This is a genomic window from Yersinia sp. 1652 StPb PI (assembly GCF_041538345.1).
Lineage (GTDB): Bacteria > Pseudomonadota > Gammaproteobacteria > Enterobacterales > Enterobacteriaceae > Yersinia > Yersinia enterocolitica_E.
On record NZ_JAULSM010000002.1, the window covers coordinates 634,388 to 1,403,788 of the forward strand.

Below are 769,401 nucleotides of genomic sequence, written 5' to 3' on the forward strand. Positions count from 1 at the left end.
AATATCAAATTTGACAATACCCATCACATTCAGACCAATCCAGATCACCACAATGAGTGTTTGTGCGCCAAGGAAGACTGGCGTGCCGAAAAAACGGGCAAAAGCTTCTGCTTTCTGGGCAAACCAACTGTTGCCGAAAGGGGTTGATAAGTGTTCATGAGCACGATGGTAGCGGAGATAATCGACTTTACGTGGCTGTAGTGGCGGCTGCTCAGTCACGGGTTCAGTTTTTTTCATAGGATGTTACCCCGGTAGATGAAGGATTCTGTTGAGGTCAGCTCACGACAAAATTAAATCAGGTTACTTAATGCTTCAGACTATTTAATTATAGAGTGGGGTCCGATGAGCAATGGATAATTACCCCGTCTAAAGATGTTGAGTTGATGGAATAATCACATATTCATTTTATTGTTATCGCACTATATACCAAGATAATGTTTTGCGTTTAAAGTAGCGGCGTGGCCAGATGGTGATAAACTGACCTCAATTGTGAAAAATTATATACATACGGAGTAGCGGCCCATGCCTGCCATAGCCATTAAGCGGTGGATTAAACGGATTGTACTGGTCTTGGTGGTAATGTCAGTTACCATACTGGCGATACGAATTTACGATACACAACGTGGCCCAAAGCTCGAGCTTTGGCATACGTTTGTTCCTCATGATATGCGCGCGGCTGAGATTGATAAAGCCAGTTGGGCGGATTACATCAAAGCTGAAAATAACCTTTTCGATGAAGTGCGGATTAATGTTACCGAGAAACTGGAACCAAGGAATGAAATTCCATTAAATCGTTATTACTCTGGTAGCTCGATTTACCCTCCACATTTCAAAAATGACTGGAATCGTTCATATATTCTTGAGCCAGAAGGTAAACCTAAAGGTGCGGTGGTCTTACTGCATGGTTTAACTGACACCCCTTATAGCCTGCGTCATATTGCTGAAAATTATCGTCAGCGTGGATATGTTGCCATTGGTATTCGTTTGCCCGCTCACGGAACAGTGCCTGCGGCTCTGACCGATGTTGAATGGCAGGACTGGCTGGCGGCAACGCGCTTAGCTGTTCGTGAAGCCAAAGCACTGAGTGGCCCTGATTTACCGCTACACGTGGTCGGCTTCTCCAATGGCGGCGCGTTGGCAATGAAATATACGTTGGATTCAATGGATGACCCGACACTGGCGAAACCGGTGCGGGTTATCTTGATATCCCCGATGATCGGTGTCACCAGTTTTGCGCGTTTTGCCGGTATTGCCGGTTGGCCCGCTATCTTCCCGGCCTTTGCTAAAGCAGCCTGGTTGGGGATTGTGCCGGAGTTTAATCCTTTCAAATATAACTCGTTCCCAGTGAATGCTGCCCGTCAGTCTTATTTACTGACGTCTGTGCTGCAACAGCAAATTGCGCGTGATGCCAGAAACAATAAGATGGAGGAGTTACCCCCGATTCTGACCTTCCAGTCGTTAATGGATTCAACGGTCAGTACTCGTGCGGTCGTTACTGCTCTTTATAACCACTTGCCGAAGAATGGTAGCGAAGTGGTGCTGTTCGATTTGAACCGTGCCGCCAGTTTCGGCCCGCTATTGAGAACTTCTTCTTATACTGCTCTGGCGCGTTTGTTGCCTCCACCGCCACGTAATTATAGCGTAACGGTGATTACCAACGTTTCACCGCAAAGTAATGAAACAGTGGCGCTGACTACCTTGGCGGGTGAGACTAACGAGGTTTCAGTACCTACCGGCTTGATTTACCCACCGGACATTTTCTCGTTATCCCACGTGGCATTGCCATTCCCAATGAGTGATTCGCTGTATGGCCGCTATCCAGAACCGCGTGACCAATACGGTATCAGCTTGGGGACTTTTGCCGCTCGTGGTGAGCGGGCGGTACTGGTTGTCGGGTTAGACTCCCTGATGCGTATCTCATCAAATCCATTCTATTCGTACATGTTGCAGCGGATAGATGACAAGATAGACGCACCAGCGAAATAAGATGGTGTTAAAGCCTCCGAATCGGGGGCTTTTTCATAATGAGTGCCATACTTTCAAGTCGTAGCTGTTGTTCATATTTACTGACCCAGAAAGGAAAGCAAAATGTCTATTGAAAAAGTCGTATACCGTGCCAAAGCTAAAGCCACTGGCGGGCGTGATGGTCGGGCAACATCCTCAGATGGTGTATTGGATGTGAAATTGGGCGTCCCAAAAGAGATGGGTGGGGCGGGAGGTGCTGTGACTAATCCAGAACAGCTCTTTGCTGCGGGCTATTCAGCTTGTTTCCTTGGTGCGCTGAAATTTGTGGCATCAAAAGAAAAGGTGAAAGTGCCGGATGATGCCAGCATTGAAGGTACCGTGGGCATTGGTGCCATTCCAACCGGTTTTGGTATTGAAGTGCAACTGGATATCAGCTTGCCGGGTATCGAGCGTAGCGTAGCAGAAGATTTGGTGAAAAAGGCGCATGTTGTCTGCCCATATTCCAATGCCACGCGTGGCAATATTGATGTGACATTGAATATCAAATAAGCCAATTTCTCATCTCAGCAGCCCATAAGAATTATCTTGTGGGCTATATGCTGCACCCCCGAATTTTCTGCTCTAACTTCAAATAAATAAGCCAATATATCCTCTAGAGACTATGCGCTAGTTCGTGGATTGACGAACTAAGAATTGTTAAGATAATTCTTGTAACTAAAATCAATAGCATGCTTATTGATCTCGCACTGAACCTGAGGGGGGGTTCACTGTCTGACTGATTCAAGCCGCAAATAGTGTCTCTGGAGACCTGGCGTTATATGGACAGAGTTAAATCTTTATCACAGCAAAGCATTTCTTTGTTGTTGGCTGTTTATATTGGTATTTTCCTGAATATATCTGTCTTTTATCGTCGTTTTGACTCCTTTAGCCAAGGTATCCAAGGCATAAAAGTCGTGTCTGCTATCATCGAAGTGATGGCCATTATTCTGTTTACCTTTTTTGTTATGAGGGTGATCTCCCTCGGTGGCCGGTGGTTTTATCGTGTTATTGCCACCCTGCTGGTCCTAATTTCTGTCGCTGCCAGCTATTACATGACTTTTTTCAATGTTGTCATTGGCTACGGCATCGTTATTTCGGTGCTGACCACCGATACAGATTTATCGAAAGAAGTCATCGGGTTACATTTTGTCATTTGGATGGTGCTGGTCAGCACACTACCGCTACTACTTATCTGGAAAAACACTCTGCGGCTAACCCTGCTTGAGCAATTTTTGACGCCAGGGCAGCGTATTAAGCCTGTTTTGTTGATGGCAGTTGCTGTGGCGCTGGTTTGGTTGCCGTTACGCTATCTGGATAATGTACAAGATGCTAATGAGCAGCTGAAAACGGTGGATTTACCGAGTTATGGCGGTGTGGTTGCTCACTCATATTTACCCTCTAACTGGTTGGCTGCATTGGGTTTATATGCTTATACCCAATATAACGAGCGTTATGATGCGGTAACATTGTATAACCCGACCGAACACCATACTTATATCGCGCCGGCCGGTATTGATGACACCTATGTTGTGTTTATCATTGGCGAAACAACGCGTTGGGATCATATGGGGTTGTTGGGATACCCACGTGATACCACTCCTCGCCTGAGTAAAGAGAAGAATTTAGTCGCTTTCCGTGGCACATCTTGTGATACCTCAACCAAACTTTCACTGCGCTGCATGTTTGTGCGCGAAGGCGGCACTGAGAATAATCCACAGCGCACATTGAAAGAGCAAAATGTGTTTACGGTGATGAAATCATTGGGTTTTACCTCTGAACTGTTTGCCATGCAGAGCGAAATTTGGTTCTACAACAATGCGAATACTGATAATTACTCGTTCCGTGAATTGATTGCTTCAGAGAAGCGCAACGATGATAAGCCGGTAGATGACATGCTGCTGGTTGATGAATTGAAGGAGTCTCTGGGGCGTTATCCTGTAGGCAAGCATTTGGTGGTATTGCACACCAAAGGCTCACATTACCTCTATTCCCAACGCTATCCCCGCAGTTATGCCCGCTATCAGCCTGAATGTATGGGGGTCGATGATTTTTGCAGTAAGCAGCAATTGGTGAACGCTTTTGATAACAGTGTGCTGTATACCGATTCGTTTATCGCAAATGTGATTGACCAAATGCGGGATAAAAAAGCATTAGTGTTTTATGCATCGGATCATGGTGAGTCTATTGACGAGAACTCCCACTTCCACGGAACACCACGTGAAATGGCGCCCCCGGAGCAATTCCGTGTGCCATTGATGGTTTGGGCCTCGGACAAATTCCTGGCGCAACCGGATCATCTCGCGGCTTTTGAGCAACTACAGGCTGAGCAGCGGGTGGGTAAGACCCATCGTCAGGTTGAATTGTTTGATTCTATTTTGGGTTGTTTAGGTTATACCTCGCCAGATGGTGGCATTAATGCCCAGAATAACTGGTGCCAGGCACCGGGGCGGCCTGCAAAATAAACATTTAGCACAAGTATAATCCGATATGAAATGATTTTTGATTCCAATCCCATTGTCACTTTTAGGTTACGGTATACTCCAGTTCCAATCCCTACTGGCTGGAGTCTTCCATGACTTACCGTGTTGCCTTTATTGATGATCATGACATTGTGCGCTCAGGTTTTGCCCAGCTACTTTCTCTGGAAGACGATATTCAAGTGGTGGGGGAGTTTAGTTCAGCAAAACAGGCACGCCTCGGATTACCTAGCCTACAGGCGAATATCTGTATTTGTGATATCTCGATGCCTGATGAGAGTGGTTTAGATTTACTGAAAGACCTCCCTTCAGGGATGGGGGTCATTATGCTCTCGATGCACGACAGCCCGGCGCTAGTGGAAATGGCGTTAGAGCGCGGTGCGCGGGGGTTTCTATCCAAGCGTTGTAAGCCAGAAGATCTGGTTTCGGCTGTCCGTACCGTTGGCAGTGGCGGCGTCTATCTGATGCCTGAAATCGCCCAACAATTGACTCGTATTGCTGTTGACCCCTTAACCCGACGTGAGCGGGAAGTTGCCTTGTTATTAGCGCAAGGAATGGAAGTGCGCGAGATAGCCGAGTCACTTGGCCTGTCACCGAAAACCGTGCATGTCCATCGCGCTAACTTATTTTCCAAGCTCGGTGTCAGTAATAACGTTGAGTTAGCTAAGCAGGTATTGAATCTATGATGCAGCGTTTTATTATGCTGCTGGCATTGTTATTTATTTATATCACTGCAGCTTTCTGTTTATGGTCCGTTGGCACCCAATTAGTTGATCGGCCGTTACAGGCACTACTGCTGTTCCCGTTTGGCCTGCGGATGGGCATTTTATTGCAAAGCCCACGACAATATTGGCCGGGCATTCTGTTGGGTGATGCACTGCTATGGTGGCTGCTGACCGATCAGTTTGGCTATCCTTATAGCTTGCTGTGGGCTGCGATTCCCTTACTGCTGGCGACCACGTTATTGGCGGTTATCGCTTCTCCTTGGCTGTTGCGCAATCAGAGCAGCGGCAGTGAATGGAAGTGGCCCTTGATGCAAGGTGTGGTGATTTTTGGTGCTGCATTGATACAAGCATTAGGATGGCAGATTAACAGTGGTCAGGGTGCTATGGCGCTGCTATTGGGGTTGGTGGGTGGATTTACCATCGCGCCGATTTGTCTGTTGTTGTGGCACTATCTGGCGCGTCAAATCTGGTCTCCGCTGGAACCGGGGCTGATTCATAAACCCATTAATCTACGTTTGCGCCATATCCTGTGGTATCTGCTGCTATTCGCCTTGAGCATTTGGCTACAACATCATGTCACCGAGTCAGATTTGTATTTGTTTGCACCGTTCTGTTTGGCAATCCCGATTGTATTTATGTCTTATCGCTATGGTTGGCAAGGGGCGGTGGTGGCCACATTGCTCAATGGCATGGTGTTATTGATCAATACCCCCGCAGAATTAGATTCACACCGTGATTTGTTGTTGTCGTTATTGGCGCAGAGTTTGACCGGCTTATTATTAGGCGCGGGGATCCAGCGTCAGCGCGAGTTAAATTACCAATTACAGCTACGGCTGAATGAAAATCGTGAGTTGGCTAAAGCATTGGTGGTGGCCGAAGAACATGCCCGGCGTGATGTTGCACGTGAACTGCATGATGAGGTTGGGCAGACAGTGACGGTTATCCGAACCCAAGCCAGTATTATCAAACGGTTAACTACCCAACCACAGGTATTGACCAGTGCCGAAATGGTCGAGACGCTGGCGTTGCGGGTTTACGATGGTGTCCATGATGTTTTGGCGAAACTGTGGCCTGCGGCATTGAATAATCTGCCCTTATCGGCGGCTATTGCTGCACTAATGCGTGAACTTATTCCGCAGGATCAATCAGTGACCGGCGTGCTTAACTGGCAACTCAGTGACGCTGATATAGATGAAACACTGAAAATCACCCTATACCGTATCTGTCAGGAGGGAGTAACCAATGCCTATCGCCATGGTGCTGCCAGCCGGATTGAAATTAATGCACAACAGAATGATAAACAGATAACACTGACGATTCACGACAATGGAAAAGGTGTTGATTTGGCGACATTAACCCCAGGTTATGGGCTAAGAGGTATGCAGTCACGGGTGAGTGCTTTAGGGGGGGATTTTACGCTGAGTGTCGATAACGGCACCTGTTTAAATGTGACCTTGCCCACAGTTTCTCTGTCAGCTAATGAAAACTAAGAAATATTCTCGGTTTTTGCAGGGTTTTTTCTCATTGGTTTTGTACGCACGAGGAACATGATGACTCTACTTGAAAAAATTTCTGAGGTTCACATGTGGTCTTTCCTCAAAAGCCGCGATAACGTGCCGCCCGTCACGGATCAAGCGCAAATTGATTCGTCTTATAAATATTGGCGTATTCAACTAATGTGGACGATGTATATCGGCTACGCTGCGTTCTATTTCACCCGTAAAAGCTTTAACTTCATCATGCCTGCAATGCTGAGTGATTTAGGGCTGACCATGTCGGATGTCGGGATTTTAGGCACACTCTTTTATATCACTTATGGTTGCTCTAAATTTATCTCCGGCATGATAAGTGACCGCTCAAATCCGCGCTACTTTATGGGCATTGGGTTGGTTATGACCGGGGTTATCAATATCCTGTTCGGCATGAGCTCGTCACTGCTCGTGTTTGGTTCTTTGTGGATCCTTAATGCCTTCTTCCAAGGTTGGGGTTGGCCGCCTTGCTCCAAAATCCTGACCAGTTGGTATTCGCGCTCAGAACGCGGGGGTTGGTGGGCGATGTGGAATACTTCGCATAACTTTGGTGGTGCGCTGATTCCCCTGTTGGTCGGCTTTATTTCTCTGCATTTTAGCTGGCGTTACGGCATGATTATCCCTGGTATTATCGGTGTGGTGATCGGTTTACTGATGTGTTGGCGCTTGCGTGATAAGCCGAGCACGATGGGGTTGCCGAGTGTGGGTAAGTGGCGCAATGATGCGATGGAATTGGTCCAGGAATCTGAAGGCCAGGGGCTATCAAATAAAGAGATTGTGAAGCGCTATGTATTAACCAACAAATATATCTGGTTGCTGGCGGTATCTTACGTGCTGGTTTATATCGTTCGTACTGCTATCAATGACTGGGGTAACCTTTATTTGACACAAGAGAAAGGTTATTCATTGATGACGGCCAACTCGGCGATTTCACTGTTCGAGGTGGGGGGCTTTATTGGCTCGTTGGTGGCAGGTTGGGGTTCTGATAAGTGGTTCCGTGGCAACCGTGGGCCAATGAACTTGATATTTGCTATTGGAATTTTCCTCTCGGTGGCGTCGTTGTGGATTATGCCGGGTGTCAGTTACATCTTGCAGGCGAGTTGCTTCTTTGCCATTGGCTTCTTCATTTTTGGCCCGCAGATGTTAATTGGTATGGCTGCCGCTGAATGCTCACATAAGGATGCTGCGGGAGCTGCTACCGGTTTTGTTGGGTTGTTTGCCTACTTGGGTGCGGCCTTATCTGGCTACCCCATTGCCCGCGTGATGGAGGTTTGGCACTGGAATGGTTTCTTTGTGGTTATTTCCATTGCGGCCTGTTTATCTGCATTCTTCTTGCTGCCATTCCTACGGGCGCAATCGCCAGAATTAAAGCAAGCGGAAGCCTGATTTACGTGCAAATGCGTCAGTTTTAGCCGTTGGTGATGTTTTTAACAACAGTCACTCAGCGTTTGTTAAAAAGTGATTGACGGCCAAAAATCGTAGCAGTAAGATGCGCCCCGATTCGGCGAGTAGCGCAGCTTGGTAGCGCAACTGGTTTGGGACCAGTGGGTCGGAGGTTCGAATCCTCTCTCGCCGACCAAATTTAAGAACCCTGACTTTTAAGTCAGGGTTTTTTTTGGTGTTTTTTCTGCCAAATTTGCCTATCCATCCCGCTATTTCCTTAAGCTAAATCGCCCCCACTGACATGATTTGGTCACCGATAATATCTGTTGCGCTGTCATGCACTCATAAGGGGCACCATTAGGGTGCGCTTTCGTATGAAGCCTTGCTATCTCTTGGACGGTGAGGGGGAGGGCAAGCTGACTTTGCTTTTTTAACGGCACGCAAGATGTGTGAAATTCTGGCTGGATGTGACAACGATCACGTCACTTATCGGCTGTCACGACAGCATTTCCTCCTGTTTTCTGTCGAGATTACAAAAAAAACCTACCCGATATGCATCATTTAGCAACAAAGTTTTTTCGTTTGTCACTGGATGTTGCGACTGCTTTATTCTAATTAGCCAGTCAATATCGCTGGCATATTACCGCTAGCATAATTTTTCATGCTAATAATGTTAACGAGAAGTTTTTTTTATGTTTGCATGCTGTTTCTCATTGTCTTGATAAAACCTTTCAGACCGTATTGACGTTGCCACCAACTGTTGCCAAATTGGTACCCTCAGGGGGAGTCATAGAGAGCAGTTTGGGTGATTCAATGCATTCAAAATTGCTGTCGTGATAGCTTTTATCCGACATCTCAATCCCGCATCCCTGTGGCTAATGAGCCAAAACGGTACAGTCCACGGACGAAAAAATTATAGGGTCTGGCCGTACACACAACACACATCACCATAATGGAGCACAAGCGATGACGATTTCCTTGGGAAAAACAGGGATACTGAAATTCGGTATTGGGCTGATTGCACTGACCGTGGCGGCCAGTGTACAAGCAAAAACATTAGTCTATTGTTCTGAAGGTTCACCTGAGGGTTTCAACCCGCAGCTCTTTACCTCTGGCACAACGTATGACGCCAGCTCGGTACCCATCTACAACCGTCTGGTTGAATTCAAACTCGGTACTACCGAAATTGAACCTGGTCTGGCTGAAAAGTGGGAAATTAGCCCAGATGGCAAAAGCTATACTTTCCATCTGCGTAAAGGCGTGAAGTGGCAAGATAATAAAGACTTCAAACCGACCCGTGATTTCAATGCTGACGATGTGATCTACTCTTTCATGCGTCAGAAAGATGATAAACATCCGTACCATAAAGTGTCTGGCGGCAGCTATGAATACTTCCAGGGCATGGGTATGGGTGATTTGATCACCAATGTGGTTAAAGTTGACGACAACACCGTGCGTTTTGAATTGGCGCGTCCTGAGTCGCCATTCCTTGCCGATCTGGCGATGGACTTTGCCTCTATCCTGTCTGCTGAATATGCCGACAAGATGCTGAAAGCGGGCACCCCGGAAAAAGTCGATTTGAACCCAATCGGTACCGGCCCATTCCAGTTGCAACAATACCAAAAAGACTCCCGTATCCTGTACAAAGCCTTTGAGGGTTTCTGGGGTACCAAGCCGAAAATTGATCGTTTGGTGTTCTCTATTACACCAGATGCGTCAGTCCGTTACGCTAAATTGCAGAAAAATGAATGTCAGGTTATGCCATACCCTAACCCGGCTGACATTGCTCGCATGAAAGAAGACAAAACCATCAACCTGATGGAGCAACCTGGCTTGAACGTCGGTTACCTCTCCTTCAACGTTGAGAAAAAACCATTGGATAACGTGAAGGTTCGTCAGGCGTTGACCATGGCTGTTAACAAAGAAGCGATTATTGATGCGGTTTATCAGGGTGCTGGTCAAGCAGCCAAGAACCTGATCCCACCGACTATGTGGGGCTACAACGATGACGTGAAAGATTACGCTTACGATCCGGCTAAAGCGAAAGAGCTGTTGAAAGAAGCGGGCCTACCAGATGGATTCGCTATCGATCTGTGGGCAATGCCAGTTCAGCGCCCGTACAACCCGAATGCCCGTCGTATGGCTGAAATGATCCAGTCTGACTGGGCGAAAATTGGTGTGAAAGCCAAGATAGTGACTTACGAGTGGGGCGAATACCTCAAGCGTGCTAAAGACGGCGAGCATGAAACAGTGATGATGGGTTGGACCGGGGACAATGGGGACCCAGACAACTTCTTCGCCACCCTGTTTAGCTGTGATGCGGCCAAGCAAGGTTCCAACTACTCCAAATGGTGTTATAAGCCGTTTGAAGACGTGATTCAGCCTGCTCGTGCTGAGTCTGATCATGACAAACGTGTCGCACTTTACAAACAAGCTCAGGTTGTTATGCATGATCAAGCTCCGGCGCTGATTGTTGCTCACTCAACTGTGTATGAGCCAGTGCGTAAAGAAGTGAAGGGTTATGTTGTAGATCCGTTGGGTAAACACCATTTCGAGAACGTGTCCCTGGATTAATTTTAACCTTAGATAAACCGGTGAATGTGTGGAATACGCATATTCGCCGGTTTCTTGTTGATACCCAAAATAATTCCAATTGCAGGAAGGCGGCAAGCGAATGAGTCCCGATGAGCTTACTGAAGTAAGTGATTCGGGTGACAAATCGATCGGGAACCGATTTGAACGCTGTTTGCAGCGGCCTCGCAGAGGCGAGGCCCATGGACGGGCCGAGTAACGAGTGTAGCCAACGCACATGCAGTTTGAAGTATGAAGGGTATAGGTTAAGACAGATACAGATGTGAGCCATATAACCTCTCCCAATAAGTGTTATTGTCGCAGAAATTTTGGGCATGGACAGCGCGCAAGCACCGGAGCGGACACCATGACCTTGTAAATCATGGCTACGTGACGGTGGTGAGCACTGCCCTAGGTCAAAATGGCAAGTAAAATAGCTTATTGGGGAGGTTTAATAAGCTGGGTTGCCCACGAGCAGCCCGGCATTCTACACAGAGAGTTCGGGATATGTTGCAGTTCATACTCCGACGTTTGGGGTTAGTTATCCCAACGTTTATCGGCATTACTTTGCTGACCTTTGCTTTTGTCCATATGATCCCGGGTGACCCGGTGACCATCATGGCTGGGGAACGCGGTATCTCCACCGAGCGTCATGCTCAAATCATGGCAGAAATGGGGCTAGACAAGCCTCTCTATCAACAATACTTCCATTATGTGAATGGCGTATTACATGGCGACCTCGGCATCTCGCTGAAAAGCCGTATTGCTGTCTGGGAAGAGTTCGTCCCACGCTTTAAAGCGACACTGGAACTGGGGATCTGCGCGATGCTGTTTGCTATCGCGGTGGGTATTCCGGTGGGGGTGTTGGCGGCAGTTAAACGCGGTTCAATATTCGATCACACCGCTGTTGGGATCTCCCTTACCGGCTATTCGATGCCTATCTTCTGGTGGGGCATCATGCTGATTATGTTGGTCTCGGTCCAATGGAACCTGACCCCGGTTTCCGGGCGCGTCAGTGATACGGTGTTCCTTGATGACAGCCTGCCTTTGACTGGTTTTATGCTGATTGACACCTTTGTTTGGGGTGAGCCGGGTGATTTCAAAGACGCGGTGATGCATATGATTTTGCCTGCCATCGTTTTAGGGACTATCCCTCTTGCCGTCATCGTACGTATGACGCGCTCCTCGATGCTGGAAGTCTTGGGTGAAGATTATATCCGTACTGCGCGGGCGAAAGGCCTGAGCCGGATGCGGGTGATTGTGGTCCATGCACTGCGTAATGCTTTGCTGCCGGTGGTTACCGTGATTGGCTTGCAGGTTGGTACCATGCTGGCTGGCGCTATTCTGACGGAAACCATCTTCTCCTGGCCGGGGTTAGGGCGCTGGCTGATGGATGCCTTGCAACGCCGTGATTACCCAGTGGTTCAGGGTGGTGTGTTGCTGGTCGCAATCATGATTATTTTAGTTAACTTGCTGGTAGATGTGCTCTATGGCGTAGTTAACCCGCGTATTCGTCACAAGAAATAAGGGGCGCAGAATGTCTCAACTTACTGAGTCTACAGTAAAAAGTGCGCCGAAGCCGATGACTCCATTGCAGGAGTTTTGGCACTATTTCAAGCGCAATAAAGGGGCTGTTATCGGCCTGTTCTACATTATTATTATGCTATTGATTGCCGCTGGTGCTACCTGGCTTGCCCCGCACGGGCCGGCAGAGCAATTTCGTGATGCGTTACTGAAACCGCCGGTTTGGGAAGAGGGTGGCAGTTGGAAATTCCTGCTGGGTACCGATGATGTGGGCCGTGATGTGTTATCTCGCCTGATGTACGGTGCTCGCCTCTCGCTGCTGGTGGGTTGTCTGGTGGTGGTGCTATCACTGGTGATGGGCGTGATTTTCGGTTTATTGGCCGGTTATTTTGGCGGTATCGTTGATGCCATCATCATGCGTGTTGTCGATATCATGCTGGCACTGCCAAGCCTGTTGCTGGCATTAGTGCTGGTGGCGGTATTTGGCCCCTCCATCGTTAATGCCTCGCTCGCATTGACCTTTGTTGCCTTGCCGCATTATGTCCGTTTAACCCGTGCCGCGGTGCTGGTTGAGGTGAACCGCGACTACGTAACGGCCTCAAGAGTGGCTGGGGCGGGTGCGATGCGCCAGATGTTTATCAATATCCTGCCCAACTGCCTTGCGCCGTTAATCGTGCAGGCTTCTCTCGGCTTCTCTAACGCCATTCTGGATATGGCGGCTCTCGGCTTTCTCGGCATGGGTGCGCAACCGCCAACACCGGAATGGGGCACCATGCTCTCTGACGTGTTGCAGTTCGCCCAAAGCGCCTGGTGGGTCGTGACCTTCCCCGGTGTGGCGATCCTGCTGACGGTTCTGGCGTTTAACCTGATGGGGGACGGCCTGCGTGATGCTCTCGACCCCAAACTCAAGCAGTAACAGAGGTAGAGAGAGATGGCACTTTTAAATGTAGATAAATTGTCGGTGCACTTCGGTGACGAAGGTGCGCCGTTCAAGGCCGTAGACCGTATTAGCTACAGCATTGAGCAAGGGCAGGTGGTAGGGATTGTGGGTGAATCCGGTTCCGGTAAATCGGTCAGTTCACTGGCGATTATGGGGCTGATTGATTACCCCGGCAAAGTGATGGCTGACAAGCTGGAGTTTAATGGCCGTGACCTGACCAAGATTTCCGAGAAAGAGCGGCGTCAGTTAGTGGGTTCGGAAGTGGCCATGATCTTCCAGGACCCGATGACCAGTTTGAACCCGTGCTACACCGTCGGTTTTCAGATTATGGAAGCGCTGAAGGTGCATCAGGGTGGCAACCGTAAAACCCGCCGTCAGCGGGCGGTGGATTTGCTGACGCTGGTGGGCATTCCTGATCCCGCGTCACGTCTGGATGTGTATCCGCATCAGCTTTCCGGCGGGATGAGCCAGCGCGTGATGATTGCGATGGCGATTGCTTGTCGGCCGAAATTGTTGATTGCTGATGAGCCAACGACTGCGCTGGACGTGACCATTCAGGCCCAGATTATTGAATTGCTGCTGGAGCTACAGCAGCGTGAAAATATGGCGCTGCTGTTGATAACCCATGATCTGGCACTGGTGGCTGAGGCGGCTCATCATATTATTGTGATGTATGCCGGTCAGGTAGTGGAAACCGGTAAAGCCTCGGAAATCTTCCGCGCGCCACGGCACCCGTACACTCAGGCATTGTTACGAGCCTTACCGGAGTTTGCTCAGGATAAAGCGCGTCTGGCGTCGTTACCGGGTGTGGTACCGGGTAAATATGACCGTCCTGACGGGTGCTTGCTGAACCCACGTTGCCCGTATGCCAATGATCGTTGCCGCCGTGAAGAGCCAGAACTGCTGGGGCCAGCGGGGCGTCAGGTTAAATGTCATACACCGCTCGATGATGCGGGGAGGCCGACCTTATGAGCCAACCAACTGATATGAAAAAAGAATTACAGGTATCCAAGCCGCTATTACAGGCTATCGACCTGAAAAAATACTATCCGGTCAAAAAAGGATTCTTTGCACCAGAGCGTCTGGTTAAAGCACTGGATGGGGTTTCTTTCACCTTGGAGCGCGGTAAAACATTGGCCGTGGTTGGCGAGTCCGGTTGTGGTAAATCCACACTGGGCCGCTTGCTGACTATGATAGAGATCCCAACTGGCGGTGAGCTTTACTACCAGGGTCAGGATTTGCTTAAGCCGGATGAAAGTGCGGAAAAGCTGCGGCGTCAGAAGATCCAGATTGTGTTCCAGAACCCTTATGGCTCGCTGAACCCACGTAAGAAAGTGGGGCAGATTCTGGAAGAGCCACTGCAAATCAATACTAATCTCAACAGCAAAGAGCGGCGTGAAAAAACATTGGCAATGATGGCAAAGGTCGGCCTAAAAACCGAGCATTATGACCGTTATCCCCATATGTTTTCCGGCGGTCAGCGCCAGCGTATCGCCATTGCCCGTGGGCTGATGTTGAATCCCGATGTGGTGATTGCCGATGAGCCGGTTTCTGCACTGGATGTTTCGGTGCGGGCTCAGGTATTGAACCTGATGATGGATTTGCAGCAGGAACTGGGTCTGTCGTATGTCTTTATTTCCCATGATTTATCAGTGGTTGAGCACATTGCTGATGAAGTGATGGTGATGTATCTGGGGCGCTGTGTTGAGAAAGGCAGTAAAGAAGCCATTTTTAATAACCCACGCCACCCTTATACACAGGCATTGCTCTCTGCTACCCCCCGGCTGAACCCTGATATGCGCCGTGAGCGAATTAAATTGACGGGGGAGCTACCTAGCCCCATGAGCCCGCCACCGGGGTGCGCATTTAATGCCCGTTGTCGTCGGGCGTTTGGGACTTGCACCCAGCTACAGCCGCAACTGAAGCAATATGGTGATCAAATGGTCGCCTGCTTTGCGGTTGATCAGGATGAAGCAGAAAAAGCCAGCTAACACGGGTTAAGGCCCCAGCGCTGTTGGTTGGGGTCCAATCGACGAGTGTGATATCAATTACAACAACGCCGATAATTCGGCGTTTTTTTATAACTGAAAATAGCCTTCCATTGACTATTTATAACTTCATTTTAAAAATAATTACTGTAAATGTGAACGTAATCTTGTAAATAAATAGTTACGGAACAATTTCATATTGCTGAATATGAGTTAATAACCGAGTGCTCCTGTTATTTAGGTCGAGGTTAACATTCACTTAAAATGATATAGATCACATTTTTAGTTCTATCTAGTAAATGCAGCCCCTATCGCTGTAAACATCATTCTGTTGAGATGTGAATAATAAAGGGTGCAATTAATGCACCCTTTATCAAATAGCCGAAGACAATACTATTCGGTTTTTATTGTGGGTAAGGCACCCAGTCACCGCCATTTAATCGAATATAAGGTTTTCCCTGATATTGAATCACAATGGCATTATCGTTTTCCGATATTACCGCCGTTTGCGGCAATCCTTGTGTCAGGGCCTGCCAATCGATAGTCGGCGCAGTAAATACTTTGCCATCGACCATACGTGATACTAATTCAGAAAGCGCCAGATAGCTGCTTGGCGTATTGATAATCACCGGGCTGGCGGGCTGTGGCGCTTTGATTCCCATTAACGTAATCCCAACAGGGATATGCGTGATACTTGGGCTGGGGATATCCCTCAGGCCGGACATCTGCATTTTATCGCCAACCAGCGCGGCTCCATGCTCTGGTACCACCACCACCATAACTTTGCGGCCTGATTTTTCCAACGCCGCCAAAAACGTATTCAATTGGTCAAATAGCGTTTGGGCGCGAGCGTGGTAATCAGCCGTTTTATTGGTACCAACGAAACGGTTACCATCATGTAACGGTATGATATTCATGAAGGTTGCGCTGCGGCTATCCCCCCCTTTCTGCTGCTGTTCCAGCCAGCGGTTGAGCAGTTCCAGATCATTGTAAATTGGCTCACCATCGAAGGACGCCAATTGATTACTGATGCCTTTTTGTGACATCAGCGGCGCGCGCATATTGCCGTCATCTTGAATGTTTTGCAGATAATTACCAAATACACCTGAGTGGTCCATCATCAACTGAGATGCGAAGCCAAGTTTCGCAAGATTATCAAATAGATAACACTGCTGCTCTTGTGGCAGATAGAGGTCTTTGTGCGATGACTGGCCACAACTGGCGCGCAGTAGTCGAATAGAGGCTGGGCCACTGTAGGCGGTGGCAGAGTTGAAGTTCTTGAACAGAATATCAAACTTATTCCACAGCGGGTGCTTATCCAGTTGGATAGCTTCAATGTCTGACCAAGACAGCGAGCAGATATTAATAACTAACAAATCAAAAGGTTGCGCATCTGTTGGCAGCGATGTAGGGAATGCCGTATGGCGGGTTTTCTCCTGCTCATAAAATGCATTCAGATAAGCCGTCAGATTGGCATCGGTTGGTGGGCCACTGGCCGCCACCTGATGACTATTAGGCGTTGGCGGCTCAGCCCCCAGTGTTACTGGAGATGATGCTACCGACGTTTCAGCGGCAGGTGCCAGAGAAAATGCCGGTCCGGCGATGCTGGCAACATTCAGCCAAATCATGGCTGCAACAACAAAAACCGTCACCCGAATCCACTGTGAAATAAACAGGTAGCCCACCAGGATAACAAAGGCGGTTCCTATCATGGCCCAGTTAATAAAACGGCTAATTAATTCAATTAGATAACTGAAGCTAAAGCCGGTAATCTGCGAGCCTTGGCTCAGGATACTGTTGAGCCCCGGTAGCCAGGTGTCGTGATACAGCAAACCAATACCTATTGGGATCGCAATCCAGTGACGCCAGCGGTGGACCCTATAGGCCGGGATCGGAAATAGCAGGAAAGCAATAAACACCAAGTTGGCCAACGGATGGAAGTTCAGGTAACCAAACCACAGCAAGGCAAACTTTAGCAGGAAATAGTAGTTCCATGCGCCAAGACCACGCCAATAGCGCCACGGGCTCGGTGATTCTTGCAGTTTATTCTTTGCATTCATGGTTGTTTCTTCGTCAGTGAAGAGGAGCCATTACGCAACCAAACCCCTTCTGATTTTAAATATCGCGCAGATAAGAACAGATGTTGTCTTTTCTCCCACCAGCGTGGAAACCAACGGTGTGCCACATAACCCAGAGGGAAAAAGATAACCGCAGCACACAGCAGGATTTGCCAGATATCGTTGAGATTCATTGGGTTCGCTCCTTGTTCGGTCCGACATTCAGTGCCAGAGGCACGGGGACTCGTCGGCTAACTTCGGCTTGCTCAGCTGTATCAATTTGTTGCGTATAGGATTTTTTGTCACCGGTCATTTGCCATGCATCGGGGGTATTCATCCGATGAATCTCAGCGATAATTGCCTGATCCTGATACCACACCCGTTGGTTACTGAAAATTTCAGCCACCGGCAAACGGAATATATACTTCAGAGCAGTATCTAAGTCATTGATACGGCAGGTGGAAAGGAATAATACCACATGGTTATCAGCTACCGTTACCACATCACCATAGCGGCGTAGATAGCACAGTGTTAGTGCTTGTCTGGCCTGTAACCCAGGGACTGTCCGCAGAGCAACCATGACACCTTTGCCGTTTTCTGGCAGTAGCGTGTTGTTCATCAGTTGCAAAACAGAGTGGCAGAACTCCGCGGGAGGTAAATAACCTTTAAGCTGAAGTGGGCGTAACGCCTCCAATAACGCATTGATATCTTGAGGAACATGCCGAGAGGAATGTTGGCCCTGAATACCTTCCAACATGGTAAGAAAGCGTGACAGCGGTGCGATGTGAGGCACGATCAGATTCGCGCCGCAGGCCAGCAATAAACGTTCATCGCTGTAACGCAGGCTGGCGTTCATTTCACGCACCACAATTTTGATAGCATCACCCCGTTGGCGGCGTATGTTATGGATCTGATGTGCTAAATCGTCGATTTGCTCACTTTGATTAAGAGCAAAAATCAATGTGGCGGCATGAGCACTTATTGCCCGCTGCGACAATACTGCATTATTATCAAGTAGTTGCCAGTTGGTGGAGAGTGGCGGAGCGCCTTCCAAAATAGTGCGTTCCGCCAAATACAGATGCTCATCATTACGTGAAGGCGGCAGTGCCTGTTGAACTTCATCCGCCATGCTCCAGCCTTGTTCATCTGCTTCCAATCGGACTAACTGATTGGCGGTAACCCCTTTTTCAGTGCTCCACCAAGAGGCAACATACTGGGCATTATCTTGCTGCCATTGCAGGCTAGCCAATCCTTGTAAATAACGGTGCTGGCTAACTAATTGATTCTTAATTTTATTAATACCAGAACTGTGGCAAATTACGATTAACGTACAGTTTTGCGCCTCCAGCCATTGCTGAATATGCTGTAGCCACTGCTGCATCTCTTCGCCAGTGAATGTTTGCCATAAACTGGCCGGTGCTAACAGAATGAACAGTCGCTGTTGCGGCCGTAATGAACGCATTAAATCTTGAGTTAAATGTAGTAATGCTTTTCTTTGTGCCGGTAAGGTAAAAAGTGGCAATTTATAGGGGCCATAACCCACAATGTTTGCCAGTAATTTCTCAGGTTTTAGCCCGCAACAAATCAATGCGGCTCGAGTATTTTCAGATTGGTTACGAATAAGTTGCTGACAGAATAAATTAGCATCAATTTGACGTTCAATATTGACCCAATAAAACCCAGGCGCCTGCATCACGGCTAATTCATCCCAGATTTTTCGAATACCTAATGTGAAAGATCGTGGCATAGATTCTTTATCTGCTTGGTTAAAATGCGATTGGGCCAATTACTGGATAAATTCAGTTAACAATTGTAACATTGCAATAATTATTAACCAATGTCTTTACCGTGATAATAATCTAAGACTCATCTTATTGGGAGAAAGTATACTCAAATTATTGTTATAATTACTTACCATAGCCTATTTTCTAAAGGCGGATAAATGAAAACCATAATAAATCGATTTCACGCCAAAACATCGCTCGAATCTCAGGATGATCTACTAGCATTAACTCAGGCTTTCTCATTACCAACGTTAAGTTATATCGATATCGTCCGTCAGGAACGATTAACTCAGATGATGGCTCGCTGGCCATTGTTGGCTGAACTGGCACAATCCACAGGGAGTGAATAGTTTATGCCGGTACTGGCGTTACAAGGGATAAGAGGGGGGATTGGTACCACATCGGTAACCGCCGCGCTTGCCTGGGCATTGCAACAACTGAAGGAATCAGTTCTGGTGATCGATTTTTCACCGGATAATTTACTGCGGTTGCATTTCAATATGCCGTTTGATCAACCCCGTGGTTGGGCCAAAGCTGAAATTGAGGGCCAAGGTTGGCAGCAAGGGGCGATGCGCTATACCGAAGGGTTAGATTTTCTGCCATTTGGCCAACTAACTCTCATTGAAACTGAGCAACTGAACGCGTCCTTACAACAGCACCCCGTTCAATGGCGAGAAAACCTGTCTGCGTTGCAAGCCAGCGCGCCCGATTGCTGGATTCTATTGGATATCCCTGCGGGTGATAGTATATTCACGCGCCAGATTTTAGCGCTGGCTGATCTGGTGCTGGTATTGATCCATGCCGATGCCAGTTGTCATATTCGCCTACATCAGCAAAATCTGCCTGTCGACTGCCATTTCCTGCTGAACCAATTTTCTGCCAGTAGCCATCTACAACAGGATTTACATCAGCTTTGGCTACAAAACCTGGATAACTTATTACCTACATTTATTCATCGCGATGAAGCAATGGCTGAAGCGTTGGCGGCCAAACAACCATTGGGTGAATACAGTGGGCAAAGTTTGGCTGCTGAAGAGGTCACCACACTGGCAAATTGGTGTTTGATTACTGTGGCGAACAACAGGCTATGAACTACTTGATGCGGATGTTATTTCTGACCCCGGTTTATCAGGGGATGCGCCGTCGTTATCATCTGTATATGCAGCAAGGTTGCACCGTGCTTACCGCTTTTCTGACCACGTTGGCGCTGCCGTTGTGCTGGATTTTTTTGCGTTTTGAGTCGCCCAGTTGGCAACGTGTAATACAAAACCGCACTTACTGGTTCCCACAGATTTCACCTATTCGCCCACGGCTTGGCGATGGCCTACGGTATCTCTTGCAAGGGTTGTGGCTGCTACTGACCTATCCTGAATCGCGCAATGAAAAGAGGCTCCAGCCTGCCGCAGTCGGCAAAAAGTGGGTAAAACATACAAGACAAGGCTATATCCGTTGGCTGGGGAACATGCCCGAACGTTTTGAACTCCAGCGACTGGAACAATCGCTTATCACCCGATTAACCCCGTCATCAAAGCGCACCCGCCGGGTCCTGTTTATTATTTTGGGTATTTTCACCGGCATATTAGCGCTGCTGTGTATTTCTCAGCCGTTTGGCATGATGGCGCAGTTCGTTTTTGTGCTGCTGCTTTGGGCGTTGGCGATGGTGGTGCGACGGGTGCCGGGCCGCTTACCAACCTTAATGCTTATCGTGCTGTCTTTAACCGTCTCCTGCCGCTATCTGTGGTGGCGCTATACCGAAACGCTGAACTGGGATGACCCCGTCAGTCTGGTATGCGGCTTATTGTTGCTGTTCGCTGAAACATACGCCTGGGTGGTGCTGGTGCTGGGTTACTTCCAGACCATTTGGCCGCTTAATCGCCAGCCGGTGGCAATGCCGGATGATATCAATAGTTGGCCGACCATTGATTTGATGGTGCCGACCTATAACGAAGACCTTGGCGTGGTTAAACCAACTATTTATGCCGCTCTTGGTATTGATTGGCCAAAAGACAAAATCAATATCTATATTTTGGATGATGGTAACCGACCCGCGTTTAAAGCATTCGCTGCTGAGGTCGGGGTGCACTACATTGCCCGACCCACCCACGAGCATGCTAAAGCCGGTAACATTAACCATGCATTGAAACAGGCTAACGGTGAGTTTGTCGCTATTTTTGACTGCGACCACGTGCCGACCCGTTCTTTCCTGCAACTGACGTTGGGTTGGTTCTTTAAAGATACCAAGCTGGGCATACTCCAGACGCCGCATCACTTTTTCTCTCCCGACCCCTTTGAGCGAAACCTGGGGCGTTTTCGTCAGACGCCGAATGAAGGCACACTGTTTTATGGCTTGGTGCAAGACGGTAACGATATGTGGGATGCCACCTTCTTCTGTGGCTCTTGCGCTGTGCTGCGCCGCAGTGCGTTAGATGCTATTGGCGGTATTGCGGTAGAAACAGTGACTGAAGATGCCCATACCTCGTTGCGTATGCACCGTAAAGGATACTCCTCCGCCTATATCCGCATTCCGCAGGCCGCAGGCTTGGCAACCGAGAGTTTATCGGCGCATATCGGGCAGCGTATCCGCTGGGCGCGGGGCATGGTTCAGATCTTCCGGCTGGATAATCCGCTACTGGGTAAGGGGCTGAAGTTAGTCCAGCGCTTATGTTATGCCAATGCCATGCTGCACTTTTTATCCGGTATTCCACGCTTAATCTTTCTAACCGCTCCGCTGGCTTTCTTGTTGCTGCATGCTTACATCATTTTTGCTCCGGCACTGGCGATTGCACTCTATGTGCTGCCGCATATGATCCATGCCAGTCTGACCAACTCCCGTCTGCAAGGGAAATACCGCCATTCCTTCTGGAGTGAAATCTATGAAACGGTGTTGGCATGGTATATCGCCCGTCCGACCACCATGGCACTTCTCAGCCCACACAAAGGGACGTTTAACGTGACGTCGAAAGGGGGGTTGGTTGAAGAGCAGCATGTGGATTGGGTGATCACCCGCCCGTATATCGCGCTGGTTCTTCTCAATGTTGCCGGCCTGATTGCGGGTTTGTGGCGTTTGGGTCATGGCCCGTCGAATGAAATTATGACGGTGGTTATCAGCTTGGTGTGGGTGATTTATAACATGACGATTTTAGGCGGTGCCGTCGCGGTGGCAGTTGAAGCTAAACAAGTGCGCCAGTCACACCGGGTCGAGATAGCCATGCCAGCCGCAGTAGCTCGTGCTGATGGTCACTTGTTCTCCTGTACATTGCGCGACTATTCCGATGGTGGCGTGGGGATTGAAATGCGCGAAGCCGGATTACTGCAAGAGGGTGAGGCGGTTCATTTACTGCTCAAACGTGGGGCGCAGGAGTACACCTTCCCCTGTGAGGTGACCCGTGCCTTCGGCACTAAAGCCGGGATGCGAATGCATCAACTGAGCGTGGCACAACATATTGATTTTATACAGTGTACCTTTGCCCGTGCCGATACCTGGGCGCTGTGGCAGGATGGTTTTCCTGAAGATAAGCCAATTGAAAGCCTGCGCGATGTGTTGGCGCTGGGCTTTAAAGGATATGTCCGTATGGCCAGCTATGCACCACCGGTAATGCGAAATGTATTAGTAGGATTTACTTCCCTGATTGCCTGGATAGCGTCATTTGTACCCCATGGCGTCGGTAAAAATCAGGCTCCGAGTAGCCAAGGCCAGACAGTGGCTCAACATTGATGATGGTATGGTGATGAGAAAAATAACGTGGTTTACCGCATTGGCTTTGGGATTGACGTCATTCACCCATGCTGAAACTCCAACGGTACCGTCAGCTCAATCGGCGGTCATGGCCACTGACGCGGCGCAGATACCCGCAATATCGGGTGATATACCGGTGCGCGACGTAGAATATTTGTTTGCCAAAATCGCGCCGCCGCCGGGGACCTTCTCCTTGCGTGGCACTAACCCTGAAGGCCAGCTTGAGTTCGGCGTGCGCAGTGATGAGGTGGTGACTCATGCGACCTTGAATCTTGAGTTTACGCCATCACCTTCGCTGATCCCGGTGGAGTCGCAGGTGAAAATCTTGCTGAATGATGAACTGATGGGCGTCATGGCGATCACCAAAGATCAGCTTGGTAAACCCACCCACCTTCAATTACCGATCGATCCGCGTTACATCACTGATTTCAACCGCTTGCGGTTAGTTTTTGTCGGCCATTATCAAAATATCTGTGAGAACCCAGCGAGCAATACCCTGTGGTTGGATGTCAGTAAGTCCAGCTCACTGGATTTGCGCTATCAATCGCTGCTGGTTAAAAATGATTTATCCCACTTTCCTGAGCCATTTTTTGATGCCAGAGATAATCGCCCGCTGATTCTACCCGTGATATTTGCTGCTGCACCTGATGTGTCGCAGCAGCGGGCCGCGGCTATTCTGGCCTCATGGTTTGGTGATAAGGCGCAATGGCATGGGCAGAACTTCCCGGTATTGTATAACCAACTGCCTACTCAGCATGGCGTAGTATTCGCGACTAACGCTCAACGCCCTGATTTCCTAAAAGATTACCCGCCGGTGAAAGCTCCAACGGTGGAAATCATCAGTCATCCGAATAACCCGTATGTGAAGTTATTGCTGATTCTGGGGCGCGATGATAATGACCTGATTACTGCGGCACAGGGGATCGCGCAAGGCAATATTCTGTTTCGTGGTCAGAATGTAACGGTGGATAAGGTTGAGCCATTAGCACCTCGCCTGCCTTATGATGCACCAAATTGGGTGCGTACCGACCGCCCGATGACATTTGCTGAGTTGCAGCAATATCCTGAGCAACTGCAAACATCGGGATTACTGCCGCCGCCGATTTCATTAGCGATGAATCTGCCACCGGATTTGTTCTTGACTCGCAGTGCTGGTATCGATATGCGCTTGATATATCGTTACACCTCAACACGTTTGATGGATGGTTCCCGCTTAAGTATCAGCTTGAATAATCAGTTTGTGCAGGATTACCCACTGTCACCGAATATGCCCGAAGACAGTAAGATCCTGCGTCTGCCACTGCTACAAGGCTTACAGGATGCCGCCAAAAGGCTAAGCATTCCGTCCTTGAAACTGGGCGCGACTAATCAACTACGTTTTGATTTTGATTACAGCACCTTGCTGGCAAGCGGTGCCGAGGGGCGATGTGAAACCTATTCTACCGCGCCGAATCACGCGGTAATTGACGGTAACTCTACGATTGATTTCTCCGGCTACCGTCACTTTATGGAAATGCCTGATCTGCGGGCATTTGCCAATGCTGGATTCCCCTTCAGCCGTATGGCTGATCTCTCCGAAACGCTAGTTCTGGTACCACCAAACCCGGCACCAGCACAGATAACCACCCTACTCAATGCGGTGGGAAATATCGGGGCGCAGGTGGGTTATCCCGCGGTCGGTATTAACATTACCGATGATTGGTCACAGGCGGCGAAGAAAGATGCAGATGTGTTGATTATTGGCACCATTCCGCCAGAACTGCGCAATGATCGAAAGATTAACGTGCTGGTGGAACAGACCCTGAGTTGGGTAAAAATGCCAAACCGGCAAACCGGCCTACCAACCATGATGGTACCGCAATCAGATTGGGTAGCAGACAGCCAGGCGACGATAAGCTCTGAAGGGGCGATGTCGGCGATTATCGGTCTACAGTCACCTCACTTCCCTCAGCGCAGTATTGTGGCGTTATTGGCCGACAGTTCGCGTGGTTATACCTTGCTGAACAATGCCATGCTCGATACTGGCAAACGCGAAGCGATATTTGGCTCGGTCGCGGTTATTCGCGAGTCGGGCGTCAACAGCCTGCGAGTTGGTGAGACCTATGATGTCGGTCATTTGCCGTGGTGGGAACGTATCTGGCATACCTTATTTACCCATCCGGTACTGTTGGCAGGGGTGGCCGTATTGGTCGTGGTTATGGCTGCAATGATGGTCTGGCGTGTATTACGTCTGATCAGTCGCCGCCGGTTATCACCTGATGAGCGAGATTGATGTTGAAGGTCGTGATGTTTAAGCGACAGATCTGTGCCCTGCTGCTCGTCAGTTTTGGTAGCGCAGCAACATGTGATTGGCCAGCATGGCAGCAGTTCAAACATGACTATGTCAGCGATGGCGGGCGCGTTATTGATCCCAGCAGCCCGAGGAAAGTCACCACGTCGGAAGGACAGAGTTATGGGTTGTTTTTTGCTCTGGTTGCCAATGATCGGGAAACCTTTGACCAATTATTATCCTGGACGGAAAACAACCTGGCCGCCGGGGATTTAACCGCACGTCTGCCGGTATGGCTATGGGGACAACGCAAGGATAATAATTGGGATGTTCTGGACCCCAATTCGGCCTCTGACGCGGATCTATGGATTGCATACAGCTTGCTGGAAGCGGGGCGGCTATGGGATAGCCGCCGTTACCAGACGATGGGTACTTTGTTGCTGCAACGTATCGCTCAAGAGGAAGTGGTGAATATTCCAGGCCTTGGCGAAATGCTATTGCCGGGGAAAATTGGTTTTAATGATGATGACCGTTGGCGGCTCAACCCGAGTTATCTGCCGCCACAACTGTTGGCCCGCTTTGCCTCTTTGACGGGGCCGTGGAAAGCGATGGTTAAAGTCAATCAGCGCTTATTGCTTGAAACGGCACCCTATGGTTTCTCCCCTGATTGGGTGGTTTGGCAAGAGGGCAAAGGCTGGCAACCTGATGAGACACGGCCCGATGTCGGTAGCTACGATGCGATACGCAGCTATTTGTGGGTTGGTATGTTGTCCAATAACAGCCCAGAAAAGACTATATTAATCCAGCGCTTCCAGCCGATGGCGGCGGTAACCCAACAACGTGGGGTACCACCAGAAAATACGGATACCAGTAACGGTAAAACCAGTGGTAAGGGATCGGAAGGGTTCTCGGCAGCATTACTGCCATTTTTAGCCAGTAGCCCTGAACCCTATAATCAGCAAACCTTGAGCGTGCAACAACAACGTGTGCAAGATTCGCCACCGCCCGCAGATGCCTATTACAGTGCGGTGCTGACATTGTTTGGTCAGGGATGGGCGCAGCATCGTTATAGTTTCAATCGTCAGGGTGAGCTTCAGCCCTCATGGAACAGTCAATGCGCAACATTAAAATATACTGGCTCTTAAGCTTAGCGCTGTTGTCCCAAGCCTTTACCACTCCGGCGCAGGGCGCTGAACCTATCTCACCGACCCAGTTTTTACTGGAGCAGGTACGGCTAGGAGAAGCAACCAATAGAGACGAGTTGGTTAAGCAATCACTGTATCGCTTGAATATGATGGACTCGAATAACCCGGAAGTGGTGGCGGCAGGAATGCGCCAGGCTCTGAGACAGGGTAATTTGGCTGAAGCACAAAAACAGTTGGATAAGCTGCAACAATTGGCACCCGACTCAGAGGCTTATCAGCGGGCTAAACTGCTGTTGGCGCTGACTAAGCCGGAGGTACGCCAACAATTACAACAAGCGCGTCTGTTAGCGACCGCCGGGCGGGTGACTGAGGCCAAAGTTCAATATGATCAACTGTTGCAAGGCAAACCACCAACACTGGATCTTGCTGTGGAATACTGGCGGTTGGTCGCACGTGTACCGGGGCAGGAAGCCCTCGCCACCCAGAAATTAGCCGCGCTTGACCAACAATACCCCGGTAATGTCGCGCTGCGAATGGCCTTGGCGCGCCTGTATTTCAATCAGCAAAATGCCACGCAAGGTTATGCCATATTGGAGAAAGTGGCCGCAGACCCAGTGGGAGCTTCAGATGCCGCAGACTTGTGGATGGAGACGGTCAAAACCATGACTGTCAGTCCACAAAGCGTGGCGGCGCTGACCCATTTCCTCAACATCTTCTCGTCTGGCCCTCAGGCTAATCTCGCCCGTCAAGCATTAGCCAGCCAGCAGGCCATGCTGGCTTCACCGACTTATCAAGCGCGTTTAAGTGGATTGGCAAAAGTAGACAGCGGTGGCGGGGTGGCGGCGATCCCCGCACTAAAACAGGCACTGGCTGCCGCACCTAATGACCCCGAGATCCTCGGCGCGCTGGGTCTGGCATATGCCCGTAGTGGTGACCGTGCCCAAGCTCTGCGCTTGTTTGAACTGGCGCAAAAATCAGATAAAGATGGTCTGAAAAGCGACAAGTGGATCAGCCTGATAAAAACCAATCGCTACTGGCTGCTAAATGACGAGGGGGATAAAGCGCTGAAAGCCGGTAATACCGGGGTGGCACAACAGAAATACCAGCAAGCGCGCCATATCGATGGCAGCGACAGCTATGCATTGATTGGTTTGGCTGATGTTGCCGTGGCCCGTCATGATGATAAAACGGCCGAGCAGTATTATCAGCAGGCACTCCGTCTGGACCCATCAAACGGCAGTGCGGTACGAGGGCTAACCTATATCTACCAGCGTGAATCGCCGCAAAAAGCACTGAGTTATCTGAGCAGTTTGCCACGCAGTCAACAAGCCAAAATGCGTGACACATTAGACAGCCTGCAAGTCGATATGCTGAAACAACAAGCCGAAAATCTGGCGGCGCAGCAACAATGGCATCAAGCAGCGGAAAGATATCGCCAGGCGCTGAAGATGGCCCCGGATGATGTCTGGATAACCTACCGGCTGGCACAAGCGTTAGCGCAAGAGGGGCATTTGGTGGAAGCTGACGCACAGTTCCACCAATTAGCGAGCCGTAAGCCGAAAGACCCCGAGCAGGTATATGCCTATGCGCTGTATCTCTCCAACACCGGGCGTGATAGTCAGGCATTGGTGCATTTGGCAACACTGCTAACCCTGCACTGGAACGATAATATCCGCGCTTTAGACCAGCGCTTGAAATTTGCTCAGCTACTGACATTAGCTCGCCAACTGCGGGCTAGTGGTGATGAAGTAGGGGCGATAACCCTATTACGTCAACAGCCAGCCAACACTGCCATTGACTTGACGCTTGCCGATTGGGCGTTAGAGCGTGGTGACTATCACGCGGCGCTGGTGGGGTATCAGCGAGTTCGGGCGCGCGAGCCACAAAACCCCGATGCTATTCTGGGTGAGATTGAGGCTTATATTGCTGAAGGCCGTCTCAGTGACGCTCACCAATATTTACAACATGAGCCACTTTCCGGTGACGGGGTTAGCTTAAGCGCCCAGCGGCGGATAGCCAATGCCTGGTACGGTGTGGGTGAGCCACAAAAAGCGGCAGAGATCTTCCAGCGCTTGAAACCGGCGGCAGCTAAAGGGGGACCCTCACAGGATAATGCATTGATATTCCGTGATTCAGGTCGATTAGCACAAGTGCAGGGGCAACCCGCTGCGGCACAAGATGATTTCAAACATGCCATGGTAGCCAGTGGTATCACACCGACACTGGCGACAGATAACGACAGTTATACCTTGCTGACCCGCAATCAGGCCACCGATGACTGGCTTAAGCGGGGCATTCGTTCTGATGCCGCTGACCTTTATCGCCAGCAGGATACCCGTATCACGATTGATCACGACTACCTGCGGTCAAGCGGCACGGAAGGGATTTCTGATCTCCGGGCGCACAACACCATGTTGCAGGTAGATACCTCGCTGGCTGATGGTCGGGCTTTCTTACGAACAGATACGGTGCAGATGGATGCCGGGACCTTTGACAAGAATACTCGATATAAAGCCGGTACCTGTTACCAGACAGAAAAGCCATGTCAGACTAATCTACATCAACAGGCAACGGGTACCAGTGTTGCCGTGGGCTGGCAAAATGACAGTTGGGAAACTGATCTCGGTACTACACCGATGGGTTTTGATGTCGTTGATGTGGTCGGTGGGCTGGCATACAGCAATAGTTGGAATCATATTGGCTGGACCGCCACGGCGTCACGTCGGCCAATATCCAGCTCGATGCTGGCCTTTGCCGGAGCCAAAGATCCGAATACCAATGTGACCTGGGGGGGCGTGCGTGCCAACGGTGTGAGCCTGGGAGCCAGTTATGACCGAGGTGAGGCTCACGGAGTGTGGAGCGATTTAAGTTATCATTACCTGACCGGGCAGAATGTGGCGGATAACCAGCGGCTGCGCTTTATGACGGGTTATTATTACAAGCTAATCAACGAAGATAACCGCCGTGTTACCGTCGGTTTGAACGGGATGTGGTGGCATTATCAAAAAGACCTCAGCGGTTATACGCTAGGCCAGGGCGGGTATTACAGTCCGCAAAAATATCTGTCATTGGCTATTCCGGTAAACTATCGGCAGCGGACGGCTAACTGGTCGTGGGAGTTGGGTGGGTCGGTGTCTGTTTCACATTCTGCAACCAGCTCACGGGCGCGTTATCCACTGCAAAATCTGCTCAACCACAGTATCCAGACCATTCCAGACCGGTATGAACCCGATGATGGTGATAGCAGCAATGGGGTGGGTTATACCTTGCGCGCCTTGATCGAGCGCCGGTTGAGTTCGCATTGGACATTGGGGGCTGGGGTTGATATCCAGCAGGCGAAGGACTATACCCCAAGCCATGCGCTTATCTACTTGCGTTACTCTCTGGCTGGCTGGCAAGGCTCACTGGATATGCCACCACAGCCATTGGTGCCATACGCAGATTTTAAGTAATCATTGGGTCGTGATGATTTGCACGAAAAAACAACGTTAGAGTGAGAAATAGCACTCTGACGTTGCGATCCTGATAGGAAAAGACTGAAACCCACGGTATTCTTCCCCTCCGGTTTGGTTTCACCAGATAAAATCTGAACGCGATCGAGTATCATACACCCAAAGTAACCGGCTCGCTGTGAGCGAGCCATAAGCTGATGCTGGTTAGTGCTTCGAGAGTGGAGAGCCGCTAACATCGCGGCAACTTCAAGCAAGAAGGGTATACTCAGACAGCATCGACGAGTCGCCATATCACCATGGCACCCTCTTATATTATTCAGTTGGCATTGGCGGAGAGCGAGTTTGCAGGTAAGGCGTTCATTAACGATTAAACAAATGGCGGCAGTGGCAGTTGTGGCACTGGTGACCATCTGTATTTTTATCGTCCTTCAGTTGTTCCACTTTGTGCAGCAGCGCAAAGATGACTACGCCAAGCAGTTGGAGAGCATCGCATATTCGGTTCGCCAACCGTTGTCAGAAGCCATACTAAGTGTCGATGTCCCACAAGCCAAAAAAATCCTCAATAGCTTGTTACCGATTGGTATTCTCAGCCGCGCTGAAGTGATATTACCGAATCAGATTCAGGTATTACATGCTAACTTCCCCACAGAACGGCCTGTTCCACGCTGGGCTAAGCGTATTTTTTCCCTGCCAGTACAGATAACAATACCGCTGTATGCACTGGAGCGGGTATCCGCAAATCCGCAGCCACTGGCACATTTAGTGTTGCGAGCCGATTCATTTCGTATGTATCAGTTCATTCTCAGTGCACTGTCGGCCATGCTATCGACCTATTTGTTACTGGCATTGGTACTTTCGGTCTCTATCGCCTGGTGTATTAATCGCCTGATTATTCATCCATTGCGGGCGATGGCCAAAGAGCTGGAAAAGATTGGTCAGCAAGGTGTGCTTAACCACCAACTGTCCTTACCTGCCCACCATCAGGATGATGAATTAGGCGTACTGGTACACAATTACAACCGTAACCAGCAACTATTAGCCGAAGCTTATACGGATATGACCCGTATAAATACCCGTTTCCCGGTGACTGAACTCCCCAACCGCCCGTTGTTTATGGCTCTACTTGAGCAGGAAATTGCAGCTGGTATGCATGCTGAGAAATTCCACCTGTTAGTCATTGGCATTGAAACATTGCAAGAAGTGTCCGGCGTAATGAGTGAAGAGCAGCACCGGCAGCTCTTGTTGACGATGGCACAGCAACTTGAACAATGCATTGATGAAAACAGCTTGCTGGCGCAACTGAGTAAAACTGAGTTTGCAGTACTTGCCAGAGGGATCAGCCGCCCGTTCCCGGCGATGCAGTTGGCGCGGCGGATTATGCTGCAAATTACCCAACCCTTAGTCTTTGGCAATATGCAACTGCGGCCCAGCGCCAGTATTGGGATTACTGATTACCAATACCAAGATGAAACAGCCGAGTCTCTGATGGGCAATGCCAGTACTGCGATGATGGCCGCTCACCATCAGGGGCGAAACCAGATTATCGTGTTTGAGCCGCATTTGACTGAGAAAACGCAAAAGCGACTGACTCAGGAGCATGACATTTTACAGGCAATTGAAAATCACGACTTCAGGCTGTTTTTACAACCCCAATGGAATATGCAAGATCAGCGGGTTATCGGTGCAGAAGCGTTGTTACGCTGGCCCCAACCGGATGGCAGTTATCGTTCCCCTTCAGAGTTTGTCCCCGGAGCGGAAGAGGGGGGCGTGATGATGCCACTGGGTAACTGGGTACTGGAAGAGGCATGCCGCATTCTGGCTGACTGGAAAGCACAAGGGATTACCCTATCTTTGGCAGTAAATATTTCGGGTTTGCAGGTGCAGAGTGATCAGTTTTTACCGCATCTGAAAACCATCATCGATCAGTATCAAATCGACCCGCGCCAATTATTACTGGAAATAACCGAAACTGCCCGTATTCAGAATCTGGATGAAGCTCTCGGGCTACTGCGCGAATTACAAGGGCTAGGTTTGTCGATCGCTTTGGATGATTTTGGTATGGGATATTCAAGTCTTCAATATCTCAATCACCTGAAAGGCCTACCAATCAGCATGATTAAGCTCGATAAATGCTTTGTGGAGCACCTGCCAGAAGATGATGTAATGGCGCGAATTATCGCCACTATTTCAGAAGTATTAAAGTTGCGAGTGATGGCCGAAGGTGTCGAGACCGATGAGCAACGTCAATGGTTGCTAAACCACGGTATTTACTGCGGGCAGGGTTTTTTGTTTTCAGAGCCATTACCGCGAGAGGTGTTTGAGGCGCGCTACATCCTTCGTCCTTGACGCCGCAGCGTTGTTAGCGGCACTCGTATACTCGGCCCATCCTTGGGCCTCGCCTCGTTGAGGCCGCTGCAAGCAGCGTTCAAATCTGCTCCCGGCAGATTTGTCACCCGAATCACTGACTTGAGTCAGCTCATCGGGATTCGTTTGCTGGCTGCCTGGCTGCAACGACAATGACTTTGGCTGTTCCCTTCGCCCTTGACGCCGCAGCGTTGTTAGTGGCACTCGTATACTCGGCCCATCCTTAGGCCTCGCCTCGTTGAGGCCGCTGCAAGCAGCGTTCAAATCTGCTCCCGGCAGATTTGTCACCCGAATCACTGACTTGAGTCAGCTCATCCTACGGGCTAGCATAAATGCTGTCCAAATAGATTCCCGACCAATTTGTCGTTTGCTGGCTGCCTGGCCGTTTTTCCATTTCAGGGGTATTGCGTTGAACCCAGCGGTAAGTTGCTCACTACTGGCTATGTGCAAATTACCAAAAGATGAGCCTTGTGTTTTTATAAAAAAAAGCATGATGTTACTTTGTGTTTATCGAGAATTAAGTGGGGTGAATGTAGGATAAATGCACTAACACAGGTAAATAAAAAATAAAATTCCCACACCGTCGTAGGAATTTTATTTTTTATCTGTAGGCTAAAATACGGGGTGTTTGGGATTGGTTACTCCCCTAAATGGAAATGGATTATTTTATTCTTTAAATTAAAAACATAATAAGCTACTAAAATGATCTTAATCCACATTAACGATTACTTTTTTATATGTAGACGATCTAAAAATCTTCGACAAAGGAAACATTCAGTATAATATACTGCAAATTAATATTGCTTGCAGATCATTGATCTGTGATATCTGTATTTACCAGATGAATCGATCATGTATACTTTAATCCATAGCAAGTGAGCACAGCGACAAGGATGTTTCAGGTTTCTAAGTCGCTTAATATACAGCACGGACATTGTGAATATTAGAAACCCGCTTTACTCCCGCTCTTAAAAGATATTTAAAATATCGTTTTCGCTACCAAGTATATATATTGAGCTTCGACATTTATTGGATTGTTGAAAAAACTCATTACTGGTCTTATTGCCCAGCAGCGATAAATAGATATCTAATGGATTCTTGTGGAATAACCGCCACCAAATTAACACAACAGTACTGAGTTATTTAACTCATACATCTATTATTAATTGGAAATATAAATGAAAAAGTTAGCTATTATTGCCTCAATCGTTGCTGCATTCGCGGGTGTTAACGCTGCTCAAGCCGCTTCTACCGGTACCATCACTTTTAACGGTGAACTGACAGCATCTACTTGTGACGTGTCCGTCGACGGCCAGGGTGCAGACGCAACAGTAGTACTGCCAACTGTCGGTACTAACCAGTTGACTTCTGCTAACCAGGTTGCAGGCAGCACCGGCTTTAACATGGCACTGAGCAACTGTGCTGGCACCCTGAAAACAGTTTCGGCTTTCTTTGAAGCAGGCCCAAGTGTTGATGTGGTTACCGGTCACCTGAAAAACGTAAGCGGTACTGCTGGCCAGGTTAGCCTGGAACTGCTGGACGCGTCTAACGCCATGGCACCAATTAAAGCCGGTAACAGCAGCCAGACAACCAGCACGACTTATATTGATGCTGCTACGGGTTCTGCAACACTGCCGTATGCGGTTCAATATTATGCTGATGGCGCAACCACTGCCGGTACTGTTGTCAGCAACGTGGTTTACTCTATTCAATACAAATAAGTATTAACGAGTAACACAGAAATATAAAAGGGCAGATATCTGCCCTTTTTGACGATAAGCACTAAAATTAAAGCATGCACACATTCATTAAGTGTCGAGGTTGTTATGAACAGCACTAACCGTTTTTTATTAACTGTCTTCTCAGCCTTGTTCTTGATTCTATTTGTCGGACGCTCTGTTCAGGCCAGTGTGGTTATTACCGGCACCCGGGTAATTTATCCGGAAAAACAAAAAGAAGTGACGGTAAAGGTGAATAACACCGGCACCGGCCCGGTGGTATTACAAAGCTGGATTGATAACGGGGATGTGAATGCCCGCCCGGAAACGTTAAAAGTGCCTTTTGTACTGACACCACCGATTAACCGGGTTGAGCCGAATAAAAGCCAGACACTGCGCATCAGTTATACCGGTGCGGCTTTACCAAAAGATAAAGAATCTGTTTTTTGGTTAAATGTCTTAGAGATACCGGCTAAAGCGGATGCGGGTAGCAGCCAGAACTATTTACAGATGGCCTACCGTTCCCGTATTAAATTGTTCTTCCGTCCTACCGGTTTGGTCGGTAATCCCAATGATGCCGCACAATCTTTAGTCTGGACCAAAGTCCCCGGCGGACTTAAAGCCACCAATCCGACACCGTTTCATGTTTCGTTGGTCACGGTGGGGATAACGGGCAGTAAAACAGCGCCGGTTGAAGGCCAAATGATTAGCCCTAATAATTCGCTGACCTTTTCGTTACCGGGAAATACCGCCGGCAATAACGTTGATTTTGAATTTGTTAATGATTATGGCGCACTCAATAAACTGAGCCAGCCCATTAAACCTTAATTTAATTTATATACAGCAGTCATACACAGCGTCCGCTGGTTATCTCGTGGGGGCGGAATACGTCTGTACACTACGGAATAATTGAATAATGAAACACCCTGCAATGCCTTTTTCAGCAGAACAGCCTACCCGCAATGTTGGTTTAACGCCCGTTGCGGCGGCGATTATTACCGTTTTTTTGTCACCAACTGTTTTTGCTGTTGATAGCATTGGAAAAACAGAGAGTACTGTATCACTTGAGCCTAATAAACCTCAGGCTGTGGAGTTTGACAGTATTTACTTAAATACCGAACACGGTGGTTCCGGCATTGATTTAAGCCGCTTCTCGAAAGGGGGCAGCGTGTTACCCGGCATTTACCGGGCTGACATTTATTTAAACAATACCCTGATTGGCAATGAGAATGTGGAGTTTAAGGCCCGCGACGATAAAAGTGTCCATGCCTGCTTATCCTCGTCGGTCATTGGCAGCCTTAATCTCAAACCTGACGCGCTGCCGCCTGAATCACTGGCTCCGCTGAAAAAAGACGCGGGCTGTGTTGATCTGGCGTCGCTGATCCCCGATGCCCAGGTGACTTTTGACAGCGGCGAACAACGGCTGGATATCGCTATTCCCCAGGCATTGTTACTCCGTACCGCCCGTGGCACCGTCAATCCGGCCTTGTGGGACAGCGGCGTGACGTCAGGGATGTTGGGCTATTCACTCAATGGCTACAGCTCCTCCGCCAACGGACAGACATTTAACTCGGCTTTTGCCGGGATTAACACCGGGCTAAACCTCGGCTCATGGTATTTCCGTCATAACGGCTCGTATAACTGGCAAGAAGACGGTGACAGCAAATACACCAGTATTAACAGTTATGTGCAGCGGGATGTCCCGGCTGCGCTGGGCCGGGTGTTGCTGGGGCAATCCAATACCACCGGGCAGTTATTCGATACCGTGCCTTTTACCGGGGCACAATTCAGCACCGATGACCGCATGTTGCCAGAGTCCCTGCGTGGTTATGCGCCGGAAGTGCGCGGGATTGCCCGCACCAATGCGCTGGTGACCGTGCGCCAGAGTGGTCAGGTGTTGTATGAAACCACGGTTTCGCCGGGCGAATTTATCATTGATGACCTCTATCCGACCGGCTACGGCGGCAATCTGGATGTCACGGTGCGTGAAGCCGACGGCAGCACACAGAACTTCCAGGTGCCGTTTGCGGCAGTGGCGCAATTGCTGCGCCCCGGTTCGCAGCGCTACAGCCTGACGGTGGGTAAAGTGCGCAATGATTCGCTCTCCTTTACCCCGGGTCTTTATCAGGGAACCTATCAGCGTGGTCTGAACAACAGCATTACCGGTTATACCGGGGCGCAGGCCAGTGAAGACTATTATGCCGTGCAGGTCGGGACTGCGTTCAGTACCCCGATTGGGGCGGTGGCGGTCGACGTGACCCAGGCCAATACCCGCCTGCGCAACGGCAATGAAAGTGGCCAGAGCTATCAGGTCAGTTACAGCAAGGTGATTGCTGAAACCAACAGTAACCTGAGTGTGGCGGCGCACCGCTTTTCGACTCAGGGCTATCTCGATTTCGCCACGGCGATGCAAACCCTTGATGCTGAACGTCAGGGCTATGACGCCAACAGTATCTACCGGGCAAAAAACCGCTTAACCGTGACCGCCAATCAGGGATTACCGGACGGCTGGGGCCAGATGTATATCAGTGGTTCTTTGCAGGATTACTGGAATAAAGGTGGCAGTGACCAGCAGTATCAGGTGGGTTACAGCAACAACTATAAAAGCATGACCTACGGTGTCAGCGTGAACCGCAGCCGCTCCGGGTTTGGCGAGATGCAAAATACTTATCTGGTCAGTATGAGTTTCCCATTAGGGCGTAATGACCAGCAGAACGTGCCGCAAATGCGACTGGAAATGAACCGCAATGGTCAGGGCAACTGGGGCGAACAGGCATCGGTTTCAGGCAGTGCCGGCGAGCAAAGCCAGTTCAGTTATGGGGCGACCGCCATGAACAGCAACGGCGGGTCGGGGGCCAGTGGCAGTGTCAATGGTCAGTACCGCGGTTCTAAAGCCACCAGTATGGCGTCTTACGGTGGCGGTCGCGACTATCAGAGTGGCTCGGTCGGCATTTCAGGCAGCATGATTGCCCACCCCGGCGGCGTGACATTAACGCCGTACAGCAGTGAGACCTTTGCGGTGGTGGAAGCGAAGGGCGCTGAAGGGGCCGAAGTGTCCGGTTACTCCGGCGTGAAAATTGACTCGCGGGGTTATGCCGTGGTGCCGTACCTGAGTGCCTATCAGATGAATGAGATAACCATCGATCCGAAGGGGACCTCTTATGACGTGGAGCTGGAATCCACCAGTCAGAAAGTGGCGCCGAATGCCGGAGCGGTGGTGATGGTGAAATATAAAAGTACCAAGGGCTATCCGATATTGGTCAATGCCACCCAGTCAGATGGCGAGCCGGTGCCGTTTGGGTCGCAAGTATTAGACACCAAAGGTCAGGTAGTGGGTTCTGTCGGTCAGGGTGGTCAGATTTATGCGCGGGTGAGCGAGGAGCGTGGCCGTTTGCAAGTCAGTTGGGGTGAAGGTACCGGCCAGCAATGTTACCTGAACTATATTCTGCCGCCGCAATTAGCCAACGGTAAAGCCAGCGCGATGATGCGGTTTACCTCGACCTGTGTGCCTCAGGAGCAATCGCTTCGTGAGTAAAGGCTTCGATATGACGTATTTTTTCAGCGGAAAAGACGATAACGCTGCAGGAAGGCGCTAACCCAATGCTATTTACTGCCAGAAAAAGAGGCAATGATGTATGAAACTATCTATGAATAAAGTGGGTGTGCTATTTGGCGGCCTCTTGTTAAGTGTTATCAGCACCAGTAGCTGGGCCGTGGCGAATTGTTCGTTTGATGCTGGCGCCACTCAAACGGAAACCGTGCCGTTGACTCCGCCGGTGATTTCGGCGGGGGTCGATATTCCCGTAGGGACGGTGCTGTATCAAGGCAGCTGGTTGATGAGAAACACTAAGATGGGATGCCAGTGGGCACAGGCTGACGTAGGTAAATCATTTTGGTTCAGCAGTTCAACGTTGATTAGCCATGCCCCACTCCCTCTGAGCGGCTTGATGACCGGTCCGTTTGCGGGTGCCGTTTATCAGACCAATATTCCGGGGATTGGTGTGGCCATTTCACGAAGCCCAGATGGCAATCCGATAATAGTTAACCGGCCTGCGGTGACGACGGATACAGAGAACCCTATAAGGCAGGTAGGCAATGAATTAGGCGGCGCCTTGGATTTTGGCGGTTCAACACGTTATGTCTCGCTCATTAAAACGGGGGCTATTACCCCCGGTAGCTTTACGATTAGCGGTGCAAATTTCCCGAGTATCACGACTACGCTTGAGCCCGCGGTGAATACTCATGCGGGTTCTGTTCCCGTCACCGGGTTGCCGTTTACTTTTTACAATATCAATTTTCAGGGAACCCTGACGGTGTCTACGCAAACCTGCACCACACCAGATGTCACGGTTGCATTGGGACGTTATGACAAAAATGAAATTTTTAGGGGGATAAACTCAACAACACCTTGGATTGATGCGTCAATTAACCTCATAAATTGCCCTAGATTCTACGGTTTTTATAACAGTACCAATACGACGATATTGATGAATTACAATACCGGAATGGGGAGTACATCCAACTCGCTCAATAACGGTATTGGCGTGCGCCTGACACCTGCTACCAATGTAATTGATGCCGCCAATGGGATTATGGCTATCGACTCGACGGTATCCGGTGCAGCATCGGGCGTAGGTATCCAGATTGGTTGGGGAAGTAGTAGCCAAACCCCAACGCTGTTTAACTTTGCGGCAGAACAAACAGTGACGCTGCCAAAAGACGGCAGTTCTACAATCCGTGTTCCGCTGTCTGCCCGCTATATTCAAACAGAAGCGAACGTCACACCGGGTAAAGCGAATGGTAAAGCCGTGTTCTTGATCAATTATTATTAATTAAATTAATAACATGGCCTTTATGGGAGGCAGCAGTGCCGCTGAAGATAAAGTGGCACTGTTGCAACGTTTGTTTTGGGACTTGCTGCAAAAAAATGGCTGTACGATGAAACTTCATGATTTTTCATCAGTTTTCGTGAGCCAATATGATGTATAACACATTTAAGTGGAAACATTTTTCGCCCGAGATCATCCTTTGGTGCTTACCAAAAAACGGATTGAGGTAACCGGTGGTATTGGTCATTCGCTGGTTGCCCCTTTTGGTCTACAGATTATTCTGGCGTAATCACTGCAATATGGCTAAATATCAGAATTTTCATCTATGCAGGTAATATCAAGATATTATCCTTTCTTATATTAATTAACCTTAATTTTTAATAATAAATATCCGTCATGCCTTGGTTTGGCATGTATATCGGTCATCCTTTTCCTACAAGCAAATAGCAAAGATCATTTGTAGTGTAAAAGTGATTAAAACTATCAATAATACCCATATGAAAATATTTGGCTGAGATATATTTTCCTTATATTCGCTTGTGCCTACAATATTATTACCTACCACGTCAAGACTATTTATTCCTCACATTATCCTCTTTAAAATAGCGACAATCCCTTGTTACATCTGGGATCTAACAGAATTCTTACAGAGACGCGATAGTAGTTAAAACTATTTACTTTGAACCATGTCACATAAATGGATATTGGTTTTATTAATTTCAAACTATTGGTCATGGATCTCGGAACTTAATATCAAAATAAATAGAATAACGTTCCATAAGTTTCTTTTGTATTTATCATAATAATACTTATCTTTATTAAAATAAGGGAAATTGGAATGAAATTTAAATTACTATCTCTGGCAATGGCATCACTTATCAGCACTAGCGCAATGGCGGTAACTATTGACTATCGTCATGAAATGCAAGATCAAAGTGGTAACACCCACAAAGATCGTTTATTAATGTCACATCGCTTTGCAAATGGCTTCGGTTTGTCACTGGAAGGCAAGTGGAAAGGGGCTCAGGACAAAGATAAAGCATTTAATGAAACAGTCAGCAATGGTACTGAAGTCGTTGCCAGCTATGTATACAAAATTGATAATACATTTTCTATTGAACCAGGTTTCTCATTAGATTCAAGCTCCACAGCCAATAGTTATCGTCCTTACCTGCGTGGTAAGGCTAATATCGTTGACGATCTCTCTGTTTCCTTCCGTTATCGTCCTTATTACAAACGCACCAGCGCCAATATTAATACGCCAAAAGATACATCTGAAAATGGCTATAATCTGACGAGCGTGGTTAGCTATAAATTCTTTAAAGATTACCAATTAGACTATGAGCTGGACTACAAACAAGCCAATAAAGCTGGGGTTATACTGGCAAATAACGAGAACTACGATTGGAGCCACGATTTTAAATTGACTTACAAGTGGGATAAAAACTGGTCTCCTTATATGGCAGTTGGTAACGTTGCTGGCAGCAAAAATACCAACGAACGTCAAACCCGTTATCGCGTTGGGGTGAAATACAGCTTCTGATCCATTATTGAAATAATCAGATTCTGACCTCAGGGGGTCACACCTCACATAACGATTTTTGACAGGTAGCAAGTAATGAAAAAAAGAGCGTTATTCTTGAGTATGGCAGCGCTGGCAACGCTGTATATACCCGCCGGACAGGCAGCGGATACCGATCGTCTCACTGTCGTGAAACAGTATGTCGATAACGTGTTAAGCAAAGCTTCAGATACTTACCACGGTGATAAGCCCAGCCCGTTATTGGCGGATGGTGTTGACCCCCGTACTGGCCAACAAATGGAATGGATATTCCCCGATGGCCGTCGGGCTGTGTTATCAAACTTCTCCGCACAACAAAATCTGATGCGTGTCATGAGCGGCCTGAGCCAGCTTACCCAGGACGCCCGTTACCAAAAACGCGCTGAAGATATCGTTCGTTATCATTTCCAAAATTATCAGGACCCGAGCGGCTTACTCTATTGGGGCGGCCATCGCTTTGTCGATTTGAAAACGCTGCAACCAGAAGGGCCGAGTGAAAAAGAGATGGTGCATGAACTGAAAAATGCCTATCCCTACTATGACCTGATGTTCAGTGTTGATAGTGATGCCACTGCCCGGTTCATTCGTGGTTTCTGGAACGCCCATGTTTATGACTGGCGTATTCTCGAAACCAGCCGCCACGGCGAATATGGCAAACCAATGGGGAAATTGTGGGAAAGTAAATTCGAGCAACAGCCCCCCTTCTTTGCAACCAAAGGGCTTAGCTTCCTCAATGCAGGTAATGATCTGATTTATTCCGCTTCTCTGCTTTATAAACATCAGCAGGAGCCAGAGGCATTAGTGTGGGCTAAGCGTTTGGCCTCGCAGTATGTATTGCCACGTGATGCGAAAACCGGTCTTGGTGTTTATCAGTTTACCCAAGCTCTTAAACGGGAAGAGCCAACAGATGACGCAGATACCCACTCCAAGTTCGGTGACCGCGCCCAGCGTCAGTTTGGTCCAGAGTTTGGCCCGGCAGCATTGGAAGGCAACATGATGCTCAAAGGGCGCACCAGCACGCTTTATTCTGAAAATGCGCTGATGCAACTGCAACTGGGTAAAGATCTGGGCAATCAAGGGCCGGATTTATTGAAATGGACCGTGGATGGCCTAAAAGCATTCGCGCAATATGCTTATAACGATAAGGACAACACCTTCCGCCCAATGATTGCTGATGGGCAGGACTTATCCAATTATACACTGCCGCGTGATGGCTATTACGGCAAAAAAGGCACCGTACTCAAGCCGTACAAAGCGGGCAACGAATTCCTGATTTCATATGCCCGTGCTTATGCCATTGATAATGATCCACTGTTGTGGAAAGTGGCTCGCGGTATTGCAAACGATCAGGGGCTGGGTGATCTCGGTACCGCACCGGGTAAAGAGGTGAAGATCAAGTTGGATACTACCAACAGCGATCCTTACGCATTGTTTGCTTTGTTGGATCTCTACCATGCCAGTCAGGTGGCGGAGTATCGTTTATTAGCAGAGAAAATCGGCGATAACATCGTTAAAACCCGCTATATCGATGGTTTCTTTATGGCTTCACCGGATCGTCAATATGCTGATATAGATGCCATTGAGCCTTACGCTTTATTGGCGCTAGAGGCTTCACTACGCAATAAACCACAGGCAGTAGCCCCTTTCCTGAATGGTGCTGGTTTTACTGAAGGTGCTTACCGAATGGACGACGGTTCAGCCCGGATCTCAACCCGTGATAATGAACTGTTCTTGCTCAATGTGGGTGAGAAGCTGCAACCGAACGGCCGTAAATAGTCCCGACAGCGGCCCGTGCTGGGGCCGCTGTTGGTAAAGTGCCGGGCAGTGGCTTCCCAGGGTTGCTTGTCCCGGCGCTTTCCTCTCGGGTTCCTGTGTCGTGATAAAAAGGATAGGTTGATGAAAAAACAGGTTTTAGCCACTCTGGTGTTAGGTTCGTTGTTCTGCGCATCGGGTTATGCCGCGCAGATTGTTGCTGTCACTGCATCGGGTTATGACAGTGAGAAAGGCCATGTTCCGGCGAATATTGCCGACGGCGATGTAAAAACGCGATGGGCAGCATCAGGAGATAGCTGGATTCAACTGGAATTGGATAAAGCGCAATCCATTGAAAATATTCTCGTGGTTCCATTTAAACCCACCGAACGCAAACTGAAGTTCTCCATCGCCTATTCCAGTGATGGGAAGAGTTGGCAGCCGCTTGCGCAAGGGCTGGAAACCTCTACGGCGGACAAAAACGGTGAGAAGCTGACTTTTGCACCGGTGACAGCCAAATATATCAAGCTGGACACTTTTGGCACAGATATCAATAAGTGGAGTGCCATTAACGAAGTCGCCATTAACAGTGCTGCCACCGTGCCCACCCGGGCAATTAAATAAGCTTACTGGAAATGGCTAACTCGCCCCCTTGACTAATCATCCTTAAAGGGGGCTATTGCTGCAATATATCGGCTGTTCACGTCGTTCAAAAACCTTCTTTTCCCCGACACACCATCCCGATTATTTATCTCATTTCTACCCCTTCTGCGGACTAATCATTTTGGTTAATTGTCTGGTTGATCTGTCTGTTTTTCCGTTGTTGCTCCCGCTTGAAGCGTTTCAGTTCTTAATTTCGTGTTAAGGGTGCAATCCAGTGCAACTAATAATTTCCATATTGTTATGAGGGTGTTATTTTCCGCGCAAGCACGGATAAAAAAGAAGTGTCACTCAATCATCACAAAGAGTTAAGCGACAGGCTGCCGTGTATTTACCCAAAAGGACATAGTCATGAAAGTTTCAATATTTAAAAGTCTTTATTTTCAGGTGTTAACGGCGATTACCTTGGGCGTATTGTTAGGGCACTTTTACCCTGACCTTGGCGCTCAGATGAAACCTCTGGGTGATGGATTTGTTAAACTAATTAAAATGATTATCGCACCCGTGATTTTCTGTACCGTGGTTACCGGTATCGCGGGCATGGAAAGTATGAAGGCCGTTGGCCGTACCGGTGCGATTGCACTGCTCTATTTTGAGATTGTCAGCACCATTGCGCTATTGATTGGGCTGGTGATTGTGAACGTGGTGCAACCCGGTGCCGGTATGAATATCGACCCGGCAACTTTGGATGCCAAAGCAGTTGCACTTTATGCCGAACAAGCCTCGCAACAAGGGATTGTGCCATTCTTGCTGGATATCATCCCAGGCAGTGTGGTGGGCGCGTTTGCCAGCGGTAATATTCTGCAAGTATTGATGTTTGCTGTTCTGTTCGGTTTTGCCCTGCACCGTTTGGGTGAAAAAGGTCAGCTCATCTTTAATGTTATCGAGAGTTTCTCCCGCGTTATCTTCGGTATCATCAATATGATTATGCGCCTGGCGCCGATTGGTGCTTTCGGTGCGATGGCCTTTACTATTGGTAAGTATGGTGTCGGCAGCTTGGTGCAACTGGGGCAGTTGATTATTTGCTTCTACGCGACCTGTATTCTGTTTGTGGTGGTGGTGCTGGGGTCGATTGCGAGATTCAATGGCTTTAACATCTTCAAATTTATCCGCTATATAAGAGAAGAACTGCTGATCGTATTGGGGACGTCATCTTCTGAGTCCGTGCTCCCGCGCATGCTCGATAAGATGGAGAAAGCAGGGTGTAAGAAATCGGTGGTGGGGTTGGTTATCCCGACCGGTTACTCCTTTAATCTGGACGGCACCTCTATCTACCTGACCATGGCGGCAGTGTTTATTGCGCAGGCGACCAACACCCATATGGATGTTATTCATCAGGTCACATTACTGGTAGTACTGCTGCTCTCCTCAAAAGGTGCGGCCGGTGTGACAGGCAGTGGCTTTATTGTGTTGGCGGCGACCATCTCTGCGGTTGGGCATTTACCACTGGCCGGGTTGGCGCTGATTCTGGGTATCGATCGCTTTATGTCCGAAGCTCGCGCCCTGACTAACCTGATAGGTAACGGTGTGGCAACTATTGTGGTTGCCAAATGGTGTAAACAACTGGATAACGACCAGTTGCAGGCGGTGTTATCAAACAAAACACCACCTAACAGTGAGATAAAAAACGGTCTTTCTTCTTCGTAGCATCAAGTGCGAATTCGTAGCACCAAGTGCGCAAGATATAACCAAAATTCCGTCGATGAGTACGACCAAATCACTACCGGTGGCTTGCTGTCACCGGTAGCACCTCTGCACTATAATCGCGAAAATAATGCCCCGCGATCCATTTTCTGGTGTTAAATACCCTTTAGCTACTATTTTTTACTCTGTTGAGTGACATCGGCAAAAGCATGCGGTCTAACAGAATGGTACACTGCCACCTCCGGTTTTCACGGTGGCGTTGACCGTTGATTTTTCGCCTAATAATGACGGCAGAGCGATCAGTTTGTGATGGCTGGACTGGGGTTATTAAAGCTGGATTGGTTTATGCATGTCTTTATGGCTGCCATATCGATGGCGCTGACAAGTTAAACATGGGCTGTTCGGGTGAAAACACGACTGGCTGGTGTAAATTTGTATCGTTTTAAAATTGGATAGTTTATTAAGTAGGGGTTCACATGCAGGGCACCAGAATTCGTCTCATAGTTGGTGGATTATTGTTGGCTGCCGCCAGCAGTAATGTGCAGGCTGAAGCACTACAACCCGATCCTGCCTGGCAGCAGGGGAAGTTAGAAAACGGGTTCTCATGGCAGTTGCTGGCTACGCCTCAACGCCCAAGCGATCGGATCGAGTTACGTCTGGTTGTTAATACTGGCTCATTATCTGAAAGCGCACAGCAAGTTGGCTTTGCCCATCTGCTACCACGCCTGGCATTAATGAGTAGCGCGAGTTTTACTCCCGCCCAACTTCAGTCGCTGTGGCAACAAGGGGTCGATAACGAGCGCCCGTTGCCACCGGCCATTACATCTTATGATTTCACGTTATACAGCTTAAGTTTGCCCAATAACCGCCCCGACCTGATGAAGGAAGCGCTGGCCTGGTTATCTGATACCAGTGGCAAGCTGGCTGTAAATGAACAAACCGTTAATGCAGCACTGAATGGTGCCACCGATCCTATTGCCACTTTCCCGCAAAATATTCAGGAACCTTGGTGGCGTTATCGGCTTAAAGGTTCTTCTTTGATTGGGCATGATCCGGGCCAACCTGTGGCGAAGCCGGTCGATGTCGAAAAGCTAAAACAGTTTTATGAACAGTGGTACACCCCGGATGCGATGACGTTGTACGTGGTCGGAAACGTGGATAGCCGCAGCATTGCCGCCCAAATTGGCAAAACGTTCTCTGAGCTGAAAGGGAAACGCGCGACACCTGCACCGATTGCGATGTTAGCGCCATTGCCGCCAGAGCCGGTAAGCCTTATTAATGAACAAGCGGCACAAGATACGCTATCGCTGATGTGGGATACCCCATGGCATCCTATTCAGGATTCCATCGCATTGAGCCGCTACTGGCGCAGTGATTTGGCGCGCGAGGCGCTGTTCTGGCATATCCAGCAAGTGTTGGATAAAAGTGATCAGAAGAACCTGAAACTGGGCTTTGATTGCCGGGTGCAATATCAGCGTGCGCAATGTGCTATCCACTTGAATACGCCGGCTGAAAACCTGACGCCAGGGATGAGTTTTGTCGCCCGTGAACTGGCTAGCTTGCGCGCTAATGGCCTGAGTCAGGCTGAGTTTGATGCGTTGATGGTGCAGAAAAATGATCAGCTAAGTAAGTTGTTTGCAACCTATGCCCGCACTGATACCGACATTTTGATGAGCCAACGTTTGCGCTCACAGCAAAGTGGCGTAGTTGATATCGCCCCGGAACAGTACCAGAAGTTGCGCCAGGCATTCTTGTCGGGTTTGACGCTGGCTGAGCTTAATCAGGAATTGAAACAGCAGTTATCGCAAGATACTACGTTGATTCTGACGCAACCGAAAGGCGAGCCAGAAGTGAATGTGAAGGCATTACAGGCGGCGTACAACGCAATTATGACACCCCATACGGTGGTGCCAGAGGATGCCACGCCAACAGTAGCGGCAGCGGAAGCAGCACCACCAACACCGACCACTGCGCAGTAATCAAAAAAGCCCGGGCGGTATGTGCCGGGCTTGTCGTTAATGAAATGAATTCATGACGATATGAAGCAGCAGAGGCGGACCGTAGCGACGTCAGTCACCGGCCGCCAGAACCTGTTGGCGAGTATCAAACTGCTGGCATTGCCGCCAGTGGAATGATAGCACCACGATATTGAATCACCGTGCTGGCTGTTAAATGGCCACGTACTGCTGCGTCGTGGGCGCTACCGCCCGTTAAGCGAACCGCCAGATAGCCCGCACTGAAGGAATCCCCCGCAGCGGTGGTATCCACCACTTTCTCTTTCGGCAGTTTGACCGCGGGAACATCATATTGATGGGCTTCAAAACCGTCTTTTACCCAGACGATACACGAGTCCGCACCACGCTTGATGATAATCTCGCTCACGCCCAAAGCCTGAGTGCTTGCAATCACCTGTTCCAGTGGCTTCTCGCCCCACAGCATATCTTCATCATCCAGTGTCAGGAACGCGATATCCGTACAGGCTAACATGTCACGGTAGGCTTCCTGAGTCTCTTGCTTGCTCTGCCACAGGCGTGGGCGGTAGTTGTTATCAAAGATAACTTTGCCGCCGTTGGCACGACAGGCGCGCAGCAATTGCAGCAGACGCTGGCGCGATGCGTTGTCCAGAATGGCTAAACTGATCCCACTGAGGTACAGATAATCAAATTTTTCCAGCCGCTGGCAGATTTCATCGGCTGCCGGACTGGTCAACCAGAAACGGGCTGCGGCATCATTGCGCCAGTAATAGAAGGTTCGCTCACCGGTGTTGTCGGTTTCGATGAAGTACAGACCCGGCAACTTATTATCCATACGCTGAATAAGATCAGTGTGGATTTGTTCTTGCTGCCAGGCAGCCAGCATCTCTTCACTGAAGTTATCAGTCCCCAATGCGGTCACGTAATGTACATTCAAAGCCTGCTTTGATACCTGACGGGCAACATACACCGCTGTGTTCAGCGTATCACCGCCAAAACCCCGGCTAAGATCGGTACCTTTTTGTGACAGTTCAATCATGCATTCGCCGATAACGGCAATATTTTTGCTGGTCATGGAAAGCGGCCTATTTCTGAATGATGAGTCAGTGATGGGAATGATATTGGGTTATCCCCGGCTAACTTGACGTTGTAGCGTTGTTTGCAGCCGTGCTACAACGCCAATGACTTTGACTATAGTCTCACTGCTGGCTTAGTCGGAGTCAATAGTATTAAAACGACGTTTTAAATTTTTTATGATGTAGGTCGGGAAACTGACAAGTTTCCCGCCACTCAGAACAGAATTATGGTGATTTCCGCAGTTTGGTGACGCTTTGACCACCAATACCCCAGTTATCAGTGTCCACTTCATCAATCACGACGACCGTAGTCGCGGGGTTTTTACCTAAGGTATCGACTAATAGTTGGGTGACTCCGGCGATTAGCTGTTTTTTCTGCTCCACCGTCGCTCCTTCGCGAGTAATTTTAATATTTACATAAGGCATACAGACCTCCATTAACATTAATGGCATTATTGAGTTAACTACTGTAGATGGCTTTAATGTACCGTGCCAGCCTGCTTGGGAGCGATAATCTGTCATGCCGCTATATAAAGTTCTGGTCGTTCGAGTCGATAACATCTCCAGAAAGAAAACCGTTTACCACAAGATGCAATCAGGCTGGCCGCGATATACGCTGCCATTACTGTACGGTGTCTTGCAACATGGCGACTAAACTGATGATGACCAATAAAGTATCAGGTTTACTTGCGCCATCCTTTGCCGCTATTGATCGAAATAAAGGACAGAGCTTCTGGCGGCAATGTCAGCGTCGGTACACTTTTCAACCTATCTATCGCACATCTGGTGCGTTGCTGGCGATTGAACTGCTCACGGCTGTTTTTCATCCTTCATCCCCGGATACACGTTTAAATCCAGAGGATTACTTCAGTGCTATTAGTATCCGCGCTCGTTTGGATGTGGTACTGGAGCAGTTGAATATGATTAAGCAGTGGCACGCCATATTTGTTCATCACTCGGTACTGGTTTCGATCAACATTGATGGACAGGCATTGATGGCGATGCAAGATGATCTGCAAGCCAAATTGCTGATCGATGCTATGCCCTATATTCGCTTTGAATTACTCGAGCACGTTGATACCTCCCTTGATACTCCTTTTGCGCGTATTGCTGAAGCTGACCGACTCTGGTTGGATGATTTTGGCAGCGGGCTGGCCAATTTCACTTCATTTATCAGTTGGCGCTATGAGTACATCAAAGTCGCCAGAGATTTATTTATTGTGTTGCAAGAAAGTGAGGTTGGAAACCAACTGTTCTTCACCTTGGTCACCTTAATGGGGCGCTACTGCAAAGGGGTTATAGTTGAAGGGGTTGAGACCTCGCAGGAGTGGGCCATGGTGCAACGCTCTGATGCCGCTGCCGCACAGGGTTATTATCTGTCCCGGCCAACTTCATTTGATAGATTACAGACGCTGCCTATGTTGTTTTGTGGCTAACCTTCTCTGAGAAAAAGCACTTCCCTGCCGTGTTGCCTCTGCGCATCACCGGATTCAACTGCCCAAATAATGGATTCTAAACCATCATCGACTATGGTTAGTGTAGTCTTCTGAATCCGCACTATTAATCAGTTAACTATTTTTATGGCTGATTTTTCGATTAAATTACCGCGAACTGACGTCCATTAAATACGCGCCTGGTGTCGGATTTAGCTTTATCTATTATGAGTACGGGCATGGAGCTGTTATGACAAAAACCGGAAAAGTGCTGACAGGTGTTGGTGGGCTTATCGTGCTGCTACTGGCGGCGACGGTGATTTTCGTGATGACCTTTGACTGGAACCGTTTGAAGCCAACCATCAATGAAAAAGTCTCTGCTGAGTTGCAGCGGCCGTTTGCTATCCGTGGCAACTTGGGGGTGGATTGGTCACGTAAAGGGGATGAGCCGGGTTGGCGCGGTTGGGTACCATGGCCACATATCCATGCTGAAGATTTGGTGTTGGGCAACCCATCAGATTTAGTCAGTGATAAAACAGATAATAAAACTAACACGCTAGCCACAGATTTTCCGGCTGGGGAAATGGTCACGTTAAAACGGGTTGATGCCAGTATTGCGCCGTTGGCTTTATTGGCACAGAAAGTGTGGATCCCTCGTATCTGGCTAACACAACCGAATGCCAAGCTGCTTCGTCTGGCTAACGGTAAGAATAACTGGACCTTCAATCTGGCCAATAGCCCTACGCAGGGTGAGGCACCTTCTTCATCTTGGTCAGTGAATATTAACGATATTGTGTTTGATCGCGGTGAAATAACCCTCAGTGATGCCATTCTGAAAGCTGAGTTGCACGCCGTGATCGACCCACTGGGTAAGCCATTGCCGTTTGCTGAGGTGACCGGTACTCGTAATGAGACAAAGGATAAACAGGTCACGGATAAGGCGCAGAGCCATACGCCAGATTATGTTTTCGGCTGGAAAATTGACGGCAAGTATCAGAGCCAGCCACTCACCGGCAGCGGAAAAATAGGCGGCATGCTGTCGATGAGTGATGCGAGCGTACCATTCCCGTTGCAGGCTGATGTGCGTTCTGGCTCTACCCGTGTGGTGGTAGCCGGTACCTTAACCGACCCTGGCAATCTGGCGGGATTAGATCTGCAATTGAAATTTTCCGGTGCCAGTCTGGACAACCTCTATCCCCTTATCGGTGTATTGCTGCCCGCGACCCCGCCTTACAATACCGATGGCCGCTTAATTGCCAGCCTAAAGCAAACTGGTGGCGCAGTTTATCGCTATGAAAACTTTAACGGTAAAATTGGTGACAGTGATATTCACGGCAGCCTGACCTATACCGCCAGCCAGCCACGGCCGAAATTAACGGGCAAAATGTCATCAGAAAAATTACGTTTTACTGATTTAGCCCCCTTGATTGGTGCTGACTCCAATCAGGAAAAGGCCAATCGTGGTGAGCGAAACCGGCAGCCTGCAAATAAGGTATTGCCAACAGATAAGTTTGATACCAAAAGTTGGGGAGTGATGGATGCAGATGTCACGTATGCGGCTAAGCGTATCGAACGGGATAAATCATTACCTTTGAATAATCTGTCTACCCACGTGGTACTAAATGACGGTGAGTTACGACTCGATCCACTGCGTTTTGGCATGGCGGGCGGTAACCTTAATGCCACTTTGCGGCTGAATGGCAACAAAGATCCGATGACCGGCAAGGTTGATTTGCATGCCCGCCGCCTGCAATTGAAAGAGCTATTGCCACAGGTACAGGCGATGCGCAACAGTTTGGGGCAGTTGAATGGCGATGCATCATTTACCGCTACCGGTAACTCAGTGGCTGCGTTGCTGGCAACCAGTAATGGTAACCTGCGCTTGCTACTGAATCAGGGGCTAATCAGCCGTAGCCTGATGGAGTTGTTGGGGCTGAATGTGGGTAACTATCTGGTGGCGAAGCTGTTTGGTGATGATGAAGTGAAAATTAACTGCGCAGTGGCCGATGTGCAGTTGCGCAATGGATTGGCAACACCGCGCCTGTTTGTTATTGATACCGAGAATGCCATTATCAACATTACCGGTAATATCAACTTTGCTACTGAGCGGTTGGACTTATCGATCAATCCAGAAAGCAAAGGGCTGCGTATTCTGACCCTACGCTCTCCGCTGTATGTGAAAGGAACATTTAAACAGCCTGATGCTGGAGTGAAAGCGGGGCCGTTGATCGCCCGTGGCGCCATTGCTGCTGTATTGGGTGTCGCACTCACACCTGCTGCGGCCTTACTGGCACTGATTTCGCCCAGTGAGGCTGATGAAAACCAGTGCACCCCTTTCCTGCAAAAAATGAAGCAAAAGAAATAGAGCAATAAAAGATCTATCGCCAGGCTAATGGGAGCCGGTAAATCAATCAATTTGAACAGGGTAGCGGCTGGGCGGTGAGAGCGAGTAGCTAACTGCCCAGCCGTTTTAACTCTACGGAGAGACCAGCGGCGGTGGTGATAGCAAATTACAAGCGTGATCTTGCAATTCTTCCACTGATGCGCGGTGCAGTTTCGTCAGACTCGCCTGACTTGCCAGTAGTAAAAATTCCCCATCAGGCAATGCGGTCATGGCTAAACCATAGCGGCCCATACTATCTTTCGCCCCAGCCACCTCATCAGCTAACAGGCGGAATGCACCTGATTGCTGCAATTCAGCAGCCGTTGTGCGCCGTACCAGATAGTCATGACCTAACAGACCACCTGGCAGGGGCTGCCACTGCTGATGGAAGTTTGCCTCTTGCGCTGCCAGCGCCGCTTTTACCTGTGGTTTCAGGCAAGAAATATGGATATGTAAATGGTCCTGACTACGCCCGTATCTTGAATTAATGGTTAGCGAGATATCAGCATCATTAATTGGTGCGCCATATTTATCGGCCATAAAGTGACGGGCTTGCCAGGCATCAAAGAAGTAGTTTGGGCTGCTGCTGGTTAACAACTGTGGGCTTTCCATGCCGCTGATTTTGGCAGTCGGCATCAGTAAATACTGCAATGATCCAATGTTCGCTTTATATACCACAAAACCCGCCGGTATATCAGCCGCGACACAAGGTTGTGGGTTATGTTCTGCGACCATATGGGGAACACATTGCTGGTTGACGATTTTCCACAGTGCATCCGCATTACTAAAACGCAATTTATACACCGCGGCCAGCAGCACAACTGCCAGTAGTATCAGTAAAAACCACGGTTTTTTTATATAACGCGACACGGATTGCCCTCTGTTTTTGATAACGGCGGCCAGTGTAGTGATAAGTCAGCGAGGTGAGCAAACCCCATAATGCTTATTTATCATTAATGGGGTATTGACCCTATCTGGTTGGGCTTATTGGGTGGCCTTGTTTCCCCCGCCTTGCGGTAAGGTTTCATCCTCAGCGTAGTGGGCTGTGGCTATCCAGGCGGCACAAAATAACGTTAGCCGGGCAAAAAAGTAGAAAAACGCCATTAAACCAATAACGGAGCCAAAAGCCGCCCCGGACGGCGAACTGGCAAGGCGTGGTAGCATCATCGTCATGACAAACTTAATTATCTCAAAGCCGATAGCGGCAATCAGGGTACCGCGCAGTAACGCTTTTTTCTTAGGTTTATGGCGCGGCAGAATCCAGAATATCCATAAAAATAACAAATAGTTAGCCGAAATAGAGATCGACAGCGCAATCAGCGTCATAACGGGCCGTAACCAATCAATCCCCCCCAATCCTAATGCATCAACAATGGCAGATTGTGCAGCACCGGCAATTGACGTCAGTGACAGGGTGATAATCAGTGCGATAACCAACCCAGTCAGCGAGATAAAATCGCGGGCATAACGGTAGTAGAACTTTTCCTGATCCTGTGGATTACGCTCCCACACATCTCGTGATTGAGCACGAATCGCCTCGCGTAAGTTCCCCATCCAACTGATACCGGAATACAGCGCAATCGCTAAGCCAGTCAAGCCGACGGTGGTGCGCTGCTGGATTGCGGTATTTACCGTGTTTTTAAGTGTAGCGGCCAGTGTTGGATCACTGATGGTATTGACAATTTTATTAATTAATTCAGCTAATAAGTCAGGATTAGACGCCAGGACAAAACCGACTGCGGCGAAAGAAACCATCAAAATAGGGATCAGTGACAAAAAAGAAAAATACGTAATAGCTGCACCAAACTGGCTGCCCATCCGGTCATTAAAGCGATCGGTGGCACGGATAATATGGGCAACCACTGGGTAAGCTTTGATGTGGTTACTCAGCCGGGTCATATAGGAAATGGCTTTTTTGCCGGTTTCAATCCCCGCCGCCAGTGGGGCTGAGTTGTCTTTCGGTGCGTTCGGCATAATTCTCCTCAGTGGCCTTAATCCATGCCTTATGCAGATGATTATTCTACAAAATATGATACAAAATGGCAGCAGCCTGTTGATAATAGCAGAGTCGACGTCTATCACAACCTAACCAACAGTTATGCTGGGGTGTCGGTCGGAATTCTGTATGGCCACGGATATCTCGATAGCTTATGTGTGCTCAATCATCATCACCGCAGTGGTATCCACGGCCAGTGCTTCAAAAATATGTTCCACATCAGCAGAATAGCTAATGTAGTCTCCTGCGTTTAACTCAATCGCTTGGTCAACTGGGCCGATTCTGGCTTTTCCTGAACTGATAATCACATGTTCAATGGTACCGGGCATATGTGCTCGGGAGCGCCTGAGTTCACCGGGTTGAACATTAATCCGATAGATATCCCGCTGTACCCCTGTGGGGCAGGCAGCCAGCAACGTCGCGGTGTAGTTCGCCTGTTCAGAAACTGCGGCAATCCCTTCATTGGCCCTGATCACCTGAACATGCAAGCGCGGCTGGGCGATAAGCCGACTGACCGGGACATCCAGTGCCATGGCTAACGACCACAGTGTTTCCAAACTGGGATTACCCGCTCCGCCTTCCAATTGCGATAACGTCGATTTCGCGATACCTGCACGCTTTGCTAATTCCGTTACCGTCAGTCCTAACTTCTCACGTTCCCGGCGAATAGAGGCAGAAAGCAAGCCAATCGGGGTTGCTGCATGGTCTGAGTTATCGGGCATAAAGTGAGTCATTGTTCACCATATCATTCATTTGTTCATCTTGACGAACGGTTGATTGTCGTTCACCATAATAGTCACTTGTTCATTTTAATGTATTGTCTGTTGAGTGCCAAGCACTCAAATACAAAAGCATCCTGGCAGCGATTACGGAGAGAGAATGATAAAAATGAAAGCTCGCGGGGCAATGGAAATGGTCGCAGCTATGCTTATTTCCGGTACTGTGGGCTGGCCGGTTATCGCATCAGGGCAACCTGCGGTAACAGTTGTGTTCTGGCGTTGTGTATTTGGTGCATTCGCCATGTTTATCGCTTGTGCCATGCTGGGTTTACTCAAACGCGGTGTGCTCACGCGACAGCATATCGTGATTGCAGTTATCGGTGGTATTACGCTGGTATTGAACTGGGTTCTACTGTTTGGCGCTTACTCTTATGCCTCCATTTCGGTGGCAACCGTTACCTACCATACTCAACCCTTTATGCTGGTTGGGCTGGGGGTGCTGTTTTTTGGTGAGAAATTAACAGTAAATGCGCTCTGTTGGTTGCTGGTCGCTTTTGGCGGGATGCTGTTTATCATTATCGGGCAACCGGGGGCCATCACCTCCGGTTCTGACTACCTCTTCGGCATCATTATGGCGCTGGGGGCGGCATTTATGTATGCGGTAACGGCCGCGATTATCAAGCGGCTAAAAGGCTTGCCACCACATCTGATTGTACTGATTCAGTTGTTGGTCGGCGCTATTTTGCTGGCACCCTTTGTGTGTTGGTCTGATTTACCGCTATCAGGCAGCACATGGGGATTACTGTTCATTATCGGCGTGGTTCACACTGGGCTAATGTCCGCACTGTTGTACGGCGCGATTCAGAAAATCCCGACCAGTTTGGTTGGTACGTTATCTTTTATTTATCCGGTTGTGGCGATTATTGTCGACTGGTTGGTATTCGATCACCGCTTGAGTATCGTGCAAATAGCTGGAGCAACCGCCATCCTATTGGCTGCTGCGGGCATGAATTTTGGCTGGAAACTACTAAGGGATCACCCGGGAGAAAGTAAGAAATATTCGTGAGGATAGAATTTAAAACAATAAAAAAGGCTATCAACCCTGCGGTCCATAGCCTTTCTGGTCTTTTACCAAACCTTAACGCATGGTTACAAACTCTTCTGCGGCGGTCGGGTGGATAGCGACGGTGTTGTCGAAATCTTTCTTGGTCGCGCCCATTTTCACGGCGACAGCAAACCCTTGCAAGATTTCATCCATACCGAAACCGATACCATGGATACCAACAATCTTCTCTTCCACCCCTACGCAGACTAATTTCATCCGGCATGGCTGGCGGTGCTGAGTCACTGCGCTGTACATTGCAGTGAATGAAGATTTGTATACTTTCACCTGATCGTCGCCAAACTTCTCGCGTGCTTGCGGCTCAGTCAGGCCAATAGTGCCGATTGGCGGATGGCTGAATACCACGGTTGGGATATTACTGTAATCCAGATGCTCATCCGGCTTGTTATTGAACAAGCGTTCAGACAAACGGCGACCCGCAGCCACGGCGACAGGGGTCAGTTCAACCGCACCAGTGTTGTCCCCGACGGCGTAGATACCTTTGACGTTAGTGTTTTGGAACTTATCAACTTCGATATAGCCTTTGTCATTGGTTTTGACACCGCTGGCAGACAGATTGAGGTTGTCAGTTGACGGTTCACGGCCAATGGCCCAAATCAGGTGGTCAACGGTGACTTCAGTGCCATTTTCCAGTTGCAGCGTTAGGCTACCATCGGCGTTTTTAATCACCGCTTTTGGTACCGCGTCGGTATGCAGTGTTGGCCCTTCGGTGTTCATCACTTCAAGCAGAGTTTCAACAATCAGCGGATCAAAAGTACGCAATGGTGCATGTTTGCGCACAAACAGATGGGTTTCTGTGCCTAACCCATTGAGCACCCCGGCGATTTCTACCGCGATATAACCTGCACCTACTACGGCAACTCGCTTTGGCATCTCGTCTAATTCGAAGAAGCCATCGGAGTTAATCCCGTATTCTGCGCCAGGGATATTCGGGTGACTTGGGCGGCCACCGGTGGCGATCAGGATGTGATCAGCAGTGATTTTTTCACCGTTCACTTCCACAGTATGCGCATCAACAAAACGCGCGAAACCATGAATAACATCTACTTTGTTATTGCCTAAACCACGCTCATAAGACTGATGGATACGATCGATGTAAGCAGTACGGTTAGCGATCAGCTTTTTCCAATCGAAATGGTTCACCGTGGTATCGAAACCGTAATCTGGGCCATACAAATGAATCGCTTCTGCAATTTGCGCGGCATGCCACATTACTTTTTTCGGCACACAACCAACGTTGACGCAGGTGCCACCAAGTTGTTTAGCTTCGATCAGCGCACACTTTTTGCCGTACATGGCTGCCCGGTTGATCGACGCGATCCCACCACTGCCACCGCCAATTGCCAGATAGTCGTAATGTTTGGTCATCAGAATCGTTCCCACGTTGTTTAAAATTTGCCTAACAGTTTAACGCTTACCCGAGTTTTGTCGCAAAGGTTGCGTCAATGGCTCTGATTCGCGTGACCAATTGATTTAGGCTGTGTTTATTCTGGCACTACCCACTTCACCAGGGTATGACCATGACCCGATGGCACCAGCACGTTGTGCAGCCACGGCAACAAGGTATTCATCTGTTGTTCTAGCTTCCACGGCGGGTTAATCACAATCATGCCAGATGCGGTCATACCATGTTGGTCACTGTCCGGGCGCACTGCCAGCTCAATTTGCAAGATACGGCGGATGCCGGTGGCTTCCAGATCCCGTAACATACGTTTGATTTGCTGACGTAAAACCACTGGATACCATAATGCATAGGTACCCGTTGCAAAGCGTTTATAGCCTTCCTGAATACCTTTCACCACATCCTGATAATCCGTTTTCATTTCATACGGCGGATCAATCAGAACAAAACCCCGGCGTGATGATGGGGGCAATTGTGATTTAAGTTGTTGATAACCATCGGCACGTTGAACTTTAGCTCGCTCATCTTTAGCAAACTCATTGCGCAGCAACGGGTAGTCGCTTGGGTGCAGTTCAGTCAGATGAATTTTGTCATCTTCACGCAATAAATGGCGGGCGATTAATGGTGAACCGGGGTAGTAACGCAGTTTTTCACTACGGTTAAAGTAATTGATAGCACTCATATATGGCGCTAAATCAGCAGGTAAATCATCTCGTTGCCACAGTAGGCCGATACCATCAAGGTATTCACCCGTGCGCTCGGCATGCTCACCGCTTAACTGGTAGCGACCGGCACCGGCGTGGGTATCCAAATAAAGGAACGGTTTTTCTTTTTCCTTCAAAGACTCAATAATCAGACTTTGAACGGTATGTTTAAGAACGTCGGCATGGTTGCCGGCGTGAAAACTATGGCGATAACTTAACATTTTATTTTAACCAATTGATATTCTAATTTAAATCAAGGATTTAGCGAGAATATATGCTGTAGATTGTGGCAGTGCTTTTTATCTGTGGATGCGACAAACACCCGGGTGAGAAACCGCAGCCAGCACATTATGGCAACTAGTATAAACTGTCTGGTGGATAAAAACTGAATTGCATTAATCTGTGATGAATACCTGATCTGACCTCAATGGATATAATAATGACTAACAAGATAATTGCTGAGCACTACCCAGACGCTTTGCTCTGGTCCTTTGGCGACAGTTCTGAGATGGCAGATGAATTGGCGCAATTGGTCATCAACGGCGCTAAAACAGCGACTTGTTGCTCCTATCGTGCTTATAAATCAGAAGCTTCGCCCAGTGTTGGTGATTACAATGTCATTCTCGATGGCCGAGGCACACCGGTTTGCGTCATTAGAACCATGAGCTTAACGCTGGTCCGCTATTGTGATGTCACCGCAGAAATGGCGGCCAAAGAGGGGGAGGGAGATAAAAGCTTGGCTTATTGGCAGACCGGGCATCGGGCCTTCTTTGAACGGGAGGGTGATTTCTCCCCTGAGATGCTATTGGTCTTTGAGCAATTTAAGCTGGTTGAGGTTTTTGCTACACCCGCAGTGCGAGCTTGATTGCCAAAATCGGTGGGTAATCAATAGTCGTCAGGCCGCCAGCCATTGATTTTCATGTTGATAGACCTCATGTTAATCATACATAGATAATTTATAAGTCGTCGTTGTATTCACCATCGCGGCGGTATTGAAAACGATCATTGATATTCAAAAGAATCATTGATATCCAAAACTATAATCAGGACTGCCCTATGACAAATCCGCTGTTGACCCCGTTCTCCCTGCCGCCATTTTCTGCGATTCGCCCCGAAGATATCGTGCCTGCGGTGAAATCCGCACTGGATGAATGTCGTCAAGCGGTGGAGCGGGTAGTTGCCCAGCCAGGACCTTTCACCTGGGATAACCTGTGTCAGCCATTGGCTGAGTCTGACGATCGCTTATCGCGTATCTGGTCGCCGGTCGGGCATTTAAATTCGGTCAAAAATAGCCCGGAACTGCGCACTGCATATGAACAAAGCCTGCCATTGCTGTCGGAATACGGTACTTGGGTGGGTCAACATAAAGGTTTGTATCAGGCCTATGTCAGTCTGAAAGAAGGCCCGGGGTTTGATGCATTGACAGCCCCACAGCGCAAAGCAGTAGAGAATGCGCTGCGCGATTTCCAGTTATCCGGTATCGGTTTGCAACCCGATCAGCAGAAACGTTATGGCGAAATTGTCGCCCGCTTGTCTGAGCTAGGCTCCACTTACAGCAATAACGTGCTTGATGCCACCATGGGCTGGAGCAAGTTAATTACTGATGTTAACCAATTGCAAGGCTTGCCAGAAAGTGCCCTGGCTGCGGCTAAAGCTATGGCTGAAGCCAAAGAGCAGGATGGTTGGTTGCTGACACTGGATATGCCAAGTTATCTGCCGGTTCTGACCTATGCTGATAACGCTAAATTGCGCGAAGAGATGTATCGCGCCTTTGCTACCCGTGCCTCTGATCAGGGGCCAAATGCCGGTAAGTGGGATAACAGTGAAATCATGGCGGAAATTCTGACATTGCGCCATGAATTGGCACAACTGTTAGGTTTTGGCAGCTATGCCGATAAATCGCTGGCGACCAAAATGGCAGAAAGCCCGCAACAGGTGCTTGGTTTCCTGAACGATTTGGCGAAACGCGCCCGTCCGCAGGCTGAAGAAGAGCTGGCACAATTACGTGCTTTTGCTGAAAAACACTACGGCGTCAATGAGTTGGCTGCCTGGGATATCACCTATTATTCAGAGAAGCAGAAGCAGCATCTGTTCTCCATCAGTGACGAGCAATTGCGACCTTACTTCCCGGAACAGCGGGTGGTGGAAGGGTTATTCGAAGTCGTTAAACGTATTTACGGTATTAGCGCCAAAGAGCGCCGAGATGTGGATACCTGGCATCCAGATGTGCGTTTCTTCGAACTCTTTGATGCCAGCGGTGAACTGCGCGGCAGCTTCTATCTTGACTTGTATGCCCGTGAGCACAAACGTGGCGGTGCCTGGATGGATGATTGTGTCGGTAGCCTGCGTCTGGCGAACGGTCAATTACAAAAACCGGTGGCTTATCTGACCTGTAACTTTAACGGGCCAGTCGGCGGTAAACCGGCGCTGTTCACCCATAACGAAGTCACCACCTTGTTCCATGAGTTCGGCCATGGCCTGCATCACATGCTGACCAAAATTGATACTGCCGGCGTCTCGGGCATCAATGGTGTCCCTTGGGATGCGGTCGAATTGCCGAGCCAGTTTATGGAAAACTGGTGCTGGGAGCCACAGGCGCTAGCGTTTATTTCCGGCCATTATCAGACGCACGAGCCATTACCGCAAGAGATGCTGGATAAACTGCTGGCGGCCAAAAACTATCAGGCGGCGCTATTTATTCTGCGTCAATTAGAGTTCGGCCTGTTCGATTTCCGCATGCATTATGAGTTCGATCCACTGACCGGTGCACAGATCCTGCCGATCCTGTATGAAGTGAAAAAGCAGGTGGCAGTGGTACCGTCACCGACATGGGGCCGCTTCCCACATGCTTTTAGCCATATCTTTGCCGGTGGCTATGCCGCGGGTTACTACAGCTATTTGTGGGCAGAAGTGCTCTCGGCAGATGCATTCTCGCGTTTCGAAGAAGAGGGGATTTTCAATGCTGCCACCGGGCAGTCCTTCCTCGATAATATTCTGTCCCGCGGTGGCTCTGAAGAGCCGATGACGCTGTTCAAGCGCTTCCGTGGCCGTGAACCGCAGTTGGATGCTATGCTGCGCCATTACGGTATTAAGGGCTAGAACGTGTCACAAGTCAGTATCTGTTTATTGTCTGAAGCAGGCGCCGCCCCCGGCGCCTTGTCTATTTTGGCTGAGCGTTGGGGTTTGGTGTCTGACGAGCAGGCCATTATGGCGCTGGTGTTGACACCTGAGCGCCTTGAATTGCGCAAGAGGGATGAGCCGAAGCTCGGTGGCATTTATGTCGATTTTGTCTCCGGTACGTTGGCGCACCGCCGCAAGTTCGGTGGTGGGCGAGGGGAGGCGGTAGCTAAAGCCGTCGGTGTCAAAAAGGGTTATCTTCCCCGCGTGGTCGATGCTACCGCAGGCTTAGGGCGGGATGCGTTTGTTTTGGCGGCGCTGGGTTGCCAGGTGCAAATGCTGGAGCGCAATCCAGTGGTGGCAGCATTGCTTGATGATGGTTTGTGTCGCGGTTATCAGGATGCTGAGATTGGTCCGTGGCTGCGCGAACGGTTGACGCTGTTGCACGCCTCCAGCCTGATAGCACTGGCAGATATTGAACCCCGGCCAGAAGTGGTTTATCTCGATCCGATGTACCCGCACCGGCAGAAAAGTGCGCTGGTTAAAAAGGAGATGCGGGTGTTCCAATCGCTGGTGGGTGCGGATGAAGATGCCGATGGTTTATTGGCACCGGCCCGCGCGTTAGCTACCAAACGGGTGGTGGTGAAGCGGCCAGATTATGCCGAACCGTTGGCAGGAATAGCTGCGTCAGCGGCTGTAACCACTAAAAGTCATCGTTTTGACCTCTATATGCCACTTCCTTGATGCTATTACAGTGTCAGTTGGCCCTGTGGCGGTAACGCCAATGACTTTGGGTATATTGCTTGGGGATTATGAGCCTCTAATGAGGCTCACCCGACGGGCCAGCGCAAGCGCTGTTCAACATGGTTTACAACCAAGTTGTCACTCAATTGCCGCCTTCCTGCAACTCGAATTATTTAGGGTATAAAGCGTTATGAAATAAGCGGTGGGCTGACAATAAAATCATTGTGAGTGAATTGATGTTTGCCGATAAATCTTATCATCATATCGACTTTGCTTATTTTTGGATCGAAATCAATCATCAGATAGGTAATATTAGCGACATCATCATATTTCTGCATTAATTCTGTTTGACCATTCGCGCTGAATTGATTGACCATAACAATATTATTATTGCCAGCCATAATGAATGATAAATCAATTTTATCTTCACCAGATGTAAAGTCGATGATGGTATCGGTATATTTCTTGGTGGAATCTCTGCTATTACGGTATTGGAAAATATCACACCCCTCTCCCCCTTTCATCCGGTCAGCGCCGCGCCCGCCGAATAGCCGGTCATTGCCATTGCCACCGCTGAGCCGGTCATTACCTGCGCCGCCGGATAAGAAGTCATCACCCTTACCACCGGATAACCGGTCATTGCCACGGCCCCCGAATAGCCTATCATTTCCCACCCGGCCCCTTAATTTGTCATCACCACCCCCTCCTTTCAGGGTGTTATTTGATCGGTTACCGTTGATTTCATCATCACCGCTACCGCCGATGGCATTTTCAATCACGACTTTATCTGCAATTGAGACATTGCCTCTCAAGCCGCCAATATCAGAGAAACCACGCTTAGTCAGCGTGATTCTTTGGTCTTGATGATAACCTGAGAAATCAAACGTATCGGTACCACCGGCATCCCACACGCAGAATATCAACTTGTCGCTAGCGTGGGTTGCAGTAAAGTAATCCCTATTACTATTGGAATTGAAACCATAAGTCGTATCACCGGTTCGGGTACGGCTATTGGCACCGTAAAGGTATTGAAGTGCTAAAATATCATAGAGTTGCGGTGTTGATGCAAAGTTACCCCCGTAGATTGCTCCTGAGTTGAACTCAGATAAATAGCTCATTACGCTGGTTTGTTGTGTTAAGCCTACGGTGTCATGAGTATGCTCCAAGCCGAGTGCATGGCCGAGTTCATGCATAAACACCCGACCACCATAGTTTGATGGTGTGGGGGCTAGATTCTCGTCTATCTTCGCATTAATAAATATTGGACTGAGGCCACTAGAATTTGGGGAATAGGCATAACCGCCAATTGCCCCCTCAAGTGACACATTGGTAATGGGGATGTTAGCTATAACATCATCTTTAGCCTCACTAAATTTAATATTCGCCACATCAGCAATGGCGAGCATAGCCGTTCTTACCTGGTGAATTTGGGCTTCATTAAAGGGATCGGCCGGAGCACCCTCAACTGATTTATAATAATGGTAACCTATTGGTATTTGTTGGCTAAATGAATAAGTGATAATACTTACTCCATTCTTATCTTTATTTTGCCATTTGTTTCTGCTGGTTATCGCTAATAGATTAATCGCCTTTGATTTATTAATATCAATACTATTATTAATATCTACAGCTCTGACGTTATTTTTAGTCTGTTCCCTGAGCATTATTATTCCTCATAATTTAAATGATTTACTTTGCTATCGACTCATGCACCGGAAGCATGTTACTGACATCGATAATATTTAAAATAAGCACGTTCTTAAAAAGAACTAAGGATTTTATATATTACTCTGCGGGATATATGATTTTTAAATCTATGAGGATAAAGTTCCCATATTCTTCGGGTATTATTACCTCAAAGAATATGGGAATAGCGTCTTACTTACAACACACCTTGGGCCAGCATTGCGTCTGCCACTTTAACAAAGGCCGCAATATTCGCGCCGTGTACATAGTGGGTTTGCTTGCCTTCGCCACCGTATTCAACACAAGATTGATGAATATCGAGCATGATGTGATGCAAACGGACATCAACTTTCTCTGCCTTCCAGCTCAGGCGGGCCGCGTTCTGCGCCATTTCCAGACCTGATGTGGCAACACCACCGGCATTGGCGGCTTTACCCGGTGCAAACAGCACCCCTGCATCAAGGAAAGCATCAGTTGCCTGAATAGTCGTAGGCATATTAGCGCCTTCGGCAACGGCTTTAACCCCGTTGGCAATCAGTTGACGTGCCGCTGGCAGGTCCAGTTCGTTCTGCGTCGCACATGGCAGCGCGATATCAACCGGTACACTCCATGGCTGCTGATCGGCTAAATAGACCAGATTACGTTCACGGGCATAATCTTCAATACGACCATAACGATTGTTCTTAATCTCAGCCAGATGAGCCAGTTTTTCTGGGGTAAAGCCTGTTTCATCAACCACCGTACCACCTGAGTCAGAAGCGGTAATCACTTTGGCACCCAGCGCCATGGCTTTTTCAATAGTGTATTGTGCGACGTTTCCGGCACCGGAAACCGAGACTTTTCGACCTTCAAAACCTAAGCCGTGACGTTTTAACATGGCGTCGGTGAAATAGACCAAGCCATAACCGGTGGCTTCCGGGCGAATCAGACTACCGCCGAAGGAGAGACCTTTGCCGGTGAAGACACAAGCGGTGTTATTCGACAGTTTTTTCATCATGCCAGACATAAACGCCACTTCACGGCCACCAACACCAATATCACCCGCCGGAACATCGGTATCCGGGCCGAGATGACGATACAGTTCCATCATCAGTGCCTGGCAAAAACGCATCACTTCAGCCTGACTTTTTCCTTTAGGATTAAAATCAGAACCGCCTTTGCCGCCCCCCATAGGCAGGGTTGTCAGGGCATTTTTAAAGGTCTGTTCAAAACCAAGGAACTTCAGAATCGATAAGTTTACTGATGGGTGGAAACGCATCCCGCCCTTATAAGGACCAATCGCCGAGTTAAACTGAACACGCCAGGCGCGGTTAACCTGAACTTTACCTTGGTCATCAGTCCAGGCAACGCGGAATTGAATAACACGTTCTGGCTCGACTAAGCGCTCCAGTAGGCTTTGTTCACGGTAATGTGGGTTTTGCTCCAGAAAGGGCCAAAGTGACGTGAAGACTTCACGTACTGCTTGGAGATATTCTGGTTGGTTGGCATCACGTTGTTGTAAAGATTCTAAAAACGACTCCAGAGAGGTTAAACCATTCATCACTAATAATTCCTTGTACCAATTAAGACTCTCCCTACACCTTTTTGCGAACTATTATTATTATCCAAATAGTGAGGAGACGATGTTGTGCATCTTCGACTATATCACTGGTTTATATTCATACAGCAAGGGATTTTGACAAAAACTTAGCAGGGTTATCAATGAGTGGCTATCGGGGCTTGGCGGGGGTTGTTGATTAAAAACGCCCGCAAAAGGCGGGCGTTAAAGCTAAACAGGATGACTCTCGCGAAACTTATTCGTCTTCGGCGTCGTCATCGCGCAGTGGCACGATAAGCATATCGACATGTACGGTATTGATCAGTTGGCGTGCTGAAGACATCAATTTGCTCCAGAAATCCTGATGATGGCCGCATAATACCAAGTCCATATCATATTTCTTAATGGCATCAACCAGTACCTGGCCCAAATCGCCGCTACCGCTGAGGGTTTGCTCAATTGGGTAGCCCGCATTTTGCGAAAGCTCAGTTAATGCATTATGGGTTTCTTCAGAGATACGTTTTTGCATATCGCCAAGATTAACGTCGATCAGACCGGTATAGAGGTCTGAGTAGTTAACATCAACATGGATCAGGGAAACTTTGGCATTGTACGGTCTGGCCATGGAGACCGCCTTTTCCACCAATACCTTACTTTCTGGAGATAGGTCAACCGCAATCAGAATGTGTTTGTAAGCCATAAGTAAACTCCTTCCATAATGTTAATTAATGGGTAAGCAAACATTCAACCTGTTGAACGGGTGCTAACACGGTATCTGCATACTATCATTATGACCCCTAACTGAAGTGTTTCACGGATCACAACGCACTGTTTTGATGATGATCACTAAAGCATTCGTATGTCATTTTGCACCAAATTGCACCAATAAGTGATGAGATTCGCCGGTTAATTGCCTTGGCGCACGGTGAGAATACTTGAATTTAAAGCAGATCATTATCTTAAGTATAGCGCTGATAAATCATCATGATTAACGGAATTTCATATTTGTGATGCAAATATAATTTACAAAAAACAGCGGCCAAATTTATCTAATTCAGTTAAGAAAGATTAATATTTAAGCTGAATTTGTATGGATTCTGAGCATTTATCAGTGACAGATATTCGATATAAGTTAATGCTAATCGATACTTAACAAATGCCTAAATAGGCTTAATTTAGAGATTATCAGGCTATTTTCCATTTCATTTCCTACACTGATAAAGGGAGTCCTACACGTTCGGATACTGTGTCGAACGAACAACGTATCGAGCATAGTCAGAAAGCGGACGATAGGGGGTGTTTTTTGAGGCCCTGGGGGTGTTTGTATCGGCTAGAGTGAGCGATGGCACAGAGGTTCAGGTGATTGACCCAATGTGTGAGATATCGCTGGGAGGATAATTATGATCAGTACCGTCGCGCTTTTTTGGGCTTTATGTGTGGTATGTGTGATTAATATGGCACGTTATTATTCATCTCTGCGTGCTTTGTTAGTGGTATTACGTGGCTGCGACCCGTTGCTGTATCAATATGTTGATGGTGGTGGCTTTTTTACCTCCCACGGTCAGCCGAGCAAACAAATTAGATTAGTGGGTTACATCTTCGCCCAACGTTATCTTGATCACCACGATCCTGAGTTTATTCGCCGCTGTGAGAGGCTACGTGGGCAATTTATACTGACCAGTGCATTATGTGGATTGGTAGTGGTCAGTCTGGTGGGTTTAATGTTGTGGTATTAGTATGAATTATTGGCAGAGAAGCATTTAAAAAGGCGACCTGATAAGGCCGCCTTTTTTATTTACCATAACCGTTCAATATGCTTACTGCCCGGTCTTATCACCGTGCCAGGTTGAGGCGCACTATGATAGTAATACGTTTCGCTGGGTTTAAATGAATCTTAGAGCCACCCAGTACAACCCACCGGAAAGAAGGATAGATATTGGTAAGGTTAATACCCACGCCAACATAATGTTCTTCACCGTTTTACTCTGAACACCACCGCCATCAACCAACATGGTCCCGGCAACTGCTGAAGAGAGTACTTGCGTTGTCGATACTGGCATACCGGTATAACTCGCAATACCGATGGAAACCGCCGCAGTCATCTGGGCAGAAACCCCTTGCGCGTAAGTCATGCCTTTCTTACCAATTTTCTCACCGATGGTGACTGCCACACGTTTCCAGCCAATCATGGTACCCAAAGAGAGGGCCAGAGCGACGGCAACGATGATCCAGGTCGGTGCATATTCCACAGTTTCCAACAAATCTGTACGCAGATTATTGAGGAAACGGCGGTCTTCAGCACTGGTTTCAGGCAGCTTGGCAACAGTCCCTGCGGTTTCGGCAACACACATCAGCAAGCGACGCATATGGCTGCGTTGATCAACCGTCAGGTCGTCATAGCTTTGCAGATTAGCCAGCAACGTTTGAGCATGATCAATGGCAATCATGGCGCGTGAGCTATCACAATGGAACTGTGCCGGTGTATTCGGCAATGTTTCTGGTGCAGGAACCAGCGGTTTCAGCGCGACAGCATGAGGTAACACCTCAACATGTTGCTGATAATATTGTTGCAGATGGGTCACTGCATCGCGGGTGCGGGCAATATCATAACCGGTTGCATTCATATTCACGACGAACCCAGCCGGAGCCACGCCGATTAATACCAGCATGATCAAGCCAATCCCTTTCTGACCATCGTTAGCGCCATGAGAGAAACTCACACCGATAGCCGATAGAATCAGCGCAGTACGGGTCCAGAAGGGCGGTTTACGTTTACCGTCTTTCTTTTCACGTTCAGCAGGTGTCAGGTGAATACGTTGCTGTTTCTTGGACCCGTTCCAGTAACGACGTAGCAGGAACACCATCAAACCGGCAATAACCAGACCCACAATCGGGGATAAGATTAATGACAGGAAGATTTGAATCATCTTAGGAACGTTCAGTGCATCTACAACAGATGTACTGGTCATTAATGCATTGGTTAAACCAATACCGATGATTGCACCAATTAGCGTATGAGAGCTGGAAGCCGGGATACCGAAATACCAAGTGCCCAAATTCCAGATAATCGCCGCCAGTAGCATAGAGAAGACCATAGCCAACCCATGCGCCGAACTGACGTTTAACAGCAGATCAGTAGGCAATAAGTGAACGATAGCATAAGCCACGCTCAAACCGCCCAGCATCACGCCGAGGAAGTTAAACACCCCTGCCATCACAACAGCAACCTGTGAACGCATGGCACGGGTATAGATTACGGTCGCGACCGCATTGGCTGTATCATGAAAACCATTGATGGCTTCGTAAAACAGCACGAACAACAAAGCAAGAACTAACATTAGGCCGGTATGGAAATCCAGGCCAGCGAAAAGATGTAGCATAAGCGTTACGCCAGTTTGTGGACATGAACGCGGCGCATTATCAGTGACAATGGGGGGTGGGGAAAAGGAAAATATGACCTTTTTTTGACATGACCGCAGACGAATTCGTCTTATTGAACAACATATGCATGTTATATCAGCAAGTTACTTAGTTTTACCGTATGAGATATTTTCTTACTATGGCGATATTCCTGCGAGCGACTTACAATCTCCCGCCGCCAATTTGTCGGTTGAATGCGCTAAATAATATAATAATCAGCCAAAAGCGGGCAATTTTGCAGCGATGATGATTTTACTCAGTGAGGCCCAGTGTGGAACAGTTTGATGTGGTAGTGATAGGTGCAGGTGCTGCGGGGCTATTTTGTGCCGCTCAGGCCGGACAAGCCGGATGTCGGGTGTTGTTGGTCGATAACGGCAAAAAGGCTGGGCGCAAGATACTGATGTCTGGTGGTGGCCGCTGTAATTTTACCAATCTCTTTGCAGAGCCTGCCGCGTATCTGTCACAGAATCCTCACTTCTGTAAATCTGCCTTGGCACGTTATACCCAATGGGATTTCATCGATCTGATGAATCGCTATGGCATTGCCTGGCATGAGAAAGCGCTAGGGCAGTTGTTCTGCGATGACTCTGCCCAGCAGGTGGTTGAACTATTACTGAAAGAGTGTGAGCTGGGGCAAGTCACGATTCGGTTGCGTAGCGATGTTTTGTCGATTGAAAAAAGCGACACCGGGTTCGTATTACAAATTAATGATTTGGAAGTGAGCACTAACTCACTTGTCGTCGCCTCTGGCGGACTCTCTATGCCCGGACTTGGTGCTTCACCGTTCGGCTATAAGCTGGCAGAACAGTTTGGCTTGAAAGTCCTCCCTACCCGTGCGGCGTTAGTCCCGTTCACCTTGCACAAACCGCTGCTGGAGCACCTGCAAACATTATCTGGGGTTTCCGTGCCTGCGGTGGTCACCGCCGAAAATGGCGTTAGCTTCCGTGAGAGTATTTTGTTTACTCACCGTGGGCTTTCTGGTCCAGCAATTTTACAACTTTCAAGTTATTGGCAGGCTGGTGAGTATGTGAGCATTAACTTACTTCCTGATACTGATTTAGACGATTTTCTAAACAGTGAGCGAAAAAACCACCCTAATCAGACACTAAAAAATACTCTGGCTCAACGGTTACCTAAGCGGCTGGTGGAGTGCCTTCAGACCTTGGAGCAACTGCCAGACGTTACCCTGAAGCAATTAAACGCGCCGCAGCAGGCCGCGTTAGTCGCCAATCTTCAACAATGGCGAGTGCAGCCTAATGGCACCGAAGGTTACCGTACTGCTGAGGTCACTCTTGGTGGTGTTGACACCCAAGAGCTCTCCTCTAAGACAATGGAGGCCCATAAAGTGCCTGGAATGTACTTTATTGGCGAGGTTGTTGATGTCACTGGCTGGTTGGGTGGCTATAACTTCCAATGGGCCTGGAGCTCTGCCTGGGCCTGTGCGCAGGCATTGGCGGTTATGCGGAAACAATAAAGTCTGTTCAGTGACGCTAAAATTCGAATAGACTCGCTTTTAATGACATTAAAATTTGTTTCTTAGCTTTATATCAATAAGTTGGATTTATTTTCCACCATGCTAATTTGACGTGGCTAGAACGCTGATTGCAGTATTAAAGACAATATTAATTGTTTGTAGTTAGGGTTTATGGTTAGGAAGTTGGTGTAATAAGGATCACTTCAAGTGATCCTTAACTGATTGGCATTACGCCCAATGGGGGTGTTTTTTATTGTTTCCCCCCTATATTCCCGAACAAAACTCGGAAAGGTCTACCCCGGCACAGATTAACGCCTAAATCCTCCCTCGGCCGAATCTTTTAAAAGACAATAAAACATTTAGAAAGTACCTTGATTAAGGTACTCATTATTCTGCGTTATCTATCATGAGTATCATTAATAACATCATGATAAGAATCGTTATTCACTTCTGGAGAGATTTATGAAGGCGCTTTTACTGAAACAGTTACCACGGTGTAAAGCATTACTGGCTCTGATGGTTGTTGGAGCCTGCGCTCTGCCTCTTGGCTTCCCGACGATCAGTATGGCTGCCGCACCCACGCAGCAACAGACGCAGGTTCCCGGCTACTATCGTATGGCATTAGGTGATTTTGAAGTCACAGCCATCTATGACGGTTATGTAAAGCTGGGTACCAATCTGCTGAAGGATATCAATGAGAAAGATATTCAGACGCTGCTGTCCAGCATGTTTCTTGATAGCACCAACGGGGTACAGACTGCGGTAAATGCCTTCTTGATCAATACCGGTACCAACCTAGTCTTAGTTGATGCCGGCACCGCACAATGTTTCGGGCCGACACTGGGTGCTGTGGTCGATAATATTCGTGCTGCGGGTTATCAGCCTGAGCAAATTGATACTGTATTGCTGACCCATCTACATCCCGATCATGCCTGTGGTATTAACAATCAGGGTAAAGCCGCATTCCCTAATGCTACGGTGTATGTGTCAAAAGGGGATGCCGATTTCTGGCTGAATAAAGACGTCGCCAGTAAAGCTACGCCAGAACTGCGCCCAATGTTTGAAAAATCAATGGAATCGGTTGCCCCTTATGCGGCAAACAATAAATTAAAAATTTACACTGCTGGTGACACCTTATTACCAGGCGTCAAAGTGGTGCCAACGCCGGGCCATACCCCGGGGCACACTTCATATCTTTTCACCTCAAAAGGCGACAACTTGCTGGTGTGGGGCGATATTGTACACAGTCATTCCATCCAATTTGCGCGCCCGAATGTCTCTTTAGAATTTGATACGGATAGCAAACAGGCTGTGGCCACGCGCAAAGCTATCTTTGCCACCGCCGCTAAAGACAAGCTGTGGGTGGCGGGCGCTCATCTTCCGTTCCCTGGTTTGGGCCATGTCCGGGCAAATAAAGTTGGCTACACTTGGGTGCCGATAGAATACAGCCCGATGATTGAGAAGAAATAAGGTAATAACACTAAACTGACCATAGTGAAAGCTATGGTCAGTCCTATTTTATCCGATCTATCATTGAGTTAGCGCGGTATGACTATCAACGCAATGCCTGAAGAATATTATAGGCAGCTTGCACACGAACAGGATTAGGGTAATTCTTGTTAGCTAACATCACTATGCCAATATTTTCCTCTGGGATGAAGACAATATAGGCTCCAAAGCCATTGGTAGCACCGGTCTTATGCACCCAGGATGCCCGTGTTGCTGGGTGTGCTGGCAGCAATTCCTCAACTTTACGCGGTTTCAACGCGATATCATTGCCACTGTCGGCGATGACCTCCTGTGGGTTGATAGGCCAGTTATACATTTCCCATCCCAACCCCTGGAACATCTCCCCCGCCTGGAAATAGCGAGACTGAGCCGCGATGATGGCTTTCTTTAACTTATCGTTTTCGGCAGGTAGGCTGTCTGGGTCCATATTGGCCTGCATATATCTCACCATATCTTTCGTGGTGGTTTTCACCCCATAAGCTTCCTCACCCAGCATGCCCAATGTAACGCGTACTGGCTGACCATCCTTATATCCCCATGCATAGCTTGACTGCATCGATTCAGGGACGGTGATAAAAGTATGTGTCAGTTTTAAGGGCTGGAATACATACTTTTTCATGTAGTTTTCGAAGGTTAATTGGCTTTTTTTCACCGCCAACGCCCCGAATAAACCAATACTGGCATTGGAGTAATTGCGCATCACTCCAGGTGCCCATTGTGGCTGCCATTGCTGATAATATTGCCATAATGATTTTTGGTCTGTAACCGAATCGGGCAGTTGAAGAGGTAGCCCCCCCGCAGTGTAGGTTGCCAGATGCAGCATTTTCACATCTTGCCACTGACTACCCGTTAGTTCAGGAGCGTATTCCGTCACTGGATCATTAAGGTTCATAATGCCGGTTTGCATGGCATATTCCCCGGCTATTCCGGTAAAGGTCTTACTTACTGAACCGAGTTCAAACAGCGTATTCTCAGTGACTGGGATATCTGCTTTTATATCCGCTACGCCATAGTTAAAAAACTGTGGCTTTCCGTCATAAAATACAGCGACGGCCATGCCGGGAATATTCTGTTGTTCGATCAACGGCTTAAGGGTGTTATTGACGATAGTCGCAACCTGTTGCTCCGTAAGTATGGTTTGTGCTGAGGTATAAAATGGCGAAGTTGCGATAGCGGTAAAGACCAAGGTATTGATTACAGACTTTTTCAACATTAGAAAATCTTCCTTAGATTGATAAACAACAAGCAGTGTGTCTCCTTCTGCGTCGCTGATTTTGCGATGATTGACTATGGATAACAATCGATTATATTTAGTGTTTGATAATAGAAAATCTAACAGATAATCCTATGGTACGCAGTTATATTCCCCTAAATTCACTTCGCGCCTTCGAAGCCGCAGCCAGACAGTTAAGTTTTACTAAGGCTGCTATCGAATTAAACGTTACCCATGCAGCAATAAGCCAGCAGGTCAAAGCGCTGGAACAACGCCTCAATTGCCGTCTGTTTATTCGTATTTCACGCGGATTAGTGTTAACAACCGAAGGTGAGAATCTCCTACCGATCCTTAATGATTCCTTTGATCGTATCGCTGACACGCTAGACCGTTTTTCCGCTGGGGTAATGCGTGAGAAAGTCAGAGTAGGTGTGGTTGGGACCTTTGCAACCGGCTATCTCCTGCCGCGCCTGAGGGATTTTCAACAACGTTATCCACATGTGGATGTTTCACTTTCAACGCATAACAACCGTGTTGATGTGGTGGCTGAAGGGCTGGATTATGCTATTCGCTATGGCAATGGTGCCTGGCATGATACTGAGTCGCAATTTTTATGCGATGCGCCACTTGCTCCTCTGTGTGCTCCCTCGTTAGCGGGATGTTTACACCATCCTGATGACCTGCAAAAATTTACGCTGCTTCGTTCCTATCGTCGCGATGAGTGGTCGGCATGGTTTAGTGCGGCTGGAGGATGTGTCCCTTCACCTTCGCAGCAAATAATAGTGTTCGATTCGTCGGTGAGCATGCTGGAAGCGGCGCAGGCAGAGATAGGCATTGCGCTGGCTCCACCGTCCATGTTTACGCATCTGTTACTCAGAGAACGCATTATCCAGCCCTTTAGCACCACGATTAGCCTGGGCGGGTACTGGTTAACCCGGCTACAATCGCGCACAGAAACTGCCGCGATGCGGGATTTTTCTCTGTGGTTATTATCTGAGATGAAATCTGAGTGAGTGGAATACTAAATTTGCTGATGCCATCGATTATATCGATAGGAGCAATGTGTTGGAGAAGGATCTCTTTTTATATTCTCTTATGCCAATTGTCATGGAATAAGTTAGATCCTGTCGGGTTGGTACAATCTTGTGCCCTGACCAGGAATTAAAATACCGTTTTCAACAACAAAAACGGGAAATGATCCAATGTCTGATATTTTTAAAGCGGCCTTTATTTTTGTCGCCCCCGATGCTGCGTCTGACATACATAATAGCTGGGTAAAAACACCTCAAGTTCAGGTTAAGATAATTGCTGTAAGTAATTATCAGCAGGCGGGGGATTTACTTAACGTGCTGTATGATGAAGGTATTAGAGCCGTCGAGTTATGTGCTGGATTCGGTCATCAAGGTGTGGCGCATATGGTCGCAATGGCAAAAGGACGAATGGAAGTCGGCGTGGTTCGCTTTGATACCCATCCCGGTTTGGGGAATGTGAGTGGTGATAGCCTGTTTATGTAAAACGTTATCTGTATGAGGCCATTGATTTAAATGCAAAAACGTAGCTATCCCAGTTTGGTACTTACTCATTGGGTCGCCCACTACTGGTGCTGGAAAATATCATTCGATAAGGTATACCCAGAGGGTGTATCTGCCAGTCGTATATTACCTGATTTGTTTCCGGGAACAGGAAGCGAACTTCTGTTCAATCTGGGTGAACCGCTGAATTTCTCAACTATCCCTCTGGCGACTGAACGGGCTGGCAATCAACTTACGGTACCTAAAGGGGGCGCTGTATTACTGCGCCCGCGCAAAGCACGACTAAGAATTATCGCGACAGGGGCGGTCGATGTAGTATCAATACGACTTCGCTCTGCGGCAAGCTTCCCTCTGCTCCGTGTTCCATTGGATGAGTTAGATGATGTACCGATATTTTTAACCGATCTTGGACTGACATTTCCTATATCGGCATTAGTGGATATTCTCTACGAGGCCCGTATTGAATTGGTTGAACGGTGGCTCACGACATTGCTCAATCAACGTGTTATTACCGACCCAGCAATCGTATGGGCTGTTGACAGACTATATTATGGCGAGGAACTTTTGGATGTACGCCGGCAGTTAGAGCTAAGTGAGCGTACACTACAAAGGCGATTTCGCCAGTTTACCGGGGTTGATGCGCGCTATTTTTGCCGTACAGCAAAGTTCCAGCGAACATTACGTCAACTCCTCACGACTGGGAATGGATTAAATAACGTCTTGTCGCACGATTATTTTGACCAATCCCATTTTATTAAGACCTGTCGATTATTCACAGGATCTACGCCAACTGCGTTATTGACGCCGCAATACCGGCAGTTAAACCACTATATTTCCCCAGAATTGGGTCAATAATAAGAAATTGTGCTTCACAATAGTGAGAGTGATAAACCGACATTACTTGGTGGTACTTTTGCGTTGCTGCGCTGGGGGTTGCGTGCCAGCCAGACTCGGCATGGCGTGGCGCATAATATCTAAAAATGCCCGTAATCTTGCTGGGTAAAAACTGGCATGGGGATAAACCAGATAGATGGGCAAAGGTAATCCGTGCCAATTGGGAGTTAGATGTACTAACCGCCCTTGTGCAAGATCTTCGCTTACCACCCACGTTGAGGCGATTCCTACCCCGACCCCCGCGAGTGCGGCATTACGTAAGGCATACAGACTGTCGGTACTCAATTGTGGCTGGATAGAAAAACGATGTATGTCACCACTCGTCTGATGATTTAGGACGACTTCATTACGGTAAAATGAGCTTAACGCCAGCCAGCGTAAATCCTGCAATTGGTCAGGATGTAGCGGTAGCGGCTTATCATTGAGCAATTCAGGCGCGGCGACGACAATACGCGGCACCTCGGCCAGCAGAATCGCAATCACCGAAGGATCGGTGACGGCTCCAACTTGAATGGCGCAATCAATACCTTCCACGATGAAATCCGGGCGGCGATCATTTAGTATCCATTCCACGGACATTTTCGGATAACGGCCTAAATAGTCTTTAAGCGGTTTGATTAATTGATCTTGCCCGAACGCGTGCGGCACTAAAACTCGCAGTACTCCTCTGGGCTCGTCCGTGGCCCCGCGCAGGTCATCCTCCATCCTATGCCAGTTTTCAACCAGTGCTTTAGCATGGGAATAGCAGCGTTCGCCATCGTCGGTGAGCTTCATAACATGCGTAGTGCGCTGCAATAATTTCAGGCCAAGCAGGCGTTCCAGTGTCTGTAACCGCCGGCTAATCGTCGGCTGGCTTGTACCCAGACGTACTGCTGCTGCCGATAAACTACCAGCCTCAACGATGCGGATAAATGTCTGCATTAACTCTATACGATCAATGCTAGTCAAACCGGGTTCTATCATACGTTAAGCGTATAACAGTTTTACTCTTAAGGCGACTACCAACACATGTCTACTCAGGCAAAAATACTGACTCAATATCATTATAGGTAGCCGCCATGTCAGCCATTCAAACCATACCAAGTACTTTAGATAGTCCTGAGAAAACCCTTTCCGGCCGGACAGTTCTTATGTTGGCAACCGGCGCTGGGCTTAGCGTTGCCTCAATTTATTATAGTCAGCCATTATTGGGTGTTATGGGTACCGACCTGCATGCCAGTGTAGGTACGGTTGGTATGGTGCCGACACTGACACAGATTGGTTATGCTTTAGGTATCTTGTTGCTCGCCCCGCTAGGTGATCGCCACGATCGTCGGATTGTTATTTTATTGAAAGGTCTTTTGCTTACCGCAGCGTTGCTGTGCAGTGGTTTTATCTCTGGTATCAATGGGTTGTTAGTCACCAGCTTGGTGGTCGGGATTGCCGCAACCATGGCGCAGGACATTGTTCCTGCATCAGCGACATTGGCTTCAGCAGCACAACGGGGTAAGACCGTCGGAACTGTAATGACGGGCTTATTGCTAGGGATTCTATTGTCGCGGGTGCTGAGTGGTTTTGTCGCCGAATATTTTAGTTGGCGGGTGCTGTATATCGGTGCGGCGCTGTCAGTTATTTTTATAACGCTGGTGATATGGCGCGGTTTACCTCGGGTTCCCGCAGCTTCAACACTGAGTTATCCAGCACTACTTAGGTCGATGATTCACTTGTGGCTTCAGTTTAAAACCTTGCGCCGTGCGGCGCTATCACAAGGGTTGTTATCGGTCGGATTCAGTGCTTTTTGGTCAACACTAGCAGTGATGTTACAAGATACTTATCATCTTGGTAGTGCTGTTGCCGGTGCGTTTGGCCTTGCCGGTGCCGCAGGTGCTTTGGCGGCTCCTCTGGCTGGAGCATTGGCGGATCGCCGTGGGCCACATAGGGTTACTTTGATTGGTGCAAGTGTGGCAACCCTCTCATTTGCAGCGTTATTTCTTCTGCCGCTATTGCCACTTCAATACCAGATTGGGCTTATGGTCATCAGCGCGATTGGTTTTGATTTCGGCGTTCAGGCGACACTGATAGCACACCAAACCATTATTTACAGCCTGGAACCTGCAGCTCGCAGCCGGCTCAATGCCTTGTTATTTACCGGTGTGTTTGTTGGGATGGCGGTTGGTTCAGCTTTAGGCAGCCTGATGTTGGAAAAAATGGGATGGACTGCTGTAGTTAGTCTGATTACCCTCGCGGGTGCAGCTAGCCTGGTCGTACGCTGGAGCAATCATAGCGCCAGATAGCCGTGATTCTGCTCATAATGAGCAGAGAAGATAGTGATTTTGCCAATATAGTTAGCATGTCGGGATGTCTAAGAAAACAGGCACCCCGAGCCGATATCTTGAGTTCCGTTTTAAAATGTTAAGCCCAATAGTCAGTTATCAGCCCCAGTATCAGTAGGGCTGATTAGCTTTGTAAATAAGCCATGCTCTGGCGAATTTCTCTTTCTATATCAGCTTCAGACCAAATATTTAGTTGTGACGAAAACGGTTCAAAAGCATAGATTCCCTGGTAACCCAGACGTTCAAGATTTGCGACTTGTTGCTTACTGTTCAACTTATCTTGCTTGCTGAGCATAATGCGGTCTTCATCAGTCAGTGTGGATTTCAACCTGTTCTCTTCGACGCCGGAAAGGTGTACTAAGCCAATTATATTAACGTCAATATGTGCATCAAACTCGGCCTGAGCGATATCACTCAGATAGTAATGGAAAGTATCCAACACCATTTGGTAGGGGGCGGCCGATGTGCGGATCAGTGATTGTGTTACCAGATGAGAACGCAATGAACTGATTCCAAAGCCTAAAGGCTCAACTAATCCAGTGACTTGATATTTCTTAAACAGGGGGGCAAGTAGCCGCAGTGCATCCAGGGTGTCATGCTCTTTTTGCTCGGCTGAACGTCTGTCACTGGCACTACAGTTCGGGCACAGAATGACTCCGTGACAGTTGATATCCCGTGCCAATTTGAGCATGTTTTCCGCTTCTTGTAGTAGCTCGCCTCGCTGCTCTGGCAGATTAAAATATTGCAATGCATTGATAGTAACAATCTCAATTTGATGTTCATCAGCCAGTGCATTGAGTTGGGCCGTACTTAGCTCGTCAGTCACTTTTCCACCGGGCATATCATTGCGTAGCTCAACCTTATTTAAGCCACATTTCTTAACCAGACGGAAAAAATTCTCAATACTGAGATTCGGGGCGATTTTGCGATTAATACAGAAACGATCTTGCGCGATGGACATGGTGCTCTGCTCCTGCTGTGGTAAATGCCATACATAGCTCAGAATAAGAACATTTATTTCATTTAAATTAAATAACGAAACATTAATTTTTAGATGTGGTTCAAAAATTAAGCTAAAAAAGCGATTCAGCTTGCATTAACAACCAATGAAATCGAGTTATTGCCGTTGTTTTTTTAACCTTAACAATTTGTTTATCGCAAAAGAACGAGATTTTTTAGCCTTTTTGGCGCGTTGCGTGGGCTATCTGGCTTTTTTGATGGCGGTGTTAAAGCCTTACAGGAACTTGCGATACATCGCACAAAACAAAATTTCTAAAAGAAGTTATTTGAAACTTTTTTTTCAATGGAATAGAGTCTGCATGTCGGCTGGTTTTTCGCCTATCGGGTGGCTGGTCGCCTTGCTGGCTATTTTGGTCCCACCACAAGATAGCCTTTACTGATTGAGCGTATGGTCCGTTAGGAATGGGTGTCAGGTTAAAGCCACTTTGAGCGAACCTTGCGGTAGCAGCTATTGAGAAGAGGGTTAGACATGAAAATCGTGAGTAACTTTATTGGCGGGAAGAATTCCCTGAGTTCCAGCAATCAGACTGCCGAGATTCATAATCCAGCCACCGGTAAAGTCGAAAGCCAGGTTACGCAAAGTACTGCCGAGGAAGTTAATCAGGCTATCGGCGTGGCCCATCAAGCATTTGCCGATTGGTCACGGACTACCCCACTGCGTCGCGCCCGTATTATGTTCAACTTTAAAGCGCTGATTGAGCAACATCGTGATGAGCTGGCTGAGTTGATTGTCCGTGAGCACGGCAAGGTTTATTCCGATGCGTTGGGTGAGATCACCCGTGGGCTGGAAGTCGTCGAGTTTGCCTGTGGCATTCCACATCTCTTGAAAGGTGAATATTCCGCAGATGTTGGTACGGGGGTGGATTGTTTTTCCATGATGCAACCGTTAGGTGTGGTCGCAGGTATAACACCGTTTAACTTCCCAGCAATGGTCCCGATGTGGATGTTCCCCGTCGCCTTAACTTGCGGCAATACCTTTATCCTGAAGCCACCGGCATTAGACCCGTCAGCCTCTGTTCGTCTGGCGGAATTGTTGACTGAAGCTGGGTTACCGGATGGTGTATTCAATGTTATTCACTGTTCAAATGAGAGTGCAGCCCAACTCTGCACTGACCCACGAATTCAGGCCGTAAGTTTTGTTGGATCTTCTACCGTAGCTGAACATATTTATACTACTGCCAGTGCGCACGGTAAGCGCGTACAAGCATTTGGTGCTGCTAAAAATCAGGCAATTATCATGCCTGACGCTGATTTGGATGCCACAGTAAATGCATTGATGGGTGGTGCATTTGGCTCGGCGGGTGAACGTTGTATGGCTTTGCCGATTGCGGTTGTCGTGGGTGATGACACTGCGGACAAATTAATTGAGAAGTTAAAACCACTCATCACTCACTTGCGAGTCGGCCCAGGCTTGCAGCAAGGTGGCGAAGAAAATGAGATGGGGCCGCTAATCTCAGCCACCCATCAGAAAAAAGTGCTCGGTTATATCGATCAAGGTGTGAAAGAGGGCGCAACGTTAGTCACCGATGGCCGCAATTATAAAGTTGCAGGTTATGAGCAGGGATATTATGTAGGCGGCACTCTGTTTGACCATGTCACGCCAGAGATGAAAATCTATCGGGAAGAGATTTTTGGGCCGGTACTGGGTATTGTCAGAGTCCCTGATTACCAAACAGCCATTGATACAGTTAATAGCCATGAGTTTGGCAACGGCAGCGCTATTTTTACCAGTAGCGGCCACTATGCGCGGCTATTTGTGCATGAAGTTCAGGCCGGAATGGTTGGCGTCAATGTTCCAGTACCTGTCCCAATGGCATTCCATAGCTTTGGTGGCTGGAAGCGCTCGGTATTCGGTGCGTTAAATGTTCACGGTACCGATGGCGTGCGTTTTTATACCCGGATGAAAACAACCACTGCCCGTTGGCCTACCGGCCAGCAAACGGTTTCAGAGTACAGTATGCCAACACTTGGCTAATGCTATCAGTGGGTGTGCCTTGGGTTAATTTCAAGTGTTAACAGGAGAGTTATTATGTCTTCACTGCTTGCCAAATGTCAGTTACCGGATGCGGATGGACGTATTCAACACATTTCACCGCAAAATGCGGGTTGGCGTTTTGTTGGATTTGATGTCTATCGTCTTACTGCGGGTAAAGCATTAGTTCTGGACAGTGGTGACAATGAACTCTGTCTGGTATTGGTTGCTGGTGTTGCTTCAGTTTCAACTCTGCACGCTGAATACCCACATATTGGTAAACGTATGAGTCCGTTCGAACGAACACCGCCTTATTCTGTTTATGTTCCACATCATGATCATGTGAAAGTGGTGGCAGAAACTGACTTGGAATTGGCGGTATGCCGTGCCCCTGCACAGGGACATTTGCCTTCCCGCCTGATTACGCCGGCTGATGTCGGGGTCGAACGGCGCGGTAAGGGGCGCAACCAGCGGTTAGTGCATAATATTCTGCCTGACAGTGAGCCTGCGGACAGTTTGCTGGTGGTCGAGGTCTACACAGACGAAGGGAACACCAGCTCATATCCAAGTCATAAACACGATCAGGAAAATTCTACCGACGAAACTTATCTTGAAGAAACCTATTATCACCGGTTGAACCCTGAACAGGGCTTCTGTATGCAGCGTGTTTATACTGACGACCGTTCATTGGATGAGTGTATGCCTGTTTATAACCGTGATGTGGTGAAAGTCCCCAAAGGTTATCACCCGGTGGCAACGTTAGCAGGCTACGACAACTATTATTTGAATGTGATGGCAGGGCCGGTACGGTTATGGAAATTTACCTGGGAGAAAGACCACGCATGGATCAACAGCGATAACTATCCGGTTAATAACAGCTAACTTACTCTGGCTAAAGCATATAATAATGGGGTAGGAGGAACCCTACCCATTCTAGGTGTGAGCAGAAATGACGAAAAACGAACAGAGCCTCCTATTGGAGTGTTTACTCTTTCGCGTTATTCAGTGCCAGTGAAACTGCCAATGTTTGTGCCAGACACATAGAGGCTACTTGCGAACGGAAACCGTCAACTTGAGCTTCTCGCACGACAAAACACACATCGCTAAAAGCCGCTAATGGGCTGACCTGGCTATCTGTAATCGCAATCTGTTGTGCACCACTCTTCGCCCCTAATTCCACCAGTTCTAACGCCTCTTGCGCATAAGGTGAATAACTAATAGCGATCACTACGTCTTTGGGTTTCACCATGCTCAGTTGTTCAGCGAACATTCCCCCTAACCCATCGATCAGAAAAGCACGACGTTCCAGATGGCGTAACGCATAGGTGAGATAAGAAGCAACACTAAAAGAGCGACGTAGACCAATCACATAGATATTTTCAGCATTTTTCAACAATTCAACTGCTCTCTCCAACTGTTCTGCGCTGGTTTGTACGGCCAGTTGTTGCAGCGCTTGTGCATTTACCATGGTAAATACATTCAGTATTTCTGCCGGACTTTCTGGTGCCGTGCTGCCATCTGTCGATGTTTGGCGGAATAACCGTGCTCGCTCGGTATAGTTAACGGTTTCTTCCATCAAATGCTGGCGGAATACCTGTTTCATTTCGTTGAAGCCACTGAAATTAAAGGCATTAGCAAATCGGATCAATGTTGAAGGTGGTACGTCGGCTTGAGCCGCAATAGAAGCAACCGTATCAAATGCAATGCTATTACTGTTATCCAATATATAACGGGCAACTTGTTTTAAGCGCTTGCTTAACGTCTCATAGCGATGACGAATTTGGTCTTGTAACAATGAAAGTTGAGTAGGGTTATTCATCCATTCGGCCCACGGCAGAGGAAATTTCAGGGGTTATTCCCTTCGTACTTAAAGCTGCAAGGTTGTTAGCTAAGGTTATTCACCCGAATGACTTACATGTGTCAGCTCGTTGAGATGTGTTCGCTTTGGCTGGCTGCAACCCCAAGTTCTTTGAGTCTATCTGACAGTATTCTAACAGGTGGTTGGAAAATTTCATTTATTGATGTCAGTATTTGCTTTTATTTCATCGCAACTTAAATAAATTCACCAAACTATATTAATAGAAATGAATGAAATCTAAAGATATTCCTTTATTAACTTTGATAGAAATCAGGATTTTTTTGGCTTTATGGGGAATAAACAGCGTAGATAGCGGCATAATAGTGGCGCTGAGGCAGTATCACTTCAGCGCCGATAGAGCAGTTTTTAATTCAAATAGTAGGACGATAGTCACGCCAATAACCGATCAGGGTTTGGTAATTTTGTTTCACTTGTGTCATTAACTCGGCATCATTCAATTCACCTTGTAACCAGTGGCGCGATGCCTGGCCAAAAATGGTCCGGCCGACAGCAAAACCTTTAACCCACGGGGCGTGTGCAGCAGCGGCAAACCCTGCTTTTAATACGGCCTCTGTCGAGTCTAGCCCAAGAATTAATACACCTCGGCAATAGGGATCTTGAGTTTCAATCAGTTTGCCAACCAGTTGCCAGTTTTCTGCCGTTAGCGGCGGCAGCTTCCACCAATCTGGCTGAATGCCTAGCTGATAGAAATGAGCCATAGTTTCAATATAATAGCGCTCATCCTTATCCTTATTATCTTCAGGTAAAATCACTTCCAGTAGCAATTCATGTCCTGATTTACAGCATCCACGATATACATCCACAATCAGCTCATCCTGCTGTTGGCGCAGTTCTGCACGGTCTTGGGGATGATAAAAAACCAGACACTTAACCACATGTTCCAGTGGCCAATCTATTAGCTGGGAACCAATATTACCGTGTTCAAGCCGTAATGGTCTGGAACTGGGTAATTCTATGGGGCGGCCTATCCACCATCCCTGGCCGGTAATGATATTGAGCGCCTCCTGACCATATGTCGTATCAGCCAGAATGCCACTTTTATGCTCCAATCCAGACTCCAAAGCGGCTTGTTGCGCTGCTTGTAGCAACAATGTCTTAAGTTTTGGGATGCGCTCTTCACCAACACCGGCTTCACGGGCCATATCAGCCAATTGTTTGCGGTGGTCAAAGGCAAAAACACAAAGTTCAGGCCACTGTTGCTTACGGGTAGTCACCCGATGTAAATGATTAAGGCGGCTATCCTTGTCAGGGCGTGGCACGGAATATTCGCGGCTAAGATAATCATCCAGTTCAATTTTTGTCGGCATCGCTGGAGCACAACCATGACGTGAAACAACTAGCGCCCCACAGGCATTGGCGTAGCGGCAGGCTTGCTCCCAGCCTTCATCATTCAGATAACCGCGCAGCAGGCCAGACATGAAGGCATCGCCAGCCCCTAATACGTTGAGAACCTCGACGCGCACACCAGAATGCAGTTTGATTGACTCCCAACGGGTGGGAATATCCCCTTCAAAAACAGAGCAACCTTGTGCTCCGCGCTTGCAAACCAGTGTCGCTGGCGTAGTTTTACGCACATTTTGCAGGGCTGTCAGCGTATCTGTGCTCCCCCCCGCAATGTGAAATTCTTCTTCTGTACCAACGATTAAATTGAAATGATGCAGTACTTCCTGCAATTCCTGCGTTACTTTTTGCGACTCTATGAAACGCGTTTCACCGTCTCCAAGTGAGGTCAGGCCCCATAATACCGGGCGATAATCAATATCGAGCGCTGTGCGCAACCCATACTTATGGGCATATTCCAATGCTTTTAGCACTGCTGCTCGGGTATTCGGATGCGAAAGATGTGTACCCGTGATTGCCAGCGCGCGTGATGAAGCAATATATGTCTCGTCAATATCATCTGGTGTCAGGGCCATATCAGCGCAGTTTTCACGGTAAAAGATCAGTGGAAAAGTCTCTTGATCTTTAATACCCAGAATAACCAAACCTGTCAGCCGCTGTTTATCAGTAATAAGAAAACGGGTATCAGACCCAACACGCTGTAATTCCTCGCGTAGGAAACGGCCCATATGTTCATCGCCAACACGTGCCAGCATGCCTGACTTCAAGCCCTGAATTGCGGTGCCATAAGCAACATTACCTGATGACCCGCCTAAATATTTGGCAAATGTACTGGTATCTTCCAGCCGGGCACCAATCTGCTGCCCATAAAAATCGACGGCAATACGGCCGATACATATGACATCCAGTACTTTGTGTTGTGTACCCATCCCCATTTCCTTCTGTATTAAACCAAGCCCCGACAGTGACCGATGAAATAAACCTGTAATGACATTTCTAAAACCAGTATGAGGAATAAAAATTTCAAGTTCAAGGTTAAATGAAATTTATTCCCCGGTTGTGTGACGAAGATAAAAGCCTCATATCAGGTCTGAAAATGGGACTTACACCAAAAGCTTAGACCGGTTATTGGCAGTGTTTCCGAGGTGTAGCAAAGAAGAATTAAAATCAAAATAGTATACTAATATCAATTAGTTATGCGATTTTATTGACGATTGAAAATGAACGGTCAATCGCATGGTAAGCCGGGGACGCGTTATTTCAGTGTTTCTGAGAATATTTGATCTTCATCGCAGAATGAAATGTTTCTTCTGTAATTTGATTTTATGAAAAAAATATTTGTTTATAATCCCTGCTATGTTTCTCCTTACTGTCGTCAGCCAGGCGAAAGCTAACAAGTCTGCTGCTTCTCTCCGGCATATGTATCTTCAGGGGCTGAACGTCACTTGGTCACCATGATGTAGCGCAACAGAGCAAAGGATGGGTAAATGAATAAGATTCGGCTAACCACTGCACAGGCATTAGTCCGGTTTTTGGACAACCAATACCTGCAAGTTGATGGTCAGGAAATCAAATTTATCAAAGGGATTTTTGCTATTTTTGGCCACGGTAATGTGCTGGGAATGGGGCAGGCGTTGGAACAAAACTGTGGCGATTTAGTGGTTCATCAGGGGCGGAATGAGCAAGGGATGGCCCATGCCGCTACCGGTTTTGCCAAACAAAAACTGCGCCAGCAAATTTATGCCTGCACCTCATCCGTCGGGCCGGGCAGCGCTAATATGATTACCGCCGCTGCAACGGCAACGGCCAATCGTATTCCCCTACTATTGCTCCCAGGCGACGTATTTGCATCCCGCCAACCGGACCCGGTGTTACAACAAATAGAACAATCTCATGACCTTAGCATCAGCACTAATGATGCATTCAAACCGGTTAGTAAATACTGGGATCGCATTACGCGGCCAGAGCAACTGATGATCGCCTGTATTAATGCGATGCGGGTTCTGACTGATCCGGCAGAAACGGGGGCTGTGACACTGAGCTTGCCACAAGATGTGCAGGCTGAAGCCTATGACTATCCTGACTATTTCTTCCACAAGCGAGTTCATCGCCTTGACAGACGCCCTGCCAGTGCCGCCATGCTGGCTGATGCCATTGCGTTACTGACTGCCAAACGCAAGCCCATTCTGGTGTGTGGGGGAGGGGTGAAATACTCGCAAGCCGGCCAGGCATTGCAACGATTTGCTGAATGTTTTGGTTTGCCGTGGGTAGAAACGCAAGCCGGTAAAGGCACTATCAGCTCAGAACATGAATTAAATCTTGGTGGTATTGGTGAAACCGGTTGCCTGGCTGCTAACACATTAGCAAAACAGGCGGATCTGGTGATCGGCGTTGGCACTCGCTATAGCGATTTCACCACGTCTTCTAAATGGTTATTCCAGAATCCAGACGTTTCATTCCTGAATATTAATGTCAGTGCCTTTGATGCCGGTAAATTGGATGGTTTGCAATTGTTGGCTGATGCGCGTGAGGCATTATCAGCATTGCATCAACAGCTTGGCACTACCGGTTATCAAGCCGGATGGGGGGGGGAAATTGCTCGCATGCGCGCGGAACAATTAGCTGAAACGCAGCGGGTTTATCAGGTGCAATACCGTGCCGACGATTTCGTTCCTGAAATTAATGACCATTTGGACCGTGAACAGGTTTTTGCTGAATTTATCAATAAAACCGGCTCTTTCTTGACGCAAAGCCAAGTGCTGGGAGTACTGAATAACACATTACCTCCTGATGCCATCATTGTTGCGGCTGCGGGTAGTTTGCCCGGCGATTTACAGCGGGTGTGGCGTACCAAAGGGAGTAACGACTATCACGTCGAATACGGTTATTCGTGCATGGGTTATGAGGTGGGTGCCGCACTGGGTGTGAAGCTAGCTGAACCAGACAGGGAGGTCTACTCATTGGTTGGGGACGGCGCATTTATGATGCTGCATTCCGAACTGGTTACCTCTATTCAAGAGCGTAAAAAAATTAACGTTGTGCTGTTCGATAACATGACGAATGGCTGCATCAATAACCTGCAAATGGAACATGGCATGGACAGCTATGCCACAGAATTCCGCTTTCGTAATGAGGACACAGGCCAATTAGATGGCAGTCTTGTTCCGGTTGATTTTGCCATGCTGGCTGCCGCCTATGGCTGTAAAACATATCGTGTTTCTACCGAGCAACAACTGATCGATGCATTAACCGATGCCCATTCGCAGGCAATTTCTACCTTGATTGACATAAAAGTGCTGCCAAAGACCATGGTACATAAATACCTGAGTTGGTGGCGAGTAGGGGTTGCTCAAGTTTCTGAAAGTGAACGAACCGATGCAGTCGTTCGTGAACTGGAAAAAAATATCGCCAAAGCCCGTGATTACTAAGGCTAATTAAGCAAGCAATCAATGCGTTATACCCAATAGCTTTCAACACACAAAATGGCGGTACAGGGATGTGCCGAGTCATGAGGGCTGCCAACGCACCTGCAACTTGAGCTGGATGTGAAGTCGTAAAACGAGCAGGTATCACCTGCAAACCGAAACTTCATGAGGAAAATAATATGTCGTTAAATATTGGTGTCATCGGAACAGGTGCTATCGGCCAGGATCATATTCGTCGTTGCAGTAAAGTTTTACAGGGCGCTCGTGTGGTTGCTGTAACGGATATCAATCAGCAGCATGCCACTAAAGTTATTCGTGATCTGGGTATTGAGGCGAATATCTATGCCGATGGGCATGAAGTGATTAATGCAAAAGAGGTGGATGCGGTATTAGTCACATCTTGGGGGCCGAGCCACGAAGAGTTTGTTCTGGCAGCCATTGCTGCGGGTAAATATGTATTTTGTGAAAAGCCGTTGGCGGTGACAGCTGAAGGGTGTAAGCGAATTGTAGACGCTGAAGCCGCCAAGGGTAAGCGCTTGGTTCAGGTTGGGTTTATGCGCCCTTATGATCAGGGTTATCGCGCACTGAAAGATGTGATTACTCGTGGGGAAATCGGTGAACCTTTGATGCTGCATTGTGCTCACCGTAACCCGAGAGTCGGCGAAAATTACACCACCAATATGGCTATTACTGACACATTGATCCATGAGATTGATGTACTGCGCTGGCTGCTGGATGATGATTATGTCTCCGTTCAGGTTGTTTTCCCACGTAAAGCCAAACACGCTAAAGCGCATCTGAAAGACCCGCAGGTGGTGTTATTTGAAACGGCGAAAGGAACGCGTATTGATGTTGAAATCTTTGTGAATTGCCAATATGGCTATGATATTCAATGTGAAGTGGTAGGTGATACCGGTATTGCAAAATTACCAGAACCCTCATCCGTGCTGATGCGCAGCCAGGCACGGCTATCGCATGAAATACTGACCGATTGGAAAGACCGCTTTATTGATGCTTATGATGTTGAGTTACAAGCATTTATCAATGACGTTTTAGCTGAAAAACTCACCGGTCCTTCTGCCTGGGATGGTTTTGCTGCCGCCGTTACTGCGGATGCCTGTATTGCGGCACAGAACAGCGGTGAAATTGTTCCTGTGAGTTTGCCGCCACGACCTGATTTTTATAATAAATAACATCAAACTCTGCTGCCTGTGCGCTAGCTAGCCTGCTGCCGCATAGTCAGGTTTTTTGTTGCAAATGGAGTTTATCTCAAGCTTGCATGTATCTTGCGTGAAACGGGGGAGCGATGAAGATTGCATTTGATGTTGATGTCATTAAAGACCTTGGTATCAGCAATATGGTTCGTCAAGTGGCAGAATGGGGATATGACTATATTGAACAATCACCGCATCCGCAGTTAAACCCATTTTATAAACACCCAAAAGCGGGCCGCGAAGTTGTTGCTGAATATAAGAAAGTACTAAAAGAAACCGGGGTGCAAATATCTTCCTTTATTGTGGTTTATCGTTGGGCTGGGCCACTCGAGGCAAGGCGGCAGGCTGCGGTGACCAACTGGAAGAGAATGATTGAAATTGCAGTTGAAATGGGTGTCTCTGTGATTAATACCGAACTTTCTGGCGATCCAAATGAGCCAGAAGTTTGCGAAGAGATGTGGTATCGCTCAATGGAAGAGTTATTGCCGATTATTGAACGGGAAGGGATTCGGGTAGAGATTCAATCTCATCCGTGGGATTTTTGTGAAGAAAATAATGAAACCGCAGATTTAGTGAAATCACTCCGCAGCGATAATGTGAAGTATCTGTATAGCGTGCCCCATACCTTTTTCTACGATAAAGGCAAAGGGGACGTTGCCAGCATGCTGAAATATGCGGGTGTTGACCTTTCTCATGTATTGATTGCCGACACCATGAATCACACCAAGCATTGCCGTTATATTGTGAATCCACCGGGTGTTGATGCGGTTATTCATCAACATGTTGGTATTGGTGAAGGGGAAGTCGATTTCTCTGCCTTATTTCAAACTCTGCGCGATATGGATTTCGCTAATCGCACCTTTAAAGTCGGTGGTGAGTCAATTATTGCGACTTCTCTTTTTGGTTATCCAGAAAAAATGGTGCATCAGGCGGTGGCTACTCGCGAACGTATTGAGCGCGAATTGTTGGGGAAATAAAGTCGCCCGGCGGCCTCAGTTGCAAGTTCTCTTTAAGATTTTAAATAAAAACGTATCCCAACGTTATTGACGTTGCAGTGAACAACGCCGCAGCTTCAAGCACCAAAGGTATATTTTCCTGCATTAAAGACGGGCAATTAATCACATTTTAATTGTATTCATCTCTATAAATTGGATGTATCGCAGAGGTTTATTATGAATAAAGAACGTGTGAAGTTAGCAATCGCGCCAATTGGCTGGACCAATGATGATATGCCTGACTTAGGCAAAGAAAATACCTTCCAACAATGTATCAGTGAAATGGCTCTTGCAGGATTTACTGGTTGCGAAGTTGGTAGTAAATACCCGCGAGATCCTAACGTACTTAAACCTATGCTTGAGCTGCGCGGTATGCAGATTTGTAATGCATGGTTTAGCACTTTCTTTGCCGATGACCAGCGGGCCAAGACCATTGATGAATTTATTAATCATATGAATTTCCTCCATATAATGGGGGCAAAAGTGATTGGTTGCTCAGAACAAAGTAAGAGCATTCAAGGGACGACGAAGGCAGTATTTGAAGAAAAACCACACTTCACCGATGTGCAATGGCAGCGAGTTGCTGATGGTTATAACGAATTAGCCAAGATTGCGGCAACCAAAGGTATGCAAGTCTGTTTGCACCACCATATGGGGACGGGGATCCAAACTACCGAAGAAATAGATCGTTATATGAGTATGGTTAACGACGATGTATATCTGCTCTTTGATACAGGTCATGCCTATGTTTCTGAGGGGAGCCAGGCGGCGATGCTGGCTATTTTGGAGAAATACCTGCCGCGTATTAATCATGTTCATTTAAAAGATGTGCGGGATGAAATAGTGGCTGATGTGAAAGTGAATAAACTCAGTTTCCTCGATGGGGTGAAAAAAGGCATGTTCACTGTACCGGGCGATGGGGTAATTGATTTCCGTCCGGTATTTAAATTGCTGGATGAAAAAGGTTATCAGGGCTGGATGGTAGTAGAGGCAGAGCAGGATCCGGCTATCGCTAATCCATTTGAGTATGCAGTGAAAGCCCGCCACTATATTAAAGAAACCGCGAGCATTTAGTCATATTCAGTTATGGCAGGGGATAGGTTGGTACACTATCCCCTGAGGATTAGGCGGATATCTTGATTCGCCCCATATGATACGCATCGATATATTGGCCCTCGCGAAAAGCAAAGCGTGGGCTGGTACCTTCAATTTCAAAGCCAAACTTGCGGTAAAGCGCGATAGCCGCCAGGTTATCGACAAACACTGTTAGCTCAATACGTTGTATATTCAACCAGTTATCACATAATTCAATCATAGCAGTCATTAATGCACTGCCGATGCCTTGTCCACAGTAATTTGCATCAACAGCAATACCAAAAGTGGCGACATGCTTACGCCGTGCCCGTTGGTTGGCTTCGACAGTCAGTTGCCCAACGATCTCCTCGTCAATACATGCCACCAGGCTATGCATCCCGGCGGGAAAATCTTTAATTCTTTTGGCCCACATCTCTTCAGAAGGTAGGGGAAGCTGTAACGTGTCGCGATAAACCTGTGGATGAGAAAATAACCGCCGCAAAGCGGGATAGTCGGTGAACTCCACATGGCGTATCTGCACATTTTCCATAAACATACCCTTACTCTTACTGTTTGAATTACCTAATAAAATAGCGTTTTATTTACCTGAGTCAATAATATTGCAAGTGGTTAGAAAAAACACTTTACAAGTGAGAGTGATAATGATTATCATTGTCGTGCTTTCAGATGAGGCCATCAGCGTTTAGGTGTTCACATTACGAAGGCACGACATTGCTCACATTGCTTCCAGTGTTTACTTAGCCAGCCGGGTGCTGGCTTTTTTTTGCCTATTTCGCACTGTTTGTTCGCTGCATCATTGGTTCGTAGGCAGTCATATCTCAAGTTCTCTCAACGTTTTCTTTCGCTAATTACTTCAAATTCAAATCATTTGTCTTTCAACTTATTAATCAGTCGAATTTTTTGAACAGAGGAGTGAGTTTTTTACGCTTTCATATTCTCCCGCGACATCTAGACTAAAGAAAACGTTGAGGAGAACTGAACATGATCTATTTACGCAAAGCAGAAGAACGGGGCCATGCTAATCACGGTTGGTTGGACAGTTGGCATACCTTCTCATTCGCTGATTATTACGATCCAGAATTTATGGGGTTTTCAGCACTGCGAGTGATTAACGAAGATGTGATCGATGCAGGTCAGGGGTTTGGTACCCATCCGCATAAAGATATGGAAATCCTGACTTATGTGCTGTCTGGTACTGTAGAGCACAAAGACAGTATGGGTAATAAAGAGCAGATCCATGCCGGTGAATTCCAGATTATGAGCGCAGGTACCGGTATCCGCCATTCAGAATATAATGGCCGTGACGACCAACCGCTGCATTTGTACCAGATTTGGATTATCCCCAATAAGACAGGTTTGGAGCCGCGTTATGAACAGCAGATGTTTGATATCCCGCAAGGGCGGCAGTTGGTGTTATCACCGGATGCCCGCGATGGCTCGCTGAAAGTATTCCAGGACATGACACTCTGGCGTTGGGCACTGAAACGTGAGGAGCAGTCCATTTATCAGATTCAAGCAGAGCGCCGCATCTGGATACAGGTAGTCCGTGGTAAGGTCTCTATCAATGGGCATCATGCCGCGACCAGCGATGCATTCGCTATCTGGGATGAAGCTGCACTTTCTATTCATGCTGACGAAGACAGTGAAATTTTGTTGTTTGATTTACCGCCAGTTTAAGTTTGACCATCCCATACCCTAATAATTCGAGTTGCAGGCAGGCGGCAATTGAGTGACAAATTGGTTGCAAACCATTTTGAACGGCGCTTGCGCTGGCCCGCAGGGTGAGCCTCTGATGAGGCTCATAATCCCGATGAGCTTACTCAGGTAAGTGATTCGGGTGAAAGAAAGCAGCCAATGCATATGCAGCTTGAAGTATGACGGGTATATGTAAAAAAGGGTATGTGCATCGCGCCATACCCTTTTCTTTGCTAGAATAGTATCCCATTTACCCAGCCTCAGTTCATTGATAATGAAGAAAAAAAGGCCAGTGCTCCAAGACGTCGCCGATATGGTTGGGGTGACCAAAATGACCGTCAGCCGGTATTTGCGTAATCCAGAACAAGTTTCCGCGCTTTTGCAGAAAAAAATCGCGCTGGCGTTAGACGAACTGGGCTATATCCCCAACCGCGCCCCCGATATCCTGTCCAACGCGACCAGTCATGCCATCGGCGTATTGTTGCCGTCATTGACCAACCAGGTTTTTGCCGAGGTTTTGCGCGGCATTGAGAGTGTGACGGATGCGCATGGCTATCAGACTATGCTAGCGCACTATGGCTATCAGAAAGAGCGTGAGGAGCAGCGGTTAACCTCGTTACTCTCTTATAATATCGACGGCCTAATCCTCTCCGAACGTCACCATACCGCCCGTACATTGAAAATGATTGAGGTCGCGGGGATTCCAGTCATTGAGCTGATGGATTGTATTTCGCCGTGTATTGATTTGGCAGTGGGCTTTAATAACTTTGAAGCGGCAAGGCAGATGACGCAGCAAGTTATCGCCAAAGGCCATCGCCATGTTGTCTATTTTGGCGCACGTCAGGATGAGCGTACCGTCATTAAGCAGCAAGGTTATGAGCAGGCGATGCGTGAATCCGGTTTGGTGCCGATGAGCGTGATGACCAGCCGTTCATCATCATATTCGGCAGGTGCTGAGTTGTTGCGTGAAGCGCAAGCCAGTTATCCACTGATTGACAGTATTTTTTGTACCAATGATGACCTGGCAATTGGTGCCGTATTTGAGTGTCAGCGTCAGGGGTTATCTATCCCTTATGATATGGCAATAGCGGGTTTCCATGGTCACGATATTGGCCAGTCGATGGTACCCAAGCTGGCCAGTGTGCTAACCCCGCGTGAAAGAATGGGGCAAATTGGTGCCGAGCGTTTGCTGGCAAAACTGCGCGGAGAGGCGGTAGCGCCGAGGATGGTTGATGTTGGTTTCACCATCCTCCCCGGCGGCAGTATTTAAATCACAATGGTTTAGCTAAATAACTATTGCTGCCAGATGCTATATCACCATGGCTAATAACAGGCAACCGACCAGGCCGCAGACCGAAATAATGGTTTCCAGCACTGACCATGACTTAAAGGTTTCCACAATGGTCAGGTTGAAGTACTCCTTGAACAACCAAAAGCCCGGGTCGTTGACGTGAGAGAAAATCACGCTACCGGAGCCGACGGCAATAACCATTAATTCAGGGCTGGCACCGGTGGTGGCAATGAGTGGTGCTACGATACCGCCAGCCGTAATCGCCGCCACTGTCGCAGAACCTAGCGCAATACGCAGTACGGCTGCGATTGACCATGCCATTAGAATTGGTGATAAACCGCTGCTATTCATCATGTTGGCAATATAATGATCGACGCCACTGTCGACTAAAACCTGTTTGAAAGCACCACCGCCGCCGATCACCAATAGCATCATTGCAATGATTTTGATGGAGTCGGTCACGGTATCCATCACTGATTCCATTGACCGGCCACGGTTTAAGCCAAAGGTGAAAATCGCTATCAATACAGCGATTAAGGTGGCGATCACCGGGTCACCGAAGAACTCCGCATAAGAGAGCACTGGGTGGCCTTTTGGCAAAATCATCTCTGCCACTGCCCGCAATGCCATCAAAATCACCGGAACCAGCGCTGTACAGACACTGACGCCAAAGCTTGGCATCTCTTCATCGGTGAAGGTTTTCGGGTTATACAATCCTTCTGGTACCGGTTTATCAATTCCTTTTAGGAAGCGCGCAAACACCGGGCCGGCCAGAATAACGGTCGGAATTGCCAGTAAAGTCCCGTACAGCAGCGTTTTACCCATATCCGCATGGAAAATGGTCGCAATAGCTGTTGGGCCGGGGTGAGGTGGTAGGAAACCGTGGGTTACCGACAAGGCTGCAGCCATCGGCACACCGACATACAGCAGTGGGATTCGGGCGGATGCGGCGATACTGAATACCAGTGGCAGCAACAGTACAAAGCCCACTTCATAAAACAGCGCAAAACCGACAGTAAAACCGGTCAGCACGACCGCCCACTGAATGTGTTTTTTGCCAAATTTATCAATCAGTGTGGTCGCAATTCGTTGAGCGCCGCCACAATCAGCCAGTAATTTACCGAGCATGGCACCAAAGCCCATAATCAGCGCCAGACTGCCTAACGTTCCGCCAACCCCAGCTTTGATTGAGCCGACGACTTTATCGACTGGCATCCCTTGCATGATACCTACCGCCAGCGCGACCAGTATCAGCGAGATAAATCCGTTCAGTTTGAAACGGATCATCAGTAACAGCAGCATGGCAACGCCAACCGCGACAATGACTAATGGCATAGTATTTCTCCAATAACTTTGGGTATTTCGTTTTTTGTTATGATTTGCGGTCAGCTTCTTTTTATCGTCAGTAGGGTCGGAAGATGGCCTTTGTGATAAAAATCACATCTTCATTTGTTACCGGTATCATGATACCGGTAACATGGTAAAATACGGAACCATAGAGAGCAGTAAAATTCCCATTCTGAGATAGAGATCAACATTATGGCAGGACATAGCATTATCGTGATGGGTGTATCGGGTAGCGGCAAAACCACGGTAGGAGAGGCTGTAGCCCGCCAAATCCATGCCAAATTTATTGATGGTGACGATCTACACCCTCGCGCCAATATTCAGAAGATGGGCAGCGGGCATCCACTGAATGATGAAGATCGTATGCCGTGGCTGGAGCGTTTGAGTGATGCTGCCTACAGCCTGAATCATAAAAATGAAACCGGTATTATTGTCTGCTCAGCGCTGAAGCGCCGTTATCGTGATCGTCTGCGGGAAGGTAATCCGGGGATGGTATTTATATATCTAAAAGGCAGTTTCGACGTCATCATGGAGCGATTAAAAGCTCGCTCTGGCCATTTTATGCCAACTGATCTGCTGAAAAGCCAGTTTGACGCGTTGGAAGAGCCGGGTTCAGATGAGCCAGATGTTCTCTGCGTCGATATTGATGCGGATATTGATAACGTGGTGCAGCGTTGTGTATTAGCACTGAAAAGTCGTAACTAAAGTGAGTTTATACCCAAGAGGGCGCGCCCCTCTTGGATTGCGCAACTGAGGCCAACCCTATTTGGTCAAATATGCCCGCACACCATCTAAAAACATCTGCGTAGATAGCATCACCAAAATTAACCCCATCAGCCGTTCCAGCGCACTGACACCTTTATTACCCAGCAGGCGCAGGAACAGATTCGACATCAGCAAAATCGCCGCAGACAACCCCCACGCAATCATCAACGCCAACACTAAATGGCTAATTTGATTAGGATATTGATGCGACAGTAGCATCAGCGTTGCCAGAATCGATGGGCCTGCCACTAAGGGAATAGCCAGTGGTACTAAGAATGGCTCTTCCCCAGCCGATAACCCGGTAACGTTACTTTCTGGGGTGGGGAAAATCATCTTAATTGCGATTAAAAACAGAATAATACCGCCAGATATTGACACCGTTTCAGTTCGCAGATTTAGGAACGCCAGAATCTTCTCGCCAGCGAACAGGAAAATCAGCATTAATATCAGCGCAATGAGCAATTCGCGAATCAATACGACTCGCCGCCGCTTAGGTTCCAGATGCTTGAGTACCGACATAAAAATCGGCAGATTTCCCAGTGGGTCCATAATCAAAAACAGCAGCACTGTTGCCGCAATCATCTCAGTCATTATTACCTCTAGGGGACTGGCGTTTCCCGCCAATCAAAGCCACATATTAGGAAGATTGCTTTGAATCATTCTGGTATCGAATAAATTCACTTGCCACTTTGTCCATATTTTGTAAGGTGGTATCAGGTCTATCTTAGTCAGTCTGCCGTACCCTTACAGCGCGCAGTTATACAAGACAGGCATCCATTAATCGGTGTCACCTTCCAAGGCAGGACAGTAAACATGAAAAATGTTGGTTTTATCGGCTGGCGCGGTATGGTCGGCTCAGTGCTCATGCAACGCATGATTGAAGAACGCGACTTTGACGGTATTCGCCCGGTCTTTTTCTCCACCTCGCAACATGGCCAGGCCGCGCCGACATTTACCGGCCAGCAAGGTACGTTGCAAGATGCTTATGATATTGATGCGCTGAGTGCATTGGATATTATCATCACCTGCCAAGGGGGAGATTATACCAACGAAGTTTATCCAAAGCTGCGAGAAATCGGCTGGAAAGGCTATTGGATCGACGCCGCTTCTTCTCTTCGTATGCAAGATGACGCAATTATTATTCTGGATCCGGTCAACCATAGTGTCATTCAACAGGGTTTAGATAAAGGTATCAAGACCTTTGCGGGGGGTAACTGTACGGTTAGCCTGATGCTGATGTCTTTGGGTGGTTTGTTTGCTAATAATTTGGTTGAGTGGGCATCAGTTGCCACTTATCAGGCAGCATCCGGTGGTGGCGCGCGCCATATGCGTGAGTTGCTGACTCAGATGGGTATGCTACATGCTGGCGTGGCTAAAGAGTTGCAAGACCCGGCCTCTGCCATTTTGGATATTGAACGTAAGGTCACTGCTGCAACCCGTAGTGGTACCTTGCCAACTGATAACTTTGGCGTACCGCTGGCAGGTAGCCTGATCCCGTGGATCGACAAACAACTGGATAATGGTCAGAGCCGCGAAGAGTGGAAAGGCCAGGCTGAAACTAACAAAATTCTGAACACCAGCAGCGTCATTCCAGTAGATGGTCTGTGCGTGCGCATTGGTGCGCTGCGTTGCCATAGCCAAGCTTTTACGCTGAAACTGAAAAAAGACGTGCCATTGCCAGAAATTGAGCAAATGTTGGCAACGCACAATGACTGGGTTCGTGTTATCCCGAATGACCGCGAGTTGAGCATGCGTGAACTGACTCCGGCTGCGGTAACCGGTACATTGAATACCCCGGTTGGCCGCCTGCGTAAATTGAATATGGGGCCGGAGTATCTCTCCGCCTTTACTGTAGGTGACCAGTTGCTATGGGGCGCGGCAGAGCCATTGCGCCGTATGCTGCGCATCTTGATGTGATTGGTTATTAAGAGTAATAACGATAAAGCCCTGATCTTATGGTCAGGGTTTTTTTATATGATTAACACGGCTTTTTTGTATCCCTCGATGTGTCAGCAACTACGTTGCACGTCACCCGGTACGGGCTTCGCACTACAGCAATTGGCTGATATTCAGCTCTTCCATTAAACGATAGTTATCTGAATAATCCACTGGGATGGCAATGACTGCCGGGCCTAATACATCCATAGCTTGATGCAATTTATGGGATAATTCGTCAGCAGATTCTACGGCAAAACCTTTCGCCCCAAAGGATTCGGCGTACATTTTGAAATCAATCGGGCCAAAGCTAACTCCCGATGGCCGATGGTATTTTTTCTGCTGCTGTATTCCCACCATGTTGTAACCGTTATCGACCCAAATAATATGCAGTAAATTGCTTTTCAGGCGCACCGCGGTTTCCAGCTCCATACTTGATTGCATGAAACCGCCGTCACCCGATACGGATACGACCTTTTGATGTGGGTTCACCAGTGCGGCGGCAATGGCCCATGGCAGTGCAACGCCCATAGTCTGTTGACCGTTTGACATCAAAATTTGGCGGGTGCGGAAGCTGTAAAGATAGCGGGCAATCCAGATGTGAAAGCTCCCCATATCGACACATAGGGTCACGTCACTATTAACAATATCCTGCATTGCCCGGACCAAACGCAGCGGATGAATAGCGAAACCACTCATATGGTCAGCCCGGCTGGCCAAGTCTCGTCGTTGGCGGCAGCGCTCTGTCAATACCGCCTGTGTTGCCAATGTTAACATTAACGGGCCATGTATCCGTGGGGCTAATGCATCCACTGTAGTGGCAATATCGCCCAATAACTCTTTTTCTGGTTGATAGGCTGCGTCTATTTCGGCGGGTAAAATATCCAGATGTATCAGTGTCGCCTGGCCACTGTTCCACAGTGCTGGGTCATATTCCACTGGGCTATAACCGATGGTGATAATCACATCGGCTTGTTGTAGTAACTTGTCGCCAGCCTGATTATTAAATAAGCCCACCCGCCCGGCAAAATGATCAAAGTGTGCCTGATCAACCACCCCTGCGGCTTGATAGGTGCTGGTGACCGGTATTTTGCTATGGTGAAGTAAACGCCGTATGGCTCGAGCGTTTGCCGGCTGGCTGGCCATCAATCCGAGGAGCAAAATGGGATTTTTAGCGTTGTTAATCAACTTAGCCACGGCAGTAATCTCATCCAAGGGGGCACCGCCACTGTGTGGGCATGGTTGATGAATCAACGCCTGACTGGTCACGGGGTTGTTGAGGATATCTTGCGGCAGGCTAACAAAGGCCGCGCCCGGCCGACCAAATTCAGCGGTTCTAAAGGCATTACCCAGGACTTCTGACAGCGCCGCAGAGGCAGTTACCTCCGCACTAAACTTAGTTATCGGGCGAAAAATACTCACAGTATCCATACTCTGGTGAGTTATTTTCAGGCTATCGGCCCGCTTTACCGCGCCGCCTAGCGCCACCACCGGATCCCCTTCAGAGGTCGCTGTTGCCAGCCCGGTAACTAAGTTGGCGCAACCCGGCCCTGAGGTGACTAATGCAACGCCTGCTTTACCGGTTAACCGGCCGATGGCCGCAGCCATGAAAGCCGCATTCGCTTCGTGGCGCACCACAATCGTTTGAATGCTGGAATCTTCCAGTGAATTAAATACTCGATCAATTTTAGCGCCGGGAATACCGAACACCTGTTTTACACCTTGCTGCTCTAAATGATTAACCACCAGATCAGCCCCGCACTGCCAAGCCTGAGTATGCGTTTCATTGGTCATGATGTGTTGTCCTCTATGGTTGATTTAGCCGCTATTAATTGATGTTTTACCGCCGGTTAACTTTCTACCGCGCGGATGGCGTTATTGAGATTTTGCGGGGAGAGATTGGCCTGGAGAAAATCAGCTTCCTGCGGCAGATCGATTACCAGTTTGGCCACGGTGCCGAAGGTCAGAACACCCTTTTCCAATTGGTAGTCGAGCACATGGCCACCGCCATTGCGGGTGTCAGTAATAAAATGCTCGTGGTAGCCAGCAACATTTATTCCTTGGGTATAGTCCGGGCTGCGAAAACCGATGATCACGCCATTTTGCTGGGTGAAATCAAACGTCGGTTGCTCGGAGATGGCTTCAAGCATGGGTTTATAGGGGCGCTGTTGGCAGGGAACGGTGCGGGTTTCAACGTGGCTGAAGGTGCCATCAATACGCAGAGCACAAAACAGATTATCTGTTTTGGTAAGGTCATCAATCAGGTTATGGAGCTGCTTTCTGCTTATTTTATGTTCGAAACTGCGTTTTTCGGTCGGCTGAAAAAAAGTCATTACTGCGAAAGGTGTCTTCTGTTCTGGTTGTGCTGAACGGGCGCTGCCATCGGATCGTAATTGATAAATTTTACTGTTTAGTGCGACTAATTCACCATCAAGATTGTTAAATGTTCCTAATCCAAAATCACCGTGTTTCAGTAGTTCTGCCATGGTGATTTGGCCTTCATAAACCCCACTAATTAGCGCGCTCATTAGTGATGTTTGATAAATAATGCACTCAGAATGCTTTTCTCTATAGGCAATAAAGCTTTTTACAATCTCTTGAGTACATGAACAATGCGATGTTATTGATTTAGTCATCTCTCTCTCCGTCTTACCTGTAACATAAATTATATTTATATTTACGTATAAGGTTGACGCTGAAAGAACATAAGTACCAATATAGGAATCCCACTTTTTTGATATCAATAATATATGGAACTACGTTATCTACGATATTTTGCTGCGGTTGCTTCAGCCCGCCATTTCACCCGGGCGGCTGAAAAGCTGGGTATCTCTCAGCCACCACTAAGTCAGCAAATTCAAAAGCTAGAGCGGGAGATCGGGACACCACTGCTACGTCGGCTCACGCGCGGTGTTGAACTGACTGATGCAGGGAAAGCGTTCTATGTGGATGCCTGTCATATATTGACGCTTACGGATGAAGCGATAGAGCGAGCTAAAAGTATCGCGCGCGGGGAGACGGGTAAGTTGCGGGTAGGTTTTGCCAGCTCGACAGCCTTCCAGCCCTTGGTATTGCGCCTACTCCACGCCTATCGGGATAAATATCCTGAGGTGATATTGTCACCCAGTGAAAAGACCATGCCGGTGTTAATGAATGATTTGCATAACGAACGCATTGATGTGGCTTTTATCCGTCAGCCATGTGATGCCAGCAATGAATTCACCTGTAAGGTGCTGGTGGAGGAAGATATGTTGCTGGTACTGCCCCATAACCATCAGTTGCATCGCTGCCCACAAATCAATCTGCAAGCGATACAGCATGAAAAGCTGATTACTTTCCCTCGCGAAGTGGCTCCAGGATTGTTTGATACCATTATCAGCGCTTGCTACCGTGCCGGGTTTAAGCCGGAGCTGGGGCAACAATCCCCCCAGTTGGTGTCTGCCATAGGGATGGTGTCGGCAGGCTTTGGTTTTACTATCGTGCCTCGCTCGCTGACAACTATTCAGGCGAATAATGTTACTTATCATGAGATTGACGATAGCTTGCTAAAAACCAAGATTACACTGGCATGGCGGCGGCATGAGCGCTCTGCTGCGGTACTTAATATGGTGAGTATCATTGCTCGCACGGGTAAGTAATTAACCGCTGTTAACCCTCACTCGCGGTGATAAAGGGCAACTTAAGTGTAATGCGCGTGAATTTATCTGCCTCGCTTAGGACGGTGACACCATATTCGTTGCCATAGCGGACTTTAATTCGCCGATCTACCAGATTCATCCCCAGCCCATCGCCGTTTGGTTGCGGTTGATACAAACCAGCATTGTCTTCCACTTCCAGTATCAACGTATTGCCCTCGAGCTTACCGTGCAAGGTGATGCGCCCGTGATTGAACATCTGCGCTATGCCGTGTTTGATGGCATTTTCGACCACGGGTTGCAGGGAAAAAGCCGGTAAACGCGCTTCCATCAACTCATCAGGTAATGAGATCTCAACGGAGAGGCGGTCGGCAAAACGTGCCTTTTCTATTTCCAGATAAGCATTCACATGTTCAATTTCATCGCTCAGCGTGACCACATCATGGCTGCGCTTGAGGTTCTTACGGAAAAATGTCGACAAAGAAAGCACCAGCTTGCGGGCATGGTCTGGATTACGGCGGATTACTACTGACAGGGTATTCAGTGCGTTAAAGAGGAAGTGAGGATTTACTTGCGCGTGCAGTAGCTTGATTTCTGATTGTGCCAATAGCTGTTTCTGTTGTTCAAATTCACCCGCCAGAATCTGGGCGGACAGCAGGTGAGCAATACCTTCACCCAATGTGCGGTTGATACTGGAGAACAATTTACTTTTTGGTTCATACAGCTTGATGCTGCCAATCACCCGATGCTCTTCACCGCGTAGTGGGATAACTAACGTGGAACCCAGTTTGCAGTTGGGTGAAATAGAGCAGGTATAAGGGACGGCATTGCCATCGGCATAAACCACCTGATTCAACTCAATCGCCCGGTGGGTATGGTCTGAGGTGATAGCACTCCCCACAAGGTGATGGTCGGCGCCGGTGCCGATAAATGCCAGTAATTTCTCGCGGTCGGTAATTGCCACCGCGCCAACGCCCAGCTCCTCATACAAAATACGTGCCACCCGCATACTGTTTTGTTGGTCAAAACCATGGCGTAGTTGCCCCTCCGCCCGTGCGGCAATTTGTAATGCTTTGGCTGAGAAGGCGGTGGTATATTTTTCGAAAATAGCCCGCCGGTCCAATAAGATACGCATAAACATGGCAGCACCAATGGTATTGGTGATCATCATCGGCAGGGCAATGTTTCCGACCAACTCGACAGCTTCATGGAATGGGCGGGCAACGGCCAAAATAATTAACATTTGCAGGACTTCAGCGACCAGCGTAATGCCTGCAACCACCAGCGGTTGGAAGAGCAAGTCAAGGCGGTTTTTACGTATCAGATAGCTGTGGAGGAAGCCACCCAATAGCCCTTCAGCGACGGTAGACAACATACAGGCGGTGGCGGTCATCCCACCCATGGAGTAGCGGTGCAACCCACCCGTCAGCCCCACCAGGAAACCGACCGATGGCCCCCCCAGAACACCGCCCAACACGGCACCGATAGCACGGGTATTGGCGATGGAGTCCTCAATATGCAGACCAAAATAGGTGCCCATGATGCAAAACATGGAAAACGTGAGATAGCACACCAGTTTGTGGGGCAGCCGAATGGTAACCTGCATTAACGGAATAAACAGCGGTGTTTTACTTAACAGATAGGCGATCACCAGATACACACACATCTGTTGTAGCAGGGAGAAAATCAGTTCGGCTTGGCTTACGCCCATATTGATAACCACAAATGCTAATTCTTGCCGCTATTGTAACCACATTTAGCCGCAGAAAGTTTTAACCGTTACCCCTTTTAAGCAAAAAGGGCCTTATATGGGCAAACGTCAGCTCAGTTCCCTGTTTTGGGCATTTCTACTGGCCGATGTTATCCGCACTGTTTTTACGTCTTAACTTAGGGTTTTACGTCATTCACGCACGCCTTACGCCGTTTACACACTGTTTTTTTTGCTAATTCATATGAGAAAAAATTTCATTAATAGTAAGCCGATTTTTTTGGCGGCCTTTGACTATGCTTATAGTTTGGGTAAGAAAAGTTAACTGACGAGCTTTTACTGTCAGAAAATGAGTATTAGGGCATTAAATCAACTAATTGGTTAATCATTGACCTTAGTCACTCTTTAAACGCTAAATGGATTGCATGATGAAAAGGTCGGTTCTGCTGTCAGTGTTCAGAATTTGGCTCAAAATCATGCCGTTAATCATAGGAAGAAATCATGCCAGTACTTCCCGATCGTCAGGTGATTAATCAGATTATTTCCGGCCATTATGCCGATCCCTTTTCCATTTTGGGTATGCACCAAACTGCGCAAGGGTTACAGATATGCGCTTTGCTGCCAGATGCAAAAGAAGTCTGGCTGGTCGAAACGGAAAGTGGGCGCAACATTGCTCAGTTGACCAGTGAAGACCCGCGCGGTTTTTTCATTGCGAAGCTTCCTCGTCGTAAAAGCCCGTTTCGTTATCAATTAGCGGTTACCTGGCAAGACAGTCCCCAAATCATCGAAGATCCTTATCGATTCGGGACGTTATTGCAGGATATTGACAGTTGGTTATTGGCCGAAGGCACCCATCTACGCCCTTATGAACGGCTGGGTGGGCATTTAATGAGCCTTGATGGGGTCGCGGGGGTCAGTTTTGCCGTTTGGGCACCTAATGCCAAACGGGTGTCTGTGGTGGGGGAGTTTAACTTTTGGGATGGTCGCCGCCACCCGATGCGGTTACGGCGCGAAAATGGTATTTGGGAGCTATTCCTGCCTGGCGTACAAGCCGGCCAGTTGTACAAATTTGAGATAATAGACAGTAATGATCAGGTGCGCTTAAAAGCGGACCCTTATGCATTTGAAGCTCAGATGCGGCCAGAAACTGCCTCGTTGGTCAGCCCGTTACCTGAAGTGGTGCCAAATACGCCAGCAAGACAGAAAGCCAATGATTTGCGCTCACCGGTTTCTATCTATGAAGTCCATCTCGGTTCATGGCGCCGCCATACCGATAATAACTATTGGCTCAGTTATGGCGAGTTGGCGGAGCAACTGGTTGAATACGTTAAATACATGGGGTTTACCCATGTCGAGCTGCTGCCGATTAACGAACATCCATTCGATGGCAGCTGGGGTTATCAGCCGCTCGGGTTATATGCACCGACCCGCCGCTTTGGTACTCCGCAGGATTTCAAAGATTTTGTTGCCGCATTCCATACCGCGGGGATTAACGTCATCCTTGATTGGGTTCCCGGTCACTTCCCGAGTGATGAACACGGGCTCATGCAGTTTGATGGCACCTCGTTGTATGAATATGCCGATCCGCGCGAAGGCTATCATCAGGATTGGAATACCCTGATTTATAACTATGGCCGTAATGAGGTCCGTAATTATTTGGCTGGCAATGCGTTTTACTGGATGGAACGTTTTGGTATCGATGCATTGCGTATCGATGCCGTGGCTTCGATGATTTATCGCGATTATAGCCGTGCTGAAGGGCAGTGGGTGCCTAACTATTATGGCGGGCGTGAAAATCTGGAAGCGATTGCTTTCCTGCGTTACACCAATCACACCATCGGCGTTGAGCGCCCAGGCGGTGTGACGATGGCGGAAGAATCGACCGATTTTCCTGGCGTGACATTACCGCCCGATGCCGGCGGATTAGGGTTTAACTATAAATGGAATATGGGTTGGATGCATGACACGCTCAATTACATGCAGTGTGATCCGATTCATCGCAAGTACCACCATAATCTGATGACTTTCGGGATGTTGTACGCCTATACCGAGAATTTTATCTTGCCTATCTCCCACGATGAAGTGGTGCACGGTAAGCGCTCGGTGCTCGATCGTATGCCGGGGGATGCCTGGCAGAAATTCGCCAACCTGCGTGCCTATTACGCGTTTATGTGGGCGCATCCCGGTAAAAAACTGCTGTTTATGGGCTGCGAGTTTGCACAGGGGCGCGAGTGGAATTTCGATACCAGCCTGGACTGGCATTTACTGGATGATGAAAATGGCTGGCACCGTGGCGTGCAGCGTTTTGTTCGTGACCTGAACCACTGCTATCAACAACATGCGCCACTCTATGAATTAGATTACCAGCCCGATGGCTTTGAATGGCTGGTGGTAGATGACCACGAAAACTCAGTGTTTGCTTTCTTGCGCCGTGATGCGAATGGTGGCGAACTGATTGCCATCAGTAATTTCACACCGGTGCCGCGTTATGACTACCGTGTGGGCATTCCGCAGGCAGGGCATTATCGGGAAGTACTTAATTCTGACTCTGAGTTTTACCGTGGCAGCAATCTGGGTAATCAGGGGGGGATCCATAGCCAGCATGTCGGTAGCCATAACCACGTGCACTCATTGTTGTTAACACTACCGCCACTGTCGACTATTTACCTGTTACGGGAGGGGTAGGATGACTGGCCTTACCCGCGGTTCCCCGACACCGATTGGTGCCCATTTTGATGGGGCTGGGATAAATTTCACGCTGTTTTCAGCTCATGCTGAACAGGTCGAACTGTGTCTGTTTGATGACAATAACCAAGAATTGAGGATTGCCTTGCCCGCCCGCAGTGGTGATATCTGGCATGGCTATCTGCCTGGAGGTAAACCGGGGCAGCGCTATGGTTATCGGGTCAGCGGGCCATTTGACCCACAACAAGGGCATCGTTTTAACCCACATAAATTATTGATAGACCCCGGTGCCCATGCATTAGATCGCAAAGTGGCGGATGATCCAAGCTTGGAGGGGGGGGTTAATCAGCCCGATGAGCGCGACAGTGCTGCCGCCTTACCTAAGTGCATTGTGGTACATGAAGAATATGACTGGCAGGAGGATAAGTCACCGGCTATTCCTTGGGGCAATACCGTGATTTATGAAGCCCATGTGCGCGGCTTAACCAAACTGCACCCTGATATTCCGGCTGATCTGCGTGGTAGCTATGCGGCGTTAGCTCATCCCGTCATGATTACCTATTTGCAAGACATGGGCATTACCACACTGGAGTTGTTACCGGTGCAATTCCACGTCGATGAACCTCGTTTACAGAAGATGGGGCTGGGTAATTATTGGGGCTATAACGTGCTGGCGCCTTATGCCGTTGATCCTGATTATGCCTCGGGCCGTGACGGTATATCTCCGCTGCGAGAGCTGCGAGATGCGGTCAAAGCGTTACATAAAGCGGGTATCGAAGTGATTCTCGATGTGGTGTTCAATCACAGCGCCGAATTGGATATTTTTGGCCCAACCCTGAGCCAGCGCGGTATCGACAATGCTAGCTATTACTGGCTCACTCCTGACGGTGAATACGACAACATGACTGGCTGCGGCAATACGCTGCGGCTTAATCATCCTAATGTCATGCAGTGGGTTATCGACTGCCTGCATCATTGGCTCGATAGCTGCCATGTTGACGGCTTCCGCTTTGATCTGGGTACCGTTCTGGGCCGCACGCCGGCTTTTGACCAACATGCCCCTTTATTCGCCGCGCTGGCTGCCGATGAGCGGCTGCGTGCCTGCAAAATGATTGCCGAGCCTTGGGATATTGGTCTGGGAGGCTATCAACTGGGTAACTTCCCTACCGGTTTTAGTGAATGGAATGACCAGTATCGTGATGCGATGCGCCGTTTCTGGTTACGGGATGACTTACCGCTGGGGCTGTTTGCGCAGCACTTTGCCGCTTCAAGCAATCTTTTCCAACAGCGGGGGCGTTTGCCTTCCGCCAGTATCAATCAAATTACCGCCCATGATGGTTTTACTTTGCAGGATTTGCTGTGTTTTAACCAAAAGCACAATCAAATCAATGGAGAGGAAAACCGTGATGGCAGTGATAACAATCTTAGTAATAATTTTGGTAGCGAAGGGTTGGTGGCTGACGAGGCTATCTGGCAACGGCGTAAGTCTTGTCAGCGGGCATTGTTGGCCAGCTTATTACTCTCGCAGGGAACGCCAATGTTACTGGCCGGTGACGAGCATGGTCACAGCCAGCAAGGTAATAACAATGCATATTGTCAGAACAACATCCTCACCTGGCTCGACTGGGGCAGTGCGGATCGTTCATTAATGACATTTACCGCCGATCTTATCCGGTTACGCCAGCAAATTCCGGCCCTGATTAAGGACGCATGGTGGCAGGAGGGGGATGGCAATGTGCAATGGCTGGATAGTCAGGGGCAAGTGCTGAGTGATGCGGCTTGGGAACATGGCTGCCAGAAACAGCTGCAAATTCTGTTGTCTCAGCGCTGGCTGGTGGTGATTAACGCCACTGGTCAAGAATGTGAAATACAGTTACCTGCGGGGGAATGGGAGGTTATCCCTCCTTTTGGGCCGTCAGAGCAGATGGAATCATTCACCGTATGGAACGGAGCCGCGCATGACATTTGCGTGCTCGTACTGAAATCTTAAGGAGTCAGCCATGGTTAAATTCGAAAATAAAGACCCATTGATGTTAGCCAGACAATTACCGAATAAATCTGTAGCGCTGATTCTGGCCGGAGGTCGTGGTTCTCGCCTGAAAGATTTGACCGCCACCCGTGCCAAACCGGCGGTACATTTTGGCGGCAAGTTCCGTATCATCGATTTTGCGCTATCTAACTGCTTGAATTCAGGTATCCGCCGTATCGGTGTCATCACCCAGTACCAGTCTCATACTCTGGTGCAGCATATTCAACGTGGCTGGTCATTCCTCAACGAGGAGATGAACGAGTTTGTTGATTTATTGCCTGCCCAACAACGTTTGAGCACCGAGCATTGGTACAAAGGTACTGCGGACGCCGTTTATCAAAACCTGGATATTATCCGCCGCTATGAGGCGGAATATGTGGTCATTCTGGCCGGTGACCACATCTACAAGATGGATTACTCGCGCATGCTCATCGACCACGTAGAGAAAGGCGCTGAGTGCACCGTTGCTTGTATCCCGGTACCCATTAACGAAGCCAATGAATTTGGGGTAATGGAGGTGGACGAGGATTACCAGATAACGGCTTTCTTTGAAAAACCTGCGAACCCGCCTTCAATGCCTGGACGGCCTGATATGGCGTTAGCCAGTATGGGGATCTATATTTTTAATGCCAATTATCTGTTCAAGTTATTAGAAGAAGATATGAATACCCCTGGCTCTACCCATGATTTTGGTAAAGATTTGATTCCCAAACTTACCGAACAGAAGGCGGCTTGGGCACATCCGTTTGATCTCTCCTGCGTGACCTCCAATGCCGAATTGCCACCTTATTGGCGTGATGTTGGGACATTGGATGCCTACTGGCGGGCCAACCTGGATTTGGCATCGGTCACACCAGAGCTGGATATGTATGACCGTGCCTGGCCAATCCGTACCCATATGGAGCCGTTGCCGCCGGCTAAGTTTGTTCAGGATCGCTCCGGTAGCCATGGCATGACCATGAACTCGCTGGTCTCCGGTGGCTGTATCGTTTCTGGCTCGGTAGTGGTGCATTCGGTGTTGTTCCCTCGGGTTCGGGTGAACTCGTTCTGTACCATTGATTCCACGGTATTGCTGCCTGATGTCAATGTTGGTCGCTCGTGCCGTTTACGCCGCTGCATTATTGATCGCGCCTGTCACATACCTGAAGGGATGGTTATCGGGGAAAACGCCGATGAAGATAGCGCCCGTTTTTATCGTTCGGAGGGCGGGGTGGTGCTAGTGACCCGTGCGATGCTGGCGAAATTAGCCGTCAACGTCAAATAGGGCTATTTTATTTATCCGATAGGTGTCAGGAGTCACGATGCGGGTCTTACACGTATGTTCTGAGCTATTTCCTTTGTTGAAAACAGGGGGATTGGCTGATGTTGTCGGCGCTTTACCTGCCGCACAAATTGCTGAAGGGGCCGATGTTCGGATCATGCTACCGGGCTTCCCTGATTTGCGTCGTGGAATACCAGACACCGTGCTGGTTAGGGAGATAGACACCTTTGCCGGACGGGTTTCTCTGCGCTACGGCCATTATCAGGGCATTGGTATCTATCTTATTGATGCTCCGGGGTTATATGACCGCGCTGGCAGCCCTTATCACGACCAGTCGTTGCATGCTTACGCCGATAACTATCGCCGCTTTGCCTTGCTGGGATGGATGGCGTGTGAGCTGGCCTGCGGGCTGGATGGCTTCTGGCGTCCCGATGTGGTGCATGCCCATGATTGGCACGCTGGGCTGGCCTGTGCTTATCTGGCGGCACGTGGTAGACCGGCACGATCAGTATTTACCGTCCATAATTTGGCCTATCAGGGGCTATTTGCCGGGTACCATTTGGCTGAGTTACAACTCCCTGCCGCATTTTTCCAAATGTACGGGCTGGAGTTCTACGGTCAAATTTCCTATCTGAAAGCTGGGCTGTTCTTTGCTGATCATGTCACTACTGTCAGCCCGACCTATGCCAAAGAAATTACCCAACCTGCTTTTGGTTACGGCATGGAAGGGCTGCTGCAAGAGCGAGCCAGTCAGGGGCGTTTGACCGGCATCCTCAATGGGGTGGATAGCGCCATTTGGGATCCACAGAGCGATACCTTGCTGCATGCCTGCTATGACATAGAGAACCTGCAGCAGAAAGCGGTGAACAAAGTGCATCTGCAAACCACGATGGGGTTGGAGGTGACGGATAAGAAACCTATTTTTGCCGTGGTCAGTAGATTGACCGAGCAAAAAGGGTTGGATTTGGTGCTGGAAGCTTTGCCTGAATTACTGAAACTAGGTGGGCAACTGGCGGTTTTGGGGGCGGGGGATGCCATTCTACAAGAGGAGTTTTTGGCGGCAGCGGCAGACTATTCCGGCCAGGTTGGGGTACAAATTGGTTATCACGAGGCATTTTCTCACCGAATTATTGCCGGTGCGGATGTGATTCTGGTGCCTAGCCGTTTTGAACCTTGTGGGTTAACGCAGTTGTATGGTTTGAAATATGGCACTTTGCCACTGGTCCGGCATACGGGCGGGTTGGCAGATACCGTGGTGGATTGCGCGCTGGAAAATCTGGCGGATGGCAGCGCCTCGGGGTTTGTGTTTGATGAATGCGATGCGCAGGCATTGGTGCGGGCAATTCGCCGTGCTTTTGTTCTGTGGAGCCGGCCAAAACATTGGCGTCATGTTCAGCGTCATGCAATGGGGTTGGACTTTGGTTGGCAAGTAGCTGCTGGTCAATATCTGTCACTTTATCGGCGTCTCTAGTTGTCGATTTGTTGTAACCACGAATTGGGAAAACCGCTATGACATCACCGTTCAGTTATACCTCACCCGTTGTCAGTGTGGATGCGCTGAAACACTCGATTGCCTACAAATTGATGTTTATTGTCGGCAAAGATCCCTCGATTGCGACTCAGCACGATTGGCTGAATGCGACATTATTTGCGGTACGGGATCGGATGGTAGAACGCTGGCTACGTTCTAACCGCGCACAATTATCACAAGACGTTCGTCAGGTTTACTATCTGTCGATGGAATTTTTATTGGGGCGAACCCTCTCTAATGCACTGTTATCGATGGGTATTTATGAAGATATCGAACAGGCGCTGGATGAGATGGGCCTCAATCTGTCAGAGCTGTTGCAAGAAGAAAACGACCCTGGGCTTGGCAATGGTGGCTTAGGCCGTCTGGCGGCGTGTTTTCTGGACTCACTGGCAACACTGGCACTACCGGGCCGTGGCTACGGTATCCGCTACGAATATGGCATGTTCAGCCAGAAAATAGTGGATGGCCAACAGATGGAGTCGCCAGATAACTGGCTGGAATACGGTAATGCCTGGGAATTCCCACGCCATAATACCCGCTATAAAGTGCGCTTCGGTGGCCGAATTCAGCAGGAAGGCAGCAAAACTCGCTGGCTGGAAACCGAAGAAATCCTCGCCTGTGCTTATGATCAAATCATCCCAGGCTTTGATACGGATGCAACTAATACACTGCGCTTATGGTCTGCGCAGGCCAGTAATGAAATCAATCTGGGCAAATTCAATCAGGGTGATTACTTTGCTGCGGTTGAAGATAAAAACCATTCAGAAAACGTATCACGAGTGTTATATCCCGATGATTCTACCTATTCCGGCCGTGAATTACGTTTGCGACAAGAGTACTTTTTAGTGTCGGCGACGGTACAGGATATCCTCAGCCGCCACTGGACCATGCATCAGACGTTCGATAATCTGGCAGATAAGATTGCTATTCATCTCAATGATACTCACCCGGTCCTTTCCATTCCTGAAATGATGCGTCTGTTGATCGATGAACATAAGTTTAATTGGATGGATGCGTGGGACGTGGTGCAGCAGGTGTTCTCATACACCAATCACACGTTGATGACCGAAGCGCTGGAAACCTGGCCAATTGACATGATTGGCAAAATCTTACCGCGCCATCTGCAAATCATTTTTGATATCAATGATCACTTCCTCAAACTGGTACAGGAACAATATCCGTCTGAACCAGAACTGTTGCCACGAGTCTCTATTATTGATGAAACCCATGGGCGGAAGGTCCGTATGGCATGGCTTGCGGTGATCGCCAGCCATAAAGTTAACGGTGTGTCTGCTTTGCACTCTGAACTCATGGTGCAGTCACTGTTTGCCGATTTCGCTCACATTTTCCCTAATCGCTTCTGCAATAAAACCAATGGGGTGACGCCACGGCGCTGGCTGGGGTTGGCTAACCGACCACTGGCTACGGTATTGGATGACAGTATTGGTCACAATTGGCGAACTGATCTGAGCCAACTCAGTGAGCTGGAAAAAAACCTCGATTACCCAAGCTTCTTGCAGGCATTGCAAAAGGCCAAGTTGGAGAACAAAAAACGGCTGGCGGCTTATATTGCTGAAAAATTGAATATTGTGGTCAATCCGGGCGCGTTGTTTGATGTGCAAATCAAACGTATTCATGAGTACAAACGACAATTGCTGAATGTGTTGCATGTTATCACCCGCTATAACCGTATTCTCGAAGCACCGGATGAGAAGTGGGTGCCGCGCGTGGTGATTTTTGCCGGTAAAGCGGCATCAGCTTATTACAATGCTAAGCAAATAATTCGATTGATCAACGACGTGGCGAAGGTAATCAACAATGACCCTCGGATTAATAACCTGCTGAAAGTAGTATTTATTCCGAACTATAGCGTGAGTCTGGCGCAGTTGATCATTCCGGCGGCTGACCTATCGGAACAGATTTCGCTGGCGGGAACCGAGGCTTCGGGTACCAGTAATATGAAGTTTGCCCTCAACGGGGCGCTGACCATTGGCACACTGGATGGGGCTAACGTCGAGATCCGCGAACATGTGGGTGAGGAGAATATCTTTATCTTCGGCAATACCACCGAACAGGTCGAGGTGCTGCGTAACAATGGTTATAACCCACGGAAATATTACGATGAAGATCCTGAATTGCATCTGGCATTGACGCAAATGGCGACGGGCACCTTTAGCCCCGAAGACCCTAAGCGTTATACCAGCCTGTTCGATTCACTGGTCAATTTTGGTGATCACTACCAGCTATTGGCTGATTATCGCAGCTATGTGGATACTCAGGAGCAGGTTGATACGCTATATCGCCATTCGGACGAATGGACGCGCAAGACGTTACTCAATATTGCTAATATGGGTTACTTCTCTTCAGATCGTACCATTGAAGAATATGCCGATGAGATTTGGCATATTAAGCCTATCCGGCTGTAGTTATATCCACTGAGCTAATAATAAAAACCCTCTTCAACAGTCAACTGTGAAGAGGGTTTTTTTAAGCAGATCGACGAACTGGATTGGCTATCAGGAAACCAGCGATAATGTCTGTTGTTTCCCGGCCTGCACCTGTGCCAACCATTCGGCAACGCGCTGTTTCTGCGCATCGTCCAGAGCCATACCTAACTTGGTACGACGCCAAATCGCATCATCTAGTTCTACAACCCATTCTTTTTCAACCAGATAGCGTAATTCTGCTTCGTACAAACCATGGCCGAAATGTTCACCCAAGCTTTCGATACTGGTAGCTTCTGCCAAAATTAGCTCGCTATGGCTACCATAAGTACGGGTATAGCGGCGGGCCAGCCCTTCAGGTAACCAGTTATAGCGATGGCGCAACTGAACAGTATAGTTGTCACGGCTGCCGCCAATATCACCACCCGGCAATGCGCCAGTCTTGGTCCATGCTGGGCCGACATTCGGATAGTAGCCAGACAGTTTTTCCAACGCGTGTTCTGCCAGTTTGCGATAGGTGGTCAGTTTGCCGCCAAATACAGAAAGCAGTGGTGCTTTACCCCCTTCATCGGCCACATCCAGCGTGTAGTCGCGGGTGACAGCTTGCGGTGAATCTGATTCGTCGTCACATAGCGGACGTACACCAGAGTAGGTCCACACGATATCGTCGCGACCCAACTGTTTTTTAAAGTGATCGTTATACACTTTCAGCAGGTAATCGATCTCTTGTGAGTCGATCTTCACCTCTTTCGGATCGCCGTGGTACTCCACGTCAGTGGTGCCGATGATGGAATATTCATCCAACCACGGAATGACGAAAACAATACGATGGTCTTCGTTTTGCAGAATATAGGCTTGTGGCTGATTATGAACCCGTGGCACGACGATATGGCTGCCTTTAATCAAGCGGATGCCATAAGGCGATTTCAGCTTCAGGCCGTCGTCGAAGAATTGCTTAACCCATGGTCCGGTCGCATTTACCAAGCCTTTGGCACGCCAGGTAAAGGTTTTGCCGGTATTCACATCAATGGCTTCAACCATCCATAGACCTTGTTCACGCCAGGCACGGGTCACTTTGGTACGGGTGCGGACTTCACCACCGCGCTCGACCACTTCTTGTGCATTCAGCACCACCAGACGAGCATCATCGACCCAGCAGTCAGAATATTCGAAACCGCGCACCAATTCTGGTTTCAATACCGACTCTGGCCCAAAACGCAACCCTTTACTGGCAGGCAGACTGGTACGTTTGCCCAAGTGATCGTACAGGAACAAACCAGTGCGGATCATCCAGGCTGGGCGCAGGTGGGGTTGATGCGGCAGACGAAAACGCATTGGGAATGCGATATGCGGTGCCAGTTTCAATAATACTTCACGTTCGGCCAGTGCTTCACTTACCAGACGGAATTCATAGTGTTCCAGATAGCGCAGGCCACCGTGGATAAGTTTGGAGCTGGCGGAAGACGTAGCACAGGCCAAGTCTTGCGCTTCCAGCAGCAGAACGGACAGGCCACGCCCTGTCGCATCCGCAGCGATACCGGCACCATTAATGCCGCCACCGATCACGATCAAGTCTTTGGTTTCCATGCTTCCTCTCTCCAGATGTTCGAAACAGCTCTTTAATGTTCGTTTTCGCTCATGATTGTAATCAAAAACCAACAAACAAGCCAAGAGTTAACCAAAAAAAAACATTTCCCCGTGATGGAGGTAACATTTTTGTTATCAAAATGTGGGAGGAAGGACTGGATTTGGACTTAGTGGATAGTTGATCTGGTTCGGTTGTTCGGTTGTTCGGTGTTCGGTGTTCGGTGATCCGATTCGGTTGTTAGAGCACTTGAGTTGCTTTAACAACCGCACCGGATCACCAAAACCAAAACTAAAATTTAACGACTAACACAACTCCAATTGAACCTGATGCTGCTCAATAATCTTCATCACACTGGGAGGAGGCATCTGATCGGTAAACAGATAATCAATCAAATTCATATTCCCCAAATTCACCATTGCGTTACGACCAAACTTTGAGTGGTCGGTTACCAGCATCACACAACGGGAGTTCTCGATAATTGCTCGCTTGGTGCGCACTTCATGGTAATCAAACTCTAATAGTGAGCCGTCCATATCAATACCACTGATACCAAGGATGCCGTAATCAAGACGGAACTGAGAAATGAAATCCAGTGTAGCCTCACCAATAATCCCACCATCGCGGGTGCGAACTTCACCACCAGCCAGAATCAGCCGGAAATCCTCTTTAGCCGTCAGCAAGGTAGCAACGTTAAGATTATTGGTCACCACCCGCAGCCCCTTATGGTTCATCAGCGCGTGGGCGACAGCTTCTGGCGTGGTACCTATATCGATAAACAGTGTTGCACCATCGGGGATCTGGCTGGCAACACGCTGTGCAATACGGGCCTTTTCTTCCGACCACATCACTTTACGATCGTTATAGGCGGCGTTAACTGAGCTGGAAGGGAGTGCTGCACCACCATGATGACGATGAATTTTGTTTTGGTCAGCCAAATCATTCAAATCACGCCGGATGGTTTGCGGGCTAACGGCAAAATGTTCTACTAACTCTTCAGTGCTGACGTAGCCTTGTTGGCGTACCAATTCAATAATCGCATCATGCCGCTGCGTTTGCTTCACTATAATCCCCTAATGCGCCTGGTTGCTCAGGCAGTTATTGTGTGGTTCTTACGCTGCTGCGCGTATCCCAAAATGCCATTAATAACCCAATAATCAAACCTGAAACGTGAGCCGCATTGGCAATCGACAAACCTAAAACATCGAAATAACCGGCAATCAGCCAGAGGACAGAAAAAGCCATTAAACCTCGGGGCAACGAGATACCGCGCTCGGGTGCGCGTTCGCCGGTCAGCCAGACATAACCCATTAAGGCATACACCACACCAGACAGACCACCAAAATTCACACCGCTAAATAGCGATTGCCCCCAGCCACTGAACAGGGCAGATACCACAGTTAATACCAGCAATTTACCGGTGCCAAGCCGTTTTTCCATTTGTCCTGCCAGATACCACCACCACATCAGGTTAAATAAGATATGCAGTAGCGAAAAGTGTAAAAAGCCATGGCTGACCCAGCGCCAGAGTTGTAGATATTGGCTCTCGTCACGGGGCCAGGCAAGCCATGACATAACGGCCGCATCGCCGACAATTTGCATCAGAATATAGATGGCGATGCACAGCACCATGACACTCAATGTCAGTGGGCCGGCCTGACTGCGCAGCGTCTGCAGGTAGGAAAAGCGCTGATAGGATAAATTTGAGTGTAAATTACCCGATTGCCAGCTTGCGGCCTGATAGCGTGGATTGAGGGGATCGAGCAAAAACTGTTCCAGCTCCTGCTGCACCAAGGGCAATTGCTCATCATCGGCAAGCCAGATCTCTGCACCCTGAGTATCAGGCCGAACTTCCAGTACCACATTGCGAGTGGCCATATAATCCACAAAGGCCTGCGCCAGACGCGGATTAGAGATTGCTATTACACGAATCATATTTATACCCTTCATCTTTCAAGTTGCAGCTGTGTTGGCTGCTCTCGCTTACCCGAATCACTGACTTGAGTCAGCTCATCGGGATTCTCTCCCTTGCCGCCTTCCTGCCTCTTGAAATCTATTGGGTATCACGAGATGTTAATCAAAGTGTTTAAAAATATCACAATTGGGTGAGCATTAGCTAACTGGTCTGTACCACGTCTTGTGGATAGCTTTTGGCCCATGCCTCAAAACCACCATCAATGCTGTAAACCGCCTCAAAGCCCTGCTGGAGCAAATACTGCGCCGCCCCTTTGCTGCTATTGCCGTGGTAGCACATCACCATGACGGGCTGTTCAAAATCTGTTTGCTGCATAAAGGTATGCAGGCTGCTGTTGGTCAAATGGAACGCGATGGGTGCATGGCCCGCTTCATAACTCTGTGGATCGCGGATATCGACCAATACGGCGGTATTCTCTTTCAGGCGGCTATGAGCCTGCTCAACACTGATTGTTTCAAACTGTTCCATCTTGCTCTACCTTACAAAAATGCATTTAGAGAGAAAATGCCAAAACACGATTATAATCATTTTTTAGCTGATAAATACCAGACTAACTGTAATGTTATTTTTGTCTCTGACTCCAATTTAATATGTTGTTTTTTATAGAATTAATAAATTAAATCTATTGTTATTAATATAGGGCACAGGGTTGGTTTAAAATAAAGGCATTATCTATGCTTAACCGCTTATCAAGTGCACAATCTCAATCTCAGGCTACTGTTTATAGTGATAATATTAAGGCGGAGAAAAGGAATGCCAGTTTGAATGCTAATCAGAGATTAAAGTCATTGCGGGAATTCATTAAATATTTCAATGAAGTGGGGAGTTTGCAGTAAAAACGAAATGAAACAATTATATAGGCTATATAGTTGTACTTAACTTGTCTTTTCAATCAGTAGGATGTTGCTCAATCCCCCCAAAGATATTAAAGAGCTAACAGTTATAGCCGATAATATTATTAATATAAAAATATTATCGCCAAAGACCACTGACTGCAATAACATTGGTTTAATGTAAATTGCAGTACAGTGGTAACTTATTGCCATAACAATAAAAATAATCAAACATAACCCATCATCTGTAATAAACGCTGTGCCTGTTGTACGGCTTCCTGGCGGTGAGCAACCCCCAGTTTTTGATATAAATTACGGATATGGGTTTTAATCGTAGTGGCCGCCACTTCCAGCTCACCGGCGATCTGTTCATTACTGTAGCCGGAGTAAATCAGCCCCAATACCTGCCATTCGCGCTGGGTTAGCGGGCTGGTACGGATCAGTTCTGGTACTTGCGGGTGAGTTAGCAGTTTATCGACAAATATCTCATCAAAATGGGCGAATTTATGCCGATGGTGCTGGTTAATATCCTTCAGTATTCGCTGAGCACGATGCTGTTCCAATTCCGGTAACGCGTTAAGTTGAATCAGTTGGCGCAACTGTTGTGCCATAGCTTCACCTTCAATCACGAAATGGCTGATAAAACCGGTGCGGTTAGCCAATGACAGTGATTCAATCAGCGCTTTCTGGGCCTCACTTTTACGTTCGGTTTGCCAGTAAAGGATATTACTTAACAACAGATTACGGTTAAGGTCACTGGTTAAACGAAGGCGGCGGGCATTTTCGTTCAATTCGTCCAATACTACTTCGGCTTCATTAAAGCGCCCTAGCATGATCTGTATCCGCGCGATATTACGCCACTGCCCCTGTAAAAAGTGATTATCCGCCATCCCCGGTTTTTCTGCCTGGCGCAGCCAACTTGCGGCGGCGACTTTATCCCCGGTCATCTGCCAGTGAATAACCCGTGGCTTATCGGCATTGGTTATCCAGTCGAGATGATATTGGCTGCCGTGTTGCAGGGCCTCACAACGCTGAATATACATATTGGCGTTATCCAGGTCGCCACGCGCCAGTGAGCATTTTGCCAGCATCGCCAAACACTGCAATTGCTGTTGGGGTTGGTAATTGACCAGAATCTCAATACCTTTGCGTGCCGCTTCTTCCGCTTCATCCAACCGTGACCACGACCATAAAATTTGGGAGCGAATACGCAGCAGGAATTCATGCAACGGCAACTGCTCAAGATGTTGTTCATGAATTAAATCAAAGGCTTTATCTTGCGTTTCATAAGCGGCTTGCAAGAAACCTTGTGCAATCAGGATTTCACTCTGTTGTAGCAATGCCCATAAGGCATAGTGATAGGCTTCGTGGCGACGTGCCATTTGCTCGGTTTGCTGCATCATGGGCAGCGCACGGCTTAGCTCCCCTTTACAATGATGAACCTCACCAGTTACGGAGGTTGCCACAATACGGCTATAAAAGTTCGCCATCGGCAGATATTTCAGCGCATCAGTTGCCAGTTTTTCGGCTTCATCTGGCTTACCGTCATTGATAGCTACCTGAGCACGCAGGGCATCAAATTCAGCGCGTAAAATCTCATCAACAGGGATTTTGCGCTCTTGCATTGCCGATTCAGCGCGCTCGAGCAAGGTATTCACCTCACCATAACGGTGTTGGCTTTGCGCCAGCCAGGCTTGTAGCAGTGCCAGTTCTGGATTCTGCACCAATAAAGAGTAAGGCAGGGCGACCAGACATTGTTCCAGCAGCGCCAACTCACTGTGGTTAAACAGCGTCCAGGCATGTTGCAGCAAGATATCACGTAACATGCCAACATCACCTGCGGCCAATGCATGGTGGATTGCTTCAGCCGGGTAGCCCAGCGCCATCCAGCCTTCAGCGGCTGCGTGATGCAATTCCGGTAACTCCAACGCCAATTCCCACTGGCAGCGCTGGCGCAAGAAGGTGGCAAATAGCGGGTGGAAGCAGAACCATTCACCACTGTCATCCATACGATGAATAAATAACCCCTGGCGCTCCAACTCTTCCAGCCGTTGCTGACCGTTATCTTCCCCAGTCAGGCGCACAATCAGGGCATCATTCATGGAACGTAATACTGAGCAACGCAGCAGAAAAACGCGGGAATTGCTATCCACCTGATCTAATACTTCATCCACCAGATAGTCTGATAAATGGCTGGCATTTAACCCTGCCAGGCGTTTTGCCGATTTTTGCGCGGATGAGTTTGGCTGACGCGATGACAGTGCTATCAGTTGCAGCGCGGTGGCCCAGCCTTCAACTTCATCACACAAGCGGCTGCTATCACCTTGTTCCAGTGGCACTGACAGGCGGCAATCAAAAAATTGCTGTGCTTCCTGATGATTAAATGCCAGTTGCTGCATGCCTAATTCCAGCAACTGATCGCGCACCCGCAGGTTAGCAATTCCCAGCGGTGGCAAGGTGCGGGATAGCAGGATCAGCGTCATATTTTCCGGCTGGTGACGCAGAAAGAAGCGCACCGCTTCATGAACAGCGTCATTGGTAATCAGATGATAGTCATCGATGACCAGATAAAGCGGGCCATCCCAATCGGACAACTCGATAAATAATTGAGCAAACAGCGCTGAAAGGCTGGCGTATTGATGCTTTTGGCTGAGAGCTTCACTTTTACTGCAATGGCCGCCAGTCGCCAACTGTACCGCAGCAATCAGATAAGAGGCGAAACGCTCTGGTTGATTGTCACTTTCATCCAGTGAATACCACCCGAGATTGGATTGGTCGGCAGCCCATTGGGCGATCAACGTGGTCTTACCATAACCGGCTGGGCAATTGATCAAAGTCAGGCGATAGTTTGCTACACCTGATAACTTAACCAATAGACGGTCGCGTATCACGGTATTTTGCAGCCGTACCGGGCGGCTCAGTTTTGAGGGGATCAGCATGCTGTGTCCGGTTTAACCAATATCCGGTGAGAAGACGTCCTGGCGAGTGATATGTCCATTTGTAATGAAATGTTACAGGCATTCATAAGAGTAATTATTTTTAGCCTCGTAATTAATCAGCACTGCTAAGGTCTGATAACGGCCATGTTATTGCAATAGAGTTAATGTTTCATATGGCTGTAAGTTGCACCGGATCACAATTTTAGCTACGCCCTGCGACTCATCCCCAGCTAATCCCCCGGCAGGATGATGCCCTTGTCAGTTCTCATTGGCAGGATAAGGGTAAAATTACCCCACTCACAGGATAGAGACTCCCTATGTCACAGCCTACGCTTAAAAAGGACGATTTCCTGGCCGCACTGACCCGCCAGTGGCAGCGCTTTGGCCTAACCTCCGCTCAGCAAATGACTCAACACCAATGGTGGGAAGCTGTCAGCGCGGCGTTAGCCGAACAATTGGCGGCTCAGCCTGCACCAGGTAAAACCCAAAAAGTCCAACGGCATGTTAACTACATTTCAATGGAGTTTTTGATTGGTCGTTTAACGGCAAACAACCTGATTAATCTGGGTTGGTATGACCAAGTGGAGGCATTGCTGGCCGAGCAGCAAATTAACCTGTGTGATTTGCTGGAGCAGGAGACTGACCCTGCATTGGGTAATGGCGGTCTTGGGCGTTTGGCGGCCTGTTTCCTTGATTCGATGGCAACCGTTGAGCAACCCGCCACCGGTTATGGTCTGAATTATCAATACGGTCTGTTCCGTCAATCTTTCAGTGAATGTAAACAACAGGAAGCCCCGGACAACTGGCAGCGCGAGAGTTATCCGTGGTTTCGCCATAATGCGGCGTTGGCGGTTGATGTCGGCTTTGCTGGCAAGTTAGAAAAACTCGCTGATGGCCGCCAGGTGTGGCGTCCGGCCTTCACCTTACGCGGTGAAGCTTGGGATTTACCGGTGCTGGGTTTTCGCAATGGTGTAACACAGCCGTTGCGCCTGTGGCAGGCGACTCATCAACATCCATTTGATTTAACTAATTTTAATGATGGGAAGTTCCTGCTGGCAGAACAAAATGGCGTTGAAGCAGAAAAACTGACCAAAGTATTGTATCCAAACGATAACCATCTGGCCGGCAAACGTCTGCGCCTGATGCAGCAATACTTCCAATGCGCCTGCTCGGTGGCGGATATTTTACGTAAGCATCATCTGGCTGGTCGTAAACTGGCTGAATTGCCTGACTATGAAGTTATTCAACTGAATGATACCCACCCGACTATCGCTATTCCTGAAATGCTGCGAGTACTGCTGGATGAGCATCAGCTAAGCTGGGATGCGGCGTGGGCGATCACCAGCAAAACCTTCGCTTATACCAACCACACGTTGATGCCTGAAGCACTTGAATGTTGGGATGAAAAATTAGTGCGTAGTTTGTTGCCACGCCATTTTGTCATCATCAAGCAGATCAATGCGCAGTTTAAAAAGGTGGTGGATAAGCAATGGCCTGGGGATGAAGCGGTGTGGGCCAAGCTGGCGGTTCATCATAATAAGCAGGTGAGAATGGCTAATCTGTGTGTGGTCAGCGGCTTTGCCGTCAACGGCGTAGCGCAACTGCATTCTGATCTGGTTATCAAAGACTTATTCCCTGAATACTATCAATTATGGCCAAATAAATTCCATAATGTTACTAATGGTATTACGCCGCGCCGTTGGTTGAAGCAATGTAATCCGGCATTATCTGGCCTGATTGATGACACGCTGAAAGTGGAATGGGCGAATAATCTGGATGCATTAGCCGGGCTTGAGTCTTATGCCGAAGATAAGGCTTTTAGGGGCCGTTATCAGCAGATCAAATATGACAACAAAGTTAAGTTAGCTGAATACGTTAAGCGAACTATGGGGTTGGTGATTAATCCAGACGCCATCTTCGATGTGCAGATTAAGCGGTTGCATGAATATAAGCGTCAGCATTTGAATCTGTTACATATTCTGTCGCTCTACCGCCAGATCCGTGACAACCCGAATCTGGATATTGCGCCGCGTGTGTTCTTGTTTGGTGCCAAAGCTGCACCTGGTTATTATTTAGCTAAGAATATTATTTATGCGATCAATCAGGCCGCCGATAAGATCAACAATGATCCGATCGTCAAAGATCGCCTAAAAGTGGTCTTTATCCCCGATTATCGGGTTTCAGTCGCGGAATTGATGATTCCTGCGGCGGATGTATCGGAGCAGATTTCAACCGCCGGTAAAGAAGCCTCTGGCACTGGCAACATGAAACTGGCACTGAATGGTGCATTGACGGTGGGTACCCTTGATGGGGCTAACGTTGAAATTGCCGAGCAGGTGGGTGACGAGAATATCTTTATTTTCGGTAACACCGTGGAGCAGGTAAAAGCCATTTTGGCGAAAGGTTATAAGCCACAGAAGTATCTTAAAGCTGACGCGCACCTGAAAAGCATTCTGGATGAGCTGGCCAGTGGTGCGTTCAGCCAAGGTGATAAGCACGCATTTGACATGATGTTGCATAGCCTGTTGGAAGGGGGTGACCCTTATCTGGTATTGGCTGATTTTGCCTCATACTGTCAGGCACAGAAGCAAATTGATGCCCTGTACCGCGATAAGGATGAATGGACCCGCCGTACCATTCTTAACACTGCCCGGGTAGGGATGTTCAGTTCTGACCGTTCAATTCGTGATTACCAATCACGGATTTGGCAAGCCAAACGTTAAGGAGAAGACTGCATGGATCGTAAATCGCTCGATCAAGCAGCGACACTGGCAGGGATAGCCGCCAGCTACATTAATGCTCATGGTAAGCCGCAGGCTATTTTGCCGGAAACCAAGCAGCAGTTGTTGGCGGCCATGGGGCGCACCCAGGTGCCTCAGGACACCTCGACAGAAAATACACCACTACCGGTGGTGAAAGTATTTACTTTTGGTAGCCCAATGCAGTTACCAATGGCGGGTTCAGGCGATTATCACTGGCAATTGCAGACAGAAAAAGGTGAGTTGCACCAGGGGCGCATCAGTGCAAAAAAGACGCTGACATTGCCATCTTCTCTGCCGCAGGGTTATCACCGTTTGATTCTCGAACAAGGGTTACAGCAGTGGCAGTGTTCAATTATTGTGGCACCGAAACGTTGTTATGAGCCAGATGCGTTGCTGGCAGGGAAAAAGTTGTGGGGCGCTTGTGTACAGCTCTATACCCTGCGTTCCGAACGTAACTGGGGGATTGGTGATTTTGGTGATCTCAGCCAGATGTTGGAACAGGTGGGCGAGCGTGGTGGTGCCTTTATCGGTTTGAATCCGATTCATGCGCTGTATCCGGCTAATCCACAGAGTGCTAGCCCCTATAGCCCCTCTTCAAGACGCTGGCTGAATGTGGTTTATATCGACGTGAACCGCGTGGATGAGTTTCAGCACAGTGAAGCGGCGCAGCTCTGGTGGCATCAACCAGCAACACAACAGACGCTGGCTGAAATTCGGGCTAATGAGTGGGTTGATTATCCGCAGGTTATGCAACTGAAATTGATGGCGCTGCGTTTGGCCTTCCCGCTGTTTACTGCTCGTAAAGCAAAAGATGCGCGGATGCAGGCATTCCACCAGTTTGTGGAACAAGGCGGTCGTAGTCTGCATCAACAAGCAGCTTTTGATGCGCTACATGCTCATTTAAGTGCGCAAGACCCAATGATGTGGGGCTGGCCGGTGTGGCCAGCAAAATATCGTGATGGGCACAGCAGTGCTGTAGCTGATTTTTGCCGCGAATACGCGAGTGATGTGACCTTCTATCTATGGTTACAGTGGTTGGCCGCCACTCAGTTTGATAACTGTTTTCGCAACAGCCAGACACGAAAAATGCCGATTGGCTTGTACCGTGATTTAGCTGTTGGTGTGGCTGAAGGTGGCGCTGAAACCTGGTGTGACCGCGAGTTATATTGTCTGAAAGCCTCGGTAGGGGCTCCGCCTGATATTTTAGGGCCGCTGGGCCAGAACTGGGGGTTGCCACCAATGGACCCGCACGTCATGGTTGCGCGTGCCTACCAGCCTTTTATCGATTTGCTGCGCGCTAATATGACCAGTTGTGGCGCTCTGCGTATTGATCATGTGATGGCCTTATTGCGTCTGTGGTGGATTCCTTACGGGCAGACTGCCGCCCAGGGAGCTTATGTTAAATATCCGGTCGATGATCTATTGGCGATATTGGCGCTGGAAAGTCAGCGTCATCACTGCATGGTGATTGGCGAGGATTTAGGCACGGTACCGGTAGAAATTGTGGCTAAGCTGCGTGACAGCGGGGTGTATTCCTACAAGGTGCTCTATTTTGAGCATGACAGTGAGAATACCTTCCGTGCGCCACAATCTTATCCGGCACAGGCGATGGCTACCATTACGACCCATGACTTGCCGACCTTACGGGGCTATTGGCAAAGTGACGATCTGACGTTGGGGAATAAGCTGGGGTTATATCCAGACCAACAGATATTGAAGCAGCTTTATCTTGATCGGGAACGGGCCAAGCAAGGATTATTGGAAGGGTTACATCACTATGACTGTGTGCCAAAGAAGGTAGGCCATAAAGCGTCACTCCTCTCGATGAGTCCGGTCCTTAACCGAGGATTACAGCGTTATGTTGCCGACAGCGCCAGCGCATTACTGGGTTTGCAACCGGAAGATTGGTTGGATATGGCGACACCGGTAAATATTCCCGGAACCAGTGAGGAATATCCGAACTGGCGGCGTAAATTGACCTCGAGCTTGGAAGAGATGTTTGCTGACAGCCAGGTTAATCGTTTATTGAAGGATTTGGATAAGCGGCGCAAGAATGTGTCGGCGGGATGATAAGGGGAGGGAATCTCTCAGTAGGCTGCCAATAAAGTGCTCGTGGCGCAGAGAACAGGCAGATCGTAAAGACGCCGTCAATACGTCGATGTAGGCTCATGCCGCGCCATCCCTGGCGCGGACGCTTTACTCTTCTGCCTATCCTCACCGCTCCAGATTGAGTCATCTGGTTTTGTCAGCATTAAGAACAATATTATTCATTGGTGTTACAGCAAGGCAGCAAGCTAACACCGCTGTAGCACCAAGGGCGCAGGACAATGAGTAATAGCAATGCTCAATTATTAGCTAAAGTTATTAGCCAAAGTCATTGGTGTTACAGCAAGGCAACAAGCTAACACCGCTGTAGCACCAAGGGCGCAGGACAATGAGTAATAGCAATGCTCAATTATTAGCCAAAGTTATTAGCCAAAGTCATTGGTGTTACAGCAAGGCAGCAAGCGAACAAGTCCCGATGAGCTGACATCAGTCAGTGATTCGGGCGAGAGAGCGAAGCTAACACCGCTGTAGCACCAAGGGCGCAGGATAATTAGTAATAGGAATGCTCGCCGCGCTGATGCTCGGTCAAATCCCTCACGCCTTTCAATTCTGGGAATTTCTGCAACAGCTCTTTTTCGATGCCTTCTTTCAGTGTGACATCAACCATAGAACACCCGTTACAGCCACCGCCGAATTGCAGGATAGCCAATGCATCTGGTGTGATTTCCATCAATGTTACACGGCCACCATGCCCGGCCAGTTGCGGGTTAATCTGCGATTGCAGAACATATTCAACCCGCTCCATCAATGGTGCAGTATCATCAACTTTACGCATTTTGGCATTAGGCGCTTTCAGGGTAAGTTGAGAGCCTAGTTGGTCAGTGACGAAGTCGATTTCAGCGTCGTCCAAATAAGGCTTACTCATTTCATCAACATAGGCAGATAACTGCTCAAATTTCAGTACAGTATCTGTTGCTTCGACCGCATCCGGTGGGCAGTAAGACACGCCGCATTCAGCGGTGGGTGTTCCGGGGTTGATAACAAATACCCGGATTTGGGTGCCTTCTTCTTGATTTGCCAACAGTTTGGCAAAATGAGATTGTGCTGCGTCTGTTATTGTGATCATGGCATCTGCTCAATAGTTGACTATTCTTGTCGGTTATAATACGCCCATTGCTGGGGTGACTACAAGGTTCGGCAGATACACCACACCTGTAATGAGGCAATCCCCTCGGACCAGAGTAGATCGGCAATCTCATTCAGTGTACTGCCCGTTGTTACGACATCATCCAGCAGAGCAATATGTTGGCCGCGAAGAGACTGTGTACAACGAAATATCCCCCGCATATTTTTACGTCGCGCGGTAGCGTTCAATCGCTGCTGCGGTGGTGTAGCCCGTACTCGCTGTAACGTCATATGACTGTAGTGGCAGCCAAGCCAGTGTGCCAATGGCCGTGCTAACAGGTCTGTTTGGTTATAGCCGCGCCGCCAACAGCGCCTGCGGTGTAAAGGCACACTAATGATTCTTTCTGGCCTGATAACCTTACCCTGACGGTAGGCATCAAGCCAGCGTAACAATAATAAACGGGCCAGTACCGGAGCCAACTGTGTGACGCCGTTAAATTTGAACTTTTTTATCAGCCCGTTCAAGGGCGGAATATAATCACTGACAAAGGTCATACTCGCCCAGCGGGGTGGTGCGTTAAGGCAGCGGCCACAAGGTAACGCCGGGTTAGTGCAGGGCAAGCCGCAGCGAGGGCAACAGGGCGGTAATTTAGGTAAATGCTGGTTGCAATAACAACAAATGCCATGCCTGGGATGATATAACCGCTGCCGGCATAGCCAACACTGGCTGACGATTGTTAGCATGTTTATCTTCCTTGATAAGTGATGTATGACGCGGCTAAGGCAACAGGATATTAACGTATGAAACAACTGTATTGGAACACCTGCGGTGAAGGTGATTGCGATCTTGTGCTGCTGCACGGATGGGGGCTGAACGCCGAAGTCTGGCATTGCATAATTGATAGACTCGCGCCGCATTTTCGTCTGCATTTGGTGGACCTCCCCGGTTATGGGCGCAGCAAAGATTTTGGTGCGATGCCACTGTCTGATATGGCGGCAATTGTCTTACAACAAGCACCACCGCGCGCCTTGTGGCTCGGTTGGTCGATGGGCGGGCTGGTGGCCAGTCAGATAGCCTTGACTCAGCCAGAGCGCGTGCGTGGGCTAATAACTGTCTCCTCCTCGCCATGTTTTACTGCGCATGATGAATGGCCGGGGATTCGGCCGGAAGTCTTGGCCGGTTTCCAGCAACAGTTAAGTGAGGATTTTCAGCGTACCGTTGAGCGTTTTCTGGCATTGCAAACTTTGGGGACGGAAAGTGCACGACAGGATGCCCGTTTATTGAAAGCGGTGGTGCTACAACACCAGATGCCAGAAGTGGAGGTGTTAATCGGCGGGCTAGACATTCTGCGTACTGCCGATTTACGACCCACACTGGCCAAATGCACTCTACCTTTGTTGCGCATTTATGGTTATCTGGATGGGCTGGTGCCGCGCAAAGTGGCTTCGTTATTAGATAGTGCCTGGCCGCAGAGTCAATCGGTGGTGATGAAGGGAGCAGCTCATGCCCCTTTTGTTTCTCATCCTGATGATTTTTCAAAATTACTTATCGATTTTTCAGCACATGTTGACGCTAAAATCACACTGGAATAGCTAACTGCCACAGATTTAAGGCCTTAGCACATAGAGATGAATGGAATTTAATGTGTAATTTAATGGCTAAATATTAAATCTGCTTAATAATTAAGAAGGTTCAAATTGGCGCATCCCCGCGCACTGGCATGGGGAGAGCCTTTTCTTTAGAGGTGTGGGCGGCCACTGCGCGTGGCGTCACATCAGCCAACTGTCTTTAATTAAATCAATTCATCTCTGTTTTTCTTACTGTTTTTATACGCATTAATCCTTCATTTGCGAGGTATTCGGTATGAATTTATTGAAAAATCTGGCTGTAGCTCTGGTCGTTACGGGGGTTTCTTTTGGCGCGATGGCGGCGAAAGAAATTACTAAAGAAGAAGCGAAGAATTACGAGAAGATTGGCACCATTACCACGTCGGGTCAGGCAACATCGCCGATGGATGTGAAAGAAGAGCTGTCGAAAATGGCGGATGAGAAAGGCGGTAAGTATTATGTGATCATCGCCGAGCGTGAAAAGAAGAAATTTGACGCTGATGCCGATGTTTATAAGTAATAAAAAGGCAGAGATGCCCATCGGGCATCTCTTTTTGTGACTTAATGATGATTTTTTATTTTATAAATCAAAGTGTTACATTTATTTTTCCCTTCAGGGCAGCTCTTGCAACTGCCCGTCAGGCACCCACTATTATCTTGCTCAATGCGCTCAACCTTGCCCATTGCCGTCAGTCTTTCCAGCATGGCCTCAACCAGGGGTAAAGGTGTTGCCAATTGCTGGCTTAGCTGACTCGCTGCCACACTACCACTGAGTGCGATAGCATCGCGTAATTGGAGTAGGCTCGCCATCATGCCTCCTGTTGTAACAAAAGCGGTTTGTTAATGACAATCATTGCTTGCACTCTGACAACAGCTCGCAGGTTTACTGTTTTGCAATCTGACAGTTACCCGGCTCCGCGCGCGGCGCAATCCAAACAAGATCAACGCATTAATCACCATAACCACCGCAATAATCATTAGGCTTTGTTGCGGGTGCTGGTGAAACGTGGCGGCTTGGTAGAACAGGGTTGCCAGTGAGTAGGCCACATTTAACCCCCACAGTATTGAGAAGGTCATCCAGCCGCGGCTGGTTTCCCGAGCGATAGCCCCCATGACTGAGACGCAGGGCACATAGAGCAACACAAATATCAGGTAGCTATAGGCAGCAATACTGGAACCGAATTTACTGCTCATCATGCCCATTGAACCGGCCGCCATTTCACCATCACCTTTGCTGGCTTCAATGGGATTGGATAACATGCTAAGGCTAAAAGTATCTTTTAAGCCCTGCCAGGTGGTTTTAACCGCCCCGACCAATTCGCCCGGTAAGTTGAAGCTCTCGGCATCAAAGGGTTCATTCTTAATCTGCTCTGCGGTATAGAGGGTATTAAGTGTCCCTACCACCACTTCTTTTGCCATGGCGCCGGTCACTAACCCCACGGTGGCCTGCCAGTTATCGCCATGAACACCCATGGGTGCCAGCAGTGGCGTCAGCACTTTACTGACTGAGGCCAGCGCTGAGTCATTGATGCTATCTACCGGTTTGCCACTGAAAGAGAAGCTGTTCAGGCCGCCGATGAAGATACTGGCAATGACAATCACTTTCCCGGCGCGCAGGACAAAACCTTTTAACCGTTGCCAAGTTTGCAATAACAAACTCTTTAGATGGGGCACATGATAAACCGGCAGTTCCATCACAAAGGGTGAGGCTTCGCCACGCATAATGGTGTATTTCAGCACCAGCCCAGTGAGGATGGCGACCGCGATACCCAATAGATAAAGAGAGAAAACGATACTGGCCCCGTCCTGACCGAAGAATGCCGCCGCGAAGACGGCAAAAATCGCCAGCCGTGCGCCACAGGACATAAAGGGTGCCATCATGATGGTTATCAGGCGTTCGCGTTGCGCATCCAGTGTTCGTGCACCCATGATCGAGGGCACATTACAGCCGAAACCGACAATCAGCGGTACGAAGGATTTACCCGGTAACCCCAGCGCCTGCATCAGCCGGTCCATAACAAATGCGGCTCGGGCCATATAACCGGAGTCTTCCAAAAAGGAGAGAAACAGGTACATCATGCCAATTTGTGGCACCAACGGCAGCACGGTATTAATCCCGCCCCCCACGCCTTGAGCGAGGAAGATGGTCAACCACTGTGGGAAATGCAGCGTATAACCCACCCATTGCAACCCCTGAATAAAGATAGCCGCAGAGCCGATATCAAATATGGGCTGCAACGCCCCACCGATATTGATGGCTAAGACAAACATTAAATACATGACAAACAGAAAGATCGGGACACCTAACCAGCGATTAAGGATCACTTTATCAAGCGCTTGTGTCAGGCGGTTCGGTTCCGCTTGTTGCGAGTTACCGACTACATCACAGATGCGGGCAATACTTTGATAGCGGGCATCGGCTATCACCAGCTCGGGATCTTCGTGTTGGCTTGCTCGCAGATTTTCACGCGCTAGCGCCACGATTGAGGGCGCTATGCCTGCACGTGCCAGACTATAGATATCACCTTCCAATATTTGCAGTGCCAGCCAACGGCGCTGCTGTACCGGCCAGGACTCAGGCATGGCCTCTACCAACTTATCTACTTCACTGAGTAGCACTGGTGGGTAGTTAACCAAAGCCTTAAAGGGAATCGGCTGAAGTTCATCAATACTGCTTTTTAATTCATTGATACCCTGCCCGCGAGTGGAAACCAGCGGAATAACCGGGCAACCTAACTGCTGAGATAATGCCTTGATATCAATATCGATATGTTGGCTTTTGGCAATATCCAACATATTGAGCGCCACAATACAGGGAATACCCAATTCAACCAGTTGCAGTGTCAGGTAGAGATTGCGCTCCAGATTCACCGCATCAATGACATTAATCAGCAGGTCAGCTTCACCACTTAGAATGTAGTGACAAGCAATTTGCTCATCCAGCGAGGTTTGCTCAGAAATGGTGGTCAGGGAGTAGGTTCCCGGCAGGTCAACCAATGTCACTTGATGTTGCGCGGTAGTGAAATGGCCTTCTTTGCGCTCCACCGTAACCCCGGCCCAGTTCCCCACCCGTTGGCGGGCACCGGTTAACTGATTAAAAAGGGTGGTTTTACCTGCATTGGGATTGCCGATCAGGCCGATTGTGAGTGCTTTCATGATCCAACGTGATATTAGTAAATTAAAATCAGACTACGCAGGGGGGCTTTGACACGCAGCCCGGCAGCCAAAATAGGATGTTGACCCGCAATATTAGGGTTGCAAGTCCAGCGTTAGCAGGTCTAAGTCTTTTTTCCGTAGCACCAGACTGACGCGACGGGTCTCTATCTGAATGGGGTCACCTAATGGCGCGAGGCGGACAACATTAAACGAAGAGCCGGGCAGCATACCCAGTGACAATAATTTCTGCCGGTAAGCCGGGCTGATTTCAGGCGAGAAACCAACAATTTTATAGGAACGCTGCGGGATAAGGTGCATAGGTGCCTCTTGTTATTACGTTATTGGCATACCAAAATTCAGAGTGATACGACTCTAAAAGGTAACAGATAAAATAATAATAGTAAGAATCGTTTTCATATTCAACTAAGGCGAAATACTCAAAAGTAAGTATTCGTTACTATTTCATTTTTATATACCCGTCATACTTCAAGCTGCCTGTGTGTTGGCTACGCTCACTAACCCGAATCACTTACTCATGTAAGCTCATCGGGATTATCTCGCTTGCCGCCTTCCTGCAACTCGAATTATTTAGGGTATAATTAATGAGTCTGATTTTTATTTATGCTTGTTCTACCATCAAATTAACATGATCGCAAATGAAAATAATGAGTTAAATCAGTTAACTGAATGTTTCTATTATGTCCTGTTAGGGCAGTAAAATACCGATTGTTAACATAATCAATTCACTCACATTTTAATAAAATAACATTCGGATTTTAATTAACTCGCAGAATGTCTTCATAATTATTTATAAATTAGAGTGAATAATTGACGAAATTAACCCTCATGTTAAATAGATTGTTAAATTAACGCCGATTTAATCATGATGTAAACGTCATTTCGCAGCAGAAAAGAATCGCGTGCTAATTAATTTAAAAGATAAACCTTCAGCTTTATAGAAGAAAAGGATATGAGAGGAAATATTAAAGATGTCGCGATAATTTGAAACAAAAACGTAAATGAAAAAAGGGCCACCAACGTGGCCCTAAGTAGAGATATCAGCGTTTTTTAAATGCCGCCGCCAGTGCATCACTCATGGCACTGTTGCTACCAGAATTACTGTCTGCCCGGCCCTTGGCTGCTGGGCGACTGTTCGAATCATTGCTGTTACGAGGCTGGCTGGCACCACGATTGTCATTACGACCATTGGCGCTGCTATTCGCACTATTAGCGCCATTGTTACCACGACGCGAGCCGCCTTCACCAGGCTGTTCATCAAGGCGCATGGTCAGGGCAATGCGCTTGCGTTGCAAATCCACTTCCATGACTTTCACTTTGACGATATCCCCGGCTTTCACCACCTTATGTGGGTCATCGACAAACTTATCTGCCAGTGATGAAATATGTACCAAACCATCCTGATGAACACCAATATCAACAAAGGCACCAAAGTTGGTCACGTTAGTGACCGAGCCTTCGAGGATCATGCCTGGAGTCAGGTCATTGAGTGTCTCTACACCTTCAGCGAAGGTTGCGGTTTTGAACTCAGGGCGTGGGTCACGGCCTGGCTTTTCTAACTCGCGTAGGATATCGGTGACCGTCGGGACACCAAATTGCTCGGTGGTGAAATCACGCGCATTAAGATTACGCAGCGCGGTAGCATTACCCATTAGGTCCTGCAAGGCCTGTTCAGTTGCAGCCAAAATGCGCTCAACAATCGGGTAGGCTTCTGGATGCACGGTTGATGCGTCCAGCGGGTTATTGCCATGATTGATACGCAGGAAGCCGGCACACTGCTCGAAGGCTTTCGGCCCGAGGCGGCTGACTTTGAGCAATTGCTCACGGTTATGGAAGCGGCCATTCTCATCACGCCAGCTAACAATGTTTTGCGCCATCATGCGGGTTAAACCCGCAACCCGGGTCAGTAACGGCACTGACGCGGTGTTTAAATCCACACCCACGGCGTTTACGCAGTCTTCCACTACCGCATCCAGCTTTTTCGCCAGTTGGCTTTGGCTAACATCATGTTGATACTGGCCGACCCCGATAGATTTTGGGTCAATTTTTACCAGTTCAGCCAGTGGGTCTTGTAACCGCCGGGCAATAGACACTGCACCACGGATGGAGACATCCAGATCTGGGAACTCCAGCGCCGCCAACTCAGAGGCGGAGTAAACCGAGGCCCCTGCTTCGCTGACAATCACTTTTTGCGCGGTGACCGCCGGATACTGTTGCTGTAGCTCGACAAAGAAACGCTCGGTTTCCCGCGATGCGGTACCATTCCCGATAGCCACCAGTTCAACCTGATGCTTGATGCACAGGGCGGCCACCACGGCGGCGGCTTTAGCAGCCTGCCCGGTATGAGGATAGATGGTATCAAAGGCAACCAGCTTGCCGGTAGCGTCCACTATCGCCACTTTCACCCCAGTCCGCAGGCCCGGATCAAGGCCCATGGTGGCGCGCATGCCGGCAGGGGCTGCCATCAACAGATCTTGCATGTTACGGGCGAATACGTTGATTGCTTCATCTTCGGCTCGTTCGCGCAGGGTGCTCATCAGCTCGGTTTCCAGATGCATCAGCACTTTGATACGCCAGGTCCAGTTGACCACCGCTTTGCGCCAACCGTCTGCTGGCGCATTATTCAGCCGCAGGTCGAGATGGTTAATAATTATCTGCTCGCCCTGACTTTCGCGCGGCGGTTCGTCAAACTGCGGATCAGGATTCAGTGCCAGTTGTAACACGCCTTCGTTGCGGCCACGGAACATAGCCAGTGCGCGATGAGAAGGGACATGGGCGATAGGTTCGTGGCTGCCAAAGTAATCGCGGAATTTAGCCCCTTCCAGCTCCTTACCTTCCACCACTTTTGACACTAAATGGGCATTTTTCCACAAGTACTGGCGCACTTTCGCCAGTAGGGTTGCATCTTCTGCAAAGCGCTCCATCAGGATATAGCGTGCACCATCCAGTGCCGCTTTCGTATCTGCAACACCTTTATCGGCATCAACATAAGCGAGAGCAACCTGTTCTGGCTCTTGCTGTGGGTCATGCCATAAACTGTCCGCCAATGGCTCCAGACCGGCTTCAATCGCAATCTGACCACGGGTGCGGCGCTTCGGTTTATAAGGGAGATATAAATCTTCAAGCTCAGTTTTACTCATGGTGCCATTGATGGCACCGGCCAACTGCTCAGTGAGCTTGCCCTGATCTTCAATTGATTTAAGAATGGTTTGGCGGCGCTCTTCGAGTTCACGCAGATAGCCCAAACGACTTTCCAACTGGCGCAACTGGGTATCATCCAACCCGCCGGTAACTTCCTTACGATACCGCGAAATAAACGGCACGGTATTACCTTCATCAAGCAGGCGGATAGCAGAGATAACTTGCTCCGGCCGCGCCTGTAGTTCGCTTGCAATAATGCTGCTCAGTTGTTCATTCATAAGTCTGATGTCAAGTCTGATAGTGAGTAGGAAAAATGGCAGAAGATAGTTATACGGATTGCCCGGATAAATTGCCAGTAGAGCGGCAGCAGAGCTTGAGGTAACGTGGACTTATCGGTAAAAAGTTAGGGTATAGTAGAAGCATCAATGCCAAAGGGATAATTATATGGCGAAAAGTAATTACATTACCCGCGAAGGCTGGCAGGCGCTGGATCGTGAATTGCATTATCTGTGGCGGGAAGAGCGCCCGGTGGTAACACAGGCGGTGTCTGAAGCCGCAGCAATGGGTGACCGTTCGGAAAATGCTGAATATATCTATGGTAAGAAGCGGCTACGAGAGATTGATCGCCGGGTACGCTTTCTGACCAAACGCCTTGAGGTGCTGAAAGTTGTCGACCCTGACCCGCGTCAGGAAGGAAAAGTCTTTTTTGGTGCCTGGGTGCGGGTAGAAAATGAATTAGAAGAGCAGCGCATCTTTCGCCTGGTTGGGCCGGATGAGTTTGATCCGGCAAAAAAATGGATTTCTATCGATTCACCGGTTGCCCGTGCCTTAATTGGCAAGCAGGTGGAGGATGAGGTGACGGTTCAGACACCAAATGGTGAAGCAACCTACTGGATATTAGAGATCCGCTACCGCCCATTTGACGAAAGTGTTGATAATTAGGCACAACAATAAGCTTTGTAACAATTTCGACTAGAATGTATACCATAAAAAGCTGTCTGTTATACACGTCATACTTCAAGCTGCATGTGTGTTGGCTTCCTTCGTTCACCCTCCGTCACTGACTCATGTAAGTGACCGGGGGCTCGCTCAGTTGCCGCCTTCCTGCGACTCGAATTATTTAGGGTATAAAGTAAGTTTTTTTAACAATGTACAGGTTCGAGCAATACGGCCTTTGGGAGTAATAAAATGCAAGAGAATCACAAGATTCTGGTCGTTGATGACGATATGCGCCTGCGCGCGCTGTTGGAACGTTACCTAACAGAGCAAGGTTTCCAGGTGCGCAGCGTTGCCAATGCTGAACAGATGGATCGCTTGCTGACCCGTGAGTCTTTCCACCTGATGGTGCTTGATCTGATGTTACCGGGTGAAGATGGCCTATCTATCTGCCGCCGTCTGCGTAGCCAAAGTAACCCGATGCCGATCATTATGGTGACGGCGAAGGGTGAGGAAGTTGACCGTATCGTCGGATTGGAAATTGGTGCTGACGATTATATTCCTAAGCCATTCAACCCCCGAGAATTACTGGCCCGTATTCGTGCGGTGTTACGCCGTCAGGCTAACGAGCTACCGGGTGCACCTTCACAGGAAGAAGCAGTGATTGCATTTGGTAAGTTCAAACTCAATTTAGGCACGCGCGAGATGTTCCGTGAAGATGAGCCTATGCCACTGACTAGCGGTGAGTTTGCAGTGCTGAAAGCCTTGGTGAGTCATCCACGTGAGCCGTTGTCACGCGATAAGCTGATGAATCTGGCCCGAGGTCGCGAATACAGTGCGATGGAGCGTTCCATCGACGTACAGATTTCACGTCTGCGCCGTATGGTCGAGGAAGATCCGGCGCATCCGCGCTATATCCAAACTGTATGGGGCTTGGGCTACGTATTTGTACCGGACGGCAGTAAAGCATGAGGCGATGGCGCTTTTCTCCACGTAGCTCATTTGCCCGAACCTTATTACTGATTGTGACCTTGCTGTTCGTCAGTCTGGTCACCACGTATTTGGTGGTGCTGAATTTCGCCATCTTGCCCAGTTTGCAGCAGTTTAACAAAGTGTTGGCGTATGAAGTTCGTATGCTGATGACTGACCGGCTGCAATTGGAAGATGGCACGCTACTTGAAGTCCCGCCGGCGTTTCGGCGTGAGATTTACCGTGAATTGGGGATTTCGCTTTATACCAATGCTGCGGCGGAGGAAAGTGGCCTGCGTTGGGCACAGCATTACAAATTTCTCAGTGATCAAATGGCCCAACAATTGGGTGGGCCAACCGATGTTCGGGTCGAAGTTAATAAAAACTCCCCTGTTGTCTGGCTAAAGACGTGGCTATCGCCGGATATTTGGGTACGAGTGCCATTAACTGAGATCCATCAGGGCGATTTCTCGCCACTGTTCCGTTATACCCTGGCAATTATGTTATTGGCTGTAGGGGGAGCCTGGCTGTTTATCCGTATTCAGAATCGGCCATTGGTTGAGCTGGAACATGCTGCTTTGCAGGTGGGGAAAGGGATTATTCCGCCGCCGTTACGAGAGTATGGTGCGTCAGAGGTGCGTTCGGTTACCCGGGCATTTAACCAAATGGCCGCCGGCGTGAAGTTGTTGGCGGATGACCGGACCTTGCTGATGGCTGGGGTTAGCCATGATTTACGCACGCCGTTGACCCGTATTCGTTTGGCGACTGAAATGATGAGTGAAGCCGATGGATACCTTTCTGAGTCAATCAATAAAGATATCGAAGAGTGCAACGCCATTATTGAGCAATTTATCGATTATCTACGCACCGGGCAGGAGATGCCGACAGAGTCGAGTGATTTGAATGCCGTACTCGGTGAAGTGATCGCGGCTGAAAGTGGTTATGAGCGGGTAATCGAGACTGATTTGTGTGCAGGTGAAGTGCTGGTAGATATCCATCCGTTATCGATTAAGCGTGCGTTGGCCAATATGGTGGTGAATGCGGCGCGTTACGGTAATGGCTGGATAAAAGTCAGTAGTGGCACTGAGCTACAGCGTGCGTGGTTCCAGGTTGAGGATGACGGCCCTGGTATCAAGCCTGAAGATTTGAAGCATCTGTTCCAGCCTTTTGTGCGTGGCGATAGCGCGCGGAGTACCAGTGGTACTGGGCTGGGCTTGGCGATTGTGCAGCGGATTATTGATGCCCACGCCGGTTCGTTGGATATCGGTACCAGTGAGCGGGGCGGTTTACGGATCCGGGCGTATATTCCGTTGCCGTTAGATATGAAGGCGAAGCCACCTGCGGTAGTGTGAGTTTTATTTTGGTTATTTAGTATGGTGATCAGGTTCGGTTGTTAAAGCAATGGAGTTTACTTAACCTCCGTAGCCTCAACCGCCAAAGGGTGCGGGCGCGCACCCTTGTGGAATCCCGCGCTTCGCACGTATCGCCTGCCCACTGCGTGGGTTCCCTCACTCATCATTTCGCTGGCGGGACGGCTTTATTCGCATCCCTGCTCATGACGCCTAAATCCGCCGTCCATGGCGGATTTCCCTTGCTCCATTCTTCACTCGGCTGCTCAAATGTGCTTTTAAACTTCAGAATCTAAAACCATGATTTTGATTTTCTCTTTTGATGTTAAGCGCAATCAGGAATATTACCGACCAAGACGGTGGCCCGAGTGAGTCGCCATGGACAAATCAGCCGGGAGCAGATTTGAACGCTGCTAGCAGCGGCCCCGAAGGGGTGAGTCCCAAGGTTCCAAGGGAGTCACGCGCTTGTGACCCCTTTGGCGGTTGAGGCTACGGAGATAAGTTAATCACTGAACTCATGTCAACCGAACCGGATAACTGAACAATTAATAATGAGCACTCGACTCCGATCACTCATCCACCAAACCTGATCTAATCCATTTTTGATTTGCGAAAAACAAAAGGGACACAAATGTGTCCCTTCCATAATCATTACAAAATCAACGCTAACTTAGAGCTTTGGCCCTGCACTAACCAATGCAGCACCTGCTGGGGTATCAGTATACTTATCAAAGTTAGTGGTAAAACGCTTCGCCAGATCTTCGGCTTTCTCTTGCCACTGCGCCACATCAGCGTAAGTGTCACGAGGATCGAGGATCTCTGGGTTCACGCCCGGTAATGCTGTTGGCACCGCCAGATCAAAGATTGGCAGAGTGAAGGTTTCTGCTTTATCAATCTCACCATTCAGAATGGCGTCAATGATGCCACGGGTATCCTTGATGGAAATACGTTTGCCAGTACCATTCCAGCCAGTATTGACCAGATAGGCTTGTGCGCCCACCGCTTGCATACGTTTAACCAGCACTTCTGCATATTGTGTTGGATGCAGCGACAAGAAAGCTGCACCAAAACAGGCTGAGAAGGTCGGTGTTGGCTCAGTTACACCGCGCTCAGTACCAGCCAGTTTAGCGGTGAAGCCAGACAGGAAGTGATATTGGGTTTGATTTGCTGTCAGGCGTGATACTGGTGGCAATACACCAAAGGCATCAGCAGTCAGGAAGATAACCTTAGTGGCATGACCCGCTTTAGAAACCGGTTTAACGATATTTTCAATATGATAGATCGGGTAAGAAACACGGGTGTTTTCCGTTTTGGAACCATCATTGAAATCAACGGTACCGTCGGCCAGTACTACCACGTTCTCCAGCAAGGCATCACGCTTAATTGCATGATAAATATCCGGTTCTGCCTCTTCAGATAACTTGATGGTTTTGGCGTAGCAGCCACCTTCAAAGTTAAATACGCCGTCATCATCCCAACCGTGTTCGTCATCACCAATCAACTTACGTTTCGGATCAGTCGACAGCGTGGTTTTACCGGTACCAGACAGGCCGAAGAAGATAGCCACATCGCCTTTCTCGCCGACGTTGGCCGAGCAGTGCATGGAAGCAATGCCTTTCAGTGGCAGCAGGTAGTTCATCATCGAGAACATACCTTTCTTCATTTCGCCGCCATACCATGTGCCGCCAATGAGCTGCATACGTTCTGTCAGGTTAAAGGCAACAAAGTTCTCGGAATTCAGACCTTGCTCTTTCCAGTCCGGGTTGGTGCATTTAGCGCCATTCATGACGATAAAATCAGGCTCGAAATGGGCCAGTTCTTCGTCTGATGGGCGGATAAACATGTTTTTGACAAAATGAGCCTGCCACGCGACTTCAGTGACAAAGCGAACTTGCAGGCGAGTATCGGCGTTAGCACCGCAGAAGGTATCAACAACAAACAGACGTTTACCGGACAGTTGCTCGGTTACCAACCCTTTCAAGTGGCTCCAGGTTTCCTGACTCAGTGGCTTGTTATCATTTTTGCCTTTGCCCTGATCGGCCCACCACACGGTATCTCGAGTGATGGCATCGCGGACAATATATTTATCTTTTGGCGAGCGGCCGGTAAAAATCCCGGTATCTACCGCTATTGCTCCTGTGGTGGTGAGGATTCCGCGCTCGTATCCTTCAAGCGTGGGTTTGGTCTCTTCCTGGAACAGTAAATCATAGCTTGGGTTGTAAACAATCTCGCTGACGTTATGGATGCCATAGGCGGCGAGCTCCTGCGGGGTAATTCCTTTAACACTCATGTCATAACTCCTGGATCGTCAATTTTCTACCAGCGATTGTAAATCCTCATCTCTGATTAACAGCGATAGCTATCAAATATTTCAACATATGACCTATTTTTCGCTAGGTTATGAGAGATAGGACACGGATTGTCGCAAGTATGAAACGCCAGAAGAAATAGCTGGGCACGAGTCAGCACCCAACCAATCATTATGCTTATTAATGAATTTGTTCTGAGGAAGTGCTGTTACCACTCTTTAATGAGGCGATATCAACGGCATCAAACAGGTAGTGATTGCCGCAATACTCACAATGCATATCAATATTGCCATCTTGTTCCAGCATTTCGGTGATGTCATCTTCCGACAGTGTGACTAATGCATCAGCACAACGCTCGCGGGAACAGGTGCAGCAGAAACTGACGTTTTGCGGCTCATATAACGTTACTTCTTCCTGATGATATAAACGATACAGCACTTCATTCGCTGGCAGCGTAAATAGCTCCTCAGCTTTGATGGTAGTGGTAAGCTGTGCCAGGTGATCAAACTCATCTTCATTGCGCTCTTCGGCTGGCAACACTTGCAGCAGCATCCCGCCCGCAGCGGCTTTACCTTCCACACTGCCGGTACGAATAAACAGGCGTGTTGGTAATTGTTCAGACTGCATAAAGTAATTTTCCAGACAGGCGGCGATAGTCTCCCCTTCCAGTGCTACCACACCCTGATAGCGCTCGCCTTTTGCCGGGGTGATAGTGATAACCAGATAGCCGTTGCCGACCATCTCTTTCAGCGTGCTTTCATCGCTGATTTCACCTTTAAAGCGGGCGACACCCCGCATCTGCTGTTGGTTATTACCGTTAATCACTGCCAGTGACAATGGGCCATCCCCTCCTTGTAACTGCACGGTAATATCACCATCAAACTTGAGCGTGGCGGTCAGTAAACTGGTTGCGACTAACATCTCACCCAACAGTTTTTGTACCGCTGGTGGGTAATCATGATTGGCTAATACTTGCTGGTAGGTTTCATTGACTGAAACCAGCTCACCGCGCACAGCATGGTTAGCAAACAGGTAGCGGTGTAATTGGTCGTGATTAGACATAGTTTTCTCTCTTTCTGGCTGCAAGCAAAGCCGTCATCTTTCAAGTTGCAGGTGTGTGGGCTGCCGTCCTGCATGTTGAAATCTATAGGGTTTACTCAGACTCGCCTTGTTTAAATTTAATCAGGTTGCGACGCTCTTTTTTATCCGGCCGTCGGTCAGGATGTGGCATGGTCAGGGCATTCAGTTTACGCGCCTGTGCCACCTTATCGCGATTGGCAATACTGGCTTCAGTCTCTTCATACAATGCCTGTGCTTCGCTTGCACCACGGCGTTGACCGTGTAATGCCAATACCCGCACCGTGCGTTCATCATTGCCCTGACGCAGGCGGATTTCAGCATTGAGTTCAACCAACTTGCTCGGTTTACCGCGCTGGCCGTTGTAGTGGACTTTACCGCCATCCACCATTTCCCGGGCGATTGCTCTGGTTTTATAAAACCGGGCTGCCCAAAGCCATTTATCCAGCCGAACCGATTCGTCAGAAACTGCTTTATCCTTCATGAATACTCCTGCCTGTTATCTCCGTCATATTTCACGTCGCATGCGTGTTGGTCGCCTTGTTGCAACGCGAATTATTTAGGCTATAGGGCTAAACATCTTTTTAGTCACCACGTAACTGTAGCGCGGGTAATAGCTTACGGTAATCATTGATTGCAGGGTGGCTGTGAAATGCTTTGTCAGCACAACTGGAATCCGGGTTTTCTATACCCAGACAGTAGCGGATACCGAATGTGCGCGCGGCATCCAGAATCGTTTCACTGTCATCGACGAATAAGGTTCTGGCCGGATTCAGCCCGGTATGCTGCGCGACAGCTTGCCACAGTCGTTGATCTTCCTTCGGATAACCAAATGTATGGGTGGAAAGTAATAAATCAAGGTGCTGGTCCAGTGCAGTATGCTCAATTTTGACTGCCAGACTGTGTGGATGGGCGTTGGTGAGCAAAATGGTTTGTAACCCTTGCTGGCGTAAACTGGACAAAAACGGCTCAGTATCCTGGCGCAGACGAACCCGGTTGCCAGCGGCTGTGGTCATGGCGTAAATATCCAAATCCAGTCGCTCACTCCAATAATCGAAGCAATACCAATTTAAGGTATGTTGCACTGCCAAGTATTCATCATGAATAATTTTGTGGGCCTGCTCCAGCGGGATCCCTCGGTGTTGGCTAAGGGTTTCCGGCACCTGCTTTAGCCAGAAATGGCTATCGAACTCCAAATCCAACAGGGTGCCATCCATGTCCAACAGCACGGTATCAATCTCTTGCCAATTAAATTCTGGGGGCATAGCGACTCCACAATCACATTATTTTTATGCAAACAAATAATACGGGTTACAACGAATACCAGCGCCATCAGGGTGATGTCCCGATAACAGCCACAGATAAAGTTAGCCTAGCATATCAAAGTTACAGAGCCTGCCAGAGATGAATGATATGGCCTGAAAGAAAGCTAACGCAGGAAAGGCGCGGGAGTGAGGGTTTGGTTAAAACAATTATCATAATAGCGTTGAATATTATCCATCCGGTTACGGTTTCGTAGTATCCGTTGAATTAATAAAGTGATATTCACGGCCAGACAGGCAATCAGTATTAGCAGCAATAGGCTGGTACCCAGATAGCGGCCGAGTGTGACGATATCCGGCTCACTGTGTAGCGCGATATGCCGTGTGCCATTGGCATCAATGGTGATATTGGTAATGATGCCTTCGGCCTTAAATGGAGTATTAAGTAGCAGCCCGGAGAGCCGTTGTAATTCCCGCCACTGCTCCAGTGCGCTGTAATCAAACAGGGGGACGGCAGGGGCAGGGTGATTAACTAACTGCTTACCTTCATCACTGGTTAGCAAGAAGCCACCCGGCGGCGGGCTATTTAATGCTTCAGTTGCCAAATGCGTTTCACGATAAACAAACGATGAGGTAGCAGTTTTAACCAGACTTTCCAGGGTATCGGCACTGACTGGGCGCAACAGCACATTCATCCCTTTCAATGTGCCAGATTGTGCTCGTTTAACCAGCCCCGGCCAATTCTTGGCATTACCTAAGTTAACCAAGGCATTTTTCAGGCGGACACAGTCGCTATCTCCACCGCATAATGCCTGTGTTTTTAAAACGATATCTGCAAAATCATTCAGTAAAATCATGCCAGATTTTTCAATGGCGGTTGCCAACTGTGGGTTGACGTTGGCATCAGTACCTTGCGGATGCAACTGCTGATTGACTGTTGCCACCAGTGCGGCGGCTTTTTCAATGGTGTCAGATTCAGGTTGTGGCAGTGGTGCTGCGTTATTCCAATAGATCCCAGAACAATCAAACGGCGTAAAAACAAAACTATGCGGATTTTGAGTATTCGGCGGGACATAACACATACCGGTACCCTGAGCTTTCAGCATATCGCCGATGCGCAGAGGCATTTTATCCAGAGCTTCAACACTAGTAACTTGCTGGCTTTGTGCGCCTTGCAACCAGGCAATACTCAATTTCAATGGCAAGCTGAGCGGCACATAGATTAGCAATAACACCATTATTAACAGTGAACCGGCGATAAGCGTCAGGTTTTTCCCCCAGCGCTGTAACGGGAAATGTTTCATTTCGTCATGCAGGGATAAAAAAGGCCCCTGACGCACGACCTGACGGTTGAGATAGATATCAATGTTGGTTTTCTTGCCCAGGTCATGAGCAAAATAGGGCCCCCAATGGGCCGGATAAATCAGGTCGACAATCCCGAGCGAGATGTTATTCATCTGCCCTTGGTTCGATTCACCAAACAGCCCCCAGCGCTTTGGCGTACCGCTCAAGCAATGGACTTCACGCAAATCTTTTTCAGATAACGGGCGGAACATATTCCAGCATGCCCAACCGGTTAACGTTATCGCCACAATAATCAGCCAGGGCAGTGTAACCACCGGACCGGTGAGTGCGAAAAACAGTAATAACAATGCCAGACAGATCGCAGCGGCTTCTTTTAAGCCATTAGCACCATGTAAGGCATATTCTTCGGGGGTTTCCTTGCGGATATTCAACAGCTCTATATGTTCGCTGTCCGCTTTGCGGATTGAGGCATTTTGCGCTGGAGAAGGCAAAATAGGCTGGTAGCTATTCTCAGCCTGGTGATTTTTAAGCGTATGCCCATTAAGGGAGATCACCAAAGGAATCGTCTGCGTTTGGATAAGTTCTACGTCATTATCCTGAGCGATATATTGCTCCCACGAAGCCGGTAGGTGAACTTCAATCGAATCAAGGTAATAACGCCATTTATTGGGTTCGTCACTCGCCACGCCGTAGCGGGTGATGGCGCGGGTAACCGAATAAACATTTTCGCTTTGTGGCGTCAGAGTCAGCTTTGCTGGCGCAAGATTGGTGTTCGTCAGTGTGCGGGTGTCAAAAGTTGACTGAGATTTGAATCCGAGCTTCTCTTGCTGACCGAGCAGATAATTCTCAATATTAACCCGTTCCTCCGCGGTGAGTTTACGGTGCATGGGTTTAGCGAACGGCAGTATTGCAGTTACGGGGGCGGGGTGGCGGAATCGGAACCACCATAACAAACCTACCGCGATCAGACTGGTCAACAGTAAGGCCAATATTAAGACTATTGTGCTCATCCCATCCCCATCCGAGCGCCTCTGACTTACGTCAACTCTATGAAAGAATGCATATTATGCGTAAAAACAGTACCAAGGCATATAACAGAGTCATTCAGTGAACTAGCATTTTGCACGCTATTATTCATCAAAAAACCTAATGCAAGTGCTCTTAAACTGCCCGTAGATTGATAAGGATAGCAAGGCTAAAACAGCGGTAATATCAGCATAATCCTATTTTCAAACACATTTTTTAACGTGTGTTGAGTGGGGGTAGGATGAAATTTAACCGGTTGAATCTTGACTAAACTCGACGTCATGTTAAAAACAGGTAAATTATATCTAACTGAGATTGCGATAAAGGTTCTCACTAACGCACAATGTGATCAAGTTCTAATAAATTCCAGTATAAAGTGTTGGGTTAATCGTTATCGGCAAAAAGTGGCTTACTAAGTAACCATAAAATAGCTCTGGTTATCCTGATGCAAGTCCGATAGGCGGTGAGTATTTAAATTGGGGCTATCATGAAACACCTGCAAAAACCTAAAATTCTTAAAATAGAAACGGTTGCCCACTCCCGCTTGTTTACTGTTGAAGCGGTGGATCTGGAGTTCAGTAATGGCGTGCAACGCGTTTATGAACGAATGCGGCCATCAAACCGTGAAGCGGTGATGATAGTGCCGATTATTGGCGATGATCTCCTGCTGATTCGTGAATATGCCGTGGGTATTGAAGAGTATGAGCTTGGCTTCCCCAAAGGGTTGATTGATCCGGGCGAAGGTGTGCTGGAGGCGGCGAATCGTGAACTGATGGAAGAGGTTGGCTTTGGTGCTAAAAGCTTTGATTATCTCAGTAAGCTGACGATGGCTCCGTCCTATTTCTCTAGCAAAATGAATATTGTTATTGCCCATAACCTCTATCCACAAAGTCTGGAGGGTGACGAGCCGGAACCCTTGCCACAAGTCCGCTGGCCGATCGCCAATATGATGGCACTGCTGGATGAGCCTGATTTTCGCGAGGCCCGTAATGTTAGTGCCCTTTTTCTGGCTCAGGCATTTCTTAATAAGTAATGGTCAGAGATAAAAAAACCGGGACTCTGTTACGAGCTCCCGGCTTTTATATTGGCGCTGCTCCGTCTTGATACTCAGGCAATCAGCGTTTACAGAACAACTCCATCAGAACAGCTCGTGAGTCTGCCCGTTATCCATTAGAGTCGTCCCTGCTTCATGTACTGAATACTCGGTGGGTTGTGTCCCCTCGATAAAGTACTCTGAACGACTGCCTGGCCCGCCACTGGATAACTTACCCGTCTGCTTATCAATCACTACGCTGACAATACCCGGCGGTGGAGAAACCGGTTTTTCTGGCAAACCTTCAAGAGCCGCTTTCATAAAGTCATCCCATGCAGGTTGCGCACTCTTCGCCCCACCTTCAGCACCAGAGATCTGATCTGATATGGCCCCTGATGCAGAGCTGCGGCCTAAGTCGCGGCGATGGTCATCGAAGCCAATCCAGACGGAGGTCACGGTATCCGGGCCGTAGCCAGAGAACCAGGCATCTTTTGAGTTGTTAGTGGTACCGGTTTTACCGCCAATATCCTTGCGTTTCAGGTCACGCCCGGCACGCCAGCCGGTACCCATCCAACCCGGTTCCCCGAAGATATTTGAGTTCAACGCATCACGAATCAAAAAGGCCAACGGCGTGCTTATCACATGGGGGGCGTATTGCTGGTCACCGTTGAGCTTGGCCTGTTCAGGCGTCACTTTTTCTAACTCAGGCATTGGCACATTACTGGCGTTATTGTTCTGCGAGGTGGCGACGTTTTCGATGTTATCATCAGACAGAACAACTGAGCGCTGAGTGTCACCGTAAATAACCGGTAAGTTACACTCTTCACAGACAATCTTCGGTTTCTCTTCGAACAGCACATTGCCCACATCATCAGTTATCTTGGTGATGAAATAGGGATCGACCAGATAGCCGCCGTTTGCCAACACGGCGTAACCACGGACTAACTGCAATGGTGTAAAGGAGGCGGAACCTAATGCCAGGGATTCTGAGTGCACAATATTTTGTGCCGGGAAACCAAAGCGTTGCAGGTATTCAGCCGCATAATCCACACCCATGGCACGCATTGCCCGCACCATCACCACGTTCTTCGACTGACCTAAACCTTGGCGTAAACGAATTGGGCCGTCGTAAGTCGGTGGTGAGTTTTTTGGCCGCCAATCGGTACCTGCACCTGCATCCCAGCGCGTAATTGGCAGGTCATTGAGGATGGTTGCCAGCGTCAGACCTTTGTCCATTGCCGCGGTATACAGGAAGGGTTTGATATTCGAACCGACCTGGCGTAGTGCCTGTGTCGCACGGTTAAACTTACTTTGGTTAAAGTCAAAACCGCCGACCAGCGCTTTAACCGCACCATTGTTTGGATCGATAGAAACTAAGGCTGAGTTGACGTCCGGCACCTGTGCCAGCCACCAATTATCTTCTACTTTTCTTACCCAAATCTGCTGGCCAGGCTGCACCACATCGGTCACTTGTTTTGGTGTTGGCCCTTGGGCGTTATCCGATTTAAACGGACGAGCCCAACGCATGCCGGACATTGGTAAGGTCACGTTGCTGCCATCTGCCAACAGTGCCGTTGCTTGCGTTGTATTAGCTTCGGTCACCACCGCAGGCAGCAGTGGGCCATAGACCGGCAAGGTTTTCAGTGAATCGATAATCTGCTCGCGGCCCCATGCGCTTTCGCCCACTTTCCACAACACATTGGACGGGCCTCGATAACCATGGCGCATATCATAAGCCAGCACATTGGCACGCAATGAGTCGACTGCCGCCAATTGGAGCTTTCTGGTTATGGTGGTATAGACCTGATAGCCGTCGGTATAGGCATTCTCACCGTAACGCTTAATCATCTCCTGCCGCACCATTTCTGACAGATAAGGTGCTGAGAAGGCGATTTGCGGAGCATGGTAGTTGGCAACCAGCTCTTCACTGCGCGCCTGATCGTACTGCGCCTGGGTGATGTACTTTTCATCCAGCATACGCGAGAGCACTACGTTACGGCGTGCCACTGCTCTGTCATGTGAATAGAGCGGGTTGAAGGTGGATGGCGCTTTTGGCAAACCGGCGATCATCGCCATCTGGCTGAGGGTCAACTCATTGACTTCTTTGCCGAAATAGACCTGAGCTGCCGCACCGACACCATAGGCACGGTAGCCGAGATAAATCTTGTTCAGGTACAGCTCAAGGATTTCATCTTTGGTCAGTAACTGTTCGATACGAATGGCCAGAAAGGCTTCCTTGATTTTACGTATCAAAGTCCGTTCCGGGCTTAAGAAGAAGTTGCGAGCCAATTGCTGGGTAATGGTACTTGCCCCTTGTGAGGCACGCCCAGAAACCATAGCAATTGAGGCAGCACGTAGGATCCCAACCGGGTCCACACCGTGATGCTCATAGAATCGGCTATCTTCCGTAGCAATAAATGCATGCACCATTTCTGGTGGAATTTGTTTTAATGTCAACGGGATACGGCGTTTTTCACCGTATTGAGCGATCAATTCGCCTTCAGCGCTATACACCAACATCGGTGTTTGCAGCCGGACATCTTTCAGCGTGGCAACATCGGGTAGCTGTGGCTCAATATATTTGTACAGGCCAAATATCGAGGCTGCTCCCAGTAAAATGCAACACACTGTAAGGATCAAAAAATACTTTACGAACTTCACCTGAGATTTCCCATTCAATGTCAATTGGGCAGTTTATAAACAACCGCGCCGTAGTATAAAGGCAAGCCCGTAACATGGATACGTTCTTTTATTGTCTCTCGACATGGAGGTCGACAAAGATGTACTCACAATATTGGCAGGTTGGGCTAGATATTCAAATAGATGCTATACGCGCTTTGGCTGTTGTCAGACGCCGCTATGGCTGGCAACTGCGCTACTGGTGGCATCAAACCTTACCTTCTGGCGTTTTGCGGGAGGGTATTTTACAACAGCCAGATATGGTTAGCGACAAACTCAAATTATTGCGCAAACAATTACCAAAACATATTTCATTACGTATCGCATTGCCCGCACAGCGCATATTGCAACACACTATTGCGACACCGGACCGGCGTTTACGCGAACCGCAGCGTGATGGTTTTATCAAAGCCGCAGCAAGTAAGGTCTTTCCGCTCGGCAGTCAGGCTTTAGCCCTCGATTATCGTAGTGAAACCACAGCCAGTAGTGAGTTAATCATCACCGCCGCCCGTCAGTCAGAAGTTCAGCAATGGCAGGCGTGCTTGCATCAAGCGGGTTTACCCTCCGATATGATTGATATTACCCCCTGCGCTCTTCGTTATATGGCGGTGGCGGCAGGATTATCGGGACCATATTGGTTGGTTCATCGTTTGGAGAGTGAGTGGTTGTGGGTGTCATCGGCTGACATGCCGTTTGACTTTGGTGTGGTAGCCGCCGACTCAGAGGATGTAGCACCAGGCCTGCCGCCTACTACATTCAATCCATTACCGACGTTGCTGAGACAACTTCAGGCGCGTTATCCCGAGCAGAGTGGAATACCGATAACGGTGTATTACAGTAATGTGGCGGATGATGCCCCGGTTGAAAATACCACCGGCTGGTCACCCTTTACGGCTTTTGCCCAGTATCAACCGCCACTGCCACCATCCCCCGCTGCATTTATTCTGGCCGGAGGGCTGGCATTACGCCCGGCAGACGACTGATGTATCAAGTTAATTTTTCGTTATGGCGTGCAGAACGTCAATCATCCCGTTACCGTTTTTGGCGCAATCTAGGTTTATGCCAATGCCTGTTTTTAGCCATCCTACTGGTTGTAATACAACTGCAATCACGGGTAGTAAATTCCAGCCAACAAATCCGTCTGGCAGCGCTATCCCAGCAGCAAATAGCCTTAGGCCAGCACCATCAAGAGGTGCAACAGGCAATGGCACAACTACGGCATCGGGAACAGCGCGCTCAGATTTATCGTCAGGCCCACCAACTTGCCCAGCGATATTCAATATTATTGCAGCAGCTATCGCAGCAAATTCCAGATAGCTGCTGGTTGGTCAGCCTGATACCACAAGGCGATAAGGTGGTTTTTGAGGTAATTAGCCAGAGTTATGCCGCAATTAATCTCTTTTTAGTGCGTTTAGGCCGCTCGCCTCTCTTCACAACAGTGCATTTACAAAAAATTGCTCAGCAGGATGACGGTAATTTTCGCTTTGCGGTTTGGGCCGACTGGCAGGACAGAGATAGTGATGAAAGAGGTAGTGATGAATAAGCGGCTGCAACATTGGATGGATAGGCCGGGTTGGCAAATCTTGATAGGGCAGTGGGTTTTTGTTGGGCTTTTAAGTGTAATGGCTTATGGCATGTTATTACGCCCTGCATGGCAACAGCAGAAGCTCACCGCAGATAAGATTATTCAACATCAGCAACAGGTTGATCATCATCAGGCGGCTTTGGCACCGTTACCCTCACTTTCTCTGGTTCGTCAGCAAATGATGGTATTGAAAGAAAAGGAGGCATCGTGGTTGTCACTTGATAGTTCAATGGCCCATCTGACCGGTGAATTGATTGCCCCGTTTGGTGGGCAAGTCATTCGCTGGCAGCGGCAATCCGGGCCAGTTGGCGAGGCCGCAGTGGATTCCATAAGGCACCAACAGTGGCACGCTACTCTGCGGGTCAATTTCTATGGATTGCTCCATTTATTTCGTCAACTAGCCGAAATCCCCACCCCTGTTCAGACCCAGCTAGTTGAGATTAATAGTGATAATTCCGTACTGTCGGTGAAATTAAGCCTGAAAGAGTATCTCGCAGGTGGCGTCAATGAGTAGCGGCAAAGGGAGCACGGTATGGGGCCTCTAAAGATAGTCTCTCTGATAATCGTATCACTGGCACCTGTGGCTTATGCCGACCCCTTATTGACCGCCACAGGGCGTAATCCTTTTCAGGACCTATCAGCACAGCCATGTGATGGTGAGCGGGAGAAACTCACTCATTGGCGTTTACAAGGGGTTGTCAGGGGAGGAGATTACTCTTCTGGTTGGATACTGCGGCCAGAGGGCCGCTGGCAGAAGCTGGTGGTCGGCTCACGGTTGTTGTCAAATTGGCAAGTTACCCATATTGGCTCACGGCAGGTGAGCCTGCAGAATACTGGCTTAGTTGGCTTTTGCTCTGGGTTATCGGAGCCAGTGGTGCTGCTGATGCGCTAACTAACGGGTTGTTTTAGATAATGATTATCATCACTAAAGAGCTTGGACGGGCAGCATAAGCACTCTTACCGTTTCAAATATACAGGACATAAAAGGAATTAGTCTGATGAATGTTTCTACTACGAAAACCCGGAGTGGGCTTACCCTAACACTCAGTGCTGGGGTGATGCTGCTGCTGGTATTACTCACAAGTCGTGCCTTTAGCGCAAAAAGTGGGCCGCCGGTAACCGTGGAGTTTCAAGATGCGCCGATAGCGGTAGTGTTGCAGGCACTGGCGGATTATCAGCAACTGAATTTAGTCATTGCCGCTGGGGTTGAAGGTAATCTCAGCCTGAGATTGGCGGATGTTCCGTGGGAGCAGGCTTTGGCAATTATTTTGCGTATGGGCCGTCTAAAAGTAGAGCGCGAAGGGTCGGTAATGATGGTTTTCACCGAACAGGAGATACAGGAAAGGCAGCAACGGGCGGAACAGAAAGATGCATCTGAGTCCCTAAATAATTTCTCCCTGGCCTTGCAGTATGCTGATGCTGAACAAGTTGCCGACAGTTTGACTCTTCCTGAAGGTGGGTTGCTATCGCCACTGGGTAGTGTAGTGGTAGATAAACGTACTAATACATTATTAATTCGCGATACTCCCGCCTCTTTAGCACTATTGAAAAGTTGGCTGGCAGAGATGGATTTGCCTTTACAGCAAGTGCAGTTAGCGGCACACATCGTAACTATGAGTCGGGAAAATTTGCATGAACTTGGTGTGCGTTGGGGTATGGATGAAGCAACGCAGCCCCGTGCGCTGAGAGTGAATAATTTTAATGTGAATTTGCCACTCCCCAATAGCGCCCTCAGCGCTGGATTCAATGTTGCCCGTATCGGTGGGCGTCTGCTGGAACTGGAATTGAGCGCGCTGGAGCAAGAAAATCAGGTTGATATTATTGCCAGCCCTCGGCTGGTGACATCCCATCAGCAAACTGCCAGTATCAAGCAAGGTTCTGATATTCCTTATACGGTCTCGCGGGGTAAAAAAGGGGTGCCTACTATTGAGTTTAAAGAGGCAGTATTAGGGATGGAAGTGACACCGAAAATACTGCGTAATGGCAAGATTACTCTAAACTTGAAAATCAGCCAAAATATGCCCGGAATGGCAATTAAACGCGGAGATAGTGAAGCTTTATTAATAGATAAGCAGGAAATAAAAACCCAAATAACCGTAAACGATGGGGAAACTATTGTGCTTGGGGGGATTTTCCAGCAAAAAAATAGTCAGGGAGTTAATAAAGTGCCCATACTGGCCGATATCCCTTGGCTGGGCGCGCTGTTCAAACAAGACACCCAACAACAAAGTCGGCGGGAGTTAGTGATTTTCATCACGCCAAGGCTAATCAGTGCTTGAGCCTTATGGGGGGGTGTTTTATGAAAACAGACCAATCTTGGTGACTTTCTGCAACTTTTTGTGTGATAGGAGGCTTCTAAATTTGACGCTGCCTCCGATTTAGCTTACAAGGGTTACCGAATTGAGCTCCGAGGTTTTAATAACGTTGATACGCCGATAAAAACGTATGGTTTCCCTCCCACGACGTGTACAACGATTTATTCGGTTGCCAAACTACCAGAAGTGCTGAGATAATTTTCCGTCTGATCTCGCACTATCGCTCATGAGGTTTCAGTTTAGGTCCCGCCGCTGATTTGATTGGCGGGGCGGGTTATCATTAACGAATAGTCTTAGTAATACCAAAAACATGGCAGAGAAACGCAATATCTTTCTGGTTGGGCCTATGGGTGCCGGCAAAAGCACTATTGGTCGTCAGTTAGCTCAGCAACTCAATATGGAGTTTTTCGACTCTGATCAAGAAATTGAGCGACGTACCGGAGCTGACGTGGGCTGGGTATTCGACGTGGAAGGCGAAGAAGGTTTCCGCGATCGTGAAGAAAAAGTTATTAATGAACTGACGGAAAAACAAGGCATTGTTCTGGCAACCGGTGGTGGCTCTGTTAAATCCAGAGAAACCCGTAACCGTTTGTCAGCCCGTGGCGTTGTGGTTTATTTAGAAACTACAATCGAGAAGCAGTTGGCCCGTACACAGCGCGACAAAAAACGTCCGTTGTTGCAGGTTGATGCGCCTCCACGTGAAGTGTTAGAAGCACTGGCAAAAGAACGTAATCCGTTGTACGAAGAAATTGCAGATGTCACCATCCGCACTGACGATCAAAGCGCGAAAGTTGTTGCTAACCAGATTATCAACATGCTGGAAAGTAACTGATTTTAGCATTTTACTAATGCCTCCGGGCGTAAGTTAAGAAGGTTACTGAGCGCGACATGGAGAAGATTACTGTCACGTTAGGGGAACGTAGTTACCCCATTACGATTGCTGCCGGATTGTTCAATGATTCGGCCTCTTTTGCGCCACTAAAGGCGGGTGACCAGGTAATGCTGGTAACTAACCAAACGCTGGCTCCACTCTATCTGGATTCGCTCCGGGCAGTGTTGGAACAAAGTGGCATTAAAGTTGATCAGGTGATTTTACCTGACGGTGAGCAGTACAAATCTCTGAGTGTTCTGGAGCAGGTATTTTCTGCCCTTCTGGAAAAACCGCATGGTCGTGATACTACACTTGTTGCCTTAGGTGGCGGTGTAGTAGGCGACCTGACCGGTTTTGCTGCGGCTTGCTATCAGCGCGGCGTTCGCTTTATTCAAGTTCCTACTACCTTACTGTCTCAGGTGGATTCCTCTGTTGGTGGCAAAACCGCAGTAAATCATCCACTGGGTAAGAACATGATTGGTGCGTTCTATCAACCAGCATCGGTAGTGGTTGACCTTAATTGCCTTAACACTCTCCCTTCGCGTGAGCTTGCCTCCGGGCTGGCTGAAGTTATCAAATATGGCATCATTCTTGATGCGGCTTTCTTTGATTGGTTAGAAGATAATATCGATGCATTACTCGCACTGGATATGTCAGCGTTAGCTTACTGCATCCGCCGTTGCTGCGAATTAAAAGCCGATGTTGTTGCTGCCGATGAACGTGAAGAGAGCGGTATGCGCGCATTACTCAATTTGGGCCATACTTATGGTCATGCTATTGAGGCTGAAATGGGCTATGGCGTCTGGTTACACGGCGAAGCCGTTGCCGCGGGTATGATGATGGCAGCACACACCTCCCGTCGATTGGGTCAGTTCTCAGCTAGTGATGTTGGGCGTATCAAACAACTACTGTTACGAGCCGGTCTGCCGGTCTGCGGGCCGCAGGAAATGACACCAGAGTCTTATCTGCCGCATATGATGCGGGATAAAAAAGTGCTGGCAGGCGAGCTTCGTCTGGTACTGCCAACGGCTATCGGTAAGTCAGAAATCCGTAGCGGTATTGCACATGACACGGTGTTGGCATCGATAGCTGATTGCCAGTTATAAAAATGGCATAAGTCCGATATTTATATGTTCGATACCCAAAGTTATTGGAGTAGCTTGTAGGCAACAAGGGAAAGGCAAATTGGTTGTAAACCATTTTGAACAACACTTGTGCTGGCCCGCAGGGTAATCCCTGATGAGGCTCATAATTCTGCTGAGCTGACGCAAGTTAGCGATTTGGAAGAGAGGGTGGCTAGCACCTTTGCGGCTTCAAGTACGAAGGGTATGCGCATAAGTTCTAAGATGTTGTACTATAAGAACATCATATTCCTTTGCTGCGGGCTGTTTATACCCTAAATAATTCGAGTTGCAGGAAGGTGGCAAGCGAGAGAGTCCCTATGAGCTTACATAAGTAAGTGATTCGGGTGATTGAGCGTAGCCAACGCACATGCAGCTTGAAGTATGACGGGTATAGCCTGTTTGCAGTCAGTAAAATCAATCAGCCAGATCGCAGCTATCAATGCGGTGGGCTTTTGCCTCTAGTTGGAGGGTTTAGATGGATGATTTAAAGCCGGAAGACGATCTGAAACCAGATAGCAGTGACCGTCGTCCTACACGTGCCCGTAAGTCCTCGGCCGGACCTAAGCTTGCTGTTTCACGCCAACACATCATGATTGGTATCGGCATTTTAGTGCTTTTGTTGATCATTATCGCCATCGGTTCAGCCCTGAAAGCCCCGACTGAGCATGAAGCATCCCAGCAAAACCCGAATGTTGATGCGGCGAGAAATATTAATCTGTCTGATTCATCTTCACTCACTAGCGGCAATAACACTCAGCCCGGTGTGACAAACAATGCCAGCGACGGTCATGATGCCAATGGCGTGAAGAACTCGGCTCAGCCACAGGATATTAGTGCTCCGCCAATTTCGCCAACGCCAACTGAGGCTTCAGTGCCGCCTGCGGCGAATAGCCCGACTCAGCGTGTTGAATTGCCAGGCAATATGTCTGATGCACTTTCTCAAACTCAGGGGCAGGTTGATACCTTGTCTCAGAATATGAACGACGGTCAGACATCGACCTTGCCGACGGCACCTGCAACGGTTTCTGGTTCAAAAGGGGCTAAAGTACCGGCACCGGTTACGGGTGAAACCATTACCCACCCGTCGCAGAAGCAAGCTACGACAGCAGCTAAGCTGCCAACCAGCAACCATAAAAAACCGACCACCGTGGTTTCTCCAGCGGCATCTGCGGTGACCAAATCAGGTTCCGTTGGCAGCAGTAGCACCTTAAAGAATGCACCAGGTAACCATTTCACGTTACAACTGAGCAGCGCATCACGCTCAGACACATTGAATGCCTATGCTAAACAGCAAAAATTAACTGACTATCATGTCTATGAAACTAAACGTGATGGTAAACCTTGGTATATTTTAGTAAGTGGTAACTACCCCTCTTCTGCTGATGCAAAAAGGGCCATCACGACGCTACCAGCCGATGTTCAGGCGAAAAAACCGTGGGTTAAACCTGTACAACAAGTGCAGCAAGACCTTAAAAAATAAATCATTCTTATTTGTGCGCTGATGTGCTGTTTGAAACAGAGTACAATCTGCGGCTCTGAATTATTAAGTAGCTAACTGACGGCATGAAGAAAAACCGCGCTTTTTTAAAATGGGCTGGTGGGAAATATCCGCTGGTTGATGACATACGACGCCATCTTCCAGCGGGAGACTGCTTGATAGAGCCATTCGTCGGTGCGGGTTCGGTGTTTCTTAACACTGAGTATGAGTCTTACATACTGGCCGATATCAACAGCGATCTTATCAACCTCTACAATATCGTGAAGGAACGCACTGATGATTTTGTGCGTGACGCCCGTGTTCTGTTTACCGGCGACTTCAATAAATCCGAGCAGTTTTACTTACTGCGTCAAGAGTTTAACGCCAGTACTGATGCTTATCGCCGCGCATTATTATTTCTCTATCTGAATCGCCATTGTTATAACGGCCTGTGTCGTTATAATTTGAGCGGTGAATTCAATGTGCCTTTTGGTCGTTATAAAAAACCTTATTTCCCTGAGGTAGAGCTGTATTGGTTTGCTGAAAAATCGCAAAATGCGGTATTCGTTTGTGAGCATTATCAGGAAACTCTCTTAAAAGCAGTGCATGGGGCGGTAGTTTATTGCGATCCTCCGTATGCGCCATTGTCAGCGACGGCGAATTTTACGGCATATCACACCAATAACTTTGGCATTGTGGATCAACAGAATCTGGCTCGTCTGGCTTATCAACTTTCGGCCGAAAACAAGATTCCAGTTCTGATTTCTAACCACGACACAGAACTGACGCGCAATTGGTATCATCAGGCGTCACTGCATGTGGTGAAAGCGCGCCGTACTATCAGCCGTAATATTCTTGGTCGTAGTAAAGTGAACGAGCTTTTGGCGCTGTATAGCTGAGCGGAAATGGCGCTCGGTAAAGATTCAAACCCAATGGTTTATGAAATAGAACCCCTGACGTAGATGCGCCATCTGTCAGGAAGATGTTTTATAGAACAAAGAGATACGTTTGGAGACGCGGATGAAAAAGTTTTTAATTGCCCCATCTATTCTGTCAGCCGATTTTGCCCGTTTGGGTGAAGATACCGCCAAGGTGCTCGCGGCCGGGGCTGATGTTGTGCATTTTGATGTGATGGACAATCATTACGTTCCTAATCTGACCATCGGGCCGATGGTGTGTCAGGCACTGCGTGACTATGGTATTACCGCGCCGATTGATGTGCATCTGATGGTAAAACCGGTTGACCGTATCGTCCCGGATTTTGCCAAAGCGGGTGCCACGTATATTTCATTCCATCCCGAAGCCTCTGAACACGTCGACCGCACCTTACAACTGATCAAAGAGAATGGCTGCAAGGCGGGCTTGGTGTTTAACCCTGCTACGCCGCTGAGTTACCTTGATTATGTAATGGATAAGCTGGATGTCATCTTGTTGATGTCAGTTAACCCCGGTTTCGGCGGGCAGTCATTTATTCCTGAAACACTGAATAAGTTACGTCAGGTACGTAAATTGATTGATGCCAGTGGCTATGACATTCGCCTGGAAGTGGATGGCGGGGTGAAAGTCGACAATATTCGCCAGATTGCGGCGGCTGGTGCTGATATGTTTGTAGCGGGTTCAGCTATTTTCAGCCAACCGGATTATGCTGCGGTGATTGATGCTATGCGCAGTGAGCTGGCGATGTCTGCTCATGACTAAATTCGATGCTATCCGTGGTGTGGCGTTCGATCTGGACGGTACATTGGTTGATAGTGCGCCGGGTCTTGCCAGTGCCATTGATATGGCGTTACAGCATCAGGGTTTACCGGTTGCCGGTAATGCATTGGTGTCCACCTGGATTGGCAATGGCGCTGATATTTTGGTTGAGCGGGCGCTACGCTGGGCAGGTCATGAGCCGGATGCTCAGTCAGTGGCACATACCCGTGAGCTGTTTGATCACTATTATGCCAAAACGGTTGAACAGGGGAGCCAGCTATTCCCGCAAGTGAAAGCTACGCTGGCTCAACTGGCAGCCGATGGTTTGCCGATGGGGCTGATTACCAATAAGCCGACGCCGTTTGTTGCTCCTTTGCTGGCATCACTGGGTATCGCAGATTATTTCTCAGTAATTATTGGTGGCGACGATGTGGTAGTGAAAAAACCGCATCCGGCCCCGCTCTATTTACTGTTAGCTAAACTTGGCCTTCGCGCCAGCGAAATGCTGTTTGTCGGCGATTCGCGTAATGACATTATGGCTGCGCAGGCCGCGGGTTGCCCTTGTATTGGGCTGACCTATGGATATAACTACGGCGAAGCTATTGCCACCAGTCACCCCGATTGCGTGCTGGAGCATTTTGCCGATCTGTTGCCCGCCATCGGGCTGTCGTCTTTAAAAGATCAGGAAGTATAAAATGAGTAAACCCACTGAATTAACCACTGTATCCAGTAACCCAATCAAGCCTATCGTATTTAGCGGTGCGCAACCGTCCGGCGAATTGACCATTGGCAATTACATGGGTGCGCTGCGTCAGTGGGTACAGATGCAGGATGATTATGAGTGCATTTATTGCATCGTTGACCTGCATGCCATTACTGCCCGTCAAGATCCGGCGCAGTTACGCAAAAGAACCTTAGATACGTTGGCGCTGTATCTGGCTTGCGGTATCGATCCGAAAAAGAGTACGATTTTCGTTCAGTCCCATGTGCCTGAGCACTCTCAGCTAAGCTGGGCGTTGAACTGCTATACCTATTTTGGTGAGCTGAGTCGTATGACCCAGTTCAAAGATAAGTCAGCCCGTTATGCTGAAAACATTAATGCCGGTTTGTTTGATTATCCTGTATTGATGGCGGCGGATATTTTGCTCTATCAAACTAATCAGGTGCCGGTCGGTGAAGACCAGAAGCAACATCTGGAGCTGAGCCGCGATATCGCTGGTCGATTCAATGCGTTGTACGGTGATATTTTCAAAATTCCTGAACCGTTTATTCCGAAAGCCGGAGCGCGGGTAATGTCTTTGCTAGACCCGACCAAAAAGATGTCCAAATCTGATGACAACCGCAATAACGTCATTGAACTGCTGGAAGATCCGAAATCGGTGGTTAAAAAGATTAAGCGCGCGGTGACGGACTCTGACGAGCCAGCAGTTATCCGTTATGACGTAGAAAAGAAAGCCGGTGTTTCTAACTTGCTGGATATCTTGTCAGGTGTGACCGGTCAGTCAGTTCCTGAGCTGGAAGCACAGTTTGAAGGCCAGATGTATGGTCATTTGAAAGGTGCCGTGGCGGATGCCGTCTCTGGCATGCTGACAGAGCTACAGGCGCGTTATCACACTTATCGTGAAGACGAGGCTTTCTTGCAGGAAGTGATGCGTGAAGGGGCTGCCAAGGCGCGTGCTCGCGCGCAACAGACATTAGCTAAAGTGTACGACGCTATCGGTTTTGTCGCCCATCCGTAAGTGAGCCGAGTCAACAATAAGAGAAGGCGTTCCCTTCTCTTATTGGCGGGTTATTTGTCCACCAAACCCTTAAGGTGGGAGCTGAGAAATAAGTCAGCAACGCTATAATATGCAATACGCTGTTTTAGTTGTATCTATGTGTGTTTTTGTGAGTGTCGCCCTGTGGCATTGACGACACTCATAAATGCTTTGATTCCAGGGTCAACGTCTGGTGACAACATTCTCATAATTGATTTGGAATTACGGCCTACATCTTCGGAGATTGCCGGATAACCACACGTCGCCTTAATCAGCGTTCTTAGCATTCCTTTGGCGACTTCTATTTCGCCCTCAAGAATACGCTGGCGAACTTCCGCTAAAATATCCTGACTTGCTGCTGGGTCATCATGGAGCAAATCAGCCCACATTTTATTACTGTCTGTTGCTGGCATAATTAAACCCTTCTTTTTAAATAATCAGCACGGTAACGTTGCGCCTTTTCTAAGTCACTGTTTTGCATATCTTTGAAACCGGCGCACAATAAGATGATGATCTCGTCGCCTTCTTTCATTAAATAGATTCGTAAACCTGCTCCCCAATTAATCCGATATTCCCCGATACCAGGTCGACCAGATAACCATTTTACTGAGGATAAATTATCGAGCTTTAAACGTTCTTCTACAGCTAACACTTTACTGATTGCCGAACGGTTTTTAGATAACCATTTTTGCAGTGGTATCACGCCGTCTGATGTAGTGTAGTATTTTATCTGCATGACTTCACGGTAACTAATTCGTTACCATGTGTCAATCTCTCCGGTGGGCAGTAAAAGTCCGCTATCCCTCCTTTCTAACCCACCTTTTCTACCTGTTCCGCTGTTTTGCTGTGATCAGTACTGGAGAACCAATTTAGTTTTTCACGTAAACGGACCACGCTACCGACGATGATCAGGCTAGGGCTGTTGACCTGCTGGGACAGTAATCCCAATTGGCTCAGTTCGCCGCTGACTACACGTTGATGCCGCGAGGTGCCATTTTCCACCAATGCCACAGACGTGGTAGCCGGCATCCCATGTTGAATCAGTTGCTGCTGAATTTCTCCCGCCTGGGATAACCCCATATAGAACACCAGTGTTTGTTTCTCTGCCGCCAGATTGGCCCAATCTAATTGAGCGTCTTTTTTGGCATGACCGGTAATCAAACGCACACTTTGTGCATGGTCACGGTGAGTCAGGGGTATCCCGCTATAGGCGGAGCAGCCGGAAGCTGCGGTAATTCCCGGCACTACCGAGAACGGAATCCCCGCTTCTGCCAGTGTTTCCAACTCTTCGCCGCCACGGCCAAAAATAAACGGGTCACCGCCTTTCAAGCGTACCACTCGTTTACCCTGCTGTGCCTGTTGCAATAGGAGCTGATTGATACTTTCTTGCGGAACACAATGGTAGCCGGACTCTTTTCCGACAAAAATCCGCTCGGCATCGCGCCGTACCAGATTCATCACCTCATCAGACACCAGCCGGTCATACACCACCACGTCTGCTTGTTGGATCTGCTGTAACCCTTTTAACGTCAGCAAACCGGCATCTCCCGGCCCGGCACCCACCAGAACCACCTCACCGCAATCACTCAACGGCGCATTGAACAGATGCTCAATATGTTGTTCGATTTGTCGCTGATCGTCGTTAGCCAATGATTGCGCCAGGCGGTCGTGAGTAAGCAGTTTTTCCCAAAAGCGGCGGCGATCGGCCATCGCGGTAAAATGTTGCTTCACCCGCTGGCGTAAATTGCCCGCCAATTGTGCCAGTTGCCCCAAATGTTGTGGCAACATTGCCTCGAGTTTTTCGCGCAGCAAGCGCGCCAATACAGGGGCTTTACCGCCGGAAGATATCGCTATCATAATCGGCGAGCGGTCAATGATGGACGGCATGATAAAGCTGGTGCGTTTCGGGTCATCCACCACATTACAGAACACCCGCTGTAGGTTGGCACTCTGATAGACCAAGGCATTGACTGCCACCTGATCAGTTGCTGCAATCACCAGCCATTTCTCTGCCAACAAATCCGGTACAAATTCGCCGCAGACTAATGTGAGCAGCCCCTGTTCCGCCCAGTAGTGAAACTGTGGCGTAAATTCACAGGCATTGACGGTAATTACTGCACCCGCATCCAGCAGCAAGCGAGCCTTGCGTTCGGCAACTTCACCACCGCCGACCAACAGGCAGGCTTTATGTTGCAGTTGGCAGAAAATCGGGAAGTAGTCCATCGGCAATCCTTCATTCTAGGGGCGGAAGTGGCTATTGATAAGTTCAGTGATTGAAGGGGCGACCATACCTTGTGGCGCTTCGATGGTTTACACCGAATGGTTCCAACGGTACGTTTCCCCTTAATCAATATTCTCAGTAGGTTACTGTTTCACAGCTTGCGGCGTGTTAATTGCCGCAGGTTGCGGGCGATTTTCCCGTGGTGTGGCATACCAGTAGCCAAGGCCCATAAAGACTGCGCCTGACAAGGTATTACCCAGGGTTACCCACAACAGGTTGTGACCGATGCCACTTAAGGTGTAGGCCTCGCTATGATTGCCAAACCAAGATAGGGCAAACAGTGTCATGTTGGCGACAGAGTGCTCATAGCCTGAGGCAATAAAGGCCAGTAAACACCACCAGATAGCGATAAATTTGGCGGCACCCTCCACACGGATTGCCATCCAGATCGCCAGACAAACCAGCCAGTTACATAATACACCTTTGAAGAATAAGGTCATAGCTGGCGCAGAGGTTTTTGCTAATGCAGCAGTGTGTACCAGGCTGGTATCTACCGACAGCAGGTTACCGCCACCGTAGTAATAGAGCAGAGCCACAAAAACGGAACCCAGTAGATTTCCCAGCCAGGTTTGTGGCAATACTGCCCACATCTGGCTGGATTTGATGGTGCCGGCCTTCACACCGAAAGTCAGGAACATGGTGTGTCCGGTGAACAACTCGGAACCCGCAATAATGACCAAAGTCAGTGCCAGGCCGAAGGTGGCTCCCATTACCAGTGGGCGGTAAGCAGGATCGATCAGGTTACCCAGTGTGAAAATCAGAATAATGCCAAGGCCGACGTAGGCACCAGCCATTGCTGAGCCAATCCAGAAACCCAGCGGACTTTCTTTTGATAACTTGACGATGCGCGCCGCGTTGGCGGCGCATTTGTTGATCGTATCTGTATACATACTCATACCTGTGATCAAGAGTTATTTTATGGTTATCTGGCACTGACCGGATAACTGTTATTTATCACGCTTTGACTTGCACCATGCCGTCGCGAACTCGCACGTCATAATGGGCAACTGAGCGACTTTCATCTTCCAGACAGAAACCATCATGCAGGCGGAAGTGTTGCTTTTTCAGCGGACTGGCCACCCATAGATCACCTTGATGTTCAGCAATCAACCCGCGCGACAGCACACTGGCTTGGGCGAAGGGATCGATATTGCTAATGGCAAAGAGTTGTTCGTCAGCGTAAGGGCGGAAAACCGCGACATGCTGCTCACCGATCAGGCCGCATACGCCGCTACCGGGTAAAATATCGGTTAATGGACAAAGTGGAATCCACTGGCTCATACGTTATCCTCCAATTCCAACACCCGGACTGGGATACGCTCATCTGGGCGCGCTGGGCGATGTTGTTCACGTTCAGGTACCACTTGTACATTCGGGTCGCGTAGCGGGCTGTTAATGAAGTGGGCAAAACGAACCTGTGCCGCAGGGTTCTCAACCGTCACTTTCCATTCACAGGTCACTTTGTCGCGTAGGCGGGCAATATCGGCTTCCAACTGGTCGTTAATAGCTAACTTATCGTCGAGGATCACGGCACGCAGATAATTAATGCCGCCTTCCAGACTTTCCAGCCAGACGGAGGTGCGTTGCAGCTTATCGGCGGTGCGGATGTAAAACATCATGAAACGGTCGAGGTAGCGCATCAGGGTTTCTTCATCCAGATCCGCTGCCAGCAGGTCAGCATGACGTGGCTTCATACCGCCGTTACCACAGACATACAGGTTCCAACCATTTTCGGTGGCGATAATTCCGACATCTTTACCCTGAGCTTCCGAACATTCACGGGTACAGCCGGAGACCCCAAACTTCATTTTATGCGGTGTGCGAATGCCTTTGTAACGATGCTCCAGCGCCACACCAAAGCCGACGCTGTCGCCGACACCAAAGCGGCACCAGGTACTGCCAACGCAGGTTTTTGCCATACGTAGGGCTTTGGCATAGGCGTGTCCGGTTTCAAAACCGGCTTCAATGAGTTGCGCCCAGATAGCGGGCAGGTCATCTTTTTGCGCGCCAAACATCCCCACCCGCTGAGAGCCGGTCAGTTTGGTATACAAATTATAGTGTTTGGCGATACGGCCAATGGCTAACAGGCCATCCGGTGTGATTTCCCCGCCCGGTGAGCGAGGGATAACCGAATAGGTACCATCTTTCTGAATATTGCCGAGGAAGTTGTCATTGGTATCCTGCAACGGCGTGTGTTGCGGCTCTAAGATATACTCATTCCAGCACGATGCCAGCAGTGACCCTACGGTTGGCTTACATACTTCACAACCGTAACCTTTACCGTATTTCTCCAGCAAGGCATCGAAGGACTTAATCCCTTCAACCCGAATCAGGTGATATAACTCTTGGCGCGAATAGGCAAAGTGTTCACACAAATGATGGTTAACCTCAATGCCTTGCTTACTCAGTTCGGCATTCAACACCTGGGTGACCAGCGGAATGCAACCGCCACAACCGGTACCGGCTTTAGTGGCAGATTTCAGTGCGGCAACGGTGTGGCAACCCTGGCCGATAGCCTGAATTATGTCGCCTTTAGTCACATCAAAACAGGAACAGATTTGCGCGCTGTCCGGTAGCGAGTCCACGCCCATTGCCGGTTTGCTGCCCGCATGGGCTGGTAGGATCAGACTGTCCGGGTTTTCTGGTAATTCGATGTTGTTCAGTGCCAGTTGCAGCAAGTTGCCATAATCGGTGGTATCACCCACCAGCACCGCCCCTAACAGGGTTTTGTTATCTGCGCTAACCACCAGACGTTTATAAATTTCTTTATTTTCATCCAGATAAACGTAGCTACGAGCACCCTCAGTGCGGCCATGAGCATCACCAATCCCACCGACATCCACGCCCAGTAGTTTCAGTTTGGCGCTCATGTCAGCACCGTGGAAGGCGTTTTCGCGGCCAAGTAGATGGTCTGCGGTGACCTGCGCCATTTTATAGCCCGGCGCGACCAATCCAAAGGTGCGCTCTTGCCATGAGGCACATTCGCCAATGGCGTACACATCAGGGTCGGAGGTTTGGCAATAATCATTGATAGCAATACCGCCACGGCGCGCGGTGGCTAAACCGCATTGGTGTGCCAGTTTGTCTTGTGGGCGGATACCGGTGGAGAAGACGATAAAATCTACTTCTAACTGGCTACCATCGGCAAACAGCATGGTTTTGCGGCTGTTTTGGCCTGAATGAATAATTTCTTGGGTATTTTTACCTGTATGGACTCTGACCCCCATACGCTCAATCTTCTGGCGCAACTGGTCGCCACCCATAGGATCAAGCTGTTCGGCCATTAATACCGGTGCAAACTCAATGACATGGGTTTCAACGCCAAGGCTTTTTAGGGCACCAGCGGCTTCCAACCCTAACAGCCCACCGCCGATAACCGCACCTCGTTTGCTACGGCGAGTACAAGACTCAATCGCATTCAGATCTTCAATGGTGCGATAGACAAAGCAATCTTGCCCTTCACTGCCTTTAATCGGCGGGATCCACGGGTAAGAACCGGTCGCCATAATCAGCTTGTCGTAATACAGCGTACGGCCACTGTTGGAATGGATCACTTTCTCGGTGCGATTAATAGTGATGGCACGTTCGCCAACCAGCACTTTTACACCGTGCTTTTCATAAAAGCCTTCACGAACCAGTGATAACTCTTCCGCAGTGTGGTGGGAGAAGTAAGAAGAAAGATGTACCCGGTCATAAGCGATGCGCGGTTCTTCGCAAAATACGGTTATCTCAAATTGGTCTTTATCTGCTTTATCTAATAAGTCTTCGATAAAGCGGTGGCCGACCATACCGTTGCCGATGATGGCAAGTTTGACTTTGCTCATTTTTGCCTCAATTTTTAATTTTCTACGCTTACAGTAATCCTCCCCACACCGCACTTCTTGATGTAAATCAATTTGCTTTCCATATACCTCTAAGGTGGTAGATGAATGATTTTTAACGATTTTTGATAAGTTGCGGATTTCATTCATCTTTAGCTGAAAGGTTTCAGTTTTAGATTTTAAATGACTGAAAAGAAAATCGGGCAGCATACTGTTGGTCGGGTAAGCTAAAGCAAATAGCTTTTAGTTATGACCAGAATATAAAAGGGATCATGGAGGCATCGATGACAACGCAATCCTTACCAAATCACTTACTCACCACTATCAATAATGTGCGGCTTGCCGGGCAAGCGGGCTTTTGGCAGATAACTATCGCGGAGGGCAAAATCAGTGCTATTAGCCCGCAGCCGGAACAGCAGACGGTTGGCGCCGGGGTGCTGGATGCGCAAGGTGGGTTGGCATTGCCGCCTTTTATTGAGCCACATATCCATCTGGATACCACCCAAACGGCCGGGCAACCGAGCTGGAATCAGTCAGGTACTCTGTTTGAGGGGATTGAGCGCTGGGCAGAGCGCAAAGCCTTGCTCACGCGCGAGGATGTTAAACAGCGGGCATGGCAGACGTTGAAGTGGCAAATCGCCAATGGTATTCAGCATGTCCGTACCCATGTGGATGTTTCCGATCCTAGTCTGACGGCACTCAGTGCGATGTTAGAGGTAAAAGAAGAAGTCAGCCCATGGGTGGATATGCAGATTGTCGCTTTCCCACAAGAAGGGATTCTCTCTTATCCCGACGGTGCCGCGCTGTTAGAAGAGGCGCTGCGACTGGGAGCTGATGTAGTTGGGGCCATCCCACATTTTGAATTCACTCGCGAATATGGCGTTGAATCTCTGCATATCGCCTTCGCCTTGGCACAGAAATATCAGCGGCTGGTAGATGTGCATTGTGATGAAATTGATGATGAGCAGTCACGTTTTGTTGAAACAGTGGCGGCCTTGGCGCACCGGGAAAATATGGGGGCGCGCGTTACCGCCAGCCACACCACAGCAATGCACTCCTATAATGGGGCTTATGCTTCCCGGCTATTTCGTCTGTTGAAAATGTCCGGTATCAACTTTGTCGCCAATCCATTAGTGAATATTCATTTGCAAGGGCGTTTTGATACTTATCCGAAACGGCGTGGTATTACGCGGGTTAAAGAGATGCTGGCGGCAGAAATTAATGTCTGCTTCGGCCATGACGATGTATTCGACCCGTGGTACCCGCTAGGCACTGCCAATATGCTGCAAGTCCTGCATATGGGGCTACATATTTGTCAGTTGATGGGGTATAGCCAAATTAACGATGGGTTGAATCTGATAACCACCCACAGCGCCAGAACAATGCATTTATCTGATTATGGCTTGCAGCCAGGTAATAGCGCTAACCTGATTATTCTGCCCGCAGAAAATGGGTTCGATGCCGTGCGGCGACAGGTGCCAGTGCACTATTCCATTCGTCATGGGATGGTGATTGCCAAGACCCAGCCAGCCGAAAGCCGCATATATCTGGGGCAGGAAGAGGTAGTGAATTTTAAATAGGCGCTGCCCTGCAACCGTGATGGCGGCAGGGCAGTAAAACCGATAAATCAGTCAGTCACATGGCCGTGGCTGCGGTGTTTGGTGAAGAAGCCCAGAATCAGACACATCACAAACACTGCCAGGTACAGGACGTTTGCTGTTGCCAGCGCGGCATGAACACCACTGTTGGCGACAATCGGGCCAGTCACCACGAAGGTCAGCATGGTACCGACAGTACCGCAGGTCAGGATGAAGTTAACCAGTTTTGGCGAAGAGACTTTGGTTTGCAATGAACCCAGAGTAATCAGTGTGGTGTAAATTGCACTGGAAACAAAACCCAACGCCAGAATGTAGTAGCTCAGGTATTGTGGGTTATCGGTGCTGACAAACAGATACATCGCCAGTGTTGCCAGTGCCGCCAGTACAGTTACGATGCGTTGTAGGTCAAAGAAGCGCAGGATAAAGCTGAACACCCACATCCCAATCATATAAGAGATCCAGAAGTTACTGACCAGTTGGCCAGCCTGACTGATATCCATATTGAAAGTTTTGGTGGCGTATTCCGGTACCCACTGGATAAAACCAAGTTGGCCAAGGATATAGCACAATGCGGCAATCGACAGGAACAGCACGCCAACTCCCCATTTCTCTTTCGCAACCGGTTTGCTTTGATCAGCGGCTTTGTGGCCCAGAACTGGGAAATCAGAGCACAGTGTTAGCACAAAAATACCGACATACAGCAGGCCGATACAAGCGTACACCCAGTACCATTCGATATGGCGTGCCAGCAGCATTGCGGCGGCGACAGGGAAAATCATCCCCGCCATACTGAAGAACGAATCGGTAAACAGCAGGCGTGAACCGCGCTGACGCCCCTCGTACATATGGGTTATCAGGAAAGTACCAATCGACATGGTTATCCCGCTGACCACCCCGAGGATGAACATGCTGATTGAGAAGACCATTAGATTATGGCCAACCATCAATCCGGCGATAGCAATCAACATCAGAATAAAGCCAAACACCAACTGGCGTTTTAATGGAATGATTTCCATTAACCAGGCATTGAGGAAGATGGAGATTAAAATACCCGCGTTAAGGAAAGTAAATGTGTTACTCATACTGGCAATAGGCAGATTGAAATACTCTGCGATATTCCCCATCACCATCCCGGTGACAATAACTAACGCACCAGTAAGGGCGTAAGAGAAGTAACTGATCCAAGTGAGCCGAATGCGATTGCTGTTATTCATAAATAGGCCTGTGCGTCAGTATCAAATAAATAAAGAGTTAAAGACAGATAATGGCTAAAAACGGACATAGGGCTAAAAGGAGGTCAAACCGGTTTTCAGCACTAAGGCGGCGGATCCTAGCACAGGCATAGTGAGTTTTTGTGATTTACATTCAACTTTTAATGTAATGACTGAAAAGCAATTGCGAATAATAGTGAGCCGTCACAGATTACGCTGCGGCCTCAAATGATAAAGATTCTTAATTCTATTAAAGTGTGGGTCGTGTTAAGGTTGCTTCAGGTATGATTTGCCCCGCTTGTAGATCAGTAAAAACTCATATACCGGTCGCCCTTCAAGATACAGGGGTGTTGGCAGCCCTTGTTCACCCCAGTCACTTAGTTATCTAAGCTCCAGGGGATCTGCTCGGTTGCCGTCTACCTGCATCTCAAAGTAACTTGGGTATAAAACTATTAATAAAACAGATAATTAATCCGCCTTACTTTCTTTTTTTCATCGATATAAAGGAATTTATCGTGATAAGAAGCGTGAATACCGATGTAACACCAACGGCGATAGGCTGCCGTTGAGCCAAATTCTTTATCAAAGAAGGCGCTTTTCTGCCTGGTTGGGGATAGCGGCGATCCTGATGCTATTTATCGCTCCGGTGGTTTCAGTCTCACTGGCGCTTTCGTATGAGCAAAAAACCATCTCAACGATGAGTGTGAGTGCTGCTAAGGCCAATTGTGCTATGGATATGGCGCATCACACTGACCCTCAACAGAGCCAGACAACGGCCCAACATAGCAATACCGCGCAGGCCGGAGGCGGTCATGATGGCATGATGATGGATCATGCAGCTTGTGGCTATTGCGTATTACTGACTCATTTGCCCCTACTGAATACAGCTTTCAAAGCGGATATTCGCTCTGCACTACTGTTAGCCGAGATCCCTGCGCCGTCATTTATCTATTGGTTAATTATTCAAGATACCTATTCAGAGAGCCAACCACGCGCACCACCTGCCTTTTATTCCTGATAATCCGATAAAAAATAAAAACCATTTTTCTGGTGTGGATAAATACTCACCGGAGTGATTTGTATTGCCCAAGGAATAATTATGTCTGGCAAGAGTAAAACCTATAAAAAAACATTATTAGCATGCGCAGTAACCGCTGCTTTTTCGGTATTTGCCTTAAATACCGTTGCCGCTACGCATGATCATCTGATGACTCATGATCCGGTGGCGAATAACACCATCAACGATAGCAGTGAGAAAAAACTCAATGATGCTGATGTCATAACTGTTAGCGCGCCTCTTCATTCGCCGCTGGTTATCGTGACCTCGCCTAAAGCGCCGCGCCAACCTGTTCCCGCCAGTGATGGAGCGGACTATCTGAAAACTATCCCCGGTTTCTCGCAAATCCGTAATGGGGGTACCAATGGGGATGTGGTGTTCCGTGGCATGTTTGGTTCACGGATAAAAATTCTGACAGATGGTGGGGAAACACTGGGGGCCTGCCCATCAAGGATGGACGCGCCCACATCCTATATTTCACCAGAGAGTTTTGACCTGCTGACCGTCGTGAAGGGGCCACAATCAGTGTTGTGGGGAGCTGGTGCTTCCGCCGGTACTATTTTGTTTGAGCGGCAACCCCCTCACTTTGACCAGGCGGGCATCAAAGGGAATGCCAGTCTATTGGTGGGCTCTAATGGTCGCTGGGATAAAAATCTCGATACCAGTTTAGGTAACGAGCAAGGCTATTTGCGCATGATGGGCAATCAGTCTCAGGCTGGTGATTACAAAGATGGCAATGGTACGCGGGTGCCCTCGAAATGGGATAAATGGAATGCCGATATTGCCTTGGGCTGGACACCAGACAGCGATACGTTGCTCGAGCTAACGGCGGGTAAAGGTGACGGTGAAGCAAGGTATGCCGGGCGCGGTATGGACGGTTCCCAGTTCTTGCGCGAGAGTCTGGGCGCACGCTTTGAAAAAACAAATATCGGTGAAGTGTTGGACAAAATTGAAGCCAAAGTCTACTACAATTATGCCAATCACATTATGGATAACAATACCTTACGCACACCACCGATGATGGCGATGTCCAGTAATGTAGACCGGCGCACGATGGGGGGCCGGGTCATGGGCACTTGGTTGTGGCGGGATCTGAAATTGGAGGCGGGTACTGATTTGCAAACCAATACGCACCGTAAAAATAAACAAGGCCATTGGGATAAAGATGCTCGCTTTACCAGCAACGGCTTGTTTAGCGAACTGACCTGGAGTGCCAGCGATCAGGATAAACTGATTACCGGTGCCCGCATTGACCATCATGAAGTCACCAATTATGCCCGTGCTTTTCAACCGACACGCTCTGCAACGCTCCCCGCTGGTTTCATGCGTTTTGAGCATAATCTGGCTGACTTACCCGTGATGTGGTACGCCGGTTTGGGCCATACGCAGCGTTTTCCTGATTATTGGGAGCTATTTTCGCCGACGTTCGGGCCTGTTGGCTCCAGCAGTGCTTTTGAGGGGGTGAAGAGTGAAAAGACCACTCAACTTGATATTGGCGCGCAATACAATGGTAAGCAGCTCAACAGTTGGGTCTCTGCTTATCTTGGGCGGGTCAATGATTTCATTTTGTTCAAGTATGACCCGAACAATCTGCGCATCAGTCAGGCAGATAATATCAACGCAACTATTATGGGCGGTGAGATGGGGGCCGGCTATGCCTTTAACGACAATTGGAAAGCTGACGCCAGCCTGGCTTATGCCTGGGGGGAAAATACCAGTAATCATCGTCCGTTGCCGCAAATCCCTCCCCTTGAAGCACGGTTAGGATTGACGTTTGAAGCAGGGGATTGGAGCAGCACGGCATTATGGCGGTTAGTCAGCAGCCAGCACCGGGTCGCGATTAACGAAGGGAATGTGGTAGGTAAAGACTTTGCTGATAGTGCGGGCTTCGGTGTGCTGTCTGCCAATGTGGCTTACAAGGTTACAAAACAAGTCAAAGTCAGCACTGGTATCGATAATCTACTGAATAAAGCGTACAGCGAGCACCTCAATCTGGCCGGTAATAGTGGATTTGGGTACTCGGCCAATACGTCGTTGAATGAGCCGGGTCGAACTCTTTGGGCAAAGTTGAATGTGACGTTTTAATAGAGCGGCCCTTGGTACTTGAAGCAATAGGGGTGTTAGGCACGCAGTCGCATCACTTACTCATGTGAGTGATGCGGGTGATGAGCCACTGATAAGGTTTATTCTGTGCCAGCAATGCCAATAACATTCGCTATCTTCATGAACGAAAAGAGAGATAAGCAGGAAAGAGCGATAACTTGCCACCGGGGCTGACTAGCGGAGTTGTTTCGGTGGCATAACAGAATCGCGCATAATAATTGTTGGCGGGAAACTGGCACTGGGGAGCTGCGGATTAATCAACAACTGGGTGGCGAATTGCGCCATTCCAACAATCGGGAAATGCAGGCTGGTTAATGCCGGGCTAACAAAAGGAGCGCGTTCGCCACTGTCATAGCAAATCAATGAAATGTCCTGTGGCACCTGCAAATGGTGTTTATTAATAGCCAACAGCGCGCCGATTGCCATTTCTTCGTTACAGCAATAGATAGCGGTTGGTAGGCGAGGCCGCTTTAAGATCTCGTCCGCGCGTTGATAGCCACTTTCCAGATCGTAAACGCCTTCCACACAGGCGGTAGGTTCTAAACCTGCGAGTTGCATGGCATCCAAAAAACCCTGACGGCGTAACACACTGGAATAGCGCTGAGAAGAGCCACTGATACAGGCAATATGACGGTGGCCTGCATCGATAAGTACCTGAGTCGCCATCTGACTCGCACGCCGGTGATCAAAGGTCACACAGCGGGGTTCAAGACCGGGAACCATCCTGTCTAATAACACAAATGACCGGCCTGCCGCTGCAAGTTGTTGCAGTTTCTCGTCACTGAGAAAACGTACATGGAGGATTAAACCGTCGCAGCGTAAGTTATACAGGCGCTGAATTGCTTGCCACTCTTTATCAGCATTATCCCGCCCTTGGGTGACCAATAACTGCTTACCCTGTGATTCTGTTTCGGTTTGTACGAAATCCATCAACGCGCCAAAAAAGCCACCGCGATATGAGGTTGTCACCAACCCCAAGGTATTACTTTGGCTGGAAGCCAGTGCACGTGCGGCAGGGTTTGGGGTGTAACCCAATACCGCGACCGCTTGTTCAACCTTTTCGCGGGTCAGGGTTTTGACATTGGTATCACCGTTGACCACGCGGGAAACCGTAGCGCGGGAAACCCCGGCTAATACCGCGACGTCTTCCAGTGTAACCATTTCATGCTCCTGTTTAGGCTAAAAGTAGCCCTTGGCTATTGAGGCCGCAGGGGGTTAGCGGCGTTCGTGACTCACTCCAGACTGCAGCAATCAGCATTCAAATCTGCCGATTGGTCACCCGAATCGCTTGATTGCACAAGTTCATCGGGGTTTATGCGGGTTATCTGGCTATAACGCCTATAGCGTTGGGTATAAAGTCAGAACCCGCAACAATAGTTAATTTACCATCACAGTTCTGTGAACTGAGGCAAGTAAGGTTTATTTACCTGTAGAACTTCTTCCAATAGTGGCTGAGCAATGCTGGCGTTAGCAATCAGTGGGTTAGTCACTAACGCCAACAAGGCACTACGACGGTCACCATGAACCGCAGCTTCAATGGTCAGGCGCTCGTAGGCCTTTACTTGCTGGGTCAACCCATGCATAGCAACAGGTAATGGGCCGAAGGTGAGTGGGTGTGCACCTTGTGCATCAACAATACAGTTAGTTTCTACTACTGAGCCGTCAGATAAACCGCGAATTGCACCTCGGTTTGTTGTATTGACAACAAGTTGCGTACCTAAATTATTATGAATGGCACGAATAAGTTCCAGTGCAACTTCAGAATAAAATGATCCGCCACGGAAGCTGAGTTGCTCTGGTTTACTGTCCAGATGCGGATCAGCGTACAGCTCGAACAGCTCTTTTTCTACCTGCATAACTTGTTCCGCACGGGTGCCACGCTCGGCTGCTGCGGCCATCTCTTCTGCCAACATATCCTGAGTCTGATAGAAATAGCGATGATACGGACAAGGAATCGCCCCCATTGCCCGCAGGAACTCTGGCGGCCATGGTGCTTCCTTAATGTTGTTCATGGTTAGTGAGGCCCCGTCACACAACATGTCCAGTACCTCGGCGGTAACATCTTTGCCACGTTGTAACACCTCATGCACCCACACCATATGATTTAGCCCGGCAAAGCGCAGTTGGATATCTTCATAAGGTGCGTGGAGCAAGTTGGCAATCATATGGTGCATGCTGATTGGGACATTACACAAGCCGATGATTTTCGCTTTGCTATAACGTGTCACTGCTTCAGTAACGATACCGGCTGGATTGGTGAAGTTAATGATCCAGGCATCCGGTGCTAATCGCTCAACTCTGGCGGCAATATCAAGCATCACCGGAATGGTACGCAGAGCTTTGGCGAACCCACCAACCCCGGTAGTTTCCTGCCCAAGCAGGTTATATTTCAGCCCTAAACGTTCATCCGCGGCGCGTGCCGGGAGTTGGCCGACACGGAACTGTGTCAGGACAAAACTGGCTCCGGCAATCGCATCATCCAGTGAGAAGTGAATGCTGACTTTTACATGCTCTAGCCCATGCCGATCCAGCATTCTTCGGGTTAATGCAGCAATGATTTCCACTTTTTGACGGCCCAATTCGACATCAGCCAGTGCCAGTTCAGTGACCGGTAACTGGTCAATACGCTGAATCAGCCCATCAACCAACTCCGGGGTATAGCTACTACCGCCACCGATAATGGCAATTTTAAAGGTTTTCATCATTTGGCTTCCATATAGATTAATTAGAAATGAGAGCGCTCTCATTTGGAAGCAGACTAGCGATTAACCAAAAACAAAATGAGATGTTTCTCTCAAAAATGGCAGATAAGATAAAGGAAAATAAACAAGACGTGATCCCTATAGCAGAATTCCACTGTTGCCTGGGAGTGCGGGAATGGTTTAATTTGGCTAATTAATCATCATGGTGCGGTTTAACTGCTGAAGAGGCAGCTTTTCAGCCTAAATGCGCATTCTGTTACGTAAAATTCCGTAAATGGGTGGCATTGCGCGGGTCAGCTCTCTAGAATCAAAGCGCTTTTCCGTTGTTCGCATCCTACAGAAAGGAACCGTTAATGTTTAAACGTACTTTAGTGACCTTCATTGCACTTTGTTCCCTTAGCGCCGTGGCCCCCGCAGCTTTTGCTGCCGGTGAGCCTCATGTGTTGTTAACGACGTCAGTGGGGAATATTGAGTTGGAACTCAATAGCCAGAAGGCCCCGGTTTCAACACAAAACTTCGTTGATTATGTTAACAACGGCTACTACAACAACACTATTTTTCACCGTGTTATCCCTGGTTTTATGGTTCAAGGTGGTGGTTTTACTGCTGACTTCAAACAGAAAACTGCTAAAACACCAATCAAGAATGAAGCGGATAACGGCCTGCGCAACCTGCGTGGCACCATCTCTATGGCCCGTACTGCTGATAAAGACAGTGCTACCAGCCAGTTTTTCCTGAATGTGGCAGATAATGCCTTCCTTGACCACGGCCAACGTGACTTCGGTTATGCGGTGTTCGGTAAAGTGGTTAAAGGGATGGATGTGGTAGAGAAGATCTCCCAGGTTCAGACCGAAAATGTCGGCCCGTATCAGAATGTGCCGGTCAAACCTATCACTATCCTGTCAGCGAAAGTTTTACCTTAATCGCTGGTTACCAGCCTTCACGCTAAACCTCGAAGGCTGGTTTACAACCAATCTGTCTTTTGCTTGCTGCCCACCTGCAACGCCACGTTCTTTGGGTAACAGTCGCATTGCTGTCATAAATTAATCCGTTTGCCCGAATCGGGTGCTTATAATCAATTATCTGTCTCTAACGTAAACGTGATGGGGTGAAGGTTTATGAGTGAAACATTGCTTATCGCGAAGGTGCCGCCGGCACAGGATTTAGTGATTTTATCGGCTCTGGCTAACCGTCATGGCTTGATTACTGGCGCGACCGGCACTGGTAAAACAGTCACCCTGCAAAAAATGGCTGAGCAATTTTCCCGTATTGGTGTGCCGGTATTTCTCGCCGATGTGAAAGGGGATTTATCTGGCATTGGGGCGGAAGGGGTTGATTCGGAAAAACTTCAAACCCGACTGGCAGCGATAGGTGTTACGGATTGGCAGCCACAAGCTTGCCCGATTGTGCCGTGGGATATCTTCGCTGAAAAGGGTCATCCGATCCGTGCCACTATTTCCGATCTTGGCCCGCTGCTGCTAGGGCGTCTGCTTGATCTGAATGACGTGCAAAGTGGTGTGTTGCAACTGGTATTCAAAATTGCCGATGACAACAACCTGCTGCTGCTTGATATGAAAGACTTGCGGGCTATCGTGCAATATGTTGGTGACAACGCGAAACAGTTCCGTACGCAATACGGCAACATCACGCCGGCCTCAATTGGTGCTATCCAGCGTGGTTTACTGGCTTTGGAAGAGCAAGGTGCCAATCAATTCTTTGGCGAGCCGATGCTGGATATTCACGATTTAATGCAAATCGACAGCCATGGGCAGGGAGTTATCAATCTGTTAGCGGCTGATCGGTTAATTAATCAGCCCAAACTGTATGCGATTTTTCTGTTGTGGTTGCTGGCAGAACTTTTCGAGCAACTTCCTGAAGTGGGTGATGTTGATAAACCTAAGCTGGTGTTTTTCTTTGATGAAGCCCATCTGTTGTTCAGTGATGCGCCAACGGCGCTGGTGGATAAAGTTGAACAGGTGGTCCGGCTGATTCGCTCGAAAGGGGTCGGCATCTATTTTGTGACGCAAAATCCATTAGATATTCCCGATAAAATCCTCGGCCAATTGGGCAACCGGGTACAGCATGCCCTGCGTGCCTTTACCCCAAGGGATCAAAAAGCAGTTAAAGCCGCAGCTCAGACTATGCGCGCGAATCCGGCATTCAGTGCCGAACAGGTGATTACCGAATTGGGGGTTGGCGAGGCACTCATCTCTTTCCTTGATGAGAAAGGGCGGCCTAATGTGGTCGAGCGGGGTATGGTTATCGCGCCACAATCAAAAATGGGCGCATTGGATGCGGCAGCACGTAATCACGCTATCAATCATTCCCCACTGTATGGCCGTTATGAGGAGGGGGTGGATCGCGAGTCTGCTTATGAGAAATTATCTGCGGGTGGATTCTCTACCATGGGGGATGCAGCGGCCGTAGGGGGGGCGGCTTCTCAGCCGTCAACCGATCAGCAGGGTAGCGCGGGCGGTGGTTTGATGGATGGGCTGAATGATCTACTGTTTGGCTCTACCGGCCCGCGCGGTGGCAAACGTGATGGTATCGTCCAGACGGCAGCCAAGAGCATGGCGCGGGACTTGGGACGACAAATTTTGCGTGGTGTCCTGGGGTCAATTACCGGTGGGCGTAAGCGTTAACCTGATTTTTTGGATATGAAATGCTGCTATTGATCGATAATTACGATTCGTTTACTTACAACCTCTACCAGTATTTTTGTGAATTGGGGGCTGAGGTGGTGGTTAAACGTAATGATGAGGTACAACTCGCTGATATTGAAAAGTTATCACCCTCACATTTGGTGATTTCGCCAGGTCCTTGCACGCCCAATGAGGCCGGAATTTCTTTAGCTGCCATCAGCCATTTTGCCGGAAAATTACCGATACTGGGTGTTTGCCTGGGGCATCAGGCACTAGGGCAGGCTTTTGGCGCACGCGTAATGCGAGCGCGGCAAGTGATGCACGGTAAAACCACGGCTATTTGCCATAATGGTCAGGGGGTTTTTCGGGGGCTTAACCAACCGCTGACCGTGACCCGTTATCACTCTTTGGTGATTGCGACCGACTCATTGCCAGACTGTTTTGAACTGACCGCCTGGACCGAACATGAGGGAGTGATGGATGAGATTATGGGTATCCGTCATCGCACCTTGCCATTGGAGGGAGTGCAGTTCCATCCTGAGAGTATCCTCAGCGAGCAAGGTCATCAATTATTAGATAATTTCCTTAAAAATTAGCTGGTTGAGTTGTATTTATTATTTAATTGTTTTTTTTGTTTGCCTGATTGTGATTTTTTATGCATATTTTGTGATTATATTTTCACATACCAATAATTGGTAACTCAATGGATTATACCCAAAGTAATTGGAGTTGCAGGTAGGCAGCCCGCAAACGAATCCCGATGAGCTTACACAGTCAAGTGATTCGGGTGACAAATCTGTCGGGAACAGATTTGAACGCTGCGTGCAGCTAACAACCCTGTAGCTTCAAGTGCGAAGGGGATATCAGGGTGGACAGTATAATGGCGGATAAGTTAGCAGTAACTCGCAGTACATTCGATCAGGTTATTTTGCCTGTTTATGCACCAGCACAGTTCATTCCGGTAAAAGGGAAGGGCAGCCGAGTGTGGGATCAACAAGGCAAGGAATATATTGATTTTGCTGGTGGGATCGCGGTTACTGCTCTGGGGCATTGCCACCCGGCGCTGGTAGCGGCATTGCATCAGCAAGGTGAGACGTTATGGCATACCAGTAACGTTTTCACTAATGAGCCTGCGCTGCGTTTGGCGCAAAAACTGATTGATGCCACCTTTGCGGATCGCGTGTTTTTTGCCAACTCGGGTGGCGAGGCAAATGAAGCGGCCTTTAAGCTGGCCCGTCATTATGCCATTGAGCGTCATAGCCCCTATAAGACTAAAATCATTGCTTTCCATAATGCTTTCCATGGCCGCACCTTGTTTACTGTATCGGTGGGGGGGCAGCCCAAGTATTCCGATGGTTTTGGCCCGAAACCTGCCGATATCATCCATGTGCCGTTTAATGATCTGGCTGCGGTGAAAGCCGTTATGGATGATCATACTTGTGCGGTGGTGCTCGAACCCATTCAGGGAGAAGGGGGGTTAACCTCTGCGACGCCTGAATTTCTACAAGGGGTGCGGGCTTTATGTGATCAGCATGATGCGCTGCTGGTATTTGACGAAGTACAAAGCGGTATGGGGCGTAGCGGCAAGCTGTTTACCTATATGCATTATGGTGTGACGCCAGATATTCTGACCACGGCGAAAGCCTTAGGTGGTGGTTTCCCTATCAGTGCGATGCTAACCACGGAAGAAATTGCGTCGGTAATGGCGGTGGGAACTCACGGCACCACCTATGGGGGCAATCCTCTGGCCTGTGCCGTCGCTGAGGCTGCTCTAGATGTGATTAATACCCCTGAGGTACTTAATGGTATTGAACAGCGCCACAGCCTGTTTGTGCAGGCTCTGCAAGAGATCAATAACAAGTATCACCTGTTTGACGATATCCGTGGCATGGGGTTATTGATTGGTGCCGAGTTAACGCCGCAATACCATGGCCGTGCGCGCGAGTTGCTGATGGCTGCGGCGGCTAATGGCTTGATGGTCCTCAATGCCGGGCCAAATGTGTTGCGGTTAGCCCCTTCATTAGTGGTGGAGCTGGATGATATCAAACAAGGAATGGCGCGGTTAGAGCAAGCCATCGCCAGTCTGGTCCAGGGTTAACTCAATTATGGAGAGGTATTTTGCCTCTCCATTGCTATACATGCTCCCGCAATCTCCGACTGCGCCAAATACCGTGATGGGGTTGTTGTTGCCAAGCCATGGCAGACACCGTATGCATCACGCTTAAGTGTGACAAAACCCGGCGTAAATTACGTTCCAGTTCAGAAATTTGTGTATCCGGTGTGACATCCGGCATCTGCACGAAATCGTTATTCCCCTCGCTGTTGTCTGACTCCAGCCGTTGCTGGCATTGCTGAATGGCTATCTCACAGAGTTGTAAATAATCCGCCGCCAGTTCGACGCTGAGCTGAATGTGATGTTTACCTGGTACTGAACTCCCCAAGGGATAAGCCCGCGTCAGGATAGTCATCTCATTGATATGCCCAACAATCAACTCACTGTGAGTGGCCCATAATCGCATATCTGCCAAATATTTTGAGTTGAACCCCGGCTCTTGCATCGCCTGATTTAAGGAACTTAACACGGTGTTACTGGCCTTATTTACTGCAATGCGTTCATAGGCCAGTTGGTTGATATCAGGCTCAGGCGTCAGCAGCAAGCGCAAAATCTTCTGATACGCCTCTAGCGCCTGATGGGCATTCTTACGCAGTAAACCGCTCTGCCACTGAGGCCACAGCCATAAGGCGCTGGCAAAGGCCAATGCGCAGCCAATTAAGGTATCCAGCAATCGCGGAACCAAGAAGTCAGCGCCTTCTCCGGTCAATAATTGCAAGATATAGACTGCGGTTATGGTTCTGCCAACAACAGATAGCCCGTAGTTTTTACGTTGAACCAGATAAGCGGCAAGGGTAATGAGCAGCATAATGCCAAGGGTGGCACCCTCTGGCATTGGCAGATGCAATAGGCCAGCGGCCAATATCAGCCCTATCAAGGTGCCGAGTGCACGGTGATGGATTCGTACCTTGGTGGCGTTATAACCGTTCTGCGTTACCAGCATCACAGTAAGCAAAATCCAATAAGGTTTGGGTAGATGAATTAAGTTACCGATATAGCTACCTGCTGCCAGTGTTACGCCCAGACGAGCCGCTTCCCGCAGTGCACCTGATTTGAACGACAGATAGCTGATCAACGCCGGCCAGAAAGGTTGTGGTTGTTGGCTGGACATCAGGTCACGGTCATACAGTGGTCGCCGGTCACTCAATAGCTGGGTCACGTGGCTGATATGGTAGTAGTAGAATTGTGCGACCGGGTTGTCTGGGTGTGCCTGTGCGATGCTTGCCAGTTCTGTCAGACCATCATCGGCAGTGAAATGCTCATCAGCATGGTGGTGATAGAGAATGTCGTTGGCGATGCTGCGCATTTGAGCTGAGATTTTCTGGCAATTACGGCGCATCACGCTCTCAATCTGTGTCTGCTCCATTAACTCTTGTGCTTTTTCCGGCTGAATCAAGGCTGCAGTAATATGCTCTTGCAAATCGAGAGCCATTTGGAACAATCCCAACAACCGTTTCTGCTCTTTCTTCGTGGTGTTATGAATCAGATTAAATTGCTGATAAAGCTGATTAATCTTGTCCATAATCGCCTGTTGTCTGTCCAGCAGCGGCGGTATCGATTTTTCCGGCTCAAGGTGCTGAGCAAACAGGCTGTATTTGGTGTCACAATAATCGGCTAGTAAGCGATAAAGCTGACTCAAAGGTTCGCGAATCGGTTGATCCTTGCAGAGTCGGAACCATAACCCGTTAAACACCCCATACCACAGTGTCCCTACGGCACACAGCAACGGGGCTTGCCAGATCGGCGCGCGGCCCACCATGCTGAGGCTGAAAATAGCAGCAATCAGTGCCGCGGGTAACAAATGGCCATTCAACTGGCTAATCGCCCCACTCACCCCCAGAACTAATGCCAGGCTGAGCATGACGGCAGGCAACGGAATATCCCATAGCAGCAGTTGCTGGGTTAGGAAGCTACTCACAGTAAACAGCGCGCCGCCGACCAGCAGACGCCGGAAAAAATGTTGGTGTGGTGTATCCAGTGAGGCAATGTTGCAACAGGCGGGTATCAGAGAAAACATCAAGCCCAGCCGAAGTTCGCCGAGAGCGAACCCTAATGCTGCGGGCAGACAGAGAACCAATGTTTGGCGTAGTGCGTAATTAACTTCAGGATGATAAATAAGCCGTTGCCATTTCATAAAGGCCCCAGAAATTTATAGATCACAAAAGATTAAAAAACTGATGCCGACAGTATCGGCACCAGTTTAGGGGGAATTAACGGGTGCCGTAGACGACAATCGTTTTACCGTGTGCGGAGATCAGGTTTTGATCTTCCAGCATTTTTAGTATCCGCCCCACGGTTTCGCGGGAGCAGCCAACTATCTGACCAATTTCCTGGCGGGTAATTTTAATCTGCATCCCATCTGGGTGGGTCATGGCATCAGGTTGTTTTGCCAGATTAAGCAGCGTTTGTGCAATACGCCCAGTCACATCAAGGAAAGCAAGGTTGCCCACTTTCTCAGATGTAATCTGTAAGCGACTCGCCATCTGTGAAGATAGGCGCATTAAAATATCTGGATTGACCTGAATCAGCTGACGGAATTTTTTGTAAGAAATTTCAGCCACTTCACAGGCGGTTTTTGCTCTAACCCAGGCGCTACGTTCTTGGCCTTCTTCAAATAATCCAAGTTCGCCGATGAAATCTCCCTGATTTAGATAGGAGAGAATCATCTCTTTACCTTCCTCATCTTTAATAAGCACCGCAACGGAGCCTTTCACGATGTAGTAAAGTGTTTCGGCCTTTTCACCTTGGTGAATCAGCGTACTCTTCGATGGATATTTGTGGATATGGCAATGAGACAGGAACCATTCGAGAGTCGGGTCTGTTTGTGGCTTGCCGAGAACCATTCGCTGTTATCCTCTGTTGTTATCGCTGCCTAACATAACAGGGCTCAGAGTTCCCTGTACGGCGTGCTTATAAAATACACTTTCTCGTAGCATATTAATTTGCTCAACTGCCGAAAGGTATAGCCAAGATACGTACCGGGTAGAAACCCTCCACTGAGTATTGAGAAGCTACCCTATTTAATTCTAGAAACAACACTTTCGGTTCTGTTTGTAGCACAGGATGAAGCCAGTGTCTTGTGTTGTATCGCTTCAGCATGATGAACATCGGGTTACATTGCCAGTTTGTAAATGAAAGGGTAGTCTGGATCAGAAAATTTAACCGGGAGCAAGAGTTATGCAGGCACGTGTAAAGTGGGTTGAGGGGCTGACATTTTTGGGTGAATCGGCATCAGGTCATCAGGTGTTGATGGACGGTAATGCTGGAGACAAAGCACCGAGTCCGATGGAAATGTTGTTAATGTCAGCAGGCGGCTGTAGCGCGATTGATGTGGTCTCTATTTTACAAAAAGGCCGCAATGATGTGCGTGATTGCGAAGTGACATTAACCTCGCAGCGTCGCGAAGAGGCACCGCGTCTGTTTACGCAAATCAACCTGCATTTTATTGTCAGCGGCAAAGGTCTGACCGACAAAATTGTGGAACGAGCCGTTGAGTTGTCAGCAGAAAAATATTGCTCCGTCTCACTGATGTTGGGTAAAGCGGCGACTATTACCCACAGTTTTGAGATCCGTGACATCGCCTAAGCAAACCCTTCGTACTTGAAGCTGCAGGGCTGTTAGCTGCGTTCGTTTGCCGCCTACCTGCAGCTCCAATTACTTTGGGTTGGGATTGAGCCAAATTATTTTTCTCTCTCCAGCAATTGCTATACTGCAACGCCAAGAACGAAGGCGATTAACTGATTTTCTTCCCTTCCAACAACTGCTGCACTAGCGGCGCCATAATCAGCTCCATTGCCAGCCCCATTTTTCCGCCGGGTACCACCAATGTATTGATATTCGAGATAAATGATCCTTGCAACATCGCCAGTAAGTAAGGGAAATCAATTTGATCCAAACCCCGGAAATGAATAACCACAAAGCTTTCATCCAGTGACGGAATCGCTTTGGCAGCAAACGGATTTGATGTGTCAACGGTTGGAACGCGCTGGAAGTTGATATGAGTGCGTGAGAACTGCGGCGTAATGTAGTTGATATAATCATCCATGGAGCGCACTACGGAATCCATCACCGCTTCACGCGAATGGCCGCGTTCGCCGGTATCGCGTACTAATTTCTGAATCCACTCCAGATTGACGATAGGTACCACGCCCACCAACAGATCGACGTGTTTCGCCACATCATGATGTTCAGTCACCACGCCGCCATGCAGCCCTTCATAAAACAGCACGTCGGTGGGTTGTGGCAATGCTTCCCACGGGGTAAACGTGCCGGGAATTTGGTTGTATGGCACCGCTTCATCATAGGTATGTAAATACTTACGTGAACGGCCAGTGCCGTGTTCACCGTATTCCGACACACTTTGCTCCAACTGGCCAAAGTCATTGGCTTCGGGGCCAAAATAGCTGATATGTCGGCCTTGATCTCGTGCTTTACGGATGGCTGCATCCATCTCAGGGCGGGTATAGCGATGGAAACTGTCACCTTCAATTTGCGCTGCGCGAATATTCAATTGCTGAAAGATCTTACGGAATGCCAGGCTGGTGGTGGTTGTCCCTGCGCCACTTGAGCCGGTAACGGCTATAACCGGATGTTTAGTCGACATATTAGCTGTAACTCCATGGGGGTTAGATCTTCAGTGACCGGGCTGCAATCGCCTGTTTTTTATCGTTGATGATTATTTTTAGGGCAAAGTGGCGGGCTTGTCACCCTGTTTCAGTCAATGTCTTCGTAACAGCGGAAGGACTATTGCTGCTCTTCTGCTCCGGCGCGAAATGCGCTGCGCGGCATAATATTGATGGTTTCATGTAATTCGGACCACACCAATATGGCTTCACCGCTGATCAACTGGCGGCGTACATCCTCGACTTTTTGCGCTAATGAGCGCTCATGCTCGCCGTAATCGGTACCTTCACGTAACACAAAGGCTTCAAGTAAGTTATCCAGTGTTTCACCGTCAACTTGCTGCCAGGGAACTATCATTGCTGTTGCTCCAGATAAGGGGAAAGCCAGGCCGGAATACGTTGTTCCAGCCACATTTGTGGGTGTTTCAATGAGCCACCGACAAAACCAACGTGACCGCCATGTTCGGTTAACTGATAGTCAATATTGGCCGGTAACTCGCTGAGATCCGGGATAACTTCAGCCGTCATAAACGGATCATCTTTGGCATGAATGATCAGCAGCGGAGTCGTAATCTGCGGCAATAGCGGCAGGGCGCTGCAACGGCGATAATAATCAACTGCATCATTAAAACCATGAATTTTAGCAGTAATGACATCATCAAAATCTCTGATTCGCCGCAACCCTTTCAATTGAGCCAGATCCAAAGGCAGACTTCCGGGGTAATGCAAAAGCTTACGCGTGGCATTTAACTTTAGTTGGCCCAGTAAATAATGCTGATAGACCCGGGAGAAACCTTGCTCCATACGATTAGCACAGGGTTCAAGCATCAGTGGTGCTGACACCACCACTGCGGCCTGCAACAGGCTATCTTGGCCTTGCTCTGCCAAATACATCGCCAGCATATTGCCACCCAAAGAGACCCCGACGGCGGCGGTTGGCACCTGGCCATAGCGCTCTCGCAGCCAGCGGAGAAAGAAGCGAGCATCTTCTGTTTCACCGGAGTGATAAATGCGTGACTTACGATTTGGCTCTCCACTGCATCCACGAAAATGCATCACCACACCGAGCCAGCCTTTGGCTTGCCATGCACTTAATAACCCATGGGCATAAGGGCTGTAAAAATTACCTTCCAAACCGTGGAAGAGTACGACTCTGGGTTTATCTCTTGCCAGCTCGGGATTTTCACTCCAGGCCAGATCGACAAAATCGCCATCAGGCAGTTCCAGCCGTTGCCAGAACGGTTGCAATTGCACATGCCGTCTGACCAGTCGTGGCAACAGTGTTTGTAGATGTGGATTACTGGCTCCGGCCAGTGGGCGAAATAATTCATGCATATAGTGAATGGAAATCATGTTGTTGCTCTTGTGTGATCAATAACACACTGTTAGCTTCATGGGTATATCGCGCATCATTTTGGGTGAGAGGCACCCGTCTCATGGAACTGAGTTTATTTCTTTCAATGGTAGGCTTTCTTTGGGTTGCAGCTATTACCCCCGGTCCAAACAATATGTTGTTAACCTCTGCGGGGGCTAACTTCGGCTTTATGCGTTCTATCTGGCTGATGTTAGGTATTATGTTAGGCATGCAGAGCATGTTGCTGTTGGTGGCTTTTGGTGTCGGCGGCCTGATTCTTATCTACCCCTCCCTCCATCTGGTTCTGAAAATTTTGGGTAGCCTATATCTGCTATGGCTGGCATGGAAAATTGCCACTTCTGCCTATGAGAAATTGGAAACCAATGTCGCACCGCCAAAACCGTTGCGCTTGTATCAGGGCTGGTTATTGCAGTTCCTTAATCCCAAAGCCTGGTTGATGGGACTCGGGTCAGTCGCCAGCTTCAGTATGACCGGAGCCGCCTATAATCATTCTATCGTAATGATAAGCCTTGGTATGTTTATGGTGAACCTGGTGGCAGGTATCATTTGGCTGGGTTTTGGTACTTTGATTGGGCGCTTGTTACGCAGCCGCCGCGCCTGGTTTAGCTTTAATATCTCGATGGGCTTGCTGACGGCAGCCTGTGTGTTATTGATTTGGCATTAATCAGTGGAGCTAATTGATGGCCTATAACTATTTTCATGTTGATGCATTTGTTGGCGCAGGGTTATCCGGCAACCCGGCAGGGGTGTATCTGCTGAAGAAACCGTTGTCGGCCGCAGAGATGCAAAGTATCGCGGCCGAGATTAATTTACCGGAAACCAGTTTTGTCTGGGATGAAGGGGATAAATCGGCGATCCGCTGGTTTACCCCGGAACGTGAAGTCGACTTATGTGGACACGGCACATTGGCGGCGGCGCATGTGATGTTCAGCATCGTTAATCCTGGCTTGCATGATATCTGTTTTCGCAGTGCCAGCGGTGACTTGTACGTCAAGCGCGATGGCGATAACTTCGGCCGACTGTCGCTGGATTTCCCTTCATTACCGCCCGACCAAATCGCTATCGCGGCAGAGTTGAGTGCATTGCTTGGCAGCAACATTCAGCAGGTATGGCAGGCAAAATCTCTGTTGGTGGTGCTGGAAAACGAGCAGCAGGTACGGCAGTTACAACCCGATATTGTTGCGCTGATTGCCTATACCGGTTGTGGGGTGATTGTGACCGCGCCGGGTGATGAAGTGGATTTTGTTTCGCGTTACTTTACCCTTGGCTGCAATGAAGATCCGGTTACCGGCTCAGCCCATTGTACCTTAATGCCCTATTGGGTCGCGCGACTGGGAAGGTCATCACTGCACGCCCGGCAGATATCAGCACGCGGTGGCGAATTATTCTGCACCTTAGCCGATGATCGTACTTTAATTGCCGGTGATGCTCGCATTTTTATGAAAGGCCAAATAGATCTTTAAGTTAACTGCATAGACAATTCCTTCAGATTTTTTTTATTACCAAAAGGAATAAAGAATATTCTTTTATTCCTTTTGTCGTATTACTCCTTCGGGTAACACTGTCATCTCAGAGCGCCCGGTGCGCTCAGGGTCGCAGCAATAGCGAATGACACAGTTAACCCAGCGGAGTGAACCATGGCGATAACCTTATCTTCTGCAAGTCTTACCGCCGCAATACGCGGCTTTTTACGGCCAGGTGGTGCACTGTTAGCTCTGTCGCTGGTTGCTGCCAGTGCACATGCTGTCGATGTGACGGTGGCTTATCAAACGTCCGCAGAACCGGCAAAAGTCGCGCAAGCGGATAACAGCTTTGCCAAGTTGTCCGGTGCCAATGTGGATTGGCGCAAGTTTGACAGCGGCTCTAGCGTTGTGCGGGCATTGGCCTCGGGTGATGTGCAAATTGGTAATATCGGCTCCAGCCCATTAGCCGTTGCTGCCAGCCAGAAGGTGCCAATTGAGGTCTTCCTACTGGCGTCACAACTGGGGAGTTCAGAGGCGCTGGTGGTGAAGAAAGACATTAAAACCCCACAAGATTTAATTGGTAAACGTATTGCCGTGCCGTTTATCTCCACGACACATTACAGTCTGCTGGCAGCCCTGAAACATTGGGGAATCAAGCCGGATCAGGTCACTATCCTCAACTTGCAGCCACCTGCTATCGCCGCCGCTTGGCAGCGGGGTGACATTGATGGCGCTTATGTTTGGGCTCCTGCCGTTAACGAATTAGCCAAAACCGGCACCGTCCTGACTGATTCTGCCCAAGTAGGTCAATGGGGCGCGCCAACCCTGGATGTCTGGGTGGTGCGCAAAGATTTCGCCAAAGCCCATCCTGAGGTGGTCACCGCCTTTGCCCGCAGTGCATTGGCCGCCCAAGGTGCTTATCTGGCCCAACCAGAACAATGGCTGAAAAATCAGCAGTATCTGGGGCAGCTTTCGCGCTTAAGTGGTGTCCCTACCGATCAAGTGCCGGAGCTGGTGAAGGGCAATACTTATTTGCCTGTCGCTGAGCAGATAACGCAACTGGGTCAACCAGTGGATCAGGCCATCCGCGATACTGCTGCGTTCCTGAAAGAGCAAGGCAAAATCCCGCAAATTGCCAGTGATTATAGTGATTTCGTCACTGACCGCTTTGTGAAAGCAGTGCAGGCCACACCGCAGTCCTAGGAGCCATCATGCTAAACGTGCGCGGCCTGTGGGCCGAATATCAGGGCAAACCTGCCTTACAGGATGTGTCACTGCAAATCGCATCTGGAGAGTTGGTCGTGGTATTGGGGCCATCAGGTTGCGGTAAAACCACGTTATTGAATCTAATTGCCGGATTTATGGAGCCTTCAGCTGGCAGCATCACTCTGGATGATATACCGGTTCACGGCCCGAGTGCCGAACGGGGAGTGGTGTTCCAGCATGAGGGCTTACTGCCGTGGCGGGATGTGGTCAGCAATGTGGAGTTTGGCCTGCAACTGGCAGGATTAAGCAAACAACAGCGGCGCGAAACTGCCCTGAAAATGCTTCATCGGGTAGGGTTAGCTGGTTTTGAACATCACCTTATCTGGCAACTCTCTGGTGGGATGCGCCAACGGGTAGGGATTGCTCGTGCACTGGCGGTTGACCCGCGCTTGTTGCTGTTGGATGAGCCGTTTGGCGCGCTGGATGCTTTTACCCGCGAGCAGATGCAAGAGCTGTTGCTGACTATTTGGCGTGATACCGGCAAACAAATTTTGCTGATCACCCACGATATCGAAGAGGCGGTGTTTCTGGCCAGCGAGCTGCTATTGCTGTCTCCAGGGCCGGGGCAGGTGGTCGAACGACTGTCGCTGAATTTTGGTCAGCGTTATGCCGCTGGTGAGCCATGCCGATCCATTAAGTCTGATCCTGAATTTATCGCCCGCCGCGAATATGTGTTGGGTAAAGTCTTCCAGCAACGGGAGGTATTGATATGAGCCTGCACAGCACGTTACGTAATCAAGCCGTCACGCTGCCGCTTCACCGCCTACCGGCTAACGATGAACCCCCGTTGATTGCCAAGAAGGCGGCTCGCCGTTTACCTGCGGGTAATGGCTTGTGGCTTAGCATCACTACTCTGATTGTGGTGGTCGCGTTGTGGTGGGCGGTGACGGCGTTACAGCTTATCAGCCCACTCTTTTTACCCGCGCCGCAGCAGGTATTACATCAGTTATTGGTGATTGCCAGCCCGCAGGGGTTTATGGATGCCACGCTATGGCAACATCTGGCCGCCAGTTTGGGGCGAATTCTTATCGCATTACTCGCTGCGGTCGCACTTGGTGTTCCAACGGGCATTGCGATGGGGCTAAGCAGCACCGTACGTGGTGTGTTGGACCCACTGATTGAGATTTATCGCCCCGTTCCCCCCTTAGCCTATTTGCCCCTTATGGTTATCTGGTTCGGCATTGGTGAAACCTCAAAGATCCTGCTGATTTATCTGGCGATATTTGCGCCGGTGACGTTAGCCGCTGTGGCTGGCGTGCGTAGCGTGGCACAGGTGCGGGTTAGAGCTGCTCGTGCATTGGGGGCCAGTCGCTGGCAGGTTTTATGGTTTGTGGTGCTCCCCAGCGCCTTGCCAGAAATCTTAACCGGTATCCGCATTGGGTTGGGTGTGGGGTGGTCAACGTTGGTGGCTGCTGAGCTTATTGCCGCTACGCGCGGATTAGGGTTTATGGTGCAATCAGCCGGTGAGTTTCTCGCAACCGATGTCGTCATCGCCGGCATCAGTGTGATTGCTATTATCGCTTTTGGTATGGAGCTAAGTTTGCGGGCGATCCAACGCCGGCTAACACCTTGGTATGGAGCACAGCAATGAATGAACGCTTGGTAGTCACGCCGTTAGGGCCGCATATTGGTGCTTTGGTTGAGAATATTAATATTGCCCGCCCGTTGGGTGATAGTCAGTTTGAACAGCTTTATCATGCGTTACTCAAGCATCAGGTACTGTTTTTCCGCAATCAACCCATCACGCCATTACAGCAACGTGAACTGGCCGGGCGTTTTGGTGATTTACATATTCATCCGGTTTATCCGCACACCAAAGAGTGTGAGGAGATTATCGTGCTGGATACCCATGATAATAATCCGCCGGACAACGATAACTGGCACACCGACGTGACGTTTATCGCCAATCCGCCATTAGGTGCGATTCTGGCGGCAAAGCAGCTACCGCCAACCGGTGGTGATACCTTATGGAGCAGTGGGATTGCGGCTTATGAAGCGCTTTCTGCTCCGTTTAAACAGCTTTTGGCCGGTTTACAGGCCGAGCATGACTTTGCGCACTCCTTCCCCGAGCACAAACATCGTGCGACCCCGGAAGAGCATCAACGATGGCTACTGGCTAAAGAGAATAATCCGCCGATATTGCATCCGGTGGTACGTACCCATCCGGTGAGTGGGCGTCAGGCATTGTTCGTCAATGAAGGATTCACCACCCGAATCGTTGAATTGAGTGATAAAGAGAGCGATGCTTTACTGCGTTTCCTGTTTGCACACACCACCAAACCCGAGTTTCAAGTACGCTGGCGCTGGCAGCAGGATGATGTGGCGATGTGGGATAACCGTGTCACCCAGCACTATGCCAATGCCGATTATCTGCCACAACGGCGGGTGATGCATCGGGCGACTATTCTGGGGGATAGGCCGGTGTACCGGCCTGGTTAACGGGCGATTTGATTTAGTCTGTGATTAACAACGAGCGGGCCGCTGCGTCAACTGCATCAACGGTGATGTCATCAACCTGTGGCCCGGCATGTAACAACACATGGCGGGTTAACGGGTACCAGCGCCGGTATTTTTCTGGCCGCGACTCAAACAGTGCGACGACCGGGATCTGTAATGCTGAACTGATATGGACCGGTGCGCTATCAGCCGAAATAACCACATCCAATTGACTGGCTGCGGCCACGAACTCATCAACTGACGGTGTAAATAGACTTCGGCCGTGGATGCTCGCCAGTTGCTGTTCACTTGGCGGTGCGATGGGATCATACAAAATCACTATCTCGGCCTGATCACTGAGCTTCAGTGCCAACTGTTGCCACTTCTCCCACGACCAGCGCCGTTGCGGTGATTTATTCGAGACAAACAGCCCGATACGTGGCCGATTGCGTTCACCTAATTCTGCCTGCCATTTTGCCTGCAATTGTGGGTCAGGATAGAGATGTAATTTGAGCGTATCGATGTCGACCCGCCCCAGTTCGGGTAGCAGTGCAAAACCAGACAGCGCCTCATGGCGTATTGGCCGATTGGTCACATGGTCAGGATTGCGGTCATCAAATTCACTGCCCGGGTTATGCCAACGGCTATCGACCACATTAAGTTGTTTAGCGAACTGGATACTGTTTTTGTTCATGCCACCGTTAGGGATAACCAGTAAATCAAAACGTAAACATCGCAGTCGCCAAATCAGGGCCAGACGATTAAACAGCGCCTTGATCCTGCCCGGTTGTTGGTTTCTTTCACATTGCTTACTGTAAACGTAGGTGTGAACGGTACTGATATCGGGGTTACGTGCCAGTGCATCTCGATTGTATTTATTGGCCAGCACATGAATTTCGGCTGCTGGCCAGCGCTGCTTTAATGCATGTAATAAAGCAGTGGTACAAACCAGATCGCCAAGGAAATCAATTCGGATAACCAAAATGCGCTGCATCAATACATATTCCCAGAAGTAATTTTATGCCTTATTAAACATGAAAATTTCCTGAGTAATAACAAAAATAAACGTAAATTTGAGATCTATTTTGATAATGAATGCTTCTGCTGCGCATAACGCCATAGAGTGACTGATAAACGTACCGCTCGCCAGAACTCACTGATATTCCCCGCGCCCTGAAACAGCGCTTTGGGTAAGCCTAATGCCCTAAACTCAGCCGCGAGTGCCGAACGTTCTGGTGACGGGGATAATTTCTTACGCATCAACCCGAAAAAATGGCCGCTCTCCTGATTAGCGTGACGTAACAGCGCACGGCTTAACGGCGGTTGTTGCGTGGCAGAAAGGTTAATTAGCGCGTTAATAATTCTAAGATAGCTATTGGCGCGAGCCACCAAGGCTTGGGGTAACGGAGAGTGGGTGATGGAGAGTGGGTTGGTGCGATAACCATAAAATGGCGTATCACAGAAACCGACACGTTGTACGGCGAGTGCCAGATGGGTGGTCCACAGAATATCTTCATGTAGCATTCCAGGGATGAATGCGAGTTGATGGGTCGCGATCAATTCGCGCCGAATCAATTGTAGCCATACATAATGTGGCCACTCATTATGTTCAATACTGCGAATAACCCATTGCTGGCCGCTAAGTATCTCGCTCCACGGCTGTTTATGTAACAAGGGGCTGCTGGGCGCCAGGTGGGGATCAGTGGTAAAGGTAAAACCATTACCTATCAGTAAATCTAATTGCTGCCGATTGGCCTGTTGCAACCAGGTTGATAAAGCATCAGAGGCCAGCCAGTCATCGCCATCAACAAAAGCAATCCAGGGGGCGGTTGCCCGAGCGATTCCAGCATTACGGGCCGCAGAAAGCCCCTGATTGGCCTGATTAACAATGACCAGCCGCGAATCATGGCGCGCGGCGGCTACTAATATCGTCAGGCTGTCATCGGTCGAACCATCATTGACGGCAATGATTTCCAATGACACACCCGACTGCTGGTACAATGAATCCAGTAGTTGTGTGAGGTAAGCGGCGCAATTAAATACCGGTACCACCACACTAATATCCTTATTAGCCATGACCTTATTATCCTTAATACTGGCGTTTTCTGAAAAGCGGTTATCCCGCTTCAAATATCTTAGTGAGGTTCTCCAACTGCTCCTGAGCATCTAGCCAGTGCATTTCAGTCTCTTCAAGTTTGGTTTTCACTTGCGTCTGCTGCTGTAAACATTGGGTCAAATCAGCCTTACGTGCAATATCGTATAAGGCAGAATCAGCCAATCGCTCTTCGATGACTGCCAGCTCGGTACTGAGCTTATCCATCTGTTTTTCCAGCGTCATAATCTGCTTACGCAATGGCTGAGTCTGGGTTCGGAACTCTGCCTCACGGCGTTTTTGATCTTTACGCTGTTGGGCACTATTACCGGACAACTCTTTTGTCGGATTATCCTGCTGGCTTTGCTGGCGCTGCACATCGACCAAAAATTGCTGGTAATCTTCTAAATCGCCGTCGAATTGCTCTACTTTGCCATCATGCACCAGATAGAGGTCATCGGTGGTGGAACGCAGTAAATGGCGGTCATGGGAAACCACCACCAATGCGCCTTCAAAATCAATCAAGGCTTCGGTTAGCGCCTGACGCATATCAAGATCAAGGTGGTTGGTTGGCTCATCGAGTAGCAATAGGTTAGGGCGCTGCCAGATAATCAGTGCCAGTACCAAACGCGCTTTTTCACCGCCGGAGAAGCGGGCTGTTGGGTCCGTAACCTGATCGCCCTGAAAACCGTAGCCACCTAAATAGTCGCGCAGTTGTTGTTCCGACTCTTTGGGTGCCAGGCGGCTCATATGCTGTAGCGGTGATTCATCCGCACGCAAAAACTCCAACTGATGCTGGGCGAAGTAACCCAGTTTAATCCCTTTGGATAAACCAATCTCACCGCTTTGTGGCTCTAATGTGCCGGCTAGCAACTTAATTAGCGTAGATTTACCCGCACCATTGCGCCCCAACAGACCGATGCGGGAGCCGGGGACCAGATTGAGCTTAATGGACTGCAAAATCGTACGATCACCATAGCCGGCGCTCACTTTCTCCATGCGGAGTAGGGGGTCAGGCAAACTTTCCGGTGTACGGAAGCTGAAGTGGAATGGATTATCCACATGGGCAGGTGCAATCAGTTCCATCCGCTCAAGCATCTTGATGCGGCTCTGAGCTTGTTTGGCTTTAGTCGCCTGTGCGCGGAAGCGGTCGATATAGCTTTGTAAATGCGCCACTTTTTCTTGCTGATGCTGATACATCGACTGCTGCTGCGAGAGCTTGGTCGCTCGCTGGCGTTCGAAAGATGAATAGTTACCGGTATATTCATTCAGCGTCTGCTGTTCAATATGCAGAATCTTATCAATAATAGGATCAAGGAAATCGCGGTCATGAGAAATTAATACCAGCGTGCCAGAATAGCTTTTCAGCCATTTTTCCAGCCAGATAACTGCATCCAAATCCAAGTGGTTGGTCGGTTCATCCAGCAGCAGTAAATCAGAGCGGCAAACCAGCGCTTGGGCCAGGTTAAGGCGCATGCGCCAGCCGCCAGAAAATGAACGTACCGGTTGCTGTAATTGCTCTTGAGAAAACCCCAGCCCGTGTAGCAAACTGGCGGCACGGGATTGAATTGTCCAGGCATGGATGGCATCAAGTTTGCCGTGCACGGTGGCGATGGCATGACCATCATTTTTTTCGTTAGCGGCCTGAAGTTCGGCCTCCAATTGGCGATATTCGCGGTCCCCGTCGATAACATACTCTATCGCCGGAATATCCAGGGCCGGGGTCTCTTGATTAACCCAAGCCAGTGCCCAGTTGCTGGGGAAAGTGGCATTGCCCCCATCGGCGCTCAGTTCGCCTTTGAGCAACGCCAGCAGGGTGGATTTACCACAACCGTTTTTGCCGACCAGCCCGACCTTTTGGCCAGGATTAATCGTTGCTGTAGCGTTGTCCAGCAAGACGCGGGTACCACGTCGTATTTGAAGCGAAGAAAAAACAATCATAGAGTGCCGTATGTTTAGAGTATGTTAAATTATCATTGTATTTTTGACGTTACAGGGGGCTAGTTGCGCGCATTCACCCGAATCACATATTTGTAGTTGGCCTTATTTGCATAGGCTTATCGGATTTTGCTCGCTTGCGGCTGACCTGCAACCCCAATTACTTTGGGTATAAATCTTAGTCTTTTTTGGTCTTTGCGGAGCATGGTAACGGAAAAACCGGACCCTGACGACGCTTTGGAGGGGAATGATGTCGCAGCCACCGAAGGTTTTGCTGCTGTATGCCCATCCGGAATCACAAGACTCGGTGGCAAACCGGGTTTTACTGCAACCGGTGCAGCAGTTAGAACATGTTACTGTGCACGATCTTTATGCACATTATCCTGATTTCTTTATTGATATTCACCATGAGCAGCAATTGCTACGTGAGCATCAAGTTATTGTATTTCAACATCCTCTCTATACCTACAGTTGCCCGGCGTTGCTGAAGGAGTGGCTGGACCGGGTATTAGCTCGTGGTTTTGCCAATGGTGTGGGTGGTCATGCTCTGACGGGTAAGTATTGGCGCTCGGTAATTACCACCGGCGAACCGGAAGGGGCCTATCGGGTAGGGGGCTATAACCGCTATCCGATGGAAGATATTCTGCGCCCTTTCGAATTGACAGCGGCTATGTGCCATATGCATTGGATGAACCCGATGATTATATACTGGGCGCGACGTCAGAAACCGGAAGTCTTAGCCAGCCATGCGCAAGCTTATACGCAGTGGTTGCAGTCGCCGCTGCCTGCGGGAGGGCACTGATATATGGAAGGCTCAGCGCTACTTACTGCCATTTTATTATTTTTATTTGCCGCTGTGGTTGCGGTCCCTATTGCTCAACGCCTGGGTATTGGTGCGGTGTTGGGTTATCTGATAGCCGGTATTGCTATTGGTCCATGGGGGTTAGGTTTTATACGTGATGTTGACGAAATACTGCACTTCTCCGAGCTTGGTGTGGTGTTTCTGATGTTTATCATTGGGTTGGAGTTGAATCCAGCCAAGCTATGGCAGTTGCGGCGCTCTATTTTTGGTGTCGGTGCGGGTCAGGTCGTTATTACAGCAGCAGTATTGGGGGCATTACTCTATTTCACCCAATTCGCCTGGCAGGCGGCGGTTATCGGTGGCATTGGTTTAGCAATGTCCTCGACCGCGATGGCATTGCAGCTAATGCGGGAAAAAGGCATGAACCGCAACGAAGGCGGGCAGCTCGGATTCTCGGTGTTACTGTTCCAGGATATGGCGGTTATACCTGCTTTGGCGTTGATCCCTATTCTGGCGGGGGGCGGTGGTGCTGCCAATGATTGGGTCAAAATTGGTATTAAAGTTGCGGCGTTTGCGGGCATGTTGATTGGTGGGCGCTATCTGCTGCGCCCCTTGTTTCGCTATATTGTCGCCTCTGGTGTGCGGGAGGTTTTTACTGCCGCCGCATTACTGGTGGTATTAGGTTCTGCACTGTTTATGGATGCATTGGGCCTATCGATGGCGTTAGGGACATTTATCGCCGGGATATTACTGGCCGAAAGTGAATTTCAGCACGAACTGGAAATTGCCATCGAACCTTTTAAAGGGTTATTGCTCGGGTTGTTCTTTATTTCGGTTGGGATGGCGCTGAATCTTGGTGTGCTATTCACTCACCTGCTGGATGTGTTGTTAGGTGTGCTGGCGCTGGTATTTATCAAAGGCACCGTATTGTATGGTTTGGCACGTACATTTGGCTTGCGCCGTTCGGTGCGCTTGCAATTTGCCGGAGTGCTCAGTCAGGGCGGTGAATTTGCTTTCGTCTTGTTCTCCGCTGCATTCTCTCAACATGTTCTAAATGCTGAACAACTGGCATTGCTGCTGGTGGTGGTTACGTTGTCGATGATGACGACACCATTATTGATGCAGGCTATCGATCGCATTCTGATCCGCCGTTATAACGCGCAGGAAGAGAGCGATGAGAAGCCGTTCGTGGAAGATAATGATCCGCAGGTGATTATTGTTGGTTTTGGGCGATTTGGTCAGGTGATTGGCCGCCTACTGATGGCGAACAAAATGCGTATTACCGTGTTAGAACGTGATGTCAGTGCGGTGAGTGTGATGCGCAAATACGGTTACAAAGTCTATTACGGCGATGCCACCGAATTGGAACTGTTGCGGGCCGCCGGCGCGGAAAAAGCTAAAGCTATTGTTATCACCTGTAATGAGCCGGAAGATACCATGACATTGGTGCATCTGTGCCAGCAACATTTCCCTGACTTGCACATTCTGGCGCGTGCCAGAGGGCGTGTTGAAGCACATGAACTGTTGCAAAATGGCGTCAAAGACTTCACCCGTGAAACCTTTTCCAGTGCGCTGGAGTTGGGGCGTAAAACGCTATTGGGATTGGGAATGCATCCACATCAAGCTTATCGGGCGCAACAACATTTCCGCCGTCTTGATATGCGGATGCTGCGTGAATTGGTGCCGCAGCATCATGGTGATGTGGCGCAAATCTCCAGAGTTAAAGAGGCCCGCCGTGAACTGGAAGATATTTTCCAGCGAGAAATGCTACACGAAAGTCGGCAGTTAGATGGGTGGGATGAATACGAATAATGTCGGAGAAAACGATGACAAGTGCTCTTAATAAGACAAAAACGCGCAAAAGATTTATCGCTGGAGCGGTTTGTCCAAAATGTAAGGCATTGGATACATTGGCTTTATGGCGTGAAGATCAGGTAGAGGTGGTCGAGTGTGTCAAGTGTGGTCACCATCAACGCCAGACGGATGAACAGGTCAATCAACACGTCCGCCCGCATGAACAAGTGATCGGTATTTTCCATCCCGAGTAGCGTTATCCTTCGCGATTTTTTATGCTGGTGGGTACAGCGGTGCAGATTTCAGCTACAATCTGTGCCAATTTTTGTTCCAAGGGTAGGAGATATCATGAAAGTAGCAAAAGACTTGGTGGTCAGCCTGGCTTACCAGGTACGTACAGAAGACGGTGTTTTAGTTGATGAGTCTCCGGTGAGTGCGCCGTTGGACTACTTGCATGGACACGGTTCCCTGATCGCTGGTTTGGAAAAAGCGCTCGAAGGTCATGAAGCTGGCGACAGCTTTGATGTGCGCGTGAATGCAGACGAAGGCTACGGCAGCTATGATGAAAATCTGGTGCAGCGCGTACCGAAAGACGTCTTTATGGGCGTTGACGAGCTGGAAGTTGGCATGCGTTTCCTGGCTGATACCGATCAAGGTCCAGTACCGGTAGAGATCACTGCTGTTGAAGATGAGCACGTGGTGGTTGATGGTAACCACATGCTGGCGGGTCAGGATCTGAACTTCCACGTTGAAGTGGTTGCTATCCGTGAAGCAACAGAAGAAGAGCTGCAACATGGCCACGTACATGGCGAGCATGATCATCATCATGAACACGGTGATGGTTGCTGCGGCGGTCATGGCCATGATGAGGGTGACCACGATCATGAACATGGTAAAGGTGGTTGTGGTAAGGGCGGCTGTGGCTGTCACTAAGATCTGACCTGTTACTAAAATTTGACATGGTCAGTCAAAAGCCAGCCTTGCGGCTGGCTTTTTGCTATCCGCATTAATAATGCGGAGGCGGTGTCTCTTCTGCTGGCGAGGCCATCATGGAAGACTGAGATTCGCGCAGTTTATCGGTCAACAAACGCAGATGCTCCCGCAATTTGGTCATTTCCATTTGGTGCTCCGTCACGATCAAATTGAGTTCCTCAATCGTCACTTCCTGAAATGCCAGACGGCTTTCCAGCATTTCCAGCCGTTGTTCAAACAGGGATTGTTCCATATTAATTTCCTCTCATGACTGCAAACCATACCCTCTTATTACTTCCTATTTGATACTCATAGAGAAAAAACAGGGGAGGGGCGATTCTACCTGTAAAACGCCGTGATTGCCTTGCGAGGGTCAAGATATCGATAAAACGAAACTTCTTGTAGTAAAAAAAGTCTTAATATCACTTAATAGCATCAGCATAGAGATTGTTTTGTGTTCGCACAGACAGTTATAGTACAAGTTACACTTATAATCGTTGCTTGGGGTAAGTGTCCTTAAGCCAATGGAGAAATGGATGAAATCACTGTTTAAAGTAACGCTACTGGCTACCACCATGGCGCTGACCCTGAATACCTCTGCTACTTTCGCTGCTGAAGCAGCTAAAACCGCAGCCGCGCCAGCAACGACCAATAGCGCATTTAAAAATGATGACCAGCAATCTGCTTATGCATTAGGCGCATCATTAGGGCGTTACATGGATAATTCCCTAAAAGAACAAGAAAAGCTGGGTATTAAACTGGATAAAGACCAGTTGATCGCCGGTGTTCAGGACGCGTTTGCTAACAAAAGCAAACTGACTGATGCAGAAATTGAAAGCACTCTGCAAAGTTTTGAAGCTCGCGTAAAAGCTTCTGCTCAGGCAAAAATGGAGCAGGACGCTAAAGAAAATGCCGATAAGGGCGCTAAGTATCGCGATACTTTCGCTAAAGAAAAAGATGTGAAGAAAACCGAATCTGGCCTGCTGTACAAAGTAGAGAAAGCCGGTACTGGTGAAGCACCAAAAGACAGTGATACCGTGGTTGTTAATTACAAAGGGACACTGACTGATGGCACTGAGTTTGATAACTCCTACAAGCGTGGTGAGCCATTATCCTTCCGCTTGGACGGTGTTATCCCAGGTTGGACTGAAGGCCTGAAGCAAATCAAAAAAGGTGGCAAGATCACCCTGGTTATCCCACCAGAACTGGCTTACGGCAAAACTGGCGTCCCAGGTATCCCAGCTAACTCTACTCTGGTATTCGATGTAGAACTGTTAGATGTGAAAGCGGCGCCAAAAGCTGATGCTCCAGAAGAGCAACCAGCAGCAGCTGCAGGCGAAAAAGCGAAGAAGTAATTCAGCTTAGTTCACCGATTCTGCTTATAACCGCTGCGATAATTGTCGTGGCGGTTTTTTTTGCGGCACATCTATCAATTTTCACTTCTGTTCGTTGATAACTTGACGGTTTATGGCTTGTGGGCTTAACGTCAATATCACGCGCAAACGCAAGGATTTTATCTCAGCATATTTGCTAGACTTAAAATCTAAGATATTGAGTTATGAGTCTGCCAACGATATTGAGACAGGCTTTACCTAGAGGATGGTGTCTTCGATGTCTAATTCGCTTCTCAGTAGCGAAACCAGTGAACTGGATTTACTGGATGAACGTCCGTTCAGTCAGACGGACCATGAAATACTAAAATCATACGAAGCTGTCGTTGATGGCTTAGCTATGCTTATTGGCGGCCACTGTGAAATTGTTCTGCACTCACTGGAAGATCTGAAAAGCTCTGCGGTAAGAATTGCGAATGGAGAACACACTGGAAGGCAAATTGGTTCACCGATAACCGACTTGGCTCTACGGATGTTGCACGATATGGCCGGTGCTGACAGCAGTGTTTCAAGAGCTTATTTCACCCGAGCCAAAAGTGGTGTACTGATGAAATCAGTCACTATCGCTATCCGTAACCGTGACCAGCGTGTTATTGGCTTGCTGTGCATCAACATGAATCTGGATGTGCCTTTCTCACAAATCATCCAAACGTTTATGCCGCCGGAAACGCAGGAAGTTGCTTCCTCGGTCAACTTTGCCTCATCTGTTGATGATTTGGTGGCGCAAACACTTGAATTTACCATCGAAGAAGTCAATGCGGACCGTAATGTTTCTAACAATGCGAAGAACCGCCAAGTGGTACTTAATCTTTATGAAAAGGGTATTTTTGATATCAAAGATGCCATCAATCAGGTTGCAGAACGGCTTAATATCTCTAAACACACCGTCTATCTTTACATTCGCCAATTCAAAAGTGGCGACCTTGTAGGGCACGACCGTTAATGTCTGGCGTGAAAAGATATTGTCTTATGGTCACAGGGCCTGCTTATGGTACGCAGCAGGCCAGTAGTGCTTATCAATTCGCACAAGCGCTGATAAATTCAGGTCACAGTTTGGTGAGCGTTTTCTTCTATCGCGAAGGCGTTTTGAACGCTAACCAATTAACTGCCCCTGCCAGTGATGAATTTGACTTGGTAAGGGCGTGGCAACAATTGGCGGCTGAACATGCTGTTATGTTGCATGTGTGTGTGGCGGCGGCATTACGCCGTGGTGTAACCGACCAACAGGAAGCCGAACAACTCAATCTTGCGGCAGCGAATCTGCAACCGGGTTTTACCTTAACCGGACTGGGTGCGTTAGCCGAAGCTGCATTGACCTGTGATCGCATGGTGCAATTTTAATGGCAATGAAACGTGTCGCTTTTGTTTTCACCCAAGGTCCGCATGGCAATTCGGCAGGGCGGGAAGGGTTGGATGCCTTACTGGCTACATCGGCATTAAGCGAAGATTTAGGTGTATTCTTTCTGTCAGATGGTGTTTTGCAGCTATTACCTCAGCAACAACCGGAAATAATTCTCGCCAGAAACTATATTGCCACTTTTGGTGTCTTACCCCTGTACGATGTTGAGAATTGTTATATCTGCGAAGCCTCATTAGAGCAACGCGGGTTGAGTGGTGTGACGAACTGGATCCTTGCTGTCGAGGTATTATCTCCGGTAAATTTACGTCGCCAATTGGCAACTTATGATGTTGTGCTGACTTTTTAATGGGATTTGGGTCGCTATAATGCTGTATACCGTCAGTCATTCTCCTTATCGTTGCGATTTATCTGCTTTGCTGAGATTAGTCACATCCGAAGATGAGATTCTCTTTCTACAAGATGGCGTTATGACTGTTTTGAAAAACAGTGAAAGTCTTAAGCTATTGTTAAATAACCCCGCTTCTCTATTTGTGTTAGAAGATGACGTTATTGCACGTGGTTTGTCTGGTCAAATTTCAGACAGCGCTACGCTAATCGGCTATACTCACTTCGTGGATTTGACCCTAAAACATCAGCAACAACTGGCATGGTAATGCAGTCAATGCTGTATATTTCTTGACACCTTAGATAGTCAGCCATAAAATTCTGCGTCCTCGTTCTCTGCCAGTCGTGCAAACGAGGGGGATTTATCACGTGTTTACGAAGCAAAAAACCAGGAGCTTTTTTAATAATGGCAACGATTAACCAGCTGGTTCGCAAGCCACGCAGCATGAAGGTTGCTAAAAGCAACGTTCCTGCGCTGGAAGCATGCCCGCAGAAACGTGGTGTATGTACCCGCGTATATACCACCACCCCGAAAAAACCTAACTCCGCACTGCGTAAAGTTTGCCGTGTGCGTTTAACTAACGGTTTTGAAGTCACCTCCTACATCGGCGGTGAAGGTCATAACCTACAGGAACACTCCGTGATCCTGATCCGTGGCGGTCGTGTAAAAGACTTGCCAGGTGTGCGTTACCACACCGTCCGCGGCGCGCTTGACTGCTCAGGTGTTAAAGACCGTAAGCAATCACGTTCTAAGTACGGCGTGAAGAAGCCAAAGGCTTAATGGTTCTCCGTTAAGTAAGGCCAAACATTTTCACATTAATGTCAAAATAAACTCTTAGAGTTTTGGACAACCCTGAATTAACAACGGAGTATTTCCATGCCACGTCGTCGTGTAATTGGTCAGCGTAAAATTTTGCCAGATCCTAAGTTCGGATCTGAATTGCTGGCTAAATTTGTAAATATCCTGATGGTAGATGGTAAAAAATCTACTGCAGAAGCAATCGTCTATACCGCGCTGGAAACCCTGGCTCAGCGTTCTGGTAAAGATTTTCTGGAAGCTTTCGAAGTAGCTCTGGATAACGTGCGCCCGACTGTCGAAGTTAAGTCTCGCCGCGTTGGTGGTTCTACTTATCAGGTACCAGTTGAAGTTCGTCCGGTTCGTCGTAATGCCTTGGCAATGCGTTGGATCGTTGATGCTGCTCGTAAACGCGGTGATAAATCCATGGCTTTGCGCTTGGCGAATGAACTGTCTGACGCAGCAGAGAACAAAGGTTCTGCTGTTAAGAAACGTGAAGACGTTCACCGTATGGCCGAAGCTAACAAGGCGTTCGCGCACTACCGCTGGTAATTACCACGCAGTAGCTATGCTAACCATGCGGGCGCTTTAATAGTTAACCCGCATGGTTAATCGAATGAACGCCTAAGGCAATAGAGGAATCAAATGGCTCGTAAAACACCCATTGAGCGCTATCGTAATATCGGTATCAGCGCTCACATCGACGCCGGTAAGACAACCACTACCGAACGTATCCTGTTTTACACCGGTGTAAACCATAAGATCGGTGAAGTTCATAACGGCGCAGCCACTATGGACTGGATGGAACAAGAGCAGGAACGTGGTATTACCATTACTTCTGCGGCTACTACCTGCTTCTGGTCTGGTATGGCTAAACAGTATGAACCACATCACATCAATATCATTGACACCCCAGGGCACGTTGACTTCACCATTGAAGTTGAACGTTCTATGCGTGTTCTTGACGGTGCGGTAATGGTTTACTGTGCAGTTGGTGGTGTTCAGCCACAGTCTGAGACCGTATGGCGTCAGGCGAACAAATATAAAGTCCCACGCATTGCGTTCGTTAACAAAATGGACCGCATGGGTGCTAACTTCCTGAAAGTTGTTGGCCAGCTTAAAGCTCGTCTGGGCGCGAATCCAGTTCCATTGCAACTGGCAATCGGCGCGGAAGAGAAATTCACTGGTGTTATCGATCTAGTGAAAATGAAAGCGATCAACTGGAATGAAGCCGATCTGGGTGTGACCTTCGAATACGAAGAGATCCCTGCTGATATGGCTGAGCTGGCTGCTGAATGGCACCAGAATCTGGTTGAATCGGCTGCAGAAGCGTCTGAAGAGCTGATGGACAAGTATTTGGGCGGCGAAGAGCTGACCGAAGAAGAAATCAAGAAAGCTCTGCGTCAACGTGTTCTGCGCAACGAAATTATCTTGGTTACCTGTGGCTCTGCGTTTAAAAACAAAGGCGTACAGGCAATGCTGGATGCAGTTATCGATTATCTGCCAGCGCCAACTGACGTTGAAGCAATCAACGGTATTTTGGACGATGGTAAAGATACTCCGGCTGTTCGTCATTCAGACGACAAAGAGCCGTTCTCTGCATTGGCATTCAAAATTGCTACCGACCCGTTTGTGGGTAACCTGACATTCTTCCGTGTGTACTCTGGCATTGTTAACTCCGGTGACACTGTGCTGAACTCAGTACGTTCGCGTGAAGAGCGTTTGGGTCGTATCGTACAGATGCATGCCAACAAACGTGAAGAGATCAAAGAAGTTCGCGCAGGCGACATCGCAGCAGCGATCGGCCTGAAAGACGTGACGACGGGTGACACCTTATGTGATCCAAAGCATGTGATCATTCTGGAACGTATGGAGTTCCCTGAGCCGGTTATCTCTGTTGCCGTTGAACCAAAAACCAAAGCCGACCAGGAAAAAATGGGTATGGCTCTGGGGCGTCTGGCAAAAGAAGATCCATCATTCCGTGTGTGGACTGACGAAGAATCAGGTCAGACTATCATCGCTGGTATGGGTGAGCTGCACTTGGATATCCTGGTTGACCGTATGCGCCGCGAATTTAGCGTGGAAGCAAACATCGGTAAACCTCAGGTTGCTTACCGTGAAACTATCCGCGATACCGTCAAGGACGTGGAAGGTAAGCACGCTAAGCAGTCAGGCGGTCGTGGTCAGTACGGTCATGTTGTTATCGATATGTCTCCGTTACCACCGGGTGGTGCTGGGTATGAATTCGTCAACGAAATCGTTGGTGGTTCTATTCCTAAAGAGTTCATCCCTGCTGTTGATAAAGGTATCCAGGAACAACTGAAATCCGGTCCTCTGGCTGGTTATCCGGTTGTGGACGTTAAAGTGCGTCTGCACTACGGTTCTTACCATGATGTTGACTCCTCAGAATTGGCGTTTAAATTAGCCGGTTCTATCGCCTTTAAAGAAGGTTTCAAACGAGCTAAACCAGTTCTGCTTGAGCCAATAATGAAGGTTGAAATCGAAACCCCTGAAGATTATGCGGGTGACGTAATGGGTGACCTGAGTCGTCGTCGTGGCATGATCGAAGGTATGGAAGATACGTTAACTGGTAAGACTATTCGTGCCCAGGTTCCGTTGTCTGAAATGTTCGGTTATGCTACTGACCTGCGCTCTCAGACCCAGGGCCGTGCTTCATACTCTATGGAGTTCCTGAAGTATGCTGAAGCGCCGAGTAACGTCGCTCAAGCCGTTATCGAAGCCCGTGGCAAATAAGCTTTCGGGTTTAAAACAATGATCCAGTGCTCTCTCATAAGTGGTAGAGCACCAGAGTAAGGAATATAGTCGTGTCTAAAGAAAAATTTGAACGTAACAAACCCCATGTAAACGTCGGTACTATCGGCCACGTTGACCATGGTAAAACTACCCTGACTGCAGCAATCACTACCGTACTGGCTAAAACCTACGGCGGGAGCGCTCGTGCTTTCGATCAGATCGATAACGCACCAGAAGAAAAAGCTCGTGGTATCACCATCAACACTTCTCACGTTGAATATGACACCCCGACTCGTCACTATGCGCACGTTGACTGCCCAGGACACGCCGACTACGTTAAAAACATGATCACCGGTGCTGCTCAGATGGACGGCGCGATCTTGGTTGTTGCTGCAACTGACGGTCCTATGCCACAGACTCGTGAACACATCCTGTTGGGCCGCCAGGTTGGCGTTCCATACATGATCGTATTCATGAACAAATGTGACATGGTTGACGACGAAGAGCTGCTGGAATTGGTAGAAATGGAAGTTCGTGAACTTCTTTCTGCTTACGATTTCCCAGGCGACGACATTCCAGTAATCAAGGGCTCAGCTCTGAAAGCACTGGAAGGCGTTCCTGAGTGGGAAGCAAAAATTATCGAACTGGCTGAAGCATTGGATACTTATATTCCACTGCCAGAACGTGCTATCGATAAGCCATTCTTGCTGCCAATCGAAGACGTATTCTCTATCTCAGGCCGTGGTACTGTTGTAACTGGTCGTGTAGAGCGCGGTATCGTTAAAGTTGGTGAAGAAGTAGAGATCGTTGGTATCAAAGATACTGTTAAATCTACTTGTACTGGCGTTGAAATGTTCCGCAAACTGCTGGACGAAGGCCGTGCTGGTGAGAACGTTGGTGTTCTTCTGCGTGGTATCAAACGTGAAGATATCGAACGTGGTCAGGTTCTGGCTAAACCAGGTTCTATCAAACCACACACTACCTTTGATTCAGAAGTTTATATTCTGAGCAAAGACGAAGGCGGCCGTCATACTCCGTTCTTCAAAGGCTACCGTCCTCAGTTCTACTTCCGTACAACTGACGTAACCGGTACCATCGAACTGCCAGAAGGCGTTGAAATGGTAATGCCTGGTGATAACGTGAACATGGTTGTTACCTTGATTCACCCAATTGCAATGGACGACGGTCTGCGTTTCGCAATCCGTGAAGGCGGCCGTACTGTAGGCGCTGGTGTTGTTGCTAAAGTTATCGCTTAATTGCTTTACTGATTAATTATTTTATTGATCAAGTAACCAAGGGTGCTTCGGCACCCTTTTTTATTGATAAAGTGAATAATCTTAATTGAAATAACACGCATTCTTATTTACACTTGAGAGATTGGTTAAGAAGTGAGTCTCTCTATGTATGTTTGTCTGTGTAATGCGGTATCTGACAAAGTTATCCGTAAAGCTGTACGTCAGCACCATCCACATACCATTAAACAACTGCGTCAATTGGTACCCATTGGTACAGACTGCGGTAAGTGCATCCGACAGGCCAGAGAGATACTGATCGAGGAACGCGCGAATATTCCAGAAATGAATGATGTTGCCTAATAGTTAGTAGGGAGAAGTATTCCCCACACTTTGCCATCTGGTACTACACTTTGTGTACTGGAAGCGGAGGGTATACTTATGAAAGGCGATAAAAAGATAATTGCACATCTCAATACACTACTCGGCAACGAGCTAGTTGCCATCAATCAATATTTTCTCCATGCCCGAATGTTTAAAAACTGGGGGCTGATGCGCCTTAATGATAAGGAGTATCACGAATCCATAGACGAAATGAAGCATGCCGATAAATACATCGAACGTATTTTATTCCTCGAAGGTATTCCTAACTTACAGGACTTGGGTAAGCTGAATATTGGCGAGGATGTTGAGGAAATACTGAAATCAGATTTAGCTCTCGAGCTCGCCGGGGCGAAGGATCTGCGTGAAGGTATTGCTTATGCTGATTCTATCCATGACTATGTTAGTCGCGATTTATTGAAAGAAATTCTTGCTGATGAAGAGGGCCATATTGACTGGCTCGAAACAGAACTGAGTCTGATTGAGCGTTTAGGTATACAAAACTACTCTCAGGCACAGTTGGCGAAAGACTAAATACTTGCAAGATAGCTTGTTTATTAACCATAAGATTACGCAGTCAAAAAGAGTGAGAATCCTTCTTGGACTCACTCTTTTTTTCATTCCTACCGCACAAATTAACCTTATATCCCCTTAATTAAATTATCTGGCAAGTTTTTGCATAGATTTCCAACACTGGCTTGCTTCCTGCTGGTATTTACGTATAATGCGCGGGCCTACCTAATCTTGGTAGGCCAGATTGAAACTAATCTGTCAGTCATAGCCTAGTGCTGTTACTGAACAATACTCCCGATATGGGGGTTATATGTTGAACGATTACACTCCCCCATCAATCGAAATGGGTGCGAGGAGTAATCATTTACGTTTATAAATAATTGGAGCTCTGGTCTCATGCAGAACCAAAGAATCCGTATCCGCCTGAAAGCGTTTGATCATCGTTTGATCGATCAATCAACTGCGGAAATCGTCGAGACTGCCAAGCGCACTGGTGCGCAGGTTCGCGGTCCGATCCCGCTGCCAACTCGCAAAGAGCGCTTTACCGTTCTGATCTCTCCGCACGTCAATAAAGATGCGCGCGATCAGTACGAGATTCGCACTCACAAGCGTCTGGTTGACATCGTTGAGCCAACCGAGAAAACCGTTGATGCTCTGATGCGTCTGGATCTGGCTGCTGGTGTAGACGTGCAGATCAGCCTGGGTTAATCAGGTCATTGAGCGATTGAGAGGTTGAAACAATGATTGGTTTAGTCGGTAAGAAAGTGGGTATGACGCGTATCTTCACTGAAGATGGCGTTTCAATCCCAGTAACTGTTATCGAAATTGAAGCGAACCGCGTAACTCAGGTCAAAAGCCTGGAGAACGACGGATACCGTGCTGTGCAAGTAACTACCGGTGCTAAAAAAGCTAACCGCGTTACTAAACCAGAAGCGGGTCATTTCGCTAAAGCTGGCGTAGAAGCTGGCCGTGGTCTGTGGGAATTCCGCCTTCCAGAAGGTCAAGAATTCACTGCTGGCCAAGAAATTAGCGTCGAAATCTTTGCAGACGTTAAGAAAGTCGACGTTACAGGTACGTCTAAAGGTAAAGGTTTTGCCGGTACTGTTAAGCGCTGGAACTTCCGTACCCAAGATGCTACCCATGGTAACTCCTTGTCTCACCGCGTTCCGGGTTCTATCGGTCAGAACCAGACTCCGGGCAAAGTGTTTAAAGGCAAGAAAATGGCAGGCCATATGGGTGATGAACGTGTAACTGTTCAAAGCCTGGATGTAGTACGTGTTGACGCTGAGCGCAACCTACTGCTGGTCAAGGGCGCTGTACCGGGAGCAACCGGTGGCAACCTGATCGTAAAACCGGCTGTCAAGGCGTAACGTCGAGGAGATAGGAATGGAATTGGTAATGAAAGACGCGCAAGGCGCGCTGACTGTTTCCGAAACTACCTTCGGGCGTGATTTCAATGAAGCGCTTGTACATCAGGTTGTTGTTGCTTACGCAGCAGGTGCCCGTCAAGGTACTCGTGCTCAGAAGACCCGTGCTGAAGTAACAGGTTCCGGTAAGAAACCGTGGCGCCAGAAAGGCACCGGCCGTGCGCGTGCAGGTTCTGTAAAGAGCCCAATCTGGCGTTCAGGTGGTGTGACCTTTGCTGCGAAGCCTCAGGATCACAGTCAGAAAGTAAATAAAAAGATGTACCGCGGCGCGCTGAAAAGCATTCTGTCCGAATTGGTACGTCAAGATCGTCTGATCATTGTCGAAAAGTTCTCTGTTGAAGCACCTAAAACTAAGTTGCTGGCGCAGAAACTGAAAGATATGGCTCTGGAAGATGTGCTGATCGTAACGGGTGAACTGGACGAGAACTTGTTCTTGGCAGCTCGCAACCTGTACAAGGTTGACGTTCGCGATGTAGCCGGTATCGACCCAGTTAGCCTGATCGCCTTCGATAAAGTGGTTATGACTGCTGATGCTGTGAAGCAAGTTGAGGAGATGCTGGCATGATTCGTGAAGAACGTCTGCTGAAAGTACTGCGCGCGCCGCATGTATCTGAAAAAGCGTCCGCTGCGATGGAAAAGAATAACACCATCGTTCTCAAAGTTGCCAAAGACGCGACCAAAGCAGAAATTAAAGCTGCAGTGCAGAAACTGTTTGAAGTCGAAGTCGAAGACGTTAACACCTTGCTGGTTAAAGGCAAGAGTAAGCGTCACGGTCAGCGTGTTGGTCGTCGTAGCGACTGGAAAAAAGCTTACGTCACCCTGAAAGAAGGCCAGAATCTGGACTTCATCGGCGGCGCAGAGTAAGTCGGAGGAGTAAAACAATGGCAATTGTTAAATGTAAACCTACATCTCCGGGTCGTCGCCACGTTGTTAAGGTGGTTAACCAGGAGTTGCATAAGGGTAAGCCTTATGCCCCGTTGCTTGAGAAATTAAGCAAAAGCGGTGGCCGTAACAACAATGGCCGTATCACTACCCGTCATATCGGTGGTGGCCACAAGCAACATTATCGTCTGGTTGACTTCAAACGCAACAAAGATGGTATCCCTGCAGTGGTTGAGCGTCTGGAGTACGATCCGAACCGTTCCGCGAATATCGCGCTGGTTCTGTACAAAGACGGCGAACGCCGTTATATCCTGGCGCCAAAAGGCCTGAAAGCTGGTGACCAGATTCAATCTGGCGTTGATGCGGCAATTAAAGCAGGTAACACCCTGCCTATGCGTAACATCCCAGTTGGTTCAACGGTTCATAACGTAGAAATGAAACCAGGTAAAGGCGGCCAATTGGCTCGTTCTGCTGGTGCATACGTTCAGATCGTTGCTCGTGACGGTTCCTACGTTACTCTGCGTCTGCGCTCCGGCGAAATGCGCAAGGTTCAAGCTGATTGCCGCGCCACCTTAGGTGAAGTCGGTAACGCTGAACACATGCTGCGTGTGCTGGGTAAAGCAGGTGCTAGTCGTTGGCGTGGTATTCGTCCTACCGTTCGCGGTACGGCGATGAACCCGGTAGATCACCCACACGGTGGTGGTGAAGGTCGTAACTTTGGTAAGCACCCGGTAACTCCGTGGGGCGTTCAAACCAAAGGTAAGAAGACCCGTAGCAACAAGCGTACTGATAAGTTCATCGTACGTCGCCGTAGTAAAAAATAATTAGAGGATAAGCCATGCCACGTTCTCTCAAGAAAGGTCCCTTCATTGACCTGCACTTGCTGAAGAAGGTAGAGAAAGCGGTGGAAAGCGGAGACAAGAAGCCAATTCGGACTTGGTCCCGTCGTTCAACGGTCTTTCCAAATATGATCGGTTTGACCATCGCTGTCCATAATGGTCGTCAGCACGTTCCCGTTTTTGTAGCCGATGAAATGGTCGGTCACAAACTGGGTGAATTCGCGCCGACCCGTACTTATCGCGGCCATGCGGCCGATAAAAAGGCTAAAAAGCGCTAAGGTAGGAGGAAGAGATGGAAACTATCGCTAAACATCGCCACGCTCGTTCTTCTGCTCAGAAGGTTCGCTTGGTAGCGGACCTGATTCGCGGTAAGAAAGTGTCGCAAGCTCTGGAAACTCTGGCCTATACCAACAAGAAAGCTGCTGGTTTGGTTAAGAAGGTACTAGAGTCTGCCATTGCTAACGCAGAACACAACGATGGCGCTGACATCGATGATCTGAAAGTCACGAAGATCTTCGTAGACGAAGGCCCTAGCATGAAGCGCATTATGCCGCGTGCAAAAGGTCGTGCAGATCGCATCCTGAAGCGCACCAGCCACATTACTGTGGTTGTGTCCGATCGCTGAGACTCTGGAGACTAGCAATGGGTCAGAAAGTACATCCTAATGGTATTCGACTAGGTATTGTCAAAGCTTGGAACTCTACCTGGTACGCAAATACCAAAGAATTCGCTGACAACCTGGACAGCGACTTTAAAGTTCGCCAATTCCTGACTAAGGAATTAGCGAAAGCTTCCGTTTCTCGCATCGTTATCGAGCGTCCAGCGAAGAGCATCCGTGTGACTATTCACACCGCTCGTCCTGGCATCGTTATCGGCAAGAAAGGTGAAGATGTCGAAAAACTGCGTAAGGTCGTAGCGGATATCGCTGGCGTTCCTGCACAGATTAACATCGCCGAAGTCCGTAAACCGGAACTGGACGCAAAATTGGTTGCTGACAGCATCACTTCACAGCTGGAACGTCGCGTTATGTTCCGTCGTGCTATGAAGCGTGCTGTACAGAACGCAATGCGTCTTGGCGCTAAAGGTATCAAAGTTGAAGTAAGCGGCCGCCTTGGCGGTGCTGAAATCGCGCGTACCGAATGGTACCGTGAAGGTCGTGTTCCGTTGCATACACTGCGTGCGGATATCGATTACAACACATCTGAAGCGCACACCACTTATGGTGTAATCGGCGTTAAGGTATGGATCTTCAAAGGTGAGATCTTGGGTGGTATGGCTGCTGTTGAACAACCGGAACCGGCTGCTCAACCTAAAAAGCAGCAGCGTAAAGGCCGCAAGTAAGGAGAATCGCTGATGTTACAACCAAAGCGTACAAAATTCCGTAAGATGCACAAAGGCCGTAACCGTGGCCTTGCGCAAGGTACGGATGTTAGCTTCGGTGAGTTCGGCCTGAAAGCTTGTGGCCGTTGCCGCCTGACGGCTCGTCAAATCGAAGCAGCCCGTCGTGCGATGACACGTGCAATTAAGCGTCAAGGTAAGGTCTGGATCCGTGTATTCCCGGACAAGCCGATCACCGAGAAGCCGCTCGAAGTGCGTATGGGTAAAGGTAAGGGTAACGTAGAGTATTGGGTTGCCCTGATCCAGCCAGGAAAAATGTTGTTTGAAATGGCTGGTGTACCGGAAGAAACTGCTCGCGAAGCATTTAAGCTCGCAGCAGCGAAACTGCCTGTAGGAACCACCTTTGTAACTAAGACGGTGATGTGATGAAAGCACAAGAGCTGCGTGAAAAAAGCGTTGAAGAGCTGAACACTGAGCTGCTCAACCTGCTGCGTGAGCAATTCAATTTGCGCATGCAGGCGGCTAGTGGCCAGCTGCAACAAACTCACCTGTCGAAACAAGTGCGCCGTAATATCGCACGTGTTAAGACTTTACTGACTGAGAAGGCGGGTGCGTAATGACTGAGCAAATCCGTACTCTGCAAGGTCGCGTAGTTAGTGACAAAATGGAGAAATCCATGGTTGTTGCTATCGAACGTGTGGTGAAACACCCTATTTACGGGAAATTCATCCGTCGTACGACGAAATTGCATGTACATGACGAGAACAATGAATGTGGAATCGGTGACGTGGTAGAAATCCGCGAATGCCGTCCACTGTCAAAGACTAAGTCTTGGACGCTTGTTCGCGTTGTAGAGAAAGCGATTCTGTAATAGAGTAGCCAACTCGAACATAATAAACGGCTCAGAAAGTGGGCCGTTTATTTTTTCTACCCATAATTTGGAAGCGGTGTTATAATGCTGCGCCCTCATTAATGGGGCTTTTAAACGACCTATTCTGGGTCCTAAAGTAGTAGTTGACATTAGCGGAGCACTAACATGATCCAAGAACAGACTATGCTGAACGTGGCCGACAACTCCGGTGCACGTCGCGTAATGTGTATCAAGGTTCTAGGTGGCTCGCACCGTCGCTACGCAGGCATCGGCGACATCATCAAGATCACCATCAAGGAAGCTATTCCTCGTGGCAAGGTGAAGAAAGGCGATGTTCTGAAGGCGGTAGTGGTGCGCACCAAGAAGGGTGTACGTCGCCCGGACGGTTCTGTCATTCGCTTCGATGGTAACGCTTGTGTTATTTTAAATAATAACAGCGAGCAGCCAATCGGCACGCGTATTTTTGGGCCGGTAACTCGTGAACTGCGTAATGAGAAGTTCATGAAAATTATCTCTCTGGCACCAGAAGTACTCTAAGGAGCGAACCATGGCAGCGAAAATCCGTCGTGATGACGAAGTTATCGTGCTAACCGGGAAAGACAAAGGTAAGCGCGGTAAAGTAAAGAATGTCCTGTCTGCTGGTAAGGTCATTGTTGAAGGTATCAACCTGGTTAAAAAACATCAGAAGCCGGTTCCGGCCCTGAACCAACCAGGTGGCATTGTTGAAAAAGAAGCTGCAATTCAAGTTTCCAACCTTGCGCTGTTCAACACGACAACCGGTAAGGCTGACCGTGTAGGCTTTAGATTCGAAGACGGCAAAAAAGTCCGTTTCTTTAAATCTAATAGCGAAACTATCAAGTAATTTGGAGTAATACGATGGCGAAACTGCATGATTACTACAAAGACGAGGTGGTCAAACAACTGATGTCTCAGTTTGGCTACAACTCTGTCATGCAAGTCCCTCGGGTCGAGAAGATCACCCTGAACATGGGTGTTGGTGAAGCGATCGCTGACAAGAAACTGCTGGACAATGCAGCAGCTGACTTGGCAGCAATCTCCGGTCAAAAGCCGTTTATCACCAAAGCACGCAAATCTGTTGCAGGCTTCAAAATCCGTCAGGGCTATCCGATCGGCTGTAAAGTAACCCTGCGTGGCGAACGCATGTGGGAATTCTTTGAGCGTCTGATTACCATTGCTGTACCTCGTATCCGTGACTTCCGTGGCTTGTCCGCTAAGTCATTCGATGGTCGTGGTAACTACAGCATGGGTGTGCGCGAGCAGATCATCTTCCCGGAAATCGACTACGATAAAGTCGATCGTGTACGTGGTTTGGATATTACCATTACCACTACTGCGAAATCCGATGATGAAGGCCGTGCATTGTTGGCTGCTTTTAAATTCCCATTCCGCAAGTAAGGTAGGGTTACTGATGGCTAAGCAATCAATGAAAGCACGCGAAGTTGTTCGCGTGAAACTAGCTAACAAATACCGCGCTCAACGCGAGGAATTAAAAGCTATTATCTCTGGTGTGAACTCATCCGACGAAGACCGTTGGAATGCTGTTCTGAAGCTGCAGTCTCTGCCGCGTGATTCCAGCCCGTCCCGTCAGCGTAACCGCTGCAACCAAACTGGTCGTCCGCATGGTTTCCTGCGGAAGTTCGGGTTGAGCCGTATTAAAGTCCGTGAAACCGCAATGCGCGGTGAAATCCCGGGCCTTAAGAAGGCTAGCTGGTAATTGTCACCAATTGAATCACGGGAGTAAAGACAGATGAGCATGCAAGATCCGATCGCGGATATGCTGACCCGTATCCGTAACGGTCAATCCGCAAACAAAGTCGCGGTCACCATGCCTTCCTCCAAGCTGAAAGTGGCAATTGCCAACGTTCTGAAGGAAGAAGGTTTTATTGAAGATTTTAAAATCGAAGGCGACACCAAGCCTGTTCTGGAATTAGCTCTTAAGTATTTCCAGGGTAAGGCAGTGGTAGAAAGCATTCAACGTATCAGCCGTCCAGGTCTGCGCATCTATAAGAAAAAAGATGAGCTGCCAAAAGTTATGGCCGGTTTGGGTATCGCTGTTATTTCTACCTCTAAAGGTGTTATGACCGATCGTGCAGCTCGCCAAGCTGGTCTTGGTGGCGAGATTATCTGCTACGTAGCTTAATTCGGGAGGAAAGAATGTCTCGTGTTGCAAAAGCACCCGTCGTCATTCCTGCCGGCGTAGAGGTAAAACTCAACGGTCAGGTTATTTCGATAAAGGGTAAGAACGGCGAGCTGACTCGTACCGTCCATAGCGCTGTTGAAGTTAAGCAAGAAGAAAATACACTGACTTTCGCTCCACGCGAAGGCGCTGTAGACGGTTGGGCCCAAGCGGGTACCACTCGTGCACTGCTTAACGCAATGGTCGTTGGTGTTACCGAAGGCTTCACTAAGAAGCTTCAATTGGTAGGTGTAGGTTACCGTGCCGCAGTTAAAGGCAACGTGGTGAATTTAGCTTTAGGCTTCTCTCACCCAGTTGACCATGAATTGCCGGCTGGCATCACTGCAGAATGCCCGACCCAAACTGAAATCGTGCTGAAAGGCGCTGATAAGCAGGTGATTGGTCAGGTTGCAGCAGATTTACGTGCCTACCGTCGTCCTGAGCCTTATAAAGGCAAGGGTGTCCGTTACGCCGACGAAGTCGTGCGTACCAAAGAGGCTAAGAAGAAGTAAGGTAACACTATGGATAAGAAAGCAGCTCGTATCCGTCGTGCGACCCGCGCACGCCGCAAGCTCAAAGAACTGGGTGCGACTCGCCTGGTGGTACATCGTACCCCACGCCATATTTACGCGCAGGTTATTGCACCAAACGGTTCAGAAATTTTGGTAGCAGCTTCTACTGTAGAAAAAGCTATCAATGAGCAATTGAAGTACGCCGGCAACAAAGATGCCGCCGCAGCTGTAGGTAAAGCTGTTGCAGAGCGCGCATTGGAAAAAGGGATCACGAAAGTATCCTTTGACCGTTCCGGTTTCCAATATCATGGTCGAGTCCAGGCACTGGCAGATGCTGCCCGTGAAGCTGGCCTTCAGTTCTAAGGTAGAGGTGTAAGATGTCACACATCGAAAAACAAGCTGGCGAACTGCAGGAAAAGCTGATCGCGGTAAACCGCGTATCTAAAACCGTAAAAGGTGGCCGTATTTTCAGCTTTACCGCACTGACAGTAGTTGGTGATGGTAACGGTCGCGTTGGTTTTGGCTACGGCAAAGCACGCGAAGTTCCGGCAGCGATCCAGAAAGCGATGGAAAAAGCCCGTCGCGCTATGATTAATGTTGCTTTGGATAACGGTACTCTGCAGCACCCAGTTAAAGGTGCTCACACAGGTTCTCGTGTATTCATGCAACCAGCTTCTGAAGGTACCGGTATCATCGCCGGTGGTGCAATGCGCGCCGTCTTGGAAGTTGCAGGGGTTCATAACGTATTGGCCAAGGCCTATGGTTCTACTAACCCGATCAACGTGGTTCGTGCAACTATTGCAGCTCTGGAAGATATGAAATCCCCAGAAATGGTCGCTGCCAAGCGTGGTAAGTCCGTCGAAGAAATTCTAGGGAAATAACCATGGCAAAGACTATTAAAGTAACTCAAACAAAAAGCAGTATCGGTCGTTTGCCGAAACATAAGGCAACTCTGATCGGTTTAGGTCTGCGTCGTATTGGTCATACTGTAGAGCGTGAGGATACTCCCGCTGTGCGTGGTATGGTCAACTTGGTTTCCTACATGGTTAAAGTTGAGGAGTAACAGATGCGTTTAAATACTCTGTCTCCGGCTGAAGGTGCCAAGCATGCGCCGAAGCGTGTAGGTCGTGGTATCGGTTCTGGCCTGGGTAAAACTGCTGGTCGTGGTCACAAAGGTCAGAACTCACGTTCTGGTGGTGGCGTACGTCGTGGTTTTGAAGGTGGTCAGATGCCTTTATATCGTCGTTTGCCGAAATTCGGCTTCACCTCTCGCAAAGCTATGATCACGGCAGAAGTTCGTCTGTCTGAACTGGCTTTAGTGGAAGGCGACGTAATCGACCTGAACACGTTGAAAGCCGCTAACGTTGTTGGTACCCAGATTGAGTTCGCGAAAGTTATGCTTTCAGGCGAAATCACTCGTGCGGTAACTCTTCGTGGTCTGCGTGTCACCAAAGGCGCTCGTGCTGCTATCGAAGCTGCTGGCGGTAAAATTGAGGAATAAGTAGCAGATGGCTAAGCAACCAGGATTAGATTTTCAAAGTGCTAAAGGCGGATTAGGCGAACTGAAGCGCAGACTTTTGTTTGTTATCGGTGCGCTTATTGTTTTCCGTATCGGCTCTTTTATTCCGATTCCTGGTATCGATGCCACTGTGCTTGCTAAATTGCTCGAGCAGCAGAGAGGGACCATCATTGAAATGTTTAACATGTTCTCTGGTGGTGCTCTCAGTCGTGCTTCTATCTTTGCCTTGGGTATCATGCCGTATATTTCGGCATCGATTATTATCCAACTGTTAACGGTGGTTCATCCAGCGTTAGCAGAGATAAAGAAAGAAGGGGAGGCTGGCCGTCGTAAGATTAGCCAGTACACCCGTTATGGCACGTTGGTATTGGCTATATTCCAATCGATCGGTATTGCTACCGGTCTGCCGAATATGCCTGGGATGCAAGGTCTGGTAATCAATCCAGGCTTTGCTTTCTACTTTACCGCTGTTGTTAGCTTGGTCACCGGGACTATGTTCCTGATGTGGCTGGGCGAACAGATTACTGAGCGTGGTATCGGTAACGGTATTTCAATCATAATCTTTGCTGGTATTGTTGCTGGTCTTCCACCTGCAATAGCCCATACCATCGAGCAAGCTCGGCAAGGCGACCTGCACTTCCTCCTGTTGCTGTTGGTTGCAGTATTAGTGTTTGCAGTAACCTTCTTCGTTGTTTTCATTGAACGTGGTCAGCGTCGTATCGTCGTTAACTATGCTAAACGTCAACAAGGTCGTCGTGTTTATGCAGCACAGAGCACACACTTACCGTTGAAAGTGAATATGGCCGGGGTTATCCCAGCAATCTTCGCTTCCAGCATAATTCTGTTCCCTGCCACGATTGCATCATGGTTTGGGGGTGGGACAGGTTGGAACTGGCTGACGACTATTTCGATGTATTTGCAGCCGGGACAGCCGCTTTATGTGTTACTCTATGCGTCTGCAATCATCTTCTTCTGTTTCTTCTACACGGCGTTAGTGTTTAACCCGCGTGAAACAGCAGATAACCTGAAGAAGTCCGGTGCATTCGTGCCAGGAATTCGTCCGGGAGAGCAAACGGCGAAGTACATCGATAAAGTAATGACGCGTCTAACCTTAATTGGTGCGATGTATATTACTTTCATCTGCCTGATCCCGGAGTTCATGCGTGACGCGATGAAAGTACCATTTTACTTTGGTGGTACCTCCCTACTTATCGTAGTGGTGGTCATCATGGACTTTATGGCTCAAGTGCAAACTCTGATGATGTCTAGTCAATACGAGTCTGCATTGAAGAAAGCAAACCTGAAAGGCTATAACCGCTAATTCAGGGATGTTTGAGAAGTTACGGAGAGTAAAAATGAAAGTTCGTGCTTCCGTCAAGAAATTATGTCGTAACTGCAAAATTGTTAAGCGTAACGGTGTCGTTCGCGTAATCTGCAGTGCCGAACCAAAGCATAAACAGCGTCAAGGCTGATTTATCTTGCATATTTTTCTTGCAAAGTTGGGTTGAGCTGGCTAGATTAGCCAGCCAATCTTTTGTATGTGACTGCAATACTATTTGAGTATCCTGAAAACGGGCTTTTCAGAATGGTATTGCTGTATAAAATAGTAGGAGTGCATAGTGGCCCGTATAGCAGGCATTAACATTCCTGATCAGAAACATACCGTAATCGCGTTAACTGCGATCTACGGCATCGGTAAAACCCGTTCACAGGCTATCTGTGTTGCTGCGGGTATTGCTGAAAATGTTAAGATCAGTGAGCTGTCTGAAGAGCAAATCGAGAAGCTGCGTGACGAAGTTGCCAAGTACGTTGTAGAAGGTGATCTGCGTCGTGAGGTGACCCTGAGCATCAAGCGTCTGATGGACCTTGGGACTTATCGTGGTTTGCGTCATCGTCGTGGTCTACCAGTTCGCGGTCAGCGTACTAAGACCAACGCACGTACCCGTAAGGGTCCGCGTAAACCGATCAAGAAATAATCGGGGTGATTGAATAATGGCAAAGGCACCTATTCGTGCACGCAAGCGTGTAAGAAAGACAGTCTCTGACGGTGTGGCTCATATCCATGCTTCTTTCAACAACACCATCGTTACTATTACAGATCGTCAAGGTAACGCATTGGGTTGGGCAACAGCAGGTGGTTCCGGTTTCCGTGGATCTCGTAAGTCTACTCCGTTTGCAGCGCAAGTTGCAGCAGAGCGCTGCGCTGACGCAGTGAAAGAATACGGTATCAAGAATCTGGAAGTTATGGTTAAAGGACCTGGTCCGGGCCGTGAGTCTACTATCCGTGCGTTAAACGCGGCTGGTTTCCGCATCACTAATATTACTGATGTGACTCCGATCCCTCATAACGGTTGTCGTCCGCCGAAAAAGCGCCGCGTATAACGCTGCTTTTAGGTTTGTTGGAGAGAGAAAATGGCAAGATATTTGGGTCCTAAGCTCAAGCTGAGCCGTCGTGAGGGCACAGACCTGTTCCTTAAGTCTGGCGTTCGCGCGATTGACACCAAGTGTAAGATTGAACAACCACCTGGCCAGCACGGTGCGCGTAAACCGCGTCTGTCTGACTACGGTGTGCAGTTACGTGAGAAACAAAAAGTTCGCCGTATCTATGGTGTTCTAGAACGTCAATTCCGTAACTACTATAAAGAAGCAGCACGTCTGAAAGGCAACACAGGTGCAAACCTGTTGCAACTGCTGGAAGGTCGTCTGGATAACGTAGTTTACCGTATGGGCTTTGGCGCAACTCGTGCTGAATCACGTCAGCTGGTTAGTCATAAAGCTATCATGGTAAATGGTCGCGTTGTTAACATCGCTTCTTATCAGGTATCTCCGAATGACGTAGTCAGCATCCGTGAGAAAGCTAAAAAGCAGTCTCGTGTTAAGGCAGCTTTGGAGCTGGCTGAGCAGCGTGAAAAGCCGACTTGGCTGGAAGTTGATGCTGTCAAGATGGAAGGTGTGTTCAAACGTATTCCTGAACGTACTGATCTGTCTGCGGACATTAACGAACACCTGATCGTCGAGCTTTACTCCAAGTAAAGCTTAGTACCAAAGAGAGGACACAATGCAGGGTTCTGTGACAGAGTTTCTAAAACCGCGCCTGGTAGATATCGAGCAAGTCAGTTCGACGCACGCCAAGGTGACCCTTGAGCCGTTAGAGCGTGGCTTTGGCCATACTCTCGGCAACGCACTGCGCCGTATTCTGCTTTCATCTATGCCGGGTTGCGCGGTGACCGAGGTTGAGATTGATGGTGTACTGCATGAGTACAGCACCAAAGAAGGCGTACAGGAAGATATCCTGGAGATCCTGCTCAACCTGAAAGGGCTGGCGGTGAGAGTTCAGGGTAAAGATGAAGTTATTCTTACCCTGAATAAGTCTGGCATTGGCCCTGTGACTGCAGCCGATATCACCCATGACGGGGATGTCGAAATCGTCAAGCCGCAGCACGTTATCTGCCACCTGACCGATGAGAACGCATCTATTAGTATGCGTATCAAAGTTCAACGTGGTCGTGGTTATGTGCCGGCTTCTGCCCGAATTCATTCGGAAGAAGATGAGCGCCCGATTGGTCGTCTGTTAGTAGACGCATGCTATAGCCCTGTAGAGCGTATTGCCTACAATGTTGAAGCAGCGCGTGTAGAACAGCGTACCGACCTGGACAAGTTGGTTATCGAGATGGAAACCAATGGTACGATCGATCCTGAAGAGGCGATCCGCCGTGCGGCAACTATCTTGGCTGAACAGCTTGAAGCTTTCGTTGATTTACGAGATGTACGTCAGCCGGAAGTTAAAGAAGAGAAGCCAGAGTTCGATCCGATCCTGCTGCGCCCTGTTGACGATCTGGAATTGACTGTCCGCTCTGCTAACTGCCTCAAGGCAGAAGCTATCCACTACATCGGTGATCTGGTACAGCGTACCGAGGTTGAGTTGCTGAAAACGCCGAACCTGGGTAAAAAATCTCTTACTGAGATTAAAGACGTGCTTGCTTCACGTGGTCTTTCTTTAGGCATGCGCCTAGAAAATTGGCCGCCAGCTAGCATTGCTGACGAGTAACCGGATCACAGGTTAAGGTTTTACTGAGAAGGATAAGGTCATGCGCCATCGTAAGAGTGGTCGTCAACTGAACCGTAACAGCAGCCATCGCCAGGCTATGTTCCGTAACATGGCCGGCTCTTTGGTTCGTCATGAGATAATCAAGACGACCCTGCCGAAAGCGAAAGAGCTGCGTCGCGTTGTTGAGCCGCTGATTACTCTTGCCAAGACCGACAGCGTAGCTAATCGTCGTCTGGCATTCGCCCGTACTCGTGATAACGAGATCGTGGCAAAACTGTTTAACGAGCTAGGCCCGCGTTTCGCGAGCCGCGCCGGTGGTTACACTCGCATTCTGAAGTGTGGCTTCCGTGCAGGCGACAACGCACCGATGGCTTACATCGAGTTAGTTGATCGTGCTGCATCGCAAGCAGAAGTAGTTGCTGCAGAGTAATCTGTAAACGCGTAAAAAAACCGGGCTTGCCCGGTTTTTTTACGTCTACAATTCAGTGATATGCGTTTATCCTTCCCATATATTGTCAATCCTCTCTTATTATTTTGCTACCGATCCTTTAACCTTAACTATTCTTCGATTTTATAAAGTCTGATCTCCTGGTCGTGATATGGAATTAATTGATGAATGGGCGGAACGACGCATTATTGATGCTCAGCAAAAGGGCGAACTCGATAATCTGTCAGGCAGCGGTAAACCACTACAGCTAGATGATGACTCCCTAGTTCCTCTTGATTTGAGAGCAGGTTACAGATTACTGAGAAATGCAGGGTACCTCCCCGTTGAATTGCAGGATCGTCAAGAAGCACTTACTGTCGCCGAATTGTTGTCACAGATAGATAAGCAGCACGATAACTACCAGAATTTACATAAGCGCTTGGCATTATTAGAACTGAGATTGAGACAAGCAGGGTTTAGCACTGACTTTCTCCATCAGGAGTACCAACATAAAATGGTCGATAAACTGTCAAAAGAGGAGTAACTAAATGTTAAAAATTGGGCAACTCGCTAAACTGGCAGATGTTACACCAGATACTATTCGCTACTATGAGAAACAAGGAATGATGGATCATGGCAAACGGACAGAAGGCGGTTACCGACTGTATAGTGAACAAGATTTACAGCGTTTACGTTTTATCCGCTATGCGAAGCAGCTCGGGTTTACATTAGAAACTATCGCCGAATTACTGTCGATTCGTGTCGATCCTGAACATCATACCTGTCAGGAATCAAAAGCAATTGTGGATTCTCGATTACATGATGTGGAAAGTAAGATAACTGAGTTTAAAAGAATGCGTGAATCACTAAAACGCCTTAGTAATGCCTGCTGCGGAAGTACTCATGCAACGACTTATTGTTCTATTCTGGAAGCACTGGAACAAGGGGCGACTGAAGAATCAGCTAAAGACTAAATTTTAGGTGGGTAGTTTAAATCAGCTTACATTAGCAGTATTATGCGTAGGATTTTTAATCAATAAATTTATCAGTGAGGTTTTATTATGGCGGTATATCGACATACCAAGGGGAAAATTAAAGATAATGCGCTAGAGGCATTACTCCATGACCCACTTTTCAGGCAACGTATCGAGCAGAATAGTAAAGGAAAAGGAAGTTATCGGCGTAAAGAAAAATACGCAAAAGGTAGTAACTGGGAGGCCAGTGGTAAGCAATCAATAGATTCATTACCACTGGTCTTCTGATTTGAAAGCAGTAAGAAGCCATCATATGATGGCTTTTACGTTTATCAAAACTGAACTTACTTTGATTGCTGCGCTTTCAGTAAATCACGAATCTCGGCTAACAGCTTTTCTTCTGTTGTTGGTGCTGGCGGTGCTGCAGGCTCTTCCGCTTTTTCACGGCGCATTTTATTCATTAGCTTCACGGCGGAAAATATAGCGAGCGCCACAATAACAAAATCGAAAATGCTCTGAATGAATGTACCGTAGTTCATTACTACAGCAGGTATAGTCCCTTCAGCAGCACGTAATATGAAATGGAATTGCTTGAAATCGACCCCCCCAAGCAATAAGCCAAGTGGCGGCATGATGATGTCGGCGACAAGTGAAGAAACAATTCTGCCAAATGCGGCACCAATAATTACCCCGACTGCCAAATCGACCACATTGCCACGCATGGCAAATTCACGAAATTCCTTCATAAAACTCATAAATGACACCCCCTTTAAAAATGAATGACTTAATCTTAGCTAAATAAAACTCGATAGAACCATAATTATAGAAAATTTTCCCACTATCTACGGAAATAGTTTTAATTTATAAATGGGTTCGAACTAGTTAATTATTAATAATTACAGGAAGAATGGGCTTGGTTGGAACAACCGCTCCACATCGGGCACGAATTTTTTGTGAGTAATAAACATCACTACGTGGTCACCCTGTTTAATTATGGAGTTGCTGTTGGCAATGATAACCTCATCCCCACGTACAATTGCCCCAATGGTAGTACCTGGTGGTAACTTTATATCCTCAACCATTCGGCCAACAACTTTTGATGTGGTTTCATCACCGTGGGCAATTGCTTCGATTGCCTCAGCCACACCCCGCCTTAATGAAGAAACACTGACAATATCCGCTTTACGGACATGACCTAAAAGGGCTGAAATAGTGGCCTGCTGCGGTGAGATGACAATATCAATAACGCTTCCTTGAACCAGATCGACATAGGCGCTACGTTGGATTAATACCATTGCCTTTTTTGCGCCCATCCGTTTTGCCAGCATCGCGGACATAATATTGGCTTCATCGTCATTGGTAATGGCAATAAAGACATCGACCTGTTCAATATGCTCTTCTGCCAGCAGTTCCTGGTCTGACGCATCGCCATAAAATACAATAGTATCGTGTAACATCTCGGCTAATTCGGCGGCTCGCTGCGGGTTACGCTCAATTAATTTTACACTGTAATCTTTTTCTAATCGTAGGGCTAAACCGGCTCCGACATTACCACCGCCAACAATCATAATGCGCTTATAGGGTTTTTCAAGACGTTGTAACTCACTCATTACAGCGCGGATATGCTGTGAGGCAGCAACAAAGAAGACTTCATCACCTGCTTCAATGATAGTGGAGCCCTGTGGACGAATTGGTCGATCTTGACGAAAGATTGCTGCCACTCTGGTATCAATATGAGGCATGTGTTCACGCAGAGAGGATAATGCATTCCCCACCAATGGGCCGCCATAATAGGCTTTTACCGCCGCAATACTGACTTTACCTTCAGCAAAATTAACTACCTGTAATGCACCAGGATATTCGATAAGTTTATAGATATTATCGATAACTAGCTGTTCCGGTGATATCAAATGGTCAATGGGTACCGCTTCTGGCAGAAAAAGCTTATCAGCTTCACGAATATATTCAGCCGAACGGATACGTGCGATGCGATTTGGTGTATTAAATAGTGAATACGCAATTTGGCAGGCAACCATATTGGTTTCATCAGAATTGGTCACTGCAACCAACATATCGGCATCTTCAGCCCCCGCTTCCCGCAAGACTCTCGGATGCGATCCATGCCCTTGTACCACACGCAGATCAAATTTATCTTGCAACTGGCGTAGGCGGCCAGAGTCAATATCCACAACGGTGATATCGTTGTTCTCGCCTACCAGATTTTCTGCCAGGGTTCCGCCAACTTGCCCCGCCCCAAGAATAATTATTTTCATAGCGTTCTCTGTTCCACACTGAAATTAGGTTTTGAGGCATAGCCAAAGCCACGATTATCTTTTGATTAACTTCGCATAAAAGAAACCATCGCCATCCTCAGGGTGTGGCAAGTTTTGTTTACCGGGAGTCACGTTAGTACCAGTTTCAACCAATTCTGCTGCACAATGCCGTTGCAGGAAAGCGGCTATCTGTTGCTGATTCTCTTGCGGTAATATCGAACAAGTAGCATAAACCATTACGCCACCTTTCTTCAGTCTAGGCCAGATAGCTTCAATGATCTCAGATTGTAATTCTGCCAGGTCGGCAATATCACTGTCTCGGCGCAACCATTTGATATCAGGGTGGCGACGAATCACACCGGTGGCAGAGCAAGGTGCATCTAGCAGAATACGATCAAATTGCTGATCGTCACACCATGCATCCGGGGTTCGACCATCGCCGACTCGCACCACAGCATGTAATTTCAGACGTTGTAAATTTTCCTTAACCCGGCTGAGCCGTTGTTCATCAATATCCACAGCTAATACATGTGCTTTTGGCGCAGCTTCGAGGATGTGTGTTGTTTTACCGCCCGGAGCGGCACATAAATCAAGGATCTGTTCACCATTTTGCGGATCAAGCAGATCAACACAACCTTGGGCTGAAGCATCTTGCACTGTTACCCAGCCTTGTTCGAAACCAGGCAGATCATTGACGGCGCACGGGGCAATAAGCCGTACTGCATCGGGATAAAAGGCATGAGGTTCTGCATCTATCTCCGCTTGCTTTAACAGCTCGAGATATTCACCGCGGGTATGATGGAGACGATTTACCCGCAGCCACATTGGTGGCTTTTGGTTATTCGCGTCCACAATCTGCTGCCATTGTTCTGGATAGGCTTGCTTAATACGCGCTAATAACCAGCTAGGATGCAGGTAACGGCTATCACTATTTGCAGCGCGCTCCAGTAATTCCACTTGCTGACGTTGGAATTGACGTAGTACACCGTTGATCAACCCTTTTAGTTGCGGACGTTTCAGCGCAGTGGCACCTTCAACCGTTTCGGCTAAAGCAGCATGTGGCGGAATCCGGGTATAAACCAACTGGTATAGCCCGATCATAATCAGGTAGTGAAAAACACGCTGTTTACCGGTCATTGGGCGCGCCATCAACTGCTGGATACACCACTCTAGCTGTGGTAGAACACGCAAAGTGCCAAAACACAACTCCTGTAGCAATGCGCGATCTTTATCTGAAATATTTTTCTGTAGCCCAGGCAAAACGGTACTGAGCGATTGCCCCTGATCCAATACCTGGCTAATTGCTTTAGCAGCGATGCTGCGGAGATTATATGTGTTTTTCATAACCAAAAAAGCCGACAAACGTCAGCAAATAAAGGGAAAGTGGCCCGATGATGAAGTATCGGGCGATGAAACCTACATCCGTCATCTTTCAAGTTGCAGGGGTGTTGGCTGCTCTCGCTACTTGGCCATCTCTGGACCGGCCTTCCTGCATCTTGACATCTATTAGGTATATAGCTGTAGCTGCTGAGTTATTATGCTAGTTGACTACCAGGCGCAAACCATTCGCGACGTGAATTTAATAAGTCAGCTGCGGACATGGCTTTCTTGCCGGCTGGTTGCAGTTGCGTAATATTTAAAACGCCATCTGCGGTAGCCACTTGGATCCCATGTTTATCTGCATGAATGATGGTTCCGGGCTTGGTATTATCTACTTTAGGAAGTACCTGTGCCTGCCAGACCTTGATGAGCTGTTCATCAACGACAAAATAGCTAACTGGCCAAGGATTAAAAGCACGAATACAGCGTTCTAACTGAGCCGCAGAAAGTGACCAATCTAATTTGGCCTCCTCTTTACTTAGCTTTTCTGCATAAGTGGCTTGTGCCTCATTTTGTACTTCCGGCTGTGCACTGCCTTGCGCTAATTGCTGCAATGTTATCAATAAGCCCTGAGGCCCTAATTGCGCCAGCTTATCGTACATTGTCGCACTGGTATCATCCGGCTGAATATCACATTCAATTTTATGCAGCATATCCCCGGTGTCTAGTCCAACATCCATTTGCATGATTGTTACCCCAGTTTTTGCATCACCGGCCCATACTGAACGTTGGATAGGCGCAGCACCACGCCAGCGTGGTAATAGGGAACCATGGACGTTAATACAGCCTAATCGCGGCATTGCCAAGACAGATGCAGGCAAAATCAGACCATAGGCAACCACGACCATAATATCAGCATTCAGATCAGCCACGAGATGTTGGTTCTCCTCGGGCCGTAGCGATTTCGGCTGAAAAATGGGAATACTTTGTTGTTCTGCCAATACCTTCACTGGGCTCGGGGTCAGTTTATTACCTCGGCCAGCGGGGCGGTCCGGTTGAGTGAAAACACCAACAATCTGATGTTGGGAAGACAACAACGCGCCAAGATGGCGCGCTGCAAAATCAGGCGTTCCTGCAAAAATAATCCGCAAAGAGTCAGACACGTTGGTTTCCTGCATTAGATGGGGTTAGTCGGCTCGGGCATTTAACTTGGCCATTTTCTCCAACTTTTGGCGGATACGCTGACGTTTCAGCGGCGATAAATAGTCCACAAACAGTTTGCCAACCAAATGGTCCATTTCGTGCTGAATACAGATTGCTAATAAATCATCCGCTTCCAGTTCGAACGGTTTACCATCACGGTCCAGCGCTCTGATTTTTACTTTTTCAGCGCGAGGGACTAATGCCCGTTGCTCAGGAATTGATAAGCAACCTTCTTCAATGCCGGTTTCACCGCTTTTCTCCAACAGCTCTGGGTTAATCAACACCAGGCGTTGGTCACGATTTTCCGAAACATCAATCACGATAATTTGTTTATGAACATCCACTTGGGTTGCGGCAAGGCCAATGCCTTCCTCTGCGTACATGGTCTCGAACATGTCGTCCACAATACGCTGGATTTCACCATTGACTTCTTTTACCGGCGCAGCAATTTTGCGCAGCCGCTCATCTGGGTAATGTAATACTTGTAATACTGACATAAATATCTAGATCTGCGTCCGAGTAGTGAATGATATTCAATCTCTATTCTAGACATTTCCGGCTCTGATTGACAGCATCGTCTACCAATTGAACAAATCGGTGTCAGCATAGAAAGCAAGCCAGGGAGGCAATATGTTAGCGGCTGAATTATGGCTCAGGATGAGCAAGGTTAAGGGATTTGGGGTAGCGAAAAGCAGTGCATTGGTCAGACGGTTACTTGCCCGTGGTGATGTCCACCCCGGCAGATTGGCTGCTTACGGATTGGATGCTCAGCAATGCCAGCAGTTTTATCAAGTAGATCCCCGCTATATTGAGGCCAGTTTAACTTGGCTGAGTCAGCCTTCTCACCACTTAGTAGCCTACGGTGAGCCAAGCTATCCACCCCGTTTGGCTCATATCTCTGCCGCTCCTCTGGTGCTGTTTGTTTCTGGCGAGCTGGATGTGTTGTATCGCTCTCAGATTGCCATGGTGGGTAGCCGTCATTTCAGCCACTATGGTGAGCAGTGGGGCTGTTACTTTGCTTCAGAACTGGCTCGAACGGGGTTGGTTATCACCAGTGGTCTGGCAATTGGGATTGATGGGATTTGTCATCAAGCGGCTTTGAATGCTAAAGGAAAGACCATCGCGGTATTAGGTAGTGGGTTGGAGAACATATATCCACGTCGACATCGTCATCTGGCCAAAGACATTGAGTGCCAAGGCGGGGCTCTGGTCTCAGAGTTTTTGACAACAGCATTGCCGGTCGCTGCCCATTTCCCCAGAAGGAATCGTATTATCAGTGGGCTAAGTTCTGCTGTATTAGTGGTTGAAGCTACGCTGAAAAGTGGCTCTTTGATTACTGCCCGCTATGCTATAGAGCAAGGGAGAGATGTTTTTGCTTTACCGGGGCCATTAGGGAGTGCAACCAGCGAAGGTGTGCACTGGCTGATTCAACAAGGCGCATATCTGGCGAGGTCAGCACAAGAGATAGCTACACAAGTGGGCGGTTCACTTCAATGGGTATCATTGCCCGAGAAAGTAACTATTTCTGCATCAGAGGAGCAAGTTGAATTGCCATTTGCTGATGTGTTGGCTAACGTAGGAGATGAGGTGACACCCGTTGATGTCGTCGCCGAACGTGCCGGCCAACCTGTGCCAGATATCGTCAGCAAATTGCTTGAGCTGGAGTTAGCAGGGTGGATCGCAGCTGTACCCGGCGGCTATGTCCGATTAAGGAGGGCAGGCCATGTTCGACGTTTTAATTTACTTATTTGAAACTTATATGCATAACGAGTCGGAAATGCTTGTTGATCAAGACAAGATTACTGACGATCTTGCTGACGCAGGTTTCTATCGTGAGGATATCAACAACGCCCTGAACTGGTTAGAGGCTCTCGCAGACCTACAAGAAGGGCAGAAAGCACCTTATCTTTATGCTGCTGATCCGCAAGCATTGCGGATTTATACGGCGGAAGAAGCCCAACGTCTGGATACCACTTGTCGCGGCTTCATCCTATTTCTTGAGCAAATTCAGGTGTTACATCTTGATACCCGTGAGATGGTCATCGACCGTATTATGGCATTGGACTCTAATGAGATTGACTTGGAGGATCTCAAATGGGTTGTGCTGATGGTGCTGTTTAACATACCGGGTTATGAAAGTGCCTATCAGCAGATGGAAGAGCTACTTTTTGAAGTCAATGAAGGTTATTTGCACTAAGTGGTAGTATCGCTGGCTAATAACCTTATATAGAAGGCGTTATGACGAAAACAGTTATTGCCAAGGATAATGGGTCGTGTCCTGAATGCGGATCGGCTTTAGTCATTCGTAGTGGGGGTCATGGCCCATTCCTTGGTTGTTCACATTATCCCGGCTGCCAGTACATGCGCCCGTTGAAAGCGCAATCTGATGGGCATATCGTGAAAGTTCTTGAAGGACAATATTGCCCTGAATGCGGTTCAGAAATGGTGTTACGGCAAGGGCGTTTTGGTATGTTTATTGGTTGTAGCCAATATCCACAATGTGATCATACTGAAGTTATTGATAAGCCTGATGAAACATCGATTGATTGCCCACAATGTGGCCAAGGCAAGTTACTACAGCGCAAGTCCCGGTTTGGAAAGATCTTCCACGCCTGCAATCGCTATCCCGATTGCCAGTTTACAATTAATCAGCAACCCATTGCCGGAGAGTGTGCGTATTGCCACTATTCATTGTTAATGGAAAAGAGAACCGCGCAAGGTGTAAAACGTTTTTGCGCTAGCAAGTTATGTGGGAAGGCAGTGGTAAGTGAGTAATAACAGCGTGAATAAACAAGAAAATAGTGGTGCTTTGTCAGATGTATTGCGGGCTTTGCAACAAGAAGAGGTCATCGCTTATCCAACAGAAGCCGTTTTTGGTTTAGGTTGTGACCCTGATAGTGAAAAAGCAGTAAATGCTTTATTAGCTTTAAAACAGCGGCCATGGCAAAAAGGTTTGATCTTAATCGCCGCTAACTATGAGCAGTTGAAGCCATATATTGATGACTCAATGCTGAATACAGCGCAACAGGAAATGCTCTTCTCCTGTTGGCCTGGACCCGTAACATGGGTTATTCCAGCGCGAGCTAAGACACCGCGTTGGTTAACGGGCAGTTTTGGCTCATTGGCTGTAAGGGTGAGTGACCACCCACTGGTACAGCAGCTTTGCTCGCAATATGGCAAGCCACTGGTTTCAACCAGTGCCAACTTAAGCGGTCGCGAGCCATGCCGTACAGAAGCTGAAGTGAGAATGCAATTTGGCCCTTTTCTCCCTGTGCTCTCTGGCGAGGTGGGTGGTCGTTTGAATCCGTCTGAAATAAGAGATGCGTTAACCGGTAAGCAATTTCGCCAAGGATAGAAAGTAGCATGGATCAGAATTTCGCAGTGTTTGGTAACCCCATTGGGCACAGTAAGTCGCCAAGGATTCATGCGCTTTTTGCCGAGCAGACAGGTATAGAGCATCAATACGGTATGGTATTAGCCGCTCATGGCGCTTTTGAGGAAACGTTAACGTCGTTTTTTGCAGATGGTGCATTAGGCGCGAACATTACCACGCCGTTTAAAGAGCGCGCTTATGCCAAATGTGATGAACTAACCGATCGTGCGTCACTGGCAGGTGCTGTCAATACTATCAAGCAACTAGAAGACGGGCGCTTGTTAGGTGATAATACGGACGGTATTGGTTTGCTCAGTGATCTTGAGCGCCAGGGTTTGATCCGAGTCTCTGATCGGATCTTATTGGTGGGCGCGGGGGGGGCTGCTCGTGGTGTGATCTTGCCGTTACTCTCTTATGGATGCACTGTGGTCATCACTAACCGGACTTATAGCCGCGCACAGCAGCTTGCCGAAGTCTTTCATCATTTGGGTGATATCGAGGCTGCCGAAATGCAGGCGCTGAGCGGGCAGCAGTTTGACTTAATCATAAATGCTACCGCTGCTGGAATTCATGGCGAAGTACCAAACTTATCTAAAGATATTATGAGTCCTGCAACACGTTGCTATGACATGTTTTATCAAGTGGGGGATACACCATTTTTAGCTTGGGCTAAGCAGTTGGGTGTGGCGAGTTACGCTGATGGCTTAGGGATGCTGGTGGGGCAGGCAGCCCATGCTTTCAAACTTTGGCATGGCGTGATGCCACAGATAACACCGGTGCTAAATAAGTTGCGTGATGAACTGAGTCGATAGAAAGATATTCAATAATGCAGGGAAGATGATGACTTACTCCCTGCATCTTATGTTACTGCTTATTTAGTTTCTGCCAGATAGTCATCTTTCCAGCGTACGTAGTTGCTTGCAGAATAAAGTAGGCCTTCTAATTCTGCCGGCGTTAAAGGGCGAACTTGTCTGGCTGGGCTCCCCATATAGAGGTAACCACTGACTAATCGTTTACCTGGGGAAACCAGACTCCCCGCGCCAATCATCACATCATCTTCGATAACTGCACCATCTAACAAAATAGACCCCATCCCCACCAGTACCCGATTGCCAATAGTACAACCGTGGAGCATCGCTTTATGGCCAACAGTAACGTCTTCACCAATAACCAAGGGGTTCCCTTCAGGATTATGCTCTGAATGATGGGTTACGTGTAACACACTACCATCTTGAATATTTGAACGAGCGCCAATGACGACCTGATTAACATCACCACGAATAGCAACCAACGGCCAGACACTGACATCATCACCCAAAATAACATTACCAATGATCACGCTCGATCCATCGATCATCACGCGTTTACCAAGAGTAGGTGAATAATGAAGATAAGGGCGGATAGGGTCGGACATAGCAATAGCCTCTCAATAAGATCACACTTTACCGGCAATACTAGCCTTTGCTGATGGAATTACAACCAATCGACCGCAGGGATCATAGGGAAAATGCAGCGGATCGACCAAGATCTGCACGTAAGGAGTGAAAAGTATTCAAACAGTAGAAAAAGGCGAAAAAAGAGTTGTGCAAAAAATTCGACTCCCTATAATGCGCATCCATCGAGACGGCACACAACGAATCAAGTAGTTAAGTGACCGGCAAAGAGAACAGAGAAATTCAACGAAATTAGTAGTTGACTCTGAATGAGGAAAGCGTAATATGCGCACCTCGCGTTACCAACCACCGGTTGCTAACGCACTGCTCTTTAACAATTTATCAGACAATCTGTGTGGGCACTCGCAAGACGATATCGAAGCCTGTTTCGACAGGCAGAAGCAATATCAAAGTCTTGAAGAGTGACCAAAGCAGTACACATTTGAACTTCGGTTCGAATGCTTATTTGCAGAAAGTAATCTTTGAGCATCGCTGCTTTTATTAGTAGCAAATCAAACAAATCTTAAATTGAAGAGTTTGATCATGGCTCAGATTGAACGCTGGCGGCAGGCCTAACACATGCAAGTCGAGCGGCAGCGGGAAGTAGTTTACTACTTTGCCGGCGAGCGGCGGACGGGTGAGTAATGTCTGGGAAACTGCCTGATGGAGGGGGATAACTACTGGAAACGGTAGCTAATACCGCATGACCTCGCAAGAGCAAAGTGGGGGACCTTCGGGCCTCACGCCATCGGATGTGCCCAGATGGGATTAGCTAGTAGGTGGGGTAATGGCTCACCTAGGCGACGATCCCTAGCTGGTCTGAGAGGATGACCAGCCACACTGGAACTGAGACACGGTCCAGACTCCTACGGGAGGCAGCAGTGGGGAATATTGCACAATGGGCGCAAGCCTGATGCAGCCATGCCGCGTGTGTGAAGAAGGCCTTCGGGTTGTAAAGCACTTTCAGCGAGGAGGAAGGCAATCGTGTTAATAGCACGGTTGATTGACGTTACTCGCAGAAGAAGCACCGGCTAACTCCGTGCCAGCAGCCGCGGTAATACGGAGGGTGCAAGCGTTAATCGGAATTACTGGGCGTAAAGCGCACGCAGGCGGTTTGTTAAGTCAGATGTGAAATCCCCGCGCTTAACGTGGGAACTGCATTTGAAACTGGCAAGCTAGAGTCTTGTAGAGGGGGGTAGAATTCCAGGTGTAGCGGTGAAATGCGTAGAGATCTGGAGGAATACCGGTGGCGAAGGCGGCCCCCTGGACAAAGACTGACGCTCAGGTGCGAAAGCGTGGGGAGCAAACAGGATTAGATACCCTGGTAGTCCACGCTGTAAACGATGTCGACTTGGAGGTTGTGCCCTTGAGGCGTGGCTTCCGGAGCTAACGCGTTAAGTCGACCGCCTGGGGAGTACGGCCGCAAGGTTAAAACTCAAATGAATTGACGGGGGCCCGCACAAGCGGTGGAGCATGTGGTTTAATTCGATGCAACGCGAAGAACCTTACCTACTCTTGACATCCACAGAACTTAGCAGAGATGCTTCGGTGCCTTCGGGAACTGTGAGACAGGTGCTGCATGGCTGTCGTCAGCTCGTGTTGTGAAATGTTGGGTTAAGTCCCGCAACGAGCGCAACCCTTATCCTTTGTTGCCAGCACGTAATGGTGGGAACTCAAGGGAGACTGCCGGTGATAAACCGGAGGAAGGTGGGGATGACGTCAAGTCATCATGGCCCTTACGAGTAGGGCTACACACGTGCTACAATGGCAGATACAAAGTGAAGCGAACTCGCGAGAGCAAGCGGACCACATAAAGTCTGTCGTAGTCCGGATTGGAGTCTGCAACTCGACTCCATGAAGTCGGAATCGCTAGTAATCGTAGATCAGAATGCTACGGTGAATACGTTCCCGGGCCTTGTACACACCGCCCGTCACACCATGGGAGTGGGTTGCAAAAGAAGTAGGTAGCTTAACCTTCGGGAGGGCGCTTACCACTTTGTGATTCATGACTGGGGTGAAGTCGTAACAAGGTAACCGTAGGGGAACCTGCGGTTGGATCACCTCCTTACCTAAACGATACGCATTGCGTAGTGTCCACACAGATTGTCTGATAGAAAGTAACGAGCAAATAAGGCCGGACTGAGAGATTAGTCGGGCTTTAGTACCTTGTTGGGTCTGTAGCTCAGGTGGTTAGAGCGCACCCCTGATAAGGGTGAGGTCGGTGGTTCAAGTCCACTCAGACCCACCAACTCATCCTCATAGTGCGTTACAGACACACTCGTTTATACCCATAAACGTTGCGTGACTGCGTCTTGTCTGAGAATGAGTTATGCCGATAAGGTATTTTGCTTTTTATATGGGGCTATAGCTCAGCTGGGAGAGCGCCTGCCTTGCACGCAGGAGGTCAGCGGTTCGATCCCGCTTAGCTCCACCATATAAAAAAACTATTTCAAAACGTACTGCGGTCGTAAGGCACAGTGTGTTGTGAAATATTGCTCTTTAACAATCTGGAACAAGCTGAAAATTGAAACATTACAGCTGAAATTTATCTCTCCGTAGATGTACTGAGATAAAGAGTAACCTGTAATAGAGTCTCTCAAATAATCGCAATGCCAATGTGTATTCTGATGAAGAGAGTCGCGTGAGCTAAGTGAAGGCAAGGCGTACGGCACGGAGGAAGCGGAGTGAACTTAACGTTCATGAGCATTCCGAGTACCGCACAACGCTGTATTCACGACGCGCAACCGACTTGAACATAAGAAACACCTTTGGGTTGTGAGGTTAAGCGACTAAGCGTACACGGTGGATGCCTAGGCAGTCAGAGGCGATGAAGGGCGTGCTAATCTGCGAAAAGCGTCGGTAAGCTGATATGAAGCGTTACAACCGACGATACCCGAATGGGGAAACCCAGTGCAATTCGTTGCACTATTGCATGGTGAATACATAGCCATGCAAGGCGAACCGGGGGAACTGAAACATCTAAGTACCCCGAGGAAAAGAAATCAACCGAGATTCCCCCAGTAGCGGCGAGCGAACGGGGAAGAGCCCAGAGTCTGAATCAGTTTGTGTGTTAGTGGAAGCGTCTGGAAAGTCGCACGGTACAGGGTGATAGTCCCGTACACCAAAACACACTTGCTGTGAACTCGATGAGTAGGGCGGGACACGTGACATCCTGTCTGAATATGGGGGGACCATCCTCCAAGGCTAAATACTCCTGACTGACCGATAGTGAACCAGTACCGTGAGGGAAAGGCGAAAAGAACCCCGGCGAGGGGAGTGAAATAGAACCTGAAACCGTGTACGTACAAGCAGTGGGAGCACCTTCGTGGTGTGACTGCGTACCTTTTGTATAATGGGTCAGCGACTTATATTTTGTAGCAAGGTTAACCGAATAGGGGAGCCGTAGGGAAACCGAGTCTTAACTGGGCGTCTAGTTGCAAGGTATAGACCCGAAACCCGGTGATCTAGCCATGGGCAGGTTGAAGGTTGGGTAACACTAACTGGAGGACCGAACCGACTAATGTTGAAAAATTAGCGGATGACTTGTGGCTGGGGGTGAAAGGCCAATCAAACCGGGAGATAGCTGGTTCTCCCCGAAAGCTATTTAGGTAGCGCCTCGTGAACTCATCTTCGGGGGTAGAGCACTGTTTCGGCTAGGGGGTCATCCCGACTTACCAAACCGATGCAAACTCCGAATACCGAAGAATGTTATCACGGGAGACACACGGCGGGTGCTAACGTCCGTCGTGAAGAGGGAAACAACCCAGACCGCCAGCTAAGGTCCCAAAGTCATGGTTAAGTGGGAAACGATGTGGGAAGGCACAGACAGCCAGGATGTTGGCTTAGAAGCAGCCATCATTTAAAGAAAGCGTAATAGCTCACTGGTCGAGTCGGCCTGCGCGGAAGATGTAACGGGGCTAAACCATGCACCGAAGCTGCGGCAGCGACACTTAGGTGTTGTTGGGTAGGGGAGCGTTCTGTAAGCCGTTGAAGGTGACCTGTGAGGGTTGCTGGAGGTATCAGAAGTGCGAATGCTGACATAAGTAACGATAATGCGGGTGAAAAACCCGCACGCCGGAAGACCAAGGGTTCCTGTCCAACGTTAATCGGGGCAGGGTGAGTCGACCCCTAAGGCGAGGCTGAAAAGCGTAGTCGATGGGAAACAGGTTAATATTCCTGTACTTGGTGTTACTGCGAAGGGGGGACGGAGAAGGCTAGGCTAGCCGGGCGACGGTTGTCCCGGTTTAAGCATGTAGGCGGAGCGACTTGGTAAATCCGGTTGCTTATCAACGCTGAGGTGTGATGACGAGCCACTACGGTGGTGAAGTAGTTGATGCCAAGCTTCCAGGAAAAGCCTCTAAGCATCAGGTAACATTAAATCGTACCCCAAACCGACACAGGTGGTCAGGTAGAGAATACTCAGGCGCTTGAGAGAACTCGGGTGAAGGAACTAGGCAAAATGGTGCCGTAACTTCGGGAGAAGGCACGCTGGCATTAGGTAATGGGACTTGCTCCCGGCGCCGAAGCCAGTCGCAGATACCAGCTGGCTGCAACTGTTTAATAAAAACACAGCACTGTGCAAACACGAAAGTGGACGTATACGGTGTGACGCCTGCCCGGTGCTGGAAGGTTAATTGATGGGGTCAGCCGCAAGGCGAAGCTCTTGATCGAAGCCCCAGTAAACGGCGGCCGTAACTATAACGGTCCTAAGGTAGCGAAATTCCTTGTCGGGTAAGTTCCGACCTGCACGAATGGCGTAATGATGGCCAGGCTGTCTCCACCCGAGACTCAGTGAAATTGAACTCGCTGTGAAGATGCAGTGTACCCGCGGCAAGACGGAAAGACCCCGTGAACCTTTACTATAGCTTGACACTGAACATTGAGCCTTGATGTGTAGGATAGGTGGGAGGCATCGAAGTGTGGACGCCAGTCTGCATGGAGCCAACCTTGAAATACCACCCTTTAATGTTTGATGTTCTAACTCGGCCCCATAATCTGGGGTGAGGACAGTGTCTGGTGGGTAGTTTGACTGGGGCGGTCTCCTCCCAAAGAGTAACGGAGGAGCACGAAGGTTAGCTAATCACGGTCGGACATCGTGAGGTTAGTGCAAAGGCATAAGCTAGCTTGACTGCGAGAGTGACGGCTCGAGCAGGTACGAAAGTAGGTCTTAGTGATCCGGTGGTTCTGAATGGAAGGGCCATCGCTCAACGGATAAAAGGTACTCCGGGGATAACAGGCTGATACCGCCCAAGAGTTCATATCGACGGCGGTGTTTGGCACCTCGATGTCGGCTCATCACATCCTGGGGCTGAAGTAGGTCCCAAGGGTATGGCTGTTCGCCATTTAAAGTGGTACGCGAGCTGGGTTTAGAACGTCGTGAGACAGTTCGGTCCCTATCTGCCGTGGGCGTTGGAAGATTGAGAGGGGCTGCTCCTAGTACGAGAGGACCGGAGTGGACGAATCACTGGTGTTCGGGTTGTCATGCCAATGGCATTGCCCGGTAGCTAAATTCGGAAGAGATAACCGCTGAAAGCATCTAAGCGGGAAACTTGCCTCGAGATGAGTCTTCCCTGGGGCTTTAAGCCCCCTGAAGGAACGTTAAAGACTATGACGTTGATAGGCTGGGTGTGTAAGTGCAGCGATGCATTGAGCTAACCAGTACTAATGATCCGTGAGGCTTAACCTTACAACACCAAAGGTGTTTTGATTAAGAGATTGATATTTTCAGCGAAGTTCCGAGATTGGGCTGGCTGGCTGTGTGTAGTATTGCATAGCGGGTTTAGTTTAGACAGAATTTGCCTGGCGGCCTTAGCGCGGTGGTCCCACCTGATCCCATGCCGAACTCAGAAGTGAAACGCCGTAGCGCCGATGGTAGTGTGGGGTCTCCCCATGCGAGAGTAGGACACTGCCAGGCATCAAATTTAGTTGTGCTGATATGGCTCAGTTGGTAGAGCGCACCCTTGGTAAGGGTGAGGTCCCCAGTTCGACTCTGGGTATCAGCACCAGTTACATGGGTTAAAGTTCGGTAGTAGTAGAAAAGAATTTACCTGGCGGCAATAGCGCGGTGGTCCCACCTGACCCCATGCCGAACTCAGAAGTGAAACGCCGTAGCGCCGATGGTAGTGTGGGGTCTCCCCATGCGAGAGTAGGACACTGCCAGGTATCAAATAAGCAAAAAAGGCTACCCTAACGGGTGGCCTTTTTTGCTTATGGGTTCAGACAGAATACAACCCGAGCATGACATGCGACAAACTGCGAATGCAGTTTGAACAGCGCTTGCGCTGGCCCCGGAGGGGTGAGACTCATCTTCAAGATGAGACGAATACTACTGCGAATGCAGTTTGAACAGCGCTTGCGCTGGCCCCGGAGGGGTGAGACTCATCCTCAAGATGAGACGAATATTGTAGGAAAAAATCGTCGGGAACGATTTTTAACGTTGCTTGCAACGGCCCGAAGGGCGAATGGCAGGAAAGCCATTCGTACACTGCCAGGTATCAAATCAAGTAAAGACCCCATGCCAAAAGCGTGGGGTTTTTGCTTTTGTGCTATCCAAAAATAAATGTTAGTGACGAGTTTGTTGTATGCTGAAAATGTAGCTAAATCACATATAGCCCTCAAAAATAAAGTCATAGAAAATGATAACCCTCTGCATTTGTAGAGGGTTTTTGCATTTTGGCAGTATCGAAAATATATGCCGACTGTTCACTGCACTAAGTACTATTGAGATGGTGGTAATGAAACATTTTCAGGTTGTGGCAGATCACTCGACTTTTTACTGAAAACCCGCTATCTTCAGGCATCTAGAAGTCTAAACGTATAAACGGATATATTGAGGATATAGGCATGCCAATTAGGGTTCCTGATGAATTACCCGCAGTGAGTTTCTTACGCAATGAGAATGTCTTTGTGATGACCTCATCGCGTGCGAAAACCCAGGAAATTCGTCCCCTGAAGGTGTTGGTTCTGAATCTAATGCCTAAAAAAATTGAGACGGAGAATCAATTCCTACGTTTACTCTCTAACTCACCCTTACAGATTGATATCCAATTACTGCGGATTGATAGCCGTGAGTCAAAAAATACGCCAGCAGAGCATCTGAATAACTTCTACTGTGACTTTGAAGATATTCAAGATCAGAATTTTGATGGGTTGATCGTGACTGGCGCACCTCTCGGTTTAGTTGATTTTTGTGACGTCGCATACTGGCCACAGATCGAGCGTATTATTGCTTGGGCAAAGGACCACGTGACCTCAACCTTGTTCGTATGCTGGGCGGTACAGGCGGCATTAAATATCCTGTATGGCATTCCTAAGATGACTCGCGAGGTCAAACTCTCTGGTATTTACCAGCACCAAACTCGAGAGCCACTGGCACTGCTCACCCGAGGGTTTGATGAAACATTCCTGGCACCTCATTCTCGCTATGCCGATTTCCCACTTGAGGTGCTTAAGCAATATACAGATTTGGATATCCTGGTCTCATCAGAAGAGGCTGGAGCTTATTTGTTTGCCAGTAAAGATAAGCGAGTGGCTTTTGTTACCGGTCATCCTGAATACGACGTCGACACGCTAGCAGGTGAATATCAGCGTGATGTGGCCGCCGGTCTTAACCCACAAGTTCCACTCAATTACTTTCCTGATGACGATGCTTCTTTACCACCAAAAGCATCGTGGCGTAGCCACGGTCATCTGCTGTTTGCGAACTGGCTGAACTACTACGTGTACCAAATCACCCCATTTGATTTGCGCCATATGAATCCTACGCTCGACTGACTTTTTATCACCTCAAATGTTAATAAAGGCGGCTGAATCGATGCCGCCTGTCTATTATTCCCCAGTAAAAAAGCTTATTCCCCCTCGATAAACTGGTCTGATCTCTTTGTTAAACAATGAGTTATCTTCGAAAAACGCCAGTAATGGAAGTCTATTCCTATCTGTCTATAACACATACCTATGTTAACAATATGATAAATAAAGATTAAAAAATTATTTTAAATAAAAATGGAAATCGTTTTTGATTTTAATGATTAATTGATTATTCTTAGTCCTGTCGGGGTGAAAAATAACCATGAAATCCAGCCTTAAATTTCCAGCCGGAAGGCATTACCCGATAAGAATCCAAGAGTGACGCTACGTTAGCGTTGATGTGAACGAAGTGAGATTGGTAAGGGGAAGGGTAATGACACAACAGTTAGTTGGCACGGAGTTAGTTTTTACGCAGCATTTTAATGCTGCTGAGCGGCAAGTTTTGCCAGATGAGGCCATTGAATTTTTGACCGAATTAGTGGTGAAATTCGCTGAGCCGAGGAACAAACTCCTTGCTGCACGGGCATCGTGGCAACAGACCATTGATCAGGGCGCTTTACCTGATTTTATTTCGGAAACTAATTCCATTCGTGATGGTAACTGGAAGATTCAAGGTATTCCTACAGACTTACGTGACCGCAGAGTGGAAATCACCGGGCCGGTTGAGCGCAAGATGGTGATTAATGCCCTCAATGCTAATGTGAAAGTCTTTATGGCCGATTTTGAAGATTCATTAGCACCGAGCTGGGATAAGGTTATCGAGGGTCAAATTAATCTGCACGATGCGGTAAAAGGCACAATTTCTTATGCAAATGAATCTGGCAAAATTTATCAGTTAAAACCTAATCCTGCGGTATTGATTGCTCGGGTTCGTGGCCTGCACTTGCCAGAGAAGCATGTTAAATGGCAAGAGGAAGCTATCCCCGGAGGCTTATTCGATTTCGCGTTGTATTTCTACCATAACTATAAGCAATTACTGGCCAACGGTAGCGGCCCTTATTTCTATTTACCAAAAATGCAATCCTATCAGGAAGCTGCCTGGTGGAGTGATGTTTTCAGCTTTACTGAGCAACGTTTCGATTTGCCACAAGGCACCATCAAAGCCACGGTGTTAATTGAAACATTACCCGCTGTATTCCAGATGGACGAGATCCTCTACCACCTGCGCCATCATATTGTTGCTCTCAATTGTGGCCGTTGGGACTATATCTTTAGTTATATCAAAACGCTGAAGAATCACAGTGATCGTGTATTACCGGATCGTCAGTCAGTGACGATGACGAAACCTTTCCTCAGTGCCTACTCTCGCCTGCTGATCAAGACATGTCATAAGCGTGGTGCGTTGGCGATGGGCGGCATGGCGGCCTTTATCCCGAATAAAGATGCAGAAAAGAATGCTCTGGTACTGGATAAAGTTCGTGCTGACAAAGAGTTGGAAGCCAGCAATGGCCATGACGGTACTTGGGTTGCGCATCCTGGGTTGGCAGATACCGTGATGGAGGTCTTCAACCGCGTATTAGGTTCACGGCCAAATCAGTTAGAGATCACGCGTGAGCAGGATAAGCCAATTACGGCTGCTGAGTTATTGGAGCCTTGCACTGGCGATCGTACTGAAGAAGGGATGCGAGCCAATATTCGGGTGGCAGTGCAATATATTGAGGCATGGATCTCTGGCAATGGGTGCGTACCAATTTATGGCCTGATGGAAGATGCCGCAACAGCAGAGATTTCGCGTACTTCTATTTGGCAATGGATCCATCACCAGAAAAGCTTGAGTAATGGCCAGACGGTGACCAAAGAGCTGTTCCGCAGCATGTTGAGTGAAGAAATGCAGGTAGTGAAGCTTGAGCTTGGCGCAGAGCGCTTTGATGGCGGGCGGTTTGAAGAAGCCGCGCGTCTGATGGAGCGAATTACAACACAAGATGAGCTTATCGACTTCCTGACGCTACCAGGCTATGCATTACTAGCCTAAAACACCCTTCGTACTGGAAGTTGCAGCGGTGTTAGCTACGTTCGCTCACCCGAATCACTTACTTGTGTAAGCTCATCGGGATTCGTTCGCTTGCTGCCTAGCTGCAACTCCAATTACTTTGGATATGACACTCTATTAACCCTACAAGATTGAATAATAAGGAATATCACCATGACTACCTCTCGTACTCAACAAATTCAGCAGTTGGAACAGGAATGGACATCGCCGCGCTGGAAAGGTATCACCCGACCATATAGCGCAGAAGAGGTGATTAAACTGCGCGGTTCAGTGAATCCTGAATGTACGCTGGCGCAGCACGGAGCACACAAACTGTGGGAATTACTGCATGGTGGCGCGCGCAAAGGGTATATCAACTGTCTCGGCGCGTTAACCGGTGGTCAGGCTCTGCAACAAGCGAAAGCCGGTGTTGAGGCAATTTATCTGTCGGGCTGGCAGGTTGCCGCTGATGCGAATACCGCCTCTAGCATGTATCCCGATCAGTCGTTATATCCAGTCGACTCCGTCCCTGCGGTGGTTAAAAGAATTAATAATAGCTTCCGCCGCGCGGATCAGATTCAGTGGTCGAATAATATTGAACCGGGTAGCAAAGGGTATACCGACTATTTCCTGCCGATTGTGGCTGATGCTGAAGCCGGTTTTGGTGGTGTGCTGAATGCTTTTGAATTGATGAAAGCCATGATTGAAGCTGGCGCGGCGGGGGTGCATTTTGAAGACCAACTGGCTGCGGTGAAGAAATGTGGTCATATGGGCGGTAAGGTGTTGGTGCCGACTCAAGAAGCGATTCAAAAATTGGTTGCTGCCCGTTTAGCCGCCGATGTTCTGGGTGTGCCAACCTTGTTAATTGCCCGTACTGATGCTGATGCGGCTGATTTACTGACTTCTGATTGCGATCCATATGACAGTGAATTCGTGACCGGCGAGCGCACAGCCGAAGGCTTCTTCCGCACACATGCCGGTATTGAGCAAGCGATCAGCCGTGGTCTGGCCTATGCCCCTTATGCTGATTTGGTCTGGTGTGAAACCTCTACACCGGACCTGGAACTGGCTAAACGCTTCGCGCAGGCGATTCATGCGAAATTCCCTGGTAAATTATTGGCTTATAACTGCTCGCCATCATTTAACTGGAAAAAGAATCTGACCGACCAGCAGATTGCCAGCTTCCAGGATGATCTGTCGGCGATGGGTTACAAATACCAGTTTATTACCCTGGCAGGCATCCACAGCATGTGGTTCAACATGTTTGATTTAGCCCATGCTTATGCGCAGGGCGAGGGTATGAAGCACTATGTTGAGAAAGTGCAGCAGCCAGAATTTGCATCAGTTGAGCGCGGTTATACCTTTGCATCCCATCAGCAAGAAGTGGGTACGGGCTACTTCGATAAAGTCACCAATATCATTCAGGGTGGCGAATCATCGGTGACGGCATTGACTGGCTCGACGGAAGAACAGCAATTCTAAATGCGGTTTGATTGAACGCGTGTCTTTCAGGAGCCTGCATATGCAGGCTCTGTTCCGTATGGCGGGGGTGAGTATGGCGGTAAAACTGGAACGATTAATCGCTCAGACAATCTTGCAGGGCTTCGATGCACAATATGGTCGCTTTCTAGAGGTCACTGCCAGCGCTCAGCACCGTTTTGAGCAGGCGGACTGGCATGCCGTTCAGCAGGCGATGAAGAAGCGTATTCACCTCTATGACCACCATGTCGGTCTGGTGGTTGAGCAACTAAAGCACATCACCGATCAGCGCTGTTTTGATGCAGAATTTCTGGCACGGGTAAAAGAGATCTACACCGAGTTGTTGCCGGATTACCCGCGTTTTGAAATTGCGGAGAGTTTTTTTAATTCTGTTTACTGCCGGTTGTTTAAGCACCGTGATTTAACGCCGGATAAGCTGTTTGTTTTCAGCTCGCAACCGGAGCGGCGCTTTCGTGAGATCCCACGCCCGTTAGCGCGCGATTTTTCCCCAAAAGGGGATCTGAGTGGCATGTTGCAGATGGTTCTTAGTGATTTGCCGCTGCGTTTGCCGTGGGAAGATCTGCCGCGTGATATCGGCTATATCACAGAGGCTCTTCGGCAAGCATTCCCTGATGAGCAACTGATAGGCGCACGTTTTCAAATCGCTAATGAACTGTTTTATCGCAATAAAGCGGCTTGGTTAGTCGGTAAATTGCGGTTGGCTGAGGGGGTTTATCCCTTCCTGCTCCCCATCCATCACAATGAATCTGGCGCCCTATTTATTGATACTTGCCTCACCGGTAAAGCGGAGGCCAGCATTGTGTTCGGTTTTGCTCGCTCTTACTTTATGGTCTATGCCCCGCTGCCAGCGGCAATGGTGGAATGGCTACGGGAAATATTACCGGGTAAATCGACAGCTGAGCTGTATATGGCAATTGGATGCCAGAAACACGGCAAAACTGAAAGTTATCGTGAATACCTCACCTTTGTTCATCAATCCAGTGAACAGTTTATTATCGCCCCAGGGGTTAAAGGCATGGTGATGCTGGTGTTTACCCTACCGTCATTTGATCGGGTATTTAAGGTAATTAAGGATCAGTTTGCGCCGCAAAAAGAGGTCAGCCAGGCACGAGTTTTAGAGTGCTATCAACTGGTTAAAGAGCATGACCGCGTCGGGCGCATGGCGGATACTCAAGAGTATGAGAATTTTGTTATTGATAAGCAGCGGATAAGCCCAGAGTTACTGGCCGAACTACAACGGGAAGTGCCGGAAAAGTTAGAAGATTTAGGCGACCAAATCATTATTAAGCATCTCTATATGGAACGGCGGATGACGCCATTGAACCTTTATATGGAGCAGGCCAATGATCAGCAACTAAAGGATGTTATCGAGGAGTATGGTAATGCCATTAAGCAGTTGGCTGCGGCAAATATCTTCCCCGGTGATATGTTATTTAAGAACTTTGGTGTGACCCGCCATGGTCGCGTGGTGTTCTACGATTACGATGAAATTTGCTATATGACAGAGGTTAATTTCCGCGATATTCCGCCAGCGCGCTACCCGGAAGATGAGATGGCCAGCGAGCCGTGGTATAGCGTATCGCCCAATGATGTATTCCCTGAAGAGTTTCGTCATTTCTTATGCACTGATCTGAAAATACGGCATTTTTTTGAGGAGATGCACAGCGACCTGTTTCACGCCAGCTATTGGCGTGGGTTGCAGCAGCGTATTAAGGACGGGCATGTGGAGGATGTTTTTGCCTATCGCCGGAAGCAGCGTTTCTCCCAGCGGGCTTTAAATTAGCGGCTACTGCGCGTTGTCATTTTAGGATTGGGCAGTGCTCAAAATCCTCACGTACTTCGTGTACGCTCCGGTTTTTCCGCGCTGGCCGCACCTAAACTGGCTTAGCTCGCTACGCCTTGATTGGGAATGTAAAGAAACACTGTTGTGAGTAATTAGTTCTCGATTCAGAGAGGTGAGGGCAGGCAGAAGAGTAAAGCGTCCGCGCCAGGACGGCGCGGCTCGAGCCTACAGGGAAGTATTTACGGCGTCTTTACGAACTGCTTGTTCTCACCGAACGACAAAGTTTTAACTAATTAACTCCGATTCCCGCCGCCGTATGATTGAGTTATTTCTTTCGCAGCATGAATAACCAGTGCGCCAAGTTCGGTGACGCGGTCGTCGGTAATGCGTGATACCGGGCCGGAGATAGAGATTGCGGCAAAGGCTTCATGGTGTTCATCGAACAGACAGGCGGCGATACAACGCAAGCCGAGGGCATGTTCTTCATCATCAAATGAATAACCTTGCTTGCGAGTCAGTGCCAGATTCTCTTTCAGGCTGGCTGGATTGGTACGGGTATGTTGGGTATATGCGTGCAGCCCTTTCTTATGTAACAACTGCACTAATTGATCATCTGTCAGAGTAGAGAGAAAGGCTTTACCCGCACCGGAAGCATGCATCGGCAGTTTGCCACCAATGGGGGCTGACATGCGCATTAGCGCAGTACATTGTACTTGATCGATAATAATGGCCTGGTAGTCGCTATGGTCGAGCACCGCCAGGTTGACGGTTTCGCCTGATTCATCCATCAAACGGCGTAGCATCGGATGCACCATGGCCAGCAAATTGCGGCTTTGCAGGAAGCTACTGCCAACAATAAAGGCGTGAGCCCCCATGGTCCAAAGCCCTAAATCCCCCACCTGACGGACAAAACCTTGCTGTTGCATGGTTGTCAGCAGGCGATGAGTGGTAGAATTCGGCAATCCCGCCTGTTGTGCTAAATCCGTCAGGGCGACACTGCCTTGTGATTCGGAAATATATTCCAGTAATTTAAGCCCGCGCGTTAATGACTGAACCTGACCGGTTGCAGCAGGGGTGGTTTGTGCAGCTGCCTTGGGTTTTTTCCCCCGTTTAATCGCAATCGGTAACGCCATAAATCCACCTCTCATCTATTTTTATGGAATTCATTTTCGTTTTTCAATTATGCATGCAAACGATAGAAAACGCTCATCCGATGAGTCGGTTTCTCTACCTGAAAAAGTCTCAACTGCTAGCGGACTCATTACATTGATAACTTGTGCTAGGATGACAGATGAATTTTTCAGCATATCTGATACAAATAAACAACCAAGATACGTCAGATAATGGCAAGGCAACAGGGTAAAGAGGCGACAGACAGTGGTGGACACAGTATTAAACAATAAGGTTAAGCAATTGCATCGGCAACTGGCACAACGGATCTTGGTGCTGGACGGTGGTATGGGCACGATGATCCAGAGCTATCGGCTGGAAGAGGCTGATTATCGTGGAGCGCGCTTTGCTGATTGGCCAAGTGATCTGAAAGGTAACAACGACTTATTGGTGCTATCTAAACCGGAAGTCATTATCGCCATTCACAATGCCTACCTTGAAGCGGGCGCTGATATTCTCGAAACCAATACATTTAACTCCACCACCATTGCGATGGCGGATTATCAGATGGAGTCGCTGTCAGCCGAAATTAACTATGAAGCTGCTCGGTTGGCTCGGATTTGCGCTGATGAATGGACCGCCCGTACCCCAGAGAAGCCGCGCTATGTTGCCGGGGTTCTTGGCCCGACCAACCGTACCGCGTCTATCTCGCCTAAAGTTAATGATCCGGCGTTCCGTAATGTCAGTTTTGATCAGTTGGTTGAGGCTTATCGGGAATCTACCCGTGCCTTGATTGAAGGTGGTGTTGATCTGATTATGATCGAGACGGTCTTCGATACCCTTAATGCGAAAGCGGCTACCTTTGCTGTTGAGTCTGAATTTGAAGCCATGGGTGTGCTGTTGCCGGTGATGATTTCCGGCACCATTACTGATGCCTCGGGCCGGACATTATCAGGCCAAACCACGGAAGCTTTTTATAACTCGCTGCGCCACGTTAAACCGCTCTCTTTTGGCCTGAACTGCGCGTTGGGACCGGATGAATTACGTCAATATGTGGCGGAGTTATCCCGTATCTCTGAATATTATGTCAGTGCACACCCGAATGCCGGTTTGCCTAATGCTTTTGGTGAATACGATTTGGAAGCCAAAGAGATGGCCGAGCAGATTGGTGAGTGGGCGCGGGCTGGATTTTTGAATATTGTCGGTGGTTGTTGTGGTACCACACCACGGCATATTGCGGCGATGGTTAAAGCCGTCGCTGGCGTCCCTCCGCGCCCGTTGCCGGATATTGCAGTGGCTTGCCGTCTGGCTGGTCTGGAACCGCTGACTATCGATGCCAACTCGCTATTTGTTAACGTCGGCGAGCGCACCAACGTCACTGGTTCGGCTCGTTTTAAGCGGCTGATAAAAGAAGATAAATATGATGAAGCGCTGGATGTAGCCCGCCAACAGGTTGAAAGCGGCGCGCAGATCATCGATATCAATATGGATGAGGGTATGTTGGACGCAGAAGCCGCGATGGTGCGCTTCCTCAATCTGATTGCCGGTGAGCCAGATATCGCCCGGGTGCCAATCATGATCGACTCCTCTAAGTGGGATGTGATCGAAAAAGGCCTGAAATGTATTCAAGGCAAAGGAATTGTTAACTCTATTTCGATGAAAGAGGGCGAAGCTGCCTTTATCCATCACGCTAAGCTGGTGCGCCGTTATGGTGCGGCCATGGTGGTGATGGCATTTGATGAAACCGGGCAGGCGGATACCCGTGCGCGTAAAATCGAAATCTGCCGCCGCGCTTATAAGATATTGACCGAAACTGTCGGCTTCCCGCCGGAAGACATCATCTTCGATCCCAATATTTTCGCCGTCGCCACCGGGATTGAAGAGCATAACAACTATGCGGTCGACTTTATTGAGGCATGCGCCGATATCAAAGCCGAACTCCCTCATGCCATGATTTCAGGTGGTGTCTCCAACGTCTCCTTCTCATTCCGCGGTAATGATCCGGTGCGTGAGGCGATCCATGCTGTTTTCCTCTATTACGCTATCCGTAATGGCATGGATATGGGGATCGTCAATGCTGGCCAACTGGCTATCTATGATGATCTGTCGGATGAGCTACGTGATGCGGTGGAAGATGTGATCCTTAATCGCCGTAGCGACAGCACTGAGCGGTTGTTGGATCTGGCCGAAAAATATCGCAGCAGCAAAAGTGGTGAAGTGGCGATTCAACAAGCGGAGTGGCGTGGCTGGGATGTAAAAAAACGGCTGGAATATTCACTGGTTAAAGGCATCACTGAGTTCATCGAGCTGGATACCGAAGAAGCCCGTCAGCAGGCTGAGCGGCCAATCGAGGTTATCGAAGGGCCATTGATGGCCGGGATGAATGTGGTTGGTGACCTGTTCGGTGAAGGGAAAATGTTCCTGCCACAAGTGGTAAAATCTGCCCGAGTGATGAAACAGGCAGTAGCCTATCTCGAACCTTATATTGAAGCCAGTAAGCAGAAAGGCACTACCGCGGGCAAAATCCTGCTGGCAACGGTTAAAGGTGATGTGCACGATATCGGCAAAAACATTGTGGGTGTGGTTTTACAGTGTAATAACTATGAGATTATCGATCTGGGTGTGATGGTGCCGACCGAAAAAATCCTGCGCACGGCGCGGGAGGAAAAGGTCGATATTATCGGCTTGTCCGGCCTGATAACCCCGTCGCTGGATGAAATGGTTAACGTTGCCAAAGAGATGGAGCGACAGGGTTTCACCTTGCCGTTATTGATTGGCGGCGCGACCACCTCGAAAGCCCATACCGCGGTTAAAATCGAACAGAACTACAGTGGTTCCACCACTTACGTCTCCAATGCCTCACGCAGCGTTGGCGTGGTCTCAGCGTTGTTATCTGACACGCAGCGTGATGATTTCGTAGCAAAAACGCGCAAAGAATATGAAACCGTCCGTATTCAGCATGCACGTAAAAAACCGCGAACTCCGCCGGTCAGTTTACAGGTCGCGCGGGATAACCAAACCGTAATCGATTGGGAAAATTATACGCCGCCAGTCGCCCATAAATTAGGTGTGCAGCCTGTCGAGGCCAGTATCGAAACTCTGCGCAATTACATCGACTGGACGCCATTCTTTATGACCTGGTCGCTGGCGGGTAAATACCCACGTATTTTGGAAGATGAAGTGGTCGGCGAAGAGGCCAAACGCCTATTTGCCGATGCCAATGAACTGCTGGATAAATTGTCGGCAGAAAACTTACTGCATCCGAAAGGCGTGGTGGGGATATTCCCGGCTAACAGCGTCGGCGATGATATTGAAATTTATCGCGATGAGCGGCGTGAGGATGTGCTGGTGGTCAGTCATCATCTGCGCCAACAAACCGAGAAGACCGACTTCCCGAACTATTGCCTGGCTGATTATGTCGCACCTAAATCTAGTGGTAAAACTGATTACTACGGAGCATTTGCTGTCACCGGTGGCTTGGAAGAAGATGCCTTGGCCGAGGCTTATGATGCTCAGCATGATGATTACAATAAAATCATGATTAAGGCCTTGTCAGACCGTCTGGCAGAAGCTTTTGCAGAATATCTGCATGAGCGGGTACGTAAGGTGTATTGGGGCTTTGCACCGAATGAAAACCTGAGCAACGAAGAATTGGTGCGCGAGAACTATCAAGGGATTCGCCCGGCACCGGGCTATCCGGCTTGCCCTGAACATACTGAAAAAGGCCAAATCTGGCAGCTGCTGGATGTAGAAACTCACACTGGCATGAAGTTGACCGAATCCTACGCCATGTGGCCGGGTGCCTCGGTATCAGGCTGGTATTTCAGCCATCCAGACAGCAAATACTTTGCGGTGGCACAGATTCAGCGTGATCAGGTGGAAGATTACGCTGCTCGTAAGGGGATGCCGATAGCGGAGGTCGAGCGCTGGTTAGCCCCGAACTTGGGTTATGATGCGGACTGATATTTAAGTCAGTTGTTCAGTAAAATGAAAGGAGATAGCCGCGATGACTATCTCCTTTTTTAATGCCCTTTAACCCAGTGGTTTGCGTGCTTTAGCCTCGCGTCACACCTGCTACGGCATTTTTCTGTTCGGAGCCACCATGAGCGCCGAGTAGCGGTGTTTTGCCTTCCATCATCTCACCAATGCCACCACCAATTATCTCGGTAACTTTAGACGATGCATTTACTCTCGCCCCGCCCTGGGTGTGTTTACCGTTGATATCCTGTAATTCCAGACCATTGGTTTGTAAGTTTACATCACTGTCTCTATTGGAAATTTTGCCACCAATAAGTTCAGTTTTACCGGCTACGTTCAAATTAACTGACTGTGTGCCGCTAAGGGCTGACTGTTCTTCAACCGCTTTATTTTCAACGACTTCCACTTCAACTTTAGCTTTGCCGCTGCCACCTTTGACTTGTTCATCCTGAACATTACTTTTGATTTTTTTGCCTGCTGCTTTGGCACCTTTCTGCCACCATTTATCTTCGGTTTCTGCTTCTTCCTTAGATTCGGTTAGCGTTTCATTGCTCCCCTTTTTGGTATAGCTGAGGGGTTGTACGTTATCTTCTTCTTTAGAACCAAAGTAGCTTGAAACTTGGTCATATTGCTTTTTGACTTTATCGAATAACTTATTGGATTTAGTGGTCAGGGTTTTTTTCACTTTATCCGAGCCGATTGGCGTCGCATCGGCTACCTGATTAATCATGCTGTCTTGTTTCTCGTTACTGTGATTGAAACTCAAGCCGGTGTTGACGTTGACCTCCTGTCGGACATCTTCACGGCTTTGCACTTTCAAGTTACCGCCAATAGTGCCAGTAATATCATTAGCTTTGAGCATAGCACCCGCCAGAGCAGTGTCTTTGGCGCTATTTAGGGCGATATTGTTGCTATTGATATGGGTGTTTTGTTGCATTACAGCATTCAGCTTCTCAACCCCTACATCAAGTTGAGCGCTGATATCATGGATTTTCTCATTGCTCTGTTTATCGACCATCCCTTTGTCGTCTTTCTTGAAAGAGCTATTTTGGTTGCCATTGGCACCGGCAGTAAAGTTCCAGTTGTTTTTGTGTTCCTGGTCTTGCGCTGACTCCAGCATGATGCCGCCATTATCGGCTGTCAGTGTGGTTTGCTGGCTGGTGATATTGGCATTTTGCATATGGATGGCTTGGTTATCATTACCGCCCGCTTTAACCGTTACTGCGCCGCTACTATTGATAATGCTGCCTTGATGCTTGAGTGCTGATTCATCTATATGAGCGACTTTAACTTCCGCGCCTGCTTTCATCCCTTTGCTGCCTTTATCTTTTCCGCTGCTTTGACTGAGACCCGCGTTAGCGTTGGCAGACCAGGTCATATCCTGTTTGGAGCCTTGTGATTGTGCAGCCAGCACATCGACTTTGCCGCCAGCGGCCAGCAGAATATCGCCGGTTGCTTTATCTTTACTGCCGAACGAGGTGCCTGTTAGTGTCAGATCTTTCCCTGCATTCAGTTCAACACCTTGCTGACCCTGTAGATTACTGACTTGGGCAACAGAGGTGCTGCTTTGTCCTTTACTGTTACCGCCGCCTAAACCTGCGCCAAAGTCCTTGCTGTTAGCGTTAGTGCCAAGATTCATTTTGGCCTCGGCTTCCACGTTATTATGGCTTTCGCTAGTATGGTTGGTGACCTGATCAAAACGAATATCTCCGCCCGCATTAACTGCGATTTTGCCATCCCCTGCATTCATATTGGTGCCTTGATAGGTCGCATCTTGTTTCACGTTGATATTGATGCCACCGGCTGCGTTCATGCTGCCAACCTGCGCGATTTCACCTTTGACATGCTGATCTTTCGAGCCGCCTTTACCTTTGCCATCCACGGTAATGTCTTTGCCTGTGGTGGTGTAAATTCGGATGTCTGCGCCACCCTGAGTCTCAGTAATATGTTGGTCAACTCGGTTAGCTGCTGCTTCAAAGGTATGGCGTGATGCATCCAGCGTAATGGCGCCTTTATCCGCCTGATACTTGGTGCCTTGATCTTTGACTTCGCCGTTGGCATTGAGCGCGATGTTACCGCCTTTAATTGATGTCACCACCGATTGGCTACTATTGAGGTTGGTTTCTTTAGTTCCGCCTTTAGCATAGAGGTCTAACCCGGCATTGGGACCACCCACTTCGCCGACTGACTCAATCATGCCGCCCAAATCAAGCTCTTGTGCTTTATTGACTACCCCTTCAAGTGGGCGGGTGATTTCGCCATAAGCAATATTGGCCTCATAACCGACATCAACCTTGGTGGTTTTGGTGTGCGTTTTTTCACTATTTTCGGCGGCCAGATTGTGGATATTATTGCCCTGAGCCTGATAAGCCCCACCGACGTTATGGTCCGTTCCCTGATTGGTCACATCTTGTGTTGCGGTGATATTCAGATTACCCGCCACCTGTGAACTCGAGACCACGGAGGTTGATCTGTCAGTGCTGGTTTGGGTATCTTCGTAGCCTACGTTTACACCACTGCCGGCTTTATCCATGCCGCCGGTGTAGTGGAAATCAACTCCAACACTTTCTTTGGTTTTGTTGCTGGAGAGGCTGTCTTGTGCAGCAACAAACGAGACGTTTTCGCCTTTAATTTCTGCATCACCAGTGGTGGCAGTGATTTTTGAACCAGTGAAAGTGACGTCTTTTTGGGCATCCAGTTTGACGCTGCTACCTTCAAGTGCTGCGCCGTGGTTCTTGATACTGTCAGTTTTTTCGCTCTCACTGGTGTGGTTCAGTTTTAAACCAGCCTGATACTGGTTGTTACCGTCATCGTTGGTAAAACCAGAAATAGTCAGCTTGCTTTTCTGCTCATCTATTTTCTGTTGTTCTTGAGCGGCCTTAATATTGACCTCACCCAAGGTTTCAATACCCAGTTCACCGGCACTTTTTACCAGGCTGCCAATAACATCAACATTATCTTTACTGATTATCTTAAGATTGGCATCTGACGCTAATTCACTGCCGATAACTTTTTCATCGCTATTATTGGCTTTATGGGAGCTGCCGGTAATATTAAAGATTACCCCGGTGCGCTCATCAATTTTTGTCGTCGTCGTACTGATAGCATTGTCAATCTTGATACCCCCTTGATTGGCCTGAACATAACCATCTTTGGCGCCTTTGACTTGGCTGCCGGTAATGGAAACGCCTTTATTGCCACTCACAAGGATTTTCCCTTCAGCCGTTATTTCTGAACGATGGCTAGTTTCGGCTTTCTTATTGTTATTACTATGGTCAATCCCCCCTAAGCCGAGGTTTTGCTCATTTTTACCGTTTTTAATTTCTTGGTCCAGGGTCTTCTGTACATTAATATTGACTTCACTTGCATTAATCAATAAATCATTCCCCGCCGATGCTTTGACCCCACTGGTGGAAATTTCCCCCTCAGCCGTTAGCCCTAAATTATCGCCTGCTTCTAATGTGGTTTTATTCAGACTTTGCTTTTTAGTTTCATCATTATGGCTTTTATCTTCTTGCATATGCACATAGTTATGGCCTTTATCTCGGGAGTAGTCTTCATCTATTACACCCTCGATTTTTAAATCTTTTTTAGCTTTGATCGAAAGATTATTGCCTGCTTTGATAGAAGACCCGGAAAGTTTAATATCACCTTCAGTTGATTGAAGAGAAATGTTATTTTCTCCTTTTATCGTCGTCCCGATATTTTTTTGTTGTTCTTCTTTATTATCTTTGGATTTGCTCCACGCACCTAACCCCCAAAGCCCTTCATCACCTTCTGAATAACTCTCTGTTTGGGTATTGGTTACTTTTTGCGTATCCAGCTTAATATCCCCACCCTGGATAACAATATTTTTACCCTTGATTTCAGCCGCTGTGAGGTTATTTTTCTTCTTGGCGATAATGGAAATATTCTTGCCACTAATTTTGGTGCGTTTTAATTTTTGCTCAGTTGAGTCTTTAGTTTTTGTTTCAATAATATCACCAGAAGCGAAAATATCATTAGCATCTAATGTAATATCTGAGCCAGTTAAAATAGCCGGTGCTGGGTTATAATCAAGGCCAGGCGCCGCATTGACATTAAGATTAAGCTTTCCTGGGGTGGAGATAATTAATTCTTTCTTGGCTGCGTGCGAGCCTGAGATATTTACACCATTTCCTTCTGCGGTGTTAATAATTCTAATTCGGTCTGCTATCATGCTGCCGAATATTTTACTGTCGTATGCCGTTCCTACGTATTTTTGTGATTCCAGTATTTCCCCATTCGTGCTGACTTTATTTTGACCCAGTATAATATTAATGTTTTCTCTTGAGTCAATAGTTCCTTGCATATTGATGCGGGGTGCAATCAAATCCAGCGTTCCATGCATACCGCTATAACCGTCGCCTATCTCTAATAGATTGGTATTATTTCGAGTATCAAATCCTTGCAGATTCCCTTGATCCACTAATGGATTACCGACCACCAATGAGTTGCGATTGGTATTAATAAAACCACAACCTGTACAGGTAATACCATTTGGGTTGGCCAGAATATAGTCTGCCGTCATGCCAAATACTTCCTGCTTCCCCAATAATAATGAAGGGTTACGGCTGATAACCTCATTCAAAATAATACTGGCAGCTTGACCGTTTAAGTTCTGGTTGGCCGCTAATTGCCCGGCAAGTTGTGATTGACCCGCAGACAGGGAGTTATTGAGTACCGCGCCGGCATTACCAACATTAAATTCATTATATTGGTTATGTGATAACCCCGATGCTGAGGGTTTTACGATATCAATTACTGGGACGCCATTTACCGCGTTAATTCCTGGGTTGTGGGCAGGATCACCGGCGCCAACAATACCGGCGGCATAGCAGGTGGCCACTGATACTGAAATAATAGCGACGGCTGCCGCCAGCTTTCCTGCCGGGGAGAGCTTGAACTTATTTTGTTTCATTGTTACTTCTCCATTTTTGTCATCTAGTTTGGTGTTGATAAAAATTGGCTTTTACTGGCGGCGGTTAATTAAAAGGAATAAGAGAAGCGCGCCAGAATCTGAGTAGGGTCTTTATTCTCTGTTTTACTGGACAATAAGTGTCCACGGCTGGCTTCAATATCCAGTTTGATATCGCGATAGCTGACGTTGATGCCGGCACTTAAACCCATAGCACTGCTCCAGCCCTGAGGGTTTTGCTGAATACGGCCTACATCTGCTCCTAGCCGCGGGGTTAGGGTGGTATTGCCGAGGGTAAAGTTGCGCGATAAGGTGTTCTGGAGATACCAACCTCTATCCGCCGATAAGGTATTGCGACTAAAGCCGCGAACAGCATTGCTGTCGGTGACGCTCAACCATTCAACGCCTGGCAGACGGTCACGGGTGTATTGGCCATAGAACTGATTGCTAAACAGATAGAAATCATCAAACAGTTTGAAATATTGATTGGAAGTCACAGCGGCTTTAGCTTTGGTGAATTGGCTGTCCTGATAATTGGCGGTCAAATTCTGATCAGCACCTAACCACGATAACCCCTGCTCGAGGCTGACATTCACATTGAATATGCCAGTGGGCATAATGTGCAGATGATTAATACCTAATTCTAATACTGTCAGTGTTGGGCTGCTGACGGCGATTTTCTGTTCGTTAAAGTAGTTTTCGGCCTGTTTATAGGTTAGTTGTGCACTTAAGCCATTAATTTGGTCTTGGTCGCGATAGAAAACATAATCGGTACGCAAACCATGCTGCTGGGTTTTACCCTGTAGCTCGATGGTATTAAATTGTAATTGCACCGGATAAAGGTATTCGGAATAACTGCCAAAGCCACTGAAGGTTAATGCACCATAAGGCACGGAATAAAACAGTGAATAGGCGCGGCTATGGTTTTTCTGTGGGTTATCGGTGGTACTGCTGATATTTAAACTGAGAGAATCTGATAACCCTAGGGGGTTATCGAAAGAAAATGCATTACGACTTAACCATTTACCGGTGCTTTTGTTGCCATAATTATCGAGTGATGTTGTCAGATGCCAGGGTTTTGACCGGATATTACTCAACCTGAGAATTGAACCGCCTGGCTCTGTTCCCGGTAAAATATCGACGGTTATTTTATTGGAGGGTAAACGGTTAGCTTGATCGAGTCCTTGGTCAAGTTGTTTAATATTTAATGGTTCCCCGACCATATTGGGGAAAACAGTTTCGCCGTTTAATTCTGGGTCAACACTTTCAATGCGCTCAATAAAACCTTCGGTTACATCGAAACCCAATTCGCCCTCTTCATCGGCAGGAATAAACTGGACGCGGGCGGTAATATAACCTTTGTTAAGATAAAGCTGAGTGAGTTCACGAGCCAACAGATTGACATTTTCGCTACCAATACATTGTTCCGGCATGGGGCTTAAGGTCTCTAAATCCGCTTCAGTCAATAAGGTAATACCCTGGATATAGACGCCGCTAATGGGGAGGCATTGCGCACTATCATCTAATTCAGGTGCACTATTTTCGGGCGTTTCTATCTCTGCCTCAGGCTGTTTAGCATGAGGCTGACGACGCTCTTCTATTAAGTGATTAATTTCAGTACTGCTGTTCTGTAGGTTCTGGCGTGATTCATTGATCGGGGAGGGAATATCTATCCCCGGTGTCATGTTTGCGTGAGCGCCCGTGCTCAATAAAAAACATAATGCGGTACGTTTTTTTATCATGATATTTGTGGGGGAATTTTCTGGGTATAACGCGATGAGTGGACCCAGTCCTTTCCGTCCTTGAGTCAAATTTACGGGCAGCACTATTACCGTCCCTAAAGAGTAGAGACGGCGGGCTGAAGACAATAATTAAGGAATATTCAGGGAGAAGGGAAAGATAATAAATTTTTAATATTAAGCGGTTATTGAGTGACTGTTTTCAGATTTATTTTAAATATTATCAGGGTAATGCTGGGTGTTATTGATGTTGTTTTTCTGTCTAAAGCGAGGAATAAAAAGAAACAGAAAAATTGAAAATGCCCGAGTGGTTCGGGCATTTATACTCTTTGGTATTACTTTTTATCTTTCTCTACTGGTTTACCTGACCAGTAGCCCGCCAGTAGTGAACCGGAGAGGTTATGCCAGACCGAGAACAATGCGCCGGGTAGGGCAGCCAGTGGTGAGAAGTAAATTTTACCCAACGTAGCTGCTAGTCCTGAGTTTTGCATACCGACTTCAATGGCCAGTGTGCGGCAGGTGGATTCATCAAAGCCGAACAGTTTCCCGCCCCAGTAACCACTTAACAGGCCAATACCGTTATGCAGGATAACCGCAATAATCACCACGAAACCCACTGAAGCGATATGACTCTGGCTACCGGCGACCACGCCACTAATGATAGCGACAATACAGACCATCGACATCGCCGGTAGATAAGGCTCAATGCGTTTCACCGTTTTAGTAAAGGTGTGATGGATAATCAGCCCTGCGCTAATAGGGATGACCACGATTTGCAGAATACTTTTCAGCATTCCTATTACGTCAACACTGATGGTGGCGTCGACATATAAACGGGTCAGTAATGGCGTGGCAAAAACCCCCACCAGGGTAGAAACCGCCGAGATAGTCACTGATAACGCGACATCTCCTTTGGCCAGATAAATCATCACATTAGATGCTGTCCCACTGGCAACGCTGCCTACCAGCACCATACCGGCAGACAAGTCCGGTGGCATACGGAATAGTATCGCCAGAATCCAGGCAGTGAGCGGCATAATCAGATAATGCAGGAAAGTTGCCGCGGCTACCGGTGCCGGGCGCGATAGTACACGTTTGAAATCATCCAGCCGTAGAGTGACCCCCATAGCAAACATGATCAACATGAGTAGCGGGGCGACATAAGGCCCGATACCGATAAAGGTGGTCGGGCGGAAATAGGCCGCGACTGACAGCAGCAGCGCCCACAGCGGGAACAGCCGGGTGATTTTTACTAACATGAAGCGAAAGTCCTTAGTCGTCAGTGTCAGATATAAGAAAACCGGACGAAATCGCCCGGTCGGTGTTATCAGCTTGTTGTTAGCAGTGTATAGTTAGTTTTTACTCTGACTCAAGCCGTGTTATTCAAACAGCGTATTATTCAAATAAATTGTTACTCAAACAGATTGTGATGCAGGGTTTGCACCACTTTCTCAGCATCATTCCCTGGCACCAAGAAGCACAGGTTATGGCTGCTGGCGCCATAGCAAATCATGCGGATATTGAATGGGTCAAGGACACCGAATACTTCCTTACCGACGCCACAAGCTTGCGACAGGTTATTGCCGATAATTGCCACCAACGCCAGATTCTCTTCCACTTCAACCCGACATAGCGAGGAGAGTTCAGTCAGCAGTGAGGTGGTCAACAGACTGCCCGCCGTTGATGTCGAACCTGTCGTATCAAGAGTCAGCGCGACACTCACCTCAGAGGTGGTTATCAAATCAACTGAAATATTGTGGCGCGCCAGAATATTAAACACTTCCGCCAGAAAACCACGTGCATGCAACATATTCAGGCTATGTAAGGTCAGCAGCGTCTGTTTGCGGCGCAATGCCAAGGCACGGAACAGTGGTGGACTCTCGGTCTCATTACAGACTAAGGTGCCGCCAGCCGCTGGGTCTTTGCTTGAGCCGACAAACACGGGAATATCACTGCGCACGGCTGGCAACAAGGTGGCAGGATGCAAGACTTTGGCACCAAATGTCGCCATTTCAGCCGCTTCTTCGAAAGCAATTTTATCGATGCGTTTTGCTGCCGGAACCACCCGTGGATCGGTGGTATAAATCCCAGGGACGTCTGTCCAAATATCAATGCGGCCAACATTCAGTGCTTCACCCAGTAACGCGGCGGTGTAATCGCTACCGCCACGGCCAAGGGTAGTGGTGCGCCCTTTGCTTTCACTGCCGATAAAACCTTGTGTGACAACAATGGCCTGCGCGATACGCGGGGCCAATTGCGTTTGGGCTAATTCAGACAGCGCATGGGTATCCGGTTCAGCACGACCAAAACGGTCATTGGTTCGCATGATTTTACGTACATCAAACCATTCCACTGCCACCTGACGCTGGCGGATTAGCTCGACAAACAGCAGTGTAGACATCAATTCGCCGTGACTCACCAGTTCATCGGTTAACGCCGCAGACGTTGCCAGACTGGCTGCTTCAGACAGCATGGCGATGTTTTCTAGCATGCGTTCAATTTCATCGCGGATAACCACCGGATTGCCGAGTTTGGCTAGAATATCGGATTGAATTCGACTAATTTCTGCTAAATGAAGTTCACGCTTTTCAGGCTCACAGCCATCGGCAAGGGCGACCAACAGATTGGTAATGCCAGCCGAAGCTGACAAGATAACCAAACGAACGTCCGGGTTCGATAAAACCACATCGGCGCTGCGACTCATGGCATCAAAGTCTGCCACGCTGGTGCCACCAAATTTGGCAACCACGGTCGCAGAAGGGGCGCTGCGGCTCTGCTGGGGTGCTGCTTGAATCATCTAAAAAAACCTCGTATCAGGGATGCCATCTTGGGGGTCATCAGTATTTATCTCTGTACAAGGAAATAACGGGTTATCGACTTTCTGTCAATGAAATGGCTATGAGGTATTTTCATCTTTAATAATATGCGCTGTGATATCACTAAATTGACTATTCCCTTCGTACTTGAAGCTGCTGGAGTGTTAGTTACGTTCACTTACCCGAGTAAGCTCATTGGGATGAATGAGCCTCATCCTTGAGGCTCACCCTGCGGGCTAGCATAACTGCGGTTCAAATCGGTTCCCGACCGATTTGTCGTTCGCTTGCTGCCACTACCATTACTTTGGCAATAGATACTGTTAGACAATGACACACTGCGAAAACAGGGATGAGATCAAGTGTTGTTTCGAGAGATAACACCTATCGCAAGAAAAGAGATCTCAATCACACCCGAACAGGATACAATTAACCCATTCGTTTCATTATCCTTAAGCCTAGAAGAGCGCCGCTATGAAAAATATTAATCCTAGTCAAACCGCTGCCTGGAAAGCGTTACAGCAACACTTTGAGCAGATGAAAGATGTCACCATCAGCAGTCTGTTTGCCAAGGACGACCAGCGTTTTAACAAGTTTTCAGCCACGTTTAATGATCAAATGCTGGTGGATTTCTCCAAAAACCGCATTACCAGCGAAACCATGGAAAAGCTGCAAGCTCTGGCGAAGGAAACTGATCTGGCCGGTGCAATTAAATCCATGTTTTCCGGTGAAAAAATCAACCGCACTGAAGACCGCGCGGTACTGCATATTGCTTTGCGTAACCGCAGTAACACCCCGATTGTGGTGGATGGCAAGGATGTGATGCCAGAAGTGAATGCAGTGCTGGCTAAAATGAAACAGTTCTGTGACCGCGTGATTGGCGGTGACTGGAAAGGTTATACCGGCAAGGCGATTACTGATGTGGTGAACATCGGTATCGGCGGTTCAGATCTCGGCCCTTACATGGTGACTGAAGCACTGCGCCCGTACAAAAATCATCTGAATATGCATTTCGTTTCAAACGTTGACGGCACCCATATTGCTGAAACGTTGAAACCGTTGAACCCAGAAACCACGCTGTTCCTGGTGGCATCAAAAACCTTCACCACCCAAGAAACCATGACAAACGCCCACAGTGCGCGTGACTGGTTCCTGTCTACTGCGGTTTCTGTGGAACATGTCGCCAAACACTTTGCTGCATTGTCGACCAATGCCAAAGCTGTGGGTGAGTTTGGTATTGATACCAACAATATGTTTGAATTCTGGGATTGGGTTGGTGGCCGTTACTCTCTGTGGTCCGCCATTGGTTTATCTATCGCGCTGTCGGTTGGTTTCGAACACTTCGAACAACTGCTGAGTGGTGCGCATGCCATGGATAAACACTTCGCCGAAACGTCTGCGGAGCACAACCTACCAATCCTGCTGGCATTGATCGGCATCTGGTATAACAATTTCTTCGGCGCAGAAACCGAAGCTATCCTGCCTTACGATCAGTACATGCACCGTTTCCCGGCTTACTTCCAGCAGGGCAATATGGAGTCTAATGGCAAGTATGTGGATCGTAACGGTAATCCGGTTGATTACCAGACCGGCCCTATTATCTGGGGTGAACCAGGTACTAACGGCCAACATGCGTTCTATCAGTTGATCCATCAGGGCACCAAATTGGTTCCTTGTGACTTTATTGCACCGGCTATCAGCCATAACCCACTGAGTGATCATCACGCCAAGCTGCTGTCGAACTTCTTTGCCCAAACCGAAGCACTGGCATTTGGCAAATCACTGGCAGAAGTTGAAGCTGAATTTGCTGCGGCAGGCAAAACCCCTGAGCAAGTGGCTCATGTCGCGCCATTTAAAGTGTTTGAAGGCAACCGCCCAACCAACTCCATCCTGCTGCGTGAAATTACACCGTTCAGCCTGGGTGCATTGATTGCGCTGTATGAACACAAGATCTTCACCCAAGGGATTATCCTGAATATCTATACCTTCGACCAATGGGGTGTAGAGCTGGGTAAACAACTGGCTAACCGTATCTTGCCAGAACTGGCAGATGATAAAAACGTAACCAGTCATGACAGTTCTACCAATGCGTTGATTAACCGTTTCAAGAACTGGCGTTAAGCTTGCGGGCTTAAGCTCTTTGATCCGTGCTTATTAGCCCCTTACCCAGTAAGGGGCTTTTTTTCGGCCCGGATTATTTCACCTACTTTCAATGGGAGTATTTATGGCCAAAAATTCGCGTTCTCAATGGATAGCCAAAAATCTACAGCGTTTACTGAATGTGGGGTTGATTGCATTGGCCGCTATTTTGGTGGTCTTTTTGATAAAAGAAACCTTCCATCTTGGTAAGGTCTTATTCGTCAATAATCAGGATGCATCTTCTTACATGCTGATTGAAGGGATTGTAATTTATTTCCTGTACTTTGAGTTTATTGCGTTGATTGTTAAGTATTTTGAGTCGGGTTATCACTTCCCGTTGCGCTATTTTATCTATATCGGGATCACCGCGATTATCCGCCTGATCATCGTTGATCATGAAAACCCGATCGATACGTTAATTTATTCCGGTTCGATATTGTTGCTGGTGGTGACCTTGTATTTGGCCAATACCGAAAGATTAAAAAGAGAATAAAAATGGCGGCCATTACGGCCGCCCTAAAGACACAGTACCAGAGGGAAAAAATACCCTTCTTACTTGAAATTGTAGCTTTGTTTACTGCACTCTCTCACTCGAATCACTGACCTAAGTCAGCTCATCGGGATTAATGAGCCTCAAAGAGGCTCACCCTGCGGGCTAGCATAAATGCTGTTCAAATCGGTTTTCAACCGATTAGTCACTCGTTTGTTGCCTTGCTACAATTCCAATTACTTTGGGTATTGGGTGATGAAATTTTGAATGATGATATCGTTAACCCTTCACCCCACCTGCCGTTAAGCCACCTACCAGCCAGCGTTGTGCCAGCAGGAAGACTGCGGTGATGGGAATGGCAGACAGCACCGCAGCAGCGGCGAAATCGCCCCACAGATAGTTTTGCGGATTCAGATATTGCTGCATACCCACTGCCAGCGTGTAGCTGTTCACATCACGCAATAGCAGCGATGCCACTGGGACTTCGGTGATAGCGGCGATAAACGACAGAATAAACACCACGGCTAAAATCGGCACCGACAGGGGTAACAGCACCAGTCGGAAAGCTTGCCATGGGGTCGCGCCATCCAGTGCTGCGGCTTCTTCCAGCGAGTTATCAATGGTTTCGAAATAGCCTTTGATGGTCCAGACGTGCAGGGCAATACCGCCCATATAAGCAAAAATGACCCCGCCGTGGGTATTCAGCCCGATAAATGGCAGATACTGCCCGATACGGTCGAATAATGCATATAACGCCACCAGCGACAGCACTGCTGGGAACATCTGGAAGATCAACATGCCTTTCAGCAGGGTGCTTTTACCGCGAAAACGCATGCGAGCAAAGGCGTAAGCGCAGGTAGTGGAGAGCGTGACAATCCCAATGGCGGTAATGACCGCAATCTTGATGGAGTTCCATAACCACAACATCACCGGGAATGGTGGTGGGGTTACGCTGCCATCAGCATGAGTCACACTCATACCCAGTGCCAGTTTCCAGTGTTCCCATGAAATTTGATCCGGGATCAAGCTACCGGTCGCAAAGTTACCAGGCCGCAGCGAGATGGTAATCACCATCAGCAACGGGAACATAATCAGCGCGATAAAGCACAACATCAGAAAATGAGTGCCCCATAGACGCAAACGCTGGGATTTAGGTTGAACCATTGCCATTTGCATCTCCTCCTTAGTCAAAGTTCATTTTGCTGGCTTTCAGATTCAGTATCGCGAGCGCGCCGACCAGAATGAAAATCAGGGTGGCAATCGCTGCCGCCAAGCCAAAGTCCTGGCCGCCGCCCCCTTCAAAGGCAATGCGGTAGGTGTAGCTGACCAGCAAGTCGGTATAGCCTGCTGGCGTGGTGGTGCCAATCATATCCGGGCCGCCATTGGTCAATAACTGAATCAACACAAAGTTGTTAAAGTTAAAGGCGAAGCTGGCAATCATCAGCGGCGTCAGCGGCTTAATCAGCAGTGGCAACGTGATGCGGAAGAAGTTCTGGAACGGGCCTGCGCCATCCATTGCCGAGGCTTCATATAAGTCCTCGGGAATCGCTTTGAGTAGCCCCATGCACAGAATCATCATGTAGGGATAGCCGAGCCAGGTGTTGACGATCAAAATCATGCTTTTCGCGGTAATGGGGTCACTGAACCAGGCGGGCTTGATGCCAAACAGGCTACTTAGCATCAGGTTGATTTCACCAAAGCTTTGGTTAAATAACCCTTTGAAAATCAAGATTGAAATAAACGATGGTACCGCATAGGGCAGTATTAACAGCACGCGATAAACCGCTTTACCTTTCAACGAGTCCCATTGCACCACACAAGCTAAAACCATACCGACGGCAACGGTCAGTACCACGGTCAGTAGCGAGAAAATAATGGTCCAGATAAAGATGGAGATAAAAGGCTTCTGTATCCCTTCATCATGCAGCACCCGCAGGAAGTTTTTCCAGCCGATAGTGACGGTAAAGCCAGGACTGAGTTTTTCGTTTTGCCACTGGCCGTCGGCGTTAATGGCTTGGTAAAAACCGACATCAGGGTTTGGCCGATAGATAACCCCGGTTTGCTGATTGAGCAGTTCTTTACCGTCAGCGCCCAGTTTATAGAGCGGGCTGGTCGCTGAAAACTGGCGCAGTGAACTCATGCGCAGTTCGCCACCACTGGGCAGCAGTGCCACCAACTCAGCGAGTGCCTGGCGATTCTGAGTAATGATACGCAGTGACGCGCGTTCGCCAGTCTGTTCAGTGCTGGTGGGGGCAACTGTGACTTTTTTCTCACCCGTCGTATCAAGGCTGAAAGGCGCGGAAATCAGAACAGAGCTGTCATCAGGGTTGGTAAGCTGCAAACGCCATTGGTTATCACCGGGATAAAGGCCAAAGGTAAAGGTTTTACCGGTCTGAAACTGCCGATCCATTAATACTGATTGGGCACGCTCAAAGGTTAATTGGTTGGTACTGCTGTAGTTGGTAAAAGCGATGGCGATAGTGCAAATCAGTGGGAACAGCACAAACAGCCCCATACCTGCCACGCCGGGATAAACATAGCGCCAGGCATAGGCGCGACGATTGGCAAAGACATACAGCCCCAGACTCACCAAAATTAGCGTCACGATGGCAAAAAGATATTCACCCTGAGCATACATCAACACAATCAAATAGCAGGTAAATAGGCTTAATGTGCCGATAATCAGCCATTTAAGCACATCACTTTGCCACCAGGCGGTTTTCTTTTTATGACTTTCGAACTCGGTGTGGGATAACTGCATAAAACTCCCTTCATACTCTTCGTACTTGAAGTCGCAGCGGTGTTAGCTGCTCTCGCTCACCCGAATTACTTACTTGTGTAAGCTTATCGGGATTAATAAGCCTCTTTGAGGCTCACCCTACGGGCCAGCATAAAATGCTGTTCAAATTAGTTTCAGCTAACTTGTCGTTCATTGGCTGCCTTGCTGCAACGTCAATTACTTTGAGTATGGTTATCGTGTTGCAGCAAGTGGTGTTGGGCACGACGAATCGTGCCCTTTTGCAGGTGAAACTGTTATTTGGTAATACGCGTTGCTGCGTCGTTCAATGCCGCTTCAACTGTCTGACGCCCGCTGATGGCGTTCAGTACCGCACTGCGGGTGGCATACCAGAAAGCCGCCATTTGTGGAATATTTGGCATGATTTCACCCTTGGTGGCGTTATCCATGGTGGCAGCAATGCGTGGATCTTTTGCCAGTTGTTCCTGGAATGATTTCAGTGCTACTGCGCCCAGAGGTTTGTCTTTATTCACTTCAGCCAGACCCTGATCAGTTAACAGGTAGTTCTCCAGGAATTCAGTTGCCAGTTCTTTATTCGGGCTGGCGGCGTTAATACCGGCAGTCAACACGCCGACGAACGGTTTGGATGGCTGGCCGTGGAAGGTTGGCAGCAAGGTCACACCGTAATTGATTTTGCTCTTATCAATGTTGGACCATGCCCATGGGCCATTGATGGTCATTGCTGTTTCGCCTTTGTTGAAGGCCGCTTCTGCAATGGAGTAATCTGTATCGGCATTGATGTGCTTGTTCTTCACCAAATCGACAATAAATTGTAGACCCGCTTTCGCGCCAGCATTGTTCACGCCAACGTTTTTCACATCATATACACCGTTTTCGAGTTTGAAGGCATAGCCACCGTCAGCGGCGATAACCGGCCAGGTGAAGTAGGGTTCTTGCAGGTTCCACATGATGGCGCTCTTGCCATTGGCACGCAGGGTTTTATCCAGCGCTGGGATTTCTTCCCACGTTTTTGGTGCTTCTTTCACTAAGTCTTTATTGTAAATCAGCGACAGTGCTTCAACCGCGACCGGGTAACCAATCAGTTTGCCATTAAAGCGAACGGCGTCCCAAGTGAACGGGAACAGTTTGTCTTGGAAGGCTTTAGAAGGGTGCAATTCAGCCAGTAAACCGGATTGTGCGTAACCGCCAAAACGGTCATGAGCCCAGAAGATAATATCCGGGCCATCGCCAGTGGCAGCCACTTGCGGGTATTTTTCTTCCAATTTATCTGGATGCTCGATAGTGACTTTGATGCCGGTATCTTTCTCGAACTTCTTACCGACTTCCGCCAACCCGTTATAACCTTTATCGCCATTGATCCAGATAACCAGTTTACCTTCTTCAATCTTGGCAAAAGCAGAGGAAGAGAGCACCAGCGTGGCTAATGCTGAAAGAGCCAAAACACGTGCGGTCTTACCAATGCCGGATTTTGTGAAGCTGCGAGTCATAATCCAATCCTTTTATCCAATTTTGTGGGTATCGACTTTCTTGTGAATCATTAGCTGCGAATTCTGTAGCCCATTTTCAGGCTGGTGTAGCCGTGAATCACTAAGTGAGGAGGGTGTGGCAGCGCTGCAAAAATGTTGGGCTGCAAATTATTTATTACACTGACCAAAACACTACGCCGACATATTGAGTCACAACCGGATACACCATCATCCTCCCCCCCTCTACGCCCCCCAGCAGGTTATTGTGACCCAGTTAACACTGCTGCCTATTCTGTGGTGTCAGACACAATAATGCAGGTCGAAATTTGCAAGCCAGATCACGTATTTGTCTTTCCAGTGGAACTTCTGCCCACGCGGGTCGTTCCCTCATCCTCCCATCTCCTCCCCCATGAAAAACTTTGTTACGGATGATTACCAAATAGTGCCACTCGCGCACTATCGGCAGCATTGAAACACCGTCGCCAACAAAATGTGGTTGTTCGGTTAATTATCACCCAGACAGATCAGCACCTTGAAGCGTTAAGCAATGTGCAGCCCTATACTCAGGCCGCGACGTCGTCCGAGGCAACCTGCTCTAAGCATGGCGGTACGACGCGCAGTGCGAGAGTCATCAGGGGCTGGGAGTAATCGATGGTTTATGCCGGGGTTTGCTTCCGCCATTTTTCTTCATTCAGGTTCATATGAAAAGTTGTTTGCGTAAGCAAAGGAGTAACAGATGGCTAATGTAACGCTGAGCGGCGTTTATAAGGCCTTTGGTGAGGCGGTGATCTCCAGAGATATCAATCTGGAAATCGATGACGGTGAGTTTGTGGTGTTTGTTGGCCCATCAGGGTGTGGAAAGTCAACGCTGCTGCGGATGATTGCCGGTCTTGAGGACATAACCTCGGGTGAGTTGCTGATTGGTGGCAAGCGGATGAACGAAGTGCCGCCGTCTGAACGCGGTATTGGCATGGTGTTTCAGTCATATGCACTTTATCCCCATCTGTCTGTAGCAGAGAACATGTCGTTCGGCCTGAAATTGGCGGGTGCGAAGAAAGCCGAAATTAACCAACGGGTGAATCAGGTAGCCGAAGTGCTGCAACTGGCTCACCTGCTGGACCGGCGGCCAAAAGCGCTATCCGGTGGTCAACGCCAGCGTGTGGCAATTGGCCGGACACTGGTCGCTGAGCCGGATGTATTCCTGCTCGATGAACCCCTGTCCAACCTGGATGCGGCACTGCGGGTGCAGATGCGCATTGAGATCTCGCGCCTCCACAAGCGCCTGCAACGCACCATGATTTACGTCACCCATGACCAAGTGGAAGCGATGACGCTGGCAGACAAGATTGTGGTGCTGGATGCCGGCAATGTTGCGCAGGTCGGCAAGCCGCTGGAGCTGTATCACTACCCAGCTAATCGCTTTGTTGCGGGCTTTATCGGCTCGCCAAAAATGAATTTTTTACCGGTTAAAGTGACCGCCGTTGAACCTCGTCAGGTACAGATTGAACTGCCAAATCCAAATGGCCAGTTAGTGTGGCTGCCGGTGGAAGGTACTCAGGTTCAGGTCGGTGCAAATATGTCTTTGGGTATTCGCCCGGAACATCTGCTGCCAAGCAGTGCCTCTGAAGTCACGCTGGAAGGTGAGATTCAGGTGGTAGAGCAACTGGGTAATGAAACTCAAATTCACATCCAAATCCCGGCAATACGTCAGAACCTGGTCTACCGCCAGAACGACGTGGTGCTGGTAGAAGAAGGTGCAACATTCGCTATTGGCCTGCCGCCGCAACGCTGTCATCTGTTCCGTGAGGACGGCACTGCGTGTAAGCGGTTGTACCAGGAACTGGGCGTCTAGCCACAGCAGAATGTAAAGCACGCATGCCGACAGGCAAATATAACAGGAGATTACTGATGACTACTCTGCGCAAGTTACCGATAGCACTGGCTGTTGCCGCTGGTGTTCTTTCTACTCAAGCTATGGCCGTTGATTTCCACGGGTATGCACGTTCCGGTATCGGTTGGACAGGAAGCGGTGGCGAACAGCAATGTTTCAAAGCCACTGGCGCCCAAAGTAAATACCGTCTGGGTAACGAGTGTGAAACGTATGCGGAAATTAAATTAGGCCAGGAATTGTGGAAAGAAGGCGACAAGAGCTTCTACTTCGATACCAACGTGGCGTATTCCGTTTCACAACAGAATGACTGGGAGTCAACATCTCCTGCATTCCGTGAGGCTAACGTGCAGGGTAAAAACCTGATCGAATGGTTACCGGGTTCCACCATGTGGGCCGGTAAACGCTTCTATCAACGTCATGACGTCCATATGATTGACTTCTACTACTGGGATATTTCAGGTCCAGGTGCAGGTGTAGAAGCTATTGATCTGGGCTTCGGTAAGTTATCTCTGGCAGCAACCCGTAACTCAGAAGCGGGTGGTTCAAGTGCCTGGATCGATAATGCCCGTAAAGATGCTGACCACACTGCTAATGATGTGTTCGATGTGCGTTTAGCCGGTTTAGAAACTAACCCAGGCGGCACCTTGGAGTTTGGTGTGGATTATGGCCGCGCCAATACTCAGGACGACTACGCGTTAGCTCCTGATGCCTCTAAAGATGGTGTCATGCTGACGGTTGAACATACCCAAAGCATGATGGGTGGTTTTAACAAGTTCGTGGTGCAATACGCAACAGATTCAATGACATCATCACAATCAGGTCACTCTGAAGGTGCAAACGTTAATAACAACGGTAACAGATTACGTGTTATCGACCACGGTGCCATCAACCTGGCTGAGAAGTGGGACATGATGTACGTCGCGTTGTATCAGGACACTGACTGGGACAACCAAAACGGCACCACGTGGTACAGCGTGGGGGTGCGTCCGATGTACAAATGGACCCCAATCATGAGTACCTTGCTGGAAGCAGGCTACGACAATGTTAAGTCACAACGTACCGGTGACCGTAACGGCCAGTACAAACTGACCCTGGCACAACAGTGGCAGGCAGGCGATAGCATCTGGTCACGCCCGGCAATTCGTGTCTTCGCAACTTATGCCAACTGGGATGAGAAGTGGGGCTATAACGATGTCAGCGGTAGCGCGGACAACGGTCTGGCACAAAACGGGACTATCGGTACTGATAGCCGCGGTAAGAGCAACGAAGTCACCTTTGGTGCGCAATTCGAAGCTTGGTGGTAACAGCATGATGCAGCCGCCCTTTGGGGCGGCTGTTTGATTGTTTAAACAAGAAAAGTGAGATGCCCTAAATAATTCGAGTTGCAGCCAACGCCCATGCAGCTTGAAGTATGACGGGGATTTGGTTAACTCTGCCGACCTTGCCTGTGCACAGTTAGCGCTGACGCTCAATGTATGAGGGTAATAACAATGAAAAAGAATCTACTGTCACTTTGTCTGGCATTGGCTTTAGGGGTTACAGCACCTCTGGCGGTGCAAGCAGAGTCAACTATTTCTCCGGCGAATGTTTCTATCGCGCCGACGATCAGTACCGCCACCTTACAGCAGTTACCATGGCAGCCATTAGTGCCACCGACTACGCAGGACATCAAACTGACTGCGGCGAGTCCACAAATCTCTCAAGGGAATGTTGAAGGGGCTGTTGCCGCTTTTGCTTTACCCGCCGATCGTGGATCGATGGAGATTACACTTAGCAGTTTAGTGACTGATAATCAGCTTTTTTCCCCTAGCGTTTTAGTGCTGGACGAGCAAATGCGCCCAGCGGCTTACTATCCGTCCAGCTATTTCACTTATGAAAAAGCGGGCATTATGACCAGTGATCGTCTGCAAGGGGTGATGAAACTGACCCCGGCACTGGGCCAGAAACAAATTTATTTGCTGGTTTACACCACCCGTGACGATTTGGCAAAAACCACCAAGCTGCTGGACCCAGCCAAAGCTTATGCCATGGGTGTCGGTAATGCGGTACCGGATATTCCAGATCCAATCGCTAAACACACCCCGACAGGCAACCTGAAAATCAAGGCCACTGCTGAGCAGGGGATGGGCAACGTTATGATTGGCTTAATACAGTCAGCACCGGCTTCGGCTCCAGTCGTGGTAGGCAGCGCGGTTCAACCTACGCCAGCCGCAGTACCCGCACCGATAAAATCTGCGGAGCCAATGCTGAGTGAGACTGAAAACTACTTCAACCAGGCGATTAAAGATGCGGTGAAAGCCGGTGATGTCGATAAGGCGCTGAAATTGTTGAACGAAGCGGAACATTTGGGCTCAACTTCAGCCCGAAAAACCTTTATTGGTAGTGTAAAAGGCAAGGGTTAAATCCCGGCACTGCCGAATATGGCTAGATGGTTGGTGCGCTTTGGCGCACCTTTTTTCGTTGGGTCTTATGTACAGCTACTGCCGCTCGCAACGCCTCGTTTTGCTATTGGTTATCTTCGCGACACCCTGTTGTGGTTAATTCTGCTTTAAATCTCAAACTCACTTATTTAGTTTTTTGCCAGAAAGAAAAAGATTAAGTGAGAATGTAAAAGACATGCGATTGAGCTTGCGCCGATATCATCAATTGAATGATTGTCTATCCCTTCGATTTGCAGACGATAAAAGCGGAAATTAGCAGTTTAAAACCCGGTGAAAGCATTTTATTTTTTCCTGAGAGGGGGCATGTTATTACCATCGTGCAAACTGCCAACAAAGAAGGATTATACGTTTTTGATACAAATTTAATAAATGTAGAACAGCTTAATTCAATGGTGCCGAAGATAAGACAATTATATGAAAATTTGACTCCTGAGCTGATCACCCAGGGAGACAATACCTACCTTTCTGGACAAGAGGCGGCAGATTTACTTGAGATGTACTTCAGGCCGCCCAGTCGGCATGATAACTCTGGTGCGGCAATTATCCGTTATAAGGGATGGGTTCCCCTAACTCATCAATAATAGAAAACAATTCGATAAAATTACGTCCTTTGTTGGTCATAATAAAAAGTAACCTGATGTCGCGGGATCCTCAATCTGCGCTACAATGTCCCCTTCTTTACGAATTAGCGGGGAGAGTCTTTTCTCCCCGGCAGGGAGCAAGCTAGATGTCTACCGGCGATGCATCAATTATAAAACCTATCCAATGGTGTGCCATTGACCAGCCCAATTTTCCTGCTGATATCGCTGATTGGTTGATGGAATTGGGGTCGATGACCCGGCGTTTTGAGCAATATTGCCAACGAGTCCATGTCGAACCCCAGCGAGAATGCTTTATTACGCGTAATGAGTTAGGGGAAGATGCAGAACACTTACCTGTAAGCGAACGCTATTGGCTACGGGAAATCATTTTGTGTGGTGATAATGAACCCTGGCTGCTTGGTCGCACGGTTATCCCCGAGCAGACACTGTCTGGCCCAGATAGGGCGCTGGTGGATTTGGGCACCCTCCCACTCGGGCGCTATTTATTTGGTGGGGACAATTTAAGCCGTGATTATATTCAAGTGGGGCGGCAGAATGAACTTTGGGCGCGCCGCTCATTGCTGCGTCTGTCAGGCAAACCCCTGTTACTGACGGAAGTTTTTTTACCGGCCTCGCCACTGTATGCGGTTTAAGCCGTAGTAAGATTTTGGAGATGGATAAATTGAAGGGAAGTACTGTTCAGACCAAATGGCAGGCTTATTGCCGTTTAATGCGGATTGATAAGCCTATTGGCTCGTTATTGCTATTGTGGCCGACGCTGTGGGCATTATGGCTGGCGGGACAGGGTATCCCAGAAACCAAAATACTGATTGTGTTTGTGTTGGGTGTATTTTTTATGCGTGCGGCTGGTTGTGTCGTCAATGATTATGCTGACCGAAATATTGATGGCTTTGTAAAACGCACGGCATCCCGCCCGTTACCCAGTGGTATTATCAGTGAACGAGAGAGCAAAATCCTGTTTGTGGTATTGGTACTGCTCTCGTTTGGTCTGGTGTTAACCCTTAATAGCATGACCATTTGGTTATCATTGGCAGCATTGGCGTTAGCCTGGATTTATCCGTTTATGAAGCGGGTCACTCATCTACCCCAAGTGGTATTAGGCGCAGCTTTTGGTTGGTCAATTCCGATGGGATTCGCTGCGGTGAGTGAGAGCTTACCCTTGGTTTGTTGGCTGTTATTGCTGGCGAACATCTGCTGGACCGTCGCTTATGACACGCAATACGCAATGGTTGATCGCGACGATGACCTGAAAATTGGGGTTAAGTCCACGGCGATTTTATTTGGTCAACATGACAAGCTGATTATAGGTTTGCTGCAACTGGCTACACTGGTGTTGATGGTTGCTATCGGCTGGCTGATGGGGTTGGGCGGCGCATTCTATTGGTCAATCCTGCTGGCGGGTGCCTTGTTTATCCACCAACAAAAGATGATTGTGCAGCGTGACCGCGACGCCTGCTTCCGTGCGTTTTTGAATAATAATTACGTAGGGCTGGTGTTGTTTTTAGGGATTCTGATTAGTTATTGGCAGTAAATACGTTTCTGGAAAACAGTCAAAAAAATGGCCAGATGATGAATCCGGCCATTTTTGTTTAGCGTCTTGAGGAATCAATCTTCCGATTTATCCTCTGCCTCGGATTCTGGCCGTTGATTGCTGGTTTCGGCTGGCATACTGACACTCTCGATAGTCAGTTTCACTTCCGGCGTCATCAACGCACTCAGCATATTGTAAACTTCCAACGTATGTTCCTGAACCGCGTCACCACTGTCACTGATATAACCCTCTTCGCGCAAGGTACCGACCAGTGTTGAAAATACCGCTTTATCGAAGAATTCTGGTGCGTTAATCCCGTGCAGAACAGACAATCGCTGCGCCATGATACGGCTCTCTTTCTCCAGCGCCCCACGGTTAATGCTCGGATTGGCACTGAGCAGCGACAGGGTAATCGCGTATCGTTGCAGGGTTTCCCGCACACCGGCGGCCAGTAATTGCAGTGGGCGAATTCGGGCCGGATTCAGCACTAGTTCGGTCCCTTTGTCACAAATCAACTGCTGGCGGGCCAGTTCATCTATCAGCGTGTCCAGCGTCTGTGGTAACTGCTCTTTGCTGTAATGCAGGAACAGTTCAGCTTTCAACATCGGATAAATCATACTGATTTGGCGCAACAATTCGTCACGGGTAATGCGGCGGTGGTACATCACCATGCTGGCTATCAGTGACGGTAGCATCAGTAAGTGCTGGATATTATTGCGATAATAGGTCATCAGCACGGCTTGTTCCCGTGGCAGGATGATAATGTCACCAATGTTGTCTTTCTCCACCTCAAACTTATTCATATTCAAGGCGTGATTAAGTAACTCTTCCGGTGTTTTATCCGGCACAGTGACATCTTTCGCATACGGCACATTACGCATCAGTTGCAGATAGCAATCAAGTTGCTCAAGCAACTGCTCACGGGTGAGTGAACGCTGGCGTGAGGCTAACAATGCGGTAGAACACAAGTTCATGGCATTCGCTGCTGCCGCATTATTTATTCTCACCATGATTTTACCGGCCAAATCATTTACCGCCGGTGTTAGCCAGCTTGGGCGCTGAGCTTCAATCGGATCAATGGCATCACGCCATTGCGGTACATTGGTGTTCAGATAGGTGGTCAACGGGATCGGTTCACCAAAGTTGACATAGCCCTGACCGAGGTTACGCAACTTGCGCAAGCCCCGCAGCATCTGCAACAGGTTCTCTTTCTCTTTGGTCGCACCACGCAGCTCTTTGGCATAGGTACCCACTTCCATCACATGTTCGTAACCGATATAAATCGGCACCAAAGTGATTGGACGTGAGCCACCACGCAACATCGCCTGAATGGTCATCGACAGTGTGCCGGTTTTTGGCTCCAGCAGGCGGCCGGTACGTGAGCGCCCTCCTTCAACAAAGTATTCAACTGAATAACCACGGGTGAACAGTTCACCTAAATACTCGCGGAAAACCGTTGAATAGAGTTTGTTGCCTTTAAAGGTGCGACGAATAAAGAACGCGCCCAAACGGCGGAAGATAGGCCCGGCAGGCCAGAAGTTAAGGTTAATCCCGGCGGCAATATGCGGCGGCACCAGCCCTTGATGATAAAGCACGTAGGAGAGCAGCAGATAATCCATATGGCTGCGATGACAAGGCACATAGACGATTTCATGGCCATCTTGCGCCAACTGCCGCACCCGTTCTGCATTATGGACGTTAATACCTTGATACAAACGGTTCCACGTCCAGCTCAATACTCTGTCAGAGAGACGCACGGCTTCATATGAGAAGTCGGCTGCGATCTCTTCCATCAGCGTAATGGCATTTTGCTGTGCTTTCTCATGGGAGATTTTCTTGGTCCGCGCTTCATCGGCGACGGCCTTTTCAATCGCCTTTGAGGTCAGCAACTTTTTGAACAGATCCTGCCGGGCAGGCAGACTAGGGCCAACCGCTGCCAGGCGTTGACGGGAGAAGTGCATCCGCGCTACGCGAGCCAGTTTGTGGGCGATAGTTTTATCGGTACCGTGCTCGCTGGCCATCCTGCGCAGTGAAACTGTGGTAGAGAAACGCACAAAACTATCGCGACCCAGCCACAATACCGCGAAGAATTTTTGCACTCCGTTAAGCACGCGCAGATGGGGTGTTCCGTGGCCTTCACGCCCCGGCGAACGACCAAACATCACGGAAACCGGTAACATCTGGATATCTAACTCGGGATTATTGCGGTGCAAATCCAGATAGTCGTGGAACAGCTTTACCGATTCCTGTTTAGGCGCGTAGTAGCGAAAGACCCGCGGGCCATTATCGATAAACACATGGCTGGGCAGTTGCACGCCATCGATTTCCAATGGAATCAATGGGTCGGGCAGGTCTTGTGCTTGACACTGCGCTCGCAAAGTCAGCAAATCAGCCTTAGAATTGTAAGGCAAAACGTACAGAATAGGACGAGAGGGGTCTAGCCCTAACTCAGTCACAGGGTCTGCCGGAATAACCTTGCTTTTTACCAACATTTTAAGTGGTAAATTCAATAACTTATAATATATTTTACGCCAACCTGACATAACTACATGAAGCCTCTTGTTAGCAATTCGTCGCAAGGATACCAGAAACTGGTTTTGAGATCTGTGGTGATAAGACAACAGAAAGCGGCAAAAATCATCATTAACTTAAGATAAAGGCAATAAAACATGGCGAATCAATCAACAGGGCTGGCCCGAGTCTATAAAGCGGCCGGTTATTCTGTGAAAGGCTTAACGGCTGCCTGGAAAAACGAAGCGGCATTTCGTCAGGAAGCTGTTGCTGCCATAATCGCTATCATACTGGCCTTCTGGCTGGATGTAGATGCTATCGCACGCCTTTTATTAATTGGTAGCGTGGTTTTAGTGATCATTATCGAAGTCATTAACAGTGCGATTGAGGCGGTAGTGGACAGGATTGGCAGTGAGTTCCATGAGCTATCGGGCCGCGCCAAAGATATGGGGTCCGCGGCAGTATTCCTCGCTATCTTGTTAGCGTTATTTGTTTGGATAACCGTACTTTGGCAGCATGCTGGTTAACGTTATGCCGAACAATGCCGCAGAAATAAGCTGTGATTAATCCCTGTTTTTATTCACTCTTTGGTTCCCAACACCCGCATACCTGTATATACTCACAGCAAGACTGTATAAACAAACAGGGGGCGGAATGAAAGCACTTACTACCAGACAGCAAGAGGTTTATGACCTGGTTCGCGATCACCTAGCGCAAACCGGCATGCCACCGACCCGTGCCGAAATTGCGCAGCGTCTGGGGTTTCGCTCTCCTAACGCCGCTGAAGAGCATTTAAAAGCACTGGCCCGTAAAGGCGTCATTGAGATTGTTTCTGGCGCTTCCCGTGGCATTCGTTTGCTGATGGAAGAAGAAGACGGCCTGCCACTGATTGGTCGGGTTGCCGCAGGTGAACCTTTGCTGGCACAGCAGCATATCGAAGGGCACTACAAAGTAGACCCATCAATGTTTAAACCGAGTGCAGATTTTCTGTTGCGGGTTAATGGGATGTCGATGAGAGATATCGGTATTCTGGATGGCGACCTATTAGCGGTGCATAAAACGCAAGATGTGCGTAACGGGCAAGTGGTCGTGGCACGAATTGATGATGAAGTGACGGTAAAACGCTTGAAAAAACAAGGTAATATCGTACAGCTTCTGCCAGAAAATAGTGAGTTCCAACCGATTATTGTCGATCTGCGCGAACAAAGCTTTACCATTGAAGGATTGGCCGTCGGTGTTATCCGTAATGGCGACTGGATCTAACATTAGCGTTTTATATTGAACTGATAAGCCGTTCCTGCTCAGGAGCGGCTTTTTATTATTAATGACCCCATTAAACGATTCAGATACCCAAAATAATTGACGTTGCAGGTAGGCAGCCGCAAAGAAGCTCGCTAATTCTGATCAATGCTAACGACAACTCGATGATTCGGATGACAAATCTGCGGGGAGAAAATTTGAATGCTGCTTGCAGCAGCCTCTCAGAGGTGATGTCTGGGAAGGAGCCAAGTAACAAGTACAGCTAGCCTGCTACAGCTCCAAGTATGGAAAAGTTATTTAGATTGAGACGATTCCGACAATAAGTTATTACCTACTGTTTTAACTGAATAATATCAGCGCTTATTTTTACTTTATAGCTATAATCTCAGTGATTAATATTATCCTGGCTTTAATTGCTAGTATCCTCTGCTATAGTTATTCGTACGGTAAGCGAAACAACGAAGTTTAATTTTAAATTATGACTGTGAGTGACTAATTTAAATGTGGTTGTTTTTCTCAATAGAGAATGTTTATCGTATTGAATTAAATAAACTGACTAATCCCAAGGTAACGGAGATATTATGAATAAAGATCAAGCCGACGGTAACTGGAAGCAGTTTAAAGGTAAAGTGAAAGAAAAATGGGGCAAGCTGACTGACGATGACTTAACGGTAATCGAAGGTAAGCGTGACCAGCTAGTGGGTAAAATCCAGGAGAAATACGGCTATCAGAAAGAGCAAGCCGAGAAAGAAGTCAAAGCCTGGGAAGACCACAGCAAATATCGCTGGTAACAGCATTAAATGGAATTAAATTGATATTGATATAAATTAATCGGGTTTCTCGTTTCATAGAATATGTATTGTTAATCAACCCCGTCTTGTTATTGGTGTATCAACTCCAATTATACTGAAGCGGTGAGGTTATTTTAATAAAAGCTATTCTAGCTAATCTGTATTTATATCTACGTCTGCACACGGATGTGCCTTATTATTAATTATTACCCTGTCGCATTGCTCGCGGCAGCCTGCTTTTTATTAACCGATATATACCCACCAGGGATTTATATCTAAAGTAATTGTAGAGCAGCTAACATTGCAGCAACTTCAATTAGGTACGCAGCTATTTCTTTTTAGTGACAATAGAGTGGTCATGGTCACAATGCTCATGGCTTTCGCATGCTTCAACTTCCCCGCATTCAGCACATAAACCGTGCGCTTCAACCACACTGTGACGCAGTACAAAACCTGATTGTTTTGCTAACTGTGCCAATGCCTCTTCAATGCCCACTGTGGTGCGTTCAGTGACTATTTTGCACCGATCACAGATAAATAGCGCTGAAGTATGGGTTGGCTCTTCAAAATGATGACATAACACATAACTATTAGCCGACTCGACGCGGTGAATAAACCCTTGCTCCAGCAAAAAATCCAATGCGCGATAAACAGTTGGAGGCTTGGCTTGTGGCTCAGACACACGCAACAAATCCAACAGGTCATAGGCACTGATTGCGCCAGGTTGTTGTGCCATTAAGCGTAGTACTTCAAGACGCTGCGGTGTCAGCCGGACGTTACGTTGTTGACACAGACTTTCAGCCTGAGCCAGCAGCTTTTCCTCATCGATAGGTTTCATTATATCCATCCCGCAGCATTTGAATTGAATTGATTTTACCATATTTAGCGTTAATCGCCGAGAGGTGAAAAAACGAGGGGAAGGTGGGTATCACACTTTTGTTAATTCACAGGATTCGATGACAGAACGATCAGTCGTAGAGTTCAATTATCACACAGGCAGCTATGGTCAGCTTCTATGGTATAATTAGTCATTCCATCCCTTTGTAGGGTTCGCTCGGCGGGCAACTTCAAAGGGTATTTGATGAAATAATAACCGATGAAATCACCGTAAATGCACGCAGCCCAGACTTTTTCCAGCACCCCGGCCAATAAGCCACACTACCCTCTACAACGTTTCTCCGTCGCGCCGATGCTCGATTGGACCGATCGTCATTGCCGTTATTTTCATCGTTTGTTAACCAAGCAGACCTTGTTATATACCGAAATGGTCACCACCGGTGCCATTATTCATGGTAAAGCTGACTATCTGGCTTATAGCGAACAGGATCATCCGGTGGCACTGCAACTTGGAGGCAGTGACCCGCAGGCGCTGGCCCATTGTGCCAAATTGGCTGAACAACGCGGCTACAATGAAATAAACCTAAATGTGGGTTGCCCGTCTGATCGGGTACAAAATGGTCGTTTTGGCGCTTGCCTGATGGGTGAGGCTGAACTGGTCGCTGACTGCATTAAAGCTATGCGCGATGTGGTTTCTATTCCTGTCACCGTTAAAACTCGTATCGGCATTGACCAACTGGATAGCTATGAGTTCTTGTGCGAGTTTGTGCAAACGGTGGCGGACCGTGGCGAATGCGATATCTTTACCATTCATGCTCGCAAAGCCTGGCTCTCAGGGCTTAGCCCGAAAGAGAACCGTGAAGTGCCACCGCTGGATTATGAGCGGGTTTATCAGCTCAAGCGTGATTTCCCAACACTGACTATTGCCATTAATGGTGGTGTGAAAACGCTGGCTGAAGCCAAAGAGCATCTTAAACATCTTGATGGGGTAATGATGGGCCGTGAAGCCTACCAAAATCCAAGCATTTTGACCCAAGTGGATCGCGAACTATTTGATGTGAATGCCCCAGTGGTCGATAGCATTAAGGCGATTGAAGCGCTTTATCCTTATATCGAACAGGAGTTGTCTCGCGGCGCTTATTTGGGCCACATCACCCGGCATATTCTTGGGATTTTTCAGGGAATTCCTGGTGCGCGCCAATGGCGTCGTCATCTAAGCGAAAATGCCCATAAGCCTGGTGCTGGCGTTGCTGTAGTAGAGCAAGCCTTAGCGCTGGTCACTCGGCCTTATACCCTTCGTCCTTGAAGTCGCAGGGTTGTTAGCTACGCTAGTTACTCGGCCCATCCGGTGGGCCTCGCATCGCGAGGCCGCTGCAAGCAGCGTTCAAATCTGCTCCCGGCAGATTTGTCACCCAAATCACTTGACTGTGTAAGCTCATCGGGATGCGTTCACTTGCTGCCTACCTGCGACGCCAATTACTTTGGGTATAATAGAATAGTAAATTAGCTATAAGTTAGTCAAATTGACCATGCCTATCCATTTTTCTGGTAAGCATTAATATTACTTAATCAGTAAATTCAATGAATTAGCCGATATGTTAAAGTTGGCATGCTTCTTGTAATACTTCTTATAAAATCCCCGATTTGTTCGTTATATTTAATGATGTGGTTGTGGGACATACACCCTTATTAAGGAGCCAGCCATGTTTGAAATTCTCTTTGTTATCGGCTTTTTTATCATGCTGATGGTAACCGGTATTTCCCTGTTAGGGATCTTCGCTGCATTGCTGGTGGCTGCTGCTTTTATGATGGTGGGTGGCTTATTCGTCATGATGATTAAGCTGCTACCTTGGTTGATTCTGGCGGTTGTGGCGGTCTGGATATGGCGTTCGATGCAGAAACCGATAGTCCGGCGTTACTAAAATTTCCCTTTCTTGCGGTAGCGATCACAGCCTGAAAGATTAGTGGGGCGAATCAGAGGGAAAACGTATTTTTTCTCGGGCGTGCTTGCTAGGATGCTAACCGATACGATTTGGTATCGCATTTTCATCCCTGCCAGAGGTAAAAATAGCCGTATAAACGGCAGTTAGCTCTGACAGAATACGCTGCTGTACCCCTACATGTGCATCAAAGAAAGCGTTGTAAAGAAGGGCTCCCTAATCGGAGCCCTTTGTTTTTTCAACAATATTACCTTAGGAATGGCCAAATAACTCAGGGTATCAGCAAGCTGGATCCTGTGGTCTGGCGGCTTTCTAGGATTTGATGGGCACGGTGAGCATCACGCAACGGGAATTGCTGTGCTTTTGCCACATCGACATTAATGGCTCCGCCAGCAATCAGTGAAAACAGTTCGTGGCTGGCACTTGCTAACTCTTGCCGATTGGTGACATAAGTGTTGAGGGAGGGGCGAGTAACATATAGCCCGCCTTTTTGGTTCAGGATGGCAAGATCTACTCCTGTCACTGGGCCGGAGGCATTACCGAAACTCACCATCAAGCCTCTGCGCTTAAGGCTATTAAGCGAATCCAGCCAGGTACTTTTCCCAACCGAGTCATACACCACACCCACTTTCTCGCCATTCGTCAGCTCTGCCACCCGTTCGGCGATATTTTCTGTACGATAGTTAATCGTGGCCCAGGCGCCAGCGGCTTTTGCCAATTCGGCCTTTTCATCAGAGCCAACACTGCCGATAAGCTTAGCACCAAGCGCTTTCGCCCACTGGCAAGCAATTAGCCCGACACCACCCGCCGCCGCATGGAATAGGAATACCTCCCCCGGTTTTATCTCGTGGGTTTGGCGCAACAGATAGTGGACGGTCAGCCCTTTGAGGAATGATGCTGCGGCCTGCTCGAAAGAGATGTTGTCAGGAAGTATGGCAATCTTCTCTGCCGCAACATTATGCACTTCGCTGTAAGCCCCGAGAGCTGATTGGGCATATACCACCCGGTCACCGACGTTGATTGTGTTAACCGACGAACCAACTTTGGTGACAATTCCCGCCGCCTCTGTTCCCAACCCACTAGGAAACTGTGATGGTGAATAAAGCCCACTGCGAACATAAGTATCGATATAGTTAATACCGATCGCTTTGTTTTCTACCTGAACTTCATGTGCTGCAGGGTCAGAAGGGGTGAAGTCAAGGTATTGCAACACTTCCGGCCCGCCAGTGGTACTGAATTGGATATGCTTTGCCATGGTAGCTCCTATAGATAGGTGTATTTTCACCCTACAGGGTTCTGCACGGAGTGCCAAGATCTGGCTAATACCGATATGTAATAGGGAATATTATTACCTCTGCGAATAAGACGGTGCTGCAATGTGAGCGGCATTTTTTTCCTCATCACCGAACTTTCTGAACTCATCAGCTCCATTCATTTGCGGTCTACCTGCAACTCCAATTACTTTGTGTATATACTAGGCCGTTATATTTTCTATTCGATATTTTCCTATCGCAACAAAGGTAAAGAACACTCTTCATGGCCGCAAAAAAACCAACCAACAATATGACAGAGCCACGAGACCGCCAGATGGAAGGGCTGAAACTCCCGCCTCATTCGCTGGAGGCAGAGCAGTCCGTGTTGGGCGGTTTGATGCTGGATAATGAACGCTGGGATAATGTGTCAGAACGCGTTGCCAGCAATGACTTCTTCAGCCGCCCGCATCGCCGAATCTTTACTGAAATGCAGCGTTTGCTGGAAAACAGCAAACCGATCGATTTGATCACCTTGTCTGAGTCGCTAGAGCAAAAAGGCGATCTGGATTCGGTGGGGGGATTTGCCTATCTGGCAGAGTTATCGAAAAATACCCCAAGTGCGGCGAATATTGGTGCCTATGCTGATATCGTGCGCGAACGTGCGGTAGTTCGTGAAATGATCTCGGTCGCCAATGAGATAGCTGACGCCGGTTATGATCCCCAAGGGCGTAGCAGTGAAGATCTGCTGGATTTGGCTGAATCCAAAGTGTTTCAGATAGCTGAAAGCCGCGCCAGTAAAGATGAAGGGCCGAAAAGTGTCGATCAAATCCTCGAAGCCACGGTCGCGCGAATTGAGCAACTTTATCAGCGGCCCCATGATGGGGTGACCGGTGTTTCAACCGGCTTTACCGACCTTGATAAAAAAACCGCCGGATTACAGAAATCAGATTTGATCATTGTCGCCGCACGTCCATCAATGGGTAAAACCACGTTTGCGATGAACTTGTGTGAAAACGCCGCGATGATGCAGGAAAAACCGGTATTGATCTTTAGTTTGGAGATGCCCGGCGATCAGATCATGATGCGTATGCTGGCGTCGCTGTCACATGTTGACCAGACCCGTATCCGAACCGGCCAACTCGATGATGAGGATTGGGCGCGTATTTCCAGCACCATGGGTATATTGATGGAAAAACGCAATATGTACATCGATGACTCATCCGGTCTGACACCGACAGAAGTGCGCTCCCGCGCGCGGCGTATTTTCCGCGAACATGGTGGTTTGAGTCTGATTATGATCGACTACCTGCAATTGATGCGGGTACCGTCTCTTTCAGATAACCGAACGTTGGAAATCGCCGAGATTTCGCGCTCACTCAAAGCACTGGCGAAAGAGTTGCAAGTCCCGGTAGTGGCGTTATCACAGCTTAACCGTAGTTTGGAGCAACGTGCTGATAAACGGCCAGTTAACTCCGACTTACGTGAATCCGGCTCTATCGAACAAGATGCGGACTTAATCATGTTTATCTATCGTGACGAGGTGTATCACGAGAACAGTGATGAGAAAGGGATCGCGCAGATTATTTTGGGTAAACAGCGTAACGGTCCGATCGGATCTGTCCGGCTGAAATTTAACGGTCAATGGTCGCGCTTTGATAACTATGCCGGTCCACAGTACGACGACGAATAGTTTCCCCTTAGTCCTTGACGCTGCAGGGTTGTTAGCGGCGATGACTCACGCGGAACCCTCGCTGGCAGGCGACCTGCAACATCAGGTTCTTTGGGTATAACATCAATTATTAAGGATAAGAAATGAAAGCGGCAACAGCAGTAATCGACCGCCGCGCTCTGCGACATAACTTGCATCAGGTACGGCGCATGGCGCCACAAAGCCGCCTGATTGCTGTTGTGAAAGCAAACGCTTATGGCCACGGGTTATTAGAAACAGCACATACTTTGCAGGATGCCGATTGCTATGGCGTCGCGCGCATCGGCGAAGCTCTGATGCTACGTTCTGGCGGAATTGTAAAACCTATTCTACTGCTGGAAGGGTTTTTTACCGCAGAGGACTTGCCTATTCTGGTGGCTAACCGGATTGAAACCGCAGTACACAGTATTGAACAATTAGAAGCGCTGGAAGCGGCCAATCTCCCTGCTCCGATCAATGTCTGGATGAAGCTCGATACCGGTATGCATCGTTTAGGCGTCCGTCCTGAGCAGGCCGAAGCCTTCTACCAGCGGCTATGTGCTTGCGGCAACGTTAGTCAGCCAGTTAATATTATGAGCCACTTCAGTCGTGCCGACGAACCTGAAGTGGATACTACCCGCCAGCAACTGGCGTGTTTTGACGCCTTTGCTATTGGCAAACCGGGTAAACAGTCTATTGCTGCATCTGGCGGTATTTTGCTATGGCCGCAAGCGCATCGTGATTGGGTTCGTCCCGGTATCATACTGTATGGCGTCTCGCCGCTGGATGAACCTTATGCCAGCCATTTTGGTCTACTGCCAGCGATGGCATTAAAATCCAGCCTGATTGCTGTACGTGAACATAAAGCCGGTGAGCCAGTGGGCTATGGCGGTACTTGGGTCAGTGAACGTGATACACGCCTGGGTGTGGTGGCGATTGGTTACGGTGATGGTTATCCGCGCAGCGCACCATCGGGTACGCCGATGTGGGTCAATGGCCGCGAAGTGCACATTGTGGGGCGGGTATCGATGGACATGATTTCAGTTGATCTTGGGCCAGATAGCAGCGACAAAGTCGGTGATGAAGTGCTGTTGTGGGGCGCGGATTTACCGGTTGAGAAGATCGCCGCTTACACCGGTATCAGTGCCTATGAATTGATCACCAAGCTGACCTCCCGAGTAGCGATGGAATATTTAGGGGAATAAGGTAAGCTGACTAATCAAGGTATAGACAATTATTATCAATCCAGGAGAGCAGCGCCGTGTTCCAAAATGTTGATGCCTATGCAGGTGACCCGATCCTGTCATTGATGGAGAGTTTTAAAGCCGATAGCCGGGCACATAAAGTGAATCTGAGTATCGGGCTTTATTACAATGAGCAGGGTGAGATCCCGCAAATGCAGGCAGTGGATACCGCTGAAACCCAATTGAATGCTCAGCCACATGGGACACCGGTTTACTTGCCGATGGAAGGTCTGCAATCTTATCGTACTGCTATTTTGCAGCTACTATTTGGCAGCGATCACCCTATGCTGGCTCAGCAACGAGTAGCGACTATCCAAACTGTCGGTGGCTCCGGTGCATTGAAAGTGGGTGCTGATTTCCTTCATTCCTATTTCCCAGATTCTCAGGTGTGGGTCAGTGACCCTACGTGGGAAAATCATGTCGCTATTTTCAGTGGCGCAGGGTTTAAGGTGAATACCTACCCGTACTTTGATAATGACAAGCTGGGCGTAAAATTCGATCAAATGCTGGCAACGTTGCAGCAGTTACCGGCCAGAAGCATTGTTTTGCTCCATCCTTGCTGCCATAACCCAACCGGATCTGATCTGACGAATGCACAGTGGGATCAGGTTATTGGCGTGGCTAAAGACCGGGATCTGATCCCGTTCCTGGATATTGCCTATCAGGGTTTTGGTGCTGGGTTGAATGAAGATGCTTATGCGATTCGAGCCATGGCGGCAGCGGAGTTACCCTGTCTGGTCAGTAACTCCTTCTCTAAAATCTTCTCTCTGTATAACGAACGGGTCGGTGGCCTTTCCGTGGTATGTGAAAGTGAAGAAGCTGCTGGTCGGGTATTGGGGCAACTGAAAGCCACGGTGCGGCGTAACTATTCCAGCCCGCCAAACTTTGGTGCACAGGTTGTTTCAAAAGTACTGCATGACAGCGAGTTACGGGCGCAATGGCAGGCTGAAGTGGAGCAGATGCGTCGGCGTATTATTGAAATGCGCGGCACGTTGGTGGAAGCCTTGAAGGCAGCACTACCCAATCGCAATTTTGATTACTTACTGCAACAGCGTGGCATGTTCAGCTATACCGGTTTTAGTGCCGCTCAAGTGGACCGTCTGCGTGACGAGTTTGGCGTGTATCTGATTGCCAGCGGCAGGATGTGTATGGCAGGCGTCAACCACAGCAATGTTCAGCGGGTAGCAGCTGCGTTTGCGGCAGTACAGTAATTAGAGATCCGCGTTATCTGAGACGACGAACTGTTTAAGGCGATAGAAATATCGCCTTTTTGTTTTATTTTTTCCACCATCTTTCCGTCACTTATCCACATAACCTGTCTGGTTAGCCCTCCGCCAATGGCTGTAAATCGATTAAAGAATATACTAAATAAGGTGGCAGACCCATGCCCAATGATCATTCATCGCTCACAGTAAATCTTCTGTTATAAGTGCAAGCTAATACTTCAGCATGTTGCTGTATCCGATGGAATGAATACGCTATGAGGCCCTTTCGCTAGACGGCACTGGCCCATTACAGGAGATAACCCAATGAATAATTCAGCATTATTGGAATACTGCATGTCTAAACCGGGGGCAGAGCAGAGTGATCATGAGGAATGGCAGACCAATCAGATTAAAGTAGCCGATGTGATGTTTGCGATGGTGGGTGAAATTGGTGGGCGGCCCTCTATTTCGGTAAAAACCAGCCCTGAGTTGGCGGAGAGTTTGCGAGAGCAACATCCGGAGATCGTGCCGAGTGAACACTTGAATAAAGCGCACTGGAACACGGTGTTTCTGGATGGACAATTACCGAACTCACAATTTTACTCGTTAATTGACCGCTCTTATCAATTGGTATTGCAGGGGTTACCGGAACATAGGCGACAGGAGCTGGCTGTTTGATACCCCCTTGGTACTTGGAGTTGCAGGGTTGTTAGCCAGGTTCATTATTTGGCCCATCCTTGGGCCTGGCTGATTTGTTATTCACGGGTTGCCAACCTGCAGCTCCAATGATTTTGGATGCTGATAGATTATTTGATGCTCTACTTACGTTGCAGCATTGGCTTGAGGAAGCGTGCGGTATGTGACGCGGCGCATTCTGCAACAGTCTCTGGTGTACCGGCGACCAGAATCTCGCCACCGCCACTACCGCCTTCTGGCCCCAGATCGACAATCCAATCAGCAGTCTTAATCACATCCAGATTGTGCTCAATGACCACAATGGTATTGCCCTGATCGCGCAGCTGATGCAACACCGCCAGCAGTTGCTGAATATCAGCAAAATGCAGACCGGTAGTCGGCTCGTCCAGAATATAGAGCGTCTGACCGGTGCCGCGTTTTGATAGTTCACGCGACAGTTTCACCCGTTGCGCTTCACCACCCGACAGCGTAGTCGCAGATTGCCCCAGACAGATATAGGACAGGCCCACATCCATCAGTGTTTGTAGCTTACGCGCCAGTGCCGGAACCGCATCAAAGAACTCGCGAGCCTCTTCGATAGTCATCGCCAGCACTTCGTGGATACTTTTACCTTTGTATTTTACTTCCAGCGTTTCACGGTTATAACGCTTACCTTTACACTGGTCGCATGGCACATAGATATCGGGCAGGAAATGCATTTCGACTTTAATCACCCCGTCGCCCTGGCAGGCCTCGCAACGACCCCCTTTGACGTTAAAGCTGAAGCGGCCTGGCGTATAACCACGGGTACGTGATTCAGGAACACCGGCAAACAGCTCACGAATGGGGGTAAAGATACCGGTATAGGTCGCCGGGTTAGAGCGTGGCGTCCGGCCAATCGGGCTTTGGTCAATATCGATGACTTTATCGAAATGCTCCAAGCCTTGAATTTCACGGAATGGCGCCGGTTCGTTGCTGGTCGCGCCGTTCAACTGGCGCTGGGCGATACAATATAAGGTGTCGTTGATAAGCGTTGACTTACCTGAGCCAGAAACCCCGGTAATACAGCTAAACAGCCCGACCGGCAGTGTCAGCGTGACATCTTTCAGGTTATTGCCGCTGGCACCAATCAGTTTTAACACTTTGGTTGGGTCCCCCGGCACGCGTTGCGCAGGTATGGCGATTTCTCGTTTGCCGCTAAGGAACTGACCGGTCAGTGACTTAGGCTCAGCCATGATGTCCTCAACGGTCCCTTCGGCCACCACCTCACCACCATGCACACCCGCACCCGGGCCAATATCAATCACATGGTCGGCTGCGCGGATAGCGTCTTCATCATGTTCCACTACAATCACGGTGTTACCCAGATTGCGCAGATGAATCAACGTTTCCAGCAACCGTTCATTATCACGTTGGTGCAAGCCGATGGACGGTTCATCCAGTACATACATGACACCCACCAAGCCGGCGCCAATTTGACTGGCCAAACGGATACGTTGCGCTTCACCACCAGACAGTGTTTCCGCCGAACGGGACAACGACAGATAATTCAGCCCGACGTTAACCAGGAACTTCAGCCGATCGCCAATCTCTTTCAGTACTTTCTCAGCAATTTGCGCCCGCTGACCACTTAGTTTCATGTTTTGGAAGAAGGTCAGTGCGTGGCCGATGCTCAGTTCAGAAATCTCGGGCAAAGTGGTGTTTTCGACAAACACATAACGCGCTTCGCGGCGCAAGCGAGTACCGTGGCATGAAGCACAGGAGCGATTGCTAATATATTTGGCCAGTTCCTCACGTACTGCACTGGATTCCGTCTCTTTATAGCGACGTTCCATATTGTGCAACACCCCTTCAAATGGGTGGCGGCGAACGGTGGTATCACCCCGATCGTTAATGTATTTGAATTCAATGGTATCTTTGCCAGAACCGTATAAAACGGCGTGCTGTATCGCGCTATCGAGCGAGTTAAATGGCGTTTCGATATCAAACTTATAATGATCTGCCAGTGAACGCAGCATCTGGAAGTAATAGAAGTTGCGGCGATCCCAACCACGGATGGCACCACCCGCCAGCGACAGCTCTGGATTCTGTAATACACGGTCTGGATCAAAGAACTGCTGTACCCCTAAGCCGTCACAAGTTGGGCAGGCGCCCGCCGGGTTGTTAAAGGAGAACAGGCGTGGTTCCAACTCACTCATACTGTAGCCGCAAATCGGGCAGGCAAAGTTGGCGGAGAACAGCAACTCTTCGGCGTGAGGGTCGTCCATATCGGCAACGACGGCAGTACCACCAGAAAGCTCCAGTGCCGTTTCAAATGATTCAGCCAGACGCTGAGCCAGATCTTCACGCACTTTGAAGCGATCGACCACCACTTCAATGGTATGTTTTTTTTGCAGTTCTAATTTCGGTGGATCAGACAGATCACACACCTCGCCATCGATCCGCGCCCGGATATAGCCCTGCATAGCCAGACCTTCCAGCGTTTTGGTATGTTCGCCTTTGCGATCTTTTACCACCGGAGCCAGTAACATCAAGCGGCGGCCTTCCGGCTGACTGATGACGTTATCCACCATCTGACTGACGGTTTGCGCGGCTAGCGTAACATCGTGATCTGGGCAGCGTGGTTCACCGACACGGGCGAACAGCAAACGCAGATAATCATGGATTTCAGTGATGGTACCCACAGTCGAACGTGGGTTATGCGAAGTTGATTTTTGCTCAATAGAGATTGCCGGTGACAGACCTTCAATATGGTCGACATCCGGTTTTTCCATCAGCGATAGAAATTGGCGCGCATAGGCGGAAAGAGACTCAACATAACGGCGTTGCCCCTCGGCATACAAGGTATCAAAAGCCAGTGAGGATTTGCCTGAACCCGATAGACCGGTGACCACGATCAGTTTGTCGCGCGGGATAATCAGGTTGATATTCTTAAGATTATGGGTGCGAGCGCCCCGAACTTCTATATTATCCATTCAAACACTTCCCGGATGTAAACTGAGCCTCTCCCGTGCCCTTTTTTACTCTTCGTACTTGAAGCCGCAGGGTTGTTGGCTGCGTTCACTCACCTAATCACTTACTGGCTGTAAGCTCATAGGGACTCGCTCGCCGCCTACCTGCAACTCCAATTACTTTGAGTAATGTATAGACGCATTTTGCAACGTCAAAAAAGGACACAGCCAGTACGAAACGGATAATTATGACACAAAAAAACCTGAATGGATATCCAGTATTCGAGTGCAATTAAGGCAGATGTCATGATAAAACTGCAACACATTTCGCAGTTATGATCTACTGTGCCGTTTACCTGCTAGCGTGTTAAACTTACTCGCTTATACTCGTCATACTTCAAGTTGCATGTGCGTTAGCTACACTTAATAACCCGAATCACTTACGACAGTAAGCTCATCGGGATTATCTCGTTTGCCGCCTTCCTGCAACTCGAATTATTTAGAGCATGTACTGTACAAAATTTACTTCATCAGGAGAGTTCACATGGCCAGCAGAGGCGTAAACAAAGTGATTTTGGTCGGGAATTTGGGCCAAGACCCGGAAGTCCGCTACATGCCAAACGGCGGAGCTGTTGCCAATATCACCCTGGCCACTTCCGAAAGCTGGCGTGATAAAGCCACCGGCGAGCAGAAAGAAAAAACTGAATGGCACCGTGTGGTGTTGTTCGGCAAACTGGCAGAAGTGGCGGGTGAATATCTGCGTAAAGGCTCTCAGGTTTATATTGAAGGCGCACTGCAAACCCGTAAATGGACAGATCAGGCTGGTGTTGAGAAATACACCACAGAAGTTGTGGTTAATGTGGGCGGCACCATGCAAATGCTGGGTGGCCGTCAGGGCGGCGGTGCTCCGGCAGGTGGTGGTGCACCACAAGACGGCGGGGCGCAAGGCGGTTGGGGTCAACCTCAGCAGCCACAAGGTGGTAACCAGTTCAGCGGCGGTCAGACTTCACGTCCGGCCCAGTCTGCACCAGCAGCACAACCACAAGGCGGCAATGAGCCACCAATGGATTTCGATGATGATATCCCGTTCTGATGGCGCTGTTTTTTAAGCACAACAGTGCTGATTAGGAAAATAAAGCCCTGTCTCGACAGGGCTTTTTGTTGGTGTTAAGCCGCGCCTGAGGGATGAGATTTTTATACCTCGATATCTCTGTTTTTGCTTTCTTAAAATCGGTGTTGGCAGCTTTGCAAACCAAAAAATGATTTTATCACTATAATCAATACTCTGATGTTCATCATATGGAGCTTGGTCATGGTCACGGTTCACCATCTGAATAATTCACGTTCACAACGTATCTTGTGGATGCTGGAGGAACTGCAAGTTCCTTATGAGTTGAAGCGCTATCAGCGCGACCCCGGCAGCTTACTGGCACCACCAGAATTGAAAAAAATCCATCCATTGGGGAAATCACCGGTGATTACTGATGGTGATCTCACCTTGGCGGAGTCTGGTGCCATTATTGAGTATTTACAGGAAACCTATGATGCACAGGGGCTATTTAAGCCCACCGGTCACTATGATCGTCAACAGTTCCGTTACTGGATGCACTATGCCGAAGGCTCATTGATGCCCTTGCTGGTGATGAAACTTATCTTTAGCCGATTGGGTGGGCCGCCAGTGCCGTGGATTATTCGCCCGGTTGCCAAGGCTCTGGGTGATGGCGTACAGAAAAGTTATCTGAATAAGCAAATTGCTACTCACCGCGATTATCTGGAACAGCATTTGACGAATAACCAGTGGTTTGCTGGCAGTGATTTCAGCGCGGCGGATATTCAGATGAGTTTTCCTATCGAGGCAATCAACACCCGTGGTGGTCTTGAGGGGTTCCCGAAACTGCAAGATTTCTTAGTGCGTATTCATCAGCGCCCAGCCTACCAACAGGCGATTGAGAAGGGCGGAGCTTACAAACTGGAAGGCTGATAACCGATGATTCGGCATCATTGCCACGCAAAGTAAATGAGTGTGAGGCTACTCACACTTTTGTTTCCCGTCAAATTAATGCTCCCCGACAAATTAATGTAAAAAAATGCAATAAATGTCGCTATCTGGTGTTGATTAGTCGCTGCCAATAGCTAGATAATCGTTTGCCTTCCAATACGCTTATTGCGGGGGGATTCTTTCCTTCGATTTTTTTTCAGTCATGCGTGCTTCCAGCTAATCGTTTGCTATTTTCTCCACCATGAAGATGTTGGAGGCGTTGTCGAGTTAATCGGCAAAAACGGAAACGATTACGTAGGGAAGGGCGCCTGACTTGCTGACTACTTTAAAATGACACACAGGGGACATAACCATGTCTAGCACCAACCCTCAAGTGAACCGGGCAGTAACGCCAAAAGGTTCGCTTGATGCATTTTTCAAGCTTAGTGAACGCGGCAGTAATGTACGCCAGGAAGTGCTGGCTGGCCTGACAACCTTTCTCGCCATGGTCTACTCGGTCATTGTTGTACCAAGTATGCTTGGCAAAGCGGGTTTCCCACCAACAGCGGTGTTTGTGGCAACCTGTCTGGTTGCCGGTCTTGGTTCTTTGTTGATGGGGTTGTGGGCCAACTTGCCGATGGCGATTGGTTGCGCCATATCACTGACAGCGTTTACGGCATTCAGCTTGGTGCTGGGGCAACACATCAGTATTCCTGTGGCATTGGGGGCAGTATTCCTGATGGGGGTGCTGTTCACTATTATCTCTGTGACCGGTATCCGTTCATGGATATTGCGTAATTTGCCGATGGGCGTGGCACATGGTACCGGTATCGGTATCGGCTTGTTCCTGTTGCTGATTGCAGCAAACGGTGTCGGCCTGGTTATCAAAAACCCGATTGAAGGTTTACCGGTTGCACTGGGTGCATTTACCTCTTTCCCGGTCATGATGACTTTGCTGGGGCTGGCGGTGATTTTCGGTCTGGAAAAACTGCGAGTGCCGGGTGGCATTCTGCTGGTGATCATCGCCATCTCGGTTATCGGCCTGATTTTTGATCCGAGTGTGACCTATCAAGGGCTGTTTGCGATGCCAAGCCTGGCGGATGCTAACGGCAATTCATTGATTTTCAGCCTTGATATCATGGGTGCATTGAAACCTGTGGTGCTGCCAAGTGTATTGGCATTAGTGATGACTGCCGTATTTGATGCCACCGGGACTATCCGCGCGGTAGCGGGTCAGGCTAATTTGTTGGATAAAGACGGCCAGATCATCAGCGGCGGTAAAGCTCTGACATCTGACTCCGTCAGCAGCATTTTTGCTGGTTTGGTGGGCGCTGCGCCTGCGGCGGTTTATATCGAATCTGCCGCCGGTACTGCCGCTGGTGGTAAAACCGGTTTGACCGCCACCGTGGTAGGTATTTTGTTCCTGCTGATGCTGTTCCTGTCGCCACTATCCTATTTGGTTCCGGCTTATGCGACGGCACCGGCTCTGATGTATGTAGGGTTGCTGATGTTGAGCAACGTATCCAAACTGGATTTCGAAGACTTTGTTGATGCGATGTCTGGCCTGCTCTGTGCCGTGTTTATCGTGCTGACTTGTAATATCGTCACCGGTATTATGTTGGGCTTCAGCTCGCTGGTTATTGGCCGTATCTGTTCCGGTGAATGGCGTAAACTGAATGTCGGTACTGTGATTATCGCTATCGCGTTAGTGGCATTCTATGCGGGTGGCTGGGCAATCTAAGCGATGAGTTTTTGCTGGCATCGGGGTGACGCTGTCCCCGATGCCACAGCGGTTTTTAATAACCCTATTTTCTTTGTTTTTTCCTGCCATCAGTTACAGGTTTTTTCCCCGTTTAACAAAAAAGTGATCTACTATCAAAAGCTAAACTCCGGCCCTGTCTACGGGCGGGTGAGGTTAAATCTTATATTGAGTTGTGTTGAGTTGAGTCTAAGGAAAGCATGGAAATCTTTTTTACAATCCTCATCCTGATTCTGGTGGTGTCGCTTTCCGGCGTTGTCACTCGGATGTTGCCGTTTCAAATCCCCCTTCCTCTGATGCAGATTGTCTGTGGTGCCTTGTTGGCCTTTCCCCACTTTGGTTTGCATGTCGATTTTGACCCGGAATTATTCCTGGTACTGTTTATTCCACCGCTGCTCTTTGCCGACGGCTGGAAAACACCGACACGAGAGTTTATTCACCATGGGCGGGAGATATTTGGTCTGGCGCTGGCATTGGTGCTGGTCACCGTGGTGGGTATCGGCTATCTGATTTACTGGATGGTGCCGGGTATTCCGCTGGTAGCCGCGTTTGCACTGGCGGCGGTATTGTCGCCAACCGATGCTGTGGCATTATCCGGCATTGTGGGGAAAGGGCGCATACCTAAATCGATTATGGGCGTATTAGAAGGGGAGGCGTTGATGAATGATGCCTCTGGTCTGGTTGCGCTAAAGTTTGCCATTGCGGTTGCAATGGGGACGATGGTCTTTACCGTGTCTGGTGCCACACTTGAGTTCCTAAAAGTGGCGATTGGTGGCCTGCTGGCTGGTGTGGCGGTAACCTGGCTATACAGTAAGTCACTGCGCCTGATGAGCCGCTGGAGTGGTGATGATCCGGCAACACAAATTGTCTTACTGCTGCTGTTGCCGTTCGCTTCTTATCTGATTGCTGAGCATATTGGCGTCTCCGGCATTCTGGCCGCAGTGGCGGCAGGGATGACCATCAGTCAGTCCGGGGTTATCCGTAATGCGCCATTGACGATGCGGTTACGTGCTGACAGCGTGTGGTCGATGCTGGAGTTTGTGTTTAACGGCATGGTGTTCATCCTGTTGGGGCTGCAATTACCGGGGATTTTGGAAACATCAATCATACAGGCTGAACTGGACCCAACCATTCAAACCTGGAACCTCTTCGCGGATGTTGCCATTATTTATGGTGCGTTATTGGTACTGCGCTTTAGCTGGCTATGGTCGATGAAGAAAATCAGTAAACGCATCCTGACCAAACGGCCACTGGAGTTTGGCAATTACACCACACGTGAACTGTGGGTGGCGTCATTCGCAGGGGTACGGGGAGCGATTACTCTTGCCGGTGTCCTCTCTATTCCGTTATTCCTCAGCGATGGTTCAGCCTTCCCATCCCGTTACCAGTTGGTATTTATCGCCACCGGTGTGATTCTGCTGTCGGTTATTATCGGGGTGATTGCTTTGCCGCCATTGCTGCGTGGTGTGGTGGTAGCAGATAAAAGTGCCAGCCGTGAAGAAGTGCGTTTCGCCCGGGCGGCGACTGCCGAGGTGGCAATTGTTAGCCTGAATAAAATGGAAGAGCGGCTGGCAGCCAGCAGCGAGGAGAATATTGACCCAGAGTTGCTAAAAGAGATCAGTTCACGAGTTATCGGGACATTGCGACGGCGTACCGGCAGTAAGGATGAAATTGAGAACACCTTGCTGGTTGAGAATCTGGAGCGGCGTTTTCGTTTAACCGCATTACGAGCCGAGCGTGGGGAACTGTATCACCTGCGTGCGACGCAGAAAATCAGCAATGAAACGCTGCAAAAACTGCTGCATGATTTGGATTTGCTGGAAGCGCTGCTGATCGAAAAAGAGGGTTAATGCTTCTTAAATCCGGCTGCCGTTCGGTGGCCGGTTTATCTAACGTAATCAACTTGGTGGCCCACACTAATCAATAAAATATAATAGCAACGCCCAAGGGGGAGCCACCCGATATTGGTTTTATGTTTATATTGATGGAAATGAACCTGTGTATTCAAAGAAGCTTTGGGGAATATAATTATTGATATTTTTCTCATGGCAGTACTCTATGATTTGCCGTTTGCTGGAAACCCCCGTTTTCCTATAGAGACTTTGGATAATATTACTGATGGTTCTGGGGGATAGATGAATTTTTCTGGCAATATCTTTATGGGAAAATGAATGTAGAAGATAAAATAACACTTCCCACTCTCTTTTGGAAAATAAGTCAGATGGTGGTGTGAACACAAGGGATATTGGTGTTTTTATTTTATTTAAATGAGTTAGTATCATATTATCTACCGCTCGACCATGAAAAATAGTTCCTACGGATACGCCATTTTCATCAATTAATGGATATTTATCAAAAAACCAAGGTTGAAAATAGGGGTGCCCCTCAAATGCATGTATTTCAACTGACGTTATACGATCTTGCAATAACTCTACCTTACGGTCATGTTGTTGAAATTCATTTTGAAACTCCGATGTTGATGCCGGGAGCTCGCCATCGAGTCGTCCTTCTACGTTGAATTTATCCGGTAAGGATAATAATTCATGGTATTTTTTATTTGCATAAATAAATATTGAATTATTATCTTTCACTCCCCAAGGCTCTGAACTCTGTGCCCAAAAGCGAATTAAAACGTTAAGTGATTCTGATAAATTAGTTTTCATTGTTTCACCATTTAATTAATTTACTATTTAATAATTGGACGTGTGTCATTATTGCTGGGGGTTGTTAAATTATTAAATAATGATTATCCTTTACCGTCTAGTTTATTATTTACTCTATTTTCCACAAGGAAGTGTTACATGATAAATATATCCTGTTTTAATTATGATAATGCTATAGAAGATCCAGTCGTTGGGATCTCAATTGCAGAAATGTTTAAGAAAGAAGGTTTGCAGGCTTATGGAACTCGCGTTGAGCAAGGCAAGCGTGTGAGTTGCCACAGTCATGCCCAAGATGAGGAGTGGTATATTATTCTCTCGGGTGAGGGTGCTATCTGGACTGCAGATGTCATTGATGGAGAATTAAAAAATAAGCGTGCAGATGTTTTTGCTAAAGGTTCTGTATTTTGCATCTACCCTAATACCGCGCATCAACTGGCAGCGAAAACAGATGTCGAGTTCATATTCTTGTGTCCGCAATCGCATATCATTCGTGACCGAATCCTGTTTGACGATATTGTGGCAGAGTAAGGCAAAAAAGGGTGAGGACACCCTCACCCGCAAGTACGCAATGGAAAACCCAAAGTAATGAATCAGTTAATGAATAACCTGCGCCAGAAACGCCTGGGTGCGCTCTGATTTCGGGTTAGAAAAGAATTCGGCGGGTGGTGCTTGTTCCACTATCTCCCCACGGTCCATAAAAATAACCCGATCGGCAACGGTACGGGCAAAACCCATCTCGTGGGTTACACACAACATGGTCATGCCTTCATTTGCCAGACTGATCATGGTATCCAGCACTTCTTTCACCATCTCAGGGTCCAGCGCCGAGGTTGGTTCATCAAATAGCATGATTTTGGGTTTCATACACAGCGAACGGGCGATTGCCACCCGCTGCTGCTGGCCACCGGAAAGTTGGCCGGGGAACTTATGGGCGTGCTCTGCAATCCGCACTCGTTCTAAATAATGCATTGCCAATTCGTCGGCCTCTTTCTTTGGCATCTTACGTACCCAGCTTGGCGCCAGCGTGCAGTTTTGCATCACCGTTAAGTGCGGGAACAGATTGAAGTGTTGGAACACCATGCCGACCTCGGTACGTACCCGTTCAATATTGCGCAGGTCATCGTTAAGTTCGATGCCATCCACCATGATTTTCCCCTGCTGATGCTCTTCCAGATGGTTGATGCAGCGGATAGTGGTAGATTTACCTGAGCCAGAAGGACCGCAAAGTACGATGCGTTCGCCAGGGCGCACATGTAAATTGATATCTTTCAATACGTGGAACTGCCCGTACCACTTATTGACGTTTTCCAGCGTAATCATCATTTTATCACCTGGAGTTGGCTGATTGTCGCTCATGTTATGCCTCAATGTGCGGAACGTCCGGTGTGAAAGCGCTTTTCCAGATGCTGGCTGTAGCGCGACATGCTGAAACAGAAAATCCAATAGACAGCGGCGGCAAAGACATAGCCTTCGGTCGACATCCCCAACCAGGCAGGGTCGACGGTGGCTTGTTGCACGCTGCTGAACAAATCAAACAGACCAATGATGATAACCAGACTGGTATCTTTAAACAGGGCGATAATGGTGTTTACCAACCCGGGGATCACCATCTTCAAGGCTTGTGGCAAAATAACCAGCCCTTGAGTTTTCCAATAGCCCAGCCCCAGTGACTCGGCGGCTTCGGTCTGTCCTCTGGGCAAGGCCTGTAACCCGCCGCGCACCACTTCTGCCACATAGGCCGATTGGAACAATACCACCCCGACCAAGGCACGGATCAGTTTGTCGATGCTGGTGCCTTCGGTCATAAACAGTGGCAACATCACCGAGGACATAAACAGCACGGTGATTAGCGGCACCCCGCGCCAGAACTCGATAAATACCACTGACAGAATACGCACCACTGGCATACTCGAACGGCGGGCCAAGGCCAATAAAATCCCCAGCGGTAGCGCACCGGCAATACCTACTGCGGCAATGATCAGCGTCAGTGTCAGGCCGCCCCACTGGCGGGTCTCAACCCGGGTTAACCCGAGGAAACCGCCATATAACATCAACCACACCAGCAGTGGGTACGCCACCATCCACACCGCCAAATAGCGGCCTCGATGTGGCATAGCGCGCCAGAACAATGGAATGAGCGTCAGCAATCCGATGAGCAAGGTGGTGTTGATGCGCCAGCGCTGCTCAATGGGATAAAGGCCATACATAAATTGGCCAAAGCGCGCATGAATAAACACCCAGCAGGCACCCTCACGGGTACAATCAGTGCGCGATGTACCTAGCCAGTTGGCGTTAAAAATAGTCCAATTCAGTAATGGCGGGATCAATTGCCACATCAGCCACAGGCACAGCAGCGTCAGCAGACTATTAGTCCAACTGGAAAACAAATTCTTTCTTGCCCAAAACACCATCCGGCTTAACGGGTTGCCCGGCCGTACTGTGCTGGGTGGTTCACGGGTTAGTGTCATCGTCATTCGCTTCCCTTAGCGCTCTACCAGCGCGATCCGCCGGTTGTAGAGATTCATTAAAAATGAAATGGATAGGCTGATAACCAAATAGACTGACATGGTAATGGCGATGGTTTCTATCGCCTGACCAGTCTGGTTCAGCACTGTGCCGGCAAACAACGACACCATATCTGGATAGCCGATAGCGGCTGCCAGTGAGGAGTTTTTGACGATGTTCAGGTATTGACTGGTGAGTGGTGGAATGATGACCCGTAACGCCTGTGGCAGAATAACCTGACGCAAGGTGACGGTGTTGGGCAGCGCCAGTGAACGGGCTGCTTCATGCTGACCATAGGGCACGGACTGAATGCCTGAACGAATCACCTCAGCAATAAAGGTCGAGGTATAAACCGACAGTGCCAAGGTCAAGGCCGCCAATTCAGGGATAAGAACCAGGCCACCTTTAAAGTTAAAGCCGCGTAACTGCGGTAGATCCCAATGCAGTGCCGAGCCATACAGAAAATGGGCCGCTGCTGGTAGAGCCATCAACAGTAGTAAGGCCATCGGCCAGGTGCGGTGAAACTGACCGGTATGTAACTGACGGAAATGGTTATAGCGATACAGCGCCACGGTGATAACAACGGCCAGCAGCACAGCGAGTATGGCGGGTATAAAACCGGCAGCAAACTCCGGTGATGGCAGATACAAGCCACGGTTGCTGAGAAAAGCCACACCGAAGGCATCCAGACTCTGTCGTGGCCCCGGTAGATTGCGTAATACCGCGAAATACCAGAAGAAGATTTGCAGCAAGGGCGGGATATTACGGAATGTCTCGATATAGATAGTGGACAGTTTGCGTAACAGCCAGTTATCAGATAAACGCGCCAGCCCAAGGAAGAACCCGAGGATCGACGCAAAGAAAATACATAATACTGATACCAGCAAGGTATTGAATAACCCGACCAAAAACACCCGGCCGTAGGTATCACCTTGCTCATAATCGATAAGATGCTGAACAATACCAAAACCGGCGCTGTTATTCAGGAAAGCAAAGCCGGAGGTGATGCCCCGGGTCGACAGGTTGGTAATGGTGTTATGGAAAAGATACGCACCGCATCCGATCAGTATCAATAGCGCGATAATTTGATACAACCAGGCGCGTACCGCTGGATTGGTCAGCGAAAAGGCACCTTTGACGGTTGGGCGTTGTGACATAGTGTGGGCCTCGGTCTGGATAATACATCCGGCAGGACGGGCCTGCCGGAGAGGTAATCAGTAATCAGCGAACCGGAGGCGCGTACTGGAGACCGCCATTGTTCCACAGCGCATTCTGGCCGCGTTTTATTTTCAGCTCACTGCCCAAACCGACGTTACGGTCGAAGCTTTCGCCGTAGTTACCCACTTGTTTCACGATTTTAACCACCCAATCGTTAGGCACTTTCAGATCTTTACCATAGTTGCCTTCCTGACCTAACAGATGGGCCATATCCGGTGTGGTTGGTTTTGCTGCCAGTGCTTCGACGTTTTTCGACGTCACACCCATCTCTTCAGCATTTAACATGGCAAACAGTGTCCAGCGCACGATGGCGAACCAGTCCTCATCACCCCGGCGCACAACCGGTCCCAGTGGTTCTTTAGAGATAACTTCCGGTAATACGATAAATTCGTCTGGTTTACCTAATTTGATACGCAGTGCGTACAGTTGTGATTGGTCAGAGGCCAATGTGTCACAGCGCCCGGAATCCAATGCCTTGGCACTTTCGTCAGAACGGTCGAAGGTAACTGGAGTGTATTGCATTTTATTGGCTTTAAAGTAATCAGCGACGTTCAACTCAGTATCTGTACCGGCCTGAATACACACCGTCGCCCCGTCCAGCTCTTTGGCGCTTTTCAGCCCCGCTTTATTGTGGGTCAGGAAGCCGATACCGTCGTAATAGTTCACTCCGGTAAATAACATCCCCATGCCAGCATCACGGGATGAAGTCCAGGTGGTGTTACGTGACAAAATATCAACTTCACCCGATTGCAGGGCGGTAAAACGCTCTTTTGCGGTAAGCGGGGTGTATTTTACTTTTTCTGCATCACCAAAAATGGCAGCAGCTACGCCACGGCAGACATCGACATCCAGACCAGAGAACTTGCCGCTGGCATCTGCATAGGAGAAACCGGGCAACCCATCACTGATACCACATTGTACAAAACCTTTTTTCTTCACCGCATCCAAAGTAGTGCCCGCGTGGGCCTGACCCGCTAATGCCACTAATGAGGCGGCGGCAACCAGTGTTGAAATCATTATTTTCTTCATGAAAGCGTCCTGTGAGGCAAAGTCGAGCCTATTTTAATTTTGTAGCGCACCAGTGATGCACCGTCGCTGTCTGTTGGCGTGTAGCCAGTTTGGTATTAGCAAATGGGATGCCAGAGTTGCATTTCATTGATGATATGAGTAATTACTTAGCGTTAACTCTTTGTAGGTAATTTCTGACCGGGTAGGATGCACTTAAATGGCGCATTTAACGGCGGATTGATACTTTTTAGTGCAGAAAATTCTTATATACAGCGATGAACGAGAGATAAGAGTAATTGAACCAGACTGAGGTATACATTTCGTCAATGTAATAACATAAAAAGCGGCATAGACAGGTGAAATTCGGATTTTTTAAATCTCTGATCCGTTATCTAATCCTCTTGGGAGTGTTTTAACGTAAACACATTAGAGAGAAGGATAGGGATTATGCCTCGTTATTTAACCGCCCTGATGTGCGGGCTGCCATTGCTGTTTACCGCCAGTTGTCTGGCACAGGTGAATGTTGAAACTGCAAAATGCAGTGATACCGATTTTACTCAGGTTCTGTCTTGTTACAGAGAAAAGCTGGCCGCAGAACCCCTTATCTATAACTTGCTCAGTCAGGAAAACCTGCCGGGGTTGGAGTGGCGCCGTTACCAACTGACCTCGCAGAATTGGTCGCCGGAGAGCTTAGTCTCCCCTGCTGCATGGCAGCATGAAGTGGAGATCTTTATTCCCGAAAATAGCACGTCCACCAAGGCGCTGGTGGTCATCAATAATGGTACCAACTATGGTACTGAAACCATTCCTCCCTCCGGTCCTGGCGATTTTGCTATCGAGACCTTGCAAAATATTGCCCGCTCAACTGACACGGTGGTGATTGCCATTAGCACCATTCCCAATCAGTACCTTGAATATCAACAAGATGGGAATCCGCGTAAGGAAGATTATAGTGTTGCGCGTAGTTGGACTTTATTTATAGATGCCCCAGAAGCCCGTTCAATATTACCGCTACATGTCCCGATGGTGGCGGCGATTTCTCAGGCGATGACCATGGCACAGCAAGCCTTACCGGAAAAAGCCTTAGACAGTTTTATTGTCACCGGTTTATCCAAGCGTGGCTGGACCAGTTGGCTGACGGCAATTGCGGATTCACGTGTGGAGGCTATTGTGCCTTTTGTGATTGATCTGCTGGATACCCGCGCCGCATTGGAACATATGTATCAATCTTATGGTGGCAACTGGCCTATAGCCTTCACCCCCTACTATCAGGAAGAGATTGATAAGAAACTGAGTACCCCCGGCTTTGCCAAACTGATGCAGATTATGGATCCCCTACAGTACCTGACGAGTGAGTATCAACCCCGGCTCAGTATTGCGAAATACATTATTAATGCCAGTGGTGATGATTTCTACGTGCCTGATAATACGGATTTTTATTATGACAAATTACCCGGTGATAAAACGTTGCGGGTTGTACCTAACTCCAGTCACTCTGGTATTAAAGCATTTAGCGAACAGTCGTTGATCACCTTTGTTAACCGTTTACGGCAAGCCACACCGATGCCGCAGTTGAATACCACTCTGGCAATGAAAGATAAGGTGCAAACCGTCACGGTTAGTCTGTCAGAGACGCCAGAAAAGGTGCTGTTATGGACCGCAGCTAACCCCGATGCTCGCGATTTCCGCTATGCGTGCGATATAAGATATAGCGCATTTCCGTTGGCCGTGGCCCCGGGTAATACCCTTGAAGTTGCACTTAGCACGCCAGCTACCGGTTGGCAGGCGACCTTTATCGAGGCCACATTCAGTGATGGCTTCGTGGCAACCACGCCAGTTTATGTCTCGCCGCAGGAGAGTTATCCCACTACAGCCCCCCCTACCGGTGGGCCTGCATGCAAAACGTTGCCGGGGCGTGCGCTTATCACACCAGACGATGCGATAGATGATCCCGATGAAGCTGAAGCGCAGTTATAGCTTCGCGATATTGAGTGGATGTTAGCTAATAAAAAACCCGACATAGGCCGGGTTTTTATGACAGATCTTGTTGATGCTTAATACAGCGATGGTGCACCGGCTGGGCGGGTTTTAAAGCGGCGGTGTAGCCACAGATATTGCTCAGGTGCGCGCATGATCTCTTTTTCGATAACTTTGTTCATATAGCTGGCGGCCGCTATCTCATCATCAAGCGGATAGTCTTCTAATGCCGGCTGGATCAGCAAGTCATAGCCGCTACCATCTGTTTTACGCAGTAAAACCAATGGCAACAGTGCCGGTTTGGCTAGCCGGGCCAACATAAAAGTGCCACTGGTGGTCGCGGCCTGATTGACGGCGAACAGTGGTGCAAACACACTGCCACGTGGGCCGTAATCCTGATCCGGTGCAAACCACACAGCTTCACCTTTTTTCAATGCCTGCACCATGCCACGAAGATCTTTACGGTCCAGCATGGCCTTATTCGAGCGCATACGGCCCCAGGTCTGCACCAATTCCATCACTTTATTGTTATGCGGGCGATACATCGCCATCATTGGCTGGCATTGCCCCATTACGCGGCCGCCAAGTTCCAGCGACATAAAATGGACGCCAATCACCAGTACGCCGCGCTGTCCTTGCTGCGCTTTTTTCAGGTTATCCAGACCCGTCACGGTAAACCAGCGCTTAATGCGCGCATCGGGCCAAAACCAGGCCATGCCGGTTTCCAGCAACCCCATGCCTAAGGATTCAAAATTACCGACGATAGTCCGTTCAAGAGTCTGCTTATCCATATCAGGGAAACAAAGCTCCAGATTGCGCCGGGCGATAGATACCCGCCGTTTCAGGAAGCGCATTGAGGTACGCCCCAACCAAATTCCTAACTTGTTTAACAGCGGGTAGGGGAGTTGGACTAACAGAAATAATACCCCCAGGCCAAACCAGGTCAGCCAGTAGCGCGGGTGGAGCAGTGAGATATGGAATTTCTGCGGCTTTATCATATGAACTCTATCGTTATGCGTTAAGTGCGGGTTTGTAACGCATATGGATGTAACTCGATAGCGATACATTTCTTCAGACACCGGTGGTCAACTATTGTTTTGGTGAATACGACAATTGACATAATTTTTACATTAAAAGCGGGGTCGCGTAGGGGATGGTCATGAAGGCAGGCTATCTATAAGCGATGGGGGCTTTCAGAGGATTATACCATATTCGCGATAAATGAAAGAAAAAGATCAACGCCAGATGTGCTGGCGGAATTATCGCGATATAAACTGCGTTACTGTTCGGCATATCGCAGAAAATGGTGCCTTAGAATCGAGGAGAAATAAGCCAACTGGCTGGAAAATGGGAGACTCATCTCAATTTCGATTAATTATTGTTACCGTTGTTCTATTTTGGGGTTATTGACGTGCCACAGAGGGAGTTGTAAATTCAATTTGTGTTTTTAATGTTATTAATTTGATGTTTATTTGTATTTATTACCTTTGTATTTGATCACATTTATTCTTTCTTATATTTAATTAACCAATTATTAACATAATAAATCATTAAATTTTACCTTTTTGGGCTTTCATCACAATTCACTCTGACTCGTCGCGCAGCCTATTGTGTTCCTTTGTTAATCTCATGTGTGTGAAAAGCAGTCACATGAAAATAAAACAGTCACGGTGTCACACTACGGGCTTCTCACCTCGCAACCAACCCGTTATCTGAAAGAAAACAAGAAGGTATTGCTATGAAACTTAATCTCGCATTACTGAATGCATGTGTCGTTTCCGCATGCATGCTGTTCACTACGCAAACGATGGCAGAGAAAAAATATGAAATTGCTGTTGTCGCGAAAGTTACCGGTATTCCTTGGTTTACCCGTATGGAAGTTGGCGTAAATGAAGCAGCAAAAAAACTGGATGTTAATGCTTATCAGGTTGGGCCTGCCACGCCAGACCCGGCGCAACAAGTTAAAGTCATTGAAGACCTTATTGCCAAAAATGTAGATGCCATCATTGTGGTGCCGAACGATGCCAAAGTGCTGGAACCAGTACTGAAAAAAGCGCAAGAGAAAGGCATTGTGGTGTTAACTCACGAATCTCCTGATCAACGTATCGGGCAGTGGGATGTTGAGACCATCGATAGTGAAAAATATGCTCAGGCCAACATGGACGAACTGGCGAAAGCCATGGGGGGCAAAGGGGGTTATGCGATTTATGTGGGTTCCCTGACTGTGCCATTGCATAACGCTTGGGCGGATTATGCTATCAAATACCAGAAAGAAAAATACCCCGATATGTTCGAAGTTACTCCACGCCTGCCAGTGGCTGAGAACATTGATAAGTCTTACTCCACCACTCTGGATCTGATGAAAACCTATCCGAAAATGAAAGGGATCATTGGTTTTGGTTCACTGGGGCCAATCGGTGCCGGTCAAGCAGTGGCTAAGAAACGCGCGAAAGATCAAATCGCAGTAGTGGGTATCGCCATGCCAGCACAGGCAGCGCCATATCTGATGCGTGGTGATATCAAAAAAGCCCTGTTGTGGGATCCAAAAGACGCCGGTTTTGCTGTGGTGCAGATTGCAGATCAATTACTGAAAGGCCAAAAAATCACGCCAGACTTGACCATCGAAGGCTTGGGTAAAGCCGATGTGGATAGCGAGAAAGGAGTGATCCGTTTCAACAAGATCCTTGAAGTCACTAAAGATAATGCGAAAACATTAGGTTTCTGATTTTCAGACGCCACACCAGGGAATTACCGGCTAACGAGCCGTGCTTGGCAGTAAATCAGGCAGCGGGAGAGTATCCCCGCAGCCCTCACCATCATCACCGAATTGCTGTAAAAATAGCGCCATGTTTATGGCGTTAGGGAAGGTATTGTCATGACTCAGGCCAACGCATTTATCACTCTTGAAAATATCAGTAAGCGATTCCCCGGCGTGCTGGCGCTGGATCAGGTGAATCTCACACTGAATAAAGGAGAAGTGCACTGTCTGGCAGGCCAGAACGGCTGCGGCAAGAGCACCATTATCAAAGTGATTTCAGGAGTTTATCAGCCAGAGAAAGGCGCAAGTATCCTGATAGACGGCAAGCTGTTCCATCAGTTTACGCCGCAACTCTCATTCTTCTATGGCGTGCAGGTGATATATCAAGACTTGTCGCTATTTCCTAATCTCACCGTTTCGGAAAATATTGCCGTCCACCGTTATCTGCCAGGTGGTGATTTTTGGGTGAAGCGCAAAAGTATGCGTGAGCGTGCGTTAGCCGCCATGCAGCGAGTGGGTGTCACCCTTGATCCCGATAAAAAAGTTGAACAACTCTCTATTGCTGACCGCCAGTTAGTGGCGATTTGCCGCGCTATCGCTGCCGATGCCCGCTTGGTGATTATGGATGAACCTACTGCCTCGCTAACCAGTCAGGAAGTGAAAGGCTTGCTGGATGTGGTACGTGATCTCAAATCACAAGGTATCTGCGTGGTGTTTGTTAGCCACCGGCTGGATGAAGTGATGGAAGTGGCCGACAGAATCAGTGTCATGCGCGATGGCCAACTCATTGGTACCTGGCCGGCCAGCGAACTGGACAGCCATGAGCTGGCGTTCCTAATGACCGGCCAGCGCTTTACCTACAGCCAGTTGCCGCCACTGGCGGCCGGAGCCACGCCGTTGCTGGAAATCAAAAAACTGAGTCGTGGCGAGCAGTTTCGTAACATCGATTTGACCCTACATCAGGGCGAAATAGTGTCGATCACCGGTTTACTGGGGGCGGGGCGTACTGAGCTGTGTCTGAGCCTGTTTGGCATGACCCAACCCGATAGTGGCGAGGTGTGGGTAGCCGGTGAACAAGTGCATTTCCGTAATAACCGTGATGCGATCCGCCACGGGATCGGTTATGTCTCTGAAGATCGCCTGACACAGGGATTGATCATGGAGCAATCGATCTATGACAACACCATCGTGTCCGTTTTTGACAAATTACATACCCGCAGTGGATTGTTGGATCATGCCAAAGCCGCAGCGCTGGTGAAAAAACTGGTGCAAGATCTGAACATCAAAGTGTCCGATACCGCCCTACCGGTCAAGACGTTATCGGGTGGTAATGCACAGCGCATCGCTATTGCTAAATGGGTAGCGACGCAACCGCGTATTTTGATCCTCGATTCTCCGACCGTCGGCGTGGATATCGCCAACAAAGAAGGGATTTACCATATTGCCAAAGCTTTGGCAGAGCAGGGGATGGCGGTATTGATGATTTGTGACGAGATCCCGGAGGCTTACTACAACAGTCACCGGATATTAGTGATGCGCAAAGGTGAACTGGTGGCCGAGTTTTACCCGCATCAGTGCACCGAACAACAGGTAGCCGAGGTGGTCAATGGATAAGCTAAAACTGCGGCAACTGACGGGGCGACATGAGTTTTATCTTGGGCTATTGGTATTACTGTTAGTCATCGGACTGAGTGTAAAAAGCCCGGAGTTCCTGACCTTAGGGAATCTGACCGATGTCGCCACCAGTTATGCCATTTTGGGTATTCTGGCCTGTGGCCTGTTTGTGGTGCTGATTGCCGGTGGTATTGATATCTCCTTCCCGGCGGTAACGGCCATTGCGCAATATGTCATGGCGTCGTGGGTGATTACCCATGGCGGCAGCTTCGCGCTAGCGTTTGTTCTGGCCATGTCAGTTGGTTTAGTGCTGGGGCTGATCAATGGGTTGCTGGTGTATTGGTTGAAAGTCCCAGCGATAATTATCACCATTGCCACACTGAATCTGTTCTATGGCCTGCTGGTTTATTTCACCAACGGTACCTGGTTGTACGGCTTCCCTGACTGGTTTATGACCGGGATTAACTGGTTCTCGTTTACCGGCAGTGACGGCTATGACTATGGCTTGACACTACCGCTGTTCTGCCTGGCGGCGACCATCATTTTCACCGGTGTATTGATGAACTACACCCGCCTTGGGCGGCAGATCTTTGCCATGGGCAGCAATAAAGATGCGGCTTCCCGTCTGGGCATTAATATTCTGCGTTTGCATCTCTACGTCTATGGCTACATGGGCATGCTGGCGGGGGTGGCGGCGGTGGTACAGGCGCAGATTTCCCAGTCAGTGGCACCGAACTCATTGATGGGGTTTGAGCTGACCGTGCTGGCCGCCGTGGTCTTGGGCGGCACCAGTATGACGGGGGGCCGTGGATCCCTCAGTGGCACCGTGCTCGGCGTGATGTTGCTGGCATTTTTGCAAAACGGCCTGACGCTGCTGAGCGTCTCCTCTTACTGGCATACGGTTTTCAGCGGCGCAATCATTTTGGTGAGTATCAGTACCACCGCATGGAATGAAAAACGCAAATTGCTGAGGGAGCACTGATATGACCTGGCTAAACCGAATTATTCCTGATGACCGCATTATCCGCCTGCAATTATTGATTCTGGTGGCAGTGATGTTGGCCTTCTCATTGACCTTGGGACAACGCTTCTTCAGCTTGGGTAACTTCCAGTCTATTTCCTCGCAGTTGCCGATTTTAGGCATGCTGGCGTTGGGGATGGGGCTGACCATGCTGACCGGCGGTATTAACTTATCCATTATTGCCGGAGCGAACGCTTGCTCATTAGTCATGGCTGCCATCATTGTCAGCCACCCTGATCAGCCGCTGTTTCTGCTACTGGCATTAGTTGCTGGCTTGCTGGTGGCGGTGGTGATTGGTGCGTTGAATGGCTTACTGATTTCAGTGGTCGGGGTGTCGCCAATTCTGGCGACGTTGGGCACCATGACATTGATTACCGGCCTGAATATTTTATTGTCCAACGGTGACGTGATCTCTGATTTCCCACCGGTGATTCAATACATTGGCAGTGGTGATATCGCCGGTATTCCGGTCGCGATGATCTTGTTCTTGCTGGTCTCCGCTGGGTTGTGGGTACTTTTGGAACACACGGCCTTGGGGCGCAGCATCTATCTGGTCGGCTCTAATGAGCAGGCCAGCCGTTTTAGTGGCGTGAATACCCATCGGGTACAGGTCGCGGTCTATATCCTGTCAGCCATATTAGGATGGGGGGCGGCTATCCTGATGATGGCGAAATTTAACTCGGCCAAAGCCGGTTACGGCGAATCCTATCTATTAGTCACCATTCTGGCATCGGTATTGGGTGGTATTAACCCGGATGGCGGCTTTGGTCGCATCATCGGCTTGATCCTGGCGCTGGTGGTACTGCAACTATTGGAAAGTGGCCTGAATTTGCTGGGGGTGAGTAGCTACCTGACCATGGCGTTATGGGGTGGGGTGCTGATCCTCTTTATCGCATTACAGAATCGTAAGGCTTAAGAATTGAGGGATACAACAATGGCAAGTTACTTTATCGGCGTAGATGTAGGGACCGGCAGCGCAAGGGCCGGAGTATTCGATTTGCAGGGCCGCATGGTCGGGCAGGCCAGCCGTGAAATTACCATGTTTAAGCCCAAGGCGGATTTTGTTGAGCAGTCTTCCGATAATATCTGGCAGGCGGTGTGTAATGCGGTACGAGATGCGGTGAATCAGGCTGATATCAACCCGATCCAAGTGAAAGGGCTGGGGTTCGATGCCACCTGTTCGCTGGTGGTGCTGGATAAAGAAGGCAACCCGTTGACCGTTAGCCCGTCGGGGCGCAGCGAACAGAATGTAATTGTCTGGATGGATCATCGTGCCATTACCCAGGCAGAAAGAATTAATGCCACCAAACACCCGGTATTGGAGTTTGTTGGCGGCGTGATTTCACCTGAAATGCAAACCCCAAAACTGCTGTGGTTGAAACAGCATATGCCAACCACGTGGAGTAATGTCGGTCATCTGTTTGATTTACCGGATTTTCTCACCTGGCGGGCGACCAAAGATGAAACTCGCTCGCTCTGTTCCACGGTATGTAAATGGACCTATCTGGGCCATGAGGATCGCTGGGACCCGTCCTATTTCAAATTGGTCGGGCTGGCTGATTTGCTGGACAACAATGCGGCGAAAATCGGCGCTAGCGTTAAACCAATGGGCGAGCCGTTGGGTCGTGGGCTCAGCCAACGCGCGGCATCAGAAATGGGGTTGATCCCTGGCACTGCGGTCAGTGTCTCTATTATTGATGCCCATGCTGGTACCATTGGCATCCTCGGTGCCAGTGGTGTGACTGGCGAAAATGCCAATTTTGATCGGCGCATTGCGCTGATTGGTGGCACCTCAACGGCACATATGGCGATGTCCCGTTCCGCGCATTTTATTGGCGGCATCTGGGGACCCTATTATTCGGCTATTTTACCGGAGTACTGGCTAAATGAGGGCGGGCAGTCGGCGACGGGAGCATTAATTGACCATATTATTCAAACACATCCGTGTTACCCACAGCTGTTGGCACAGGCCAAAAGCAAAGGTGAGACTATTTACGAGGCGCTAAATCATATTCTGCGCCAGCTTGCCGGTGAACCGGAGAATATCGCCTTCCTCACCAAAGATATTCACATTTTGCCGTACTTCCACGGTAACCGTTCACCGCGCGCGAATCCGAATCTGACGGGCATTATTACTGGTTTGAAACTGTCTACCACCTTTGAAGATATGGCGTTGCGCTATTTGGCAACCATTCAGGCGCTGGCGCTGGGAACACGGCATATCATCGAAACCATGAATAAGAACGGCTATTGCATTGACACTATGATGGCCAGTGGCGGCGGGACTAAAAACCCGATCTTTGTACAAGAACACGCTAATGCGACGGGTTGCGCCATGTTACTGCCGGAAGAGAGTGAAGCCATGTTGCTCGGCAGTGCCATGATGGGCACGGTCGCAGCAGGTGTGTTTGAGTCGCTGCCGGAGGCGATGGCTGCCATGAGCCGCATTGGTAAAACGGTCACACCGCAAACTAACAAAATCAAAGCCTATTACGACCGCAAATACCGCGTGTTCCACCAGATGTATCACGACCATATGCGCTATCAGGAACTGATGCAGGAGGAAGGATGAGCCAGAGTGATGAATGGCAGATAGCCAGTGACGCATGGATGACTTATAGCCGCGAGTTGGCGGCGTTAAAGGATAATGTCGATCCGCAAGTGTGGTTGCAGGTGCTGGAGATGTTGGCTGGGTGCCGTGGCAAAATCGCGGTAACTGGGGTGGGCACATCAGGTATTGCCGCACGAAAGGTTGCTCATATGCTGGCTTGCGTAGAGCAACCGGCGATTTACCTGAATGCTACGGATGCTGCGCACGGCGATTTGGGTTTCCTCGGGTCACAGGACATCATCATTTTGATCTCTCGTGGTGGGAATTCCGATGAGCTGACCCGGTTGCTGCCAACGCTGCAACGCAAGCAAGTGCAGATTATCAGTGTAACGGAAAACGAGCAGTCGGCTATCGCGCAGGTATCTGCCTTGGTGCTGAAAACGCATGTGAAGCAAGAGATAGACCCGCTGAATATGTTAGCAACCACATCTATTGTTCTGGTATTAGCCCTGTTTGATGCTATCTGCGCCTGCCTGATGGCACGCAGAGGTTTTACCAAACAGGCCCTACTGGCGGTGCACCCTGGCGGAGATGTGGGTATCGAATTACGTAAACAGCAGTAATTAACCGATAAAAAACACCGTACCAGTGTCATCACGCGGTGTTTTTTATTCTTAATATTTCAATGTATTACCAGAAACCCAGCACTTTCCACCAGGCGCTACCGATAATCAGCCAGATAGGGATAACCACCAGACTTATCAGGAAACCAATCTTCCACCAGGTCGCCAGTGGGATAAAGTTACAACCAAACAGGATAGGGGCCGGGCCGCCAGAGTAGTGGGTAGTTGCCATATACAGGTTACTGAACATACCGAATACCAATACTGTCAGCATTGGCGGAGCACCTGCTGCAATAGCAATGGAGACAAAAATGGCATACATGGCACTGATATGGGCGATGGCGCTGGCCATCATATAGTGGCTGTAATAGTACGCCAGCAGCAGGATTCCCATCATTGGCACCCAGTTCATCCCCTGCACTGAACCGGCAATTGATGAGCCAAACCAGGTAATAAAGCCCAGCTTATTCAGTTGGCTGGCGAGAGTTAGCAGTACCGCAAACCAAATCACCGTATGCCAGGCTTCTTTCTCGGCAATCACATCATCCCAGGTCAGTGCGCCACTCAGTAATAGAATTGCCAGTCCAATAAAGGCGGTCATGGTGGCATCAATATTCAGTGCTGCGCCACATACCCACAGCGTCACCAGCCCGACGAAAACAGATAATACAATCCATTCGTTGCGGCTCATTGGCCCCATTTCTTTCAATTTCACCATTGCCAGGGCGCGCATTTCCGGGGTTTTCTTTATTTCTGGCGGATAGAAGCGATACAGCAACAACGGGATTACTGCCAAAGAGATTAAACCAGGGACGATGGCGGCCAATGCCCAACTGGTCCAGGTAATGGTAATCCCCATTTCACCGGCCAGTTTGCCAATCATTGGGTTACCGGCCATTGAGGTCAGGAACATCGCACAGGTAATGGCATTACACTGGAAGATACATTGCACCAGAAATGCCCCGATTTTGCGCTCGGTACCGCGTTCTGGTGTCGATTCATAGGCTTCAGAAATTGAGCGGAACAGCGGCGTAATGATGCCACCACATCGGGCGGAGGTAGACGGCATCGCCGGTGCGAATAGCAAATCGGTTAGAACCAAACCATAAGCCAGACCTAGCGAGCTGTGGCCCAACTTACTGATAAACAGATAACCGACCCGGCGGCCAAAACCTGTTTTAATAAAACCGCGTGAGATAAAGAAGGCGCAAGCTATCATCCAGATTGTCGGGTCAGCAAAACCAGCTAACACTTCTTTGATGCTCAACAAACCTGTAGCCGCGACAACTGTCAGGCTGAATATCGCCATTGCTCCTAACGGATATGGCGACAGGATCAGGCCGATAACCGTTGCTGCAAAAACCGCCATCAGGTGCCAGGCGCGCGGATCAACCGATTCCGGGACTGGGCTAAACCAGATACCTATCCCAATAAATAGGATAAGTAACATCCTTCCTATACGTGTTTTGAATATCGACATGATTATTTACCCTGATGCTATTTTATGTGCAGTGTTAATCATCGCCAGTGAAAAAGCGGTAATAATGAGATGATTAAGGCGATGGTTATATGAAATAACTGTATATATCCGTCATACTTCAAACTGCATGTGCGTTGGCTGCCATCATTAATCCAAATCATTGAATTATTTAGAGTATAGACAAAATAACGTAGTCATTTTGATCAAAGTCATTCTTATATTGTTCGGGATGAGGATGCATAGCGGGAGATATATATTATTCTGGCGCGAACAATTCAGAAGAAATTTATCGGTTACTCTACTTTATTAATTATCCTACGCGGGATTTTATCTGTTAAAACAACGTAATTTTGCATTAATAGACGAGAGGGTAAAGCCAGGGGCAGCCTGAGTAGAGGAAAGTTGGACAGATTAAATCTATTGGTAAAGATTAATGTATAAACGTTGCTTATTGGATTTATTACTTTTTGCCTACTGGCAATTGAATATTATTCTGAGTGTAGCCCTATTTTTGGCAACAAAAAAACCCGCACCAAGGCGGGTTCTTTTTATTCAGAATAACGTAACGGCTCAGAGCTATCACCTTCATCTATCGTACGTTATTCCAATAGTTTTGGTATCTATTATTGGCTGTTACAGCGCAATAACATTTGCCGCTGCTGGGCCTTTAGCGCCGTTCTCAATAGAGAACTCAACTTTTTGACCTTCATCTAAGGTTTTAAAATCATTACTCTGGATGGCAGAGAAGTGAACGAACACATCTTTGCTACCGTCAGCAGGAGAGATAAAACCAAAACCTTTATCAGCGTTAAACCATTTTACTAAACCAGTCATTTTATTAGACATAGAGATACTTCCTTCAATTATTTTTGATTGCCGCCATAGGCGAACGGATAGGCTTGGGTACAACTTATGGGGCACTTAGAAGGAATTTCGCGAAGAAGAGGTATCTGTCTGATAACGCTAATACGGAGAACTGCTTTACTAAAACTGCTTGCATAAATGTTACTGTCAACCGGGTACTGCTTATTACTTTATTTGGAGAGCGGGTTACACTGCTCGGGTCTGGCCGTCATCGCTATCGGCAACCTGCTCCCCTAATCACGCTGTATTACAGAGCGACTACGTTTACCGCTGATGGGCCTTTAGCGCCGTTCTCAATAGAGAACTCAACTTTTTGACCTTCATCTAACGTTTTGAAATCATTGCTCTGGATGGCAGAGAAGTGTACGAATACATCTTTGCTACCATCAGCAGGAGTGATGAAACCAAAACCTTTACCAGCGTCAAACCATTTTACTAAACCAGTCATTTTATTAGACATAGGGATACTTCCTTCAATTATTTTTTGCCACAATAGTGCGGCGAACGTGGTCTGTTTTTCAGCGGATTACTTATTTGGGCACTTAGGAGGAGACTCACGGAGAAGGGATATCTATGGATAACGCTTGAACTGAGGACTGCTTTACTAAAACTGCTTTCATAAGGTCTGTGTTCCAAACCGATGAGGCTATTTAACCACAACACATTCCTCGTGGCAACACAATATTTGACTATCATAATCAGTATCAATAGTTTTTTCATCTGGGAGGGGGCGAGAGGTAATGCCTTTTGTGTTACTAAACAGCCTATTACATCGATAAAAATTGTTGCTAAATTGTGGGGTATTTTTTGTGTTAATGCGCTAATAGCCGGAGGGGGATCCCCCCGGCTGATTAATTTAGCGAGGAGAAACTGTTACTGTGCCGCTACGATCACTGGCAATCATGACGCGTTGACCCGCACTGAAACGCGTTGGCCCTTGTGCCTGTACGACGACGATACTGCTGCCATCATCCCGGCGAATTTCCAGTTGTACACCTTCACTACGGTTCATGGCGCTTTGCACGCCTTGACCTGCCATACCACCGGCTACCGCACCACCTGCCGTTGCCAGGCTATTACCACGGCCACCACCTATAGTGTTACCCAAGAAGCCCCCGACTACAGCACCGCCAATGGCACCGGCCACATTATTTTCACTGCCGCCCTGAATGGTGACTGGCCGTGCAGAGATAACGGTGCCGTAGGTTACGGTCTGTACTTGTCGTGCCTGAGAGGCGGTGAAAGTATCACCAGACGCAGTTCTGTTGTTGGCACATCCACTTAATACTGTCGCTGTAAGTGCTACGGCAATGACCAGCTTATTCATAATCAAACCCCTATTATCGGTACAAATCAGACTTCGTCAGCAATACCCTTCCTACTTGACGTTGCAGCAGTGTTAGCTGTTTTCACTCTGAACCTTGATAAGCTCAACGAGATGCGCTTGTTACCTCACTGTAACGGCAATTACTTTGAGTATAGATAATTGTTAACAATGACTATAGCGTGAGAACTCTTAATCTGAGGAGATAAATATGATAGCAGTGTACATATAGGCGGATTCTCGCCTTATTTTCATGTTACCGTCATGCTAAACATAGTCATTTATCGACTCAGGAAGGCTGTCTTGCTACGCTCTATTCTTGCTGCCAAAATTTTCCGCCTCGACTTAGGTCGACTAATCCTTATTCTAGCTGTAATGAGCGCTTTTGTGACGCTTGCGAACAGTTTCTATGCCAGTTATCGGGTACAGCGGCAGCTACTGATTGATAACACACTCGAAGCCAACCGTGTTTATGCGACTAAACTGGCATCCAGTACGGATATTTTCCTGAGAAGCGCGCAAAAGCAACTGCATTACAGCAGTATGATTGTCGCCAAGAATTTTGATGATCATGAGGTGCTGCAAGCGGAAACCGCACGGCTAAAATACCAAACCGATAGTTTTAACTCGGTGGTAATAACGGATGCACATGGTGTTATCCGCGCAACATCCCCGGACAATTTCCAGTTATTAGGTCACGTATTGACATCACCAGGGTCAGTGGAGGCGTTAAAACTACGTCGCCCGGTAATTAGTAAGCCTTATGTATCGGCAGCAAATAATCTGGTTATCAATATCTCGACCCCCATCTTTACGCCGGATGGACGTTATCGCGGTTATATCGGCGGTACTATTTACCTGCGCAAGCAAAGTATTTTAAATGAGCTATTGGGTGAGCATTATTATCGTGATGGCTCCTATATCGTGGTGCTCGACAGCGATCGGCGCATCCTTTATCACCAAGATACCAGCCGTATCGGGGAAATACTTGAACCTAAGCCCATCACGGAAGCGATAAAAACCTCCACTAACGGCAGCTTGATGGTTACCAGTACTAGCGGCGAATCGATGCTGGCGGGCTATGCCATTGTCGAACCCTCCGGTTGGGAAATCATTACCTTACGGCCCGAAGCGTCAACGTTGAAGCCACTGGAAGGTTTAATGCTAAAAGGGCTTGGTCATATCACGCCATTGGCGCTACTCACTTTGCTGGGTGTTTGGCTGTTATCCCGGTTAATTGCCCGCCCGCTGTGGTTGCTCGCCGGCAGTGCCAACCATATGGATAAGCCCGATATTGCCAGCAGCATCAAGGAAATTCCTTCCTGGTATTTCGAATCGACCCAACTCAAACGGGCGCTATTGATTGGCATCAGTTTGTTGCAAAAGAAAATCGGTAAATTGAAGTTTGAGGCACAAACTGATCCCATGACTGGCCTGTTTAACCGGCGTGGATTGGCCATCACCCTCGAGCCTATCTCACAACTTGGGCAGCATTTTTCGGTTATTGCACTGGATATTGACCACTTTAAGTCGATTAATGACGCTTACGGCCACGACGTTGGTGATGAGGTTATTAAGCAATTGGCAGTCCAAATCCGCGATAGCTCCCGTGACACGGATATCTTGTGTCGTAGCGGAGGGGAGGAGTTCCTGATGTTGCTACCGGGTACTACGTTGGATGTGGCCACACAGGTCGCCAACCGGCTGCGTCAAAATGTAGAAAAGATGGTGATATCGGACATTCGTCCCATTACGATTTCGCTAGGCGTGGCGTACTGGAATGGCGAGGGTGTGCTGGAAGATTCGCTCAAACTGGCAGATGAAGCCCTATATCGAGCGAAACAGCAAGGGCGCAATCGGGTAGAGATTGCGTAATAAAAAAGGCGCGCTCCGTGTGGAGTACGCCTTTTTAAACAACAACTTAACTGACTAGTATCAGTTCATGCCGTATTTTTTCAATTTCTTACGTAGCGTGCCACGGTTGATGCCCATCATCAGGGCAGCGCGGGTTTGGTTGCCACGGGTGTATTGCATCACCATGTCCAACAATGGCTGTTCAACTTCAGCCAGTACCAACTCATACAGGTCACTCACATCCTGACCATTCAGTTGAGCAAAATAGTTCTTCAGTGCTTGTTTAACCGAGTCACGCAAAGGCTTTTGAGTCACCTGATCTTGTGAATTTACGGTTGCAACGGTCAGTACGTCAGAATTTACGCGTTGTTCGAACATAGTTCTGTCAGCTCTTTTTTCTGTTTACGCAAGATTTTCGAAATATGCCTCCAACGCCTCCAGCTGTTCGCTGGCATCCTCAATGGCGTTGAATGTGCGCCGAAACTGGTCGTTAGGGGCGTGCTCCTGGAGATACCAAGAGACGTGCTTACGTGCAATACGAAATCCCTTGCCTGGACCATAAAAGTCGTGCAATTCCCGTATATGCCCGTTTAACAAGCGCTGCACTTCGCCAAGTGGCATCGGTGGCAGCAGCTCCCCAGTGTCCAGATAATGCTGGATTTCCCGGAAGATCCAAGGTCTTCCCTGAGCGGCACGTCCTATCATCAGAGCATCAGCCCCAGTGTAGTCGAGCACCGCTCTGGCTTTATGCGGGTCAGTGATGTCGCCATTCGCGATAACGGGAATGGAAACAATCTGCTTAACTGCCCGAATGCTGTCGTATTCCGCCTCACCATTAAACAGGCAAGAACGGGTTCGGCCATGAATCGTCAGGGCTTGTATACCACAATTTTCGGCCAGTTGGGCAATTTCTATACAATTACGGTGTTCGGTCGACCAACCCGTCCTGATCTTCAGCGTTACTGGCGCATCTACCGCATTAACCACTGCGGAGAGGATTTGTTTAACCAAATCAGGATGTTGCAATAATGCAGAACCTGCCAGCTTGCGATTCACTTTCTTGGCCGGACATCCCATATTGATATCGATGATTTGTGCACCATTAGCCACATTGATTCTGGCTGCTGCTGCCATCTCATCCGGGTCGTTACCGGCAATTTGCACGGTACGAATCCCAGGCTCATCGCTATGAACCATACGCAAACGCGACTTATCCGTCCGCCAGACCTCGGGATTCGAGGAGAGCATTTCAGATACCGTCATCCCAGCCCCCATGCCATGACATAGCGCTCTGAAGGGGCGGTCTGTTATACCAGCCATCGGGGCGGCAATCAGGCAATTTGTAAGCTGGAAGTGTCCAATACGCATAGACAAAGAATGACCACACTGTGTCCGTAAGGGCGCGTATATTACGCATTTTTGCGCCCAGATGAAAGGCCAAACTTTGACCAATTGATGAAAAAAGAGCGATAAAATACCCGCCAAGCTGTGCTAATTAATTATTTATCCATATATAACATAGCGTTAACTAAAATTGATTAATTTGTGCGCTTCAGAATTTTCTCCTAAACATCACAATTATCGACTAGTTATGCTACATCTGCCTGGTCGAAAGTGCTGATTTATTCATCAAATCAATGATAAAGCACAGATGGAAATGAGTCAGACCTCCCATTTTGATTAAAAAGAGAGTGTGGTCGATTGCCAGAAATGCTAACTCAGCAAGGGATGTGATGGCCCCCTGCTAAGGTTTAACCGCCCTGGCAGGGGCGTCGGTTTTTGCGCGTTTACCGCTTGATACCGGTAATACGGCACCACTCTTCTTTCTCTGCCACTGGATCGAGGGTGAACTTATCCTCGTAAGCCTGTGCGACGCCCTCCGCCTGGGTCGCCAGTACCCCGGACAGACCCAAATGACCGCCGGTTACCGGTAGTACACTAATCAGTGGCGCCAGTTCGCGCAAGGGACCTGCCAGAATATTGGCGACCACCACATCAGCAGATAAGTCTGCTGGCTGGTCTTTGGCGAGATACAGCTCCAGACGCTCTGAAACGCCGTTACGCTGTGCGTTATCACGACTGGCTTGAATGGCCTGCGGATCGATGTCGATGCCAATAGCGCGCGTTGCACCGAGTTTTAGCGCTGCAATTGCCAGGATGCCAGAGCCACAACCGAAGTCGATAACAGTTTTACCGTCCAGGCTGAGGCCATCGAGCCATTGCAGACACAATGCGGTGGTTGGATGGGTACCGGTACCAAATGCCAAACCAGGGTCCAGCATCACGTTGACCGCGGTTGGGTCCGGCACATCACGCCAGCTCGGGCAGATCCACAGGCGCTCACCGAAACGCATCGGATGGAAATTATCCATCCATTCACGTTCCCAATCCTTATCTTCCAACTGCTCAATCTTATGGATAAAGCCTTTACCGAGTTGCGGGTTGTATTCCAGCATGGCGATCACTGCGGCCATCTCCGTTTCAGCATCATACAGGCCAATCACATCAGTATCGCCCCACAGTCGAGTTTCGCCTGGTAGCGGCTCAAACACCGGATTATCGTGGGTATCCTGAAACGTAACTGACACCGCGCCACTTTCAATCAATGCGTCCCCAAGGGATTCGGCCTGATTGCCGGTGGTGTTTAATTTTAGTTGAATCCAAGGCATAACTTTTCTCTCAAAAGCTCAATCCCCTTCATCTTTCAAGTCGCAGGGGGTTGGCTGTGCTCACGCCACCCGAATCACTTGACTGTGTAAGCTCATCGGGATGCCCTCGCTTGCCGCCTTCCTGCATCTTGAAATCTATTGGGTATATAATTGAGCTGATATAAATTAATCGTTTCTAATCAGCGCTAACTACCACGGGCTGTCGCGCTCTAGCCCTGTCGCCAAACTGATTACCGATATAAAACGCCAGCAGATTAAGCACCAGCGACGGCACTATCGGGTGTAGGCCAGCTATCTTAATATTGAAACTGGCCAATACCGTATAGCATACCGCACCGACAATCATAGAGCTAAGGGCTCCGTGAGCATTGGCGCGCTCCCAGTACAGCCCCAGCACCAATGGCCAGAGGAATACCGCTTCCAGACCACCAAAGGCCAACAGATTCAGCCAGATAATCATTTCCGGCGGCCGCCAGGCAGCAAGTAACAGTAACAGCCCCAGAATAAGCGTCGATAAGCTGGAAATACGCGCCAACTTGCGTTCATTCTTCAACTCTTCCGGCCACAGATTGAGATATAAATCTTTCACGATGGTTGCAGAAGATTGCAGCAACTGGGCATTGATGGTCGACATAATCGCCGCCATGGGTGCCGCCAGAAAGATCCCGGCAGCAAAGGGCGGTAACACGGTGATCATCAGTGTCGGGATCACCTGATCGGGGATCTTCAGGTCCGGCAGGATAGCCCGGCCCAATGCGCCAGCCAAATGCATGCCGAACATCAGGATGGCGACCACAATGGTGCCGATGATAATGCCACGATGTACCGCTTTGCTATCACGATACGAAATACAGCGCACGGCAGTATGTGGCAGGCCAATCACGCCAAAGCACACCAGGATCCAGAACGAGGCCATAAACGGCAAATCAAGGATCTTGTCACCACCTTGCGGTGAAACTAGCGCTGGATCAATATGTTGTAGTGTATCGACGGCTTTATGCAGCCCGCCTGCGGCATGGATCACTGCAACCAATAGCAAAATAGTGCCGATCAACATCACCAGCCCTTGCAAGGCATCGTTCAATACACTGGCGCGGAAACCACCAAAAGAGGTATATAACGCGATACTGATACCAAATATTAATAAGCCGGTATCGTAAGGAATGCCTGCCGCAGTTTCCAGCAAACGTGCACCACCAATAAATTGCACGGTCATGGCACCGACAAACGCCACCAACAAACTGATACTGGCCAGCCACACCAGCAATCGGCTCTGATAGCGGGCATACAGCATATCGTTGAGGGTTACAGCGTTATAGCGGCGCGCCAGAATGGCAAACTTCTTGCCCAGAACACCCAGCGACAGCCAGACCGCAGGTAACTGGATCATCGCTAATAACACCCAGCCAAGGCCATACTTATAGGCAGCACCCGGCCCGCCAATAAATGAACTGGCACTGATATAAGTGGCGGTCAGGGTCATTGCCAGTACGAATCCTCCCATCGAGCGATTGCCGATAAAGTATTCGTTTAGAAAACTTCCGGTTTTTTGGCGGGTATAGGCATAAATTGATAAGCCAAATACCATTGCCAGATAGCCCACTAATGGCAGGACAACATCAGTTTGCATTCTCATCCTCCAACGGAATATCGCGGAAGACGAAACGCACCATCAGAGCGCACAACACAATAAACACCAGTGGCAGTGCAATACAGGCGGCTTCAAACCAAACTGGCAAGCCACTCATACCAGGGATATTACCGGGCAAATACGCAGTCAATATCCAGCCCGCCAAATAAGCCAATGTTAAACCAAAGGCCCAGCGCGCTTCTTTGTGGGCTTGTATAAATCTTGTTTCCATAGTTCTCCCCATACCCTTTGTACTTGGCGCTACAGCGTTGTTAGCCGCTCTCACCCACCCGAATCACTGACGTGAGTCAGCTCATCGGGATGTGTTCGTTTGCTGCCTGGCTGTCACACCAATTACTGTGGGTAATAATACCTTCGTACTTGGCGCTACAGCGTTGTTAGCCGCTCTCACCCATCCGAATTAACTTATCGGATTTCATTAGATTGCCGCTTGACTACAACACCAATAACTTCAGATAGATAAGTCGAAATAAAGTCTCAAAAGAAAAAAGACCGGTGATTAACCGGCCTTGATATAAAAGACTAACAGCATGAAAGGCGAAATATCAGGTTTCTTGTAACCCGAGTTTCTTCTCCAGATAGTGGATATTGGTGCCACCGTGCTGGAAGTTTTCGTCGTTCATGATGCGCAGCTGTAACTCAACGTTAGTTTTGATACCGTCGATAATGAGTTCTGCCAGCGCATTTTTCATACGAGCAATCGCCACGTCACGGTTTTCACCGTAAGTGATCAGCTTGCCGATCATGGAGTCATAATATGGTGGCACAGTATAACCGGCGTAAATATGAGACTCCCAACGCACACCAAAACCGCCCGGCGCATGGAAACGGGTAATTTTACCCGGACTTGGCAGGAAGGTATTCGGGTCTTCGGCGTTGATACGGCATTCCACGGCGTGGCCGTGTACCTTCACTTCATCTTGTTTGATGGAGAGAGGTTGGCCCGCAGCGATACGCAGTTGTTCTTTGATCAAATCGACACCGGTGATCATTTCGGTAACCGGATGTTCAACCTGAATACGGGTGTTCATTTCAATGAAATAGAACTCGCCGTTTTCATACAGGAACTCGAAAGTCCCCGCACCACGATAGCCGATCTCTACACAGGCTTTCGCGCAGCGCTCACCGATATAACGGCGCAATTCGCTGGTGATGCCCGGTGCTGGTGCCTCTTCAACCACTTTCTGGTGGCGGCGCTGCATAGAACAGTCACGCTCAGCCAGATAGATAGCATTACCCTGACCGTCAGCCAAAATCTGAACTTCGATATGGCGTGGGTTCTCAAGGTATTTTTCCATATAAACCATGTCGTTATTGAAAGCCGCTTTGGCTTCCGCACGGGTCATGTTGATGGACTGCTCGAGATCTTTATCATGACGAACCACACGCATGCCACGACCACCACCACCACCTGATGCCTTGATAATGACCGGGTAACCGATACGTTTGGCAAAGGCTTTATTCTTGGTAGTGTCGTCAGTCAATGGGCCGTCAGAGCCAGGTACGCAAGGTACACCAGCTTTCTTCATCGCGCTTATTGCTGAAACTTTATCACCCATCAGGCGAATAGTTTCGGCACGTGGGCCGATAAAGATGAAACCTGAACGTTCTACCTGTTCGGCAAAATCAGCATTTTCAGACAGGAAACCATAGCCGGGGTGAATAGCCACCGCGCCGGTGATCTCAGCCGCAGAAATGATTGCCGGGATGTTCAGATAGCTTTTAACAGAAGGTGCGGGACCAATACAAACAGTCTCGTCAGCCAATAACACATGTTTAAGATCACGATCCGCAGTAGAGTGAACTGCCACAGTTTTGATCCCCAGCTCTTTACAAGCTCGCAGGATACGCAGCGCAATCTCACCACGGTTAGCGATTACGATTTTATCAAGCATGGAACGCCTCGTTACTCGATGACGACAAGAGGCTCGTCGAATTCAACCGGCTGACCGTTTTCAACCAGAATGGCTTTTACAGTACCGGATTTATCTGCTTCGATTTGGTTCATCATTTTCATCGCTTCAACGATGCAAAGAGTGTCACCAGCAGAAACTTTCTGACCTACTTCAATGAAGGCTTTAGCATCCGGGCTCGGGGTGCGGTAGAAGGTACCGACCATTGGGGAGCGCACGATATGGCCACTGATTGCTGCTGGTGCAGCCGCTTCAGCAGGTGCTGGTGCAACGGCGGCAGCCAGTGCGGGCTGTTGCTGTGGTGCAGCAAAAGCATATGGCTGTTGCATCATTGGGTAGTTTGGTGCGGCGGGAGCACGACTGATACGTACTGACTCTTCGCCTTCTGAGATTTCCAGCTCTGAAATGCCGGACTCTTCAACCAGTTCGATCAGTTTCTTAATCTTACGAATATCCATGAGTGTGATTCCGTACTCTTTGTGTGTTGCATTAGTTGGATTTTGACAAGCGATTTACCGCTGCCTGTAAAGCAAAGTTGTAGCCATCTGCGCCAAGTCCACAGATTACGCCAACTGCAATATCAGAGAGATATGAATGATGACGGAAAGGCTCCCGGGCATGCACGTTAGATAAATGGATCTCGATAAACGGGATCTGTACACCTAACAATGCATCACGCAGTGCCACGCTGGTATGCGTAAACGCTGCTGGGTTGATCAGGATAAAATCGGTATTACCCCGTGCCTGATGAATTCTATCGATCAGCGCGTGTTCTGCATTTGACTGCAAATGAGACAACGCCACATCCAATCCCTGGGCTTGAGCCTCTAACTGACTGACAATCTCAGCCAATGTAGTGTAACCGTACTTTTCCGGTTCACGCGTTCCAAGCAGATTCAGGTTAGGGCCATTCAGAAGCAAAATGTGCAACTTATCCGACATTGTGCTGGTATCTCCGGCAATTAGTCCATCATCGTAAAAAATAACCTGATGTCACCGATTTGTCACCTTTTTACGACGAATTTGACACTGCGATCGGCACTAAGGTCGGGCATTATAATGATATCGTAGCAATTAGCAGCTAAATACTGGTCTTATCAGCGAAGATATTCAATAGAAAAGAGTGCGAACTGTGCGTTCAGCATTATTTATGACGGGGAGAATCATGATAAGTTCCGGCCACTAACGGCACCATTGCCGAAATTTTTTATAGCGTAGTGCCAGCAATATAACCGCCGCCACGGCGTAGATAATCGGCAGTGGCGAAAGCGTTTTCACCGACCAAAGATAATGAATTGGCGCAAGGATGGCGACAACATACACCAAATTATGCAGTTTTTGCCAGTTGGGTCCCATTTTCCGTTGCGCCCATAAGGTGGAGGTGGCGGCCAGTGATAGTAACAATAACCAACTGATAATTCCCAATGTCAGATAGGGGCGGGTGACCAGCTCGCGCCCCAGCAGGCCAATATTACTCAGCCCCAGTTCCAGCAAGGAGTAGCTGACTAAATGCAGGGTTCCCCAGGCAAAACACCATAAGCCTAATAACCGGCGGCAGCGGATCAACAGGGGCTGTTTACCATAACGCGCCAGCGGCGTGACCACTAAAGTGGCTAGCAATAGTTTCAGTGTCATGCGGCCGGTAAAATGCTGAATATCTTTGGCGGGGTCGGCACTGAGCCAACCCTGATTAACCGATAAAATAAGCCACAGCAAAGGCAGCGCTGCTGCCAGCCAGATAGCCACTTTTAACCCTTTAATCTGCCGTAGACTCAGGCGCATCAGAAATTCTCCCGCAGATCCAAGCCACGGTAGAGGGATGCAACTTGGTCCGCATAACCGTTGAACAGCAGAGTAGGTTGGCGCTGCACATCAAGGATACCGCCGGCGCCGATAAAGCGCTCAGTAGCTTGCGACCAACGCGGATGATCGACATGGGGATTCACATTGGCATAAAAACCATATTCGTTAGGCGCACTGAGGTTCCAAGTGGTGGGCGGCTGATCATGGGTCAGGCGAATATGAACGATAGATTTTATCCCTTTAAAACCATATTTCCACGGTGTGATAAGCCGCAGCGGGGCACCATTTTGCGGTGGCAGGGCTTTGCCATACACCCCCAGAGTCATAAAGGCGAGTGGATGCATAGCTTCATCCAGTCGTAAGCCTTCGACATACGGATATTTTAGCCCGCCACCAATAAAACGGTCTTCCTGTCCCGGCATCTGATCCGGTGCATACAGCGTTTGAAATGCGACATAGCGGGCATTACTGGTCGGTTCAACCAGCTTGAGCAGTTTCCCTAACTCAAAACCAATCCACGGCACCACCATGGACCAGGCTTCGACGCAGCGCATACGATAAATGCGTTCTTCCAGCGGGAAGCGTTTTATCAGGTCATCGATATCCAGTGTCATTGGTTTAGCCACATCACCGTCGATACGTATCTGCCAACCCTCAGTTTTTAGCGTGCCAGCATTGGCGGCAGGATCAGCTTTATCCAGACCAAATTCGTAGAAGTTATTGTAACCAGTCACTTTCTCTTCCGGTGTCATCGCCAGATCCGGGTGGTACACCGTTGATTTGGTAAACTCCAGTGGCTTACCTGAGGGCGCTTTAGGGCGATCATTGCCTTTAAACCATGCTAACAAGTCGGCCTGTGCCGCGGTGGGCAAGGCCAGTGACGCCGCCGTGATCCCCAACGCCTGCAACACCTTGCGGCGCTGATAGAAAATACTTTCTGGCGTGATGTCAGCTTCGGTCAGCTTGCGTGGTTTGGTACTGCTACCACGAAGACTATTTTTTGAATGAGAGAAAAAGTTGTGCATAGACCTACTCCATTGGGCAGGGGAGTCATACTGACCGTTATGGTATTAATCATGGCGGCTTATGGACACAAGTGCGAGGCTGCTGGGAAAAATATGAAATTTCTGAGAGCGGAGTGATAGGGCCGGGTGATAACAATATCCACCCGGTGACTTTTGCAAAATCAATAATTAGCGAACTTTAACCAACGTCCGGCCAGTAACTTCATTCGCCAGCAGGCGTGCGGCGATAGTTGGAGCATCTGCTAGTGTGATTGATTGTGATGCCTGCTGATAGAAGCTGTCAGGTAAGATTTTCAGCAGCCGCTGCCAGGCTTGCTGGCGGCGCGGTTGAGGTGTCATCACCGAATCCACGCCCTGCAAGCGCACGTTGCGCAGAATAAATGGCATCACGGTGGTGGGCAGAGTATAGCCACCCGCCAAGCCACAGGCGGCAACGGTGCTGTTGTAATTCATCTGTGCCAGCACTTTGGCCAGCAATTTGTCACCGACAGTATCGATTGCACCAGCCCACAACTGTTTTTCCAGTGGGCGCGACGCTTCAAGATAATCATTGCGAGAGAGCACCCGATGCGCCCCGAGACTTTTCAAATAGTCACTGTTGCTGTCACGACCTGAGATCGCCGCAATCTGGTAACCGAGCGCCGACAGTAAGGCAATTGCGGTGCTACCTACGCCACCACTGGCACCGGTGACCACCACTTCGCCGCTTTCAGGGGTGACACCGCCGTCTTCCAAAGCCATGACGCACAACATGGCAGTGAACCCTGCGGTACCGATAATCATGGCTTTTCGGGGTTCCAATCCTTCAGGCATGGGGACCAGCCAGTCGCCATTAACACGCGCTTGCTCGGCTAAACCGCCCCAATGATTTTCGCCCACCCCCCAGCCGGTCAGTAACACTGACTGACCGATATGAAAACGTGGGTCTTCACTGCTGTGAACCGTGCCAGCAAAATCAATGCCCGGAACCATAGGGAATTCGCGGATAATCTTCCCTTTACCGGTGATGGCTAGCGCGTCTTTATAATTCAGGCTGGACCAATTGACATCAACCGTGACATTACCGGCTGGCAATTGCGAGGGCGATATTTCACGCACTTCGGCGACAGTACGGCCTTCAATTTGCTCAAGTACAAGTGCTCGCATGTATCACTCTCCCGATATATTTTTCTGCAACGCCAATAACGTTGGGTATAAATAGTGTGGATAATTCAAAAAAGGGATGGGTTAAGAGTGAGCTAATATAGCGGTAACAGCAACCTTCGAGCCTGATCAAGAACAAAAATCAATTCATTGATTTTTATCATGGCTATCCTTTGAAGAGGGACTAATCGAACATCAGGGAAAGGGGCGAAAATATTGTGTTATTGTCGCATTATGAAGTAAAAAGTCAGTTTTATAGCCTATTTTTGTCATATAGTGTGCTCCTCAAGGGAAATGAGGGCTTTTCTTCACTTAATTGCGCTTCGCAAGGCTAAGGGATGCGATTTACAACCAAACTTTCTGCGTTTATGACGCTACTGGTCGTCTCGGCTATGTGCTTAGTGCTACTGGGTAGCACGGTAAGTTTCTTCTATTTGTGCCAGAAAAAAATGGAGCATCGTCTTCAAAGTATCGTGACAGCTTATGATCAGTCGCTTCTGCTGCAACCGGCGGATAAAGCGCGAGAGTGGCTGCCTATTATGATGCGAACAGTTGGTGTGGTGGAGCTCAGCATTCAGGATCAAGCCAACACGCTATATCATCTCAAGCTCCCTGCAATTTATACACCCTGGAATAGCGAAAGTAGGCACCGCAACCTGGTGGTACCGATGCTGCATCAACCCGGGGCTTCGATGCATTTCACCTATATTGACCCTTTGAGCAGCTACGCCCGCTCTCTTTACGCTGCGGCTATTTTATCGCTGGTGGTTGTGGTGATTGCCATGATGCTACTGCTAAGTTTTCGCTGGTTGCGTGATCAGACCGCAGGCCAGGAAAAACTGGAGCGCCGAGCGAGGCGTATTCTTAACGGCGAACGTGAATATGCTATCAGTAGCGACGGACATGAATGGCCGCCTTGCGCCAGTCGTGCCATTGATCGGCTATTGGCCGAATTGATAGAGGTGAGGGAGGAGCGTAACCGTGTTGATACACTGATTCGCGCTTTTGCCGCCCGAGATGCCAAAACCGGTCTCAGTAATCGCCAGTTTTTTGATAATCAACTGACTACCCAATTGGAGGAAGAGGGCGCCCATGGGGTAGTAATAATGGTGCAGTTGCCTGATTTTGATAGTTTAAATGATACGGATGACCATCAGCAGGTACAAGAACTGATGCATTCGTTGATTAACCTGCTTTCTTCTTTTGTTGCTCGTCATCCCTCTGCACTATTAGCGCGTTACCATCAGAGTGATATCGCGATTTTGCTGCCCCATAAGACGCTGAAAGATGCCGATGTTATGGCTGCCCAATTGGTTCATGCGGTCGGGGCGTTACCTGAACCCCATGTTATTGACCGCGAATCATTGCTGCATATGGGGATTGTGGCGTATCGCAGTGGTGAGTCCGTTGAACAGATTATGGATAATGCTGGACAAGCGACTAAAAATGCGGCGATGTATGGGGGGAATGGCTGGTATGTATTCGATACTCAAGTGTCAGAAAAAGGGCGTGGTAGTGTCAAATGGCGCACTTTGCTGGAGCAGACGCTGGCTAACGGCGGGCCAAGGCTTTATCAGAAGCCGGTGATTACTGTTGACGGTAAAATTCATCACCGTGAAATAATCAGCCGTATATATGATGGTGAGCAAGAGTTGTTGGCTGCTGAATTTACACCATTAGTGCAGTTGCTCGGTCTGGCTGAGCGTTATGACCGTCAAAAAATTGATCGGATAATTCCGTTATTAGCTTTATGGCCGGACGAAACTCTGGCATTTTCTATCTGCGTTGATTCATTATTGCAGCGTTCTTTCCAGCGTTGGCTGCGTGATACGCTCTTACAGTGCAGAACGTCTGATAGAAAGCGCATTATCTTTGAACTTGCAGAGGCAGATGTGTGTCAACATATCGACCAAATCCGTCCGATGATGCGTTTATTGCTCGGCGTGGGCTGCAAGGTGATGGTGTCGCAGGCCGGATTAACGGTTGTTAGCACCTCTTACATCAAATCACTGCGGGTTGAAATGATTAAACTTCATCCTGGGTTAGTAAGAAGCATTAATTTACGTTATGAAAATCAGTTGTTTGTGGAAAGTCTGACCGGTGCCAGTGCAGGGACGAATACAAAAGTTTTTGCCGCAGGAGTGCTTACCCGTGAAGAATGGCAAACGCTGAAGGATAAGGGGATTTATGGTGGACAGGGCAATTTTTTTGCTCCGCCAACACTTTTAAACCCCGGAAAGAAAAAATATTCGTATTAGGAGTATGTTTAGCCTGATCGTTGAGCAAAAATTAACGTAGAATGTGCCAGTCATTTCCGTAAATCGTTGGTGGGCGCTTACTTCCGACGAGAATCAGGTTAAATGTTAGATTTTATGTGCTGTGTTACGCCGGTCGTTACGCAGAATCTGTGTTGTGCCGAGGGTTTATTCAACCTTTTCAAGCGACATGGGTTCGTGATGGGACGAGATGTCAACAACGCAGCTACTTTTTCACCGAATCAGGACGTTTTTGCGCCTTGTCGCTGCTTCGTGTGGTTGGTAAAGTAGGCGGATTTTATTTTCCGCCCCCAGCTTGCAGGATTATCCTTTCGTTATGTTTAAGAAATTTCGTGGCATGTTTTCCAACGACTTGTCCATCGACTTGGGTACCGCCAATACCCTTATTTATGTTAAAGGACAAGGCATTGTACTGAATGAACCTTCAGTGGTTGCTATTCGCCAGGATCGTGCCGGTTCACCGAAGAGCGTTGCGGCTGTGGGCCATGATGCCAAACAGATGCTTGGGCGCACCCCCGGCAATATCGCAGCTATTCGCCCAATGAAAGACGGCGTTATTGCCGATTTCTTTGTTACCGAGAAAATGCTGCAACACTTTATCAAGCAGGTTCACAGCAACAGCTTTATGCGCCCAAGTCCGCGTGTATTGGTGTGCGTACCGGTCGGGGCTACTCAGGTTGAGCGCCGTGCGATCCGTGAATCCGCTCAGGGCGCTGGCGCTCGTGAAGTGTTTTTGATTGAAGAGCCTATGGCTGCGGCCATTGGTGCCGGGCTGCCGGTTTCTGAAGCAACCGGTTCGATGGTTGTGGATATTGGTGGCGGTACCACAGAAGTGGCCGTTATCTCTCTGAACGGCGTAGTTTACTCTTCTTCTGTCCGTATCGGTGGCGACCGCTTTGATGAAGCGATCATTAATTATGTGCGCCGTAACTACGGTTCATTGATTGGTGAAGCGACTGCCGAACGTATCAAGCACAGCATCGGTTCTGCTTATCCGGGTGATGAAGTTCTGGAAATTGAAGTGCGCGGTCGTAACCTTGCTGAAGGTGTACCTCGTGGCTTTACACTGAACTCCAATGAGATCCTTGAAGCGCTGCAAGAGCCGCTGACGGGTATCGTTAGCGCGGTAATGGTTGCGCTGGAACAGTGCCCGCCAGAATTGGCCTCTGACATCTCTGAACGCGGTATGGTGCTGACCGGTGGTGGCGCATTGCTGCGTAACCTGGACCGCCTGCTGATGGAAGAGACCGGTATTCCGGTAGTGGTGGCAGAAGATCCATTGACCTGCGTCGCTCGCGGCGGTGGCAAAGCGTTGGAAATGATCGACATGCATGGCGGCGATTTGTTCAGCGAAGAATAATAGTCAGCCAAAAAGGAGGAGAACTAGATCAGATGAATCGATATCCAGCTTACTCAACGTAAGAAGGATAAGTTCGTCCGATTTAGCGCCTCCTTTTGTCGTCGAGGAATACGCATAATTTATGAAGCCGATTTTTAGCCGGGGTCCATCCCTGCAACTGCGACTGTTCTTTGCCGTTCTTGCAGCCATTGTTTTGGTTATCGCTGATAGCCGATTGGGCACGTTTGTCAAAATACGTACCTATATGGACACTGCCGTTAGCCCTTTCTATTTTCTGGCCAATGGGCCACGCAAAGTTCTCGACAACGTTTCTGAAACTCTGGCTACCCGTGAACAGCTAGAGTTGGAAAACCGTGCGTTACGCCAAGAGTTGTTGCTTAAAAATACTGACCTTCAGTTGCTCGGGCAATTTAAGCAGGAAAATAACCGCTTACGTGAATTGCTGGGTTCTCCTTTGCGTCAGGATGAACAAAAAATGGTCACGCAGGTGATGTCCAGCGGGACAGATCCTTACAGTGATCAGGTGGTTATCGATAAAGGTTCTAACAACGGGGTATACGAAGGCCAGCCGGTTATTAGTGACCGGGGTGTGGTCGGCCAGGTTGTCGCGGTGAGTAAACTAACCAGCCGCGTATTATTAATTTGTGATGCCTCCCATGCGCTACCTATTCAGGTGCTGCGCAATGATATTCGTGTGATTGCCGCAGGGAGTGGCTGTACCGATGATTTATTACTAGAGCATTTACCCAGCAATACAGATATTCGCGTGGGTGATGTATTAGTGACATCCGGGTTAGGTGGACGTTTCCCTGAAGGTTATCCGGTCGCGGTGGTCTCTTCTGTCAAAGTTGATAATCAGCGGGCTTATACCGTGATTCAGGCTCGACCAACCGCTGATTTACAGCGCCTACGCTACTTGTTGTTATTGTGGGGGGCCGACCGTAATGGCGAGATGCCATTGCCGCCAAATGAAGTTCGCCGCGTAGCCAATGAACGACTGGCTCCGATGATGTCACAAGTGCTGCCTGCCGCAGATGCTATGGGGCCACCGGCACCATCGGCCGCTACAACCGCCACACCAACAGCAGTGACTGCACCGGGAGTATCGCCATGAACCGTTACAGCAGCAATGGCCGTTGGGTTATCTGGTTATCCTTCCTGATTGCCATGGTGCTGCAAATTATGCCGTGGCCGGAACAAATTTATATGTTCCGACCGTCATGGCTGGCATTGGTATTAATTTATTGGGTGATGGCATTACCCCACCGTGTGAATGTTGGCACTGGCTTTGTTCTCGGGCTGATTATGGATCTTATTTTGGGTTCAACACTTGGGGTCCGGGCGCTGGCACTCAGTATTATTGCTTATCTGGTCGCTTTTAAGTTTCAACTATTCCGCAATATGGCACTGTGGCAGCAGGCACTCATCGTGATGCTGCTTTCGCTCACCATGGATGTCGTGGTGTTCTGGTCTGAGTTTTTAGTGATTAATGTTTCATTCCGCCCAGAAGTATTCTGGAGTAGTGTAGTTAACGGTATTTTGTGGCCTTGGCTATTTTTGTTAATGCGTAAAATTCGCCGCCAATTTGCGGTGCAATAAGGACTTAAGACCCATGACTGCCCTGTATCTTGCCTCTGGCTCTCCGCGTCGCCGTGAATTACTGGCCCTGCTTGATGTCCCTTTTGAGGTATTGAAAACCGAGGTCGAAGAGCAACGCCATCCAGATGAAAGTGCGCAAGAGTATGTCCGGCGCTTAGCGTTGGAGAAAGCTCAGGCTGGGGTGAAGGTCGCACCACAGGATCTGCCGGTATTAGGGGCCGATACCATCGTGGTGTTAAATGGGCAAGTTTTAGAAAAACCACGGGATAAAGCCGATGCGCAGCGAATATTGAATGCGCTGTCCGGTCAGCAACATCAGGTGATTACTGCGGTGTCTCTGGCTGATCGGCAAGATGTGTTATCTGCCATGGTGGTGACAGATGTGACATTTCGTGTGTTATCCCAGTTGGAAATCAGTGACTATATTGCTACCGGTGAACCCATGGACAAAGCGGGCGCTTACGGTATTCAGGGGAAAGGTGGTTGTTTCGTCAGAACTATTACCGGCAGTTACCATGCCGTAGTGGGGCTGCCGTTGGTAGAAACCCATGAATTACTAAGTAATTTCATTGCGCTACGTAATGTGAGAGGAATACATGACAGCTGAATTACTGGTCAATATCACACCGTCTGAAACGCGAGTTGCCTACATTGATGGTGGCATCTTGCAAGAAATACACATTGAGCGAGAAGCGAAAAGAGGGATCGTCGGTAATATCTACAAAGGTCGTGTCAGCCGGGTTTTACCGGGTATGCAAGCGGCGTTTGTCGATATTGGTCTGGATAAGGCCGCCTTCCTCCATGCCTCCGATATCATGCCCCACACCGAATGCGTGGCCGGGGATGAACAGAAAAATTTCAATGTGCGCGATATCGCTGAACTGGTGCGCCAGGGGCAGGATTTAATGGTGCAGGTGGTGAAAGACCCCCTCGGCACTAAAGGCGCACGTTTGACCACGGATATCACTCTACCCTCTCGCTATCTGGTACTCATGCCAGGAGCGGCCCATGTTGGGGTGTCGCAGCGAATTGAAAGTGAAGTCGAGCGCGAACGCCTGAAAAAAACCGTGGCGGCTTACTGCGATGAACAGGGCGGTTTTATTATCCGTACTGCCGCTGAAGGAATTGGCGAAGAAGAGCTATCAGCCGATGCTGCCTTCCTCAAACGCCTGTGGACTAAAGTCCAGGAGAGGAAGAAACGCAATATCACCAAATATAAGTTGTATGGCGAGATGGCACTGGCGCAACGCGTACTGCGTGATTTTGCCGGTGCGGCACTGGATAAAATCCGAATCGACTCCAAGCTGACTTATGACCTGCTGGTGGAATTTACCAGCGAATACATTCCTGAAATGACCGCAAAGCTGGATTTGTACTCGGGCAAACAGCCGATTTTCGATCTTTACGATGTCGAAAATGAAATCCAGCGCTCATTGGAACGTAAAGTTGAGCTAAAATCAGGTGGTTACCTGATTATTGATCAAACTGAAGCCATGACCACCGTGGATATCAACACCGGTGCTTTTGTGGGGCATCGTAATCTCGACGAGACTATTTTCAATACCAATATTGAAGCCACTCAGGCCATTGCCCGCCAGCTACGCATGCGTAATTTGGGGGGGATTATCATTATTGATTTCATTGATATGAGTAATGAAGAGCATCGTCGTCGTGTATTGCATTCATTAGAACAGGCATTAAGTAAAGATCGGGTAAAAACCAGTATTAATGGTTTCTCTCAGCTAGGCTTAGTCGAAATGACCCGCAAACGCACGCGGGAGAGCATTGAGCATGTTTTATGCAACGAATGTCCAACCTGCCGTGGTCGTGGCACCGTTAAATCGGTAGAAACCGTGTGCTATGAGATATTGCGTGAAATTGTCCGAGTTCACCACGCTTACGATTCTGATCGCTTCCTGGTCTATGCGTCTCCAGCGGTAGGAGAAGCACTGAAAGGTGAGGAGTCACATGCTCTGGCTGAAGTGGAGATCTTCGTCGGCAAGCAGGTCAAAGTGCAGATTGAACCACTGTATAACCAAGAACAGTTTGATGTGGTGATGATGTAAGATTTCCCGCTGCCACACTTGCAGCGGATAGCAAGGAGAGATGTGTGAGGCGACTGCCCAGGATAATATTTGCGACAGGCGCCACAATGATTGTTGTGGTGGCACTGTTGGTCAGTGGGCTACGCATGATGCTGCCTCTCATCAACGACTATCGTCTGCAAATCGTGGCCAAGGTTCAGTCCATCAGCGGTATTCCACTGGAAGTGGGGTTCATGCAGGGATCGTGGGAACCGTTCGGCCCAACGTTGGAATTGCGCGATATTCGCGCTAAATTGCCGAAAGCCGATTGGCAGGTGCAGCGGGTGACCCTTGCGCTTGATGTGTGGCAGTCACTGTTGCACTGGCGCTGGCAGTTCCGCGATATGACCTTCTATCAGTTACAGCTAGATTTGAACACCACACTGGATATGCAGCAAAACAGCAGCCGCAATCTTGAAGCGAGTAATCTGACTGATATCTTCTTGCGCCAATTAGATCACTTTGATCTGCGTAACAGCCGTGTCTCATTCCTCACTCCATCTGGCCCGCGCGCTGAATTAGAGATCCCACAGCTCACCTGGCTTAACTCCCGGAACCGGCATCGCGCCGAGGGGCAGATTAGCCTGTCGACCATTAATGGTCAGCACGGTGTGGTGCAGGTGCGGATGGATCTACACGATAATCAGGGCATCCTCAATAATGGCATGGTCTATATGCAGGCCGACAAGATCGACCTGAAACCGTGGATCAGCCGCTGGCTGCACACCAATACCGGGCTGGATAATGCGGAATTTAGCCTGGCGGCCTGGCTGAGTATCAAGAGTGGCACTATTTACAGTGGCAATGTGTTACTCAGTGAGGGGCAGGCCAATTGGACTGTCGCGGGCAAATCACATCAGTTGGCGGTAGATAATTTTGTGTTGGAAGGCCGCCGCCAGGGTAATGGCTGGCAGGTTGATGCGCCGGAGCTAAGACTGAAAACCGATGGTCAGGCATGGCCTAAAGGGCATTTATCTGCCCTGTGGTTACCGGAAAACACGCAGTTTATTGGCCCAGACCAATCCCAGGAGTTACGCATTCGCGCCGCCAATATTCAGTTGGAGCGGGTGGGGCCACTGTTACCGACCTTGTCACTTTTTACCCCTGAGCTGATGAATCGTTGGGCGGATTTGCGGCCACAAGGGAATATCGATGCACTGGCATTGGACATTCCTATCAGCCAACCAGAAAAAACCCGTTTTCAGGCCAAATGGCACAATATCAGTTGGCAACAATGGGATTTGTTGCCGGGGGTTAATAATTTTGCCGGTGCGCTGAGCGGTTCCGCAGCGCGTGGGCGGTTGGATATCAATCTCAAAGACAGCCTATTACCCTATGGTGATATGTTCCGCGCGCCGCTGGAAGTCAGTCAGGCCAGTGGCGCAGTCAACTGGCAGATTGATGATAAAGGCTGGGAACTGTGGAGTGACCAGCTCGATGTCCGAGCTAAATCGCTGTGGGGCAACGGCAGCTTCCACTATCAGCAACCTGCTATTGGGCAGCCATGGCTGAAAATCCTGACCGGCATCCGCTTGTATGATGCGGCCGATGCATGGCGCTATTTCCCTGAACCGCTGATGGGTAAGAAGTTGGCAGATTATCTGACCGAGGCGTTACAGGGTGGGCAGGTAGACAACGCAACACTTATCTATAACGGCAATCCTCATGATTTCCCTTATAAACATAAAGAAGGCCAGTTCCAGGTTTATGTGCCACTGCGTAACGCCACCTTCCAATTCCAACCAGATTGGCCTGCGTTAGAGAATTTGGCTATCGACCTCAATTTCCTCAACGAAGGTTTGTGGATGGATGCCCCTCACGCGATGTTGGGTAAGGTCACTGGCAGTAATATCAGCGCGATTATCCCTGACTATCTGAAAGAAAAGCTGTATGTCGACGCCGAAGTGGTTGGCGAAGGGCGTGATATTCATGACTACTTTACGGCTACACCACTGCATGATTCTGTGGCGGAAACACTGGAAGAGCTGCAAGTCGGCGGTAAAGTTAGTGGGCGCTTACATCTGGATATTCCGTTGGAAGAAGACCGTATTACCCACGCCAGCGGCGAAGTGACGCTCAATAACAACAGCTTGTTGGTGAAGCCATTGCAAAGCCAACTGGAAAACATCAGTGGCAAGTTCCGCTTCAACGATGGCAATCTTGCTAGCGATACCTTATCTGCTAACTGGTTTGGGCAGCCATTGGCGGTTGATTTCACTACGCAAGAGCAGCCAAAAAACTTTTTGGTGAATGTTGGGTTGCGTGGTGACTGGTTACCGGCCAAGTTGCCCGGTGTTCCCGCTGATGTTACGAAATTGCTCAGTGGTAGCGCCAATTGGCAAGGCAAAGTCGCCGTACAATTACCGAAAAATGGCAAGCCAGACTATAAAATTGATCTGACGGCTGACCTGAAGAAAGTAAGCAGTCACTTACCTGCTCCACTAGATAAAACAAGTGGTCAGGCATTACCCATGCATGTACAGGTGGTGGGGGGGCTGGAGGCGTTTACCCTCTCCGGCAGTGCTGGCAGCAACAATACATTCAACAGCCAATGGTTGTTGCAAAAAGAACAAGTAGAGCTGGCGCGGGCTATCTGGCAATCCGACAGCAAAAAAGTTCCGCCACTGCCGGAGGATAAAGGTTTGGTCCTTAAACTACCGGCACTGGATGGTGAGAGTTGGTTGGCGTTGCTGGCACCGGAGTTTACCAGTGTCAGCGCACCTTTTAGCGCATCAGTACCACCAAAAATAAAAGGCAATAAATCCAATGTCATCCTTCCTACCCGGCTGACTTTACAGACACCACAGCTTTTGGTCGGTGGGCAGGCTTGGCACCAACTGACACTGCTGGTTGAGCCATTATTAACCGGTACTCACGTCACGGCAAAAGGTCAGGAAGTGGATGGTAGCCTGCTGATGGCCGAACATGGGCCATGGCATGCTGATATCGATTATCTTTATTACAACCCGCAATGGACCACGCACGAAGCACAAGATCCTCTGGCGCAAGCTGCGTTGCAGGAGCCACAAACTGCCAGTAAAATTTCGTTCCGTGATTGGCCTGCGCTGCAATTACGCTGCAAATCTTGTTGGATTCTGGGGCAAAATGTCGGGCGTATTAACGCAGATCTGACGCCGAAAGGCTCGGTGCTGGCGTTAACTAACGGCTTGATTGAGGCTGGCAATGGGCGGGCTAAAGTTTCCGGCCAATGGCAGCAAGACAGCAGTGGTGATAAAACCGCGCTTAATATCGCGCTGAGCGGGCCAAAAATCGATGAAACCATTTCGTTCTTCGGTCTGACAACCCCGATAAAAAATGCCTCTTTTGATATCAATGCCGATGTTAACTGGCGTGGAGTCCCGTGGCAGCCACAGATTAATACCCTGAATGGGACATTAAAGAGTAGATTGGGCAGAGGCCAACTGAGCGATCTCGGTGGTGGGCGCGCCGGTCAGCTACTGCGTTTGGTCAGCTTTGACGCACTATTACGTAAGCTCCAGCTTGATTTTAGTGATACGTTTAGTCGTGACTTTGCGTTTGATTCTATTCGTGGCACGGCCAACATTAAAAATGGTGTAATGCACACCAATGATTTAGTGGTGGATGGATTGGCGGCCGATATTGCCATGAGTGGTAATGTGGACTTGGTTAAACGCCAGATAGCCATGGAAGCGGTTATTACACCAGAGATTTCTGCCACTGTCGGCGTCGCAACAGCCTTTGCGATCAACCCAGTGGTTGGGGCTGCGGTATTTGCGGCCTCGAAGATATTAGGGCCATTATGGAGCAAGGTTTCGCTGATTCGTTACCAGATTACCGGTAGCTTGGATCAACCAACCATCCATGAAGTATTACGCCAGCTAAAGGAGAGTAAGGCGCCATGAAAAATGCCAATGTTGCATTATTGCAGTTATGCAGCGGTGAAAATACCCGTGACAATCTGGCTCAAATTGAGCAGCAGATCAAACAGTTAAACTCTGGTATTAAACTGGTTATGACGCCGGAAAATGCCCTGTTATTTGCCAATGCTGCCTCTTATCGGCACCATGCCGAGCAACATAATGACGGGCCGCTGCAACAGCAAATTCGCGAGATGGCACGCCATTACGGTGTGTGGATTCAAGTTGGCTCCATGCCGATGATAAGCCGCGAGTCACCGGAGCTTATCACTACCAGTAGCTTGCTGTTTGATGACCAGGGCGAACTTAAAGCTCGTTACGACAAAATTCACATGTTTGACGTGGATATTAACGATATTCATGGCCGCTATCGTGAATCTGATACTTATCAGCCGGGTGAACAACTGACGGTGGTTGATACACCGGTAGGCCGCTTGGGCATGACGGTTTGTTATGATTTACGTTTCCCAGGCTTATTCCAGGCTTTGCGGGCGCAGGGGGCTGAGATTATTTCAGTGCCGGCGGCCTTTACCAAAATGACCGGTGAAGCTCACTGGGAGATTTTATTGCGCGCACGGGCGATTGAAAACCAGTGCGTGATACTGGCCGCAGCACAGGTAGGGCGTCATGGGGCCACCCGCCGCACCTGGGGCCACACTATGGCGGTTGATGCCTGGGGTAAAATATTAGGGCAGAACCCAGATGCGGTTGCTGCCTTAAAAGTAAAAATTGAAACCACAGGTTTGAATACTATCCGTAATCAGATGCCAGTGTTGCAGCACAATCGCTTCCTGCCATCTCCGTTGCCGTCATCGCATAAACCATCATCTAATTAAAGAGTGAAAACTATGAGCCTCTCGTTTGTCAGTGAGCAGTTACTCGCTGCTAACAAGCTGAACCATCAGGACTTGTTCTCAGTGTTGGGGCAATTGTCTGAACGCCGCCTCGATTATGCTGACCTATATTTCCAGTCCAGCTACCACGAGGCCTGGGTGTTGGAAGACAGCATCATCAAAGATGGCTCGTACAATATTGATCAGGGTGTGGGTGTGCGCGCGGTCAGTGGTGAAAAGACCGGTTTTGCTTATGCCGACCAAATCACCCTGAATGCTTTACAGCAAAGTGCTCATGCCGCACGCAGTATTGTGCGTGATAACGGTAACGGTAAAGTGCATACCTTGGGCGAGATTCACTATCAGGCGCTCTATCCGCTGCTCGATCCACTACAAAGTTTGTCACGCGAAGATAAAATTGCGCTGCTCCATCGGGTCGATAAAGTGGCCCGTGCTGCTGATAAGCGGGTGCAGGAAGTCAGTGCCAGTTTGACCGGCGTCTATGAGCAAATCCTGGTCGCGGCCACCGACGGCACGCTGGCGGCAGATGTGCGCCCATTGGTGCGGCTGTCGGTCAGCGTATTGGTGGAAGACAACGGCAAACGCGAACGCGGTGCCAGTGGTGGTGGTGGTCGTTTTGGTTATGACTACTTCCTCGAAACGGTGGACGGTGAAGTGCGTGCCGATAACTTTGCCAATGAAGCGGTCAGAATGGCACTGGTAAATCTGTCGGCTGTTGCCGCCCCTGCCGGTGCTATGCCAGTCGTCTTAGGCGCAGGTTGGCCGGGGGTGCTGCTGCACGAAGCGGTAGGTCACGGGTTGGAAGGTGATTTTAACCGTCGTGGCAGCTCAGTCTTCAGCGGCCAAATGGGTAAATTGGTGGCGTCAGAACTGTGTACCGTGGTGGACGATGGCACCATGCAAGGCCGCCGTGGCTCGCTGGCTATCGACGATGAAGGGGTGCCGGGCCAATACAACGTGCTGATTGAGAACGGTATTTTGAAAGGTTACATGCAGGATAAGTTGAACGCGCGCCTGATGGGTGTTGCACCGACCGGTAATGGCCGCCGTGAATCCTACGCGCACTTGCCAATGCCACGGATGACCAATACCTATATGCTGGCCGGTAAATCGACACCGGAAGAGATTATCGCCAGTGTGGAATATGGCCTGTACGCACCTAACTTTGGCGGCGGTCAGGTGGATATTACTTCCGGCAAGTTTGTGTTCTCAACCTCCGAAGCGTACTTAATCGAAAAAGGTAAAATCACCCGTGCGGTGAAAGGGGCCACTTTGATTGGTTCGGGTATTGAAGCCATGCAGCAGATTTCGATGGTTGGCAACGATCTGGCGCTGGATAAAGGTGTCGGCGTTTGCGGCAAAGAGGGCCAAAGCCTGCCGGTTGGCGTCGGCCAACCTACTTTGAAACTGGATAATCTGACGGTGGGGGGCACGGCGTAGGGTTTAGATTGAGCCAATAAGATGCTTTTAATGGCTCTTTTAAACGTGTCTTTGGTGGGCTATTATGATGTTATATAACCAAAGGAGATATTTATGGCTTTTCAAATTCTGACAACGACTGCCGCGAGCATTACCGATTTAAAACGTAATCCAATGGGCACAGTTAATGAGGGTGAAGGTTCTTCCGTGGTAATTCTTAACCGCAATGAACCCGCGTTTTATTGTGTGCCGCCAGCGGTATATGAATATTTGATAGAACTGGCTGAAGAGAGTGCGTTGAACCAAATAGCAGATTCACGTCAAGGTGAGGAGCGCATAATGGTGAGTTTGGATGACTTATAAGCTCGGTTTTTTCAAATCAGCCTTAAAAGAGTGGAGAAAACTGGCTCCACCCATTCGTGAACAATTTAAAAAGAAGCTGATTAAACGCTTAGAGCATCCACATGTTCCTACCGCTCGGTTATCGGGAGCCAATGCGAATCGATACAAAATTAAGTTACGTAATTTGGGTTACAGGCTGGTTTACCAGATTGAAGAGGATGAAGTCATCATTCTGGTCGTCGCGGTGGGTAAACGTGAAAATGATGCAGTTTACCAAGCGGCTGAAAAACGGTGATGAGCGAGACCCTGTAAATAAGAGAGTGTTCAGAATTCTGAATACTCTCGTCATCACTTGAGAATCTTAATCCTTATTTAAAGATGATTAACTATGCAGCCTGCCGGCTACTCGGTAATCCAATATTCTGGCATGAGCAGGGGTGGCAACATTACCATTTCCTCTGTCCTCGAATTCATGAGCCCAATGCTCTGGCAGCGGAGTATTGGTGTCTTTATAGAAGCCGAACAGTTCCTCAGTATTATCGAATATGCTCCAATGCCCTTGATGAACCATCGCTACCGGGAAAGGGCCAGGGCGTGCGACGATACCCAAATAGCCATTGTCCTTAACAACTTTATCTTTCTCATGCTCCCACATATAAGGAACAAAGCTCACCTGTGGCCCATGACGGACAACATTCATCGAGGTGTTATCCGCAGGCCGCTTAATATCTACCTTAGCAACCCCATGATTGATTAAGTCTTTGACTCCGATTTCCTCTGCACTTTCTGCCTTTGGAATAGTACCTTGATGAGCATTGAATCGAATAATTTCATGCATATCATAATCACCGGTATAGGGCGTAATAAGCCCATCTTTAATCAATTTTTTGAAATCAGTATTGTTTTGTGAGTTTTGCAAATCAATCGGGGCGATTTGGTCTACGTTACAAAGATTGTTGTGGATATGAATACCGTAGATGCCATCGCTATTCCACGCACCCACCATGCCGACAACTCCCGCATTTTGGGCCTGTTTCATAACACTAGCAGCCTGAGCACCATAGACACTTTTCAATGAGCTCGGTTTTATGGTTTTTTCCAGAATATTGTGTCCTTTGGCTGCTGCACTTACTCCCAAAGCCTTTATGGTATAAATTCCAGCTTCTCGCACACTCATTGCAATGTTATGTTCTCTTGATATTTGCTCAAACACTGGCATATGCGAAGAATGGACGAAGGCTTTGGCGACCTGTTTACGGGCAGCTCGACCTGTCTTGCGCAAACCGTCACTGTCGTGGAACCTGATGGGGTTATTACCTACCATACAAAACAAATTCAACCCATCAATGGTCCCTGCTGGGTCAGCATTGAGCCATCTTCCCAGCCACGGCAGATAATAGCGGAAGCCATAATAATATAGGCCGGTGGCATCGCGCTCTTTACCGGAATAACGCACGGTTTTATATTTCGCTTCCAGCGTATTACGCGAGGCAAATACTGCGGTGCCACCAAATGGGTAATACTCTTCCTGGCTGATAATATCGCCGTTGTTATCTAACTCTAATAAACTGGAGCCAATTTGGTTATCAAAGCTGTAGCGCAATTGATTATTAGCAATATCATCCGGTTTACCGTGTTGCCACAGTAATACCCGCACCTGGGCGCGACCCGCGGCACCGACGGTTACCACCTGAAAATCTTCCGTCAGCTTATCGTTATTATGCTGAGTGCGCAGTTCCAGCCCCGGCAAATACACTACTTTGCTGGTTTGGCGTTGCTGAATACTTTGCTTAACGATGCGCATGCCATCACCGCCGTACAGGTAGCTTTCGTAGTCACTGTCGGCGCTATCACGCTTAACGGTAATCACCTGTTGCAACTGATTGCGGGCGTCCCATTGCAGCGGCTGGCCGGGTTGTAATTGCTGCTGGTTATCGGCGGCATCAAACTGACTGCGGATATCAGCGGCAGTTAACCCATCCTGCTGTTGAATTCCGTGGTTGCTGGTATCGGATACCGTGATATTTGTGGTGTAGCTGCTGGCGCCGGTATGCTGGATTTTCAGCAGGTTACCGGCGCGGTCATAGCTGTAACGGCGGGTGTAATTGACATATTGGTTGCCGTCAGTCAGTGAGACTAAGTCGGGCAGGTTGGCACTTTGCGCGCTGTTTTTATCGGATTCACGGCCGGTGGCCTCAATCAACTGATACAAGGTGTCATAGCGGTAAGTGGTTTCCGGCACGATTTTTTGATTGCGGTAGAAGCGGGTGGCTTCGGCATCATTATGGATAGCCAGAATATTGCCAACCGGGTCATAGTCGTAGCGCAGGTCTTGCAGCAGGGTTGACCGGTCTTTCAGGGCCGGACGGGTGGTTTTAATACCGATAAGCCGTTGAGTTTGTGCTTCATAGCGATATTCGGTGACTACGCCATTGCCGCTCTCTTCGCGCAGTTTTTGCCCGGCAGCGGAGTAGGTGAGGGATGCTACAATCACCTGTTTAGCTCCGCCATTCAGTGTCAGCCAACTGCCACTGAGCTGACCGGCGCGGTTATAAGCCATCTGCTGGGTATGGCCTTTGGCATCAGTCTGGGTCAATGGCTGGCCGAGGGCATCGGTGGTGCCGCGAGTGATAAACTGTTCATCGCTAAGGCGGGAGGCCCAGCTTTGTTCTTCATCAAACCAGTCCACCGGCCCGAGGGTGTCGGTGAGCAACTGGCGCTGTTGTTGCAGTGGCGCAGCGGTGATAGACAGGCTGACCACTTTCTGTAATCCGGCGGTATCATAATGGCGGATGCACTGGCCGTTGAGGTTGGCGGCTTTATGCTGTTGGCTGTTGTCAGCGTAGAAGAAGCGGTCGGTAATGGTTTTCTGCCCCGCTTCAATGTGCTGATGATGCTCCAGCGGGCGGCCCAGTGTTGGCTCATAGGTAACCCAACTGCGGGTGCCTTTGACATCCAAACTCATCACTGGCCGGCCTTCAATATCAGCCAGTTGCAGCAAGGTGCCATTATCGACACCCTCGGTGCGCAGCGCGGTTCCGGCAAGGTTATACTGATAGCGGAAGTTATCGATTTCAAGCCGGGCATCACGGCTGGCAATCAGTTGCCCCAGTGGATTATAACGGTTGCAAGTGATCAGCTCATCGGCTGCCTGACTGGCATCACTGCGGTTATAGGCCAGTGCACGAATACCCAGCCCGCGGTTATCGCTGATGGCGATGGTGGGGGTTGGTGCGCTCATCGAGACATTTTTAGACATAAATTTATTCCTTGCGTTGTTGTAAGAAAAATAGCGCTGACTCACGGTTAGTATTGCAACGGGTCAGTACCAGACGGGTTTGTTCGACATACTGCGGGTAGTCACCCCAGGTTTTCACATTAAACTCCGGCATTTGGCACGGTGGTAATAAAGCCGTAGGGAAAGGCAAACACTCATTTATGGTTACCGATGGCTTGCTGCTGCATGCGGATAACATCATCAGGCACAGGCTCATCAGCACATTTGTTACCTTTTTGTGCCGCACGTAAGCGTTTTTGTAGTTCACCGCTTTTTTCTCCCTCAATGCGTTCTTGTTCCTGAACTTTTTGCAGGTAGCTGGTAGTGAGTAAAATTTGCTCATTAAGTCTTTGATTAATCTCGCCAAAACGAACTAGTTGGGTATTGAGCGCGACATTCTCCATATTCAGTCGTTCCAGGGTTCGGCCGGTTTGTACCAACCACATCACGATAGCCACCACCACCAGTGATAGGGCGACTTTGGCCAGTCCGGGGAGTATGCGTAAACCAATCATGGGTAGACCTCTCTGGGTAGTTCAAAATGTGGGCCATCTTTAAAGGTTTTCCAGTCACCACCCCATTGCAGCGGTAGTTCCATCTCTTGGGCGGCTTGCTTCATGGCTTTTGCCACCTGATGAAAAGTGCTCCAGTCTTCCCATGGGATCTGATTGTTAACCATCGGGGCCAAATCGACGGCATGACCGGTCAGATGGCGACTATTAAGGGTTTTGCTGCTGCCGTTACGCACCAATTGGCGCTGGCGCTCAGGGGTTCGAATCCCTTCGATAACACGAAAATCGATAGTGCTAAGGGTTAATGCACGGCGCACAATTAATACCAGGTCGGGATGAATGCCGCGTAGGTTATGTTCGCTAATCTGACCAAAGCGAAACTGTGGTTTATCCTGTTGCATAGTGACCTCTGTTATTTAGGAGGGTTATGGTGACCAAAAAAACGGTTCCAGATATATTGCAGGGCAGTGCTGCCCATGGCGCCAAACAGGCCGGCAATGGCAAAAGCCATATAGGGACTTCCGCCACCTTCGAAGGAGAACAGGCCACCAAGCAAGCCGGTAAAACTGGAAACAATGACCTGACTTATTACGGCGGCCCAACTCCATTCGCTCTCTTGGGTATCCTTATTCAAAATGTAGCGAACCAAACCTCCCCAGGCAGAAAGAACGCCGATAATGACCCAGGTCAGAACAAAGTTATCGCCGGGGGCCAGTAAGTGCATTTGGGTTACCTTTGGTTGTTAGCCATCAGTGGCCCTGACCGCCAATGTATGCCGATCAGGGTTAATGGCTGATAGTGTTAGTTTTTAGCTGCGCTGACTTCTGCTGCGGTATCGTTTTCATCCTCACTGATCACAAACCACGGGAAGTATTGCGCCCGGCGCAGATAACCTTTGGCGGTAATTACCTTGATTTCACGCCCCAGTGGGTCGTAAACATGGGTATCGGCATAGGTATCTTTGCGGGCGCTGTCATCACTGATGTAACGCCAGTTATCAAGGAAGTAAGGTTGATAGGCACGGATGGCCAGCCCTTTATTGTCATACTCGACCCGGCCAGAAACCGCCCAACGCGAGGTTGTATTACTGACAGTTATCCCGTTGTTGTCGGTTTGCAGCCGGCCATCTGTATCGCGGATATAAGCTTCGCCAGACTCAACACGTTGTGCCGATTGCAGCACACGACCAAAACCATCACTGCACACAATCACTTGCTGGTGCTGTTGTTTTATCGCCTCGCGATCGTAGCTGTCGGTGGCTACGGTTATGGCATGAGGCGGGTGGCGTTCTTGGCTATCGTGAATTTCCATACTCATATATTCATCTAATGGATACTTACCTTGTCGCAGCCAACGGCGTGAACCCAGAGCGCAGAGATAACCGTCTTCCGTGAGGAATTGGTTTTGGATTAAGGTGTTAAAATCCAGTGAAGAATTGTTGAGCCATCCATCAACAAACTCATTGTCCGGTTTTATCATCCAGCTAAATGGCTGATAAAAAGAGAATTGAGCCACAGGGACTATCTCATTCTCTTTGGCAATCGCCTCTTCGATGCTATTTGGTGCAGTAAAGGGTGCCTCAGTGAATCCGCTGTCAACCACGCGGCCCTGATGTAATTCCGTACCCCAAAAGCGTGAGGAAGTGACCCGGCCAAAGGCATCCAATGCCACCTGATGCAGGTTATCGTTGATATCAGTCAACTGGTACGGGGTGATAAAGCGATAGTCATATTCGGCTGTAGTGGTACTGCCATCAGCCAGCGTGATGGCGGTAACAGCACAATTGTGTCGATCCCAATGTAGATGAGTTTTACCCACTAATTGAGAGCTCTGCTGTGACCATGGATGATAGAAGTTGCTGGCACCGGCATACTCAGTGAAGCCACGGCGGGCCACCCACACAGGGATCTCTTCATTATGATTAAACAAACGTGGGGCAAGGGTGTAACCTGCGGCTCGCAGTTGCTGACTCTGTTCTCTATAGGTCGGTAGCATCTTATTTAGCGCAGTGAGTGAACTGTCATCAAACTCAGCGGTTTCGCTATAAATAACCAGCCCTTGCAGCGGGTATTTTTGGTGATAAAACACTTCATTTTGGCCAGCAAAAACCTGTTCAAGTGGTGTGCCAAGTCTGTTTTCTTTATCTAACACAACTTCATAATTCAGGCCATTAGCCGGGACTGCATCAGCAGCATAAGTCAGTGCATCGCCGCGTTGCTGCCACGGCAGGCCGAGCAGTAATCCGTTGTCCTCAATCACATGCCGGTAGGATTGCTGGCTTTCGCTGATGCGCAACAGCCGTTGTTGTTCGTCATAACTGCTGGCCCAGTGCTGGTCTGCCAACCAGGAGTAAGGCGTCACTTTGTCCTGAGGGCGGCGCGGATAATTGATAGCAGCCGAGTGCAGCGGATGACCATATTCATCACAACGCAGCACAATTTGCTGGCTGCATTGTGGGTCTTGCGCAATGCGCTCATAGTGGTAACTGAGTTGCTCCAGTGACATTGGCATTACGATGGGTGAGACCGCGCGGCTATCCGCCGTCCGTACCTGCCGCACCTGATAGCGGGCGCTACTGGTGGTGTAGGGCACGTCGTTCAGGCCAATATCGTCCAGGCCATAGAGTTCGCTGTGCAACAGATTGCCTTTCAACGCCCGATACAGCCAATAGCCCTGTTCTGGTGTGATGTCTGCCAGTAAATCATCAGTTTCAGATTGACGATTGAATTCAGTGAGGCGGGTCGTGGCTGGCCGATATGCCTGGTCATCTCCCTGCCAATATTCTGCTTGATAGCGGGTTTCATCATCAGCACGGCCGGTATGGAACCAACTGCGAGTGAGCGACGGTGGCGTGCGTTCCTGAGCGGAACCCTGGGCATCAACATGGGTATCCAGCGTATCCACCCGGCCAAAACCACGGAACTCGCGCTCGGCACCATCATAAAAGCCGTGGTAGTAATAAGCTTGCTGGCTCAGGCTATTTTGCGTGATTTCATCAAATTGCGAGGTGCGCGCCAACAAATGCATCGGGAAAGGTAGGCCACAGGCAATTTTCTGTTTTTTACTGGCCGCCGCCGCTTTTTCATCCAGCCAGAACTGCGCTGAACTGCGGTAGGACAAGCGGCTCTCAGCCCCCATATTGTTATTGACGGTGGATAACAGATAAGGCTTGCGGGTCGTGAAGTCGTAGCGCCAATGGCGGTTTACCATATGTGGCACACTCAGCAGCAGGCTGGTGACCCCCAGAGCTTGTACATCGGCTAATGTCAGTTGGCAGGTGTTATCGTAACGAACACCGTGCGGCAAGGGCAGTTTCAGTGGGGCGGCAAAATTATTCCCGCTCTGATTGCGGTAAATCAGCAGGTGATCGCTGTTGGCATAGATCAAATCAACGCTGCCAGAGCCGTCGATATCTGCCAGCCAGATATGTTGCGGGTTGAAACTGTCCACCGGCTGATTAAAACCGCTCAATGTGACCGGTTTGCCAAAGGTGCCATGACCTAAGTTCGGCCAACAGGTGACGTTATTGTGGCGCACCCGCATCAGGTGTTGCTGCCCGCTCCCCAGTGGATCACTGAAAGCCACTAACTCAGCATTACTGGCACCGGGGATCGGCAGAACGATGGCGGGGTCTTGATAGACTTGCCGCGCGGCAGCAAAACCATCGCGCTGATTAGCATACAGGCGCACACTGTTCGGCCCGATCAACGCCAGATCAGATAAGCCATTGCCAATCAAATCCGCTAATTGGGCTTGTGGGTGGAAATACTCGGTGGGCAATGCAGACAGCGGGGTGAACTGGGTCCAGCTTTGATCAGGGTTACGGCTGTAATAACCCGCCAGTCCCGGTTGGCTGATAACCCAGTCCAGACGGCCATCACCATTGATATCCATCAGGCTGGCACTATCACGCAAGGTAGGGATAGTGGGCAAAATTTGTGCCGCGCCGAAGCTGACGCCATCTTCACTATCCGCGGTGCGCACTGGCGGGTGATAGCGCCAACTGCCACTGTCTTGATACAACATGCCCGGCAACCCTTCACCGTTCAGGTCAACTAACTGATAATAGGGGCTAAATTTGTCCCATTCAGGCATCGCCTGCCAGTGGTTCTCTGCGCCAGTTTGCAGCTCCTGATAATCAAATTCCAGTGGCGGTAAGGTCAGAGTGGTGCCGTCTGTTTCATGTGCCACTTGCTGGCAACTGATGAGCTGGCTGGCATATGGACTGGCCAGATAGTTCAGGCGCAGGCGAGCCACCAGTGCCGCATCGCTTTGGTTTTCATCGCCAGACAACAGTTGTAGGTTATGGTACATAAATACCTGTTGGCACAGGCGGCGAGTGCGGACTTCAAAACCGTATTCGTAACGCGAGAAGGGATCCTGCCGCTCTGACCAGGCAGCATCTGAATCACGTGGTGGAACCTCAGATAAGGTATTTGGGCGTTCGCCATAATCAAATACCAACGTAAATAGCCACTTGTCGTCTTGGGGGCGCGTTTTTTGGCCGCTAAATAGCGTCTCGCTTGACGTCAGATTGCCGTAGCGTACTTGCTGCAAATAACGCTGAGCGCTGGCTTGTGGATGAGCAGCACTTTCTGCTGCATCAACGTGGGCGTCATCTTCACCTTGATAGTCATAGCAAATATGCTCGCCGGTGGCGGAGATAGACTCTTCCAATAACCATTCTGCGATATGTGCTGGATGCTCAGCAGCGGCAATATGTGCCTGTGGGGTTATACCCAGATAATGCTGCTGGCCATCAGTGCTGTAAACCCGCCAGAAAGCGGTTTGGTTGGATGTGGTGTCTTTAGGCTGCCAGAATTCGATACGAGCAAAACCGCCCTCTACGCGCGGCTGATATTGGGTAACGCTAAAGTTATTTGATGCACTATCTTGATATTTAAATTCGCTGTCTGATTTAGAAACGGCAATCAGGACTTCACCATTGGGACCAATAAACTCATCACGACTATCATAGTGAGGGACGCCACGCTCGGTGCGACGGCGAATCGCCATTATTCCCACATTCCAGCCGAGGCCGAACGGGCCATTACCGCTGCCACTGCTGTAACTTAATGCCAGTGCCGGTGCATAGCCACGGCCAGCAGAAATAGGCAAAGGCACGGTTAAGCTGGCTAATCCACTTGAGCCGATAGCACCCAGTGATTCCCCCATTCCTGTCATAGCACCGCCCCCTTTAGGGAGCGATAATGGCGCTACACCAATCTGTTGTTTGTTGTTTTCCATAATGGACTCCTGTCAGGCCTCCTGACGAAGGCCTGTTGGGTTAAGTAAGTAACTGCGGTTTTAGGAACGGATGGTGTAGCGAATGTGCAAAATGATATCGCTCAGGCGTTGTAACAGCTCCTGTTGCGTTCCGTTCACATTCGCATTAGGGAAGCGCAGCTCGAAACTGCCATTATCGGTAATATCAATCCCTTCAAAGGGCAGGTACTTACCATCGTTGAAGTCCAGTTGGAACTGGCCACTGTCATTCATGCCGCGCGAAATGGCGATAGCCTCACAGCCTTTGGCGCAGGTTGTCTTATCCCCGGTGTAGCTCAGAACGGCTTGTACATCCTGATATGGCCCTAACACCGCAGGCAGTGTCACGCTAACCTGTTTGATACGACGTTTTTTGCCCAGTTTCATGGTTGCCGGGTAGTCTTGCTCCAATGCCAGATCACGGATGTTGATTTTGGCGCTTAAGATGCCCTCTATGATGCTAATAGGATCACCACTGGTACCCTCTTTGCCTTTGATAGCATCAGAAATTGCGCTGGATAAATCAAAGTTATTGGTGGTAGAGCGATGATAAACTTGCGCCAGCGAAATGGTACGATCCACTTCTAATGCGCGTTCATCTTCCATCAGCCAGATATTTTCCAGTTTTTGCAGATTCAGCATCAGATCTTCACCGGCCAGCAGCCCTTGATATAGATCATTCCAACCTGAGCGCGCGAACAGATGCTGTGTTTTGCTGGTGTCGATATCACGTTCCAGTGCACTTTTTGCCATCAGGCACAGTGGCTGCGCGGCATCGAACAGTTGGTAATACAGACCAGACAGGCGGCCAACCATCCAGTTGTACAGCTCTTTACCGCTAAAGCGGGTGCTCTGCATTTGGTAAACGGCCTGCGCGTGGGATTGCTCCATTTCAGCCAGATTGCTCTGTTTCTGCGCCATTGAGATCTGAAGATCCAGCCCGACGAGCTGCTCTTGCAACTGCTCAACATCTTTCTCGGCCAGGGTTTGCTGTAACTGCCACTCTTGCGCACGGCGCGCATGGTTGGCCCTGATATCGCTGATGTTTGCCCCCTGTTCGATGCCATTAGAGGTGATCTGCATAGATTGACCTGTGGCGTTTGCAACCGCTCCCCAATGAGATCCCCCGTCAGCGAGCCCGAAGATATTAGGTGCCAGATCGAGTGCTGCTCCGACACTGATTGGTACTATCGAGCTCATATTCAGAACATATGCAGCAGTACGGGCTGTTAAAACGTTCTGCTCATCGCTGGAAATACCCTCTTTAAATAATTTCTTATAGTAATCCCGGCGTTCTTCGGCGCTGCTTTTCATCACTCGGGTGGCTTTACGGCTACTTTGCATAAGTTCGATATTGGCATTTTGAATATCGCGGGTTTGCTGCAATACCCGTTGCTGTTGTTGTTGTAACAGTAGCGTCAAGGCTTCGTTATCTTGTTTCTCTAACGCATTTTGTAATGAGTTACCAAACTGCATCACTGAGTTGACGGCACCTTTGGCTCGTTCCAACAGCAGAGGGAAACGATACAGGCTGGTGGCAACAGCAGTTGGGGTCAGAGATGTACTGATCCCGTCACCGGCAGCGTGCTGGCGTTGTAACTCTTTTGGATCAATCGGGGTTGCAAACAGCGGCAGATACAGCGGTTGCCCTTCCAGGCTAAGATTATGGCGCAGGTTATACAGCAGAATGTCGAGCCTATCCCAATAGGAAAGCAGCACTTCGTTGTACGGTGGCAGGAAGTTGCCGTCTGATGTGTTGCCGGAGATGGACTTCGCGTTATCTTTTAAACTCAGATCGTTCCAGTCATGTGCGACAGTAATTTCAGGGCGTGGCCCTAATAATTGGCTGGCCTGCACGTAATACATCTTGGCATCAACCAGAGTGTCGCGCTCCAACTGACGATAGGACTGATTACCACGGGCAATTAATACATCCAGTGTGCGCATAAAGACCGCTAACTTATATTGCATCGGATCTTTCATGGCAATAACGTCAGGGTCGGTTGTTGCCAGTGTGGTATTGCTGTCCCAGTCAGTATCTTTTTGCAGTGGCAATATATTCCAATAGCGGGGTTTATCGCCATCCGTTTGTAAAACACCTTTTTCATTGCGATAGCCGGCACTATTAAACAGGAATTTTAACCAGCGTTCGGCTTCATCAAAGCGTTGTTCGGTAAGGAAACGGGCAGATGCTAATAATGGAATATGGAAGAACAGTTCCCACAGATAAATGCCATAAGACTGGTAAAAGGCTTTCAGAGTAACGGACTCATCTTGTAGGTTGTAATCAAAAAACTTGTCGATGCTGACTTGTAAGTTACTGATTAAATCCAGAGGATCGCTTACCCCCAATTTCGTTGGTTGGTCAGTAATAATAATATTTGAGCCATCAGAGTTATTTTCCCTCTCAGGTATTTTCCAACTGAAGGAAATATGTGTAGGTTTTTCTTTTCCATTCAGTGTAGTCCCCTCTATTATTTTATTTTCAATTCTTTCTACTGAACCATCTTTAAAATGAATGTTTATATGGGTGATGGTGACATGTTCAGCACTTATTGATGTTGCTTTAAACGCTATCAGTTGACTCACTTGTGTATTGATTTCATTATAAACTAATGTCAACGCCCCTTCTGCGGTTAATCCTGTTGGGTTCTCTATTGTTTTTACTTTATAATGATGACCAGTCCCATCAGCATATCCACCATCTATTTTATTTAATTGATTAATATTAAACTTGGTAATTTCATTTTCTACTTCATATTTACCATTATTTACCCAATTGTCATCATCATTTTTATAACAAGAGTTAATATAATTGATGGTTATTTCTTTGTTATCTGCTGATTTTCTAACCTCACTCGATGCCCATGAGAGATGCAATCTATTTCTTTGCCAAAAAACGGTAATATGATCTTTCTGTGAACCATCGATATTACTATTAACTGCCTTCCATTCTGACCAAATGAATTGATTTTTATTTACAGTGCTATCTTCTGCACAACTGCGCCAAAAATACTGATAGGGTTTTTCTTTAGTGCGTCCAATAAAGAAGTGGGTATCTTTTTTAGGTGTGACCAGGTGGCTGATGGTATCCAATCGTGCTAGTTTTTCATAGCTAATCAGATATTTTTGCATCGCTTTCGTCACTGAATTCTCAGTCAATTTAGCCTGGTTAATACTTTGTTCGAACTCGGTAAACAGTTCTGTTTTATTATAACGTAAGGTCGGATCAATATAATCGGCAGCATAGTATTTCAGCTTTTCTTTACCCGCCCAACGAGAGTAACGTTTATTATAAACACTCCAGTTATGCAGGAAGTTATCCGTGCTGAAATGCCTGGCAACTTTATCGGCGGCAGCGTCAGGTTCGGCCCCGTCAATACAGCGTTCAATATAGAGTTGCAGGCTGCTGATAGCTTCGGCAACTTTTGAGGTTTTTACCTCGCTGCCAATTTTGGTATCCAGCAGCAGGTGTTGATACAATTCGTCAGCAGTTTTAATTTCTTTGCCAAATGTTTTTTTGGCCAGGGCATAGTTCACCAATGCGTCACGGCGTGATTCACTGATTTTTTTCAATACGATAGCATTAGACATAATGTTATATCCTATAAGTTTTTAGATTTAAATTAGGTATTACAGGCTGGGAAGAAAGCTTTCAGCCATTATTTCAATCACTGATTTGTCATCATTAGTACCTAATGCTAAAGATTTTAAATTCAGTACATCTTTGTCGGTGATTTTTAGTTGGTCGATCATGTTCATGTGTTTACAGAGTTGGTTTACAGCCATAAAATTTACTGGATATTGTTCAGGGAAGATACTGGCAATCATTTCGTTAGCTTGTTGCTTATCCCAGCCATGAATTTTGACTAGCATCCTTTCTTCTGAAGTGTTAATTTCAGTAATTATTTTATTGTTGTTTTTTATTTTTTCTCTAAGTGATTCTATCTTTTTATCTTCCTGGGTTTTATCAGAATTAATTAAATGCAAGGAGTCATTTAATAGTTGTATTCTTAAGATTTTACTCTGTTTCTCCTTGTTTTTAACTTCCATTTCTGATGTTAGTGTATTACACTCTTCTAGATATTTTTCTTTTTTTCTCTTGTTCACTTCATTATCACCAAAAATACCGGTGCCGAAGAGATCATTAGCTTCTTGACTACTTAAGATGGTTATTTTTTTAATTAAATCTTTTTTTTCAGCGATGGATAATGCTATTTTTTTTATTTCTACATTCAAGTTATGTAATAGTTCATTTGATAATTCAAGCTCTCCTGATATTTTTTTCCGTTGATCATCGATAGGTTTTAGTTTGCTATTTTCTTCTGCTAATTGCTTTTCTAATCCCTTTTGTTCTATCTGTAACTGATCCATATCAGTGTGAGAACTGAATAATGAGAAATAACGCAATGCCTCAGAGACTGGCACTGTTACCTGCTGTTGCCAGGCTTTAAATTCAGCCAGTAAACGCAATGATGATAGGCTAATGCGTAATGGTTGTTCACCGCCATTGAACAATTTTGGTTGCAACAGTAATGCAAGATCTTGTTGAGTCAATCCAGCCCATTGAGCGATCAGCACGTACTGGCTCAGTTTTTGGCATTGAGTCACCAACAGTGGATGATGTTCCAGTTTTTCCACTGTTGGGCGGTTGCTAAAGATCTCAATAACAGCCTGATTGAATTTTGGTCAGTAAATTCACTATCATTGCTTTCCAGCCAACTGACTAAACCGGCGACCACTTCTGTTTTCAAATGGAAACCGGCAGCCAGACTGCGATACAGATTCTGTTTTAATAAGGTAGCATCAGCTGATTCATCGACCGAATGGTAGATATTGGAGAGGAAATTAAACAGCTCCGGTGTGGCGGTTTTGCTGTATTGGGTGGTTAACATGGCGTTGAGTGCGGCAAGATCCAGTTTTTGCTCACTCATCCATTGCACAATATTTTCCAGTAGATTGACGGTAACCAGAACCTGAGATGCATTCTTTTCAGCCATGTTCTGGCATGCTTCAGGTTTTCCGCATAAGGTGAGCAACATTTCCGCTGGTGCGGCGCTCAGGCCAAACAGAGATGCGATAGTCGCCATGCGAGGCTCTTTCTGATCATCATCAGTCACCTCTTGTTTGCCAACCATCATGGTAAACTTATCAGCCGACAGACCATATTGGCGATTAAGCCGCAGATACTCAGATAGTACTGGCAGAATCTGTTCTTCGTTTACACCGCCATCTTGAATACTGGATACTAACGTATTGAGCTGATCGACACTGAGTTTAGTCGCATGGGCCAAACGTTGACGGTTGGCCTCTTGTGTCCGCTTGGTTTTAAGCAACTCATAACTGACTGGATTTAGCCCTAATTGTTCCTGTACCAACGCTGGGGTCAGTTCTAATGCTTGTATATCAGCATTGTCTGCCAACAGAGCTGCAATATTGCGCAAGTTGGTTGATTGACTCTCCAGTACCGCATTGATGATAGTGAGATTATCATCATAAGGCAGGGTGAATGAATCATCGGCAGAGTTAATTGTCGGAACCGACAAGTCTGATAAAGTGATCTGTTCCCGCAATGTTTCCAGCAAAATATCCAGTGTGGAAACTTCTTGCTGCATCATGGTTTCACTCAATACCAGACGATTCAGATCCGGGCGACGTTGATCAATATGCAGTGAGTTCTCTTCGCTGTGTAGCTCTTGCGCAACGTTGTATAGCTCACACAAATAGCGGGCTGGGGAGAATATGGATTGAATCGATGCCGGATCGACATATTTATCTGTTCTTTCTGGAATAGCATTGTCGGCCAGTGCTGTACCTGAGTTCCGCCGAGGGGCTGCCTCTTCGAAGATATGCATTTTTTTGATTCCATTTAGCACAGGATCACTACGTAATTGCTGTGCGCGTTGCTCCGCGTGATTTTTATTCACTTTAATTGACGTGGTATTATTTGTTTTATCTTGCATAACCTACCTCTATCTCTTTAGGGGATGAGAGAGCTCAACATAGCGATAGACTGAGCTCTCTATGGGAACAGTAATTTTTATTAATTTCTAACTTTCACCTCTCGCCATGATAACGATGAGTTTGCTCGCACATACTTGATAAAAGACTCTTTACAGATAGCTCTACTTTTAAAAAAAATATAATAGTCAATGTTGAAATTTATATTTTTATCGCAGCTTATATTGGAAGCACGATAGTTCACTTGTTTTGTATTAAATCCTTCTACTGTCAGTGATATACCTGCCCCTTTTTTGATTAAATTATGTCGAGTTCTGGGGTCATCAACGTTTAATACATTTCCTCTGAAACCTTGTTTTTTCATATGGTTTAAAAAATTCTTAAAACAGCATGAAGAGGAAAAAACAGTGCTTTGTAGTAATGTAAGCTGTTTTAAATGCGCTGATTTATTCGGTAATCCGTTTATATGTGATCCGTATAGCAAAATTGCTTTACAATTGGTGGCTAATCCCACATCAAAACCACAGTCTTTTATTTCTTTGGTGCTTAATATTATATCTAGCTGATTTACGTCTGGAGTGTTCTCCTTTAACGTAATGTTACAGTTGCCGGAATCTAAGAAGTAGTCACACAGAAAACCTGCATGTTCTGATTTAAGTTGATGCGTACCAATATTGATCGCGCCACTTTTGTTTTTTTTGCAGGCCGTGCTAAGTTCAGTTAAACAGATGTACGCAGGGTAAATGTCATTATAAAGTGCTTCTCCCATATCCGTTAGTTTTAGCCCAGTGGTTGTACGCGTGAATAGTTTAAAACCAAGTTCATCCTCGAGTATTTTTATACTCCTGCTCATTGGCGGCGGTGTGGAAAATAATTTAATGGCCGCGTTGGTCAGCGAGCCTTCCTGAACCGTAGTAATAAATACCAGCAAATTTTTTGAGAGAAACATATGCACCACTTTGTTGTAGTTAAATGCGCCATATGTAGACTGCAATATATATTGATATATAATTGTTAGTCTATTTCACATATTGGAAAGGTAGTGGTGATTTTTGTCAACTTGTAGGAATAACATGCATTTACAATCCAATAATAGGTCGGATTATTATCAATGGGATATTTCTCAATCAGATGAGATTAATTCTTATATTGCTATAGAGCATTATATCGCTAATACCTCTAAAGAGGTATTAGCGATATCCCTGATATACCTCAGCCACTCGTTTAAAGTACTCGGTCAAATAGTCGATACAGACCTGAACTTTAAGTGGCATTTTATCTTTCTCGGTATAGAGTGCATATACTGGGCGCGGATCTGAATGGTATTTTTTAAACAGTATTTCCACCTCGCCGCGTTTAATTTCCTCTATTACCCACATTAACGGTGCGTAAGCGATACCGGCACCCGCTTTAAGCCAACAGATCATGGTTTGTGAGTCATTGGTGACAAAGCGGCCCTGGGGCGATATTTGCGTGGTAATACCTTCTGGTGCGATTAGCTCAAAGTTACTGTCTGGTCGCACGCTATATTCCAGCCAGGAGAAATTGGTCATATCACTGGGTTTTTCTGGTGTGCCATGTTGTGCTAAATAACTTTTGGCGGCGCAGACCACCATCGGCATGGAACCAAGGCGGCGTGAAAATAGCCCCGAATCCTGTAATGCACCAACGCGGACCACCACATCTAAACCATCGGCAATTAAATCCGGTGCCGGAATGCCGGTAACCAGATTAACGGATAGGCCGGGATACTCTTTCAACATCTCTGCTGTCATCGTTGCCAGTACATTTTGTGCCATCGTTGATGAGCAGCCGATGCGTAAGGTTCCGGTTGGGGTGTTGTTAAAGGCATAGAGTTGTTCATGGACTTCCTGTACTTCCTGCAACATGCGCCGACAACCCTGATAGTAAATTCGGCCTGCCTCAGTTAAACCAATGCGGCGAGTACTGCGGTTAAGCAGCTTAACATTCAGCTCGGTTTCCAGTTTTGACACTGTTTGGCTAATCGACGACACGCTCATTTCTAACTGCCGTGCGGCGCCAGTAAAAGACCCACATTCAACCACCTTGGCAAATACTGACATCCGTTTTAGTCTTTCCATGGTCCACCCTGAGTTGATTGCTAACGCTTGATTGTTAACTGTAGCTTAAAAGTGATTTAGATCACACATCGTAGATAAGGTGATAATAAGCAGGCTAATATACTGCTGTCGGGAGAATCGTTTTAGGTTTGCAAGCCACGCTGTCGAAGTGTTATCTCGCCTCGCTAAGGTTACAGTCATGTTGCTTAGTTAAGTTTAACCTACAAGTTAGTCTTATGGCTGGTTCACCGGCACCCTATAATAGAAAGGATCTACAGAATGACGTTGCTTCCGGTGATGGTGATATTTGGCCTCTCTTTTCCGCCAATATTTTTTGAGTTGCTCCTTTCGCTGGCGCTGTTCTTTATTTTGCGCCGTGTGCTACAACCTACTGGTATTTATGAGTTTGTCTGGCATCCGGCACTCTTTAATACCGCGCTGTATTGTTGTCTTTTCTATTTAATATCCCGTCTTTTTTCCTGAGGTCGCCGTGAGTACTTTTTCATTAAAAATAATCCGTATCGGCATCACCTTATTGGTGGTTTTACTGGCGGTTATCGCTATTTTCAACGTTTGGGCTTTTTATACCGAATCACCCTGGACCCGTGATGCCAAATTCACTGCCGATGTGGTGGCTATCGCACCGGATGTCAGTGGCTTGATCACCGATGTGCCGGTAAAAGACAATCAACTGGTGCAGAAAGGGCAGATTTTGTTTGTTATTGACCAACCGCGCTACCAGCAGGCGTTGGCTGAAGCCGAGGCCGATGTGGCCTATTACCAAACACTGGCGGCGGAGAAACAGCGTGAGTCCGGTCGGCGGCAACGTTTAGGGATTCAGGCGATGTCACAAGAAGAAATTGACCAGTCCAACAACGGATTACAAACCGTCAGGCATCAGTTGGCAAAAGCTATCGCAGTACGGGATTTAGCCAAACTTGATCTGGAACGCACCACCGTGCGTGCGCCCGCACAAGGTTGGGTGACTAATCTGAATGTTCATGCCGGGGAGTTTATTAACCGTGGCGCCACCGCCGTTGCACTGGTGAAAAAAGATACTTTCTATATTTTGGCCTATTTGGAAGAGACCAAGCTGGAAGGGGTTAAAGCCGGGTATCGGGCGGAAATCACCCCACTGGGCAGCAACCGTATTTTGCACGGTACTGTCGACAGTGTCTCCGCCGGTGTCACCAACAGCAGTAGCAGTGTCGATAGCAAAGGGTTGGCGACGATTGACAATAATCTGGAATGGGTGCGGTTGGCGCAACGAGTACCGGTGAAGATCCGTTTGGACAGTGAAGATCAACAGCATCCCTATCCCGCAGGGACGACGGCTACCGTGGTGATAACCGGGGCGACTGATCGCAATCCTAATCAGGCTTCGCCGATTGTTAAGTTGATGCATCGCCTGCGTGAGTTCGGCTAAGATGAACAGCCCGACCTTTATTCGCCTGCGCTTTGCGTTCAAACTCAGTTTTGCCATTGTGGCCGCGCTGTTTCTGGGCTTTCATCTGCAATTGGAAACACCACGCTGGTCGGTGCTGACGGCGGCCATTGTTGCTGCTGGCCCGGCATTTGCTGCGGGCGGTGAGCCATTCTCTGGTGCGATTCGTCACCGAGGCTGGTTACGTATTATCGGGACATTCATCGGCTGTATCGGTGGTTTGGTTATCATCGTTCTGACTATCAGAGCACCAGTATTAACCCTGATGCTTTGCTGTTTGTGGGCTGGCGTTTGTACTTGGATCTCCTCACTGGTTCGGGTTGAGAACTCTTACGCATTCGGGCTGGCGGGTTACACCGCGCTGATTATCATTGTCACCACCGGTGAAACGCCATTACTGACACCGCAGTTTGCAGTCGAGCGCTGTAGCGAGATTGTGCTGGGGATCGTCTGCGCGGTGATGGCGGATCTGCTGTTTTCACCACGATCGATCAAGCAGGATATTGATCGTCTGGTCGATAAGGTGTTGGTAGATCAATATAAATTATTGCAGTTATGTATTCGTCCGGCAGAAAAAAACGATATCGATCGCGCCTGGAATGATCTGGTTAAAAATACCACGGCACTGAATGGGATGCGTAGTTATCTGATGATGGAATCTTCCCGCTGGCAGCGCTGTAACCGCCGCTTACGGGTATTGCACACGGCGTCATTAGCCCTGATCACTCAAGCCTGCGAGACCTATCTGGTATTGATCAATCATCCTGACTTACTCAGTGCCGAGCTGAAAGCGATGCTGAGTGAACCGGCAGAGACGCCGGCTGAAATTCATCAGCAGATGAAGAAATTGCGTCAATATATTGGCGGTAGTCACAGTGCGGCGATCCCTGCGACCATCAGCAGTTGGGTGGGGGCGGCGACACGCTATTTATTGCTATCAAAAGGGATTCATACCAACAGCAGTATCAGCCGGGTGGAAGAGGGTATTCTGGACGGCGATGAGCCAATCAAACATGTTTCAGCCGAAGGTCATCATGCGATGATCAATGGCTTGCGTACCGGTATTGCTACGGCGATCGGCGGCCTATTCTGGCTGTGGACTGGCTGGACATCCGGGGCGGGCTGTATGGTCATGATTGCGGTGGTGACCTCACTGGCAATGCGCACCCCCAATCCACGGATGGTGGCGATCGACTTCCTGCTAGGGGTGATTATGGCGCTACCTATTGGGGCGCTCTATTTCATGTTTATTATCCCTGCGACCCAGCAAAGTATGCTGTTGCTGTGTATCAGTCTGGGATTACTGGCATTTATTATTGGTATCGAAGTGCAAAAGCGCCGTCTTGGCTCGCTGGGAACATTGGCCAGTACCATCAATATTATGGTGTTGAGCAACCCGATGGAGTTTAATGTCAGTATGTTCCTCGACAGTGCGCTGGGGCAGATTGTCGGCTGTTTCGTTTCTCTGATTGTGCTGTTGTTGATCCGCGATAATGCCAAGGACCGAACCGGCAGAACCTTGCTAAACCGCTTTGTTTACAGCGCTGTATCGGCATTGACCACCAATAAAGCCCGCCGCAGCGAAAATCATCTACCGGCGTTGTATCAACAACTGAATCAATTATTGATGATGTTCCCCAGTGATATTGATAAGTATCGACTGGCATTAACGCTGATCATCGCCCATCAGCGGCTCAATAACACCGAGATCCCAGTTAATGCTGAATTGAGTGCTTTTCACAAACAGATCCGCTATACCGCCGATCGGGTTATCAATGCCAAAAATGACCAGAAGCGGCGCTATTACTTTGCTCGCTTACTACAAGAGTTGGATCAATATCAGCAGAAATTAGTCGATTATCAATCGCCTGATTCTGTTATCCGCCCGGTAAAGCGGTTGGCGGATATGTTGCATCGTTATCAGAGTGCGCTTATCTAGCGATACTCTTCGTCCTTGAAACCACAGGGTTGTTAGCGGCGCTCACTTACCCGAATCACTGACCTGAGTCAGCTCATCGGGATGCGCTCACTGGCTGCCTACCTGCGATTCCAATGACTTTGAGTATCTCCTTTGGAGTGAAATCACAGGGTTGTTAGCGGCGCTTACTTACCCGAATCACTGACCTGAGTCAGCTCATCGGGATGCGCTCACTGGCTGCCTACCTGTGATTCCAATGACTTTGAGTATCTCCTTTGGAGTGAAACCACAGAGTTGTTAGCGGCGCTCATTTACCCGAATCACTGACCTGAGTCAGCTCATCGGGATGCGTTCACTGGCTGCCTACCTGCAACTCCAAGTTCTTTGGGTATATACTTCATAGTGAAGCAACCTTCCTCGCCCTCCATTAATGGGGGCATCCTTTCCCTCAGGAGGTCGACAAGATGTCAGCACAAAATCTATTACGCGATCCATTGCAAAATCCATTACAAAACCAACGACACAGCGACGGTGTGTACCATATCGGCTATTTTGTTGGTGGTAAATGGCATCAGGCGCAGGACACTTTCGACGTACATAACCCTGCTACCGGCCAGTTGGTGGCGAAAGTGGCTAAATCGGGTACCCAAGAAACTGAAGCCGCGATTAAGGCCGCCAGTGCGGCTTTCCCCGCCTGGCGAAAAACACCCGCCAAGCAGCGAGCGGAAATTCTTCAGCGTTGGTATTTGTTGATTATGGAACATCAGCAATCATTGGCTGAGATAATGGTTTCTGAGCAAGGTAAACCATTGAAAGAAGCCTTAGGCGAGGTCGCCTATGCCGCCAGCTTTATTCAATGGTTTAGTGAGCAGGCCAAACGTGCCAATGGTGAGATTATTCCGCCAGCCAAAGAGGGGGCACGCATTCTGGCTACTCGCGAACCGGTTGGTGTGGTGGCGGCCATCACGCCGTGGAATTTCCCGCTGGCAATGTTAACCCGCAAACTGGGGCCAGCATTGGCTGCCGGTTGTACCGGATTGATTAAACCGGCCAATAACACGCCGTTATCCGCGTTTGCTTTGCTGGCATTGGCAGAGCAAGCCGGTGTGCCTGCTGGCGTACTCAATGGTGTTGCGGGCGATACGCATGCCATCAGTGATGCCATCATGGCCAGCCCGGAAGTGCGTAAAATCTCCTTTACCGGCTCAACCGAAGTTGGCAAAACCTTAATGCGTAATGCCGCAGCCACCATGAAGAAAATTTCCATGGAACTGGGCGGTAACGCGCCATATATCGTGTTTGATGATGCTGATTTGGATGCCGCAGTTGCTGGTGCGATGGCATGTAAATTCCGCAATGCCGGGCAGGTGTGCGTGTGCGTCAATCGCTTCTATATTCAGGATGGCGTGTATGACGAGTTTGTCAGCCGTTTAGCCACTGAGGTTAAAAAACTTAATGTTGGTAATGGTATGGATAAAGACGTCAATATGGGGCCATTGATTAATATCGCCGGGCTGGAGAAAGTCGAGGATCACGTCAAAGATGCGCTTGAGAAGGGCGGTCGCCTGCTGGTGGGGGGCAGTCGTCATCAACTGGGGGGGAATTTCTTCCAGCCTACAGTTATTGCCGATGCTAATGAGCAGATGAAAGTCGCCTCTGAAGAGACATTTGGCCCACTGGCTGCCTGCTTCCGCTTCAAAACCGAAGAGGAAGTTATCAAACGGGCTAATGACACGCCGTTCGGGCTGGCAGCTTACTTCTATACTCAGAATCTGCAACGTGTATTCCGGGTTTCAGATGCGTTGGAAAGCGGTATGATTGGTGTCAATGAAAGTTCAGTTTCTACTGAGCTGGCACCTTTCGGTGGTGTTAAAGAGTCTGGCCTTGGCCGTGAAGGGTCAGTGCTGGGGTTAGATGAGTTTATGGAAGTCAAAACCTTGCATTTGGGTAATTTATAAATTGGATTGGTGAATAAAACGTGGGCATGGGTTATCGCAATGAGCAGCACAACAGTTATTGGCAGCCTGAGGGTTAAGGAGAACCATGAATAAACGACTTATGGCCATTCTGGGCGCGATACTGTTGCTGGCAGTGGCGGCATTGCAGGGGATTGGCGGTGTCACGGCGCGTGATATCGGCCAATCGGCGGATCTGGAACGCCCACCTTTATCGGCACCTGCATCGATTGAACAATTGACCCAGCACCAGCAGGTGGCTAAATACCTACAAGTGCATCATCGCCTGCCGGATTTTTATCTTACCAAGCAGCAGGCGCGTGCGCAGGGCTGGGATCCCAAAGACGGCAATCTGTGTAAAGTATTGCCAGGCAGAGCGATTGGCGGCGATCGTTTTTCTAACCGTGAACGCCAACTGCCTGAGGCGAAAGGCCGTAACTGGCGTGAAGCCGATGTTAATTATCGTTGTGGGCATCGCGGTAGCGATCGTTTGCTGTACTCCAATGATGGCCTGATTTATCTAACTCAGGATCACTACAAGCGTTTCATTCGGATGGAGTGAGAAGATGGTAAAAGTGGTATTTGATTTTGACCATATATCCGATCTTCCTGCATTTTACCGCGCATTTTGCCAAAAATTTGCGCTGAGCGAAGATTTTGGCGCCAATCTGGATGCTCTGTGGGATGTGGTCACCGGTGAGATAGCCTTACCGGTAGAGATTGAATTTATTCATTTCAATCACCGCCACAAACGCCGCTTTGGTGCGATTGTGCTGCTGCTTGAGGAAGCGGAAGAGGAGTTAGCAGGCAGCCTGCGTTTCAATATAGTGTGAATTAGCCTTCTTGAGTCGGGAGCCGAGTCAGACCCGGCCCCGCCCGATTATTGCTGCTTTTCAGACAGTTCACGCAGATATTGGAAGATCTGACGGAATGATTTCGGCGGCTTGTTAGTGGCTTTCTCTTTCTGGGCATTACGTATCAGGCTACGCAGTTGTTGGCGATCCGCATCTGGATATAGATCCAACACCGTAGGGATCGCGACATCACCTTCTTCAACCAAACGGTCACGCAGCATTTCCAGCTTGTGGAACAGCGAGATTTGTTGGTTATGGCGATTTTTCAGCTTATCCAATGCGGTTTGGATAGGTTCTACATCACGGGCACGTAGCATTTTACCAATTAACTGGATCTGGCGGCGGCGGCCTTCTTTCTTGATTTTCTGTGCCAGTTCAACGGCTGCCAGCAGATCTTCATCCAGTTGGATTTTCTCCAGCGCATTTTTACCCAGCTCAACCAGCTCGGTGCCGAGTTCTTTCAGTGCTTCGGCATCACGTTTAATTTCACTTTTACTGACCCAGATAATTTCATCGTCATCTTCGTCTTTATCTTCTGGGACTTCATCTAGCCAATCTTCGGGCTGTTTGTTCATGGTCAAATTCCTTAAAAAGAGGCTAATCGTAGCAGGTTGTTGGCTTTCTGCGAAATAGTACAAAGATCTCTGATAGACTCAGAACCATGGCGTTCTATATTGTATCCGTGTAAGTCGTCGTGTTACGACTCTTTCCTGAACGATTATCTCATTAATTATGGCAGACTGATGAAAGTAGTCACTCAAGTTGCAGAACAGCGTAAAACGCTGGAACAAGCGGTTGCACAGGCTTTGGAATTGGCCCGTGCGGGTTCTGATGCGGCCGAAGTCGCTGTAAGTAAAACCACCGGAATTAGTGTCAGCACTCGCTTTGGTGAAGTGGAAAATGTGGAGTTCAACAGCGATGGTGCGCTGGGAATTACTGTTTATCACCAGCAGCGTAAAGGTAGCGCGTCTACCACCGATTTAAATCCAGATGCAGTCGCCCGCACGGTGCAGGCTGCGCTGGATATTGCTCGTTACACTTCACCTGATCCTTACGCTGGCGCGGCAGATAAATCGCTGCTGGCTTTTGAGGCGCCTGATTTGGATCTGTTCCATCCGAGCGATTTGGATGCAGAACAAGGTATCTTGCTGGCCGCCCGGGCGGAGCAGGCTGCATTGCAGGCCGATAAGCGGATTACCAATACCGAAGGTGGCAGTTTTAACAGCCATTATGGCATCAAGGTGTTTGGTAACAGCCACGGCATGTTACAGAGCTATTGCTCAAGTCGCCATTCGCTTTCCAGCAGCGTTATCGCTGAACATAATGGTGATATGGAGCGAGATTACGCTTATACCATTGGCCGGCGGATGGAAGATTTAGCCAGCCCGGAATGGGTTGGTGAGGAGTGCGCTCGTCGTACTTTATCCCGCTTATCGCCACGTAAACTGCCGACCATGCAATCACCGGTGCTGTTTGCCGCTGAAGTGGCGACCGGTTTGTTTGGTCACTTGGTTTCGGCGATCAGCGGCGGCAATATCTACCGTAAATCGACCTTCTTGCTCGATCATTTGGGTAAACAGATTTTACCTGAGTGGTTAACTATTGAAGAGCACCCACATTTACTGCGTGGTCTGGCTTCGACCCCGTTCGATAGTGAAGGTGTGCGTACTTTACAACGGGAAATCGTTAAAGATGGGATACTGCAAACCTATCTGTTGACCAGCTATTCAGCCCGTAAACTGGGGCTGCAAAGTACCGGTCATGCTGGTGGCATCCATAACTGGCGCATTGCCGGTCAGGGGCAGGATTTCGCCGGAATGCTGAAGCAATTGGACAAAGGTTTGGTGGTAACTGAACTGATGGGCCAGGGTGTCAGTACCGTAACCGGTGACTATTCCCGCGGCGCGGCAGGTTTTTGGGTTGAAAACGGTGAGATTCAGTATCCAGTCAGTGAGATAACGATTGCCGGTAATCTGAAAGATATGCTGCGTAATATCGTCAGCGTAGGCAGTGATATCGAAACCCGCAGTAACATTCAGTGTGGCTCTGTTTTATTACCTGCGATGAAGATTGCGGGCGAATAACATCGTGTAGCTTCACATCTAAAGCTGGCATTGGTTGCTGGCTTTTTTTTTGATTTTTATTCAGCCCTCATCTCATTTATTAATTGATTACAAGAAATCATTGTCAGTTTCAGTGTCTATTGCCTATGTTAAGTGTGAGCAATGTACTAATGATCAGTATTTCAATAACAATAATCCCATCCCCAATTTGGTCTTGCTGCGAAACCCTGCTGCAACGCCACGTTAGAAGGGTATAGAAGGAATGTGAGCATGGGTAAGAAAATGATGGCGTTAATGGCGGCGGTGTTACTCAGCGCCAGCACTTTAGCGATGGCTGCCAGCGTGGCTGATAACATGGAAACCATTGCTGATAATTACGGCAAAGTGTTGAAGGCTGACTCTACTGATGTGATGAAGCAAGGCTTGCAGGCGATGCGTGCAGCGGCGCAGGATGCACAAAAGGGCATACCTACCAAGTTGAAGAGTAAAGGCGAGGGTAGCGCGGAGGTGAAGGATTTCCGTCATGGTTTGGACTTATTTATCGGGCAGATTGATGGTGCGCTGGCATTAGCGAATCAAGGCAAGCTCGATGAAGCTAAAAAAGCAGCGCAAGACTTTAAACCGACCCGCGATACCTACCATAAAAAGTATCGTTAATAATCCCTTTCACCCGAATCACTAACTTGAGTCAGTGATTCGGGGCTTGTCCATTTGCCGCCTGGCGGTAACGCCAATGGCTTTGGTCATAGTGTTAGCGGTGATATTCACCGGCTGCTTCTGGCTGGTACAGCAGTTCTAACACAGTAATGCGGGCTTCATCCCCACCTGGTAGCTTCCAACTAATTTCATCATTGACGTGCAGCCCCAGCAATGCCGCGCCCAGCGGAGCCATCACTGAAAGTTGTTCGTTACTGTCTTTTAGCGATGCCGGATACACCAGCGTGCGGATATGCTCTTCCTGGTTATTCAGATCGCGAAAACGCACACGGCTATTCATGGTCACCACATCTGCCGGAATGGCGTTTGGTGGCAGAATTTCTGCACGATCCAGTTCTTCATTGAGCGCTTGAGCGACCACTGTACCGGCAAAAGCCGGTTGCGCCAGTAACGCATCCAAACGTTCAGCATCCAGCTCGTTAATCGTGATGGTTGGCTTGGTCATACTACTCTCCAATTCAATTTCAACAAAACATATACCCGTCATACTTCAAGCTGCATGTGTGTTAGCTGCGCTCAATAACCCGAATCACTTACAACACAGTAAGCTCATCAGGATTATCTCCCTTGCCGCCTTCATGCAACTCGAATTATTTAGGGTATAAAAACAACACCCCCGCGCCATAGGAGAGGGGGTGTTAGAAAATAGCTAAATATTTATCTGATATTAGGCGCTTCTGACTAGAAAAGAAAGAGATCAGGATCACGAACTTTTTTCCACTACAAACCGCACTGACGTATTTATATAAAAGTTATTTTGTTGTTAATGATTAAGTTAACTATCTAACAGGCGTTTTTTGCGAAAGTGATCCCACCGGTACATTACATTTCCACTTTGAACTGGAAAAAAAGCCGCTACACAGCTATTCCGCTTGCAGGTAGGGTGATGTTACAGCGCAGAGAGAAGATAACTGAACTTATCTTTATCGTCAGAAAGTTGTTACAGACCTTAAATAATTCGAGTTGTGGGTAGGCGGCAAAGGAGTGAGTCCCTGAAGTAAGTCACTAGGGCGAGAAAACGCAGCCAACGGCCCTACAACCTGAAGTATGACGGATATAGCAAAAATAGGGGATTGCCAGCGTGAATGATGTAGCCGCATTAAATGCCGCCGAGGAACCTGGAAAAGAAGAGGTAATGATTATTACTGAGCGGGTATTAGCTGAAATTACCGCGATGTTAAATAGTGAAAATATTTTTACCAATAAAGTTCAGCAACAAATGTTGACATCACATATTCGTGCCATGGTATTGCGTTCCATAACTGGTGAGCCATTACCTGAAGTGGATAAATCATTATTTGATGAGATTTCAGCACATTCGATGCAAATGGCCCAGCAAGTGGTCGATAAATTTGCCAATTTGCCCATTGAAGAAGCCTATTTGTTGTCGGTGCATTTTGAAGTAGCGAAAGACAATAACCCATAAAACAGTGATCTGGAGAAGTGACTATGAGTCAAATTACCGTTGTGATTGGCGACCGTTTAGGTAAAGGCCAAAAAGTGGGCCAGGGTGTTGAATTGGCTGGTGGCCGCGTAGTGGTTATTCCCGGTGTTGCCGCAGACATGAAATTGGGTGATGTGATGAACAGTGAAAAAGCTGACTTTGGCATTTCATTCTGCGGCAGTGGCGGTGCGGGTGCTATTACGGCGCAAAATAAATATGGTTACAAAGCAAAATACGGCATGCGTTCTGTGGAAGAAGGCGTGACGGCAATAAATGAAGGCTGCAAAGTGCTGGGCTTCGGATTTATGGATAAAGAAGAATTAGGCCAGAGATTAGTCGAAGCTTATATCAAGAAATACGGTCAACCGTAATGAAAGAGCAATATACCACTCAGGTGCAAGTGAAAGGTAAAGGCGATACTAAGGAAAAAGCTTTCGCTAACGCACTCGGTAATGTCCAGAGTACGGTGTTGAAATCGACACAAAATATTCTGTTACGGATTGAGCCACAAGACGTAAAAGTATTAAACGCAGAATTATCAGTTAAAAATGAGAAGTTTTTATTCTTTTTCCTGCCGCGTGAAAGAAAGACATATAGCGTTGAATTAGATATTACCGTGAACGTGATAATTATTAATACGGATAAGGTCGTCTTCATATCTAAATGAAAAGGATATACTGATGTTTCTAATCATTCTTTTTAAGTCGATTATTATCGGCGGACTGGTCGGTGTGGGGGTAGGTGTTGGGGCTGCCCGTATGTTTCATGCACCGACAATACAGGGGATGGGGGCATTTCGTACCTTGGGCGAACTGAACTCATGCGAGGGAGATCCGGCGTCGCACTTCTCCTTTGGATTAGGCTTCTTCTTCAACGCCTGGGCCTCTTCGGTGGCAGCAGGTGCCTTTACTCAGGATGTCGACCACCGCATCATTCCTAACTGGGGTGCCGCCGCATTGATGATTAAAAATCGTAATGTAGCGGAAACCATGCATAACCCGAAAAAGATGGCAATTGCCTGCGGGATTATCGGGGTTATTGTTGTCAGTTTCCTAAACACCACTGCTTCTGCGGTACCAGCAGCATTACAGGTTACGGCCATTAAAGTATTGGTACCAGCAGCAAATATTCTGGTTAACACTGTGATGCCGGTTATTTTCTGGCTGGCGGCTATTGATGCCGGGCGTCGCTCTGGTTTCTGGGCCACTATTTTTGGCGGGTTGGCTCAGCTAATTATGGGTAACGCCGTACCTGGTCTGGTGTTGGGTATTTTAATTGGTAAAGGTGTTGAGGAAAGCGGCTGGAATAAAGTGACTAAGATCATGATGACAGTGATTGTTCTGTTATTTGTGCTCAGTGGTTTCTTCCGCGGATTCGATCTGAAATTCCTGGAGTCATTTAGCCTGAGCGCGCCGGTTTGGCTCGATACCATTCATAACGCATTGAGCGGAAAATAATACAACGAGAGGAGCTTGATGATGGATGAACAAACCAAGAATAACTTCTGGTATGCCGACTGGTCATTTCCGATCTTTGTAGGATTATTATCCTCCGGCGTATTTGCAGGTACTCATATGTATTATTTATATGGTATCGGTGCATTTAACGAAGTGGCATTTGTTTCAATGCTACGTGCTGGTATGGATACCGGTGTTTATGGTGCGGTGGCTGCATTTGGTGCCAGCTTCTTATTCGCCCGTATTATTGAAGGTTCGCTTGTCGGTATTTTGGATATTGGTGGCGCGATTCAAACCGGTGTCGGTCTGGGTGTGCCAGCATTATTACTGGGTGCCGGATTTGTCTTCCCGGTGGCTAATTTTGCCGCCTCACTGGTAACCGGCCTGATTATTGGTTTAGCTATCGGCTATCTGATTATTTTGGCGCGTAAATTTACGATTAACCAAAGTAATTCTACTTATGGTGCCGACGTTATGATGGGGGCCGGTAACTCCTCTGGCCGTTTCCTCGGGCCATTGATTATCCTGTCAGCCATAACAGCATCAATTCCAATTGGGATTGGTTCTTTAGGTGGCGCTTTACTGTTTTATCTGTGGAATAAACCAATTACCGGCGGCGCGATTTTGGGTGCCATGATTTTAGGGTCTATTTTCCCAGTCGCTATTTCATGATGTCAGGGGTAAATATTCAAATTACCGGATATTTACCCTGCTAACACTGCTGCAACGTCAAGTAAGAAGGACATAATGGAGAATAAAGATAATGTATGACTTTATTATCACACGCGCACTATTAGTTGACGGCCGTCAGGTTAATATCGTAATTAATGATGGGAAAATTGTGGCCGTCGATGCGGCTATTGCCACTGAAGATAATAATCAAGCCGAGCCTTCAGTTTCTTGCGCTAAAAAAGTGTTGGATTTGGCCGGGAAATATTACATCAGTGCTGGCTGGATTGATTCCCATGTGCATTGTTACCCCGCATCTCCTATTTATCATGACGAAGCTGATTTGGTCGGAGTCGCCAGTGGCGTGACGACGGTGGTGGATGCCGGCAGCACCGGTGCCAATGATGTGGATGATTTTTACCGCCTAACCCGTGCCGCCAAAACCCATGTTTATGCTTTTCTGAATATTGCGAAAACCGGCATCGTGACGCAAAACGAATTAGCGGATATGGCGCAGATTGATAAGCAAAGTGTCAGTCAGGCTATTGGCCGTAATCCTGGTTTTATTATCGGTATTAAAGCCCGCATGAGCAGCAGCGTGGTCGGTAAAAACGGCATTAAACCGTTGGTGCGAGCCAAAGAGATTCAACAAGAAAATAATCAGCTACCCTTGATGGTACATATTGGCAATAACCCGCCGGACTTGGATGAGATTGCCGACTTGTTAACGCAAGGCGATATTATTACTCACTGCTATAACGGTAAACCCAATCGTATTCTGACCCCTGCCGGGACCTTGCGTGATTCTATCCAACGCGCATTGAAACGCGGTGTATTACTGGATGTTGGGCATGGCAGTGCCAGTTTCAGCTTTGATGTTGCCGAACTGGCCATCAAGCAAGGTATTTACCCGCACACCATCAGCTCCGACATCTATTGTCGCAACCGTATTAATGGGCCAGTGCACAGCCTGGCGACGGTGATGTCCAAATTTTTCACCCTCGGTTTGAGCCTTAAACAGGTTATTGCTTGTGTGACAGAAAATGCCGCGCAAGCCCTGCATTTGACTCACAAAGGGATGCTGGCAACGGGCTATGACGCTGACCTGACGATTTTTGAGCTGAAACAGCAACTTCAGCTATTCAGTGATTCAGAAGGTAAATCGGTTACCGGTGAGACATATCTGGTGCCACTGGCGGCGGTCGTTGCTGGTGACGTAGTATTAACTGACGAAGGGAAGTCAAAAGATGTCTTCAGTATATGAAAAATACCAGTTAAAACATGTAATTAATGCTTCTGGTCGCATGACGATGTTGGGCGTTTCAACGCCACGGCAGGATGTGGTTGAGGCGGTAGATTTGGGCCTAAACCATTACTTCGAAATGAAAGATTTGGTCAATAAGACTGGTGCTTACATTGCTGATTTGCTGAATGTTGAGAGCGCGGTGGTTGTCTCCTGTGCTTCTGCCGGTATTGCTCAGTCGGTTGCTGCGGTGATCGTGAAAGATGATGCCAATTTGCTGGTTAATCTGCATGCTGCCCCGCGCGCAGTGCCGCATGAAATTGTTCTACCGAAGGGCCATAACGTTAACTTCGGTGCGCCGGTCGATACCATGGTGACGCTGGGGGGAGGCAAAGTGGTGGAAGCCGGTTATGCCAACGAATGTTTACCGGAACAGTTGGAAGCGGCGATCACGCCAAATACTGCGGCGATCTTGTATATAAAATCCCACCATTGTGTACAAAAAAGCATTTTATCTGTTGAGCAAGCGGTAGTGATTGCGCGCAAGCATCAATTGCCATTAATTGTTGATGCGGCTGCAGAAGAAGACTTGCAATGTTATTACCAGATGGGTGCAGATTTGGTGATTTACAGTGGTGCCAAAGCTATTGAAGGGCCAACCAGCGGGCTGGTGTTAGGCAAGAAGACCTATATTGATTGGGTGAAGTTGCAATCAAGTGGTATTGGCCGGGCGATGAAAGTGGGTAAAGAGGGTATTCTCGGCCTGACCCATGCTATTGAAAGCTATATGACGCTGGAAAAAGAGACCGGCCAGCAAATGATAGAAAAAATGACACCATTTATCAGTCAGTTAAATACCATTGACGGTGTGTCTGCGAAAGTAGTTTGGGATGCTGCCGGGCGTGATATTGCCCGTACTGAAATCAGTTTTGATGAAGCTAAAATGGGGCGCTCGACACCGGATCTGGTGGATGCGCTGAAAAATGGCGATATTGCTATCTACTTCCGCGCTTATAAAGCTAATGAAGGCAAAATTGAAGTGGATGTGCGCAGTGTCACGCCATTGCAACTCGAGATTATTTATACCTGCATTAACCGCCTGGCTAAGGGAGCCTGACTGATGAAATTGACCCCGAATTATTACCGTGACCGGGTGTGCCTGAATGTGCTGGCCGGTTCAAAAGAGAATGCACGCGAGATTTATCAAGCCGCTGAAGGCCATGTTCTGGTGGGAGTGTTATCGAAGAACTATTCGGATGTCGATAGCGCAGTCAAAGATATGCGCGAATACGCGGCTGTTATCGATAATGCCCTGTCGGTAGGGTTGGGCGCGGGGGACCCGAAGCAATCAACAATGGTCAGCCAGATTGCGCAGCAGGTTCAACCGCAACATGTGAATCAAGTGTTCACCGGTGTTGGCACAAGTCGTGCTTTATTGGGGCAGCATGATACGGTGGTTAACGGCCTGATTTCGCCGACCGGCAAAGTGGGTTACGTAAATATCTCCACCGGGCCACTCAGTTCACAGCAAAAGGAAGCGATTGTTCCAGTGACCACCGCCATTGCTATGTTGAAAGATATGGGCGGCAGTTCGCTAAAGTTTTTCCCAATGAACGGGCTGGACGCTATCGATGAGTACCGTTTTGTGGCTGAGGCTTGTGCTGCTACCGGCTTCTGGTTGGAACCCACCGGCGGCATCAGTCTGGATAATTTTGAACAAATCGTACAAATCGCACTGGATGCCGGGGTAACGAAAATTATCCCGCATATCTACAGTTCGATAATCGACAGCAAAACGGGCAATACTCGCCCAGAAGATGTGCGAGCCTTATTAGCTATCGTGAAAAAAATAGTACCGTAATTATTTGATTTACCTGATATAAACTCACTGGCGGTGAAGGCCTGTGTTGCCGTGTGAGATAACGCTCCCCCTCTGGCCATGGTGGCGGGGGGGATGCCCATACACCCTGAATAACGGAGTGGAGCAGTGAGATTTCCCTATCAACGTCTGGCCTACATGTTCGATGCATTGCAATCGGAAACGCTGCCTCAGGATGAGCTGGCGAAACGTTTTGCGGTTTCGACACGTACCGTGCGGGCAGATATTACGGCGTTGAATGAGATCCTTGAACATTATGGTGCGCACTTTATCCATAACCGTGGCTTTGGCTACCGATTGATGATCGATGATGCTGAACGCTTTCGTGCTCTACAGCAGCAAAACCGCAAAACGCACCTAACCCCGCGAACTGCCAATGAGCGAGTGCATTACCTGTTAATCCGTTTTCTGACCTCTGCTTTTTCATTGAAGCTGGAAGATTTAGCTGATGAATGGTTCGTTAGCCGTGGCACATTGCAAAATGATATGGCTGAGGTGAGAGAAAGGCTAAACCGATACCATCTGACGATTGAAACCAAGCCACGCTACGGCATGAAATTGTTTGGTGCCGAGTTGGCTATCCGCACGTGTTTGACCGACCTTTTGTTTCAGCTACATCTGCAAGATGCTGATAACCCATTATTAAAAAATGAGTTTCTTAACATTCAGACTATCCCCGAATTAACGGGATTGCTGCATGAGCTATTGGCGCAATATGCGGTACGGTTAACTGATGAGGGCGAGCACTACCTGATTTTCTACTGTGCTGTGGCGATCAAACGCATCGCTGACGGTTATCCGTTATCAGACTTTGATGCCGAAGATGTGGATGAGGCGGTCAAACTCGCCTCCGGCCGTTTGGCAAATGAGTTGAAACTATTATCGGGCAAAGACATTTCGGCAGCAGAAGAAGCGTATTTGCGGGTTAATATTGCCGCCCGCCGGGTGCAAGTCAGCCAGCCTGGTACCAGTCGCCCCAGTGAAATCAACGCCGATGATGAAGAGACATTGGTGGATTACATCCTCTCTTATATCAACGCCCACTATAACTACAATTTGCAGGGCGATAAGCAGTTACGAATTGATTTACTCACCCATATCAAGACCATGATTACGCGGGTGAAGTATCAGATAACTATCCCTAATCCATTGTTATCCAATATTAAACAGCACTATCCGATGGCTTATGACGTAACACTGGCGGCGGTATCCAGTTGGGGCAAATATACGCCTTATAGCTTGAGTGAGAATGAGATAGGCTATCTGGTACTGCACATCGGTGTTGGGTTGGAACGCCATTACAATATTGGTTATCAACGTCATCCACAGGTGATGTTGGTGTGTGATACCGGTAACTCCACTACCCGAATGATTCAGGCGCAGATTGCTCGTAAGTATCCGCAGATCGTGATGACACAGACCATTTCCCTGCGTGATTACGAAAATCTCGACCATATCGACGAAGATTTTATTATTTCTAACTCACGTCTGGCGGAAAAGAATAAGCCGGTGGTAGTAATGTCACCGTTTCCGACTGAATATCAGTTAGAACAACTGGGTAAGTTGGTGCTAGTGGATCGCACTCGCCCTTATATGTTGGAAAAGTTTTTCGACCGTAATCATTTTATGATTATCGACCAGCCGATGACACAAGAGCAGTTATTTAAAACAGTGTGCAGTCAGTTGGAAGAGGAAGGGTTCGTTGATGCGGACTTTTACCCATCGGTGGTGGAGCGTGAGGCGATTGTCTCCACCATGCTGGGGGAGGGGATTGCACTGCCACACTCACTCGGTCTGTTAGCCAAAAAGACCGTGGTGGTTACCCTGCTAGCCCCCAATGGCATTGCCTGGGGTGATGGTGAGGTAGCCCATGTCATTTTCCTGTTAGCTATCAGTAAAACTGATTATGAAGAAGCGATGGCGATTTACGACTTGTTCGTTACTTTTGTGCGAGAGCGTTCAATGAGCCGTTTATTGAGCAGTCAGCATTTTGATAGCTTCAAGGCGATAGCGATTGATTGTTTGAGTCGAATTTAATTTTTTGTTATTGATTTAGTGGATTGATTCGGTTGATATGAGATTGGTTCTCAATTCCCCTCCGATGCCTCAACCGCCAAAGGGGTTACAAGCGCGTAACCCCCTTGGAACCCCTGCGCTTACGCACGTATCGCTTGTCCACTTCGTGGATACCCTCTTTCATCGTTTCGGTTGACAGACCGCCGTGATTCGCTCCTGCTCAAGCACGTCTCGCTCGGCTTCCCTGCCTCGCGTCCTACCTACTCTCCTCATTCGGCAGCTCAAATGTGCTTTTAACATCACAACCTAAAAACAGGGTTTTGAATTAGCTTTTGATGTTGAGCGCAATCAGGAATATTGCCGACAAGGAGGGAGGGTAGAGTGAGCCGCCATGGACGGCGGCGAAAAGCGCGCTTGAGCATGGATGCGAATCGCGCTGGCTCGTCAGCCTGAAAGATGCAGGCGGTTTACCCGCAGGGCAATATTTCGCGCAAGCCGCAGGTGAAGGAGGGCCGGCTTGCCCTCCTTCTCGGTTGAGGCGATAGAGATCAGATGAGCACTAAACGAATATCAACCGAAGCCTGATCCGATCAACCGAACCGATAACCAAATTAAAGATATCACTGCCAGCCATATCTCCTCACAAACCACCCTTTCACTAACTGCGTTGTCACCATATAGCCGGTTAAGATCACCATCAGCCACGGGAAGTAAGAGAGTGGCAGCGCTTGCAATTGCAGGAATCCAGCCAGTGGAGAGAAGGTTAGCCCGATACCAATGGCCACCACCGCCAGTGTCATTAGACATAGCGGCCAAGAGGCGCGGCTCTGGATGAAGGGAATTTTACGGGTACGGATCATATGCACAATTAAGGTCTGGGACAGCAGTCCTTCAACAAACCAACCGGATTGGAACAACGTCTGCATTTCTGGCGTATTGGCTTTAAATACCCACCACATCAGGCAAAAAGTCAGTACGTCAAAAATAGAACTTATCGGACCAAAGAACACCATAAATCGCCCCAAATCGCCGGCGTTCCAGCGTTGTGGCTTTGCCAGTTGCTCTTCATCAACGTTATCGAATGGAATAGCAATCTGCGAAATATCGTACATCAGATTCTGGATTAACAGATGGAGTGGCAGCATGGGTAGGAAGGGCAAAAATGCGCTAGCAATCAGGACGCTGAAGACGTTACCAAAGTTAGAACTGGCGGTCATCTTGATGTATTTCAGCATGTTGGCAAATGTGCGGCGGCCTTCAATGACCCCTTGCTCCAGCACCATCAGGCTCTTTTCCAACAAGATGATATCGGCGGCTTCTTTAGCAATATCTACTGCTGAATCCACCGAGATCCCAATATCAGCAGCACGCAGTGCCGGTGCATCATTGATGCCATCCCCCATAAAACCGACCACATGACCGGCATTACGCAGGTTCTGTACGATGCGTTCTTTGTGCATTGGTGTCAGCTTGGCGAACACCGTGGTGGTGCGGGTGGCCTGCGTCAGTTGTGTCTCCGTCATCTGCTCGATATCACTGCCACGCAAGACATGCTCGACAGATAATCCAACATCTTTACATACTTTACGCGCAACTAACTCGTTGTCACCGGTAAGAATTTTAACGTTAACGCCATTGCGTTTTAGTGCCAGCAGCGCCGGCGCTGTGCTCTCTTTCGGCGGATCGAGAAAGGCGATATACCCTTCCAAGATCAGGTCATATTCATCAATAACAGCATAATCCCGCTGATAAGCTGGCATGATACGGGTGGCAACCGCCACCACTCGCAGTCCTTGCTGGTTCTGTTCATCGGTAATGCGGCGGATGCGTGCCAACAGCGCGTCGGTCAATGGGATAATTTCACTCCCTTGGCGCACATGACGGCAAATGGACAACATCTCTTCCAGCGCGCCTTTGCAGATAAGTTCGTGATAATCCGCTTTATCGCTGACCACCACTGACATGCGACGGCGTTCAAAATCGAATGGGATCTCATCGATTTTGCGGTAACCCGCCAGCGTATCGGCCGCCCGAGATTCTGCATCTTTTGACTCAGCCATGGAAGATAACACCGCGACATCCAGCAGATTTTTCAATCCCGTTTGGTAATAACTGTTGAGCCAGGCGTAGTGCAGCACCCGCTCACAATTGGCCCCAAATACATCGGTGTGGCTTTCCAACACAATTTTATCTTGCGTCAGGGTGCCGGTCTTATCGGTACACAGAATATCCATCGCGCCAAAGTTCTGAATAGCATCTAAGCGCTTGACGATCACTTTCTGCCTGGACAGTTTCACCGCCCCTTTTGCCAACGTCGACGTGACGATCATCGGCAGCATTTCCGGGGTTAAACCCACAGCAACAGAGAGCGCGAACAGCGCGGCTTCCCACCAGTCACCTTTGGTAAAACCGTTTATCAACAACACGATAGGTGTCATGACTAACATAAAGCGAATCAGCAACCAACTGACTTTACTGATGCCACTCTGGAAGGCATTAGGTTGCTCATCCTGATGCGTCACACGCTCTGCCAGCAGACCGAAATAGGTTTGGTTACCGGTGCCCACCACGATAGCCAGTGCCGAACCGCTAACCACATTGGTGCCCATAAAGCACAGCGTGTCTCGTTCGAGTGGATTTTGTTCCTCACACTCACGGCATTGCGCCACTTTCTCAACCGGCAGTGACTCACCGGTTAAGGCGGCCTGACTGATAAACAGATCTTTGGCCACCAGAATACGTAAATCCGCCGGGATCATATCGCCCGCAGATAGTTTGATGATATCGCCGGGCACTAACTGAGAGATCGGTAGCTCGCGATGCTCGCTCTTGCCCGTATGGGCATCACTGCGCACCACGGTTGCGGTATTGCTGACCATGGCTTTTAAAGCATCCGCAGCGCGGTTAGAACGTGCTTCCTGAATAAAATGCATCAGGGTGGAAATTAACACCATAGCACCAATCACCAATGCGGCGGTGAGGTCTTCGGTGGCGTAGGAAATCAGAGCCAGAATGGTGAGCAGCAAGTTAAACGGGTTGCGATAGCAGTGCCATAAGTGGACCCACCAACGGGTAGCTTGCTGATTTTCAATGAGATTACTGCCATTTTGCAGACGAATGGCTGCGGCTTCTTGTTCCGTTAACCCTTCGGGGTGGCTCTGAAAACGCCGATAAAGTTGTGGTGGCGTTTCATTCGCGCACTGCAAACGTTGCTGAGTCAGCGCTGCGGGCAAATCTTTTGTCGCACTTCCCTGCGGCAAGCCATCTAACATGGTTTCCCGGCGAATTAGGCGGCGAGGCAGGTTACGGCTCAACACATTGAGCAACTGCCGGGTGAAATTTTTAACTTGCATGGTTTGAGCCTTACTGTCATGTCACAAAGCCGTTTGTCGGACGGTCTTTATGTTGCGCCCACGGCAAATCTGCCGTAGAGAGGGCAAAAACATCATCAGCAGAAACTAACGCAAGGACGTGCGTAGTGACCGCTTATCAGATTGTTATCCGATAAAGCAGCCACCCTGAATGGGGAATTACCTTACCGGACACACCAAAAGGTGTAGGTCGAGGGAACAGGGTCCACTGGGTAATTAACCTCCGGTTTTATTTAAAGATTGTTAGCGGCTGTCTAACAGCTAAACAGACATTAAACCGCATCACTGTTCTCGCCACGCCAAAAACCACCCCGACGGTAAGATATGCCGTTAGGGCAGTAATATGCTGCGAGTCATTGGGATATCATGCGCTGAGTCTGATTCTGCGCATGCTAGACTTCCCACAACTTCGATAATATAAATAATCAGTTTATTATATGTTTCCAAACCTAAACATTAGGTAAACCATGCAAAACCGTTTGACCATAAAGGACATTGCCCGCATGAGTGGAGTTGGAAAATCCACGGTTTCACGGGTATTGAATAACGAAGGGAGCGTCAGTCCACAAACTCGTGAACGAGTGGAAGCTGTCATCCGTCAGCAGGGATTTACCCCGTCAAAATCAGCCCGGGCCATGCGGGGGCAGAGTGATAAAGTTGTGGGTATTATTGTCTCGCGTCTGGATTCGCCATCTGAAAATCAGGCGGTGCGCACGATGCTGCCACTGTTCTATCAGCAAGGTTATGATCCTATCCTGATGGAGAGCCAGTTTGATCCTGAATTGGTCAGTGAACATTTACATGTGCTGCAACAGCGCCATGTGGATGGCGTCATTTTGTTTGGTTTCACTGGGTTAACCACAGAAATGCTCTCGCCATGGCAGGAACGAATGGTGGTGCTGGCGCGCGAGTATGCGGGCTTTTCTTCCGTGTGCTACGACGACGACGGGGCAGTGCGCCTGTTAATGGATAAATTACGCCACGCTGGGCATCGGCATATTAGTTATATTGGCGTGCAGCCGTCGGATGCCACTACCGGCATGCGTCGTCATCAATCTTATCTTGATTACAGCCAACAACATGGCCTGCTACCGACGGTTGCACTGGGTGAACTGAGTTATCAAAGTGGTTTCCAGCTCGCACCTCAGGTGATAAAACCCGATACCTCGGCGCTGGTGTGTGCCTCTGACACTATCGCTATGGGGGTGAGTAAGTATTTACAACAGCAGAGCCTGCAACACATTCAGGTCTGCGGCATTGGTAATACACCGCTGTTGCACTTTTTGTTCCCAAATACCCTGTCAGTCGAGCTGGGTTATGGCACCGCTGGAGTGAAAGCCGCCCAACAATTACTTGACCAACTTAATCATAGTCAATCAATTCAACAAATTATCATTCCTGGTCAACTGGCCTGATTCTTCTTTTCTCGACGTGATGCTATCTGAAATCCCACCCTGTGTGGTGGGAGTGCGTGATGGGCGAACCCATGGTTTACGGCCAAGAACATCATAAAAAGTTGTCAAATTGTGATCTCTAACGCAAGTTGGGAACGTTCCCATTTCATAAAAATCAATACATAGCTAATCTTTAATAAGCTGTATATTTAACAGGCTATCGATGTATTTTTTCTTTAAGACTGACCCTACTGCTTTTATTAAGAAAAACGAATAAGTCGCACGTTATCTCACCTTTACGAAAGGTACGTTGAAATGAGCAAAGTAAAACAACAAGATATCGATCAATTGATCGTACTGGTGGGAGGCAGAGATAATATTGCCACCGTCAGCCACTGCATTACCCGGCTACGCTTTGTGTTGAATGACCCCTCTAAAGCTTCACCTAAAGAAATTGAAAATCTGTCGATGGTTAAAGGCTGCTTTACTAATGCCGGGCAATTTCAAGTGGTTATCGGGCCTGAAGTTGACGATTACTATCAAGCGCTGATTGCTAAAATTGGCCTGAATGAAGTGGATAAAGAGCAGACCAAACTGGCTGCACGGCAGAACATGACTTGGTTTGAACGTGGTATTTCTCACTTTGCCGAGATTTTCTTCCCGTTGCTGCCAGCGCTGATCAGCGGAGGCTTGATTCTTGGCTTCCGTAATGTGATTGGCGATATTCCGATGTCTGATGGCAAAACGCTGGCACAGATGTATCCGGCATGGAAAACCATTTACGACTTTCTCTGGTTGCTGGGCGAAGCCATCTTCTTCTACCTACCGGTGGCCATCTGCTGGTCGACAGTGAAGAAGATGGGGGGCACCCCGGTATTGGGGATTGTGTTGGGTATCACCTTGGTATCACCACAACTGATGAATTCCTACCTGCTGGGACAACAGATCCCCGAAGTTTGGAACTTTGGCTGGTTTACCATTGAAAAAGTAGGTTATCAGGCACAGGTCATTCCATCGATTTTGGCAGGTTTGGCGCTGGGTTGGATTGAAACTAATCTGAAGAAAATCATTCCAGCCTATCTTTATCTGGTGGTGGTGCCGGTAGTTTCCCTGTTGCTGGCGGTATTCCTCGCCCATACGCTTATCGGGCCATTTGGCCGCATGATTGGTGATGGTGTGGCCTGGGGAGTGAAAGCTGTCATGACAGGCAGCTTCGCGCCGATTGGTGCCGCACTGTTTGGCTTCTTGTATGCGCCGCTAGTCATTACCGGCGTGCATCAGACCACGTTAGCCATTGATATGCAGATGATTCAGAGCATGGGCGGTACACCGGTATGGCCGCTGATTGCGCTGTCTAACATTGCACAGGCATCTGCGGTATTGGGCATTATTATCATTAGCCGCAAGATCAATGAGCGCGAAATATCAGTACCTGCGGCAATTTCAGCCTATCTGGGTGTTACTGAACCGGCAATGTACGGTATCAACCTCAAATATCGCTTCCCGATGTTGTGCGCCATGATTGGTTCTGCGTTGGCGGGCCTCATTTGTGGTCTGACTGGGGTGATGGCGAACGGTATTGGTGTCGGTGGCCTGCCGGGTATTTTATCCATCAAACCACAGTTCTGGGCGATTTATGCTGTGGCAATGTTAGTGGCGATCGTGGTGCCATTGGTGCTGACTATACTGGTTTACAAACGTAAAGAGAGTCGTGGCGAATTACCGGTCTAAATCGTATTCCTCCGCCAAAGGTTATCCTGTGGCGGAGCTGTTTCTTTAATTTTCTCTGTTTTTACTACGAATAAGAGCCTGCTATGAATAATCCTATCCCTTGGTGGCAAAACGGCGTCATTTATCAGATTTACCCGAAGAGTTTTCAGGATAGCACCGGTAATGGCTATGGTGACCTGGCTGGCGTGACGCAACGGTTGGATTATCTGCACAAACTCGGCGTTGATGCCCTCTGGTTGACACCGGTTTATGTCTCGCCACAAGTGGATAACGGCTATGACGTTGCCGACTACTGCGCCATTGACCCTGCTTACGGCAGCTTAGATGATTTCAAAACGTTGGTTGCGGCTGCTCATCAGCGGGGTATTCGTATCGTAATGGATATGGTGTTCAATCATACCTCGACTGAACATGCCTGGTTTAAAGCATCAGCAGAGCGCAACAGCCCGTACCGTCAGTTCTATATTTGGCGTGATGGTGAGGGTGATAATTTACCGAATAACTGGCGCTCGAAATTTGGTGGTAATGCCTGGCAATGGCATGCTGAAAGCGGCCAATATTATCTGCACCTGTTCGCTACCGAGCAGGCAGATCTTAATTGGGAGCACCAGCCGGTACGTGATGAACTGAAGAAAGTGTGCGAGTTTTGGGCTGATATTGGTGTGGATGGTTTGCGCCTGGATGTAATTAATCTGGTATCCAAACAGCAAGACTTCCCGGATGATTTTACGGGTGATGGCCGCCGTTTCTATACCGATGGCCCCCGTATCCACGAATTTTTACAAGAAATGAGCCGTGATGTGTTTCAGCCGCGCGGCCTGATGACGGTTGGCGAGATGTCGTCCACCCGCCTTGAGCATTGCCAGCGTTATGCCGCATTGGGCGGGGATGAGCTGTCGATGACCTTTAATTTCCATCATCTAAAAGTGGATTATCTTAATGGGGCAAAATGGTCGCTAATGCCGCCGGATCGGGTGGAACTCAAACAGATATTTAACCAGTGGCAGCAGGGGATGCATAACCGTGCGTGGAACGCGTTGTTCTGGTGTAATCACGACCAGCCGCGCATTGTATCGCGCTTTGGTGACGAAGGTGCACTGCGCGTGCCTGCGGCCAAGATGCTGGCAATGGTACTGCACGGTATGCAAGGTACGCCATATATCTACCAAGGCGAAGAGATTGGCATGACCAATCCTAATTTTACCTTGATTAATCAATACCGTGATGTCGAAAGTCTGAATATGTTTGCTGAGCTAACTGCACAAGGTCGCGATCCTGACGAGTTATTAGCGATTCTGGCAGCCAAATCCCGTGATAATAGTCGTACCCCGATGCAATGGGATCGCAGCCGTAATGCCGGTTTCAGTCAGGGAACTCCATGGATCGAACCCTGCAGTAACTATGCTGAAATTAATGTTGATAGCGCGCTGGCTGATGCTGACTCGGTGTTTTATGCCTATCAATATCTGATAGCCCTGCGTAAACAACATGATGTGTTCACTTTTGGTGACTATCGTGATCTCTGCCCGCAACATCCAGAGTTGTGGTGCTACTTGCGCCACTGGCAGGGTAAGCAGTTGTTGGTGGTGGCTAACCTGAGCGGTGAACCGCAACAATGGCAGCCAGAGGAGATTGCGCTGGACGGTAACTGGCAATTGTTGATGAGCAGCTACGGCGAAAGTGCATTCCAGCCGCAGGAGATGGTATTGCGGGCATATGAGGGGATTTATTGGGTGAGAGATTGATTTAGTTCAGATCAGTGGCTTCTCTCCTTGCTCGGCAGCCCAAATGTGCTTTTAACTTCAAAGGCCAATTCAAAACAAAAGGCTATGGTTTTGATTCTGACTCTCTTTTGACGTTGAGCGCAATCAGGAATATTGCCGACGAGGATGGAGGCCGCAATGGTTAGGTGAACACTGAACGCATATCAACCGAAACCAGAACCTATCCATCACCAAAATTAAATCACTTCCCCAACTTCAGCGCTGGTAGCTGAGAGAAAATACTCACCAGCCCCTCGCCCCAGCCCTTACGGATCATCATAAAATAGGGATGATCTTCGGTGATGCGATATTGCTGTTCGGTACTGAAACTATCGAGTGGATAGATCATCACATCTAGCGGTAAGCCGACGGATAAATTACTGCGCAAAGTTGAGTCCATAGAGATCAACGCGCACTGCATGGCCTGATCCAACGTGGTGTGGTAATTCAACACCCGATCAATAATCGGCTTGCCATACTTACTTTCGCCAATTTGAAAGTAGGGGGTGTCCTGCGTGGCTTCAATAAAGTTCCCCTGCGGATAAATATGAAACAGCCGCAGTCCTTCACCTTTAATTTGCCCGCCTAACAATAGGTTACAGTTAAAATCGGTTCCGCCGCTGTTTTGCTGCGCACCGCTGTCTCGGTTAATCACCTCGCGTACCGTCTCCCCCAGAAGTGTTGCGGCCTCATACATCGAGCGCACATTCAGCAGGTTAGTTTGTTCCGGGTCCAGACAGCGGCGTTGCAGCAAACTGACAATACTCTGTGTGGTTGCCAGATTCCCCGCACTTTGCACCACCAGCGTTCGTTCACCCTCTTGCTGAAACAGGTGTAATTTGCGAAAAGTGGAAATATGATCCACCCCGGCATTGGTACGGGAGTCAGAGGCAAAGACTAACCCGGATGACAGCCGCATGGCCACACAGTAGGTCATAACACAGTATCCTTAGAGCCTATCTCACTAGGGCTATTTTATTTGCCAGCAACGCGCTTTATTGCGACATATCGCGTCGCGGGTTAGATAACATATGCACGGCTGCGATGGTCTGCATATCTTCAAAGCCACCACCACGGCGAATACCTCGCACCGGGCAGGCATCCAGATAATCAATGCCCACCGCCAGTTTTAAATGCTGGTTCGGTTGACAGGTATTATTGGTGACATCAAAGCTCTGCCAGTGTCCATTCAGCCACACTTCTGCCCATGCGTGGGTCGCGACATGACTGGAGGATTCTGTATAAAGATAGCCGCTCACATAGCGTGCCGGAATATTTAAACTTCGGCAACAGGCAAGAAAGACGTGGGTGTGATCCTGACACACCCCTTGTTCGGCGGCAAAAGCTTGTGCCGCACTGTCCTGTACCGTGGTGGTGCCGGGGCTATAGGGCATTTTTGCCAGCAATTCACCCATCATTTGCGTCAGGCAGTCTAATTGCGCATCGGCGTGGGTAGCACCCTGACAATAACCTGAAGCAAACTGGCGAATGGCGGCATCTGGCTGAGTCAATGGGCTGTGGCGAAGAAAGACCAGTGGAGAGAGGTGGTCGCCGCTGTCATCTTCTACATTGTCTGCAATCTCTACCACGCCCTGAGCTTGAATGGTGATAGCTTGATGAGGCTTATCCAGAGTGAGTACATGTAGCACATTACCAAAGGCATCCGTGGTACAAATGGCCTCTTCCGGTAAGGTCAGTTGCCAGGATAAAATGCGCTGGTGGGCTGAATCCTGTGGGGTCAGGCGCAGATACTGAGTGCTGTGTTGCACCTGTTGTGCATAGGTGTAATGGGTGCTGTGATCGACATTCAGTCTCATTGGACCTCCAGATAGGTTTGGCGGATGCTGTCAGCGATAGCGTTGATCTTGCCTAAAAAATCCATCAGATAGCTGTGTAATCCGTCGGCCATCACATCCGTAATGCTGCTAAATCGCAGCTCAGCAAGCAAGATATTGACCAGCCGCCGAGGTTGGTTGCTACGATTGCCACCAATCAACGCCAACTGCTGTTCCATATCGTTAATGCAAGCCAGCAGCGAACGCGGGATCTCATTGCGTAAAATCAGTAACTCAGCAATCGCCTCCCGACTCAGTTGCTGCTTATATAAACTGTGGTATGCCTCCCGAGCACTGACGGCGCGTAATAAAGTATCCATCCGGTAGTATTCGCGTACCGGGTCATCGTCGCTATCCAGTAATTGGTTTTTCACATCCAACAAGCGCGCGGTGCTGTCAGCCCGTTCAATCAAGGTACCCAGTCGAATAAAATAGAGTGCATCACTGCGCAGCAAGGTGCCATATACCGCACCGCGAAATAGATGTGAGCGCTCCTTAACCCAATCAAAAAAGGCATCAATTCCGGCAGCGCTGATACCTTGGCGGCGTAGCTGTTTCATCTCAATCCAGGTGGCATTGATACTTTCCCAAACCTCGGACGATAAGCTGCCGCGTACTGCATGGGCATTGTTCCACGCCATCTGCAAACAACTAAAAATACTGCTGGGGTTGTTGCTGTCGAGCACGAAGAAATTCAGCAGATGGGTCATCGAGACCTGCGGATAGTGCTCGGTAAACAGTGTCTGGGTGTTGCTCAGGCTGAGTGGCACCAGTAGATCAAAATTCACCCGATTGCTGGTTGGCATCATCGATAACCGGTTGGTGACATCCAGCACCCTGGTGATGTTTTCTGCCCGCTCCAGATAGCGGGCCATCCAATAAAGCTCACTGGCTGTTCGGCTTAGCATGCATCGTCCTCCAATACCCAGGTATCCTTGGTTCCGCCACCTTGCGAAGAGTTAACGACCAACGACCCTTCTGCCAGTGCGACTCGGGTTAAGCCCCCAGGCACTAAACGAATTTCTGCACCACACAGGGCAAAAGGACGTAAATCAATATGGCGCGGTGCAAGTCCGCTATTCACAAAGGTCGGGCAGGTAGAAAGGGCGAGGGTTTCTTGTGCGATGTAATTTTGTGGTCGCGCCAAGAGTAACTGGCGGAATTGGGCTATTTCAGCTTGTGTCGCCGCAGGTCCAATCAACATGCCATATCCCCCGGCTCCATGAACTTCTTTCACTACCATCTGATCCAGATTAGCTAATACATATGAAAGATCAGTGGGTTGGCGGCATTGCCAGGTGGGAACATTCGCCAGAATCGGTTCTTCGGAAAGATAAAAACGAATCATTTCAGGGACATAAGGATAGATGGATTTATCATCGGCGACGCCAGTACCAATCGCATTAGCCAATACCACACCACCTGCGCGATATACCGACAGTAGTCCGGGGACACCGAGCATGGAGTCAGGGCGGAAAGCCAGCGGATCGAGGAAGGCATCATCCACCCGCCGGTAGACAACATCGACTTTGCAGGGGCCTGCGGTAGTTCGCATAAATACTGCCCCTTCTTTGACAAATAAGTCAGCACTTTCAACCAGTTCAACCCCCATCTGTTGAGCCAAAAAACTGTGTTCAAAATAGGCACTGTTAAAACGCCCCGGGGTTAGCACTACTACGGTAGGGTCGTTGACCGGTGTGCTTTCGCGCAGCGTTTGTAACAGGTGAGAAGGGTAGCGCTCAACAGGTGCAATGCGTTGTTGTGCAAACAACTCCGGGTAGAGCCGCATCATCATTTTACGGTTTTCCAGCATATACGAGACGCCGGACGGGGTACGCAGGTTATCTTCCAGCACGTAATAGAGACCATCGCTGTTGCGGACCATATCCACACCGATGATATGTGCATAAGTATCACGGTGCAGGTTCACCCCTTGCATACAGGGCTGATATTGGTCATTCGCCAGCACTTGTTCGGCCGGAATAATGCCCGCTTTCAGGATATGTTGTTCATGGTAAATATCATGTAAGAACGCATTCAACGCTTGTACGCGCTGGCGAATGCCGCGATCCAGCATTTGCCATTCGCTGGCGGGAATAATGCGTGGCACGCTATCGAACGGTATTAATCGCTCTGCGCCATCATCGTCACCATACACATTAAAGGTAATGCCTACCCGGTGAAATAGCAGTGCAGCTTCTTCACGCTTACGCGCAATGGTTAGCTGATCGGCCTGTTGTAACCATTGCCAATAGGCATCGTAATGGCCTCGGTGTTGCCCCTCAGCCAGTAACATTTCATCGAAAAATCGTGATACGGAAAGGTCGATGTTCAGCATTATCACCTCGCTAACAGAACAGGCTGTATTGGTGATCACGCATAAACTGTGCCAGCTCGTAAAACAGGCAAAATAAAGGGGATTAGAGCGATTTCAGCCCTATTAAGGTGCAATTAGTGAGTGTAGTGCATTATTACTGAGCAGAAAGTTGCCACATCATGATCATGATGATCTGCAATAGCGCATTGTGAAAGGCAGAGAGAAAATATTAGCAGGATAGCAATAAAAAACGGCTGGTAATCACCAGCCGTAGACGCAATGACATCAGAATTAACGACGTACCGCGATAGCTTCGATTTCGATCTTCACATCTTTTGGCAGACGCGCAACTTCAACACATGAACGTGCAGGGAATGGCGCATTGTGTTCAGTAAAGAAAGCTTCGTAAGTGGCATTAACTGTGGTGAAGTCATTCAGATCTTTCACAAATACAGTGGTTTTCACGATATCGGCAACTTTCAAACCCGCGGCTTCAACGATAGCTTTTACATTCTCCAGTGACTGACGCGTCTGTGCTGATACATCATCGGCGACCAAACCTGTTTTTGGATCAACAGGGATCTGGCCTGACGTGAGGATCATACTACCCAGATCGACACCTTGAACATAAGGGCCGATGGCGGCAGGGGCGAGCTCAGTGCTGATATTGCGTGACATGTTGACTCCTGGTTACGTAATGCGGAAGGAACCCGTCATCTTTCATGTTGCTGGTATATTGGCTGCGCTCAATTACCCGAATCACTTAGCGTGATGCGCTCATCGGGACTATAAGCCTCATCCTGCGGGCCAGCGTTTACCGCTTTCCTGCACCATGAAATCTATTGGGTTTAATTATTTCTATATTATAAAGATGGGGTAGATTACGGCAACCCACGTGAATCAAATTTGCGATGTCGCATTACTGCGAATATTGCCACTATTGTAAATATTAACGGGCAGCAATATTCGCTTAAGCCGAGCATTAATCCGCTTGCAGCACTTAATCCGCTTGCAGCACTACCTGGTGAGCAAACTCTTTCTCGCAATATTTACATTTAAGGTGGATTTCACCTTGTTGTGCTTTTACTTTAAAGCTGGAGTCGACTGGTTCATTGTGGCTGATGCAGTTACTGTTTGGGCAAGTGAGGACGCCATCGATCTGCTCTGGCAGGCTTAGGGTCAGTTTCTTCACCACTTCGTAGTTATCGATGCGGTTAACGGTAGCATCTGGTGCATACATCGCCAGTTGGTTGGCCTGTTGCTCTGTCAGGAAGGTATTTTCTATTTTAATCAAATCCTTACGTCCTGACCGTTTAGACGGTAGATTCAATCCAATAGTAATACGTTGATCAGTGGCGGTCAGTTTGAACAGCGACAACAATTTAAAGCCGATTTGTGCCGGAATATGGTCAATCACAGTGCCACATTTAATCGCTTCAACCTGTAGTTTGTAATCCTGAGTCATGTTCAATCCCCCTTAAAGAGCCAATTCTGCGTTTAAAACCAGTGCCAGCAGTGCCTGACGTGCGAAAATCCCGTTACCTGCCTGTTGGAAATAGTAGGCATAAGGGGTCTTATCGACATCGGTGGTTATTTCATCAATTCTTGGCAGCGGGTGTAGCACTTTGAGATTCTCTTTCGCGCCATTCAAATCAGCCGCTCGCAAGATAAACTGCGCTTTGACATTGGCATACTCTGACGGGTCAAGGCGCTCTTTTTGCACCCGGGTCATGTAGAGAATATCCAGTTCTGGCACCACTTCTTCAATGCTTTCGTGCAGGCTGTATTCGATACCTTTTTCTGCCAGCATTTGCAGGATATAAGCAGGCATTGCCAGAGCATCCGGGGCGATAAAGAAGAAGCGGTTGCCGGTGAATTTGGCTAGCGCCTGCGTGAGTGAGTGCACGGTACGGCCATATTTCAGGTCGCCGACCATGGCGATATTGATGTTATCCAGCCGGCCTTGGGTTTCCTGAATGGTGAACAGATCGAGCAGTGTTTGCGTCGGGTGCTGGTTTGCACCGTCACCGGCATTAACTACCGGTACATTCCCCGAGAACTGAGCGGCCAGACGGGCCGCCCCTTCTTGTGGGTGACGCATGACAATGGCATCCACATAGGTACTGATGACTGACATAGTATCTGCCAGCGTCTCGCCTTTTTTGCCAAGGGAGGTATTACTGCTATCAGAAAAACCGACCACTGAGGCACCTAAACGGTGTATGGAGGTTTCAAATGACAAACGAGTGCGGGTCGAGGCTTCGAAAAAGCAACTGGCGATCACTTTGTGTTTTAGCAACTCAGGTTGCGGACTACTTTTCAGGCTGGCGGCGGTACGCAGCACCAACTCCAGTTCGTCGCGACATAAATCGTTAATTGAGATGATATGTTTGTGATACAACGTGTTGGCCATTTTTCGCTCTCCTCTATGACCCGTTATACTTCCAGCTGCATGTGTGTTGGCTGCTTTTGCTCATCCCGGTGACTTACTTGTCGTTGACCTTAAAATAAGTAAGCTCCTGGGGATTTACTCAATTGCCGCCTTCCTGCAACTCGAATTATTTAGGGTATATATTTTAATTGGTGATAATGCTTAATTCGGCACCGATCAGCAGACAAAAAAAAGCCCCTCAACGAGGGGCCTTATGGGATCGGTTTAGCAACGGGAGAAAGAACGGCAGTTGGCTGCCTGTTGGCAGGCAATTTTGTCGACCATCGAGAGGGTCATTTTCAACAAAACGCACTTGGCTTTCCATCATATCTCCCGGCAAATTGTGGCGAATTATACTCGCGTGTGGTTTCTCTGCAAGGGGTAAAAGCCGCATTTTTGCGATTAGCAAACGATTACTCATCAGGATTGGTTTCAATTATCTGATGAGTAATGCCAATGGCCGCCCTCTGGATGGCATTATCACCAGAGGGAATACAACCTGATTTTGTCGCCCGCTATTCAAGTGATTTGACTAGCTTGCCAGGTAAATTACCGAGGATAAAATCATTGATGATACTGTCAAAATCCTTATCGCTCTTAAAGCCTAATGCTTTGGCATAATGCGCTGCGAAATCCCCAGGCCAAGAGCTTACGATCTTCTCAATTAATGGATCTTGCTGAATCTTAATGTGATCAGCGACAGCGTCACCCGCAATACGCCGCAATGCATCAATCATTTGCTGTACGGTAATAGATAGCCCAGGCAAATTAATCACCCGCCCACCCTTAAGTTGACTGGCATCCAATTGGTGACCATGGATAAGATTATTAATTGCCATCTTCGGCGATAGCAGCCATAACGGTGTTTGCAGGCTAACAGGGCAAACCACGTCAATACCTTGCAACGGCTCACGGATAATGCCGCTGGCAAAACTGGAGGCCGCGCGGTTTGGTTTTCCTGGGCGTACCACAATGGTTGGCATACGCAGGCTACGACCATCAACAAATCCCCGGCGGCTATAGTCTGCTAACAATAAATCGTTTAATGCTTTTTGCGTACCATAGGAACTCTGAGGCGACCATACCTGTTCATCCGGCACGACAGCCGGTAACTCACCGCCAAATACCGCCACTGAACTGGTGATAATCACTTTAGGGCAGTGTCCAAGCTGACGAGCGCGCTCGAGTAAACTGCGGGTAGCATCAAAATTGATCCGCATACCCAAATCAAAATCTTCTTCTGCCTGACTGGAGACAATCGCTGCCAGGTGGAAAACGGTGTCAACGTGTTGATTAAAAACGCTGGCAAGCCAGTGCGGATCAGCGATATCACCGCAAAAAACCTGTACCCGTTCATCTGTAATCGCCTCCAGAGGCACCACATCACAGGCTATAATCTTACTGATCAGGCGCTGCTGACCTTGCTGGTCGGTCAGATAATCCTGTGTCAGTAAATGTTCAATCAATCGACGACCAAGAAAGCCCGCCGCTCCTGTTACCATTATGTTCATCGTCTTATCCTTTATCTGCATTGTTAGCGGTTTACTGTCTTGGCCGGGACTAAAAATACGAGCGCCGCACCAATAAATAGCATGGTGGAAATAATCAGCATTCCGGTAGTGGTGCTTTGGGTCAGGTCTTTCAGGTAGCCCATCATATAAGGTGCGACAAAGCCTGCCAGGTTGCCCCAGGAGTTAATCAGAGCGATGCCGGCTGCGGCTGCGGTTCCACCGAGGAACGCAGTTGGCAGGCTCCAAAATAGTGGCAAGGTACTCAATGCCCCCATGGCACCCAGAGTTAAGCCCATCATGGCAATAACGATGTTGTCACTGAAACTGGCGGAAATAATCATCCCGATCCCGCCCAATGTCGCGGTTAAAGCCAGATGCCAGCGCCGTTCGCGCAAACGGTCAGCACTACGTGATACTACGATCATGGTCAGGGCGGCGGCACCGTAAGGAATGGCACTTAACAAACCAATGCTCAGTACGTCTTTTACCCCACTCTCTTTGATCAGTGTTGGTAACCAGAAGCCGATAGTGTAGAAACCTGCAATCAGGCAGAAATAGATAAGCGTGAGCAACCAGACTCGGGGTTGCAGGAAAATCTCTTTCAGGCTGCTGTGGACATGATGTTGTGTGTCGTTATCAATGTTGGTTTGTAAGATCTTTTTCTCTTCGTCGGTTAGCCATTTGGCATGACTGATACGGTCAGTCAGTTTAAAAATCACCAAAATACCGATTAAAACGGATGGGATACCTTCCAGGATAAACATCCATTGCCAACCCGCAAAGCCATGGAATCCATTAAATGCGCCCATGATCCAACCCGATAACGGTGCGCCTATCACGCCGGATAATGGAACGGCGGTGGCGAATAAGGCGTACATGCGGCCACGGCGGTTAGTTGGGAACCAATAAGAAAGATAAAGAATGACGCCGGGATAGAATCCAGCCTCTGCAATTCCCAGCAAGCAACGCATTACGTAAAATGACATCGGTGTGGTGACAAAAGCCATCCCTGCCGAGATGATGCCCCAGGTGATCATAATGCGCGCAATCCACAACCGTGCCCCTACGCGGTGCAGCATCAGGTTACTGGGGATTTCCAGAAAGAAGTAGGCAATAAAAAAGATACCGGCGCCGAATCCATACACCGCCTCTGAAAATTGTAAGTCATCCGCCATCTGCAATTTGGCGAAGCCAACGTTAACCCGATCTAAATAAGCGACGACATAGCACAGCATCAGTAAGGGTAAAATATGCCACGCAGCCTTGCGATAGGCATGGTTCTCCGCAGGGACCGCGTTAGGTATCACTAATTGTTCAGTGGGTGATTCAGACATGATGGAGCCTCTTATTTTAGTTATTTGCAGGGGAACAAGGTTCAGCGAAAATCCGTTTGGTTATCGCGCTGGCGTTGTACAGAAATAGAGGATGTTAATTTTAGTTATTTAATGTTTAATAAAGTTAAAAATAAGGGTTTTTTCAGCAAGTAAATGCGATTAAACTCACAATTGTTAACAATAGGTAACGGAGGTAATGTAATGCTTTGATTTAAATTGGATTTAAAATTCAAATTTTCACAAAAATAAACATCAATCCAGCTATAGCGAGCTATAAATGGAGGAACAATCGGGAATAGAGGGCAACAGGTGTGGCCGGCACTGATATAACAGGAAACTCCGTTGTATCGGCCAACAGACAAGAACATCACGATTTATCGATGCCGCTGAAAGGGAGGAGTATCGGTGCTGGGATGGGAGTCATGCTGTTGGTGGTGACCATCAGTTAGCATCATGGGTTTTCTGGCAGTGAAAAGGGGGGGGCGCTGTAGTTAATTGAAAGGACCGGGATAGCACCAAAAGGCGATAATCACGCGGATCGGTCAACGTGGACGACGGTTAAGGGGGATAGGTGTGAAAATGTTGAATTGCAAAGGTGGTGTGCTTCACCCATTAGTGATTGTTTGGGCACCGCTCACCTGAGCGGTGAAAATCAATCTTCATCAAAGCCGGAATTAAATAACTCAATCACTGCCGCCAGCGCCTGAATTTCATCAGGGCCGGTCGCTTCAACCTCAATCTGACGGCCCTTGGCTGAATCCAGCATCAGCAGTGCAATAACACTGCTGGCCTCAGCTTCGGTACCGCTGTCGTTGCGTAACATTACTTCAGCATCAAAACTCTGAACCAGCTCGAACAATTTCATTGCGGGTCTGGCGTGCATCCCCAACTTGTTTTTGATCTCAACGGTCTGCTTGATTGTCATTATTTACGCTTTTCCAGAGTACGATGGCGTGATTGGACATTTTTGCCGCGAGCGCGGAAATAATCGGCCAACTGTTCAGCGACATAAACCGAGCGGTGTTTACCACCAGTACAACCAATGGCAACCGTCAAATAACTGCGGTTATTGGTTTCCAGCATCGGCAGCCACTGTTCCAGATAGCTGCGGGTCTGATACACAAAGTTATGTACTTCGGTATGGCGATCCAGGAAAGAGATTACTGGCTTATCCAAACCTGTCATTGGGCGTAATTTAGGGTCCCAGTGCGGGTTTGGCAAGAAACGCACATCGAAAACATAATCGGCATCGATGGGGATACCGTGTTTAAAGCCAAAGGACTCAAACACCATCGTCAATTCGCGTTCACGTTTACCCAACAGGCGGGTACGCAGCATCTCAGCCAATTCATGCACTGACATTTCAGAGGTATCAATGATCAGATCAGCCCGTGAGCGCAGAGGCTCCAACAGGTCACTTTCTTCATCAATAGCACTTTCTAATGACAGGTTTTTGGTCGATAACGGATGCAAGCGACGGGTATCGCTATAGCGACGAATCAAAGTATTGCGATCGGCATCCAAAAACAGCAACTGTGGTGAAAAGCTGTCCGGCAGTTGAGTCATGGCATGTTCAAATACCTCAGGTGATTCAGGCATATTACGTACGTCTATGCTCACTGCGGCAGAGATATTCCTATCGGCAAGTGTACTCGCCAATTGCGGCAGCAGAACCACAGGCAAGTTATCGACACAATAAAAGCCCATATCTTCCAATGCGCGCAAAGCAACAGACTTCCCTGAACCGGAACGGCCGCTGACAATCATCAGCACCATGTGAGTAACTCCCCTTGGTATTTATCCCCGTTATCTTTCAAGTTGTAGGCGTGTTGAGTGCTTGCCCACATCTTGAAATTTATTGGGTATACATTAGAACCCTATATTCCGGCTACAAGATCCGGGCATAACGGATAAAATAGTTTCCACTTTCCCAATTACGCCGTTTCCGGTGGTAATTCAGTAATGATTTGATAAAGCTCATCATCACTTTGTGCTGCACGCAGACGCCGACACACTGTTTTATCAGCTAATCGCTTGGCCACTAAAGACAAAGTGTGTAAGTGAGTTTTACATTGATCTGCCGGAACCAACAAGGCAAATAACAGATCAACCGGTTGGTTATCAATAGCATCGAAGGCAATAGGTTGTTCCAGACGGATAAATACACCCACTGCACGCAGTGTGTCTTCTTCCAACTTGCCATGAGGTATCGCGATACCACTACCAATACCGGTGCTGCCCATACGTTCGCGGGTTAAGACAGCATCGAAAACTACCTGTGAAGGTAGGTTAAGTTGCTTGGCAGCCAACTCGCTGATAATTTCCAAAGCCCGTTTTTTACTTGAGCAATGTACGGAGCTTTTGGTGCACTCGATATTTAATACCGAGCTTAATTGCAATGCTGGATCGTTGATCATCTCATCTTTCACTTAAGCGCTGTTTTAAACCGTTTCCAGCGGGGATTCACTCCCGACGCGGGAAACGGTTATGTAGCGAGTGTAGAACCTTTATGGGTGAATATACCCTTTGTACTTGAAACTACAGGGTTGTTCGCTACGTTGACTTACCCGAATCACTGACTTTAGTCAGCTCATCGAGATCAATAAGCCTGCTTGCAGAAATACGATTAAAATCGGCTTCTGGCCGATTTGTCATTCGTTTGCTGCCTACCTGCAACGCCATGTTCTTTGGGTATAACAGTCGCAAGGATTCTTAGTGTTGTTTCAATTTGTCTTTATGTTTGTTCAACTGGCGGGCCAGTTTATCAACCAAAATATCAATTGCGGCGTACATATCCTCCTGCTCTGAGCTTGCGTGCAACTCGCCTCCATTCACATGTACCGTTGCTTCTGCAATTTGTTTTACTTTCTCAACACTTAAAACCACATATACTTGGTTAATGCGATCAAAATATTGCTCAAGTTTGGCAAATTTAGTGGTAACAAACTCGCGTAATGCTTCGGTTATTTCGACATGATGTCCGGTAATATTGAGCTGCATAGTGTCTTCCTTCTCAGTTCAGGTCAAACCAACTGTTTACGCTGATTTGACGGCGGGATGGATAACGACTCTCGGTACTTCGCGACGGTACGCCGTGCCACCATGATGCCTTGTTCACATAATAATGTGGTCAGCTTACTGTCACTAAGAGGTTTAGCAGGATTTTCTGCTGCAACCAATTTTTTCACCAGTGCACGGATTGCAGTGGAAGAAGCTTCACCTCCGCTATCGGTATTGACGTGGCTGGAGAAGAAATATTTTAGCTCGAAAATACCCCGTGGACTGTGCAGGAACTTCTGCGTGGTCACGCGAGAGATTGTCGACTCATGCATATCCACAGCCTGGGCGATATCGGCCAGTACCATGGGTTTCATAAATTCAGGCCCATTCTCAAAAAACGCTACTTGCTGCTCTACAATACAACGCGCCACCTTCAGCAGTGTTTCATTGCGGCTTTCAAGGCTTTTTATCAACCATTTTGCTTCTTGCAAATTGCTACGGATAAACTGCCCGTCACTGTCATTGCGGGTACTGCTACCCATCGCCGCATACTGCTGGTTGATTTTTAGGCGTGGAATGCTATCGGCATTCAGCTCGACCGTCCATTGATCTTTGTCTTTACGCACCAAAACATCGGGAATGACGTACTCGGACTCCCCGGTATTAATGGATTGACCCGGACGCGGATCCAGAGACTGAATCAGGCCGATCGCTTCTTTAAGTGTATCTTCTTTTAGCCGACTCAAGCGGATCATCGTACGGAAATCATGGTTACCCAGCAAATCCAGATAATCGCTAACCACCAGACGTGCTTCGGCAAGATAGGGGGTATCTTTGTCATATTGTGACAACTGTACCAACAGACATTCACGCAGGTTACGTGCCGCGACACCAATAGGATCAAAGTGTTGTATCCGCTTAAGCACCGCTTCTACTTCATCCAGTGCGACGTTCTCGTCCCCCATGCTTTCCAGAATATCTTCCAGTGGCACCGTAAGGTAACCGGTTTCATCGACCGCATCCACGATAGAGGTCGCAATGGCAACATCAGTATCAGAGAATGGGGTTAAATCCACTTGCCACATCAGGTAGTCTTGCAGCGTTTGGGTCGTTTCCCCTTGATAAACCGGCAACTCATCATCGCTATAATCATTGCCCATTCCTGATGGCGTGCCTGCGGTGTAGATCTCATCCCAGGTGGCATCAAGTGGCAACTCTTCAGGCATATCTTTTTGTTCCAGCGCCTCGCGGGTATCAAGCGATTCACTGTCTACGGTCTCTTTTGCATCTATCTCTTCATGAAGATCAGTTTGCTCAAGCAGGGGGTTACTCTCCAGCGCTAACTGAATCTCCTGCTGGAGTTCAAGTGTAGAAAGCTGCAACAAGCGAATAGCCTGTTGAAGCTGCGGAGTCATAGCCAGTTGTTGGCTGAACTTGAGTTGCAAACCTTGCTTCATAATGCGGTATCAATTTTCCTTTATGGATGACGGAATATCCGTCATCTTTCAAATTGCAGGGGTATTGGCTGCCGGTTACTTGGCCGCACCTGCGGGCTAGCATAAATGCTGTTTAAATCGATTTATGACCGATTTTATTGTTTGCCGCCTTCCTACACCTTGAAATCTATTGGGTATGGGAAAAAGGTCAGAGACGGAATTCTTCACCGAGGTAAACACGCTTAACTTGTTCGTCAGCCAGGATTTCCTGTGGCGTACCGTGAGCGATTAAATGACCCTGGCTTACGATATAAGCCCGCTCACAGACGTCTAACGTTTCACGCACGTTATGGTCGGTAATAAGAACGCCAAGACCACTGTCGCGTAGATGTTCAATAATTTTTTTAATATCGATAACGGAAATCGGATCAACCCCGGCAAAAGGCTCATCCAGCAGAATAAACTTAGGATTTGCCGCCAGTGCACGGGCTATTTCAACACGGCGGCGTTCACCACCGGAAAGCGATTGCCCCAAGTTGTCACGTAAATGAGTGATATGGAACTCTTCCATTAATTCATCAGCCCGTTCCTCACGCTGCTCAGCCGAGAGGTCTTTACGGATCTCCAGCACCGCCATTAAGTTGTTAAATACACTCAGGCGGCGGAAAATAGAGGCTTCTTGCGGTAAATAACCAATACCGCGACGGGCGCGTTCATGGAGAGGCAAGAGGCTGATATCTTCGTCATCAATCACAATACGCCCGGCGTCACGCTGGACAATGCCGACGACCATATAAAAAGTGGTGGTTTTCCCTGCGCCGTTCGGCCCAAGCAGGCCCACTATCTCACCGGATTTCACATTGAGGCTTACGTCTTCGACCACTTTACGGCCTTTGTACGCCTTAGCCAGCTTTTCTGCGATTAATGTTGCCATAAATGATTACTTACTCTTCTTTTGGCCTGAAGCTGCTGGCCCTTTGTCTTGTAATTGGGACGGTAATAACACGGTGGTGACGCGGTTGCCTTTATCACTGAAGGCTTCCATCTGCTGTTTTTTCACCAGATAAGTGATGCGATCACCTTTGATATTACTATCAAGTTGCTCCAGATAAGCATTGCCAGTCAACACCACAAAATCATTTGCGACTTCATAACGCAGTTTCTGCCCATGGCCTTTTACGGGTTTGCCACTGTCTTGCATCTGGTAGAAAGTTACTGGATTACCATAACCTTCAATGACCATTTTGCTTTGATCTCCGCCTGGGCGCGTAACCACGACTTTATCAGCTTTAATCTCAATGGTACCTTGCTTGATAACCACATTGTCGGTAAATGTGACAGTATTGGCCTCCATATCTAACGCTTGTTTAACGGAGTCAACCGTGACGGGCTGATCAGTATCACCCGTTAACGCCAGAGCGGGCAGGCTTGCGGCCAAAAGTGAACTGGCAAGCAAAAAATGACGAAGTTTATTTTTGGATTTCATAAGAGGTTTTAACCTTTTCAATCAGCTCAGCGGTTTTGTCCCGCAAGTTCCCACGCATTTTCATGCCGTTAGATGTGAATCCAACACCAAAGAGGGTAACTTCATCGTCTGAGGATACATCCTGAGTGATCAAATTAACCTGGGCGTTATCGGTTTTAATTTTTTGTAACTGTGCGTCTGGTGTCAGGCTATCAACTTCAACATGACCATACAAATACAGCATCTTATCATTGGTCAGTTTGGCGCGGTCGGCGCGCACTGTCCAAGTGGCGACTGCATTCTCCGCAAACAGAGTCATGACCGGCTTGGTAAACCAGGTTAACTCTTGAGTGCTGAAGTTTTGTACGTCTTCCGCCACCAATTTATAATTCAATTGCCCGACCGGATTGAATACCACGGTCACAGTATGCTGGCTCTGCGAAGAGGGCTCATTATCAGTGGCCACGGTTTGCGTGTCCTGCTGATTAAAGCCGGATATATTCCAGCCAATCAATGCCAAAGCAATCAGTGCCAAGGATAATGTTATCCATAGTCTTGTTTTACTCATATCGACAATCCTTTGGCACCTTCAAGTTTATCTTGAGCTAATAATATCAAATCACATATCTCGCGTACTGCACCGCGCCCGCCATGGATTCGCGTCACATAATGTGCCTTGGGAAGAAGTAACGGATGGGCATCCGCGACTGCAACAGATAACCCAACTTGTGCCATGACCGGCCAATCAATCAGGTCATCCCCAATATAAGCAACCTGCTCAGGCTGGCATGCTAATGCTACCAACAATTCGTTATAGGCCACCAGCTTATCAGATTGCCCTTGATAAAGGTGGGTAATGCCTAAGGTGTTGGCGCGGTCTTCCAGTAATTTTGCGCGACGGCCAGTAATAATGGCCACTTCAATACCTGAGGTTATCAGGCAGCGGATACCATAGCCATCACGCACGTTGAAAGCTTTCAGCTCTTCGCCCTGATTACCCATATAAATCAGGCCGTCGGACATCACACCATCGACATCACAAATCAGTAGGCGAATTTTCGCCGCACGTGACATCACAGTGTCGGCTACTGGTCCATAGCATGTGTCCTGATATACGGTGTCGCTCATTTTACCCTTCTTACTTGACGTTGCGGCGTTGTTAGCTGTTTTATTCACCAGACAGTCCACGGTTAGACCACGCCGGCTCTCAGCATGTCATGCATATGCACCACACCTAGCAACTGATCGCCATCTGCGACCAGTACGGCGGTAATATGGCGCAACTCCATCAGGTTGAGTGCATCCACAGCCAACATGGTTGGAGGGACTCGAATACCGCCACTGGTCATCACATCCGCAATTTTCGCGTTATTCAGATCGACACCCAAATCAAATATCCGGCGCAAGTCACCGTCGGTAAAGATACCTTTAATCATCATCAAATCGTCACAGATGACAGTTAAACCCAGATTCTTCCGAGTAATCTCCAGTAACGCATCGCGTAATGACGCATCGGGACTGATGTGCGGGAGCTCTGCACCAGTGTGCATGATATCGCTGATTCGCAACAGTAACTTGCGCCCCAGTGCTCCGCCTGGATGGGAGAGAGCAAAATCTTCTGGCGTGAAGCCTCGAGCCTGTAACAATGCAACTGCAAGCGCGTCCCCCATCACCAAGGTGGCCGTGGTACTGGTGGTCGGCGCCAACCCTAATGGGCAGGCCTCTTGTGGGACCTTGATGCACAAATGAATATCGGCCGCTTTACCCATGCTACTTTCAGGATTATTGCTCATGCAGATTAGCGGAATTTTTTGGCGCTTTAGAACCGGGATGAGAGCGAGGATCTCGTTGGATTCCCCTGAATTAGAGATGGCGAGCACAATATCTTGTGGCGTGACCATGCCGAGATCGCCATGACTGGCTTCACCGGGGTGGACGAAAAAGGCAGGTGTTCCCGTGCTGGCGAAGGTGGCGGCAATTTTGCAACCAATATGGCCAGATTTGCCCATCCCCATAACCACAACTTTGCCATGACAGTTAAATATTGCATCGCAGGCTTTGGCAAAATCGTCATTAATATATTGATCGAGTTGTGCCAGTCCTTCGCGCTCAATCTGTAGCACCTGTTTACCCGCCTGTTGAAAATCCACTCTAGGCAATGAGTTAATACCCGACGGTGAATCAGTTGCTGGCTGTAAATCATAAGAAGACATACTTGGTTCCCATTGAATGAACATGGTTATGCCACATTAAAGGGTGCAAAAAACAGCACCGCTAGATAAGCGATAAACCCACATAATAACAGAGCACCTGCCATATGACTGATGCGATGTTTACGCCCCAAGCAAAGAAGGGTAAATATCACACTGACACCGAGCATCACCCAATAGTCGCGCTGGAAAGCTTCTGGATTAATGTCGCCAGGGGAGAGCAGAGCAGGTACACCTAACACAATCACAATATTAAAAATGTTCGAACCAATGATATTGCCGACCGCCATATCATCTTCCCCTTTCAACGCGCCAGCGATAAAAGTAGCCAGTTCAGGTAAACTGGTGCCGATGGCAATAACAGTCAGCCCTATAACCAGTTCACTGACACCTGCGACCCGGGCAATGACCGTGGCATTATCGATAATCATTTTGGCCGAGAGCGGCAAGATAATGAAAGCTAACACTAACCACAAAAGAGCGACGGTATTGCTACTGTCTTGAGGCAATTCAGCCAACTGTTCGCGAGTCAGGATGTCATTGCCTTCCGCATGGGCCAGACGGGCAATTTTCAGCATCAGAATAATAAACGCCGCCGCTGCTACCAGCAAAATAATACCATCTCCACGGCTGAGATGGTTATCAGCCAGCAGGAAACCACATAGCACCGTCACTACCAGCATCAACGGTAATTCACGGCGTAAAATCTCTGATCGTACTGTTAATGGGCGTATAAGGGCGGCACCACCGACAATCAGCAGTAAATTGGTAATATTAGAGCCAAGCACATTCCCAACCGCCATATCGGTCTGATTATTCAGTGCTGCAGTCACCGAAACCATCAACTCAGGTAGCGATGTGCCGATACCGACGATGGTCATCCCAATAATAAGGGGGGGGATGCCGAAAGAACGGGATAACACAGCGGCGCCATAAACTAATCGATCAGCGCCATACACTAATAAGACCAAGCCGATGATTAATAGTGTTATCGCAAGAAACATGCAAAGTCCTTTATTAGGTATACCCGGCGTCCTTGAAGTTACAGGAGTGTTAGCTACGTTCTTTACTCGGCCCATCCATGGGCCTCACCTCGTTGAGGCCGCTGCAAGCAGCGTTCAAATCAGCTCCCGGCAGATTTGTCACCCGAATTACTTACTTAATGTAAGCTCATCGGGCTTCGCTCGCTTGCTGCCTACCTGCAACTCCAATTACTTTGGGTATATAATCCCGATCCGTTGGTAGAAGCTGACTGTTGGTAACCCATTTTCGGTTGAAAACAGCTAGCCCATGGGTAAAAACAACTAACAGCGTTTTACGCTCTTTTTTGAGTTAACCCTAATTTTGACTGTGAGTGCCAGAAAAGTAAAACTTATGGCAACTTTGGCTACGAAAAAGTGACAATAAGTTGCCAAAATACTTCCCATTGTGCTCGTTGCCGCCATTTGATGTAGCATTGGCGCTCGGATGAGTAATTAAAGGCCTAAAGGGACGAATGATAATGAAGCAATTGTCGTCGAATTTGATAGAGATCCGCGGGATGAGTTTTACCCGTGGTGAGCGTCCGATATTCGCCGATATCAACATGACGGTCCCCCGCGGCAAAGTGACTGCGATTATGGGGCCATCAGGAATTGGTAAAACCACATTGTTGCGCCTGATCGGTGGGCAACTTGTACCGGATGCAGGTGAAATCTGGTTTGATGGTGATAATATTCCGGCGCTTTCACGTCAGCGTTTGTATGATGTGCGTAAGAAAATGAGCATGCTGTTTCAATCTGGTGCGTTATTCACTGATTTGACCGTGTTTGAGAATGTGGCTTTCCCATTACGCGAACATAGCCGTTTGCCGGAGGAATTGCTGCACAGTACGGTGATGATGAAGTTGGAAGCCGTGGGGCTGCGTGGGGCGGCTAATCTGATGCCTGCCGAACTATCCGGCGGTATGGCGCGGCGTGCTGCACTGGCAAGGGCCATTGCCCTTGATCCTGAATTAATTATGTTTGATGAGCCATTTGTGGGTCAGGACCCTATAACTATGGGGGTGCTGGTAAAACTGATTGATGAGCTGAATCATGCATTAGGCGTGACTTGCGTGGTGGTCTCCCACGATGTGCCTGAAGTCCTTAGTATTGCTGATTATGCCTATATTGTTGCCGGAAGGCATGTTATTGCCGAAGGAACACCGGAACAGTTGCAAGCCAATAGCGATATGCAGGTGCGCCAGTTCCTTGATGGTATTGCCGACGGGCCGGTGCCTTTCCGTTTCCCGGCCGGTGATTATAAAACTGAGCTGTTATACCCAAAGTAATTGGATTTGCAGGTAGGCAGTAAGCGAGCGAAGCCCGATGAACTTACTCGGTTAAGTGGTTCGGGAGTTATCGTAGCTAACCCCCTGTAGCTTCAAATACGAAGGAGATAGGCTGATGGAGTATTCATGTTAGTACAGGCGTTAGCGTCTTTAGGGCGCCGGGGCATTAATGTCAGCGCATCCTTTGGTCGCGCGGGTTTAATGTTATTCAATGCCCTTGTCGGGCGGCCTGAACCGCGAAAACAATGGCCATTATTGGTTAAACAGCTCTATAGCGTCGGTGTGCAATCGCTACTGATTATCGTGGTTTCCGGTCTGTTTATCGGCATGGTTCTGGGGTTACAGGGCTTTTTGATCCTCACCACATACAGTGCTGAAGCCAGTCTTGGGATGATGGTGTCTTTATCACTGCTACGTGAGTTGGGGCCGGTGGTAACCGCACTGTTGTTCGCCGGTCGCGCTGGTTCTGCTCTAACCGCGGAGATTGGCTTGATGAAAGCCACTGAACAGATTTCCAGTTTGGAAATGATGGCAATCGACCCGCTGCGCCGAGTGGTGGCTCCCCGGTTCTGGGCAGGTCTTATCAGTATGCCATTATTAACCGCTATTTTTGTTGCCGTCGGTATCTGGGGTGGCTCTGTGGTGGGGGTTGACTGGAAAGGGATCGATGGCGGTTTCTTCTGGTCGGCGATGCAAAATGCTGTGGAGTGGCGTACCGATTTACTGAATTGCCTAATTAAGAGTCTGGTATTTGCTATTACTGTGACCTGGATTGCGCTGTTCAATGGTTATGATGCGATCCCAACATCTGAAGGGATTAGCCGGGCAACGACCCGTACCGTAGTGCATTCATCGCTGGCGGTATTGGGATTGGATTTTGTGCTGACAGCACTGATGTTTGGGAATTGAGTCGATGCAAACGAAGAAAAGTGAAGTCTGGGTAGGTTTGTTTATACTGATTGCTATTCTGGCGGTCGTATTTCTCTGCCTGAAGGTTGCGGATATCAAATCAGTAGGCAACCAGCCGACTTATCGAATTTATGCAACGTTTGACAATGTGGGTGGCCTGAAAACCAATTCGCCGGTCAAAATTGGCGGTGTTGTGGTGGGGCGGGTGGCTGACATCACGCTGGATACCAAAAACTACAGCCCACGTGTGGCGATAGATATTCAGCAACGTTATAACCATATCCCGGATACCAGCTCTTTGGCGGTACGCACTTCTGGCTTATTGGGTGAACAGTTCCTGGCACTAAATGTCGGTTTTGAAGACCCGGATATGGGCACCACTATTTTGAAAGATGGCGGTATAATTCAAGACACCAAATCTGCACTGGTGTTGGAAGATCTTATCGGCCAGTTCTTGTACAAGAGTGGCGGGGATGGTAATTCTGATGCGCCAGCAAGTGAGCCAGCAGCCCCAACGGCAGCGGCGCCCACACCGACAGATAACGGCAGCTTACCTGCAACTCAACATCCTTAAGAGGGTCTCTGAATGTTTAAACGTTTACTTATGGTTGCGTTGCTGGTGGTAGCACCACTGGCGAATGCTGTCGATCAAACTAATCCATACCGAATGATGGATGAAGCCGCGCAAAGAACATTCACGCGCTTAAAAACCGAACAACCTAAGATCAAACAGAACCCAGACTATTTGCGCACTATCGTACGTGAAGAACTGTTGCCATTTGTCCAGATCAAATACGCCGGTGCGTTAGTCCTGGGTAGCTATTATAAAGCGGCGACCCCTGCGCAACGCGAAGCGTACTTCAATGCGTTCAGTCAATATCTGGAACAGGCTTACGGTCAGGCATTGGCGCTGTACCACGGCCAAACTTACGATGTTGCACCAGACCAACCACTGGGTGATGCCAATATTGTTGCTATTCGCGTGACTATTCTTGACCCAAATGGCCGACCACCTGTGCGTTTAGATTTTCAATGGCGTAAAAATAGCCAAACCGGTAACTGGCAGGCGTATGACATGATAGCCGAAGGGGTTAGCATGATTAGCACTAAGCAAAATGAGTGGGCTTCTATCCTGCGTCAGCAAGGGGTTGATGGCCTGACTAAGCAGTTGTTGATCGCCGCGAAACAGCCAATTACGTTAGATAAGCAATAATTATGGTAGATAAATTGAGCTGGCAGTCACAGCAAGAAACGCTGGTGCTGCGAGGTGAATTAGATCGTGAAACACTGCTACCACTTTGGCAGCAGCGTGAGGCGTTATTGGCGGGTAAGACTCATATTGATGTCAGCCAATTACAGCGTGTCGACTCATCCGGTCTGGCATTGCTGGTGCACTTTCGCGAACTGCATTCTCTTCATGAACCGGCAGGCAAACAAAGTGTCTCATTAACGATTACTGGTGTCAGTGATCGGTTGTCTACTCTGATTGAGCTGTACAACCTCCAGCACATCATTCCGGTAGAAATGGCTCGTTAGTTAAGTTCGCGGCTTTCTGTGTCGTCTATACCAAAAGCTATACCCAGGTAAGAAGGGTATAAAAGCCAAAGATATTCAAAGGCCCCTGTGCGTAACAACGAAACAGGGGCTTTTCTTTAGTTTCGGAGCTCGCCGTATTCCACTAATATGTTTGGCTGGCTATGCTTCACTTAAAAATAACGATCCTCTTAAAATAGAATGAATCTTATGGATACTAACGAAATTAAAGACGTGCTGATGCAAGCATTAGCATTACAAGAAGCGCATGTTACCGGTGATGGCAGCCACTTTCAGGTGATTGCTGTCGGTGAGTTATTTGCCGATATGAGCCGGGTGAAAAAACAGCAGGCTGTGTATGCGCCTTTGATGGAATATATCGCTGATAACCGTATTCATGCCTTATCAATTAAGGCCTATACGCCGCAAGAGTGGCAACGGGATCGCAAACTAAACGGCTTTTAATGCTGTTGGCCCGAGAGCTGTTTAACGAAGCGTCGACAGTTCTAAGGCGGGCAGTAAATTCGAATTGACAACAGAGAGTGGTCACAATGGATAAATTTCGTGTGCAGGGGCGGACTCGCCTAAGCGGTGAAGTCACTATTTCAGGAGCGAAAAACGCCGCATTGCCAATAATGTTTGCTGCGTTGCTGGCTGAAGAACCAGTAGAGTTGCAAAATGTCCCAAAGCTAAAAGACATTGATACCACCATTAAGCTGCTCAGCCAATTAGGCACAAAAATTGAGCGTAATGACTCTGGTTCAGTTTTTGTTGATGCCAGCGGCGTGGATGAGTTTTGCGCTCCTTATGATTTAGTCAAAACCATGCGTGCCTCTATTTGGGCATTGGGGCCACTGGTTGCCCGTTTTGGCAAAGGCCAGGTCTCTTTACCCGGCGGCTGCGCTATCGGTGCGCGTCCGGTTGATTTGCATATTTCCGGTTTGGAACAACTGGGTGCTGAAATCAAGCTGGAAGAGGGCTATGTTAAAGCATCCGTCGATGGCCGCCTGAAAGGCGCGCATATCGTCATGGATAAAGTCAGCGTTGGCGCGACTGTTACCATTATGAGTGCTGCCACATTAGCTGAAGGCACCACTGTGATTGAGAATGCGGCCCGTGAGCCGGAAATTGTCGATACGGCTAATTTCCTCAATACGCTGGGTGCGAAAATCAGTGGTGCAGGTACTGACAGAATTACCATCGAGGGCGTTGCTCGCTTGGGGGGTGGTGTTTATCGTGTGCTGCCTGATCGCATTGAAACCGGTACTTTCCTGGTTGCAGCGGCCATCTCTGGTGGTAAGGTTGTGTGCCGTCAAACTCGGCCTGATACGCTGGATGCGGTATTGGCTAAACTGCGTGAAGCGGGTGCTGATATTGAGATTGGCGACGACTGGATAAGCCTTGATATGCATGGGCAGCGTCCGAAAGCGGTTACGCTACGCACTGCGCCGCACCCTGGTTTCCCAACTGATATGCAAGCTCAATTCAGCTTATTGAATTTGGTGGCGGAAGGAACCGGTGTTATCACTGAGACCATTTTTGAGAACCGCTTCATGCATGTGCCTGAGCTTATTCGGATGGGCGCACATGCAGAAATCGAGAGCAATACCGTGATTTGTTATGGTGTTGAGCAACTATCAGGTGCCCAGGTGATGGCCACTGATTTGCGTGCTTCAGCCAGTTTGGTATTAGCGGGCTGTATTGCTGACGGGGTAACTATCGTTGATCGTATTTATCATATCGACCGTGGCTACGAGCGTATCGAAGATAAATTGCGTGCCTTGGGTGCCAAGATTGAGCGTATAAAAGGCGAATAAACCCGCTAAAACGCAAGAAAAACAGATGCCAGCCGATGATATCGCGCTGGCATTTTTTATGGCTAAACTCTTCGTCCATCACGATATAAGTGCAGTTGGCCGCTTTTTTACCCGAATTTCAAGATGACTATTACGGTTGTGGTGTTGTCTGATGACCTAGCACGGCATTTTGATCTAACTCGCTGATAGTGATTTGTGCCGTCATCTGTTGGCCGTTACGTAACAATAAGATAGGGATGGTGGTACCGGGGCGGATTTCTGCTACCTGATCCATCGTTTCGATAACGGATGTCGCAGGTTTATTATTAACACTAAGGATGATATCGCCAATTTGCAGACCTGCATCTACTGCGGGGCCATGAGCTGATATGTCATTGACCTTAATCCCATGCACCCGATCCGTACTATTGCCGCTGGCATTGAAGGGCGGATATTCCTCGCCGGTAACTCCGATATAGCCACGTATCACTCGACCGTCACGGATAAGCTTCTCCATCACTTTGGTCGCAAGTGCTGTTGGAATCGCAAAACCAATCCCTTCCGGTGTTTCGCCGTTACTGCTCTTATCAAAGGACAGAGTGTTAATTCCCATCAGTTCGCCCAAGGTATTCACCAGCGCCCCGCCAGAATTCCCCTGATTGATTGAAGCATCGGTCTGAAGGAAGTTTTGTCGCCCGGAATCACTTAAACCAATACGTCCAGTGGCGCTGATAATCCCTTGGGTGACGGTTTGGCCAAGGTTATAAGGGTTGCCAATTGCCAGCACGACATCACCGATATGGGGGGCACGATTAATATTGATTGGAATTACTGGTAGGTTCACCGCATCAATTTTTAGTACCGCTAAATCAGTTAAGCCATCGGAACCCACGAGTAATGCCTCGGATACTCGGCCATTTTGTAGTGCCACAATTATCTGTTCAGCATTATTGATAACGTGCTTGTTGGTAAGGATATATCCCTTATCACTCATGATTACGCCAGAACCCAATGTACGAATAGCCAGTCCATCTTGTGTCGAGCTTAGGCTACGGTTATAGACATTAACCACCGCAGGGGCAGCTCTGCGTACCGCCTGGTTATAACTGGCTGGAACCTCTTCATCTATGCTATTGCTCTTGCCGGAAAAGATATGACCCGGACTACGGAGCATAGGTATTGCGACCAGCAAGACACCGGCAATAATTAGCCCCAAAATAATAGAACGCAATAGCTTAAGAAACATGAGGTTTAAGGCGTAAATGGATGGATGACAGGAGGATAGCATGAGTTTGGCGGACACAGCATTGTGCTGTGTCCGATTTTTCTGCAAATTAGCGTATTAACAGGTAAATATTCTCTTCACCGCGCACAATATTCAGTGCAATTACCGCCGGTTTCGCATCAAGGGCTTTGCGCAACTGAGTAATATCCTGAACCCGGACACGGTTTACAGCAATAATCACATCATCTTTCTGCAAACCAGATTGCGCTGCAGGTGAGCCTTTGGTCACGCTCTCAACTTTGATGCCCTTACTGCCCCCTTTTATTTCCCCATTGCTCAGGGATGCACCCTGCAATGATGGCGATAAGGTTTCTGCGCTAGTTGACGTTGGGCTGCTGTTTTCCAGGGTTACGGTGACTTCAAGCGGTTTCCCATCGCGCAGCATGCCAACTTTAATGGCTTTACCTGGCCCGGTGGTGCCCACTTTGGCCCGCAACTCAGCAAAGCTACTGATGGGTTTCCCATCAACAGAAACCAACACATCACCGGCTTTGATGCCTGCTTTAGATGCGGCTGATTTTGGTAGCACTTCACTGACAAAAGCGCCACGCTGAGCATCAATATTAAAGGCTTTGGCCATGTCAGCGGTCATTTCGCTGCCACGAATGCCCAACAACCCGCGCTTCACTTCGCCAAACTCAATCAATTGTTGGCTGAGGTTTTGCGCCATGTTACTTGGAATAGCAAAGCCGATACCGATGTTGCCGCCACCTGGGGCCAGAATTGCGGTGTTAATCCCAATCAATTCACCATTGAGGTTAACTAGCGCGCCGCCAGAGTTACCACGGTTGATGGAGGCGTCGGTCTGGATAAAGTTTTCCAACCCTTCCAAATTCAAGCCACTACGACCCAAGGCGGAAATAATCCCCGATGTTGCTGTTTGCCCCAGACCAAATGGATTACCGACAGCAACGGCAAAATCACCCACTCGCAGGTTATCGGAATCGGCCATTTTAATCGCGGTCAGATTTTTGGCATCGGTTAACTGCAATAACGCGATATCGGTTTGTTCATCACGTCCTAGCAGCTTCGCATCATATTCACGACCATCATTGAGCTGAACGCGAATTTTATCCGCATTATTGATAACGTGGTTGTTTGTCAGCACATAGCCTTTTTCGGCATTAATGATAACACCCGACCCTAACCCCTCGAATGGACGGCTGCTTTCTTTACCGGCGGGTGCATTCGGGCCAAAGAAGAATTTGAATTCTTCCGGCAAACGTTGCTGTTGTGCCTGTGTTCCTGACACATGAACACTGACTACCGCGGGCAAAACTTTTTCCAACATCGGTGCCAGACTAGGAACTGCCTGCCCGGCCACGGCTGCCGGCAGTGCTGCTGCGTTCACCATTGGAACAGACGCGAGACCCAGGGCGACACTCATTGCCAGCGCACTAAGAAATAATGACTTTTTCTTCATTGAATTAAACTCTCTCAATACCTAACGGTGAATGAATAGGATGAATGGCTGTTACAGGCCCGTTGTAAATTAAGACTCTGGATTAGCTAAAAAATTCACTTATTTCAAAAGGCTACTGCTGTCCTAAATATAAGCATCCTAAGATATGGCTTGATATAAGGCTCGCTATGAAGCAATTCAAGGAGAGGTAAGTATAGAAGTGTAAATGTACTGACCACGGTAATGTGAGATGCACCCCACCGTAGTCAGTATGATAGCTAAACGCGTGCTTAATCGCGGGTCTGATGCTCCGGGCGTAATAACCCCGATGCGCCTTCAGAGTAATCCCGAGGTGGCATTTTTACCGGTGCCTGATCATTATCTGCTTCAGATTCAGTCAGACGATAGCGGAACGGGTTATCTTGCAGTGGCAAGTCCGGTAATAAGTTATTGGAGCTTTTCGCCATATGTTGGTAGAGCTGGCGATAGTCGCGAGCCATATTATCCAACAACTCAGCACTGCGGGCAAAATGCCCAACCAGTTCCTGACGGTACTCTTCCAAATCAGTTTTGCTTTTCTCCAGCTCATTTTGCAGCACTTGCTGCTGACGCAATTTGCGGTTGCCAAAGCGCATAGCCACCGCGCCAATCACGATACCAACAACCAACCCAATAAGCGCATACTCCCAGGTCATGATGACTCCTTTTTTGACTTCATTGTTCAGCAGGACTTTTTCACTTAATAATACCCACTATAACCGTTAACCTTGTCGGAGTGGAATCCTGATGCAACTTTGCTTATGGTTATCAGGCTTTCTTCGCAGTGGCAGTGTCGGTAAATGCGGCGATTGCCCGATAAATCAGCAACAAAGTCGCGCAAAAAGTAGATAACTATTTTATCAGGGATTGTTGATAAACATGCAACCAAGTACACCTACAGCACTTTACCAGCAGGCACTTGATGCCGGCGACTACCAACCTGATGAGGTACAACGGCGTGCTGTAGCACGGCTGGATAGGCTTTATCAGGAACTAAATCAACGCCAGAGTATAGCGCCGACCCGCGCGAGTCTGCGCGGGCGGCTGAACCGTTTGATTGGGCGAGCAGTACCCCGGACCCCCATACGACCCGCCCAGGGGCTGTATATGTGGGGCGGTGTTGGGCGGGGTAAAACCTGGCTGATGGATCTGTTTTTCCACAGCTTGCCGGGTGAGCGCAAGCTGCGACTGCATTTCCACCGTTTTATGCTACGGGTACATCAAGAACTGACTGAGCTGCAAGGTCATGAAAATCCGCTGGAGATTATTGCCGACGGTTTCAAAGCACAGACTGATGTGCTGTGCTTTGATGAGTTTTTTGTCTCGGATATTACTGATGCCATGTTACTGGCGACATTGCTGGAGGCACTCTTTGCCAGAGGTATCACGTTGGTTACCACCTCCAATATTCCACCGGATAATTTGTATCATAATGGTTTACAGCGTGCCCGCTTCTTGCCAGCCATTGAATTGATTAAACAGTATTGTGATGTGATGAATGTCGATGCGGGGATTGATTACCGCCTGCGGACCCTGACTCAGGCAAATCTTTATCTGACGCCCTTGAATCCACAAACTGAACAAGCGATGGACGATATTTTTGTCAAACTGGCCGGTAAAGAGGGGGACCAAGCGCCGATACTGGAAGTTAACCATCGGCCATTGCCTGCTATTTGCTCAGCACAGGGTGTTCTGGCGGTAGATTTCCATACACTGTGTGAAGAAGCCCGCAGCCAGTTGGATTACATTGCACTGTCCAAGCTCTATCACACGGTATTACTGCACAACGTCCACCGCATGGAGACGCGAGATGAGAATACGGCCAGGCGTTTTCTGGCACTCGTGGATGAGTTTTATGAACGGCGGGTAAAATTGATTATTGCGGCAGAAGTATCAATGTTCGATATTTATTGCGGTGAGCGCCTTAAATTCGAATATCAACGCTGTTTATCGCGGTTACAAGAGATGCAAAGTGAAGAGTATCTCTCTTTACCGCATCTGCCATAGGGATAATCTGCACGACCGTTATTCACTTTTGACCAGCTAAAATGCTATTCTGTGGTGGGCGATTTTCCTTCGCCCTAACTTAACATGTTTAATTTATACCTTTCTCGTCAAAAACAGTTCGATCTTTAACGTCGACTTCTCTATAATCTTGCGACCCCACGTTACAACAAAGTTTTTTTCCCAAAAACTTTGATAGTGCCGGCATTGGCTATTCGAAGGGGTAGGTTTGCTGGACTGATGGTCGTGTGAGCCTCAACTGTTTTTGAACGTTTGGGTGTTCACCAACGTGTAACTTATTAATTGGGTAAGCTTTTATAATGAAAACTTTCACAGCTAAACCAGAAACTGTAAAACGCGACTGGTATGTTGTTGACGCGAGCGGTAAGACCTTAGGTCGCCTCGCTACTGAACTGGCTAGTCGCTTACGCGGCAAGCACAAAGCGGAATACACCCCGCACGTTGATACTGGTGATTACATCATCGTTCTGAACGCAGAAAAAGTTGCCGTAACTGGTAACAAGCGTACAGACAAGATTTATTACCGTCACACCGGTCATATCGGTGGTATCAAACAAGCGACCTTTGAAGAGATGATTGCCCGCAGTCCTGAGCGTGTGATTGAAATCGCGGTTAAAGGCATGCTGCCGAAGGGTCCGCTGGGTCGTGCAATGTATCGTAAACTGAAAGTTTACGCGGGTACTGAGCACAATCATGCGGCGCAGCAACCGCAAGTTCTGGACATTTAATCGGGATTATGGCAATGGCTGAAAATCAATACTACGGCACTGGTCGCCGCAAAAGTTCTGCTGCACGCGTTTTTCTTAAGCCGGGTAGCGGTAATATCGTTATTAACCAACGTAGCATCGAAGAGTACTTCGGTCGTGAAACTGGCCGTATGGTTGTTATGCAACCGCTCGTACTGCTAGATATGGTTAGCAAGTTTGACATGTACATCACTGTTAAAGGTGGTGGTATTTCTGGTCAAGCTGGTGCTATCCGTCACGGTATTACCCGTGCACTGATGGAATATGACGAGTCTCTTCGTGGTGAACTGCGTAAAGCTGGCTTCGTAACGCGTGATGCGCGTGAAGTTGAGCGTAAGAAAGTGGGTCTGCGTAAAGCACGTCGTCGTCCACAGTTCTCCAAACGTTAATTTTTTGCCTCTACGGCATCAGATTAATGGTAAAAACCCGGTGTCTCACCGGGTTTTTTTATGCCTGAAAAACCACTTTCCATAGCATCACATATTATATTTTCGTTGCTAAACCGTTGTCTGATAAACAATTAATCACGAAATCGCAGCACCATCCCCACAAAACATGCAAAATCTGGTAAACTATCACCCACTTTTGTGCCTGTTCGGCGAACTGTTGGCGTCCGTGTATCTCCCTGGCTGAATAACTATCTCGACCAAGGCTTATTTACGGCAACAGCTGTCGAGATGACGAACCGGCGGTAAAACGACTCAGGATAGCAACCTAACCGTGGGCTATTCGCACTGTTTTCTAGATAATCTTGGAGGTTTTCATGGCTGTCGCTGCCAACAAACGTTCGGTAATGACGCTGTTTTCCGGCCCGACCGACATTTTTAGCCATCAAGTACGTATCGTACTGGCGGAGAAAGGTGTCAGTGTTGAGATTGAGCAGGTTGAAGCTGGTAATCTGCCGCAGGACCTGATTGACCTCAATCCCTACCAGACCGTTCCTACTTTGGTTGATCGCGAGTTAACATTGTATGAATCCCGCATCATCATGGAGTATTTGGATGAGCGTTTCCCTCATCCTCCATTGATGCCGGTATACCCTGTTGCACGTGGTAGCAGTCGTTTGATGATGAATCGCATCGAGAAAGACTGGTATTCCCTGATGCATAAGATCGAACAAGGTAATGCTCAGGAAGCTGAAGCAGCCCGCAAGCAGCTACGTGAAGCTCTGTTGTCTATCGCGCCGGTATTTAATGAAATGCCTTTCTTTATGAGCGAAGAATTCAGCCTGGTTGATTGCTATCTGGCTCCGCTGCTGTGGCGTTTACCTGTATTAGGTATCGAGTTAACCGGTGCTGGCTCTAAAGAGTTGAAGGGTTATATGACACGTGTGTTTGAGCGTGATGCGTTCCTGGCTTCCCTGACTGAAGCTGAACGTGAAATGCACCTGAAAACCCGAGGTTAATTGTTATGGAGATGTCGGATATGTCTCCGCGCCGTCCCTATCTGTTGCGCGCATTTTACGAGTGGTTGATTGATAATCAACTGACTCCGCATCTGGTTGTGGATGTCACCCGGCCGGGTGTTTCGGTGCCGATGGAATTTGCCCGCGATGGGCAGATTGTATTGAATGTAGCACCGCGTGCCGTGGGTAATTTGGAGCTGGGTAACGAGGGTGTAAGTTTCAATGCCCGTTTCGGTGGCGTTCCTCGTCAAGTTACCGTGCCGATGGCTGCGGTAATGGCTATCTATGCGCGTGAAAACGGCTCTGGCACTATGTTTGAGCCTGAAGAAGCTTACGATTCTGATGCTGATGGCAATTTTGAGGCTTTCACAGAGGAAGGTAGCGAGACGGCACCGGCTGAGAACCTGACATTAGTCACTGGTGATACTCAGGTATCACAGGACGATAGTCATTCACCGGATGATGAGCCACCAAAACCGCCACGTAGCGGTGGTCGCCCAGCATTACGGGTTGTTAAGTAACGAACAACACTGTTCTCTTGCACCAAGCGTTACCATACCCAATAAGGGCGGCATTAGCCGCCCTTATTATTTCTGCCAAATAACCAATAATTAAGACAGCTTTTTCAACTCAGCCAGACAGCTATCACGTTGACTCATCATATCGCTATTTCTGATAGTCGATAAGGTGTGAGATGCGCGCTGTTGGAAGCTGGCTTTGGCGGCACTGTCTTTGACATCTGCCGGTGCGATACAAATATCTGATACCGTTAGTGTTTTACTGTCGCTCACCGCTTTTAGTACTGCGGCCGGGTTATAAATCAGTGCAGAAGAGAGTGCCGATTTCACCCCAGCAGTGAAATTCGCATTACCGGCATCGGCCAGTTTAGGGGCCATGGCAATCCAGTTGTCATCACCTAGCTTAATATTATTTTCTACCGCAGGCAGTTGCCCCGCTTTTGCCAGCTCGGCTACCACAGCGCGCGCGCCACGCGCCTCAATATTATAACCAACTTCTTGATAATTCAAAGACATAGCCAATGCGCTGCTGCTGATCGCCAGCAAGCCGCCAGCAATAAAAAGTAAGTGAGATTTCATAACAGATAATCCTTTATTTAAAACAAGGCGTAATAATAAGGCTGGCCATGGGGTCAGGCCAAAAAGCATAGATACAGAAAGTATAAGTACGGAAAGCATAAACCTATCGGAGCTCGGCCTTTACTATAGCGCTTCAGCTATAAATTGCTGCAAATAAGGTAGTTGAGATTGTTACAAAATCTTGAGTTGAAGTGGATGTGCGTGGAAAAAAGCAGTAAAAAGGGCTGGATAACCAGCCCTCTAATGTTAAGTCTATGGCAGGATACTTTTACTGTCAGACTTCCAGATAATTCATGATGCCATCTGCGGCTTTGCGGCCTTCGGCGATGGCTGTCACCACCAGATCAGAGCCACGGACGATATCGCCACCGGCAAAGATTTTCGGGTTACTGGTCTGAAACGCATTATCAGTGCTCTCAGGGGCCACTACGCGGCCCTGCTTATCCAATGCCACGTCATGCGCCGCCAACCACTCCATGCTGTGTGGACGGAAGCCAAATGCCATTATCACTGCATCTGCTGGTAGCACATGTTCAGACCCTGGGATCTGCTCAGCCACGCTGCGGCCTTGTGCATCAGGTGCGCCCAGTTGGGTACGAACCATCTTCACACCACAGACGTTGCCGTTGCTGTTAACTTCGATGCTTAATGGTTGCAAGTTGAATTTAAACTCAACTCCTTCCTCACGGGCGTTTTTCACTTCCCGCTTGGAACCTGGCATGTTGACCTCATCACGACGATAGGCGCACACCACATCTGTTGCCCCTTGGCGAATCGATGAACGCACACAGTCCATTGCGGTATCACCGCCGCCCAGCACTACGACACGCTTACCTTCCATATTGATATATGGCTCGTGGACGGTCGCATCAAAGCCCATCAACTGCTTGGTATTGGCAATCAGGTATGGCAGCGCATCATAGACACCCGAGGCATCTTCATTTGCCAGACCACCGCGCATCGATTGGTATGTCCCGACACCGAGGAACACCGCGTCATACTCCTTCAGCAGCGCACCCATGGTGATATCTTTACCGATTTCAGTATTGAGTTGGAATTCGATACCCATCTCGGAGAAGATTTTACGGCGCTTAATCATCACTTCTTTTTCCAGCTTAAAGGCTGGAATACCGAAGGTCAGCAAGCCGCCAATCTCTGGATGGCGGTCAAATACCACGGCTTGTACGCCGTTGCGTGCTAATACGTCGGCACAGGCCAGCCCGGCAGGGCCAGCACCGATCACCGCGACACGTTTACCGGTCGGGTGAACATGCGACATATCAGGCTTCCAGCCCATCTCAATGGCTTTATCGCTGATGTAGCGCTCGATGTTGCCGATAGTCACCGCACCGAATTCGTCGTTCAGGGTACAAGACCCTTCGCACAGACGGTCCTGTGGGCATACTCGGCCACACACTTCCGGTAAGCTGTTGGTCTGGTGGGCCAGATCCGCCGCTTCCATGATGCGCCCTTCGTTGGCCAGTTTCAGCCAATTAGGAATGTAGTTATGAACCGGGCACTTCCATTCGCAATAAGGGTTACCACAAGACAGGCAGCGGTCTGCCTGAGCTTTGGCCTGGGTTTCCGAAAACGGCTCGTAAATCTCAACAAATTCAATTTTACGGATCTTCAGCGGCTTTTTCGGCGGATCTACGCGCTGTAGGTCGATAAACTGATAAACATTCTGACTCATTTCAACCCCTTACTGCGCTTGAACCCGCAGCTCGGCTGCGGAACGGCTACGGTGGCCCAACAGTGCTTTCACGTCGCTGGATTTCGGTTTAACCAAAGCAAATTTGGTCACCCACTCTGGCCAGTTAGCCAGAATTTCTTCGCCACGGCTGGAACCGGTCAACTGAACATGCTCAGTGATCAGCCCACGCAGATGCTCTTCATGGATTGCCAATTGATCGACATCCAGGACTTCCACCAGCTCAGGGTTAACACGTTTACGGAATTCACCATCTTCATCAAGAACATAAGCAAAACCGCCGGTCATACCAGCACCGAAGTTAATCCCAGTGCGACCCAGTACACAGACAATACCACCAGTCATGTATTCACAACCGTTATCACCGATACCTTCAACAACGGTAATAGCCCCAGAGTTACGCACGGCGAAACGCTCACCTGCACGGCCTGCGGCGAATAACTTGCCGCCAGTCGCGCCATACAGACAGGTGTTGCCGACAATGCTGGCCTCATGGCTGCGGAAGTTGGAGCCGACAGGAGGGCGCACTGCAATACGGCCACCGGCCATCCCTTTACCGACATAGTCGTTGGCATCACCGGTCAGGGTTAACTCAACGCCACCGGCATTCCAGACACCAAAGCTTTGACCGGCAGTACCGGAGAAATAAGCTTTGATTGGGTCGGTTGCCAGACCTTGATCACCATGTTTAGTGGCAATCGCGCCCGACAGTGCGGCACCTACGGAACGGTCAGTATTACGGATATCGAAGTAGAACGTCTTGCTGTGTTTCGCTTCAATGTGCGGTTCAGCTTGCGACAGTAACTCTTTGTTCAGTATGCCTTTATCGAACGGAGGGTTACTTTCGGTACAATACAGCGCCTTACCCGGATGTGGCGTAGCGGTTTTCAGCATCGGCGACAGATCCAGTTTATTCTGTTTGGCTGAGATGCCATCCAGTTCCAGCAGCATGTCAGTACGACCAATTAAATCAACCAGTTGGCTTACACCCAACTCAGCCATGATTTCACGGGTTTCCCGTGCGATAAACTGGAAGTAATTAACCACCCGTTCAGGCAAGCCGTGATAATGGTCACGACGCAGTTTTTCATCCTGAGTTGCTACACCGGTGGCGCAGTTATTCAGGTGGCAAATACGTAAGTATTTACAACCGAGTGCCACCATAGGCCCGGTACCGAAGCCGAAGCTTTCTGCACCCAGAATCGCGGCTTTAACAATATCGACGCCGGTTTTCAAACCACCATCCACTTGTAGACGGATTTTATGGCGCAGGCCGTTAGCAACCAGCGCTTGTTGCGTTTCAACTAATCCTAGCTCCCACGGGCAACCGGCATATTTCACTGAAGAGAGCGGGCTGGCACCGGTACCACCGTCGTACCCAGCAATGGTAATCAGGTCGGCATAAGCTTTCGCTACGCCGGTAGCAATGGTACCCACGCCCGGCTCAGATACCAGTTTCACCGAAATCAACGCTTTCGGATTGACCTGTTTCAAGTCGAAAATAAGCTGTGCCAGGTCTTCGATTGAGTAAATATCATGGTGCGGTGGTGGGGAGATCAATGTCACTCCCGGTACGGAATAGCGCAGTTTGGCGATATAAGGTGTGACTTTATCACCGGGTAACTGGCCGCCTTCACCTGGTTTTGCACCTTGTGCTACTTTGATCTGGATAACATCGGCGTTTACCAGATACGCCGGTGTCACACCGAAACGACCAGAGGCCACCTGCTTGATACGAGAAACTTTATTCGTACCGTAACGGGCCGGATCTTCGCCACCTTCACCGGAGTTAGAGAAGCCACCCAGACTGTTCATGGCGATAGCCAATGATTCATGGGCCTCCGGGCTAAGTGCGCCGATAGACATTGCCGCCGTATCAAAGCGAGTAAACAGTGATTCAGCCGGTTCCACTTGATCCACCGGGATCGGGGTGCCTTGCGGTTTAATGGCTAACAGATCACGCAGTGTGGCAATCGGGCGCTCATTAACCAGCTTGGCATAAACCTGATAATCGCTGTATTCACCACTGTGAACCGCTTTTTGTAAGGTGCTGACCACATCCGGGTTATACGCATGGTATTCGCCGTTGTGAACAAACTTCAATAAACCGCCCTGATCCAACGGCTTGCGTTTCAGCCAGGCACGTTTAGACAGATTTTGCAGATCTTGTTGGAAATCACTGAAGCTGGCTCCACCGATACGACTGACCACGCCCTGGAAACAGAGATTAGACAAATCACGATGCAGGCCAACCGCTTCAAACAGCTTGGCACAGCGGTAAGAGGCCACAGTTGAAATGCCCATTTTGGACATGATTTTGTATAGGCCCTTGTTGATCCCATTACGATAGTTAAGCATCACATCGCGATACTTCTTATCAATCGCTTGGCTATCAACCAATTTAGCCAATGATTCATAAGCTAAATAAGGGTAAATCGCAGTCGCACCAAAGCCGAGCAGCACGGCGAAGTGATGCGGGTCGCGGGCACTGGCAGTTTCAACAATAATGTTGGCGTCGCAGCGTAGATTTTTCTCAACCAGGCGGGTCTGGATAGCGCCGACAGCAATTGGTGCGGGTACCGGCAGGCGGTTAGGGGCGATGGCACGATCAGACAGTACCAGCATTACGGCACCGTCACGGACTTTGCGCTCCGCTTCTTCACATAATCTCAGAACCGCTTGTTCCAGGTCAGTTTCGGCAGGATCAAAGGTCAAATCCACACGATCAGCACGATAATGCTCCCCTTCCAACGTGGTTAACTGTTGGAAATCAGAGAACAACAGGATCGGCGATTTAAAGCTCAGTCGGTGCGCCTGACCTTCTGCTTCGCAGAACACGTTCATTTCACGACCGATACTGGTCGCCAGTGACATAACGTGTGCTTCACGCAGCGGATCGATGGGCGGGTTGGTGACCTGCGCAAATTGCTGGCGGAAGTAATCGTAAATAATACGTGGGCCGCTGGATAGCACCGCAAATGGGGTGTCATCACCCATTGAGCCGGTGGCTTCCTGACCAATTTCACCCAGCACACGGATGACTTGGTCCAGCTCTTCACTGCTGTAACCAAATTGCTTCTGGTAGGTTTCCAGTGTCGAATCATCTAACTGACGGCTGCCCACCTGATCTTCTGGCAGATCTTCGAACGGCACCAGACGCTTAACGTTCTTCTCCATCCACTCTTTATACGGGTGGCGGCTTTTCAGATCGTTATCCGTTTCGGCTGAATGGAGGATCTTACCGCTGCGGGTATCGATCACCATCAGTTCACCAGGGCCGACGCGACCTTTTTCAATCACTTCATCGGGCTGATAATCCCAGATGCCCACTTCAGAAGCACAGGTGATCAGCTTATCTTTGGTGATAACGTAGCGCGCAGGGCGCAAGCCATTACGGTCAAGGTTACAAGCGGCATAACGGCCATCTGACATCACAATCCCGGCCGGGCCATCCCACGGCTCCATATGCATGGAGTTGAAGTCAAAGAAGGCGCGCAGGTCGGTATCCATATCTGGGTTGTTCTGCCAGGCCGGTGGCACTAGCAGACGCATGGCACGAATCAAGTCCATACCGCCACTGAGGAACAGTTCCAACATGTTATCCAGTGAACTGGAGTCAGAGCCGGTCTCATTGACGAAAGGAGCCGCATCCTGCAAATCCGGGATTAATGGCGTTTTGAATTTATAAGCACGTGCGCGCGCCCATTGGCGGTTACCGGCGATGGTATTGATTTCGCCGTTGTGGGCCAGATAACGGAACGGCTGAGCCAGTGGCCAGCGTGGCACGGTATTGGTTGAGAAGCGCTGGTGGAACAGGCAGATTGCCGACTCCATGCGCAAATCAGCCAAATCAAGATAGAAGCGCGGCAGATCCGCAGGCATACATAAGCCTTTATAGATCGTCACCAGATTAGAGAAACTACATACGTAGAAATCTTTATCTTCTGAAATACGCTTTTCGATACGGCGACGCGCCACAAACAGGCGGCGTTCCATATCACGTGGACGCCAGCCAGCAGGGGCGTTCACAAAAATTTGTTCAATCCGAGGCAGGGAGGAGAGGGCAATTTCACCGAGAACATCCGGGTTGGTCGGCACTTCACGCCAGCCGATAATCGACAGCGTTTCGTTTTGCAATTCTTCTTCTACAATGCGGCGGCTTGCCTTGGCGAGTTCTTCGTCCTGACTGAGAAACATCATGCCTACGGCATAGTTTTTGGCCAAACGCCATCCGCGTTCTTCAGCGACCATCCGGAAAAAACGATCCGGTTTTTGTAACAACAAGCCACAACCGTCGCCGGTCTTGCCATCAGCAAGTATCGCGCCACGGTGTTGCATGCGGGCCAGTGCGTGTATAGCGGTACGCACTACCTTATGGCTAGGTTCGCCTTCTATGTGGGCGATTAGGCCGAAACCACAGTTGTCCCTCTCAAGGGATTTATCGTACAACATATCAGTGAACCTCCCCAGGCTCTGCGAGACTCTCACAAACCGACTCCAGAAGGACATGGTTACATCAGGCGGGGTGGGCTGAGAGCCGCGTATTTCGCGACAAATCTGCTTTTCCGCCCTCCGCCAATGGCCTCTTGTGACGGTTCTCACAAGTGGTATAAGACTTGTTTTAAGAGGGAGTCTTAAATTACTGCATAATTATGACTAGACGTTTGCCCGTCTAGAAAGCTTCCAGCGGACCTCCAACTTAGCGAGAAAGAATACTCAGGTCAAATATAGGCTTAAGATATATCTTTAAGGTAATAAATGGGGTTATCACAATGAAAAATATATATTTATTGGTACTTTTAACCCATCTTATACTCAATAAGATAGGCGTGAAATTGTGAGCTGTCTCACTATAGTGCAATCGACAAATCTCTGCACCATGCTAGTGCCAGCGGGGATGTCAGAATTAAATTCTGCAATTTAAATATTTATTGGTTTATAAAACTATTTTTCACTGAATTGTAATAGAAGCGCTAACAGGTTGGTGGAAATAAGAAAATTTAATCATTGGTCAAGTGATTTTATTTGCATTTATAATGAATGGTTATGCGAGGTTGCACCCAAGGGCGTGGGAGTTGATCTCTGTCATCGCGAATTGCATCGCTAGCGGGTAGCCTTAAGCTCTTTTTTGACAGGCAGTGCCAAGATTATGCAGTTGCAGAAATTAGTCAATATGTTTGGTGCGGATTTACAGCGCCGTTACGGTGAAAAAGTGCATAAACTCACGCTGCACGGCGGGTTTAGCTGTCCTAATCGTGATGGAACACTCGGTCGAGGGGGCTGTACCTTTTGTCAGGTGGCTTCATTTGCCGATGAGAACATGCAGCAACAGAGTATTGCGCAGCAGCTAGCGGCGCAGGCAAAAAAAACTAATCGGGCAAAACGTTACCTGGCTTACTTTCAGGCCTATACCAGTACTTATGCAGAGGTTAATGCTTTAGCTGTGATGTATGAACAGGCTTTAGCCGAAGCTGACATTGTCGGTTTGTGTGTGGGAACCCGGCCCGATTGTGTGCCGGATGCGGTATTGGATTTATTGAGTGGTTATCACCAGCAAGGTTATGAAGTCTGGCTTGAGTTGGGGCTACAGACCGCTAATGATAAAACGCTCAAACGTATTAACCGTGGGCATGATTTCGCCTGTTATCAGCAAACAGCCCGCCGCGCCCGTGCCCGTGGGCTGAAAGTATGCTGTCATTTGATTGTCGGCTTACCCGGCGAAGATAAGCCACAGAATATGGCAACGCTAGAACAAGTGGTGGCAACCGGTGTTGATGGGTTAAAACTGCATCCACTCCATATCGTGGAAGGTAGCACGATGGGAAAAGCATGGCGGGCAGGGCGGTTGGCGGAACTGGCGTTGGAACAATATGTTGTGACTGCGGGTGAAATGATCCGCCATACTCCAGTGCAGATTGTCTATCATCGGATCTCTGCCAGTGCGCGCAGACCCACGTTGTTGGCCCCGTTGTGGTGCGAGAATCGCTGGACCGGTATGAATGAGCTGAATAATTATATGCTGGCCCATGGCGGGCAGGCCTCTGCTTTATGACCGGCTACTGCGCGTCGCCATACTGAGATTGTGCAGTGCTCACAAAATGCAGGTATTTTGAACGCCCTTTAGGGCGGCCCGCAGGGGAGCGTAGCGAATAAAATCCTCACGTGCTGCGTGTACGCTCCGGTTTTTCCGCGCTGTACGCACTCAGTCTGGCTTAGCTCGCTACGCCGTAAGTTTTGACCCCCACCTTATTTTGGCTATGCCTACCGTTTATTGGCAGATAATCGGCTTATTTCCCTATCTCTCACCGTGATTTGCAATCTTTTCCACACTTCTAAGCAAGCCATCTTATCTCTTGGCGGTTTTACGGTATGATTTATACCCTTCGTCCTTGAAGCTACAGAGTTGTTAGCTGCGCTCGCTTACCCGAATCACTTACTTGAGTAAGCTCATCGGGATTCGCTTGTTGGCTGTCCACCTGCAACTCCAATGACTTTGGGTATAGATTCCGAGGCATATTCAGAAACACTGACAGGGGTTGCTATGAAGCAAATCAGGGTATTAGCCCAGTACTACGTTGATTTAATGGTTAAGTTAGGACTGGTTCGCTTCTCACTGCTACTGGCCTCTGTGTTGGTGTTACTGGCCATGGTGGTGCAGATGGCGGTGACGTTGGTGCTGAGTGGCTCTGTTGAAACCCTCGATCTGGTACGTTCCATTTTCTTTGGTTTGTTGATTACGCCTTGGGCAGTCTATTTCTTGTCGGTAGTGGTTGAGCAATTGGAAGAGTCGCGCCAGCGCTTGTCGCGTCTGGTTGAAAAGCTTGAAGTGATGCGTTATCGCGATTTAGAGCTGAATAAACAACTGACCGAAAATATTGCTCAACTCAATCAGGAAATTGTTGAGCGTGAAAAAGCGGAAAAAGCGCACCTACAAGTGGTTGATAAACTAAAAGAAGAGATGGGGCACCGTGAGCAGGCGCAGGTTGAGTTGGGGCAGCAGTCAGCGCTATTGCGATCCTTTTTGGATGCGTCGCCAGATCTGGTTTATTACCGCAATGAAGATAATGAGTTCTCTGGCTGCAACCGGGCGATGGAGCTGTTGACGGGCAAGAGTGAGAAACAGCTGGTTGGGCTGACGCCCAAAGATGTCTATGCGCCGGATATCGCCGAAAAAGTGATGGAAACCGACGAGAAAGTCTTCCGCCATAACGTCTCTCTTACCTATGAGCAGTGGCTGGTTTATCCCGATGGCCGCAAAGCCTGCTTTGAACTGCGTAAAGTGCCATTTTATGATCGTGTGGGTAAACGGCACGGATTGATGGGGTTTGGGCGCGATATAACCGAGCGTAAGCGCTATCAGGATGCGCTGGAGAACGCCAGTAGGGATAAGACTACCTTCATCTCAACAATCAGCCACGAGCTGCGTACGCCGCTTAATGGCATTGTTGGCCTAAGCCGCATCCTGCTTGATACCGAATTAGACAGCGAACAGCTAAAGTATCTGAAAACCATTCATGTCAGTGCTATCACTCTTGGGAATATCTTCAACGATATTATTGAGATGGATAAATTGGAAAGGCGTAAAGTCCAGCTTGATAATCAGCCAATTGATTTTACAGGTTTTATGGCAGATCTTGAGAACCTTTCGGGCCTGTTGGTTCAGCCAAAAGGGCTGAAGTTCATTATGGATCCGCAATTGCCGCTGCCGGAGAAAGTGATTACCGATGGCACCCGCTTGCGCCAGATTCTGTGGAACTTAATCGGCAATGCCGTGAAATTTACTCAGCAAGGTAAAATTGTGGTGCGGGTACGGCGTGAGGGGAGTGACCGTTTGATCTTTGAAGTGGAAGATTCAGGTATGGGCATCCCCGAAGATGAACAGGATAAGATTTTCGCCATGTATTATCAGGTGAAAGATCGCAATGGTGGCCGCCCGGCAACCGGTACTGGCATTGGTCTGGCGGTATCTAAACGCTTGGCACAAAGCATGGGGGGCGATATTACGGTGAAAAGCACCCAAGGGGCCGGTTCATGCTTTACCTTGACCATTAAAGCACCTGCGGTGCAGCAAGCCGCGAGTGTGCCATCAGGCGATGACATACCTCTGCCTGCGTTGCATGTATTGCTGGTGGAAGATATCGAGCTGAACGTCATTGTCGCGCGCTCGGTATTGGAGAAATTAGGCAATAGCGTTGAGGTGGCAATGAATGGCCATGATGCACTGGCGATGTTTAAACCTGATGATTTTGATTTAGTGCTGTTGGATATCCAGTTGCCGGATATGAGCGGGTTGGACATTGCGCGCCAAATTCGGGCGGAATATGGGGCAGAGTCATTACCGCCACTGGTGGCATTGACCGCCAACGTACTTAAAGACAAAAAAGAGTATTTAGATGCTGGGATGGATGACGTGCTGAGCAAGCCGTTGTCAGTTCCGGCGCTCACGGCGATGATTAAGCAATTTTGGGATCATAAGCCCTCAACCTCGGCGAAAAAACAGGAACATAAAGTGATGCAAACCCATGAATCGTTACTTGATACTGCAATGCTGGAGCAATACATCGATTTGGTTGGCCCACAATTGATTCACCAAAGCCTGGAAATGTTTGAACAGATGATGCCCAGCTATTTGTCGGTGTTGGACTCAAACATGACGGCACGGGACCAAAAGGGCATTACCGAAGAGGCGCATAAGATTAAAGGCGCTGCCGGTTCTGTCGGTTTGCGTCATATCCAGCAGCTTGCACAGCAGATCCAAACCCCGACACTGCCAGCATGGTGGGATAACGTGCAAGATTGGGTCGATGAATTAAAATTAGAATGGCGCAATGATGTGCAGGTGTTACGTGAGTGGGTGGCGGTTGCTGAAAAAAAATAACCCCGACCGAGGCCGGGGTGCGCCAACACCAGGGAAATCGTCAACCTGCGATACTCGTCATACTTCAAGTTACATGTGCGTTGGCTGATTTCATTCACCCCAGTCACTTACTTATGTAAGCCGCTGGGGATTCGCTCAGTTACCGCCTGCCAGTAATTCGAAATACTTAGGGTATATTATTTCGATTTCGAGTGGATTCGCAGGTTGTAAGGATTCTTCCATACATCATACAAGCAACAACATAGCAAATGTAAGCGCTCTTGTTACAAGATTCATTAAAATTTGTGATAGAGATTCGTCTTTGTCACTAGAACGGGTTAAGCGATTGACAGAGTAAGAAAAGGAGAGGTGTGATGAAAACGGTCGGTGTAGTGCTTAGTGGATGTGGGGTATTTGACGGTGCTGAGATACATGAGTCTGTCTTAACAATCCTGGCATTAGATCGTGCAGGCGCAAGTGTTTTGTTCTTCGCCCCCGATAAACCACAACTGCATGTTATTAATCATGTTACCGGCGAAGAAATGGTCGAGAAACGGAATGTGTTAGTGGAGTCGGCGCGCATTACTCGCGGCCAGATTAAGCCTCTTTCTTTAGCCAATTCAGAGCAATTGGATGCCCTGATTGTGCCTGGTGGTTTTGGTGCCGCAAAGAACCTCTGCGATTTTGCAACTCAAGGTTCTGAATGTGTTATTGACTCCGATTTATATAAACTTATTCAATCAATGCATAAGTCAGGTAAACCAATTGGTTTTATGTGTATTGCGCCAGTGATGTTGCCCAAACTATTGGGTAAACCGATCCGTCTGACAATTGGTAACGATCCCGATACTATTGATGCAATTGAAGTTATGGGTGGAGAGCATGTTATTTGCCCTGCCGATGACGTGGTGGTCGATGCTGAGAATAAAGTGGTCACCACACCTGCCTATATGTTGGCAGCATCAATTTCTGAAGCGGCTAAAGGGATTGATAAGTTGGTAACTAAGGTGCTGGATTTAACCGAATGACGTTAGCCAGACGCAGATTAAACCAGCTATGGTATTGGGGAAAACGGGGCGTGATCGGCATCGTCACACTGTGGTTGGCGGGCATTTTGATTTTTGCTTTTTTGCCGGTCCCTTTTTCCATGGTGATGATCGAAAGGCAACTGGGCGCCTGGTTGACCGGTGATTTTTCCTATGTAGCGCACTCTGACTGGGTGCCGATGGATGAAATTTCGCCTTACATGGCGCTAGCAGTGATGGCGGCTGAGGATCAAAAATTCCCCGAGCATTGGGGATTTGATGTGGGTGCTATCGAATCGGCACTCTCCCATAATCAGCGCAATCAAAATCGTATCCGAGGTGCGTCGACTTTGTCACAGCAAACAGCGAAAAATCTGTTTCTTTGGGACGGGCGTAGCTGGGTGCGAAAAGGGTTGGAAGTGGGATTGACCGCCGGTATCGAGCTGATATGGACCAAGCGCCGTATTCTGACGGTGTATCTCAATATTGCCGAGTTTGGTGAGGGCATTTTTGGTGTGGAAGCCGCTGCACGCCATTTCTTTAATAAACCCGCCAGTAAATTGAGTGCTTCAGAAGCCGCCCTGCTGGCAGCGGTCCTGCCTAATCCGCTGCGTTTTAAGGTTAATGCGCCATCAGGTTATGTTATTTCTCGCCAGCAGTGGATTTTACGCCAGATGCGGCAGTTGGGTGGGAAGGAATTTTTGCAGGAAAATTCCCTATAATAGCCTTCGTCCTTGAAGCCGCAGGGGTGTTAGCTGTGCTCACTAACCCGAATCACTTGACTGCGTAAGCTCATCGGGATTAATGAGCCTCATCCTTGAGGCTCACCCTACGGGCTAGCATAAATGCTGTTCAAATTGGTTCCCGACCAATTTGTCATTTGCTGGCTGCCTACTTGCAACTCCAATGACTTTGGCTATCGGTACTGCAATTACAGTAAAGACAACGGGCTTAGATTGCGCTAAGCCCGTAGATATTTGATTATATGCAAATAAATCGAGTTATTTCACGATGGTAAACGCAGTGGTGACGTGCTTAACGCCACTAACCTGGCTGGCAATCTGTGCCGCTGATTGCCCTTCCTGCTGAGTCACCAGACCCAACAAGAACACTTCGCCGTTCTCGGTGGTGACTTTCACATTTGAAGATTTAACTGAATCTGCGGTCAGTAACTGTGAACGAACTTTGGTGGTGATCCAGGTATCCATTGAGGCGGTAGTCAGATCAACCGGCTTGCCTAAGCGCATCTCGTTATACACTTCCGTTGCGCCATCGACACCTGCGGCAATTTGTTTGGCGCGGTTAGACAGCTCTGCGGTTGGCGACTGCCCGGTCAGCAAAACTTTCCCTTGATAAGCGGTCACCACAAAGCGTGTTTGGCTTTTTATCTGCTGATCTTTGCTCAGCGCATTGACGACTCTGGCCTCAAGTGTGCCATCGTCTACCTGAGTGCCGACAGAGCGTGGGTCTGTGGCAGATTTAGTCGCAACGGCTGCGCTGCCGACAACCACGGCACCGACACAGCCTTGCAATAGCAGGGCGCTGAATAGCATGGCAAAAATATAACCAACCTTCATTCGTGCTCCTTTAATCGTCCTGATGAGGAAATAGAGTGTTATCAATTAAGTCACACAAGCAATTCACTGTGAGCATGTGTAATTCTTGAACGCGTGCACTGCGGTGCGAAGGTATACGGATTTCAACATCCTGCTGACCCAACAGGCCAGCCAGCTCACCGCCATCGTAACCGGTAAGGGCAACGATGGTCATATCACGGGTTACAGCTGCTTCGACCGCTTTCACAATATCACGGCTATTGCCACGAGTGGAAATAGCGAGCAAAACATCACCAGCATGGCCGAGTGCTCGTACCTGCTTGGCATAGACCTCATCATGTAAACGGTCGTTGGCAATAGCGGTCAGAACAACATTATCAGCATTTAACGCAATTGCAGGCAGACTTGGTCGTTCTGTTTCAAAACGGTTTATCATGCTGGCGGCAAAGTGCTGCGCGTTAGCCGCAGAAGTCCCATTGCCGCAGCAGAGAATTTTATTGCCGTTGAGCAGTGACTGAACCAACGTCATTGCTGCACGGGATATGGCATCAGGCAAAGCCTCAGCCGCGGCAATCTGGGTTTGAATACTTTCTGTAAAGCAGCCTTTGATTCTATCCAGCACGTTGATTTAATCCACTCAGTAAAATTAATATGCCCTTGGTACTTGAAGCCGCAGGGGTGTTGGCTACGTTCGTTACTCGACTCAGCCAGTGGGGCAGTGCAAGTGCCGTTAAAAATGGTTTACAACCAATTTGTCATTTTCTTGCCGGCAACCAGCAACTCCAACGTCTTAGGGCATAGCCCGGTAGTAAACCGGAAAAATTGTTAATCCGTATTGAAAGCGTTAGGCAACCACTCTACTTGGCTACCCGTGATGGCAAAAACATCAAAACGGCACGATGTTGTGGCAAAACTGGCACCTCGCTGTGCCAGCCAAATGGTGGCAGCCCGGAGTAACCGCTGTTGTTTGCTGTGAGTGACGCTGGCAGCAGCGCCACCAAATAGGGCATTACGCCTAAAGCGAACCTCAACAAACACCCAGGTTTCCCCGTCGCGCATAATAAGGTCAATCTCACCACATTGGTAGGTGACATTAGCCGCCTGAAAAATTAAACCAACCCGCTCCAGATAGCTGCGGGCCTGATTTTCGTAATGGGTACCAGTGTTCCGTTGGCTCATATTCCCTTCGTCCTTGAAGTTGCAGGGGTGTTAGCTACATTCGTTACTTGGCCCGTCCATGGGCCTCGCCTCTGCGAGGCCGCTGCAAGCAGCGTTCAAATCTGTTTCAGACAGATTTGTCACCCGAATCACTTTACGCCGCCGGTACTACCATGCCTTGACGGTATTGCAGCCAAGGTAATTTACGGGTGATAACACAATCGGCTGATGCTGTTAAATCACCGGTTGTACCGCTGACCTGGAAACCAGGAATTTGGCGCATTTGCGCAAAATGATTCGATAATGTCCACGCATCGATCCCCATGGCGTACAGACGCACCAGCGAATAGTCGTTGGCATATTTAGCCGACGCCTGCTGCATTAGTGCTGGATTAGCGCCGGCCATCAATGGAATATCACTAAACTGAATACCTTCCATCTCCAAACGGTAATCCGGGCCAGCACCTGCCTGATAGCTACGTGAACTGGCAAACAGCGCCGGTTTGCTACGTGAGCTGGTGGCCATATCAATCATCGGTTTAATCAGTGTCAGTTCAGCCGGAGTCGCAATGATATAAACTGCATCAATGTTACCACCAGCGGAGGTGGAAACTACGGGCGCATCTACTGGTGGGGCCGGGATAGTCAGGCCTGCAATGGTGACAGAGGCCGGTGCCGCAGCAGGCGTGCCTGAAACGGCAACTGGCTGGCCAGTTAGCCGGATACCCGCACCACTGTTGATAGCTTGTTTCAGTTCAGCAGTTGAACCGAAGTTTTGCTGCAATACTGTTTGACCGCCCTGTTTTTGCCACTCTTCAGCGAAGGCTTTGGCGATGCGATCACCAAAGGCACCGCGCGGGGTTAGCAACAATGGCATTCTCTTTTCCTGCCCCCATAAATGATGCGCGGCATCGCGAGCTTCATCTTCTGGCGATAAGGCGAAGTAACAGATGTTGGGACTGTTAGTACTGGCTTCCGGCTGATTTAACGCCAAGATATTCAATGTACTTGTTGTGGCCTTCAGTTGTTCAACTTCAGGTTTAAGCAGTGGGCCGACAACCAAAGTCGCGCCATCCTGCTGGGCCTGAGCCAGTAATGCCGCAATAGGCTGCGTTGTTGTGTCGTAGACCTTTACTTGTGCATTGTTGGCAGCAACAGGAGCAGCTACCGGTGCCGGTGTGGTAATCGGTGCTACTTCAGTAGGTGTTGCAGCGGCGGTATCGGTTGGCGTGGTTGCTGCTGTATCGGGTGTCGCAGCAGCAGGCGCGGCTACCGGTAACCCATTTTGAGCGGCAGTGAAACCTTGCTGGATAGCATCGGCAAATACCTGTGCCGGGCCACTGAGTGGCAGCAACAGTGCAATTTTCGCCGTTGAGGCCTGGCTGAAGTTACTGATCTGCGTTAATCCCGTTGGCAGGGTTTTCGCTGCCGGGTTTTGAGGATAACGGTTCTGCCAGTCTTTAATAGCGGCTTTCAGTAGCTCGGGATCTTGTTTGTTATCCTGATACACACGCAGTAAATCCAGCCAACCTTGCAGCACGTTTTCATCTGCATTAATCACAATATTGTTCAATTCTTGTGGTGTCAGTTGTGCCAGCGATTGCCAGGTGCCATCAATATTATCCTGATGGGCTTTATCTTTCAGTAAGGGTTCCTGAGCGATAAACGCACGAATCAGTGGCAGAGTGGCTTTACCTTGATTGGCGGCAATTTGCGCCTGATAGAAACGAACTTGCTGGTTAGCTGAGAGTTGGGTCGCATCCAACTTACCAAGAATATCAGCAGCAGCAGGGTTATTTTTCTGCGCAATCAGCAGTTCTGCGGTCAGTAATTGCTGTTCCTGACGTTGCGTATCGCTCAGATTAGCCGGTAGCGTACCGAGCTGTTCTGCCGCCGGAGGGATTTTCCCTTCACGTAACAGGGCACGAATGGCGAGTAATTGCCAGTCAGCCTTGTTATCATCACCACTCTGTTGCAACTGTCGCAGATAATAATCAGAGTTCGCGCTTGCTTCGTCCTGTATATTTGCGGGTGGCGGCGTCTGTGGCGCTCTGCCTGAACAGGCTGCCAGAATCAGTGCGGCCAGAACTACAGGGACCAGCCCTGCTTTGGAACGAACGAATGTTGAGGAAAGCATACTGTATCCAGTGATGTTTTTTTCAAGATGCTCAATATTAAATCGGTAATTCGGATGAAACAATGAATCAACACGATCGAGCAGTGATTTCTGCATCTACGCTTTATGTGGTACCCACCCCAATTGGTAATTTAGGGGATATTACCCACCGGGCGTTAGAGGTACTGAAAGGCGTTGATTTGATTGCGGCAGAAGATACACGCCATACAGGGTTGTTATTACAGCATTTTGCGATCAACGCCCGCCTGTTTGCACTTCATGACCATAACGAACAACAAAAAGCCGATCATTTGCTAGCGAAACTGCAAGCAGGCCAGAGTATTGCACTGGTTTCAGATGCAGGTACGCCACTTATCAACGATCCGGGCTACCACTTAGTGCGCCGTTGTCGTGAAGCGGGCATCAGGGTGGTGCCACTCCCGGGCGCTTGTGCGGCGATTACAGCACTTTCTGCCGCCGGTATTGCCTCGGATCGTTTTTGCTACGAAGGCTTCCTGCCTGCGAAAACCAAAGGACGTAAGGATACTCTGCAAGCGCTGATTGAGGAACCTCGAACACTGATCTTCTACGAATCAACGCATCGCTTGTTGGAAAGTTTACAGGACATGGTAACCGTACTTGGCCCACAACGCTATGTGGTACTCGCCAGAGAATTAACCAAAACTTGGGAGTCTATCCACGGCGCACCGGTTGGCGAGTTGTTGGCTTGGGTTCAGGAAGATGAAAACCGCCGCAAAGGCGAAATGGTCTTGATTGTCGAAGGACATAAAGTACAAGCTGATGATGCTTTACCGGCCGTTGCATTACGTACTCTGGCATTATTGCAAAAAGAGTTGCCGCTGAAAAAAGCCGCAGCGTTGGCGGCAGAGATTCATGGCGTGAAAAAGAATGCGCTCTATAAGTACGCACTTGAGCTGCAAGATAGTGCTCAAGAGCAAGCGGAAGATGACATTCAACAGTAATGTGATTATAATCCGCCGCGGAGTTGACCAGACAGTCGCCGCTTCGCTGCCGTCCCTTTCGGGGGAGACAGGTGAAGGGGAGGAAAGTCCGGGCTCCATAGGGCAGGGTGCCAGGTAACGCCTGGGAGGCGCAAGCCTACGACAAGTGCAACAGAGAGCAAACCGCCGATGGCCCGCGTAAGTGGGATCAGGTAAGGGTGAAAGGGTGCGGTAAGAGCGCACCGCACGGCTGGCAACAGTTCGTGGCAGGGTAAACTCCACCCGGAGCAAGGCCAAATAGGGGTTCACATGGTACGGCCCGTACTGAACCCGGGTAGGCTGCTTGAGCCAGTGAGCGATTGCTGGCCTAGAGGAATGACTGTCCACGACAGAACCCGGCTTACCGGTCAACTCCACTCATTCCATAAGACCCCGCTTCGGCGGGGTTTTTGTTTGGTCTTAACGTTGATAGCGTAAGGCATCCACGAACAACGAAAATGCGGTGGTATGCTGCCTGCAGCTCGGATAGTAGAGGTAATAACCGGGGAAAGGCTCACACCACTCTTTCAGCACCCTGATTAGATTGCCACTGGTAATTTCAACTTTTACCGCATCTTCTGGTACGAATGCCAGACCAAAACCCATGGCGGCGGCATCAATGCGTTGTCGCAAACTGTTAAAGGTCAGTTGCCCATCAACACGAACTCTTAATTCATGCCCCTCTTTTTCGAATTCCCACGCATAAAGGCCACCCATTGTCGGCAGGCGCATATTGATGCAACGATGATTTTGCAGATCTGCCGGAGTGGTGGGGATGCCATATTTAGCCAAATATGAAGGTGAGCCAACGACAGCCATACTCATATCCGGCCCAATCCGTACCGCAATCATATCTTTTGCTACCTGTTCTCCAAGGCGGATGCCGGCATCAAATCGTCCACTGACAATGTCGGTTAAGGTGTTATCGACCGTGATTTCCACATTAATGTCCGGGTAATCGGCGAGAAATGATTTCAATACCGGCCAGAGAGTCGAGTCCACGGCGTGTTCGCCAGCAGTGACACGAATATTCCCCGCAGGCCGCTCGCGCATTTCGCTTAAGGCATCCAGTTCACTCTCAATTTCTGCAAAACGTGGTCCCAGACTGTTTGCCAGTCTTTCGCCCGCTTCCGTCGGGGCAACGCTGCGGGTGGTGCGGGTCAATAAGCGAAGCTCAAGTCGTTCTTCCAACCCACGAATGGAATGACTTAAGGCCGATTGTGAAACCCCCAGTTTTGCCGCCGCTTTGGTGAAGCTTCGCTCCCTGGCAACCATAAGAAAGGAAATTAAATCGTTAAAATTCTCTTTTAACATCAGTCTCTATACCTGTTTAGCTGCCTGTGTGTTCCAGTATAGTTAAATTTATGAGTTAAATTCATATACCCATGCACATTTATCCCTCTAATCCTCTGCTCGGACATTTGCTACCTTTTTTGCTACCGACATTCATTTAATGAATGCCTCGTAATGACAAATAAATTACAGGTAGGAGTAAAAGAAATGCAAAAGCGCACATTGGGTCGCAGTAATCTCGACGTGTCCGCCATGGGCTTAGGCTGTATGGGGATGAGTTTCAGTTATGGTCCGGCTGCCGATAAACAGGAGATGATCTCTTTGTTGCACAAAGCGGTGGACCTTGGCGTGACATTCTTCGATACCGCAGAGGTCTATGGGCCTTACACCAATGAAGCATTATTGGGTGAGGCGCTGGCACCTCTGCGCGATAAAGTGGTGATTGCGACCAAATTTGGTTTTCAGGCTGATCCGAACGGCGGGCCAAAATGGATCGGTTTAAACAGTCGACCAGAGCATATTAAAAAAGTGGCGGAAGCCTCACTCAAACGGCTGAAAACGGATGTTATTGACCTGTTTTATCAACATCGCGTCGATCCCAATGTACCCATTGAAGATGTGGCCGGTGCAGTACAGGATTTAATCAAAGAGGGTAAAGTAAAACACTTTGGTTTATCTGAAGCTGGGGCGGCGACCATTCGCCGAGCTCACGCTGTTCAGCCGGTAACCGCCCTGCAAAGTGAATACTCAATATGGTGGCGTAAGCCGGAGCAAGAAATCATACCAACGCTGGAAGAACTTGGCATTGGTTTGGTGCCTTATAGTCCACTGGGTAAAGGTTATCTGACGGGTAACATGAATCAATCAACCCAGTTTGCCAGTGATGATTTTCGTAGCACGTTACCACGATTTACTCCCGAAGCCTTGGCCGCTAATCAGGCGTTAATCACCTTGATTCAGCAGGTCGCTGACCAAAAGGGTAGCTCGCCCGCGCAAATCGCTCTTGCCTGGTTGCTGGCGCAGAAACCCTGGATTGTACCGATCCCCGGTACGCGCAGACTGAATCGGTTAGAAGAGAATATTGGTGCGGTGAATGTAGAGTTGACCACTGCTGATCTGCAACAGATTAATAACGCGGCTGCACAAGTAACGATAATGGGTGATCGCTACCCCGAAACATTGGAGAAGCTTACTGGATTGTAATTTGTTCGCTTAATATCAGAGCAGAAATAGAGGCGGGATTGCTACTTTACAGGCCTATACTCTCTAGGTAGCAATTTCCTTGAAACCAACTTTTTCTGTATTCAAACTGTTTACTCTCGACGTTCTTTACGGTTTATCTAGCTTCAAATCACAGTGTTTATGATACCGGAGATACATCATGACGATAAAAGTTCTCGGTTATGCAGCCAAATCCGCACAAGTTCCCCTTGCCCCACTCGAGTTTACCCGTCGCGATCCGCGTCCTGATGATGTGGTGATGGATGTGCTCTATTGCGGTGTCTGTCACTCAGACCTGCATCAGGCGCGTAACGACTGGGGGTTCAGCAGCTATCCGCTGGTACCCGGGCATGAAGTGGTGGGGCAAGTCACCGCCGTGGGTAACAGTGTCACGAAATTCAAGGTGGGTGATTTTGCCGGAATTGGCTGCATGGTGGACTCCTGCCGAGTGTGCCAACCCTGTCAACAGGGCCTGGAGCAGTATTGTGCAGAGGGCAATGTGCAAACTTACAATGGTGTTGATCGCCACGACCATACACCAACCTATGGTGGCTACTCACAATCCATTGTAGCTTCTGAAGATTTTGTGCTGAAAATGCCTGCTGGTTTGGATTTGCAAGCTGCCGCGCCACTACTGTGCGCCGGTATTACCACCTGGTCGCCGCTGCGCCATTGGAAAGTGGGTAAAGGCAGTAAAGTCGCGGTAGTTGGCTTGGGTGGCTTGGGTCATATGGCATTAAAGCTGGCGAATGCATTAGGGGCTGAAGTGACGCTCTTTACCCGTTCACCGAGTAAAGAGGCTGATGCTCGTCGTTTAGGTGCACATCATATTGTGTTATCCACCGATGATGCACAAATGGACGCGACCAAAGGGCAATTCGATCTGATTATTGATACCGTGCCTTATGTCCATGATATCAACCCGTACATGCCGACACTGAATGTGGATGGCACCCTGGTATTTGTTGGTTTTCTTGGTGATCTTAGCCCAATGATAAACACCATGCCATTGATTCTGGCACGGCGTTCGGTGGCCGGTTCATGTATTGGCGGCATTGCTGAAACACAGGAAATGCTCGATTTCTGTGCTGAACACGGCATTGCTTCAGATATAGAGATGATCAAGATTCAGGATATCAACGACGCCTATGAGCGGATGCTGAAAAGCGATGTGAAATACCGTTTCGTGATCGATATGGCGTCGTTAAAACCGTAATTATACTGGGAGTCACGCGGGGGGAACCTCGCATTTTTCCCATTAAATTTTAGCTGGCGTGCTCGTCCATATTCACGCAGGCAAATCGATGAGCAGGGCACGCAGCGGCGTTTCAGCTTTAATCACCAGATGCCGTTCTTCTTGTACAAAAGCACCATCACCGCAGGTCAGGCGCTGAGTTTCACTGGCTTGCGGCCCATCCACCGTTACTGTTCCGTGAATGGATTGCAGATAAGCCCTGGGGCCGTGTAGGTCAATGGTGTACTGTTCGCCCGCGGCTAAATCCAGATGATGAATCCATACTTGCTGACGCAGTTTCAGGCTGCCCTGCTCACCGTCAGGAGACGCTAGTAGCCTTAGTGGCTGCGTGCATAATGACAGGTGCTGGGCGGGATTGCTTTCCTGCTCAGGGCAGGCATTGAGCCATAACTGAATGCGAGTTAATGGCTTATCAGTACTCAAATTATGCTCGCTATAGCTGACACCTGATTGAGCAGAAAAGAGCAACACATCGCCAGTTTTACCGCGCACATAGTTACCCAGACTATTTCGATACTCAGCCTCACCTTGTAAAATCAGGTTTAAAATATCAACCTGCGGATAAGTTCGTGGTTGAAATGAGGATCCCGGTGCTAACACTTCCTGATTCAAAACGCGCAGTGAGGCATAGCCCAATAGCTTCGGGTCAAAATAGTGGCCGAATGAGAAAGTATAACGGGCTTGGAGCCAACCATAGTCAGCTTGCCCGCACTGTTTTGCTGTTCTGCATGTGATCATGACAATGATTGCCCTATCCTGATATTAATTGATAAAGAGATGGTAAGCGTCTGGACGACGGATTGTTAGCCAGTTAATCTGGTCGCTATATTCAAATTTCCTGATTGAGAAAATGATGGCCAAAGATCGGGCGCTAACGTTAGAAGCATTGAGAGTAATGGATGCTATTGACCGCCGTGGTAGTTTTGCCGCGGCGGCTGATGAATTGGGGCGGGTACCTTCTGCGCTGAGCTATACCATGCAGAAACTTGAAGATGAGCTTGATGTGGTGTTGTTCGACCGCTCCGGGCATCGCACCAAATTTACCAATGTTGGGCGGATGCTACTGGATCGCGGGCGGGTGTTACTGGAGGCCGCAGACAAACTGACCACCGATGCTGAGGCATTGGCGCGCGGCTGGGAAACACATATCACGATTGTCAGTGAGGCATTGTCTCCGGCATGGAAACTGTTCCCGTTGATCGACAAACTGGCGCTCAAAGCTAATACTCAGGTCTCCATTTTTACCGAAGTATTGGCCGGGGCATGGGAACGGTTGGAGCAAGGGCGGGCTGATATCGTCATTGCGCCCGATATGCATTTCCGTGCATCTTCAGAGATTAACAGCCGTAAACTGTACAAAGTGACTAGTGTCTATGTTGCCAGCCCAGACCACCCCATTCATTTGGAACCAGAGCCTCTGTCAGAACTGACCCGAGTGAAATACCGTGGTGTCGCCGTCGCGGATACCGCTCGTGAGCGGCCAGTTATCACGGTGCAATTGCTGGATAAACAGCAACGTTTGACGGTCAGCACTATCGAAGATAAGCGGCGGGCATTATTAGCCGGTTTGGGTGTGGCGACCATGCCTTATGAAATGGTAGAAAAAGACATTGAAGCGGGCCGTTTACGGGTCGTCGGGCCAGAGTTCAGCCGTGAGGCCGATATTATTATGGCATGGCGGCGTGACAGCATGGGGGAAGCTAAGTCGTGGTTCCTGCGAGAAATCCCTAGATTGTTCGCTAATAAGTAAACGGCTACTGCGCGTTAATCTGTTAATAAAGTGAAACGTGTATCTCGTCCATGTGGCTCCAGCAGGTCTTGCTGTGGGCCGATGGAGATAATCCCGTAAGGGTTTATAGTGCCGTGGCTGCGATAGTAGTGATTGCGGATATGGGCAAAATCTACTGTTTCAGCGACGCCTTGAATTTGATAAATATCGCGTAAAAAGCCATATAAGCTGAGATAATCGCTGATACGGCGCTTATCACATTTGAAATGAGTGACATATACCGGATCAAAACGCACCAATGTGGTCCATAAACGCAAATCCGCTTCCGTCAGTTGGCCGCCAGTCAGATATCGCTGTTTCGCCAGAATCTGTTCCAGCTTGGCCAATGCATCAAATAAGGTATTAACTGCCTCGTCATAGGCTTCCTGTGTAGTGGCGAATCCCGCCTTATACACCCCATTATTGACCTGATCGTAAACCCACCCGTTAATATCATCAATATTACTGCGTAACGCTGTAGGGTAATAATCCCCCGCTTTAGCGCCGACTCCATCAAAAGCAGTATTGAACATACGAATGATATCGGCAGATTCATTGCTAACGACGGTCTGTTGCTGCTTATCCCATAACACCGGAACGGTCACCCGCCCGCTATAATTTGCATCGGCGCGCAGATAAAGCTGATAGAGATAGTCAAGATGATAGAGTTCGTCGCCGGTGGCGGCAGGAAAATCATTAGCGAAGGTCCAGCCATTCTCCAGCATCAGTGGATGTACCACAGAAACTGAAATCAGTGACTCTAAGCCTTTCAATGTGCGCATGAGTAAAGTGCGGTGTGCCCATGGGCAGGCAAGAGAAACATACAGATGGTAACGGTGTGCTTCGGCTTTAAAGCCAGCTTTACCTTGTGGGCCAGCTTGCCCGTCAGCAGTCACCCAATTGCGGAACTGTGAGGTACTGCGTTTGAAATGACCACCGGTAGATTTTGTGTCGTACCAGATGTCTTTCCACATGCCGTCTACGAGCTGTCCCATCCAATCCCCCCGCGTTCTTGAAATTGTAGCGTTGTTAGCTGCTCTTATTCATCCGAATCACTTACTTGAGTAAGTTCATCGGGATTAATGAGCCTCATCCTTGAGGCTCACCCTACGGGCTAGCATAAATGCTGTTCAAATTGGTTCCCAATTTGTCATTCGCTTGCAGCCAGGCTGCAACTCCAATTACTTTGGGGATTGCATTTTATAGTATAGCCTTACCACTTCTTACCCAGCAGACGGTCAATACTGAAACCACCCGGGCCGGCAACCGCCAACACAATGAAACCGCCAGCGATGGTTAGGTTTTTCATGAACATCAACTGGTTAACGCCTTCCGCAAAGTTAGTGTGGAAGATAAGTGCCGTCAGAATAGTGAAACCCGCAGTGAACAGTGCAGTGGTACGGGTCAGGAAACCAAACAGAATTGCCAGACCGCCACCAAATTCCAACAAAATGGTCAATGGCAGGAAGAAGCCTGGGACACCCATCGCTTGCATATATTGTTGTGTGCCAGCATAGGCATCACCCATTTTGCCGTAACCGGCTACAATAAACAGAATCGGCATCAGAATGCGTGCTACCAACAGGCCAGTATCTTGTAATTTGTTCATCGACGACTTCTCCAAAAAGTTGTTCTATTAATGCCTGGCATCTGCGGGCGTTAATGGTTAATCAAAGGTGCTTGTGTGTGGTCGCTTGCCGGTGTTATCCCGCAAACTCCCTGAGTTGATGAGAGAATGTTAGTTGAGAAGTAGAGAAGTTGTTAGCAAGTAAAACTGTCTGTTTTTATCAAAAAAACTGAAGTGTAAGCAGATTAAAGCCGAAAAACGGTCTGTTTAGGCATAAGAAAGGGGGAAGGGCTGTCAGTAGCCCGCATGAGATATCGATATGCCACCAAGTGAAGTAACGGCAGGTTAACGTAAGAGAAAAGTGTTACGAAACAATCGGATGGTTCCCCATAACCCAACCGCTCGACGCGACCAGCGGATAAATTTACTCGGGTGGCGGATACCGTATAGCGCGACCAGACTGGAGCCAATCATCAAATATTTTCGCATACCGACGATTTGTGCCCAACCGCGATCATAAGGTGCAGTGACCTCAAGCCAATGTGCGGCGCTGTTGGCGAGATCCAGACGTTGTTGCTGGATCTCATGTAACAATGCGGCCTTTTCCTGTGCTAATTTACGGCGGCTCAACGCTCTTTCTCCAATAACTCGCGATCCGTTTCCAGTTGCTTACGGGTAGAACCCAGCAGTGTGGAGCGGCGCGCCTTGGTGAGAGTCCAGATAATACCGATTATCGCTAGTGCTAATAGCACGGCAGTGGTAGTGCCAAGCGCCATTAAACGATAGGCAGGATCAATACCCCATATGACTAATACCAGCAGACTCATCAACCCGAAAGCGGTAAACAGCAAGGTAATCCCTGCCATCATCAGCAACTGAACCAGTGTTGCTTTTTCCTCTTCCAGCTCAATAGCAGCCAGCCGTACACGGGTTTCAACCATGCCTACCACAATGGTGGCGATACGATGAACAGTATCGAGGACCCCTTTACCGGGGCCCTGAGTGTGAGGAAGCTCAGCCATAATCAGCGGCGAGACAACAGAACGCCTAACACCACGCCGACAGCAGCACCGATGCCTACGCCAGTCCAAGGATTGTCGTGAACATAGGTATCTGCTTTATCAGCAATTTCTTTAGTTTGGGCTGCGATTTTATCGCCGGTTTCGCTCAGACGCTCGCGAGTATCTTTCAACGCGTTTTCCGCTTTGGCTCGCAGCTTTTCTAACTCAGCTTTCGGCTTATCGGTCGAAGTTTGCAGCACTTCTTCCAAAGTATCTGCCAGTGACTTAAGTTCAGCGCGTAAATGTTCAGAGGTTTTATCTTGTGACATGTAATAGCTCCTTAACATAACTGAGGTGAATACATAACGTAGCGAATATTTTACAAGGTTAAAAGGTTAATAATCTTAAATAACCCTGATGAGTCGCCATTCTCGTATTTAAAACCGGAGTTGCTACTTTTGTGCCTGAGCTTGCTTTAACTCAGCTTGTGCTTCCACTAACTTCTTCTGCTGCTTGGTAATTTTGCTAGCATCACCTTTTTGCTGAGCCTCTTTTAACTCTTGCTGACGCTCAGTGACTTTGTGCTGCTTTTGTCTGATTTTTTGTTGTCGTTCGGCCTTTAGGCTCTCCGCCGTGCAATTGCTCTTTACTTCTTTTAAGGCTGTTTCCAGACCAGCAGCGCGGCGGGTATTGCCATGTTGTTTGGCATAATCTATCTGTTGTTGGATTTCTTTGGCTTTTATATCGCATTCATTGTCTACCGCTGCCTGAGCAACATTACAAAACACGACAATGGGTAAAACCAACAGGAGAGAGTGACGTAACAACATAGTATTGCTTCCTTTTACAGCAAGAGTCAGGGACGAAACAGGTTGCCGTGAATGTCTAAGCATAGCGCTGAATTATGTGATACCCAAGTTTACCACGGGATTTTTTATAGATTAATCATATATCAGCGGAATAAATGGACGAAAAACAAGAGATGACTACGGGGATTTCGTTCCCCGCAGCAATAATTATCCCACTTTCTGTGGGGTATTTCTGAATGCAGGCAACAGACGCTGACGTTTCTTGGACTCGCTCGAGACAATCACATAACCACTCGGCAAGATATCCTGTAAAACGGCAATGGCTTCTTTCTGCTGTTCTGGGGATTCCAGGCTCACCACCAGGCTATCATCCTCTGGAGTGATGCTTTTTATCCGAATCCCACGTTGATCGAGATGTTGATACAGATAAAACCCATCAGGCAAGGACAACCCCTGTTGGTTAGGTCGAATTTTCAACGCACTTTCTGTGCGCAAAATGATCGGCGTAAACAACAGGGCTGCCAGCAACAACGCTGTAACTGGCAGGATAAGATAGTGCCAGACCGGGCGGCCGAAACGGCCCCTGAGGTTGATCACTCTGGCTTACCTTTATTATTGTCATTGCTATCTGCAACTGGCGGCGTATTTTTTTTGCGCCAAAGCACATATAAAGAACCAAACAAGCCAATCACCAATAGTGCCAGTGGCAATAACATCAGGACGAACATCACTTCGTCTTCATATTTTAGGAATACGGGGGTTTTACCAAAGGCAAAGCCCATGGTTGTCAGGATCAATACCCACAGGAAACCGCTCATCCAGTTGAAGAACTGAAAACGGGCGTTGTTCAGGCCTGAAAGCCCGGCAATAGTTGGCAACAAGGTACGCACAAATGCCAAGAAACGGCCTACCAGTAGGGCTGATAAACCATGGCGATGGAACAAATTATGGGCGCGCTGGTGGTAATGAGCGGGTAGATGAGACAACCAACCCTGTACTACTTTCGTATTCCCCAGCCATCGACCCTGAATATAACTGACCCAGCATCCAAGGCTGGCGGCAGTAGTCAATACCACGAGGGTCACAGGGAAACTCATTGCACCTTTTGCAATCAGTACACCAACCAGAATCAGCAGACTATCGCCCGGTAAAAAGGCTGCTGGCAGCAAGCCATTCTCCAGGAAAAGTATGACAAACAGCAGGATATAAATGGCCCATACCAGAGACGGGTTCGCGAGTGTCTCATAGTCTTGTGCCCATAGAGCATGTAAGAGTTCTTTAATGATATCCATCTGGTATTCCTAAAACGTCATTGTTGTATACCCTTCTTACCTGACGTTGCAGCGGCGCTTTCTTACCCGAATCACTGAGATGCTAATCAATGGACGGGATTCGTTCGTTTTGCCTGACTGCAATACCAATTACTTTGGGTATATTCGTTAGTTTATAAACACGACTCGCAAAAATAGCGGATGGCTTTTCGTGTTTAAGCGATGGTTTTGATAAATGTGTTAAAAACAAACCAATTCGCTGATATCAATAGATAAATATACTTCTCGCTGTCACTGCCTGGACAGCTACGACAACTGAGCATCATGGTGGTAGGTAAGCATCCCGCTATATTGAATATTACTCTCTTTCCAGCCACCCACACGATTTTGCTGTGTCGATACATGGAACATCCAATTGGAGTAGTTAAGCAGTGGCAGTGATTGCCTCGGCTGTTTGTATATTTCATCCGCCCGACTGCTGCGAGACATCGGCAGATATGCCCCAGACCATGAATTATTGGCCAACGACGGATTGGCTGAGCCAGTAAACTTGGTGGCGCCCAGCCGATTCTTGATGGCCGTTTTTTTGACCGGCAAACCCATCAGACGCAATTGGGAGGAGATGACCTTATTTTGCAAGTGCAGGTAAGGTGAAAATGCACTTACAGATGATGGCGTGTCGCTAACATCGTGGCGGTCATGATAAACAGAACTCAGCGCTGAGAGCGCCATGCCGGATGGGGTAGAATGAGTGGGCGATAGCAGGTTGCCGGAGACCGAACCGGCCCAGCCAGACACTGCAATAAATAGAGCAAACAACCAGCGCATGTATTTGCGTTTCGCTCCCAAAGCACCCAAGTAAAAAAGTGCTGCCACTTTAGCAAAATAGCGGGATATGAAACAGGGAAATATAGAGACCTACTGGGTGTTTATTAAGCAATGGTTTAAAAATAGGCTTGATACTGACGTTTGTTGACAGAAGTCGACATTTACTGACTACAAAGCAGCATAATCAGACCGGGAAGAGAAAGAATAGAATCAGTTTCTCTTCCCATGGCCTGCAACAATCCGGGCAAGGGTCAGCTTTTACTATTCGCGACCATATTGTTATTCATCATCAGATTATCGAGATGAACAACGGGGTTTTCTGTGAATAAATAACGATCCACATTAAATTCAAAATCATCGGTAGTAGCACGAAACAGCATCTGCTTGGTATTTTCCAGATGTTGCCACATAGCAAGTTTACTGGCGTAAGGATCTTTACGCATCAGTGCCTCAAGGATCCTGTCGTGATCTTCGCACCAGCTCTCGATCGATTTATCATCGATATGCTCATGCAATTTGATCCAGTAAGGGTTATGTACCCGCTGGCTCCACATTTTTTCGACAATCGTTGCCATGGCGGTATTTTGGGTGGCCAGAGCAACCTGCACGTGGAATTTCAGATCCCATTGTGAATCACGGAAGCGGTCTTCCTGGCGCGCATGCTTTTGGATCTCGATTAATTGCACGATATCTTGCCGCGTAACCTGAGTGGCGGCAAATTCAGCAATATTACTTTCGATCAACTGGCGGGCCTGTAATAGCTCAAAGGGGCCTGCGGTGGCGAATTCAATGCTGTGGTTGGGCATCACGAGGTGCTTTTGCTGATTCGACATCACGTGGATGCCGGAGCCTTTACGCACTTCGACGTAACCCTCTACTTCCAGCATGATAATCGCTTCACGGACCACGGTGCGGCTGACATTCATCTCTTCTGAAATGTAGCGTTCTGCCGGCAATTTATCCCCCACCGGATAAACACCCGCTTCGATGCGCTGCTTTAACTCTGCGGCTAACTGCTGGTACAACCGTCTGGTTTCTGTGAATTCCATGATTAAGGCTCTTGGGATCAATTGAGGCAGCAAATTTTGCGGCTCATTTTGTCTGGAAGGCATGATATCCCGAAGGAGATACAATTGGACTTGTTATACCACTTATCCCTATTGGGTTCTAGTCATTGCTATCACAGTTGTGATGGAAAATACGCCCTAAACCCAGGGCAAAGAAGAAGTAAAAAGCCCGGTAAATGATTACCGGGCTGGAGTCGAACCAATGGCTCAATAATGACTAGTCAGATTAGTTCTGTCCGGCAGGTGCCTGTTGTATCGGATCGATTGCAGGTTCAACCGCCGGGCGGTTTTGCAGTACCGTCCAGATAACCACTACTGCTAACACATCAAATACCGCCAGTGCAGCAAACAGAGGGCTGAAGCCCATGGTGTCTGCCAACGCACCCACCACCAGAGCGAACATGGTACTGGCAGTCCAGGCCGCCATACCGGTTAACCCGTTGGCTGTGGCCACTTCGTTACGACCAAATACGTCGGAAGATAGCGTAATCAGTGCGCCGGACAGGGATTGGTGAGCAAAGCCCCCAACACACAGCAGTGCGATAGCGGCATAAGGGCTAGTGAACAGGCCGATAGTCCCCGGTGCAATCATTAACAGGCCACCCATTGTTACCACCAACTTACGGGAAACAATCAGGTTAACTTTGAAGTGTTTCTGGAACAACGGCGGCAGGTAGCCACCCAAAATACAGCCCAGGTCGGCAAACAGCATTGGCATCCAGGCGAACATGGCGATTTCTTTCAGGTTAAAGCCATAGGCTTTAAACATGAATAGCGGGATCCAAGCGTTAAATGTCCCCCAGGCTGGTTCTGCCAAGAAACGCGGGATCGCAATGCCCCAGAACTGACGGTTACGGATAATCTGCAATGCAGACATCTTTTTAGCGTTAGCAGTGGAGTGCTGTGCTTCCTGACCACTGAGGATGTATTCACGTTCTTCATCAGTCAGTTTTTTCTGGTCTTTCGGGTGTTTGTAGAGGATTAGCCAGGCAATAGCCCAAATCAGACTGAGCACACCGGTGATGATAAATGCCATCTGCCAACTGTGCATCACGATAGCCCACACCACTAGTGGTGGTGCAATCATGCCGCCGATAGAGGAACCGACGTTAAAATAACCTACAGCAATGGAGCGTTCTTTTGCCGGGAACCATTCGCTACTGGCCTTCAGGCCAGCTGGGATCATAGCAGCCTCTGCCATACCTACCGCACCACGAGCGATAGCTAAACCGCCCCAACTGCTGGCCAACGCGGTACTCATACAGAAGATGGCCCACATAATGGCAAACATGGCATAGCCCACTTTGGTGCCCATCACATCCAGAACATAACCGGCTACCGGTTGCATCAGGGTGTAAGCAGCAGAATAAGCGGCAATGATGTAAGAGTATTGCTGTGTCGTGATATGTAACTGCTCTTGCAACGTCGGTGCGGCAACCGCAATAGCATTACGTGTTAAGTAACCCAATATGGTGCCGACGGTGACCAAAGCGATCATGTACCAGCGTAAGCCTTTAATTTTACGCATCATTTATAACTTTCTCCCAGTCTAAGATTACTGCTATGAAGCGCGACCTGTAGCGGCGTTTCATGGCGCAATTTGGTCCAACCTACATCGCTGTGCATGTGGTGGTACCCGACCCTGCTTAATTGACGTTACAGCGGTGTTAGCTGCTCTCATTCCCCCGCATCACTGACTGGAATCAGTTTTGCCGGATTCACTCGTTTGCCGCCGACTTGTAACACCAATTACGTTGGGTCATACCTTCTTATTGGCGTTGAGGCTACGTGCTGTCACGAGCTTCAACTGCTTTGGGTATCCCTTCCTATTGAGAGCAACTGTGCTGTAGCTGCTCTCATTCTTGCTTGTGTCTTCCCGCTTGGGTCAAATCAGCGCATTTGATAGAGCAATGCGGATGAGATGACTGAGGGCGACGCAACAATAACTTGTCATACAGATTTAAAAGTTGAGTGATATCACAAAAACCACTTTTCAATTAGGGAATAATAGAACCCGACAGACTTAGTGCCGCAAGGGGCTAAATAGATTATAAATGTTGAGTATTTGTTCTTTTTGTTAGGTTTTTGCGATCTCTATCGATAAAAAAATGCTGGACGATAGATGAAATTGGTGTGATAACTTCGCGATAACAGAGAGCAGTGCTCTAAGATGTACTCAAGTGAGGAACCTAATATGTCGCAGTTTTTGACCGAAGACTTTTTGCTGGACACCGAATTCGCCCGTCGTCTGTATCATGACTACGCAAAAGATCAGCCGATCTTTGATTATCATTGCCATTTACCCCCTGAACAGATCGCAGAAAACTACCGCTTTAAGAATCTGTATGACATCTGGTTGAAAGGTGACCACTATAAATGGCGTGCTATGCGGACAAATGGTGTAGCAGAACGTTTGTGTACCGGCGATGCCAGTGATCGTGAGAAGTTCGAAGCTTGGGCTGCAACGGTTCCGCATACTATTGGTAACCCACTGTATCACTGGACTCATCTTGAATTGCGCCGTCCATTTGGTATTACAGGTAAGTTATTATCTCCTGCAACGTCAGAAGAGATCTGGCAACGCGGTAATGAATTACTGGCTCAGGACAGTTTCTCTGCGCGCGGCATTATGCAGCAGATGAATGTAAAAATGGTCGGTACCACTGATGACCCGATTGATGACCTGCGCCACCATAAAGCTATTGCTGCTGATGGCAGTTTCAACATCAAAGTGTTGCCAAGCTGGCGTCCAGATAAAGCCTTCAACATTGAAGCCGCTGGTTTTAACGACTACATGCAGCGCTTGGAAGCTGCCGCTGATACCTCTATCAGCCGCTTTGCCGATCTGTGCACGGCACTGAACAAACGGATGGACCACTTTGCCGCGCACGGCTGTAAAGTATCGGATCATGCCTTGGACGTCGTGGTCTACGGTGAAGCAGATGAAGCCACGTTGGATGCGATTCTGGCGCGCCGTCTGGCCGGTAATCAGCCCACTACTGAAGAGATCGCCCAGTTTAAAACCGCAGTGTTGCTATTCCTGTCTGGCGAATATCACCGCCGTGAATGGGTGCAGCAGTACCACATCGGCGCTCTGCGTAACAATAACAGCCGCATGTTTAACCTGGTGGGGCCGGATATCGGTTTTGACTCCATCAATGACCAACCACTGGCGCAGCCACTGTCCCGTCTGTTGGATGCTCAGGGCCTGCGTAATGCATTACCAAAAACCATCCTTTACTGCCTGAACCCACGTGATAACGAAGTTATCGGCACGATGGTTGGCAACTTCCAGGGCGAAGGTGCTGCCGGGAAAATGCAGTTCGGTTCCGGCTGGTGGTTTAACGACCAGAAAGATGGCATGCAACGCCAAATGACCCAACTGGCACAACTTGGTTTGCTAAGCCGCTTCGTTGGCATGCTGACGGATAGCCGCAGCTTCTTGTCTTATACGCGCCATGAATACTTCCGTCGCATCCTGTGCCAGATGATTGGCCGTTGGGTGGAAGATGGCGAAGCTCCGGCAGATATTGAACTGCTGGGTTCAATGGTGAAAAACATCTGTTTCGATAACGCGAAGCAATATTTTGCCATCGAGCTGTAATCGCTTTGAATAACAAATAACAGGGCCGGTTAGCGGCTCTGTATAACTCTAACTCATTATTTATTTAACGCCCGGCTGCACTGCGGTAAAGACCTTCTCTACAAAGAAAGGATTGCCTGCAAAGCACGGACTGTCAGTAATGCCGGTCCATGGCTGTATGCGTTATGAGGTGAACCCTGATGCAAACTCTAAACCGTCGTGACTTTCCCGGCCGTAGCCACCCTGACAAGATTATTCAATTTGGCGAAGGTAACTTCCTGCGTGCTTTTGTTGACTGGCAGATTGATTTACTCAATGAACACACCGATCTGAATGCCGGGATCGTGGTGATCCGCCCGATCGATACTGATTTTCCACCGTCACTCAGTACTCAGGATGGTCTGTACACTGCGGTGATCCGTGGTTTGAATGAGCAGGGCGAAGCGGTGCGTGAATCCCGCCTGATCCGCTCGGTTAACCGTGAGATCAATATTTACCGTCAGTTCGATGAATATTTGGCGCTGGCCCGCGATGCCAATATCCGCTTTATGTTCTCAAATACCACCGAAGCGGGTATTGCCTGGAATGAAGCCGACCAATTCAGTGACGCACCACCAAGCTCTTTCCCGGCTAAATTGACCCGTTTACTGTTTGAACGTTTCGAGCATTTTGCCGGTGCCGCAGATAAAGGTTGGGTGTTACTGCCTTGTGAACTGATTGATTACAATGGTGAAGCACTGCGCGAACTGGTGTTGCGTTATGCCAGTCACTGGCAGTTACCTGCCGCTTTCACCCAGTGGTTAACTGAAAACAATACTTTTTGTTCAACGCTGGTTGACCGCATCGTTACAGGCTATCCGCGTGATGAAGTGGCTGCCTTACAGACCGAACTGGGTTATCAGGACAGCTTCCTGGATACCGCAGAATACTTCTATCTGTTTGTTATTCAAGGGCCAAAAGAACTGGCTCAGGAACTGCGCCTCGACCAGCTTGAGCTGAACGTGCGTATCGTTGATGACATCAAACCCTATAAAGAACGCAAAGTTGCCATTCTGAACGGCGCACACACCGCGCTGGTACCCGTGGCATACCTCTCTGGGCTGGACACCGTCGGCCAGACGATGGATGACGCACAAATCAGCAGCTTTGTAGAGAAAACCATTACCGAAGAGATTGTACCGGTATTGGATTTACCAGAAGACGAATTATTGTCGTTCTCGCAAGCGGTATTAAGCCGGTTCCGCAATCCGTTCATTCAGCATCAGCTGCTGTCTATCGCCTTGAATGGTATGACTAAATTCCGTACGCGTATTTTGCCACAGTTGCTAACCTACCAGCAGCAGCAAGGCAAGTTACCACCGCGTCTGACCTTTGCTCTGGCAGCCCTTATCGCCTTTTACCGTGGTGAGCGTGAGGGGCAAACTTACCCGTTGCAGGATGATGCTCACTGGTTGGAACGCTATTCAACCTTGTGGAGTGGTGTAAAACACAGTGATATCACTCTGGCTGAGTTAGTTAACAGCGTACTGTCTGATGCGACCCATTGGGGGCAGGATTTGACCGCCGTTCCACAACTGGCCAACCAGGTGACAGAGCAACTGCAAACAATCATTGATCGTGGCATGAGAGCTGCGGTAGCGGCCTATAGCTAAAGGTTTAACTATGCAAAGTATTATAAAAATTCACCCGCTGGATAATGTTGCTGTCGCACTGCAAGACCTGGCCGCAGATGAAGTCATTGAAACCGGTGAGCTCAGCGTTAAGCTGGCTCAGCCGGTGGCCCGTGGCCATAAGTTTGCTTTAACAGCGATCGAACCGGGTCAGATGATCGTTAAGTATGGTTTGCCGATTGGCCATGCATTAATTCTCATCCAACCGGGCGAACATATTCATTCGCAAAATGCCAAGACTAACCTCAGTGATCTGGATGAGTATCAATATCAGCCGGAATTCAGTGACCTGCCACCACAAATGGCGGATCGTGAGGTGCAAATCTACCGTCGTGCTAACGGTAATGTGGGGATTCGCAACGAATTGTGGATAGTGCCGACTGTTGGTTGCGTGAATGGCATCGCCCGCCAAATCCAGCAGCGTTTCCTGAAAGAGACTCAGGATGCAGAAGGTATTGATGGTGTTTATCTGTTCAGCCACCCATTCGGTTGTTCACAACTGGGTCAGGATCATGAAAATACCCGTACCATGCTGCAAAACATGGTACGTCACCCTAACGCGGGTGCGGTGCTGGTGATTGGCCTGGGTTGTGAAAACAATCAGGTAGATGTTTTCCAAACTACGCTGGGCAAGGTTGATGAAGATCGCGTGCACTTTATGGTCTGCCAACAGCAGGATGATGAAGTTGAAGCTGGTTTAGAGCATTTACATGCGCTCTATCAGGTGATGCGTAATGACCAACGGGTGCCGGGCAAACTGAGTGAACTGAAATTTGGTCTGGAATGTGGCGGCTCTGATGGTTTGTCCGGTATTACGGCTAACCCTCTGCTAGGGCGCTTCTCTGACTATGTCATTGCGAATGGCGGAACCTCTGTACTGACCGAAGTACCGGAGATGTTCGGTGCGGAACGTATTCTGATGAGCCGTTGCCGCGATGAAGCAACTTTTGAAAAGACGGTCAGTATGGTCAATGATTTCAAACAGTACTTTATCGCTCACAACCAACCGATTTATGAAAACCCATCACCGGGTAATAAAGCGGGCGGTATCACCACATTGGAAGAGAAATCCCTTGGTTGCACCCAGAAAGCGGGTCAGAGCAAAGTGGTCGATGTACTGAAATATGGCGAGCGCTTGCAACGTCCTGGCTTGAACCTGCTCAGCGCACCGGGTAATGATGCGGTGGCGACCAGTGCGTTGGCGGGTGCTGGCTGCCATATGGTGCTGTTCAGTACCGGTCGTGGCACACCTTACGGTGGTTTTGTACCGACGGTGAAACTGGCAACCAACAGTGAATTGGCAGCGAAAAAGCCACATTGGATTGATTTTGATGCTGGTAAGTTGATTCACGGCACCTCAATGGACACCTTGTTGACTGAATTTGTCGAGTTGATTGTCGACATTGCCAATGGTAAACCGGCGCGCAATGAAGTGAATGATTTCCGCGAACTGGCGATCTTTAAAAGTGGTGTAACCTTGTAAATAGTATGTCTTTCGAATAATATGAAACGGTGTTTTATTTTTTATAAATAAGCTCCGATACCCAAAGTAATTGGAGTTACAGGTAGGCCGCCCGCGAATAAACCCCGATGAGCTTACTCAGGTAAGTGATTCGGGTGACAAATCTGCTGAGTAAAGGGCAGCTAACAATCCTGTGGCTTCAAGCACGAAGGGGGTTCATTATTAACAGTCAGACTCAGTGCGGGTAACTGCACTTCAGGACTCCCCACCATGACCTTCTATTGGTTTGCTCAATCCATTGGTGTACTGGCATTTTTTGTCGGTATCACCATGTTTTTCAACCGTGATGAGCGGCGTTTCAAACTTCAACTTTCCGCATACAGTGCCATTATTGGTTGCCACTTCTTCCTGATGGGAGCCAGTGCTGCCGGCAGTAGTGCCATGCTTAACGCATTACGTAATCTGGTAGCCGCTAAAACGCGCAGTAATATTGCGATGATGGTTTTTATCATCCTGACGCTGACTTTTGGTATTTGGCGTATGCAACATGCGGTGGAAATATTGCCCATTTTTGGCACGGTAATCAGCACTTGGGCACTGTTTCGCACCCATGGGCTGACCACCCGTTGTGTGATGTGGGTCTCCACCGTCTGCTGGGTTATCCATAACGTATGGTTGGGTTCTATTGGTGGCTCATTAATTGAAGGCAGTTTCTTACTGCTAAACGGTTTTAATATTATCCGTTTCCGCCGCCTGCAACTTAAAGGAATAGACCCTTTCCGGGTTGAGAAGAAAGCGGTAAAAGAAGACGCCGCTCAATAAAACTGGGGGCTGTAATCGCCCCCACGGGTTATGACACTATCCTGATTCAGATGCTTTTACGGTTCGCCAGTGGATCTGGATTAGCCAGTCTGGCATCGTCTGCCTGGCAGGCCGCGGCAGTGAACAGCACATCGGTGGAGGAGTTCAGGGCGGTTTCGGCTGAATCCTGTAACACACCGATAATGAAACCAACCGCGACCACTTGCATTGCTATCTCATTCGGAATGCCAAACATGCTGCAAGCCAATGGGATCAGCAACAGTGAGCCACCGGCAACCCCGGATGCGCCACAGGCACAAATTGCCGCCACCACACTCAACAGCAGGGCAGTGGGCAAATCAACCGGAATACCCAGCGTATGTACCGCCGCCAGTGTCAGCACGGTGATAGTAATTGCCGCGCCGGCCATGTTAATGGTGGCACCCAATGGAATGGAGACTGAGTAAGTGTCTTCATTCAGGTTCATCTTCTTACACATTTCCATATTTACTGGAATGTTAGCCGCTGAACTGCGGGTAAAGAAGGCGGTTACACCACTTTCACGCAAGCAGGCAAAGACCAGTGGATATGGGTTACGGCGAATTTTCCAATACACAATCAGTGGGTTTATTACTAATGCCACCAGTAACATACAGCCAATTAATACGATGAGTAGCTGTGCGTAACCCAGTAACACGCCAAAACCCGTTTCTGCCATGGTGGAGGCAACCAAGCCAAAAATACCCAGCGGCGCAAAACGGATAACCACTCGTACCACTTTGGTCACAGCATCAGACATATCATTAATTAAGGCTTTAGTGGTATCCGCAGCATGACGCAAGGCAATACCCAAGCCCACGGCCCAGGCCAGAATGCCGATATAGTTGGCATTGAGCAGCGCATGAATCGGGTTAGCAATTATGCTGCTCAGCAAGCCTTTCAGTACTTCGACAATCCCACCGGGAGGGGTGATTTCAGCAGTATTGGTCGCCAGAATCAGGGTGGATGGGAACATAAAGCTAACCACCACAGCAATCAATGCGGCTGAAAAGGTACCCAATAGATACAAAAACAGAATAGGGCGGATACTGGTTTTTTGCCCCTGTTTATGGTTGGCAATGGAGGCCATGACCAGCATCAAAACCAATATCGGTGCAACAGCTTTCAATGCGCCAACGAATAATGTACCGAGCAGACCAACGGCTGTAGCGGCAGGGGTAGAGACCACGGCCAAAATGATACCCGCCACTAAACCGACCAATATCTGTTTAACTAAACTGCCACGGGCGATAAACCCGATAAATCCAGATGGTGTCTTTTCCATAGTTTCCAGTGATGCCTCTTCCCAAGTTAAACTTGTCTTATTTTTTTACCCATTTAGCACTCAAACCGGAACGGGGCTGAGCACTTATGTTCACACCTGTAACTTAATATTATTTGTAACTGGGTGTGTTTGCTTTGACAGTATAAGGGAATCTATTGGCGAGGAAAAAGACAATCAGCAAAATCCAATACGGATCAATATTGCATAACATTTTGTTTACATTTATGTGATCGTAATAACATTTGGTGAGTGGCGAAATATACGGGATAAATGCGGGGTTATTACTCCCCCGCATAATAGATTGTAGCGTCAGGCAGCTTACTTGTGGAGGGTTTTATCTGCTGCTAAACGGCGGTCTGCGCGATGATTTACCCAGACATTAATTAACAATGTCAGTGCCAGAATACCGGCTACCACACCTAATGAAATGCCAATAGGGATATGGAACAGGTCAATAATCATCATTTTGATACCGATAAACACCAGAATGACGGATAAACCATACTTCAACATTGAGAAGCGTTCGGCCACATTTGCGAGTAAGAAATACATGGCACGCAGACCTAAAATAGCGAACAGGTTAGAGGTCAACACAATAAAGGGATCGGTGGTCACCGCGAAGATAGCTGGGATGCTGTCAACGGCAAAAATCACATCACTTAGCTCAACCAGAATTAATACCAGCACCAGTGGCGTTGCATAGAGCAGGCCATTTTTACGCACAGTGAAGCGGTCGCCATGTAACTCATCCGTCATGCGTAAGTGATTACGAATCCAGCGAACCAGTGGTTTCTCACCGATGGGAGTATCGTCTTCTTTTGCCAATGCCATTTTGATACCGGTAAACAGCAGGAAGGCACCAAACAGATACAGGATCCAACTGAATTGCGACACCAGCCAACTGCCGGCGAAGATCATAATAGTACGCAGTACAATCGCACCCAGCACACCGTAAATCAGTACCCGGCGCTGCAAATTGGCAGGAACAGCAAAATAGCTAAACAGCATTAACCAAACGAAGACGTTATCTACGGCGAGTGCTTTCTCGATCAAATAGCCGGTCAGGAAGGCAAGTGCTTGCTTGTCGGCGATATCACGCCCCACTGTTTCGGCCAGATACCACCAAAAACCAGCATTAAACAGTAAAGACAAACTAATCCACACCAGCGACCAGCAGGCAGCCTGACGCAGTGTCATGGTTTGCGCGCCACGACGCCCCTGTAGGAGTAAATCGATGGCAAGCATAATCGTCACGATAACAGCAAAACCACCCCACAATAAGGGAGTACCCACGGTATTCATCATTCATAAACCTCTTAAAAACAAAAACGGCCAACGTCGGAAGACGCTAGCCGCTATGTCTGAGCTGCAAGCAAACCTCGCCTTCCGGCAAGGTCTCACTTACAACACCGATAATGTAACAACACCCATAGGTGCTAGTACATAATGAGGTTGCCCGGTAACCGGGTGCTTTCGCACCGTAATGACGGCTGACCGGCAATGAAGTTACTCCCCTTTGCCGCGCAAAAATAATGGAAAACGGGCTGCTGGTCAATCATTGAAAGTAAATTAACTTACAGCCGGTGGTTGGGTATCTGCTGGGAAAATAACCCCAGTCTGGCGGCGAATATCTGTTTGAATACGCGAGGTGAGCAACGACAACTGCAAACCAGCGTGTTCCACCTGTGCATTTTCCACCAAATTGGCAAAAACCTCAGCTTCATACAGCATAGTATTAATATGCTGTGGCAGCGTCAGATCCACCGAATGGCCCCCTCTTGGGGTAAAGGCGATAGACAGACATTCAGAGATACTTTCAATAATCAGCGAACCATCCTCCCCCTGAATTTCACTGGGGATATCCGATTGGCTGACTTTTGAATGGATGAGAACCACATCAAAATCGCCATAATTCATACAGACGGTGCCGTGGGCATCGACCCCACTGGGGAGCAAACTGGCGCTGGCCAGTACTGACTTCGGCTCGCCCCATAATGCCAGTGCGCTAGCCAAACAGTAGTAACCAATATCCATGATCGAGCCATTAGAAAAGGCTGGGTTAAAGGTGTTGGGATTTTCGCCGTTCAGATAGCGCTGGTAACGTGATGAATATTGGCAGAAGTTAATGGTGACTTTACGTAATTTTCCCACCTTGGGCAGTGCCTGCTTTAACTGAATAAAGTTAGGCAGATAGGCAGTTTTAAAAGCTTCAAATAGCACGACCTGATGTTCGCGGGCACAGGCAACCAGCGCTTCGACTTCAGCCAGATTTGATGCCAGCGATTTCTCGCAAATAACGTGTTTTTTATGGCTGAGGAACAATCTTGCCTGGGGATAATGTAGGGAGTTCGGGCTGGCAATATACACCGCATCAATCTGGTCACTCGTCGCCAAGGCTTCCAGATTATCAAAGCAGTCAGTAACGTTGTAATCATCGCCAAACTCTTGGGCCTGTTCCAGCTTACGGGAGTAAACGGCAACCAGTTTCATCTTGCCACTTTCGTGGGCGGCATCAACAAAGCGTGCGGTGATCCAATTAGTGCCAATAACAGCGAAGCGAATCATAGTGAACTCCGTTACTACAGAAGAAAAACACGTTGAACCGCCAGATGGTTACACCCACAGGGGATTTTCTTGGCGAATTCCCTTCGTACTTGACGTTACAGGGGGCGCTATGTTCACTTGCTTGCCGCCTGTCTGCCCCTTGAAATCTATTCGGTATGGCTTTGTAAATCAAATACTAATAAATCGCACCAAACAGATCCAAATGAGTCAGATAGAGGCGAGTGTCAAACTCTAACTGATGATATTGCGGCTCCATATGGCAGCACAAACTATAGAATGCTTTGTTGTGATCTTTCTCTTTCAAATGCGCCAATTCATGAACCACTATCATTTTTAGGAAGGCTTCTGGCGCGTTTTTAAACACAGTGGCGACCCGAATCTCTGCTTTTGCTTTTAATTTGCCACCTTGCACCCTGGAAATTGCGGTATGCAGGCCGAGAGCATGCTTCATCACCTGAATTTTACTGTCGTAGGCCACTTTACTTAACGGCTGAGCGTTGCGTAGATACTGGTTTTTTAAATCAACCGTGTATTGATACAACATCTTATCCGTATTGTAATCATGGGATTGTGGATAGCGCTGACGTAATACATTCCCCAGACGCTGTTCGGTGATGAGTTGGCGTACCTGAGACTGTAAGTTTTCGGGATAACCTTGCAGATAAGTTAGTTCCTGCATATGTATTTGCTCTGGCTAAGTTAGTCAATCAATTGATAGCGGATATGGGCCGATAATAACGTTTTCCCATCGTTTAGACAAAATCCTATTGTGCAGTTGGGCCAAATCTAATGACTTAAATAAAAAGTACCAATACCAGCATCACGTTACACTTTGCTGGTACTGGTTTTTAGTTAAGAAATTAGTATCTAACTAATTTAAAATTGGTAATTGATACCCAAAGTCGCTTGGGTATCTGAGTAATTGTGCTTACCTAACTGCTGACCAAGATGGCTCCATAGCTTAAGGTTGTTATTGAACTTGCCCTCAACACCTAGTTTCAACTCAGCAATGTTGTTCATTCCTTGCGGTGTAATATGGGCATCATCCAGTAATAGCCCTTTATTCCCGTTGCTATTTATCCAATTAGCTTCAATGAACGGGTTGATTTTTAAGGTGTTAGTAGTAGATAAAGTATCAGCGCCAAATTCTAGTGTTGTAAGTAATCCTAATTTGGTCGTAACCGTATTGTTCTCTTCCATCTTTATCTGTGGCCCGGTGAGTTCTTTATGTTGCAGCCCACTGCTACGTTGCCACAATACTTTCGCCTTCGGTTGTACAAATAACTTAGCCTTCTCTTTTTCGATCAATTGAATTTTGTAACCTGTTTCTAACGCTGTGGTGAATATATAAGACTTATAATTCGCACCGGTGACGACTTCTGGTGCCTTAACCTGATTATTAAACATTCCGTATTGCGCAAGTAAGCCAATATAAGGCCCAAGCTGACTGATGTTGTCGGCATTCCAGACGCTATATAACCCTAAGTTATAGCCAACTACAGACCCATTAGCTTGATGCTGAGATGTGGCGGAATTGCTACGACTGCTGGCTTTACCGATACCGGCAGTTATTCCCAGAATTCCTAGATCATGTTCACCGCTGCTCCATTGGCTTATTTTGCCCCCTAACTGAGTTGAATAGCGGGTGCCTTTGGTGTGGAGTTGGTCCTGACCGGAGCTAAAACGGGTTATCGCCCCATTGGTGTTTAACCACATGCCGGTAACTTTTTGCTCGCCCGTCATTGGGTCAGTGTAGGGAGTTTCTCCTTGGCGATGCTGTAGGTCGTCAGTAATAAACATCTGTTGTGCGGCCATTTGGTTGGCAAGATAGCTACCGGCTTGCGGGTTATGGCTAATGATAGGGGGTGATTTGAGAATTGGTTCAGGTACCGGTAGCCTTTTGGGTTTTGGGGCGGGTGGTGTTGCTTTTTTAGGCTTGGTTGTTATCGTTGTTGCTGCCGGTTGGATGTTACCAGGCGGCGTAGATTTAGTTGTCTCAGCTATGTTGTCTTTTTTTGCTGGAGTAGCAGAAACGTCAGGAGTTTCAGAATCTTTAAACGTTTCTGCCGGCAACGTATCATTATTGCCAATATGATCTTTCACCTTGCTTTGCTGGTGTTCCTGGTGCGCTACCAACTGCCTATCCCTTGGGTGATGCTGCTGCTCTTCCTCTGGTAGTTGCTGGTACTCCTGTAATTGCAGTTGTAGGTACTCCAGCGGGTACCTATTCTGCAACTGTTTCTCCAACTGGTTGAATTGCGACTGCAGACGCTCACTGTCATCCTCCAACCTCTTTAGCTCTGAGTCGGGCGAATTGAGCTTCAGCGCGATGCGCCTATCCATCTGCTGATCCATCGGCAGATGGCTAATTCGTATACGCTGCTCTTCTTGCTTCATATGCTGTGCCAACTTTTGCTGGCCAACTTCTTCCATGTTTTGTGCCAAATACTTAAGGTTTTGGAACATATTCTGCAACTGAGCAGAGTTGGTGTTTATGTTATGTTCAGCCCCTTGCTGTATAGAATGTTTTCTTCTATCGTCATCTGCCCAAGCGGCAGTGCCACTCAATGCCAACAACAGAGCACTGATAGCTTTGGCACAGTTGGATACGCGATATGATTCGTGCTGTGATGATAGGTGGGGCGTAATAGTTAGCTGCGTACTATTATTATGATCCAGATTAATAAAATTTGATGAAGACATTATTGGTTTACCTTCCTGGTAATTGATATTCAAGCCCTGTTATTACGGATGGTATGATTTCCATTCATAAAATTATTTTTGATGTGAAAATATAGGCTTAGGCGCTATAACCCTTTAAAATAAAACTAATAAAATTTAAATTCTTAAATAATAAATAATTTCTTATTTAATTACCTCGATGAATACGTGATAATAAAATGCTAATTAAATCTGTGGCTTTATAGGGGCGCTGGTATTTTATGTTGAGTGAAGAGGAATTGAGTACATTGGTAATGACTTAACATGAAAATAATATTTAATAAGGGTTTTGACGCGGTGGGAGCGGTGTTTCATTACGCTATCTTAAGCCGTTCGTTATGCTGATGTCTCTGTTATACCCTAGGGGATTTTCTGGCTTTGCTAGCCTTAGTCTCGATAAAACGTCATTTAAGCAAAAAAACATTTTACTGATCGCCCGTTTTAGGGGATAAACAGCCCAAATTTATTATTCAGGAGCGGTGATGAGCCAACTCTTACTGGGAACGCAAAGCCTTGAGCTTGAGCGTTTTCCACCACAAGAAAATTCCAATACCCTACAGGCGTGGGAAGCAGCAGATGAATATCTGCTACAAAACATTGACTTAAGCCAAATTGATGGCCGCCCGGTGCTGGTATTTAATGATCAGTTTGGAACGCTGGCCTGTGCTTTACATGCTTATCGTCCATTCAGTGTCAGTGACTCTTATATGAGCCAGTTGGCGACGACGCATAACGTGCAGTTAAATCAGTTAGATGAAAATGCCGTTACCCTATTAAGCAGTATTGATGCGTTACCTGCTGCTCCTAAGCTGGTGGTGATTAAGATCCCTAAAGCTTTGGCGCTGTTGGAGCAGCAATTACGCGCATTGCGCCTGGTCGTAGCCCCAGATACGGTGATTATTGCCGGGGCGAAATCCCGCGATGTGCATAATTCAACTTTGCAATTGTTCGAAAAAATTCTTGGTCCGACCAAAACCACACTGGCGTGGAAGAAATCCCGCCTGATTCACTGCGAAGTGGCAGATATGCCACTGGCAGATGCGCCGGAAACTACCGATTGGCCGCTGGCGAATACCGAATATGTCATCCATAACCATGCTAACGTTTTCTCTCGCAATAATTTGGATATCGGCGCGCGCTTCTTTATGGAGATTCTGCCGTATGATGTGGCGGGCAAAATCGCGGATCTGGGTTGTGGTAATGGTGTCGTCGGTTTAATTGCATTGGAACAAAATCCATTGGCAGAAATGCTGTTTGTCGATGAGTCCTATATGGCCGTTGCATCCAGTGAGCTGAATATCACCTATAACCGCCCACAAGACTTACCACGCTGTGAATTCATGGTAAGCCATGGTTTGGCCGGTGTTGAGCGTGAGAGCCTGCAACTGGTGCTATGTAACCCTCCGTTCCACCAACAGCATGCGGTCAGTGACCATGTGGCCTGGCAGATGTTCTGTGATGCTAAACGTTGTCTGAAGGTGGGGGGGGAACTGATGATTGTGGGTAATCGCCATCTGGACTATTTCCACAAACTTAAACGTTTGTTCGGTAACTGCGAAACATTGGATTCAAACCAGAAATTTATGGTGCTGAAAGCAGTGAAAACGGCATCATCCCGTTCCGAGGGGGGTGGTAGCGGTAGTCTTGATATGTCGTATAGCGATTTCTAAATACCCTTCGTACTTGAAGCCGCAGGGGTGTTAGCAATGTTCACTCACCCGAATCACTTACTTATGTAAGCTCATCGGGATTTGTTCACTTGCTGCCTACCTGCGACTCCAATTACTTTGGGGATTCCCTGCTTGAAGCCGCAGGGGTGTTAGCTATGTTCACTCACCCGAATCACTTACTTATGTAAGCTCATCGGGATTAATGAGCCTCATCCTTGAGGCTCACCCTGCGGGCTAGCATAACTGCTGTTCAAATCGGTTCCCGACCAATTTGTTGTTCACTTGCTGCCTACCTGCGACTCCAATTACTTTGGGTATTCCCTGCTTGAAGCCGCAGGGGGGCATGCCACCCCCTGTTTTGCTTATTATTGCTTATATAGCCAGCGCCAGACGCGTCCCTTGATCAATTGCCCGGCGTGCATCCAGCTCAGCGGCGATATCCGCGCCACCAATCAAATGCACGGTTTTCCCCATATCCAGTAAGGGTTGATGTAATTCCCTACGCGGTTCCTGGCCCGCACAGATAATGATGGTATCGACGGGTAAACAGCTCGCCTGTTCTGCACGGGTGATATGCAAACCTTCATCATCAATGCTGTCGTAACTCACACTGTTAAGCATTTTCACCCCACGCATCGCCAGACTGGTACGGTGGATCCAACCGGTGGTTTTACCCAAGCCTTCACCCACTTTACTGGTTTTCCGTTGTAACAAGAAAATCTGCCTTGGTGACGGATGCACTTTGGCCCCCGCCGGGGATAATCCGCCACGATATGCCAAATGTTGATCGATGCCCCATTCACGACTGAATGCAGCGCTGTCCAGACTGCTGGAATCACCGGATTGGCTGAGGTATTCGGCGGTATCAAAACCAATTCCCCCCGCACCAATAATGGCCACGCGCTCACCGACCGGTTTTTTATCGCGCAATACATCCAGATAAGTAAGGACTTTCGGATGCTCAATCCCCTTGATAGCTGGCAGGCGTGGCTGGATACCACAGGCGAGGATAATTTCATCAAAATCAGCCAACTGCTGTGGCTGTACCGAGGTATTTAGCTGCTGAATAACACCATGGAGCACCAACTGACGGCGGAAATAGCGCAGCGTTTCATAAAATTCTTCCTTACCTGGGATCTGCTTGGCAATGTTGAATTGGCCACCGATATCTGTTGCCGCATCAAATAGCGTCACTTGATGACCACGACTGGCGGCGGTAACGGCGAAAGCCAGCCCGGCCGGCCCGGAACCGACGACGGCTAAGCGTTTTGGTGTTTCTGTGGGGAGTATGGGCATTTCGCTTTCACGGCACGCGCGAGGGTTGACTAAGCATGAAGTGAGTTTGCCTTCGAAAATCTGGTCCAGACAGGCCTGATTGCAGCCGATACAGGTGTTAATTTCGTCGGCCCGATGTTGTGCTGCTTTTTGGACAAACGCCGCATCAGCGAGGAACGGGCGCGCCATTGACACCATATCCGCGCAACCATCAACCAGTACCTGCTCAGCAACCGCAGGGTCATTAATGCGGTTAGTGGTGATCAGCGGAATAGCCACCGCCCCCATCAATTTGCGCGTCACCCAACTGAATCCGGCCCGTGGCACCATGGTAGCGATAGTGGGAATACGTGCTTCATGCCAACCAATGCCAGTATTAATCAGGGTGGCACCGGCCTGTTCAACCGCCTGCGCCAATTGTTCAATCTCTTGCCAACTGGAACCTTCTTCCACCAGGTCAAGCATCGAAAGGCGGTAAATCAGTATAAAATCAGTTCCAGTCGCCTCACGGACTGCCCGCACAATTTCTACGGCAAAGCGCATTCTGCGGCTAAAGTCCCCGCCCCAGTCATCATCGCGCTGATTAGTTCTGGCGGCGAGGAACTGGTTAATCAAATAGCCCTCAGATCCCATCACCTCGACACCATCGTAACCCGCTTGTTTGGCAAGCTGTGCACAGTTGGCAAAGTCGGCAATAGTTTGCCGTACTTCATCACTACTCAATGCCTGTGGGGTATAGGGGTTAATCGGCGCTTGCAATGCGGAGGGAGCCACGGGGTGTTTCTGATAGCTGTAACGGCCGGCATGTAGGATTTGCAGCGCGATCTTACCGCCCGCCTGATGTACTGCATCCGTCACGATTTGATGATGGGGGACTTGCGCCGCATCATTTAATACTGAGGCCCCCTGATACACCACGCCTTGCTTATTGGGAGCGATACCCCCGGTGACAATCAGGGCGACACCACCGGCGGCCCGTTCAGCATAGAATGCGGCCAAACGTTGAGGTCCATCGGGTAATTCCTCTAGCCCGGTATGCATCGAACCCATTAATACGCGATTTTTCAGGGTAGTAAAGCCAAGATCAAGGGGCGCGAGCAGGTGAGGGTAAGCTAACATTGCAGTCTCCATCGGGTGCACTCTGGCTATATTGCAGCAACGTAAAGCTGCGCAATATCACCAAACCGTTATTGTTATGTCTCTGCCGCTCTGGCCGAATGCAGCAAGTGGTCGGATGAGATTTTTTATTCAAATTTAGACGGTGCTGTGCAACTTGGGAAATCGCAGTGTGCTGATTGTGATAGCCGTCATGAATATGACATCAGGGAAGGGGCAGTAACATGAAGTATTAAACGAAGGAATTATACCTATAAAGTATATTCCCTTCGTTTCTCGCGATGGCTATTTATAACTCGGCTATTAATCAGCCACCAAAGACCCGCAAGCGGTGACCATCAGGATCTAAAGCCACAAAGGTATAGCCGAAATCCATCTGTAATGGTTGTTGCAAAATAGGTAAGCCGCGCTGTTGCCAGTCATTATATAACGATTGCACCTCAGCTTTATCGGCCAGAGCAAAAGCCACTTCACCACCGCCACCCGTGGCTGTCGCCGCCGGTTCAACCGTATGTTTTGACCATAAGCCCAGCATCACCCCTGAATCCAGTGCAAACATGGCAAAGGTTGGGTGAAGTTCTACCGGTGCCTTTGCCAGCAAGTCACCATAAAACGTAGCGCTGGTGGCCGGGCTATCAACATAAAGAATAATGAAATTCGGATCTGCCATGGTTTTCCCCTTATCCCTTTGGTACTTGAAATTGTAGCGCTCAAGTTGGTGCTCGACCGTCTACCTGAAATTCCAAATACTTTAGGTATCTAATCAAATGGATAGTTTTTTTGTTAACCGAATGTCGCTTAACTGGGTTCTATCCTAGCGGGGCATACTGACAGTTTCTGTCAGTAGTGATTATTGATTTGTAGCGACAATAAAAAACTACGGTTTTGGTGGTGTCGACAGCAGCGACTGATCATCGATGCCTTCCGCTTCCCGCCACTGTTTTAGCAATAGCTGTCGGCGCTGAGGATAGCGTTGATCCGTAAGAGAAATTGCGCTTATTCGATCCGCGCGAAAGTTACGGATGGTTTGGCGCAGTTCACACCAGGCAACCACCACGCGCACCTGTTCAAAAAAACCGATAGCAAAAGGCCAGATGCGGCGACATGAGTTAGCCCCTTTCAGGTCTTGATAGGTAATATCCACTTTGCGCTCGGCACGGATTGCGCGGCGCAAGACCGGTAGCGCCAGTTCACAGTCAGGCATATGGCCGACAGGGCCGATGAGCAGTGTCGAGGCATCTAATTCGTCACGTAAATCTGCAGGTAAAACCGCCGCGATTTTCGCCAAAGCATTACGGGCAGCGGTACTCAGATGGGCATCTCCACGATGGCTGACCCAGCGTGATCCTAATACCAGCGCTTCTATCTCTTCTTCGGAGAACATCAAGGGCGGCAGCATAAAACCCGGGCGCAGCACATAGCCCAGACCGGGTTCGCCTGCAATATCAGCGCCTTGCTGTTGTAGGGTGGCAATATCGCGATAAAGTGTTCGCACACTGATAGCCAGTTCCTCCGCCAGCGCAGCCCCTGTTACGGGATAGCGATGGCGGCGTAGCACTTGAATCAGGTCAAGCAGACGCTGGCTGCGGGACATAATAGCTCTCGTCGGAGTATAAAAGCTGACTATAGCACCTTCAGTCAGGCCATTTTACTGGGTGGCAGCAAAACTAGGGAGCCATTGAGAATTTCCTCTGTAGCAAGCCGATAAGCCGCCTACCGTAGAGACCGATAATCAGCCCCCATACCACTGCACCACACAATACCAATATCAGGCCAGTAGGCGTGACAGAACCATCACTGATGAAAATAATACTGATTAGCCCTAAGAGCGCGATGCCAATCCCGATACATTGATATCTTGAGAGCTTTTCGCGCAACAGCAACGCGCCAAGGATCATGGTGAAGAACGCGCCGAATTGCAGCACTAACGAAGCGATTCCTGCTGAGACACCTGCTTTAATACCCAGATTGACGATACCCCATAAGCTGATACCAAACAGTGGGCCGTAACCTATTATGTATCGCCATGAAGTGTCAGGTTTTTTGATAAAAGGACTGCGGGCAGGGTGCAGAGCGTAAAGCGTAAAGCGAATCCCGGCTAAAATAAGCGGGTCTGCGGCAATCAGGCCAAGTTTTATTACCGAAAAATTAGCCCCCCAAATTGCGGTAATGCATAGAGCAATTAAAAAATCAGTTAGTTTCACGCAGCCTACCTAGGGTGAGTGAATTAATCGGTTATTGTTATTTCACAGTGGCAGTTCACAAACTGAGTAGTGATAGTCAGTAGCGAACATGAGAATATTTCCAGGACAGCGGTATCGCAATTCAGGATACCGCTGCGAATAATGTGTTATTAATTCTGTTTATATAAACCAGCGACCATAAAGCAGCTAAATGAACTAAATAGCATCTCAATCCCGACCAGAGTCGTAACCATGGTGATCGACATCAGTGGGCCAGCACTCACCAATAGATAGGTAATAATCAGATCCAAGACGCCGAGCAAGATTTGTAGCCATGCCCCCGGCATTCCCCATGTTCTAACACCGGTTATCAACCGCATCACCCCACCAAAGGCAAACAGCACCGCCAGCACCACAGCCAGACTTATCATCCCTATTGCTGGATTGGTAATAAATACATAACCCATCACAATATATGCGATGCCGAGTAAAATACCGGTCACCATTGGCCAAAGATTATGGGAACGGTTGGTTACCATACCCACGATCATTGCAATCCCACTGAGTAGCAGTAGGACACCAATAATTTTGCTGAGAACAACGCTGGAGGCCAGTGGGTTAATAAGGCAAAAGATCCCGCCCAGTAATAGCAAGATTGCGATGACCCGCATGATAATCCGTTGTTTTTTTAAGGTACTTTCATCAAGGCTCATAAGGTATTTCCGATCTATATTCAGCATGACGATGACTCCTGTATAGTCTGAACTAGGTTATCGATAACTATCATGAGTATAGGTCGAACAATAGATGTATAAATAAAATTAATGATATTCAACTAATTATACTGTGGAATATTTCCTGTACGCCAGATGTGCAAATAGCATTGCAGTGGCACTTATCATCCCCCCAAGAATACAAACACCTGACCATCCCGCATTCGCATATACGATCGTTGCACTGATAGCTCCGATGGCGCTACCGATGGAATAGAACAACATATAGCCAGCAACCAGGCGGCTTTGGGCATCAGGGTGTAGCGCCAATATGATGGTCTGATTAGTTACATGCACCGTCTGAACGGCAAAATCTAATATCACGACACCGATAACCAGCCACCAGACCGATCGCCGACGGACTAACGTTAACATCCGTTGCCATCGTATCGAGTAGGGGCTGAGCAAAATAGACATTGGCGACCGCCATGGCGGATACCATCGCCAAGAGTGGCACCACTATTGATGTGAGGTGTGGTGCCAGAGCAGTTTGTGGTAATCGCCGAGTGCGACTCTTTGCTGATTCTTTTCTGATGGACATAAAAATACCTGATACCTTTCTGGTTTTTATTTGAAACCACGTAATTGATTTTTAACCAATGTGGTTTTAATATGCAACCAGCTTATCCAGCAAATGATCGGAGTAAAAGAATGACTAAAACGAGTGAAGGCCAGATAGGGGCAGAAGAATGCCCGGTTGCCAGAACGCTCGAGGTCTTGGGGGATCGCTGGTCACTCATGATAATTCGTGATGCTTTTGATGGGATCAGCCGTTTTGGCGAATTTCGGAATAACCTTGGCTTGGCGAAAAATATCTTGGCGGGTCGCCTGCGTGAGTTGGTTGAACACGGCATTCTGATGATAGTCCCGGCCTCTGATGGCAGTGCTTACCATGAATATGTGTTGACGGATAAAGGCCGCCAATTATTCCCTATTGTGGTCAGCCTACGCCAATGGGGCGAAGATCACTTGTTTGCTGTTGGCGAAAAGCACTCTATTTTAGTTGATAATCAGAGTGGGCATCCGATCAGTAAGCTGACAGTATCTTCACAGCAAGGTAAGGTATTAGATGCCAGCGAATGCCATCGGGAAAAAGTGATTAAGCGGTAAGGAAGGTATCTGCGGCGGGAAATAAAATCTCAATGGATATTAATGACAGGATATGCAAAATGGATTCTCGGATACTGGAAATACTGCAATACACATTGAAACCGGGTAGTGGTGTGGAATTCCACCGAATTATGCAAGAGATCAGCATTCCCTTGCACGCCAGGGAGGGGATGGACGTCGTCGCTTATGGTCAATCGCTGCACGACCCAGACGCTTATTACCTGATGCGTGCCTTTGACAGTCAAGAGGCATTAGTGAATGCTGAGGCACGTTTTTACAGCAGTGACGGCTGGCTTGCTGGCCCGCGGGTGGCAATTGTTGAACGTATTGAAAATAGTCTCAAATCCGTAATATCGATGCCAACTGCCGCCATTGATGCTTTAAGAACCTAATCGGTCAATTCTTAGCATCCTTATACTGAATACGTTATCAACTGATAACGTATTTAATCGCCTCTGGGATTTATTATTGCTCTGCCTGATAAGTGTCGCGTAAGAAAAGGGTTAGCACATCTTTTGGCGGTGTCACCTCACATTCAGACAGCAGCCACCCCACAGCGCCTCGGTGATAAGCACCATGATGCTCAACATGGGAAAACATCTCTTTTCTACTCATTGCCCCTTTTCCCCCATCGACAAATTTGAAGTTAATTATTTCATCCAATTGTTGTTCAACCAGAGAGTGAAGGTACTCGAGATAGCGATTATCACTGATAGCAAAGGCGTCATTCAGCACCTCTAGAGGCGGTGTTTCAACCGTATTCAGCGCAGTATAACGGTGGGGAACTCCCTGAATATTGGCGATAAATATTTGATCAACCACATAAATATGATTCATCAGGCGAATCATAAGATGACGTTTATCTTTATAAGCCGCGGTATCAACATTGGCGATAGCGGAGAGGATCTCTTTATCAGCCCAGGCCTTGTATTGAAAAAGCATATCAAAGTGAGTAAGCACAGACATTTTCAGATCTCAGCGGAGAGTTAGATGGCTATTTTATAGTACGAGAATTATTGTAGGTCGTTAAGTAGCGTTGAATTTTAGCCGACTAAAACATTTCATCAACGAATGGACTGTCTATTGAATATTCGGCAAGCAAATAGCAATGACCTATATATCTTGAGATAATTAGGCAAAGCGAGAGGCTTGGGGGATGAGTAAATTGTTATAACCTGAATCGATGACGTTATCGCCATCTCAAGGTGCTTTCCTATTCTTCTACTAGAATATCCAGCCAATCCGTATTGAACAATTTTCGTTCAAATTGGCTAACCACTGAGACAGATAAAATCAGATAAAGTGTAATTGTATCCGTGAGACTCCATTCAACAGTCTCTATTCAAGATTGTGCAGTTATGGCTTCATTGAGTTGAGCAAATATAGCGCAGCGTCACTTTTGCGACACAGGTTACCAGATACAAAAAAGCCAACTCGAAAGTTGGCTTAATGTGCTGATTTAACAGCTAAAATTTGGTGGCCCCTACTGGACTTGAACCAGTGACCAAGCGATTATGAGTCGCGTGCTCTAACCAACTGAGCTAAGGGGCCAGACTTGGGCGCTGATTATACGGTAGTTTTTATCCTGCGGTCTAGAGCTGATAAATCATATGGCTGTTTTATGCACAAAATTAAGGTTTTTTACGCACATAGCAGGTAATTACGTGCGGATGCAGGCTTGAGAATCGGTGGTTTGGGGCCAAAAAGAAAAACCCCGGCACGCCGGGGTTTTTTGTGTGTTTGCTGCTGTCGCTAACGATTAATCGTCCAGGAAGCTGCGCAACACTTCAGAGCGGCTTGGATGACGCAATTTACGCAATGCCTTGGCTTCAATCTGACGAATACGTTCACGGGTTACGTCGAACTGTTTGCCCACTTCTTCCAGGGTGTGGTCAGTGTTCATATCGATACCGAAACGCATACGCAGAACTTTCGCTTCACGAGCGGTCAGGCCAGCTAACACATCGTGGGTGGCAGAGCGCAGGCTCTCTGATGTTGCAGAGTCCAGCGGCAGTTCCAGAGTGGTATCTTCAATGAAATCGCCCAGATGTGAATCTTCATCATCACCGATCGGGGTTTCCATTGAGATTGGCTCTTTGGCAATCTTCAGCACTTTACGGATCTTGTCTTCCGGCATCAGCATGCGTTCAGCCAGTTCTTCCGGTGTTGGCTCACGGCCCATCTCTTGCAGCATCTGGCGTGAGATACGGTTGAGTTTGTTAATGGTCTCAATCATATGTACCGGGATACGGATGGTACGCGCCTGATCCGCGATAGAGCGGGTAATGGCCTGACGAATCCACCACGTGGCGTAAGTTGAGAACTTATAACCACGGCGGTATTCGAACTTATCTACTGCTTTCATCAGACCGATATTGCCTTCCTGAATCAAATCAAGGAATTGCAGACCACGGTTGGTGTATTTTTTCGCAATAGAGATAACCAAACGCAGGTTAGCCTCAACCATTTCTTTCTTGGCACGACGTGCTTTCGCTTCACCGATAGACATACGGCGGTTGATGTCTTTCACTTGCTCAATTGTCAGACCGGTTTCTTCTTCGATCTGGCGCAGTTTCTGCAAGCTACGTTGAACATCGTCCGAGACATCTTTCAGTTTTTCAGACCAGGGTTTACCCATCGCAATTGCTGCGGCAAACCAGGTATCACTGGTTTCATTGCTGGCAAACAGAGTAACGAAGTTTTTCTTCGGCATTTTGCACTGCTCAACACACAGTTTCATGATGATACGTTCTTGAGTACGAACGCGATCCATCATGGTACGCATGTTGTTGACCAGATAGTCGAACTGCTTCGGTACCAGGCGGAACTGCTTGAATACATCAGACAACTTCAGAATTTCAGCAGCAGCATTGGCGTGGCTACGACCATTTTTCTTGATTTCCATGCGTGCGTTTTCATACTGCTCACGCAAATCGCTGAATTTCTGGCGTGCCAGCTCTGGATCGATGCTGTTGTCGTCTTCTTCTTCGTCTTCGTCTTCATCTTCGTCGTCGTCATCATCCATTTCTGCGGTGGATAATTCAGAACCAACGTGAGTCGCCGTCGGCGCAATATCTTCTTCGGCGTTTGGATCAACAAAGCCGGTGATCAGGTCAGATAAACGGGCTTCACCCGCTTCAACGCGATCATATTGTTCCAACAGATAAGTAATCGCTTCAGGGTATTCAGCAACTGAACACTGAACCTGATTGATACCGTCTTCAATACGTTTGGCGATATCAATCTCACCTTCACGTGTCAACAGCTCAACGGTACCCATTTCGCGCATGTACATACGCACCGGGTCAGTAGTACGCCCGATTTCGGATTCAACACTGGATAATACCTGTGCAGCAGCTTCAGCCGCGTCATCGTCGGTATCAGTGGTGTTCTCGGCCAGCATCAAATCATCGGCATCAGGAGCTTCTTCCAGCACCTGTATGCCCATGTCATTAATCATCTGGATGATGTCTTCGATCTGATCGGAATCGACGATATCTTCCGGCAGATGGTCATTGACCTCAGCATAGGTCAGATAGCCTTGCTCCTTACCACGGGTGACAAGTAGCTTCAGCTGTGACTGCGGGTTTTGCTCCATAAGACGGTATCCACACTTCAGAGTATTTGGGTTGGTGTCGGTCGGCGAAACCGCCAACAATAGCATTTGGGGCCTTTTTTTGTCGCCGCTGCCCGCTATGGCGGCATATTGTGGGGAGTCGCCCCCACATTTATCGGCAATTAAGCCGTTGGGTGTTTCATTTTTTTCTGGCTAATGCCAGATTCAAAGACCAAAGCTCTTTACGTTCTTCGGCGTTTAATCCATGTGTCCGGTCACGCGCTATCAGGGTTTCCTGACGTTGCTCCAAGATGGAGTCATACAGGCTCGTTAGCGTGTCGACAAAAGTCGGTTCGACCATGTCCTCAACAATCATGTGGTTCCATGTTGCGAGAGTTTCAAGCTGTTGGCTGAATTTATTATCCCGATACAGTTCCAATAACTGCCCGGTTGTCAGCCCTGGCTGAGCCAGACAAGTCTCAACCAACTCAATAAATAACGGTAAACCGGCTAACTTGGCTTGCTCGACGCCCTGTAGTGAGGGAATAAGTGTAGCTAGTTGTGGGTTTTGTACCAGTAGCCCTATAAGTATACGCATGGTTGTGCGTTTTAGCTGGGGCGGTTGGTAGGTATTCGTGTTTTCAGCCTGTTTTGGCATCAGCTTATCGAGCTGGCTATCATCGAGCAGGCCCAACTTATTACCGAGCTGCTGGCGCAGATAAAGACGTAATGTCTCACCGGGTACCTGACTGATTAAAGGTAGTGCCAGAGTGCTTAACTTGGCGCGCCCGTCGGGGCTGCTCAAATCCACCTGTGGCATCAACGTTTCAAACAAAAAGGTTGAGAGTGGCTGTGCCCCTTCCATCCGCTGTTCAAATGCGTCTTTCCCTTCTTTACGTACCAGAGTGTCTGGGTCTTCGCCATCGGGCAAAAACATAAAGCGTAGCTGACGGCCATCATTTAGATAGGGCAGCGCCGTTTCTAATGCTCGCCATGCCGCATTTCTGCCCGCCCGATCACCGTCGTAACAACAAATTACGTTATCGGTGGCACGGAATAATAATTGAATATGCTCCGCAGTGGTCGCGGTCCCCAGCGAGGCAACGGCATAGTCAATACCAAATTGCGCGAGTGCTACCACATCCATATAACCTTCCACCACGAGTAAACGCGTTGGATTGGGATGATTCACTTGCGCTTCATACAAGCCGTAAAGCTGGCGGCCCTTATGAAAAATTTCTGTTTCTGGGGAGTTTAGATACTTTGGCACTCCATCACCCAGAATTCGCCCGCCAAAAGCGATAACCCGCCCACGTTTATCGCGGATAGGGAACATGACGCGCTCACGAAAACGATCGTAAGTCCGTCCTGTATCATTAGTCACCAGCATTCCGGCATCGTTCAGCGCAGTACGGCTCTCACCATCACGGCCAAAACGTTTTAAGGCATTGTCCCAACCTGGGGGGGCAAAACCAATAGCAAAATGTTGGATGATTTCTTCACTCAAACCGCGATGCTTAAGATATTCGCGTGCCTGATTGGCATTCGAGCCTTTGAGTGACTGTTGATAGAATCCGCTAAGGCTTTCCATCAGTTGATAGAGACTTTGTCGTTGATGACGTTCGATCTGGGTGGTGCCGGTTCCTGCCTCGTAAGGCACTTCCAGCCCATGCATGGTGGCTAATTCCTCAATACTTTCGACAAATTCGAGTCTGTCGTAATTCATCAGGAAATCAACAGCGTTACCATGTGCGCCACAGCCGAAACAGTGATAAAACTGTTTTTCGCCGTTAACAGTGAATGAGGGTGTTTTCTCATGATGGAACGGACAGCACGCATGGTAATTTTTGCCTTGCTTCTTCAGCTTTACCCGTGCGTCGATAAGATCAACGATGTCGGTGCGCGCTAGCAAGTCATTGATAAATACGCGTGGAATTCGTCCAGCCATAAGCCCCTATTCGGTCAGTCCATAAACGAGAACAAGCCGCGCATTCCTTTCGGAAAGCACGGCCTTCGTATGCAACTACTCGATCTGCGCGTTCTTAGAACATAAAAAACTACGCGGTGGGGTTACCCCCGAAGAATTAATACAGACGAGTGCGGCGTGCGTTTTCGCGAGCCAATTTCTTCGCGTGACGTTTTACAGCAGAAGCTTTAGCGCGTTTACGTTCGGTAGTCGGCTTTTCATAGAACTCACGACGACGAACTTCAGCTAAAACACCCGCTTTTTCACAAGAGCGTTTGAAACGACGAAGAGCTACGTCGAATGGCTCGTTTTCACGTACTTTAATTACCGGCATGTGCCTCTCACCTCAATAGAAATCGGTTTGCTGCTGGCCAATCGCCAGCCTTCTCAAAATGGTGCGGAATTTTACTTCAATGGATGCTGCTTTGTAAAGCACCACAGCAAATTGAAACAGGCACGCCCCTGTGATGTCGCCCTCGTTCTTTACAAGAAAGTTGGTGCCGAGAGTGCGACGGCCGCTGATTATATACTAAACAAGGCTGTTGATCGAATTAATCAACACTCTTTTCAAATATGACCACTATCAACAACATTTAGGTGCTCAAAGCGTGAAAATGCCGTCTTTACCGTCAGAGATCATGACTGGCGGCGCTGTTATGCTAAACTATCGGCCGCACGTGAATGATGGGAAATGTAATGCGAGTTTTGGGTATAGAAACGTCCTGCGATGAAACCGGTATTGCAGTGTATGACGATGAAGCCGGTCTGTTAGCTAACCAACTGTACAGTCAGGTTAAATTGCATGCTGATTATGGCGGTGTAGTGCCTGAGCTGGCTTCCCGTGATCATGTGCGCAAGACTGTGCCGCTGATTCAGGCAGCATTGAAAGAAGCCAATCTGAGCGCTAAAGACATCGATGGTGTGGCGTATACCGCAGGCCCAGGTTTGGTTGGCGCATTGCTGGTCGGGGCGACAGTCGGCCGCGCATTGGCATTTGCGTGGGGGGTTCCGGCGGTGCCGGTCCACCATATGGAAGGCCACCTACTGGCACCGATGTTGGAAGAGAACGCACCAGAGTTCCCGTTTGTCGCTCTGCTGGTCTCTGGCGGTCACACTCAGTTAATTAGCGTGACCGGTATTGGTGAGTATCTGCTATTAGGGGAATCTGTCGATGATGCGGCAGGTGAAGCCTTTGATAAAACTGCAAAATTATTAGGCCTGGACTATCCTGGGGGGCCGATGCTGTCGCGTATGGCACAACAGGGTACGGCGGGGCGTTTTACTTTCCCGCGGCCAATGACCGATCGCCCTGGACTGGATTTCAGTTTTTCTGGTTTGAAAACGTTCGCTGCAAATACTATCCGTGCTAACGGTACCGATGATCAAACCCGTGCTGATATTGCCCGTGCATTTGAAGATGCAGTGGTCGATACGCTGGCGATTAAATCCAAACGAGCGCTGGATAAGACCGGCTTCAAACGTTTGGTCATTGCTGGTGGTGTCAGTGCAAACCGCACTTTACGTTCAAAGCTGGCGGAGATGATGCAAAAACGGGGCGGTGAAGTATTCTATGCTCGGCCAGAGTTTTGTACCGATAATGGCGCGATGATCGCCTATGCTGGGTTGATCAGGCTGAAAAGTGGTGTGAGCAGTGAGTTGAGTGTTTCGGTTAGGCCGCGCTGGCCGTTAGCCGAGTTGCCGAAAGTCTGAGCGGGGCTGTGGCGGTGTTGCCGCGTCATCTCGTGATGCTCACATACTGATGTATGCTCCGCTCTCTCAATTCCTTGCGCCTTGCCTCGCTCCCGCTCAGCCATTCTAAGATTGGTGCCGAAAGTCTGAGCGGGGCTGCGGCGGTGTTGCCGCAGTCATTCAAAATGCTCATGGACGAGAGTCCACGCCGTTTTTGCATTCCTTTGCGCTTTGCCTGGCTCCCGTTCAGTCATTCTTGTTTTGAGGAGAATCAATCTTCTTTCTCTTCCAACTCTGCGGCTTCTTCGGCCGGGGTTTTCTGCTTTTTCTTTCTGAGTTTATCCCAGATTTTACTTTCTTTGCCGCGCCATAAACGTTGAATGTTATCGTGGTGGCGCATCAAAATCAGGCAAGAGAGCATGGCGACCGGGAAGGTGAATTGCGGTTTAAACCACCAGACGTAGAAGGGCGCAATTAGCGCACTGATAATTGCGCCTAAAGATGAATACCCACTCAATAACACCGTCAACAACCAAGTACCGGTCATCAGACCGGTTAGATCCCAGCCGATAGGGGCGATGGCGCCAAAAGCAGTAGCAACGCCCTTGCCACCTTTAAAATGGAAAAAGACCGGATAGATGTGACCAAGACAAGCAGCGATAGCGGTCAAGCCAAGATACAGCGGGGAAACGTGCAGCAGGTAAGCAATCCAAACGGGTAACATGCCTTTCAGCACATCGAAAATCAGCACTGTTGCTGCGGCTGCTCGGCCACCGATGCGCAGCACGTTGGTTGCACCGGGATTACCGGAGCCATGTTCACGCGGATCTGGCAGCTTAGCAACCCGACACACCAGGATTGCACTGGAAATAGAGCCACACAAATACGCGAAGATAATCATGCCAAGCGCGATAGCACTCATAACACCGCCCTGTTGAATAATGATCGTTTTAATCGCAACATCAGTGGATAATACGCATATTCGGCTGGAAGTGGTATCCGGCAGGCGCAAAAACAGAGAATGACGTGATGGACATCGTATTTATTGAAGAACTGAGTGTCATAACCACCATTGGTGTTTATGACTGGGAGCAGACCATCCAGCAGAAGCTGGTGTTCGATATCGAAATGGGTTGGGATAATCGTAAAGCTGCTGCCAGTGATGATGTGAATGATTGCTTGAGCTATGCAGATATCAGTGATGCGGTGATACAACACGTAGAGTCACAGCGTTTTGCCTTGGTTGAGCGGGTGGCAGAAGAGATAGCCGAGCTGCTATTAGTCCGTTTCCAATCACCGTGGGTGCGGATTAAAGTCAGTAAACCAGGGGCGGTGGCACAAGCCCGTAATGTCGGTGTGCTCATTGAACGTGGTCAACGACCTAACTGATTTTTGCTCTGCCACGACATAAAAATGCAACCCTATATTGATAATGTGGTTTGAATTATTGATTAACGTGATATTTTTACCGACTGAAATTGAACGGCATTATTTTGCACATTGCCGTTTTTTTGTGGATTTCTATATCCTAAATAATTCAAGTTGCGGGAAGGCGGCAACTGACCGAATCCCCAGGAGCTTACAGAAGTAAGTGACTGGGGTGAACGAGGGCAGCCAACGCACATGCAACTTGAAGTATGACGGGTATATTACATGGCATTGGGTATCGTAGATGACGGATATGTATTCGCTGTTTGTGGCTGTTGTTTTAGGTGTGGTAGAGGGATTGACTGAGTTTTTACCCGTGTCATCCACTGGGCATATGATTATCGTCGGTGAGCTATTGGGCTTTACCGGCGACAAGGCAAAAACCTTTGAAGTTATCATTCAGTTAGGGTCGATTCTGGCGGTTGTCGTGGTGTTCTGGCGGCGGTTATTTGGCCTGATTGGTATCCATTTCGGCGCGGTACCTCATGAGGGGAAAACCAGCGGTCACCTGACATTGGGCCATATTTTACTGGCAATGATCCCCGCCGTGGTGCTGGGGTTGGTATTCCATGACCTCATCAAATCGCTGTTTGATCCGAGAAATGTCATGTATGCCTTGGTGGCGGGTGGGGTGCTTTTGCTAGTCGCAGAATGGTTCAAACCTAAAAATCCTAAATCTGTTGGTTTGGATGATATTACTTACCGTCAGGCTTTCGCGATTGGCTGCTTCCAGTGTCTGGCGTTGTGGCCGGGGTTCTCCCGTTCTGGTGCCACCATTTCCGGCGGTATGTTGGTCGGTGTTAACCGTTATGCCGCGTCTGAGTTCTCCTTCATTCTGGCAGTACCGATGATGATCGGGGCCAGTGGACTGGATCTTTATAAGAGCCTGCACTTCCTGACGCTGGGTGATTTACCGATGTTTGCCGTCGGATTTATCACGGCATTTATCGTGGCTCTGATTGCTATCAAAACCTTCCTTTCACTGATTAAACGTATCTCTTTTGTACCTTTCGCCATCTATCGCTTTGTTGTCGCGGCAGCGGTGTACTGGGTCTTTATGTAATATACCCGTTATACTTCAAGCTGCACGTGCGTTGGCTACGTTCAATCACCCGAATCACTTACTGATGTAAGCTCATCGGGTTCTTTCGCTTGCCGCCTTGCTGCAACTCGAATTATTTAGGGTATAAAAAATGCATCAGATACAATAAAACACCTTGATTAATCAGGGTGTTTTATCTTTAGATAAAATGGATTTATTCTTAAATTACTTCTTGAGCCTGTTTCCATTCGGCTAATGCTTGTTGGCGGCGACGTTTAAGTTCGTCGCGAATGGCTAATCCTTGTAACCCGCTGGCGACTACTTCCTGCACTGATACGCCGCTGGCAATATGGAATGCGGCGCGCAAATAATCGCCCTGCGGATAAGGATTTTCTTCAAATCCGGTACGACCTCGGGCATCAGCCTCACTGGTGATAATCATTTGCTCAAGACGTTCTGGTTTGCGCCACACATCAATGGCATCAAACAGTTTGAGTAGAGTTTCGGGGCGAAGCTTATTCACTGTATGGATAAGGTCATGGTATTCCGCCACCAGTTTCGCCAAGTCACGTATCGGATTAGGTACCCGTAAGCGCTGACATAACTGCTCAACCAATTTAACCCCAGCCGGGCCGTGGCCGTGATGGTGTGGCCAGAATTCTTTTGGTGTCAGACCTTTACCCAAATCATGGCAGAGAGCGGCAAAGCGGACATCAACCTCAGGGCTAAGTTGAGCCGCAATGGCTAATGTCATCAGCGTATGGATACCGGTATCAATTTCTGGATGCCACTTTTCGGGAGCCGGTACGCCAAATAAACGTTCAATTTCTGGAAAGAGCACCGCCAGCGCACCGCAATCACGTAACACTTGAAAATAGATCTGCGGGCTTTGTGTTTTCAGCGCTTTCTCGGTCTCTTTCCATACTCGCTCTGGCGTCAGAGCCGATAGCTCGCCACTTTGTGCCATTGCTGCCATCAATGATTGAGTCTCAGCGGCGACGCTAAAACCTAAATGGGCAAAACGGGCAGCGAAACGGGCAACCCGCAGCACACGTAGTGGATCTTCGCCAAAGGCGTCGGAGACATGACGCAGTACTCTGTTTTCTAAATCTTGTTGGCCGTGGTAGGGGTCAATCAATTCCCCCTCGGCGCTACGGGCAATGGCATTGATGGTCAAATCGCGACGCAACAAATCCTCTTCCAGCGTGACATCTGGCGCGGCATAGCAGGTAAAACCGGTGTAACCTGCGCCGGATTTACGCTCGGTACGAGCTAGTGCGTATTCTTCATGGCTGACAGGGTGCAGAAACACGGGGAAGTCTTTACCAACCTGCTGATAGCCCTGTGTGAGTAACTGTTCCGGGGTGGACCCCACCACGACCCAATCCTGTTCGGTGACCGGCAGATTTAATAAGCTGTCGCGTACCGCGCCGCCGACCAGATAGATTTTCATATAAATCCTTCGTTCTTGATGTTGCAGCGTTATTAGCTGCTCACTTGAATCACACTTTACCGCCTGGCGACAAAGGCTTGTTTCAGTATAGTTGGGGATGAGAATAGATTAAACAAGCAGGCCACCCTGGCGGGCAGCCGAACGCGTCGATTTTACAGTCTTATTAAACGGCTATCAGTTCATCCAGCGATTGTTCTTTTTACGGCTTGGGATCAGATGTGGCAGTACCAGACCAAGGAGCAGGCCGATACCGGCAACACCGCCGCCGTACATAAACCATTGCAGGATAATGGTACGCTGTTTGTCATCTAATTGCAGATTCACAGCGCTGACTTTCTTCTGAGCAACCACTAACTGATTCTTTAGTGACTCGTTTTCTTTTTGCAGCTCGGAAATCACGCTGTCGCTGGCCGCGACTTTCTGTTGCATTTCAGCAGTGCGCTGATTCCAGCTATTATCAATATTAGCCAGCTTATCTGTCAGGGTTTTGACTTGTTGTTCAAGGTCCGGTACCCGAATACGCAGACTTGGCGTTTCACTCAATTGATTCAGCGCGATCCAGGTGGTTTTCCCTTTACTGTCGCGGATTTGACCGTAATTTGTGCTGTCATCAACACTTATCAGGGCGACTTCATCTCCGCCTTTTAACGTGCCAACAATACGGTATTGGTTACCGGGACCGCTATGAACGTAGGTATCCAGCTCATCAGAGATGTAGCGTTTTTCTTCAGCGTGCGCGCCCCAGGAGATACTGAGACTTAGCATCGCGAGGCAAATTAGGCGTATTTTCAGCATTAGAGAGTCATTTATGAGTGAATTTATGGAACGATAGTAGTGTGTTCAGTTTGCCGACGCAACGCATAAACCGGAATGAGAACTATCTTACTCTCATAGCCAGCGCGGCTTTAGCCACTTTGTTGTTCATTTTAACCACACTGAAAATTTGTCTTATGAAGCCTTATGGCAGACCTGTTAAAATAGAGGCTGACTCGGGGTAGCCACGCGGTTTTTTTGTGTAAAATAGCGAAGTCTGTGTAAAACAGGCAAACCGCCGCGAAAGAGGCATAATGCCCGTAAACTCGCAACATACCGGTGTGAATGAAATTATGACCGTTGAAATAGAATTAAAATTTATTGCTACTCCTGCGGCCATTGCCGCTTTGCCCGAGCGGCTTACATCCTGGCAAAGCCAGCATTCTGCGCCGCAGACGCTGACCAATATCTATTTTGAAACTGCCGATAAGCGGCTGCGCCAACATGATATTGGCTTACGTATCCGTGGTTATGATGGCCGTTACGAAATGACGGTTAAGACCGGCGGTAAAGTGGTCGGTGGTTTACATCAACGCCCTGAATACAATGTTGATATTGATAGTGACCAATTGGATTTGGCGCGTTTCCCTGCCGATATCTGGCCGAACGGTTGGGTGATTGAGACATTACAAGCAGAACTGCAGCCGCTATTCCGTACGGATTTTACTCGAGAGAAGTGGGTGATTACTTACGGCGAAAGCGAGATAGAGCTTGCTGTTGATCAAGGCACTATCAGTGCAGGTGAGCTGTCGGAACCCTTGCACGAAATTGAGCTGGAACTGAAAAAAGGCAATCAGGCAGATTTGCTGGCATTGGCCGCAGAACTGGCACAAATTGGCGGTTTACGACAGGGCAATCTGAGTAAAGCAGCCCGTGGCTATCATTTAGCACAAGGCAATCCTCCTCGTGAATTGCGCCCGTTACTGGTGTTGCAGCCAGCGGCCAAATCCACCGTTGAGCAAGGTATGGTCGCAGGGCTGGAGATGGCCCTGGACCATTGGCAATACCATGAAGAGCTGTGGTTACGTGGTGAGCCGGCCGCTAAAGCTATGATCATTGAAGCATTGGCAATGGTGCGTCAGTCATTAGCTATTTTTGGTGGTTTGGTCCCGCGCAAAGCCAGTACTGAATTGCGTGCCGGGCTGCTGGCGCTTGAACCGCAGTTAGAACCGAAGAATGTCGATGCTGAGCAGCTTTGCTATAGCACTGATTACCTAAAATGTAAGTTAGCGCTCACATCTTGGTTGGTTACCTCTGGCTGGCGGCCATTTATGGATGCCAAAGCACAGACCAAGTTTGAAGGGTCATTTAAACGCTTCTGCGACATCATGTTGAGCCGCAGCGCTGCTGATCTGAAAGACGCTTTTGGCCAGCATCTGGATGACGATGGTTATTTGGCGCAACTCCCTCGCTTGAACCGGCAGATCATGTCTTTCCAATTGCTCTCAGGCTTCTATCCGCAGAGTGAATGGTTGCCGTATATCGATGGCTGGTTTGGTTTACAGCAGGAGATTATGCACCGTCAGGGTCACTGGCGTGATACCGCCCGTAAGGAAGCGCTAGCGCAGGCAGCCTTTTGGTTGAACGGTGCTGCTAGTTAATAGATAGCAGCTTGAGGAATGCTTTATGTTGCCACTCTCTTCGGAATTACAGATTCAGGCGCAGAATATACGACAGCGCTTTTATGAGTTACCGGCTCCGCCAGATTTACACGAGGAAGATATCCCTGTGCTGGCGTTGAGTGATTTTGTCAGTGATATGTTACTGATTCACCCTGAGTGGCTGGAGGAGTTGCATCAGCAACCCCCGCAACCGCAGGAGTGGCAATTTTATCCACAATGGTTAAATCTGGCGTTGGCCGAGGTACATGACGAAGCGGCATTATTAGCCGCATTGCGGCTGTTTCGCCGCCGGATGATGGTGCGCATCGCCTGGTCACAAACACGGCAAACCAGTGTGACTACTGAGACCTTACAACAACTGAGCGGGTTGGCTGAAAGCCTGATTTTGGCGGCGCGCGATTGGCTGTATCAGGCTTGTTGCCGTGAGTTCGGTACCCCCTCTAATGCCGAGGGGGTACCGCAGCCGCTGCTGATTTTGGGCATGGGCAAGTTAGGCGGCGGTGAACTGAATTTCTCCTCTGATATCGATCTGATTTTTGCCTACCCAGAAAACGGCCAGACCCAGGGTGGGCGACGGCAGTTGGATAATGCCCAGTTCTTTACCCGCTTGGGGCAACGGCTGATTAAAGCGTTGGATCAGCAAACCATTGATGGTTTTGTCTATCGGGTGGATATGCGTCTACGCCCGTTTGGTGACAGTGGCCCGCTGGTACTGAGTTTTGCCGCGCTGGAGGATTATTACCAAGAGCAAGGGCGCGACTGGGAACGCTATGCGATGGTTAAGGCACGTCTGATGGGCGGGGCTGAAGACCACTACAGTAAAGAGCTGCGCCAGATGCTGCGGCCCTTCGTCTTCCGACGCTATATCGATTTCAGCGTGATTCAATCGTTACGTAACATGAAAGGGATGATTGCCCGTGAGGTCCGGCGGCGTGGTCTGAAAGATAATATTAAGCTGGGGGCCGGCGGTATTCGTGAAATCGAATTTATCACGCAGGTATTTCAGCTTATTCGTGGCGGCCGTGAACCGCGCCTGCAAGAGCGGGCTTTACTGCCGACGTTGCAGGCAGTCGCCGAGCTGGGTTTATTGCCGCCACAACAAGTGAACGACCTCAGCAGCAGTTATCTGTTTTTGCGCCGTTTGGAAAATCTGCTGCAAGCTATTGCTGATGAGCAAACCCAAACGTTACCCGGTGATGCACTGAATCAGGCCCGATTGGCTTGGGGCATGGGGTATACCGACTGGATGGAAATGAGTGCTGCACTGGAACAGCATATGCAGGCGGTACGGTTGGTATTTGACGACCTGATTGGCGATGATACTCCCGATATCGGTGAAGATCCTCGTCATGGTTTGTATAAAAGCTTATGGCAGGATGTGCTGGAAGAGAGTGATTTAGCCCCTTTGACGCCACATTTAGACCAACCAGCCCGCCGGCAGTTGTTGACGACGATAAATGATTTCCGCCATGACGTTGATAAACGCACCATTGGCCCTCGGGGCCGTGAGGTGCTGGATCAACTGATGCCGCGCTTGTTCTCCGAGGTTTGCTCGCGCCCGGACGCCAATGTCGCCCTCAGCCGCTTGATTCAGTTGCTGCTCAGTATCCTTACCCGCACCACTTACCTCGAATTACTGGTGGAATACCATGCGGCACTAAAACATGTTATTCGCCTGTGTTCTGCCTCGCCGATGGTGGCCAGTCAATTGGCCCGCTACCCGCTGTTATTGGATGAGTTGCTTGATCCGCAATCGTTCTATCAACCATTGGAACCCGGTGCTTATCGCGATGAATTGCGCCAATACTTATTGCGGGTGCCGGAGGATGACGAAGAGCAGCAACTCGAGGCGTTGCGTCAATTTAAGCAAGCCCAGCAATTGCGTATTGCTGCTGGTGATATCACCGAGGCACTGCCGGTAATGAAAGTGAGCGATCACTTAACTTATCTGGCAGAGGCCATGATTGATGCGGTTATTCAGCAAGCCTGGGGGCAGATGGTGGCTCGCTATGGCCAGCCGAGCCATCTACAGCAGCGAGAAGGCCGTGGTTTCGCCGTGATTGGTTATGGCAAGTTGGGGGGCTGGGAGCTAGGTTACAGCTCAGATTTGGATCTGGTGTTCTTGCTCGATTGCCCGCTGGATGTGATGACTGATGGCGAGCGTAGCATCGACGGCCGTCAGTTCTACCTGCGTTTGGCTCAGCGGGTGATGCATTTGTTCAGCACCCGCACCTCGTCAGGCATTTTATATGAAGTGGATGCTCGTCTGCGGCCATCAGGTGAGGCGGGCATGCTGGTCAGCACCGTTGAAGCTTTCGCCGATTACCAACAGCATGAGGCTTGGACTTGGGAGCATCAGGCACTGGTGCGCGCCCGCATCGTTTATGGTGATCCTCAATTGCATCAACAGTTTGATACCATCCGCCAGCAAATTCTGTGCCGCCACCGAGAAGACCCACAATTGCAGCAGGAAGTGCGCGAAATGCGAGAGAAAATGCGCAACCATCTGGGCAGCAAACAGCGTGGTATCTTTGATATTAAGGCTGATGAGGGGGGGATTACCGATATTGAGTTTATCGCGCAATATCTGGTGTTGCGCTATGCGGCCAGCGAGCCACGGTTGACCCGTTGGTCAGATAATGTGCGCATTTTTGAGTTGATGGCTAATTACGACATCATGGCACCGCAAGAGGCAGCGGCCCTGACCCGTGCTTATGTCACCATGCGTGATGAGATTCATCACCTGGCATTGCAGGAGCTATCCAGTAAGGTTTCTGCTGACAGTTTTATCACCGAAAGAGAGCAAGTTGCTGCCAGTTGGCGAAAATGGCTGGTGACGTCAGATATTGTTGCCAGCGAATAAGATAAAGTGCCAGCAGTGCCCGTTATGACTGGGTACGTCGGTTATTCATAGTATGCAAGGTGTCTGTGATATTATCCGGCACCACATATATTCGTCATACTTCAAGCTGCATGTGTGTTGGTCGCGCTCGTTACTCGGCCCGTCCATGGGCCTCGCCTCTGCGAGGCCGTTGCAAGCAACGTTCAAATCGGTTCCTGACCGATTTGTCACCCGAATCATTGACTAGCGTCAACTCATCGGGATTATGAGCCTCATGAGAGGCTCACCCTGCGGGCCAGCGCAAGCGCCGTTCAAAATGGTTTGCAACCAATTTGTCACTCGCTTGCCGCCTTCCTGCAACTCGAATTATTTAGAGTATAACAAACACAAAATTGGAGCGAAGAGATGTGTGTTTTCGGGGTTAATAACAGCTCACTTTGGGGGGCTAACGTATGAAAGTCACGCTGCCTGATTTTCGCCGCGCTGGTGTATTAGTCGTTGGTGATGTCATGTTAGACCGCTATTGGTATGGGCCAACCAGCCGGATCTCACCAGAAGCACCGGTGCCAGTTGTCAAAGTTGATACCATCGAAGAGCGCCCTGGTGGTGCTGCAAACGTGGCGATGAACATCGCATCCCTTGGCGCTATCTCTCGTTTAGTTGGGTTGACCGGCATCGATGATGCTGCGCGGGCGCTGACCAGCAAGCTGAATGAAGTACAGGTGCGCTGTGATTTTGTTTCGGTGCCGACCCACCCAACAATTACCAAATTGCGGGTGCTTTCTCGTAATCAGCAGTTGATCCGCCTGGATTTTGAAGAGGGTTTTGACGGGGTTGATCCGCAGCCAATCTTTGATCGTATCCAGCAGGCGCTGCCACAGATTGGCGCATTGGTGCTATCCGATTATGCCAAAGGTGCATTGAACAGTGTGCAGCCGATGATCCAACTGGCACGCAATGCGAAAGTTCCGGTACTTATCGATCCTAAAGGCAGCGATTTTGAGCGTTATCGCGGCGCAACACTGTTAACCCCTAACTTATCCGAATTTGAAGCCGTCGTTGGTCACTGTAAAAATGAAGAAGAGCTGGTCAGCCGTGGCATGAAGCTGGTGGCTGACTTTGAGCTTTCAGCTTTGCTGGTGACCCGTTCCGAACAGGGAATGACACTGCTACAACCGGGGAAACCACCATTACATCTACCCACTCAGGCGCAGGAAGTGTTCGATGTGACCGGTGCTGGTGATACGGTGATTGGGGTGTTGGCTGCGGCACTGGCTGCGGGTAATACGCTGGAAGAGTCCTGCTTCCTGGCTAATGCTGCCGCCGGTGTCGTGGTTGGTAAGTTGGGCACCTCAACGGTTTCACCGATTGAGCTGGAAAATGCCATCCGTGGTCGTGCGGAAACCGGTTTTGGGGTGATGGATGAGCAACAACTGAAAAAAGCGGTGGCGCAGGCCCGTCAGCGTGGTGAAAAAGTGGTCATGACCAATGGTATTTTCGATATTCTCCATGCGGGTCATGTCTCTTATTTGGCTAACGCCCGTAAGCTAGGTGACCGCCTGATCGTGGCAGTTAACAGCGATGCCTCGACCAAACGCTTGAAAGGCGAAAAACGGCCAGTTAATCCACTTGATCAGCGCATGATTGTATTAGGTGCACTGGAAGCTGTGGATTGGGTGGTGCCGTTTGAGGAAGATACGCCGCAGCGCTTAATTGCCGATATTTTGCCGGATTTGCTGGTAAAAGGTGGTGATTATAAGCCGGATGAGATAGCGGGCAGTGCCGAGGTTTGGGCTGCTGGCGGTGAGGTTAAAGTACTGAATTTTGAAGATGGAGTTTCCACCACCAATATTATTCAGTCAATCAAGAATGGCCGAGGCTAGTAGGTGAATGGACTAAAACAGGAGTTGAGTCTGGCACAGGGAGTCGGGTTGCTGTCGACCTCACTGCTGGGAACGGGCGTTTTTGCGGTTCCAGCACTGGCGGCGATGCTGGCCGGAGACGACAGTCTATGGGCCTGGCCGGTATTGATTATACTGGTTTTCCCGATTGCTATCGCGTTTGCTGCGCTAGGCCGCCATTTCCCTAGTGCCGCAGGGGCGGCCCACTTTGTGACAATGGCCTTTGGCCCGAAGTTGGGGAATGTCACTGGTTGGCTATTTTTGTCTGTTATTCCGGTAGGTTTACCCGCCGCCTTGCAAATAGCTGCCGGTTTCTGGCAGGCGACATTTGGCTGGAGTGATACTGGGTTGCTGATGGTGCAACTGGTCACTTTGCTGGTTATTTGGCTGCTGGGCACACGTAGCGCGGGCTCCAGCGCTAATGTACAGACATTGATAGCATTACTGGTCATTGCGCTGGTGGTGGCTATTTGGTGGCAGGGGGCGATTCAACCATCACAGATACCCTGGCCAGAGCTACAAGATATTTCCCCTCCGAATATGTTCAGCGCGTTGGCCGTAATGTTCTGGTGTTTTGTCGGATTAGAAGCCTTTGCACATTTGGCAACAGAATTCCGCCATCCTGAACGTGATTTTCCACGCGCACTAATCGTTGGCTTACTCGTCGCAGGTGCCGTGTATTGGGGTTGTACCGTGGCGGTGTTGCATTTCCATGCCTATGGCGAACAACAAGCGGCTGCGGCGTCGTTGCCGGGCATTGTGGTGCAACTTTTTGGTCAGCATGCACTGTGGATAGCGTGCATTATTGGCTATCTGGCCTGTTTTGCCAGCGTCAATATTTATACCCAGAGTTTTGCCCGCATGGTGTGGTCACAGGCTCAGGTTCGGCCTGAAAGCAAACTTGCGCAGCTTTCTGCCGGGCAAACGCCAGTTAATGCACTTACTGCCGTGGTGGGGAGTTGCCTGGTATTTGCGTTACTTATTTATTGGCTATCGCTGCCACTGGACCTACTGATTGTGTATGCCAATGGCATTTTTGTGCTGATTTACTTGCTCTGTATGCTGGCGGGGATTCGCCTATTGAGCGGGCGTTCGCGGGTGATGTCGGTGATTGGCAGTATTCTGTGTTGTGTATTGCTGGTGATGATAGGTTGGAAAAGCTTATACGCTTTACTGATGTTTTTCCTCTTGTGGGTGCTGCTTTCCAGAATGCGACCAGCGGCGATATCCTCGTAAACTCAGGGCGCGATATCGAACTGCGCCCTGATTATCACTACTGACATGCGACCAAGCGTTACTCGCCGGTTTTGTCATCACCGCTGTTATCATCAATAACGGCTGGGACGTTGTTGAATTTGGCTTCCAGCTCTGTCACGCGTTGTTCCAGTAACGCCAGTTTTTCTCTGGTGCGTAGCAACACTTGAGTTTGTACATCGAACTCTTCACGATTAACCAAATCCAGTCGTGTTAATTGCGATTGCAGCACCAGACGAATTTTCTTTTCGACGTCTTCCCCGAATTCGCGAATTCCTTTCGGCATAGACTCATGCACCTGGCGGGCGATTTGTTCAATTTTTTTCGGGTCAATCATGATATTTCCCTAATGAGATGTGGATTACTGCTTATTAGTGTAATGCCTCACGTTGATTGTATAAACCTCCAAACATCTACATTTTGGTAATTGCCCAGACGAATCAATAGCGCTATAGTCATAGGGCTTATTCTCAGGGCGGGGTGCAAGTCCCCACCGGCGGTAAATTGTGGTGCGGCATATCTGTGTCGTGGTGCAAAAGCCCGCGAGCGCTCACGTTGTTTCTCTTGTTAAAGAGGGCAAGGTAGAGGTCAGCAGACCCGGTGTGATTCCGGGGCCGACGGTTATAGTCCGGATGGGAGAGAGTAACGGTATCTGCCGGGCTTATAGCTCGCTTGCGTTATTTCGGCTATTTCTATTTATATATGAAGCAATGTTATATATGAAAGAGTGGCCTTTTACTCCTCAAGACCGCCCTGATTCTGGTAATCCATAATTTTAATGAGGTTTCTTACCATGAATCAGACCCTTCTATCAGATTTTGGCACGCCTGTTGAGCGTGTAGAACGTGCTGTCGACGCGCTGCGTAATGGCCGTGGCGTTATGGTGTTAGACGACGAAAGTCGAGAAAACGAAGGTGATATCGTCTTTGCAGCTGAAGCAATGACTGTTGAACAAATGGCACTGACCATCCGCCACGGTAGTGGCATTGTGTGTCTGTGTATCACTGACGAGCGCCGCCAGCAACTTGATTTACCGATGATGGTGACCAATAATTCCAGCCAGTTCCAGACGGCATTTACCGTGACAATTGAAGCGGCTAAAGGTGTTACGACCGGCGTTTCTGCGGCTGACCGTTTGACGACTATTCGTGCGGCCATTGCTGACAACGCTAAACCTGCTGATCTTAACCGCCCGGGCCATGTATTCCCGCTGCGTGGTCAGGTAGGCGGTGTATTATCGCGTCGTGGTCATACCGAAGCCTCTATCGATTTGGCAACACTGGCGGGCTACAAGCCAGCAGGTGTGTTGTGTGAACTGACTAATGACGATGGCAGTATGGCCCATGCGCCAGAGGTTATTGAGTTCGCTAAATTGCATGATATGCCGGTAGTGACAATTGATGACCTGGCTGATTACCTCCAGTCTCAGGCAAGAAAAGCCAGCTAATAGAGTGGCGATATCAATGGATATTGCCTGCTGATCGTGTTGGTTTAAACACCGGGTTGCCTCTATTTTCCTGAATAGAGTGCGGCCCGGTTATTTCCTATAATGTCTTGACCCCTAAGTTAACCCTTCTCTGACTTTCCCCATTCAATTTTATTGAATATCTTCATCACTGTTATCTGGCTGTGTAATGAAAAAAAAGCGCGTAATGTATTTCTTATGATTTCAAGCGCCATTTTTTCTCTTAACAGTAAGGATTTCTTATGAACAGCTCTCGTATGCCTGCACTGTTTCTCGGCCACGGTAGCCCGATGAACGTGCTGGAAGAAAACAGTCACACTCAGGCATGGCGTACGTTGGGTGAGACCTTACCGCGTCCTAAGGCGATTCTGGCCGTCTCCGCCCACTGGTATACCCGTGGTACCGCAGTGACGGCAATGGAGCAACCTCGGACTATCCATGATTTTGGTGGATTCCCTCAGGCGTTATTTGATACCGAATATCCAGCGCCGGGGTCACCGGAACTGGCAGCACAAGTTCAGCAATTATTGGCACCTATCGCTGTGCGAGCTGATACCAGTGAATGGGGATTGGACCATGGTAGCTGGGGGGTATTGATTAAAATGTACCCTGAGGCTGATATTCCGGTGGTGCAATTGAGCATTGATGGTACGCAACCGGTGGCTTATCACTATGAGTTAGGTCGCAAGCTGGCAGTGCTGCGGGAGCAGGGCGTGATGATTGTCGCCAGCGGAAACGTCGTGCATAACTTGCGTATGGTTAGATGGCAGGGTGATAGCAGTCCGTATCCTTGGGCTGAATCTTTCAATCAATTTGTGCGAGATAACCTTAACTATCAAGGTGATAACCATCCTTTAGTAAACTTTATGCAACATGAAGGGGCTGCGCTATCTAATCCGTCACCAGAGCATTATCTGCCACTTTTGTATGTGTTGGGGAGCTGGGACGGCGTCGAGCCGATTTCGATTCCCACTGATGGGATTGAGATGGGATCGCTCAGTATGTTGTCGGTAAGAATTGGATAGTTCGACGTTATAAAAAGAAAGGTTTGAACTGATAAAGTCAGCGAGCCAAGGGTTGACCACTCCTACGGTTTACGCACTTGTATTTGAAACTAAAAGTGGCGCCAACGGAGTGTTTCCCCTTCATTTGACCTTGTCAGCAGTCTGAGGGAAAGCGAGTGCTTTCCCTTAAGTTATGCGCAGCCTTAGCCCAAAATAATATGCGGGTAAAAACGCGACAGATCTTGGGTAATCAGTTCTCTGTCTTCACGCAAACCAATGCCACAGGGTTGATCATTCACCAGCCAGCTACCTATCAGGGTATAGCTGTCGCCGAACTTAGGCAGCGGATGAAATTGCTGCACAATCATGCCTTCTTCACCATATGGCCCATCAACTCGGGCAACTTCTTTGCCGTTTTCCACAATCTGGATATTGGCACCTTCCCGTGAGAACAGCGGCTTGGTGACATAATGATCCATCTTTGGATGGTCATCTTCGGCGAAATAAGCAGGCAACAGATTAGGGTGATTTGGGAACATCTCCCACAGCAACGGCAGCAAGGCTTTATTAGAGATAATGCTTTTCCAGGCTGGTTCCAGCCAGCGTACACCAGCATCTTCCAACTTGGTTGAAAACATTTCGCGGAACATAAACTCCCACGGATAGAGTTTGAACAAATTACTGATAACCTGATTATCCAGGTCAGTAAATTGGCCTTTCTCTCCTAAGCCGATCTCTTCCATAAACATGAATTCAGTTGGCAGACCTGCTTCCAGCGCGCAATCTTGCAAATATTGCACCGTACCACGATCTTCTTCACTGTCCTGACAACAGGCCAGATGCAGTAAGCTAAAACCATGGTTATCACGCAGGTCGACAAAGCGCTCAATCAACTTCTCTTGCATGCTGTTGTATTGATCAGAATCCTGACTCAAATTGCCTGCGTTGATTTGATCTTCCAACCATAACCATTGGAAAAAGGCGGCTTCATACAATGACGTTGGGGTGTCCGCATTGTTTTCCAGCAGTTTTGCTGGATTTATGCCGTCATAGGCCAGATCAAGGCGAGAATAGAGCGATGGCTGATGAGTTTTCCATGAGCTACGAACAAAATCCCAACAGTGTTTTGGAATGCGGAATTTTGCCATCAGTTGATCGCTATTCACCACTTTCTCAACCACTTGCAGACACATCTGATGCAATTCTGCGGTAGTTTCTTCCAGCTCTTCAATCTGTGCCAGTGTGAATTCGTAATACGCATCCTCACACCAGTACGGCTCGCCATACATGGTGTGGAAACGGAAACCGAATTCAGTGGCTTTCTCGCGCCAGTCTGGGCGTTCGCTAATCGCTAAACGTTTCATTAATCAGACCTTAACCACCCATGCTGCGTGTGCTGGTTTTAGATGATGTCGCGGCACTACGTTGCATAGAAGACTGCTTAGCTACGGACTCACCAAAGCCACCACGAGTGATAGTGTTGGTTACCGCAGGTTTGGGTGCCATAGCGGTTCTTGGCACGTTCATGGTGCGGCCAGTGGTGGCTGAACCAAAGTTTTTGCCTGTCGCATCAACAAACTTGCCATTCGCTGGGCTATTTGGCGCTTTCGACGTGAATAGTGGCTGGCTTGCACCACCGCCCATCATCCGGCCCATCATATAACCGGCCATTAATGGCATCCACATACTGCCACTTTGTTGTGGTGCGGCCGCCGTGGTTTCGCCAGAAGATGATGAAGATGTTGGTACCATGCCAGCTTGAGCAGGAGCCTGAGTACACTGAGATTCACCAAACTCTGCCACACAGTCTTCACGGGTCGCATATTTTGGTGCAGTTTTAGCCGCTTCTTGTAATGCCGTGTTGTAAGCGGTGGTACATTCCGCGCTCTTGGACGGATTCGCCTGAGAGCAATCATCAGCATTTTGATACAAAGAGACGGTCTCATCGGTTTTTTCACAGCCAGCCAGCATAAATACAGCACTGACAGCTAAAGCTACGGGCGCAAGACGGTAATTGCGCCAGGATTTACGGAAAGTCTCTTGATTGATGTTTTGAGTCCGTTTCATCATTATTTGTCTCATTTCAGGGCTTTTGTGCCCTTTCCCAGTAAGTACGCTCTAGAATAGGGGAAAGATGTACGAAATTAAAGCGTAGGGGCTTGCCAGCGGCAGACTTTACAAAGCTATACGAAATGCTGCGAGTAGCTTCGCTTTTTTCATTGGCAAAAAGTGCTTGGCAGCGAAGACGTAGGGCATAGAAACCGGGCACAGCCTGATGCTGCACCCAGAGAGTCCGAGTCCGTAAAAATCAGTTACGGAATGGATTGCCACTACGCGCCGCTGTTGGTGCTGCGGTAGCTGGTTGGCTTACAGAAGTAGCACGCGGTGCTGATTGAGCACTTTCGCCATCAGCATAAGCATTCTGGTTGGCATTGTCCGGTGCGAGGCTGGTGGCTGAAGTTGGCACTGGCTTGTCCAATACGCCATTCAGTTGCATCAGATCGTCCATATTCAATGTCCCCAACGCGGATTGGATGTTTAACTGATTAATCAGATAGTTATAACGCGCGTCAGCTAATTGCTGTTTGGATTGATACAAGTTAGTCGTTGCAGTCAATACATCCAGAATAGTACGGGTACCCACCTGGTATCCGGCTTCCATGGCATCTAATGAACTTTGGTTGGAAATGACCACCTGCTCATAAGCCTTGATACTACTGATGGAGGCTGAAATATTATTGAATGAGGAGCGTACAGTTTGCACCACACTACGGTGCGCACTTTCTAGCTGTTCACTGGCACCGACGAAATTGTACTGTGCTTGTTTCACCGCAGAATTGGTGGCCCCGCCGCTATACAGTGGCAAACTCAGTTGCACACCAATTTGGTTTTGCCCAGCATCATTATTTACTTGCTGGCTGGTTGGTGACCCCCCACTGTAACGCGTATTGGTTACAGAAGATGAGGCGGTCAAATCGACCGTCGGCATATAACCGGTTTCTGCTGACTTAATTTGCTCACGAGCCAAATCTTGGCTCAAACGGGCAGAAAGCAAAGCAAGGTTACGTTTTTCAGCTTCTTTCAATAAGTTAGTAACTGCTTGTGGGCGCTCAGTCTTCAAGCGACTCACATTCAGTGATGCCAATTCAGGATAATAAACACCGGTGATCTGGCGCAGGTTTTCCAACGCATTATCCAAATTGTTACGGGCAGTCACTTCTGCTGCTAACACGGTATCGTAGCTGGCACGGGCGTTTTGCACATCGGTAATTGCGACTAAACCTACATTAAACCGCTGGGTCGTTTGGTCCAACTGGCGATAGACCGATTGCTTCTGTGCTTCGGTGTAAGACAGGCTATCAATCGCTCTGAGTACGTTGAAATAGGCTGTTGCCGTGTTCAGGATCAGTGCCTGTTCGTCGGTCTGGAATGTGACATCCTGAATACCCGCCGCCTTTTCCTGTAAGGTCAGGGCGCGCCATTTAGACATATCAAAAATAGTTTGAGTCAGTTGCAGGGAGCCTGATGTCGCGTTGCTATCCGGGCTATCGGATGCATCACGGAAACCATTAGTATGGCTGTAACCTGCACCCAAACCGAGCTGTGGTAACAGCGGGCTGCGCGCTTGATTAATTTTTTCATATGCAGCATCGCGGTCAGCAGCCGATTTGCGTAAATCCGGGTTACTATCCCTGGCTTGCTTATAAACTTGCAGCAAGTTCTCTGCCTGGCTCATGGTACTGAAACCAGCCAGACTCAGCCCGATAAGAAGGGGGAGCAGTTTCTTCATTTGCAGTCCTTGTTGTGCAGCATTTGTGCGGCAATTTTACTATGGTAGCTGTCGATAGACGATATTGTTGCCGATTCTATCAGAGTCTGCCAATGGGATAAGGTGGCTGATTGTGCCATCTCGCCTTAATTTACTTAAATCTATCACAAAGCTAAATGAGTATTCAGACAACTCATCTGTATCGAGCTATCTTGGTCAAATAATCTTTATCAAAATCATTTCTATCAGCTAACTCTATGCCTGCTATTTTAAAATCCTGTATACCCGTCATACTGCAAGCTGCATGTGCGTTAGCTGCTTTCGTTAACCCCAGTCACTTACTTATGTAAGCTCATGGGGGATTATGAGCCTCACCCTACGGGCCACGCAGGCGCTGTGCAAAATGGTTTACAACCAATTTGTCGCTCAATTGCCGCCTTCCTGCAACTCTAATTATTTAGGGTATAGCCTGTGTAGTTTGGCTGTCATCAAAAATCACAATTAAGCTTGGATACTTAAGTAAGGAGAACAGTTAATGACGTCAGTACAATCCTCACCGGTGACCTTTGACAAGAATGATGTGGAAATTATTGCACGTGAAACACTTTACAGTGGTTTTTTTTCACTGAATTTATACCGATTCCGCCACCGCCTGTTTAACGGTGAAATGAGTGGTGAAGTTAAGCGTGAAATTTTCGAGCGTGGCCATGCTGCGGTGTTGTTACCCTATGATCCGGTGCGTGATGAAGTGGTATTGGTTGAGCAATTACGGATTGCCGCCATTGACAGTAGCCCGTCACCTTGGTTATTAGAAATGGTAGCCGGAATGATTGAAGAGGGCGAAACCGTTGAAGCGGTCGCCCGTCGCGAGGCGCAGGAGGAAGCCGGAATTGATATTGGCCGCTGTAAGCCGGTGCTCAGCTATTTAGCCAGCCCCGGGGGCACCAGCGAACGTTTGTCTATTATGGTGGGCGAAGTTGATGCGACAACGGCGAAGGGTATTCATGGCTTGGCTGACGAAAATGAAGATATTCGAGTGCATGTTGTTAGTCGTGAACAAGCTTGTCGTTGGGTTGAAGAAGGTGCTATTGATAACGCAGCCTCGATCATTGCATTACAATGGTTGGCGTTGCACCATCAATCGCTGAGAGCAGAATGGCAGTCATAAAGATACTCGTCATACTTCAAGCTGCTGGTGCGTTGGCTACACTCAATAACCCGAATCATTGACTGGCGTCAACTCATCGGGATTATATCGCTTGCCGCCTTCCTGCAACTCGAATTATTTAGAGTATAGATAAAGAGAAAAAATAATGAGTAAGCGCTATACACCTGATTTCCCTGAGATGATGCGGATATGTGAAACTAACTTCGCACAATTGCGTCGTTTGATACCTCGCGTCGATGAAGTGGGCGAAAACGTGGCTTATCAGGTTAATGGCGGCAGTTATAGGCTGACAATTATTGAGTCAACCCGCTACACTTCGGTAGTAGAGATTGTGCAAACCGAGCCTGCGGTGAGTCACTGGAGCCTGCCATCGATGGTGGTGCGGCTTTATCATGATGCACAGGTCGCGGAAGTGTGTGCCAGTCAGCAGATCTACCGCTTCAAAGCAAGTTATGATTATCCGAATAAAAAGTTGCATCAGCGGGACGAAAAGCATCAAATTAACCAGTTTCTTGCTGACTGGTTGCGCTATTGTTTGGCGCATGGAGCGGTGGCAGTTCCGGTTTGTTAGACAGACTTATAACCTTGCCTACAGAGAGTGAAGAATCGTGATAATTCTGGTTGGGAAGGGTGCAAAAACAAGGACACCATTTGGAAAGCCTGTTTAAACTGCCTATGGCGAGTGGGGCCAAAGTCAGAATTTTACAAATAACAGATACCCACCTCTTCGCAGGTGAACATGAGACCTTGCTGGGTGTGAATACGTCCCACAGTTATCGCGCTGTGTTGGATGCGATTATTGCTGAGCAACATCCGTTCGATCTGATTGTTGCAACCGGTGATTTGGCACAGGACCATTCTGTTGCTGCCTATCAGAATTTTGCCAAGGGTATTTCCCGTTTGCCAGCGCCTTGCGTCTGGCTACCCGGTAATCACGATTTTCAACCGGCGATGGTAGATGCCCTGGCGGATTCAGGCATTGCGCCTTCGAAGCAGGTTCTGGTTGGTGATAACTGGCAAATTCTGTTATTGGACAGTCAGGTATTCGGCGTTCCTTATGGTGAACTGAGCGATTATCAGTTGGAGTGGATGGAGCGTTGTCTGGTGGCTTACCCAGAACGCTATACGCTGATTTTATTGCATCATCACCCAATGCCATCCGGCTGCACTTGGCTTGACCAACACAGTCTGCGTAATGCGCATATGTTGGCGGCAGTGCTGGTTCGTTATCCGCGTGTTACCACCTTATTGTGTGGCCATATCCATCAAGATTTGGATCTCGATTGGTATGGTAAACGGCTGCTGGCCAGCCCTTCTACTTGTGTGCAATTCAAACCGCACTGTACTAATTTTACGCTTGATACTGTGGCCCCGGGATGGCGCTACCTCGACTTACTGCCTGATGGAATACTTGAAACTGAGGTTCGTCGGTTAGCCAGTGATGAGTTCTGCCCGGACATGGACTCGGATGGTTATTGATGAGTACGCTTCTTTATATTCACGGCTTTAATAGCTCCCCCAGTTCGCTCAAAGCAACCACCTTTAAAAGTTGGTTGCAGCAGCACCATCCTCATATTGAGATGCTGACACCGCAATTACCGCCGTATCCGGCACAAGCAGCAGAAATGTTGGAAAACATTGTGATGGATAAAGCTGGGCAATCTATTGGTATTGTTGGTTCTTCCTTGGGCGGCTATTTTGCTACCTGGCTTTCCCAGCGTTTCAGCATACCTGCGGTGGTTGTTAACCCGGCAGTGCGGCCTTTTGAGCTGCTCAGTGATTATCTGGGCGAGAATGAGAACCCCTACACAGGTCAACAATATGTGTTAGAGTCTCGACATATTTACGACCTGAAGGTCATGCAAATTGAAAAGTTGGAATCCCCAGATTTACTCTGGTTATTGCAACAAACCGGGGATGAGATCCTCGATTACCGTCAAGCGGTTGCTTATTACACCCCTTGCCGGCAAACAGTAGAATCAGGTGGAAATCATGCCTTTGTTGGCTTTGATCACTATTTCTCCCCGATTGTAACTTTTTTAGGGCTAGCGACTGCCTGATAACAGGCCGTATATGTGCCACCGATACAGTAGGTTTGGTATTACTACAATGTTGGTATTACTACCGTTGGGTATCGTTACTACAGTGGGTATTGCACTGGGGCCGAGATGGCCCACCGGGCATGTCACCGCCAGCCTTCCAACCATTAGCCGAATATTAATCAACCATGACTGAATCCAGCTATAACGCTGATGCCATTGAAGTACTCAGCGGTTTAGAACCAGTGCGTCGTCGTCCGGGCATGTATACGGATACCACGCGGCCAAACCACCTTGGTCAAGAGGTGATTGATAACAGCGTCGATGAGGCGCTGGCGGGCCACGCCCGGCGTATTGACGTTATTCTGCACGCCGATCAATCGCTGGAAGTGACTGATGATGGCCGTGGTATGCCTGTTGATATCCATCCAGAAGAAGGTGTTCCCGCCGTTGAACTGATTATGTGTCGGTTACACGCAGGCGGCAAATTCTCGAATAAAAACTATCAGTTCTCTGGTGGTTTGCACGGTGTAGGCATTTCAGTTGTGAATGCTTTATCCAAGCGGGTAGAGGTCACGGTGCGCCGTGATAGCCAAATCTACAGTATTGCCTTTGAAAATGGCGATAAAGTGCAGGAACTACAAGTTATCGGGACATGCGGTAAGCGCAATACCGGTACCAGCGTGCATTTCTGGCCGGATGTCTCATTCTTCGATAGCCCACGTTTCTCGGTTTCGCGTTTATCCCATTTGCTGAAAGCGAAAGCCGTGTTGTGCCCCGGCGTAGAAATCGTCTTTAAAGATCTGGTGAATAATACCGAGCAGCGTTGGTGCTATGCCGATGGCCTGACCGATTATCTGATGGAAGCTGTTGATGGCTTGATTACCCTGCCAGAAGCACCGTTTGTCGGCTCTTTTGCCGGTGATACTGAAGCGATTGATTGGGCGCTGTTGTGGTTGCCAGAAGGCGGTGAACTGTTGACAGAAAGCTACGTCAACCTGATCCCCACCATGCAGGGCGGAACTCACGTCAACGGTTTGCGTCAGGGTTTGCTGGATGCCATGCGCGATTTCTGCGAATACCGCAATATTTTGCCCCGTGGCGTCAAACTTTCGGCCGATGATATCTGGGAACGCTGTGCTTATGTGTTGTCAGTAAAAATGCAGGACCCACAATTTGCCGGCCAAACGAAAGAGCGGCTCTCCTCACGTCAGTGCGCTGCTTTTGTGTCCGGTGTGGTAAAAGATGCCTTCAGCCTATGGTTGAATCAGAATATACAAGCGGCAGAACAACTGGCTGAATTGGCCATTTCCAGTGCTCAGCGCCGTATGCGTGCGGCGAAAAAAGTGGTGCGTAAGAAGCTGACCAGCGGTCCGGCATTGCCCGGTAAACTGGCGGATTGTACTTCGCAGGATCTGAGCATGACCGAATTGTTCTTGGTGGAGGGGGATTCCGCAGGCGGTTCGGCCAAACAAGCACGTGATCGTGAATATCAGGCAATCATGCCGCTGAAAGGCAAGATCCTGAATACCTGGGAAGTTTCGTCAGATGAAGTGCTGGCCTCGCAGGAAGTACACGACATCTCGGTAGCTATTGGTATTGATCCAGATAGTGAAGATTTGAGCCAACTTCGTTATGGCAAAATTTGTATCCTGGCGGATGCGGACTCCGATGGTCTACATATTGCCACTCTGCTGTGCGCACTGTTTGTGCGCCACTTCCGGGCGTTGGTGCGCAACGGTCACGTTTATGTGGCGATGCCACCACTGTATCGCATCGATTTAGGCAAAGAAGTGTTTTATGCCTTGGATGAAGAAGAGAAAGCGGGTGTTCTGGAACAACTGAAACGCAAACGCGGGAAACCCAACGTTCAGCGGTTTAAAGGGTTGGGTGAAATGAACCCGCTGCAGTTACGTGAAACGACTCTCGATCCGAATACCCGTCGTCTGGTGCAATTGACCATTGGTGATGATGATATTGATAAAACGTTAGCAATGATGGACATGTTGTTAGCGAAAAAGCGTTCCGAAGATCGGCGCAATTGGCTGCAAGAGAAAGGGGATACCGCTGAAATCGAGGTTTGATCGATGAAAGTGACGTTAGAAGAGTTGCAGGCATTTACCTCGGTAGTTGACTGCGGCTCGATTACCGCGGCGGCAGAGCAACGTAGCCAGACCACATCGGGTATCAGCCGTGCATTGAGCCGATTGGAGCAAAAGCTGGCGACCACTTTGCTACGCCGCACCACCCGTCGGTTGGAATTGACCGAAGAGGGCGAGCTGTTTCTCAGCCATGCACGCCAGATTCTTGGCGCGGTAGATGATGCTGAGGAACAGATTGCTCTGCGGCGGTTGAAGCCTGCTGGTCGGTTGCGAGTGAATGCAGCAGCCCCCTTTATGCAGCACGTTATCGTGCCGATGATCAGCGGCTTTCGCGCCTTATATCCGCAAATCATTCTTGAACTGAATACCGACGATCTTAATATCGATCTGTTGGAGCAACGTACTGATATCGCGATCCGCATTGGTGCTTTGCGCGACTCCACTATTCATGCACGTTTGCTGGGTGCCAGCCGGGTGCGTATTCTTGCCAGTCCCGACTATCTGCAATGTCACGGTACCCCGCACACTATTGATGAACTGGCTGATCACAGCCTGTTGGGTTTTACACAGCCGGAATTCCTTAATCAGTGGTCGCTACCTCATTTGCCAGGCGGGCGTTCGTCGATTATCCCGAATTTAGCGGCTTCCAGCGGCGAAACGCTGCGTTTATTGGCTTTACAGGGTGAAGGGATCGTCGAACTCTCTGATTTTATGACGCGTGAAGATCAACTGGCGGGGCGTTTGGTTGAAGTCATGGCGGATCAAACTCTGGAAACCTGGCAACCGATCAATGCAGTGTATTATCGCAATACACAACTTGCTGCGCGGATTACCTGTTTTCTCGATTATGTGAGTGAGCAGATTCGGTTGCAGGGGAGTCATTGGCTCAGATATCCCCTTCGTACTTGAAGCTGCAGGGGTGTTAGCTGCGCTAGTTACTCGGCCCATCCGTGGGCCTCGCCTCTGCGAGGCCGCTGCAAACAGCGTTCAAATCTGTTCCCGACAGATTTGTTCCCCGAATCACTTACTTGAGTAAGCTCATCGGGATGCGTTTGCTTGCTGCCTACCTGCAACTCCAATTACTTTGGGGATAGGCTGATTAGGCGTTATTTAAAATGTGAATGTTCACATCCAACACATCATCCTTAATCACTTCACGGTGTTGATGCATATGTTCCATCTGCAAATGTAACTCCAGATGATGCACACTTTGCCACTTCTCCAGCATGAAAATAGAGTCCGGCGAGTTCTTTTGCCAGTCAAGCTGGGTGGGAACGTCAACCATCGGCACATAACCGCCACAACCTTCCTCGGCCAGTACCGCCGGAATAAGCTTCTCAATTGCCTGCAATACCGCCTGACGGCGCCCTGGTTTGACTTTGATTTCTGCAAAAACGGTAATCATTACTGCCTCTATTTATCTCTGATAGGAAATCAAACGGCCTGATAGTTAAAGTTTTCGGCTAAATGCTGACGGTAACGGCTGATGTCACCTTCAATGTCTGGTTGTTTAATCACATCATTACACATAAATGTTGGCAGAGGTTCCATACCAAGGAATTGGTTCGCTTTATGGAAATGCAGATACACACCGTCAACGCCCACCCCATGGAAGAACTGTTTCGGGTCATTGAACGCTGCAAGTGGTGCGTTCCAGGTGACTGACAGCATGTAGGTTTTACCCTGAATCAAACCGCCAGAACCATAGCCTTTAGTGGCATCAGAACGGGTACGGCCATCACTGGCATACAGTTTGCCGTGACCTGCGGTAAAGACGTCATCAATATATTTTTTCAGGATCCACGGTTCACCCATCCACCAACCGGGCATTTGATAAATAACGGTATCGGCCCACAGATATTTTTCAATTTCACTTTCAATATCATAGCCTTCATCAACCGTGGTGATTTTCACCTGATGACCATTTTCACGTAGGAAGTCGGCAGCGACATTCGTGAGCGTGAGATTAAGCGCCCCTTTGGAGTGCGCAAACTCTTTCATGGCGTTAATAATTAATGCGTTACTCATTGATATAATCCTTGTGAAGCGGGGGCTAATAACACAAAACAGCGGCCTACCCGGAATGCTGAGTATGCTAATGGTTTTTACGCGAGAGAAAAATGGACAATAATGCATAACACTCTTGCTAAATAAGCAATAAAGCCCCTGCATTTAAACCTTTTGAACTGTAAATATGCGAAGCTCCCCGCATTGGATTTCATATGGCAGAAACAGCAGAATAACAGTTTTGAGGCAGCTCTCAGAACGAAGTTAATACCTGGTAGCATATAGCTGCGTACCGAGTTATAGCGGTACACTGCTTGTCTTTTAGCGACACTCGTTTACTCAGGTCAGCGCCATTATGTCCCCTCATACTTTGCTCGTGATTGATGATGATGAAGAGATCCGCAGCTTACTGACGGAATACTTCACTAAAGCGAATTTTCGTGTGCTTTCGCTGCCTGATGGTGAACATTTGCTGGCAACATTGAAGCAAGAGTCTGTGGATTTAGTCATTTTGGATGTCATGTTGCCTGGTGATGACGGCTTCACCCTCTGCCGTAAAGCACGGCAAGTATCGGCAGTGCCGATCATCATGCTGACGGCGGCATCTGATGAAAGTGACAAAGTGATTGGGTTAGAGCTAGGTGCAGATGATTATCTGGCTAAACCGTTCAGTGCCCGCGAGTTGCTGGCGCGAGTTAAGGCGTTATTACGTCGCAATCAAATTGTGCAAAGCCCTGGCATTGAGGCACGATTTTTGTGTTTTAACGGCTGGAAACTGGATTTAGTCCGGCGGGAGCTTATTGATCCGCAAAAGCAGAGTGAGCCGTTGTCGGGGATTGAATTTACGTTGCTCTCGTTATTTTTACGTCATCCCAATCAGATCCTCGACCGAGATCAAATATCTGAGATAACCCGCCGACGGGAAAATAACCCTTTGGAGCGAGGGATTGATGTGCAAATCAGCCGCTTACGTCAGCGTCTACAAGATAGCCAGCGCTTACTACTGCGTACCCTGCGTAATCAGGGTTACATGCTATGTTGTGATGTTACCCGTGAATATTGATTCGGGCCGTTATGTCCGTTGGCTACAGGATATGTTCCGGCCACTCTGGCCGCGTTCACTTCTGAGCCGCATGCTGTGCATGCTGGTGATTGCCCTGCTGCTGGCAGAAAGTATCTCTGGTTCAATTTGGTATCGTCAGTTTAGTCTGCGCAATCAGGCCAGTCTGGAAAGTACTATCAAAGGGCTGGTGCAAGGGATGCTGACTAGCTACAACTTTATGTCATCTCTGCCGTATAACTACCGCCATTTAGTGTTGCAACAACAATTGGCGTTAGGTGGCTCGCAGTTTTTTATTTCGATCAATAACCATGTATTGGATGAAGTGCAATTGCTGAACAGTCAGGCCGCCAGAACCGTGGTCTCGCAGGCAAAACAAGAACTGCGAACACAATTAGGGGAACGGCAGGCGGCGATTATCTCCCTGACACCCGCAGATCAACTGAAAGTTTTTAACGCCGGAGTTCTGGTTGATAATCTCCCCCCTGCCTGGGTACGTTTTGGTATCACTACATCCCATAAAGATGCGCCAGTATTAGTCATTCAGTTACAACTGAATTCCAATGAATGGCTGTTTCTGGCAGCACCACTGCCACCGCCTTATGATCAGTTAGAAAGCCCGCTGTTTAGCTTGCGTCAGGTCGGCTTTACCCTGTGTAGCTTGCTTCTGGTTTTACTTTTTACCTGGTGGCTGATTCGGCGTGAGCTGAAACCATTAGCACGGCTAGCCCATGGCGCACTTGAACTCAACAGTTCACTGGACAGCGAACCATTGCCAGAGGAAGGCAGTGCAGAATTGGTTACCGCGACCCGTTCTTTCAATCAAATGCAAAGCCGTCTGCGCGCTTACCTGCATAATCGTGAGATGCTATTTACCGCTATCAGTCATGACTTGAAAACCCCGCTAACCCGCCTACGGTTGCGGGTAGAAATGCTAGAAGATGAGACTTTGGGGAAAAAATTTGAACGGGATGTCGCTGACCTGGAAATGATGGTCAAAGGCGCACTGCAAAGTATGAAGGATACTGATTTACATGAAAATATGGAGTCCATAGATATCATGAATTTGCTAAGGCAAACGATGGACGCCTATCTCAATGTTACTGTTTCCGGTAAAGCCAGCCCGATCTTTGGCCGCCCTCTGGCGATTAAGCGCCTACTTAATAACATCGTGGAGAATGGGCTGAACTATGGGCAGCGAGTAGAAATAATTCTGTCAGATCACCGAGATTACATCATGCTGTTTATCCGTGATTTTGGCCCCGGAATTCTCGAGGAGCAGTGGGAGAAAGTATTTAAGCCTTACTATCGTTTGCAACAGGATAACCGTGGCAGTGGGTTGGGGCTTGCTATCTCACGTAGCATTGCCAGAGCACATGGTGGTGAAGTGACATTACGTAATCATCCCGCCAGTGGGCTGATAGTTGAAGTCCGTTTACAACGTTATAACTGAGTCTAATACGCATGTTAAAGACACTATCTCTTATTTTTCTGCTGTTGGTCGCGACCAATGCCACTGCCGTTAACGTTGAAGTCCTGCATTATTGGACTTCATCCAGTGAGCAGGCGGCACTATTATCGGTAAAACAGGCGCTGGCCGAAAAAGGGGATAACTGGCAAGATTTTGCCGTTGCTGGTGGTGCAGGAGAGAGTGCATACAGTGTATTGCAAACGCGTGCTATTGCCGGTAACCCGCCTGGGGCGGCGTTACTCGAAGGTAAGGCCATTGAGGAGTGGGCCAGACTGGGCTTTCTCTCCAGCCCTTATACGCCGGAGCAAACCGTTGAGTGGGATCAGGCTTTGCCTCTCGCCATCAAAGCCAATATTAAATATCGTGGTGAGTATGTTGCCGTACCGGTAAACATACATCGTATCAATTGGATGTGGATTAACCCGAAACCTTTCGCCAAATTGAAATTAGCCGTACCTACCACATGGGATGAGTTTTTTGCCGCGGCCGATAAGTTACAAGCTGCCGGGTACATTCCATTGGCACATGGCGGGCAGGCATGGCAGGACGCCACGGTGTTTGAGAATCTGCTGTTAGGCATGGAAGGCGGGGAATTCTACCGCCAGGTGTTTATGGAACAGCGCAGTAGTGCCATCACCAGTGAGAAGATGGTGCGAGTGCTGGAAAAGTTTCGCAAGCTTAAAGGTTATATCGACCCCGATGCCGCCAATCGTCCGTGGCATGAGTCGGTAGAAATGCTGCGCAGTGGTAAAGCTGCCATGATGATTATGGGCGACTGGGCCAAAGGCGAGATGATGCAGGATGGTGATATTCCCGGCCAAGCGTTTTTGTGTGCGCTGGCTCCCGGTACTCAGGGCTATTTTATTTATAACACGGACAGCTTTGCTATTTTGCAGCAAAACGGTAATCCAGTCGTGGTATCGGGCCAACGCCATTTGGCTGATGTACTGATGGATAAGCAGTTTCAGGTTACGTTTAATAAACTAAAAGGCTCGATCCCCGCCCGAATGGATGTTTCTTTGCAGGATTTTGACTCCTGCGCGCAGCAGTCAGGCAAGGCGTTCCGTCAGGCGGAGGCCTCGGGTAAATTGCTGCCGAGTATGGCGCATTCGATGGCGACAGATGCACAAACCAAAGAGATCTTCTTCCACGTACTGAACTCCTTTTTTATCCATCCAGAGCAGACTCCACAGCAGGCTGTGCAGCAGCTCAATACTGCCTTAATCGCGGTGAAATCTTAAGTTCAAGGTGTCAAAGCAGTACGCGCAAAAATTAGAGAATGCGAGAATAATCAGAGAGTCAGCAATGTTAGCCAATGCTATTTAGCTTTTCCACCACCTTAGCTGAGAGTATCAATTCAGCACTGGCCAGGTTCTCCTGTAAATGTTGCGGTGATGACGTGCCAGGGATGAGCATGATATTTGGAGAGCGTTGCAGCAGCCAGGCAAGCGCAACCTGCATTGGCGTGGCCCCCAGTGACTGTGCGACTTCGCTAAGTTGTGTCGACTGCAATGGTGTGAAGCCACCGAGCGGGAAAAAAGGAACCCAGGCGATATTCTGTGCAGCAAGCTCGTCGACAAGTGCGTCGTCATCGCGATTTGCCAGATTATACAAGTTCTGTACGCAGACGATGGGGGTGATTTTTTGGGCATCGGCGACCTGTTTTGCTGTCACGTTACTCAATCCAATATGGCGAATCAGCCCTCGCGCTTGCAGTTTGACCAGTGTCTCAAGGGGGGCGGCCAAGGAACCTTCTGCCGGTTGGTGGACAGCAAACATGCTACGCAAATTCACGACTTCCAACACATCAAGCCCAAGGTGACGCAGATTATCTTCGACCGCGCGGGTGAGTTCATCGGCGCTGAATGCCGGTAGCCAGTTCCCCGTCTTATCGCGTAGTGCGCCCACCTTGGTAACAATACACAGATCATTAGGATAAGGATGGAGGGCTCGTTTAATTAATTGGTTAGTAATATGTGGCCCATAAAAATCACTGGTATCAATATGTTGGACCCCTGATTCGATGGCGTCGCGCAACACCTGAATCGCCTGAGATTCATTCGCGGGTGGGCCAAATACGCCTGGGCCAGCCAGTTGCATCGCGCCATAGCCGAGGCGATTAATCTGCCGATCGCCAAGTCGATAAGTAAGAGTACGTTGTGACATGGGATATCTCCTGAGTAAGTAACGCAATGATTGTAGCTGGCTTATAGCTGTGCAACTATCTGGCTAAATGAAGACAAGTTGTACGGAGTGGCGGACAATGCAAATTGATATTGCACTGCTTCATGCGGTGGTCGCGGTGGCAAAAGCGGGCGGATTTCGTGAGGCTGCGCGCATGATAGGCAGTAATCCTTCGTATCTCAGCGATGCGGTGCGGCGGGTGGAACAGCAACTGGGTGTCCGGTTATTTCATCGAACCACTCGAACGGTGGCATTGACTGAGGTAGGTAGAGCACTGATGGAGCGGTTAATGCCTGCGATGAGCGAAGTTGATGCTGCACTGGATATTGTTAATCGCTTTCGTGATACCCCGTCGGGCACATTACGTCTAAATGTCCCTGTTAGTGCTGCGCGGCTGGTGTTGCCTGCCATTGTTCCTGCTTTTTTGAAACGTTATCCAGACATTCAGTTAGAGGTGGTGGCCGAAAGCAATGTGCAGGACGTATTCCGTGATGGCTGTGATGCGGGTATCCGCTATGATGAATGTCTCGAACAGGATGTCATTGCGCTTCCGATAGGAAAACGTCAGCAGCGCTTTGCTGTTGCCGCAGCTCCTGAGTATCTCGACCTGCATGGCCGGCCGGAACATCCGAGCGAACTCCTTAACCACCTCTGTATTCGTGGCCGTTATGCCAGCGGCATAGTGCCTGAATGGGAGTTTGAGCGAGACGGCGAGGTGGTGCGAGTGAAGCCAAATGGCCCGCTAATGGTTAGCATTGGTGCTGCCGTTGACCTTGCGGTGGCAACGGCGATTGCTGGCGGTGGGATAATCTATCTATTTGAAGAGTGGCTGCGACCCGCGATTGAACGTGGCGAACTTGAAGCAATTCTAACACCCTGGTGGCAGCAGTTTTCAGGCCCATATCTGTACTATCCCGACCGTCGTCTTATCCCTTCACCACTCAAAGCGTTTATTGATTTTATCCGCGAACTAAATGGTTAACCATTTAGCTCCGCCATTATCTGGCGTCTGAAGCCAACCGGGCGATTATGCGGGGCTTAATATAATCCCTCGCTTGAGTTTCAGCCCCCCTGATCTATTTTGAATTATGGGATTATTAAATTCCCTCCTGCTCGTCATTTTCCTCATTATTGGGTGTTTCACTGTCAACGACAAAATGAACGATTCCCCGTTTTCCCGCCGCCAGTGACTGTTGAACCAATGCGCGGGCTGTAGGGATTTCATCTCGGTCTAGCACTGTTTCCGCCAGCATCTGCATATTGGTACCGGTAATCACTTCAAATTGGGGTTGATGCACACTCAATTGGACTGCACTGCGAAATGGGGAGCCCCCGAGCAAGTCGGTGAAGAACACCACACCGTGCTCAACAGGTAATGTATCCAGTGCCTGTTGTAACGCATGGTCTAGCTGTTGAGTACTCATACCGACCGGAAAGTCGACCGCAATGATTTGCGGTTGTGAGCCAATGACTTGTTCCACTGCGTTATACAATCCACTGGCAAAACGCCCATGGCCGGTGATGATAATGCTTACCATAAAAGGTCCTTGGGCGCTGGCCGTTAGCCAGCGCATTAAAGATTGAGACTGATTGAGGTGCTACAACACACCGAGCCATGACAGTGCGATAGACAATACAAAAGTCACCAGAATGAGCGTAACCGGGCTGACTTTCTTGGCGCGCAACAGGTAATACATCAGCAAGGTGTAGACCATGGGCAGCAGATTTGGGAAGACTTTGTCAAAGAAGGCTTCCTGAATAGAGACCTCGTGGCCCGCGGTCACCGCGACTTTTGCCGCCACGGTAATATGGACATACGAAGCAATCAGCCCACCAACGACTGTCACACCAAGGATGGTCGCTGCTCTGGAAATAGCCCCCGAACTGGCACGCAGTTTATCGATGGCTCTTACCCCCAAGGTGTAGCCCAGATGGGTCCATACCACGCGCAGTAAAAATAGCGCCAGATAAACCACGAAGAAGATGATTGGCCCCAAAATACTGCCCTGACTGGCAAAAGAGGCACAAACCCCCGCGACAATCGGCAATAAAGTGAACCAGAAAATAGCATCACCAATCCCCGCCAGTGGCCCGAACAACGCCACTTTCAACCCTTTGATCAGGTCTCGACTTTCGTGGCGTTCCTCCAGAGAAATCAGTAATCCCATCAGGAAACCAACCGCATTAGTGTTGGTATTAATAAACTCCAGATTATCTTTCATGGCGGCAGACAGCGCGGCTTTGTCATTACCATAAATCTTCTTCAGCAACGGGGCTTGTGCACTGGCAAAACCAGTCGCCTGCATACGTTCGTAATTAAAACCGGACTGTAACAGTGCTGACCGAAAACCCAACTTGGTGATATCCCGGCGCGTCAACTTGGTGGTTGGCTCAGTGCTGGCATCTGTCGTTGTTGGCAAGGTATTAGATTCCATCATTCATCTCCTCAGGAGCGACAGCAGCATGGGCGGCTTTTTTCTGTTGGTTGTAATATTCGTAGATAGCGAAAGCCGTCCCCAGTAGCGCAACAGGCAACAGATTCTGTACCGGTATAAAGGTGACAAACAGGAAACCAATAATAAAGAAAGGGGTGAACGGGGTTTTCATCATAACTTTCAACAGTAAGCCGAAACCAACCGCAGGCAAGATACCCCCGGCAACCTCAAAGCCATGAGTCAACCAGGCTGGCATTGATCGCACCAGGCTTTGCATCGCGCCCTGTGAAACGTAAGCGCACAAGAACGTCACGGCGGCATAAGTCACAGCAACAATGGCGGTTAACAACAAGTTCAGCCGCCCGAGAGCTGCGCCATCAGCTTCTTCTGCGTAACGGTCAGCCTTCTGCATAAAGAAGGAAAATGCTGAGTAATAGAACAAAATGATGTATTGCATTAAGAAGCTAAAGGGCAGGCCCAGTCCGATGGCCGTTTTCGCATCGACACCGGTGCTGTGGGCAATCACGGTCGTCATAATACCTGCCAGCACTGGGTTTGGTGGTTGGGTACCGCCAATCGGGGTCAGGCCAGTAAAGGCCAGTTCGGTCAATGCACCGGTAATCAAACCCGTTTGGATATCACCGAGAATGGCACCCGTTAAGGTACAAACGATTAGCGGGCGGAAGATATACAACGCTTCCAACCAAAAATCGATCCCGACAATCAGTGCCATGATTGCCAGCCCAATACCTTGCATCATTGTTATTTCATGCATAAATAATTCCGTCACCAAAGGCGTTGTAGGGCAGGGTATTATCGGATGAAGTCCGAAACTCTCAGATTGCTATACCCTGATGCGGCGGCTATTTACTGGATTTTATCTTTGCCGTCACTCGGTGTGTCCTGAATAAAGACATTTACGTTATGCTGTTGAATTGCGTGCAGGTTGGCCAGATCGTTATCATCGACATACACTTTTTTGGTTAGCGGACGTTTGCCTTCCGAAAAATGCATATTCCCGACGTTCACATCGCGGATAGGTACCCCGCCCTCAACCAAACGGCGAGCTTCATCCGGTGTGCGACAGACGATAAAAATTTTCTGTTCAGCAGAGGCTTTGCCAATAACATCAATGGTTTTCTGAATGGAGAAGAAACGGATCCCTAACCCCATAGACTCGGCGGTCATCGACATAATTTGCTGTTGGAGTTTGTCCTGCGCGACACCGTCGTCGGCAACTAATAACAGGTTTGCCCCAAGAGATGAGGACCACGCCACGCCGACCTGACCGTGAACCAACCGGTTATCGATGCGTAACAGCAGAATGTTGGGTGATGCCATGGGTATTCTCCTACTTCTATTGCAAGCGAAACGACATTGACTGCAAGCAAAAACGACATTGTCGCTGTGTGTTGATTTGCACGCCGTCATCCCGACCACTGTTATCGGGGGAGCAAATAAAAGTGCAGGGAAGTCCAGCGCATAGCCAGTATATGAAGGGAAGAGAAGCGGTAGGCTACATGATGATATCGTTTTGTTACCCCGTTGATAGAAAGGGCGGCAGATGTTGCAAGCTTGAAAGATAATGCTGTAAAGCTGAAAGATTGAGTTTATCTGTGGGTTGTGACAGTAACCCCGCAGATGAGGTACTATCGCGGGCAGAAATCGACAATGAACTTGCGGTGCCGATCCGCTGAAGCCAGTGATCGCCATCCCAGAGTCTGAGGATAATTGAGTAATGAGTGATTTGACTCATGACGGTGCAGAACGCTTACCACTGCACACCTTTACTGAAAACGCCTATCTGAACTATTCCATGTACGTCATCATGGATCGGGCGTTGCCGTTTATCGGCGATGGTTTGAAACCGGTACAACGGCGTATTGTCTATGCGATGTCCGAACTGGGGCTAAACAATAGCGCCAAATTCAAGAAATCAGCTCGTACCGTGGGTGATGTGCTGGGTAAATACCATCCACATGGTGACAGTGCTTGCTATGAAGCGATGGTATTGATGGCGCAGCCTTTCTCCTATCGCTATCCGCTGGTGGATGGGCAAGGGAACTGGGGGGCACCGGATGACCCTAAATCCTTTGCCGCCATGCGTTATACCGAATCTCGTTTATCCAAATACGCTGAAGTTTTACTGGGCGAATTGGGGCAGGGGACGGTTGACTGGGTGCCAAACTTCGACGGCACCATGCAGGAGCCGAAAATGCTACCTGCGCGCCTGCCTAATATTCTGCTAAATGGTACTACGGGCATCGCCGTCGGTATGGCAACCGATATTCCGCCACATAACGTGCGTGAGATTGCACAGGCGGTGCTGGCACTGATTGATAAACCCACTGCTTCACTGGAAGAGTTGCTGGAATTTGTACAAGGGCCGGATTTCCCAACAGAAGCCGAAATTATCACGCCGCGTGATGAAATTCGTAAAATTTACCAGAATGGCCGTGGCTCAGTCCGTATGCGGGCGTTGTGGAAGAAAGAAGACGGCAGTGCGGTAATTACAGCGTTACCGCATCAGGTTTCTGGTGCCAAAGTGCTGGAACAGATCGCCAGCCAGATGCGTGCCAAGAAATTGCCAATGGTTGAGGATTTACGCGATGAATCTGACCATGAAAACCCTACTCGTCTGGTAATAGTTCCACGTACCAACCGGGTCGATCTGGATCAAGTGATGAACCACCTGTTCGCCACGACTGATCTGGAAAGAAGTTATCGTATCAATATGAATATGATCGGTCTGGATCATCGCCCATCAGTGAAAGGGTTATTAGAGATCCTAACTGAGTGGCTGGTATTCCGCCGCCAAACGGTACGTAACCGTCTGAATTACCGCTTGGAAAAGGTACTGAAACGGCTGCATATTTTAGAAGGTTTATTGATTGCCTTCCTTAATATTGATGAAGTTATTCATATCATCCGCACCGAAGATGAGCCAAAGCCACTGCTGATGCAGCATTTTGCCATTTCGGAAACGCAGGCTGAAGCTATCCTCGAATTGAAACTTCGCCATTTAGCCAAATTGGAAGAGGTGAAGATTCGTGGCGAGCAAGATGAATTAGCCAAAGAGCGTGATCAACTACAGGCATTATTGGCATCAGAACGTAAACTCAACACGCTGATTAAGAAAGAGATTCAAGCTGATGCGGCCGCTTACGGTGATGATCGCCGTTCACCATTGACCGAACGTGGTGAAGCCAAAGCGATGAGCGAACATGACATTGTCCCTTCAGAGCCGGTTACCATTGTACTGTCTGAAATGGGTTGGGTGCGCAGTGCCAAAGGCCATGATATTGATCCGAGTGGATTGAGTTATAAAGCGGGTGATAGTTTCCGTGCTGCGGCTCGCGGTATGAGTAACCAACCGGTGGTGTTTATTGATTCAACGGGCCGTAGTTATGCATTGGATCCGCTGACCTTGCCTTCTGCGCGTGGGCAAGGGGAGCCACTGACCGGTAAGCTGACTCCGCCGCCGGGAGCAACCATTGAACAGGTATTGATGGCACCGGATGACCAGAAATTATTGATGGCATCGGATGCCGGTTATGGCTTCGTCTGTACCTTTAATGATTTGGTTGCTAAAAACCGTGCAGGTAAGACCATGATAACCTTGCCGGAAAATGCCAAAGCGTTGACGCCGTTAGAAATTCATGGGCCGGATGACATGTTGTTATCTATTACTGCCGCCGGTCGTATGTTGATGTTCCCGGTCGCGGATCTGCCTGAGTTATCAAAAGGTAAGGGTAATAAGATAGTCTCCATCCCATCGGCACAAGCGGCTGCGGGTGAAGATCGTCTGGCATGGTTGTTTGTCCTGCCACCTCAGACCTCCATCACTCTTCATTTTGGTAAACGTAAGCTCACCTTGCGCCCAGAAGACTTACAGAAATTCCGGGCAGAGCGGGGTCGGAAAGGTTCGCCGTTACCACGTGGCTTGCAGCGTATTGATCGGGTTGATGTTGATGCGCCGCCAGTACCAACCAATACCGAAGAGTAATCGTCGCTAGAAATGAATGACCACCCGGCTTGAGTTGCCGTGGTGGTCATTATTATATTGTTAGTCAGGCATCACCCAGTGAATGTAACCGATGGCAGGCGCAATTTGCGTGCGTTGTCGCGTTACATAATTATGGCGATGAATCTGCGCGGTATTTTGTGGGTAAGCCGTTATACTAGCGTCGATCGCATGTCTAAGAGTGAGTGTTTAAGAGGTTGTTATGCTATTAATTTTGCGCACGGTGCTGGCAGTTTTATATTGTATTCTGGTGTGTGTGTTTGGTTCGATTTATTGCCTGTTTAGGCCACGAAACCCACGTAATCTTGCGACGTTCGCGCATCTGTTCGGTCGGATGTCGGTATTATTCGGGATTACAGTTGAACAACGTATCCCCAAGGAAGCGGCGGACTACGGTACCTGTATTTATATCGCCAACCATCAGAATAATTACGATATGGTCACCATGTCGAATGTGGTTCAGTCCGGTACGGTTACGGTGGGTAAAAAGAGCCTGCTGTGGGTGCCTCTGTTTGGTCCGCTATATTGGCTGACCGGTAACCTGCTCATTGATCGTGATAACCGCGCCAAGGCGCATGGCACTATTGCTCAGGTGGTTGAGCAGGTCAAAAAAAGAAATGTTTCTATCTGGATGTTCCCGGAAGGTACACGTAGCCGTGGCCGTGGGTTATTGCCATTTAAGACCGGTGCTTTCCATGCCGCTATAGCTGCTGGTGTGCCTATTGTGCCTATTTGCGTGTCCAGCACCAATAATATCAATTTAAACCGCTGGTCAAATGGCAAAGTCATTGTAGAGATAATGCCGCCCGTTGATACCAGTGGTTATGGCAAAGAGCGCGTGCGTGAATTATCGGAACATTGCCGTAACCTGATGCTGGCTAAAATTGAGCAGCTCGATGCCGAAATTGCCCAACAGGCAGAGCAGCAAGCGGCGGGAAAATAATACTATTGGCTTTTATTGATAGGTTATTGCGTGGCTTGTTTTGATTAAAGTAAATTTTGGCTTTCCATTTAAACGACTCTGGTCGTGAGCGTTTTGCCGTCCTTCAGCGTTATTCGCAGTCAGGCAAAATTTTGCAGTAGGTTTGATTGTGGTTTTCACGGAGAAGATATGTCACTCAGTCGTCGCCAGTTCATTCAGGCTACGAGCTTAGCGCTAGGCGCAGGTTCGCTGCCATTGAGGGCACAGGCTAATAGTACCCAGCAACCCCCGTTACCGGTTCCACCCTTATTGGAGTCTCGTCGTGGGCAACCGCTGTTTTTGACGCTACAGCGTGCACATTGGGCATTCAGCGGCGGTCAGAAAGCCGCAGTCTGGGGGATTAACGGCATGTATCTGGGGCCGACTGTCAGGGTTTTCAGCGGCGATGATGTGAAGCTGATTTATAGCAACCGTCTGGCTGAACCGGTATCCATGACAATCAGTGGGTTGCAGGTTCCTGGTACCCTAATGGGTGGCGCGGCACGTATGATCTCCCCTGGTGTTGACTGGTCGCCGGTATTGCCGGTACGGCAAGCGGCCGCAACCTGTTGGTACCACGCCAATACCCCTAACCGTATGGCACCTCATGTGTATAACGGACTGGCAGGGATGTGGCTGGTGGAAGATGAAATTAGTAAAGCGATGCCATTGCCGAGTCATTATGGTGTCGATGATTTCCCGATTATTATTCAGGACAAGCGGCTTGATAATTTTGGCGTGCCAGAATATGACCCGCCAGCCAAAGGTGGCTTTGTTGGCGATACATTGCTGGTCAATGGGGTGCAAAGCCCGTTTGTCGAAGTCTCCCGTGGTTGGGTTCGATTACGTCTATTAAATGCCTCTAACGCTCGTCGCTACATCTTGCAACTCAGTGATGGCCGCCCTTTGCATGTTGTTGCCAGTGATCAGGGCTTCTTGCCTGCGCCCGTGGCCGTACAGCAGCTTTCGCTGGCTCCCGGTGAGCGGCGCGAAGTGGTGATTGATATGTCACAAGGCAATGAAGTCTCTATCACGGCGGGTGAATCTGCCGGTATCATGGATAGGCTCCGTGGGCTGTTCGAACCCTCAAGTATTTTGATTTCTACGCTAGTGCTAACATTAAAACCAACCGGTTTATTGCCGCTGGTGACCGATAATCTGCCGATGCGTTTATTAGCCGACCAGATTCTGGATGGCAACGTGATTCGTTCCCGTGAGTTCCGTTTGGGTGATGATTTACCGGGCATTAACGGCGCTATTTGGGATATGAGCCGTGTGGATGCTCAGGCCCAGCAAGGGACTTGGGAGCGCTGGACTCTGCATGCCGATATGCCACAGGCATTCCATATTCAAGGGGTCTCCTTCCTGGTGAAGAATGTCAACGGCGCGCCGGCGATGGCCGAGGATCGCGGCTGGAAGGATACTGTTTGGGTTGATGGTGATGTAGAGCTACTGGTGTATTTCAATCAGGTTTCCTCTGAGCACTTCCCGTTCTTGTACTACAGCCAGACACTTGAGATGGCGGATCGTGGTTCTGCGGGGCAGTTAGTGACACAGGCTGCACCAACACTTGGCTAAGGCGTTAGGTTAAGGGTTACCGGGTTCGGTTGATATAAGATTAGTGCTTACTTGGCCTCAGATGAGCAAAGAGCGAATATCAACCGCAACCTAATCCACTCTACATTCACTCACTTGATGGTGTGAGCTTGGTAATCAAAAGATATATCCTTCCTCTTTACGTGGAGAAATGCGTATAATCGCCGCCCGGTGATGATTTCTTAACCCGAACCACCTCAACTTTCCCCAATTCAAAGAGTGTTGCCATGAGTACCAGCTTGATCCAACCAGAACGTGACCTGTTTTCCTATCAGCCTTATTGGGCTGAATGTTATGGCACCGCGCCATTCTTACCCATGTCACGGGAGGAAATGGATATATTGGGCTGGGACAGTTGCGACATTATTGTTGTCACCGGCGATGCCTATGTGGATCACCCCAGCTTTGGCATGGCGATCATTGGTCGTATGCTGGAGGCGCAAGGCTTCCGGGTTGGAATTATTGCTCAGCCGGACTGGACCAATAAAAACGATTTCATGCGGTTGGGTGAACCCAATCTGTTCTTCGGCGTTACGGCTGGCAACATGGACTCGATGATCAACCGTTATACAGCCGATCGTAAGTTGCGCCACGATGATGCCTATACGCCGGATAATCAAAGCGGTAAGCGACCTGATCGGGCCACTTTAGTCTATAGCCAGCGCTGTAAAGAAGCGTATAGCCATGTGCCGGTATTGCTCGGCGGTATTGAGGCCAGCTTGCGCCGCATTGCTCATTATGACTATTGGTCTGATACTGTGCGCCGTTCGGTTATCGTGGATGCCAAAGCAGACATGTTGGTCTACGGCAATGGCGAACGGCCTTTGGTTGAAGTGGCCCATCGCCTGGCGGCGGGTGAGAAAATTGCCGATATTCAGGATGTTCGCAACACGGTTGTGATGCGCAAAACTGCATTACCGGGCTGGAGTGGGGTTGATTCTACTCGCCTGGACAAACCAGGGCGTATTGAAGCCATTCCCAATCCGTACGGTGAAGATCTGCCGTGCGCCACTGATAGCATTCCTGAATCTGAAGCTAAACCGGTTACTGTTCGTGCCGCCAAACCCAAACCATGGGAAAAGACCTACGTCTTGCTGCCTTCTTATGAAAAAGTGAAAGCAGACAAAGTGTTATATGCCCACACCTCGCGGATTTTGCATCATGAAACCAACCCCGGTTGTGCACGGGCCTTGATGCAAAAACATGGTGATCGCTATATTTGGATTAACCCACCGGCTATTCCACTGAGTACGGAAGAGATGGACAGCGTGTTTGCGCTACCCTACCAGCGTGTGCCGCACCCAGCCTATGGCAAATCGCCGATCCCCGCCTATGACATGATTCGCTTCTCGATCAACATTATGCGTGGTTGCTATGGCGGCTGTTCATTCTGCTCTATCACTGAGCATGAAGGGCGTATTATTCAAAGCCGCTCTGAAGATTCTATTATTCGTGAAATCGAAGAGATTCGCGACAAAGTCCCTGGTTTTACCGGTATTATCTCTGATCTTGGTGGCCCAACGGCTAACATGTATATGCTGCGCTGCCAGTCGCCAAGGGCAGAACAGACCTGTCGCCGTGCATCCTGTGTTTATCCTGAGATTTGCCCACATATGGATACTAACCATCAGCCGACTATCTCTTTGTACCGCCGGGCACGTGATCTTAAAGGGATTAAAAAGATCCTGATCGCCTCGGGGGTCCGCTATGACTTGGCAGTAGAAGATCCGCGCTATATCAAAGAATTAGCCAGCCATCATGTGGGTGGATATTTGAAAATTGCACCGGAACACACCGAGGAAGGGCCACTTTCCAAAATGATGAAACCGGGAATGGGCAGCTATCAGCGCTTTAAAGAGTTGTTTGATACCTATTCCAAGCAGGCAGGTAAAGAGCAGTATTTGATCCCTTATTTCATCTCTGCCCATCCGGGCACTGAGGATAAAGATATGGTCAATTTGGCGCTATGGCTGAAGAAAAACCGTTTCCGTCTGGATCAGGTACAGAACTTCTACCCGTCGCCACTGGCTAACTCTACGACCATGTATTACACCGGTAAGAACCCGCTGGCGAAAGTGGATTATAAAAGTGAAGACGTCGTTGTACCGAAAGGGGATCGCCAGCGGCGGTTACATAAGGCCTTGCTGCGTTATCATGATCCGGCTAACTGGCCAATGATCCGTACTGCATTAGAGGAGATGGGGTTGCAACATTTGATTGGCAGCCGCCGGGAATGCCTGGTTCCGGCAGCGACAATCGAGGAGCAACGTGAAGCTCGTCGGGCGCTGCGCCACCATACTCCGGCCCTGACGAAGCACACTGCTATCACCCGCCAGCGTCAACCAGGTAGCCGAAGCACAACGTCTGCTATCAGCAAAAAACCGCAGGTTGCCAGTAGTACGCCAGTGGCAAAACCGTCAGTAAGCAAAACCGGGGCGAGAAAATCCCCGGTAAATCAGACGGCTACTGGCGCAAAGGGCAAAGCTAAGCATCATTAAACTGAATACATCGCCTTGAACTCAGTTGTCAGACCCGAAAACATCCGGGTCTGGCCCGAGGCGTTTATTGCTGTCTAACTTCGAAATTGCCGTCAGTTCATCTTTATGCAATTTAAAATCAAACACTTCAAAGTTTTCCTTGATACGCGCCGGTGTTACCGATTTCGGGATAACGATCAACCCACAATCGAGATGCCAGCGGATCACCACCTGTGCAGGTGTTTTATTGTATTTTTGCGCTAACTGGCGAATAACGGTTTGATCGAAAACGCCCTCACCACCTTGGGCCAGCGGGCTCCAGGATTCGGTTGCAATATGATGGGTGGCATTCCACGAATGGAGCTGGCGCTGCTGTAGCAGTGGATGTAGCTCAATCTGATTGACGGTTGGCGCCACACCCGTTTCATCAATCAGCCGTTGCAGATGAGGAATCTGGAAGTTACAGACACCAATGCTGCGAATTAAACCTTGTTCTTTCAATGTGATCAGTTCACGCCAGGCACTAACGTAGTGATCCTGTGTTGGGTTGGGCCAATGGATCAGATAGAGATCGACATAATCGAGCTGAAGTTTGCTCAGGCTCTCTTCCAGTGCTTTTTTCGGATCCTGCTGACTGTCATTCCACAGTTTAGTGGTAATAAATAGCTCATCACGAGCCACACCCGCCGCCTTCAGTGCCGAGCCGACACCCTGTTCATTTTTATAAATCGCCGCAGTATCGACAGAGCGATAGCCCACCTCGAGTGCTTTGCTGACAGCAAGCTGTGTTTCTTCAATCGTTGCTTGCCAAACGCCAAGGCCAAGTTGTGGCATCAGGTTGCCATCGTGCAATTTGATAATGGGTTGTGTTGCCATGTCTATCTCCTTCGCTGACTGATTGGGCTGTGTTTGCCCTGTTTACCCGTAATGTAAGTTTAGTCGTGATCATTCTATTTATGATCTTGCTAGCGATTAATCATGTGTGAGAAGTATCAAAATGTGCACAGATCTATCGGCGATCTGCCACTGAGAGATGAACAGCAAAATGCGTGGTAATAAGCTAAAGCCTAGCAGTTAATAACGATAGCACCCTTTTAACGGTAAGTGAAAAGAGTAAGTAGATGTTGAACAGAAGGCATCCTGTTCAACGATGCCTTCTGTGTTGAAAACTGTAAACCGGGCTGATGCTATTATTAGACCGCAGCTTCGTAGATACGTTTACTATCAGCTAAAGTGATATCACTGTGTTCGCCAAGCTGAGTCATACCGTGCTCTTCCAGTTTTTTAATCAAATCAGGAATAGAACTGCCATCCAGTTTGTAGGCCGACAGACGAGTAGCAACGCCCATGCTTTCAAAGAAATGACGGGTAGCTTCAATTGCGGCATCGATGCGGTGCTCTTCGCTACCGTCACGCAGGCCCCAGACACGCTCCGCGTATTGCAGCAGTTTGGCGCGCTTTTGTTGCTTCTTCGCCACTAACAGAGCGGGCAGTACTACCGCCAGCGTCTGAGCATGGTCCAGACCATGGCGGGCGGTCAGTTCGTGGCCTAACATGTGTGTCGCCCAGTCTTGTGGCACACCGGCCCCAATCAGGCCGTTTAATGCCATAGTGGCACTCCACATAATATTGGCGCGCACATTGTAGTTTTCTGGCTCCGCCAATGCTTTCGGACCTTCCTCAATCAGGGTTAACAACAGCCCTTCAGCAAAGCGATCCTGCACTTTTGCATCAACCGGGTAAGTCAGATATTGCTCAATGGTATGTACAAAAGCATCGACAACACCGTTCGCGACTTGGCGCGGTGGCAAAGTATAAGTGACAACCGGGTCCAGCACGGCAAACAGTGGCTGGACAAAGGGTGAGAAGAAGTGCTGCTTATCACCGGTTTCACGGCGGCTGATAACTGCGCCATTGTTAGCTTCAGAACCGGTAGCAGGCAGGGTCAGCACTGAACCCATTGGCAGTGCTTCTTTAATATCGCTGCCAGTGGTTTGCAGAATATGCCATGGTTCTTGTGGGTAATTGACGCCAGCGGCGATGAATTTGGTGCCATCTAATACTGATCCCCCTCCCACCGCTAGCAGGAAGTCGATTTTCTCTGCCCGGCAAAGCGCAACAGCTTTCATCAGGGTTTCATAGGTTGGATTCGGCTCAATACCGCCAAACTCCAGGAAATCAAAGCCTTTCAGTGCCTGATGGACTTGATCCAGCACACCATTTTGTTTGATGCTGCCGCCGCCATAGGTAATCAAGATGCGGGCATCAGCAGGAATTTCTTTACTCAATTGTGCTATCTGGCCAGTACCGAACAGCACTTTAGTGGGGGTATGGAGGGTAAAGTTTTGCATTATTTGTCTTCCAGCTTATGGGTGATGAACAATTATGGTAATCAAAACGCGACGTATTAGCCGGTGATGCAATGATTGTTTATTGCCGTACCATTGGCAGCCATTGTCGGCAACTTGGCGCGATACCTCAATGCACATTTCTGCCTTGCTCTTGCCTATTTCTCCAAAGCACTGTAGAAAATACGGTAAATATTGCACAATTTATATCTGATCGTTTTAGTTGCTAGATTGTCTCAGATAACGCCAGTAAGTGAGAGTATATGGTTGAGGTTAATGATATTCAGGCACAGATGGCCGAAAAAATTACGCGTTTGGCGAAGGGGAATGGCTTAACGCCCTCTGCTGTGCCACGGGTGAAAATTTTGTACTCCACAGTGCACCAGCCACGCACTCCGGTAATGTACACCCCCAGTGTAGTCATCATATTCCAGGGGCACAAAGTGGGTTATCTGGGCAGTAAAGTGTTTCAGTATGATCCGAAAAATTACCTTATTCTGACGGTTCCACTGCCGTTTGAATGTGAAACTTTTGCCAGCCCTGAAATACCTCTGGCCGGAATATCGATTCATATAGACAGCCAGATGCTACAGGATTTGCTGATAGATATCGGTGATGATGAGCTGGATAAACCGTTCGGTAATACCTCTGGCGTCAATTCATCGGCGCTGACCGAAGAGATGCTGTGTGCCACCGAGCGCTTATTGGATGTGATGTCCAATCCCCGTGATGCCAGAGTGCTCGGCCCACAAATTGTGCGGGAAATTCTCTACTATGTGCTGTGTGGTCAGTGCGGAGGAGCCTTGCAGGCGCTGGTTAACCGCCATGGGCACTTTAATCAAATTACCAAAACCTTGCGGCGTATTGAAAATCAATTTGCAGATAATCTTAATGTTGAGCAATTAGCGGCAGATGTGAACATGAGTGTTTCGGCGTTTCATCATAACTTCAAAGCCGTCACTAACACCTCGCCACTGCAATATCTCAAATCTTACCGGTTGCATCGCGCACGAATGATGATGTTGCACGATGGGCTAAAAGCCAGTACCGCAGCCAACAAAGTAGGGTATGAGAGTGCTTCACAGTTCAGTCGTGAGTTTAAACGCTATTTTGGTCTCACACCCAGTGAAGAGGTCGCTAAACTGCGGACTAACTGATTTTACGGCCCAGCGAATAATGGCAATAAAAAACGGCGCGGTGAGCGCCGTTTAACTGCTTAAGTCACGAGGCAAACACAGGGTTACTCAGTGACACTTTTACGTTTACACCACACCAACACCAGGGTGCCGACCAAACCAATCAGCAACAACACTATTGGTAAAATCATCAGTGCTGTCATTACCTGGTTTTCATAGTGCTTAACGAATGGGATATGACTTAGCGCGAAACCTAACCCAACGACACTCCCCACCCATAGCAGCCCGCTTAACCAATTAAAGAACTGAAAACGTGCACTGTTCAGGCCAGAAATACCCGCCAGCGTTGGCAGTAAAGTCCGTACAAAAGCGAGAAAACGGCCAATTATCAGGGCCGCCAAACCATGGCGTACAAACAGAGTATGGGCGCGTTGCCGATAATGAACCGGTAGCTGTAACAGCCACCTTTTAACTATTTTAGTATCGCCTAACCACAGCCCTTGCAGGTAACTGAGCCAACAACCCAAACTGGCCGCAGTGGTTAAAATTATCATGGTCGGTAAGAACCCCATGACTCCCTTGGCAATTAATGCACCCGCCAATAGCAACAAACTATCACCGGGGAGGAAAGAAGCCGGTAGCAAACCGTTTTCTAAAAATAGGGTGGTAAAGAGAATGCCGTAAATGACCCAAATCACATTCGGATCGGCAAGTTTACTAAAATCCTGCTGCCATAAGGCATGAAGGATTTCGCGTAATACATCCATTTCTGTTCCTGTTTGCCTAGCGTGTGAGGATATTGTTGTAAGGACTGGTCTAGTGTATCCGTAATGGCGCGGATCCACATTGATCTTATCCTCAATAATCGAATTTTTGAGGGATATATACGTGTCGTTGAGACTATTTGTGTAAGAGAGGATTAATGCGCGGATATTGTTACCGCGCATTAACAAATCAATCGTTCAGAAACCCTTACTGCACTGTTTTGATGCGCTCAAATCCTGCGGCCAAATCGTCCTGCAAATCTTGCACATTCTCCAGACCAATATGTAGACGGAACAGTGTGCCTTTTATCCCGTCCCCTTCATACTGACGAATGGCACGGATATTCTCCGGTTGATAACCCAGAATCAAGGATTCAAAACCGCCCCATGAAAAGGCCATACTGAAGTGGGTGAAATGGTCGAGATAAGCCTCTAACTGTTGCTGACTTAACTCTTCTTTTAATTCAAAAGAGAACAAGCCATTACAGCCATTGAAGTCTCGTTTATAGAATTCATGGCCTTTGCAGCTTGGCAGGGCAGGGTGATAGACAGTGGCAACTTCCGGGCGCTGAGCCAGCCAGTTAGCAATTTCAATACTGCTTTTCTCGTGCTGTTTTAAACGCACACCCAGTGTGCGCAATCCACGGCTAGCAAGATAAGCTGTGTCAGCATCAACCATTTGCCCCATCAGATAAGAGTCTTCACGCAGTTGCTCCCAACAACGCGCGTTGGCAACGGCAATCCCCAGCATCGCATCAGAATGACCAATGATGTATTTAGTTCCTGATTGGATAGAGATATCAATACCAAAATCCAGTGCTTTAAACAGCACACCCGCAGCCCAGGTGTTGTCCATCATAATAATGATGTCTGGTGCAACGGCCCGGATAGCTTGCACCATTGCCGGAATATCTTGTACTTCCATGGTGATGGAACCGGGTGACTCAAGGAATACCACTTTGGTTTTTGGGGTAATTAATGAGTCGATCCCAGCACCTATCATCGGATCAAAATAGGTCGTGGTGATATTCATGCGTGATAAAATTTTATCGCAAAAACTTTGGGCCGGCTCATAAGCAGAACCGGTCATTAGCACATGGTCACCCGTTGCGACAAATGACAAAATTGCGTTGCTGATAGCCGCGGCACCGCAAGGATAAAGGACGCAACCTGCGCCACCTTCCAGCTCTGTCATCGCCTCTTGCAGCGAGAAGTGAGTCAGGGTGCCTCGGCGGCCATAGAATAATTCGCCTTTTCCCCGATTGATAGTGGCATGCTTCTTCGCTTTTACCGAGTCGAAAACCAGCGATGAAGCCCGCTGGATCACCGTATTCACTGAGCCTTGAGTAAATCGTTTACTTCTGCCCGCACTGACTAAGGCTGTTTCCAGTTTTTCTGTCGTTTCTTTGTTTGCAGACATGATCGTGTCGTCACCTTTACATAGGATATGCTGTAGTTCCAGAGCCAGCATTCATTTTAGAGATATATTCCTTACGTTAGCATGATGATTGTTATGTGGGGGCAGCTTTCACCATGAAAAAAACTAAAGAGAGCGACGCGCTGTTTTCTGACAGTTTGTAATGGAGAAATTCTGTGTAAGTGGCAAAACAAGGGATTTATTAAGGAGTCTTGGTGAGAGTTCTTTAGTTCAATCAATTACTTCTTATCTTTATATCTAATGTTATCGGCATGGAATAATTAAGGTCGCTATCATTTCTATTAATTTACATAATTGTTTCAATCAGAATAATTCTCTTTCATTCTTAAAAAATCGTCTCAAATACTAATGATAATTACTATCAATCCCCGATTTGTTTGATATGATCGGCACCTGATTTCGTCCTTAAATTGATCTGCATATTGGGTGGAGGCACAGCGTGAAAATAGCTGGCAAAGAGATTAAAGATAAATCATTCGTGCAAGGCCGGATGATAGCAGGCGTAATGGCATTATTGCTGGTGGCCGGTTTGGCAGGCCATGTACAGGCCGCGCCAGGCAACAGCAGTGCAGTCGCTGCATCTGTTGCCACACCAACGGCAACATCAACACCGTTACCTGCGCCGGAAATCACCCCAGTCGCGGCAACTCCTGCTAATGCAGACGATGTTGCCCCTGCCACATCAGCGGTTCAGCCACTAACAGCTCCAGCACCACAAGGGTTGGCAATGGACTTATCTGTTTGGGGCATGTATCAACATGCCGACGTGGTGGTTAAAGGGGTGATGATTGGTCTGGTGTTAGCCTCAATCGTAACCTGGACTATTTTGTTCTCCAAAGGTACCGAGTTATTCCGTGCTCGCCGCCGTTTGCAGCAAGAACATGAAGTTATCGGGGCTGTGACTGATATGGATACCGCGTCTGAGCGGGCGGAGGCTTTTAGCACCGATAGCATTAGTGCCTTACTGCTACGAGAAGCGCAAAACGAGCGCCTATTGTCGACAGAATCCAATGATAACAATGGCATTAAAGAGCGTACGGCTTTCCGGTTGGAACGCCGTGTAGCAGCCATTGGTCGCCAAATGGGTAAAGGCAATGGGTTCCTGGCTACTATCGGTGCAATCTCACCGTTTGTCGGGTTGTTTGGCACCGTATGGGGCATTATGAACAGCTTTATTGGTATTGCTCATTCGCAAACCACCAATCTGGCTGTTGTTGCACCGGGTATCGCCGAAGCCTTGCTGGCAACGGCGTTAGGTCTGGTCGCAGCAATCCCTGCGGTAGTTATCTACAATATATTTGCTCGCTTAATTGGTAGTTACCGTGCACAGGTGGGTGACGTTGCCGCCCAAGTATTGCTGCTATTAAGCCGCGACCTTGATCTGGCGAGCAGCGCTGAGGCAAAGTCATCTAAGCATCCTCACCAATTGCGTGCGGGGTGATTTATGGCTATGCGCATGAATGACAATCTTGATGAAAGCGGTGAATTACACGAAATCAACGTGACACCCTTTATCGATGTAATGTTGGTACTGCTGATAATCTTTATGGTGGCAGCACCATTGGCAACAGTCGATATTAAAGTGGATTTACCGGCGTCTTCAGCGGTACCACAGCCACGGCCGGAAAAACCGGTATTCCTGACAGTTAAAGCCGATAATCAGCTTTATGTCGGTGACCAGCAGGTTGACCGCGATACCCTGGCGGCAGCGTTGGATAAAATGACGCAATCTAATAAAGAAACCACCATTTTCTTCCAGGCGGATAAAGTGGTGGATTATGAAACCCTGATGAGCGTGATGGATGCGCTACGCAAATCAGGTTATCTCAAGGTTGGCTTAGTCGGTATGGAAGCGGGCGGCGCGAAATAATCAAAACAGGTGCGGTGAATGTCACCGCACCTGATCATCAGTTTTTAGGTATATTACTGCCAACTTCAGGCGTTTTTGTTGAGCTCAATGCCTGACGGAGGCTGGCTTCTAACTCATGAGCATTGTATGCCTCATAATAATTGCCTTCACCGACACACTTGTTCCAATCAATGTTATATGACTTATTTGTTGTTTTATGTTCTTCTGAGTATCCAATAGCAATAAATGCCATTCTGATATTATTTTCTTTTATTTTATCGCACATTTCTTTTTCCATAAGCGTTGATGTAATTGTAATGCCATTACCACTGTCACTGCCGTCAGACAGAATGATCATTAACTTGTTACTATTTGTAGAATTCGATTCTTTCAGTAATTTATTTCCAGCTAATATCCCAGAGCTTACTAATGTATCGCCCGCAACTTCTTGCTCTATATTTCTCTGAATATTATCATTGGTTAGATCATCAGAACTTAAAGTATAAGCATTTGATGTTTTTAGACAATAGGAATTGAATATAACATCATCTATAGGTATGTTAATAAAATCATGAGGGGCGGTGGTATTAGTAATAGAGTTAATGGTCTTATCGTAGTCAATATTATTTTCTATAGTACACATGGTCTGATCTTCTATGTCTTTGTCACAGACTTTAACATTTTTAAGATAATCACCCAATGGCATATACGTTTTAGGGACGAAAGGGAAGTGGCAATATATTCTTTTCTGAACGGCATGATCTTCGATAGTTTTAGTTCCCCATGTAAATGGAACAAATCCAATAGTCTTAACACTGTCATTTCTCAATATGGTGTCATTTAAACTTTTAAATATTCTTCTTAATGTATCTATTTTTTTAGTTGATTCTCCATTATTAAATGACTCATCCATTGAAGTGGAATAATCTACAACAAAAACCACATCTATTTTCTCTATCGGCGCACTGATTATGTTTTTTCGTGCCGTTCCCCTATCTGTTGCACTTATCATTGCACCTAAATTGGTTAACGAATTGTTAGATAAAAATTGGGCGGAGTAGCTCATATTGATCTCAGCCGCATATTCAATCCTGTCATTATTATTGATTATATCGATAGTGGGTACTGAAAATATTTCTGCTGGCAGGTAAGCATGAGCATAAGAACTCACTACGGCTTCATTCTGCGCTATTTGAGTTACACTCGGAATGCTATTATTATTTTCTACGGTCAGTGCTAATGTTGCTTGCTCCATTGCATCTGAGAGTTTAGCTTTTTTTTGTAAAAAATGAGTTAGCTCAAAAGAAAAAAATATTAGCCCAACAATCAGAGGTGAAAATATAATAAATGGCAATAAGATAGCCCCTTGCTCATTTTTTATCAATGACACCAATAGTCGTACTTTAACGTGAGTAAATTTATTTTTTATCATAAATAACCTTTGTTTTATAAATAAGTTCATCCTCGCCAGGATTAACGCTCGATAGTTATCGCTGATGACCTTAATATAGGGGTGGGTTCTATCTGACTAAACAACGCTTGATACCCTGTGGGGGCAGGCACGCATAAGGTCACCTGGTACAGTGGCACCCATCGGCCGCGATTACTGTAAGGTGATAAATCGGCCATTTCACGCAATGACCTAATGGGGTGACAAGTACCGATGCTAAACTCTTCACTCTTAGTATCATTAATAATCTTATTACCAGGTGCTGCTGATTCCGCGGGATTAAAATGTAATGTTTCAACTGTTATCGCGAAATCATCACTGGATATACCCGAGGTTAATAGCATATTTCTCGCCAGAGTTGTTAAATCATTAATATTATTTTGAGTTAGTATTTCATCATCAGAATATAATCTGTTCCTTTCCCGAATTATTCCGGCAAGCGAATATGATATTCGATCCAGTTTACCTAAGGCTGATTGATATTCAGTCACTGAAATCAATAGTTTTATTAATAGCATTATTATGAAAATGACAAATGAAAACTCAATAATAGCTGAGCCATTGTTGTTTTTAATAAAGTCTATATTATTGATTTTCTTGTACAAAAATCACCTCGCGTGATAACTGGATATTAGCCCAGTGTGAGGAAATAGGGAAAAAAAGAGGGTGATAGATATAAGTTACTGTGTATTTGGCCAGTGGCGACGTTTCGGAGCCTGAGTATATCTGATTAATGAGATCAGATATATTATTGCTAAATTCTACAGTAGTATTAATCGCATTATTATTTGTTATGAAAGCACCTAAAATACCATTCTGAGCATTTAAACTTTGCCTCAATATGGCACTATTACTGTCCTCTCTATTCTTAGTCGATTTTACTGCTTCTGAAACCGCCAGATCTAAACTGGCAGAGATATAGAGCAAACGGCTTATCTCTGCACAGGAGAGTAACGTCAATAAAAATAGAACAAAGACTACCGTAAACTCAATAGTAACCGACCCCTCATTTGAACAGGAGAATTGCTCTCTCATCTTACTCATTTACGCACCTTTATCACTTAATCTCTCTTGCTGAAGGCTCTGAACTTGACTTAGGGCGAGTATTAACTCATCCGGGTCTTTAGCCATTTTTTCAGCAATAATGATTTTTTTTGCATAGGTTGTATCACCGAGTTGAATCAGTGAAAAGACCAGGTTATGTAACCTTAAAGAGCTTTTTTTACCCGCCAAATAATCAGGTAATAATATTCTCACTGCATCGCTATAACGGTTATCAAGCATTGCTACTACAGCAAGATTATTCATTGCCGTCTCATCAGGAATAAATAAGGCCCGCGATTTTTCAATAGCCACTTCTGCTTTACGCACTTTACCACTATTAGCCAATACAATGCCGTGTAAGTTGTGAGCTTCTGCATTATTAGGAGAAATAGTTAATAATTTATTTATAACTGTTATGGCATTTGTCGAATCATTATTATTAATCAGGTTTTTGGCTTGCAAAATATATATAGACTCACTCGGCTTGTTAATCATCGGTTGTAAATAATATAAAGATGACTTGGTGTCGCCGGTAAGATAGTAGGCGTTAGCCAGTTTTAGCCTTATCGTATCATCTTCTTTTTGTTTTAATTTTGTTCGGTATAAAGTGATCAATCCGGCATGATTATTTGCTTTTAGCAAGATACTCTCACGATATAGAAACTCTTTATTACTTATACCACTATTCAAGGAGCAACCACTTATCATAAAAATTAAAAGTGAAGTGGTAATGGTTTTTTTACATTGTTTGTACATATTTGAGTAACTCCAAAACGCTAGGTGCTATAACTAACACAACAAAAGGAATAAGAATAAAAAGAAACATAGGGAAAGTCAGTTTTGTTGATAGCTTACTGTTTTTCTCTTCTGTAACTAACAATTGCATTTCTCTCATGTCTTGGGAGAGTTTTATTAGTTGTTCATAAACGGTTGAGCCGAAACTGATGCTGTACTGTAGTGCACTGCAAAACATTTTTATTTCTATTTCAGTTGAAAGTTGTTGAAATTCTTTAATCGCACTCTCTAGCCCATTAATTTCTGCGCGCTTAGTTATTTTTTCTACAATCAAACTTAAATCAATATTGATTAATTTGAATCTTTTAGCCGTATAGCTTAGTGCGCTATCTATAGTCATTCCTGATTGGACACAGGCAGCAGTAATATCGATAAAAAAGGGTAGTGAATTTAACATATTTTTTATTTTTTTATTCACAATATTTCTGATAATAACTTTTGGTAGATATATAGTTGCTATCAGCATAAGTAAACAAATCATAATGAAACTCATGCTACTCGTCGCGATGAAGCTAGTTTTCACTAATATAGTTATCACTATCAGAAATAGCGAAATAATCAATATCTTTAAATAAGTCACCTTTTGAAGTATATAAGGTAATTTTATAAAAGAAGATAGATCAATTTCTTTTTTGTTTTCTGACTTTTTTATTTCACGTTTAGAGGATAAAACATGGTCATTGTTAATTTTATTATATACTTCTTTCTTATTGTATTTTTTCTTGCTAATGAGTAATGAGATAAAACCAAATAGTACCATGGCAATAAAAATTATATTCATAGTGCTTTCCTAAGCATTGACCTTATCAGTGCTATCCCAATTATCTCGCTGGAGATAATATAATAAAAAATAATCCTACCAGTAGGATGGTTCCACATTGACTCAATAGTCGTTGGATCCATAAAGTAAAGAAAAAGAGAGAATACAAAAGGTATGATAGAGAGAATATTTACTGACATCCGTGTTTGTGCCGTCATAACGGCTTTCTTCTGTTCGGATGTTTTGCTTTTTGTTATCACTTGGGACAATCGACTGGTAAGTTCTCTTAATTGCCCACCTTGTTGCAAGTTAAGTAAAATGATGGTGATAAGAAAGTAAAATTCGGGGTAGCGAAAGCGTTGATAGGCATCATAAAAAACAATTTCAGGAGACTCTCCCACATTCAATCGGCGGCAAATAAGGCTTAATTCATTCCCTAATGGCCCACCGACCTCTTTCCCACAACGTTCTAATACCTGGTTAATGCTGGCACCGCTACTGGCCGCCATATTAATCATCAACAAGACCTCTGGGAAATCTCTTTTAAATAGCTTGTGATTATTTTTACGCGAAAAGCGTATTTGAAAAAATATGATACTGAACAAAATAAATGTCAATACCACCAGAGTATTTATCCCAAACCATGTTTTATTTATAATGTAAATGCATATTGCATAACCGATAGGCATGGTTATATGCATTTTATTTTTGTTTTTATTAATGCTTAATAAATACTTAATCCATTCATTGACTATCTTTTTTAGTAATGACGTAAGGAAAAAATCATTGATAGTGGTTTTTTTGGGGTTTTTACTTATGGTCTTCTTTATTTTTATCCATTTTAAGTTAATGAGTAAAAGTAATAGAATCCCAGATAAAAGTATTATATTGTAAATCATTATTTCACCGTGGAAAAAATACTACTTAGTTCATTTGATAAGCTGTATATATCAGCATTCACCCTCACAGCGGATCGGCTGAATAAACCATGATTAATAAATTCGCCTTGGATTTTTCCCTGTTCGTCACGCTCTTTGGACGGTTCAAATGAGAATATATTTTGTAATACGACATTGTCCCCTTCCATTCCCATAATTTCACTTATATGGCGTACTTTTCGTGAACCATCATTCATGCGTGAAACTTGCACAATGAGATTGATGGCGGAAGCAATATTTCGGCGAATAGTAAATATGGGCATATTAACTGGCCCCATCATGATCATGCTTTCGAGTCGGGCAATAGCATCGCGGGGAGAATTAGCATGTAAGGTGGACATAGAGCCATTATGGCCGGTATTCATAGCCTGAAGCATTTCAAATGTTTCCTCGCCACGGCACTCCCCGATAATGATCCTGTCGGGGCGCATTCGTAGTGAGTTTATCACTAAGTCTCGCATCGTGATTTGCCCAGTATTCTCTAGCCCGGCGAGTCGTGTCTCCATTCGAACTACATGGGGTTGTTCAAGATTTAACTCGGCGGCATCTTCTAAGGTGATAACTCTTTCGTTTTCAGAAATATATTTTGATAATGCGTTGAGCAGTGTTGTTTTTCCTGAGCCTGTGCCACCAGAGATAATAATATTGACCCGGCAACTGGCAGCAATGATCAAAAAATTAGCCATATCACTGCTCATGGCACCCATATTAACCAGATCTTCTAGTTTTCGTTTGTTGGTACTGAATTTTCGAATCGAAAGTGCCGTGCCATCCAATGTGATTGGGCCGATTGCCACATTGATTCGGCTACCATCAATTAGGCGTGCATCCGCTAACGGTCTACCTTCATCAATACGGCGATTGACTCTTTGCATCAGGCGTTTGGCAATATCAGTCAGTTGATTGTTATTAATAAAACGGCGGTTGGTTAAGGTTAGCAACCCATAACGTTCAACAAATATCTTTTCAGGGCCATTGACCATAATATCGCTAATAGACTCATCTTCCATCAGTTCTCTTAACGGGCCAAAACCGGTAATCTCATCGGCTATCGTTGCAATAATATCTTTTTGTTGCTGAGTGTTTAATCTATATTCATTGTCATTAAATAAATCATCGTATGTTTGTGAAAGTAAATCAAAAAGTTTGTCATAATCATCAACCAGATGTTCTACTTTATCGATATCAATGTTAGCCAGCATTTTTTCTCGTATTTTTTCTTGGATGATTAATGATATTTTCATTTTTAACTTTTACCTTTTAGAAGCTTTCTTAACCATGATTTTCTTTTGTTTGATAAATCAATGGTTATGCCTAATGTGTATTTTGCCAATTCGGTTATTATGGTTTTCTTTCGGCCAAAGTAATTTTTATCACTTAATGATTCCGTTGTTTTATGTATGAAAGGGATTCGTATATCTATCTTACGCCCAAGTAATGACGGGATGTCGGAAGTATCCAGCATATCTCTTGTTATTGGTCTGCTTGCATTTAAACAGACTAATAGTCGGGTTGCTTGCCTGTTGTCTCGTTTAAATTTTTCATAAATATCAATAAACGTTTTAGCGACACGGACTGACATCATACTATTATCGAGCAATACGATAATGCAATTAGCGTGTTCTATATAATCAGTGAGTTTTTCTTTCGGTACGTTATGAATCGGTTGATCAAATACAATAAAATTGTGTTTTATATCTCTGTGTCCATCAATTTCAGCTATATCTTTCCCTTTACCGAACATAAGAGATAAATTATTTTGATATTCGGTTATTTCTGTAACCATCTTTTTTTCTGTAACAAGATCAAGATCCTGAGATCCATTATTGCCCTGTAATAATAGAGTTGGTGATTGCTTTATCTGTGTGATAGCGGTTGCTAAGTGATAACTGAGTAGGGTGGTCCCGATGCCTCCCTTACAGCCCAATATACTGATAAAAAAGGCTTTTCTTTCAGACTCTATCGGGATGCCTTTGAGTAAATGTTGTGTCAACTCAGACAACTGTGACTTTATATTTAAGTATAGTATTCCACGTTGAATGAATTGTTGAGCGATACCAATTGAATCAATATCGCCAACTAAAACACACCAACAGTCACGCGGGATAATAATTTTTATTAAATCTAATGTTTTTTCAATATTATCATTACTCCCGATATCAATAATAGCACCAATAGTTTTATCGGATAAATTTATTTTTGGTACGAGAAAAATATTCTCATCAAATGATTTAATATCATTAATATCGGCAAGCCTGACTTTCTCCGCGGTTTCTTCGCGCAGCCATTCTCTGCTGGAAATAATAGCAATGGTGTTTTTTATCTTATTATTTTTTTTGTTTATTGCATCTTTGTTAAGAATTAATTGCATATGTCACCATTAAAGGCAATTACTTTGATTGCGTGATTTTGAAAGAATTCTATTTTTATTTACTGCGCATCCTACTTCGCTATCCCGGGACATCCGATAATCATTACGTTGATATTTGCATCGTCGCTCGTTATCTTTTTGCAAAACAGGTGTAGATAATGACTGATTTTTATCTGTTGCTAACAAGTCTCTTTTAGCTAATGAACAGGCCTGGTCATTCTCATTTGGCTCGATAATAAATGAGGCATGCGCAACGCTGGAGAGAAAAATAACACTGCCAACTATCCATAGTTTCATTTTATAAAACCGCCTTTTCGTAGGAATTCCTTAGCCACTTTTTTCCTTTTTATTTCTATTATATGAGTGAAATTAAATAAGCGTTCCAGTGTTGATGTGTGCATAAAATCAGGTAATTCCACGTCTTTTCCGGCAACCGGCTTCACCAGGCTGACGGTGGCGACGACCACCAGTTCAGTTTGATTTTTTTGCGTTTGTGCATTGCGAAAGAATGCCCCTAAAATAGGAATATCACCAATGAAGGGGATCTTTTTAAGGGATTCCCGCTCTGATTTACTGATCAAACCACCTAGAATAAAGCTTTCGCCATCACCAAGTTCTAATGTGGTCGCTGCTTTACGTGTGCGTAATGAAGGGTAAGCATTACCCCCTTCGACGCTAAAGACTTTATCTACACTACTGACTTCTTCTTCCATGCTAATGCGGATACGATTTTTTTCATTTACCTTGGCCGCAATGTTTAGCTTGATACCATAAGTTTTGTATTTAATGGCGGTACTGTTCTGGGTAGAACTAAACAGCGGTATTTCGCCACCGACTAGAAATGAGGCACTTTCACCGGACAGTACCGATAGATTAGGTTCGGCCAGAACACGAGCAATAGAATCATCATTAATGGCATGAACTAATGTGCTAATTCCTGTGGCATTGAATTTTAAAAACTGAAAGGAGCCAACAGATGCTTCGTTGATGCTGCTCCAATCAACCCCTATATTCTCACTAAAGTCTTTAGTTACTTCAGCAATGGTTAATTTCACATTTACCTGGTTAGATTCAGGGAGTTTAATTTTATTAATTACCCCTAAGTAGTCAGGGTTATTAAACAGTTGGTCTTTACGGCTCTTCTCTCTTTTCTTATTTATTGCTTCGCCGACAATAGCAGCAATAGTATCTTTCGCCTCTTCTGAATCCGCTTTGCCGGTCAGCAGATAGCCATTACCTATTTTATTGATTTCTACGTTGCTATCAGGATATTCAATTTTTATTCTTTGATATGCGGAGGTAATAATGTCATTTACCATGACGGCAGTTTTTATCATTGGATGATTATCTTTATTAAATAAGATAAACTCTGCTATTCCTTCTTTTTTCGCATAAACAATAATGCTATTTTTACCAACCAGTTCATAATCAGCAATCGCAGCGGCGGAGACAAAAACAGTATCAATCTCCTCCTCTGTCTTTATGATATATGATTCGCCTGACGATAAGTAAACAGGCTTGGCATGTGCCTGATTGACAACTATTTGGCAGATTGCAATGGCGAAGAGTAAAAACAGTTTATTCCAACTGATATATTCTGGCCTGGGTGTTCTCATCCTCTTAGCTCTCTTGTTATGCGTAGTTTAGGTATGATGTCATATATATTTGTTGATTGATTATTGCCAGTGACGATACTCGGTGCCAGAACGATATCTCCCGACTTTTCTGCGATATGAATGATGTCAAGTTCCTCCCTTTTAATTATGACAGATATATAACCAGTTACGACTTCTCCAGTCTTTTGATTTTTGTTATTTTTTTCTGGTAATTCGTCTGTCGAATACTTTTTTATTCTTATTACTCTCATTGCGGGAATGATTTCATTCAACGAAAAGGTTTGACTTTTTTTATCGCTCAACTCTTTCGTGTTAATCACTGTGCCACTATTCATACCTTTGTTTTTGTCTGTCTCAAGCACTCTTAATTGAAATGAGAGGGAATCACCTACCTGCAATGTGTCCAACAAATACCCATTATTCTGATTAATATTGAATTTATAAATGACTTCCCCTTTTTTTAAGTTAAGGTAATTGAATTCATTACTATCGGGTGAAGCCAGAACTGCTGTTGTAATATAAGAACCCGCTGCAAGGTTTACTTTCAGTAAATGACTGTTGATGCCTGTTTTTCCTGACATGTTGCTTTTTATTAATTCACTTGATTCAGGTACCATGATGGCTTTTAGTGCATAATCGTTTTGAGTCAGTAGGGTACCTGAAGAGAGATCATGTGTTGACTGTGCCAGTACAATCTCAACTTCTTTTTCTTTATTCGAATCGACGAAATTATAGGGTGTATGTTCATCATTCTTGGTATTGATCATGATGCCGGCAGCCCCGATGGCGACAATCAGGATTGAAAATAATAAAAGAAACTTACGATTCATTAAAATAACCTTGTATTATTACTTAATTGACGGGTCTTTATTTTTTAGGTGAATAGCGATAATAAAAATCCCGAGGTAATCGCAACCGCATAGGGGACTCCTCGCTGTTGAATATCGTGTTTGTTAATCAACATACCTATTATCATTACCACTCCGCCCATAATGGCGGTATAGATAATGAAATCTAGTGATTGTTCTGCGGTGAGCGCCAACAGCAGGGCAGTAATGAGTTTTACATCGCCACCACCGATAATTTTAAAATGAAATATTATATAACCCATTAGTAATGAAAAAAGTGGAATGGTGATGTTAACCGTGCTGTTTGTTGTATACCCCAATGCTATGGAACTGAATATTATAGAAATAATAAATTTATTACTGATAATTCGGTTGCATATATCGCTATAACAAACGAGCAGTAGCTGTAATGCTAGCAGTATTATTAAGGATAATTTTATTATATCCATCATTTTTCCTAAAACAAAAACATGGCAACGATAAGTTGCCATGTGAAAATCCTGATAAATATTAATATTACGCGGCGATACTGCGGAGCTACTTCGGCGCTACTGCTGCTTTGGCAGTATCAACGGCCCCTTGTACTAAGTCGACTAGGGTTGGCCTTGCTAACGTAATAAATACGCCTGCCAATGCAATCACCATAACGTACTCAATAATAGAACCACGATTGTCTTTCAAAAACTCTTGAGTTTTAAGTTGAGTAACAACGTAACCTTTAGTGATTAAATCCATCATGTTAGTTTTCCTTTATAAATGATAAGGGAGTATTCCCTATTTTTAAGTTTTAGATGTAAAGAGTGACTGCTCTTTATTTAGCTACTATCCGATCCGACTCGATATAATCTCCGACTCGATATAATCAGTCTTGCTGGTAGTGACAACTATTTAACGATTTTTTTCGCTTGCTGGCCTTTTTATTACCATCATTTAATCTTTTTAAATTACCCTCATCTTATTATCGCTATCAGAAGTGCGGCTTATCCCCATTAAATAAGATGATAATAATTAACGTTGAGAGAAATGAGAGCCAGCAGAAAGAGAAAAAGGCCAGCAAGGAAATAAGTTTCTTCCAACGGTAACTGTGTAAAAAACTTTGTGGTGTCGCGACAGGTGATATTACGCTAGCCCCTGGTTTGAATGGTTGAGTTACTGGTGCAAGCTGCTCCCTATTAGATGCAGCAGTGATAAGGGGGTCTGCGTGCATTTGTTGTTCAGCTTCATCATTGATGATAATCTGACTAACAGAACCGGTATAGCGGACACCTTTACGTGGGATGGTATGAATAAGTGATTCTTTCAGCCCGACCTGAAGAAATGCTTTTCGCAACATATAGAGCTGCCCATAGTAGCTACTTTCACTTACAGCTCCGCGCTGTTCTTTCCATACCTGATTAATAATCTGCTCTTTTTCTGTTACACCACTAAGTAGCAGTTGTAAAAACCTAAGATTATTTTCAGTTAATATTACCACCGAGCCGTCAGGACCATTTAAGCAACGTAGCGTAGGGGAAAATAGCACCGTTCCTTCTAATTTAAACATAATCTCATTTGTCTCCATACTGATGGTTACCTATCCTATATAAGACGTTATGTGTTCTTTCAGTAATTTAAAATTATTAAGAGTGCCATGCTTTGTCTCTATTCTAATTCTCAATCTTCTTTAAAGACTATTTGTGTGTATTTTTGCATTTGATAATTATTCTTAACAAGCAGTTAATTAATTTTGTTGTGGTGTTGTTTATTATGTTTCATTACATATTCTTACCTGAGTTTCTCTTTTTCTTTTATTTAAAGGGTTAAATAAATTTAGTTTCCTAGTATTCTTCTGTTTTTGCTTTTAGTCTTTCATTTTTATAATTTTACTCTATTAAATATAATATTTGTTTTTATTGGTGGCGAAAGTTAATAGACGATAATTTAACAGGATAAATTTCTCTGGCAGAGCGATAACAACTGGGCTAACCGATATGAATTGATCGCAAGTGATAGTGTGTGGGGTGAAGAGTAAACTGTTAAAGTCTTAATCACTAAACAGTGATAACTACAGTAGGTGCCTTTATGACCATGGATTTATTTGATCAGTTGCCTCATGATCCCTGGATTGAAACGTTAGCGCCCGGTGCGGTTGTTTTACATCATTATGCACGGCAGCAGGCCGCATTATTATTTGCTGATGTTATTGCTATCACCACTGCCGCGCCTTTTCGCCATCTCATCACCCCCGGCGGTTACCGGATGTCGGTTGCCATGAGTAATTGTGGTCAGGTTGGTTGGGTGAGTGATATGCAAGGTTATCGCTATAGCCCGGTTGATCCTTTGACTGAGAAAAACTGGCCTGCCATTCCGGCAAGTTTTATGACATTAGCAGTCGATGCCGCGCAACAAGCGGGTTTCTCTCAATTTGAGCCAGATGCCTGCCTGATAAATCGCTACGAGGCAGGGGCTAAATTATCATTACATCAGGATAAAGATGAGCTGGATCTGCGTCAGCCAATAGTCTCGGTATCGCTGGGGCTAGCTGCGGTATTTCAATTTGGTGGGCTGACGCGTGAGGCTAAATGCCAGAGAGTCTTATTAACGCAAGGGGATGTTGTGGTCTGGGGTGGGCCTTCCCGTTTGAACTACCACGGTGTACTGCCATTGAAAGCCGGTTTTTCCGCTACGACCGGCGCTTATCGCATTAACTTAACCTTCCGTCGCACCCGCTGATTTGAGAGGTTATAAGAAAGTGTGAGAATGCCCTCAATCTTATCTGGCAAGAGTGAGGGCGATGAGAGTTTTATTGCTGTTGACTCTCTTTTTTATGCAGCAACATATAAACCGCAGGAATAACCAGCATCGAAAGCAGTGGTGCACTCACCATCCCGCCAATCATCGGTGCGGCAATACGTTGCATGACCTCTGACCCAGTCCCGCCGCCCCACATAATGGGAAGCAAGCCGGCCATAATAGTGGCGACAGTCATGGCTTTTGGTCGCACCCGCAGCACCGCGCCTTCATGAATAGCTGCACTCATCTGGCTGGCCGTCATAGCAATGCCGGGTTGCTGATGTTTTTTCACCGCCTGATTGAGATACAGCACCATTATTACGCCAAATTCAGCGGCCACACCGGCCAGGGCGATAAAGCCCACCGCGGCGGCAACGGAAAAGTTATATCCCAAGCCATACAGCAGCCACACCCCGCCAATCAGTGCGAAGGGAAGCGTCGCCATGATTAATGCAGCATCGCGGACACTGCTGAACGTGACATACAACAAGACAAAAATGATCATCAGGGTAACCGGTAACACAATTTTCAGTTTTGCCGTTGCCCGTTCCAGGTATTCAAACTGCCCAGACCAGCTAAGGGAGACACCTTCCGGCAGTTTCACTTGTTGTGCCACCGCTTGCTGCATTTCAGTAACGGCTGATTTCAAATCTCGCCCGCGCAGATCAACATAGACCCAGTCAGATAAGCGCGCATTTTCACTTTTCAGCATCGGTGGGCCTTCTGTCACCTTGATATCGGCCAGTTCCGCCAGTGCGACTTGCCCGCCACCGGCAGTCACTACCGGTAAATCACGCAATTTTTGCAGTGAATCACGTATTTCCCGTGGGTAGCGCAGGTTGATTGGATAACGTTCACGCCCTTCAATGGTTTCACCGATGTTTTGCCCGCCAATCACGGTCGCCACCAGTGATTGCAGTTCTTTTACTGAAACCCCATAGCGAGCGGCCCGTTGACGGTCAATGTTGATATCCACATAGCGGCCACCTGCCAGTCGTTCCGAGAGGGCCGAGGTCACACCTGGCACGTTGCGCACCACTTGTTCGATTTGCTGTGCCACCTGCTCAATTTGGTGCACATTTTTGCCATTCACTTTGATCCCAACCGGGCTTTTGATGCCGGTAGAGAGCATATCCAGCCGATTGCGGATCGGTGGCACCCAGAGATTGGCGATACCGGGCACCTTGACGGTGGCGTCCAGTTCTTCGATCAATTTGTCCATGGTCATGCCCGGCCGCCATTGATCCTTGGGTTTAAAACGAATGGTGGTTTCGATCATGGTCAGAGGGGCTGGATCTGTTGCCGTCTCTGCTCTCCCGGCTTTACCAAATACTGTCGCCACTTCCGGTATGGTTTTTATCAAACGATCGGTTTGTTGCAGTAAATGGCTGGCTTCGCGTACCGAAATCCCCGGCAGTGTAGAAGGCATATACAGTAAATCACCTTCATCCAACGCGGGCATAAACTCACTCCCCAGACGGCTTAATGGATACAGGGTTGCCAGCAGTAATATACCCGCGATAGCTAATGTGGTTTTTGGTCGCGCCAGTACGGCGGTTAACACCGGATGATAAAGGGCGATTAGCCCACGGTTAATGGGGTTGGCATTTTCATCAGGGATTTTGCCGCGAATAAAATAGCCCATTAATACCGGTACTAACGTAATGGCTAACCCCGCCGAAACGGCCATGGCATAGGTTTTGGTAAAAGCCAGCGGAGAGAACATCCGCCCCTCTTGCGCCTGTAATGTAAATACCGGAATAAACGATAATGTGATGATCAGTAAACTGCAAAACAGCGCCGGACCGACTTCAATGGCCGCCTGCTCTGAAATGCGCCAGTAATCCTGACTGACCGGTGTTTTCCCCGGGTTATCTCGCCGCCATTGCTCCAACACTTTGTGCATATTTTCGATCATCACGATCGCGGCATCCACCATAGCCCCGATGGCGATGGCTATCCCGCCCAGCGACATAATATTGGCATTGACCCCCTGATAGTGCATGACGATAAACGCCCCGAGAATCCCCAGGGGCAGAGTGATGATAGCCACCAATGCTGAGCGGAAGTGGAACAAAAACAGTGAGCAGATCACCGCCACCACTAAAAACTCTTCCAGCAATTTGAATGATAAGCTGTCGATGGCCTGAGTAATCAGGTGTGAACGATCATATACCGGTACGATTTCCACCCCAGCTGGTAAGCTGCGCTGAATCTGTTGCAGCTTCTCCTTCACGCCGTTAATGGTTTCCAGTGCATTTTTGCCATAGCGCATCACAATGATGCCACCGGCAACTTCCCCTTCACCATTAAGCTCGGCCACGCCACGGCGCATTTCTGGCCCCATCCGCACGGTAGCGACATCGGACAGTAAAATGGGAATACCTGCACGAGCAGTGATCACGATATTCCTGAAGTCATCCAGCGTTTTCAGGTAACCGCTAGCGCGCACCATATATTCTGCTGCCCCCATTTCCAGCACCGAACCACCGCCTTCCTGATTACTATCAGTAATGGCGCTGGCAATTTGTTGATGGGATAGATTTAGCGCCCGCATCTGTTCCGGGTCGAGAACGACTTGATATTGGCGCACCATGCCCCCGACACTGGCCACTTCAGAGACATTGGGTACTGTTTTCAACTCAAATTTTAGTGTCCAATCCTGCAAGGCACGCAGATCGGCCAGACTGTGTTTGCCGGTTCTGTCGATTAAGGCATATTCATAGATCCAACCCACCCCCGTGGCATCCGGTCCCAACGAGGCTTTGGCTTCAGCCGGCAAGGTAGCCTGCACCTGACTGAGATACTCCAGCACCCGTGAACGTGCCCAATAAGGATCAGTGCCATCATCAAACAGCACATAGACATAGGCGTCGCCGAACATCGAGAAACCGCGTACGGTTTTGGCACCAGGGACTGACAACATGGTGGTCGTCAGTGGGTAAGTCACCTGATCCTCGACCACTTGTGGTGCTTTACCGGGATAACTGACACGGATGATCACTTGCGTGTCTGACAAGTCTGGCAGCGCATCCAGCGGGGTTTGTTGCAGTGACCAAATTCCCCACGCGGCCATCATCACCGCGCCAAGCAGTACCAACAGCCGATTGCGCAGTGACCAGCGGATAATGGCGGCAATCATAGGTGGCTCCTGTGGGTATCGGTACTGCTATTGCTTGTTGCCGGCTGGATTTGGCGGATCTGTGCCCCTTGTTCATTGAGAGTGAAAGTGAAATTAACCTGACTACCAGCGACGATTTCCGGTGATAACGACTCTGCCGGTAGCTGGAAGTCCATCGTCATCGCTCCCCATTTCAAGGCCGCGATCGGGCCATGGGATAAGGTGATTGTTGAACCATTGATAGCGATGACTTTCCCTTGCACCGAGTAGATATCAATAGCTGCTGCGGCAGTGTTATTCGCTGTTGGCGTGGTATTCTCAGTTAAGGTGGGGGTATCCTCCATTTGTGGCAGAGCGCTTTGCAGACTGGCTTCTGAATCAATCAGGAATTGGCCCGAGGTCACCACCAACTGACCGGCGTTAAGCCCGGATTTTATCTCTGTCCAGCCGTCCTGAGTTTGCCCGGTACTGACATCCACTGGCTTAAAGTAGCCATTACCTTCAGCCAGCAGCACCCGGTTACTATTGCCTGACATCAGCAAGGCTTCTTGTGGAATAGCCAAGACCGGTTTTAGATTATCTGCTGGCGCGGATTGTACATTCAGGTACATGCCCGGTTTCAGCTTTTGTTGTGGGTTTTCCAGGACGATGCGCGCTTTTAAGGTGCGGGTAGCGAGATCCATATTAGGCAATAGCTCGCTGACGGTGCCGTGGAAGGTTTCACCCGGCCAACTGGCGGTCGTGGCGGCAATCGTACTGCCGATAGTGACTAAACTGGCTTGTGATTGCGGATAGTCCACCACTATCCATACCGGATCAAGGCTGGCTAATTCAAACAGTGATTGTGTCGCAGTCACTTGTGAACCGGCCCGAATATCCAACTTACTCACATAACCCTCAGACGGAGATCGTAAGGTGATCCGCGTTTGCGGCTGGCCGCTTTTTTCGACACTGCGAATCACCTCTTCTGGCATAAATTGCAGTTGTAGCCGTTGGCGAGCGGCGGCCGTTAATTGGCTATCACCCAAGGTACGGATTGCCAGATACTCTTGTTGCGCGGCACTCCAATCGGGAACCCATAATTGCGCCAATGGCTGATTTTTACTGACCGGTTGTTGATTGGCGCGTACATACAATTGTTCAATAATGCCGTTAGCCCGCGCCGCGATAACCTGCACGCTGCGCTCATCGGTTGCCACTGTGCCGTAACCGGCAAGACGATAGTTGAGTGATCGCATTTCCGCCGCGGCAGTGCGCACGCCTAAATTCTGCTGTTGGCGGGGGCTGATGCTAACGCCGCCCTGTGCTACGGCTTCATCGGCATAGCGCGGCACCAACTCCATATCCATAAACGGCGATTTGCCAGGTTGGTCGAAACGCTGGCCGGGGGACATAGGATCATACCAATACAGCACCTTCCGGCTATTTTCTGCCGGTGTTTTTTCAACCACCGTGGCTGCCGTGGTGGAGTGCTCTGAGGCGGGTTTAGCCAACAGATAACCGGCAACGCCACTGATCACGGCGACGGCCACCAGTGTCAAACTAGATAGCTTTTTCATCGCATGCTCTCCTGCGGGGTCAGATAACGGATGGCAGCCCAGGTACGGGCTAACTCTCTGGCGGCATTACTGGTATTGAGCTGGCTATCGAGCAGGGCACGCCGTGCTTCCAGCACACTGCTTAAATCGCTTTTATTGGCCTGATACTGCGCCATAACCAATTTAACCCGCTGTTTTTGCAGTGGTATAACCTCATCAGTCTGACGCTGCCATAATTGCTGTGTGGCCTGATATTGCGCCAGCAGAGTATCGAGTTGCGCCCGGTGGTCGCGGGTGAGTAACGTAAGCTGGTCGTTGGCTTCCATTGAACGCGATACATCGGCGGCATAGTCTTTGTCCTGACGTTGTGAGCGGAATAGTGGCAAATCAACGGTGATCATAACGCCCGCCATATCGTCATACTCGTCAGCTCGTTTAGCGTAATAGACCTCGATCCCAACGTCCGGTGTGGCGGCAATGGCCGATTGTGCGGAGCGGGCTTTGGCAACGTCAGCTTCACGGCTGGCAAGCAACACTTCAGGGTGCTGTTGGATGGCATCACGTAACACGGTGATATCTGCCGGTAGGCGGGCGAATGGTGGTAACGGGCCGCTGATATGCTTGACCTCAATACCGGTCAACTGCGTCAACTGGGTTTGTGCTAAGGCAACGTCACGTTGTGCGGTGGTCAATCTATCCTGCATGGCAGATAGCGTCAGGCGCGCATCCAATACACTGCTGGGTAATGCGCCACCACTGGCAACCCCGGCCCGTTGCAATGCGACCTGTTTTTCGCTTTCTTTTACCAGCACTTGCGCCGCGCCCACCGCCTGTTCGGTCAGGGCGAGATCAAGCCACGCCTGCGCCGTCTCTTTTTGCAGCCGGGTGCGGATAGTTTCACTGCCTGCTGCCGTTTTGCGCGCTTCAGCACTCAGGGTATCAGCCTTTCTTTGTCGCTTATCACTACTGATATAGTCCTGCATGATACCGACCCGCTGCATGGTCATGCCCTCGCGGGTGAAGCGGCGGGCATTACTGCCGCCGACCGGGAGGTTTTCAATACCAAACTTCAATTTTGGATCAGGCAGTTGGGTGGCTGAACTGGCCATATTTTCCAGCGCATTGACCTGATGCTGATTGGCTGACAGCTCGGCCGAGTAGCGTTCAGCATAGACCAGCGCCTGTTCCAGTGTGATATCTGCCGCGTAGCTCACCGCTGGCAGAGTGAAAAGTGCCGCCATTAGCAGTGCGGTAAATCCGAATGGCAGCGCAGCCGTGGGGCGCACCTGCTGTGGGTGATTCAGTAAAGGGGTCATCATTATCCCGTCTTATGGCTGCTGTGCTGAAATGGCAGTTAGCTGATAGCCTTGTTCGGTCTGGCGGAAACTGAAGGTCACGGATGTACCTGCGGGTAATGGCTGTGCGGCCAGGCTCTCCGGTAGGTCAAATGTCATGGTCATCGGTGGCCAGTTCAATGCCGGAATGGCGCTATGAGCGATAGATACGCGGGTGGCATGCCAGGTTTTTATCTGGCCCTGGGAGTGATAGCTCTCTGCTGGCGCAGAATCCGCCATTATTGTATGACTATCATGAGACATCGGGCTACTTTCACTCATGGCCGGGCTGGCGGCGAACAGCGGAGAAGAGAACAGTAATACAGCAGATACAGCGCTAAATAAGATACGCATAGCAATAACTCCAAAACATAGAATAAGCACAACACACCACGATTAAGTGGCCTGAAGAAAACGGTTATTTATGTCTGGATCTATTCTCTAAAGCGGCAGAAAGCGATTTCAGTGGGGGGGCCGACAATGGGGGGGGTATGCCAGTCAACGCGCTGGACGCGTGGTGTTTGTTGCCTATCAGCCAATACTAACTCCGTATTGGTGGGTAAGGCTGCCAGCACCAACATGCCGCTGTCAGACTGGATAGAGTCAGGGATGCAGTGTTTTTCACATAAGGAGTTTTGCCCCTGACCATGAGACATATCCATCATTGATGGCATGTCGTGCATTTGGTTTTCTGTTGCTAAAGGGTCAGGCTGTATATGCCCTTGATGCTGGGTAAATACCGGCGAGGCAGAAGGGGCAATATCACACTGATGGCCGGCGATGGCCAACTGCGCGTTGAGAATTAGCCAGCAGGCAACCAGCAGCATACCGCACATGCGCATTTTACTGGCGCGCATCCGGTGCATAAGCTGTGGTACTCCCCTAAATGCTGGCATGTTTAACCTGAATGTGTGGTGATATTAAATAATGCTGCCAGCGAGTATAGGATCATCTCCCTGTTTTTAGAATGGTTTTATCGGGTTGCACTGAGTGAAATAAAAGGTTGCCAAAACGTTAGTATGCTGAATTTATTCTATTTATTTCGATATCTGAAGCCACAATGGGGTTGATTAGAAGAAATATTTACTTTTCTTTAAGTTATTAGCCCACACCGCTATGCATCAATCGGCGTGGGCTGAATAAACCTAAGCCTTACCAGGCATAACTGACAGTTGCGGTGGCAACACGGCCACTGCCATAGAAGCAAGCTGCCATCTGTGCACAACTGGCAACATATTCTTTGTTGAACACATTGTTGACGTTAACCTGCAAACTGGTGCCTTTCATCGCTGGCAGAGCTTGTCCCAGTTCATAACGCATCATCCAGTCATACAATGTCACCGCCGGGACTTTAAAGCTGTTCTTGGCATCACCCCAACTGGTGCCGATATAGCGGACACCAACACCAGTGGATAAGCCATCGACTACTCCTTTATCAAAGGTATACATTCCCCACAGTGAGGCGGAATGGCTTGGTGTGCGGGCTGGCATTTTGCCTAATTCAGCCAGTGTTTTGGTTTCACGCACTTTCCCTTTGGTGTAGGTATAGGCAGCAATCAGGTTGATATTGTCGTTAATCTCACTGTTTAACTGCGTTTCGATCCCCTGAGATTGCACTTCACCAATTGGGACGTTGTAGGCCAGCGCCTGGTCGTATTGGCTGATATTTTTCTGGCGTAAATCGTACAATGCAGTCGTCAACAAGGTGCTGCTGCCCGGTATCTGGTATTTGAGGCCAAGCTCAACTTGACGCGCGGTAACCGGGTCCAATGCCCCAGTTCCCGGCGCGCCTTTGGCGGTGCTAGGTTCAAATGAAGTACTGTAACTGATATACGGCGAGATACCGGAATCAAAGGCATACAACACACCAGCACGGCCGGTAAAGGCATGGTCGTCTTGTTGATCCTGAGTAGCGGTTTTGCGGCTTAGCGTTTTTAACTGTGACCAGTCATAGCGCCCGGATAAGAGGAAATTCCACTTATCCAGTTCAATTTGATCTTGTAAATAGACCCCCACCTGATCGAGTTTGGTCAGATCACTGCTATTGAGTGACAAGTCACTCTCTTTAATATTCAGACCATAGACAGGTGATACCCAATCCAGATTGTATTTTGTCTGCACGGTGCCCATAAAGAACTGACTATCAATACGGCTACGTTTGTAATCCAGCCCAGTCAGCACCGTATGGTTTAACTGCCCGGTCCAGAAATCAGCTTGCAGTTGGTTATCAACGGCAAACTCAGCCATGGTCTGGCGCTCGATTTGCGGGCGACGAGTCATGGTGCGGTTATCTGGCAGCAAATTCATAAAGACCAGATACTTGTAGTCTTGCTTGTTATAGCTGTAGCGCAGGTTCTGGCGGAATTTAAAGGTGTCATTGATATAATGTTCAAGAGCATAGCCGACAGAGGTCTGCTCGCGTTCAGACTGATCAAATGACGGATCGCTAACGTTAAAATCGTAAGGTATATGGCCGTATGCAGTACCAAACACGGTTCCAGTGGCTGGCAAGAAGTTACGTGAACCGGCTTTGGGTTCTTTCTGATAACTGGTCAGTAAGGTAAAGGTGGTGTCTTCGTTCGGGATAAAGGTTAGTGCCGGGGCGAGAGCAAAACGCTCCTGTTTAAAGCTATTTACGGCATCATCTTGTGTTCTGCCAAGCCCGTTCAAACGATAGAGTAGTTTACCTTCATCATCCAACACGCCACCGAAGTCGAATGCTGCTTCAGCCAGGCTATTATTGCCTGCACCCACCTGCACTTTATGAATACTTTCCGCTGTTGGGCGTTTACTGACCATATTGATCAGGCCGCCGGGGTTCACCTGGCCGTAAAGCACTGATGCTGGGCCGCGGATGACTTCAATTCGTTCCAGCAACCAGGGGTCTATCTGGCCTCCACGGCGTGCACCACCTAATGAGTTGTAGCTTAAGCCATCGAGAAAACGCGGGGCATAGCCAAAACCACGAATGATCACTTCGTCATTCATATTCGAGCCGCCACGGTATTCCGGCACGACACCGGCGGTATAGCGCAGGGCCTGTGCCACAGAAGCCGCCCCTTGATCTTGCATTTGCTGGCGGGTAATAACTGAAACTGATTGTGGGGTGCGGATCAGTGGTGTGTCAGTTTTAGTCGCGGTGGCGCTGTTTTTAGCGACGAAACCATCATCTTGTTGGCCGCTGCCCGGTTTGGCGACAACCACTAATTTATCTTCTTTAGCCGCAGTGGCCGCTAATGCGTTGAGTGACGGTATCAGTATCAAGGTGGTGGTGAATAATAAGGTCTTTGCTGTGCAGCCTGCGCGAAATGGCAATGTTGTTGGTATCTTCTTGCCAGAAATATCAAACATGATTTATCCCTACCTGGAAGTACAATAATGGAAAGTATTTAAACCTCATACGTCAGGTTCTTGATGCCAACCGGGCTTTATTTGCCTCTATTTAGCTTGGTTGTTACAAAAAAACGTTATATTCCAATCCAATAACCGTCGCATAGCACATCGCCCATATCTAAATTACGATGATAGGCTGGCACACTGGAGAGAATGCTTACTATGTTATTGCAAATAATAATACTTCTCAATATTATTTGTGTTTAGGTAATAACCTTATATATATTAAGTCTTATATCCATTTGTGATGGCGCACAGTCGCCGCGCTATCAATGAATAAAGACTTAATCATAAATAGACCGTGACCGGTGTGATGACATAAAGAGGGCAGCGTGTGAGAGTGGCGAGCGAATATCCAGAGAGTCAGCAGTTATTACAGGATCCTTCGGCGGGCAGTGAATCATGGTGGCAGCGCATCGCACAGTGGGGAACGCCCCTGACTGAACCGGCAGCGGCTGGCAAAGTAAAGCTGACTTTCCTGTGGCGCGACCGACAAGGAAAGGCGCGTGATTCGGTATATAGCTGCGTGTATATCGATGTTAACGGCGTGACAGATCACCACAGTGTTAATCCTGAATCGCTCACTCGGCTGGGCCAGACGGATGTTTGGTATTGGCAGGCAGAGGTGGAGTCTGATTTTCGTGGCAGTTACAGCTTTATTCCCGTCTCAGCAGAGAAATGTTTGAATTTGCCGGCCGGTAATCCGCAAGAACAGCGTCAGGCACAGCGCGATTGGTGGATCTCATTGATGGATCTCGCTGAGAACGATCCGTTAAACCCGATCGCCGCGCATTGCAGTTATCGCGGAATGCCACTTTCTGCGGTTCATTTAGCCGATGCTTTGCCGCAAACGGCCTGGCAGCCAATTGATGCGGGTAAAATTCTGCCCGCCGACCCGCAACGTCTGCAACTGATTAGTTGGCACAGTCAGTTATTGGGCAATAGTCGCAATGTGTGGATTTACTCAACGACAACCGGTGCTGAAGATAAAGCCGATCGCCCATTGGCTATCTTGCTGGATGGCCAATATTGGGCACTCAGGCAGCCGGTGTTTGGCATTTTGGATAGTGAAACCGCCGCAGGGCGTTTACCTGCTGGCGTCTATGTGTTGATCGACATCATTGACCAGACTCATCGTTCGCAAGAGCTGCCTTGTAATCAGGATTTCTGGCAGGCATTGCAAACGGAATTACTCCCGCAGATTGCATTGCAACAGGCTTTTACGGAACAAGCGTCTCGTACTGTGGTGGCCGGGCAGAGTTTTGGTGGGTTGGCATCGTTGTACGCTGGATTACATTGGCCACAGCGTTTTGGTTGTGTGTTGAGTCAGTCCGGTTCGTTCTGGTGGCCTGATGTTGATAATTTCAAGGCACTGACGGCGGGGACTGCTGAACGTCAGGGCTGGCTGACCGAGCAGGTGTATCAGGGATTGGGGGCGAGTCAGCCATTGAATATCTTTATGGAAGCAGGTCGCCGTGAAGATGTGATTTATCAGGTCAATCAAGCCATGAGTGCAGCGCTTCGTCAGGCAGGGCATCGGTTGCAGTATCGGGTCTATGCGGGTGGGCATGATGCTCTATGCTGGCGGGGGGGCTTGATTGATGGATTGCGCTGTCTGTTAACCTGATCGACTGAGTCTTAACCGCCTTCGGCGAGCAGAGGGCAGACTCGCTCTCTGCTCGCTGGCGGATTAAATTTTAAATCGCCCCTTCGGTATCACCAATGGTGTATGTGAAACCGGATCATCAATGATCAAACACGGCATACCAAATACCTGCTCGACCAAATCTGCCGTGATCACCTCGCGCGGGTGACCTTGTGTAACTACCTGCCCGTCGCGCATGGCGATAATATGGGTAGCGTAACGACAGGCATGATTAAGATCATGCAGAACAGCAACCAAGGTATGGTTATGTTGCTGATTAAGGTTACTGAATAACTCCAATAAATCAATCTGATGGGCGATATCTAAATAGGTGGTGGGTTCATCCAGCAGCAACAGCGGCGTCTGCTGTGCCAATACCATAGCTATCCATACTCGCTGGCGTTGCCCGCCGGATAATGCGTCCACTGATCTGTCAGCCAGTTCACTGACACCGGTGGCTTGCATGGCATTATTGACCGCCAGTTTATCGGCCTGTGTCCATTGCTGTAATAACTTCTGATGGGGATAACGGCCACGCGCCACCAAATCTAACACGCTGATACCGTCGGGTACTTGCGAACTTTGTGGCAACAAACCCAAATGACGAGCCACCTGCCGGGTATCAATGCTGGCGATATTCTTGCCGTCTAAAATTACCTGACCTGCTTGCGGTTTCAGCAAACGGCTCAGTGCGCGTAGCAGCGTTGATTTACCACAGGCATTGGGGCCGACAATCACCGTAAATTCACCATCAGGAATGGAGATGCTCAGGTTCTGGCTGATTATCTTACCGTCGTAGCCCAGTGTTAGGGCGTCGGCTTGTAAGCGGGAGGAAAAATCGCTGTGATGTAGGGTGGTTGCAGGGGTAACAATACTCATGATCGCCCGGACTCCCGGATTAAAAGCCAAATAAGATACAGGCCGCCGATGCTGGTGGTAACCACGCCGACCGGCAATTGATTAGGTGGAAATAGGTGTTGGGCGCAGAGATCGGCGGCAACCAGTAATAAGGCGCCCATCAGTGCCGACGTGGTTAACGTCACTGAAGATGTGCCCGCCAGACGCCGTGCTATTTGTGGGGCGGCTAATGCAATAAAGGAGATAGGCCCGGCGGCGGCGGTGACGGCGGCCATTAGAATGACGCCAATCGCCATCAGGCTCAGGCGAGTTTTCTCAACGGGAACCCCTAATGCACCAGCGGCATCATCGCCCATTTCCAGCAGTGGCATGCGGCGGCTAAGCAGCATTGCAGCTATCGTCGCGGCAAAGATAAACATCAGTGATGGCAGGCCCTTAGCCCAGCTCAGACCATTCAATGACCCCGCCCCCCAGGCCGCGGCAGTCATCGCCGATTCCAGTGATGCCGTGATTGTCAGCCAGGTATTGAATGCAGTGAGCATCGCGCCAATGGCAATGCCGACAATAATTAGCCGAAAACCTTGAATCCCTTGTCGATATGCCAGCAGATACACCGCAATAGCTGCCAGTAAGCCGCCAACCAAGGCGCTGCTGGCAATCTCGAAATAGTTGCCATTAAACAGAGTAATCGCGACTAGCGCGCCGGTATAGGCACCCATATTAAAGCCGATGATGTCAGGGCTGCCGAGTGGGTTACGTACTAATGACTGAAATATTGCGCCACTGATACCCAGTGCGGCACCAAAAATCAGCGCCATCACTGCGCGGGGTAAGCGCCACTGATTGACGATAATATCCACTGCACCACGGGTTTGCCCGAACAAGGCATTAAGTACCTGTTGAGGCGACAACGCCAGAGTCCCCGCCATTAATGCCAGCAGTGCGCCCAACAAACAGGCCAGCAGCAGCAGGCTGCAAACAACTAAACTGCGTGGTCGGATGCGTAAATTTATCGCGCCATCGGGGCGACCAAATAGCCACGGCGAGGTGACAGACTTCATAGCGTGGTCATCCTTTTGTTACGTCGAACGAGCCAGATTAGCAAAGGCGCGCCAATAAATGCCGTTACGACGGAAACCCGTAACTCGCCCGGCACCAAGAAGCGGCCAATAATGTCAGATACCAGCAACAGGATAGGTGTCATCACTAATGTGAATGGGAGAATCCAACATTGATTCGGCCCAACAATCCAACGGGCGATATGGGGGACCATCAGGCCAACAAAGGCGATAGGGCCAACGGCTGCGGTAGCGGCACCGCACAACAAGGTGACGGCGATGACTGCCCAAAATTGGGTTTGGACAATACGGGCCCCAATCGCGGCCGCCAGATCCTCTCCCATATGCATGGCATTGAGTGGCCGAGCCAGCAGCAGGGAGATTACACCGCCGAGCAGGATTGCCGGAGTGACGGCCAATACCACCGACATACTGCGGATATCCAATGAACCTGCCTGCCAGAAGCGCACCCGATCAAAAACCAGTGGATGTGTCAGTGCTATGCCAGAGGAAATCCCCATTAACACAGCGCCAATCGCGACACCGGAAAGTGTCAGGCGCAGGGGATTAACGCGCCCGCCGCCCTGAGCACCGACCCAATACACCACCAGGGTGGTTAACATCGCACCGATAAAAGCGGAAATAATATAGCCCTGAATGGCATTAACGCCGAAAAAAATGATCCCGACGGCGACGGCAAAACTGGCTCCGGCATTGACGCCAAGAATACCGGGGTCAGCCAGTGGGTTACGGGTTAGGGCTTGCATGACTGCACCCGATAGCCCCAGCGCTGCACCGGCGAGTACACCAATCAGGGTTCGCGGCAGACGTGATTCAACGATCAAAATGCTATCGGCGCTGTGCTCTGTACCGAGCAAACTCTGCCAGACCACAGAGAAAGGGATAGCTTTGGCACCGAGCATCAGGCTGGCAGCCATGACCAATAGCAACACAACAATGCTGAACAGCAGCAGCAGCCCGCGTCGGCGCGTTGTTGGTACCCCTGACGTCGACACCGGTGTCAGCGGTTTTATTGAATATTGATCTGGAGAATAATCAGCAGGCATTGTAACTCTTCTTTAACAAATGATTATTGTTATCGATTTGATTATCATTATTATTTGGGTGAGATATGTTAGCACGCATTATTGTTAGAATGCATCGCTGTGGTAGCGCAGGGGGAAATTTAGCCTGCTCGGTCACATTCCTGAATGCGCTCAACGTCAGAACCGGGACTTACCCAATCAATGAGCAGGTTTAAACATCCCTTCAATTCGGGCTAACAGATTACTCGCACTGTAATAATCCAAGCGGAAAGTGTCATAACCCACGGCATAAACACGGTTGTGCTCAATCGCTGGAATATGAGCTAAAAATTTATTACTTTTCAATGCATCAACTGACGGTTGATCACCGGAGAAGAGTAAAATAGTCTCACCGTTCAGACCTTCAGCCAGCTTCTCGCCACCTAACTGAATAATATCCTTACGATGTCCCATACTGGTGTTGCCTTTCACGGCTTCAGGTATTTCAGCGAGCCTAAAGCCCAGCGCCTGCAACAACTTGCCCTGTGCCGAGTCTTCAGTCCACAAGTTCGCGGTGCTACCGGCGGCTTGATAGACAAAAGCCGACGTTGGCTGCGGTGGTAAGGTAATACTCTGTTTCACCTCATTGAGCCGGTTGGCAAATTTATCAATCACATCTTTCGCATCGGTTTCATGGCCAGTTGCCTGCCCCAATATCATTGCTAACTCTTGCCAGCTTTTATCATCGTAATTAATCACTAAGGTTGGCGCGATAGCGGATAACTGCTCATACAATTTCACCGCGGAATCCCCCCCGGTGGCAGAAATAATAATTAAGTCAGGGTTCATGCCGGCAACAGCTTCGGCGTTTGGCTCAGTCTGATATATCGGCACCAGTTTTTTTGCCTGTGCGACAGCCGACCATTGAGTAAAGAACCCTTGATTATCTGCGACAGTGGAGCTGGGCGCGGTCGCTCCACTGGCAATCACCGGCGCATTGATCGCCAATAAGGTGCCAGTGATGGTGATGCTGGTGGAGACAATCCGTGTAGGTTGCTGCGTTAATGTGACCGGGCCTTTAGCCGTTTCCACCGTCCGGGACCATGCTGGTGAGTTGTCGTCTGCCGCTGATGCGTTGTTCTCCTCCGCGGGTTTGCAGCCGGATAACCAAAATATCAGACACAGCAAGCCCAGTAGGGCAGGCAGAGAACGGGATGTTTTACAGGCAGACATATAGTGGGACATAACGGCGTTTTCTCTTTCTATTTAACGGTGCCAGGTCGTAATTTATCACGCTATAAAATGAATGGTAGTAATTATTATTCCTATTACTATTTACAATGTGGTGAGTGAAAGGGAAGATTGGCGTGCTCATCTTCAAGACAGGAAACCTGGCGAAATATCGCACCAGTCAAACCATTTAGAAGACGATCAGTCGCGTGCTGGCCAGACTCATTAGCATGATTTAAGCCAATTCAGCCGGCCTTTGGGGGCTGCGGCTAGCGCGAATTAAGGTGTAATACCGGCCAGCGATCGTTGGCCGCTCTTCTGTTAGTATCACCGCCGCCGTGCTAAGCACATGCCTATATTGCAATGAATAAAATTGTTATTTCCCCAGCCTGGTTTCCTTGCTAAAAAAATACGGAATCAACCATAGTAAATAAATAGTTAAATTTTGCTGTATCGCGTGCCTGATGGTTTGATATGGATTTTTGTTATTATTTTATTTATCTCGCCCAATCGCATTTAATAAGATATTTAATTCTGCAATTGCAAAAACAGGTAATTCTCTATCTGTAAGTAAATTAATTGATTGGCTAACTATTCTAAGAGTTAATAGGCAATGGGGCGCTGTATTTATATTCAGAATAAATACATATAATGTGGAAACTACTGAGCGTTGTTAATCAGTTTTCGATCAAGATTATCGAACGTTATTTACATTTTAATAGGTGAAATCAATCAGTTGTTTAATATTGATCGGTTATCTTGATCTTTTGTGTTGGTTTCATGCTATTTTGGTGATGAGTCCTGATAATTAACCTTTTTCCCTGCGGGGATTATCAGCGATAAACACCTTGAAATCTCAAGGAAATAAACTAAAAAAATAAGACACAGGGGTATTCCCGTGAATTTTCTAAAACATATCACCATCAGGATGGCGTTATTATCTATTCTTGTTATATTTTTGTTGCTTTGGGGAGGTGTCTCGACCTTTACATTATTTTCACTTAACCAATTGACGCATTCATTACATCTGAGTTCTAACCAACAAAAAAACATTAATATTATTAATCGGGGTAATGACCAATATTTTCGTGTGGTTACTCGTTTAAGTCGTGCCGCGGCATATCGTCAAAGCGGGGCAACTGCCGATGCTGATCGTGAATTGGCTTCAGCAGGTGTAGCACTAAAAAATACCCAAGAGAGTTTGGCGAAATTTAAACTGCAATCTCATGAGTCGATGGATCCATTACTGACAGATAAAACTATTCAAAGCTGGTCAACATTATTGAGTAATGGAATTGAACCGATGGCTAAAGCGGTGGCAGAGAATCGCTTCGAAGATTATAACAATTTGTTTAACAAAGATTATCCGCCATTAAGCCGAGAGTTTGGCGCTACCGTCGAGAAGTACAATTCTGCGGTTGATGCCGCAACAGAGGCTGCCAGTTTGCGGGTGGAGACATTAGTCGACTGGTGTCAACGGGCGCTTTTTGCTGCATTAATTGCCGGTGTTATCATTCTGTTCTTAACCGATCGCTATATCGTCAGTTATTTGGTGCGTCCGCTGGAGTCGATCAAGGTGCACTTTAAACGCTTAGCTGAAGGGCAGTTAGGCCGGGCAATGCCTGAGTTTGGCCGTAACTGCGTCGGGCAACTGATCCCTTACTTACGTGAAATGCAAAATAGTTTGGTGAATACGGTATCAACTATTCGCAACAGTACCGATGCGATTTATACCGGAGCCGGTGAAATTGCAGCAGGAAATGCGGATCTCTCTTCCCGTACCGAGCAACAAGCGGCGGCACTGGAAGAAACCGCGGCCAGTATGGAACAACTGAATGCAACGGTGAAACAGAACGCCGAAAACGCGCATCAAGCCAGTAAGTTGGCTGAGAATGCCTCTGCAACAGCGAAAAATGGCGGGCGGATTGTCAACGATGTCGTTGCCACTATGAGCAGTATTACGCAAAGCTCACGTCGTATTGCGGATATTATCGGTGTGATAAACAGTATCGCCTTCCAAACCAATATTCTGGCACTGAACGCAGCGGTTGAAGCGGCCCGAGCCGGTGAGCAGGGGCGCGGTTTTGCGGTAGTAGCGAGTGAAGTTCGTAATTTGGCCCAACGTAGTGCACAAGCGGCGAAAGAAATCGAAGGGTTGATCAGTGAATCGGTATCCCGAGTGAATATTGGCTCACAGCAAGTATCTGAAGCAGGGGAGACGATGAATAGCATCGTGCAGGCGGTGACCAATGTAACCGACATTATGGGCGAGATTGCCTCTGCTTCTGATGAGCAAAGCCGCGGCATTGGTCAAATTGGGCAAGCTGTCGCCGAGATGGACGGCGTCACACAACAAAATGCCTCCCTGGTACAAGAGTCTGCCGCTGCGGCTGCCTCGTTAGAAGAACAGGCACGGCAACTGACAGAAGCGGTCTCTGTTTTTAATTTATCAGATAATATGCAAGCCACTCATTCTTAGTTAAACTTTGATTCAATTTAAGAAATAACACTTATTGTCGTAATAAATAGTAGAGAACAGCCACCGGATTGCGCTAAGAGTCAGCGCCGTCTGGTGGTTTTCTATTACCAGTTTTAGGCATTTAGTCACAAAAACGCTATAGTGAGCTAGGTTGTTATTAGCTTTCAATAATAAAAAAATTCATGTTTTTATCGGGTTAAACAATGAGAATTGCTCACTTTCGCAGCATTTTATTTTTACTGGCGATGGGTATCTCATCGCCATCTTTTGCCATTAACTGCCAGCGTGCAGCGACGCCGGTTGAATATACTGTATGTGGTAATGAGGATTTACACTGGCTGGATCAGACATTTAGCGATATCTATCAGTCCATGTTGGTCAAATATGATACAGAAACAGTGTATCAGCAACGACAAATATGGGAAAAATCCCTTAACAGTTGTACCAGTGATAGCTGTATTCAGCGTGCCTATTTTCAGGGCATTGTCTCCATGTCTGATATTGACAAAAATTTTGATTGGAGCGGGCAGTGGTGGAATGTTACCAAAGGGAATGACCGGGGTGGCGTTATCAAAATAACCCGGGTTGCTGAGTGGGGATTTAGTATTGATAGCCGCGCCTGGTCCGGTGAAAATACCGGTAATTTTAGAGCTGAAGCACGTAAAGTTGAAGGGTTAGCGGTTGTTGATCTTATTGAAAATACAGCAAACTGCCGGTTATTACTGATCCCGATAAAAGATGGTTCAATTCAGGTGCACAGCAATGGCAGTTGGGGTTGTCGAATTTCGATGCCTAAAGATGTCTTTATTGACGGGCAGTATGTTCGGGCTGAAAAAGATCCACGTGAGACTCCCAGCTTACTTTCGGTCGGTATTTTTACTGATACCAACAACGATAAACTTTTCCGTGAGTTAGTCGGCGACCATTACGCCCAGTTTGTCGCCTCAGCCAACGTCTATATCTATAGCCATGACCGGGATAACCGGGGGGCAAAAGTATTATCCACCTGGGTGCGAGGTGCCGCTAATAAACGTGCATCAATAATTATGTATAACCGTGCCGGTTTGATTTGGGCCGCGTATGTTGCGCCTGAAAAAAATGGCACGCTGCGGGTTCACTATTTTACTAATGTGCCTGAAGATAAAGATAAAAGGCCCAAAACTATTGTTGAATGGCAGCAAACCTTTATGGATAACTAATTATCCCCTTTTTCTTTGAAGTTGTAGGGATTAATGAGCCTCATCCCTGAGGCTCAGCTACTTTTACTCTAAGGTACCAATCACATTCAGCGCCATATCATCAGGCACTTCGTTATAAGACAACACATTCAACCCATGGCAGAATAATCGTGCATAGCGTGCTATTAATGGCCGCAATTGTGGAGTTACCAATAAAATAGGTTGGTGATTTTCTGCTTTCATCTGCTCTTTAATGATCGGCATATTCTGCTGCAACTGGGTCAGGATATTTGGGTCGACTGGGAAGTTATCCAATACCACTTTCCCCGCTTGCTGCGCCTGATTCAACGAGCCAAGCAACATATTTTCTAATTCGTTATTAATGGTATAAACCGCCAGGTTTTTGTCATCGCCATTGATACCATTGACGATACCGGTACGTAATGCGTAACGCACATCAGAGGTGAGGAGCAGTGAATCTTTGGTGATAGTGGCACTTTCTACTAAGGTGGTGGCGATGGTGACAATATCTTTCAGCGACACATTTTCGGTTAATAGTTGACGATACACCTTCAGCAATTGGCTAAAATTCAATCCGGCAGCCAAATCTTCAGCCAAACGTGGCGACAGCGACTCAAGCCGTTGGTGTAATTGGGTTATATCATCATAATTAAACAGTTCAGATAAATGGTCACGTACCACTTTATTCACATGGGTCGCGACCACACTGGCACAATCCACCACCTGATAACCGAAGTTTAGTGCCGTGGGTTTATCTTCCGGCGCTACCCATACCACGGCCAGGCCGTAAGTTGGATCGATTGCCAGTACACCATCAACCTCGCCGTATTGTTCCGCTGTTGGAATCGCCATCAGTCTATCAATATAAACATCGCCACCGGCGACTTTGACACCATTAATATTGATGGTGTATTGGGACGGTTTTAAGCGAAAGTTTTCCCGTACTTTGACTTCCGGTAATAGAATTCCGCAGGTTTCGGAGATAATTTGCCGCACCCCTCGCAGCCGCTGAATCAGCGGTCGGCCTTTTGATTCATCGACCAGTGTGACCAGCTTATAGCCCAAATTCAGGCCGATAGGTTCAACTATCGGAATATTTTCCCAGTTGAGGTTCAGGGCATTATCTTCAGAAATGGCTTGGTCGAGGATTGTAAGATCGGGCTCAGCATCCGCTTGCTGAATTTTTTTACTTTGCTGCCAAGCGGCGAACAGGAGTAATCCGGTGAAGCTGAGAAAGGCAAGATGGGGCATCCCCGGCACAATGGCGAGTATGAACATCACGAATGCCGCAGCATACAAGATGGTCGGTTTTGCCAACAACTGATCTTTAATTTCATCAGTCATGTCACCGCCATCACTCACCCGAGTGACAATAATTGCCGCCGCGGTTGCTAATAACAGGGACGGAATTTGTGCCACCAGACCGTCACCAATAGTCAACAATACATATTGTTGAAACGACTGGCTGGCGCTGAGATCGTATTTAAAGATACCGATACAGATACCGCCGATCACGTTGATCACCAGAATCATAATACCGGCGATGGCGTCACCGCGAACAAACTTGGATGCTCCATCCATCGCACCGTAGAAGTCAGCTTCGCTGGCCACTTCTTTACGGCGCAAGCGCGCTTGCTCCTGATTGATTAACCCGGCATTAAGGTCGGCATCAATCGCCATCTGTTTACCCGGCAGTGCGTCCAAGGTAAAGCGGGCCGACACTTCAGAAATTCGCTCAGCACCCTTGGTTACCACCACAAAGTTGATTGTCGGGGTGGTATCAGAAGAGGAGCGGCAAGAGATTGTGGCGCAACTGAATGGGCAAACCATCTTTTCGCAGCAATCCTTTATTTCAATTCCCTCTAACAGCAAAAGTGGCGGCGGCAAGTTCTCTGACAGCATTGATGGTAAGGAGCAAGCGAAAGAGACCAAAAGTAATCTGGCAGTTGAGGTGCCGGAACCGGAGCAATCTCTGGAAGAGGTGGTGGATAAATCACGTAAAGAAATGGAAGAGTTATCACGCATCATTATGCAAATTACTTCTGCCTACGATGCGCAATCCAACCTGCAAATGGAAGTGGTGCCACAAGGGCTACGTATTTTGATTCAGGATGATAAGCAGCGCGATATGTTCCAGCGCAGTAGCGCGGTACTGACGCCGTTCTTCAGCCGTCTATTGGCTGAGTTGGCTCCGGCATTTAATGAGATGGACAATAAAATCATTATTACCGGCCATACCGATGCTTCCCGCTACCGTGATCAGGTGTTGTACAACAACTGGAATCTGTCGGGTGAGCGGGCGTTGATGGCCCATAAAGCGTTGGTAAAAGGTGGGTTAAGTGAGGCGCGAGTACTGCAAATCAATGCGATGGCAGACCAGATGTTACTGGACCCTGCTGAACCTCTTGCGGCGAAGAACCGCCGTATTGAAATTATGGTCTTAACCAAAACGGCTTCAGACACCTTATATCAGTTCTTTGGCAACCACGGAGAGAATGTAGTGAAACCGGCAGCGAAAAAAGCCGGATAGTTATGTTCATCTTTTCACCGCCCAGTCTACCCTCGAACCTTCAGGACTGGGCGGTGCTTTTTAATACAATGACTTAACTTAAGTGGCCATATCTGCACGCTGAGTTCGGGCGGCAAACCTAACGTGGTGTGATAGTGACGGTATTTCCATGGGTAGCAATGGTGACACGTTGCCCCGGTTGGAATTGGGTAACGCCCTGAGCTTGAACCACCAGGAAGGTGGTGCCGTTATCGCGGCGCACTTCCAGTTCAACACCACTACTGCGATTCATCATACTCTGGACTTGTTGGCCTACTACGCCACCGGCAACGGCACCTGCTGCGGTTCCGAGACGGCGACCAGTACCGCCGCCAATGGTGTTACCCAGAAAACCACCCACCACAGCCCCACCTACCGCACCCGCAACATTATTCCCATCTCCGCCCTGAATAGTGACCGGACGGACAGAAACCAAGGTTCCGTAAGTCACAGCTTGGGCCTGGCCGGCCTGAGAACTGCTAAAAGTATCGCCCGAAAGGGTATTATTATTGGCGCAACCACTGAGAGTGGCGATGGCGAGGGTTACAACAATGAATGGTTTTATCATAAAGACCCTTCCTACTTGAAGTTGCTAACTTATAACCGATTGAATATTGACCGGTAAAATAATCATAGCACGACTTATTTGCTTATTAATTGATAGATAGATAAAAAGTAGAGTTAACTCAAATTTTATAGGACGATTAGCCCCAATCAGAGGGCATGTTATCGTCTCTCTGGCCGACAATTTACCGGCGAAAGTAAAATCACGGCAGCGGAAGCACATTTAACTCTGCGTAAAGTGCAATTTATAACCTAATGCACCGATAACAGATTATCCCTCTGGCAAGTATTCGCTATCACTGTCATCGCTATGATCCATTTTGTAACATTAAGATTTATCATTAAAAATGACAAAACAGGCTGTTAGAGTTCTCAAACTGAATGAAATTGATAAGAATCCGATTTTCTGGCTGATGTAACAATTCGCACTAGGAATAATGGTTAAATTAATAACTAATCACCTTGTATGATTTATATCCGCAGGTCTGGTTGGTTTCATTTTTTATAAAATGTTCAGGGAAGGGCTAATGGTTAACACTTTTTAGGTAGAATAATGACCTAATGAAATGTTAAAAAAATCAGTTTTAGTTAATAATTGATAGCAACATGGCGACCTAAAGATTGTTTTTCGTACAGATTTTTACCGCTGGTGGTGAGTATCGACAAGCGTTAGGCCCCGCAAGGGTTTGTCGCATTTTGACCGTATTTCAAAGTGTGTTAATTCAACGTTTTCAATGGCAAATTACATTATGATGATCAATTAAATTCACTTAAAAAAGGGAAATGATACATTTCATCTTTAAGTTGGATGGAATTTTCATTTCCAGTTAAATAACTAAAGTAAGTAATATATAATTAAAGTCATTGCATTAATTTACTATTTTGGGTTAATGATATTGAATTCCATCTGCATCCTCCGCATTCCCTCCTGACAGATTTTTTATTTTCTGGCAAATGAAATGTTTTGCTGAAACGGTTTTAGTTCACAGATATTTACCCCTTTCAGACTCAATCAATTATCCATTGATAAAGATCAACTTAATTATATTTGCAGAGTTACAAACTATTAACAGAATATCCTTCATCTTTTTTCAAAGTGCAGGTGTGTTGGCTGCTCTCACTTACTCTAATCACTTACTTATGTAAGTTCAGCGGGGTTCTTTCGTTTGCGGCCGTCCTGCATTTCGAAATCTATTGGATATAAGACCATGCTTTTTATAGGGATATACCCATCATTAGTATCGGGTATGTGAACAATATAATAATAATGACAGGGGAAAAAACATGCTTTCCCAGCATGGCGTTAACCGTCGTGATTTTATGAAGCTTTGTGCAGCGCTGGCTGCCACCATGGGTCTCAGCAGTAAGGCTGCCGCAGAAATTGCCAATATGGTCGGTTCACCACAACGGCCACCGGTCATCTGGATTGGTGCTCAGGAGTGCACCGGCTGTACCGAATCACTATTGCGCTCAACGCATCCCACCCTTGAGAATTTACTGCTCAGTGTTATCTCAATGGAGTATCACGAAGTGCTGTCAGCAGCATTTGGTGAGCAGGCGGAAGAGAATAAGCACCGCGCTATTGAACAGTATAAAGGGAAGTACATACTGGTGGTGGATGGTTCTATCCCACTGAAAGATGGTGGGATTTACTGCATGGTGGCGGGCAAACCTATTGTCGAGCATATTCGCGAAGCGGCGGAACATGCGGCAGCTATTATTGCCATCGGCTCCTGTTCTGCCTGGGGGGGCGTGCCAGCCACTGGTGGCAACCCGACCGGCGCGGTCAGCTTGCAGGATGCACTGCCGGGTAAAACCGTGATTAATATTCCCGGTTGCCCACCCAACCCCCATAACTTCCTGGCAACCGTTGCTCATATTATCACTTTCCAGCGCCCCCCTGCGTTGGATACCAAGAACCGTCCTACCTTTGCCTATGGCCGTCTGATCCATGAAAACTGCGAGCGTCGCCCGCACTTTGATGCCGGTCGTTTTGCCCGTCAGTTTGGTGATGAAGGGCATCGTCAGGGCTGGTGCCTCTATCACCTTGGTTGCAAGGGGCCGGAGACCTACGGTAACTGTCCAACCCTGGAGTTCTGCGATGTTGGTGGTGGCATCTGGCCGGTCGGCATCGGCCATCCGTGTTACGGCTGTAACGAAGAGGGGATTGGTTTTACCAAAAGCATTGCTCAATTAGCCAATGTCGAAAACCCAACACCACGCGCTGAAAAACCACAGATCCATAATGCGGAAGGTGGCAAGGTTTCTACTACCGCCACCGCGTTGCTGGGTGGGGTGGTGGGATTGGTTGCCGGTGTCAGCCTGATGACGGTGCGTGAGCTGGGGCGGCAACAGAAGCAGCGCCGTAAAGATGACGATCACTCATCGCGGGAGGAATAGCCGTGAACCGACGTCACTTTTTCAAATTAGCCTCGGGCGGTGTCTTGCTGGCGGGACTTTCCCCCAGCAGTAAAGCTGAGGTCCAAAACCGACCACCGATCCCCGGTGCGCTTGGCATGTTGTATGACTCGACGTTATGCGTCGGTTGTCAGGCGTGTGTCAGTAAATGCCAACAGATTAATCACAGCGAGTTTGCCGCGCACGGTGAAACCTACGCCGGTGGTGATGCTATCTGGTCAAACAACGACAAACTTAGCCCCTATACCAACAACATTATTCAGGTGTGGACCAGTGGTGCAGGTATCCATAAAGATCAGTTGGAAGATGGTTACGCCTATATCAAAAAGCAGTGTATGCACTGCGTTGATCCCAACTGTGTTTCCGTCTGCCCGGTCAGCGCACTGCGCAAAGATGCCAAAACCGGCATCGTTCACTATGACCCGGATATCTGTACCGGCTGTCGCTACTGCATGGTTGGCTGCCCGTTCAATGTGCCGAAATACGATTACGATAATCCCTTTGGCAAGATCCATAAATGTGAGTTGTGTAATCAGAAAGGGGTGGAGCGGCTCGACAAAGGCGGCTTGCCTGGTTGTGTTGAGGTGTGTCCGACCGGGGCGGTGATATTTGGTACCCGTGAAGCGTTGCTGTCAGAAGCCAAACGGCGGCTGACGTTAACACCGGGTGAGAACTATCGCTTCCCGCGTCAAACACTCAGTGCCAACGACACCTACGAGCATCCGGTTGCCCATTATGATCCGCACGTATACGGCGAAAAAGAGGGCGGTGGTACGCAGGTGTTGGTACTGGCGGGTATTTCGACTGAGAAACTTGATTTGCCACCGTTGGCAGAACTGGCAACCGGTGCGCGTTCGGAGCATGTTCAGCACACCCTGTACAAAGGCATGATCCTGCCGCTGGCGGTACTGGCCGGTGTGACGGCGCTGGTGCATCGCAATACCCGCGATGAGCGCAAAGACAGTGATGCCGACACGCACGATAAAAAGGACGGTCCAGATGACGATGCATAAATCCAGTCCACTGGGTGGGCGGCTGGTCAGTTGGCCGGTGATGCTGCTAGCGCCTTTTGTGGTGTTATGCGCGCTGCTGATAGTTAAACGTTTGGTGCTCGGGCTGGGTTCAGTCAGTGATTTGAACGGCGGCTTCCCATGGGGGATCTGGATCGCTTTCGACTTATTGGTGGGAACCGGTCTGGCCTGTGGCGGCTGGGCGTTGGCCTGGGCGGTTTATGTCTTTAACCGGGGCGAATATCACCCGCTGGTGCGCCCGGCGCTGTTAGCCAGTTTATTTGGTTATGCGCTGGGGGGATTGTCGATCACCATTGATGTTGGCCGCTATTGGAACCTGCCTTACTTCTTTATCCCCGGTTACTTTAACGTCAATTCGGTATTATTCGAAACCGCCGTCTGTATGACCATTTATATCGGTGTAATGGCGCTGGAGTTTGCCCCCGCACTGTTTGAACGCCTCGGTTGGAAGGTTTCGCTCAAGCGGCTGAACAAAGTGATGTTTTTCGTCATTGCACTGGGTGCGCTGCTGCCGACTATGCATCAGTCCTCAATGGGTTCATTGATGATTGCCGCAGGTGCGAAGATTCATCCGCTGTGGCAAAGCTATGAAATGTTACCGCTATTTTCATTGCTCACCGCCGCCATTCTGGGCTTCTCTATTGTCATCTTTGAAGGCTCTTTGGTGCAGGCCGGACTGCGTGGGCGAGGTGCCAATGAAGCACCGCTGTTTACCCGGCTGACCACCATTATCGACCTATTCCTGCTGCTATTTGTCTTGCTGCGCTTGGGTGAAGTGGTAGTGCGGCACAAAATAGATTATCTGCTGCATTTCGACCGCTACGCTATCGCCTTTTGGGCTGAAATCGTACTGATGACTTTGCCGCTCATCATCTTCCGTATCCGGCGGGCCAGAGAAGACAGCCGCTTACTGTTTATTGGTGCGCTGTGCATGATTGCGGGCGCGGCGCTATGGCGGCTCAACTACTCGCTACTGGCCTTTAACCCCGGCGGTGGCTACAACTACTTCCCAACCACCAGTGAAATCCTGATCTCAATTGGCTTCGTCGCCATTGAGGTCTGCGCCTACATTTTATTGATTCGGCTATTGCCGGTGCTGCCTGCTCACGGGCAATTACATAAGAATAATCAGACAGAGGTAAAGCATGAGCCAACGCATCACCATTGATCCCGTCACCCGCATTGAGGGACACCTGCGGATCGACTGCGAAATTGAGGACGGCAAGGTCATTAAAGCCTGGTCCTCCGGCACCATGTGGCGTGGCATGGAAGAGATTTTGCAAGGCAATGATCCCCGCGATGCCTGGATGATTGTGCAGCGTATTTGCGGCGTATGCACCACCATCCATGCCATCGCCTCGGTGCGCGCCGTGGAAAATGCGCTGGGGATGGAAGTCCCGGTCAATGCGCAACATATCCGCAATTTGATTCTGGCCGCGCACAGCATCCATGACCATATCGTGCACTTCTACCAACTGTCGGCACTGGATTGGGTAGATGTCACCTCAGCGCTGCAAGCCTCGCCACAGAAGGCAGCCGCCATGTTAAGTGGCTTATCGAGCTGGCCACTGAACAGCGCGGAAGAGTTCAGCCGTGTACAACAGAAAATCAAAGACCTGGTGGCCAGTGGGCAGTTAGGCATTTTTGCCAACGGCTACTGGGGCCATCCGGCAATGGCGTTGCCACCAGAAGTGAACCTGATTGCGGTCGCTCACTATTTGCAAGCACTGGAGTGCCAGCGCGATGCCAACCGCATTGTGGCGGTATTGGGGGGCAAAACACCGCACATTCAGAATCTGGCTGTGGGGGGCGTTGCCAATCCAATCAATCTGGATATGCCAAGTGTGCTTAATCTGGAACGCTTGATGTTGGTGAAATCCTTCATCGACCGACTGGGCAGTTTTATCGAGCAAGTTTATAAGGTGGATACGGCGGTGATCGCCGCCCACTATCCAGGTTGGCTCAATCTGGGTAAAGGGGCGGATTACTATCTCAGCGTGCCGGAGCTACCGACCGATCGCAAAGGGGAGACTTTCCTGCTGCCGGGCGGCTATCTGGATAAGGGTACCTTCCGGCCGATTGCCAACCATAACGATCCTTATCTGATCAAAGGGATTGCCGAGAGCGGCAAACATGCCTGGTATCAGGATGACGAGCCGCTGGCACCGTGGGAGGGCAAAACCAACCCGAACTACACCGGCTGGCAGGAAGAGGGCAAATACTCGTGGGTAAAAGCGCCAACTTTCTACGGCAAAACGGTAGAAGTTGGGCCGCTGGCATGGTTGATGTGCGGTCTGGCGGCAGATCACGCACCGACCAAACAGCATTTCAGCGATATTGGCGCGGCCTATCAAAAATTAAGCGGGCAGGCTATCACTCAAGATCAACTGCCATCGACGCTGGGCCGCATCATTGGCCGCGCAGTGCATTGTTGTGTGCTGCATGAAACGCTGGCTCAGCAATGGACGGCGCTGGTGACCAATATCGGTACCGGCGATGTCGAAACCTTTATCAAACCGAATATTCCGTTAACCGGCGAAATTCGCGGTGTTGGCTTTGAAGAAGCGCCACGCGGCATGTTGTCGCACTGGGTGGTCATCAAAGACGGCAAAATCGCCAACTATCAGGCAGTGGTGCCCTCCACCTGGAACGCCGGCCCGCGTAACTACAATGACGAACCCGGGCCATACGAACAAGCGCTGGTGGGTACACCGGTTGCTGATCCGGCCAAACCGCTCGAAGTGGTGCGGACCATTCACTCATTCGACCCGTGTATGTCTTGTGCCGTACATATTGTTGATACAACGGGCAACGAAGTGACCAAAGTCAAGGTGCTGTGATGGGGATTTTGGTATTAGGTATAGGTAACTTATTACTCAGCGATGAAGCGGTGGGGGTACGTCTGGTTGAAGCATTGGAACAACGCTTTGAGATACCCCCAGGTGTTGAGGTGTTGGACGGCGGTACCGCCGGTTTAGAACTGATGGAAGCGATGGCAAACCGCGAACATTTGATTGTTGCTGATGCGGTATTCACCGGCCAGCCTCCGGGCAGTGTCGCGGTGCTGCATGATAAAGAGATACCGGCTATGTTCAGCCGCAAAGTCTCGCCCCATCAGTTAGGATTATGCGATGTGCTGATGGCACTGCAACTGACCGGTGAATCCCCGTGCCAACTGACATTGGTGGGCGTGGTGCCAGAATCTCTGGCGCCAGGAATTGGCCTGACACCGACGGTGATACAGGCGATGGAACCCGCGCTGGAACAGATTCTGGTCGCATTGCGCTTAAGCGGAATTACGCTCAACGCACGGGAGCAAAACCATGTCTGACTGCTTCGACGACACTGGCATTATCGGGCTGACGCAAAACCCGGCTCCTTTACTGGAGCAGGTTTTCAGCCAGATTGCCGCAGATGAGATGCGCGGCTTGCCATTCTACCGTGACCACATACCGCTACGCGCCTGTGGCTTTCAGTTATTTGAGCAGCAATGGGTGGGAGCGTTATTGACCCCGTGGATGCTGAGTTTAGTGGTATTACCGGGGCCACAGCAAAGCTGGCCGCGCCGGGTGGTGGGTGAGCGCTTGATGCTGGCACTGCCATGCGGCACCATCAGTTTTACGCTCGGCGAAATAGCCGGTTGCGGCCAGTACCTGAGCCGCTCGCTGATGTCGCCATTGGACACTACGCTGCAAGCGGAACAGGCGCTGCTACTGGCAGAACAGAGCGCTCGCATGGTGCTTTCACTGCCCATTAGTAATGCTGATGCACCGGCTAATCCACGGCGGCGGGCGTTGTTTAGTCAAATGACGAATCAGCATGCATGAAATCAGTTTATGCCTCAGTACGCTGGAGCTGATTGAAACACAGGCCAGGCTTAACGGGGCCAAACGAATAACGGCGGTATGGCTGGAGATTGGTGCGCTCTCTTGTATTGAGGAGAGCGCATTGCGTTTTAGTTTTGACGCGGCCAGCCGTGAGACATTGGCAGCTAATTGCCAATTGCATATCAATTATTTACCCGCACAAGCCTGGTGTTGGGAGTGTAGCGCCAGTGTTCAGATTGAACGGCACGATGCCGGGTGCCCGCATTGTGGCAGCCATGCTCTGCAAGTGGAGAGTGGTGACAGTTTGCAGGTAAAACAGATAGAAGTGGAATAATCCTGAAGGAGTGAATTCCTATGTGCACGACTTGTGGTTGCGCCAGCGGCGAAACAAAGATCGAAGGCGACGACAGTCACCATCATGACCACGACCATCATGATCATCATCATGGCCACCATCATCACGATGACCACCACCATGATGATCACCATCATGACCACCCCAACGATGCCCAACCGCAAAAGACTCAGCATAAACATAAATATGTTGCCAAAGGCACGCAGCCGGTCATTGTCCATCATCACTATTATTACCATCAGGGCGATGTTCATCATCACTACCACGGTAAAACGCCTGAACCGGTAGCGATACCGGAACCAGCTCAGCCGGAAGCTGGACCCTTTGCGCCACAAGTGCATGCCGATCAACAAGGGCTACATTACGGACAGGGCGAGGCTGGCAGCCACGCACCGGGCATGGGCCAGCGCCGTTTGCTGCAAATCGAGCAAGACGTGCTGAGCAAAAATAACCAGTTAGCTCACCATAATCGTGAGCATTTTGTCGAACAACATATTCTGGCGCTGAATTTGGTTTCCAGCCCCGGCTCTGGCAAAACCACGCTACTGACCTCGACCTTGCAACTGCTGGCCGGGCAAGTGCCTTGCGCGGTAATTGAAGGTGATCAGCAAACCACCCATGATGCTGAACGTATTCGCGCCACTGGTGTGCCAGCGATTCAGGTCAATACCGGTAAAGGCTGCCATCTGGATGCGCAGATGGTGCACGATGCGGCACACCGTTTAGCACTGGCTGATGATAGCCTGCTGTTTATTGAAAATGTCGGCAATTTGGTGTGTCCGGCCAGCTTTGATCTGGGCGAACGCCATAAAGTGGCAGTATTGTCAGTTACTGAAGGCGAAGATAAGCCGCTGAAATACCCCCATATGTTTGCAGCTTCAACCCTGATGATTATCAATAAAATCGATCTGCTGCCCTATCTGGATTTTGATATTGAACAGTGCATTGCCTATGCCCGTCAGGTGAATCCTGATATTCAGGTGATTGCGCTGTCTGCCAGTAGCGGAGAGGGGATGGATTTGTGGCTGGAATGGCTGGAGACACAGCGATGTGCATAGGCGTTCCCGGCAAAATTGTGGCGGTGGGTGAAGACATTCACCAACTGGCATGGGTGGAAGTGAGCGGAGTGAAGCGTGAAATCAATATCGCACTGGTATGCGACGATACCCCAGCGGCATTGCTAGGTCAGTGGGTGTTGGTGCATGTTGGGTTTGCCATGAGCCTGCTTGACGAAGAAGAGGCGCAACAGACACTGGCCGCGCTGGAACATATGCAGGCAGTTGGGCTGGATTGGGATGCCAGCGCTGCAAGCGAGGCACGTGATGCGTTACGTTGATGAGTTTCGTGATCCCGCATTAGTGAGCGCATTATTGCAACGGATCGAACAGTTATTGCCGCAGATCGCGGATCAACAGCGCTTGCCACTGCAAATTATGGAAGTCTGCGGTGGGCACACTCATGCGATCTTCAAATTCGGCCTTGATCAACTGCTGCCTGATGGGTTGGAGTTTGTCCATGGACCGGGCTGCCCGGTGTGTGTGTTGCCGATGGGCCGCATTGATAGCTGTTTGGAAATTGCCGCGCATCCTGAGGTGATTTTTTGCACTTACGGTGATGCGATGCGTGTGCCAGGGCGCAATGGTTCGATGCTGGATGCCAAACGGCGCGGCGCGGATATTCGCGTGGTCTATTCGCCGTTGGATGCACTGACGCTGGCACAGCATAATCCTGATCGCCAAGTGGTGTTTTTTGGCCTCGGTTTTGAAACCACCATGCCTGCCAGTGCCTTAACCCTGCAACAAGCCAAACGGCTCGGGTTGAGCAATTTCACTGTGTTCTGCCAGCACATCACCATCATTCCTACCCTACGTAGCTTGCTGCAACAACCGGATGTGCGTATCGACGCTTTTCTGGCTCCCGGTCATGTCAGTATGGTGATTGGCACCACGCCATATGGCTTTATTTGCGACCAATTCCACAAGCCATTGGTGGTTACCGGTTTTGAGCCGCTGGATATCTTGCAGGGGCTGGTAATGCTGCTTGAACAGATGGTCAGCGGGCGTTGTGTGGTAGAGAACCAGTATCGGCGTATCGTGCCGGACAGTGGCAACTTACTGGCACAACAGGCACTGACAGAGGTTTTTGTTGCTAAAGCCAGCAGCGAATGGCGTGGTTTGGGGGAAATAGCGGATTCCGGCGTACAACTCAGCCCTGACTATACTGAATTTGATGCCGAATTACGTTTCAAACCGCAACAGCAGCGGGTGGCAGACTCTCCACGATCTCGCTGTGGTGATGTGCTGACTGGGCGTTGCAAGCCTGATCAATGCCCACTGTTCGGCGGTGAGTGTACGCCAGACAATGCTTTTGGCGCGCTGATGGTGTCATCCGAAGGGGCCTGCGCCGCTTATTATCAGTATCGATAACCCTTGGTATTTGAAGCTGCTGGGGGGGAGCTGCGTTCGCTTACAGCGCCTACCTGCAACTCCAATAACTTTGGGTTATTAATAAGGTCACAACTAAATGAATAAGAAAGAGATTACTCTGGCCCACGGCAGCGGTGGCCGGGCAATGCAGAGCTTGATCGAATCACTGTTTCTGGCGGAGTTTTCCAATCCGGCGCTGAATGAACGGGAAGATCAGGCGCGTATCGCGCTGACGAATCTAACCGTACAGGGCGATCGGCTGGCGGTATCTACCGACAGCTATGTCATTGATCCGATCTTTTTCCCCGGCGGCGATATCGGCAAGTTGGCCGTGTGCGGCACAGCAAATGATGTGGCGGTCAGTGGCGCAACACCACGCTATCTCTCCTGCGGTTTTATTCTGGAAGAAGGTTTGCCGATGGACGTTCTCACGCGCATTGTGCAATCAATGGCGGCTACTGCGCGGCAGGCAGGGATTCAGATAGTTACAGGTGATACCAAAGTCGTGCAGCGCGGCGCGGCAGATAAGATCTTTATCAATACCACCGGCATAGGAGTGATCCCCGCAGATATCCATTGGGGGACCGCGATGATCCGTGCTGGTGATCGGATCGTTGTCAGTGGCACTTTAGGTGATCATGGCGCGACCATTCTGAACCTGCGTGAAGGGCTGGGGCTGGAAGCAGAGCTGGTGAGCGATTGTGCGCTATTGGCGCCGTTGATAGCTCCGCTGCGAGCTATTGCCGGGGTGCGAGCGTTACGTGATGCTACCCGTGGCGGCGTGACGGCGATCCTACATGAATTTGCGGCCGCCAGCGGTTGCGGCATGGAGATCAACGAGTCAGATCTCCCCCTGAAACCGGCGGTGCGGGGTATTTGCGAATTGCTGGGGCTGGATGCACTCAACTTTGCCAACGAAGGTAAGCTGGTGCTGGTGGTGTCACCAGAGGCACAAGAATCGGTATTAACAGCGCTCCATAACCATCCACTCGGCCAGGATGCCGCCGTTATCGGGCAGGTGACTGAGAATAAACAAGTGCGCTTATGCGGTGCGTATGGTGTTTCGCGTAGACTGGATTTGCCTCTGGACGAGCCATTGCCCCGTATTTGCTGATCCCATTCGTCCTTGAAGCCGCAGGGGTGTTAGCTGCGTTCGCTCACCCGAATCACTGACTGATGTCAGCTCATAGGGATTTGCTTACTTGCTGCCTACCTGCAACTCCAATGACTTTTGGGAGTCTATTCGTCCTAGAAGCCGCAGGGGTGTTAGCTGCGTTCGCTCACCCGAATCACTGACTGATGTCAGCTCATCGGGATTTGCTTACTTGCTGCCTACCTGCAACTCCAATGACTTTTGGGAGTCTATTCGTCCTAGAAGCCGCAGGGGGGTTAGCTGCGTTCGTTCACCCGAATCACTGACTGATGTCAGCTCATCGGGATTTTCTTACTTGCTGCCTACCTGCAATTCCAATGACTTTTGGGAGCCCATTCGCACTTGAAGTGACAGGCGATTAACTAGTTGATAAGTGGGGAAATGTGCCGAATGGGTCGTAACGGCGTGAGCCGTCGAAGCGCCCATCGGTGCAGTCGCCCCGCAATCTCCGAGCTATAAAACAGGTTGCTGGCAGCCTTGTGAAGGAGTTTTAGTGGATAAAAATGGTCTCTGTCTGCGGGTAAAAGGTAAGGTGCAAGGCGTGGGTTTCCGCCCTTATATCTGGCAACTTGCCCACCGCTTTGCGCTAAGGGGCGATGTCAGTAACGACAGTGCGGGCGTGACGATTCACCTGTGGCAATCACCGGCGCTGGCGGATTTCTTACAGGCACTGCCGCGACATTGCCCGCCATTGGCACAAATTGATAGTGTCACCACCTCGCCCTACCATTGGGCGCAGCCACCGCTGGATTTTGTGATTCATCACAGCGGTGCCGGGCAGATGGATACGCAAATTGTACCGGATGCTGCAACCTGCGACGCCTGTTTGGCTGAAATGAACCATCCTGCCAATCGTCGCTACCGCTACCCGTTTATCAACTGCACCCATTGTGGCCCACGTTTTACTATTATCCACCGCATGCCCTATGACCGGCCTTATACCGCCATGCGCGAATTCCCGCTATGTGCTGCCTGTCAGGCAGAATATGACCATCCGGCCGATCGCCGTTTTCACGCCCAACCCAATGCCTGTGCCGATTGTGGCCCGCAATTGTGGCTAACGGGGCGAGAGGGACAGCCGATTGCGCACAACTTCGCGGCGCTAGAGCAAGCCGCAGCCGCCCTGTTGGCAGGAGATATTGTTGCCGTCAAAGGGCTGGGAGGATTCCATCTGGCGGTAGATGCCACCAATGCTGCTGCGGTGGCCCGTTTACGGCAGCGCAAGCAGCGACCTTCCAAGCCGCTGGCGGTGATGTTACCGCACGCCGACTGGTTATCACGCTGCGTGCAAAGTAACGATAGCGCCGCGTTATTACGCGTGTTACGTAGCCCTGCGGCTCCGATTGTGTTGGTTTCGTCGCGGGCTGATAGCCCGCTGTGTACGGCGCTGGCACCGGGCTTACCTGAAATTGGCGTGATGCTACCCGCCAATCCGTTACAACATTTGCTGCTGCAACAGGTCGGACGGCCTCTGGTGATGACCTCCGGTAATGGTCGTGGTAAACCCCCGGCATTGAGTAATGAGCAGGCGCTTAGTGCTCTGAGAGATATTGCTGACCACTGGTTATTGCACGATAGGAAAATTGTGCAGCGGGCCGATGACTCATTAGTGCGACTCACCGGCAGCAGTGCTGAAATGCTACGCCGAGCCAGAGGGTATGTGCCAGATGCTTTCGAGTTACCTCCGGGATTTAGCCAGCAGCCAGCAGTTCTGGCGCTGGGTGCGGATATGAAAAACACGTTTTGCCTGTTGCGTGATGGTAATGCAGTGTTGAGTCAACATCTGGGGGATCTGGAAGACCGCGATATCGCACAGCAACAGCAGCAGTTAGTGGCGCTGTTTTGCGATATTTACCATTTCACACCACAGGTGATAGCGGTGGATGCTCACCCCGGATACGTCAGCCACCAATTAGGGAAAACCCTGGCAGCACAATGGGATATCCCTTGTGTCGACATACTACATCATCATGCCCATCTGGTGGCTTGTCTGGCAGAGCATGGCTGGCCTCGCGAGGGTGGGGCGGTGATCGGTGTGGCACTGGATGGGCTGGGTTATGGCGCTGATGGTCAATTATGGGGTGGTGAATGCCTACGAGTAGATTATACGAGCTGTGAATACATTGGTGGCTTGCCCGCGGTGGCACTACCCGGTGGCGATCTGGCCTCGCGTCAACCGTGGCGCAACCTGCTGGCCCAGTTACAGCGCTATGTCCCCAATTGGCAACATTTGCCTGAGAGTGCGGCGATTCCTCAGCCGGAGGGTAGGGTATTGGCGCGGGCGATTGAGCGGGGGATTAATGCGCCGTTGGCCTCTTCAACTGGGCGCTTATTTGATGCAGTAGCGGCTGCGCTCAATCTTGCGCCGCTATCGATAAGTTGGGAGGGCGAAGCCGCCTGCCAGTTGGAAGCACTGGCGCGACAAAGTGCGGTTTCAGTGCCGCCAGTGACGATGCCGCTGTGCGATAACCAACTGGACTTAGCCACTTTCTGGCAGCAATGGTTGGCTTATGATGCCACTCCGGCTGAGCGGGCCTATGCGTTCCATTTTGCTCTGGCCCAAGGATTTGCTACTTTGGCGCGGCAGGCGGCCCAGTATTATCGTATTGATACTATTGCCTTTTCAGGTGGGGTGCTACATAACCGGTTACTGCGTGAGTTACTTAGCGCACAACTGCATGATTTCCAACTGTTGCTGCCCCAGCGCCTGCCTGCCGGTGATGGCGGGCTGGCTCTAGGGCAAGCACTGATTGCCGCTGCACGCAGCACTGGGTAGGGCCGACAACATACCACCAATGTGGAGTGAAGATTCCGGTTACTTGTGTTATTGCTGTTCAACGTCACGTAGCATCCTGTATACCCAGTAAACATACGTCTTAGAATAAGTAGAGGGTGAGTGACGCAGGACAAGTGCTTGATATTTGGCATTCAACACACCATGATTTGCGTAGCACGGTATGGGCTGACTTAATTGATGAAAAGGGGAGCACTGTGGCAGGTTACCAACCGCCTTATAGCATAACACCCAACATACTAAATCAGGTTGTTGAGGTCGGGGAACTATTGGGCCGTTGGGCTACGCAGGCTGAGCAATCTTCCACTTTGTTACGTAAAGAAAATCGTATTCGTACTATACAGGCATCGTTGGCAATCGAGCATAACAGTCTGACGACGGGACAAGTTACTGCGATCATGGAAGGTAAGCGGGTACTCGCACCGGCGAAAGATATCCAGGAAGTGCGCAACGCTATACTTGCCTATGAAAAGCTTCCCCACTGGCAAAGTCATCAACTTGATGATTTGTTAGCTGCACATCGTTTTTTAATGATGGGTTTAGTTGATACACCTGGGCTGCTACGCCACGGTAATGTGGGCGTTTATCGAGAGAAACAGCTTATTCATATGCCCCCCCCAGCCAATCAGTTACCGCGTTTAGTCGGTGATTTACTTAAATGGTTGCAGCACGCTGACATTCATCCACTGATTGCCAGTTCTATCTTCCACTACGAATTTGAATTTATCCACCCGTTTGCTGATGGTAATGGGCGTATGGGGCGCTTATGGCAAACGCTTATCCTCAGTGAATGGCGTTCAGAATTGGCATGGTTGCCGGTAGAAACTTTAATTCATAATCAGCAACAGGAATATTATCGGATATTGGGTAAGTGCGATCGGGCCAGCGACTGCACATTATTTATCGAGTTTATGTTGGAAAAACTGATTGGTGCATTAGCAGAAGGCATTGGTATGCAGAAAATAGATTCTTCCATGATGTCGGTAGAAATGTCGGTAGAAATGTCGGTAGAAAATTCACTTTCTCTTACGGTGACGGCTGAGCGGATCTTAGCAACCATCACTGCAAGTCCAACCATCACTATTGTCCAACTGGCAAGTGAACTCAGTGTAAGTAATCGGACGATTGAACGTAATATCAAGATATTACAGGAGAAAGGCCGCCTGGTAAGAGTCGGTGCTACAAAAAGCGGGTATTGGCAGGTGACTTGATGGCATTGATATTTTTTACGGTAGCCTTATCCACAAGCTTTAGCTCAGATCGCGCCAGAGTAAGGTCTATATGCATCTCCAGATGTAACGATAATTTGCTAAGGTGGGGGAATTATAAATACCATGCACACTGATACGCCTATTACACCCGCTCTATTTCCTGATGCACTGGCGGCGGCCTGCTTGTTGCAATTCCAAGCGACACCGCCATTAGTCCATTGCCTGACTAATGAGGTAGTACAGTCCTTCACTGCCAATGTGTTACTGGCATTAGGGGCTTTTCCTGCCATGGTGGTTGAAGCTGAAGAGGCCGCACAATTTAGTACAATGGCGAACAGTTTACTTATCAATATCGGCACGTTACACCGTGCTCAGGCCGAATCCATGCTGGCGGCAATCCAGGCGGCAAATCAATCCTCCACCCCTTGGGTGCTGGACCCCGTTGCGGTCGGCGGGCTTGTTTATCGTACTAATTTTGCCCATCAATTATTAGCGCTAAAACCTGCGGCGATACGGGGTAACGCCTCGGAAATCATGGCATTAAGCGGTATGGCGACCATGGGGCGTGGGGTGGATAGTGTCGATTCTTCGGTGAGTGCACTGCCTGCTGCTCGCCAATTGGCACTACAGGTGCAGACTGTGGTTGCGGTTACCGGTGAGGTGGATTATATCACCGACGGCCTGCGTGATTTTGCCGTGACTGGTGGCGATAAACTGATGACTCGGGTAGTGGGGACGGGGTGCGCACTTTCTGCCGTGGTAGCGGCATTTTGCGCACAGGAAGGTGACCGTTTACATCATGTGGCAACGGCTTGCCGGGTGATGTCACAAGTCGGCGGGCAGGTATCTCAGCAGGTGGCAGGCCCTGGTAGCTTTATTCCAGCTTTTCTGGATGGCCTTTATCAACTGAAAATAAGCGATCTGGTTTAGCCTCTCCCCGGCTAATCTCTTAAAAATAGCGTTACCGCTCAGCCCTATCGCCTTGAGCGTCAGCGGCTGAACGGCCCTCAGTCATAATGTGTATTACGGATAAGAACTGATAAATCATCCAGTTTCATTGGCTTACCCAAGAAATAACCCTGAACTTCATCACACATCAGAGTCTGTAACTGCCCGAGCTGTTCGGCGGTTTCTACCCCTTCGGCGGTCACCGTCATGGACAGTGCATGGCCGAGGTTAATGATCCCTTCGACAATTGATTGGCCTTCATGTGACTCGGCCAGTTCATCGGTAAAGCTCTTATCAATTTTCAATCCATCGAACGGGAAGCGGCGCAGATAATTCAGTGAGGAATATCCAGTACCAAAGTCATCCATCGATAAGCGCACACCCAGGGTTTTCAATGCTGTCATGGTTTTAAAGGCACCATCGGCATCTTCAATCATTATCCGCTCGGTGATTTCCAGCTCCAATCGATGGCTAGGTAGCCCGGTGAGCAGCAGGACTTGGCGCACTCGTTCTATCAGGCGCTGGTTCCTGAATTCAACCGCAGAAATATTAACGGAAACAATCAGTGACGAGGGCCATGTCGATGCATCCTGACATGCCTGTAGCATGGTCCAGTCGCTAATTGAGGTGATAAGCCCCGTCTCTTCGGCCAGCGCAATAAATTGATCCGGCATCAGCAGCCCCAAAATTGGGTGGTTCCAGCGCACCAAGGCTTCAGCACCCGTCAGCTGTGTTCCCTCAATACGGTAGCGTGGCTGGTAATAAAGGTTAAATTCGTTGTGCTTAACGGCCTGACGTAAAAAACGCTCTAGCTCACTGCGTTGCATCAGGCGTTCATTCATTTCACTGGAGTAGAAGCTCCAACGGTTACGGCCACTGTTTTTAGCTTCATACATGGCAATATCTGCAAATCGTAATAGCTCTTCTGCTTGCATTGAGTCTTGAGGTGCCAGTGCAATACCAATGCTGGCCCCGATATAAATATCCTGATCATTTATCACGTAAGGACTTTCGATTCGGGTGATAACGCGCGCACAAAGCTGTTCAATTTCTTTGCGTGACGCAAGACCTGTGATAATTAGAACGAATTCATCTCCCCCCTGACGCGCGACTAAATCTTGATCACGCAAACAACTTCTTAGGCGTTCAGATACCTGATGCAGTACCAGATCACCGGTAACATGGCCAAAAGTGTCGTTAACAGGTTTAAATTTATCCAAGTCAACATTGAGGATCACCAGCGGGTGGGGGGCCGCAGCTAAATGGCGTAACTTATTTTCCAGGAATTCTTTCATTCGCAGACGGTTGGGTAAACCGGTCAATGCATCATGTAGAGATAGGTGTTGAATCCGTTCCTGTGCTTCTATTTCACGGGTGATATCCGATGCGGTGCCACGGAACCCAATGGTTTCGTTGTTTTGGATGATAGGTTTGGCATAGATACGGCAAATGCGTTTATCGCCCTTGGCGGAGAAATAAGTGCATTGCAACTCATTGCGAGATTCCGTCAGATGGGTGTGCTGTAACCAAGAGCGCAGCGGGATAATGTCACAATTTAACAGTGAATCAAGATTACGCCCCAGCCAGTACTCCACACTTAATCCGGTAATGGTCAAAAACCGTTGCGACAGGTAGGTGATGCGTAAATCGGCATCGGTTTCCCATAACCAGTCGGTAGCAGCTTCGGCGACATGACGAAAGCGTTCTTCGCTGGCGATTAAAGCAGATTTGTTTTCATCCGCTACCCGTGCTTCTGACATCGCCCGCCGCAGAACTAACCAGCCGGTCAGCCCAAGAATCAACGCAACCAGCATCAGTAGTGGGAGTAATATGTTGAGCAGTTGCGCGCCGGGCATATCCTGATTCCAATGCAGCGTCAATGCGCTGTTATCACTGGCAGATAATAGAACTGACGGGCTGGATGCCGCGTCTTTTTCATCCTCAGGGGTACGCAGTTGATGAATACCATAATCTTCGCCCAAGGTATTTAGCTCGGGCTGTGTCAGTAAATCGATAAACACCAGAACAGAGGGTGCTCCAGCCACTGTTTTAACGCGTGGATCACTACCAGTGGTTAAGGCCGCAGCCGCAACAATGGCCGGTTGCCCAGCCACGTCGATGGTTTCAGTTGCAATATATTGTTTGTCTGCCCGCGCTCGGGCGGCGTCAATCAACGGGGTCATATCTTTGTTGAGCCAATCGGGCAGGCTAATATTTTTCAGTTGCCCATTGATGACCGAATAACGGGTTTTTCCTGGCCCATCAACGACAAACACTCCCTCATAATTAAAGTCGCTATACAGTGACGGCCCCAGATTTTGGCTGACAAAAGCCCAGTCAGGATCGACTTTTACATGCAAATGTTCATAAGCATCACCCCAGAAAGCATTGTCTTTTATTCGGGTTTTTATTGAGTCTTGCCGCATTTTCCAGGCTTTTTCTACCAGAAAACGGCTTTGAGATGTCGCTTGTTCATTTAATTGCGAGGCGATATAGATAATGCCTACCGCTGCAATAATGATGGTTGCCCCAACCAGCAAGGCCATGGCCTGTAAAGTTTGTTTTGCAAAGAAAACATTATCTCCTTTTGCCCGTGATGGTGATTCTGGCTGGCTGGAGTCCGTCATAGTGAGTTCCCTTGGCACTTACAAAATTTAGGCTGATCCTCAATAGGATAAAACATCCATTTAATCAGCAGGAAGTGAAGACTCAGAAGAAATATAAACTAACATGAATATAATCTTAGTCTCTTATCATTATAGGTGTAATACGTTACCTTCTCTTTGGCCCGCAAAAGGTTGCGCGCCCGTTATGAAATTATCACTTTTTGCCGAGAGTAAGGAATGACCATGGTTACACTGAATTTGGTTTGGTCCACGCTAATCAATTACGTGCCACGAATCCTACGGACTCGGCTGAATTTGCTCTTGCTGTTGAGTCTTGTGACACATCAGGTTTTTGCAGCAGCACCGCTGCCTGCGGTGACTGTTTCGGTCGTAACCTCAATCACACCAGATACTGCGTTACAGTATTTGGGGCGCGTGGAGGCGATTCAGGCGGTGGATGTGACGACCCGCACCGAAGGGTTTATTGCTGCGCGGTTGTTTACTGAAGGGCAGATGGTCAAGCAGGGCTCTCTATTGTATGAAATTGATCCCGCGTTGCATCAGGCCGCAGTAACGCAGGCCCAGGCGCAGTTAGACAGTGCGACTGCCAGTGCTAATCATGCTCAGGTGAACCTCACCCGCTTACAGCGTTTGGGAAGTAATCGCTCGGTCAGCCAGGCGGAAGTTGACGAAGCACAAGCGCAGCGCGATATTAGCCGCGCGGCGGTAGCTCAGGCGCAGGCGAACCTGCAAATCCAGCAATTACAGCTCAGTTTTACCCGTATTTACGCGCCGATAACCGGTCAGATTGGTCACAGCCGTTTTAATGTCGGTAGCCTAATTAATCCCGCCAGCGGCACGTTGGTCAATATTGTCCAACTTGATCCGATTCGGGTAGCTATTGCAGTGAATGAACGAGATTACATTACAGCAACCTATCAGTTGTCGGTTGCAGGTCCCTCTGCTGACAGCAGCACATTGCCGTTTGGCAACTTTACTCCCCGTATTCAACTGGCGAATGGTAAGCAGTACCCGGAACGCGGCGTTTTTGAGTCCGTTGATAATCAAATTGATAAACAGACCGGTACCGTTACCCTGCGTACCCGTTTTGCCAATCCACGGCATTTATTACTGCCCGGTGGGGTGGTGAATGTGTCGCTGGCAGCAGAAATGGCAAAACCGGTTACTGTCATACCGATTGCCGCATTGCAGCAGAATAAGCAGGGACACTTTGTTTTGGTGGTGAACGATAAAGATCAGGTCGATGTGCGGCAAGTGACGTTGGGTGAGCAGTTTGAACAACAATATGAAGTGACTGACGGGCTGAAAGTGGGCGAGCGAGTGATTGTGGCAGGGCTACAACATGTCCGGCCAGGGATGACGGTTAGCGCCAGCGTTGCTACACCACTGACAGTAAATTAAGGGGAAGGCCAGATGCTGCATTTCTTTATCCGTCGGCCCAAGTTTGCCATTGTTATTGCACTGGTGATAACCATTGTTGGCTGGGTGTCGTTGTATGTGATTCCGGTGGAACAATATCCTGATATTACGCCACCGGTGGTTTCCGTGAGTGCCGTCTACCCCGGAGCCAGTGCCCGCGATGTTGCACAAGCCGTGGCCTCACCACTGGAAGCGCAGGTCAACGGTGTCAGCAATATGCTGTATATGGAATCGACCAGTGCTAATAACGGCAGTTATCAGTTAAGTATTACCTTTGCCAGTGGTACCGACCCCGATATGGCGGCGGTTGAGGTGCAAAACCGCATTTCTCAGGTGAGTGCTCAGTTGCCGGCGGAGGTGAATGAAAACGGTATTTCCGTGCGCAAACGGGCCTCTAACTTGTTGCTGGGAGTCAGTGTTTTTTCACCGAAACAAACCCATGATGCGCTGTTTGTCAGCAATTACACCAGTATTCAGTTGCGTGATGCCATTGCGCGTATCAATGGTGTCGGCGATGTACAGGTATTTGGCGCGCGTGATTACAGCATGCGGGTTTGGCTCAATCCGCAACGGATGGAATCACTGAATGTCAGCGTGCAGGATATTGTCGCAGCATTACAACAGCAAAACGTACAGGCGGCTGCCGGGCAGATTGGCTCATCACCGTCGGTGCCCGGTCAACAGCAAACCCTGACCATCAGTGGACAAGGGCGGCTAACGGACCCACAACAGTTTGCTAATGTGATTATTCGTAGCAATCCTCAGGGCGGCATGATTCGGTTAGGTGATGTTGCTCGCGTGGCACTGGGGGCGCAGAACTATCAGGTCAGTGCGGCGCAAAACCAGACTGAATCGGCATTTTTAGTGGTTTATCCGGTGCCGGGTGCCAACGCGTTAAATGTGGCTAATGGGGTGCGGGATGAAATGGCCCGGCTATCAGCCTCTTTCCCGCCAGACCTGACGTATGAAATCAATTACGACTCCACCCTGCCGGTTACCGCAACATTGCATGAAATCGCAGTGTCACTGACGTTAACCTTAATTGTGGTATTGGCGGTGGTGTATCTGTTTTTGCAAAGTATGCGGGCGACTTTTATCGTCGCGCTTACCATTCCGGTCTCCCTGCTCGGCACCTTCGCTGTACTGTATATCTTTGGTTATTCGGCCAATACCCTGAGCCTGTTTGCCATTATTCTGGCGCTAACCATTGTGGTGGATGACGCTATTGTGGTGGTGGAAAACGTCGAGCGCTTATTAGCGAATGACCCTGATCTGTCACCGGCGCAAGCAACCAGACAGGCGATGACTCAAATTGCCGGGCCGATTATCGCAACCACCCTGGTACTGATGGCGGTATTCGTGCCGATTGCCATTTTGCCAGGGATTATCGGTGAGCTATACCGGCAGTTTGCGGTAACACTGTCGGCGGCGGTGATTTTATCCAGTATCAATGCATTAACCTTAAGTCCGGCGCTGTGTGCGGTATTGCTGAAACGGCGCACATTGGCAGATACCGGTCTGTTCGGCGGTATTAATCGTGGGCTTGATCGCGCCCGCGACGGTTACGTTTCATTGACCGGCCGTATCAGTAGCCGCGCGGTATTCAGTATCGTCGCGCTACTGCTGGTGGGGCTGGCAACCTGGTGGGGTTACACGCGGTTACCCACCTCGTTTCTGCCGGAGGAAGATCAGGGATACTTCTTTGTCAGTTTACAACTACCAGATGGGGCTTCGCTTAATCGGACTCAGACGGTGATGGACCAGATGTATCAAGTGGTTACTGATAATGATGCTGTCGAGGATGTGATAAAAATCACCGGCTTCAGTTTGCTTAGCGGCAACAACTCGCCCAATGCCGGGTTTGCCATTGTGATGCTCAAACCTTGGGGGCAACGGCCTCATATTGATCGCGTGCTGGCCAGTATTCAGGCCAATTTGGCCGCTATCCCTTCGGCGATGATCATGGCAGTAAACCCACCGGCTATTGCCGGGTTGGGCAGTGCTTCTGGATTTGATTTACGTATTCAGGCGTTGTTAGGCCAGTCACCGCAAGAGTTGGCGCAGGTGAGTCAGGGAATTATTTTTGCCGCTAATCAGGACCCGAAACTCAGCCGGGTATTTACCACCTTCAGCGCCTCGGTGCCTGAAACTAATCTGAGTATCGATCGTGACCGCGCCGCGCTGTTACAGGTACCGGTCAGCCGAATCTTCCAAACCTTGCAAACGTCACTTGGGGGGATGAATGCGGGGGATTTTACCCTGAATAACCGTATGTTCCGGGTGCAATTACAAAATGATATGGATTTCCGCCAGCGCACCGCGCAGATAAATAGTCTGAATGTGCGCAGTGACAATGGTGCATTGGTCAGTCTGGCCAATCTGGTGACATTAACCCCCTCAGTGGGTGCGCCCTTTATCAGTAATTTCAACCAGTTCCCTTCGGTAGCCATCAGCGGTTCTGCGGCTGATGGTGCCAGCTCTGGTCAGGCAATAACGGCGATGGAGTCGTTATTGGCACAGAATTTACCGTCAGGTTACAGCTATAGCTGGAGCGGAATGTCGTGGCAGGAGCAGCAAACCGGCGGGCAAGTGGTGTTTATCTATCTTGCTGCATTGGTCTTTGCCTATCTGTTTTTAGTCGCCCAATATGAGAGTTGGAGTATTCCGCTGGTAGTTATCCTCTCGGTGGTGTTTGCCGTAGGCGGGGCGGTAGCAGGGCTGGCGGCAATGGGTTTTGCCAACGATGTGTACGCGCAAATCGGCTTAGTGTTGCTGATAGGGCTGGCGGCTAAGAATGCGATTTTGATCGTCGAATTTTCTAAAGCCCGCAGAGAAGAGGGCGCGAGTATCCGTGATGCGGCACAGGAAGGTGCTAAGCAGCGTTTTCGTGCGGTTATGATGACTGCTATTTCGTTTATCCTCGGGGTGATGCCACTGGTTTTTGCCAGTGGAGCCGGGGCGATGAGCCGTCAAATTATCGGTATCACCGTGTTTGGTGGCATGTTGATGGCCACTGCGGTGGGGATACTGTTTATTCCCGCACTGTATCTGCATATTCAGCGGCTGCGAGAATGGGTGAAAACCCGCAAAGAGGATTCTGGCAGCGACCCGCAACCTTGAGCCGATGTGTAAAAGTGAAAACCCGCCGCTGGCGGGTTTTTTCTTATTGTGGATCAGGCTTTGTGGTAACTCATATCGCTATCCATCACTAAATGACAGTCAGCGGGCTGGCTGAACTGCAATACCTTGAACACATTAGGGCCGTCAGTGGCGAGGTAAAAATCCTCGGCCTGCTGTGGCGATAAACCGCCACGGATCTTGCGCTCAATCAGGCGATCCCGCAGTAATTCTGGGGCGGCATTAATATAAATAGTGTAATCAGCCAGTGCTTTCAACTGCTGCCAACCGGGTTGTTGCAGTAATAACCAATTGCCCTCCAGCACGATAATCGGTGCGTCGACAATAATGGCATCTTCAACCGGGTCATGTAACCGGCGGTCATAGGCAGGCCAGGTCGCGCCAGGTTGCTGCAAGCGGTGGATTGCCTGACGCAGCTTAGGCAAATCAAAGGTTTCTGGTGCTCCCTTTTTACTGCGTAACTGGTGGGCATCAAGGTAGTGATTGTAGTGGTGAAAGCCGTCCATAGGCAGACATTGTACCGGTGTTAGAGTGGTATCCCGTTGGGAAAGCCATTGCCAAAATGTGGCGAGGGTGGATTTACCGGTACCGGGTGGCGCGCATAAAAAAACCACCATGCGGCGCTGAAGTTGCTGTTGTTGCTGAGACAGTGAGGCTAATAGTGGCAGATGCAGATGAGTAATATCGCGGTCGGGAAAATGCGCGCTGTTCTGTAGCCCATTAATGTTAAGTTCCACTCTCATAAGTCAGTTCCTGTAATAATGACGTCACTGCCAACGTCAGCCCGGTTTTCACCATATTCCCGTAGCGGGTCTGATTAAAAATGGTGAAGTCAGAAAACTTCATCTTTTCAATCATTTGAAATAAGGTTTTATTCTGGGTCACGGCATTGAGATTACCCATAAATTCATAAACGATATCGTCATGAAACTCAGTAATATCTCCGGTTTCCTGCAAATGCTCACTGAGCTGAGAAAATAACAAAATATCGGCATAAACCGCTTTTGTTATTTGCCCCAACGCATAAATTAAGCGCAAAGAAACATCCAGACTGTCCAGTGGGCCTGACTTGGCTAATAAAGGCTTGACGGCGTATTCCTGAATATCTTCATCATTATTGATAAATAAATAGGGCAGAAGGCTTTTAATACCCTGAAATAAGATCTCATTGGCATTCAGCAGAAAATCATTGAGATTTTCAGGGCTGGCGAGCCTTTCGAGTACGTCATCTTCAGTTAATGCAGTCATCCTACCCTTAACACCATTATCGATAGTGGAGGGAGTTGATGATATTACAGGTGTTATCCAGCCCGTTAATCAAAAGTGTTTGGGTTTGAAGTTGGCCCCCATTTTTTTCCTTAATACCGGTGACGATATCACCCTGAGTGATGCCGGTTGCGGAAAAAATAATCTGCCCGGAGCGCACCAATTCGCTCAGAGAATAGACCTGATTAAGGTTAACCCCCATTTGCTGGCAGCGTTGGTGCTCCGTGAGGGCAATATCCCGATTGGTCACGCTTTCCCCTTTGGCCTGACAAAAGTCGATCAATTCAGCTTGCATATCGCCGCCCAAAGCACGAATGGCACAGGCCGAGATAACGCCTTCAGGTGCGCCGCCGATGCAATACATCACATCGGCCTGCCCGTTGGATAAGCAGGTCATCAGGCTGGCGGCCACATCGCCGTCCGCAATAGCATAAACTTTAACACCGAGTGCATTGGCCTGTTCGATAGCCTGCTGATGGCGCGGTTTGTCGAGGGTAATCATGCGTAACGTATTTAAAGGTTTGTTTAACTTAGCCGCCACACAGCGCAGGTTTTCTGTCAGTGAACGGCGCAAGTCAATGGAACCTTTGGCTTGTGCACCTACCACTAATTTTCGCATATACATATCAGGCGCATGTAACAACATTCCTCGTGGGGCAAAAGCAATCACAGCCAGCGCATTGGCTTGCCCCATCGCGACCATGCGGGTACCTTCAATAGGATCAACAGCAATATCAACAGGTGGCCCACCGGCACCGAGTTGTTCGCCAATATACAGCATCGGCGCATGGTCAATTTCGCCTTCTCCGATAACAATGCTTCCTTGCATCGTCATCTGATTTAAGGCCTCGCGCATGGCGCTGACGGCAACGCCATCAATAAGGTTTTTGTTACCGCAGCCGAGCAGTGGCCAGGCCGCCATTGCTGCTTGTTCGGTGGTGCGGAAAATATCATATGCCAGTGTTTTCACTCTCGACTCCGATATCCACGTTAAAGTGCGCTAACAGATAGTGTTCTGCTTTTTCATTCCAGACCCCATGAGTTTCGGCGACCAGTTCGGCTAATTGCGCAAATAATGGATCCGTTTTACCCCGTTCGGCAAAATCGTCAATGGCGGTGAGGGGCATGGTAATGCCGTTATAAATCAGTTTCTTGCCACCCGGTATATGGGGGAGGTTGAGCACCGTTTCAGGTACAGCATCCAGACCGCCAATATGAGTAATCATAAAAGAGGGTTGTATGCGTCGCTGGGCAGAAAGCGTAAGTGCCTCTTCCATGTCACCGGTAGAGCCACCAGAAGTACCGACAATATGCGTACTGGAGTAGTGGACGTGATAGAAGTTAAACGGCACTTTAAAGTGCTTATCTGTCGGGCCGGCAAAGAAGTTCAGGCAACCATCTTCTGCCAGCAAATCATCACCCAATTCAATGACTGCTGGCACAGCTGCGTAGACAAATACATCATCAAAACCCTGATCCCCCGTGAGTTGACGTAATGTATCGATGGGGTTATCCAGCTTGCTGCTGTTGATGTAAATCAGTTCGATACCTTGATCTGCTGCCTGTTTTCTTGGTAGTAGTTGCTCAGCACGAGCCAGACGGACTTCATCTATATCTACCACCACCACGCGGGCCGGTTTGATATCACCGTTGATGGCATAATCGATAGCCCCCATTCCCATTGGCCCGGCACAAGCCAATAGGGCCAGATTACCGCCGGGCTTAATGCCCATGCGGTGTTCATAAACATATTGCGTGGTGTGATAACTGGCGTGATAGGCTCCAATAATGCAACACATCGGTTCAGCCAGCGATGCGGCGGCAAAATAGCTGCCGTGATAAGGCAGTACACAGCCGAGATCAATAGCCAGCTTGGGAATAATCATATAGGTGGCGTTACCGCCAAAATATTCGTAGCTGTAACCTGCTGAATAGCCACTGGGTAGCCCCATCGCAGGTTGCAACACAAAACGTTCACCAGCACGATAGCGGGTGGCTAAATTCTTACCGACTTCAACAATGACCCCCGCACATTCATGGCCAGTAATGGCAGGGTGTTGCGCCACATCGTCCGGTACTCGTTTGTGCTCACTACCCAGCAAAGCCGCTTTGTAAGTCGACAGGCAGACGCTGTCGGAAATGACGCTAACCAGTAATTCGTCATCGCTGATCGGGGGTAATTCAAACTCACGTAGGCGGACATCTTGCTTACCGTATATTGCAGCCACTTTCGTTTTCATACTGATTCCTTTGGCTTATCACTTGTAGTCAATTGCTCGAATAAAATATCCAGAGCCTGGTCGCCAAGATAATTTTTAATTAGAATCAATGGCTTGTCCGTCACTCCCTGTGCTCTGCCTTCAAGGCTGGCGTGGGTAACAATGATGTCAGCATCGGTTGGAATGTTTTCGATGGCGTAATGTTTTACCGCAATCGGGTAACCGGCTTTCTCCAGTTTTTTTCTAAACGTGGTTGCTCCCATGGCGCTGGACCCCATCCCGGCATCGCAGACAAAGGCTATCAACCGTACCGGATGATCATTGTTGAGGTGATTGGCCAATATGCCCTCGGCTTTTAGATTCTTCATGGCGGTTTGCGACTCTTCAAAGCTCTCTTCGCTGGTGGCTTTGTCCATTTTCAAGATGATGGAACCCACCAGGAACGAAACCGCAGTACCGGTAAAGACACCCGCACAGGTAGCCAGGAAACCACCGCGAGGGGTTAATGCCAGATACGCGAAGATAGAACCAGGACTCGGACCTGCAACCAGGCCAGCACCTAATAATTCAAAGACGTATATGCCACTCATGGCACCGGCAATCATGGCAATGATCATCAGTGGTTTCATAAGAACATAAGGGAAATACAGCTCGTGGATACCGCCGAGGAAATGAATAATCATTGCGCCGGGTGCTGACTTCTTACTCATACCTTTGCCAAATAGTGAGAAAGCCAGCAGAATACCTAACCCTGGCCCTGGATTTGAGGCGACCATAAAGTAAATTGATTTACCGTGGATAGCAGTTTCCTGCATTCCCAGTGGGTAATAGATACCCTGGTCGATGGCATTATTCAGGAACAGCACTTTGGCAGGCTCATTGATCACCGCCAGTAGGGGTAAGAAGCCAGTAGACACCAGTGCTTCGATGCCTTGTTTGACCAGATTATTCGCCTCCATCACCGCCGGGCCGATCACTTCATAGGCCAGCAGGCAGAGCAACATGCCGCTGATACCGAGGGAGAAATTATTAATTACCATCTCGAAACCGGCTGGAATGTGTTTCTCCAATCGCTTATCGATATGTTTAATTAAATAACCCCCCAGTGGCCCCATCACCATCGCGCCAATAAACATCGGAATATCAGCACCAACAATAACCCCCATAGTGCCAATACCGCCCATCACGGCCCCGCGTTTACCCCCAATCAAATGCCCACCGGTAGAACCAATCATTAACGGTAGCAGGTAGGTAATCATCGGGCCGACCAACTTGCCAAAGTGTTCGTTCGGCGTCCATCCGGTCGGGATAAATAATGCAGTGATAAACCCCCAGGCAATAAAAGCCCCAATATTAGGTATTACCATTGCTGTTAGAAAACCGCCAAAGGATTGTACTTTGGCGCGTATTGATTTATTAGCCATATTAATTCCTTGTTATTGTATTATCGGAATAGGTTAATAACGCTTAAGGATATCTTTTATATTTTCGGTGTTGGCTGCATTCAGTAATGATGTAATAGATTCATCGTCACAGAACATTTCACTTAATGCCTGAATAGCATAAATATGGGAGTCAGCATCTTTTGCTGCGAGGCCTATCAGTAATTTTACCGGTTCACTGTCAGCGTCGAAAATCACGCCTTTACGCAGCAATGTCAGGCTGAGTGCGGTGTGGTTCACGCCATTTTCAGGGCGGGCATGCGGCATGGCTATTTCTGGTGCCAAAATATAATAAGGCCCTATCTCACGGGTGGCATCTTTGATCGCCTGACTATATTCAGGTTTAACCGCATGATTATCGATTAGGCTTGCCATTGATAAATCAATAGCGTGTTCCCAATGTTCGGCGGAAGGATATATCGCAATACTATTTTCAGGAAAGAAATCGATAAGCGCCTGCATAGGGAGTCCTTATATTATTATTTTATCTTGGCGACCCATTAATTCATTCTCGTGGGCATTAACTGAAATTGAGCTTATTCTTGACGACGCGCTTAATCAAACCGATGAAAAAATGTGATCTGTGATACTAATGAAATGCAAACACTGAAAAACAGTAACTGTGATCACAATTATTTTATGTAAATTAGCACTTCTATAAAAATGCAATAGCCTAAATTTGCAGTTAGTCACAAATATTTAATTTTAATAAATTATTGATTTTGTGATTTACGTCTTGTTTATGGCATTGCGGAATGCATTATTTCTGAAAATTAAAGTGAGTGCTGTACTCCCAGCAGCAAAACGATGCTTTTTTTGACTGGATGAGGCGTACCTTCCTCGCGGTGCTGCATCTTCGTGCATTTGCCTCTAAAAAGTGCGGGAAAAGCGCACATACAGTGCTATCTCCCGTTACATCTCCTTTTCCCATTACTCAAAGTGCGGGTATTTCCGTTGTTCAGCGGTTATCTATCATTTGGTACAAACATTGCTTTAGCCATAGACCGCACTATTACCATTAAATTTCTTTGATAGGGATAAGGTATGTCACAGGCGAAACAAGCACCGGAATTAAAACGTACATTGGGCAGTTTTCAATTATGGGGTATTGCCGTCGGGTTGGTGATTTCCGGCGAGTATTTTGGTTGGAGCTACGGATGGGCGCAAGCGGGAACGTTAGGGTTCCTGTTTACCGCTCTGGGTGTGGCCGCGATGTACACGGCATTTATTTTTAGTTTTACCGAATTAACCACCGCTATTCCTCATGCCGGAGGGCCGTTTGCTTACGCTCACCGCGCTTTTGGCCCAACGGGTGGCTTTATTGCTGGTCTTGCGACGTTGATTGAGTTTGTATTTGCTCCTCCCGCCATTGCCATGGCAATTGGTGCCTATATTAATGTTCAATTCCCAGCAATTGACCCAAAGTGGGTGGCGGTTGGGGCCTATCTGATATTTATGTCATTGAATATTCTGGGTGTCAGTATTGCTGCAACCTTTGAACTGTTGGTGACGATATTGGCTATTTTTGAGTTGCTGGTATTTATGGGCGTGGTCGCACCAGGCTTTGAAATCAGTAACTTTGTCAGAGGCGGTTGGGCTGGCGCGGATACATTCAGTATCGGGTCATTATCGGGGATTTTTGCCGCTATTCCCTTTGCTATTTGGTTCTTTTTGGCGATTGAAGGGGCTTCGATGGCCGCAGAGGAAGCAAAAGAGCCACAACGTACCATTCCGCGCGCCTTTATTGGCGGTATTTTGACCTTAGTGGTGCTGGCATTAGGTGTGATGGTATTTGCCGGTGGGGTGGGCGACTGGACTAAGCTATCTAATATCAACGACCCACTGCCACAAGCAATGAAAATTATCGTTGGCAGCGACAGCGGTTGGTTACACATGCTGGTATGGCTTGGGCTATTTGGTCTGATAGCCTCATTCCATGGCATCATTATGGGTTATTCCCGCCAGATTTTTGCTTTGGCCCGCGCCGGTTATTTACCTAAGCCGCTGGCCAAAGTAAACCGCCGTTTCCGTACCCCACACCTGGCTATTTTGGCCGGTGGTGTTGTCGGGATTGGTGCTATTTTTTCTGACTCGTTGATTATTATTGGCGGCATGCCACTGACGGCAAATATTGTCACTATGTCGGTGTTTGGTGCCATCGTGATGTATATCATCTCAATGTTGTCATTATTCAAACTGCGACAAACAGAGCCACGCCTGACTCGCCCATTCTCCGCGCCGTTCTATCCCTTTGCGCCAGCATTGGCGTTAGTTTTGGCGGTTGTCTGTCTGATTGCGATGATCTATTACAACCCGCTGCTGGCTCTGATATTCGCTGGAATGATGTTGGTCGGTTATATTTATTTTCGTCTTACCCACCGTTCACGCGCTACTGCCGCATTTGATCCACAGCTCAGTGCTGCCGAGTGATCCATTCTTGCTATTAATGTCATCATTGTTCAGGCTGTTTATGCAGCCTGTGCAACTAAGGGACGCAGTATGTACCAGACAATACTGAGCCATCGTAGTTACCACTTTGGCGATTTACGTGATTTGATGGCTAAAGCTTCACCGGCACGTTCGGGCGATTATCTGGCGGGCGTTGCGGCAGAAAGTGCTGAAGAACGCATGGCTGCCCGTATGACGCTGGCAGATCTGCCGCTAAAAACGTTTTTACAGCAAATGCTGATTCCTTATGAGCAGGATGAAGTCACACGGCTGATTATTGATAGCCACGACCCGCAGGCTTTTGCGCCAATAGCGCATCTGACCGTCGGCGATTTTCGTGACTGGTTACTCAGCGAGCAGGCCGACAGTGTGGTGTTAGCGCAAGTCAGTGCTGGTATCACCCCAGAAATGGCCGCCGCGGTAAGTAAAATAATGCGTAATCAGGATTTGATTCTGGTGGCGAAAAAATGCCGTGTTATTACCCGATTCCGTAACACTATTGGCCTTGCCGGCCACTTAAGTGTGCGGCTACAGCCCAATCACCCCACGGACAGTTTGCCGGGTATCGCCGCCAGCATGCTTGACGGCCTGCTGTATGGCAGCGGTGATGCTGTGATTGGCATCAATCCCGCCAGTGACAGCTTGCCATTGTTAGAAAAACTTAATTATATGCTGGATGACGTGATAAGCCGCTTTGAGATCCCCACTCAATCCTGCGTATTAACGCATGTTACTAACACGATTAAGTTGATTGAACGCGGAGCACCGGTTGATTTAGTGTTCCAGTCTATCGCAGGCAGTGAAGCTGCCAATGCCGGTTTTGGCATCAACCTGGCCTTGTTGGAAGAAGCACACTGTGCGGCATTGAGCCTCAAGCGAGGCACTGTCGGTGACAATGTGATGTATTTTGAAACTGGGCAGGGCAGTTGTCTCTCCGGTAATGCCCATTTCGGGGTTGATCAACAAACCTGTGAAGCGCGCGCTTATGCGATTGCTCGTCGCTTCTCACCGTTACTGACTAATACTGTCGTCGGGTTTATCGGGCCAGAATATCTTTATGATGGTAAGCAGATTATCCGTGCCGGTTTGGAAGACCATTTCTGTGGCAAGTTACTGGGTGTCCCACTCGGTTGTGATGTCTGCTATACCAACCATGCTGAGGCGGATCAGGATGATATGGATACCTTGCTGACCTTACTGGGGACCGCTGGACTGACCTTTATGATGGGGGTGCCGGGAGCTGATGACATCATGCTTAATTATCAAAGTACGTCGTTTCATGATGCGTTGTATATCCGGCAATTGCTCGGTCTGAAACATGCACCAGAGTTTGGTCTGTGGCTAGAGAAAATGAATATTATGGATGCTCAGGGGCGCTTGCGTGATACCGCGGCCAATCATCCGTTATTAGCACAGTTGCCACCTATGGGGGCATTCTGATGAGCGGAAATGAGATAATAAATGGGGTGTTACATCGCAATTCGTGGGCGGCTTTGCGTCAGTTTACGGCGGCGCGCATTGCTCTTGGCCGTACAGGAGCAAGCTTGCCGACTGAAGAGCTGTTGAAATTTGGTTTGGCACATGCACAGGCACGTGATGCTGTGCATCAGCCGTTTATCAGTGAAGATCTTGCTAATCAACTGGCAGATTCAGGATTACGGACACTTACCGTCAACAGTGCTGCGCCAGATCGTGCAACTTATCTGCGCCGCCCGGATCTTGGCCGAAAGCTATCGTCGCAAAGCCGTGAACAGTTGTGTGCATGGCCTGATAAGCAAGCCGACATCTTGTTGGTCATTGGTGACGGTCTGTCATCAAAAGCGGTACATCGGCAGGCAATCCCTTTGGTGATGGCCTTACGACCTTATTTGCAAACGCTCGGCTTATCACTGGCCCCGATAGTGTTGGCTCATCAATCACGGGTAGCATTAGGGGATGATGCAGGGGAGTGTTTACAAGCCAAAGCGGTTGTCATGTTGATTGGTGAAAGGCCGGGGCTTTCTTCCCCGGATAGTTTGGGGGTTTATATGACTTGGGGGCCGAACACGCGGCGGTTGGAGTCCGAGCGCAATTGTATTTCTAATATCCGGCCAGAGGGGTTGGATTATCCTCAGGCGGCTTTTAAGTTAGCCTGGTTGTTGGAGCAATCTTTCCAACGGCATTTATCGGGGGTGCAGCTTAAGGATGAAAGCGATAACCCGGCATTGTACGGGCAGGTAAGGCCAATTTACCCATTGACAACATAAGCAGTATATCTGGCTGGATATTTACGACATAATGGCGGAAATGGCTATTTTATGTGCCTTTAATCCGCCATCTAACATGCATTTTGGATAATGTTAAGTTATTCTATCTAAATGTTGCAGGCCGCTCTATCCTACACATCGCCTCGCTTTACAACTATTCTTATAAATATCTCACTAAATTTGAATTTTTTAACAGGTATTACTCCGCGTCATCATTTTCATGCTTTATGCAGTGGAGCTATTGGGAACATAAGGAAGAAACAATGGGACTACGAAGAAAGAGTGTTAAACCGATGCAACTCAATGATATTACAATCATTGATGATGCAAAACTGAAGAAGGCAATCACCGCAGCGGCGTTGGGCAACGCCATGGAGTGGTTCGATTTCGGGGTGTATGGTTTTGTCGCTTTTGCACTTGGCCAGGTATTTTTCCCCGGCGCTGATCCCGGTATTCAGATGATTGCTGCACTGGCGACTTTTTCCGTTCCTTTCTTGGTTCGGCCCCTTGGTGGCTTATTCTTTGGTGCGTTAGGTGATAAATATGGGCGGCAAAAAGTCCTGTCTGTCACCATCATTATTATGTCGGTCAGCACCTTCTGTATTGGTCTGATTCCCTCTTATGCCTCGATAGGTATTTGGGCACCGATATTATTGTTATTGGCAAAACTGGCACAGGGTTTTTCGGTTGGTGGCGAATATACCGGAGCCGCTATTTTTGTGGCTGAATATTCACCCGATAGAAAACGTGGTTTTCTTGGTAGTTGGTTGGATTTTGGTTCCATTGCAGGTTTCGTATTAGGCGCTGGAGTCGTTCTGCTCATTTCGAGCATTGTGGGTGAAGCCAGTTTCCTTGAGTGGGGGTGGCGTATTCCGTTTTTCGTTGCTGCGCCATTAGGATTAATCGGTATCTATTTGCGTCATGCACTTGAAGAGACACCGACCTTTCAACAGCACGTCGATAAAATTGATAATGATTCACGCCACAATATTGCCGAGCCACCTAAGGTTTCTTTCCGTGAGATCTTAACCAAACAATGGAAGAGCCTGATTATCTGTGTCGGGATGGTTATTGCCACCAACGTCACCTATTACATGCTACTGACCTACATGCCAAGCTACCTATCCCATAGTCTGCATTATTCTGAAGATCATGGTGTATTGATTATCATTGCAATCATGCTGGGTATGTTATTCGTCCAGCCTGTGATGGGATTAATGAGCGATAAATTTGGCCGTAGACCTTTTGTTATTTGTGGCAGTATTGGGCTGTTTATTCTCGCTATTCCCAGCTTTATTTTGATTAATAGCGGCATTATCGGTTTGATATTTTGTGGTTTGTTGATCCTGGCTATTTTGCTTAACTGTTTTACGGGGGTGATGGCCTCAATATTACCCGCAATGTTCCCAACCCATATCCGCTACAGCGCATTAGCTATCGCGTTTAATGTGTCGGTGTTGGTTGCAGGGCTGACACCAACGGCCGCAGCGTGGTTGGTTGAAACAACGCAAAATCTGTTTATGCCCGCTTATTACTTAATGGTGGTGGCGGTTATTGGTTTGGTTACTGGAGTATTTATGAAAGAGACTGCCAATATGCCACTGAAAGGGGCGACGCCAGCCGCGTCTGATCGGGCGGAGGCCAGAGAGATATTGCAGGAACACCATGATCATATCGAACACAATATTGACGATATTGATCAAGAAATAGCCGAACTTGAGAAAAAGAGAAAGAATCTGATCGCACAACATCCTGATATTAATTAATCAGTTTTGAGGGGTACGTCAGAGTGTTAATTTGATTTATATCAATAAAATTCATTTCTATACAATGGTTTACCTTTCTATTCAAATCTGTCTTTGACCCTCCCCCAAGGGGAGGGTTTAGATTATCAGTCATTATTCCAACTTATCTAGAACATTTCCTCTTACTGGAAGGATACCATGACAGTGAAAAAGACATTTGCAACAACAGCTCGACTGGCTATTGTTGCTTTAGCTGCGGTCACTTTTAGCCATTTCGCCGCGGCGACGACACAAACGGAATTTTTGGCTCAACATGGCTTAGCGGGAAAAACCACTGAGCAAATGATTGAGACCATCGATCAATCCAAACAAGAACGCCCTTTGGCATATTCAGCTTCGGTAACGAGTGCTGAACTCACCTTATCCGATGAACAACAGCGGTATTCTTTCCCCTTGGGTGATAAGTTCTATCTCTCATTTGCCCCCTATGTAAACCAAACTCACCCATGCTTCAATCACAGTTTGTCTGGCTGTCGTGGTGAATTGGCGAATAGCGCATTTGATGTGAAAATTACCGATAAAGCTGGGAAAGTTATCCTGCAAGATACACTGACCAGCTATCAGAATGGTTTTATTGGTGTGTGGTTGCCACGCAATACTGAGGGGACTATCGAAGTGAGTTATCAAGGTCTCAAAGCTGTATCACCTTTTGCGACCCAAGCTGAAAGCCAAACCTGCATGACAACATTGCAACTAAAAAAATAAACGACTTAACGGCAAATTTTAACAATCGACAGAATAATAATAACCAGCTTAGCGGCTGGTTTTTTATTTCCTCGTGGCTGGAATAATAGATATTTTTCTTGCCACTCGCGAGTATTTTTTAAATTATTAAATCCTGTTTATACTCCTTATGGCGAGGGATAATACCTAGCGTAAGTGATATTAAGTTTACGTTATGCTAAACGAAATGGCCAAGAGAAATATAATTATTTATAAATTATTATTTTTACGATATAGTTCGCTCCTTTATGGTGAAAATACGTAAAATTAAAGGAAACCTATCCGCACGCGTTATAACTTTCCTTTTTCTGTTTACTTGGCTACCTGCCTTCTATAGCCGAGTTCATTAAGTGTAGAAGATTATATTATGTTCCAATTGATGCAGAGTGTTTTGACAAGTTCCTTTAATGCGGTCTGTATTATCTATCTTTGCATATCATTACCTTATCTTTATATTATTACCAGAAAAAAACCTAATCAGTTACATTATAAAATTCTAATGGGCGTGATTGCCGGTTTTACTGCAACCTATCTTGCTGATTTTCATAACCAAACCAGTACGACACTTTATGGATTAATTATTAGTCCTATTGTTCTGACAGCATTAATTTTTGGCCCAATCCCCTTATTGATAAGCTATGCTATCCATACAGTATTCGTATTTGGATTGTCGCCATTTTATGATATTTTCATTATGTCTTTCATGTTTTTATCTATAGCGCTAAAAATTTGGGATAATAAAAGATATTCTACTTTTTTCCTTTCGGTTTTCATTCCACAATGTATAAATATTGCTTTGAATTTTGAACGGCTAATCTCTTTAGGATACCTTCCCCGTTCAATATTTAAATCCGCGATGAGCATTATTTTACTCTCGATACTCTATTTTATTTTTAGCCGCTTTCAAAAAACGTTTAGTAAATTCTCTATTTTGCAATTCCAATCCTCGACGGATCAACTGACTAAATTACCTAATAGATTCAGTATTAATCACCATTTGGATAATTTTAGAGAAACGCATAAGGACTGCTTTATTGCTTTGATTGATATAGATTTTTTTAAAAGGGTTAATGATAATCATGGACATTCTGCCGGTGATAAAATTTTATATGATATCGCCCAGGAACTAACGTCAGTGATTAGAGGAAATGATTTTCTGGCGCGGTATGGCGGTGAAGAATTTTTGCTGTTAATACATACCGCAGATAACAGAATTGCCAGTGAGATCTTGGTGCGGATAACTACACATATCCGCGATACGCTGTTTATTACACCGGACAACCACTCTCTCAACATTACGATATCTATCGGTGCCGCTTTATATGTTAAAGACACCTCATTTGATGATGCGATTAAGTCAGCCGACAAAGCGCTCTACCGAGCGAAGAATGGTGGTCGAGATCAAGTTGTTTTTCATTAGGTTTTGTATGATTAGGCCATTGTGTAAGTCAGGATCTTTAACTTAGCATAGGCTTTTCCCCTAAGGCCTTTGTAGCTTAACAGCGGGTCCACATACATTGTAGAGGTTGGCGGTGACCAGAGAACATGTTGTTATTGTCATTGATATGCAAAATGGGGTTTTTGCTAATCCACGTTTTGATCGTGAAGGTCGCGTCGTTCGTATTAATCAGTTGATCGACCATGCTGACCAAGTCATTTTCATACAGCATGCAGAAGATGAAATGACACAAGGGAGTGAATTGTGGCAACTGCTACCGGAATTACATTACCCGCAGAATGCTATTTCTGTTACCAAAACAGCGTGTGATTCGTTTTATCTTACCTCGCTCGACACTATTATTGCCCAGCTAGGGGCTACTCATCTGACTATTTGTGGTTGTGCCACGGATTACTGTGTTGATACCACCATCAAAATTGCCGCCAGTAAAGGGTATGCTCTGACCATCGCTTCTGATGCCCATACTACTGCGGACCGGAAATATGTCACGGCTCAGCAGCTTATCGCGCAACATAATGAGGTTTGGTCTGAGCTGTCCATTCCGGGGAACCGTATCACAGTAAAAACGACGCAGCAGATCCTCGCTGACTGGCTGGATTAAATTCAGTCGTTATAAGCCATCCGCGGTACATATCATCAGGTATGTGCCGTTTTTTATGGTTAAAGCTGTACTGAAAAATATCAATGACAGTGGTGGCTGTAGTTGATTCTTTTGGTTTTATATTTTGAATTTATTTTGTTGGCAGCTTATTAAGCTGAGTTGTCTGTATTGTACGATGCTAAATTAATATCATTATCTAAATTATGATATTTAATATTGCATTAAATTAAATGTGTAATGAAATTAAATTGACGATTTAAGATTTTTGTTATAAAAAATTGAATATAAAAATATTATATTATTCATTAAGTTAGTTTGGTCTCTTGGTTTTGTATTGACAGGGTTTATCAGTTTTTCACCCCGTTAGATATTGGCTTTGTTTTCTCCCACACCCCGCAATCACTCTCTCGCGACAGGAAGTCTCGTGTATTTCTTGTCCGTTTTGGCCTCGGCCGCTTTACAGGGAAAGGACAGGATATGTCAGCTATAGAACCGCAGGAAAACCGGCAGACCGGAATACTGAATACCATCGAGCGTATCGGTAATGCGATGCCAGATATCACTATGTTATTTATTTATGCATTGGGTGTGTGCTGGGCGCTCTCCTTTGCATTGTCATTTATCAATTTCGACTATTACCACCCTCTGACGGGTGATCAGATTAAAGTGACTAATATGTTGGCACCCGTTGAGTTGGTGACCTTTATTACCACTATGGTCAAAAATTTTATCAACTTCCCACCACTGGCTATCACTATTGTGGCAACGTTAGGGATCGGGATTGCTGAGGGCAGTGGCTTTATTCAGGTGATGCTGAAAAAGATGCTTAACGTTACGCCACAACGAATTTTGACACCCGCAGTAATATTTATCGGGGTGGTGAGTCACGTCGCATCTGACTCGGCGTATGTTATTTTGATGCCGGTGTCTGCCATGATGTTCTATGCCAGTGGTCGCCATCCGTTGGCGGGCATCGCCGCCGCTTTCGCAGGTTTGGCCGGCGGATTTTCTGCCAGTTACACGCCATCGATTATCGATCCGATCATGCAGGGCTTCACCCAAGGTGCGGCACATATAATTGACCCGAGTTATAACGTCAATGTGTTGTGTAACTATTTCCTGAGCTTTGGCAGCACCTTTGCGGTGATTCTGGTGTGTTGGTTTATTACCGAGAAAATTGTTGAGCCACGTCTGGTTAAGTCGATGCCATTAAATGACGATCTCAGCGTGCTCCACAACAGTGATGAACTGCAAAAAGTGACACCTCAAGAGAGTAAAGCGTTTAAAAAAGCCGGGTTGACCATGTTGTTGATGCTGATTGGACTGGCGGCTGCGCTTTACCCGGAAAATTCCTTATTGCGCTCGCCCGAGGGCAGCCTGACCCGCCCTGATGCACCGATTATGCAGGCGATAGTACCCTTGTTGTTCTTTATGTTTGCCATTCCCGGGCTGATTTATGGTTTTAGTGCCGGTACCTTCAAAAGCACCAAAGACGTTACCAGCAGCATGGAAAATATTACCCGTTCATTGGTTTCGTTTTTAGTGTTCAGCTTCTTCTGCGCCCAGTTTCTTTATTCATTCAGCCATTCCAATATCGGCACGTTGTTGGCAATCTCTGGGGCGGATTTCCTGCGCACCCTGGCAATGCCAGCCGGTTTCACTATTCTTGGGGTGATTCTGCTGTCTTGCGCCTTAGATATTATTATCACATCGGCTTCATCCAAATGGTCGATTCTGGCACCGGTATTAGTCCCGATGTTGATGGCAGTCGGTATCTCCCCTGAACTGACCCAGGCCAGTTTCCGTGTTAGCTCAACGGTGAATATCTCGACACCGATGTTTGCCTTTTATCCGTTGATCATTATGTATTGCCGTCAGTATTGCTCTAAAATCGGGGTTGGGACGCTTTGTGCCATGATGTTGCCTTATACTCTCGGGCTGACCATTGTATTAACCCTGATGCTATATCTGTTCTGGGGGTTGGGTATCCCGCTAGGATTCCAGAGTGGGTATACCTATCCGGCGGGCAGTTAATCCCCTGTTTACCTGCAATGCTGATGATATGAATTAAGTCTATAAGGAATAAGAAATGACAATGGCACTCTCAGAACAACTGACCCAACGTTTCTTCCGTTATCTGGCGGTGAGCAGCCAGAGTGATGGCGCGTCAATGACGCTACCCAGCACGGTCGGGCAGCATAAGATGGCGCAAATGTTAGCGGAAGAACTGCGCCAGTTAGGATTGGAAGATATCGTCATTGATGCCCATGCGACGGTAACTGCCCGTAAACCCGGCAACCAACCCGCCGCACCACGAATTGGTTTCATTACGCATATTGATACCGTTGATGTTGGTTTATCGCCTGATATCCACCCGCAGCGGTTGCGCTTTACCGGCAGTGATCTCTGCCTGAATCCTGAACAGGGTATCTATCTGCGCACATCAGAGCACCCGGAAATCCTTCGTTACCAAGATGAAGAAATTATTTTTGGCGATGGCACCAGCGTGTTGGGGGCGGATAATAAAGCGGCGGTCACGGTGGTGATGACGCTGTTGGAGAACCTGAGTGCCGATGATTGCCATGGGGATATCGTGGTGGCATTTGTGCCGGATGAGGAGATTGGTTTGCGCGGTGCCAAAGCGTTGGATCTGGCACGGTTTGATGTTGATTTCGCCTACACCATTGATTGTTGCGAACTGGGGGAGGTGGTATTTGAGAACTTTAACGCCGCCTCAGCCGAAATTGATATTGTTGGGGTAACGGCTCATCCTATGTCTGCCAAAAATGTGCTGATCAACCCTATCCGCGTAGCTTATGACATTATCAGTCAGTTCGACCCACAGGAAACACCGGAACATACTGAAGGGCGGGAAGGGTATGTCTGGTTTACTGATATGGTTGCCAACCCCAATCACGCCAAACTGAAGATTGCGATTCGCGATTTTGATAATGCGTTATTCGCGGCACGCAAACAGCGAATTGGTGAGGTGGTTACACAGATTGCAGCGAAGTATCCACGAGCGAAAATCAGCCATTCAGTCACCGACGTTTACAGCAATATCAGCAACTCGATAGGCGAAGATACCCAGGCGATTGATTTGATTTTCTCTGCCATGGCCGCGTTGGATATTGAACCTAAGGTGATCCCAATGCGTGGTGGTACCGATGGTGCAGCGTTATCGACTCAGGGGTTATTGACACCAAACTATTTCACCGGAGCCCATAACTTCCATTCACCGTTTGAATTTTTGCCAATTAGCTCCTTTGTAAAATCGTATGAGTTAACCCGAACTATCTGCTTGTTTGCCGCTAAATAACTTATCAGGGGAGGGGGTATATAGCCCCCCTCCTCAATGTAAACCCCGCTATTACCTTAATCTAATGCCTCTTCCTGCACTTCTAACACATGGTATGCGGTTGAGCAGAACAGTGAATTCAAACGTTTCATATCACCTAATAGCCCCATGTGCAGACTGCTGGTTTCAATACTCTGCACATTTTGTTGATGCAGGCGTTCAACGTGAGAGTGAGAATAGCGGCGGTTTAATAAACGGAAACGATGCTTGGCACGGCGTAGGCGTTTGGCGTTATTGATATCGCGGGATAAAAACACCGACATTCCTAAATCCAGATTGGCTACCAGACGGGTGTGCAGGGTATTTAACTCTTCAAACCCCTCGGCCGAAAATGGCTTACGAGCATTGAGTGACTTGGCTGCCACATCAGCAGTCATGCGGCCAATAATATCGCCGGCTTGTTGCAGATTAACCGCCGTATCAATAATTTCAGCCCAACGACGGGAATCAATCTCACCCAACTCATCCTGCTGGATTTGCGCTAAATAGAGCTTAATGGCGCTATACAGCATGTCGACTTCATCTTCCAACAAACTGACTTCATGCTTTTGCTGTTTATTCCCCTCCAGTACTTCTTTAAACCGCACCAGCATCTGCTCCAGCACATCACCCATTCGCAGGGTTTCCCGCACTGCGTTTGCTAAGGCTAACGAAGGTGTATCGATGGCGGTAATATCAAGATAGCGCGGGGCCGAGGGTTGTAGGGTAGTTTGGTCATCGCTGACTAATCGGCTACAGATACGAGTCATCACTCCAACAAATGGCAGCATCAACAAGCAGCGCAGCAGGTTATAAAATACGTGGAAGTAAATGACCACTTCGGCGGCGGGCAAATTACGGCTAATGAGCCATTGCCCTAACATATTGACCCAAGGGAGGACTAAAATACAGCCGATCACTTTAAACAGTAGGCTGCCCAGCACCACTTGTCGGGAGATGGCATTCTGCCCACGGCTGCTGATCAGTGCCAGCAAACCACTGCCCAGATTAGAGCCAATCACAATACAGAGGGCGATATTTAGCGGAACTAAACCGGTAGCGGCCAGTGTGGCGGTCAGCAATACTGCGGCCAGACTGGAATAACTGATCATGGCGAACAGTGCGCCAATCAATAATGCCAGAATGGTATCACCGGTCAGAGATGAAAAAATGGCTTGCACGGCGGTTGCTTGCGTAATCGGCCCGGCGGCAGTGACAATCAGTTGCAGTGCCAGAATAATCAACCCGAGACCGATGCCTACCCGCCCCATCTGACCAATCCGACTTTTGCGCTGGCCGAGGAAAACAATAACCCCACCCAGGATTAGCAACGGTGAGAGCCAGGAGAGATCAAATGTCAGCACCCGGGCCATCAGCGCCGTCCCGACATCTGCCCCTAACATAATCACTAAGGCCGGCGACAAGGAGATAAGCCCCTGCGATACAAATGAGATAACCAGTAACGCGGTAGCATTACTGCTCTGTACTAGCGCCGTGACACCAATACCGGCGATAAAAGCCGTGGGTTTTTTCTGGATACTGGCGCTCAGAACCCGGCGCAGATCGGCACCGTAAACACGCATGATACCGGTGCGAACAATGTGTGTTCCCCACACCAGCAGGGCGACAGAAGAAAGCAGATGAAGCAGAGTCAGCATAGTTAATCTCAGTTGTGGCAAGACCCATATCGTTGAACTGCCTCAACGACGGTTGAACACACCTGAAAAGGCGGGTGGGCCTGGCTCTGTGTAAGTTAGATCCTATTTAAGTCTGTACAGTTTGAGGTTACGGCCATTTGACGATAAAACGGCCCGTTGATGGATGTTGCAGTGTTTTAACAGGGTTACCTTGTGGTGCAGGGCGACCGATATCTACACGCGGGTGAGTTAGGGGTAGATGTAAGGTTATTCCCCAGATAAAGGGGACTTGCAAGACGATATCGACACTAAACATGCCCCATTATAGCAATTTTTGCTGCCAATGACGTCAGTTATGGCTTTTGGTAACAATACAGTGCGGCCAAGGTGCGGTTTGCCATCTGGTGGCGTGCGCTCTCTTGACCGCTTTTATGCTGTTACCCAGCCACCCGCAGCCAGGCAAATAGCAGCGCCACCATAATCACAACCACAGCCGTGGCAATCACTAAACGTTCAGCAAATAGACGTCGCATCGGTAAACTCCTCAGGCAAAACTGTAACGTTCTGAATGATACTTCGACATAGGAACACCGATTTCATTCAGCGCAGACTCGATAGCATCCATCATGACATTGGGGCCACATATAAAATACTCGTGACTGGCATAGGGAGGGGGCAAGTGCCGTTTGAACACCTCGGCATCAATGAATCCTTTTTCCCCCGTCCAGTCTGGCGCGGGGTTCGACAACACATGCACCACGACCAAATTAAGCCGTGATTTTAATGCTTCTAACTCTTCACGAAAGGTGATCGATTCCCAATCTTTGCTGCCATAAAGTAGCAGGGCTGGCCGTTGGTCACCGCGATCAGCCAGTGTTCGCAACATACTCATCATTGGCGTTATCCCAACACCACCGGCGACCAGAACATGCATGTCTGCCGGATTTCCTAATGTGAATGCCCCATAGGGGCCATCCAAATAGACCCGTTGCCCGATGGGGACTTTAGGTATGTTAGAGGTAAAATCCCCCAGATTGCGGATCGACATTTCCACGCGCCCGTCACTCACCTGTGCGCTGGATGAAAAAGAGAACGGATGGGCGGTAATGTTAAACGGGCTACCCCAAATGGTTAACCAACCGAACTGTCCGGGAGTGAAGCGAAAACCGTCATGGCCATCGGGCATCATTACTAAGGTGGCGGTATCACCCCGTTCCTGCCGTACTGCTACCACGCGATAGGGGCGTCGCAATATAAACAGCGGTTTGACGATCCGCACATACAGTAGCAAACCAAACCAAAAAAGAATCAGGCCAACCCAAAGTGCTCTTTTTAATGGGTCGTCGAGGTAAAACCCCCAGCCGACCATATGCATGACCCCGGCAACAACCGCCACTACGGCCAGAATAATGTGAGATAAATGCCAGATTTCATAGCGTATTTTTAGTTGAACTCGCCACAATGCGGTAATAACCAAAGCAATTAATGCATAGGTTGATAGGGCGGCAAAACGGGCTCGCCACGGCGCGTCGAAGGAGTTTAGTAGTGCCAATAACTCTGGACGAACAACAAATAGGATTAAGGGATGTGCGATAACCAGCCCGACTGCAATCAAAGAGATTCGTCGGTGGAAGTGATAGATAATATCCTCACCCCAAGGTTCGGTGACATAACGAAAACGGGCAGTCAGACCAAATTGTAGCCCCATTATTGCCAATCCGGCATAACCAAGGGCAATCGAAAACTCCGTCCAGAAATCTCGAACTGGGGGTAATGTACCGGTTAATAATGCCAACAGAGGGGCCAGAATAAAAAAAAGGTATATCCCAACCCAAATGACACTACGCACAGCATAAGTCGACATATTGCTCACACCAGAATTATGAATAACATGTCAATAAGTATACTAAGCGAAACATAAGATAACCATTTATAAACATCACCATAACAATGAAGGAGCTGGGCACCAGACAGATTGAAAAGAGAGTCGTCGCCTGTGATGCTGGTATGGGGTCTAGCGTAATTGGGGCGTCGGTTTTGAAAACAAAGCTGAAGAAGGTCATGATCGATATTAAAGTATCCAACGCTAAAATGGAGGAGATCCCCAGCGATACCGACTTGGTCATAACGCATGTTCAACTGATTGATAGAGCCAAAAAATTACATGGAGATAACGGCATCACCTTTATGTCTATTACTCAGTTTATTGAGGGAAGCCAATGTGATGAAATTGTGGAATATATAATAAAATAAGCAATTAGAGGTTATTGGCGGGGATGCAGCGAGTATCCCCTCTTTTTTCATCAGAAGTGACCAACCACTATCCAGACCACAGAGCGATGCCCAGATCTATATCGTCCTTTTAGATTATAAATTATTATAAATCAAATTATTATAAACATGATAGTGATGATGTTAATCACCATGTAAACATCAAGTGCCGAACGTAAATAAACCAGAACAAATCCTCTTTAAATATATCTGCCGCTAATTAGTGGCGTGGTTATTTTTAGCAATCATTATATATCTGAACTAACTTTCTGCCGGGTATAGGCAGGAGGTTGGCTCTGGGTATTGCGATTATAACTCTTATTGAATATTTAATTTGAGGTATTATAAGCATGACAACTAATACGACTTTTTCTCCTGAAAGTGAGACGGCAGCATTATTTTTACTGGATCAAGCAATGGGCTTTACTTATCAAGCGTCACTGCGGGCAGCGGCTATTTTGGGGGTTGCCGACCATCTTATACAAAGGCCAAAAACGGTACAGGAACTTGCAACAGAATTGGAGGTTGATCCACAGCAACTGCATCGAGTGATGCGATTGCTTGCAACGCGAAATATCTTTAAAGAAGTTGATGGGCAGCGATTTACACTCACGCCAGCGGCTGAGTTTTTGTGTACCGCGACCTCGCATTCGCTTCGTTCTGCGGTACTGATGTTAACCGATGAGACATTTTGGGGCCCGCTGGGGAATATCGTTGAAAGCGTTCGCGGCCACTCTGCTTTTAAACAACTATATGGCGTGTCGTTCTTCGAATACTGGTCGCAACCACAGACTCGCTCTCCTGAATATGATTTTCACACCGGGATGTCCTCGATGTCGGCGGTGGAAAACCTGGCTCTGGTACGTAGCTATCATTTCCCAGACCATGCCACCGTTGTTGATATTGCGGGGGGGTTAGGCGGCTTGCTGCTAAAAGTATTACAGGCTAATACGACACTGCACGGTATTTTGTTCGATCAAACTCCGGTGCTGGAAAGACATCGTCTTGGTGAACTGGGGGATGACTCAAGATGGAGGCTCCAGCCTGGCAGTTTCTTCGAATCATGTCCTCCGGCAGATTTTTACTTATTAAAATATATCACTCATGACTGGCCGGATGAAAAGACAACACTAATACTCCATAATTGTCGTAAGGCCATGCTTCCTAATGGAAAAGTCCTCATTATGGATACCATTATTCCTGAAGGAAATACCCCTCACTTCGGGAAAAATATGGATCTGCTCTTGATGGGGAGCTTTGACGGTGGGAGAGAACGCACCGAAGCTGAGCTGAAAGTGATACTCGCCGGAGCCGATCTGAAACTAAACCGCATCATAAATACCGGCAGTTACGTATCGATAATAGAGGCCGTTGCGCGTTGAATATAGACCTATAAGCCTGACATTCGCCCATTTTTAGCGCTGATAAGAATGGGCGGATGAGCAGCTCTATCTATCTTGGCAAGAGAACTGGTGGCATTGGCGTAGAAAATTCATAATTTCTCCATAATATAATCAGGTCATGATAAACATATTTAATTTGGTAATTATATTAAGTAAATACAATATGTTACGATTTTTTCTTCTGTGTATTAACCCTGCCAAATGTATCTAAGCGATCTATTAATCCTGTCAATTTATCAGAAGCTTGATGACGGAACCTGTTCATCGTATGCATAGATGGGTATCATTCCGACATTAGTAATGCAAATCATTAGCGTTAGCACTCAAGGATATTTACATCCCCACTTTTCAGGAGAGAAAATGCAATTACGTCTAGCTTTATTTTCGTCATTACTGGCCGCAACTGTTGCGATGACAGGGTGTGATGATTCATCTGCCGCGCCAGAAGAATCAGCCAAAATCAGTATTGAGCATGCGCAAGGAACCACTCAGGTTCCACTAAACCCGCAAAAAGTCATCATACTGAACCCATCCGTGCTCGATACTGCCGATGCCCTGAACATTAAGGTGGCAGGTGTCCCGCAAACCAGTACTCATCTACCCGCATTTTTATCCAAATACAGCGGCACTGAATACCTGAATGCTGGCACATTATTTGAACCCGATTACGAGGCATTAAGTCAGGCTAAACCTGACCTGATCATTGCCGGTGGCCGTGCTCATGATGCTTATGACAAACTTAGCGCTATCGCACCGACTATCGCACTTGATGTCGATACCAAGCACTTTACCCAGAGTCTGACTCAGCGTACTGAGCAACTGGCCTCTATCTTTGGTAAAGAAGAAGAAGCGAAGGCACTGCTGGGCAAATTCTCATCTCAGATAAATGAGATAAAGCAAAAATCAGCTAATGCCGGATCAGCCATGGTAGTTATGGTCAGCGGCGGGAAAATGTCAGCTTACACGCCGGGCTCCCGTTTCGGTTTTGTGTTTGATGAGTTAGGTTTCACCCCTGCGGCCACTTTCGAACAAACGGGTAGTCATGGGAATGTAGTGACCTCTGAATTCATTCTCAATGCTAATCCTGAGTGGTTGTTTGTACTGGATAGAGACAATGCCATTGGGCGTACTGAAGGCCAATCGGCACAACAGATTCTTGATAACCCACTGATCCATAAAACCAAAGCATGGCAGAATGATCAGGTTATCTATCTCGACTCCTCCTCGCTCTATATTGCCGGTGGCGTACAGAGTTATACAAAACTGATGGATAAGGTCAGTGCTGTGTTGGATAAATCAGCGCCAGCGCAGTAATTTTCACTGATGAAGAATCTTAGCTTTCTAGTTGGCCTGGTTATTTTACTGGGCCTGATGATCTGTAGCCTGTTTATCGGTGCCGGCCATGTCACTTTTGCTGATGTCTGGTCGGATCCCGATATGCGCGACATCTTTATACTTAGCCGGGTGCCACGGACGCTGGCATTAGTCCTTGCTGGCAGCGCCATGAGTGTTGCTGGCCTCATCATGCAGATGCTGACGCAGAACCGTTTTGTCGAACCTTCTATTGCGGGTACGACCCAGTCCGCCAGCCTTGGTTTATTGTTGGTCATGGTTTTCAGTCCATCGGCTCCGGTGATGGTGAAAATGTTGGTGGCTACGGTATTCGCGATGGGGGGGACGGCCCTTTTTATGATGTTGTTGGCGCGAATGCGGATGAAATCAGCGCTGATGGTGCCGCTGACCGGCATTATGCTGGGGGCTGTATTTAGTGCAGTAACAACCTTTGTGGCGATGGAGTTTGATCTCCTGCAATCGTTGGGCAGTTGGGAGTCTGGTGATTTCTCGGGTGTCTTGCAGGGTCGCTATGAGTTGTTGTGGATAGTGGGAGCCTTAACGCTGATTGCCTGCCTAATCGCCGATCGTTTTACCGTGGCAGGCATGGGGCGGGATTTCTCGGTCAATGTTGGGCTAAATTATCAACGTGTTATGCTGACGGGAATGTCCATTATAGCCATCATCAGCGGCGTAGTTGTGGTCGTGATTGGCGTGCTTCCTTTTCTCGGTTTGATTGTACCCAATATTGTCAGTATGGCGATGGGAGATAACCTGCGCCGAACCATACCTTGGGTGAGTCTTTGTGGCGGTGGTCTGGTCGTGTTATGCGATATTATCGGTCGATTAATTAGCTACCCATTTGAAATCCCTGCCAGCGTTATTCTGGGCGCGATTGGTGCACTGGTTTTCCTATTATTAATTGTTAGGACAAAACGCCATGCAGGTTAATGAGTATTCATCAAAAGGGAATTGGTTTCAGGGCGCAAATCGGGCATTAAGCATACCGGCAAAGCGGTTGTTACTGTTGAGCATTATTGCCGTCGCTGCGATTGTCATCTTCATGACAATTAATCTGGGGAGCAACATCCAGTATATTCTGGTGCATCGCGGTCTTATTCTAGCCACCATGCTGTTGGTGGCCTTTGCTGCGGGAGTTGCCACTGTCTTATTCCAAACAGTAACCAATAACCGTATTTTGACGCCATCAGTGATGGGATTAGAAGCACTGTTTATTCTCATCCAGACCATGTTGGTGTTTTTTGTTGATGCCAATGGTTTCAGAGTGTTAGGTATTACGGGGAAATTTCTCTGTGAATCGGCACTGCTGTTATTGTTCTCGGTGTTTCTTTACCGTTGGTTACTGACCGGTGTGGGGATCAATCTGCATAAGGTGCTGCTGGTTGGCTTGGTTTGTGGCACGTTGTTCCGCAGTCTATCGAGCCTGATGCAACGTCTTCTTTCGCCGGGGGAGTTTGCCATATTGCAGGGGAGGGTATTTGCCACCTTTACCCGAGCGCCCGCAGAGATTATTGCCGTTTCTACGGGGATAGTTGTGATTGTGGGCCTTATTGTTTGGCGCATGCGCCATTGCCTCGATATTATCGCGCTTGGTCGAAATACCGCAATTAATCTCGGCGTTGCCTATCAGAAAAAGATAACCACTATTTTGCTGCTGGTCTCGCTGTTGGTCGCCATCTCTACAGCACTGGTGGGGCCGCTGACATTTTTAGGTTTGCTTATCGCTAATTTGGCTTATCCAATTGTTGGTTCATTCCGCCATCAATATTTGCTACCCGGTGTTTTTCTGCTGGGAACTATTACATTGGTTGGTGGGCAATTGATTTTGGAGCGCTTACTGAATATGTCTGGGACATTATCGGTGGTTATTGAGTTTGTCGGTGGTGCGCTGTTTATTTATCTTTTAATAAAAAAGGCTCCGGTATGATTGAAATTAATGACATTAATAAAAAATACCAGGATACAGCGGTTCTCAATAATATAAATGAGAGCATTCCTTCTGGTGGTGTTACTTCAATCATTGGACCAAACGGTGCTGGCAAATCTACGTTATTGTCGATTATGAGCCGGTTGCTGGCGCCTGATATTGGTAGTGTGCTGTTTAATGGTTTGGATGTGGCAAAAACCTCTGGCGATAAACTGGCGACTATTTTGTCAGTTTTACGTCAGGAAAATCACTTCACCAGCCGCCTGACTGTAGCAGATTTGGTTGGCTTCGGGCGCTATCCCTATTCAAAAGGGCGGCTCAACGAAAATGACCGTCAGTATATTGATGCTGCGATGGAGTTTCTTAATCTGGTGCCGCTGAAGGATCGCTATCTTGATGAGCTTTCGGGTGGGCAACGGCAACGCGCCTATGTAGCAATGGTGCTTTGTCAGGATACAAAATATATCCTGCTGGATGAGCCATTAAATAATTTAGATATGAAACATTGCGTTGCGATGATGAAACAATTGCGGCGTGCCGCAGATGAATTGCACAAAACCATTATTCTCGTTATCCACGATATCAATTTTGCTTCTGCATATTCTGACCATATTATTGCGATGAAGAATGGTGAGGTTATTTATCGAGGGGCACCCGCAGAGATTATGCAACCCAATATTCTTGAAGAGATTTTCGATATAAAAATCCGTATCGAAAAAGTACAAGATCAGCATATCGCGGTCTATTATCGTTAAGGTGAAAAACGGGCGTAACTGTATATTTACGCCCGTTTTTATCCCGTGATTAGAACAACACAGAGTAGTTCACACCAAAGGTACGGCCACGTCCTTTATAGGTATAGAGATCAGGTGCTCCGTAGGTGGGGCTATACAGAATTGGTGCGCGCTGGCCCCAAACGGTGGTGTACTCTTTATCCAGCAGGTTTTCGATGCTGAAGCTGATTTTACCCACTGGCAAGGTGTAGCTGCTCAGGAAATCAATCGTGTTATAACCATCAAGTTTACGGCCTTTACTGTCTGACACATCGAAGGTCTGCTGGGATTGTACTCGCAGGTTCCAATCACCCGGCGCCCAACCAATATAAGCGGTGGCTTTCGACGGACTGGCGGTATCAACAGTGAGTTTCTGCCACTTGCCGTCAGTTTTGGTCTCAGATTTAATCAGGTTAAATGTTGCTCCGGTGCTCCATTCGCTGTCTTCGAAGAAATAATCCGCCGCGCCTTCAACCCCGTAGATCCGGCGTTTGTCCGGCAACACACTGATGGTCATGTCTGTTTTGTTGATGGCAATAGTTTGGTCAGACAGAGAGTAGTAACCGGCGATTTGAGTACGCAGGTTATCACCCGTATAGCGCCAGCCCAATTCATAAGCATTAACCTTAATACCCTCCAGCTTGGAGTCATTTACGTTGACGCTTTTTTGCAGTTGGTAGTGGCCGTTGACCAACTGATAGGTCCCGGAGCCGTAATATTTCGCCAGATCGGGGATCTCAAACCCTTGAGAGAAGTTGAACCACGTCTGCTGGCTTTGTGCCAGATGCGCCAGCAAACCGGCATTGAACAGGACGTTGTTGTAATCCGTTTTCCCGCCTGGCACTGCATCTGCTGAGGTCGCGCTGCCGTTAGCAATAGCTTGTTGTTGCGCATAGCCGACGAAATCATCAACCTTGTTCTCGGTGTATTGATAACGTACGCCACCACTCAGGGTAAAGATGGGGTTGATGTCATAGCTGGTTTGCAGGAACGGCGCGAGATTGGTGGTGGTGTAACTTGGATAACGGCCAACATTGTAGGCATTTTGTAAGGTCATCCCGCCAGACTGTTGTGCCAGTGCCAGATTGAAGAACTGCTGATTGGCGTTGAAGCTTTCATGCTCCACGTCGACACCATAAGTCAGCGTGAGGCTGTCGATAGGTTTACTGTTTAGCGTCAGTTTACCGCCGTAAAAATCGGTTTTCTGCTGTGATGCACCGATACTGGTTACAGCAGTACCTGCTTTGTTCAGGGTTGGGAACGGATAAAAGGTCAATGATTCATCACGGTAAAACACCTGTGCTACCAAATCCTGACCCCAAAAGTCGGTATTGGAGTATTGCAGGTTGATGAGATGGCGCTCAGTGCCTGGAATACGATCTGAGTTCAAATTGCCGCTGTTAGATGCCTGGCCGGTACCCGTCACTGCCGAGAAGTTTTCCCCCAGATATAATCCGTGTTTGCCATCAGATTCGCTGTTGAAATACTGGGTGGTTAACTGCAATTGCTGATGGTCATCAATGTTGAAGGTACCTGTGCCCATCACATCAAGGCGGCCGGAATATTGCAGGCCGGTCTGGGTATTATCGATCAACACCTCATCGCCTTTACCGTCATACCAGCCGCCATAACGTTGATAGGAAACAGAAAAACGACCGAATGCTTGCTCATTCCCGCCGCTCACCGCAGCCCCGATATTCTCATCGTGATCGTTATGGCTGTTAAAACCGGTTTTGCCGCCAACTTGTAGTTCGACCTGTTTTTCTTCCTGACCTTTTTTGGTCACAATATTGATCAAGCCGCCAGTGCTACCGCCACCGTAAAGCGAAGTGGCACCGGAGATAACTTCTATATGCCCAATATTAAACGGATCTATGGCGTCAAGCTGACGGCTATCGCTGCGTGAAGAGTTCAGGCGCACGCCATCGATCATTACCATCATTGATCGGCCACGCATATTCATGCCGTAGTTGGTCCGGCCCTGACTGCTAACATCCATGCCAGGAATCAATTGCGCCAAAATATCTTTGATTTCCTTGCCAGCTTGAACTTGTTGTTCGAGTTCCTGACCTTCAATCACCCAGGTGGTTTGTGCCATTTCGGCCACGCTGCGGTGTGAGCGGCTGGCAGAAACTACCATTTGATCTTCTGCCCATGCTGCGGGCACGAGCATAGCTAACAGGCACGGATTTAATACCCAGAGGTGTCTGCGTTTCATTGTTATTCTCTTTTTCCCATATTAGAGGTTATGTTAAAAATTAAAGTTGGTTTAACGATTGTTCTAAACCCAAACTCATTGGAGTTGCAGCCAGGCAGCCTGCAAACACATCCCGATGAGCTTACTCAGTCAAGTGATTCGCGCGCGCAGCTAACCCCCCTGCGGTTTCAAGGACGAGGGGATCTGTGCGGGGGATAACGGCCGGCGGCTGGCTGCGCCATTGGATCACCGCCGGAGTGGATGTTAAATCGAACTGTTCACGACCTAAAACCCGGTTGAGAATACGCGCCGATCGCCAAGCCATCAGGCTGAGCTGCGGTTCTGCAATGCCGTGGCTATGCATACCGGCGTTGACTGCAAATAAGCAGTTATCGTGTGGGCCTCGCCAATCGAGGGTGAAGTCGGGAGCCATGCGGTATTGATAATCGGCAGTGGTCATCAGGCGGCTGGCCAGTGGTTTAAGGAATGCCGGACGTTCCTGTTGATAACCGGTCGCGAAGATAGTCACGTCGCTGTCAAAGGTTTCTTTGCCCTGATCGAGATGGTGATGGGTGACTAATTGGTAACCGTTACCTTGCGGATGCATCGCTGTCAGTGAGCGGCTAGGGAGCAGGCGCGCCCAGGGCTTTTCACGTAACACCTCAAACTGATGATACATAGCACGGTAAATAGCCAGTAGCGACTCACTGGTAATGCCGTCAGACGTCATTTTCTGTTCAGCCAGCATATGTTGCTTGGCGTTGTCGTTCAGAGTATAGAAACCGTCAACGTATTCCGGGGTGAAGTACTCATTGGCAAAAGCGGCTTCATCCAGTGCGTTGTAATTATTCCGGCGTGAAATCCAATCTAACTGTTTCGGTTGGCCCCACTCAGCGCGGAAGATGTTGAGGAACAGGTCAGCTCCACTCTGACCACCACCGACGATGGTGACTCGTTTACCGGCCAGATCGGGATTGCGCAGTGCCATTTCACTGGCATGGAAACAGCGATCGTTTTGCTCGCCGACACATTCCGGCAACTTGATACGTTTGCCGATCCCCAGACAAACATGGCGGGCATGGTAGACATTGCGTGTTGTGGTCACGACAAAATGGCGCTGCTGGTCGTCAAAATCCACACTCTGAATATCTTGGCTGAACTCTAGCGAGCTTAACCCATGGGCAGCCCAACTGAGGTAGTCTGCAAACTCTTCCCGTGAAACCGTTCGGTGTTCAGTCGTCAGGAATCGGTAGAATTTCTTCCTTTGGACTAAGTAGTTAAGGAAGCTATAGGGATTGGTTGGCGACACCGCACTGACCAAATCTTTCAAAAAACTGGTCTGCATGTGGCAATCTGGCACCATCATGCCGGGGTGCCAGGTAAAGTGTGATTTACGCTCAAAGAATTTGCTGTTAAAGCCAGAAACTTCGCTGCCGAGGGCGGCAATACTGAGGTTAAATGGGCCTATGCCAATGCCGATGAAATCTAAAGTTTGATTCATTAGGCTAGCTCCTTGGTGACCAAATAAAGAGGGTTATCCAGATCCTGCAAGTAATTTGGCAACATTCGACTGCCACCATCCTGCTCTGAATAGGTGAGTTTCACCGGGTTGAGGACTACACGAATAATTTGTGGTTTAAACAAATCAAATAGGGAAAAACGCTCTGCCATGTCTGGATGCTGTGCCATGTAGCGCTGCAGTACCTGTGCCAGCAGTTGATAGAATTGGTGTTCATTGATGCCACACACATGCATCAGTGGTGAGATAAATCTCAGCACGGTGACGAAATGCCCGGTCTGTAGGTCGTGTATCAGGTAGTCGGCAGATAAGCGTGCGGTGACGGCTTTCACGACACTGGGCAGTGAGGCCGCTTGCGGGAACTCTTTATCAACCAGGCGCATATCGCCCTGGAAGTCTTTCAATAGCACACGTTGCGGTATGTGGTCTTTCATCACCAAAGTGATGTTTTGGCCGTGGGCGATCAGTGCCACACCGTAACAACACATCAGGTGGTACATTGGCACCACGACCACCCGAAACATCTGTTCTAACCAGGCTTCGGCACTCAGCCCCGAACGTGCAATATAGGCGGCAATCAACGGATGCCCCTGATTATCGGTTTCCATCAGGGTTGCCATCAAAATTGCCTGTTCGCCCGGTTGTAAATAGCAGGACGGATTTTCTCGCCAAATCACGCCGAGCATTTCCTGATAGCGATAGGGCGCTTTACTCAAGGTGGCATAGGTCTGGTGCATCATATAACCGGCTGCGGGTTCTCCGAGGATCTCAGCACCGCTTGCCCGTAGCGTAGGGTCTTGTGCAAAGACTTGCTGTAACCAATGCGAAGCCGCAGGACCTGCGCTGATATATTTACCGGGGATGCCGCGATAACAAGAGGTGTTGTAGATGGTCAGTGGCAATTTGATATCAAATGGCACGCGGCGACTGACATTCGTTAAGGTACGTAATGATTGTTGCGCCAGATAGTGGTCACCAAACTCACCCAGTTCGATCAATTCACCTTCGGCTAATTGTGGCAGGAAGTGCAGGGCGATTTTTTGCTGCCACTGCCATGGGTGTAAGGGCACCGGTACCCAGTCGTCATTCAACGCGAGCTGCTGCCAGTGGCGCTCAAATCGCTGGCGTTCCGTGCTATCCATCGCACTGTCGAGCAGCCTGTCCAACGGGAATTGTGCATCCGCGCACCAGACAAAACTGCCACGTTTGGCGGCGACCCAATGCAGGCGGAACTGCCCTTGATATTCTGGCGCGTAGTGATGCAGGGCGGTTAGACCCCAGCCACGGCGGCCTTTGTTGAAGATAAATTTCGGGTGGCCAGCCAGCAGACATTGTAGTGCATCAGCATCAAGGGCAATCAGATGTTCGGCACTCATGCCCTGACGGGCAGAGAGTAACTGCATGTCTGCGCGCAGCGTGGCATAGAGGTCTTCCAGGTGTTCAGCAACCTGTGCATCGTCCATCTGCAACACTTGAGCCAGTTGGCGTAGCATATGGTCAGCGGTCAGCGGCACTCCTTCGCAGTGCAATGAGGCGGGGTCAATATGCAGCCAGCCCCAGATACCCCGTTCGGCACTAAAGCGATAAACCGCACCCGGCAAGGTGATACTCCATGCCTGGCCTGCTGGCGCGGCACACAGGGTGCGTTCATATTCCAGTTCAGCCAGGATCTTGGCGATCATCTGACGGTTAACGCGCTGCCAGTTGGCGTAATTGTCAGTGGTCATACCGTACCCTCTTGGAAGAAATCTGCGCGCTGATTCACTATCAGTCGCGAGCGTTTATGCGGGAAATCAAACTCTTTCAAGGTGTGGTAGCCGGCGGCAGGCAGGTGGCGGAACAGGCGCTGGTTATCGGCGCGTGGCTCAGCTACTACCCGGGCTGTGCGCGGTTCATCCAGATACAGATAGTGTGTCAGGCCACGTAACCAACTGCGGATGTATTGCGCTCCTCGCCAGCGCTCTTCACCTACCAGCATGTGTAGTCCACGATCAAAAGGCTGCCAACGGTAATGGCGACCAATCCGGTCTTCTGCTGCCCAATAAACTTCGAAATAACCAAAAGGTTGATCGTCAAAGCAACCCAAGAGCGGATAGCAATAATGCGAATCCAACTGACGTTGCAGATACGCGGCCTGAACCTCAAGCGGGCCACTCATTTCCCAAAAAGCATCTACGCGCGGCGAGTTCATCCAGCGAGTAAACTGCTCTGTGTCGCGATCAATTTCCGGTAAGCGGAAGCTCAGGGTATGTTTAATGTGCGGATCGAAACGGCGATAAACTTCGCCGTTAGGGCGCGCAGCACGTTGTGGGAACCAGATATCTCGCTCGGCGTCATACTGCATCTGATCAGTCGCCCGATGGCGTTTTGCTCCCAGCCACAGTGGTAGTTGATAAAATAGATCCCGTGCCAGATAGTCGCCATAGCTCAAGGCAAACACGGCTTGTGCTTGCGGCTCTTCCCGCCACTCGGCATAGGGCAACGCAATACCGGTTAATTGCGGTGCGGCAACGAACAACTGATCCAATGCCGGTACCAGCCAGCCTGGTGGCAATGGTCCGGGTGAGTGCAACACCGCGCTGCCGTCCAACCCTAAGCTGAGGGTCAGATTTTTTCCCAACTGTTCACAGCGAAAACTGCCTGCGGAGTGCATCAACTTAGCTTGTGGCATCATTGGGCAACTCCCAGGCGATCTTGGTAAGGGAAACGAAATGGGTTTGCGAAATCAAAGTAGATAACTGCCGGATCAACGATGGTATTTTCATTGTGGTCATGCAGATAACAGAAGAAATTACCCTTGCAGTTCCAATGCGTGCTATCGAGTACATAATCCAAACAAAGGGTATTTTTAGCCGTAGCCCGCAGGTTATGGAGTGCGTCGCGGACCCGCATCATCAGATTCTCCTCGCTGTCGAAACCGGCAGCCGCTAATGCGGCGGTCACTGCCAGACTGGAGTTGACTAGCAAGTAATAGGGGAAATAGCGCAGTAGTTGTTGTTCAGTGAAGCGGTTTTCCGCTTCGGCTTCGCCAATTTCTTCCAGCCACGGTGTGGCATCTTGGGTAAAGCCGCTGCCCTGACAGTCGCGATACAACATACCGATCGGCAAGTCTTGCTGCATTTCTACCAGAATGTTTTGCTGATGGGCTAATAGCACCAAACCGTAATCAGCTTCGGTGCTGAACAGTGGTAATAAGACCTGTTGGCAATAGGCATCCAGCCAGCAGTGGGTGGCTTGGCGTAGCGGAAGATTTAGACGCGCCGCCAAACGGCGTACTGCGGCAACCAGCAGACTGTCGCCTCCATCTGGTGCGGCCTGAGTCAAGGTGACCAGTACATTGGTTTGAGCATCTGGCTGGCTGAACAACAGGTTGTCGCGTAGCACCATCAGGCTCTCCTCTTGCACCGTGCCATCAGCGGAACATAAACCGGCCCAACCGTCCTCCTGCATAACCCGGAAGGTTGGATAGCGTGCTTGTAATGTTTGCCAGCGCGGGGTTTGAGCCAGGCGGGCCAAGCGAATTCCACGTTTAGCTTCTTTTACCGATAGCGTACGTACCGAGTTGGTCAGGCGGACACTGAGGGAAAACTTGATCATGTCGCGATTTGATGGGCTATACAGCGAACGGGAGGAACTGGTCGGCAGCCAGCGTTCACCTGCTTCACCCAAGTCTTGCAGTGCATTCAGTTGTACCAACTGCTGGCACCACTCCTGGGACAACAGGTGATCAGCCTGCCAGGGGTGCATCGGCAGCAGCCAAATATCATCAGTAAAGTGTGCCAGTAGCTGTGGTGCACTCTCGCTGGCAAAACGTTGCAGACGTTGTTGCGGTGTCAGGGTGAGACTCTCACCGCACAAAAAGCGTTTATCCACGGCAAACCAGCGTAGTGGAAAACGAGCGGCAAAGTCTGGCAGATAGCGATGTGCCTCTTTTTCATTGAAGGGTTCATGGGATTTTGGCGCCGGGTGGAAGGCATGACCGACCAATAAGCCTTGCTCAGCCTGAGCAAAATTGAGTGGTTTATCGCGCAGTGACGGCCAATCCAGACGAATATTAATTGCCTGTTGGGTGTTGTCATGACTTTCCAGAACCCGCTGGCGGAAACGTGTAACCACCTCATCTGACAGGTCACCTTTTACTGCAGGTTTATCCAACAACAAGGTTACCAACTGTTCCATGCCAAGTGCCGTACCCGCGCCATCGTCCTGCTGATATAGATAGGCTGGGAACAGATAGTGATGATGCTGTGTTGGGGATATATGGCGTAAAGCAATACGAATAGCTTGTGACGATGACAGAGGGATATGGAGCTGTGGATAGGGTTGATTGTTTGCTGTCGGAAGGATTTGCCAGTCCCGGGTTTCACGCATCAATGCGTTGAGGAAACATTGCGCAGCCACATCGGTTGTCGCGGTTTCTAACTGGATAGTCATTATTCCATGCCACTCTTGATTCAATTGAGAATCATTCTTATATCAATAATATTTATCATTATCAATTAACTTATGATACAGTTTTTCTATTAAATATGCATAAATCCCCTATGTTATTAACGGTTAATTCACTTTTAATGCAAATTTCATCGCAGTCTGAAACACGTTCAAGCGGGCATATACCTTCTTCTAATTGGCCGTTAGCCTTTTGTGCCGGCTTACTGGGGATTGGGCAGAACGGTTTATTGGTCATGTTACCGGTATTGGTTAGCAGAACACATCTGTCACTGTCGGTGTGGGCCGGTTTACTTACCCTCGGGTCCATGCTGTTTTTGGTCGGATCACCGTGGTGGGGACGGCAATCGGAGGTTCGTGGGTGTAAATTTGTGGTCATCATGGCGCTGGCTGGCTACTTGCTAAGTTTTGTGTTGTTGACGCTGGCGGTATGGGGCTTAGCGGCGGGATGGTTACCGGAGATGGTCGGGCTGGGGGGGCTGATTGTGGCACGTATTATCTATGGCCTGACAGTCTCTGGCATGGTGCCCGCCTGCCAGACCTGGGCCTTGCAGCGCGCAGTGTATGAGCAGCGCATGGCTGCATTAGCTACCATCAGTTCAGGCTTGAGTTGTGGTCGTCTTCTTGGCCCACTTTGTGCCGCCCTTGCCCTCTCAATACACCCAATGGCACCGCTGTGGTTGATGGCAATAGCACCATTGATCGCACTGTTGGTGGTCTGTTGCCAATATAATGATCCGCCATTGCCGCCGGTTGCACATCAACAAAATCATTTACGTTTCAGCATGCTGCCCTATTTACTCTGTGCACTGCTGCTGGCGGCAGTCGTCAGCCTGATGCAGCTTGGTCTGGCACCGCATTTAAACCAATTATTCCGGCATTCAGCCACCATGGTGAGCCACCATGTAGCAATTTTGCTTAGCGTGGCCGCGGGTTGTACCTTGTTGGCTCAGTTTTTGGTGGTACGCCCCCAACGTTTCAGCCCCTCTCAGCTTCTGCTGGTGGCAGCGTTATTCATGGTAGGTGGTTTAGGATTGATGTGTACCCAGCCATTGGTATTATTCTATGCGGGGTGTGCGCTAGCTTCTTTCGGTGCGGCGATGGCAACGCCGGGTTACCAATTGATGCTGAACGATAAATTATCCACGGGCAAAGGTTCCGGGGTGATAGCGACCAGCCATACATTGGGTTATGGCATGAGTGCGTTGATGGTGCCGCTAGTAGCAAAATTTTACGGTGAGTCGCAGTTGATTGCTGCGGCTCTGATGATGGCCGTTCTGTTGGGCGGCATAAGTGGCTGGCTGTGGTGCCAGCATCGGGTCACAGCACATTCTGCGGGAGAGTAACTGTCATGTCCGGCGCATCAAGCTACCGAGTTTTCGATATCAAATTGAAAGTAAAAGAAAATATATCACCGTCACTGTTGCGTTGCGTATTTGAAGGGCCAGAAGTTAATCGTATGAAACTTGAAGCGCCAGATCAGCGCATTAAACTGCTATTGCCCGCAGACAACGGTCTGATTACTCAGGTATCAAAAGGCGACGATTGGTATCGTAATTACCTGACTATCCCGAAAGAGCAGCGACCGATAATGCGCACCTATACACTGCGTGCATTGCGTGCTGAGCAGAACGAGATGGACGTGGAATTTGTTTTGCACGGCGTGACCGGCCCTGCATCGGCTTGGGCAACACATGCCAAACCAGGCGATGCCATTCAGGTTGTTGCGCCGAATGCCGAGTATCAATCTGACAGTGGCGGTTATGAGTGGATCCCGCCAGCGCAGATGATGCAGGCGTTACTGATTGCCGACGAAACAGCATTACCGGCGGCGGTGGCTATTTTGGAACAGCTGGCATTACAAGCTAACCCTCCACATGTTCAAGCTTTTTTTGAGGTACCGCTGGTGGGTGATTGCATCAATCTTGAGCGATTTCCGTTTGCGCAGGTTTACTGGTTGCCACGTGATACGCCGCATCACCCCGCCCATGGCAGCTTGTTAGTTGACGCGGTACGTCAATGGGTACAAATTCCGGCTGCGGCGCAAGTCGCGGCACAATCATTAGCAGAGAATAGTCTGGGTGGTGATGTATTATGGGAGCGAGCCGAAGGTGCCAGTAGTTTCTATGCCTGGGTGGCGGCTGAATCCTCAACAGTGAAAGCTTTGCGCCGCTATCTGATTGGTGAACGCTGTCTGGACCGTACTTGCGTGAACTTTATGGCGTACTGGTGTTAATCAATTTGCTCTATCAAATTCCCCTGCAAAATTAGCCCCCTCTGGGCCAGTCATTCAACCCCTGTCATAAAAATGGCGGGGCAGTGACAATTTCAAATATCTTTCTTTCCCTCTCCCCTCGCAAACACCGATGTCACGAACTGCGTAATGTATTAATAATCTATATAAATACTGACATTATGCTAATGTCAGTATTAAACCGATATCAATCATCAGTTACAGAGTCAACAAGATTATTCAGGGGAGTTTTTTAGTGGGCGACCCTTAAAAAATAAACCATGATGCAAATTTATTTTAAGAGCTTTGTATCAAAATAGGTGTGTTATTTATGAATAAATATGATGATATTAAGCAGTTCAAAGATAAAATAGACATGCACGATATTGATTATAAAGAAATTTCTGAAAAAGAAGTTCAAGCGGATGCTTTTTCATGGCCGCTTATTAAACAGTTAGCTTCACAAGACAATGATTCATTTTTAGAAAATGGCCGAACTACGCAGCCGACACCTCAGCTTGTTTCAGCCACTGAGTTCGCCGAGCCTGATGTGTTAAACGTGATGAGTGAACCTCGCGCTATAAATAGTGATCCTCTGCTAAATACCGAGGTAACAAACCGGCCAGCCGCAATGCGATCACTGTTTCCTGCGCCACCGGTTGCCCATACTCTAGCTCCGCAGCCAGTCAATTTAAACGAACCTGCTATACCGCAAGTGGTTTCTAAACCTATACTTACGACACAATTTTCATCCTCACCAACTGGCCCGTTGGAATCAGGTAAAAAAACTGAATTTAAAAACATTTTTTCACAAAAAGAACCACCCAAAGAGCAGGTTGTTTTTGCCGAGTCAGCGCGGGATATTCCTTTACAAACGTTGTTAGAGAGCATCGCCTTATGCCGTTAGTTTGTGTATGTTCACCGAAAGGTGGTGTCGGTAAAACTACTTTTGCAGCCAATTTGGCGCACTCACTGGCACGTAGTGGTAGCAAGGTTTTACTTATTGATTTCGATGTACAAAATGCTCTGCGCTTGCACTTTGGTGTCCCTTTGTCGGATGAACGTGGTTATGTTTCTGAGTCAGGTAATGCATCTGACTGGAGCCAATTTATCCTTAAAGCGGGAACGAATACCTTTGTCTTGCCTTATGGCGAGGTGGATGAAGCGCAACGTCTGGCTTTCGAGCATGAATTAACGGCTGATCCGCATTTTTTACAACGGGGGCTACATTCAGTCCTTAATTATCCTGGATTAGTGGTTATCGCTGATTTTCCGCCGGGACCAAGCCCGGCGTTAAAAGCAATGCAAGGGATTGCGGATATGCATTTGGTGGTGATGTTGGCAGACACTGCATCTTTATCTTTATTACCTCAAATAGAGAAAGGCAAACTTATCGGCGCCCCTTTAGATAATAAAATGGGAACCTATTTTGTTGTTAATCAAAGTGATAATCGTCGTCAACTCAGCCATGATGTCTCACAATTCTTTGAGCAACGTCTGGGCGATAAATTGTTAGGAATGATTCATCGGGATGAATGTGTGCCAGAAGCGAATGCTTCTCAACGTTCAATTATTGATTTCAGCCCCGTGTCAGCTGCCGCATTTGATATTGAGCTTATTAGTAAAAAAGTTGCAGCTATTTTGGGAATAAAGATCGGCGGGGGAGAAGTTTACTCTACGCCTAAACATGACTTCTATTAAATACTGGCTGAATTCAAGATGAAGAAAATTCAATTTTATCTTCTGCTGTTACTGTTATTGCCAATCGCTATCTTGGTTGTTGTTACACCAATGGACAGTGAGAAGCAGTACATTTTTGCATTATTCAGTATTGCTGCGTTCTTTTTACTTGGCATAAGTAAAAGCAGAAAAGTAACAATAGTAATGACAGTATTGTCATTTTTGATGTCATCCCGATATATTTATTGGCGCACGACTGAAACGCTTCATTTTGGTTCTGTAACCGAGACAATATTAGGCATACTTCTTTATAGTGCAGAACTTTACATCTGGATTATTCTAAGCCTTAGTTATTTACAGACTATTTGGCCATTAAAACGAACGATTGAACCGCTGCCTGAGAATACCGATTTATGGCCAACGGTTGATGTTTACATTCCTACCTATAATGAAAGTCTGGATGTGGTTAGAGATACGATTCTGGCAGCCCAATGTATTGATTACCCAAAAGAAAAAATAAAAATATATGTATTGGATGACGGAAAACGAACTGAGTTCGCTGTATTTGCTGCGGATGTAGGGGTTGGTTATATCACTCGAAATGATAACCGCCATGCTAAAGCCGGTAACCTTAACCATGCGATGAAGATTACGCAGGGGGAGTTAATCTGCGTTTTTGATTGTGACCACGTAGCTACCCGCGGTTTTTTACAGGCCACGGTGGGTGGGTTCCTGGTTGATAAGCGGTTGGCGCTGCTCCAGACACCACACTACTTTTACTCCCCCGATCCGTTTGAACGCAATCTATCGACAGGCCGTTCTGTTCCTAATGAAGGGGCACTTTTTTATGGCCCTATTCAGCAAGGGAACGATAACTGGAATGCGGCATTTTTCTGCGGTTCTTGTGCTGTTATTCGCCGTAAGGCATTAGATGAAATTGGTGGTTTTGCGGTAGAAACAGTCACCGAAGACTCCCATACTGCGCTGAAATTACAGCGTTTAGGTTGGAACTCAGCCTTTATTTCCATCCCACTAGCCGCGGGATTGGCGACTGAACGTTTGGCGTTACATGTGATCCAACGGACCCGTTGGGCGCGGGGGATGACACAAATTTTCCGTGTGGATAATCCCTTGTTAGGGCGTGGGCTGAGCCTTCCTCAGCGTTTGTGTTATCTCAACGCCATGATTTATTACCAATTTGGTTTGCCACGCGTGGTCTTTTTACTCGCGCCACTGGGCTATCTTCTCTTTAACCAGAGTATTATTGCCTCGTCAGCCGAATTGATTTTCGCCTATGTTTTGCCCCATTTAATTATGTCTATTGCCATCAACTCACGCAGTAATGGCCGCTTCCGCTACTCTTTCTGGGGTGAAGTTTATGAAACCGTAATGGCATTCCATTTGGTTATTCCAACCATCGTTACGATGATTTCACCAAAACGTGGCAAGTTTAACGTGACGGATAAAGGCGACCTACTGGATAAGAGTTATTTCGATTTCAATATTGTTCGCCCGCATATTATTGCAGTTGTTCTGATGTTGCTCGGCATTATATGGGGATTAGTGCGCGTAGCATTGCCAGATTATTTTGGTGTTAATCCGAATGTAATTGCACTTAATATCGCCTGGGCTACTTTCAGTGTCATTCTATTATTTGCGGCTATTTCTGTTGCGCGCGAGACTCGTCAGACACGTAAAACGATCCGCATTGACGTCCAGTTACCGGCCATTATTCATTATAGTAATGGCATATCACTGCGTACTCACACCCTGGACTTGTCAATGGGCGGGGTTCGTCTGGCGATTAAAGACCAACATTTCCCAACTGAGGGTATTGAAGAGGTGGAGCTGATGTTACAACGCGGTGCTGTCAGTCTACCTGTCACGCTTATTGATGTTGAGCCCGGTGCTGTGCGGTTGATGTTTGGTGATATTCCACTGGTTAAACGTCGGGAACTGGTTCGTATTGTGTTGGCCCGTGCAGATGCCTGGATTACCGAGCCTTACCCTCAGGATCGACCATTACATTCATTACTCAGCATTATTCGTTGTGCCTTCGAACTCTTTTATCTGCCGTGGAAGCAACGTCGGGCTAGAAAAAGAAAGCTGGCCCTCCAGAAAAAAGGAAATGCGGCATGAAAGGGATATTGAGCAAGATATTGCCGTCATTGTGGTTTACAGGTGTGGTGGCCGCGTGTTCTCTGGCATTTTTTCCCATCAATGGGTTTGCTGTAGACACTAATCGTGTCGCGGGCCAGGAACAGCAAACTGAAGATGCAGCCACTGCGGGAGATTTCCCTTTATTACCTCGGCCGAACAGTGATGACTCAACCGCTGGGGCGGTGGCTCCTGCGGTTGATAATTACCCGCAAATCGCCAGCGCCCCTGAAAACCGCCCTTTGTATGATTCAACCCTACCGATACCCGTAGTTGATAACCCGGTGGTGGTGACCCGCCCGGCCTCATACAACGCGATAGTGAATACCACGATTACCATTAAAGATATGGGGCAGCCCAATGGGTTGCTGTTAAGTGGCGGTCAATTGCAATCAGGCATTGTTTTCACGTTACCCAATGATTTGGTGATTACCAATGCAAAACTATCTCTGGCGCTAAAATTATCATCAGAGCTGGCTGGCAAGAATTACAGCTTACAGTTAATGCTGAACGGGCAGCCGTTAGGGACATTGCCGCTAACGCCGTCAAGTGAAAACAGCGCGATATACCAAGTTGATGTCCCTGCGGCGATGGTGGTCGCGACCAATAATCTAAGTATGAGTATTACCGGTGACAACACGGTATTGCAGTGTGAAACAGATCAATTGAATAAATTTTGGGTCAGTATTTTACCGACCTCAAGTATTCAATTAGAAGGGCAACAACTGAATATTGGCAAGAATTTGGGGCTATTCCCTCGGCCATTCTTTGATGCCATGCAGATGAAAGAGACCAAAGTGGTTATGGCATTCCCGGCTAATATTCGTGCTGATGTGATTGGTGCTGCCGCCGGTGTTGCTTCATGGTTTGGTTATCAGGCTAATTACCGTGATATTGATTTCCCGGTACAATTTGATTCACTACCCGAAGGTAATGGTATTTTATTTGGTAAGCCGGGTGAGCATATTGGTGATTTTGTGTTACCGCAAAGCACCGGCCCAAGTCTGCAATTGATTGATAACCCGCACAACCCGGTGGCTAAATTACTCTTGGTTATTGGCAATAATGAGGAGGAGTTGCGTCAGGCTGCATGGCGTTTAACTTCTGAACCATTACCGCCAGAGGCGAGTAGCCTAAGTGTTAAAGCGCAAGCTATCCCGCGTAGCATTCCCTATGACGCCCCGCGCTGGATTAATACTGAACATCCCGTATTACTTAAATCTTTAGTACCAAATCTCGATGCTTTGACTGCTAATGGTATTTATCATGACGGTATTCATGTTGATTTCCGGGCGGCACCCGATCTATTTATGTGGGATGGAGAAACTATACCCATCCATATCGGTTACCGTTTCCCGATTGAAGACTGGATTGATGAAAATAGCTCCCAACTTAACGTATCGATTAACAATATTTTCTTGTATAACCTGCCGGTAAATAAGAAGGGGTTGATTGAGTCCCTGTGGCGGGCGGTTGGTGGCGATACTCGTCAGGAGAGTTATACCCTGCGTTTGGCTCCTTATCTGATTTATGGTGATAACCAGTTAGAGTTCTATTTCGCGATTAATCCGAAAGCCGGAACCCCCTGTAATCTACTAAACAACAATAATATTAAGAGTCGTATCGAACCTGATTCTTATATTGACCTGAGTCACACCCATCACTTTACCCTGTTGCCTAATCTTTCGTATTTTGTCGGCGCATCCTTCCCTTTCACCCGCTTGGCTGATTTCTCACAAACCTTGGTATTATTGCCCGAAAAACCAAGCAAAACAGAGGTTCGTACATTACTTGGTCTTGTTGCTCGTGCCGGTAATTCAACCGGAAAGCCAGTTATCCACGTCAAGGTGAAGCTGGGCGTGTCCGCAAATGAAAAAGATATTTCACTGTTTGCTGATAACGATATTTTGGTGGTGTCGACATTAGACCATGCTGATTTCACCCAAACACTATTAACCGCGACATCATTTGGCCTGGAAAATGGTGTGCTATCAGTGAAAGAACCGTCGACGTTAGAAAAGTTGGCGGATTACCTCACTGGGGTTTGGTTCCGCCAGCAAGTTGAGGCCGATCGCTACCTTTCATCGACGGATAACTGGCGCGGCTTCCTGAGTTTCCGTTCTGGCTGGAATCCGCAGAAGGTCGTGGTGCTGGCAACCGCAACAGGTGATGATCAATTAGCGAGTATTCACGGCGATTTGAAGTTATCGACGGTTAATGCCGGCGTGCGTGGCGATCTGGCGATTATTACCAATGAAAATGGTGTGCGCAGTTTTAGTGTTGGCGAGCAATTCCCTCGTGGTGAGCTGCCTTGGTATCAAATGATTATCTGGTATGCCAGTCAGCATATCGTGATTTTGGCGTTACTTGCTTTACTGATCTCAGTCATCATTGGTGTGAGCATGTTTGGGTTATTAAAACGCCGTGCGGCAATACGCTTAGGCAAAGATCCTAAAGAATGATAATAAAACTGTTGATGATGTGGGCCTATTGTATGGAGCGGGGTTGATATGAAATCAAGTCATGTAAAGTCACCATTGATTAATGCCCTGTTGCTTACTGGGATGGTCGGATTTGCTGCAATCCCTGTCTGGGGACAGGCGGCAGAGAATACGCCAGCGATAAAGGCATTGTTAGATCAGGCCACCTACTGGCATGAGAAAGCCCATAATGATCTGGCGACTAACGCGCTGCAAAAGATCCTGATGGTCGATCCTACCAACGTTGATGCTTTATATCTAATGTCCCTTTATGCCTCTGAAAAAGGGGATAAAGCCGAGTCGCTTGAATGGCGTAAAAAATTAAATGCGGCCTCCCCGGATGACCCACGTTTGCAGTCGTTAGATAATGCCAAAGTCATGCAGTCCATTTCGCCGAGCCAATTAGCGGCAGCGCGCCAGTTTGCCAGCCAGGGCAATATTCCCAAGGCGATTGAGAGTTATCAGAATTTATTTAACGGTAATAAACCGTTGGATAATTTAGCGGTAGAATATTACTTGACCATGGCGGGGGATGCGGCGACGTTACCAACAGCTATCGCCGAATTACAGCAACGTGTAGCACAGTCCCCAAATGATGTTGCTGCCCGCGTGGCGCTGGGTAAAGTACTGACCTACCAACAGACAACCCGCCGTGATGGTATTGCCATGCTTAATAGTCTGGCGGCGACTAACCGCGAAGCTGATGCTGCTTTGCGCCAGGCACTGATGTGGATAACACCGCAACCGGCAGATGAAGGGCTTTATCAGGCCTATCAACAACGCCATCCCGACTCTCAGGTTGTCGCCGATTACTATAAAAAGAATATCGGTGGAGCAGCAAAAGGCCAGGGTTACAGTGAACTTAATCGCGGTGATTTAACCAAGGCAAAAAGCCAGTTTGAGTCAGTGTTGGCGATCAACCCTAACGATGGCGATGCATTAGCGGGTTTGGGGTTTATCGCTTTGCGCAGTGGTGATTTCGCCAATGCAGAAAACTACCTGACTCAGGCGGCCAAACAAGGTGGGGCAAACAGCGCACAACTGGCGGCGCAAGCGCAAGATGCCCATTTCTACGGCGAGTTGGATAAAGCTAAAAAAGCCTTTGCCAGCGGGAATATTGACGGTGCGCTGGCATTGAGCGCCCCATTGGCACAGGCCACAGGGGACAAAGGCACTGCGGTGGCGCTGTTCCGGGCTGATTTGTTGCGGCGCAAAGGTGATTTGAGTGCTGCTGAACAGGCTTACCGCAATATCCTGGCGCAGCAACAGCAAAATAATGATGCGAAATTGGGGCTGTATTATGTATTGCGGCAGCAAAAGAATGATGCCGAGGCACAGCAAGTGCTACAAACCGTGCCAAACAATCTCAAACCCGCCGCCGCGCCCGCCGGGATCAATGTTGAGCCGATTCGTCGTGAGGCTGCATTAGCGCTGCAACGTAATGATCCTGCGGCGGCATTAAATCTGTTACAACAGGCGCTAACTAAGCAGCCATCGAATATCTGGGTTCGTCTGGATATGGCGAGAATACTGCAACAACAAGGAAATACAGCCCAGGCGCAAAGTCTGATGGCTGAAGTTTCGGCTCCCGGCGCACCGGCGGATAATCTATATGCTGCCGCTTTGTTTGCCGCTGAAAACAAAGATTGGGCAGCCAGTAATGCTTTACTCAATCAGATCCCGCCAGCCCGCCAAACTAAAGAGGTCCGTGCGCTGGCTGACCGTGTGGAGTTCAATCAAAAAATAGCGACAGCAGAAACGGCTCTGGCAAAGGGTGATTCAGCCAGTGCTGCGGCAATATTGCGCGGACTGGCACAAAATCCGCCTACCGCCCCTGCTGATGTCGGTAATCTGGCTAAAGATTTGATGGCTGCCGGTGACAGCACCACGGCGGTTAGTTTAGTGCGTAAAAATATCAATAACGGCATTCATGGCAAGGCGGGCGATTATGCGGCACAAATCAGTGTCTTGACGCAATCTGGCCTGACGCAAGAAGCGGAAGCCTTATTGAGTAATCCCGCGATTCAAAGTGGCAGTTCGCCGATAGAGATCAGTCGATTACGACTAGGGACCACTATCAATCAGGCCGATGCATTGCGTGAGCAAGGCCAGTATGCTGCGGCGTATGACAAGTTGATTGTGGCGCTACAAAGTGATCCGCAAAATATTGACCTGATGCTGGCGATGGGGCGTCTTTATCAATCCGGTAAAATGAATGATGAAGCCGGTAAAGTTTATGCTTATTTATTAAAACGTGATCCGACTAATGAAGGGGCGCGGGTAGGGGCGGTAAACGTGGCACTGGCTAATGGTGATGTCCAGAGCGCCAGACAATTGATGTTGGGAATGCGCGGGCCAAGAACCCCTGAGCGCTTATTGCTTGCTGCCCGGGTCGCGGAAGCTGAAGGGGATCATGAGCAGGCTCTGGCTTTGTTACGTTCCGCCAAAGGTAAAATGATTGGGCTGGAAGGGGCAGACAGTGTTGGTGGCGCGAATATTGCTGGCTTACAACTTAGCGACAATCCGTTTATTAACCAGACCACCCGCACGCAGCCGCGGACCAATTCAAGCTATGGCGCGGTGTTGCCGTGGCAAAATGCGGGCACAGAAGGCGCTGCCATGGGGGGAGTCAATAATCTGGCACCTACCGCTAACGTTGCGCAAAACGGCACCCTGAAGCAAGTTGATCAGATGCTGGATACTTTACAGGATAAAACTGCCAGTTGGGCGCAGGCCAATATCAGTATTCGCAGTCGCGATGGTGAATCGGGCCTGAGTCAATTGACTGAAGCCAAAGCCCCGCTCACCTTTGCCGGTGTGCCTTTTGATAGCTCCCGCCTGAGTTTTACCGTCACGCCGGTATCCCTCAATGCAGGTTCAACCTCAGGTACGGGCAGTAACCGTTTTGGTACCGGGGCATTGCAGCAGGGTTTGGAAGTTAAAAATGCGACAGAGACATCAGCACTTGCCGCAACTAACTCAGCGGCGGTATTAGCGGCGGCGACAACTGCTCAATTGCAGGCTCAAGCGGATAGAGAAAGTGCGTGTAATGGCGCAGGCGCTGGAACGCAAGGTTGTGTTGATGCCAGGGTAGTGGAAAATGATGCCAACAGTGCCAAACAACTGGCGGCTAATAATCTGGTCACAGCCCAAACCTTTAGTCCAAATGATTTCACCGCCGACTCCCCAGGCTCACAAAGTGAGTCAGGGGTAGAACTGGCACTGGCCTTGGCGGGGGAAGATTATAAAGCCGACATTGGTACCACGCCGTTAGGGCAAGATATGAGTGCCCTTATTGGCGGCGTGCAATGGGCACCTAAGCTTGGCGAATTCGCTAAACTGGCGATGACAGTAGAACGTCGGCCAGTGACGGATAGCTTGCTTTCATACGTGGGTGCAACCGATAAGATCAGCGGATCGCAATGGGGGGCAGTCACTAAGAATGGGGGGGGCTTAAACCTGAGCTATGACGATGGCGATGCCGGCCTTTATGCAGGATTAAATTATTACAATTATATCGGTGATAATGTTCCGAGTAATGGTTCAATTAACTCTTCAGTAGGCGCGTATATTCGTCCTTACCGCTATGATGACCGTGAATTAAAAACGGGCATCAATATCAGCTATATGAATTTCTCTAAAAATCTCAGTTATTTCAGTTACGGTCAAGGGGGCTATTTCAGTCCACAAGATTATGTCAGTGTCTCTTTCCCGGTTGAGTATAGCCAACGCTATGGTAACTGGAATTATAAATTGGGTGGGGCGGTAGGCTATCAATCCTATTCGCAGGATGAGAGTAAATATTTCCCGAATAATCCAGAGTTGCAGGCTCAACTGGAGCAATTGGTGCGCGATGGTTATAGCACTGAATCCCGTTATGCTGCGCAAAGTAAAAATGGCATTGGATATAACTTCAAGGCTGATGGCAGTTACAACTTACAGAAGAATATGCAGATCGGCGGGCAGGTTGGCTATGATACTTTTGGCGACTACTCCGAGACTACCGCCTTGGTCTACTTCAGATATTTGTTGGATGGGAAATAATCATGCAAGAGAATAACTATCTTTCGGAACAACAGGATTATTACCGTCAGCAGCAGCATCAGCCGGGATGGCAAAATGTGGTGCAAGTGCTTTTTTCAGGTATTCAGGCTAATGCTGACAGTGCGGATGGCAGGGCTTTTATCCGCAACATGGGGACTCAACTGGCACAGCATAACCCCTTACCGATAAGTCAGACCGTGGGTGAGTTTGAAGATCAAATTAATAATCTATGGTCCAGATATCATTGGGGATTTTTGCGCATTGCCGCGAATGAACAGGAAATGCAGTTAAGTCACTGTGCATGGCCGGACACGGACAATCTGACTGAACAGTCGCAGTGGAAAACTGCATTTGCAACATTTTTAGAAGGTATTTATAAGGAGTGGCTCAGACAGCAAGGAGGGCAGTCAGAAGTGAATGTCCGTTGGCTGGATAATAAAACCGAAGGTCCATTAGTGTTCCGTTATAAAAACGGCATTTGAGGCATATTATGCTAATTATGAAGGTCATGCGTGTTGTTGTTACCGCCGGTGTGCTATTTGGCCTACTGTTTTCCACCGGAGTACAGGCTTATGAGCCCGGCTGGGAACAATTTAAAAGCCGGTTTCTTAAGCCCGATGGCCGAATTGTTGATACGGGTAACCATGATATCAGCCATACCGAAGGGCAAGGTTTTGGTATGCTACTTGCCGTATTCAATGATGACCGGCCTACCTTTGATTCATTATTGGGTTGGACTCAAAAGACATTATACAATGCAGATACCGGATTATTTTCATGGCGGTATGAGCCGAATGCTAAAGTAAAAGTTGCTGATAAAAATAATGCTACAGATGGCGATATATTGATTGCCTGGGCATTATTACTGGCTGGGGATAAATGGCACAATCGCGACTATACGAGTCAATCTAATCAAATACAGAATGCTATTATTAAACACACGGTCATTAACTTTGCCGGTTACCATGTATTATTGCCAGGCTCTGCAAGTTTTAATCATACCAGTTATGTTGTGATCAACCCGTCTTATTACATATTTCCAGCCTGGAATGCATTCTACCAATACAGTCATTTGAAAATATGGAAAGACTTGAATGACGATGCTATCCAGCAGTTATCCGCGATGAAGCTTGGCAAAGTCAATTTGCCGACTGATTGGGTGTCATTGCGGTCGGATGGTAGTTTCGCACCGGCCAATGGTTGGCCTGCACGTTTTAGTTTTGATGCAGTGCGTATTCCATTATATCTCAGTTGGGGAGGACATAATGGCAGTGCATTGGCGCCTTTTATTGATTATTGGCAAGGTTTTTCGCGTTTAAAAACACCGGCATGGGTCAATGTTGTTACGGGGGCTACCGCGGAATATGCACTGACACCTGGGATGCTGGCGATACGGGATCTTACCTTAGGTGATGCTGCTCAATTAACGGCAGTATTACAACCAGAAGAAGACTATTACTCCTCTTGTTTACGCTTATTATCCTGGTGGGCGGCACAGCAGAAATGAGTAAAAAGCACGTTCTACTTGCAGGGCGTGCTTAGGTCGGTTCATCACGGTAACATCCGCTTTATCATGTCAGGATCAGAGCGTTGTCACGATTTCTGGTTGATTTTTTCCATTAAAATAAGTCGTTACGTAATAAATTTGTTCTATGATTGAAAACCGGCCCTCTGGTTATTGATGGAGGGAGAGTTCATATAAGGAGAACACAATGCCTCATATGCCTTTGATAGCGCTTCCCCACACTCATTCTGATTGTTGTCTTTGCCATAGTCCGGCGTTCGTTCGTATCAATACGGTGTTTGCTCAGAAAGCTGCTCATTCTGCCCCTATAACAGCGGCAACCGTTGCTGCGGCGATCCCAGGAGCGACCCAGCAAAGAAGAGATGTCGCGGCCAATACTGTGCGTGTGATGGCCTTTGTTAATATTCGCCTTTTTGATGGTGTTTCAGACCATTTGCGCGATGGATTGCAAGTATTAGTGGAAGGTAACAGGATCAAGTCGGTAGAGCCGGCTGATAAAGCATTGCCACCGGATGTGGAACGGATAGACGGTGGTGGTGGTGTATTGATGCCAGGGCTTATCGACGCACACTGGCACGCCATTATGGCTCGGCCATCAATGATGACGGCGATGACAGCAGATTTCAATTATATCCAGGCGCTGGCAATTGCAGAGGCGCAGGCGACTATAATGCGTGGTTTCACCACGGTGCGTGATATGGGCGGGCCGGTTTTTGGCCTGAAACGCGCTATTGATGAGCAGGTGACGGTCGGGCCACGTATCTATCCTTCCGGCGCATTTATCACTCAAACTGGTGGGCACGGCGATTTCCGTCTGATTGGTGAATTACCGCATACGCCATCAGACCCCTTGAGTTATGCCGAGCGCGTAGGTATGACGGCGATTGCCGATGGTGCCGATCAGGTGTTACTGCGTGCCAGAGAACAATTGATGCGAGGCGCGTCGCAACTCAAATACATGGCGGGGGGTGGTGTAGCCTCTATGTATGACTCTATCAGTGTGACCGAGGGATCTGTACCAGAGATTCAAGCGGCAGTTACGGCGGCTGAGAATTGGGGTACCTATGTCACCGTCCATGCTTATACAGCACGGGCGGTCACCATGGCGATTAAAGGTGGGGTTAAATGTATCGAACACGGCCAGTTGGTGGATGAGGAGACCGTCCAGTTAATGGCAGAAAAAGGCATTTGGTGGAGCTTACAACCCTTCCTTGACGACGAGGATGCGGTGCCAATGGCCAGTCCGGCATCACGTGCCAAGCAGCTTGAGATGGTTGCCGGTACTGATACGGCCTATAGGTTGGCGAAAAAATATAACATCAAGACAGCGTGGGGCACCGATACATTATTCGATGCCCGACTGGCAACCCGACAGGGTGCTCAATTGGCCAAGTTGACTCGCTGGTACTCACCGCTTGAAATTCTCAAGATGGCCACCAGCGTTAATGCTGAACTCTGTGCCTTCTCCGGTCCAAGAAACCCGTATCCCGGTAAGTTGGGTGTGGTGGAGAATGACGCACTGGCTGACTTGATTCTGGTTGATGGTGATCCACTGAGTGATATTCAACTCATTGCTCGGCCAGAGAAAGCATTCCGGCTCATTATGAAAGATGGGCAAATTTTCAAAAATACGTTGGGCAGCGATCTGTAGTGGCTTTTTATGATCGAATAGCTGTTTTTCTGCCTGTTAACGCCGCATTAACTGAGGCCGAATAATGAATGATATGACTTCCCTTAGGAAGCCAGAGTGGTTTTTTTTCAGGGGGTTAGCGAGTACCAACCTGAACTTATGGCGCGGGTCGTTAGTTCTGTTATCGGTTATTGTTCTGAGCGGCTGCACCGGCGTAGCGGCGCCCTCATTTTCATTGGTGGGCTCTTACTTTCCATCCTGGATGGCGTGCGCTTTTATCGGAATAGTTGTGGCAGTGATGGCTCGCATTCTGTTTATTCGGGTGGGTATTGATGAGGTGCTGCCATGGCGGCTGTTGGTGTATGTCTGCCTGGCGCTTGCTGTGGCATTTATCAGTTCCCTATTACTGTTTACACGATGAATGATGAATATGAATAAACTATCAGGGAGTGGGCGTAAGCGGCAACTGGCGCTTATCGTCGCCGGCGTTATCATCGTCGCGGCAGTGATATCAGGCTGGCTTTCCGTGCGGCAGACTACCCTGAATCCATTATCTGAAGATGCAGAATTAGGGGCCAGTGTGGTGCATGTTGCCAGTTCGGTACCTGGCCGTATTATCTCGATTAATGTTGTGGAAAACAGCAAAGTCCGGCGGGGTGACCTGCTGTTTACCATCGAGCCGGATCTCTATCGGCTGCAAGTCGCACAGGCGCAAGCTGAATTGAAAATGGCAGAGGCAGCTCGCGATACCCAGCAACGGACGGTGGTCGCTGAACAATCCAATGCCGCGATTACCAATGAACAGATTGTACGGGCGCAAGCCAATCTCAAGTTAGCGACTCAGACATTGGCCCGGCTACAACCTCTGCTCCCTAAAGGTTATGTCACCGCCCAGCAGGTCGATGATGCGGCGACGGCGAAACACGACGCCGAGGTTAGCCTGAAACAGGCATTAAAACAGTCATTTGCTGCCGAGGCTTTAGTCAGCACGACTGCGGCCGCTGAAGCGTTGGTAGTGGCACGGCGCGCGGCGCTGGCTATTGCTGAACGGGAACTGGCGAATACACAAGTACGAGCCCCTCATGATGGTCGGGTGGTGGGGCTGACGGTCTCGGCCGGGGAGTTTGTCGTCCCGGATCAGGCCATTTTTACCCTTATCAATACTGAACATTGGCATGCCTCGGCCTTTTTCCGTGAAACGGAATTGAAGCATATCAACGTGGGGGATTGCGCTACCGTGTATGTTATGGCGGACAGACAGCGCGCGATTCAGGGGCGAGTTGAGGGGATTGGTTGGGGCGTCAGCTCTGAGGATATGCTGAATATTCCACGTGGCCTGCCTTATGTCCCGAAATCATTAAATTGGGTACGTGTTGTTCAGCGTTTCCCAGTGAGAATCAGTCTGGAAAAACCGCCGGAGGACCTGATGCGAATCGGGGCGACTGCTGTGGTTGTTGTGCGCAATGACGACGGTTGCTGACGGTACGCTCGGTGGCATAATCCGTCAGGCAAAAGCGGATTTAGCCTATTTCCCTGGGCGAGTGGCGATGGCCTGGCGGGTTGCTGCACTCTGTGCATTGATGGCTATGGTTGCCATGGTGTATGGCATCCCGGAATCCGCTATCAGTTGCTATCTGATTATTTTCGTCATGAAACCGGACGGCGTAGAAAGCATGGTGATGGCGATTGCTATCACCATCCTGGTGTCGCTGGTGGTTGGTCTGGTGTTTCTGCTTATTCATTTCACGTTGGAAGCCGCGCCACTGCGCATGGCAGCCTTGATTGTCAGTTCGTTTCTGTTTCTCTATCTTGGCTCAGCCAGTAAGCTCGGCCCGGTGGGGAGTATTATTGCGCTGGTTATTGCGTTTGTGATGACGTTGCTCAGTGATATACCCATGGGTGAGGTCGCAACGCGGGGGCTGTTGTATGCCTGGTTAATGGCGGTTTCCCCGATGTTGCTGATTATTGGTTTTAACCTTTTCTTTGGCCGGGCACCCCAGACGTTATTGCGGGCCAGTTTAGCCGAGCGACTTTTCACCGTAGCCGAGACATTGCGCCAACCCGATGCCACCAATATGGCTAAGCTAACCGAGCTACTACAGGAAGGGCAAAATGAGCATCAACAGCGGGCGCTTTTTGTACGTATCTTCCATCTACGCCCCTCGCCAGAAGCAGCCTGGTTGGAAAGTGCCGTAAAAAGCAGTTATCGCCTGCTATTGGCAACGTCAGCTTTATCTGCTGGCTCACCAGAGAATGAGCGTATCGAACTCGCGGGTTACTGTCGCGATGCGGCACAGGCGATAGCGGCGGGCAATCTTGCTGTTACCCCTCACTTTGCTATTGAGAATGCGGGTGATGAGATCAATGAAATCAGAAACGCACTGCTAGCACTGGCGAATGCGGATAATGGGCAAGATTTGGCTGCCCCGAAATCCTCATTCTTTGCCGCAGATGCACTGACCAATCCTGCTCATCAGCGTTTTGCGCTAAAGACCACCGCCGCCGCCCTGATTTGCTATCTGGTCTATACCGCATTGGATTGGCAGGATATCCATACTGCCATGATCACCTGCTATGTCGCGGCGTTAGGTACCACCGGTGAGACAGTGCATAAACTGGTACTGCGGATTATCGGGTGCTTGATCGGCGCGTTAATGGGGGTTCTGGCGATCATTTTCATTATTCCCTACCTGAGTGATATTGGTCAATTGATGGCGCTGGTGTTTGGCTGCATTCTATTGGCCGCTTGGGTTTCCTGTGGCAGCGAGCGTATCGCTTATGCCGGTGTGCAGGTCGGGCTGGCATTCCTGCTGACGGTGTTGCAAGGCTTCGGGCCAAGTACAGATCTGGGGGTGGCACTCGATAGGGTGCTTGGGATCTTGCTGGGTAATCTGGTGGTGTATTTGATTTTTACCCGGTTGTGGCCGGTGGCTATCGTAGATGCGGTGCGCATACATATTAGTAACACGTTGACGGGACTGACAAATTTGGCAGCGCTGTCGCCTGATGCACGGCCTGCGGCACTAAGAGAAGCGACAACCATTGAGGCGGAGATTACCCAAGCGCGAGAAGAGCTGGCACTGGTTCCCTTTGAGCCAGCACAATTACGCCCTTCACGAGAAGAGTGCGCACGCTTATACGCAATACTGGCAGAAATGAGTAAATTGTGCCCAGTGCTGTTTCTACCGACTGAAAAATCTGCGTCTGATGTGGAACAACTGCGTCAGCTCTCGCTTGTCGGTGACATTACCGCGCAACAAGGCGAGCACGTGCCAGAGAGGGAATCTTCATGGCAGGGGTTATCGCCAGTTGAACTGACTATTGGGCAACGTATAAAAAGACTCGGGGAACTTCTGGGAACTTGATGACATGACGACTCACGCGGTACTGACGGCCAGGATAGCCAAAATGGGCCTTATTTGCACGGCGGCTGGCTTATGCATATTGATTACGGGGTGTGCCACTGAGCGACTTGACCTCGCGCCAGCCTCCTATTCCGAACCTTGGGTCGCGGATGCCAATACGGGCAGTGCTGCGGGCGCGGGTAATTTCTCTGTGCCAGCTAATCCGCTGGTGGCAGAACTTCCTCAGCCACCGGCAATAAAGAGCGGACATCTTTACTCATTACCTGAGCTGATTGATATTGCCCAGACTCAGAATCCAGATACCCGCATTGCCTGGCAGCAAGCGCGACAGGCTGCATTGGCTGTCGGTATGGGGGAGGCGGTATTTTTACCGATCATTTCAGCCAGTGTTATTGGTGGCTACCAGAGTACCAGCACACCGTTACCTTACGCGATTGGCAGCCATAAGGATGTTAATACCTCCGGGAGCGCAGTTGTTCCGGCGCTGGCATTACAGTGGCTTATCTTTGATTTTGGGCAGCGTAGTGCATTACTTGACGCAGCTAAACAAACCTCTTATGCCGCCAATGTTAGCTTTAATGGGATGCATCAGAAGCTAATCTACGATGTCACACGGACTTATTTCCAATATGGTGCCGCGCAGACCCAGAGGCAGATAGCAGAGCAAACGCTGAAAAATAGCTTAAAGATTCAAGATGCTGCCGAACAACGTCAAAAAAATGGTATTGCCACCACCGTCGAAGTGGCGTTGGCGCGCCAACAGGTGGCACAGTCTGAACTGCGCCGCGTGATGACAAAAGGTACGGAACGCGATGCTTATCAGGCATTACTGGGGGCGATGGGGGTTTCTCCCTCATTAGATATCAACATCGCTTATGCCGAAGACCGCGCTTTGCCAGATGTTGCCAGCACGCCGACCGAAAATATGATTCGTCTGGCCCTTTCCCAGCGGCCTGATGTGTTAGCCAGCTATGCGGTGGTTGAAGCTGCCAAGGCAGGTATCAAAGCCACTGAGGCCGACTTTTTGCCAAAAGTCTATCTTGCCGGAGCAGTCGCAGGCGGTGATGGGCGCTTTGATATTCAGGGTCTACCTGGGATTAGCCAGCAGACTTCATCCTCTAGCATTTTGGTGGGGGTCAGTGTTCCTCTTTACGATGGCGGGATACGGGCGGCGCGGGTCAAAGAGGCGGAGTCTCGTGCGGCAGTTGCAGCGGAAGGATTTAAGAAAACTCAGGAGTTGGCGGTGCGTGAAATCGTGGTGGCGGCGGATACTTTGCACTCGGCGCTTGAGTCTAATCAGGCGGCACTCAATCTGGTGAAAACGTCATTTATCACCTATGACGCTGCACTGGAATCTTATCGTAATGGTGTAGGTACCATCACGGTCGCTAACGAAGCGGCCAATGGCTTGTTGAATGCACAACAGATGAGTACCGATGCCCACGCCGCTTCGCTGGTCGCCGCTGCCAATCTGGCTTTTGTGATGGGTAAAATGACAAATACCTCACAACCTCTCGAGTTGCTTCATTAATCATAGAAATAAAGGGGCTTTCTTTTGGCGATAGGGGACGTTATTCAGGGGGTTGCACAAATTAACACAGGAGATGATAACCCATTAATGACATAGAGGTTTTTATCTATATTTTTTACACTGACAAAATACTGTACATCATCACGTGTTGTCTGAATGAATTTCGACCAGACATTATCTGGCACATCATCAATAGCTCTTATAATTTGAGTGGTGAAGTTGACTGTATAAACACCGTTATTATCCAAGGTGGTGTAGTTGAATGGCAGAGCACGATTTAATATATATGATGATGTTTTATCCTGTGCCGTTCCGGTAAATTTTATGAAACCATCACCATTGCGGGATAAAAAGATACTCACATCTGCCAGTAATGAAACAGAATCATAGGTATTAATGTTTTTTTTCAGGTATAGCTCAGAATCGCACTGTAAAACAACTTTAGGCAATAGTTGATAGGCCCAGAAAATGGCGACGGCAGATAATATCGTCAGGTAAACCACGGTAAGGTAACCTTTTTTCATCGTGCCTCTCCCGAGTTAATCCTGATCGTTCTGCACGCGTTATATCTACCCTGTTCATCTTCAATACATATACCTATAAAGGTGAGCTGATTAATCTTATAACCATCACTTCCTTTGGTATAAAAGATATGGTGCTTTTTCACTGAGCAGTCAATTTTTTCCTGCTTGAGGTCGCGCCGTGCCATATCAAGACTCCCCCCTTCGGCAGGGAATGTCGCATTTTTCTGGATAAAAATCTGGCATTGGTCAATTTCGCCAGAGAGTAAATAATTCGCTTTGCCAATGGTAACGTCGACCCAGTTGGCGTAAATCTTAAGAGCTGTACCTAATACTGATAGGATCACCAAAATAAGTAATATTTTGGATCTTAGTATTGTCAGATATTTTCGACCCGGGACTATCACTTCCCGGGTTAACGGGGCAATAGTTGGCATCAGGGCCGCGGTATTAGGCTGGCTAGTGGCTGATATTTCTTTGGAGTGCTCTGCTGCTATATCATAGCGTTCTTCTCCGGTATCTAGCTCTGGCTGTGCGGTACTCAGTATTGACTCAATCCGCGCTGTAAACTGAAAACCATGTTTAGGTATAGTCGTGATGACTTGTGGATTTTCACCTAAGGCTGTCAGGGCTTTTCTCAGTTCACTAACATAAGCATTCAGGTTGCTGTTTGATGCAGTAAAACCATAGTCTTCCCACACATTCTTCAGCAGTACTTCTCTTTCTATTGGTTGATTCTGATGTTTGATAAATTCAAGCAATAGCCGGGTTGCCGGGTTGGACAATGTCACCGCCCGTTCTTCGTCATTCAACTCCATCAATATCTTTTCTGATGGATTAAACACAATCGTAAGATTAAGTATATATTTCATCTATGACTCTAATGGACTAAACAACCTTTTAGTCGGGGCTAAATCAAAAACGGCAATGCAGTCTTAGGTTAAGCTACTCTCATAAATTTGTTTTTTGAAATGTTTTTTATGACTGACGGCTCTTTTTGTGGAAAAGAAAATAGGGCTAACCAACGCGGGCATAAAGAGCAATATCTCTTAACGAGCATTAAGAATCACTACTGCTAGAATTTAACATTTAATCAGTCTCTGCCTTATCATTAAATTAAAACTCACCATCATCGCATTTAACCTTGTTTTCCATAAGTTTATTATTCTTTTTGTTTTATTTAAAATGGCATTTAAAGGGATAAAAAAATGCATAAGACAATATATCGATATAAAAATCTATGTTTAAGGTAAATAAATGCTCAAATATACTTTCTTTAAAAAGTTGCTATCATTGTTACATCCTGATTTAGGCAAGGTGTCGTAACCCACATAGGTTTATCTCACTATTTTCTTTTCAGGGGCGTAACGACATTGGCGCCGTATGCTGACTTGCAGCAGAAATAGAGTTTCCTATGAACGATGTTATCGGCAGTGATTTTATCATCTGCCGATGAGTAATATCGTTTTTTGAATGTGGGGAATTCTATATTTAATAAATCTATTTAAATCAGTATACAGACATCAATAATAAATGAATTAACGTTATTTATGTTTGATTTATCCATATTAAATCACCCTCTATTAAATAGAGGGTGGCATCTATCTGTGGTTAAAACAGCCACACCATTTATCGGGAAACCGAAAATTAATATCACCATAAAGGAATAGCTCCATGCGTAAAACAATTTTCTCTCTGGCTCCGGCCGCGTTGGTGTTACTGGCGGTAGCAGTGAATACCCAAGCAGCATCTAACGCCCAATTAACGGTAACCGCTAACGTTGTTGCGTCAACCTGTGATGTTTCTTTGTCTACCAATAATCTGGATCTAGGTAACTATGCACCATCATCATTTACTGGTGTTGCTACCCCGATTCCCGCTAGCCAGAAAACATTCACTGTGGGTTTAAACAACTGTGAAGCACCGGCTGCTGCGGGTGATAAAGCCTATTTGGTCGTTACCGGGCAAACGCTGGGCGGTAACCCAAACATGTTTAACTCTACGGGCACCAACACCGGTGTCATGTTGAGTCAGGTTGCGACCCCAACCGCTTATATCAGCAACAATGACAAGTTATTGGTTGCTACTGCGGGAACAACACCAGCAGCCGGTGACTTTAATACTAAGACACTGAGCTTACAGGCTGGCCTGGCTTCAACCACCATCACTGGTATCAACATTGGTGCTGTTAGCGCGCCCATCTTGTTTGCCTTCGCCTATAACTGATTTTCTTAATGGTGGGTGGCTTCGGCTACCTGCCATTCTGCCTCTTTTCCTTTTTACCTTGGAGCGAAAGAATGAAGCGCCTAAAACTGCTTATTCCCCTGATGATGGCGCTGCTGTCTTGTCCACTCGCGGTATTGGCTGATGGATTTGGTATCAATGCCACCCGTCTGATTTACCCACAGGGCACCGGTAGCATTACTGTCACGGTACGTAACACGCAACCGATATTGCCTTACTTGGTACAGGTTTCGTTAAGCCGCACAGCAGACAGCTATAAAGCGACACCATTTACGGTAACGCCACCGATATTCCGCCTGGAGCCCAAGAGCGTGAACCAGATTCGCATTGCGGGTAATGACACTGATTTACCTAAAGATCGCGAATCCGTTTTTTATTTCCATGCGACAGCGGTTCCCGCTGCGGCCTCACCTACCGAAGCTCAACAAAGCACGGGTGTACAAGCCTCGGTGCAATTTGGTGTGGGTAGCATTATTAAACTGTTTTATCGCCCCGCAGGCTTGCCATCGTCGGCTGCGGATGCACAAAAAAACCTTAAGTTTCACCAGGTCAGTAATGGGCTGGAGGTCAGTAATCCATCACCCTATTTTGTCAGCCTGGCCAGTCTTAAGTTTGGCGGACAAGCACTTAAGTTAGATTCACCTGCGGCATTGATGATCGCCCCCTTTGGTGCACATACCTATCCCACAGTGGCGAAAGGCAGCAGCGTGGAGTGGCAAACCATTAATGACCAAGGTGGCGTAGATGCATTTAAACAGCTTCTGCCGTAAGAAAGTGCTTTGGGTTGGTTTGAGTTTGTTGGTCGGCGGAATCAGCATTAACACCCATGCCGTGACACTGAACTTTTCTGCATCGTTAGTACAAGGCACTTGTTCGTTAAGTCTGGATAAAAGTGTGCTGTCGCTAGGTGATGTACAGCAGGCTAACTTACGCAGCGAAACACTACTCAATTTACAGCCCGTTACGCTCACTGTTGATAATTGTAACGGTGCCGCAAGTGCCAGCTTGCAGCCAGTAGTTATCGCCCTTGGTCCGGGTAAGAGTCAAAACGGAAAATGGCTGTTTCGCAGTAGTGATTCTGATGTGGGCGGCGCTGGCGTGATGTTAGTGCAAAGTGCCAGCCAACCGAGTTATGCCAGCACGGAGGTCAAATCTGGTGATTATTTCCCGTTGGCCGCCGTGGGGCAGACACCCGTCAATAAACAATTACAGTTCTTTGCCGGCGTTAGTTGTGGCGGTGTGACTGATTGCGCCACGGTTAAACCGGGGCAACTCACTGCCAATGTTAATTTTATTTTTGCCTATCGCTGAGGTTGCCATGCCATTTGCACACTTTTCCCTTATCACGCTGCTATTGATGATTTTTGTAGGGGCACCGGCAATGGCGACCAGCAAGGGGGGCGTCAGTTTGAGCCAGACTCGAGTGGTATTTTCCGCTGAAGATAAAGCCCAAAGCCTCACAGTAAAGAATAGCGGTACGCAAAATTATTTGATTCAAAGTCGCATCCAAAACGAAATGAAAAATGATGCGACAGTGCCTTTTATTGTCACGCCGCCGCTGTTTCCGTTAGGGGCTGAAGGTAACCAATTACTGCGTATCCTTAAACAGGGTGAGGCGCTGCCTGACGATCGAGAGTCCCTGTTTTACCTTTCGGTATTAGCCATTCCGAGCCAGCCAGAACCTGTGCCTGAAGAGGCGCGTTTATCAATGGGTTTTCAGTTTGTTATCAAGCTGTTTTATCGCCCTACGGCTCTGAAGGATGTACCCCAAAATGTGGGTTGCCAACTGACATTTAGCCGAGTGGGAAATGGCATTCGTATTGAGAATCCAACCCCTTATTTTATAACGTTTGGGACGCTGAAGTTCGACCATAACGTTATCGACTTAGACACAGCCCCGTCGATGATTGCGCCGATGGGAGCACAGACCTATCCCGTTGCTGGTTCAATCAAGCACGTGGAGTGGCAAACCATAACCGACGCGGGTGGTTTGTCTGCATTGTGCCAACACACTGTGTCGCCATCACAGGAATAACCAAAATGAAATGCCTTATCTCATTCGTGACGCTGCTGTTATGCAGCTTGTTGGTATTTGCAGGCGCGCATGCGGCACCCTCTGAATCCCATGGGATTTCTTTTTATGTGCTGCGGGTAATTTACCCGGCAAGTGAGCAAAAAGGCGTCACCTTAACCGTGAATAATAAAAGTGCCGCCCCCTATCTGATGCAGTCGTGGATCCGCCCTGTAGATATGAAAACCGGTGATGTGGATTTGAATTACACCGGGCAGCCGAAGATGCCTTTTATTGTCACCCCTCCGTTGGAGCGTTTAGAGGCAAATAGCGAGCTGACACTGCGTATCCGCCATAACGGTGAACCGTTGCCAACGGATCGGGAGTCAGTCTTTTTTATCTCGATGAAAGCTATCCCTGCTAACAAAGAATCTGACAACGCGGGACCGTCGGGCCAGATGGCCGTGACGGTAGTCAGCAATATGAAGCTGTTCTATCGCCCTGAGGGGTTAGCTAAACGCGCGGTGGCCGAGGTGGCTTCTCAATTGCATTTTCGCCGTGAGGGTCATGAGCTGATTGCTGAGAACCCAACGCCATATTGGCTCACCTTTTCGCAATTGAAAGTTGGTGGCAGTGCGCTGGATAAACCCGCACTACGGCTGATGGTGCCACCGAAAGGGCAGCAGCGCTATACCTTGCCGGCGACGGCAAAAGGCAGTGTGGAATGGCAACTGATTGATGAGGATGGCTGGAGCACACCGGCTAACCAGCAAGCTTTATAACTTTTTCTGATTTTGATGGACAGACTACGTGATGCACAACATAACAATAAAAAACAGGCGTAACACGCCCACTTTTTCGCCCATTCTGATAGGGACCATGCTGCTGGCAGGGGCTTTTCCTGTCTTGGCGCGCGACTACTTTGACCCTCGTCTGTTAGCGTTGGGCGGAATGCAGTCGACCAGTGCTGATTTGAGTGCTTTTGAATCCGCCGGCCAGGTCGCGGAGGGCCGTTATCTGGTGACACTGTGGATGAATCAGTCGGATCAGGGTCAGTACACCTTGATGTTTAAAAAAGATGCACAAGGGCAGGTTCAGCCAGAGCTCACGCCTGCTCTCCTCCAGCAACTGGGGGTAAATACCACGGTGTTGCCGGGTTTTAGCACATTACCAGCGGATGCTCCGGTCAATGATTTGGCTGCACTCATTCCTGATTCTCAGGTGCATTTTGACTTATCCCAATTGCGGCTGGACATCAGTGTGCCGCAGATTGCCATGCAGCAAAACGCCGCCGGTTATGTTGATCCCGCATTGTGGGATGACGGTGTGCCCGCGTTGCTGATGAACTATAGCCTGAATGGCAGCCGAAACTGGCAGAGTGCGCAGGCTGGCATGGACAGTAGCGAACAGACCAATCTGTTTGCCAGCCTGCGTAACGGACTGAACTGGCAGGCCTGGCGTTTGCGCAGTGATATGACCTATACCCGCAACCAGAACAGCGGCACCGCTTCGTCGAGCCAGCAAAATACCCGTTTTTCCAATACCTATTTACAGCGCGATATTCATGCCTTGCGTGCCGAGGTGCTGGCGGGGGAAAGCAGTACCGGCAATGAGGTGTTCGACAGTATCCCGTTTCGCGGCATTAAACTTAATTCCAGCGAAGAAATGCTGCCTAACAGCCTGCGGGGTTTTGCGCCGGAGATTTCCGGGATTGCGCAAAGTAATGCACGTGTGACTGTTAGCCAGAATGGCAATGTGGTGTATCAAACCTATGTCGCCCCGGGGCCGTTTCGCATTAATGACCTCTATCAGACCAGTCAGGGCGGGGATCTGACGGTCACTATCACCGAGGCTGACGGCACTGTCCGCAGCCAAACGATGGCCTTTTCCTCTTTACCGGTGATGCAACGCCCCGGCGCGCTCAAATATGAGTTCACCACCGGGCGTTATAACGGCGGCATAACGCAAGGCTCGCGTGAAGCTACCTTTGGGCTAGGCACATTTATCTATGGTTTGCCCTACGACATTACTCTGTACGGCGGTGGGCTGATGGCAGAGGACTATCTTTCGTTCGTGGCCGGATCTGGTCTGTCATTAGGAGATTTTGGCGCGCTTTCAGCTGATATCACCACCTCTAATGCCAAATTGTACGGACAAGATGAGTGGCAACAAGGTCGCTCTTATCGGCTGCGTTATGCCAAAAGCTTGCTGAGTACTGGCACCTCGGTGGATTTGGCGGCCTACCGGTATTCAACCCGCCACTATTACAGTTTCTCAGACTTCAACAATCTGGGATATGAACTCAATGACAGCCAGGTACCTTGGGCTTTAGAGCGTCAGCGTTCCAATTTTCAGGTGCGCATCAGCCAGCAATTGGGGGACTGGGGGGCATTGTATCTATCTGCCTCCCGCAATGACTTTTGGGGTAATAACCAGGTGAATAACACGGTCTCTGCGGGGTACAACACCAGCTACCGTGGTGTGAGCTATGGGTTGGCCTACAGTATTGACCGTATTAAAGGTGACAGTGGTTGGCCTGAAAATCGTCAGTTATCAATGAACATGCAGGTGCCCTTTAGCCTATTTAGCTCAGCGCCAGCGGTGAGCCGCAGTTATGCCAACTATCAAATGACCCATAACAATCAGGGGCAGGTTCAGCAGCAGGTCGGCGTCAGCGGTAATGCGATGGATGACCGCCTTTCTTACAGTGCAATGCAGGGCTGGTCAAACGGCAATAGTGGTGATAATGCCACCCTGAATGCGGGCTATCAGGGCAGTAAAGGGATGGCAAACATCGGGTACAGCTACAGCAGCCAGTTCCGTTCGCTGAACCTCAGCGGCAATGGCAGCCTGATCGTCCACCCGGAAGGGGTAACACTGGGGCAAATGCTGGGAAGTTCGGTGGCGATAGTGAGTGCGCCAGGCGCGGGCGGTGTCGAGGTGATGAACGGGAATGTCCGTACCGACAGCCGTGGCTACGCGGTGGTGCCGTATTTATCGAATTACCAGAACAACAATATCAGCCTGAACCCGGCCACCTTGCCGGATGACGTCGACATGGCGAAATCGAGCCTGAATGTCTACCCAACCAAAGGGGCGGTGGTGATGGCGAGGTTTGATACGCGAGTCGGCTATCAGGCACTGGTGACTCTGCGTCGTGGTGAAACCGACATCCCCTTTGGGGCTGTCGTCAGGGTGGAGGGGAGTGCCGCGGGTGAAAACAATACCGGCATTGTTGGCGACGCCGGTCAGGTATACCTGAGTGGATTGCCGGAGAAAGGCCGATTGGTGACGAAATGGGGTCAGGGCGCAGACCAGCAATGCCGTGCTGTATTCGATTTGCAAACCAGTAAAGCCACATCAGGCAACAACCCGATCCGTCAATTAACCGCTCGCTGTGAAATCAGTTAATCACACCATGACATCCGGTAAACATGAATTTGTAGGAAAGAAAACGACATGAAAATAATTAGTCAACTATTGCGGCGGTCAGTATTTCGTCATTGCCCCGGCCTATGTCTGCTGGCGCTAATCGGGCAATCAGCCGTGGCGGACACGATTACCATTGGTAAAGGCAGTGGCATTGTGTGGGAGGGAATGCCATTTAGTGCCACCAATAGAGCCCCTACCACCACGGCCAGTTTCCCAAGCCCGGATCTATATGCCTACGATAGTATATATATTAACCCCACGAGTTTATCGTCAAGTTCGTGTGTACCGGACAGTTCGCTGACGACCATTGCCGGGTATAAAGTGTTCAAGATAGCCCCTGGGCTTGGGATAATTCCCCGGGCAACCGTCACGGCCGATTATGTGCTGGCGAACAACACGCCAGAGACGCTCAGTGGCACCATTGGGTTGCCAAGTACACAAGCCACGACGTCGAGCGGTGCGGTGATAACCAACCCACTCCAGGGCGGCGGCTGGTGTTTAGCCCCAAGAATGTCCGGCAGCACTAATTTCTATAAAGCCGGCACGTATATTAATGCGACAGCGACAGGAACGTGGGTGATGGTGGCTGATGGCACGCAAACCAGCCAGAGCAATATTGCATTATCTAATGTGAATTTCTCTACGTCAGGAAATGGTTATAAGACTTTTATTCCTATCTTTTCAAAGAACACGACAATCCGAATTTCGACACTGGAGTGTACGGTCAGCACCCCCACTCAGATTGATTTTGGTACAGTCTCCAGTAACCTTCAGACGGGCGCGGAACTCAGCACTAAGGCTAATTCGTTGATAACGCAATGCTCGCAAGACGGCGCTCAGGGTATTAATGCCAATATCAATGTGCAGTTCCGGGCACTAACCGGTTTGTATGAAAATGCCCCCACCCGTCTGGCACTCAGTCAGGGTGGGGGCTATATTACTGGCGAGATTAATAATGGCGTGACCGGCAGTGGTAGTTGCACGGCAACCACCGGGATGCCCTTTGATAACACCCAGCTAAAAGTCGGCAATATCACCAGTACACAAACAAGTCAGAACACCACCAATCAGGTGACATGGCGTTTATGCTCGGGGGGCAGTTCGCTGCCGACCGGTGCTGTTAGCGCGGCGGCAGAAATGCTGGTGACGTTTAACTGATTTTAAATAATAGCGTGGTAGCAGCCCTTGGCCACCACGTTAATTTTGTTCGCTAGAGCACACTATTATCGGCGACGCCAATCCATTAATCATATAGATGTCGTTACTTATATTTTCCAGGTTGATATAATACGGCATATTATCGTTACCCGTCTGAATGAACTTTGACCATAAATCTTTGGGGACATCATCGATAGCTCTGATTTTTTGCGCAGTGAATATAATGGTGTAAATACCATCATTATCGAGGTCGGAATATTTGAACGGCAACATGCGATTAAGTATGTATTGTGAGCTACTGTCCTCTACCGTTCCTGTGAATTTGATAAAACCCCTCCCATTTCGGTAGAAGAAAATCGAAGTATTTGCTTGTAACTCAATAGAGTGGAGTGGTGCGGTTTCTTTCTTTAGATAGAGTTCGGAATGGCATTTAAATGTGACTTGAGACAGTGAAAGATAAATCCATACCAACGCAACCATGGTTAATATTATCAAAAATATAATGGTAAGATGTTTTTTCTTCACACCTAAACTCCTGAGTTAATACTTATTGTTTTGCAGGAAGGGTAATCACTGCCTTCTTTTTTTGCACAGATGCCAATAAATGTAAGTTGATTAAATTTATAATCATTACTTCCTTTTAGATAAAAAATCTCGTTATTATCATTTTTGCAGTCTATTTCATCTTGGTGTAAATCGTTTTTAACCTGGTTGATTAGCTGCTCAGTGGCAGGGTAGGTGGAGTTCTTCTTAACATACAACATACACTTCCCAATTCTACCGGCAAGTACATGGCTTTTTTTATTAATGATGATCTCAGCACAACTATAATAAATTTTGAATGCAGTTATAGTGAGTGTAAATATAACTAACATCAGTAATATCTTTGCGCTAAACTCCATTTTTTCAACATTCTTATATGTATCTTCCTTACCAATACTGGGTGTCGCACCTACATCGCTATTGAATTCTCTTTTAAAATTTAAGTTTTTTAACTTTTCACTGCTTGTATTTTGAGTATCAATGGAAGATTCCTTCTCCTGACTTTCAGCCTTCATATGTGATTCAACATAGGCAACAAATTGGAACCCATGTTTGGGTATCGTTAAAATGAGTTGTGGGCTCTCTCCCAATGCTTTGAATGCCTTTCTAAGCTCACTAACATAGGTGTTTAAATTACTATTAGATGCAGTGAATCCATAGTCTTCCCAGATGTCCTTCAATAGCGTAACTCTATCTATAGCTTTGTTTCTGTGTTTAATGAATTCAAGCAGTAAACGGGTTGCCGGATTGGACAAAATCACAAAAATATCGTCATCATTTAGAATCATTAATTTCTTTTCTGATGGTCTAAAGAAAATAGTGTAGTTAATAAGGTATTTCATGATTAAGTTAATTTGTGAATGAGCTATTGATTGATGAACGCATATTTAAACTTTAAATAATTTATTGTCAATTTGTATTTTTAGGTGGTGGTCAAGTGCAGTTTAAGTTTTTTTTAAATTCCGATATTAAAAAATGCACAAGCTACTGTTAGCTATATTTTAAGATGTATAGCATCTCCCTTTATTTAAGTTTCGGAGTAAAAAACTATATATCTTCTAATTTGTGGCGTATGTTGCCGCATTGTTGATCTTGAAATAGAATAAATGCTGTTTTTAGGGTGTTTGTGTGGTTGTCATTAGGTATGTTTAGGTGCCATCGGTACGATTTAAATTTTTATGTTGAGAGTTACCGAGATACCAGCAATATCTCCCGAGGGGATTTATGAACAAAAGTGTCATGGTGGTTATTCATGAAAAAAATATATTTTTCTCTTTAGCATTGCAATCTGAACTATCCAAGCATTTAGATGAGATAACTGAATTAATACTTAATGATTCATTAATTATTTCGGCTAAAAAAACACAAATATTAAGACTGGTTTCAAAGCAGGATGCACAACGCTATTGTGAACGCCATGTTCGGAATACTCAGGGTAACAAAAAACACACATTATTTGTTGTGTTCTTGAATGATAGTAAGGGTTTAGCTGCCGACGGTAAATTACCTGATAATAACCCAGGCATTATATATGGTAATTACAGTAATAATATAATTGACGATATAATCCAGAATACTATTGGTTTACTGGAGGAAAAAGAACTTCAGGCTGAAGGTAATGCAATGAGTTACCCGGCCAGTGAGAGCACACTCACGGGCAAGGAACACACCGTTATGTGTTATTTAAAGTTAGGTATTAACCCAGTGACTATAGCCCAGATAATGAAGCTCAGCATCAAAACGGTTAATGCACATAAGAACTCAATAATGAAAAAGATAAACATGGAAAAAAGAATACAATCGTATCGTTTTCATATTAATGAGGCGTGTTTGGCGTAATCTAGATGGTGTCAAAATCAAGAGAGTTTTTTTGTCGATAATTTGGGACTTATCCCTACGATGGTACTGCTCTCTTTTAACCTTCGTTCTGAATCCACCCGGACCGTACAGCATTATGCTGACGAGATAAATTGATGGGTATCGGAGTAGGGAGGGGCGGATTTTTTTGGCAAATGCCAGGTTTGGCGGTATTAAAAATGATCGCCCAATGATGATTTTCATAGGATTAGTCTTGCTGAGGCGAGCTGATTAAGTGATCAATATCAATTTATTGACCTATGTAATTGATTTTATAAATTTATCACCTAACTATACACTTAACGTAGCTGCCGCTGGAGAGCGTCAACTCCGTACAACCGAGACCAGGCTGTTCTCGGATATCATTTTTTACTTGTATTACCAACCGCGTTGATAATCGTATTTTTCGCTGTACAGCAGTTTCTCATCAGTATAAATCTGCCACATGCCTCTATTTTCTGGTACTGCATGTATCATTCAATGAAATTTTATATCGATAAGTCATTTTTACGTTATTAACAGTTAACTGATTCATTGTGATAACCGTTAGGTTCCTCTCTATCCCTCTTTGTTGTGAAATACTCTGGCGCCAGATCACATTCTTAAAAAAATAAAATGTAGGACCATTCCTACAATACATTTCGTGCACTCTTAGTTTAAATTTCATGATGATTTTTAACGTGCTAAGGCACAAGGATTTTTTCTCGCATAACAAGAAACTTCTTATTCTTCAATGTGATGTTGCATTTTTTCTGAAATGCAAATAGTTACATTTTGTAACATTTAACCCATTGGTGTTACCTGGCTAATGTTTTTACACTGCCGCCACTGGGTATTTAATCGATATACTTATGTGTGTGAAAAATACCTGTCAGATACTGTGTTATGCCATCCTGCGAATGCGAAGGTTATCTACGAACAATTATTTTCCTTAATTTCATTGCCACGGTTTATTGGTGAGCGATGGCTATTGTTCCAGGTGATGCCGATTATTTTTACGCATCTTTTCAGGGGTGGATTTCCTAAATTCCCGTCCTCTAACAAGGAAAGTCAATGGCCTCGTCAAGCTTCCAAAATGAGATACCCAAAGCGCGTATTAATATTAAATTAGACCTCCACACCGGCGGTGCCCAGAAGAAAGTCGAACTACCTTTAAAACTTCTGGTGATGGGCGATTACAGCAACGGTCAGGAACAGCGTCCGCTGTCCGAACGTGAAAAACTCAATATCAACAAAAATAATTTCAACAGCGTGTTGGCCGAGTTCCAACCGAGCCTGAAATTAACGGTGCCTGATACTTTGGCAGGGGATAATACCGATACCGCCGTATCCCTGACCTTCAATGACATGAAGGATTTCGAGCCGGAAAGTGTCGCCCGTCAAATCCCACAACTGCGTGCCTTGCTGGCAATGCGCAATCTGCTGCGTGATCTCAAGTCCAATTTGCTGGACAACGCCACCTTCCGCCGTGAGCTGGAAAACATCCTCAAAGACGAAGCATTGAGCGATGAGCTGCGTGCTGAACTGGCGGCATTGGCCCCCAAAGACTGTTAATCGCCGGATTGGCTGCTTGTAGAAAGAAGAAAAGGAACATGCTGATGTCTGTACAGGAAAACAGTGCGCAGGGTACTGCGACGACCGTATTAGAGAAAAACCGTCCCGTAGCCCAGGGGGTTTATGCCGCTTTATTTGAAAAAATCAACCTGAGCCCGGTCTCCTCATTGACGGGTCTGGATGCTTTCCAGAACAACGATACCATGGCAGATGCCACCACTGATGAGCGTGTCACTGCCGCCGTCAGTGTCTTTTTGGACCTGCTGAAGCAGTCGTCGAAAAAAGTGGAAAAGCTGGATAAAACCCTGCTGGATGGCCACATTGCGGCGCTGGATGATCAAATCAGTCGCCAGTTGGATGCGGTGATGCATCACCCTGATTTCCAACGGGTGGAGTCGACCTGGCGTGGCGTGAAATCCCTTATCGATCAAACCGATTTCCGTCAAAACGTGCGTATCGAACTGCTGGATATCAGTAAAGATCATCTGGTGCAGGATTTTGAAGACGCCCCTGAAATCGTGCAAAGCGGCCTCTACACCCAGACTTACATTCAGGAATACGACACTCCCGGTGGCGAGCCGATTGCCGCTGCTATCTCCAACTACGAGTTTGACCGTAGCCCGCAAGATATCGCGTTATTGCGCAATATCTCCAAGGTCGCCGCGGCAGCCCATATGCCGTTTATTGGCTCAGTGGGTCCAGAGTTCTTTGGTAAAGAGAACATGGAAGAAGTGGCAGCTATCAAAGATATCGGTAACTACTTTGACCGTGCCGAATACATCAAGTGGAAAGCCTTCCGCGACTCAGATGATTCCCGCTATATCGGCCTGACCATGCCGCGGGTGCTGGGGCGCTTGCCTTACGGTCCGGACACGGTGCCGGTACGCAGCTTTAACTACGTAGAGCAGGTGAAAGGGCCAGACCACGACCGTTATCTGTGGACCAACGCCTCGTTTGCCTTTGCCGCCAATATGGTGAAAAGCTTCATCAAAAACGGTTGGTGTGTGCAGATCCGTGGCCCGCAGGCCGGTGGCGCGGTGACCAACCTGCCTATTCACCTGTACGATTTGGGTACCGGTAATCAGGTCAAAATCCCGTCAGAAGTGATGATCCCGGAAACGCGCGAATTTGAGTTTGCCAATCTGGGCTTTATTCCGCTGTCGTACTACAAAAACCGTGATTACTCGTGCTTCTTCTCGGCCAACTCTGCCCAGAAGCCTGCGCTGTATGACACCGCTGATGCCACTGCCAACAGCCGTATTAATGCGCGCTTGCCATACATCTTCTTGCTGTCACGCATTGCCCATTACCTGAAGCTTATTCAGCGCGAGAACATCGGCACCACCAAAGACCGCCGTCTGTTGGAGCTGGAGCTGAATAACTGGATCCGTGGGTTGGTGACGGAAATGACTGATCCGGGTGATGACTTGCAGGCTTCCCATCCGCTGCGTGATGCCAAAGTCACGGTGGAAGATATCGAAGACAACCCCGGTTTCTTCCGCGTGAAGCTGTATGCGGTGCCGCACTTCCAGGTTGAAGGTATGGACGTGAATCTGTCATTGGTTTCCCAGATGCCGAAGGCGAAAGCCTGATTGTCCTTTGTCCTTGAAGTTGCAGCGTGTTGGCTGCTTTCTCTCCCCCAGTCATTGACGTTAGCCAACGCCTGGGGGATTGGTTCAGTTGCCGTCTAGCTGCAACACCAATGACTTTGGGCATGATTGTACGCAAGGAAGTACCCATGAAGATTTATCGTCCGTTATGGAACGACGGGGCCTTTTTGGCCCCACAACAATTCCAGCAACAGGCCCGCTGGGACGCCTATGTAGCAGACAGCGTGGCACATATGACATTGGCATCCCCATGGGGGGTCATTGATGCGGCATTTGACCGTGGGTCGTTGGCGCTTTCCCGCCTGAATGCGCTGCGACTGGTGGTTCGCTTCCCTGATGGCACGCTGATTGATTCTGAACGGGCGGATAACCTGCCTCCCGCCTGTGATTTGTCTGCGGTATCAGACCGTGATGTGGTCGATGTGGTACTGGCATTACCGTTGCTGTCGGCCAATGGTGGCAATCTGGATGATGGTCAGGACAGCGCGCGCCCTCGCCGCTGGCAGCAGGAATGGGTCACGGTACAGGAGCTTGCCGGTCATGAGCGCACTGAACTGGCGATAATGCGCCACGGGGTCACGCTGCGTTTTGCTCATCAGGAAAACAGTGCTTATCTGACCTGTCCGGTGGTGCGTTTGATGCGCAATGCCCAGGGGCAGTGGATGCAGGATGAGAGTTTTATCCCCCCGATGTTGTCGCTGGCGGCCAGTCAGGTGGTGCTGACTGAACTGGGGGATTTAGTCCACCGTCTACAGGCGCGTCGGCGTCGCCTGATGGCCATGCGCCGTGAAAGTAACGAACGGATGGCCGATTTTGCGGTGGCCGATGTGTCGTTGTTCTGGTTGCTGAATGCGTTAAACAGTGCCGAGCCGGTACTGATGGAGTTGTATCAGACGCCTTCCCGCCATCCCGAACTGTTCTATCGCGAACTGGTCCGCCTCGCCGGTAGCCTGCTGACATTTTCCCTTGAGCATAAAGCCGAAGACATTCCGCTGTATCAGCATGACGCGCCAGAGCAGGTTTTCCCGCCGCTGTTCACCTTGCTTGATGCCCTGCTCGAAGCCAGCCTGCCGTCCCGTATGGTGGCGATTGAACTGGCTCACGAGGGCCAATTCTGGACCGGTTCATTGCATGATGCCCGCCTGCGCGAAGGGGCTGATTTCTATCTCTCTGTTCGTTCTTCGATCCCCAACCATCTGTTGCAAACCCAGTTCCCGCTGTTGTGTAAGGCTGGCAGTGTTGAGGATGTGTCAGACGTGGTCAACGTGGCGCTGAACGGTGTGGCGATGAAACCGCTGTCTCATGTTCCGGCTGCTATCCCGCTGCGTCTGGAAAATCAGTACTTTGCCCTTGACCTCAAGGGGGCAGCCGCGCAGGCCATGCTGGATGCGGGGAACTGTGCTTTCTACACCCCGGGTTCGCTGGGTGATGTCAAACTCGAACTGTTTGCGGTGCTACGCTCATGAGCAAAATAAATACGTCGGTGGTTGATGCGGTCTTTTATCCCTGCTGGCTGATGGTCAGTCAGTTGCGTAACGGTCAGGAAGTTGAGGACGGAGAAGCTTTGTATCGCCGTGCCTGTGAGTGGATTGACAACGCGCGCGCGACATTGTCGCGTGCCGGTTTCAGCGAAATCAGCTGCGACCATATGCTGTACACCCAGTGTGCGTTACTGGATGAAAGCGTCCTGAACCGTCAGAAACAGGACAGTGGCTATACCAAATGGCTGAAAGATCCGCTGCAGGCCCGCTACTTTAATACTTTGAATGCGGGTGAAGAATTGTGGGAGCGGATCCGCGCGGTGTTGCAGGAGCCGGCACCGGATACGGCGGTGCTGACCTGTTTTTACCGTGCGCTAACCTTGGGATTTGCCGGTCGTTACCGCGAACAGGGTGACGAGCGCAGAGAAGATGTGGTGCGTAAGCTGAGTTTGCTGGTGCCACCGTTTGCCTCTTCACAGGAAACGCCGCTGGTCTCGCGCTCATTGCGTCTGCGCTCTGGACGCAAAACCTACTGGTTCTCCTGGGGAGCGGGGGTCGTCATACTGGTTGCTCTGTGGTTCACATTGTCCACCCGACTGACGCACATGGTGTCTCAATTGACAGGGATGCACTAGCGGATGCGCGGATTAACACAGTTACTCCTGCTGCTGCTGGGGGCCTGCCTGGCACTGTGGCTTATCCTGGGTTTCTGGCCGCTGGGCACAGGCAGCCGTGTGGTACTGAGCATGCTGGTTGTCATCCTCTGTGGTGCAGTAGGCTATTTTCAGTGGCGCAAACACAACCGCAATAAAGTGGCTCACCAATCCATTGCCGATTCAACGCTGCCGCCTGAAGATTTTCAGGGTGCGGTGGTACTGGTTTGTGGTGACAGCGATGCCCTGTTTTCCCCCTCGGCATCTTTTTGTGAAACGCGTCAAGGTTGGTATCTGGCCGTGCAACTGCCAGAACAACTGCCGATACTCGCGCAACATCTGGCGGCGGAACGTCCGGCGCTGATTGCCCAGATCTCGGTGTTACTGGCCATCGTGCCGGAGCAACATCAGAGCCGGGATGATTTTTCACAATCCCTGCGTGCCTGGCAACGGGCCATCGTGCAGTGCAAAGGATGGCTTGCGGGGATCCCGCCGGTCTGGCTGAGTACCTGGCTTTCACCGCCGGTATCCTCATCAGCGCAGGCAGAATGCTGGTACACGGTCACGCCGGGGCTAAAAGGCATTCAGGTTCAGGAGGTGGGGGCAGGCGTCATACCGCTGGTTGAATGGAGCCAGCCTCAAGAGTCCTGCAACGGTGAGGGAAGGTTGAGCGCTGTATTCTGGATGGAAAGTCTTCTGTCCTGGCTTGATGAACATGTCCTGAGCATCCTGACACAGCGGCAAGGAGATGTCCCTGCACTTACCCTGTGCGCATGGGGCTGTTGTTTTACACCGGTCGCGGGGCGTCAGAACAATTTGTGGCAGACACACATCAATGGAGTCACTACGCTGATGCCGGTGGCGACCCCTGAGCAAGAGTGCCTGCCGTTGCCAGAAGTGCTGCTACCTTATCTGCCTCGCCGCCGCGGCGTCTCCCGCCTGATGCAGGTTTGGCAGATGGCTGGCGTGCTGTGCGGGGTATTTTTACTGTTTGCCCTGCTGGCCTCTTTCATCAATAACCAGCGCCTGGTCCAGAGCGTTGATGATCATCTGTCGCAGTATAACCGGCTCACTGGCACGCCTCCAGCCCCTAAAACTCTGGCCCAACAGCAACTACGGGCGGATGCACATCTGCTGGATGACTGGTTACGTCGCGGTGCACCCATGCGTTTGTCTCTGGGATTGTATCAGGGGCTGCGACTGCGGGCTCCGCTTTACATTGCTATCAATAGCTGGGCGTCTCCTCCACCGCCACCACCGGTGATTAATCAAATTATTCAGGGGCCCAAAACCCTCCGTCTGGATAGCCTGTCACTGTTTGACGTGGGGCAATCAATGCTCAAGTCTGGCTCCACCAAAGTGCTTATCAATGCGCTGGTCGGGATTAAAGCCAAACCGGGTTGGCTGATCGTGGTGGCGGGTCATACCGATATCACGGGTGATGATAAGTCCAACCAGACTCTGTCGCTTAAGCGGGCGGAATCGGTACGCAACTGGATGCGCGATACCGGGGATATTCCGGAAAGCTGCTTTGCCGTACAGGGTTATGGCCAGAGTCGTCCTCTGAAATCTAACGATACGGAAGCGGGCCGTGCGCTCAACCGCCGTGTCGAAATCAGTCTGGTACCGCAGGCCGATGCCTGTCGCCTGCCAGGCGTAAAAACAGCGTCACAGGATGAAAGTGACGTATCAACCCAAGAAATGGAGAAGTAACCCATGGCAATTCCAGTATATCTGTGGCTGAAAGATGATGGCGGTGCGGACATTAAAGGTTCCGTAGATGTTAAAGATCGCGAAGGCAGCATTGAGATCGTGGCACAGGAACATAACCTGTATATCCCGACAGACAACAACACGGGCAAGCTGACCGGCACCCGTATCCATACCCCGTTCCTGTTCACCAAGGAAATCGATTCTTCCAGCCCGTACCTGTACAAAGCGGTAACCACCGGCCAGACCCTGAAATCCGCTGAGTTCAAATGGTATCGCATTAACGATGCGGGTCAGGAAGTGGAGTATTTCAATACCAAGCTTGAGAACGTGAAACTGGTGAAAGTGGCACCGAAGATGCACGACATCAAGGATCCGGCCAAAGAGAAACACAATCACCTCGAAGCCATTGAGCTGCGTTACGAAAAAATCACCTGGACTTACAAAGACGGCAACATCATTCATTCCGATTCCTGGAACGAACGTACTACCGCGTAATTACCGTCATTCTTCGCGCCGCAGGTGCGTTGGCTACGTTCGCTCACCCTGGTCACATAGTTATCTATGCTCCCAGGGATTCGTTCACTTGCCGCCTGCCTGCAACACGAATTATTTAGGGTAACCCGCAGCAGCAGGCGGTTCGCCGTCTGCTTTTTGTGTTTTTAGCTCAGTATCGCGGCATCGGTATTCAGCCAAACGCACACACATTTTATCAGATGACCTTATGGGCCTTGGTTGACGGCTATGGGCGGTAGCGTGCCCGACGCCAGCTTCATCTGGCTATTTTACTTGCCATTTTGCACTTGGGCAGTGCTCGGCGCTGTCCGTGTGCAAATTGACGGCGACAATAACGCCAGTTGAAACCGGCTAACGTATTAGGTTTCGCATACAAGGAAGAGAATTTATGACAACGCATTCAGCACACTTATTACGTCGGTTAAATCCCTATTGCGCGCAGGCACTGGCCGGCGCTGCAACCCTGTGCCAGACCCGTGCCCATGCCGAGATAACCGTTGAACATTGGTTGTTGAAACTGCTGGAACAGGGTGAAGGCGATATCACGGTGATTGCCCGGCGTTATGAGTGGGACATGGACAGCCTGTGGCAGGGGTTGCTGGCCCATCTGGATACTTTGCCGCGCACCGTGCAGGGCAAACCCCAGTTGTCTGCCGCGTTACAGCAACTGATCAAAAGTGCCTGGCTGGATGCGTCGCTACAGGAAGATGCCGATGCGGTGCGCTCGGTTCATCTGTTATCTGCTCTGATAAATTCGCCATCATTACTGGCCGCCGATGCCGCCTGGCCGTTGCTCAGCCTGAGTACCACCCAGTTACACCGTCTGTTACCGCTGCTGGACAGCCAATCCGATGAGCGCCCTGAAGTTCAGCAGGCTGCGGCACTGGCAGACAGCCCGGTCAATCTGACCGATGAGGCAGCGACCACCCCCTCTGCCAGCGGCCAGCCGCAACTCAATGACGCCCTGCAAGCGGCGCTGGATAAATTTACCCTCGATGTTACTGCTAAAGCGAAAACCGGGCAGATTGACCCGATTTTTGGTCGCGACAGCGAGATCCGCCAGATGGTCGACATCCTGTCGCGCCGCCGTAAAAATAACCCGATTCTGGTCGGTGAACCGGGTGTGGGTAAAACCGCCTTGGTTGAAGGGCTGGCACTGCGTATTGCCGAGGGCAACGTACCGGACAGCTTAAAAACCGTTAGCCTGCGCACCCTGGACTTGGGCCTGTTGCAAGCCGGGGCTGGGGTCAAAGGTGAGTTCGAACAGCGGCTGAAAAATGTTATCGAGGCGGTACAACAATCACCGACGCCGGTGCTGCTGTTTATCGACGAAGCCCATACCATCATCGGTGCCGGTAATCAGGCCGGTGGCGCAGATGCGGCCAACCTGCTGAAACCGGCACTGGCGCGTGGCGAGTTGCGCACCATCGCTGCCACCACCTGGTCGGAGTACAAGCAGTATTTTGAGCGTGATGCCGCACTGGAGCGCCGCTTCCAGATGGTGAAAGTTGACGAGCCGGACGACGCCAAAGCCAGCCTGATGCTGCGCGGCTTAAAGGGCCGCTACGCCCAGCACCACGGCGTGCATATTCTGGATTCTGCTATCACTGCGGCGGTGACTCTGTCGCGGCGCTTCCTGACCGGCCGCCAACTGCCGGACAAAGCGGTGGATCTGCTCGATACCGCCGGTGCCCGCGTGCGCATGAGCATCGACACGCTACCGGTCGCGCTGATGGAAATTAACGCCGAACTGGCCGCGCTGGCGATGGAGCAACAGGCCATCGAACAGGACTTGCTCCTGCTGCCAAGTATCGGTTCAACGCGCTTATCTGAGATAGAGCAACGCCGCGCAGAACTGGTGGTTGGGCAGCAAACGCTTGAACAGCAATATGCAGCAGAGCAACGTCTCACCACCCTGATTATCGACGCGCGTCAGGATATCGCCAACGCGGCACATCTGGCCAGGTTGCAGGAAGAGTTAAGTCAGATTCAGGGTAATGCGCCGCTGCTGTCGCTGGATGTTGATGTGCGCACGGTGGCAACGGTTATCGCTGACTGGACCGGCGTGCCGCTGAGCAGCCTGCTGAAAGACGAGCAGACCGATTTATTGCAATTGGAAAACCACCTCGCGACCCGGGTGGTCGGTCAGGATACGGCGCTGGTTGAGATGGCACAACGCCTGCGCGCCGCCAAAACCGGCCTGACGTCCGAAAATGGCCCGCTGGGAGTATTCCTGCTGGTTGGCCCCAGTGGGGTGGGCAAAACCGAAACTGCGCTGGCACTGGCCGACACACTGTTCGGTGGCGAGAAATCGCTGATCACCATCAACATGTCCGAATATCAGGAAGCGCACACCGTTTCCCAGTTGAAAGGTTCGCCACCGGGTTATGTCGGTTACGGTCAGGGTGGCATTCTGACCGAGGCGGTGCGCAAGCGCCCGTACAGCGTGGTGCTGCTTGACGAAGTTGAGAAAGCGCACGCCGATGTCATTAACCTGTTCTATCAGGTATTTGACCGTGGCTTTATGCGCGACGGTGAAGGGCGCGAAATTGATTTTCGTAACAGCGTGATCCTAATGACGGCCAATTTAGGCAGTGATCATCTGATGCAGTTACTGGATGAACAACCGGAAGCGACCCATAGCGATCTGCACGAACTGCTGCGCCCGATCCTGCGCGACCATTTCCAGCCCGCGCTATTAGCCCGCTTCCAGACCCTGATCTACCGGCCACTGGACGCCGCCGCGTTGCGTACCATCGTCGAGATGAAACTGGCACAGGTCGCTAAACGGCTGAACAAACATTACGGCCTGCACTGCGCGATAGAGGAAAGCCTGTACGACCAGCTGGTCGCCGCCTGCCTGCTGCCGGACACCGGTGCGCGCAACATCGACAGCCTGCTGAATCAGCAGATCTTGCCGGTATTGAGCCAACAACTGCTGAGCCGTATGAGCGAGCAACAGCGCACCACCTCGCTGACCTTGGGCTGGGATGAGGCCGAAGGGATCACCTTGGGGTTTGGTGACTAAGGGTTCAACGTTGTCTAACCAAGAAAATATTAACCCCTAAAAGATAGGGGACGTAGCCAGCGCTGCTCGTTTATTGCCAAGGAGAATTATACCTATGGATACGGTTGAAGAACTTAACGGTACTTATTTTTTTAATGGATTAAATAATCTGACGGCTTATGAGTTGCTGTTTTGGATATTGGTGGATGAAACTGAAAATCAACTGGGCATCAAAGATATCATTGGCGTGGCTTTTGTGATCCTCGGTAATAATAGTGTCGACGTACCTGGAAAACCCAATACAGCAACGAAAGGTACGTCGCATGCGTCACTTTTTTTCCGCAAGCATCTCAGCTACAAATTCAAAAAACGCGTCTTACCAACATTGACAAAAAAATCCTTTTCGTTAAGCGGCGTCAAGGTGTTTTGGGTTAATAATCTGGGGGCATTTGCAGGAAGAGCAGTTCCCGTTTTAGGATGGATTATACTGGCGACTGATGTGGCCACGATCAGTTTCAAAACCGTAAGCAGGTATAACACCATCGCGCGACCGGAGGATAAAATCTGGTGAACATGACAATCGAAGACAGCGTCAGAAAATTTGTCAAAAGCGAGCTACCGCTGGTGACCAGCCTGCTCATGAAAAAAATTGATATTGACGATGACACCCCCTTACAGAATCTGCATGAAGCAGATGATGTCGCTGAGATGACAGAAAAATTTTTCTCACATTTTAATGTTCAGCCCGCCGGATTTTCTCTCAGTAACTATTACCCCTGGAAGGTTAAATCCGTATTTTCACGAAAAGCCCTTAATCAAAACAAAATACCATTAACGGTTGGGATGTTTATTGAATCAGCCAAAGCTGGACATTGGCTCTATAACTGAACCGGAAATAACCTCCCCCTTCAAATAAACCTGTCGGCTGTTAACTGGCTATGCGGTGTGCAAACCCATGGAATACAGGTTGTTACCACGGAGTAAAACCCATGAGTATTATTGATACGCTTCAAAATACGCTGTCAGCTATCACCAAAACCACCCTGAATCGTTACCGCCTTGATATTCCTTCCTGCTCCTCTCCTCTGGATGTGGAGGATTTTGTGGGGACGGAAGCGATGAGTGAATTGTATTGCTACACAGTTCATTTCACCAGTACTGACAAAGACATTGATGCCAGTCAGTTGCTGCGTAAACCAGCTAGTTTGACAATGGGGGCTGGTTTGTTGCAGAGCCTCTCGGAGCAAAAGGTGGTGCATGGGGTAGTGACGAGTTTTGAGCGGGTCAGTGGCTCAAAAGACCAGGCCGTGTACCAGATAACGCTATCACCATTTCTGGCACTGCTGCGTAATCAATTCCGCACCCACCGTTTCTTTGTCAACAAATCGGTACCGGAAGTGGTGGAGCAGATACTTCAGGAGCATGGCTTTAAGGACTGGGAATATGAGTTTGTCCTGAAACAGACCTATCCGAAACGTGAACAAATAAACCAGTACCAGGAAAGCGACCTGGAATTTATTGAACGATTGCTCTCAGAGATGGGGATATTTTACTTCTTCAGCTTGCAGTCGGACACCCAGACTGAAGTGGTGCACTTCGCTGATAAGCAGAGTGCCTATAAGTTTGGTAAAGACCTGCCGTTGAACAGCCCGTCAGGCATGAGTGACAGTGGTGCAGAGTCGGTTTGGGGCGTGAGTGTGCAGCACAATGTGGTGCAGGCTAACGTGACCACCAAAGATTATAACCACCGTGAAGCACAGAAAATACTTCAGTCTGGCAGAACCGATATGACACGCGGCGAGAGTGAAGGGGTGACCTACGGTGACGTGTATCACTACAAACCTCGCCATCTGGATACCGGCGATAAAATCGACCCCACTGCTGAAACCGCCAATTTCCTGGCACGCCTCGACCATGAGCGCTTTTTATCAGCACAGACAACGATTGTTGGCTTGGGTAATGATGCTACCCTCAGTCCAGGGCAGGTACTGACGATAACCGAAACTGTCATTGTTCCGACGCTTCCCACCGTTATGGACAACGGCATCGTCATCACCGGCACCTTTTTTAGTGCCAGCCGCAAGGATGCATTAGTGGTGAACTGGATGGCGGTACCCTACAGCGAAACTCTGTGCTGGCGTCCGGCATTGCTTCCGCGTCCAAAAGTCAGCGGCACCATGATGGCGCGGGTGACCAGCGCGAAGGCCAACGATATCTATGCCTGGCAGGATACCTCCGGCTTGTATCGGGTGAAATTTGATGCAGACCAGGACGATAAAGCACAAGGTCAGGAGAGTATGCCGGTGCGACTCGCTAAACCTTACGGTGGTGATGTGTATGGCATTCACTTCCCGCTGATACAGGGCACCGAAGTGGCCATCGCGTTTCACGACGGTGACCCAGACCGTCCGTATATCGCCCATGCCCTGCATGACTCTCGTCATACCGACCATGTGACCGAAAAAAATAACACCCGCAACGTGATCCGTACCCCTGCTTTCAACAAGTTACGCATGGAAGACAAACGCGGCGAAGAGCACATCAAGCTCAGCACCGAGTACGGCGGCAAGACCCAATTGAACCTCGGGCACAATGTAGATGCTCAGCGCAATCTACGGGGCGAAGGTGCCGAGCTGCGTACCGATGATTGGGTAGCGGTACGTGGGGGCAAAGGGGTGTTTATCAGTGCGGATAAACAGCCGTCTGCCGGGGGGGAGATGCTGGAGATGGCGGCTATGCAGGCATTGCTGTCTCAAGCACTTAGCCGGATGGAATCGCTTTCTCAATCGGCACAGGTGGCAAAGGCTCAGGTCTTACATTACGAGCAGCAACAGAAATTAATGGAGGAAAAGCTGCTTGAACTTAAACAGGCAGTGTTACTTGCCAGTGCCCCTGAAGGGGTTGCAGTGGTGAGCGGTGGCCATCTTCAAGTGGCCGCCAGTGACAATATCTATATGACGTCAGGTCAAAGTGCCGAACTGGGAGCAATGCAAAATATCTCTTTAGCGGCGGCTAAGAAGATATCTCTCTTTACAGAAAGTGAGGGCGTTGAGACGATTGCAGCAAAAGGCGATCTTATTTCTCAGGCCCAGTCAGGGAACATTGATATCGTTGCCAAGCATAATATTTCATTAACCAGTACCACTGATAATATCACCTTGACAGCAGCGAAAACGCTAACATTGAACTGTGCCGGTGGGGCTTACATTCGTCTTTCAGGTGGCAATATTGAATTGGGTTGCCCTGGTGATATCACGATGAAGCAAAGCAAACTTTTATACAGTGGCCCCGCATCTCTAGAGTCGACATTACCAGAGCTGCCAGGCAGTGGCCCTCAGGCGATCAAGTTTATGTTATTAGATGCGCAGGGTAATGCGGCACCGTCAGCCATGAAGGTCAGACTATTTGACAGTGATAATAAAGAAAATCTGTGGTCATCCACCTTCGGTGATGGTGAAACTGGGATTTTCGAGTTGCAGGATAACAAAAGTTTTCATGCCATTATTGGTGATGATGTATGGACCAGTCTCTTCACTGATGATGACGAGATGCCTGATGAAGAAACTGATGATGAATCGTTTGATGATGATCATGGTCCGCAATACGATGAAGAGTTTAATACTTTGAAGGAGGAGTAATAATGGAGCAATATACTGTTCAACCGGGTGACAGCTTATGGAAGATTAGCCGTCGCTTTGGTGTTGAAATTAACGATCTTAATAGCATTAACGGTCTTAACACCAAGGCAAAACAACACATTATTCATCCAGGGCAGATGTTGGTGCTACCTTCAAAGGAGAAAACGTATGATACACAGCTTAATTTAAATATTTGTGATCTCAGGTGGCGACCACTTAAAGATACCAAGCTCAAACTGACTTTTGATGGTAAAACTCGCGACTATATTACCGATGGCAACGGCTCAGTGGCCGGAATCCTTATTGAGGACAGTACCAAAGGTATTAAAGTCGAATTACAGCACCTAGATAAAAAACAATTTATAGTTATTGCCAATCATCCCAAAGCACCATTAGGTAATAAAACCCTGAGAATAAACTCAAGAGAGATGGTGGTCAAGGGAAGTACCTTGGTGAAAACAGGGACTCAGCAATCTACCAAGCAGCAGGAAAAAGAAAAAGCTAAAAACAATAATAACCTCTCAACCACACCGGCTGCTCCCCCAAAGTCTGTAACAAATAAGCCTCAAGCGAATCAGACGCTACCGATCAATCAGACCACCCGCACTGAAGGGGGGATACCCACCAGTGTCAATAATATAGGTAATGTCAGTGAGGGGCTACTCCTACCTCCACAGGCAGAGAAGTATCGTAGTTATATTATTGAAACAGCAAAAAAATATGATTTCCTACCGGAAGGTCTGGCAGCACTTATTTATGCTGAATCCAGGTGGAAGGCCAACGCGACTAATACAATAGGTTCGGGTGCAGTAGGCTTAGGGCAGTTTAAGCCAGTTACTTGGTTAGTTATGAGTACAAACCCACAATCTAAAGTATACCAATATTTGACCAAAAAATACTCTTATCAGACAATTATATATAAGAGCGAGGGGCTCTACGGTACTGTGATTTCTCCTACGGGTGAGGTAAAGGAAAAGGAAATAAAAAAAGAAGTGGTATTAAGCTTGCGTAGCGATGAAGAGTATAATATTGACATGATAGGCTTATATGATCGGCAGGGTGTTGATAATCTTGGTAAGAAATTATCTAGTGTGTCATCATTATGTCCTGACGAACTAGTAAAATTAGCTTACTTGATCCACATGAATGGTGAGAGTGGTGCATATGATATTATAATGAATAAAAAAGTCACGGGGACGAAATATAAAATTTATTCTGAGAGTTCTTTTCAAACTCGGCTTCAGAGTAATCTAAACAATCGAGAAAAGGAAAAGAGATACCTTTCTATTGATGAAACATATAGAACAGCTTTTATTGCATGGATGGTGGGTTTTTATAATGCAACAGTTGTTCCAGACCATTTTAGGTTAAAACCAACAGGTAAAAATTATTCTATTAAAGATATTATAAAGAAACTCAATCCGGACTTTAATGTTAAAACTGATTTGCCAGCATTAAGGACGCAGACTTCTAGTAGTAATGCTAGAGTTAACCAGTCCGCAAACACTGGCACTCCAGCAAACACAAGCACAAGTAGTAGTACCGTAACAACATCTAATACCCCTGCTAGAGCTAATTCTAGTGCTACAATACAATGGCGTAACCCACTGGCTATATGTCGTATAAGAACCCATGGATTACGTAGTGCAAGAAGCGCAAGTTTTGGAAGTTCTGTCAGGATTGGTGCTAATGGGGCACCGAGAGCCCATCAAGGAGTCGATATTGCTGCGGAACCTGGAACACCTATTTATGCCGTGGCGGATGGGCGTGTAGCTTTTATTACTAATAGGGGGGATTATGGGCAACAACTATGTATTGTTGTTCAGGTTGATGATTTGCCGCTATCAAAGAAATCCCTTTGTCATAACTTGAGGGAAGTTTATTTCTTCTATGCACATCTTTCTGAAGTTAGCCTTAATCTATCGCTTCACAGTCCGATAAATAGCGGTGACTGCATTGGTAAAACTGGCAGTACTGGGAATGCTAGCAGGATGACCACCATTGTTAGGGGAGCTCATCTGCATTTTGAGGTGAGAACACGTAATCCTTCAAGGGCTGGTATGCTTGATCGTATAGATCCCGTTCCTTTTATTGATGGTTTCAATTATCCCTGAGGGTTAATAATGAAATACTTAATGGCTGTTTTTTTTATATTAGTAACACATGTTTGTTGGTCAAATGATAAATCTCCTGTAATCAGCAAGGAAACTTGGGAAAATAATTCAAGTGAACTTATGCAAAGTATATTCGATAATGAGCAGGAGCAAAAAAATACCCAATATAAAGATGAACAAAATAAATTACCCGATGATAAAAGAGAAAAGAGGTTATCTAAAAACCAGTATTGGCTTGTAAATAAAAAGCAGGATCTATGGCTTGGCATCTTTGATGGAAAACAGGTGGCAGTGCCGGGTGGTATCTATGATGGTCTCCTTGAGAAAACCTCTCAGTATCAGCAGGTGATTCGGGTTAAACAACATAATAGAATATCTCAATTTTTGCTAACTAATTTAACACAAGACGGAATAGAATATCCTCTGCTTTGCATAGGGAGATTGGACTCTATTTTAAAAGACTCGCCGGATTATTTGCTTTTTTATTCAGCTTGTACATTTGAAGGTTTACAGCTAAATTCGCAACAACATGAAGGCTATTATGATATTTTATTCTATAGTAAAACTTACGATACATTAATTAGATTGAATGGCTTTCCTTATTCAGCTAGTGGTGGAGATGTTGATTACTATTCTAAGGGCTTTCGAAAGATAAAAGACTACTATATGGACTCTAATATTGGAGTTGCATTTAAATTTATAGGAAAAGATCAGGTTGTTGAGGTAAACCCTAAAACTGGAACCTACAAAAAACCTGAAAAAATACAAGAAAGAAATTCTAGTGGTCAGTGGGTAATGGTTGATGATCCTGAACAGTTTAAACCTGACCTGCTGAAAAGATTACCGGAAGTTGTTGTTAATAATTAGTATATTGGTTTTTGGAAGAGGTGTTGTTTTATGAGAAAAACCATTTGTGTTGGAGATAAAACATCTCATGGTGGTGTGGTGTTAACTGGCTCAGCTCAAGTCTCTATTGATGGCAGGCTTGTTACTCGCAAATCAGATAGAGTTTCTTGCCCAAAACATGGCATAAATAGCATCATTGAAGGTGACGAAAACCATTGCGATAATGGGCTCCCCGTAGCGTTAGAGGGGCATCACTGTGCTTGTGGCGCTACGCTTATCTCCTCTGGTTCGCTTGTACTCAAGGAATAAGGGCATGCCAGTAAACATTCTCGATATACCTGCTGAAATAAAAACAACTACTAGAACACTATCTCTGTGGCTATGGGGCAGTATCTTATTATTGATAGTCATAGTTTATCTATGCATTTTTCTGGGTTTCTTTTCACAATATCTGTCTAAAAATCCTTATATTTTCTGGTCGGAACTGCTGTTAATACCGTTGTTACTTTGGGGCGGGATTTTTACTTTCAGGTTATTATTATGGAATGGCAGTAACTTAGAGGAGGAATATTGGAATGCAACACGCACTGATTATTATCAAGCGTTACTGCAAAAAGGAAGAGTTCATCTTAAAATTATTGATATAAAGGTTAAGTTTCCTGATATTAGTGGGGACGTAACTGATGCAATGAGTAACTCTCTCTTACCGGTTAGATATACACCTAAATTTACGCATATGTCACGGTATCTCGCCTTTTCTTCATTTGTACATAACATTAATGAGAAAGAACAGTATGAAGAAAGGATGAAGTCCCTTTTTAATAAAATGATGCCTGAGTTGCTAGAAGATATCTATACACATATAACTCTGTTACCGCCAGGTGCTATGTTGACTATCATATCTGTCTTTTCTGATGATCTGAAATTGCAGTTGGAAAAATTGTGGGGTAAGCGCTTTAATCTCATTTTCCCTTTTTCAAATATTCTGTTTGGTAATAGTGTATATGAATCGTTAGATTCATGGTTAGATGAGGGACAAAGTGAATATATTATTCTCATTGCCGCTCATTTGCATGGAAATGAACTGATCAATGACAATGTTGATAATCAATCCGAGTCAATTATTTTATTATTTGGAAAAAATAGCGAGAGCATTGAAAATAAAGGATTATCCTTTGACTCTCTCTATCGACCTGAAATTGGGTGGGATGGTGTAGATAAATCAATTATTTGGGGCGAAGTGTCCTGCGATAATCAGTTGTCAGGTGTTTTATATTCTGGTCTAAGTGACAAAGAAAAAAATGACATCGTGATAAAAACGTCTGATTTCATGTCTGAGAGTGCATTGATGTCATTTAATTATATTAATACTGCTGATTACCTATGTTTATGTGAGCCGGTAACTGAGGTTTTACAGATTAAGTACGTGAAGGAGTTTCTTGAACCAGGGCGTTACTTGCTTATAAATAAATACCATGATTCTTTAATCGTGTCCTATTTTCTCACTTTAGCCGCCGATGATAAGGGTGGGCTATAAAATGAAAACTTTTATTATTAAATTTTCTGGTGTGTTTTTTGTTATTGTTTTCATGGCTTTTTTGTTTTTGCTTTTTTATTTTTGGGGGGATGAGTTGGGGTGGACCTCCGCGAAAGATAAGTTACTGGTTGGCGGAGCCATCCTGTCAGTTTCTTTTTTTCTCTCCTTGGCGCTTGCCAGTCGGCGTTCATTAATTGCTGTAGGTTCTAGGCTGAGATTCTTTCGGAAAGTAGATAATGAGCAAAAGAATGTTGCTGTTCAGAAAGTACAGCTAAAACATCAGGCTATTAGCAGTGCCTGGATCCGTGAACTGCAACAGACTCTCCGGACTCGCTATGGTTTCTTCTGGCCCCGCAAAGTGCGCATTCTGTTACTCACCGGCAGTGCGGCTGATGTTGAACAGCTCACCCCCGGGCTGACGTCGCAATACTGGCAGGAAGACAGTGGCACCGTGCTGTTGTGGGGAGGCGATTTGGGGGCGCAGGCTGATAGCGCATGGCTGAGTTCTTTACGTAAATTGCGCCGCCGCCCGCTAGACGGGGTGGTCTGGGTGACCTCAGCCCTGGCTCAACGCACGACACTTGGTCAGCAAGCGTCTAAAACAACCCTCACCGCTGATATGATGGACAGCGTGGCACAAGCGTTCGCGGCACGTTTTGAGCTGCTCGGTTGGCGGCTGCCGCTGTATGTCTGGTCACTGCATGCCGATGACGGGGCCGATCGCATCACCCAATCCGTCGGCTGTTTACTACCAGTGGGGTGTAACGCTGGCGAACTGAGTACACAGCTTGCCGGGCTGCTGCCGTCGCTGATTGAGCAGGGTACACAACAGATTAGCAGCAACACCCAGCACCCATTCTTGTTGCAACTGGCCGATCAGTTAGCGCGTCAGCCAGATTCTGTCGCCGGCCCGTTGGCGACTCTGCTGAATCCCTATCGCCCTTCACCGTTGGCGGGGGTGATATTCAGCCCGGCGTCCGTCAATGCAAAACGCAGCGTGAAACACCACTGGGGCAAGGATAACCGCTGGGATGTGTTGATTGATTCACTGCCATTATTGCCCGCAGGCTTAGCCGCGAAAAAGCTGGGGTTTGCCTGGCGTAAAACGCTGGCGATGGCGCTGGCGGGCATCATGGTGTTGTGGGGGGTGGGCATGGTGATGTCATTCCTGGTCAACCGAGATACGATTAATGCCAGTGAGTCTCAGGTGAAACTGGCGGCTAATGTGCAGCAATCGCTGCCGGCGCGTCTGCAAGCGCAACTGGATCTGCAACACACGTTAGGCAGATTGCAGTATCGCCAGCAACAGGGCGCACCTTGGCACAGCCGATTTGGTCTGAGCCAGAACGATGCTTTACTGGCCGCACTCTGGCCACATTATTGGGCCAGCGCCACCCCTCTGCTGCGTGATGCCGCCGCCCGTCACCTTGAAGAACAACTCAGCACCATGGCGCAGCTCCCCCCTGACTCTCCGTTGCGCGACTCGCTGGTAAAACCCGCTTATGAGCAGTTAAAACTCTATCTGATGCTGGCGCGCCCGGAGAAAATGGATGCGCCATGGTTTAGCACCACGCTGCTTCATGACTGGCCACAGCGCAGTGGTGTGCCGGACAGCCTCTGGCAGGGTAGCGGTCCCGCTCTACTGGATTTTTATGCTCGTAATCTTTCCCTGCACCCGGCCTGGCGTCTGAAGCTGGATGAAAATCTGGTCAGTCAGGTACGTACCCGGTTGATCAGTCAGATGGGTGCCCGTAACAGTGAATCTTCGCTCTATCAGAAGATGCTGGCTCAGGTGGCGAATCAGTATGCTGATCTGCGCCTGTCTGATATGACCGGTGATACTGATGCTGAACGGATTTTTACCACCGATGCCGTGGTGCCGGGCATGTTCACCCGTAGAGCCTGGGATGACGCAGTAAAACCGGCGATTGAAAAAGTGGCCAGTGAGCGTCGGGAAGAGATGGACTGGGTACTGAGTGACAGTAAAAATACCGCATTGCAGCAGGATTCTCCCGAAGCCTTGCAGGCACGTCTGAAGGCGCGCTATTTCGCTGATTTCTCTACCAGTTGGTTGGACTTTCTCAATAGCCTGCACTGGCAGCAAGCACAGACGTTATCGGACTCCATCGACCAACTCACCCTGATGGCAGACGTGCGTCAGTCCCCCCTGGTGGCGCTAATGAACACCCTGAGCGTACAGGGGAAAACCGGGCAAACCGGTGAGGCGTTGTCTGATTCGCTGGTCAAATCGGCCAAAAATCTGTTAAACCGCGATGAGCAGCCCGCTATTGATCAGCAAGCGGGTGCACAGGGGCCGCTGGATGCCACGTTTGGTCCGGTACTGGCGCTGATGGATGTCAAAACCGGCGGACAGGGCAATACCAACCTCAGTCTGCAAACCTTCCTGACCCGCGTTACCCAAGTACGCCTTAAACTTCAGCAGGTGGTGAATGCTGCCGATCCTCAAGCCATGACCCAGACTCTGGCGCAGACGGTATTTCAGGGCAAAGCGGTCGATCTGACCGAAACCCGTGATTATGGCAGTCTGGTTGCCGCCAGCCTCGGTCAGGAGTGGAGTGGATTTGGCCAGACGGTATTTGTCCAGCCAATGGAACAGGCGTGGCAGCAGGTATTAACTCCTGCCGCTCAGAGCCTGAATGCCCAGTGGCAGGCATCTATCGTCGATGACTGGAACAGTACCTTCGGCGGGCGTTATCCCTTAAAAGATACCAGCAGTGAAGTGTCACTCCCGCTGCTGGCACGTTATCTCAACAGCGACAGTGGCCGTATCGCCCGTTTTCTGCAAACCCGGTTGAATGGCGTGCTGCACAAAGAGGGCAGCCATTGGGTGCCGGACAGCATTAATGCTCAGGGGCTGACATTTAACCCAGCATTCCTGAAAGCCGTGGACCAACTGAGTTATTTGTCTGACGTGGTGTTTGCCAACGGTGAAGCAGGCATACGCTTTGAACTGCGCCCCGGTACCGCGAAAGATGTGATGCAGACTGATCTGGTGATCGACAGCCAGAAGCTCAGCTATTACAACCAGTTGCCAGTGTGGAAACGTTTCACCTGGCCCCATGACACTGAAGCACCGGGTGCCAGCCTGAGTTGGATAAGTACCCAGGCCGGTACCCGACAGTTTGCCGATCTCCCCGGGGCCTGGGGGTGGATCCGTTTACTGGATAAGGCTCAGGTCACACCGTATCAGGGTGTCAACAGCAGTTTTAATCTTAGCTGGAAAGCGCCTGATGGCAGGCCGCTGAACTACACCTTACGGACTGAAGCTGGAGAAGGCCCGCTGGCGTTACTGAAACTGCGTAACTTCGTCTTACCGACGCAAATATTCAGTGTGGATGCCACCGGTGGCGCTCAGAAAACGGATACCGCAACAGAAGAGGGATACTGATGGCTACGTTGCACACCTTACTCAGCGCCTGCCATGCCGAACAGCAGGCGCTTTCGCAGCAGGCCCAGCAGCAGATTTCGCTCTGGGAAAAATGGCTGGTCCCCATTGCCCCGGATTCACCGGTGGGTGATGACCCCGGTTATGACGATGATTTCCAGCAGATGCGTGAAGAGGTCAACAAACTGTCCGGCGCAGATACTGGTTTGGTCTGTGCACTGGCGGAGAAGCTGCTGACCGGTGCGTGCAAAGATGTGCGCGTCGCGACCTATTATATCTGGGCGCGACTGCACATCGATGGCGAAAGCGGGCTGGCGGATGGCCTGGCTCTGCTGGCCGGGTTGGTCCAACGTTTTGGTGATGCACTGCATCCACAACGTGGCAACAGCCGCAAACTGGCACTGGAATGGTTGGCGGGTAGCCGGGTGTTGGATAGCCTGTCACTGTACCCGGAAGTCACAAAAGCTGACTTTGAACGCATTGTGGGCGCGTTGGTGTTAACCGAGGAAAGTGTTGGCGGCTGGGATGCGTCCATCCGCCCTCAGTTCGCTAGCCTGTATGCGGCATTAGAAAACCGGCTAATGCAGTCCGGCGGCCCTGATGCCGTTATCCCACAAAACAGCAGTCTCCCTCGTCACTCTGCGCCTGATGCTCCTGCGTTGAAAGCCGTCAGCTCCGGGCGTGATTTGCTCGATCAGGCAAAACTGCTGGCGGTTTTTTTGCGCGACCAGCCGAACGGCTGGCTGTCGGGGCATCATCTGATGAAAAGTATTCGTCTGGACACCCTGCATGAACTGCCGCCACTGGCAGCTGACGGATGTACCCGTCTGGCTCCGCCGAAGCTGGAGAACCGCGCACTGCTGAAACGTCTTTATCTGCAACAAAGCTGGCTGGAACTGCTGGAGCAAACCGACATCCTATTTGCACAGGGCGTTAATCACCTGTGGCTGGATCTCCAGTGGTATACCCATCAGGCACTGCTGAAAACGGGCGCACCTTACGAGCGCTGGGCTGACATCATTCAGCAAGATTTAAATGGTCTGCTGACCCGCCTGCCGGGGCTTGACGGTCTGGCATTCAGTGATGGTACACCTTTTGCTGATGAGGTGACCTTGCACTGGATAAATCAGCACGTCATGGCAGCAGAAAGTTGGGGCAGTGAACCGGCGGCATCCGCCAGTACGGCGGGTGATGACGATATTTTGCAACTGGAGCCGGAAGCGCTGGCGCAAGCCGACAGCGAAGGTGTGGAAGCGGCGCTGAATTGGTTGCAGAACCGTCCGGGTACCCGCACCTCTCGCCATCAGTGGCTGATCCGCCTGCTGATGGCGCGGGTCGCCGAGCAGTACGGAAAAAACGACATGGCATTGCATTTGCTGGGTGAACTGGAGGGGAACGCGACCTTGATGACGCTCACCCAATGGGAGCCGGAATTACTGTTTGAAGTAAAAGCCCGCCGCCTAAAACTGCTGCGCATGAAAGCCAGCCGAACCGAGTCGGACAAATCACGCTTGCATGGCGAGATGGAAAACCTGCTCGCCGGATTAGTGGCCCTCGACCCGGCACGGGCTGCGGTGCTGTGTGGTTAATCGATAACCCTATCCTGATAAAAAGAAAACCATGAAAGACCTTACCCTGCGTTATTACGACGCCGAAATGCGCTATCTGCGCGATGCAGCTAAAGAGTTTGCCCAAACTCACCCTGACCGGGCAGCGATGTTAGACCTGGATAAACCCGGTACGCCTGACCCTTACGTCGAACGCCTGTTTGAAGGCTTTGCCTTCTCCATGGGGCGATTGCGCGAAAAAATTGATGACGACCTGCCGGAGTTCACCGAAGGGCTGGTGAGCATGTTGTGGCCGCACTATCTACGCACCATTCCCTCGCTGTCGGTGGTGGCGCTGACCCCGGATGTTCCAGCGATGAAAATGGCTGAAATCGTGCCCGAAGGCATGGAAATCTATTCCCGCCCCATTGGGCCGAAGAATACCGTCTGCCAGTACCGAACTACACGCGATATGGTACTCAACCCGCTCGCCGTCTCAACCGTGGTGATGGCGACCGAACCAGACGGCCGTTCGGTGCTGCGTCTGCGACTGGCATGCAGCCCACAAGCTGACTGGTTGCAGGTGGACTTACGTCGCTTGTGTTTTTATCTGGCGGGAGAGGCGGCGGTCAGCAGTGCGTTACATCTGGCCCTGACCCGGCGTCAGGCCGCGCTCTATTTGCGTCTACCCAATCAGGTTGATCGAATAAAACTGGATGGTTGGTTTTCGCCCGGTGGCTTTGCAGACCAAGATTTGCTGTGGCCCAAAGGCGACAGCGCCTTCAGCGGTTATCAGCTATTACTGGAATATTTCACTTTCCGCGAGAAGTTTATGTTCGTGCATCTGAACGGGCTGGAAACCGTGACGCTGCCGGCGGGTATTGCCTGGTTTGATATCGAAGTGGTGTTTGATTGTCAGTGGCAAAGTGATCTGCCGGTCAGGGATGACGCGCTTAACCTGCATTGTGTACCGGTGATTAACCTGTTCTCGCTGGAAGCTGACCCGTTAACCATCAATGGGCTGGAAAGTGAGTATATGCTGCGCCCGCGCCGCTTGCAGGATGGGCACACCGAAATTTACTCCGTCGACGCTGTGACCGGTTCGCAACGGACATCCGATGCCACCTATGTTCCTTTTACCAGTTTTCGCCATCGCGGCGGAATGCAGCGACGTCATGCGCCGGAACGCTATTACCATACCCGCGTAAAACGAGGGGTGACCGGGCTGCATGATACCTGGTTGATCCTCGGCGGCCAGCAATGGGAAGCGGACCGATTGTTTACACGCGAGGCGGTGTCACTGAAAATTACCGGTACCAATGGTCAGCTCCCGCGCAAAGCGTTACAGAGCACGTTGTTGGACCGCTGCGAAGCAGTGTTACAGACGCCGCTGAAAGTACGCAATCTCTGCAAGCCTACGTTACCCTCTTATCCCCCGGCGGAAGACCATTTCCAGTGGCGGGTACTGAGCCATCTGGGCTCAAGTTACCTCAACCTGATGAGCAGCGCACAGGTGCTACGCGGGACGCTGGAGCTGTACAACTGGCAAGGGGATGAACTGAATAATCGCCGTCTTGATGCCATTCAACAGGTGCAGCACCACCAGACGCAGCGTTTTGAAAAGGGCTTTCTGTTACGGGGTATCGACATTGAAGTGACACTGGATGGCAACGGCTTTACCGGCGAAGGCGACATTCATCTGTTTGGCGAGATGCTCAACCGTTTCTTTGCCCTTTACGCTGACATTCATTTGTTCAATCAACTCACTCTTATCGTTCAGCCTGCCGGGAAATGTATCCGATGGAAAGAGAATCACAATCAGCGTCTGCCCGGCTAATCGAACAACTGTGGGATAAACTGCCGTATACCCAGTTTTATCGCTTCTGTCAGTTACTGGAGCAAAGCCAGCCGGATGCCCCGCCATTGGGTAGTCACTGGCAGGTTAGGCACGATCCGGTGCGTTTTCGCCCCCATCCGGGCATGGGGTTTCCGGCCAGTGAATTTAAACGGGTGGAAATACCCGCGCATGCACACCTCCCACCGACCATCCGCACCACCTTTATGGGACTGTATGGCGTGGAGTCGCCACTGCCTACTGCGTATATCGACGATATTACCCAGCGCCGGGAAGGGCATGAGGCAGTCAGCGACTTTCTGGACATTTTCAATCACCGATTGATCACGCAGTACTACCGCGTCTGGCGGAAGTACTCTTATCCGGCCAGCTTTTCGCCCGGCGGCACCGATAAAACCTCTCGGTATCTGCTGAGCCTCTGTGGTCTGGGTATTGAGGGATGTGCACAGAATATCGCCACGCCGGTGTCTCGTTTTCTGGCACTGACTGGCATGATGCGCCTGCCCACGCGCACCAGTGAAGGCATTATTGCGTTAGTTCAGTTGCTGGCACCGGAAACCGATGCCCACGTGATAGCGCATGACCGCTGCCGTATCCCCTTGCGCAATCCACTGGCCCTGAGCGCACGTCACCCCATCAGCATGAGTAACAGCCCGGTAATGGGCAGTCACGCGGTGGATGTTAACAGTCAGGTATTACTGCAATTGAAAACCGATAACCCCGATGAAGCCCGAGAGTGGTTGCCCGGCGGGCAGTTACACACGGATTTGATGGCGTTGTTGCATGTGTATCTGGGGTCGCGGCTGCATGTGCGTTTACAACTGACGGTGTTACGCGCGCTACTGCCTGACGCACAGCTCTCTTGCCAGCCGAAAAGCACCGGTATTCTGTTAGGCAGAACCGCCGTAATGCGGACACAGCGCGTCGCGTCAACCACACCCACCGACACTGAAATGATCACAATTAATCTGGGCCGCTATCAGCGTGTTCAGGAAAATCTTCACCGAAGGGACACCGATGAATATGGCGATTACCGCTGGTAAAACACGTTTTGCATTACTGATGCTGGTCATGGTATCCACTCTGAGCGGATGTGGACTGACTCAGAAAGTGAGTGACGGCACCGTCGCGGTGACAAAATCCATTTTTTATAAGCAGGTGAAAACCCTGCATCTGGATATACAGGCGCGGGATGCGGTAAACAACAACGCGACCGGTGCCCCACTGGCCACGGTGGTGCGCATCTATCAGCTACAAGACCGCAAAACATTTGACGGTACCGATTATCCCTCATTATTTGCCGAGGACAGCCAGGCCATCAAAGCCGATCTGCTTGCTGAAAAAGATATCCGTATTCGTCCGGGTGCTGCGGTGTCCATCGATATGCCGATGGACGAAAAAGCGCAGTATGTGGCAGTCGCGGGTATGTTTCTGGCACCTGATATCGCTAACAACACCTGGCGGGTGGTGTTGAGCCGTGACGACCTCGACCCCGATAAGGCTCGTCAGATTGAACTGAATAATCATGGGATGATTCTTTTACCCTTGAAGGATAAGTAATATGCCCCAGCCTTCTCTCTATGAAATGCTGTTCGGCAACGTAGCGGGTGAGCTTGACCTTCATCAGGTGAGCGAAACCAATCAGGTCGTCCTGTCGGTGCTCGACAATATGCAGCGCATTCTTAACTGCCGCGCCGGTACGCTCAGCCATCTGCCGGATTACGGCCTGCCAGACATGAGCAAAATCTTGCAGGGAATGCCAGGAACCGCACATTCACTGCTGACTACGCTCTCAGCCACGTTGCTAAAATATGAGCCACGGCTGAAAAGTATCAACGTGGTGCTACTGCCACAATCCGCTCCCGGCCATCTGGAGTACGCTATTGAGGCGGAGCTGAAAGGTCTGGGATTGGTGCGTTACGGTACGGCATTTATGCCGGAAGGCCGGGTGCTGATACGTCATCTTAAACAACAACATTATCTCAATCCGGGTGAGTCATCTTAACGCCTATTCAGGGAAGACAAACACATGATATCGAATACTGAGCGGACGGTTAAAACCGGCGGTGACCCCCGCCATTTTGCTGAATTTAGTGCCTTACGTGACGAAATCGGCAAATTACATCATCCCGCTCGCCCGGATGTTGACTGGGGGCGGGTCGAGCAGCTTTGTTTGGCGCTGTTTCGCCAGAACGGGGTTGAGTTGCAGACCACGGTAGATTTTACCTTGGCACGTACGCACATTGCCGGTCTTGCCGGGTTGTGTGAAGGGTTAGAGCTGCTGGCGGGCTTGCTGTCTCATCAGTGGAGTGCATTATGGCCGCCGCAAACCCATGCCCGGGTGGCGTTATTGGCCTGGTTGAGTGACCGGTTGCAGCAAGTTTGGCGCACCATGACGTTATGCTACGGTGACCTGGCTCAGGTGTACCGGGCAGAGCGTGCGTTGGAACAGTTGTGCACGCAGTTGCAAACGCTGGAGCTCAAACATCTGAGTAAATTGGATGGGGTGCGCCTGATGTTGCATAACGCCGCACTACGTCTGGAGAGCGCCGAAGCCGCCGCTGATACGCCAGACCGATTGAGTATTCCGGTACGGCATGCCGGTGTCTCTGAACCACAACGACAGCCACAACCGACATTCTCGTCGGCTGCGGTCAGCGAACCACTGGTTTATCTTGTCAACGAACCGGCCCCGGCGCGTGTTGAGGTGGAGTTGTCGCCGCCTTCGCCGCCCCCACCACGTTGGAAAGCGGGGCAGGGGTTTGTCGCCGGGCTATCGCTGATGGCCGTTTTGATGGCGGGCAGTTTCTTTATCTGGCAGTCGCTGTCATCTAATCCATTGCGCGAGGCATTGCTGACCAGCGTCGCGCCATTACCTGCGCCACTGGCCGCCAAATCAATCGATGAACTGAGAAAACAAACCTCAGATGCTGAGTTGGCACGATTGGCAGGCCCGGTGCTGCAAGGCAGTGGCACACAGTTGGAACAACTGACACAGTTACCGCCGTTATGGGCACAAATGCGGGGGGATGGGGTGTTATCACAAGCGCAGCAACTGTGGCCCGCCAGTCAAGAAGTCAACCGACTGAGTGCATTATGGCAACAACAGCGAGAAGCCGGTGCTGCGCCATTGGTGGAGTTGAAACACTATGCATTGGCACAAGAGCGTTTGCGGCAACTGGCAGAGCGACTGAATGGATTGGATGAAAAGAAGGGACGCTATATGACGGTCTCGGAGCTGAAAACGGTGGTGTTTGCGATACAGCAGCCGCTGGCAAAAACCTTACCGCTGGAAGAATTGTTGCGTCAGTATCAGGTACAGTCCGAGTCAGGGCAGACTCCGTCATCGGCACTGCGCCAACAGATAGACAGCCGGTTTAGTCAACTGCTGAACCGCTATGCGTTGCTGGCGTTACCCAATACGGAACAGCACCCATAGCTGAGACGGCCGTTATCCCTATAGCAACTTAGGGGTAACGGTTGTAATAAATCTGCTAGCTGACAAGACGAGGGTTTTCATCAGATGATTTGAATAATTTTATACATTCAAATCAATTAATCTTGGCATTCATACAGATAAAGACACATATTTGGCAATGGTATTTGTGAAGGCAGAGGATGTCACTGCGGACCCCCTGCTACAAGCGCGTGATGTAATTAAAAGTTGCCCAAAATGAATAAACAAAAAAAGTATGAAATAGCCCCATTGAAAGATAGCAGTGAGAGCCTGCAAGGTATTGAAATCAGTGCGGAGAAAAGTGAGTGAACGCGAACGCCACGGTCCCATCTTCCCGACATGTATTTCACTATGCCCCGTTTCGAAACTTGTTTTTTGCCCGCCTCCTCACGGTATTAGGTAATGGAATCGCACCGATTGCACTGGCGTTCGCGGTGTTGGATATCGGCGGTTCCGCAGCAGATTTAGGTCTGGTGGTAGCTGCACGTTCTGTTTTCAATGTTGCCTTCTTATTGATTGGTGGAGTACTTGCGGATCGTTACTCACGAAGTAAGGTTCTGCTGTCTTCATCTGTCATTGCCGCCTTATCTCAAGGGATTGTTGCCTGGTTGGTGCTGGATGGAACAGCAACAATTATGTGGTTAGCAGTCCTTGGGACGATTAACGGCGCGGCAGCGGGCATTGCCCTTCCTGCTTCTTCAGCAATGGTTCCACAAACCGTGCCCGCACGTAACCTCAGGGAAGCGAACGCTTTTATCCAGTTGGGGGTCTATGGCGGGACGGTGATTGGCGCCTCACTGGGCGGGGTTCTGACGGCTGCCATTGGGCCTGGCTGGGGATTGGCCGTCGATGCCTTGGGGTTTGCCGCTTCAGCACCGCTTTATCTCTTGATTCGCACTGCCTCGGCACAGCTCCTCGCATCGCAAACCAATATCTTGCAGGATTTACGAGATGGCTGGCAGGAGTTTATTGCTCGTGCGTGGGTGTGGACTATTGTTGCCCAGTTCACTATTGTTAATGCCGCTTTTAGCGGCGTAGTGATGATCCTTGGCCCGATAGTGGCTGATGCTTCATTTGGGCGTGCCAGTTGGGGGATTATTGTTGCCGCACAAAGTATTGGCCTGATTGCCGGTTCTTTTATTGCACTCCGCTGGCGGCCACGACGCGATCTGTTTATTGGTGTCCTTCTGGTTGCACTTTGCGCAATCCCTATCACTCTCCTTAGTATGGTGTCTTCGACTGCCATCCTTATGGGGGCATTTTTTATTGCCGGCGTCGGTTTTGGGCAATTCGGTGTTGTGTGGGCACATTCTCTACAAACCCATATTCCACCCGAGAAACTCGCGCGTGTTTATGCCTATGATGCGATGGGGTCATTTGTGGCAATTCCTATCGGGGAACTTGCTGCGGGGCCTCTCGCTATGCACTATGGCAGCCGGGCCGTTTTGCTGGCTTCAGCCGTTGCTGTTGTGATAGCGACTATCGCCGCCAGCCTGACTCCGGCAATTAGGCGACTAAATAATGCCGCTCAGGTGAAGCAGCATATTTAGAGGCTTTGCCGCAGGTCATCAGGCGGCAAAGCTTGTCCAGTGATACTGTTGGCGCTTAGCTACAATATCACTGGGGGATTACAGCTTACAGTGCTCAGCGATGATGCGAATATCTTTTGGTGTGGTACGACAGCAACCGCCAATTAGTCGTGCTCCCAGGCGCTGCCATTCCCCAACCAGATCATTCAGGTGGTTGTGTTCGCCCCCGCAGGCATGCCAGGTCTTGCTCACAGCATCGTAATGTTCCCCTGAGTTTGGATACACCAGCAGCGGCTTATCAGCCAGTGCCGCAAACTGCTGTAGCGCCGGGGTCACGTTATCCAGCGCAATGCAGTTTATGCCGATGGCCAGTACTTGCTGATTGCCGCGCAGTAGCGCCAGAACTTCGGTCAGGGGGGTACCGTCACTAAGGTGTTGGCTGTCGCGTAGCGTGAATGCGAACCAGCCACCCAAAGTAGGGAATTGTTGCAGTAGTGTTAGCAACGCTTGCAATTCATCGAACGATGGCTGTGTTTCACAGGCCAGCAGGTCAACCCCAGCCTCAGCCAGTGCCGCGATACGTGGCCGGTGGAAGGCGATCATCTCATCTTGTGGCAGCTGGTAATCGCCTCGATACTCAGATCCATCTGCGAGATAAGCGCCGTATGGGCCAACGGAACCGGCAATCAGCAGCGGTTCAGCTTGCGGGTGCTGATTCAAAAAATCGTTGCGTGCCTGCTGTGCCAACTGAACACTTTTGGCAATGAGTTCCAACGATTGTTGCTGGTCGAGGCCACGGCGCAGGAAACCCTGTGGGGTCGCCTGGTAACTGGCGGTGATGGCACATTGTGCCCCTGCGTTAAAATAGTCCAGATGAACCTGATAAATTAGTTCAGGATTCTCAATTAGCACCTTAGCGGACCACAGCGGATCACTAAGAGAGCAACCTCGCGCCTCCAGTTCAGTGGCTAATGCGCCATCCAAAATCAATGTGCGATCAGCGGTTAAGAGCGCAGAGATAGGGTTGTTAACCGGCATGATTCTCTCCCAATGGTTGGTTTTTCCCGGCACGATGGGTCAGGTAATAGGTGATATAGCACAAGGCAACAAAGGGTAGCCCGCAGTATAGGGCGATACGTTGCTCAGGATCGAAGGCCAGACCGATACAGGCTAACAGGCACAGGCTGAAGCCTGCGATCGGCGTCAGCGGGTAACCCGGCGCGCGGTACTTCAGTCCCTCGATTGGCAGCCCGCTGCGTAGGTAGTTGCGGCGAAAAATATAGTGGGCTGCGCAGATACTCAGCCAGACTGCGACGACGGCAAAACCAGAAATCGCTGATAGCGCGACAAACACCGTATCTGGCGCGATAACACTGGTCAACAGTGCCAACAAGCCGCCGAGCATGCTAAAGATCAGCGCATTAATAGGAATGCCGCGTTTATTGATGTGGGAAAAATAAGCAGGCAGTGTTCGCTGATTGGCCAATGACCACAGCATGCGGCCAGAGGCGTAAAGACCAGAGTTAGCGGCTGACAGGATGGCAGTCAGGATCACGAAATTGAAGATATCGGCGGCATAGGGTACACCGATACGTTCAAATACCAGTACAAACGGGCTTTTGACAACCTCGGCCTGATCCATCGGGATCAGCGCAGCCAGAATAAATACCGTACCGATAAAGAAAACACTCAGGCGGATCACGGTGGTGCGGATTGCCCACGGAATCGCTTTTTCTGGTTTCTCTGTTTCGCCCGCGGCGATACCGATTAACTCGGTGCCGGAGAAAGCGAAATTGACCGCCACCATGGTCATCAGGATCGGTAAGGTGCCGTTTGGCAGCCAGTCAGAGTGGGTTAGATTGTGCAGGAAGGGGGCGGGTGTGCCGTCCTTCATCGGCAATAGGCCGAACATCGCCGCACCGCCCAAAATGATAAATGCCAAAATGGTGACGACCTTGATCAGAGAGAACCAGAATTCGCTTTCGGCAAAGAAGCGGGTAGTGACCACATTGAGCAGAAAAATAGCCAGACAAAAGATAAGGCACCATAACCACACCGGTGATTGAGGGAACCAATACTGCATACAGAACCCAGCGGCGGTCAGACTGGAACCGAGGGCTACTGTCCAGGTCAGCCAGTATAACCAGGCAACGGTATAGCCAGTGGCTGGGCCAAGATAGCGGGAAGCATACACGTGAAAAGCCCCGGTTTCTGGCATTGCTACCGACAGTTCACCCAGGCAGAGCATTACCAGATAGACCACCACAGCACCTATCATATAGGCCAACAGTGTGCCGAGGGCACCCGTGGTGGAGATTATATAGCCGGTGTTGAAGAATAAGCCGGTGCCAATCACGCCCCCCAGAGAGAGCATCACCAGATGCCGGGCCTTCATTGTACGTTTGAACTGCCCTTCGATGGGAACAGGTGAGTGCATGATATTTTATCCGTTTAGACGTCTATATCTCTAAATGGCTGTTAGTTATGCCGGCAATACCTTATGAAATCAATGCTAGATCAACAGTTATCACTTAAGAAGAGCATGGCGCGAGGGGGGAGGGGATTTAGTGCGTTAGAGGTGCGCTGGTGAATAAACATCGGCACATACTATAGGGTATGTGCCGGCTTATACTGGGTTTCCGTCTTCTGGCCGGTTGATGGCACCATGAATACTGGCTTTTAGCCAAGTTGCGTAAACATCGGTAATAACAAAGACAGTTTGATCACTACTGCATTGGCGATATCCAGGAAGAAAGCACCGACCATCGGTACAATCAGAAACGCAACGTGGGATGGCCCGAAACGTTCGGTAATCGCTTGCATATTCGCAATTGCTGTTGGGGTTGCCCCCAAACCTAAACCACAATGTCCAGCAGCAAGAACGGCCGCATCATAATTCTTTCCCATAATCCGATAAGTGACAAATATGGCATACAGAGCCATGGTTAGCGTCTGCACCAATAAAATCGCCAACATCGGTAATGCCAGAGACGCCAGTTCCCACAATCTTAGGCTCATCAGTGCTATTGCCAGAAAAAGGGAGAGGCTTACGTTACCGACTACGGAGACTGCACGGTCAAAAACCTGATAAAACCCGGTATAAGTGAGTAGATTACTAAGAATAACCCCGACAAATAAGACATAGACGAAGATCGGTAATTCAAATATAGATCCCGCCAGTAACCCCGTGATATAGCGACCAGCCATCAAACAAATGGCAATCATGGCGATAGTTTCTACTAATACCAGCGCAGTGATCATCCGCCCTGACTGAGGTTTCTCGAAGGTTGTGGGTTGCAAGGCATCTTCCGCTCTGCCATTGGGAGTGGCGGAATGTTTAATGAGATAAAGGGCAATAGGACCGGCGATCAAGCCACCTAATACCAAACCGAAAGTTGCGCAGGCCATGGCAACTTCCGTAGCATTACTTAAGCCATAATTCTCCGCAAATACGGCACTCCAAGCTGCACCGGTGCCATGCCCTCCAGAAAGTGTTATGGTCCCCACCAGCAGCCCCATCAGTGGCTCCAGCCCCAGCATTTTGGCCATACCGATGCCAACCATATTTTGCAGTAACAGCAAACCGATAACGACCACAAAAAACTTTATCAATACCTTACCGCCAGCCCTTAAGCTTGCCAGATTCGCATTAAGGCCAATTGAGGCAAAAAAAGTCAGCATTAGCGGATCACGTAGTGATGTATCAAAGCTGGCTTCCCAACCGGTCGTCTGATGAATAAGCAGAAACAGTAATGCGAGCAGCAAACCACCCGCAATAGGTTCCGGGATAGCATATTTTTGCAGCAGAGGAATATTCTGGACACATTGCCTTCCTAGCAATAGCACCAGCGTTGCAGCAACGAGCGTACCATAAGCATCAAAGTGAAACATATCGAGGCCCCACACAGGTAAAATAGTGATCTGTTATTTAAGTTTTTTTAAATAGGGCTAACAAACATATATTGGAGGATTCATGGTGACGCTCCTGATAACGGTGAGGCTAAGGAACTTTTTCGTGTAGGAATTCTATTAGCATAAAGAATAGCTAAATTAACGTTATCGCTTAATTAAAGCGTAGCACGACTTTCTTTTATCCTGTGTCTTTGGTGATGCTTTTCTGTATAACATGTTGTTTACAGCATAGATAATGGAATCTGGCATCACTTATTAGTTGCCTACCACCACAGAAAATAGCGGCTCGATAGCATTATGAATTTGCTCCGAGCGATAAAGCCCGGAGCTTGTAATCTATTAGCTAATAAACTCAACGGCCCCGCCATTGAGATTATACATTGCGCCAACTATTTTAATTTTCCCCTCTTTCTCTAATCCATTGAGAATGCTACTCCGGCTCCGTATTTCATTGATCGTATGCTGAACATTGGTTTTAGCAACGGCATCGACAAACTGATCATTTTTACCGGTTCTTTCTCCGTTAAATTGGGTTGCGTCAATTGCTGGCTTAATTTGATTTAACAAGCCGGTCAGATTACCGAGTTCTACGCCGTCGATTGCCCCCCGAACTGCGCCACACGAAGTATGCCCCAAGACCAGAACGACTTTTGCTCCCGCGGCCGCACAGGCAAACTCCATACTGCCCAATAAATCGTTATTGGCAATGTTACCGGCAATACGGGCATTAAATGTTTCACCAATCCCGGTATCAAAAAGAATTTCCGCCGGAGCCCGTGAGTCAATACAACTGAGAATAACCGCCGCGGGGAATTGACCTTCAGCACTGGCCCGTTTTTGAGCCAAATAATCATGCTGTTGCATTTTGCCTGCTCTAAAGCGGATATTCCCTTCTTTCATGCCAGCAATAATTTGCTCAGGAGTGAGTTTATCTCGCTCTTCACGCGTTAAAGCTGCTGCGTAAGATATCCCTGGTGTGGCTAGAGTTAATCCACTGGCGATACCAAGCACCGACATTCCTACCGCAGTTTTTAATAGTGAGCGCCGTTGTTTGGAATGTTTAATATCTGATTGATTGATTGGGGGTTGTGACATATTTATCTCCTCAAATATGATTTTCGGTACATTTTCATTTAGACACTATATGGAATAGCTGAATAGTGCTTATGAATGTAGCTTGCTATTGCTCAATAGTGAGCATTTCCAGATATTTCTTGTGGTATGAGTATCAATGAGTTAAGGAGAAAAACCCACGTGTGCGGGTTGGGCATATAAAGGCATTTAACGGCTAAACCCAATATTGTTATCAATTTAAGTTTTTCTTAAGCATCCATCATTACACTCCTTATTATCAGTAAAAGGAGCGATTATGAGCATGAATATTCAGGCACCTTACCCGTTGTTATTTGCTCAGAATGAGCAAGAAGAAAACGAACTGCAACAATATATTTAGCGGGAGTATAGCCGTGAGTTCAATGCCACTATCCCACATTTTTTACCTCATTTATTAGGACTGTATCGTGCCGATGGTGTCCTTATTGGTGCCTGTGGCCTGAATCGTGGTGATTTCGGGACACTTTATCTTGAGCACTATTTGGACGCACCTATTGAGGTGGTCATTGCAACGCAAACCGGGCATTCAGTTTTACGTAATCGTTTGGTTGAAATAGGTAATTTTGCTTGTTCGGAATCGGGAAATGCACGAATTATGTTTGCGGCTATTTGCCGGTTGTTATGTGAGAACCAGCTTATTACTTTCCTTGTTTGCGCCAATGCCCAGCATTTTTACTTTTCAAAGGAGGATACAACGATGATCCTTTTTGAACAGTTGGCGAAAATGGCGGCGCAAGACCCTCTGCGCCCTGCATTGTGCGATAGTTATCAGGTGATTAACTACGGTGAATTACTGCCCAAAATAGCGGCATTGGCAGAGAGGTTCCGCCACCAGAAAATAGCGCGACTGGCACTCTTGCTGGATAACGGCATTGACTGGGCCATTATCGATTTGGCTTGCGCATTAGCCAATATTGTTATGATACCGGTACCGGTTTTTTTCAGTAATGAACAGCAGAATTGGCTACTGGATAGTAGCGGTGCGGATGCTTTGATTGGCCCTGCGCGTGCAGGTTGGATATCCAAAATCAATGGGCTGTTTGCCAATATCCGGTGGTGGCAAAACAGAAAGAGTCCTGTTTGGAAAAACTCAGTACGATTGCAGATAAGGCCAGTTTAGCCAACGGGTCACGTGCTGATCTATTAATTTGGTCTGCTATCGTTAAAAGCAGTTGGGCAGGAGAGAAGGGGGGGCTGGGAGCATTGGATTTGGTTAAGGACGCGAAAGTTAAGCTGGAGCTGGCAATAAAACTTGATGCTAATGCGTTGGATGGCTCTGCTTATACCAGCCTCGGAACCCTCTATTATCAGGTTCTTGGCTGGCCTATTGGTTTTGGCGATAAAAAACAAGCCGAACTGTAGCTAAAAAAGCGTTACAGGTGAATCCAACCGGCATAGATCCCAACTATTTCTATGGTGATTTCCTGTTGGAGCAAGGGCGTAAAGCGGATGCAAAAGTCTATTAACAAAAAGCACTGGCGGCCCCAGCACGTTTAGGCCGAGAATTGGCAGATAAAGGCCGTCATCAGGACATTCAACAGCGACTTGATAAACTCTGAAGTTTCACTCTAAAAGGTAGCGCCACGATGCACAGAGAACGGCATAGTATCGAAAAGATAGGCTGGCTGCGGGCCGCAGTTCTTGGCGCTAATGATGGGATTGTCTCTACCGCAAGTTTGTTATTGGGTGTCGCGTCAGCCAATGCCACACATCAAAGTATTCTTTTGACCGGCATTGCAGGTCTGGTTGCAGGTGCGATGTCGATGGCAACAGGGGAATATGTCTCGGTATCTTCTCAGTCAGATACAGAAAAGGCCGCATTGGCGGAAGAGCAAGCAGAACTGAACGCCGATTTTCAAGGTGAATATCGTGAGTTAACCTCGATTTATGTCCATCGCGGCCTTGATGTAGCACTGGCCAAGCAAGTGGCTGAAAAACTGATGAGCCATGATGCGTTAGGTGCTCACGCCCGTGATGAATTGGGGATATCTGAAATCACCACCGCTCGCCCATTACAAGCGGCCTGGGCTTCTGCGATGAGCTTCTCAGCGGGCGCAATACTGCCCTTGTTGGTGGCGTTTATTGTCACGGCTGACTGGGCAATTCCAGCCATTAGCCTGTCAGCATTGGCTTCTCTGGCTATTTTGGGGGGGATTGCCGCGAAAGCAGGCGGAGCGCCAATATGGCCAGGTATTATTCGAATTACCTTCTGGAGTGCGCTTGCGATGGGGGTATCATCGGGGGTTGGCATGCTATTTGGTTCAGTCACAAGCTGAAATCAGAATAGGGTAGATCTGACAATAGAACGTTTCATTTCAGCTAGTTAAAAGAGCTATTGGGTAACAGATACATCTTCCTCTGCTGCGGATTGGCTTAACATGTAGAAAGCTGCATCAGCCTAATTTCACCACCGTAATCCCTTTCTTCGTTCCTTGCTCAAACTTGTACAATTATTATTTTCTTGTACAAGTTTGTATTAACCCGCTATGGTTAATCTATAGGTGTTTTAGGCAAGGTAAATGGCATGGCGACATACAGTATCAGTGAGGTGGCGCAACTTTGTGGTATTAATCCAGTAACACTGCGTGCCTGGCAACGGCGTTATGGCTTGTTAAAACCACAACGTACTGAAGGTGGCCATCGGCAGTTCAATGACGACGATATTGTCCGTATCCGCACGATTGTGCGCTGGATAGAACGCGGCGTCCCGGTTAGCCAGATCAAACCTTTACTCGACGGTGGCACAGCACCTGACGACAGCACTAACTGGGTAACACTGCAACAACAGTTACTGGCGCTGATTCAGGCTCCCGCACCGCATAAACTCCGTAGCCGTATCTTTGAATTAGGGCGTGAATATCCACCTCAGGCTCTGATTGAATATGTGCTAAGACCATTACGTTCACAGCTTAAGAATGACCATCAATTGCTGCATATGCTGAGTCGTTTGCTGGATGGCGTGATCATTGAATACGCGACTTTTTGTATGCTGGGTGCACGCAAGAAGCCAGGCGAGAATGTATTACTACTGGGATGGGGAAACACCGATCCTACCGAGCTGTGGATGGCCGCCATCGTTCTGGCGAAAAACAATATGCATATCGATATTTTGCCGGGATCGCTGGAATCTCCGCAATTGGCTATGTTTAAGGCCGAACGCTACTTTCTCTGCACCGATGGCGTACTCAATACTGCCAAGCGGCGGCAATTAGCAGCTTGGTGCGATGCTGGCTTGAATATTACGCTTATCGATAACCATGCTCTGCTAATCCTTGCTTCGGAGCACTGCCATGAGTAACGCTGAAGCACTGCTGGCACGTTTTTCACAATTCTATACCACGCTGGATACAGCACGTCTGGTCGAGCTATCTGATGTTTATCATCGCGATATCCACTTTATCGATCCCGTCGGAGAACATCAGGGATTGAGTTCACTTGAAGCTTATTTTCAATCGCTGCTCAGTAACTTAAGCACTTGTAGCTTTACCCTCACTGACATTCAGCACCATGACCAACAAGCCTCTGTGTGCTGGCATATGACTTATGCCCATCCCCGTCTGCGCCGTGGCAGCTTGCTCAGTTTAGAGGGTATCAGCCAGTTACGCTTTGCTGAACAGCGGGTCATCTATCAGCGTGATTACTACGATCTGGGTGCCATGCTGTATGAACATATACCGCTGCTCGGTGGGATTGTTGTCAAATTGAAGAAGAGGCTGCAAGCATGAAACACGTGGTGATCACCGGAGCCAGTTCCGGTATTGGGCAGCAATTGGCGCTCGATTATGCCGCCGAGGGCTGGCAGGTGACCGCCTGTGGACGTGATGAAACCCGGTTGATGGCACTTGGCGCGCATGATTCGGCAATTACGGCGCGCCATTTCGACATAACCGATTTGTCTGCTACGCGTAGCGCGTTGGCGCAATGTCCGGCCGATCTGGTTATTTTGTGTGCTGGAACCTGTGAATACCTTAATAACGGTGTCGTAGAGGCTGAACGGGTTGCACGGGTGCTTAATACTAATTTTCTTGGTCCGATCAATTGCTTAGATGCCCTGTTACCACAACTGTCGTCCGGGAGCAGGATCGCATTGGTGGGGTCAACAGCCAGCATCATCCCCATGTCGCGCGCAGAAGCTTATGGTGCCTCAAAAGCGGCACTTGCCTATTTTGCCCGCAGCCTGGCCGTGGATTTGGCAAAATCCGGTATTAATGTTTCGCTGATATTACCCGGTTTTGTTGCCACACCGCTGACTGACCGCAACGATTTTGCCATGCCGATGATAATCACCCCTAAGCAGGCTTCGCACTATATTCGCCGTGGCCTGGCAAAAGGGGCCGCTGAAATTGCTTTTCCCCCACTGTTCGCCGCGCTGTTACGACTAACAGCTCTACTTCCACAAGCTCTACAACGCTGGCTTGCCAAGCGTTTGGTGAGGTAATCCAATGAGAATCGCCATTATCGGCAGCGGGATTTCCGGTTTAACCTGTGCATGGAAGTTAGCTAAAAAACATCAGGTTACACTGTTTGAAGCCAATGATTATCCCGGTGGGCATACCGCGACCGTGGACGTCACGCTGGAAGGGCGCAGCTACGCTATCGATACCGGATTTATCGTCTATAACGAGCGGACCTATCCGCAATTTATTGCTCTGTTGGCTGAATTGGGCATCAGTGGCCAAGCCACGGAGATGAGCTTCTCGGTTACGCATCCACGCAGTGGACTGGAGTACAACGGCCATACGCTCAATACTCTGTTTGCCCAACGCCGTAACCTGCTGAACCCACGCTTTTATCGCCTACTGGCAGAGATTATGCGTTTCAATCGCCAATGTAAGAAAAACCTGGCGAATGGCGGTATTACGGCTCAAACGGTGGACGATTTTCTGCAACAGGAAGGTTTTTCCCCCTATTTTGCCCAGCATTATTTGTTACCGATGGGGGCCGCTATCTGGTCTTCTTCAATGACTGATATGCGCCAGTTTCCATTAGCACTGTTTTTGCGCTTTTTCGATCACCACGGTCTGTTAGACATCACCAACCGCCCACAATGGTTTGTAGTGCCAGGCGGCTCGCGTGAATATGTGCGCCGCATGTTGGCCATAATGGCAGACAACCTGACATTGCACCTGAATATGCCAGTCCTGCGGGTTGAACGCCAACCACAAGGGGTGATACTTCATAGCGCCTTGGGGCAACAACATTTTGATCAGGTGATTTTTGCCTGCCATGCCGATCAGGCACTGCGTCTTCTGGCCGATGCCAGCCCGCAGGAGCAACGTGTTTTAGCTCAGTTGGGCTATCAAGCGAATGAAGTCATCCTGCATACCGATATTCGTCTGTTACCACGCCAGCGCCGTGCCTGGGCCAGTTGGAATTATCGCTTACCTGCCAGCGACGAGCATGCAGAGAACCAACTCGCCAGCGTGACTTACAACATGAATATTCTGCAAGGCTTGGATGCGCCACAGACCTTTTGTATCACACTCAACCCACAGCAACCGATTGAACCGGCGCTTATTCTGCGCCAGTTTAGTTATCACCACCCGGTATTCAATCAGACTACTGTACTGGCACAACAGCAGCGTTCGCTGATAAACGGGCAGCACAATACCTGGTTCTGCGGCGCTTACTGGTATAACGGATTCCACGAGGATGGGGTACGCAGTGCGCTGGACGTCACGCAGGTTTTGTTGCAGGAGAACGCCGCATGAATAGCGCCCTTTACGTAGGACATGTGCGCCATCGTCGCTTCAGCCCGGTCCAACACAGCTTTGATTACCAAATCTTCATGCCATTGATTGATCTTGATGAACTGACACAATTGCCCGCGCTGGGTATTGCGTTGGAACGCTTTGCCCCAGCGTCGTTTTATCGTGGCGATTATCTGGGTGGTGGCGATATTAAACACAAAGCGCAGCAACGCATTGCACAATTGACCGGCGAAAAGTTGAATGGCCGCGTGATGCTGTTGTGCCAGTTGCGCTATCTGGGATGTTACTTCAATCCCGTCAACTTTTACTATTTGTATAACGATGATGACAAACTGTGTTGGTTGTTGGCCGAAGTTCGTAATACCCCGTGGAATGAACGCCATACCTATGCCGTAAATCCAGAAGGTACCTCAACCATAGATAAAGTTTTTCATGTATCACCGTTTAACCCGATGGACATGACCTACCACTGGCGGCTCTCCGCCCCCGCACAGCGACTGCGCATTCATATCGAAAATCACCGTGTCAGCCGCGAATTTGACGCCACATTACTGCTTTATCGACACCCTCTAACGCGGGCAACGTTGCGCCGACAGTTATGGCTTCTGCCTCTAATGACACTGAAAACTGCCACCGCCATTTACTGGCAAGCACTGAAATTATGGCTGAAACGTACCCCCATTTACCCTCACCCCGCCGCCGGCGGCAAGGATGAACGATGAGTTCCTCAGAATACACCCTCGCCGATAGCACCCCTTTTTCGGGTCACAATAAAGGTGCTCGTCGCATTATTTTTACCTTGCTACAGCAGTTGCAAGGGGGCGGATTATTGCTGCGTGAAGCCGGTGTCGGTGAAATCCAGTTTGGTGATACCCAAGCCCCGCTACAGGCTGAAATTGAGGTTTATGATCCCCGTGTTTACCGCCGAATACTGTTGGGTGGCAGCATTGCTGGTGGAGAAAGCTACATTGACGGTTATTGGAGCAGTCCTGATCTAACTCGCCTGCTTCAGTTGCTGGCCAGTAACATGCAGTTGGTCGATAAGATGGAGGCCCGTTTAAGTTGGCTGACCGCCCCTTGGCATCGGCTGGTGCACCTGCTACGTGATAATAGTCGGCGGCAGGCACGGCGTAATATTGCCGCACATTACGATCTGGGTAACAGCTTCTATCAGCAGTTTCTCGACAGTGAAATGCTTTATTCCAGCGCGTTGTACAGCGAAACGGAGATGACATTGGAACAGGCGCAACAGGCTAAAATGCGTCGCTTGTGCCAACAGTTAGATCTGCAACCGCAAGATCATCTGTTGGAGATCGGTACTGGGTGGGGAGCGCTGGCGGAATTTGCCGCGCGTGAGTATGGCTGCCGCGTCACCACCACGACTATCTCGCAGGAACAGTACGTTTATGCCCAACAGCGTATTAAGCAAGCTGGATTAGAGGATCGCGTTACTCTGTTGTTTGAGGATTACCGTGAGTTGACGGGGCAATATGACAAACTGGTCTCGGTCGAAATGATCGAAGCCGTAGGCAAACGTTTTCTGCCTCTATTTATCAAACGTTGCCAGCAGCTACTGAAACCTAAAGGCAAAATGGTGTTACAGGCGATCACCATTACCGACCAGCGTTATCAGCAATACAGCAGCAATGTGGATTTTATCCAGCGTTACGTCTTCCCCGGGGGCTTCTTGCCATCGATAACCGCGCTGTGCGATACCCTCACACGCCATAGCGATCTGGTGATGTGTGACCTGTTCGATATTGGCCGTGACTATGCCCGCACGCTGCAACAATGGCGTGAGCGTTTTGAGCAGAATTGGCCTTTATTACACAATCAGGGATTTGACGAACGTTTTCAGCGCCAGTGGCGATTTTACCTGTGCTATTGCGAAGCTGGTTTTCTGGCGCGATCCATCAGTACCGTACAACTGAGTGCTGAGCGTCGATGAGATTGGGCGCCGGATTTTGGCTAACCACGCTCGGTTTTGATGCCTATTGGACGCTGGCCATTATTTGGCGTGAACAAGTAATGCTTTTTCTACTTCTGGGCGCTGCGCTGGCACTGATATTTACCCCGCGGCAACAGCGTATATGGGTCCTGTTAGCGGCGCTACTGGGTATTACCATGGATGCGTTTTGGTGCTATCTCGATATCTTTAAATTTGCTGGAGGGGGCGGTGTTCCCATATGGATGTGCGCATTGTGGCTTACTTTCACTAGCTGGTTTTATTGGCTACTGAGACGGATTATCCCGACGGTGAAAACAGTGGTGTTGTTAGGTGCGCTTACCGGCCCACTAGCCTATGTTATCGGCTGGAAATTGAATGCGATGACTCCACAAATCGCACCTGAAATGATGATCCTCACCCTATCTTTAGGGTGGGCTATTTATCTGCCAGTTGTCAGTTGGCCAATACTACGCAGGAGAATTGAATGAAAATGCTGTTAACTTTTCTTCTTTGTCTGAGTACTCAGATGGCACAGGCCAGCGATTGGACCACGTGGCCGACGGTAGGCAGTGCCACGCTACGTTGGGGGCCCTTTGATATTTATTTTTCAGTATTGCGCACACCGAGCGGACGCTATGAGGAAGGGGGATGGCCGCAGGCACTCAGTATTAACTATCAGCGTTCTATCACCCAAGAAGAGCTGGTGAACGCGACACAAGAACAATGGCAAGCCATGAAAATCAGCGTGTCTGCAGCACAGCAGCAGCGTTGGCTCAAGCAGATAGCGACTATATGGCCGGCAGTAACCTCAGGCAGCCAACTCACTTTCGTGGGTGATAATACTGGCGGACAATTTTATTATCGCGCGCCATCTAATCCATATATTAAGCCGATTGGTGATCGTTTCGACCGTGCTTTCCGAGATGCATTTCTCGCTATCTGGTTGTCACCGACGACACAATATCCTGACTTACGGCAACAATTGACTGGAGGTATCTGATGAATATCAAAAGCCTGTTACTGGTTTTCCTGTTTGTACTGGCTGGATGCAGTGCAGATATCAATGACTATCAAAACAATAAACCTAGTTTCGATTTGTTCGGCTACTTCAGCGGCGAAACCCGCGCCTGGGGAATGTTGCAGAATTATCAGAATAAACAGACTCGCCGTTTTGAGGTGGTTATCCAGGGAGATGTTGTCGGCAATACCCTGACGCTCAACGAGAAGTTTGTTTTTGCTGATGGCGAACACCAGACCCGTATCTGGCGCATCATCAGAAACGCGGATGGCAGCTATCAGGGGACGGCAGGGGATATCATTGGCGTGGCCCATGGTTATACCGCAGGTAATGCTTTCAACTGGCGTTATGATATGGACGTGAAAACAGAGAACGGCAGCATAAAACTGCACTTTGATGACTGGCTGTATCGCCAGGATGATACCCATTTGTTCAACCAGACATCACTGCGCAAATTTGGTGTTGAAGTCGCCAAAGTGACCCTGTTTTTTGAAAAGAAAAGCTAACATTCTGTCGGTGGGTGCAATAATTCATCGAGCTTTTGGGTCGCTAATGTGGCCGTTCTAAGTCCATCACCAATACACAATTTCTATTTTTATTTGCCGAATCTGCGAAATAAAAACCAAAAAGGAAGGTTGTATTATCATGACTCAGATTTTCACTTTAACATTATCCCCTTCGCTAGACAGCGCAACAACGACGCCCAAAATCTACCCTGAAGGAAAACTACGTTGCACGGCACCTATTTTTGAGCCGGGTGGTGGCGGTATTAATGTCGCTCGTGCTGTTGTTTATCTTGGTGGTCAAGCTCATGCAATTTTTCCTATTGCTGGCCCTACAGGGGAGCACTTGAAAGAATTGCTTGATCGGGAAGGTATTGAGACGAAAACGCTGAAAACGCAGGATTGGACACGGCAGAACATGCATGTCCACGTAGACAACAGTGGTGAACAGTATCGTTTTGTTATGCCAGGGGCGCGATTGAGTGATGCTGAGTTTGATCTACTGGTACTACAAGTGCAAAACATCCCTTCAGGATCGATTTTGGTTATTAGCGGTAGTTTGCCGCCAGGTACGGGTATTGAAAAATTAGTTCACCTGATTCAGCAGGCTAAAGCTATGGGATTGCAGTGCATCATTGATAGCTCTGGCGATGCATTAAAAGCGAGCTTAGATTTGGGGGGGCTTGCTTTGGTAAAACCTAATCAGAATGAGCTATCGGCCCTTATAGGGCGGGAGTTGAAGCATCCTGATGATGTACGCCATGCTGCTAAGGAATTGGTTAATCGTGGCGCTGCCGAGCGAGTCGTGGTGTCGCTTGGGCCACAGGGAGCATTAGCAGTCGATCGTGATAACTGGGTACAAATCGTTCCCCCGCCGGTGAAGAAGATGAGTACCGTTGGGGCAGGGGACAGTATGGTTGGCGCAATGACACTGAAACTGGCAAAGGGTGCAGACCTGTTTGAGATTGTACGTTTTGGTGTTGCCGCAGGTAGCGCGGCAACACTTAATCTTGGCACGCGCCTTTGTTCATTGGAAGATACTCAACGCCTGTATGACTATATTTGTAAGAGTTCGCATCATCCTATCAGTTGGTAATGAACCGGATGCCAGCTCGTGACCTGAATGCGTGGGCAACGCGTTTAGCTAACAAAGAAAACCCGCAGCGGACTGAACTCAATGCCCTAAATATTTGGGGCATTTTTAGGGCTGAAAATGGGTTTTAAATTTATACCTTGGTGCTTTCATACTGAACCCACTGAATGTTGCAATCAGTTCCCGAAGAGGGGCCTAAGCTGGAACCCCAGAAATTTTCGCTGTGTAAATGCGCCAGCATTCGAACCAGTCCGCACCATTACTTACGCGGGTTATCAGTGCTGTTGTCCGACGGCTGGCGCGATTTTATCCGGAAAAAGAACCTATACATGATCTCACAGTGAGGCTTTCTGCCCTTAGCGATTGATACCTATTTCTTAGTCAGCCAGGGAGATGTAGTGCTCCAGAAGATGATATCTGCGCCAAGATAATCGTCGGCAAATTGTACAAACTCATCCTTGCTAAATGGCTTACCCGTATTGGGGTTCTTGTAGGTCAACGTCGGCTCCTGCACTGCCATGGCAATGAGTGCTAGCTTACTTTTGTATTTGTTGAAGAACGGATATGAGTTCTTCATTTGCGCTTTGCGGTTGGGAACAATATCTGGGCCGCCAAGTCCAATATTATTGGCACTCGCGAACTCAAACAGCCGGCCCATGTAATTGTGGTCGTTGTTCCATTCGCACGGCCAGAAATTGACATATTGCACCACATGGGATTTGGTGAACACCTTTCGCGCAAAGGTGAGATTTTCCATTTCGCCTGCAAAATAGTTATCGCAGGAAAATCCCTTGGGTAGCTTTTTCTCGTCAAGATCAATGGCTGTTTCGGGTAGGTTCACACCATAGACTCGACCATCGAAACGCTCTGCAATCGCTGCCAACAGAGCCTGATAACGTTGGCGCACAGCAGGATCCCATTGCTGTGCCACCCAACCCGAACCACTCGGCTTTCCTTCGCCAGGATTGTCAAATTGTGGCGATATCCCCCCACCGTACCTGGCATCATTCATCAGATAATCAGGAACGTACCTGGCATTCTGTTCGAAAAACCGATCCTGGATCTGGATGAAAAGTTTTTTATTGGCTACCTTAAGACGAGCCAAGTCCTTCTCAATCTGCGAGAAGTTGTATTTGTTCTTCTCAGGTTCGAGTGAGCGCCAATTGTAAACGATCTGCGCACCGCCAATGTCGCTACGCGCGATAATGACTGATGACGCTTCGAGGTCGCCAGAGCTGGTATAGACAAAGTTTTCTGGCATTTTAGCTAATATGGGCAGTGTCGCAGTAAGCAGTGTTATTGCGACAGTGAGCCTAATGCTTTTGGTCACGAGATTATCCCTTTTTGAAGGTTCGGTTAGGGGGGAGATGACTTTTACACGTCCCAGACTGATGAGTTATCAATGTGATATAAACCCACAATCAGACCCAGCCAAGCAATTTTTCCCCATCTGGACGCAGCTCCCCATTTGGGGGATACATGTCTGTAGCGAGTTTCATGGGGATCACTGAATAATAGATGAATAGCCTAAGTTTTCATTACAAAGCCATTTTTTTGCAATAAATCTGGTTCGATCATGATATGTTTGCAAAATTAATCACTCGCGATTGCACGGGAGACATCGACTATGTTGGACAAGTCTGCATTATTACGCGTTAGCGCGCTGGCGGCATCCTTGATGCTGGTTGCCTGTAACCAGAATTCCGGTGCCAGCACTGCTGCGGTTGGAAATGTACAATCCCGCGAGCAGGCAGTCTTGCCGACCACGGCGATTGAACAGAATATACCATCGGCTGTGACAGTCGCGGCTGAAATACCGGCGGGATGCCGGATCCAGTCATCCGGCGAGTGGAAGGCATCTGTATATGCGCAGCCGCCCAGGCTTATAGTGTCAGGCGAGGTTGAAACTTCTACCGGTGGATATGAGGTCATGCTTGAGCGTGGCGGGGCTGGTCTCAATCCAGCTATCGTAATGATGGAACTGAAGGTCGTTCCGCCGCCCGCCGACGCGATGGTATCGCAGATGATTACACCCCATTCGGTAAAGACTGAAGTACCTGACATGAGTCGTGACCTGACGCGAGTTGTTATCAACTGTGGTGGTGGAAAGCTCGCGGAGATAGCAGCAATCTCGGTGCTGAACTGAGCAACCCATTGGATGATGTCGCGGGAGCTGTGTTCCGTGGCAGTGGTGGCCCAGCGCCACCTCGGCCCTGGGATACGTATCCAGCCACGCCTGCCCATTCTCGCTGTCAAAGAAGGCCTTCACTGTTCCCAGACTCTGATTACCCATCGAAGCATATTTGACCAGTGATTTATAGCGGTCCAGGTCGCCACGGACCTGAAGTTGCTCAAACAATGCGTTGGCTTCTGCAGCAATAGCGGTTCCCGCTTTTTCTTCTCCCGCGCAGTTGCTTTCAGTACTTTATTTCTGGTCACTGTGTCAGCAAGCGTTCGCCGCCCTTGTTCTTTCCAATTGCTGCGCGAACATCGTTTGGAACCAGGCCACAGGCATATAGCACTGATAGATCACTTGCACACTGCCATCCGTTCTGCGCGCCAGTGTGCGGGTATCCAGTACTTCCCCATGAGACGGGAGTCATTCGGGGAGGCAGTCATCGCGCGAATGGTATCCACACTGACCTTATCGTTACAGGAATTCAATGACAGGATAGCGGGGAACACCATAAAACATCTTTTCATCATTATTCGTGTATCTCGAATGACCAATATGTGACGGACTCAGTGATAGCCAAAAATATCAGCATTACGCATTGATTTTATGCTTGATGCCACAGCCTCTATCAGAGACCCTGGCTATACAGTCTCTCTGAGTCTCTTGCATTAGCCTGCGTTTTAAATCCCCATGATCCCATTGACCTACATTTTATCTTTACGGACCGTTAATAACGGCCATTCGAAAGTTTTAGACTCCAGAAGGAATCGAAGGTAATCACTCGATATGGAGATGGAGAAATCCAAAAATGAACAGCCTCAGTGGCCGAATACGTTGGTAGTGAGTTTATGCTTCCGTATGATTAATTCGCCGTGCTTGCTCATACCGCGCTCCCCAGTATTTATTATCAAGCTTTGAGATGGTCACACCCACGCTGCTCGAGGCATGGATAAATTTGCCCTCCCCGATGTAAACACCCACGTGTCGTGTTTGTCGTGAGGTTTTGAAAAAAACCAGATCGCCTGTATCTAAAGCTTCCTTGGTGATCCGAGATCCTTGTTTCATTTGTTCCTGGGCACTTCTTGGCAAACTCAGGGAAAACTCATCTTCAAAAATGCGCTGCATATAAGCAGAACAATCGATACCTTTACGTGTGTTCCCGCCAAGCTTGTAACTGACACCTTCCCACTCGTCATAATGGGTCAGGATTTTTTTGAGTTTTTGTGTCTCATGACGCCCAGACGCCGACTGGATTGACGCATTTTGTAAGGATGATGAGCTCACCAATTTCCCTGAGGGTTCGGCAAGCGCGGGAAATGTAAATAAAGAGACAATCGCAATCATAACGGGGGTTATAGTCTTAAACATAAGGGTATCTAAAATATGAGGTGAATGGCTTTCCTTGGTTAACGCATTGACTAAAATCCTTCTGGAGAGCGGCATTCTACACATTAAAGCTCATAAAAGAAGCACTAATAGTACATTTAATGAGCTATTTTGTGGTGCGAAAGTCTGACTTTTACTGTAACTCGTTAATGAATATATAAACTTCAGACAATTATTCATTTTTAATTAGCAGTAAATACTCACATCGTTGAATCATATTCAATGGTTTATTTAGAGCGCTTGGATGAAAAGTATTTCCATATGTAAGCAGTAGTTTTTATATGTTTATTATTTTTTACTCTAAAGAAAGTGAGTTATCAGAAAATTACTTCTGTTTTAAGGATATGGACTTAATACATCTTTGTAAAGCAGCTCCGGTTATGGAGATAGAGTCAACAATAAACCAGTGTTTTTATCGCCTTATGACTTCTTTGAATGAAATTTCTAATGCATTTTCATCTCGTAAAAATAAATCATTAAAATTAACTGGGCGAGAAAAACAAATATTAACACTTTTAATGTTTGGTATGGCCACTAAAGATATTTCGGATTTGTTGAGTATTAGTGCGAAAACAATAAGCTCTCATAAAATTAATATACTTAAGAAGTATCAAACGACTAGCTTAGTTGAACTATATAATAAATGGAAAAAATTCCCGATTTAAATAGCAACTTACTTTTTTTGAAAAGGTATTGGAGATTTGGATGGCTTGGCATTATCAGTATAGTAACATTGCCAGCGCATCGAGATGCTGTACCCAGTTGTGGGTGCCACGTCGAACACCAATATTCGAGTATAGGCTTTAGTCAATTTCAGATTTTTGTGGTCAATACCGTCTTTTGAGAGACACAGTTGTATTACTTGTATACGGTATACCTACGTTCCCGATATTTTATCCTTTCTCGCATATTTTTACTGGATACCAATATGCTTATTATAAAATCTATTTATTTCTCTTGAAATTTTTTGCAGCAGGTTGGTTTTGTTGATGTAACAGGAAGACATTGTCTGGACGTTCAGAAAGATAGCCTAATCTATTTTTTCTGCGGAAATTTATATGTTTTCAATAGCCTTTTTATAAGTAATCTGAATGGTCGCATAATTTTTCTTTATTAAGGTAATTAATATTAACATTAAATAACTTATTTTTTATATCAAAGACTGTGCTTACAGTTTTACTGAAACGATTAATATTCGTCAGGTATATTTCCAATATTATTATCCCGATATGTTGATTCTGTTATAATGCCTACAAATCTAATCTGGCTATTCGTTGGACTAAACTCACACTTAGCTCACTGGTTTTAAAGCTTTTTTTCTATGACGTCTTTCAGCGCTCGGCATTCCAGACTCAGATCGGCAAACCTCTGCTTCAGACGACGATTCTCGCCCTCAAGATCTTTGATCTTTTTGATATCAGTGGTTTCCATACCGCCTACTTTACCTTCCTGTTGTAATAGCTGGCTCAAGAGATAGCGGCCTTATGACACTCGATCCGGCCATCTTCGACAGATTTTAGAACGGCGATGATTTGGTGCTTAGTGAATCGGATCTTGCGCATCGTGATCTTCTCAGGGACATAATCTGTATATCGGAAGATCTCTAAAAGTGAGTGGGTCGCTTTGATGGGGTACCTATGTAACAGCTTGAGGCAAGGGCTCAATTAGCCTTGCTGGTTTGACACGAGAGGAAGCTCTGTGGTAACCATAACACGTAACAAAGCCCACTTAATTTAACAAGTGAGCTAATTGATTGCTAACTATTTTTACAATCCATGTGACGAAATTACGAAGTATCGTATTCCTGTCTAATCACCTGCTTGTTAAGACTGATGTTCAGCCGCAGTAACAAACAAGCTTAAATAGTGGTGCCCGGACTCGGAATCGAACCAAGGACACGGGGATTTTCAATCCCCTGCTCTACCGACTGAGCTATCCGGGCAACGGGGCGCATTAAACCGTATTGGCGGCAAGTCGTCAATGAGTTTCTCTTATAAAGGCGATCGGTTGCTCTCTTTTCATGCAAAAATAGCGAGAAAACTGTTGGGAAGTTAATTTTTATGGTGCATCTACATATTTCATCTACTTGATTTATAGATTTTTTATTTTTTAGTGTGTTAAATAACAATGGCTTAGATATTCACTAAAAGTGCATTTTTATTGGCCTACAAGGTTGAACCTGCCGGCAAAACATGCAATTATTGCGAAAATTTAGCGTTACTATTCATCCCTCTAATCCATATCATTTCGATTAAGTAAGCAGGAGGCGGTTATGACAGTAGTAGACTATTCAATGCATAATGAGCGCTTCTCATGCTATTTCTCCTGTTTATCTGCTGTTAAGTTCCTTGTTACTTCCATGCGGTAAGGCTATCTGTCGCTCACTGTTAGGCATTATTAAAAATAGAGCTGGATCTCTGATTTTACTGATGTCTATTGGTCGATGCGAAGACCAGTTAACTCACTATTCTAGCTTCTATTTGAGCGAGTGATCGTGTGCGTAATAGATATCAATTTGCCGGCATTGCATAAAATCTTCACCTTATGCGATGTCATATACATGCCAAAATGGCAGCCTCATACCTGACCGTTTGAGAGTAAGTGACATGACACTATTAAAAATAGCAACAAGTGCTCGTTTGGCTTCTTATATAGAAAGCCAGCGGGGAATGGTATACCTCAATCAAACTGATTTTACTGATGTTGCCGCTGTGGTGATGTCGGTTGAAGATGCCAATGCCGGTATATTGTCAAAGTTGCATGATCTGGGTTTTGCTATTCCTACTTTTGTTGCTGTCACGGCACAACAGACGGTTTCTGCCGATTATTTGCCTCTGATTAAGGGGATTATTACGCTCGGCGAAGCAAACAAAGCTTTTTACAATGCTCAGGTAGAGGCTGCCGCCAGTGAATATCAAAAAAATCTATTACCGCCATTTTTCTCAACATTGAAAAAATATGTCGAGATGAATAATTCAACTTTTGCTTGCCCAGGGCATCAGGGTGGCGAGTTTTTTCGTAAGCATCCTGCCGGTCGCCAGTTTTTTGAATTTTATGGTGAGACCATTTTCCGTTCAGATATGTGCAACGCAGACGTCAAACTGGGTGACTTGCTGATCCATGAAGGTGCAGCTAAAGATGCACAAAAATATGCAGCTAAGGTCTTCAATGCGGATAAAACCTATTTTGTTTTGAATGGTACATCGGCTGCGAATAAGGTCGTGACTAATGCCTTATTGACCCGTGGTGATTTGGTATTGTTCGATCGTAATAACCATAAATCCAACCATCATGGTGCGCTGATTCAGGCTGGGGCGACACCAATCTATTTGGAAACGGCCCGCAACCCGTTCGGTTTTATTGGTGGTATTGATGCTCATTGTTTCGACGAGCGTTATTTACGCCAGCAATTGCGGGACGTTGCGCCAGAAAGAGCAGAAGAGGCGCGGCCATTCAGATTGGCGATCATTCAGTTGGGTACCTACGATGGCACGGTGTATAACGCACGTCAGGTGGTTGATACTATTGGTCATTTGTGTGATTACATTCTGTTTGATTCTGCGTGGGTAGGTTACGAACAGTTTATTCCGATGATGAAGGATTTCTCACCGCTATTGCTGGATTTAAATGAAAATGACCCTGGGATTATTGTGACTCAGTCAGTGCACAAGCAGCAGGCTGGTTTCTCCCAAACCTCGCAGGTACATAAAAAAGATAATCATATCAAAGGGCAAAAACGGCACTGTAATCATAAACGTTTTAATAATGCATTTATGTTGCATGCCTCAACCAGCCCGTTCTACCCATTATTTGCTGCACTGGATATTAACGCCAAAATTCATTCTGGTGACAGTGGCCGCCGCATGTGGATGGATTGTGTCAAGTTGGGCATCGATACGCGTAAACTATTATTAGAACGCTGCTCAATGTTGCGGCCATTTATTCCTCCCACTGTCGGTGGTAAAAATTGGCAAGATTACGATACGGACGTTATTGCTAATGACACACGTTTCTTTAATTTTGTGCCTAATGAACGTTGGCATGGCTTTGAAGGGTATAACCAAGACCAATATCTGGTTGATCCTTGTAAGTTATTACTGACGACACCGGGTATTGATGCTAACAGCGGCCAATATACCCAATTTGGTGTTCCGGCAGCGATACTGGCTACCTTCTTGCGTGAAAATGGCATTGTGCCGGAAAAATGCGATCTGAATTCAATTTTGTTCCTGCTAACACCGGCAGAAAATCCAGCAAAAATGGCACATCTGGTTGATATGCTGGCTCAGTTTGAGCGCTACGTGGAGCAAGATGCTTTATTGTGTGATGTATTACCGACGATATACCGTAAGAATGAAGAGCGCTATCGCGGCTATACTCTACGCCAGTTATGCCAAGAAATGCATGATCTCTATGTCAGCTATGATGTTAAACAACTGCAAAAGGATATGTTCCGCAAAGCCAGCTTACCGCCGGTATTAATGAACCCGCAAGATGCCAATATCCAGTTTATTCGCGATAATATCGAGCTAATCCCTATTGCCGAGGCTGAAGGGCGCATTGCTGCTGAAGGCGCACTCCCTTATCCACCTGGCGTATTGTGCGTGGTGCCAGGTGAAATGTGGGGCGGGGCGGTACAGCGTTATTTCCTGGCGTTGGAAGAGGGGATTAATTTATTGCCCGGCTTCTCGCCTGAATTGCAGGGCGTTTATATCGAAAAAGGTGATGTAGAGTGGCGGCGTATCTTTGGTTATGTCATTACGCCGTAAACTGAAGTACTGATAGACAGCCAATGAGAGCATCGGCTGTCTATCAACAAGTTATTACAAATTAGGCTCATCAATAACCTAAATAGCGTGCGACTAAAACTGTGCCGGAAATCAGCAATAAGATATTTATTAATCGGATAAGCTGGTCGCGACTTATCCCTAAACTGATTTTATTGGCGATAACCAAACCAACTAACATCCCCGGTACCAACAGTAGTACCATCCATAAAATAGATAGGTCCATGTAGACCCCTGCCAGCGTAAACAAAATAACTCGCGTGAGGGTACTCAGGCCGATAAGCGTGGTCTGGGTAATCCGCAAATTATCTTTGCTGGCTATTCTGCCGGATAAATAAATAGCATAGATAAACCCGCCGCTGCCAAATAGCGCACTGAAGATACCGCCAATCAAGCCAAAAGGAATGGCGGCAACAGGTTTGAATTGCCCTTGTGGTTTACGCCGGCTAAGGGCGTAAATGGCATATAAAATGACAAATATGCCGAGCGCCAGTAGCAAAATATCAGGGCGAGTACGTAGCAGTAACGTCGCGCCGATCAGACTACCAATAATCATTAGTGGGACTAATCGCTTAAGTTCAGCAAGGTCGGCATGACGGCTATGGCGAGCTACATTGGTAATGGCTGCAAACATATCGACAATTGCCAATAATGGGACAATCTTAGCGACAGGAATAAATAGCGCTAATATCGGACTGGCAATTAATGCAGAACCAAATCCTGTAATACCAAAGATGATATAAGCGATGACCATAGTGGAGAAGATTACCACCATTTCAAACAGGGTAAGTCCAAAGTCCATTTGTTCAATCTGCCGATAGTAGGGATAGGATGATTAGCCATACTATCAACATTTTATTGAGAATGGTTGTTATTCAAATGTGCACTTTTGTCAGGCGATCACACTTTAGACATAAAAATGACACTGTGGGTGGAGCCTGCCATTTCAGTTTCCCTTCGTTGGCGTTGCAGGGGGGATTAGCCACCTGCAACGCCAATTTCTTTGGCTATAAAATCCGCTATTAAACAAAACTAGTGGCGGCGATAACTCTTCTGCGCGCTGTTCACTTTCACCAGATAACGGCGAGATTCGCCTGAAGGGTGTTTAGTGGTCAGCGTTTGGAATACATCACCAGGAGCCATATTGTTGATAATATTAACAGCCTGGTTCTTATCGCTGGAGAATACCCGCAATACGCTACCTGCTCCGCCGTTATAAGAGGTAATAACAGCATAACGCCGTGAGGTGGCATTCTGAATTCCGCCTAGATAGGTATTTTGCAGAATTGACAGATATGCCGTACCGGCATCAATATTATTTTCTGGATCAAACAGATAGCTACGGCTTGGCTGGCCACTTTTGCCCTTCATTTTGAACACATCTCGCCCGGCAGTATGCTGCACAACTTGCATCAGACCCAACGCATCAGAGCCACTGACCGCATATGGGTTGAAGCTAGATTCTGTTTGCATAATTGCCAGGATCAATGACTCTTCGACGCCATAACGCTCCGCTGACTGGCGCACCAGTGGCAGGTATTTATGGGCACGTTGATCCAGATGGTTAGGGACCAATTGCAAGGTGACCGACCAGATAACATGCAGGCCGGAAGTGCGTTTTTGCATTCTGGTTTGTAGCAGATAATCAGCAAAATGGGCCGCGCGCCATTCCCAACGGATCGGCTGGCCATTGTTATCTAGCACCTGCCCATAGAGGAAGGGCTCTTTACTGATCTGAATATCGTTAACATCCGAATAGAGGTCGATAGAGCCAGGATCATCACCCATTAATAGTGTGGTAATAATCGCCTGACGCAAGTGAGCCGCCGGATCTGTCGTGGCAATGGTTTCAACCGTAATCGTACCGGCATCGAAGTTGATATGGCTGCGGGTTTGATATTGATCCGTATACTTAACGTAATCTTTTGGACCCGCGATTAAGACTTCTTTTAATCCCCAAATATTTTCAATGTTATGGGCAAATTGGCCCATTAAAATCTCAAAACCGTTGGTATCTTTGACATAGGCTTCGTTTTCTGTTTGATTCTTATTGCCTGAGCAAGACACTAACAATGGTGCAATTATCAGCAAAGCTAAAATTTTCTTCATCTTACAAGCCATATCTTGATGAGGAATAACAACGGGGCCAGCGCAGACCCCGTGTGGTTACTTACTCGGTGGAGTATAACCTTCAATATGAACATCCTGCCCTTCGAACAGAAAGTTAACCATCTCCTGCTCTAACAGTTTGCGGTCTTCCACATTCATCATGCTCAGTTTTTTCTCGTTAATCAGCATGGTTTGCTTGGTTATCCATTGTGACCAAGCTTCTTTTGATATTTCGTTATAGATACGTTTGCCAATCTCACCTGGATAGAGCTGAAAATCTTGCCCCTCAGCATCATGTTTTAAAAATGTGCAAAAAATTGTTCTGCTCATGCTAAATCCTCTTCTATGGCGCTATTCCCTTCATACTTGACGTTGCAGGGGGTTAGCTATGTTGGTCACTCGGCTGTTTTGCCAACTGATGTAATAGGCGTTCAACTGGGGCCGCCAATCCTACCGCGGGTGGTTGAGCTAAGTTATACCAGAGACCTGCACCATCATCCATGCATCCACGGGATGACGCCGTATTCAGCCACATGGGGATAATATCCAGATGGAAGTGGCTGAAGGTATGACGAAAAGCAGTTAACTGCTGCAAACTGCTGCTGGCAATACTTTGTTGCTGCAACCAACGCTCCAGTTCGGCTGGTTCAGAAAATTGCGGGAAGCAAAATAGACCACCCCATAGACCTACTGGCGGGCGCTGTTCGAGCCATACCTGCGATCCGTTTTGCATCAACAAAAAGTAAGCTGTTTTTTCCGGTAACGTCTGTTTGGGTTTTTTACCGGGGTAGCGCGCCCAACTGTGATTAGCATAAGCCATACAACCGGTATTCAGTGGGCAAAGCTCACACTTGGGCTTAGAACGGGTGCACACCGTGGCACCTAAATCCATCATCGCCTGATTAAACTGACCTACGCCTTTGGCTGGCGTAACATCTTCACTGATTTGCCACAGGCGGCCTTCGACTTCCTTTTTACCGGGCCATCCCTCAACAGCGTAACAACGGGCCAGCACTCGTTTGACGTTACCATCTAAAATAGGAAAATGTTTCCCTAACGAGAGCGACAAAATAGCGCCCGCAGTTGAGCGCCCAATCCCCGGCAGTGCGAGAATCTCGTCAAAAGTAGTAGGGAACTCGCCTTGATGGCGTTCAACAACCGTTTGGGCGGCTTTATGCAGATTTCTGGCACGGGCGTAGTAACCCAGCCCGGTCCATAAATGCAGAACTTCATCCAACGGTGCCGCAGCCAACGCACTGATATCAGGGAAGCGCAACATAAAACGTTGGAAATAGGGAATGACGGTCGCAACCTGAGTCTGTTGCAACATCACTTCTGACAACCATACCTGATAAGGTGTTTTATCCAATTGCCACGGCAAGGTTTTGCGACCAAAGCGTTGGTACCACTCAAGTACCTCGTGCGCGAACTGTTGCGCTTGCATCATAAGTTGGTATCAATATCCGGCAGGTAATAAATTAGAGCTGGATTGCAGCATAGAGTTCTCACCCTGTAAACCCCCTTCGTACTTGAAGCTACAACTGTGTTAGCCGCACTCACGCACCCGAATCACTGACTTTAATCGGCCACTTTGGTTATATCTACGTTATTTACTGCTTAATTTTGTACTTATGGTGCCCAGAGTTGATAAACTACCGTATCTTTGCATAATGCGCGTTCACATACGCAATCAACAGACAGAAAGTACCATGATAAATGACGTCATATCCCCGGAATTTGATGAAAACGGCCGAGCCATGCGCCGTATTCGTAGTTTTGTCCGTCGTCAGGGGCGGCTGACCAAAGGTCAACAACTGGCGCTAGATAGCTACTGGCCGGTGATGGGCGTGGAATATCAAGCAACGCCGGTTGATGTAAACGCCTTGTTTGGCCGCGAAGCTCCGGTGGTACTGGAAATCGGTTTCGGCATGGGGACTTCACTGGTGACCATGGCTGCCAGTAATCCGCAGCAGAATTTTCTGGGGATAGAAGTGCATTCTCCGGGGGTTGGTGCTTGTTTGGGGGCTGCTCACGAGGCGGGACTAAGCAACTTGCGGATTATGTGTCATGACGCGGTTGAAGTGCTGGAAAATATGATTCCAGATGCTTCACTGGATATGGTACAGCTATTCTTCCCTGACCCATGGCACAAAGCGCGCCATAATAAGCGTCGTATCGTCCAGACGCCTTTTGTTGAATTGGTGAGAAGTAAATTAAAAGTGGGTGGCGTGTTCCATATGGCGACCGACTGGCAACATTATGCGGAACATATGCTGGAAGTGATGTCAGGTGTAAACGGATACCGCAACCTTTCAGAACAAAATGATTATGTTCCTCGTCCGGACTCGCGTCCGCTGACAAAATTTGAATTACGTGGCCAGCGTCTGGGACATGGCGTTTGGGATCTGATGTTTGAGAGGAAAGAATAATGGCTAACAATCGTAGTCGTCGTTTACGCAAGAAGATGCATATCGACGAGTTTCAGGAATTGGGTTTCTCCGTACAGTGGACCTTCCCTGAAGGGACTGGTGTTGATGTAATTGATGAAACTGTCGATGCTTTTATCGATGAAGTCATTGAAGCCAATGGGCTGGCATTTGATGGTAGTGGCTACTTGCAGTGGGAAGGTTTGATTTGCCTGCAAGAGATCGGTCATTGCACTGATGAGCACCGTGCATTGGTTACTAAATGGCTGGAAGCTCGCAAGTTGAAAAATGTAGAAACCAGTGAGTTATTTGATATCTGGTGGGATTGATCTTCCGGTTTAACGGCAGATAATTAATAAGGGCGCCTAAGCAGGCGCCTTTGTTTTTATCAGGCATGGCTAGTGGAAGCTGTTACTAAGTTCTATTGGGAGCATTTTTTTGGCAAAAATTTTAGAGGTAGCAACAATCTTAAATAATGCCTTACTGGCAGATATCTTACAGCAGGTTCGCCCGCTGATTGGTCAGGGGAAGGTTGCTGATTATATTCCCGCATTAGCGGAGGTCGCGGCAGATAAGCTGGGCATTGCTGTGTGTACGCTGGATGGCGAGATTTTTCAAGCCGGAGATGCTGATGAACGCTTCTCTATCCAATCAATTTCGAAAGTGTTAAGTCTGACTCTGGCATTATCCCGTTACGGCGAGCAAGAGGTGTGGCAGCGGGTAGGCAAAGAGCCCTCCGGCCAGCCCTTTAACTCACTGGTTCAGCTAGAATTAGAGAAAGGTAAACCACGCAATCCTTTTATTAATCCAGGGGCGCTGGTGGTATGCGATATGTTACAAAGCCGCTTGAGTGCGCCGAAACAGCGGATGTTGGAAGTGGTGCGCCAGCTCGTGAGCGATGATAGCATCAGCTACGATCCTCGAGTGGCTCGTTCTGAGTTTGAACATTCAGATCGTAACGCGGCTATCGCATATCTGATGAAGTCTTTTGATAATTTTGATAACGATGTGCTGACGGTACTGCAGACCTATTTCCACTACTGCGCCCTGCGCATGAGCTGTGTCGAACTGGCTCGCTGTTTTGTCTATCTGGCGAATCAGGGGCGCAGTATTGGTAGGCATAGCCCGCTGATTACGCCGATACAGGCGCGGCAAATTAATGCCTTGATGATTACCAGTGGCATGTACGATGGGGCGGGTGAATTTGCCTTCCGCGTTGGTATGCCGGGCAAATCTGGGGTAGGTGGTGGCATTATCGCCATTGTGCCGGATGAGTTGTGTATTGCGGTGTGGTCACCAGAATTGGACCATGCGGGGAACTCTCTTGCCGGAACTGCTGCCTTAGAGCTATTGGCACAGCGGATTGGCCGCTCCATTTTTTAAAACAGCGCTTCAGGAGTCTTATGTTACATAAAATGAAAGCATTACGAACGGCAGCCCTGACGGTATTGATGCTGACTGCCGGACAGGTGCAAGCTGAATATCAGTGCAGTGTAAAACCGCAGGATGATGTGATTATCAGCCCGCAATCTGTGCAGATAGTGGGAGCCAGCGGTAATTTGCAGATTTCGCCTGATGGCGATGTTACCCGTAATGGTAAAACACTGACGCTGACCGACGCGCAGCGCCAACAGGCGTTCCGCTACCAGACTGCGTTGCGCAAAGATTTGCCGTGGATAGATCAGGGCGCGCAACAGCATCTTGAAAAAGCACGAGTTTCTTTGGATAAAGTGATTGTTCAACAACTGGGGAGCAGCAGTAATGTGCGCAACCGGCTCACCACATTGAATGATCAACTAAAGCAACAGATGAACCGTATCATTGAGAAACGTAGCGATGGTTTAACCTTCCATCATCAGGCCATCGATCAGGTAGAAAAAGATGGTCGCCAGTTGGTACAGCAAAGTATGGGCGGTGTGTTGCAAGATAGCTTGAACGAGATGGGGGTTAAGCAGGCGACTAGTGGTAGTGGCGGTAATAATCCGTTGCAAGCCATTATGGGCAATTTGGGTGGGTTACAACAGGCTATTCAGAACGAATGGAATAATCAGGAACAGGAGTTCCAGCAGTTTGGCCATGAAGTCTGTGGGCGGGTGACGACACTGGAGCAGCAGCGTAAGGATTTACTTAAGGCGCTGAACTAAATCCCCTTGATATTCAATCCATTGGGGGTTAGCTAAAGCAGGTTTAGGCTGTGGGCTTCGCCTGAACCTGCTTTTTTACGCATTAGATTTACAAAAACAGTTCTAGCAGTGAATTAAGGAATAATTTTCCTTTCTCGGTAATCTGCCAGTACTCCTCTGTTTCGATTAAATACCCTTTGGCCAATGCCTCGTCTAACTGTGGGCGAATAGTGCTTTCAGCCAGACCAGTGAAGTGGTAGAAATCTGCCCGTGGTGCGGCTTCTAATAACCGGAAACGGTTCATAAAGAACTCAAAAGGCCGGTCAGCCGTTTCCACTTCATACTGTTTATCCAGATATTTACCCTGCATGAAGCCACGGGGATGTTTGGTCTTTATCGTCCGTAGGATGCGGCCATCGCTAAACGTGACTTTACCGTGCGCCCCGCAGCCAATTCCCAGATAATCACCAAAGCGCCAGTAATTGAGGTTATGTTGGCATTGGTAGCCCGGTTTGGCATAGGCCGAGGTTTCATACTGCTGATATCCGGCAGCAGTAAGTAATTGATGTCCTTGCTGGAAAATATCCCACAGTGCATCGTCATCGGGCAAAACCGGCGGGCGTGAACTAAAACCAGTATTAGGTTCAATCGTCAGTTGATACCAAGATAAATGTGGCGGATCCAGTGCGATAGCTTGGCGCAAATCATCCAGCGCCTCTTCCAGTGTTTGATCAGGCAAGCCGTGCATTAAATCCAGATTAAAGCTACGTAAATTCAGTGAGGTTGCCAGCTCTGCGGCTCGTTTAGCTTCATCTGGCCCATGAATCCGCCCAAGACGCGTTAATTTCTGTGCGCTAAAGCTTTGTACGCCGATGGAGATACGGTTAATACCGGCGCGTTGATAGCCGCTGAAGCGGTCAGCTTCGACAGCGCCTGGGTTTGCTTCCATGGTGATTTCAGCACCGGCTGCAAGGGGTAATCTGGCACGCACACCATCAAGCAGTTGTTGCATCGCTGCGGCACTGAGTAAACTCGGGGTGCCACCACCAATAAAAATAGTGCTAATTTCACGACCACTGGCCAGTGGTACGTCGGCATCAAGATCCGCTAATAAGTGCTCTACATATTCCTGATGAGGAACATCACCTTTCAGTGCATGAGAGTTAAAGTCACAGTAAGGGCACTTCTGCACACACCAGGGAATATGAATATAGAGACTGAGCGGAGGTAACTTAAGCATTACGCAGCGCATCCAGCATCAGTTTCAGCGCCTGACCACGGTGTGATACTGCGTGTTTTTCTTCACGAGTTAATTCTGCAGCGGTTTTACCCAACTCTTTTACATAAAAAATTGGGTCATAGCCAAATCCTGCCTCCCCTACGGGGTGGTGAGCAATCACTCCCGGCCATTGGCCGTGAAACACTAAAGGTGTTGGGTCTTCAGCATGGCGCATATAGACCAGTACGCAGTGGAATTGGGCACCACGTTGTGCATCAGGGGTATCTTTCAACGCCACTAGCAGTTTTTCGAGGTTATCTTGATCACTGGCATCAGTACCCGCGAAGCGTGCGGAGTAAATCCCTGGTGCGCCACCTAGCGCATCAACAGCAAGGCCCGAGTCATCGGCGATAGCAGGCAAACCGGTAATTTGTGCGGCATGGCGCGCTTTTAATATGGCATTTTCGATAAAAGTTAAGCCAGTTTCATCGGCGGATTCTACGCCTAGTTCGGTTTGTGCGACCACATCCAAACCAAAATCGGCTAGCAAATTTGCCAACTCACGCACTTTGCCGGGGTTACCGGTGGCTAATACTATTTTTTGCATGGAGGGATCCTGAATTTTATTAGAGCTGACAGTTATTCTTGCGGAAGTCTCTATCACTCGAGCAGTGCCGCAACTTCTGGCGGGATCTGTTGCGGATTAACAATTTTGATCTGTTTGTGCCGCCCCTGTTCACCTTTTTCGATAACTACCTGGCTTTTCGCTACCCGAAATTGTTTAGCGATAAACTTGATCAAGTGGGTATTAGCTTGGCCATCTACCGGTGGGGCGGTAATGGCGATTTTCAGTTCATCGCCATGTAAACCGACTATCTGATCACGGCTGGCTTTGGGCTGAATATATAGCCTCAGAACCAGCCCGTCCAGCAAGGGTGTTACTGCACTCACAGCATAACCCAAAGCTCGCCTAACATATCCATACCTAAGAAGTTGATCAGATACAGGATAAGAATAACGACCATCGCCGAAAAATCGATACCGCCCATGGCAGGCAAGATGCGGCGAATCGGAGCCATTAAAGGCTCAGTCAACTGATACAGCAGATAGTCCATCGGACTACGGCCCTGGCTCACCCAACTCATCAATGCACGGATAATCATTACCCAGAAAATCAGGTAACCGGCAGCTTTAAACAGTGCAATAACACCAAACAGCAGATTATAAGGGTTGAGTGAGATAGCACCGCTACCAATCAGCAGCAACAGTGGGAACTTAATGGTCATCAGCAGGTATGCCAGCAGCAGTGATGCGCTGTCGATTGGCCCCATGGAAGGAATGATCCGACGCAATGGACCAATAATCGGCTGGGTAATTTTCACCACAAATTGTGAAAATGGGTTGTAGAAATCGCTGTGAACCCACTGCATCCAGATACGCAACAGCAGTACCATCACATACAGGTCAATGACCGTTTTGGCCAAAAAAGTCAGCGTTAGCATGAGTTGCTTTAGTCCTTATCCTTAATATTGGATATACACAAATAGAGAATCTATCAGCGTACTTTATAAGCCCCTATCTTAACGAGAAAGCAATAAGGGTAGTGTCGGATTTTGTAAATTTTGTCGTAGTTAGAACAGCTTTTCCATTTCTTTCGCCCGTTTGATAGCGGCTTGCATGGCGCTGGCAACAGTTTCTGGTAAATGCTGCTCGTTAAATACCCTAATTGCCTCGGCCGTCGTCCCTCCTTTCGAGGTCACCTGTTCACGTAGTGTCGAAAGTGGCAATTGCGGGTTAGCTTCCACGAGTGCAGTCGCTCCAGAGGCGGCTTGTTGCACCAGTAGGCGTGCGGTTTCACTATCAAAACCTAACCGTTCGGCTTCCTGTTGCATTGCTTCCATAAACAGGAAGAAATAGGCCGGTGCACTGCCTGCTGCGGCAATAACGTTGTTGATGCCGTTTTCATCATTCACCCAACAGACTTTTCCTACTGAGCTCATCAGCGAGGCGGTAAAGTTACGATCGTCCTGTGAAACCTGCTCTGGTGCATATAGGCCGCTCATCCCTTTACCCACCAGAGATGGGGTATTAGGCATAATACGCACCAAATTGAGTTTATCCCCCAATAGCGCATAGAAACGTGCAACCTGAATACCCGCAGCAATGGAAAGTACCAGTTTGCCGGTGAAATCGACATTATCTCGCAATGCCTGACATACATCGGCCATTAATTGAGGTTTAACCGCTAAGACGATCACCCCAGCCTTTTGTGCTTGAGCGTTATTATCATCACTACTGATGACACCAAATTCAGCGGCCAGAGCATCACGATTTTTAGCTGAAGGTGCGCAAACGCTGATCATTTTAGCGGGATAACCACCGGCAACCAACCCTGCAATAATTGCGCGAGCCATATTGCCAGCGCCAATGAATGTTATGTTGCGATGTTGCATCAATTTCTCCTATGCCCTTGGTACTTAAAGCCGCAGCCCGAAGGTGTTAATTAACATTAGCGGCTCTGACGCTAATGACTCTGGGGGTTAAGCGCGGGTACCAAAAATGGCGGTACCAATACGCACTAATGTACTTCCGGCACTAATAGCGGCTGCCATATCATCTGTCATGCCCATAGAAAGCGTATCCATCTGAGGGTAGCTGGCTTTTAAAGTCAAGAAAGCCTGATGCATTTGCTCAAATACCGCCAGTTGTCGCGGATAATCGCTTTCCGGTGCCGGAATAGCCATCAATCCGCGTAAATTCAGGTTAGGCAGCTCACTAATACTGGCTGCTAATGCGGGTAGCTCTGTTAAGGCAATCCCGGATTTACTTTGTTCATCACTGATATTGACCTGAATCAGTACGTTCAGTGCGGGCATTGCAGCTGGGCGCTGAGTGCTTAGGCGCTGGGCTATCTTCAGCCGATCAACGGTATGACACCAGGCAAAATTTTCTGCCACTAACCGGCTTTTATTGGATTGCAGCGGGCCAATAAAGTGCCATTCAAGATCGGCGCTATTGGCAAAGTAGTGGATTTTATCTACCCCTTCCTGCACATAGTTTTCACCAAAAGCATATTGCCCTGCCACGATGGCTTCTTCGATAGCGCTCACAGGTTTGGTTTTACTAACTGCAAGCAATGTCACTTCTTCTGGAGAGCGTGCGCAATTGTGTGCAACTGTTGCGATCCGCGCTCTGACATCCTGTAGATTCTGCTCAATTGTGCTCATATGGACCCAGGAGTTTGATATGGATTTCACCAGTCTGGATGATAAAAACACAGACCAGGATAACCCTGTATTTAGCGATGGCACAGCTAAATGCATTGACTTAGAAAGCCCCGAACATACCGATGATGGCTTTGATGAACAGGACTTCGCAAATAAGGTGGCGGCTAGTGTAAATCATAACGCATCGGATCTGCACCTTTGTACCGGTTATCACCCGGTATTACGTATTGACGGCGTACTGAAAACCTTCACTCACTGGCCACGGGTGAGTGTCAACTGGCTCAATAAGCTCAGTCGGCACTTATTAAGCGAGGCGCAGCATCGCCGATTGCGGGAAATGGGGCAGGTGGATTGTGCTTATACGACAATTAGTGGACAACGGCTACGGGCTAATATTTTTCAGCAACAGCAGGGGCAATCGGTAGCTTTTCGTATTATCTCTGCGGCATGCCCATCACTAGAGGAGTTGGATGTCCCACCGATTATTCACCAACTCGTTGAGCAAGATAATGGGTTGATTCTGGTTACCGGTGCGACAGGCAGTGGTAAGTCCACGACATTAAGCGCGATGATCAGTGCCATCAATCAGCATCAGGCTCGTCATATCATTACGCTTGAAGATCCGATTGAGTTTATTCATAGCAGTCTTTCATGTTTGATCCAGCAACGGGAGCTGGGGAGCCATACCCAATCTTTTAGTCATGCCTTAACTGGAGCATTGCGTCAGGATCCCGATATCATTTTGTTGGGTGAGTTACGTGATCTGGATACGATTCGTTTAGCTCTGACTGCCGCTGAAACGGGGCATTTGGTGCTGGCTACGCTACATACTCGTACAGCCACACAGGCAATTGATCGGCTGGTTGATGTTTTCCCTGCGGCAGAGAAAGCCACTATTCAGGCACAATTGGCAGCGAGCTTACGTGCGGTTATCGCACAAAAGTTATGTAATAAAACAGCCGGTGGGCGCATTGCCGTTTTTGAAATTCTGATACAAACCACTGCCGTCAGCCATTTGATTCGTGAAGGTAAATCCTATCAGCTCCCGAATGTGATACAAGCTGGTGCGCAATCGGGGATGCAAACCTTTGAGCAAGGGATGGTACAGCGGGAGAAGCAGGGGATATTGGCAGAGCATAATGTTAGTCAATTAACATAGCGCCGCTAACCAACAGTAAGTGATTCGGGTGAATGAGAGCCGCTAACACTGCCACGGCTCCAGGTAGGAAGAAGTTACCCAAAGTAATTGGGGTTGTGGCAAGGCAGCAAACGAATAAACCCCATCTGTAAGTGATTCGGGTGAATGAGAGCCGCTAACACTGCCACGGCTCCAAGTAAGAAGGGTAATTATGCTGACGGGATCTGCTGAGTAATACAGTGAATATTCCCCCCACCGAGCAGGATCTCGCGGGCGGGAACACCGGTAATAACAAAGTCTGGGAACATCTGCTGCAACAGATCTTGCGCCACGCCATCGGTACGATCATCTAACAACGGGTAAATAATTTGTTGGTTACTGATCAAAAAGTTGACGTAAGAGCCAGCCAGTCGTTCACCAGCGGTACGGGGAACCGCATCGCTGGATAGCACATCGAAAGTCTCTTCTTCGGTGTTATACAGCGGGCCGGGAGCTGGTAGTTTCCAGATTTTTAGCTTGCGGCCTTTGGCATCAACCGCATTGGATAACACATCAAAAGCAGCAACTGATCGTGCGTACTGTGGATCCTGTTGATCGTCGGTCCAATGTAGGGCAACTTCACCCGGGCGAACAAAACAGCACATATTGTCGATATGACCATCAGTTTCATCGTTATAGACGCCATCTTGCAACCAGATGAAGTGTGTAACACCCAGGTATTCACGCAATAACTGTTCAATCTGCACTTGATTCAGATGCGGATTGCGGTTTGGATTCAGCAAACATTCAGCGGTGGTTAGCAGAGTGCCTTCACCATCGGTATGAATCGAACCACCTTCTAATACCAGTGGGGCGCTGTAATGGGCGTTATGCAGGAAGTCACTCACTTGAACGGCAACTTTCTCATCTTGTTGCCAGTTGGCATACAGGCCACCGTTAAGGCCGCCCCATGCGTTGAACTGCCAATCCACAGCGCGGCGTTCACCGCTACCGTTAATCACCATCGTCGGGCCGGTGTCACGCATCCAGGCATCATCACTGGCCATTTCGACCAATGTTACGTTAGCAGGTAGGGTTGCTTTAGCCTGAGCCATAAATTCAGCTGGCACGCCCATAAATACGGGGGTTGTACCGCTGATGGCCTCAGCGACTTTGGCAAACGTCTGCTGAGCGGGAGTCCCCTTGCCACGCCAGTTATCTTGACGATATGGCCACAGCATCCAGACCGCATCCTGCTTTGCCCACTCGGCAGGCATAAAGAAGCCATCCTGCTGCGGTGTGCCGGGCAGGGCTTGTGAAGCTGAAGCTTGTAAAATCGCATCTTGTGCAGACATAAATTATCTCCGGGTCTTGCCGTCAGAAGTGGCTAAAGCTTGATACATTTCTGGGCGGCGATCGCGGAACAAGCCCCATGAAGCGCGCTGGGCAGCGATTTCTTGTAAATCAAATTCATGTACCAAAACAGCCTCATCCGTTTTGTTGGCCTGAGCCAGCAGAGCGCCAGTCTGGTCAGCAATGAACGAGGATCCGTAGAAGGTCATTTCCAGGCCCGCTATAAATTTACTTTTCTCGGTACCGATACGGTTAGATGCAATTACGGGCACCAGGTTTGCAGCGGCGTGGCCCTGCTGTACGCGGGTCCAGTGTGGTTGGCTATCGATTTCAGGATAGGCCGGTTCAGAACCAATCGCGGTCGGGTAGAAGATGATTTCCGCACCAAGCAGTGCCAGACTACGGGCCGTTTCCGGGAACCACTGATCCCAACAGATGCCAACGCCTACTTTGGCATAACGGGTTTGCCAGACTTTAAAACCGGTATCGCCTGGAATAAAGAATTGTTTTTCCTGATAAGCCGGGCCGTTAGGAATATGGGTCTTACGGTATACATCTAACACCGAGCCATCAGCATCAATCATAACCAGCGAGTTATAATAAGCATTGTTGGCTTTCTCAAAGAAGCTCAGCGGTAACACCACTTCCAGCTCGGCTGCCAGCTTGGCGAAGTGCTTAATTAACGGGCTACTATCCAGCTCTTGGGCCAGTGCATAGTGTTCCGGGCTTTGATCAATACAGAAATAAGGTGCGGCAAACAGCTCCTGAATCAGGATAATCTGTGCACCTTTGGCATGCGCTTGACGTACCAGTTTCTCGGCATTTTCAATGTTCTTAGGCAGGTCCCAAGAGCAAGCCATTTGAGTCGCAGCAACAGTCACTTTAGTCATGAGAAAACCTCAATAAATGTAAAAAACACCCGCATGGGGTGTGCAATATTTGAGCCGCTGATTGGCATAGGTTCAGTATACAATCCTGTGGGTACAGGTGTCACGATATGCGGGGGATTGCCAAACCAGACGGTGGAAACATAATCTGGGTAACCGTATCTGAAGCTGAATAAAAACCTATTCAGCCAGCCTGTTCATCAAACCAACTTTCCAGAATAATGACCGCAGATGCCGCATCGACACTGCCTTTATCCAAAGCACGGTAGCCGCCACTGTCAAATAAGTTGGCGCGGGCTTCTACGGTGCTGAGGCGTTCATCCTGTAAGGCTATTTGTACACCAAAGCGGCCATGTAAGCGGTTGGCAAACCTGCGCGCGCGGGTAGTTAGGGGTTGCTCGGTGCCATCCATATTCAGCGGCAGCCCGACAACCACTAAATCAGGTTGCCACTCTTTCAGCAGTTTTTCGACTTTCTGCCAGTCTGGCGTGCCATCCTGCGCTTTAAATGACGTTAGCGCGCGGGCAGTGCCGGTCACTTCTTGGCCAATAGCTACGCCGATACTTTTAGTCCCAAAATCAAAGGCAACAATCGTGCGATTAGCCATTAGGCGTGTCCTGCTTGCGGAGCAATATTAAAGATATTGATACCCAACTTGTTGGCCGCAGCTTGCCAACGTTCTACAATTGGCGTGTGGAACAGAATGTTAGTATCAGCCTCAATCGTCAACCAGGTGTTATCCAGCAATTCCTGCTCTAGTTGCCCTTTTTGCCAGCCTGCATAACCCAATGCCACCAGTAGATTTTTAGGTTGTTCTGGCGTCCCTAGGGTCTCCAGTACATCTTTGGAGGTGGTTATCATCGTATCGGCTGAGATAGGAATACTGGAGCCGAATCCTTCCCGTGGTGAATGTAGGATAAATCCCCGATCCTCTGCCAGTGGCCCACCGGTTAATACCGGTTTATCCAGACGTATCGCCGGATCCCGTGGTGAAGGGCTGATTTTCAGTTTTTCCAGCACAGTTTCTACCGTGAACTGTTCCATAGGTTTGTTTATCACTAAGCCCATTGCGCCCTCTTGGTTATGCTCGCAGATGTAAATAACCGAGCGCATAAATAGGGGGTCCTGAAGTGAAGGCATAGCGATAAGAAAATGATGCTGTAAATTCATTATGTTATATAGGGGATTCGCTGAGTTAAGGGGTGAACTTTTGTCAGTATGCGGATAAATGCCAATAAAGTCACGGATCCCCTTCGTCCTTGAAGCCGCAGGGGTGTTGGCTACGTTCATGCACCCGAATCACTTACTTGAGTAAGCTCATCGGGATTTACTCTCTTGCCGCCTACCTGCAACTCCAATGACTTTGGGGGGACCCTTCGTCCTTGAAGCCGCAGGGGTGTTGGCTACGTTCATGCACCCGAATCACTTGACTGCGTAAGCTCATCGGGATTAATGAGCCTCATCCTTGAGGCTCACCCTGCGGGCTTGCATAAATGCTGTTCAAATCGGTTCCCGACCGATTTGTTACTCTCTTATCGCCTACCTGCAACTCCAATGACTTTGGGGAGGGTATCGAGTTTATTTATTAGCTAACCGCGCTTCAATTGCATCCATCAGCATTTTGGTAATGGACACATCCGGGAAGGCAGCTTCAATTTCACGGATGCAGGTCGGACTGGTGACATTAATTTCAGTCAGACGATCGCCGATAATATCTAACCCGACGAAAATTAAGCCTTTCTGCTTCAGTACCGGTGCGACAGCGCGGGCAATCGCCCAGTCGCTCTCACTGAGTGGACGGGCTTCGCCTCGGCCGCCGGCTGCCAGATTACCCCGGGTTTCACCTTGCGCCGGGATACGTGCCAGGCAGTAAGGCACCGGCTCGCCGTCAACCACCAAGACCCGTTTATCGCCTTCTTTGATGGCTGGCAGGAAGTTCTGTGCCATGCAGAATCGGCTGCCCAATTCGGTCAGAGTTTCAATAATCACCGACAAGTTAGGATCATCTTGTTTCACACGGAAGATTGAGGTCCCCCCCATACCATCCAGCGGTTTCAGAATGATATCACCGTGTTTTTGATGGAATTTACGAATGCGGTCTTTATTGCGGCTGACCAGAGTATCCGGCGTTAATTCAGGGAACCAGGCGGTAAACAGCTTCTCATTACAGTCACGCAGGCTCTGCGGCTTGTTCACTACCAGTGTGCCCTTATCTTCTGCGCGCTCCAGAATATAGGTGGCGTAGATGAATTCAGTATCAAACGGCGGATCTTTGCGCATCAGGATGACATCAAGGTCGTGCAGGGGGATATCCTGTTCAGCGCCGAAGCTGAACCAACTCTCTTTATCCTGTTTTACGCTGAGTAGACGGGTACTAGCTCGGCCTTCACCACCCTGTAAGTACAGGTCGCCCATCTCCATGTAATGCAGTTCCCAACCACGGCGCTGTGCTTCCAATAGCATGGCGAAGCTGGAGTCTTTCTTGATATTAATGGACGAGATTGGGTCCATTACGATGCCGAGCTTGATCATTCTTCTCTCCTAATGGGAACGAATTTTATCCCAGATCACCAAACCGCACTTGTAAAGCAGTGATTGCGGTAAGAGCTGTAGTTTCGGTACGTAGAACTCGTGGGCCTAGCAGGATATCAGTAAATCCAAGGCGCGAGGTCATGGCAATTTCATCGGCAGAGAGGCCGCCCTCCGGGCCAATCAACAAACGCACTTTATTGAGCGTCGGGGGAAGGGTATTGATGCTATTACTGGCGCGCGGATGCAGATTCAGTTTCAGGCTATCATCCTGCTCAGCACACCAGTCTGATAGTTGCATGGCGTTGCGGATTTCCGGGATCCTATTGCGGCCACACTGCTCGCAGGCAGCGATAGCAATTTTCTGCCACTGCTGGAGTTTCTTCACTAAACGCTCGCCATCGAGCTTAACCCCACAACGTTCAGAAAACAGCGGAGTAATCACATTGACACCCAGCTCAATCGATTTCTGCACGGTAAATTCCATTTTCTCGCCCCGGGAGATCACCTGACCCAAATGTAAGCTCAGTGGTGATTCACGGTCTTCCAATTGCCCTTCACCAAGCCGAACCCGCAGATTCTTTTTATCTGAGCGGACAATTTCGGCAGCGAAGACCTGATTGCTACCATCAAATAGTTGCAGGCTTTGCCCCTCAACCATACGGAGCACGCGGCCTACATGATTGGCTGCCTCATCGCTCAACGCCAGTTCGGTATTCGCCTGCAAAGGCTGTGGATGATAAATGCGGGGTATGCGCATGGGTTGCTCTAAGTCCTGAAACGAAAACATACCGCGCAGCGAGTGGTGCCACGCGAAATAAATAAGTGCCTAAGGAGACCAGAGGCAGGGAAGTATCAGCCCATATACTAGATTAGCCTTTTTGCTGCTGGCAAGCCCGTTGTACATAAGGGTTATGATTACCCTGAGCTTTCGCTATCCGCTCATCACGCTGGCATTCCCAGTTGGTGACAGGGTACTGGCGGTTCCAGACCTCAAACAGCTTGCTTTGTTGGCTGGAAAGCCGCAGTTGATATTGATCGCGCATATAAAAATAGGTGCGGGCAATTGCTCCGCGAGCACGCACTGGCGGCTCTGCCAGTTTATTTTTAAAATCAATTTTCATATCACATTGACCGTATTGGCCCTGGCCGCCATTCCATTGGGAATACATGAAGTTATTGCGGTCACCATTCACTTCGCCAATAGCCGGTTGCAGATTATGCAGATCAGTTTCTATTTGGCGATAGATGGGATCTTTAGTGCAGTTTTTGCGGCCACCTTGTTGCCAGCATTGGCGCTGGTGGCCAAATTGCCAAGCCGGAACTACATGCTCCCACTCAATCCTTGCTGCTCGCTGGGCGTTTTTTCTTGGTTGATAGCCGCAACTTTTCAGGTCAGGAATACCTTTCTTACCTTGCCAATCAATTTTGCATCCGCAGTAAAAACTGCCGGGTGCACCCTGATTAATTTTTACAGCGACCGCTTTGGCTTGAGAAAAGTTATTAATGCTTTGACTGTGACTGACCAGAGGAAGCAACGAGGAGGATAAAACCAGCAAGAATAGAATATTGCGTAACATATCTCAAAACAGCCCGATGATGAAAAGCAGGCAGGTTATAGATAATACTGATGGATAGCAAATTAACATGCTGTTTTATAACAAGTAACACCAATTCCTAACAGCTCTTTAGCGCGCTAAATTGCAGCTTTTCACCACAGTGGCGGCAGCGATATTCGCTCTCGCCGCGCTGTACTTTATTGTGGCGGCGAATGGTTAAAGCATGTTGCTGGCATTTGCACTGATAATTGAAGGTCTTACTGCGCACCGAGGCGACCTCAAACTGGTGGGTGCGGCTGGCGGGGACTTGCAATACCTGCTCCATCATCCAGCGCCACTCTTTACCATGGGGAGCAACCCGGCCAAATTGGCGATAAACCAGCAAGTGAGCCAGTTCGTGCGGCACCACTTCCTCGATAAAGTCCTGCTGATTTTCCAGTAATAATACAGGGTTAAGACGAATTTCGAAGGATTGCAGATAGGCACTACCCGCGTTAGTGCCGCGTTGATGATAATTGATTTTCGGCTCCGAGTAGGCGGTGCCAAAATGTAGATTCGCTAACTGCAATTTGTGGCGCAGGCAGCGCATAACGGCTTGCTGTAACGCGATTGGGATTCGTTGTGTACTCATATCGCCGAAGAATAAAACGGTCGATAAGCAGATGCAAGCCAGTAGGCAGGACTATTTTGAGTATATTATTATATAAAAACATATAATATAAAAATACATAATGAAATCTAGTTATCCGAAGGGCTTATGAATAACCATCAAACGATCAGCATGGATCTTATGAGGCAAGCGGCAGCAGCGGCTGGTGATGTATTACGGGTGCTGTCAAATGAGGATCGTTTGCTCTTACTGTGTCAATTGAGCCAGGGAGAAAAAGCGGTAGGTGAATTAGAAGCCGCATTGGGGATTCATCAACCAACGTTATCACAACAGCTTGGTGTGTTGCGTAGTGATGGGCTAGTGAACACTCGCCGCGACGGTAAGCGGATATTTTACTCAATCGCCGATAGTAAAGTTTTGGCACTGCTGGAGCTGCTCTATCAGCTTTATTGCCCACAAGAGCAGGAGGCAATATGACTATCGATTGGATTAACTTTACCCCTTACAGTGCACTGGCCGGAGGGGCAGTATTGGGCGTTGCTGTAACGCTTCTATTGTTAGCCACTGGCCGGATTGCTGGTATTAGTGGCATTTTGGGGGGCTTACTTTCGCCAAAAACAGGGGATCGCGGCTGGCGTATGGCATTCATCATTGGTTTGGTTATTTCACCTTTGGTTTATTCGCTGTTTACCGCGTTACCGGCTATCCAAATTGATGCAGGTTTGCCCACTCTGATTTTAGCCGGATTGTTGGTAGGAATTGGGACTCGCTATGGTGCCGGATGTACCAGTGGGCATGGCGTCTGTGGGCTAGCTCGTTTCTCGCCACGTTCACTGGTGGCGACATTGAGCTTTATGTTTACCGGCTTTATCACTGTGGGGCTGGTTCGCCATCTATTTGCTTAGGAACAGAATATGAATCTATTTTTCTCGCTGTTGGCCGGGCTGATATTTGGTTTGGGCTTGATAGTTGCAGGTATGGCCAACCCTGCCAAGGTCTTAGGTTTTCTCGACATTAGCGGCTTATGGGACCCGTCATTGGCATTGGTGATGGCAGCCGCAGTGGCTATCGCGCTACTCGGTTTTACCTGGGCCAAAAAACGTAAAGTCAGTTTGCTGGGACAACCCTTGCAATTGCCAGCCTCTAATCGTATTGATCGGCGGTTAATTGGCGGTAGCCTGTTGTTTGGCGTCGGTTGGGGATTGGCGGGGATATGCCCTGGGCCGGCACTGGTATTGCTGGGCGCAGGGATGTTCAAAGGAGGTGTTTTTGTCGCCGCGATGGTGGCGGGAATGGCAATATTTAGCCTACTAGAGCGTGCTCGTTAGATATAAAAAACCCCGCCAGGCGGGGTTTTTGCTGTTCAGCGCTTAACGGTTGAAGCTTATTTCAAGCCTGCAGCATCACGCAACAAAGCGGCTTTGTCGGTTTTTTCCCAAGGGAATTCTTCACGACCAAAGTGACCATAAGCTGCGGTTGCTTGATAGATCGGATGCAGCAGATCCAGCATCTGAATCAGGCCATAAGGGCGCAGTTCGAAGAATTCACGTACCAAGGTAATCAATTGATCCTCAGAGACCTTACCCGTGCCGAATGTTTCCACCATGATGGAAGTAGGCTCTGCCACGCCAATGGCGTATGAAACCTGAATCTCGCAACGGTCAGCCAGGCCAGCCGCAACAATATTTTTCGCTACATAACGGGCAGCATATGCTGCTGAGCGGTCAACCTTGGATGGATCTTTACCGGAGAATGCACCGCCACCATGACGAGCCATGCCGCCGTAGGTATCAACAATGATTTTACGTCCCGTCAGACCACAGTCGCCCATTGGGCCACCGATAACGAAACGGCCTGTTGGGTTGATATGATATTTGGTGGCTGCGGTGAGCCACTCAACAGGTAGAACCGGCTTGATAATCTCTTCCATCACCGCTTCTTGTAAATCTTTCAGACTGATATCTTCTGAATGCTGCGTCGACAGAACAACCGCATCAATACCGACAATCTTGCCGTTATCATACTGGAAGGTAATCTGGCTTTTTGCATCCGGGCGCAGCCATGGCAAGGTGCCATTTTTACGCACTTCAGCCTGACGCTTTACCAAACGGTGTGCATAGGTAATAGGTGCAGGCATTAAAACGTCGGTTTCGTTAGTGGCATAGCCGAACATCAGACCCTGGTCACCCGCGCCTTGTTCTAATGGGTCTGAACGGTCAACCCCCTGATTAATATCAGGTGATTGCTTCCCAATCGCACTTAAAACGGCGCAAGAGTTAGCATCAAACCCCATCTCAGAATTAACATAACCGATTTCGCGCACGGTTTTACGGGTGATCTCTTCGATATCTACCCATGCGTTAGTGGTAACTTCACCGCCAACTAATACCATACCCGTTTTGACATAGGTCTCGCAGGCAACACGCGCTTTTGGGTCTTGCTCAAGAATTGCGTCCAGTACCGCATCTGAAATCTGATCAGCGATTTTGTCTGGATGCCCTTCAGAGACAGATTCCGACGTAAATAAGTGTTTAGCCATTATTTTCTTTACCTTGAATACAAGTGAAAAGTCACTGCATAGCGTTGGGTGCCAGACAACAGAAACCTACGTTTAGTTAGGTATGCTGATGCATTGATGTTTTGCAACGCCTCTTTAGGCAAAGCCTTTAGCAGTCGATCCCATTTGTACTTGAAGCTGCCAGGTTGTTAGCTGCACGCAGTCTTCCGAACCACTCATTTGAGTAAGCTCATCGGGCTGATTCGTCTGCTGCCCACCCGCAACGCCAAGTTTTTTGGGCATATAAATTTAGAAGCCTTGCATGATTTGTCACATACTTAGCATTGTAGCAATTAAAATGTTTGGATGTATTAACATCTGGACGTCTATTTTAGGTCAGCTTTTACTCTTAATGCCAGCCCTTTTTGCATCAAGATATTTCTCGCTTTGGTTGTCACTTGATTTATTTACCGCTTGATACAGTTACGCGCTATTTTCATTTTGCATTTTGCTCGCGTTATAGGTATAAACTGCGCGCGCAGCTTATTTGATATGCAATGATGAAGATGGCAGAGGATGACATTAGCTCATTGTTACATTTGCAGAGTTTTGCACTCAGGTGCTTAACCGTGAATGGGCACGAAAATAGTGGCGTCATCAAACTGTTACTTAATCTGTCTATACCCAATAGATTTCAATATGCAGCTATTTCCCCTGTAACTTGAAAGATGACGGGTTTATTTAAAGTCTTGTCCGTTCAATCTGAGCGGCATGCGTGGAGGTGGTTGGATTAATGATCCGTTGTCAACTGGTTGCTGCACATCAACAGCTACGTCGTTCTGACGTTCAATCCCCCTTTGCAACCTTCCTTTCTTGTACTCCATCAAGGCGATGTTACACCCACATGGGTGCGTCTCAGGATTCGCGGGCAGGTTAACAGCCGCCTGAAGCACTGAATTCGGCTAGCCTGACCACTTTGCGGCTAATCCGATTCACAAAATCTCAATACGTATTTACAGTCGAACGTATTTTCCATTTAAACGTGTTTTACCCTTTTGGGTAATGAATAGCTGAGTGATAAACCACTTGTGGATAGCGCTTTGCAGCGTAATATTCTGCCGATTCGGCGTCCACGTGGGTTGTCCTTGCTGGTTGTAGCTGCGATAGTGGCTGACTTTATCGTCAGTATCGCAATAGAGGCGAATTATGTCTGATGATAACTTGATTGGCCGTCCGGTAGCTGCGGGCGCACATGTTTCTTTACGCTCTATGCAGGAGGTTGCCATGAATGACCGTAATGCCAGCAAGATGCTGAGCACGTATAACGTCGCCTATTGGGGTGGCAACTATTATGACGTCAACGAGTTGGGTCATATCAGCGTTTGCCCTGATCCCGATGTTCGTGAGGCGCGTGTCGATCTGGCGCAACTGGTCAAAGGAATGCAGCTTGAGCAGGGGCAACGTCTGCCTGCACTATTCTGTTTCCCACAAATTTTACAACATCGCCTACGCTCAATTAACGGTGCATTTAAACGTGCGCGTGAGTCATTTGGCTATGAAGGCGACTACTTCCTGGTTTACCCGATTAAAGTAAACCAGCATCGCCGGGTTATTGAGTCTTTAGTCAATTCTGGTGAGCCGTTGGGACTGGAAGCTGGCTCTAAAGCTGAAATGATGGCGGTTTTGGCCCATGCAGGTATGACCCGTTCGGTCATCGTTTGTAACGGTTATAAAGATCGCGAATATATTCGTCTGGCATTAATCGGCGAAAAACTGGGCCATAAGGTTTATCTGGTCATCGAAAAGATGTCAGAAATCAAAATGGTATTGGAAGAAGCCGAACGCTTGAATGTGGTTCCGCGCCTGGGTGTTCGTGCGCGCCTTGCATCACAAGGTTCCGGTAAATGGCAGGCCAGCGGTGGTGAGAAATCCAAATTTGGTTTGTCTGCCACCCAAGTGCTGCAATTGGTTGATATGCTGCGTGACGCCAATAGTCTCGAAAGCCTGCAATTACTGCATTTCCATTTGGGCTCTCAGCTATCCAACATCCGTGATATCTCCACCGGGGTTCGTGAGTCCGCACGTTTCTATGTGGAATTACACAAGCTGGGTGTCAATATCCAGTGCTTCGATGTGGGTGGTGGTTTGGGGGTGGATTACGAAGGGACGCGTTCTCAGTCCGATTGCTCCGTAAACTATGGCCTGAATGAATATGCCAACAACGTTATCTGGGGGATCGGTGATGCTTGTAATGAACATGGCCTGCCGCATCCTACCGTGATTACGGAATCGGGCCGCGCAGTCACCGCGCACCATACCGTGCTGGTTTCCAATGTGATCGGCGTAGAACGCAATGAATTTAATGAGCCACAGCCACCGGAAGAAGATGCACCTCGTGCGCTGATAAGCCTGTGGGATACCTGGCTGGAAATGCAAGAGCCGGAAAACCGCCGCTCTCTGCGCGAATGGCTACACGACAGTCAAATGGACTTACATGATGTGCATAGCCAATATGCCCACGGTATATTGGATCTGACACAACGCGCTTGGGCAGAACAGATGTATCTGAGTATCTGCAATGATATCCAGAAGCAACTGGACCCAAGCAACCGTGCACACCGGCCAATTATTGATGAGCTGCAAGAACGTATGGCTGACAAGCTGTACGTGAATTTCTCGCTGTTCCAATCTATGCCGGATGCCTGGGGTATCGATCAGCTATTCCCAGTTTTGCCACTGGAAGGGCTAGATAAACCACCAGAGCGCCGTGCGGTATTGCTGGATATTACTTGTGACTCAGACGGTACCATCGACCATTATATCGACGGTGATGGGGTAGCAACCACCATGCCGATGCCGCCATATGATGCAGAAAACCCGCCATTGTTGGGCTTCTTTATGGTTGGTGCCTATCAAGAGATTCTGGGCAATATGCATAACTTGTTTGGCGATACTGCCGCGGTTGATGTGTATGTATTCCCAGACGGCACGGTTGAAGTTGAGCAGACTGACGAAGGTGATACCGTCGCAGATATGCTGGAATATGTTCAGTTGAACCCAGAGAAATTGTTGAACCAATTCCGTGATCAGGTGAAAGAAACTGATCTGGATACCGAGTTGCAGGCGCAGTTTATGGAAGAGTTCGAAGCAGGTCTGTACGGTTATACTTATCTCGAAGATGAGTAACGGCTAACGGCTTCTATCTCAACGGAATAAATCTCTCTATTTAAGGGCAAACTCAGGTTTGCCCTTTTTGTTTGCCCTTTTTGTTTGCCCCTGCCACTGGTGATTGTCCAAATATCAACCACACTAATATTGGTCATTTATGATGCTTATCTGAGAGGTGCTTGAATGGGATGGGTCAGTGTTTGTAAGGTAAATTACGTTAAGCCCGATTTTCCTTTCTCAGCGCAGATTGATGATAAAAGGATTGGCGTCTATGTCATCGATGGTGAGTATTTCGCGATGCAGGATATTTGCCCTCACGCTAATGCGTTGCTAAGTCAGGGTTTTATGGATGGAGAAACCGTTGAATGCCCACTGCACGGTGCACTATTTGATGTGCGGACCGGCCAGTGCTTGCGTGAGCCAGGCGATAGGGATTTAGCAACCTATCCAGTGCGCATTAAAGGTGATCAGATTGAGGTAAATCTGGACGTAGATAGTGGCGGGTAATATTTAGTAATAAGAGACTAACGCCCGCCAAATCACGGGCGTTATACAGTGATAATTGACGGGATTTACTTCTCAGCAGCAATACGTTGGCGAATATGATCAGCCCGCGCTTGTGAAGATGGATGATCGTCAAACATGCTACTGGTACGGCCTGCCTCCATGGTTGCCAATTTTTCAAAGCTAGTGACTAAACCATTTGGATCGATACCGCGTTTTTTCAACAAATCGAATGAGTAATCATCCGCTTCGCTTTCTTGTTTCTGTGAAAATTGAGCGTTAACCAACTTCTCGCCAATATCTGCTAATTGAGACTGAGATAACTGCCCGGCAATCCCGCCCGCGGAACTGGCTGCGGTGCGCAGGGCTGTGGTGCCATAGGCCACTTGCATCGCTTTACGGGTATGCCCCAATGCCACATGGCCCATCTCATGACCGAGTACACCTTCCACTTCATTGTCGGTCATCATGTCCATCAGGCCGCTATAGACACGAATACAACCATTTGCCATGGCCCAGGCATTCACATCCTTTGTGACATACACTTTATAGTTAGCTGGCGTACCATTAATGTTATCGCCTAATGCGGCTGAAATTTTCACCAACCGTTTGGCATAGGTACTGTCTGCTGGCGCTATCTGCGCTTTCTGATCCATTTCAGCGCAAGATTTTTCGCTGAGCATTTTTACATCAGCATCATTCAAGGTTGCCGCTTGAAATGCCTGTGCGCCTGACTGCATTAAGCCATCAGTATTCATATTCTGGCAGCCGCTAAGCAGTGCTGTAAGGCTCAGTGCAATCATTGAGGTACGAATTTTCATAACACTTTCTTCCTGTGGTTATGCCATTTTATTATTGGAGAGGACCGTTCTCTTCGTGATGATAACGTATCAGTTGCGTTATCTATCCATCATTATTCGCCAACAGTCACTGTTGCATTCTTATTAACTATTGCATTAATCGCTGTTGAATCGACGACGGTTGTTCTACTCTGTCGGCAATAGGTCTTGCCCGAAATATTCGTGGCAACGTATGGTTTATATCGGTTTGTTTGCAAAAACGAACACTGCCAGCCGACAGAGTGGTTAATACACTCATTGTGTGGCTAAAAACGCAGCGAGGGTAACGCGACTCAATCGTTACAGCTATAGCTTTATTCTGAAAATATGGAAGTTTTAGCTCATTTAGTTTTAGTGATTGCCGTTTCAATGCTGAGTCTGAGAAAATGGTAAACTTGAACGCTTTTTTTTAATCCGACCTGGAGTAAAACATGTCCTCTCGTAAAGAGCTTGCCAACGCGATCCGCGCACTAAGCATGGACGCAGTGCAGAAAGCGAATTCCGGCCACCCCGGCGCCCCTATGGGTATGGCAGATATCGCCGAAGTTTTGTGGCGTGACTATTTGAACCATAACCCAACCAATCCACACTGGGCTGATCGCGACCGTTTCGTGTTATCGAATGGTCACGGCTCCATGTTGATCTATAGCTTGCTGCATCTCACTGGCTATGACTTGCCGATGGAAGAGCTGAAAAACTTCCGTCAGTTACACTCTAAAACGCCTGGTCACCCTGAATATGGCTATACCGCTGGCGTAGAAACCACCACCGGCCCGCTGGGTCAGGGCATTGCGAATGCGGTTGGTTTCGCCATTGCAGAACGCACGCTGGCCGCACAGTTTAACCGCCCAAGCCATGACGTTGTTGATCATCACACCTACACATTTATGGGTGATGGCTGCATGATGGAAGGTATCTCCCACGAGGTTTGCTCTCTGGCGGGCACCATGAAGCTGGGCAAACTGACCGCTTTCTATGATGACAACGGTATCTCTATCGATGGTCACGTTGAAGGTTGGTTCACTGACGACACGGCGGCACGTTTCGAAGCTTACGGCTGGCATGTGGTTCGTGGTGTTGATGGCCATAACGCTGATTCAATCAAAGCGGCTATCGAAGAAGCTCACAAAGTTACCGACAAACCTTCACTGCTGATGTGCAAAACCATTATCGGTTTTGGCTCACCGAAGAAAGCCGGTACGCATGACTCACACGGTGCACCATTAGGTGCTGATGAAGTTGCTGCTACCCGTGAAGCATTGGGTTGGAAATACCCTGCATTTGAAATCCCACAAAATATCTATGCTGAGTGGGATGCTAAAGAAGCCGGTCAGGCAAAAGAAGCTGCCTGGAACGAGAAGTTCGCAGCTTATGCCAAAGCTTATCCAGAACTGGCTGCTGAATTCAAACGTCGTGTCAGCGGTGAATTGCCTGCTAACTGGGCGACTGAATCCAAGAATTTCATCGAACAATTGCAAGCTAATCCTGCCAAGATTGCCAGCCGCAAAGCATCACAAAATGCGCTGGAAGCCTTCGGTAAAGTGTTACCTGAATTCTTGGGCGGCTCTGCTGACCTGGCACCAAGTAACCTGACTATCTGGTCTGGTTCTAAATCACTGAGCGATGATCTGGCGGGTAACTACATTCACTACGGTGTACGTGAATTTGGTATGTCTGCCATCATGAACGGTATTGCTCTGCACGGTGGTTTCATTCCTTACGGCGCAACCTTCCTGATGTTTGTGGAATATGCCCGTAACGCGGTGCGTATGGCTGCTCTGATGAAAATCCGCAGCATATTCGTTTACACCCATGACTCTATTGGTCTGGGCGAAGATGGCCCAACCCATCAGCCGGTTGAGCAGATGGCCAGCCTGCGTGTAACACCAAACATGAGCACCTGGCGTCCTTGTGACCAGGTTGAGTCTGCGGTGGCATGGCAGTATGCGCTGGAACGCAAAGATGGCCCGAGTGCACTGATCTTCTCCCGTCAGAATCTGGCACAACAGCCACGCTCTGCTGAGCAGTTAGCCAATATCGCTAAAGGCGCATATGTACTGAAAGATTGTGCAGGCCAGCCTGAACTGATCTTCATTGCTACCGGTTCTGAAGTTGAACTGGCAGTGGCAGCAGCAGATCAGCTGACCGCCGCAGGCCACAAAGTGCGTGTTGTTTCTATGCCATCAACTGATGCATTCGACAAACAAGACGCCGCTTACCGTGAATCTGTATTGCCAGCAGCGGTTAGCGCGCGCGTTGCCGTTGAAGCCGGTATTGCCGATTACTGGTACAAATACGTTGGCCTGAATGGCGCGGTGGTTGGTATGACCACCTTCGGTGAATCTGCACCAGCAGAGTTGCTGTTCAAAGAGTTTGGTTTCACTGTTGAAAACGTGGTAGCGAAAGCTCAGGCGCTGTTGAAATAAGAGACTGCATTACTATTAAATATGCCCAAAAAACTTGGCGGTGCCGCTAGCATTACAGCAGTTCCAAGCCCAAAGGGTATATCGGGTGTAAACGGTGATGACAATCCCGGTAATACACCTGTTAAAAGACCGCTTCGGCGGTCTTTTTTTTCGCCAATTGATGGATGTATTGTGCCCTTTATCAGGCAGATATTCCTTTTATGATTAGTTTGGTTTATTCTGGCTGAAGCGTTTCAGTCATGATTGATTTTCAGTTTCAGTAAAATTCGCTGAGGAAAAAGCCGGAAGTATTCTGGCCCAATTGTGATAAGACGATTAACATCTTAGGGTACGGTGCAGTACGCTATGGGATTGCATGATAATAACCAGAAACAGGGAGTAACATGACAATCCGCATAGCGATAAATGGCTTTGGCCGTATTGGCCGTAGCGTTTTACGCGCATTGTATGAATCGGGTCGCCGGGCAGAAATTTCAGTAGTTGCTATTAATGAGTTGGCTAATGCACAAGGGATGGCCCATTTACTGAAGTATGACTCCAGCCATGGTCGGTTTGCCTGGGATGTTCGTCAGGAATGTGACAATTTGTACGTCGGTGACGATATTATCCGGCTGATACATCAGCCAGAAATAGAGCAGTTACCTTGGGGTGCGTTAGGAATTGATGTTGTTCTGGATTGTAGCGGCGTGTATGGCAGCCGTGCCGATGGCGAGGCGCATATTGCCTCCGGTGCCAAAAAGGTACTGTTTGCCCATCCTGGCGGCAATGATTTAGACGCAACAGTAGTCTATGGTGTAAACCATCAAGATTTACTGGCGGAGCACCGGATTGTTTCCAACGCTTCCTGTACTACGAACTGCATTATTCCTATTATTCAGTTGTTGGATATCGCTTATGGCATCGAGTCTGGCACTGTGACCACCATTCATTCATCAATGAATGATCAACCCGTTATCGATGCTTATCATCAGGATTTACGCCGTACCCGGGCAGCAAGTCAGTCAATTATCCCGGTTGACACTAAACTGGCGGCAGGGATTACCCGTATTTTTCCGAAGTTTTGTGACAGGTTTGAAGCTATCTCGGTACGGGTGCCAACCATCAACGTAACCGCTATCGATTTAAGCGTTAGCGTGACAAACCCGGTTGGTGTCGCTGAGGTTAACCAGCTTTTTCAAAAGGCAGCAAGAGGTTCATTTCGTGGTATAGTTGACTATACAGAATTACCCTTGGTGTCGATCGATTTTAACCATGATCCGCACAGTGCAATTGTCGATTGCACGCAGACTCGGGTCAGTGGGCAGCACCTGATTAAGACCTTGGTATGGTGCGATAACGAATGGGGTTTCGCCAATAGAATGTTGGATACGACATTGGCGATGGCCCGAAGTGGTTTCTAGTATGGCATGTTAACGTCTTGTTTTTCCGTGTTTTACTGCGGTTATAACTGCGTTGATGTGCAGCTTATGCAACTTTAAAGAGAATCAACAAGAGGATTCACCATGTCTGTAATTAAGATGACCGATCTGAGTCTGGCAGGCCTTCGCGTGCTGATCCGTGCGGACCTCAATGTGCCGATAAAAGATGGCAAAGTGACGTCTGATGCGCGTATCCGTGCATCTCTGCCGACGATTGAAGCGGCACTGAAGCAAGGCGCTAAAGTAATGGTTACCTCTCACTTGGGTCGCCCGACCGAAGGCGAGTACAATGAAGAGTTCTCCTTGCTGCCAGTAGTTAACTACCTGAAAGACAAACTGTCTTCTCCGGTACGTCTGGCGAAAGACTATCTGGACGGCGTTGAGATTGCAGCAGGCGAGTTGGTTGTGCTGGAAAACGTTCGCTTTAACAAAGGCGAGAAGAAAGACGACGAAACGCTGTCTAAGAAATATGCGGCACTGTGTGACGTCTATGTGATGGATGCGTTTGGTACTGCTCACCGTGCACAAGCTTCTACTCACGGTGTGGGTAAATTTGCTCCTGTCGCCTGTGCCGGCCCGCTGTTGTCAGCAGAGCTGGAAGCACTGGGTAAAGCGCTGGGTAACCCAGCACGCCCAATGGTTGCCATTGTGGGTGGTTCTAAAGTATCAACCAAACTGACCGTGCTTGGCGCACTGTCTAAAATCGCCGATCAACTGATTGTTGGTGGTGGTATCGCCAATACCTTCGTTGCAGCTCAAGGCAACAATGTCGGTAAATCTCTGTACGAAGCAGACCTGATTCCAGAAGCCAAGCGCCTGCTGGAAACCTGTGATATCCCGGTTCCTACCGATGTGCGTGTTGCAACCGAATTCTCTGAAACTGCTGTTGCGACACTGAAACCAGCTAACCAAATCAAAGATGACGAACAAATTCTTGATCTGGGCGACGAGTCTGCACAACGTCTGGCTGAGATCCTGAAAAATGCCAAAACCATTCTGTGGAATGGCCCGGTTGGTGTATTCGAGTTCCCTAATTTCCGTAAAGGGACCGAGATAGTCGCTCGCGCTATCGCTGAGAGCGACGCATTCTCTATCGCGGGCGGTGGTGACACTCTGGCAGCAATCGATCTGTTCGGTATTGCTGACCAAATCTCTTACATTTCTACCGGCGGCGGTGCATTCCTTGAGTTCGTAGAAGGGAAAAAACTGCCAGCGGTGGTGATGCTGGAAGAGCGCGCTAAGCAGTAATTTAGATAACGGGGGGCGAAAGCCGCCCGTTTCGCTTTTAGCTAATGAAGCTCGCGGGCTTTATACCCTAAATAATTCGAGTTGCAGGAAGGCGGCAACGAAATGAACTCAAGGAGTTGAGATAACTCAATGATTTGAGTGAATGATGGCAGCCAACGCACATGCAGTTTGAAGTATGACGGGTATAGGCGATTTACATTTAGGGCCTATCCTCACCGGATAGCTGCTATCTTCAGTCGACGAAACAGGACAACGTACATGTCTAAAATTTTTGATTTCGTAAAACCAGGTGTCATCACAGGTGATGACGTTCAGAAAGTGTTTGCAGTAGCCAAAGAGAACAACTTTGCTCTGCCAGCAGTTAACTGTGTCGGCACCGACTCTATTAACGCAGTGCTGGAAACAGCAGCCAAAGTGCGTGCGCCAGTTATCGTTCAGTTCTCTAACGGTGGTGCAGCATTTATCGCAGGTAAAGGCGTTAAAGCAGAAGGTCAGGGTGCTGCAATCCTGGGCGCTATCTCTGGTGCACATCATGTCCATCAGATGGCTGAACACTATGGTGTTCCTGTTATTCTGCACACCGACCATTGCGCCAAGAAATTGCTGCCATGGTTAGACGGCTTGTTGGACGCAGGTGAGAAACACTTTGCGGCTACCGGCAAACCACTGTTCTCTTCTCACATGATCGACCTGTCTGAAGAGTCCCTGGAAGAAAACATCGAAATTTGTAGCAAATACCTGACTCGCATGGCGAAACTGGGTATGACGCTGGAAATCGAACTGGGTTGCACCGGTGGTGAAGAAGATGGCGTGGACAACAGCCATATGGACGCATCTTCTCTGTATACTCAGCCACAAGATGTTGATTACGCTTACGAAAAACTGAACGCTATCAGCCCACGTTTCACCATCGCTGCCTCTTTCGGTAACGTACACGGTGTTTACAAACCAGGTAACGTGAAACTGACCCCAACTATTCTGCGTGATTCTCAGGATTATGTTTCCAAGAAACACAATCTGCCGCACAACAGCTTGAACTTCGTATTCCACGGTGGTTCAGGTTCTACTGCTGCTGAAATTAAAGAAGCGGTTAGCTATGGCGTAGTTAAAATGAATATCGACACCGATACCCAATGGGCAACGTGGGAAGGTATTCTGGGCTACTACAAAAAGAACGAAGCTTATCTGCAAGGCCAACTGGGTAACCCAGAAGGTGCTGACAAGCCGAACAAGAAATTCTACGACCCACGTGCGTGGCTGCGTGCTGCACAGGTGACTATGGTTGCTCGTCTGGAAAAAGCTTTTGAAGAACTGAACGCCAAAGACGTTCTGTAATTCAATACTGCTTTGACCGACTTAAAAGGCCCCTTGGGGCCTTTTTTCTTTGCAAAAAACGAATCTAACCTCATTTCCGCCGCCTTGATTGACTGAGTCGTCTGATATTTCAGCGTAAATTTCTCTGCCAAAATTGGCAACAGGCTCATTGTTAGTTACCCTAAACAGGCTGTCAGTTGTAGCCGTCAGCATTTTGCGGTGATTTTTTGCGTAATCTCTCCCGCAGGGAGCTTTTTGTAGGATGATTCAAATGGAAGAATTAAACGTAGTTGATGGTATCAATGAAGCGAGTACCTGGTTGGTGAATAACCAAGATTTGCTGATTCAATACGCGGTTAATCTGGTCGCAGCATTACTTATCTTAACTGTCGGTTCAATCATCGCCAAAATTGCGTCACGGATGCTTGGTCGGGTCATGAAGTTACGTGGCATTGATGTCACCGTCGCAGACTTCCTGGCAGCAATGGCGCGTTACAGCATTCTGGCTTTCACTATCGTTGCGGTGCTGGGACGTTTGGGAGTGCAGACCGCCTCGGTGATTGCCGTTATCGGTGCCGCGGGTTTAGCTGTTGGTTTGGCGCTACAAGGCTCGCTATCGAACTTTGCCGCCGGTGTGCTGCTGGTAGCCTTCCGTCCATTTAAGGCAGGTGAGTATGTCGATCTGGGCGGTGTAGCAGGTACTGTGGTTCAGGTGCAAATTTTCTCAACGACCCTACGGACGGTCGACGACAAAATCATCGTGGTACCCAACGGCAAAATTATTGCTAATAACATCATTAATACCAGTCGTGAACCGAATCGCCGTACTGATATGGTCATCGGTGTTGCCTATGATGCTGATATTGATGTGGTAAAGAAAGTGCTGGGTGACATCATTGCCGCAGATAAACGTATCATGCATGACAAAGGGGTTACCGTGCGTTTGAATGAGATGGCGGCCTCTTCCCTTAACTTCACGGTGCGCGTCTGGACTACCAATGGCGATGCGATGGATGTGTATTGGGATCTGATGGAAAACTTCAAGCGTGCGTTGGATGCTAACAAAATTGGCATTCCTTACCCGCAGATGGACGTGCATTTGCATCAGGTAGCCAAAACTGAGGCAGATTAGCCTGAGAGCCTGGGTACTTGAAGCTGTAGTGTTGTTTACAATTTGGCTATAGCCATGTCAAATCGGGTCGTTATCGGCCCGTTTTTTCCTTTTTCCATCCTTGTTTTCCCGCTTGCTTAACCATTATTAGTTTTACTTATTATTGATAAGAAATATCAATTTCCTCTGATGCTACTCTCCCCGTAATATGCTGCTAATTCCTCTCCAATTCTCTCGGTCAGTTTTGAGTATTATTTAAAGGTAACAGTATGTTAGCTGTCTATTTACAGGGCTTCGCCCTCAGTGCTGCGATGATTTTACCCCTCGGGCCACAAAATGCCTTTGTGATGAATCAGGGGATTAAGCGTCAGCACCATTTGATGAGTGCCTCACTTTGTGCGCTGAGTGACATTATCTTGATTTGTGCGGGGATCTTTGGCGGCAGTGCCTTGCTGAGCCGTTCGCCATTGCTACTGGCACTGGTCACATGGGGCGGAGTGGCTTTCCTGCTGTGGTACGGCTGGGGCGCATTGATGGCTGCCTGGCGTGGAGGGGGCTCCTCATCTGCCGCCGCAACCGGCGCACAAGGGCGTTGGTCAATAGTTATAACCCTACTGGCGGTAACCTGGCTCAATCCGCATGTCTATCTCGATACCTTTGTGGTGCTCGGTAGCCTTGGCAGCCAGTTATTACCCGACTCCCGGCCTTGGTTCGCTTTGGGGGCCGTGAGTGCCTCTATTGCCTGGTTTTTTGCCCTCGCGCTATTGGCTGCGTGGTTATCACCGTGGCTTAACCGCCCAACGTCGCAGCGGGTGATTAATCTGTTGGTCGGAGGGGTAATGTGGTTTATTGCTTTTCAGCTAGCGCAACAAGCACTAAATCTGTGAGTTTTTATCATTAATCCGAATCCCATGATTCATAAGATATGCTACGGTTGATGTGTTAATCCGGTTACCTACAGCAAATTAATCACGCTGCCAATGAGATTCGAGTGAGTGTAATTAACTGCAAATGTATTTGTCGCTGATTGAATTCACTGGTTATCTGGCTGAGGTCGACTGAGTTGTCATAAATAATTTGCCATGTATATCTTAGGAGGCACTGTGAAGTTGAAGACATTGGCTTTGGCCGCAATGATGGGATTAGGGACGTTACCTTTGGCGCTACAAGTTCAGGCAGCCGAAGTGCCAGAAGGGCCGCATGTTGTCACCTCCGGTACCGCCAGTGTTGATGCGACACCGGATATTGCCACTATCGCTATTGAAGTCAGTGTATCTGCCAAAGATGCGGCAGATGCCAAAAAACAGGCGGATACAAGGGTCGCGCAATACTTTGATTTCTTACGTAAAAGTGGCATTGAAAAGAAAGATATCAATGCTGCCAATATTCGTACCCAACCTGAATACGATTACCAGAAAAGCGGTGAAGCGGTCTTGAAGGGATACCGTGCCGTGCGCCAGGTTCAGGTAACATTACGCCAACTGGATAAGTTGAATGAGCTGCTAGATGGTGCGCTGAAGTCTGGTCTAAACGAGATCCGTGCGGTGGAACTCGGGGTAGCAAACCCGGACACATACCGTGAGCAGGCGCGTAAAAAAGCCATTGAAAATGCCATTAGCCAGGCAGGATCATTGGCTGATGGATTCAAAGTTAAACTTGGGCCGGTCTACAGCATTCGTTACCACGTCGCTAACTACCAGCCTATGCCGGTAGCACGCATGTTTAAAAGCGCTGAAGCGGCACCAGCCACCGATGCCGCACAGACTTACGAACAGCAGACCATCCATTTTGATGATCAGGTTGATGTCGTGTTTGAACTCCAAACTGCGACCAGTACCGCTAAATAAATCAATCCTGCCGTAATACCTGACGCCCATAAGACAACAGGGCGTCAGTCACCTTTCTCATGGTTCTGCTTTCCGGTGCAAACCGGTGCCAGAACAGCATTCGCCGTTGCAGTAATCCTGGCGTCAGATTGATTAATTCGCCTGAAGCTAGCTCTTTCTCGATTTGCAGATGCGGGATCATACAGCAGGTGGTTCCTTGTCGTGCTAACTGCACAAAAGCTTCGGAAGAGTTAACAATATGGCAGGGCACGCTGCCCGGTGATAAATCAAAGTTCTGCTGTAAAAACGCCTGATGCATATCATCCAGATGGTCAAACGCCACCGCTGGCGCTTTCAACAATGCCGAGCGGGTTACGCCATTAGGGAAATAACGCTCAGCGAAAGGTTTGGAGGCGACAAACAGGTAATCCAGCGCACCGAGTTGATCAACCAGACAACTGGGGAGCGGTTGAGGTTGGATACTAACAGCACCCACAACCTCGCCGCGACGTAACCGTTCCTGAGTTCGAGTCTCATCCTCGACTTGTAAATTCAGCCGGATAGGGGAATCAGCCAGCACCGGTTTCAATGCCGGTAGCAACCAGGTCGCCAAACTGTCGGCGTTGACTGCCAGCGACAATAACAGTGGTGTATCTCCGCCATTATCATTGCCCAGCCACTCTTCTTCCAGTAACTCAACCTGATGCAGTAACGCGAGCAGTTTCTGCCCTTGTTCGGTAGGCCGTGGTGGCACGGTGCGCACCAGCAGCGGTTGTCCGAACAGATTCTCTAACTGCTTGATGCGTTGAGATACCGCCGATTGGGTGATGCAAAGTTTTTGTGCAGCGCGTTCAAAACCGCGTTCACGGATCACCGCGTCCAGCGCTTGTAGCGTACGGTAGTCTGGGCGTTTCATCGGAGTCATCTCTCCAAATATTAAGTCGATACAGCACTATGCCACATTTTAGCCAGTTTGTTATGACAGGATGCCAAGGTGTCAGCCACAAATAAACCGGCATAACTGTGATCCGGCTAGAATTAACTACCACGCGAGTTGGCTTTATTCACACAATCACCACTGCGGATGCTCTATAATGACCTCAGGTTTTCTTTCACATCAAGGCGTGAACTTACCATGACTCAGGATGAACTTAAAAAAGCAGTGGGCTGGGCAGCATTAGATTATGTTAAACCCGGTACCATCGTTGGGGTCGGCACTGGCTCGACCGCAGCACATTTTATTGACGCACTTGGCTCCATCAAAGGCCAGATAGAGGGGGCGGTTTCCAGCTCTGATGCCTCTACTGCCAAACTGAAAAGTTACGGCATCCATGTATTCGATTGTAATGAAGTGGATGTATTGGATATCTATGTTGATGGCGCTGATGAAATTAACGACCAGATGCAGATGATCAAAGGCGGTGGTGCTGCGCTGACCCGCGAGAAAATCATTGCTGCTATTGCTCGTCAGTTTATCTGCATCGCGGATGCGTCCAAGCAGGTTGCTATACTGGGTAAGTTCCCGCTGCCGGTTGAAGTTATCCCAATGGCCCGCTCTTATGTGGCTCGTGAACTGGTTAAGCTGGGTGGCTTACCGGAGTATCGTCAGAACGTCCTGACTGATAACGGCAACGTTATTTTGGATGTCCACAATCTGAGTATTTTGGATGCCATTGCGTTAGAAAATAAAATCAATGGTATTGCCGGTGTCGTTACGGTCGGCCTATTTGCTAATCGGGGGGCTGATGTGGCACTGATTGGCACCGCCGACGGCGTTAAGACCATAAAATTAAAGTGATCGGTTAACGCGCTCTCAGGATGAGGTTCGCTACTTCATCCTGAAAGTTTTTTTGCCTTTAAATATCTTTTCTTAAAATCGCTAAATTTGGTGATATATATCACATTTCTTCATTTCGTTTTATTAACCTGCCATTAACCCTCTTCACGCCAGTTTTTTATTCCATAAATTAACATTGGCACTGATTGTTATGCTGGCCGGCAGGCAATCGTTTGTATTGCTGCCCGCGTAATATTTGTTATGTTGACAGGGTGCTGACCGGATTCATTCGATAGCGGCAGCCACATCTGAAGTCTGAAAATAGGGTCGGGGACATGGCAAAAGTATCACTGGAGAAAGACAGAATTAAGTTTCTGTTAGTGGAAGGGGTGCACCAGAGCACGGTTGATAATCTGCGTGCTGCCGGATATAGCAATATTGAATATCATAAAGGTGCCTTAGACACCGAATCACTAAAAGCATCGATCAAAGATGCTCACTTCATCGGCATTCGATCGCGTACGTATCTGTCTGAAGAAGTTTTTGCGGCAGCAGAAAAATTAGTCGCAGTAGGTTGTTTCTGTATCGGTACTAATCAGGTTGATTTAAAAGCGGCTACCAAACGCGGTGTGCCGGTATTCAATGCACCTTTCTCCAATACCCGTTCGGTAGCTGAAATGGTACTGGGCGAGTTACTGCTGATGTTCCGGGGCATTCCATCGGCTAACGCCAAAGCCCACCGTGGTGAGTGGAACAAGCTGGCGGTGGGTTCCTATGAAGCCCGTGGCAAGAAGCTGGGCATTATCGGTTATGGTCATATCGGTACCCAACTAGGGATTCTGGCAGAGAGTGTCGGGATGAAAGTATTTTTCTACGATATCGAAAATAAACTGTCGTTAGGGAATGCACAGCAGGTGCGTCACCTGTCTGATCTGCTGAATATGAGTGATGTGATTAGCCTGCATGTGCCGGAAAACCACGCCACTAAAAACATGATTGGCCCTGAACAGTTGGCTCTGATGAAGCCGGGTGCGATGCTGATTAACGCCTCACGCGGTACCGTGGTCGATATCCCGGCCTTGTGTGATGCGTTGGCCAGCAATCATTTGGCAGGCGCGGCAATCGACGTATTCCCTGAAGAGCCTGCAACTAATAAGGACCCGTTCAATTCACCCTTGTGCGAGTTTGATAATGTGTTGCTAACACCACATATTGGTGGTTCCACTCAGGAAGCGCAGGAAAATATCGGTGATGAAGTGGCAGGTAAGCTGGCGAAGTATTCCGACAACGGCTCAACGCTGTCTGCGGTCAACTTCCCTGAGGTTTCTCTGCCTGCTCACGGCGATAATACCCGCCGTCTGTTGCATATCCATGAGAACCGCCCAGGCATCCTGACCAGCATTAACAAAATCTTTGCCGAACAGAATGTCAACATTGCGGCACAGTATCTGCAAACCAGTGCTGAAATCGGTTATGTCGTCATTGATGTTGAGACTGATGATGCGGAAAATGCAGAAAAAGCATTGCAGGCGATGAAGGCGATCCCAGGAACTATCCGTGCTCGTTTGCTTTACTAGTATCCCCTTCGACCTTGATATTGCAGCATTGTTAGCGGCCTTCGCTCACCCTGAAGCACTTACTTATGTAAGCTCATCGGGATTATGAGCCTCATCAGAGGCTCACCCTGCGGGCCAGCGCAAGCGCCGTTCAAAATGGTTTACGACCAATTTGTCGTTCACTTGCTGCCTAGCCGCATTACCAATGGTTTTGGGTATAAATATTTGTATTAAATGACTAAACACCCGCTATCTATAAAATATCGGGTGTTTTTTTTATTTTGCAGGATTATCTCTTACCACTGCCACACTTTTGTTGGTGTCACTATCTCTGGCAATGGCACATCCCAAAGCTCACAGGGCAAGTGCTCTACCCATTGGCAATCATGGGCCAGGCCAATAGGATAAGGGCGTCCTTGCTGCCAGTGTTGCAGCGTACGGTCATAAAAGCCACCACCCATACCTAAACGTTGCCCGAGGCTATCAAACGCCACTAACGGGGTTATCACCATATCCAATTGGTTTAGTGGCAGAACTTCTCGCACATCTAATTGTGGTTCAAGGATTTTCAGGCGATTACGGATAAGCGTGCTATCAGGGCGATAACGCAGAAATAATAAATTACCGGGGCTGAAAGGGTGCAAAACCGGCAGATAAACCTGTTTTTGTTGCTGCCATAGCAGCTCAATAATGGGGCGGGTATTGAGTTCACCATCGAAGGAGAGGAACACGGCAATGGTGTTAGCCTGACGGATTCTGTCATGCTCAGCGATATGCTTTGCCGCCAGATGCGCTGACTGATGCTGTTGTTCCGCAGTCAACAGTCGCCGACGTTCACGGATCTCACTACGAATTTTTTGTCGCTCAAGGGCATATTGCGCAGTCAAAGGCATATTATTTATTCAAAAATATGTTGTTGATTTAAAGGATAATTTTTTGATTAAAAAGACATTTTATTGATTCGCAAGATATATTGCTGATGCCAGTAGACAGCCAATGTAAAACGAACGTGATAACCCCAAATGCTGGTTACCCGATAAAGGGGGGATCTCCGAGATGCCGCCGCAGGCTGTAACCCTTGAACCCATGGTTCAAGGTGAACGCAGCGTCGCAACCTTAAGGCTTCTCGGCGGACCGAGCATGCGCACCAGTTACGGAGTCACTACATTCTGTTGGTATTAAATATCGGCTCAGGGGACTGGCCCGCTGGCAAACACCTCAGAGAAATTTTTTACTCACTGCTGAATCTATCATTCAACAGAGATTTATTCAAACTGTGCATCCTGACGTTCAGAGATGCGACCTTGTTCAAGCAACGCCTGTTCAATGGTCTGTTGTAACATCCGAATACGTTGCTCCATATTGGATGCATAGTCACGGGTTTTCAACCTTTCCTGAGCTAATTCGTGACAGACGTTCAATGCTGCGATAAAAACTAACTGCTCAGTATTTGTGACTCTAGTGCGAACTTTGAGATCTTGCAACCGTTGGTTAAGATCTTCTGCTGCCATGTTCAACGCGTCTTGTTGTTCTGGCGGACAATTGACTCTTAACGAGCGACCAAAAATTTGAATATCTACCGGTTGTGCAGACATGCCACCTTCCTGACTAATTTTCGCGCCAACCTTGTAAACCAGAGGCAAAATGCTCGTAGTTGCAAAGCGGGCGTCACTATATATATCTCGATACCAAGATTCAACCACTAATACCCGCTGGGTATTAGGGTCTGGCGCGTTGCGTTTTCTGGTATAGCGACCTTTCTTGGTGGTAGCATAACACGAACTTATCCTGCCAACGATGACCAATACGCATGTCTATAGAGAATACATTACCAACTTACCAATCACTTGCCTTGGCGTTAAGCCAGCAAGCGGTAGCATTAACCCCCGCAGAAATGCATGGCCTGATCAGCGGCATGCTCTGTGGTGGCAGTAAAGACAATGGCTGGCGCACGCTGGTACATGACCTGACCAATGACGGCGTTGCCTTTTCACAAGCGTTGGGATTGCCGTTACAACAGTTACATGAAGCAACACAAGAAGCGCTGGAGAACGAAGGTTTTATGTTCCAGTTGCTTATCCCTGAAGGAGACGATATCTCGGTTTTTGACCGTGCTGACGCATTATCAGGTTGGGTCAACCATTTCCTGTTAGGTTTGGGTATGTTGCAACCGAAACTGGCGCAGGTGAAAGATGAAGTGGGTGAAGCCATTGATGATTTACGTAATATTGCCCAATTAGGCTATGACGAAGATGAAGATCAAGAAGAGCTGGCTCAATCATTAGAAGAAGTTATTGAGTATGTGCGTGTGGCCGCTATTTTGTGCCATATCGAATTTACTCAACAGAAGCCGACTGCACCAGAGATGCGTAAGCCAACACTACATTAAATGATATGGTGTAATATGTTGAATTAAGTCGATTAAATCGGACGTTCCAGGAGGGTGTGATGACTCAGCAAGAATACCAGAACCGCCGTCAGGCGCTGTTGGCGAAGATGGCCCCGGGCAGTGCAGCACTGTTTTTCGCCGCACCAGAGGCTACGCGCAGTGCGGATTCCGAATACCCTTATCGTCAGAATAGCGATTTTAGCTACCTGACGGGGTTCAATGAACCGGAGGCGGTGTTGATTCTGGTAAAAAGCGATGAGACCCATAACCATAGCGTGTTGTTTAACCGGGTGCGGGATTTAACCGCCGAGATCTGGTTTGGCCGCCGTTTAGGGCAAGATGCGGCCCCCCTCAAGTTAGGTGTTGACCGCGCATTACCCTTCGATGAAATCGACGAACAGCTCTATTTGTTGCTCAATCGCCTTGATGTGATTTATCACGCGCAGGGGCAATATGCTTATGCAGATAAAATTGTTTTTGCCGCGCTGGAAAGATTACGTAACGGTTTTCGTAAAAATTTGCGTGCACCGGCCACGCTAACTGACTGGCGTCCATGGTTGCATGAAATGCGCCTGTTTAAGTCAGCTGAAGAAATTGCTGTGATGCGCCGCGCCGGTGAAATCAGTGCGCTAGCCCATACTCGCGCGATGGAAAAATGTCGCCCAGGTATGTTTGAGTATCAGTTGGAAGGGGAGATTCTGCATGAGTTCACCCGCCATGGCGCGCGTTACCCGGCATATAACACTATCGTTGGCGGTGGTGAGAATGGCTGCATTCTGCATTACACCGAAAATGAGAGTGAATTGCGGGATGGTGAGCTAGTGCTGATTGATGCAGGTTGTGAATACCGTGGCTATGCCGGTGACATCACCCGCACCTTCCCGGTTAACGGCAAATTCACGCCAGCGCAACGCGAGATTTATGACATCGTTCTGGCCTCGATTAATCAATCATTAGAATTGTTCCGCCCGGGTACCAGTATCCGCGAAGTCACCGAGCAGGTGGCGCGCATTATGATTACGGGTCTGGTTGGTTTGGGCATTCTAACAGGTGATATCGAGCAATTGATCGCTGAAAAAGCGCATCGCCCCTTCTTTATGCATGGCTTGAGCCACTGGTTAGGGTTGGATGTGCATGATGTCGGTGATTATACCAATAGTGACCGTGGCCGCATTTTGGAAGCGGGAATGGTGTTGACCATTGAACCGGGTCTTTATATCGCCCCAGATGCTGATGTACCGCCAGAATACCGTGGTATTGGTATTCGTATCGAAGATGACATTGTGATTACCGCTGACGGCAATGAAAATCTGACCGCCAGTGTGGTGAAAGATCCCGATGCCATTGAAGCCCTGATGGCGGCAGCGAGATAACTGATGAGCGTAATCATTGTTGGTGGTGGTATGGCCGGAGCAACTCTGGCGCTGGCTATTTCATCCCTCACCAAAGGGCGGGTGCCGGTTGCTTTGGTTGAGGCACAACTTCCCGATAGCAAGCAGCATCCGGGGTTTGATGCCAGAGCAATTGCCTTGGCACAAGGTACCTGCCAACAACTGGAGCGCATTGGTATCTGGGCGCATCTGGTTGATTGTGCCACCGCCATTGAACATGTTCATGTTAGTGATAGCGGTCATTCGGGCTTTGTTAACTTACGCGCCGCTGATTATGGTGTTGCGGCACTGGGTAATGTTATTGAGCTACATGATGCCGGTAAAAGGCTGTTTGCCTTATTGCAGAAAGCGCCGGGAGTGACGCTGCATTGCCCGGCTAAAGTGGTGGATGTGGTCCGTACAGTTGCATCAGCTGGTGTGACGCTGGATAACGGCCAACAACTGAGTGCAAAGCTGCTAGTGGCAGCCGACGGATCTCATTCGGCACTGGCGCGGGCTGGTAATATTCAGTGGCAGCAGCAGGACTATCAACAGATCGCCGTGATTGCCAATATTACGACTTCCGAACTACCGGCAGGTCGGGCTTTTGAGCGTTTTACCCGCAATGGGCCGTTGGCATTATTACCGATGTCTGAAGGGCGTAGCTCGCTGGTCTGGTGTCACGCTAAACACGAAAAGCAGCAGGTCGATAGTTGGGATGACGCCCGTTTTGTGGCGCAATTGCAGCAAGCTTTTGGTTGGCGGTTGGGTAAAATTCTCCATGCGGGTAAGCGCTACAGCTACCCGCTGCAATTATTGACGGCTTCGCGCCATATCAGTCACCGTCTGGCGTTAGTGGGTAATGCGGCGCAAACACTGCATCCCATTGCCGGGCAGGGTTTCAATCTAGGGCTGCGTGATGTGATGTCGCTGGCTGAAACTATCGCGCAGGCGGGGGGAGACCCCGGTGAGTATGCGGTGCTTAGCCAATATCAACAGCGGCGGCAAGGGGATCAACAGGCGACTATTGGTGTCACTGATGGTTTAATTCGTCTGTTTGCCAATCGCTATGGGCCACTGGTGGTTGGGCGTAACCTTGCTCTGATGTCAATGGAACTGATGCCTGCAATACGTGATACTTTCGCCCGGCAGACATTGGGATGGGTAGAGCGTTAATTTTACCCGTCATCTTTCACGTTGCAGGTGTGTGGGCTGCGACTGATGTAAGCTCATCGGAATTAATGAGTCCCATCCTTGAGGCTCACCCTACGGGTTAGCATAAATGCTGTTCAAATCGATTCCCGACCGATTTGTATCTCGCTTGCCGCCTTCCTGCATCGAGAAATTTATAGGGTAAATAAAGTTCATATTTTCATGGGATATATCTCGGTATGCAATCATATGACGTGGTAATCGCCGGTGGCGGAATGGTCGGTCTGGCGCTGGCCTGTGGCTTACAGGGCAGTGGCTTGCGCATCGCTATTCTGGAGCATCAGCCCGCACCAGAACCTCTCACTGCACCGTTGACTGATGAGTTGGCGCTACGTGTCTCGGCGATCAATGCTGCCAGTGAGCGCTTATTGAAAAAAATAGGGGTATGGGACAGCATTTTGGCGCTACGGGCCAGCCCTTATAGCGGCATGGAAGTGTGGGACCAAGACAGTTTTGGCAAAATAGCGTTTCATGCTGATGAATATGGCTTCAGCCATCTCGGTCATATCATTGAGAACCGGGTGATTCAGCAGGCGCTATGGCAACGTGCCAGCCAATTAGCTGAGATTACGCTGTTGGCACCGGCCAGCCTCAAACAGGTGGCATGGGGTGAAAGCGAAGCTTTTATCACGCTAACTGATGACCGTATGCTCAGTGCGCGGCTGGTGGTTGGGGCCGATGGCGCTAACTCATGGTTGCGCCAGCATGCGGATATCCCGCTGACTTTTTGGGACTATGCCCACCATGCGCTGGTAGCGACCATTCGCACGGAAGAAGCACATCAGGCAACGGCGCGTCAGGTATTTCATGGTGATGGTATTCTGGCTTTCCTGCCGTTTAGCTCCCCACACTTGAGTTCGATAGTCTGGTCACTTCCTCCTGAGCGTGCTGCCGAGTTAGCTGCGCTACCCGCCGAGCAATTCAACCGCGAACTGGGCATGGCGTTTGATATGCGTTTGGGGCAATGCCAGCTTGAGAGTGAGCGCCAGACCTTCCCGCTGATGGGGCGCTATGCACGTAGCTTCGCGGCACACCGGTTGGCGCTGGTGGGGGATGCTGCCCATACTGTGCATCCGTTGGCCGGGCAGGGCGTCAATCTGGGCTTTATGGATACCGCTGAGTTAGTCTCTGAGCTGCGCCGTTTACAGCGCCAAGGCAAAGATATCGGTCAGCATCTCTATCTGCGGCGTTATGAACGTCGCCGCAAGCACAGTGCTGCGGTGATGCTTGCCAGTATGCAGGGTTTCCGCTCCCTGTTTGCGGGCAGTAACCCTGCCAAAAAGCTCCTGCGTGATATTGGCTTAACGCTGGCTGATAACTTGCCGGGGGTAAAACCACCGTTAGTGCGGCAGGCCATGGGATTACATGATTTACCCGATTGGCTAGATGAGTAGTTTTGTGAGTCACTAAACCCCCCTCAGTTGAAATAATCTAATTTCAGCCCTATTTTCGCATTAGTTTTTCTCACTGATAACCAAAACCTGAAAAGTTGAAACTGACAGGGTTTTGGTTATTTGGTTATATAACATCGCAATTTTTACTGATTAATTGTTAATAATGTGCCTCTGTGCGCATTTTTTCAGTGGAAAACTCTGCACAATACCCCTGCCTTTTGTCCTCTTAGGGCGTGCTATTGCCTATTTTAGCTTATGGTTACCTGATGAGTTCGGTGATAACGTTGGGCAAAAGGTATCGTTTGCGTAGACCCGTCATACTTCACGTTGCATGTGTGTTGGCTGCCTTCGTTCACCCCAGTCACTTACTGATGTAAGCTCCTGGGTATTCACTTAGTTGCCGCCTTCCTGCAACCCGAATTATCTAGGGTATATGCCTGTTTATGGTAAGTCAGAGTACCAGACACTCATGGCATGAAACTGTTTGAGGGAGAGTAGATGTCTAAGCAGACCCCGCTGTATGATCAGCACGTAGCGTGCGGTGCGCGCATGGTAGATTTTCATGGCTGGATGATGCCATTGCATTATGGTTCCCAAATCGACGAGCACCATATCGTGCGTCAAGATGCCGGTATGTTCGATGTCTCTCATATGACTATCGTTGATCTGCACGGTGCCCGTACCCGTGAGTTCCTGCGTTACCTGTTAGCCAACGACGTTGCCAAACTAACCCAACCGGGCAAAGCCCTTTACACCGGGATGCTGAATGCGTCCGGCGGTGTTATCGATGACTTGATTGTCTATTTCCTGCAAGAAGACTATTTCCGCTTAGTGGTTAACTCCGCTACCCGTGACAAAGATCTGGCCTGGATAATCCAGCATGCTGAACCTTACCAGGTTGAAGTGACGGTGCGTGACGATCTTGCCCTGGTGGCGGTACAAGGCCCAACGGCTCAACAGAAAGTGGCTACTTTACTGACTCCTGAGCAGCAGCAGGCGATCGCGGGCATGAAACCATTCTTTGGTATTCAAACGGGTGATTTCTTTATCGCGACTACCGGTTATACCGGTGAATCAGGGTATGAAATCGCACTACCAAAAGAGCAAGTTGTTGAATTTTGGCAGCAACTGCTCGCCGCTGGGGTGAAGCCTGCGGGTCTTGGTGCGCGTGATACTTTGCGTCTGGAAGCGGGTATGAACCTTTACGGCCAGGAAATGGATGAAGGTGTTTCTCCGTTAGCCGCCAATATGGGCTGGACGATAGCCTGGTTGCCAGAAGACCGCCAGTTTATCGGCCGCGAAGCACTGGAAAAGCAACGTGCGGACGGCACTGAGCAACTGGTCGGCTTGATCATGACCGAAAAAGGCGTATTACGTAATGAGTTGCCGGTGCATTTTTCTGATGCGCTGGGTAACTCACATGTCGGTGTGATAACCAGTGGTTCATTCTCGCCTACATTGGGGTTCAGCATTGCGCTGGCCCGTGTGCCTGCGGGAATTGGTGAGAGTGCGGTGGTTCAAATCCGCAACCGTGAAATGCCAGTGCGGGTCACAAAACCTGGTTTTGTGCGGGCGGGTAAACCGGTCGCGCTGTAAGTCTTCCGAATTATAAGAGCCTCAATTTTTGGCTCTATCTCTTTTTAAGGAGCAGCAATGAGCAATGTACCAGCAGAGTTAAAATATGCGTCATCTCATGAGTGGGTTCGTGCCGATGGCGATGGCATCTATAGCATCGGTATCACTGAGCATGCGCAAGAGCTACTGGGCGACATGGTGTTTGTTGATTTGCCTGAAGTGGGCAGTGAAGTTTCAGCTGGCAGTGACTGTGCTGTTGCCGAATCAGTTAAAGCGGCTTCCGACATTTATGCCCCGATCAGCGGCGAAATTGTTGCGGTTAATACTGAGCTGGAAAGCTCACCAGAGCTGGTCAACAGCGCACCTTATACCGATGGTTGGCTGTTCAGCATCAAAGCCTCTGATGAAGGTGAGCTGGCAGGCTTGTTAGATGCCGAGGCTTATCTGGCGACCATTGAAGAATAAATGAAAAAAAGCCTGAGGTGAGTGAAGTGCAATGAGCTAAGGGTTGACCACGTCTACGGGCGCTCCGGTGGCTTACGCCACTACGACCCGAACGACGTGTTTCCCCTTAGTTCGGCTTTGTGAGTATTTCTAAAACCTCTCCAAGGCGCGGTTAATCTCAAATATCTCCCGTCCCATGCCCTATTCAGGAATGTGTAGCAAATGACTCAGAATCTCAGCCAGCTTGAACATAACGATGCTTTTATTCAGCGCCATATCGGCTCCTCTGCTGAACAACAGCAACAGATGTTGGCCGCCATTGGTGCCAACTCGTTAAGTACATTGATCCAGCAGATTGTTCCGGCAGATATCCAATTGCCAAGCCCACCACAAGTGGGTGATGCTGCCACTGAACACCAGGCGCTGGCGGAACTTAAAGGGATTGCCAGCCAGAATCAGCGCTATAAATCCTACATCGGCATGGGCTACAGCCCGGTACTGACCCCGCCGGTTATCCTGCGTAATATGCTGGAGAACCCAGGCTGGTACACCGCCTACACACCTTATCAACCAGAAGTTTCTCAGGGCCGCCTTGAAGCGCTGTTGAATTTCCAGCAATTGACACAAGACCTGACGGGTTTAGATCTGGCTTCTGCCTCTTTGCTGGATGAGGCTACTGCTGCGGCAGAATCGATGGCATTAGCCAAGCGAGCCAGTAAGCTGAAGGACGCTAATCGCTTCTTTGTGGCTGATGATGTTCATCCACAAACGCTGGATGTGGTGCGAACTCGCGCGGAAACTTTTGGTTTTGAAGTGATTGTCGACCGTGCTGAAAAAGTGCTGGAGCTGGATGGTGTTTTTGGTGTGTTGCTGCAACAAGTAGGCACCACCGGTGAACTGCATGACTACAGCGCGCTGCTGTCTGAACTGAAAAAACGTAAAATCATTACCAGCGTGGCTGCCGATATTATGGCGCTGGTGCTGTTGACTGCGCCGGGTAAACAAGGTGCCGATGTGGTATTTGGCTCCGCCCAGCGCTTTGGTGTGCCGATGGGGTATGGCGGCCCACATGCTGCATTCTTTGCCTGCCGTGACGAATTTAAACGCTCGATGCCGGGCCGCATTATTGGGGTATCACGCGACGCTGCCGGTAATACTGCGTTGCGTATGGCGATGCAGACCCGTGAGCAACATATTCGCCGCGAGAAAGCTAACTCCAACATTTGTACCTCACAGGTGCTACTGGCCAATATTGCCAGCCTGTATGCGGTTTATCATGGCCCGCAGGGCTTGCAGCGTATCGCTGGCCGTATTCACCGGATGACCGATATTCTGGCTGCGGGTTTGCAACAAGCAGGCCTGAGTCTCCGTTTCCAGCACTGGTTCGATACCCTGACAGTTGAAGTCAAAGACAAAGCTACGGTATTGGCTCGTGCATTGAGTTTTGGTATTAACCTGCGCACTGACATTCATGGCGCTGTGGGTATCACGCTGGATGAAACCACCTCCCGCGAAGATATTCAGACCCTTTTTGCCCTGTTAGCCGGTGATAGCCACGGCCTGGATATTGACCAGCTTGATGCTAAAGTCAGCCAGAGCAGCCAGTCGATACAGGCTACGATGCTGCGCCAAGAGCCGATTCTGACCCATCCGGTATTCAATCGTTACCACAGCGAAACCGAAATGATGCGTTATATGCATCGTTTAGAGCGCAAAGATTTGGCGCTGAATCAGGCGATGATCCCGTTGGGATCTTGTACCATGAAGTTGAACGCTGCCGCCGAGATGATCCCGATTACCTGGCCGGAATTCGCTGAGTTACACCCATTCTGCCCGCCGGAGCAAGCGGCCGGTTATCAGCAGATGATTGGTCAACTGTCACAATGGTTGGTGCAACTGACGGGTTATGACGCCGTGTGTATGCAACCAAACTCAGGTGCGCAGGGAGAGTATGCCGGTTTGCTGGCTATCCGCCGTTACCACGAAAGTCGCAATCAGGCGAGTCGCCATATCTGCTTAATACCAAGCTCAGCCCACGGCACTAACCCCGCGTCAGCACAAATGGCCGGTATGTCGGTGGTGGTGGTGGCCTGTGATAAGCAAGGCAATATCGATTTACATGACTTGCGCCAAAAGGCAGAAGAAGCGGGTGATGAGTTGTCTTGCATTATGGTGACCTACCCGTCAACCCACGGCGTGTATGAAGAAACCATCCGTGAGGTTTGCCAAATCGTTCATCAGTTTGGCGGGCAAGTTTATCTGGATGGCGCGAACATGAATGCGCAGGTTGGCATCACAACGCCGGGTTATATCGGGGCTGATGTATCGCATCTTAACTTGCACAAAACTTTCTGTATCCCACATGGCGGTGGCGGTCCAGGCATGGGGCCAATTGGCGTCAAAGCCCATTTGGCACCTTTTGTACCCGGTCACAGTGTGGTGCAAATCGACGGTATGACCACTCAGCAAGGTGCCGTTTCAGCCGCGCCATTTGGTAGTGCATCAATTTTACCTATCAGTTGGATGTATATCCGCATGATGGGCGCTGATGGCTTGAAGCAAGCCAGTCAGGTGGCTATTTTGAATGCCAACTACATCGCTACCCGCCTCAAAGCCGCCTATCCGGTGTTGTATACCGGTCACGATGGCCGTGTGGCACATGAGTGTATTCTGGATATTCGTCCGCTGAAAGAGGCGACCGGTATCAGTGAAATGGATATCGCTAAACGCCTGATTGATTTCGGTTTTCACGCGCCGACCATGTCGTTCCCGGTTGCCGGAACACTGATGGTGGAGCCGACAGAATCAGAAAGCAAAGTGGAACTGGACCGCTTTATCGATGCGATGTTAGCGATTCGTAGCGAGATTGACAAAGTAGCCCAAGGCGAATGGCCGCTGGAAGACAACCCGCTGGTGAATGCGCCTCATACTCAGGCGGAGCTGGTGGGGGACTGGCAGCACCCTTACAGCCGTGAACTGGCTGTGTTCCCGGTTGCAGGTGTGATGGAGAACAAATACTGGCCAGCGGTGAAACGTTTGGATGATGTGTACGGCGACCGTAATCTGTTCTGCTCATGTGTCCCAATTGCTGATTATGAGTAATTTAAAATAGAGATAAGTTGTGGATGAATCTGAGGGTCGCGTATGCGGCCCTTTTGCTATGTTGATTATCTCGCCAGTATTGGCATGCTAGTTTGGGAACTCTTTATCGCAGCATAGGGAACCGGGATATGAATAAGAAAGTTGCATTAGTGACGGGCGGCAGCCGGGGAATTGGTCGTGCGACCGCATTGCTGTTGGCAAAACATGGTTATCGGGTGGCGGTCAATTATATCAATGACCAGCAAGCTGCGCGGCAGGTGGTGGCGGAGATAGCGGCTGCGGGAGGATTGGCGATTGCGTTACAGGCGGATATTGCTGATGAATCACAGGTTGTGGCGCTGTTTGAACAACTTGAGGCGCAACTGGGGCCAATCAGTGCATTAGTGAATAATGCCGGTATTCTGTTCCCACAAACCAGTATTGAAGGCTTGACCGCCGAACGTATTAACCGAGTGCTAACGACCAATGTGACAGGGTATTTCTTATGCAGTCGCGAGGCGGTTAAACGCATGGCTCTGCGCCATGGTGGCAATGGTGGGGCAATTGTTAATGTTTCTTCTGCCGCGTCACGCCTTGGTGCGCCGGGGGAATATTTGGATTATGCAGCCTCCAAAGGGGCTATTGATACACTGACCATCGGTTTGTCGCTGGAGGTGGCGGCTGAGGGGATTAGGGTTAACGGGGTACGGCCAGGTGTTATCTATACCGATATCCATGCCAGTGGTGGTGAACCGGGGCGGGTTGACCGGATCCAAGGCTTGTTACCCATGAAGCGGGGTGGTCACCCACATGAAGTTGCTGAGGCGATTGTTTGGTTGCTGTCAGACTGTGCCTCTTATGTCACCGGCAGTGTATTGGACCTGGCGGGCGGAAAATAAAACAGATGCGGTTTGCCAGTCGATTGACATAGCTGGCCTAACCGCATGTACTTCAACATGATTATTTCAGCCAGCCCTTTTGCTGCGCAGCCTGTAACTGGGGCAGTAAATATTGCCAGATCTGAGGATAGCGCTCAGCGACTCGTTGGTTGCGATCCAGCACTTGTTGCAAACGGATACCATTTTCTATCCAGCTTTGCCCTTCGGTATGCAGGTTAATCAGCATTGGCAAAATGCGGTCCAGCACGGTCGCAAAGCATGCATCGGCGGTTTCTTCTGCTTCATATTCGTCCCACAGCGCGGTAAATTGCGCGTTTAAAGCGGGAGGGAGCATACCGAATAACCGTTTAGCCGCGGCCACTTCTTGTTCATGAATGGCGGCTCTGGCGGCCAAATCATAAACGATGACATCACCGGCATCGATTTCAACAATATCGTGCAGCAGTGCCATTTGAATTACGCGGTTGATATCAACATCCGGGCCTGCATAGGGGGCCAGACTCATTGCTGCCACCGCAAAATGCCAACTGTGCTCAGCGGAGTTTTCCTGCCGTAAGCTGGCAATCACTTTGGTGCGGCGCTGTATATCTTTTAGCTTATCAACTTCCATCAGAAACTGGACCGTCTCGGTCAGGGGGCCAAAATCCAGAACTGGCAGTGTTAATGACATAACAAACAACCCTCAAATCAGATAAAGATAGACCGGTAATACGTTACCTGATTATCTGCAATTACTCTGTTCTTTTTGCTTCATCTGGCAATAGACATGGTGAGTTACATGTATTGACAGAATATTTAAGCTTACACGTGTACACTGGAATCATTCTCAGTTAACCTGAGTGCAGTATATTTGCGCAATTGGCTACCTACTGTGCCGCTCATCGGGATTGATTACCTTGCAGCCTGACTGCAACGCCAATGTCTTTGGGTATACAACAGCTAATATTCAGGATAATAAGTATTGAATAATAAATCAGTTACACCCTCTGCTACAGTTACTCCACCTACTTCTGCGGCCCCATCGATATTGTCACCGGCCACAACGACCCCAGCCTATCCATGGGCAGAAGAGATAGCTAACAGCATTAGCCATGGTATTGGTGTGGTGTTTGGAATTATCGGGCTGGTGTTGCTTTTGGTGCAGGCAGTAGACAGTGGTGCTGATACCAAAGCGCTAACCAGCTATAGCTTGTATGGCGGCAGTATCATTTTGCTTTTTCTGGCATCAACACTGTATCACGCCGTGCCACACCGTAAGGCGAAGCTCTGGCTACAGAAGTTTGACCACTGTGCCATTTATATTTTGATTGCCGGCACTTATACCCCCTTTCTGCTAGTGGGATTGGATTCGCCACTGGCCAGAGGGTTAATGGCGGTCATTTGGGGGCTGGCGCTGTTCGGTGTGATATTTAAGCTGGCTTTTGCTCATCGATTTGAGGTGTTGTCGCTCGTGACTTACCTGACGATGGGCTGGTTATCACTGATTGTGATTTATCAGTTGGCGGTGAAACTTGAAGTTGGCGGGTTGGCATTACTGACTATTGGCGGCTTGCTTTACACTTTAGGGGTGGTTTTCTACGCCTCTAAGCGTATCCGCTTCGGTCATGCTATCTGGCATGGTTTTGTGTTGGGTGGCAGTGTCTGCCACTTTATGGCGATCTATTTGTACGTTTGATGCTTTAGCCACATGCATAAATTGAGGCCGGATAACCGGCCCCTGGTTCGAGTAAGACTACTTCTCATCACTCAGTGAGTAGGGCAACGGCTGAATAGTCAGCACACTGCCAACATCATCGCGCACCCGTAGCACACTGTCTGCCGCCAGATCGTTGTTCAACACCGCCTGCACCCACACAGTGCCATCACTGAGTTGAATCGCGGCTAACACGGAACCAGTACGACGCCAGTTCTCACCTAATTGCCACTCTAAATCTTCACCGGCTGCCGGTACACGGCTGGCAGCACCCGCTAACCAGTACAGCGCGCGTTTGTTGGCTCCGCGGTATTTGGCTCTGGCCACCATCTCCTGCCCGGTGTAACAACCTTTACTGAAGCTAATGCCATTCAACGCCTGAATATTGGTGGCTTGAGGAATAAACTGCGCGCTGCTGTCAGTATCAATAATTGGCAAGCCTGCTTCAATATCCAGCGCCAGCCACTGTTTACTGTTGTTAAACTGCGCGCGGTCGGCCAGTGTTTCTACTAGTTGCTGGGCTTGCGCGGCATCAGTTACCAGCAAAAAACGCTCGGCGGGGAGTGAGAAATGCAACAGTGTGCTATTACCTTGCTGGGTCACCGGATGCTCGGCACTCGGTAATTCGGCAAAAACCTCAGCCAGCGCAGTTTTAGCCTCTGCCCCTGCAATGCCTAACAGAACAGCGTCAGGCTGTGCAGCAATAGCCACTTTAGAGAACACGGCATATTTCTTGAGTTCGCTTAACTGGTTATCCAGCAGGCTGCGGCGCTCAATAAATGCCAACCCCTCGCCACGATAAAATAGCCGCAGGTTGCTCCACATTTTCCCTTTAGCATCACAATGGGCGCACAGGATATGCTGGTCGGTGGGCAGAGCATCGATATCCGCAGTAACTTGCCCTTGCAGATATTTTACTCGGTCAGCGCCGGTTAAGGTAACGAGCGCCCAGTCATCGAGCGAGATGAGTGTTAATGGCAGCCCGGAAGAGGCGACCGGTGGTTGTGCAGAGAACGGAGTGTTATGTGCCATGCTTACCTGCAAATGAAAAGTATCTGCCAATGAATAGCACCTGCCAAGGCGGTGCCGTGAGCTTATGTCCCAATGGTAAAATAGCGGAGTAGCTTTGCAAGCAGTTATTCCACGGATTGGTCATTATTATCCAATATCTAAATTAACCGACATCTGAGGTACAATGACCGCAGATTCTGCAACAGCATGTTAAAGGTGTTTGAAAAAACAGCATTTGCTGAGCATTTAGCATCTTAAAATGACAATTCAACGGTGATAATCTTCCCGTTGGATGTATCAAATTGTTACTCTAGCAACGCACCGAATCAGGCGCTTATTGGCGGCCGGGTTCGGATAATATCCTTCACTGAGGAGTCAATCAGGACATGGAAATCGATAATAAAGCCCGTATTCACTGGGCGTGCCGTCGTGGTATGCGTGAACTTGATATCTCTATCATGCCGTTTTTTGAACATGAGTATGATGGCTTGAGTAATAACGAGAAGCAGGCATTTATTCGCTTACTTGAGTGCGATGACCCAGACTTATTCAACTGGCTGATGAATCACGGGGAGCCGCAGGATAGCGAGCTGCGTCAGATGGTCAAACTGATTCAAACACGAAATAAAGCCCGTGGCCCAGTGGCGATGTGATTTGCGGGTATCCTGGCACACTCAACTCTTCTCTTTATTGTCTCATGGTGTTTTAGTGATACTCACCTTGGTTGCGCCTTGGCCTCAAGGGTATACCGCATTGTGGTTGGTATTGCTGACGCTGGTGGTGTTTGAGTGTATCCGCAGCCAGAAAAATATTACGTCCTGTCAAGGCGAGATCCGGTTAAAACCCGGCAACCTGGTACTATGGAAAAGGCTCGAATGGATCGTGGCCAAACAGCCATGGATTACCCGTTATGGCGTGTTATTAAATCTACAGCAGTCGAGCAGCCGTTCAGCCCGTAAGCGGTTGTGGCTGGCCGCCGACAGTATGTCAGAAGATGAGTGGCGGCAATTATGTCAGCTATTGCGGCATTCATTTGGCTCAGATGAGGGGATGAATCAATGAAACCCTTAATCTGGCTGGTAGAGGATGAACCAAGTATCGCTGATACGCTGATTTATACCTTAGAAAGCGAAGGTTTTACCCTCCGGTGGTTTGACCGGGGGGAACCGGCGCTGGCAGCACTGGCGGATGGCCCGCCCGCTTTAGCGATAGTGGATGTTGGCTTACCTGATATCAATGGTTTTGACCTGTGCCGCCGTCTATTGGCGCGCGAACCCACGCTGCCGGTGGTATTTCTTACCGCCCGTAGTGAAGAGCTGGATCGCATAGTCGGGCTGGAAATTGGTGCCGATGATTATATTGCTAAGCCCTTCTCACCCCGTGAAGTGAGTGCCCGCGTGCGCACGGTATTGCGGCGCTTACAAAAATCACAAATTCTGGCCGCCTCTGCTATGGTGCATCAATTCGGTGATTTCACCCTGGATGAGGCCGGCGCGCGGGTGACCTATCATCAGCAGCCTCTCTGGCTCACCCGCTATGAATATCTGTTACTGAAAACCTTATTACTGGCCCCAGAGCGCATATTTTCACGTCAGCAACTGATGGATATCGTTTGGGCACAGGCAGAAGAGAGTCAGGACCGTACTGTCGATACCCACATTAAAACCCTGCGCTCAAAATTGCGTATGGCTTACGATGAGGAGTCACCAATCCGCACTCATCGTGGGTTGGGCTATAGTCTGAGTTACCGATGATGAGTTGTCAGCTATGAAGAGTCAGCGATGAAAATCGGCATGCGCTTACTGCTAGGTTACTTTCTGATAGTGGCTATTGCCGGTTATTTTGTTATTCGTATTTTCGTACAAGAGGTGAAACCTGGCGTCCGGCGCGCCACCGAAGGCACATTAGTGGATACCGCCACACTACTGGCACAGTTTGCCCGGCAAGATATGCTGCTGGATAACGTTGCCAGTGGTCAATTGGCACAAGCGTTTGCTTCGCTAAATTTGCGGCCAATAGGTGCCAATATTGAAGGTATTCGCAAGGATCGTAACGAATATCGCGTTTATCTGACGGATGCCGACGGGCGGGTGATTTTTGATTCATCGGGTAAAGCGGTAGGGCAAGATTATTCGCGCTGGAATGATGTTTGGCTGACGCTACGTGGTGAATATGGCGCACGCAGCACCCGTACCAATCCCGCAGATGAACAAAGTTCGGTAATGTATGTGGCGGCACCGGTCATTGCTGAAAACAAAATCATCGGGGTGCTCAGTGTGGGTAAACCCAATATTTCCATGGCGCCCGTTATCAAACGCAGTGAGCGTAAGATCTTGTTGGCTGGTGGTATCTTGCTCGGTATTGCTCTGTTGATTGGCTTGGGCTTCGTATGGTGGATAAACCGCGCTATCGGCAAATTAGTAGATTACGCTGAACGGGTGGCCGAGGGGCAGGTTGTGGCGCTGCCAGCGATCGGCAGTAGCGAGTTGAATGATTTGGCCCGCGCACTGGAAAGTATGCGTCTTAAATTGGATGGCAAAGCCTACATCGAACAATATGTTCACACCATGACTCATGAGCTGAAAAGCCCATTAGCCGCCATTACCGGTGCAGCTGAACTGCTACGTGAGTCGCCCCCGCCAGCCACTGCCCAGCGGTTTATTGTTAATATTGAGCAGCAAAGTGCACGCATCCGGCAACTGGTAGATAAAATGTTGGTGCAGGCACGGCTCGAGAGTCGGGTTGATTTACAGTTTTCTCCATTGGATATCAGTCACATACTCAAACAAACCTTCAGTGCGAAAGAGGCACAGGCTGTCAGCCGAGGTATTTACCTGCAACTGAAAAGCGCCGATAGCGCAATATTAACCGGGGATGGGTTATTACTCAGTCAGGCGCTGACCAATCTGATTGATAATGCACTGGATTTCACACCTTCAGGCGGGGCTGTGATACTCAGTGGCGAGCGGCATGAGGGGGAGTATCTGATAACGGTTGAAGATAATGGCAGCGGTATTCCCGATTACGCTCAAGAGAAGATTTTCGACCGTTTTTATTCATTACCAAGGGCCGATAGCCCGAAAAGTACTGGGTTGGGGCTGAATTTTGTGCGCGAGGTGGTCGCTATTCATCGCGGGCAGATTTCGCTGGAAAACCGCTTGCCACAAGGGGTGAGTGCCTATTTAACGCTGCCGCTAGATGCCACATGATTGGCTGACTTCACCTTCACTTCACATAGCCTCATTCTGCTTTCACTTCACTGACTTAAGCTGCTCTCCTGACCTTAAAAGGAGCGCAAGTCATGTTCAAGTCCGTACTGTTTTGGAAAATAGCCACATTGCTGGGCTTAATTCTATTGATGATGATCCCGAAAGAGATGTTACTGAACGTTATCTCTGAACGCAGTGGTTATCGGCAAAGTGTTATCGATAAAGTCAGTGACAGCACCAGCCGATCGCAGAAGATCCTTGGCCCGCTAATTGTGGTGCCTTATAGCGAATGGGTAGAAAGCGAAGTTGATGGCAAGAAAAAGAGAGAGTGGATTAATCGCAGTCGCTACATACTGCCGGAGGTCATGACCGTTAGCGGTGCGCCGGATGTTGATGTGCGGCGATTGGGTATTTATAAAGCGCAAGTCTATCAGGGGGCGCTTAATTTCAACGCACAATTTGACGCTACGGCATTAGACGACTTGATACATGACGGCGTCACTATTGGCAGACCGTCACTGGTGGTGGCGCTGAGCGATTCGCGGGGTATACAGCAAATTTCGCCACTCACGGTGGGCAGCCAAAAAATTAACTTCGAACCCGGTGCTTTCCTGGGTCGGACTGCGCAAGGTGTTCATGCAGAGCTTTCATTGGCGCAGATTCAACAGAAAAAATTTGATATTAGCTTTACATTGACGCTGACTGGCACCAATAGCCTGTCGGTAGTCCCTATCGGGCGTAGCAGTGAGCTAACCTTACAAAGCAATTGGCCGCATCCTAATTTTGTCGGCGAGTTTTTACCGTTGCAGCGCAAGGTGGACGAAAAAGGTTTTCGTGCCCACTGGAGCACTAACTGGCTGGCCAACAACATAAATATCAACTTTGCGGGTGATGACCCACATGTCGACTTCAATGAGTTACCCGCTTTTAGCACCAGCTTGATTGAACCGGTCGATCACTACCAGTTAACCGAACGAGCCATTAAGTATGCCATTCTGTTTATTGGCCTCACTTTCTTCAGCTTCTTCCTGTTTGAAAGCCTGACCTCACTGCGTGTGCATCCAATTCAATATCTGTTGGTGGGGGCCGCTCTGGTGCTGTTCTACCTAATGTTGCTGGCGTTCTCTGAACATCTTGGCTTCGCGCTGGCTTATACTATCGCCAGTTTGAGTTGCAGCTTGTTGATCGCAATCTACCTGAGTGCGGTGCTGGGCGGGTGGCGGCGAGGCGGATTGTTTGCTGGTGGTTTATTGTTGTTGTACGGGGTTTTGTTTGGCTTGCTGCAATCGGAAGACCATGCATTGTTACTCGGCGCAGGGCTGCTGTTTATTATTCTGGCCGCAGTGATGGTGTTAACCCGGCGTTTAGACTGGTATCAAGTGGCTAACCCACAGCTATTGACCGGGCAGAAATCGACCGAAGCCAATACCGATAAGACGGTGAATAAACCGCTAGCAGTAGAGGGCAGCAGTACCGACGCGTTTCGCTTATGGGATTGATATAACGCAAGGGATACAGAAGCGGGCACATTAGGTGCCCGTTTGGCTGACTACAGTAGCGCGTCCATCTCTAAGAGAATTTGATCACACCATTGCTCGATGCGCTCTTCGCTCAAATCGTATTGATTGACCTCATCCAATGCTAAACCAACAAAGTGTTTACCATCGGCGCTGAGTGGTTTTGGGCTAGTAAATTCAAACCCTTCCGTCGGCCAAAAACCGATAAACTCCACTCCCAGTGGGGCGATATGATCGTGCAGCATACCAAGGGCATCCAGGAACCATTCGCTATATCCGAATTGATCGCCCATGCCATACATGGCGACAATCTTTCCCTTCAGATTAAGCTGCGTTAACTGTGGCCAGATGGCTTCCCAGTCTTCCTGTAATTCGCCGAAATCCCAGGTAGGGATACCTAAAATCAGGATGGAATAGGCTTCCATTAACTGGGGGCTGGCATCCTTCAGGTTGTGCAAATCAACCAAATCTTCGCCAAGAATATCGCGGATTTTTTCTGCCACCATTTCGGTATAGCAGGTGCTGGAGCCGTAAAAGAGACCAATCTTCATGATGTATAGCCATAGCATTACTAATAAGGAATAGCATCGAGTGTACCAGATTTGTCTCGTCATCAGGCATAATGGCGCTTGAGTTCAATCAAAGAGAGAAACAACAATGCAACAGCAAAATAACCCGCTGATTGAACAGTTTCTAGATGCCTTATGGCTGGAAAGAAACCTGGCTGAGAATACACTGGCGTCATATCGTCTGGATTTACATGCATTAACCGGATGGTTAGAACATCACGGCAGTGATTTATTGCGTGCAGGTTCGCAGGACTTGCAATCCTTTCTTGCTGAGCGCATTGAAGGCGGCTATAAAGCGACCAGTTCGGCACGCTTACTCAGTGCGATGCGTCGTCTGTTCCAATATTTATACCGCGAAAAGCTGCGTGAAGATGATCCGACGGCTCTGCTCTCATCACCTAAATTGCCGCAACGCTTACCTAAAGATTTAAGTGAGGCACAGGTTGATAGGCTGCTCAACTCACCCAATGTTGATATCCCGCTAGAATTGCGCGATAAAGCCATGCTGGAAGTGCTTTATGCCACGGGCTTGCGGGTATCGGAGCTGGTCGGGTTGACCATCAGTGATGTCAGCCTGCGTCAGGGTGTGGTGCGGGTTATTGGTAAAGGAAATAAAGAGCGGCTGGTGCCATTGGGCGAAGAAGCGGTGTACTGGATTGAAAACTACATGGAGCATGGGCGTCCATGGTTGATTAATGGCCAGTCACTAGATGTGCTGTTCCCCAGCAATCGTAGCCAGCAAATGACCCGACAGACTTTCTGGCATCGCATCAAACACTATGCGATCCTTGCAGGTATTGATAGTGAACGGCTTTCACCCCATGTATTACGGCACGCTTTTGCCACGCACCTACTGAATCACGGTGCTGACCTGCGTGTGGTACAAATGTTACTGGGCCACAGCGATTTGTCGACAACCCAGATTTATACTCATGTAGCTACGGAACGTTTGAAACAGCTACATCAACAGCATCATCCACGTGCATGATTGTTTTGTAGAAAAACGATGTTGTGTGGAAAGAGATAGGATTCATAAATGAGAAAAAGTTTATTGTTACTGCCGGTGTTCATCGCCGCATTCGCCGGCCCGGTTAACGCAGATGATGCCGCTATCCAACAGACGCTAAAAAAATTAGATATTCAGCAAGCTGATGTCCAGCCTTCGCCGATCCCAGGTTTGAGCACGGTGATGACCGAAAACGGTGTGCTTTATATCTCAGCCGACGGTCAGCATCTGTTGCAAGGGCCACTGTATGATGTGAGCGGTAGCCAGCCAGTCAATGTGACCAATCAGATGTTGGTGAAAAAGCTTGAAGCATTAAGCAGTGAAATGATTGTGTATAAAGCACCGCAGGAAAAACATGTTGTTACGGTGTTTACCGATATCACCTGTGGTTACTGCCATAAGTTGCATGAGCAGATGAAAGACTATAACGCGCTGGGCATTACTGTGCGTTATCTGGCGTTCCCACGTCAGGGCTTAAGCTCTCAGGCAGAAAAAGATATGCGATCCATCTGGTGTATGGCTGATCGTAATAAAGCGTTCGATGAAGCAATGAAAGGTACCGAGATATCACCGGCTACCTGTAAAACAGACATTAGCAAGCATTACCAGCTCGGCGTACAGTTTGGTATTCAGGGCACGCCTGCGATTGTGCTGCAAAACGGCACTATCGTTCCCGGTTATCTGGAGCCGAAAGAGATGTTGGCAATGCTGAATAAGCATCAGGCTTCCTTAAAAGCGGCGGGTTAATCACCCGTGACACTCAAAACTCAACTTCGTCGTCGTGAGGCGGCGGATGACAGCCATTTACCGGCGCAATTGCATCCGTTGCTGCGCCGCCTCTATGCCAGTCGTGGGGTTAAAACTGCGACAGAACTGGAACGAGGCGTAAAAGGTCTATTGCCCTGGCAGCAACTCGATGGCATTGATGCCGGGGTTACCCTGTTACAGCAAGCACTGGCTGACAAACGGCGTATCGTGATTGTCGGCGATTTTGATGCCGATGGTGCCACCAGCACTGCACTGGCAGTACTGGCTTTGCGCAGCATGGGTGGCAGTAATGTTGATTACCTGGTGCCCAATCGCTTTGACGATGGCTACGGGCTTAGCCCGGAAGTGGTTGAACAGGTCGCTGCCCGTGGTGCGGAATTGATCGTCACGGTTGATAACGGTATTTCTTCTCATGCCGGGGTGGATTTGGCCCATGCCTTGGGCATTCAGGTGCTGGTTACCGACCACCATCTGCCGGGTGAAACCTTACCAGCGGCTGAAGCTATCATTAATCCGAATCTGGTTGGTTGTGATTTTCTCTCCAAATCACTGGCTGGGGTGGGTGTTACCTTCTATCTGATGTTGGCATTGCGCGCCCGTTTGCGAGAGAGCGGTTGGTTTGAGCAACGAGCTTTAGCCGTGCCCAATCTGGCTGAACTATTGGATTTAGTGGCGCTGGGGACGGTGGCGGATGTGGTGCCACTGGATGCCAATAATCGGATTCTGGTCCATCAGGGATTAAGCCGTATTCGTGCGGGGAAATGCCGTCCAGGGGTCCGTGCACTATTGGAAGTCGCCAACCGTGATGCCCGTCAATTGGCTGCCAACGATCTCGGCTTCTCCCTTGGCCCACGGCTTAATGCTGCCGGTCGTCTCGATGACATGTCTATTGGGGTTGCACTTCTTCTCACTGACGATATCGCTCAGGCCAGAGCTTTAGCAATCGATTTGGATGCCCTTAATCAGGCGCGCCGAGAGATAGAGCAGGGGATGCAGGTTGAGGCGCTGCAACTGTGCGACCAACTGGAACGTACCAGCACGGCATTGCCCTACGGCATTGCGATGTACCATCCAGAATGGCATCAGGGTGTGGTAGGGATTTTAGCCTCGCGCATCAAAGAACGTTTTCATCGGCCTGTCATTGCTTTTGCCCCAGCGGGTGAAGGATTACTGAAGGGGTCGGGGCGCAGTGTGGCTGGGTTACATATGCGCGATGCTCTTGAGCGGCTGGATACATTGAACCCAGGATTGATGCTGAAGTTTGGCGGCCATGCAATGGCGGCAGGATTATCATTGGAACAAGATAAATTCGATGAGTTCCGTCAGCGTTTTGCCGATTTAGTCGGTGAATGGATGGATGCCTCACAATTGGAAGGCGTTATTTGGTCTGATGGTGAACTGAAAGGCAACGAATTATCGCTGGAAACGGCTGAGTTGTTGCGTGATGGTGGCCCCTGGGGGCAGTCTTTCCCAGAACCGACATTTGATGGCAAATTCCGTATTTTGCAGCAACGGCTGGTGGGGGAGCGTCATCTAAAACTGATGATTGAGCCGCTGAATGGCGGGCCGCTACTCGATGGTATTGCGTTTAATATCGATACCACCTTATGGCCGGACAGCAGTGTGCGTGAGGTTAAGCTGGCTTACAAACTCGATATCAATGAATATCGCGGTAATCGTAGTGTTCAGTTGTTGGTCCAGCATTTGTGGCCTTATTAGGCAACATTCCAATGAAGCCCGATGAGCTGGCTCAGGCCAGTGATTCGGGTGAATAAGTCGCGTTAACGCCACTGTGATTTCAAGTAAGCAGGAAATATAGTCAACGAGCTATAAACCGCCGAACAGATCCGTTAGAATTACCAATTCTGTGCCCTAAATAATTCAAGTTGCAGGAAGGCGGCAACTGAGTAAATTCCGATGAGTTGACGTCAGTCAATGATCCGGGTGAACGAAGACAGCCAACACCCATGCAGCTTGAAGTATGACGGGTATAATGACATTCCGTCATCTACGACTCAACGTAAGACTCAAAACCATGTTTGAAATAAACCCGGTAAAAAACCGAATTCAGGACCTGTCTGATCGGACAGACGTTCTCAGGGGGTATCTTTGACTATGATGCCAAGAAAGAGCGACTGGAAGAAGTAAACGCCGAGCTGGAACAGCCCGACGTCTGGAATGAACCTGAGCGTGCGCAAGCGCTGGGTAAAGAACGTTCTGCGCTGGAAGAGATTGTCTCGACCATTGATCAATTGGATCAAGGTATGGAAGACGTTTCCGGCTTGCTGGAATTGGCGATTGAAGCTGACGATGAAGAGACTTTTAACGAAGCCATTGCCGAGTTAGAGATCCTTGACGGCAAGCTGGGCCAGCTCGAATTCCGCCGCATGTTTTCTGGTGAATATGATAGCGCCAACTGCTACCTGGATTTACAAGCGGGTTCTGGCGGTACAGAAGCCCAGGACTGGGCCAGCATGCTGCTGCGTATGTACCTGCGCTGGGCTGAATCAAAAGGCTTCAAAACTGAAATCATCGAAGAATCTGATGGTGATGTTGCAGGCCTGAAGTCTGCCACCATTAAGATCATCGGCGATTACGCCTTTGGCTGGTTACGTACTGAAACTGGCGTTCATCGCCTGGTTCGTAAAAGCCCGTTTGACTCCGGTGGCCGTCGTCATACCTCTTTCAGTTCTGCTTTTGTCTATCCAGAAGTTGATGACGATATTGATATCGAAATCAACCCGGCAGATCTGCGTATTGACGTTTACCGCGCATCCGGTGCGGGTGGTCAGCACGTCAACAAAACGGAATCTGCGGTACGTATTACCCACCTTCCGACCAATATCGTGACTCAGTGCCAGAATGACCGTTCTCAGCATAAGAACAAAGATCAAGCGATGAAGCAGTTGAAGGCGAAGCTGTATGAGTTTGAGATGCAAAAGAAAAATGCTGATAAACAGGTTCTGGAAGACAACAAGTCTGATATCGGTTGGGGTAGCCAGATCCGTTCTTATGTACTGGATGACTCCCGTATCAAAGATTTGCGTACCGGCGTGGAAACACGTAACACGCAAGCGGTACTGGATGGTGATCTGGACAAATTCATTGAAGCAAGTTTGAAAGCCGGGCTATGAGGAACTGAGATGTCAGAGCAAAAACCACAAGTCGCTGAGCAAGCGCAAGAACCAGAACTCAATAGTGAGTTACAAGCTCGTCGGGAAAAGCTGGCCTTGCTGCGGGAAAAGGGAATTGCGTTCCCTAATGATTTCCGTCGTGAGCACCTCTCTGACCAGCTACATGCTGAGTACGGCAGTAAAGAGAATGAAGAGTTAGAAGCACTGAATATCGAAGTCACTGTTGCTGGCCGTATGATGACTCGCCGTATTATGGGTAAAGCATCATTCGTCACACTACAAGATGTCGGTGGCCGTATTCAGTTGTACGTTTCCCGCGATGATCTGCCGGAAGGCGTTTATAACGAAGAATTCAAAAAGTGGGATCTGGGCGATATTCTGGGTGCTCGTGGCAAGCTGTTTAAAACTAAAACCGGTGAGCTATCTATCCACTGTAGCGAATTGCGCCTGTTGACTAAAGCGCTGCGTCCGCTGCCGGATAAATTCCACGGCTTGGCTGATCAGGAAACCCGTTACCGTCAGCGTTATTTGGATCTGATCGCTAACGACGAATCTCGCCATACTTTCAAAGTTCGTTCGCAAGTGATGTCTGGTATTCGTAGTTTCATGGTGGAAAAAGGCTTCATGGAAGTCGAAACCCCTATGATGCAAGTGATCCCAGGTGGTGCTTCAGCGCGTCCGTTTGTGACTCATCACAATGCGCTGGATATCGATATGTACTTGCGCATCGCGCCAGAACTGTATCTGAAACGCCTGGTTGTTGGTGGTTTTGAACGTGTATTCGAAATCAACCGTAACTTCCGTAATGAGGGCGTTTCCCCACGTCATAACCCAGAGTTCACCATGATGGAACTCTATATGGCGTATGCGGATTACAAAGATCTGATCGTGCTGACTGAAGAGCTGTTCCGCACTCTGACTGAAACCGTATTGGGTAGCAGTGTGGTGCAGTATGGTGAGCAGACATTCGATTTCGGTAAGCCTTTTGCCAAACTGACCATGAAAGAAGCCATTTGCAAATATCGCCCTGAAACCAATGTGGCAGATTTGGACGATATGGACAAAGCTTTGGCTATCGCCGAGTCATTAGGTATTAAAGTTGAGAAGAGCTGGGGCTTGGGCCGCGTTCAATGCGAGATCTTCGAGGAGACCGCAGAGAGCCACCTGATTCAGCCTACTTTCATTACTGAATATCCAGCAGAGGTTTCTCCGCTGGCACGTCGTAATGATGATAATCCGTTTATCACTGACCGCTTTGAGTTCTTTATCGGTGGCCGTGAGATTGGTAACGGTTTCTCAGAGTTGAATGACGCTGAAGATCAGGCTCAGCGTTTTGCTGATCAGGTTAGTGCTAAAGAAGCTGGCGATGATGAAGCGATGTTCTACGATGAAGACTACGTCACCGCGCTGGAACATGGTTTGCCGCCAACTGCTGGTTTGGGCATCGGCATCGACCGTATGGTGATGTTGTTTACCAACAGCCACACCATCCGTGACGTTATCCTGTTCCCAGCGATGCGTCCGGTTAAATAAGTTTATTGTGGTAGCGGTAATCTATAAGGGTGCTACGGCACCCTTTTTACTAAGCAAAAACCGCCATAGTTATACTTGGTTTAATCTAATCGCTTAAAATACCGGCGCTTAGACCATATCTTCGCTTGCCCACGAGAAAGAACCGGTTATAATGCAAACCGCACACCGAAGCGGGTGTAGTTCAATGGTAGAACGAGAGCTTCCCAAGCTCTATACGAGGGTTCGATTCCCTTCACCCGCTCCAATCTAACGTTTCGCAGTATCTCCCGAAGTACATCAAACCCAGTCATAGTAAGATTTAGGCCACTGTTGTTGTCTCTTGACGGCTATTGTTGTTCACGGGAATCCACATACAAACGTGTATAGTTATCTGTATAGAAATTCTCTACACTCCAAATTCTATACACATCATGTTTTATACACTCTGGATTCTATACACTCTGGATTCTATACACATCGCACTCACGGACCTTGAGATACGCTGTGCAAAACCCCAAGAGAAGCCCTACACCAAAGCGGATGGTAATGGATTGTCTCTGCTGGTGGAGCCAAATGGCTCGAAAGGTTGGCGCTTCAGATACCGTTTTGCTGGCAAACCTAAAATGCTTTCATTGGGCACTTAGCAGACCGGTCAACAGAGAACCCGGCGCATCTTTCGATGCCCCCGTCCAGCCCACCATTGCTTTTTCACAGGTGTAACTGTACCCGCACATAGTAACCGCCTGCGCGGTTGTGCGCTCTGTTTTGTCTCGGGCTGCTAAAGCCAGCAACGGATTTTGCCGCTGCGGGGGCACTATATCCGGCCATTCTCTACTGTTCAATTAACCAGTGGTAAATTAGGACAAACATTTTTGTAGATGCGAGAGGGGCCGCATTTGTGGGTGTAATATGTATGTAATGCATCGATATCAATTATTATTTGGATTCAAAAATCAGTTTTTAATAAGATTAAAATTAGTAAATAATTAGGTTTTTGTGTTGACCATACTTACATATAGCTCTACTATTTGACAATAACAGCGGATGTGATCACTTATAAAAGTGAGGAAACGATGGTCAAGGTTGACTGGTCGAGGAAAGCGGTTAAGCAGTTACTTTCAATAGATGTCAGATATCGAAAATCCATCAGTGAAAAAGTGAATAAACTGACAAATTTCCCTGCTGTTGATTTGGATATCAAAAAGTTACAGACCGGTGATAGCCAATATCGGATGCGAGTGGGGAATTACAGGATTATTTTTCAGATTATAGAGGGAACCCCTGTGATATGTACGATCCAGGAAGTTAAACGCAGAACCACAACGACCTATTAGTAGGCTGGCTCAGTAGATTTCCTCTCAAAGGCATGGTGTTATTTTTCTAAACTAAGGTGAATAAGATGGCAAAACTACAATACATTCATGATGAAGCAGGAGAGCCTCAGTTTGTGGTCTTACCCATTGCCGAATACCAGCAACTTATCTCTAATGCGAAGTACGATGATATTCCCTATGTTGCTGATCACGATGATGATCAGACCATCCCGAATGAAGTTGTTCAAATCATGGTAAACGATGGTGTCAGTTTGCTGGCTGCATGGCGTATCTACCGTGGCTTTTCGCAATATGAAATAGCAGAACTGCTTGGCACCACCCAATCTGCTGTATCCCAATGGGAAGCCGTAGATTCTCGCCCACAAAAGAAAACCAGAGAGAAATTAGCAGAAATTTATAAATGCCGGGCAGCACAGATGATTTTGTAAATGCTGTAATAAAAATTACTGGCTTCGTCACCTCAATAACCATAACTCATTGATATTTGTTAAATCATCTGCAAAACAAACCTACTAGGTTATTTTCTTGCTATAAATAACCTAGTAGGTTATGTTTATTGAGTGAAACTTGCTCAAGGATGGCAATGAAATGGAGAAACGGACTCCGCATACTCGTTTACTAAAAGTAAAAGAATTGGTATTGAAAGGGAATGTTAAATCGACTCGAACTGCCAGAGATGGCGCTGAAGAGCTGGGGCTGAGTTTTAGGGATATGTGTGATGTAGTTTGCGAACTGACTAGCGCCGATTTTTATAAAAGTATGACGACACATCAAGATCATACGATTTGGCAGGATGTTTACCGCCCCATGCTTTCGTGCGGTAGAGTTTATTTGAAAATCACGGTTATCGATGATGTTTTGATTGTCTCGTTTAAGGAGCTTTAATGATGAAATGTCCAGTTTGTGGTGGTGCAGAATTAATCCACGAAGCGCGTGACGTCCCCTTTACCTATAAAGGGCGTAAGTTCATCGTCGAAGGCGTGATAGGACAACATTGCCCGGCATGCGGTGAAACAATCATGACTGAAGCTGAGTCCGATACCTATGCAGCAAAAACAATGCTTTTGCGAAAAATGGTTAATACAGAATCGATTGCACCCGCATATATTGTGCAGGTGCGAAAAAAATTGGGTCTAAACCAGCGGGAAGCTAGTGAGATTTTTGGAGGTGGAGTGAATGCTTTTTCGCGTTACGAAAAGGGTAAGGCGTTGCCACACCCATCAACGATAAAATTGTTGCAAGTGCTTGATAAACACCCTGAGTTATTGAATGAAATCAGGTAGTTGTTTGGGGGGCAAGATACTTTTTAATGTGATTTTTGCGGCTGATGGGATAG

At 48.6% G+C, this 769,401-nt stretch carries 664 protein-coding genes, 7 tRNA genes, 4 rRNA genes, 2 other RNA genes, 7 pseudogenes and 1 riboswitch (1 of these 685 running past the window's edge); of the genes and pseudogenes, 411 read left to right on the forward strand and 273 right to left on the reverse strand.

Translation table 11 applies throughout. The annotated features are described in order from the left end of the window. On the reverse strand, window positions 1-237 hold the 5' portion of the coding sequence (locus Q2T71_RS19450) for a DUF1003 domain-containing protein (protein WP_372560248.1). It extends 324 nt beyond the left edge of the window; the window shows 237 of its 561 coding nt (coding positions 1-237); it begins with the start codon at window positions 235-237; its stop codon lies off the left edge, out of view. Between the two features lie 285 nt (window positions 238-522). Between Q2T71_RS19450 and Q2T71_RS19455 the strand changes: the two genes are divergently transcribed. The 12 genes from Q2T71_RS19455 to dppF all read left to right on the forward strand — a co-directional run bounded on the left by Q2T71_RS19455 (window position 523) and on the right by dppF (window position 15,144). Further along, on the forward strand, window positions 523-1,986 hold the full coding sequence (locus Q2T71_RS19455; RefSeq protein WP_083161409.1) for a carboxylesterase: 1,464 nt from the start codon (window positions 523-525) through the stop codon (window positions 1,984-1,986). Between the two features lie 102 nt (window positions 1,987-2,088). Further along, window positions 2,089-2,514, forward strand: a complete 426-nt coding sequence (locus tag Q2T71_RS19460; protein WP_004713820.1) for an organic hydroperoxide resistance protein — start codon at window positions 2,089-2,091, stop codon at window positions 2,512-2,514. Between the two features lie 269 nt (window positions 2,515-2,783). Then, the gene (eptB, locus tag Q2T71_RS19465) at window positions 2,784-4,466 is read left to right on the forward strand and encodes a kdo(2)-lipid A phosphoethanolamine 7''-transferase (protein WP_083161407.1); all 1,683 of its coding nucleotides are present in this window, start codon (window positions 2,784-2,786) and stop codon (window positions 4,464-4,466) included. Window positions 4,467-4,576: 110 nt separating this feature from the next. After that, entirely contained in the window at window positions 4,577-5,167 is a 591-nt protein-coding gene (uhpA, locus tag Q2T71_RS19470; protein WP_083161405.1) for a transcriptional regulator UhpA, read from the forward strand. Then, the gene (uhpB, locus tag Q2T71_RS19475) at window positions 5,164-6,696 is read left to right on the forward strand and encodes a signal transduction histidine-protein kinase/phosphatase UhpB (RefSeq protein ID WP_372560249.1); all 1,533 of its coding nucleotides are present in this window, start codon (window positions 5,164-5,166) and stop codon (window positions 6,694-6,696) included. The genes uhpA and uhpB overlap by 4 nt, the downstream gene beginning before the upstream one ends. Before the next feature lie 93 nt (window positions 6,697-6,789). Next, window positions 6,790-8,121 carry an MFS transporter gene (locus tag Q2T71_RS19480; RefSeq protein ID WP_083163967.1) on the forward strand — a complete coding sequence of 444 codons (1,332 nt, stop codon included), beginning with the start codon at window positions 6,790-6,792 and terminating at the stop codon, window positions 8,119-8,121. Window positions 8,122-8,237: 116 nt separating this feature from the next. Next, window positions 8,238-8,314: transfer RNA gene (locus tag Q2T71_RS19485), tRNA-Pro, on the forward strand. A 770-nt stretch (window positions 8,315-9,084) separates the two neighbouring features. Continuing rightward, window positions 9,085-10,692, forward strand: a complete 1,608-nt coding sequence (dppA, locus tag Q2T71_RS19490; protein ID WP_372560250.1) for a dipeptide ABC transporter periplasmic-binding protein DppA — start codon at window positions 9,085-9,087, stop codon at window positions 10,690-10,692. 504 nt (window positions 10,693-11,196) lie between these two features. Continuing rightward, window positions 11,197-12,216 carry a dipeptide ABC transporter permease DppB gene (gene dppB, locus Q2T71_RS19495; RefSeq protein ID WP_005174906.1) on the forward strand — a complete coding sequence of 340 codons (1,020 nt, stop codon included), beginning with the start codon at window positions 11,197-11,199 and terminating at the stop codon, window positions 12,214-12,216. A gap of 10 nt (window positions 12,217-12,226) precedes the next feature. Then, a complete protein-coding gene (gene dppC, locus Q2T71_RS19500) occupies window positions 12,227-13,129 on the forward strand; it encodes a dipeptide ABC transporter permease DppC (protein WP_083161399.1) in 903 nt (300 codons plus the stop codon). A gap of 15 nt (window positions 13,130-13,144) precedes the next feature. Then, complete coding sequence (gene dppD / locus Q2T71_RS19505; protein WP_083161397.1) at window positions 13,145-14,125, forward strand: dipeptide ABC transporter ATP-binding protein; 981 nt, start codon at window positions 13,145-13,147, stop codon at window positions 14,123-14,125. A gap of 14 nt (window positions 14,126-14,139) precedes the next feature. Beyond that, entirely contained in the window at window positions 14,140-15,144 is a 1,005-nt protein-coding gene (gene dppF / locus Q2T71_RS19510) for a dipeptide ABC transporter ATP-binding subunit DppF (protein ID WP_372560683.1), read from the forward strand. 401 nt (window positions 15,145-15,545) lie between these two features. On the opposite strand, the gene bcsG is transcribed toward dppF, so the two are convergent. The 3 genes from bcsG to bcsE are packed head-to-tail and all read right to left on the reverse strand — an operon-like array spanning window position 15,546 to window position 18,945. Further along, complete coding sequence (bcsG, locus tag Q2T71_RS19515) at window positions 15,546-17,201, reverse strand: cellulose biosynthesis protein BcsG (RefSeq protein ID WP_372560251.1); 1,656 nt, start codon at window positions 17,199-17,201, stop codon at window positions 15,546-15,548. Next, complete coding sequence (gene bcsF, locus Q2T71_RS19520) at window positions 17,198-17,392, reverse strand: cellulose biosynthesis protein BcsF (protein WP_083161393.1); 195 nt, start codon at window positions 17,390-17,392, stop codon at window positions 17,198-17,200. Before bcsF ends, bcsG begins: the two co-directional genes overlap by 4 nt. Then, window positions 17,389-18,945 carry a cellulose biosynthesis protein BcsE gene (bcsE, locus tag Q2T71_RS19525; protein WP_372560252.1) on the reverse strand — a complete coding sequence of 519 codons (1,557 nt, stop codon included), beginning with the start codon at window positions 18,943-18,945 and terminating at the stop codon, window positions 17,389-17,391. The genes bcsF and bcsE overlap by 4 nt, the downstream gene beginning before the upstream one ends. Before the next feature lie 195 nt (window positions 18,946-19,140). Between bcsE and bcsR the strand changes: the two genes are divergently transcribed. The 16 genes from bcsR (at window position 19,141) to Q2T71_RS19605 (ending at window position 46,091) form a co-directional block, all read left to right on the forward strand. After that, a complete protein-coding gene (bcsR, locus tag Q2T71_RS19530; protein WP_083161389.1) occupies window positions 19,141-19,332 on the forward strand; it encodes a cellulose biosynthesis protein BcsR in 192 nt (63 codons plus the stop codon). A gap of 3 nt (window positions 19,333-19,335) precedes the next feature. Further along, on the forward strand, window positions 19,336-20,073 hold the full coding sequence (bcsQ, locus tag Q2T71_RS19535) for a cellulose biosynthesis protein BcsQ (RefSeq protein WP_372560253.1): 738 nt from the start codon (window positions 19,336-19,338) through the stop codon (window positions 20,071-20,073). Beyond that, window positions 20,070-22,697, forward strand: coding sequence for a UDP-forming cellulose synthase catalytic subunit (bcsA, locus tag Q2T71_RS19540; protein ID WP_372560254.1), 2,628 nt, complete (start codon window positions 20,070-20,072; stop codon window positions 22,695-22,697). Before bcsQ (Q2T71_RS19535) ends, bcsA (Q2T71_RS19540) begins: the two co-directional genes overlap by 4 nt. A gap of 7 nt (window positions 22,698-22,704) precedes the next feature. Next, window positions 22,705-24,990, forward strand: coding sequence for a cellulose biosynthesis cyclic di-GMP-binding regulatory protein BcsB (gene bcsB, locus Q2T71_RS19545; protein WP_372560255.1), 2,286 nt, complete (start codon window positions 22,705-22,707; stop codon window positions 24,988-24,990). After that, the gene (gene bcsZ / locus Q2T71_RS19550; protein ID WP_372560256.1) at window positions 24,990-26,132 is read left to right on the forward strand and encodes a cellulose synthase complex periplasmic endoglucanase BcsZ; all 1,143 of its coding nucleotides are present in this window, start codon (window positions 24,990-24,992) and stop codon (window positions 26,130-26,132) included. Before bcsB (Q2T71_RS19545) ends, bcsZ begins: the two co-directional genes overlap by 1 nt. Next, a complete protein-coding gene (bcsC, locus tag Q2T71_RS19555) occupies window positions 26,102-29,584 on the forward strand; it encodes a cellulose synthase complex outer membrane protein BcsC (RefSeq protein WP_372560257.1) in 3,483 nt (1,160 codons plus the stop codon). The genes bcsZ and bcsC overlap by 31 nt, the downstream gene beginning before the upstream one ends. A gap of 342 nt (window positions 29,585-29,926) precedes the next feature. Continuing rightward, the gene (hmsP, locus tag Q2T71_RS19560; protein ID WP_227746572.1) at window positions 29,927-31,930 is read left to right on the forward strand and encodes a biofilm formation regulator HmsP; all 2,004 of its coding nucleotides are present in this window, start codon (window positions 29,927-29,929) and stop codon (window positions 31,928-31,930) included. Window positions 31,931-33,126: 1,196 nt separating this feature from the next. Further along, window positions 33,127-33,669, forward strand: coding sequence for a fimbrial protein (locus Q2T71_RS19565; RefSeq protein ID WP_372560258.1), 543 nt, complete (start codon window positions 33,127-33,129; stop codon window positions 33,667-33,669). Between the two features lie 105 nt (window positions 33,670-33,774). Then, window positions 33,775-34,494 carry a molecular chaperone gene (locus Q2T71_RS19570; RefSeq protein WP_372560259.1) on the forward strand — a complete coding sequence of 240 codons (720 nt, stop codon included), beginning with the start codon at window positions 33,775-33,777 and terminating at the stop codon, window positions 34,492-34,494. Between the two features lie 88 nt (window positions 34,495-34,582). Next, window positions 34,583-37,201, forward strand: a complete 2,619-nt coding sequence (locus Q2T71_RS19575; protein WP_372560260.1) for a fimbria/pilus outer membrane usher protein — start codon at window positions 34,583-34,585, stop codon at window positions 37,199-37,201. A gap of 100 nt (window positions 37,202-37,301) precedes the next feature. Continuing rightward, on the forward strand, window positions 37,302-38,498 hold the full coding sequence (locus tag Q2T71_RS19580; RefSeq protein WP_372560261.1) for a fimbrial protein: 1,197 nt from the start codon (window positions 37,302-37,304) through the stop codon (window positions 38,496-38,498). 835 nt (window positions 38,499-39,333) lie between these two features. Beyond that, a complete protein-coding gene (locus Q2T71_RS19585) occupies window positions 39,334-40,038 on the forward strand; it encodes an oligogalacturonate-specific porin KdgM family protein (RefSeq protein WP_083161368.1) in 705 nt (234 codons plus the stop codon). 75 nt (window positions 40,039-40,113) lie between these two features. Further along, the gene (locus Q2T71_RS19590) at window positions 40,114-41,832 is read left to right on the forward strand and encodes a pectate lyase (protein ID WP_372560262.1); all 1,719 of its coding nucleotides are present in this window, start codon (window positions 40,114-40,116) and stop codon (window positions 41,830-41,832) included. Window positions 41,833-41,952: 120 nt separating this feature from the next. Then, on the forward strand, window positions 41,953-42,432 hold the full coding sequence (locus tag Q2T71_RS19595; RefSeq protein WP_372560263.1) for a discoidin domain-containing protein: 480 nt from the start codon (window positions 41,953-41,955) through the stop codon (window positions 42,430-42,432). Between the two features lie 387 nt (window positions 42,433-42,819). Then, a complete protein-coding gene (locus tag Q2T71_RS19600; RefSeq protein ID WP_372560264.1) occupies window positions 42,820-44,115 on the forward strand; it encodes a dicarboxylate/amino acid:cation symporter in 1,296 nt (431 codons plus the stop codon). A gap of 473 nt (window positions 44,116-44,588) precedes the next feature. Further along, window positions 44,589-46,091 (forward strand): M16 family metallopeptidase, encoded by a 1,503-nt coding sequence (locus tag Q2T71_RS19605; protein ID WP_372560265.1) that lies wholly within the window; start codon window positions 44,589-44,591, stop codon window positions 46,089-46,091. A gap of 124 nt (window positions 46,092-46,215) precedes the next feature. Here Q2T71_RS19605 and Q2T71_RS19610 read toward each other — a convergent pair whose 3' ends face one another. Together Q2T71_RS19610 and Q2T71_RS19615 are read right to left on the reverse strand one after the other, a co-directional pair. Next, window positions 46,216-47,160, reverse strand: a complete 945-nt coding sequence (locus Q2T71_RS19610) for a sugar kinase (protein ID WP_372560266.1) — start codon at window positions 47,158-47,160, stop codon at window positions 46,216-46,218. Window positions 47,161-47,386: 226 nt separating this feature from the next. Next, window positions 47,387-47,587, reverse strand: a complete 201-nt coding sequence (locus Q2T71_RS19615) for a 2-hydroxymuconate tautomerase family protein (protein ID WP_372560267.1) — start codon at window positions 47,585-47,587, stop codon at window positions 47,387-47,389. A gap of 218 nt (window positions 47,588-47,805) precedes the next feature. On the opposite strand from Q2T71_RS19615, the gene pdeH reads away from it, so the two are divergent. Both pdeH and Q2T71_RS19625 read left to right on the forward strand, forming a co-directional pair. Then, complete coding sequence (gene pdeH, locus Q2T71_RS19620) at window positions 47,806-48,597, forward strand: cyclic-guanylate-specific phosphodiesterase (protein WP_193784750.1); 792 nt, start codon at window positions 47,806-47,808, stop codon at window positions 48,595-48,597. Window positions 48,598-48,844: 247 nt separating this feature from the next. Continuing rightward, window positions 48,845-50,959, forward strand: coding sequence for an AsmA family protein (locus Q2T71_RS19625; protein WP_372560268.1), 2,115 nt, complete (start codon window positions 48,845-48,847; stop codon window positions 50,957-50,959). A 111-nt stretch (window positions 50,960-51,070) separates the two neighbouring features. On the opposite strand, the gene Q2T71_RS19630 is transcribed toward Q2T71_RS19625, so the two are convergent. The 3 genes from Q2T71_RS19630 to Q2T71_RS19640 form a co-directional block, all read right to left on the reverse strand. Next, window positions 51,071-51,847, reverse strand: coding sequence for a CDP-diacylglycerol diphosphatase (locus Q2T71_RS19630; protein WP_372560269.1), 777 nt, complete (start codon window positions 51,845-51,847; stop codon window positions 51,071-51,073). 114 nt (window positions 51,848-51,961) lie between these two features. Beyond that, window positions 51,962-52,951, reverse strand: a complete 990-nt coding sequence (gene yhjD, locus Q2T71_RS19635) for an inner membrane protein YhjD (RefSeq protein ID WP_372560270.1) — start codon at window positions 52,949-52,951, stop codon at window positions 51,962-51,964. 174 nt (window positions 52,952-53,125) lie between these two features. Then, the gene (locus tag Q2T71_RS19640; protein WP_372560684.1) at window positions 53,126-53,695 is read right to left on the reverse strand and encodes a helix-turn-helix domain-containing protein; all 570 of its coding nucleotides are present in this window, start codon (window positions 53,693-53,695) and stop codon (window positions 53,126-53,128) included. Window positions 53,696-53,855: 160 nt separating this feature from the next. On the opposite strand from Q2T71_RS19640, the gene Q2T71_RS19645 reads away from it, so the two are divergent. Then, a complete protein-coding gene (locus Q2T71_RS19645; RefSeq protein ID WP_372560685.1) occupies window positions 53,856-54,758 on the forward strand; it encodes a DMT family transporter in 903 nt (300 codons plus the stop codon). Window positions 54,759-54,830: 72 nt separating this feature from the next. Here Q2T71_RS19645 and gorA read toward each other — a convergent pair whose 3' ends face one another. After that, a complete protein-coding gene (gene gorA / locus Q2T71_RS19650; protein WP_372560271.1) occupies window positions 54,831-56,183 on the reverse strand; it encodes a glutathione-disulfide reductase in 1,353 nt (450 codons plus the stop codon). Window positions 56,184-56,299: 116 nt separating this feature from the next. Continuing rightward, window positions 56,300-57,142, reverse strand: coding sequence for a 23S rRNA (adenine(2030)-N(6))-methyltransferase RlmJ (locus Q2T71_RS19655; RefSeq protein WP_372560272.1), 843 nt, complete (start codon window positions 57,140-57,142; stop codon window positions 56,300-56,302). Between the two features lie 218 nt (window positions 57,143-57,360). On the opposite strand from Q2T71_RS19655, the gene Q2T71_RS19660 reads away from it, so the two are divergent. The 3 genes from Q2T71_RS19660 (at window position 57,361) to rsmJ (ending at window position 60,782) form a co-directional block, all read left to right on the forward strand. Continuing rightward, window positions 57,361-57,786, forward strand: coding sequence for an ASCH domain-containing protein (locus Q2T71_RS19660; RefSeq protein ID WP_372560273.1), 426 nt, complete (start codon window positions 57,361-57,363; stop codon window positions 57,784-57,786). 191 nt (window positions 57,787-57,977) lie between these two features. Further along, window positions 57,978-60,020: an oligopeptidase A gene (prlC, locus tag Q2T71_RS19665; RefSeq protein ID WP_372560274.1), complete on the forward strand. Its 2,043-nt coding sequence runs from the start codon at window positions 57,978-57,980 to the stop codon at window positions 60,018-60,020. A 3-nt stretch (window positions 60,021-60,023) separates the two neighbouring features. Continuing rightward, window positions 60,024-60,782 (forward strand): 16S rRNA (guanine(1516)-N(2))-methyltransferase RsmJ, encoded by a 759-nt coding sequence (rsmJ, locus tag Q2T71_RS19670; protein ID WP_372560275.1) that lies wholly within the window; start codon window positions 60,024-60,026, stop codon window positions 60,780-60,782. A gap of 188 nt (window positions 60,783-60,970) precedes the next feature. Here rsmJ and Q2T71_RS19675 read toward each other — a convergent pair whose 3' ends face one another. The 3 genes from Q2T71_RS19675 to uspA form a co-directional block, all read right to left on the reverse strand. Further along, window positions 60,971-62,446 carry a M10 family metallopeptidase C-terminal domain-containing protein gene (locus Q2T71_RS19675; protein WP_372560276.1) on the reverse strand — a complete coding sequence of 492 codons (1,476 nt, stop codon included), beginning with the start codon at window positions 62,444-62,446 and terminating at the stop codon, window positions 60,971-60,973. 218 nt (window positions 62,447-62,664) lie between these two features. Next, on the reverse strand, window positions 62,665-64,008 hold the full coding sequence (gene gdhA / locus Q2T71_RS19680; RefSeq protein ID WP_372560277.1) for an NADP-specific glutamate dehydrogenase: 1,344 nt from the start codon (window positions 64,006-64,008) through the stop codon (window positions 62,665-62,667). Between the two features lie 253 nt (window positions 64,009-64,261). Beyond that, on the reverse strand, window positions 64,262-64,705 hold the full coding sequence (uspA, locus tag Q2T71_RS19685; RefSeq protein ID WP_083161333.1) for a universal stress protein UspA: 444 nt from the start codon (window positions 64,703-64,705) through the stop codon (window positions 64,262-64,264). Window positions 64,706-65,405: 700 nt separating this feature from the next. Here uspA and uspB point away from each other — a divergent pair. Then, window positions 65,406-65,741, forward strand: a complete 336-nt coding sequence (gene uspB, locus Q2T71_RS19690) for a universal stress protein UspB (RefSeq protein ID WP_005187112.1) — start codon at window positions 65,406-65,408, stop codon at window positions 65,739-65,741. Window positions 65,742-65,888: 147 nt separating this feature from the next. Here the strand turns inward: uspB and pitA are convergent, their stop codons facing one another. Beyond that, on the reverse strand, window positions 65,889-67,385 hold the full coding sequence (pitA, locus tag Q2T71_RS19695; protein ID WP_083161331.1) for an inorganic phosphate transporter PitA: 1,497 nt from the start codon (window positions 67,383-67,385) through the stop codon (window positions 65,889-65,891). Window positions 67,386-67,696: 311 nt separating this feature from the next. Between pitA and Q2T71_RS19700 the strand changes: the two genes are divergently transcribed. After that, on the forward strand, window positions 67,697-68,899 hold the full coding sequence (locus tag Q2T71_RS19700; protein ID WP_372560278.1) for an NAD(P)/FAD-dependent oxidoreductase: 1,203 nt from the start codon (window positions 67,697-67,699) through the stop codon (window positions 68,897-68,899). Window positions 68,900-69,361: 462 nt separating this feature from the next. Then, on the forward strand, window positions 69,362-70,369 hold the full coding sequence (locus tag Q2T71_RS19705; RefSeq protein ID WP_372560279.1) for an MBL fold metallo-hydrolase: 1,008 nt from the start codon (window positions 69,362-69,364) through the stop codon (window positions 70,367-70,369). 85 nt (window positions 70,370-70,454) lie between these two features. Here Q2T71_RS19705 and ampC read toward each other — a convergent pair whose 3' ends face one another. Continuing rightward, window positions 70,455-71,621, reverse strand: a complete 1,167-nt coding sequence (gene ampC / locus Q2T71_RS19710; protein ID WP_372560280.1) for a class C beta-lactamase — start codon at window positions 71,619-71,621, stop codon at window positions 70,455-70,457. A 134-nt stretch (window positions 71,622-71,755) separates the two neighbouring features. On the opposite strand from ampC, the gene ampR reads away from it, so the two are divergent. From ampR to Q2T71_RS19725, 3 genes are all read left to right on the forward strand, one after another. Further along, window positions 71,756-72,634, forward strand: a complete 879-nt coding sequence (ampR, locus tag Q2T71_RS19715) for a LysR family transcriptional regulator AmpR (protein WP_372560281.1) — start codon at window positions 71,756-71,758, stop codon at window positions 72,632-72,634. Between the two features lie 189 nt (window positions 72,635-72,823). Further along, window positions 72,824-73,135 carry a DUF6506 family protein gene (locus Q2T71_RS19720; RefSeq protein ID WP_372560282.1) on the forward strand — a complete coding sequence of 104 codons (312 nt, stop codon included), beginning with the start codon at window positions 72,824-72,826 and terminating at the stop codon, window positions 73,133-73,135. A 30-nt stretch (window positions 73,136-73,165) separates the two neighbouring features. Then, complete coding sequence (locus Q2T71_RS19725; RefSeq protein ID WP_372560283.1) at window positions 73,166-74,008, forward strand: helix-turn-helix domain-containing protein; 843 nt, start codon at window positions 73,166-73,168, stop codon at window positions 74,006-74,008. A gap of 42 nt (window positions 74,009-74,050) precedes the next feature. Here Q2T71_RS19725 and Q2T71_RS19730 read toward each other — a convergent pair whose 3' ends face one another. Further along, the gene (locus Q2T71_RS19730) at window positions 74,051-75,010 is read right to left on the reverse strand and encodes a LysR family transcriptional regulator (protein ID WP_372560284.1); all 960 of its coding nucleotides are present in this window, start codon (window positions 75,008-75,010) and stop codon (window positions 74,051-74,053) included. Between the two features lie 95 nt (window positions 75,011-75,105). On the opposite strand from Q2T71_RS19730, the gene Q2T71_RS19735 reads away from it, so the two are divergent. Next, window positions 75,106-76,320: an MFS transporter gene (locus Q2T71_RS19735; RefSeq protein WP_372560285.1), complete on the forward strand. Its 1,215-nt coding sequence runs from the start codon at window positions 75,106-75,108 to the stop codon at window positions 76,318-76,320. 163 nt (window positions 76,321-76,483) lie between these two features. Here Q2T71_RS19735 and Q2T71_RS19740 read toward each other — a convergent pair whose 3' ends face one another. After that, window positions 76,484-77,320, reverse strand: a complete 837-nt coding sequence (locus tag Q2T71_RS19740; RefSeq protein ID WP_372560286.1) for a TIM barrel protein — start codon at window positions 77,318-77,320, stop codon at window positions 76,484-76,486. A 528-nt stretch (window positions 77,321-77,848) separates the two neighbouring features. Here Q2T71_RS19740 and Q2T71_RS19745 point away from each other — a divergent pair. Continuing rightward, window positions 77,849-79,354: a CoA-acylating methylmalonate-semialdehyde dehydrogenase gene (locus Q2T71_RS19745; protein WP_372560287.1), complete on the forward strand. Its 1,506-nt coding sequence runs from the start codon at window positions 77,849-77,851 to the stop codon at window positions 79,352-79,354. 54 nt (window positions 79,355-79,408) lie between these two features. After that, on the forward strand, window positions 79,409-80,233 hold the full coding sequence (gene iolB, locus Q2T71_RS19750) for a 5-deoxy-glucuronate isomerase (RefSeq protein ID WP_083161299.1): 825 nt from the start codon (window positions 79,409-79,411) through the stop codon (window positions 80,231-80,233). A gap of 103 nt (window positions 80,234-80,336) precedes the next feature. Here the strand turns inward: iolB and Q2T71_RS19755 are convergent, their stop codons facing one another. Then, complete coding sequence (locus Q2T71_RS19755; RefSeq protein ID WP_372560288.1) at window positions 80,337-81,170, reverse strand: MurR/RpiR family transcriptional regulator; 834 nt, start codon at window positions 81,168-81,170, stop codon at window positions 80,337-80,339. 410 nt (window positions 81,171-81,580) lie between these two features. Beyond that, window positions 81,581-83,500, reverse strand: a complete 1,920-nt coding sequence (gene iolC / locus Q2T71_RS19760) for a 5-dehydro-2-deoxygluconokinase (RefSeq protein WP_372560289.1) — start codon at window positions 83,498-83,500, stop codon at window positions 81,581-81,583. Window positions 83,501-84,058: 558 nt separating this feature from the next. On the opposite strand from iolC, the gene iolD reads away from it, so the two are divergent. The 4 genes from iolD (at window position 84,059) to iolE (ending at window position 89,279) form a co-directional block, all read left to right on the forward strand. Beyond that, the gene (gene iolD, locus Q2T71_RS19765; protein WP_372560290.1) at window positions 84,059-85,999 is read left to right on the forward strand and encodes a 3D-(3,5/4)-trihydroxycyclohexane-1,2-dione acylhydrolase (decyclizing); all 1,941 of its coding nucleotides are present in this window, start codon (window positions 84,059-84,061) and stop codon (window positions 85,997-85,999) included. Between the two features lie 176 nt (window positions 86,000-86,175). Continuing rightward, on the forward strand, window positions 86,176-87,189 hold the full coding sequence (locus Q2T71_RS19770) for a Gfo/Idh/MocA family protein (RefSeq protein ID WP_372560291.1): 1,014 nt from the start codon (window positions 86,176-86,178) through the stop codon (window positions 87,187-87,189). A 113-nt stretch (window positions 87,190-87,302) separates the two neighbouring features. Then, window positions 87,303-88,187 carry a sugar phosphate isomerase/epimerase family protein gene (locus Q2T71_RS19775; protein ID WP_372560292.1) on the forward strand — a complete coding sequence of 295 codons (885 nt, stop codon included), beginning with the start codon at window positions 87,303-87,305 and terminating at the stop codon, window positions 88,185-88,187. A gap of 195 nt (window positions 88,188-88,382) precedes the next feature. Further along, window positions 88,383-89,279 (forward strand): myo-inosose-2 dehydratase, encoded by an 897-nt coding sequence (gene iolE, locus Q2T71_RS19780; protein ID WP_372560293.1) that lies wholly within the window; start codon window positions 88,383-88,385, stop codon window positions 89,277-89,279. Between the two features lie 49 nt (window positions 89,280-89,328). Here the strand turns inward: iolE and Q2T71_RS19785 are convergent, their stop codons facing one another. After that, window positions 89,329-89,829, reverse strand: coding sequence for a GNAT family N-acetyltransferase (locus Q2T71_RS19785; RefSeq protein ID WP_372560686.1), 501 nt, complete (start codon window positions 89,827-89,829; stop codon window positions 89,329-89,331). A 452-nt stretch (window positions 89,830-90,281) separates the two neighbouring features. On the opposite strand from Q2T71_RS19785, the gene Q2T71_RS19790 reads away from it, so the two are divergent. Together Q2T71_RS19790 and gntR are read left to right on the forward strand one after the other, a co-directional pair. Continuing rightward, window positions 90,282-90,977 carry a pirin family protein gene (locus Q2T71_RS19790; RefSeq protein WP_372560294.1) on the forward strand — a complete coding sequence of 232 codons (696 nt, stop codon included), beginning with the start codon at window positions 90,282-90,284 and terminating at the stop codon, window positions 90,975-90,977. Between the two features lie 292 nt (window positions 90,978-91,269). After that, window positions 91,270-92,265 carry a gluconate operon transcriptional repressor GntR gene (gntR, locus tag Q2T71_RS19795; RefSeq protein WP_372560295.1) on the forward strand — a complete coding sequence of 332 codons (996 nt, stop codon included), beginning with the start codon at window positions 91,270-91,272 and terminating at the stop codon, window positions 92,263-92,265. 39 nt (window positions 92,266-92,304) lie between these two features. Here the strand turns inward: gntR and gntT are convergent, their stop codons facing one another. Beyond that, window positions 92,305-93,621: a gluconate transporter gene (gene gntT, locus Q2T71_RS19800; RefSeq protein ID WP_372560296.1), complete on the reverse strand. Its 1,317-nt coding sequence runs from the start codon at window positions 93,619-93,621 to the stop codon at window positions 92,305-92,307. Window positions 93,622-93,825: 204 nt separating this feature from the next. On the opposite strand from gntT, the gene Q2T71_RS19805 reads away from it, so the two are divergent. Continuing rightward, window positions 93,826-94,338: a gluconokinase gene (locus Q2T71_RS19805; RefSeq protein WP_083161277.1), complete on the forward strand. Its 513-nt coding sequence runs from the start codon at window positions 93,826-93,828 to the stop codon at window positions 94,336-94,338. Window positions 94,339-94,395: 57 nt separating this feature from the next. Here Q2T71_RS19805 and Q2T71_RS19810 read toward each other — a convergent pair whose 3' ends face one another. Next, the gene (locus Q2T71_RS19810; RefSeq protein WP_005186017.1) at window positions 94,396-94,989 is read right to left on the reverse strand and encodes a YhgN family NAAT transporter; all 594 of its coding nucleotides are present in this window, start codon (window positions 94,987-94,989) and stop codon (window positions 94,396-94,398) included. A gap of 222 nt (window positions 94,990-95,211) precedes the next feature. On the opposite strand from Q2T71_RS19810, the gene asd reads away from it, so the two are divergent. Continuing rightward, entirely contained in the window at window positions 95,212-96,315 is a 1,104-nt protein-coding gene (asd, locus tag Q2T71_RS19815) for an aspartate-semialdehyde dehydrogenase (protein WP_083161275.1), read from the forward strand. A gap of 132 nt (window positions 96,316-96,447) precedes the next feature. Here the strand turns inward: asd and alsS are convergent, their stop codons facing one another. Both alsS and budA read right to left on the reverse strand, forming a co-directional pair. Next, the gene (alsS, locus tag Q2T71_RS19820; RefSeq protein ID WP_372560297.1) at window positions 96,448-98,127 is read right to left on the reverse strand and encodes an acetolactate synthase AlsS; all 1,680 of its coding nucleotides are present in this window, start codon (window positions 98,125-98,127) and stop codon (window positions 96,448-96,450) included. Window positions 98,128-98,183: 56 nt separating this feature from the next. Next, window positions 98,184-98,969 (reverse strand): acetolactate decarboxylase, encoded by a 786-nt coding sequence (budA, locus tag Q2T71_RS19825; protein WP_372560298.1) that lies wholly within the window; start codon window positions 98,967-98,969, stop codon window positions 98,184-98,186. Between the two features lie 114 nt (window positions 98,970-99,083). Between budA and Q2T71_RS19830 the strand changes: the two genes are divergently transcribed. Further along, a complete protein-coding gene (locus Q2T71_RS19830) occupies window positions 99,084-99,971 on the forward strand; it encodes a LysR family transcriptional regulator (protein ID WP_372560299.1) in 888 nt (295 codons plus the stop codon). Between the two features lie 10 nt (window positions 99,972-99,981). Here the strand turns inward: Q2T71_RS19830 and Q2T71_RS19835 are convergent, their stop codons facing one another. Continuing rightward, window positions 99,982-101,679 (reverse strand): LytS/YhcK type 5TM receptor domain-containing protein, encoded by a 1,698-nt coding sequence (locus tag Q2T71_RS19835; RefSeq protein WP_372560300.1) that lies wholly within the window; start codon window positions 101,677-101,679, stop codon window positions 99,982-99,984. 498 nt (window positions 101,680-102,177) lie between these two features. Here Q2T71_RS19835 and glgB point away from each other — a divergent pair, with 498 nt between their 5' ends. Genes glgB through glgP form a run of 5 tightly spaced genes read left to right on the forward strand, consistent with a single transcriptional unit; the run spans window position 102,178 to window position 111,608 of the window. Next, complete coding sequence (glgB, locus tag Q2T71_RS19840; RefSeq protein WP_372560301.1) at window positions 102,178-104,361, forward strand: 1,4-alpha-glucan branching protein GlgB; 2,184 nt, start codon at window positions 102,178-102,180, stop codon at window positions 104,359-104,361. Window position 104,362: 1 nt separating this feature from the next. Continuing rightward, window positions 104,363-106,351 (forward strand): glycogen debranching protein GlgX, encoded by a 1,989-nt coding sequence (gene glgX, locus Q2T71_RS19845; protein ID WP_372560302.1) that lies wholly within the window; start codon window positions 104,363-104,365, stop codon window positions 106,349-106,351. Window positions 106,352-106,361: 10 nt separating this feature from the next. Beyond that, window positions 106,362-107,654, forward strand: coding sequence for a glucose-1-phosphate adenylyltransferase (gene glgC / locus Q2T71_RS19850; protein WP_083161267.1), 1,293 nt, complete (start codon window positions 106,362-106,364; stop codon window positions 107,652-107,654). Between the two features lie 37 nt (window positions 107,655-107,691). Beyond that, window positions 107,692-109,122: a glycogen synthase GlgA gene (gene glgA / locus Q2T71_RS19855; protein ID WP_372560303.1), complete on the forward strand. Its 1,431-nt coding sequence runs from the start codon at window positions 107,692-107,694 to the stop codon at window positions 109,120-109,122. 38 nt (window positions 109,123-109,160) lie between these two features. Beyond that, entirely contained in the window at window positions 109,161-111,608 is a 2,448-nt protein-coding gene (gene glgP, locus Q2T71_RS19860; RefSeq protein ID WP_372560304.1) for a glycogen phosphorylase, read from the forward strand. Window positions 111,609-111,698: 90 nt separating this feature from the next. Here the strand turns inward: glgP and glpD are convergent, their stop codons facing one another. The 5 genes from glpD to malT all read right to left on the reverse strand — a co-directional run bounded on the left by glpD (window position 111,699) and on the right by malT (window position 118,958). Continuing rightward, window positions 111,699-113,213 (reverse strand): glycerol-3-phosphate dehydrogenase, encoded by a 1,515-nt coding sequence (glpD, locus tag Q2T71_RS19865; protein ID WP_372560305.1) that lies wholly within the window; start codon window positions 113,211-113,213, stop codon window positions 111,699-111,701. A 303-nt stretch (window positions 113,214-113,516) separates the two neighbouring features. Next, the gene (locus tag Q2T71_RS19870) at window positions 113,517-114,275 is read right to left on the reverse strand and encodes a DeoR/GlpR family transcriptional regulator (protein WP_083161259.1); all 759 of its coding nucleotides are present in this window, start codon (window positions 114,273-114,275) and stop codon (window positions 113,517-113,519) included. Between the two features lie 34 nt (window positions 114,276-114,309). Continuing rightward, complete coding sequence (gene glpG, locus Q2T71_RS19875; protein ID WP_372560306.1) at window positions 114,310-115,146, reverse strand: rhomboid family intramembrane serine protease GlpG; 837 nt, start codon at window positions 115,144-115,146, stop codon at window positions 114,310-114,312. A gap of 181 nt (window positions 115,147-115,327) precedes the next feature. Next, on the reverse strand, window positions 115,328-115,654 hold the full coding sequence (gene glpE / locus Q2T71_RS19880) for a thiosulfate sulfurtransferase GlpE (RefSeq protein ID WP_372560307.1): 327 nt from the start codon (window positions 115,652-115,654) through the stop codon (window positions 115,328-115,330). 592 nt (window positions 115,655-116,246) lie between these two features. Continuing rightward, window positions 116,247-118,958: an HTH-type transcriptional regulator MalT gene (gene malT / locus Q2T71_RS19885; protein ID WP_083161255.1), complete on the reverse strand. Its 2,712-nt coding sequence runs from the start codon at window positions 118,956-118,958 to the stop codon at window positions 116,247-116,249. A 317-nt stretch (window positions 118,959-119,275) separates the two neighbouring features. Between malT and malP the strand changes: the two genes are divergently transcribed. Beyond that, window positions 119,276-121,681 carry a maltodextrin phosphorylase gene (malP, locus tag Q2T71_RS19890; RefSeq protein WP_372560308.1) on the forward strand — a complete coding sequence of 802 codons (2,406 nt, stop codon included), beginning with the start codon at window positions 119,276-119,278 and terminating at the stop codon, window positions 121,679-121,681. Between the two features lie 12 nt (window positions 121,682-121,693). Next, complete coding sequence (malQ, locus tag Q2T71_RS19895; protein WP_372560309.1) at window positions 121,694-123,790, forward strand: 4-alpha-glucanotransferase; 2,097 nt, start codon at window positions 121,694-121,696, stop codon at window positions 123,788-123,790. Window positions 123,791-123,811: 21 nt separating this feature from the next. Here malQ and Q2T71_RS19900 read toward each other — a convergent pair. From Q2T71_RS19900 to gntX, 3 genes and pseudogenes are all read right to left on the reverse strand, one after another. Then, window positions 123,812-123,880: pseudogene (locus tag Q2T71_RS19900) on the reverse strand (gluconate 5-dehydrogenase); the annotation flags it as partial. Window positions 123,881-124,316: 436 nt separating this feature from the next. Further along, window positions 124,317-124,892 carry a Fe-S biogenesis protein NfuA gene (nfuA, locus tag Q2T71_RS19905; protein ID WP_083161247.1) on the reverse strand — a complete coding sequence of 192 codons (576 nt, stop codon included), beginning with the start codon at window positions 124,890-124,892 and terminating at the stop codon, window positions 124,317-124,319. Between the two features lie 59 nt (window positions 124,893-124,951). Next, entirely contained in the window at window positions 124,952-125,635 is a 684-nt protein-coding gene (gene gntX, locus Q2T71_RS19910; protein ID WP_372560310.1) for a DNA utilization protein GntX, read from the reverse strand. Between the two features lie 57 nt (window positions 125,636-125,692). Between gntX and bioH the strand changes: the two genes are divergently transcribed. Then, the gene (gene bioH / locus Q2T71_RS19915; RefSeq protein ID WP_372560311.1) at window positions 125,693-126,484 is read left to right on the forward strand and encodes a pimeloyl-ACP methyl ester esterase BioH; all 792 of its coding nucleotides are present in this window, start codon (window positions 125,693-125,695) and stop codon (window positions 126,482-126,484) included. A gap of 271 nt (window positions 126,485-126,755) precedes the next feature. After that, on the forward strand, window positions 126,756-127,019 hold the full coding sequence (locus Q2T71_RS19920; RefSeq protein WP_083161242.1) for a YdgH/BhsA/McbA-like domain containing protein: 264 nt from the start codon (window positions 126,756-126,758) through the stop codon (window positions 127,017-127,019). Between the two features lie 41 nt (window positions 127,020-127,060). Here the strand turns inward: Q2T71_RS19920 and Q2T71_RS19925 are convergent, their stop codons facing one another. The 4 genes from Q2T71_RS19925 to Q2T71_RS19940 form a co-directional block, all read right to left on the reverse strand. Further along, on the reverse strand, window positions 127,061-127,309 hold the full coding sequence (locus Q2T71_RS19925) for a FeoC-like transcriptional regulator (protein WP_372560312.1): 249 nt from the start codon (window positions 127,307-127,309) through the stop codon (window positions 127,061-127,063). Window positions 127,310-127,339: 30 nt separating this feature from the next. Next, window positions 127,340-129,655, reverse strand: coding sequence for a Fe(2+) transporter permease subunit FeoB (gene feoB, locus Q2T71_RS19930; RefSeq protein WP_372560313.1), 2,316 nt, complete (start codon window positions 129,653-129,655; stop codon window positions 127,340-127,342). Between the two features lie 93 nt (window positions 129,656-129,748). Next, a complete protein-coding gene (gene feoA, locus Q2T71_RS19935) occupies window positions 129,749-129,973 on the reverse strand; it encodes a ferrous iron transporter A (protein ID WP_005186094.1) in 225 nt (74 codons plus the stop codon). A gap of 740 nt (window positions 129,974-130,713) precedes the next feature. Further along, a complete protein-coding gene (locus Q2T71_RS19940) occupies window positions 130,714-133,092 on the reverse strand; it encodes a Tex family protein (RefSeq protein WP_372560314.1) in 2,379 nt (792 codons plus the stop codon). A 166-nt stretch (window positions 133,093-133,258) separates the two neighbouring features. Here Q2T71_RS19940 and greB point away from each other — a divergent pair, with 166 nt between their 5' ends. From greB to envZ, 3 genes are all read left to right on the forward strand, one after another. Beyond that, a complete protein-coding gene (gene greB / locus Q2T71_RS19945) occupies window positions 133,259-133,756 on the forward strand; it encodes a transcription elongation factor GreB (RefSeq protein WP_005186101.1) in 498 nt (165 codons plus the stop codon). Window positions 133,757-134,002: 246 nt separating this feature from the next. Then, window positions 134,003-134,722, forward strand: a complete 720-nt coding sequence (gene ompR / locus Q2T71_RS19950) for a two-component system response regulator OmpR (protein WP_004709363.1) — start codon at window positions 134,003-134,005, stop codon at window positions 134,720-134,722. Next, window positions 134,719-136,071, forward strand: coding sequence for a two-component system sensor histidine kinase EnvZ (envZ, locus tag Q2T71_RS19955; protein ID WP_083161238.1), 1,353 nt, complete (start codon window positions 134,719-134,721; stop codon window positions 136,069-136,071). The genes ompR and envZ overlap by 4 nt, the downstream gene beginning before the upstream one ends. Window positions 136,072-136,738: 667 nt before the next feature. Here the strand turns inward: envZ and pckA are convergent. From pckA to Q2T71_RS19980, 5 genes are all read right to left on the reverse strand, one after another. Next, the gene (pckA, locus tag Q2T71_RS19960) at window positions 136,739-138,358 is read right to left on the reverse strand and encodes a phosphoenolpyruvate carboxykinase (ATP) (protein ID WP_372560315.1); all 1,620 of its coding nucleotides are present in this window, start codon (window positions 138,356-138,358) and stop codon (window positions 136,739-136,741) included. Window positions 138,359-138,557: 199 nt separating this feature from the next. Beyond that, window positions 138,558-139,439 (reverse strand): Hsp33 family molecular chaperone HslO, encoded by an 882-nt coding sequence (gene hslO / locus Q2T71_RS19965; RefSeq protein ID WP_372560316.1) that lies wholly within the window; start codon window positions 139,437-139,439, stop codon window positions 138,558-138,560. Window positions 139,440-139,530: 91 nt separating this feature from the next. Continuing rightward, window positions 139,531-139,938: a ribosome-associated heat shock protein Hsp15 gene (gene hslR, locus Q2T71_RS19970; RefSeq protein WP_083161235.1), complete on the reverse strand. Its 408-nt coding sequence runs from the start codon at window positions 139,936-139,938 to the stop codon at window positions 139,531-139,533. A 100-nt stretch (window positions 139,939-140,038) separates the two neighbouring features. After that, window positions 140,039-140,719 (reverse strand): GMP/IMP nucleotidase, encoded by a 681-nt coding sequence (yrfG, locus tag Q2T71_RS19975; protein ID WP_083161234.1) that lies wholly within the window; start codon window positions 140,717-140,719, stop codon window positions 140,039-140,041. A gap of 164 nt (window positions 140,720-140,883) precedes the next feature. Further along, a complete protein-coding gene (locus Q2T71_RS19980) occupies window positions 140,884-143,031 on the reverse strand; it encodes an intracellular growth attenuator family protein (RefSeq protein WP_372560317.1) in 2,148 nt (715 codons plus the stop codon). A gap of 503 nt (window positions 143,032-143,534) precedes the next feature. Between Q2T71_RS19980 and nudE the strand changes: the two genes are divergently transcribed. Continuing rightward, window positions 143,535-144,080, forward strand: coding sequence for an ADP compounds hydrolase NudE (nudE, locus tag Q2T71_RS19985; protein WP_083161230.1), 546 nt, complete (start codon window positions 143,535-143,537; stop codon window positions 144,078-144,080). Window positions 144,081-144,185: 105 nt separating this feature from the next. Here the strand turns inward: nudE and mrcA are convergent, their stop codons facing one another. After that, on the reverse strand, window positions 144,186-146,741 hold the full coding sequence (gene mrcA / locus Q2T71_RS19990; RefSeq protein WP_372560318.1) for a peptidoglycan glycosyltransferase/peptidoglycan DD-transpeptidase MrcA: 2,556 nt from the start codon (window positions 146,739-146,741) through the stop codon (window positions 144,186-144,188). A gap of 119 nt (window positions 146,742-146,860) precedes the next feature. On the opposite strand from mrcA, the gene pilM reads away from it, so the two are divergent. The 12 genes from pilM (at window position 146,861) to trpS (ending at window position 157,565) form a co-directional block, all read left to right on the forward strand. Next, window positions 146,861-147,742: a type IV pilus biogenesis protein PilM gene (gene pilM / locus Q2T71_RS19995; RefSeq protein ID WP_372560319.1), complete on the forward strand. Its 882-nt coding sequence runs from the start codon at window positions 146,861-146,863 to the stop codon at window positions 147,740-147,742. Next, window positions 147,742-148,302, forward strand: coding sequence for a PilN domain-containing protein (locus Q2T71_RS20000; RefSeq protein WP_372560320.1), 561 nt, complete (start codon window positions 147,742-147,744; stop codon window positions 148,300-148,302). Before pilM ends, Q2T71_RS20000 begins: the two co-directional genes overlap by 1 nt. Beyond that, the gene (locus Q2T71_RS20005) at window positions 148,295-148,858 is read left to right on the forward strand and encodes a pilus assembly protein PilO (protein ID WP_372560321.1); all 564 of its coding nucleotides are present in this window, start codon (window positions 148,295-148,297) and stop codon (window positions 148,856-148,858) included. Before Q2T71_RS20000 ends, Q2T71_RS20005 begins: the two co-directional genes overlap by 8 nt. Before the next feature lie 18 nt (window positions 148,859-148,876). Further along, complete coding sequence (locus Q2T71_RS20010; RefSeq protein ID WP_372560322.1) at window positions 148,877-149,236, forward strand: pilus assembly protein PilP; 360 nt, start codon at window positions 148,877-148,879, stop codon at window positions 149,234-149,236. A 166-nt stretch (window positions 149,237-149,402) separates the two neighbouring features. Continuing rightward, entirely contained in the window at window positions 149,403-150,623 is a 1,221-nt protein-coding gene (gene hofQ / locus Q2T71_RS20015; protein WP_372560687.1) for a DNA uptake porin HofQ, read from the forward strand. A 346-nt stretch (window positions 150,624-150,969) separates the two neighbouring features. Further along, window positions 150,970-151,491, forward strand: a complete 522-nt coding sequence (aroK, locus tag Q2T71_RS20020; protein ID WP_004702222.1) for a shikimate kinase AroK — start codon at window positions 150,970-150,972, stop codon at window positions 151,489-151,491. A 56-nt stretch (window positions 151,492-151,547) separates the two neighbouring features. Then, window positions 151,548-152,636, forward strand: a complete 1,089-nt coding sequence (aroB, locus tag Q2T71_RS20025) for a 3-dehydroquinate synthase (RefSeq protein ID WP_372560323.1) — start codon at window positions 151,548-151,550, stop codon at window positions 152,634-152,636. Between the two features lie 493 nt (window positions 152,637-153,129). Beyond that, entirely contained in the window at window positions 153,130-154,134 is a 1,005-nt protein-coding gene (locus Q2T71_RS20030; protein ID WP_372560324.1) for an SPOR domain-containing protein, read from the forward strand. Between the two features lie 83 nt (window positions 154,135-154,217). Beyond that, window positions 154,218-155,030 carry an adenine-specific DNA-methyltransferase gene (gene dam / locus Q2T71_RS20035; RefSeq protein ID WP_372560325.1) on the forward strand — a complete coding sequence of 271 codons (813 nt, stop codon included), beginning with the start codon at window positions 154,218-154,220 and terminating at the stop codon, window positions 155,028-155,030. Window positions 155,031-155,151: 121 nt separating this feature from the next. After that, window positions 155,152-155,829: a ribulose-phosphate 3-epimerase gene (gene rpe, locus Q2T71_RS20040; RefSeq protein ID WP_042568757.1), complete on the forward strand. Its 678-nt coding sequence runs from the start codon at window positions 155,152-155,154 to the stop codon at window positions 155,827-155,829. Further along, window positions 155,822-156,520: a phosphoglycolate phosphatase gene (locus Q2T71_RS20045; RefSeq protein ID WP_372560326.1), complete on the forward strand. Its 699-nt coding sequence runs from the start codon at window positions 155,822-155,824 to the stop codon at window positions 156,518-156,520. The genes rpe and Q2T71_RS20045 overlap by 8 nt, the downstream gene beginning before the upstream one ends. Before the next feature lies 1 nt (window position 156,521). Next, window positions 156,522-157,565: a tryptophan--tRNA ligase gene (gene trpS, locus Q2T71_RS20050; RefSeq protein ID WP_372560327.1), complete on the forward strand. Its 1,044-nt coding sequence runs from the start codon at window positions 156,522-156,524 to the stop codon at window positions 157,563-157,565. A 134-nt stretch (window positions 157,566-157,699) separates the two neighbouring features. Here the strand turns inward: trpS and Q2T71_RS20055 are convergent, their stop codons facing one another. The 6 genes from Q2T71_RS20055 to nirB all read right to left on the reverse strand — a co-directional run bounded on the left by Q2T71_RS20055 (window position 157,700) and on the right by nirB (window position 163,688). Continuing rightward, entirely contained in the window at window positions 157,700-157,996 is a 297-nt protein-coding gene (locus tag Q2T71_RS20055) for a hypothetical protein (protein ID WP_080985852.1), read from the reverse strand. A gap of 2 nt (window positions 157,997-157,998) precedes the next feature. After that, window positions 157,999-158,319, reverse strand: a complete 321-nt coding sequence (locus Q2T71_RS20060; protein ID WP_050088654.1) for a type II toxin-antitoxin system RelE/ParE family toxin — start codon at window positions 158,317-158,319, stop codon at window positions 157,999-158,001. A gap of 74 nt (window positions 158,320-158,393) precedes the next feature. Beyond that, complete coding sequence (gene cysG, locus Q2T71_RS20065) at window positions 158,394-159,806, reverse strand: siroheme synthase CysG (protein ID WP_372560328.1); 1,413 nt, start codon at window positions 159,804-159,806, stop codon at window positions 158,394-158,396. A gap of 141 nt (window positions 159,807-159,947) precedes the next feature. Next, window positions 159,948-160,754, reverse strand: a complete 807-nt coding sequence (gene nirC, locus Q2T71_RS20070; protein ID WP_372560329.1) for a nitrite transporter NirC — start codon at window positions 160,752-160,754, stop codon at window positions 159,948-159,950. Window positions 160,755-160,818: 64 nt separating this feature from the next. Further along, on the reverse strand, window positions 160,819-161,145 hold the full coding sequence (gene nirD / locus Q2T71_RS20075; RefSeq protein ID WP_032906583.1) for a nitrite reductase small subunit NirD: 327 nt from the start codon (window positions 161,143-161,145) through the stop codon (window positions 160,819-160,821). Beyond that, entirely contained in the window at window positions 161,142-163,688 is a 2,547-nt protein-coding gene (gene nirB / locus Q2T71_RS20080; protein WP_372560330.1) for a nitrite reductase large subunit NirB, read from the reverse strand. The genes nirD and nirB overlap by 4 nt, the downstream gene beginning before the upstream one ends. 281 nt (window positions 163,689-163,969) lie before the next feature. On the opposite strand from nirB, the gene Q2T71_RS20085 reads away from it, so the two are divergent. Then, window positions 163,970-165,265, forward strand: a complete 1,296-nt coding sequence (locus Q2T71_RS20085) for a cytosine deaminase (protein ID WP_193784747.1) — start codon at window positions 163,970-163,972, stop codon at window positions 165,263-165,265. Between the two features lie 47 nt (window positions 165,266-165,312). On the opposite strand, the gene tsgA is transcribed toward Q2T71_RS20085, so the two are convergent. Then, window positions 165,313-166,497, reverse strand: a complete 1,185-nt coding sequence (gene tsgA, locus Q2T71_RS20090; protein ID WP_372560331.1) for an MFS transporter TsgA — start codon at window positions 166,495-166,497, stop codon at window positions 165,313-165,315. Between the two features lie 562 nt (window positions 166,498-167,059). Here tsgA and Q2T71_RS20095 point away from each other — a divergent pair. Both Q2T71_RS20095 and Q2T71_RS20100 read left to right on the forward strand, forming a co-directional pair. Further along, window positions 167,060-167,512 (forward strand): DUF2946 domain-containing protein, encoded by a 453-nt coding sequence (locus Q2T71_RS20095; protein WP_372560332.1) that lies wholly within the window; start codon window positions 167,060-167,062, stop codon window positions 167,510-167,512. Between the two features lie 189 nt (window positions 167,513-167,701). Next, window positions 167,702-169,636: a TonB-dependent copper receptor gene (locus Q2T71_RS20100; protein WP_372560688.1), complete on the forward strand. Its 1,935-nt coding sequence runs from the start codon at window positions 167,702-167,704 to the stop codon at window positions 169,634-169,636. Between the two features lie 192 nt (window positions 169,637-169,828). Here Q2T71_RS20100 and Q2T71_RS20105 read toward each other — a convergent pair whose 3' ends face one another. Both Q2T71_RS20105 and Q2T71_RS20110 read right to left on the reverse strand, forming a co-directional pair. Beyond that, a complete protein-coding gene (locus Q2T71_RS20105) occupies window positions 169,829-170,815 on the reverse strand; it encodes a LacI family DNA-binding transcriptional regulator (RefSeq protein WP_372560333.1) in 987 nt (328 codons plus the stop codon). A 227-nt stretch (window positions 170,816-171,042) separates the two neighbouring features. Beyond that, the gene (locus Q2T71_RS20110; RefSeq protein WP_083163947.1) at window positions 171,043-172,356 is read right to left on the reverse strand and encodes a 6-phospho-beta-glucosidase; all 1,314 of its coding nucleotides are present in this window, start codon (window positions 172,354-172,356) and stop codon (window positions 171,043-171,045) included. Between the two features lie 353 nt (window positions 172,357-172,709). On the opposite strand from Q2T71_RS20110, the gene ppiA reads away from it, so the two are divergent. From ppiA to Q2T71_RS20130, 4 genes are all read left to right on the forward strand, one after another. Further along, the gene (gene ppiA, locus Q2T71_RS20115) at window positions 172,710-173,279 is read left to right on the forward strand and encodes a peptidylprolyl isomerase A (RefSeq protein ID WP_083161196.1); all 570 of its coding nucleotides are present in this window, start codon (window positions 172,710-172,712) and stop codon (window positions 173,277-173,279) included. A gap of 195 nt (window positions 173,280-173,474) precedes the next feature. Continuing rightward, window positions 173,475-174,998, forward strand: coding sequence for a helicase HerA-like domain-containing protein (locus Q2T71_RS20120; protein ID WP_372560334.1), 1,524 nt, complete (start codon window positions 173,475-173,477; stop codon window positions 174,996-174,998). Window positions 174,999-175,018: 20 nt separating this feature from the next. Continuing rightward, the gene (locus Q2T71_RS20125) at window positions 175,019-175,594 is read left to right on the forward strand and encodes an aminodeoxychorismate synthase component II (RefSeq protein ID WP_372560335.1); all 576 of its coding nucleotides are present in this window, start codon (window positions 175,019-175,021) and stop codon (window positions 175,592-175,594) included. A 284-nt stretch (window positions 175,595-175,878) separates the two neighbouring features. Next, window positions 175,879-177,096: an aspartate aminotransferase family protein gene (locus Q2T71_RS20130; RefSeq protein ID WP_372560336.1), complete on the forward strand. Its 1,218-nt coding sequence runs from the start codon at window positions 175,879-175,881 to the stop codon at window positions 177,094-177,096. A 34-nt stretch (window positions 177,097-177,130) separates the two neighbouring features. On the opposite strand, the gene Q2T71_RS20135 is transcribed toward Q2T71_RS20130, so the two are convergent. Then, window positions 177,131-179,245 (reverse strand): YccS/YhfK family putative transporter, encoded by a 2,115-nt coding sequence (locus tag Q2T71_RS20135; protein ID WP_372560337.1) that lies wholly within the window; start codon window positions 179,243-179,245, stop codon window positions 177,131-177,133. A gap of 76 nt (window positions 179,246-179,321) precedes the next feature. After that, the gene (gene crp / locus Q2T71_RS20140) at window positions 179,322-179,954 is read right to left on the reverse strand and encodes a cAMP-activated global transcriptional regulator CRP (protein ID WP_005186183.1); all 633 of its coding nucleotides are present in this window, start codon (window positions 179,952-179,954) and stop codon (window positions 179,322-179,324) included. Between the two features lie 334 nt (window positions 179,955-180,288). Here crp and Q2T71_RS20145 point away from each other — a divergent pair, with 334 nt between their 5' ends. Further along, complete coding sequence (locus Q2T71_RS20145) at window positions 180,289-180,696, forward strand: OsmC family protein (RefSeq protein WP_004391459.1); 408 nt, start codon at window positions 180,289-180,291, stop codon at window positions 180,694-180,696. Between the two features lie 148 nt (window positions 180,697-180,844). Here Q2T71_RS20145 and Q2T71_RS20150 read toward each other — a convergent pair whose 3' ends face one another. The 3 genes from Q2T71_RS20150 to Q2T71_RS20160 all read right to left on the reverse strand — a co-directional run bounded on the left by Q2T71_RS20150 (window position 180,845) and on the right by Q2T71_RS20160 (window position 183,068). Continuing rightward, the gene (locus Q2T71_RS20150; RefSeq protein WP_372560338.1) at window positions 180,845-181,714 is read right to left on the reverse strand and encodes a phosphoribulokinase; all 870 of its coding nucleotides are present in this window, start codon (window positions 181,712-181,714) and stop codon (window positions 180,845-180,847) included. Between the two features lie 140 nt (window positions 181,715-181,854). After that, the gene (locus Q2T71_RS20155; protein ID WP_032906589.1) at window positions 181,855-182,091 is read right to left on the reverse strand and encodes a YheU family protein; all 237 of its coding nucleotides are present in this window, start codon (window positions 182,089-182,091) and stop codon (window positions 181,855-181,857) included. Continuing rightward, window positions 182,088-183,068 carry a hydrolase gene (locus Q2T71_RS20160; protein ID WP_372560689.1) on the reverse strand — a complete coding sequence of 327 codons (981 nt, stop codon included), beginning with the start codon at window positions 183,066-183,068 and terminating at the stop codon, window positions 182,088-182,090. Before Q2T71_RS20160 ends, Q2T71_RS20155 begins: the two co-directional genes overlap by 4 nt. A gap of 101 nt (window positions 183,069-183,169) precedes the next feature. On the opposite strand from Q2T71_RS20160, the gene Q2T71_RS20165 reads away from it, so the two are divergent. From Q2T71_RS20165 to tauD, 6 genes are all read left to right on the forward strand, one after another. After that, on the forward strand, window positions 183,170-183,772 hold the full coding sequence (locus Q2T71_RS20165) for a LysE family translocator (RefSeq protein ID WP_032906591.1): 603 nt from the start codon (window positions 183,170-183,172) through the stop codon (window positions 183,770-183,772). 16 nt (window positions 183,773-183,788) lie between these two features. Continuing rightward, window positions 183,789-184,571, forward strand: a complete 783-nt coding sequence (locus tag Q2T71_RS20170; RefSeq protein ID WP_372560339.1) for a PhzF family phenazine biosynthesis protein — start codon at window positions 183,789-183,791, stop codon at window positions 184,569-184,571. A gap of 174 nt (window positions 184,572-184,745) precedes the next feature. Further along, window positions 184,746-185,774 carry a taurine ABC transporter substrate-binding protein gene (tauA, locus tag Q2T71_RS20175; protein WP_102970493.1) on the forward strand — a complete coding sequence of 343 codons (1,029 nt, stop codon included), beginning with the start codon at window positions 184,746-184,748 and terminating at the stop codon, window positions 185,772-185,774. An 8-nt stretch (window positions 185,775-185,782) separates the two neighbouring features. Continuing rightward, window positions 185,783-186,550, forward strand: a complete 768-nt coding sequence (tauB, locus tag Q2T71_RS20180) for a taurine ABC transporter ATP-binding subunit (protein WP_005186200.1) — start codon at window positions 185,783-185,785, stop codon at window positions 186,548-186,550. Beyond that, window positions 186,547-187,428, forward strand: a complete 882-nt coding sequence (tauC, locus tag Q2T71_RS20185) for a taurine ABC transporter permease TauC (protein ID WP_372560340.1) — start codon at window positions 186,547-186,549, stop codon at window positions 187,426-187,428. Before tauB ends, tauC begins: the two co-directional genes overlap by 4 nt. Beyond that, window positions 187,425-188,276 (forward strand): taurine dioxygenase, encoded by an 852-nt coding sequence (tauD, locus tag Q2T71_RS20190; protein WP_372560341.1) that lies wholly within the window; start codon window positions 187,425-187,427, stop codon window positions 188,274-188,276. Before tauC ends, tauD begins: the two co-directional genes overlap by 4 nt. Before the next feature lie 13 nt (window positions 188,277-188,289). Here the strand turns inward: tauD and Q2T71_RS20195 are convergent, their stop codons facing one another. The 3 genes from Q2T71_RS20195 to Q2T71_RS20205 form a co-directional block, all read right to left on the reverse strand. Continuing rightward, window positions 188,290-189,267, reverse strand: coding sequence for a glycosyltransferase family 9 protein (locus Q2T71_RS20195; protein WP_372560342.1), 978 nt, complete (start codon window positions 189,265-189,267; stop codon window positions 188,290-188,292). Between the two features lie 86 nt (window positions 189,268-189,353). Further along, complete coding sequence (locus Q2T71_RS20200) at window positions 189,354-190,349, reverse strand: glycosyltransferase (RefSeq protein WP_372560343.1); 996 nt, start codon at window positions 190,347-190,349, stop codon at window positions 189,354-189,356. A 40-nt stretch (window positions 190,350-190,389) separates the two neighbouring features. After that, entirely contained in the window at window positions 190,390-192,306 is a 1,917-nt protein-coding gene (locus Q2T71_RS20205) for an ABC transporter ATP-binding protein (protein ID WP_372560344.1), read from the reverse strand. 247 nt (window positions 192,307-192,553) lie between these two features. Between Q2T71_RS20205 and kefG the strand changes: the two genes are divergently transcribed. The 4 genes from kefG (at window position 192,554) to slyD (ending at window position 195,832) form a co-directional block, all read left to right on the forward strand. Beyond that, a complete protein-coding gene (gene kefG / locus Q2T71_RS20210; protein ID WP_372560690.1) occupies window positions 192,554-193,105 on the forward strand; it encodes a glutathione-regulated potassium-efflux system ancillary protein KefG in 552 nt (183 codons plus the stop codon). Window positions 193,106-193,108: 3 nt separating this feature from the next. After that, window positions 193,109-194,917, forward strand: coding sequence for a glutathione-regulated potassium-efflux system protein KefB (kefB, locus tag Q2T71_RS20215; protein ID WP_083161175.1), 1,809 nt, complete (start codon window positions 193,109-193,111; stop codon window positions 194,915-194,917). Window positions 194,918-194,931: 14 nt separating this feature from the next. After that, a complete protein-coding gene (locus Q2T71_RS20220) occupies window positions 194,932-195,153 on the forward strand; it encodes a YheV family putative zinc ribbon protein (protein ID WP_372560345.1) in 222 nt (73 codons plus the stop codon). Between the two features lie 94 nt (window positions 195,154-195,247). Then, entirely contained in the window at window positions 195,248-195,832 is a 585-nt protein-coding gene (gene slyD / locus Q2T71_RS20225; protein ID WP_372560346.1) for a peptidylprolyl isomerase, read from the forward strand. Between the two features lie 73 nt (window positions 195,833-195,905). Here the strand turns inward: slyD and Q2T71_RS20230 are convergent, their stop codons facing one another. Further along, window positions 195,906-196,124, reverse strand: coding sequence for a protein SlyX (locus tag Q2T71_RS20230; protein WP_005186209.1), 219 nt, complete (start codon window positions 196,122-196,124; stop codon window positions 195,906-195,908). A gap of 283 nt (window positions 196,125-196,407) precedes the next feature. On the opposite strand from Q2T71_RS20230, the gene fkpA reads away from it, so the two are divergent. The 42 genes from fkpA to Q2T71_RS20440 all read left to right on the forward strand — a co-directional run bounded on the left by fkpA (window position 196,408) and on the right by Q2T71_RS20440 (window position 220,004). Continuing rightward, window positions 196,408-197,226: an FKBP-type peptidyl-prolyl cis-trans isomerase gene (gene fkpA, locus Q2T71_RS20235; RefSeq protein WP_372560347.1), complete on the forward strand. Its 819-nt coding sequence runs from the start codon at window positions 196,408-196,410 to the stop codon at window positions 197,224-197,226. A gap of 256 nt (window positions 197,227-197,482) precedes the next feature. Further along, complete coding sequence (locus tag Q2T71_RS20240; RefSeq protein ID WP_032906602.1) at window positions 197,483-198,205, forward strand: transcriptional regulator; 723 nt, start codon at window positions 197,483-197,485, stop codon at window positions 198,203-198,205. Next, window positions 198,205-198,603, forward strand: coding sequence for a sulfurtransferase complex subunit TusD (tusD, locus tag Q2T71_RS20245; protein WP_083161172.1), 399 nt, complete (start codon window positions 198,205-198,207; stop codon window positions 198,601-198,603). The genes Q2T71_RS20240 and tusD overlap by 1 nt, the downstream gene beginning before the upstream one ends. Next, the gene (gene tusC / locus Q2T71_RS20250) at window positions 198,603-198,968 is read left to right on the forward strand and encodes a sulfurtransferase complex subunit TusC (protein ID WP_372560348.1); all 366 of its coding nucleotides are present in this window, start codon (window positions 198,603-198,605) and stop codon (window positions 198,966-198,968) included. Before tusD ends, tusC begins: the two co-directional genes overlap by 1 nt. Before the next feature lie 19 nt (window positions 198,969-198,987). Further along, on the forward strand, window positions 198,988-199,275 hold the full coding sequence (gene tusB / locus Q2T71_RS20255; RefSeq protein ID WP_049601300.1) for a sulfurtransferase complex subunit TusB: 288 nt from the start codon (window positions 198,988-198,990) through the stop codon (window positions 199,273-199,275). 137 nt (window positions 199,276-199,412) lie between these two features. Continuing rightward, complete coding sequence (gene rpsL, locus Q2T71_RS20260) at window positions 199,413-199,787, forward strand: 30S ribosomal protein S12 (RefSeq protein ID WP_002212323.1); 375 nt, start codon at window positions 199,413-199,415, stop codon at window positions 199,785-199,787. Between the two features lie 96 nt (window positions 199,788-199,883). Then, a complete protein-coding gene (gene rpsG, locus Q2T71_RS20265) occupies window positions 199,884-200,354 on the forward strand; it encodes a 30S ribosomal protein S7 (protein ID WP_002212324.1) in 471 nt (156 codons plus the stop codon). A 93-nt stretch (window positions 200,355-200,447) separates the two neighbouring features. Continuing rightward, on the forward strand, window positions 200,448-202,556 hold the full coding sequence (gene fusA / locus Q2T71_RS20270; RefSeq protein ID WP_083161170.1) for an elongation factor G: 2,109 nt from the start codon (window positions 200,448-200,450) through the stop codon (window positions 202,554-202,556). Between the two features lie 71 nt (window positions 202,557-202,627). Continuing rightward, entirely contained in the window at window positions 202,628-203,812 is a 1,185-nt protein-coding gene (gene tuf, locus Q2T71_RS20275; RefSeq protein ID WP_005186230.1) for an elongation factor Tu, read from the forward strand. 144 nt (window positions 203,813-203,956) lie between these two features. Then, a complete protein-coding gene (bfd, locus tag Q2T71_RS20280; protein WP_005186233.1) occupies window positions 203,957-204,151 on the forward strand; it encodes a bacterioferritin-associated ferredoxin in 195 nt (64 codons plus the stop codon). A 78-nt stretch (window positions 204,152-204,229) separates the two neighbouring features. Continuing rightward, the gene (bfr, locus tag Q2T71_RS20285) at window positions 204,230-204,703 is read left to right on the forward strand and encodes a bacterioferritin (protein WP_083161169.1); all 474 of its coding nucleotides are present in this window, start codon (window positions 204,230-204,232) and stop codon (window positions 204,701-204,703) included. A gap of 375 nt (window positions 204,704-205,078) precedes the next feature. Continuing rightward, window positions 205,079-205,390 carry a 30S ribosomal protein S10 gene (rpsJ, locus tag Q2T71_RS20290; protein WP_001181005.1) on the forward strand — a complete coding sequence of 104 codons (312 nt, stop codon included), beginning with the start codon at window positions 205,079-205,081 and terminating at the stop codon, window positions 205,388-205,390. A gap of 32 nt (window positions 205,391-205,422) precedes the next feature. Further along, window positions 205,423-206,052: a 50S ribosomal protein L3 gene (gene rplC / locus Q2T71_RS20295; protein ID WP_002218932.1), complete on the forward strand. Its 630-nt coding sequence runs from the start codon at window positions 205,423-205,425 to the stop codon at window positions 206,050-206,052. A gap of 16 nt (window positions 206,053-206,068) precedes the next feature. Then, the gene (gene rplD / locus Q2T71_RS20300) at window positions 206,069-206,674 is read left to right on the forward strand and encodes a 50S ribosomal protein L4 (RefSeq protein WP_004702326.1); all 606 of its coding nucleotides are present in this window, start codon (window positions 206,069-206,071) and stop codon (window positions 206,672-206,674) included. Beyond that, window positions 206,671-206,973, forward strand: a complete 303-nt coding sequence (gene rplW, locus Q2T71_RS20305; protein WP_005159841.1) for a 50S ribosomal protein L23 — start codon at window positions 206,671-206,673, stop codon at window positions 206,971-206,973. Before rplD ends, rplW begins: the two co-directional genes overlap by 4 nt. A gap of 17 nt (window positions 206,974-206,990) precedes the next feature. After that, entirely contained in the window at window positions 206,991-207,815 is an 825-nt protein-coding gene (rplB, locus tag Q2T71_RS20310) for a 50S ribosomal protein L2 (protein WP_005186240.1), read from the forward strand. Window positions 207,816-207,829: 14 nt separating this feature from the next. Then, complete coding sequence (gene rpsS / locus Q2T71_RS20315; protein ID WP_032818077.1) at window positions 207,830-208,108, forward strand: 30S ribosomal protein S19; 279 nt, start codon at window positions 207,830-207,832, stop codon at window positions 208,106-208,108. Between the two features lie 14 nt (window positions 208,109-208,122). Further along, on the forward strand, window positions 208,123-208,455 hold the full coding sequence (gene rplV, locus Q2T71_RS20320; protein ID WP_004391423.1) for a 50S ribosomal protein L22: 333 nt from the start codon (window positions 208,123-208,125) through the stop codon (window positions 208,453-208,455). Between the two features lie 17 nt (window positions 208,456-208,472). Beyond that, window positions 208,473-209,171, forward strand: a complete 699-nt coding sequence (gene rpsC, locus Q2T71_RS20325; protein WP_002221644.1) for a 30S ribosomal protein S3 — start codon at window positions 208,473-208,475, stop codon at window positions 209,169-209,171. A 12-nt stretch (window positions 209,172-209,183) separates the two neighbouring features. Then, window positions 209,184-209,594, forward strand: a complete 411-nt coding sequence (rplP, locus tag Q2T71_RS20330; RefSeq protein ID WP_038242806.1) for a 50S ribosomal protein L16 — start codon at window positions 209,184-209,186, stop codon at window positions 209,592-209,594. Further along, window positions 209,594-209,785 carry a 50S ribosomal protein L29 gene (gene rpmC, locus Q2T71_RS20335; RefSeq protein WP_005159843.1) on the forward strand — a complete coding sequence of 64 codons (192 nt, stop codon included), beginning with the start codon at window positions 209,594-209,596 and terminating at the stop codon, window positions 209,783-209,785. The genes rplP and rpmC overlap by 1 nt, the downstream gene beginning before the upstream one ends. Beyond that, entirely contained in the window at window positions 209,785-210,039 is a 255-nt protein-coding gene (gene rpsQ, locus Q2T71_RS20340; protein WP_032820219.1) for a 30S ribosomal protein S17, read from the forward strand. The genes rpmC and rpsQ overlap by 1 nt, the downstream gene beginning before the upstream one ends. 165 nt (window positions 210,040-210,204) lie before the next feature. Next, entirely contained in the window at window positions 210,205-210,576 is a 372-nt protein-coding gene (rplN, locus tag Q2T71_RS20345) for a 50S ribosomal protein L14 (protein ID WP_002213325.1), read from the forward strand. 10 nt (window positions 210,577-210,586) lie between these two features. Beyond that, on the forward strand, window positions 210,587-210,901 hold the full coding sequence (gene rplX / locus Q2T71_RS20350; RefSeq protein WP_049612315.1) for a 50S ribosomal protein L24: 315 nt from the start codon (window positions 210,587-210,589) through the stop codon (window positions 210,899-210,901). Window positions 210,902-210,915: 14 nt separating this feature from the next. Continuing rightward, the gene (gene rplE, locus Q2T71_RS20355; protein WP_004391419.1) at window positions 210,916-211,455 is read left to right on the forward strand and encodes a 50S ribosomal protein L5; all 540 of its coding nucleotides are present in this window, start codon (window positions 210,916-210,918) and stop codon (window positions 211,453-211,455) included. Between the two features lie 13 nt (window positions 211,456-211,468). Next, the gene (gene rpsN / locus Q2T71_RS20360; protein ID WP_004391418.1) at window positions 211,469-211,774 is read left to right on the forward strand and encodes a 30S ribosomal protein S14; all 306 of its coding nucleotides are present in this window, start codon (window positions 211,469-211,471) and stop codon (window positions 211,772-211,774) included. 33 nt (window positions 211,775-211,807) lie between these two features. Continuing rightward, window positions 211,808-212,200 carry a 30S ribosomal protein S8 gene (gene rpsH / locus Q2T71_RS20365; RefSeq protein ID WP_032820216.1) on the forward strand — a complete coding sequence of 131 codons (393 nt, stop codon included), beginning with the start codon at window positions 211,808-211,810 and terminating at the stop codon, window positions 212,198-212,200. A 14-nt stretch (window positions 212,201-212,214) separates the two neighbouring features. Next, window positions 212,215-212,748, forward strand: a complete 534-nt coding sequence (gene rplF / locus Q2T71_RS20370) for a 50S ribosomal protein L6 (protein ID WP_004391415.1) — start codon at window positions 212,215-212,217, stop codon at window positions 212,746-212,748. A 9-nt stretch (window positions 212,749-212,757) separates the two neighbouring features. After that, window positions 212,758-213,111, forward strand: a complete 354-nt coding sequence (rplR, locus tag Q2T71_RS20375) for a 50S ribosomal protein L18 (protein WP_004391413.1) — start codon at window positions 212,758-212,760, stop codon at window positions 213,109-213,111. A gap of 14 nt (window positions 213,112-213,125) precedes the next feature. Further along, window positions 213,126-213,629, forward strand: a complete 504-nt coding sequence (rpsE, locus tag Q2T71_RS20380) for a 30S ribosomal protein S5 (protein WP_004391412.1) — start codon at window positions 213,126-213,128, stop codon at window positions 213,627-213,629. Window positions 213,630-213,631: 2 nt separating this feature from the next. Continuing rightward, the gene (gene rpmD / locus Q2T71_RS20385) at window positions 213,632-213,811 is read left to right on the forward strand and encodes a 50S ribosomal protein L30 (protein WP_002213339.1); all 180 of its coding nucleotides are present in this window, start codon (window positions 213,632-213,634) and stop codon (window positions 213,809-213,811) included. 3 nt (window positions 213,812-213,814) lie between these two features. After that, the gene (gene rplO, locus Q2T71_RS20390) at window positions 213,815-214,249 is read left to right on the forward strand and encodes a 50S ribosomal protein L15 (protein WP_004391411.1); all 435 of its coding nucleotides are present in this window, start codon (window positions 213,815-213,817) and stop codon (window positions 214,247-214,249) included. Between the two features lie 7 nt (window positions 214,250-214,256). Further along, a complete protein-coding gene (gene secY, locus Q2T71_RS20395) occupies window positions 214,257-215,588 on the forward strand; it encodes a preprotein translocase subunit SecY (protein WP_002213344.1) in 1,332 nt (443 codons plus the stop codon). A gap of 34 nt (window positions 215,589-215,622) precedes the next feature. After that, window positions 215,623-215,739: a 50S ribosomal protein L36 gene (rpmJ, locus tag Q2T71_RS20400; RefSeq protein WP_002227352.1), complete on the forward strand. Its 117-nt coding sequence runs from the start codon at window positions 215,623-215,625 to the stop codon at window positions 215,737-215,739. Between the two features lie 147 nt (window positions 215,740-215,886). Beyond that, window positions 215,887-216,243, forward strand: a complete 357-nt coding sequence (rpsM, locus tag Q2T71_RS20405; protein ID WP_004702348.1) for a 30S ribosomal protein S13 — start codon at window positions 215,887-215,889, stop codon at window positions 216,241-216,243. A 16-nt stretch (window positions 216,244-216,259) separates the two neighbouring features. After that, window positions 216,260-216,649 (forward strand): 30S ribosomal protein S11, encoded by a 390-nt coding sequence (gene rpsK, locus Q2T71_RS20410; protein ID WP_004709234.1) that lies wholly within the window; start codon window positions 216,260-216,262, stop codon window positions 216,647-216,649. A 30-nt stretch (window positions 216,650-216,679) separates the two neighbouring features. Then, entirely contained in the window at window positions 216,680-217,300 is a 621-nt protein-coding gene (gene rpsD / locus Q2T71_RS20415; protein ID WP_002218949.1) for a 30S ribosomal protein S4, read from the forward strand. Between the two features lie 25 nt (window positions 217,301-217,325). Continuing rightward, window positions 217,326-218,315 carry a DNA-directed RNA polymerase subunit alpha gene (rpoA, locus tag Q2T71_RS20420; protein WP_002438685.1) on the forward strand — a complete coding sequence of 330 codons (990 nt, stop codon included), beginning with the start codon at window positions 217,326-217,328 and terminating at the stop codon, window positions 218,313-218,315. A 40-nt stretch (window positions 218,316-218,355) separates the two neighbouring features. Next, a complete protein-coding gene (rplQ, locus tag Q2T71_RS20425; RefSeq protein WP_004391407.1) occupies window positions 218,356-218,745 on the forward strand; it encodes a 50S ribosomal protein L17 in 390 nt (129 codons plus the stop codon). A gap of 169 nt (window positions 218,746-218,914) precedes the next feature. Next, window positions 218,915-219,286 (forward strand): DnaJ family domain-containing protein, encoded by a 372-nt coding sequence (locus Q2T71_RS20430; protein ID WP_083161165.1) that lies wholly within the window; start codon window positions 218,915-218,917, stop codon window positions 219,284-219,286. 4 nt (window positions 219,287-219,290) lie between these two features. After that, the gene (zntR, locus tag Q2T71_RS20435) at window positions 219,291-219,716 is read left to right on the forward strand and encodes a Zn(2+)-responsive transcriptional regulator (RefSeq protein WP_372560349.1); all 426 of its coding nucleotides are present in this window, start codon (window positions 219,291-219,293) and stop codon (window positions 219,714-219,716) included. Window positions 219,717-219,803: 87 nt separating this feature from the next. Continuing rightward, on the forward strand, window positions 219,804-220,004 hold the full coding sequence (locus Q2T71_RS20440) for an alternative ribosome-rescue factor A (protein WP_372560350.1): 201 nt from the start codon (window positions 219,804-219,806) through the stop codon (window positions 220,002-220,004). 56 nt (window positions 220,005-220,060) lie between these two features. Here the strand turns inward: Q2T71_RS20440 and mscL are convergent, their stop codons facing one another. The 5 genes from mscL to def form a co-directional block, all read right to left on the reverse strand. Then, the gene (gene mscL, locus Q2T71_RS20445) at window positions 220,061-220,471 is read right to left on the reverse strand and encodes a large-conductance mechanosensitive channel protein MscL (RefSeq protein ID WP_032906607.1); all 411 of its coding nucleotides are present in this window, start codon (window positions 220,469-220,471) and stop codon (window positions 220,061-220,063) included. Between the two features lie 141 nt (window positions 220,472-220,612). Further along, window positions 220,613-221,989, reverse strand: coding sequence for a Trk system potassium transporter TrkA (gene trkA, locus Q2T71_RS20450; protein ID WP_372560351.1), 1,377 nt, complete (start codon window positions 221,987-221,989; stop codon window positions 220,613-220,615). A 54-nt stretch (window positions 221,990-222,043) separates the two neighbouring features. Further along, the gene (gene rsmB / locus Q2T71_RS20455; RefSeq protein WP_372560352.1) at window positions 222,044-223,333 is read right to left on the reverse strand and encodes a 16S rRNA (cytosine(967)-C(5))-methyltransferase RsmB; all 1,290 of its coding nucleotides are present in this window, start codon (window positions 223,331-223,333) and stop codon (window positions 222,044-222,046) included. A 191-nt stretch (window positions 223,334-223,524) separates the two neighbouring features. Continuing rightward, the gene (gene fmt, locus Q2T71_RS20460; RefSeq protein ID WP_372560353.1) at window positions 223,525-224,472 is read right to left on the reverse strand and encodes a methionyl-tRNA formyltransferase; all 948 of its coding nucleotides are present in this window, start codon (window positions 224,470-224,472) and stop codon (window positions 223,525-223,527) included. 24 nt (window positions 224,473-224,496) lie between these two features. After that, entirely contained in the window at window positions 224,497-225,009 is a 513-nt protein-coding gene (def, locus tag Q2T71_RS20465) for a peptide deformylase (protein ID WP_083161153.1), read from the reverse strand. A 133-nt stretch (window positions 225,010-225,142) separates the two neighbouring features. On the opposite strand from def, the gene dprA reads away from it, so the two are divergent. Genes dprA through aroE form a run of 5 tightly spaced genes read left to right on the forward strand, consistent with a single transcriptional unit; the run spans window position 225,143 to window position 228,697 of the window. Continuing rightward, window positions 225,143-226,264: a DNA-protecting protein DprA gene (dprA, locus tag Q2T71_RS20470; protein ID WP_372560354.1), complete on the forward strand. Its 1,122-nt coding sequence runs from the start codon at window positions 225,143-225,145 to the stop codon at window positions 226,262-226,264. Next, window positions 226,236-226,709 (forward strand): DUF494 family protein, encoded by a 474-nt coding sequence (locus Q2T71_RS20475; RefSeq protein WP_032906609.1) that lies wholly within the window; start codon window positions 226,236-226,238, stop codon window positions 226,707-226,709. Before dprA ends, Q2T71_RS20475 begins: the two co-directional genes overlap by 29 nt. A gap of 41 nt (window positions 226,710-226,750) precedes the next feature. Then, window positions 226,751-227,287 carry a topoisomerase DNA-binding C4 zinc finger domain-containing protein gene (locus Q2T71_RS20480; protein ID WP_372560355.1) on the forward strand — a complete coding sequence of 179 codons (537 nt, stop codon included), beginning with the start codon at window positions 226,751-226,753 and terminating at the stop codon, window positions 227,285-227,287. A 7-nt stretch (window positions 227,288-227,294) separates the two neighbouring features. Next, window positions 227,295-227,867: an L-threonylcarbamoyladenylate synthase type 1 TsaC gene (gene tsaC / locus Q2T71_RS20485; protein WP_372560691.1), complete on the forward strand. Its 573-nt coding sequence runs from the start codon at window positions 227,295-227,297 to the stop codon at window positions 227,865-227,867. An 8-nt stretch (window positions 227,868-227,875) separates the two neighbouring features. After that, window positions 227,876-228,697: a shikimate dehydrogenase gene (gene aroE / locus Q2T71_RS20490; RefSeq protein WP_372560356.1), complete on the forward strand. Its 822-nt coding sequence runs from the start codon at window positions 227,876-227,878 to the stop codon at window positions 228,695-228,697. A gap of 59 nt (window positions 228,698-228,756) precedes the next feature. Here aroE and Q2T71_RS20495 read toward each other — a convergent pair whose 3' ends face one another. Further along, a complete protein-coding gene (locus Q2T71_RS20495) occupies window positions 228,757-229,299 on the reverse strand; it encodes a gamma carbonic anhydrase family protein (protein WP_083161145.1) in 543 nt (180 codons plus the stop codon). A 304-nt stretch (window positions 229,300-229,603) separates the two neighbouring features. Here Q2T71_RS20495 and Q2T71_RS20500 point away from each other — a divergent pair, with 304 nt between their 5' ends. The 12 genes from Q2T71_RS20500 to aceK all read left to right on the forward strand — a co-directional run bounded on the left by Q2T71_RS20500 (window position 229,604) and on the right by aceK (window position 242,376). Continuing rightward, complete coding sequence (locus Q2T71_RS20500; RefSeq protein WP_372560357.1) at window positions 229,604-229,744, forward strand: hypothetical protein; 141 nt, start codon at window positions 229,604-229,606, stop codon at window positions 229,742-229,744. Between the two features lie 99 nt (window positions 229,745-229,843). Next, window positions 229,844-231,386 (forward strand): 16S ribosomal RNA (locus Q2T71_RS20505). Window positions 231,387-231,489: 103 nt separating this feature from the next. Beyond that, window positions 231,490-231,566: transfer RNA gene (locus Q2T71_RS20510), tRNA-Ile, on the forward strand. A 110-nt stretch (window positions 231,567-231,676) separates the two neighbouring features. Continuing rightward, window positions 231,677-231,752: transfer RNA gene (locus Q2T71_RS20515), tRNA-Ala, on the forward strand. A gap of 345 nt (window positions 231,753-232,097) precedes the next feature. Further along, window positions 232,098-235,004: ribosomal RNA gene (locus tag Q2T71_RS20520) — 23S ribosomal RNA — on the forward strand. A gap of 112 nt (window positions 235,005-235,116) precedes the next feature. Beyond that, window positions 235,117-235,232: ribosomal RNA gene (gene rrf, locus Q2T71_RS20525) — 5S ribosomal RNA — on the forward strand. Window positions 235,233-235,247: 15 nt separating this feature from the next. Further along, a tRNA-Thr gene (locus tag Q2T71_RS20530) sits at window positions 235,248-235,323 on the forward strand. Between the two features lie 41 nt (window positions 235,324-235,364). Continuing rightward, a 5S ribosomal RNA gene (gene rrf, locus Q2T71_RS20535) occupies window positions 235,365-235,480 on the forward strand. The 16S, 23S and 5S rRNA genes sit together here with 3 tRNA genes alongside, the layout of an rRNA operon. Before the next feature lie 681 nt (window positions 235,481-236,161). Next, complete coding sequence (metA, locus tag Q2T71_RS20540; RefSeq protein WP_372560358.1) at window positions 236,162-237,091, forward strand: homoserine O-succinyltransferase; 930 nt, start codon at window positions 236,162-236,164, stop codon at window positions 237,089-237,091. Between the two features lie 406 nt (window positions 237,092-237,497). Further along, window positions 237,498-239,096 (forward strand): malate synthase A, encoded by a 1,599-nt coding sequence (gene aceB / locus Q2T71_RS20545; protein WP_372560359.1) that lies wholly within the window; start codon window positions 237,498-237,500, stop codon window positions 239,094-239,096. Between the two features lie 171 nt (window positions 239,097-239,267). Further along, a complete protein-coding gene (gene aceA / locus Q2T71_RS20550; protein WP_372560360.1) occupies window positions 239,268-240,575 on the forward strand; it encodes an isocitrate lyase in 1,308 nt (435 codons plus the stop codon). A 73-nt stretch (window positions 240,576-240,648) separates the two neighbouring features. Beyond that, a complete protein-coding gene (aceK, locus tag Q2T71_RS20555; protein ID WP_372560692.1) occupies window positions 240,649-242,376 on the forward strand; it encodes a bifunctional isocitrate dehydrogenase kinase/phosphatase in 1,728 nt (575 codons plus the stop codon). Between the two features lie 293 nt (window positions 242,377-242,669). Here aceK and iclR read toward each other — a convergent pair whose 3' ends face one another. Further along, complete coding sequence (gene iclR / locus Q2T71_RS20560; protein WP_372560361.1) at window positions 242,670-243,509, reverse strand: glyoxylate bypass operon transcriptional repressor IclR; 840 nt, start codon at window positions 243,507-243,509, stop codon at window positions 242,670-242,672. Window positions 243,510-243,753: 244 nt separating this feature from the next. Between iclR and metH the strand changes: the two genes are divergently transcribed. After that, the gene (metH, locus tag Q2T71_RS20565) at window positions 243,754-247,449 is read left to right on the forward strand and encodes a methionine synthase (RefSeq protein WP_372560362.1); all 3,696 of its coding nucleotides are present in this window, start codon (window positions 243,754-243,756) and stop codon (window positions 247,447-247,449) included. A gap of 91 nt (window positions 247,450-247,540) precedes the next feature. On the opposite strand, the gene Q2T71_RS20570 is transcribed toward metH, so the two are convergent. The 4 genes from Q2T71_RS20570 to lysC (Q2T71_RS20585) form a co-directional block, all read right to left on the reverse strand. Then, window positions 247,541-252,403 carry a hemagglutinin repeat-containing protein gene (locus Q2T71_RS20570; RefSeq protein ID WP_372560363.1) on the reverse strand — a complete coding sequence of 1,621 codons (4,863 nt, stop codon included), beginning with the start codon at window positions 252,401-252,403 and terminating at the stop codon, window positions 247,541-247,543. A 68-nt stretch (window positions 252,404-252,471) separates the two neighbouring features. Then, entirely contained in the window at window positions 252,472-254,142 is a 1,671-nt protein-coding gene (locus Q2T71_RS20575) for a ShlB/FhaC/HecB family hemolysin secretion/activation protein (RefSeq protein ID WP_372560364.1), read from the reverse strand. A gap of 332 nt (window positions 254,143-254,474) precedes the next feature. Further along, window positions 254,475-255,398, reverse strand: coding sequence for a ketopantoate/pantoate/pantothenate transporter PanS (gene panS / locus Q2T71_RS20580; RefSeq protein ID WP_372560365.1), 924 nt, complete (start codon window positions 255,396-255,398; stop codon window positions 254,475-254,477). 152 nt (window positions 255,399-255,550) lie between these two features. Continuing rightward, window positions 255,551-256,936, reverse strand: coding sequence for a lysine-sensitive aspartokinase 3 (lysC, locus tag Q2T71_RS20585; protein ID WP_372560366.1), 1,386 nt, complete (start codon window positions 256,934-256,936; stop codon window positions 255,551-255,553). 490 nt (window positions 256,937-257,426) lie between these two features. On the opposite strand from lysC (Q2T71_RS20585), the gene pgi reads away from it, so the two are divergent. Then, complete coding sequence (gene pgi / locus Q2T71_RS20590; protein ID WP_372560367.1) at window positions 257,427-259,073, forward strand: glucose-6-phosphate isomerase; 1,647 nt, start codon at window positions 257,427-257,429, stop codon at window positions 259,071-259,073. Between the two features lie 103 nt (window positions 259,074-259,176). Further along, window positions 259,177-259,584, forward strand: coding sequence for a phosphate-starvation-inducible protein PsiE (gene psiE / locus Q2T71_RS20595; RefSeq protein ID WP_004705335.1), 408 nt, complete (start codon window positions 259,177-259,179; stop codon window positions 259,582-259,584). Window positions 259,585-259,860: 276 nt separating this feature from the next. On the opposite strand, the gene malG is transcribed toward psiE, so the two are convergent. The 3 genes from malG to malE all read right to left on the reverse strand — a co-directional run bounded on the left by malG (window position 259,861) and on the right by malE (window position 263,826). Further along, window positions 259,861-260,751 carry a maltose ABC transporter permease MalG gene (malG, locus tag Q2T71_RS20600; protein ID WP_032907691.1) on the reverse strand — a complete coding sequence of 297 codons (891 nt, stop codon included), beginning with the start codon at window positions 260,749-260,751 and terminating at the stop codon, window positions 259,861-259,863. 13 nt (window positions 260,752-260,764) lie between these two features. Continuing rightward, the gene (gene malF, locus Q2T71_RS20605; protein WP_372560368.1) at window positions 260,765-262,342 is read right to left on the reverse strand and encodes a maltose ABC transporter permease MalF; all 1,578 of its coding nucleotides are present in this window, start codon (window positions 262,340-262,342) and stop codon (window positions 260,765-260,767) included. A 272-nt stretch (window positions 262,343-262,614) separates the two neighbouring features. Beyond that, window positions 262,615-263,826, reverse strand: coding sequence for a maltose/maltodextrin ABC transporter substrate-binding protein MalE (gene malE, locus Q2T71_RS20610; protein WP_083162101.1), 1,212 nt, complete (start codon window positions 263,824-263,826; stop codon window positions 262,615-262,617). A 471-nt stretch (window positions 263,827-264,297) separates the two neighbouring features. Between malE and Q2T71_RS20615 the strand changes: the two are divergent. The 7 genes and pseudogenes from Q2T71_RS20615 (at window position 264,298) to ubiA (ending at window position 270,270) form a co-directional block, all read left to right on the forward strand. Further along, window positions 264,298-264,526 (forward strand): annotated as a pseudogene (locus tag Q2T71_RS20615) (hypothetical protein). A 15-nt stretch (window positions 264,527-264,541) separates the two neighbouring features. Further along, a complete protein-coding gene (malK, locus tag Q2T71_RS20620) occupies window positions 264,542-265,657 on the forward strand; it encodes a maltose/maltodextrin ABC transporter ATP-binding protein MalK (protein WP_005191494.1) in 1,116 nt (371 codons plus the stop codon). 56 nt (window positions 265,658-265,713) lie between these two features. After that, window positions 265,714-267,000: a maltoporin gene (locus Q2T71_RS20625; RefSeq protein WP_083162103.1), complete on the forward strand. Its 1,287-nt coding sequence runs from the start codon at window positions 265,714-265,716 to the stop codon at window positions 266,998-267,000. Between the two features lie 186 nt (window positions 267,001-267,186). Beyond that, a complete protein-coding gene (malM, locus tag Q2T71_RS20630) occupies window positions 267,187-268,098 on the forward strand; it encodes a maltose operon protein MalM (RefSeq protein WP_372560369.1) in 912 nt (303 codons plus the stop codon). A 248-nt stretch (window positions 268,099-268,346) separates the two neighbouring features. Then, window positions 268,347-268,718, forward strand: coding sequence for a hypothetical protein (locus Q2T71_RS20635; protein WP_372560370.1), 372 nt, complete (start codon window positions 268,347-268,349; stop codon window positions 268,716-268,718). A gap of 146 nt (window positions 268,719-268,864) precedes the next feature. Then, entirely contained in the window at window positions 268,865-269,371 is a 507-nt protein-coding gene (gene ubiC, locus Q2T71_RS20640; RefSeq protein ID WP_372560371.1) for a chorismate lyase, read from the forward strand. A gap of 29 nt (window positions 269,372-269,400) precedes the next feature. Next, window positions 269,401-270,270, forward strand: a complete 870-nt coding sequence (ubiA, locus tag Q2T71_RS20645) for a 4-hydroxybenzoate octaprenyltransferase (RefSeq protein ID WP_083164025.1) — start codon at window positions 269,401-269,403, stop codon at window positions 270,268-270,270. A 74-nt stretch (window positions 270,271-270,344) separates the two neighbouring features. Here ubiA and plsB read toward each other — a convergent pair whose 3' ends face one another. Continuing rightward, window positions 270,345-272,813: a glycerol-3-phosphate 1-O-acyltransferase PlsB gene (gene plsB, locus Q2T71_RS20650; RefSeq protein WP_372560372.1), complete on the reverse strand. Its 2,469-nt coding sequence runs from the start codon at window positions 272,811-272,813 to the stop codon at window positions 270,345-270,347. Window positions 272,814-272,939: 126 nt separating this feature from the next. Here plsB and Q2T71_RS20655 point away from each other — a divergent pair, with 126 nt between their 5' ends. From Q2T71_RS20655 to Q2T71_RS20665, 3 genes are all read left to right on the forward strand, one after another. Further along, a complete protein-coding gene (locus Q2T71_RS20655) occupies window positions 272,940-273,308 on the forward strand; it encodes a diacylglycerol kinase (RefSeq protein WP_083162113.1) in 369 nt (122 codons plus the stop codon). 127 nt (window positions 273,309-273,435) lie between these two features. Further along, complete coding sequence (gene lexA / locus Q2T71_RS20660; protein ID WP_005191485.1) at window positions 273,436-274,044, forward strand: transcriptional repressor LexA; 609 nt, start codon at window positions 273,436-273,438, stop codon at window positions 274,042-274,044. Between the two features lie 578 nt (window positions 274,045-274,622). Then, complete coding sequence (locus tag Q2T71_RS20665) at window positions 274,623-274,832, forward strand: CsbD family protein (protein ID WP_004391853.1); 210 nt, start codon at window positions 274,623-274,625, stop codon at window positions 274,830-274,832. 328 nt (window positions 274,833-275,160) lie between these two features. On the opposite strand, the gene zur is transcribed toward Q2T71_RS20665, so the two are convergent. Then, window positions 275,161-275,670, reverse strand: coding sequence for a zinc uptake transcriptional repressor Zur (gene zur / locus Q2T71_RS20670; RefSeq protein WP_372560373.1), 510 nt, complete (start codon window positions 275,668-275,670; stop codon window positions 275,161-275,163). A gap of 273 nt (window positions 275,671-275,943) precedes the next feature. Here zur and dusA point away from each other — a divergent pair, with 273 nt between their 5' ends. Further along, entirely contained in the window at window positions 275,944-276,975 is a 1,032-nt protein-coding gene (dusA, locus tag Q2T71_RS20675) for a tRNA dihydrouridine(20/20a) synthase DusA (RefSeq protein ID WP_372560374.1), read from the forward strand. 397 nt (window positions 276,976-277,372) lie between these two features. Beyond that, entirely contained in the window at window positions 277,373-277,591 is a 219-nt protein-coding gene (gene pspG, locus Q2T71_RS20680; RefSeq protein WP_083162129.1) for an envelope stress response protein PspG, read from the forward strand. Between the two features lie 289 nt (window positions 277,592-277,880). On the opposite strand, the gene Q2T71_RS20685 is transcribed toward pspG, so the two are convergent. Continuing rightward, the gene (locus tag Q2T71_RS20685) at window positions 277,881-278,864 is read right to left on the reverse strand and encodes a quinone oxidoreductase (RefSeq protein WP_372560375.1); all 984 of its coding nucleotides are present in this window, start codon (window positions 278,862-278,864) and stop codon (window positions 277,881-277,883) included. A 281-nt stretch (window positions 278,865-279,145) separates the two neighbouring features. On the opposite strand from Q2T71_RS20685, the gene dnaB reads away from it, so the two are divergent. The 4 genes from dnaB to Q2T71_RS20705 all read left to right on the forward strand — a co-directional run bounded on the left by dnaB (window position 279,146) and on the right by Q2T71_RS20705 (window position 283,676). Next, on the forward strand, window positions 279,146-280,552 hold the full coding sequence (gene dnaB, locus Q2T71_RS20690) for a replicative DNA helicase (RefSeq protein WP_005191462.1): 1,407 nt from the start codon (window positions 279,146-279,148) through the stop codon (window positions 280,550-280,552). Window positions 280,553-280,674: 122 nt separating this feature from the next. Beyond that, window positions 280,675-281,754 carry an alanine racemase gene (gene alr, locus Q2T71_RS20695; protein WP_083162133.1) on the forward strand — a complete coding sequence of 360 codons (1,080 nt, stop codon included), beginning with the start codon at window positions 280,675-280,677 and terminating at the stop codon, window positions 281,752-281,754. 56 nt (window positions 281,755-281,810) lie between these two features. Next, window positions 281,811-283,004: an amino acid aminotransferase gene (locus tag Q2T71_RS20700; protein WP_372560376.1), complete on the forward strand. Its 1,194-nt coding sequence runs from the start codon at window positions 281,811-281,813 to the stop codon at window positions 283,002-283,004. Window positions 283,005-283,322: 318 nt separating this feature from the next. Then, window positions 283,323-283,676 (forward strand): MmcQ/YjbR family DNA-binding protein, encoded by a 354-nt coding sequence (locus Q2T71_RS20705; protein ID WP_083162137.1) that lies wholly within the window; start codon window positions 283,323-283,325, stop codon window positions 283,674-283,676. A gap of 140 nt (window positions 283,677-283,816) precedes the next feature. On the opposite strand, the gene uvrA is transcribed toward Q2T71_RS20705, so the two are convergent. After that, entirely contained in the window at window positions 283,817-286,648 is a 2,832-nt protein-coding gene (gene uvrA, locus Q2T71_RS20710; protein ID WP_372560377.1) for an excinuclease ABC subunit UvrA, read from the reverse strand. Window positions 286,649-287,168: 520 nt separating this feature from the next. Between uvrA and ssb1 the strand changes: the two genes are divergently transcribed. From ssb1 to Q2T71_RS20730, 4 genes are all read left to right on the forward strand, one after another. Next, window positions 287,169-287,717, forward strand: coding sequence for a single-stranded DNA-binding protein SSB1 (gene ssb1, locus Q2T71_RS20715; RefSeq protein WP_005165221.1), 549 nt, complete (start codon window positions 287,169-287,171; stop codon window positions 287,715-287,717). 219 nt (window positions 287,718-287,936) lie between these two features. After that, complete coding sequence (locus Q2T71_RS20720) at window positions 287,937-288,605, forward strand: glutathione S-transferase family protein (protein ID WP_083162143.1); 669 nt, start codon at window positions 287,937-287,939, stop codon at window positions 288,603-288,605. A gap of 370 nt (window positions 288,606-288,975) precedes the next feature. Beyond that, a complete protein-coding gene (locus Q2T71_RS20725; protein ID WP_372560378.1) occupies window positions 288,976-290,343 on the forward strand; it encodes an NCS2 family permease in 1,368 nt (455 codons plus the stop codon). Window positions 290,344-290,561: 218 nt separating this feature from the next. Continuing rightward, window positions 290,562-292,211, forward strand: coding sequence for a Na+/H+ antiporter (locus tag Q2T71_RS20730; protein WP_083162147.1), 1,650 nt, complete (start codon window positions 290,562-290,564; stop codon window positions 292,209-292,211). Between the two features lie 126 nt (window positions 292,212-292,337). On the opposite strand, the gene Q2T71_RS20735 is transcribed toward Q2T71_RS20730, so the two are convergent. Further along, window positions 292,338-293,024: a helix-turn-helix transcriptional regulator gene (locus Q2T71_RS20735; protein ID WP_372560379.1), complete on the reverse strand. Its 687-nt coding sequence runs from the start codon at window positions 293,022-293,024 to the stop codon at window positions 292,338-292,340. A 138-nt stretch (window positions 293,025-293,162) separates the two neighbouring features. On the opposite strand from Q2T71_RS20735, the gene Q2T71_RS20740 reads away from it, so the two are divergent. Then, on the forward strand, window positions 293,163-293,552 hold the full coding sequence (locus Q2T71_RS20740; protein WP_372560380.1) for a cupin domain-containing protein: 390 nt from the start codon (window positions 293,163-293,165) through the stop codon (window positions 293,550-293,552). A gap of 66 nt (window positions 293,553-293,618) precedes the next feature. On the opposite strand, the gene Q2T71_RS20745 is transcribed toward Q2T71_RS20740, so the two are convergent. From Q2T71_RS20745 to Q2T71_RS20760, 4 genes are all read right to left on the reverse strand, one after another. Then, on the reverse strand, window positions 293,619-294,380 hold the full coding sequence (locus tag Q2T71_RS20745) for an amino acid ABC transporter ATP-binding protein (RefSeq protein WP_042568985.1): 762 nt from the start codon (window positions 294,378-294,380) through the stop codon (window positions 293,619-293,621). An 8-nt stretch (window positions 294,381-294,388) separates the two neighbouring features. Beyond that, window positions 294,389-295,492, reverse strand: a complete 1,104-nt coding sequence (locus Q2T71_RS20750) for an amino acid ABC transporter permease (protein WP_372560693.1) — start codon at window positions 295,490-295,492, stop codon at window positions 294,389-294,391. 15 nt (window positions 295,493-295,507) lie between these two features. Continuing rightward, window positions 295,508-296,686, reverse strand: coding sequence for an amino acid ABC transporter permease (locus tag Q2T71_RS20755; RefSeq protein WP_372560381.1), 1,179 nt, complete (start codon window positions 296,684-296,686; stop codon window positions 295,508-295,510). A 64-nt stretch (window positions 296,687-296,750) separates the two neighbouring features. Beyond that, complete coding sequence (locus tag Q2T71_RS20760) at window positions 296,751-297,776, reverse strand: amino acid ABC transporter substrate-binding protein (RefSeq protein WP_083162157.1); 1,026 nt, start codon at window positions 297,774-297,776, stop codon at window positions 296,751-296,753. A 426-nt stretch (window positions 297,777-298,202) separates the two neighbouring features. On the opposite strand from Q2T71_RS20760, the gene Q2T71_RS20765 reads away from it, so the two are divergent. After that, window positions 298,203-299,732 (forward strand): PhoPQ-activated pathogenicity-related family protein, encoded by a 1,530-nt coding sequence (locus tag Q2T71_RS20765; RefSeq protein WP_372560382.1) that lies wholly within the window; start codon window positions 298,203-298,205, stop codon window positions 299,730-299,732. A 77-nt stretch (window positions 299,733-299,809) separates the two neighbouring features. On the opposite strand, the gene lpxP is transcribed toward Q2T71_RS20765, so the two are convergent. Next, window positions 299,810-300,730 (reverse strand): kdo(2)-lipid IV(A) palmitoleoyltransferase, encoded by a 921-nt coding sequence (gene lpxP, locus Q2T71_RS20770; RefSeq protein WP_083162159.1) that lies wholly within the window; start codon window positions 300,728-300,730, stop codon window positions 299,810-299,812. A 740-nt stretch (window positions 300,731-301,470) separates the two neighbouring features. Between lpxP and Q2T71_RS20775 the strand changes: the two genes are divergently transcribed. The 6 genes from Q2T71_RS20775 (at window position 301,471) to Q2T71_RS20800 (ending at window position 308,299) form a co-directional block, all read left to right on the forward strand. Further along, window positions 301,471-302,457: an autoinducer 2 ABC transporter substrate-binding protein gene (locus Q2T71_RS20775; protein WP_005191421.1), complete on the forward strand. Its 987-nt coding sequence runs from the start codon at window positions 301,471-301,473 to the stop codon at window positions 302,455-302,457. A gap of 150 nt (window positions 302,458-302,607) precedes the next feature. Then, window positions 302,608-304,104, forward strand: coding sequence for a sugar ABC transporter ATP-binding protein (locus Q2T71_RS20780; RefSeq protein ID WP_372560383.1), 1,497 nt, complete (start codon window positions 302,608-302,610; stop codon window positions 304,102-304,104). Beyond that, window positions 304,097-305,086, forward strand: a complete 990-nt coding sequence (locus Q2T71_RS20785; RefSeq protein ID WP_032907665.1) for an ABC transporter permease — start codon at window positions 304,097-304,099, stop codon at window positions 305,084-305,086. The genes Q2T71_RS20780 and Q2T71_RS20785 overlap by 8 nt, the downstream gene beginning before the upstream one ends. 1 nt (window position 305,087) lies before the next feature. After that, entirely contained in the window at window positions 305,088-306,041 is a 954-nt protein-coding gene (locus Q2T71_RS20790) for an ABC transporter permease (protein WP_372560384.1), read from the forward strand. A gap of 18 nt (window positions 306,042-306,059) precedes the next feature. Continuing rightward, entirely contained in the window at window positions 306,060-307,697 is a 1,638-nt protein-coding gene (locus Q2T71_RS20795; RefSeq protein ID WP_372560385.1) for an FGGY-family carbohydrate kinase, read from the forward strand. After that, window positions 307,694-308,299 carry an SIS domain-containing protein gene (locus Q2T71_RS20800; protein WP_083162165.1) on the forward strand — a complete coding sequence of 202 codons (606 nt, stop codon included), beginning with the start codon at window positions 307,694-307,696 and terminating at the stop codon, window positions 308,297-308,299. Before Q2T71_RS20795 ends, Q2T71_RS20800 begins: the two co-directional genes overlap by 4 nt. Window positions 308,300-308,366: 67 nt before the next feature. Here the strand turns inward: Q2T71_RS20800 and Q2T71_RS20805 are convergent, their stop codons facing one another. The 4 genes from Q2T71_RS20805 to Q2T71_RS20820 all read right to left on the reverse strand — a co-directional run bounded on the left by Q2T71_RS20805 (window position 308,367) and on the right by Q2T71_RS20820 (window position 311,970). Further along, window positions 308,367-309,779: an anion permease gene (locus Q2T71_RS20805; protein ID WP_042568990.1), complete on the reverse strand. Its 1,413-nt coding sequence runs from the start codon at window positions 309,777-309,779 to the stop codon at window positions 308,367-308,369. A gap of 633 nt (window positions 309,780-310,412) precedes the next feature. Beyond that, window positions 310,413-310,625 carry a cold shock protein CspG gene (gene cspG, locus Q2T71_RS20810; RefSeq protein ID WP_032907660.1) on the reverse strand — a complete coding sequence of 71 codons (213 nt, stop codon included), beginning with the start codon at window positions 310,623-310,625 and terminating at the stop codon, window positions 310,413-310,415. 265 nt (window positions 310,626-310,890) lie between these two features. Next, window positions 310,891-311,103, reverse strand: coding sequence for an RNA chaperone/antiterminator CspA (gene cspA / locus Q2T71_RS20815; RefSeq protein WP_005163090.1), 213 nt, complete (start codon window positions 311,101-311,103; stop codon window positions 310,891-310,893). 396 nt (window positions 311,104-311,499) lie between these two features. After that, window positions 311,500-311,970, reverse strand: a complete 471-nt coding sequence (locus tag Q2T71_RS20820) for a glycine zipper 2TM domain-containing protein (RefSeq protein WP_083162175.1) — start codon at window positions 311,968-311,970, stop codon at window positions 311,500-311,502. Window positions 311,971-312,282: 312 nt separating this feature from the next. Here Q2T71_RS20820 and Q2T71_RS20825 point away from each other — a divergent pair, with 312 nt between their 5' ends. After that, the gene (locus Q2T71_RS20825) at window positions 312,283-313,842 is read left to right on the forward strand and encodes a sensor domain-containing diguanylate cyclase (protein WP_372560694.1); all 1,560 of its coding nucleotides are present in this window, start codon (window positions 312,283-312,285) and stop codon (window positions 313,840-313,842) included. A 60-nt stretch (window positions 313,843-313,902) separates the two neighbouring features. On the opposite strand, the gene fis is transcribed toward Q2T71_RS20825, so the two are convergent. The 11 genes from fis to Q2T71_RS20880 form a co-directional block, all read right to left on the reverse strand. Beyond that, a complete protein-coding gene (gene fis, locus Q2T71_RS20830; RefSeq protein ID WP_002210061.1) occupies window positions 313,903-314,199 on the reverse strand; it encodes a DNA-binding transcriptional regulator Fis in 297 nt (98 codons plus the stop codon). 24 nt (window positions 314,200-314,223) lie between these two features. Continuing rightward, window positions 314,224-315,189: a tRNA dihydrouridine synthase DusB gene (gene dusB, locus Q2T71_RS20835; protein WP_083162177.1), complete on the reverse strand. Its 966-nt coding sequence runs from the start codon at window positions 315,187-315,189 to the stop codon at window positions 314,224-314,226. Window positions 315,190-315,608: 419 nt separating this feature from the next. Next, window positions 315,609-316,490 carry a 50S ribosomal protein L11 methyltransferase gene (gene prmA, locus Q2T71_RS20840; RefSeq protein ID WP_372560386.1) on the reverse strand — a complete coding sequence of 294 codons (882 nt, stop codon included), beginning with the start codon at window positions 316,488-316,490 and terminating at the stop codon, window positions 315,609-315,611. 175 nt (window positions 316,491-316,665) lie between these two features. Beyond that, entirely contained in the window at window positions 316,666-318,120 is a 1,455-nt protein-coding gene (panF, locus tag Q2T71_RS20845; RefSeq protein ID WP_372560387.1) for a sodium/pantothenate symporter, read from the reverse strand. Next, window positions 318,110-318,352 carry a YhdT family protein gene (locus Q2T71_RS20850; protein WP_372560388.1) on the reverse strand — a complete coding sequence of 81 codons (243 nt, stop codon included), beginning with the start codon at window positions 318,350-318,352 and terminating at the stop codon, window positions 318,110-318,112. Before Q2T71_RS20850 ends, panF begins: the two co-directional genes overlap by 11 nt. A gap of 334 nt (window positions 318,353-318,686) precedes the next feature. Further along, window positions 318,687-320,036 carry an acetyl-CoA carboxylase biotin carboxylase subunit gene (accC, locus tag Q2T71_RS20855; protein WP_083162186.1) on the reverse strand — a complete coding sequence of 450 codons (1,350 nt, stop codon included), beginning with the start codon at window positions 320,034-320,036 and terminating at the stop codon, window positions 318,687-318,689. An 11-nt stretch (window positions 320,037-320,047) separates the two neighbouring features. Continuing rightward, window positions 320,048-320,512 (reverse strand): acetyl-CoA carboxylase biotin carboxyl carrier protein, encoded by a 465-nt coding sequence (gene accB, locus Q2T71_RS20860; RefSeq protein WP_004701474.1) that lies wholly within the window; start codon window positions 320,510-320,512, stop codon window positions 320,048-320,050. Between the two features lie 31 nt (window positions 320,513-320,543). Continuing rightward, window positions 320,544-320,996: a type II 3-dehydroquinate dehydratase gene (gene aroQ, locus Q2T71_RS20865; RefSeq protein ID WP_083162188.1), complete on the reverse strand. Its 453-nt coding sequence runs from the start codon at window positions 320,994-320,996 to the stop codon at window positions 320,544-320,546. Window positions 320,997-321,236: 240 nt separating this feature from the next. Continuing rightward, on the reverse strand, window positions 321,237-321,836 hold the full coding sequence (msrQ, locus tag Q2T71_RS20870) for a protein-methionine-sulfoxide reductase heme-binding subunit MsrQ (protein ID WP_372560389.1): 600 nt from the start codon (window positions 321,834-321,836) through the stop codon (window positions 321,237-321,239). Then, entirely contained in the window at window positions 321,836-322,882 is a 1,047-nt protein-coding gene (gene msrP, locus Q2T71_RS20875) for a protein-methionine-sulfoxide reductase catalytic subunit MsrP (RefSeq protein ID WP_372560390.1), read from the reverse strand. Before msrP ends, msrQ begins: the two co-directional genes overlap by 1 nt. A 168-nt stretch (window positions 322,883-323,050) precedes the next feature. Beyond that, a complete protein-coding gene (locus Q2T71_RS20880; protein ID WP_372560391.1) occupies window positions 323,051-324,028 on the reverse strand; it encodes an MDR family oxidoreductase in 978 nt (325 codons plus the stop codon). A gap of 335 nt (window positions 324,029-324,363) precedes the next feature. Between Q2T71_RS20880 and csrD the strand changes: the two genes are divergently transcribed. From csrD to Q2T71_RS20935, 11 genes are all read left to right on the forward strand, one after another. Further along, entirely contained in the window at window positions 324,364-326,283 is a 1,920-nt protein-coding gene (gene csrD, locus Q2T71_RS20885) for an RNase E specificity factor CsrD (RefSeq protein ID WP_372560392.1), read from the forward strand. A 334-nt stretch (window positions 326,284-326,617) separates the two neighbouring features. Continuing rightward, complete coding sequence (gene mreB, locus Q2T71_RS20890; RefSeq protein ID WP_002228205.1) at window positions 326,618-327,661, forward strand: rod shape-determining protein MreB; 1,044 nt, start codon at window positions 326,618-326,620, stop codon at window positions 327,659-327,661. A 121-nt stretch (window positions 327,662-327,782) separates the two neighbouring features. Next, a complete protein-coding gene (gene mreC / locus Q2T71_RS20895; protein ID WP_372560393.1) occupies window positions 327,783-328,775 on the forward strand; it encodes a rod shape-determining protein MreC in 993 nt (330 codons plus the stop codon). Continuing rightward, window positions 328,772-329,260, forward strand: coding sequence for a rod shape-determining protein MreD (mreD, locus tag Q2T71_RS20900; RefSeq protein WP_032814839.1), 489 nt, complete (start codon window positions 328,772-328,774; stop codon window positions 329,258-329,260). The genes mreC and mreD overlap by 4 nt, the downstream gene beginning before the upstream one ends. 13 nt (window positions 329,261-329,273) lie before the next feature. Next, window positions 329,274-329,867 (forward strand): nucleoside triphosphate pyrophosphatase, encoded by a 594-nt coding sequence (locus Q2T71_RS20905; protein WP_372560394.1) that lies wholly within the window; start codon window positions 329,274-329,276, stop codon window positions 329,865-329,867. Further along, window positions 329,857-331,326: a ribonuclease G gene (rng, locus tag Q2T71_RS20910; protein WP_102970524.1), complete on the forward strand. Its 1,470-nt coding sequence runs from the start codon at window positions 329,857-329,859 to the stop codon at window positions 331,324-331,326. Before Q2T71_RS20905 ends, rng begins: the two co-directional genes overlap by 11 nt. Window positions 331,327-331,370: 44 nt before the next feature. Beyond that, window positions 331,371-335,228: an AsmA2 domain-containing protein YhdP gene (gene yhdP / locus Q2T71_RS20915; protein ID WP_372560395.1), complete on the forward strand. Its 3,858-nt coding sequence runs from the start codon at window positions 331,371-331,373 to the stop codon at window positions 335,226-335,228. After that, window positions 335,225-336,079, forward strand: a complete 855-nt coding sequence (gene nit1 / locus Q2T71_RS20920) for a deaminated glutathione amidase (protein WP_372560396.1) — start codon at window positions 335,225-335,227, stop codon at window positions 336,077-336,079. Before yhdP ends, nit1 begins: the two co-directional genes overlap by 4 nt. Before the next feature lie 12 nt (window positions 336,080-336,091). Continuing rightward, on the forward strand, window positions 336,092-337,537 hold the full coding sequence (gene tldD / locus Q2T71_RS20925) for a metalloprotease TldD (RefSeq protein WP_083162204.1): 1,446 nt from the start codon (window positions 336,092-336,094) through the stop codon (window positions 337,535-337,537). 93 nt (window positions 337,538-337,630) lie between these two features. Continuing rightward, the gene (locus Q2T71_RS20930) at window positions 337,631-337,879 is read left to right on the forward strand and encodes a type II toxin-antitoxin system Phd/YefM family antitoxin (RefSeq protein WP_372560397.1); all 249 of its coding nucleotides are present in this window, start codon (window positions 337,631-337,633) and stop codon (window positions 337,877-337,879) included. Beyond that, complete coding sequence (locus Q2T71_RS20935) at window positions 337,869-338,153, forward strand: type II toxin-antitoxin system RelE/ParE family toxin (protein ID WP_372560398.1); 285 nt, start codon at window positions 337,869-337,871, stop codon at window positions 338,151-338,153. Before Q2T71_RS20930 ends, Q2T71_RS20935 begins: the two co-directional genes overlap by 11 nt. A gap of 87 nt (window positions 338,154-338,240) precedes the next feature. Here the strand turns inward: Q2T71_RS20935 and Q2T71_RS20940 are convergent, their stop codons facing one another. The 11 genes from Q2T71_RS20940 to aaeR all read right to left on the reverse strand — a co-directional run bounded on the left by Q2T71_RS20940 (window position 338,241) and on the right by aaeR (window position 354,975). After that, a complete protein-coding gene (locus Q2T71_RS20940) occupies window positions 338,241-341,117 on the reverse strand; it encodes an RHS repeat-associated core domain-containing protein (protein ID WP_372560399.1) in 2,877 nt (958 codons plus the stop codon). 4 nt (window positions 341,118-341,121) lie between these two features. Continuing rightward, window positions 341,122-341,352: an Rz1-like lysis system protein LysC gene (lysC, locus tag Q2T71_RS20945; protein ID WP_372560400.1), complete on the reverse strand. Its 231-nt coding sequence runs from the start codon at window positions 341,350-341,352 to the stop codon at window positions 341,122-341,124. Further along, entirely contained in the window at window positions 341,291-341,650 is a 360-nt protein-coding gene (locus Q2T71_RS20950; protein WP_372560401.1) for a DUF2570 domain-containing protein, read from the reverse strand. Before Q2T71_RS20950 ends, lysC (Q2T71_RS20945) begins: the two co-directional genes overlap by 62 nt. After that, on the reverse strand, window positions 341,647-342,048 hold the full coding sequence (locus Q2T71_RS20955) for a M15 family metallopeptidase (RefSeq protein ID WP_372560402.1): 402 nt from the start codon (window positions 342,046-342,048) through the stop codon (window positions 341,647-341,649). Before Q2T71_RS20955 ends, Q2T71_RS20950 begins: the two co-directional genes overlap by 4 nt. Before the next feature lie 11 nt (window positions 342,049-342,059). Then, a complete protein-coding gene (locus Q2T71_RS20960; RefSeq protein ID WP_372560403.1) occupies window positions 342,060-342,371 on the reverse strand; it encodes a phage holin family protein in 312 nt (103 codons plus the stop codon). Window positions 342,372-342,448: 77 nt separating this feature from the next. Further along, window positions 342,449-346,894, reverse strand: a complete 4,446-nt coding sequence (locus tag Q2T71_RS20965) for a SpvB/TcaC N-terminal domain-containing protein (RefSeq protein ID WP_372560404.1) — start codon at window positions 346,892-346,894, stop codon at window positions 342,449-342,451. Between the two features lie 60 nt (window positions 346,895-346,954). Next, window positions 346,955-350,506: a neuraminidase-like domain-containing protein gene (locus Q2T71_RS20970; RefSeq protein WP_372560405.1), complete on the reverse strand. Its 3,552-nt coding sequence runs from the start codon at window positions 350,504-350,506 to the stop codon at window positions 346,955-346,957. A 39-nt stretch (window positions 350,507-350,545) separates the two neighbouring features. Next, a complete protein-coding gene (locus Q2T71_RS20975; protein ID WP_372560406.1) occupies window positions 350,546-351,553 on the reverse strand; it encodes a hypothetical protein in 1,008 nt (335 codons plus the stop codon). Further along, window positions 351,520-352,875, reverse strand: coding sequence for a Tc toxin subunit A (locus Q2T71_RS20980; protein ID WP_372560407.1), 1,356 nt, complete (start codon window positions 352,873-352,875; stop codon window positions 351,520-351,522). The genes Q2T71_RS20975 and Q2T71_RS20980 overlap by 34 nt, the downstream gene beginning before the upstream one ends. Window positions 352,876-352,955: 80 nt before the next feature. Continuing rightward, window positions 352,956-353,822: a LysR family transcriptional regulator gene (locus Q2T71_RS20985; protein ID WP_372560408.1), complete on the reverse strand. Its 867-nt coding sequence runs from the start codon at window positions 353,820-353,822 to the stop codon at window positions 352,956-352,958. A gap of 241 nt (window positions 353,823-354,063) precedes the next feature. After that, window positions 354,064-354,975: an HTH-type transcriptional activator AaeR gene (gene aaeR / locus Q2T71_RS20990; RefSeq protein ID WP_372560409.1), complete on the reverse strand. Its 912-nt coding sequence runs from the start codon at window positions 354,973-354,975 to the stop codon at window positions 354,064-354,066. 258 nt (window positions 354,976-355,233) lie between these two features. On the opposite strand from aaeR, the gene aaeX reads away from it, so the two are divergent. The 6 genes from aaeX to Q2T71_RS21020 all read left to right on the forward strand — a co-directional run bounded on the left by aaeX (window position 355,234) and on the right by Q2T71_RS21020 (window position 361,104). Beyond that, on the forward strand, window positions 355,234-355,437 hold the full coding sequence (aaeX, locus tag Q2T71_RS20995) for a p-hydroxybenzoic acid efflux pump operon protein AaeX (protein ID WP_372560410.1): 204 nt from the start codon (window positions 355,234-355,236) through the stop codon (window positions 355,435-355,437). Window positions 355,438-355,444: 7 nt separating this feature from the next. Further along, on the forward strand, window positions 355,445-356,380 hold the full coding sequence (gene aaeA, locus Q2T71_RS21000) for a p-hydroxybenzoic acid efflux pump subunit AaeA (protein ID WP_372560411.1): 936 nt from the start codon (window positions 355,445-355,447) through the stop codon (window positions 356,378-356,380). 1 nt (window position 356,381) lies between these two features. Next, window positions 356,382-358,337 (forward strand): p-hydroxybenzoic acid efflux pump subunit AaeB, encoded by a 1,956-nt coding sequence (gene aaeB, locus Q2T71_RS21005; RefSeq protein WP_372560412.1) that lies wholly within the window; start codon window positions 356,382-356,384, stop codon window positions 358,335-358,337. A 443-nt stretch (window positions 358,338-358,780) separates the two neighbouring features. Next, window positions 358,781-360,274 (forward strand): NAD-dependent succinate-semialdehyde dehydrogenase, encoded by a 1,494-nt coding sequence (locus tag Q2T71_RS21010; protein WP_372560413.1) that lies wholly within the window; start codon window positions 358,781-358,783, stop codon window positions 360,272-360,274. 85 nt (window positions 360,275-360,359) lie between these two features. Next, window positions 360,360-360,833 carry a ribonuclease gene (locus Q2T71_RS21015; protein ID WP_372560414.1) on the forward strand — a complete coding sequence of 158 codons (474 nt, stop codon included), beginning with the start codon at window positions 360,360-360,362 and terminating at the stop codon, window positions 360,831-360,833. Between the two features lie 4 nt (window positions 360,834-360,837). Next, complete coding sequence (locus Q2T71_RS21020) at window positions 360,838-361,104, forward strand: barstar family protein (RefSeq protein ID WP_083162214.1); 267 nt, start codon at window positions 360,838-360,840, stop codon at window positions 361,102-361,104. A gap of 47 nt (window positions 361,105-361,151) precedes the next feature. Here the strand turns inward: Q2T71_RS21020 and yjgA are convergent, their stop codons facing one another. Then, window positions 361,152-361,700 carry a ribosome biogenesis factor YjgA gene (gene yjgA / locus Q2T71_RS21025; protein ID WP_083162216.1) on the reverse strand — a complete coding sequence of 183 codons (549 nt, stop codon included), beginning with the start codon at window positions 361,698-361,700 and terminating at the stop codon, window positions 361,152-361,154. A 168-nt stretch (window positions 361,701-361,868) separates the two neighbouring features. Between yjgA and pmbA the strand changes: the two genes are divergently transcribed. Both pmbA and cybC read left to right on the forward strand, forming a co-directional pair. Then, a complete protein-coding gene (gene pmbA, locus Q2T71_RS21030; protein ID WP_372560415.1) occupies window positions 361,869-363,209 on the forward strand; it encodes a metalloprotease PmbA in 1,341 nt (446 codons plus the stop codon). A gap of 249 nt (window positions 363,210-363,458) precedes the next feature. Then, entirely contained in the window at window positions 363,459-363,845 is a 387-nt protein-coding gene (cybC, locus tag Q2T71_RS21035; RefSeq protein ID WP_083162220.1) for a cytochrome b562, read from the forward strand. Window positions 363,846-363,939: 94 nt separating this feature from the next. On the opposite strand, the gene rnk is transcribed toward cybC, so the two are convergent. Then, window positions 363,940-364,350, reverse strand: coding sequence for a nucleoside diphosphate kinase regulator (gene rnk / locus Q2T71_RS21040; protein WP_372560416.1), 411 nt, complete (start codon window positions 364,348-364,350; stop codon window positions 363,940-363,942). A gap of 636 nt (window positions 364,351-364,986) precedes the next feature. On the opposite strand from rnk, the gene Q2T71_RS21045 reads away from it, so the two are divergent. From Q2T71_RS21045 to Q2T71_RS21085, 9 genes are all read left to right on the forward strand, one after another. Beyond that, on the forward strand, window positions 364,987-365,331 hold the full coding sequence (locus Q2T71_RS21045; protein WP_083162222.1) for a PRD domain-containing protein: 345 nt from the start codon (window positions 364,987-364,989) through the stop codon (window positions 365,329-365,331). Window positions 365,332-365,354: 23 nt separating this feature from the next. Continuing rightward, on the forward strand, window positions 365,355-365,720 hold the full coding sequence (locus tag Q2T71_RS21050) for a glycine-rich SFCGS family protein (RefSeq protein WP_004878063.1): 366 nt from the start codon (window positions 365,355-365,357) through the stop codon (window positions 365,718-365,720). Beyond that, window positions 365,720-366,016 carry a DUF4312 family protein gene (locus tag Q2T71_RS21055; RefSeq protein WP_372560417.1) on the forward strand — a complete coding sequence of 99 codons (297 nt, stop codon included), beginning with the start codon at window positions 365,720-365,722 and terminating at the stop codon, window positions 366,014-366,016. Before Q2T71_RS21050 ends, Q2T71_RS21055 begins: the two co-directional genes overlap by 1 nt. A gap of 13 nt (window positions 366,017-366,029) precedes the next feature. Next, on the forward strand, window positions 366,030-366,806 hold the full coding sequence (locus Q2T71_RS21060; protein WP_004392358.1) for a DUF4311 domain-containing protein: 777 nt from the start codon (window positions 366,030-366,032) through the stop codon (window positions 366,804-366,806). A 21-nt stretch (window positions 366,807-366,827) separates the two neighbouring features. Continuing rightward, on the forward strand, window positions 366,828-367,478 hold the full coding sequence (locus Q2T71_RS21065) for a DUF4310 family protein (protein ID WP_032896643.1): 651 nt from the start codon (window positions 366,828-366,830) through the stop codon (window positions 367,476-367,478). A 91-nt stretch (window positions 367,479-367,569) separates the two neighbouring features. Next, the gene (locus Q2T71_RS21070) at window positions 367,570-368,739 is read left to right on the forward strand and encodes an amidohydrolase/deacetylase family metallohydrolase (RefSeq protein ID WP_372560418.1); all 1,170 of its coding nucleotides are present in this window, start codon (window positions 367,570-367,572) and stop codon (window positions 368,737-368,739) included. After that, the gene (locus Q2T71_RS21075; RefSeq protein ID WP_372560419.1) at window positions 368,723-369,835 is read left to right on the forward strand and encodes a DgaE family pyridoxal phosphate-dependent ammonia lyase; all 1,113 of its coding nucleotides are present in this window, start codon (window positions 368,723-368,725) and stop codon (window positions 369,833-369,835) included. The genes Q2T71_RS21070 and Q2T71_RS21075 overlap by 17 nt, the downstream gene beginning before the upstream one ends. Window positions 369,836-369,838: 3 nt before the next feature. Then, complete coding sequence (locus Q2T71_RS21080) at window positions 369,839-370,579, forward strand: KDGP aldolase family protein (RefSeq protein WP_372560420.1); 741 nt, start codon at window positions 369,839-369,841, stop codon at window positions 370,577-370,579. A 126-nt stretch (window positions 370,580-370,705) separates the two neighbouring features. Then, window positions 370,706-372,634, forward strand: a complete 1,929-nt coding sequence (locus Q2T71_RS21085) for a transcription antiterminator (RefSeq protein WP_372560421.1) — start codon at window positions 370,706-370,708, stop codon at window positions 372,632-372,634. A gap of 599 nt (window positions 372,635-373,233) precedes the next feature. On the opposite strand, the gene mgtA is transcribed toward Q2T71_RS21085, so the two are convergent. Further along, on the reverse strand, window positions 373,234-375,966 hold the full coding sequence (gene mgtA, locus Q2T71_RS21090) for a magnesium-translocating P-type ATPase (RefSeq protein ID WP_372560422.1): 2,733 nt from the start codon (window positions 375,964-375,966) through the stop codon (window positions 373,234-373,236). 485 nt (window positions 375,967-376,451) lie between these two features. Here mgtA and treR point away from each other — a divergent pair, with 485 nt between their 5' ends. The 3 genes from treR (at window position 376,452) to treC (ending at window position 380,854) form a co-directional block, all read left to right on the forward strand. Beyond that, a complete protein-coding gene (gene treR / locus Q2T71_RS21095; protein ID WP_372560423.1) occupies window positions 376,452-377,399 on the forward strand; it encodes a trehalose operon repressor TreR in 948 nt (315 codons plus the stop codon). A 294-nt stretch (window positions 377,400-377,693) separates the two neighbouring features. After that, complete coding sequence (gene treB, locus Q2T71_RS21100; protein WP_083162242.1) at window positions 377,694-379,109, forward strand: PTS trehalose transporter subunit IIBC; 1,416 nt, start codon at window positions 377,694-377,696, stop codon at window positions 379,107-379,109. Window positions 379,110-379,192: 83 nt separating this feature from the next. After that, window positions 379,193-380,854, forward strand: coding sequence for an alpha,alpha-phosphotrehalase (gene treC / locus Q2T71_RS21105; RefSeq protein ID WP_372560424.1), 1,662 nt, complete (start codon window positions 379,193-379,195; stop codon window positions 380,852-380,854). Window positions 380,855-381,074: 220 nt separating this feature from the next. Here treC and Q2T71_RS21110 read toward each other — a convergent pair whose 3' ends face one another. From Q2T71_RS21110 to Q2T71_RS21205, 20 genes are all read right to left on the reverse strand, one after another. Next, window positions 381,075-381,809: a peptidase gene (locus Q2T71_RS21110; protein ID WP_372560425.1), complete on the reverse strand. Its 735-nt coding sequence runs from the start codon at window positions 381,807-381,809 to the stop codon at window positions 381,075-381,077. A gap of 58 nt (window positions 381,810-381,867) precedes the next feature. Continuing rightward, window positions 381,868-382,689: a transglutaminase domain-containing protein gene (locus tag Q2T71_RS21115; protein WP_372560426.1), complete on the reverse strand. Its 822-nt coding sequence runs from the start codon at window positions 382,687-382,689 to the stop codon at window positions 381,868-381,870. Then, window positions 382,686-383,615 carry an alpha-E domain-containing protein gene (locus tag Q2T71_RS21120; protein WP_372560427.1) on the reverse strand — a complete coding sequence of 310 codons (930 nt, stop codon included), beginning with the start codon at window positions 383,613-383,615 and terminating at the stop codon, window positions 382,686-382,688. Before Q2T71_RS21120 ends, Q2T71_RS21115 begins: the two co-directional genes overlap by 4 nt. Then, on the reverse strand, window positions 383,609-385,045 hold the full coding sequence (locus tag Q2T71_RS21125) for a circularly permuted type 2 ATP-grasp protein (protein ID WP_372560428.1): 1,437 nt from the start codon (window positions 385,043-385,045) through the stop codon (window positions 383,609-383,611). The genes Q2T71_RS21120 and Q2T71_RS21125 overlap by 7 nt, the downstream gene beginning before the upstream one ends. 270 nt (window positions 385,046-385,315) lie before the next feature. Beyond that, window positions 385,316-385,702: a 2-iminobutanoate/2-iminopropanoate deaminase gene (gene ridA / locus Q2T71_RS21130; RefSeq protein ID WP_083162254.1), complete on the reverse strand. Its 387-nt coding sequence runs from the start codon at window positions 385,700-385,702 to the stop codon at window positions 385,316-385,318. Between the two features lie 322 nt (window positions 385,703-386,024). After that, window positions 386,025-386,489, reverse strand: coding sequence for an aspartate carbamoyltransferase regulatory subunit (gene pyrI / locus Q2T71_RS21135; RefSeq protein ID WP_372560429.1), 465 nt, complete (start codon window positions 386,487-386,489; stop codon window positions 386,025-386,027). A 12-nt stretch (window positions 386,490-386,501) separates the two neighbouring features. Then, window positions 386,502-387,437, reverse strand: coding sequence for an aspartate carbamoyltransferase (pyrB, locus tag Q2T71_RS21140; RefSeq protein WP_083162258.1), 936 nt, complete (start codon window positions 387,435-387,437; stop codon window positions 386,502-386,504). Between the two features lie 533 nt (window positions 387,438-387,970). Continuing rightward, window positions 387,971-388,966, reverse strand: coding sequence for a D-erythronate dehydrogenase (gene denD / locus Q2T71_RS21145; RefSeq protein WP_372560430.1), 996 nt, complete (start codon window positions 388,964-388,966; stop codon window positions 387,971-387,973). 23 nt (window positions 388,967-388,989) lie between these two features. Then, window positions 388,990-390,300, reverse strand: a complete 1,311-nt coding sequence (locus tag Q2T71_RS21150; RefSeq protein ID WP_372560431.1) for an MFS transporter — start codon at window positions 390,298-390,300, stop codon at window positions 388,990-388,992. Between the two features lie 652 nt (window positions 390,301-390,952). Beyond that, window positions 390,953-391,225: a PTS phosphocarrier protein NPr gene (npr, locus tag Q2T71_RS21155; protein ID WP_019212424.1), complete on the reverse strand. Its 273-nt coding sequence runs from the start codon at window positions 391,223-391,225 to the stop codon at window positions 390,953-390,955. Further along, complete coding sequence (gene rapZ / locus Q2T71_RS21160; protein WP_019212425.1) at window positions 391,225-392,076, reverse strand: RNase adapter RapZ; 852 nt, start codon at window positions 392,074-392,076, stop codon at window positions 391,225-391,227. The genes npr and rapZ overlap by 1 nt, the downstream gene beginning before the upstream one ends. 158 nt (window positions 392,077-392,234) lie before the next feature. Beyond that, a complete protein-coding gene (gene ptsN / locus Q2T71_RS21165) occupies window positions 392,235-392,717 on the reverse strand; it encodes a PTS IIA-like nitrogen regulatory protein PtsN (RefSeq protein ID WP_032906970.1) in 483 nt (160 codons plus the stop codon). Window positions 392,718-393,012: 295 nt separating this feature from the next. Further along, window positions 393,013-393,300 (reverse strand): ribosome hibernation promoting factor, encoded by a 288-nt coding sequence (gene hpf / locus Q2T71_RS21170; RefSeq protein ID WP_004392031.1) that lies wholly within the window; start codon window positions 393,298-393,300, stop codon window positions 393,013-393,015. Between the two features lie 23 nt (window positions 393,301-393,323). Continuing rightward, complete coding sequence (gene rpoN / locus Q2T71_RS21175) at window positions 393,324-394,757, reverse strand: RNA polymerase factor sigma-54 (protein WP_083162264.1); 1,434 nt, start codon at window positions 394,755-394,757, stop codon at window positions 393,324-393,326. A gap of 187 nt (window positions 394,758-394,944) precedes the next feature. After that, entirely contained in the window at window positions 394,945-395,670 is a 726-nt protein-coding gene (gene lptB / locus Q2T71_RS21180; protein ID WP_372560432.1) for an LPS export ABC transporter ATP-binding protein, read from the reverse strand. A 6-nt stretch (window positions 395,671-395,676) separates the two neighbouring features. After that, window positions 395,677-396,222, reverse strand: coding sequence for a lipopolysaccharide ABC transporter substrate-binding protein LptA (gene lptA, locus Q2T71_RS21185; RefSeq protein WP_050087620.1), 546 nt, complete (start codon window positions 396,220-396,222; stop codon window positions 395,677-395,679). Next, window positions 396,206-396,769, reverse strand: a complete 564-nt coding sequence (gene lptC / locus Q2T71_RS21190) for an LPS export ABC transporter periplasmic protein LptC (RefSeq protein WP_083162268.1) — start codon at window positions 396,767-396,769, stop codon at window positions 396,206-396,208. The genes lptA and lptC overlap by 17 nt, the downstream gene beginning before the upstream one ends. Next, on the reverse strand, window positions 396,766-397,329 hold the full coding sequence (gene kdsC, locus Q2T71_RS21195) for a 3-deoxy-manno-octulosonate-8-phosphatase KdsC (RefSeq protein WP_083162270.1): 564 nt from the start codon (window positions 397,327-397,329) through the stop codon (window positions 396,766-396,768). Before kdsC ends, lptC begins: the two co-directional genes overlap by 4 nt. Before the next feature lie 62 nt (window positions 397,330-397,391). Continuing rightward, window positions 397,392-398,414, reverse strand: a complete 1,023-nt coding sequence (gene kdsD / locus Q2T71_RS21200; protein ID WP_372560433.1) for an arabinose-5-phosphate isomerase KdsD — start codon at window positions 398,412-398,414, stop codon at window positions 397,392-397,394. Window positions 398,415-398,440: 26 nt separating this feature from the next. Continuing rightward, window positions 398,441-399,415, reverse strand: coding sequence for a calcium/sodium antiporter (locus tag Q2T71_RS21205; protein ID WP_372560434.1), 975 nt, complete (start codon window positions 399,413-399,415; stop codon window positions 398,441-398,443). Window positions 399,416-399,912: 497 nt separating this feature from the next. On the opposite strand from Q2T71_RS21205, the gene mlaF reads away from it, so the two are divergent. The 7 genes from mlaF to murA all read left to right on the forward strand — a co-directional run bounded on the left by mlaF (window position 399,913) and on the right by murA (window position 404,981). Further along, window positions 399,913-400,722 (forward strand): phospholipid ABC transporter ATP-binding protein MlaF, encoded by an 810-nt coding sequence (gene mlaF / locus Q2T71_RS21210; RefSeq protein WP_372560435.1) that lies wholly within the window; start codon window positions 399,913-399,915, stop codon window positions 400,720-400,722. Between the two features lie 126 nt (window positions 400,723-400,848). Next, a complete protein-coding gene (mlaE, locus tag Q2T71_RS21215) occupies window positions 400,849-401,631 on the forward strand; it encodes a lipid asymmetry maintenance ABC transporter permease subunit MlaE (RefSeq protein ID WP_083162274.1) in 783 nt (260 codons plus the stop codon). A gap of 4 nt (window positions 401,632-401,635) precedes the next feature. Then, window positions 401,636-402,205: an outer membrane lipid asymmetry maintenance protein MlaD gene (gene mlaD / locus Q2T71_RS21220; RefSeq protein ID WP_372560436.1), complete on the forward strand. Its 570-nt coding sequence runs from the start codon at window positions 401,636-401,638 to the stop codon at window positions 402,203-402,205. A 12-nt stretch (window positions 402,206-402,217) separates the two neighbouring features. Beyond that, on the forward strand, window positions 402,218-402,844 hold the full coding sequence (mlaC, locus tag Q2T71_RS21225; protein ID WP_372560437.1) for a phospholipid-binding protein MlaC: 627 nt from the start codon (window positions 402,218-402,220) through the stop codon (window positions 402,842-402,844). 2 nt (window positions 402,845-402,846) lie between these two features. Beyond that, the gene (mlaB, locus tag Q2T71_RS21230; RefSeq protein WP_083162280.1) at window positions 402,847-403,167 is read left to right on the forward strand and encodes a lipid asymmetry maintenance protein MlaB; all 321 of its coding nucleotides are present in this window, start codon (window positions 402,847-402,849) and stop codon (window positions 403,165-403,167) included. A gap of 207 nt (window positions 403,168-403,374) precedes the next feature. After that, complete coding sequence (gene ibaG, locus Q2T71_RS21235; RefSeq protein ID WP_004710915.1) at window positions 403,375-403,629, forward strand: BolA family iron metabolism protein IbaG; 255 nt, start codon at window positions 403,375-403,377, stop codon at window positions 403,627-403,629. 86 nt (window positions 403,630-403,715) lie between these two features. Further along, complete coding sequence (gene murA, locus Q2T71_RS21240; RefSeq protein WP_372560438.1) at window positions 403,716-404,981, forward strand: UDP-N-acetylglucosamine 1-carboxyvinyltransferase; 1,266 nt, start codon at window positions 403,716-403,718, stop codon at window positions 404,979-404,981. Between the two features lie 130 nt (window positions 404,982-405,111). Here the strand turns inward: murA and degS are convergent, their stop codons facing one another. From degS to zapG, 3 genes are all read right to left on the reverse strand, one after another. Next, on the reverse strand, window positions 405,112-406,206 hold the full coding sequence (gene degS, locus Q2T71_RS21245) for an outer membrane-stress sensor serine endopeptidase DegS (protein ID WP_372560439.1): 1,095 nt from the start codon (window positions 406,204-406,206) through the stop codon (window positions 405,112-405,114). A gap of 88 nt (window positions 406,207-406,294) precedes the next feature. Then, window positions 406,295-407,668 carry a serine endoprotease DegQ gene (gene degQ, locus Q2T71_RS21250; RefSeq protein WP_372560440.1) on the reverse strand — a complete coding sequence of 458 codons (1,374 nt, stop codon included), beginning with the start codon at window positions 407,666-407,668 and terminating at the stop codon, window positions 406,295-406,297. A 269-nt stretch (window positions 407,669-407,937) separates the two neighbouring features. Further along, on the reverse strand, window positions 407,938-408,342 hold the full coding sequence (gene zapG / locus Q2T71_RS21255; RefSeq protein WP_004714934.1) for a Z-ring associated protein ZapG: 405 nt from the start codon (window positions 408,340-408,342) through the stop codon (window positions 407,938-407,940). Between the two features lie 223 nt (window positions 408,343-408,565). Here zapG and zapE point away from each other — a divergent pair, with 223 nt between their 5' ends. From zapE to sspB, 5 genes are all read left to right on the forward strand, one after another. Further along, complete coding sequence (gene zapE / locus Q2T71_RS21260; protein ID WP_372560441.1) at window positions 408,566-409,693, forward strand: cell division protein ZapE; 1,128 nt, start codon at window positions 408,566-408,568, stop codon at window positions 409,691-409,693. Window positions 409,694-410,010: 317 nt separating this feature from the next. Further along, window positions 410,011-410,439 carry a 50S ribosomal protein L13 gene (rplM, locus tag Q2T71_RS21265; RefSeq protein ID WP_005188409.1) on the forward strand — a complete coding sequence of 143 codons (429 nt, stop codon included), beginning with the start codon at window positions 410,011-410,013 and terminating at the stop codon, window positions 410,437-410,439. Window positions 410,440-410,453: 14 nt separating this feature from the next. Then, entirely contained in the window at window positions 410,454-410,846 is a 393-nt protein-coding gene (gene rpsI / locus Q2T71_RS21270; RefSeq protein ID WP_019080041.1) for a 30S ribosomal protein S9, read from the forward strand. 374 nt (window positions 410,847-411,220) lie between these two features. Continuing rightward, window positions 411,221-411,862, forward strand: coding sequence for a stringent starvation protein SspA (gene sspA / locus Q2T71_RS21275; RefSeq protein ID WP_083162288.1), 642 nt, complete (start codon window positions 411,221-411,223; stop codon window positions 411,860-411,862). 5 nt (window positions 411,863-411,867) lie between these two features. Continuing rightward, window positions 411,868-412,383 carry a ClpXP protease specificity-enhancing factor gene (sspB, locus tag Q2T71_RS21280; RefSeq protein ID WP_083162290.1) on the forward strand — a complete coding sequence of 172 codons (516 nt, stop codon included), beginning with the start codon at window positions 411,868-411,870 and terminating at the stop codon, window positions 412,381-412,383. A 90-nt stretch (window positions 412,384-412,473) separates the two neighbouring features. Here the strand turns inward: sspB and Q2T71_RS21285 are convergent, their stop codons facing one another. The 3 genes from Q2T71_RS21285 to gltB all read right to left on the reverse strand — a co-directional run bounded on the left by Q2T71_RS21285 (window position 412,474) and on the right by gltB (window position 419,122). Then, entirely contained in the window at window positions 412,474-412,959 is a 486-nt protein-coding gene (locus Q2T71_RS21285) for a hypothetical protein (RefSeq protein ID WP_372560442.1), read from the reverse strand. A gap of 274 nt (window positions 412,960-413,233) precedes the next feature. Beyond that, the gene (locus Q2T71_RS21290) at window positions 413,234-414,652 is read right to left on the reverse strand and encodes a glutamate synthase small subunit (protein ID WP_372560443.1); all 1,419 of its coding nucleotides are present in this window, start codon (window positions 414,650-414,652) and stop codon (window positions 413,234-413,236) included. 9 nt (window positions 414,653-414,661) lie between these two features. Beyond that, window positions 414,662-419,122, reverse strand: coding sequence for a glutamate synthase large subunit (gene gltB / locus Q2T71_RS21295; RefSeq protein ID WP_372560444.1), 4,461 nt, complete (start codon window positions 419,120-419,122; stop codon window positions 414,662-414,664). Between the two features lie 697 nt (window positions 419,123-419,819). On the opposite strand from gltB, the gene Q2T71_RS21300 reads away from it, so the two are divergent. The 4 genes from Q2T71_RS21300 (at window position 419,820) to mtgA (ending at window position 425,274) form a co-directional block, all read left to right on the forward strand. Beyond that, complete coding sequence (locus Q2T71_RS21300; protein WP_372560445.1) at window positions 419,820-420,722, forward strand: TIGR01212 family radical SAM protein; 903 nt, start codon at window positions 419,820-419,822, stop codon at window positions 420,720-420,722. Between the two features lie 489 nt (window positions 420,723-421,211). After that, on the forward strand, window positions 421,212-423,548 hold the full coding sequence (arcB, locus tag Q2T71_RS21305) for an aerobic respiration two-component sensor histidine kinase ArcB (RefSeq protein WP_372560446.1): 2,337 nt from the start codon (window positions 421,212-421,214) through the stop codon (window positions 423,546-423,548). A gap of 353 nt (window positions 423,549-423,901) precedes the next feature. Beyond that, complete coding sequence (gene elbB / locus Q2T71_RS21310; RefSeq protein ID WP_372560447.1) at window positions 423,902-424,555, forward strand: isoprenoid biosynthesis glyoxalase ElbB; 654 nt, start codon at window positions 423,902-423,904, stop codon at window positions 424,553-424,555. After that, a complete protein-coding gene (gene mtgA / locus Q2T71_RS21315) occupies window positions 424,552-425,274 on the forward strand; it encodes a monofunctional biosynthetic peptidoglycan transglycosylase (protein WP_372560448.1) in 723 nt (240 codons plus the stop codon). The genes elbB and mtgA overlap by 4 nt, the downstream gene beginning before the upstream one ends. Before the next feature lie 279 nt (window positions 425,275-425,553). On the opposite strand, the gene dolP is transcribed toward mtgA, so the two are convergent. The 4 genes from dolP to Q2T71_RS21335 all read right to left on the reverse strand — a co-directional run bounded on the left by dolP (window position 425,554) and on the right by Q2T71_RS21335 (window position 429,403). Beyond that, entirely contained in the window at window positions 425,554-426,129 is a 576-nt protein-coding gene (dolP, locus tag Q2T71_RS21320) for a division/outer membrane stress-associated lipid-binding lipoprotein (RefSeq protein WP_005166550.1), read from the reverse strand. 10 nt (window positions 426,130-426,139) lie between these two features. Beyond that, window positions 426,140-426,730 (reverse strand): DnaA initiator-associating protein DiaA, encoded by a 591-nt coding sequence (gene diaA, locus Q2T71_RS21325; RefSeq protein ID WP_004710884.1) that lies wholly within the window; start codon window positions 426,728-426,730, stop codon window positions 426,140-426,142. A 203-nt stretch (window positions 426,731-426,933) separates the two neighbouring features. After that, entirely contained in the window at window positions 426,934-427,287 is a 354-nt protein-coding gene (locus tag Q2T71_RS21330; protein WP_083162306.1) for a YraN family protein, read from the reverse strand. A 133-nt stretch (window positions 427,288-427,420) separates the two neighbouring features. Then, the gene (locus Q2T71_RS21335) at window positions 427,421-429,403 is read right to left on the reverse strand and encodes a penicillin-binding protein activator (protein WP_372560449.1); all 1,983 of its coding nucleotides are present in this window, start codon (window positions 429,401-429,403) and stop codon (window positions 427,421-427,423) included. A 62-nt stretch (window positions 429,404-429,465) separates the two neighbouring features. On the opposite strand from Q2T71_RS21335, the gene rsmI reads away from it, so the two are divergent. Beyond that, entirely contained in the window at window positions 429,466-430,365 is a 900-nt protein-coding gene (rsmI, locus tag Q2T71_RS21340; protein ID WP_372560450.1) for a 16S rRNA (cytidine(1402)-2'-O)-methyltransferase, read from the forward strand. A gap of 19 nt (window positions 430,366-430,384) precedes the next feature. After that, window positions 430,385-430,763: RNase P RNA component class A (gene rnpB, locus Q2T71_RS21345), an RNA gene on the forward strand. Between the two features lie 40 nt (window positions 430,764-430,803). Here rnpB and Q2T71_RS21350 read toward each other — a convergent pair. After that, complete coding sequence (locus Q2T71_RS21350) at window positions 430,804-431,697, reverse strand: LysR family transcriptional regulator (protein ID WP_372560451.1); 894 nt, start codon at window positions 431,695-431,697, stop codon at window positions 430,804-430,806. A gap of 186 nt (window positions 431,698-431,883) precedes the next feature. On the opposite strand from Q2T71_RS21350, the gene Q2T71_RS21355 reads away from it, so the two are divergent. Both Q2T71_RS21355 and Q2T71_RS21360 read left to right on the forward strand, forming a co-directional pair. Continuing rightward, window positions 431,884-432,879, forward strand: a complete 996-nt coding sequence (locus Q2T71_RS21355; RefSeq protein ID WP_372560452.1) for an aldo/keto reductase — start codon at window positions 431,884-431,886, stop codon at window positions 432,877-432,879. A 178-nt stretch (window positions 432,880-433,057) separates the two neighbouring features. Beyond that, window positions 433,058-434,113, forward strand: coding sequence for an NAD(P)-dependent alcohol dehydrogenase (locus tag Q2T71_RS21360; RefSeq protein WP_372560453.1), 1,056 nt, complete (start codon window positions 433,058-433,060; stop codon window positions 434,111-434,113). A 72-nt stretch (window positions 434,114-434,185) separates the two neighbouring features. Here the strand turns inward: Q2T71_RS21360 and Q2T71_RS21365 are convergent, their stop codons facing one another. Then, entirely contained in the window at window positions 434,186-434,890 is a 705-nt protein-coding gene (locus Q2T71_RS21365) for a pirin family protein (protein WP_083162317.1), read from the reverse strand. Between the two features lie 115 nt (window positions 434,891-435,005). Between Q2T71_RS21365 and Q2T71_RS21370 the strand changes: the two genes are divergently transcribed. Further along, complete coding sequence (locus Q2T71_RS21370; RefSeq protein ID WP_083162318.1) at window positions 435,006-435,902, forward strand: LysR family transcriptional regulator; 897 nt, start codon at window positions 435,006-435,008, stop codon at window positions 435,900-435,902. A gap of 14 nt (window positions 435,903-435,916) precedes the next feature. Here the strand turns inward: Q2T71_RS21370 and Q2T71_RS21375 are convergent, their stop codons facing one another. The 11 genes from Q2T71_RS21375 to Q2T71_RS21425 all read right to left on the reverse strand — a co-directional run bounded on the left by Q2T71_RS21375 (window position 435,917) and on the right by Q2T71_RS21425 (window position 443,994). Next, window positions 435,917-436,915, reverse strand: coding sequence for a glutathione S-transferase family protein (locus tag Q2T71_RS21375; RefSeq protein ID WP_083162319.1), 999 nt, complete (start codon window positions 436,913-436,915; stop codon window positions 435,917-435,919). A 218-nt stretch (window positions 436,916-437,133) separates the two neighbouring features. Next, window positions 437,134-437,529: a DoxX family protein gene (locus Q2T71_RS21380; protein ID WP_004714887.1), complete on the reverse strand. Its 396-nt coding sequence runs from the start codon at window positions 437,527-437,529 to the stop codon at window positions 437,134-437,136. Between the two features lie 303 nt (window positions 437,530-437,832). Continuing rightward, window positions 437,833-438,117: a YqjK-like family protein gene (locus Q2T71_RS21385; protein ID WP_372560454.1), complete on the reverse strand. Its 285-nt coding sequence runs from the start codon at window positions 438,115-438,117 to the stop codon at window positions 437,833-437,835. Beyond that, window positions 438,114-438,509: a phage holin family protein gene (locus Q2T71_RS21390; RefSeq protein ID WP_083162321.1), complete on the reverse strand. Its 396-nt coding sequence runs from the start codon at window positions 438,507-438,509 to the stop codon at window positions 438,114-438,116. The genes Q2T71_RS21385 and Q2T71_RS21390 overlap by 4 nt, the downstream gene beginning before the upstream one ends. 2 nt (window positions 438,510-438,511) lie before the next feature. Next, window positions 438,512-438,817 carry a YqjD family protein gene (locus Q2T71_RS21395; RefSeq protein WP_372560455.1) on the reverse strand — a complete coding sequence of 102 codons (306 nt, stop codon included), beginning with the start codon at window positions 438,815-438,817 and terminating at the stop codon, window positions 438,512-438,514. A 123-nt stretch (window positions 438,818-438,940) separates the two neighbouring features. Beyond that, window positions 438,941-439,318, reverse strand: coding sequence for a DUF1090 domain-containing protein (locus tag Q2T71_RS21400; RefSeq protein ID WP_372560456.1), 378 nt, complete (start codon window positions 439,316-439,318; stop codon window positions 438,941-438,943). A 186-nt stretch (window positions 439,319-439,504) separates the two neighbouring features. After that, window positions 439,505-439,894, reverse strand: a complete 390-nt coding sequence (gene mzrA / locus Q2T71_RS21405; RefSeq protein ID WP_372560457.1) for an EnvZ/OmpR regulon moderator MzrA — start codon at window positions 439,892-439,894, stop codon at window positions 439,505-439,507. Continuing rightward, window positions 439,891-440,589: a DedA family protein gene (locus Q2T71_RS21410; protein WP_083162324.1), complete on the reverse strand. Its 699-nt coding sequence runs from the start codon at window positions 440,587-440,589 to the stop codon at window positions 439,891-439,893. Before Q2T71_RS21410 ends, mzrA begins: the two co-directional genes overlap by 4 nt. 285 nt (window positions 440,590-440,874) lie before the next feature. After that, on the reverse strand, window positions 440,875-441,396 hold the full coding sequence (locus tag Q2T71_RS21415; protein WP_372560458.1) for a hypothetical protein: 522 nt from the start codon (window positions 441,394-441,396) through the stop codon (window positions 440,875-440,877). Between the two features lie 251 nt (window positions 441,397-441,647). After that, window positions 441,648-442,445, reverse strand: a complete 798-nt coding sequence (exuR, locus tag Q2T71_RS21420; protein WP_083162325.1) for a transcriptional regulator ExuR — start codon at window positions 442,443-442,445, stop codon at window positions 441,648-441,650. A 244-nt stretch (window positions 442,446-442,689) separates the two neighbouring features. Then, window positions 442,690-443,994, reverse strand: coding sequence for an MFS transporter (locus tag Q2T71_RS21425; protein WP_083162326.1), 1,305 nt, complete (start codon window positions 443,992-443,994; stop codon window positions 442,690-442,692). 663 nt (window positions 443,995-444,657) lie between these two features. Between Q2T71_RS21425 and uxaC the strand changes: the two genes are divergently transcribed. From uxaC to Q2T71_RS21445, 4 genes are all read left to right on the forward strand, one after another. Beyond that, complete coding sequence (gene uxaC, locus Q2T71_RS21430) at window positions 444,658-446,067, forward strand: glucuronate isomerase (protein WP_372560459.1); 1,410 nt, start codon at window positions 444,658-444,660, stop codon at window positions 446,065-446,067. 179 nt (window positions 446,068-446,246) lie between these two features. Beyond that, window positions 446,247-447,698: a tagaturonate reductase gene (locus tag Q2T71_RS21435; protein WP_372560460.1), complete on the forward strand. Its 1,452-nt coding sequence runs from the start codon at window positions 446,247-446,249 to the stop codon at window positions 447,696-447,698. 10 nt (window positions 447,699-447,708) lie between these two features. Next, window positions 447,709-449,199 carry a UxaA family hydrolase gene (locus Q2T71_RS21440; protein ID WP_083162332.1) on the forward strand — a complete coding sequence of 497 codons (1,491 nt, stop codon included), beginning with the start codon at window positions 447,709-447,711 and terminating at the stop codon, window positions 449,197-449,199. A 249-nt stretch (window positions 449,200-449,448) separates the two neighbouring features. After that, window positions 449,449-450,000, forward strand: a complete 552-nt coding sequence (locus tag Q2T71_RS21445) for a YgjV family protein (RefSeq protein ID WP_083162334.1) — start codon at window positions 449,449-449,451, stop codon at window positions 449,998-450,000. A 46-nt stretch (window positions 450,001-450,046) separates the two neighbouring features. Here the strand turns inward: Q2T71_RS21445 and sstT are convergent, their stop codons facing one another. From sstT to Q2T71_RS21470, 5 genes are all read right to left on the reverse strand, one after another. Continuing rightward, the gene (gene sstT, locus Q2T71_RS21450) at window positions 450,047-451,303 is read right to left on the reverse strand and encodes a serine/threonine transporter SstT (protein WP_372560461.1); all 1,257 of its coding nucleotides are present in this window, start codon (window positions 451,301-451,303) and stop codon (window positions 450,047-450,049) included. Between the two features lie 318 nt (window positions 451,304-451,621). Continuing rightward, window positions 451,622-452,608 (reverse strand): TerC family protein, encoded by a 987-nt coding sequence (locus Q2T71_RS21455; RefSeq protein ID WP_372560462.1) that lies wholly within the window; start codon window positions 452,606-452,608, stop codon window positions 451,622-451,624. Window positions 452,609-452,872: 264 nt separating this feature from the next. Then, window positions 452,873-453,868 (reverse strand): Gfo/Idh/MocA family protein, encoded by a 996-nt coding sequence (locus Q2T71_RS21460; protein ID WP_083162340.1) that lies wholly within the window; start codon window positions 453,866-453,868, stop codon window positions 452,873-452,875. A 175-nt stretch (window positions 453,869-454,043) separates the two neighbouring features. Then, a complete protein-coding gene (locus Q2T71_RS21465) occupies window positions 454,044-454,547 on the reverse strand; it encodes a M48 family metallopeptidase (RefSeq protein ID WP_005192896.1) in 504 nt (167 codons plus the stop codon). 197 nt (window positions 454,548-454,744) lie between these two features. After that, entirely contained in the window at window positions 454,745-456,571 is a 1,827-nt protein-coding gene (locus Q2T71_RS21470; RefSeq protein ID WP_372560463.1) for an autotransporter outer membrane beta-barrel domain-containing protein, read from the reverse strand. A 500-nt stretch (window positions 456,572-457,071) separates the two neighbouring features. Here Q2T71_RS21470 and rlmG point away from each other — a divergent pair, with 500 nt between their 5' ends. Beyond that, a complete protein-coding gene (gene rlmG, locus Q2T71_RS21475; RefSeq protein ID WP_372560464.1) occupies window positions 457,072-458,259 on the forward strand; it encodes a 23S rRNA (guanine(1835)-N(2))-methyltransferase RlmG in 1,188 nt (395 codons plus the stop codon). A gap of 372 nt (window positions 458,260-458,631) precedes the next feature. Here the strand turns inward: rlmG and Q2T71_RS21480 are convergent, their stop codons facing one another. From Q2T71_RS21480 to Q2T71_RS21505, 6 genes are all read right to left on the reverse strand, one after another. Then, a complete protein-coding gene (locus tag Q2T71_RS21480) occupies window positions 458,632-460,653 on the reverse strand; it encodes an FAD-dependent oxidoreductase (protein ID WP_372560465.1) in 2,022 nt (673 codons plus the stop codon). A gap of 304 nt (window positions 460,654-460,957) precedes the next feature. Beyond that, window positions 460,958-461,320 carry a VOC family protein gene (locus Q2T71_RS21485; RefSeq protein WP_372560466.1) on the reverse strand — a complete coding sequence of 121 codons (363 nt, stop codon included), beginning with the start codon at window positions 461,318-461,320 and terminating at the stop codon, window positions 460,958-460,960. Window positions 461,321-461,527: 207 nt separating this feature from the next. Then, a complete protein-coding gene (locus tag Q2T71_RS21490) occupies window positions 461,528-462,244 on the reverse strand; it encodes a helix-turn-helix transcriptional regulator (protein WP_372560467.1) in 717 nt (238 codons plus the stop codon). A gap of 73 nt (window positions 462,245-462,317) precedes the next feature. Continuing rightward, on the reverse strand, window positions 462,318-462,854 hold the full coding sequence (locus Q2T71_RS21495; RefSeq protein WP_372560468.1) for an EamA family transporter: 537 nt from the start codon (window positions 462,852-462,854) through the stop codon (window positions 462,318-462,320). A gap of 149 nt (window positions 462,855-463,003) precedes the next feature. Beyond that, window positions 463,004-463,573 carry an HdeD family acid-resistance protein gene (locus Q2T71_RS21500; RefSeq protein ID WP_372560469.1) on the reverse strand — a complete coding sequence of 190 codons (570 nt, stop codon included), beginning with the start codon at window positions 463,571-463,573 and terminating at the stop codon, window positions 463,004-463,006. Between the two features lie 99 nt (window positions 463,574-463,672). Beyond that, window positions 463,673-464,023 (reverse strand): MFS transporter, encoded by a 351-nt coding sequence (locus Q2T71_RS21505; RefSeq protein ID WP_372560470.1) that lies wholly within the window; start codon window positions 464,021-464,023, stop codon window positions 463,673-463,675. A gap of 234 nt (window positions 464,024-464,257) precedes the next feature. Here Q2T71_RS21505 and Q2T71_RS21510 point away from each other — a divergent pair, with 234 nt between their 5' ends. Both Q2T71_RS21510 and Q2T71_RS21515 read left to right on the forward strand, forming a co-directional pair. After that, on the forward strand, window positions 464,258-464,716 hold the full coding sequence (locus Q2T71_RS21510; RefSeq protein WP_372560471.1) for a winged helix-turn-helix transcriptional regulator: 459 nt from the start codon (window positions 464,258-464,260) through the stop codon (window positions 464,714-464,716). A 59-nt stretch (window positions 464,717-464,775) separates the two neighbouring features. Continuing rightward, window positions 464,776-465,108 (forward strand): NIPSNAP family protein, encoded by a 333-nt coding sequence (locus tag Q2T71_RS21515; RefSeq protein ID WP_083162354.1) that lies wholly within the window; start codon window positions 464,776-464,778, stop codon window positions 465,106-465,108. 73 nt (window positions 465,109-465,181) lie between these two features. Here the strand turns inward: Q2T71_RS21515 and Q2T71_RS21520 are convergent, their stop codons facing one another. From Q2T71_RS21520 to rpsU, 5 genes are all read right to left on the reverse strand, one after another. Continuing rightward, window positions 465,182-465,682 carry a DinB family protein gene (locus Q2T71_RS21520; RefSeq protein WP_372560472.1) on the reverse strand — a complete coding sequence of 167 codons (501 nt, stop codon included), beginning with the start codon at window positions 465,680-465,682 and terminating at the stop codon, window positions 465,182-465,184. Window positions 465,683-466,190: 508 nt separating this feature from the next. After that, window positions 466,191-466,267, reverse strand: a tRNA-Ile gene (locus Q2T71_RS21525). 208 nt (window positions 466,268-466,475) lie between these two features. After that, the gene (gene rpoD, locus Q2T71_RS21530; RefSeq protein ID WP_372560473.1) at window positions 466,476-468,314 is read right to left on the reverse strand and encodes an RNA polymerase sigma factor RpoD; all 1,839 of its coding nucleotides are present in this window, start codon (window positions 468,312-468,314) and stop codon (window positions 466,476-466,478) included. A 157-nt stretch (window positions 468,315-468,471) separates the two neighbouring features. Continuing rightward, entirely contained in the window at window positions 468,472-470,220 is a 1,749-nt protein-coding gene (gene dnaG, locus Q2T71_RS21535) for a DNA primase (protein WP_372560474.1), read from the reverse strand. A 136-nt stretch (window positions 470,221-470,356) separates the two neighbouring features. Then, window positions 470,357-470,572 (reverse strand): 30S ribosomal protein S21, encoded by a 216-nt coding sequence (rpsU, locus tag Q2T71_RS21540; protein ID WP_001144069.1) that lies wholly within the window; start codon window positions 470,570-470,572, stop codon window positions 470,357-470,359. A 362-nt stretch (window positions 470,573-470,934) separates the two neighbouring features. Here rpsU and tsaD point away from each other — a divergent pair, with 362 nt between their 5' ends. Then, entirely contained in the window at window positions 470,935-471,948 is a 1,014-nt protein-coding gene (gene tsaD, locus Q2T71_RS21545) for a tRNA (adenosine(37)-N6)-threonylcarbamoyltransferase complex transferase subunit TsaD (RefSeq protein ID WP_372560475.1), read from the forward strand. A 250-nt stretch (window positions 471,949-472,198) separates the two neighbouring features. On the opposite strand, the gene plsY is transcribed toward tsaD, so the two are convergent. Continuing rightward, window positions 472,199-472,849 carry a glycerol-3-phosphate 1-O-acyltransferase PlsY gene (gene plsY / locus Q2T71_RS21550; RefSeq protein ID WP_032911234.1) on the reverse strand — a complete coding sequence of 217 codons (651 nt, stop codon included), beginning with the start codon at window positions 472,847-472,849 and terminating at the stop codon, window positions 472,199-472,201. A 107-nt stretch (window positions 472,850-472,956) separates the two neighbouring features. On the opposite strand from plsY, the gene folB reads away from it, so the two are divergent. Together folB and bacA are read left to right on the forward strand one after the other, a co-directional pair. Then, window positions 472,957-473,316, forward strand: coding sequence for a bifunctional dihydroneopterin aldolase/7,8-dihydroneopterin epimerase (folB, locus tag Q2T71_RS21555; RefSeq protein WP_050086684.1), 360 nt, complete (start codon window positions 472,957-472,959; stop codon window positions 473,314-473,316). A 283-nt stretch (window positions 473,317-473,599) separates the two neighbouring features. Further along, on the forward strand, window positions 473,600-474,418 hold the full coding sequence (gene bacA, locus Q2T71_RS21560; protein WP_372560476.1) for an undecaprenyl-diphosphate phosphatase: 819 nt from the start codon (window positions 473,600-473,602) through the stop codon (window positions 474,416-474,418). Between the two features lie 199 nt (window positions 474,419-474,617). Here bacA and Q2T71_RS21565 read toward each other — a convergent pair whose 3' ends face one another. Together Q2T71_RS21565 and Q2T71_RS21570 are read right to left on the reverse strand one after the other, a co-directional pair. Further along, on the reverse strand, window positions 474,618-475,850 hold the full coding sequence (locus Q2T71_RS21565; RefSeq protein WP_372560477.1) for a multifunctional CCA addition/repair protein: 1,233 nt from the start codon (window positions 475,848-475,850) through the stop codon (window positions 474,618-474,620). Between the two features lie 174 nt (window positions 475,851-476,024). Beyond that, the gene (locus tag Q2T71_RS21570) at window positions 476,025-476,645 is read right to left on the reverse strand and encodes a TIGR04211 family SH3 domain-containing protein (RefSeq protein WP_372560478.1); all 621 of its coding nucleotides are present in this window, start codon (window positions 476,643-476,645) and stop codon (window positions 476,025-476,027) included. A gap of 311 nt (window positions 476,646-476,956) precedes the next feature. Between Q2T71_RS21570 and Q2T71_RS21575 the strand changes: the two genes are divergently transcribed. From Q2T71_RS21575 to yjeH, 4 genes are all read left to right on the forward strand, one after another. After that, window positions 476,957-478,264, forward strand: coding sequence for an inorganic triphosphatase (locus Q2T71_RS21575; protein WP_372560695.1), 1,308 nt, complete (start codon window positions 476,957-476,959; stop codon window positions 478,262-478,264). A 25-nt stretch (window positions 478,265-478,289) separates the two neighbouring features. Then, complete coding sequence (glnE, locus tag Q2T71_RS21580; RefSeq protein WP_372560479.1) at window positions 478,290-481,148, forward strand: bifunctional [glutamate--ammonia ligase]-adenylyl-L-tyrosine phosphorylase/[glutamate--ammonia-ligase] adenylyltransferase; 2,859 nt, start codon at window positions 478,290-478,292, stop codon at window positions 481,146-481,148. Window positions 481,149-481,579: 431 nt separating this feature from the next. Further along, on the forward strand, window positions 481,580-483,010 hold the full coding sequence (gene hldE / locus Q2T71_RS21585; protein WP_372560480.1) for a bifunctional D-glycero-beta-D-manno-heptose-7-phosphate kinase/D-glycero-beta-D-manno-heptose 1-phosphate adenylyltransferase HldE: 1,431 nt from the start codon (window positions 481,580-481,582) through the stop codon (window positions 483,008-483,010). Window positions 483,011-483,013: 3 nt separating this feature from the next. Beyond that, window positions 483,014-484,264: an L-methionine/branched-chain amino acid transporter gene (yjeH, locus tag Q2T71_RS21590; RefSeq protein WP_372560481.1), complete on the forward strand. Its 1,251-nt coding sequence runs from the start codon at window positions 483,014-483,016 to the stop codon at window positions 484,262-484,264. Window positions 484,265-484,322: 58 nt separating this feature from the next. Here yjeH and Q2T71_RS21595 read toward each other — a convergent pair whose 3' ends face one another. Then, window positions 484,323-484,619, reverse strand: a complete 297-nt coding sequence (locus Q2T71_RS21595) for an accessory factor UbiK family protein (protein WP_083162376.1) — start codon at window positions 484,617-484,619, stop codon at window positions 484,323-484,325. 125 nt (window positions 484,620-484,744) lie between these two features. After that, a riboswitch (FMN riboswitch) is annotated at window positions 484,745-484,930 on the forward strand. A gap of 145 nt (window positions 484,931-485,075) precedes the next feature. On the opposite strand from Q2T71_RS21595, the gene ribB reads away from it, so the two are divergent. After that, window positions 485,076-485,729 carry a 3,4-dihydroxy-2-butanone-4-phosphate synthase gene (ribB, locus tag Q2T71_RS21600; RefSeq protein ID WP_083162378.1) on the forward strand — a complete coding sequence of 218 codons (654 nt, stop codon included), beginning with the start codon at window positions 485,076-485,078 and terminating at the stop codon, window positions 485,727-485,729. Between the two features lie 260 nt (window positions 485,730-485,989). Further along, the gene (gene ygiD / locus Q2T71_RS21605; RefSeq protein WP_372560482.1) at window positions 485,990-486,772 is read left to right on the forward strand and encodes a 4,5-DOPA dioxygenase extradiol; all 783 of its coding nucleotides are present in this window, start codon (window positions 485,990-485,992) and stop codon (window positions 486,770-486,772) included. A 182-nt stretch (window positions 486,773-486,954) separates the two neighbouring features. Here ygiD and Q2T71_RS21610 read toward each other — a convergent pair whose 3' ends face one another. From Q2T71_RS21610 to tolC, 3 genes are all read right to left on the reverse strand, one after another. Beyond that, window positions 486,955-488,115, reverse strand: coding sequence for a glutathionylspermidine synthase family protein (locus Q2T71_RS21610; RefSeq protein ID WP_083162380.1), 1,161 nt, complete (start codon window positions 488,113-488,115; stop codon window positions 486,955-486,957). Between the two features lie 10 nt (window positions 488,116-488,125). Next, entirely contained in the window at window positions 488,126-488,818 is a 693-nt protein-coding gene (locus Q2T71_RS21615; RefSeq protein ID WP_083164047.1) for a DUF1190 family protein, read from the reverse strand. 241 nt (window positions 488,819-489,059) lie between these two features. Then, a complete protein-coding gene (gene tolC / locus Q2T71_RS21620) occupies window positions 489,060-490,541 on the reverse strand; it encodes an outer membrane channel protein TolC (protein ID WP_372560483.1) in 1,482 nt (493 codons plus the stop codon). Between the two features lie 514 nt (window positions 490,542-491,055). Between tolC and nudF the strand changes: the two genes are divergently transcribed. From nudF to Q2T71_RS21650, 6 genes are all read left to right on the forward strand, one after another. Then, window positions 491,056-491,688 (forward strand): ADP-ribose diphosphatase, encoded by a 633-nt coding sequence (gene nudF / locus Q2T71_RS21625; RefSeq protein WP_083162382.1) that lies wholly within the window; start codon window positions 491,056-491,058, stop codon window positions 491,686-491,688. 145 nt (window positions 491,689-491,833) lie between these two features. Beyond that, complete coding sequence (locus tag Q2T71_RS21630) at window positions 491,834-492,259, forward strand: DUF1249 family protein (RefSeq protein ID WP_050086674.1); 426 nt, start codon at window positions 491,834-491,836, stop codon at window positions 492,257-492,259. Between the two features lie 80 nt (window positions 492,260-492,339). Then, window positions 492,340-493,167: a 3',5'-cyclic-AMP phosphodiesterase gene (gene cpdA, locus Q2T71_RS21635; RefSeq protein WP_372560696.1), complete on the forward strand. Its 828-nt coding sequence runs from the start codon at window positions 492,340-492,342 to the stop codon at window positions 493,165-493,167. Then, entirely contained in the window at window positions 493,167-493,748 is a 582-nt protein-coding gene (yqiA, locus tag Q2T71_RS21640) for an esterase YqiA (RefSeq protein ID WP_372560484.1), read from the forward strand. The genes cpdA and yqiA overlap by 1 nt, the downstream gene beginning before the upstream one ends. A 167-nt stretch (window positions 493,749-493,915) precedes the next feature. Beyond that, the gene (parE, locus tag Q2T71_RS21645) at window positions 493,916-495,811 is read left to right on the forward strand and encodes a DNA topoisomerase IV subunit B (RefSeq protein ID WP_372560485.1); all 1,896 of its coding nucleotides are present in this window, start codon (window positions 493,916-493,918) and stop codon (window positions 495,809-495,811) included. A 3-nt stretch (window positions 495,812-495,814) separates the two neighbouring features. Then, window positions 495,815-496,738 (forward strand): LysR substrate-binding domain-containing protein, encoded by a 924-nt coding sequence (locus Q2T71_RS21650; protein ID WP_372560486.1) that lies wholly within the window; start codon window positions 495,815-495,817, stop codon window positions 496,736-496,738. A 190-nt stretch (window positions 496,739-496,928) separates the two neighbouring features. Here the strand turns inward: Q2T71_RS21650 and Q2T71_RS21655 are convergent, their stop codons facing one another. Both Q2T71_RS21655 and Q2T71_RS21660 read right to left on the reverse strand, forming a co-directional pair. Then, the gene (locus tag Q2T71_RS21655; RefSeq protein WP_005188293.1) at window positions 496,929-497,234 is read right to left on the reverse strand and encodes a putative quinol monooxygenase; all 306 of its coding nucleotides are present in this window, start codon (window positions 497,232-497,234) and stop codon (window positions 496,929-496,931) included. Between the two features lie 29 nt (window positions 497,235-497,263). Next, window positions 497,264-497,857 (reverse strand): NAD(P)H-dependent oxidoreductase, encoded by a 594-nt coding sequence (locus Q2T71_RS21660; RefSeq protein ID WP_372560487.1) that lies wholly within the window; start codon window positions 497,855-497,857, stop codon window positions 497,264-497,266. A 334-nt stretch (window positions 497,858-498,191) separates the two neighbouring features. On the opposite strand from Q2T71_RS21660, the gene Q2T71_RS21665 reads away from it, so the two are divergent. The 3 genes from Q2T71_RS21665 to Q2T71_RS21675 are packed head-to-tail and all read left to right on the forward strand — an operon-like array spanning window position 498,192 to window position 501,608. After that, window positions 498,192-498,899, forward strand: coding sequence for a response regulator (locus Q2T71_RS21665; protein ID WP_372560488.1), 708 nt, complete (start codon window positions 498,192-498,194; stop codon window positions 498,897-498,899). Then, complete coding sequence (locus Q2T71_RS21670) at window positions 498,880-500,349, forward strand: ATP-binding protein (protein WP_227746580.1); 1,470 nt, start codon at window positions 498,880-498,882, stop codon at window positions 500,347-500,349. Before Q2T71_RS21665 ends, Q2T71_RS21670 begins: the two co-directional genes overlap by 20 nt. Before the next feature lie 11 nt (window positions 500,350-500,360). After that, window positions 500,361-501,608 (forward strand): ABC transporter substrate-binding protein, encoded by a 1,248-nt coding sequence (locus Q2T71_RS21675; protein ID WP_372560489.1) that lies wholly within the window; start codon window positions 500,361-500,363, stop codon window positions 501,606-501,608. A 67-nt stretch (window positions 501,609-501,675) separates the two neighbouring features. On the opposite strand, the gene Q2T71_RS21680 is transcribed toward Q2T71_RS21675, so the two are convergent. Then, window positions 501,676-502,533, reverse strand: a complete 858-nt coding sequence (locus tag Q2T71_RS21680) for an aldo/keto reductase family oxidoreductase (protein ID WP_372560490.1) — start codon at window positions 502,531-502,533, stop codon at window positions 501,676-501,678. Between the two features lie 97 nt (window positions 502,534-502,630). Here Q2T71_RS21680 and Q2T71_RS21685 point away from each other — a divergent pair, with 97 nt between their 5' ends. Further along, window positions 502,631-503,533 (forward strand): LysR family transcriptional regulator, encoded by a 903-nt coding sequence (locus Q2T71_RS21685; protein WP_372560491.1) that lies wholly within the window; start codon window positions 502,631-502,633, stop codon window positions 503,531-503,533. Between the two features lie 115 nt (window positions 503,534-503,648). Here the strand turns inward: Q2T71_RS21685 and agaF are convergent, their stop codons facing one another. From agaF to agaB, 4 genes are all read right to left on the reverse strand, one after another. After that, a complete protein-coding gene (gene agaF / locus Q2T71_RS21690; RefSeq protein WP_372560492.1) occupies window positions 503,649-504,089 on the reverse strand; it encodes a PTS galactosamine/N-acetylgalactosamine transporter subunit IIA in 441 nt (146 codons plus the stop codon). A 60-nt stretch (window positions 504,090-504,149) separates the two neighbouring features. Next, window positions 504,150-504,986, reverse strand: coding sequence for a PTS galactosamine transporter subunit IID (gene agaD / locus Q2T71_RS21695; protein ID WP_372560697.1), 837 nt, complete (start codon window positions 504,984-504,986; stop codon window positions 504,150-504,152). Continuing rightward, entirely contained in the window at window positions 504,976-505,761 is a 786-nt protein-coding gene (agaC, locus tag Q2T71_RS21700; protein WP_372560493.1) for a PTS galactosamine transporter subunit IIC, read from the reverse strand. The genes agaD and agaC overlap by 11 nt, the downstream gene beginning before the upstream one ends. A 92-nt stretch (window positions 505,762-505,853) precedes the next feature. Further along, on the reverse strand, window positions 505,854-506,327 hold the full coding sequence (gene agaB / locus Q2T71_RS21705) for a PTS galactosamine transporter subunit IIB (protein WP_372560494.1): 474 nt from the start codon (window positions 506,325-506,327) through the stop codon (window positions 505,854-505,856). A 397-nt stretch (window positions 506,328-506,724) separates the two neighbouring features. On the opposite strand from agaB, the gene parC reads away from it, so the two are divergent. From parC to Q2T71_RS21725, 4 genes are all read left to right on the forward strand, one after another. Beyond that, window positions 506,725-508,992 carry a DNA topoisomerase IV subunit A gene (gene parC, locus Q2T71_RS21710; protein WP_005188260.1) on the forward strand — a complete coding sequence of 756 codons (2,268 nt, stop codon included), beginning with the start codon at window positions 506,725-506,727 and terminating at the stop codon, window positions 508,990-508,992. A 220-nt stretch (window positions 508,993-509,212) separates the two neighbouring features. Then, a complete protein-coding gene (locus tag Q2T71_RS21715) occupies window positions 509,213-509,953 on the forward strand; it encodes a 1-acylglycerol-3-phosphate O-acyltransferase (protein ID WP_083162401.1) in 741 nt (246 codons plus the stop codon). Window positions 509,954-510,121: 168 nt separating this feature from the next. Next, window positions 510,122-511,549 (forward strand): cell division protein FtsP, encoded by a 1,428-nt coding sequence (ftsP, locus tag Q2T71_RS21720; RefSeq protein ID WP_372560495.1) that lies wholly within the window; start codon window positions 510,122-510,124, stop codon window positions 511,547-511,549. A gap of 245 nt (window positions 511,550-511,794) precedes the next feature. Next, a complete protein-coding gene (locus Q2T71_RS21725) occupies window positions 511,795-514,065 on the forward strand; it encodes a YgiQ family radical SAM protein (protein WP_372560496.1) in 2,271 nt (756 codons plus the stop codon). Window positions 514,066-514,086: 21 nt separating this feature from the next. Here Q2T71_RS21725 and dkgA read toward each other — a convergent pair whose 3' ends face one another. After that, window positions 514,087-514,920 carry a 2,5-didehydrogluconate reductase DkgA gene (dkgA, locus tag Q2T71_RS21730; RefSeq protein WP_372560497.1) on the reverse strand — a complete coding sequence of 278 codons (834 nt, stop codon included), beginning with the start codon at window positions 514,918-514,920 and terminating at the stop codon, window positions 514,087-514,089. 317 nt (window positions 514,921-515,237) lie between these two features. After that, a complete protein-coding gene (gene yqhD, locus Q2T71_RS21735; RefSeq protein ID WP_372560498.1) occupies window positions 515,238-516,395 on the reverse strand; it encodes an alcohol dehydrogenase in 1,158 nt (385 codons plus the stop codon). 260 nt (window positions 516,396-516,655) lie between these two features. On the opposite strand from yqhD, the gene Q2T71_RS21740 reads away from it, so the two are divergent. Further along, entirely contained in the window at window positions 516,656-517,549 is an 894-nt protein-coding gene (locus tag Q2T71_RS21740; RefSeq protein ID WP_372560499.1) for an AraC family transcriptional regulator N-terminal domain-containing protein, read from the forward strand. 83 nt (window positions 517,550-517,632) lie between these two features. On the opposite strand, the gene Q2T71_RS21745 is transcribed toward Q2T71_RS21740, so the two are convergent. After that, window positions 517,633-518,295 (reverse strand): DedA family protein, encoded by a 663-nt coding sequence (locus Q2T71_RS21745; protein ID WP_083162413.1) that lies wholly within the window; start codon window positions 518,293-518,295, stop codon window positions 517,633-517,635. Window positions 518,296-518,500: 205 nt separating this feature from the next. After that, window positions 518,501-519,712 (reverse strand): cystathionine beta-lyase, encoded by a 1,212-nt coding sequence (gene metC / locus Q2T71_RS21750; RefSeq protein ID WP_372560500.1) that lies wholly within the window; start codon window positions 519,710-519,712, stop codon window positions 518,501-518,503. Window positions 519,713-520,169: 457 nt separating this feature from the next. On the opposite strand from metC, the gene exbB reads away from it, so the two are divergent. Both exbB and exbD read left to right on the forward strand, forming a co-directional pair. Beyond that, window positions 520,170-521,171, forward strand: coding sequence for a tol-pal system-associated acyl-CoA thioesterase (gene exbB / locus Q2T71_RS21755; RefSeq protein WP_372560501.1), 1,002 nt, complete (start codon window positions 520,170-520,172; stop codon window positions 521,169-521,171). A gap of 3 nt (window positions 521,172-521,174) precedes the next feature. Continuing rightward, on the forward strand, window positions 521,175-521,600 hold the full coding sequence (gene exbD / locus Q2T71_RS21760) for a TonB system transport protein ExbD (RefSeq protein ID WP_048617754.1): 426 nt from the start codon (window positions 521,175-521,177) through the stop codon (window positions 521,598-521,600). A gap of 37 nt (window positions 521,601-521,637) precedes the next feature. On the opposite strand, the gene Q2T71_RS21765 is transcribed toward exbD, so the two are convergent. The 14 genes from Q2T71_RS21765 to Q2T71_RS21830 all read right to left on the reverse strand — a co-directional run bounded on the left by Q2T71_RS21765 (window position 521,638) and on the right by Q2T71_RS21830 (window position 532,962). Continuing rightward, a complete protein-coding gene (locus Q2T71_RS21765) occupies window positions 521,638-523,011 on the reverse strand; it encodes a TadE/TadG family protein (RefSeq protein WP_372560502.1) in 1,374 nt (457 codons plus the stop codon). Window positions 523,012-523,052: 41 nt separating this feature from the next. Continuing rightward, window positions 523,053-523,634 (reverse strand): tight adherence pilus pseudopilin TadF, encoded by a 582-nt coding sequence (tadF, locus tag Q2T71_RS21770; protein WP_372560503.1) that lies wholly within the window; start codon window positions 523,632-523,634, stop codon window positions 523,053-523,055. Next, complete coding sequence (locus Q2T71_RS21775) at window positions 523,615-524,073, reverse strand: TadE/TadG family type IV pilus assembly protein (RefSeq protein WP_372560504.1); 459 nt, start codon at window positions 524,071-524,073, stop codon at window positions 523,615-523,617. Before Q2T71_RS21775 ends, tadF begins: the two co-directional genes overlap by 20 nt. Next, window positions 524,074-524,829, reverse strand: coding sequence for a tetratricopeptide repeat protein (locus tag Q2T71_RS21780; RefSeq protein ID WP_372560505.1), 756 nt, complete (start codon window positions 524,827-524,829; stop codon window positions 524,074-524,076). It lies immediately after the preceding gene. Further along, window positions 524,813-525,649 (reverse strand): type II secretion system F family protein, encoded by an 837-nt coding sequence (locus tag Q2T71_RS21785; RefSeq protein WP_372560506.1) that lies wholly within the window; start codon window positions 525,647-525,649, stop codon window positions 524,813-524,815. The genes Q2T71_RS21780 and Q2T71_RS21785 overlap by 17 nt, the downstream gene beginning before the upstream one ends. Continuing rightward, the gene (locus tag Q2T71_RS21790) at window positions 525,646-526,527 is read right to left on the reverse strand and encodes a type II secretion system F family protein (RefSeq protein WP_372560507.1); all 882 of its coding nucleotides are present in this window, start codon (window positions 526,525-526,527) and stop codon (window positions 525,646-525,648) included. Before Q2T71_RS21790 ends, Q2T71_RS21785 begins: the two co-directional genes overlap by 4 nt. Next, window positions 526,527-527,810: a CpaF family protein gene (locus tag Q2T71_RS21795; RefSeq protein ID WP_372560508.1), complete on the reverse strand. Its 1,284-nt coding sequence runs from the start codon at window positions 527,808-527,810 to the stop codon at window positions 526,527-526,529. The genes Q2T71_RS21790 and Q2T71_RS21795 overlap by 1 nt, the downstream gene beginning before the upstream one ends. A gap of 2 nt (window positions 527,811-527,812) precedes the next feature. Then, window positions 527,813-528,937 (reverse strand): pilus assembly protein CpaE, encoded by a 1,125-nt coding sequence (locus Q2T71_RS21800; protein WP_372560509.1) that lies wholly within the window; start codon window positions 528,935-528,937, stop codon window positions 527,813-527,815. Window positions 528,938-528,946: 9 nt separating this feature from the next. Then, a complete protein-coding gene (locus Q2T71_RS21805) occupies window positions 528,947-529,234 on the reverse strand; it encodes a hypothetical protein (protein WP_372560510.1) in 288 nt (95 codons plus the stop codon). After that, window positions 529,231-530,553, reverse strand: coding sequence for a type II and III secretion system protein family protein (locus Q2T71_RS21810; protein ID WP_372560511.1), 1,323 nt, complete (start codon window positions 530,551-530,553; stop codon window positions 529,231-529,233). Before Q2T71_RS21810 ends, Q2T71_RS21805 begins: the two co-directional genes overlap by 4 nt. Beyond that, on the reverse strand, window positions 530,550-531,383 hold the full coding sequence (locus Q2T71_RS21815; protein WP_372560512.1) for a tight adherance operon protein: 834 nt from the start codon (window positions 531,381-531,383) through the stop codon (window positions 530,550-530,552). Before Q2T71_RS21815 ends, Q2T71_RS21810 begins: the two co-directional genes overlap by 4 nt. Window positions 531,384-531,427: 44 nt before the next feature. Next, complete coding sequence (locus tag Q2T71_RS21820; RefSeq protein WP_372560698.1) at window positions 531,428-531,850, reverse strand: prepilin peptidase; 423 nt, start codon at window positions 531,848-531,850, stop codon at window positions 531,428-531,430. A gap of 88 nt (window positions 531,851-531,938) precedes the next feature. After that, window positions 531,939-532,139, reverse strand: coding sequence for a pilus assembly protein (locus Q2T71_RS21825; RefSeq protein ID WP_372560513.1), 201 nt, complete (start codon window positions 532,137-532,139; stop codon window positions 531,939-531,941). 229 nt (window positions 532,140-532,368) lie between these two features. Beyond that, window positions 532,369-532,962 (reverse strand): transcriptional regulator, encoded by a 594-nt coding sequence (locus tag Q2T71_RS21830; RefSeq protein WP_372560514.1) that lies wholly within the window; start codon window positions 532,960-532,962, stop codon window positions 532,369-532,371. 500 nt (window positions 532,963-533,462) lie between these two features. Between Q2T71_RS21830 and alkB the strand changes: the two genes are divergently transcribed. Further along, entirely contained in the window at window positions 533,463-534,113 is a 651-nt protein-coding gene (alkB, locus tag Q2T71_RS21835; protein ID WP_372560515.1) for a DNA oxidative demethylase AlkB, read from the forward strand. A gap of 70 nt (window positions 534,114-534,183) precedes the next feature. Here alkB and Q2T71_RS21840 read toward each other — a convergent pair whose 3' ends face one another. The 6 genes from Q2T71_RS21840 to Q2T71_RS21865 all read right to left on the reverse strand — a co-directional run bounded on the left by Q2T71_RS21840 (window position 534,184) and on the right by Q2T71_RS21865 (window position 543,517). After that, window positions 534,184-537,315: an efflux RND transporter permease subunit gene (locus tag Q2T71_RS21840; protein ID WP_372560516.1), complete on the reverse strand. Its 3,132-nt coding sequence runs from the start codon at window positions 537,313-537,315 to the stop codon at window positions 534,184-534,186. Then, a complete protein-coding gene (locus Q2T71_RS21845; protein WP_372560517.1) occupies window positions 537,312-538,853 on the reverse strand; it encodes an efflux RND transporter periplasmic adaptor subunit in 1,542 nt (513 codons plus the stop codon). Before Q2T71_RS21845 ends, Q2T71_RS21840 begins: the two co-directional genes overlap by 4 nt. Further along, complete coding sequence (locus tag Q2T71_RS21850) at window positions 538,850-540,148, reverse strand: TolC family protein (protein WP_372560699.1); 1,299 nt, start codon at window positions 540,146-540,148, stop codon at window positions 538,850-538,852. The genes Q2T71_RS21845 and Q2T71_RS21850 overlap by 4 nt, the downstream gene beginning before the upstream one ends. 12 nt (window positions 540,149-540,160) lie before the next feature. Continuing rightward, entirely contained in the window at window positions 540,161-540,520 is a 360-nt protein-coding gene (locus tag Q2T71_RS21855; RefSeq protein ID WP_372560518.1) for a copper-binding protein, read from the reverse strand. An 80-nt stretch (window positions 540,521-540,600) separates the two neighbouring features. Then, window positions 540,601-541,032 carry a hypothetical protein gene (locus tag Q2T71_RS21860; RefSeq protein ID WP_372560519.1) on the reverse strand — a complete coding sequence of 144 codons (432 nt, stop codon included), beginning with the start codon at window positions 541,030-541,032 and terminating at the stop codon, window positions 540,601-540,603. A gap of 286 nt (window positions 541,033-541,318) precedes the next feature. Then, on the reverse strand, window positions 541,319-543,517 hold the full coding sequence (locus tag Q2T71_RS21865; protein WP_372560520.1) for a TonB-dependent siderophore receptor: 2,199 nt from the start codon (window positions 543,515-543,517) through the stop codon (window positions 541,319-541,321). Between the two features lie 376 nt (window positions 543,518-543,893). Here Q2T71_RS21865 and fes point away from each other — a divergent pair, with 376 nt between their 5' ends. Further along, window positions 543,894-545,186, forward strand: a complete 1,293-nt coding sequence (gene fes, locus Q2T71_RS21870) for an enterochelin esterase (protein WP_372560521.1) — start codon at window positions 543,894-543,896, stop codon at window positions 545,184-545,186. 63 nt (window positions 545,187-545,249) lie between these two features. Here fes and Q2T71_RS21875 read toward each other — a convergent pair whose 3' ends face one another. From Q2T71_RS21875 to fepB, 4 genes are all read right to left on the reverse strand, one after another. Further along, window positions 545,250-546,083, reverse strand: a complete 834-nt coding sequence (locus Q2T71_RS21875; RefSeq protein ID WP_372560522.1) for an ABC transporter ATP-binding protein — start codon at window positions 546,081-546,083, stop codon at window positions 545,250-545,252. Continuing rightward, entirely contained in the window at window positions 546,080-547,123 is a 1,044-nt protein-coding gene (fepG, locus tag Q2T71_RS21880) for an iron-enterobactin ABC transporter permease (RefSeq protein ID WP_372560523.1), read from the reverse strand. Before fepG ends, Q2T71_RS21875 begins: the two co-directional genes overlap by 4 nt. Beyond that, a complete protein-coding gene (gene fepD, locus Q2T71_RS21885; RefSeq protein ID WP_372560524.1) occupies window positions 547,120-548,187 on the reverse strand; it encodes a Fe(3+)-siderophore ABC transporter permease in 1,068 nt (355 codons plus the stop codon). Before fepD ends, fepG begins: the two co-directional genes overlap by 4 nt. A 177-nt stretch (window positions 548,188-548,364) precedes the next feature. Further along, window positions 548,365-549,390 carry a Fe2+-enterobactin ABC transporter substrate-binding protein gene (fepB, locus tag Q2T71_RS21890; protein WP_372560525.1) on the reverse strand — a complete coding sequence of 342 codons (1,026 nt, stop codon included), beginning with the start codon at window positions 549,388-549,390 and terminating at the stop codon, window positions 548,365-548,367. 883 nt (window positions 549,391-550,273) lie between these two features. Here fepB and Q2T71_RS21895 point away from each other — a divergent pair. Both Q2T71_RS21895 and Q2T71_RS21900 read left to right on the forward strand, forming a co-directional pair. After that, window positions 550,274-551,854: a methyl-accepting chemotaxis protein gene (locus Q2T71_RS21895; RefSeq protein WP_372560526.1), complete on the forward strand. Its 1,581-nt coding sequence runs from the start codon at window positions 550,274-550,276 to the stop codon at window positions 551,852-551,854. A gap of 203 nt (window positions 551,855-552,057) precedes the next feature. Next, a complete protein-coding gene (locus Q2T71_RS21900; RefSeq protein WP_372560527.1) occupies window positions 552,058-553,053 on the forward strand; it encodes a lysozyme inhibitor LprI family protein in 996 nt (331 codons plus the stop codon). A 63-nt stretch (window positions 553,054-553,116) separates the two neighbouring features. Here Q2T71_RS21900 and Q2T71_RS21905 read toward each other — a convergent pair. Beyond that, window positions 553,117-554,820: pseudogene (locus Q2T71_RS21905) on the reverse strand (flagellar biosynthesis protein FlhA); the annotation flags it as partial. On the opposite strand from Q2T71_RS21905, the gene lafU reads away from it, so the two are divergent. Beyond that, complete coding sequence (gene lafU / locus Q2T71_RS21910) at window positions 554,783-555,583, forward strand: putative lateral flagellar export/assembly protein LafU (protein ID WP_372560700.1); 801 nt, start codon at window positions 554,783-554,785, stop codon at window positions 555,581-555,583. The pseudogene Q2T71_RS21905 and the gene lafU sit on opposite strands and share 38 nt — an antisense overlap. Window positions 555,584-555,701: 118 nt before the next feature. On the opposite strand, the gene Q2T71_RS21915 is transcribed toward lafU, so the two are convergent. Continuing rightward, window positions 555,702-556,169: a glycine zipper 2TM domain-containing protein gene (locus Q2T71_RS21915; RefSeq protein ID WP_083162455.1), complete on the reverse strand. Its 468-nt coding sequence runs from the start codon at window positions 556,167-556,169 to the stop codon at window positions 555,702-555,704. Between the two features lie 1,263 nt (window positions 556,170-557,432). Here Q2T71_RS21915 and hybO point away from each other — a divergent pair. The 14 genes and pseudogenes from hybO (at window position 557,433) to thiM (ending at window position 572,310) form a co-directional block, all read left to right on the forward strand. After that, window positions 557,433-558,565: pseudogene (gene hybO / locus Q2T71_RS21920) on the forward strand (hydrogenase 2 small subunit). A 2-nt stretch (window positions 558,566-558,567) separates the two neighbouring features. Beyond that, window positions 558,568-559,596, forward strand: a complete 1,029-nt coding sequence (hybA, locus tag Q2T71_RS21925; RefSeq protein ID WP_372560528.1) for a hydrogenase 2 operon protein HybA — start codon at window positions 558,568-558,570, stop codon at window positions 559,594-559,596. After that, entirely contained in the window at window positions 559,583-560,782 is a 1,200-nt protein-coding gene (gene hybB / locus Q2T71_RS21930; protein ID WP_032906923.1) for a Ni/Fe-hydrogenase cytochrome b subunit, read from the forward strand. The genes hybA and hybB overlap by 14 nt, the downstream gene beginning before the upstream one ends. After that, window positions 560,760-562,454 (forward strand): hydrogenase 2 large subunit, encoded by a 1,695-nt coding sequence (gene hybC, locus Q2T71_RS21935; RefSeq protein ID WP_372560529.1) that lies wholly within the window; start codon window positions 560,760-560,762, stop codon window positions 562,452-562,454. The genes hybB and hybC overlap by 23 nt, the downstream gene beginning before the upstream one ends. Further along, on the forward strand, window positions 562,454-562,945 hold the full coding sequence (locus Q2T71_RS21940) for a HyaD/HybD family hydrogenase maturation endopeptidase (RefSeq protein ID WP_372560530.1): 492 nt from the start codon (window positions 562,454-562,456) through the stop codon (window positions 562,943-562,945). Before hybC ends, Q2T71_RS21940 begins: the two co-directional genes overlap by 1 nt. After that, window positions 562,938-563,441 (forward strand): hydrogenase-2 assembly chaperone, encoded by a 504-nt coding sequence (gene hybE, locus Q2T71_RS21945; RefSeq protein ID WP_372560531.1) that lies wholly within the window; start codon window positions 562,938-562,940, stop codon window positions 563,439-563,441. The genes Q2T71_RS21940 and hybE overlap by 8 nt, the downstream gene beginning before the upstream one ends. Next, on the forward strand, window positions 563,434-563,775 hold the full coding sequence (gene hypA / locus Q2T71_RS21950; protein ID WP_083162467.1) for a hydrogenase maturation nickel metallochaperone HypA: 342 nt from the start codon (window positions 563,434-563,436) through the stop codon (window positions 563,773-563,775). The genes hybE and hypA overlap by 8 nt, the downstream gene beginning before the upstream one ends. Window positions 563,776-563,795: 20 nt before the next feature. Further along, complete coding sequence (hypB, locus tag Q2T71_RS21955; protein ID WP_372560532.1) at window positions 563,796-564,854, forward strand: hydrogenase nickel incorporation protein HypB; 1,059 nt, start codon at window positions 563,796-563,798, stop codon at window positions 564,852-564,854. Continuing rightward, on the forward strand, window positions 564,845-565,132 hold the full coding sequence (hybG, locus tag Q2T71_RS21960) for a hydrogenase maturation factor HybG (RefSeq protein WP_083162471.1): 288 nt from the start codon (window positions 564,845-564,847) through the stop codon (window positions 565,130-565,132). Before hypB ends, hybG begins: the two co-directional genes overlap by 10 nt. Then, entirely contained in the window at window positions 565,119-566,222 is a 1,104-nt protein-coding gene (hypD, locus tag Q2T71_RS21965; RefSeq protein ID WP_372560533.1) for a hydrogenase formation protein HypD, read from the forward strand. Before hybG ends, hypD begins: the two co-directional genes overlap by 14 nt. Before the next feature lie 97 nt (window positions 566,223-566,319). Beyond that, complete coding sequence (gene hypE, locus Q2T71_RS21970) at window positions 566,320-567,336, forward strand: hydrogenase expression/formation protein HypE (protein ID WP_372560534.1); 1,017 nt, start codon at window positions 566,320-566,322, stop codon at window positions 567,334-567,336. A gap of 532 nt (window positions 567,337-567,868) precedes the next feature. Next, on the forward strand, window positions 567,869-570,151 hold the full coding sequence (gene hypF / locus Q2T71_RS21975; protein ID WP_372560535.1) for a carbamoyltransferase HypF: 2,283 nt from the start codon (window positions 567,869-567,871) through the stop codon (window positions 570,149-570,151). Between the two features lie 215 nt (window positions 570,152-570,366). Then, window positions 570,367-571,380, forward strand: coding sequence for a Fic family protein (locus Q2T71_RS21980; protein WP_372560701.1), 1,014 nt, complete (start codon window positions 570,367-570,369; stop codon window positions 571,378-571,380). Between the two features lie 123 nt (window positions 571,381-571,503). Beyond that, window positions 571,504-572,310 (forward strand): hydroxyethylthiazole kinase, encoded by an 807-nt coding sequence (gene thiM / locus Q2T71_RS21985; RefSeq protein WP_372560536.1) that lies wholly within the window; start codon window positions 571,504-571,506, stop codon window positions 572,308-572,310. Between the two features lie 77 nt (window positions 572,311-572,387). On the opposite strand, the gene Q2T71_RS21990 is transcribed toward thiM, so the two are convergent. Beyond that, window positions 572,388-574,955: an EAL domain-containing protein gene (locus Q2T71_RS21990; protein WP_372560537.1), complete on the reverse strand. Its 2,568-nt coding sequence runs from the start codon at window positions 574,953-574,955 to the stop codon at window positions 572,388-572,390. Between the two features lie 222 nt (window positions 574,956-575,177). Between Q2T71_RS21990 and Q2T71_RS21995 the strand changes: the two genes are divergently transcribed. Both Q2T71_RS21995 and Q2T71_RS22000 read left to right on the forward strand, forming a co-directional pair. Continuing rightward, window positions 575,178-576,356 carry an efflux RND transporter periplasmic adaptor subunit gene (locus Q2T71_RS21995; RefSeq protein WP_372560538.1) on the forward strand — a complete coding sequence of 393 codons (1,179 nt, stop codon included), beginning with the start codon at window positions 575,178-575,180 and terminating at the stop codon, window positions 576,354-576,356. Window positions 576,357-576,368: 12 nt separating this feature from the next. After that, complete coding sequence (locus Q2T71_RS22000) at window positions 576,369-579,494, forward strand: efflux RND transporter permease subunit (RefSeq protein ID WP_372560539.1); 3,126 nt, start codon at window positions 576,369-576,371, stop codon at window positions 579,492-579,494. 53 nt (window positions 579,495-579,547) lie between these two features. Here Q2T71_RS22000 and Q2T71_RS22005 read toward each other — a convergent pair whose 3' ends face one another. Genes Q2T71_RS22005 through Q2T71_RS22030 form a run of 6 tightly spaced genes read right to left on the reverse strand, consistent with a single transcriptional unit; the run spans window position 579,548 to window position 584,901 of the window. After that, complete coding sequence (locus Q2T71_RS22005) at window positions 579,548-580,255, reverse strand: nucleoside/nucleotide kinase family protein (RefSeq protein WP_372560540.1); 708 nt, start codon at window positions 580,253-580,255, stop codon at window positions 579,548-579,550. Beyond that, a complete protein-coding gene (locus Q2T71_RS22010) occupies window positions 580,239-580,760 on the reverse strand; it encodes an MltR family transcriptional regulator (protein ID WP_372560541.1) in 522 nt (173 codons plus the stop codon). Before Q2T71_RS22010 ends, Q2T71_RS22005 begins: the two co-directional genes overlap by 17 nt. 16 nt (window positions 580,761-580,776) lie before the next feature. After that, a complete protein-coding gene (gene glpX / locus Q2T71_RS22015; RefSeq protein ID WP_372560702.1) occupies window positions 580,777-581,700 on the reverse strand; it encodes a class II fructose-bisphosphatase in 924 nt (307 codons plus the stop codon). A gap of 28 nt (window positions 581,701-581,728) precedes the next feature. After that, window positions 581,729-583,018, reverse strand: a complete 1,290-nt coding sequence (locus Q2T71_RS22020) for a zinc-binding dehydrogenase (RefSeq protein WP_372560542.1) — start codon at window positions 583,016-583,018, stop codon at window positions 581,729-581,731. Then, complete coding sequence (locus Q2T71_RS22025; RefSeq protein WP_102970533.1) at window positions 583,015-584,421, reverse strand: PTS mannitol transporter subunit IICB; 1,407 nt, start codon at window positions 584,419-584,421, stop codon at window positions 583,015-583,017. Before Q2T71_RS22025 ends, Q2T71_RS22020 begins: the two co-directional genes overlap by 4 nt. A gap of 33 nt (window positions 584,422-584,454) precedes the next feature. After that, window positions 584,455-584,901, reverse strand: coding sequence for a PTS sugar transporter subunit IIA (locus Q2T71_RS22030; RefSeq protein ID WP_083162495.1), 447 nt, complete (start codon window positions 584,899-584,901; stop codon window positions 584,455-584,457). A 582-nt stretch (window positions 584,902-585,483) separates the two neighbouring features. Between Q2T71_RS22030 and eat the strand changes: the two genes are divergently transcribed. The 9 genes from eat to pepT all read left to right on the forward strand — a co-directional run bounded on the left by eat (window position 585,484) and on the right by pepT (window position 597,040). Beyond that, a complete protein-coding gene (gene eat, locus Q2T71_RS22035; RefSeq protein WP_372560543.1) occupies window positions 585,484-586,869 on the forward strand; it encodes an ethanolamine permease in 1,386 nt (461 codons plus the stop codon). 69 nt (window positions 586,870-586,938) lie between these two features. Further along, window positions 586,939-588,327, forward strand: a complete 1,389-nt coding sequence (locus Q2T71_RS22040) for an ethanolamine ammonia-lyase subunit EutB (RefSeq protein WP_372560544.1) — start codon at window positions 586,939-586,941, stop codon at window positions 588,325-588,327. Beyond that, on the forward strand, window positions 588,327-589,133 hold the full coding sequence (gene eutC, locus Q2T71_RS22045; protein ID WP_372560545.1) for an ethanolamine ammonia-lyase subunit EutC: 807 nt from the start codon (window positions 588,327-588,329) through the stop codon (window positions 589,131-589,133). The genes Q2T71_RS22040 and eutC overlap by 1 nt, the downstream gene beginning before the upstream one ends. Window positions 589,134-589,396: 263 nt before the next feature. Next, window positions 589,397-590,899, forward strand: a complete 1,503-nt coding sequence (gene proP / locus Q2T71_RS22050; RefSeq protein WP_372560546.1) for a glycine betaine/L-proline transporter ProP — start codon at window positions 589,397-589,399, stop codon at window positions 590,897-590,899. Between the two features lie 183 nt (window positions 590,900-591,082). After that, window positions 591,083-591,643 (forward strand): copper-binding periplasmic metallochaperone CueP, encoded by a 561-nt coding sequence (gene cueP / locus Q2T71_RS22055; RefSeq protein WP_372560547.1) that lies wholly within the window; start codon window positions 591,083-591,085, stop codon window positions 591,641-591,643. A gap of 385 nt (window positions 591,644-592,028) precedes the next feature. Next, entirely contained in the window at window positions 592,029-593,081 is a 1,053-nt protein-coding gene (locus Q2T71_RS22060) for a GGDEF domain-containing protein (RefSeq protein WP_372560548.1), read from the forward strand. Between the two features lie 112 nt (window positions 593,082-593,193). Then, on the forward strand, window positions 593,194-593,721 hold the full coding sequence (locus Q2T71_RS22065; RefSeq protein ID WP_372560549.1) for an isochorismatase family protein: 528 nt from the start codon (window positions 593,194-593,196) through the stop codon (window positions 593,719-593,721). 477 nt (window positions 593,722-594,198) lie between these two features. Then, window positions 594,199-595,755, forward strand: coding sequence for an AbgT family transporter (locus Q2T71_RS22070; protein WP_372560550.1), 1,557 nt, complete (start codon window positions 594,199-594,201; stop codon window positions 595,753-595,755). A 55-nt stretch (window positions 595,756-595,810) separates the two neighbouring features. After that, on the forward strand, window positions 595,811-597,040 hold the full coding sequence (gene pepT, locus Q2T71_RS22075; RefSeq protein WP_372560551.1) for a peptidase T: 1,230 nt from the start codon (window positions 595,811-595,813) through the stop codon (window positions 597,038-597,040). Between the two features lie 56 nt (window positions 597,041-597,096). Here the strand turns inward: pepT and Q2T71_RS22080 are convergent, their stop codons facing one another. From Q2T71_RS22080 to Q2T71_RS22090, 3 genes are all read right to left on the reverse strand, one after another. After that, the gene (locus tag Q2T71_RS22080) at window positions 597,097-598,716 is read right to left on the reverse strand and encodes a Na/Pi cotransporter family protein (protein WP_083162515.1); all 1,620 of its coding nucleotides are present in this window, start codon (window positions 598,714-598,716) and stop codon (window positions 597,097-597,099) included. 127 nt (window positions 598,717-598,843) lie between these two features. Beyond that, a complete protein-coding gene (locus Q2T71_RS22085) occupies window positions 598,844-599,011 on the reverse strand; it encodes a hypothetical protein (protein WP_372560552.1) in 168 nt (55 codons plus the stop codon). 228 nt (window positions 599,012-599,239) lie between these two features. Then, window positions 599,240-600,559, reverse strand: a complete 1,320-nt coding sequence (locus tag Q2T71_RS22090; RefSeq protein WP_372560553.1) for a ferric reductase-like transmembrane domain-containing protein — start codon at window positions 600,557-600,559, stop codon at window positions 599,240-599,242. Between the two features lie 86 nt (window positions 600,560-600,645). Here Q2T71_RS22090 and Q2T71_RS22095 point away from each other — a divergent pair, with 86 nt between their 5' ends. The 6 genes from Q2T71_RS22095 to Q2T71_RS22120 all read left to right on the forward strand — a co-directional run bounded on the left by Q2T71_RS22095 (window position 600,646) and on the right by Q2T71_RS22120 (window position 606,404). Beyond that, on the forward strand, window positions 600,646-600,948 hold the full coding sequence (locus Q2T71_RS22095) for a hypothetical protein (RefSeq protein WP_372560554.1): 303 nt from the start codon (window positions 600,646-600,648) through the stop codon (window positions 600,946-600,948). Window positions 600,949-601,316: 368 nt separating this feature from the next. Then, the gene (locus Q2T71_RS22100) at window positions 601,317-602,348 is read left to right on the forward strand and encodes a methyltransferase (protein ID WP_372560555.1); all 1,032 of its coding nucleotides are present in this window, start codon (window positions 601,317-601,319) and stop codon (window positions 602,346-602,348) included. A 381-nt stretch (window positions 602,349-602,729) separates the two neighbouring features. Beyond that, window positions 602,730-603,683 (forward strand): siderophore ABC transporter substrate-binding protein, encoded by a 954-nt coding sequence (locus Q2T71_RS22105; RefSeq protein WP_083162521.1) that lies wholly within the window; start codon window positions 602,730-602,732, stop codon window positions 603,681-603,683. Between the two features lie 9 nt (window positions 603,684-603,692). Beyond that, on the forward strand, window positions 603,693-604,652 hold the full coding sequence (locus Q2T71_RS22110) for an ABC transporter permease (protein ID WP_083162523.1): 960 nt from the start codon (window positions 603,693-603,695) through the stop codon (window positions 604,650-604,652). Then, window positions 604,642-605,649 (forward strand): iron chelate uptake ABC transporter family permease subunit, encoded by a 1,008-nt coding sequence (locus tag Q2T71_RS22115; protein WP_372560556.1) that lies wholly within the window; start codon window positions 604,642-604,644, stop codon window positions 605,647-605,649. Before Q2T71_RS22110 ends, Q2T71_RS22115 begins: the two co-directional genes overlap by 11 nt. Then, window positions 605,646-606,404, forward strand: a complete 759-nt coding sequence (locus tag Q2T71_RS22120; RefSeq protein WP_372560557.1) for an ABC transporter ATP-binding protein — start codon at window positions 605,646-605,648, stop codon at window positions 606,402-606,404. Before Q2T71_RS22115 ends, Q2T71_RS22120 begins: the two co-directional genes overlap by 4 nt. 49 nt (window positions 606,405-606,453) lie before the next feature. On the opposite strand, the gene Q2T71_RS22125 is transcribed toward Q2T71_RS22120, so the two are convergent. From Q2T71_RS22125 to Q2T71_RS22145, 5 genes are all read right to left on the reverse strand, one after another. Next, window positions 606,454-608,640, reverse strand: a complete 2,187-nt coding sequence (locus Q2T71_RS22125; RefSeq protein ID WP_372560558.1) for a TonB-dependent siderophore receptor — start codon at window positions 608,638-608,640, stop codon at window positions 606,454-606,456. A 121-nt stretch (window positions 608,641-608,761) separates the two neighbouring features. Next, window positions 608,762-610,120: a lysine N(6)-hydroxylase/L-ornithine N(5)-oxygenase family protein gene (locus Q2T71_RS22130; protein WP_372560559.1), complete on the reverse strand. Its 1,359-nt coding sequence runs from the start codon at window positions 610,118-610,120 to the stop codon at window positions 608,762-608,764. Continuing rightward, window positions 610,120-611,865, reverse strand: coding sequence for an aerobactin synthase IucC (gene iucC / locus Q2T71_RS22135; RefSeq protein ID WP_372560560.1), 1,746 nt, complete (start codon window positions 611,863-611,865; stop codon window positions 610,120-610,122). Before iucC ends, Q2T71_RS22130 begins: the two co-directional genes overlap by 1 nt. Continuing rightward, window positions 611,862-612,812, reverse strand: a complete 951-nt coding sequence (locus tag Q2T71_RS22140) for a GNAT family N-acetyltransferase (protein WP_372560561.1) — start codon at window positions 612,810-612,812, stop codon at window positions 611,862-611,864. The genes iucC and Q2T71_RS22140 overlap by 4 nt, the downstream gene beginning before the upstream one ends. Continuing rightward, window positions 612,809-614,572: an IucA/IucC family siderophore biosynthesis protein gene (locus Q2T71_RS22145; protein ID WP_372560562.1), complete on the reverse strand. Its 1,764-nt coding sequence runs from the start codon at window positions 614,570-614,572 to the stop codon at window positions 612,809-612,811. The genes Q2T71_RS22140 and Q2T71_RS22145 overlap by 4 nt, the downstream gene beginning before the upstream one ends. A gap of 137 nt (window positions 614,573-614,709) precedes the next feature. Between Q2T71_RS22145 and Q2T71_RS22150 the strand changes: the two genes are divergently transcribed. The 14 genes from Q2T71_RS22150 (at window position 614,710) to Q2T71_RS22215 (ending at window position 635,232) form a co-directional block, all read left to right on the forward strand. After that, window positions 614,710-615,933: an MFS transporter gene (locus Q2T71_RS22150; RefSeq protein ID WP_372560563.1), complete on the forward strand. Its 1,224-nt coding sequence runs from the start codon at window positions 614,710-614,712 to the stop codon at window positions 615,931-615,933. Between the two features lie 5 nt (window positions 615,934-615,938). After that, window positions 615,939-616,823, forward strand: coding sequence for a siderophore-interacting protein (locus tag Q2T71_RS22155; RefSeq protein ID WP_372560564.1), 885 nt, complete (start codon window positions 615,939-615,941; stop codon window positions 616,821-616,823). A gap of 328 nt (window positions 616,824-617,151) precedes the next feature. Further along, complete coding sequence (gene bcsO, locus Q2T71_RS22160; RefSeq protein ID WP_372560565.1) at window positions 617,152-617,727, forward strand: cellulose biosynthesis protein BcsO; 576 nt, start codon at window positions 617,152-617,154, stop codon at window positions 617,725-617,727. Continuing rightward, a complete protein-coding gene (gene bcsQ / locus Q2T71_RS22165) occupies window positions 617,718-618,521 on the forward strand; it encodes a cellulose biosynthesis protein BcsQ (RefSeq protein WP_372560566.1) in 804 nt (267 codons plus the stop codon). Before bcsO ends, bcsQ (Q2T71_RS22165) begins: the two co-directional genes overlap by 10 nt. A gap of 18 nt (window positions 618,522-618,539) precedes the next feature. Beyond that, window positions 618,540-620,639 carry a UDP-forming cellulose synthase catalytic subunit gene (bcsA, locus tag Q2T71_RS22170; RefSeq protein ID WP_372560567.1) on the forward strand — a complete coding sequence of 700 codons (2,100 nt, stop codon included), beginning with the start codon at window positions 618,540-618,542 and terminating at the stop codon, window positions 620,637-620,639. Beyond that, window positions 620,636-623,119, forward strand: coding sequence for a cellulose biosynthesis cyclic di-GMP-binding regulatory protein BcsB (gene bcsB, locus Q2T71_RS22175; protein WP_372560568.1), 2,484 nt, complete (start codon window positions 620,636-620,638; stop codon window positions 623,117-623,119). The genes bcsA (Q2T71_RS22170) and bcsB (Q2T71_RS22175) overlap by 4 nt, the downstream gene beginning before the upstream one ends. Window positions 623,120-623,167: 48 nt before the next feature. Next, window positions 623,168-627,181 (forward strand): cellulose synthase subunit BcsC-related outer membrane protein, encoded by a 4,014-nt coding sequence (locus Q2T71_RS22180; RefSeq protein ID WP_372560569.1) that lies wholly within the window; start codon window positions 623,168-623,170, stop codon window positions 627,179-627,181. Between the two features lie 2 nt (window positions 627,182-627,183). After that, window positions 627,184-627,663, forward strand: a complete 480-nt coding sequence (bcsD, locus tag Q2T71_RS22185) for a cellulose biosynthesis protein BcsD (protein WP_372560570.1) — start codon at window positions 627,184-627,186, stop codon at window positions 627,661-627,663. 8 nt (window positions 627,664-627,671) lie between these two features. Beyond that, on the forward strand, window positions 627,672-628,688 hold the full coding sequence (locus Q2T71_RS22190; protein ID WP_372560571.1) for a glycosyl hydrolase family 8: 1,017 nt from the start codon (window positions 627,672-627,674) through the stop codon (window positions 628,686-628,688). Window positions 628,689-628,893: 205 nt separating this feature from the next. After that, window positions 628,894-630,357: an amidohydrolase family protein gene (locus Q2T71_RS22195; RefSeq protein ID WP_083162559.1), complete on the forward strand. Its 1,464-nt coding sequence runs from the start codon at window positions 628,894-628,896 to the stop codon at window positions 630,355-630,357. A gap of 64 nt (window positions 630,358-630,421) precedes the next feature. Then, the gene (locus tag Q2T71_RS22200; RefSeq protein WP_372560572.1) at window positions 630,422-630,757 is read left to right on the forward strand and encodes a YtcA family lipoprotein; all 336 of its coding nucleotides are present in this window, start codon (window positions 630,422-630,424) and stop codon (window positions 630,755-630,757) included. A 9-nt stretch (window positions 630,758-630,766) separates the two neighbouring features. Further along, the gene (gene mdtN, locus Q2T71_RS22205; protein WP_372560573.1) at window positions 630,767-631,816 is read left to right on the forward strand and encodes a multidrug transporter subunit MdtN; all 1,050 of its coding nucleotides are present in this window, start codon (window positions 630,767-630,769) and stop codon (window positions 631,814-631,816) included. Then, complete coding sequence (locus tag Q2T71_RS22210; RefSeq protein WP_372560574.1) at window positions 631,800-633,701, forward strand: FUSC family protein; 1,902 nt, start codon at window positions 631,800-631,802, stop codon at window positions 633,699-633,701. Before mdtN ends, Q2T71_RS22210 begins: the two co-directional genes overlap by 17 nt. 4 nt (window positions 633,702-633,705) lie before the next feature. Further along, the gene (locus Q2T71_RS22215) at window positions 633,706-635,232 is read left to right on the forward strand and encodes a TolC family protein (protein ID WP_372560575.1); all 1,527 of its coding nucleotides are present in this window, start codon (window positions 633,706-633,708) and stop codon (window positions 635,230-635,232) included. A gap of 44 nt (window positions 635,233-635,276) precedes the next feature. On the opposite strand, the gene Q2T71_RS22220 is transcribed toward Q2T71_RS22215, so the two are convergent. After that, complete coding sequence (locus Q2T71_RS22220; protein WP_372560576.1) at window positions 635,277-635,756, reverse strand: FidL-like protein; 480 nt, start codon at window positions 635,754-635,756, stop codon at window positions 635,277-635,279. Further along, on the reverse strand, window positions 635,753-636,625 hold the full coding sequence (locus Q2T71_RS22225) for a transcriptional regulator (protein WP_372560577.1): 873 nt from the start codon (window positions 636,623-636,625) through the stop codon (window positions 635,753-635,755). The genes Q2T71_RS22220 and Q2T71_RS22225 overlap by 4 nt, the downstream gene beginning before the upstream one ends. Window positions 636,626-637,427: 802 nt before the next feature. Here Q2T71_RS22225 and Q2T71_RS22230 point away from each other — a divergent pair. The 7 genes from Q2T71_RS22230 (at window position 637,428) to Q2T71_RS22260 (ending at window position 644,598) form a co-directional block, all read left to right on the forward strand. Continuing rightward, window positions 637,428-637,979, forward strand: coding sequence for a fimbrial protein (locus Q2T71_RS22230; protein WP_372560578.1), 552 nt, complete (start codon window positions 637,428-637,430; stop codon window positions 637,977-637,979). A 71-nt stretch (window positions 637,980-638,050) separates the two neighbouring features. Further along, entirely contained in the window at window positions 638,051-638,767 is a 717-nt protein-coding gene (locus tag Q2T71_RS22235) for a molecular chaperone (protein ID WP_372560579.1), read from the forward strand. Next, window positions 638,742-639,308, forward strand: a complete 567-nt coding sequence (locus tag Q2T71_RS22240) for a fimbrial protein (RefSeq protein ID WP_372560580.1) — start codon at window positions 638,742-638,744, stop codon at window positions 639,306-639,308. Before Q2T71_RS22235 ends, Q2T71_RS22240 begins: the two co-directional genes overlap by 26 nt. A 7-nt stretch (window positions 639,309-639,315) precedes the next feature. After that, the gene (locus tag Q2T71_RS22245) at window positions 639,316-640,032 is read left to right on the forward strand and encodes a molecular chaperone (RefSeq protein ID WP_372560581.1); all 717 of its coding nucleotides are present in this window, start codon (window positions 639,316-639,318) and stop codon (window positions 640,030-640,032) included. A 5-nt stretch (window positions 640,033-640,037) separates the two neighbouring features. Further along, the gene (locus tag Q2T71_RS22250; RefSeq protein ID WP_372560582.1) at window positions 640,038-640,790 is read left to right on the forward strand and encodes a molecular chaperone; all 753 of its coding nucleotides are present in this window, start codon (window positions 640,038-640,040) and stop codon (window positions 640,788-640,790) included. A 31-nt stretch (window positions 640,791-640,821) separates the two neighbouring features. Beyond that, the gene (locus tag Q2T71_RS22255) at window positions 640,822-643,419 is read left to right on the forward strand and encodes a fimbria/pilus outer membrane usher protein (RefSeq protein ID WP_372560583.1); all 2,598 of its coding nucleotides are present in this window, start codon (window positions 640,822-640,824) and stop codon (window positions 643,417-643,419) included. Between the two features lie 48 nt (window positions 643,420-643,467). Then, entirely contained in the window at window positions 643,468-644,598 is a 1,131-nt protein-coding gene (locus Q2T71_RS22260; protein ID WP_372560584.1) for an adhesin, read from the forward strand. Between the two features lie 39 nt (window positions 644,599-644,637). Here Q2T71_RS22260 and Q2T71_RS22265 read toward each other — a convergent pair whose 3' ends face one another. Together Q2T71_RS22265 and Q2T71_RS22270 are read right to left on the reverse strand one after the other, a co-directional pair. After that, window positions 644,638-645,123 (reverse strand): hypothetical protein, encoded by a 486-nt coding sequence (locus Q2T71_RS22265; protein ID WP_372560585.1) that lies wholly within the window; start codon window positions 645,121-645,123, stop codon window positions 644,638-644,640. Window positions 645,124-645,125: 2 nt separating this feature from the next. Further along, window positions 645,126-645,929 (reverse strand): transcriptional regulator, encoded by an 804-nt coding sequence (locus Q2T71_RS22270; RefSeq protein WP_372560586.1) that lies wholly within the window; start codon window positions 645,927-645,929, stop codon window positions 645,126-645,128. 436 nt (window positions 645,930-646,365) lie between these two features. Here Q2T71_RS22270 and Q2T71_RS22275 point away from each other — a divergent pair, with 436 nt between their 5' ends. From Q2T71_RS22275 to Q2T71_RS22385, 23 genes are all read left to right on the forward strand, one after another. Beyond that, on the forward strand, window positions 646,366-646,980 hold the full coding sequence (locus Q2T71_RS22275) for a helix-turn-helix domain-containing protein (protein ID WP_372560587.1): 615 nt from the start codon (window positions 646,366-646,368) through the stop codon (window positions 646,978-646,980). 1,071 nt (window positions 646,981-648,051) lie between these two features. Then, window positions 648,052-648,552: a type VI secretion system contractile sheath small subunit gene (gene tssB / locus Q2T71_RS22280; RefSeq protein WP_083162567.1), complete on the forward strand. Its 501-nt coding sequence runs from the start codon at window positions 648,052-648,054 to the stop codon at window positions 648,550-648,552. A 38-nt stretch (window positions 648,553-648,590) separates the two neighbouring features. Beyond that, on the forward strand, window positions 648,591-650,144 hold the full coding sequence (tssC, locus tag Q2T71_RS22285) for a type VI secretion system contractile sheath large subunit (RefSeq protein ID WP_372560588.1): 1,554 nt from the start codon (window positions 648,591-648,593) through the stop codon (window positions 650,142-650,144). Between the two features lie 146 nt (window positions 650,145-650,290). Beyond that, window positions 650,291-651,628, forward strand: coding sequence for a type VI secretion system baseplate subunit TssK (tssK, locus tag Q2T71_RS22290; protein ID WP_050115944.1), 1,338 nt, complete (start codon window positions 650,291-650,293; stop codon window positions 651,626-651,628). Beyond that, window positions 651,625-652,278 carry a type VI secretion system protein TssL, short form gene (tssL, locus tag Q2T71_RS22295; RefSeq protein WP_372560589.1) on the forward strand — a complete coding sequence of 218 codons (654 nt, stop codon included), beginning with the start codon at window positions 651,625-651,627 and terminating at the stop codon, window positions 652,276-652,278. Before tssK ends, tssL begins: the two co-directional genes overlap by 4 nt. A gap of 3 nt (window positions 652,279-652,281) precedes the next feature. Beyond that, on the forward strand, window positions 652,282-654,009 hold the full coding sequence (locus Q2T71_RS22300; RefSeq protein WP_372560590.1) for an OmpA family protein: 1,728 nt from the start codon (window positions 652,282-652,284) through the stop codon (window positions 654,007-654,009). Window positions 654,010-654,012: 3 nt separating this feature from the next. After that, window positions 654,013-654,504 (forward strand): type VI secretion system effector Hcp, encoded by a 492-nt coding sequence (gene hcp / locus Q2T71_RS22305; RefSeq protein ID WP_004711812.1) that lies wholly within the window; start codon window positions 654,013-654,015, stop codon window positions 654,502-654,504. A 406-nt stretch (window positions 654,505-654,910) separates the two neighbouring features. Further along, window positions 654,911-657,550, forward strand: coding sequence for a type VI secretion system ATPase TssH (gene tssH / locus Q2T71_RS22310; RefSeq protein ID WP_372560591.1), 2,640 nt, complete (start codon window positions 654,911-654,913; stop codon window positions 657,548-657,550). A gap of 94 nt (window positions 657,551-657,644) precedes the next feature. After that, window positions 657,645-658,100 carry an STM2901 family protein gene (locus Q2T71_RS22315; RefSeq protein ID WP_038630837.1) on the forward strand — a complete coding sequence of 152 codons (456 nt, stop codon included), beginning with the start codon at window positions 657,645-657,647 and terminating at the stop codon, window positions 658,098-658,100. Window positions 658,101-658,102: 2 nt separating this feature from the next. Next, window positions 658,103-658,417, forward strand: coding sequence for a DUF1493 family protein (locus Q2T71_RS22320; RefSeq protein ID WP_372560703.1), 315 nt, complete (start codon window positions 658,103-658,105; stop codon window positions 658,415-658,417). A gap of 101 nt (window positions 658,418-658,518) precedes the next feature. Continuing rightward, a complete protein-coding gene (locus Q2T71_RS22325; protein ID WP_372560592.1) occupies window positions 658,519-661,167 on the forward strand; it encodes a type VI secretion system Vgr family protein in 2,649 nt (882 codons plus the stop codon). A gap of 2 nt (window positions 661,168-661,169) precedes the next feature. Beyond that, entirely contained in the window at window positions 661,170-663,281 is a 2,112-nt protein-coding gene (locus Q2T71_RS22330; protein WP_372560593.1) for a peptidoglycan DD-metalloendopeptidase family protein, read from the forward strand. A gap of 9 nt (window positions 663,282-663,290) precedes the next feature. Beyond that, window positions 663,291-664,148 (forward strand): hypothetical protein, encoded by an 858-nt coding sequence (locus Q2T71_RS22335; RefSeq protein WP_372560594.1) that lies wholly within the window; start codon window positions 663,291-663,293, stop codon window positions 664,146-664,148. Window positions 664,149-664,178: 30 nt separating this feature from the next. Continuing rightward, window positions 664,179-664,436, forward strand: a complete 258-nt coding sequence (locus Q2T71_RS22340) for a PAAR domain-containing protein (protein WP_072084731.1) — start codon at window positions 664,179-664,181, stop codon at window positions 664,434-664,436. Window positions 664,437-664,440: 4 nt separating this feature from the next. Next, complete coding sequence (locus Q2T71_RS22345) at window positions 664,441-665,664, forward strand: hypothetical protein (RefSeq protein WP_072084730.1); 1,224 nt, start codon at window positions 664,441-664,443, stop codon at window positions 665,662-665,664. Window position 665,665: 1 nt separating this feature from the next. Continuing rightward, on the forward strand, window positions 665,666-669,073 hold the full coding sequence (locus tag Q2T71_RS22350) for an ImcF-related family protein (RefSeq protein WP_372560595.1): 3,408 nt from the start codon (window positions 665,666-665,668) through the stop codon (window positions 669,071-669,073). Further along, entirely contained in the window at window positions 669,073-670,659 is a 1,587-nt protein-coding gene (tssA, locus tag Q2T71_RS22355) for a type VI secretion system protein TssA (RefSeq protein WP_372560596.1), read from the forward strand. Before Q2T71_RS22350 ends, tssA begins: the two co-directional genes overlap by 1 nt. A gap of 31 nt (window positions 670,660-670,690) precedes the next feature. Then, entirely contained in the window at window positions 670,691-672,454 is a 1,764-nt protein-coding gene (gene tssF, locus Q2T71_RS22360; RefSeq protein ID WP_372560597.1) for a type VI secretion system baseplate subunit TssF, read from the forward strand. Next, on the forward strand, window positions 672,418-673,515 hold the full coding sequence (gene tssG, locus Q2T71_RS22365; protein ID WP_372560598.1) for a type VI secretion system baseplate subunit TssG: 1,098 nt from the start codon (window positions 672,418-672,420) through the stop codon (window positions 673,513-673,515). The genes tssF and tssG overlap by 37 nt, the downstream gene beginning before the upstream one ends. Beyond that, window positions 673,496-674,032 (forward strand): type VI secretion system lipoprotein TssJ, encoded by a 537-nt coding sequence (tssJ, locus tag Q2T71_RS22370; protein ID WP_309477871.1) that lies wholly within the window; start codon window positions 673,496-673,498, stop codon window positions 674,030-674,032. The genes tssG and tssJ overlap by 20 nt, the downstream gene beginning before the upstream one ends. A gap of 1 nt (window position 674,033) precedes the next feature. Further along, a complete protein-coding gene (gene tssE, locus Q2T71_RS22375; RefSeq protein WP_049601768.1) occupies window positions 674,034-674,477 on the forward strand; it encodes a type VI secretion system baseplate subunit TssE in 444 nt (147 codons plus the stop codon). 24 nt (window positions 674,478-674,501) lie between these two features. Continuing rightward, complete coding sequence (locus tag Q2T71_RS22380; protein ID WP_372560599.1) at window positions 674,502-675,911, forward strand: VasL domain-containing protein; 1,410 nt, start codon at window positions 674,502-674,504, stop codon at window positions 675,909-675,911. A 323-nt stretch (window positions 675,912-676,234) separates the two neighbouring features. Beyond that, window positions 676,235-677,479 carry an MFS transporter gene (locus tag Q2T71_RS22385; protein WP_372560600.1) on the forward strand — a complete coding sequence of 415 codons (1,245 nt, stop codon included), beginning with the start codon at window positions 676,235-676,237 and terminating at the stop codon, window positions 677,477-677,479. A 78-nt stretch (window positions 677,480-677,557) separates the two neighbouring features. Here Q2T71_RS22385 and mmuM read toward each other — a convergent pair whose 3' ends face one another. The 4 genes from mmuM to Q2T71_RS22405 form a co-directional block, all read right to left on the reverse strand. Then, a complete protein-coding gene (gene mmuM / locus Q2T71_RS22390) occupies window positions 677,558-678,496 on the reverse strand; it encodes a homocysteine S-methyltransferase (RefSeq protein WP_372560601.1) in 939 nt (312 codons plus the stop codon). Further along, on the reverse strand, window positions 678,486-679,895 hold the full coding sequence (mmuP, locus tag Q2T71_RS22395; protein WP_372560602.1) for an S-methylmethionine permease: 1,410 nt from the start codon (window positions 679,893-679,895) through the stop codon (window positions 678,486-678,488). Before mmuP ends, mmuM begins: the two co-directional genes overlap by 11 nt. A 242-nt stretch (window positions 679,896-680,137) precedes the next feature. Beyond that, entirely contained in the window at window positions 680,138-681,349 is a 1,212-nt protein-coding gene (gene gltS / locus Q2T71_RS22400) for a sodium/glutamate symporter (RefSeq protein ID WP_372560603.1), read from the reverse strand. A 360-nt stretch (window positions 681,350-681,709) separates the two neighbouring features. Next, a complete protein-coding gene (locus tag Q2T71_RS22405; protein ID WP_083162603.1) occupies window positions 681,710-682,465 on the reverse strand; it encodes a carbonic anhydrase in 756 nt (251 codons plus the stop codon). Window positions 682,466-682,883: 418 nt separating this feature from the next. On the opposite strand from Q2T71_RS22405, the pseudogene Q2T71_RS22410 reads away from it, so the two are divergent. From Q2T71_RS22410 to pfkB, 14 genes and pseudogenes are all read left to right on the forward strand, one after another. After that, window positions 682,884-683,093: pseudogene (locus Q2T71_RS22410) on the forward strand (thermostable hemolysin); the annotation flags it as partial. Between the two features lie 87 nt (window positions 683,094-683,180). After that, window positions 683,181-683,603, forward strand: coding sequence for an AMP-binding protein (locus tag Q2T71_RS22415; protein WP_372560604.1), 423 nt, complete (start codon window positions 683,181-683,183; stop codon window positions 683,601-683,603). Beyond that, complete coding sequence (locus Q2T71_RS22420) at window positions 683,564-683,845, forward strand: hypothetical protein (RefSeq protein ID WP_372560605.1); 282 nt, start codon at window positions 683,564-683,566, stop codon at window positions 683,843-683,845. Before Q2T71_RS22415 ends, Q2T71_RS22420 begins: the two co-directional genes overlap by 40 nt. 224 nt (window positions 683,846-684,069) lie before the next feature. Beyond that, a complete protein-coding gene (locus Q2T71_RS22425) occupies window positions 684,070-684,759 on the forward strand; it encodes a VIT family protein (protein WP_083162615.1) in 690 nt (229 codons plus the stop codon). Window positions 684,760-685,007: 248 nt separating this feature from the next. After that, window positions 685,008-685,781 (forward strand): MerR family transcriptional regulator, encoded by a 774-nt coding sequence (locus tag Q2T71_RS22430; RefSeq protein ID WP_372560606.1) that lies wholly within the window; start codon window positions 685,008-685,010, stop codon window positions 685,779-685,781. Next, complete coding sequence (locus Q2T71_RS22435) at window positions 685,774-686,208, forward strand: nuclear transport factor 2 family protein (protein ID WP_372560607.1); 435 nt, start codon at window positions 685,774-685,776, stop codon at window positions 686,206-686,208. Before Q2T71_RS22430 ends, Q2T71_RS22435 begins: the two co-directional genes overlap by 8 nt. Then, window positions 686,205-686,921: an SDR family NAD(P)-dependent oxidoreductase gene (locus tag Q2T71_RS22440; protein ID WP_372560608.1), complete on the forward strand. Its 717-nt coding sequence runs from the start codon at window positions 686,205-686,207 to the stop codon at window positions 686,919-686,921. Before Q2T71_RS22435 ends, Q2T71_RS22440 begins: the two co-directional genes overlap by 4 nt. 4 nt (window positions 686,922-686,925) lie before the next feature. Next, window positions 686,926-688,194: an NAD(P)/FAD-dependent oxidoreductase gene (locus Q2T71_RS22445; protein ID WP_372560609.1), complete on the forward strand. Its 1,269-nt coding sequence runs from the start codon at window positions 686,926-686,928 to the stop codon at window positions 688,192-688,194. Next, window positions 688,191-688,916, forward strand: coding sequence for a DUF1365 domain-containing protein (locus tag Q2T71_RS22450; RefSeq protein WP_083162624.1), 726 nt, complete (start codon window positions 688,191-688,193; stop codon window positions 688,914-688,916). Before Q2T71_RS22445 ends, Q2T71_RS22450 begins: the two co-directional genes overlap by 4 nt. After that, window positions 688,913-690,142, forward strand: a complete 1,230-nt coding sequence (locus Q2T71_RS22455) for a class I SAM-dependent methyltransferase (RefSeq protein WP_372560610.1) — start codon at window positions 688,913-688,915, stop codon at window positions 690,140-690,142. The genes Q2T71_RS22450 and Q2T71_RS22455 overlap by 4 nt, the downstream gene beginning before the upstream one ends. Then, complete coding sequence (locus tag Q2T71_RS22460; protein ID WP_372560611.1) at window positions 690,139-690,630, forward strand: DUF2878 domain-containing protein; 492 nt, start codon at window positions 690,139-690,141, stop codon at window positions 690,628-690,630. The genes Q2T71_RS22455 and Q2T71_RS22460 overlap by 4 nt, the downstream gene beginning before the upstream one ends. Beyond that, window positions 690,627-691,142, forward strand: coding sequence for a hypothetical protein (locus Q2T71_RS22465; RefSeq protein WP_372560612.1), 516 nt, complete (start codon window positions 690,627-690,629; stop codon window positions 691,140-691,142). The genes Q2T71_RS22460 and Q2T71_RS22465 overlap by 4 nt, the downstream gene beginning before the upstream one ends. After that, the gene (locus tag Q2T71_RS22470) at window positions 691,142-691,666 is read left to right on the forward strand and encodes a DUF3833 domain-containing protein (protein WP_372560613.1); all 525 of its coding nucleotides are present in this window, start codon (window positions 691,142-691,144) and stop codon (window positions 691,664-691,666) included. Before Q2T71_RS22465 ends, Q2T71_RS22470 begins: the two co-directional genes overlap by 1 nt. Before the next feature lie 139 nt (window positions 691,667-691,805). Beyond that, entirely contained in the window at window positions 691,806-692,759 is a 954-nt protein-coding gene (gene pfkB / locus Q2T71_RS22475) for a 6-phosphofructokinase II (protein ID WP_083162632.1), read from the forward strand. Window positions 692,760-693,126: 367 nt separating this feature from the next. Here pfkB and Q2T71_RS22480 read toward each other — a convergent pair whose 3' ends face one another. From Q2T71_RS22480 to Q2T71_RS22490, 3 genes are all read right to left on the reverse strand, one after another. Then, window positions 693,127-694,017 carry a hypothetical protein gene (locus Q2T71_RS22480; RefSeq protein ID WP_372560704.1) on the reverse strand — a complete coding sequence of 297 codons (891 nt, stop codon included), beginning with the start codon at window positions 694,015-694,017 and terminating at the stop codon, window positions 693,127-693,129. A 332-nt stretch (window positions 694,018-694,349) separates the two neighbouring features. Then, on the reverse strand, window positions 694,350-694,820 hold the full coding sequence (locus Q2T71_RS22485; protein ID WP_372560614.1) for a hypothetical protein: 471 nt from the start codon (window positions 694,818-694,820) through the stop codon (window positions 694,350-694,352). Window positions 694,821-695,778: 958 nt separating this feature from the next. Continuing rightward, a complete protein-coding gene (locus Q2T71_RS22490; RefSeq protein ID WP_372560615.1) occupies window positions 695,779-696,375 on the reverse strand; it encodes an NlpC/P60 family protein in 597 nt (198 codons plus the stop codon). A gap of 224 nt (window positions 696,376-696,599) precedes the next feature. Between Q2T71_RS22490 and Q2T71_RS22495 the strand changes: the two genes are divergently transcribed. Next, on the forward strand, window positions 696,600-696,983 hold the full coding sequence (locus Q2T71_RS22495; protein ID WP_372560616.1) for a LuxR C-terminal-related transcriptional regulator: 384 nt from the start codon (window positions 696,600-696,602) through the stop codon (window positions 696,981-696,983). Between the two features lie 646 nt (window positions 696,984-697,629). Here the strand turns inward: Q2T71_RS22495 and Q2T71_RS22500 are convergent. Beyond that, a pseudogene (locus tag Q2T71_RS22500) lies at window positions 697,630-697,880 on the reverse strand (transposase); the annotation flags it as partial. Between the two features lie 304 nt (window positions 697,881-698,184). Next, a tRNA-Phe gene (locus tag Q2T71_RS22505) sits at window positions 698,185-698,260 on the reverse strand. A gap of 664 nt (window positions 698,261-698,924) precedes the next feature. Here Q2T71_RS22505 and speF point away from each other — a divergent pair. Then, window positions 698,925-701,087, forward strand: coding sequence for an ornithine decarboxylase SpeF (speF, locus tag Q2T71_RS22510; protein ID WP_372560617.1), 2,163 nt, complete (start codon window positions 698,925-698,927; stop codon window positions 701,085-701,087). Between the two features lie 70 nt (window positions 701,088-701,157). Here the strand turns inward: speF and Q2T71_RS22515 are convergent, their stop codons facing one another. From Q2T71_RS22515 to mutY, 4 genes are all read right to left on the reverse strand, one after another. Next, the gene (locus Q2T71_RS22515; RefSeq protein ID WP_083162668.1) at window positions 701,158-701,907 is read right to left on the reverse strand and encodes a sulfite exporter TauE/SafE family protein; all 750 of its coding nucleotides are present in this window, start codon (window positions 701,905-701,907) and stop codon (window positions 701,158-701,160) included. Between the two features lie 230 nt (window positions 701,908-702,137). Further along, the gene (mltC, locus tag Q2T71_RS22520) at window positions 702,138-703,214 is read right to left on the reverse strand and encodes a membrane-bound lytic murein transglycosylase MltC (RefSeq protein WP_372560618.1); all 1,077 of its coding nucleotides are present in this window, start codon (window positions 703,212-703,214) and stop codon (window positions 702,138-702,140) included. 57 nt (window positions 703,215-703,271) lie between these two features. Next, the gene (locus Q2T71_RS22525) at window positions 703,272-703,544 is read right to left on the reverse strand and encodes an oxidative damage protection protein (protein WP_083162670.1); all 273 of its coding nucleotides are present in this window, start codon (window positions 703,542-703,544) and stop codon (window positions 703,272-703,274) included. 52 nt (window positions 703,545-703,596) lie between these two features. Beyond that, the gene (mutY, locus tag Q2T71_RS22530; RefSeq protein ID WP_372560619.1) at window positions 703,597-704,661 is read right to left on the reverse strand and encodes an A/G-specific adenine glycosylase; all 1,065 of its coding nucleotides are present in this window, start codon (window positions 704,659-704,661) and stop codon (window positions 703,597-703,599) included. 262 nt (window positions 704,662-704,923) lie between these two features. On the opposite strand from mutY, the gene trmB reads away from it, so the two are divergent. The 4 genes from trmB to Q2T71_RS22550 all read left to right on the forward strand — a co-directional run bounded on the left by trmB (window position 704,924) and on the right by Q2T71_RS22550 (window position 707,784). Then, window positions 704,924-705,643: a tRNA (guanosine(46)-N7)-methyltransferase TrmB gene (trmB, locus tag Q2T71_RS22535; protein ID WP_372560620.1), complete on the forward strand. Its 720-nt coding sequence runs from the start codon at window positions 704,924-704,926 to the stop codon at window positions 705,641-705,643. Next, complete coding sequence (locus Q2T71_RS22540; protein WP_372560621.1) at window positions 705,643-705,969, forward strand: YggL family protein; 327 nt, start codon at window positions 705,643-705,645, stop codon at window positions 705,967-705,969. The genes trmB and Q2T71_RS22540 overlap by 1 nt, the downstream gene beginning before the upstream one ends. 109 nt (window positions 705,970-706,078) lie before the next feature. Then, entirely contained in the window at window positions 706,079-707,023 is a 945-nt protein-coding gene (gene glsB / locus Q2T71_RS22545) for a glutaminase B (protein ID WP_372560622.1), read from the forward strand. Between the two features lie 20 nt (window positions 707,024-707,043). After that, window positions 707,044-707,784, forward strand: a complete 741-nt coding sequence (locus tag Q2T71_RS22550; RefSeq protein WP_372560623.1) for a DUF2884 domain-containing protein — start codon at window positions 707,044-707,046, stop codon at window positions 707,782-707,784. Between the two features lie 88 nt (window positions 707,785-707,872). Here Q2T71_RS22550 and hemW read toward each other — a convergent pair whose 3' ends face one another. The 6 genes from hemW to Q2T71_RS22580 form a co-directional block, all read right to left on the reverse strand. Next, the gene (gene hemW, locus Q2T71_RS22555) at window positions 707,873-709,003 is read right to left on the reverse strand and encodes a radical SAM family heme chaperone HemW (RefSeq protein WP_372560624.1); all 1,131 of its coding nucleotides are present in this window, start codon (window positions 709,001-709,003) and stop codon (window positions 707,873-707,875) included. After that, window positions 708,996-709,589 carry an XTP/dITP diphosphatase gene (locus Q2T71_RS22560; RefSeq protein WP_372560625.1) on the reverse strand — a complete coding sequence of 198 codons (594 nt, stop codon included), beginning with the start codon at window positions 709,587-709,589 and terminating at the stop codon, window positions 708,996-708,998. The genes hemW and Q2T71_RS22560 overlap by 8 nt, the downstream gene beginning before the upstream one ends. A gap of 53 nt (window positions 709,590-709,642) precedes the next feature. After that, window positions 709,643-709,933, reverse strand: a complete 291-nt coding sequence (gene yggU, locus Q2T71_RS22565) for a DUF167 family protein YggU (RefSeq protein WP_083164094.1) — start codon at window positions 709,931-709,933, stop codon at window positions 709,643-709,645. Then, window positions 709,930-710,484, reverse strand: a complete 555-nt coding sequence (locus tag Q2T71_RS22570) for a YggT family protein (protein ID WP_372560626.1) — start codon at window positions 710,482-710,484, stop codon at window positions 709,930-709,932. The genes yggU and Q2T71_RS22570 overlap by 4 nt, the downstream gene beginning before the upstream one ends. A 129-nt stretch (window positions 710,485-710,613) precedes the next feature. Next, window positions 710,614-711,435, reverse strand: coding sequence for a pyrroline-5-carboxylate reductase (proC, locus tag Q2T71_RS22575; RefSeq protein ID WP_372560627.1), 822 nt, complete (start codon window positions 711,433-711,435; stop codon window positions 710,614-710,616). Between the two features lie 87 nt (window positions 711,436-711,522). Continuing rightward, window positions 711,523-712,209: a YggS family pyridoxal phosphate-dependent enzyme gene (locus tag Q2T71_RS22580; RefSeq protein ID WP_372560628.1), complete on the reverse strand. Its 687-nt coding sequence runs from the start codon at window positions 712,207-712,209 to the stop codon at window positions 711,523-711,525. A gap of 19 nt (window positions 712,210-712,228) precedes the next feature. Between Q2T71_RS22580 and Q2T71_RS22585 the strand changes: the two genes are divergently transcribed. Continuing rightward, a complete protein-coding gene (locus tag Q2T71_RS22585; RefSeq protein WP_372560629.1) occupies window positions 712,229-713,368 on the forward strand; it encodes a type IV pilus twitching motility protein PilT in 1,140 nt (379 codons plus the stop codon). 188 nt (window positions 713,369-713,556) lie between these two features. Here Q2T71_RS22585 and aguA read toward each other — a convergent pair whose 3' ends face one another. The 8 genes from aguA to Q2T71_RS22625 all read right to left on the reverse strand — a co-directional run bounded on the left by aguA (window position 713,557) and on the right by Q2T71_RS22625 (window position 720,285). Further along, window positions 713,557-714,681 (reverse strand): agmatine deiminase, encoded by a 1,125-nt coding sequence (gene aguA / locus Q2T71_RS22590; RefSeq protein ID WP_372560630.1) that lies wholly within the window; start codon window positions 714,679-714,681, stop codon window positions 713,557-713,559. A gap of 3 nt (window positions 714,682-714,684) precedes the next feature. Continuing rightward, the gene (aguB, locus tag Q2T71_RS22595) at window positions 714,685-715,569 is read right to left on the reverse strand and encodes an N-carbamoylputrescine amidase (protein WP_083162691.1); all 885 of its coding nucleotides are present in this window, start codon (window positions 715,567-715,569) and stop codon (window positions 714,685-714,687) included. 181 nt (window positions 715,570-715,750) lie between these two features. Then, the gene (gene ruvX, locus Q2T71_RS22600) at window positions 715,751-716,173 is read right to left on the reverse strand and encodes a Holliday junction resolvase RuvX (RefSeq protein WP_083162693.1); all 423 of its coding nucleotides are present in this window, start codon (window positions 716,171-716,173) and stop codon (window positions 715,751-715,753) included. After that, window positions 716,173-716,736 (reverse strand): YqgE/AlgH family protein, encoded by a 564-nt coding sequence (locus Q2T71_RS22605; RefSeq protein WP_372560705.1) that lies wholly within the window; start codon window positions 716,734-716,736, stop codon window positions 716,173-716,175. Before Q2T71_RS22605 ends, ruvX begins: the two co-directional genes overlap by 1 nt. Window positions 716,737-717,144: 408 nt before the next feature. After that, entirely contained in the window at window positions 717,145-718,098 is a 954-nt protein-coding gene (gshB, locus tag Q2T71_RS22610; protein ID WP_372560631.1) for a glutathione synthase, read from the reverse strand. A gap of 25 nt (window positions 718,099-718,123) precedes the next feature. Continuing rightward, a complete protein-coding gene (gene rsmE / locus Q2T71_RS22615; protein ID WP_372560632.1) occupies window positions 718,124-718,855 on the reverse strand; it encodes a 16S rRNA (uracil(1498)-N(3))-methyltransferase in 732 nt (243 codons plus the stop codon). Between the two features lie 112 nt (window positions 718,856-718,967). Further along, a complete protein-coding gene (gene endA / locus Q2T71_RS22620) occupies window positions 718,968-719,675 on the reverse strand; it encodes a deoxyribonuclease I (protein WP_372560633.1) in 708 nt (235 codons plus the stop codon). 97 nt (window positions 719,676-719,772) lie between these two features. Continuing rightward, window positions 719,773-720,285, reverse strand: a complete 513-nt coding sequence (locus Q2T71_RS22625) for a SprT family zinc-dependent metalloprotease (RefSeq protein ID WP_372560634.1) — start codon at window positions 720,283-720,285, stop codon at window positions 719,773-719,775. Window positions 720,286-720,411: 126 nt separating this feature from the next. Here Q2T71_RS22625 and Q2T71_RS22630 point away from each other — a divergent pair, with 126 nt between their 5' ends. From Q2T71_RS22630 to Q2T71_RS22640, 3 genes are read left to right on the forward strand one after another with little or no spacing between them, the layout of a single operon-like run. Beyond that, on the forward strand, window positions 720,412-720,741 hold the full coding sequence (locus tag Q2T71_RS22630) for a metalloregulator ArsR/SmtB family transcription factor (RefSeq protein WP_372560635.1): 330 nt from the start codon (window positions 720,412-720,414) through the stop codon (window positions 720,739-720,741). Beyond that, a complete protein-coding gene (locus tag Q2T71_RS22635; RefSeq protein WP_372560636.1) occupies window positions 720,738-721,169 on the forward strand; it encodes a YeeE/YedE family protein in 432 nt (143 codons plus the stop codon). The genes Q2T71_RS22630 and Q2T71_RS22635 overlap by 4 nt, the downstream gene beginning before the upstream one ends. 9 nt (window positions 721,170-721,178) lie before the next feature. Continuing rightward, window positions 721,179-721,592, forward strand: a complete 414-nt coding sequence (locus tag Q2T71_RS22640; protein WP_372560637.1) for a DUF6691 family protein — start codon at window positions 721,179-721,181, stop codon at window positions 721,590-721,592. Window positions 721,593-721,648: 56 nt separating this feature from the next. Here the strand turns inward: Q2T71_RS22640 and metK are convergent, their stop codons facing one another. Then, window positions 721,649-722,803: a methionine adenosyltransferase gene (metK, locus tag Q2T71_RS22645; protein ID WP_372560638.1), complete on the reverse strand. Its 1,155-nt coding sequence runs from the start codon at window positions 722,801-722,803 to the stop codon at window positions 721,649-721,651. A gap of 1,164 nt (window positions 722,804-723,967) precedes the next feature. Here metK and speA point away from each other — a divergent pair. Both speA and Q2T71_RS22655 read left to right on the forward strand, forming a co-directional pair. Continuing rightward, window positions 723,968-725,947 (forward strand): biosynthetic arginine decarboxylase, encoded by a 1,980-nt coding sequence (gene speA / locus Q2T71_RS22650; RefSeq protein ID WP_372560639.1) that lies wholly within the window; start codon window positions 723,968-723,970, stop codon window positions 725,945-725,947. Between the two features lie 165 nt (window positions 725,948-726,112). Beyond that, window positions 726,113-726,436, forward strand: a complete 324-nt coding sequence (locus Q2T71_RS22655) for a non-heme iron oxygenase ferredoxin subunit (RefSeq protein ID WP_372560640.1) — start codon at window positions 726,113-726,115, stop codon at window positions 726,434-726,436. Window positions 726,437-726,501: 65 nt separating this feature from the next. Here Q2T71_RS22655 and Q2T71_RS22660 read toward each other — a convergent pair whose 3' ends face one another. After that, window positions 726,502-727,254: a M48 family metallopeptidase gene (locus tag Q2T71_RS22660; protein ID WP_372560641.1), complete on the reverse strand. Its 753-nt coding sequence runs from the start codon at window positions 727,252-727,254 to the stop codon at window positions 726,502-726,504. Between the two features lie 449 nt (window positions 727,255-727,703). On the opposite strand from Q2T71_RS22660, the gene tkt reads away from it, so the two are divergent. From tkt to Q2T71_RS22695, 7 genes are all read left to right on the forward strand, one after another. After that, window positions 727,704-729,698 carry a transketolase gene (gene tkt / locus Q2T71_RS22665; RefSeq protein WP_372560642.1) on the forward strand — a complete coding sequence of 665 codons (1,995 nt, stop codon included), beginning with the start codon at window positions 727,704-727,706 and terminating at the stop codon, window positions 729,696-729,698. A 383-nt stretch (window positions 729,699-730,081) separates the two neighbouring features. Beyond that, window positions 730,082-731,098 (forward strand): erythrose-4-phosphate dehydrogenase, encoded by a 1,017-nt coding sequence (epd, locus tag Q2T71_RS22670; protein ID WP_372560643.1) that lies wholly within the window; start codon window positions 730,082-730,084, stop codon window positions 731,096-731,098. 102 nt (window positions 731,099-731,200) lie between these two features. Further along, a complete protein-coding gene (pgk, locus tag Q2T71_RS22675; RefSeq protein ID WP_372560644.1) occupies window positions 731,201-732,364 on the forward strand; it encodes a phosphoglycerate kinase in 1,164 nt (387 codons plus the stop codon). Window positions 732,365-732,622: 258 nt separating this feature from the next. Further along, the gene (gene fbaA, locus Q2T71_RS22680) at window positions 732,623-733,699 is read left to right on the forward strand and encodes a class II fructose-bisphosphate aldolase (RefSeq protein WP_005192802.1); all 1,077 of its coding nucleotides are present in this window, start codon (window positions 732,623-732,625) and stop codon (window positions 733,697-733,699) included. A gap of 250 nt (window positions 733,700-733,949) precedes the next feature. Beyond that, entirely contained in the window at window positions 733,950-734,810 is an 861-nt protein-coding gene (gene mscS, locus Q2T71_RS22685) for a small-conductance mechanosensitive channel MscS (protein ID WP_083162727.1), read from the forward strand. Window positions 734,811-735,058: 248 nt separating this feature from the next. Continuing rightward, window positions 735,059-735,676, forward strand: coding sequence for an arginine exporter ArgO (gene argO / locus Q2T71_RS22690; RefSeq protein WP_372560645.1), 618 nt, complete (start codon window positions 735,059-735,061; stop codon window positions 735,674-735,676). A gap of 216 nt (window positions 735,677-735,892) precedes the next feature. Further along, window positions 735,893-736,636 (forward strand): oxidative stress defense protein, encoded by a 744-nt coding sequence (locus tag Q2T71_RS22695; RefSeq protein WP_083162731.1) that lies wholly within the window; start codon window positions 735,893-735,895, stop codon window positions 736,634-736,636. A gap of 1 nt (window position 736,637) precedes the next feature. On the opposite strand, the gene Q2T71_RS22700 is transcribed toward Q2T71_RS22695, so the two are convergent. Further along, a complete protein-coding gene (locus tag Q2T71_RS22700) occupies window positions 736,638-737,531 on the reverse strand; it encodes a LysR family transcriptional regulator ArgP (RefSeq protein WP_005163344.1) in 894 nt (297 codons plus the stop codon). A 219-nt stretch (window positions 737,532-737,750) separates the two neighbouring features. Between Q2T71_RS22700 and rpiA the strand changes: the two genes are divergently transcribed. Next, a complete protein-coding gene (gene rpiA, locus Q2T71_RS22705) occupies window positions 737,751-738,413 on the forward strand; it encodes a ribose-5-phosphate isomerase RpiA (protein WP_083162733.1) in 663 nt (220 codons plus the stop codon). Window positions 738,414-738,727: 314 nt separating this feature from the next. Then, a complete protein-coding gene (gene serA, locus Q2T71_RS22710; RefSeq protein WP_372560646.1) occupies window positions 738,728-739,969 on the forward strand; it encodes a phosphoglycerate dehydrogenase in 1,242 nt (413 codons plus the stop codon). 275 nt (window positions 739,970-740,244) lie between these two features. Here the strand turns inward: serA and Q2T71_RS22715 are convergent, their stop codons facing one another. The 3 genes from Q2T71_RS22715 to zapA form a co-directional block, all read right to left on the reverse strand. Continuing rightward, the gene (locus tag Q2T71_RS22715) at window positions 740,245-740,841 is read right to left on the reverse strand and encodes a 5-formyltetrahydrofolate cyclo-ligase (RefSeq protein WP_372560647.1); all 597 of its coding nucleotides are present in this window, start codon (window positions 740,839-740,841) and stop codon (window positions 740,245-740,247) included. 151 nt (window positions 740,842-740,992) lie between these two features. Further along, window positions 740,993-741,176, reverse strand: a non-coding RNA gene (gene ssrS, locus Q2T71_RS22720) — 6S RNA. A gap of 37 nt (window positions 741,177-741,213) precedes the next feature. Further along, window positions 741,214-741,543 carry a cell division protein ZapA gene (gene zapA, locus Q2T71_RS22725; protein WP_004706812.1) on the reverse strand — a complete coding sequence of 110 codons (330 nt, stop codon included), beginning with the start codon at window positions 741,541-741,543 and terminating at the stop codon, window positions 741,214-741,216. A gap of 215 nt (window positions 741,544-741,758) precedes the next feature. On the opposite strand from zapA, the gene Q2T71_RS22730 reads away from it, so the two are divergent. From Q2T71_RS22730 to Q2T71_RS22765, 8 genes are all read left to right on the forward strand, one after another. After that, complete coding sequence (locus tag Q2T71_RS22730) at window positions 741,759-742,337, forward strand: YecA family protein (protein ID WP_372560648.1); 579 nt, start codon at window positions 741,759-741,761, stop codon at window positions 742,335-742,337. Window positions 742,338-742,396: 59 nt separating this feature from the next. Then, window positions 742,397-743,710 carry a Xaa-Pro aminopeptidase gene (pepP, locus tag Q2T71_RS22735; RefSeq protein WP_372560649.1) on the forward strand — a complete coding sequence of 438 codons (1,314 nt, stop codon included), beginning with the start codon at window positions 742,397-742,399 and terminating at the stop codon, window positions 743,708-743,710. A gap of 3 nt (window positions 743,711-743,713) precedes the next feature. Further along, entirely contained in the window at window positions 743,714-744,883 is a 1,170-nt protein-coding gene (gene ubiH, locus Q2T71_RS22740; protein WP_372560650.1) for a 2-octaprenyl-6-methoxyphenyl hydroxylase, read from the forward strand. Between the two features lie 215 nt (window positions 744,884-745,098). Then, a complete protein-coding gene (gene ubiI / locus Q2T71_RS22745) occupies window positions 745,099-746,313 on the forward strand; it encodes an FAD-dependent 2-octaprenylphenol hydroxylase (protein ID WP_372560651.1) in 1,215 nt (404 codons plus the stop codon). Between the two features lie 498 nt (window positions 746,314-746,811). Next, window positions 746,812-747,909, forward strand: a complete 1,098-nt coding sequence (gene gcvT / locus Q2T71_RS22750) for a glycine cleavage system aminomethyltransferase GcvT (RefSeq protein WP_372560652.1) — start codon at window positions 746,812-746,814, stop codon at window positions 747,907-747,909. A 57-nt stretch (window positions 747,910-747,966) separates the two neighbouring features. Next, entirely contained in the window at window positions 747,967-748,353 is a 387-nt protein-coding gene (gene gcvH / locus Q2T71_RS22755; RefSeq protein ID WP_005193111.1) for a glycine cleavage system protein GcvH, read from the forward strand. 201 nt (window positions 748,354-748,554) lie between these two features. Beyond that, window positions 748,555-751,434 carry an aminomethyl-transferring glycine dehydrogenase gene (gene gcvP / locus Q2T71_RS22760; protein ID WP_372560653.1) on the forward strand — a complete coding sequence of 960 codons (2,880 nt, stop codon included), beginning with the start codon at window positions 748,555-748,557 and terminating at the stop codon, window positions 751,432-751,434. 128 nt (window positions 751,435-751,562) lie between these two features. After that, complete coding sequence (locus Q2T71_RS22765) at window positions 751,563-752,312, forward strand: SDR family oxidoreductase (RefSeq protein WP_372560654.1); 750 nt, start codon at window positions 751,563-751,565, stop codon at window positions 752,310-752,312. Window positions 752,313-752,373: 61 nt separating this feature from the next. Here Q2T71_RS22765 and Q2T71_RS22770 read toward each other — a convergent pair whose 3' ends face one another. Beyond that, entirely contained in the window at window positions 752,374-752,982 is a 609-nt protein-coding gene (locus Q2T71_RS22770) for an HD family hydrolase (RefSeq protein ID WP_083162753.1), read from the reverse strand. 291 nt (window positions 752,983-753,273) lie between these two features. On the opposite strand from Q2T71_RS22770, the gene Q2T71_RS22775 reads away from it, so the two are divergent. Next, window positions 753,274-753,987, forward strand: a complete 714-nt coding sequence (locus Q2T71_RS22775; protein WP_372560655.1) for a hemolysin III family protein — start codon at window positions 753,274-753,276, stop codon at window positions 753,985-753,987. A gap of 57 nt (window positions 753,988-754,044) precedes the next feature. Here Q2T71_RS22775 and ygfZ read toward each other — a convergent pair whose 3' ends face one another. After that, window positions 754,045-755,037: a tRNA-modifying protein YgfZ gene (ygfZ, locus tag Q2T71_RS22780; protein ID WP_372560656.1), complete on the reverse strand. Its 993-nt coding sequence runs from the start codon at window positions 755,035-755,037 to the stop codon at window positions 754,045-754,047. A gap of 365 nt (window positions 755,038-755,402) precedes the next feature. Between ygfZ and sdhE the strand changes: the two genes are divergently transcribed. The 5 genes from sdhE (at window position 755,403) to creD (ending at window position 759,724) form a co-directional block, all read left to right on the forward strand. After that, complete coding sequence (gene sdhE / locus Q2T71_RS22785) at window positions 755,403-755,669, forward strand: FAD assembly factor SdhE (RefSeq protein WP_083162755.1); 267 nt, start codon at window positions 755,403-755,405, stop codon at window positions 755,667-755,669. Further along, window positions 755,650-756,078, forward strand: a complete 429-nt coding sequence (locus Q2T71_RS22790) for a protein YgfX (RefSeq protein ID WP_083162757.1) — start codon at window positions 755,650-755,652, stop codon at window positions 756,076-756,078. Before sdhE ends, Q2T71_RS22790 begins: the two co-directional genes overlap by 20 nt. Further along, entirely contained in the window at window positions 756,075-756,770 is a 696-nt protein-coding gene (creB, locus tag Q2T71_RS22795) for a two-component system response regulator CreB (protein WP_372560657.1), read from the forward strand. The genes Q2T71_RS22790 and creB overlap by 4 nt, the downstream gene beginning before the upstream one ends. Window positions 756,771-756,797: 27 nt before the next feature. Further along, complete coding sequence (creC, locus tag Q2T71_RS22800) at window positions 756,798-758,225, forward strand: two-component system sensor histidine kinase CreC (protein ID WP_372560658.1); 1,428 nt, start codon at window positions 756,798-756,800, stop codon at window positions 758,223-758,225. A 92-nt stretch (window positions 758,226-758,317) separates the two neighbouring features. After that, on the forward strand, window positions 758,318-759,724 hold the full coding sequence (gene creD / locus Q2T71_RS22805; RefSeq protein WP_372560659.1) for a cell envelope integrity protein CreD: 1,407 nt from the start codon (window positions 758,318-758,320) through the stop codon (window positions 759,722-759,724). Between the two features lie 50 nt (window positions 759,725-759,774). Here creD and fldB read toward each other — a convergent pair whose 3' ends face one another. Continuing rightward, a complete protein-coding gene (gene fldB / locus Q2T71_RS22810) occupies window positions 759,775-760,293 on the reverse strand; it encodes a flavodoxin FldB (protein WP_083162765.1) in 519 nt (172 codons plus the stop codon). A 106-nt stretch (window positions 760,294-760,399) separates the two neighbouring features. Between fldB and xerD the strand changes: the two genes are divergently transcribed. The 11 genes and pseudogenes from xerD to Q2T71_RS22865 all read left to right on the forward strand — a co-directional run bounded on the left by xerD (window position 760,400) and on the right by Q2T71_RS22865 (window position 769,348). After that, window positions 760,400-761,299 (forward strand): site-specific tyrosine recombinase XerD, encoded by a 900-nt coding sequence (xerD, locus tag Q2T71_RS22815; protein ID WP_005185989.1) that lies wholly within the window; start codon window positions 760,400-760,402, stop codon window positions 761,297-761,299. 48 nt (window positions 761,300-761,347) lie between these two features. Further along, on the forward strand, window positions 761,348-762,064 hold the full coding sequence (gene dsbC, locus Q2T71_RS22820; protein WP_083162767.1) for a bifunctional protein-disulfide isomerase/oxidoreductase DsbC: 717 nt from the start codon (window positions 761,348-761,350) through the stop codon (window positions 762,062-762,064). Window positions 762,065-762,070: 6 nt separating this feature from the next. Next, window positions 762,071-763,804, forward strand: coding sequence for a single-stranded-DNA-specific exonuclease RecJ (recJ, locus tag Q2T71_RS22825; RefSeq protein ID WP_372560660.1), 1,734 nt, complete (start codon window positions 762,071-762,073; stop codon window positions 763,802-763,804). 316 nt (window positions 763,805-764,120) lie between these two features. Beyond that, window positions 764,121-765,219 (forward strand): peptide chain release factor 2 gene (prfB, locus tag Q2T71_RS22830; RefSeq protein WP_102970535.1). Its coding sequence is split into 2 segments (ribosomal slippage): window positions 764,121-764,195 and window positions 764,197-765,219, totalling 1,098 coding nucleotides; the frame shifts between segments, so codons are not numbered across the junction. Between the two features lie 9 nt (window positions 765,220-765,228). Next, window positions 765,229-766,752, forward strand: a complete 1,524-nt coding sequence (lysS, locus tag Q2T71_RS22835; RefSeq protein ID WP_083162773.1) for a lysine--tRNA ligase — start codon at window positions 765,229-765,231, stop codon at window positions 766,750-766,752. Window positions 766,753-766,922: 170 nt separating this feature from the next. Then, a tRNA-Gly gene (locus tag Q2T71_RS22840) sits at window positions 766,923-766,996 on the forward strand. Between the two features lie 211 nt (window positions 766,997-767,207). Further along, window positions 767,208-767,369 (forward strand): annotated as a pseudogene (locus Q2T71_RS22845) (Arm DNA-binding domain-containing protein); the annotation flags it as partial. A gap of 435 nt (window positions 767,370-767,804) precedes the next feature. Continuing rightward, a complete protein-coding gene (locus Q2T71_RS22850; protein WP_049611878.1) occupies window positions 767,805-768,065 on the forward strand; it encodes a type II toxin-antitoxin system RelE/ParE family toxin in 261 nt (86 codons plus the stop codon). A 65-nt stretch (window positions 768,066-768,130) separates the two neighbouring features. Further along, window positions 768,131-768,493 carry a helix-turn-helix domain-containing protein gene (locus tag Q2T71_RS22855; RefSeq protein ID WP_049611876.1) on the forward strand — a complete coding sequence of 121 codons (363 nt, stop codon included), beginning with the start codon at window positions 768,131-768,133 and terminating at the stop codon, window positions 768,491-768,493. A gap of 160 nt (window positions 768,494-768,653) precedes the next feature. Continuing rightward, on the forward strand, window positions 768,654-768,950 hold the full coding sequence (locus tag Q2T71_RS22860; protein ID WP_005166025.1) for a type II toxin-antitoxin system MqsR family toxin: 297 nt from the start codon (window positions 768,654-768,656) through the stop codon (window positions 768,948-768,950). Beyond that, on the forward strand, window positions 768,950-769,348 hold the full coding sequence (locus tag Q2T71_RS22865) for a type II toxin-antitoxin system MqsA family antitoxin (protein ID WP_049562359.1): 399 nt from the start codon (window positions 768,950-768,952) through the stop codon (window positions 769,346-769,348). The genes Q2T71_RS22860 and Q2T71_RS22865 overlap by 1 nt, the downstream gene beginning before the upstream one ends. The last annotated feature ends 53 nt before the right edge of the window (window positions 769,349-769,401 follow it).

Bases quoted from the DNA above. Each gene is read 5' to 3' on its own strand.
- hybE (WP_372560531.1), top strand. From the start codon at position 562,938: ATGTCTGACTGCTTCGACGACACTGGCATTATCGGGCTGACGCAAAAC.
- bcsA (WP_372560254.1), top strand. From the start codon at position 20,070: ATGAACTACTTGATGCGGATGTTATTTCTGACCCCGGTTTATCAGGGG.
- slyD (WP_372560346.1), top strand. From the start codon at position 195,248: ATGAAAGTAGCAAAAGACTTGGTGGTCAGCCTGGCTTACCAGGTACGT.
- Q2T71_RS22450 (WP_083162624.1), top strand. From the start codon at position 688,191: ATGAATAGCGCCCTTTACGTAGGACATGTGCGCCATCGTCGCTTCAGC.
- Q2T71_RS22465 (WP_372560612.1), top strand. From the start codon at position 690,627: ATGAAAATGCTGTTAACTTTTCTTCTTTGTCTGAGTACTCAGATGGCA.
- hybC (WP_372560529.1), top strand. From the start codon at position 560,760: ATGAGCCAACGCATCACCATTGATCCCGTCACCCGCATTGAGGGACAC.
- yrfG (WP_083161234.1), bottom strand. From the start codon at position 140,719: ATGCCCCCAGAATTTAATTGGCAAGAGATTGATACCGTGCTGTTGGAC.
- tssF (WP_372560597.1), top strand. From the start codon at position 670,691: ATGAAAGACCTTACCCTGCGTTATTACGACGCCGAAATGCGCTATCTG.
- Q2T71_RS22350 (WP_372560595.1), top strand. From the start codon at position 665,666: ATGAAAACTTTTATTATTAAATTTTCTGGTGTGTTTTTTGTTATTGTT.
- Q2T71_RS20135 (WP_372560337.1), bottom strand. From the start codon at position 179,245: ATGAAATGGCAACGGCTTATTTATCATCCTGAAGTTAATTACGCACTA.
- Q2T71_RS20755 (WP_372560381.1), bottom strand. From the start codon at position 296,686: ATGTCACAACGCCCAACCGTCAAAGGTGCCTTTTCGCTGACCAATCCA.
- Q2T71_RS20475 (WP_032906609.1), top strand. From the start codon at position 226,236: ATGTTCGACGTTTTAATTTACTTATTTGAAACTTATATGCATAACGAG.
- Q2T71_RS22440 (WP_372560608.1), top strand. From the start codon at position 686,205: ATGAAACACGTGGTGATCACCGGAGCCAGTTCCGGTATTGGGCAGCAA.
- mutY (WP_372560619.1), bottom strand. From the start codon at position 704,661: ATGATGCAAGCGCAACAGTTCGCGCACGAGGTACTTGAGTGGTACCAA.
- mgtA (WP_372560422.1), bottom strand. From the start codon at position 375,966: ATGCAAGTTAAAAATTTCACCCGGCAGTTGCTCAATGTGTTGAGCCGT.
- Q2T71_RS22580 (WP_372560628.1), bottom strand. From the start codon at position 712,209: ATGAGCACAATTGAGCAGAATCTACAGGATGTCAGAGCGCGGATCGCA.
- pilM (WP_372560319.1), top strand. From the start codon at position 146,861: ATGTACTCACAATATTGGCAGGTTGGGCTAGATATTCAAATAGATGCT.
- ubiH (WP_372560650.1), top strand. From the start codon at position 743,714: ATGAGCGTAATCATTGTTGGTGGTGGTATGGCCGGAGCAACTCTGGCG.
- glpG (WP_372560306.1), bottom strand. From the start codon at position 115,146: ATGATTCGTGTAATAGCAATCTCTAATCCGCGTCTGGCGCAGGCCTTT.
- Q2T71_RS20740 (WP_372560380.1), top strand. From the start codon at position 293,163: ATGATAAATATATCCTGTTTTAATTATGATAATGCTATAGAAGATCCA.
- pckA (WP_372560315.1), bottom strand. From the start codon at position 138,358: ATGAGTGTTAAAGGAATTACCCCGCAGGAGCTCGCCGCCTATGGCATC.
- rpsK (WP_004709234.1), top strand. From the start codon at position 216,260: ATGGCAAAGGCACCTATTCGTGCACGCAAGCGTGTAAGAAAGACAGTC.
- Q2T71_RS20165 (WP_032906591.1), top strand. From the start codon at position 183,170: ATGGAACTGAGTTTATTTCTTTCAATGGTAGGCTTTCTTTGGGTTGCA.
- Q2T71_RS22435 (WP_372560607.1), top strand. From the start codon at position 685,774: ATGAGTAACGCTGAAGCACTGCTGGCACGTTTTTCACAATTCTATACC.
- Q2T71_RS20950 (WP_372560401.1), bottom strand. From the start codon at position 341,650: ATGATTGGTTTACGCATACTCCCCGGACTGGCCAAAGTCGCCCTATCA.
- gcvH (WP_005193111.1), top strand. From the start codon at position 747,967: ATGAGCAATGTACCAGCAGAGTTAAAATATGCGTCATCTCATGAGTGG.
- malP (WP_372560308.1), top strand. From the start codon at position 119,276: ATGTCACAGCCTACGCTTAAAAAGGACGATTTCCTGGCCGCACTGACC.
- aguB (WP_083162691.1), bottom strand. From the start codon at position 715,569: ATGACTAAAGTGACTGTTGCTGCGACTCAAATGGCTTGCTCTTGGGAC.
- Q2T71_RS20160 (WP_372560689.1), bottom strand. From the start codon at position 183,068: ATGCATGAATTATTTCGCCCACTGGCCGGAGCCAGTAATCCACATCTA.
- Q2T71_RS19640 (WP_372560684.1), bottom strand. From the start codon at position 53,695: ATGCCCGATAACTCAGACCATGCAGCAACCCCGATTGGCTTGCTTTCT.
- Q2T71_RS22550 (WP_372560623.1), top strand. From the start codon at position 707,044: ATGTTACATAAAATGAAAGCATTACGAACGGCAGCCCTGACGGTATTG.
- Q2T71_RS21825 (WP_372560513.1), bottom strand. From the start codon at position 532,139: ATGATGGATTTAATCACTAAAGGTTACGTTGTTACTCAACTTAAAACT.
- Q2T71_RS21785 (WP_372560506.1), bottom strand. From the start codon at position 525,649: ATGAATATAATTTTTATTGCCATGGTACTATTTGGTTTTATCTCATTA.
- dppD (WP_083161397.1), top strand. From the start codon at position 13,145: ATGGCACTTTTAAATGTAGATAAATTGTCGGTGCACTTCGGTGACGAA.
- Q2T71_RS22080 (WP_083162515.1), bottom strand. From the start codon at position 598,716: ATGCTGACTCTGCTTCATCTGCTTTCTTCTGTCGCCCTGCTGGTGTGG.
- mlaD (WP_372560436.1), top strand. From the start codon at position 401,636: ATGCAAACGAAGAAAAGTGAAGTCTGGGTAGGTTTGTTTATACTGATT.
- pepT (WP_372560551.1), top strand. From the start codon at position 595,811: ATGACAATGGCACTCTCAGAACAACTGACCCAACGTTTCTTCCGTTAT.
- agaD (WP_372560697.1), bottom strand. From the start codon at position 504,986: ATGGAATCTAATACCTTGCCAACAACGACAGATGCCAGCACTGAGCCA.
- mdtN (WP_372560573.1), top strand. From the start codon at position 630,767: ATGAATAAACTATCAGGGAGTGGGCGTAAGCGGCAACTGGCGCTTATC.
- denD (WP_372560430.1), bottom strand. From the start codon at position 388,966: ATGAACATAATGGTAACAGGAGCGGCGGGCTTTCTTGGTCGTCGATTG.
- glgC (WP_083161267.1), top strand. From the start codon at position 106,362: ATGGTTAAATTCGAAAATAAAGACCCATTGATGTTAGCCAGACAATTA.
- Q2T71_RS20780 (WP_372560383.1), top strand. From the start codon at position 302,608: ATGACTCAGGCCAACGCATTTATCACTCTTGAAAATATCAGTAAGCGA.
- dam (WP_372560325.1), top strand. From the start codon at position 154,218: ATGAAGAAAAACCGCGCTTTTTTAAAATGGGCTGGTGGGAAATATCCG.
- rpoA (WP_002438685.1), top strand. From the start codon at position 217,326: ATGCAGGGTTCTGTGACAGAGTTTCTAAAACCGCGCCTGGTAGATATC.
- tusD (WP_083161172.1), top strand. From the start codon at position 198,205: ATGTCTGGCGTGAAAAGATATTGTCTTATGGTCACAGGGCCTGCTTAT.
- Q2T71_RS21355 (WP_372560452.1), top strand. From the start codon at position 431,884: ATGCAAAAGCGCACATTGGGTCGCAGTAATCTCGACGTGTCCGCCATG.
- Q2T71_RS21110 (WP_372560425.1), bottom strand. From the start codon at position 381,809: ATGACCTACTGTGTGGCCATGCGGCTGTCATCCGGGTTAGTCTTTGCC.
- tssJ (WP_309477871.1), top strand. From the start codon at position 673,496: ATGGCGATTACCGCTGGTAAAACACGTTTTGCATTACTGATGCTGGTC.
- Q2T71_RS19460 (WP_004713820.1), top strand. From the start codon at position 2,089: ATGTCTATTGAAAAAGTCGTATACCGTGCCAAAGCTAAAGCCACTGGC.
- nudF (WP_083162382.1), top strand. From the start codon at position 491,056: ATGACGTCAGTACAATCCTCACCGGTGACCTTTGACAAGAATGATGTG.
- Q2T71_RS21680 (WP_372560490.1), bottom strand. From the start codon at position 502,533: ATGTCACAACGTACTCTTACTTATCGACTTGGCGATCGGCAGATTAAT.
- Q2T71_RS20735 (WP_372560379.1), bottom strand. From the start codon at position 293,024: ATGAAAACTAATTTATCAGAATCACTTAACGTTTTAATTCGCTTTTGG.
- Q2T71_RS21480 (WP_372560465.1), bottom strand. From the start codon at position 460,653: ATGTTAGCTTACCCTCACCTGCTCGCGCCCCTTGATCTTGGCTTTACT.
- plsB (WP_372560372.1), bottom strand. From the start codon at position 272,813: ATGTCAGGTTGGCGTAAAATATATTATAAGTTATTGAATTTACCACTT.
- fkpA (WP_372560347.1), top strand. From the start codon at position 196,408: ATGAAATCACTGTTTAAAGTAACGCTACTGGCTACCACCATGGCGCTG.
- Q2T71_RS22715 (WP_372560647.1), bottom strand. From the start codon at position 740,841: ATGCCTTTGACTGCGCAATATGCCCTTGAGCGACAAAAAATTCGTAGT.
- tssC (WP_372560588.1), top strand. From the start codon at position 648,591: ATGCTGATGTCTGTACAGGAAAACAGTGCGCAGGGTACTGCGACGACC.
- Q2T71_RS21435 (WP_372560460.1), top strand. From the start codon at position 446,247: ATGCAAACTCTAAACCGTCGTGACTTTCCCGGCCGTAGCCACCCTGAC.
- Q2T71_RS21685 (WP_372560491.1), top strand. From the start codon at position 502,631: ATGCAAATTGATATTGCACTGCTTCATGCGGTGGTCGCGGTGGCAAAA.
- mscL (WP_032906607.1), bottom strand. From the start codon at position 220,471: ATGAGTTTTATGAAGGAATTTCGTGAATTTGCCATGCGTGGCAATGTG.
- rplC (WP_002218932.1), top strand. From the start codon at position 205,423: ATGATTGGTTTAGTCGGTAAGAAAGTGGGTATGACGCGTATCTTCACT.
- tusB (WP_049601300.1), top strand. From the start codon at position 198,988: ATGCTGTATACCGTCAGTCATTCTCCTTATCGTTGCGATTTATCTGCT.
- metA (WP_372560358.1), top strand. From the start codon at position 236,162: ATGCCAATTAGGGTTCCTGATGAATTACCCGCAGTGAGTTTCTTACGC.
- Q2T71_RS19805 (WP_083161277.1), top strand. From the start codon at position 93,826: ATGGCAGGACATAGCATTATCGTGATGGGTGTATCGGGTAGCGGCAAA.
- Q2T71_RS22585 (WP_372560629.1), top strand. From the start codon at position 712,229: ATGGATTTCACCAGTCTGGATGATAAAAACACAGACCAGGATAACCCT.
- Q2T71_RS20760 (WP_083162157.1), bottom strand. From the start codon at position 297,776: ATGAAGAAAATAATGATTTCAACACTGGTTGCCGCCGCCTCATTAGTG.
- rplN (WP_002213325.1), top strand. From the start codon at position 210,205: ATGATCCAAGAACAGACTATGCTGAACGTGGCCGACAACTCCGGTGCA.
- gntT (WP_372560296.1), bottom strand. From the start codon at position 93,621: ATGCCATTAGTCATTGTCGCGGTTGGCGTTGCCATGCTGCTGTTACTG.
- glnE (WP_372560479.1), top strand. From the start codon at position 478,290: ATGTTGCCACTCTCTTCGGAATTACAGATTCAGGCGCAGAATATACGA.
- rpsD (WP_002218949.1), top strand. From the start codon at position 216,680: ATGGCAAGATATTTGGGTCCTAAGCTCAAGCTGAGCCGTCGTGAGGGC.
- treC (WP_372560424.1), top strand. From the start codon at position 379,193: ATGAATAATCCTATCCCTTGGTGGCAAAACGGCGTCATTTATCAGATT.
- Q2T71_RS21460 (WP_083162340.1), bottom strand. From the start codon at position 453,868: ATGATTCGCTTCGCTGTTATTGGCACTAATTGGATCACCGCACGCTTT.
- Q2T71_RS19775 (WP_372560292.1), top strand. From the start codon at position 87,303: ATGAAGATTGCATTTGATGTTGATGTCATTAAAGACCTTGGTATCAGC.
- bacA (WP_372560476.1), top strand. From the start codon at position 473,600: ATGACGGATATGTATTCGCTGTTTGTGGCTGTTGTTTTAGGTGTGGTA.
- lexA (WP_005191485.1), top strand. From the start codon at position 273,436: ATGAAAGCACTTACTACCAGACAGCAAGAGGTTTATGACCTGGTTCGC.
- bcsB (WP_372560568.1), top strand. From the start codon at position 620,636: ATGAAAGGGATATTGAGCAAGATATTGCCGTCATTGTGGTTTACAGGT.
- Q2T71_RS21330 (WP_083162306.1), bottom strand. From the start codon at position 427,287: ATGAGCCAACGGAACACTGGTACCCATTACGAAAATCAGGCCCGCAGC.
- ppiA (WP_083161196.1), top strand. From the start codon at position 172,710: ATGTTTAAACGTACTTTAGTGACCTTCATTGCACTTTGTTCCCTTAGC.
- malE (WP_083162101.1), bottom strand. From the start codon at position 263,826: ATGACTCGCAGCTTCACAAAATCCGGCATTGGTAAGACCGCACGTGTT.
- Q2T71_RS22025 (WP_102970533.1), bottom strand. From the start codon at position 584,421: ATGGCTAATAAATCAATACGCGCCAAAGTACAATCCTTTGGCGGTTTT.
- Q2T71_RS20045 (WP_372560326.1), top strand. From the start codon at position 155,822: ATGACTAAATTCGATGCTATCCGTGGTGTGGCGTTCGATCTGGACGGT.
- Q2T71_RS22105 (WP_083162521.1), top strand. From the start codon at position 602,730: ATGCAATTACGTCTAGCTTTATTTTCGTCATTACTGGCCGCAACTGTT.
- tsgA (WP_372560331.1), bottom strand. From the start codon at position 166,497: ATGAATAACAGCAATCGCATTCGGCTCACTTGGATCAGTTACTTCTCT.
- hofQ (WP_372560687.1), top strand. From the start codon at position 149,403: ATGCTGCTGCTGGTATTACTCACAAGTCGTGCCTTTAGCGCAAAAAGT.
- Q2T71_RS22660 (WP_372560641.1), bottom strand. From the start codon at position 727,254: ATGAAAATTCGTACCTCAATGATTGCACTGAGCCTTACAGCACTGCTT.
- alkB (WP_372560515.1), top strand. From the start codon at position 533,463: ATGACCATGGATTTATTTGATCAGTTGCCTCATGATCCCTGGATTGAA.
- Q2T71_RS20805 (WP_042568990.1), bottom strand. From the start codon at position 309,779: ATGTCGATATTCAAAACACGTATAGGAAGGATGTTACTTATCCTATTT.
- Q2T71_RS19770 (WP_372560291.1), top strand. From the start codon at position 86,176: ATGTCGTTAAATATTGGTGTCATCGGAACAGGTGCTATCGGCCAGGAT.
- sdhE (WP_083162755.1), top strand. From the start codon at position 755,403: ATGGAAATCGATAATAAAGCCCGTATTCACTGGGCGTGCCGTCGTGGT.
- nirD (WP_032906583.1), bottom strand. From the start codon at position 161,145: ATGAGCCAGTGGATTCCACTTTGTCCATTAACCGATATTTTACCCGGT.
- Q2T71_RS21830 (WP_372560514.1), bottom strand. From the start codon at position 532,962: ATGGAGACAAATGAGATTATGTTTAAATTAGAAGGAACGGTGCTATTT.
- Q2T71_RS21070 (WP_372560418.1), top strand. From the start codon at position 367,570: ATGTATGACTTTATTATCACACGCGCACTATTAGTTGACGGCCGTCAG.
- Q2T71_RS22180 (WP_372560569.1), top strand. From the start codon at position 623,168: ATGAAATCAAGTCATGTAAAGTCACCATTGATTAATGCCCTGTTGCTT.
- mscS (WP_083162727.1), top strand. From the start codon at position 733,950: ATGGAAGAATTAAACGTAGTTGATGGTATCAATGAAGCGAGTACCTGG.
- Q2T71_RS20955 (WP_372560402.1), bottom strand. From the start codon at position 342,048: ATGCAACAGGATAAACCACAGTTTCGCTTTGGTCAGATTAGCGAACAT.
- Q2T71_RS21630 (WP_050086674.1), top strand. From the start codon at position 491,834: ATGAGTAAGCGCTATACACCTGATTTCCCTGAGATGATGCGGATATGT.
- exuR (WP_083162325.1), bottom strand. From the start codon at position 442,445: ATGGAATTCACAGAAACCAGACGGTTGTACCAGCAGTTAGCCGCAGAG.
- Q2T71_RS22020 (WP_372560542.1), bottom strand. From the start codon at position 583,018: ATGAAAACGAAAGTGGCTGCAATATACGGTAAGCAAGATGTCCGCCTA.
- msrP (WP_372560390.1), bottom strand. From the start codon at position 322,882: ATGCACAACTTTTTCTCTCATTCAAAAAATAGTCTTCGTGGTAGCAGT.
- ftsP (WP_372560495.1), top strand. From the start codon at position 510,122: ATGTCACTCAGTCGTCGCCAGTTCATTCAGGCTACGAGCTTAGCGCTA.
- Q2T71_RS19455 (WP_083161409.1), top strand. From the start codon at position 523: ATGCCTGCCATAGCCATTAAGCGGTGGATTAAACGGATTGTACTGGTC.
- ubiI (WP_372560651.1), top strand. From the start codon at position 745,099: ATGCAATCATATGACGTGGTAATCGCCGGTGGCGGAATGGTCGGTCTG.
- Q2T71_RS21745 (WP_083162413.1), bottom strand. From the start codon at position 518,295: ATGGATGTATTACGCGAAATCCTTCATGCCTTATGGCAGCAGGATTTT.
- Q2T71_RS22865 (WP_049562359.1), top strand. From the start codon at position 768,950: ATGATGAAATGTCCAGTTTGTGGTGGTGCAGAATTAATCCACGAAGCG.
- Q2T71_RS22195 (WP_083162559.1), top strand. From the start codon at position 628,894: ATGCCTCATATGCCTTTGATAGCGCTTCCCCACACTCATTCTGATTGT.
- tusC (WP_372560348.1), top strand. From the start codon at position 198,603: ATGGCAATGAAACGTGTCGCTTTTGTTTTCACCCAAGGTCCGCATGGC.
- Q2T71_RS19745 (WP_372560287.1), top strand. From the start codon at position 77,849: ATGAAAATCGTGAGTAACTTTATTGGCGGGAAGAATTCCCTGAGTTCC.
- Q2T71_RS22220 (WP_372560576.1), bottom strand. From the start codon at position 635,756: ATGAAAAAAGGTTACCTTACCGTGGTTTACCTGACGATATTATCTGCC.
- panF (WP_372560387.1), bottom strand. From the start codon at position 318,120: ATGCAAACTGATGTTGTCCTGCCATTAGTGGGCTATCTGGCAATGGTA.
- ampR (WP_372560281.1), top strand. From the start codon at position 71,756: ATGGTACGCAGTTATATTCCCCTAAATTCACTTCGCGCCTTCGAAGCC.
- mmuM (WP_372560601.1), bottom strand. From the start codon at position 678,496: ATGCCGGTTAACAACCCTATCTCTGCGCTCTTAACCGCTGATCGCACA.
- Q2T71_RS20120 (WP_372560334.1), top strand. From the start codon at position 173,475: ATGAGTGAAACATTGCTTATCGCGAAGGTGCCGCCGGCACAGGATTTA.
- ridA (WP_083162254.1), bottom strand. From the start codon at position 385,702: ATGTCACGCAATATCAGCACTGAGCTCGCCCCTGCCGCCATCGGCCCT.
- exbD (WP_048617754.1), top strand. From the start codon at position 521,175: ATGGCTATGCGCATGAATGACAATCTTGATGAAAGCGGTGAATTACAC.
- accB (WP_004701474.1), bottom strand. From the start codon at position 320,512: ATGGATATTCGTAAGATTAAGAAACTGATCGAACTGGTTGAAGAGTCC.
- arcB (WP_372560446.1), top strand. From the start codon at position 421,212: ATGAAGCAAATCAGGGTATTAGCCCAGTACTACGTTGATTTAATGGTT.
- iclR (WP_372560361.1), bottom strand. From the start codon at position 243,509: ATGGCGTTACCGATTGCGATTAAACGGGGGAAAAAACCCAAGGCAGCT.
- rsmE (WP_372560632.1), bottom strand. From the start codon at position 718,855: ATGCGCATACCCCGCATTTATCATCCACAGCCTTTGCAGGCGAATACC.
- pdeH (WP_193784750.1), top strand. From the start codon at position 47,806: ATGGCGACTAAACTGATGATGACCAATAAAGTATCAGGTTTACTTGCG.
- rplD (WP_004702326.1), top strand. From the start codon at position 206,069: ATGGAATTGGTAATGAAAGACGCGCAAGGCGCGCTGACTGTTTCCGAA.
- Q2T71_RS20170 (WP_372560339.1), top strand. From the start codon at position 183,789: ATGGCCTATAACTATTTTCATGTTGATGCATTTGTTGGCGCAGGGTTA.
- Q2T71_RS21805 (WP_372560510.1), bottom strand. From the start codon at position 529,234: ATGAAACTATGGATAGTTGGCAGTGTTATTTTTCTCTCCAGCGTTGCG.
- Q2T71_RS22335 (WP_372560594.1), top strand. From the start codon at position 663,291: ATGAAATACTTAATGGCTGTTTTTTTTATATTAGTAACACATGTTTGT.
- aroB (WP_372560323.1), top strand. From the start codon at position 151,548: ATGGAGAAGATTACTGTCACGTTAGGGGAACGTAGTTACCCCATTACG.
- mreD (WP_032814839.1), top strand. From the start codon at position 328,772: ATGAACCGTTACAGCAGCAATGGCCGTTGGGTTATCTGGTTATCCTTC.
- Q2T71_RS22560 (WP_372560625.1), bottom strand. From the start codon at position 709,589: ATGCAAAAAATAGTATTAGCCACCGGTAACCCCGGCAAAGTGCGTGAG.
- glgA (WP_372560303.1), top strand. From the start codon at position 107,692: ATGCGGGTCTTACACGTATGTTCTGAGCTATTTCCTTTGTTGAAAACA.
- tssL (WP_372560589.1), top strand. From the start codon at position 651,625: ATGAGCAAAATAAATACGTCGGTGGTTGATGCGGTCTTTTATCCCTGC.
- Q2T71_RS22190 (WP_372560571.1), top strand. From the start codon at position 627,672: ATGCTAATTATGAAGGTCATGCGTGTTGTTGTTACCGCCGGTGTGCTA.
- iolB (WP_083161299.1), top strand. From the start codon at position 79,409: ATGTCTTCACTGCTTGCCAAATGTCAGTTACCGGATGCGGATGGACGT.
- Q2T71_RS21865 (WP_372560520.1), bottom strand. From the start codon at position 543,517: ATGTTTGATATTTCTGGCAAGAAGATACCAACAACATTGCCATTTCGC.
- rplE (WP_004391419.1), top strand. From the start codon at position 210,916: ATGGCGAAACTGCATGATTACTACAAAGACGAGGTGGTCAAACAACTG.
- rplP (WP_038242806.1), top strand. From the start codon at position 209,184: ATGTTACAACCAAAGCGTACAAAATTCCGTAAGATGCACAAAGGCCGT.
- Q2T71_RS22250 (WP_372560582.1), top strand. From the start codon at position 640,038: ATGAAATGCCTTATCTCATTCGTGACGCTGCTGTTATGCAGCTTGTTG.
- Q2T71_RS21150 (WP_372560431.1), bottom strand. From the start codon at position 390,300: ATGTCTGAATCACCCACTGAACAATTAGTGATACCTAACGCGGTCCCT.
- Q2T71_RS22270 (WP_372560586.1), bottom strand. From the start codon at position 645,929: ATGATTCTAAATGATGACGATATTTTTGTGATTTTGTCCAATCCGGCA.
- Q2T71_RS20060 (WP_050088654.1), bottom strand. From the start codon at position 158,319: ATGCAGATAAAATACTACACTACATCAGACGGCGTGATACCACTGCAA.
- Q2T71_RS19920 (WP_083161242.1), top strand. From the start codon at position 126,756: ATGAATTTATTGAAAAATCTGGCTGTAGCTCTGGTCGTTACGGGGGTT.
- fusA (WP_083161170.1), top strand. From the start codon at position 200,448: ATGGCTCGTAAAACACCCATTGAGCGCTATCGTAATATCGGTATCAGC.
- Q2T71_RS20765 (WP_372560382.1), top strand. From the start codon at position 298,203: ATGCCTCGTTATTTAACCGCCCTGATGTGCGGGCTGCCATTGCTGTTT.
- Q2T71_RS22380 (WP_372560599.1), top strand. From the start codon at position 674,502: ATGATATCGAATACTGAGCGGACGGTTAAAACCGGCGGTGACCCCCGC.
- bcsO (WP_372560565.1), top strand. From the start codon at position 617,152: ATGAATAAATATGATGATATTAAGCAGTTCAAAGATAAAATAGACATG.
- Q2T71_RS20575 (WP_372560364.1), bottom strand. From the start codon at position 254,142: ATGATAAAAAAACGTACCGCATTATGTTTTTTATTGAGCACGGGCGCT.
- Q2T71_RS22155 (WP_372560564.1), top strand. From the start codon at position 615,939: ATGTCCGGCGCATCAAGCTACCGAGTTTTCGATATCAAATTGAAAGTA.
- lysC (WP_372560400.1), bottom strand. From the start codon at position 341,352: ATGAGCCTGTGCCTGATGATGTTATCCGCATGCAGCAGCAAGCCATCG.
- glpX (WP_372560702.1), bottom strand. From the start codon at position 581,700: ATGGCGGCCTGGCCACTGCTCGGCTGCGGTAACAAAAACCTTATTGAT.
- dusB (WP_083162177.1), bottom strand. From the start codon at position 315,189: ATGCGTATTGGACACTTCCAGCTTACAAATTGCCTGATTGCCGCCCCG.
- tssA (WP_372560596.1), top strand. From the start codon at position 669,073: ATGGCTACGTTGCACACCTTACTCAGCGCCTGCCATGCCGAACAGCAG.
- nirB (WP_372560330.1), bottom strand. From the start codon at position 163,688: ATGAGCAAAGTCAAACTTGCCATCATCGGCAACGGTATGGTCGGCCAC.
- agaF (WP_372560492.1), bottom strand. From the start codon at position 504,089: ATGGTAAGCATTATCATCACCGGCCATGGGCGTTTTGCCAGTGGATTG.
- Q2T71_RS21350 (WP_372560451.1), bottom strand. From the start codon at position 431,697: ATGTTAAAAGAGAATTTTAACGATTTAATTTCCTTTCTTATGGTTGCC.
- budA (WP_372560298.1), bottom strand. From the start codon at position 98,969: ATGACTAAATCAATAACATCGCATTGTTCATGTACTCAAGAGATTGTA.
- Q2T71_RS19980 (WP_372560317.1), bottom strand. From the start codon at position 143,031: ATGAGCACAATAGTCTTAATATTGGCCTTACTGTTGACCAGTCTGATC.
- Q2T71_RS22855 (WP_049611876.1), top strand. From the start codon at position 768,131: ATGGCAAAACTACAATACATTCATGATGAAGCAGGAGAGCCTCAGTTT.
- rplW (WP_005159841.1), top strand. From the start codon at position 206,671: ATGATTCGTGAAGAACGTCTGCTGAAAGTACTGCGCGCGCCGCATGTA.
- yqhD (WP_372560498.1), bottom strand. From the start codon at position 516,395: ATGCAAAACTTTACCCTCCATACCCCCACTAAAGTGCTGTTCGGTACT.
- aaeX (WP_372560410.1), top strand. From the start codon at position 355,234: ATGACGTTGCTTCCGGTGATGGTGATATTTGGCCTCTCTTTTCCGCCA.
- rpmJ (WP_002227352.1), top strand. From the start codon at position 215,623: ATGAAAGTTCGTGCTTCCGTCAAGAAATTATGTCGTAACTGCAAAATT.
- Q2T71_RS21080 (WP_372560420.1), top strand. From the start codon at position 369,839: ATGAAATTGACCCCGAATTATTACCGTGACCGGGTGTGCCTGAATGTG.
- uhpB (WP_372560249.1), top strand. From the start codon at position 5,164: ATGATGCAGCGTTTTATTATGCTGCTGGCATTGTTATTTATTTATATC.
- Q2T71_RS22060 (WP_372560548.1), top strand. From the start codon at position 592,029: ATGTTCCAATTGATGCAGAGTGTTTTGACAAGTTCCTTTAATGCGGTC.
- iolD (WP_372560290.1), top strand. From the start codon at position 84,059: ATGAATAAGATTCGGCTAACCACTGCACAGGCATTAGTCCGGTTTTTG.
- Q2T71_RS20000 (WP_372560320.1), top strand. From the start codon at position 147,742: ATGTATCAAGTTAATTTTTCGTTATGGCGTGCAGAACGTCAATCATCC.
- bcsA (WP_372560567.1), top strand. From the start codon at position 618,540: ATGAAGAAAATTCAATTTTATCTTCTGCTGTTACTGTTATTGCCAATC.
- Q2T71_RS22345 (WP_072084730.1), top strand. From the start codon at position 664,441: ATGCCAGTAAACATTCTCGATATACCTGCTGAAATAAAAACAACTACT.
- endA (WP_372560633.1), bottom strand. From the start codon at position 719,675: ATGTTACGCAATATTCTATTCTTGCTGGTTTTATCCTCCTCGTTGCTT.
- glpD (WP_372560305.1), bottom strand. From the start codon at position 113,213: ATGGAAACCAAAGACTTGATCGTGATCGGTGGCGGCATTAATGGTGCC.
- Q2T71_RS21575 (WP_372560695.1), top strand. From the start codon at position 476,957: ATGACCGTTGAAATAGAATTAAAATTTATTGCTACTCCTGCGGCCATT.
- gshB (WP_372560631.1), bottom strand. From the start codon at position 718,098: ATGATCAAGCTCGGCATCGTAATGGACCCAATCTCGTCCATTAATATC.
- ribB (WP_083162378.1), top strand. From the start codon at position 485,076: ATGAATCAGACCCTTCTATCAGATTTTGGCACGCCTGTTGAGCGTGTA.
- hslR (WP_083161235.1), bottom strand. From the start codon at position 139,938: ATGAAGGATAAAGCAGTTTCTGACGAATCGGTTCGGCTGGATAAATGG.
- Q2T71_RS20980 (WP_372560407.1), bottom strand. From the start codon at position 352,875: ATGCAAGATAAAACAAATAATACCACGTCAATTAAAGTGAATAAAAAT.
- Q2T71_RS22470 (WP_372560613.1), top strand. From the start codon at position 691,142: ATGAATATCAAAAGCCTGTTACTGGTTTTCCTGTTTGTACTGGCTGGA.
- zur (WP_372560373.1), bottom strand. From the start codon at position 275,670: ATGAAACCTATCGATGAGGAAAAGCTGCTGGCTCAGGCTGAAAGTCTG.
- thiM (WP_372560536.1), top strand. From the start codon at position 571,504: ATGCACACTGATACGCCTATTACACCCGCTCTATTTCCTGATGCACTG.
- uvrA (WP_372560377.1), bottom strand. From the start codon at position 286,648: ATGGATAATATAGAAGTTCGGGGCGCTCGCACCCATAATCTTAAGAAT.
- Q2T71_RS19735 (WP_372560285.1), top strand. From the start codon at position 75,106: ATGTCAGCCATTCAAACCATACCAAGTACTTTAGATAGTCCTGAGAAA.
- Q2T71_RS21125 (WP_372560428.1), bottom strand. From the start codon at position 385,045: ATGCTGAACATCGACCTTTCCGTATCACGATTTTTCGATGAAATGTTA.
- zapA (WP_004706812.1), bottom strand. From the start codon at position 741,543: ATGTCTGCACAACCGGTAGATATTCAAATTTTTGGTCGCTCGTTAAGA.
- lysS (WP_083162773.1), top strand. From the start codon at position 765,229: ATGTCAGAGCAAAAACCACAAGTCGCTGAGCAAGCGCAAGAACCAGAA.
- Q2T71_RS21655 (WP_005188293.1), bottom strand. From the start codon at position 497,234: ATGATTACCGTTTTTGCAGAAATCAAAGTCAAACCAGGGCGCCGTCAG.
- Q2T71_RS21790 (WP_372560507.1), bottom strand. From the start codon at position 526,527: ATGATTTACAATATAATACTTTTATCTGGGATTCTATTACTTTTACTC.
- yhjD (WP_372560270.1), bottom strand. From the start codon at position 52,951: ATGCCGAACGCACCGAAAGACAACTCAGCCCCACTGGCGGCGGGGATT.
- Q2T71_RS20820 (WP_083162175.1), bottom strand. From the start codon at position 311,970: ATGAATAAGCTGGTCATTGCCGTAGCACTTACAGCGACAGTATTAAGT.
- rplQ (WP_004391407.1), top strand. From the start codon at position 218,356: ATGCGCCATCGTAAGAGTGGTCGTCAACTGAACCGTAACAGCAGCCAT.
- pyrI (WP_372560429.1), bottom strand. From the start codon at position 386,489: ATGACTCAGGATTACAAACTACAGGTTGAAGCGATTAAATGTGGCACT.
- dsbC (WP_083162767.1), top strand. From the start codon at position 761,348: ATGAGAAAAAGTTTATTGTTACTGCCGGTGTTCATCGCCGCATTCGCC.
- rpsQ (WP_032820219.1), top strand. From the start codon at position 209,785: ATGACTGAGCAAATCCGTACTCTGCAAGGTCGCGTAGTTAGTGACAAA.
- rpe (WP_042568757.1), top strand. From the start codon at position 155,152: ATGAAAAAGTTTTTAATTGCCCCATCTATTCTGTCAGCCGATTTTGCC.
- Q2T71_RS20940 (WP_372560399.1), bottom strand. From the start codon at position 341,117: ATGTCTAAAAATGTCTCGATGAGCGCACCAACCCCCACCATCGCCATC.
- kefG (WP_372560690.1), top strand. From the start codon at position 192,554: ATGTCGCAGCCACCGAAGGTTTTGCTGCTGTATGCCCATCCGGAATCA.
- Q2T71_RS21665 (WP_372560488.1), top strand. From the start codon at position 498,192: ATGTCCCCTCATACTTTGCTCGTGATTGATGATGATGAAGAGATCCGC.
- agaC (WP_372560493.1), bottom strand. From the start codon at position 505,761: ATGCATGAAATAACAATGATGCAAGGTATTGGGCTGGCAATCATGGCA.
- Q2T71_RS22570 (WP_372560626.1), bottom strand. From the start codon at position 710,484: ATGCTAACGCTGACTTTTTTGGCCAAAACGGTCATTGACCTGTATGTG.
- Q2T71_RS22260 (WP_372560584.1), top strand. From the start codon at position 643,468: ATGAAAATAATTAGTCAACTATTGCGGCGGTCAGTATTTCGTCATTGC.
- hcp (WP_004711812.1), top strand. From the start codon at position 654,013: ATGGCAATTCCAGTATATCTGTGGCTGAAAGATGATGGCGGTGCGGAC.
- Q2T71_RS21400 (WP_372560456.1), bottom strand. From the start codon at position 439,318: ATGTTGTTACGTCACTCTCTCCTGTTGGTTTTACCCATTGTCGTGTTT.
- Q2T71_RS22490 (WP_372560615.1), bottom strand. From the start codon at position 696,375: ATGCCGCTCTCCAGAAGGATTTTAGTCAATGCGTTAACCAAGGAAAGC.
- cspA (WP_005163090.1), bottom strand. From the start codon at position 311,103: ATGTCTAATAAAATGACTGGTTTAGTAAAATGGTTTGACGCTGGTAAA.
- speA (WP_372560639.1), top strand. From the start codon at position 723,968: ATGTCTGATGATAACTTGATTGGCCGTCCGGTAGCTGCGGGCGCACAT.
- rpmC (WP_005159843.1), top strand. From the start codon at position 209,594: ATGAAAGCACAAGAGCTGCGTGAAAAAAGCGTTGAAGAGCTGAACACT.
- hybB (WP_032906923.1), top strand. From the start codon at position 559,583: ATGACGATGCATAAATCCAGTCCACTGGGTGGGCGGCTGGTCAGTTGG.
- metC (WP_372560500.1), bottom strand. From the start codon at position 519,712: ATGTCTGCAAACAAAGAAACGACAGAAAAACTGGAAACAGCCTTAGTC.
- rpsN (WP_004391418.1), top strand. From the start codon at position 211,469: ATGGCTAAGCAATCAATGAAAGCACGCGAAGTTGTTCGCGTGAAACTA.
- Q2T71_RS21510 (WP_372560471.1), top strand. From the start codon at position 464,258: ATGACTAAAACGAGTGAAGGCCAGATAGGGGCAGAAGAATGCCCGGTT.
- Q2T71_RS20965 (WP_372560404.1), bottom strand. From the start codon at position 346,894: ATGGAAAACAACAAACAACAGATTGGTGTAGCGCCATTATCGCTCCCT.
- dolP (WP_005166550.1), bottom strand. From the start codon at position 426,129: ATGAAGGTTGGTTATATTTTTGCCATGCTATTCAGCGCCCTGCTATTG.
- Q2T71_RS21390 (WP_083162321.1), bottom strand. From the start codon at position 438,509: ATGGCTGAGCTTCCTCACACTCAGGGCCCCGGTAAAGGGGTCCTCGAT.
- panS (WP_372560365.1), bottom strand. From the start codon at position 255,398: ATGTTAGTAAAAATCACCCGGCTGTTCCCGCTGTGGGCGCTGCTGCTG.
- Q2T71_RS20960 (WP_372560403.1), bottom strand. From the start codon at position 342,371: ATGCACTTACTGGCCCCCGGCGATAACTTTGTTCTGACCTGGGTCATT.
- Q2T71_RS20785 (WP_032907665.1), top strand. From the start codon at position 304,097: ATGGATAAGCTAAAACTGCGGCAACTGACGGGGCGACATGAGTTTTAT.
- aceA (WP_372560360.1), top strand. From the start codon at position 239,268: ATGACTACCTCTCGTACTCAACAAATTCAGCAGTTGGAACAGGAATGG.
- bioH (WP_372560311.1), top strand. From the start codon at position 125,693: ATGAAACAACTGTATTGGAACACCTGCGGTGAAGGTGATTGCGATCTT.
- rpmD (WP_002213339.1), top strand. From the start codon at position 213,632: ATGGCAAAGACTATTAAAGTAACTCAAACAAAAAGCAGTATCGGTCGT.
- Q2T71_RS22630 (WP_372560635.1), top strand. From the start codon at position 720,412: ATGAATAACCATCAAACGATCAGCATGGATCTTATGAGGCAAGCGGCA.
- Q2T71_RS22860 (WP_005166025.1), top strand. From the start codon at position 768,654: ATGGAGAAACGGACTCCGCATACTCGTTTACTAAAAGTAAAAGAATTG.
- Q2T71_RS22765 (WP_372560654.1), top strand. From the start codon at position 751,563: ATGAATAAGAAAGTTGCATTAGTGACGGGCGGCAGCCGGGGAATTGGT.
- Q2T71_RS22415 (WP_372560604.1), top strand. From the start codon at position 683,181: ATGATCCTTTTTGAACAGTTGGCGAAAATGGCGGCGCAAGACCCTCTG.
- Q2T71_RS21675 (WP_372560489.1), top strand. From the start codon at position 500,361: ATGTTAAAGACACTATCTCTTATTTTTCTGCTGTTGGTCGCGACCAAT.
- Q2T71_RS21565 (WP_372560477.1), bottom strand. From the start codon at position 475,850: ATGAAAATCTATCTGGTCGGCGGCGCGGTACGCGACAGCTTATTAAAT.
- malM (WP_372560369.1), top strand. From the start codon at position 267,187: ATGAAAAAGAATCTACTGTCACTTTGTCTGGCATTGGCTTTAGGGGTT.
- Q2T71_RS20150 (WP_372560338.1), bottom strand. From the start codon at position 181,714: ATGTCGACTAAACATCCGGTTATAGCCGTTACCGGCTCAAGTGGCGCA.
- Q2T71_RS19785 (WP_372560686.1), bottom strand. From the start codon at position 89,829: ATGGAAAATGTGCAGATACGCCATGTGGAGTTCACCGACTATCCCGCT.
- Q2T71_RS21660 (WP_372560487.1), bottom strand. From the start codon at position 497,857: ATGAGTAACGCATTAATTATTAACGCCATGAAAGAGTTTGCGCACTCC.
- rsmI (WP_372560450.1), top strand. From the start codon at position 429,466: ATGAATCAACACGATCGAGCAGTGATTTCTGCATCTACGCTTTATGTG.
- Q2T71_RS20795 (WP_372560385.1), top strand. From the start codon at position 306,060: ATGGCAAGTTACTTTATCGGCGTAGATGTAGGGACCGGCAGCGCAAGG.
- Q2T71_RS21360 (WP_372560453.1), top strand. From the start codon at position 433,058: ATGACGATAAAAGTTCTCGGTTATGCAGCCAAATCCGCACAAGTTCCC.
- folB (WP_050086684.1), top strand. From the start codon at position 472,957: ATGGACATCGTATTTATTGAAGAACTGAGTGTCATAACCACCATTGGT.
- Q2T71_RS20005 (WP_372560321.1), top strand. From the start codon at position 148,295: ATGAATAAGCGGCTGCAACATTGGATGGATAGGCCGGGTTGGCAAATC.
- tauC (WP_372560340.1), top strand. From the start codon at position 186,547: ATGAGCCTGCACAGCACGTTACGTAATCAAGCCGTCACGCTGCCGCTT.
- Q2T71_RS22245 (WP_372560581.1), top strand. From the start codon at position 639,316: ATGCCATTTGCACACTTTTCCCTTATCACGCTGCTATTGATGATTTTT.
- mlaB (WP_083162280.1), top strand. From the start codon at position 402,847: ATGGTAGATAAATTGAGCTGGCAGTCACAGCAAGAAACGCTGGTGCTG.
- Q2T71_RS21615 (WP_083164047.1), bottom strand. From the start codon at position 488,818: ATGAAACGGACTCAAAACATCAATCAAGAGACTTTCCGTAAATCCTGG.
- ptsN (WP_032906970.1), bottom strand. From the start codon at position 392,717: ATGATCAACGATCCAGCATTGCAATTAAGCTCGGTATTAAATATCGAG.
- Q2T71_RS22340 (WP_072084731.1), top strand. From the start codon at position 664,179: ATGAGAAAAACCATTTGTGTTGGAGATAAAACATCTCATGGTGGTGTG.
- Q2T71_RS20480 (WP_372560355.1), top strand. From the start codon at position 226,751: ATGACGAAAACAGTTATTGCCAAGGATAATGGGTCGTGTCCTGAATGC.
- creB (WP_372560657.1), top strand. From the start codon at position 756,075: ATGAAACCCTTAATCTGGCTGGTAGAGGATGAACCAAGTATCGCTGAT.
- Q2T71_RS22225 (WP_372560577.1), bottom strand. From the start codon at position 636,625: ATGAAATATATACTTAATCTTACGATTGTGTTTAATCCATCAGAAAAG.
- argO (WP_372560645.1), top strand. From the start codon at position 735,059: ATGTTAGCTGTCTATTTACAGGGCTTCGCCCTCAGTGCTGCGATGATT.
- xerD (WP_005185989.1), top strand. From the start codon at position 760,400: ATGCAACAGCAAAATAACCCGCTGATTGAACAGTTTCTAGATGCCTTA.
- tssB (WP_083162567.1), top strand. From the start codon at position 648,052: ATGGCCTCGTCAAGCTTCCAAAATGAGATACCCAAAGCGCGTATTAAT.
- Q2T71_RS19570 (WP_372560259.1), top strand. From the start codon at position 33,775: ATGAACAGCACTAACCGTTTTTTATTAACTGTCTTCTCAGCCTTGTTC.
- hypE (WP_372560534.1), top strand. From the start codon at position 566,320: ATGAATAAGAAAGAGATTACTCTGGCCCACGGCAGCGGTGGCCGGGCA.
- nudE (WP_083161230.1), top strand. From the start codon at position 143,535: ATGAAACACCTGCAAAAACCTAAAATTCTTAAAATAGAAACGGTTGCC.
- iolE (WP_372560293.1), top strand. From the start codon at position 88,383: ATGAATAAAGAACGTGTGAAGTTAGCAATCGCGCCAATTGGCTGGACC.
- Q2T71_RS20905 (WP_372560394.1), top strand. From the start codon at position 329,274: ATGACTGCCCTGTATCTTGCCTCTGGCTCTCCGCGTCGCCGTGAATTA.
- aaeB (WP_372560412.1), top strand. From the start codon at position 356,382: ATGAACAGCCCGACCTTTATTCGCCTGCGCTTTGCGTTCAAACTCAGT.
- Q2T71_RS21465 (WP_005192896.1), bottom strand. From the start codon at position 454,547: ATGCAGGAACTAACTTATCTGCAAGGTTATCCCGAAAACTTACAGTCT.
- Q2T71_RS19615 (WP_372560267.1), bottom strand. From the start codon at position 47,587: ATGCCTTATGTAAATATTAAAATTACTCGCGAAGGAGCGACGGTGGAG.
- Q2T71_RS22330 (WP_372560593.1), top strand. From the start codon at position 661,170: ATGGAGCAATATACTGTTCAACCGGGTGACAGCTTATGGAAGATTAGC.
- Q2T71_RS21120 (WP_372560427.1), bottom strand. From the start codon at position 383,615: ATGCTAAGCCGAACAGCCAGTGAGCTTTATTGGATGGCCCGCTATCTG.
- treB (WP_083162242.1), top strand. From the start codon at position 377,694: ATGAGCAAAGTAAAACAACAAGATATCGATCAATTGATCGTACTGGTG.
- Q2T71_RS21115 (WP_372560426.1), bottom strand. From the start codon at position 382,689: ATGAGACTGAATGTCGATCACAGCACCCATTACACCTATGCACAACAG.
- Q2T71_RS22655 (WP_372560640.1), top strand. From the start codon at position 726,113: ATGGGATGGGTCAGTGTTTGTAAGGTAAATTACGTTAAGCCCGATTTT.
- Q2T71_RS20930 (WP_372560397.1), top strand. From the start codon at position 337,631: ATGGCTTTTCAAATTCTGACAACGACTGCCGCGAGCATTACCGATTTA.
- tauD (WP_372560341.1), top strand. From the start codon at position 187,425: ATGAATGAACGCTTGGTAGTCACGCCGTTAGGGCCGCATATTGGTGCT.
- cysG (WP_372560328.1), bottom strand. From the start codon at position 159,806: ATGGACTACTTCCCGATTTTCTGCCAACTGCAACATAAAGCCTGCCTG.
- ygfZ (WP_372560656.1), bottom strand. From the start codon at position 755,037: ATGGCACATAACACTCCGTTCTCTGCACAACCACCGGTCGCCTCTTCC.
- zapE (WP_372560441.1), top strand. From the start codon at position 408,566: ATGCAACCAAGTACACCTACAGCACTTTACCAGCAGGCACTTGATGCC.
- pitA (WP_083161331.1), bottom strand. From the start codon at position 67,385: ATGCTACATCTTTTCGCTGGCCTGGATTTCCATACCGGCCTAATGTTA.
- def (WP_083161153.1), bottom strand. From the start codon at position 225,009: ATGTCAGTATTACAAGTATTACATTACCCAGATGAGCGGCTGCGCAAA.
- rpsI (WP_019080041.1), top strand. From the start codon at position 410,454: ATGGCTGAAAATCAATACTACGGCACTGGTCGCCGCAAAAGTTCTGCT.
- Q2T71_RS22425 (WP_083162615.1), top strand. From the start codon at position 684,070: ATGCACAGAGAACGGCATAGTATCGAAAAGATAGGCTGGCTGCGGGCC.
- Q2T71_RS22145 (WP_372560562.1), bottom strand. From the start codon at position 614,572: ATGACTATCCAGTTAGAAACCGCGACAACCGATGTGGCTGCGCAATGT.
- ampC (WP_372560280.1), bottom strand. From the start codon at position 71,621: ATGTTGAAAAAGTCTGTAATCAATACCTTGGTCTTTACCGCTATCGCA.
- Q2T71_RS20430 (WP_083161165.1), top strand. From the start codon at position 218,915: ATGGAATTAATTGATGAATGGGCGGAACGACGCATTATTGATGCTCAG.
- tauA (WP_102970493.1), top strand. From the start codon at position 184,746: ATGGCGATAACCTTATCTTCTGCAAGTCTTACCGCCGCAATACGCGGC.
- Q2T71_RS21725 (WP_372560496.1), top strand. From the start codon at position 511,795: ATGAGTACCAGCTTGATCCAACCAGAACGTGACCTGTTTTCCTATCAG.
- npr (WP_019212424.1), bottom strand. From the start codon at position 391,225: ATGACAATCAAGCAGACCGTTGAGATCAAAAACAAGTTGGGGATGCAC.
- rlmG (WP_372560464.1), top strand. From the start codon at position 457,072: ATGAGCCAACTCTTACTGGGAACGCAAAGCCTTGAGCTTGAGCGTTTT.
- Q2T71_RS22625 (WP_372560634.1), bottom strand. From the start codon at position 720,285: ATGAGTACACAACGAATCCCAATCGCGTTACAGCAAGCCGTTATGCGC.
- bfd (WP_005186233.1), top strand. From the start codon at position 203,957: ATGTATGTTTGTCTGTGTAATGCGGTATCTGACAAAGTTATCCGTAAA.
- eutC (WP_372560545.1), top strand. From the start codon at position 588,327: ATGAGCGGAAATGAGATAATAAATGGGGTGTTACATCGCAATTCGTGG.
- Q2T71_RS21285 (WP_372560442.1), bottom strand. From the start codon at position 412,959: ATGAAATCTCACTTACTTTTTATTGCTGGCGGCTTGCTGGCGATCAGC.
- iucC (WP_372560560.1), bottom strand. From the start codon at position 611,865: ATGACCACTGACAATTACGCCAACTGGCAGCGCGTTAACCGTCAGATG.
- Q2T71_RS22115 (WP_372560556.1), top strand. From the start codon at position 604,642: ATGCAGGTTAATGAGTATTCATCAAAAGGGAATTGGTTTCAGGGCGCA.
- uxaC (WP_372560459.1), top strand. From the start codon at position 444,658: ATGTCGCAGTTTTTGACCGAAGACTTTTTGCTGGACACCGAATTCGCC.
- metK (WP_372560638.1), bottom strand. From the start codon at position 722,803: ATGGCTAAACACTTATTTACGTCGGAATCTGTCTCTGAAGGGCATCCA.
- mreB (WP_002228205.1), top strand. From the start codon at position 326,618: ATGTTTAAGAAATTTCGTGGCATGTTTTCCAACGACTTGTCCATCGAC.
- Q2T71_RS21290 (WP_372560443.1), bottom strand. From the start codon at position 414,652: ATGAGTCAGAATGTTTATCAGTTTATCGACCTACAGCGCGTAGATCCG.
- Q2T71_RS22130 (WP_372560559.1), bottom strand. From the start codon at position 610,120: ATGAATCAAACTTTAGATTTCATCGGCATTGGCATAGGCCCATTTAAC.
- Q2T71_RS22605 (WP_372560705.1), bottom strand. From the start codon at position 716,736: ATGAATTTACAGCATCATTTTCTTATCGCTATGCCTTCACTTCAGGAC.
- tssE (WP_049601768.1), top strand. From the start codon at position 674,034: ATGCCCCAGCCTTCTCTCTATGAAATGCTGTTCGGCAACGTAGCGGGT.
- Q2T71_RS22315 (WP_038630837.1), top strand. From the start codon at position 657,645: ATGGATACGGTTGAAGAACTTAACGGTACTTATTTTTTTAATGGATTA.
- Q2T71_RS21065 (WP_032896643.1), top strand. From the start codon at position 366,828: ATGGATGAACAAACCAAGAATAACTTCTGGTATGCCGACTGGTCATTT.
- Q2T71_RS21780 (WP_372560505.1), bottom strand. From the start codon at position 524,829: ATGTACAAACAATGTAAAAAAACCATTACCACTTCACTTTTAATTTTT.
- Q2T71_RS21800 (WP_372560509.1), bottom strand. From the start codon at position 528,937: ATGCAATTAATTCTTAACAAAGATGCAATAAACAAAAAAAATAATAAG.
- Q2T71_RS19755 (WP_372560288.1), bottom strand. From the start codon at position 81,170: ATGAATAACCCTACTCAACTTTCATTGTTACAAGACCAAATTCGTCAT.
- Q2T71_RS22230 (WP_372560578.1), top strand. From the start codon at position 637,428: ATGCGTAAAACAATTTTCTCTCTGGCTCCGGCCGCGTTGGTGTTACTG.
- Q2T71_RS21415 (WP_372560458.1), bottom strand. From the start codon at position 441,396: ATGCGCTGGTTGTTTGCTCTATTTATTGCAGTGTCTGGCTGGGCCGGT.
- eat (WP_372560543.1), top strand. From the start codon at position 585,484: ATGTCACAGGCGAAACAAGCACCGGAATTAAAACGTACATTGGGCAGT.
- mlaE (WP_083162274.1), top strand. From the start codon at position 400,849: ATGTTAGTACAGGCGTTAGCGTCTTTAGGGCGCCGGGGCATTAATGTC.
- fldB (WP_083162765.1), bottom strand. From the start codon at position 760,293: ATGAAGATTGGTCTCTTTTACGGCTCCAGCACCTGCTATACCGAAATG.
- Q2T71_RS21015 (WP_372560414.1), top strand. From the start codon at position 360,360: ATGAATAAACGACTTATGGCCATTCTGGGCGCGATACTGTTGCTGGCA.
- Q2T71_RS20705 (WP_083162137.1), top strand. From the start codon at position 283,323: ATGAATAATTCAGCATTATTGGAATACTGCATGTCTAAACCGGGGGCA.
- Q2T71_RS22405 (WP_083162603.1), bottom strand. From the start codon at position 682,465: ATGTCACAACCCCCAATCAATCAATCAGATATTAAACATTCCAAACAA.
- Q2T71_RS21300 (WP_372560445.1), top strand. From the start codon at position 419,820: ATGCAGTTGCAGAAATTAGTCAATATGTTTGGTGCGGATTTACAGCGC.
- Q2T71_RS20750 (WP_372560693.1), bottom strand. From the start codon at position 295,492: ATGACACTAACCCGTGAACCACCCAGCACAGTACGGCCGGGCAACCCG.
- hypB (WP_372560532.1), top strand. From the start codon at position 563,796: ATGTGCACGACTTGTGGTTGCGCCAGCGGCGAAACAAAGATCGAAGGC.
- Q2T71_RS21490 (WP_372560467.1), bottom strand. From the start codon at position 462,244: ATGTCCCGCAGCCAGCGTCTGCTTGACCTGATTCAAGTGCTACGCCGC.
- pgk (WP_372560644.1), top strand. From the start codon at position 731,201: ATGTCTGTAATTAAGATGACCGATCTGAGTCTGGCAGGCCTTCGCGTG.
- trmB (WP_372560620.1), top strand. From the start codon at position 704,924: ATGATAAATGACGTCATATCCCCGGAATTTGATGAAAACGGCCGAGCC.
- Q2T71_RS22095 (WP_372560554.1), top strand. From the start codon at position 600,646: ATGAAGGAGCTGGGCACCAGACAGATTGAAAAGAGAGTCGTCGCCTGT.
- Q2T71_RS21820 (WP_372560698.1), bottom strand. From the start codon at position 531,850: ATGGATATAATAAAATTATCCTTAATAATACTGCTAGCATTACAGCTA.
- Q2T71_RS20775 (WP_005191421.1), top strand. From the start codon at position 301,471: ATGAAACTTAATCTCGCATTACTGAATGCATGTGTCGTTTCCGCATGC.
- rplF (WP_004391415.1), top strand. From the start codon at position 212,215: ATGTCTCGTGTTGCAAAAGCACCCGTCGTCATTCCTGCCGGCGTAGAG.
- Q2T71_RS20030 (WP_372560324.1), top strand. From the start codon at position 153,130: ATGGATGATTTAAAGCCGGAAGACGATCTGAAACCAGATAGCAGTGAC.
- Q2T71_RS22040 (WP_372560544.1), top strand. From the start codon at position 586,939: ATGTACCAGACAATACTGAGCCATCGTAGTTACCACTTTGGCGATTTA.
- aceK (WP_372560692.1), top strand. From the start codon at position 240,649: ATGGCGGTAAAACTGGAACGATTAATCGCTCAGACAATCTTGCAGGGC.
- ubiC (WP_372560371.1), top strand. From the start codon at position 268,865: ATGTCTACCGGCGATGCATCAATTATAAAACCTATCCAATGGTGTGCC.
- rplR (WP_004391413.1), top strand. From the start codon at position 212,758: ATGGATAAGAAAGCAGCTCGTATCCGTCGTGCGACCCGCGCACGCCGC.
- aroK (WP_004702222.1), top strand. From the start codon at position 150,970: ATGGCAGAGAAACGCAATATCTTTCTGGTTGGGCCTATGGGTGCCGGC.
- uspB (WP_005187112.1), top strand. From the start codon at position 65,406: ATGATCAGTACCGTCGCGCTTTTTTGGGCTTTATGTGTGGTATGTGTG.
- ompR (WP_004709363.1), top strand. From the start codon at position 134,003: ATGCAAGAGAATCACAAGATTCTGGTCGTTGATGACGATATGCGCCTG.
- glgX (WP_372560302.1), top strand. From the start codon at position 104,363: ATGACTGGCCTTACCCGCGGTTCCCCGACACCGATTGGTGCCCATTTT.
- Q2T71_RS21775 (WP_372560504.1), bottom strand. From the start codon at position 524,073: ATGAGTAAGATGAGAGAGCAATTCTCCTGTTCAAATGAGGGGTCGGTT.
- feoB (WP_372560313.1), bottom strand. From the start codon at position 129,655: ATGAAAGCACTCACAATCGGCCTGATCGGCAATCCCAATGCAGGTAAA.
- Q2T71_RS22140 (WP_372560561.1), bottom strand. From the start codon at position 612,812: ATGATGCCACAAGCTAAGTTGATGCACTCCGCAGGCAGTTTTCGCTGT.
- nirC (WP_372560329.1), bottom strand. From the start codon at position 160,754: ATGTATACAGATACGATCAACAAATGCGCCGCCAACGCGGCGCGCATC.
- envZ (WP_083161238.1), top strand. From the start codon at position 134,719: ATGAGGCGATGGCGCTTTTCTCCACGTAGCTCATTTGCCCGAACCTTA.
- pspG (WP_083162129.1), top strand. From the start codon at position 277,373: ATGTTTGAAATTCTCTTTGTTATCGGCTTTTTTATCATGCTGATGGTA.
- Q2T71_RS20145 (WP_004391459.1), top strand. From the start codon at position 180,289: ATGCAGGCACGTGTAAAGTGGGTTGAGGGGCTGACATTTTTGGGTGAA.
- trkA (WP_372560351.1), bottom strand. From the start codon at position 221,989: ATGAAAATAATTATTCTTGGGGCGGGGCAAGTTGGCGGAACCCTGGCA.
- gltS (WP_372560603.1), bottom strand. From the start codon at position 681,349: ATGTTTCACTTTGATGCTTATGGTACGCTCGTTGCTGCAACGCTGGTG.
- ssb1 (WP_005165221.1), top strand. From the start codon at position 287,169: ATGGCCAGCAGAGGCGTAAACAAAGTGATTTTGGTCGGGAATTTGGGC.
- kefB (WP_083161175.1), top strand. From the start codon at position 193,109: ATGGAAGGCTCAGCGCTACTTACTGCCATTTTATTATTTTTATTTGCC.
- pfkB (WP_083162632.1), top strand. From the start codon at position 691,806: ATGACTCAGATTTTCACTTTAACATTATCCCCTTCGCTAGACAGCGCA.
- Q2T71_RS20055 (WP_080985852.1), bottom strand. From the start codon at position 157,996: ATGCCAGCAACAGACAGTAATAAAATGTGGGCTGATTTGCTCCATGAT.
- lptC (WP_083162268.1), bottom strand. From the start codon at position 396,769: ATGAGTAAAACAAGACTATGGATAACATTATCCTTGGCACTGATTGCT.
- Q2T71_RS21520 (WP_372560472.1), bottom strand. From the start codon at position 465,682: ATGTCTGTGCTTACTCACTTTGATATGCTTTTTCAATACAAGGCCTGG.
- creC (WP_372560658.1), top strand. From the start codon at position 756,798: ATGAAAATCGGCATGCGCTTACTGCTAGGTTACTTTCTGATAGTGGCT.
- Q2T71_RS22455 (WP_372560610.1), top strand. From the start codon at position 688,913: ATGAGTTCCTCAGAATACACCCTCGCCGATAGCACCCCTTTTTCGGGT.
- Q2T71_RS20635 (WP_372560370.1), top strand. From the start codon at position 268,347: ATGATTGTCTATCCCTTCGATTTGCAGACGATAAAAGCGGAAATTAGC.
- mtgA (WP_372560448.1), top strand. From the start codon at position 424,552: ATGACGTTAGCCAGACGCAGATTAAACCAGCTATGGTATTGGGGAAAA.
- Q2T71_RS22430 (WP_372560606.1), top strand. From the start codon at position 685,008: ATGGCGACATACAGTATCAGTGAGGTGGCGCAACTTTGTGGTATTAAT.
- bcsG (WP_372560251.1), bottom strand. From the start codon at position 17,201: ATGAATGCAAAGAATAAACTGCAAGAATCACCGAGCCCGTGGCGCTAT.
- serA (WP_372560646.1), top strand. From the start codon at position 738,728: ATGGCAAAAGTATCACTGGAGAAAGACAGAATTAAGTTTCTGTTAGTG.
- Q2T71_RS22000 (WP_372560539.1), top strand. From the start codon at position 576,369: ATGCTGCATTTCTTTATCCGTCGGCCCAAGTTTGCCATTGTTATTGCA.
- Q2T71_RS21715 (WP_083162401.1), top strand. From the start codon at position 509,213: ATGCTATTAATTTTGCGCACGGTGCTGGCAGTTTTATATTGTATTCTG.
- malQ (WP_372560309.1), top strand. From the start codon at position 121,694: ATGGATCGTAAATCGCTCGATCAAGCAGCGACACTGGCAGGGATAGCC.
- Q2T71_RS19575 (WP_372560260.1), top strand. From the start codon at position 34,583: ATGAAACACCCTGCAATGCCTTTTTCAGCAGAACAGCCTACCCGCAAT.
- Q2T71_RS22100 (WP_372560555.1), top strand. From the start codon at position 601,317: ATGACAACTAATACGACTTTTTCTCCTGAAAGTGAGACGGCAGCATTA.
- Q2T71_RS20725 (WP_372560378.1), top strand. From the start codon at position 288,976: ATGTCTAGCACCAACCCTCAAGTGAACCGGGCAGTAACGCCAAAAGGT.
- Q2T71_RS20745 (WP_042568985.1), bottom strand. From the start codon at position 294,380: ATGAGCGACAATCAGCCAACTCCAGGTGATAAAATGATGATTACGCTG.
- Q2T71_RS19580 (WP_372560261.1), top strand. From the start codon at position 37,302: ATGAAACTATCTATGAATAAAGTGGGTGTGCTATTTGGCGGCCTCTTG.
- pmbA (WP_372560415.1), top strand. From the start codon at position 361,869: ATGAAAGTAGTCACTCAAGTTGCAGAACAGCGTAAAACGCTGGAACAA.
- dusA (WP_372560374.1), top strand. From the start codon at position 275,944: ATGCACGCAGCCCAGACTTTTTCCAGCACCCCGGCCAATAAGCCACAC.
- Q2T71_RS21810 (WP_372560511.1), bottom strand. From the start codon at position 530,553: ATGAGAACACCCAGGCCAGAATATATCAGTTGGAATAAACTGTTTTTA.
- Q2T71_RS21395 (WP_372560455.1), bottom strand. From the start codon at position 438,817: ATGTCACAAGATAAAACCTCTGAACATTTACGCGCTGAACTTAAGTCA.
- lptA (WP_050087620.1), bottom strand. From the start codon at position 396,222: ATGAAATCCAAAAATAAACTTCGTCATTTTTTGCTTGCCAGTTCACTT.
- Q2T71_RS21365 (WP_083162317.1), bottom strand. From the start codon at position 434,890: ATGATCACATGCAGAACAGCAAAACAGTGCGGGCAAGCTGACTATGGT.
- lpxP (WP_083162159.1), bottom strand. From the start codon at position 300,730: ATGATAAAGCCGCAGAAATTCCATATCTCACTGCTCCACCCGCGCTAC.
- prmA (WP_372560386.1), bottom strand. From the start codon at position 316,490: ATGCCTTGGATTCAACTAAAATTAAACACCACCGGCAATCAGGCCGAA.
- Q2T71_RS21915 (WP_083162455.1), bottom strand. From the start codon at position 556,169: ATGATAAAACCATTCATTGTTGTAACCCTCGCCATCGCCACTCTCAGT.
- Q2T71_RS22485 (WP_372560614.1), bottom strand. From the start codon at position 694,820: ATGTCAGGTACTTCAGTCTTTACCGAATGGGGTGTAATCATCTGCGAT.
- Q2T71_RS19660 (WP_372560273.1), top strand. From the start codon at position 57,361: ATGACTAACAAGATAATTGCTGAGCACTACCCAGACGCTTTGCTCTGG.
- epd (WP_372560643.1), top strand. From the start codon at position 730,082: ATGACAATCCGCATAGCGATAAATGGCTTTGGCCGTATTGGCCGTAGC.
- Q2T71_RS19940 (WP_372560314.1), bottom strand. From the start codon at position 133,092: ATGAATGAACAACTGAGCAGCATTATTGCAAGCGAACTACAGGCGCGG.
- Q2T71_RS22495 (WP_372560616.1), top strand. From the start codon at position 696,600: ATGTTTATTATTTTTTACTCTAAAGAAAGTGAGTTATCAGAAAATTAC.
- Q2T71_RS19610 (WP_372560266.1), bottom strand. From the start codon at position 47,160: ATGACCAGCAAAAATATTGCCGTTATCGGCGAATGCATGATTGAACTG.
- Q2T71_RS22150 (WP_372560563.1), top strand. From the start codon at position 614,710: ATGCAAATTTCATCGCAGTCTGAAACACGTTCAAGCGGGCATATACCT.
- mlaF (WP_372560435.1), top strand. From the start codon at position 399,913: ATGAAGCAATTGTCGTCGAATTTGATAGAGATCCGCGGGATGAGTTTT.
- Q2T71_RS22320 (WP_372560703.1), top strand. From the start codon at position 658,103: ATGACAATCGAAGACAGCGTCAGAAAATTTGTCAAAAGCGAGCTACCG.
- eptB (WP_083161407.1), top strand. From the start codon at position 2,784: ATGGACAGAGTTAAATCTTTATCACAGCAAAGCATTTCTTTGTTGTTG.
- alr (WP_083162133.1), top strand. From the start codon at position 280,675: ATGAAAGCGGCAACAGCAGTAATCGACCGCCGCGCTCTGCGACATAAC.
- Q2T71_RS21610 (WP_083162380.1), bottom strand. From the start codon at position 488,115: ATGAAACGTTTAGCGATTAGCGAACGCCCAGACTGGCGCGAGAAAGCC.
- sspB (WP_083162290.1), top strand. From the start codon at position 411,868: ATGGAGATGTCGGATATGTCTCCGCGCCGTCCCTATCTGTTGCGCGCA.
- Q2T71_RS22210 (WP_372560574.1), top strand. From the start codon at position 631,800: ATGACGACGGTTGCTGACGGTACGCTCGGTGGCATAATCCGTCAGGCA.
- hypA (WP_083162467.1), top strand. From the start codon at position 563,434: ATGCATGAAATCAGTTTATGCCTCAGTACGCTGGAGCTGATTGAAACA.
- kdsD (WP_372560433.1), bottom strand. From the start codon at position 398,414: ATGTCTTCTTATGATTTACAGCCAGCAACTGATTCACCGTCGGGTATT.
- bcsB (WP_372560255.1), top strand. From the start codon at position 22,705: ATGGTGATGAGAAAAATAACGTGGTTTACCGCATTGGCTTTGGGATTG.
- Q2T71_RS22445 (WP_372560609.1), top strand. From the start codon at position 686,926: ATGAGAATCGCCATTATCGGCAGCGGGATTTCCGGTTTAACCTGTGCA.
- bfr (WP_083161169.1), top strand. From the start codon at position 204,230: ATGAAAGGCGATAAAAAGATAATTGCACATCTCAATACACTACTCGGC.
- fepD (WP_372560524.1), bottom strand. From the start codon at position 548,187: ATGCCTGCTGATTATTCTCCAGATCAATATTCAATAAAACCGCTGACA.
- Q2T71_RS21845 (WP_372560517.1), bottom strand. From the start codon at position 538,853: ATGAAAAAGCTATCTAGTTTGACACTGGTGGCCGTCGCCGTGATCAGT.
- Q2T71_RS22850 (WP_049611878.1), top strand. From the start codon at position 767,805: ATGGTCAAGGTTGACTGGTCGAGGAAAGCGGTTAAGCAGTTACTTTCA.
- Q2T71_RS19655 (WP_372560272.1), bottom strand. From the start codon at position 57,142: ATGTTAAGTTATCGCCATAGTTTTCACGCCGGCAACCATGCCGACGTT.
- malF (WP_372560368.1), bottom strand. From the start codon at position 262,342: ATGCAGTTATCCCACACCGAGTTCGAAAGTCATAAAAAGAAAACCGCC.
- Q2T71_RS22110 (WP_083162523.1), top strand. From the start codon at position 603,693: ATGAAGAATCTTAGCTTTCTAGTTGGCCTGGTTATTTTACTGGGCCTG.
- ibaG (WP_004710915.1), top strand. From the start codon at position 403,375: ATGGATACTAACGAAATTAAAGACGTGCTGATGCAAGCATTAGCATTA.
- rplO (WP_004391411.1), top strand. From the start codon at position 213,815: ATGCGTTTAAATACTCTGTCTCCGGCTGAAGGTGCCAAGCATGCGCCG.
- Q2T71_RS19675 (WP_372560276.1), bottom strand. From the start codon at position 62,446: ATGCTCAGGGAACAGACTAAAAATAACGTCAGAGCTGTAGATATTAAT.
- nfuA (WP_083161247.1), bottom strand. From the start codon at position 124,892: ATGATCACAATAACAGACGCAGCACAATCTCATTTTGCCAAACTGTTG.
- rpsE (WP_004391412.1), top strand. From the start codon at position 213,126: ATGTCACACATCGAAAAACAAGCTGGCGAACTGCAGGAAAAGCTGATC.
- rpsH (WP_032820216.1), top strand. From the start codon at position 211,808: ATGAGCATGCAAGATCCGATCGCGGATATGCTGACCCGTATCCGTAAC.
- Q2T71_RS22300 (WP_372560590.1), top strand. From the start codon at position 652,282: ATGCGCGGATTAACACAGTTACTCCTGCTGCTGCTGGGGGCCTGCCTG.
- Q2T71_RS19705 (WP_372560279.1), top strand. From the start codon at position 69,362: ATGAAGGCGCTTTTACTGAAACAGTTACCACGGTGTAAAGCATTACTG.
- Q2T71_RS20155 (WP_032906589.1), bottom strand. From the start codon at position 182,091: ATGATAGTTCCCTGGCAGCAAGTTGACGGTGAAACACTGGATAACTTA.
- aguA (WP_372560630.1), bottom strand. From the start codon at position 714,681: ATGTCTGCACAAGATGCGATTTTACAAGCTTCAGCTTCACAAGCCCTG.
- bcsQ (WP_372560253.1), top strand. From the start codon at position 19,336: ATGCCGGTACTGGCGTTACAAGGGATAAGAGGGGGGATTGGTACCACA.
- Q2T71_RS21020 (WP_083162214.1), top strand. From the start codon at position 360,838: ATGGTAAAAGTGGTATTTGATTTTGACCATATATCCGATCTTCCTGCA.
- Q2T71_RS20100 (WP_372560688.1), top strand. From the start codon at position 167,702: ATGACTCATGATCCGGTGGCGAATAACACCATCAACGATAGCAGTGAG.
- Q2T71_RS19565 (WP_372560258.1), top strand. From the start codon at position 33,127: ATGAAAAAGTTAGCTATTATTGCCTCAATCGTTGCTGCATTCGCGGGT.
- iolC (WP_372560289.1), bottom strand. From the start codon at position 83,500: ATGGGTACACAACACAAAGTACTGGATGTCATATGTATCGGCCGTATT.
- uhpA (WP_083161405.1), top strand. From the start codon at position 4,577: ATGACTTACCGTGTTGCCTTTATTGATGATCATGACATTGTGCGCTCA.
- ruvX (WP_083162693.1), bottom strand. From the start codon at position 716,173: ATGGCTAATCGCACGATTGTTGCCTTTGATTTTGGGACTAAAAGTATC.
- tssK (WP_050115944.1), top strand. From the start codon at position 650,291: ATGAAGATTTATCGTCCGTTATGGAACGACGGGGCCTTTTTGGCCCCA.
- Q2T71_RS21815 (WP_372560512.1), bottom strand. From the start codon at position 531,383: ATGAATCGTAAGTTTCTTTTATTATTTTCAATCCTGATTGTCGCCATC.
- degS (WP_372560439.1), bottom strand. From the start codon at position 406,206: ATGTTTCTTAAGCTATTGCGTTCTATTATTTTGGGGCTAATTATTGCC.
- bcsE (WP_372560252.1), bottom strand. From the start codon at position 18,945: ATGCCACGATCTTTCACATTAGGTATTCGAAAAATCTGGGATGAATTA.
- Q2T71_RS21940 (WP_372560530.1), top strand. From the start codon at position 562,454: ATGGGGATTTTGGTATTAGGTATAGGTAACTTATTACTCAGCGATGAA.
- Q2T71_RS20665 (WP_004391853.1), top strand. From the start codon at position 274,623: ATGAATAAAGATCAAGCCGACGGTAACTGGAAGCAGTTTAAAGGTAAA.
- greB (WP_005186101.1), top strand. From the start codon at position 133,259: ATGGCGAAAAGTAATTACATTACCCGCGAAGGCTGGCAGGCGCTGGAT.
- Q2T71_RS20085 (WP_193784747.1), top strand. From the start codon at position 163,970: ATGACAACGCAATCCTTACCAAATCACTTACTCACCACTATCAATAAT.
- parE (WP_372560485.1), top strand. From the start codon at position 493,916: ATGACTGAATCCAGCTATAACGCTGATGCCATTGAAGTACTCAGCGGT.
- Q2T71_RS22255 (WP_372560583.1), top strand. From the start codon at position 640,822: ATGCACAACATAACAATAAAAAACAGGCGTAACACGCCCACTTTTTCG.
- hypD (WP_372560533.1), top strand. From the start codon at position 565,119: ATGCGTTACGTTGATGAGTTTCGTGATCCCGCATTAGTGAGCGCATTA.
- Q2T71_RS19600 (WP_372560264.1), top strand. From the start codon at position 42,820: ATGAAAGTTTCAATATTTAAAAGTCTTTATTTTCAGGTGTTAACGGCG.
- Q2T71_RS22325 (WP_372560592.1), top strand. From the start codon at position 658,519: ATGAGTATTATTGATACGCTTCAAAATACGCTGTCAGCTATCACCAAA.
- glgB (WP_372560301.1), top strand. From the start codon at position 102,178: ATGCCAGTACTTCCCGATCGTCAGGTGATTAATCAGATTATTTCCGGC.
- Q2T71_RS20970 (WP_372560405.1), bottom strand. From the start codon at position 350,506: ATGTCTAATGCTATCGTATTGAAAAAAATCAGTGAATCACGCCGTGAC.
- kdsC (WP_083162270.1), bottom strand. From the start codon at position 397,329: ATGAGCGACACCGTATATCAGGACACATGCTATGGACCAGTAGCCGAC.
- Q2T71_RS20010 (WP_372560322.1), top strand. From the start codon at position 148,877: ATGGGGCCTCTAAAGATAGTCTCTCTGATAATCGTATCACTGGCACCT.
- fepB (WP_372560525.1), bottom strand. From the start codon at position 549,390: ATGTCCCACTATATGTCTGCCTGTAAAACATCCCGTTCTCTGCCTGCC.
- cybC (WP_083162220.1), top strand. From the start codon at position 363,459: ATGGGTAAGAAAATGATGGCGTTAATGGCGGCGGTGTTACTCAGCGCC.
- Q2T71_RS22090 (WP_372560553.1), bottom strand. From the start codon at position 600,559: ATGTCGACTTATGCTGTGCGTAGTGTCATTTGGGTTGGGATATACCTT.
- Q2T71_RS21765 (WP_372560502.1), bottom strand. From the start codon at position 523,011: ATGATAAAAAATAAATTTACTCACGTTAAAGTACGACTATTGGTGTCA.
- dnaG (WP_372560474.1), bottom strand. From the start codon at position 470,220: ATGGCTGGACGAATTCCACGCGTATTTATCAATGACTTGCTAGCGCGC.
- tkt (WP_372560642.1), top strand. From the start codon at position 727,704: ATGTCCTCTCGTAAAGAGCTTGCCAACGCGATCCGCGCACTAAGCATG.
- Q2T71_RS21050 (WP_004878063.1), top strand. From the start codon at position 365,355: ATGAGTCAAATTACCGTTGTGATTGGCGACCGTTTAGGTAAAGGCCAA.
- fis (WP_002210061.1), bottom strand. From the start codon at position 314,199: ATGTTCGAACAACGCGTAAATTCTGACGTACTGACCGTTGCAACCGTA.
- aceB (WP_372560359.1), top strand. From the start codon at position 237,498: ATGACACAACAGTTAGTTGGCACGGAGTTAGTTTTTACGCAGCATTTT.
- Q2T71_RS21795 (WP_372560508.1), bottom strand. From the start codon at position 527,810: ATGAAAATATCATTAATCATCCAAGAAAAAATACGAGAAAAAATGCTG.
- rpoD (WP_372560473.1), bottom strand. From the start codon at position 468,314: ATGGAGCAAAACCCGCAGTCACAGCTGAAGCTACTTGTCACCCGTGGT.
- Q2T71_RS21370 (WP_083162318.1), top strand. From the start codon at position 435,006: ATGGCCAAAGATCGGGCGCTAACGTTAGAAGCATTGAGAGTAATGGAT.
- Q2T71_RS19925 (WP_372560312.1), bottom strand. From the start codon at position 127,309: ATGGCGAGCCTACTCCAATTACGCGATGCTATCGCACTCAGTGGTAGT.
- psiE (WP_004705335.1), top strand. From the start codon at position 259,177: ATGGCCAAAAATTCGCGTTCTCAATGGATAGCCAAAAATCTACAGCGT.
- creD (WP_372560659.1), top strand. From the start codon at position 758,318: ATGTTCAAGTCCGTACTGTTTTGGAAAATAGCCACATTGCTGGGCTTA.
- Q2T71_RS21470 (WP_372560463.1), bottom strand. From the start codon at position 456,571: ATGTCTTCATCAAATTTTATTAATCTGGATCATAATAATAGTACGCAG.
- Q2T71_RS20240 (WP_032906602.1), top strand. From the start codon at position 197,483: ATGTCTAATTCGCTTCTCAGTAGCGAAACCAGTGAACTGGATTTACTG.
- rplM (WP_005188409.1), top strand. From the start codon at position 410,011: ATGAAAACTTTCACAGCTAAACCAGAAACTGTAAAACGCGACTGGTAT.
- bcsZ (WP_372560256.1), top strand. From the start codon at position 24,990: ATGTTGAAGGTCGTGATGTTTAAGCGACAGATCTGTGCCCTGCTGCTC.
- mlaC (WP_372560437.1), top strand. From the start codon at position 402,218: ATGTTTAAACGTTTACTTATGGTTGCGTTGCTGGTGGTAGCACCACTG.
- Q2T71_RS22010 (WP_372560541.1), bottom strand. From the start codon at position 580,760: ATGACTGCATTAACTGAAGATGACGTACTCGAAAGGCTCGCCAGCCCT.
- pepP (WP_372560649.1), top strand. From the start codon at position 742,397: ATGACTCAGCAAGAATACCAGAACCGCCGTCAGGCGCTGTTGGCGAAG.
- Q2T71_RS20685 (WP_372560375.1), bottom strand. From the start codon at position 278,864: ATGGCAAAGCATATCCAATTCAGTACCACTGGCGGGCCGGAAGTGTTG.
- Q2T71_RS19720 (WP_372560282.1), top strand. From the start codon at position 72,824: ATGTCTGATATTTTTAAAGCGGCCTTTATTTTTGTCGCCCCCGATGCT.
- Q2T71_RS20220 (WP_372560345.1), top strand. From the start codon at position 194,932: ATGACAAGTGCTCTTAATAAGACAAAAACGCGCAAAAGATTTATCGCT.
- rpsL (WP_002212323.1), top strand. From the start codon at position 199,413: ATGGCAACGATTAACCAGCTGGTTCGCAAGCCACGCAGCATGAAGGTT.
- hybG (WP_083162471.1), top strand. From the start codon at position 564,845: ATGTGCATAGGCGTTCCCGGCAAAATTGTGGCGGTGGGTGAAGACATT.
- sspA (WP_083162288.1), top strand. From the start codon at position 411,221: ATGGCTGTCGCTGCCAACAAACGTTCGGTAATGACGCTGTTTTCCGGC.
- Q2T71_RS19605 (WP_372560265.1), top strand. From the start codon at position 44,589: ATGCAGGGCACCAGAATTCGTCTCATAGTTGGTGGATTATTGTTGGCT.
- Q2T71_RS21860 (WP_372560519.1), bottom strand. From the start codon at position 541,032: ATGCACCGGATGCGCGCCAGTAAAATGCGCATGTGCGGTATGCTGCTG.
- hldE (WP_372560480.1), top strand. From the start codon at position 481,580: ATGAAAGTCACGCTGCCTGATTTTCGCCGCGCTGGTGTATTAGTCGTT.
- crp (WP_005186183.1), bottom strand. From the start codon at position 179,954: ATGGTTCTCGGCAAGCCACAAACAGACCCGACTCTCGAATGGTTCCTG.
- sstT (WP_372560461.1), bottom strand. From the start codon at position 451,303: ATGGAAAAGACACCATCTGGATTTATCGGGTTTATCGCCCGTGGCAGT.
- Q2T71_RS20495 (WP_083161145.1), bottom strand. From the start codon at position 229,299: ATGTCCGACCCTATCCGCCCTTATCTTCATTATTCACCTACTCTTGGT.
- Q2T71_RS22730 (WP_372560648.1), top strand. From the start codon at position 741,759: ATGTCTATAGAGAATACATTACCAACTTACCAATCACTTGCCTTGGCG.
- hpf (WP_004392031.1), bottom strand. From the start codon at position 393,300: ATGCAGCTCAATATTACCGGACATCATGTCGAAATAACCGAAGCATTA.
- uspA (WP_083161333.1), bottom strand. From the start codon at position 64,705: ATGGCTTACAAACACATTCTGATTGCGGTTGACCTATCTCCAGAAAGT.
- Q2T71_RS22070 (WP_372560550.1), top strand. From the start codon at position 594,199: ATGTCAGCTATAGAACCGCAGGAAAACCGGCAGACCGGAATACTGAAT.
- rpsJ (WP_001181005.1), top strand. From the start codon at position 205,079: ATGCAGAACCAAAGAATCCGTATCCGCCTGAAAGCGTTTGATCATCGT.
- Q2T71_RS19585 (WP_083161368.1), top strand. From the start codon at position 39,334: ATGAAATTTAAATTACTATCTCTGGCAATGGCATCACTTATCAGCACT.
- hslO (WP_372560316.1), bottom strand. From the start codon at position 139,439: ATGTCTAATCACGACCAATTACACCGCTACCTGTTTGCTAACCATGCT.
- Q2T71_RS22240 (WP_372560580.1), top strand. From the start codon at position 638,742: ATGCATTTAAACAGCTTCTGCCGTAAGAAAGTGCTTTGGGTTGGTTTG.
- bcsD (WP_372560570.1), top strand. From the start codon at position 627,184: ATGCAAGAGAATAACTATCTTTCGGAACAACAGGATTATTACCGTCAG.
- glpE (WP_372560307.1), bottom strand. From the start codon at position 115,654: ATGGAACAGTTTGAAACAATCAGTGTTGAGCAGGCTCATAGCCGCCTG.
- lysC (WP_372560366.1), bottom strand. From the start codon at position 256,936: ATGATTCAAGCAGCACCCCAGCAGAGCCGCAGCGCCCCTTCTGCGACC.
- Q2T71_RS21055 (WP_372560417.1), top strand. From the start codon at position 365,720: ATGAAAGAGCAATATACCACTCAGGTGCAAGTGAAAGGTAAAGGCGAT.
- Q2T71_RS20230 (WP_005186209.1), bottom strand. From the start codon at position 196,124: ATGGAACAATCCCTGTTTGAACAACGGCTGGAAATGCTGGAAAGCCGT.
- rapZ (WP_019212425.1), bottom strand. From the start codon at position 392,076: ATGGTGCTGATGATTGTCAGCGGCCGTTCCGGTTCAGGGAAGTCTGTT.
- rplX (WP_049612315.1), top strand. From the start codon at position 210,587: ATGGCAGCGAAAATCCGTCGTGATGACGAAGTTATCGTGCTAACCGGG.
- Q2T71_RS21900 (WP_372560527.1), top strand. From the start codon at position 552,058: ATGAGAATTGCTCACTTTCGCAGCATTTTATTTTTACTGGCGATGGGT.
- trpS (WP_372560327.1), top strand. From the start codon at position 156,522: ATGAGTAAACCCACTGAATTAACCACTGTATCCAGTAACCCAATCAAG.
- Q2T71_RS21840 (WP_372560516.1), bottom strand. From the start codon at position 537,315: ATGATTGCCGCCATTATCCGCTGGTCACTGCGCAATCGGCTGTTGGTA.
- Q2T71_RS20105 (WP_372560333.1), bottom strand. From the start codon at position 170,815: ATGGTTACACTGGAAGACGTCGCGGTATTAGCCGGGGTTTCCCGCGCT.
- rpiA (WP_083162733.1), top strand. From the start codon at position 737,751: ATGACTCAGGATGAACTTAAAAAAGCAGTGGGCTGGGCAGCATTAGAT.
- Q2T71_RS20570 (WP_372560363.1), bottom strand. From the start codon at position 252,403: ATGAAACAAAATAAGTTCAAGCTCTCCCCGGCAGGAAAGCTGGCGGCA.
- tolC (WP_372560483.1), bottom strand. From the start codon at position 490,541: ATGAAGAAACTGCTCCCCCTTCTTATCGGGCTGAGTCTGGCTGGTTTC.
- Q2T71_RS19835 (WP_372560300.1), bottom strand. From the start codon at position 101,679: ATGGGCGTAAGCCAAGCCGAACTGATTTTCTCCCTGCTACAACAGATG.
- dprA (WP_372560354.1), top strand. From the start codon at position 225,143: ATGTTAGCGGCTGAATTATGGCTCAGGATGAGCAAGGTTAAGGGATTT.
- fepG (WP_372560523.1), bottom strand. From the start codon at position 547,123: ATGAAGTCTGTCACCTCGCCGTGGCTATTTGGTCGCCCCGATGGCGCG.
- rnk (WP_372560416.1), bottom strand. From the start codon at position 364,350: ATGACCAAGCCAACCATCACGATTAACGAGCTGGATGCTGAACGTTTG.
- Q2T71_RS20985 (WP_372560408.1), bottom strand. From the start codon at position 353,822: ATGTTTCTCTCAAAAAATTTGCTGGTATTTATTACTACGGTTCAGGAA.
- Q2T71_RS22235 (WP_372560579.1), top strand. From the start codon at position 638,051: ATGAAGCGCCTAAAACTGCTTATTCCCCTGATGATGGCGCTGCTGTCT.
- Q2T71_RS21060 (WP_004392358.1), top strand. From the start codon at position 366,030: ATGTTTCTAATCATTCTTTTTAAGTCGATTATTATCGGCGGACTGGTC.
- Q2T71_RS22120 (WP_372560557.1), top strand. From the start codon at position 605,646: ATGATTGAAATTAATGACATTAATAAAAAATACCAGGATACAGCGGTT.
- Q2T71_RS20110 (WP_083163947.1), bottom strand. From the start codon at position 172,356: ATGAAAACCTTTAAAATTGCCATTATCGGTGGCGGTAGTAGCTATACC.
- Q2T71_RS22635 (WP_372560636.1), top strand. From the start codon at position 720,738: ATGACTATCGATTGGATTAACTTTACCCCTTACAGTGCACTGGCCGGA.
- Q2T71_RS20850 (WP_372560388.1), bottom strand. From the start codon at position 318,352: ATGGAAACAAGATTTATACAAGCCCACAAAGAAGCGCGCTGGGCCTTT.
- Q2T71_RS21425 (WP_083162326.1), bottom strand. From the start codon at position 443,994: ATGATGCGTAAAATTAAAGGCTTACGCTGGTACATGATCGCTTTGGTC.
- yqiA (WP_372560484.1), top strand. From the start codon at position 493,167: ATGAGTACGCTTCTTTATATTCACGGCTTTAATAGCTCCCCCAGTTCG.
- Q2T71_RS22540 (WP_372560621.1), top strand. From the start codon at position 705,643: ATGGCTAACAATCGTAGTCGTCGTTTACGCAAGAAGATGCATATCGAC.
- aroE (WP_372560356.1), top strand. From the start codon at position 227,876: ATGGATCAGAATTTCGCAGTGTTTGGTAACCCCATTGGGCACAGTAAG.
- tldD (WP_083162204.1), top strand. From the start codon at position 336,092: ATGAGCCTCTCGTTTGTCAGTGAGCAGTTACTCGCTGCTAACAAGCTG.
- csrD (WP_372560392.1), top strand. From the start codon at position 324,364: ATGCGATTTACAACCAAACTTTCTGCGTTTATGACGCTACTGGTCGTC.
- Q2T71_RS21380 (WP_004714887.1), bottom strand. From the start codon at position 437,529: ATGAACAAATTACAAGATACTGGCCTGTTGGTAGCACGCATTCTGATG.
- Q2T71_RS22215 (WP_372560575.1), top strand. From the start codon at position 633,706: ATGACGACTCACGCGGTACTGACGGCCAGGATAGCCAAAATGGGCCTT.
- Q2T71_RS21440 (WP_083162332.1), top strand. From the start codon at position 447,709: ATGCAAAGTATTATAAAAATTCACCCGCTGGATAATGTTGCTGTCGCA.
- Q2T71_RS21570 (WP_372560478.1), bottom strand. From the start codon at position 476,645: ATGCTGAAAATACGCCTAATTTGCCTCGCGATGCTAAGTCTCAGTATC.
- Q2T71_RS19810 (WP_005186017.1), bottom strand. From the start codon at position 94,989: ATGACTGAGATGATTGCGGCAACAGTGCTGCTGTTTTTGATTATGGAC.
- Q2T71_RS20790 (WP_372560384.1), top strand. From the start codon at position 305,088: ATGACCTGGCTAAACCGAATTATTCCTGATGACCGCATTATCCGCCTG.
- murA (WP_372560438.1), top strand. From the start codon at position 403,716: ATGGATAAATTTCGTGTGCAGGGGCGGACTCGCCTAAGCGGTGAAGTC.
- Q2T71_RS21515 (WP_083162354.1), top strand. From the start codon at position 464,776: ATGGATTCTCGGATACTGGAAATACTGCAATACACATTGAAACCGGGT.
- pyrB (WP_083162258.1), bottom strand. From the start codon at position 387,437: ATGGCCAACACGTTGTATCACAAACATATCATCTCAATTAACGATTTA.
- Q2T71_RS22030 (WP_083162495.1), bottom strand. From the start codon at position 584,901: ATGCAGGCGCTTATCGATTTCTTTCCTGAAAATAGTATTGCGATATAT.
- malG (WP_032907691.1), bottom strand. From the start codon at position 260,751: ATGGCAATGGTTCAACCTAAATCCCAGCGTTTGCGTCTATGGGGCACT.
- dppB (WP_005174906.1), top strand. From the start codon at position 11,197: ATGTTGCAGTTCATACTCCGACGTTTGGGGTTAGTTATCCCAACGTTT.
- bcsF (WP_083161393.1), bottom strand. From the start codon at position 17,392: ATGAATCTCAACGATATCTGGCAAATCCTGCTGTGTGCTGCGGTTATC.
- Q2T71_RS21670 (WP_227746580.1), top strand. From the start codon at position 498,880: ATGTTACCCGTGAATATTGATTCGGGCCGTTATGTCCGTTGGCTACAG.
- Q2T71_RS21650 (WP_372560486.1), top strand. From the start codon at position 495,815: ATGAAAGTGACGTTAGAAGAGTTGCAGGCATTTACCTCGGTAGTTGAC.
- dkgA (WP_372560497.1), bottom strand. From the start codon at position 514,920: ATGGCAACACAACCCATTATCAAATTGCACGATGGCAACCTGATGCCA.
- Q2T71_RS22125 (WP_372560558.1), bottom strand. From the start codon at position 608,640: ATGAAACGCAGACACCTCTGGGTATTAAATCCGTGCCTGTTAGCTATG.
- Q2T71_RS22200 (WP_372560572.1), top strand. From the start codon at position 630,422: ATGAATGATATGACTTCCCTTAGGAAGCCAGAGTGGTTTTTTTTCAGG.
- gntR (WP_372560295.1), top strand. From the start codon at position 91,270: ATGAAGAAAAAAAGGCCAGTGCTCCAAGACGTCGCCGATATGGTTGGG.
- Q2T71_RS21850 (WP_372560699.1), bottom strand. From the start codon at position 540,148: ATGACCCCTTTACTGAATCACCCACAGCAGGTGCGCCCCACGGCTGCG.
- Q2T71_RS20205 (WP_372560344.1), bottom strand. From the start codon at position 192,306: ATGATTGTTTTTTCTTCGCTTCAAATACGACGTGGTACCCGCGTCTTG.
- mreC (WP_372560393.1), top strand. From the start codon at position 327,783: ATGAAGCCGATTTTTAGCCGGGGTCCATCCCTGCAACTGCGACTGTTC.
- gcvP (WP_372560653.1), top strand. From the start codon at position 748,555: ATGACTCAGAATCTCAGCCAGCTTGAACATAACGATGCTTTTATTCAG.
- Q2T71_RS21075 (WP_372560419.1), top strand. From the start codon at position 368,723: ATGTCTTCAGTATATGAAAAATACCAGTTAAAACATGTAATTAATGCT.
- asd (WP_083161275.1), top strand. From the start codon at position 95,212: ATGAAAAATGTTGGTTTTATCGGCTGGCGCGGTATGGTCGGCTCAGTG.
- aaeR (WP_372560409.1), bottom strand. From the start codon at position 354,975: ATGGAAAGACTAAAACGGATGTCAGTATTTGCCAAGGTGGTTGAATGT.
- Q2T71_RS19595 (WP_372560263.1), top strand. From the start codon at position 41,953: ATGAAAAAACAGGTTTTAGCCACTCTGGTGTTAGGTTCGTTGTTCTGC.
- Q2T71_RS21875 (WP_372560522.1), bottom strand. From the start codon at position 546,083: ATGAGTATTGTTACCCCTGCAACCACCCTACATCACAGCGATTTTTCC.
- rpsG (WP_002212324.1), top strand. From the start codon at position 199,884: ATGCCACGTCGTCGTGTAATTGGTCAGCGTAAAATTTTGCCAGATCCT.
- rpsS (WP_032818077.1), top strand. From the start codon at position 207,830: ATGCCACGTTCTCTCAAGAAAGGTCCCTTCATTGACCTGCACTTGCTG.
- gcvT (WP_372560652.1), top strand. From the start codon at position 746,812: ATGTCTAAGCAGACCCCGCTGTATGATCAGCACGTAGCGTGCGGTGCG.
- nit1 (WP_372560396.1), top strand. From the start codon at position 335,225: ATGAAAAATGCCAATGTTGCATTATTGCAGTTATGCAGCGGTGAAAAT.
- Q2T71_RS19730 (WP_372560284.1), bottom strand. From the start codon at position 75,010: ATGATAGAACCCGGTTTGACTAGCATTGATCGTATAGAGTTAATGCAG.
- tssG (WP_372560598.1), top strand. From the start codon at position 672,418: ATGGAAAGAGAATCACAATCAGCGTCTGCCCGGCTAATCGAACAACTG.
- rng (WP_102970524.1), top strand. From the start codon at position 329,857: ATGACAGCTGAATTACTGGTCAATATCACACCGTCTGAAACGCGAGTT.
- rplB (WP_005186240.1), top strand. From the start codon at position 206,991: ATGGCAATTGTTAAATGTAAACCTACATCTCCGGGTCGTCGCCACGTT.
- ygiD (WP_372560482.1), top strand. From the start codon at position 485,990: ATGAACAGCTCTCGTATGCCTGCACTGTTTCTCGGCCACGGTAGCCCG.
- Q2T71_RS19590 (WP_372560262.1), top strand. From the start codon at position 40,114: ATGAAAAAAAGAGCGTTATTCTTGAGTATGGCAGCGCTGGCAACGCTG.
- Q2T71_RS20625 (WP_083162103.1), top strand. From the start codon at position 265,714: ATGACTACTCTGCGCAAGTTACCGATAGCACTGGCTGTTGCCGCTGGT.
- hemW (WP_372560624.1), bottom strand. From the start codon at position 709,003: ATGCTTAAGTTACCTCCGCTCAGTCTCTATATTCATATTCCCTGGTGT.
- Q2T71_RS20130 (WP_372560336.1), top strand. From the start codon at position 175,879: ATGGCGGATAAGTTAGCAGTAACTCGCAGTACATTCGATCAGGTTATT.
- rpsC (WP_002221644.1), top strand. From the start codon at position 208,473: ATGGGTCAGAAAGTACATCCTAATGGTATTCGACTAGGTATTGTCAAA.
- pgi (WP_372560367.1), top strand. From the start codon at position 257,427: ATGAAAAATATTAATCCTAGTCAAACCGCTGCCTGGAAAGCGTTACAG.
- alsS (WP_372560297.1), bottom strand. From the start codon at position 98,127: ATGACCAATGAAACGCATACTCAGGCTTGGCAGTGCGGGGCTGATCTG.
- Q2T71_RS20655 (WP_083162113.1), top strand. From the start codon at position 272,940: ATGGCGAATCAATCAACAGGGCTGGCCCGAGTCTATAAAGCGGCCGGT.
- Q2T71_RS22640 (WP_372560637.1), top strand. From the start codon at position 721,179: ATGAATCTATTTTTCTCGCTGTTGGCCGGGCTGATATTTGGTTTGGGC.
- Q2T71_RS20500 (WP_372560357.1), top strand. From the start codon at position 229,604: ATGCGCACCTCGCGTTACCAACCACCGGTTGCTAACGCACTGCTCTTT.
- tsaD (WP_372560475.1), top strand. From the start codon at position 470,935: ATGCGAGTTTTGGGTATAGAAACGTCCTGCGATGAAACCGGTATTGCA.
- tssH (WP_372560591.1), top strand. From the start codon at position 654,911: ATGACAACGCATTCAGCACACTTATTACGTCGGTTAAATCCCTATTGC.
- Q2T71_RS22525 (WP_083162670.1), bottom strand. From the start codon at position 703,544: ATGAGCAGAACAATTTTTTGCACATTTTTAAAACATGATGCTGAGGGG.
- Q2T71_RS21995 (WP_372560538.1), top strand. From the start codon at position 575,178: ATGGTTACACTGAATTTGGTTTGGTCCACGCTAATCAATTACGTGCCA.
- Q2T71_RS19790 (WP_372560294.1), top strand. From the start codon at position 90,282: ATGATCTATTTACGCAAAGCAGAAGAACGGGGCCATGCTAATCACGGT.
- dnaB (WP_005191462.1), top strand. From the start codon at position 279,146: ATGGCCGCAAAAAAACCAACCAACAATATGACAGAGCCACGAGACCGC.
- rplV (WP_004391423.1), top strand. From the start codon at position 208,123: ATGGAAACTATCGCTAAACATCGCCACGCTCGTTCTTCTGCTCAGAAG.
- malT (WP_083161255.1), bottom strand. From the start codon at position 118,958: ATGCTGATCCCCTCAAAACTGAGCCGCCCGGTACGGCTGCAAAATACC.
- Q2T71_RS19480 (WP_083163967.1), top strand. From the start codon at position 6,790: ATGTGGTCTTTCCTCAAAAGCCGCGATAACGTGCCGCCCGTCACGGAT.
- Q2T71_RS21410 (WP_083162324.1), bottom strand. From the start codon at position 440,589: ATGGATATCATTAAAGAACTCTTACATGCTCTATGGGCACAAGACTAT.
- dppF (WP_372560683.1), top strand. From the start codon at position 14,140: ATGAAAAAAGAATTACAGGTATCCAAGCCGCTATTACAGGCTATCGAC.
- accC (WP_083162186.1), bottom strand. From the start codon at position 320,036: ATGCTTGATAAAATCGTAATCGCTAACCGTGGTGAGATTGCGCTGCGT.
- Q2T71_RS22480 (WP_372560704.1), bottom strand. From the start codon at position 694,017: ATGCCAGAAAACTTTGTCTATACCAGCTCTGGCGACCTCGAAGCGTCA.
- Q2T71_RS22275 (WP_372560587.1), top strand. From the start codon at position 646,366: ATGAACAAAAGTGTCATGGTGGTTATTCATGAAAAAAATATATTTTTC.
- feoA (WP_005186094.1), bottom strand. From the start codon at position 129,973: ATGCACCTTATCCCGCAGCGTTCCTATAAAATTGTTGGTTTCTCGCCT.
- Q2T71_RS19830 (WP_372560299.1), top strand. From the start codon at position 99,084: ATGGAACTACGTTATCTACGATATTTTGCTGCGGTTGCTTCAGCCCGC.
- Q2T71_RS20720 (WP_083162143.1), top strand. From the start codon at position 287,937: ATGGTCACGGTTCACCATCTGAATAATTCACGTTCACAACGTATCTTG.
- Q2T71_RS21375 (WP_083162319.1), bottom strand. From the start codon at position 436,915: ATGGGACAGCTCGTAGACGGCATGTGGAAAGACATCTGGTACGACACA.
- mltC (WP_372560618.1), bottom strand. From the start codon at position 703,214: ATGAAGAAAATTTTAGCTTTGCTGATAATTGCACCATTGTTAGTGTCT.
- Q2T71_RS22085 (WP_372560552.1), bottom strand. From the start codon at position 599,011: ATGTTTAGTGTCGATATCGTCTTGCAAGTCCCCTTTATCTGGGGAATA.
- dppA (WP_372560250.1), top strand. From the start codon at position 9,085: ATGACGATTTCCTTGGGAAAAACAGGGATACTGAAATTCGGTATTGGG.
- Q2T71_RS21445 (WP_083162334.1), top strand. From the start codon at position 449,449: ATGACCTTCTATTGGTTTGCTCAATCCATTGGTGTACTGGCATTTTTT.
- Q2T71_RS20935 (WP_372560398.1), top strand. From the start codon at position 337,869: ATGACTTATAAGCTCGGTTTTTTCAAATCAGCCTTAAAAGAGTGGAGA.
- Q2T71_RS20880 (WP_372560391.1), bottom strand. From the start codon at position 324,028: ATGCGAGCACTTGTACTTGAGCAAATTGAAGGCCGTACTGTCGCCGAA.
- gltB (WP_372560444.1), bottom strand. From the start codon at position 419,122: ATGTTGTACGATAAATCCCTTGAGAGGGACAACTGTGGTTTCGGCCTA.
- proC (WP_372560627.1), bottom strand. From the start codon at position 711,435: ATGCAACATCGCAACATAACATTCATTGGCGCTGGCAATATGGCTCGC.
- Q2T71_RS21990 (WP_372560537.1), bottom strand. From the start codon at position 574,955: ATGACGGACTCCAGCCAGCCAGAATCACCATCACGGGCAAAAGGAGAT.
- msrQ (WP_372560389.1), bottom strand. From the start codon at position 321,836: ATGCGCCTGAGTCTACGGCAGATTAAAGGGTTAAAAGTGGCTATCTGG.
- cspG (WP_032907660.1), bottom strand. From the start codon at position 310,625: ATGTCTAATAAAATGACTGGTTTAGTAAAATGGTTTAACGCTGATAAA.
- bcsR (WP_083161389.1), top strand. From the start codon at position 19,141: ATGAAAACCATAATAAATCGATTTCACGCCAAAACATCGCTCGAATCT.
- Q2T71_RS20800 (WP_083162165.1), top strand. From the start codon at position 307,694: ATGAGCCAGAGTGATGAATGGCAGATAGCCAGTGACGCATGGATGACT.
- Q2T71_RS21500 (WP_372560469.1), bottom strand. From the start codon at position 463,573: ATGCTGAATATAGATCGGAAATACCTTATGAGCCTTGATGAAAGTACC.
- Q2T71_RS20730 (WP_083162147.1), top strand. From the start codon at position 290,562: ATGGAAATCTTTTTTACAATCCTCATCCTGATTCTGGTGGTGTCGCTT.
- gorA (WP_372560271.1), bottom strand. From the start codon at position 56,183: ATGACCAAACATTACGACTATCTGGCAATTGGCGGTGGCAGTGGTGGG.
- tauB (WP_005186200.1), top strand. From the start codon at position 185,783: ATGCTAAACGTGCGCGGCCTGTGGGCCGAATATCAGGGCAAACCTGCC.
- rpsU (WP_001144069.1), bottom strand. From the start codon at position 470,572: ATGCCGGTAATTAAAGTACGTGAAAACGAGCCATTCGACGTAGCTCTT.
- Q2T71_RS21205 (WP_372560434.1), bottom strand. From the start codon at position 399,415: ATGTTTCTTGCGATAACACTATTAATCATCGGCTTGGTCTTATTAGTG.
- Q2T71_RS21455 (WP_372560462.1), bottom strand. From the start codon at position 452,608: ATGATGAATACCGTGGGTACTCCCTTATTGTGGGGTGGTTTTGCTGTT.
- zapG (WP_004714934.1), bottom strand. From the start codon at position 408,342: ATGACCTGGGAGTATGCGCTTATTGGGTTGGTTGTTGGTATCGTGATT.
- Q2T71_RS19740 (WP_372560286.1), bottom strand. From the start codon at position 77,320: ATGTCCATCGCGCAAGATCGTTTCTGTATTAATCGCAAAATCGCCCCG.
- Q2T71_RS21740 (WP_372560499.1), top strand. From the start codon at position 516,656: ATGGTTGAGGTTAATGATATTCAGGCACAGATGGCCGAAAAAATTACG.
- lptB (WP_372560432.1), bottom strand. From the start codon at position 395,670: ATGGCAACATTAATCGCAGAAAAGCTGGCTAAGGCGTACAAAGGCCGT.
- mmuP (WP_372560602.1), bottom strand. From the start codon at position 679,895: ATGCACTCACCTGTTCCCATCGAAGGGCAGTTCAAACGTACAATGAAG.
- parC (WP_005188260.1), top strand. From the start codon at position 506,725: ATGAGTGATTTGACTCATGACGGTGCAGAACGCTTACCACTGCACACC.
- Q2T71_RS21505 (WP_372560470.1), bottom strand. From the start codon at position 464,023: ATGTCTATTTTGCTCAGCCCCTACTCGATACGATGGCAACGGATGTTA.
- Q2T71_RS22515 (WP_083162668.1), bottom strand. From the start codon at position 701,907: ATGGACTTTGGACTTACCCTGTTTGAAATGGTGGTAATCTTCTCCACT.
- bcsQ (WP_372560566.1), top strand. From the start codon at position 617,718: ATGCCGTTAGTTTGTGTATGTTCACCGAAAGGTGGTGTCGGTAAAACT.
- Q2T71_RS22770 (WP_083162753.1), bottom strand. From the start codon at position 752,982: ATGTCATTAACACTGCCAGTTCTGGATTTTGGCCCCCTGACCGAGACG.
- rpoN (WP_083162264.1), bottom strand. From the start codon at position 394,757: ATGAAGCAAGGTTTGCAACTCAAGTTCAGCCAACAACTGGCTATGACT.
- gntX (WP_372560310.1), bottom strand. From the start codon at position 125,635: ATGCTAACAATCGTCAGCCAGTGTTGGCTATGCCGGCAGCGGTTATAT.
- prlC (WP_372560274.1), top strand. From the start codon at position 57,978: ATGACAAATCCGCTGTTGACCCCGTTCTCCCTGCCGCCATTTTCTGCG.
- Q2T71_RS21335 (WP_372560449.1), bottom strand. From the start codon at position 429,403: ATGCTTTCCTCAACATTCGTTCGTTCCAAAGCAGGGCTGGTCCCTGTA.
- aroQ (WP_083162188.1), bottom strand. From the start codon at position 320,996: ATGTCGGATAAGTTGCACATTTTGCTTCTGAATGGCCCTAACCTGAAT.
- speF (WP_372560617.1), top strand. From the start codon at position 698,925: ATGACACTATTAAAAATAGCAACAAGTGCTCGTTTGGCTTCTTATATA.
- Q2T71_RS19625 (WP_372560268.1), top strand. From the start codon at position 48,845: ATGACAAAAACCGGAAAAGTGCTGACAGGTGTTGGTGGGCTTATCGTG.
- Q2T71_RS20200 (WP_372560343.1), bottom strand. From the start codon at position 190,349: ATGGCTAATAAGGATATTAGTGTGGTGGTACCGGTATTTAATTGCGCC.
- elbB (WP_372560447.1), top strand. From the start codon at position 423,902: ATGAAAACGGTCGGTGTAGTGCTTAGTGGATGTGGGGTATTTGACGGT.
- zntR (WP_372560349.1), top strand. From the start codon at position 219,291: ATGTTAAAAATTGGGCAACTCGCTAAACTGGCAGATGTTACACCAGAT.
- agaB (WP_372560494.1), bottom strand. From the start codon at position 506,327: ATGGCATCACCCAACATTCTGCTGTTACGCATCGATAACCGGTTGGTT.
- Q2T71_RS20440 (WP_372560350.1), top strand. From the start codon at position 219,804: ATGGCGGTATATCGACATACCAAGGGGAAAATTAAAGATAATGCGCTA.
- dppC (WP_083161399.1), top strand. From the start codon at position 12,227: ATGTCTCAACTTACTGAGTCTACAGTAAAAAGTGCGCCGAAGCCGATG.
- Q2T71_RS22460 (WP_372560611.1), top strand. From the start codon at position 690,139: ATGAGATTGGGCGCCGGATTTTGGCTAACCACGCTCGGTTTTGATGCC.
- Q2T71_RS19725 (WP_372560283.1), top strand. From the start codon at position 73,166: ATGCAAAAACGTAGCTATCCCAGTTTGGTACTTACTCATTGGGTCGCC.
- Q2T71_RS22700 (WP_005163344.1), bottom strand. From the start codon at position 737,531: ATGAAACGCCCAGACTACCGTACGCTACAAGCGCTGGACGCGGTGATC.
- fbaA (WP_005192802.1), top strand. From the start codon at position 732,623: ATGTCTAAAATTTTTGATTTCGTAAAACCAGGTGTCATCACAGGTGAT.
- Q2T71_RS22005 (WP_372560540.1), bottom strand. From the start codon at position 580,255: ATGAGAGTGGAACTTAACATTAATGGGCTACAGAACAGCGCGCATTTT.
- Q2T71_RS21485 (WP_372560466.1), bottom strand. From the start codon at position 461,320: ATGGCAGATCCGAATTTCATTATTCTTTATGTTGATAGCCCGGCCACC.
- rsmB (WP_372560352.1), bottom strand. From the start codon at position 223,333: ATGAAAAACACATATAATCTCCGCAGCATCGCTGCTAAAGCAATTAGC.
- Q2T71_RS20195 (WP_372560342.1), bottom strand. From the start codon at position 189,267: ATGCAGCGCATTTTGGTTATCCGAATTGATTTCCTTGGCGATCTGGTT.
- degQ (WP_372560440.1), bottom strand. From the start codon at position 407,668: ATGAAGAAAAAGTCATTATTTCTTAGTGCGCTGGCAATGAGTGTCGCC.
- plsY (WP_032911234.1), bottom strand. From the start codon at position 472,849: ATGAGTGCTATCGCGCTTGGCATGATTATCTTCGCGTATTTGTGTGGC.
- treR (WP_372560423.1), top strand. From the start codon at position 376,452: ATGCAAAACCGTTTGACCATAAAGGACATTGCCCGCATGAGTGGAGTT.
- secY (WP_002213344.1), top strand. From the start codon at position 214,257: ATGGCTAAGCAACCAGGATTAGATTTTCAAAGTGCTAAAGGCGGATTA.
- Q2T71_RS21595 (WP_083162376.1), bottom strand. From the start codon at position 484,619: ATGATTGACCCGAAAAAAATTGAACAAATCGCCCGCCAGGTGCATGAG.
- Q2T71_RS20125 (WP_372560335.1), top strand. From the start codon at position 175,019: ATGCTGCTATTGATCGATAATTACGATTCGTTTACTTACAACCTCTAC.
- yjgA (WP_083162216.1), bottom strand. From the start codon at position 361,700: ATGAACAAACAGCCCGAAGATTGGCTAGATGAAGTCCCAGAAGATAAA.
- gdhA (WP_372560277.1), bottom strand. From the start codon at position 64,008: ATGAATGGTTTAACCTCTCTGGAGTCGTTTTTAGAATCTTTACAACAA.
- glgP (WP_372560304.1), top strand. From the start codon at position 109,161: ATGACATCACCGTTCAGTTATACCTCACCCGTTGTCAGTGTGGATGCG.
- bcsC (WP_372560257.1), top strand. From the start codon at position 26,102: ATGCGCAACATTAAAATATACTGGCTCTTAAGCTTAGCGCTGTTGTCC.
- malK (WP_005191494.1), top strand. From the start codon at position 264,542: ATGGCTAATGTAACGCTGAGCGGCGTTTATAAGGCCTTTGGTGAGGCG.
- Q2T71_RS21855 (WP_372560518.1), bottom strand. From the start codon at position 540,520: ATGCGTATCTTATTTAGCGCTGTATCTGCTGTATTACTGTTCTCTTCT.
- Q2T71_RS21010 (WP_372560413.1), top strand. From the start codon at position 358,781: ATGTCAGCACAAAATCTATTACGCGATCCATTGCAAAATCCATTACAA.
- proP (WP_372560546.1), top strand. From the start codon at position 589,397: ATGGGACTACGAAGAAAGAGTGTTAAACCGATGCAACTCAATGATATT.